The following is a 693,800-nucleotide window of genomic DNA, read 5'->3' as shown; positions in this document are numbered from 1 at the left end:
AAGCTTGCTTCTTGGGGTTGTAGGACACTCTATACGGAGTTACAAAAGAAGGATGTAGATGAAGCGGTCTGGAAAGGCCCGCCAGAGACGGTAAAAGCCCGGTAGTCGAAACGTCTTTCCCTCCAGAGTGGATCCTGAGTACGGCGGAACACGTGAAATTCCGTCGGAATCCGGGAGGACCATCTCCCAAGGCTAAATACTCCCTAGTGACCGATAGTGAACCAGTACCGTGAGGGAAAGGTGAAAAGCACCCCGGAAGGGGAGTGAAATAGTACCTGAAACCGTGTGCCTACAAGTAGTTAGAGCCCGTTAATGGGTGATAGCGTGCCTTTTGTAGAATGAACCGGCGAGTTACGATTTGTTGCAAGGTTAAGCGGAAAAAGCGGAGCCGTAGCGAAAGCGAGTCTGAATAGGGCGTATGAAGTAACAGGTCGTAGACCCGAAACCAGGTGATCTACCCATGTCCAGGGTGAAGGTAAGGTAATACTTACTGGAGGCCCGAACCCACGCACGTTGAAAAGTGCGGGGATGAGGTGTGGGTAGCGGAGAAATTCCAATCGAACTTGGAGATAGCTGGTTCTCTCCGAAATAGCTTTAGGGCTAGCCTCGAGGTAAAGAGTCGTGGAGGTAGAGCACTGTTTGGACTAGGGGCCCTTCTCGGGTTACCGAATTCAGATAAACTCCGAATGCCATGTACTTATACTCGGGAGTCAGACTGCGAGTGATAAGATCCGTAGTCGAAAGGGAAACAGCCCAGACCACCAGTTAAGGTCCCAAAATATACGTTAAGTGGAAAAGGATGTGGGGTTGCTTAGACAACCAGGATGTTGGCTTAGAAGCAGCCACCATTGAAAGAGTGCGTAATAGCTCACTGGTCGAGTGACCCCGCGCCGAAAATGTACCGGGGCTAAACGTATTACCGAAACTGTGGATGAACATCTTCGGATGTTCGTGGTAGGAGAGCGTTCTAAGGGCGTTGAAGTCAGACCGGAAGGACTGGTGGAGCGCTTAGAAGTGAGAATGCCGGTATGAGTAGCGAAAGAAGGGTGAGAATCCCTTCCACCGAATATCTAAGGTTTCCTGAGGAAGGCTCGTCCGCTCAGGGTTAGTCGGGACCTAAGCCGAGGCCGATAGGCGTAGGCGATGGACAACAGGTTGATATTCCTGTACCAGTGCCGTTTGTTTGAGCAATGGGGTGACACAGAAGGATAAGGAATCGCACGAATGGAAAGGTGCGTCCAAGCAGTGAGTGTGAGAAGTAGGCAAATCCGCTTCTTGCGAAGCATGAGCTGTGATGGGGAAGGAAATTAAGTACGGAAGTTCCTGATTTCACGCTGTCAAGAAAAGCCTCTAGTTAGAACTGTACTGCCCGTACCGCAAACCGACACAGGTAGATGAGGAGAGAATCCTAAGGTGAGCGAGAGAACTCTCGTTAAGGAACTCGGCAAAATGACCCCGTAACTTCGGGAGAAGGGGTGCTCTATTAGGGTGAAAGCCCGAGAGAGCCGCAGTGAATAGGCCCAGGCGACTGTTTAGCAAAAACACAGGTCTCTGCAAAACCGTAAGGTGACGTATAGGGGCTGACGCCTGCCCGGTGCTGGAAGGTTAAGAGGAGCGCTTAGCGCAAGCGAAGGTGCGAATTGAAGCCCCAGTAAACGGCGGCCGTAACTATAACGGTCCTAAGGTAGCGAAATTCCTTGTCGGGTAAGTTCCGACCCGCACGAAAGGCGCAACGATCTGGGCACTGTCTCAACGAGAGACTCGGTGAAATTATAGTACCTGTGAAGATGCAGGTTACCCGCGACAGGACGGAAAGACCCCGTGGAGCTTTACTGCAACCTGATATGGAATGTTTGTACCGCTTGTACAGGATAGGTAGGAGCCTAAGAGCTGCGCGCGCCAGCGTGCAAGGAGGCAATGGTGGGATACTACCCTGGCTGTATGACCATTCTAACCCGCCACGCTTAGCGCGTGGGGAGACAGTGTCAGGTGGGCAGTTTGACTGGGGCGGTCGCCTCCTAAAGAGTAACGGAGGCGCCCAAAGGTTCCCTCAGAATGGATGGAAATCATTCGCAGAGTGTAAAGGCACAAGGGAGCTTGACTGCGAGACTGACAAGTCGAGCAGGGACGAAAGTCGGGCTTAGTGATCCGGTGGTTCCGCATGGAAGGGCCATCGCTCAACGGATAAAAGCTACCCCGGGGATAACAGGCTTATCTCCCCCAAGAGTCCACATCGACGGGGAGGTTTGGCACCTCGATGTCGGCTCGTCGCATCCTGGGGCTGTAGTCGGTCCCAAGGGTTGGGCTGTTCGCCCATTAAAGCGGCACGCGAGCTGGGTTCAGAACGTCGTGAGACAGTTCGGTCCCTATCCGTCGCGGGCGCAGGAAATTTGAGAGGAGCTGTCCTTAGTACGAGAGGACCGGGATGGACGCACCGCTGGTGTACCAGTTGTTCCGCCAGGAGCATCGCTGGGTAGCTATGTGCGGTAGGGATAAACGCTGAAAGCATCTAAGCGTGAAGCCCCCCTCAAGATGAGATTTCCCATTTCTTCGGAAAGTAAGATCCCTGAAAGATGATCAGGTAGATAGGTTTGGAGTGGAAGTATGGCAACATATGGAGCGGACAAATACTAATCGATCGAGGACTTAACCAATAAAAATGATTGTCGGTGAAAACTTTACAACCTTTCTTCTCTAGTTTTGAGAGAATGTTTTTCTCTTATATTGTCTGGTAGTTATGGCGAGAAGGTCACACCCGTTCCCATCCCGAACACGGTAGTTAAGCTTCTCTGCGCCAATGGTAGTAGGGGGTTTCCCCCTGTGAGAGTAGGTCGCTGCCGGGCAAGTTTTATTATTCCACAGTAGCTCAGTTGGTAGAGCAATCGGCTGTTAACCGATCGGTCGTAGGTTCGAGTCCTACCTGTGGAGCCATTTTGGAGAGCTGTCCGAGCTGGCCGAAGGAGCACGGTTGGAAACCGTGTAGGCGGTCAACACCGTCTCAAGGGTTCGAATCCCTTGCTCTCCGTATTTATATCTTATTCTTATTTTATGGCCCGTTGGTCAAGCGGTTAAGACACCGCCCTTTCACGGCGGTAACACGGGTTCGAATCCCGTACGGGTCACTTTTAAAACATATGGAGGTTTAGCTCAGCTGGGAGAGCATCTGCCTTACAAGCAGAGGGTCAGCGGTTCGATCCCGTTAACCTCCACCATATTATTGTCGCGGGGTGGAGCAGTCTGGTAGCTCGTCGGGCTCATAACCCGAAGGTCGCAGGTTCAAATCCTGTCCCCGCAATTCGGTTCCGTGGTGTAGGGGTTAACATGCCTGCCTGTCACGCAGGAGATCGCGGGTTCAAATCCCGTCGGAACCGCCATTTGGCTTGGTAGCTCAGTTGGTAGAGCACTTGATTGAAGCTCAAGGTGTCGGCAGTTCGATTCTGTCCCAAGCCACTTTTTAATAGTTTCATACGGGGGGATAGCGAAGTGGCTAAACGCGGCGGACTGTAAATCCGCTCCTTCGGGTTCAGTGGTTCGAATCCACTTCCCCCCACCATTTTTTATCTTTATAGGGGCATAGTTTAAAGGTAGAACTGAGGTCTCCAAAACCTCCAGTGTGGGTTCGATTCCTACTGCCCCTGCCAAATTTAATATAATGGCGGATGTGGCGAAGTGGTTAACGCACCTGATTGTGGTTCAGGCATTCGTGGGTTCGATTCCCATCATCCGCCCCTTTATAAACGATGGGCCATAGCCAAGCGGTAAGGCAACGGATTTTGATTCCGTCACGCGTTGGTTCGAATCCAGCTGGCCCAGTTTTTTTTGCGGAAGTAGTTCAGTGGTAGAACATCACCTTGCCAAGGTGGGGGTCGCGGGTTCGAACCCCGTCTTCCGCTTTTTCATTTGAATGGCGCCATAGCCAAGTGGTAAGGCAGAGGTCTGCAAAACCTTTATCACCGGTTCAAATCCGGTTGGCGCCTCCATTGAAAAGCAGTTTAATTTAAGTTATACTATATTTGTAACGTGCCGGCGTGGCGGAATTGGCAGACGCGCTGGACTCAAAATCCAGTGCCCGTTAAGGGCGTGCCGGTTCGACCCCGGCCGCCGGTATCAATTAGCCCCAATGCTTTTAGTAGCATTGGGGTTTTTAATTTTTATTAGAAAAACGCTATAAGTTTCCACAAAGTTTCCACTTACTTATAATAAGCTGAGTTCTAAAAGAATTGGTCTAGCTTATCTGCAGTGGATTTTTGTCGATTCGGAAATAAATGACCGTATACGTCAATAGTAGTTGTAATACTCGAATGCCCTAGTCTTTCTTTTATAATGGTATAGTCTTCACCATTATCAATAAGTAAAGCGACATGTGAATGTCTAAAATCGTGTATTCGTATTTTCTTTAGATTCTTATCTCGATTGCATATGGACGCGAACTTTCTATAGATTAAGTCTTTGTTTGTTAGATTAGACGAAAATTGAAAAATAGGTGTTTCGTCAGATTGCTTTAAAAGATAACTTTCGAGTGTGCTTTTTTGAATCATTTTCCATTCAATGAGTTGATCAAGTAAAGATTTATTAATACTAATACGTCTGTTTGAATATTTTGTTTTTGGTGTTGTAATTGTTACGATACCTTTATGAATACTAAAAGATTTATTTATCTCTAATTCTTGCTTATAGACATTTAAATCTTTCCATGTAAGTGCTAGAGCTTCTCCCAGTCTGATACCAGTAAAATATAGGGTCAAAAAGAAGACTTTATATGATTGTTCTGTTGAATCGAGTAATGAAAGAAAATGTTTAAATTCATCGATAGTCCAAAAATCCATTGTTTGCTTTTCTATGGTAAGTTTCTTTATTCCTTTTGCAGGATTACTTTGTAGCATATGGTTTTCCAAACCGATATCTAATATTTTTTTTAGTAATATTGTTATCTTATTACAAGTGTTAGGGCTGAGATTTATAGCTAATAAGTATTCTCTAAACTCTACTACATCATTTTTATTTAATTTTTTAATATTTGCTTTTTCAAAGTATGGAATTATATGAGCCTTATAATTATATTCTTGTGTCTGAACGTATGAAATTTTATGATTCAATAAAATTTCTTCTTTATAATGTCTCCAAAGATCTGCGATTATTAATTTCTGTTTTGATATATGAGTTCTATCAGATAATTCTTCGCGTAATTGTTTTTCAATTATTTGTGCTTCTGCATATGTCGTTATTCCTTTTCGTATTTTTTTTAATCTTTTTCCTGTCAGATTATCAAATCCTGCAGAAACATCGATAATGTATCTACCTCTATTGTCTTTTCTAATACTCATGGCTGACTCCTTGGGTTAAAAGTGATAGTTCTTATTTTTGAAGAAAGTATTCCAATCTGTTTCTAAATCGTGTGCTAAATTAGGTCTGTTTAGTCTTTTATATAGATCAATTTTATCTGCTACTAGTAAGTGAGCATTTTTGTCACCATTAAGATGAGAAATTATTGCTAGATGGGCTTCGGCGTCTATTTCTAAAATTATTTTATCGTGCTTTTTACATAATGGAAGAACTTTAGATAAGTATGATTTAGCTAATATTAGTTCTTTATTATGGATGAAAAATTTTCCTACATTTAAATAAAAAGTACAGTCAAAATTTATTTCTTTTAAAAAGTCTAAATACTTAGCCATTTCTTTTTCGATTCGCCTGATCACTTTGGTTGCTATTTCAAATGGGTAGACATAAAAGAGTTTGGACATAATAAAAATTTCTTGGTATGTCCATTTAGGTCGATTATAGAGTGTACTCCATATTTGAAATGATTCAGGACTTTCAATATTATAGGAATTCTTTTCACTAATTTTTAGAAATACATCCTCTATTACGTACATACAATAAATAATAAAATCAGTAGGATTTTTTTCTAAATGGATTTCCATCTCTTTTATTAACTTGCTGCCAGCTTTTCTCTCGATTGAATTTTTTATACTAGTAAATTCAAAGAAAATCTTATCCGTTGGAAAGAAAGAATAGTCATTCCTTATATACTCAAACTCTCTAAGGCTCATATTAAAGTCATTTAATATACTTTGCAATTTATCAATAGTTATATTTCGTTTTTTTGATTCAATGCTTGCTATTGCAGCTTGTGATAATTCAGTAAAGTCTTGTTGTCGAAGGTTCTTCATAATTCTAATCTCTTTAATCGTTTCTCCTGCTGGTTTCATATATTCACTCCTAATATTACTATATGCTATTATTTTATAAATTCTTAAAATGTTTGTTATAATGTTTACATAGAAGGTGGTGAGATGTAATGAATAGAAATTGGAAGAGTTTATTTTTTAAATCTCTGTTAGTTTTACCGATTGTTGCAAGTTTAGTGAATGTTTTCATCAATATTCATGTTTAAATGTATATTTATTAGACTTCAGAGGTGAATTTGATGGAAGAGTTTGATCGATCAGTTTCTAAAGAAAATTCGGAATATAAAAATATTATAGATCTGATAAATTTAGCAGAAAAAGATAAAAAACTAATGGGACTGCTAAAGAAAGAAAATATTTCCGATGATACGGCAAAAAAAATTGCGATTTTTATTTATGGTAGATTATCAAAAATATGAAATTTCGACCCCTACTTGGAAAAGTAGAGGTCTTTTTTATTCTTCGTTTAATATTTTCCAAAGTTGTTCAAGTTTTTCCAATTTTTCTTTATCGGCATTTTTTAGGATATTTATAAAATCATTTGATGTTTCTAGATTAGATGTAATATGTGAGTCTTCAATTTTAAGATGCGAGTAGCGATCGTTAGTTCTTCCCAATAAATAATCAGTAGAAACATTAAAGTAATCAGCGACTTTTTGAAGTTTATCTGTCGTTGGACTTTGTGTTTTCCATTTATAAAAAAGATTCTCTCCAAAGCCTAATTCTAGAGCTACTTCTTTTACATTTTTCCCTTTCTCTACAGATAATTTTTTTATAATATCAAAAGTAGACAATATAAACCATCCTCGAGCCTGTAAAAACAAAAAGTATTTAATTGAGTAAAAATAATTGACAAAAGTATTCAATTAGATTATTATGTAAATACAAGCTAAATATTTAGTTTAAACCACACAAAAAGCATTTACCTTACGTTTCCCCAAACGCATTGATTTAGTTGGTTATAGAACTATGGCTATATAGTATCAAAAAGAATACTTTTTGTCAATTTGATCTATTTATTTAGCTTGTAGGATAAATATGAAAGGTTGATTATATGGACAAAGATTTTTTATCCAATAAGGATGTTTGTATAGTATTAGGATTAAAAAGAAGTGCTTCCCAGAAGATTATTCAAAAGTTAAATGAAGAATTGGAGTTGGAAGGTTTTAAAACTGTTAGAGGTCGTATAAATAAACGTTATTTTGCTGAAAGATATTTTTTGAACGTAAGTGAAATTGATAATAGTTTAAAGGTGGCTAATCAAATTGAATTACAACCAAACTAAAAATTTCATGAAACAAGCTGTTCCTCTCGCAAGACAAATGGAAGGCGATTGGAACTTACGAATGAGTTTAGCGTTAAAAAGTGTGATGATAGACCACTTTATGAAAGAGCCACTCTCAAAAGAAGTGATTCGATTTTTACTTACAAAAGGGGTTTCTTATCGTCGGATTTGTAAGCATTATGGCGTTTATCGCCGCCAATTAAATGAACTATTAACTTGATCTTGATGGTGTGAAGGTATACCACCATACAGGCGCAAAACAACGTTCACCAATTATTTATTGCTAAAACTGTTCTTTGAAAACTACATAGCCCACACATCAACGAATAACAAATTTTGGGTATAAGAAAAGCGCCTTGATGAATTCAAGAACGCTCCTATAAAATCTCAACAGTTTTATTGTAGCGTAAAACTTGTAGTTTGTCACGTGTGCATTTCGAGTGGTCTCGCTTACGAGAATAATCGTGGCTTGAAAGGCACGGGTTGTCTGTAAACTGAAAACAGTCGGGTTGGCATATCCTTAAAGCCTACTAAGTAATTTTGTATGGGAGCATTAAAAACGAAGTGCAGGGAGCGGCATAAGAAAATAATGCGAGGATTCTTGGAATTACTGATAAGCGCCGTCATGATAAAATAAAATTTTTATCTAGCGAAAATCACCTAGAAAAGAGGTAAGGTGTATGGTAGAAATCAAGATTTTTGTTACCAATCTAGTAAAACATGCGAATGGAATCAAACAAGGCAAGTGGTTTACACTACCAACTTCTTATGAAGAGATCGCGGAAGAAATGGATCTCGAGGAACAAGATGAATATCTTATTCAAGATTATGAAGCACCATTTACGATTAATGAACAAGATTCAATTGATCATTTAAATTATCTTGCTGAACTATTTGATGAACATGCAAGTTCTCCCGTTATAGATTATATCGGGGAACTTGTGTCAGATGGCTATTTTGGCTCGGTTGAGGAAGCGTTAGAATCGATCGATGATATAGTCATTTATGAAGGTTGTTCTAATATGACAGATGTCGCTTATGATATCGTAAAAGCGGGTGGATTTTTCGCAAATGCTTCTGAGTTATTACAACGCTATTTTAACTACCAATCTTTTGCACGAGATTTAGAGATTGAAGGAAACTATTATGTCGCAAATGGTATGGTCTTTGACTTAGGTATTTAAACTAAAAAACAATCTGGAAGAGTATGGTAAAAAGCTATACTCTTTTTTGTTGAAAAAAATAAATGAAATGAGGTTTTAACATGGAAGCTATTTATTTAAAAGAGGAAGAGTTTGGAAAACTCGCATTTTGTAAACGAAATACGATGAATGATTTGACTGAAGGAACAGGCGCAAATCGAAGAGTGACACATAAGTGCTATACCTTATATGGTGCAAAACACGCAGGGGGCTTAGAAGTATTTGTTCCAGAAGAAGTAAATGTGCCACCTTTTGAAAGTGATGTACCTGTCCAATTAGTGAATCCGAAAGTGATTGGACGAACACAGCGATCCAATAGCGGTTCAATTATTCGTTGGGTAGTTATTGCTGAAAATATTTTAAGTGTATAAAACAAATTTAAAGGAGTGTATATTAATGATTCGTGTAAACAAACAAAATAAACTAACGAGTGACAATATTGATTTAGAAAAAACGTTCGGGAAGTTGAAGTTTATTGGGACAGACGGGCAACAAATGGAAACTGCGGACGGGGAATATACAGGAGAGGTAAAAGCTAGACGATATGGTGTGAAAAGTGAAGCGCAGGACGACATTTTAACGATTTTTGTGCCAGCTGAAAAGGAGAACCTAGATATACCGTTTATGGCAGAAGTAAAACTAAAAAATATAAAGATCACACCTTTTGTAGGAGTTAATGATAATAACCGTCCCATCGTCAATTATAAAATTGAGGCTGAAAATATTGTTCCGGTAAATGCTACAAGTAAGCCAGTAGAACCCGAAAAAACAAAACCACAAAAATGATTTGAGGGTTAGCAAATGAAAAAGTTTATTGAAAAGTATATTTATAAATATCGTGGCAAACGGATCAAGTATAAAACCCGATACGCCGTGAAGAAAGCAGGAATCTTGATTGGATTACCTGCTTTTCTTATATTGTTAGTCTTGACAGGGAAATTTTTTCAAGTTATGCCTGCTTTTCCATTAGAGGTTAGTGTAGAAGGTATCAAGGAATATGTGCAGACGATTAACTACATGGGCTTGTTTTATGCTGTTATATCTAGTTTAGGATTTTCTTTCCTTTTCTTATTCATACTGCGTATTATATTCTTTGATCGGTATGTCTTGATGAAACAAAAGCAGCAGGTGGCAAGGTTTATCATTGATCGTGGTTGGTATGATACCGAATCTTTTCAGAAGGAGCAGAAAAATTGGCTAGAGGATATAATGACCTTTGGTAAAAGTACACCGACAAAAACGGTCACAAAGGAGCGAAGGACTTATTTTCCGCGGGTGTATTTCCGATACACCAATGATTTTATCTATATCCGTTTTCCAACAGATGGTAGTGCTTATCAAGAAAATTATTTAGATGTAGCCAAAAGTCTGGAAGTGATGTTATTTGCGGAACTAGTTAGCGAAGTCCGCGAGGAAGGATATATCTGTTATCAATTTATTTATGCTATTAGTCGGGATCGTTTGAATTTATCCGATGTTATTGCTAAAAATGGTTCCTTGAAGCTAATGAAGCGGTCGGAATGGAAATACGATAAAATGCCCCATATGTTGATTTCTGGAGGAACTGGTGCAGGGAAAACTTACGTGATTTTATCGGTTCTATTAGGGCTTGTGAGAGGAGAATGCAAGAAAGAAGATATTTATATTGCTGATCCTAAAAATGCCGATCTAGCTGATTTAGAAGGAATATTTCCGCGTGTTTATTCGCAAGCGACAGGAATACAAATGGTTATTCATAACTTTAGAAAAGCGATGGTAGAACGTTCCGAACAAATGAAACAACATCCTAATTATGAAACTGGGAAAAACTATCGGGCATTGGGATTACGTCCACAATTCTTGATTTTTGATGAAGTGGTTGCTTTTATGGAAATGTTGGATTATAAAGAGCAGGGCAAAGTGATGTCTGATCTAAAACAGATTGTCATGCTTGGTAGACAAGCAGGCTTCTTCTTGATTGCAGGTTTACAGCGACCAGACGCAAAATATTTAGCGGACGGGATTCGAGATCAGTTTCACTACCGAATTGCACTTGGTAAAAATTCAGAAGTTGGGTATTCGATGATGTTTGGCGATACTGATAAGAAATTTTCTCAAAAAGAAGTCGTGGGCTTTGGATACGCAGATAGTGGGAAAGGGGTTATCTCGGAGTTTTATAGTCCACTTGTAAAAAAAGATTTTAATTTTATTGAGGCGTTTAAGAAGGTGGTATAAATATGTTCTTCGACGTCGCGCGTCGCGTATGCGGCGACAGCCGCTAGCGACAGCGCAAAGCGACGTGCGACGTCGAAAATGAAGAACCCCCCACTACTAACAGGGGGGTAGAATTGGAAGTGGGAACGGACATGCGCCTTACAGGCTCAATGGCTAAGGGGTGTAAATTTTAGGGGGTAAAAATGAACATTTTAAAACCAAAACAAAAACTGTCCGGTTGTATTGACTATTTTCGTATGACGTTCAAACAACATGACATTGAATTTATATTAAACGAAGTTTTGCGAATGCGAGAAGAATACTTCTTCCGTGAAAAGTCTGGTAAATATGGGTATGTAGAATTATTTCAGTTCGATCAGATTCGCGTATACCTATCAGCGCCACTGGATAAACGAGGCATCATGATCGAACTTGCCGGGCAAGGTTGCCGGGAATTAGAGGCGATACTAGAAGCGCAAAAAAGAACATGGTTTGATTTTATTGAAACAGCTATGCAAGCTGGCGGAAAAATTACGCGGTTAGATATTGCTGTTGATGACACCAAAGAATATATCCATATTCCGGATTGTCTGACCTTTACCGAATTACGATACGCAGAATCAAGATTTAATAGCTTTACGTTTAATGGTACTGGTAATATTAACACTGGCGAAACGGAAGGTGTGACGATCTACTTTGGCTCGAAAAAAAGTAATATTTATTTAACGATGTATCAAAAAAATTATGAACAAGCCAAGAAACAAAAAGTTAGCGTGGAAGAAATCGGCGCATGGAACCGTTACGAATTACGCTTTACCGATGAACGTGCGGAACTTGCCCTCGAGGAATTATTGAAAGTGCGTGATTGTTCGATCGTTGGTCGTGGCGTATTAAAAGAATACCTCGCTTTCCACTATGACGAATCGCTCGACACAGGAAAGTTGAAACTAAAAAAGTTAGTGAAAGGATGGGATCGCTTGATACGTGATATTGATGCCATCCCTTTAAAAGTAGCTCCCAAAACAAACTTTTACCAACGTACCGAAAACTGGCTTCGATCACAAGCAGCGGCGTCTATGCGAATGGTTCAAATTAGGGACGATATGTTAGAAACCGATTCCACGATCGAGGACATGATCACCCGGGCAAAATTAAGTGATCGACAAGTCCATATGTTAGAAGTCCTTGTAGGTAATATGCAAGACTTTATCTGTGAATAAGCAAACGAAAACCGATTCTTCTTAGAACGGTTATTTTTTATGCCAAAAATCAGTAAGGAGTGATGGAAATGGCTGTAAAACCAAGTGTTAGGCAGGAACCTATCAATCTATATGTCGAAGCAGAACGTGCTCTTGACGCTTTTCTAAGTTGTTATGACAAACAGATAAATGATTTACGCGTGAAATGGCAGAGAGGGATTAATGCTATGAGTGAGAAGGAAAAATCGGGGATTGTGAAGGCAAGTCGTTACATGCTGAAAACCCATCATGAAACGTTTAACCGATCCATTTATCAGTTCTTATCCAACTACTTTCAAAACAAGTCTTTCAATTTAAACCCAGATGAGAAGCAATATATCGTCGATTATGTTATTGATGAAATTCAACGAGAAGTGGACGAGATCTATTTTCCATCCTCATGAAAAATGGCGTGAATGAAGTGCTTCGGGAACTTGGTTTTGTAGTTGGCATACCGTATTACGTGTTTTATAAAGACATGACGCGTTATACCACTTTACTGATTGAAGGACAGAAAGTGAAAGGCTTTGCAGAAATTCGATATACGCTATACCGGGCAACATACGAAAAAAGATTTCATGGGAAAATGACACGTGTCTATGTGTATTTGGATAAAAAAAGTGTAACGGAACTGATCGCTTATGCACGTATGTTAGTCAAGAAAGGAGATTGAAATGAAAAATTTAATAGCCCTCTTATTTTCGGATATAGGCGTTTATAGTTTTGTGCTTATGACAACTATTTTTGTGATCGCGCTAGTTATCATTCTTTGTTTCGAAGGGAATCTTGCAAGAAAGCGAAAACGAAAAGTAGATAAAATTGCGCTGTATTTACAATGTGATAGGCAAGCACTTACGTTCTTGAATGATTTAGAAGAAGATAATGCCTATATTTCTGTTCTCCAAGAAGGACAGCTGATCGAATTATTGGTATTACCAAAAAAACCATACTTTGTTATTAAAGAGATATATCGAGAAAAACTAAAAGGAGTAGAAGAAATTGGAAACAGCTAAAATATTTTACGTAAAACGGAAAGCCATTAAGAATTTGGATGGCAAAATATTTGAAGCCTTGCGAATTAAATTACGAGAATTATGTCAAACGGGCGAAGCCTTTGACGCTACCTATATCACCGATCAAAGGGTGCTACAAAAATATCAAAACACCAACCGTTATGTGAAATTTTATTGTTAAAAGCTACGAGAAACCGATTCGAATGAGAACGGTTATTTTTTATGAAAAGAGGTGACACATGCGTATTCGCTCTCCAACAAATAGCCCAAATAGATCACTATCTACAAGAAAAATAAAACAGGAAAGAAGGAAATAGAATGAACAGTAAAACAATAAGTAAAAGGCTAGGAAGCACCCTGTGTGTCTGTGTGCTAACAACTAGCGCACTTTTAGGTGTCGCGCATATCAATCCGGAAACAGCCTATGCGAAAGATGCAAAAATTGTAGCGAACGGCGATGGAACGGTTAGTAATGACTATACCTTTATCGCGCAATTTTTAAAGGATACGAAAACGGAAAAAGTGGGAACTATCGGCAAAGTTTTTACGAATGATAAAGGAATCAAAATGCTTTATATTGATCCCTATAACGCAAAAAATAAAAATGCCAAAGTTCGCTATAACAATGTGGGCGAATATAATGGGAAAAAGGTAGACGCGATTATTACCGTGAAAGACTGGAGTACCTACTCACTAAAAAATGCCTATATCAATGTGCGTATGCAAAAAAGTCTTGCGATTGAAATGCGAGGAATGAATAGTGCGACAGTGAACACCACTTTCTATGAACACGGAACGAATAAAGTCTTAAAAGTGAAAGGTTTTATGTCTTATGGTGATATTGACGCAGGACAATCCGTTTCTATTCCTAAAACGGGTATTGATACTTTCTATCTCAGTAAAGATACCGTTTTAAAGTATACCGATAAGCAAGATAGTGTCCTTTTTGAATCACAAACGACAAAAGATACTCCTGCTACGGATATTAAAACTTTAGTAACTGGGACTTATGAAGGAACAGGAATAACTACCAAATTCATTAAAAATATGGCTTTATATGAAGGACGTACACCGGAAAGCTATATGAAAAATGAAACAGATGCTTACAAAACTGGTTTGAATTTTGACTATTACTACACAACTGGTAAAAAGCCTGTGCCAACAGAAAATCAAGTACCTATTAAACGGGTGTCGGATAGTGATGAAAAAGATAAAGTGGAAAATACGTTGAAATCGGAGGAAGAAACGTACCATTATACGTTGACGCATAATCTTCCAGATGAATCGCCAGATTTTTATCATACGTCTTATAGTATCACTGACCCGATCATTCCAGAGTTGAAAGTCACAAACATCAAAGTAACCGATGAAAACAAACAAGACGTATCGAAGCGCTTTGATATTTCGGTGGATAAGGCAAACGTCTTACACGTGGTCGCTAAAAAAGCAGAACTCGCGAAAGCAGCTATTTACGGTCACACATACAAAGTAACGTTTGACGCGACGATTCGAGATGGCGCTGATTTATCAAAGTATCTCAATGACAAAGGCGAGATCGACATCAAAAACAAAGCGACCGCCGAAGTAGATAAGGATAAGAAACCGTCTAATAACACCGATACGCATATCCCTTCCATTGTAGAAAAGGCAGTGAAGAAAATAGTCGCTAAGAACGGAAAACTTGTTGATTCTGAAAGTTTAAAACAAGGACAAGCAGTTCAATATCGACTAGATTTTACAGCTCCGAATAATCAAATTATCAAGACACTTTCTGTTTATGATGATATGGAAGATGTCCTCGATTATCAACAGGCGAAAGTCTATGATACCAAAACGAAGAAAGAGATTACTGATCAAGGAACACTCCAAGTAGATAAGAATAAAGAAAAAGTAACCTGGACAGCGAAAAAACCAACTGATTTCTTTGGTAAATCCTTTTATATGATTGTGGACGCAAAAGTGAAGACAAACGCCGACTTATCTAAATACAAAAAAGGAAAGGAATATGTGATTCCGAATGATGCCCATATGCTTGTGAATGGAAAAGATACCAAAACCAAGCAAGTGGACATCCATATTCCGATCTCTGCCAAAAAAGTAGTAACTCCAAAGCCAAAATCTGCCCCTAAGCCAGCACCAAAACCAACACCAGTTATTCCAAAAACAAGTGGTAATGGTTCCGGATATGGTTTTTTTGATTTCATTCAAGGATTATTTAAATAACAAGAAGAGAGAGGGGCGATGTTTGCCCCTCCTTTCTTTAGAAAGGAAATGACAATGAGAAAAAATAAAAAAAGATGGATTTTATTGCTGCTTTTAGTAGCCCTTTTGTTGACATTAGGAATGGGGGGGTTATTTGCTTATCAAGATCATCAGCACGCGAAGGATAAAGAAACCTATCAAAAGGTAATGAAACAAGCTGCGCAGAAGCAATCTTCCATATCAGACAAACCAGCAAAACGTCCTGATCCTTCTAAAACAGTGAAGGTCGAACGTCCAACGATGAAAGATTTACAGGCTTTTAGTCAAACAAAAGCCTACCAACAAGCGATTATTAATAAAATTGGTTCCATTAGTATTCCAGATTTTGAGTTAGTATTGCCGATTATTCAAGAAACGACGAATGCGCATTTAAAAGCTGGCGTAACGACATATAATGACACAAAACTAGGAAAGGGAAACTTTGTTTTACTCGGTCATAATATGGGAGAGCAAGGAATTCTATTCTCTGATGTACCAACACTGAAAAAAGGGGATGCGTTGAATGTAACAGTAGGCACGGAAACGAAACGTTATCAAGTCTCAAAAAAGAAGGTTGTTAAATACACCGACGGAACAGCGCTATTACCAACAAAAAACGAACAGTTGACATTGATTACCTGTGATAAAGGAACAGCTACCGATTACCGGGTTGTGATTACAGCCTTACCAATGGACTAAGAAAGGAGGAAACTATGTGAGTGAAGAAGGCAAAGAAGCCCAAAAAAGTTTTTGGGGGGCGTCCAAACAAAAAATAAAAAACATTGAACGCTCCGAAAAAAGACGAAATAAATTACAAAAAGATACCTCGAGGCGCGTTGCCGTTTTTGTCTGGTCGTTACTTCTTTTTACTGCGCTTTTTACGACACTGGGTATTTTCTTGTCACTTAACACGCGTTCTGCCTTTAATGATCTATCGCGTGCAGTTCAACAGCCGGAAAAGGAAATGGCGCTACGATCGGTTAATACGATTGCCGGACAGAACTTTTTAAAAGATTTTATTCCGGCTTATATTAATGTAAGCAATAACGCAGATGCCTTAAAAAAACGGCAAGAAACCTTACAGACCTATCTAGCGAAAAAGGACAATTCTGATATGGAGGAATCTCCTTTTGATGTTACTGGAATTAAGGGCAATCGTATTTTTAAAAATTGCTCTTTGTATAATACCGTTGAACAAGATAAAACCACGATCTTTCAGTACCGTGTCACGTTTGTCAATCAAACCGTCACCGAACGAACGGTGGAAAAAAAGGTCAAAAAAGGAAAAGGTAAAAAGAAGAAGACGGTTATTAAAAAACATAACGTGCAGGATAAAAAAGAAAAAGAGCAGACGGGGCTTTTAAACATTCCGGTCATTGCGAATGGCACCGGTTATGCCGTGAAGGGAACGCCTTACTTTTCGGCTAATTATGGCTTGAAAGGAACGATCAAAGTCAAAGCCGAAGAACTACCGGAATATTCCGGAACGCAAAGCAAAGCCATCGAAGCCTTTTTGCAGGACTTCTTTACGAAATATACGACAACCAAAAAAGAAGATATGGCGTATATGATGAAAACCCCCGAAACCATACAAGGTTTCTTTTCTTTTGCGAAAATCAACAACTTGACGCTTTATCAAGGCAAAGAGGGCGTGATTGCGAAAGGCGTTGCGGTATTTGAAGAGAAAGAAACAAAAATTCCGACTGACGAGTCGTTTACCATACATTTACAGAAAAAAGGCGGACAGTATTTTGTGTCTGACTTCAAACACGAATAGGAGGAAATAAAATGGAATTATGGAATCAAATGATGGCGCTTGGTGCATTGCCCACGCTGAATGGTGTGACTTCATGGGTGATTAAAATTGTCGTCCAGCTCTTAATGATCGTGGTATTCTTCTTGATTGCGAAGCATGCCGTAAAAATGAAAATTGGTGGTGTCATTGGCGCTGTGATCTTAGGATCAGCAGGCGTTTTTATGGTACAAAACTTTACAATGGTGCAAGGTTGGGTTGCCGCCTTGCTGAAATTACTGTGAGGGTATGCGTGTATGAAACAGGTTTTTAATTATCGCAAGGCCTTTCGAGAGCCAAAGCGTTTTCAACAAGTCACAAAGAACTTTACGTTGCCGATCGCTTTTGAGTTAATACCAGTATTAAATTTTATCTTATTTATTGTTCTTTTCTTTGGAATAGGAGCAGGCATTCGGAAAATCTTTCCGAGTGCTTTCTCTAGTTCTTGGGTATTTTGGCTTGTTGCCCCGTCCTTACTTTGCACAATTTTCGTTGCAAAAGCAAAGCCAGATGGCAAAAATATTTATTTGTATCTATGGGATTTAGCCAAATACCTTGTTCGGGAAAAATGGGCAAATAAAGTATACTGCGGCGATGAAGCCGTGTTATATCATCATATGAAAATTACTTTTCGAGGCATAAAAGCAACTCGAAAAAGAAGGAAGGAGCGAAGCAAACGTGCAGTTAAAAACACCAATGAAAGCCCTACACAAGAATCTACTATTGACCCGAACGGGTGATGTGTGGGCGTATTACCGGGTGCAGGGACAGTCGATCGCCACACAAAATAAAAAAGTATTGGCTCGTTTTAAAAGGCAATGGGAAACTTTCTATGAAGAGATCGCCAGTTATACCGATTTTGAACTGCGGATGTACCCGAAAGATTATCAGTTAGAAGAACGTTTTCAAGCGTTAGAGAAAGATATTTCCAAAGAAAGTAAGGCGGTTGCGTCTTACTACAATAAAGAAGCGGTCAACATTTTAAAATATCGCTTGGGACGCTTAACGAAGTATGACTTCGTGATCGGAATTAAACTAAAAGCAGATATGTCGGCGCTTGATGTTCAACTAAAAGAGAATGTCATGCGTTTATTCTCTACCATGACAAATACGGTCGTGAATCTATTTGGCTGGGAACAAAATGTGACGGAAGACTTTTTTAAACAATACAAAGAAATTGAAGAAACTACCGCAAACTTAGTGGCTTCGGTGCAAGGATCACGGATGACAGAAGACGACTTGATTTATTTAAATCGGTATAACTTCATTCGTGGACTAGAACATGATGCGCAGGAAGCCTCTAGCAATAAAAAAGTATCGGCAATCACAGATAGTCTAATTGATCCACGTCATGGCGCAAGTCTTGGTTTAGAAAGTGACGAGGAAAAAGGCGTCACAAGTTTTGTTGTGGTGGACGAATTTCCGGAAAACATGGCAAACAGTGATCTTTTCTTTGAAGCGCAAGCCATGCCTTTTCCGGTTGAGGTTACCGTCAAAGCGCAAGTGGAAGGCAAAGCTAAAACAAAGACAGGGCTAAGTTTAAAGAAACAACAGCTCAAAGAAACGGCGAAAGAACAGAACCAGTCCGGCGATCAAACCGATAGAAGTATATCAACAAGTAGCTATATGCTTCGGCACCTGCAAGATGAAATTAAGCGTGAAGCTACCCACTTAGTGAACTGGTTAGCTGTCTTGACCGTCACTGGAAAAGACAAGAAAGAATGCCGGGAAAAAGCAAGCATACTCAAGCGATATATGCGTAGTTTAGGCGTGATTTGCCGGGTTCCGGTTGCCGATCAGTTGTATCTTTTTTATAAAGTATTGCCGGGAGAAAAACTGGAAGTCACAGACAAGAACTGGCTTCAAAAGACATTATATGATGGCTTAGCAGAATGTGCTTTCGGGATCAATTCCGAAGCAGGCTCACGGATCGGTTTTCCGATTGGGTGGGTCGATCGCTTTAATGAGCATACGGACTTAGAGAGTGCGATCGCGTCGAGCCGGGATTTTATTTTATATCACCCGTTTATGGCGAACCAACAAATACGGGGTTCCAAAACGCGAAGTCCACATGTGTTGATTACAGGTGACACCGGGAATGGGAAATCCTTCTTAGCGAAACTACTTTTTACCTACGTGACGTTCCTTGATATCCGTGGACTGTATATTGATCCGAAAAAAGAACTACGCAAATGGATCAACAAAGTGATTCGCGATGAAGCGATCCGAAAGAAATATCCGCTTTACGTAGAACACTTAGAGAAATTTCATTTTATTACCCTTGACGCTCGGAACGAGGAAAACTGGGGAGCGCTTGATCCGATTTGTTTGCTTCCTAGTATGGACGCAAAAGAACTGGTACAAGTAATTTTCCAACAAGTATATGACTTTAAAGGAAAAGATATTGTGCGAACGGCGTTCTTAAAAGCCATTACCTCTGTCATCGAACGAAAACAGCAAGGCGAGATAGTAGGAAGTATGCACATTATTGAAACCATGGCAATGTCGGAAACAAAAGAAGTCAGGGAAGCAGCCGATTTACTTCGAGAACTAGTCGCGGACAGTGTCCTAAAATTAGTGATTCATGATGGAACAAACCCAACGTTATCTCTTACGGAACGTATTTCGATTATTGAAATTGAAAACTTAGACTTACCGGAAGCGACCGATGAATTTATCAGCTACACCGACGCACAATTGAAATCCAGTGCGGTCATGTTTGCGCTTGGGAAGTTTTGCGAGTTATTCGGACAAAATAAAGAAGAAAAGACGGTCGAATTTATTGACGAAGCGTGGATCATTATTAATAGCCCACAAGGAAAAAAAGTCGCTAAAAGCATGCGACGTGTGGGTCGATCCTATGAAAATGCGTTGTTCTTTATTTCCCAAAGCACAAAAGATGCTTTAACGGAGGAAGATTCGGGAAACTTTGGCGTTGCCTTTGCGTTTGATGAACCGAATGAGCGAAAAGAAATTTTGAAATGGATGGGGATGGAACAAACGGAAGAAAACGAAGAAATGCTCGATTCGATGTTTCAAGGACAATGCTTGTTTAAAGATATTTACGGTCGAACGAATAAAATCTCAATCGAATGTTTGTTTGATGAATGGCTTGGAAGTTTAGAAACGATTCAAAAAACCGAAGCAGCCTATGCAGAAGAAGCCTTCTTATAGGCTAGAGAGGAGAAAAGATGGAACTTGCTTTATTAAGTAGTACGATCATTACGTCAACCGGGATGTATAAAGTCGAAGATATTTCTGAAAAGGAAGCTCGGGAGCTGTTTTGGTTATACCAATCTAGCTATCAAAGCTATATCGGTCACGAGGCAACCGCACATTTACTTTCGGAGATTTTAAACTATCCGATCACGATTAACCGAAAACGATTTTACCACAATAAATACCAAAAGGCGCTTTGTTTTCGATTACACCAACGTTTGCAGGAACAAGATGTGGTTGATTATGCAAGACTACGACAGATGAACTACAGTTTTTATTTAATGACAAAAATCGATTAGGAAGGAGTAGGGACATGAAAAAATGGCAGTGGGTACTTGTGATACTTTGTTGTATCACTTTTTTTATGCAGGGAATGACGGTGCAGGCAAAAGAAAAAGAAGCGCTATCTGAAAATCAAACGAAGCCAAAGGTGGTGAAGGAAGGGGGCGTGGAACTTCACATTAAGCGATTTCCCCTTTCTAGGTATCAAGTAAATAATGAAGCAGCCGATACCAAATTTAAAGGAACGTTTGTTAGCCTTGCGAATGCAGGTTCAACAGTGACACAAATGACAGCAGTGGTCGTTGATACCGCCATGGATGAACTGTTTAATTTAAAAGTGATCGATAAGTTCGCAGGGAACATTACTTCGATTAGTACGAGTTTGTATCACGTTTTGCTAGCAAACTTTGGTAAAATTTTATTTGTGTATGCGATTGGCTATATTTTCTACTTGGCATTAGTTAGACAACGTGCAGCGGAAGCGATGAAAAAAGGGCTTTTATTTCTTGTCGTTATGGTGCTGGGTGGTTGGTATATGGCACATAGCGGTTATGTGATCAAAGGACTAAATGCTTTGTCGACGGAAACGCAAGGGAAACTGATGGTCGTAGGAAATAAAATTGTTGACGTTGCGAATGGGCAAGGAAACTACGGAGATTCCAATAAAGTACAGAAGGGCAAGGAACAGCTTGGTACAGTATCGATTTTACGTAATGTGTATTTTGATATGGCTGTAGAAAAGCCATTTTTATTAACTAATTTTGGCGAAACTAGTAAAGAAAAGATCAATAAACAAAAAACAGATAGTGGTCTTTCACGCACAGATACTTTGTTATCATATAAATTAAGTGAAGACGGTGAAAAAGAAAAAAGTGATTTCGTGGAGAAAGAAATTGATAAGCACAATAATGAAAATTTAGAGTCTGGAAATGTATTTACTCAATGGGGACAGGCGAGCTTTGGGGCTATTGTGTCCATCGCTTTTGGAATCCCTTTTTTAGGATTAGCGTTAGTTAGCTTTTTACTACAATATATCGCAATCTTAATTGCCCTTGTGTTGCCGGTCATGTTGTTACTTTCCTTTATTCCTCAGTTCGCAAATTCCTTTTTTGTGGGTTTTAAAAGTTTAGTAGTGGTTTTCCTAACAAAAGCAGCACTAGCGGTTATGATCTTGGTCATTTATCTCATTAGCGCGATGACCGATTCATTGATACCGCCTACTTCCTTTGGCATGTATGTATTAAATATGGTGGTAGTTGCGGTAATCTTTATCGTGATGATTTTAAAACGCGATAAGTTAGTGAAATTTATTACTGCCGGGAAAGTCCAACAAGTGGATGGCAATTTATTAAAAAATGTGAAAAAAGATATGGTAGAGCCAGCATTTAGTGTTTCGAAAAATGCGGCAAAAGGAGGCGTGGCACTTGCAACTACACCAGTAAAAGCTGGAGCGGCGGTCATTAATAAGGGACGCGATATGTGGAATAAGTATAAAGGAGAGGGGACATCACTAGAAGGATCAGAAGACAAAACACCTTCTAATGAACGAACGAAGCAAAAAAAAGAGGAAGGAAAACAAAGCTTGCGTCCCGAAGGTAAAGCGCTAACACCGAGAGAAAATCAAACTAATCAACCGAATTCTTCTAATAATATTTCACCAGATACAAAAAATGTGGGCGAACAAAGCAACAAAACGTCTACTGGCACACCTGTTTCGATACAAGATAATGAGAAATACCCGGAAGAAGCACGCACCGAACAAACGATCACAACGTCAAAAGGGAAAAAGGTAGCCTTACATGTCCACTCTGATTCTCAAGAAGACATAGAGCGTAGTGAACAACAACCACCACCACTCAAAGAACCGAAAGTATCTAAGGAGAAGGTTGTGCCACCTCGGACTTCTGCGCAACAACAAATAGAAAGAAAGCTCTCTTCACATCCCGAAGCATTCGAGCCGGATTTATCGGAAGAAGAGAGCGCTCAATCGAAGTCCACCATCCTTCAAAATTATGCGAAGCAAAAGAGAGATAAGCAATGAAAAAGTGGCTAGTCTTGGGGGCTATACCCCTACTTGTTATCGGAATGATGGTGGCGCTTTTTATGTTTCTTCTCTTTGAAGATAATAGTTTTGAAGAAGATAGTGGTGGTGGCGACATGACGGGGTGTTCCATTGACGGTTTAAATCATCAAAAATGGGATACTACGTTTAAAAAGGCGGGTGTACTGAAAGATAAAGGCGACAAAATTATAGAAGTTGCAGAGAAGCAGGGCATCGACCCGGTTTTGTTTGCGGCAATCACCTTTAGTGAAACAGGATGGGGAACTAGTAACGCGGTTGTGAATTACCACAATCCGGGAGGGATTATGGATACGGCGACAGGAATGGCGACCGTCAAGCATTTCAAGTCGTTGGATGAAGGCTTAGAAGTAATGGGGGTCACGCTCCATAATCGGATTGTTAAAGATAAGCTAGATACTGTAGAAAAGTTAGGCAATGTCTATGCGCCGATTGGTGTATCGAATGATCCTACCAACTTAAATGCGAATTGGATACCCACTGTGAAAGGAATGGTGACGCAGTTAGGCGGATTGACGAAAAATTGTGCGAATGATGGAAGTGGTGGTACTGGAAAATATATTGTTCCGGTCAATAATCCGATTGTTTCCAGTGGTTTTATAAATCGGGTTAACCCTGTGACAGGTGTAGCAGAACATCATAAAGGATTAGATTTCGCTAATCCGATTGGCAGTCCAATTAAAGCAGCAGATGATGGGAAAGTCGTTGTTGCCAAACATAATGCGGCATACGGAAGTGGATATGGTGGGTATGGGAACGTAACGGTGATTGAACACAAGAAAAATAAAGAGTGGACACTTTACGCGCATCAATCGGAAATTGATGTGAAAGAAGGGCAGCAGGTCAAACAAGGCGATGTCATCGGGAAAATTGGATCTACCGGGCAATCGACCGGACCGCATCTTCATTTTGAGATTCGTAAACAACTAATGGGAGGGCAAATCGATCCAGCACCAGTTCTTGGCATTGTATCAAAAGAATAAGAAAGGAAGCGAAGGAATGAAACGAATGATCACAGGTTTTATAGTTATAGTGATTTTATGTGTTGGAGTTAGTGGCTATTATCTTGTACAAGATAGTCAGATCAAACAGGATAAAGAGAAGTTAGAGCAGCAATTAAAGCATAGTCAAAAGAAGGAAAAAGAATTGACTCGAAAAAATAAACGATTGAAGCTAGAAACTTCGGGAAAACAGGCAGATCAACAAAAAGGGAAAGCGGCACTCAAAACAATCCATCAGCAACATGAAATATTAGAATTCAATCAAAAGATGCTTCAGGTGCTTTACACGTATGCAGATATTTCAGCAAGAGAAAAAGCGCTTCAATCTCTCTCTTCTAAAACGCTACAAGAAAAGCTAGCGAAGGCAAAAAGTGATACGCCGAATAAAGCAAATGAAGTAAAGTCAAAGTTACAAGACTATCAGTCCTATCTATATCAACAAGACTCTACACATTTTGTGGTTTATAATGAAGTGAATAGTGAACTAGAAACTGCCGGAAGACAACAGGCGATGAAGGGATACGTGAAAGTATCTATTACGATAAATGGCAGAACCAAACGTATAGATAATCTTGAATTTGTGGATCAATGAGCTTATAATTCAATAAGGAGGTACTAGCCTCCTTTACATATAATTGATAACAGAATGAGGGATGAAAAAAATGAAAAAAAGATGGATGTTTGTGATTATTAGCGTTTTAAGTATTTTTGTTTTGGCTAGTTGTGGAAGTGGTAAATACGATAAATCCATTGACTCGGTATTTAGTTTAGAGAAAGATAAGAATGTTTGGAATAATGAAGAGAAAGGGCAAATTAATCGTAGTAAATCTGAAGTATGGGTTTTTAATGATGGGAAATATATTGAAATAGACTTTCCAGGGAAAGACTACAAGAACAAACCAATTACTTATAAGAGATATTTTAAATTAAATTCAAAAGATGAATATGAAACAGCTGATTTTGACACTAAAACTTATATAAAAGAGGACGCAAAACTTGTTTACCATGAGAAAAATGGTGAGCAGGTCAAAGAGTGACTATTTGTAGTTGAAATCTCATATTTTTTTTGTGGAATAAGTAAAAATCGTAAGGAGCGATCATGATTAAATTACATCATATATTTTTAGTTGTGGGAGTATTACTGATAGCATTTTGTTATAACCTTTTTAAGAAGCTATTTCAAGCAGACTGTCCAACCTGTATAGGAATGTTTAGTCCGTTTATTCTTCTAATTGGCGTAGCTGGAAGCGTCCTTTTTACTATAGGTCTAATAAAGTGGATAAAGAATCTACGACGGTAAAAAGTAAAGGAAGAATAGTTATATCCGAGTTTTCAAAGATAGTTATTTAAATTGGTAGATTTTATAATATAGTGTAACTATGTTAGCATAGCAAGTGGAAAGTATTGCTTTGCACCAAAAAGCCTCCTAACTCGGGCGTGAGTAATAGGAGGTTTTTTTGTCGTGTATTTGTGTCGATTGTTTAATCAATGGTTGTAGGTTACTAGAATGCAATCGACATCGTACAGCATAGTCATCGTTTTATTAGCTGTTTCTTCTATTATATAAATACTCGCCTATCTTTTATAAAATTTGTTATACTAGTAACAGACATAGACAACAAGGAGATGAAGGCATGTGAGTTACAAAACACAAATAAAAAGTACGATAAACGCAAGAAGAGCAGTACTCGAAGAAGCAAAATCTTCTGCGGCTCGAAGGCGCAGGCAATTAGCAGATGAAAATCACAAAGAAATCGAAACGTTAGAAAATACGCTAATGAATATCGAAAGTCTATTAGGAAGTATGATCTCCCTTTGTAACGAAAAAGCAGCGCAATTAAGGGAGGACTTCTAACAATGACGCAAGAGATAAAATGGACAGCAGGAGAAGTTTTACAAGAATTGCAACGTGCCGAACACGCACTAGAAAAATTTTTAACCGAAATGAAGCACTTAGAGAGAAAATTAACTAAAGTCGAACAGATGAAATCCCCTAATTTTATCACGAGGTATACCGAAGTTCAGCGTGCGATGGAGAAGACAATCCATTCGTGGAGCTTGAATAGTTTACAAAAAGATATCCAAACAAGTAAGAAAGCCGTGCAGAGCGTGATCCAACAAGACAAACAACTAGGCGGTGGGAAATAGTGGAATTTAAACTCACCATGGGAGAAATGGAAGAAGCGGTTCGAGCGCTTTATAAAATGAAACACTCCCTCAAAACATTAGATAGTTCACTTGGTAGATTACAACGTGACATCCAAAAACAAGATGGAAAGCTAGCCAAAGCTATGAATATCGCGTATGGCGGACATCGTGACACGATAGACCGGGAAACGGTTGCGGTGGAGAAACTTTTCAAATACTTATCCAGTTACATGGAAGATTTCCGGAGTATTGATGGCGAGATTTACCCAAATCGACCCAGTATTGTGAATCCCACGATCTTGCGGACGATAACAAAAACACAGGAACAGGAATTGCACGATTTAAATTATAGCGTCTTCGCTTCCCATGCGCCACCTAGAAGTATGTTTCCAGTTCTCGATGATAAGCCTGATATGAAAGCGAATCAGACGCATAATAAACAAGTGCTAGAAGAGTTAGACCGGGAACTTAAACAAAAAATACGGCAATTGCAGGATTCAGAAGGACATGAATTGGCAAAAACAGCGAAGAAAATGGAACAATTGTTACAGATGGAAAATAGTCATGCTTCCCGTATCGAAAAAGATTATCGGAACTATGATCGAAATAAAACAAGACAAATTGGGGCAAGCTTTCGAGATTTTGGAAGAGATAATTTGAAAGGTATTCTATCAATCTTTTTCCATCCAGTACAAACAGCCGAAAATATGAAAAATTTGGCTACAATGTTCTTCAACAGTCCTTTTGATACATTTAAATTAATTGCTTATCAAGGTGTAGTAAAACCATATAGTAATGGCGACGTTCATGGATTCACACGTTCTTTTTTAAATATTGTTGGTTTTGTGGGAGTTATTGGAGGGGTTAGTAAACTTGCCATACTTAAAAAGGCTAGGACGCTAAAGCCATCTAAAGATTTTATTGGAAAATATAAAGGTAAGAAAGTTTCTTTAAATAAAACAAATAGTAACATCAAGTTTTATAAGCGAAGTAACAAAAAGGTAAAGGAGAAAATTAATTCTGATAAATATCCAAATTTGGTTAACTATGGAGAGCATTACCGAAAAGGAAAAAATGGACGCAAAGAATTACTTCCTAACATTACTTATATTACCGAGGATGGTTATATTTATAAGACAGATCAATTTGGAAGGATTATTTCAGCTAAAACCGATAATCTGATTCTAGGTAATGGTAAGCGAAATACACATAGCCAAAAAGTTGTAGGAAGAGAAGACCGATTAGCAACAGATGATGGTGGACACTTGTTTGCTAACCAATTTAAGGGTTCTGGAGATATTGATAATCTGGTTGCCATGCATAAAGGAATTAATCGATCAGGTGGCAAATGGTATAATATAGAGAAAGCATGGAAAAAGGCACTAAGCTCCGATCCTCCTAAAAAGGTTGAAGTGAATATAAATCCAATATATAAGGGTAGTTCTCAAAGACCGGATAGTTTTGTAATTAAAACTAAAATTGATGGGATAGTTACGAAAGATTTTATATTAAATAAATAGGAGGAATAATATATGTTTGAAGAGAAATTAAAAGAAAAATATAGTGAAATTGCAGAACAAGTTAATTCTATGATTCCAATTAAGTGGGAAGAGTTTTTCTTGCATGGAGAGGCAGGAGAAGACGGAGGAGCAGTTTACTTTTTCTTTAAAGAAGTAGGAAAAGATGATTATATCTATTCCGAAGAAATACATGAAATTTTTAACATAGACGAATCTAGTTTAGATATAGAAACATATAAATTATATCAACTAGTATCTGAATTAAAGTTCTTATTTATTGAAGACGAACAGGAACCATGGTTTTCTGTTATGATCCATTTAACAGTAAAAGGAGAATTGAATGTTGAATTTGATTATATGAACTGGCTTGAAACTCCTTTTGGATCGGGAGCACGTAGAGTTTATTTTGAAAAGAAATATTTAGGAAAAGAACCCGATGCTGAATATTGGGCTAATGAAATACGAGAGATTGAGGAATGGATCAGAGTCAATAGTTGAATTTACAAGCGCTTCGATCTATCTAGTGAAAATTAATTTAATTTGAAGAGATATTTGAACTTAGAAGAGCTACTGAATTTAAGTAGTATTTAAATCTGAGGAAACAGTACGCAAAAAAGGGGGAGGATAATTTTATGAAGAATAAAGAAACTTTGAGTTTTGGTAAAATTGTATATTTAGATGAGCAAGCAGTAGTAGATTTTTTACAACTAAGTAATAATGGCGAGGTGTTTGAAGTAATAAAAAAAGTTTCTGAAGCTGTAGCAGGAATAGAGACAGAAGCAAAAATCGAAAAGAGCCTTTTTAATATTGCTAAATTCAAATTATCAGGTAATGCTTCCTATCAAAAGAATAATATTGTTGAAACACAGATTACTAATACTTTGATAAGTAGTTTTAAGAGTGCGATTACTAACAATGAAGGAATAATAATACCATTATCTAATTTGAAATTATTTATGTATAAAGATTCAGCTGCATATTTTAGGTCGTTAGTTCCTGTTTTAAATATGATTAAAGATATAGATAAAGTTGCAACGATGAGCGAGGAAGATAGAGAGAATTTTGCGGGATTTAAAATCCATGAAATGGGTGCTACTCTAGACTCGTTGTCTGGGTATTATGAATTTATTTGTGAAACTGAAGATAATAGCAAAAAGATTGTAAGATTTAATATTTCTGGGTTAAGAAATAATTATACGCTGAATGATTTAACTAAAATGAATTTAAAGTTATATGGAATAGAAGTTGGTAAATCGAAAGATGCGAATCTAGCATTTGAACATATGATGGATACTATGTTACAAGAAAATGTTAATTCACTTGAATCTGAAGATTATGATCAAATTAAAGAAAAAAATAAGACTGAGAGTTTAGAACTTCCTATAATTGATATTTTGATGGCAGGTGTATGACAATGGGTTTGGAAATAAAGGTTTACATCGAACCTAGAGATATTTTTAATAGTCGTATCGAACATTTTGAAAAAAAAGTTTCATTTAGTGAGGTAACTAAAACGTGGGATAGTAACGATTCATCTATAGATAAATTAGCACTCTTGAAGGCTAATCAGATTTGCATTATTTCAACTGAGGATTGTTCAGGATTAAATTCTCATGTGCTAGAAAATTTCGATTCATTAGTTAGAATACTTGAAGAATCACAGATTGAAAAAGTTTTGATTAATAATCCGCCATTGTTTTTGTTGAATAAGATTAAGCTCTTTTCAGAGAAAATTCCTATAGAAAAGCACCAATATAAAAAAGTTACAGAAAATAAAATTAAACAAATAAATAAACATTTCGATGAGAAAATAATAGGACAGAAAAAAGCTAAAAAGATAATTTGCCGAAAACTTTTGGCGCAGCTAATACGTCCTTCGAAAAAGCCGTTAGTTTTAATGTTTTATGGTAACCCTGGTATCGGTAAAACTGAAACTGCAAAATATATTTCAAAAATGTTATATGGGAATGATAATATAGTTCGAGAGCAAATGACAATGGTAGGTGGCGAAGCTAGTGTGAAATATTATAAAGCAACTACGCATAATGAAGATTCTTTTTCAAAGAAATTATTGAATCGTTTTTCAAATGTCATATTACTGGATGAGTTTGCACTAGCGCCAGAATTTTTCCATACTACTTTTTTTCAAATGTTTGATGAAGGGGAATATGTAGATCAGAACTTTAATGTGGATGTTAGTAACTCAATAATTATTTGCACTTCAAATTTATTATCAATACGGGATATGGAAAGCAGTATTAATCCAGCGTTACTTAGTCGATTCGATGGATTCATTGAATTTGGAGACTTTACTATAGAAGAGAAAAAAATAATTGCAAATAAAGTATATTTGGAAATTACAGCTTCAAAAAACATGAGGAAAAAATATAGAGATAGAATAGATAGAACTAAAATTCTTGCTGATTTTAGTAAAGAAATACATTCATTTTCTAATATGAGAACTATAAGAAGATTTATTGAAGATAGTATCTCTAATCATTTATTGGAAGACATCATAGAAAAATAATTAATTAAGCTGGTTTAATTATATTTGGGAGTTGCCGTAATGGAAATTAAATATGTATCCTCAGTTGATGGTTATACATCTTTAGAAAGTCAATTGGAAAACGTTAAAGTTGTTTTAGACTCCAATTTATGTATTTATTTAGAAAATTATTTTGACAATCCAAGACAGACCATGAACAAGTGGTTAAGTTCTTCCAGTGTATTGCAGATTGAACTCGCACATTCGTTTCAAAGATTTTTAGAATGTATTAATAATAATAAATATTTAATGTTTGATTGTAGTTTAGCAGTATATGAAACGTGTACAGATATATTAACTGGAGAGTCGAATTCAGCAAAAATATTTAAACGGATTGATAAAATGTTAATTTTGTTAGAGGTAGTTAAAGGAGCTGAACTACTAAAACCGCAGCAATCTTTCGCTAGATATTTGCTGCCATCTGTAAAATTGAGCTCACTTGAAAAACTAGTATCTAAAGAAAGAGAAAGTAAAACAGTCGAGAAGGATTGGAGTTTGTTGTTATCATATTTATATTGCTTAAAAATTTTCCATCTTTATAAATCTGATTTGACGAATGCTGAGAGATTAATTGCATTTTATGATTATATGAATTTTCAAATAAAAATTATTTCGGTTGCCCATTTAAATTATGCTATTCTTTTATTCGGAGGAATTAAAACATTGAATGGAAAATCATACATTAATTTATTTCATAATGTAAAGAAGAAAGGAAAGAAAGGATTTTATAATGCAGCTATCGATTTGAATTTAGTTATAAAATTCCAAAAAAAATTTATACAAACAGGAAATAAAGTTATATTTGCAACAGCTGATATAATTTTAGCAGAATTAATAAATCGTTATAGAATTAATGCAGTTATAAAGGGGCGTAAAACAGAAACTCTATTTTCTTCTTTTTTAATTAAAGAGAGTGATTGTTTTTCGCGAGAAATTTATAAAGCTATTAATTATATTGAAAAAAAAGCACAGGAGGGTCATCAAGAATTTTTTAATAGGCAATTAAGATTCCATTCAGGTGAGTTTAATCAAGAAATATTGGATAGAATTTACTTTGATGTCACACAACTTGAGAAAAAGTTGAATCTTTTGTGAATTAAATTGGTATAGAAATATGAAGGTTTCCAAAAAGTATCCATTTTTCTTTACTTTTGATAATTTTAAATACCATTATACGGTTTTTCTACACTTCAAACTATTAAAACAGCCCAAACAACCCTTATCCACACCCCTCAAAATCCAGTGCCCGTTAAGGGCGTGCCGGTTCGACCCCGGCCGCCGGTATCAAGTAGCCCCAATGCTTTTAGTAGCATTGGGGTTTTTATTTTTTACTGAAATTCAAATAAAAATTGACCAAAATTAACCACTTACTTTAAAATAGCGAGGCCAGTTTATCTGCAATAGAGCCTTACTTATTGAAAGAAATGACTATAGACATCAATAGTTGTCGTAATGCTTGAATGACCTAGTCTTTCCTTAATTAGGGGATAGTCTTTTTTCTCATATGAGCAGGTTAGATCATACTATTAAGTACTACCTAACAAAGATTGACCATAAGAATATTTGAAAAGAAATTATCCATGTGATAACATGTACAACATAAATAGACAACTATGAGGTGAACTTTTATGACAGAAGTGAAATCGAAATTTGAAAAAGCAGATACTTATGCGGGGAAATTAGAAAAAGGAGGTCGTTTAAAGTTTGCGATTAACGCAGATATCGATTATTCTAAAAGCCCTGCAACCAATGACTTGAAAAAAGTGCTTGCATTATCGGAAAGCACGGTCGCTTCCTTTGCTCAATTGGCGCAAAAAGATGCCAATAACATCCGCAAGACTGGTGAATCTTGGCAACAATTCGATCAGAATCTAAGTCAAGGATTTTCGAAGTAATGGAGGATACTTATATTGCCTTAAAGCAAGCGTACCGAATGAGGGAAGAAGAATTAAGCGATACCAAACGTGCGTCAAATAAACTGAAAAATTTCATTTCCGAATGGAACCAACTGGATCGAATGGAAAAAAGATTACTGGAAGAAGTGGCGTATTTTAGTCAAGGAACCGTCGCTCAGAGAAAGGCCATCCAAGAACTAGATCGTCACCTTGATGAAAGTCGATCCACGTATCAAGTATTCGAGCATTTAGAGGATACTTACCAGCAATCAGAAAAAAAATTACGCAAGAAAATGGAAAGCATCGAAGCAGAGATACACAACTTAAGAGAGGAAGAACAGCATGCCAAAGATTGACTACAATGAATTGAACGGAATCGCGCTTCTGCTTCAACAAGCGCGATTAGAGATTTTGTCTGATTGTGAGAGCTATGAGCAAAATTTGCATGAGTTCTCTTCTGATACGGGTTTATCTGGTAAAAGTTGGAGTAATGCCAAAAAGCACGCCGAAAATGTGGCGCCTGTGGTCAAAGCACTAGCGAACGCATTGTCGCAAACGGGGGAAGTATTTAGCAACTACTTATCCAGCTTTCAGAGCGAAGTTGGCTCCCCTAAAAACCGATTAGATACCGATAAATTACAGGAATTAAACGATCGTTTAAAACAGACTCGAGCTAGCAAAAAAGCTGTTTTACAACAGATCGAAAAACTGAAAAACTTCCCGTCCAACCAAATTATGGGAAATAGCGGCAGTAGTTATGCGAGCAGCGGGTTTGACAATGCGATCGGAACGATAAATAAAGATATTGAGATCCTAGAAAAATACCGCTCTTTTGAAGCAGCTCATGCCCGAGACTTTGCGGAGGTTTTGCAAGCCTTCGAAGCGATTCAATCTGGGCTTAAAGCCATTAGTTCTGGAGATACATTTAGTAGTGATTCGGGCTATCAAACGAAAAACATGCAAAAAGAAGCGTGGATGACAACCCTTGCAACTTATAATGAAAGACAGCCAAAAACACATACAGAATATGTGAAACGTTATCAGGTGGTAACGGATGAAAATGGTCTAACGAAAACATTTGTTGTGTATGAGGTTTATACAAACGGAGAATACGATTATTTAAAAAGCCAAAAAGTCGCTGAACTCATGCAAGAAGCACAGATGGAAAAAGGAAAAGAATTTTTGTTAGAGATAACCTCTGTAAACGACTTTATACGAACCTTTAAAGGCGTTGATCCGATTACGGGAGAAAAGCTTTCGAGTCAAGAGCGAGGGTTTGCAGCTTTAATGGCATTTATTACTGTAGTAAGCGCTGGTACTGCGGTTAAGATGTTGAAGAATGCAAGACGTGGTGCTACGTTGATGAAAGATGTTGATGTGGCGGGTGAAGTGAGTAGAATTGGTGATAAAAGTACAGCTAACATAATATCAAAATATGATGACTTTTATAAATATACTTTCAACGGCTACAATAATCCGGGGCCATTAGCAAAAATGTATGGGAAACCAATTAAAAATTTTTATGGCGGTAGGTATAACAAAAGGATATTAACTAAAGATACTTACTTGTATCGCGGCGGAGAAAAAGGCGGCCTTACAATTCCTGGGAGTGAAAGGAATGCCTTGGGGCAATGGTTTACATCTCAACCGCCTGAGTCTGTGATAAAGGTGCGTATTGATACAGCTGTTAAGCCCCAATGGATCAACCCCAAAACCGGAATTTACGAGGGAAAATCAATTGTGAATGCTGTATATAAAATTAAAATTCCGAAAGGTACGGTTATTTATGAAGGACCCGTTGGTTTGCAAGACGGTCTATATGCCGGAGGATTAGAACACACACAAATTTTTATTTCTGAACCGTGGAAAATTAGGGATATCGATGTTATTAGTGAATCAATTCTAAAATAAAAAACGAGGTGTAATAATGGATAAAATTATCATTTTGCAGGAACAGTACCAACTGCTCTTGAAATACTTAAATAAGTATGGCGACAGCTCTCTCAATCCACAAATTTCTAATATCAAATTAATTTTGGAAATATTAAATAAGGATAAAAATGGCACTAATTTAGATAACATAAGAGAAATTAATGATTCTTTATATCCTCCTAGGGGGGGGTTAAGTGAATTCTTTATTTGGGATAATGATTACGAAAAAAGGGTATTACTAAACGAACCAGTTGATAGAGCAAAAGAAATCACTTGGGATATTTTAAACAATGAAAATAGTTGAGTCCTAAAAAGGAATATAAAAGGTGGTAGATATGTTTATAGGATTAAAAAGCATCCACACTATGCAGATGATGCGTCTACCTATGCCTATAAATATATGTACAAAAAGATAATCCGTCATATAGCATCGTTGGAGGAATGAAGGATTTATATAAGAAAAGTCCTACATACTGTTCTAAGTATGTTTACCTAGCTTATTATAGAGGTGCAACTAAAAAATCGGTAAAGAAATTTAACAAACATCATTTAGTAACACCTCATGGTTTGCCGTTGGATTTTGCTGGGACTTTTAAACCGTCATTAATTCATGTCATTACAAAATATTAGGGAGAATACCTTATGCAATATATAAAATTAATAATCAAAATTATTTTGGCAGTAATATTGATAGCTTTTGGAATATTGGATTTTTTAAATGGAATATTTTCTGGTGGTGCTATGGTGATCGACATTTGGTGGAATATCATTCTCAATGATCTTATTGTTCAAGGGATTGCATATATTGCAATGGGAATATTATTCTTGGTAAATATAAGATGGCATAGAATAATTGCTTTAGTTGTTACCATCCTTTTCACTGTAAATGCGATTGTTATAAGTAGCTTTTTGAATGATAGTACAATTTACATTACTCAAGCGGTTTTGTTAATAAGCCTCTATTTATTAATGTTTATCTTTAGAAGAAAAGTATAATTAGTTGACGGAGTGTATGTTTTTGATGAAATTTACTGACCAAAAATAGACCAGTTTAAGCTATTTTAAATAAAGGAATCTAGTGTTTAGTAACATTTCTGATACTTTTATATATCGAAATAACTCCTGTTTTCGGTTTTTACACCCCTCAAAATCCAGTGCCCGTTAAGGGCGTGCCGGTTCGACCCCGGCCGCCCGTATCAAGTAGCCCCAATGCTTTTAGTAGCATTGGGGTTCTATTCTCCCCTCCCTATTACGAAATTTGCTATAATACATCACATATAAAAGAATATAAATCACGCCATATTACAAAACGAAGATCAGATCGCTACTCTCTTAGTCGCAACGAGAATGAAACGCGCATTGCAGCGAATAGGAACGACTCAAGATCCGGGGACTGATATAGGAACCCCGATAGAAATAAGTAAAAGTTTACATATTTATCAAAAAGGTTGGTTTTCCAAAAATAACTATTATAATTCCGTAAACTAAAAGATTTTGAAGGAGGATTGGGAAGATGAATACTAAAAAAACAAAGGATGATCTTGCCGTCTCGCTGACGGAAGGACGGTTGAATATTCGTGTTGCAGCAATAATTCGTCGGGGAGATGCGGTGCTTGTTTCCAAGTGGGGAGAAGATATTTCCTTGATTGGCGGGCGAGTCGTTTTTGGTGAGGATACAGAGGCGGCTGTGATCCGAGAGGTGTTTGAAGAAACTGGGCTACGGGCACATACAGCTCATTTTAGAGCAGTTGTTGAAAATTTTTATACCTATGAAGCTAAACGGTGTCATGAATATTTGTTTATATATGAAATGGCAGTAAATGATAATATCGAAAGTACGGCGATAGATTTTGACAAGCAAGAGTTGCTTTGGTTAGAGAAAGAAAAATGGGAGTTGCTCCAACCAAGTGTGATACGTGTAATTCTTCAAACGAAACACAAGGGGATCATGCATTTTATCAATTGAAAAAGGACCGGTGCGGGTCCTTTTTATTTTCCTTTCAAACGGTATCGATTGACCTGTTTAGCGAGTTTTTCTATGGTGAAAATGGCTGGGACTTGGGAAGTGATATCGGCACTTTTGATTTTTTCGGTATTGATGTAATAGGGGATATTGATATCTGACATTTCGGCGATCGTGCATTTGGAACTGTTTGTGATCGAGACGATAGTAGCTTCGGATTTTACAAAATGAGTGAGGTAATTGATAATGATTTCTGTTTCGCCGGAAACGGATAGGGCAATGATGCAGATTTTATTGGCAAGATCACGAGTGATATAACTGACTGGATTTAGTAAAGGGTTTTGGATGCTTACGGACATGTTGAAAATACTTGAAAAATATAAGGCACCGTATTCTGCGGTAACTTTTGAGGAGCCGATGCCAATCAAAAAAATCAGTTCCTTAGAGGCTAAGAGTTTGGCAACTTCAGCAATTTTCTGCTGATAGATTTTTTCGGTGGTGCGCTGCATAAAATTGATGATCAGTGATTCATCTAAATCAGCTGTTTCGTTGAGGCTTTCGGCTTTATCGATATAGAGACGTAGTTTGACCTTGAAATCAGAGAAACCGGCGCATTGAAACTTTTTGCAGAAACGAATGATGCTTGCCGTACTTGTATGCGTTCGCTCTGCTAATTCACGAACATTCATGAAGGATGTGATCTCTAGATTGTTGAGGATAAAGCGGTAAATGGCAATATCTGTCTCATTGAGCTTAGGGGATTCATCAAGAAATAACATTTATGGCCTCCAAATTGATTTTATAGGTGCTGTAACGGAGCGTTTCACTGCTGTTACAAAAAACAGTATACTTCATTTTGAAACCGTTTACAATAATGACGTATATTTCTACTGATTTTCGTGCTATTCTTACGTTGTCAAAAGGAATAATCTTAAAAAGGGGGAAGAATGATGTTTCATGATATTTTTACGAAAATGGAGAAATACTTACTGCCGATTTCTGCTCGAATCGGAGCGCAGCGACATATGTTAGCAATTCGAGATGCGTTTTCCAGTATCATGGCTGCTTTGATCGTAGGATCGGTTGCTTCACTAATCAATAATTTTCCTTATCAGCCATTTCAAGATTTTATGACAGCGGTATTTACGGAAACATGGAAAGAACCAGGAAATATCATCTACAACATGACGATGGGGATCTTGGGATTGTTGGTTGCAATCAGTATCGGCTATTATTTGGCTCAGCCTTATAAATTGGATGGGATCAGTTCCGCCCTGATGTCAGGGATATCATTTTTGATTTTGACACCTTTCTTGAAGGATGGGAGTCCAACGTTGGATTGGCTGGGGGCAAAGGGATTATTCGTGGCCATGATCGTCGGGATCTTCACAACAGAAATTTATCATTTTATTGTGAAACAGGGTTGGACGATCAAAATGCCGGAGGGTGTTCCGCCTGCTGTTACAAGTGGATTTGTTGCTTTGATTCCTTCATTTGTTATTTTTATACTGGTTGGACTGATTGCGAGTGTATTAAAGGCAACGACAGGATTATCGCTAACAGAAATTATTTATCAATTATTACAAGCTCCGTTTCAGCAAATCGGAGATACGATACCGGCGATGTGTCTACTAATGTTTGCCCGAGGTTTCTTATGGTTTTTCGGTATCCATGGAACGAATGTGTTAGGTCCGATCTCAGACAGCATTTTATTACCGAACATTGAGGAGAATGCCCGATATTTCGCGCAAGGTGTTTCTGCTTATGATGTGCCGAAAATAGCGACAAGTTCTTTTATTTCGCAGTTTGTCAGTATTGGAGGAACGGGTGTCGGACTTGCGTTTGTTATTGCGGTGATTATTATCTCACGGAGTAAAGCAACCCGGAAATTAAGCATTGGGGCTACACCAGGTGTTTTATTCAACATCAATGAACCAATTCTATACGGTGTGCCGATCGTTTTGAATGCTTCGCTGATCATTCCGTTTTTGCTGACACCGATTGTATTGATCATTGTCGGTTATATTGCAATGGGAACGGGGTTGGTTCCGAAAACGGTGGCGCTCGTGCCTTGGAATATGCCAGTGTTGATTGGTGGTTATTTATCAACGGGCGGTTCCTTCAGGGGTGTTATTTTACAGATCGTGGATGTCGTCATTGCTACGTTGATTTATCTGCCATTCATTAAACTGAATGACCGTGTGGAAGCGAAGATCAATGTAGCGGAGGAAGCAGAAATCGCAGAGAATAGATAAAGGAGCAAAAATGAGATGGGAAATAAATTAATTGTTAATGCGGATGATTTCGGCTATACGCCTGGAATAACGCAAGGGATACTGGCAGCACATCAGCGTGGGATCGTGTCTTCTACAACTGCACTGGTCGTGAGTGAATATTTTGAGGAGGCTATGGAAGTTGCGAGAAAGACGCCAAGCCTGAATGTGGGACTTCATTTGACATTGACTTTAAAGGCTACAAAGCCGCTGCTGGGAAGTGAAGTATCCTCGCTTATCAATGAAAAAGGTGAGTTTTGGTCGCAGTCAGAATTTCAGGAGCATATAAAAAGTGAGGAAGTTTATGCGGAATGGGATGCACAGATCGCTAAATTTCTGAGTAGCGGGCATCAACCGTCACATCTTGATTCGCATCATAACGTCCATGGGAAGGACGACCGTGTCTTAGCGGTAGCTTTGGAGCTTGCTAAGAAATATAAATTGCCGCTTCGAAAAGCAAGTAGAGCACCGGAAACGAAACATTTCGATGATTTATATGGCGAGGTGGCTGCAACGGATAAATTGATTGCGACCTTTTATGATGAAAATGCGACGAAAGAACATTTATTATTGATCCTGAAAGAAATTGGAGCGGCGGAATCTGAGCATACGTATGAAATCAATTGTCATCCGGCATACATCGATCCGATTTTGACGCATTCTACCAGCTATTTGACTCAGCGGCTTCGGGAATGGGAAATATTGACAGATCCGGAGATCATCCAAGCTGTGCAGAAAAATCATATTCAGCTCATCAATTATAGTTATATTAGGTAATAAGTAAAAAACAGCTCATAAAGGGCTGTTTTTTTATAGGGAGCGAATACATTGACAGGAAGAAGATAGGTTTTGTATATTTTAGGGAATAGAAAGAAGATGGAGGGATCATTATGAAAACAGCACTGATCACAGGGGCGAACACGGGAATGGGATATGCAACGACGGTCGCTTTGGCAAAGCAAAATATGCGTGTCGTTATGTTATGTCGTTCGAGGGAACGCGGAGAAGAAGCACGCAAAAAGGCTGTGAGTGAGAGTGGCTCACAAACGATTGCACTGCATATTGTGGATTTAAGTTCTTTTAAAAGCATTCGAGAAGCAGCAGAACAATTAAAAGTCCTTTATCCGGTGATTGACATTATGATCAATAATGCAGGTGTGGTGACGACGAAAAAAGAATATACCAAGGATGGCTTCGAAAAAATGATGGGTGTCAACTACTTGGGGCATTTTTTGTTGACCAATTTACTTCTTCCGAATATGGAAGCAGCAGATGCAGGCCGGATCGTCGTGGTGTCATCGGGAGCTTATAAATTTAGTCCGCTCTATTTGGATGACTTTAATTCTGATCAGCGTTTCAGCATTTGGAAAAATTATGGACGCTCGAAATTGGCGAATCTGCTGTTTGCTAGGGAACTGGCGCGACGGCTTTCGAGAACAAATGTCACGGTCAACGCGCTGCATCCAGGAGCAGTTGCGACAAGTCTTGGAGTAAATCGCGACACGGGATTTGGAAAAAGTATCACGGCGCTATTGAAGCCGTTTTTCCGTTCAGCGGAAAAAGGAGCCGAAACAGCGGTGTACTTAGCGACATCAGAGGAAGTAAAAGATATTACTGGGGAATATTTCTATAATAAAAAAATCAAGGCGACAAAAGGGGAAGCGAATAATTTAGAGCTTGCTGAGCAGTTGTGGCAAAAGAGTGAAGTCTACACGGAACTCGCGACGAAAGCATAAAAAAAGGATTTAGCCATTGTGCTAAATCCTTTTTTTCTTATTTTTGGAAGAAATTTGGTAAATATTCTTTGTGCGCTTCTAATAACTCATCCAGTAATTCACGAGCTACCGCATCGCTTGGTGTAAGCGGGTTGATCGTCATTGCGAGTAATGCTTTATCATAATCACCAGTAACCGCAGCTTCAGCAGTCAAGCGTTCAAACGTTTTGATTTCTTGAACGATACCGTTGATCGCAATTGGAAGATGGCCGCTTGCTAGCGGGATCGGACCTTGACGAGTAATCACGCAGTTTGTTTCTACAGCGGAATCAGGATCGATATCAAGGATCGCGCCGTTATTACGGGTGTTGACGATTTGGATATCACGTTTATCATTATAGATCGAGTTGATCAAGTTACAAGCTGCTTCGCTGTAATAAGCTCCGCCACGTTGTTCTAATTGTTTTGGTTTTTCAGCTAATTCTTCTTGTTTATAAAGTTCGAAAAGTTCTTTTTCTACGCCTTTTACAACTTCAGCACGAGTACCATGTTTCGCATAAGCTGCTTCTTGGTCCTCAAGTTGTTGTTTGGTTTGCCAGTAGTAGCGCAAGTAATCGATCGGGATCATGTTTAGTGTGCGTAAGAATGTTTTATCCCAGCCAGTAGCATTGATGTTTTTCAAATTAGAGCCTTGTTCATCTTCTGTCATTTTGTAAACGACATCGCTGGTTACGTCTTTACCATTATGATAAACAGCTTTTGCGAATACCATGTGGTTCAAGCCGACAAATTCGACATAGATCTCGCTAACGTCGACACCTAGTGTTTTTGCGATGTTGCGTTCAATACCGATCGGTCCGTTACAAAGACCAACGACTTTCTTTTGGTTACTATAGCGAAGGACTGCTTCTGTTACCATTCCAGCTGGGTTGGCAAAGTTGATCAGCCAAGCATCTGGACAGAGGCGTTCCATATCTTTACAGATGTCTAAAATAACGGGTATCGTACGAAGCCCTTTGAACATACCGCCTGGTCCGTTTGTTTCTTGACCAACCACACCGTGACTGTTTGGAATACGTTCATCTTTCACACGAGCATCTAATAAACCGACACGTAATTGTGTTGTAACGAAATCGGCACCTTTCAAAGCTTCTTCGCGGTCTAGTGTTAAATGGATCTCGATATCGGCACCAGCTTTTTCTACCATGCGTTTTGCTAGGCTACCAACGATTTCTAGTTTTTCTTTACCAGCCTCTACGTCTACCAGCCAAATTTCGCGAACCGGAAGTTCAGCTTGACGTTTGATGAAACCTTCGATCAATTCTGGTGTATAGCTGGATCCACCACCAATTGTAGCGATTTTAATACCATTAGTCATGTGTATTCCTCCACTCTATCATTTTCAGCAAAAGCGAAAATGTAAGCCCTTGCTTTCTGTACATCTCTAGTATAGAGCTTCCACAAAAAAATACTAGGCTTTTAGATGAGTTCGGGAAGGATTTTTAAAAAAGGAAATTGTCACATTTGTGTAACGACTTGTTACATGATAAAATGGCAGGGAGGAGGGGTTGACGTGCTTTTTTTAGATCACAATGTGGAATTGAATGATACAGAACTGTCGATTTATAATTATATAGTTGGGAATTTGGACAAAGTCGTATATATGCGAATTCGGGATTTAGCTGACGAGATCCATGTCAGTACCACAACGGTCCTGCGCTTTTGCCGCAAGTTCGAGTGTAATGGTTTTTCGGAGTTTCGTGTGAAGCTACAGATCTATGCAGAAATACAGAAAAAGACAAAGGTAGATATGTCAGATGAAACCACTTATATTGATTTTTTGAAACGCACGGCTGAACCCCAGTTTAAATTGAAAGTAAAAGAAGCAGTCAAGATACTGCGCGAAACGGAGCTGGTTTTATTCGTCGGGATCGGAGCTTCCGGCGTAATCGCGGAGTATGGTGCATTATATTTTTCGTCATTATTTACACTTGCTTTGAATATTGAAGATCCGCTGAATCATCCATTTGACCATTTATCTGATAAGTTGTCTGACCGGATCTGCCTGATCGCCGTTTCAGTAGAAGGAGAGAATGAGGACATCATCCGTTACATCCACCAGTTGAAGCAACAACGCTGCAAGATCATTTCCATTACCAATAGTGCCAAATCGACCATTGCCAGATTGTCAGATGCCAATATCGCTTATTATATCAATAAAGAGAAATACATTGAAGCTAATATTACTTCCCAGCTTCCAGCGCTTTATACGATCGAGAGTATTGCGCGGGAGATCAGGGCGGAGTTGGATCAAGAAGAAGTATGAAAAAGGAAATAATCACGGAGATCGTCATTTGACGGAAAACGTGTGGTTTTTTTATACGGCCAAAGCTTTTTTTCATGCTATACTAAAAAGAAAATAAATGAAAATCGAAGGAGTGAAGGATAGTGCGTGCAATTCTTACGGTAATTGGGAAAGACAGTGTGGGGATCATTGCTGGTGTCAGTCAAAAGTTAGCGGAGCTGGACATCAATATTTTAGATGTCAGCCAGACGATCATGGATGGCTATTTTACTATGATGATGATGCTTGATCTGCAGGAAGAACATGTAGATTTCAGTCATATCAAAGCGGAATTGAATGAGAAGGGACAGGCACTCCAAGTTACTATCAATATTCAGCGAGAAGAGATTTTCAATAATATGCACAAATTATAAAGGAATGAGGGAGTGTACCGATGGAAACAGCGCAAATACTGGAAACGATCCGGATGATCGAAGAAGAAAAATTAGATATCCGCACGATCACGATGGGGATATCACTTTTGGATTGTATCGATAGCGATGGTGAAAAGTCGCGGCAAAAAATTTACGATAAAATCGTTGGTTTGGCTAAGGATTTAGTTCAAGTCGGAGATGAGATCGAAATGGAATACGGGATCCCAATTATCAATAAGCGGATCTCAGTCACGCCGATCGCCATTATTGCTGGGGCAAGTGATGATAAAGACTACATTGCTTATGCGCAAACGCTTGATGCGGCGGCGAAAGCGGTTGGAGTGAATTTTATTGGCGGTTTTTCGGCGTTGGTACAAAAAGGTTATCACAAAGGAGACGAAATCTTGATTCGTTCGATTCCACGGGCATTAGCAGAAACGGAGCGGGTGTGCAGTTCTGTCAATATCGGTTCAACACGCGCGGGGATCAACATGGATGCTGTTCGGCAAATGGGAGAAGTCATCAAGGAAACAGCTGAGCTTACAGCTGACTCGCAAGGTCTAGGTTGTGCGAAATTGGTCGTTTTTGCGAACAGTGTAGAAGATAATCCTTTCATGGCAGGCGCTTTCCATGGTGTTGGCGAGGCAGATTGTGTGATCAACGTGGGTGTCAGTGGTCCAGGTGTTGTGAAGCGTGCTTTGGAGAAAGTAAAGGGCGAAAGCTTTGATGTCGTAGCAGAAACCGTAAAACAAACTGCTTTCAAAATCACGCGAATGGGTGAATTAGTCGGGCGAGTAGCATCGGAAAAGCTAGGCGTACCGTTTGGGATTGTCGACCTCTCGCTCGCGCCAACTCCGGCGATCGGTGATTCCGTGGCACATATTTTAGAAGAAATGGGCTTGGAAATGGTCGGCACCCATGGAACGACAGCGGCACTTGCTTTACTGAATGATGCGGTCAAAAAGGGCGGCGTTATGGCATGCGGACACGTCGGCGGACTTTCCGGCGCATTTATTCCTGTTTCGGAAGATGCCGGGATGATAGCAGCAGTGGAACAAGGTGTGATGAATTTGGAAAAACTAGAAGCGATGACGGCGATCTGTTCAGTAGGATTGGATATGATCGCTGTACCGGGAGAAACTTCTGCGGCGACACTTGCAGCGATGATCGCAGACGAAGCCGCCATCGGAGTCATCAATAACAAGACAACGGCGGTTCGCATTATTCCGGCAGTCGGCACAAAAGTCGGTGATACCGTTGAGTTTGGCGGATTACTAGGACATGCGCCTGTAATGGCAGTGAACGAAAAATCTTCTGCAGATTTTATTGCCCGAGGTGGCCGAATCCCTGCACCGATCCATTCTTTCAAAAATTAAAAAAAGCGGCTTGCTCTGATTTAGAGCAAGCCTTTTTTATGTCGTTTTTCGCACTACCAAATGGAAATCAAGCTCTAACAGTGGTGTGTTTTCATTATTTAAGTAATTATTAATGATCGTAAACGCATTTTCGCCTTGTTTATCGACTGGGTAATGGATCGTAGTGATATCCAGCAAATGCGCAACGTCCATATCGTCAAAGCCACATACGGCAAAGTCAGCCGGCACCGCGATCCCTAAGCGACGTGCTTCTGTTACCAATCCAGCAGCGAAAAAATCTGCTGAGGTAATGAACGCATCCGGTTTCACGCCGGCCTGTGCTTTCCACCAATGCGCGAGCTTTTCACCATCCTTGCGATGCGCCTGGCTGTGGATATGCGGAAACAGCCGACTATCCAAATCATATTTCACACAAAAATCTTCATACGCATCCATGCGACTTTTCGTATTCAATCCATTGATATTGCCATACACATTCATGATCCGGCGGTATCCTTGTGCATAAAGGTGCTCCAGCCCAAGCATGTAGCCGTCATACTGATTCATAAATACGGAAGCAACGCTGCTATTTTCGATCCGCTGCCAAGTCACGATCGGACCGTATTTCGTATAATGCTCGATCACATCCCAGTCATTCAAACGAATCGCCAGAACTAGGCCGTCTAGCTGCTTTCGACGCAACATCTCAAGTGCTTCCATTTCTTTCGACTTATCCAAGCCAGTCACAAACAGCGTTACATTATAATTTTTTGCTTGGGCAGCGATGGTAAAGCTTTTCAAAAAAACATTCAGCGAGTCGGAAAAAAGCGGTGCAACAATGCCGATCAGTTTCGTCGCCCCTTTTTTCAGCGAAACTGCATTTCGATTGGGAACGTAGTCCAGCTCTTTTACGATTTGCGCGACTTTTGCTTTTGTTTCCTTGCTGACATAGCCATTATTATTGATGACGCGGGATACAGTAGCAGAGGAAACCCCTGCTCGTTTAGCGATTTCTTTAATGTTTGCCACTCATGCACACCTCGATTTAGAATCCTTCTTTTTTATTATAGCAAAAAAGTGCTTGACCTGTAATGCATTACATAGATTACGATAAAGAAGTAATGAAAACGCTTTTAAAAATAGGAGGTAAACAGGATGACAAAAGGTATCAAAATCGTTACGATCGGTGGGGGCTCAAGCTATACACCTGAATTAGTAGAGGGATTTATCAAACGGTATCATGAACTGCCTATTAAAGAGTTATGGTTAGTCGACATTGAAGCTGGAAGAGAAAAATTAGAGATCGTCGGCAATATGGCGAAACGAATGGTCAAAGCAGCTGGAATCGATTGCACCGTTCATTTAACATTAGACCGCAGAGAAGCATTGAAAGATGCGGATTTTGTAACCACCCAATTTCGAGTAGGATTATTGGATGCACGGATCAAAGACGAACGCATTCCGCTTAGCCACGGAATTATCGGTCAAGAAACAAATGGCGCCGGCGGTATGTTCAAAGCATTTCGAACGATCCCGGTTATTCTAGGGATCGTCGAAGATATGCGGGAATTATGCCCGAATGCGTGGTTGATCAACTTTACCAACCCAGCCGGAATGGTAACAGAAGCAGTGCTTCGTTATGGTAAATGGGAGAAAGTGATTGGGTTATGTAACGTACCGATCGGAGCAGTCAAGAGTGCTTCCGAAGTTTTAGGGAAAACAGAAGAAGAATTGTTCTTCAAATTTGCCGGTATCAATCACTTACATTGGCACCGCGTGTTTGATAAAGCTGGTACGGAATTGACAGAGCAAGTGATCGATGGTCTTTACGCACCGGATGCTAATCCAGGTAAAGTAGTAGAAAATATTAAAAACATGCGTTTCTTATATGAACAAGTAAAACATTTGAAGATGCTCCCTTGTCCATATCACCGCTATTATTATATGACGGATGCGATGTTGAAAGAAGAATTGGCATCTTTCCACGAAGAAGGTACACGTGGCGAAGTCGTGAAAAAATTAGAAGAAAGTCTGTTTGAATTATATAAAGATCCAAATTTAGATCATAAACCGGAAGAGCTTTCCAAACGCGGCGGTGCGCATTACAGCGATGCCGCATGCGAGATCATCAATTCGATCTACAACAACAAAGGCACGGTCATGGTCGTTTCGACGCGTAATAATGGGGCGATCGATGACGTTCCTTATGACAGCGCAGTAGAGATCACGAGTGTTATTCGCGGACATGGTGCAGAACCGATCAACTTCGGGAAATTCCCTTCAGCGCAAAGAGGTCTGCTCCAAGTAATGAAAGCGATGGAAGAATTGACGATCGAAGCAGCAGTCACAGGAGATTATGCGACAGCACTGCAAGCATTCACATTGAATCCATTAGTTCCAAGTGGCGATTTAGCAAAAGAAGTATTGGATGAAATGTTGGAAGCACACAAAGCTTATTTACCACAGTTTCAGCAAAGAAGTACAGTAACGAATTGATTTTAGAGTGAGAGAATAAAACATTTGACTAGGCTATGGATTTCCAATATGTTATTGGTCATATATAGTCTAGTTTTGTTGCATGCGCCAATAAGCGATTAAAGGAAAGTTGATTTAGAAATACGAATCCGTGTTTAAAAGCATTATACGGCAAAGTAAAAAAATTTAATCGCTAGCCGGGGAGTTAAAGGAGGGTGAAAGTCTTCGTATAACTGCTTTTTCTATGAAAGGTAAAGATAGTACAAGTTTTAATTCCGAGTTTTCGCATCAGAAAAGTATTGACAAATAATTTAGCTAGCCGTATAATTTTCAGTAATTTCAGTGAAAGGGGACTTAACAAATGAAACGATTCGAGTGTAAAATGTGTATGGTCATGTGTAGCTCCAATGTATCTAATTATAGCAGATCTTTTATGCATGCCTGTATCCATTCCCTCGACAATGATGTTTGTTGACTCGCTTTTCATGGATAATAATATTCGGCGGTGCATTTAGGATTTCCTAGGTGCACCGCTTTTTTTTAAAGGGAGGAAAAAGAATGACGAAGAAAACAGTTTTGTCCACATTGATACTTAGTATAGCAATCTTGATAGTGCTAGCAGGATGTGGTGACAAAGGTGCTGCTAATAGCACGGAGCAAGTTTTAAAACTATCACAGGTTAGTGATCCAACTACACTGGATGTCAATGACATGCGTAATTCGAACGAAAATGACATTTTAAGTGAGACGCAAGAAGGCCTAACGTCTATAACATCTAAAGATGGCAAAGATAAAGTGGTTTTAACAGGAGCAACTTCGTATGAAAAATCAAAGAACGGTTTAACATATACATTTAAACTACGTAATTCGAAATGGTCGGATGGTAAAAAAGTGACTGCTCAACAATATGTTGATTCTTTCCGCCGGTTATTAAAAAAAGAAAATGCTTTTGCGCAAGCGACAAATGCGTACTTCATCAAAGGGGCACAAAAATATAATGAGGGGAAATCAACTGCTGATACACTTGGAGTTAAAGCGATAGACGGCAAGACCTTGCAAATCCAATTAGCCTATCCCTACCCGTCTTTATTATCAGATCTAAGTAGTGTCATTTATTACCCCGTTCGGATAGATTTGATCAATAAGGTCGGAAATAAAGAATGGAAAACCGATGTGAAAAATCAGGTTTCGAATGGTCCTTTTAAACTGGATTCTTGGAAAAAGAATGATAAATTAGTTTTGGTTAAGAATGATAAATATTGGAATGAAAAAAAGGTGAAGTTGAAAAAAGTTATTTATACAACTGTTAGCAAGGATGCAACTGTATTGTCCTTGATTCAATCCGGGCAATTAGATGCGATTTCGGCACGTGGGAAACAAATTAGCGATTTCAATAAGTTAGAAGCGAGTAATAAATTAGATTCACGAAAACAAGCAAGTGCACAAACGAATGTTTTGATTATGAACCAACATAATGGTGGAACGCAAAAGCTATTCAAAAATACGAAAATTCGTGGAGCGCTTGCTTTATCGATCGATCGAGATTCTTATAACAAAGCAGTCAGTGACGGGAAAGATAAGCCGACCTATACGATGACGCCACAATCAATCAATATAGGGAACACGAACTACGGTGAGTACGTAGGGAATCCATTAGAAGCGGATCAAAAGCAATATGATACGAAAGAAAAACGCCAAAAACTGTTTCAAAAGGGGTTAAAAGAATTAGGGAATTCTACTGACCTAAGCAAAGTAAATATTGTTTATTTAACAATTGGTGAAGATGACACGGGGACTTGGTTTAAACAAGAAATAGAGGAAAACCTTGGGGTTAAAGTAACGATTAAGACGGAGCCGGATAGTGCTAGCTTTATCGCAACTCGAAATAAGAATCAATACGATATTTTATCTAACGGTTGGCTAGCTACTGCTGATCCTAACTCTTATTTATCGTTATGGAATTCCAACAACGGCTTCCAAAAATTCTTCGGTGGTTATAGTAGTAAAAAATTTGATACTTTAGATGCATCACTCAATAAAGAATTGACTGCGGAAGAACGATTAAAAATATATAAAAAATTGGAAACACAATTGGTAGCGAAAGATTATGGCATGCTTCCACTTACGAATCCGCAATCACGGATTTATATTAATAAGTCAGTTAAAAATTTACAAACGACGTTATTCGGTGCTACTTATAACTATACGTATTCTTATAAAAAGTAAGGGGACTTAAACTGATGATAAAGCAGATTGTTCGTCGTTTTATTGAATTGATCATTTCCCTTTTTCTAATTGCTAGTGCTACGTTTTTCCTGCTTGCTGCCATTCCCGGAGATGCTTTATCGGCGCAAACGGATAAATTACCGGAAAAGACACGTGCGCAGATTTATCAAAATACGGGGCTAGATAAGCCTGTATTAGAACGCTATGTAATAACGATGTCCAATATGCTGCATGGGGAATTCGGTGAATCCATTGCTGATCCAAGCGTGACGATGACTAGTTTGATCCATGAACGATTACCAGTTTCTGCAAGGCTTGGATTACAGCAAATGGTAGTAGGGATTCCCATGGGATTATTGCTCGGTGTGCTTGCTGCGGTCTTTAAAAACACATTATTAGATCGAACGATTACGATATTGGCATTGCTGCTGATGTCTGTTCCGAGTCTGGTGCTGGCTTTATTGCTACAAAGCTATTTTGGTGGAAAATTAGGGTGGTTTCCTATCATTGGTTGGCCAGAAGATAGTCAGTTATGGTGGGGAGGTTGGTCTTACACGATTTTACCGACGATTGCAGGCGGTATCGGTTATATTGCCTCATACACGAGGCTGCTCAAGAATTCAATGGTTGACATTAGTTCTAGTGACTATGTACTAACTGCAAGAGCAAAAGGGTTATCAGAAACTCGTGTTGTGTTGCATCATGTGGTGCGAAATGCGTTTATTCCAATCGTTACCTCATTACCAGTTACATTAGCATTTGGAATCACAGGTTCCGTATTTATTGAGAGTATTTTTGTTATTCCTGGTATCGGGCAATACTTCGTTACAGCACTTACGAACCGAGACGTACCAATTGTAATGGGAGAAACAGTATTATTGGCGGTCATGTACATTGTCACTATATTTATTACCGATGTGCTTTATACGATTGTCGATCCGCGAATCAAGCTTTATCGAGATTAATTGGGGAGGAAACTATGGAAGACAGCAAATCAAAATTTAGATTCAGTCCTTATGAAGACCGAGTTTTGACTACTGATTCAGCTAATGAGTACTATACTACTCAAAGTATTGGCTTTTGGGCGTCTGCTCGTAAGAAGTTTACTCACGATTATTTGGGAATGTCTTGGCTCATCGTCCTGATTATCATTATTTTAGCAGCATGGCTCGGTCCCATGCTGCAACATTTAAATCCTAATCAGATAGATGTGAACAGCCGAAATATGGGGATCAGTGCTACACATTGGTTTGGAACGGATCGCTTGGGACGTGACTTATTTACTAGAGCGTGTATCGGAGTACGAATTTCACTTACTGTAGCTATTTTAAGCACCTTTATTGCTATTGGATTTGGAACTTTTTATGGTATGATCATGGCATTTTTTGGTGGAAAAGTAGATAATTTCATGATGCGAGTTATCGAAGTCTTTAATTCGCTACCAAGTCTGCTGATTACGATGTTGATTATGATTATTCTAGGTAACGGAGTCGGAAGTATGCTATTTGCTTTAGCTTTTACAAGCTGGTCTGGGTCTGCACGACAAGCACGGGGGCTAGTGCTGCAACTGCGAGAGCGCGATTATGTAACTTCTGCTATAATGCTGAACACACCGCCATGGCTTTTGATGTTACGCCATTTTGTACCGAATATGATGAGTATTCTTATTCTTGATATTGGTCAAAGTATTCCTGGCAATATTTTTGGCGAGGCAAGCTTGAGCTTCCTAGGTATGGGAATCAAAGCACCAAATACAAGTTTGGGGATTTTAATATCCGATGGTCAAAACCAAATGTTGCAACATCCGATTCAATTGTATATTCCAGTACTGATTTTACTGTTGATCGTTTTCGCTTTTAATATTGTTGGTGATGGGCTTCGCGATGCGCTTGATCCGAAGTATAAAAGATAGGAGTGGGTGGTATGCTAAGCAGAAGCATTCGGTGGCATAAGGCATTATGGATCATTGCTGGACTACTCACGGTGCTGACAACTATAAATTTGCCGCATCATAGATTATTGGTTGCGATACGTCTAGGAGTGCATCAAACAGCATGGGGAATAGCGGCAGTAACTTTGTTTTTGCTCTCGCTTAAGCTTTTAAGACATTCGCGAGAAAAGAGTGATAAAGCGCCAACTGCACTAGAATTAGGCGTTGTATTTATTTTTATGGTTTTTACGGGTACATGTATAGACTTGATTTTATAGATATGCCTACAACTTGCAAGGAAACAAAAGAAAGAGGGAGCGTACGGATATGTCCGAAATAATTGCCATTGAAAACTTACATGTGGCATTTCATGAGAGTAATAGTTCTGTTTATGCGGTCAATGGGATCGATTTAAGCATAAAGCGTGGTGAGACCTTAGCAATTGTCGGAGAATCAGGTTCGGGAAAGTCAGTATCAATGTATGCACTGCTGGGTTTGTTGAAAAAAAATGCTACGATTACAGCAAACACACTTAAATTTGATGGTGACGATCTAAAAACGGCGAATCAGAAAAAATATGCTGCGATTCGCGGTCGGGAAATTGCATTGATTTTTCAGGATCCATTAAGCGCTCTTAATCCGACGATGAGAATCGGTCGGCAAATTGGTGAAGGGATCAAGGTACATGATCGATTGCGAGGGAATGCGCTTAGAGATGCGGTGTATAAAGAAATTAGAGATGTGGGATTGGATGATCCAAAATTGATTGCTAAAAAATTCCCGCACGAGCTTTCAGGAGGGCAGCGACAGCGAGTCATGATTGCGATGGCCCTGATCAACAGGCCAAAAGTCTTAATTGCTGACGAACCAACTACCGCACTAGATGTAACTTTACAGACACAAATTTTAGAATTAATCAAAGAGCGTAAGGAGAAAAGTGATCTTAGTGTGATTTTTATCAGTCATGATCTAGGTGTAGTTGCAAATATTGCCGATCGTGTTGCGATTATGTACGCAGGGAAAATTGTAGAAATTGGTATGGCGAACGAAATCTTTTATAATCCACAACATCCTTATACTTGGGGATTATTGGATTCTGTCCCGAATAATGCCGATAATCGGAAAACCTTATTTACATTACCTGGATCACCACCAGATATGAGACAAAAGGTTTTAGGTGATGCATTTGCGCCGCGTAATCCTTATGCATTAGCAATCGATTATGAAGCAGAGCCACCTTATTTTCAAGTATCTGCAACGCATTCTGTGAAATCATGGCTGTTAGATGAGCGTGCCCCCGATTATACGCCTCCGGAGAGCATACAAAAGCGTTGGGAACGTTTTAAGAAGCTACAAGGAAGGGAGGAAGGTGAAAAAAATGAGTGAGAGAATCTCTGTAGCAACTGAGAAAGAAAAAGGGGGCAGCTTGCCATCAGAGGCCCTTATTTCGGTTCAGGATCTAACTGTCACTTTTCGGAAGGGTCGTCAAATCATTGAAGCTGTCAATAACATTAGTTTTGATATTCTACCGGGAAAAACAGTTGGTTTGGTAGGTGAATCGGGATCTGGAAAAACGACAACGGGGAGAGCGATTGCTCGTATCGGTCAAATTACAGCAGGTGACATTCGCTTTCAAGGGCATTCAATCCAACACTTTTCACGAAAACAACGAACAGAATTCAGACGACAAGTACAAATGGTCTTTCAAGATCCGTTTGAATCATTGAACCCTCGACAAAAAGTGGCAGATATTATTGCAGAAGGTATTGATAATTTCAGTTTAGCTAGCTCAAAGCAAGAACGTTTAAGTAAGATTATAGGATTACTCGAGCAAGTAGGATTACCGATGGATGCGATCGATCGATTCCCGCATGAATTTTCAGGCGGGCAACGACAACGGATCAGTATTGCACGAGCCTTGGCAGTGAATGCACAATTTTTAATCTTAGATGAACCGATTTCGTCATTAGATGTTTCGATTCAAGCACAAATTATCAATCTACTTAAAACGATCCAAGAAGAACAACAACTGACCTACTTATTTATTGCACATGATCTTTCTATGGTACATTATATCAGTGATCAAATAGTGGTCATGTATCAAGGACGTATTGTAGAGATCGGCTCGGCAGATGATGTTTATTATCGGGCTCGGCATCCCTATACGCAGGCGTTACTATCCTCCGTTCCACAAGCCGATCCTATTTACGAGCAACAGAAGAAAATATTGAGCTATCAGAAAGAAAGCTTTAGTAAAAACGCTCGATTAGTAGAGGAAGTCCCCGGACATTGGGTTTTAAGAGAATAAAAAGATACAAACGGAAAGTATATAGTTATATAGGAAGTGACCCCGGAAATCAGGGGTTTTTTATATGGTCAATGGTTGTTTCGATCTTCTGGACGACATATCTAACTGCTACATGATCCGATTTAGCTTGTTGGTTCAAACGAGTATCACGAAAATCAATGCAAGCATCGCTGGGATTCCTTGTTTGATCAATATCCCCTTGCTGGCTGTAAAGGTGCCAAACAGAGCAGCAATGATGACGCAACTTAAAAAGAATAAGATGACGGAAGTCGCAAATGCTGCGGGTGCAAAAAATAACCCCCAAAACAGCCCGGCTGCTAAAAAGCCATTATATAACCCTTGGTTGGCAAATAGCGTTTGTACTTCTTTCATTTGTAAAACAGATTTTGGAACACCAAAAGATTTTTCCGCTGCTTTACTTGTGGAAAAGAACATTTCTAAAGCTAAAATGTATAAGTGTTCTAAAGCTACAATTAAAACTAAAATAAAACTAATGATCTGCATGCTATTGCTCCCCTTTTTTAGATATTTAGACTAATATTTTTAATATAGCATGAAATACGCTAACAACATAAAAAGATGCCTGCTCTATACGAACAAGCATCGCAATTCATATTGTACGCTTATTTTTCCACCACATGGATATCTTCAAAAGAACCATACTTTGTCCACCAGGGAACAGCACCTTCATTCAACAATTTATCTAAAGAAGTGATATTTTCTTTTCCTTGCGTGCGAAGCCAGTTGCGAAGTGCTTCTTCGCCTTGCTTACCGTAAACCTCAATGCCGTCTTTCCATGTCGCGCGTCCACATAAAACACCACTGTATTCGACATGATGTTCATTGACGAATTGAATGGTTTTATGGAATAATTCTGCTGTTACACCGGCGCTTAGATAAATGAATGGGAGCGGGCTGAGGTCGGAACACTCCTTGAAATATCTTGCTGCTTCTTCTTGCGTGTAAACTGTTTCGCCTTCAGCAAAGCCTTCCACAAATTTAAAGTTTACTGGCACTTCCAGTTTTAATACATCCACACCATAACGCGGTTTAGAAAACTCTTTGATAGCGGCTTTTACTTTTTCTGGTTTTAGTTTCGCATATTCTACGGAAAGCGAATCAGAAATGTTAGCGTCATAAGTAATCGGTTCAAGGAAGAAAGGAATATCGACAGATTGACATTCAGCACCGATTCTTTCTAAGAAAGCATATTTTACTTCATTGATTTCAGCTGGTTCGTCTGGATCATAATAAACTAAGATCTTAACAGCATCGCCGCCTTTTTCTTTGATTCGTAGTGCAGACAAGTCTGAGATCAAATCAGGTAATTTACCTGGTGTTGTTGTATCGTAACCGGTTTTTTCGTAAGAAGTCAATAATCCGGAGTCTTTATGTCTAGCTTTGATCGCATCTTCGCCGTATTCCAAGTCAAGTAGGATCGCCGATGCGTAAGGAGTCAGTTCTTCGGAAACAAGGCGTTTAAAATCTTCTACGTCTTTTTTATCTTCCGTTCCTTTTGCTGTTTGGATCATTTTTTTCAGCGAACCACGTTGGTCGATCGCCAGAGCTGCAATGATTCCATTTTCGTTTGACAAACGTTGTAAGCCGTCGAATTTTCCTTTTGTTATTTCTACCATGTTTACCAATCTCCTTTACCACTCTTTTTGATAAGTATTACACAAGTGTCCTTTTATTTATTTACCCTGTCGTTTGCTGAAATAAACAAAAAAGAGAAGCAATTTTTTGATCGCTTCTCTTTCGCATTATTTACCAGTTACTTTCGAAATACTGTCTTTTAATTGATAAAGACGAGTCGAAATACTGTAGTCGCTCCATTTGGAGTTATCGACAAGATAAACATGTTTTGCTTCTACAGCGGGAATGTCTTGCCATACGCCATCAAGTAGATCTTGAACAGATTCATCATTACCGCTAGGCGCCAAAATGAAGATGTAGTCTGCTCCCTTTACGTAATTTGGAACAGCTTCCTTGGATATAGCTTTAGTTTGTTTGTTTTTTGCGGCAGCAGCAGTCGGTTTGAAGCCAGCGCCTTTGTCATAAAGTCCGGAGAAAACCTTTTGATCGTGGATGTAGATATCTTTGCCGTAAAATTGCATAACGGCGGCTTTTTTATTAGTGATACCGGCTGTTTCTAATTTTGCACGTTCTTTTTTTAGTACAGCTGCATATTTTTTGTCCCAATTCTTTTTTTGCTTTTCTTTATGTAGCAAAGTAGCCAGTTTTTCTAATTGCTGATCCGGCGTATCACCAAAGTGAGTGGCGTATACGGGAGCGATTTTTTCTAGATTTTCGATCATATCTTTTTGGTAATCACTGATAATGATCAAATCTGGAGCAAGGTTGGTGATCTTCTCGATGTTTGGCTTATCTCCGCCGATGCTTTGGGCATTTTTTGTTTCAGTAGGGTATGTTTCTTTATAATAATCGTTGGTTCCGATTGCGGGGGCACCTAATACCGACAATTCAGAAACATTTTGCAAAGCAACGATTTTTTTCGGATTTTCCGGAAGCGTTACTTTCCGTTTTAAAGCATCTGTGACAGTCTGTGTTTTTGGTTTTTCTGAACTTGCTTTGTCGTTGTTTCCGCAGCCAGCTAAAACAGCGATCAATGCGATTAGAGTAATAAGAATTTGCCAACTATGTTTTTTCTTCATTATATCCTCCTTGAAATGAAAATGATTTTCATTATCATTATAACGGAATAAAATGAAAGAAACAAGACGCAAAAAAGCAGCTATGCCAGTATTCGGCAATAGCTGCTTAGGATCTTAATGTTTTAAACGTTCCACTTCAACCACTCGTAAACCTTTACGATTCAAGTGTTCGACAATTTCGTTTTTCAATGATTCAGTAACGCCGTTTGGTAAAGAGACCATGACGCGACGAATGAAGTCATCACTTTGATTGTCTAATGTGATCAAGCTAGCGATCGATGTATAGCGGTCGACGATCTTTGTCAGTTTTGTCAGCGCGCCTTTTACTTCGCCGGAAGCAACCGTAAGGACGTAGCTGGTTGTTTCAATATTCCAAGCATCTTGGAGCAGACCAAGCATTTTCCCGTGAGTAAGGATTCCATAAAAGTCGCCGCTGTCATTTAAAACAGCGATGTAGGGAAGTTCCTTGATTGTAAAAAACACTTCAAAGAAAGAAGCATTTACGGAAATGTATTTTGTCGCGTTCTTTAATAAAGAAGTGACTGGTTCGTTCAAACTACCACCTTCTGCGGCATGTCTGTAAATATGCATTTTGTATATATTTCCCAAAAATTTCTTACCATCTTTATCTAAAATTGGAACACAACGATAGCCAGACTCTTCTAATAGATCAATTGCTTCTTTTAGCGTAGCAGTTTCTGGTACGGTCGTTAAATTGATTTTAGGGATACATAAATTTTTGATAAGCATAAAAAGTCACTCCATTCGTTTATTTCATCATCTGTTTTCATTTTAACTTAAAGAGGGAGCTTTGTATAGAAAATTCACAAGCAAATTAATTTATTGTAAGGATTATGATGTGTATGATGAACATATCATAATAGAAAGAAGGCATTAGACATGAGTGAAGAAATTAGAAATTTTGATGCGTACAATCCAACGCATATCGTATTTGGGAAAAACCGTTTGGCGGAATTGGAAAACTTGATCCCCCAAGATAAAAAAGTATTGCTTTTATATGGCGGTGGCAGCGTGAAGAAATTCGGTACTTTGGATAAAGTGAAAAAAGCGCTGGCAAATCATCAAGGCGAGGTTGGCGAATTTGGTGGTATCGAAGCAAATCCGACATATGAAACGTTGATTCAGGCAGTCGATTTGGTTAAAAAGGAAAATTATGACTTTTTACTAGCAGTCGGCGGAGGTTCTGTTATTGATGGAACGAAATTTGTCGCAGCAGCAGCTGTTTTCGACGGCGACCCAATCCATATCTTCGGAAATGGTATCGGTGAGAAGAAGCCGATCACCAAAGCATTGCCATTTGGTACGGTATTGACTTTACCGGCTACTGGTTCGGAAATGAACAGTGGCGGCGTGGTTACATTTGTAGAGAAAAAAGCAAAACTTTCTTTCGGAAGCGCATATACGTTCCCAGTATTTTCGATCTTAGAACCGGAAATCACTTATACGTTACCAAAAAGACAAGTTGCAAATGGTGTGGCAGACGCGTTTGTCCACATTATGGAACAATACATGACTTATCCAGTAGGCGCTATGATCCAAGATCGTTTTGCAGAAGGCTTGCTGATGACATTGATCGAGATCGGTCCGAAATTGATGGCAGAAGAAACGCCTGATTATAACCTTCGTGCCAACTTTATGTGGGCGGCAACTAATGCCTTGAATGGTACATTGTCAAAAGGTGTGCCGCAAGATTGGGCTTCGCATAGTTTGGGACATGAGATCACAGCGCTGTATGGTATCGATCATGCACGGACATTAGCAATCGTTCTGCCGTCGTTATTAGAAGTACGAAAAGCAGAAAAACATGATAAATTAGTACAATATGCTGAACGTGTATGGGGATTAACTGGCAGCGATGACGAAAAAATCCAACAAGCGATCGAAAAAACACGTGCTTTCTTTGAATCCTTAGAAATCGGCACTTCCTTCCAAGCTTATGATCTAGGCGAAGAAGTCGTAGAGGAATTAGTTGCCCAATTAGAAAAACACGGATTGACAAGCATTTCCGAACGCGGCGACCAAACTTTGGAAATTTCCAGAGAAATTTATACACGAGCGCTGTAAAATATTTTTAATATCTGTCATTAGATGGACAAATGGTGGCAGAGGCTGATTTAGGAAGGAAATATAAAAGCGTGTTTTCAAGCTATTCCGCTTCTGTCTGCCATTTATGGGAATATGTAGAATATTACTATTGTATCAAAAATAGTAATATTCTTTTTTTTTACGTATTAATTTCACGAGAAATATTGACAAATACTGACAATCAGTGGGATTATAGTAATTGCGCAACTACTATAAACTATGGAAAGCAGGTCGATTTTTTTGGCTACAAAAGAAGGTAAAACTTTCTTCGGACACCCTAGAGGACTGGCGACCCTATTCTTTACGGAATTTTGGGAACGATTTTCTTATTACGGGATGCGTGCAATTTTAATTTATTATATGTATACGAAAGTAGTAAATGGCGGTTTAGGCTTTGATACAGCGACTGCTACGGCGATTATGTCGATTTATGGTTCGCTTGTTTATATGTCGGGAGTGATCGGGGGCTGGTTTGCTGACCGGGTACTCGGATCTCGCAGTACGATATTTTGGGGCGGAGTGGCGATCATGGTCGGCCATATTATTCTTTCCCTACCGCTTGGAGCGGCGGCATTGTTTATCTCGATGTTCTTTATCATTATCGGTACAGGATTCCTAAAACCAAATGTGTCGAACGTTGTCGGTGATCTATATGCTCCAGAAGATGTAAGACGCGATAGTGGTTTCAGTATCTTTTACATGGGTATCAACTTAGGTGGCTTTTTAGCACCGATCGTTGTTTCTTTTGTAAAAGACAGTGCAGCTAATTTCCATGCTGGCTTTAGTGTAGCAGCAATCGGTATGGCAGTTGGTTTAGTGGTGTATTTATTGACCAGCAAACGTTATCTTGGTGATGCTGGTAAAATACCGCCAAACCCGCTAACTACTCCCGAACGGAGAAAATTCGGACTATTTGCACTTGGATTAGTAGTCGCATTAGCTGTCATCATGGCGATTTTCGCTCTATTCCAAGGCGGCTTCGATTTACGCGTTGTGATCAATACGGTAACAACATTAGGTATTCTGATTCCGATCGTCTACTTCGTTGTTATGCTCCGAAGCCCGAAAACAAACAAAATGGAACGTTCTCGTTTGCTTGCTTATATACCGTTGTTCTTGACTTCTGTGATATTCTGGATGATCCAAGAGCAGCAATCAAGCGTATTCGCTGTTTTTGCGGCAGACCGGACAAACTTGAATTTCCTCGGAATGTCTTTGGAACCATCATTATTCCAATCACTTAATCCGATTTTTATCATTGCATTATCGCCAGTATTTGCCTGGCTATGGACGAAACTTGGAGAACGGCAGCCGTCAACTCCGGTGAAATTTGCTCTAGGCGTTTTCTTTGCAGGAGCTTCTTTTATCCTGATGATGTTCCCAAGCCTTCTACACGGCGGAGATGCCAAAGCACTTGTTAGTCCACTGTGGATCACATTCAGTTTCTTGATCTGTGTTATCGGCGAAATGTGCTTGTCACCAGTTGGATTGTCTGTTACGACTAAACTTGCTCCAGCAGCATTCTCTTCCCAAACAATGAGCTTGTGGTTCTTGACAAACGCAATGGGACAAGGTGTGAATGCGCAGATCACTCAATTATATAATGCGAAAACAGAAGTCTTGTATTTCGGGATCATCGGCGTGGTAGCAATTTTGATCGGTGTTATCATATTATTCTTAACACCACTTTTAAAACGATATATGCAAGGTGTACGTTAACATAGCTTTCTAAAAAACCAGTTTGGGCAGCCAAGCTGGTTTTTTACATGGAATAATGGCAGCGTTATCGTTATAATAAGAGTAAGTAGTTTTTTAGGAGGGTTAATGTGTCAGAAGTAGTCATTTATTTAACAAGACATGGCAAAACCATGCTGAATCATTTGGAACGCATCCAAGGGTGGTCTGATTCGCCATTAACAGCAGAAGGAGCCGAAGTAGCAAGACAGCTAGGGAGGGGGCTGCGTGATACGTCGTTTGCAGCTGTCTACACGAGTGATCGCGGCCGCACAGTTGAAACTGCTAATTTAGTATTAGAAGAAAGCGGTCAGATAGCACTTCCGATCACGCAACTATATGATCTGCGCGAATATGGTTTTGGAAAATACGAATCAGATTTCAATCTGAATGTTTTAGAATTAGTTGCGAAAGAAAACGGCTTTGCAACGCTGGAAGAACTGCATGCAGCAGAAAATACAGTGGATCGCCATTATATCATTGATACGGTAGCGAGACTCGATGAAACTGGAATGGCAGAAGATCGACTGACTTTCCAAACGCGAATAAAACGAGGCCTTGTAACGATCTGTGAGGAAGTGCTGGCCCATGGCGGCGGGAATGTTTTGGCTATTGCCCACGGAATGGTGATCCATAATTTATTGCTTTTACTAGACAGCACGAAAGCAACGCATGGTATCGACAATGCCAGTGTAAGCAAAATCGTTTATCGCGATGGAACTTTCTTTGTGGAGAGCGTCAATGATACAAGCTACATCGAAGCAGGAAGCAAAATCACTGTATAAAAGGAGCTATCAGTTGTGAGATTAGACAAGTTTCTCGCCCATCATGGCTATGGCAGTAGAAAAGAAGTAAAACAATTTCTGAAAAAAACGGAAGTTACCGTTAATGGCAAACGTGTCAAAGATGGGAAACAGGCTATAGTTCCGACCAGCGATATCGTCAGGGTGCAGGACGAAGTAATTCTGTACCAAGAATACGTCTACTGGATGCTCCATAAACCAAGCGGTTATATCAGTGCTACCGAAGATCAAGCAAAGACGGTGCTAGATCTTTTGAAACCAAAAGACGCTGGGCGGGCTGTTTTTCCGGTCGGAAGATTAGATAAAGATACAGAAGGACTGCTGCTTTTGACCGATGATGGTCAGCTTGCGCACGAATTGCTTTCACCTAAAAAGCATGTCGATAAGGTATACGAAGCGACGATTGAAGGCGTTGTAACCGGGGATGATGTCCACGCATTTAAAAAAGGAATCGTTTTAGAAGACGATTACCAATGCAAACCTGCCAAGTTGGAGATCTTGCAAGGGAATGGTGTGAAAACAGATATCCAGATCACGATCCAGGAAGGGAAATATCACCAGATCAAGCGAATGTTTCTGGCTGTCGATAAGAAAGTAATATACCTTAAACGTATCCAAATGGGCTCGTTGCAGTTGGATGAAAATTTAGCACGCGGAGAGTATCGGCCTTTGACAGTCGAAGAACTAGAGCAATTATCAAAAAAACGCCTTGAGATTCAAGAGTAATTGAACCTCAAGGCGTTTTTTTAGCCTCGCATCAAAGCCAGCGATCCCATTGGATCCCATGGTTTCAATACTGTAGGATCTTGCTCGAAAGCGGTTTGCAGGTCTTCCGGTAAATATTTTTTGTGCACTACTACTTGGAAGGTGTAAGCATCCATCCACGCATCACTCATCACAAAATAGCCTTTTTTACCGACTTTTTCGCCCCAACTGTTTTCTACTTTCCAGCGATCGATAGTATCATTCTTACGGTTGAAACCTGTAAGTACCATCGCGTGTGTCAACAAACTATCTTTATAATCTAAGCGCTCTGTTTTGGTAAGCTCTGGCTGCAAATCGAACAATGCTTGATAATCATAAATAGCAGTATCCATTACACCTTGCGAACGTTCGGAGAATTTCCCAACATCACAGCCGAACCAAACAGATTCCCCAGCTTCGATCTGCTTCGCTGCTGCAGCTTTTAGCGTTTCGATTTCTACATTCAGGTACTTGATTGCCTGACCTTCGATGACATTGCCCAAAAAGTCGACCGTATACGTTTTACCGAATGGTTTATCGGCGGTAGGTGCATTGATAAGAGGAACATAATCGCTTAAATCGATACCGATATATGTATCGTAGAAAGATTGCGGTGTCAGCCCAAGTTCCTGATGGAAATTCCCATCTTTGTCCCGATATTCAAAATCAAATGTACGTGGCGGTTCGCCGAGTGAATACACTAAAATACGATAGATTTCTTCTAGGAGAGAGTTCTTCAAAACGGCAACTTCCTCGTCTGTAGCATTTTCTTGAAGTGCAGCACGCAAAGAAGCTGCACCTTTACGAAGTCTGCTGTTGAGTAGTCCATTTAGATCAGCCGATTGACTGCTTTGGAAAGTTTCAGGCATTGCTGTTTTGGGAACAACTCCGTATTTTTGGATCAATGAAACGAGCATATCCCACTGTCCGCCGTCCTGCTGTGGTGTTTCCAGCAACCAAGCTACTAAACGGTCATCGATATCGCGGTCCGCAGTTCGAATGATGCTTTCAAAAAAGTAATTTGCTTTTTCAAATTTATCCCAAAAGTTCGTATGATTTTGGGAGAGTTCAAAATCAGGGGCATTCAGATCATTACTGATCGTATGACGGAATGTATTTAACGCGGCAAACATCCAGCATCTTCCGCTGCGCTCTTGATTAGTTACCCCGCCGGTTTTGATCTCATTGGAAAATACCGGCTGCATCGCGATTTTAGCGTTTAAATTTTCGACGCTCGCTTTGATCCCGTTTTTTAAAACACTGCTTTGCAATGTATGAAAGTAGGGATGCGCCTGAACATTCTGTGCAAATGCTGTGCTTGTTTCTTTAGAAATAGATTTTCCCATTTCAATTCCTCCTTTTCGTTCTATTCTAGTATAACGCTAATAGAAAGAAAATTGGGAAATGTTGCTTTTGGCTGTTTTTGATTGATTTTGAATGAATTTGGTGGTAAAGTGAACATGATAGGAGGAAGGTATATGCTGAATGCAGAAAGGCAACAACTTATTCTAACCTTGCTAAAAGAAGCGGGAACCGTGAAAACACAAGAACTTGTCTCGCGACTGGATACTTCTGAATCAACGATCCGAAGAGATTTGGATGAATTAGAAGAAGCCAATATGCTAAAACGTGTCCATGGTGGAGCGACACTTTTGACAGATTTCCGCTTGGAACCAAGTATGACCGAAAAATCTGCCATAAACATTCAAAGTAAGAAAAAGATTGCTAGTTACTGCGCTAATCTTGTGCAGGAAAATGACTGTATCTATTTGGATGCTGGTTCTACTACTTTTGAAATGATCGATTTATTAAAGAATAAAAATATTATCGTTGTTACTAATGGTTTGATGCACGTGGAGAAGTTGGTCTCTAATAGCATTGAAGCTTACTTGCTTGGTGGGAAAATGAAAGCCCGTACAAAAGCGATTATTGGAGCTACTGCGGTAGAACAGCTTGGGAACTATCATTTTGATAAAGCATTTATTGGGACAAATGGAATTCACCCGGATTTTGGTTACACAACGCCGGATATCGAAGAGGCTCATGTGAAGCAGACGGCTCAGAAACATGCAGCAAAATCTTATGTGTTAGCAGATGCCAGCAAATTGGATGTCGTGCTGTTTGCAAAAATGTTTACTTTGGACGAAGCCACATTGGTTATTGATCGAGTTCCAAATGGCAAACTCGCGCACTATCAAGGTAAGTCAAAAATAGTTGAGGTGGAAAATGATATATACAGTGACAGTAAATCCCTCGATTGATTACATTGTAAAAGTAGAGGATTTGAAACTAGGCGATTTGAATAGAATGAAAGCAGATTATAAACTTCCGGGAGGCAAAGGCATCAACGTTTCTCGTGTGCTCAAGCAACTGCAGGTCGAAAATACCGCAACTGGATTTTTAGGCGGTTTTACAGGGGATTTCATTAATAATCAATTGCTGAAGGAAGGGATCCATACTCATTTTACAGCGATTGAAGATGACACGCGGATCAACATCAAATTGAAACACGGCGAAGAAACAGAAATCAACGGATTAGGTCCGGCAATCACAGAAGCAGAAAAAGCCAAGTTTTTTGAATGGCTGCAAGTGATCCAAGCAGAGGATATCATCATTTTATCCGGCAGCGTACCGCCTGCATTGGGGAATCATTTCTATGAAGAAGTCATTACTAGATGCAATGAGAAAAATGCAGAATTTATGATCGACACGACCGGTCAAGAACTATTAGCGGCGTTAGAACACCAACCGATTTTGGTAAAGCCGAATCATCATGAACTGGCAGAACTATTTGAAACTACTTTTACAAAGAAAGAGGAAATCATTCCTTATGGTCAAAAACTGCTGGCGCTTGGTGCAAAACACGTGATCGTTTCAATGGCTGGCGACGGAGCCCTTTTATTCGTCGATGATCAGGTCTACTTTGCGGAAGCGTTAAAAGGGAAACTAGAAAATTCTGTTGGTGCTGGTGATTCCATGGTGGCCGGGTTCTTGGGAGAATTCGACAGACATCACGATGCGGTAGAAGCTTTTAAAGTCGGAGTAGCTACTGGCGGGGCGACTGCTTTTTCCACTGACTTAGCCAAAGCATCTCTTATTCAAAAACTATTGCCACAAGTTAAGATTAGCAAACTTACGACGGAGGGGAAATGAAATGAAGATCACGGAACTTTTAAGTAAAGAAACAATGATCCTGTCACTTCAAGCTACGACAAAAGAAGCAGTTATCGATGAATTGATCAGCAGCTTAGAAAGAAACGGCAAGATCAATGATCCGAAATTGTTTAAAGAAGAGATCATGAAGCGTGAAGCCCAAAGCTCGACTGGTATTGGCGAAGGAATCGCGATGCCACATGCAAAAACCAAAGCGGTAAATGTACCTACAGTTGTTTTTGCTAAAAGTGAGCAAGGAATCGATTATGAGTCTTTGGATGGTCAGCCGGCCGAATTATTCTTTATGATCGCCGCCACGGACGGAGCAAATGAAACACATTTAGAAACTTTAGCGGCACTTTCACGATTATTAGTGAATCCGGATTTCGTCCAAGCTTTAAAAAACACGAAAACACCTGATGAAGTAATCGCTTTATTTGATGAACAGCAGTCTGCGGGAGAAGAAGTAGAAACAGAAACTCCTAATGAGGAACAACCTTTCGTTGTAGCAGTTACAGCATGTCCAACTGGGATCGCTCATACCTATATGGCCGAAGATGCGCTCAAGAATAAAGCGAAAGAAATGGGCGTGGCTATCAAGGTAGAGACAAATGGTTCAGAAGGCGTCAAAAATCGATTGACTGCTGCAGATATCGAGCGAGCAGCCGGTGTGATTATTGCTGCTGATAAAAACGTCGAAATGGCTCGTTTTGACGGAAAGCATTTGCAAGAGCGACCTGTAAGCGATGGTATCCGTAAACCGGAACAACTCATTCAAACAGCATTGGATCAGAAAGCACCGATTTATCATAGTAATGGGGACATAGCGAAAGAAGAAAATACAGAAAAAGCATCGATCGGAAGCAAAATCTATAAAGATCTGATGAATGGTATTTCTCATATGCTGCCATTCGTAGTCGGTGGCGGGATCATGATCGCATTATCTTTCCTTATCGAGCGATTTTGGCCGCACAGCGAACTCTTTCGATTACTGTCAACGATTGGCGGCAGTGATCAAGGTGCCTTCACACTCCTTATCCCGATTCTTGCCGGTTATATAGCAAGCAGTATCGGTGAACGTCCAGCATTGATGCCAGGTATGGTCGGTGGTCTGATGGCTGTCCATTCCAACGCTGGCTTCCTCGGAGGTCTTGTAGCAGGTTTCCTCGCTGGTTATATTGTGATTGGATTGAAAAAAGTATTTGCCAAATTGCCGAAATCACTGGAAGGTTTAAAACCGATTTTACTTTATCCGATTTTTGGCTTATTGATTACCGGAACACTCATGTATTTTATTGTGAATCCGATTTTCAGTACGATCAATTCTGCGATGATTCAGGCGCTGGAACATCTTGGAACCGCTAATGCTGTCTTGCTTGGCGTAGTACTTGGCGGAATGATGGCTATCGATATGGGTGGACCATTCAACAAAGCAGCTTATACCTTCTCGATCGGTGTATTTACCGCAACGCAAGATGGGGCACTTATGGCAGCAACAATGGCTGGTGGGATGGTTCCACCTCTTGCGATCGCATTTGCAAGCAGCTTATTTAGCAAGAAATTCACGCAGCAAGAAAAACAAGCAGGGATCACCAATTATGTGTTAGGTGCAGCCTTTATTACAGAAGGAGCGATTCCTTTTGCTGCAGCTGATCCACTGCGGGTTATTATTTCTTCCGTGATCGGAGCGATGACAGCAGGTGGATTGACGCAACTTTGGTCCGTAAATGTACCTGCTCCACACGGCGGCGTATTCGTATCTTTATTAGCTAATAAGCCGGTATTGTTTTTAGTAGCAATCATTATCGGTGCTGTGATCTCAGGCCTTATCTATGGATTCTGGAAAAAGCCACTGCCTGATAAATAAAATAGTTGAAGGGAAAGAACTGTCTAAGCTGTAGACAGTTCTTTTTTTGCTTAGAAAACAGAAGCTTCGTGGTATAATAAAAGAAAAAGGGGGGCTGGTTATGGAATTTGGACAAAAAGTCGCGCAGCTGAGAAAAAAGAAACGGTTTACGCAAAAGCAGTTAGCAGAAAGAATTGACGTGACACCCTCGACGATCAGCAAATATGAGCATGGCACCCATCGGCCGCCGGTTTTCATTTTAGCTAAATTAGCAGAAGAATTAGGAACGACGACTGATTTCTTGCTAGAAGACGTAGCAGGACTTCGCGAAAAAAATTCTGTCAATGCATTCCCGCTGATCGGAAATCCGGAACTAGAGAAATGGTATCTCGAACTTCCCTATACCTATTCGGAAGAACAGCTGCTGATGATGAAACGAATCATGGAAGCGATCGATCATAAAAAATAAATTATTGGAAAAATGGAGTATCACCGCTGCCGTTTTCTGGCTTAGGAACGGAATATGGTGCCCTTGACTCGGCTGCGATCGTAGCTGGTGGGAAATACATGTTGCCAAGTGGAAATTCTTTCTCCATTTTTCGCATTTTTTGAGAGATCTTCATATGCAACATGGAAGTCCGTGCCATTTGGTTATTGAACGAAGCCGTAGAGATGTCGATCTCTATGCTGCGATGATTGGTAAACTGAATGACAGTTTGATTCAATTCATTAGCGCCGTATTCTTGGATATGTTGTGGGAAGATCCAAGCACAGTCATTTTTTGATGGTGACGTCGTTGGGAACGCATAGATAAGATTCATGGCGTCGATAATGATCGGCGGCTTATGCGTGATGCCGATCAAATGCTTGGTCCCATCTTTGCGACCTTCAAAATTGCTTCCGAAAAACTTGCAGCTGGTTTTAATTATCTCAAAAGGGGTAAATTTAGATATAAAACTACTACCTATTTCGTAAATCTCGGAAAAAATCTCTTCCCCTGATCGTTTAGGCAGGATGACCATCGTATACGGATTGATTTCGTAAATACGTCGTGCTTTTGATTCATTATTCATTTTGTTCATCTCCAATGCTGTAATTAGTGTAAGGTGAAGGTGTACAAGAGAGATTGATTAACACTGCCAAAAAAGTTGGCTATAAATTAACTTATATTGTGTTAATGTGAGGCAATTATAGCATAAGCAATAAAGACCGTCAGTAAAATTTTGAAAAATCGGATTTTTTAGCATTTTTTTACAAAAAAGTCTTGATTACATTATTTTTATCTATATAATTGTAATAAATCCTATATAAAGGAGTGATTGTCGTGGAAATGCGAGATTTTTCTAACTCATTGATGAACCAAGTTGGGGTACTGAAGGGTGAAAAGGAATTAACAAACGTATTTATCGAATACTACATGACTATGCTCCTAGAAGAGAGAAGGATTGAATTACTTCGTGAAAATATCGATGCAGCACTCGATAAAAGAGACTCAGATACCTTTTTCCAACTATCCGGAGAACTCAATCAACTGCTGGATAAACAACTACACATTTAAAAAGACTGCGTATCTTATTGATACGCAGTCTTTTTTTAAGCATAATCGCCAGGCTGGGTCTTGCTTTTCACTGAGACACCGAAGTCTGTATAGATTCGTTCCGTCAGTTTATTTCCTTTTGCCTCGGCGATGTGATGCGCGAGGATCTGGAAGGGGATAGCTAACAAATACGGTGCTTTCCACTCATCGACAACGTCTGGAAGTGCTAATGTCCGTGAATTGTTGCTCGTTCCGAATTTTACCGTATACGTGTAAGCTGTATGTTTTTCCTCATAAGCACGCAACAATTCCAGTCGTTCTTTGACCAAACTTTCTGTTTCTAGGAAAAAAATGCGGTGTTCTGGGTTTACTTCTAAATAGGGACCGTGCATGAAAGCTTCTAAATCCACTCCTTGAGAAGGGACCCGGATCGTCTCCTGGAATTTCGTTTCGATTTCTTTGCAAGTTCCCACTGCCGGTCCATAACCAATCGCTGTAAAGCGCGGTGCAGCAACGAATTCACTTTCGAATTTCGTGAAAAATGCTTCTGTTTGGGAAATTACTGCCGGAATCGCACTGGTTGCGTCGCGAAACATTTCTAGTTCTGCTGCTTCTTGCTCGGCAGAAATAAATCCAGTTTGTTTTCCGTGATTCAGTGCCGTCAGCATCAGTGTCAAAACAGTTGCGGTAAAACCTTTTGTTACATAGCCGACGCGTTCCTGGCCACAGCCGATGTCGACGGTGAAATCGGCTGACTGAGCTAGTTCGCTTTCCATTTTGCTAGTGAAGCCAAGGGTTGGAACGTCATAAGTACGACGGATATGAGCGATCGCTTCGATCGTGCTCGTGCTTTCACCGCTTTGAGATACACCGATCACTAGATCAATATGTGGATCGATTTTTTCATAATAACGGTAATTGAAGGGCTCTTCGATAGTGATTCGCAGATTTGCCACTCGCTCCATATAATATTTCGCGCTTTTGATGGCATTTAAGCTAGAACCGGTTGCGAGCACAAGCCATTCTTTTCCCGTTATTTTTGCAGGAAGATTGGCGGGATACTGGCTTAAAATTGCTGCTGCCATTGCTTCTTCTTCCGCGATGTAGGTCATCATTGTAGGTTTCAAGATCAATTGCCTCCTTCCAAGTTAAGTGCTTCTGCGGGTTGTTCTGTTTTTTCTGTTTGTGTTTTTTGTTCCATTACGTAAGTTCGGTTAGCGGCAATAACGAATGGCAAGTAGATCAATGTTCCGACTACGATGATGATTACTTGCAAGATCGATCCGCGAATATCGCCACCTGTTGCTAAATAACCCGAGATCAGCGGCGGTGTCACCCATGGTGTCAAAATGTAAGTTGGTGCTACCCAGCCGATCGATGTCGCGATATAAGCAAGTGTAGTGGAGAATAAAGGTGCGATTACAAGTGGAATACCATAAATCGGGTTGAAAACGACTGGCAGTCCGAACATCAACGGTTCGCTGACATTGAAAATACTTGGGATCAAACCGAATTTTGTGATCATACGGTGATCGGGACGTTTAGAAGCGATGAAAATCGCAATAACGAGGCAGATGATCGTTCCACCGCCGCCCATATAGACATAAGCGTCCAAGAATGGTTGAGTTACAATATTTGGAAGTGTTTGTCCAGCATTGATCGCATCGATATTTTGTTGCAGGGACGTAAGTAAGACTGGTCCTGAGATCGCGCCAAGCACGAATGCACCGTGAATCCCGAAAACCCATAAGAAACCAGCAAAGAATACGTAAAGTAAGATACCGGGAAGCGTTTGGAAACCGCCTACTAACGGTGTTTGCAGAACTTTAACGATGATATCGGGAATGCTCATATGGAAAATCGACATGACGCTGAATTCAACGATACCAAGAATGGTTAGTACTAGGAAAGATGGAATCAAAATATTGAAAGACTTGGCGATAGCTGGCGGAACGCTTTCAGGCATGGAGATCTTTAAGCGTTTACTCTGCGAAAATTTGCAAAGCAGTGTAGTGCTTATTAGTGCTGCGATGATCGCTAAGAATGTTCCAGTCGGGCTTGTTAGGTCTTGAGTCAATACGCCGCTCGCTTCAAAAGCTTTTCCAGCTGTGCTAGTTACGGGCACATTGGCGGGAATCAAGACTACATGAGCTGCGACCGCAATGATTCCTTCCACACGGCCTTCCATTCCATAGGATTTTGCCAAGAAATTCCCAATAAGGAAAGCTGCCATCAATGCCATGATGCCTAGCGTACCATTATAAATCTGTGTACCGATGCCAAGCCAATGCTCAGCATTCGGAATGAACTTGAATAAACCACTTTTAGGGTCTAACAAAACATTATTGACAAGTAAGAAAAAGGCGGCAATGATCGTGATCGGGATCATTGCGGCAAAAGCATCGCGGATCGCCATGATGTGTTTTTGATTAGAGACTTTTTGGGCAAAAATAGATAATGCTTCGATAAAGCGGCTAGAAAAACTTTTTTCTGAATGCATATTTTTTCCTCCTTAATAATGGGTTTATTTGATTAAATCGGCGACAATAGACAGCCATTTACCGGCATTGCCGACCCAGACTTCTTTGTAGGTAGCGTTATTGAATTGCGGCCAGTAGGGTTGGTCTTCATTTCGGAATGTTTGGATACCGACAGGAATCTCGCCTACCATTTCGCCGTTCAATACGCTATATTGTTGTGCGAAATTAGCGCCTTCTCCGTACATCATCGATTGGCCGAACGGATTTTTTCCAACGATCCATTCTAGCTGACCTTCTGCTATTCTAAGCAGTTTTTCATCGTTTAATAATTTTCCTGCGATCGAACAAGCTTTTCCTGCTGAAAGAAGGATCGCGTTGTTACCTCGGAAAGAAAACCAGATCGGGAAACGGCGCAGGGCGATGTCTTGGTTGATCGGGATTCCTGCTTGGAATTGAAGCTGATATTCTTCGCGGGCCCGCTCGTCGACTAACAAATGTTGTAGTTCAAAGCTAGTATCGTCGAGGTATTCCTCTTTATGATAAAAACCTGCTGGAATCAATGGGTACGGCGCTGCAAACGACATGATCTGTTTGATATAAGTGCCGTAGCGTTCCACCGCGCTATACCATGTCGGATAAGCAGGATGGTCAGGTAGAGCTTTCATCGCTTGTTCTAAAGCCAATAGATAAAGATGTTCTCGCGCTTGATGATTAAAATGCTGGATGATTTTCTTTTCTTTGCTACGGTAGAAAAAGCCGGCATAAGTAGTGCCATCTTCTCCGCGGATACCACTCTGTTCTTGGCATTCCAACATATTAGCTAAGAAAGTCGTCAAATGCTTTTCATATTTGCTGTCTTGTGTGATCTGATAAAGCATTGCTGCAGAAAACGCTGCAGTAGCGTAATAAAGGCTTTCCGATGTTTGATAGGTATGTTCCCAGAAAATCGGTTTTTGATGGATACCATGTTTTTTCATTTCCATTAGGGCGAAATCAAAATCTTCCTGTGCGATCTGTTTCAATGTCCGCTTTAAGGAATCATTCGTTGTGATCTGTCCATGGATGTATGCCTCGATACCGGCGAGGTAAAAGTTTTCATATGCTTGGTTATGTACGCGTGCTTCCGCATCGTCCATACCGCCGATCAAGCCGTCAGTCCAGCGGGAAACGCCTGCGCTCGTTGCTCGATAGCCATCTCCAAACCGGGTTTTTAAGATGAAGTCGACGCCCCATTCACCCTCTTCGATCAAGCGCCCTCTAAGTAATGGATCTTTCTGTCCGGCTATTGTCTCATAAAGAGCCATTGCGACTTCTGCTGTCTGGATCAGTTGTTGGGAAACATCGCCCGCATCATGCCAGCCACCGTTGAAAGAAAGAATCTGACCATTATGTTTGGCAATGACGTCGGCGTGGCATGAAGCGTGCTTGCCAGGTACTGGATAGCCGCAGCGTTCACAGAAAATAAAGTTGAGTGATTTCCAGATGGAATTGGTCCATTTCTCTGAAGCATCACCGATAACAAATCCGCTAGTTTGGAGTGCGCCGATCTCAAGCCGGTAAGTACCAGTTTTTCGATGAGCGGAAAAATCCAATACCGCAAAAATCCCCAAATCGGTCTCCAATCGGGAAGCGATCCCTGACAGCACGACATCATCGGTGGCATCATCGATCAGCTGAAATGGCTGTTCGATAAAAGTTGCTTCCGCAAAGGCCGTTTTTGGCGCTTCGGAACTGTAGCCACTTTGTGCATAACTCAATACATTTTTATTTGGTAGCCAGCCCTTCGTGTTTTCGGGCGTAGCAATGGTCTCTAAATAAATGCTGCGGACAGAGAGTGCGATCTCAGATTTGGAAAGCTTTTCTGGTCCTTGCAAATAATAACTGATTGACAATTCTGTGATCGCATCCCGTGGTAGATCGGCAATTTCTACGATCACATCATTCCATTCGCCGCTGATAAGATTTACTCCATGGACGCCTTCCCGATCATAAATATCTGGGACTTTCAATACACCGTCGTTTTTTAGCTGAATGATGATATAAGCGTTACTCAATCCCTCGAATTCTGGGAAAACTTCCAGACGTAGCCGATTGTAGTTTGTCCAATCTTCTCTGTCGATCGATTTTACGGCATAGACGCTCCCAAAATTACAGTAGTCGCCGTCATCCGGTGCACCTTCCGGCCAGTGCGGCATGGTAACAGGAGAGGAGAGCCGTAGATGTTTTTCCGTTGTCCATTCTAATCTGCCGACACCTTGATGGTGAAAAGCGTTGTTTGTAGAAGTATCCATGATGCTTGTAGAAGCGAGGATCTTCTTTTGTTGAAGACGTGTTTCTAATGCTTTGTCCGAAGGGATCTCAAGCGGACGATGCAGATATGAAGAAGTGATCAATTGTTCTTCTAATGATTGGGACACCTTAATTCCTCCTTAATGAATAGCAGATTTTTCTATAAGTGCTGATTGACCGATGAATGCAGCGCCGATCAAGCCAACTTCTTTACTGGAAACAGTGGTGCGGACGATTCCTTTGCTCACAAAACGGATCGTATTGGACTGCAAATAACTTTGGAATAAATTCCAGAAGTAGTCGCTTTGCATAACACCTCCACCGAAAACAACACATTCCGGGTCGGTAGTCCGTACTAAATTCATCGTCATAGCAGCCAAGCTCTTGGCAGCGTAGTCAACGATAGGCGCCGCCAGTGGATCACCTTCCTTCGCTGCTCGGAAAATAACGTCAGCGGCAATCCGCTCATTCGTATGAACAGGAAGGGAAGTCGATGGATATTTGGTAACGTTACCATAAATCTGTTCGCTAAGACCAAGTCCAGAAGCATTACGTTCTACACAACCTTTTCGTCCGCATCCGCAGGGGATCTCACTTTCTAGGTCAACCACCATATGGCCGATCTCACCAGCGTTGAAATGTCCGCCGGTAACGATTTTCCCATCGATAACGGTTCCGGCAGCGATACCTGTACCGACATTGATATAGATAAAATCCTTTGTTTCTTTTCCTACGCCTAAGCGCTGTTCGGCAGCAGTGGCAGCGGCTACATCATTTTCGATCACGACTGGTAAGCCGAGAAAATCGCCTAATATATCGGCAAGCGGAGTAGGCACTGTTTTTCCGGGTTGAATCTCCAACCAGATCCCATTTGCGGAATCTACACGGCCGACGACACCGACCCCAGCAGCAAGGAGATTATTACTTTGGAACCCAATGGTATCTCGATAGTCTTGAAGTGCTACAAGCAAAGTTTTTACTACCGTCTGTTGACTAGTCGTGTCGCTAGGATAACTTTTTGATTGTAAAACATTCCCAGCGAGATCTACTTCTCCGATCAAGATTTTCGTACCACCAATATCGATACCGAGAATAGATTGTTTTGTTGTCATAATAGTTCACCTCGTTTTTGGTAACGTTACCAAAAATAATTCTATTTTGTTACCGCTTTCAACATTAGAATAACGGATAAAAAATAAAAAGTCAATATATTTTTGGCAACGTTACCAAAAAAACTTGTAGCGCACGTAGAAATAATGTAGACTATAATTATCAATCCAAAAGGATGGAGAATATATGAAAGAAAAAATAACGATTCAAGAAATCGCAAGGCTCAGTGGAGTTTCTGTTTCTACGGTTTCCCGCGTGTTGAACAACAGTCCTTCTGTTTCTAAAGAAAAAAGGAAGCGCATTCAGGATGTGATCGATAAGTATCAATACACCCCTAGTGTATTTGCTCGTGGCATGGTCAACCGCCAAACAAAGAATATCGGGGTGATCTTGCCGGATATTTCCAATCCTTATTTTGTTTCGCTCGTAGCGGAGATCCAAAAATGTGCATTGGAGCAGTTTTATTCGACGATCGTTTTTAACACATTACTCGCAGGTCCTGAAAGTGCCGGAACGAAAAACCGTTTAGCAGAAGAGGACTATCTGCGGATCATATTGGAAAAGCAAGTTGACGGGGTCCTTGTGCTCGGCGGCGAGATCGATAAAGAAGATTTATCTGATCGTTATGTTCAGGCGTTAAATCAGCTCCATAAACAGATTCCAGTCCTAGTGATCGGTAGCAAACGTGAGGAATTAGATTGTCTTTTTGTCGAACGTGATCTGAAAAAGGGCGTTACCACGCTCGTTACCCATCTGACTGCCTTGGGTCACCGCCAAATCGGTTTTATCGGCGGGGAAGAAGGAGTGAAAATAACGACATCCAGAGTAGCAGCTTTTCGTAATGCAATGAATAATTTTTCGCATCCTATTCGTGAAGAATGGATCGAGTTGTCGGATTATTATGTACCAGCTGGTTATGATGCATTGACAAAATTGGTAGAAAAGTCCCCTGGGGATATACCGACAGCTTTAGTAGCGATCAATGACAGTGTAGCGATCGGAGCGATCAGAGCTATGAAGGATCAAGGAATACGCTGCCCAGAAGACATTGCGATCGTCAGCTGCGACCAATTTTTGAACAGTGATTTCCAGATCCCGCGGCTGACAACGATCGATCAGCATAATGAATATCTAGGGAAAATCGCTGTTTTGCAATTGATCAATGCAATGAATGGAGAATATGAGCCGACTGTCATCAAACATGAACCGGAACTTATTGTTCGTGAATCATGCGGTGCAGCTAAATAAAAATGAAAGAGGAGTTTAAGCCATTGGAAAAATACTTGATTTGTACAGATATAGACGGAACTTTGATAACGAGCGACCAGCAAGTACCTCCCAAAACGTTAGCTTTATTACAAGAGCTTATTGCCCAAGGACATCATTTCGCCGTTTCAACCGGGCGGATGTTTCAAAGTGCAAATAAATTTGCACGATTGGTAGATGAAAGCGGAAATGTTATATGTTCAAATGGCTCGGTGGTCAGTTCGGGTGGCGAGACTTTGTTCCGACAAGGATTAGATCCAGAAAGCATCCAAACCGTATTTGATATTTGCACGCTTCATCAAGTGCCGCTATTCTTTTTTTCCGAGAACACCGTCTTCTATACGATGACGCCACCTTCCTATATTACAGACGAAGCAGAGCAGGGACGTGTGGATGGAACGAAACTGGTTCATCTGGAATCACAGGAAGATGTAAAGCGCCACCAAGCTGAGATCATCAATGCGATCACAATCGAAGAAGATCTTCCTGAAAAGTTGACAGCAGTACGCGAAGCCCTCGAAAAAGTAGCGGGCATCCGAACGCTGTCCTCTCATTTCAATAATATCGAGATTTTACCCGAAGGAATCGATAAAGAGCATGCGGTAGAAAGGCTGCGGCAGCATTTAGAAGTGAAACCGGAGCATGTCATCGCATTTGGCGACGGCGAGAATGACTTGCAGATGCTACGATATGCGGGAGTTGGCGTAGCGATGGGAAATGCGGCAGATTTTGTAAAAGAACATGCTTCTTATGTCACCACTTCAAACGAAAATGAAGGCATTTATGAGTTTTTGAAGGCACATATCTGCTAATAAAAGTAAAAACAGATTTTCCTGCTGATTTTTGGGAGAATCTGTTTTTTTCTTGGCCATTAAAACCTTCGTAATAGAGCAGATAATATGGTAAAATAAAGAGGAATAAAAAACATATGTTCGGTGGTGAGTGTATGAGTTTACAAATAATTACAGGACGAGCGGGCACGGGCAAAACGACATATTTAATCGAACAAGCCGTGACTAGCGAGCACCCTGTTATCTATATAGTTCCAGAACAAATGACATTTCAAATGGAGAATACGCTTCTTCAAACTGCCAATCTTGATGGTATGATGAATATCCAAGTTTTCAGCTTCAATCGTTTAGCCTGGAAAGTCATGCAGGAAACGGGCGGTTTAGCAAGGACTTTTCTTAGTAAGAGCGGGATCGAAATGGTGCTGCGAAAAGCGATTTTAGCAGAACAGGACAAGTTGAAGATCTTCCAGCGGGCAGCAATGAAACGCGGCTTTTACGGTGAGATCGCTTCTTTATTCAAAGAAATCAAACAATCGGAACTTCGCACAGAAGCATTTGCCGAGGTTGCTCCGGGACTAACGACCAGTACGGCTGATAAATTGCATGATATCCAGCTGCTGTTTGATCGTTATGAAAATATGCTAGCTGGTAAGTATATGGAAAGCGAAGACTATTTGCGTCTACTTACAAATTCGATTTCACGCAGCACATATATCAAACAGGCAACGGTCATTATCGACGGCTTTGATTCTTTTACGGAACAAGAACTGTCAGTGATCGGAGCGTTGATGGAGGGATCCGAAAGCGTGAGGATCGCGTTATCGCTTCCAGATGAAACTGCTAGCAACCGCTTAGATGCGTATAGCTTATTTCAGCATGGCAAAGAATATTTGGATCGTATCACGGAAATGGCCAGACAGACACAAATTGAGATTTTGCCTCGGCTTCATCTGGAATCAAACAAACGAACGAATGACCCAGAACTTCGAGAATTGGAGCTTCTTTTTTCAGAAGAAAGTGCCCCCAAGCGATATGTCGGAGAAAACACCAGTCTGCACATCCATCAAGCTAATAATCGCCGGGCAGAAGCAGAAGGGATCGCCAGGAAAATTCGCGAGCTAATCGCTTCCCGGCAATTTGATTATAAAGATATTGCCGTACTGGTACGCGGTGTCGATAAATATGAGACCCTCGTCAGTCGAGCTTTTCAAGGAAATGAAGTACCATACTTTTTAGATAAAAAACGCACGATGGCGGACCATCCGTTTATTGAATTTATCCGCTCCACTTTAGAAGCGGTTCAGCAAAATTGGCGCTACGAGAATATTTTCCAAGCAATCCGTACAGAGTTCTTTTTTGATTTAGAGACACCTAATCCGCTCAATCGTAAACAAGCAGACCTACTGGAAAATTACTGCATCGAAAACGGGATCAAAGCGAAATGGCGCTGGCAGAAGAAAGGCGATTGGATCTATCAGAAAGTAAAAGGGCTGACGATCGAGCTCGCTCCGCAAACCGATGAAGAACTGGCGATGCAAGAAACGATCAATACATTGCGCTACCGGATCCAAAAACCGCTGGAAGCCTTAGAAACAGCATTTGAAGATGCTGTAAGCGGGATCGATTATGGGACAGCATTGTATCGATACCTAGAAAACGTCCAAGCTGCTGAGCGACTTGAAATGTGGCGTGAGCAGGCAGAAGCAAACAACTTGTTGGAATTGGCGCGAGAACATGAACAAGCTTGGACAGCAGTCATGGGTATGCTCGATGAATTCGTCGAGATACTGGGAGACGATCCGCTTGATTTTGATACCTTTTTGGAAGTAGTGACGACCGGTCTTGATGCATTGGAATTTTCACTGCTCCCGCCCACGTTAGATCAAGTCATCGTTTCTGATATGGATGTGGCACGGCTGCTACGCGTGAAAGTCCTATTTATCGCTGGTGCCAATGATGGTGTGATGCCGCTTCGCAAAAAAGACGGCGGGATATTGTCTGATGATGACAGAGTTGCTATTTCAGAGCAAGGGGTGCCGATCCGGTCTGGGCTGACTAGTCATTTGATCGAAGAAGAACACCTTGCCTATCGTCTATTTACAACTGCCAGCAGCCAGCTGTACCTCAGTTATCCAGCTGCTGACGATGAAGGGAAGTTACTTGCAGAATCTAATTATCTCCGCAAAATAAAAGCCCATTTTGAAATGCTGACAGAAGAAATCTATTTAAATGATCCAAGTTTACTACCAATAAGGGAACAAAGTGATTACGTACGCGCGAAAGAAGCAACGCTCAGCCAGCTTACCGCTCAGCTGCAGTTGTATAAACGCGGCTATCCCGTGGCAAGTGTCTGGTGGGACGCTTACAATTATTTTATCCAAAAATCGGAATGGAACGCAGTCGTCAAGCATGTACTTGGCAGTTTGTTTTATGGGAACCGCACACAGCCGATCCGTTCAGAAACCGCTGCGACTCTATTTGGCGAAAATATTTTTGCCAGCGTATCACGGATGGAAAAATTTTTCAGCTGCGAGTTCCAACATTTTGCACAATATGGCTTAAAATTGGAAGAACGCGCCGAGTTTAAACTGCAAGCTGTAGATATGGGAGAAGTTTTCCATGGCGCAATGGAATGGATCTCGAATGAAATCAAAAGAAGACAGCAGGAATGGGGCTCGTTGACGGACTTGGAATGTCAGGAAATCGCTAGAGATGCTATTCGTTATCTGGCACCAAAAATCCAGCATGAGATCCTGTTAAGTACGAAACGAATGGCCTATATCCAATATAAATTAGAACAGATCATCGCCAGAGCAACGCATGTCCTTAACAGGCAGGCGAAAGTCAGTGCTTTCCGGCCACTTGGATTGGAAGTGGATTTTGGCATCAAAGGCCAACTACCGCCTATGCAGATCAAATTGGATAAACAGCGGGAGCTATTGCTGCAAGGGCGAGTAGATCGGATCGATGTTGCTAAAGAAGAGGACCGTTCCTTTTTACGCATTATCGATTATAAATCCAGCAGCCATGATCTAAGGTTGACGGAAGTCTATTATGGATTGGCGCTACAGATGTTGACATATTTAGATATTGTCGTTCAAAATGCACAGAAATTGATCGGCAAACAAGCAGAGCCGGCTGGGGTGCTTTATTTCCATATGCATAATCAGCCCGTTCAGACAGATAAAGAACTGTCGGAAGAGGCGATCGAAGAAGAATTAGAGAAGAACTTTCGCATGAAAGGGCTTATTTTAGAAGATCCGGTAGTGGTCTCTTTAATGGATAATACATTGGAACCGGGCAAGCAATCTACTGTTATCCCAGCAGACTTGAAGCGCGACGGCACATTGAGTGCACGCTCCAGAACTGCAAGTAAAGCAGAATTTGATGCCATGCGCCGATTCGTAAGAGGGAAATATCAAGAAGCAGGAAATAAAATGATGGACGGCGCTGTTTCTATCAACCCGTATAACCTACAGGATAAAACGCCGTGCCAGTTTTGCGCTTTTCGATCGGTTTGCCAATTTGATCCATCTTTAGAAAACAATACGTACCGTTATTTACAAAATGAATCGCCGGAACAAGTTATCCAAAGAATGAAAGCAGAAGAGGAGGGAGAATAAATGGCTTTTTCTATCCCGGAAAAACCAGAAAGTGCCACATGGACAGATGACCAGTGGAAAGCGATCCATGCAAGCGGTCAGAATATCCTCGTTGCAGCAGCAGCAGGATCCGGAAAAACCGCCGTGCTTGTCTCGCGGATCATTGAGAAATTAAAAGATGAAACAGCGGGACTCCAAGTGGATGAACTGCTAGTCGTGACATTTACCAACGCGTCTGCTGCCGAAATGAAGCAGCGTGTCGAAGCCGCCTTAGAAAAAGCATTGCAGGAAGATCCGGATTCCAGACATTTGAAAAAACAAATCGCCTTGCTGAATTATGCCTCGATCTCCACATTGCATTCCTTCTGCTTGGATGTGATCAGAAAATTTTATTATGTCGCGGATATCGATCCGAATTTCCGTTTGATCGAGCCACTTGAGAGTGGCATGATCCAAGATGAAGTCATGGAAGCACTTCTTGAGAGACATTATGGCAATGAAGAAAATGAACGCTTTTTCCATCTAGTGGACAGCTTTACCAATGACCGTTCCGATGATGTGCTTTTAGATATCTTAACTCGCCTATATGATTTCTCACGGGCAAACCCAGATCCGGTGGCATGGCTGCGGCAGATCGCCAGCTATTATGATACAACGGAGCTTGCAGCTGTAAGTGAGCTTCCGTTCTATCGTTATATCGAAGCAGATATTCGGATCCATTTGGAGCAAGCACTGGAAGAGCTGCGAACCGCGTTGAAATTTGCCGAAGAACCGGGCGGACCTGATGTATATCTTCCATTGATAGAAAATGAAAAACTGCAGTTAGAGCAGCTTTTAGATGATTATCCACTTGATTGGGAGGCAAAAAAAGAAGCGATATCCAGCGTGAAATTCGGAAGATTGCCGACAATCAAAAATAAAGAAAATTACGATGAATCGCTTATTGAGCAAACAAAACAGGCGAGAGACGGAGCCAAAAAGCAACTTAAAGCGATTACCGAGGAGTGGTTCCAACGCGATGCGGGTAATTATCTGGCGGACTTGGCAAAAATGAAACCAGATATCGAGTTGTTAACGGAACTCGTAGAAGAATTCGCAGCAGATTTTTTAGCAGAAAAACAACGCCGTGGCGTTTTGGACTTTAATGATCTGGAGCATTTGGCATTAGCGATTTTAAGCGAGAAGACGGAAGCAACAAGCTATGAGCCATCCGAAATCGCTTTAGAGTATCGTCATAAATTTAAAGAGGTACTGATCGATGAATACCAAGATACAAATATGGTCCAGGAAACGATCCTGAGCTTATTAACGACACCTTCAGAAGCAGCGGGAAATCTGTTTATGGTCGGCGATGTGAAACAATCGATCTATCGTTTCCGTTTAGCAGAACCAACGTTGTTTTTGGATAAGTATAAGCGTTATCGTGTTGATGGTGAGAATACAGGAATCCGCATCGATTTATCGAAAAATTTCCGAAGTCGCCAAAATGTACTGACAACCACTAATTTTATTTTCAAGCAGTTGATGGATACCCAAATAGCAGAAATCGACTATGATGAAGCGGCTGAATTGGTTTTGGGTGCTGCTTTTCCCGAAACGGAGGAGCGGTATCAGCCGGAAGTCGCATTAGTAGATATGAAGCAGGAAGAAAGAGAATCTGAAGAGACTGACTCTCCGCAAGAATTGCAGAAAAATCAGGCGGAAGCAATGCTGATCGCCCGAAAAATAAAGAAAATGATCACAGAAAAATTCCAGATCTATGATAAAAAAATGCAGCAATACCGTCCGATCCAATATCGGGACATCGTCTTGCTTTCGCGGGCGATGACGAGCGCCACGGATATCGAAGAGGCGATGAAAGCACATGACATACCATTTTATGCCAACAGCAACACCGGCTATTTTGAAGCGACAGAGATTCGGATAATGCTTGCTGTGCTGAAAGTCATCGACAATCCTTATCAAGATATTCCATTAGCTGCTGTCCTTCGTTCGCCGATATTAGGTGTTTCCGAAGAGATCCTCGGTCAGATCCGTGCTGCAAAGCCAAAAGGTTATTTTTATGATGCGCTCTTGCTTTACCAACAAACGACGATCTCCCCGGAAGCAGACCGCATCGACCGCTTTTTGAAACAATTAGAATTATGGCGTGATCTCGCCAATCGGGAAAGTCTACCGAAACTGATCGCGCAGATCTATGAAGAAACGCATTATTATGATTTCGTAGGTGGCCTCCCCGGCGGGAAACAGCGGCAGGCGAACTTGCGTGCTCTGTATGACCGCAGCAGCCAATATGAAAAAACAGCTTATCGCGGTTTATTCCGCTTCATCCGCTTCATCGAACGGATGCGCGTGCGTGGCGATGACATGGGAACGGCAAAAACGCTTGGCGAGAAAGAAGATGTCGTACGGATGATGACGATCCATGCAAGTAAAGGATTGGAATTTCCGGTCGTTATTCTTGCGGGAACAAGCCGCCGTTTCAACATGCGAGATATCTATAGCAAATACTTGCTGGATAAAGAGTTCGGTTTTTCTGCACGCTATAACGATGTCGATAAGAGAATCGTTTACCCGACAATCATGCAGCAAGCGATCAAGCAAAAAAAATATCGGGAAACGATCGCAGAAGAAATGCGTGTACTCTACGTTGCTTTGACTAGAGCCGAACAAAAACTGATCATCACTGGAACAGTTGCTGATTGGGAAAAAACAAAAACTAAGTGGGCTACTCAATCAAGTCATACTGGCTGGATATTGCCGGCCGGAGTTCGTCTGCAAGGAAAGACCTATTTAGAATGGATCGGCAGTGCTTTTGCCCGCCATCCGGAATTTGCAAAATTATTGGATGCCGGCCAAGTAGCGGCCTTGCCGATCGATATGCCAATAGGATTAGAAATAGTGGCGAGCGAACAGCTAACAAATCCTGCAGAGGCTAAAACGAGCAAACCAGTCTATTTAGATAATATCCAAGCAGGGAAAACCGTGCCAATCGAAAGTCCGGAAAAAGAAAGCATCAACAGTTATCTAGAGTTTATTTATCCCAACCAAGTCGAAACACAAATCCGTGCCAAACAATCTGTTACGGAAATAAAACGCCAATTTTCTGTGCAAGACAGTTGGAGCGATACCAAAATCGTAGAAGGCATTCAAAAAGTATCATTGGATCGGCCTAAATTTCTTCAACGTAAAGGACTTTCCGCGACAGAAAAAGGTACTGCGATGCACACGGTTATGCAGTCACTGCCGCTCTCCCATGAGCCGGATGATAAGGAATTGACGGATTTCCTAGAAGAGTTAGTAGCAAAAGAGATCTTGTCGCCAGAGCAGAAAGAAAGCATCACCTACTCTGAGATCCAAGCCTTTTTCCGAACAAAACTAGGCCGTCTGATAAACGAAAACCTGCAACAGGTAGAACGAGAGATTCCGTTCAGTTATCATTTGCCAGCAAGCGTGATTTATCCGGAAGCAGAAACTGAAGAACGCGTCTTGATCCAGGGTGTGATCGATTGTATGCTTGAAGAAGCAGATGGTGTGACACTGATCGATTACAAAACAGATCGAATCGGCAGCCACTTTCCGAATGGCTGGTTGGAAGCCGAACCTGTACTTAAAAAGCGCTATGAAGTACAGATGCACTTATATCAAAAAGCGGTCGAGGCAATCACGAAAAAACCAGTCAAGCATATTTATTTATACTTTTTTGACGGTGCTCATGTGTGTCAATTGGAAACGGAGGAATGAAAATGAAGTGGCTCAGTTATTTTTATCAAGGAAAACAAAATTTTGGACTTTTAAAGGAGGAACATGCAGTTATCCCGGCGGAAAAGCTATTTAGAGATCCGCCGACAGATCTGCTTGCGTACATTGAATCTCAGCCAGAACTTCTTGCCGGCGCTTTAGCGGAAACTGGTATTCCATTGACTGAGATCGAGATCACCGTACCATATTTGCCGCCGAACAATGTGATCGGTATTGGTAAAAATTACCCGGAGCATGTTTTAGAAATGGGTTCTAAAGAAGATATCCCAAAAGAGATCCTCGTCTTTACGAAGAGTAAAAACGCATTAGTTGCTGATAAGGGTGTGATCAAAACACATCAAAATGTAACGAATGCTTTGGATTATGAAGGAGAGCTGGCAGTGATTATCGGGAAGGCAGGTAGTGATCTATCAGAAGCAGAAGCTGTTTCGCACATTTTCGGCTATACGATCCTTAATGATGTGACTGCGCGCGATCTGCAAGTCAAACACAAACAGTTTTATATCGCCAAAAGCTTAGACAACAGCTGTCCGATCGGTCCTTACATTGCTACAAAAGAAACATTCCCTGATCCAGAAGCGCCATTTTCGATTCGTACGCTGGTCAATGGGGAAGAACGACAATCTGGGACAACAGCAGATATGATTTTCAGCATTCCGAGGATGATCGCGGACTTATCTAAGGGGCATACTTTAATGCCAGGCGATATTATTGCTACGGGAACCCCACCAGGCGTGGGCAAAGGATTTAATCCGCCACGCTATTTAAAAGACGGGGATGAAGTCGCGATCACGATCTCAGGGATCGGAACATTGACAAACTTCGTACAAGATCAACAATAGGAGGAGAAAAAAATGTGGGCAGTGATACATTTGATTGCTTGGGTAGCAATCGTCATTTTAACAATCAGTGCTTTTAGCATCTATCCAAAAAATAACAAGGTATTTACGATCCTGCAAATGATCAATCGGGTGTTTTACATTATCGTGATCGGCAGCGGTATTATAATGGCAAGATATGGGCTCGCGCATCATCTTTTACCAGTGATATTCAAGATATTGCTAGGTATTTTAGTGATTGGCGTCATCGAAATGTTACTCAGCTATCGAAAAAAAGACAGACCGACTACGCTGTTCTTTAGTTTGTTCTTTGTTTCGGTTATTTTGACAGTCGCACTTGGCTTCTATCTATCGGGTGGTTATCCATTGGTATAAAAGTAAGTGTGAAGACAATGAAAAATCCGAATAAATATTTTTCAATAATCTAAGCCTTTTTTTCAAAAAAAGGCTTTTCAATTCCTGAAAAACTTGGTATGTTATGAAAGGAGTTTGAAAAGGAAGCGAGCGAAGAGAATGGATAGTTTAAATAGTTATCGGGAGTATGGGAAAAAAACGGCGATCGCGCTCACGGCAGCACTGCTTAATGCGATCGGTATGAACTTTTTCCTGATCCCTGCAAAAGTATATGCAAGTGGGCTGAACGGTGTTGCTCAGCTAGCCTCAGATCTGCTGCGTGATTCGGTAGGTGTTTCAGTCGCAACAGGACTACTGATCTTGCTACTCAATATCCCTGTGGCCATACTCGGCTGGATCAAAGTCGGGAAAAGTTTTACGGTATTTAGTTTTATGGTCATCGCCTTTATGTCGCTGTTTTTGATCCTCATTCCTGAGGTGCAGATCTCAAATGATATCTTATTAAACGCGATTTTTGGCGCAATAATCTGCTCGACCGGAATCGGCTTAGCGCTTAAATTCGGGATCTCGACAGGTGGGCTGGATATCATTGCCATGTATATCACGATCAAAACAGGCCGTTCATTCGGCAAATACTTTTTGATCTTAAATAGTATTATCATTTTTGTTGCTGGATTTCGCTATGATTGGACGTATGCTTTATATACGCTGATCTCTTTATATGTTTCCAGCCGAGTGATCGATTTGATCCACACAAGGCATCAAAAACTGACGCTGATGATCATGACACAGCATGCAGATAGCGTTATTGAAGCGATCCATGCTAATATGTTTCGGGGGATCACGGTACTGAATGCGACCGGTGCTTATTCCAAAGATGATATCAACATGCTGGTAATGGTTATTACTAGGTATGAGTTATATGATCTGACACATATTATCAATGAGATCGACCCTCGTGCGTTTATCAATATCATGGAAACATCAGGCGTGATCGGGGATTTCCGCTCCGAAGCCGATCAGAAACTGGCAATGGAGATGTACCGCAATAATATGTTATAAAAAAAAGAGCTGATTCAGCTCTTTTTTAAACCCCTAAATTTTCTTGTAGATAAATAGCGATGCCATCGTCTTCGTTACTTAACGTCGTCGTATTGGCAATGTTTTTTACTTGCTCATTGCCATTTCCCATCGCTACGCCAGTTCCTGCGAATTCGAGCATTTCCAGATCGTTGAGTTCATCACCGAAAGCGATGATATCCTTGCGATCAAAGCCCAATGATTTCGCAGCAGCTTTTACACCGACAGCTTTATTGATACCGTGCTTGATGATTTCGATCGCCGGCCAAGCAGCGCCCCAAGTCGTATAGGAAAGTTTGGAAGAAAGCTGCTTATCCAAATATTTACGGATCAGCACTAGCTGTTCATCTTGTCCGAATAATAATACGGAGGTCGGATCAATATTGACATTTTGGCGAATGTCGCCGATTTTGACATTTTCCAGCCCTAAGTGCATCGAGGCAGGAACAGATTCATTTTCCTCGCGGATAAAAACAAAATCCTCTACTTCAGCAGCAATATTGCGGAGCGGAAGGTGGCTTGTGAAATCCAGCAGCTCGTGAACGATATTCAGATCGATCGAATGATGATAGCGATCGGCAAAATCAGGCATTTTTGGATGATGATACACAGCGCCATTGAAATTGACGATTGGTGTCGTGAGCGTCAGTTCATCATAAAATAAATTACTTAACCGGTAAGGCCTACCAGTAGCGATCATAACTTCATGACCAGCATTGCGGGCTCTCTGCAGCGTTTGCTTCGTTGTTTGTGAAATAGTCTGGTCATCTCTTAACGTTGTGCCGTCTAAATCGAGTACAATTAACTTTTTGTCCATACAAAGCTCCTTTAATCCAAATTCAAATCATTCGTGAATAGGTTTTAATCATGATAGAATAACCTTATATTACTATGATAGTATGTATTACGCTATTTGTAAAACTATCCAGATAAAAAGTTATCTGTAGGAGGTAAATGCAGGAAATGATAGAGATCAAACACGAGCAAGTAGGAAGTGTTCCTTATTTAAATGTTTATCAGGCAGAACAGGAACAAAAGCGTTTACCGACCGTCTTTTTTTATCACGGTTTCCAAAGTCAAAAAGAATTATACCTGCATTACGGTTATTACCTTGCAGAAAAAGGATTTCGCGTTATTTTGCCGGAAGCTGCTTATCACGGCGAACGTAAGGGAGATGCTGGAACGTTAGAACAAACCCATTTTTTCTGGGACGCGATTCAAGGAAATATCGATGAATTTGCTGCTCTGAAAGAATCCTTGATCCAATCAGGACAAACAGATATTGCCCGCATCGGTGTTGGCGGAGTGTCAATGGGAGCAATTACCTCTCTAGGCATCTTAAACCGCTATGAAGATATCCATGCTGTGGTAAGCTTGATGGGGAGCGCCTATTACGTGGATTACGCGAAACAGCTTTCTGAGATAGCAGCCAGCCAAGGAATTACCTTCCCGTATTCTGTAGAAGAGCGCATCGCTCAGCTAGCCCCATATGATCTGACCAAACGCTTAGACCGAATCGGAGACCGCCCCGTATTATTGTGGCATGGCAAGAAAGACGATGTCGTTCCCTACATATACAGCGAACGATTATATCAATCCTTGGTAGAACAACAACTAGCCGACAATGTAGAATTTATCAGCGACGAAAATGCCAGACATAAAGTTACGCTAGCAGGAATTGAAAAAACAGTAGCCTTTTTTACAGAACAATTGGGAAGTTAATGAAAATGATTCTCAAATGTGATATAATGAATTGCAAATAATTGGAAAAGGAGGCATAGGCTTCATGGATGAACAGCTCAAAGAAAATATTGTAGGTGCCTTAGAACAAGTTATCGATCCAGAACTAGGAATCGATATTGTGAACCTTGGTTTGATTTACGATGTAGACTTAGACGAAGATGGATTATGCACGGTCACAATGACGCTTACAACAATGGGATGCCCGCTTGCAGGGATCTTGACAGACCAAGTCCGCATGGCTACCGCCGATATTCCTGAAATCAAAGATACAAACGTTAATGTTGTATGGAGTCCGCCATGGACAAAAGACCGCATGTCCCGCTATGCGAAAATCGCGCTGGGGATTCGTTAAAGTTAGCGCATTATCTCGATATTCGCTTAGGAATACAAGTTTATAAAGAAGTTACAAGGTATTTTCTATTATTTTTAAATAGTAGGAGGTACCTTTTTTGTTATTTTCAAAAGAGCGAAGCAGAAATTTAAATGAACAAGCCACTCAAATCGTGTTTCCTTACAAAAGGCGGACAATCTGGATCAGCTATTTTGAATGTCCAAAATGAGGTTATCGGCGTGCATACCACAGCCGCAGGAAGTTATAATTTTGGTACTAAACTGAATGACATATTTTATGCATTTATTAAAGAACATATGGATGAATAATGAAAAGAGCCGCTATTTATAGCGGCTCTTGGCTTATTGATCATCAGACTGTCTTTTCAAATGACAATGCTTCTTCTGTCAAATGCTTGGCGGATCCTTCTAATTTAGTGGAATTATCAATACTGGTACTGATTTCCTCTTTGCTCGTGTGGATGCTCTTTTCGATTTCTTTGATCCCTGCGGACATCTTAGAAACGTTGACGGTAATGTTTTTCGTGCTTTCCTCTACTTGGCGGATAGCTGCTTCAACTTGATTAGAAAGCTTTCTGACTTCATCTGCCACGACTGCAAACCCTCTGCCGTTTTCGCCGGCACGTGCAGCTTCAATTGCTGCATTTAGGGCGAGCAAGTTGGTCTGGCTTGCTATTTTATTGATGATCGCTACGATTTCTTGGATTTCCTGCGTATCTTCTTTTAAAATATTGACTTGTGTCTGCGTTTCTTGATGATGATTTTGCATCAATTGCAGTTCCGTTTGGACTTTCGTTCCGATTTCTTTGCCGGCATCCGCTTGTTTTAAGAGCACTTGAGCGATCTCGCTAAATTCGCTGCTATAGCTTTGCGTCCGCAAAATCCGATCCGTGATGTCGAAGGCGATTTTTCCAATTGCAGTGACAACCCCATTCTCCTTTATAGGAATATAGGTTGCTTGTAGCCAAAGTACTTCTCCGTTTTTGCTTTTCCGTTTTAATTTGTCTTGGATAAATTCTCCTGACAGCAACGTTTTCCAAAAAGTTTCGTAGGCAGGGCTGTCAGTAAAATCAGTAAAGCAGAGATCTGCATGCGTTTTACCTAGTAATTCATCTTTCTCATATGCTAGTGTTTCTGCAAACAATGTATTCACATAAATGATTTCTCGATTTATATTGAATTTTATAGCGGGAACATATTCTAAGATGGCATCAAAAAATAATTTTTCCTCGTTTTCGAGTGTAAATCACTCCTTTCCTTTATTATAAACAAATTTACACGAACAACTAGCTATTTTATGTAAATTTATTATCATTTATAGGGAATAGGAGTGATTTATTTATCACTTTCCAGATCTGCAATGCGGGCTGCTAGTTCTTCGTGCTTTTTATAACTAGTTACCAAACGTTTTGCCATTTCTAATTCGGCTTTTGCTGTCATAAAATGGTCTTGACCGTGGATCAGCAGGAAGGAGGCATTTAAGCCGTCACGCTGCTCACTGCTGACGATCTTTGTTTGCCACTGATGTCCTTCTGCAAATTCTTGGTCTGCTTTTTGGAGGTGAGCTGCAGCTGAAGGGAAATCATTTTTTTCAGCAGCCTCGATTGCGGAATAGGCAAATTGACGCATATTTCCACCGTGAAAAATCAGTTTGACTATCGCTTCTTCATTTTGAATACTCATTAGGCTGATCCATTCCTTTCTTTTTCAGCATTTTCAGTCTATAGGCGGAGGTCGTTTCTTCTTATTTATTCTATAATAAAAATAAAGAAACGGCTAGGAGGAGATTGAGATGGAAGAACGTATCTATGACCTGGAAGACCGTGTACAGGATCTGGAATTAGAAGTGGCGGATCTGCGCAAACGCTTGGAAGAAACCAAAAAACCCGCACCTAGAGATAATCGGACATGGTGGGTATTGGTTCCGATAGTAGCGATTATTTGCGGTACGATTATGTCGATCGTTGGCTGATTGGAAAGTTTTGAACTTATTTGCTTGCAATTTTAAGAAAAAGTAGTAAAATAAATTTTAGAGATAGGAACTTTTCCTGATGAAAGTAAAGAAGGTTCTTTATTTTCATGGGGACGAGTCCCTATCATGATTATAGTGGTGCAGACGTATCCATCTTCCAATAGAGTCTATAATTGCTATTATAGATTTTTTAACGTCAAACCATTATTTGTTTTCATTCATCTCATTTGCCATGTATTCTTGTTTGCGCCTCATCCCGTTATGCGCAGACGTATAGACATGATGGCGACGCTGAAATTATTTTCAGCGTATTTTTTTTGGATTTTTTTAAGCCACCTTATTTCCTTTCCGTTTTTGAAATTGGTATACTCAGAAGAGAAGATCAGAAGGAGGGAAAAAGAATGTCATTAACAGGAAAAAGAATTCTGGCCTTGGTCAGCGATGATTTTGAAGACTTAGAATTATGGTATCCCGTTTTACGTGTAAGAGAAGAGGGGGCAACAGTCGATTTAGTTGGTGAAGAAGCCGCACATGTCTATCACGGTAAATATGGTGTTCCTGCAACCTCAGATTATAGCTTTGATGAAATCAAACCGGAAGATTACGACGGGATATTAGTTCCCGGCGGCTGGTCGCCTGATAAGCTGAGAAGATATGAGAAAGTTCTAGACTTCATAAAATATTTCGATCGTGAGAAGAAACCGATCGGTCAAATTTGCCACGCAGGCTGGGTATTGATCTCCGCTGGTATTTTGGATGGCGTGAATGTCACAAGTACGCCCGGTATCAAGGACGATATGACAAATGCTGGTGCAATCTGGCATAATGAAGCGGTTGTAACAGACGGTCACATTATTTCAAGTCGTCGTCCCCCGGATCTGCCGGAATATCTACCTGCCTATATCAAAGCATTTTCTAAATAAAAAGAAGCCAATCACTAAGATTGGCTTCAGACTGAAGAAAAACACCATTTCAATCATTATTTTACTGTTTTCAGCTTGGTGAAAAATGATTAGATTCTAGGCAAAGCCGAGTACCGAAGCGGAGCGTACTTTTGCGTACGTGAGCATCGGAACGCAGGCTTTAACGACGAAGATGAGCGTTTTTCGCCAAGCTGAGAAGCCAATCACTAAGATTGGCTTCTTTTTTTACCCTAAATAGAAATTGATAATAAAACCGATGAAGCAAGGAATTGCGGCGACCACGAAAGCAATACTAAAACGCAGCTGTTTCTTGCGTCCCTCCCGATTGTTCTGATAACGAGAACCGGTGGTGAATAATGCTGAAAAAATGATCGATCCGAAAATCAAGATCGTTGTTACTAAAGAAAATAGATTGGCGCCTATTTCTTTGGAAGTAAATAAACTGATCAAGAAAATAACAATTGCTCCGCCTAATCCGGCTAAAAATGATTTTAAATACAACGGCTCAGTCACTCTTTTCACATAAAGTCTTACTTCCTTTATAGCAAAACTTTCGGCGTTTGTCTATTAATGCGGCAAGAAAGCTACAAGAATGAAGAAAAGAATCGCGATCACGATCAAGAAAGGATTGAGCTCACGCCATTTTCCTGTAAAGACCTTCAAGACAGGGTAAGAAATGAAACCAAATGCCAGACCGATCGCAATGCTAGAAGTAAGCGGCATCGCTAGGATAACGAGGAATGCCGGAAAGGCTTCATCTAAGGTATCCCAATCAATCTCTTTCACGGCACCGATCATCATGCTACCGACAACGATAAGCGCAGGAGCAGTGATCGCAGAGATTCCGGAGATTGCCCCAACTAAAGGTGCAAAGAAGGCAGATACGATGAAAAGCATGGCTACAGTAAATGTAGTAAGCCCTGTACGTCCGCCAGTTTCAACGCCGGCTGACGACTCGATATACGCGCTTGTCGGCGTAGTACCCAGCATAGAACCAACACTTGTAGCTACAGCATCAGCAAGAAGCGCTTGCTTAGCATTAGGTAATTTTTCGCCGCGCATCAATCCTGCACGTTTTGCCACTCCAATCATGGTTCCAGTTGTATCAAAGATCGTGATAAGTAGGAAGGAGAGAATCACGGCATACAGGCTGTGGCTGATAACATCTCCAAAAGCATGAAGCGGATTGGTAAATACGAATTCCGGCATTGTCGGCATTTTTACAAAGCCGTTCGTAAATTTCAACGTACCAGTAAAGAAAGCAATGATTGCAGTAGCGATCATGCCGATGAAAAGTGCGCCTTTTACGCGCAATGCAAGGAAAATCAAAGTAATCGCTAGACCGATGATCGCAAGCAGTGCTTCTTGGGAATGCAGGTCGCCCAGTCCTACTAAGTTAGAGGGGTTAGCGACAATGATACCAGTCATTCTAAAACCTAAGAAAGCAATGAAAAGACCGATTCCGGCGGTTATCCCTGCTTTTAGATTATGCGGGATGGCTTCGATCAATTTTTCCCGGAAAGGCGTTAATGAAAGCAATAAGAAAATAAGACCAGCCACAAAGACAGCGGCAAATGCTACGGAATAGTCTAGTTTTTGCGTCGTTACGACAGTAACAAAATACGCATTCATTCCCAAACCAGGTGCGATCGCAATTGGATAGTTAGCGAATAATGCCATCCACAGCGTCCCGATCACAGCAGAAATGATCGTTGCCATAAACACAGTTTGAAAGGGGACATGCGCTGCGGACAAGATCGCAGGGTTCACCACGATAATATAGACCATTGTTAAAAAGGTGGTAAAACCAGAGATTACTTCCGTTTTTACATCTGTACCAGCTTCTTTTAACCGAAACATATAGTTAACACTCCTTTATAAATAACGAACAATTTAAAACCACAATATCAATAATATTCGTTTTTTAGTAAAAAAGCAAGCCTGTTTTGGTAATTTTATTAGAAAGAAAGATCCTCTAGCCGATCAAAGGCTTCTTTCAAAATCGGGATTGGCTGAGTGGCAGCGATCCGGACATAATTATCTCCGCTTTCGCCGAATGCCAATCCTGGGATCACCAGCACTTTTGTTTCTTTTAAGAGGTATTCGCTGAATGGAACAGAGCTCATCTGCGTGCGCGTGATATTAACAAACGCATACATGGATCCTTTTACAGGATGGAGTGACAAATACGGAATCGCTGCGATACGCTCTGCGATATATTCCAAGCGTTTCTGGAATATAGCCGTCACTTGAGGTATTAATGTTTCTGCATGGTTCAACGCATAAATCGCTGCCCGTTGTGAGGGGGACGGTGCTGAATAGGTAATGCCTTCATTCAGTAGCTTGGCTGCCTCATTGATATAAGGTGGTGCGATCATGTAGCCGATCCGCCAGCCAGTCATGGCGAAATTTTTAGAGAGACTGCCTAGTAGAATCGTATGTTCCGGCGCAAAAGCAAGCATCGGAGTAAAATCACTGTAAAAGCTGAAGCCATCATAAACTTCATCGGAAATAATATAAAAATCGTATTTTTCTGCGAGTGCAGCGATCTTGGTAAATGCTTCTTTAGAAAATACTGCACCAGTTGGATTATTGGGGGAATTCAAGATAAATGCTTTGGTCTTAGGCGAAACAGCAGCTTCTAAAAGATCGATATCGATCTCAAAACCATCTTTTTCATAAGTAGGAACGACAACGGGAACACCCTGTGATTGGATGATCTGTTCTTTATAAGGTGAAAAGAACGGTTCGTGCAGAATTACTTCGTCACCGGGATCAAGGATAACTTGCAATGCTAAATACATCGCATGAGAAGCGCCGACTGTGGCACGAACTTGATCGGCAGCTACTTCTAAATGATAGAGCCGTTTGTAAAAATCGATCACAGCATTGATAAAAGTGATTTCTCCGCCAGATTCTGTATATTTGGTATGGCCGGCTTTTACATCTGCGAAAGCTGCTTCGATGATCGTCTTGTCTGTGATGATGTCGGGATCACCGATGGACAGATCCAGCAGATCCGGAGTCGTTTTGGCAAGTGTGCCGATGTTGGCAAGGATATTGACGGGTGTTCCTTGATGGCGTTTAGCGATGTTGGTACTGTTCATTGTGTATTTCACTCCTTATGTTGGTAGATAGATAAAAGGAAGGACCGTATCGTATGGTCACTTCCTTTTTTATTGTTAGGCGAGTACTTTACTCAGGAAATTTTGTGCACGTTCGGATTTGGTATGATTAAATACTTCATCTGGAGTGCCTTCCTCTTGGATAACGCCGTCGTCCATAAAAATGACCCGGTCGGCTACTTCTTTAGCAAATCCCATTTCGTGTGTCACCACTACCATGGTCATGCCTTCTTTTGCTAGTTCTTTCATAACTGCCAATACTTCGCCGACCATTTCGGGGTCAAGGGCGGAAGTAGGTTCATCGAAAAGAAGGACATCGGGGTTCATTGCCAAAGCTCTGGCGATCGCCACACGCTGCTGCTGGCCGCCGGATAAACTGCTTGGATAATTATCAGCTTTATCAGCGAGACCAACTTTTGTCAGCAAAGCGAGTGCTTTTTCTTTTGCTTCTTTATCATTTGTTTTTTTAACTTTTAGTGGCGCTAATGTTAAATTCTCTAAAACAGTTTTATGTGGAAATAAATTAAAGTTTTGGAAAACCATGCCCATTTTTTGACGCAGCTCATTGATATCGGTGTTTTTGGCAAGTAAATCTTTTTCTTCAAAGCGGATCGTGCCTTTGGTTGGCTGTTCAAGCAGGTTCAAACATCTTAAAAAGGTGCTTTTCCCACTGCCGGAAGGGCCAATAACGACGATCACCTCACCAGTTTGGATATCTAAATCGATCCCTTTCAAAACCTCTAACTTACCAAAATATTTATGAAGATTGGAAACATTAATCACTAGTCTTCATTCTCCTTTCTGCAACCCCTAGTAATCTGGACAATCCGAATGTCAGTACAAAGTAGATAAGGGAAGTGATCACTAACGGAATAAATGGCTTGAAGCTGGCGCCTTGAACGACGCCGGTCACGAACATCAGCTCACCGACACCGATAACGGATACGATCGAGGATTCTTTGATGACCGAAACAAATTCATTCCCAAGGGCAGGAAGAATATTTTTAACTGCTTGCGGCAAGATAATATAGCGCATGCTTGTTCCGCGAGTCATTCCCAGAGAACGAGCGGCTTCCATTTGTCCTTTGTTGACTGCTGAGATACCGGCACGAATGATCTCGGCAACATAAGCAGCACTATTTAGGGAAAGGGCGATACAACCGGATAAGAAGGCGGATAAGTTAAGGCCAAGTATCTGGGTACCGAAGAATACGATAGAAATTTGAACAAGCAATGGTGTGCCGCGGACAAACTCGATATACCACGAAGCAGGCCAGCGCAGCCATCTTGTTTCAGAAAGTTTCATCAATGCCAATAGCGAACCGAGAATCGATCCAAACAGCACGCCGACAATTGCTAAGAGAATGGTGTAAAGTGTTCCTTTCAGGAAGTAATCTTTGTATTTTTGGAAAAAACTTTCTTCTAAAAACATTTGCTTGTTTGCCGTTGCTTGATATTTTTTCAATGCTCCAGAATCCTTGATATCTTTAATAGAAGCATTTACTTTATCCTGCAATGCAGTGGAGCCTTTTGGAAGGGCGATCGCAGTATCTTTTTGACCATTCGCGAATTTGACATTTTTTGCATAGGCGAGTGCTTTGTTTTGAGAAACATAGGCATCAGCCACAGGGCCTTCAAGTACAGCGGCATCGATTTTATTCGATGTAAGATTTAAGATAATATCGGGAACTTTTTGTAGAGACATTACGGTAGAGCCACTCAATTCGTTTTGGGCAAGTTCTTCTTGTGTCGTTTGTTTTTGAGCGCCGACTTTAACGCCTTGGAAGTCGCTGGTGGATTTGAATTTATTTTGATCCACTTTGCGGACGATGACTTTCTGATCCACACGCATGTATGTATCAGAAAAATCTACTTCTTTTTCTCGTTCAGGAGTTGGCGACATCCCGGAGATGATCATATCGATCTTGCCGGTTTTTAAAGCACCGAGTAAACTTTCAAAATTCATTTCTGTAATAACCGGTTTTACTTTTAGATCTTTTGCGATTTTATCTGCAATACTGATATCAAAACCGACGATCTTATCTTTTCCCTTAATAGTTTGATGAAATTCATAGGGAGGGTAATCAGCAGATAGACCGACTCTTAATTCTCCGTTTTTCTGAATTTTTTTCAAATAAGGATCTGTTTCTGCGGCGGACGCAGCGTGGATCGAAGGGATAAGGAAGGTGAAAAAAATAGCGAGTGCAATAAATAATTTGGTTGATTTCCCTTTTGTCATAAAAATGCTCCTATCGTTTGTATTATCTTATTATAATACAACATAATGTTTAATTATTCAATAAAAGATTATAAAAATAATAATAACATGTATAAAAAAGGATGTTTATACATAGAAATGAATATAGAGCCGACCTTGGTAAGGACCAGCTCTATAGGCTAAAATTCTTCTTTGAGTAGTTTTTGAATAAAATAACAGAGAATAAATAAACTGACCGGCAAGGAAGGATCCTTGTCTGCCGTTTCGATCGAAATGAATTTTTTCATCTTATCATTCGTTTGATCGATTTTTGCAACTTCCTTATCATCCGCATAGATCACGAGTGGATCTTCTTTAGTGATTTGGGAGATTAGGATTTTTTTGCTAGAACCTTCCCACTCACCGGAAATAGACAGCGCTTCCTCCATATTTCCTAGTTCTTCTTGGAAGGCGATCGTGCTACTGTCCTCCAAATTATGGAAAACAACGGTTGCGCCTTCTGTGCCAAGCCAGCCGATCTCAAGCGTGACAGAGGCATTTTCTGTGTTGTTGCTGGCATGATAGGTGTAAATATCCTGCTTTTTGGAAAATGCGATCTGTGCAGCTGCTTTGGTGATCTCGCCAATAACTTCTTCTTCATTGTTATAGATCGGAATAGGTTTCTTTTTTTGGAACATCAACGGTTTTTCAAAATAATAAATCCCCATTTATTGACCCCTCTTTCTATGTAACACGGTATAAGGGACTTTTCCCTAATCACAAAGTGAAAAACAGCACAATGAGAGGAAGAGATCAAAACTTGTAAGCCCGCTGTTTCCAGTCATCGGAACGCTTTAGGAAAATATAATTGACTGTTTCTTTATATACCTCGAATCCCTTGTTAAGAAAGAAGGTGTGTTGGTGCGTATCGTTTTTCCTGATATCTGTATAAAGGGTATAGCTAGCTTCGTTCTTGATCGTTCGTAGCGTCAGGTTGGCGATCTTTGTCCAGTGCGCTTCATCTATACCGTAAATCTCGCCGATCTCGATTCCTCTTCGACCATTTTCGAAGGAGGAGAAGGCACAGACTTGTGTTCCTTGTTTGCCGATCAGCCAGGTTTTATCCTGTGTATTGACAAGATAGGGAAAGAGTTTCTGCCAAACGCGCTCTGCGAAATAGGGCGCCATGTATTGATAAAAGATTTTTTTGTTATAGGGGGGAGCAAAGATTATCGTTTCCAAAGTTTCACATCCCTTTTCTTAGCTGTAGTAACGTTCTTCAAATTCTTCCCAGGAGTCGGAAAAATCGTGATTAGCGAAGATGTCTTTTAAAAAAGTATTTTGTTTCAGACGAATGACTTCTTCTTTATCCATTCCGAGATTGAGAGCGATCTCGGATTCATCCCAACCGGAGCGGATCAGCATTTCGATTATATTCGACATGCCTTCGATACTGTGTGTTCCCCGTGCGCGGTTATGCCGAATCGTGCTTGCCATACGATGAGCAAGCGATTTGTCGATGACGGTGACAGGAACCTCTTTTAGCCGAAGTCGTCTTCGGGCCAAGAAAAATCGGTGATAGCCGTCGACGATCTTATATCTGTCGATTTTAGGGATATAATAACAGACGATCGGTTGTGTAAAGCCATCCTCGCGAATCGATCGCTCCAGCAGTGCGAGTTCTGGAGTTGCAACTTTGTTGGGATTATAGCCGTTTTCATCGACTTTATCGATTGGCACCATTTTTACATTTAGAACGGGAAAAGTGATTTTACTCTGCATTGTCATGTGGACCACCTTATTTAGAAGTTTCGCGTTGCATTTTGTTGATGATAGATTGGTAAATCTTTCCATTGAGGGCTTCGATACCTAGCTGACCGTGAAATTCGTCATATAGTTGATAAAGTTCCTGTTCATCTTTTTTCGTCAGGCTATATTGCCTTGTCGTCAGGGCAAAATCGTTTTTTTCAAGGACGCGGGCGAGACTTTTCCAATTATGCCATAAGCGCTCGTCTTTTTTCCATTCACGCTGTTTGGCTTCATCTACCATATCGCAAACATCCATGTCGTATTTCTTCTTATAGTAATTCATTAGGATCTTAAATTTACGATGGTAATGGTCGCGCAGCTTTTCGCTGTAAAAACCATAGCTTTCTAGCAGAAATACAGTATACTGCTGCCAAGTCATATGGAGCGGTTTTTTTGTTTTCGCATAGCCGAGCAGATGTGTTTTAGAATACAGACTGCCGAAATTAGCACCGCTTACACGATTGACGATCTTTTCCCATAAGTGCGGTTCCAGTGCGGCAAATTGTTTGAGGCCAATGCGCTGCTGTAGACCATAAGGCTGACAGATACGCATGTGCTTGAAAGGGATCCCATTCTTATACATCTGATCGTAAATGTGATTATACTCCCAGTCGAAACAAGAGATTGCTTTCCAAATATCTTCAAACTTCCAGTCGAAAATCGGATAGAATTTATAATAGCCATCTTTGGAACGGTTGATCCATTGTTTGCCGCGGTATTTATTGATCCCGTTCTGAATCGCATTATAACGCATCAGGCTCTCTTGGGTGCGTAAACCGATCCCGCATGCGATCGTAGAATCGGCGTAGATCTCTTGATACCATTTCCCGAATTTTTTTAAAAAGATGTCTGGATTACCGTGGCTGCGATTGAAATAATATAATAGCCGTTCATCTAATTTATCCAATGTTATCGCATCTTGTGGTAGAGGATGGATCCAACGTTCTTTTTCCCGCGGATTCCACATGATCCATTGCGGCTGCAAGATACTGGAATAGTTATCTTCATAAAACGGCAGACAAAAATGGTAAACCGTTCCCACAGTGGGCAATTGTTTACAGCGTTCTAAAAATATAACGGTTTCTGTATAGTTTGCTTCGATATCCAAAATCACGATATCGAATGTGCGGTTCATTTTCTGGGCGATCTGATTAGCTAGATAGACCATGATACCACTATCTTTGCCGCCGCTCACTGAAAAATAAACGTGCTCAAATTCTTGAAATATGTAACGCATTCTTGCTTGGGCAGCTTCCAGTACATTCATTAAGTATCACTCCTAGCCCAGTTATATTAAGTATTATTATGAACATATCATACTATTATTGAGTGGGATAATCAAGCAAGGGCAAGAAAGGAAAAGCCTAATAAAAAAGCCTCGCAGCAGGTGCGAAGCCGTTGTTTTATGATAAAAATAAATGAAGCAGGAAGTAAAGCGCACCTGCAAATAATGCAGAAATCGGTAGTGTGATGATCCAAGTGATCACCATTCGCTGTGCAGTATCCCATTTAACACCTTTGACACGATGTGATGTACCTACCCCTAAGATAGAAGAGCTGATAACATGGGTCGTGCTGACAGGCAAGTGGATAAATGTGGCTCCGAATATGATGATAACGGAACTCAAGTCAGCTGCTACACCATTGACTGGCTTGATCTTCATGATCTTTCCACCAACAGTTTGGATGATCTTCCAGCCACCGATACTTGTACCGATCGCCATTGCCAAGGCACAACTCACTTGAACCCAAAGCTGAACGTCGTCTCCAGTTTGGAAACCATTAGCGATCAAGGCAAGTGTGATGATACCCATTGATTTTTGAGCATCATTCGTACCGTGCGTGTAGGATTGCAACGCAGCGGTAAAGACTTGGATGTAACGGAAATTACGGTTTGTTGAAGCTAAATTTAGATTTTTTAATGTTAATTTGAATATCGTATAAATCAAGTACCCAACTGCAAAAGCAATGAAAGGAGAAGCGATCAGTCCAACGATGATCGTTAGGAACCCACTGTATTCAATGGAACCGAAGCCAGCAGCGGCAATAGCTGCACCAGCGATCGAGCCGATCAGGGCGTGCGAGGAACTGCTTGGGATACCGAAGTACCAAGTCAGCAAGTTCCATGCGATTGCTGAAAGAAGTGCGGCCAACAAGACGATCTCGCCATGTGGCAGTCGAAATGGATCAACGATATCTTTTGTGATCGTTTTGGCAACCCCTGTAAAAGAAACTGCCCCTATGAAGTTCATTGTAGCCGCCATAACGATAGCGTGACGCGGCTTTAAGGCTTTTGTCGAAACACTTGTCGCAATGGCATTTGCAGTATCATGAAAACCGTTTATGAGGTCAAATGTTAACGCTGCAAGAACAATAACAACGGTAATTAGTAACATACTCTCCATTATCTAGCTCCTTATGCATTTTTCATGACAATCGATTCAAGTGTATTTGCTACACTTTGACAACTGTCTGCAATGTCTTCTAGGTTTTGATAAACTTCTTTGTGACGGATCAAGCGGATTGGATCTTGTTCGCGTTTGAACAGTTCAATCAATGCTTCACGATAAACTTCATCACAGTGAGATTCATAATCTTTGATTTTAATAGCAAGTTTGCGTACGTCTTTTAATTTTTTGTCGAATACTAGATCCACAGCTCTTTCGATTTCAACCGTGCTGCTTTGGATAGCTTCGATCAATTTGACCATGTAGTCGTCGTAATGAGTGATTTGGCAAATTTCAAGTGAGAAAGCAGTTTCTTCCAGACCGTCCATGATATCATCCAGACGATTGGTAAGCTCAAGCATATCTTCTCGTTCGATAGGAGTGATAAATGCGTCGTTCAGTTCCATAATGATTTTATGGACCATTGTATCACCAGTGGTTTCGTATTCTTTGATTTTATCAGAAAATATATGAAGGTCATCTATAGAATTGATATTGAAAGAAGCGAAAAAATTAGCACCTTCCCGTAAATTAACAGCAATATCATGTAGCAATGAAGCAAAACGATCCTTTTTATTTTTAAAAGCCATTTCTGAAATTTCCTCCGATCTTTTTTGATACATAAGTTTGGACCAAACAGGAGAAATAGAGCGTCCGTTCGGCGTTTTTTTATGTATAAAATGTTTACAAGAATATAAAAATTTTAAGGTTGAAATTTACCACAAATTAATACTAACATAGGATGATATTAAATAAAAACTCTTTTTTGATAATTTAATAAAGAAATAATATAGTAAGCGTTATCATTTTGATTTTCCTCCGATTTTTATAAAAATAATAAAAACTGGTTTTTTTATTAGGAGAGTGCATGATTTTTCGGTATACTGGGTAGTATAATTATTCCACTAAGAACTGGATATAAAAGTCAAACGATCGGGAGGTTTTAAAAGTGACCAAAACACTAGAAAGTCGCTTTGTGTTACCTGATGGTGCCCGTATGCCTTATATAGGTTTAGGCTTATTCAAATTAAATGAACAAGAGTTGCTCCGAGATGCGATCAGTGAAGCTACTGCGATCGGATACCGGCTATTTGATACAGCAGCTGTTTATAATAATGAACAGCTGATCGGCGAAGAACTGCGCGCCAGTAATGTTCCGCGGGAAGAGCTGTTTTTGAGCACCAAGATCTGGAATGGCGATCTCGGATATGACAGCACGCTTCGTGCTGTAGAGCGAACGCTGACGAACTTGAAAATGGATTATCTGGATCTTTACTCGATCCACTGGCCGATCGCCGGCAAATACCGCGACACATGGCTGGCTTTAGAACGTCTCAAAGAAGAAAAAGTCGTACGCTCGATCGGCGTTGCGAATTTCAAACAATATCATCTCGATGATCTGTTGACTGTCGCAAATGAAAAGCCAGTCATCAATCAGATTGAAACGCATCCGCTTTTGCCGCAAAATGAATTGCGCGCTTATATGGCAAAGCTCGGGATCGCCCACGGCGCCTGGTCGCCGCTTGCTAAAGGCGCATTGATGCAGGATAAACTGATCGACAAGATCGCGGAAAAGCATGGCGCACAAGTAGATCAAGTCGTACTACAGTGGCATCTCAACCGCAATACGATCATTTTTCCGAAATCGATCAATCCAAAACGCTTGAAAGAAAATGCAGAACTTTCGTATTTCCACTTGGACAGCCATGATATGGAACGGCTGGATAAATTAGCTGGGGATGTTCGTGTAGGACCTGATCCTGATGATCTGGCGTATTTTGTGACAAGCATAGAGCGTGAAAGGGAAGAATTGGCGAATAGAGAATAGATTGGTCGCGTGAGCTGATAAGGTTCACGCGGACTTAATCAAAACAGTAAAAGCTAGCAGGAGGAACTATGGATATAAGAGAAACATTCAATGCGGAAACGAATAAATGGATCGATATCGACGCTTCCAACGGCGAGGATCTCTCCAAACTAAATCAAGTCTACGGCATCGATGAAGAGATCATCGGCTACTCGCTGGATAGAAATGAGCGGGCGCATGTCGAATACGATGAAGATACGGGCGTGTTCTTCTTGATTTATCACGCACCTAATCTCGATGAAACTGGCGATAACTATGAGACCTTTCCGTTCACTTTTATTGTTAAAGATAATTATTTGATCACAATAAGCAGTAAACATACGAAATATATCACCACCATGATGGAAAAATACTTACATAACCATCATGAAGAATCACTTTTTCATTTTCTTTTTAAAAGTTTATTCCTGATCACAGCGGCTTTCTTTCCGTTAGTAGAAAAAATGGATATCAATCGGAAGCGCATCAATGACAAATTAAGAGAAAAAACGACAAAAGAAAACTTGCTGGGATTATCTGATTTAGAAACAGGGATCGTATATCTGGTTTCCGCCTCGAAGCAAAACACGATGCTGCTTGAACAAATCAAGGCGCAGGCCTTTTATCGAAAGCTGACAGAATTCGAGAAAGAACAGCTCGATGATGCATTGATCGAAGCTCGGCAATTACTTGAGATGACTCAGCTCTCTTCACAGATCCTCCAGCAGCTTTCAGGCACCTATAATAATGTCTTAAATAATAATTTGAATGACACGATGAAAATCTTGACTGTCTTATCCGTTCTGCTGACATTGCCAACGATCATTACCGGCTTTTTCGGTATGAATATGCCACTTCCGCTCGAACACAATCGAATGGGCTGGATCATTAGCATCGGAATCAGCTTAGTGAGCTGGTTCATATTATCTTTTATTTTACGCAGAAGAATGCGATAAAAAAGCGCAGCCTCTTTATGAGGTTACGCTTTTTTTAATTGGAAAGAATCATCTGGAGATTGCTCCCACTTAAGCGTTTTATCTAAAAACGGATGATAGGTTTCCAATTGTTTAGCATGGAGCAACAGCCGCGCGGCACGATTTGAGCCGCCGTAAAGCGAATCCCCGATGATCGGGAAACCAGCATCACTCAGATGAACACGAATTTGATGGGTACGTCCGGTATCTAGCCGGCATTCGAGGAGCGTATTATTCTGCGCTTGATGGCGGGCAAGAATGGCTACATGCGTCACTGCTGTTTGACCGCCGGGGCTCACGCGTCGTTTGTTCGGGTGGTGACGATCACTGCCGATCGGCTTGCGAATAGTGAAATTAGCTGGTCCCTTCCAGATATTGTCCGTGATCGCCAAATAATGCCGGTGGATGGTCCGCTGTTCTAACTGATAGGAAAACGCAGCCAGTGCGATCGCATTTTTAGCAAATAAAAGCAGGCCGCTAGTGGCTTCATCCAAACGGTGGACAGGGAATGCACTTGCACCAGATTGACCTGTTGCATTTAAATAAGCTTGGACACGCTGCTGACAGCTATCTATTTCGCTGGAATCATTGGGATGCGTTTTTAAATTCGCCGGTTTATTGGCAATGAGGATAAAATCATCTTCATAGACGATATCGATCGGACGGTCAGCAGATGTGATGACAGCTTTTTCAAGCAGCGGCAATACTAATAGATCCCCGGCATGAAGTGGCCTGCGCCAATCCGTCAGCTGTTCGTTATTCAACTGCACGTCATGCGACATACGCAAAGTATGGCGCGCTTTTTTTCCTAAATGAAAATGATCGCGCAGCAAGGTTTCTGCATTTATGTTATCCCAAGCCGAAAGTATCGGGATTTTTAAATTCATCATTTTAGCATGCTCCTCTTTATTTTATTTGGTAGAAAGGCGCTTGATAGAGGGAATCAGCAGGTAGCGGCAGAGAATATCTGCTGTAACAAGTCCGACTGCTAAACCGACCGCTGCATAGCCGACATTTAAAAAGACGAATCCGGCTGCAGAATAATCGCCCAGCAACAGTGTACGGAAAGCATCATAAAAAGTGATTCCCGGAACTACTGGTACTAAACCAGGGACGAAATAGACAGTCAGCGGCATTTTGAAGCGGTGTGCAGCAATTTGAGCAGCGACTGCGAGCAAGAGGGAACAGACTAGACTTGCTAAAAAGACGCCGTAGCCATGCTTTGTCATTTCAAAATAGCCGATCCAGCCAATCATACCAATGATTCCGCTAGTGAAAATCGCTTTTTTAGGAACATTGCATAATACTGCAAACGTGACGGAAGAAATAAAACTGAAAAATAAGTGATATGCGATTTCGCCCATGTGCTTTCCAATCCTCTCTTTGCTAAATAATAAATAAATAGTAGACCACTGCGATTCCTGCACCAAGTGAAGCTGCAATCGCAAGTCCTTCGACCGTTCGGATCATGCCTGACAAATAATGTCTTGCCATAATATCACGGATCGCGTTGGTGATCGTGATTCCTGGAACGAGCGGCACGACAGCGCCGATCATTACTAAGCTGGTATGAATACCGATGAAATGTAAAAGTAAATAACCGGTCATCCCACCAACGAATGTTCCACAAAATTCCGCTAAAAAAGGAATGTTCAATAATTTAGAAATCAGTAAATAAATAGCAAAAGAAACCACTCCAGCAATCATCGAAGCAGGCAGATCAACAAAACTGCCACCAAAGATCAATACGATACTGCCACTCAATCCAGCAGTACAAATATATTTCTTCCATAATTGAATCGATGCTTTTTCCGCCTCGACTTTTTTCAAAGCTTGATACAATTCGATCAGCGTGATGCGTTGCAGTGCGAAATCGCGCGATAGCTGGTTGACCTGCGTGATCTTGTTGAGATCATAATCCCGATTATCGATTCGTAAAAAATCTGTACCGAAATCTTCTAGTTTTACGAAAATGCCATTCAGCGTCACATACGTGTATTTGCTGGATTTTGCCGGGTCATTCAAAGCGATCCGAATGATTCGCTCCATCGTATCTTCCGTACGGCTGATCTCAGCACCGTTCTCGACAAGCAACTTGCCTGCCAGAAGGCTGACAGCGGCAATCATTTTATTTGTATTTACAACTTCTTCCATTCATTTTCGCCTCGATTCTCCATTACAAATCATATCATCTTTTTTACAAAAAGGGAGTAGGGAAAATAAAAAATCCTGCAGCTTTTACCCTGCAGGATGTTGTTTAATCTTCTTTAGGTGTTTCTTTTTTTATGATCTCAATATATTCGATATGATGAGGTTCCGCTTGCTTGATACGGAAAATATAGCCGCCGTAATCGATCTCATCGCCAATTTCCACTTCGTAATTCTGTGTCAAGAACCAGCCGCCGATCGTATCGACATCTTCTTCTTCAATGGAAGTACCTAAGAAATTATTGACTTCATCAATCAAAACTTTTGCGTCGACGATGTAATGACCTTCTTTGATTTTGCGCACTTCTGGGATCTCATCGGCATCGAATTCATCACGGATATCACCAACGATTTCTTCAACGATATCTTCTACCGTTACCAGTCCAGAAGTACCACCATATTCATCGAGCAAAATCGCGATATGCGAACGCTCGCGCTGCATTCGGATCAGCAGTTCCTTGATCGGGATCGTTTCGATCACTCGAATGATCGGTTTGACATATGGATCGATACTAAAAGAAGCATTGGTTCCATTTTCAACATAAGCGGACAAAATCTCTTTCAAATTAAGTACGCCGATCACATGATCCTTATCGCCATCAATGACCGGATAGCGTGTATATCTCTCGATCTGCATGATCTCGGACAATTCGCCGATCGTCGAGCCAGCGTCAACAGTAACGACTTCGGTCCGCGGGATCATGACTTCTTTTGCCATTCGTTCATCAAAATCGAAAATCTTATTGACATAGCGGAATTCCGATTGGTTGATCTCACCACTTTTAAAACTTTCACCAACAATGATTCGGAGTTCATCCTCCGTATGTGCCACTTCATGTTCGGAAGCAGGTTCTAGTCCAAACATCTTTGCAATCAGTACAGCTGATTCGTTTAATAACCAGATGAACGGAAACATTACACGATAAAAGACGTGCAGTGGTCGTGCAACGCTAAGCGCAACACTCTCTGTTTTGTCGATCGCAAGTGTCTTTGGAACAAGTTCCCCAACGACCACGTGCAGGAACGTGATGAAAATGAATGCAATCAAGAACGAGATCAGGGTGACAACTGATTCAGGAATCGTCAAAAGCGCAAATAATGGATGCAACGCTGCTTCCACCGTTGATTCCCCTAACCAACCAAGTCCAAGGGAAGTAATCGTGATCCCTAATTGACAGGCTGATAAATACTCATTCAGATGTGTATTCACATGACGCGCTAACTTTGCTCGCTTGTTTCCCTCTGCGATAAGTTGGTCAAGTCGACTTGACCTCATTTTAACGATCGCAAATTCAGTAGCTACAAAGAACGCCGAAATTGCGATAAGCACCGCAATAATAATGAATTTTAAAAGTAATATCAATAGTTAGCCGCACAGCAGAACTGTGACGGCGAACACCTCCTATAGTTTTTTTATTTCTTTTTGGACAAGGAGATCATCTTGAATAAAAAAGGGTTACTTGGAAAATCCGGCAGCAAATCACTTTTATTAAAGAAGTCTACTTGTTGTATATGTTTTGCTAATTGTTGTGTTAGTAAATCTGCCCCATCGAATGTTTCCCTCCCTTTAAATTTAGTTAGTTCAATCTAAATTATAATTTAGATTTGGCAATAACACAATTGTTTTATCATTTTTACGCAGAAAAACCTCCTAAAAGAAGGAGGTCTTCTCAAGCATCCATCAAGTCAAACTCAAGATTTTTGACAGAAAGCGCGATATCGTCGCAAACTTCCTGATAGGACACCCATTTGTTCAGCAATTCCTGCCGCCTTTCTGGATCGTCGATATCCCAATAGATTACTTTGTCTTGTAGATCTTCGGGAAAATTTGGAGCGATTTCATATTCAGAATCATAAATGGTAACGATCAAATCGGCATTTATAAGTAATTCGCGGTTCGGGACAAATGAAATATGAGTGGGTGGTTCCATTGCATACTCGTGCAATGCTTTTTTTGCAAGATTCGTAACAGCAGTCTTGCGCCAGGAACCACTAATAAATGTGAAATTTACCAGTGGCAGCTTTTTTGCCCAAGCTTCGGCGATCGCGCTTCTGATGTGAGTTTGAGAGATGAAATAAATCAGCTTATGCACATTATTCATTCCTTTCAAGTGTAAAAGAACACTTTTTGATGCTAAAGAATTCTTCAAGTAGTAATTGATACCCGCTTTTCAAAGGTTAGAAACCCGATATCTCTAAAACAAAAGCATTATATTACGTTTGTGTTACGAAAATAGGTCTCAAGTTGGTGGCGTTTCTTCCGAATATCAAGTAAAATATAGCTAGTCTTTAAAATAAGCGTTCTATTCTATAAAAGAAAGACAGGAGATTTATATTGAAAAATGATGAAAATAAATTGATAGTCTATATCAAACAATTTTTTGCATTTATTTGGAAGTGGATTTTAATCGGATTTAGAAAATTTCGGCGTTTTCTGCGTCAAAAACATATTATCAAATTCTTGATTCTGATCGGTCTATTACTTATTCTAAGCTTTATTATTTACTTAGTCATCGTAGCGAAATCAGCAAACATCGATACGCTCAAAAAAGGGCTGGAAACAGCCACGATCATTTACGACAAGGACGGCGATAAAGCGGGAGAACTTTCCTCTACCGAAGCAACGTTTATCGGTATTGATAAAATCTCGCCGAATCTGCAGAATGCTGTTGTATCGATCGAAGACAGACGTTTCTATGAACATAAAGGTTTCGACCTGAAGGGGATTGGTCGTGCCGCACTGGGGCTTGTTAGTTCCGGTCACATTTCTGGTGGCGGTAGTACGATCACGCAGCAGCTTGCTAAAAACGCGTTGCTGACAATGGACCAGACATTCACCCGAAAAGCGAAAGAAATCTTTATGGCGCGAGAAATCGAGCGAACTTATTCCAAAAAAGAAATCTTGGAAATGTATTTGAATCGTTCTTACTTCGGTAACGGAGAATGGGGCGTAGAAAATGCTTCCCAAAAATACTTCGGTAAAAGTGCTTCCGAACTCAATATTCCAGAAGCAGCCACAATAGCAGGTCTGCTTCAAGCGCCAAGTGCCTATGACCCTTATAATCACATGGAAAAAGCATTTAATAGAAGAAATATGGTGCTACGTGCGATGGTCGCAAATGGAAAATTATCGAAAGCAGACAGCGAACGCTATCAAAAGCAGACGATCGCGCTCAAGGATAATTCGAAGGACCCGTTGGCGAACAAATATCCATGGTATGTGGATGCGGTCATCAATGAGGCAGTTTCCAAAGCGGATGTGACTCAGGATGAGATCATGCGCAAAGGATATAAGATCTACACCGCACTTGACCAAAACTACCAAACTTCGCTCGAGCAAACTTACAAAAATGATTACTTATTTGCAGCGAATGCTTCAGACGGAACAAAAGTCCAATCTGGGGCAGTCTTGTTGGATCCGGCAACTGGCGGTATCAGAGCCTTGGTCGGGGGAAGAGGGGAGCACACATTCCGCGGCTATAACCGCGCGACCCAAATGAAAGCTCAACCTGGTTCCACTTTAAAACCGCTGGCTGTTTACGTGCCGGCACTGCAAGATGGATGGAAAGTAGACTCCGAACTGACCGATGAACCGAAAACCTATAAAGGCAATTACAAACCAACCAACGTCGGCGGCAATTATCAAGGTAAAGTGCCGATGTATACAGCGGTAGCTAACTCGATCAATGCACCGGCAGTCTGGCTGTTGGATCAGATCGGTATCGACAAAGGAATCAAATCAGTAGAACGATTCGGTATCCCTACCGAAGATGGTGACCGGACACTTGGCCTAGCGCTGGGCGGAATGAGCAGAGGTGCTTCGCCAGTTGAAATGGCAACAGCTTATGCAACCTTTGCCAATAACGGTGCTAAACCGGAAGCGCACGTCATCACGAAAATCGTTGCTCCTTCTGGCGACGTGATCTACGAAAACGAACCGCACAATAAACAGATCATCTCGAAAAAAGTGTCGAGTGAAATGACATCGATGCTACTAGACGTTATTAAAGAAGGAACTGGGAAAAGCGCAGCCGTTTACGGATATGAAATGGCCGGAAAAACCGGTTCTACGCAAGTACCATTCAACACGATCGGTACAAAAGATCAATGGTTTGTCGGTTATACACCTAACTTAGTAGGTGCCGTTTGGATGGGCTTTGACAAAACAGATAAAAATCATTATTTGACGACCAATAGTTCCAATGGGGTCGCCAACCTTGCACATTACGTGATGCAAAGCGGTCTCAAATACCAAAAACCGACGAACTTTGATACGGAGAGTGCCTCGCGGATCACCGAAGAAAAAGCAGCAAAGAAAAACAGCACGGGCGATATGTGGTCCTCTATCAAAGATAAGGCTTCTGATGCAGGTAAAACAATCAAAAATGGAGTTGGCAAAGTAAAAGATAAAATTTCTGATTTATTTGGTGCTTTTGGCCGCTAAAAATTAGTATTGGAGCGATGAATGATGACACGGATCGAACATGATAGTATTGGGGAAATCGAAGTAGACGATGATAAATTCTGGGGAGCGCAAACCGAACGTAGCCGCCGCAATTTCAAATTTACAGATGAACAGATGCCGGAACCGATCATTCAAGCGTTTCTCGAATTAAAAAAAGCTACCGCGAAAGTCAATCATCAAGAAGGTAGACTTACTGCTGAAAAAGCTGAAGCAATCGAACGAGCTATTGATTTTGTTCGTGAGAAAGATGTAATGCCGCATTTTCCGCTCGTTATTTACCAGACGGGAAGCGGTACCCAATCAAATATGAATGTTAATGAAGTGATTGCACATGTTGCCAATCACGAGCTCCAAACCCAAAACATTCATCCAAATGATGATGTCAATATGTCGCAAAGTTCCAATGATACTTTCCCGACTGCTATGCACATTGCTGCTTACAAAGTTGTCGATGACCTGCTAAAAGAAATCGAGACTTTCGCCCAAGTGCTTGCTGAGAAAAAAGAAACATTCCGTTCCATCGTTAAAATCGGCCGTACTCATTTGCAAGATGCTACGCCGCTTACGCTCGGTCAAGAGATCAGTGGCTGGGAAGCAATGGTGCGGCGTGGCAAGCAATTTATTGAGGAAAGTCGTGCCGCACTGCTTCCGCTAGCGATCGGTGGGACAGCTGTCGGAACAGGACTTAATGCCAGTGTGCCCTTTGGCGAACATGTTGCCAAAGAATTGGAGAAACAAACAAATTTCCCATTCACATCCGATGAAAATAAATTTTTCGCATTAACAAGCCACAGTCCGATCAATCACGTCCATGGCTCGCTCCGCAGTTTGGCCAGCGATCTGCTAAAGATCGCAAATGACGTCCGTTTCTTAGCAAGTGGTCCCCGAAGCGGGATCGGTGAACTCGAGATCCCTGCAAATGAACCTGGAAGTTCGATCATGCCGGGAAAAGTAAATCCAACACAATGTGAAGCCTTGACAATGGTAGTGGCAAAAGTAATGGGGAACGACACGACCATCAATTTTGCGGCAAGCCAAGGTAATTTTGAATTAAATGTTTACAAACCTGTCATTGCTGCGAGCTTTTTACAATCTGTTAAACTATTGCATGAAGGTATCTACTCTTTCCGTGTGCATTGTATCGAAGGCTTGGAAGCAAACGAAGCAGTAATCAAAGAAAAAGTAGAAAATTCACTTATGCTGGTAACTGCTTTAAATCCACATATCGGCTATGAAAAAGCGGCAACTATCTCGAAAAAAGCATTTAACGAGAATACAACGCTAAAAGAAGCGGCTATTGCGACCGGCTATGTCACCGCAGAACAATTCGACGAGTGGGTCGATCCGCTCAAAATGACAAATAGCGGTGAATGAGCGGGAATGCAATGTTTCTGCTAGCGTCTATGGATTCTTTTTGTTATAGTGAGTAGGAAGAATCAAACTATATAATTAGGTGGAGGATATAGACATGGCAATTAATATTTATGATCTAGCAAATGATTTAGAAAAAGGAATTCGTGAAACACAAGAATTTACGAATTTACAAGAAGCATACCGTTCTGTAAATGCAGACGCGACTTCTAAAGAAAAATTCGATCGTTTCCGTGAAGTACAAATCACGATCCAAGAAAAACAAATGAGCGGACAAGAAATCGACGAAGAAACAATCAACGTTGCCCAACAAGTGGCAGATGAAGTTCAAAAAGATGAAGCAATCGTTGCTTTAATGGAAAAAGAACAAGCAATGAGCACGATCATCAACGATTTGAACCGGATCATCATGACGCCTCTGCAAGATCTTTACAGTGTTGGCGAATAATAGCTGAAAACTCTCGGAAGGGAAACTTTCCGAGAGTTTTTTTATGCGGATTAGATTGCATCGATCTCATTTTTTTAGTATAATAAGAACATATATTCGCTTTTAGGGAGGCTAAGGAAAATGAGTGGAGTACGCTTTCTACATATCGCTGATCTGCATTTGGATAGTCCGTTTATCGGTCTAAGTCACGTCGGTGAAAAATTACATAAGATCATCCAAGAGAGCACCTTTGCTTCGCTCGCAGCTTGTGTGCAGATCGCTATACGCGAACAAGTCGATTTTGTCCTCATTGCGGGTGACATTTACGACAGCGATGATCAAAGTGTCAAAGCACAAGCACGTTTTTATCAGGCTATGAAAGAACTAGAACAAGCTGCTATCCCTGTTTTTATGATCCATGGGAACCATGACTATTTGAAGGGAAATCGTGAGACACTCCTTCTACCGGAGAATGTTACCGTTTTTCCCGAAAAAGTAGCAAAGTACTTATATCAGACAAAAAATGGCACACAAGTTGATATCCAAGGTTTCAGTTATGGTAGCCGACATGTGATGGATAGCCAATTAGATAAATATGAAAAACAACCTGCTGATTTTCATATCGGACTATTACACGGTTCCGAAAGAACGCATGCAGATGGGCACGATGTCTATGCGCCATTTACAACGAATGAATTGCGATCAAAGGGCTTTGATTATTGGGCACTTGGTCACATCCACAAGCGAATGCTGCTGGAAGAGAGTGGACCAGTCATTTATTATCCTGGTAATATCCAAGGAAGAAACCGCAAAGAAAGTGGTGAAAAAGGAGCAACGCTTGTACAACTAGACTCGCAAGGCGCCGCATTGACTTTTTACCCTACGGCTCCGATCCAATGGGAAACCGTTACACTTACGATCGAATCAGCAGAAGTAATCAATACATTTTTTCAACAAGCTTTGGAAATGATCGAGAGCTATGCTGTCCAAGATGGCTCCTATCTGCTGGATATGGAAGTGACAGTCACAGCAGAACATCCAACTGTTTCTGCCAATGATCTACTGGAATTAGTGCAGGATAACTGCAAGCAGACTGAAACGAGTTTTGTGTGGGTCAATTCCCTGCGTCTGATAACGAAAAAAACAAGCCAAACCTCTTTTCTGGAAACACATCTAATTGGGGAAGAGTGGCAAGCCGCCAGCAATGAACTACAAGATGAAAGTACTTTTTTCCAAGTCATGGAGCAGCTCTATTTTCATAAAGGGATCAACCGCTTTCTGACGGACATCACTGAAGCAGAACGGACGGAGTTGCTGACGGAAGCCAACCAGTATTTAGAAAAGGCACTCGCAGAATTGGAGGACGACTGATCATGAAGATTACAGCTATTGACATTATCGGCTATGGCAAATGGATCGATGCACATTTTCATGATTTACAGGCAATGCAGCTTTTTTACGGGGCGAATGAAGCAGGCAAATCAACGATCATGGCATTCATCCACAGCATCTTGTTCGGTTTTCCTACTCGTCAGCAATCTACGCCACGAATGGAGCCGAAAACCGGGGGAGCATATGGCGGAAGACTTACGCTGACAGACACAGCACTCGGAACAGTAACGATCGAGCGTCTAAAAGGAAAAGCGACTGGTGATGTTACGCTCTATTTGGAAGACGGATCGATCCATGGTGAAGCAAAATGGAATGAACTGCTCGGCGAAATGGACCGCGCGACTTATGAAGCGATCTTCTCTTTTGATATCCATGCTTTGCAAAATATCCAGCAGTGGAAACAGGCAGATTTTGAACGATATCTATTGGCTACGAGCATGACCGGCTCCGACTTGCTGCTGAAAGCGATCGAAAAATTACAAAAGGAATTGGATAAACGTTTCAAGCCAAGCGGACGTAACCCACTTATCAATAAACAATTGGAAACAGTCAAAGCAGCGAATAGCCGTTTTGAAGAAGCGAAAGCGCACAATACCAACTATGAAACGCTTTATAAGGAAAAGGAAGAACTGGAAGAAGCACAGCAGATCAATCTGAATAGACAGAAGACACTACGCTTGGAACATGACCAGAAGCAGGATTGGCTCGATTATTGGGAAAGTTACCAAGAATGGGCGAATTTGGCAAAATATTTGGCTGATAAAGAGCGGGTTGCTTTTCCGACGGATGGGATCGTTCGCTTAGAGCATTTGAATGGTCGGCTGACAGAAAATAAAAATAAACATATCCAGCTGCAAGAAAGATATCAGCAGTTAAAGAAACAAACTGAGAAAATGGATTATTCGTTTTTTGCGAACAAACAAGATGAGATTACTGCGATTACAGAAACCTATCCGCTTTACCAAGAAAATCTACAGCGTTTAACTGCCCTCCAGAAAGAATTAGCTGACATCGATCATTTGCTAGAAGAACAGGCATTCGAAGTTGATCAAGAGCTCCTTCTACGCAATTGGCAGCCCATATACATGCAGCAGATCGAGGAAGAAGAGCTAGCCTTACAAAGTAATCAACAACGTCTGGAACAGATCGCTTATTTTATGGAAGAAGAAGCGCACAAACAAAACCAGCTGCAGCAACAGATCGATCATTTAGAAGCGGAGATGTGGAGCCGGCAGCAGTTGCAAGCGGCGGAAGAACAGCAGCAGAAACGCCAGCCGAGCCGTGCAGTCAAACCAAACCGTAACAGGTTGTTCCTTCCTTTACTAGCTGTGGGAATAACAGGTATACTTGCAATTTTTCTACCCTCAAAATGGATGCTTGCGCTATTTGGTTTAGCAGTTTTACTAGCAGCAGGATGGCTACTTAATAAACGCCAACCGATCAGTCAAGCCTTTGATCAAAGTGAATTGGCAGAATTGATGGAGCAACGACATAAGCGCCAGACGTGGCAAGAAGTATTAACGCAATTAGATGCATCACAAGCGAAAACAGAAATATGGCGGGAAGAAAGCCAACAGAGATTTGCTGAAAATGAGCAGAGACGTGAACGGATACATGCTACTTTACAAAAACTGGGAATAGCGGCAGAAGCTGTGAATCAAAAATATTATCCTTTTTTTATCAAATTGGAAACGAGCGTGCGACAAATCAAGCAAAAACAACAGTTGCAATCTGATTCTCAAGCAATCCACGAAGAAATACAAACGTGGCGTGAACGATGCGTGGCGCTAAAGCCACCATTTCAAACAACTACATTCGAGGAACTGGTAACGTTGTTGAAACAAGGAATGCGGGAATATCAAAATGCAATCGCATCCGTTACGAAACAAGAGGATAAACTCGAACAAGTCGAAGCAGAGTTAGAACTGATCCGCCGTGATGCTGCCAGCTTGCAAGCAGAGAAAGAGGCGTTACTGGAAAAAGCAGGAGTAGTAGAAGATGAAGCATTCCGCAAGCGTCATCAGGAAGCAGAAGAAATCGAAAAAAATAAAGCGCGGAAACACTTTTTGGAAATGCAATCTGATCAAAGTGTCCGGGAAGCGCTGCAGGCATATGCTTCCAAAGAGACGCTGAAAGCAGAATTGCTTGAGATCGAAGCTGAATTGGCACAGATCAGCCATGCACAAGAAAAAAGTCATGCAGAATATGCACGTGTAAACCATGAGATCCAATCATTGGAAGCGGGAGGAACATTCGCTGCGCTCATGCAGGAATTTTATACAGAAAAGAGTCTGCTTCAATCTCAAGTAAAAGAATGGATGACGATCCGCCTCAGCTTGGAGATATTAAAGCGGACGCTAGAACGGCTACAAGCAGATAAACTGCCGAAAGCACTCGAACTTGCGAGCCGTTATTTCAAAAAATTGACTAAAGGACATTATGTTCATGTCCGTTTTGCTAATAATCGCTTACAAGTCGAAACTAGAGATCAAGTGTTTTTCTTTCCGGAAGAATTGAGTCAGGCTACAAAAGAACAGCTTTATCTAGCAGTTCGATTTGCCTTCATTGATATTCTTCATAGCAAATATCCACTTCCGATCATCATTGACGACAGTTTTGTAAACTTTGATAAAGAGCGTCTAGCGGAAATGATGGATCTACTAAAAATGCGACAAGGTAAAAATCAAGTATTGATGTTCAGTTGCCATGAAACAAGTTCAGATTATTTTTCAAGTATGGAGCGTGTCGTGCTATACTAGAGAAAAAGAAAATGCAGATAGAAAGAAGGCGACAAAATTGGAAAAAAGACTATTAGATTTTGAAGTTGGCAGTACGGTCGAATTGTATCTTTTGATAAAATCGAGCGTGAAAGGCACAGCAAGTAATGGGAAGCCATTTTTAAGTCTTGTATTTCAAGATAAATCAGGGGAATTAGAAGCGAAATTATGGGATATCAAAGAAACGGACGAACAAGCCTACGGTGCGGAACAAATTGTTCATGTCGTCGGCGATATTCAAAATTATCGGGGCAGAAAGCAGTTGAAAATCAGACAGATCCGACAAACATCCCCACTTGATAATGTCCAAGCATCCGAGTTTATGGAAACAGCACCAATCGACAAAGCGAGTATGGCTGAAGAAGTGACGCAATATATTTTTGAAATGAAAAATGCGAATCTACAGCGTATCACAAGAGCGATTTTAAAAAAACACCAAGAAGCATTTTATGAATATCCAGCAGCAATGCGGCATCACCATGAGTTCGTTTCAGGTCTTAGTTTCCATGTCGTTTCAATGTTGCGTTTAGCAAAAGCGATCGCAGGTTTGTATCCCAATGTCAATCAGGATTTGCTGTATGCTGGAATCATTCTACATGATATCGGCAAAGTGAAAGAATTATCGGGACCAGTTTCTACAACCTATACATTGGAAGGAAATCTGATCGGGCATATTTCAATCGTCGTGGAGGAAGTTGGCAAAGTAGCAGAAGAATTAGGAATCGATAGTGAAGAAGTCGTCATCTTGAAGCATATCCTGTTAGCACATCATGGCAAAGGAGAATGGGGCAGTCCAAAACCGCCACTTGTTCGAGAAGCAGAGATCCTGCATCAAATCGATAACTTTGATGCGACGATGGTAATGATGGACAAAGCATTGCGTCATACAAAGCCGGGCGAGTTTACTGAACGTGTCTTTGGACTTGATAATCGTGCTTTTTATAAACCAACATTTGAGTAAAAAAGAAAAAGCGTAGGAACCAAATCGGCTCCTGCGCTTTTTTCTGCTTATTTCTTTTTAGATGTAAATTGGGAAAATGCGTCTTTTAGATCTTTGTCTTCCACTTTTACATTTGCATCTTTGAATTCTTTTTTAAGAGCTGCTTGAACAACTTCTGAATTGTTCAATTGGCTATCGATGTAGTCTTTTTTCACTTGTGCTTTGTCTTTTTCAAATGTTGCTTTTTTAGCAGGTTTATCTAATTGGATAACGTGGTAGCCGAATTGAGATTTAACAGGTTTACTGATATCACCTTTTTCTTTCAAAGCGTAAGCAGCTTTTTCAAAAGCTGCATCCATTTGCCCAGTGCCAAATGCATCTAGTTTGCCGCCTTTTGTTTTCGATGCTGTATCAGTAGAATATTTTTTAGCTAGATCAGCAAATTTTTTACCGTCTTTTAATTCTTGTTCTACTTTATTCGCTGTTTTCTTGTCAGCAACTAAAATGTGGCTAACGGTGATTTTTGGTTGCCAAGTTTTGTAGTAATCTTTCAATTTCTTGTCAGTTACTTTGATATAAGCTTTGGTTGCTTTTTGACGAAGTAATTCATTTTTCAAGTTTAATTTATACATTTTTTCTGTTAAGTTAGCTTGTTGTAAAGCACTTGCAAATTGATCGCCATATTGCGCTTTAGCAGCGTTATATTTCTTGTCTACTTCTTTGTCACTCACTTTATATTTATCAGCAAGAATTTTATTAAATGTAAGTAGTTGAAGTACTTGTTCGCCGTCTTTATCTTTCAACGCATCGTACAAATCATCTTTTGTAACGTCTCCTCGATCAGATTTAACGACTGCTCCGCCCCCGCCGCATGCAGCTAATCCAACTATAGCCATTAGCATTACGAGGCTTAATAGTAGTTTTTTCTTCATTAAAAAAACACTCTCCTTCAAAGTTATATATTTCTGTCAATACTTTCCTATCATATCACAAATTTTATTGAAAATGAAAAGATGACAAAATTCTAATGTGATTTAATCATTTTTAATCAGATATTAATATTGAAACGCCGTTTTGAGCATGTTCAATATAACATTTTTTCGGTGTTGTCCAGATTTGTTTCAAGATCAGAAAATCAAGCGATGACATGCCGACATGGACAGCGATCAATGTTAAAAATAGCCAGTCATGCGCGATCGGTAATAACAGAGCAAGCCCGATCAACAGGGCAGAGATCACAAAAAATGGAAAAAATAATGAAACGATATAGAGCCATTTTGGAATAACTTTTGTTCGCTTTAAATGTAGACACGGAACGATATAGAAGTGGATGCGCCATTTGAAAGCTTTTAGATCTAAATAGGGTATACAAATCAAATATTGTGCCAACTTATGGAGCGGATAAAGGGTAAGTAAAGCTAAGAAACCTATAATCGGGTAATGGTTTGTAAATTTTTCTGGATAAAGCAGATTATGGCTGACACAAATCATACAAAAAGCCGCAAACCCGATGAGAACTCCTTTTAAAATAAGCCGATTGTATTCATCGCGACGATCTGTAGATACAGATTTCAAGCAACGCATTCCTATTCCTCCAATAACTGGTTACTTCCATGTTTTTATTCTGTAAACACTCATAGTATTTTAGTCTTTTCGGAACGAGATTTCAACCCTTTTTCAATAAAAAAACGAGAAAAATAGCGAAGCCATTTTTTCTCGTTTTGTAAAGTGAATCCAATCAACTTTTTTTGTCTTTTTTGAGGGTTTTCTCTAAATCAGAGATTGTCTTTTGCATGTCTTTGATTTCATCTTTTAGACGCTTTTTCTCAGGCTCCATATCTTCATTCCATTTAGACACAGATTCTGAGATTTCACTAGTAACATCTTTCAGCAAAGAAGCGCCTTCAGAACCAAGAACTTGAACAGATTGAAGAAGTTCATTTGCGTTGTAAGCAAGTTCTTTCATAATTACGCTTGCCTCCACGGACTTGTCTAAAATGTTTTTGCGAAGCTCTTTTCCAGATTTTGGAGCTAATAAAATGGAAGCCGCGGCGCCAATAAGGCTCCCAGCGAAAATACCTATGATCGTTGATTTTTTATCCATCTAATCTCACCTCGTCGTTTATTTGAACTTACATTCAGTATACCCTGAAATAGGGAGTTTACACTAATCTTTGATTGATTTCAGCTGCTAGTTTTTGAGCTTCTTCGTTGTTGAAATCATCTTCGTTGCTATGCCAGATCAATCCAAAGCCATCTTCCTTGCTGTAGCGCGGAATCAGATGAATGTGGCAGTGGAAAACACTTTGCGAGGCAACTTCTTCGTTATTGTTCAAGATATTCATTCCTTCGAGCGGCAATGTCTCTTTAAGTGCATTGGCGATTTTAGGAATGCGTTTGAAAAGTGCTGCAGCTGTTTCTTCTGGCAAATCAAACATATTACGTGCGTGTTCTTTCGGGATCACAAGTGTATGCCCTTTGGTAACTTGCCCCAAATCGAGAAAGGCGTATACTTCCTCATCTTCATATACTTTAGCAGAAGGGATCTTCCCAGCGGCTATTTGGCAAAAAATACAATCTTCCATTGATTAGGCCACCTCTCTATGGCATTATTCGATCGCCTTAGAAAAGGCAACCTACTTACCATTAATTTATCATAAAATCGAGATAAAAGCATGTATCAACTAGGATTATGATAAAATTTACGTTTTATGCTATGATGATAGAAAGACAGATAAGGAGGCTATAAGATGGGTTTAGTAGATGTGAAAAATCTTGTAGGCGGCTATACGAAAAGGCCTGTTCTCAAAGATATTACTTTCGAGATCGGGAAAAAGCAGATTGTTGGATTGATTGGATTGAACGGTGCTGGGAAAAGCACGACAATCAAACATATCACTGGTTTGATGCAACCAAAATCAGGAACGATCTCCGTAAATGATAAAAAATTGGTAGATGACACGGAAGTATATCGCAAACAGTTTGCGTATATCCCGGAAACGCCTGTATTATATGAAGAATTAACATTAAAGGAACATTTGGAATTGACAGCGATGGCTTATGGCTTATCGGAAGAACAATTGAAGGAGCGAATGCAGCCACTATTAAAAGAATTTCGAATGGAAAATCGCTTGAACTGGTTTCCAGCGCATTTTTCCAAAGGGATGAAACAGAAAGTAATGATCATGTCGGCCTTCCTGATCGAGCCTTCCTTGTATATCATAGACGAACCCTTTGTTGGACTTGATCCATTGGCGATCCAATCCTTGCTGCAATTGATCCAAAAGATGCGAGATGACGGTGCGAGTATCTTGATGTCGACGCATATTCTTGCTACCGCCGAAAAATACTGCGACTGGTTCATTATTTTGCATCATGGTGAGATTCGTGCACAAGGGACATTGGTAGCGCTTCAAGAGGAGTTCCAGATGCAGGGAGCTTCTTTAGATGAGATTTATATTCAATTAACCAAAGAAGAGGACGTGGACGAGGATGTCTTTTAATAGCCGGGAATTATGGCAGAAAAGATTCGAGGCTTATACGACAGAACTTATCCGTTATATGCGCTATATGTTCAACGATCACTTGTTGTTTGTGCTGGTCATCGGTGTAGGTGCAGGGATTTTTTACTACGCCGGCTGGGTAAAAACGATTCAAGAGACGTTCCCGGCGATCCCATTAATGGTGACATTGTTGACGATCGCGGTAGTTATAAGTCCGATCATCACGCTGCTGAAAGAGCCTGACATCGTTTACTTGATTGTGAAAGAAACAGAGATGCAGGATTATTTTAAGCGGGCAAAGCGCATCAGCTTTTGGATGCAACTTTATCTGTATATCGTCATTTTAGCTGTAGCAATGCCTATGTATGTAGGGGTTACACATCGGCCATATTCCCATTTTTTCTTATTGCTCGTATCGATTGGCGCAATCAAGCTATGGAATGTCTATACGAATTGGGAGAGCATGAAGCTAGATAACAGCGATACGACATGGATGTTTGCACGTGTGGTTATCAGCGCGCTGCTCATTTATCTGCTGTTGGCTTTTTCCTTTTACTGGACGATTCCGTTGACCATTATTGTATTGGGGCTTTCATATTGGGGGCTGAAAAAACGGACAGAAGGGATCATTTTAAGATGGGAGATCCTGATCGATAAAGAACAAGGACGAATGAATCGTTTCTATCGCTTGGTAAATTTATTTACGGATGTTCCGCATTTGAAAGGAACGGTCAGAAGACGAGCCTATTTAGATTTCCTTTACCGGCCGATCCCATATGCAAATCGAAAAACATACGCTTACTTATGGAGCCGCACTTTTGTACGAATCAATGAATTTAGTGGACTTTATCTGCGGCTAACCGTGGTGGCAGTTATCTTACTGATTTTCTTAAGTGGCTTTTACTTAACGATCGTGTTCTCACTATTATTCTTATATTTGACCGGTTTCCAATTCATTCCAATGATCAAGCACTTTGACGGTCAGATCATGCAGCGCCTGTACCCAATCACGGAAGCGGTGAAGAAGCGAAGTTATATTCATCTGCTACGGATTCTTTTGCTAGCACAAGCTATTTTGTTCAGCTTGATAGGTATCGCGCAAAATGGAAGCGTGGGCGGACTATGGATCTTGATTATTAATGTCGGTTTCGTAGCCGCATTTACTTTCCTATATGTACCATATCGCTTGAAAAAAATGGAGTAGGCCATGATAGTTTATGAGGTTAAAAAGCCTTCTGTTTCTTGAACAGAAGGCTTTTCTTTATTTACTATCATGTCTGAAGGCGGGGTAATGATAAATATCTGTATGTGAGAAATTGGCTTGATTGCCCGCTTGTTGGATACGCTGCATGATTTTGGAATGGTGCTCGTTTTTGGAAAAAAGGCGATAGGCATCTTCCGAGTCCCAAAAGCTGACGATCAAAAATTTTTGATGGTGGACTTCCTGCGCCAACCGAGCTGCTTGAAAGCCTAACTGCTTTAGTAACTGTTTGCGCATTGCATCAAAGTCCGCTAGAAAAATCGGAATCTCCTCATCGCGGATCGAGAGGTATTCCAGAACAAGAACGCCTGCGTGTTTTCGCTCACCAAACATTTGTAAAATGCGGTATGAGGCGCCTTCCCTAAAAATATTTTCTTGCTCGGTTTCATGGTAAAGAAGGGATTGCTCATAATTTTGGAAAAGCTCTACGCCGTTTGATGGGATCTCGTCTAAGACTTGTCTAAGATAATGTTCCGTCCCCATTGTAATATAAACATGTTTCATTTTAATGACCTTCTTTCTAAAGGGAACAATGTTTTTGTCTTCACTATACCGCGATTTTGTAAAAATAAAACCTGACGAAGCCTTCTTATTTGGAATTATTATAAATATCATGTAAACTTATTTACGGAACATAAAAGGTAAATGTTGTTCATTCTTGTGTGTCATTGAACAAGGGAAGGATAAGAAATGAAAGAAATTAGTAATGATTTATTTTTACGAGCTGCACGCCGCGAAAAAGTAGAACGTCTGCCTGCTTGGTATATGCGACAAGCAGGACGGTCGCAACCAGAATATCGGACACTGAAAGAAAAATATTCTTTATTCGAGATCACACATCAGCCTGAATTATGCTCCTATGTGACCAGACTGCCTGTTGAAAACTATGGCGTAGACGCCGCTGTGCTCTATAAGGATATTATGAGTCCACTTCCAGGAATGGGAGTCGATGTTGAAATAAAAACGGGTATCGGTCCAGTGATCGCGCATCCAATCAGACGATATCAAGACGTGGAAAGCTTGGCAGCATTTGATGCCAAATCCCAAGTGCCTTATATCTTGGAAACGATCAAACTGCTTCGAGAGGAACAGCTTGATGTCCCACTGATTGGCTTTGGAGGCGCGCCATTTACGTTAGCAAGCTATTTAGTGGAAGGCGGCCCTTCGAAAAATTACTACCAGACAAAAGCATTGATGTATCAAGACGAAGCAACTTGGTTCGCGCTGATGGATAAGCTGGCAACTATGACAGCGGACTATCTGTCGGCACAAATCGAAGCCGGTGCATCCGCTGTGCAGCTGTTCGATTCATGGGTCGGTGCACTCAGCAGAGAAGATTATCATTATTACATCAAGCCTAGCATTCGGATGATCACAACAAAAGTGAAAGCGAAGCATCCACAGACACCGATCATTATGCAGGCTGTAGCAGCCGGACATCTTTTACCTGAATGGAATGACGTTCCAATAGACGTTGTCGGAATCGACTGGCGTATGTCGATAGCAGCAGCGCGTGATATTCTGCCTGAAAAGGCCCTGCAAGGCAACTTAGATCCAGCATTATTACTCGCACCTCAGAAAAGCTTTGATAAAGCAAAAACAATTATTGGAGAAGCCGTGAAACAGCCAGGTTTTATTTTCAATTTGGGACATGGTGTTTTCCCGGAAGTTTCTCCCAGCACTTTAAAACAGCTAACAGCGCTCGTACATAGCGAAAGTGAGAAATTGTTAAAAGAAAGGTGATTACGGATGAAGAAAAAAGTTGGATTATTGGCGATGGCTTACGGCACGCCTTATAAGGATGAAGATATCGAACGTTATTATACAGACATCAGACACGGACACCGTCCTTCCGAAGAAATGATCGAGGACTTGCGCAGTCGTTATCATGCGATCGGAGGACTATCTCCACTTGCAAAAATCACGGAAGCACAAGCGTATGGCCTTGGTGATAAATTAAACGAAGCACAAGACGAAGTAACTTTCCAAGTTTACATTGGCCTTAAACATATTGAACCATCTATCGAAGAAGCGGTTCAAAAGATGAAAGCAGATGGCATCACAGAGGCGATCTCGATCGTTTTAGCGCCGCATTATTCTAGTTTCAGCGTGGAAGCCTATAACAAACGCGCGCAAGATGAAGCAGCAAAAGTAGGCGGCTTGGTGATCCACTCCATCAATCAATGGTACCAAGAGCCTAGTTTCATCCAAATGTGGGCTGACCGGATCAATAAAGTAGCGAAGAGTATTCCTGAATCGGAATTAGACGAAACCGTATTAGTGGTCTCCGCACACAGTCTACCGGAAAAAATCAAGCAATTTGGCGATCCTTACCCAGAGCAATTGAAAGAAACAGCAAAATTGATCTTTGATAAAACGATTTTGACAAATTATGCACTTGGTTGGCAAAGTGAAGGTAAAACTGGAGAACCGTGGCTTGGACCAGATGTTCAAGATCTAACACGTGACCTTTTCGCAGAGCATCATTACAAACATTTTATTTACACGCCGGTAGGTTTTGTGGCAGAACATTTAGAAGTTCTCTACGACAATGATTACGAGTGTAAAGTCGTAACAGAAGAAATCGGAGCAGCTTATCACCGTCCGCCAATGCCAAATGCGGATGACGAATTTCTTGCTGTTCTTAAAAATGTGGTTTGGAAGAAATATCAAACGCTGTAAAAAGAGCTGAAAAGCAGATAGCTGTCGTTATCTGCTTTTTTGTCAAAAAAAGAAAGCGCTTTCTAAAAATTAACGAGAATACTATGAGATTTTAATCGATATCTCATCTTGGACGTGCATACTCGGAGTATGTCAAGAAAAGCAATACAGGAGGATATTATGGAAGATAAAGAAAAAGAGAGAATTGCAGCTAATATAGCAATCTATATGAAATGGAATGGATACACGGAACGCACTTTTGCCCAAGCTACTAAATTATCGCAGGCAACATTAAAAGCGATCACTACTAATAAAACAATGAAACCCGTTAAATTTAAAAAATACGTAGAAAAAATCTCTGCGAATCTAGGATTAGATAATGAGTATTTCACTCGGGAGCAAGCGGAAATCACCGCGGCGCCGATTCAATATTCCGACGAGAATAAGCTTCATCTCGGCGATGAAAAACTGAGTGCGATAAGCTTGTTACTTAAAATCAGCGAAATTCATTATAAATAATGTTACGTTCTAAAACAGGCCAACGGACGGCCTGTTTTTTGTTTTAAAAAAATAAGTTGACTTCCCACTTGCTTTGGCTTAAAATGAAAGCAATTTTTGAAGGAGTGTGTAGTATGATTAGAAAGTTACTGGAAAAGGATCATGATGAAGTAATTGCGTTATTGAAATCAGAAGCTGCTTTGAATGTTTTTTTGATTGGGGATATCCTTAGTTTTGGATATGACAGCGATATCCAGGAAGTATGGGGAGATTTCGATGACACACACTCCTTGCGAGCTGTTTTAGTGAAATTTGGCGATAACTTCTTGCCGTATGCGAAAAATGACGCTTTCGATGTAGCAGGATTAGCCGAAAAAATACTCGCTTATGAGAATCCGATATTAACGGGTGCTAGTCGCGTAACGACCATGTTCGAAAAATATATGCCTGAGTTAGCAGTGAAGCGAGTAGATCAGCATTTTTGCGAATGTGAAGAAGCGAGCAGGATCAAAGTGAATACTGAAGTAATAGTGCGCACGGCGATTCCGGAAGATATACCAGCGATCATTGAGATGCGGGCTAATATAAAAGAGTTACAGCCACGTAGAGAAGACAAAGAACTGATGGTCACGCAATTAGCTGAAAAGACCAAGCGGATCTATTATATCGAACAAAACGGTGAGATCGTTGCTGTAGCTGAGTCAAGCGCTGAAAATCCATATTCTGCGATGATAATCGGTGTAGCGACAAAAGCAGAATACCGCAAACAAGGTTTAGCCAAGACGATCATGAAGAAACTAAGCTGCGATCTGCTGGCAGAAGGTAAAAAACCATGCTTATTCTATAGCAATCCTGTTGCTGGAGCTATTTACGAAGAACTTGGTTTTGTGAAGATCGGCAACTATGCGATCTATAAATAGGCTTTTTGATTTATCCAGCAAAGATTGATATGATAGAGGTATCATAGGGAAAAGGAATGATACTTTGAAACCGAATGCAATATGTTTTTTTGATATGGATGGCACATTATTGAATAGTGAGGCAGAATTATTACCGAGCTCGATGGAAGCTTTAGAAAAGCTTCGTGAGAATAACATCGTACCGATCATCGCAACAGGAAGAACCCTTATTGAGATCGATAAAAATATGGCAAAAACCAAAATTGATTCAGCAGTCGCGATGAACGGTCAACTGGCTTTTTATAAAGGCGAGGTCGTCTACCAAGATAAATTAGAACCAGAATTAATAGCGCGCTTAACAGCCGAAGCAAAATCGCAAAATGTAGAAGTTTGCTTCTATAATGGCGAGCGCATTGGCGCAACAGCTCAGAATGAAACAGTCAAAAAACATTTTGATTATTTGGGCGAACCCATGCCCGGTGTCTATCCAGATATGTTTGCCAAGGAAACGATCAACATGGCATTATTGCTTCTGGAAACAGGGGATGAATATTTCCCATCTAGATTCCCAGAACTGCAATTTGTTCGCAATACACCATTTAGTAATGATGTACTTCGAAAAGGTGGTTCGAAAGCACGCGGGATCGAAAAATTGATCGAAGTCATGGGATATGAAGGAATTCCCACGTATGCATTCGGCGACGGCAAAAACGACATGGAAATGTTCCAAGCCGTAGATTATGCGGTAGCTATGGAAAATGCTATGCCAGGACTCAAAGAACATGCTTCTTATATAACAGATACAAACAATAATGATGGTATTGCGAAAGCACTTGCGCATTATAAATTGATATAAATGAATGAAAAGAGGGATCGATGATGGAAGAAATGAATCGTACAGTCAGACAAGCAACTGCAAATCAAGCAGCACCAAAAGAAGTCGTCATGCAACGAACATTGAATTGGTTTGTGATATCGCTATTGATCGCATCGATCGGAGCAGGCATTGGCAATCAGCTTAGTCCGGAACTCTATTTTCCTTTGTTGTTGACGGAGATCATCTTATTGGTGGCGGCTTTTATTGTCAGAGCGAATAAAAGTGTTCCCAAAGTTTTAGGCTATCCGATCTTGATTGCATTTGCTTTCGTCAGCGGCTTGACGATCGGGCCTGTGCTTACTCACTATTTTGCGATCGGAGCGGGAAATGCTGTGCTAATGGCATTTGCCACCACGACGGTAAGTTTTATCGCCTTTGCAGTTATTGGCGCAAAAGTAAAGAAAGACTTGCAGGCAATGGGTAAAATTCTACTGATCGCATTGATCGTCTTAGTTGTTGTAACCCTTTTTGGGATGTTTATCCCACTTACTTCGGGAACGTCCACTATTATTTCCGGAGCAGGAGCATTATTATTCAGCCTGTATATCGTGTATGACTTCAATCAAATGATGAAGCGGACGATCACCTTAGATGATGTTCCGATCTTAGCGTTAAATCTTTACTTGGATTTCGTTAACTTATTTTTATATTTACTACGTCTGTTTGCTGGACGTGATTAAAAACTTGCTGCTTCGGGCGGCGAGTTTTTTTGTGTTTTGATTAGACAAATTTTAGCGGGAGGCGTATAATAAAATAAAGGTCAAAATAGGTCAAAGAAGAGGTGAAGACATTGAATCCAAATCAATATACAGAACAAGTACAACAACTTATCGCCGATGCACAAGCGCTGGCAGTGGAATGGCAGCACCAAGAGATCGACAGCTATCATTTGTTTCATGAATTACTCGCTAATAGTGAATTTGCAGCTCGCGTGTACGAAGTCGCAGAAATCGACAAACAATTGTTGATGGAAACAGTGGATAACGGTTTAGCTGGTTTGCCAGTCATTACGGGAAGCAATGTTCAATACGGACAAGCTATGAGCCAAAGCCTTTATCAGCTTTTGACAGACGCTGGAAAAGTGGAAAAAGAACTGGAAGACAGCTATCTGTCGACCGAGCATTTGTTACTCGCTATCATGGAGCAGAAAAATCATCCGATAACGGAAGCGATCCAAAAACAAAAATGCAGCAAAAAACAATTAAAAGAAGCAATTATGCAAATAAGAGGAGGGAAACGCGTGACCAGTCCAAACGCAGAAGAAACATACGAAGCATTATTAAAATATGGACGCGATCTAATCGCAGAAGTCCGCAGCGGAAAGTTAGATCCAGTCATTGGCCGTGATGCCGAGATCCGCAATGTGATTCGGATATTATCTCGTAAAACAAAAAACAATCCGGTCCTCATCGGAGAACCAGGCGTTGGTAAAACGGCGATCATCGAGGGATTAGCGCAACGGATCGTACGAAAAGACGTGCCGGAAGGATTAAAAGATAAAACCATCATTTCGTTAGACCTTGGTTCGCTGATCGCTGGGGCAAAATATCGCGGTGAGTTTGAAGAACGGTTAAAAGCGGTTTTGCAAGAGGTAAAACAAAGCGAAGGCCAAGTATTGCTGTTCATCGATGAGATCCACATGATCGTCGGCGCAGGAAAAACAGAGGGTGCAATGGACGCCGGCAACATGTTGAAACCAATGCTTGCAAGAGGTGAGCTACATTGTATCGGCGCGACGACATTAGATGAATATCGGCAGTACATCGAAAAAGACGCAGCATTAGAAAGACGGTTCCAAAAAGTTACGGTCAATGAACCGACTTTAGAAGATACAGTCTCGATCCTGCGTGGTTTGAAAGAACGCTTCGAGATCCATCACGGTGTTAATATCCACGATAACGCCTTAGTAGCTGCGGCTCGCTTATCCGACCGTTATATTACGGATCGCTTTTTACCAGATAAAGCAATCGATCTGATCGATGAGGCCTGCGCAACGATCCGAGTAGAGATCGACTCGATGCCAAATGAACTCGACGAAGTAACGCGGCGTGTCATGCAGCTTGAAATCGAAGAAGCAGCTTTAAAAGAAGAAAGCGATCCTGCAAGTAGGAGAAGATTAGAACAACTGCAAAAAGAACTGGCTGATTACAAAGAAGCGGCTAACCAAATGCAGTCCAAATGGGAAATCGAAAAAAATGAAATCAGCCAGATCCGCGAAAAACGGGAACAAATCGATATTTTGCGTCATCAATTAGAAGAAGCTGAAAATAACTATGATTTGACAAAAGCAGCCGAACTAAGGCATGGCAAGATTCCAGAAGCAGAAAAAGAACTAGCTGCTTTGGAAGCTGAAAACCGCGAAAAGAGCAAAACTGGCGATCGGCTCTTACAAGAAGAAGTGACTGAAAATGAAATTGCAGACATTATTGGCCGCTGGACGGGAATACCGGTTTCTAAATTGGTAGAAGGCGAACGCGAAAAACTGCTGAAACTTGGCGATCTGCTACATCAGCAAGTCATCGGCCAGGATCAAGCTGTTGAATTAGTCAGTAACGCCGTGCTTCGTGCCCGCGCCGGCATCAAAGATCCGAAACGTCCGATCGGTTCTTTCATTTTCCTCGGACCGACCGGCGTAGGGAAAACCGAACTTGCCAAAGCACTTGCTTTCAATATGTTTGATTCTGAAGAACATATGATCCGGATCGATATGTCCGAATATATGGAAAAACATTCTGTTTCCCGCTTAGTCGGAGCACCTCCAGGCTATGTCGGTTATGAAGAAGGCGGTCAGCTCACGGAAGCTGTTCGACGCAATCCATATTCAATCGTTTTGCTGGACGAGATCGAAAAAGCGCATCCAGACGTTTTCAATATACTGTTGCAAGTCCTCGATGACGGTAGGATCACCGATTCGCAAGGCAGAATGGTCGACTTTAAAAATACCGTGATCATCATGACTTCCAATATCGGCTCGACATTACTACTGGAAAGAACGAAAGACGGCGAAATTTCTCCAGAACTGGAAAAAGATATCCAGCAAGTATTGCAGGGTTCCTTCAAACCAGAATTTTTAAACCGTATCGATGATATTATCCTGTTCAAGCCACTTACGATCGAAAATATGAAAGGCATCGTCGATAAACTGATCCACGAATTAGAAAGACGACTTGCAGAACAAGAGATCCATTTAGAAATGAGCGAAGAAGCAAAGACATTTATTGCTTCAGAAGCCTATGATCCTGTTTATGGAGCAAGACCGCTGAAACGCTACATCGTAAGACAGATCGAAACGCCGCTAGCACGAGATATCGTTGCCGGCAAGATCTTGCCACATTCGACTGTTACAATTGAACGGACAGAAGAAGGATTTCAATTTCATACCGAAAACAAATAAGTTTTGAAAAACACAATATCGGGAACAATATAGGTAGCAAACAAACCAGAAAGGATGAAGTGAGCAATGAAATTAGTATTGATCAGACACGGACAAAGCGAATGGAATAAATTGAATCTATTCACTGGCTGGCATGACGTCGATTTATCAGAAGAAGGCGTAGAAGAAGCTAAAACAGCAGGTAAATTAATCAAAGAGGCAGGATTGGAATTCGATGTAGCATTTACATCCGTTTTGACTCGTGCCATCAAGACCTTGAATTATGTATTGGAAGAAACAGATCAATCATGGCTGCCAGTGTATAAATCATGGCGCTTAAACGAACGTCATTATGGGGCTTTACAAGGCTTGAACAAACAAGAAACAGCAGATAAATACGGTGCCGATCAAGTACAATTATGGCGTCGTAGCTATGACACGCTGCCACCGTTGTTGGAAGAAAGCGACGACCGTCATGCAAAACATGATCGCCGCTACCAGCTATTAGACACCCATGCGATTCCAGCTGGTGAAAATCTTAAAGTAACCCTAGAACGTGTTGTACCTTACTGGATGGATACCATTGCTCCTCAAATCAAAGAAGGCAAACGTGTAGTGATCGCTGCTCACGGGAACAGCCTTCGCGCATTAGTGAAATTCTTGGAAGATATCGACGACGATGCGATCATGGATGTTGAGATCCCAACAGGCGTTCCGCTTGTGTATGAACTAGATGAAAACTTGAAACCTACGGATAAATATTATTTAGGCGATAAATAAAAAGCGTATAAACGTACTTCTTCTCTTAACAAGAGGAAACAACAAAAATAGAATCACTTGAAAGCCAAGTTTAACAGTAGGCTTTCAAGTGATTTTTTTGTTTGAAATATAATAAGCGTGTAATAGGGAAACCTCGCTTCACTTATGCTGAAAGACTTGAAGAATCAATAGTAAAGCGCGTGGAATCGATCCGAAAATAGAGAAGAAAGTAACGCCGTTTATGCAGTCGCCGTTTCCGACGCAAAGGACAAAGCGATGATTACCTGGTTTATAGAAAAAATGGAGTAGTCGTCAAGGAAGCGGGATTTGACCATAAACCAAAACAAAAAATCGCTTGAAAGCCTATTTCTCAATAGCTTTCAAGCGATTCTCTCTTACTTAAAATCGTAAGTTTCATTATCTTTCGGCATCACGAGGGTTAGAACGATTACCAGCACAGAAACCGCAACGGTAATAATCAAGCCTCTTGAAAAGCTGAATGGTACGCTAAGCATTGAAGAAAGAACGAATTCTGCCATCAATGAAAGTAAAAATACCCAAAAGATTGTTACTATATAACGCATGCAACCACCTCGTTTCTCTCCATTACATTTTACCACAAATTTGGTATTGCGCAATCTTTTCCCAAAAATCTTATCGCAGAATATAATCCATTGACAAATACGTGTTTTCTGCTAAAATTAGTACCAGGTCATAAAAACTACTGATTCTTTTTTGATTTGGAAAGTAGAAGAATCATTTTGGAGGATATCGAATGAACGCAGGTATTTTGGGCTTAGGAAAATACATCCCTGAACGTATTTTAACAAACTTTGATTTAGAAAAAATGGTAGATACAAATGACGAGTGGATCAGAACTCGCACTGGTATAGAAGAAAGACGCATTGCGCGTGATGATGAATATACACATGATATGGCTTATGAAGCTGGTAAAAAAGCAATTGAAAATGCAGGTTTGACTCCAGACGATATCGACTTGATCATTGTGGCTACAGTAACACAAGAAGCCACTTTTCCATCAGTCGCAAATATTATCCAAGATCGCTTAGGTGCTTCTAAGGCAGCCGGCATGGATATGGAAGCGGCGTGCTCCGGTTTTACTTTCGGAATGGTGACAGCTGCGCAATTTATCCAAACGGGTGCTTACAAAAATGTATTGATCGTTGGTGCAGATAAATTGTCGAAGATCACAAACTGGGAAGATCGTTCCACTGCCGTATTATTCGGTGATGGTGCTGGTGCAGTCGTCATGGGACCAGTTTCGGACGGACGCGGTTTATTGTCGTTCGATTTAGGTTCAGACGGTTCCGGTGGTAAGTATTTAAACCTTGACGAAAACAAACATTTGGCAATGAACGGAAGAGAAGTATTCCGCTTCGCTGTTCGCCAAATGGGAGAAGCAGCAGTACGCGTGATGGAAAAAGCAAAATTATCGCAAGACGAGATCGACTTACTGATCCCGCATCAAGCAAACATCCGCATCATGGAAGCAAGCCGTGAACGATTAGGTTTGCCAGAAGAGAAATTAATGAAAACTGTTCATAAATACGGCAACACTTCTTCTTCTTCCATCGCACTAGCACTAGTAGACGCAGTTGAAGAAGGCAGAGTAAAAGATGACGATGCGCTTCTTTTAGTCGGATTCGGTGCTGGCCTGACTTGGGGCGCATTAGTCCTTCGCTACGGTAAATAAGACTAAGTAAACTCGAAGTATGTCTTAACGTTTAAATAATCAGTTAAGACATGCTTCTTTAATTATGTTATAATAGCCTAGACTTTATTTTATTATCTTTTATTGCACTACTATTTTTTAAGTCTATTTGAGAAATAACTCCTATCAAAAGGTAGAAGTTGTTTTTCTGTGATTTCATTCATTATAAGGAGATGAGCAAATGGAAAAGAGAAGAGTTGTCGTTACTGGTATCGGTGCCGTAACACCACTAGGCAATGACGCAGAAACGTCTTGGAAAAATGCCCTGGCTGGTAAAAATGGAGTGTCCGATCTTACACGTTTGAACCCAGAAGATTTTTCTGTGAAAATCGCTGCGGAATTAAAAGATTTTGATGTAGAAAAATTCATCGAAAAGAAAGAAGCACGTAAAATGGACCGCTTCACGCATTATGCAGTTGCAAGTGCAGACATGGCGATCCAAGACGCGAAATTAGAGATCAATGATGATAATGCAGCCCGTGTAGGTGTATGGATCGGTTCTGGTATTGGCGGAATGGAAACCTTTGAAACGCAATACGATACATTTATCAATCGCGGCGCACGACGTGTTAGTCCTTTCTTTGTACCAATGATGATTCCAGATATGGCTTCTGGACAAGTTTCGATTCGTTTTGGCGCAAAAGGGATCAATTCAACAACGGTAACTGCCTGTGCAACAGGAACGAATTCGATCGGAGATGCTTTCAAAGTTATCCAGCGCGGTGATGCAGATGCAATGATCACGGGTGGAGCAGAGGCACCAATCACCAAAATGTCGTTAGCCGGCTTTACAGCAAATAAAGCATTATCACTTAATCCTGATCCAGAAACAGCTTGTCGCCCGTTCGATAAAAACCGTGACGGCTTTATCATTGGTGAAGGTGCGGGTATCGTTATTCTGGAAGAATACGAACATGCAAAAGCACGCGGCGCGAAAATCTATGCAGAAATCGTTGGTTACGGAGCAACAGGCGATGCTTATCACATCACTGCACCTGCACCAAACGGTGAGGGAGCTGCAAGAGCCATGAAAGCAGCATTAGAAGATGCAGAAGTGGCGATTGGCGATGTAGATTACATCAATGCGCACGGAACAAGCACACCTTACAATGATGAATACGAAACACAAGCCATCAAATCTGTTTTCCAAGAACAAGCAAGTTCTTTGGCAATCAGTTCCACAAAATCCATGACCGGACATACATTAGGGGCTTCCGGCGGTATCGAAGCGATTTTTGCTGTTCTGACGATCCGAGATCAAAAAATCGCACCAACGATCCACTTACAAGAAGCGGATCCAGCTTGCGACTTGGACTATGTGCCGAATGAAGCTCGTGAAAGAGAAGTAAAAGTTGCTTTATCCAATTCTTTTGGTTTTGGCGGACACAACGCAACGCTTGTATTCAAAGCAATCGAAGACTGAGTATAACAATGATCCAGAAAGAATTTTTCTTTCTGGATATTTTTTTTGAGCAAAAGAGTTGCTATTTTATTTAAATGGTGTAAAATCTAATTGTGCACAACTTTAAAAGGAGGAAATGAACATGTCTACTAGCAATCGACTACTAGAGGATCAATTATGTTTTGCTCTTTATTCTGCGTCTAGGGCGTTCACGAAGCTGTACCGCGAGCCGCTGAAAAAATTCCAGCTTACCTACCCGCAATATATTGCGCTATTGGGACTTTGGGAAGAAGACGGTCTATCCGTATCGACACTTGGGGATAAACTAAACTTGGATAGCGGGACATTAACGCCAATGTTAAAACGCATGGAGAGTCAGGGACTATTAGATCGTCTTCGGAGCTCAGAAGATGAACGTCACGTGACGATCCATTTAACAGACAAAGCAAAAAAGATTCGCCCAGAAGTACTTCGAGAGGTAGAAGGCTGTTTAGATCGTCTGGATTTCCTTGGCGATGATTATAATCATTTGCTAAAGGGTATAAAGGATATAACGAATCAATTGGAGGGAATTAGTAATGAAAAAACTTTATGAAACAACTGTCATCAATACCGGAGGAAGAAGCGGAGAAGTACATTCTCCAGATAACATTTTCCAATATGACGTCGTAGCACCGAAAGAATTAGGCGGAGAAGGCGGCAGTGGTACTAACCCAGAACAATTATTTGCAGCAGGATATGGCGCATGTTTCAACAGTGCGTTAGAACTTGTTTTAAGTAAAGAAAAAATCAACGCGAAAAGTCAAATCGAAGCAACAGTCTCTTTATACGAAGATCCAGAAGATAAAGGCTTCAAACTAGGCGTTGTCTTAGAAGGACACATTGAAGGTGTAGATAAAGATAAAGCAGAAGAATTGATCAAAAAAGCACACGAAGTATGCCCATACTCTAAAGCAACACGCGGTAACATCGATGTTGAATTGAAAATCAACTAAGCGATAATAAAACAAAGAAAAAGCTCTCCGTTTTAAGGAGAGCTTTTTTTAACGTCGTTTGCGGCCAAGACCCATGGCGTTTTCCATTTTTTTCAGCGTTTTGTTAGCGACTCTGGAAGCTTTTTCAGCGCCTTCATCAAGAATCTTATCCAATTCTTCTGATTCCAAGTACGCATAGTATTTTTCTTGGATCGGTTCCAGCTCACCGACAACGACTTCAGCCAGATCAGCTTTAAATTGTCCATAACCCACGCCTTGATAACGTTCTGCAATTGCCTCAGGGGATTCGCCCGAGATCGAAGAATAAATCGTCAGCAGGTTCGTAATACCTGGTTTATGCTCTTTATCGACTTCGATGATCCCAGAAGAATCAGTAACGGCACTTTTGATTTTTTTGCGGATGACATCTGGTGCATCTAACATATAAATGGCAGATTTCACATTTGTATCCGATTTACTCATTTTTTTAGTCGGCGCTTGCAAAGACATGACTCTAGCGCCTGTAGAAGCCACGTAGATTTCCGGTAATACGAAGATATCATTGTGTTTCTTATTAAAACGTTCTGCGATATTACGTGTCAATTCTAAATGCTGCTTTTGATCATCACCGACAGGGACTAAATCTGTTTGATAAAGTAAAATATCTGCAGCCATCAGCGGCGGATAAGTAAGTAGTCCAGCACTCACACCTGCTTTGCCGTCTGATTTGTCTTTGAATTGCGTCATGCGCTCTAGTTCGCCAATATAGACGTTACACTGCATCATCCACGCTGCTTGCGCGTGAGCAGGTACTTCGGATTGTATGAACAAAGTCGATTTCTCCGGATCAAGTCCAACAGCCAAGTATAACGCCGCTAGACTAAGTGTTTGTTTACGCAGCTTCAGCCGGTCTTGTGGGACTGTGATCGCATGTTCATCGACTATACAATAGAAACAGTTGAATTCTTCTTGAAACTGGCCAAATTGTTTTAATGCACCAATGTAGTTCCCTAGGGTCAGATCCCCAGTAGGCTGTATGCCTGAAAATACGGTTTTCTTCATTGTTGTTTCCTCCTTTAATATTACATGCTGCGTGAGGTAGTTGCGCCGAGATAAATAAAAAAACGCCCATCCCTATAAAAATAGGGACGAACGTATAATCCGCGGTGCCACCCTAAGTGCCAAACGGCCACTTAGCAGATAGTTCCGTAAAACTATCTTAGGGATAACGGCCCTGTACCGCCATTTGCTACTACTAGTTCACAAACAGTCCTTAGAAGTCCATTCGATCTGATCGGTTATTTGCTCACAGCGACCGCAAACTCTCTTGAAAACCAACATCAGACGTACTACTCTTCGTCAACGCATCCATATATATCTTCAATTCTATTTTACCAACAGCTGATTGCACTGTCAACTTACAGAAGCGCCGTAATAAAGCTGCTAAGCGTCACGATCGCAGCACTGATCATCAAATTAGCAAATCGTAGCGAGACAAGCTCTGAAAGCATCATGGAAGCATAGCGATCGTCTTCATCCTCACCACGCACTTTTCGGAGCATCCCACGGAAACTGTGGTGTACCCGGTCGAAAAAGCCAGTCTGCATGATATAGACGAGAAGTGTAATAAGAAATAAAGCGAACCCTACCAGAAAAGCAATATTGCTATACGCCCTGAATGAAAGTGCAGTTTCTTTCCATATGATCAATAGAAAAATAATTATTTCCTGTATTCCTGTATATAATAAGATCCGTTTTACCACAAAAGTCACCTCAATCAAATTTTAGCACAGCTTCGCCGAAAAAATAAGTAAAATAAATTTATTTAAAAAAGTGAGGTAACATCAACGATTACAGAGTTTTCTAAAAAAATATCGTATTTTTTTTGTAAAATGATATAGACAACACTGGAAAAAAAGTATATAAATATAAATAACCTTTATTTTTAAGGTAGTTGCCATTTTATTCTAATGAAATGAATTTGATTTCTGAAATTTAGCGACAATGTGTTTCTCTTTTTCAGAAAATTTAATTAGAATAGTGTGAAAACAGATAAAGCGCATGGAAGCCATTTCTGTGCGATCAAAGTTTTCTTAATATTTCAGTTTTTTGGAAATATTATAATAAATTGTATCTTTTCACACTTTTTTAATTTACTTGTAAATTTAATTTACAAAAATTTAATTCTTAGAGTATAATAGTAAACGAATTAATTTTTCGGAAAAATACAAAAGGGAGGTTCACTAAGTGAAAAAATCTAAATTATTTCTAACACTTGGATTTACACTTTTACTAAGCTTAGTCTTAGTAGCATGCGGAGGCGGCAAAGATTCCAGCTCCGGTTCGAAAGGCTCAGGTAACGCATCTGGAGAACAAGTTTTAAACTTGGCAGAATCAGCACTTATTCCATCTGCTGACAGCACAAAATCAGATGACCAAGTTGGTCTGAACGTACTTAACCAAACAAACGAAGGTTTGTATGCATTAGATAAAGATGGTGTTCCTGCCATTGCTGGTGCTGCAGAAGAACCTAAAGTAAGCTCTGACAAAAAAGTCCTTACTTTTAAACTTCGCGACGAAAAATGGTCTAACGGAGATCCAGTAACTGCAAAAGATTATGTATTTTCTTGGCAACGTGCTGTTGATCCTAAAACAGCTGCAACATATTCTTACCTATTCTCAGCTATCAAAAATGGCGATGAGATCGTAGCAGGTAAGAAAAAACCTGCTGAATTGGGTATTAAAGCAGTAGATGATAAGACTCTAGAAATCACACTTGCAAAACCATCTTCTTACATCAACTCTTTACTAGCTTTCCCAACATTCTTCCCACTTAACGAAAAATTCGTTAAAGAAAAAGGCGACAAATACGCTTCAAGCAGCGATAACTTGTTAGCAAACGGTCCTTTCGTATTGAAAGACTGGACTGGTACAAATAAAAAATGGACTTACGTGAAAAACGATAAGTACTGGGATAAAGACAAAGTTAAATTGAAACAAATCAATGTACAAGTTGTTCAAGATGCTAATACTGGCGTTAACTTGTATAAAACAGGCAAAATCGATCGTACAGTTTTAAGCGCAGACTATGCAGCTCAAAACAAAAACGATAAAGATTACACAACTGTTCAAGATTCATCTACTTTCTACATCAAATTCAACCAAAAACGTGATGGCAAATCAACACCGCTTGCTAACAAAAACATCCGTAAAGCAATCGCGCTTTCACTTAATAAACAATCTTATGCTGACACAGTACTACAAAATGGTAGTATCCCAGCAAACAACTTAGTACCTACTAAATTTGCTTTTGATCCAAAAACAAAAGAAGACTTCACGAAACAATCTGGTAAACACTTAGAATACAACGCGAAAGAAGCTAAAAAAGCTTGGGATGCTGGTTTGAAAGAACTAGGAACTAAAAACCTTTCGCTTGAATTCACAAGTGATGATACTGAGAATGCGAAAAAATCTTCTGAGTTTATCCAAGACCAATTGGAAAGCAACTTGAAAGGTCTTACTGTTAAACTAAGAAACGTTCCATTCAAAGTTCGTTTGCAAGATGACCAAAAACAAAATTATGATATCTCTATGAGTGGTTGGGGACCTGACTATCAAGATCCATCTACTTTCTTAGATCTATTTGTAAGTGGCGGTTCGCAAAACAGAATGGATTATTCCGATTCTAAATACGACAAGTTGATCAAAGATGCTGACAACAAATATGCTGGCGATGCAAGCAAACGTTGGGACTTAATGGTTAAAGCTGAAAAAGTTCTATTAACTGACGACGTAGCGATTGCACCTTTATATCAACGTGCTAATGCTTACCTACAAAAAGATTACATCAAAAACTTACAAAAGAATCCATTCGGACCTGATTACACATACAAAGAAACTTATATTTCTAAATAAAACTGCTTATAAGAATTTTGTTTGATGGAGGAGAGAGAGTATATTCCGATATGCTCTCTCCTTTTGATGATATTTAATATGTGGTACAATGTTTTTTGTATATAAAAATTGGAATCGACTGTTAGCTATCTGAACATCGAAAATAAAACTGGTCCTGCTTTTATGATAGACTTGCGTAGTAGCCTGCGAGCATAAAATAAGATTAGTTCTTTTATAAAATAACTACTACCGGGAGGTGTATAGATAGATGTTAAAATATACGTTAAAGCGAATTCTTTACATGCTGATCACTCTCTTCATTATTACTTCGGTCACATTCTTCTTAATGAAATTTTTACCTGGAACACCGTATCGTAATCAAGAAAAACTTTCTGATCAACAAATCCACATCATGAATGAAAAATACGGACTGAATGATTCAGTACCTGTTCAATATCTTCACTATATGGGGGGATTATTGAAAGGCGATCTAGGTATTTCTTTCCAACTTGATAACAGACCAGTATCGGAAGTCTTAGGTGCTTTGATCGGACCATCTGTCTTATTAGCTTTAGAAGCTATTGTTTTTGGATTACTTTTTGGGATCATTCTCGGGGTTATTGCCGCGATGTACCAAAATAAATGGCCTGATTATACGAGTACTTTCATTGCGATAATTGGTAAATCTGTTCCTTCCTTCGTATTTGCTACTGTCTTACAGTATTGGATCGGCGCTAAATTACAATGGCTGCCCGTTGCTGGGTGGGGGTCATTCTCTTATACGGTCTTACCAGCATTCGCACTTGCGATGTTCCCGCTTGCAACAGCGGCTCGTTTCATGCGTACCGAATTGATCGATGTATTTTCTTCGGATTATATCCTGCTTGCGAAAGCGAAAGGGAATAGCCGTTCTGAGATCGCGATCAAACATGCGATCCGTAATGCATTGATTCCACTAATTACGGTAATTGGACCACTAGCAGTAAGCTTGATGACAGGTTCACTTGTTATCGAAAATATCTATGGTATCCCAGGAATCGGTAGCCAATTCGTTTCTTCTATCCAAACGAATGACTATCCTGTTATCATGGGGACAACAATTTTATTCGCAGCAATGCTGATTTTGATTATTTTAGTAGTAGATATATTGTATGGTCTAATTGATCCTAGAATCCGTATTTCGGGAGGGAAAAAATAAATGGTAGAACACAATATACCAAAAGAAAAATTTCAACCAGCCCACGTTGACCATGCAGTTGCTGAAAAAATTTCACGACCGAGTCTTAATTTCCTACAGGATTCTTGGATTCGTATTCGTAAAAATAAGGCTGCCATCGTTTCCTTGATCATTTTAGTGATCATCGTTATTATGGCGATCATCGGTCCGATGATTCGTCCTTATCCAGTTAATAAAGTAAATGCACCACATGCAAGTTTGCCACCAAAGGTACAAGGTTTTGATAACCTACCATTCTTAAATGGTCATCAAGACATTGGTGGGGAAGACGTGAATGTATATAAAACAAAACATATCGAAAAAAATACGTATTATTGGTTAGGATCCGATACACTTGGACGTGACCAGTTTGCACGTATTTGGGCAGGAACGCGTATTTCCTTGCTTATCGGTGTCGTGGCCGCACTCTGTGATTTGATTATTGGGGTCGCATACGGCTTGATTTCCGGATATGTCGGCGGAAGAGTAGATGATTTCATGCAACGTGTGCTAGAGATTATTTCTGCGATTCCAAACTTAGTTGTCGTTATCTTGATGCTCTTAGTTTTAGATCCAGGTATCACTTCCATCATCATTGCGATTGCAATGACAAGTTGGGTCACCATGGCTCGGGTCGTTCGAGGACAAGTTTTGAAACTGAAAGACCAAGAATTCGTATTAGCATCGAAAACATTGGGTGAATCGACACCTAAAATTTTAACAAAACATTTATTACCAAATACGATCGGTGTTATCATCATTAACGTCATGTTCAGTATTCCAAGTGCTATCTTTTTCGAAGCATTTCTAGGGATCATCGGTTTAGGATTATCTGCACCGCAAGCATCGTTAGGTACATTGATCAATGATGGATATAAATCGCTTCAAGTATTACCATATCTAATTCTGTATCCGTCAATCGTTCTATGTCTGATCATGATTACATTTAACTTGATTGCAGATGGTCTTCGTGACGCATTTGATCCGAAAATGAGAGATTAAGGGAGGCGAAGCTAAATGGAGAAAATTTTAGAAGTCAAAGACCTTCACATTTCCTTCCACACTTACGCTGGTGAAGTGCAAGCAATTCGTGGTGTCAGCTTTGACCTTTATAAAGGAGAAACATTAGCAATTGTAGGGGAATCAGGTTCTGGTAAATCAGTTACAACAAAATCACTGATGCGCTTGCTCCCTGAAAGTAATTCAAAAATAAAAGCTGGGCAGATCTTATTCGATGGAAAAGATATTGCCAAAGCTTCAGAAAAACAAATGCAAAAAATCCGCGGTAAAGAAATTTCGATGATCTTCCAAGATCCAATGACATCGCTGAATCCAACGATGACCATTGGTAAACAAATTTCTGAGCCACTTATCAAGCACCAAAAAATAAGCAAAGCTGAAGCCAAAAAAACGGCATTACGCCTACTTCAATTAGTTGGTATTCCGAAAGCAGAAGAACGTATCAAGCAATATCCGCACCAATTTTCCGGTGGGATGAGACAACGTGTTGTTATCGCGATCTCGCTAGCATGTAATCCGCAGATCCTAATTGCGGATGAACCGACGACCGCGCTTGACGTAACCATGCAAGCTCAGATCCTTGATTTGATGAAGGATCTGCAAAAGAAAATCGATACGTCGATCATTTTCATTACCCATGACCTTGGTGTTGTCGCGAATGTTGCTGACCGCGTTGCTGTTATGTATGGTGGTAAGATCGTTGAGATCGGAACTGTTGATGAGATTTTCTACAATCCGCAACATCCATATACATGGGGATTGATCAGCTCTATGCCGACACTTGATAGTGAAGAAGAAGAGCTATATGTTATTCCAGGTACACCGCCTGACTTGCTTAATCCTCCAAAAGGAGATGCGTTTGCACCACGTAACCAATATGCGATGCAAATCGACTTAGAAGAAGAGCCACCACTATTCAAAGTGTCTGACACCCATTTTGCAGCGACTTGGCTGCTACATCCGGACGCACCAGAGGTTACTCCTCCAGATGCTGTTCTGCGCCGCCAAGAAGACTTCGCAAAACTTCATCCTGATATGCAAGCAGTGCATGCGAAAGGGGTAGAAGTACATGAGTGAAACAAGAGAAAAATTAGTTGAGATCCAAAATCTGAAACAATACTTCAACCAAGGAACTGCAAATGAAGTTCGCGCCGTTGATGACATCTCGTTTGATATTTATAAAGGTGAAACACTTGGTCTTGTAGGAGAATCTGGTTGTGGTAAATCGACGACTGGCCGCACGATCATCCGTCTTTATGAAGCAACAGGCGGAAAAGTGATCTATAATGGCGAAAATGTGCATGCGCATAAATCACGCAAAGAAATGCATAGCTTCCGCAGAAAAATGCAAATGATCTTCCAAGATCCATATGCTTCTCTTAATCCGCGGATGAAAGTAAAAGACATCATCGGTGAAGGGATTCGTATTCACGAACTTGCCAAATCCGATGCAGAATTGACGCAGCAAGTATATGAATTATTGGAAACAGTTGGACTGAGCAAAGAGCATGCTGGACGTTATCCGCATGAATTCTCTGGTGGTCAACGTCAACGTATCGGTATCGCCCGTGCGCTAGCTGTACAGCCAGAATTTATCATTGCCGATGAACCAATCTCTGCACTCGATGTTTCCATCCAAGCGCAAGTAGTTAACTTACTGCGTGAACTACAAAAAGAAAAAGGACTTACGTACCTGTTTATTGCCCATGATCTATCGATGGTCAAATATATCAGTGACCGTATCGGTGTTATGTATTTTGGTAAATTAGTGGAGTTAGCACCAGCTAATGATCTATATACCCATCCGTTCCACCCATATACAAAGTCGCTTTTATCTGCGATCCCGCTTCCTGACCCTAACTACGAACGTACTCGTAAACGTCAAAGTTACGACCCAAGCATCCATAACTATAAAGACGGCGAAGAAATCAAGATGCGCGAGATCCGTCCCGGACATTTTGTTTTCTGTTCAGAAGCAGAAGCAGAACAATATAAAAATCAATAAGAATCATTGCATCACCTGCCGGAAACAGCAGGTGATGTTTTATTAGAAATAAATGATAATATTCTCATTAAAATTTAATATAAAAGTTCCATTTTTCATTGGATTTTTGTTTAAGTCATGTATACTAGGGGTATAAATTAACTAATGATCGGTGTTACAACCTATTATTTGAAAGAAATTTCAAATTACATCTATAGAATTTCACAAAAATGGTGTATAATAAAGGATATAAACTATTCTTTCCAAATAGTGAGCTGCAAATCCTGTCATTAATTAATAGATGAGACAATAACCTGATAAGGAGTGTGAATGTCTAATGGTAACGTTATACACTTCACCTAGCTGCACATCTTGCCGAAAAGCACGTGCATGGTTAGAAGAACATGAAATTCCATATAAAGAAAGAAATATTTTTTCCGAACCACTTAATTTGGATGAAATTAAAGAAATTCTTCGGATGACGGAAGATGGTACAGACGAAATTATTTCCACACGTTCGAAGACATTCCAAAAATTGAATGTTGATTTGGACAGTTTGCCTTTACAACAACTGTTTGAGCTAATTCAAAAAAATCCTGGTTTGCTTCGTAGACCGATCATCATTGATGAAAAACGTCTCCAAGTAGGCTATAACGAAGATGAGATTCGCCGATTCTTACCTAGAAAAGTACGTACCTATCAATTACGCGAAGCTCAAAAAATGGTTAATTAATAAAACAAATTGCTGGATGGTTCCGCACGGAAAAGTCCGGCAATTTTTTTATAAAAAGCATATGTATTGTGTTTTTTAAAAAGATGCGCTACTATATAGTTCCACCAATAGAAAAGTGGGGCATGAAATGTATTACCCTTCGTTGTCAACAACCAATAGGGAAGGGAGCGAATAACGATGGAAATTGAAAGAATCAATGAGAATACGATCAAATTCTATATCTCTTACATCGATTTAGAGGAACGCGGTTTCAAACAAGAAGATTTCTGGTATGACCGTGAGAAAAGCGAAGAGCTTTTCTGGGATATGATGGAAGAATTGAAATATGAAGAAGAATTTACTCCAGAAGGTCCATTGTGGATTCAAGTCCAAGCCTTAAAACATGGTTTAGAGGTACTGGTAACGAAAGCTACAATTGGCAAAAATGATGGAACGATTGATATTACTTTATCGAATGATGATGAATTGGCAGAGGAAAAAATCGAAAAATTACTCGAGGAAAACTTCAATCCAAATCGCAAAGAAGCAGCAGATGATGCCGATACGTTAGAATTGGTACTTGAGTTTCGCGACTTTGAAGATGTGATCACGATGTCGCATGCGACAGGCTTAAAGGAACTACAAGCTAAACTCTATCATCATAACGACAAGTACTATCTGCATGCTGAATTCCCAGAAAATAAATTCAATGAAAGCAATATCGATAACACGGTAAGCATCTTGCTTGAATATGGGAATGAGTCTGATTTAACCGGCTATTTCTTGGAAGAGTATGCAAAACCGATTTTTACCAAAAATGCACTCGCTGAAGTAAGAAAATATTTCTAAAAAGTAGCTCGAAGTGATCGAATAAGATCATTTCGGGCTATTTTTATTTTTTTGCCTTTCCTTAAGGAATTGACGTGTAGCTGGCGAATAAGAAAGTAAAAGGAGGAGTAGATATGTTTTCAGCTTTAGACGAATCCGGTACAGTTACTTGGATCACCACAGGGAATGCGACTCGTTTAAAACAGGAAAAGAAAATTCTTTACTGTCCAAGTTGTCAAAGCAAGTTACTTATCAAAGTTGGTAAAACGAAACTGCCTCACTTTGCACATCCTGCCCATGCGAATTCATGCTTCCTTTCTGGCGAATCTCTGCTGCATCGAGAAGGTAAATACAGACTTGCGACATACTTTCGTCTGCAAAGGTGCTCTACTGAGCTGGAAGTTTATCTTCCCAATATCAATCGCCAAGCCGATTTGCTTATAAATAAGAATATCGTTTTTGAATATCAATGTTCCTCCATTTCGACAAGAGACTTTTTACAACGAACAACAGATTATCAGAGCCAGAAGCTAAAGGTTTATTGGCTGTACGGCAAACCATTAGAACGGAATAAGACATACCTTTATTTGACTGCATTCGGAAAAAACTTTTTACGATACCATCCGCGGCTCGGTCTGTTTTTATTTCGTTTTGATCCGCATAGCGAGGAGTGGCAGATTTTTTATCATCTGGCAAGTACATTTAAGCAAACAAAGTTTCGCTACCGGCAGCTCATCTTTTCAAAGGGAATAGCTTTGACAGATATTTTCAGCTGTCTGCGCAGGATTCGGCAACCGGCTTTTTATGCTGATGAAGGAATAGAAGCTGTTCGCCAAAAACGTATCTATATGTATACACGCTTTGATAATCGCCGTCCATTCATGCAGTTTCTCTATCAAAACGGCTACTGTCTTCAAAATCTTCCCTCCTATATCGGTATTATCACGCATTGCCAAGCATTGGTTCAGGAACCGGCATTAGAATGGCAGTTTTTTCTCTGGCATACTTTTTTTCAATCTCTGCGGGAAGGTGACACATTTACTACGAAAGCATACTTGCACGCATTCAAACAGATCGTGCATCCGATTCGCTTGCCAATGATCCAAGAAGATACTTACCTCGATCTCGGCACTGCTTATCTGAACTATTTGACACGTAAAAAATATATCCAAAACGCTGAGAAAGAAAGCTACCATGTCTTGCGTTCATTTTCTTATTAAGTGAAGGTCTGCATTTTTGCATTATTCGCATTTTTACTTCATAATAAAATAAGAGTCGTTGGACTACTACTATAACGCGTTTGGAGGTTTTTTCATGAGTGAACAGACATTACCATTAAGACAAGAGGTACCAGAGCATTTGACGTGGGATCTGACTACCATTTATAAGTCAGATGAAGAGTGGGAATCTGCTTTTAAAGAGATCCAGCAGTTAGTGACAGAAAGTGGCCAATATCAGGGTAAACTGGGGGAGAGTAGCGAAACCTTACTAGCGGCGCTTCGTTTCCGCGATACGTTGTTTGATAAGGCTAGTAATCTATATGTATATGCCCATTTGAAAATGGACCAAGATACAGCAAATCCGACATACCAAAGTCTACATAGCAGAGCTGGGAGTCTGATTTCTCAACTGATGGCTGCGGTATCTTATTTTGATCCGGAGATTCTCTCGATTGATGAAGCAAAATTAGCAGGCTTTTTGGAAGAAAATGCTGATTTGCGCTTATACGAACATTTATTGGACGAACTTTCAATCAGCCGTCCCTATATTTTGAGTGAAAAAGAAGAAGCACTTTTAGCAAGTGCAGGGGAAGTTCTTGGGAGTTCTTCGGATACCTTTAATACACTCAACAATGCTGACATCAAGTTCCCAACAATCAAAAATGAAGATGGCGAATCAGTGGAGATCACACATGGTCGTTATGGTAAATTATTGGAAAGCAAAGATCGTTCTGTTCGTGAAGCCGCATTTAAAGGCGTTTATCAAGTTTATGAAGGCTTGAAAAATACCCTAGCGTCTACATTATCCGGACAAGTAAAGAAATCGAATTTCTATGCTCGTGTCCGCGGATATAAATCTGCCCGGGAAGCAGCTTTGTCTGGGAACCATATTCCTGAAGAAGTATATGACTCGTTATTAGAATCTGTCAATAATAATTTGCCACTGCTTCATCGCTACGTAAAACTGCGTCAACAGTTGTTAGGAATTGAAGACCTGCGGATGTATGATCTTTATACACCATTATCGAATGATGTTGATTTGAACTTTACGTATGAAGAAGCGAAAGAGGTTGTGCTGGAAGGATTAAAACCGCTTGGCGAGGAATATCAAGCAATCTTAAAAGAAGCATTCGACAGCAGATGGATCGATGTCACAGAAAACAAAGGGAAACGAAGCGGTGCCTACTCTTCTGGTGCATACAGTACAAGTCCTTACATTTTGCTGAACTGGCAAGACAATATTGACAATGTCTTTACGTTGGCTCACGAATTAGGGCATAGTGTGCATAGCTACTATACACGTAATAATCAGCCGTTCATCTACGGAGATTATTCGATTTTCTTAGCAGAAGTAGCCTCCACAACAAATGAAAACTTGCTAACAGATTATCTATTGAAGAAATACGATGATCCGAAGATTCGTGCGTATTTGTTGAATCATTATCTAGATGGTTTTAAAGGAACTGTTTTCCGCCAATCACAATTTGCTGAATTCGAGCATAAGATCCATCAAGCTGATCAAGGCGGGGAAGCGCTCACTGCCGATTATCTTACTGAAACATATGCGGACATCAATAAGAAATTTTACGGAACAGAAGTAATGCATTATGATAAGGAAATTGGCTATGAATGGTCAAGAATTCCTCATTTCTATATGAATTATTACGTTTTCCAATATGCGACAGGTTTTTCGGCAGCTTCTGCTTTAAGTCAAAAAATCTTAGACGAAGGACAATCAGCTGTGGATGATTATATTGCTTATCTGAAGGCTGGTAATTCTGATTTTCCAATCGATGTGCTTAAAAAAGCGGGTGTAGATATGACGACCTCAAAACCAGTCGATGATGCGCTAGTAGTTTTTGAGAAAAGATTAACGGAATTAGAAACGCTTGTGAATAAATAATGATTTCAAAAAAATAATAAGAAGAGAGCACCTGCTTTAGGGGCTCTCTTTTTTGGGAGCATATTTCTGTATTCACCAAATATAATGTTAGAATATTACAGAATTATGGGCGGGGAGAAGCAGTTAGAGAATTGTATCACAAATTATATTTTTTCATAAAACAGTTGTATTGCCAACGGATATTGCTTAACGAGTACACCTCAAAAAAAGAAATCAAAAAAATCTTTGTGAAGTGTTGAATTACACAAATAAATATGGTATATTATTAGCGTGAAATGAATCACATTCAAATACCCCCTTTATTTGTTTGTGAAATTTCTCCTTTTGATTGCGCTGAAAAAAGCTGTATCCTTATGGATGCAGCTTTTTTCAATGTCTTTTTATTTATTTTGGATAACTTCTGTTTTATAGCCGTCTGGATCGGTAATAAAATAGTAGTTTGGTTCGTTGCCTGGCAAGCCTTTTAGCGAGGTAACGGTATAGCCGGCTTCTTCGTGTTCTTTATGGATCGCTTTTAGATCTGGGACGCCGATCGCCATGTGACCATATCCGTTTCCAATTTCATATGCTTCTTCTTGGTCGTAGTTGTAGGTCAGTTCTAATTCAAAGCCGCCTTCTTCAAAAGCAAGGTAAACGAGTGTGAATTTTGCGTCTGGGAAGTCTTTTCGTCTCGTTTCTTTCAGTCCTAATGCATTTTCGTAAAAATCCATCGATTTGTCTAAGTCTTTTACGCGAATACACGTATGTAGCATTTTTGCAGTCATTTTTCATTCCTCCTTATTCCTTTTCATATTTTAATATAATTGGAGAGTGAAAACAAACTAATTGTTTAATCATTTGGAAATTCGCTATAATAAGAAGCAGAAGGGTGCGTGTAAATATGATTGTAGATAGAATCGTGACTGGATTGATCGAGGAGAATTGCTATATCATCCATCAAGATAAGAAAGCGCTCATTGTAGATCCGGGCGCGGAGGCAGAATTGATCATTGCGAAAATCAAGGAGCTTGCTGTAGAACCAGTGGCAATTTTACTTACGCATTGTCATTTTGATCACATCGGAGCGCTAGAGGAAGTAAGAAATACATACGAGATTCCCGTATATGTCAGTCCATTAGAACAAGAATGGTTGGCTAATCCTGAATTTAACGGATCCGCTGCTTTTTCGGCCTATGCGAATCATCCTGTGATCTGTGAACCGGCTGAATACGAATTAGAAATGAAGGAATATGATATAGAGGGTTTCCGTTTCAGAGTTGTGCCGACACCGGGTCATTCGATTGGGAGTGTCAGCTATATTTTTGCTGATTTTGTCATTTCTGGAGATGCGCTTTTTAAAGGCAGTGTGGGTAGAAGTGATCTTTATACAGGGGATCATGAAACGCTGATTGCTGGAATCAAAAAACATTTATTTACATTGCCGGATGCATTTAAGGTGTATCCTGGACATCGTGACAGTACGACAATTGGTTATGAGAAGGAAACTAATCCATATTTTCAAGCAAATGGAAACTAGAAAACCAGCTAAAGTTTTGCCGGGATTAGCAAAATAAACAAAATTTATGGTGGGGATTTCAAACGAGCTATAGTTGATAGAAAAACTATTGCATCTGCTGAAATCTCTTTTTTTGTGCAAAGGATATGCTAAAATTAAGTGGTAAGCCAAACACTAAAGGAAAGGAGGCGGAAACATGTTAAAAGCACGGTTTCAGTATTTGATGGAAAAGAAAGGGATCAATCGCAAGCAATTGGCGGACGGACTTTTGACATTGCCACATTTATCTAACCTCTTGGCTGAACGTTATTTATTGGCGGATGATCTTGCTGGCGAGTTTGGAAAGAGATTGGACGTGGCAGCAGAGTACCTTTTGCAGACATCGGACAGCTCTCATCAAATCTTACAGACAGCCAATCAGTATATCAATCAAGTGATTACCGGCGATTATCTGCCGCGGGAGGGAAAAGCGAACGCCCTAGTACTCGAACTCACGATCCAATTAGCAAATGCTTGTTATTATCAATCGCAAAATGATCAAGCAGGCTATCAAAAGTTGCACGAGGATTATTTGAACTTTTATATTCGTTATTTTGAAGATGGTAGGATCGAGAGCTTGCCGGTGCCGCTGCAGAAAGCTTTTTATTATTATAAAGTCCAAACGTACCGTTCGCTCCACCAGTTTGAAGAAGCGGACAAATATGTTATGAAAATTTTGTCACTGCTTCAAGAAGACGAACTAGAGATCTGGCTTACGCTGCAAAAAATCGAAATGGAAGTATTGTTACATATCAAGGCTTATGACAGGCTGAAAAAAGTTTTTCAAACGACGGAACAGCGAGTGATGCAAGAGAATGTGCTGCATCATTTAGCTGGACTTTATCTCTTATACAGCGGCTTCACGTTCCAAATTGGTCTAACAGCAGAAGCCTTTTATTATTTGGCAAAAGCGGAGAGCAATTTAACATATCTTTCATCAGGAAAAGAAGATTATTTGATGATGATCTATAATAACCGGATCGTGATGCAGATTCGCATTCAGCAGTATAAAAAAGCATTGGAGGAAGTGGAGCATTTGCGGGAGTGGTTGGAGCAAAACAGCGATACACCTGCTCAGCTTTATGCCTTGCTTGCTATCTATAGATGCGATCTATTTCTTTTGCAGCAGGATTTTGCCGCATTAGCAAAAGAAGTCAAGCATTTGGAAGAAATGGAGAAAAATGAAGATCAAGTTCAAGCGCTGTCTTTTTATGAAAGTCAGCTGTTGTTTGAACAAAAGAAAATCGAAGAAGTGCTGCCATTGCTTTTAAAAGTCACCGAATATTTTGAGAAACAGTTTCAAAAAGAACGGTTATTGGTACTTTACGAACAGATGGGGATCTGTTATGAGGAGCTACGGCAATATAAAAAAGCAGCAGAAATGTATAAAAAAACGATTCAGCTGTTGAAGTAAAAGCAAAGGAGGAAAAACAATGCGTATATTTTTACGAGTAGCAAGAGTAATCGGGGTATTAATGATCATCGGTGGATCCATAATGAAATTCATCCAAGTGAATGAAACGATTAATGGAGGGATCACGGATGACAGTCTTAGTAACATTCTGCTTTATGGTGGGATCGCTATTACAGTGATCAGCTCGATCTTAGGTGTGTTTACCAGCTTGAGCGGCTTGCGGGGAGAGAAGATGAAAAATGGGGAGCTTGGACTTGGCATTACGCAGGAAATCCGTCAAACCGGGACCTATATCAATAACAATCCTCAAGTTGCTATCAAACTTGCTGTCATTAAGCAAGATGGTACGGAATTTGAAACAACGATCAAGCCGATCATACCGCTTACTGATATGGGAAGTTTGAGTATCAATTCACCACTGCCAATCAAAATCGATGATCGTGATCGTGTAGCATTGACAAGTGAAGTGATTGATCCTGAGAAGCTGCAGAGCCTTTATGAAGAATGGGGCATCAAGCATGGTTTGTTTACTGCTGAATCGGTCGAGATCAAGAAGAATGGCAGTGAGAGTTATGCGACGGTAAATAATTTAGTGCCACTGGGAAGCATGCAGCAGGATCGTATCCCTGTGGAAATAGAATTGACGTTGACTACAACAGCTGGGCGAGAAGAGACGGTGACGGTCCGTAAAGAGGTACCTCAAGAGGCATGGAGCTATGTCCAACCGGGAAACGTCATCAATGTGATTTATCTGCCTAGCAATCCAGCGAAACTGATTATTGTTTTTCCAAATTCGCCAGAAGCGATTAGAAAAAGCTTTGAAAATGCCTATGCGAAATAAATGTTTTATTTTCTCTACAAGTGGAAAACACTACTATGGAGATAGAAATCTTCATACTATCTAACAATAATAGTAGGAGGAGATACATGATGAGTGAAGATAAAGGATTTAAAGATAAGGCAAAAGGCCTCAAAGACAAAGTCGCTGGTGAAGCTAAAGATTCTTTTGGTAAGGTGAGCAATGATAAAAGCAAACAAGCAGAAGGTAAAGCTCAAAAAGCAAAAGGTTCTGTAGAAGATAAAGTCGGCGACGCTAAAAAAGATCTTTCTGATAAAGATAAATAAAAAAATGATGGCACTTAATTAGTGTCATCATTTTTTTTGACGTCGTAGCTGCGGTTGTAGTGGAAATTATAACCGATTGCTTTGCCAGTATGGATATTGATAGTAACGGTGTTTTCGGGATTTCCTGCACCTATGAATAAAATCAGAGAGTCATCGATCTGCTTATAGTCGCTGATCGTAACGTCGCCGAGCGGGACCGTCCAGTGGACGGTTCTTTTTTTGGTATCAAAAGAACTGATCAGCAAGCCGCTATTTCCCTCGATCGTTTTGGCATGGATAATAAATAATTGATTATCTGCGAGTAATGGTGCTTTCGGTGGTTTGTTATTTGGTCGAAATTGATTGAAAAATGAATCGTAGTTGCTCTTTTGTGTTAAATATTCAGATTGCTTGTCGTAGGCGGTTGTATAGTCGCGGTTATAAGTAGCTGCGTCTGTATAGTGGCTGGTATCTGGTAGCGAAGGCTTTTTGCGGTATTTTTGAAAAGCCGGCGGTAATTGGAATTGATAGGCATTTTTCTCATTTCCCCGCTGTAGCAGAAAGTGGCCGTTAATGAATCCCGGTGTATCAAGTTTTTGTCGATCTGCGACAGAGATTTTATCTTTTTGGTGTAACGTCGTAAGGTATAGATCACGCCGCTCTTCTGTGTTTTGTGCAATTCTCATATCTGTAGCTCCAGATTCGATCTTTTTGATGTCGGAGGCCGATAAGAAGACCGCATAGTCTGGTTTTGCTGGCGACATGGTGATGATTGGGCTGGTAAGTGTTAGATCTGTTTCTATTGGTGATGACTTATCTGAAAAGTAATCACTTGCTACTTTCCCAGCTAAGTGCTTGCCGCGCTTGGTCACAGTATCGAATTGATAGATATCGCCGTCGAGTCCCTTAAAGATGATCTTGTTACCACGGCTCGTGTAGTTGTCCGATGATGTTGGGAACTTCCCGGACAATTCAGGCGCTTTTTTCTCCAGCGCTTTCTGTGTTAGTTTGATCGCGCCGGTCTTTTTGTCGATCGCTGTTAATTTAGAACCATCAAATAACCAAATATATGTATCTTTGGAATGGAAGATTTTAGGGCTTTGCGATGTGGTACGGTCTAGTTTGACTTTCCAGATCGTCTTTCCGGATTTCGGGAGTATCGCTGTGGCGTAAATTTTAGAAGAGCCATAAGTGATGCCTCTGTCAGTCCCATTTGCTTTATATTCATCCGTTAGTACGGCTACAGCAGGCTCTTTATTATAGGTGAAATATACACCATCGCCGATCACCTTGGCGCTGCTGACGGATTGTAATGTCACAGTCAAAATCAAAAATAAGCCGACTGGAAAAATAACACCCCAGAATAAAATCGCAGCCATTCCTATGACGGAACCTATACCTATGCCTTTTCTTGCTGTTTTGGGTCGCTCAGAACGATGCGTTAGTGATTTTATCAATAATAAAAAGAAGATGAAAATAGCCGCAGCTGCAATTGCATAAATAAGTGTTAGCATAATGTTGTGCCCAATGCTTTCATTATAAGAAAGCGCAAAAGTGATTTTTTGCCATAATGTAAAATCCATAAAATCCCTCCCTTCTATTAATTTACCAAATAATCGCTTAAAAATATAGTTCCAAATCGCTTGTGAAAATAAACGATTAGAAATTATTTGATAGTTTTTTAAATCTAAATATAGGAAGGGAACACGAAAAGGCCACTATAAGTTGTAGGTAATAATCTTCGCTTCTACGTGTTAAAAGTCGCACATTTAAGTGCGAAAATTTTTTTCTAAGGCTTAAAACGTTGTGAATACTACTTTTAAAGAGGATTCTCTATTACTTCACAAGCACAACATCTTGATTTCACAATTAAAAAGTTATACTATATATAGTATGGAATAGCGAAAACGCTAGAATATAAATAAAGATTTGTCAAGGGGAAAATGACGATTTTTTATTAAATTTTTATTTCAGGGCTGACGACCGCAACCAGTGGTCAGCGGCAATCAGAAATGCAAAGGAGATGGGAAGCATAGATGGCAACGTATATTGTAAAAGACGGTGGTAACAGAAAATTGGAATTCGATCATACAAGACTGGATCGTTATTTAAACAAAGTGCATGAGGAATTTCCTAAATTAGAGATTGAGGACTATAAACGTAAAATCTTCAACTTTATTGAGAAGAAAGAAGATTATGCAGCAGATGATTTAGTAGATTATCTTATCCGTGAAGCGGAAGCACGTACAGATATCCATATTCCTGAATGGGAACACTTTGCAGCGCGTTTATATTTAAATAAATTATATAAAAAGGCAAGCAAAAACCGCTTTTATAATGATGACGATAAATATGGTTCTTACATCGGCCTACAAGAAAGCTTAGGAGAACGCGGAATCTATTCCGGCAACATCCTAAAAAATTATTCCAAAGAAGAACTGATCGAAGCAGGAAAACTGATCGATCCTGAAAAAGATAAATTATTTACTTATAATGGTCTTTATCTATTAGCAACGCGTTATTTAGCGACCGACTCCGAACGCAATGTTTACGAATTGCCGCAAGAACGTTGGCTGACGATCGCCTTGTACTTGATGCAAAACGAAGGAAAAGAAAAACGAATGGAGCTTGTTAAAGAAGCATATTGGGCGCTTAGCAATCTTTATATGACAGTAGCGACACCAACACTTGCTAATGCAGGGAAAGTCGGAGGACAACTTTCTAGCTGCTTTATCGATACTGTAGATGACAGCTTGCAAGGGATCTATGACAGTAATACGGATGTTGCTCGTGTTTCCAAACATGGTGGCGGTGTGGGTGCTTACCTTGGGTACGTTCGTTCCACTGGTGCAGCGATCCGCGGCGTAAAAGGTGCGAGCGGCGGTGTGATCCCGTGGATCAAACAACTTAACAATACGGCTGTTAGTGTAGATCAGCTTGGTCAACGGAAAGGTGCGATCTCTGTTTATTTGGATGTTTTCCATAAAGACATCGAAGCTTTCCTAGATCTTCGTTTGAACAACGGGGACCAACGTCTGCGTGCACATGATGTATTTACTGCTGTATGTATCCCGGACGTATTCATGGAAGCCGTAGAACGCCGTGGCGAATGGTATCTATTCGATCCACATGAAGTACACGATAAAAAAGGCTGGTATCTGCAAGACTTTTACGATGAGAAAAAAGGTGAAGGTACTTTCCGTGAAAAATATGACGAATTAGTTGCCGACGAAACGATCAGTAAAAAGATCGTCAAAGCGATTGATATCGCAAAACGCATCATGCTTAGCCAACTGGAAACAGGTAATCCATTCATGTTCTACCGCGATGAAGTCAACCGCATGAATCCGAATAAGCATGAAGGACGCATCTATTCCAGTAATCTATGTACGGAAATTATGCAAAACATGAGTGCAACACGTGTTATCCACGAGATCATTTCCGGCGATCAAATCGTCATCACGAAAAAAGCAGGCGATTTTGTCGTATGTAATCTTTCTTCTATTAACTTAGGACGTGCGGTATTAGCTGAGGATGAAAGCACACTTAGTCGTTTGATCGATGTAGAAGTAAGAATGCTTGACAACGTTATCGACTTGAATGAACTTCCTGTTCCACAAGCCACGATCACAAATAAAAAATATCGTTCGATTGGTCTTGGCACATTCGGCTGGCATCATCTACTTGCCCTGAAAAACATTGCTTGGGATTCAGAAGAAGCAGAAAAATATGCAGACGAATTATATGAAAAAATCAACTATCTTGCGATTCAAGCAAGTAATAAATTAGCACAAGAAAAAGGTGCTTATAAAGTGTTCAAAGGCAGCGACTGGGAAACAGGAGAATACTTTGAACGCCGTGATTATAGCACAGAAGCATGGAAAGAGTTGGCAGATAAAGTTGCAGCATCCGGTATGCGTAATGCTTACTTGATGGCAGTTGCACCAAATATGAGTACGGCACAGATCGCAGGTTCAACGGCTTCGATCGATCCGATCTATAACGCTTTTTACTATGAAGAGAAAAAAGACTATCGCCGTCCAGTTATTGCACCAGATCTATCTTTGAATACCTATCCGTACTATGAAAAAGGTGCTTATAAAGTCGATCAGTTTGCAAGTGTTCGTCAAAATGCGCGCCGTCAACGTCACGTTGACCAATCTTTGAGCTTCAACTTGTACGTGCCAAGTGGTATCAAAGCAAGCAAACTTCTTGAACTGCACATGACAGCATGGCGCGAAGGCCTTAAAACAACTTACTATGTCCGTTCCAATGATATTGACGTAGAAGAATGTGAATGGTGTTCTAGCTGATCCGCTGCAATCACAAATAAACATCAAGCGAACTGCTGCAAGCGATTGTAGCAGTTCCCTTACATATTTAAAGAAGGAGGTTGTGCCCAAATGGCTGACCAAAAGGAAGAACTACACCGTATCAAGATTTTAGAACCGCTTAACCCAAATCGTTCCACAGCAATCATCAATGGCGTAACAAGCGGCATTTTGAATTGGAACGATATTCCATATCCAAGTTTCTATCGTGCGTATAAAGAACTTTCTACCAATTACTGGATTCCAGATGAAGTAGATATGAAGGGCGATGCGAAACAATATCCGGAGTTATCGGAAGAAGAACGCTATGCGTATGATGCGATCATTGGTTTACTTGCGACACTTGATTCCCCGCAAACGCGTTTTATCTATAATGTTGCGGAATATGTGACGGATCCGGCGGTACATGCGAATGCAGCGATCATCGCGCAACAAGAAGTGATCCACAATGAAAGCTATTCTTATGTTTTAGCTTCGATCACCAACTTGCAAAATCAAAATCGGATCTTTGAATTGGCGCGGACTCATCCGACGATCATCAAACGAAATCAGCCGATCATGGACGCCTATGATGACTTTTTAGAACATAAAACTGGCGAAACGTTGGTTAAATCATTGATCCAGTCTTCTATTTTGGAAGGAATCAACTTCTACAGCGGTTTTGCTTATTTCTATAACTTAGTTCGCCAAAACAAAATGACAGGAACAGGTAAAATCATCAGCTTTATCAACCGTGATGAATTGGCGCATTCGAAATTCATTTCTGAAGTGATCCGGGCGATCTTAGGCGAAAACCCTGAATTGCAAACAGATGAATTAGTGGCTTATACACATGATGCTTTCAGACACGCGGTCGAATTGGAAACGATCTGGTCGGAAGAAGTAATGGAAGGTATCGAGGGTATCGATGTAGAAGAAATGGTCGATTACGTCAAATATCGTGCCAATAAGATGCTTGGCATGCTGGGAATCCCAGAATTATATCCAGGGCATAGCGAAAACACCATGACTTGGATCAAAGCTTATGCAGATAACTTTACCGAAACAAAAACTGATTTCTTTGAAATGCGCAATTCAAGTTATAAAAAGACAAACATGGATAATGGATTTGACGATCTATGAGAATATTGTTAGCGTATGATTCTTTGAGTGGGAATACAAAAATGGTAGCCGATCGGGTCAAAGAAGCGTTAGCAAAGCAACATGAAGTGACCGCATTTCGTGTTTCACCGGGGCAGGTATATCCGCTCCAGGAAACGTATGATCTCTATGTATTGGGGGCATGGACGGTCGATTACGGCAGGACGCCAGCTGACATGAAGGATTTCATCGCCGAGCTAGGCACGAAGCCGGAGCATGTTGCTATTTTTGGAACAGGCGAAACCCAATGGGGAATGGATTATTATTGCGGAGCTGTGGATCGGTTGGCGAAATATTTTAACAGCCAATATCCAACGCTGAAAATCGAGCAAATGCCGCACACAGCCGAGGATGAGGCAACGATCCAAGCATGGGTGGATGATATTTTAAGATTAAGGGGTGCAAGCAAATGACAAGTATTGAAATCAAATCATTAGAAGAATTTGAAACACATATGAATAGTGAAGAACTTGTATATGTAGATTTTTGGAAAGACGATTGCCCAAATTGCAAAATGTTGGACTTGTCTTTCAATGAATTCAAAAATTCAAGTATGGCTGAGAAAGTCAAAGTATTGAAAGTGAAATTAGAAGAAGTCGGTGAAAACTTTTTCTTTGATCAAGATGTTCGTCAAACACCGACACTTGTATTATACAGAGGCGGCAAAGAAGTAACTCGTTTGAACGGTTTTATTCCGCCAACTAAAATCGAAGAAGCATTAGAGCAAAACGCTTAAAATAAAAAACCGCTTGGTAGACATGATGCTCCCAAGTGGTTTCTTTTTTAGTAATAGCTTCTTCTACGTCTTTTTTTAGAACGAATAGCAAACAGGATTCCAAAGATAAATATAATAATGGAAACGATGCAAACGATAAATCCGCTGATCCCGGTAATGCTGAAGGAAACAAAGAAAGCAATGATCCCAATCAGGCCGAGGATCCAACCAAATAATTTCATATGATAGCTCCTTTCCACTAAGCTCCTCTCTATTATAAAGCAAATCCGGAAAAATATTAAGGATTTCAAGCAGAAAAAAAGAGAAAAAACAAGGCTTTTTTGTGAATCGTTTGTTTGTTATAGTGGAAAGTGGAAAAGGGAGGCAATGATAGTGAATTTTGAAGAATATCAAACGTTAGCAAGTCGAACAGCTCAAATCCATGAGCAGGCCCTTACGAATTATGGATTAGGAATCAGTGGCGAAGCAGGGGAAGTAGCCGAATTGATCAAAAAGTATGCTTTCCATGGCCACACATTAGACAAAGCAAATTTAACCAAAGAATTAGGCGATGTATTGTGGTATATCTCACAGATCGCGAAGTGGGCGGATATCCCAATGGAGCAAGTCGCAAGCGAAAATATCGAAAAGCTAAAGCGTCGTTACCCGAATGGGTTTGTGCAAGATAGAAGTAAATTAAAAATCGATTGATCTGATCACAAGAAAACCGTGTGCCTTCGTTCTGAAAAGAACAAGGGCACACGGTTTTTTTATTCATGGTGTTCCAAGATTTTGCGACCATGAAGCGGCTGCGTTTTTCGATTATTACCCTTATAATGCTTCTCAAATGCTTTGATTTGAGCACTAGAAATAGAAACAGGATGTTGCATCACATACCACTCTACATTTTCAGATAATGGCGGGGTAGTTAATGATCCTAAGTAATGGTAATATGATCGATTAGTAGGTAAAAGCTGTTCAAGAGGTAGATCTTTATTTTTTTTCTTTGTTTGCAAGTTAGTTAAAATCGTCTGGAAAGCTTGATTTTCTTTTCCTGCTTCAAGGAATATCGCAATGACAGCTATACGACCATCTTGAGCTTGATGCACAAAATGGGCTTCAATTGGAAAATGTTTTCCCGCCAATGTGTGTTCACTTTTTGCATGGAAATGAAGCTGTTCTAATTCAAATTGACGGCCATCGATAGTGGCTCTTCCTTTGTCGATTACTTGGATACTATGTCCATTGTCTACTTCATCCAGAATGGAAGAATCGTAATCTAATTTCAGTTTTCCGGGATCTTTCATCATTTCTGTTTTAGCAGGAACGATATCAACAGGCGATTGGGAATCTCCTGCTTCGAATTTCCAGCCCTTTTGATCTGTATATGTGAAGTGCGAGGTTTCCTTTTTTGGTTCGCTTTTCTTACTTGGCTGCTCATGTGTCGTGTTATTGGAAGTACAGCCAGCCAATAATAGTGCACTTAACAGCACCATACTGCTGGTAGTTAATAGTTTTTTCATGATGTCCTCCTATGATTTGGTTGATTTATAAGCCGAATGCTTCGTATAGATCTTGAAAAAAAGCATTCTCTTTTTTGATTTTCCATCTTTCTTTGTTGTCTGGGTCTTGCTGAAGATGCAAGGTCACCGTAGTTGGTTTTTGTTTAGCGGGGCTATCTAAATAGACGGCTGCTAAAGATTTTAAGCTGGCTTGATCGATAATTTTGGCTAACTCTTTATCAGAACTATCGGCTTTAACTTTATTTTGGGCTGTATCCATGATAGTGGCAATGCGCTTTTGAACTTTTGCATGATTGATATCTAAGCCTTTGACAGTGATGGCGACCGTAGCTTCTTTGTTACTACTCTCTTTTACAGAAATTTTATACGTCGTTACTTTTTTTAGATGCGTTTGTGCTTTTTGATAAAGTTGAAGAAGCTTTTCTTTCTTTTCATATTTGATCTTTTCCTGAATGGAACTTAAAAAGATGTTTTGGTTTTCTTGTTCGATCTGCTCGTCATTCATTCCAAAAATGGTTTTTAATTCAGGAGCTGGTTCTTGATAGATGAAGCTTTCAACAAGTGCTTCTGCTGCTTTATCAGGTTCTTCCGGCTGTTTGCATCCTGCTAAAGCAACTAGCAAGGCCCCTAATGCAATTAAAAAGAGATATTTTTTCATATTATCACACTCCTAATGATGGCTTTGATTATATTTCCTCTTTTGGGAAATGATTTTTTGGCGTTTTTCAGGAGAAAGTTTTGGATCACTCAGTTTTTTTCCGTAAGCTTTATTCTGTTCTCCAATTTCTCTGCCGTTCTTACTTGCACCACTTGTTGCATCAGTTTTATCTTGTGAGGCATGTTGCTGAGGAGTTTCCTTGGCAGAAGGGGTTTGTTTAGGTGCAGAGGGGGCAGACTTTTTCACCGGCTGCTTTTTTTGTGTGACTGTTTGCTTCTGCGAGGACTTTTTAGCAGGCTGCGTCTGAGATTCTTTTTCCGTGCGCAAGGCTGCTTTTTTTGCCTTAGCTTCTTTTCTTTTTTTGATACGTTGCTTCAATACTTTTGTGGTTACTTTCTTTTTGATACGTTCAATTTTCTTTTCTATAGCCGCATGTTGTACTTTGCTGACTGAAGATATTGGCGTAGCTTCAGCAGGAACTGCCAATAGGGTGAAAAGAAGTATGGTGATCAAAATAGGCAATCCGATTATATTTTTTTTGTTCATGTAGATATCCTCCCAGATCATTTTCCTTTCATAAGAAAGTGACTCGACAAAATCGAGTCACTCGCGAGTAAAATTATTTGATTTTGAACTCGAATTTTGATTGGTTAGGGAATTTTTCTTTGAATTCAAATTTCTTAAAGTTAGGATCCAATTGCAAATGTGTTAAGGTGTATTCGACGATTTGTGCTTTGTTTTTGGAATGGAAGTCAAAATCTGCAAAAAGCTTTTCGATAAGCTGTTGTGCGGCCTTACCTTTTAATTTTTGTCCTGTAAATTCATTTTCAAATTCTGCCTTGATTTGTCCGTTATCTTTCTTTTCATATTCGATCTCGATATCGTGATGTTTATACTCGATCTCAATATCAAATTCTTTAACAGGCAAAATCCCCTCAGATGGAGAAACATTTCCGTGATCATTGTTGTTATCATTGTGACTTGAAAATGTGCCAAAGTTTACTTGTGGAGACCAGCTGCTATTGATATAGGTAACTTTTAATCCCTTACCTGTATGTTTAGCGATGTCCAGCAAGATTCCATTTAATTGGTAGTTATAGGCACTTACTCGATTTGCGATAACCTGGGCTTTAGCTTTGTCATATCCAGCTGCTGTCCATGTAGAGGTTTGTTGCAATCGTTTATATGCTTTATTGACATTTTGGATGGTCAAAGGGGTCCCAGTGAGTTTTTCCAAATCGGTTTTGCTAAATGCTTTGATCGTTTTGTAAGCATCTTCTTGCACAATGCTGCCAGTTCTACTTTCTGCGTGTGAAATTGTAGGAGCGAGTGTTGAAACACCTAAGGTCAAGGCTAATCCGGTTGCTGCTGTCATAGTGATAAGTTTGTTCATGATTCTTTTCTCCTTTGTGTTATAGAATGTATAGTATTGTTTTATTCACAATAGCTGACTTTAATATAAAATAATTTACATATAATGTCAATGCTTTTCTAATATTTTATTTATAGTAGTTGATTGGATATTGTATAAGAATGTTGGAAATGCTATACTGAAGGGTGTTCTTTACTAATCTAAAAAAGTGAATAGTTAAATGTAGGAGGAATGGAAATGCGTCCATCCGCTCAGTTTAAAAAAGGTGTTTTAGACATTTGTGTTTTATATTTATTGCAGAAACAAGATCGATATGGGTATGATTTGACGCAGCAGGTGAATCGACATATACCGATCACAGAAGGTGCATTATATCCGTCGCTAAGACGTTTAGTGAAAGAGGGGTATTGTGCGACCTATTTAGAAGAGTCGCCTAGCGGTCCCTCACGCAAGTATTATCATATTACCAATACGGGCAGAGTATATTTAGAAGAAATGTTAGAGGAATGGGAACAATTTGTGGCAAGTTTTCAAAGACTAAAGGAGGAAGCAGATCAGCATGACTAAAGAACAGTTTTTGAAGCAATTGGATAAAGCTTTTTCTGGATTACCAAAAGAGGAAAAAGAAGAACTCCTGCAATATTATAAGGAGTATCTGGCAAGTGCTGCCCATGAAGGAGAAAACATGGATCAAGTGCTACAAGAAATTGGGACACCGGAGCAAGTCGCAAAGGCGTATTTAGAGGCGAACAGTGAGGTCCCACTTGAAAAAAAGGCTTACCGGGGACTAGTCGTAAAGGGCTGGTGGAAGCGAGTGGTCATCAATAGTCTTTTCTTGGTTGGTTTTCTGCTGTCATGTCTACTTATAATAGGCGGCATGGCTAGCATTCTTTTTCTTTTGGTCGATATCTGGAGCTTTAAGCAAATTCTTTTGTTCCAAATCTTTGAAATGCTGATCAGTATCGGGATCGTTTATCTTTCCATAATAGGAGTGAGACAACTATGGCAAACATACATCATTCGCAAAGGGCGTTTTTTATGAAAAAGCATTATATGATCGGTGGCCTTTTTCTAGTAGTAGGTATTATCGGCTTATTGGTTTGTATCGGGAATCAGCAATTTTATGATACAGGAAAGGATTATAAAAAAAGCTGGCAACTATCGCAACATGAACTTACAGAATTAACTGTGAAAAGTTCGAAAAATGTAACGGTGCAGCTTGAAAGAGGCGATGGGAAGCAAATCGTGATTACAGCATCTGGTAACTTATCAGCGAAAGAAAAAACCGATGTCAAAGGGATCGTTCCGCATGCGGGCAAGTTTTCTTTAACCATCGGAACACCTCATCACTGGCTGGAGAAGTGGCACCGACCGCTTTATACAAGTCAAAAGGTGATCGTTCAACTTCCGAAAGGAGTCGAATTGTCGAAAATAGCGCTGGAACTAAAGAAAGGGAACATCCGTATCGATCAAGTAACAGGCGAACAGCTGGATGTGAAGATCGAAAGCGGAGATATCCAAGGGAACAAAGGCGCTTTTCAGACAACACGCATCGATGCAGAAAATGCACAGGTAGATTTAACGGAGTGGCATGGAACTACGATGTTGTCTTCCGAAACGGGAAATCAGATCGTCAAAGATTCAACGGGAGACCTGACGCTGCAAAATCAAGTCGGGATGTCACAGGTCCATCGCCATCACGGTGAAAAGAGCGAAATATTCAATATGGCTGGAAAAATCGTAGCCACGGAGTCAAATATACGAAAATTAATTGTCAATTCGATAAAGGGAACCGCTATTATTGAAGGATTGCAAGGAAAACTTTTATTAAATACAAACGATGGCAAGAGTGTTTTACGTGATAATTTAGGTAGCCAAATTGTCAGGAGCAAAAATGGAGATGTGATTATCGCTCAGTCCCAAAAAGGGAAAATGTTGGATATCGCTAGTGAGTCTGGTTTGATAAAGTTGACGCTAAATCCTGTGTATCAACAAGCGAGATTAAAGATCCATGCGCCACACGGCCATATTGCTTCGGATCTTTTATGGTCAAAAAATGCAAAGCAACCTGTCATAAATTTACGAACAAAGGATGGGGAAATAAAAGTTTTAGAAAAAAATAAGTAAAATCAAAAACAGCGATGACATTCATCGCTGTTTTTGATTTTTTGGTTCATGGATTTTTTGAAGTAAGGGGGTAAAGGTAGAAAAACTATAAAATAAGATATATTGAAGGACGCTCAGACAAATGACAAAAGCAATAAAGTTAGGAGAAACAACGAAAATCAAATCTAAGAAAGACTCTAGCGGTCTTGTTAGTAAATGAATGGTGTGGAGTCTCAAGAAGCGACCAACATAAATCCCATAACTTGAAAGCAGTGTCAGTAAGATCAGTACGATCTGATACTGAAATACGCGTTGCCATTCCAATCGACGCATAAATTCTTTGATCATTAAAGATAGGGAGGTAAATCCGACAAACAGACCGTAAAAGATCCCGATGACGAGAAAAGTGAAATTTTTCCAAATATACATATCCGGAGAAAGATTCCCTTCAGCTGTGTAAGCACCTAAACGTTGCAGGTGAAAAATATCTGTCAGGATATAAGGCGCATTTGGATAGAAAACCAGCCAAATGACAGCTAATGGCCAGAAAAGCCAAGCAGCTCTTTTTTTCGCAGTTAAAAACACAGCGATCTCAAATGGGATATATGCAAGTGTCAAATTCAAAAAGACGAAGAAAAATGTATCTGCAAAGTAGTAAATAATAACAAAATAAGTAATTAAAAATAGGCGGCATGCCCACATGAATTTTGATAACACGATTTTCACCTCAACTTTAGTCATTGTACCATAAAATAAGGATCTCGATGTATTACTGTTCGATTAAATTTGCAGAAAAAGACTCGCTTTTTGGAAAGGAAATAGGTACAATATAAAAGTGAAAATTGAATAAAGAAAGGGTATGACGTATGAAAGCTTATTTTATCGACCGTTCGTACAAAGCGTCAATGGGAATTGCAAATGCAGTTCTGGTAACGCTAGGAATGGGACTGTTGCTGCAGACTATCGGTCAGCTCGCTGGTTTCGATTTCCTTGTGAAGATTGGAGCGATCGGCAAAACCATGTTGATACCAGGACTTGGGATCGGAATCGCAATGTGCTTACGCGCCAATACATTAGTTGCCATCAGTGCAGGTGCTGCGGCGATCATTGGTGGAGGAGCATACACGATTTCAGATGCAGGAATTTACACGATCGGCGGCGGCGAACCAGTTGGCGCGATATTGGCAGCAGTAATCGCCATTTGGATCGGCAAGCGTGTCAGTGGGAAAACCAACTTTGATATGATCTTGATTCCAGCAGCTTCACTTTTAACAGGTGGCATCAGTGGTTTATTGTTTGCGAAAATCATGACACCGATCTTGACGACGATCAGCGGTCAGATCACCTCTATGGTAGCAGGTTCACCACTTATTTCATCTATGGTCATTTCATTAGTATTTGCATTATTGATCCTTAGCCCAGCTTCATCAGCGGCATTAGCGATCGCTTTACAACTGGATCCGACAGCGAGCGCTGCAGCATTGATCGGCTGTTCAGCACAATATGTTGCTTTTGCTATCTTGGGATTTCGAGATAACAATTGGGGGGCATTTTTCGGGCAATTGATCTGTACGCCAAAGCTACAGACGCCAAACATTATCCGTAAGCCAAGTGTTATGTTGGTCCCACTATTAACAGCTGTGATATCCGGACCGATCGGTGTGCTTGTATTCCACATCCAAACATCCAATGAAGTTGCCGGTCTAGGGCTGTGTGCCTTTGTTGCTCCGCTATATGTAGCCGCGCATTCCAGTTTCAGCACTTTTGCTGCTTTTATTTTTGTTTCGGTTGTCTTGCCATGTGTAATTACACTTCTTGTCAAACCGTTTGTGGTAAAAGGGAAATTATTAAAGCCAGGAGATTTGCGAATTAAATTAGAATAAATGTAACATTTTAGACAAATTTGCATTCTGAACTTGAACAAAACTATAAAATAAAAAAGATATTCTATGTGATAATACAGACAAATCCTTCATAAGATTAGAGGCTGTCATGGATACTTTTTTACGATTAACAGATAGTGAATATGTCGAAATCAAACAAGCGCTCCTTGTGGATAAGGAAGTAACATTCATAGATCAAGAAGCTTTTCAAAAAAAATACCACCTATCTAAAGATAAAGCAGAAATGTTGCTTGGAAAGCTGCTAGAAGATGGTGTACTGATGAGTAAGGCAAATGATCCACGTTGTTATAAAAAAATGGATACATGGCTGTACTTAAAAATTCGGAAAATCAAATTGACGTTCACACATCTTCACTTTGCCTTACAGAAATTGGAAGACTCGGAAAAAAACAGCTGCAGCAGCTGCTTGAAAGAGACATTAGAGCTGATGGAACAAGCTTATAAACGGCAAGAGCAGCACACCTTTGAAAGAGCGATCCAGGACTTCTATTCTTGTTTGATCCGTTATACAGAAATCGAATTATTGCATAAGGGGAAGGATAATATTCTAGAGTTGTTTTTATCCGAACGGTTCAATCAAGAACAGGTCGCCAAGTGGCATGATCTACTGGGTAATCTGACAAAAGCCTTGCAGGCAAGGTATTTCAGCGAAGGGCACTCCATTATTCGCCAAATGATGGGGGCGTACATTCAGCTTTATATTGATAAAAAGGCAGCATGAAAAGACCCCTTCCTATTTGGAAGGGGCTTTTTGCTGATGAGACTAAGAAGCCTCTCATCTGATAGCGGAATCCTGCCTGATGTTTCTGATTAAACATACTGCGTAGAAAGTAGATGAATTAGCATTGATCAGCCATTTTCTTACAAGATTAACTTCGCTTTTTTCAGCGACAGTAACGACTACTTTCTACTTCACCGATTCATGGATGGGGCTAAATTCCATCGCCTTCCTCAAGTTTCGGCTTTTTCAAAATCCTTTATCAGACAATGATTCTGCCTTTATAACAAAACTGGAAGTCCAGTTTGTTCACTTATTTCGCTTTCATTTATCTATATCCGTTTTAAAGAAAGCCAAACCATTTTAAGGAAAAATGATAAAAAAGACTCAGCATTTGGAGGAATATCCCAATTGCTGAGCCTTTTCACTTACTATAGAAAATAAGCCATCAAAACATCGTCTACGAATTGACCATTCAGATAAAATTCTTGTTTGAGAATGCCTTCTACTTCGAAACCAGCTCTTTTATAAAGCAAGATCGCTTTTTCATTATTAGATAAGACACGCAAAGAAAGCTTATGAATATGCTCTGCTGTGGCGAGTCGTTTAAGTTCCGCCAATAGCGCTGAACCGATTCCTCTTTTCTGATAGTCAGGATGTACAGCGATATCGAATGTCCAGACATGTTTGTTACTAGTCAATGAGGTAGGGGAATGATAGCCAAGGATGCCAACTGCTTTCCCTTCTATAACTGCAACTTTCTTGGTGCCGGGAGGGTTTTTTAATAAAAATGCTGCTTCTGAAGCAAAATGGATCTCACCGGGCGTTGTTGATGCAGTCCATACTAAGTTTTCAATCTCCATCATTGCAGCTGCATCTGTTTTGCGCGATTCTCTGATCTCCAAGCTGTTCACCGTTCCTTTCGAGTATTCATTTTTGCGTATTTCCATGAATTCCGCCATGTTTTCCAGAGTCCGTCTTGAGAATAAAGCAACAGGTTATGGCGGTATAATTTGATCGTTAGCCATAGAGCGAGCGCGATCGTTACGATTAAGATCCCAAGTGATAGCCAAATATCGAGGTTGCTGGCTGCGAGCAGATCCATACGAGCAAGCATCATCATTGGTGAAAAAACAGGAATGTAAGAACCAATCACAACGAGCAGATTATCCGGGATCTCAGCAGCTGCAATCGACCCCCAATAGCCAACCATACATAGGATAGTGATCGGGTAGATGAATTGCGCAACTGTTTCTACATTAGGAACTAGGGAGCCGATCAAGGCAGCCAATATAATGTAGAGAAGCAGTCCAAAAATAATAAAAGCAATATTCAAAAATAAGTAATGACTGGGAAAACCATTAAATTGATCTAGGAAACCAGCAAGCATAGGAATATCTTTGCCAAATCCGATAAATAAAGCAATACAAAGTAGATAAAAACCTAGCTGGGTGAGAATCATCAAAATAATCGCTGTTAATTTTGCGAGTAAATGTGTGGTTGCAGAAACACTGGATAAGATGACTTCCATGATCCGCGTTCCTTTTTCGGTAGCGATCTCGGAAGAAACGATATTGGTATAACTGATGACGAATAGGAAAATGATGAGCGTCAACAGAAGTACTGCACCACTCATTTTTTCTTTCTGGCTACTTGTCAATTGATTGTTGCCCTGTAATTTATTATCGACAGAAACAGGTGCGAGTATTTTTTGCAGATCTTGTTGGGATAGCTTATATTGTTTTGCTTCTATTGCGATTTTAGTAGAAGTAAGGTGCTGATTGATCTGCTGCAAGACACTTTTTCCCGCTGTTTCGTTGGAGTAATAAACAGGCTTTTGCGGATCTTGGAATGTAATAAAGCCATCGATTCGATCTTGTTTTAGCGCTTGTTTTGCAGCTTGGGCAGTGGTGATCTTTTCGTTGAAACGAAAATGCTTTTTATCTTGTTGGAAAGCATTTCGATAAGCCGGATCATCTGTGAGGAGAGCGATCTTTGTCGGCTTATCCCCAGAATCAAAAGAACTAAAGATCTGTGGAATAAAGTTGATCAGTAGAAAAATGAGTAATGGAAATAGTAAAAAGAGTAAAAAAGATTTTGTTTTTACACGTCTTTTATAAACCTGTTTGACAATTATCCAGAATTTAGCCATCTTTCTCACCCACTTTCCAGCGAAAAATTTCTTCTAGTGTGGGAGCTTCTAATGTAAAGGTGGGAATGAAACCATCTTTTGTTACATAATCGAAAACAGCAGGGGCATCGTTTTGACTGTTTAAAGTAAGAATCGTATAGCCTTTGCTTTTCTCGGCACTGACAACAGCCTGGAGAGCGGACAATTCTTCTAAGGAATGAGTAGATTCGAGTTTGATTTTTGTGCGCGGGAAACTGTTTTTGATTTCCTCTGTCGCTCCGTAAAGCACCGTTTTGCCATTTTTGAGCATCAGCACGGCGTCACAAAGCTCTTCCACATTTTCCATCCGGTGACTAGAAAAAATGATCGTACTTCCTTGTTTCTTCATATCAAAGATGAGCGCTTTGAGGATCTCCGCATTAACAGGGTCCAAACCACTGAAAGGTTCGTCCAGGATGAGCAGTTTCGGACGATGGATGATCGTGCTTAGTAATTGGATCTTCTGCTGATTCCCTTTTGATAAGCTTTTGACTAGATCTGTTTTTTTGCCGACTACTTGTGTTTTTTCTAGCCAACTATCCAATTCTTGCTTTAATTGCTTACGTGGATACCCTTTCAATTCTGCAAAAAAGAGCAGCTGTTCTTCGATTGTACTTGTTGGGTAAAGGCCGCGTTCTTCTGGTAAATAGCCGATCTCATTGACATCCATTTGTGTGATCGGTTTGCCTTCCCAACGAACTTCGCCTTCTGTTGCATTTAAGAACTGCAGGATCAGTCGAAATGTCGTGGTCTTGCCGGCGCCGTTCTGACCGATCAGGCCGAGGATCTTTCCAGGTTCGGCTGTTAGTGATAAATGGTCAACGGCCACTTTGTCGCCAAAATGCTTCGTTGCTTGAATCAATTCCAGCAATTGCCTCGCTCCCTCCGTTTCATGATACTGTAAGTTTATCAATAAGCGCTTTATTTCGCAATTAAATATGCGATTTGACAGCGTTTACATAAATGTGTTATCTTGGAAATAAGATATGGGATCGTTACCGCTAGTCGGGCATAACCATAGAATAAGGAAGAATGGTGAACACATCATTTCTGCCTATTCTATGGTTTTTTTTATTTCAGCATGAAGAGGTGGCAAAACATGATTGTGAAAAAGCGGATCAATAATAATGTTATTTTAGCAGAGGAAAATGCCAAGGAAATGATTGTGACCGGGAAAGGGATCGGGTTTCGGGCTTATCCAAAGGACGAGGTTGATCAGACAAAAGTAGAACAGTTATTCCTGCCGACTGGAAAATGGGACACGATGCAGATTGCTGCATTATTGAAGGATACGGATATTGCAGATATCCAATTGGCTGAGGCGATCATTCTTATTGGAGAAAAACTGCTACAGCAAAAAATCCAGCGAACAAGCATGCTAAGTTTACTTGACCATATCATTTTTGCATTAGAACGATCAAAGGAAAAAATAGCGATGAAAAGTCCGATCGAGTGGGAAGTAAAACATTTTTATCCGCAGGAAATGAAGATCGGCGAGCAAGCGGTAGAATTGATCAATCGAATAAAAGGAGTAAAATTGCCAGAAAGCGAGCAGATTTTTATTGCATTGCACTTCGTTCATTATCAGATCGACAGTTCAGCGACAATGCCGGAAATGATGACATATTTGGAAACGATACGCGATATCACCCAAATGATCAAATTCGAATTTCAAATGGAAATCGATGAGGATTCCGTATATTTTCAGCGCTTTCTGCACCATTTAAAATGCTACTTGCTAATTCGTAAGGGAGAGGAGCAAAAACGCTTTATCCGTCAACCCTTGGCGCGTCTCATAAAAGAAGATTATCAGCGGGAATTCAAATGTGCGCGGAAGATCGATTGCTATTTAACCGAAAAATATGGAGTAGCACCTTCCAGTGATGAGCAAGTTTACCTGACGCTTCATTTAGCAAGACTTATCCAAACGACCGAGTAAACAGGATTTGTTACGGGAATAGCCGGCAAGACCTGATCAAACAAGGAGGAAAATACTTTTCTCTTTGTTTGGTCAGGTCTTTATTTATAACAAAAAGAGAGGAGTAGCTATCATGACCAACGAAGAATTAGCCTCACAAATCATTACTTCTATAGGAGGGGATAGCAATGTAAAATCATTGACGCATTGTGTCACACGGCTGAGATTTCAGTTAGAGGACGGAACACTGTTTTTAAAAGAACAATTAGAAGCATTGCCGGGAGTATTGGGCGCGCAAGTGAAAAATGGACAGTACCAAGTGATCGTCGGCACGAAAGTTAGTAAAATCTACCGGATCATGGTGGAGCAATATCCGCATTTTGGCATGGAAAGCAGCAGACCGGAACCAACAGATACAAAAGAATCCATTTGGAGCCGACTTATTGGAACGTTGTCAGCTATTTTGATCCCCAGTCTGCCACCCGTCATCGGAGGTGGGATGCTGAAGGGTTTGATCTTCCTATTAACATCGCTTAAGCTGATCGATCCAGTTGGAGGGACTTATTTTATCTTGAATCTTGCGGGAGATGCGATGTTTTATTTCTTTCCATTCTTATTAGCAGTCAGTAGTGCGAAACGCTTCCGAACCAATGAATATATGGCGCTTTCGCTGGCAGGAGTACTGATGTATCCTACATTATTGGATGCGGCGCTGCAAGGGAAAGTAGCAAACATTTCCTTTTTATCGGTTATTCCGATCCCAGTCGTAAACTACAGCAGTTCGATTTTGCCGATCATTTTAGCCGTATACTTGTTCAGCTATCTATATCGTTATTTAGAGAAAGTCATTCCCAGTATGATAACGGTCATTTTTACTCCGTTATTGTCGCTGATGATCATTGTGCCGATCATGCTTTTTGGGATCGCACCGCTTGGCTTTTACTTAGGCGAGTATATTGCGAAGGGGATCGAAGTTCTGATCGACTTTTCGCCATTACTTGCGGGGTTTGTTATTGGCGGTACACGGCCGCTCTTAGTGCTGACGGGTATGCATCATGCTGTCCGGCCGCTGACGCAACAGCAGATCGCAACATTCGGCTTTTCGACGATGGGGGCAATGAACTTCATGAGTACTATAGCACAAGCAACAGCTGCCTTGGCGATCTCACTGGCAATCAACAACAAGACCATGAAGCAAGTGGCACTTTCATCGGCTTTTTCCGGCTATTTGGGAGTCACGGAGCCGGCGCTTTATGGGGTGTTGGTTAAATATCGATCGGCTTTCATTGGTGCCGCAGTCGGTGGAGGGATCGGCGGAGGCATTGGTGCAAGTCTAGGTGCGCGTGCTTTAGCTCCTGTAATGCCAAGTGTGCTCTCTTTTCCCGTTTATTTAGGCGAAGCAGCTTTCGGCTTTTTACTTGCTTTTGTGATCACGATCGTGAGTACATTCATTCTCACCTTTTTGCTGAGTAAAGGGATGGATAAAAAAGAAACTGCACCGTTGAATCCGCATAGCGAAACGAAAATAAAGAGCCCGGTAAGCGGCCAAATGTATCCCATCGAGGAAGTGGACGATGATACCTTTTCAAAGGGCTTGCTTGGCAAAGGAGTGGCGATCAAGCCGGAGGAAGATCTAATCGTTTCACCGGTAGCTGGGAAAGTACAGCTTGTCTTTAAGACGAAACATGCGATTGGACTGCTCGCTGATAATGGAGCGGAGATCTTGATACATGTGGGGCTGAATACCGTAGAATTGGAAGGAGAAAATTTCGAAGTATTGTGCCATGAGCAGCAGAAGGTCGAAGTTGGTACACCGCTTGTTCGTTTTGACCGAGCAGCACTTGTTGAAGCTGGTTATGACGATAGTGTGATCATGGTGATTGCGAATACCGATCACTTTGAAGAAATTGCTGCTTATGCCAAGCGAAAAGCGTTGACTGCAATGGAGACGATTATCCAACTGGAAATAAAACCAATCTAATAGTAATGGAGGTAGAGGAAAATGAAATGGATCGTAGCAGAAAACTATGGAGAATTAAGTGAACTTGCAGCAGAAATGGTCGTCGGAGAGATGCTTACGAAGCAAAAACGCGTGAATTTAGCTATTACAGCAGGTACCACTCCGATTGGAATGTATGAACGATTAACGGCAAAGGTAAAAGGGAAAAATTATCTCGATCATGTCCATTATTATAATTTTGATGAGATTCCCTATAAATCAGGAAAGCAGGAGGGGATCACGCTCAGCGATCTGCGCCGCCTATATTTTTCACCGGCAGCGATCGCAGAAGAACAAATCGAGATCTTAAATGAAAAAAACTATCAGCAACATGATGCGAAAATCGCTAGTGATGGAGGTCTGGATGCGATCGTGCTTGGAATTGGAACAGACGGACATTATTGCGGGAATTTGCCGGGAACGACACGCTTTACGGATTTTACAACGGAAGTACCTTGCGATGAACGGTTGAAAAAAATCATTGTGGGACATTTTGAAGACCCTGCTGAAAACCCAGATAGTTATGTCACACTGGGACCACGCTCGGTCATGGCCGCCAAACATATCATTTTACTAGCCAGCGGAGTTAAAAAAAGTGAAGCAATGCAACGTTTTTATCATGGTGAGGTGACAGAGGCCTTCCCAGCGTCTATCTTAAAAATGCATCCAAATATAACGGTGATCGTCGACAAAGCGGCCGGAAAACTCATTTGAACGCAAAAAAAGAAACTGGTCAAAAACCAGTTTCTTTTTTGTTATGAGCCGTGATGGGCTCGAACCATCGACCCTCTGATTAAAAGTCAGATGCTCTACCAACTGAGCTAACGGCTCTCTATAATGGCTGGGCCAGCTGGATTCGAACCAACGCATGACGGAATCAAAATCCGTTGCCTTACCGCTTGGCTATGGCCCAATAATAAAATGGTGGGGGGAAGTGGATTCGAACCACTGAACCCGAAGGAGCGGATTTACAGTCCGCCGCGTTTAGCCACTTCGCTATCCCCCCGGAAGAAATGCCGACTGCAGGAATTGAACCCGCAACCTACTGATTACGATTCAGTTGCTCTACCAGATTGAGCTAAGTCGGCCTACTTATCAAACTGACGGCAACCCTAGTAAAAAAGCTACTTTTATCATATACTATTTTACAATTATGTACCAGCAATTTATAAGTATAAAACTAATGACCCGTACGGGAATCGAACCCGTGTTACCGCCGTGAAAGGGCGGTGTCTTAACCGCTTGACCAACGGGCCAGAGTGAAATAAAAATCACCAACGAAACTTATTATATATAGAAAACAGGGTATTTGTAAATAGAAAAATTAATTTCTTTTTATTCTGACAATTTAAATGGCGTTATATCAACGATTCATCGCCAATTGTTTAAAGAAAATGACTGGAAAACTATGCATGGAACCACCCAAAACGGGCTAGAACTTCCGGATTACAATTGCAATCTAATTGTATCATGAAAATAATTTGAAAAAAGCTTGCTTAAAAGTATAGCTGTGCTATAATTCTTTTGTTCAGCGTGACGACAATGTTTCGCTCTAGGGGTAAAGCTTCTGTTCCGACAGGTATCTTTACTAAAATCAGAACGTATTGTAGGTCCACTTAACGCGACTTTGTTCTATATAGAACAAACACTAAAATTTCATAAAAAGGCAGGGAGCAAAATGGCTTCACCACTCAAACGTTTATTAATTGGAAGGCCTCTGAAATCTTCAGAAGCCGGTGAACAAAAATTAGGGAAATTAAAAGCACTTGCTGTATTGTCCTCGGATGCACTTTCTTCTATTGCATACGGGACGGAGCAAATCTTACTTGTGCTTGTCACAGTAGGGGTAGCGGCTATCTGGTATTCTATTCCGATTGCCTTCTGTGTATTGATTTTGCTATTTGCCTTGAATTTATCTTATCGACAAATCATTCACTCTTATCCCGATGGCGGGGGAGCTTATGTGGTTTCAAGAGAAAATTTGGGCAACAATGCAGGGCTGATCGCTGGCGGATCTTTACTAGTGGATTATATGCTTACGGTCGCCGTAAGTGTCTCATCGGGAACAGATGCGATCGTATCCGCGGTACCGGATCTTTTTCCATTTGAAGTACCGATCGCTATTATTCTGATCATCGTAGTGACGATCATCAATCTACGCGGAATCACAGAATCAGCAAGTTTGCTTGCAGCACCAGTGTATTTATTCGTACTTTCGATCGTGCTGTTGATCGTTGTCGGGTTATTCAAAGTTGTAATGGGAATGGACGTGGATCATGAAACAAGTGCTATCGGCACACATGTGTCTGGCGTCACGATCTTCTTGTTACTTCGGGCGTTTGCATCAGGTTCGGCATCGCTAACAGGGATCGAAGCAATTTCCAATGCAGTTACATTCTTTAAAGAGCCCCGAGCGAAAAACGCTGCGAAAACGTTGACGATCATGGCTTCGTTATTGGCGTTCTTTTTCTTAGGTATCACTTTTTTAGCTTATTTCTATGGAACAGTACCGGAAATGAAAGCAACGGTTTTATCCCAAATCGCGCAAAATGTGTTTGGCCGCAATTTTCTTTTTTATTTTATTCAGATTGCCACCGCGCTTATTTTGGTATTAGCAGCTAATACAGGGTTTTCTGCGTTTCCATTACTTGCCTTCAACTTGGCAAAAGATAAGTTTATGCCGCGAATGTATCTAGCGAAAGGGGACAGACTCGGCTACTCCAATGGGATCATCACCTTGGCTGTCGGTTCGATCTTGCTGACGATCATCTTCAAAGGGAAAACCGAAGCACTGATCCCGCTTTATTCCGTCGGTGTATTTATTCCATTTACACTATCACAAACTGGGATGATACTGAAATGGCTGAAAGAAAAACCAGCGAAATGGGGATTGAAGCTAAGTGCTAATTTACTTGGCGCACTGATCTCTTTCACCGTTCTTATGGTATTATTTTTCACACGAATCGAATCCGTTTGGCCGGTATTTATTTTCTTACCGATCATGATCTTTGTTTTTCATCGAACACGACGTCATTATAAACGTATCGCACCACAGCTTCGGATCGACGAACATATCGATGTTCCTGATTTTACGGGGAATGCGGTCGTAGTTTGTGTATCTGATGCAACAAAAATGGTCGAAGGCGCATTGAAATATGCGAAATCGATCGGCGATACCGTTATTGCTGTCCATGTTTCTCTCGACAAGAAACAGGAAAAGAATTTTGTAGAGCGTTGGAATAGGATCCATCCAGAAGTACGGATCGCGCATCTTTACTCGCCGTATCGTTCCATTTCTGATCCATTGATGAAATTCATTGATGCGGCCCAGCAAAAAGCGAAGCAGGATAATTATTCGCTAACTGTCCTTATCCCGCAATTCATTCCTAAAAAAGGTTGGCAAAATGTGTTGCATAATCAAACGAGTTTACTGATCCGAACAAGATTATTGATGAAAAAAGATGTCGTCGTAGCCACTTATCCATACCACCTAAAAGAATAAAAAGTTACAAAACAGCGTCAAATAAATAACAATTTGTTAACTTTTCAGTTTTTTTGAAAATTTATTGTAAATATGCGCGATAAGCCGTTGAAATATAAGCATTTTTACAGTATACTTATCTTGGATGAAAGATATTTTTTAAAAAAATGAGAAAGGGCGAAGAATTGTATGTCAGAAACGGATATTAGGTATTACTTATTACCAATGGTTATTGTTTTTATACTAGGAATAGCCGCGAAAAATATTGCTGACTACCTTGCGCTTCATTTCTTCATCATCATGGGTGTCGCTATCGGAATGGGCATTCTTATCGGCGGCGTACATCAATTGTTTCTTTATTTATGGAAAAATCTTTCTTGGTTCGGAAAAAAGAAAAAAGCAGCAGAACAAGTTCAAATGTAAAGACAAAAAAATAGGCTCGAAGAAAAGAAGGACGATTTTCAGTCCTTCTTTTTCATTACTTTGGTTTTTCTTTAAGAAATCTTTCTTGTTGAGGCGTTTACATTTCTTTTTCAAGGCGGTTTGTTATGCTATAATATAGGGCAAAGAGAGAGCATACGCTAGCTTAAAAAATAAAATGGCAACTTTGAAATATATTGCCTTTAAACGGAGGCGAAGTAATGGGCGATTTATCCTATCAAACCATACTCCACTACCTTGCTAACATTGTGGATATCTTAGTAGTATGGTTCGTGATTTATAAAGTGATTATGTTGATAAGAGGTACAAAGGCAGTTCAACTCTTGAAGGGTACTTTTGTGATCATTATTGTAAAATTGATCAGCAGCTTTTTAGGACTGCAAACGGTTGAGTGGATTACTGACCAAATGATTACGTGGGGATTTTTAGCAATTATTATTATTTTTCAGCCCGAATTACGTAGAGCTTTGGAAACACTTGGTCGAGGTAATATATTTACCAAATATGGTTCTAAAATCGAAGCGCAACAAAAGAACTTAATTGATTCTATCGAAAAATCCACGCAATATATGGCAAAACGGCGGATCGGTGCTTTGATCTCTATCGCCCGCGATACGGGGATGGATGAGTATATCGAGACTGGTATTGCTTTGAATTCCGCGATCTCATCCGAACTTCTGATCAATATTTTTATTCCAAATACGCCGCTCCACGATGGGGCAGTTATTATCAAAAATGGAAAAATCGCTTCTGCTGCAAGTTATCTGCCGCTCTCTGACAGCCCGTTTCTATCAAAAGAATTAGGGACAAGACATCGGGCAGCACTTGGGATCAGTGAAGTTACTGATAGTATCACCATCGTGGTCTCAGAAGAAACAGGCGGAATTTCGGTTGCAAAAGGCAGCGAATTATTCCGAGATGTCACTGAAGAAGAACTGCACCGCATTTTAGAACGAGAATTAGTAACCGTTATTCAAAAGAAAAGTCCTCTATTTGCGATGTTGAAGGGGGGCAATAAGGAATGATGGATCGAATCTTAAATAATAAATGGTCCATTCGGATCGTTGCCTTGCTGCTAGCAGCCATTCTATTTGTATCTGTCAGCACGAACGATACAACGCGAAGCAAGCGAATTTTCCAAACACGGACGGCAAATGATTCTGAAGTGGTAACAAGTGTGCCTGTCCAAGTTTACTATGATAAAACAAACTTATCTGTTACCGGGATTCCCGACACTGTCGATGTGACGATCTCAGGTCCACGCAGTTTAGTAAAATCAGCGAAAGCACAGCAGGATTTCACTGTATACGCAGACTTGCGTAACGCTGACATCGGCAATAGCACAGTAACACTCCATACGCGGAATCTCTCCAATCGGCTAAAAGCATCCATTCATCCGAAAACGGTGAAGGTCAATATTCAGGAGCGGGTAACAAAGAAGTTTTCAGTCGGGACGGAGATCGGTAAAGCTAACTTAGCGGAAGGCTACTCTGTTTCGAAAGTCACGACGGATCCCCAACAAATCACGGTCACAGGCGCTAAAGATACCGTTGACAAAATCGCTTATGTCAAGGCGACATTAGATAATAAGAAAAAGTACAAAGCGGATTTCAAAGAAGAAGCAACGGTCACGGCGTTTGATAACAAGCTGAATAAATTAGATGTATCTGTTAGTCCACAAAGAGTGATGATCAGTGGGAAAGTAACAAAAGTCGGAAAGACGGTTCCGCTTGAATTGAAGCAGACTGGCAAAGTAAGTGATGACTTGACTGTGACCGATATGACGACGAATACAGTGGAGGTTGTGGTGCTCGGCAGTGATAAAGCACTCAGCAGTATCAACAAGATCGAAGTACCTGTCGATGTTTCAGATATCACAGCAGATACAGTAAAAGAAATAAACGTACCTGTTCCAAAAGGAGCGACCGAGGTCGAAACGAAAACGATCGAGGTACGTATAAAGACAGCCAAGAAAGATAACAATGCAACGGAAGACAATGACAATTCGACGAGCGGTAATGATGAGAAGAAAAACAATAACGGTCAGGAAAATAGCGGATCTGACAACAAAGACCAAAATGCAGCAACGACAAAAACAATCAATAACATCGCGATCCGAACAATGAACCTGGATGATGATTTGAAAGCTGAATTACGTTCTCCTTCAAACGGGAAAATAAGTATTACATTAAAAGGACCTAAAGATGCCTTGAACAAAGTAAGTGCCGGCGGTCTGCAGGTGAATGCGGATCTAAGTGGTGCCAAGGCCGACTCGATATATAGTACTGGTTTGACAGTAACAGGCATTCCTAGTAATATAAGCTATACAACTTCACCGGGAAAGGCGCAATTCGTGATCGCCAGTAAAGAAGACGAGGCAGACAAAGCGGAAAGCGATGAAAGCAGCAGTTGAATAAATAGCCAATAAAAATCTCGGAATGTGCAGGGAACCATGGACTTCCGGGATTTATTCTGTTAGAGGATGAAATATTTATTCAAAAAGGGTATAATAATTTTAGCCCTAGATAGAAATGTAATTCACAAAGGGTTTCTAACGTAGAAACAAAATCTAAATCATATGCATGAGAAAGACACTTTTTCAGCGCCAAGAATAGAGATAATGTAATTTGTATACTGATTTATACAAAAGGAGAGAAAGTAAAATGGGAAAATACTTTGGAACAGATGGAGTTAGAGGGATCGCCAATCAAGAACTATCACCGGAACTCGCATTTAAACTGGGACGATTTGGCGGCTATGTACTAACGAAACACGTCGGGGAACACCCGAGAGTATTAGTTGCTAGAGATACTCGTATTTCAGGGGAAATGTTAGAATCTGCTCTAATTGCCGGCTTAGTATCTGTGGGAATTGAAGTCATGCGCGTTGGTGTAATATCTACTCCAGGAGTCGCTTATTTGACAAGAGCACAAGGTGCATCGGCAAGCGTAATGATTTCCGCATCACACAATCCTGTCCAAGATAATGGTATCAAATTCTTTGGGTCGGACGGTTTCAAATTATCCGATGATCAAGAAGCAGAAATTGAAGAATTGCTGGATCTAGAAAAAGATGAATTACCTCGTCCAAGCAGTGAAGGACTTGGTACGATCAGTGATTACTTTGAAGGAAAACAAAAATATATCCAATATTTGAAACAGACAGTCGATAATAATTTTGACGGCATTCATGTAGCGGTAGACTGCGCGCATGGTGCTACTTCCAGTTTAGCCAATCATCTATTTGCTGATTTAGAAGCAGACATCAGTTCAATGGGAACTTCCCCAAATGGATTAAATATTAACGACGGTGTTGGATCAACTCATCCGGAAGCATTGGCAGCATTTGTACAGGAAAAAGAAGCAAATGTCGGCTTAGCATTCGATGGCGATGGCGACCGCGTGATTGCGATCGATGAACAAGGGAATATCGTCGATGGCGATAAGATCATGTTTATCTGCGGAAAATATTTGAACGAACAAGGGTTACTGAATAAAAACACGATCGTGTCCACGGTCATGAGCAACCTTGGCTTTTACAAAGGTCTCCAAGAATTAGGCATTGAAGATGTACAGACAGCCGTTGGTGATCGCTATGTGGTAGAAGCTATGCGTGAAGGCGACTTTAATCTTGGCGGCGAACAATCCGGTCATATCATTTTCCTAGATCATAATACAACTGGTGACGGACTGCTGACAGGAATCCAATTAGTCAATATCATGAAAGCAACAGGCAAAAAATTGTCGGAATTAGCAGCGGAAATGAAAACTTTCCCACAAAAACTGGTAAATATCCGTGTTCAAGATAAACATCACGTGACAGAAAACCCTAAAGTGAGCAAAGCAATCGAAGAAGTCGAAGCAGAAATGGCTGGAAATGGCCGCGTTCTGGTAAGGCCTTCGGGAACAGAGCCGCTAGTTCGGGTAATGGTCGAAGCGTTGACAGAAGAAGATACCGAGCGATATTGCAGCAAGATTGCTGATGTCGTTGTTGCCGAAATGGGATTGAACGAATAGTTTTAATAAAAAGGAGGCTGCTATCAGCCTCCTTTTCCATTCAAGTATAATGTCAATTCAATTTGATCCTTGCAAGGAATGCCGTTTTCGATGATTTCCTGATGGGGATAATGCTTTGTAAAAAAGTCTGGTTCCATGCCGGTTATCCGAAATCCAAGTTTTTGATAAAAAGCTAATGGACCGATACTGGAGTTTCCCGTTTTTACGATAACTTTCCGGAACGCTTTCTGATCTAGTTTCAACAGGGCATGGTGAAGCAATTGCTTACCCAGTCCTGAGTTTTGGTAGGTAGCGGCAATGGAGATATTTTTGATTTCCGCTGTATGGGAAGCGAGCGGCTGCACACAGATGATACCGATCGGCTCGCTGCTTTTTTTAAGTACATAGATCATACAATCATTGATGTAACTGGTGATTTGGTTGAGATCAGGATCGGCTTCTAAAAGCAGCTGCAAGGGTAGTTCATCGCTGGGAAATAGTTCTGCGTATTCCATGAAATCACCTCCTCCTATAAGTATAAACGCTATAAATATAGAAAGAAAGGAATTATCCTATGTATGCGTCAAAAAAAATATTTTTAAGCTTTGCAATCGCGCTAGGACTTGTACAATGTTATTATTTTATAACCTCTGTCAGCGGTTATTTTATCAATCATACCTTTGATTGGTTGGACCTGCTGTTGTTGCCGATCGGGGTGTTGCTGATTGTATTCGGGAATAAAGCCGACCGGAATCGCCAGGCGGCAATTGGGACGCTGTTATTCTTAGGATTGACCATATTATTTTATCTGATCCAGTTTCTGCGATTGTCAGCCGTCAGAAAAATCTTAGTAAACCACGTTTTCAGTCCGGGAGAGATAAACGCACTTGTCCAAGGAATTGTGGCAGTGTTGTTATTTATAGGCGTATTAGTATTTTTCAAAGTACAACCAATTGCTGCAATCGAACAAAGCTGGCAAAAAAAATGGCGGATTCTAGGAAATGTTTGGAATAGTTTCGCCATTATTCTGGCGGCGATTTCCAGTTATGCGCTATTTACGACTTTAGGAAATAAAAAAAGTTCCGCCAACGTTTTATCACTTGGTTGGACAGATGGCATCTGGAATTTGATTGCTTGTCTCATGTTGATCGGCTGTTTAGTTCTTTTTCTGCGGAATACATATTTTTATGCAGCACTTGCTATATTGTTCGCAGTTGGATTTATCACGATCAATAACTATATCTGGTCCTCTCAATTCACACATGTCATTAGCCAAACAAGCGATACTCCACTGCAGGTTTGGGGCGGCGAGCTACGAATCTTAGGTATGCAACTGTTAACAGGATCGACTGCTTTATTAGGTTCTGTATGTTATGCGATTGGTGGGAAAAAAGAGTAAATGCCTTGAAAAAGGCATTTCAGCTTGGCGAAAAACGCTCATCTTCGTCGTTAAAGTCTGCGTTTCGATGCTCACGTACTTAAGTACGCTCCGCTTCGGTACTCGACTTTGCCTAGAATCTAATCATTTTTCGCCAAGCTGGGAATAGCTAGGAAATGCCTTGAAAAAGGCATTTTTTTGTGGGGAAAATAAAATTTTTTCAAAAAACAAATGTATATACCAATTTTATTGGAACCCCTTTATATTAATGCTTGACGTACTATACAATTTCGTTTAAAATGAATTTGTTTCCTTGAAAAAAGATAGAGGAGGATAGCGACAATTTAATAGAAGCGCCAGAACTGATCGAACGGGGTATCAGTTGACGAGGAGGAGATTAATCGAGTTTTTCGGCGGGAGTCTCCCGGTTATTCATGTAGCCGTTATGTCTGAGTTACAAAACAAGCAGGTGACTGTTTGGACAGAAAGCTTAGACGCATGAGTTTGATTCTCCAAGGAAACGCGAATTATACAAGGCTTCTTAAATGCGGCCTTTAAATCATTGGAGGATTTTATATGTGTGGAATAGTAGGATTTATTGGTAGAAAAAATGCGAAAGATGTTTTGCTGCACGGCTTGGAAAAATTAGAGTATCGTGGTTATGATTCAGCAGGAATCGCGCTTTTAGAAGATAAAAAGCAAGTCAAAGTAGTAAAAGTACAAGGCAGAATAGCGGATCTAGCTGCAGCAGTCGGCGAAAAAGAATACGGCGAGATTGGGATCGGACATACGCGCTGGGCAACACACGGCAAACCAAGCCATCAAAATGCGCATCCGCACCAAAGTACAAGCGGCCGTTTCACGATCGTGCACAATGGCGTTATCGAAAATTACTTGGCATTGAAACAAGATTACTTAGCAGACGTGAAGTTTGTCAGTGAGACCGATACAGAAGTGATTATCCAGTTGATCGAGAAAAAAGTAGCAGAGGGCTTGGCTGTGAAAGCCGCATTTGTGGAAACACTAAAATTACTTCATGGTTCTTATGCGATCTGCTTGATCGACAATACGGACAAAGATACACTTTATGCGGCTAAAAATAAAAGCCCACTACTGATCGGTAAAGGGAAAAACTTTAATATGATCGTTAGTGATGCGATGGCTGGATTGAGAGAAACAACAGAATTCATCGAAATCATGGATGGAGAAGTGATCACACTTACAAAAGATAGCGTGAAGATCGAAGACTTAGCAGGCGAAGAAGTAGAACGCGCTAGCTACACTGCAGAGTTGGATGCTGCTGATATTGAAAAAGGAACATATCCACATTATATGCTGAAAGAAGTAGACGAACAGCCTGCCGTTATGCGCAAGATCATCCAAGCTTACCAAGATGAAGCTGGCGAGGTGCAAGTGAAGGAAGAAACACTGAACAGATTGCTTGCCGCTGACCGTGTGCATATCATCGCTTGCGGAACGAGTTATCATGCTGGTCTAGTCGGAAAAAACTTGATCGAAAAATTTGCCGAGATTCCCGTGGAAGTACATGTTTCCAGCGAATTCGGTTATAATACACCGATCTTGACGCCAAAACCACTCTTCATTTTTATTACCCAAAGCGGTGAGACAGCAGATAGCCGTCAAGTATTAGTAAAAATGAAAGAACAAGGCTATGATACATTGACACTGACAAATGTACCTGGCTCCACATTGGCGAGAGAAGCCGCTGACGTGCTTTATCTGCATGCCGGTCCGGAAATAGCAGTAGCTTCCACAAAAGCCTATACTGCGCAGATAGCGGTGCTGTCGATCTTGGCTGTAGCACTGGGCAGAAAAAAAGGCCTAGAGGCAGCAAGTAAAATCAATCTAGCAGCAGAACTTGGTATTGTTGCGACGGCAATGGAAGCGATCATTTCAAATAAAGAAGAGATCGAACATCTTGCCGGCGACTATCTAGAAACAACCCGCAATGCCTTTTTCCTAGGTCGCCATATCGACTATTTCGTCGCAATGGAAGCAGCACTGAAATTAAAAGAGATCTCTTACATCCAAGCGGAAGGTTTTGCCAGTGGTGAGTTGAAACATGGTACGATCGCTCTGATCGAAGAAGGAACTCCTGTGCTGGCGATCATCACACAAAAGGAAATCAATTGGAATATTCGTGGGAACATCAATGAAGTCAATGCCCGCGGTGCTTACAGCTGTGTATTTGCAATGGCGAGCGTTGCAGAGCCGGGTGACCAATTCGTGATTCCGGAAGTACATGAATTGCTGACACCGTTAGTGAGCGTTGTACCAACGCAATTGCTGGCTTATTATGCAGCGCTGCATCGCGGATGTGATGTGGATAAACCACGGAATTTGGCGAAGAGTGTGACAGTGGAGTAGGAAAGAATTAGAGAAGCGTTTAGCTTGGCAACAGATCAAAAATCTGCTCGCCAAGCTAAGCTCTTTTTTTGCTATAATAGAAAAAAAGACTTAAAAGGGGAATTGTCATGATCTTACTAATAGGCGTTTGCGTCTGCATCATGATCGGGGGCTTGCTAGCTTTATCTTTTCGCAAAAATCCGACACATTTACGCAATGGGCTACTTTTCAATCTTACAGCAATGGCTGCGTTGTTGACGTTGCTTGTTTTTATTCTACAGTTCGAGAATTTTCGACCAATTTATATTTTGCTAGTCGGAGTAGCTATTTTAGCGGTATTTCTATTGCTGTTTGGCATTTATCTGCTTATTATTTTTCTGATTTGGAATGCTGGTATCGTCATGCGGAGAGAAAGGTTGGCGCTTTCCAACCTATTGACGTTATTTGCAGGACTTTTGCTGATTATTTGGGTGATTATTCAGTGGATCAATATCCCGTCCTTTTTAAAAATCCCCAGTTCGCTCCAAGTTCTATTATTAGTGGTTCCGACTACGGCTTATTATTTTTTCTGTGTGGCATTGAATTTTACGAGTCTAAGTGTGATTTATCGGTATGCGAAAAAGCCGCGACAACCGGATTTTCTAATAGTTCTCGGTAGTGGGCTGATTGGTGGGAATCGGGTGCCGCCTTTATTGGCAGCTCGGATCGATAAGGCAATTGCTTTTTATAAAGCGAGCGTGGGGTCACGGCCGCAGATTGTTTTCTCAGGTGGAAAAGGTGCTGACGAAACGATTTCGGAGGCAGAGGCTATGCAGCAGTATGCGATTGCGAAGGGGATTCCTGAGCAGGATACATTGGTAGAAACAAATTCGCGTACTACGTATGAAAACATGCGGTTTTCTGCGGAGATAATGGCAAATAGAAAGACAAACTACGAAGCGATCTTCTTTACGAATAATTACCATGTCTTGCGGGCGGGGATGTTTGCGCGAAAGGCTGGTCTGGCAATCAACGGGATCGGGGCAAAAACGGCTTTTTATTTTCTGCCGAATGCTTTTCTGCGCGAATGGATCGCGATTCTTAGTATGCACAAAAAACGGCACGCCATAACAGTCAGTAGCTTCTTTGTTGGTTATATCCTGATAGCGGTCATGCTGAAAGTATTGGATATATAGCTCCATAAACAAGTTAGTTGTACTTTCCTGAGCTATCCGCTAAAGTGGAAAGAAAAGGGGGCAGGATGATGGAAATAACGCATGTGGATTTTGCACCGACTATCGATAAAAGGCCGGCTGTGCTCACGATCGGGAAATTTGACGGGGTGCATCTCGGACATCAATATATTTTGAAACAGGCATTAAAGTTGAAACAGCCGTCTGAGATTTTGGCTACTATCAGTTTCAGTCCACATCCGCTCTGGGCACTGAAACGAATGGAAGATTATCGGGAAATGATCACCCCGCCGCGGGAAAAAGCTTATTGGCTAGGGCATTATGGGGTGGATCGCCTATTTGAGACTGCATTTACAGCAGCCTATGCGGAAACATCACCGGAAGAATTTGTCTGCGAGCACTTGGCGAATTTGAATTTATCGCATATTTGTGTGGGCGAAGAGTTTAATTTCGGGAAGGGACGCCATTCAGATGTGGAGCTGTTGCGGGATCTTGCAGAACCTTTTGGAATCAAGGTGGTTGCTGTTCCTGTCGTGCCGATGAATAACGAAAAAATCAGTTCTACTTATATACGCTCTTTACTGCGACGAGGTGCCTTCAAAGAGGCAGAGCGTCTGCTTGGTCATGCCTGGTATGTAAACGGCGTCGTGAAGGACGGCGTGATTGCTGATGAAGAAGATTATGTCTTACCGCTTCCCGGGGAGTATGAAACACTGGAACATGGACGAGTGAAGGTGACGAGTGACCGGAAAATCTTGGTAGACAGCGCAGATGGAGAGCTTCGGCTGCGATTTGTAGGATAGGTTGCGAAATAAAAAATTCCGTGTTAAACTAGAGCCACTTAATAGGAACGGAGGGATTTTGCGGTGGGATATACTAGATTGCGTTATTCGCGTGCATGTAACTAATTGAATAGTGCGGCTTGTGAGAATGGGGAATATCTAGTAACGACCCGAAATCCAATCAAATATCGTGCAGCGGTGTCAGTTTGTATATTGGCACTCGTTTGCCTTTGTTGACCGCACTGGAAAAGATAATTTCAGGAGGTCTTTTTTATGCAGAGAAAAGTAATATTAGTCGGCGTAAGCCACAAACAAGCATTTTTTGATTACTCAATGGAGGAACTAGAAAACTTAGCTCGTGCCAATCAATATGAAGTATGTTCGGTCATGGTTCAGAATATGGAGCGTGAGAACCGGGCAACTTATGTGGGTAAGGGCAAGGTGGAGGAAATAAAACTGGAAGCAGAAATCGAAGGGGCAAAACTGGTTATTTTCAATGATGAATTGTCTCCTTCGCAGATCCGTAATCTGGAAGAAGGATTAGAGCTTCAGATCATGGATCGAACTGGCCTGATCTTAGCGATTTTTGCGGAACGTGCCAAAACACGAGAGGCACAGATCCAAGTAGAGATCGCGAGGCTCCAATATGAATTGCCGCGGATCTTTGGTCAAGGCGAAGACCTAGATCAGCAAGGCGGCGGCTCAGGAGTTACAAACCGTGGATCTGGGGAAACCAAGCTGGAACTGAATAGACGGACGATCCGTTATCAAATCAAGAATCTGCGCAAGGAATTGCAAGACATCGTGGCAAATAGAGAGGTGATGCGGCGCAAGCGTAAGAAAAACGATTTGCCGGTCGTTTCACTGGTAGGCTATACCAACGCTGGAAAATCGACTACGATGAACGGTTTGGTCAAACTTTTCCAAGGAAAAGAAAATAAGCAAGTTTTTGAGAAGGACATGTTGTTCGCAACGCTCGAAACGAGTATCCGCGACATCCACCTGACGGATAACAAGCAATTCTTACTAACGGATACGGTTGGCTTTGTCAGCAAACTGCCACATCACCTTGTACAGGCATTTCGTTCGACGCTAGAAGAAGCACGCGACGCAGATCTGCTGATCCACGTGGTTGATTATTCCGATCCACATTATAAGTTGATGATGGAAACAACAGAAAAAACATTAGCGGACCTGGATGTTAAAGATATACCGATCATTTATGCGTTTAATAAGGCGGATAAACGTGAAGATACAGACTATCCAATCGAGCGCGGAGATACGATCATTTTCTCTGCCCGCGAAGAGGCTGGTTTGCAGCTATTAGTAAACCGTATCAAAAAAGAACTTTTTGCTGATTACGAAAAAGCGACGTTTTTGATCCCGTTTGAGGAAAGTAAGTGGGTCGCGTATCTGAATGAAGTTGGCGATGTCGCTGCTACAGAATACCTAGAAGACGGAACGAAAATCACAGCAGAAGTCGCACCGAAAGTAATCGAGCAGTTAAAAGCTTATCACGTATAAATATAGAGATCTCTCCCTAACCGGAGAGATTTTTTTTAGGAAGAATGAGAGAGAGTTTGGTATAATAAAGAAAAATGAAGTAGCGAGGACTTATTATGAAAAAAATCACATCTACAGCACTCGGAATCGCTGCTGGTTTGGCTGGCTATGCGTACTGGTCGACGAAACAGCTCGAGGTTTCCAATTATTATATCCATTCTGAAAAGATCGGCAAGGCGTGGCATCATCAAAAAATCTTACAATTATCTGACTTGCATAGTGCGAGTTTTGGAAGATATAACAGTAAACTATTTAAAAAGATCCATGAAATAGAGCCGGCGATGATATTTTTGACGGGGGATATTTTAGATGGCGATGAATCCCCGCATGTGGCGATCGCGTTTATTCGCAAACTAGCCCGGCATTACCCGTTGTTCTTTGTGAATGGAAATCATGAGGCGAAAAGCGCTTTCTATCCGGAGTTGCTTGCGGCAATGAAAACTGCAGGAGTGGAGGTGCTGGCGAACGATGTACAAACAGTGACTATCGATGGCGATCAATTAGCGATCGCGGGCATTGAAGATCCGTCATTTTATTCGTTTCGTCATCCGGATCTGTCGAAGGAGGAGCGGGAATTACCGGTCTTGGAGAAGGAATTAGAACGGATCAGTAGTTTGATTCCGCCAGATACATTTACCTTTTTATTAGCGCATCGTCCGGAATATTGGAACTATTATCAAAAGCTGCCGATTGATTTAGCGCTGTCCGGACATGCCCATGGGGGGCAAGTTCGCTTTCCTGGAACGGAGGGGCTTTTTGCACCGGGGCAGGGATTGTTTCCAACATTAACAGCCGGCCGGCACCAAGCAGCGGGAAAAACGCTGATCGTCAGCCGAGGTCTCGGGAACAAAACCTGGATTCCGCGGGTGTGGAATGATCCAGAAATGGTGGTCATTCATTTATTGTCGGAATAGAGGGGAAGAAAAAAATGATTTATTTAGATAACCAAGATAACTTGGATCAAACGTATAATTTTGCAATGGAAGAATACGCATTGCGTTATTTAGACGAAAATGAAACGTATTTTATGTTTTACCGCATGCACCCAACAGTTATTGTCGGCAAAAATCAAAATACACTGCAAGAGATCAGTCAAGCCTATGTCCATGAAAATAATCTGCCGGTACTACGTCGATTATCAGGTGGCGGCGCTGTCTATAACGATGAGGGCAATATCAGCTTCAGCATGATCACTAAAGATGATGGCGACAGTTTTCAAAACTTCGCTCGCTTTACCGAGCCGGTCATCGAAGCATTGCGTTCGTTAGGGGTAGACGCTAAACTCAGCGGACGCAACGATATTGAAGTAGGCGGCAAAAAAATCAGTGGGAATGCCCAGTTCGTAACGAAAGGTCGGTTATACACGCACGGAACGCTTATGTTCGATGTGAATTTGGAAAACCTGACGAAGGCACTACATGTCGATCCTGAAAAATATCTATCGAAGGGTGTCCAGTCGGTTAGAGCCAGAGTAACAACGATTAAAGAACATTTGCAAGAAGATATGGATATACTACAGTTCAAACAACTATTATTGGAATCGATTTTTAAAACGAAAGATATCCCTACTTATCAGTTTACAGAGGAAGACAATACAAAAATCGCTGCGATCCAAAAAGAACGCTATCAGAATTGGGACTGGAATTTTGGGAAATCGCCTAAAGGCAGTGTTATCAAGAAAAAACGTTTTCCGGCTGGAACGGTTGAATTTCATTTGGAAATCAAAAAAGGATATTTGGAAACGATCACGATCTATGGCGACTTTTTCGCTGTCGGCGAGATCACGGAGATCCAAGCATTGTTAGAGGGAACAAAGTATACTCGCGAGGCGGTACAGGAGAAACTAGACGCGATTTCAGTTTCCCATTATTTTGGTAAAATATCCGAAGCAGAATTATTGGATCTGCTCTTCTAATAAAAAAAGACATGCTGTTGGCAGCATGTCTTTTTTACACTTAGAATCGGAAAGTATCAGGATCCGGACCTACACGTGTATCTGTATTCATCGCATTGATCGTTGCCATTTCTTCTGCAGTCAATTCAAAATCAAAAACGTCAGCATTTGCGGCAATGCGTTCTGCTTTGACGGATTTTGGAATCGTGATGATCCCGTTTTGGATATCCCAACGCAAGATAACTTGAGCCACAGATTTGCCGTGGTTATTAGCAATAGCAGTCAATGTTTCATCTTGTAGCAATCCACCTTGCATAAGTGGCGCCCATGCCTCGATCAGAATGTTGTGTTTTGCTGCAAAAGCACGTACTTCGTGCTGATCTAGACGCGGGTGAAGTTCTACTTGATTTAGTACCGGAGTAACGCGAGCGTCCTTCAATAAGTTTTCTAATTGAGCAGTTGTGAAATTACATACACCAATTGCTTTGATCTTACCAGCTTGATAAAGGTCTTCCATAGCACGCCAAGATTCTTGATAATCATTGTCGCCAGGCCAATGGATCAAATAAAGATCTAAATAATCCAATCCTAATTTTGTTAGACTGTCTTCGTACGCTTGGATCGTTTCGTCATAACTCAAACCGCCATTCCAAACTTTAGATGTAACAAATAATTCTTCGCGAGAAATTCCTGCTGCCTCTAAACCAGCTTTGATCCCTTCACCGACACCAGCTTCATTGCCATAAATCGCAGCTGTATCGATATTACGGTAGCCTTGCTTGATTGCTTCGGCAACCGGACCAGCTACATTACCATCTTCTACTTGAAAAACACCAAGTCCGAAACCGGGCATTTTAACACCATTATTTAATTGAACACGATCTTGCAAGTTTGTAATCATTGTTATTTCGTCTCCTTCATTTGAAAGTATATTTAAAGTATGCACCGTGAAGTGCGGAATGAAAAGTACCTACTTTAACGTAATATAGGCACCGCAAAGTTTTAATTGCTGACAGCAAAAGACTTACGAGCTTTATTTTTTTCCACCACCAACCAAATTCCAGTGATCACTACAGCCGATAATACCATGAAAAAGCCGAAAATCGGTGTATACTCAAGTCCGAGGTGGGAGGTCACTTGTCCACCAAGATAAGAGCCGATCGCGATCCCGATGTTGAATGCCGAGATATTCAACGCTGAAGCCATTGCTGTCGCACTTGGGACATATTTTTCTGCTAATTGGACGGCATACAATTGGAGACCCGGAACATTCATGAAGGCAAATAACCCCATGATCAATACCATGATCAGCCCCATTACTTGGGAATGTAGGAAAATATAGATGCCTAAAATACTTAATGCCAGTGCGGCAAACATATAGAGCAAGGCACGAAGCGGGTTGTTGTTAGCTAAATTTCCGCCTAAAGTATTTCCAATGGCTACGGCGATCCCATATAAGACAAGTAAAATGACGATCGTACTTGCCGAATAATGCATAAACTCACTTAGAATCGGCGATACATACGTGTAGACAACAAATGTTCCGCCATATCCCAAAGCAGTAATGATCAAAACAAGCAAGAGCCGGAAGTTAGCCAGTACTTTACCAACATCACGAAGCGAGATCGCTGCGCCTTTAGATAGATTACCTGGGACTAAGAATAAATTACTGATAAGTGCAATGATCCCGATTGCCGCAATAAATACAAATGACATGCGCCAATTAGTGATTTGACCGATAAAAGTTCCTAGCGGTACACCTGTTACGGTCGCTACGGTTAAACCTGTAAACATAATTGCGATCGCGCTTGCTCGTTTATTTGGAGCGACCACATCAGCTGCGATCACAGAAGCGATCGACATGAAAACACCATGTGCTAATGCGGAAATGATTCTTCCAGTCAGTAGCAACGTAAATTCTGGAGCGGCTGCCGCAATTAGGTTCCCAACAATAAAAAGTAGCATGACGATTAAAAGTACATTTTTGCGGCTTAATTTGGAGGTAAGGACTGTTAAGACCGGTGCTCCGATCATCACCCCGACTGCATACAGGGAAACAGTTAAACTAGCATTACTGAGGGATACCCCCATATCATTCACGATCATTGGCAACAGACCAACACTGATAAACTCGGTAGAACCGATCCCGAAAGCACTGATTGCGAGAGCAAGCAAAGTTAGGGATGGATTGATTTTCGTTTCCGTATTCATTTTCATTTCTCCTTTGATTTTATTGACAATGTATAGTATCATATATAGGGTATAAAGAAACAAGTAGGTACTTTAAAATCATGTAAGCACCTTTTGGTAACAATTGTGTAACGAAAGGAGAAATGAAGATGAAAAAAGTTTATAATATTGGTGTAGAAGCAACTTTAGAAGTGATCGGTGGGAAATGGAAACCGGTTATTTTATGTCACTTGCGTACCGGATCGAAGCGAACTGGCGAATTGAAACGGCTGATCCCCGGAATTTCTCAAAAAATGCTGACTAGTCAATTACGAGAATTAGAAAAATCAAGTGTCATCAAGCGGAAAGTATACCGCGAAGTTCCGCCGAAAGTGGAATATTCTTTGACAGAATATGGAGATACATTATCGTTTATTTTAAATAAATTATGCCTATGGGGCGAAGCACATGTCGACTACTTACGCGATCAAGGGGAAGATGTCGTCTTGATCGAACGCGACAAAGTAGAAGAGGAAGAATTGGAAGAAGCAAAATAATAAAAAAGAAGCCCTGCACATAAGCAGGGCTTCTTTTATAATAAAATATCGGTTGTTTCTAACGGCTGGTGAGTGATCGATGTCAATTCATTTTTCTTATAAACAGATTTTATCTCGATTGGTGTATCAGTCGGTAAAATATGGCGTAGCGTGTAAGGCACATTATCCACGACACCGGTATTGGCAGCATCCAAGATCCAATCCAATGCTTTGAAAGCAAGAACCCCTTCACGTGTGGCAGCAGCATCTGGGATCGCAATTGTTTCAGCGAGTTCTGCCACAAATAAATACATACCACCTACTGCTTTTCCATCATCTTCCCATACCATCTGACCCGCAAAGCGCAGCGCATATCCCTTCGCTTCGATTCCAGTCTCTTCAAGGATCTCACGCTTGACGGATTCTGTGATCGTTTCGCCAGGTTCGATCTTCCCGCCGACCCCATTCCAACGCCCCATCCAAGGATCCTTTTCTCGGTTTAAAAGCAAAATGTCGTTTTTTCGTCTAATAAATGCGAGTGTGTATGCTAATATGGTCAAGACCCCCTAACTTTCTTTTATATCATCTTCCCTATATAATAAAGGAAGATAAAATGGAAGTAAAGAAGGGAAAGCCATGCGTTATGAAAGCCTAACTGCTTATTTAAAGACAATGGATCCGGAAAAAATAGGGAAATGGACACTTGGGAAAGAAATCGATGGTGCTCGGCAGTTGCCCTATGTTATTTATGAGCAGCAAATACATGATTTTTGTCATACATTTGAGCCCTTTATGGATCACAATTATCAAGAGACGATAGCTCGTTCACCGATTGAGCTTTCCTTAGAAAATCTAACAGAGCCAAACCTTTTTCAAACATTGACCGCAGAGGAAGTCATTGGCTTGCTTACGTATGTGATCCGTTCCGAGCGCTTTGTAGAAGGTTCACTTGAAAAGTTCGCCAAAGATGGCTGGTTGACAGCTTCATTGAAACGGCTACAAGCAATAGATGAAAAAAATCAAAGGAGGTGATTAGCTTGCAGAAAGCTATTAACCGAGTGAGCTGTGTGGAGCCTTTTTCAAAGGGCGATACTTCATACAGTATCTAAATAATCGTTTATCGCCCAATAGGCTTCACTTTTCTTAGCAAAATCGAGAAAAGGAGTACAGCCGATATGAAATACCAAACAGCGGATCAATTATTGCCGCATGAATTAATAGCAGAACTGCAAAAATACGTTAGCGGAAGTTTATTATACATCCCGGCGATCGAGAAAAAAGCATGGGGCGAGAGTTCCGGAACCAAAAAAGAGCTAGCTTCGCGAAATCAGTCGATCCGCGCCGCTCATGCAGACGGTACAAGCATTGCAGAACTGGCAAGCGATTATTACCTCGCTGAAAGTACGATCAAAAATATTTTATATAGAAAATAAAAAAACGGTGCAGAACTGTACCGTTTCAGACTGAAGAAAAACACCATTTCAATCATTTCCTAGCTATTCCCAGCTTGGCGAAAAATGATTAGATTCTAGGCAAAGTCGAGTACCGAAGCAGACTTTAACGACGAAGATGAGCGTTTTTCGCCAAGCTGAAACGGTGCAGAACACGCACCGTTTTTTTATGCTGAGTATGACTATAATCATTTTTCAGCTTTTGGCGATCTTACTACACTGCTATACTCAAAAAGAGGGGGGAGATCCATGCAGATCGAAAATCATACTTATAATACGATCAAAAAGCAAGCTAAGCAGGTCCTATCTGCTAATCGAACGACCAATGATAAAAAAATCCAAAAAGAGTTTGCCTATTATATCTTGGAAAAAGCAACCGCATTAGTATCCGAAAAGGAACAAGCAGAATTACTGCAGGATATTTTGGATTTGAAAAAAGAAGAAGAATTTCTTCAATTCGATGATAAGTTAAAAGCATTTGTCCGCCCGTTTCCAAACATAGAAGAGCAGAAAGCGAAGCAACTTTTTAAGAAGATAAAAAAACTTCATTTTCCAAAAGCTTCATTTCCAACCAGAGCAACTTATATCAGCTGGTTCGATAATGCCAACAACCGGAAATTTATGATCACGGAACGCGACGGTAAATTAGCAGGTTTAGCGGGAACCTTTATCACCAATCATAAGAAAAGTATCTGTCACCTGTGTCGGCAAGAAACGGAAGTAGGATTGTTTACGATCAAAGGCAAGGTCAATGCTAAGACATACGGGTACAAAGCAATGGGACATTACATCTGTACCGATAGCGTAGCTTGCAACGAAAACTTGACAGACCGCGCGAATATCGATGAATTATTTGCATTTTTAGATCGCAACTGAGCTGTTTTCTCTGTTAAAGAGAAGCAGCTTTTTCGATTGATTTAGGATTTGCCCTAGTACAGGAATGCGAAAAATGATATAATAGTTTGTGAAATCACAAACTATCTAAACAAGGGAATTTAGATAGGGAATTAAAAAATGGAGGTTTTACTATGAAAAAGGGTTTCTTTGCTTTACTGATCTCAGTAGCAGCATTGGTGCTTGTTGTTGCTGGATGTGGAAACAAGCAAAACGGAAAAGAGAGCGGTAAAAAAGAGAAAGTGGCAGTTACGTCAGGAGCTTCTAAAACAAGTTATACGAAGCTTGATAAACTGAAAGACAACTATGACATCATTATCGTCGGTGCCGGCGGAGCAGGAATGTCTGCAGCGCTAGAAGCAAAAGAAAAAGGTATGAACCCCGTTATCTTTGAAAAAATGCCGATTGCAGGCGGGAATACGATGAAAGCATCATCTGGAATGAACGCTTCGGAAACAAAATTCCAAAAAGAAGAAGGCATCAAAGACAGCAACGATGCTTTTTATAAGGAAACTCTAGCAGGCGGACATGGAACAAATAATAAAGCGATGCTACGCTATTTTGTGGATCATTCCGCAAGTGCGATCGATTGGCTTGATTCCATGGACATTACCCTCAACAACATCACGATCACAGGTGGAATGAACGAAAAACGTACACACCGGCCAAAAGATGGCTCGGCAGTAGGAAAATATTTAGTGGACGGATTACTTAAAAATGTCCAAGAAAAAGAGATTCCAGTCTTTGTTAATGCAGACGTTAAAGAAATAACAGAAAAAGACGGAAAAGTTACAGGTATAAAAGTCTTGTTTGATGGTAAACAAGAGAAAACAGTAAAATCTAACGCAGTCGTAGTAACAACAGGCGGCTACGGTGCAAATATGAAACTGATCGCCAAAGAAAGACCAGAACTTAAAGATTATGTAACAACTAACCAAGAAGGCAGTACTGGCGACGGCATCAAGATGATCGAAAAACTGGGCGGAACAACCGTTGACATGGACCAGATCCAAGTCCACCCAACCGTTCAGCAAGAAAAGTCATATCTGATCGGTGAAGCCGTTCGCGGAGAAGGTGCTATTTTAGTCAATCAAAAAGGTGCCCGATTCGGCAATGAAATGGATACACGCGACAATGTAACAGCATCTATCAATAAATTACCGAAACGTACCGCTTATTTGATTTTCGACAGCGGCGTGAAAGACCGTGTCAAAGCGATCGCTCAATATGAAGAAATGGGATTTGTTGAAAAAAGTGATACCATCGAGGGATTGGCAGCAAAAATCAACGTCCCTGCAAAAGAATTAGAAAAGACTATGCAAACATGGAACGAAGCCGTAAAAAATAAAAAAGATCAAGCATTTGACCGTACGACTGCAATGGATAATGATTTATCCAAAAAACCATATTATGCGATCAAGATCGGACCGGGAATCCACTATACAATGGGCGGTGTGAAAATCAACACCAACACAGAAGTATTGAACAAAGCCGGAAAACCGATCACTGGACTTTTCGCAGCTGGAGAAGTAGTTGGCGGATTGCATGGCCAAAACCGAATCGGGGGAAATTCGGTAGCAGAAATTATTATCTTTGGGCGTCAGGCAGGGAATAAATCTGCTGACTTTGTCAAAGGAAATTAAGAAAAAGCTCTCCTATCCGGGAGAGCTTTTTTAATCTTGATTGATATCCACTACCCGAAATGACTGGCAAACTAATAATAGGTCAGGAGTAAAAGTCATATCATATAATCCCAATTCCCATGTAAAGAAATTTACGTGGGCTTGATACCAATAATCATAACTCAGATCTCCTTCTCCCTCAGCAGCCGCGTAGGCAGGTGAAACTTCATTCATGCGGACTAAATCAATTTGTGTATATTGGATGATTGCTGCTGGCTCATCATCTCCATTTAAAATAATCGCATATTCTCCAACTTGCGGGAAAGGCTCTTCCTCTATTTCATGAACAATTGCTGAGGCAGTAGTTGCTGTTTTTATCCCCTTTATCACTAAATTGGCGAGCGTATCGCCCATCTCTTTCGTGCCGTCTCCGAATTTCCAAGCAGAAGGCATTTTCAATCGCACCTGTGCTTTTTCTTGATAGCGCTCCCAATATTCCTGAATCGCTGTAGCCATGATCTTAGCTCCTTTTTCTATTTTATATTAGGAGTATAACATGAAATCGCTGTAGGGTATAATAGTGTTAGAAAAAGATTGGGGGAAGGCGATGCGTGAAATATGGGATCTATATGATGAAAACCGAAATTTGACGGGAAAACAGCATTTCCGCGGCGAACCATTAAGCGAAGGAGAATACCACTTAGTTGTTCATATTTGTATTTTTAATTCCGAAAATCAATTATTGATCCAACAGCGGCAGCGATTTAAGGAAGGCTGGCCGGGCATGTGGGATTTTTCCGTGGGAGGATCTGCATGTGAAGGAGAAACAAGTCTTGTGGCTGCGGAGCGGGAAACAAGAGAAGAGTTGGGTCTGGATTTGAATTTAAAAAATGAGCGACCGGTGTTTACAATGCATTTTAAAGAAGGATTTGATGATTACTACATCGTAACACGCTCTGTGGATATCGAAACATTAACGCTACAGGAAAGCGAAGTAGCAGCTGTAAAGTGGGTGGATCATCAAGAAGCAACGGCAATGGTAGCGGCTGGGGAGATGATTCCCTATGTAATGCTGGATGCAGTGTTTGCGCTTCAAAAACAAGGAGCGTTTTATTGGGAAGAAGGAAAGAAATGAGGGAAATCAGAAAGGAGGAAAACAAATTGAGTTTTGGTGTGACCGCAGCAAGTATTGCTTTATTATGTATCGTGGCTGTTATTAGTTTTTTTATATGGCTGATCAAAGCAAAGTAAAAACAGCCCGTCTAAAAAAGACGAGCTGTTTTTGCTTGCTCGAAAAACGATTCCCCTCGTCGTTAAGGGCTACATTTCGATTTCGGTCAGACTGGAAATAGTGTTTTTTACTAAACGACATTTGGATTTTCTGTCTTAATGATCGCGGCGATTTTTTCATAATAATACTTAGGAGGAATGTCCATTTTGATCGAGCTGTTGTTCGCTAGCACTACTTTGATTCCATTACCGAAGAGCAGCGATTTATCAATCGAAAATTCGTCAAGCTCTAAATAGGGAATAACGAAATCAGGGGGATTATTTTTCTGCTTATGCTCGTCCACGATTTGTGCAACAAGTGCTCCAATCGCACCAAAAGCACCGCGAGTCTTTTTCAGCTGACTGCTTTTATAAATAATCAATTTGGTTTCATAAAAACAAAAGATCCCCCAATTCCCGGTTTTCTTGCCGTTTAAATGATATAAACCTTCCGCTGTGATCAATGGCTGTTCTTCCATCAAAAATCCCCCTTTTATTAGGATTGATTCCACTATACAACATCCCAAATTTGAAGGGAAGTCTTCATTTAAGACAAAATAAGAGTGTTTTAGGATATTTACTGCAAAAAACGTATTTTTATATGTTAAAATTATTAGATTCGATTTCTAGGAGGTAAGAGAATGGAGTTTATTCTTGGTGATATTTTTAATAAATTTGATGTTATCTGGGTAGTATTAATCTTACTTATAGGGGTGATTTTAATTACAGGGATTGCAACGCTGATTGTGAAAGTGCTGAAAAGAAGAAAAAAGTTTAAATAAAGAAATGGGAGATGCAAATGTTTCTTATAGCGGGATTGATTGGGAATATATTGGTTCTAGGTGTGATTGTTTTTATTATTATTTCGATAGTTAAGTTGATCAGAGGTAGGGATTGAAGGGAGTAGTTGGTGGCAAATTCGTGGCAAAAATAGTCATAAAAAAACAGGTTGTCTTTTAAGAAATGGCTTTATATAGCGATTTCTTAAAAAATAACCTGTACTAATCAAACTTATAAAACGGAGAAACGGGGATTCGAACCCCGGCGCGGCATACACCGCCTAACAGATTTCGAGTCTGTCCCCTTCAGCCGGACTTGGGTATTTCTCCATAATCAAAACAACCAACATAAAACATTTTATAATAAAAAGAAGAAAATTGCTAGTCCTTTTTCGAGGTGAATAATTAGGTAACGCTTACAATTAATGATAAAATATAGCTATCTTGAGAAAAAGGTGGTCTTGAAATTGAAACAGATAGAAATTGGCAAGAGTGGTGTTCAGGCATCTGATGTTGCGCTAGGTTGTATGCGCATGGCTGCTTTGGAAGAAAAAGAAGCTGCGAAGGTAGTACATACAGCGCTGGATAATGGAATTAACTTTTTTGACCATGCGGATATTTATGGCGATGGCAAATCGGAAGAAATCTTTGCGAATGCGATCGAGATGAACCCTACGATTCGTGAAAAAATGATCATCCAAACAAAATGCGGAATCCGGAAACAGGAAGGAACGTTTGATTTTTCTAAAGAACATATTATTGCTTCCGTTGAAGGTAGTTTGAAACGTTTGAAAACGGACTACATTGATTTCTTATTACTACATCGTCCGGATACTCTAGTAGAGCCGGAAGAAGTAGCGGCTGCTTTTTCGGAATTGGAAAAGAGCGGTAAGGTTCGTCACTTTGGTGTCAGTAACCAAAATCCACTACAGATCGAATTACTGAAAACGGCAGTAGAACAACCGTTAGTAGCGAATCAATTACAATTTGGTGTGATGCACACTGGGATGATCGATGCTGGCTTGAATGTCAACATGCAGATCGATCCAGGTTTGGTACGAGATGGCGGTATCTTGGAATACAGCCGTATCCATAACATGACGATTCAAGCATGGTCGCCGTTCCAATATGGCTTTTTTGAAGGTGTATTCTTGGATAATGATAAATTCCCTGAATTAAATGAAGTAATCAACCGAATCGCGGCTGAAAAAGCAGTAACGAATACAGCAATCGCGATTGCATTTATTCTGCGCCACCCAGCCAAAATGCAAGCAATTATCGGTACAATGAATACCGAACGGATCGTGGCAAGTGCGAAAGCAAGCGATATTACATTATCTCGCCAAGAGTGGTATGAGATCTATCGTGCAGCTGGAAATAAACTACCTTGATTTCATTTAACAAATAACTTGAAACCAGTCTCTTTAGGGGCTGGTTTTTTTGCCTTTACTTTTTCCAGTGATAGCAGTATAATAAAAACACTTAATTCCGAGTTTTTTTGTAAGGATAAGGAGGGGATACGCATGACACCTGTTATTGGAATATCTGGGAATCTATTGACGGACGCTGTACCGGGGACGATCTCTACTACAAAAGCATATGTGGGCAATGCATATATCGAAGCAGTAACGGAGAATCATGGTATTCCGTTTGTAATCCCGATTACAGAGGTAGGATTAGTTCCTTACTTTGTTGACAAGATCGACGGATTGATCTTATCGGGTGGACAAGATGTTTCTCCTCTTTTTTATGGGCAGTCGGAGGTAGAGGAAAGTACTGCTAGTTTATTGGAACGAGATCAGTTTGAACTTGCCTTGGTCAAAGAAGCATTAAAACAAAATAAAGCGATTTTCGCTATTTGTCGTGGCATGCAGCTTTTAAATGTGGCGCTTGGAGGGTCATTGGTCCAAAATATCGCAGAGTTAAACACTTTTACGCACATGCAGAATATGCCTGTCCATGAAGCTACGCATCCTATTTATACGATCGAAGGGACGCAAACAGCGAAACTGCTATCCAAACGTGCCGATGTCAATTCTTTCCACCACCAATCGATCGACCGGTTAGGAACAGGATTAGTGGCGAGTGCTTATGCAGAAGATGGAACGATCGAAGCAGTTGAGCTTGCAGATCGCCCGAATGTGATTGGTGTGCAATGGCATCCGGAAATGATGCAGTTTACAGATCAAAAAATGAAGCAATTATTTCACTTTTTTATTAAAAATGCTACTTCTGAATTTGTAATGAAAAAACGGGTTTCAAATTTGTGAAGTTGGCTATATAAATATAAGTTAGGGAGGGATTCTATTGAAAAAGAAAATAGGATTGATCATGGCAATCATGGTTATTGGGATGGTATTGGCAGCTTGTGGAAAAGGAAATGATACAAAGGGTGCAAACTCAGATAACAAAGCAATAAAAGTAACCGCACAAGGGCAGATAGCGACATTAGACAGTGCGCTCTACAGCGATGTTTTCAGTTCTGATGCGATCGGACAGATCGTGGAAGGCTTATATCTGGTAGACGACAACAATAATGCCGTTCTTGGTCTGGCAGAAAAAGCACCAGAGATCAGTAAAGATAAGAAAGTATACACATACAAGATAAAAGATGCAAAATGGGCAAATGGTGATAAAGTGACGGCAAATGATTTCGTTTTTGCTTTCCGCAAAGTTGCTGACCCAAAAACAGCATCACCAAGCTCTAACGAAACGGACGTCTTCAAAAATGGCGAAGATGTAAGAAATGGTAAAAAACCGGTGAAAGATTTAGGTGTCAAGGCGATCGATGACAGTACCCTGCAGTTGACGCTCGAACATCCAACGCCATATTTAGCTAAATTATTAACAGGAACACCATTTTTACCGCAAAACGAAAAATTTGTGAAAGCGCAAAAGGGAAAATACGGAACTTCCAGTGATACGGTACTTGCTAACGGACCATTTGTGATTAAAAAATGGAACGGCACAGGAAATTCATGGGAATTCGACAAAAATAAAACGTATTACGCAAAAGATGACATAAAATTGAATAAAGTATCTGTTCAAGTCATCAAAGATATCGGTGCTGGTGTGAACCTTTACCAAACAAAAGCGGCTGATTACACAGGCTTAGCAGAAAATTATGCGAAGAAATACCGTAAAGACAAAGATTATCACGAAACACCGAAGTCATTGATCGGCTATCTAGGTTTCAATTTCAAACGTACGAATACCGGTAATGTTCACTTGCGTAAAGCATTATCAATGGGATTTGATAAAGAAGGCTATACCGATACGATCCTAAGTGACGGTTCTAAACCACTAAACGGGTATATCCCAGAAGGTTTTGCCAAAGATCCTAAAAATAACGAAGATTTCCGTAAAGAAAACGGTGATTTAGTTACTTATGATGTAAAAAAAGCAAAGGCTGAGTGGAAACAAGCGAAGAAAGAATTAGGAAAGAACAAACTGACGATCGAATTATTGGCATCCGATACGGAATCCTCCAAACAAACGGTTGAATTCTTACAAGGCGAATGGGAGAAAAATCTTCCAGGACTGACAGTCAAAGTAAAAAATGTGCCGCTAAAAAATCGGCTTCAATTGAACTCTGCTGGTGATTATGATGTCTTCTTTGGTACATGGACACCGGATTATGGGGACCCAATCAACTTCTTGGATGGTTATATCACAAATGGCGGTATCAACTTCCCTAAATATTCCAATAAGGAATACGATAAAGGTGTCGCGGAACTAGATACTAAATTAGCAGCCGATCCAGAAGCAAGATGGCAAAAAATGTTAGCACTAGAAAAACAATTGGTTCAAAAAGATGCTGTGTTTGCTCCGGTTTATCAAGGCGCGACCGCATACTTGTTGAACAGTCGTGTAAAAGGTGTTCAAATCTTCCCATTCGGTAGAACCGTTTCTTACCGTAATGCTTATGTAAAATAAATTAAAAGGCTCTCCAAATCGGAGAGCCTTCTTTTTATTTGTCGTCTCGAAGCGGTAATTGGTTGATGTAGCTGTCCGAATAGCGCAGCAGTTTACGGCTGGCTTCAAACTTGGCGCGGACATCTTTGCCGAGTGCTTTACTCTGACCATCATAGTAAGCAGCTTTACCTGTTTCAAAACTTTCATCTGGCAAATAGGTATAATCATTTGTAAAGTAGCTTCCTTCCGGCATCGAATAGCGTTCAGGAATAAAATTGGTCTTGCTGTTCAAGATATCTTTTCCGAACATGATTTGATTTTTGGTAGGAACGCCGAGCAGATTCATGACAGTCGGCATAATATCAATCTCGCCGCCGACATTTTTGATCTCACCGGTAGCTTTCATACCCGGATAATGTAGGAAGAAAGAAACGCGATAATCATCTGCTGGCTGTGTTTTCCAGTTTTTAGATTTTGGTACATATTTTTGTTCCTCCGAAGAAAGATCTTTCGTATCCAGGATATGATGATCGCCGTACATAACGACAACGGAATCATCCCAAATACCGCTTTTTTTCAATTTAGCAATGAAAGCTCCTAACTGTTTATCCGCATAATGTTCTGCTTGGAAATAGTCACCGAGTTCTGTGTCTTGAAGGTCAGAGGGCAGCTGCAATGTCTGCTTGTCTTCGGGCAGTTTGAAAGGCATGTGGCTGCTGACGCTGATCAGCTGTGAATAAAATTTCTGTTTGTTTTTATAATGTTTTTCTAAAACCGGGAATGTTTTCTTATAAAGAACTTCATCACTTGCTGAGAAACCGATCTTATCTTCATCACCGAAGAATTTCCGGTCATAAAATTTGTCAAAGCCAACTGCTGGGTAGAAATTTTCGCGATTATAGAAACTTGCGTCATTGGTATGGAATGTCGCCGTTGAATAGCCGTTTTTGCCTAGAAGTCTCGGCATCGAGGGAATCACTCGATCGGCATATGTTTGGGTATTGGTATAATAGCCGCTTGGGAAGGTCGATGTATAGACGGACCATTCTGCATCGGCGGTATTAGATTTGGACACTGTTTGGAAAAACTGATTGGAATAGAGTGTTTCGTTTTGAAGTTTATCCAACGTCGGTGTCACCGATTGACCATTTATTTTGACGCCATTCAAGTTTCGCTGGAAGGATTCCAACTGGATGATGATGAGATTCTTTCCCTTAGCAACGCCGAAATCTTTCGGATGTTTCGGTAGTTTCTCGCCTTTGATATCGCGAACATTCTGAGCTGTGATATAGGCTGCCTTTACATTCGCTGTTCCTGCAAGTGCAGTAGCAATGTTGAAGGTAAAGAGTCCCATTTTCTTTGCTCGGATCGAGTCACTGATAATATCTTGTTTGACTGTGAAGAAGGTAAACGAGCTGACGATCACAAAGAAAGCAATGACTGTGAGTCCCACTTTTTTTCCTTGGAATTTAAAGCCGCGGAAGGTCCGTTTTTTAACGATTGCTTGGAAAAGCAAAAACGGCAACAGCAGTATATCAATAAAGTAAAAGAAATCAAGCGGCTTCAGCAAGCTCGTAGCGCTGGATTTTACGACGCCTACTTCACCGATCAGCGAAAAGCTGTGATACGTGGGGATCTCATGATAGAAGCGAGCGTATAAAACACAGACTAACATGAGGATACCTACAAATAAAGAAACGCCTGCATACCAGTATACTTGCGCGCGTTTGGAAACAAAGGTATGGATCAAGAACAAGACAAAAAAGATAAATACTAAATCAATTCCCATCGCCAAAAAATCAGGCTTACTAAAGATCTGGAAATAGGAAATAAATACTTTGGCAACGATAAACAACAAATAGATAACTATCACATTTTTTTCCTCTTTCTTCTTATATAAATTACTAATCTATCTAATTCTAAACCAATCCCCATACAGGTGCAAATATTTAGGAAATTCACAAGCGCTTTAACGTTGTTGACCTTTAAATTGCAAAAGTGTATTATTATACTAATTGAGACATAATAATCGACAAAAGAGGCGTGTATATGATGAAGCGAAATAGTTTATTTAGAAGAAAAGAATTGAATATAGAAGAAAGCAATCGGAATAAACTCACTCCGAGCTTAGGAAGCATAGATCTAATGTTTCTAGGCGTTGGGGCAGTCGTTGGAACCGGGATCTTTATTCTTCCTGGAACGGTAGCTGCTAAAAGTGCAGGGCCAGGAATCATTTTTTCTTTCGTATTAGCCGCGATCGTATGTGCTTTTTCAGCACTTTGTTATTCGGAATTTTCCTCGCGCATCCCGATCGCTGGGAGTGCATATAGTTATGGATATATGGTTTTTGGCGAATTGATCGGGTGGATGCTTGGTTGGGCACTGGTTTTGGAGTATGGGCTAGCCGTTGCCTCGGTGGCAAGCGGCTGGTCTGCCTATTTAAATTCACTACTTCGCGGATTCCATCTGCAGATCCCTCACGCGATGACAGCAGCATTCAGTATCAAGAATGGAACCATCGTCAATCTTCCAGCAATTATCGTAGTACTTGTGATCGCAGCATTGCTTACAGCGGGGATTCGGGAATCCACACGTGTCAATACGATAATGGTTGTTGTGAAGATCGTGGTGATTCTTCTGTTTTTAGCCGTAGGAATTTTTTATGTGAGACCTGAAAATTGGAATCCGTTTCTACCTTATGGACTTAGCGGGGTATTCAACGGAGCTTCTATCGTTATTTTTGCTTATCTCGGTTTTGATGCTGTTTCCTCTGCAGCAGAAGAAGTCAAAAACCCGCAGCGCAATATGCCGATCGGGATCATTGGCGCTTTGGCGATCTGTACGATCTTGTATGTTGCAGTGTCCGCTGTATTGACAGGAATCGTGTCGTATAAAGAGTTGGATGTGACCGATCCGGTGGCATTTGCAATTCATTATATCCACCAAGACTGGGCAGCAGGACTGATTTCATTAGGAGCAGTTACCGGAATGATCACTGTGCTACTGGTGATGAGTTATGGTGCTACTCGCTTAGTTTATGCAATCAGCCGCGATGGACTACTTCCAAAGGCAGCAGCTAAACTATCAGGCAAGAAAAAAATCCCGGTTCGCGCGACATGGATCTTCGCCGTTTGCGTATCACTGGTGGCTGGTTTTATCCCGCTCGATGAATTAGCTGCTTTAGTAAATATGGGAACGCTCCTCGCCTTTATGGCTGTGTCAGTTGGTATTTTGTTTCTGCGTAAAAACAAAGAAATACCAGAAGGTGGATTTAAAGTACCATTTTATCCAGTCGTTCCGATTATTTCTTTCTTATTGTGTCTGTTTTTGATCAGCCGCTTATCAGCTACGACAATGATCGCCTGTGGTATTTGGTTCGTGATCGGATTGCTCATTTACTTCATTTATGGTCGAAAGCATAGTAATTTGAATGGGAAATAATTATAGATAGGATGTCTAGTTTGTTAAATTAAGAAAAATATAAATTATCGATGAAATATAATTAAAAGTAACTAACTTACTTTTTACAAGCAAAATAATTGGAAAAACAGCCCTTCTATGTTCTAATAGAAGAAAAGGAGCTGTCAGCCATGTCTGGAATACAAACTTTACAATTAGGAACTGTCTATTTAAAAGCAAAATCAAAAGAAAAGATGCGCCGCTTTTATCAAGAAATCATGGGGTTGCGGGTATTGAGCGATAATGAAAAAGAAGTACTGCTCGGAGCTGATGAAGCGCGGGGACTCGTCCATATTTCGCAATTAGAAGCAGGTGAGATCAGTAGCTCTCCTCGGACGGGGCTATATCATACTGCCTTCTTATTACCGTCGCGTCGAGACCTTGCGAATTTATTGGTCCACATCGCACAAACGAAATATCCGCTGGACGGGGCTGGCGATCATATCTACAGCGAGGCGATCTATTTTCGAGATGTCGAGGGCAATGGAATTGAAATTTATGCTGACCGTCCTCAAGCGGAATGGCAAAGAGCTGAAAATGGAGATCTGCCAATGGCGACGAACGAAGTAGATATCGATGGCCTGCTTGCTGAAGCAGATCATGCGCCTTTTGAACAAATCGCAGCGGGTACGATCATTGGTCATGTTCATCTGCAAGTAGCGGATATCGAAAAAACAGAAACCTTTTATCAGGGTCTACTTGGTTTAAACCTTACGACGACGATCCCAAGCGCACGTTTTTTCGCTGCTGGAACTTATCATCATCATCTCGGTACGAATGTTTGGAGCGGCCGGAATCTTTCTCCTCGTCAGGAAAATGAAACTGGCTTGGATTTCTTTACGATCCACACACCACAGCATGAAACGGTGAAGACTCTGTTAGCAGAAAACGGCTATCCGATCGTGGAAAGCGCAACAGGTTTTTTCACCGAAGATCCGAATGGTATACGCATTTTTATCGGAAAATAAATAGAACACTTGCAGCATGGCAAATGTCATGTTGCTTTTTTTTATAATCGGGAATAGTTATTCAAGCGATAGTCATGCTATGATAAGATATAGAAATAGCCTAAGGAGCCGATTAAAATGTTGAATTATTATAAGTGCTCAGCTGAAAAAATTGAGCATGTTTCAAAAAGAGAAAATAGTAATTGGATTCAAATCGAGAATCCTACCAACCAAGAAATGGAGCTGCTGGCAAAAGAGCTTACCATACCAAAAAAGTTTCTTGAAGATGCGCTGGATTCCGAAGAGCGTTCACGGGTGGAACAAAATCTTTCTCATGAAGATCAGCCTTATTCTATCTTGATCATTGAATGCCCCTATGAAACGAAAGATGAACTTGGCTATAAACTTTTTGAAACGATGCCGATCGGGATCATGTTGACAAAAGACTATGTGATCACGATCTCGAAAAAAGCCATGCCTTTCATCAACGACATGCTGCAAGATAGGCTTGGAGATTTCGATCGTAGCGACAAGTGGCAGTTTATGCTTAAATTGTTTTTAGGTGCAACGAACTATTTCTTGAAATATTTAAATGATATTATTAAAGAAACCAATCAATTGGAAATCAATTTAAAAAAATCTATGAAAAACGAGAAGTTATATGCGTTTATGGCGATCCAAAAAAGTTTAGTGTTTTTTGCAACGGCATTGCAATCCAATAAAATCATTGTAGAGCAGCTGGAAGAGAAAGAGATCTTGCACAACCAAGAACTTAAACTGTTGTTAAAAGAAGTAAGAATTGAAAACAGACAAGCAGTAACGATGACGGAAACATATTCCAATGTGATCAGTGGAATGTCAGATATTTTTTCTTCCGTTATCTCCAATAATTTGAACTTGGTCATGAAATTTTTAGCCTCTGTGACGATCATCTTATCGATCCCGACAATCATTTCCAGTGCTTACGGGATGAATATCAAACTACCGATTGCCCATTATGATCATGCTTTTGCCGTGCTTAATTCGCTGACAGTAGTAATATGTGCTATTCTGGTCGTCCTTTTTTGGAAGAAAAAATATTTTTGATACGGCATGGAGGTAAAGAATGAACAAACAGACGTATGAAAAATTAGCTTATATGACAATCAAAGAAAAAATCCTCAGTGGCACGTATCGAATCGGGGATCATGTTTCTGAATCTGCACTTGCTGCAGAACTGACGATCAGCAGGACACCGGTACGACGGGCTCTGGAAGTGTTGGAAGCAGACGGGTTGATCCGCTTTGAGCGGAATCGCGGCGCTGTAGTGACTACCAGTGTTTTGACGCCGGCCCAATTTGTGCAAATGCTGGAAATGGTAGAAGTGCTTTGCTTACAAACGGTCGATAAAATCAAAAAACATTACGCCAGCTTTGAACCAAGCGAAAATATCCGATTGACCACCGAGCTGAAAGCAGCAGGGGAAAAAGGCGATTACAGCGCTTATAACAGTGGCCTCGGCGCTTGGCTGCATCAGCTGCTGACCTTTGCAGATAATCCTTATGTACAGGAAACTTTGCGTAAAATCGTGCAGGACTTCCAAGTGAAAGCGAAAAATGATTTGAAAATGCTGCCGCTACTTTTAGCGGACAGGACCGTCACTGCTTTTCATGAGTTGATCGAGGAATTACAGGCGCATCGCTATGAAGAAGCTAAAAATAGTATACAAAAGTTGATAAATGAGTTTATTATATTGACTTTTCGTTGACCTTTTGCTAATTATTAAACATAATAGTATAATAGTGGATTAGTGTGACAGGAATTATTAATTGGAGGGACGTTATCTTGCGTAAGATTTTTGAGATCTATATTTTAGATTGGCGGCGGGTGTTTCGTGCACCATTAGCATTGCTGCTTATTATCGCATTGGTTATTTTACCTTCCTTATACGCATGGTTTAATATCGCTGCTTTATGGGATCCGTATTCGAATACGAAGGGGATCAAAGTGGCTGTTACGGTGGAAGACAAAGGTTCGACCGTCCAAGTACCAGGGGAAAAAGAAAAAGCTATCAATGTCGGAAAAGAACTAAAAAATAATTTAAAGAAAAATAAAAAACTAGGCTGGACATTCGTCAGTGATAAGGAAGCCCAAAAAGGCGTGGAAAGCGGGAAATATTACGCTGCGATCCGTGTACCTAAGGATTTTTCCAAAGACATGGTTTCTGTTGTGACGGATGACGTGAAAAAGCCTACAATCGATTATACAGTAAATGAAAAAATCAATGCGATCGCGCCGAAAATGACATCGAGCGGGGCAAGTACGATCGTTTCCGAAGTCAGCAATGAGTTTATTGGGACGGTCAGCAAGGCCGTGCTCAAAGAGTTCAATACAGCCGGTATTGATCTGAAAAATGAACTGCCGACGCTAAGAAAATTGAAGACGAAGATTTTTGCTGCGAATGATGCACTGCCGGAAATCAGGCAAATGGGCAAAGAAGCGATCAACATCGAGAAAAAACTTCCGGAGATCAAATCAAAAGCAAAGCAAGTCGAAGAACTGGATAAACGTATCCCAGAAATAAACGATGCGGCAGGCAATATTCTATTGGTAGAAAAAAATCTACCGAAAATCGATGAACTGGGGCAAGACGTGCTAACATTGCAGAAAAAAATCCCAGAGATCAAAAAAATCGCAGCTGATGTGAAAGAAGTCAATAACAACTTCGGCGATATCAAAAAGACACTAAACAATGCAGTTTCTGAATCAGACCGTGCGCTGACGATCGTCAATCAAGCAATGGACGCGATCCCAAAAGTGGAAGCAATCGCGAAAGACGGTAATAAATATGTCGATAAAGTGGACGGATTCGTGACACAAATCGATAGCTCTTTTGATCAGATCGCACCAGCAGTCAAACAAAATCTTGTTTTGATGAAACAAATCTCAGATAATGTCAAAACGATTACTTCCGCCCTCAAAAGCGGAGCAATCGATCCGGATCAAGCAGTAGAACAGCTCAATCAGCTGGAAGCAGGAGTCGATCAGCTTCAGAAAACGGTCGAATCCCAAATCGATACACTGACTGGACTCAACGAATCCTTGCCAAACCATCCATTTGATCCGCTTATCGAAGCGCTCAAAACAGTCGATTCTAGACTGACGACACAAAAACAAACCATTGAGCAAGTAAAAACAGCGGTTGAAAATGGCAAAGAACCCGCAAAAGAATTATTAGATAGATTGGATAGTCAAGCTACAGAAGTCAGCAATAAATTAGGGCAAATCATCAAGGATTATGATTCTAAAATCGTGCCAGCACTTCAAAAAGATTTGAATGAAGTCAAAGGAACGCTTAAAAACAGTAAAGATCTACTGAAAAATGCCCAAAGTAAAATACCAGAAGTCAAAAGTATTTTAGCTGAAACGCAAAAAACACTCACTGACGGTCAAAAATATCTAAAAACATTCCAAAAACGATTGCCCGAAATCCAAAAAGCATTAAATGACGCAACCAAAGCAATCGATACCAAACTCGACACGATGATCGCTGACATCAATGAAGCAGCAGATTTTTACAAAAACAAATATCCAGCGATCAAGAAGAAAGTCCATACCGCGGCAAATTTTGTCAGAGATGATCTGCCAGGATATGAAAAAGAGATCCATCAAGCAGCGAAACTGATCAAAGATAAAATGCCTGATTTTGAAACAACGGTTACTAAACTAGCAGACCTGTCGCGTAATGAACTGCCTGAATTTGAAAAAGCAATCAAAAATGCGACCGGCAAGATCGATGATTTCGATAAAAAGTATAATTTACAAGATATCATCAAATTCTTGCGCAATGATGCAGATAAAGACAGTGAATTCCTAGCGAATCCGATTCACTTGAATGAAAACGACAAGTATCCGATCGCAAACTACGGTTCGGCAAGCTCTCCATTCTATACGGCGTTGTGTCTGTGGGTGGGCGGACTGCTGCTGATCTCGCTCTTGCGTGCCGATGTGGAAGCACCACTTGGTATTTACAAACATTATCATCGCTACTTCGGGAGATTATTTACCTTCCTGACGATTGGTCTGGCACAAGCATTGGTGGTAACGCTGGGAAATATCTTTATTTTGAAAGTCGATATCGCTGAGCCATTCTTGCTTATTGTGTTCAGCATGCTGATAAGCGTTGTCTTCCTCAGCATTGTCTACACGCTCGTGGCACTTTTCAATAATGTCGGTAAAGGACTGGCGATCATTATCTTGGTACTTCAGATCTCAGGAGCGGGAGGGAACTTCCCGATCCAAGTATCACCGCCATTCTTCCAAGCAATTTATCCATTCTTGCCATTTACCTATGCAGTCAATCTGCTGCGTGAGAGCGTGGGTGGTATCTATGCGCCGAATATGTGGAAAGATATCATCGTACTCGTCGGTTTTGGTGTATTGTTCATTTTAATTGGAACATTACTGAAAAAGCCGCTCGAAAAAGTAGTTCCGAAACTCGCGGAAAAAGTAAAACGAAGCAAATTGATACACTGATAAAACAATCACCAGCCGTTTGATAAGAGGGCTGGTGATTGTTTTTATTTTGGCTTATAATGAAAGCGAGAAGGGGATGGACTTATGGAAAAACAGTCGAAAGGATTATACAGCGAAAAAGTTTATTGGACGATCATTGAACGTATCCAAGCTGGACAATTGCAGGTAGGTGCAGCGCTGCGTGAAGAGCAGATCGCCAAAGAACTGGATATAAGCCGATCTCCGGTAAGAACCGCTGTGGCTCAGTTGGTTGCGGAGGAAATATTGGTAGCTACTGATCGCGGCGTTGCTGTAGGCGATATCCTCGTGACCCCGGCGCGCTACAAAATGCTGACCGAAGTAGCGGAGGCTTTTCTTGCCATTGTGATCCAAAAAGCACCTGCCGAAAATTACAACTGGTCGTTTTTGACTTTACATTCGATGGTTTTTCAGATGCGCTTGTTGGCAGCGGATGAGGATGAGGCAGAATTTATCCACGTTCTGCATCTTTTTCTCCTCGAATTGCTTCGTGTTTCAGAAAATAATTATTTTACTGCATATAGTAGGCGCAATTTTTTCCTGATCGAAAAATTTGGGGGACATCTGCCTACCTTTAATATGACAGATACACGCCTCTGGGTCGTCCACCAGCTTGACAGCCTCCTAAAACAGCTTTCTAGCGAGCAGACCGAAGCGGCTGTCCAAACCTTACGAAACTTATTTAGAGAGCTACAGGTGCAAGCTTACCGCATTTAAAAAAGCACTTGGGTTTCCCCAAGTGCTTTTCCTAGCGATCGTCCGAAGAATCGAATGGATTTGACGCTGTTTCTTCTTCTGAAAATGGATCGTCTTCAGACCAGCCTTCGCTATCAGCCACTACTCGCATTTGGCGTTCATCATAGAAAACAGCAAGTGCCATCAGCAAATAGGGAATGATGAAAAGCAACAGGCCAAGAAATGCCAGATAACCTAAGCCGGCGACCAAAAAGCCGATAATGATAAAGACGACTGGAAAATCGGAATAGCTATCCGAATAAACAACGCTGGCAGCTACACCGGTAGTGATACCAATAAATATCAACGCATATGGGATCAGTAACCAAGCACCGATCGATAAACTCAAGCCGAATAATTTCCCTTTGTAGCCAGCCATCATCTCTCTGCTGGCTGTGATCGCATCTAACGCGGAAATATTCGGATCATCGCGCAAGATGAAAAATGTCTGCGAGTAGCTGTACGATTTAATGATTCCCGGAACCAACAATAATAAGGACCATAAAAAAGTGAATAGGCAGATAAGCAGATATGCGGCCAACGTGCGTCCGAAGTCTTTGAAACCGCTGAATAAGTAACCAAGGTCCCGTTCTTCATTTCTACTGATCGCCAGCGCCAGCCAAATCAGACCAGTCACAAGCGGGCCACCACAGATCAAAACTGCCAGCCACCCGATCAGAGGAATCAAACTACCGACAAACGTAATCAAATAATAAATAACGGCAGCGGCAACCATGATCCCCCATTTCCCTTTAAGCGCCTGCCGAGCGGCGAGACGAATCTCTCGGTTTGAAAGCACAAATACCAACTCCTTCTTTTAGTGTAGCTTTATATCTAAAATACCATAAATGAAGCCGCTTGGAAAACGTTGGATGATTGGAAAGCATGAATTTGGGGAAAAAGAATTTTATAAACTGATGGAGGTGTGTTTCAATGGATGAAACAAGAAAAGAATTAGAAGAACGTTTGGTAGAACTTCGCAGCGAGTATCAAGAAGCACTATCGGATACCCGAAACTTAGAAGATCCGCAATTTCAAAATGGTTCTATTGATCCCAGCCAGGTCCGTTTGAATGCACTGCAAACAGAAATCAAACAAATCGAAAAGAAATTGAATGAGTTAGAAGAATAATTGTAGAGAGAAGAGGAGCGAGTGACCGTGCAACCTATTTTTGCAATCGGAGATGTACACGGAGAGCTGACATTATTAAAAGAAATGCTGACTAATTGGGACGCAGAAAATGAGCAGCTTGTTTTTGTTGGCGATCTGATCGACCGCGGTGAAGACCCTTCCGGTGTAGTGAAAGTGACAAAACAGCTCGTCGATACGCATAACGCCATCGTATTGCGAGGAAATCACGAACAAATGCTACTGGACTGGCTCCAAGATCCGGAAGAGAAAATGAATTATTATACTAGCCAAGGCGGGCTTAAAACGATTCAGTCATTTCTAGCAGATAAACTGACAAAAGAATTGACCCCGACAGAATTGGCCGATGCACTTTATCAGGAAGCTGGGGCGTATATTTCGTTCATTGCAGCGCTCCCCTTTTATTATGAAAAAGAAGATTACTTTTTTGTACATGCAGGCGTGGATCTCGACTTAGCCGACTGGCGTCAAACTCCGGACAAAGATCTTATTTGGATCAGAGAACCTTTTTTGTTTGGAGAGAATCATACAGATAAAACATTTGTATTTGGTCATACACCAGTTCAAAGCCTGCATGAGAACGGGAGTAGCGATATTTGGATCTCGGAAGATAAAACTAGGATCGACATCGATGGCGGCGCAGTTTTCGGTGGTGCTTTGCATGGCGTGGTATTAACAGATGCAGGGATCTCGGAAATATATACAGCTGAATCGCATAAGTAAGGAAGTGATTTTTTGAAGAAAGGTGCGGCGCGCTGTTCCTTATTGGTAGCTATGCTTGTTTTGTTGACAGCTTCCGTAAGTAGCAGTGCGATTTATTATAAAGCAAAAACAACCTCAAGTAAGAAAAAAACGATCATACCCACGGTCTTTATGCATGGTTATAAGGGAACGTTCAATTCCTTTGGACATATGCTCAATCGTTTAGGTTACGATTACCAAGATAACAACGCAGCGATGCGGATCCTTGTTTTGACATCTGGGAAATTAAAAGTAAGCGGTACGCTGTTGCCAGGAGATAAAGGCAACTCTGCCATTCAAGTTCTTTTCCAAGATAACCGAGCTAGTTTAGCAAAACAAACCGATTGGTTGCATAAAGTGATGCATTATCTACGGGTCAAACATAATGTGGAAAATGTCAATGTCGTTGGCCATTCAATGGGCGGCTTGGCGCTGCTTAGCTATTTAGAAGATACACCGGCAAAAAGCAAACGTTATCCAAAGATCCATAAATTTGTCGCGATCGCTTCACCTTTCGAAGGAATCGACAAAGCGGATTACTTTAAATTGCAAAAAGATCCAGCTGCGCATGATCTGAAAAAGGGTTCTGATGCCTTGCAAGCACTGGTGAAAAATAAAGATAAGATCCCGACTGACATCAAAATGTTGGCGATTGCCGGGAAACAGGGAAAAACGGATTCTGACGGATTAGTGAGAGTCGATAGTGTTTTCTTTGTTAAAAATATTTTTCCACGAATCAATTATCAGCAGCGTTTAGTAAAAGGAAATAATATTACCCACAGTGGCTTGCATGAAAACCTATATGTCGATCGGTATACGAGCCAGTTCTTGTGGAATTTGCCGGATGGCTTCCATCAAAATAATAAAAACAGTTTCCAAAACGGGCTGAAAAAAAGAAAATAAGTAGCTAAAAAAGCTGTCCAATGAAGGACAGCTTTTTTTATTAATAATAAGGTGCCATGAAAAGGTACACAATAACGCCGGTAAGGCTAACATAAAGCCAGATCGGCATTGTCCAGCGAACGATTTTTTTATGTTTGGTGATCTGGTTCGTCCAGCCCCATACGAGCGAGAATAATGCCAGTGGAACCACGACCGCAGCCAGAAAACTGTGCGTGATCAAAATAAAGAAATAAATCGGTCTAACGATTCCTGTTCCACCGAATGTATTGGTATCAGGGGATAGATAGTGGAATGTTAGATAAAAGACTAAGAAAAACAGTGTGGATACGAAAGCAGCTAAGATAAAGCCGCGGTGCATGTTGATATTTTTTTTGACGATAATAGCCCAAAGTGCGATCAACAGAAAGACAAACGTAAAGCTGTTAAAAATCGCATTCATACGCGGGAAGATCGTTAAGTCAAAATGTACTTTTCCTTGATAGCCGATCGGTGAAAAGAACAGTAGCAAGATGAAGACTACCGCTACAAAAGAGAAAATCATGATCGGCCAAAAATAATTTTTTTCCTGACTAGCGGGACGTACTTGTTTTTTGTTAGGTTGTTGCATAAAATAAGTTTCCTCCTTGAGTAGGTTCTACGGAATGATCAACGATTCTCAGCATGGTTGTAAGCCCCGTGCCAAACAGGACCGATGAAGCTGTTTAGTGCGAAACCGGATTGGATCGCAGCAGTGACGAATTTCTTCGCTTTAGCAACAGCATTTTCCACTGTTTCGCCTTTCGCAAGGCCAGCCGTGATCGCTGCTGCAAATGTACATCCAGCACCATGATTGTAAGAAGAAGCCACTTTTTCTACTTCATAGATCGTGAATTCTGAGCCATCATACAGTAAATCGATTGCTTTGTCAGATTCAAGGGCTTTTCCGCCTTTGATGACTACATATTTCGCGCCAAGTTCGTGGATTTTTTTCGCAGCTTCTTTCATATCATCTAGCGTCGTCAATTTTCCTAAGCCGGATAATTGTCCAGCTTCAAAAAGATTGGGCGTTGTGATGGTTGCGACAGGGAGCAAAAGATCACGAATCGCCTCGGCATTTTCGGGTTGGATAAGTTCATCTTCGCCTTTACATACCATGACCGGATCGATCACGACATTTTTCAATTGGAATTTGTCGATATATTCACGCGTAGCTTTGATAATATCCACAGATCCCAGCATACCTGTTTTCATGGCATCGACCGGACCACCGGAAAGGATCGTTTTTAATTGATCTCGTACTAATTCGGCATTGATCGGTGTCACGTTATGCGACCAGTTATTATCCGGGTCCATCGTTACGATCGTTGTCAGTGCGCTGAATCCGAATGTCCCGTATTCTTCAAATGTTTTTAAATCAGCTTGTAGTCCAGCACCACCGCTGGAATCGGAACCTGCTATTGTTAATGTTTTTTTGATTGTCATTGTGTATCAATCCTCCAGAAAATTAATGGTTATTTTTAAGCATTTCGTAAATCGCAGCTGCGACGCCATTTTCATCATTTGTTTTTGTTGTATATTTCGCAACTTTTTTGACATCCGCTTCTGCATTTCCCATTGCAACGGTATAGCCAGCCATTTTTAGCATCGAAATATCGTTATTATTATCGCCGATCGCAAATGTTTCTTCTAATGTGACGCCTCTTTTTTCTGCATAATATTGTAGCGAGATACCTTTTTGCGCTTCTGTATGTGTGATCTCGATATTTTCATGTCCTGAGGAGGAAACGGCAAGCAAATTGCTTTCCATCAAGCGTTTTTTCGCTTGAGCAAGTTTTGATTCATCGGCAGAGAAAGCAATGAATTTGAAAACATGCAGATCATCATTCGCAAAAATTTCTTCAGAATCATTTCTTTCATGGACATCTTTGGCTTCAAACCGTTCTTCGATTTTTTTAGAGATTTCATTGGAGCTTACTTCAGGATGCAATTTTTTTTGCATTTCAATCATAAAGGCTTTTCCGGTTGCTTTATTAGTGGTAATGGGCCCGATTTCTGTAAAGATTTCTGTATAAAGTCCGTGTTCAATCAAAATTTTATACGTTTTCCGTGCTAAATCTTTATCAATGGTATGCTGCAAAAGAACTTTGCCGTTTTCGTCGCGGATTTCCGCACCATTCATGCAAATCGCAGGAGCATGAAGGTTGGCACGTTTACTTAATTCCATCGCATCTTTATACATACGACCGGTACAAAGTACAAAATGAATCCCTTCTGCACGAGCAGTTTCAATTGCTTTGACGTTCTCTTCGGAAACCTCGATATCCGAATTAAGCAACGTCCCATCCATATCTGAAGCAATAATTTTTATCATTGTATTCCATTCCCTCCAATTTTCTTTACATGATTAGAATAGCATTTTTTGGCAGAAATTGCACTGACACGCCACTATTTTTAAAAATAAACAGCTGTTTTGAAATCGAAAATATATATTTATAGGAAAGAGTTCGCTATAATAATAGATGAAAATCGAATGGAGGAGGGAGCTACAATGAAAACCGAAAAAGAAAAGATGCTTGCCGGAGAAATGTATGACCCAAGCGCAGAAGAATTGGTTCACGGGAGACATCGAGCACGTAAATTTTGCCGCGAGATCAATGATACGCTCGATAAAAATATACGTACCAACGTTATCAAACGACTATTAGGCGGAACGAAAGAGAATGTCTATATCGAACCGAATTTCCATACAGATTATGGTGACAATATTTATGTCGGCGAGAATTTTTATGCTAATTTTGATTGTGTGATCTTAGATGTCTGCGAAGTCAACATCGGCGATAACTGCATGCTTGCTCCGGGTGTACATATTTATACAGCGACACACCCGCTTGATCCTGCGGAACGCAACAGCGGTTTAGAACTTGGACAGCCGGTCACGATCGGTGATAATGTCTGGATCGGCGGCCGTGCGGTCATTAATCCAGGTGTTACATTAGGAAATAATGTGGTTGTAGGCGCCGGGGCGGTCGTCACCAAAAGCTTTCCTGATAATGTAGTCTTAGCAGGGAATCCTGCACGCGTGATCAAACAAATCGAACAGAAAGGATTGTAAGCGTGGATATTTCAGAACAAACACTTTTCAAAAAAATGGAAATAGAACTGCAGCTAGCCAAAAATGCTTCCACAGCCAAAGATAGAGCGATGCATCTTCATGGCTTAGCAGTTTTGATCGAAGTGATTGAAGGAACTGCCAAAGATACGACTTCGGAGCAGATCATGTTGGAAAAAATGACTGGTGAAACTTCGCAGACTACGAGTACCGTTCCGCTTGACGGTAAAAAAATCGAACTGGATGACGGAGCAAATGGCGACTCGCTTTTGGATTTTTAGGAGGTAAACATGAAGAAAACATTGATTTGGGGCGTTATTTTCGCCGGTCTTGCTGTAGCATTAGGAGCTTTCGGCGCGCATGCCCTAAAACCGATCCTCGGAAGCTATCAGGCAACTTGGGAAACAGCGGTACATTATCAAATGTACCACGCGCTAGCACTGCTATTTATTGGACTATTAGGCGATCGAAAAGACCAACGTTTTTTAGCTACAGCAAGCTTGCTGTTTAGTTTGGGAATCGTTCTTTTCTCAGGAAGCTTATATGTGTTAGCAATCAGTCATATCAAGCTATTAGGTGCAATAACGCCACTTGGAGGAGTCTGTTTTATAGCAGCGTGGATATTGACGCTCTTAAACGTCATCAAACAAAAAAAATCTTTATTTTAAAGTAATTTAAAAACCGCGCCGTTCCGCAGTTTCTTGTATAATATTGCAAGAAAATGTATTTTGTAATATCTTTTTAATAAAAAAAATTACAAAATAGGTTTTAAAGAAAAAAAGCCGGGGTATCTATAAGCATAAGCAATGACATTCCATTACTTTTTCTCCCTTTTTAGTAATGTATTGTCTTTTCTTACCTTAAACTCCCTTTTTAAACCCTTAAATGGCTCTATATGAACCGTTCAAGGGTCTTTTTTTATGCGAAAATGAGCTTTGCCCCTAGTCTTGCCCCTAGTAATCGTTTTAGAATCCTTTGGCAGACTTATAGGCTTTATACTTGTCAATAGTATCCAGTTTTAACAAGTCATCAGCATGATTATAAACTTTAGTAATCTTAGAACCCTTTACATGTCCTATACGTTGTTGAATTGCTGTTTCACTTACTCCAGATTCATCAAGTCTTTTTACATGCGTATGTCTAAATGCGTGAGCGGGATGCTTATCGTGGTATGGAACTCCGGCTCCTATAATGGAAATACGGACAAGTTGTTCGCTATAATCTATTAAAGGAGTTTTTATGATGGAAAGAAAAAATTCAGCTACAAGATATTGCCAAGAATTTAGAGAATCGATGCTATCGCTTAATCAGACCGGTCGGTCTGCGAACGACCACTTTCTATTAATCGTATAATGGTACATTTATCCATTAAATTCTTCACTCCTGAACCTCCAATAAAAAGATAATGTTTCTTCTTATTGTGAGTTATTCGTGGTGCAGTTTTCAATCAGCACATCTATAAAAAGTGGTGTACTTTTAAACTAGCATAAACAATGAGGTAGTTCTACAATAGAAAAATATAGCGAATGTGGTTATGCTCGTTTTTTTTTGTAAATTAAGAATAAGGGGTTGTTTTTTATATCTTTTAGATGTATTATGATTGTATCTAAAAGATATATTTGCTAAAGTCATCGAATAGCAAAAATAGTATTAAAGGTGGAGAATGCCATGATGAACGAACTTTTTTTACTGGGCGAGCTGATGGAGGATCCTGCAAGCGGCTATGATTTGCGAAATGCCATGCAAGCTTCTTTGGGAAAGAAACGTAAAATAAGTTACGGTGTGATTTATCCGTTATTGGAAAAATTAAAAGAGCAAGGTTTTGTTACAATCGAAACTAATGCGCAGGGGCGAACAAAGAAATTGGCTTCCCTCACAGAAGCAGGGAAAAAGCGGTTTTATGAGTTAATGCAGCAAGATGTTCCTAGCGGAGCGCATCGGGATGATATTTACAAAATAAAACTTGATGTCATGCAACATCTACCGCTTGAACAGCAAAAAGAGTTGCTGAACCAATTTATGGAAGAACATCAGAATGCGATAGAAGAAGCGGAGTCTTGGATTCTCAAGCTTTCTAAAGAAGGTTCAGTGGATCATTGGTACGCAGGAAAAAAACTGGATCTTCGGCTTGCGGAAGCACAGGTAGCCAAAATTTGGGCGGAAAAATTTTTAAAAGAATTAGAAAACAGAAAGTAGGAGAACAAAAGTCTCTCCAGATTTTTTTTGATAAATGAATACATCTAAAAGATATATAGAAAGGTAAAATATAAAATGTCTAAACAAATTAAAATAGCCTTACTGATGGCAGCGAGTCTTTTTATGGAAATAATGGATGGCACGATTGTGATTACAGCGTTGCCTCAGATGGCAAAAGATTTTCAAACGAGTATTGCACAAATGTCCTTACTTGTCAGTGTCTATTTAGTAACGGTTGCAATTTTCCTTCCGTTAAGTGGATGGATAGCAAATTATTTTGGGAAAAAGCGTATCTGGTTATTTGCTGTACTGCTTTTCACTGTAAGTTCTTTAGGAAGTGCACTAGCAAAAGATTTCACCTTTTTATTAACGATGAGAATTATACAAGGGGTATCAGGTGCGTTAATGACGCCGACTGCACGTCTAATTGTTTTAGAAAAAACCCCGGCACGTGATCTTTTAAAAATGACGAGCTACTTTGTCTGGCCGGCATTGCTTGCTCCTGCGATTGCACCAGTTATCGGTGGCGCAATCGTAACCTATTTCACTTGGCACTGGATCTTTTTAATTAATATCCCGATTGGCATAGTAATCGTAATGATGGGGATTTCGATGATACCTAAAGATGTTGAGTTCATTCGCAATAAATTTGACTGGATAGGCTTTATTGAAATTGCAATTGCTTCTGTTCTATTAGTTGTTGGGGCTGAGTTTGCAACGCATTCAAGTGTGTCGCTCGTAACAGCTGGATTGATTTTTATAGCGGTTGGTCTGCTTCTAGGAGCTGTAATTTACAATCATTTAAATAAAGCAAAACAGCCATTGTTTTCGCTGAAGGCATTGAAAATAACTTCATTTCGTATCAGCCAAAGCAGCGGTGCGGTGCTTTGGTTGTCAGTTGGAGCAATGCCGTATTTGCTAACGTTATTTTTACAAAATAGATTTCATTGGTCTGCTGTCGTTGCGGGTACTTATGTCCTATTTATTTTCTTGGGAAATATTGCCATTAAGCCATTTACTACGCCAATTATTCGCACGCTTAAATATAAAGGTGCTTTGTTTGTTGCGTTTGGTCTGGTTTTACTTAGTTCCGTTGCGATGTCGTTTATTGGACAGGCGACTTATTCGGTCATTATTATGGCGCTTGCTTTTATTTCAGGTGTAGGACGTTCACTGGCATTAACAGCCTTTAATGGATTGAATTTATCAGAGATAGAACCGCAAGACCGGAATAGTGCTAACACATTAAATGCAATCGTTCAAACATTATCACAAGGACTGGGAATTGCATTTATTTCATTGATACTTCATCTTCTAGAAACGATTTTTGCTATAGATACTGCTTACAGTATCAGTTTTATCATTCTAGGTGTAGTCATGTTATTCCCAATTTGGGAAGTCATAAAAGTTCCAAATGATATCGGAAGCAAGACAATTGGAGGCAAGCAGTAAGCAGGCTAGGAAAAATTATAAGGCAAAATAAAGAAAAATCGCATGGAATCCATTTTTAAAATGGAGTTTCATGCGATTTTTTCATTATGTTTTTTTGAAAGACGATAAACATGCTGCGAGCATTTAATGAATTCCATCGCCAATCAGATACCAAGTAATCAGCGCGGTATTGACCACATAGCTTAAATCAAATTTGGTAAGTTCGACTGCCTTGTCGTTGAAACTTTCTTTGAGTGCTTGTTTTGTCAGTTGCTGAATGGGGACACCATTGATTTTAGCGTCTTCGTCTAAGCGGATCGATTCTCCGCCAACGACATAAATTTCCACATACATTTTCTTGCACCTCACTTCTTAAACGTGCTCTTGATTATTTCTCGAAAATCCTAACTGGTTGAGCTTGACGATCGTTTCTTGGGTAAATAATGGCAATGCTTGGATCTGTTCTAATTCGGTCGCATAAAGGAAAGAACCTAGATCTTGGAGCAATATTTGGTACGTTTCTGCATTGTTTTCATTTTCCTGTCGTAGCTGGAAGTTTTCTTGTTCTAGTTCTTTGTTTTTAGCAAGTAACTCTTGATATTTACGATCTAGTTCTTCTTTTTGAACGGCTAAGGAGGACAAGGAATAAATGCTCTTCAGTAAGTCATACACGTTGTTATCTTCGCCTTGTTGCTCGCTTAGAAGTTGCACATTGCTTTTCACGCCCGATAATAAGTCGACCAGATTCTTCTCTTTGTTTTTATTGAAGCTGATCTTTTCGCGCATCGAGGTGGCAGGTTCTGTACTGACCGCACGGCCGAAGATGTTGGTTTTTCCTTGTGCATTGGAACTTGCTTTTGGTTTTCGCTTCCTTCCCGGCTTGCTTTTCACGATATCTTCGAAGGTAATGAGCTCTTTTTTTAATTTATAATAGGTGTTCTGTAGCTGACTTGGTGTTTTCGGAAAGATGTGTAGATCGTTTAGACTCAGCATTTCAGAAACGTCCAGGACTTTCATGTCATGAGAGATTGCCAACTGATAGCAAGAGTAAAGCAGCTCTAATTCGATTTTCATCCAGCTCAAGTCAGAGTGGATATATTTTTCTATTCCACCTTTTTCTTCGACTTTTTTATAAAAATCAACGAGCTGTTCGTAGATTTCTACAGCACTATCAACATCTATGTTTTGTTTTTTAGCTTCATTTTTTATCGTTTTAATGGAATTTTCCGATTGAGAATCTGCTTGTTTTTTGATTTCAGCTAGTATATTTTTGATTTCTGTTTTAGGCATCTAATCACAAACCTCTCTTATGTTTTTATTAAACCCATTGCTGCTTGTCTATATAATAGCAATAACTGGCGTCAGTGTAAAGTAATCACAATGGTTCTAACGGGGCGCATGGTAAAAAAGCATTAGGTCACAAGTATCATTTTTCCTTTACAAAAAAAATAAAAATGCGAAAGCGCTTCTTATGAGGCGATTTTAGGGAAACTCATTTTTTTATTTTTTAAAAAACTATAGATTTTTTTTGAAATTGGTGTAAAATTTTATATTGCAGGTATAAAAATCTATTTTTTTGAAAAATGAAGGGGTGAAGGTGCGAAAACCAATACACATGGATGGATATATTTTTTCACTAATTAAAATTTTAGTTGTTTTAGGGGCGCTCGCAGGGATCTCCTACTTCTTGGTTAAAAAAAATAGGCAATCCGCTCGTTTACGCAAAAGCGAAAACGGCAAGATCTTGCTGCAAGACACGTTATATGTGTCGAATCAATTGAAAGTACTTCTTCTCGAAGTCGAAGGACAAAAGATGATGACAGTTATTTCCAATAATAACGTCCAAACAACACCGTTAACTAATAAAGCAAATACAGATGAAAAATTTTCGGAAATGTTATCGAAAGAGGAGCGTAAGGTAAATGTCTAAAGTGAGTTCTGGGACTGTTTTTAAATTCTCCTTTGTTTTTTCATTTGTATTTTTATTACTCGTTTGCTATCCGTTGCGTTATGCAGAAGCGGCTGGATTTCTAAATGATTTTTCAATAAACGGAACGAGTGGCGTCAACTCGAATGTCAGCTTGTTCTTGATTGTTACTTTGTTATCACTTTCGGCATCGATCGTTTTGATGTTTACTCATTTTACTTACTGCATCATCGTTTTAGGTTTGACGAGACAGGGGCTTGGCGCGACTAACTTGCCGCCTAATCAGGTTCTCGTGGGATTAGCACTTTTTTTAGCTATTTTTATGATGCAGCCTGTTGCGAATGAATGGTATCAAGATGTGTGGAAGCCGGGGCAAAAGGAAGAGTGGAAGGCCTCGAAAGTATGGAAAGAGACGCAGCCGATCTTAACGACGTATATTGCTAAAAATACATATCGGCATGACATAAACATGATGCTCAAGGCAGAGGGCAAAAAAGCGGTGGCGAAAAAAGAAGATGCTTCGCTAATGGCATTGATGCCGGCATTTATTCTGACGCAGATCACGCAAGGATTTTTGACCGGAATGTTTATCTATCTGGCCTTTGTCTTTATTGATCTGGTCGTAAGTACGCTCTTGATGTATTTAGGGATGATGATGGTGCCGCCAATGACGATCAGTTTGCCTTTTAAGATCCTCGTTTTTATTTTTATCGGCGGGTACGGCTTGATAACGAATATGATGTTTCAGACAATTCACTTTTAGAGGGAGAATGCAATGAATTTAACGCCAGTCATGGAAGTGTTCCAAAAGTTCTTTTACAGCGGTTTGACGATCATCTTACCAGTTTCGATCGTCTGTCTTGTCGTCGTGATCTTAGTTGCGATCATTATGGCGATGATGCAGATTCAAGATCAATCGCTGACATTTTTACCGAAAATCATTGCGTTTGTGGTGGCGCTGTTTATTCTTGGCCCTTGGATGTTTGGACATATGACGGATCTCATCGTCAGTATCTTTGCTAAAATACCCACTATGATTCAGGTGTAAACATGGAATTTCAGTTTTTATTGGCAACCGTTATTGCATTTAGCCGGATCGCAAGTTTTATTTATTTTTTTCCTTTATTAAAAAGTACCGCAATTCCTAACAGCGTGAAGGTTATTTTCGGATTGGCGCTTTCTTTTCCGGTAGCAGGAATGGTGAAAGTCGGCAATATCCACACGCTGACAGATTTATTGATCCGTGTTTCTGCGGAGGTCGTTTTCGGACTTGCTTTAGCGAAATTGATCGAAATGATCGCGCTGGTTCCTAAAATGGCGGGCTTTATGATCGATTATGATCTAGGATTTTCGCAAGTCAATTTGATTGATCCATCTTATGGCACACAAAACTCGATTACAGCTGCCATTTTAGATACATTTTTTGTGATTGTTTTTCTTTCTTTACAGGGGCTGGATTACCTGATGTTTTACTTACTTAAATCCTTCCAGTTTACTGCCTCGATCCAGATATTGTTTGAGCAAGGCTTTATCCGCCTGCTGATCGCCACGCTTGCTTTTGCGCTTACTTCAGCGGTCTCGCTCGCGCTACCGATCATGGGAAGCATTTTTATCGTCAACATCATTTTAGCGTTTATTTCTAAAAGTGCACCGCAAATCAATATTTTCATGAATGCGTTTATGGTCAAGATCACGCTGGGGATTTTTATTCTGGCATGTGCGGTTCCGGTCATCAGTACGGTGTTTCGACATCTGACAAATGATATGATCCAGCATTATATCTCATTTTTTGATAGTTTACTCAAGAACTAGGGGAGGCGTTGTAGATGGCGAAGGATAATAAAACCGAAAAACCAACGCCTCGCCGTATCAAAAAGGCCAGAGAGGAAGGCAATGTTGCGAAGAGCAAAGAGCTGAATAATGCGTTTTCGCTATTGATCGTTGCGGGGATGATTTTCTTTTTTGGCAAGTGGTGGATCGGCAACATGGTCGCTGCATTCAAAGCACTCTTGGAACAGCCGCCAACTCTCGGCAATGCTTCCAGCTATTCCTTATTTTTCATTTTGCAGTTTGGGAAAGTATTGCTGCCTGTGATGGTGATGGTCTTAGTGATCGGGATCTTGAATTACGCGGTCCAGGTTGGTTTCTTGTTTTCTGCGAAGTCGATCAAACCGCAGTTCAAACGACTCAATCCGGCTAATTACTTCAAGCGGGTCTTCAGCGTAAAAGGAATCGTGGAAGTGGTCAAGGCACTCCTCTTGATAACATTGCTTTCGGCGGTTGCCTATAAAGGTTTCCAAAGTCATTTGCAGACGTTGATCAGCTTTACCGGTCAAAATTGGCTTTACTCGCTTCGGCAGATTTTGCAGTTATTCAAAAATGAGTTTTTAGCACTTTTTCTAATTATTGTCGTGATCGGGCTGCTCGATTTTCTGTATCAGCGCTATGAATATAAAAAAGGGCTGCGGATGTCGAAGCAGGATATCAAAGAAGAAATGAAAGATTCAGAGGGTCGTCCGGAAGTGAAGCAGCGGCAGCGGAGTATTGCTAGAGGACTGCTACAGGGGGCGATCACCAAGAAAATGCTGGATGCGACTTTTGTCGTCAACAACCCGACACACATTTCCGTCGTGATGCGCTATGACAAAGGAAAGGATCATGCGCCGAAGCTGCTTGCTAAGGGAGAAGATGAGCTGGCTTTGTTCATTCGGCAAATCGCAGAAACGGACGGGATCCCGATGATCACGAACAGACAAGTAGCGCGGATGATCTATTATTCGACGAACGAAGAAGAATACATCCAAGAAGATCTGTACGCTGCGGTGATCGAAATAATGAAAGAACTGATGGATAAAGAGCAACTCTCGTTTTGAGAAATAGGCTTGAGAGAAAGAGGATTACTGAATGGGAAATTTAGGGACATTGAAGAAATATTTTGCCATATTAGTTGCGGTATCGTTTGTGATCGCGCTTATCCTACCATTGCCACCAATTGTGATCGACCTTGTTTTGGTCACGATTTTGGCAGTGGCTGTTTTGGTATATATGAGAGCTACAACGATCAGAGACTGGGCGGAATTAAAATCTTTCCCGACATTACTGTTACTAATGGGGATATTTCGTGTTTCTATCAATATTTCAACAACAAGGGCGATCTTAACAACTGGCGATCCGGGACAAGTCATCAAGCAGTTTGGGAACTTCGTGATCGGTAATAATTTCGTGGTCGGAATCGTTATCTTTATCATTTTGATCGTTTTCCAATTTATCGTGGCGAATGGTTCCTCCCGTACTGCAGAAGTGGCGGCGCGTTTTACCTTAGATGCGCTTCCGGGGAAACAAATGGCGATCGATGCGGATCTCAATCAGCGGCTGATCACGGAAGTGGAGGCAAGGCAGAAGCGTTCGGATCTCAATATGCAGACGGAATTTTACGGTGCGATGGATGGTGCCGGTAAATTTGTAAAGGGCGATGTGCTGTTTACAGTTTTGCTGGCGGTTGTCAATATCGTCTTCGGTCTGATTGTCGGTATGGTCCAAGGAAATCTCTCTTTCGGCGATGCGGTAGTGAAATATACAGAGCTTACGATCGGGGATGGAATCGTCAGCCAGATTGGTTCGCTTTTAATGGCGATGTCAACGGGTGTGATCGTAACGCGAGTATTTGACGGCGAAGAGGATAACGTTGCGGTCGGCATTTTCAAAGAATTGATGCAGAACGCGATCGTGGTTTACACGCTGGCGGCAATGTTTGTTCTCATGGGGATATTTAGCCCGCTGCCGACATTCCCGTTCTTACTGATCGGTGGAGCGCTTGGCGTACTTGGCTTCCGCACACAATCAGCATTGAGCAAGAAAAAGCGGTTGGAAGCAGATATGGAAATGGCACAGCTAAAAGCCGAATCCAAAGCAGCCGAAGAAGAACAGAATCAAGCATTCGGTGCTGCGCAGGAAAAATATCCAGTCGTAGTAGAACTTGGATTGAATATTGCTGCATTGGTCAAACAAAAAATCAATGGCGAAACGGCGAAAGATAAGGTTATCCTGATGCGGAAGTCGATCATGCAGGATCTTGGAATCGGCGTCCCCGGCATCAATTTTAAAGATAATACCAGTTATCGGCCGCGCGGTAAATATGTGATCAAGATCAAAGGCGTGCCGATTGCGGAAGGGATTTTAAAAGCGGGACATTTACTTGCTCTTAAAACTCCAGGTGTGATGGTCGACCTCAACGCAGAACCGACGAAAGATCCGATTTTCGGTGAAGACGGTTACTGGATCTTGCCAGGAGAACTGGAAGATGCACAGCTCAAAAACTACCAAGTACTTGAGCCGCTCAGTATCCTTATCACTCATTTAGACGTTGCACTACGCAAAAATCTGCATGAGCTCCTGATGCGTCAGCAAATCAAAGAGCTGATCGATGGTTTGGCAGATGATAATCAGATCCTCATTGATGAGATCAAGAAAAAGGAAATCGATTATTCCCTTATCCAAGGCGTATTGAAACAATTATTAAAAGAAGGCATTTCCGTCCGCGATCTGCCGACTATCATCGAAGGGATTATCGACGGTCAGACCATTTATCCAAATGATTTAGATGGAATCACTTCTTTCGTTCGCGAACGGATCTCGAAAGTCATCTGCGAGCAGGCGAAGAATCAGGACGGCAAAATATACGCTTTGCTACTGCAAGACTCGATCGAACTCGATACCGAGATCGTCACCACTCCCTATTACGGTTACGCGCTCAATTGGGAGCTGGAAAAAGAGATCCCTGTTATGCAGAAAATCAAAGAAACGATCCAAAAAGCACAACTTACTGGCCGCGAACCAGTTGTTCTCACAAGACGAAAAGACTTTCGCTTCGGCTTTGTCCGTGTTTTGGAAAGATATCAGATCGATATCCCGGTACTCGCGATCAGCGAGCTTTCCCCAGAAACGGAAGTAGAACAAATTGCACTGATTGATGGTGCGCAAGGTGGTGGATAAAAATGACAAATCAGCTGATCGAGAAAATCGAAGTATTTAAAGCAGAAACGAAAAAAGAACTGCATAAAAAAATTCGTGAAGCTTCTAGCGGACCTTATAAAATCACAGATGAACGTGTTCGCCGGCTTGGTATTTTCAAAAAGCAATACGAAGTGACAGCAGTCATCACGAAGCAAGTTTCCATTGCGGACGGCAGACAGGATTTTGCCGAAAGATTAGAAGAAAAGATCCTGCGGGAGCGACCGAAAGATGCGATGCTGCTCAAAAAGGAAAAACTTTTGGAAATGTTGGCAGCAGGAGCAGAACTTGCTCAGTCAACGCCGCTTTTAGAAGAAAAAAAGATCACCCAGGCAGATTTCGAATCACTACGGGCAGAACTGGCAGCAGCAAACAAACAACTGTCCGAAAAATTATATCAAGAACGCATAGCCAGCAGCGATTTTGTCCGTTTCTTGAAAAAGATCGGAATCGATAGCAGTTATCATCCCCGTTTTATCAAACAAGTCCAAAAAGAATTGGGAGCAGTCGAAAGTCTGCATGAGGACGACTATCTGCCGTGGCTGAGATTAGCGATCGAAAAATCGATCCCGCCTTATCGGCCCGTCATACTAAAGCAACAACGGATCATTTCGCTGATTGGACAGACAGGCGTAGGAAAAACGACGACATTAGTCAAACTAGGCTGGCAGCTACTAGAACAAGGGGAAACGGTCGGCTTCATTACAACTGATACCTTCCGATCCGGTGCCGTCGAGCAGTTTCAAGGCTATGCCGATAAACTGGAAGCAGAGCTGATCGTGGCAAAGAGTCCAGAAGAGCTGAAAGAAGCAATCGATTATCTTACTTTTGTCAGCGGCGTCGACCATATTTTGATCGATACAGTTGGCAGAAACTATTTCGACGCAGAAACGATTGCAGAATTAGATGCTTATTATCAGATCATTCAACCTGACCTTACGTGCTTCGTATTTAACGCCAATAGTAGTACTGCTGACATTCAATTGATACTAGGCAAACTCGAAAATATTCCGATAGACGGTTTTATTGTTACTAAATTAGATGAAACAGCGCTATTAGGAAATTACTACCGCTTTACGCAAGAATTAACGCAGCCGATTCTGTGGGTCACAGACGGACAAACTATTTCCGAGCATATCCATATGCCAAGTGAACGCTGGGTTACAGATCGCTTGTTGGAAACAGACCACAAGGGAGGTAATGAGGTATGAAAGGACTTTATATCGGCGCAGCTGGAATGATGAACTACATGAAGCACCTCGACGTGCATTCCAATAACATCGCCAATAGTGAAACGGCCGGCTTTAAATTCGACCAGCTGACGAGCCAAGCGATGTCGCGCAAGCAAGTACAGTTTAATCAGGCAGATAGTGCGAAAACGATCGGCAGTGTCGATTATGCCGTACATCCGAATCAGACATTCGTCAACTTGAAACAGGGCTCCATGCAAGTTACTGGCCGCGATCTGGATTTCTTTCTCCATGATGCCGACTCGGAAGCTGGCAGTAGTTTCTTCGTTGCTGGTAAGGACGGCGAAACCTTTTTGACACGAGGCGGTTCTTTTTATTCCGACCAGAATGGTTTCTTGAAAACAAGCGACGGTGCTAATCTGCTGGCCGAAAACGGTACGGCGATTCAAGTGGGAGCACAGACGAAGGTCACTGTCGACACAGCCGGAAATATTCGCCGTGCGGACACTAATGAACTGCTTGGCAAACTACAAACTAAATTTATCGCAGCTGATCAGCGAGGTAATCTCGAAAAAAACGGATTAGGACAACTGACACTCAAGACAGGAACGATTCAAGGGCTTCCTGCTGGCAGGGCGCTGATCCAAAATGGTGTGCTGGAATCTTCTAATGTGGATATGAGCACGGAAATGGTGGAACTGATGGATAATCAGCGCATGGTCCAAGCATCGAGCAATATCATCAAGATGTTTGATACAGTTTACGATAAAGAATCAAGCGGACTACTTAGAAACTAATCTGAAATAAAAAAGGGAGGGGCTAAGCATGATCCCCAATTTAGAAAAAGATTATTATTTTTTTATCCGCGCAATCAAAAAAGAGTTTGGTCTTAGTTTGCATCTATATAAAGAAACACAGATGAAAAGAAGGATCTTGTCATTTTTGACAAAAAAAGGGTTTCAAACATTTGGGGAGTTTTTTAACCAGTTAAAACATAATTCGCAGCTGCTGGATGATTTTATTAGTCTGATCACGATCAATGTTTCCGCCTTTTTCCGCAATCGGCAGAAATGGCTGCAATTGGAAGAAGCAATCATTCCAAAGCTCGCGGAAGAGACGCGGGGGAGGATCAAGATCTGGAGTGCTGCTTGTTCTTCTGGGGAAGAGCCTTACACACTATCGATCTTGATGAACCGTTGCATGAATCGGCAGAACTATGAGATCGTCGCCACTGATATCGAACCGGCGATCTTGAAACGAGCTGTGATCGGCAGGTATTCGCCGCGGCAGCTGGAAGAGCTGACACCGGAAGAGAAAGAGCAGTATTTCGATAAACATCCAGATGGTACTTATGAGATATTGAAACAATATCGGCAAGCCATTCGCTTCAAACGTCATGATCTTTTAAATGACGAGTATGAAAAACATGTGGATCTGATCGTCTGTCGAAATGTCTTGATCTACTTTACCGCTGAAGGAAAAGATGCAATATACAGAGGGTTTGCAGCGTCGCTTCGCAAAGGCGGGATCTTATTTTTAGGTGGATCTGAACAAATATTGAATCCGGCAAGTTATGGTTTTGCGCTACTAGAAAACTTTTTTTACATAAAACTATAAGGGGTGAATGAAATGACGAGAGAAGAAAGTATCAAACGTTTAACTTTTTTTGAAGACAAACCGGGATTAGCTGAGCAGATCCTGCGGCTGGAAAAACAGGAACAGGTTTTTCTGCCGAATCAGTTTGAAATCAAACAGACGAGTGGGTATGAGATTGGGGAAAAAATCGTCCTGCTGGGAAGACTAGAAAATTTTTATTTCATCGGCATCAAAAAAACGGATGCATCGCTTTACCAATGTCAGGCATTTGTCGGGGAAGCAAGTGCGAAAGCGTTTTTCGTGAACTTGCCGGACATCGAAAAAGAACTGATGGCATTTTGGCTGAACGAAGTGGAATTAGTCCGATAAAACAGAAAGAAGGGATAGAATATGGAAATAACAACGATTATTGGGTTGATTCTTGCGGTCATAGTCATTGCCGGATCATTTTTGATCCAGCACATCTCGCTGGCGATGCTGTTTAGTGCCGAAGCCTTGATTGTTATCATTTTAGGAACGATCACGAGTGTTTTGATGGCACATCCGTGGAATGATGTGAAAAGAGTTCCGCAGCTTTTCAAAGTGTTGTTCACGACCGAAAGCGGCCCAAGTAAAATCGAAGTCTTGCGAACATTCAAGGAATATGCGGATACGATCAGACGAAGTGGTGTACTTGCTTTGGAAGAAGAAGTCGACGAGATCCCGGATAAGTTTCTGCGTCGCGGATTGCGTTTAGTTGTTGATGGCCAGTCTTCGCCGGAATTTCTGCGTGAAACGATGGAAGAAGAAGTTTCCTCGATGGAAGAACGACATGAAAACTACGCGAAGATCTTTGCGTCAGCAGGATCTTATGCACCGACCCTTGGAGTGCTCGGGGCGGCGATGGGACTTATCCATGCGATGGGGCAGATGTCCAATCCGGATAAGCTGAGCGAGGCGATCGCGGCGGCATTCGTATGTACGATTTTCGGTATCTTTACGGGTTACGTACTTTGGAATCCGTTTGCGAATAAATTACGGATAAAATCACGTCAGGAAGCGCATAAGCGTTATATGATCATTGAAGGCGTTGTCGCGCTGCAGGAAAGGAATGCACCGCGAATGATAGAAGAACGGTTATTGTCATTCTTAAGTCCACAAGAAAAGGATGCGCTGCTAAATGGAGACGGAGAAAAAACGAAACAAATGGAGGCGGTCAGCAGTGAGGCGTCGCAAGAAACACTCTGAGGAACATGTGGACGAATCATGGCTGCTCCCGTACAGTGATTTACTGACATTGCTTTTAGCTCTTTTTATTGTTTTATTTGCAACCAGCTCGATCGATGCGAAAAAATTCGAACAAATGGGAAATGCGTTTAAAAAAATCGTGGACGAAGGTGCTGCCGGAAATCAGGCACATGTCGCGAAAAGCAAAGACCCGACCAACATCAGTGCTGACGCGATCGAAAAAGCCATGGCAGCTCAAGATAAGCAGAAATCAGCAGCAGCTTCTAAAAAAGCATTGGAAAAACAGAATAAAATGCAACTCGAAGCTTTCAAGAAAAAGCTGGATAGCTACATTTCCACCGAACATTTAGAAGCGAAGTTGAGTACAAGATACGCAAACGATGGCTTGCTGATCACGATTCGTGATGATATTTTGTTTGACTCGGGAAGTGCTGAACTGAGTGCTAGCAAACGGAAAATCGCCAAAGAGATCGGTATGCTTTTTAAACAAGGCGACAGCAAAATGGAGGGGATCATCTCTGGACACACAGATGATGTCCCGATCCATACCGCAACTTACAAATCGAACTGGGAATTAAGTGCAGCTAGAGCTGTTAATTTCATGGAAGCGATCATTACTGAGAATACATCGCTTGATCCGGGGCTTTTCAGCGCACGCGGTTATGGCGAATACAAGCCAGTCGCTAAAAATGATAATGCGGTAGATCGTGAAAAAAACAGACGGGTCGAGATTATGGTCAGACCGCTGAACAACAAAGTGGAGGAAGAGTAGATGCAGATATATGTAGCCGGTTCCCACCGTTTAAGCGAGTGGGATAAAAAGGAAATCTATCAGTATTTAGAAAAATATGCGGCTGTGAATCATATCCATTTATTAGCGTTCAAATCGATTGAAAACGAAGTCCTGCGGTTTTTCTTAGAGAATGAAGCCCTGGCACCGCGGCTTTCGGTCTACACGCTACCTTCGCTGGAATGTTTGCCTGAGCCGTTTTGCGGAGCAATCACATATCTGCAGGAACTTGGCGCTTCGCATCAGCATTTTTATTATTATGATACCCAGATCGCTAAAACGAAATTAGAATTATTTCAAGAAGCGATCATTGAAAAAATGGATTTAGTTTGTTGTTTTTATAACGGCGATAAGCCGGCAGATATGATTCCAGTAGATGTGGCCAAACAGCTAGGCGTGCAAAGTGCGATCTATGACTTGCCTAAGCAGAAGAAGCATCTCATTTATCGGAGCAATGGGGATAAGATAAGACTAGTAAATTAATTGAGGAAGAGGGAGAATTATGCGACCATTAATTTCAATTTGTATGATAGTAAAAAATGAAGAAGCCGTTTTAAGACAAAGTTTGGCTTCTTTCCATGAGTTTGTTTCTGAGATCGTGATTGTAGATACGGGGTCTACAGACGATACGAAGAAAATCGCCAGCGAATTTACCGATAAAGTTTATGACTTTGAATGGGTAGGCAATTTTTCGGAAGCACGTAATTTTGCTGCAAAATATGCGACAGGGAAATGGATCGTTGTAGTGGATGCAGATGAATGCTTAGAAAAAGAAAATTATTTAGCAGTAGAAAGCTTCTTGAAAAGATTGACTCAAAAAGAAGAGATCTTTACAGGTGAGATCATCAGTTTCACTGGTGAAAAAGGAAGTGTTACTGTCACGAATAAAATGCCGCGTATTTACCGCAATAATGGGGATATCGCTTATCGCGGAGCTATTCATGAACAGTTATTCAATCGTCGCACAGGAAATACAGCTATTTCCGATTCTCCTTTGAAAATCTATCATTACGGGTATATGTCCGAAGTAGTCGACAGACAAGACAAAGTTGCCCGCAATCTAGAGATCTTGAAAAAAGAAATGAAGGAGGAGGAAAGTAGCGGCTTTGCAGAATTCAATTTGGGACAAGAACTATATCGCGAGCACAAATTTGAAGAAGCATTGCAGGCCTTTTCCAGAGCATTCCAAAAGCGCACAAGCAACCGCCTTGTCTGGGCAAAAATAAGTGCCCTCAATATCGCTAAGATCTTAGAAGCAAAAAAAGAATATGCCGATGCTTTAGCTATTTTGGAAGAAGCCCGCATTATTTGGCCGGATACGCCGGAATTCTTCTTGAAGAAAGCCGATATCAAACGCGCGCTCCATCAGCTCCCGGATGCAAAGAAAATCTATCATTATCTGATCGAGCAAACGGCAGTGATCTTCCAGCCGATCGCTTATTATGAAGCAACTTCTTTTCTGCCGCATAAAGCGCTTGGCGACATCTATCAAGTCGAGAAGGACTATGTCAAAGCAATCAAACATTACTCACTTGCCTATCAGCAAAACAGCAGCGACTATGAAGTGAAGTACCAAATGATCCAGCTGCTCAGCAAATTCCATTCGCCAAGTGAAGTGTATGACTTTATTTCACGCCACGGCTTCATTGAAAATGAAGAAGACGGCACGAAGATACTTTCTTTCACGACGCAATTAGGATTGGGGAATCTGTCAGCAATCATATTGAACAGCATGCCGGACTTAAATATCGTCTTGCAAGAGATCATGCAAGTGAAGATCCAAACCATTCAAAACATCTTCCCAGTGATCAGCAAGCAAGCTATTTTAGCTGGGATCCGAACCAACCTGATCGACGTGGCAGATTTATGTATCTGGCATTTTGAAAATGGCACATTGCCTATCGAACAGATCATGAAGAATAGCAATGCCGGCGAACTTTACCAATTCCTTTACGAAAATGGACCAGCTGTCGAGGAAGAACTCTACTTGTTCGTTATGGAACGCGGGATCGCGCTTGGCAAAGGCGAATTCATCGATCAATTATTAGTACTGCGCAGTCATTATGAGGATAGCATCAATAGCAGGATCGCGGATCTATTTTTCCAATATGACTATAAAGATATCGCGCTTGATCTATATAACACCGTAGATGCCAGTGCTGTTACTAAAGAAGGACATTTAAATTTGATCCAGTATTTAGTGGAAGAAAACATCACAGAGGAAGCATTATCGATCGTTGAACGTGGCCTTGATAATTTCGCCGCAGATTTCCGCTTTCATGAATGGGCGATCTTGCTGGATGAGACGAATCGAGAAATGCGTATCAGTGAGGCGATCGATGAATTCCCTGACAGCACGTATTTAGCAGAACTGCAAGGGAACTTGATCGATCTGGAGTCTGTAAACAAATAACCGAATAAGGGAGGTCAGCGTAATGGCTGAAGAAAAAGGTATTTTACTGCAAAGTGGAACAAATGAATTGGAGATCGTGACGTTTACGATCGGGCAAAACTTGTTTTGTATCAACGTATTGAAGGTAAAAGAAATCATCCAACCGTTAGAAGTTACCCCAGTGCCAGATTCGCATATGGCGATCGAGGGCGTTTCGCAGGTGCGCGGAGAGATCATGCCTGTCATCAATTTGGCACGCGTAATGAAATTACCGGAAGTAGATCCTGCTGATACGAAATTCATCATTACAGAGCTTAACCAAATGAAAATCGTCTTCCGCGTCGATGAAGTACACCGTATCCAACGTATTTCTTGGGAACAGATCGAAGAACCGGAAAAACTATCCATCGGTCTAGAAGATTTGGCAGTCGGAATCGTTAAATTAGATGGCAACATCATCCTGCTGCTCGATTATGAAAAAATCATCTATGAGATCAGCGGTAATTCGGACTTTGCTATTTCCGGAGAAGATAAAGTCAGCCAAGTCGTCAACCGTGAGGAAAAAACGATCTACATTGCGGAAGATTCCCCGATGCTTCGCCAGCTGCTTGAGAATACCCTTCACGAAGCCGGCTATAAGAACCTACACTTCTTTGTAAATGGGAAAGAAGCACAAGAACACATTTTCCGATTATTAAAAGAACAAAAAACGCAGGCTTTCGATAAATTGAATTTATTGATCACCGATATTGAGATGCCGCAAATGGACGGACATCATTTGACAAAAAGCATCAAAGAAGATGAGATCGGAAAAGAATTGCCGATCGTTATCTTCTCCTCTTTGATCACAGATGATCTTCACCATAAAGGCGAGGGTGTCGGCGCGGATGCACAGGTCAGCAAGCCAGATATCCACCAGCTGATCCATATTATAGACGATCTTATTTTATAATCAATTAAAAAAATGGCGGGGAGCATATGGCTCTATAATGCCATTTTTTTAATTATAAAAACATTTTTTTATATTTTAAAACAAAAATGTTGATTTTTTAAAAAAACGGGTATATAATAAAAATATAGAAGAGCACAGCACTTCTTACATATCGAACTAGGAGGGAAAAACATGCAAGTAAATACAAATATTATCAGTTTAAAAACGCAAGAATACCTTCGTAAAAATAATGAAGGAATGAACCAAGCGCAAGAACGTTTAGCTTCTGGTAAACGTATCAATAGTTCCGTAGATGACGCAGCTGGACTTGCAGTAGTTACGCGTATGAACGCGAAATCTACTGGTCTCGACACAGCAAGCAAAAACTCTTCTCAAGGGGTTGACTTGCTTCAAACTGCTGACTCCGCACTTAGCTCCATGACTTCTATCTTGCAACGTATGCGTCAATTGTCTGTACAAGCTTCCAACGGTACATTCAGCGCTGAAGACCGTGGTCAATACAGCAAAGAATTCGGTAGCTTGATCAAAGAATTGTCTCACGTAGCAGACAGCACAAACTACAACAACATCAATCTACTTGACGGAAGTGCTGCAACTGTTGCAGTTCAAGCTTCTGACAAAGCTAACGACACAATCAGCATCGACCTATTTGATGCAAGTGCACTTAAAGATACTGACATCGCTGTAACATCTGTTGCTGCTGATGGTACTGAAACTGCTGCTACTGTAGCTGGTTATGAAGGTCTATCTGTTGGTACTGCTGCTGATGCACAACAAGCAACACAAGCGATCGACAGCTTGATCAACTCTATCTCTGACGGACGTGCTGTACTTGGTGCAGGTATGAGCCGCTTGAACTACAACATTTCTAACGTAAACAGCCAATCGATCGCTACCAAGCAATCTGCTTCTTCTATCCAAGATGCTGACATGGCTGCTGAAATGTCCGAACAAACAAAATACAAAATCTTAACACAAACTTCTATCAGTATGCTTTCTCAAGCTAACCAAACTCCTCAAATGCTTACGCAATTGATTAACGGTTAATTTTTGAAATAAATAGCTAGATTTTATCGAACATTGTTATCCCCTTGACCCTTCGTCACCCCGGACGAAGGGTTTTTTATAATAAATTGTAAATTTTTTTAAAAATATTTGTTTTTATAATAAAAAAGGTAGAAATAACTTATTTTTTATTATAAAATGTTATTATGCAGTTTTTTTAAAAAACAAAATGAACGGAAGAATAGAGGGAGTTGTGTTTGGTGAAATTATTGATTGTCGACGATGCGATGTTTATGCGCACTATGATTAAAAACATTGTAAAAGATAGTGACTTCGAAGTGGTGGCAGAGGCAGAAAACGGTCTGGAAGCTGTTAAAAAATATGAGGAGTTCAAACCGGATCTCGTAACGCTGGATATCACAATGCCGGAAATGGACGGTCTGGAAGCCCTTGCCCAAATCATGGCGAAAGATCCAAATGCGAAAGTTATCATGTGTTCCGCAATGGGGCAACAGGGAATGGTCGTAGATGCAATCAAAAAAGGAGCAAAAGATTTCATCGTGAAACCGTTTCAAGCTGACCGTGTATTAGAGGCTTTAGAAAAAGCATCACAATGATAGATGCCAAAGGGAAATGAGGTTGGAATAAGGCATGAGTACAGATATGATGGAATTGTTCATTGAAGAAGCGACGGAACATTTGCAAGCATTGAATGACAACGTTCTGGAGCTGGAGAAAGATCCGCATAACAAGCAGCTTATCAGCGAGATTTTTAGATCCGCACATACTTTCAAAGGGATGTCAGCAACCATGGGATTTACAAATGTTGCTGATTTGACGCATGCCATGGAGAACGTTCTCGACGCTGTGCGCAAAGATGAGTTAGTCGTAACGGAACATTTAGTAGATATCATTTTTTCTTGTACTTCTCATTTAGAAACAATGGTAGCCGACATTTCCGAAGGTGGTCAGGGTGCAGCCGATATTTCCGCGACCGTGAAAGATTTAGAAAGCCTGCTTAGCGGCGAAGAAGTAATCGAAACAGAGACAGAAAAAAGCTATGAACTTAGCATTGAGATCGATCAAAATGCGATCCTCAAAGCAGTTCGTGCGGTCATGTGTCTGGAACGACTCGGTGAATTGGGCACGATCACCAAAACGCTCCCGGAAGCAGAAGCGATCGAACAGGAGCAGTTTGAGCAATCTTTCCAAGTATTCTTGGATACTACCGAAAAAGAAGCGCTGATCAAACAGACGATCCTCAATATTTCGGAAGTGAAAGCGATCGAGATAAAAGAAGTCGCAACCTTAGAAACACCAATTCAGACAACTGCAGCAACACCGCAGAAAAAGGTCCAAAAAGTAGAAAGCAAAAGCATCCGTGTTCAATTAGAGAAAATCGAAAAACTAATGAATATTTTTGAAGAGAGTGTCATCGAGCGAGCGAAAATCGATGAGATCGCTGAAAAAACACATAATAAAGAACTAATGGAACATTTAAAACGGTTTGGTACGATCTCAAAAGAGATCCAAAACGGTCTACTAGAAATGCGGATGGTTCCGATCGACAGCGTGTTTAACCGGTTTCCCAAAATGGTACGGACACTCGCAAAAGATCTTGGCAAAAAAATCGATTTGATCATTGAAGGCGCAGATACCGAAGTCGATAAGATCGTTATCGATGAAATCGGCGATCCGCTTGTTCATTTGATTCGCAATTCCGTCGATCATGGTGCTGAGACTATCGAAGTAAGACGAGCAAAAGGGAAGCAAGAAACGGCGACGATCCGCTTAGAAGCATTCCACAGCGGCAACAATGTCGTGATCCAGATCAAAGACGACGGCGCAGGGATCAACAAGCAGAAAGTCACTGAAAAAGCGATCAGCAATAATATCATCACCCAAGCAGAATCGACTAAAATGACAGATACAGAGATTTTTGAATTGTTATTCGCAAGTGGTTTTAGTACAGCTGATAAGGTTTCCGACCTATCCGGCCGAGGCGTGGGGCTTGATGTCGTGCGGAATACGATTTTAAAGATCGGTGGTAAGATAACTGTTGATTCTGTAGAAAATCAAGGTTCAACCTTCCGGATCGAGATTCCACTAACATTGTCGATCATTCAGTCGATGTTGGTAGAAACGAATGAACGGCGTTATGCATTGCCGCTATCCGGTGTAGCAGAAGCCATTACGATCGAAGCAAAAGAAATCCAGCTGATCAATGGCAAAAATCTTATCAACTATCGCGACAGTATCATCGAGGTGATCGATCTGGGCGAGAAATTTTATGAAGACAAGCTAGCAGAAAACGATGAATGCTTGCTACTAGTCGTTAAAAATGAAAAACGGACATTTGGCCTGGCAATCAAAGATATCATCGGTCAACGCGAGATCGTTTTGAAAACACTCGGCGGATTCTTCAGTGAGACGATGATCAACTTCTCAGGTGCCACGATCCTTGGAGATGGGAAAGTCGTTCTCGTCATTGATCTAGATAAGTTTTAAAAGGAGTTGACCAACATGGCGGAACAAGTTTATCAGGTAGAACTTCCTGAATGGGAACCAGTACCTAAAGGGAACCGTGATACTGGCGACCTGAAGCAAGTGGAGAATATCGGCGTCAATCTGATTGTCCGTCTCGGTAAAAAGCAAATGCCCGTGAAAGATATCGCGCGGCTTAATGTAGGCGACATATTAGAAGTCGAAAAGAAACCGGGTCATAAAGTAGAGATTTTTTTAGATGAAAAAAAAGTAGGAATAGGGGAGGCGATCTTGATGGATGAGAATTTCGGGATCGTTATTTCAGAAATAGATTAGAGTGGGGATAATGGAATTAAAAGCATTTTCAGCAATAAAAATGAAAATCGACCAAGAAAAAAATGAGGTAAGAAAAGAACTTGCCCAGCTGCTAAGAAAAAAAGAAAGCCTCGAGGAAAAACTATTGCACGAACGGAATGTTTTTCTGTCCAGGGGAAAAGCGGCGCAAGGGACATTTAAAGCAGGGAGCATCCAAAGTACGAGTTTTTCGGCAGCGCGAATGCAGCAGTTGACGAAAGAGATCGACATCGTCCACACGTATGTGGAACAGACAGAAAAAAGGGTAGAAATACTGAACGAAAAAGAAAAACAAACGACCAAAATGAAAACAGCTTTCCAAACACAGGAGCAGCAAAAAATAGAGAGAAAAGAAGAGCAGCTACTCAGAGAATTAAAAATGCTATTGACGAAATAGAGAGGGAGATAGGTGTGCAGCTTCTTAAAATTTTAGTGGGAAATGATTTAAAGAACAGTCCGGCGGCACAGAAAAACAATGAGCATAATGAAAATAAGCCTTTCTTGAAAGGTTTATTTCCATTTCTCCTGGAAAAAAGTGGAGAAAAACTACCGAAAGAAACTACAGACCAGCAAGATCCGAAAGCAGGGACATGGATACCGCCACTGCCGGTCATGCTAGTCCCAGTGAAAGAACCACCGGACGAAAGTTTGAATGACCATAAACTAGCTGATAAAAAGGAAGAAAAACCAGCAGAAGTTTCAGATAAACCGCAGCCAACGCCACCACCTGCATCGGCTCTTACGGCAGAACCACCACCGTCGATCGTTGAACAGCTTCAGTCACTAGCTAGCTTTTCTTTACCAGCCAAGCAGAATACATCAGAACGAAATGTAAAAGGACAGCTTCAAGCAGAACCCACGCAAGCAATCCGCATACCGACTAAGGAAGGCGCATCAGAGTTGCCGGTTTCAATAGAACAAAAAGCAGATTCGCAAAAAGCTGCTCTCAAAGAGTTCTTAGAAACGATACCATTGCAGAAAGATTTTTCGAAATTATTGAAAAAGGAAGTTACTGTCACAAAAGTCAACCTTGCAGAGATGCAGAAAGAAGCTGTTCATGAAAAAGAAAACCAAACATCTGTAGTTTGGCTTGACAAAGCGGTGAAAGAAGCTGCCCGAAATGAGCCAACTTCGGAAGCGATCCCACTCAAAAAGCTCGACAAAGAACTCGCGGCTCAGATCGAACAATTGCAGAAATGGCAAGTCAAACAAAGTCATGCTTATTTGACACTAACACCGGCAGCACTGGGAAAAGTCGATGTTTTAGTTAAAAAAACACCAGAACAGATCCTCTTACATATCGAGTATGAAAAACAGCAAGTGAAGCCGAAGATCGAGCAAATGATGCACGATATGCAGCAACGAATGAAGGAACGTGGCATTGACGTTCTTGTTTCATTGTCAGAAAAGCAAGTGCCGAAAGAAGAGGCCGCCCAGCCGAATTTATTTGACAAGCGTGATTCCGGCCAAGGGAAAAAAGACGAGCAGCGTGAACAACAGAAACAGAAGCAAGACGAGGAACAGGTAGAAAAGGCATTAGAAGATTACGAGGAGGCGACATAGGATGGACGGAGTAAACGGAGTAGCCAGTAGTGCAGCAGGTGCAGCAAATAATGACAGCAATGCGCTGACAAATGCAGCAACCAATTCACTGAATAAAGATGATTTCATGAAACTGTTCTTGACCAGTTTGCAATATCAAGATCCTTCCAGTCCGCTGGATACAAACCAAATGATGTCGCAGATGTCGCAACTCGCGATGATGGAGCAGGTATCCAACATGAGTTCAGCAGTCAATAAACTGTCTGACCAAGCACAAAGTTCAGCCATGCAGTCTGCGGTCGGATTCATCGGCAAATCGATCAAAGGTGTCAATTTGAATGGCGACGTCGTAAGTGGACTTGTAGAAAGTATTCAGCAGACAACAAATGGGGTTATGTTGAAGTTGAAAGATAATGATACTGTCGTGCCACTCACTTATATAACAGAAGTAAATAATTAAAAATACGTTTAGAAGAAGAGGGGATAATCAAAAATGAATCAAACTATGTATACTGCAATTTCGGGAATGAACGCTTTTCAACAAGCATTATCAGTCACATCTAATAATATTGCCAACGCCAACACGACTGGCTATAAAAGACAATCAGTTGTGTTCAACGACCTTTTATACCAAAACACATTGGGCTCTGTAACGAGCGGCCTTTATGCAGGAACAAATCCGATGAGCTTTGGTTCCGGTACCAAGATCGGTGCTGTGATCACGGATTACACAGCAGGTTCGCCAACAGCTACTGGCCGTAATAAAGACGCTGCACTTCAAGGCAACGGCTTCTTTATTGCCGGCGACCGTTCTGGCGGGAATGCAGTTTATACACGTGATGGTAGTTTCGCTGTTTCAAGTGATAATTTCCTAACTACACAGTCCGGAAAATATGTCATGGGTTATGCAACTGATAAAAACGGTAACGTGATCGATGGCAATTTGCGTCCGATCCAAATACCACTTAACAGCGCGATTCCGGGAGAAGCGACTAAAAATGCGAAACTAAGCGGGAATATTCCAACAGACTGGAAAGGCAAAGACACATTGACATCGGAAATCTCCGTCTATGATGATGCTGGCGGTAGTCATAAGCTACAAGTCGAACTAAAAGACGGTACACGTGCAGCAGACGGAAGTATTTCTTACAGTTACGAATTGAAAATCGACGGCAATGCACTTACTCCTGCTAGAACCGGCACGTTGAACTACAACGCACAAGGCGAACTGACAAACGCAGCCGCTTTAGAAAATATCAATGTTAACCAAACGATCCAAGGGAAAAATGTTTCTTTTGATTTCGATCTTAGCAAAATGACAAACTATGAAACAGAGCAAGTATTCTCTCCTTCTTCAGACGGTAAAGGCGCAGCAACAGTAAAAGATTTCGCTGTAACGGACGCTGGTTATATCGCAGTCAGCTATTCAGACGGAACCATCATTCCAGTTGCTCAGCTTGGCGTAGCAACTTTCTCGAACGTGGATGGTCTTGTGAAAAATGGTAATGGGGAATACACACCAGGGTTATCTTCTGGCGATCCAGTATTCGGCGTAGCAGGACAAAACGGTGCCGGCGGTATTAGCGGCGCGTCCTTAGAAGGCTCCAACGTTGATCTTTCGCAAGAGTTTGTCAACCTGATGACCTACCAAAGCGGATTCCAAGGAAATACAAAAGTAATTCGAGTTGCCGATGATGTAATGAAACAAATCGTCAACTTAATCCAATAGGAGTTTATCCATGGAAATAAAAAATGAGATCCCGCTTCAAATCGATTTTGAACTCGGTAGAACCAATCAACAAGTAGGAAATTTACTCGATTTAAAAAAAGGGACGATCTTCCGACTGGAATGTTCCACAGCTAACGTCGTGAAGATCGTGATTGCCGGGACCTGCATCGGGTATGGCGAAATTTTGACCAAAGATGGAAAACTGTTCGTCAAAATAGTAAAACTTGGCGATGCTGCTGAGTCTGACGACAGGGAGTGAAGGGAAAATGAGTGATAAGTTAAGTCAAGAACAAATCGACGCGCTCTTAAACCAAATGAGCGAAGGGAAAGTCGTTGATGAAACCACAGAGATCGGCGAATATGGCAAGTTTCATCCGTATGATTTTCACAAACCGGAAAAATTCGGTCCGGAACATTTAGAAAGCTTGAAAACATTGAGTTCTGCTTTTGCGAAAAAGACGATCGAATATGTTTCCCAGCGAATCCGTCTGCCGATCCATACTGAAGCAATGCTGGCAGATCAAGTATCCTTTGCAAGTGAATACGTGGACACAATGCCGAACGACAGCTATTTGTTCTGCATTATCGACCTCGGCGATCCCGAACTTGGACAAGTTATTGTGGAATACGATCTCGCCTTTTTGATCTATATCCACGAATGTCTGACGGGCGGCAGCGCAAAGCGGAAGTTTAGCGAACGTCGTCTGCTGTCTTCTTTTGAAGAACTTGCCTTAAAAAGCTTAGTGGATCTATCCTGTCAGGCACTTCAAGAAAGCTTTAAGAGTATCCACCCGATCGAACCGCAGCTAGTAGCCGTGGAAACCAATCCAGCACTACTGCGTGTCACATCATCCAATGACATGATGGCGCTTATCAATATCGATGTCAAATCCGATTATTGGATCAGCACGATCCGCGTTGGCGTCCCGTTCTTCTCCGTAGAATATATTATGGAAAAACTGGAAAATGTGGTGGAATATACCTTTGACAAGAGCCGTAATTTCGATGAAGAAGTGGAACAAGAGATTCATCAAGTCGAAAAAGATGCGATCATCAAAGTGGGCGATATCAAAATGACACTAGCAGAATTGGATGAGCTCGAAGTCGGGGATTGCTTGCTGACAGAAACGCATGTCAATCAGCCGCTAAAAGGATATTTATCGAACAAATGGAAATTCGAAAGTTATATGGGAAAAAGCGGAACACAAAAAGCAATCAAATTTTTGCGCCATACGGAGAAAGCGCAGCAGGAGAGATAAGGAGTGGAGAAAGCGTTGTTAAACCAAGAGCCAACACAAATGGAGCTAGACGTGATCGGAGAAATAGCCAATATTTCGTTTGGCTCGGCATCCACCGTTTTATCTAGTTTATTAAATCAGCCCGTTACCATATCGACACCAAAAGTGGAAATCGTGGATCTTTACAATACCAAAGATGTTGAGATCCCGCACGTTGTGTTAGAAGTGAATTTCCATGAAGGTATCGAGATGAGCAACATCTTTATCTTGAAATCGGAAGTAGCCGCTGCTATGGCAGATCTGATGATGATGGGCGATGGAAAAGTAGACAAAGATGTGGAACTAAGTGAACTTCATTTAAGTGCTGTCCAAGAAGCAATGAACCAGATGATGGGACATTCTGCTACAGCGATGAGTAATCTATTTGACCGGATGATCGATATCACGACACCAAATATAAAAATTATTACTATCAAAGATCAATTAAAAGATTTCAAACAGCAAGATCTGATCAAAGTTTCCTTCGATCTCATTATCGGCGATTTGATCAGCTCAACACTTGTGCAGTTGATCCCTGTCGAAAAGGGGATCGAACTAGCGCATATTCTGCTTGGTGATGCTGCTCCAGTGGAAGAAGTCGAAGCAGAAACACAGCAAGAAACCAACGAGATCTCGCTGACACCAGAAGAACTCGATGTTTTTTTAGAAGTATGTAACATTGGGACAGGCTCGGCTTCAACGGTATTGTCTAAACTGCTGAACCGTAAAGTGACCCTCGCGATCCCTACCGCTCAAGTTATTGACAGCAAAGAATTTGATTATCCGGAGCGACCGTGCATCGTAACGACAGTGGAGTTTGTAGAAGGTCTGAAATCCAGCAATACTTTTATTATCAGTAAACAAGCTGCCTTAGTCATGGCGAATTTGATGCTTGGCGGAACTGGTGAGGTCGATGAAGATGCGGAACTGACGGAATTAGAGTTAAGTGCGATGCAGGAAGTCATGAACCAGATGATGGGTTACTCGGCTACCGCCATGTCGGAAATGCTTGGCAAAAAAATCGATATCAGCCCGCCAATCGTTGAAGTATGCAATGTCGGAGATGCCATGATCCAAAAAGATATCGACGGTGGAAAAACAGTCGAAGTGATTTTCCCGCTAGAAGTCGAATCACTTATCAAAACGCCAATGTACCAGATCTTCAATCCAGAACTTGCAAAAGAAATAGCCCACATGATGCTTTCCGTTCAGGAAGAAGTGCAAGCGGAAACGCCCGTGGAAGAAGTTGTGGAAACCCCACCAGCAGAACCGATCCAAGTGGAGAAAGCTACGCCGCAAATCAGCACTACCGAGACAGAAGCTGTGATCGACAGCATCCCCATTACACTGGAAGTGATCTTTGGGACTGCCAAAGTGAAACTAGCAGATTTTATCACATGGTGCGAAAAAGACATTGTGATCTTGAAAGAAAGCTACGAACAGCCTTTATCACTGCTTGCCAACGGTATCCACATTGGTTCCGGCACATTAGTACGCGTCAACGATCACTTTGGTATCAAGATAACGGAGCTGGAAAAGTAAATGAAGCAGCTGATTTTTCTTTCAGTAATCTTCGCTTTGTTCAGCAGCTATGCGTTGCACACCCATGCCGCAGAATACAGCATGCAATTAGCAGAGTCCCCGGAAACAGGTTTTCAAGTTGGTGACACCATTAGCGTGGAAGCCACACCGGGTCTAGTAGTCCTTAGTCATACTTCTGGGAAGCAGATTTTTATTCCTATCAATGCGGACGGAAAAGGGAGCTATACGATTCAGCCGCAGGATATGGCCGGTAATTATCAAGCAACGCTTTATACAGATACCGACCAATCTGCCCCCGTTATGGAACAGTCTGATTTTCTAAGTATTCAAGAACATGATACAGAAGCGGCTGAGCCAAAACTACAAATAGTCAAAACCGAAGCACAAATAACCGACAAATTGCGGAACCAACTAACTTCTGCGGATAGTCTTGCTGTCGTGATCGCTTCTTCCGAACAAAGTCTCAAGCAAGTGACATTGATCGGTAAGCAAGGCGAAAAAACCGTACAGCAGCCGCTGAAGCAATACATGTGGACACAAGACTACGAAGGAACGATGCCCTTCCGCGAATTCAGTCCAGATCAACCGATCCAGCTGACTGTCGAAGCAGTAACGTATGCAGATGAAAAAGGGAATATCGCATTGGAAGAGCAGCAATTGACCGCAGCACTGCCAGTCGAAAAGGCACTGCAAGTCCAATTAGACAAGCATACTGTAACGAAACCTAAAACGATACTCTATACGGGCCAAAAGCTAACGCTACGTGTCCAAGCACCATATGATCCAACAGCATTCCCACTTATGAGCGGTGAGGATGACCAAACAACGATCCCGCTGGATTGGCAGATAAAAGCAGGAACAAGTCAAGCAGTTGTCACCATTCCACCTGATTGGTCAGGAAAAGAGCTGCAATGGGGAGATTATCACTTTTTAGCAAGGATACATCAAGATCCCTTTGAAAGCTTACTACTCATAAAAAACGGTAATTCCCAGCAAAACGGGACGATTTTCTATCAAAACACAGATACGTGGCGTTTGACCGGACAGCTTTGGCCGGAATATCAAATGATCACTATCCAGCAGAATGCGCCGCTAGTATGGAATGGGCGAAAATTTCAAATGGATTGGAACCCGCTCTGGAATACAATCAAATGGCAAGATTGGGATGGCTCCGTACAAGAAACGGTTTTACCCTGGGATTTCAGTAAAACGGAAATAGTGGAGCCACCGAAAGTGCCAGCCAAGAAGCCGGATCTGCCAACAATGCCGCTGTCTAGCTCGAAACCGCTTGGACCTGCTGCAAAAGTACCACTTAAAACACCAACGTCGCAAAAAGCAAGGCCACTTTCCAAACATGCTCCGACATCGGCATCTGCTGTACGCCCAAGCAGCCAAACGACAGTGAAACATCAAAAGAGATCCTCCACGATCCCTTATTGGCTCGGCGGAGCAGTTCTTATCGGTTTTGTTATTGTTTCAGGAAATCGGGCGATGAAATTATAAAAAGGGAGGAATCAGGATGCGAGTAGATGGTATTCAAGAGAGCGAGACCCCTAAAACCAGTGTAGAAGCCGGGCTTACAAAATCACCATATTCTGAAGCACAAACAGCACTGAAGCCAGCCATGCTACCGGAAGCGGATCAAAAAGAAGATGCGCCCCCGCTCGTTTCCTTTTCTTTCAAAGAATTAGCGGCTCTTCAGACAAATTTGCAGAGTGATGAGCTCCAGCTCTACATGAAACTCATCAGCAATAATCAAGACAAAGTACAAGACCTGCTCTATCTGCTTACTCGTTCCGGAATCATTTATTCGACCGACAGCGAAAAATGGCGACAAATAACGAGAGAAATCACCAGACAATTAGAATCATTAGCGGGCAAACAAGAAAGACTGCTTGCTTATTTTAATAACCAGCCGGCCTATCAAAGCTTTGTTGAGATCAACCAGACGATTTTGAAAGAATGGCAGCAGCTGATTGAACGCATCCCGCTACTTCGCTTTGGTCTTGCAGATAAAGTCGATTTTATCCAAAACATGCAGGATACTTTTCATACAATCAATCGTCATGCCCGCATGTGGAGCGACCTTCAAGGCGTCACCGAACCTTCTCCACGATTGGAAGTCTTTGTCGCTGCTAAAGAAGAAGCTAATTGGATGACGAGGATCATTCAAGAATTCAATCACATTTTTCATGCGCGTCACCTAATGGCATACGAACTTCAGACCGAGAACGTCAATATTTGGAAACTCGGTACCGCCTTTTTGAAAAAAATGAACGCTTATCTGCCGACAATGGAACATTTTCCTAATCCAATCGTCCATAAACATTACATAGAGGCGACCAAACTACTGAACGAACTTTATCAAAATCTTGATCAGCTAGCACAAGGAGAGATCACGCAGGGAGATATTGCCAGACTGCTGGAAAAAATGTATCTCCAATTTCACCGTTTGGTCGGCTGTTTTCAAAAAATGGAACTAGCAGCTGGCTATCCAGAAAAAATCGAAACAGTAGATCCTAATGAAAAAGATATCACAGATCTTATGCAGATCGCCGAACAAGAGATGACATTACTCGATTTACTGCGTAAAGATTTTGGTCAAGCTGTAACAAGTCCGATTTTTTATGCCGCAATAATTATTTTTATAATAATTATCTTGTACAGTATTTTTTGAAAAAACATATACATTTTAAAAATAGTTAAGTATAATTAAATAATAGAAAAATAAAACGAAAATATGGGTTTTGGGGGATAAAAAATGAACCACATCTCCGCGATGCAGCTTTCGAGTGCAAACGCATTTCATCCAACCTCACAAGAAAAAGTCGGAGCGGTAAAGCCGAATGATTTATATGCGCGGCAACTTGATCAAAAATCTGCAAAAAAAGACAGCACGACGATCGAGATCCAAAAATTATTAGATCACATCAATGATAAAAAAACGGCGGTAGAAATCGATACGACCGTCGATAATGTCATGGCTTATAAAGACGCAGTCAAAGGATTTTTAAATTATTACGTCGATAATGTGATGCACTATGACAGCACCACAAACCGGCACCCTAAATATGGCTACCAGCAAAAGATGACAGTAATCAATGAAGCGACGGATAAAGCCGACGCTTTGAATGATGTCATGAATTTGATCGATACAAAATCAGGACATTTGGATATGTTGAACCGAATCGGAGAAATCTCGGGAATGATCTTGAATATTGTTTTATAGGTGGGGAAGAAAATGCAGGAAAAATTGATTCAGTCATTAAAAACATTGATCGCACAGACAGAAGAAGCGTGCAGACAAGCAAAATCAGTCGGCAGTGCTCAAGCAGAAGAAGCGTGGGAAACTGGAGCGGCAAAACAAGCAGAGCTCGATGACCAGTTAGAGAAAACGAAACAAGGCTATGTGGAACTTGCCGAATTGCTAAAGGCAATGGAATTAGAAAAACCCACATTGAGCGAGGCGCAAAAACAATTCAGCCAAGCTGTCAGTGATGAAATAACGGTTTTGAAAAACGCACTATTCGCCAAAGAACAAACACTCAAAGAAATCGTGCTGACTGTCAAAACAAATAATGAAATGAAATTAGCTTTTTCCGAAAAAATAATCGATATGCTGACAGATTTTCATGAAACAGCTAATAACGAGCAATCTATCATGATCAATGAGACTTTTTAAAGAAGAGGAGGCGAGTAGCATTGCGGTTAAGTGATTATAACGTGTCTTTATCAGGAATGAACGCTGCCCAAATAGCAACGATGGTAGCACAGCAAAATATCAGCAACATCAATACAGCTGGATATGTCAGACAAAATGTCAACCAACAGGCGCTATATGGTGACGGTGGTCTATTGCAAGGCAAACAAACCGGTTACGGTGTCAAAGTGACCGACATCGCCCGAGTAACAAGCGGTGCCCTGAATTTACAGTACAACCAGCAGATCGCGAAACAATCTGCCGCAGCATACGGAAGCGGTGCGCTGGGGCAAGCGATGAATCTGTTTGGAACGCTCGGCACGAATACACCAAGTGATTATCTCGATAATTTCTTCACATCTTGGGGAGCGCTTGCCAAAAATCCCGACCAACAGACGAACGCTACTGCACTTTTGTCGGATATGAATTTATTTGAAGGGCAGCTGAACCAGCTTAAACTTGGACTGGATGACTTGCAGCATACGATCAGTACAGACATCCGAGCTTCGGTAACAGGATTAAACGATTTGATCTCAAAATTCGGCAAATTAAATCAAGCGATCGGCAATGCGGGTTCTAATCCTCCGAACGATCTGTTGAATGAGCGGGATTCCTTACTTGCTCAAATGTCTGCCTATGCCAAAGTTTCGACCACCACACATCCGAATAATCCGGAAGTATACGATATTACGATTGGTGGAAGACTGGTGGTTCAGGGAAGCAAGACCAATCAGATCCAAATGACGGCGCAAAATGGCAGCTATCAATTTTCTGTAGACGGCAATCAGCTAGATCTTCCTGAAGGGCAACTTCGAGCTGCTGTTGATGTAGGCGGTAAGGAGATCAAGGATTATCAAACGAAACTGAATACTTTTATGGACGGTTTAGTTGACGGCACGAATCAAGCACAGCTGAACAGTTTCAATAATCAGATCGACCAGATCGCGAAAATAAATCTGCAGCTACAAGCGGATCCAGCAAACGAAACACTGATCAAAAACCGGGACGAAGCAGTACGACAGTTAGCGAAATTCCCGGGCGTGACTGTAGACAGCACTAACGGAACTCTTTCCTACGATGGGAATACCTTTACGATCGCTGCAATCGATACGAACGCAAAAGCATCTGATATCAGCCAATTCTCGATCCCGATCTTTTCCAAAAATCCGGATGGTAGCTTGCAGCTGAATCCAATATTGACAAAAGATAATTCTAGCCAAGGGTTTTTAGGCGCGATCGCGGATCAGATGAGTGCTTTGAAAAACACACCGACTATTGGTAATGCGACGCTAAGCGATTTTATGGATGGATTGATCACAACAGTTGCAACGGACAGTAGCGGTGCAAATGCGATCGCCAAAGCAGAAAATCAGACACTTGATAATCTAAGTAACGCAAAATCTTCTGTCGAAGGTGTTAATATCGATGAAGAAATGACAAATATCATGCAATATCAAAGTTATTATGTCGCTAATACCAAAGCAATGAATATCGTCAACGACATGTTCCAATCACTGCTAAATATCATGTAAGGAGGATGACCGATGCGAATCGCCACCAATCAACAAACAAATACGATCATCAATCAAATCAACAATGCGAATGTACTTATGGGAAAATATCAAACCCAGGTATCGACCGGAAAACGCTATGAAACGATGAGTGAAAACCCGGCAGCAACGACGCAGGTGCTTTCTTATAATCATATTTTAAATCAATTGAACCGTGAGCAAAAAGACGTTAGCGATGCGAAGAGCTTGCTTACAAGCGCAGATACTTCGCTATCCTCTATGAATGACGCAATGTCCCGTATCAATGCGATCGTTTTGCAGTCACTGAATGGAACGACTGACGAGAAAAATATGAACCAAGCAGCAGAAGAAGTAAAAGGCCTGCTACAATCGCTCGTTTCCCTAGGAAATACAGATGACGACGGCCGCTACATTTTCAGCGGTTCCAGCACCAATACCAAGCCGTTTACGATCAATAGTCAAACTGGTGTGATCGCGTATAACGGAACCACCGACAACAAAAATTTCAAAGTTTCTGACAGCCATGAAGTGGAAGTTTACCACGACGGCAGCCAGCTGACGCAGATTTTTAACACGATCAACCAAATCGTTCAGGCAATGCAATCCGGCGATAAAGATAGTTTACGAGGATTCCAAGAACAAAATGAAGCAAATCTGGATATTCTTTCTAATAAAATGACGAGCGTAGGCGGACAAAAAAACAGCGTACTGGCTTACGATAATATTCTTTCGTCAAAAATCATCGACTATAAAGACCGCAAATCAAAAGTCGATGAAGTGGATGGTCCAGAAGCGATCAGCAACTTGAACCAAGCATCGATCGCGTATCAAGCTTCCCTGAAATCGAGCGTTATTATCCAGCAGTTAAGTATCTTGAATTATATGTGAGGTGAGAAAAATGAGCAGTTCCATTATTGACAGTTTGCTTGACCCGAATCAGTATTACACACAGTTTATCCAGCTTTCTCAATCAACGCTAGAGAGTGCGAAAACACCATTTCAAAATCAAATCACTACGTATCAGTCGACAATATCGACATACAACAACTTAAAAGCAGCATTGGCGAATTCTTTGAAAGTATTTAACGGCTTTACCACGTATGCCAGCCAAACCAAATTGGCAAGTTCCACTAACGAAAGTGCTTTTAGCGCAACTTCTTCTTCCAGTGGTGTAAACGGCTCTTATTCCGTGGAAGTCACTAGACTGGCAACGTCTGATACTTACAACAAAAGCGTTCAGAATATAGGCGCGGAGATTGGTTTAGGAGGAACGATCACACTAAATGGTAAAGCTATCACGATCGATGAAAAGGATACGTATAAAGACGTTCTTAATAAAATCAACAGTAGCAATGCTAAAGTAAATGCCTATACACTTGGCGGTAACATGGTGATCACAGCAAATAATACCGGGAAAGCAAATACTATCAGCTTCGGTGGCGATCAAGATCTGCTAGCTGCATTAGGACTGGAAACAGACTCACCCAACCATCTTGCAGCGGAAGATGCTTTACTCAAGATCAATGGCGCGGATATTACCAGCACTACAAATAAAGTAAGCGACATTATCCCCGGCGTCACCCTGACACTTAAAAAACCGACAACTCAAATCGAAACATTGACAGTTCAAGAGCAAAAAGACACCCAGGCAAGTGCGATGATCACAAACTTTGTGAATGCCTATAATCAAGTATTGACTGTCATGAACACATATGCAGGGGATGGAACCTCGTTACAAGCGTCCACCGTTGACCTTGCTACAGACCGCGCACTAAATAGTATTTTCAAATTTACAAAGAACGGCAGCGGCATTTTTGACTTTGGTATCAGCGTAGACAAAACGGGTGTCTTATCAATCGACAGCGCAAAACTAGAAGCCAAACTTGCAGAAGACCCAACTTCAGCGGAGAAATTCTTCTTCGGCATCGGCGGATTCGGCGATACTTTATCCCAGTCTTTCGACAAGATATACGGAGCAACTGGAATTGTCAGCGATGAAACTGGCTCACTAAACAGTGAGATCGCTAAACTAAACACAAAGATCAACAGCATCACCGATCGTAACACGACGATGCTCGACCAAATCACACAGCAATACACCAAATGGCTAACACAAATGAACAATTTGCGATCAAGCGCTACAGTAATGGACGCATTGATCGACGGCATGAACGCAGGAAGTAAAAATTGATAGTAGGTGACGAAAATGCAAGCATGGAAAAAATATTCGGCAAGTGAGATCTTAACAAGCAATCCCATCAAAAATACGATCTATATTTACGAACGCTGCATCATTGAATTCAAAAAACTGGAACAGAATTTCGCCGATTTTAAATTCAGTGAAGCAGACTTGATACTGGATAAAATGGAAAAAGTATTTGAAGAGTTGAAACTGCAATTGAGTCCGGAAGCGGACAAAGAACTATTCGATAATATTTATGGCTTATATGAATGGATCACTGAACAGATCAAACAAATGCAAATGTTCCGCAAAGCGGTAAATGTCGATACGATCATCCACATTATTACCCAACTCAAGGAAGGTTACGAAGGAGCGCTTGCCAGTGAATCCAGAGAGCATACAGATACTGAATCGATTTAAAGGGCAATTTTTGGAAAGCGGCCAATTACGCGTGTCTGATTCTGAGTATCAAATGTCTATAGAAGAAGTCACGACATATCTAGCTTCCTTACAGTTAGAAGAAAAACGTGAATTAGCACTAGAAATCAAAAAAACGATCGAAAAAGCAATGATCTTTACCGACAATCAAATCAGACAAGTAAAAGAAACTCTGGAAACAGGCAAAAAACGCGATCGAGCGAACCGCAATTATGCGAAGTTTTTCTAAAGAAAGAAGGTTTTGACGTGGACAACTATGTGGCTAGTTTAGGAAGCTATATCAGTTACCTACAAAGTTCCAACACACTTATTTCCGATAATATCGCCAACGCCCAAACAGCCGGCTATAAAGCAAAAGAATCAAGCTTTGAACAAAATCTGCAGCAAGCAGGCAGCCTGCGGGAGACAAATCCCAAACATATGGCTGGCGAAAGTGCCGGAAGCGCCAACGTCCGCATCACAGAAAAAGCAGGCAGCGTCAATGAAGACGGCAATAATGTCAACGTGACCGATGAAATGATCGGCTTGACGAAAAATAATCAAATGTATGCCATTGCGATCAATGCACTCAATTATGACACAGCCATCGGCATCGCAGCACGCGGAAAGTAGGGAAATGAAATGTTTGAATCAATCAATACAAACGGCTCGGCTTTAAACGCAGCCAAAACTTGGATGGAAATCAGTTCCGACAATATCGCGAATGCCAATTCCTCCGCTGCACCGGGAGAAGCCCCTTACGCCAGAAAAAGTGTCGTCCTTCAGGAAATCAGCCCCTTTGAAGCAAAATTAAATGGCGTAAATGGTGTAAAATTAGAAAATATCGTCAGTGATACAAAAAATGTAAAAACAGTTTATGACCCGACGCATCCTAATAGCGACCAAGACGGTTACGTGCGTTATGCCAATATTGACCTGACAGCTGAAATGACGAACATCATGGTCGGCCAAAAAATGTACGCCGCTAACACCTCTGCTTTGCAAGCCAATGAAAAAATGCTCGATAAAGAACTAGAAATCGGAAAGATCTAAGGAGGTAATCGCATGGCAATCGAAGGAATAGCAAGTAGTGCCGTAAGTTCCTTACCGCTGCAGTCACCTAAAGGCGGAACGGAACAAGTAACCGAATCCGCGGACACATTTGCCAGCATGTTTGACAAGATGAGTGATGTCCAAAATAACGCAGAAAACTCCGCATACAAAATGGTTACCACAGGCGAAGGGAATACCAGCGATGTGCTGATCCAAATGAAAAAAGCAGAATCACAGATGAAAACAGCCGCCGTGATAAGAGATAATTTAGTAGAAAGTTATAAACAGCTTTTAAATACGCAAGTGTAAAGCAATAGTTCCGGGGAGTGAACACTGCTAGGCACAGAGAAAATGGAGCGAAGTTTCTGTTATGACAAGAATTAAAACAATGTATTCGAAGTTAAAGAACTGGCACAAGGCCGCCATTTTAGTCGGCTTTTTTGTCATTGTCACAGTAGCGCTACTTTATATGAATCAGCCAAGTACCAAAGTCACTTTATTCAAAAATCTGTCAGAAACCTCTCAGACACAAGTGACCGACGAATTAGGCAAAATCGGAGTAGACTATACGATTGATAAAAATGGGGATATTTTAGTCGATAAAAGCGTGGAAAAATTAGTAAGAGATAAAATGGAAGAAGATGGCATTCCTTACACAGGAACCGACGGGAACGATATTTTACTAAACAGCTCACTTGGAGCAAGTGAAGAAGACAAAAAAATGCAAGAACAAGTAGGGACGAAAGCGAACTTAGAGAAAGAGATCTTGCAAAGCTACAGCAATGTAGTAGACAGTGCGACCGTTCAAATGACCATGCCAGAGTCCGATTCGATCTTTGAAGAAGCGAGTCAAAAAGGTTCCGCGGCAGTAACGATCAAAACCAAAGGACAAATGTCGCTCAGCACTGCTCAAGTCCAAGGCATCCAAAGAACCGTCAGCGCAGCGATCCCGAACATCAATGCAGAAGAAGTAGCCGTGATCGATTCCAAACGCGGTGTTGTTTCTGATTCTGCAACCACAGCCAAAGATGAAGGAAGTTCCGCTTATAAAAACGAAGTGGATATTCAAGACGCGATCGGAAAAGACATCAAAACCGATATTGAAGACACACTTTCGAGTATATTTGCACTGAAAAACTTCCGTGTAAATACGAATGTTACCGTAAATTTTGACGAGATCAAACAAAAAACGGAAAAATATCCGCGAGACGGAAAAGTCCGCAGTGAACAAAAAGACAGCACTACCGATAAATCGACAGGCTCAGCAGGACAGGCATCCGGAACAGAATCAAACGCTGATGTTCCGAATTATACAGAAAACGGCGGAAACAGTGATTCTACCTATACGAGCGAAAAAAACAGCGAGACTACTAATTATGAACTTGACTCGACGATGCAGGAAATCAAAAAACACCCAGCACTTGCGAAAACCAACGTTGTCGTTTGGGTAGATCAAAACACATTAGACGCCAACCGCGTTGATATGAATGAATTTACAAAAGCAGTCGGCGTAGCAGCAGGATTAACACCTAACATGACTGACCCTAACGGTGATGGTGATGGCGGTGGCAATGCAAATGCAAACGCCGACGGAAACGGAACTAACCAAGAAGTTTTTGACGGCACTTTCAAAAACGGTGAAGTTACGATCATGCCGATCACATTCTTGAAAGATGACACAGCCGCACCAACCGCAAAACCAGCTGCGAAACCAGCAAGCCACGCGTGGGTATGGTGGATCCTTGGCAGCACATTACTGCTACTTATTGCTGGCGGAATAGTTTTCTATATTATTTGGCTGAAACGAAAAGAACAGATCGAAGAAGCAATCGCAGAAGACTATATTTCACCAGAAGAAGCATTAGTCGAAAAAGAACTAAGCGAACAACCTGATTTCCAAATCGATCCTGACGCAATGACAGAGCCTTCCATCTTGACCAGAAGAGAGAACTTAAAAGAAAAAATCAGCGATCTTGCAAAAGAAGACCCAGGCAGAGCAGCTGCAATCATCCAAAAATGGCTCAATGAAAGGCAGGCCTGATAGCTTATGGCAGATACATTAAAAGAAACGCTAGAACAATTAGAAATAAACGAAAAAGCAGAACAAGAAACAGCACAACAAGAAAAAACGGCAGAAAGTGAAGCAGTTGATCTCGCTTCCTCTTCCAAGCGTGAAAAAGCAGCACTCATTATTTGGAACCTGGACGAAGATGTGGCGACCGAAGTTGTCGACCTGCTGCCGGATGCATCGAAACAGCGTCTGGCACGCGAAATGGCAAAGCTGAAAGAAATGGATGGCAATGTCGTGGAAGAAGCATCGCGCGAATTTATGACAGAAATGGACTTGCTGAATACAGGGATCGCCAAACTTGACCGCGAACACTTGCGTCGCTTGTTCCCGAACATGTCAGCAGAAGAATTGAATCAGCTGATCTATGGCTTAGAAACCGAAGCACGGGTCGGCGAAACAGCGATCGACATCCTGCAAGAAATCGATGATGTCGATTCATTATTCACTATCATCAGTGACGAATCCCCGCAAACCATTGCAATGATCGCTTCTTATATGAAACCGGAAGAAGCTTCCAAACTACTTGGCTTGCTTCCAGAAGAAAAAATGATCCGTACTGTGATTGGTGTAGCAAGTTTGGAACAGTTTGACAGTGAAGTGATGCAGAATATCTCTAATTTACTACGGATCAAGCTAGACACCATGGCCAGCAGTTCGATCAACAAAACAGATGGTATCAAAAACGTGGCGAATATCCTTAACAACGTATCCCGCGGCTTAGAACGCACGATCTTTGAATACTTGGACGAGGAAGAACAAGACCTCTCCGAACGCATCAAAGAAAAAATGTTTATGTTCGAAGATCTGCTTATTTTGGACAATATGACCTTACAGCTCGTACTCGCAGAAATTCAAGACAACAACAAGATCGCCCGTGCGCTTAAAAACGAAAAAGAAGAGCTTAAAGAAAAGATTCTTTCCTGTGTATCGAAAAACCGTCGCGATATGATCGTCGAAGAAATCGATGTATTAGGACCAGTTCGTCTTTCTGAAGTAGAACAAGCACAACAAGATATTTCCGGTGTTGTCCGCAACATGGAACGCGAAGGGAGAATCATGATCGTTCGAGGTGACCAAGATGTCATTATCTAACAGTCGAATCCCCAAAACTGCCGTAGAAATCTCCGAAACGCCAGTAGAATTGGTATACTTGGAAGAAATCACAGAAAGCGCAGAAACCGATTCCGACAACCAAGAATTAATACAAGCACAAGCTGCCTTGGAGCAAGAAGCACAACAATTAGCAGTAAGTAGACAACAACTCGAGCAGCGATTGGAAGCATTAGAATCCGAAAAAGCCGACTTGCTGAATAAACAAGCGGAATGGGAACAAACCAAACAAACCGAACGTCAAGAATGGGAAAAAGAAAAGCAGCAGGTCTACCAAACGGTCACCCGCTTTTTATATGAAGAAAGTATCCAACTGGCCGAACAAGTCGTCCAGCAAACGATCGATGAACGGCAATTGAAAATGACTCCACTACTTGTAGAAGTCATCCAAAAACTGCCGATCTCCTTTGAGAAACTATGCGTCACGATTCACCCGGAAACATTGGAAGCTCTAAAAGCCGAACACGCAGACGACAAAGAAGCATGGCTGATGCAGAACATCGACTGGCGTTTTGATATGCGGCTTGGCTACGGAGAATTCAGTGTAGAAGAAGAAAAAGAATACTTTGAATACCGCTTTCCGGAAATCTTCGCTGCAATCAAAGTACAAAGTGAACGCCTACTTGCAGCTAAAGGTGGCACAGCAGATGTTTGAACCGAAAACAGCAGCATGGCAAACGATCAAGCGTGCTATTCCTTACATTAGAAAAGGAAAGATCCATACTGTACAAGAACAGCTCTATATCTCAAAAGGCCCGCAAATGCAGATCGGTGACACTGTGACAGTCGGCGAGAAAAAGGTCTTGTGCGAAGTGATCTCGATTGAAAAAGAAAATAATATGCTCTTACCCTTTAATCAAACGGATAAAGTTTCAGCAGGAGATTGGGTCTACCCAAACGATGCCGAGGTCACGATCCCGGCAAGCGGCGAACTGCTCGGCAAAGTCTTAAGCGCAACAGGCGAAGTTATCAATGGCGATCCAGCTGGAAACACGCAGAAAATCGCTTTAGAAGCACCGCCGATCAACGCCTTTGCCCGCCAAGAAATCACCGATAGCCTAGAAACAGGTATCAAAGCAATCGACGGCATGCTCACGATCGGCATCGGCCAGAAAATCGGTATTTTCGCCGGTTCAGGTGTCGGAAAATCCACCCTACTCGGCATGATCGCGCGTAATGCTAAAGTCGATGTCAATGTGATCGCCCTAGTCGGCGAGCGTGGACGGGAAGTAAAAGACTTTATCCGCAAAGATCTTGGCGAAGAAGGCATGAAAAAAAGTATTATCGTAGCTGCTACTTCCGATGAGAGTCATTTAATGCAGCTCCGCGCTGCCAAATTAGCTACTTCGATCGCAGAACACTTCCGTGATCAAGGGAAAAACGTCTTATTGATGATGGACTCGATCACTCGCTTTGCGGATGCTAGAAGAAGTGTTGACATTGCAACGAAAGATTTACCCATTGGCGGAAAGACATTGCTGATGGAATCATATATGAAAAAATTACTCGAACGCTCTGGAAAAACAGAAACCGGCTCGATAACTGGTATCTATACAGTTTTAGTTGACGGCGACGACATGAATGGTCCGATCCCGGATCTGGCGCGTGGGATTTTAGATGGACATATTATCCTCAAGCGGGAACTTGCCATTATGAACCAATATCCCGCGATCTCCGTTCTGGACTCGATCAGCCGTGTTATGGAAGAAATCACGACAAAAGAACACTTTGCCGCTTCCAATAAACTGCGCGAATGGCTCAGTACGTTTCAAGAAAACGAACTGTACTTCAAATTAGGAACCATCGAACAAACAAAAGACAATACCGCGATCTTCCTCAGCCAGAAAAAAGCGATCCAAATCAATACAATGCTGAAACAACCGCGAGACGAACACGTTACGTTCGCGGAAACACTTCAACAAATGAAACAAATCTGTGAAGGAGATGGACTAGCGTGAACCCTGTCGAACAAGTAATCACCGCCCGCAAAGCGGAATTCAATCAAGCCATGACAGCCAATCAGACCGCACAAAATCCGAAAGCATTTCAAAGTGCTTTAGAGCAACAATCGATGGAAACCGCTGAAAAAGCAAGTCCGTCTTCTAACAAGGCTACTTCTTTAGACCAGCAGATGGCTTACGCACAATCCGTTTATGAAGCGATTTTAGCACAAGGGACCACAGCAGCTCCCGCAGTTAGCCAGCCTGTAAAAACGACCGCAGCAAGTATTTCAAGCAGCCCGCAATCCGTAACTTCCACACATGACGGGAAATACGCGACTGAGATCGCAGCCGCTTCCAAGAAATACGACGTACCAGAAAGCTTGATCCGCAAAGTGATCGAAGTAGAATCGAATTTCAATCCGAATGCCGTTTCCAGTGCTGGTGCGACCGGCTTGATGCAGCTGATGTATGGGGAAAACCGCTTAGACCCAGCAGCCAATATCGATGCTGGCGTCAAACAGCTATCCGGCTATATCAAAAATTACAAAGGCGATCTGTCACTTGCACTTGCCGCCTATAATGCAGGACCAGGCAATGTACGCAAATACGGCGGAATCCCGCCATTTACCGAAACCCAAAACTATATCAAAAAAATCCTCGGAAAGGACGTGGGTTGATCCATGAGCGAATGGCAACAAAAATGGCAAGCATGGCGTGATATGACTGTGGCAATGCAGACCGAGATCAAAACCGAAGCAGCAGAAAAAGTGAAAAGTCATTTACTAGCCTCAGAATTTGAACAAGCGATCCAAGTCATCCACGAAACCGAAGCCTTAGTAGCAGAACTTGATCTAACAGAAAAATGGGCACACTTAGAACGAAAACTCGCTGATTTCTCCAGCACGATGAAGGCAGAAAGCAAACCCTTCCAAGCCGGACAATTAAGCCAAATCGAAGAACAGCGCAAAGAAGCACCAAAAGGATTTGCAGCAGAAACCGTAAAAGAAGAAGCAAAACAACTGCTAGCAGCCCGCGATTTCAGCTTTGTCGGCGAAACAGACACCTACATCCATTTCGTCAAAGCCAGCCGAAACTACTACTTGAACCTCTTCCACCCAGCCAAAGAAAAAGACGAACTGCGACAAGAATTAGAAGCAATGCGCCAATATAAAAATATCGGCTGGATCTGCCGCAACCAGAACGAATCCGCCGAAGCAAAGAAAATCATCGACGAATGGTTGGAAGAATTAGAACCAGCCAAGAAAAAATTCCTAACAATGAATCTAGCGGTCATCACGGAGATGAAAGCAAATCCGGCTATGACGTTTCAGTGAATGAACAGTTAGCAGAAGCAGAAAAAAAGCTTGAAGCACTTGATTGAGTTTGATTTTTATGACTAGGATTGGGTAAACGAGCTTAAACTAGAGAATTAAACGACAATCACACGTATTTAGGGTATTATTGTTTAGAGAAAGGTCCGCCTACCAAATAATGGCAAATGAAAAAAGCTATATATTGCAAGGGCCCTCATATAACCGAGAAATCAAAGACTTCTTTGATTTGCTAGGAGGAAATAAATAGAAATGAAGCTTATCAAGTATAAATCATTGTTACTTTTTTTATTTGTTTTTTATTTTTGTATGGGAGCTTCTAAGTTTGCACAAGTTTTATGGTTTGATAAAACTGGAAACCTTGTAAACTATTCACTTTCCTATTAAAGGAAATCGTGGAATATGATATGCTAACAAAAAAAATTTAGCTATATATAGGATTGCTGCAATCTGCGTTTTCATTTATTGTCTTTGGCATAGCAAGCTGTCTAGGGGGATAATATATTTTTGGATGAGAAGAAAGTTAGAGAGAAGTAGACTTAACTTATAGATCTTAATCGAACTTAAAGGGTATAGTTTGTTAACTCTAGCAGTTTCATTTAGTAAGATAGAAAATAAAATTATAAAAAACACTAAAAGTCTAGAAAGTATAATTTCTAGGCTTTTTTATCTAATTATGGCAACTTTCTCGTTTTTTGTCAAAGAAAGTTCAGGAAATGTTCGCCTTTCGTTCGCCTCAGGCTGTGCTAAAATACAAGAGTACAGTAAAAATAGACATCAAAGGAGAGAATGAAATGGCAGGACAAATCAGAATGAGCCCGGCAGAATTACGGGATCGCGCCAAGAAATACGGGACGAGCGCACGAGAAATCGATCAGATCTTAAATAACTTGAAAAATCTACAAGAACAATTACGAGGAGAATGGGAAGGACAAGCCTTCGCACGTTTTGATGAGCAATTCAACCAACTAAAACCAAAAGTCGTCCAATTCTCCGATCTACTCGACCAGATCCAAGGACAATTAGAGAAAACAGCGACTTCTGTGGAGAACCATGACCGCGAGTTATCGCAGAACTTTGGTCTCCATTAAGGTTTCCAAAAACTGGAAAAGTCATGCACGAAGGTGTATGGCTTTTTCTACATCAAGGAGGGATCGTAAATGGCAGATGGAATCGTAAGCAATCTGGGCATTGCTCAGGGACACGCGACAAGCCTACAAAACGCACTGACCGCGTTATCTGGAAACTGGACACCAGATACGGATAAAAAAACGACCTTGCAGGGAAACACGAAGCTGCAAACGGTCAGCACGCAAGAACTAGCTTTACTAGCCTCCCTTCGTAGTGTCTTAGAACAAGATATTGCGAATATCCACAGTGTGGCAACAGATTTCGAGGCACTCGATCAACAACTACAACAAAACTTTACATTGCCATCATTACCATAGGAAGGAATGGGGACATTGGAAACAGCTACAGCGGAAGAATTAACGCAACGACTATACCGGATAGGCGAAGAAAAACAGGAAGTAGAAGGGCAACAACGGGAGCTACGTCGGTTGGAAGAAGAATTCCAAACCCATCTTCAACAAAAAAATCGGCTTTTGGATGAAATCAGTCACACGTGGCAAAAAGGACAGATGGCGCGCCGGACAACAGACCGAATGCTACAAATACGAAAAGAAGAACAAGGGTTGATGGAACGATTTTGGGAAGAAAGGGAAACGATCAAAAAAGCGCACCAACAATTGGAAGCGAAAGAAGAAGCCGTCTACTATCAGCGAAAAGCAGCTTATGAGAAGGAGGCAACATCATGAGTGTCGATATGTTTCTAGACGACGCAGACAGTCAAGTCACCGCGATCAGGAATATGTGCCGAGCCCATGTTCAAGGACTAAACAGCTTGAAAACGGCTATCTCCCAGTTTATTTTCGAGCCGATATTAATAGGGAAAACCTATGATTCCGCAAAAAATTATTTTCAAATGACGTATATCCCTGTCATCACTGGCCTGATTTTAGCGGCAGAAACTTTAGAGACGGCGGCAAAGAAACTTTCAGATCGCTATCGGTCGGATGTGGATGAAAATTCCCTTCAAGAAGCTGTTTTACGCCGACATATCGAGCAGCTGAATAAGCTCATGGCTTTCGCGGACCACTTAGCAGCAGGCGCATCAAAAAACAGTTTTTTGAAAACCGGATTTACAAAATTAGGGGAACATTACCAAGATCAACAGAAGGATGAACAAGCAAAGTTGGCAAAACTGATGGCATTTGATCCCGTATCCGCAACGCTTTTTGGTGAAGTAGAAACATTACTGGATGCGGTGGAACAAGGGTTAAAAGAGATGCGTAGTGGAAAGGGTTTTAGCGGATTAACAGGAACCTTCAGCACGATGGGATTGAATATGGATTGGGTGAAACCGATCAATGATAAATGGACGGAATACGATCGCAGGCAAAAAGGGATCGATTCTAAGAAAGAGAAAGAGTTAGAAGCTTATGATGTCTATGCCATTGTTTATGAAGATACGGATGGAAATGCGAAAATCTTATGGCATTTAGAAAAAGACGGAAAAGGCGTAGACGCCCCGGAATTATATCAGTATTTAAGTAAGGCCGGCCAATATTTACCGGATCAGCAATACCGGAAATGGTCGATGGAAGATTATCAGAAACATTTAGAAGATGGTTGGCGTCATGGGATCAATTATCAAAATGGGGATGCATATAACGCGTTTATCAAAGGCACACTCGCAACCTCTCAGTATGTAGCGGATGGTTATAATTGGGTACAAGAGACCGGCATGTACGATTTGATTTTGATGGCTGGGTTGAGTTATGCTTCTTATAAGGTGACGACGGGTACGGGGGTTCCAGAGAAAGTTAGTGGGGCTAAGGCTCCAAAGACAGATTTTGGTGCAGAAAATCCTGTATCAGGAAAAGATTGGAACAATTATTTTAAAGAAAAATATGGTGCTGGGAATGTTCAGTGGAAACCTAACTCTATTGAAGACCTTATCTCCAGTCCTGAAAGACTGTATGGAAGTACCAAAAATGAAATAAAATCAATATTAGGTGAAGGTTGGACAGAGTCCACATATGGGTCAGCAGGGAATGGTTGGAAATTTACTAATGACGGAGATGGAATGGTGTTTTATCATCCAGGAGACGGTATACATGGAGGTCCCTATTATGGATTTTCTACAGGTGATACAGGTAAAGTGAAAATTGTTGGGGAAGATTATATAGACTTTTCGAATGATAAAGCAACAATTATAAAGTTGGGTGGTGAATGACATTTGGAAAAATTAACTTTAGGCGGAAAATTTGATTGGTTCATGGATACTCTTGAGAAAAGTGGTATGTTTATTTTGAAATTATCTAATGAAGAAATAGAGACATTTATTTTTGAAGATTTAATAGTAGGTGTTACCTCTTTTTTCAGTAAAAATAATTTAATCGAATTGAAAGAGAATGGATTAATTGATGAAAATATTGAAGAACAAGCTGCTCTTTTTAGAGAAAAAGTGCTAAATCTTGATAATACGAGTTTATGGAATATTAGTAGTGTAAGGCAAAGTTCCGAATGGTTAGATGTTTTCAAATTATCTGATGATATGAAAAATGAACTCCATGAAAGATGGTCTGATGAAGAAATAGAATACTTGAAAACAATATAAAAAAGGCACTTTGCTTTTTGATGGCTTTTTTCCTATATTTGAATACAACAAATAGAGAAAACAAGAATCTATTTGTATCAAGGACTATTTATAACAGTAGAAATAGGAGAGCATTCTGTAAAATTAATTCCCTAGAAATTTTATAACCACTTATAAAGAAGTCAACTAAACCTGTAGTACGCCCTTAAATTTAGACCAAAAAGTCTAAATTAAGGGGAGCGCTACAATCAGATGGCTTTTTATTTTCCGAAATGTGTTTATTTATTAGTAAAGTTATTCTCTTAAGATGAGTTTTTTCTGTTTGGAACTGGTGATTTCTTTCATTCTTTTTCTCAACAATATGTGTAAACCTAGAAAACATAAATTGGGGGAGTGAATTTCCTATCGTGATGAAAGATATGTACGCAGGATATTTATCAAAAGAAAAAAATTGAAATTGCTAAACATGAGTTACAAAAAATTAAAATAGGTTGAGTGAAATTCCCCCCAAAAGAAATTATTGGGGATGTAGAGGATTTAGAGAAAAATCCACCTTGTGGCACACATATAAGTAAAGATATTACTAGTTTAGCCCAATATTTTGTAATAGCTGATGGAAAGAATCTAATAAGTGTTTTAGAAGAAGACGTAGATATAGAAATAAAAGTTTTATAGAAAAAGTTATTGAACGAATTAGATGGAAATATATGTAACAAAGTCTAAAACAAGCTGGACTAATTACTTTTCCAGCTTGTTTTATTGTATATCAGTTTCTCTTCCATATGAAGAGCGTTCTAAAATCAAATTTCGTTCAAATTCGGCGAAAGTAGCGAACAAATGAAAGAGATATTTCTCAAATCGGAGGAAAAGTATAAGTTGTTTATTAGAAAGCCATAAATTTGACATAAAATAGAGATTTTTTTTAAGCAAATCCCTGAGGTTGCTCGTTTTATTATAGGGATAGTGATATAATTCACTTGAATTTAGAGTGAAAGGGGAATGTATCATAGAAGCAATGAAAGTACATATTCAGAACAAGACAATCATTTGGGGAGCAGTCAGTTTATTCGCTTTATTTATACTTTCGTGTATTTGTTTTCAAAGTAGCGTTTCCGCAGCAGAGGAAAGTAGAGATGGCGTGCGCAATGAGAGTCTGCAAATGAAAGTAATCCCTAGAGGAAATCCGGCGACTAGTAGGGCAAGAGAACAGAGAGGGAACGAGCATACATCATTTGAGTCGACCGGTTTATTTTTATATAAGGGAGATGAGATCACCGTTGAAGTAGAAGGCGAACCGGAAAATTTGGAATTGCGGGTAGGACAATGGGGTGGTTATACGAATACTCCTTATATCGCTACTGGTTCGCAAAGTTATGCTTTTAAAGAGGGCGTGGTAAAACTTCACGGAGGAACGAATACCTTTACGAGAAACTTTTCAGGAGGAATGGTTTATCTCGTCAATTATTCCACTACGAAAACAGAAAATGTTACGATTAAAGGTGGCGTAAAAGTTCCTTATTACGTTCAAGGAAAGACATCGATTGATTCCTTTAAAAATGAATTGGAACAGTATAAAGATGTCCCATTTATGGAGTTTGTAAATAATGATGCAATCGCAACCATTCGAATAGATCGAGCAAAAGATATTTTTGAAAAAGGCAATCAAGTGGATGTATTTATGTCTTCGTTAGCTAAAATCGTTAAACTTCAAAACGGGGCTGCCGGTCTTTCTTATGATGGACAGGGTGCAGAAAGAAAAGATCCGCAACGCATTCATGTCATGAATCCAGAATGGGGAGCAGGGCAACTGTTTGCAACGAATAACTTTATTGGTATTCATAGTGCAACGACTAAAGACCGGGAGATTTTCAGCAAAGGACTTGATAGTACAGATTGGGGAATGCTTCATGAATCTGGGCATACCTATCAAAATAAAATGTATCAATGGCGTAATATGACAGAAGTAACGGTTAATATTTATGCTGACTATGCGCAAAAAATGTGGTCTGTAGATGGAACAGGGAGATACGATGCAGTAAATGTGAAGAACGGAAGCAGAGCAAGTGTACAAAAGTATTTTAAGAAATTAGAAACAGATCCGACATGGAATTTTGATCGTGAGTCCACGGAGACAAACGACTATCATTTTGCTTTACTAGGCATGTTTTTAACATTACCAAGAACATTCGGTTATGATTTTTATCCTGTATTGAATCAATCTTATCGCTCTTTACCGGAGGAAGAGCTACCGAAAACAGAGGAAGAGCAGAAGCAACTATTTATTCTGATGACAAGTAAAGTGGCACATCGTGATTTAACGCCGTTCTTTGAACATTGGCGTTTCACAATAACAGATGAAACAAAAGAGAAGTTGAAAGCATTAAAACTTCCAACATTGGAGAAAGAGATTTGGAAAGATGTACTAGCAACCGAACAAGAAGAAAAAGCTGGGACATATCGTATTTCAAAGGCAGTTGGGCCATACTCTGTTCCACAAGTTGAATGGAAATCAGGTATCCCGCAATTTCCTTTTGAGAATTTAAGAAATGCTTTGAATGCCAACGATTTAGTTGCAAATATGTATTCAACACCAATTGCATCAAATACAAGTTTAGTAACCACTGGAACAGTCTCGGACGGAACGAGCTTTGATATTCAGAACGCGTATGCATACTTTACGAATGATTTGGGAATCCCGAATAAAATCCCTTTCTCCGTAAAAGTCACGCCGGGAGACAGTATCGTCATGACGGGACAACGTGGTCGCTACGCAGTTTTAAGTTACGATCCGAAAGCGAAAACGCTCCTGGCACGTGGGAATTCCAAGAAAATATTGGAGAATCTGCCAAATAATCTTTATCCACGAGTAAAAGTTTATGATAAAAATATGCAGACAGTCAAAAAAGTAGCAGAAGGTTACGGAAAAACGTATGGCTATGAATTTGCGGGCAAATTAGACAATGTGCCTGTTAATATTGGAGACATCGTTGAAATTTATCACCGTGAGTCAGCTAAGCGGGTACAGCGTTATAAAGACAACAAACCTTTGACAACAAATAAAGATACTTACTATTATCAAATCACTAAGACCGGCTGGCAAGAAATTGATTTTAATCCGAAAAGTATCGAAGGCTCTGCGATTGCTGCCAAAGTCGGTGACAGCGGCGAACTGGATTTACAAATAAATCCGGCAAACAGTATTTTACCAAGTGACTATGAATATACTGTTTCGGATCCTTCTATTATCAAGGTTGACAGCAAAGGCAAGTGGCAAGCACTTAAAAAAGGTAAAACAACTATTGCCGTCACGGCAAAACTTCCTGATGTAGGGGAATTAGCTGGGGCAGATTATCCGGCCGAATTGAAAACAACTATTGAAGTAGAAGTCACTAATAGCGGCGCCCCGATTAAAATCCACTATGTTGATTTACAAGGAAATCCGCTGACAGATGTATCAGAACAAGTGATTGCCGGTGATGCTGGTGACGTTATTAATTTAGAGCAGTATGCGCTAAAGGTTCCAGGCTACACACTACTTACTGAAACAGCAAATAAAACAGCGGTAGTTTCTACTAAAGAACAAGATATTTCATTTATTTACGGTGGGAACATTATCAGCGTTACAGGTGATAACATCGGAACCACAGTCGGAAAGACCGGGAAAATACAAATCAAATTGGTTCCTGAAATAACAGAAATGCCCGCAGAAAAGCTTATAAAAGCAAAAAAGATCACTTATAATGTAGCTGATCCAAGTATTATTCAATTAGAGACGGATGGCGAGTGGAAAGCACTTAAAAACGGCTCAACGACCATTACCGCTTTAGTAACACTGGAAAGCGGTAAGCAGCTAGAACTGACTAAGCCACTTGAAGTAATGGTTAGTTATAATGCAGAACCAATTCACATCAGGTATCAAACGACAGCTGGAAAGCACTTAGACGAAGAAACGATCTATGGAAATGTGGGAGAAAGGTATCAAGCTAAGCCGAAGAGAATTAACGGCTACACAGCTGTCTCCGATAAAAATCAGATGTTGACTTTTACTGACAAAACGCAAGAAATTGTTTTCGAATATGAGCCAAATCAGCTTAAAATCCAAGATATCAGTGCCAAAGTTGGTGACAAGGGAAGATTCCAAATAACTGTTCTCCCTCAGAACAATAACGAAAAATATATATTTGAATATGTAGTAGAGAATTCGGACATCGTAAGTGTTACAAGTGATGGTAAATGGACGGCAAAGCAAGCAGGAGAGACAACCATTGAAGTCCACGCGATTTCTGACGATTTAATAAGAAAAGCAGGCGTAGAACCAATGCTTTCCACTAAAATAGCCTTTAAAGTAGCGCAAAAACCATCCAAAGAGAATGGAGATAAGCAAACAACACCCGACGAAAAAGATGTAATTAATAATAAGAAAAATCCCAAAGAAGATTTGAGTGTTATCGAAAAGCCAATAATTAAAAAGCATAGTCGAACCATAGAAGACCCTAAGCAGTCGAAGAAAATGGTTGTCAAAGATAAAAAGCTACCTCATACAGGAGATAGTAATCAAAAAAATGTAGTGCCGCTATTTATAGGTCTACTACTATGCTTGCAAGGTCTATATATTTGGAAAAGACGAAAAGTGGATAGCTAGGAATAAAGTGAATGGAAAAGTGATAAAAGTCATCCTTCTTTTAATGGATCTTTTGTCATTTGGAGAGAATAATGACGATAAAATTAGTGTTGAGCGTATTAAACCAACCAGTTTATCAGTATGAGGCTAGTAAATGATTAATCTAGCGTATTGATTTCGGTTCTCTGTTTATTTTCCTCTCCCCACTTAGTTTCATTCCTCACAAATAAGGGAAAACGATGATAATGGAAACATGCAAACTTGAGGAGGAATAGACAGATGAAAAAAGTGAAAGCAAGTACAGCAATGGTTCAAATCATGAAAAATTGGGGGATCGACCACGTTTATGGATTGCCGGGCGATTCTATCGATACAGTAGTCGACGCTCTACGTACGGAAAGTGAGGCAATCGAATTTATCCATGTCCGTCATGAAGAGGTGGCTACTTTATCTGCAGCAGCCTATGCAAAACTGACCGGTAAGATCGGTGTTGCTTTATCGATCGGTGGGCCTGGTGCGATTCACATGCTGAATGGGATGTATGATGCGAAAATGGATCATGTCCCGATGCTTGTGTTGGCCGGGCAAGTAACTAGCGATGTAAAGGGGACAGGTTTCTTTCAAGAAGTAGATTTGCCAGCTTTATTTGAAGATGTCGCTGTTTATAATCGTAGTTTGGAGAGTGCCGCTAGCATTCCGGAAATCTTGAACGAAGCGATTCGTACTGCTTATGAACAAAAAGGGGTTGCTGTCTTGACTGTTCCGAATGACGTGCCACTTGGTGAGATCGAATTTGCACTTAAAGATGAGCCCGTTATTTTTGAACCTTCTTATCCGACCATACCAGAACATGATATTCTTGCGGCTAGCAAACTGATCAATGAAGCGAAAAAACCAGTTATCCTTGCCGGCGTGGGGACCAAACATGCCAAAGCTGAATTAGTCACTTTTTCTGAACATGCTGAAATTCCTGTCGTGATTACACTGCCAGCAAAAGGTGTGATTCCCGACAAACATCCGAATTATTTAGGGAATCTCGGTAAGATCGGTACCAAACCAGCATATGAAGCTATGCAGGAAACCGATTTGCTGATCATGATCGGCACAGATTATCCTTATGCAGACTATTTACCGAAAGACGTAACTTGCATCCAGCTCGAGGCCAATCCAGCCCGCATTGGCAAACGCTATGAAACGACCATTAGCCTAATTGGTGATGCCAAAGAAGCGCTGATCCAGCTGACGGCTAATACGGAGCGTGTAACTGATCGCAAGTTTTTAAAAGCCTGTCAGGAAAATATGCAGACTTGGGAAAAATGGCTAAAAGAAGATAAAGCGAAGACGACCAATCCAATCGCACCCGAGGCATTGATGGCAAAAATCAACGAAATCGCGGAAGAGGATACGATCTTTTCTATCGACGTCGGTACTGCCACTGTTTGGGGTACCCGCTACTTAGAATTAGGGCACAAAAATGACTTTCTTGTCTCCGCTTGGCTGGGCACAATGGGTTGTGGCTTACCGGGAGCGATCGCCGCTAAAAAAACATATTCTGAACGCCAAGTGATCAGCATTATCGGCGACGGCGGCTTTTCCATGGTCATGCAGGATTTCGCTACTGCAGTCGGTGAAAAATTGCCAATGATCCTCGTGATCCTAAACAACCGCCAGTTATCTTTCATCAAATACGAACAACAAGCAGCCGGCGAATTAAACTATGCGATCGACTTGCCAAACATTGACTATGCGATGTTTGCCGAAGCATGCGGCGGAAAAGGAATCAAAGTCGATAAATACGAAGACCTTGATCAAGCTATGCAAACCGCTAAAACAGCGGATGTCCCAGTGATCTTAGACGTTGCTGTGGATACCGATGCTGCTCCGCTACCTGGGAAGATCATCATGGACGAAGCGCTAGGTTATTCAAAATTCGAAGTGCGCTCTGTTCTAGAAGACAAGAAGTTCGCGAAAATGCCACCGCTAAAAACGATTATTAGACGATTTTTATAATGAAAATATAGGAAAAGCCGTATCGTTTGACATATACTTAAACGATATGGCTTTTTTATGGATGACTAACATCGGTATCACTCCCATCACATCAAGTACTACACATCCCGCCCCGATCATTCCGCAAAATAAGCTAGTATTCGATAAAAAATAAATAGGATCAAAAAAACTTCAAAAATAATAAAATTTGAAGTTTTTTTAAATAAAAGTAAATTTTAATATAAAATATAGCATTTTTTTAAAAAACATGAGATAATGAGGGGGTGAAAAGCAGAAAGGGAGTGCAAATCAATGAATATAATCAAAAATCGCAAATTAAAGACAAAACTAGGCTTGAATATTGTGATAAATGCCATTATTTTAATTGCATTAGGCGTAACCGTTTATTTTGGTTTCAACCATGTTTCTTCGCTATCTAAACAAACTGTCGAAGATAACGTAAAACCAATGCGTGAGATATCGACTGTCAAAGCAAATATGGCACAAATTAATATTGATATTTTAAGTATGTTTGACTCCACAAATGAAATCCCTAATTTTGTCAAAGACATCGATGACCGCTACGCAGAGAACGACAAAGCCTTAGTAGTTATTCAAAAAGCCGGTTTAGGTGCTGATGAAAAGAAACAACTGCAACTATTTAAAAATAATTTAGCTGAAATGAAAGATGCCGCATCTTCTGTTATTCGCGACACGACAAGTGCGCAAACAGATTCAGAATTATTGAATGCCCAAAATAATTACTACTTGCATGTCAAAACAAAATTTGATGATGCAGTTGGTGCACTCAACGGGTTGGAAAGCATGAATTTTAATCAAGTAAATGATTCTACAAATGCCATCTCAGCATTCGGTAATATGCTAAGTATTTCGTTAGCTGGAGCGATCATCTTAATAGTGATCGTGGCTGTTTTGTTCAATCTTTATATGAATAAAACGATACTAAGTGGGATTCGTCACCTGCGTGAGTCTGTACGAAAAATCGCAGCGGGAGATCTTTCTTATCAAAGTGAGAATCTTGTCAAAGATGAACTCGGCGAAATTGGTCATGAATTGAATGAGATGGCGGAAAATCTTCGCTTGATGATCATTGATATGAAGGAAACTTCGGCGCAAGTGAAAAATTCTAGCGATAACGTCATCATCAGCTCGGAGATCATTTCGCAAATGACAGGCGAAATGGGTACGGAAATGCGGATGATGGGTGAAAAAATCGAAACGCAGATCGGCAGCATGACAGAAAGTACGGAAGCAATGGATCAAATGACCGGGGGCGTTCAAAACGTTGCCGAATATTCCTTGAAAGTCTCGGATCTGACGAAAGAGTCAGTTATCAAGACGAACGAAGGAATCTCCGTTATCAATAATCTTGTTTCACAAATGGATCGGATCAGCATGGTGATGCGCTCTAGTACAGAGGTCGTTTCTAAACTTGTCAATCGGGTCGGCGAAGTAGAAGTAGCGTTGAATACGGTAACCAATATTGCAGATCAAACGAACCTACTTGCCTTGAATGCAGCGATCGAATCAGCGCGAGCTGGAGAACACGGCCGCGGATTTGCAGTAGTCGCGGAAGAAGTTCGGAAATTAGCAGAGCAGTCACGCCTTGCCGTTGTTGATATCAATGCGGTCTTGAAAAAGATACAATCAGAATCGCAAACGACGGTAGAGGTAATGAACGAAGGCCTATCCGAATCGGAAGCAGGTCAAAAAATCATCGGCGAAACAGAAGTGACTTTCAAAGACTTACTTAGCCGTGTCAATGATATCGCAACGCAAATGCAGAGCGTATCGCAAGAAACAGAAGAAATGGCAGCTGGTATCGAAGAGGTCAACACATCGATCGCTGACGTGACTGAGATTTCCAAACAAATCGGTGAACAATCGAAGACGTCATTAGAATTTGCGGAGATCAATACATTCAAAATCAATGAATTGGTCGGCGTTTCAGAAGAAATGCAACATATTTCCAGTTCGTTGGAAGGCTATGTGAATCGATTCGTTACAGATAAATTGAGCGAGGATATCGAAACAGAAGAGCAGCAGTTAGCTGATCCTGCTGCAGAAGAACAATTAGTGGCAGAGAACATCTAATATGCAGCGTTTGTTAAAAATAGTGACCATTTGCTTGCTGACATACTTGGCAGTTTCTGTTCAAGAAGACCATTTCTATGTCCAAGCATCGCGAACGGCTTTAGGAAAAGCGGAAAAAATCACTCGCTCCCCGCAGAATAAAGTTATTGACGTTCCACTGGTCAACCAGCTCACGACCCCAGCTCTATATAACGGCTGTGAAGTAGCAGCTCTTTCTATGCTACTTCAGTTTCAAGGGAAGAAAGTCACTAAAAACGAGCTGGCGAAACAATTAGCCTATACACCGATGCATGAAGGTAAATGGGACGGCAATCCAAATCAGGCTTTCGTCGGGGATATTACCGGAAAAAAACCTGGCTTAGGCGTCTATCATGGCCCAATCTACAAACTAGCGACTAAATATCTTCCAAAAAAGCATGTTCATGATATCAGCGGCAGCGACTTTTCGAAAGTTGCCGGACTGATCGAACAAGGCAAGCCAGTCTGGGTCATCACGACGACTAACTTTGAAGCTCCGAAAACATGGCAGAAATTTCATACCAAACAAGGTGATCTGAAAGTGACATTCGCAATGCACAGCGTCGTGATTACAGGCGTGGATGCGCGATATATCTACTTGAATGATCCTTATGGCCACAAGAACCGTCAAGTGGATAAAAAAGCGTTCATTCGTAGTTATAAGGCAATGGGCAAGCAAGCTATCTACGTAGATGGAATGGGTAAATAAAGAGAAAACATATAATAAAGGGCAAGTGTTGTGAAATAATAGATAAAAATCCTGTTCGAGTGAGCAGGATTTTTTGTGTTTTCATAAAAGTGTTGAATAAAATTTTGATACCATTTAAAGTTAAAGCGAGGGCTTCCTACTTTTACTATAAGGAGATATACAACAATGAAAAAAAGAATGTACCTTCCAATTTTTCTTATTTCAATTTTATTTGTTTCAGGCTGCCAAGAAAAAAACAAATCACCGAAACCAACGCCAAAACATCAAGAAAAGAAACAAAGCCAGAAATATACAATTGATACTTTACAAAAACAAGCAGACGCAGAGCATATGCTGCCAGTCGTATTTAAAGTAGAACCAATTAGTAAAAATAAGCAGCAAGTGACCGTAATACTTGCAGTAGAAAAAACAATCTATCAAAAAATGAAGAAAATCGATTTACCATATTTTTACACATTCTCCGCTTATAAAGAAGAAAAGGGGCTCGATTTCGAGCCAGTAAGTAGCAATAAAATACGTGTTTTAACAGATTCGGACATAAGCAATAGCCATATCGATCTGGAGAATCCGCTTATTGCTGATGAAACGTATGTATTTTTACAAATGACACAAGTGGGAAAGGGCGTATTCCATAAAGAGGATACATTAAGTTTTGCCTTTCTCTCGGGGAAGCATGAAGCTGTTTTTTATTTTGCTGACTTGAAACAACAAGTAGCCTACTTTAAAGAAGCGGAATAAATATTTTCGCTTGTCCTGTCTGAAAAACGCTTATCTTCGCCGTTAAATTCTGCGTACCGATTCACGCGTCACAATTACGCTTCGTTTCGGTACGCAGGCTTTGCCTAGAATCTAATCATCTTGCGGAGAAACTGAGAATAGCAGAAGCAATTTTAAATGTACGATGTTTTACCTTCCATTCACAGGGTATTGATAGAAAGAGCACAATGAGAGATTGGAAGGAGGAAATAAATATGTTACATGTTTTATGGGTTCTTATTATTGGTGCAATTATTGGTATTATAGCCGGGATGATTACAAACCGTAGTTTACCATTCGGTTGGATCGGCAATATCATTGCTGGTTTAGTCGGTTCATGGCTTGGGGAAAGCTTACTAGGTCATTGGGGACCGAGCGTCGCTGGAATGGCGATCTTCCCATCTATAATCGGAGCGATCATCCTTGTATTGATTGTATCCCTTATTATGGGCGCAGTCGCGAAAAGGAAATAACGAAAAAAGCGTTACTGGTTTAAACCAGTAACGCTTTTTTTTATAGTTCAAAATAAGTCTCTAACTGTTCCACAGGCAGTAGGTTCCCGACCAAGAAAGAACCAAATTCCGCATAACGAGCGCTGGATTCATCAAAACGCATTTCTGTAACGATACGTTTGAAATCAAGTGCGTCATCTCCAAATAGCGTAACACCCCATTCAAAATCATCCAGACCGATCGATCCGCCGATGATCTGCTGCAATTTGCCAGCATAGCTACGACCGATCTTGCCGTGATCACGAATAAGTGCTTGTCTGTCTTCCATTGGAAGCATATACCAATTATCAGCGCCATCGCGTTTTTTCGTCATCGGATAGAAGCAAATATGCTTGGCAGCCGGGAGTTTCGGATATAATCTAGCACGGACATGTTTGTTTTGGTAAGGATCTTCACCGCCAGCCATATGATTGGCAAGGTAGTTACTTAATTCCACCACGGAAATATAGCTGTATGTCGGGATCAAAAAGTCTGCAATCTGCAGTTTATTAAAGCGATTTTCCGCTTCGTTCAGTTCTTCTAATGATTCTCGCAAGATGAAGAATAGGAAGTCTGCTTTTTGACCAAGGATACTATATAAAGTATGTTCGCCGCCGCCAATATTTTTCACAAGTTCCATATCAGCAAGGAAATGGCTGAATTCGGTAAGTAATTCTTTGCGTTTGCTACTCTCAAGTTCGCGCCAAGCGGACCAATCGATCGAACGGAAGTCATGTAAACAAAACCAGCCGTCTAGTGTTTTTACTGCTTCATTCATTTTTTTCACCTCTTCATATGTCTAATGATTCACTTATTGGAGCAAGCACGCGAAAAAACGTGCTGAAGATCCATTTATTTTGTTGGTGGATTAGAAACGATCGCCGTCAATTCACCGCTGATCTTCCAATCTTTGACAGGGGCAGGAATCAAGAAATGGTCCCCTTTTTGGATAGCAGTTTCTGTACCGCCAATTTCTAATCGTCCGCTACCGGCAATAATACTCACCAGGGTGTAAGGCGCTTCCGCTTCAAAAGAAGCTGTTCCGTTTACTTCCCATTTATGCACGCTGAAAAACGAGTTGGATACAAATGTCGTGACGCTTACGCCGTCACGATCGCTAGTTGTGATCGCTGGTTTTGCATCGTGATGGGGCGCCGTAGTGACCGCAATAGCTTTATCGAGATGCAACTCGCGTTTGTTACCATTGTCGTCTGTACGGTCGTAATCGTAAACACGGTATGTGGTATCAGAGCTTTGCTGTGTTTCTAAGATCAAAGTGCCTGTTCCGATGGCATGGATCGTTCCGCTCGGCACGTAATAAAAATCGCCCGGTTTGATCGCTACTTTGCGCAGTAATTTGTCCCATTGTCCGCTTTTTGCCCAGTCAGCAAATTCTTCTTGAGAAGCAGCATGATGCCCATAAACAAGTTCCGCACCTGGTTCGCAGTCGATCACATACCAGCACTCGGTTTTGCCTAACTCCCCATTTTCATGCGTTTTTGCATAAGCATCGTTCGGATGGACTTGCACCGATAGATCGTCATTGGCGTCTAAGATCTTTGTTAAAAGTGGGAAAACTTCTTCCTTCGGGTTACCGAATAATTCGGGATTCGATTGCCAGACTTCTGCTAATGTCTTGCCGGAAAATTCCCCGTTCTTGATCACAGAAGGACCATTCGGATGAGCGGATATTGCCCAATCCTCGCCTGTTTTATCAGAAGGGATGTCGTAACCAAAATAAGTATGTAGTTTCGAGCCTCCCCAAATACGTTCTTGGAACACGGGTTTGAAAAAGAATGCTTCTGCCATTGATAATCCTCCTAATCCTAATATCTACTCATTTAGTATATAGCAGTTATCACCCAATTGCTAGAGGAAAACCTAGGGCTTCGCTGTCTTATTTTTCTTTGGAAGGGGAGGCGCAGTGCTGATTGATCTCGCAGCTGCTGCATTTTCCTTTCTTTACCTTTTTGAAAAAACGGATAAAAATATAGAGCGTGTAACCGAAAATCAATAACCCTAAAACGAGATTGATAAAGAGTGTGATCATTTTGGTTCCTCCTTAAAATAAACGTCCGATCTGATAAACTAGCAATACGATCAAGTAAGCTGTCATGAGTGGATAGACAGTCGCGAAAACGGTCCATTTCCATGAAGTCGTTTCTTTCCGGATCGCGGCGACTGTTGCAAGGCAAGGAATATAAAGTAAAATAAACAACATGAAACAATAAGCAGACAGCGCCGTGTAATGACTGGTGATGATCGTTGCCAGCGAAGCATCATTTGTTGCATAAATAATCGACATGGTAGAAATAATAACTTCTTTTGCAAGAAAGCCGGGGATCAATGTGGCCCCCGCTTGCCAGAAGCCAAATCCTAGTGGTGCTAATAGCGGAGCGATCGCTTTTCCGATCATGGCTAGGAAACTTTCTCCCATCGGAACATCTACACCATTTGGACCGCAATAATTGAGCAGCCAGATCACAACGGAACCGGCAAAGATAAAGGTTCCTGCCTTCTTGATAAATCCTTTTCCCTTTTCTGCCGTACTGCGCCAAATCGTTTTGGCAGATGGCAGGCGATAAGGCGGTAGTTCCACGACAAAAATCGAGGAATCGTTTTTCAAGATCGTTTTAGATAGAATCTTGGTAACCACTAGCGCCAGCACAATGCCGATCACATATAGGGAAAGCACTACAAGTGCCTGATATTGCTTGAAAAAGACACCGACGAATAAAGCATAAACCGGCAAACGCGCGGAACACGACATAAATGGCGAAACCAAGATCGTAAGCAGCCGTTCTTTTTTCTCCTCGATCGACCGGGCTGCCATAATACCAGGGACATTACAACCAAAGCCAATGATCATCGGGATGAAGGCTTTTCCGTTCAATCCAAACATCTCCATCAGCCGATCCATTACAACAGCGATCCTGGCCATATAACCGGAGTCTTCCAGTAGTGAAATAAAGAAAAAAATAACTAAAATCTGCGGAACAAAAACAAGTACGCTGCCGACTCCGGCAACAACGCCTTCCACTAATAGATCTGTTAAAAAACCAGAAGCACCGATCATATGCAAGAACTGTGTGATCCAGTCGGTCAGCGGCCCGCTAATAAAGCCGTCCAGCAGATCTGACAGCGGCGACCCGACCCATGTAAAGGTGACTTGGAAAATCAGCCACATGATCGCAAGAAAAAGCGGGATTCCAAAAATCTTATGAGTAAAGATCCTATCCAATTTGTCAGAAAGCGGCGTGGAAGCTGTGTTCGCTGGCATCCAGACTTCTTCTGTAATGGTTTTCACATAAAGATGCCTGACTTCGTAGACATGATCCTCGATGGGTTGCTTTAATTCAGATTGCAGTGCTGTTCGAATTGCACGGATTTTTTCTAAAGCAGAGGAAGAAATCAAAGATTCAGCAGTATGATTATGTAAAAGCAGCTGAATCGCGATGAAGCGCGCTTTCTTTTTCGTGATCGTTTCCGCTGCAATTGTTTCCACTGAGCGGATCGCCCGTTCCATGTGCTCTCCATAATCGATTTTGAGCGGACGGCGGGGGAATGCCTCTTCTCCAAGCGCGACTAAGATCTCATCGACGCCTTTTCCTTTCCGAGCGATGACTGGAAATACGGGAGCTTTTAATTTTCGCGTTAATAAAGGGATGTCGATCTTTGCCCCACGTCCGAGCGCGACATCGATCATGTTGAGACCAATCAATAGAGGCGCGCCAAGCTCTAATAACTGGATCGTGAGTAGTAGATTACGCTCCAGGTTCGCTGCATCAATGATATTAACGATGTCGTCAAATTTTTCTTCTAATAAAAAGTGCGTCACGATCCGCTCGTCTTCGGAGACCGGGCTAAGATCATAAATGCCGGGAAGATCAATCAGCGTACCGCGTTTTGTTTTTAAGTTTCCTAGTTTCTTTTCAACCGTTACACCGCTCCAGTTTCCTACGTAAGCATAAGAAGTAGTCAACTCGTTAAAAAGCGATGTTTTACCGGTATTCGGGTTTCCGATCAAACAATGGATCTGTTCAGTCATTGGCGATCACCCTTATCTTGGCCGCATCAGTCTGCCGAATACTGATCGACTGGCCTTGCGTTTCTAATAAACACGGTCCACCAAACAGACATTTCTGCTTCAGACACACTTCACTGCCTTTAAAGCAGCCGAGCGCAATAAGCCGTCTTTTCAATAAGGGGTCGTGATTAGGGATATTTTCAATAGTCACACGTTCCCCGATCATTATCTCAGCTAAGTGCACGTCAATCACTCCATTCATAATGATAATCATTATCATTTATGTTCATTTTATCACAAAAATCAAGCTTGTAAATAGGGGAACTCGTTTATTTTTTGATAAATATGGCAATGTAATAGTACAGAAGCATTTTGTGAAAGGGATTGCAGTAAAATAACAGTAGTACAGGTAATAGTAGCTGTCTTATTACAGAAATTCTTTATTTAAGCTATTTTATACTACTGTTATAGTGAAAAATATAGTAAAATGAGAAGTGCCGTGGAAAGCAGACGAAAGCGCGACGAATACGTCTGTATAAGACTGAAATGATGGAGGAAATCAAAAATGAGTGATTTATTTGGAACGATCAAACAACAAGTAACTGGCAAAAACGTACGTATCGTCTTACCAGAAGGGGAAGATGAACGTATCATCGAAGCAACTGCCCGCCTGCAAGAAGAGGGTATCGTAGTGCCGATCTTACTGGGAAATAAAGCAAGCATCACAGAAAAAGCAGCAGCACTCAACATCTCGCTGGAAAACGTAGTGATCCGCGATCCGGAAAGCGATGCCGACTTTAACGAGTTAGTAGCTGCATTTGTTGAACGCCGCAAAGGAAAAGCAACTGAAGAAGATGCTAAACGCATGCTGAAAGATCCGAACTATTTTGGAACGATGCTTGTCTTCACTGGCAAAGCAGACGGTTTAGTAAGTGGTGCAGCACATTCTACTGGCGACACTGTCCGTCCAGCACTTCAAATCATCAAAACAAAACCAGGCATTTCTAAAGTAGCTGGCGCAATGATCATGGTCAAAGAGGACCAACGCTATCTATTCAGCGACGTTGCGATCAACATTGCTCCATCTGCAGAAGATTTGGCTGAAAATGCTATTGTCAGCGCAGAAACAGCTTCGATTTTCGGAATCGATCCTCGCGTAGCTATGCTAAGCTTTTCCACAAAAGGTTCTGCGAAATCTGATGAAACGGAAAAAGTAGTAGCAGCAACTGCGATCGCGCAAGAAAAAGCACCAGAATTAGCATTAGACGGTGAATTCCAATTTGATGCAGCTTTCGTCCCATCTGTTGCTGAAAAGAAAGCACCAGGATCTAAAATCAAAGGTGATGCCAATGTCTTCATCTTCCCAAGCTTAGAAGCAGGAAACATCGGCTACAAGATCGCACAGCGTTTAGGCGATTTTGAAGCAGTGGGTCCGATCTTACAAGGATTGAATGCACCAGTAAATGATCTATCCCGCGGTTGTAATGCTGCAGATGTATATCATTTAACACTGATCACTGCCGCTCAAGCAGTGAATAAATAAGTAATTAATTAATAACAAGCGCACATGGCTTTTTCAGCCATGTGTTTTTTTGTACGGCGATTTCTTTGCGCTTTGCTAAGCGAATGTATTAATATAGAAGAAAGTGTTTGAAAAAGGGGAGTGAACCAATGCCTGATCTTAATACGGAAATCCATGTCCGCTTAGTAAAGAAAAAGGATGCCTCGGCACTGCTGGAACTTGAAAAGCGGAATCGCTCTTTCTTCAGCAGCTATGCAGCGGAACGGCAAGCCACTTTTTATACATTGAAACAGCAGAAAAAAAGAGTGAAGGCTTTTTGCAAGCAAGCAAAAAAAGATGATGGCTATTTTTTTGTAGTCACAAAATCAGAAACAAAGCAGATCATTGGGTTGCTGATGATAACGGAAGTATTGCGCGGGAATCTGCAAAGCGCGTGGCTGGGCTATTTTCTCGATGAAGCCCAAAATGGTAGAGGCTATATGCGCGAAGCAGTCAAGCAAGTCCTGGCTTATTGTTTCGAGAGACTGAGACTTCACCGTATTGAAGCAGGTGTAATGCCGGCGAATCATCGTTCGATGCGCGTGCTGGAAAACAGCGGGTTTCAAAAAGAAGGATTAGCTCGCCAAAATGTAAAAATCGAAGGAGTTTGGCAGGATCATTATACCTTTGCGATTTTAGATGCAGATTTTAATTAAGGAGGCGAGGAACATGGAAGCGCAGATAGCGCAACTTAAACTGGCACAGCGGACCAATCAGCTTGTAATCGTTATTGCTGAAGCAGTCGAAGCAGAAGTTAGTTTTTGGGAAAAGCAGGATGCCAAATGGCGAATGAAGCTGCAGACGAAAGGGTATGTTGGTGAAGCTGGGATCGGTAACGCAAGGGAAGGCAGCAAAGTTACTCCGGAAGGCGCTTTTCGTCTCGGCCAGGCTTTTGGCAAAAAAGACCCTGGCAGCAAAACGGCATTTCGGCCGATCACTGCGTCAGACTATTGGATCTCCAATCCGGAGAGTGCTTATTACAACACGTGGCAGCAATTTCAGACATCTGAAATGGATGAGTCGCTTTATGCTTACAGTGAGCATCAATATGAATTCGCCCGCTTGATCCACTACAATACGGATCCAATCATCAAAGGCGCTGGCTCCGCCTTTTTCTTGCATGTTGAGAACCAGCGTCCTACTGCAGGCTGCGTTGCTGTTCCGAGGGAAGACATGATCAAATTGATCCAAGCAACAGGCGAACAGGCTTACATCATACACGTAAAATCGAAAGACGCATTACATAATTATTGAAAAGGAAGGTAAAAAATGATCAGACCAGCTAAACAAACAGATGCCACGCAAATCGCACCACTTTTGCTTGTCATTTGGAAAGATATGGAATTAGAAATCTTTAACCAAGATGAGGAGACAGCGATCTTGGCAGCCCTGATCGAAGGGATCGGACTTGAAAATTATCGATATAGCTATGAGCATTTACATGTCTATGAACAAGACGGACAGATCGCAGGCGTTCTGGCAGGGTATAAAGGTGAAATCGAACCAACTATAGATGCGAATTGGCCTGAACTAGCCGCTAAACATCATTTAAGCTATATAGAACCAATCTTCAAAGATAAGGAAACCTTCCCTGGTGAATGGTATCTGGATTCGATCGTGACAAACCAAGCATTTCAAGGACAAGGCATCGGTACAAAATTATTAGCCGCGTTGCCAGCGATCGCTCAAGCAGAAGGTGAGAATTTGATCGGTCTGAATTGCGACAAGCAAAATCCACGGGCAAAAGCGCTCTATGAACGAAATGGTTTTAAAAAGGTCAGTGAGATCGTCATCGCAGGTCATCGATATGACCACATGCAAAAACAGCTCTAACAAGCAAGATGGTGTTTAAAGCTCCCTTATTAGGTGTATACTATACATATCTGATATAAAGGAGGAATTGACATAATGAGTTTAAAAGATACAATCACATTAGCAAATGGTGTAGAAATGCCAAGAGTTGGTTTTGGCGTTTGGCAAGTCAAAGATGGCGAAGAAGCAGTAAATTCCGTAAAATGGGCATTGGAAACTGGCTATATCAGTATCGATACTGCGGCAGCTTATAAGAACGAAGCTGGAGTAGGGAAGGCAATCAAAGAATCAGGAATCAACCGCGAAGACTTGTTTGTCACTACCAAATTATGGAATTCCGAACAAGGCTATGAATCAACGTTGAAAGCATTCGATGCAAGTTTAGACAAACTAGGATTAGACTACGTCGATCTATATTTGATCCACTGGCCGGTAGAAGGCAAAACACAAGATACGTGGCGCGCATTTGAAAAATTATATAAAGATAAAAAAGTACGTGCGATCGGTGTTTGTAATTTCCATGAACACCATCTGAAAGAGATTTTTGAAATTGCAGAAGTGAAACCAATGGTCAATCAAGTAGAGTTGCATCCTAACTTGACGCAAGAACCGCTGCGTGCCTTCTGTAAAGAAAATGATATCGTTGTGGAAGCTTGGTCTCCATTAGGAAGCGGAAAAATGCTCGACAATCCAGAAATCAAAAAATTGGCAGACAAATACGGAAAAACAGTTGCTCAAGTGATTTTACGTTGGGACTACCAACAAGATATCGTAACGATTCCGAAATCAGTGCATAAAGAACGTATCCAAGAAAACGCAGATATCTTTGATTTTGAATTATCAGAGGAAGACGTGCAAGCGATCAGTGCTCTAAACAAGGATGAACGAACAGGTCGAAATCCTGATAATCATGGTTTGAAATAGAGCCATAGAGGAACGAATCCAAAATAATTTACTAAGCAAGGAAGCAAATCTGTTATCAGAATTGCTTCCTTGTTGTTGCGATAAGTAAGCAAATTGACGAATCGATTATTTCTCATGTCCGCAAATACATGCTAAAATAAAGAACACTATCAGTAAGGAGATAACAAACAAATGACTTATGCACTTGAAATCAAAGGCTTGAAAAAAGTATATGCCACTGGCGTGGAGGCGTTGCGTGGAATTGATCTAGTTGTCGAAGAAGGTGATTTTTACGCCCTTCTAGGTCCAAATGGTGCCGGAAAATCAACCACGATCGGTATTATCACTTCGCTTGTCAACAAAACGGCGGGCGAAGTGAAAATTTTTGGGTATGATCTGGATAGCGATCTCGTGCGCGCCAAACAACAGATCGGGCTTGTACCACAGGAATTCAACTTCAATCCTTTTGAAACGGTTCAGCAGATCGTCGTGAACCAAGCCGGGTATTATGGCGTTTCGCGTAAAGAAGCATTGAAACGCAGTGAAAAATATCTAAAACAATCGAACCTCTGGGAAAAACGCAACGTGAAAGCACGCATGCTTTCAGGAGGAATGAAGCGGCGTTTAATGATCGCGCGTGCCTTGATGCATGAACCGCAGTTGCTGATCCTAGATGAACCGACCGCTGGCGTAGATATCGAACTAAGACGTGAAATGTGGACATTCCTGCGAGAATTGAACTTGAATGGGACCACCATTATTCTGACGACCCATTACTTAGAAGAAGCAGAAATGCTTTGTCGCCATATCGGGATCATTCAGTCAGGCGAATTGATCGAGAATACCAGTATGCGGACACTGCTTTCCAAATTACAGTTTGAAACATTTATCTTTGACCTAGCACCGTATACGAAAAAACCGGAAATCAGCGGATATAAGACTTATTTTGAAGATGAGTGGACGATTGCTGTAGAAGTAGAACGGGATCAGGGCGTGAATGCTATTTTTGAACAGTTTAGCGCACAGGGGATCAAAGTACTTTCGATGCGTAATAAATCAAACCGCTTAGAAGAATTATTCTTAAAAATCACAGAAGAAGAACATATCGTGGAGGAAAAACATGTTTAGTCTATATTTTACAGCTTTAAAAAGTTTAGCATTTAAAGAAACTAACCGCTATATGCGGATCTGGATCCAAACGTTAGTACCACCAGTGATCACTACCGTGCTGTACTACGTTATTTTTGGGAAAATGATCGGTAGCAGAATCGGTGAAACAGGCGGTGTCTCCTATATGGAATTCATCGTCCCCGGATTGATTATGATGTCCGCGATCACAAGTTCTTATGCCAATGTTTCGTCTTCTTTCTTTTCCCAGAAATTCCAAAAAAATATTGAAGAGATCCTGGTTGCGCCAGTGCCGACCCATATCATCATTTGGGGATTTGTCATTGGAGGGGTAGGCAGAAGTATTTTAGTAGGTATTCTTGTAACTATTATTTCACTCTTTTTTGTCCCGCTACATGTTTTTTCATGGGGCATTGTTATTATCACACTTCTGATGACCGCCATTTTATTTTCATTAGCAGGTTTATTAAACGGGATCTTCGCTCGCTCATTTGATGACGTCTCGATCGTGCCGACTTTCGTGCTGCAGCCGTTGACTTACCTGGGTGGCGTATTTTATGCGATCTCCATGCTACCACCATTCTGGCAGGCTGTGTCAAAAATCAATCCGATTGTTTATATGATCTCAGGATTTCGTTATGGATTTCTTGGAACAAAAGATGTGCCGATCATGATCTCAATGATCATTCTAGTCCTTTTCATTGTCGTACTGTATTCGCTTTGCTGGTACTTGATCGATAGAGGCAGAGGGCTTAGAAGCTGATTTTATTTGAATATATGGAAGATAGAAACCTTTATTTATAGGGGTTTCTCAGCTTGGCGAAAAGCGCTCATCTTTGTCGTTAAAGCCTGCGTTCCGATGCTCACGTACACAATTACGCTCCGCTTCGGTACTCGGCTTTGCCTAGTATCTAATCATTTTTCACCAAGCTGAAAACAGTAAAATAATGATTGAAATGGTATTTTTCTTCAGTCTAAGAAACCTTTATTTATAGAGGTTTCTATTTTTTTGTTTTAAAAAGAGTGGAAATGAAAATAACTAATGATTAAAATAGAGTTATAAATAGAACACTTGGAGGATGACATATGAAAAGATACCGCATAAGCCGCCTGAGCACTATCTTTATTAGCATGGTCTATACAGGGATCTTGCTAGCCATTATGAAAGGGATGAAACCATTTCAAGATTTAAACCCGGCAACATACATCGTGGTATTTCTTATTGTGGGGAGTAGCTTCTTTTTTTGGGGACAAGAGAAACTTAGAAAGCAGTATGAAGAAGAAAAAGTAGAGAAGGACGAACGCTATATCATGACCAGAAATCTTTTTTCGCATTATTTCTTTTTTACGATCGCATGGTTGATCCCGCCTGTGCTTGCAATTTTAAGCATATATGACATGCAGCAGATTTCGCTAAAAAGTATTGCAATCGTTTTTTCGATCGGAGTGGTGCTATACATGGTCTTGATTGAAGTGATAAAAAAGAAAGCATAAACCGAAAGTTGTTCCGAGGAATGGAGCAACTTTTTTTCATAAAAAAAGACCTGCTTGATAACCAAGCAGGTAAATTGTTTTCTGAAGCCTAGGCTTCAGACGGAATAATTGTACTAAATGCTAAATTGTGGGGAATTATAACATTTAGAAGGGATAAGATAGCTATTCTTTAAAGAGGGAGCAATAAAGAAATAACTATAGGTATACTATAACGGCTTTTTTCCTGTGCGTCATTCATTTATTTAACAAAATAATGCCTCAAAATGAGTTGAAATCTTGTTATCGATTGCAGGAGAAAGGGTTTCGTAAATTTGTCGATTTTGTGTCATTTTCCGATCAGTCATTTTTCGCTGATAATTCCTTCTTGATATGCATTTAGTAGCAATTCCAAATCGGCAGCTTGCTTCGACAATTGCTGGCCGATATCGGTATCACGCACTCGTTTTCGTACGGTCTCTGTTTCTATCACACGCCGAGTGGACAGGATATCAGTTTCGCGTTGGATCGCGTCTTCTGTAGAAGTAAATGGCTGATGGCTCACCAGCTGCAGACCATAACTGTTGAATAGTAAGGTGTAGCCAGCTAGGCCAGTGGTTTTGTGGTATGCCTTCGCAAAGCCGCCGTCGATCACTAGCATCTTGCCGTCCGCTTTGATCGGGCTTTCGCCATCGCCTTCTTTCACTGGTGTGTGACCATTGATAATGTGTCCTTCGTCTTCCTTTAAACCAAATTCTTTCAAGATCTGTTTGCAGGTGGCGATCTCATTTCTCTGTTGATAATAAGGATTTTTTTCCTCTTTATGTGTTTCCTTGGCTTCCACAAAATAGCGTTCAAAAGTCGTCATTTTTCGCTTGCCGAATAAAGAGGAAACTTCACCTGTCCACAAATACCAAACGATATCGCACGCGTAAAGCTTTTCAGCAGTTCCTGATGGCCGATAATATGCCTCGCGGGCAAGCTGTTCAAATTTATCGAGCAAAGCTTTACCACGGTATGCTTTGCCGCGGATCTCAAAAGGCATGAAGGTGCCATCTTGATTGAGCGGGATACAACCATGATAAAGCAGGTTGCCGTTATAAGTCAGATACATACTTCCTTTACTGTATAAGAAAGAAATATGCTTTTGCAGCCGTTCGCAGTTTTTGAAAGAACCAATCAATTTCTGCACGACTTCCTGTTCCTCACGGGTCAATCGATATGGGTTTTCCGGATCGATCGTTGGGAAATGTCCATCCAACAGTGGATACGCTTTGCCATCCAAAGTGATTTCTTTTTTTTCATAATCAATAAAATCCAAAACAAGGCGGTGATCCATCTTGAATTCCGGATGCCGCCTGATGATCTCGCCCTCTAATTTAAATTGGATGATCGAGATCGCTTTATGCATGCGGGCGATCTGTGTGCGCTCGGCATCGCTGATCGATTCACCGCCTTCATTTTTTGGCTGGAAGTAAGTGCAAGGATCATCTTGGTAAAATTCATCTGCGAAGAGAGCAAGCGGGCGCAGCGAAATGCCATAGCTATTTTCAATGATATCCAAATTCAAATAACGGGCAGAAATACGGATGACATTCGCCATGCAGACGCGGGAGCCACTTGCCGCCCCCATCCAGATCATATCATGATTGCCCCATTGAAAGTCGAGTGAATGGTAATCCATCAGCGTATCAATGATTTTGTCCGGGTGTGGACCGCGGTCGTAAACATCCCCAACGAGATGCAGATGATCGACGACAAGCCGCTGGATCAATTTTGCAAGCACGCTGATAAATTCTTCCGCTCGGTTTAGATCAATGATGCTTTGGATGATTTCTTTGTAATACATATCTTTATCTGGCAGATTTTGGTTTTCATTCAATAATTCTTCTAATATGTAAGCAAAATCCTGTGGAATCGCTTTTCTAACTTTGGAACGTGTATATTTGGAAGATACATATTGCGAAATTTTGATCAGGCGATATAACGTTGTTCGGTAGACCGTCTCTAAATCATCGTTTTCCTGCGTGATGACATCAAGTTTTTGTTCTGGATAGTAGACAAGCGTGCTAAGTGAATTGATTTCTTTTTCAGTCAAAATATCACCGAAAATATCACGGATCTTTCGTTTTACAACTCCGGAACCATTGCGGATCACTTGTTCAAAAGCACTATATTCCCCGTGGACATCGCTGAGAAAATGCTCTGTTCCCTTAGGTAGGTTCAAGATCGCTTTTAAATTGATGATCTCTGTCGCTGCTTTCGCTACAGTTGGATAGGAACGCGAAAGCAATTTTAAATATTTGATCTCCGTTTTGGTCATAGCCTAGCACTCTCCTTTATTAAAGTTATTCTATACCTCCAAATCGAGTCGTTCAATCAGATGAACAGCTGGGCAGCCCACAAGGCGATCGGTAATGTGACGATGCTCAGTACTGTACTGATAAAAGTGGTACTCGACACTAGATCAGGTTTTGTGCGGAACTGGACCGCAAGTAGCGTTGTATTTGCAGCGGTTGGCATGGCAGCTAGAATCACCATGATTTGTTTGGTCATCGTATCGACTGGTAAGAGCAGCGTCAACAAAAACGCGATCACCGGCGAGAGCAACAATCGAATCAGTAGCCCAAAGCCAACTTTAAGAAATTCGATCTCTCGAAACGAGATGACCGCCAATTGCATCCCGAGGACGATCATGATCGTTGGAATAGCAGCATTACCAACCAGATCGATACAGGTCAGGATTGGATCTGCCAGCGGGATGTGCAAGAGCTGGAAAAGAAACCCAAGCAACGCGCCATATGCGATCGGCATCCGAATCACACGCCGCCACACGAGTTTCATCCCGCCACCGTCCTCGCTTCCCTTCGCTGCATAATAAACACCGATCGTACTCATCGCCAGTTGCTGCAGCACCATCAAGATGACCGCGATCGCGAGCCCTTTTTCGCCGAAAACCAGCAAAATGACTGGCGTCCCGTAGTTGCCGTTATTCATAAAGGCACTAGACAAAATAAGCGCACAGCGATCTGCCAGTGAATAGCCCATCAATTTGGAAACGAGATAGACCACGAAAATCAAGATCGAGCAGAGTGCAAAAATATAAACTGCCAAATACAGATAATCGAGGGAAACCGGATGACTATAGAAAACAGAAAAAGCTAAGAAAGGCGACATTAGGTAAAGCGTCAATTTAGAAAGGTTAGGAATCTCGAATTTCAACGCTTTCTGCCCGATAAAGCCAATTAAAAAAATCCCGAAAACAGGAAGTAAGATAAGGACAAATTGCATAGATACACCTCTTTATATGTAATATCCTTATTCTATCATAGTTAGCAATAGAATCTGATAATTCTGTTTTCAGAAGAAAGGTTTTTATTTTGAGAAGATGGGAACTAAAGAAAGTAGGAGTGTGATGACAATGAGGAAAGAAGTAGAATTAGGAAAAACTGGATTGCGCATTAACCCAGTCGGACTGGGGACAAATGCAGTCGGTGGGCATAATCTGTTCCCGAATTTAGATGAAGATGAGGGAAAGGGCTTAGTTGCTGAAGCAATCGACAGTGGTATCAAATTTATCGATACGGCTTATATCTATGGACAAGGTCGCTCCGAAGAATTGGTGGGTCAAGTCATTGCTGAAAAAAAGGCTCGTGACAAAATTATTTTGGCCACTAAAGGGGCTCATAAATTAGTGGATGGAAAAGTAGAGATCGATAATTCCCCTGAATTCCTTAAACAAACCGTAGAAGCGAGTCTAAAACGTTTGCAAACAGATTACTTAGATGTTTTCTACATTCATTTCCCAGATGAAAAAACACCGAAAAATGAAGCTGTCAGTGCGTTGAAAGAATTGAAAGATGCCGGCAAGATAAATGCGATCGGCGTTTCTAATTTCTCACTGGAACAATTAAAAGAAGCCAATCAAGATGGATATGTCGATGTGATTCAGTCGGAATATAATCTGCTGAAACGAGGAGCGGAAGAAGAATTACTTCCATATGTAGTCGAGCATGGACTAAGCTTGATTCCCTATTTCCCACTTGCTTCCGGTCTGTTGACTGGGAAATACCGGGCAGATACGGAAATCCCGGAAAGCAGAAAGAAAAACCCGCTTTTCCAAGGGGAGACTTATCAAGCCAACATTCGGAAAATCGAAAAACTTCGTGTCATCGCAGAACGAAAACAAGCAGAGGTAGCACATATCGCACTTGCGTGGCTGCTTGCTAGGCCGGGAATCGATGCAGTCATTCCGGGTGCCAAACGCGCCGAGCAAGTGAAACATAATTTGAATACGCTACAAGTAGATCTTTCAGCAGAAGAAGTTGCTGAAATAAGTGCGATTTTCAGCTGATAGAAGGAAACAGCTGGCAGCTGGGATTTCCCACTTGCCAGCTGTTTTTTGATTTGCACTTTTAAAATGACTCCTTTATAGTTATAACTAGACTGAAAAAGGGGGAGAAGTGGCTTGATAAAACGTTTTTTTAATTACTATCGACCGTATCGACGGTTGTTTTTTCTGGATTTCTGCTGTGCAATTGTTGCGGCGTTGTTAGAACTTGCTTTTCCAGTTGCGGTCAATCGCGTGATCGATAAACTTTTGCCGGGGAAAGACTGGGGATTGATCGTGACCGCTTGTCTGGCATTGTTTTTCTTTTACTTAATAAATACAGGAATGCAATATATCGTGACTTATTACGGACATATGCTTGGTTTGAATATCGAGACGGATATGCGCCGCGATTTGTTCCATCATATCCAAAGCCAGCCATTTGAGTTTTATGATAATCAAAAAACGGGGAAACTAATGGCACGGATGACAACGGATCTATTTGAGATCGGAGAAGTCGCGCATCACGGGCCGGAAGATATTTTCATCTCGATCATGTCACTTGTCGGCGCTTTTCTGCTGATGTTGACGATCCATGTGAAACTAGCGATCGCGACATTTATATTGGTACCGGTCTTGACGATTCTATTAGTTTTTTTCAACAAACAGATGACAAAGGTCAACACCAAGATATTCAAAGATCTCGGGACTTTCAACGCCGGGATCGAAAATGCGATCAGCGGGGTTCGTGTCGTCCAAGCATTTGCAAATGAAAATTACGAGAAAAAGCGTTTTGCAGGAATCAATGCGTTATATCGCAAATCAAAATTGGCTTTTTATAAAGTAATGGGTGTCAGCACATCATTTAACTATTTTCTGATTCGGCTGATCACGCTGTTTGCACTTATTTTTGGTGCTTATTTTAGTATTCAGGGAGATATTACATACGGTGATTTTGTCGGCTTTATCTTACTGACAAACGTCTTTATTCGTCCGATTGAAAAAATCAACGCGATCATCGAAAGTTATCCAAAGGGAATCGCCGGCTTCAAACGCTTTTTGGAAGTGATCGACACGAAACCGAGTATTACGGATACACCGAATGCTGTCAGTGCCGAGCCATTCCGCGGCGACATCGAATACCGGGATGTTTCATTCCGCTATCAAGATGGCAAGACTGTGCTGGATCATATCCAATTGTCGATCCAGGCTGGCGAAAGCATTGCCTTTGTCGGTCCAAGCGGTGCTGGGAAAACGACGATCTGTAATTTGCTGCCGCGCTTTTATGAAGTGACAGATGGAGAAATCCGTATTGATGATAGGCCGATCAAACAAATGACGCTCGCTTCACTTCGTTCGCAAATCGGTGTCGTGCAGCAGGATGTATTCTTGTTTTCCGGTACCGTCCGGGAAAATATCGCTTATGGGAAATTAGATGCGAGTGATGCAGAGATCGATGAGGTAGTGAAGCTCGCGCATTTAGAAAAAGTAATTGCAGAAATGCCGGATGGACTGGATACGGTGATCGGAGAACGAGGAGTCAAACTTTCAGGCGGACAGCGCCAACGTTTGGCGATCGCGAGAATGTTTTTGAAAAACCCGCCGATCTTGATCCTCGATGAAGCGACTTCTGCGCTCGATACAGAAACAGAACAAGTCATCCAAGCATCCTTACAAAAATTAGCTGTCGGACGGACCACGCTGATCATTGCGCATCGCCTAGCGACCATCAAACACGCTGACCGCATTCTAGTTGTGACCGAAAATGGCATCGAACAAATGGGGACGCACGAAGAATTATTAGCTGTTCCAGGGACTTACCGCAATCTTTATGATGCGCAGTTCCGCAAAGATAGTTGAAAAATAGATGACATCTCAGCTACAATAGAAACAATCATGAAAGGGTGGGATATAGATGAGCAAACGAGTTATTCATACGGATAAGGCGCCAAAAGCATTAGGACCTTATTCACAGGCAATCGAAACAAACGGTTTTATTTTCGCTTCTGGACAGTTGGGAATAGATCCAGCGACTGGCGATTTGCAGGTTGGCGCAGAAGCGCAGATCAAACAAGCTTTGACAAATGTCGCTTCCGTATTAGAGGAAGCAGGCAGCAGCTTGGAAAGCATCGTCAAGACCACGATCTTTTTTAAAGACCTGGCCAATTTTCAAGCCGTAAATGAGATCTATGGTTCCTTTTTTGAAAATGCTTATCCTGCTCGAAGCGCGTTCCAAGTGGCAAAATTGCCACTAGATGCGGAAGTGGAGATCGAGGTTGTAGCGGTGAAATAGGAAAAGCTGGTATCGATCATCGATACCAGCTTTTTTATTAATACGAGATCGCCCGCCGTTTCTGCGTTTTCCACGTATTATCCAGCGCTTTTTTGCTGATCTTGACATTTTTTTGACCTGTCCAACAATCATTGTAATAGAAATTATTTTTATCATAGCCAGTTAGTGTCAGAGCATGAACGCTGAAGCCGTGCATTTTCACCCAGACGACAACAGGTTTTTTATAACGTAAAAACCGTTCTAATGTCTTTGTGGAAGAACCGGTAAGGTCACGGGAAGAACCAGCATATTTTTTCACCAGCTTTTTCAATGCTTTCGGATAAATCGTCCAGCCATGCGTCGTGTATGGATTTCCGACGAACCCCTTATTCGGATTACTACTATGACGTGGCATTTCATTAGCTAATTTTGTTTTTGTTACTTTTTTCGCTTTGGTATACCGTAGCATCATTGTAACGGAAGTGATCTCGCAACCTGTTGGAAGTTCAGGACGTTGTTTAATGATCGGTACGGAAAGGAGCAGTTTTGGACTCTTAAAGGCACTTTTTTTCATCCAACCTTTGACTTTGCCATTTACTTTGAATTGGTAAAAAACGGCGTGTTCTGTTTTTGCTTCCCGAACGACTTGAACGATCAGGTTATTGTAAGTTTTAGAAACACCAGTTTTTTTGGCGTTTTTGATTTTATAAGGCTTGTTGTAGATGGCCGTTTTTTTCGTTGCGACACGTTTGTCGAAACTTACCTTTTTATCGTAGCTCAATTTATCATAAGGGGAAGTAAATGCGCTCGTTTTCATCCAACCGATCGTTTTATTTTTATAGCGGAATTGATAATACGTCCCATGCTTGGTCTTGGCAGATTGAAGGATATGGACGGTTTTTTTGTTATAAGTCTTAGCGGTGCCGACTTGTTTGACACCTGCGACTTGATAAGGTTTCGAATAGATTTTTTCGGTAGTGGAATTTACTTTTTTGTCAAAGTTGACTTTGCTTTGTGAGAGGATCGGATCTGCTTTAGGAGGTTCTACTTTTTTATAAGTATAGGTCACAGTTTCTGCTTGGCTGGAAAATGTTCCTTTTGTCTTGCCGGCTGTTTTCGCGAGGGTGTAGTTTTTGATTGTTTTTGGCTTGGTTTGATAACTGTTGCCGATCGCACCTTGCAACGTTTGTTTCGTAGCGATCGTTTTTCCGGCTGTATCTACAAATAGAACTGTGATCGGAGCAGCTTTATTTACTTGATACGTATAGACGATATCCGCTTTTTTATCGGAAAAAGTCCCGTTAACAGCACCAGTTGTTTTGCTCAGTGTATAGTTAGCGATCGTTTTGGGTTTGGTTTGATAGGTTTTGCCCCATTCTCCGGTCAGCGTTTGTTTCGCAGCTAACGTTTTACCTTGTGTATCCAAATAAGAAATCGTGACAGGAGCCGTTTGTTTGGCTTCATAGGTATAATACAGATACGTTTTTTCACCTGCTTGTGGAAATTTCCCAGCTGGCTGATCTGGCGAGGACACTAGGTTATATCCCTCAAATGCCAATGCTTCTGTCTGATAATCTGCACCTGGTTCTCCCTCTGTTGTTACTTCTTTCAAGACCTTTTTGTCTTTGGTCTGATAGGTCGTTATCACTTGGCTCTTCTCGGTCGTAGCCGCGATTGCAGTGTAAGGACTGAAAAGAGAAAAGCTGAGTGCGATAGCGATAAAAAGACAACCCCACTTTTTCATAGCTAACCTCCAATAGTATTTTTTATTTTATTATATAATGAAAGCGGATAAAAAGCCTATCTTTTTCTAAAAATGATTTTTGTTTGAAAAAATTATGAACTTTAGAACTTCTCAATAAAGAATCCTTATGGTAGAATTTAACAGTGTGATTATAAAAAGACTGGGGGAATTGCAAATGAAAAAATGTCTACGCATATTGTTTCCAGTTTTCGCAGCATTGATTTTGATATTCATGATTTCTGGAGTTTCAAAACCTGTCCATGCAGCTAAAACAGATACATATGAAATTGCGACTGACACCACATTCGCGCCATTTGAATTTGAATCTAAAAAAGGGGAATATATTGGTATTGACATGGATTTGCTCAAAGCCATCGCCAAAGACCAAAATTTCAAATACAAAATTAAACCACTCGGCTTCAACGCCGCTGTTCAAGCCTTAGAGGCAAATCAAGTAGATGCTGTTATTGCCGGGATGAGCATCACTCCCGATCGCGAGAAAAAATTCGATTTTTCGAAACCGTATTTTGAATCTGGCGTGGTAATGGCGGTCGATAAAGACGAAAAAAATGTCAAAAGCTATAAAGATCTGAAAGGCAAAAAAGTCGCTGTTAAAACAGGAACAGAAGGCTACGCGTTTGCAGACAAAATCAAAGACAAGTACGGTTTTAAAATCGTCACTTTCGATGAATCTTCACCAATGTACGATGACGTTAAAACCGGAAACTCGGCAGCAGCTTTCGATGATTTTCCAGTCCTTGCTTACGGCGTTCAGCAAGGAAATGGACTTAAAATCGTTACAGATAAAGAAAAAGGCGGCGAATACGGTTTTGCCGTAAATAAAGGTAAAAACAAAGAATTACTTGATAAATTCAACACTGGTTTAGCTAATTTGAAAGCAAACGGTGAATATAAGAAAATCACGGAAAAATATTTAGGTAAAAACGGTGAAGCGAGCCAAAAAAGTGGGTTCTTTGCCTCACTTGGTGAAAGCTGGCCGGCACTACTAGCCGGATTATGGTACACGATCCGCTTGACTGTGCTTTCGCTACTGATCGCCCTTATTATCGGGGTTGTATTCGGCTTTATGAAAGTAAGCCAAAACAGGATCGTTCGTGGCATCGCGACCGTGTATGTAGATATTTTCCGGGGAACACCATTACTAGTACAGGCGTTCTTCATTTACTTCGGTATCCCGCAAGCTCTTGATTTCCGAATGCCGGCATTCTTGGCCGCACTGCTTGCGCTTAGCTTAAATGCTGGTGCCTATATGGTTGAGATCGTCCGTGGCGGTATCCAATCCGTTGATTCCGGACAGATGGAAGCAGCCCGAAGTTTAGGTCTTCCATATCGTAAATCGATGATAAAAATCGTGCTTCCGCAAGCGATCCGTACGATGATTCCATCTTTTATCAACCAATTTGTCATCACACTGAAAGATACTTCGATCATGTCGGTCATCGGCCTGGTAGAATTGACTCAATCCGGGAAGATCATCATTGCGAGAACCTTCCAATCTTTTGACATCTGGCTGATTGTTGCCCTCATGTATCTGATCGTTATCACGATTTTGACCAAAGTATCAGATCGAGTGGAAAGGAGACTTCGAAATGACTAAATTAAAAGTAACAGGCCTTAAAAAGAATTTCGGAGCAAATGAAGTGCTGAAAGATATCAATCTAGAAGTTCAAGAAGGCGAAGTAGTTTGCGTCATTGGCCCTTCTGGTTCGGGTAAAAGCACGTTCTTGCGCTGTATGAACCACTTAGAAGAGATCACTGGCGGCACCGTCATTGTGGACGATTATAATATTACCGATAAAAAAGTGGATATCAACAAAGTACGCGAAAATATCGGCATGGTATTCCAGCACTTTAATCTATTTCCGCATTTATCCGTTTTAGAAAATATCACATTAGCACCAATCGAATTAAAAAAACAATCCAAACAAGAAGCTAAAAAAATCGGATTGCAATTATTGGAACGTGTAGGCTTGGCAGATAAGGCAGATAGTTATCCGAAACAACTGTCCGGCGGTCAAAAACAACGGGTAGCGATCGCGAGAGCACTAGCTATGAACCCCGATATCATGTTGTTCGATGAACCGACTTCTGCACTAGATCCGGAAATGGTCGGCGAAGTATTGAATGTTATGAAATCCCTCGTAAAAGACGGCATGACGATGATGGTCGTTACTCACGAAATGGGATTTGCCCGCGAAGTAGGCGACCGTGTCATTTTCATGGATGGTGGCTACATCGTAGAAGAAGGAACCCCGCAAGAAGTATTCGACACACCGAAGCACGAGCGGACGATTAGTTTTTTAGAAAAAGTATTGTAGGAAAAAGAGCAGCCAGCGCTGCTCTTTTTTTGTTCCCGAATATTATTTAAAAGCAGCTGCATTTGTGCGGCTGCTTTTTTAATGCCACTTCTTTTTAAAAGATGGAAAGTAGTGGCTGTTTCTTATTTAAACGAAAACTGCGTGGAGTCACACTTAGAAACAGTATTAGAAAGTTGCTATTATAAAAATGGAAACGAAAATCCGGGGTGAAAGTTATTCAAAAGGAGATTGAATGTGAAAAAAATATTAATTAGAGCGGGCGCGAATCCCTATGAACAAAAAACAGCTTTTGACTTGATGAAAGCAGATTACATCGGTGGAAATGTCGGTAATCTGATATTTGCACACAGCCTGTTCAGAAACCTAACTACTAACGATACAGTATTAGAAGCAGATGGTTATCGCGCATCTGCTAGTCAAGCAGACCAAATCAATGAGACATATGCAGGTTTTGTAATACCGCTAGCTGATGCCTTTCGCGGTGATTTTGAAAACAACTTGAGCCAGCTGACACTACTAGTGAAAAAGTTAACGATCCCTGTCTATTTAATCGGAGTTGGGATAAAAGCGCCTATCCAATCGAAAAGTGAAGATCTGCACTTTTCATATGATGATACGGTAAAAGATTTATCAAAGCGATTCTGGAAAAATCTAGCATTGTCGGTATAAGAGGAGAGATGACAGCAAGGTACTTAACCAATCTCGGCTTTAAAGAAGGTACGGATCATATGGTGATTGGCTGTCCATCCATGTACACCTATGGCGAAAACCTAAAGATCCGTGAGATTGCCAAAGACAAAGGCTCAGAACTGCTATTATCTACCAATCGGTCGAAGTCTGCTCCTGGCCCCGTATTAAAGTATATCCACAGACTTCACGAAGCCTTTGAGAAAGCAAGCTTCGTCCCGCAAGGCTGGGATGAATTCAAGCTGATGTACACAGGTGTACCGACTTTTAAAATCGGCAGCTATCCATCCACGATGAAAGACATTGCCTACGAAAGCGGGAATGCAACGTTTTTTACAAGTGCGATTCGATGGATCACGCATATGCGGGGAATGGATTTTAGTTTTGGAACCAAACTGCACGGAAATATTACCGCAACGATCGCCGGAACACCAAGCATCACGATTCCGATTGACGCCCGGATGAAGGAGCTTGCTGATTATCACAACTTAACAAGAATGACACCGCAGGAAATCATCGAAAATCAAGGGGAATCTCTATTTGGACTCATTGAGAAAGTCGACATCCACTCCGCAGAAAAAACACAAGTACGTAATTATGAAAACTTTATTCATTTTTTAGAAAAAAATAATCTGGCTTATACGTATCAGAACGAAACGAATTATATGGATACCCCCTATGATCGGACATACGGACAATCAAATTATGGAGAGGAAATAGCACCAATTACAGCTTGCAAAGAAAAAGCGTTAAAAGAACGGATAAGCGTTATCACCAAGGCAAACTATCAGCGTCAAGATATTTATGTATCCCGCCAAAAGGCACTTTATAAAAAAATAGCAGAACAGGAGAAGTTCTTTTCTAATTTAACACGCCGTTGAAAAAAATGCTCCGTGGGGAAGAAAACAATGTGAAATCAACGCCTTTGCCGACCACGATTTGCGCCATTGTTTTTTCAATTCAATCAGAGTGGCATGTCAATTAATTCACAAAAAGACACCAATTAGACATTGCTCAAATGCAAATAAATAGAAAAAATAAATAAGTTAAAATAAATTCCGTTAGTTGTTAGTGAAGTAGTGAAAGAGGGAGAGGATTCTTTGTATGTTTCAGTTGTTGTACCCGTCTATAATGTTGAAAAATATGCAAAAGAAATGATACGTAGTTTGATCCAACAAACAATGAAACAAATCGAGTTTCTGATTGTCGATGACGGTTCGACGGATGCCAGTATGGACATCATCCAAGCGGAAATAAGAAATGATACTCGTTTTGTTATTCTCCAACAAGCGAATAAAGGGGCGGCCCATGCAAGAAATATCGGGATCCAGCATGCGACAGGAGAATACATCATGTTCATTGATGCGGATGACAAACTTGCAAAAGATGCAGCGACGCTTTTATATCAGGAAGGTATCACAAGCGGCACCGATATCGTTTATGGAAAAATGAAACGATTTACTACAGAAAAAGAGTGGTACTTAGAAAGCCATCTAGGTCGAAAAATCTATGCAGGAAAAGAGAAAAACATCTTAGCAAATAGCGAATTATTTTATTCGATCGGTCCTTGTGCCAAACTTTTTGCCAAACATTTATTTGAAAAAATCAAATTTCCAGAACATATCATCTTTGGCGAAGACCAGTATGTTACGTTTATGAGTTATGTCAGTGCCCAAAAAATCATTTTTTTGAACGAAGATATTTATTTTTACCGAATCAGAGAAGCAGGAGAACGATCTTTGACGCAAAAAAAAGAAGAATATCCCTTTGCGTATTTGAATTCGCTGATCAATCTTTTTCAACTGATATCACAAGGGTTTGAAAGGAATACTACCTTTTTGCCCGCAGAAAAGAAAGCGATCATGCATGCTTATTTTGAACGCTTGATCGAATTTGAGATTTTTCCGATTTTTAAATTGGTTTTCAAAAACCGGCGCTTTCAATCAAGAGGACTGGAAAACATCAGCAACTTCTTTGAAAGTATCGATAACGAATTGATAGAAGATTCGTCGATCATTGTTTATAAATTCATTGTGGAATTAAATAATATTTTTTTTATCCTTCAGAATAAAAGTTATCGTGATTACGTTACTCTCCAACGCCTTATTATCGAAAGTAATCCGTCTCTTTTTGAAAATGAGATCAAAAAAAACTACTTCTATAAATATCTATTAACTAAAAAAATAACCACTAGACCTTCTAATCTGCTTGCAGCAATTAAATACCGTATCATTGCATTTTGCAGGTATGGTTATGTTTTTCTAAGCAGCAAGGTTAGAACGAATATATTCAAAAGGGAGCAGTCAAGTTTTGGAAAAAAATATCGAATATAATGTGAGTATTATCATCCCCGTTTATAATGCCGATGCCTTTTTAGAAAGAACACTGGAATCGATCATCGCCCAGCAAACCAGAGGACTGACGTATGAAGTATTGCTGATCAATGACGGCTCAACAGACACAAGTGGTGAGATCTGCCTTCAATACAGTTTGAAATACGACAATTTTTATTACATCAAGCAACGTAATAAAGGTGTTTCCCATGCTAGAAATAAAGGGCTAGAAATCGCGCAGGGGGAATATATCTTGTTTTTGGATGCCGATGATCTGTTATTACCACAAACGATATATCATGCAATCACTACATTTGAAAAATATAAAGAAGAAACAAATATTCTAGCATATCCGCTGTATACCAAGGAAGGCAATGACATCAAACCACATATCCGTAATGCTAACTTCCGGCAAAAGAACAGAAGCGGCCTTTATAATATTGGTGAGTTTCCATTCTTGAATCAATGCACGATGAATGTAGTTATAAAAAATCTGGATGACGCAGATAAGATTTATTTCAATACATCACTCAAACAATGCGAAGATGCGCTGTTTAATACACAAATGGTACTTACGATGGGGAACATCGCCTTTTCAAATAATGGCGGATATGTCTATGATATCGGTCATGAATCGACTGTCGACAAATTTAAAAACCCAGTCGATATTGGCGATATGCTGCTACAGTTTTTTGAGAATCTCATCAACAATGCGCTCAAACATTACGGCAGCGTGCCAGCGTACGTTCAAAGCATGATCTTATACGAAATAAATTGGCGTTTTCTTCAAAATGTTTTATTTCCCTTTCATTTGAAAGAACCGGGATATGCAGAATGGATGGATAGGATCGTTCAGGTTTTTGACCATATCGAAGTCCATACGATTTTAGAACAACCACTGATGGATTATTATCATAAAATCTATTTTATTCAAACCTTCAAACAACAGATCATCCATAAAAACGATTCTTTTGGCTTACGCTTTTTCAGTAAAGACGAGCATATCCACACCCTTCAGCATGTGACGATCGTGTTTAATAAAATCAAAAAAATAGGAGAAGAACTGCAATTCGTCGGATATATCAAAGCGCCGTTACTGGACAATGCGGATGATGTCGCACTGGAGCTGACCAGTGAACAGCAGGATTACAAAAAAACAGTATGGCTGCGAGAAACCCCGGCCAGCTACTATAAGTCTCATCTCCAAGTGAGTTCCTTTTTGGGTTTTGACTTTACACTAGATCTTCGCCAAGAGGCAGAGCTTTTAGTGAAAGTAAAGATCAATGGTGTCGTTTATAAAACGGTTCCTTATTTTGAAGAGGATATTATCTTCAAAAAACATATCCAGTCAAAACATGTCGTTTTGCCAGAAACCATTATTTCCTATAAAGAAAATCCGTTTGCGATCCTTATCAGAGAGCGCAGCAAAAATCGGGATTTCGCGAAAAATGTCCTTGCCCACCAATCGAAGCTGTACGAGAAAAAAGGGCAGAGGAACGTTTTGACTTTTAGAAAATATAAAAAGCTCCTCGCTCTCGTATGGAAACAAAAACGAATTTGGCTTTATAACGACAGAATAAATACCCGAGATAACGCGTTTATTCAATTCAAGCACGATATGACTAAAAAAGACGGTGTAAATAGATATTATGTTGTTCGACATTTAAATGAGGTAGCAGGAGAAATCCCTAAGCAAAAGGTGGTCCTTTTTGGATCGCTAAAACATAAACTTCTTTTTTATTACAGTGAACTGATCTTAACTTCTTTTAAAGAGAAACTAGAATATTCGCCGCTTTCCAATCAAGCCTATAATGCGCTTTATTCGGAGATGAAACATAAAGTCGTCTATTTGCAACACGGCGTTTTAAATGCACACACTCCATGGCTGTATGGCAAACACAAAACGAACTTTGACAAATTTTTGATTTCCAGCGACTTTGAGAAGGAAAATCTCAAAAAACACTATGGCTACGCAGAAAAGGATCTGCTCCAAGCTGGAATGCCGCGACTAGACCTGATCACGTCAGGGACGAAAAAAAACAAGCTGTTGTTTGCCCCTTCGTGGAGAAAATCATTAGTGAAAGAAGATAAGTACCTAAACCGCACCATAGCAAAAGAAGCTTTTTACCAATCAGAATTCTTTCAAGCGATTCATGCGTTTATTAATTCACCGGAATTGAATGATATCCTAAAAACAAATAATTATCAGTTGGACGTAAAACTGCACCCGATCTTTATGGAAGAAGGTGCGCTTTTCAACACAGAGCAAAGCAATATTCATATTATCGAAAGCGGTGAAAAAATAGCGGTTGAGGAATATAAACTGTTTATCACTGATTTTTCCTCCTTTATGTTCGATTTCATCAAGACCAAGACAAAAATCGCTTTTTTCTTTCCTGATCTCAAACGATTTTTAGGAGGCAATCACATTTATAATCGTCTTGATTTCGATATCGATCAATTTGGAGAGCGGTATGAACGTCCAGAAGAAATCATTGCTTCTATCAACAGGTATATCACCGAGGACTTTCGTATTGAGCCTGAGTTGGAGGAATTATATGATGCATTTTACTATCAGCCTGTCCACAAGAACTATCGCGAAACGCTTTATCAGCAACTGTTTCATCTCTAAAATCCAACCAAATTGGTTTCCGGTTTGGTTTCTTTTTTGATTGGAAATTAGCCGCACGAGAGGGTGGTGACTAATATCCACGCAAAGTGCGTGAATCGATACTTAGAAGAAATATTTAAAACTTGCTATTATGAAAGGGGGATAAGGGAGGGAGTGACAGTTATACGTGATCAGCAGTCAAAAAATACATCAAGATTGCTTGGCGGAAGTATATAAAGAATTAGCAGAAATAGTGGGGCTGGAAACGATGCTAAAGCTATATGATGTACTAAAGGGACAGCAATTAAATTTTCCGACAAGATTATATGCAAGTGATAAAGTGAAACCAAAATCGTTAAAACCTATCGTGGCAAAAGTCCGCAAAGTTTAGCACGCGAATTCGGCTATAGTTCCAGATGGGTACAACAGGTCTTAAAAGAACATCATGACGGAAATAATACCGACTAAACCTATCGATAATAAATCAAGCTGCGGCTGCTGGAATCATTCAGGTAGCCGCAGCTTTTATGCTATTCGACAGGCGGAATTTATTTCGTAAAACTCCTTCTATTACAATATGATGAAAAATGTAAAAATTTCAAAAAAATCTAGGTTTATGGATTAACTTATGATAAAGTAGGTAATATAGAGAAAGATGGATGAAAACCAGAGGATTGGAGCGGTCAGGATGGAGCAAAACCAAGATGATTTAAAGAAAATAATCCTTCAGTTAAAAAAACAAGGCATTGAAGTAGAAGAGACTAAATCGCGAAAAGATGTACTGGAATCTCTTCAAAGTTCATTTAGAAAATTGGGATATAGCCTGAAATGAATGTAAAACCTGTGTCTTTTTTTAAGACGCGGGTTTTTTTATATTATTTAGTCGAAATGCGAGCTAAACAATATTATTCGCGCGCTTTTTGCGTTATGATAGGAGTAAGAAGAATTTTAGAATAGAGAGAGGAAGACCAATGAAAAAAGAGTTGAAAAAGGAGCAGTCCATTTATATTTATATTGATTATGTCATTAACAGTGTTGCCACTCGCGGCATTGATTTCTGCGATTTTGTAAATGGAATCGGACTACTCCCAGAAAATTTATTGTTACTCAAGCACCACTTAGATGACACTTCTTTTAATGCTCATACACTTTTTCATTATTTAGAAGCGGGCGATATTCATAAATTGCAAGTACAGGAAGAACGGAAGCAGGAAGCATTCAGCTGGATCGATTTTGAAGAGGTGGACCTGCTTAATCAGCTGACAGCTCAAGAAATCGCAGAGCTACTGTATTTGGCCCATACAGGAAGACATTTGCGTTCGCCGTTTTACTATAAATTGCAAAACAACTTTGTCTATTTGAGTTCATCGGATGGACATATCAACAAGACCTATTACCGTCACATCAATCGTTTTTATACATTGCTCAGCTATTGTATTACAAAACGGACAGCTGACTTAGTTTCGGAAAAAAGCATCTTCTCGTTCGGCAAGAAAAAAGATGTTGCCAATATTTCAGAATCGCTGATCGAAACATTAGTTCCGTTGTTTAAAGAAGGCGTTTATCTGGATTTTGCCAATGCCAAAAAATCACGTACGCAAATCGAGATCCCACTTTTCACCAATGTAGGGGAAGAGATCGTACACACGGATGCTATCGATAAAGGATCAGAAGTAGCTAGTATTATTTACGATAATCGACGTTCAGAATGGGAAATTGTAAAAAAATAAACCTTCAATGGTTTATTTTTTTGGTTTTCTATGTTATTATTTAACTAACGAACGTTAGGTAGGTGAATGAAATGTCAAAAGAAACGATCAAATCCACTGCGCTGCACTTTTTTGCTGAGATCGGCTATGAAGCGACTTCACTAGCAAAGATCGCTGCAGAAGTCGGAATCAAAAAACCATCGATCTACGCGCATTTTTCTTCTAAAGAAGCGTTGTTTTTAGAAGTTTATCAAGATGTACTGGAACTGGAACTGCAAAAAATCAAGCAATTGCAAAAGCAAGGGAAAAAGGGCGAAGCGTTATTAGAAGCTTTGTTTTATTATTTGACCGATATAAATACAGATAAATTAGGAAAGCAATTTTCTCAGCGTGCCATTTTTTATCCGCCGGAAGCGATTTCGGAAAGCGTAAAGAATATTACACAAACCTTTGAGAATCTTACAGTCGAAATTATGGAGCAGGCAGTACCTGCTTATTTCACCAAAGCACAAACGCTTCGCTGGATGCATGTTTTTTATATGATGCTTGATGGCTTGTTGATGGAAGGTAATTTATATGAATCAGAAGAAATTACAAAACGAAGAGAATCTGCCTGGCTTTTCTTGAAGCAGGCACTAACACAGAAGGAGGCATAACAACATGGAATGGATGTATTTGATTGGCGGTGGAATCGCTGAGATCATTTGGGCGCTAGGATTGAAAGAATCTCATGGGTTCACGGAGTGGGGCTGGAGTGCCATCACCGTGCTTTTTTTAACAATCAGCTTTTATTTATTTGCGAAAGCATTACGACTGGTACCGATCGGCACAGCATATGCAGTCTTTACAGGAATCGGATCAGCTGGTTCCGCAATAGTAGGAATCTTATTTTTAAATGAAAGTGTCAGCTTTTTTAAGATCGCAGCACTTGTTTTATTATTAGTTGGAATCCTTGGTTTGAAATTGATCGATGGAAAAAAGGATGGTGAAGCCTAATGGCATGGCTTATTTTAGTGGCAGCAGGTATTTTAGAGATGGTTTTTGTCCTGTTTATGAAACTATCGAATGGTTTTCGTAATTTGAAATTTAGTTTGTTGACATTTGCCACCATGGCGGTGGATTTTTATTTGCTATCACTTGCTCTCAAAGAGATACCGATCGGAACGGGTTACGCCATTTGGACAGGTATCGGAGCAGCGGGAAGTGTGATTCTTGGCATGCTTGCTTTTAAAGAACCGAAAAGCGCTCTTAAAATCCTCTTCTTGAGTTTTATCGTGATCGGTGCAGTAGGGCTGAAACTTACTTCTGCTTGAAGTAGATGATAATTTCCTAAAGATAATGCTTTTCATCCTCTGAAAACATGGTAAAATAGATTGGAGTAAAACGTGGCGGAGGGGTTAGATGAAAACCAAATTAATAGTATTATATGGCGGGAAATCCGCAGAACATGAAGTTTCTTTACAAACAGCTTTTTCGGTTATCGGTGCTGTTCAATTAGATAAATTTGAAATTCAGCCGATCTATATCACAAACGAAGGCGAATGGATAAGTGGTCCTGCGCTGACAGAACCGATTCGATTTGCGGAACAATTACGTTTCTTAGATGGAGAAACGACGCATTTAAGCCAAACAGAAGGAGAACCTTCCCATGGCGAATGGATCAATCCAGGCGAGATCTTAGGTTATAAAACGGAAGATACCGTTGTGTTCCCATTATTACATGGACCAAATGGAGAAGACGGCACGATTCAAGGCTTCCTTGAAGTATTGCAGCTTCCTTATGTTGGAAATGGCGTATTATCATCAGCCGCTGCAATGGACAAGATCATTATGAAAAAAGTATTTGCAGACGCAGCGATTCCGCAAGTACCCGCTGTTTCACTGCGCTTAGTAGATTGGCAAAAACATCAATCTGAAATGCTTTCTGACATTGAAGAAGTATTACAGTATCCAGTGTTTGTCAAGCCAGCAAACTTAGGTTCCAGCGTAGGGATCACAAAAGCAACAAGTAAAGAAGCATTAGCAGCGTCCATTAACGAAGCATTCCAATTCGACCGCCGCATTGTGATCGAACAAGGTGTGGTAGCTCGCGAGATCGAGATCGCCGTTCTAGGTAATGATACACCAGTATGTTCCGTACCAGGAGAAATTTTACCAGAAGACGGATTAGCACCTTTTTATGATTACAAAACGAAATATACCGACAATAAAACGGAACTTGCGATTCCTGCTAAAATCGATCCTGCTGTGCTAGAGCAAATGAAAGAATATGCGATCCAAGCTTATCTGGGTCTTGATGCAGCTGGTCTTGTACGTGCAGACTTTTTCTTGACGCAAGACAATCAGATCTTATTGAACGAAGTCAACACAATGCCCGGCTTCACCCCATACAGCATGTATCCATTGCTTTGGAATGAGAGCGGCATTCCCTATGCGGCATTGATCGAGCGTTTGGTAGAACTTGCGAAAGAACGCTTTGCTGCTAAAAGCGCATTAAAACATACTTTAGCGGAATAATAAATGACGCATATCGACAGCTTGAATGCAGTTCCAACAAACGGAACTGTTTTTCAAGCTCGTTTTTGTGCTTATGGAAGTACTTTAAGAACTGTGAGGGATAACCTGTGAAAAAAACGCTGAAAGAAATAAAAGAAATGCTCCAAATCGAAACGCGGAGTCCATTTGATGAAACACTTGTAACTGGGATCTGCTTTGATACACGTGTGATCGAAGCAGGAGATCTGTTTGTCCCATTCGTAGGAGCCGCACGTGATGGTCACGAATTCGTCGATCAAGCCAGAAAAGCAGGGGCCAGTGCAGCTTTTTGGCAGAAAGGCGTTCCGAACCCACCAGCAGATTTTCCGCTTATTTTTGTCGACGATACACTTCTTGCCCTCCAGCAGACAGCTGCGGTATATCTGCAGGAAGTAAATCCGAAAGTCATCGCCGTGACTGGCAGCAACGGGAAAACGACAACCAAAGATATTTTATCCGGCATGCTACGCGAAACATTTCGTGTGCACCGGACTGGCGGTAATTTTAACAACCATATCGGCCTGCCGTATACGATTCTGACAATGCCGGAAGATACAGAAGTTGCGGTACTGGAGATGGGAATGAACCATCGTCATGAGATCGAAGTACTTTCCCAAATCGCCCAACCAGATATCGCGATCATTACAAATATCGGCGAAGCACATATCGAATATTTGGGATCACGTGAGGAGATCGCCAATGCTAAATTTGAGATCGTTACTGGACTGAAAGCAGACGGACTGTTCATTTATCCAGGTGATGAGCCACTGCTTACCGAGCACACCGCTTTGCCAGCAAGATCGGTGACATTTGGTCGTACGGATCAGGCGACGATTTTCGCTACTACCATTAAAACTAGCGAAGAAGGAACGACTTTCACGACCAATCAAACTGCTGATAGAGAATTTTATGTACCGATCATCGGTGAACACAATGTCTTCAATAGTATGGCAGCCATGCTGGCCGCATTTGAATTAGGTGTGGAGCCAGAAACAATCCAAACCGCATTACGGCATATCGACCGATCGAAAAGCCGTTTAGAGTGGCTGACGACTCCAAAAGGCAGCCGTATCTTGAATGACGCTTATAATTCTAGTCCCACTGCCCTTAAAACTGTTTTGAACACCTTTTTAAATATGCCGACAGCTGCAAAAAAATATCTTGTTTTAGCAGATATGTTGGAACTTGGCGATTTTTCCGATCAGCTGCACCAAGAATCTGCCCGTACACTTGAAAATGGTGAAGTTGCCGGTGTCTTTTTATATGGAACTGCCATGAAAAATTTTGCTGACGAAGCAGCTTCCCTCATTGGTCAAGAAAAAGTACACTACTTTACAGACAAAGAAGCATTGACTGATGCGGTTTCTAACGCTTTAACAGGAAATGAATGGATACTGGTCAAAGGTTCTTATTCAATGGGGTTGAAAGATGTTGTAGAAAAACTTATGATAGGGTAATATGAATTAGATAAGAAGACAGGAGGAAATGCATCATGGTCGCTTGTTTATGCCTTCATGGCTATACAGGGTCGAAAGAAGAAGTAAAACCGCTAGCGGACTATTTACGCGCACATACAGATTGGGATGTGCTGACACCGACCTTGCCGGGTCATGATCACTTGCGTCATTTGAAACGAGTAACCTATAAAGATTGGCTGATTTTTCTGGAAAGTATTTTAACGCAACTACTGAAAGAAGATGAAGAAGTTTATATTATCGGCTTTTCCATGGGTGGATTGCTTGCAGGCTGGTTAGCCAGACATTACCCGCAAGTGAAAAAACTGGTATTGCTTAGCACAGCAGTCAATCAAACAGAACTCGAACAGATCGTTGCCGACTCAGAAGAAGTACCTGCTGCCTGCAAAAAGCACAAAGTGAAAGCTGGTCTATTATCAGGACGCTACAAAGAAATCGATGATATCCCGCTTTCTGCCGCCGATCAATTTCGTAAAATGGCAAATCTCGCACTTCCTGTTTTCGAACACATCGACATCCCAACATTCATTGCCCAAGGAAGCGACGATAGCGTTGTTGCCCCTACCGAAAGCGTCGATTATTTAATGAAACATATTCCGGGACCAAAAGAAGTATTTATTCTGGAAGGCTCGAAACATCTGATTTGTTTGGACAAACAAGCGGAAGCATTGTTCCGCGCTGTTTTAGTTTTTTTAGAAAAAGATAATGCTGAGTTTGGGAGATAGGCTCCCAAACTTTTTTTATAGGTGAAAAACCATTCTTTTTAGGATAAAGTTGTGACAGCTAAGGAGCAAACGTCATAATTATATTTTTCTTACTAGTGACTGTAGTCATTTTCATACAATCTTTTCTTACACAAGAATATTTTTATTTGTTCTTCTTGATTATTCCAATATAAGAAATTGGAAAAGGATCCCGCCAAAAATAAATAAAACAAAGAAGCGGGATTGCGAGTAATAAGGCAGTATGCTTCTTTATAATATTTTTTCTTAAGTTCTTCAGTTTGATTAATCCATATAATAATGGTATGATTATAGATGGAATTTTATTAGGTTTGAAAGCCTAGTGATAATTGAGGGCTTTTTTATAAAAAGAATAGCATCCTTTAAGTGGCATGCGGCAACCATATAAATCATTTGCTTGGTGCGCCAGGCTTTTCTATTGCAGAAAAATGAAAGTTAACAATGAAATTTTCAAACTAGCTGCAAGTGAACGGACAGTAATCGTCATACGAGTATTGTGATGGAAGTATAAAAGAGGCTCTCTTACCAAACTTTAAATAGGTAAAGGAGAAATGACATTGACAAAATTTTCGGAGTTCGGTTTAGACGAAAAAGTTGTGAAATCAGTAAACAGAATGGGGTTTGAAGAAGCAACGCCCATTCAAGAAAAAACGATCCCGCTAGGACTTGCAGGTAAAGACTTAATTGGACAAGCACAAACAGGTACAGGGAAAACAGCAGCATTTGGATTACCAATCATCAACAAGATCGATCAAAAAAATAATAACATTCAAGCACTTATTATTGCACCAACACGTGAGCTTGCTATCCAAGTGTCTGAGGAATTGTACAAATTAAGTTATGACAAACACGCTCGCGTACTTGCCGTTTATGGTGGTTCTGATATTTCGCGCCAAATTCGTTCACTTAAAAAGAATCCGCAAATCATCGTGGGAACACCGGGTCGTATGTTGGACCTTATCAATCGTCGTGTTTTAAAACTCGAAAACGTAGAAACATTAGTATTGGATGAAGCAGATGAAATGCTTAACATGGGATTCATCGACGACATCGAAGCTATTTTGAAATCTGTACCATCTGAAAGACAAACATTGCTATTTTCAGCAACAATGCCGGATCCGATCCGTCGTATTGCGGAACGCTTTATGCATAGCCCGGAATTAGTACGTATCAAAGCAAAAGAAATGACTGCTTTGCTAATTGAACAATTCTTCGTTAAAGTGCATGAAAAAGAAAAATTTGATGTCTTGTCCCGTCTATTAGACGTACAAGCACCAGAACTAGCAATCATTTTTGGACGTACAAAACGTCGCGTAGACGAATTATCTCGCGCTTTAGATATGCGTGGTTATGTTGCAGAAGGAATCCATGGCGATTTGACGCAAGCAAAACGAATGAGCGTATTACGTAAATTCAAAGAAGGAAAAATCGATGTATTAGTAGCGACAGACGTAGCTGCTCGTGGCTTAGATATTTCCGGCGTTACCCATGTATATAATTATGACATCCCGCAAGATCCAGAAAGCTATGTACACCGTATCGGTCGTACAGGCCGTGCTGGTAAAGAGGGAATGGCGATCACTTTCGTTCAACCGCGTGAAATGGGCTACTTGCGCATCGTGGAAGAAACAACGAAAAAACGCATGGAACCTCTTAAGCCACCAACTTGGGACGAAGCATTTGCAGGTCAATTGCGCGTAGCACAAGAAAAGATCGAAGAAGCGATCACGCAAGAAAACTTAGCTGACTATGCAGTTTTTGCAGGTCAACTACTTGAAAAATATGATGCAACAGATATTGCGGCAGCAATGCTTAAAATGATCGCTAAAGAACCAGACAAAACACCGGTTCATATTACCGAAGAACGCCCGCTTCCAAGTCGTGGCGGCGGCTACAAAGGTGGTAACAAAGGCGGCGGCAAAGGCGGGAACTCCCGTGGTAAAGGCGGCGGCTATCGCGATCGCAACAACAGCGGCAAAGGTCGTCGTGGAAGCGGCTCAGGCGGTGGCAACCGTGACCGTCGTGGCAATGGCGAACGTAGCAATAGCGGCAGCAACAGTTACAAAGGTGGAAATAAGAAATTTAAATAAGCCTCACAACCTAAAGCCAGCAAGGAGATAATAATCTTCTCGCTGGCTTTTTTTATGTCTATAAACAAGTAGGGGGCTAAAATCCATGCTTTATAGAATGCTCATTTTGATTATCAAGAAAAGCACATCCAAACTTTCGTCACAAAAAGTTCGAAAAGTGTTCGAACTTTGTTCGGTTTGTTATATGCTAAAATACAAGAGTACAGTAAAAATAGACATCAAAGGAGAGAATGAAATGGCAGGACAAATCAGAATGAGCCCGGCTGAATTACGGGACCGCGCCAAGAAATACGGGACGAGCGCACGAGAAATCGATCAGATCTTGAATAACTTGAAAAATCTACAAGAACAATTACGAGGAGAATGGGAAGGGCAAGCCTTCGCACATTTTGATGAGCAATTCAACCAACTAAAACCCAAAGTCGTCCAATTCTCCGATCTACTTGACCAGATCCAAGGCCAATTAGAGAAAACAGCAACTTCTGTGGAGAACCATGATCGCGAGTTATCGCAGAACTTTGGTCTCAATTAAGGTTTCCAAAACTGGAAAAGTCATGCACGAATGTGTATGGCTTTTTCCATAAAAAAGAGCATACGGGAATGATAGGCGGGAGGAAATCGATTTGAAGAAAAAAATAGTGATATCCATATTGATAGGAGGAATGACGATAATGACTTTATTAGGCGGATGCGGAGAATCTAGTACAAATGAAAAGGCGAAAAAAACGAAACAAAGCTTTGAAAAAGTGCTGGCAATGTATCCGACAAAGAACTTAGAGGCTTTTTATGATATGGAAGGGTATCGAGATGATGAGTTTGAGAAAGGGGATAAGGGCGTTTGGGTTCTTCAGTCAAGTATGTCAACTGCCGAGACAAAGGAAGCTCCATTAGTTAGTGAAGGCATGCTATTGCGATTAAATCGAAATACGAGAACAGCTACGGGGTTTTATTTTCATAGAGAGATAGATACACCTAATGTCAATGAGAAAAAATACCCTGTAACGTACGATAAAAAGGGTTTTCATTTAGTAAAAGCAGTTTCTGATCCTAAACTAAGAGAAAAAATAGAAGACTTTCAATTTTTTGTGCAGTATGGAGAGTTTAAACAACTGAATCAATATAAAAATATTGATAAAATGTATAACCCCGAAGTACCAATGTATGAACTAGAGTATCAATTGACGAATGATGATCCCAATGTGAAACAATTAAGAAAGCGGTATGAAATCCCAACTGATAAAGAGCCGACTCTGTTATTAAAAGGTAGAGGGAATTTGGATGGTAGTTCAGGTTCGGTTGGATATAAAAATATTGAATTTACTTTTGATAAAAAGGTAGATAATTATTTTACTGATTCAATTGATTATCAACCTGCTAATACGGAGGATGATCAATGAATGATTACAAGTTGAAAGACAAAGGGATTCAGTCTAATACAGAAGCAACGAGTACCATATCTGCGATTTCATATGAGGTAGAGAATGCTTTATGTCAGGGCCTTTCTATGAATAAAATAAATGAGCAATTGCAAGAATTTCAAGACAAAGGCAAATTCCCCAAAAACCTGCAACTAGTCGATGCCTTCTACGATAAAAAAACCAGTCTAAGTGGCGTAGCCTTCAAAGATACGACAACGGGAAAAGTGACGGTTGGTTTTGCTGGTACTAATTTGGATAACGGAATGATCGATAATGTCAAGGACATCGGTGCAGATGGCTCGATCGCTTTTAATGGCGAATCCGGAGGCAACGTGTACTTTCGCTCCGGAAATGCCTTTGTTCAAAAGCTACAAAAAAACTATGAGGTGGGCACTATCACGGGGCACTCTAAAGGTGGTAGGGATGCTGCTGTCATTGGGATGCAAAATAAAGTACCCAATATCATTCTCTATAATGCTGCACCGTTGAATAGTTTTATAGGCCAGGGGATTTCAACTGCTATAAATCCAACTGGAGGGCTTTCACGATTATGGAACGATGGCGAGATGTTTCTACTCGTGAAGAATTATAAAGGACGGATGATCTATTTCCGATCCGAGAAAGACCCATTAACTAAAAGTGCGACGATAACAGGGAGTATTTATCCCGGCCAAACATTTCTACTAGAAAATGATAAGGGGCATGCGATCACGGGCTTTTTAGATAAAGAAGCGCAAACTTTTATTAGTGGGAAACTACTATTGGTGGATAAAAATGGAAAGGTGCGTTCCGGTCTGGAAGTGGCTACAGAGATCATGGAAATGAATCTGAAGGGACTAAATGAGTTGCGAAAAAGTTTCCTCAAGGATGGAGGGGGTCGTTTATCTGCCGCGCAAGAAGAATTCTTGGATGCTTCCGAGGCTCTTGCATTGACACAAGGGATCCAGCAGACAGTCCAAGACGAATTAGCTGCCTTAAAAAAGACCTATCAAAAAGGAATAGAAAATGCCAAGACGTTATGGAAAGATACTGTAGCGGATGCGGCATTTCATGGGAATGCGCTTACCCATTCCGAACAATTGGCAGCTTTAGAGAGTGGCCGAGCAACGGAACAGACGATTATAAGAAAACCGGTGGCAGAGTATGAGAATAAGTTAGCTAAGTTGACCGCCCAAGAAAAGAAATACGATACCCTCCTTGCTTCTATTACGACCGCTATCCAGAAGACCGTGGCGAAAGATCAAGAACTAGCTGATCAGTTAAGGGGGTTCTGAAATGGGAGAACGGAAACAAAAATGGCATGCGATAGAAGAAGCGTTTATCGCAGATCGAAATCGCTTAGAGCGGGATATGGAATACATCGACGAGGAAAAACGGCGGTTTGTTAACCAAATGGAGGATATGGCAGAACGAATCCATTATACGAATCGAAAAAGAGGCAGCGACAATCAAGTAAACACGACCTCCATTTATCAGATGCTGGAACAAGCACAGAATGAAGGGCAGCAACTTGCTTCTAAGGCGATTCGTTCACTGGAAGACAAAATAGAAGAAAAAAGACGGGACTACCAAAAACAGTTCGTCCACTATGAAGAAGAGCTTCGGCTTTTCAAAGCAAATGGAGGCGAGTAAATGCTGGATAACATCCTAGACAATATCAGTGCGGAGCTTGCGACAATCAAAAAAAACACGCAAAAAACCGTTATTCGTTTCTATGTAGCGAGTCAAAGCTACTCCACTTCTGAAACAAGAAGATTGATGATAGCGGATATCGAGAAGGAAACATTGGCAGGGTTGAAAAAACACAGTACTTCTTTTTCAAAAAAGTTCTCTTCCACAGCAAAAGGAAATTGGGTAAACAAGGCAAAACAGAGCTTGACGGAAACAACGCAGCTATTTGATCAATTGTAAGTGGGGTTAAATAGATGTCGTCTTATTTTCCGTATTGCTAAACCTACGATTTTAAGCTAATATAAATAACAGTGGTTCGAGAACCTCCCACTCAAAAAAACTAAGGAGAAATGAATAATGAAAGTAAAAACATTAGCAGTAAACGCGATTGTGGCAGCGTTATATGTAGCAGTAAGTATGCTCGTCGCACCGTTTGCTTTTTCGCAGCTTCAGTTCCGTTTATCCGAGATGTTCAATCATCTGATCGTATTTGATAAACGCTATTTTTGGGGCATTATCATTGGAGTAGCGGTTACAAATCTATTTTCCCCGCTGGGTGCGTATGATCTTGTATTTGGTGTGGGCCAATCTGCACTTGCGCTTGGAATTGCGATTTTGGCTAAACGCTTTGTAAAAGGAACGATCGCAAGAATGATCGTCACGACGATCATCTTTTCCGTAACGATGTTCTTGATTGCATGGGAACTTCACCTTGCATTTCATTGGCCATTCCTATTAACATGGTTTACAACAGCAGTCAGTGAATTTATCGTAATGGGTGTCACGATCCCTGTGATGTATTTCATCGATAAGAAAGTCAATTTCAAAAAGATAATGGAAAAATAAAAGATAAATCCGACTTCTATGAGGTCGGATTTTTTGCTAGCTGTTTTAGAAACGCTATTTTTTTGGTAGAATAGAGGGATAAGAACAGAAGGAAGGTATCAGAATGAAACGAGTAGCAATTATCGGTGGTGGATTATCGGGGCTGACTGCTGCATATCAATTAAATAAAACCAATGATCTCCGGGTAGACCTATACGAAGCAGATTCACGCTTAGGTGGGAAATTTCATACCGTTCACCGGGAAGGCTTTACCATCGAGAAAGGGCCAGATTCCTTTTTAGCAAGAAAACCAGCTGGGATCGGTCTGATAAAAGAGTTAGGGCTAGAGGATCAGCTGATCGCAAATGCTACCGGCCGTTCTTTTATTTTCCACGACAAGCAGTTGCATCCTATTCCTGAAGGCTCGGTAATGGGGATTCCGACCGATGAAGCTGCATTGCTGCAAAGCGAATTATTGACTGCTGCAGAAAAAGAACGGGCTTTGCAAGAAAAAAAACGACCTTTTGAACCGTTAACTGCGGATATATCGTTGGGTGAGTTTTTTGAAAAACGGTTTGGCAAAGGATTGGTAAAGAAAATCGTCGAGCCGCTGTTATCGGGTATTTATGCTGGCGATATTTATAAAATGAGTCTGCGCGCTACTTTCCCGCAATTTGAAACAGCGATATCCAAGGCTGGCAATTTGATGGAAGGCTTGAAGACTCCAAGTGACGTAAAGCTGAATACAACAGGAACTAAGCATACAGTTGGGGCTTTCCGAACATTGAAAGGCGGTTTACAGACACTGATCGAAGCATTAGTTGCCGAATTGCCAGTTGAGCAGCTTCACACGGATAAAAGGGTGATACAGGTTATTAAAAAGCCCGGAGCGTATCAGCTGCTATTTGCGGACGGCACGGTAGAAACTGCAGATGCTGTAATTATTGCAGCGACACACGATGTGTTGCGAGCGATTTTAGACGAGGAAACCACAGCTCCCTTTCAAGACCAGCCGCTTACTACGCTGGCAACTGTCTCTTTCGCGTACGACGAAAAGGCAGCTTTACCTCAAGGAACCGGCTATTTAGTAGCACGCACAGCAAATTATGCTTCAACGGCTTGCACATGGGTCCAAGAAAAATGGCCGCATATGGTGCCGGAAGGAAAGATGTTGCTTCGCGGGTTTGTAGGAAAATCAGGCGATACTTGGTTGGAGACGGCTACAGATGAACAAATCATCCAAAAAGTACTGGCTGATTATCAAGAAATGATGGGATTGACTGCGCAGCCGCTTTTTGCTGAAGTAAGTCGGATGGAACACGCCATGCCGCAGTATACGATCGGGCATTTGGAAAAGTTGGCTGCGCTGGAAGCCAATTTAGCAGCAAATTATCCTGGCATTTATTATACTGGGATGAGCTTGACTGGAGTGGGCATTCCCGATTGCATTGCCAATGCACAAACAGCGAGCCATGAAGTCGTTCGTTATCTGCAAGGAGAATTACTATGATAAAAGGAATTGGACTCGATATGATCGATTTGGACCGCGTTGCAGCAGCGGTCCAAAAAAACAACCGCTTTGTGGAACGGATCTTAACAACAACTGAGATCAAGCAATATGAAAAATACAAAGGTGCACGGCAAATCGAATATTTAGCAGGCCGATTTGCTGCCAAAGAAGCTTATGCGAAAGCAATTGGTACCGGGTTTGGCAAAGGGCTCCATTTTACTGATATCGAGATCCTCCAAGATGCGGATGGGAAGCCCCATGTCGTCAAACCCACGCAGACGGACACGGCTGTTTTCGTTAGTATCACACATACAGGAAGGTCAGCCGCGGCACAAATCATTATCGAATGGAAAGAGGGCAACTGATATGGTTACAGGATGGCATCGTCCTACATGGATCGAAGTGAACGGAGACGCGATACGCGCGAATATCACAAATGAGAAAGCACATCTGCCGGCAGAAACCGCCGTTTGGGCAGTGGTAAAAGCAAATGCTTATGGACACGGCATCATCGAAGTTGCCAAAATCGCAAAATCAGCAGGCGCAGATGGATTTTGCGTAGCGATCTTAGATGAAGCACTGGCATTACGCGAAGCAGGTTTTACCAGTGAACTTATTCTGGTACTGGGAGCGGTTCCTGCCGAGTATGCGAATCTGGCTGCAGAAAAACAAATTTCGCTTACCTTATTTGATGAAAGCTGGCTAACTGAATTGCCAGTGCTGACTGCCAAACTTTCACTTCATGTTAAACTCGATACAGGAATGGGCCGATTAGGTTTTCGTAATGGCGAAGCGCTCAAACGAGTGAGCGTCAAACTAGCAGAACAACCACTTTTAGAGTGGGAAGGGATCTATACCCATTTTGCAACCGCTGATCAAAAAGACACAACCTACTATGAAGAACAACTTGCTAAATTTGAAGGACTGTTAAGCGAAATCAAACCACGTCCGCGCTTTGTTCATGTGGCTAATTCTAGCGCGGCGCTCCTTCACGATCAAACTGGTTTCAATGCAGTTCGCTTTGGTATTGCCATGTATGGGTTGACACCATCAGATGAGATCGCTGACATTCTGCCATTTGAATTGCAGCCGGCATTATCTCTGTATACGAAGATCGTCCAAGTAAAACAGCTGCAAGCAGGTGATTGCGTAAGTTACGGTGCAACCTATCAAGCGGCGCAAGAAGAATGGGTAGCGACGCTTCCAATCGGCTATGCAGACGGTTGGATCAGAAAGTACACAGGTTTCTCTTTATTAGTGGAAGGTGAATATGCGGAAATCGTTGGTCGTGTTTGCATGGATCAGCTTATTATCAGACTTCCGCGTTATTATCCTGTAGGTACGAAAGTTACATTGATCGGAAAAAGCGGCGAGAAACAAATCACGGCAGAAGAGGCAGCTCGCAAGATCGAAACCATTGACTATGAAGTGACTTGTCTATTATCCGAGCGAATTCCTCGTATTTATAACTAAACGACAGAAAATGCGTGCTTTTAGAGGTTTTTTCTATTATAATGTAACCGTGAACTGTTTTTATTGCTTGCGTTGTAACAGAAATTAACATGATAATGTCAAAGCATGATACAAAGATACAAGTAGCTTGAATCAAAATGTCATACGGAGATAGCTTTTGGGGGTGCGAGGCGTGTTAGAAAAACTGGAATGGACAACGATGTCTATCGAACTTACGCAAGAAACAATGAGTGAATTGGATGTGCTTGCGAGAAAACAACGTATCGAAAAGAACGAAATTATTGATCGGGCAGTGAAACAATATATTAGTCAGCAGAAAGTCCGGGATCTACGCGTGGAAATGGAACGCGGTTATGCAGAAATGGCGAATATCAACTTCGCGATTGCCTGCGAATGTACCCACGTAGAATCCGAAGCCGAGGACAAAAATATTCGTGTATTAGGAGGTTAAGCCTTATGGTGAAGCGTGGCGATGTATACTACGCGGATCTTTCCCCTGTGGTCGGAAGCGAGCAGGGGGGAACAAGGCCTGTTCTTATTATTCAAAATGATATAGGGAATCGACATAGTCCAACAGTTATCGTAGCGGCCATAACAGCGAAGATCCAGAAAGCAAAGCTTCCCACACACGTAGAAGCAATGCGGAAAGACGGCTTCGATCGGGATTCCGTCATTTTACTGGAACAAGTGAGAACAATCGACAAACAGCGCCTTACAGACAAGATCACACATCTGGATGATGAATTGATGGAAAAAGTAGATCATGCTTTGGTCATCAGTTTAGGATTGATCGATCTTTGAACCACACATACGCCCTCTATCAAGAAATGGAATAGGCTGAAATTCGCAAATCACTACATATCAACTTGATTCTCTCCGCTTGAGAGTTAAGTGAAAAAAGAAACATGAGAGATTATAGAAAAAATCCTTTTTTTCGGTCTTATGTTTTTTTTATACCCCCTGAGAATAACAATCAAAAAAGAAAGGTTGACTAAATACATGTATAAAAATTTTGGCGAATTCATTCGCTTGAACGAAGATGGTCTACTTGAAAAGTGGATGGAAGAAATGGATCAGGAGCCAGATATGCTGATTCAAGAAGTCGTGAACGATTTTGTTTATCGGGACACTAGCAAAGAATTTGTTGCGCTGATCGTTTCTAACATTACGGATGATCAAGCTTCTTTTTCGGAAAGACTCGATGAATTTGCGGAAAAAGTCGTCCACCTAGGCTGGCCGATCCAATTTGTAACAGCAGGACTTCGCAATTTCGGGCTATTGGTCTATAAATTGATGCACCAAGAAGAAAAATTTAAAGAACCAAAAGATGTAGCAGAAGAAACCGCATTTTATCAATTGCAAAAATGGTTCCTTGGAATCTACAATCGCATTGTTAATACATATGCAGAAACATGGGAAAAAACGGTGTCGATCCAAAAAGAAGCTCTACAAGAACTTTCTGCACCGCTCCTGCCGATCTTTGAAAATATTTCCGTAATGCCGCTTATCGGTACGATCGATACAGAGAGAGCCAAATTGATCATGGAAAATCTGCTTGTCGGAGTAGTGAAAAATCGTTCGGAAGTAGTGCTGATCGATATAACGGGGGTTCCTGTTGTTGATACGATGGTTGCTCATCATATTATCCAAGCGTCGGAAGCTGTGAAACTCGTCGGCTGCCAAGCTATGCTGGTTGGTATCAGACCAGAGATCGCACAAACGATCGTCAACCTAGGTATAGATCTGGATCAGATCATTACTACCAATACCATGAAAAAAGGAATCGAGCGCGCCTTAGCGCTTACTAATAAAGAAATAGTAACTAAAGAGGGGTGAACACTGTGGGGATACCAATTTTAAAACTCGGGGAGTGCTTGCTGATCTCTATCCAAAGCGAATTGGATGACCAGTCGGCGGTAGGATTTCAAGAAGACCTATTAAATAAGATCCATGAAACATCTGCTCGTGGTGTCGTAATTGATATTACGTCCATTGACTTTATCGATTCGTTCATTGCCAAAATCTTGGGAGACGTTGTAAATATGTCTAAATTGATGGGAGCAAAGGTTGTTGTGACGGGCATACAACCAGCTGTTGCCATTACCTTAGTGGAACTAGGGATCACTTTTGGCGGAGTTCTTTCTGCCATGGACCTCGAAAGCGGCTTGGAAAAATTGAAACAGGAATTGGGGGAATAAGCCTATGACTCTCCATTCCTCTGTAAAAATAATCAACGAGTGGGATATTGTTGCGGCTAGACAATTAGGAAGAAAGATTTCAAAAGAAATTGGTTTCGGAACAGTAGACCAAGCTAGAATAACCACCGCCATCAGTGAACTTGCAAGAAACATTTTCTTGTATGCGGGTAGAGGAGAAATAAGCATCAACAAAGTATCAGAAGTAGGAAAGCAAGGGTTACGCATTGTTGCAAAAGATGAAGGCCCAGGAATAATAGATATTCGCAAAGTCATGCAAGACGGCTATACGACGTCAGGAGGACTCGGAGCAGGACTACCGGGTGTGAAACGTCTTATGGACAGCTTTGATATCGAATCTATTGCAGAAGGAGAAAGTACAGGTACAACCATTACTGTACTGAAATGGGTTCGGTAGGAGGATAATTTATGGAAAATACATTTGAAGTAAAATACCGTGAGATCCTGTTTCAATATTTGGAACATCAAGACGAAGAGATTTTATACAGCTGTGAGAAGTTAACAAGAGAAGCAATGGAAAATCAAATTAGTCCGGAAGAGATCGTCAACCTGCATCGTTCTGTTTTAGAAGAATATGATGTAGAGATCCCTCCCTATATCAAACTTTCTTTCGATGTTTTATTAGAAACGATGGTCGGTTACGGCCTTGCCTACTTAGAACATCAAAGTTTGCGGACGGAACAAAAAGTACTGAAAAACGAGATCGCCCAAGCAGAAACGTTACAAAAAACGATGATGAAGTCAGAAGTTCCAGTGCTGGATAACGTGGATTTCGGAGTTACCAGTGTAGCAGCCAGACAAATGAGCGGTGACTATTATAGTTTTACAGAGCCTACGCCTTTAGGAATCGGCGTGGCTCTTGCTGATGTTATCGGAAAAGGGATCCCGGCCGCATTTACGATCTCTATGATAAAATACGCGCTTGCCGGGATCGTGGAAACAACTCCGCAACCGAATATCGTTTTGGAAACATTGAACCAAGTTGCCGAAGAAAATATGGACGACAATATGTTCATTACGATGTTTTATGGCCTATACGAACCGGAAAAACATCTTTTCCAATATAGTTCTGCCGGACACGAGCTAGGTTTATATTATCGCGATGAATCACAGAAATTCAGTGACCTCTATGCGAAAGGCTTGCCGCTAGGCGTGAATAGCGACGCTAAATACCGAACTTTCAGCAAACATATCCATGCAGGCGATATTTTGTTCATCATGTCAGACGGCGTCACAGAAGCGCGGACAGCAGATGGATTTCTTGATCGCGAAGCATTGATAGATATTTTTTCTGAATTTGTTGATTTGCCAGCTCAAAAAATCGCAGAAGCCGTCTATAATAAATTGATTAAACTGCAAAATTTTGAATTACATGATGATTTTACGATCATTTGTATCAAACGAACAAAGTGATCGATGTTTGGAAAGAAAAGAAGCAGGGTAAAAAGGACGAGTATACAAAATAGATGAGGTGACAAAATGAATATCAATATCGAAGTCAAAGAACGCGATAGTCAGCATATTGAAGCATTTATAAACGGAGAGATCGATGCTTACACCGCACCACAAATAAAAAATGAGTTAGAGAAATATCAAAATAAAGCTGATATCGTTTTACGTGTTGATTTGTCAGAAGTAGGGTACATGGATAGCACAGGATTAGGCGTTTTTGTCGGTTTATTTAAAAATTTGCGTCAATATGATAGTGAATTGATTCTAATCGGCCTTTCGGACAGACTTTACCGGTTGTTTGAAATTACTGGATTATCCGATATCATCGAAATCAAAAATGTAGAGGGTGAACGAAATGGCAATAATGTATGATACAGTAACGCTGCAACTACCAGCAAAACCTGAATTTATCAGCCTTGGTCGTTTAACGTTATCTGGTTTGGCAAGCCGTGCCGGCTTTTCTTACGAAGTTATCGAGGATTTGAAAATCGCGGTCAGCGAAGCAATCACGAATTCCGTTAAACATGCTTTTAAAGGTGAGGAAGAAGGCAATATCTTAGTAGAATATAATCTTTATGAAGATAAATTAGAGATCATCGTTTCCGATAATGGCAAGAGCTTTGATTTTGAAAGTAAAAAACAAGAGATCGGGCCTTACAGTGTCGGGGAAGATACCGATGTTATCCGGATTGGCGGATTAGGGTTATTCCTTATCGAAGCATTGATGGACGATGTGAAACTTTATCAAAATGAAGGTGTATCCGTGGTGATGACCAAATATATCAATGAAAAGCAGGTGGAGGAGAATGCCAAAAGTATCTCGACCTGAAAAGGAAAATAAAGAAAAAGTATATGAGTGGATCAAACTTTATCAAGAAACTGCCGATGATGACGCGCAAACCAATTTAGTGCTCCATTATCATAATTTGGTGGAATCCATTGCTAGAAAATATTCCCAAGGGAAATCCTTTCATGAGGATCTAGTTCAAGTCGGCGTTATTGGTTTGCTTGGAGCAATCAAAAGGTATGATCCAGACTTTGGGAAAAGTTTTGAAGCTTTTGCGGTCCCAACGATCGTCGGAGAGATCAAACGTTTCTTGCGGGATAAAACATGGAGCGTTCACGTTCCAAGACGTATCAAAGAATTAGGTCCAAAAATCAAAAATGCGGTCGAGGAACTCACGCGTGAATTGCAAAGTTCGCCGCAGATCAGCGATATCGCTAATTTCATCGGAGCTACAGAAGAGGAAATTTTGGAAGCAATGGAAATGGGAAAAAGCTATCAAGCCTTATCTGTCGATCACTCGATCGAAGCAGATTCCGATGGCAGCACCATTACTTTGCTAGATGTCGTTGGTGGAGTGGACGAAGGTTTTGAACAAGTCAATCAGCGCATGATCTTGGAAAAAATCTTGCCAGTACTGGACGAACGGGAACAAAAGATATTGCAATATACATTTATCGAAAACCGCAGTCAAAAAGAAACCGGCGAGTTGTTAGATATTTCTCAAATGCACGTATCACGCGTGCAGCGTCAGGCAATCAAAAAACTCCGGGAAGCACTGCTGAATGAGGAAGTGGACTGATGGAATCATCAAAAGATCCCAACCAAATATTAGATATCTTTAAATTTCAGCGGTCTAAATCGAAGCAAAAATTTTGTGGAGACGTCTGGCATTTAGAAGAAGATAAGGACGGTTTTTTTCTTATTTTAGCTGATGGACTTGGTAGCGGAAAGGACGCACATCAAGCGGCGCAAAGTGCAGTGGATGCGATTCTACCGCTTTCCAAGAGCGATGACCTTGTCAATATGCTGGAAGAAGCGAATCATGCCGTTGCCTCTTTGAGAGGTGCGGCGATCGCGATCATCAAAGCAGACTATGCGACGCAGACCGTCCAATATATCGGCTTGGGCAATATTCGCTTTTTCATGATCGATGAACAAGGCAAAATGGTGTATCCATTATCTAAGACCGGCTTTTTATCTGGGAGGAAAATGCAGATACGTCAACAAGCTTTCCGGTATCAACTGGGTTCCAAATTTTTGATTCATTCCGATGGTCTAGTATTAAAACGAATCAAATATTATTTGGATTCTCCGTTATGCGTGCATAAAGTCGGTAATATCATTGAACAATCGATTCTTGATATGCCTTCCGATGATGTCACTTTTTTATTGGGTCAATTCCCAAAGATGTGATAGCTAAAATTTACCAAAAGAAACGAATCAGTGATTCGTTTCTTTTTTACTGCCACAAGCTCAGGATCAATGATAAATAATAGTAGCCTGATAGACGAAAATCGTTGCAACGGATTGCACCTCTAAAACTTCATAGTTGTTATTCTCCAAATAAAGCAAAAAATCATTTACCTTTTCATCTAAAGCAGCTGCACTCCAATAGGATTGGATCGTTTTTATTTTCATGGTGAAAAGCCCCTTTCATATCCATTTGGTTTAGTTATGTTAATTGTATCACAAATGATTGGGATAATGATTACGTCTTGAGAATGATATTTCTAATCTATTTTGTCCGCAAACTGTTATTTTTCTCAACATATCTATGCTAAAATAGAAAAGTACTACCAACCAGGAGGCTTAAAAATGAATCAAAATACGCAATCTATCCAAGCATTGCTACATAAGCAATTACAACAATTCAACCCAAAACAGATCGATGCAGTCATTCGTTTGATGGAGGAAGGAAATACCGTTCCTTTCATCGCCCGTTACCGGAAGGAAGTAACCGGTAGTCTGGACGAAGTAGAAATTAGAGAAATCGAAGAAGCGTATGCTTACACGACGAAATTAGAAGGTCGAAAAGAAGAGATCATTCGTTTGATCGAAGAACAAGGAAAACTTACTGACAGTTTACAACAGGAGATCCAAACTGCGACCAAGCAGCAGACTTTAGAAGATATTTATCGACCATATAAAGTAAAAAAACGCACAAAAGCTACTATTGCCAAAGAAAAAGGATTGGCATCGCTGGCAGATTGGTTGCTGACTTTCCCAGTAGATCAAGCAGTACTTCCTGAAGCTGCCAAGTATATTGACCCGGAAAAAGAAGTTGCGACAGCAGAAGAAGCACTTGCCGGCGCTCATGAGATCATTGCTGAACTAGTCAGTGATAATCCCAAATACCGGACCTGGATCCGCGACTTTACCCGCAAATACGGGCTGATCACCTCGACTGTGAAAGATAAAGAAAAAGATGAAAAAGCAGTCTATGAAATGTATTATGAGTTTCAAGAAATGATCAATAAATTAGCATCTCACCGGACACTCGCTTTTAATCGCGGAGAAAAAGAAGGCGTTCTTCGCGTCGGTATTCAAATCGATACGATCCGTGTGTTCGATTATTTAGACAAGCAGATCATCCAAAACAACAACTCAGAAGCGGCACAGTACGTGGATACTGCTATCAAAGATGCTTACAAACGTTTTATCGCTCCTGCAATCGAACGAGAACTCCGCGGTGAATTGACAGAAAAAGCAGAGGAACATGCCATCCATATTTTCGCGGAAAACTTGCGTAAACTATTGCTACAAGCACCGCTTAAAGGCAAATATGTCCTAGGTGTCGATCCAGCTTATCGTACAGGTTGTAAATTAGCTGTGCTGGATCCGACTGGGAAAGTCTTGACCATCGGCGTCGTCTATCCACACACCGCGAAAGCCCGTCGTCCGGAGGCGAAAGAGAAAATAACAGAATTGCTCCGTCAATTCCCAATCGAAGTCATTGCGATCGGAAATGGAACGGCTTCCCGTGAAACGGAACAATTTATCGTGGAAGTATTAAAAGAAAGTAGCAGCAAAGCCTTTTACTGCATCGTCAATGAAGCAGGGGCAAGTGTTTATTCGGCAAGTGAGATTGCCAGAGAAGAGTTCCCTGATTATCAAGTCGAAGAACGGAGTGCGGTTTCGATCGGACGCAGACTCCAAGATCCGCTAGCAGAATTAGTCAAGATCGATCCTAAATCTGTCGGTGTTGGGCAATATCAGCACGACGTCTCACAGAAAGAGCTGAACGATACCCTTACGTTCGTTGTGGAAACAGCAGTAAACCAAGTTGGCGTAAATGTAAATACCGCATCTGCTTCTTTATTACAGTACGTTGCTGGACTTAATAAAACAGTTGCTGGGAATATTCGTAAATACCGCGAAGAAAACGGTGGCTTCCATTCCCGTGCCGAATTGAAAAAAGTACCACGACTAGGAGCGAAATCTTATGAACAAAGTGTCGGTTTCCTCCGTATTTTAGAGGGTAAAAATCCGCTTGATAAAACAGCGATCCACCCGGAAAGTTATGATGCTGCAAAAGCATTACTTCAAGAAGCAGGTCTTGGCTTAGAGGAGATCGGCACAGAAAAAGCAAAAACCGCTTTACAAGCGATCGATGCTGCAGCCGTTACTGATAAACTCCAAGTCGGCAAAGAGACGATTCAAGACATCATCGCCAGCTTGATTGCTCCCGGGCGCGATCTGCGTGAGGAATTGGCGATGCCGTTGCTCAAAAAAGACATCGTGAAAATGGAAGATCTAAAACCAGGAATGGAATTGCAGGGAACTGTCAGAAACGTTGTGGATTTTGGGGCTTTCGTCGATATTGGCGTAAAACAAGACGGTTTAGTCCACATTTCCAAATTAAGCAAACAATTTATCAAGAACCCAATGGATGTCGTTTCAGTAGGCGATATCGTTACTGTTTGGGTCGAAGAAGTCGACTTGAATAAAAACCGGATCGCATTGACTCGCTTAGCACCAGAAGGCAAAGCGAAGTGATGACGAATACGGAACTGCAGCGACACATGGAAGCCGTGTCGCTGCAGTTTTTCAAGCGTCCCTTTACGCATCAAGCCCGCTTCAATGCCAGACTGCGAACGACCGGCGGCAGATATCTGCTCGCTTCTCACGCGATCGAAATGAATCCCAAATATCTAAATGCCTATGGTCTAGACTATTTTACAGCAATCATGCGCCATGAACTTTGCCACTATCATCTTCATTTAGAAGGTAAAGGCTATCAACACCGCGATACCGATTTTCGGCAACTTTTGAAAGAAGTAGACGCACCACGTTTCTGCCATGCCTTGCCGGAAGAGAAAGCGGGACATCTTTATCAATGCCTGACTTGTAAGCAGAAGATTTTTCGTCAAAGACGATTTGATGTGAAAAAATATCGCTGTGGTAATTGCGGAGGGAAATGGAAATATTTACAAGAAACCACTATTAAGCCTTCTTGAAACACTTGCTTTTTATTCTTGAAATCTTTATAATAAAAAAAGTCAGAGCAAAAGCGCTGATAGCGATTATTCCACAGTAGCTCAGTTGGTAGAGCAATCGGCTGTTAACCGATCGGTCGTAGGTTCGAGTCCTACCTGTGGAGTCCTTTTTGGGAAAAATGTCGTTTTGGGGAAGTACTCAAGTGGCTGAAGAGGCGCCCCTGCTAAGGGTGTAGGTCGAGAAATCGGCGCGAGGGTTCAAATCCCTCCTTCTCCGTCCTAAAAAAGATTATCTATTTACGAATAGATAATCTTTTTTTATACAGAAAAAGCCCTTTTTTCACCAATTTTGTTAAAAAAGCTCAGGAATTCACTAAATTCATTTAAAATCGATAACATTACGTAAAATACTTGTAATAAACTGAATTTTCGTGTTAAGGTTGTAGTATAAGCCCGAATAGGTAGGTGATAGGGATGGCAAAAGATTTCTCAGAAGATGAAGTCGTTTATGGCGAAACATGGGGGCTCGTGCATCGCGGCGTTTTGGAAGATACCGACATTGAAAGAATGAAAGCGTTACGAGATAAAGTAGTCGGTAAAGAAGGAATAGCAATTACTACACTGAAGCCGATCGGCAGAGTGGAAATTGAAGGAGAAGAGTACGAAGCACGTCTCAAAAGCGGCTATTTAGATAGAGGCTCTGCTATCAAAGCAATTGCTATCGATTTCGGCTATGTATTAGTTACAAAATTAAATTAAAGGAGGAACAAATATGATTTTAACAGCACCGCTCATTATTACTGTAATACTCGTTATCATCGTTTTACTTATTTTCTTCAGTCTGGTCCCAGTAGGATTATGGATCAGCGCACTATCTGCTCGTGTACGGGTGGGACTTGGAACATTGATCGGGATGCGTCTTAGACGAGTTGTCCCTTCTCGTGTCGTAAAACCACTTATCAAGGCAGTAAAAGCCGGATTAGACTTAGAAGTAAACCAATTAGAAAGCCACTATTTAGCTGGTGGGGATGTAGATAATACGGTGGACGCGTTGATTGCTGCTCACCGTGCCAATATCGAATTGGATTTCAGCCGCGCAGCAGCGATCGATCTAGCTGGTCGTGACGTTTTGGAAGCTGTCCAAACTTCCGTTACACCAAAAGTCATTCGCACACCAGAATTTACAGGTGTTGCTCAAAATGGGGTAGAAGTAAAAGTAATCACACAAATCACTGTTCAATCCAATATTGAACGTATCGTCGGTGGTGCTGGAGAAGATACAGTCATCGCGCGTGTCGGGGAAGCCGTTGTTTCTACTGTCGGTGAAACCGCCGAACATACCGATGTATTAGAAAATCCGAACAGCATCTCTAAAAATGTCCAAGAGCAAGGTCTTGGAGACGGTACCGCTTATACGATCCTTTCGATCGACATCGCAGAAATGCGTATCGGTGATAACATCAAGGCGAAACTGGATATCGAAAAAGCCAACGCCGATATGGAAGTTGCTCAAGCAGCGGCTTCAAAACGTAAAGCAGAAGCGATCGCGTTGGAACAAGAAAACCGTGCGGCAGTTGTTGCAGCGGAAGCAGAAGTTCCACAAGCACTTGCTGAAGCACTTCGCAATGGTAAATTAGGCGTAATGGATTACTACAAAATGGAGAACGTCCAAGCTGACACAAGCATGCGCGAATCCATTGCAGATGATGAGTAAAATCCTGGTTAATCAGAAAGAAGGCGATCTGGATTGTCTGAATTATTAGATCTAGCAGGAAACGGCTGGCAGATTGTTATTATCATTATCGCGGTCATCAGCTACGTTGTATCCGCTGCGAACAAAACGAAAGATAAGAAACCTGCCGCACATCAGCAGGCGAAAAAGAACAATACTGCTCGCAGTAAAGCCAACCAGGCTGCTGCACGAAAACAAGCAACGAAACGACCAACTATACAAACAATGACACGTAAACAAGAAAAGTTGTTAAAAGACATACGTCAAGAATCAGACGTGATGACAAGGCCAGGTCGAACTGCTGCAAGCAAAAGCAAAAATGTTCTTCGTCAAGAGTTTGGTTCTTCTAAAAAGCTGAAACGAGCAATGATCTTAAAAGAAGTTTTAGATAAGCCGGTATCTCTGCGTAAATAAGTTCAACAATCATAACAGTAAAAACACTGAAAAAATGGTATGTTTCTTTTTGCTCAAAAAAAGGAAACAACCAAGTAGGTGTTTTTACTGTTATTTTTAACATTTAAACTAGGAGGGAGGGGAGACCCAAGATGAAAAAGCCCAGCATACCGCTGCTGATACAAATTTTCACTGCTATCAACCAAACCAATATAACAGTTGGAGCGCTCACTTTTGAGAATACCAATCAAAGCAGTCTGGATGATTATACTAAAAATGATTTGCTCTACGCCGTTTATTGGCTGGAGTTCAACGGTTATATTTTGCGGCAGGATTCATCGGCTACCCTCAGCAAAAAATACCGGATATCCCCTCAAGGGAAGATCCTACTAGCAGATATCCTTAACGAAAATATCCGCAGCAGTGAAGATTTACCAAATTGAGATCATAAATTTACAAACCTGGCTTTTGGTAATGAGGACAAAGAATGTTAAAATAGTAGTATAATGTTGTTCAAGGCAAACGGAAAAGGAGAATAGTTGTGGCTAGTTTTATCAATAAAGATAAGCGGCAAATTGAATTTGACCCCTACCAACTACCAATTGTTGCCTTGCCCGAAGTAGTTGCTGTTAATTTTAAACCGTTCACGTCAAATGCGATCATGATACGCATCGCGGATGTAGATAAAGACTTCAAACCATTGCGTGATAAAAGTCGTTACATCGATGTACTTCCTATTCATTTTAATGACATCAATGAAGGCGATGATTACTGGGGGTTGAGCGATAAAGAAAAAGCAGATATGGTGTTGTTCAGCAGCATGCATGTCAAAGTGATCTACGACTTTGTCGATAAATATGCAGATGCCGAGCAGATCGTAGTCCACTGCAATGCTGGCGTGAGTAGAAGTAGCGCAGTAGCAATGGGAATCGCCAAGCATGTGAACGATGAAAAGACATACGCAAAATTAAAGCAGATCAAACGTTATTTACCAAATCCGCGGGTTTTAGCACTCATGCGCGGAGAAACATTTACTCAATGGTAGAAAGGACGAGAAAATATGGAACATGTATACGATTATGATTATATCTCTATCGGAGGAGGAAGCGGCGGGATCGCCTCCATTAACCGGGCAGCGATGCACGGTGCGAAATGTGCCCTTATCGAACCCCATTATTTAGGCGGAACATGCGTAAATGTTGGCTGTGTTCCTAAAAAAGTAACTTGGTATGGTGCGCAGATCAATGAATCTTTAAATAAATATGCTGCTGATTACGGAATCGAAGCAAGCCATAAAATTTCTTTTGAGAAATTGGTCGCTAATCGAGATGCATACATAGAGCGAATCCGCGGTTCCTATAAAAACGGTCTCGATAGCAATAGTGTCGAGTGGATCAAAGGTTATGCTAGCTTTATTGATGCCCATACGATCGAAGTAGATGGTAAACAGATCACGGCTGAACACATTCTGATCGCGACTGGCGGGCAACCGATCTATCCGGAAATCAAGGGTAGCCAGTATGGCCAGACTTCCGATGACTTTTTTGATTGGAAGACTTTACCGGATCGTGTAGCCATTGTTGGTGCCGGTTATATTGCCGTGGAACTTGCAGGATTATTAGAAAGCTTTGAAGTAGAGACCCATTTGTTCGTTCGAAAAGAGCAGCCGCTTCGTAAATTTGATGCTCTATTATCGGAGACACTAACAGAGATAATGGATAAATCGGCACTGCACTTACACAAACAGGCAGTTCCAAAAGAAGTCGTCAAAAACGAGGACGGCAGCTTGACGCTTTACCTCGAAAACGGTGAATCGCAAACTGTCGATGCGCTTATTTGGGCGATCGGTCGCAAACCGCATTTTGACAAATTAGCTTTGGATAAAGCGGGAGTGAGATTGACGGATAAAGGGTATATCCAAGTAGATAAATACCAAAATACGACTACTGAACATATCTATGCTGTTGGGGATGTGACTGGGAAATTCGAACTGACTCCGGTGGCGATCGCTGCTGGAAGGAGATTATCCGAGCGCCTATTTAACGGCAAACTTGACGAACATTTGGAATATGAAAATATCCCAACCGTCGTCTTCAGCCATCCAGCCATTGGCACAGTAGGATTGACAGAAGCAGAAGCGATTCAAAAGTACGGGGAAGAAGATATCCAAGTATATCAATCCAGTTTCACTTCCATGTACACCGCGATCACAGAGAACCGTGAACCATGCAAGATGAAACTGATCTGCCAAGGCGAAAACAAACGTATTGTTGGACTGCACGGCATCGGTTATGGAGTTGATGAAATGATCCAAGGTTTTGCAGTTGCGATCAATATGGGTGCGACTAAACAAGACTTTGACCGCACCGTAGCAATTCATCCTACTGGAGCAGAAGAATTCGTTACAATGCGCTAAGTACTAAAGGGAAAATGGGAGGTAGCTAAACATGACAAAAAAACTTTCTTTATACTTTGTAAGACACGGACAGACTTATTTGAATAAAAACTTGCGGATCCAAGGCTGGGCAGATACACCACTTACGCCAGAAGGGATCGAGGTCGTCAAGGCAAGTGGAAGAGGGCTTGCAGATACAGAATTCGTTGCGGCCTACAGCAGCGATCTACATCGTACGATCGCCACAGCCGAATATATTTTAAAAGAAAACAAACACGGCTTCGGGCTAGTTTTAGAACCGCTTAGCGAATTCCGTGAAACTTTCTTCGGCTCGCTGGAAGGCGAAGTCGGTACAGTGGCTTGGGATAAAATCGCCAAAGCAAATGGTTACGCCTCGAAAGAAGACCTTGAACAGCGTGCAGATGTTAGACAAACTATGAACGCGACAAAAGCTGCCGATCCAACAGGAGATGCGGAAGACTTTATGGAATTCTGGTCTCGCGTTGAAAAAGGCTTTCTGCATGTGATCAATCGCCATCGCGAAGAAGGCGGCAATATTTTGATCGTCGCTCACGGCAACACGATCAAAAATATCGTCCATGAGTTGGAGCCTTCGATGGACCCATCTGTCGTACTTGATAATGCCAGCGTTACCGTACTTACTTATGAAAACGGCCTTTTCAAGCTAGATAGACTCAATGATACTAGTCACTTTCAATACGACGAAGTATAATTAGAAAGAAGAATAACCTTGAAGGAGTGGATGACAATGGCAATTAGCAGCATTCGATTAGAAGAACAAGAAGGATTTTCCTTATTAGCAAAACGTAAACAAGAAAATGATTCCACGATATTAGCAGATATTTCTCAATTTGCGGAGGAAAACGGTCCTTACATTGTCACCGATGAACTATACCATGTTGTCATTCATGATCTGGAAGAAGGGCTGCGTGATTATTACGCGGTACGGATCAAGCATGATCTTCCTGAAAAACCGGAAGAAATGGAAGTACTCGATGTGCCGTCTTTTACGTATTTCGTGGCAGAGCATCAAGCGGATACCCCTGTGGAAGAGAGTTACGATCATTTGCAGAAGCACATGGAAACAACCAAGTACCGTCCTTATATAACCGCTCAGTCACCACTTTCCGATCCATTTCCTTTGAAAATCGAGATTTTGCAAAAAGATGGTAAGATCTATACCGAAACTAGTAAGCGGGACATTCTGATCCCTGTTCAAAAAAGTTTATACAATGAAGAGATCGAGTAGAAGGAATGGGCAACCATTTCTTCTTTTTTTGTATAATAAGATTAAAAATCTATATTCGTGGAAAACACTAGGTAGACACATTTTTAGAAGGAGTGAACGAAATTGAGTAAACCAAACTTACCAAACGTGAAAACCCAATTATTTATAGATGGAAAATGGATCGACGGAGATAAAAAAGACACCAAAGCCGTGATCAATCCAGCAAATGGAGAAACACTTACCGAAGTAGCTCAAGCCGGGGAAGCGGAAACAACACGCGCGATCGAAGCTGCCAAGAAAGCATTTGGCGAATGGAAAGAGTTAGAATTAGCGAAACGGGTCGCGATTTTAAATAAAATCGGTGATTTACTAGAAGAGCGCGCAGAAGAATTAGCCCCGATCATGACTTTAGAACAAGGGAAACCACTAAAAGAATCAAAAGGTGAGTTTCTAACCGGAGCAGCAAACTTTCACTGGGCAGCAGAGGAAGCACGACGTCTGTATGGCGAAACAATTCCCGCTCCCAATAATCATGCCTATATCGTGAAAAAAGAGCCTATCGGGGTCGTAGGAGCGATCACACCATGGAATTTCCCAGCTGGGATGGTAACAAGAAAAATCGCCCCTGCTTTAGCAACCGGTAATACAGTGGTCTTGAAACCTTCCGGTGATACACCGTTATCCGCCCTTGCTATCTTTGAGCTTTTTGAAGAAGCAGGCCTACCTAACGGCGTAGCCAATCTAGTGATGGGAAGCTCCAAAGAGATCGGGAAGACACTGACAGATAGCGACGATGTCCGCAAACTCACCTTCACTGGTTCCACTGCGGTAGGGCAAACACTGTTTGAACAATCTGGTCAGACTTTAAAAAAATTGTCGCTTGAATTAGGTGGACATGCCCCATTCATCGTTTTTGCCGATGCAAATATCGACGATGCAGTAGCAGGATTGATCGCTTCTAAATTCCGTAATAACGGTCAGGTTTGTATCGCCCCAAATCGGATCTTCGTGGAAGCGTCTATTCTTTCTACTTTCCAAGAAAAATTGGTAGAGAAAGTGAAAAACCTAAAAGTCGGAAATGGCTGGGATGAAGTAGACGTAGGGCCACTTATCCGCGAAGATGCGATCGATAAAATCGAGGATCAATTAAAAGATGCGAAAGCCAAAGGTGCCGAAGTGCTTGTCGGTGGTAAAAAAGCGACAGGTGACGGACTGGAAAATGGTAACTTCTATCTGCCTACTATTCTAGGTAATGTAACACGGGATATGAACATTTTCTATGAAGAAACATTTGGTCCGGTCGTACCGCTTATTACTTTCGAGACAACGGAAGAAGCAATTAAACTGGCTAATGATTCGGAATTCGGTCTAGCTTCTTATTTCTACACGAAAGATCTTTCGCGCGTGGAACAAGTAAGCTCCGGACTTGAATATGGGATGGTCGGTGCTAATGAAGTAGCGATCTCTAATCCGGAAACGCCATTCGGAGGAGTGAAACATTCCGGCTTTGGTCGTGAAAATGGGCATTTTGGCATGGAAGAGTACTTGCAAGTTAAATTCGTCAACCTAAAATACCGTGACTAAGCGGTTTATCATATAAAAAATGCTGACTGCCGATTTCCGGTAGTCAGCATTTTTTTTAGGTACTTTCCTCCTAAAAGCGTGAAAGCCGTGCCATTCTGCTTGCTTTCAAAAAAAAATAGGACTAAAATCGAATAGTTATTAAAAATGGATTGTAGTTAGAATCTCGCAGAAAGAAGGATTATACGTTTGTTTACGCATTTACCTCATTCATTTTTACAAATGAATACGATTTTTATTTCTATTTTGATTGAAGCACTGCCCTTTGTTTTGATCGGTGTCTTCATTGCCGGATTTATTCAAATGTTTATTTCAGAACAGTTTATTGCCCGCATTATTCCTAAAAATAAATTCCTTGCCGTTATTGTCGGTTCCGTCATCGGTGTGTTCTTTCCTTCTTGTGAATGCGGTATCGTCCCGATCGTACGAAATCTGATGCTAAAAGGTGTTCCGCTTCATGCAGGGATCGCGTTTATGCTCACTGCGCCGATCATCAATCCGGTCGTCGTCTTCTCTACATACGTTGCTTTCGGCAGCACTTGGGAAATGCCGATCTTGCGGATCGTTGGGAGTCTAGTCGTTGCGATCATTGTTGGTAATGCGATTGCTTATTTTTACAAGGGAACTGGGCTAAAAGACCGTTTTTTACGCGTAGAAGAAGCAGTTCATGAGGAGACACATCCACACGAACATCATCACCATCATAAGCTATCATTTAGCCAAAAAGTTTGGCACACGCTGCAACATGCTGTCGATGAATTTTTTTCTGTCGGAAAGTATCTGGTGTTTGGAGCTCTCCTTGCAGCGGCAATGCAAACCTACATAAAAACATCCACACTGAGCGCGATCGGACATGGCCCAGTACTCTCTATCTTATTGATGATGGTACTTGCCTTCCTACTATCGCTTTGTTCCGAAGCGGATGCTTTCATCGGTGCATCATTCCGCAGCGTCTTTTCGACCCAATCGATCGTTGCCTTCCTTGTTTTTGGCCCAATGCTGGACATCAAAAACCTATTGATGATGGGAAGTACATTTAAAGCAAAATTCATTCTTTATATCGTCGCAGGGGCGACAGCCGTTGTCTTCTTATATGCACTACTATTAATATTTATCGTTTAGAAAGGGGAATATCCCATGTTTCGCGTCTTTATTTTACTCGGATTCGGTTTTTACCTGATGCAGCTGCATATCAATGGCGAAATCAGTAAATATATCAATATGCGGTACTCCTATTTATCTATCGCAGCAATGATCGCAGCTTTTCTACTAGGGATCATCCAGCTGATCATGGTATTCCGCGATGAAGATATTGAAAAACATGAGCATCATGGTCATACACATGAAGGCGAAAATCGCTGGTGGAAAAAAATCATTGTTTACGGCATGTTGCTTTATGCACTGGCAGCTGGATTCTTAGTGCCAGTAGCGACCCTCGATTCAACGATCGTTTCTGCCAAAGGCTTCCATTTTCCTAAAAACAATGCAGCCGGTGACGATCCATTCGCTCAGAATCAATTTCTACGGCCAGACACCAGCGGCTATTTCGGAAAAACCGATTATGAAAAAATGATGGAAAAAGAAAAAGCCTCCATCATCAATCAAGATACAATCAAAATTACCGATAAAAATTATTTAATGACTATGGAACTGATTTATAATTATCCCGGCGAATTTGAAGGGAAAAACATTGAATTTACCGGTTTCGTTTATAATGACAAAGTGACCAACGATAACAATCTGTTCCTATTCCGCTTCGGTATCATCCACTGTGTGGCGGATTCAGGTGTTTACGGCATGCTCGTCCATATGCCAGACGACGCAAAGTACAAAAATGATACTTGGGTAAAAGTATCCGGAAAACTAACAGAAGAGAACTATGCACCATTTAAAATGAACATTCCAGCACTTCAAGTAACCCATTTCGAAAAAATCGACAAACCGAAAGACGTCTATGTTTATAGACAATTTTAAATGATATTTTCTAACACGGAAAAGGACTTTGCCAGTAGGGGAAAGTCCTTTTCACTTGGTGATCCAGCGCTACTTTCGAAGTTTTTATTTCTAAGGTATCAAGACTTGCAGTTTCAAAACGAGTCATGTATGCTATAAAAGGAATAAATCAAGCAGAACAGACGACAAAGGACGGACTGAACCTATGAATGACGATAAGAACTATTTTCATTTTAAAAGAGAAATGTGGCAGCATTTAGAAATCAGTGAAGACCAGCTGCTCACGGCGGAAGAATTGGAAGAAATCCGGGGATTGAACGATCGGATCTCCTTAGAGGACATTTCAGAGATTTATTTGCCGCTGATAAAATTGGTTGCTATGGAATATCATGAAGCAATCTTTATTCATGAAGAAAAGCTTCGTTTCCTGCAAAAAAAGGAAACACGCGCTCCATTCATTATTGCCTTAGCTGGAAGCGTCGCTGTTGGAAAAAGCACGACCGCCCGGGTATTCAAATTAATGCTCGATCGCTGGTTCTCCAAGACGCGCAAAGTGGAATTGATCACGACAGATGGCTTTCTTTATCCCAATAAGATTCTTGAAGAAAAGGGGATCATGGATCGCAAAGGGTTTCCAGAAAGTTACGATAAAGAAAGATTCGCTGCTTTTTTAAAAGAATTAAAGCAAAATAAGCCTACAATCGATGTGCCGATGTACTCGCATTTTACTTATGATGTTCTAGAAGAAACGCGAACGATCGAACGCCCAAATATCGTCATCATTGAGGGCATCAACGTGCTGCAGGCGGATATTCAGGCGAATATTTTTCCTAGTGATTTCTTCGATTTTTCCGTATATATGGATGCGAAGGAAGAAGATATCAAACGTTGGTACCTCGAACGCTTTTTCATGCTGCGTGAAACGGCTTTTCAGGACGAAAGTTCCTATTTTCATCCCTACACGAAGATCAGTACGAAAGAAGCGGAGGCGTTCGCTTTGGAGGTCTGGGATACGATCAATGGTGTCAATTTGAAAGAGAATATCGAAAAAACCAAGTACCGTGCCAATGTTGTGTTGGCAAAAGGAGCCGATCATTTAGTTTCGGATATTTACCTGCGAAAATAAGTATTAAAAAAACGGCGTGAAGTTCATGAACTTCACGCCGTTTTTTTTTATTATTTTTTCGTATCGTTTTTCTCGGTAGGTTTCTTTTTATCGAAATCTTTATCTTTGCTTGGGTCACCTTGGATCTTCTTGTTGTAGTTATAGTCATCCGGATTCACTTTATCAAATCCTTTTGGTGCATAGAAGCGAAGCAAGTCGCCGGCCAGAACGGAATCGGAAAGTTCTAGTTCTTTAGATACTAAATCTTTTGTTTCCGTCATTTCTTTCGTAGGATCCTCAATTGGTTGACCGTCGTTTTGGTTATAGAATTTACCGCCGATCATGGAGTAATCTTTCGAAATAAAGTCACCATTACGGAATGGAACGAGCTGTTTATGATCTTTCGAAAGCAAGTCCGTACCGAATTGCAAGTAATCTTTATTATCGATGCCTACTAAGTGTTCCAACGTAGGTAGCAAGTCGATCTCGCCACCATATTGTTTTTGGATACCGCCTTTGACACCAGGAACATGGATCATTAGAGGAACACGTTGCGCTTGTGCATTTTGATAAGCATCGTAGTCTTTCCCTAAGATCTTACTCATTGCTTCGGAGTGATTGTCAGAAATACCATAGTGGTCACCGTACATCACGATAACGGTATTGTCATAAAGTCCTTTTTTCTTCAAGTACGTCATGAAATCTTTCACGGATTCATCAAGATAACGAGCCGTTTGGAAATACGTATCAACCGATTTATCACCAGTATCAGCCGGTGCGATCGTTGCTTCCTTATCATCGATCGGATAAGGGAAGTGGTTCGTTAGCGTAATAAATTTCGTGTAGAAGGGTTGTTTCAAGTTCGAGATGTATTTCTCGGATTCCTTAAAGAATGGTTTATCTTTCAGTCCATAGTTGGAAACATCTTCATCATTCATATCATAATAGTTAGCATCGAAGAAGTGATCATAGCCAAAGTGTTTATAGATCTCGTCACGGTTCCAGAAACTCTTATAGTTACCATGGAATACAGCAGAGGTATAACCATGCTGACCAAAGATCGCTGGCGCAGACTCATAAGTGTTTTGGCTCTTCGATGTAAAAGCAGAACCTTGTGGTAGTCCATATAAGGAATTTTCCAGCATCATTTCGGCATCGGAAGTTTTCCCTTGACCAGTTTGATGGAAGAAATTCGTAAAGCTGAGTGTATTCTTATCCTTAAAGAACGAGTTCAAGTACGGTGTTACTTCTTCACCATGCAGTTTATAATTGATCAGGAACTGTTGGAAACTTTCCAAGTGGATGTACATGATATTCATACCTTTTGCTTTTCCAAAGTAGATCGAGTTCGGTGCTGCATGTTTTGATTTTGTATAATTGAGTACTTTTGTTACATCGCTACTGTCTGCCAGTGCACGTTCTGTAGAAGACTGTGTACTCTTGACTGCATCATAGATCTGGTAGTTCGTCATACCCAAATACTTCACGATGTAGTTTCTGTCAAATGTTCTTGTCAAAAGTTGCGGACGGTCGATTTCTGCAAGTCCTAGGTTTGCTAAGAACATCGCGATACCGAGTGTCAGTACTCCGACTACTTTTCTTGCACGGATGCGAGCCGTTTTATCTGGTTTTACAAAACGGAAGGCAAGTAACCCGATCAAAATCAGGATATCGATAAAGAAAAGAAAATCATGTGGACGTAGTAATGCAGAAATACTGCCACCTAGATCCCCAAAGTTTTGCATTTGTTTCGTATTTAAGTTAGGCAATGTGATGAAATCGCTGAAGAAACGATAATAAACCACATTGGCGAACAAAACAAATGTCAATAGAAAATCAATAACGATCATCCAAATGAAAGAACGGCGTCCTTTCGCAAATAGTGCTAGACCAAAGAAAAAGACGGTCGCACTGATTGGATTTATAAGTAGTAAAATATTTTGCATCAAGTTTTCAATACCTAGCTTGAAATCAAGCTGATATGCCATATACGTTTTCAGCCAAAAAAGTATGACGGCTAGAATAAAAAAACCATAGTTTTTACTCAAAAAACCTTGGATTTTTCCTTTCCTATCCTTCATGTTACACCTCTCCTAAGCGCTAATTAAAGCTATATTATATTTTTTCCCTAAGCTAAATAAAAAAAGCAGTTCTTTAGTCACCTAAAATTCCGCCCAATTCCCATTATCTTATATTTTACCATACCTCCGCAAAAAAAGAAAAGAATAAAAGCATTGGCTGCGATAGTCGTCATTTAAACGCTTTTTTGATACACTCGGGTAGAGAGGTGAAAACAGAAATGGAGTCAAAAATAACTGCAGCATTTTTTCAAAACCGAACAACAATAGAAGTAGCACGGGATCTACTGGGAACGGAACTAGTCCATATCACCCCACAAGGTGAGTTCGCGGGCTATATCGTAGAAACAGAAGCATATCTGGGACCAACCGATCAAGCGGCACACAGCTTTCGGAGTTTGCGGACAAAGCGAACCGAGATCATGTTTCACGAACCGGGACGGATCTATACCTATCAGATGCATCGCCAAGTACTCCTGAACTTCATCACGATGGCAGAAGGAATCCCTGAGGCAGTTTTGATCCGCGCCATCGAACCATATACCAATGAACTTCAAATGGAAGCAAATCGAAACGGTAAGCACGGCATCGAGCTTACTAATGGACCAGGCAAATTAACACAAGCTATGGGAATAAAGATGGACGACTATGGGAAAAGTCTTTTTGATCATTCGATTTTCTTACGCTCTGGCAAAACGCCTACTGTAATCGCAATGAGCAGCAGGATCGGTGTTCCTAATAAGGGGATGGCAACGCATTATCCACTGCGATTCACAGTTGCCGGCAATCCCTATTTATCTGGTAAGAAGCAACTTGCCACAGCTAACAATGGTTGGTTGGAACTTCCTTAGAAATAGTTGTTTTCTAAAAACGATTCCGCTATAATGAAAAAAGCTAGAAGGAGGAAATAATGGTAAAAAAAATAATTGCAATTATCTTGTTGATCATCGGAGTATTATTGATTTTATCTCCCTTTTTAAAAAATGAAATTGTTAAATATACGAGTCAGCATAATAAAATCACAGCGTTCACGGCAAAAGATATTGAAAAGAATAACCAGAAAAAAGCAGAATTCGATTATGACAGTGTTCAGCTGCCCTCCATGCGAAATGTCGCAGAAGGAGCCATGAAATTTGATAAAAAAGCTGTAGTTGGTGCGATCGCGATTCCTTCCGTCGATATTGATTTACTGATCTTAAAAGGAACCAATACTGCGAATCTATTAGCAGGAGCCACCACTATGAAGCAGGAACAAAAAATGGGAGCAGGCAATTATGCGCTTGCCGGCCACCATATGCGCCGGGAATCGATCTTGTTCGGCCCACTTATGCAAGTAAAAGCAGGTACAAAAGTTTATCTAAGCGACCAAAAATACATTTACACCTATACGATCGATTCAACAGAGATCATTCCGGATACCAATGTGGAAGTGCTTGATGAAACGAAAGAGGCAACGATCACATTGATTACCTGTGACAAACCGACAGAAACGGATAAACGCTTTGTTGCAACTGGGAAATTAACAAAAAAAGAAGCTATAGCTGACAGCTCCGCAAGTAAATATTTCCAGCAATAATGAACCGGATCAAGACCATTTGCAAAAGTGGTTTTGATCTTTTTTTTATTGTATGATAGGGGTAAGCATAATAAAAGAAAGGAAGTAATTCACATGAAATTGACTGTATTCGGGCAATGGGGCGGCTATCCAATTGCAAATGAAGGAACGTCCAGCTATTTAATAGAAGAAGATGGTTTCCAATTGCTGATGGATGTCGGCGCCAGCGCGGTCTCCATTATGCAGAACTATACGCAGCCGGAAACGATCGACGCTGCGATCATTTCTCATTATCATCCTGACCACATTGCCGATGTGGGTATCTTGCAGCACATTCGATTACTATCCAAACAAACACCGAAACCGGAAGTTTTACCGATTTATGGTCATCAAGAAGATGAAAAGTACAAACTGCTGGCGATGGAGGGTGTGACAGAATTCCGCGCATATTCCGGTAATGAACCGATTGAGATCGGACCATTTAAAATAACCTTTCTAAAAACGATCCATCCAGTTCCATGCTACGCTTTCCGAATCGAAGCAGGAGGAAAGGCACTCGTCTACACAGCAGATAGCGCTTACCAAGAAAGTTTTATCCCATTTGCTGATAAAGCCGATCTGCTGATCACTGACACAAATTTTTTCCAAGATATGGCTGGAAAATCAAAGGTTCACATGGCGAGCACAGAAGTGGGAGAATTGGCACAAAAAGCTGGAACTAGACATCTACTTTTAAGCCACTTGCCGCAAGTCGGTGATTTAAGTAAACTAAAAGCAGAAGCAGAGAGTAAATACTCTGGTAAGATCACCATTGCGACCAAAGGCTTGACGATCGAAATTTAATAAAAAAGGGGAGAAAGAGATGTATTTTGTCGACAACAACAATGAAAAAGACCCACGTATCAATTTAGCGATTGAGGAATTTATTTTAACAGAGCTGGAATTAGATGAACCAGTATTGCTGTTTTACATCAATAAACCATCCATCATCATTGGCAGGAATCAAAATACCGTTGAAGAGATCGACACCACATATGTCGATAATAATGATGTTATCGTTGTTCGCCGATTATCCGGTGGCGGCGCAGTGTATCATGACGAAGGGAATCTGAATTTCAGCTTCATCACAAAAGATGACGGCGATTCCTTCCATAATTTTGCTAAATTTACGCAGCCGATCGTAGAAGCTTTAAAACGGCTCGGTGTCAATGCCAAACTGGAAGGGCGCAACGATCTATTGATCGACGGCTATAAAGTTTCTGGAAACGCTCAATTTTCAACCAGAGGAAAGATGTTTTCTCACGGAACATTGATGTTGGATCTGAATTTAGATCACGTAGCGGCTTCGCTAAAACCGCGTAAAGATAAATTTGAATCAAAAGGAATCAAATCTGTCCGCAGCCGCGTAGCCAATATTTCACAGTTCTTAGACAAAAAGTTGACTACAGAAGAATTCCGCGATCTATTGCTCTTGTATATCTTTGACGTCGATCATGTAGAAGATGTGAAAGAATATAAATTAACGGAAAAAGACTGGCAACGTATCCATGAGATTTCTAAAGCTCGCTATGCGAACTGGGATTGGAATTATGGCAAATCACCTAAATTCAACTTGGAACGCTCCAAACGCTTCCCTTCTGGAAGCTTAGACGTACGCTTAGATGTGGAAAAAGGCACAATCGAAAACATCAAGATTTTCGGCGACTTTTTTGGGATCGGCGATGTAGAGGATATTGAAACAAAATTGACAGGTGTCGCTTACAAACGGGAAACATTGGAAGAAGCATTATCCGACATAGACGTACCACATTATCTCGGAAAAATCACAGCCGAAGAATTCATTGATTTGATTTATTAATCGGAAATAGTAACCTGGCATCACTGGACAAGACGATGCCAGGTTACTATTGTAAGGAGGACTAAATATATGGAACTACAGATTTTTCAAGGAAAGACAGAAGAAAAGCAGCAAGTAGAAAACTACCTATTAGAAAACACAGAATTTACTGCTCATCCCAAGGAATTGATCGGCAAAGACAAGCCGGAGCGCGCATTGATCAAAATCATCGTCGATCAAGAATTAGTAGGATTTTTTGCCCTTGATGAAAATGCAATGACTGAATTTTGCGGGGAAGCGCATCTCGTGATCCGAGCCTTATCGATCTCCGAAGCGCACCGCCGCAAATACTACGCGAAAGAAGCTTTGGAAGCATTACCGGCATTTGTAGGCCAGCATTTCCCCAAAGCAGAAGTGCTTATTTTAGCAGTCAATCACGCTAACGAAAACGGTCAAAAGCTGTATCAGAAAGTCGGCTTTCACGATACGACCCAACGCAAGATCGGAAAGCTCGGCGAACAATTTATCTTTAAAAAGGCACTACGCTAAGTCTTTACGGGACATCCATTTTTCTAGTCGTTTACCAACCAGCCAAAGAACGAAGACGCTGATAATCAAAATAGCTGCCTTCACAGGTTGGTGGATGATGTTTACAAAGTCAAACCCAACATAGCTGATAGCAAACACCTTGATCAGTTTGCCGCTTACAAGGGCAAGCAAAAAGGGAAGTACACGGATTTTTGATAAGCCGGCAACCACATTTACCGCAGATGAGGGAGTAAAAGGCATTACCAGCAAAATGAAAATCGGTGAGAATCCGTGGCGTTCGATCCATTCCATTACCCGCTTGATAGCAGGATGATTGGTAATAAAGCGTAGAAAACGAGTCTGCCCATATTTTCTTGCAAGGACAAAAACACCAAAACTGCCAAGTGTCGCTGCTAAGAAAGAAATCAAAAATCCGCCGAAGAGACCATAAGCATTCACATTAACGATCACAAAAGCAATAAACGGCAGAAAGGGTAGGAATGCTTCAATAAATGGCAATCCGAACGCAAACAACAGACCAAAAGAACGGTATTTATCGAGTAGCACTGTAAGATTATCGGCACTGAAAAAAGCCATAAGATGATGCCACCAGTCCATATGAGGTTCCCCCTTTCACAAAGCTTATCTTTAGTTTGACAGAAGAACATGAAAATACGTTAAAAATTTCCAATGAGTTTTGTCATAATAGCGCTTTCTTTTATTGTAAAAACAACTACTGAAAAAGTCCATCTAATTATTTTTAGGAAAGCTATTGCCAAAATGGCATAGAAATGTTATTATATAAAAGTTGTTAAAACACTAAAGCTTTTACCGTGCGGGTGTAGTTTAGTGGTAAAACTACAGCCTTCCAAGCTGTTGTCGTGGGTTCGATTCCCATCACCCGCTTTATAATAATTCTGTTATCAACGCAGTGTTTCGAACTTTTAAAAAGCGAAGCATTGCGTTATTTTATTTGGAAGAAAGGGCGGAGAATAATGACCACACAAACTCCTATCGATTACGAGCAGCTCAAACAAGAGATCATTGCCTACTCCAAGACGATCGGCATTCAAAAAATCGGTTTTACAACCGCAGAACCTTTCTTATTCTTGAAAAAAAGGTTGGAAAAAGCAAAAGAAGAAGACGTTCTTACTGGCTTTGAACATCCCAATATCGATGAACGTGTCTACCCCGAGTTGATTTTTGAAGCGCCCCAATCGATCATTGCGATCGCGCTGGCTTATCCATCTAAACTTAAAGAATCGCCCGTAAGCAAACGGGAAGCAAGACGCGGTGTCTTTGCGAGAGCTTCTTGGGGCACGGACTATCACACGATCCTCCGCGAAAAATTAGCTTTACTAGAAGCCTTTATCCAAGAAAAAGTTCCCGAAGCCAAATTCAAATCAATGGTCGATACTGGCGAACTCTCTGACGTCGCTGTAGCAGAACGCGCCGGTATCGGTTGGAGAGGCAAAAATACGCTATTGATCACTCCGGAATATGGCTCCTTTGTTTATTTAGGCGAAATGATCACAAATCTGGCTTTCCCGGCCGATCAGCCAATGGAAGATCTTTGTGGCAGCTGCAATCAATGCGTCAAAGCCTGCCCAACAGGATCACTGCTTGGCGAAGGAAGGATGAATCCAAAGATCTGCCTCAGTTATTTGACACAGACAAAAGACATGCTACCGGAAGAATATCGCGAAAAAATCCATAATCGGTTGTACGGTTGCGATACTTGCCAAGTCGTCTGCCCATTTAATCGTGGTCATGATTTCCACCTCCATGAAGAAATGGAACCAGATCCGGAATTAGTCCGTCCTGAACTAAAGCCGCTACTGTCACTATCAAACAAAGAATTCAAAGAGAAGTTTGGAAAAATGGCAGGGTCTTGGCGTGGGAAAAAACCGCTTCAGCGCAATGCATTACTTATTTTAGCACGTTACAAGGATCAAACTGCCATTCCTGACATCATTCAATGCCTTGAAAAAGATCCGCGTCCAGTGATTCGTGGGACTGCTGCATGGTCACTTGCGAAGATCGGTGGTAAAGAAGCAAAAACCGCAGTTTATCGGGCAAATCAGGTAGAAGAAAATGAAGAAGTCCAAGCAGAAATCAAACGAGCAATCCAAATTATAGAAACAAGGTGAAACTATTGGCAAATCATATCGTATTATATCAACCGGAAATTCCAGCAAATACAGGAAATATCTCACGTACATGCGCAGGAACAGATACGTTCCTCCATTTGATCCGACCACTCGGCTTCAGTACCGATGATAAAATGCTCAAACGAGCAGGACTAGACTATTGGGATAATGTGAAATTAGTTTATCACGATTCTTTAGAAGCATTTTTGGAAGCAAGTAAGGACGGCGAACTCTATTTTATCACCAAATTTGGTCGCCATGTATATAGTGATGTATCTTACCAAGATACAAACAAAGATTACTATTTTATTTTCGGAAAAGAAACGACTGGCTTACCGGATGAACTATTACAGCAACATGAAGAAACGTGCCTGCGCATTCCAATGACAGATAAAATCCGATCACTTAACCTCTCTAATACCGCTGCTTTGGTGATCTATGAGGTATTACGCCAACAAAATTTTGGTGCGCTCGAACAAGCTCCAAATTATGAACGCCAAGTATTTACAGATTGAGAAGTTAAAAAACAGCCTTGCATAAGGCGGTTGAAATCGTAAAAAAAGAAGCCTTCCAGCGAAGACTTCTTTTTTATTTGTATCCAAGTTTTATTTTCGCTTATTACGCGCTGACTGGATAAGATTCCAGATGATTAAAAGCACGACGATTATCAATAAAATATGCACTAATCCACCAGCTACATGGAAAACAACACCCAATAACCAGAATACGAATAAAACAACAATAATTCCCCAAATTAATCCTAGCATAAGTAAAAACCCCTCTTTCTTTTGCAACATTTGATTGTACATAGAGTATAATTCCCCGTTTAAGAGCGGCTAAACATTTTTAGAGTTGATAATCTTTTTTTATGGTTTCTAACAAGTAATGACAACCCTCCGAAACTAGCCTTTCAGTTTCATCAAAATTCCCCGTATAATAGGGATCAGGAACGCTTGCCTCTTGTTTATCAGGAACAAAGCTCATTAAACTTTTCACAGTTGCTTCTCCCTGATCAAATGATTCTAAATCTGCCATATTTTCTGCATCCATGCCGATAACATAGTCATTTTCCGTAAAGTCTGCTTGCGTGATTTTCCGCGCTCGCATCTCGCTAAAATCGATTCCGTGCTTTGCCAATACCCGTTGTGTACCTTCATGAGGCGCATTTCCGAGATTCCAGGTCCCAGTAGCAGCAGAATCCACTTGGATCTTATTCTCCAACCCCGCATCAGCGACAGCTTTTTTAAATAAACCTTCTGCCATTGGAGATCGGCAGATGTTGCCTAAACATACAAATAAAACATGAATCATTGCAAAAACTCCTTTATAGTCGACATGTCCTCGAAGCGAATCATATTTTCCTACCAGAACGTCAACGGATTTTTATAGGTTTACTATTAGTTTATCATAAACAAACTTTTTTCTGCCAATCAGTGATTTGTCGATAAGTAAACAGCGGGCAACAAAAGTGCTTTCTTTTCAGTAGAAAAACCATTACAATTTTAAGAAAGACAAATCATGCTGAAATAATAGCAGAATGGGGGAGAGTATATGGCGGGGATAAAAATCGATCCTGATTTTTCAGGTGTTTTATTAGAAAATAAGGGGACACAAACGATTATAAAAACATACGGGTATCGGGATAAAGCAAATAAATTAGTCAATGAGGAGCAGACTAGATTTGGCACGGCATCCCTTGGTAAAATATTTATCGCTGTTGCCATCATGCAGTTGATTGAAAAAGAAAGTATTCATTTTGATACCACGATCGATACATTTTATCCAACATCATTGGGGAACGTAGACTTGACGATCACCATTCAGGAACTTCTTACCCATACTTCCGGCTTGCAAGATTATTTTGATGAAGAAGTGAATGAAGACTATGAAGCATTATGGAAGGAACTACCCAATTATTCTATCAGAAAAAACAAAGATATCTTTCCGCTCTTTATTCATAAAGAAAAAGAAACCACCAGAAGAGGCAGTTTTATTTATAATAATGCGGGCTATGTAGTCTTAGCTGATATCATAGAACAGCTAGCAGCAATGCCATTTGATCAGTACCTAGCCGAAAATATTTTTCAACCATTAGGCATGCATGACACGGGCTACTTTGAAATGGATCAGCTTCCCGGCAACACTGCTTTCGGATATATCAAAGAAGAAAATAACCGCTATCGGACCAATATATATGCGATCGACAGTAAGGGGACCGGGGCAGGTGGGTGCTATACGACTGCTGGGGATATCCATACATTCTGGGCGGGATTATTTTCCTATCAACTGTTATCTGAAAAATATGTCGCAGAAATGATCAAACCCCACATCGAACAAAATAAACAGAAATTCGGGATCGGTCTTTGGCTGACCCAGTCTCATACAGATCATGTCTTCGCTTATATAGAGGGAAGTGATCCGGGAGTCTCCTGTATTTCGCTTTATGGATTAACTGTCCCTAATAGCCTCACGCTACTAAGCAATTGTGAAGATAATGTTTGGCAAATAGCGCGAGATTATTTGAAAACACAATAACTGCTGCCAGGAAGTAATCAGGCAGCAGTTTTCTTTTAACATTCATGAATGCCATTCTTTATAGCTTTCGTTCAATTTTTCATTCTCCTGTTCGCTAGTCAGCAAGCGCTCTAAAAGGTTGTCCACTTGTTGGCGTGGCAATTTGCGCTTGAAATACAAAATTTGATTTTCAAGCAGCTCCACAGCGAGTTTATCATAGATGTTCTCCTCTCTGTCGACTAATTGCTCGATTTGTTGCAGATACCATTCCTTATCTGCCTCGTCTTCCAAAACAAAGAGAATCGTTTTCCGTGTCTGCCAATTCCCCATTGCCAACATTTGTTCCAGTTTTGCCCTTGGATAAGTAAGAAGCAGAGCGTGATCGAACGGCGAGAAATAAAGCTTGTTTACGAAAGCTGCAAAAGAATCTCCCACCTTTAAGACTTGAAGCGTTTCAAAATCCGTATAAACAATTTCCGGTTCGCTCTCGTCAGAATGATAAGAAAAACCGATATATCTTTTTCCATCTTGGTGAAAATACACTTGCCTTCCCGGAATCTCTACTTCTGCTTCTTCATCGATTTTAAGGAGCAACCGCTCTAATCCAGTTATTTCATAAATTTCTCCATGATCGATGCCGTAAGAAGTCGGCTCCGATGTGGGGAAATGATTTTTCTTGATCAATCCGCCATTTTGTTCTTGAATGAGAGTTTTGTATAAAGCAGGGAGCTTGAGCTGCTGACTTTTCTCAAATTCCGCGATGGCCTCTTCTGTACAACCTTGATTTTGATTGCTGATCCATAATTCCATCTCGACACCTTCCTTTCTCCTTATTATCCCAAAAAAATAAAAAAGTACAATGTTTGCCGTGAAAAAATTTTGGGAACGATATTACTAACGAGCATTAAAATAAAATGGGATTTCCCTAGTAGATTGAAAAGCAATAACATGCTATTATCAAAATAAGCGGTACCTCGATTATGGCAAACATGTTTATTGCATCACATATGCGGGAAATATAAAAAGTAGTGGACAATCCTTAAAATTTAATTTATAATTAATATAAATTAATAATAATTCTAATCTAGGAGGAGATATTTATGAAAACAATTAATTCAGTAGACACAAAGGAATTCTTAAACCACCAAGTAGCTAATTTAAATGTATTTACGGTGAAAATCCATCAAATCCATTGGTATATGAAGGGTCATAACTTCTTTACGATGCACGAGAAAATGGATGATTTATATAGCGAATTTGACGAACAAATGGATGAAGTAGCAGAACGTTTACTTGCTATCGGCGGCAAACCATTTTCTTCTTTAAAAGAATTTTTGGAAAATGCTAGCATTGAAGAGGCTCCTTATACGAAAGAAAAATCGATGGATGAATTGATCGGCGACTTAGTTAGTTCGTTAGAATTGCTACGTGATGAATATCAACAAGGTATCAAATTAACAGAAGAAGAAGGCGACGATGTAACCAATGATATGTTGATCGGCTATAAAACAGAGATCGATAAACATATTTGGATGTACAAAGCATTTCTTGGAAAAGCACCGTTAGAATAAGAATTTAAGATCTAAATAATAGCAAATGGATTTGCATGTTTCCGAAATGGAAGACATGCAAATCCATTTTTTTTGTACATATTTTGCTTTTTTGCGCGTCGAGCCTTATATAAGAGGAAGATTGAGCAAAAAAGGCAAGCACTAAGATCGATCATTTTTGTAGGAAATTAGGATGAATATGTCAAAAATATGACAAGTAGGGAAGTTTTATGAAGAAATTGTGGATGAAGAATAGAAATTTATAAGTGCGTTTGATAAGATTTAAATGTTAAATATTTAACTTTTAAACTTCTAGCGTAAACTTTCAACTAGTGATTCCTCCCAGACTAAACTTTCTATAAGAATAATAAATTTTACCAATCGAAAGGATGAGCAGTTTGAGGAAGATACAAGAAAAAACATTCATTGCTGTTGTGACACTTCATGTTTTATTGATGCCCGTAATTTCTTTGCTGCCTATTCAAAGTAGAGCGGTAGAGTCCGTACAAAGCGAAAACCAAGAAGCAGATATAAGGATCATGGTGGACGATGGACATGGCAAGCCAGTTAGTAATCAGAAATTTTTTGTAAAAGACTTAACTAACGGCAAAGTATGGGAGGGGCAGCATACCAATAAAGCTGGCACAGCAGTAATGACAGATATGTTAATGGCTCATAAATATGATATTCAACTTGGTACTACCGAATCTGCTGACATGCCTCATACCATTATCGACACAAAAGGATTTAAAGGAGATACATTTACTGTTCGATTATCGCTTGAAGACATCGTTTCGTTATCAGATCTGGGAAATCAGTTATGGCTACAAGATCTAGCAGAACATTATACAGGGAAAAAAGTAGGACAAGATATGACTTTCGCCGATTTAGCAAATTTAACGAGTCTGAAAAATTATACCGGCTTTGTCGTCAGAGATACTACCCCGATAATTCCCAAAGAAATCAAATACTTCACAGGATTAACCGAATTGAATTTAAGCAGAATGAATTTGACTGGAAGTATTCCTACTGAAATTGGTGATTTGCAAAATCTGACTTATTTGCATGTTGCCTTTAATAGTCTGACAGGAGAAATCCCCGCTTCGATTGGACAACTGACAAACCTGCGAACATTATATTTAGGGGCAAATAATTATACAGGTTCCATCCCAGCCAGCTTTGAAAAGTTAACCAAGTTAGTAGATATGGATATCAGTAGTAGTCATTTATCCGGAACGATCGATCAGTTAGCAGGACTCACGAATTTAACAAGACTAAGATTGGAAAATAATTACTTTGTCGGACAAATTCCAGAAGGACTATATCATATCAACTTTTCAGACTTAGATTTCAGAAATAATGAATTTACGCTCAATCAAGTGGGTGAGAAAAAACTAGATAATGGTAAAGTACCAAAATATGCGAATACATTTGTTAATGATCGTACATTGAGTGTTGGCGATACTTCTATTTCCATAAAGGGAAATACCGTGAGGCCCTTCAAAGATTTCGGCTTAAAAACCGCATTAAACGGAACGAAAAGTGATTTGTTTGCAGACCACACCTATCAAATTTATCGTAAAAGTGACAATGTAAAAGTTTTTGATGGAACATGGGACGCTGAACTTACCTTTCCACAACTCAAGAATGAAGAAACCTATCGTATTGTGTTAGACGGAGCAACGGATAATCCGAATAATAATGCAGAAATCACTGTTCATACTGCACCAGATCCGATATTAGAGGTCAAAAACGAATTTTCTAATGTAACAACAGGAACGAAAAGTTATCATGTTGGAGATGACATCCAAAACATCAGTACTATCCGGAATTCCGTCGCAAATGCTGCTTACGATGCTGATATTTCGATTCATTTAACTGAGGGCATAGAAATAGATCAAAATACGCTGAAACTAGTCCATGCAGACGGCCGTGAGGAGATGATCGACCCGGCTTCTTATGACAGCGACACACGAACATTGCATATTAATACTAAACAAACAGAAACCCAAAATGGAGAGATCCAGATCATTATTTCAGGAAAAATAGCGGCTTCCGCTAAAAATAAAAAAATCACCGGAGACTTGATCGCTGCTGAGAAAAATACGAACCAAAATTATGAAGATGGCAGCTCCATTCAAGTAGAAGATGGAAAGCTCCAATTTGAAAAAGTTCCAGAAACAATCAACTTTAGCACAACAAAACTACCGGCAAGAGAAACTACTGTCACCAGAGAAGATCCAAATTGGAAAATGATTGTAAGCGACACTCGCGAGAAAAAAACAAATTGGTATATTACCGCAAAACAGCTTAGTCCGTTTCAATCCACGGCTGGCAATACGCTAAACGATATACTCGTCTATAAAAACGGCACTCAAAATCAAATTATCAATACCGCCGATGCCGTTACCGTATTTGATGGTTTGAGTAATGGCAGCCAAGAAACCTATGAGGTTGGCTGGACACAAGACGAGGGCGTGCTTTTACAAGTTAAGCCCGGGAATGCAGCCATTGGTTCTTACACAAGCACTATCCAGTGGACATTAAATGATGCCCCTGTTTGATCAAAATAATAAATAAAGTGAGGAAAACAATGAAATCAATGAATAAAAATTCTAAGAAAATCAGATTAGCTCTGGCAAGTGTTATGGTTGCCAGTGTGATGACAGTAGCTATCCAACCAGTTTCTGCTGCGACCGCAGGAGAAATGCAATCCAAAGGGAGTATTACATTTATCCAAAATACAGATCCTACTGATCCTGTCGATCCAATCGATCCAAATAATCCCGTAACACCAGATGATCCAAACGATCATGAGCCAGGAACAAACGGTCCGCTAAGTATTGATTATGTTTCTAATCTACAATTCGGAGATCAAGAAATTTCTGGTAAAGATAGTGTTTACTATGCCAAATTAGATAAACTGACAGATAGCAAGGGAAATCAAGTAGAGCGTCCGAACTGGGTACAAGTTTCCGATATGCGAGGAAATAACTCAGGTTGGAGCTTAAATGTGACGCAAGAAGCCCAATTTAAAAATGCTACTACCGAACTTGAAGGTGCTGTAATGGTTTTAAATAATGGAACACTAGCTTCTGCTGATGGCGGCAACGCACCAACAGCGAAGCAAGCCATTACATTAACACCAGGAATAGCTACTAATGTGGTAGATGCAAAGGAATCTCAAGGAACAGGAACCTGGGTAAACCGTTTTGGCGCAGATAATGCAGAAGGAGAAAACAGTATCTCGCTTTCTATCCCAGGGAAATCCAAAAAAATAAATGGTAAGTATTCCACTACCCTGACTTGGACACTTACAGATTCACCAGTATAATAGAAGGAAAAGGGAGAAATAGAATAACGGAAAGGAAGTGGAAGAAATGAAAAGAATAAAAACCATATTTTTTTTAAGTCTGATCCTATGTATTTTATGTTCTTCTTTTTATCATGTATCAGCTGCAGAAATGGCTTTTTCCGTAGAAACAGTTATTCCATCCAACCAAATAGATACTTCCAAGACATACTTTGATTTGAAAATGAAACCTAAAGCAAAACAAAAATTATTGGTAAAACTTACGAACACGACAAAAGAACCAGTAACAATTGCTATGTCAGCGAATACGGCCATTACTAATGATAATGGTATTGTAGAATATACGCATACAAAGCAAAAAAAGATAGTTCATTGAAATTTGATTTTGCGGATATTGTCAAAGTAGCAAAGGAAATTACACTGCCAGCAAATTCGTCTAAAAAAATTCCTGTATATATAACAATGCCAAAAGAAAAATTCAACGGTGTACTTCTTGGTGGGCTACATTTTGTCAAAAAGACTGATGCCGAAAAGGACAAGCCAGAAGATAACAGTCAAGTGAAGAATAACTACGCTTACGTGGTTGGTGTCAGTTTGCAAGAAACTAATAAAACAGTATTGCCTCACTTAAAGCTAAGAAGTGTCAAAGCTTCGCAAAGTAATTTGCGTAATGTTATTTCTGCTAATATCCAGAATGATAAGGCTGCCATCATTCCTGATTTATCGATTTCAGGGAAAATCAGTAAAAGTAATTCGGACAAAGTGTTGTTTCAAGCCAAGAAAGACGGCTTGAAAATGGCACCAAATTCTAACTTCAATTATTTGATCAGTGCAGAAAACAAGCCATTTAAACCTGGTAAATACGTGTTTGAAGGAACTGCGAAAGCGGGGAAACAGACTTGGCATTTCACGAAAACTTTTACAATCAAAGACAAAGAAGCTAACGCATATAATGATAAGGCTGTAGATCTAGAAAAAAATTATACATGGTTGTATCTAGTTATAGGAATAAGTATTTTTGTTATCTTAATCGCTGTGATTATTTGGCTAATATATAAATTAAAAAAACAGCAAAAAAAATAATAATTACTTATATTAAATATGATGACCGGATCCGATAAATGGATCTGATCATCATATTTTAATAGGCTAAGAACTGCTTCGAACGAATAAAATGAAATGTCATTCATCAAGCAAGAGGCTTTTTCTGTTATATTACAAAATAACACAATATTCAATGTATTAAGACAAAAAAGGTTTAACTTTTTTGAAAAACGTGTATAATAGAATTAACTTACATGCAAAGTAGAGGCATTTTAGTAAAAAGTATCCTATAATACAATGGAAAAGGAGTGGCGATAATGAAAATAGAAATCACGGAAGAAGCAAACAAATGGTTCCATGACGAGTTCAATGTGGAGAATGGAAATGGTATTCGGCTTTTTGCGAAGTATGGCGGCTCTAACAGTTCCCTACATCCTGGATTTTCCATTGGTCTTGTTGCAGAAAAACCAAGTGAAGCTGTCGTGGAAGAAAAGCAAGATAACGTACTTTACTTTATTGAAGATCATGACTATTGGTATTTTAAAGATCACGATTGGAAAATCGATTATGAACCAACTACAGAGGAAATCTCTTTCTCGTTTTCATAAACTAAAGAAAAAGCCTTGCAGATTCGCTTTTTAGCAAAGCTGGCAAGGCTTTTTTTATTTGATTACAAATGAGAGAAACTTTTTTTAACTTTAATCAAATTTTCATTTATTTTTCAGAACATTCTCTTTTTAAAAGATTATAGTAGTAGTAAGCTAACAACAAGCAATAAATTTTCATTTCTTTCCCTTTTAGAGTGAAAATCCCAATTCCCTTGAGTCAGTGCGGTTTCCCCTTTTTCCCGCGCTGGCTTTTTTTATATTTTTTTATCCCTTGCGGCGCCAAGACCAAAGAAGAAGAGTAGTATTACAACAGCGACTAATAACCACATCGTAACTGCATAGCTGCCGCTCCAATCATGTAGCGCTCCGAATAATGTCGGGCAGATCGCGGCGATTAGATAGCCGATCGATTGTGCCATTCCTGATAGATCTGCTGATTGTTGGGCCGTTCGTGTCCGCAAACTGAAGAACATCATGGAGAGGCTGAATGCTGATCCACCAGCGACCCCATATAAAATCGCGGCGATGATAACGATCACCAGATTTCCTGTTTCCATCATAATGCCAGCAAGACCGATCAGCCAAAGTACCGTTGTGAGGATGACCAAGAAAATTTGGTTTTTCATTTTCCCAGCAATGATCGGCATAATAAAGGTGATTGGCATAACAGAGAATTGTAGGATAGATAAGACGATCCCGCCTGTTACTAGATCGATACCTTGTTCAGCCAGGATGTTCGGTAACCAAGCAACAGATACATAAAAAATTGCCGATTGTGCGCCCATAAAGACAGTGACCTGCCAAGCAAGAGGCGATTTCCAAATACTTTTATGTGCGGCGTGGAGATTTTTCGTATTCTTTTTCTCCATACGATTATGGCGTAATTGCAGGCTCCATACGATCAAGGCGATAATGGAGATCGTACCAAACAGCCAAAGTGTTCCTTGCCAGCCAAAATGTTTGTTTCTAGCGATCGGTGTCGCTAATCCGGAAGCAGTGGCAGCGATCAGATTCATAAAGATCGAATAAACACCTGTCATCAAACCAAGCTTAAATGGAAACTCTTTCTTGATAACACTTGGGATCAAAACATTTCCAGCAGCGATCCCAATTCCGATCAACAAGGTCCCAAATAATAGGATAGAGATATTACCCAACGGTCTTATCAAGTTCCCAAGCGTAATGGAGATCAAAGCGAGGAATAGGACGAGTTCCACACCATATTTGCGGCTCCATTTCGATACAAATGGGGAAATAGCTGCAAAAGCTAACAATGGGAGTGTTGTCAAAAAGCCGGCTAATGTACCGGAAAAATGGAGATCATTCCTGATCGTGCCTACTAATGGACCAAGAGTCGTAATCGGTGTCCGCAGGTTGATAGCGATCAGCAAAATTCCGAGGACTAATAATGTTTTTCTGGTCTTTTCTCGTTGTTCCTTTTCGTGTAACGGGATCGTTTTTTGATTTGATTGCATAAAAAATACTCCTTCTATCTAAATTCGCTTTTTGAATGTGTGGATATAGTGATCGATTTCTTGCATAGCGGCTTCCTGATCACGTACTTTGATTGCTCGAATCAGTTGTTGATGACCGATCGTGTAGTCATCGGCAAGAGAGACCGTTTTCTCGATACTGATTTTCATCTGTTCGACGATATTGGTATACAACGTAAGCAATAGCGAGTTATGTGCAGCTTTGACAACAGAAATATGCAGGCTGATATCGGCATCGACAAAGCTGTCAAGTTCACCATCGGCAACAGCAGCACGGCAGGCATGCATCCATTTCTCCATTTCGAGCATATCCTCGTCGGTGTAGCGAGCACAGGCCAACACCGCAGCTTCCTTATCTAAGGCATGACGAACATCCAAAATATCCGCGAGCGTTGATTTTGACAAACGGCGCTGCAGGATCGCATTCAATTCATCGCTGTGTGTGACAAAAGTTCCTTCGCCCTGTTTTGTAGTCAAAAGTCCAACATGAACCAGTGCGCGCACGGCTTCTCGTAATGTGTTACGGCTGATCCCAAATTGTTTCATCAGTTCTGTTTCGTTAGGGATCTTGCTACCGATCTGCCATTCATTATCATGGATTTTTTTCTCCATTTGACTATATACTTGTTCCACGAGTGTTTTCCGTTCGACTTTATCCAATATTTTCCCCTCCTTAAAGGTAGGATGATTGGACTATTATAAAATAGATTTTTATTTTTGTAAACCTCATTGCATAAGAATGGAAGAAAATATGGTAAGATAAAGAAAGAAATCAGAGGGGTATGAGAAATGGAAAATATTCAGAAGTTATTTCACAACAAAAGTTTTCAGCGGGTACTGACATTTATTCTGTTGATCGGTATTCTTTATTTGTTGCGCAGTGAATTGAATCTTATCTTATTGACATTTATCTTTGCATTTATTGTCACGAGATTGGAACGCCTGATTTTACGTTGGGTCAAAATTCCGCGCAAATTGATTGTTGTTATTTTGTACATATTGGTGGCACTGGGGATATATGCGGGAATTACACATGTATTGCCTGTTCTGATCAAACAGATCTCGGAATTAGTAGATCTAGGGGTGAAATTGTATCATCATCCGCCGCAAAATGGCTTTACCGACTGGTTGTTAGATACAACTAAAAATTCCCATATCCAATCCTATCTCCGGCAAGGGGCGGACCTGATCATGGATTCGTTGAAAAGCTTCGGCGCACTCGGCATGTCGTTCTTTTTAGCGCTTATCTTGAGTTTGTTTTTCTCCTTGGAAAAAGAGCGGGTCGCCAAATTTACTGCCCAATTCCAGACGAGCAAATTAAGCTTTTTATATGATAATCTTGCTTATTTTGGTAAAAAATTCGTTTCGACTTTTGGCGTTGTCCTTGAAGCGCAGTTGGTGATCGCTGTTATCAATACATTGATCACTTCGCTGGCATTATTCTTAATGGATTTTCCGCAAATGCTAAGTCTGGTCATTATGGTTTTCCTATTCGGATTGATCCCAGTTGCCGGCGTGATTATTTCTTGCATTCCGCTTACGGTCATTGCGTATACGATCGGTGGGGTAGAAGACGTTATTTATCTGTTGATCACGATCGTGGTCGTTCACTGTATTGAAACGTATTTCCTCAACCCAAGATTGATGGCTTCTAAAACAAGCTTGCCAATCTTCTATACCTTTATCGTCCTGATATTTTCCGAAAGTTATTTCGGTGTGTGGGGACTGATCATTGGTATTCCAGTATTCGTGTTCTTACTTGATATCCTCGACGTTCGCAACGAGGAGCAGAAGCAGAAACATACTTTCTTTGGAAATCGGAAAAAAACACAGCATAAATAACCATAAAAAGACCGATAAAGTAATAACTACTTTATCGGTCTTTTTTTAATCCCAAAGGAAATCAGCGATCCATTTATCTACTTTTTCACTGTCGTGTAAGTTAGAATGTTTGCCTTCCTTCCCGGTGATGATTTTTTCTTTATAACTGGCTGCCCGTTTATAAATGAATTTCCCGGAGAGTGCGCTTGCTATAGAAACCGAACCGTCACTTTTGCGACCATCTTTCGTATCACCGGCGACGTTCAGGACTTCTAGTTTATTTGAAATAACGGAGCTGTTTTTCAGCAATTCGGCATAGCGTTCTGATTGCATGGCAGGACCTGTTGGTGTTAAGTCGTAAGGAGTCTTGCCATCATCGCCGATCGATAAGCCGTTTAAAGGAGCACCGAGCAGTGCAACTTTTTTAACAGAGGGAACACTTTTATTGGTGGCATTTTTTTCGATATAATCAGTTAAACTCACGCCACCCATTGAATGACCAACGAGATTGACTTCTTCGATATGATAAACGTTTTTTAGATCGATCATGGCATCTTTGATCCATTCACTTTGATTGACCATCGAACTTTTATTGTCTGCAAAAAGGAGCTGGATCAACGGATTTTTGGCATATTTGTCAAATGTGCCTTGGATTGCTAAATTGCCATCGGGTTTGACTGTGATAACGAGCGAGCGGCTGCCTAAATTTTTGGAGGAAAATCTGTCGATCATCGGACCAAAGCTGCTTTTTCCGCCAGAATAGCCATGGATAAAGAGAGTGGGTGTCGTGATCTCTTTTTTTGCGGTCTCTTTGCCGGCGATTTTCGCCTGTGGCTGTGGGGTCGTTTTTGTTGTTTCCTTCTTCTCGGGTGATCTTGTCGTGGTCGTGTGGAAAATAAAACCGATGATCACTAGGAAAATCACTGCGATCAGAAGACTAGGGATACTTTTCTTCATGTGTTACTCCTTTCTTACCGCCATAAAAAGTCACCTATGTAGTTATCAACGATAGGTAATTCATGCAGCGCAGAATGATTTGCATCTTTGCTTTTTAGGATGTGTAGCGATAATTGTTGTTTGGTAAAGATTTTCTTTCCGTAACGAACACTGGCTGCGCTGACCTCGCCGTCACTTTTGCTGCCGTCCAGAATGTCGCCGCCGATAATCAAGATCTGCGTTTTTTTCGGGAGGACTTGACTGATACGCTTGGCAAATCGGCCGTGTAGGTAAGAAGCGTGGTCGATTACAACTTCTTCAGAGCCGTTGAGGTATTCTTCTGGATAAAACGGAACGCCTAAAAAGACGATTTTATCTGCCATTGGATAAACGGGATTGTCGCCTTCCGTTGCGAGATAAGAGATCCATGTCCCGCCACCCATTGAATGACCGACTGCATAAAATTTTTTGATCGCGTAATGTTTTTTTAAATAGCGCATGGCTTTTTTTGTCCACGCCGATTGCTGTGCGATGGAAGCACGATTGTCATCGAAAACGATATTTATTAAGGGATTTTTAGCATCAGTAGGATAGCTTCCTTGCGTATGGAGCTTGCCAGATGTATCGACTCGAATATGAAGTGACTCGGTGCCCCAGTGGTATTTCTCGGAAAAACGTCTGATCATGCCATGAAAAGAACGATCATTACCGGCATAGCCATGGATAAACACAGTGGGAATATGACGATTAGTTACTTTGAGCGGGGCAGGCTGCATTTTTATGAGGATAAAAACAGAAGCACCCACTAAGAGTAGCGGTATTAAAATAGTAAAGCTGAACCGCTTTAGCATGCCGATCTTCCTTTCTTTGTGAAAATGTTACTTCTATACTATAACTTTTTTTCTGGAAAAACGCACGGAGCAAGCAACTTAAAATAGTAGAAAAGTTAATTTAATTATGTAATAATAAGCGGGAGAGGGGGATTTCACATGATAAAACGAACTGGTGAAGTAACACTAGCAACTATTGGTCTGATTCTTGGGGCGATTTTACAAGGATTATTCTCTTTGGTAAGCAGCTGGGTAGGAAATATCACACAAAGTAATGCGGAAAGTTCGGATTTCGCGGCGCGGTATGAATCAGCGTTACGTGATGCTAATGTTTCGCCAAGCGACGCGCCAGATGTACATACGGTTATTACCGGCCTGCATACGTTCGGAACTTGGTCATTGATCATTTTGATAGTCACAGTTATCATTTCCGTCTTGGGTATTTATTTTATCATTGGCAATAAAAAGCCTGTACTTGCAGGGATCTTATTTTTGGTAGCAGCGATCGTTGTTTTATTAGCTACTCTGTTCGTAGGATTTATCCCGGCAATTTTATTATTTATCGCCGCGCTAATGAGTTTTATCCGCAAACCAAGACCATTCGCTACATTATAGCTGGTTTTAAAATCCCTTGCTGCTCGTGTAGCGGGGGCTTTTTTGTTTGTAAATGAGGAAAGAGGGAAACGAAAGATAGATAAGGAGGAATCGCTATGAAAAAAGGATTTTGGATAGCGGGTTCTGTGATCGGACTAGTACTGCCCTTGTACCTTCTCAAGAAAAAAGACTTCGCAAACCGTGCCGCATTTGATGTTAGTTCCATTAGGAATCGTGCGGTAGAAGGATTGTTGACAGAGGAAGCGACGATGGAAGAAGCTGACATGGTGTCAGAAGGTGCGCTCACGACCGTTCGCTATGAAAATGAACGTCAAGAATTGGAATAGGTTACCATCAAAGCGACCCTGCCTCTTAGGATCGCTTTTTTTACAAGTAAAAGTTAAAATTAAGTCGCAAGTTGTATATAAATTTACACCCTTAGCTACTTTCCTATTACTTGGTCAAAAGGTAAGATAGAGATACAATAAAGAAAACACTTAGTATTGTGGAAAAGAGGAGGATCAAGATGCCATTAATCATTATTGGGATATTAGCGATTTTTCTTATCTCCCTGATTTTTATGTTCTTGTGGCCCGTTATTATCGCGACACTTGGCGCTTTACTCGCTTATTTTTCTTTCCGTTATTTAAGAAAAGCACGCGGCTGGGGAGAAAAGATTCTATATGGTATTTTAGCTGTTATTGGAGTACTTCTGATCTTGGCACATTTAAAAGGCATTTTAGCCGTAGCGATCATTGCCGCGATTATTTATTTCTTTACAAAACGAAAACGCCCTCGCAAAAAAGACGACAGCACATTCGATTACCCATATGACAAATAAATTGGAGGAAAATAAAATGGCAAACTTATTTGACAAATTAAAAGAATTGAACCAATCGTTAAACAATAAATTAGACGAACGCACAGAAAAGAAACGCAGCTCGGTTGCTTACTATATGGATCAGACTAAAAGTGAAATAAAAGAGATCGAAAAAATGGTAGAAAAACAACGCGAGTTGAAGTCGCTTTTCTATAAAGAATACCAAGAAATGGAAACATACTTGGAGAAAAGACGCTATCAGAAAAAATTAGCAGAAGAAGCAGAAGAAACCAAACTTGCTGAATTTGTACAAAATGAGATCGATCAATACGAAGTGCAGCTAGCAGAAACAAAAGAGCATTATCAAAGTGCAAGTTCACAACTAGAAGAACTGGAAACGCGAATGCAAGAAATGCGTTTGAAATGGAAAAACTTGAAAACGAAACATTTGGCTGAAATCGCCGAAAAAAATGCAGAAGCCACTTCTAAAAAAATGGATAAAGTGATCCATGATATGAGTTGGGGAACCGTGACGGACTATCATGAAGCACAAAAACAGCGCGATCTGGAAGAAACTGCCCGCAAACGTGAAACGATCACGAAAGAACTTTCTCAGTCCTTCGATGATTTGATGGACGAACTTAATCGCAAGTCTCAAAAAAGCAAAGTAGTCATCAAAGATAAAGCGAGTCAATTCCATGATATGATCGATGACATGATCGAACAAGAAAAAATCAATTTCCGCAAATCCAAAGATCCATCAATGGAAGAAAAATTGAGCGATCTTGAAAAACGTGCGAAAGAGCAGCCTTCTGATACAGAAGAGCAAGATGAAGATACACAAGAAAAATAACTAGCTGAGGCTGAAACGCAGAAATGTGTTTCAGCTTTTTTTTCGCAGATTTCTTGCATTTTGGCATAATCGTGCTATAATAATTGGTATAGACCAGTCGAGGAGGAATTTGGTATGACTACAAAAACAATCATCAATGCAACGATATACACTGGCAAACAAGTTCTAGAAAATGCGTATGTTCGTTTCGATAAAACTGTCCGCGAAGTAGGCAGCATGCAGGACTTTATCGCCTTAGACAAAGAAGAAGTCGTAGATGCAGAGGGGAAAAAATTAATTCCCGGCTTCATCGATGTCCATTCGCATGGCGGTTACGGTTTTGACGTAATGGACGCAGATGCGGATCATTTGAAGAAGCAAGTCCGCAATATGCTGCGCGAAGGAATCACTACCTATTTCCCAACCACGATGACACAATCCCATGAAAATATTGAAAATGCGCTTCGGGTCATTGGTGAAGTAGCAGAAGAAGAACCGGTGATTGGTGGGATCCATTTAGAAGGACCTTTCGTTTCACCAGTATTCAAAGGTGCACAGCCGGAAGAATTTATCCAAGCACCGGATTTAGAACTATTTAAAAAATGGTTTGACATCTCAAAAGGCCAAATCAAATTAGTAACTTATGCTCCGGAACATGAAACGTCGGCAGCATTTGAAAACTTGTGCTTAGAGCTAGGCGTTGTACCAAGTGTCGGGCACTCGAATGATGTTAGAGAGCATTTGAAGACAAGTAAGGCTTCCCATGCCACACATCTTTATAATGCTTGCCACCGTATGACTCACCGTGAACCAGGAGTTCCCGGACATGTATTGCTAGAAGACGGGATCAACGCAGAATTGATTGTTGACGGCATCCATGTGCATCCTGATATGTGCAAACTCGCTTACCAAATGAAAGGCCCGGAACACATCAGTATCATTACGGATTCAATGCGGGCGAAAGGAATGCCAGAAGGGAAATCCGAACTAGGCGGCCAAACGGTTATCGTGAAAGATAAGCAAGCCCGGTTAGAAGACGGTACCTTAGCAGGAAGCGTGTTGACATATGACGATGCTTTCCGCAATATGATCAAATTCACAAACTGTCCGATCGAGCATGCTGTATTGATGTCTTCGGTCAACCAAGCAACGGAATTCCATTTAACGACTAAAGGCGGTATCGCAGCTGGTAAGGATGCAGATTTCAATCTTTTAGACGAAGATCTAAACATCGTTTCCACATACTCCTTTGGACAATTATTTAATAGAGAGGACGTTTAATATGCAAATCATCAAAACACAAAATAAATTAGCAGGTTCCCAAAAAGGCCTAGAAATAATCGAGGAAGCTATCCGCGCTGGGAAAGTAAATACACTTGGTCTAGCAACAGGAAGCACGCCAGAACTGTTTTATCAAGAATTAGTAAAAAGCGATGTCGATACATCGAATATCACGACAACAAATTTAGACGAATATGTTGGTCTTGCAGCAGATGACGTAAACAGTTATCATTACTATATGAATGACCTGTTATTCTCGAAAAAAGCGTTTAAAGAAAGCTTCTTGCCAGATGGAACAGCAGAAGATCCAGAAGCAGAATGTGTTCGCTATGAACGTGTACTCGCAGAACATCCTATCGATATCCAGATCCTTGGTATTGGTACAAATGGTCACATCGGATTCAATGAACCAGGAACTTCATTTGATTCATTGACACATAAAGTGGAGTTGACCGTTTCAACTCGAGAAGCAAACAAAGTACACTTTGAGAAAGAGGAAGACGTACCTACTCATGCTTATTCCATGGGAATCAAATCTATTATGAATGCGAAAAAAATCATTTTATTTGCTTTTGGAACAAGTAAAGCAGAAGCAATCAAAAATGCTGTAAACGGACCAGTAGATGAAAATTGCCCAGGTTCTGTTTTGCAAAATCATCCAGATGTAACGATCATAGTAGATGAAGAAGCGGGTGCTCTTCTTTAAAAAGAGGGCGAGAAAATGATCGACAAACAGTCAGGAATACCAATTTATATTCAAATTCAAAATGATATTAAACAGAAGATCGAAGAAGGTTATTGGCAAGTCGGCACTGCAATACCGGCCGAACGTCAGCTTGCGGAAATGTTTAATGTCAGCCGAATGACAGTAAGACAAGCTATTCAAGGATTAGTAGACGATGGCGTCTTACAACGCAGAGTCGGTGCGGGGACCTTTATTTCGGAACGTAAACTGACGGAACGTTTAGAGGCGGTCACTAGTTTTACCAACCTCATGATACAAGAAGGAAAAACACCTTCGACTCGAGTAGTGGCATTTGGTATCAAACCTGCTAGTTTACAAGAAACAGAAGCGCTACAGCTGCCGCCAAGCAGCAACGTCATGAAGGTGGAACGTGTCCGTTACGGTGATAAAGTTCCAATTCTGTATGAAACAGTAGCTATCCCAGAAATCGTAGCAGAGCAGCTTACGCGTGAAGATATCATGAACTCGCTTTATGAAGCGATCGTGACAAAACTTGGCCAATCGATCGGCGAGGCAGAACAAGTAATGGAGGCTGCGCTGATCTCCGAAAAAATCGCGCCATATCTGGAAGTGAAAATCGGAACGCCAGTGATGAAACTTCGGCAAATCACAAAGCTTTCCGATGGCCGACCGTTCGAATTTACGCGCTCTCAATATGTCGGCAGTCGGTTCCAATTCGTAGCGAAAATCAATTAAAACAGCAGACTCACGATGAGTCTGCTGTTTTTTGTTTAGCAAGCCAGATAGTTTGGTACTTATCAGTAAGCGATGATATTAAAATCAAGGAGGAAAGCGAATGGCTCGATTAAAAATCTGCATGTACATATTATTAGCAAGTCTGGCTGTATCTACTCAAGAGATCGTTTTGAAATTAGCCGGCAACAGATTCGATCCTTTTTATTTCACGTTTCTGCGATTTTTGATCGCGGCTGTGATCATTTTGTTTTTTGCGGCAATGCTGACAAAACGTTTGCTTCAACACCTTGATCGAACTGCTTTCTTTTTGCTGGCGCTAAATGGTTTTTTGTTCGTTGTTATCGGCATGGTCTTGTTCCAGTTGGCGGTAGACGATACGAAAGCAGGAGTCGTAGCTGTTTTATTTAGCTGCAATCCAATATTTACATTAGTGTTGACATTTTTTGTGTTTAAAGAAAAACTGTCTATTTTCAGTATCATTTCGATCTTGATCAGTTTGGCTGGGATGTTGCTTGTCGTAGACCCGACTAATTTGACGAAACCGGTGGGGATCAGTTTGGCGTTGGGATCTGCGATGTTGTTTTCTATTTATAGTATTTTTTCTAGGAAAATCAGTTTGCGGACAGGAATGGATACATTGGAAGTAACGGGCTTTACGTTTTTATTTGGCAGTTTGGAACTTTATTTGCTAATGGTTTGTAGCAAATTCCCACTTGTACAGCATTTTTTGACAAGCCATGAGGGATTTCAAGTATTTGCGAAGATTCCACTTTTTGTTCCGCTCCACTGGAATGATCTTCCGCTAGTGCTTATTTCGGGGATTTTTAATACTGCACTCGGCTTTGTCCTTTATTTCTTTATTATGAAGGAGACAAGTACAACACTCGCAGCAACACAATTCTTTGTCAAACCGGCTTTGGCGCCATTACTTAGTTTCTTGTTTTTAGGGGAACCACTGAAAGTGATGCTGATATTGGGTGTTGGTGTGATTTTGATCGGTTCTGCTTTCACGATCTATGGGGATCATCTTTATCGGAAACGATAAGTGCTAGTATGTTATAGTAGAGACAAATCAAAATGAAAGAGGGGCTAGGGATGCGAGGCACGATTCATCATATTGAATTTTATGTAAAGGACTTGGCAGTGAGTCGGGCATTTTATCAAAGCTTACTGGGAAAGCTTAGCTATCAGCTTTATCAAGAATGGGAGCAAGGATTTAGTTTCAAGCTTGGCGATACATATCTCGTTTTTGTCCAGGTGGAAGAGCCGTATCAAAAGAATGGCTACCATCGCAAAAATATTGGTCTGAATCATTTGGCTTTTTCGGTGGATAGTTATAGAGAGGTGGACGAACTGCGGGAATATCTGCTCAAGCACTCGGTTCCCTTGTTGTATGACGAAAAATATCCATTTGCCGGGGGAGAGCAACACTATGCAGTGTTCTTTTGAAGACCCGGATCGGATGAAATTGGAAGTAGCTGTGCGGAATACGGAGTTGCTGGAAGGAGAGAGCTAGATGCGCGAGATAATTTGTTATTGCTTGCAGGATGATCCGGAGAGTGAGGAGCTTGAGATTTTTCGTGAAACAAAAAAAGCCATCGAGACAGAGGCGTTCAAAAGAATAATGGAGAAAACGCCAGAAATGCAGTTATACATAAAAACAGATTCCCCCGAAGCATTTAGGAAGAATAGATTGGTGGCGCAAAAGCTGGTGGATGAAGGAGAAGCAGCTTTTCCTTTAGTCTTTTTGGATGGAGCCATTTACCGAAGCGGTAAATTTATAGAAATGAAAGAACTGGCAGCCCTTTTAAATATTGGGATCTCCATTCAGCGTGAAGAAGAATAAATAAAAAGGCGAACCGTTATGGTCCGCCTTTTTTATTATTGATTCATTTCTAAGTTCTTTGCGAGTTCATCGTGCAGTCTTGTACGCTCATTGTCACTAACACTGTAGTACCAAGGTCCGGAGTTATTGATCTTACCGCCTGTTCCTTGAACCTGCAGATTTTCAACATTATTGACAGCGCCGCGATAATTTTTTGCGATTCGTGTCACATCTTCTAGTGTGAAGTCGGTTTGAACATTGTCGCCAACGGCATTCATGATCTTATTGAAGCTCAATACCACATTTGCGGATAAAACTTTCTTCACGATCGCTGTAATAACTTGTTGTTGACGTTTTTGACGGCCAAAGTCACCTTGCGCATCAGTTTTACGGATACGAACATAAGCAAGTGCATTATCACCATCTAATGTTACGTTGCCTTTATGGAAAACCTTTTTACCTAAGCTGATTCCTTCTGTATCATTGTAAACAGTGACACCACCAACAGCATCAACAAGGTCATGGAAGCCTTCCATGTTCATTTTAACGTAGTAATTAAAAGGAATACCTTTCAAAAATTCTGTTGTAGTATCGGATGCCATTTTTACGCCACCATAAGCATAGGCTGCATTGATCTTTTCGTTTGAGTTATGACCGATGATCTCAGTTTTGGTATCGCGCGGGATACTCAACATCTGCGTTTTATTTGTTTTCCCATTTATCGTGGTTGCGATCAATGTATCAGAACGACCACGGTCTCCAGGACGTTCATCGACCCCCATGATTAATACGGAAAACGGGGTAGAGCCATTAAGGGTGACACTTGTTTTCTTTTTGCCTTCGATCGGATTGTATATTTTATCAAATGTTTTGTTTGTCTTCCAATATGCAATACCGAGAACTGCTGCGATTATAATAATGAGGAGCAGCAAGATAAGGAAAAAGATCTTTAAACCTTTTCGAGACTTTTTTTGGCGATGTTTGTCTGAACGCACATTTTTCATCCTCTCTTAATCATATAGTTATATAATAGTATAAAAAGTTAAAAAGGTCACTCTTTTTCTTTGTTTTACCCGCTTGGTTATCCGTAAATTTGGCATATTCATGTTTGTGACTAAATAATTGCCAGTTTTTGTCTCAAATTCCATAAATGCGGATTGTCAATTGACAGATAAAAACGTATAATGGGGTCAATAGAACTCATAAGAAAGGTGGGTTTGGTTTTATGTGGACAGCAGCACTTGTTTGTTTTTTAGTGACTATCGTATTGACCCCCTTTGTCAGATGGGTCGTCATAAAGTGTGATATAACAGATAAACCGAATGAACGTCGGATCAATCAAAAACCAATCGCAAGTCTAGGCGGACTAGCTATTTATGCTGGCTTTGCTGTCGGATTATTTGTATTCCCAATTGACAAGAGCTTGATTTGGCCATTGTTTATTGGTGCGACATTGATCATGCTGACGGGATTTTTAGATGATCTCTTGGAATTGAAAGCACGTTATAAATTGATCGGGCAGCTTTTTGCAGCTGTTATTATTGTTGTCGGGGGCGGTCTAAGTATTGAATTCATTAATTTGCCCTTTGGCGGGGAAATTCATTTCGGTATTTTTAGCATTCCGCTAACGATTCTTTGGGTCGTTTCGATCACCAATGCGATCAATTTGATCGATGGTCTAGACGGTTTAGCAGCAGGCGTTTCCGGGATCGCGTTTTTCACGGTCTGTGGAATGGCGTTTATTATGGGAGATAGCTTTGTTATGGGACTAGCGATCATCATGATCGCAGCCATTTTAGGATTCTTGCCGTATAATTTCCATCCAGCTAAAATTTTCATGGGTGACACCGGTGCTTTGTTTTTAGGCTATGTATTGGCAGTTTTGTCGATCATGGGCTTTAAAAACGTTACATTTATTTCACTCGTTGTTCCGATCTTGATTTTAGGTGTTCCGATCTCTGATACGCTCATTGCCATTATTCGGCGATTGATCAACAAACAGCCAATCGCGATGGCTGATAAATCACATCTGCATCATAGTCTGCTCAATGTCGGATTTACACACCGACAAACCGTTATTCTGATATATGCGATTTCGGCATTATTTTCGTTATTTGCTTTTATCTTTACAATGTCTTCTTTATGGGGATCTATGTTGCTGATCGGGATCTTACTGATCTTAATCGAAGTGTTGATCGAGATCCTCGGTTTGATAGGAGATACATATAAACCACTACTAAGACTTCTGCAGTGGAATAAAAACAAAATCGACTAAGGCGGTTCCCTTGTAAATGAGCAAGGGGGCTGTTTTTTTGATAAAAGCATTGCAGTAGCGCGCGGTTATGTGATACATTTATCAAGTAAAAGAATTGGAAAAGAGGTTCTAAAACATGGAAATTATTGCGACTGTAGATTCGCTGGCGCAGGCTGAGCAGTTGCTCGAAGCAGGGGTCGATCGCTTGTATGTGGGACAAAGTCCATTTGGGCTTAGATTGCCGAGATCATTTTCGCTCGAAGAGATAAGTGAAATGACGAGCATGGCACATCAAGCAGGGAAAAAAATAACGGTAGCATTAAACGGCTTGATGCACAATAAAGAAATCAAGCAGTTGCCACCATTTTTGGAAGCACTGGATGAAATTGGTGTTGATGCTTTCACATGTGGAGACCCGGGAACAATGCTGCTTGTAGAAGAATATGCAGCACATATCCCGTTTATTTATGATGCCCAAACATTTGTGACCAGTAGCGAACAAATCAAGTTTTGGGAAACGCATGGAGCTGTGGGTGCTGTATTGGCACGTGAGCTAACGAGTGGAGAGATCGCGGATATCCAAAGTCATCTGACGATCCCAGTAGAAGTGCTTGTTTATGGACCAACATGTATCCATCATTCCAAACGAAAATTAGTGACGAATTATGAACATATCGTAGAGATAGAAGAAGATACGTCTTTGGCGCGGGGTCTTTTTTTACGTGAACCAAATGATGAAAACAGCCAATTGCCGATTTATGAAGATGAGACTGGTACTCATATTTTTTCAACCGAAGATATTTCATTGATGCCATTCTTAGAGGAACTTTACCAGAACGGCATCAAATGTTGGAAACTTGACGGCACTCTGTGTGAGACAAGTAACTTTGTCCAAATCGCGAAGCTGTTCGTGGAAGCAAAGGCAGCTATCGAGGCTGGCAGTTATGTAGCTACTTATTTTGAAAATAAACTGGCGGCTTTGCAAAAACCGTCTAGACAATTAGCTCCGGGATTTTATACAAAAGATCCTAACGAAGTGAAGTAAGGGGAATGAAGAGCGTGAAAAAAGAATTAAAACGACCAGAAATACTTGCACCGGCAGGTAATTTAGAAAAATTGAAAATTGCGATCCGCTATGGGGCTGATGCAGTTTATATAGGCGGACAAGCATTTGGGCTGCGTTCGCGAGCAGGTAATTTTAGTTTCGAAGAGATGGCAGAAGGAATCGCATTCGCGCATGAACATCAAGCAAAAGTATATGTAGCGGCAAACATGGTCGCACACGTGGGCGATACAGAAGGAGCAGGAGAATTTTTCCTTACGCTTCGTGATTTAGGAATCGATGCGGTGATCGTTTCGGATCCGGCACTGATCCAAATTTGCTTCGAGTCAGCGCCAGGCTTGCCAGTCCATCTTTCTACCCAAGCTTCGGCTACGAACTATAAGACGCTGGAATTTTGGAAACGTCAAGGATTAGAACGTGTCGTCTTGGCGCGAGAAGTTGGTATGGCGGAGATCCAAGAAATCTCAGCAAATTCCGATGTCGAAATCGAGGCGTTTATCCACGGAGCAATGTGTATTTCTTATTCGGGACGCTGTACATTGTCTAATCACATGGCGAACCGTGATGCAAATCGAGGCGGATGTGCGCAAAGTTGCCGCTGGAAATATGAATTGTTTGAGATTGATAGAGGAGTCAGCAAAAATATCGTTGATGAAGACGAAGAGCCATTTTCTATGAGTGCTGTAGATCTATCGATGATCCGCCATATCCCTGATATGATCGAAGCGGGCGTCGATAGCCTGAAAATTGAAGGACGAATGAAATCGATCCATTATGTTTCGACCGTGGCAAGTGTTTATCGCAAAGTCGTAGATACGTACCTAGCAGACCCTGAACACTTTGTTTTTGATCGAGCTTGGGAAGATGAACTGTGGAAAGTAGCACAACGTGAACTATCCAGCGGGTTTTACTACCATGAACCAACCGAAGACGATCAATTATTCGGGAAAACAAGAAAGATCCCAAGTTATGCATTTGCAGCGCAAGTCTTAGATTATGACGAATCTACACAAATAGCGACACTACAGCAGCGAAATAATTTTGGCGTCGGCGAAGAAATCGAATTTTACGGACCAGATGATATTGGCTTTAAACAAACTGTGGCAGCGCTTTGGGACGAAAATGATGCACCGATTGATCGGGCTAAAAACGCTATGATGACGATTAAAATGAAAGTAGATGCGCCTGTAAAACCTTTTTATTTCATGCGGAAAAAGAAATGAGAATAGGACTAGCGGATGATTGTTAGTGGCTATCTTTTTCATGTATAATACATCTAAAGACTAAAGGAGGAATTTACAATGCTAATTTTAATTATTATTGCCATTATTGTGGTCTTGGCTTTGATTTATTTCGGACTATATAACGGATTAGTAAAAAAACGCAATCGGGTCGACGAAACATGGGCACAAATCGATGTGCAATTAAAAAGACGATATGACTTGATTCCGAATCTAGTAGAAACTGTAAAAGGTTATGCATCACACGAAAAAGAAACACTGACAAAAGTTATCGAAGCACGGAATGAAATGGGAAATGCCCAAAGCGGCGACAGCAGACAAGAACAATTGGATGCTGACAATAAGCTGTCTGGTGCACTTCGTTCGATCTTTGCATTAGGAGAAGCTTATCCGGATCTGAAAGCGAACCAATCGTTCATCGAATTGCAACACGAACTTTCTTCCACAGAAAATAAAGTGGCGTATTCCAGACAACTATACAATACAACTGTCATGGATTATAACAACTCGGTTCAGTCCGTACCATCCAACATCGTTGCCAAGATGCACAACTTCAGTGTTAGAGAAATGCTTTCTATCCCGACGGAAGAACGCGAAACGCCAAAAGTTCAATTTTAAGATAAAAGGAGAAGGTGCGAATGTTATTCAAACAAATCGCTTCGAATAAACGAAAAACGGTACTTATCGTTTTTTGCTTCTTCCTTATTGTCCTTTTAGTTGGTGCAGCGATCGGTGTCTTAGTTTGGAATAATTATCTAAATGGGATTCTGATCGCAGCGGTTATCGGCATTGTTTATATTTTATTCATGATCGGAAGTAGTTCTTCTGTCGTCATGGCCATGAATCATGCTAGGAGAATTAACAGTCGGGAAGAAGAACCAGTTTTATGGGATATCGTGGAAAATATGGCTATGGTTGCTAATATCCCGATGCCGCAAGTTTATATCGTAGATGAAGCTAGTCCCAATGCCTTTGCCACTGGGATATCGCCTAAAAAAGGCGCGGTAGCAGTGACGCGTGGATTACTTCAGCGGCTGGAACGTTATGAACTAGAAGGCGTTATTGCCCATGAGATCTCGCATATCCGCAACTACGATATCCGCTTATCCACGATCGCGATCGCACTTGTTTCCGTCATCGCCATTTTAAGCGACCTCGCGATGCGAATGCTCTTTTGGGGCGGCCTTACAGGCAATAATCGGAATAATCGTAAAGACAATAATGGCGGAGGCGCAGTTCAGATCGTCATCTATGTGGTGGCACTCGTTTTCGTGATCTTAGCACCTCTTATTGCAACAGCGATCCAATTCGCTTTATCTCGAAACCGCGAATACCTGGCAGATGCTAGCGCAGTTGAATTGACTCGTAACCCGCAAGGACTTATCGATGCACTTCAGAAAATCAGTGGCAATACACAAAAAATGGAAAATGTTAGCGCAGCAAGTGAATCGATTTACTTTTCATCACCGCTAAAAAAGAAAAACAAAGAAAAAGCTGGCTTATTTGATTCCCATCCACCGATCTCCATGCGGATCGAGCGACTAGAGTCGATGTAAATAGGAAAACCGAAGCACTTAGATGCTTCGGTTTTTTTAGTTAGAGTTATCTAATAGCTTCTACGATATAACCCACAAACATAAACAAATAAAAACTGAAGCAGGCTAACAAATTTCCAATCAATAGATAATTTTTCTTAGTTTTGAGAGAAATAAAAAAGCCAACACCGCCTATCAGAAAAGTAAACATCACTGTTGGATTCCCTTGATCAAAAAAGAGGTTGGGAATCCATAACATAATGGAAATCAGGATACAGAATAATGCGGCTGTGTTGTAAAGTAACTTCAAGTCGTTTTGCTCCTCTCGCCAGTGTATCAAAAAAGCGAAGAGAAATATTTTCTCCTCGCTATCCATTCAGCCAATATACTGCCATAAAATAGTTCCATCTTGCGAATCGATCGATACAACCTTTTGCTGTAAGATCCATTTTTTCATCTGGCGCTCGATTTGTTTATACGGTAAATGATAGAAAGCAGCCATTTCTTCGATCGTCGTCAGCTTGATTTCTTTCATATATTCTTCCATCGAAGGCTTTTCATCACTTTCCGGAAATTGCGCTAGCAGTTCCGAGAGAATGTGGACATAGATATCATAACTGTGACAGCCTGTCAGCTTCACACCGGCATCTTCAATATTTTTATTGAAGAAAACAACGGTTGGATTCTCCGTGATCTCCATTTCCCTGGCAACTTTTTGGTCACCGATGTAGGCACGCTTCGCAATGTTAGAACTCCAATCTTTTTGGAATTCTTTGAGATCAAGTCCTGTCGCAAGTGCTTGTTCAACAATGCAAGCATCATCGGCGATATCGCGACCTTCCAAGAAATAGGCTTGCTGTAGTTTACGCAAAAAGGAGATACCGAGTTTCTTCCCTTGCAGTTCTGCTGCTTTTACAGCGAGACAAGCTACATAAGAAAGCTGACTTTGTTCTTGCTGGTTTTTCATATCCGCATTGTTTCCTTCGCGTTTCTGCTTGCATAGGAAAGTCTGCAGGTTATTATGAAGAATATATCTTAATTTAAAGTATTTACCGTACTCCAACTGTAATCGTCTGATGTTGGCATCGACGTTCCAGCAATCGTTACAAACGGGATCGAAAAACAAATAGATTTCGATAGGTTTGCTATTTGCGATAGATTGGAGATATAAGTTTTGATTTATCATTACAATCACCTGATTTTCAGATTCTGGTTCTTTTGTATTTCGTGCACGTAAAAAATAGTTTGTACCGGTGTGCGAAGAATAAATCTTTTACAAACTACCGATACAACCTTTATCTACTTCTATTTTATCAGCGTCATTGTAAATTAACAAATAATAATCCTCGAAAAGCAAGATCTTCCTATTTATTTCCGTAAATATGGTCATAAAAGCGCTTCACTTTATTTGGCGCTTCGTTTTCTTCAATACCATAGTCTTCTAAAAGATTGGAAAAGATCTTTTTTCCCTTTTCAAAATCGGCGACTTCATACTCCAAATCAAAGTCTGCAATGTTGCCGTAGAAATTTTTATCAAATACTAGCAGGCCATTTTTATAATCTTTTTCAGCACGAATGGTTTGCAGGGAACCAAAATTTTCTAATTCTGTATGGTCAATGCTTAATTTTGCTAAAGCATCACGGATTTGACCGACAGGGATGTTGGAACCGGCAATAATTCCTTCAGCTTGATCTGGTGCGAGAATCTGAGTAGTTTCCAGCAGACCAACTTTTTCTGGTGTTTTGAGTGTCAGTTCATAATTATTATTGCGAGCGCGGATGCGAAGCGCAGCGTGCAGTTCTTTGAGGGCAAATGCAGGTGTGTCAAAATAATAATTCGTCTGTTCGAAAAAATCAGCCTCTTTAAGTCCAAAACTTTCAATCAGTTCCTGATACTCCTCTGCCGTGATCATATTTCTAAATTCGATTTCTAATTCTTTACTCATGGGTATCCTCCTCCGTAACTTCATATCGATAATCTAAGTTCTGTGTATAAAATGTCAATGCTCGTTCAAAGGCACGAATGTTTTTATCAGAAGCGTGCTGGATGATCAGCGTCAAAAGTTGACTGACAGCGGCCTTATAATCTGTTTGGTTATACTTTACCATTGCTTGAAAAACCTGTAAAACTGGTTCGTTCGGGAATTCTTGAATAGCTTGTTCCAGTAATTGATGGGCGCGCTCGTAATTGCCCGTGACGCGATAGGTACTTCCCAGTCCAATAAAAGCTTCTAACCGATCAGTGGTGGTCAATTTTCCTGAAAGGGCCAGTTCGTAAAAAGGAATCGCAGCGGTTTCTCTACCTAAACTGTCGTTGGCCCAAGCTGCGTAGTAATTCAGTTCTGCGTCTTCCGGTGTCTTTTGCAGTTCTTTCTCTATTATTTCAAGTGCCTCTAAATAGGCTTTGTTTTGCAACTTTTCCCGGATCATTTTTCTCGCCTCCCGTTGTTTATCCCTAGTTTATCATATTCTGTACAACCAGAAACCAAAAAAACACTTTTTGCGAGTGAAGGCTTTTTCTAATGGAGGCCATTTATGGTAGAATAAGATAGTATGGAAAACGCCTTGTTGCAAAAATAGTTGAGGTGAGAAAAATGAATCATTGGGAAGAATTCTTGATGCCGTATACGCAGGCAGTAGATGAATTGAAAATGAAGTTGAAAGGGATCCGAAAGCAATTTCAGCTGGAAAATAACCATTCGCCCATCGAATTCGTGACTGGACGAGTAAAACCAGTAGTCAGTATTTTAGATAAAGCTGCACTCAAAAATATCCCGCTCGATCGTTTGGCGGAAGAAATGCAGGATATCGCCGGTCTGCGGATGATGTGTCAATTTGTAGATGACATTGAGCTCGTGGTACAATTACTCCGCGGCAGAAAAGATTTTCGAATCGTCGAGGAACGTGATTATATCAAAAACAAAAAGCCGAGCGGTTATCGTTCGTACCATGTCGTGATCGAATATCCGGTCGAAACGATCAACGGTAAAAGAAAAATCTTAGCAGAAATACAGATCCGGACGCTTGCCATGAACTTTTGGGCAACGACGGAGCATTCCTTAAATTATAAATACCAAGGGGAACTTCCAGAAGCAATCAATCTGCGGCTGGAACGAGCAGCAGAAGCGGCTTTTCAATTGGATGAAGAAATGTCGCAAATTCGTGAAGAGATCCAAGAAGCGCAAGTTTATTTTTCACAAAATAAAGATGAGAAACGCAGTAAGCCAGCTGGTCAAGAGCGATTAACTGGAAAATAATCTCACTGAGAATAGGAGAGAAATGTTTTGAAATATACAATCGTTTCTAAGGGGGATGAAAAATCCAACCTATTAAAAATGCAGATGAAGGAATCTTTTTCTCAGTATGATATGGAATATGATGAGAAAGAGCCTTCTGCAGTAATTTCGATCGGTGGAGATGGAACATTTCTCTCAGCATTTCATAAGTATCAGCATCGTTTAGACAGAGTCGCATTTATTGGGATCCACACGGGCCATTTAGGATTTTATGCGGACTGGCGACCGAATGAAGCCGAACGTTTAGTAGAGGCGATCGCGAACAAGGAATACAAGATCGTTTCCTATCCATTGTTGAAAATCACTGTCGTATTTGGAATGGGACATGAGCGCGAAGAGTACCTTGCACTGAATGAATCTACTATCAAGAGCTCCGGTGGTCCGTTTGTTGTGGATGTCAATATCAACGATTCACAGTTTGAACGCTTCCGTGGGGATGGACTTTGCATGTCTACGCCAAGTGGAACGACAGCATATAATAAATCATTGGGCGGCGCATTGATGCATCCTTCGATTGAAGCCATGCAGCTCACAGAGATGGCTTCGATCAATAACCGTGTTTATCGTACGATCGGGAGCCCGCTTGTCTTTCCAAAACATCACACGGTGCAGTTAGTACCAGTTCAAGATAAAAATTTCCAGATCTCGATCGATCACGTGAGTATCCTGCATCGTGATGTCAAAGAGATCATTTACCAAGTATCAGAAGAGAAAGCGAATTTTGCACGTTTCCGTTATTTTCCATTTTGGCGGCGGGTTCATGATTCCTTTATCGAAAATTAGGAGGAACAGGAAACTTTGTTATTAGAGTGGACAGCCACGGCTGAAGAAGAGGGACTGCTGTTGCGGACTTTCTTGAAACGAAAACATATTTCTAAATTATTATTGACGGCGATCAAATACCATGAAGGCGGCAGGATAGCAGTCAATAACGCTACTGAAAATGTGTTGTACCGCGTGCGGTCTGGCGATAAAGTGAGCGTTATGCTGCCGGAAGAAAAGCAGAATGAACAATTGATCGCCGAGCATACCGATCTCGATATCCGTTATGAAGATGATTTTGTGATTGTTTTAAATAAACCAGCGGGAATGCCCTCGATCCCTTCACAATATCATCCGACTGGTTCAGTGGCTAATTTCATCAAGGGCCATTATCAAGAGCAAAACTTAACTAATGCAGTTCATATCGTGACGCGGCTGGATCGGGAAACATCAGGATTGATGCTGATTGCGAAAACTCGTTTTGCCCATGCCCGGCTGAGCAGCTTTTTACAAAAGGGCGCTTTAAAACGGAAATATCAAGCATTAACAATGGGAGATTTAGCGAATAAAGCAGGATACATCGAAGCACCGATCGGAAGAGATTCCGATATCAGTATCATGGCAAGGAAAGTCACAGAAACCGGGAAATATGCCAAAACAAATTATCAAGTGATTGCAAGTTATCCGGATTTTGAACATGTGGATATCCAACTGGAAACAGGTAGGACGCATCAGATCCGCGTTCATTTTTCACACATTGGACATTCACTGCTCGGGGACGACATGTATCACGGTGAGACTAGCCTGATCAAACGTCATGCCTTGCATTCCTATCATCTGCATTTTATTCACCCTTTTACAGAAGAATACTTGTCATTTGAATGTGAATTACCTGAGGATATGGAAGAATTATTACGTATCTGGAAAAAATAGTTTTAAAAATGTGCTGCTTCATGTAAAATATAAGAAGCGAGAGCACCAATTAGAGGAGGATAAAACATGAATTTATCATTAGAGGGAAAGACATACGTTGTTATGGGCGTAGCTAATAAGCGCAGTATAGCTTGGGGAATTGCACAATCTTTGAACGATGCAGGAGCAAGATTAGTGTTTACATATGCAGATGATCGTTCCAAAAAAAGCATTTTACAATTAGTAGAAAATCTAAGCGAAGTCAATCAAGACCCATTAGCACTTCCATGTGACGTTACCAGTGACGAAGCAATTGAAGAAGCTTTTAGAACGATCTATGAAAAAGCAGGCAAGATCAGTGGGATCGCTCACTGTATCGCCTTTGCAAATAAAGATTATTTAGCTGGGGATTACTTGGAAGTCGACCGTGAAAGTTTCTTGCAAGCCCACAATATCAGCGCTTATTCTTTCACTGCAGTGGCACGTGCAGCGAAGCATTTGGAAATGCTAACAGAAGATGCAAGCCTTATTACATTAACTTACCTAGGCGGCGAACGAGTAGTTGAAAATTATAATATTATGGGTGTTGCTAAAGCATCCTTAGATGCGAGCGTTCGCTATTTAGCAATGGACTTAGGCGCACAAGGCGTTCGTGTCAATGCAATTTCTGCTGGTCCGATTCGTACCGTATCGGCACGTGGCGTGAGTGGATTTACAGATTCCCTTGCGATCGTGGAAGAAAGAGCACCGTTAAAACGGGCAACACAGCAAGAAGAAGTTGGCGACACCGCTTATTTCTTACTAAGTAGATTATCCCGTGGGATCACAGGCGAAGTATTGCATGTCGACAGCGGTTATCATATTGTTGGATTTTAAAATTAAAAACTTGGTAGCTTGTATGCTGCCAAGTTTTTTTGAAAATCATTTCATTTAAAATGGAGGCGTTAGGTATGAACGCAAAACAATTGGCAGGCGAAAAAGCAGCAGAATGGGTCGAGGACGGAATGACGATCGGTCTCGGAACAGGTAGTACGGTCTATTATACGATCGAGAAAATCGGTGAAATGGTCAAAAACGGGTTGCAGATCGTTGGTGTACCAACATCAGAACGAACACGCATTCAAGCAGAAGGATTGGGCATTCCATTAACAAGTTTAAATGAAGTAGAAAAAATCGACTTAACGATCGACGGTTCTGATGAAGTAGATGCTTCATTCCGTGGCATCAAAGGCGGTGGGGGAGCATTGCTGCGCGAAAAAATGGTTGCAGATATCTCAGATACGAATATTTGGGTCGTAAGCAGTAACAAACGTGTGGATGTATTAGGTAAATTCCCACTTCCAATCGAAGTCATTCCTTTTGGCTATAAACAAGTCGCAAATAAATTACAAAAACGCGGTGCTGACGCAAGACTGCGCAAGACAGAAGACGGAGACATTTATGTCACGGATAACGGCAACTATATTTTAGATGTCTATGACCAAGCATTTACAGACCCAGCAGAATGGCAAGATTGGCTGCAAAAGATTCCTGGCATTGTCGAGCAAGGTTTTTTTCTTGGGATCGTGGATATCGTGATCGCAGCAAGTGAAAGCGGCGAAATTGAACTGTTTGAAAGTGAGAAGAGCTGAATCATGGATTCAGCTCTCAGCTTGCCCGAAAAACGATCATCTTCGTCGTTAAAGTTTGCGTTCCGATGCTCACGTACATGAGTACGCTCCGCTTCGGTACTCGACTTTGCCTAGAATCTAATCATTTTTCGGACAAGCTGAAAACAGTAAAAAATGATTGAAAGGATGTTTTCCTTCGATCTAAGAGCAAGAGCTGAATCATGGATTCAGCTCTTTTTTCATTTCTTTATGTGGGATATCGGCATCCAAAAATTCATCGGAACAAACGGTATAGCCTAATTTTTCGTAAAATGGAATCGCTGTGATCTGAGCACCGAGCCGAAGTTGCGTCACAGCTTGTGAGACGGCTTCGGCTTCGATCGCCTCCATGATGCAGCGACCAGCCCCTTTTCCGCGGGCTGCTTGTTGCGTGCAGATACGCTCTACTTTCCCATAATCGGGAAGGATTCGGAAACGCCCAGTTGCAAGCGGTGTACCGTCTGAATCATAATCTACGAACATCAGCGCATCGGCTGCTTTATCATGCTCGTCCCATTCCAATTCAGGATCAATTTGTTGTTCGCCGATAAAAACAGCTTGTCGAATGGCAAAAGCATCTTGTTTTTCTTCTGGTGTCATCACTTTTTTTACTACCAATTATTAAACGTCCTTTCTTTTACACATGCATGCTTTCTAAGTCCAACTCATTTGCAGCCAACATATAACGCAGTGCGTCTTTTACAAGCGGCTGCCAATATTTCCATTTATGATCCCCTTCAAAAACCTGTGACCGATGTTCAAATCCTTTTGCCGTCAAAACTTTTGTGAAAGCCAGATTTGGGGTGAGAAAATCTGCTTGCTGATCATCTGTTGTATGAACATCGGTCTCTTTGCTACCGATAACATGATAGATCTTCAGCTTTGCCGGATCAGCTTTTTTTGCCGCAGTGAGCAAGCTGTCATCCATGAATGGGGAGTGTAGGATGACATTCCCAAAGGTATGGGGATAGCGCAAAGCAGTCTGCAAGGATACAGCAGCTCCAAGCGAATCCCCCATCAAGAAACGGCTTGCTGCCATTTGATAAGAAGGGAAGCGGTTTTCTACATAAGGAAGTAGTTCCCGAGCCAAAAATTTAACGTATGCGTCATTTTGGCTGCCTTCGGGGTGGTATTTCTCACGTCTATCCGTCACCGTTTTATAAGGAACGCCGATGAAAATAGCTTTTTCCATTTCATCCTTTTCCACTAATTCATCAGAAAAGTGGGCTAATTTACCAAATTGGAAATAATCCTTGCCGTCTTGGACGATAAAAAGAGGATACTTATAGAGATGAGAGAAGTCCGGCGGGAGGTAAATAATCAAATCCAGTTCCTCCTTCAAATACTCACTGTAAAGCTTGTCATCTATCCATTTTCCCTGAGCCATTTTCATCCGCTCCTTTCTTTTGAGTAGTCCTTTTATTTTAACACGAAAAAACAAAAAAGGAAGCGATAAAACCTAAGTTTTTGAAATTTATCTAAATTTTCTGTTTTTATAAAAGTCATGCTGATAGATTAATAAAAATATGCTATACTAGTGGATAAACAGAAAACTTACTTGAATCAGAAGGTTTGTTAGGAGAAAGCGAGGAAATAGAAATGAGCAATGTAAATATTGATTGGGCAAATCTAGGGTTTAGCTATATCAAAACAGATAAACGCTATATCTCTTATTGGAAAGACGGAAAATGGGATGATGGAGCGTTGACAGAAGACAATACGCTACATATCAGCGAAGGTTCTACGGCACTCCATTACGGGCAGCAATGTTTTGAAGGGCTTAAAGCTTATCGCAGTAAAGACGGATCAATCAATCTATTTCGTCCAGACCAAAATGCAGCTCGAATGAAGCGCAGCTGTGAGCGGTTATTGATGCCGCAAGTCCCAACGGATAAATTTATCGAAGCTTGCAAACAAGTGGTGAAAGCCAATGAAGCATATTTGCCTCCATATGGAACAGGTGCTACGTTGTATTTACGTCCGTTCGTGATCGGAGTAGGAGATAACTTAGGTGTACACGCTGCCCCAGAATATATATTTTCTATTTTTTGTTCGCCAGTCGGCCCTTATTTCAAAGGCGGATTAGTGCCGGCAAACTTCATCGTTTCTGATTTTGACCGTGCAGCTCCAAATGGTACCGGTGCGGCTAAAGTCGGTGGAAACTATGCGGCAAGCCTACTACCTGGTGAAGCAGCAAAAGAACGTGCTTTTGCCGATTCGATCTATTTAGATCCAGCAACACATACAAAAATCGAAGAAGTTGGTGCGGCAAACTTCTTTGGGATCACCAAAGACGACCGCTTTATTACCCCAGATTCTCCATCGATCTTACCAAGTATTACCAAATATTCCCTTCTTTACCTTGCAGAACACCGTTTAGGTCTGGAAGTGGAAGAAGGCGATGTCTATATCGATAAATTGGAGGATTTCAAAGAAGCAGGAGCATGTGGCACGGCTGCAGTAATCACTCCGATCGGCGGTATCCAGTATAAAGAGGATTTCCACGTTTTCCATAGTGAGACAGAAGTCGGACCAACTGTGAAGGCGTTATTTGATGAATTATCGGGCATTCAATTTGGTGAAAAAGAAGCACCTGAAAATTGGATCGTGAAGGTAGATTAAAAAAACGGTAGCTGCAAAATTCGCAGCTACCGTTTTTTTGTTGCTTTTGGTAATAGGAAAAATAATAAAAAGGCAATCAAACAACAAAACAGCAATGTCAGAAATACCATGTTGAGACCACTGTATAAAATCTCGCGCAACGGTTGTAGCAACGTTTTGGCAAGACTCGAAGCAGTAGTCGGACTGATCAGCTTATTGAGGTTCTCACTGCTGACTGCTTGGGCGCCATGCTGCCCGAATTGATTGTTGATAACACTGTTGAAAACTGTACCTAAAATCGCGACACCAATCGTTTGCCCAACATTTCGGAAAAGATTGTTGGTGGCTGTCGATATACCGGTCTGTGATTTTGGAACAGCTTCCTGAACCGCAACTGTAGTGATCGTAAAGGCCATCCCAAAACCTAATCCCATCAGCGCACTATTCAAATAAAAATAGATATCACTAGTACTTGCCGGGAAGAGGAAGAGGAGTAGAGCTCCTAAAACCGAAATAAATGTCCCAATTCCGATCGTTGCGCGCATTCCCCATTTTTTAAAGAGCCGATCGGATAAAAACGAACCGATGATCCAAGTCACGGATAATGGTGCAAGCATAAATCCAGCGACCGTTGCACCATGTCCTAGCATCCCCTGAGCCCACATCGGGATATACACATTGATCCCAATCAAAAAGACACTCAAAAAAAAGCCAATCAAATTAGAAATAAGTACAATTGGATTTTTGAACAAAATAAACGGAAGTACGGGATCAGCAGCCTTTTTCTCATTTTTATAAAAAATAAAGAGGAAAATAAGTGCGCAAACGAACAATACTAAAACAAGCGGATCTGCCCAATTCAGCGTTTCTCCAACTTGTTGTAATCCGAATAATAGTGCTAATAATGCTAATGTAAAGACAACGGCCCCTTTATAATCGATGGGCAATCGCTTAGGGGTAAGGTGTTCTTTAAAATAGAATCCTACTAAGATAATCGTCAAGATCCCGAACGGAATATTGATAAAAAAGATCCAATGCCATGACAGCTGATCCACTAGGAAGCCACCCAATAATGGACCAAAGACACCGGCGATCCCCCATGCCGATCCCATGAAACCAAGAACGCGCGCTCTTTTCTCTGCGGGATAGATGTCAGCAATGATCGTCATAGTGGAAGGAAGAATCCCTCCGGCACCGATTCCTTGAATCACCCGGAAAATGATCAGCATTTCCATACTTTGTGCTAGTCCACACAGCGTAGAGCCGATCAGGAAAATGACCGTAGCGGTAATAAAAATTTTTTTCCTTCCATAAATATCTGATAGCTTTCCGTATATAGGGATCGCGATCGATGAGGTGAGTAAAAATACAGAAAATACCCAATTCATCAATGCGATCCCATCTAAATGACTAACGATCGTCGGCATTGCCGTACTTACGATCGTTCCTTCGATTGCTGCCATAAATGTAGCCACAAATACGGAAAGCGTGACAGCCTTTCTCTTCGTCTGTTCCACGTCTTTCACTCCTTCTTCATCTAACGAATTATACCATAATCTTTGCAAACAAAAAACATGCAACTTAGGGAGAGAAGGCATATAATAAAGGCAGCAAGAAGAAAAGGAGGCTACTGTCTTTGAGTTATCAACCAAATCCACTAGAGATAATGCATAAAATCCAAACTTTGACCAATATACCAAGCCCTACTGGAAATACGAGGGCGATCATCCAGCATATCGCGGAAGATCTAGAGCGCGACCACATTCCATTTCGCCTGAATAATAAAGGCGGGTTACTCGTAACACTTGAAGGGAAAAACAATGATCAACACCGTATGGTGACTGCTCATGTAGATACACTGGGAGCAATGGTAAAAGCAATCAAGCCGGACGGTAGACTACAATTAGCGCTTATCGGCGGTTTTCGATTCAATGCGATCGAAGGCGAATATTGTACAATCGAAACTTTGTCTGGAGAACGCTATTCTGGCACGATCTTGATGCACCAAACCTCTGTCCACGTCTATAAGGACGCGGGAAGCGCAGAACGGAACGATACCAATATCGAAGTGCGATTGGATGCCAAAGTGTTCAGCAAAACGGAAACAGAGGCATTAGGCATTTCAGTGGGCGATTTCGTGTCTTTCGATCCCCGGACTACTATTGTAAACGATGAATTTATAAAATCACGACATCTTGACGATAAAGCCAGCGTTGCCATTTTATTGCAGTTGATCACAACCATCCATACGAATAAAATAGTACTGCCATTCACAACGCATTTCTTGATTTCCAATAATGAAGAAATCGGCTACGGCGGTAATTCCAACATCCCGGAAGAAACTGTCGAATATTTAGCGGTCGATATGGGGGCGCTCGGAGACGGTCAAACTTCTGACGAATACACGGTATCGATTTGTGCAAAAGACGGAAGTGGTCCGTATCATTATGGGCTACGCAAAAATTTGATCCAGCTGGCAGAACAAAATGAGATTGCCTACAAAGTAGATATCTATCCCTTTTATTCTTCCGATGCAAGTGCGGCGATCCATGCCGGCAATGACATCATCCATGGACTGATCGGGCCAGGTATCGATGCAAGCCATGCCTATGAACGCACACACAAAGATTCTCTGTATCATACAGAAAAGTTGGTATACGCGTACCTACTTTCTGATAAATTAGCTAATCAATAGGAGGAAAAAATGATGACAGTATATGATTTTTCTGCAAAAGATATGGCAGGTAAAGAAGTGAAATTAGAAGATTATAAAGGCAAAGTCTTGATTATTGTCAACACAGCTAGCAAATGTGGATTGACTCCGCAGCTAGAAGGCTTAGAAACATTATATGAAAAATATAAAGAACAAGGATTAGAGATTTTAGGATTTCCTTGCAATCAGTTTATGCGCCAAGATCCAGGTTCAGATGAAGAGATCATGGAGTTTTGTCAGCGCAATTACGGTGTGACATTCCATATGTTCTCTAAAATCAAAGTCAAAGGCAAAGATGCGCACCCACTTTATCAATATTTGACAGAGCAAACAGGCGGTAAAAAAATCGAATGGAACTTTGCGAAATTTTTGATCAATCGCGAGGGCGAGATTGTAGAGCGTTTCCCATCGAAGCAACCACCAGAAAAAGCAGAAGAAGAAATCGTCAAAGCATTAGCTTAATAAGAATGGTACGAAAAGTTCCGTCCCAAAATGAGTGTAAAGCTCATCTTGGGACGGAACTTTTTTTTGTCACAAAATCTTCACAAATTAAGCTGAAAACAAGCGAAATTACATTTTTAGCTGTGCTATACTTCACGAAGGGCACTTAATCTTTGATAAAAATGGCCGTATTTTTCCAAATAATTTGACATATTTTGGTCAAATTTAGACACATTCTTTAATCAAAAATGCAAAAGGCCGTGTTTTTCAGGTACTAAAATGAGAATGACAGGGAGGAAAAGAAGATGCCATTTTTTGAAGAGAAGAAAGGAATTACTATACCACAAATTTTAGATGAACTAAAAGAAAACAGTTTTAACAACGCTTGGGTCGTAGAAAAGCGCATCAAGAAAAACACCGTATTAGTCAATAATACAAATTCACAGAATGTCGTTTTTGTAAATAATGGAATCCTCATTACACTTCTTGGGGATAAATATAATAAAAAACACATTTTTGAATTTCATCGCCGTGATTCTGTTATTGGATTTGACTACATTATGAGTGACAATTTTTCCAATATGCAGTATGACATCAAGGCGCTGGAAGATTCTCATATTACCTTTGTAAATGGTGAGTTTTTGTTAAATTATTTATCTAATCGACCAACATTTATGGAGAAACTTACAAACAGTTTGGCGGAAAGGATTTTTTATATCAGCAACCGCCAGATGATGACGATCTACTCACGTGAAAGAAAGATCATCAATGGCTTAGTAGAATTGTGCCGACAGGTCGGCGAACCGATCGATACGCGCAATTATCTGATCCCAGCGTGTATCAATAAAACGAATATCGCGGAATACTGCGGTGTAGATCGAAGTTATTTCTCTAAAGTTTACCGTTTGCTAGAAGGAAATGGGGCAATCGAGTTGACACCCTCTAACAGCTTACTAATCGATATCGTCAAGCTGGAAGAAATCATGAATGAGTAGCTAATGTCATTAAAAAGTCATAATTACGGACTAATCATTTGATGAATGTGCAAATAAGTTTGTAAATATATCGATAAAATAAGAATGCACTGGAAAATATCTTACTTTTGAGGAAGAGAAGGGAGGGGAAAAAATGGATCTATTTGCAACCATTTGGCAGTTTATGCAACTGTTTTATCTGCTTCTTCCCGAAATAGTTCTAATTATGGCTGGGTTTTTCCTAGTTAAATGGGTATTAGACCGCATGATCTTACATCATTTTGTGAAACTAGAACTGCTTACGTATGAAGTAGAGAAGCAAAATAAGCAATACGAAATGATGAAAGCAGAATTGCAGAAAGTGGCGGACATCCAAGACAAACAAGCTTCTTACCTACATTGGGGAGAACTTCAGAAACAACAGGAAGCATCGGTGTGGCTATCATTCCCATATCTATTGCACATCAAAATGATCGATCTGCTACCGCAATTCAACAAGCAGATGGAATGGTATAAGCAGTTGCTTGCAGAAAACAAAGTGGAACAGACCAAGCAACAGGAACCGAAACTAAAACTCGTCATCTCTCCGCTTCTTCGGATTCAGCGTCAGAAACTCAGCGAACGCTTGCAGGCCTTCCAAGCCGAACGACTCCTGTTTATGGAAGACTGTATTGAAGAGAATGACGGCTATCTGATTCATCTTCCGGCTATTTATCAAGCGGAAAAATGGGCAGAACAGTTAGAAGAACAAAGTGAAACGGAAGCCTTCTTCTTAACACTGAAAAAAGACATCGATCAGACTAATTATCTGACAGCCGAGGAAAAGGAAGGCTTAGCGCAGTTTGCTGCATTTTATGAATCACAATGGGAATATATGAAGTCCATTTATATTGGCAAATTTGAAAACAGCACATCCTGTTATCTAACGGCTTATCAAAATGGAATGGAAGAATACTTACAAGATAAAGAGCCAATTGCGCCATATACATTGAGTTATTGGGAGGCAATATTGGAAGAGGAGAAAGGAAGAAAGGCATTTGCTTAATAATCTATTGATTGCAATCGTGAGCTTAGCTGTTATTACTTATTGTGCTTTATACATTCGGCTCTTTTTCAGAACGACGCTAACGAGAATAGATTTTTTCTTGATTGGCCCGTTAAAGAAGCACATGACTTTTTTTCAAACACACCATGCTGAAATGATTGCTCAGATCCGGCGTGTGTATATCCACTACTTTTTATTCCTACTCAGCATTGATGTCTCCCTTTTCTTTAGACAGGAAAGCTGGGTATGGATCGTCTTGCTAGTTGTGATCGTTATGGCGATCCTCTGCTGGCGCGTAGACAAAAAATATGAGCAGATCATCAAGATGCGCGTGAAAGGGGAGATCCATAAATGAAGGAAAAGAAAATACGCTTTTTGAATGACCGTAATACTGAAACTGAAACAGCAGAAAAAACGGGCACGGTCATTCAAGGAGAACCAATCACGATCGAAAAAGGTACAAGTAGTGTCGATTGGTTGGACTATGTGACTGCTTCCGATGCAGTAGATGGAGAAATCACAGCACAAGTGAAGGTGAATGACAGCTTTGTTCATCTGAACGAAAGCGGTCAATACCTATTAGTTTATGAAGTAACTAACAGTCGGAAACAAACGACTTATAAAAGTATTTTAGTAACGGTTCAAGATAAAACGGAAGAGACACCAGAAATCTCAAAACCGCCTATTTTAGAAGATCTCCCTGATGAGCCAGAAAAAGAACTGGGCGAATTAGTCGAAGAGATCTATCAACATGAGGAACAAAAAGCAAATACGCTTGTAAAAGAACAAGAAGCTGATTATGCGGACGATCCGATTGAAGCATTCAGACAAGATGCTCGAGAAACGTCTTCCTCGGAACATAAAGAATTGCGTATCCCCAGCAACAGTGAACCTGCTTTTCTCGAAAAACTGCTGACAGAAGGTATCCAGTTATCGTCCGGGGAATTGATCTGGCTCGATAAAGCGTATCTGCAAAAACACCATTTTCAACTTGGAGAGCCGGGACGCTATTGGGTGCCGTATCGAACGCATCCAAATGAATTAGGGAATTCTCACTATGAAAGTCATCCGGAGCATTGGCTGCTGATCATTGTCGGAAGAGAACGTCCTTTACTATACGCCAATGATATGGAAATCAAAGCGGGCACACCGCGAGCGCAAATCGATTGGCTTAAAGGCGTCATCGCATTTGATCCATTTGATCAAAACATCACAGCAAAAATCAAATGCGAACCACAAATGGTATCGCTCAGCAAAGAAGGCCTATATCCTGTCACTTATCTGGTAACGAATTCAGCTGGGGTAACGACAACATTATACCGATTAGTAGCTGTCAAAGCAGAGCGTCCTACATTGAAAGTAGCGAGTTTGCAGATCGAAGCAGGTTCAGAGCCGCGAGATATTGATTGGTATAAGAGTATAACAGCCTACGATGTCGTCGATGGGAATATTGTTCAAAATTGTCAAGTGGACTACAGCAAAGTGAATTTTGAACAAGATGGCACCTATCCAATTGTTTATACCGTGCGGAACAGCAATGGTAAAGAACAAAAAGCATGGACTGAAGTTGAAGTAAATGCAGTAGAGCCAATTATTTCCGGCGAACCTTTTGAAGTGACGGCAGGAAGTTCCGTCCACGACATTGACTGGAAAGCCAATATCCATGTATATGATCCTGTCGATCAAGATCTGCTTGAAGAAGTAGAAGTGGATCTGGGAAATGTAGATATTTCCAAAGAAGGCCAATACGAAGTCTACTATAAAGTAGCTAATAGCAATCATAAAATAGGCGAGCTACGAATCCAAGTTTTTGTAAAAGCCGAAGTTCCGCATCTCCATTCCGATCCGATCACGATCACTGCAAATCGGATCATCGACTCGCGAATGGATTGGAAGCAAAATCTAATCGCGGAGGACAAAGTCGATGGCAATATCGCAGAGAAAGTACGCGTCGACTTTTCGCAAATAGATCCGCAAGTGGAAGGAACGTATCAAATCTACTTTGAGGTAAGTAATTCTAATAATAAAACAGCCAAGATCGAAGTACCTGTTTTTGTAAAAGCAGAAGCACCAACGATCGTTGCCTCGCCGATCCATATGTCGCTTGGAACCGAAGTCGATCAATTCGACTGGCTGAACGGCGTCTTGGCAACGGATAAAGTCGATGGCGACATTACCACGAATCTGACCGTGTTTTATCAGCAGGTCGACAGTAATACAGCAGGCGAATACACAGTTACGTATTTAGTAAGAAATTCTAATCATAAACAAGGCAGCCGCACAATGGCTGTTAAAGTCCAATAGAAGAAAGTAGGAAAAAATAATGACAAAAACAAATGCATGGAAACAAATCAAAGTAGGTATGATCGGGATTTTGTTAGTAAGCAGTTTATCCCTAGCAGCATGTTCCAATGATAAGAAAGAAACAAAAAAAGATACAAAACCAAAAACAGAACACAAAGTAAAATCGATCGAAAAGAAATCCAACGCAGCAACAGTGAAAGTAGTACCTAAAAAAGAAGGTAAAAAAACAGAAAAGAAAAAACCAGCAAATAAAAAATAATCGTTTGCCACAAATTGCTCGCAACACTTGAGTAATTTGTGTGAACTAAAATGATTGATAATATAGAAGATTACAAAAGAAGATGGAGAGTATCACGATACCTCCATCTTCTTCCGTATTAAAACAGGCTGTAGTCATGTGAATGACAAAGGGAGGAAAAATAATGAAAGCAAAAAAATACACCATTTGGGCCGTTACTATATTACTGCTTTTAAGCGTATTTATTGCCTTAGCGAAACCGATCAATCATCTCTATACGCAAGTCAATACACAAAAGAGTGCAGATGCGGCTGAACCACCTTATTTTACTGGTGTGGAAGATACGACAATTGAAAAAGGGTCGCTTTGGAGTCCATATCAAGGCGTTATAGCCCGAGATCCGGGTCAAAATAATGTCGATATCTCTGGCTACATTGAGGTAGAGGATAATGTGAAATCGAATAAATGGGGTACATACAAAGTTTACTATTCTGTTAAAAGTCCAAAGACAGGACTTGAAGCGACAGCTGAGCGAACGGTAAAAGTAGTGGTCTCAAGCGTTTCCAAAGCTACTTTGACAGTACCAGCTACAAAGGAGATCAAAAAAGGAGACGCCTTTTCCAATAAGATCGCGATGGAAGGAATCGTTGCGACAGACGGCGATGGCACTAATCTTGCCGCTCGTGTTTCTTGGGATTCCAGCAAACTGGATACGAATACTATTGGGAGTTACCCGGTTGTTTATAGTGTAACCGGACAAAATGGCCAAGAAGTGACAGCTGTTTCTACGATCAAGGTAGTAGAAGGCTCGAATGAAGTTATTGGAGATGCGACGATCGAAGCTTCTGACAAGACGATCACAGAAGGTGACACATTCGATTATTATGAAGGTGTCAAAGCGTTCGATGGCGATGCGAAACATACGGATATCAGCGCTAATATTAAACACCAAGGACGGGTCAATACGAACAGTCCCGGCAAATATCAGGTCATTTACCGGGTTACCGGAGCAAATGGGAATGAAGTGACGAAATCAATCACAGTAACAGTAGCAAAGAAACAAGAAACGATCACAAATGCGACGATCCAAGCATCTGACAAGACGATCACAGAAGGGGATACGTTTGATTATCTTAAAGATGTTACGGCTAAAGACGGCGACGCGAAGCAGACAGATATTACTTCTAAATTAACATATCGGGGAACAGTCGATACTTCTAAACCAGGTAAATATACCATCACTTATGAAGTTACTGGAGCGAACGGTAACAAAGTGACTCAAAATATTACAGTAACTGTCATTGCAAAACCAACTAATCTTGTTGATGCCACGATTTTTGCTGAAAACCAAACTGTCTATGTTGGTAGTACCTTTGATTATAAGAAAAACATCAGCGCTATCGACGGGGATGCAGCGAAAACGGATATTACTTCTAAAGTTACTTACCAGGGAACAGTCAATATGTCTAGCCCGGGTGTGTATCCGATTACTTATAAAGTAACTGGAGCAAATGGAAATGAAGTCAGCAAAACGATTCAAGTAACAGTCATCTATAAAACTGGCGAACTATCGATCAGTAAAAAGTTGATCACAGCTACGGGAGAAGATTTCAAAGCAACAGCGGTCAATCCAGGAGATACACTTTATTATAAGATCACGGTTACAAATACAGTTGCCAACAGCGTAGTAGAAGCTGTAACTGTTAGTGATCAGCTTCCAGCAGGTTTGACTTATCAGGCTGACAGTTTGGAAGTGGATAATAAAAAAGTCGCAAATGCAGACTTAAAAGCAATCCATGTGGAAGATCTTTTAGGAAATAAAAGTCATCAGATCACTTTTGCCGCTAAAATAAATATGAACGCCTCAGGAACAATCACAAACGTTGCTGGCGTTACAGGTAAAACGGTCGATAATAAACAATATGAAGCATCGACAGACGTACGGAATCTCGAAAATGCGACGATCAATGCTAGCGATAAAGAAATCACAGTAGGGGATCCATTCGATTACAAGAAAGGGGTTACCGCTAAAGATGGTGATCTGGCTCATACAGATATTACCGCCAAATTAACATACGACCAAAATGTCAATACTAGCAAAGCAGGCATTTACACGGTTACCTACAAAGTCACAGGTAAAAATGGCGTGGAAGTCAAAAAGGCGATCAAAGTAACAGTAAAAGAGAAAGAAGTTCCTGTTACCAATGCGACCATTACCGCGAGCGACCGGACGATCGAATTGAACGAGTCATTCGACTACATGGCAGGAATAAAAGCCGTTGACGGCGACAAAGAAAAAACGGACATCACGAATAAAGTGACACATGAAGGAACGGTAGATACTTCCAAAGCAGGAAAATATACCGTTACCTACAAAGTAAAAGGCAAAAACAATAATGAAGTCAGCATTTCCATCAAAGTTACGGTAGTTGCTAAAAATGCCGTGATCACAGCTAATGACCGTTCCATTCAATTAGGACAGTCATTCGATCCGCTAAAAGAAGTACAAGCGAAAGATACAGATGGCTATCAAACGGATCTGACCTCAAAGATAAAAGTCAAAAGCAATAACGTCAATACCAATAAAGCAGGAAAATATACTGTCATTTATGCCGTGACAGGTTCAAATGGGAATACTGTCGAAAAAACGATCCAGGTGACTGTCTTGCCAAAAGATGCTGAGATCATCGCAACCGACAAAACGATCCATCAGGGCGACGCTTTTGATCCAAAACAAGGCGTATCTGCCATCGATGGAGATGGAAACAATACAGATCTTACTGCAAAAATCACGATCGAAAAAAATACTGTCGATGTTTCCAAAGCAGGACAGTATGAAGTAACATACGGCGTTATCGGCTCTAGCAAAAACAAAGTGGTTAAAACAGTTAAGATCACTGTCATAGCCAACCAAGGGGATTTGACGATCACTAAAAAGGTCGAAAATGCTGCTGGGGAAGATTTAAATCAGCAGACGGTCATAGCTGGCGATGAGATCATTTACAAGATCAAAGTGAAAAATCCAATTGCTAATAGTGCCGTGCAACAAGTGGCATTAACGGACACCGTTCCAGCAGGAGCCGAGGTCCAAACCGATGCAGTTACTGTAAAAGGTACAAAAGCGACTCCGGTATGGAAAGGCAATAAAGTCACTCTTACTGCCGGAACGGTAACGGATAAAGATGAGATCGAAGTGATTATCCCAGTAAAAGTGAAAGCTGATTACTCAGGAGAACTTACGAATATTGCCAATGTTACTGGCGAAGCAGTCGCGGATAAAAACGCCAGCACGAGCATTGGAAGCAGAGAAGCAAATAAAGCTTCTATTATCGCCATCAATAAAAAAATCGAGATCGGCAATACTTTTGACCCGCTTCAAAATGTTACAGCAATCGATGAAGATGGATCCGACATAACGGCCAGTCTAAAAGTGATCAGCAACAACGTCGATCCGCTTCGAATCGGTGTTTATAAAGTTGTCTATGAAGCAGAAGCAAGAAATGGAAAAATAACAAAAGAAATCGAGATCGAGGTCATTGGTAGGGATGCAACGATCATAGCGGATGATCAAGAATTATACGTGAATGATTCTTTTGATCCGCTTGGCATTGTAACGGCAATCGACGGCGATGGAGTCAACACAGATATTTCTCGAAACGTGCGAGTAATCAATAGTAATGTAGATACCAGTGTATCCGGAAATTATCAGGTCACTTTTGCTGTAGTTGGTATAAACGGCAACGAGATCAGTAAAACGGTCAAGGTAAAAGTAATCGCAAATGATGCCGTTATCCAAGCCGACAATCGAATAAGTATAATCGGAGAAGATTTCGATGCACGAAAAGAAGTCCGAGCAATCGATGGCGATGGACGTGAAACGGATCTAACCGCTGATTTGAAAATCACGATGAATACCGTGGACACGCAGCATGCCGGTGAATATGATGTTCGTTATGAAGTTACAGGCGAGAACGGGAATCTTGTTTCTAAAACGATTCGAGTGACCATTGTCGCTAAAGATGCAGTCATTCAGGCAACAGACAAAAAAATAGCTGTTGGCGATTCCTTTGATCCACTTAAAGACGTTACAGCAGTTGATGGGAATGGCTATGATACAGACTTGACTTCCAACATCAATATTACTGCTAATACGGTAGATACTTCACATCCTGGCAATTACACCGTTACGTACAGCGTCACCGGCGAAAACGGGAATGAAGTCACTAAAATGATTAATGTGGTCGTTCAAGAAAATCCAGGCGACCTGACTATTTCCAAAGAAGTTGCTAACACAAACGGTAATACAACAGCGGCGCCTGGTGATGAGATCATGTATACAATCAAAGTGAAAAACCCTACTACTAAAGGAAATGTGCATGAAGTTGTTATCAAGGATGATCTACCGAAAGGGATCCAGCTCAATGAAGCGAGCATAAAAGTAAATCAAGAAAATGCAAGCTACGAATTAGCAGGAAATAAATTGAAACTGACCATTGGTGATATTTTGGCGAATGAAGAGAAAGTTATTACTTTCAAAGCCAAAGTGACAGCCGAAGCAGCAGTAGAGATCACAAATATCGCTAAAGTAACAGGTGTAAATACGGCCCATGATTCAGAAGCAGATGCAGTTATCGAAGGAGAATATCAAGATGCAAGTATCTACGCATTTGATAAAACGATCCAAGTCGGAGACAAATTTGATCCGCGGAAAGCTGTAACTGCTAAAGACTCCGATGACCGCGACCTTACCACTATGCTCCAAATCAAAGAAAACACAGTAGACACGAACCAAGTTGGCGAATACAAGGTGGTTTACGGTGTTACTGGTAAAAATAAAAAAGAAGTAGTGAAAGAAGTCAAAATCACGGTTGTTTCTAAAAATGCGATCATTGTTGTTGATGATAGCACACTAACACTTGGCGATTCCTTTGATCCAATGAAGGGTGTCCGCGCCTATGACGGTAATGTCAGCCTCGTCCAAAAAGCAGCTTCTCAAGCTACTGATATTACTTCTGCTGTTACGATCGAAAGCAACAATGTCGACACGAAAAAAGTTGGAGAATATCAAGTTGTGTATACGGTCGCAGGTTCGAATGGAATCCAAGTCAAGAAGACAAGGAAGATTTCGATATTGGCGAAAGACGCCGTGATCAAAGCAGAAAACAGCACGATCAAAGTCGGAGAAACTTTCCAACCGCTTAAAACTGTCAAAGCCTATGACGGCGATGAAAAGCATACTGACATCAGTGCGAAGATCGAAGTGAAACAAAACAAAGTCGATAATAAAAAAGTCGGTAGCTATCCAGTTACTTATGCAGTGGTAGGAAGCAACGGCAAAGAAATAACGAAACAGATCGCAGTCACCGTTAAAAAAGGTAAGAAACAAGATTCTTCGTCTGGCGGTACCAAACCAAAAGATCCGGAAATCAAACCTGATCCAAGTGATCCAAAAGATCCAAATCCGGTAAAAGTCACTGAAACAAAAGCTAAAAAAGCAGTGAAACGATTATTGAAGACAGGTGATGTCTCAACGATTTACTATGCAGGACTCGGATCGTTGCTGATCATCGGTGCGTGGTTACTACGCAGATATAATCGTAATAACTGGATCTAAAACGATAGAAGCGTATCAGCGGACACATTAGTTGTTCGCTGACCGCTCTTTCTTGTTAGGAAAGGAGTGGAAGATAAGTGGAATACGAAGCTATCCATGTAGAAATGCTTTCGTTAGAGCAAGGTGAATTTGAAGCAAAGAATACTATCGATGCGACTGCACAAGAATTACTGCTGGGAGATCAGAAACTGCATATCCAATTAAACGTTCCATTTGCGATCGCAGACAAACATTACCGCATTTCTGGAAAAATCAAACAGATCATTCATATCGAAAAAAATGAAAGCAGCTCCTTTAAAGCATTTATGGCGGAAAGAGAAAAAACGATTTTTGTTCCTTTATTAGAAAGAATGCAACAACTGGTTGCCTCTGTCACCAAAGAAGTATGGCAGGAAGAACAAAACTGGCAATTCTCAGTGCCACAAAGAAACCCGCAGCTTCACGTCGTAGAAGATAAGACAAGGCAATAGGTGTAAAGGGGGAGAATCAAGTAATGGGAATGCTCATCATGTTTCTAACGATTAGTTACTTGATTATAAATGGGGGGATGATTGGGCTTATTATTTTCAGGTTATTCCGAAAAGGGCCTGTATGGGTGGAAAATGCAAAGCGGACTGCTCTATATAGTTCCTATATCGTTGGTCTGCTTTGTTGTTTATTGGAAGTTGGAAACGTTTTTAATGTGCTGTTTAACGGCTTAAAGTTTCGATTGAATATTTTTATATATTTATTTTGGATAACAGCGACATTTTTCATTGTATATTATGTGGCGAGAGGATTTTTTTACCACAAGTATACGAACCAAAAAGAGAAAGGTAAGGAAATATAAAATGGGGAAACATACATTTATCATTGGCAGGCTCATCAAAATTAGCGCTATCTTTTTCACTGTCATTGGGATTGTTAGCCTATATATAATCGCTTACCAAGTGTTAACGTCTATTAATAACGAAAAGGAATTATATGAAAAACTAACGGGATATGTTTATAATGTCGTTCTACCAATGTTATTCAGTTTGATATGGCTGTTTTTCAACTATCAAATTTGGGACATTATTTTTTTAAAGATAAGAAGTAAGATAATTTATGTTTTTGTTTGCTTATTTGCAATTAGCATGTTAATTAGCGGCTTTATTGCTTTTTATACAAAAGATATTCTTTTGTATTGGCTTCATTTTATTGTTTAAAATTTGGAGGATGATGAAAATGAAAAAAACTCTCATGACGAATAAACCTTTAGCTAAACAAGAGTATTATCAAATCAACAAGAACCAGGCTTTCTTTCATAAAGGGAGTTTTTATATCTTATCAGGCATCATTGTTTGCCTTTATAAAGAGCAATTCATTGCCGCTTATCAGGCAGGGGACACTTTCTTTATGGATGAAGACATTATCCCCAACCTTACTTTTGTTGCAAAACGGGATACACATTTAATTGCTTCGGAAGCCTATATGATAGAAGAAAAAAGGAATCAGCTGATCCATCAATTTTTCAATCAGTTATCCAGCCGTTTGGTCAACTATTCTTACCGGACGGAAGAGCGGATCACAGCATTATTTTTTACATTAGGATGCCAGATCGGTGAGGTAAAAAATAACAGCTGTACGATACCATCGATTTTTACACAAAAAGAACTGGCTTCTTTTACAAATGTAACCAGAGAATACTATAATGCCCTATATAAGAAGTGGAAAGATGAGGCCGTTATTACTTATAGTAAGAAAAACTGGATCTTAAATAATTGGACTAGCTGGGTAGCGCGACATCAGATGTGAGAGTCAGAAAAAATGCGGAGTGGATGATTTCACGTCCGCTTTTTTTTTACCAGAACCATGTCTTTTAACGCGTATTCTATGATATACTTATGCAATATGAGTTTATCTAGGAGGAAGAAAAGGAATGAGTCAGGATTTGCACAAGGAAGTCCAATCTCGAAAGACATTTGCGATTATTTCTCACCCCGATGCTGGTAAAACAACAATGACAGAGCAGTTGTTATTATTCGGCGGCGTTATTCGTTCAGCGGGTACGGTAAAAGGGAAAAAATCTGGTAAATTTGCCACAAGTGATTGGATGGAAATCGAAAAACAACGCGGGATCTCTGTAACAAGTTCAGTGATGCAGTTTGATTATGAGGGATCGCGAATCAATATTTTAGATACACCGGGGCACTCGGATTTCAGTGAGGATACGTATCGAACGCTTATGGCGGTCGACAGTGCAGTTATGGTCATCGATGCGGCGAAAGGGATCGAAGCACAGACGATGAAATTGTTCAAAGTCTGCCGGATGCGCGGGATCCCGATTTTTACGTTTATCAATAAGATGGATCGTCAAGGGAAAATGCCACTAGAACTGCTTGCAGAGTTAGAAGAAGTGCTTGGCATCGAGTCATACCCGATGAACTGGCCGATTGGTATGGGAAAAGAATTGATGGGCTTATACGACCGTTATCACCGCGTGGTAGAACAATATCGTGTGCCGGAAGAAGACCGCTTTTTAGAGTTAGGCGAAGACGGCGATTTGAAAGCAGCAAATCCGCTGCAAGATTCTGGTTACTATCAACAAGCATTGGAAGAAATCATGTTGCTAGATGAAGCCGGAAATGAATATGATGAACAAAAGATCCAGCAAGGCGAACTAACGCCTGTATTCTTTGGTAGCGCGCTTGCTAATTTTGGTGTGGAAACATTCTTGCGGACTTTTGTTAATTTTGCACCTGCACCATCTGCGCATGAAGCAAACGTTGGCAATGTAGAAGCAAACGAAAATTATTTTTCCGGATTTGTCTTTAAGATCCAAGCGAATATGAACCCCGCTCACCGAGACAGAATCGCATTTGTACGGATTTGTTCCGGTGAATTTGATCGCGGGATGAGTGTAACACTCACTCGGACAGGAAAAGCGATCAAACTTGCGAATTCCACCCAGTTTATGGCAGACGATCGGGAAACGCTGAATCGGGCCGTAGCTGGAGATATCATCGGATTATATGATACTGGGAATTATCAGATTGGTGATACGATCACAAATGGACCAAAACAACTACAGTTTGAAAAATTACCACAGTTTACACCGGAATTATTTATGAAAGTCTCTGCTAAAAATGTCATGAAGCAAAAGCATTTCCATAAAGGAGTGGAACAGCTTGTTCAAGAAGGTGCGATCCAGCTCTTCAAGACATGGCGTTTGGAAGAATATATCATTGGTGCCGTTGGACAACTTCAATTTGAAGTTTTTGAACATCGGATGCGCAATGAGTATAATTCGGAGATCATTATGGAACCGATCGGTAAAAAGATCGCCCGCTGGATCCGCGAAGAAGATGTCGATGAAAAACTTTCGACTGCACGGAGCATGCTGGTGAAAGACAGATTCGATCAGCCACTATTCTTATTTGAAAATGAGTTTGCAGTAAATTGGTTCAAGGATAAAAATCCGGATATCGAACTGACTTCGCTGCTCTAAGTAAGAAGCAGTTGACTTTTAACTGAGCAGCATGCTATTATTTAGTTATTAATTGAATAGTACTTTGACATGTGTCAAAGGGGAGTAGCATCAAATCCAGAACTGGATTTGAGATAAAGTCGTCATTACGTGGCATCCGTGCCATCGGTTTTATCAACATTTAAAATGTCAGCGAGACCTTTGCCCTTATTTATAGGGTGGGTCTCGTTTTTTTATTGTCAGACCTAGCGCAAGGAAAAGACAAAGGAGGATATTTAAATGGATATGTCGATGATTTTAGAATATGGGTGGGTGCTACTTGTCTTGATTGGTTTGGAAGGGATACTGGCAGCAGATAATGCAGTTGTGATGGCGGTAATGGTGAAACATTTGCCTCCAAAAGAACAGAAAAAAGCATTGTTTTACGGCTTGCTTGGCGCTTTCGTTTTCCGTTTCACTGCATTGTTCTTGATTTCCTTTTTAGCAAATGTTTGGCAGGTACAAGCACTAGGAGCAGCTTACTTGTTATACATTGCCGGAAATCATTTGTGGAAAAATCGCAAAGGGCATGAAGCAGGAGCGGAACAAGATAAAGCGAAAAAATCTGGATTTTGGATGACCGTGCTAAAAGTAGAAATTGCTGATATCGCTTTTGCGATCGACTCGATGCTTGCGGCGGTCGCACTGGCGATCACATTGCCGAAAACAGGTTTTGGGCATATTGGCGGAATCGACACTGGGCAGTTCGCGATCATGTTTTTAGGCGGATTGATCGGGCTTGTTATCATCCGATTTGCCGCAACACAGTTTGTAAGGCTATTGAAAACCTATCCGAAGTTGGAAACGGCAGCTTTTCTGATCGTCGGCTGGGTTGGCGTGAAATTAGTTATTTACACGCTAGCACATCCAAGCCTAGGAGTGATCGACCATCATTTCCCAGAATCCACCATGTGGAAACTGATTTTCTGGGGCGTGATGATCGGGCTAGTCGTTTGGGGCTGGTTGACTTCGAGAATGACACGGACCGAACAGTAGAAAAAATGCATATAAATGCTTATTTTTCAGGCAAGTGGGTACTTCTAAATAGAGAAGCGCCGACTTGCCAGTTTTGATAAAAAGTTATTCTTTTTCCAGCATTTATATGGTAAAGTAATGACAGAATGAAAGGTGAATGACTATGGATATCTCACTTTGGGGCGAATACATCTTTGTGTTTTTTGTGCTCGTGGCATTAGAAGGCATTCTCTCTGCGGATAATGCAGTCGTTATGGCTGTGATCGTAAAGGCGCTTCCGCATGAAAAGCAGAAGAAAGCATTATTTTATGGGCTGCTGGGCGCGCTCGTTTTTCGTTTGATTGCCCTTTTACTGATCTCGTTTTTAGTGAAAGTTTGGGAAATCCAAGCGATCGGGGCATTGTATTTATTATATCTGGCCATCAAGCATATGCTTGATCTGCGCCGGGAAAATGCGGGAATGAAAAAAGAAGAGGAAACGCCGAAACCTGCGAAATCCTTTTGGGGAACAGTAGCAAAAGTGGAATTTACAGATATTGCTTTTGCGATCGATTCGATGCTTGCTGCGGCAGCATTGGTAGTTGGGCTTCCTCAGCTAGGTGATTTTCATATTGGAGGAATGAACGGCGGCCAATTCATTGTGATGTTTTTAGGCGGGATCGCTGGGTTGATTGTGATTCGTTTTGCGGCAACGCAAGTGATCAAATTATTAGACCGTTATCCGACTCTCGAAACAGCCGCATTTTTGATCGTAGGCTGGGTCGGGATAAAACTAGCTGTGAGCACGCTTGCTCATCCTGCAGTAAATGCTATTCCAGAATCGTTTCCTGAGAGTACGTTATGGAAGGCGATATTTTGGGTTGTCATGATAATGATAGCTTTAGGTGGTTATATAATTGCGAGAAGAAAAGAACGATCCTCTAAAAAAGAATGAATATAGGCGGGAATTGCGACTAAGAAAACGCCTACGGGCTTTTCTGTCGCGCATGACTCCCATCCAGGTTATCATCGCTTACTATGTGGTAGCTGTTTCTGTTTCAACGATTTTGCTGAGCTTACCGATGACCAAGCAAAAAGGTGTACATGTATCTTTTATCGATACGCTGTTTACAGCCGCTAGTTCGGTCAGTGTAACTGGACTTAGTTCTGTCGATGTGCATCATACTTACAGCACGTTTGGGATCTGGATCCTAATGGGCATTTTCCAGATTGGCGGACTTGGTGTCATGATGCTGAGTACGTTTTTCTACTTGATCCTTAGACGACGGATCGGTTTGAAACAGCGCCAACTGATCATGACCGATACCAATCAGTTTTCAATGAGCGGAATGGTGCGGATGCTGCGCGACATTTTAGTATTGATTTTTGGCATCGAATTGCTGGGGACATTGATATTGGGAATTTACTTTATCCCGCATTATCAGTCAATTCCTGAGGCGATGTTCCAAGGCTTATATAATTCCGTTTCGCTGGTGACCAATGCGGGTGTCGACATTACTGGGCATTCCTTGATGCCGTTCGCAAATGACTATTTCGTCCAGATCATTTCGATTTTGCTGATCATGGCTGGAGCGATCGGATTTCCGGTATTATTGGAAACAAAAAAATTCTTATCGATCAAAAATGCTTTGATCCCGTTTCGCTTTTCCTTATTTGTAAAAGTGACGACGCTGACATATTTTATTTTGCTGATTGGCGGCGGGCTGTTTATCTGGCTTTTGGAATTCAAGCATTTCTATGCGCATTCCAGTGTGGCAGAAGGATTTTTCAATTCGATGTTTTTGTCGGCTACTTCGCGAAGTGCCGGACTAGAAACGATCGACAGCAATTTGTTAAGTGTGCCGACATTGATCTTGGTATCCTTCTTGATGTTTATCGGGGCGTCGCCAAGTTCTGTGGGCGGCGGGATACGAACCACGACATTTGCGATCACGATGATGTTTGTGTATTCGGTTATCCGCGGCCGGACACATGTATATGTGTTTGGTAGAGAACTTTATCAAGAAGACGTGAGGAAGTCGCTAGCAGTTACTTTTTGTGCGGGATTCTTATGTATGCTCGCCATTATGTTGATGGCACAAACCGAGCCACATGCGCCGCTGATGGCCATTATTTTTGAAGTGCTGTCCGCGTTCGGAACCTGCGGACTGTCATTAGGACTAACGCCAGATCTAAGTGTGGCTGGTAAGATCATCATTATTATACTGATGTTTATTGGCCGGATCGGGATCTTGTATTCCTTGCTTTCGTTCCGCAATAAGAACCTGCCGAAAAATGCGATTCGTTTGCCGAAAGAAAAGATCATTACAGGCTGATAAGAGCAATAGGATCCCTATAGAAAAAGAAATACCCCCGCTCTTTATTATAAAAGAGCGGGGGTTAGTCATGCTTATGACGACGGAGTAACTTAATAACTTTGTTTTTGAAATCGACCTGCCCACTTAGTGAACATATTTCTGATTTTTGAAAAACGGAGTTCGATGACTGGTTGAACGATCGTCGTTACTACTTTACTCGATAAAATGATGGTCAATCCAAGTGAAATAGCCATTAGCAAGAAAATCGTCTGCAATTTGTAATCGACGGTTTGAACGGAGCCTTCTCTAAATAATTTAATGAAGAAACCGTGTAATAGGTATACATATAAGGTATTTTTCCCCCATTTTGTAAAGAAGAGCTGTCTTTTCGGCACGAAGCTGAAAAAGGCGCTGATCGAAGCAAAGGAAATCGCATAGACGAAGAGACGAATGAAAACACCTAAAGTGCGATTATCGAGAAAATTGGCGTAAGGTTTAGAACCTAAGAACCAGTTTTCATTCAAAGCAGGGTGAGCGATGATAAAACTTACAATCGCTATAATTACACCAGCACCGATCCATTTAGCCAGTTTTGTTTGTAAATACTGGAAGTGCTGTTTGGTCAAATAAAAGCCAGCTAAAAAGAATGGGAAGAAGACAAATGTTCTTGATAGACTCAGATAGCCGTCAATTTGATCAAAGTAACCTGCCACTAAGCCGAGAACGATCGCAATTGGCATCGCGTAACGGGCAGATAGTTTGGCAAAGCCGATCAGCATGATATTCCAAAAGAATAAGCTGAGTAGGAACCAAAGCGACCATTCCGGTGCGAATAACTGGATCGAAAAGCTGCTCTTGCCAAGTAAAAAATAATAGAAAATACTATAAATACATTGGAAGAAGACATACGGTAAAATAAGCTTTTTCATTGTTTTTGTGATATAGCCAGGTTTCCGGAAGTTTTTGGCAAAAAAACCGGAAATCAAGATGAAGGCTGGCATATGAAAAGTGTACACATAAATATAAAGCACACGAATGCTGGCATATTCTGTAATATAACTTTGCATCAGATGTCCAAAAACAACTAAAAAAATCAAAATAAATTTTGCATTATCAAAGTAGCTGTCACGACCTTTGACTGGGGTAGTAGTTGGCATGAAAATCACCACGCTATCCTTTCTATTTAGGTTCTAGTATAGTAGTAAATACCCTGCTTCGTGTAACAAATAACCGACATTACAATGACAGTTTAGTAAAGAAGAAGCAAAACTTTGTAATGTTTTCTGAAAAAAGGAGTTGACTTTTTTCAAATTTGTCGCCATAATCGTAGGTAATTGAATATCATTTCTTCGGGGCAGGGTGTAATTCCCGACCGACGGTGACAGCTTCCTTTTGGTAGCTGAAGTCCGTGACCCGCATTAATTTGCGGTTGATCTAGTGGAAATCTGGAACCGACAGTGAAAGTCTGGATGGGAGAAGAAGCACGTGCGATTTTGTAAGGAGATCGTTTTTTTACCAGTGCAATAAACAAGGGGGAAGTTTACCTTTTATTTGCTGCTGTGTAAGTTTCTTTGTGTTGAAATTTGGAGCCCTGCCATTTTGGTGGGGCTTTTTTATGTATAAAGGGGTGAAAAGAGTTTTGGATAAACATGAAAAATGGATGGCAATCGCTATAAAAGAAGCGAGGAAAGGACGTGGAAAAACGTATAAAAATCCGTTGGTCGGTGCTGTTATCGTCAAAGCAGACCGTTTGATCGGAAAAGGTTATCACGCCAGCTATGGAGACGTCCATGCAGAAGTGAACGCCTTTCAAAATGTTTCCAACCCCGAAGAAACGAAGCATTCAAGTATCTATGTCACCTTGGAACCATGCGCTCATCATGGCAAACAGCCACCCTGCTGCGAAAAAATCGTGGAAATGGGGATCGAGCATGTTTACGTGGCACAGTTAGATTCCAATCCGCTAGTTCGCGGGAAAGGTGTTGCCTATTTGGAAGCACATGGAATCAAAGTGACTATAGGTGTTTTAGAGAAAGAAGCAGAGCAGCTGAATCCAGCTTTTCATTTCTTTCATCGTCATCGCCGTCCGCTTGTTACTTTGAAACAAGCCGTCACCATCGATGGCAAAACTAACAGCTCAGCGGCTAGCCGCACATATTTGACGGATGAAAAGACGAGCGAAGATGTACAGCAACTGCGAATGGGATCTCAAGCGATTCTGGTCGGCAGTGAAACAGTTCTGATCGATGATCCTGCACTTACGATTCGAAGTAACGTTGTGCCTTATCCGCCCGTACGCATCGTGCTCGACAGACGCGGACGGACAGTGGATCAAAAGTTCCAGCTTTGGCGCGATGGTCTCGCAGAAACATGGCTTTTTACAGGCAACGAGCCAGATATTAGTTTCGCAGAACATGTCCGTGTCTTTGTTGACCCGGACTGGACAATTGAAAAGGTGATCCGCATTTTAGCGGAAGAAGGAATTCAATCTCTTTGTGTAGAGGGTGGCGCAGCAATACATGATGCCTTTTTAGCAGCTGGCAAAGTCGATCGGATCGTAAGTTATGTTGCTCCTTACTTACTGGGAGGAAATGCTCGTCCAGCTGTAGCAAGCAAGAGACAAACAGACGCTTTGACGGCATTTGAGCTTAGCCATGTAGAACAATTGAAAGAAGATGTGAAGTTAGTGTATCACAGAAGGGAGGCAGACAAATGTTTACCGGAATCATCGGAGCGATCGGTAAGATCACTCAGGTAAAACAGACCCATCAAACTATCGTGATTGGTGTGGCGGCGCCAGAACCATTTTTGGAAAACTATAAAATCGGCGACAGTATGGCCGTGAATGGTGTATGCCTGACTGCAATTTCCATTACGGCCAATAGTTTCCAAGCAGACGTGATGCCAGAAACATTTCGCGCTACTAATTTAAGCCGCTTGCAGATCGGATCGCCAGTCAATCTTGAACGAGCACTACCTTTAAACGGCAGATTGGAAGGGCACCTGGTAGCAGGGCATGTCGATGCAACTGCGAAAATCGAACGAATCTGGCAAGAGGAGAATGCGATTCGCTATCAATTTGTATTTCCTGCTTCTTTAGCAAATGAGATCGTTCGCAAGGGTTCCGTTGCTATCGATGGGACAAGTTTGACGATCATTGATGTAGCTGGAACAACTTTTTCCGTTGGTTTGATTCCGCATTCGCAAGCAACGACTATTTTAGCAAACAAAAAAGTTGGTGAGCTTGTCAACATCGAAACAGATCTGGTTGCCAAATATCTTTTAAAGGAGCAGTCTGGGAATTCGCTATTGACTGCTAAGTATTTACAAGAACATGGATTTTGAAGGAGGAAAGAAGGATGAATCATAAAGTAGAGCAAGCGCTGCAAGCATTGCAAGCTGGAAAACTGGTCATTGTCATGGATGATGAAGACCGGGAAAGCGAAGGAGATCTAGTCGGCATCAGTCAGTTTGCAACTCCGGGAACCGTTAATTTTATGACAACTTATGCACGTGGGCTGATTTGTGTGCCTTTAGCCAAAGAATTGGCGGAAGAATGGGATTTGCAGCCAATGACAGGACATAATACAGATAAGTTCGGGACCAATTTTACCATCAGCGTGGACCATCGCTCCACCTCAACAGGAATTTCCGCATTTGACCGCGCAGCAACGATCCAAGCGTTGGGAAATAAACAGACCACAGCAGCAGACTTTTATCGGCCAGGGCATATTTTTCCGCTGATTGCTGAAACTGGCGGGGTTTTAAAGCGGCGTGGACATACAGAAGCAGCGGTAGATCTGGCTCGCTTAGCAGGCGCAGTACCGGCGGGGTACATCTGCGAGATCTTAAATCCGGATGGCACGATGGCAAGACGAGCAACGTTAGAAAAATTGGCAGAAGAGTGGGGATTGATAATGATAACGATAGATGATATTGTTCGCTACCGCCAATTAGAAGACACGCCAGTAGAATCCGAAGTAACGGTCAGCTTGCCTACAGCTTATGGCAATTTCTCCTTAGAAGCATTTACGTCATTAGATGACGGTCAATTGCAGTTATTAGTATCAAAAGGAAAACTGGATACCGACGAGCCACTGCTAGTCCGCTTGCATTCAGAATGTTTGACAGGTGACGTCCTTGGATCGCACCGTTGCGACTGCGGGGAACAACTTGAAAAAGCGCTAGCGACGATAGAGAAAGCTGGTCGCGGGGCTGTCCTGTATTTGCGCCAAGAGGGTCGGGGTATCGGGCTTTTGAATAAACTAAAAGCGTATGCCCTACAAGAAAATGGCTATGATACTTACGATGCCAATGTACATCTTGGCTTTGCTCCAGATAGCCGGGAATATCACAATGCGGCGGCGATTTTAAAAGAAAAAGGAATTCGCCAAGTAAGACTGATGACGAATAATCCGGAAAAGGTACAGGCTTTAGAAGACATGGGGATCGAAGTTGTCGAAAGAGTTCCACTTGAAGTAGGGATTTATCCGGAAAATAGTAAGTACTTAACAACAAAAGCAGAAAAATTTCATCATTTATTGCACATAGAAAATGGAGGAGAAGTAAAATGACAGTTTATGAAGGTATGTACGATGGTAAAGGGTTAAAAATTGCAATTGTAGTAGCGCGCTTTAATGAGTTTATCACTTCTAAATTATTAGCAGGTGCATTGGACACATTGAAACGGCATGGCGTTTCGGAAGAAGATATTCAAGTGATCTGGGTACCAGGTGCATTCGAGATTCCACTAGCTGCTCAAGTGATCAGTAAGAAAAAAGAAATCGACGGAGTTATCACTTTAGGCGCGGTCATTCGTGGGGCAACGACGCATTATGACTATGTCTGCAGCGAAGTTTCAAAAGGTGTGGCGAATGTGGGGTTGGCAAGCGGGATGCCAGTTATCTTCGGTGTCCTTACAACGGAAACTATTGAACAGGCGATAGAACGGGCTGGAACGAAAGCTGGAAACAAAGGCTCAGAATCAGCAATGGGTGTGCTGGAAATGACGAATTTGATAAAAGCGATCGGCTAACTAAAAAAACGCGGAAAAGAATATCTCTTTTCCGCGTTTTTTGTTTTATTAAGCCATTACTTGTTGTTTTACAACGATTTTACCAGTTTCATCGACATCTGCTTGTAAAGCTTTTGCTTCGGGTTCATCGATCAAAATATCAGCAATGTTGTCTTCCAATTGTTCTTGGATCGTTCTACGAAGTGGTCGAGCACCGAACTTACTGTCGTAACCAAGATCGATCAGTTTTTCTTTTGCTGCGTCTGTCACATCGATCGTTACTTCTTCGTCTGCTAACATGGTATTTAAGTCTGCCAGCATCAAGTTGACGATTTCAAGGAGATTATCTTTTTCAAGCTGGTTGAATTCAACGACACTGTCGAGACGGTTCAAGAATTCTGGTTTAAAGAAGTAGCCGAGCTTATCCAGTGAATCACTGTCTTTTTCGGATTGTTTTTCTTTCAACATCGTAAAGCCGACAGAAGCCTCTTTATCGACTGTTCCTGCGTTGCTTGTCATAATAATAACGGTATCTTTGAAACTTACGGTCCTACCTTGAGAATCGGTTAGGCGACCGTCTTCCAAGATTTGCAAGAACATGTGTTGGACATCTGGATGTGCTTTCTCGATTTCATCCAGTAGCAGAATGCTATAAGGATGACGGCGGATCTTCTCGGTCAATTGACCAGCTTCATCGTGACCAACATAGCCTGGAGGTGAACCAATCAGCTTAGCAACGCTGTGTTTTTCCATATATTCACTCATATCTAGTCTGATCATCGCTTCTTCTGTACCAAACAATTCTTTTGCAAGCGTACGTCCTAACTCGGTTTTACCTACACCAGTAGGTCCAACGAATAGGAAGGAACCTATCGGCCGGTTTTTTTGTTTCAAGCCGACCCGGCTGCGGCGGATCGCTTTTGCTACTTTGCCAACAGCTTGTTTTTGGCCAATAACTTTTTCATTCAAATGTGCTTCTAAATGTTTCATTTTAGATTGTTCTTCGGCTTGTAGTTGACCAACTGGAATACCAGTTTTTTCTTCAATAATAGCTTGGATATCAGCGACTTGGATGACCGGACGTTCAGAAATACCAGCGGCTGTTTTATTTTCGGAGAGACGTGTGATCTCATCACGGATATTAGCTGCTTTTTCATAGTCTTCGTTTTGCAATGCTTGTGTCTTTTCTTTTTCCAAGCGTTCGACGCGTTCGCTGACTGTTTTTTCGTCTAAACGTTCGACAGACAGATTATAGCGGGCACCAACCTCGTCCATTAGGTCAATTGCTTTATCTGGCAGTTGACGGTCTTGGATATAGCGTACGCTCAAGTTGACAGCGGCATCGAGGCTTTCTTTCGAATAAGCGACTTCATGATAATCCTCATAACGTTCTTTTAAGCCGTTCAAGATCGTGATCGTGTCAGCGGCACTTGGTTCGTCGACCGTTACAGGCTGGAAGCGCCGTTCCAAAGCAGCATCTTTCTCGATTTGACGGTATTCTTTCAAGGTTGTCGCACCGACCATTTGTATGTCACCGCGTGCTAATGCTGGTTTTAGAATGTTACCAGCATCCATCGAACCTTCTGCGGAGCCAGCACCTACGATCGTGTGGACTTCGTCAATGAAGAGGATCGTATTGGTCTGATCTTGCAGTTCTTGGATCAATTGTTTCATTTTTTCTTCAAACTGTCCGCGGATCCCAGTACCAGATACTAAGGAAGCCACATCGAGCAAGATGATTTCTTTGTCTAATAATTTCGTCGGGACTTTTTTATCTGCAATCGCAATTGCTAGACCTTCGACAACAGCCGTTTTACCTACACCTGGTTCACCGATCAAAACAGGATTGTTTTTTGTACGGCGGTTAAGAATCTCGATCACACGTTTGATTTCCTTATCGCGGCCAATCACCGGATCTAGTTTGTTTTCACGTGCCATCGCTGTAAGATTTGTTCCATATTGACCTAAAAGGCCGCCGCCATTCCCAGCTGTTTGGGTTTGAACCGTGGATTGTGGTCTGCCTCCAGATTGGAAGTCGTTCCTTTGATTAGCATTATTGAGGCCGCCCAATTGACGGAAAATATCGTCAAAAGGAGAGTTGCCTGAAAATGGATTAGTTTGATTTTTAACTGTTTGATAGCAGTCTTGGCATAACGGTATTTCTTGTTTTTGACCATTGATGTTCATATATAACTGTATCGTTGCTTGATTTTGTTTACAATTTTCGCATAGCATAAAGTTCCCTCCTCTATAAATAGTGGAATTGATCAAAGCGCTTGTTGACTTTGACTAACTTTGACCTTATGGCTATAGTATACACTGACCTATTTTGACTTTCAAGTGTTTTGCTCAAAAAAAAAGAACATTTCCACGGAAATAGAAAATGTCCTTTTTAAGTTACTCAAACTCAATCTCATAAATCGATTCATCTAAACTATCGAGTATCTCATTTGCTTCTATATAATTGATCCATTCCTTTTTTGGCTCAGAGGAACTAGCTTTTACGAGCGGCTTAATGCGGCTATAAATCGTTTTGAGAAGGTCTGTCCACATGTTGTTCACGGCGCGCTGGATTTTTTCTTCTTTCCAACGTTTTGCAGGGGCTCTTCGTCGGTTTTTTACATTTTGGTATTCTGTCGCATTGACTACAAACGTTTCTCGCGATTGTAAGTGGTTGTCCATATACTCCATAAATTCAGTGAAATTCAAGTTAATATCTCCTAGCTCTCGTATAGTATTTGACTACGCCTTGTTACATTCTCCATAAACGTTATAGAGCTGGAATTGGTATTTTTGACAAATAAAAAAGCCGGAATTCCTTTTTATTGGCTGCTTCAAGTATAACATGAGGGGAGAGATATGAATACTCTTTTTGATTTTTATAGAACGATTTGCGAAAAGACACAAAAAAGACATTTTTCTGTTATCGAAAAATGTCTTTCTTTTTATGTAATACAAAAATTGTATCACTGACAGTTCGGCTGTTAGTATAGCGGTAAAGCTACTAATAACAGGAAGATGAAGGTTAAGTGCGATAAGTAGGTAAGGATAACGCTTTTCCTAAATTGATATAGTAGATTCCATACTAAGGAAGCAACGAAAATACTGACGACAACAGCGATACTTTTGCTGACACACATAAATAATGCCAGGATCGCGGCGCTGATAATCGCGGCGATGATCGGGTGGAAATAATGATTTAACCGCTCTAAAACAAAACCGCGCCAAAATATTTCTTCTCCCGGAACGATGATGAAAATGAGTAATAGCCATATTAATAGGGAGTCGGTCGAATATTTGGCGAATGCGCTTTTAACGGATAGATCCAATCCACCTGGAAGGACCTTGAAGAGGATGGCGCCAATATAAAAGACGACATAGAGAGCAATACCGGATACAATACCTAGAAATAGGTTTTTTGTAAAAGATGATTTCTTTTCTAGATCCTCATTAAAAATAACGAAGCTCATTAAAAATAACGTACAAGCTCCATATAAATACCAAAATGCACCACGATAATGGTAAGTAAGCGCAATTAGGAGCGCACAAAGTATAAACCCAGCGATGAGTTTATAGTCTATCTTGTTGCTTTTCAAAAATCTTACACCTCTTTAATCATAGAACTTATAATCATTTAATACTTTAATCGAAAAAAAGTTTTTTAGCAAACTTTATAACTATTTTATTGTAACATGACTGAGCTGCGAATATCATGAGAGTTCTCTCATTTATATAGCATTCAGATGGGATTTATGATAGACTGTAGAATGCAAAATAATAATTTACCTATCTAAATTAAAGGTGGAAACAGAAAAATGACGGAAAAAGTGGTAATTTCTCACGTATCCAAGCAGTATGAACTAGTGAAGACCAAAAGCGACAAGATAAAAGCGATGTTTTTCCCAAAGGATCGCTCGAAATTCTGGGCACTGCGGGATGTCAATTTGAGAATCGGCGATGGAGAGACAGTTGGTTTAGTTGGAACAAATGGTTCAGGTAAATCAACACTATCCAACATTATTTCAGGTGTTATTATCCCTACGACAGGGAAGGTGGAAGTGAATGGCGAGACTTCGCTGATCGCGATCGCCGCAGGGTTAAAAGGTAATTTATCAGGACTTGACAACATTCGGTTGAAGCTTTTGATGAGTGGGATGCGCAACAAAGAGATCGACAAACTACTCCCTAGTATCATTGAATTTGCAGATATCGGCGACTTTATCACGCAACCGATCAAAAATTATTCCAGTGGGATGAAATCTAGATTAGGATTCGCGATCTCGGTGCATACGGATCCGGATATTTTGATCATTGATGAAGCATTATCTGTTGGGGACCAAACTTTCTATCAAAAATGTATTGATAAGATGATGGAATTCAAGGCGCAAGGGAAAACGATCATTTTTGTCAGCCACTCACTTAGCCAAGTGAAAAAGCTGTGTGATCGAATTGTGTGGATGCACTATGGTACGGTACGGGAAGACGGTCCGTCAGAAGAAGTAGCAGATCACTATGATGCCTTTGTAAAAGAATTTAATAAAAAATCAAAAAAAGAGAAAAAAGCGTATATCAAGAAATTCCGTGAAGAACAAAAAAACGGTGAGGGTATGAGCAGGGGAATGAAGCGAGCACCGGCACAAAAGAAAAATGTCAGCTCCTATTTCTTTGGCGCATTATTGCTAGCACTTACGATGTTCTTTGGCTATTGCGTTGCAGCAGATAAATCTTTTGTTTCCGTTTTAGGATTTTCTGATTCAAAACCAGCTGTTCATGATAAAGTAAAGCCAAAGCAAGCAGAGAAAAAGAAAAAAGCGGCTCCCAAATCGAAAAAAGAAGAAAAAGCAAAATCACAGACTGAGACTTATGAAGTCCAAGCAGGCGACACACTTACTGCTATCGCTCAAAAGTACTATAAAGAAGGCGAAGTTGCAGCAGGTGTAGAAAAAATCATGACCGCGAATAATTTGCAAGACGGAAATATTCATGTCGGTCAAAGTATCAAAATACCGAAGTAGCAAAATGAGCAAATTTGGCACTAGCTGATTTGCTCATTTTTAAAAGGGCGAAAGGGAAATATAGCGAAGCAGGAGAGGATTCAATGCTTGAAAAAATTTATAAATTTCTACTATGGATATATATTTTCTGGTTTTTGATTAATATCTGCTTGATCACTTTTCATGTGACACCCCCGCATTTGACAACCTTGCATTCTTTATTCTTAGTATTGACGGGGATATTTGCGCTCGTTTTTTTCATTATGCAATATGGAACGGGGCTTGGTCTAGCAATGATCAGTCTGGTGTTTATTGTGAGTGTCTCGATCGAGTGGATGCAGCTTAGTTTCACAGAACAGAATTACGCGGCGCATTTTGGCCTGGATATCTATGGCGTACCAATAACATTCGGCTTTATTTGGATCGGGATGATCGCTGGGACGCACATTATTGCCAGAGAGATCACGCTGAAAATCAGCATCGACTGGCTGCGCGGTGGTATCTACTCGATCATCGCTGCAACCATGGTCATGATATTTGAAGTTTTGATCCAGCCGATCTCGATGCAGTCGAAAAATCTGTTGGCGTTAGGGAATGGTATTACCGTCTTGCAATTATCGGACTTTATCAATTGGTGGTTGCTCGGTTTTATTCTGCATTTATTGATTTTCTTTATCCTGAGTTTGACGGATAAGTGGGGGAAATTGAAATATCCAGATCTGAAGTTAGAGCTCGTGATCGTTTATTGGATCATTATTGCCTTTTTCGTGTTCCTCTCGCTTTACATTGATCTGTGGTCATCGATTGCGATCATTATTGGCGCAAATGCGTTATTTACGTTATGTTTTTATATCAGTTTAGATAAAGAAGAAAAGCAGACATGAAAAAACAGGAATCGAGATTATCCTCGGTTCCTGTTTTATTGCTTTTTACACCATATTCTTTTTGTTTTACGATTCATCTGAGGAAGAAGCTGAGTGAATGATTTTATAATTCTTATGATTGACAACAGTTTTTTCATCGACATCAAGATCGTTAAAGTTTTCCATGTAAGTCAAATCTACTATAACTGAATTTTCGTTCAATTTTTCTACGATTCCAGTTAATCCATTTTTAAACTCGATTATATCTCCAACCTGTGCTTTTGTCATCATTACCACTCCTCCGAATTTCACTTCCTGCTGCTTCCTTTTTGAAAAAGTGCTTATTAAAGTTCAGTTTGCACTATTTCGATTTAAAAAGCAACTATAACCCTTTCGATTTTGGGAATTTAAATTGTGAATAAAAGCGCAATCCTAGGTATATGAGCGCCTCCATTACCTAAAACGGTTGCACAAAGTTGATTTGCTTACATGTTTTCTCAAAAAAACATGTAAAAAAAGTTGTGAGGACACTAAAAACATGGTATGCTTTTTAATTGAGAGATAGTCTTTTATACTGATTATTTTTGGTCTAAAAGGTTACTAAATAAATTTCTTTATGAAGGAGAATGTTAATATGGAACAAGCAAGTTTTGTAGTAATCGATGAAACAGGTATTCACGCTCGCCCCGCAACACTTTTAGTGCAAGCAGCTAGCAAATATAGCTCGGATGTACAAATTGAGTATACTGGTAAAAAAGTAAACCTTAAATCTATCATGGGCGTTATGTCTTTAGGTATTGGCAAAGGTGCTGACATTACTATCTATACAGATGGTAGCGACGAAAAAGAAGCAATCGAAGGACTAACTGAAGTGCTGAAGAAAGAAGGCTTGGCTGAATAATGGCTAAAGAGTTGAAAGGTATCGCAGCTTCTGATGGGATTGCAATTGCGAAAGCTTATCTACTCGTGGAACCTGATCTTTCTTTTGAAAAATCAGAGGTGGCTGATGTTGAAAGTGAAGTAAAACGTTTTCAAGATGCAGTTGCAATTTCGAAACAAGAGTTAGAAAAGATTCGTAATAAAGCAGCTGAAGATTTAGGTGAAGATAAAGCACAGATTTTTGATGCACATCTTTTAGTACTTAACGATCCTGAATTGGTAGGACCAATTGAAGAAGCGATCAAATCGAGCAATGTAAACGCTGAATCTGCACTACATGATACAACGGATACATTTATCGCAATGTTTGAAGGAATGGACAACGAATATATGCGTGAACGCGCAGCTGATATTCGTGACGTACGTAAGCGGGTACTTTCCCACTTATTAGGTGTTTCTATTCCAAATCCTTCTCTGATTGACGAAGAAGTTGTTGTTGTGGCAGAGGACTTAACTCCTTCTGATACAGCACAATTGAACCGCAATTTCGTGAAGGGCTTTGTAACAGACATTGGCGGACGTACATCACATTCCGCTATTATGGCTCGTTCGCTTGAAATTCCTGCGATCGTGGGAACAAAAGAAGTAACGCATCATGTAGCAAAAAATGATATGGTGATCATCGATGGCCTTGAAGGTAACGTGATCATCCATCCAACAGAAGAACAATTAGCACATTACCGTAAAGTACAAACAGATTTTGCTGCACAGCAAGCAGAATGGGAAAAGCTTAAAAATGAAAAAACGGTCTCTAAAGACGGTGTTCATGTTGAGCTTGCAGCAAATATCGGTACTCCAACGGACTTGACTGGCGTTATTGCTAACGGCGGAGAAGCTGTCGGTCTATACCGTACAGAATTCTTATATATGGGTCGTGACAACTTCCCGACTGAAGAAGAACAATTTGAAGCTTACAAAGCAGTTCTTTCCGGCATGGAAGGAAAATCTGTTGTTGTTCGTACACTTGATATCGGTGGAGATAAAACACTCCCTTATTTAGACTTGCCGGAAGAAATGAACCCATTCTTGGGATTCCGTGCGATCCGTCTTTGCTTTGCAAACGAGGATCTATTCCGCACACAATTGCGCGCGTTACTCCGTGCTAGCATCTTTGGAAACCTTAAGATCATGTTCCCGATGATTGCTACTGTTGGCGAATTCCGCGATGCAAAGGCAATTTTAGAAGACGAAAAGAAAAAATTAATAGCTGATGGAGTAGAAGTTTCCGACTCTATCGAATTAGGTATCATGATCGAGATTCCTGCTGCGGCAGTTCTTGCTGATCAGTTTGCTAAAGAAGTTGATTTCTTCTCCATTGGAACAAATGACTTGATCCAATACACAATGGCAGCTGACCGCATGAACGAACGTGTTTCTTACCTATACCAACCGTATAACCCATCGATCTTACGTTTAGTTAAAAACGTGATCGATGCTTCTCACAAAGAAGGAAAATGGACTGGTATGTGTGGGGAGATGGCAGGTGATCAAACTGCAGTCCCATTGTTACTAGGACTAGGTTTAGATGAATTTTCGATGAGTGCTTCCAGCATTTTGAAATCTCGTTCTTTGCTTAAACGTTTAAACAAGAGCGATATGGAAAAATTAGCAGCAGAAGCATTGAACCAATCAACAGCTGAAGAAGTTGTTGCATTAGTTGAAAAATATACAGCAGAATAAATAATCTGTTAAAAGTGCGGACTCATTGGAGTTCGCACTTTTTTATTGTGTTATAAATTCTTATATGCTAATATAAACATATTAGTAGAAATTGATATAAGGAGGGCTTCTTGTGAACGAAAATGAATTGCGTTTAAAATTGATCCATGCGTTCTCTAATCCGATACGCATTCAAATTTTAGAATTATTGAAAGTTGAACCATTAAGTGTGGGTGAGATCGTCACACAAGTAAAAGGCACTCAATCAAATATCTCCCAGCACCTTGCTTGTTTGAGAGGCTGTGGCCTGGTAGAAAAAGAGAACATTGGCAAGTTTGTTTATTATAAAATCACCAATGATAAAATCAAAACGATGTTGGCGCTGCTAGACGGGATCGTTGCAGACATCCACACAGACTTAGAAACATGCGAATATGACATTGATTAAGGAGTGAAGCGACAATGACAGCAAATTACAAAAAGTTTTATCAAGTTACTGGCATGGACTGTTCATCATGTGCGAAGACAATTGAAAAAGGGCTGGCAAAACTTCCCGATATCAAAGCTGCTTCGGTACAATTCACTTCCGGGAAACTGGAAGTCGAAGCTGAAGACAAAGCAGCATTCACTGCAGTACCAAAACAAGTGGAGCGGCTTGGTTATGGAATAATAGATGCTGACATTCAAGCTGAGACTTTCCGAATTGACGGTATGGACTGTGGAAATTGCGCCAAAACGATTGAAAAAGGCATCCAGCAGTTAGCGGATGTCGAAAGTGCCGACGTCCAATTTGCTTCTGGGGAAATGGTTGTCAGACATACGACCACAGCAGAGATCATTGCTGATAAAGTGGCAAAGCTGGGCTATACGGCAACCTTAGCAAAAGAAGCTGAAACACACACAGAGAACTCGAAATGGCGGAAGCATGCACCGCTTTTGGCTGCTACTGTAGCGATTTTTGGTGGCTTCTTGGCTACATATCTTTTTCATGCACCAACCACAGCAGCAGTCTTTTTTCTACTCTGCTTAGCGATCAGCGGTTTTCATCCTGCTAAAAGCGCCATTTATGCGATCCGAGCAAGGTCACTGGATATGAATGTATTGATGTCCGCCGCTGCGATTGGAGCAGTTCTCATTGGAGAATGGTCAGAAGGCGCGACGGTAGTATGGTTATTTGCGATCGGCTCTTACTTGCAAAACCGTTCCATTGAAACCACCCGGACCTCACTTCGTAATTTAATGAAACTGACACCCGAAGAAGCGATCATTGTAGAAAATGGGGAAACAGTGAGTCGACCAATCAAAGCAGTCGCTATTGGGACGATCGTTTTAGTAAGGGCAGGCGACAAAATACCCTTAGATGGCATTATCCAGTTGGGCAACTCTTTCATAAATCAAGCGCCGATCACAGGCGAATCGATACCGGTAAGTAAACAGGCAGGAGATCAAGTTTTCGCTGGTACGATCAATGAAGAAGGGCTTTTGAAAATTCGCGTGACAAAAACAGCAGATCAAAGTACAATCGCCCAAATCATTCACTTAGTAGAAGAAGCGCAAGCGAAAAAGGCCCCTACAGAAGCTTTCATCGACAAGTTTGCAGCTATCTATACACCAATTGTATTCCTACTTGCTTTCGCTGTGATGATCGTGCCGCCACTGGCAGGCATCGGCAGCTGGAATGAATGGATCTATAAAGGGTTGGAACTGCTCGTTATCGCTTGTCCATGCGCCTTAGTGATTTCCACGCCAGTAGCGATCGTTTCTGCGATCGGACGGGCTGCATCGAACGGCGTGTTGGTAAAAGGTGGAACAGCGCTTGAAGCAGCAAGTAAAATTTCGGCGGTGGCATTCGATAAAACAGGGACACTGACTAAAGGAAAACCAAGAGTAACAGCGGTAGAAGTGTTTTCAGGCTCAGAAGAAACACTGCTCCAACTGGCTTACACGCTCGAACAATATTCTTCGCATCCACTAGCAGCTGCAATTTTAGCCGAAAGTGAAAAAAGAAGTCTACAGCCGTTGGACAGTGAAGATCATCGCAACCAAGTCGGCAACGGTGTGACCGCCATAATAGCGAACGAGCGTTATTTCGCCGGAAAGCCAGCTCATTATGAGGAAACTTTGACAGAAGTGCAGCGCCAGTATATCGAAGCTCAGAAACAAGCAGGACAGACAGTGATCGCAATTGGTACTTTGACAGAACTCATTGGGATCATCGGTGTCGCAGATGAGCTTCGTGAAGATCTTCCTACCATAATGAATAAATTAAATCTGCTAGGGATCAAAGAGAAAATGTTACTGACAGGCGATAATCAGCAGACGGCTGAAGTGATCGCAAAACAAGCAGCAATCGACCACGTATATGCAGAACTACTGCCCGCAGATAAAATGACCAGTATTGCAGCGATGCAGAAGAAAAACCATGTAGCTATGGTCGGCGATGGGATAAATGATGCTCCAGCTTTGGCAGCAGCAGATTTGGGAATAGCTGTCAAAGGCGCAGGAACAGATACAGCGATGGAAGCAGCAGATGTTGTTCTAATGGCAGAAAGTCTGGAAAAGTTACCTTTTGTATTTCGGCTAAGTAAGCGCACGATGCAGATCATCAAGCAAAATATCATTTCTGCGATCATCATAAAAGCATTAGCGTTCGCACTGGTTTTCCCAGGCTGGATGACACTTTGGATGGCGGTTTTAAGTGATTCAGGAGCTGCGGTACTTGTCGTACTGAATGCACTCCGTTTGGTACGAACAAAAGACTGAACATGGCTGAATGTTGAATTTCTGCTCAATAGCAAGGTATAATAAAAGAAAAGGATAGTGGGGATGTCGCGTTGATGTATATACTAGCTTTCAGTCTGCTGATCGGCTTTTTGCTGCTGCATATCTGGGAAAAGAGAAGAATAATCAACGGTATGGTGCTTACAGCAGGAATCGTCTTATTGGTCATCGCAGTTTTGCTGCAGCTATATGCGTTTGATAACCAAATCGTCACGATTGTTACCAGCGCGATCTTATTGTTGCTGCTTAGTTTATTGCCCTTCTTTGTAATCGGAATCGCCATTATGTTGATTTTAAATGGCACGAACATGGTAAAAAAAGAAGGACGGCGCCTTGCCAACATGTTGCCGATGCTAGCAGGCTTTGCGGTATTGATTATTGTGATCGGCGTTTTGACGATACTGCTCGCGCATCCAGATACGTGGTTAGAAAATATCGTTCTCGGGCTTTTGATAATCATTGCCTATGTCACTTTCTTACTCGTTTCCTTCTTGCTGTCGACCATTATCTATCAATACAATGGACCGCGCTTGAATAAAGATTTTATTATCGTGCTAGGCTGTGGTTTGAAAGGGAAAAAAGTACCGCAACTATTGGCGAACAGGCTGGATAAAGCGATCCAATTTCATCGGAAGCAGCAGAAAAAGCGCGGACGGACTGCTACGTTTATCGTTTCCGGCGGTAAGGGACCAAATGAAGAAATAGCAGAAGCTAGAGCGATGCAAACTTATTTGATCGATAAAGGGATCCCGAAAGAACAAATTTTCATGGAAGCAGACTCTACGAACACCGAAGAAAACATGCAGTTCTCGAAAAAGCTGATGACCTCGATCCAAAAAAACTTCAAAAGCGTATTTGTCACCAATAACTTTCACCTTTTCCGTGCCAGCATCTATGCGAGAAAAGCAGGATTAGATGCGCAAGGAATCGGCGGGAAAACGGCACTTTATTATTTACCGACTGCGCTGCTTAGAGAATTTATCGCTGTATTATTTTTATATCGAAAAGCCCACATCACGGTACTGATCCTGCTATTGGCAGCATTTAGTATTTATGTGATCGCGGGTCACTTATGAAGGAGTGAAGTTGAAATGACGAAAATCGGATTTATCGGAACAGGCGTAATGGGGTCTAGTATGGCGTACCGTTTATTGAAAGCAGGGCATGAACTTCATGTTTATACGCGTACAAAAGCAAAAGCAGCCGGACTGCTTGGTCATGGCGCGATCTGGGAAGAAACACCGCAAGCAATTGCTCAAAATGTGGATGTTGTGATCACTATGATCGGCTATCCTTCTGACGTTGAAACGATTTATTTAGAAGAAGGTGGACTGCTTGAAAATATGGCAGCAGGGAAACTTGCTATTGATATGACGACTTCTTCGCCGACACTTGCAGCTAGAATCGCCGAAGAAGCTGGAGAAAAAGGCGTTTTGGCGCTGGATGCACCCGTTTCCGGCGGTGATATCGGCGCAGCAAATGGAGCACTTTCAATCATGGTTGGAGGCACACAAGAAGCATTTGAAAAAGCGCGACCATTATTTGAAGTGATGGGGAAAACGATTCAACTGCAAGGTGGTCCAGGGGCTGGACAGCATACTAAAATGGTCAATCAGATCGCGATTGCTTCCAATATGATCGGTGTGACAGAAGCGCTATTTTATGCTGAAAATGCGGGACTTGATCCAAATACGGTGCTTGCATCGATCCAATCGGGAGCAGCTGGAAGTTGGTCGCTTAGCAATTTGACACCGCGGGTTATCAAAGACGATCTCGAACCAGGCTTTTTCATCAAACACTTTATCAAAGATATGCGGATCGCACTTGATGAAGCGAAACGAATGGAGTTGAAACTGCCTGGACTAGAACTTGCCGAACAAATGTATCAAAAACTTGCTGATAATGGGTTAAGTGAAAAGGGAACGCAGGCACTGATCCATTATTACCGTTAAGAAAAAGGAGCACAAATTATGGAAACAACAATCAAACTAAAACCATTAGAACACAAAGATCTCTCCTTTATTCATTCACTCAACAATAATTATTCGATCATGTCTTATTGGTTTGAAGAACCTTATGAATCCTTTGCGGAACTCGAGAGTTTATACAATAAGCATATCCATGATGACACGGAACGCCGCTTCATCATAACAAATGAGGAGCAATATGTCGGCTTGATCGAATTAGTCGAGTTAGATTATATTCATCGAAAAGCCGAGCTGCAGATCATCATCTCGCCGAATTATCAAGGCAATGGTTTTTCAAAACAGGCGATCTACAAAGCATTACAATACGCTTTTCAAATTTTGAATCTACATAAAGTGTATCTGATCGTCAGCAATTTCAATGAAAAGGCCATCCATATTTATGAAAAGATGGGCTTTACTAAAGAAGGCGTCTTGCGGGAAGAGTTTTATGTCAATGGCGCTTATCAAGATGCGACACGAATGAGCATCTTTAAACGCGAATTTCATAAGTGGTATACTAATTAAAAAGAACCGCTCCGGGTTATGCTTCGGAGCGGTTCCTTTTAATCAATAATCTTGTTTTTCCATAAACGCAGCCATGCGTTCCATTGCTTCAACCAGCAAGTGGAAAGATGCTGCATAGGAAAGCCGGAAGTAACGAGAACCATTTACCGAGAACGCCTCTCCCGGAACGACTGCTACTTTCGCTTCCTCTGCTAATTTCACGGCCCAGTCAAATGAATCAAGTGGCACAGCATCAGGAAGTTTTACAAAAAAGTAAAATGCGCCGTCAGGAGGAATGATCTCGAATCCCATTTTTTTCAAACGGTCTTCGATGAACTGAGCCCGCGATGCATATTCTGTCCGCATCAACACGGCATCTTCTTTTCCGTTGGTCAGAGCTTCCAGTGCGGCTTTTTGTGAAATCGAACTGGCGCAGGTGACTGTATATTGATGAATCTTCAACATTTCGGTGATCAAACGCTTATTCGCCATGAGGAATCCGATTCGAAAGCCGATCATGGCATGTGACTTCGAAAGTCCATTTACAACGATGGTTTGCTCCGGCAATAGATTAGCGATCGAATAGTGACCGTCTGGGAAGTAAGTAAGTTCGCTGTAGATCTCATCGGCAAGCAGATAAATTCCTGTTCCTTCTAAAACAGCAGCGATTTCCGCTAACTCCGCTTTTGACATCGTAACTCCGGTCGGATTGGAAGGATAGGGCAGGATAACTGCCTTTGTTTTTGGTGTGATCGCCGCGCGCAATGCTTCGGCTGTCAATTTATAATGGCTTTCAGTAGTATCGACTTTGACTGGTAGCGCATCGGCTAAAACGATATGTGGCTCGTAGCCGGGATAGATTGGATCAGGCAAGATCACTTCATCACCTGCTTCTAAAATCGTCTGCAGCGCGATCGCGATCGCTTCTGTCGCCCCAACTGTCACAATGATCTCCTCTTTATGGAAAGGCAAATGATATTTTTCGGTAAAATAGTGCTCCGCCGCTTCCAATAATTCAGGATCTCCCTGATTCGGTGTGTAATTGGTAAAATTAGTTTCGATCGCATGAATAGCCGCTTGTTTGATATGCTCAGGCGGCGGAAAGTCTGGTTCTCCTAAAGTTAGTTTGATGATACCATCGATTGAAGAGACCCGGTTATTAAATTTGCGAATGCCGCTCATTTGGATCTTGTCCAAAGAGGCACGAATTGCTTTTGACATCTCATGACACCCCATTTATTTTTGTTCCCACCTATCATACCATAATTAATTGAAATACGGGCAGGTACTTTGATAAGTAGGCTTTTTCCGAGGTGTTTGAGTCTGGGTATCTGTATAATTTTGAATGATAAATTTGGCGCGCGATAATGACATATGGAAATCATGCTTTTTATGGATGCTCTGCTGAGCGCCAAGGTGTTTCAAAGAAAGCAGATCTTGTTTGTCGGCTGGCAAGTGAAAAAGGAAGTCTTGGCAGGCGATAAGCACAGTGGAGTGTTGATAGCAATGTTTCGGGTTTTTAGAAAACTGTAGCCCGACTTTTTGCGCGCGTTTTTCTGCCAACAATTTGAGCAGTGCTGCTTTTTTTAGCTGATATAAAAATCGCGTATCTAGCGCTGTTTTACTATGTCGATTTATAATAAAAACGGCTCTTGCGATCGTTTCTGTCTCAAACTCCATCTTTATCACCTCTTCCAAAATTTGTCATTCCATTCGTTATTATAACTTATTAATAGAAAAAAGCAAACAATCTGACAATTATCCAAAATTTTTCTTGCGCTTTCTAGTAAGATAAGATACAATTACTTTAATAATGATAATCATTTTCATTTGCAGATAGGAAGAGGTGCTGATAGATGCAAAGTCTAGAAAAATGTGAAGCGATATTTTTCCCGACCAAAGACGGTCTGCTTAAAATATATACGTACGGCTTTAAACCAACAGCTTCATGGGGGGAAGTATACATAATCAAAGGAGAACAAACGATATGTGTACAAGGTTTCCACCGCACGAAAATGGTTATCCGTGCAGTCAAAATGATGAAACAAGGAATTGTCGATAAAAAAAATTGAACGTTCTAAAACTTGAAGTCGGTCTTACTGATAGCCGAAGATGGCTATACAGCAGTCCTCATACTTTCAAGTTTTTTCTTTGGAAAAAATTGCGTATTCTGAATTCTTTCAGATAGCTTGCGTTATACGTGCCTTATGCGCTAAAATTTGATAGTATAATGAAGTAGAACAGGCGATCTTTAAATAAGCTAGTATAAGGCTTGGGGTCTTGACTTTTATCTTAAAACGCCATTTGATTTGAGAGGAGAATGTAATGTGTCTCAGTTAATGGGAATTATCCAACGTTTACATGCCATGCAGGAAGATGAAACTTCAGAAACACAATCCCGTCGTTTTGAGAAAAACGGTAATCCAGTCTGCGAAGTAAGTTTTTTCCGTGCTTCTAATTCTTTTGAAGTGGAAATTTATGCGACGAACAGTAAATATCCATTTGATGATATTGATATGACGGCAATTGAAATTTTCGAAACACTGCAAGAAAACGAGTAAACGTGATAACCGAGTGACCCTCGGTTATTTTTTTTGCTATTTTATAGGTTAATCCGATAATAAAAGTTTGTTTTATGGTAAAATAAAGGTTAGCAGATAGATTGCTCCATATACATTTTATTATATATGAAAAGGAAGAGGGAGATTCCCATGATCTCTGAACAATTTAATGATTTACTTGGAAATTCACTTGAAGAATCTATGATAACAGCAGAGAAAGTAGCACACGTCCAAATCGGCAATAATCTCGAACATGCGCTACTTGTCCTTACGAAATGCGGTTATTCTGTCATTCCTGTCCTGGATTTTGAGTACAAACTTCACGGATTGATCAGTGCGGCAATGATCACCGATGCGATATTAGGACTTGAACGGATCGAATATGAAAAGTTGGGAGAACTGAAAGTCGAAGAAGTGATGCAGACTGATTTCCCCATTATTGAAGATACTAGCAACAAAGAAAAAATCTTTCGTCTACTTGTGGATCAGCCATTTTTATGTGTGGTCGATCAAGTGCGCGAATTTAAGGGAATTATTACCAGACGAATCATTTTAAAACAAGTGAATCGTTTTATCCATAGTCCAGTGGAGGGAAGTAAATGATCGTAACAGAGTACGAACTTTTGGTTTGTTTAGCAGATGAACTCAATATGCGGAAAAGTGCAGAAAAGTTGTTTCTAAGCCAGCCTGCTTTGTCTCAGCGCCTTCAAACCATTGAAAGCCGCTGGAATACGAAGATTTTCATTCGTACGCAAAAAGGACTGCTGCTTACGCCAGAAGGAGAAGCGATCATAGCCCACGCAGGTAGCGTGATCGAACGTGAACGCGAGATCCAAGAACAGCTGGAAAGCCTGAATGGCGTTGTTCGCGGAACGTTGCGGATTGCTTGTGCAAGTGTTGCAGCACAAACATGGCTACCAAAAGTGTTGAAATTATTTACAGCCACCTATCCGAATGTGAAAATTTCTGTTATTACTGGCTGGAGCAGTGATGTTTCTGGACAATTAGCGGCTGGAAATGTCCACATTGGAATCGTTCGAGGAAACACAAATTGGAAAAGCGTCAAAAAACTATTATTCACCGATAAATTGGTGCTGGTCGACACGGAAATCACTTCATTAGAAGAAGTCGTACGCACGGAACGGCCGTTTATCCAATTTAGAAGTGACTCCAACTATCATCAAGTCATCCAAGACTATTGGCAGCGGAATTTTGGAAAAACACCTCGCCAAGCAATGCTGATGGATCAAATGGAAACTTCCCGGCAGATGGCATTAAATGGGATCGGCTTTGCGATCTTGCCTGAAGCAACGATCCAAGGGATGGAACAAAGTATCAACAAAATCGAATTGAAAGAAAAAGACGGGACCGTACTGAGCCGCGAATCCCATTTGCTTACGTACGAACAGTCACTAGAACTCCCACAAGTTGCTGCATTTTTGGAAATCACAAAAAAATTCTTGAACGAATGAAGAAGCTGTGGCAAACTAAAGGGAGCCAAAATAGAAAGGGGAATATCATTTATGGAACAAATGGATGCACATCAAATTATTTCATTTATTCAAAATAGTAAAAAAGCAACACCAGTGAAGGTTTATCTGAAAGGCGATCTGGAAAAAGTAACTTTTCCGGCTGAGATAAAAACATTTCTTTCAGGAAATAGCGGGACTGTTTTCGGAGAATGGAGCGTTATTTCCGAATGGCTGGAAAATAACAAAACGTACATAGCGGATTATGTGATCGAAAATGACCGCCGCAACTCGGCGATCCCCTTGCTAGATATGAAAAATATCAATGCACGGATCGAGCCGGGAGCAATCATCCGCGACCAAGTGACGATCGGTGATAATGCTGTTATCATGATGGGTGCAAGCATCAACATCGGCTCTGTGATCGGTGAAGGAACAATGATCGATATGAACGTTGTACTAGGTGGAAGAGCAACAGTTGGTAAAAACTGTCACATTGGTGCCGGTAGTGTTTTAGCAGGTGTAGTTGAACCGCCATCCGCGCAGCCGGTTGTGATCGAAGACGATGTTGTCGTTGGGGCAAACGTAGTCGTTTTGGAAGGTGTAAAAGTTGGTAAAGGTGCAGTCGTTGCTGCAGGCGCAGTCGTAACGAAAGATGTCGAACCTTATACGGTTGTAGCTGGGATCCCGGCACGCAAATTAAAAGACATCGATGCGAAGACATCCTCTAAAACAGAGATCATGCAGGAATTACGTCAATTATAAACACAAAGATGAGTTATGAAAATGGAGAACCTTGCCATTTTCGTATCTCATTTTTTTAAAAGGAGCGAGACAGGTGACAAACGAAGCATTTATTTCCTTGCGAAGAGAACTGCATCAGATCCCGGAACTTGGTTTCAAGGAACAGCAAACGCAAGCACGATTACTAGCTCAAATCGAGCAATTAGATCAGTCGTTTCTGGAAGTGGCGACATGGCGGACCGGCATATTGGTAAAAGTGAATGGCAGCAGCCCAGAAAAGACAATTGGCTATCGTACGGATATGGATGCTTTACCGATCCAGGAGGAGACCGGTTTGCCATTTGCCTCCAAAATGCCTGGTAATATGCATGCTTGCGGACATGATCTACATATGAGTATTGCAATGGGCGTGCTCACATATTTCGCTACGCATCAGCCTATCCAAAATCTGGTTTTCATTTTTCAGCCGGCAGAGGAAGGTCCGGGCGGAGCGAAACCAATGTTGGAAAGTGAAGTTTTCCAAGCATTTAGACCTGACGAGATCTATGCCCTCCATATCGCTCCGGAATATCAAGTAGGCGAGATCGCGATCAAACCGGGACTCTTGTTTGCCAATACTTCCGAATTATTTATCCAATTCAAAGGAAAAGGCGGACATGCCGCTTATCCACATTTAGCCAATGACATGGTCGTTGCAGCTAGTAGTTTCGTCACGCAGCTACAGACGATTGTCAGCCGTAATATCGATCCTATGGATAACGTCTTGATAACGATCGGAAAGATCCAGGGCGGGAGTGCTCAAAATGCAATTGCAGGAGAAGCACTACTCGAAGGGACGATCCGCACCGCCGATCCGGAAACGATGAAGCTGATTTGGAAACGGCTGAAACAAATGGCGCGTGGCTTTGCTGAAGCATATGATTGCAGCATTGAGTTTCTCCCCGGGTCGAGCTATTATCAAGTTGCGAATTGGGAAAAAGAAACTGCGGAATTCATCCGTTTTTTGGAAACAAAATTTCCAGGCAGTTATGTGCCCGCCAAAGCTGCAATGACAGGGGAAGATTTCGGCTACTTTTTAGCGGAGATCAAAGGAGCGATGTGCTGGCTTGGTGTTGATTCCGAATATGGTCTCCACCATGCGAAACTTGATCCGGATGAAGCAGCGATTCCTTTCGCGATCGATGTATTTACTGCGTTTTTAGCAAGTAGATGATCCCGGCGCAAATGGTTACCAGCCTTTGCGCCTTCTTACATAACGAATGAAGGGAGTATTTATGAAAATCAGGTTGAAAGATATTGCCCAAATGGCACATGTATCGGAAACAACTGCTTCTTTAGTTTTGAATGACGCTCCTTCCAGAATATCGGAAGCAAAGCGGCAGGAAATCAAAAAAATCGCAAAGGAACATGGCTATGTTCCGAATTTTGCTGCCCGCGGTCTGGCAATGAAAAAAACAAATACAATTGGACTCATTCTTCCAGACATCACCAATCCTTACTTTGCAGCCCTCGCGAAAAAGATCGACGACGAGCTGCGCAAATATGATTACTTGACGATCGTTGTCAATACTGATGATAAAGCAGAAAGCGAACATGATCTGATCCAGTTGCTTTTGAATCGTGGAGCGGATGCGCTGATCGTGATTGCTTCCAATGAATCCTCCGAAAATAGCGAGGCATTTGATAAATTACTCACGGCGACAGGGATTCCGGTCCTTCTGCTTGACCGAACCATTGCCAATCCCGCTTACAATCAAGTTTCCGCCGATGATGAATTGGGTGGCTTTTTAGCAACAAAACATTTGATCGAAAACGGACATAGAAAAATCGCGTGCATCACCTCGATGAAAACAGCGAATGGCAGAGAACGTCTGGCAGGTTATCGGCGCGCTATGCTGGAAGCTGATTTGCCGATCGCAGCCGATTGGGAGATCGATGCAGCATTTAAGTTTGAAGAAGGATACACAGCTGCTGCACCACTTGTGGAAAATAAAGCTGTTACAGCAGTTTTTGCGGCAAGCGATCTGATCGCATACGGCGTCATTAAACAAGCACAGGAAGCACATTTGCAGATTCCAGAGGATCTTTCGCTGATTGGTTATGATAATTTAGCGTTCAGCAAAATCGTATCGATCTCGCTGACTTCGATTGATCAAAATATTGATCTATTGGGCGAAACTGCGGCTGATCTTTTGGTCAAACGGCTGACCGACAAACGGGCAAGCAAAGCAAAACAAATCAAAATCAAGCCAGTACTCATCAAAAATCAAAGTGTTAAACAAATCACCACAAGTAAGTAAATGCCGTTTTTTGAAGCGCTTTCTAAAACAGGGTTGACAGCGTTTTCAAAAAATGGTAGATTGTTTCTAGAAAGATAAAGCGCTTTATCAAATCATGTACAGTGATAAAGCGCTTTACCAAAAGAATAGGAGTGAAGAAATGACGAATTTAACCGCACGACCAATTATTATCGATACAGATCCGGGAATCGATGATGCAGTGGCGATCGCGATCGCTTTGTACGCAGAAGAACTGGATGTCCGCTTGCTGACTACGGTTTCAGGAAATGTTTCCTTGGCAAAAGTAACCACTAATTTATTGAAATTAATGGCTTTCTTTGAAAAAGAGATCCCGGTTGCAGCTGGTGCTTATCAGCCTTTGATGCGGGAAGTGGTAGATGCAAGTGATATTCATGGTAGTACCGGGATGGATGGTTATGATTTCCCAGCGGCGGCGGAACATTTATTGACCGGAAGGCATGCCGTGGAAGAAATGTATCATACGATCATGGCTTCGGAAGAAAAAATGACTTTAGTAGGGATCGGTCCACTTACAAACTTCGCCCTGCTATTTTCTACCTATCCTGCTGTCAAAGAAAAAATCGCCGAGATCGTGATCATGGGCGGCTCTACCGGAAGAGGAAATAAAGGTGTGCTATCAGAATTCAATATTGCTGTTGATCCGGAAGCAGCCAAAATCGTTTTTGAAGCAGGTTTACCTATTGCTGTAGCTCCGCTTGATGTTGGCTGGAAGGCACTCGTTCTGCCAGAAGACAGCGAGATCATCAAGACGCTTGGAAAAACCGGCGATATGATGTATCAACTTTTTAAAAAATATCGTGGCGGTAGTTTCAAGACAGGATTAAAAATGTATGATGCTTGTGCAGTTGCTTATCTGCTGGAACCCGAGATGTTTACAATTGCAGAAACGTTTGTTGGCATCGAAACGACTGGAGAATATACAGCCGGTGCTACGATCGTGGATCTAAAAGGTTACCTTGGTAAACCCGCGAATGCAAACGTTTGCATCGACGTGGATGAAGCACGTTTCAAAGCATGGATGTTAAAACGAATCAAGAATTGTATTTAGGGAGGAAAAGATATGGAACAAGTTTTGGTGTATGGAATAGGCGTTTTAGCCGTTGCAGCAGTCCTTTACATGTTATTAAAGAAATACGATATCAAAATCACCTTGTTAGCAGTCGGCTTGCTACTGATGTATGTGGCCGTTTTGATGGGAAAATCGATTCCAGGTGAAACTGGGTATGCGATTATTGACCCGATCATGGCGATCGTTGAGCAGTTCAAAGCGACGTTCTCTCAAGCGGGATTGGTTATTCTGCTATTAGGTGGGTATAGTGCATATATGTCTGCAATTGGAGCTAATGATGTTACTGTATATGCTTTAACAAAACCGTTAAAAAGAGTAAAATCAACCTATGTATTGATCCCGATCGTCTTTTTACTCGGGAACTTACTATCCCTCGTTATCCCAAGTGCTTCTAATTTGGCGATCATTTTACTTGCGACCTTATATCCAGTTTTAAAGAAAGCCAATATGAGTACACTGACAGCCGCAGGGATCATTGCAACGACAGCGACGATCATGCCGTCACCATTGGGTGCAGATAATGTTGCCGTCGCACAGCAGTTGAACATGTCAGTCACAGAATACGTGATTCAGTATCACGCGATCATCTCGATCCCGACGCTCATCATCATTGCATTTATCCACATGTTTTGGCAAAAATATTGTGATAAGCGCGATCAGCTGAAGAAGCACGAAGCAGATCACACAGAAATTGAATTAGAGGAAATCAAGCCGATAGAAGGATCTGGATTATATAAATTTGTATATGGCTTACTTCCATTATTACCGATCGTACTTTTGATCATCGTCTTCATCAGCAATACTGTTTTTCATAGTAAATTGACAATGGGTGTAGAAGTCGTCACATTGATCAGCTTTTTAGTAGCGATCCTTGTCGAACTGATCTCCAAACGCAGAGGAAAAGAAGTACTGCAAAATACGGAAAACTTTTTCAAAGGAATGGGAAATGCGATGGGAATCGTGGCATTGCTTGTTGCAGCTTCGATTTTTGTCGCAGGATTGACATCGATCGGGATCATGCAGCAGCTTGAGAAAACGATGACGTCGTTATCTGGAGCTGGATATATTTTACCAATCATCATGGTCTTATTCACAGCGATCATCGTCTTGATCAGCGGCAGCGGTACAGCATTATTCTATGCGATGATTCCACTAATGGTACCACTCGCGGCAGCAGCTGGAATCAGTGCGGTCATGCTTAGTATCCCAATGGGAATGGCCGGCAACTTATTGCGTGCGGTTTCGCCAGTAGCTGCAGTTATCGTCATCATCGCTGGTACAACGAAAGAAAATCCGATCAATATCGTGAAACGGACATCCGTGCCGATGATTGGCGGGACAGTGATCATGCTGATACTTTCATTTTTATTTTTACATTAAATCTTAAGTAGTAGTAAGGAGCAAATCGATGGGAAAAGTTGTGGTTGTCGGAAGCCTGAATATGGATATTGTAATGAAAATCAAAGAAATGCCTAGCACGGGAGAAACGGTGCTAGCGAAAGAAACAAATTATTTATATGGAGGCAAAGGTGCGAACCAAGCCGTTGCTGCCGCCCGAATGGGAGCAGAAGTTAAAATGGTCGGAGCCGTCGGTAACGATGCATTTGGCACAAAACTCGTAGCGCAGTTGGAGAAAGAAGCGATCGACACCTCGGGAATCATCGAAAAACAGGATGTTCCCTCTGGTATGGCAGCCGTTTTCAAACTTCCTGCTGATAATGCGATTGTAGTAGCAGATGGTGCAAATGGGAAAATAACGGTAGAAGATATCAAGAAGTACAAAGAGCTGATTCAAGAAGCGGATTGCTTGCTGGTGCAGCTGGAAACACCGATCGCTGCTGTGAAAAAAGCATTGCAGTTAGCAAAAGAAGCCGATGTCTACACGATCTTGAATCCTGCACCTTTTTCGGAAGAAGCAGAGGAACTACTGGCATATGCAGATCTGATCACGCCAAATGAAACGGAATTCGCTCAGCTTTTAGGTTGCTCAGAGATAGAAGATAGCGAGTTAGAACAAAAAATGATAAAATGGACAGAGCAATATGACAGCCAATTAGTTTTGACGTTAGGCAAAGAAGGTGTTGCCTATATCGAACAAGGCAAACTCGTCAAAATCCCATCCAGACAAGTAAAAGCTGAAGACACGACTGGCGCAGGAGATACATTTAACGGTATCCTTGCACAAATGCTGAGCGAGAAAGCAGCTCTAAGAGAAGCGATTCAAATTGCAAACATCGGTGCTTCGATCGCCGTTCAAAAAGTCGGTGCTCAAACGGGGATGCCTACAGCTCAAGAAGTTTTGGAAGTGAAGAATAAATAAAGCGAAAGGAGGAAACAACATGAAATTAGACATGGTTGGAGTAATCGTTCGTGACATGGGAAAAGCAATCCGATTTTATCAGCAGTTGGGGTTCAATGTAAGTGTTGGAGATGAAAAGGAACCATACGTAGAGTTAGATCATGAAGGCGTTCGAATTTCTCTAAACAAGATCGAACTAATTGAAGATGTTTACGGGTTTAAACCAGAAAAAAGCGGAGATAAAGTAGAACTGGCATTTTTGATGGAAAGTCCTGCGGAAATCGATGCCTTGATCGAAAAAATGAAAGCGGCCGGTGATTACATCGTCCGGGAACCATGGCAAGCGCCTTGGGGACAGTATTACGCTATTCTCAAAGATGAGGATGAAAATATTTTGAGTTTATTCTGTAATCTATAAAAAAGCCCCTAAAGTTAGAATGGAAAATCTAACTTTAGGGCTTTTTTTATGCGTTTGGATCTGTATTAAATGGTGCGACGAAAGGAAGTGGGAATTTGATGCCAGCATTTGTCAATTCTTCCCGAGCAGTTTTCAAAATATCTCGTTCCACACCGGCTTGTTCACCGTTTACGGCTTTGCCTACCACACGAATAACTTGATAGGTCGGTGTAACCGTTTGAACGCCAAGCACTGTCAGTGGTTCCACGATGTTTTTATTTTCGGCTTCCATTTGTGAACAAGCAGCTTGGATGATTGCTGTTGCTTTATCAGGATTTTCCGTCGGGTTGATCTGGATATCGACCATAACACGCATATTGCCGCGGGAATGGTTGCTGACGATCATGATCTGACGATTCGGGATATAATGCAGTGTTCCATCAAAATCACGTACTTGCGTTGTCCGCAACCCCAATGTTTCGACAAGTCCATTTACTTCACCGATCGTTACGGAATCGCCGACATCGATCTGGCGCTCCAATAATATGAAAAAACCGGTTACGACATCACTGACAAATCCCTGCGCCCCGAAGGCGATCGCTAGACCTGCTACCCCCGCGCCGGCTACCAGTGCGGTAACATCGATAAAGTTTTGCAAGATCAATACGGCAAAGGCGAAAAAGAGAATATAGCCATACAAGTTGGAGATCAAGCCTTCCAGTGTATCGGCTCTGCCAATAGACACAGCCTGTTGCTGACGGTATTTTTTGAATAAGCCACGTATCAGCTTAAAACCAACATATTTTAAAATAAGATACAACACGATCAAGAATAGTATTTTAATGCTGGTCGTCAGCGCATTGGTTCCTAATTCCGACCAGTCGATCGAATGCAACCACTTTTTAAAGAAGCCCATATTTTGGGTCACATCTTTTGCTAAATCATTTTCCATGTTATTCCAACCTCTCTGCAAAAGTTCCTGTTACTATTCTAACAAAAAAAGCCGATCAATGCTTTTTTGAAGATTAAATCAAAAAAAATTAAATTTTTTTTGGTTCCTAAGCTGACGGGAATGGAAACGGTTGCGTAGCGGCATTATTTGTGAAGAAATGTGTAAAAAATATGAAAAGCCTCTTGATTTTGTGTACAATGGTAGAGGCTGTTCTTTCTTATTGGTGAAAAAGAAAGGAACACGGTATAAAAATAACAAGACAAAGAAAGGGGTTTTTAGTTTGAGTAAGATCAAAGTAGAAGAGCTTACAAAAATTTTCGGCAAACGAGCTAGCAAAGCATCTTCTCTACTCGCTCAAGGAAAAACAAAAACAGAGATTTTAAAAGAAACAGGGGCTACCATTGGTGTGAATAAAGCTTCTTTTGAAGTAGAAGAAGGAGAAATATTTGTGATCATGGGACTTTCCGGTAGTGGGAAGTCTACATTAGTCCGCCTTTTGAACCGTCTGATAGAGCCAACAAGCGGGAAAATCTGGTTAGACGGAAAAGAACTATCGAGTTTAGATAAAAAGCAATTGCTGGAAGTTAGAAGAAAAAGCATGAGCATGGTTTTCCAAAGTTTTGGACTCTTTCCAAACCGGACGATCATCCGTAATGTAGAGTATGGTTTGGAAGTCCAAGGAGTCAGCAAGCAAGATCGTTTCAAGCAAGCAGAAGAATCACTGAATCTAGTGGGCTTAGCTGGTTACGGCGAACAATATCCTTCCCAATTATCTGGCGGAATGCAGCAACGGGTAGGCCTAGCGCGTGCACTTGCTAATAATCCGGATATCTTGCTGATGGACGAAGCCTTTTCGGCACTCGATCCTTTGAATCGAAAAGATATGCAAGACCAATTATTAGAACTGCAAGACACGATGAAAAAGACGATTATTTTCATCACGCATGATTTAGATGAAGCACTCCGAATCGGCGATCATATCATGATCATGCGCGACGGTTCCGTTATTCAAACCGGTACACCAGAAGAAATCTTGGCAAGTCCGGCTAACGAATATGTGGAAAAATTCATTGAAGATGTCGATCGCTCCAAAGTTTACACAGCCAATAACGTGATGATCCGTCCAGAGATCGTTAATTTAGAAAAAGACGGTCCACGTGTGGCGCTGAAACGGATGCGTGAAGCTGGCACATCCAGTGTTTATGTAATCCGCCGTAATCGTGAGTTAGTAGGCATCGTCCATGCAAATGACGTCTCCCGTTTAGTAAAAGAAAACATTGCGTCACTTGAGTCTGTCATCAACACGGATATCCCGACAACGGCTCCGGATACCCCGCTAGCAGATATCATGGATCAAGTATCGACAACAGCAATTCCAATCGCCGTGACAGAAGACGGCAAATTAAAAGGAATCATTGTTCGTGGTTCCGTACTATCGGCATTATCCGGGAAAGAGGTGAACATCAATGCCTAATATTCCTACCATACCATTAGCTAGCTGGATCGACAGCATCGTTGATGGGCTAACAAAATTTGAAGGTTTCTTCAATGTCATCACAAATATTATCGGCGGTGTTGTAAATGCCTTCCAATGGGTCTTTGATTTGATCCCGGCACTGCTATTCATTTTAATCGTATTAGCAGCTACTTTCTGGATCAATCGCAAAGGTAAAAAATGGGGACTGATAATTTTTGAACTGATCGGTCTACTACTTATCCTGAATTTAGGATTCTGGCGCGATATGACACAAACATTGACACTTGTTTTGACAAGTAGCTTGATTGCACTTGTTGTCGGCGTTCCACTCGGTATCTGGATGGCGAAAAGCGAGATCGTCGAGAGTATTTTCAAACCTGTTCTCGACTTTATGCAGACAATGCCAGCGTTCGTTTATCTGATCCCGGCCGTAGCATTCTTCGGGATCGGCATGGTGCCAGGGGTCGTTGCCTCTGTTATCTTCGCAATGCCTCCAACTGTGCGCATGACGAACTTAGGGATCAGACAAGTATCGAAGGAATTGGTTGAAGCTGCCGATTCATTCGGTTCGACACCGTGGCAAAAACTATTTAAAGTACAGCTGCCAATGGCAAAATCAACCATGATGGCTGGTATCAACCAAAGCATCATGCTGGCACTTTCCATGGTCGTTATCGCTTCGATGATCGGAGCAATGGGACTTGGAACGCGTGTTTACTTTGCCGTGGGACGTAACGATGCTGGTGGTGGCTTTGTTGCCGGTATCGCGATCGTGATCGTAGCGATCATTCTCGATCGATTGACCCAAGCATTCAATAAAAAAGCAGGTAATTAAGGAGGCGGATAAGTTGTTCAAAAAAACGATTACCACAGTATTACTCGCTGCACTCATTTTAGTAGTCGCTGGTTGTGGTACGGAACTTGCCCCTTATGATGCCAAAGAACCACTCGGTAAACAAATCAACTATACCATCACCGGGATCGATGCAGGAGCTGGGATCATGCTTTCCACGCAAAATGCGATCAAGGGGTATAAACTTGATAAAGATAATTGGCAATTACAGACAAGTTCTACAGCTGCAATGACAAGTACACTTGAAAAAGCAATCAAAGATAAACGTCCGATCGTTGTCACAGGATGGACACCACATTGGATGTTCACCAAATTTGATTTGAAATTTTTAAAAGATCCGAAAAACATTTACGGCAAAGCAGAAAACATCCATACCTTTGTTCGCAAAGGACTTAAAAAAGAAAAACCTTCTGCATACGAATTGCTAGATAATTTCAACTGGACTTCCAAAGAAATGTCAGAAGTCATGCTTGCCGTCAACAATGGCGAAGATCCTGAAAAAGCAGCGAAAGATTGGATCAAAAAACATCCAGAAAAAGTAGCAGAATGGACAAAAGGTATCAAAAAAGTAAACGGCGATCCAATCAAACTGACCTATGTGGCTTGGGATTCCGAAATCGCTTCTACCAATGTAGTCGCGGAAGTACTTCGTAAATTAGGCTATAAGCCGACCATTCAAGCTATGGAGATCCAACCGATGTGGGCTTCCGTTGCCACGGATGCTGCAGACGGTATGGTAGCAGCCTGGCTGCCGAAAACATCAGGAATCTATTATCGCGATTATAAAGATAAAGTAGAGGATCTCGGTGTTAATTTAAAAGGTGCTAAAGTAGGCCTAGCAGTTCCGACATATATGAAAAACATCAATTCCATTGAAGATCTAAAAGATCCATCTGGAAAATAATTGCTTTTTACCGAAAGTAGTCGTACAATACGGGTACTATGTTTCATATCGGATTTCATAATTACTGCAAAGAAAAGGCATGGGCACGCACGAAAAAGAGTATTGCTTTTTCCGCGTCTCCATGCCTTTTTCTTTTTAATTACTTCATTTTGGGGTACTAGTGATAAGAAGTCCAAAACAAGGAGGAAAAAGCATGTTTAAAAAACTATTTAAAAAAGAAAAATCAGAAACCGTTTACGCTCACGCAACTGGAGAATTTATCCCACTTAGCGATGTACCCGATCCTGTCTTCAACCAAAAAATGATGGGAGAAGGGATTGCGATCAAACCAACCAATGGAACGATCGTAGCACCGATCAGCGGGGAAATCATCCAACTAGCAGATACATTGCATGCTTTCGGGATCCGTTCTGAACTTGGACAAGAGATCTTAGTGCACATCGGTTTGGAAACGGTAGCATTGAAAGGGGAAGGATTCAAAGCTTTAGCAGCGATGGGAGATAAAGTCGAGAAGGGAGACGGTATCATCCAGGTAGATCTAGCGTATATCGAAGAACACGCAGCAAGCACGATCGTTCCAATGGTCGTAACAAACAGCGCGGATGGCAAATTTGAATTTGATTGGAAAGAAGTTACCGAAACAATCGCTGGGAAAACAGAAGTATTCACAACTTCCAGCAAATCATAAATAAAAACAACAATTTTTAATCGATAACACGCAGTCATTTCAAAAAATGGTAGGGTTACAAAGAGTAGAAATTGCTGTTTTAAGGAGAGAACAAGCTATGTTAGAAGTAATCGTTGAAGGCCCAGGTGCTGCCAAAGACGCAGAAGTATGCGGCGCGAATCGCCTAGAAGTTGTTTCTGCGATTGCAGAGGGTGGACTTACACCGAGTTATGGAGTTATTAGTGAAATCGTCGCAACCGTGAAGATCCCAAGTATGATCATGATTCGTCCCCATAGCCATTCTTTCGTCTATGACAAAGCAGATCAAGCAGTCATCCAAAAAGACATCGAAATGGTCAAAAAGATCGGCGCGACCGGGATCGTATTCGGCGCATTGACAGAAGCGGGCGAGATCGATACGGATCTGCTGGATAAGGTGATCGAATGGAAAGGTGAGCTGGATCTGACATTCCACCGCGCGATTGATGCAACAGCTGATATCGAAGCAAGCTATCAGTTGCTACGGAACCAATACGGCGCTAGCATCACTCAAATATTGACGTCCGGCGGCGCAGATAAGGCATTTCAAGCTGTGGAAAGACTGAAAAGTTGGATCCAAGATAGCAAGCATGATCCTTCCAGCTTTGCGATCTTGGTCGGCAGCGGCGTGGATCTAACTACGATCGCCGACTTGCAAGCACAGCTGCATCATCACACTTATCATGTTGGCGGCGGGGCACGAATCGATGGCGATTTCAGCAAGGGGATCGCGGCGGATAAAGTGGATGAGCTTCAAAGCTTTATTCAATAAGCTAAAAACCACATTCTTGTGGTTTTTATTTTTACCTGAAAATGGGACCTTTTCCACACCAGCTATAGCTTACAAGCATACGATACGTTATAATGAAAGATATCAAAAAACAAAGGTGGATATCACGTGAATAAGTATATTGGCACGAGCCAGTCGATGGAAGTAAAGGAAATAACGGAATCAGGATTTGTCCTTACAAAAGAAGAAATAGAGGTATTATTGCCTAAAGGGAACACCGCAAGACAAGATTATGAGGTCGGCGAGCAAGTTACTGTCTTTATCTATGTAGGATATCAGCACGAGATCACAGCCACGACCAATATCCCGAAAGTCCAGGTCGGACGTTACAGCTATGGCACGGTCACAGAAGTGAAAAGACAATTAGGCGTCTTCGTAGATATCGGCATTGAAAAAGACATTGTCGTCTCTCTGGACGATCTTCCCGAGTTAGAACATTTATGGCCTAAAAAAGGAGACCGTTTGATGATCGCATTGCGAGTTGACGAAAAAGATCGCATTTGGGGTGTGCTTGCGGACGAACATCAGTTCAAAGGCATTAGCAGAAAAGCAGAAGCATCGTTGTTCAATGAAAATGTAGAAGGAACGGTATACCGATTATTGAAGATTGGCTCCTTTATTTTGACGACCAACTATCACATCGGTTTTATTCATGAAAGCGAGCGCAACTCTGAACCGCGTCTGGGCGAGCATGTGACCGCGCGCGTCATTGCTGTGAAGCCAGATGGCTCTTTGAACTTATCACTTCGTGGGAGAGCGCATGAGGTCCTCAGCGACGATGCAGAGATGATCTTGACATATTTGAATAGCGTTGGTGGCGAAATGGCTTTCGGTGACAAATCATCGCCTGAGTCGATCAGAAACAAGTTCGGGATCAGCAAAGCGCAATTCAAGCGGGCGATCGGTTCGCTGATGAAAGCTAAAAAAGTAACGCAAGAGGACGGCATTTTCACAAAATTGGTCGAAAAAGATAAAGACTCAGACTAAAGTAGTAGAATGGCTTCCTTCCTTAGCTGTTTGTAAAGCTAGTCCGCTTCTCTTTATAATGAGGAAGAGATGGATCAGCAGAGAAAAGGAGGTGTGACAGTTTGAAAAAAATCGAAAGCTCATTTGTTTTTATTTTTGTCTTAGCCGTAATGATCGGAATTGGTTTGGAAATGCTATTTAGATGGCAATTACTACTTTTTTTCGCTGTCGGGATCTTCTTTTTATTCATGTCGAGAAAAATCAATATCACCTCGAAGCAGGAAAAATCGTATATTATCATTGCGATCTTTTTCCTATTGATATCGGTATTAGTGACCACGACATTTAAAATCAGTCTTGTCATCGTCGGGATTTTTGCCATTATCTATTATATCAACCGCAAACGTGCGCCGCAGCTGCTTATGTTGCAGACAAAAGAGCCGGGAGAACGTCAGACTGGTAAAGAGCATTTTGTTAAAAATCAATGGTTCGGCAATCAGCGGATGCTGGATGTGGTTTATGAGTGGGACGATATCAATATTCATACGGGGATCGGTGACACGATCATCGACCTTGGCAACACAGTTCTCCCTACCGGAGAAAGTATCATTATGATCCGCAGTATTTCCGGCAAGATCAGGCTGCTTGTTCCGTTTGATCTTGGCGTTTGCATTGAGCATTCAGCTGTTTTTGGTCATTTACAATATGAAAAGCAATACATGACGATGCAGAACAATACAGTAAAATATTACTCGGACAACTACAATGATGCGGTTCGCAAAGTCAAAATCACAACTTCTGTCCTTTTTGGGGATCTTGAGGTGATTCGATTATGACATTTACCAAACTCATGATGATCTATTCGACAGCGCTGTTATTTGCGGCTTCTCTGATCGGAACGATCGCCTACTATTTTATGAGCAACATCACGATCTATCAGTTGCTGATTGGGCAGAAAGTCTTTTATGTACCATTCGTGATTTTCGTGCCGATCACTGTTATTTCAGTTGGCGTCGTTATCGGTGCGCTGATCGGGTATTATATCAAACAGAAGCTGGAAGGGATCGATATTTCGCTGCGCCTATTAGAACAAGGCGATTTGGAGAAAAACCTGGCGATCGAAAAGGAAGAATCCTTCGCAGAGATTCAGCAGGTCTATCAGCAAATCAATCGGTTGCGGAAAAAAATGCAACTGCAAAATGCCAGAACGCAAGAGATAGCAAGCGGATATGCAGAAACAGCAGGTCAGTCAAAAGAAGCGATTTTAGTAGAGGAACGACATCGAATCGCACGAGAACTTCACGATTCCGTGAGCCAACAGCTTTTTGCGGCCATGATGCTATTATCTGCATTAAATGAACAAGGAGAAAAGAATGCTACTCCGGCGATGCAGAAACAGCTTAAATTAGTAGAAAGCATCGTCAATGATTCGCAATCTGAAATGCGAGCATTATTACTTCACTTGCGTCCGACTCAGCTAGAAGGCAAGTCGCTAAAAGTAGGAATGGAACAGCTGCTTCAAGAACTGACAGCGAAAATTCCAATCGAAGTAAGATGGGAAATCGCTGATATCGCTTTGAAAAAAGGAATCGAGGATCATCTTTTTCGGATCGTTCAAGAACTATTATCGAACACATTGCGGCACTCGAAAGCAGCTTTACTCGAAGTACGGCTAGCAATCGTGGATCAAGTCGCTATCTTGAAAGTCGTAGATGACGGCGTCGGATTCAACGTGAGCGAAGTAGCACAAGGTTCTTATGGACTTCAAAATATGCGGGAACGCGTAGAGGAATTTGGCGGAACAATCAAGATTATCAGTTTTCCAAACCAAGGGACGAGCGTGGAGGTAAAAATTCCACTTGTAGTAGAAAGGACGAGTGAAGATAATGATCAAAGTATTATTGATTGATGATCACGAAATGGTGCGGATCGGTGTTTCAGCCTATCTGTCTGTTCAAGATGACATGGAAGTAGTTGGAGAAGCAAGCAACGGCAGAGAAGGTACGGAACTTGCTCTAGAACTAAAGCCGGACATTATTTTGATGGACCTGGTAATGGATGAAATGGACGGTATTGAAGCCACTAAACAAATCATGAAAGCATGGAAAACAGCAAAGATCATCATCGTCACCAGCTTTTTAGACGATGAGAAAGTATACCCGGCACTAGAAGCGGGGGCAAGCAGCTATATGCTCAAAACATCTACTGCTTCTGAGATCGCAGACGCCATTCGGGCTACATATGCAGGAGACACTGTTTTGGAACCGGAAGTCACCGGTAAAATGATGCAGCGTCTCACTGCAAAACCAGAGAAAAATCTTCACGATGAATTGACGAATCGCGAGAATGAGATCCTATTGCTGATCGCAGAAGGAAAAGCCAATCAAGAAATAGCGGATGAACTATACATCACACTCAAGACAGTCAAAACACACGTGAGCAATATCTTATCCAAACTAGATGTCCAAGACCGTACACAAGCTGCGATCTATGCGTTTCAGCACGATCTAGTAAAGAAAAAGTAAGGAGGCAATAACTATGAAAGAAGGATTCGCTGTCATTGGCTTAGGCCGCTTTGGCGGAAGTATCTGTCGTTCCTTGGTCGAACAGGGAATGGAAGTTTTGGCGATCGACTCAGATGAAGAACGCGTCAATGAGTATATGTCGATCGCGACCCATGCAGTCATTGCTAATTCTACAGATGAAAATGCCCTTCGTCAGCTTGGTATCCGCAACTTTGAACATGTTATCGTAGCGATCGGCGAAGATATTCAGTCTAGTATTTTAACTACATTGATTTTAAAAGAATTAGGAGTAAAATATGTTACTGCTAAGGCAACGAATGACAAACATGCCAAATTACTGGAAAAAATTGGCGCGGACCGTGTTGTCCATCCCGAGCGTGACATGGGACGCCGAATCGCGCATTACATCGTTTCTAAGAATATGCTCGATTATTTGGAATTATCCGATGAGTACAGCTTGGTAGAGATCTCTGTCTCTAACCGCCGCTTTTTAAATAAAAGCATTGTCGATTTGGATTTTCGTAATTCGTTTCGAGTGAATATCGTTGGGATCAAACGCGATAAACAAATGATCATCACGCCGGAACCAACCGACATTCTGCATGAAGGCGATGTTTTGATCGTTATCGGCTCCGATGATGATATCGAACGGTTGCAAGAACAAATCCAATAATTTTGATATTCGTATATAAAAAAGGCGAAATTGTGGCGAAAATCCAACATTTTTTTGAATGAAGGGCAAGCGTGCTTTTCTATGCTATAATAAAAGACATCACGAAAAATAGAAGTATGAGGGGAAGCGTATAAATGGGAATTATTAAAAAGAAATCGTTTTGGCTAATGTTAGGGCTAGTTTTATTACTACTGAGTGCTTGTGGAAAAGATCCGCGAGAAGATATGATCCAATCGCTTGCAAAAGTTTCGAATATGAAACAGGGAGCGGGAACTTTTGAAATGAAGATCAAGGATCTGAAGTTGGGAGATACTTCTCAAAATTCTTCCGTTGCAATGGTAACTTCACAAATCAAGAATGCACGTATTTCCGGAGATTACATCAAAAACAATAAAGCGGCAGAGGTGAATATAAAACTTCAAGCAGCTGGACTAGAAATTCCATTTACATTAGTAGGAAATGGGAAAGATACCTATATCTCCACTGATTTCGTTCAACCAGTTGTCAAGATCGCGTCTAGTTTTGGACAGAATGTTCCTGTTAACGAAGCGCAATTGGAAAAAATCAAAGGCAAATATTTATCTCTTCAAGAAGTAAACAAACTTTCGCAAACAGAAACTAAGAATAACCAAATCGATCCAAAAACAGCAGAAGCTTTTGCCAAAGATTATCAAAAAGAAGTACGCGATTATTTGAAAAAATTGGATAAAAAATCATTTACTGTCGACGGCGACGTGATCACACATACTTTTGATAAGAAAGAAATGTTGGAAGTTGTCAAATTAGCTCAAAAAACAGCAGAATCTAAGAAAGAATACGCTGAATATAAGAAGCTATTTTCTGAGAAGGATTTCCAAAAAGCATTGGATACTTTCCAAAAACTAACACTTAAACTGTCGGTAAACAAAAAGACCGATAAAACAGATATGATCTACACTATCGTGCCAAAAGATCAACAAAGCTTAAAATCATTGGCACTTGAAATGACAGTAACACCAAGCAAATATAAAAAGGCGCCGGTAATGCCTAAAAAAGCAGATATTCTTTCTAACGAAGAATTCCAAAAACTGCTGAACCAGCCGAAACCACAAACACAAACGCAACCGCAAGTCAAAATTACAGATGAACAATTCAAACAAGTGTTGAACCAAATCAAACAAGTAAAAGCAACTGGGCAAACAATTGATGCTGCTAAGAAACAACAACTATTGCAAACGTATAAAGCTTATTTATCGGATGAACAGTATAAAGAACTTCGTACGGAGTTGGATAAATAATTCGAAAAGAGCTGACCTAATAAAAAACCAGAGAAACGAATCCGCTATGGATTGCTTCTCTGGTTTTTATTTATAGCTTAAACTTCCATAATGATCGGTAAGATCATTGGACGTCGTTTTGTTTTTTCGTATAAGAAAGGTTGTAGTGTATCGGTGATCTCGTTTTTGATCTCTGACCATTTGGAAGTTTGTTGTTCCATCACGTCTTTTAAGTGACGTTTCAAGATACTTTGCGCTTCGCCGATCAGATTACCGGATTCACGCATGTAGATAAAGCCGCGTGAGATAATATCTGGACCGGACATGATCTTCGAGTTTTTCATATCGATCGATACAACCACGATCACAAGACCTTCTTCGGAAAGCACATGGCGGTCGCGAAGTACGATGTTGCCGATGTCGCCAATACCGCTACCGTCAATATAGACGCTTGCTGCATGGATCTTACCAGCAAAACGAGCAGAATCAGCAGTCAATGCTAATACATCGCCATTACCAAGTACGAAACTGTTTTCAAGTGGAACTCCAGTCTCGAAGGCTGTTTCGGAGTGGATCTTTTGCATCCGGAATTCACCATGAATCGGCATGAAGTATTTCGGCTTCATCAATCGAAGCATCAATAATTGTTCTTGTTTACCACCGTGACCGGAAGCATGAATGTTATTGACTTTTCCGTGGATCACATCTGCGCCTGCTTGATAAAGCAAGTTGATCGTGCGGTTGACACTGATCGTGTTTCCTGGAATTGGAGAAGAGGAGAAGACCACCGTGTCATTAGGCTGGATCTGGATCTGTCGGTGTGTTCCATTAGCGATACGCGATAGCGCCGCCATTGGTTCTCCTTGACTTCCGGTACATAGAATCGTTACATTGCCGGCCGGTAAACGGTTCAACTGATGTGTGTCGATAAAGGTATCTTTAGGCGCTTGGATGTAGCCAAGTTGTCTGCCGATCTCGATCGCGGAATCCATACTTCTACCAAAAACAGCAATTTTGCGTCCTGCTTCGATCGAAGCTTCGACGACTTGTTGCAAGCGATACATATTGGAAGCAAAGGTAGCAAAAATAATTCGGCCTTCCACATCACGGAAGATATTTTTGATACTTTCACCCACGACACGTTCGCTTAATGAGAAAGTAGGCACTTCTGCGTTGGTACTGTCTGAAAGGAGGCAAAGTACTCCTTCTTTTCCGATTTCCGCCATTTTTGTCAAATTAGCAGGTTCGCCCACCGGTGTGAAATCAAACTTGAAGTCACCTGTATGCACGATATTACCAGAAGGTGTCTTCACAACGACCCCATAAGCATCTGGGATACTGTGCGTAGTCCGGAAGAAAGACACGCTTGTTTTCCGGAATTTAAATACATCATCTTCTTCAAATTCATAGATCTTTGCTTGACGCAAAAGACCATGTTCTTCCAATTTGTTACGGATAAGCGCACTGGCTAATTTACCGGCATAGATCGGAATATTCAGTTCGCGGAGTAAATAGGGGACTCCGCCGATATGGTCTTCGTGACCATGGGTAATGAAAAGACCTTTGATCTTTTCTTTGTTTTTTACGATATAGCTATAATCAGGAATTACATAATCAATCCCAAGTAGCTCATCTTCCGGGAACTTGATCCCAGCATCGATAAGAATGATCTCATCTTGAAATTGTACGCCATACGTATTTTTCCCGATTTCGCCCAGACCGCCCAAAGCGAAAACAGCTGTTTCATTATTCTTCACAAATTTCATAAAAACTTATTTCTCCCACAATTTAAAATCAGGTTGGGATTTTTCATATTCTAAATGTGCATCGCTCAATTTCTCGATGAATTCGATATGAAAATCTTGGGCTGCTAAGATTTGGCGTACTTCTACTTCGCTTTCAGCCTCAATATAGATGGATTGCGTGTTTTCGCGGACTGGCGTTTCACTGTTTGTTACTTGATAAAATACTTTAAAAATCATTATATTCGCTCCTTTAAAATAAAAAAATTGATTGGAAAACAAATCTTTATCCCCAATGTAAAAATCTGTTTCGTTCGCTTAGTCATTAAAATATAGAAATCGGACGTCTGATGATAGAAAAAAGACAAAGTTAAAGTGAAGTAAGCAACTAGCTTTCGTTTCCATGCGCTTACAGTTCCGTCATTTAACAGATTATAGATAGTAATTAAGACAAAATGACAGAGTATTTTTTCAAAAATAAAAAGCCATTTCGTAAAATTAACATCTCTTTTTCATGTGGTTAATGGGTAAAACAAATTCCGAACTATATCCTTGCTATCTAATATACCACAAATTCGCAGAAAAGCTACTACAAACCATTTAATTTCTTGAAAAGAGTGGAAGAATTCTTTTTTTTACATGCTTTTTTAGGCGGATTTTGAAATGCCTAAAAAAAATTTGATATTACTTTTTAGGATGAAAAGCAAAAATAAACGATATTTTATTAATGTAGATAAAATAAGTGCCCCATCTAACGTTTAAAAGTTTATTAAAAAAATTTAGCTTTTAAAAAAATTTGATTTATCACGAAAAAAGGAAAGATATATCGCTTTTGCTCAGTGGGATACAATGTGCTACAATGCTTTTAATAACAGCGTTTTGCTCACTTTTTAAGAACAACGATTGCTTAAAAGGATAAGCATAGGTTGAAAATAAATAAGTGTTCATAAATAGTTATTTTATTCCTGTCACATTTCTAATCGATCATCATAGAAGGAGTTGGATAAAATGAAAAAATGGAGCGGTAGCCTTTTGATTTGTATGTTGCTAATTGGTGGCTTGCCAGTTACTACTCAAGCCGCAAACGGATATAATACTTACCCGGGTAATCATAAATTAAAAGGCGGGGTCGGCAATTATGGTAAAAATAGATGTTATTTTTGGATTCATCCTGATACTTATATGAAAAGGAGTGATCAGCGATGAAAAAAAGATATCTATTGATTGGTATTGGAATGAGTTTTTTACTATTAGTAGGCTGTGGAAAGACTGAAGCAAAAATAGAACAGGCTCCCAAAAAAGCAAGTCTAACGGCAGAGATATTACAGAAAAAACCTGAAATGATAGGCAGTTCACCATGCTATATCGGAGACGCTTCTACTATAAAAAAACAGCTATTTAATGAGTATTCGGATACATCAGGGATAGCCGTTATTGGGAAAGTGACTGCTACTGAATCGATTCTTATCCAAGAAAGAAACTTTAAGGTCCCTCAAACTAAGATAACCTTATTAGTGACTAAAGTTTTGACCCAATCAGGTAAGGGGCTTGAAAACAAGAAAATCACTATTCTTGAAAGTGCAGGTTATGATAAACAAACCAACGAACTGCATCTTTCAGAAGGTACCATGCCAACTGAAAAAAATACGGATGTTGCCTATGTTATTGGGAAGGGAACCGATTATATCAAGGAAGAACATTATTTCCCCTCATATGGTGCACGTTCCACCTTCATCAAACAAGGAAACACTTACAAAATCAAAAAGCCAGTAGATGTGGAAAACTACAAAGTAAAACGCGATTATGGCGCTGACAGCAAAAAAGGAAACGAAACATTAAATAAAGAAATGAACGAATTGATAGAGAAAAATAAATAATAGCGCAAAAAACTAGGTTGCCTATTTCTTCGTAAGAGGAAGAAATAGGCAACCTAGTTTTTATTTTCCTCACAAAAGTCCGCGCCGCCTATCGTTTTTCGCTGCTTATTCTGCTATACTTAACCATAGAAAAAGAATCAAAGCAAAGGAGAGACACATGACTAAAATCGTATTTTTTGATGTGGACGGAACATTGCTGAATGAAGAAAAGCAGCTTCCGGAATCCACGAAAGCCGCTGTTCGCTTATTACAAGAAAATGGCATTTATGTAGCGATTTCCACTGGGAGGGCACCATTTATGCTAGAGGCGTTGTGCAAAGAGCTGGATATTCGCTCGTATGTTTGTTTTAATGGACAGTACGTTGTATTTGAAGGGGAAGCAGTGTATACGAAACCACTTCCGCAAGAATCGCTGGAGAGATTGATCGCAGATGCGACAGAACATGATCATCCGATTGTTTTTTCGGCGGTGGATGAAATGCGTGTGAACTTACCTGACCACAACAGTGTCCATCAAGGAATGAGCTCACTAAAACTTAGCTATCCAAAAGTAGATGCTAGCTTTTACAAAGGCAGTGAAATTTATCAATGCTTATTGTTTTGTACAGAGGAATATGACCATTATTATACGGAAAAATTCCCACAATACCGTTTCTTACGCTGGCATGAGTCATCGGTCGATGTTTGTCCAGCTAACGGATCAAAAGCTGTGGGCATAAGAGAAGCAATCCGGAAATTAGGGTTTTCGATGGAAGATACCTATGCTTTCGGTGATGGGCTGAACGATATCGATATGCTGCAGGAAGTAGGGTGCGGCGTTGCGATGGGGAATGCACGACCAGAAGTGAAGGAAGTAGCGGATTACATTACATCTCACGTGGATGAAGATGGTATATGGAACGCTTTGAAACATTTTAAATTGATCTAAAAAAAGCAGCTTGAAACCGAATGGCGTTCGATTTCAAGCTGCTTTTTAGCCGATAACATCCACATCTGGTGGCAATGCATTCGGATTTTTGTCATTGATATGATCGTAAAACATCACACCGTTCAAATGATCGATCTCGTGCTGAACAACGATCGCCGGGTAGCTTTTAAGGCGAAGCTTGATCGGATTGCCGTCTTCATCAAAAGCTTCGATCGTGACGCGCTCTTTCCGAACGACGAAGCCGGGAACTTCCCGGTCGACAGATAAACAGCCTTCGCCGCCAGCAAGGCAAGCTTCCTGCACGGAATGACTGCGGATTTTAGGGTTATAAAGCGTGTAGCTGTAGGTGCGGTCTTCATCCTCGATATGGATGGCAATGATACGTTTTAAAACTGCTAATTGCGGAGCAGCAAGACCCACGCCACCGCGTAAACCGTATTTTTCAGCAATTTCTTCATCTTGGCTATTTTTTAAAAAAGTGAGCATTTCGCGTCCTAATTCTTTCTCCTCTTGAGAAAGGGGGAACGTTACTTCGTCTGCAACTTTGCGAAGTGCTGGATGCCCCTCGCGAACGATATCGTCCATCGTAAGCATAATTATTCTCTCCTGTCTTTTGTTAAACTACAATTATTTTAGCAGACCTTTTGAAAAAAATAAATAAATTAAGTTAGAAAGGGAAATAATCGGGTAATTAAAAAGGCGAACCTTTTTCGGGAGGTATTCTGTTATCATTCGTTATATAGGTGATTCTCTTTTTACTAAAGTTTGTGAATTCACAAACTTTAGTAAAAAGACTTCATCCCTTCAAAGGAATGTGTTTTATTGCCGTATGAAGCTTATTGTATAACAGATACGATTTTGAACAGCGGTTTTTAATACAGTGCAAAAATGCGAATGATTGGGTTTGCAAAGCGAATGTAAGCGATAGTTTTTTGTGAGCCCTCTTGTTGACTTCCCATTAATTGTGGTGTAAATTATAAGAGAAGATTGGTGTGTATTAATAATAAGACGCGATTTGATTAAAACAGAATGTAATGCGTTTTGCTTAAAAACGTACTTTTGTGCTGCGTGATTATGTGAAAAAAGCTCATTTCACAAAAAGGGTTGAGTGTTTTCGCATGAAACGACCTTGCAGCAACATTCTATTTCAATAGTTAAACGCATTGGAATGCGTCTTTGCTAGTATACACAATCAGGAAAGTCAGAGATAACTTGAGGCATACGGATTGCTACTTTTTTCTGTGATTGCTTGAAGCAGTGCTCTGTATAACTTGTTAATAAGGAAAGGAAGAGATACAAAATGGCTTCTAAAGCGAAGAAGGCAGTTATTGATGTAAAGAAACAGTTTGATACCGTTGGCAAGCAATTTGAAATGGTTCAAATCTTAAATGAAAAAGGGGAAGTCGTGAGTCCAGACTTAATGCCTGACTTAACGGACGACCAATTAGTAGAATTAATGACACGCATGGTTTGGACACGCGTACTTGATCAACGTTCGATCTCATTGAACCGTCAAGGACGTTTAGGTTTCTATGCGCCAACTGCAGGTCAAGAAGCAAGTCAACTAGCAAGCCACTATGCGCTTGAAAAACAGGACTACATCCTTCCAGGATACCGTGATGTGCCACAATTGATCTGGCACGGACTACCATTGACAAAAGCATTCTTATTCTCACGCGGACACTTTGTAGGGAACCAATTCCCAGATGATTTGAACGTGCTTTCTCCACAAATCATCATCGGCGCACAAATCGTACAAGCTGCAGGCGTTGCACTAGGTCTTAAAAAACGTAAAAAAGATGCTGTCGTAATCACGTATACTGGTGACGGTGGTTCTTCTCAAGGGGACTTCTATGAAGGAATGAACTTTGCAGGTGCTTATCATGCTCCAGCGATCTTTGTTGTTCAAAACAACATGTTTGCGATCTCAACTCCTCGTGAAAAACAAACTGCTGCCGTAACATTGGCTCAAAAAGCAGTAGCAGCTGGTATCCCAGGCGTACAAGTAGATGGAATGGATCCGTTAGCAGTTTACGCGGTTACTAAATTCGCCCGTGAACGCGCAGTAGCAGGTGACGGCCCAACATTGATCGAAACGATGACTTATCGTTATGGTCCACACACACTTTCTGGTGATGATCCAACTCGTTACCGTACAAAAGATCTTGACAGCGAGTGGGAATTGAAAGATCCAATCGTTCGTTTCCGTACTTTCCTTGAAGGTAAAGGTCTTTGGAACGAAGAAAAAGAAAATGAAGTAATCGAAAAAGCAAAAGAAGAAATCAAAACAGCGATCAAAGAAGCAGACGCAACACCAAAACAAAAAGTTACGGATCTTCTTAAAAATATGTATGAAGTACCAACTGCTCCAATCAAAGAGCAACTGGCAATTTATGAAGCGAAGGAGTCGAAATAATCATGGCGCAAAAAACAATGATTCAAGCGATTACAGATGCGCTTGCAGTTGAACTTAAAAATGATGAAAACGTCTTAGTATTCGGTGAAGACGTTGGTAAAAATGGCGGAGTTTTCCGTGCAACAGAAGGCTTGCAAGAACAATTCGGCGAAGATCGTGTATTCGATACACCACTTGCTGAATCCGGTATCGGTGGTCTTGCGATCGGTCTTTCTTTAGAAGGGTTCCGTCCGGTTGCTGAAATCCAATTCTTTGGTTTTGTATTTGAAGTAATGGATTCTGTAGCAGGTCAATTAGCTCGTATGCGTTACCGTACTGGTGGCACTCGTAATGCTCCAGTCGTAATCCGTGCGCCATTCGGCGGTGGTGTTCATACTCCTGAACTTCATGCTGATAACTTGGAAGGTTTGATTGCGCAATCCCCAGGTCTTAAAGTAGTTATCCCATCGACACCTTATGATGCAAAAGGATTATTGATCTCCGCGATCCGCGACAATGACCCAGTTGTTTTCTTAGAACACATGAAATTATACCGTTCATTCCGTGAAGAAGTTCCGGATGAAGAATATACAGTAGAAATCGGTAAAGCTGCTGTTCGCCGTGAAGGTACAGACGTAACGATTGTTACTTACGGTGCAATGGTTCAAGAATCTCTAAAAGCAGCAGAAGCTTTAGAAAAAGAAGGCGTATCTGTAGAAGTAATCGACTTGCGTACAGTAAGTCCGATCGATACAGACACGATCGTTGCTTCTGTTAAGAAAACCAACCGTGCTGTTGTTGTTCAAGAAGCGCAAAAACAAGGCGGAGTTGCTGCAAACGTGGTTGCTGAAATCAACGACCGTGCAATTCTTTCCCTAGAAGCTCCTGTTATGCGAGTTACAGCTCCAGACAGTATCTTCCCATTCTCGCAAGCAGAAACAGTTTGGCTTCCAAACCACAATGATATTATTGAACGCGTAAAAGAAGTCATTGCTTTCTAATGTAAGCAAATCGGATTATATACTTGCAGTAGGGATTCGTTCCTTACTGCAAGTCCCTATAAACAGAAGACTTTCGGGCAAAGCAATTTGAACAAATAATAGGAGGCTAATATATAATGGCATATTCATTTAAATTACCGGATATTGGTGAAGGTATCCATGAGGGCGAAATCGTAAAATGGTTCGTTAAACCAGGCGATAAAGTAGAAGAAGATCAAGCAATCTTTGAAGTACAAAACGATAAATCCGTAGAAGAAATCACTTCTCCAGTAGACGGAACAGTCAAAGAGATCTTAGTGGAAGAAGGAACAGTTGCAACAGTTGGTCAATCATTGATCACTTTTGATGGCGTGGAAGGTCACGAAAATGACGAAGAAGCTGCTCCAGCTCCAGCACAAGAAGAAAAAGCAGAAGCTCCTGCAGCGGCACCAGCTGGCGGTTCTGGCATTTATGAATTCAAATTACCGGATATCGGTGAAGGAATCCATGAAGGCGAAATCGTAAAATGGTTCGTTAAACCAGGCGACAAAGTAGAAGAAGATCAAGCAATCTTTGAAGTGCAAAATGATAAATCCGTAGAAGAAATCACTTCTCCAGTAGACGGAACAGTCAAAGAGATCTTAGTAGAAGAAGGAACAGTTGCAACAGTCGGTCAAGGACTTGTAACCTTTGAAGGCGAGTTTGAAAACGAAACTTCCCATGCTTCTACGCCGGAATCTCCTGCTGATACTGCAGAACTTGAGAAAAATGATGCTGCGAATGTCGGCGCTACAGCTACAGAAAACAAAGTCGCTAAAAAAGATCCAAACGGTATCGTGATCGCAATGCCATCTGTTCGTAAATATGCACGTGAACAAGGTGTAGATATTACCCAAGTTGGCGGCAGCGGCAAAAACAACCGTATCCTAAAAGCAGACATTGACGCATTTGCAAATGGCGGAGCTACTGCTACATCTGAAAATACATCTACTGCTAAATCGACAACTGATGAAAAAGTGGAAGAACCAACTGCAGCTAAATCAAAACAAGCAGCACCATCTGGTGATGCATACCCTGAAACACGCGAAAAACTTTCGCCAACACGTCGTGCGATCGCAAAAGCAATGGTCAACTCAAAACACACTGCCCCACATGTTACATTGATGGACGAAATCGAAGTAACTGCTCTTATGGCGCACCGCAAACGTTTCAAAGAAGTGGCAGCAGAAAAAGGTATCAAGCTGACTTTCTTGCCATACGTGGTAAAAGCTTTAGTAGCAACATTGCGTGAATTCCCTGTTCTTAACACAACAATGGATGACAAAACAGAAGAATTAGTGTACAAACACTACTTTAACGTAGGTATTGCAGCAGATACAGACCACGGTCTATATGTTCCTGTAATCAAAAATGCTGATCAAAAATCTGTCTTCGCGATTTCTGATGAAATCAATGAATTAGCTGGTAAAGCACGTGACGGAAAACTGACTGCAGACGAAATGCGTCACGGTTCTGCAACGATTTCCAACATTGGTTCTGCTGGTGGACAATGGTTCACTCCAGTTATCAACTACCCAGAAGTTGCTATTCTAGGCGTTGGACGCATTGCACAAAAACCAATCGTAAAAGATGGCGAAATTGTAGCGGCTCCAGTACTAGCATTATCATTAAGCTTCGATCACCGTGTGATTGACGGCGCAACAGCTCAAAAAGCAATGAACAATATCAAACGGTTATTGAATGACCCAGAATTATTACTAATGGAGGCGTAAAATTATGGTAGTAGGAGATTTTCCAGAAGAACGCGATACAATCGTTATTGGTGCCGGCCCTGGTGGCTATGTAGCTGCAATCCGCGCTGCACAACTTGGTCAAAAAGTAACAATTATTGAAAAAGCAAATTATGGCGGTGTCTGCTTGAATGTTGGATGTATTCCTTCTAAAGCACTTATTACGATCGGTCACCGTTTCAAAGAAGCTAACCATTCCGCAAACATGGGGATCAATGCAGACAATGTCAGCCTTGATTTCACTAAAGCACAAGAATGGAAAGGTAGCGTTGTAAACAAACTTACTGGAGGCGTTAAAGCGCTTCTTAAAAAGAATAAAGTTGAAATGGTAGAAGGCGAAGCATTTTTCGTTGATGAACATTCTTTACGTGTTATTCACCCGGATTCTGCCCAAACGTATACATTCAACAACGTTATCGTAGCAACTGGATCTCGTCCAATCGAAATCCCAGGTTTCAAATTCGGTAAACGTGTACTAAGTTCTACTGGTGCACTTGCCCTTACAGAAGTTCCGAAAAAATTAGTTGTCATCGGTGGTGGCTATATCGGTACAGAACTTGGCGGAGCATTTGCCAACCTTGGAACAGACCTTACTATTCTTGAAGGTGGTCCAGAAATCTTACCAACTTATGAAAAAGACATGGTTTCGCTTGTGAAACGCAATTTGAAAGACAAAAACGTAGAAATCGTAACAAAAGCACTCGCAAAATCTGCTGAAGAAACAGAAAACGGTGTGAAAGTTACTTACGAATCTAACGGCGAAACAAAAGAAATCGAAGCAGATTACGTGTTAGTAACAGTAGGTCGTCGTCCAAATACAGACGAACTAGGCTTAGAACAAGCAGGCGTTAAATTAAACGAACGTGGCTTGATCGAAGTTGACAAACAAGGCCGTACAAACGTATCTAACATCTTTGCGATCGGCGATATCGTACCTGGCGTTCCTTTGGCTCACAAAGCTAGCTACGAAGCTAAAATTGCTGCAGAAGCAATTTCCGGCGAAAAATCCGAAATCGATTATAACGCACTTCCAGCAGTAGTATTCAGTGATCCTGAACTTGCTACAGTTGGTTTGACAGAAAAAGAAGCAAAAGAAAAAGGTATCGATGCAAAAGCAGCTAAATTCCCATTCGGTGGTAATGGACGTGCGCTTTCGCTAGATGCTCCAGAAGGATTTGTGCGTTTAGTGACTCGTAAATCCGATGGTTTGGTTATCGGTGCTCAAGTTGCTGGAATGAACGCTTCTGATATTATCTCAGAAATCGGTCTAGCAATTGAAACTGGCGTAACTGCAGAAGATATTGCGTTGACTATCCATGCGCATCCGTCTCTTGGCGAATTGACAATGGAAGCAGCTGAACTTGCATTAGGACGTCCAATCCACATTTAATACAAAGAAAACGCTATTCTATTTAGAATAGCGTTTTCTTCTATAAAAAAACTATCTGTTTAAGAAAAAAAGGCGTATAATGACAAAGTAGGTCTAAAATCAGAAATCAACTAGGTGAGAATATGGGAAAAAATGTATCAATCGGTAAAAAAATCACATTTTGGGTTGTTTATCTAGTAGCTGCAGTTTGTTTTGTGTTGACGATCATCGCTTTCTTTATTGGTTTTCTGCATCATTTACATGACACAGGCGGTTGGCGATCCGTTATCGAGATCTTGGCAACACCGATCACTGGCTTTTTGAAAATGACAAAGGGCGTTATTGAGAAATCATTTTTTGAAATGCTGCTTTTAGTCGTTGTAAGCTATATCATGCCAATCTTGTTTATTGTTTTCACATCATTATTAAAGAAAAGACGCCAACTCGAAGACTAAAAAAACCTTTATGGTTTTTTTTTTTTGCTTTTAATAGCGAAAAACCAACAAATCTGGAATACTATCTTTCCCGCTAGGAACTGCTTTTTAGAGCAATTCATTGTATAAATAAAAATCGCCATGCTACAATAAAGACTAGAGAAGGAGGCTTGCTATGAGAGACGCGTTGAAAATAGCCATTATTGGCAAAGACCCTGCTATACCTTTATTATTACAAGCGTTGCTGCGTTGGGATCAGCGAACGGCGATCAGTGTCGTCGATGAGGCCTATCGTCCAGCAGTTAGCGATTATGCGTTTAGTCAGTACTACCATTCCAGAGCGATAATTCAGGGAACCACCTATGCGACCTGCAAAGAAGCAGAGATCGCGATCTTCTTTCAAGAAGAAATGAATGACCTTGATCTTTCAGAAAATCTGGAACTGCTTCAGTCGAAAGTGAAAAAGATGATGCAAAGCGGTTTTTATGGAAAAGTAATTGTGGCAACGAAGTATAGTAATGAAGCGGCTAGCGAGATCAAACGGCTTTCTGGGCTGCCGGCTCAGAATATCATCGCCATCGGGACTTTGCTCTTGACTAGATTCGTGCAGTTTCAATTAGCAACCAAATTTCAAGTGTCTTCCGAAAATGTACACAGCTATGTGATCGGAGATAGTGAAGCACATACTTTGCCGCTATGGAGCAGAAGTTATATCGGTGTAAAACCACTGCTGACCTATATCGCCGAACAAAATGAGCTGTTTTCACCAGGCGACTTGCAACAACTGGAACAAAATCTGGCGGATGTCACTGCGCTTGATCAGCTGTCGTTTGGAATGGAATCGGCACTCGTATTTGGAATCACCGAGATTTTGGAAGCGATCGCTTTCGATCAATCGAAAGTTTTAACTGTCGGAATTGAGGTAAACACTAAATATGCAGTTCCCGAGCCATTGTTTCTGAGCCTTCCTGCTGTTATTGCAAAAGAAGGGGTCAAAAACGTATTAGAGATCAAGTTATCCGAACAAGAACAGAAAAATTTAGATCAGATTGTCGCTGCCCATTTGGCAAATCCAATATGGAGTGGCAAGGAGGGGGAAGGAACTCATGGAATATAGCTATCCGATCGACCCGGAGTGGACGAGAGAAGAAATCACAGAAGTAGTAGCTTTCTTAGCAGTGATCGAGCAGGCGTATGAAGCAGGCGCGAGTGTCGCTGAAATCAAAGAAAGGTATGCCCGTTTTAAAAACGTGGTCCCCTCTAAAGGTGAAGAAAAACAAATCGGGAACCAATTTGAAGACGCTAGCGGTTATTCCATCTACCGCGTGATGAAAGAAGTGAAAGATGCTTCCACCAGCTACATCAAAATGCGTCCTTAATTAAAGGAGGAAATAAACATGGATATAAGTCAAATCAAAGCAAATGAAGTAGATGCAAAAACAGGGATTCATATTGGCAGAGAAGATGCTCCCGTCAAGGTGATCTCATTCGTCAATTTAAGATGCCCGTTCTGCCGCCAGTGGCAAGATAAATCACGCGAGGTGATCGCTGAATTTATCGAAGAAGGTAAAATCGAATTGATCGTGAAACCTTTTGATAAAGAAAAAGAAAGCTTACAGCGCGGTAACGTAACACATCGTTATTTGGATTATGAAAATCCGAAAATCGCGCTACAACAAATAGAAGAAATCTATAACACGCAAGATGATTGGGGAAGTCTACCACTTGATGAAGTCGGTGGCTACATGGAGCAAACACTAGGCTATACGGAGAAAAACAACCAATCTGCAGCAGAAAAAATCGTGGAAGAAGCAAACCGCGCCAACATCGTTTTCGTACCAACTGTCATCGTCGGGGAATACATTTTCGATGAACATATTGAACCGAAAGAACTGGCGAATCTGTTGGATAAAGAAGTAGAAAAATCGAAGGCATAAGAAAAAGCAGCCCGATACTCTTTAAAAGAGCGGGCTGCTTTTTTATGTCAAAAGAACTTTCTTCTCCAGAAAATAAAGGTAACGATACCAGCGATCCCAAAAGAAATGCCGAGTGTCAGCATCCAAGAGAATGGGAAATTGTCTAATGGCAAAGCCACATTCATGCCGTAAAAACTGAAAACCATTGTCGGGATCGTTAAAATGATCGTAAAGGAAGTTAGGAACTTCATGACAACGTTCATATTATTGGAAATGATCGAAGCATAAGCATCCATCATGCCACTCAGGATATTGGAATGGACTTCTGCCATTTCGATACCTTGTCGATTTTCAATGATAACATCTTCTAAGAGATCTTGATCCTCTTCGTACATTTTCACGATATTTTGCCGCATCATTTTGTCCAAAATAAGCTTATTGGATTTCAGTGCGGTCACAAAGTAAACCAAACTTTTTTCGATCCCCATCAAATCGTATAGTTGTTTATTCTTCATCGAAACGTGCAATTCTTTTTCGATTTCATCAGTTTGCCGGTTCAAACGTTTTAGATGGCGCAAGAACTGAGTCGAGATCATATATTGGATCTGCAAAGCGAATCGTGTCTTCATGTGGGAATAAAACCCTTTGATGCGTTTTCGGATAAAAGATTGGATAATGGAAGACTCTACCGTACAAATGGTAAAAAAATAATCTTTTGTCAGAATAATACCAAGCGGCAGTGTTTCAAACGATGCGTAATGAATGTCGTCCTCATCGACAATTGGAAAATCGGAAATAATCAATACAGAATCTGTATCATCATCCCGTTCGATCCGGGCACTTTCATCTTTATCGAGTGAATCCTCCAAGAATTCAAGCGGGATATCATATTGTTCCGCTAATTGGTTGATTTCTTCCGAGGTGGGAGCAACGATGTTGATCCAAGCGCCTCTAGAAGCTACTTCTACTTCTTCAAGTTGTCCTTGTTCATTAGATTTGAAAATTTGGTGCATGACCAATACCTCCTTTTTTAGGCAGGCAGGCTTTCCACCATTTGTAACGTGAAAATATCGCCTGCCTTATTACTTCGATGTGGTTCAGGTTCATTAATGATATGCTGGGCTTTTTCCACGTTCTTTCATCTCCTTTGATATAGAAAATACTCACAACCAATTAATTATAACGATTTTTCACAGATTTGTATAGCCTTGATTTTTATTGGAAGGCATCTTTATAAAAAGGTAGTAGTTTTGTAAGGACGGACTTGATTTCTTCCGTGCAAGCAGAGCCGGAATGGATCTTTTTATCAGTCGGCTGATAAATTTTTCCGATCAGGAATTCTCCTTTTTTCACGTCACGAAAACGGCGCAGTGTTTTTTCTAAGGCAGCCTGTTCTAATGGGAAAGTTTTTCTTTCCGTGTGATCTGGAGAAATCGAAAAATCAGCTGGTAATGCTAAGAAATCAGTTTCTGATTTTAAATAGTTATCAGCGATAAATGTCCGTTCCTCGTTTTCATAAATAAATGCAAGCCAGACAAATAAGTATTCATCGTATAAACCTACTTGGAAATGCGGATGTTTCTTATATCCGCGTTTATCATGGCCGATCGCCAGCCATGTGCTGTCAGGCGGATTAACGGAGCGGCGTGCATGTTTTGCGATATGCAAATACATGGGCACAGCTAATTCTTTCTCTAAAAAAGAAGTCAGCTCATCTCCAAGAGTTTGAAATTTTGGTTGGATATTTTGGCGGATAGCCTCCATGCGATTATCGAGTCCAGGGAGCTGCATTGCTTTGAAATCATCATTTGTAAAACCTTTAAAAGTCATTTAGCCACTTTCCTTTCTTATTTACTATTTTCTATTATACGAAACATTCGCTGTTTATAAAAGAAATCCCTTTTAAGCCAAACCAGAAGATAAAAGCAACGATCTGTGATAAAATAAACATTACGAAGCAATGATTAAGGAGCGAAACTAATGAATAAAGCGCTAATCGAAGAACTCGTAGTAGAGTGGATAAAAGAAGCTGCCCAAAAAATAAAAGATTCCTTTCAAAATGAGTTGGAGATCGATCAAAAATCAGGACGCAACGATCTGGTCACAAATATGGATAAAGAAACAGAAACTTTTTTTGTGGAAAAAATCAAGGAGCATTTCCCAGACCATCGTGTTTTCGGGGAGGAAGGTATCGCCGAGAAACTAGAAGACCTAGCAGGTGTAGTTTGGATCATCGACCCGATCGATGGCACCCTGAATTTTGTTTTGCAGCAACGCGACTTTGCAATCTCGATCGCGATCTATGTGGATGGAGTGGGCGAACTGGCTTACATTTATGATGTAGAGCGCGAAGAATTATATACAGGCGAGCGCGGAAAAGGTGCTTACTTGAATGGGAAAAAGATCCCGCCACTGGACAAAAACAAAACATTGGACGATCTTTTGCTGATCATCAATCAAAGCACGCTTTATCATTATCCGGAACTTCGCAAAGCGATCAGCCGTTCGCGGGGGCTGCGTCTCCAAGGAGCGGCCACACTGGAATTCATGTCCGTTGCGACAGGAAGAGCAGGCGCTTATGTGTCCCGGACGCTGCAGCCATGGGACATTGCTGCAGGGAAGATCATCGCCGGTGAGATCGGAGCGATCGTTACCCGGATGGATGGAACGGAAATCGATATGCTGACAGGCGGAACGATCGTAGTAGCCAGTCCGAAAATACATGAAGAGCTAGTGCAAAACTATCTTTCTTGATTTATTTTCAAAAAACAGTGCCAAAACAAAAGCAATATGATATAATAGGTAGGTTGATTAAAACACTATGTTAAGCAGAGGAAAATCATGACATTTTCCTCTTTATTTGGATATATCAAAATGACAGGAATATGAAAGTTCTTTAGGAGGAATTTAGAAAGTGAATTTAAGAGAAGATATTCGTAATGTTGCAATTATTGCCCACGTTGACCATGGTAAAACTACCTTAGTAGATGAGTTACTAAGTCAATCCGGTACATTCAGTGATCATGAACAAGTAGAAGAACGCGCAATGGACAGCAACGCCATTGAAAAAGAACGCGGAATCACGATTTTAGCAAAAAATACTGCTATCAACTACAAAGGTACACACATCAATATCTTAGATACACCTGGACACGCCGATTTCGGTGGCGAAGTAGAACGTATCATGAAAATGGTTGACGGTGTTGTATTAGTAGTAGATGCTTATGAAGGAACAATGCCGCAAACACGTTTTGTACTGAAAAAAGCATTGGAACAACACTTGCGTCCGTTAGTAGTTGTTAATAAGATCGACCGTCCTTCTGCTCGTCCAGAGGAAGTCGTAGATGAGATCTTAGAATTATTTATCGAATTAGGTGCAGATGACGAGCAATTGGAATTCCCAGTTGTTTATGCTGCTGCTGTAAATGGAACAAGCTCTTTGAGCGCTGACCCTAAGGATCAACAAAAAACAATGGAACCGATTTTCGATCTAATCATCAATCACGTTCCAGCACCAGTGGACAATAGCGATGAACCACTTCAATTCCAAGTATCCTTACTTGATTATAACGACTATGTTGGTCGTATCGGTATCGGCCGTATCTTCCGTGGGACGATGGCAGTTGGTCAATCGGTATCTCTGATCAAATTAGACGGGACCGTCAAAAATTTCCGTGTTACAAAAATGTTCGGTTTCTTAGGATTGAAACGTGTGGAGATCCAAGAAGCAAAAGCAGGGGATCTAGTAGCTGTTTCCGGTATGGAAGACATTTTCGTCGGTGAAACCGTAACACCAGCTGATCACCAAGACGCTTTACCGGTACTTCGCATCGACGAACCAACACTGCAAATGACTTTCGTAACGAATAACAGTCCTTTCGCAGGTCGCGAAGGGAAACATGTTACTTCCCGTAAAATCGAAGAACGCTTACTTGCAGAATTGCAAACAGACGTAAGTTTACGTATCGACCCAACAGATTCTCCTGATGCTTGGACAGTTTCCGGACGTGGCGAGTTGCATTTATCGATCTTGATCGAAAACATGCGTCGTGAAGGTTACGAACTGCAAGTTTCGAAACCAGAAGTAATCATTCGTGAAATCGATGGTGTGAAATGTGAACCGGTTGAACGCGTGCAAGTCGATATCCCAGAAGAATATATGGGTGGCGTAATGGAATCCCTTAACTCACGTAAAGGGGAAATGCAAGACATGATCAACGATGGTTCTGGACAGATCCGCTTGATTTTCCATGTTCCTTCTCGTGGCTTGATTGGTTATACAACAGAATTCCTTTCCTTAACACGTGGATACGGAATCATCAACCATACATTTGACAGCTACCAACCTATCCAAAAAGGCCGTGTCGGCGGACGTAGTCGTGGTGTACTTGTTTCCATGGAAACTGGTAAAACAACGACTTACGGTATCATGCAGGTGGAAGACCGCGGAACGATCTTTGTAGAACCGGGTACTGATATTTATGAAGGTATGATCGTCGGCGAAAACAACCGCGAAGGGGATATCGCTGTCAACGTTGTTCGAGCTAAACAAATGACTAACGTTCGTTCTGCGAATAAAGATCAAACAAACGTTATCAAAAAACCACGTATCTTGACATTAGAAGAATCTTTGGAATTCTTGAATGACGATGAGTATTGTGAAGTTACACCAGAAAGCATTCGTCTGCGTAAGAAGATCCTTAACAAAAATGAACGTGAAAAAGCAGCAAAACGCTCTAAAACAAACGATTAATCATTGGAAATCAAAGAGTCCTGTAGCTAGTTTACAGGGCTCTTTTTTTAAAAACACTAAAGAAAATGTAAAGAATTAAACACATAACTGACATAATATTGTAATCTTAGGTTAAATCTGCTATATTAAGATTAAGAGAAAGGTGGGAATACAATGAAAAAAGCGATAACACTTGCAAGTACGTTGATTATTGTTGCCATGTTAGCGGCATGTGGAAATACGGACAAAAGTGAAAATAATGGGGATAAAAAAGAAACTGCCAAAACGACAACGAGTCAGGCAGTAAAAGAAAAGAAAAACACCGAGAAAAAAGCAGATTCCGACAAACAAACTACAACTAAAAAAGAAACTTCTGATAAAGATAACAAATCGGATCAATCTACGACAACAGGGACGAAAACTCCGACTACTAAGAAAGAAGAACCTACAAAAGAAGCGCCAGCTAAAAAGCCAGCCACACCAAAAGATTCTTCAAAAACAACAAAAGGAGCATTTTCATTGTCTCCAGAAGGATTTAAAGTTTCGAACGTAGCACCGATCCTCGGTGGAAATGTTACTAATATCTATGTCAACAGCGACGCTAGCTTCGTCAAGATATTCCGTAATTTAACGATCACGATCAACCAAGTGAAAGCAGAAAAACTGACAGCACCAACGAAAAAAGCACCGGCTAGCGATCCGCAAAGCTACTTGAATGGTAAAAACGGTTATGTCGTAACACTCGATGTATCGATCCAAAACCGCAGTAATAAAGATGTTATCTACAAAGCGAACGAGATCAGCTTGATGAATGCTTCCAAATCGGTTGGAGGCAGCTTAGATAATTTTGTACCGGATGCTTACAAATTGGTAGGAAGCAAAAAAGATCCATTTGTATTCGCACCGCATAAGACTGCTCGCGGACTTGTGACATTCACAATGGATGAAGCTACTTATGATTCGATCAAAAACAATACGAAAATCGGAGTACTGAACCCTGATGATTTCGACAACACATTGAAAGATAAAGATGACGACATCGTTGTACCTTATAATATCCATTAAAAAAATGCCCCGTCGTGTACGGGGCATTTCTATTTGTATAGATCCAATTACTCGAGTATGTGGCTTTGCTTTGACAGACACATCACTTCTGCGGGTGAAAATCGATAAACGTTTTTTTATAAGGTTTATGGAAATCAAATTTCCCGGAATTTATACGATGGACTGTATTTACAGCGATGCGGTGGTCGCATTCTTCACACAAATACATCTTGATAGGTTTATTGCGAAGTCGTTTTGCTTTAAACGTACGCGAGTCGATTTCATGCGTTTGATCGCATAAGATACAAGTTACTTTCATAATTTTTCACCTCATGAGAGTATTATACCATCTTTATAAGGGAAAGATAAAGAATAAAAATTCAGTCAATTTAAGCTTTTCCTTACGTGAACTATTGCGTAATATCATTTTTATGCTATACTGAAAGATGAAAAAGATTTTTACTCTTGACATAGAGTTGATGATATTTAGAAGGTTATGTGAATGGGGGTAGCAGTATGGCAACAAAAAAAGCAGTCAATCATCGAGCAGAGGCCATTGATATTTTGAAACAAGATGCAAAAAGAATCCTGCAGCTGATCAAAGTGCAGATGGATAATTTAACATTACCACAATGTCCTGCTTATGAAGAAGTTCTGGATACCCAAATGTATGGGCTGTCGAAGGAAATCAATTTTGCGGTAAGACTTGGATTAGTGGACCCAGAAGAAGGTAAAAAATTATTAGCTACTTTAGAAAAAGAGCTTTCCGCATTGCATGAACTGGCAATGAACCGAAAATAAATGGATAAAAACTGCTGATCGCTTCAGCGGTTTTTTTTATGCAAACAAAAGTTTTATTATTTTTAAAAATTGAGTGCTTGAGGTTCTTTTCTTGTCTGACATCCTATATAATGAAAGAGAAGCAATTTTTCTAAGATTGGAAGATGTGTATGTTCAAAAGAATTATGAAATCCTATGATTATAGTATCATTATTACATATATCCTGTTATGTTTATTTGGTTTGATTATGGTCTATAGTGCGAGTTGGTCATTAGCTTTTCGGAATGATCTAGTCGCAGATTATTTTTACGCGCGACAATTAAAAAATTTGATACTCAGTTTTATTATCTTTATTATCTTTGCAATCGTTCCCTATAAACTGTTCCAGCGCAACAAGTTTCTTGTACCGATGGTGGTAGGGATGATCGCACTGCTTTGCATGATTTTCGTACTGGGACATACGTCAAATAATGCCAACAGTTGGTTTCGCATCGGAACAGCTTCCTTGCAGCCAGCAGAGTTTGCAAAAGTAGTCGTGATAATTTATATGTCGGCAATCTATGCTCGGAAGCAAAACTATATCGATGATTTTAACAGAGGCGTTTTACCGCCCATTATTTTCTTGGCGTTTATCTGTTTCCTGATCATTATTCAGCCTGATCTAGGGACAACGTTCATTATTTTCTTCACAGGCTGCTGTATCATCATCGCATCCGGAATGCGGCTCAAGACGATCTCGAAGCTGATTGGAATCGCTGCGGGGTTGATCGCAGGGTTCACGCTACTTGTGCTGATCATGCCGGAGCAGATTCGTGAAAAAATCATTTCTCCTACACGGATCGGCCGCTTGACTGGCTTCCAAAACCCATTCCATGATATTGGGAAAACGGGACATCAGTTAGTCAATTCTCTCTATGCGATTGGTTCTGGCGGCGGCTTTGGTCAAGGTTTGGGACAAAGTGTTCAGAAGCTGGGCTATCTTCCCGAAGCACATACCGATTTTATTATTGCCGTGATCGCGGAAGAATTAGGTATCTTAGGGGTGATGTTCGTGATCGGCGGACTGTTCTTCTTGATCTTCAAGATCGCGCTCACAGGATTACGCACTTCCAGCCCGTTTGGTGCTTTAGTATGTTATGGAACAGCGGGATTATTCGCGATCCAGTCGTTCATTAATCTTGGCGGTGCATCCGGCTTGATCCCGATAACAGGGGTAACGTTGCCGTTTATCAGTTATGGTGGTTCCTCGCTGATGGTGCTCTCGATGCTGCTTGGTTTGATTGTGAATATCAATATGATGGAACGTTATAAAAAGAAATATCCCGTTCTTGAAAAATAGTGAAAAGGCTTGATAGAAGCACAGAACCGGTAACTGGTACGTGTTTTCCTCAAGCCTTTTGCTTCAGTTTCTTAACTTTTTAAATAATTTCGAGGAAAACAATTTACATTTCCTATACTTTAATACTATAATAACTGTTATATATCCTTTCATAGAACTTACGTCATAAATAGTTAAAAAGAAGTTTTTGAAAATTTTGAGTTTAACAATATGTCCTTTGGGGAGTTGGTTGTTTTTATAATAACCAGTTCTTTTAATAGAGAGGAAAAACTGTGCACTCAAATCACGATGAACAAAATGTTGGTTAGGAGGAGAATAATGAATAATATCAAGAAAGTTTTAGTCGCTAACCGAAGCGAAATTGCGATCCGCATCATGCGCGCCTGTACAGAGTTAAAGATCAAAACGGTTGCAATCTATTCGAAAGAGGATTCGGCTGCATTCCACCGCTATAAAGCGGATGAAGCTTACTTAGTAGGTAAAGGCAAAAAACCGATCGATGCATATTTGGATATCGATAATATCATTGAGATCGCTAAAGAATCGAATGCCGATGCTATCCATCCTGGATATGGCTTTCTTTCCGAGAATATCGAGTTTGCCAAACGTTGTGAACAAGAAGGAATTATTTTCATTGGGCCTAAATCGAAACATTTAGATATGTTTGGGGATAAAATAAAAGCCAAAGAGCAAGCATTATTAGCTGGAATACCAGTTATTCCTGGTAGTAATGGTCCTGTATCCGGTGTAGAAGAAGTAGAAGCTTTTGGTGAGAAAAACGGTTATCCGCTAATGATCAAAGCATCTCTTGGCGGCGGCGGACGCGGCATGCGTGTCGTAAATTCCAAAGCAGAAGTGAAAGATTCTTATGAACGTGCTGCCTCAGAAGCAAAAGCAGCGTTCGGGAATGATGAAGTATATGTAGAAAAATGCGTGATCAACCCGAAACATATCGAAGTTCAAATTTTAGCTGATAAACATGGAAATATCGTCCACTTGTTTGAGCGGGACTGTTCGATTCAGCGCCGTCATCAAAAAGTAGTAGAAGTAGCTCCTTGTCAAGCAATCACCGAAGACCTTCGAGAACGTATCTGTAATGCTGCCGTTAAACTGATGGAAAACGTCCAATACGTAAATGCGGGAACAGTCGAATTTCTAGTTGAAGGCGAAGAATTTTACTTTATCGAAGTAAATCCACGTGTTCAAGTAGAACATACGATCACAGAAATGATCACAGGTGTGGACATCGTGCAATCGCAGATCTTTATTGCGGATGACTTAGAGTTACATGGCGATGTGATGGCGATCCCTGAGCAAAAAGATCTTCGTATCAATGGTTCCGCTATCCAATGCCGGATAACTACTGAAGATCCACTTAACAATTTCATGCCGGATACAGGACGAGTAGATACTTATCGCTCAACTGGCGGCTTTGGAGTGCGTCTGGATGCTGGAAATGGTTTCCAAGGAACAGTCGTAACCCCGTTTTATGATTCTTTACTTGTAAAATTATGTACGTGGGGAATGACATTTGAACAAGCCGTTCGGAAAATGCGCCGTAACTTGGTAGAATTCCGGATCCGCGGCGTGAAAACCAATATTCCGTTCTTATTGAATGTAGTAAGACATCCTGACTTTATTTCCAGCAAATACAATACATCCTTTATCGATAGTACGCCGGAATTATTCGACTTCCCGCATATTCGCGACCGTGGTACGAAAACACTCCGCTACATCGGAACTGTCACCGTCAACGGTTTCCCAGGTATCAAGCAGGAAGATAAAGCGGTCTATACGACACCGCGCGTGCCGAAGATCGCCTATGATTCCAAGATCGAGCCAGGTACGAAACAAATCTTGGATGCGAAAGGTCCGGAAGGGATCGTAGACTGGATCAAATCGCATGAGGAAGTATTGCTTACAGATACGACGCTGCGAGATGCCCATCAATCGCTGCTTGCAACGCGTGTTCGTTCTAAAGATATTTTCCGGATCGCGGATGCAATGGCGCATATGCTACCGAATATGTTCTCGTTTGAAATGTGGGGCGGTGCGACTTTCGACGTTGCCTATCGTTTCTTGAATGAAGATCCATGGGTGCGTTTAGAAACATTGCGTAAAAAAATCCCGAATGTCATGTTCCAAATGTTACTTCGCGGTGCAAATGCAGTCGGCTATAAAAACTATCCAGACAATGTCATTCAAGAATTTATCAAGCAATCTGCTAAATCCGGTGTCGATGTTTTCCGTATTTTCGATAGCTTGAACTGGCTGAAAGGAATGGAAGTATCTATCCAATCCGTAAGAGAAGCAGGTAAAGTTGTAGAAGCAGCTATTTGTTATACAGGGGATATCGATGATGAGACCAGAACGAAATTTACCATTGATTATTATAAAGATATGGCGAAGGAGTTAGTGGCACAAGGTACGCACATTTTAGGAATCAAAGATATGGCAGGGCTACTAAAACCACAAGCTGCGTATCGTCTAGTCAGTGAACTGAAAGAAACGATCGACATCCCGATCCATCTGCATACGCATGATACGAGCGGTAACGGTATTTATACGTATGCGGCGGCAGTCAGTGCTGGTGTGGATATCGTCGATGTTGCTTCCAGCGCGATGAGCGGAGCGACTTCACAACCAAGTATGACAGGACTCTACTACGGTCTAGTAAATGGGAACCGTCAAACGAATTTAAACGCGCAAAATTCCCAAACGATCAACCATTATTGGGAAGATGTCCGCAAGTATTACAAGGACTTCGATAACTCGCTTAATTCACCGCAAACAGAAGTATACATCCATGAAATGCCGGGCGGACAATATACGAACTTGCATCAACAAGCAATTGCTGTCGGACTAGGCGAACGTTGGGACGATGTAAAGAGCATGTATTCAGAAGTGAATCGAATGTTTGGTGACATCGTAAAAGTAACGCCTTCCTCGAAAGTAGTCGGCGATATGGCTCTCTTCATGGTTCAAAATGAATTGACAGAAGAAGATGTCTACGAAAAGGGCGATACGATCGACTTCCCGGATTCTGTTATCGAGTTCTTCATGGGCGAGATCGGTCAACCTTATGGTGGCTTCCCTGAGAAACTGCAAAAACTGATTTTGAAAGGTAAAAAACCACTGACAGAACGCCCAGGTGCATTGATGGAACCTGTCAACTTTGCACAAGTGAAGACAGAATTACAAGAAAAAATCGGTTATGAACCAAGTGAAAAAGAAGTGCTTTCGTACATTCTTTATCCGAAAGTCTTCCTAGAATACCGCAAAATGATCGATACGTATGGAGATGTAACAGTTCTCGATACACCGACATTCTTTAAAGGAATGCGTTTAGGTGAGACGATTCAAGTCGAACTTGAAAAAGGGAAGATCTTGATGATCAAACTGAATTCGATCGGTGAACCAATTGCTGACGGAACACGCGTGGTTTATTTTGAACTAAACGGTCAGCCGCGTGAGATCAATATCCAAGATTTCAACGTTCAATCGACAGTCATTTCCAGACGCAAGATCGATACCAACAATCCGGAACATATCGGTGCTACCATGACCGGTTCTGTGATCCAAGTCGTTCGTCAAAAAGGCGAGCGTGTGAAGAAAGGCGATCCATTGTTGATCACTGAAGCAATGAAAATGGAAACAACTATCCAAGCGCCATTTGATGGCGAAGTAGGAACGATCTACGTAACGGATGGCGATACCATTGATTCCGGTGACCTACTAATGGAAGTAAATCGCGTTTAAAGAAAAAGGCTATCGCAGGCAGTCCTATGCAGACTGCCTGCGATTTTTAAGGAGTTAGAAAATGAAATTGTTGAAAAGCTTACCTATCTTATTACTTGCCGGAATACTTGCTTCCTGCGGCATGTCCAGCACGACCGAAAAGGCTCAAACCCCTAGCTTCCACAAGGTGGTAGATGCAGAAGGGAACAAAATCCAGCTAAAGCAGAAACCTAAAAAAATCGTTTCTTTGATACCAAGCAACACGGAGATCCTCTTTGCACTTGGTCTTGGAAAAGAAGTGAAAGGCGTTACTGCGTATGATGACTATCCTAAAGCTGCGCAAAAAATAACCAAAGTCGTTTCCACTGAAGTCGATACAGAAAAAATCATTGCCATGAAGCCAGATCTTGTACTCGGTCACGAGTCTAGCTTGAACTTCCAAAAGGATGCGTATAAACAATTGGAAGAGGCAAAGATCCCGTTATTTGTTGTAAAAGATGCACAAACTCTGCAAAGCGCAGAAAAAACAATTGAGCAAATCGGACAATTGACAGGTACGACAGACAAAGCAAAAGCAGTTGTACAAAGGATGGAAAAACAAAAAGCGAGCTTACAAACAAAGGCGGCAAAGCAGAAAAAGCAGCCAACCGTCTGGATCGAAATCAGCAATGATCTATACACAGCAGGGGATAACACCTTCATGAACGAAATGCTGGATTTGGCTGGTGGTAAAAATATCGTTACCAAAAAAGGATACCCTAAATATAATGAAGAACAGGTCATAAAAGCAGATCCTGATGTGATCATTACGACTTATCCAAATGCCAAGCAAGAAATTGCCAAACGCAAGGCTTGGAAAAATATCCGCGCAGTGAAGAATGCCCGCATCTATTCATTGGACGCAAATAAACTAAGCCGCCCAGGTCCGCGTTTAGTGGAAGGCGCAGAAGAGATCTACCAGGCCATTTATCCTAAATGAAAAAAAGCACTCGAAAAGTGGTTGTTTCCGCTCTTTGGGTGCTTTTTTTTTATTATGAAAAAGCGGTAGATTAGTAGATACGGATTAGCGAGATCAATAAATAGCCGACTACTTCGCCATATATAAGCGAACCTACAGAATAATGCTGGTCATAGATAAATTCTTCATGCAATCTTACGAAAAAAATTTGCCATTTATATGTAAAATTGTCAAAAATTTGACTTATTTTCATGATTCCTTAGCCCCGTTTTTTTAAATAATGTTGCTATGTTGGTTTCACAATGATAGAATCACAAGTAGATGCTATAAAAAAGGAGTTTGGTTAATGAAAAAAAATCTTGTCAATACCGTTATCGTTACTTGTCTAAGCTTAGGACTTACGATTGCGCCTTTTCAATCTGTATTTGCAGCCGACAGCAGTGAAGATGCTATCCAACATGTGAAAGAAGGTACAGTTTTTTCATTAGAGGAAAATCGTCAAGCGGCAATGGACATGATGGAACAAGATCAATCAATTCAATCCAATAGGGCAGCACAAGCAAGAGTAGCAACCTTTGCAGCACCCGTACAATCGAAACAAGAAAAGTTTTTCGCGTCTATCTCCGGATATGCACAAAAACTTTCTCAAAAATATAATGTATATGCTTCTGTTATGATGGCTCAATCCGCGCTAGAAAGTGCATGGGGAGAGAGTGGCCTTTCCAAAAAAGCGAACAACTTTTTTGGTGTGAAAGGGAAATACAAAGGTCAGTCTGTAATCGTGGAAACCAGAGAATTCTCCAATGGAAAATGGATCACGATCAGAGCCGAGTTTCGGAAATATCCAAGCTTTTACGAATCGATGGAAGATAATGCCAGCAAGCTGAGAAATGGTGTATCCTGGGATCACAACTACTATAAGGGAACTTGGTACGAAAACACGAAATCCTATAAAGATTCTACGAAATGGTTGACAGGTCGTTATGCGACCGATCCGGACTATAATAAGAAGCTCGACAGCATTATTGAAAAATATGGACTGACAAAGTACGACAAATACGACACAATTTTATATAATAAAGCAGTAAATTATAAGCGAACGATATTAAATAGTAAGACTTATTATTTCTATTCCGATATCTACCATACAAATCCAAAAGTCAAAAAACTGGAAAATGCCGGAAATTATGCAAATAAAGAAGTTCAAGTCGTTCGGGAAGCTAAAACAGATCGCGCTACTTGGCTTCAAGTCAAATATGGCAGTCGTATTTTAGGCTGGGTGAATAAAAATGCCGGGACGATATATGATCCGATCACTTCACAAAAAAACGTCCAAGTCAACGCACAGTCTAAAAAAGGATATCCGATCTACAATAAGATCTACGGTACAGCAAGCGGCGTCAAACAAGTCGCTAAATCTGATACGTATGTCAAAAATGAATTGCAAGTTTCTAAAGAAGCCGTTACAAAGCGTGGAACCTGGGCTGAAGTGAAGAAGAGCGGCAAAGTGCTCGGCTGGGTCGACAAAAAAGCGTTGACATATTTTGACGCTGTCACTTCCAACAAAGCGGTTTCTAGCTTGGGAATGATCAAACCGGGTGTGAATGTAAGTATTTATAACCAGATTTATGGTACGACAGCGAATACAGCATCTGTTGCAGAAGCGAAAAAATATACTAATCGTGATCTGAAAATCATTCGAGAAGCAACGACGAAACGCGGCAACTGGGCGCAGATCCAAGAAGGAAGCAAAACGCTTGGATGGATCTCAAAAGGCAGCTTGACTTATCTGGACAAGATCACAAGCAAAAAAACGCTTAAAGTGAATGCCAAAGTCAAAGCGCAGAAAAATGACAGTGTCTACACACAAGTTTACAATACGACTAGTCAAGCAAAAAAAGCAGCCAATCTGTCGAGCTATAATGGGAAAGAAGTACAAGTGGTCAGCGAAGCAATAACCAAATCAGGTACATGGTCGCAGATCAAAAGCGGCAGCAAAACACTTGGCTGGGTAAGCAAAGCACGTCTTGCTTATTACGAACCGGTCGCATACAATAAAACGGTTTCTAAAGATGGCGGTGTCAAAGCTAGAAGTCAAGACCGGATCTACTCCGATGTCTATAAAACAACTGGCAAGGCAAAAGACCTAGGCAAGCTGAGTGCATATAACAATAAAAATATCAAGATCATTCGCGAAGCTAAAGGGAAAACTACTGTCTGGTATCAGTTCAAAGTAGGCAATAAAGTCATCGGCTGGGCGAATAAAGCAGGTTTTCAAACCTATGACAAATTGATCTACAATAAAAAAGTCAACCGTACAGGGAAAGTAGTGAATACGAGTAAGTATTATTTCTATAATAAAATCTACGGAACAGCATTGAATACGAAAAAAATGAACAATGCGAAAAAGTATGCCAACAAAAAAGTCACCGTGATCCGCGAAGCAAAAACAAGTAGATCAACATGGGTGCAAATCAAATATGGCAATAAATTACTAGGCTGGGTCAACAAAAAAGCAATCAAATAAAAATAAAAAGCGCATGTAAGACAATCTCATTGCCTCCATGCGCTTTTGTTATAAGTGGGGAAACTGCAAATTCCTCTATATAAGTTATAGACTTCTTTTCTGAAAAAAGGTATACTAACTTTCGGGGGTGAAGCCGCTATTTACATAATGAAAAAAGTCTGGCTGAAATGACTTGGATTTGAATATGAATAGATGAAAGAAGTGTTTTTGTGAAACAAGTATGGCAAGTTATAAAAGAACAATTTCAATATTCCTTCATGATGTTCCGAATTGCTCGTTATGAAGATAAAGCGACGTACCAAAACCATTATTTAGGGTTATTATGGCAAATATTAAATCCACTTATCCAAGTGGGTATTTATTATGCAGTGTTTGGTGTAGGTCTAAGAGCCGGAAGAAGTATCGATTCCAACGTTCCTTTTTTCGTTTGGCTTTTGATCGGGATCATTCCATGGTTCTTTATTTCAGGAACCATTCAGCAAGCTGCCAATAGTATTTTCAATAAAATCAATCTTGTCTCGAAAATGAAATTTCCAATGAGTATTTTACCAAATATCACGCTCGTATCGAATTTGACGAGCTATGGAGTAATGATGGGATTCTTAATGATGATTCTTGCTTGGAAAGGGATTTATCCTAGTCTGCACTGGATCCAATACATCTATTACTTTATCGCAATGGTTTTCTTCTTGTTCAGCTTTTCGATCCTGAACTCGACGATCAGTGTGCTTGTCCGCGATTATCCGCTGATCTTGCAATCGCTGCTCCGCGTGCTGTTCTATGTGTCCGGTGCGATCTGGCAGTTAGATACCAGCAAATTTCCAGCAGTCGTTGTCAACATTCTGAAATTGAACCCGATCGTTTATTTACTGGACGGGTTCCGAGAGACCTTCCTTTCCGAAGGCTGGGTGACCGATCACATGGGGTATAACATCTACTTCTGGGTCGTTTCCTTCACCTTATTATTCTTTGGCGCGATTCTGCATATGCGTTTCCGTGAAAGATTTGTAGATTTCTTATAAAAAACAGCTACCTTCAGCTTGCCTGAAAGAAAATCAGAGTCTCGGAAAAGCCTATCTGCGGATAGGCTTTTTTTTGCGATTTTAAAAAAGTTTATAGTTCTAAATGCGTTTTTCTTGAATAGTTCACATTTACTCACATTTGACCTTATGTTTTTTTTATTATAAGATTATTTTATGTTTGTATTTACATATTTTTAAAAGTGAGGCAATATATTTTATGATAAAAAAACGATTTATTGTTGAATCTATTTCATGGGAACGGGTTCAAATGTATGTTAAAGCGAGAATAGAAGGGTTTTCGGATTTAAAAGGCTATGAAATCCGCTTTGGGACGCCAACAAATTCGACGATCTATAAGCCTACCGAAGTGACGATCAATGGGGAAGAAGTTCTTCTTCGTTTCAATGTTGCTATTTTAGATGACGGCAATTATTTGCCGAGCGGAGATTACTTGCTTTATTTTTATCGTAAAGCTGATAATGACCAGATCGTTGCGGTTCCTGACAGCCAATTGTTCAAGCCGTTTGAAGCGTTGACAGAGACAGAACAGGTTCGTTATGAGAAGGCACAAACGGAAACCGATCGGAAAAATATTTTGCTGGAAGATAACAGCCAAGAATTTTTGCGGGGCGGAACTAATAAAAAGTACAGCTATACCGTAAAACCGATGATTTCCTTGGATATCAATGAATTGGTTTTCAATGTCTTCTTTCAACGTCCAGCTCCGAAAAAAAGCCGCATGCGTAGATGGCGGGATCTCTGGATCGCGTCTTACTATAAAAACAGCTATATTGTACGAAATGCGATTTTTAAAGCGATTTTTTATACAGCTCAAAAGTGGGTTCCTAAAAATGGGAAGCGGGTGTTGTTTTCTTCCGATTCACGTTCGACATTAAGTGGGAACTTTGAATATGTGTATAACAAGATGGAAGAATTAGGGATTACAAAAGAATACAAGGTGCATATGACATTTAAACCGAATATTCGCTTGCGCCGCAAACCAATGGATAAGTTTAAGTTTCCTTTTTATCTAGGGATATCAGATATTATTTTCATTGACGATTTCCATCCGATGATTTATGAAGTGAAATTTTCTAAAGAAGCAAGACTCGTGCAATTGTGGCATGCTTGTGGTGCTTTTAAAACAGTTGGTTTCAGTCGGGTAGGGAAGAAAGGCGGACCATTTTTTGATGGCGAGGCGCACCGGAATTACAGCAATGCGATCGTTTCAGCGGACATTGATGTTCCGTTTTACGCGGAAGCTTTCGGTATCAAGGAAGAAAAAGTACTGCCGCTTGGTGTTTCCAGAACAGATATTTTCTTTGATCCGGAATACAAGAAAAATATCGTTACAGAAATGGAGCAGTTATTCCCGGAAACGCAAGGAAAGAAAGTTATTATGTTTGCACCTACTTTCCGCGGTAATGGGGCGAACAACGCCAATTATCCTTTTTTCAAAATCAATTTTGGCCGTCTAGCTGAATATTGCCGGGCGAACAATGCGGTCGTGATTTTCAAAATGCATCCATTTGTCAAAAATAAATTAGTCATTCCCAAACAGCATAAAGACGTCTTTTTTGATGCGACGAGCTACCGAGAAATCAATGATATTCTCTTCATTACTGATATTTTGATCACGGATTACTCCTCTGTTATTTTTGAATTTTCGACATTACAACGTAAAATGCTGTTTTATGCATTTGATTTAGAAGATTATGTCACCAGTCGAGATTTTTATGAAGAATATGAAGGGTTTGTGCCAGGAAAGATCGTACGAACTTTTGATGATTTGATCACGGCACTAGAAGAAGAGGATTTTGAAGAAGAAAAAGTGAAGCCGTTTTTGGACACGCATTTCAAATATCAAGATAACCGTTCCGCAGAGCGCGTTGTGAAGACGATTTTCAATAAAGAATAAAAAAAGAGAGATCATTGCGATCTCTCTTTTTCTTACTTATTTTTTCGGCGTACTGCCTTTTAATTCAGTGCCTAGTTTTAAAATCAATTCTTTTACTTCGTCTTTGATCTCTGGATGATTTAATGCGAAACGCAGTGTTGTCTCAATGAAGCCGAATTTATCGCCGACATCATAGCGAGTTCCTTCAAAATCATAGGCAAAGACGCGCTGGAATTTGTTCAAATTGTTGATTGCATCGGTCAACTGGATCTCACCGCCGGAACCAGGACCTTGTGTTTCCAAATAGTCAAAAATTTCTGGTGTCAGAAGGTAGCGCCCAAGAATGGCAAGGTTAGAAGGTGCTTTGCCTGCTTCTGGCTTTTCAACAAACCCTTTCACGTTGTATAAGCGATCCGAGATTTTTTCTAATGGATCGATGATACCGTAGCGGTCCGTTTCATCTTGTGGAACTTGCTGAACACCGATGACAGAGCTATGCGTTTTTTCGTATTGGTCGATCAATTGTTTGGCACAAGGTACTTTCGATTGTACGATATCGTCACCAAGCATAACTACGAATGGTTCGTTGCCGACGAACCCTTTTGCTTGAAGAATGGCATCACCAAGACCTTTAGGCTTCGATTGACGAATAAAGTGCAATTTTATGTTGGTTGTTTTTTCGATTTGCTTCAATAATTCGGTTTTATGTTTGGAGCGAAGATTATTTTCTAACTCAGGAACAGAATCAAAGTGGTCTTCAATCGCTCTTTTCCCTTTTCCGGTCACGATCAAGATGTCTTCGATCCCTGCATCTACTGCTTCTTCTACAATAAATTGAATTGTCGGCGTGTCGACAATGGGTAGAATTTCTTTTGGCATCGCTTTTGTGGCAGGTAAGAATCTAGTCCCCAGCCCCGCCGCTGGAATGACCGCTTTTCTAACTTTCATGATTTTCCTCCTTAGAGTTGCATATTCTCCTTCATTATATAAAAGTTTCACTAGTTTCACAAGCTGGAGAGGAAGTAGTAGAAGGGAAAAAGATGAATTTATCGAGATAATGAATTATACTAGACATAATAGTTTTGGACAAAGGAGCAATAGAAGTGAAGGATAATCCTGCGATAAGTTACATACAATTAGAAGAAGCAGCACCGCTTTTTGATACAGAAGCGATCGCGGCGAAGGATGAATGGATCGTGAGCAGACCGCTGCCGACATTTTTCGAGCGGATGCAAGCCATTCTGGCAGCGGCGAAAAATGAATGGATCAGTTTTCTTCCACCAGAAGTCCTAACAAAAGCGGAAGGAACTGCCAAATTGATCGTTTGTCAGCATGGTTCGGAGAATACGATCGTCAGTATTTATCAAGCGCCTCTTTTATTGGGGGCCTCTCTTTTGGAAATCGCCTTTCACCGCGATCTCGCTAAAGAAATCTTAACGCCATACATTCTGGATGAGTCTGCCTTCCTATATGCCTTGCTCACACGCGCAAGAACTGTTCAAGTCGTGGCAGGAACTTTGCAAGGGAAAGACGCTACAGAGGTGGTACAAGCAGTAGCGCCAATGGAAACCAATCCCTATCAAAAGCAATACCTGCTGCAGAAATATGTGGAGAGCTATTTCAGAGCGAAGCAAGGGGATCTAGCGTCAGAATTGTTAAAAGTACTGCCGTTGCTTGATGATAAAGTGGTTGATCAGCTAACTGATTTAAATAAGTGGATCACCGCTTTAGTTCAAGAAACTCCTAAAAACAAGCTGACAAGTGATGTGATCCCGCTAGTTAAATGCTATGTGGCGAAACTAACACCGGAAAAAGAATGGTTGCCGTCTTACAGCGGGTTGTTTCAAATTGCCAAAAAGGGACGATATAAAGCCAGTTATTTAAAGCACAAAGCCGTTTCACCATTTCAGAAACGGCTTGGGCAATACATTGGTCGCAAACTTATTTATCCCATTGCCAAGCGCTTAGCGATCCGAACGGAGCAAGTCGTTTTCTTATCACAAAAAATCGTGCATCCAGATGACACCTTCTTGCCACTTTATCAGGTCATCAAACAGCAGAAGCCTGAAAAAGAAATCGCGATGTATTTTCGTTCCGACAATTATAATTTCCGTTATTATCTGCGTTTTTTTTATGCGCTTGGACGGAGCAAGTATTTATTTGTAGATGATTATTATTATCCCTTCTACAATATTCGGATTCGGGAAGAAGCTGTGGTCGTGCAATTATGGCATGCTGCCGGAGCCTTCAAGAAATTCGGGCACAGTGCGATTGGCTATGCAGATTCTCTATCTCCAGAATTCGAAACGCGTGCGCATCAGAATTATACACATGTGATCGCTTCTTCGGCAGAAATCAAAACGCAGTATGCAGAAGCTTTTCAAATCGATCAGGAAAAAATATTGCCACTAGGACTGCCGCGATTATGGAAGTTCTATGATGAGGCATACAAACAATTCAATCAAACCTACTACCGAGAAATGTACCCGGCGCTCAAACGCAAAAAAGTGATTTTATATGCCCCGACTTTCCGCGGGAATTCGGAGCAGCGGAAAGCGTTCGACGTTCCGCTTGATTTAAGTGCTTTGCAGGAGCAGCTGGGCGAGGAATACGTATTCTTTGTAAAATTGCACCCGTTAGTTGATAAGGGATCGCTCGATTTTACGGATACTGCTGATTTTGCCTTTGATGTGAGTGATCAGAATATTACCGATCTGATGTTGCTAGCTGACATGCTCGTGACCGATTATTCTTCGGTGATCTTTGAATTCGCGTTGCTTGGTAAACCGATTCTCTTCTATGCTTACGACCTGGAAAATTATTTGGAGGAACGCGATTTTTATGAAGCTTATGAAAGTTATGTCCCAGGACCGATCGTCAAAACAGAAGCAGCATTGATCCATGCGATTCAAACTGAAACAGGTGAGGCGGTAAATGATGCATTCGTACAACGGAATTTTACTTACCAAGATGGACAGGCGGCAGAACGGATCATTGCCGAATTAATGCCAGATTGAAAGAAGATTTCTTAGAACGAGTATGCTATAATGGCAATATATTTATCTAGAAAAGTGATAAAGGAGATTAAACATGATTTATGCAGAGATTTTAGCTGGCGGTAAAGGAACACGCATGGGAAACGTCAACATGCCAAAGCAGTTCTTGCCTTTAAAAGGGAAACCAATATTGATCCACACACTTGAAAAATTTATTTTAAATAATCGTTTTGATAAAATAATCATTGTAACACCGAAAGAATGGATCAATCATACGAAAGACATTATTAAAAAGTACATCAGCGATGATCGCGTTGCAGTTGTAGCTGGCGGTTCTGATCGCAACGAAACGATCATGAATGGGATTCATTATATCGAAAAAGAAGTCGGCTTGAATCCAGAAGATGTCATCGTAACGCATGACGCGGTTCGTCCGTTTATCACGCACCGGATCATTGAAGAAAATATCGATGCTGTACTGGAACATGGTGCTGTCGATACAGTCATCCCGGCGATCGATACGATCGTAGAATCCAGCAACCATGAATATGTAACTGATATTCCTGTCCGCGACCATATGTATCAAGGGCAAACACCGCAAAGCTTCAATATCCAAACATTGGTAAAACACTACAATAATCTATCTGCAGAAGACAAACAAATTTTGACAGACGCAGCTAAAATTTGTTCGCTTGCAGGGGAAAAAGTATTTTTAGTAAACGGCGGAATCTCTAACATCAAGATCACAACACCTTATGATCTCAAAGTCGCCAATAGCATCATACAGGAGAGGATCAACTAATGATAAACCAAGTTTTTCGCCTTGTATCCGAAAGGCAATTTGAAGAAACCAATATCGAAGAAAAATTAACGCCGGAAACAGTAGTTGTGCGTCCTACTTATCTGTCGATCTGCGCAGCCGACCAACGCTATTACACAGGATCTCGGGGAAAAGAAGTACTTTCCAGAAAACTGCCAATGGCGCTTATCCATGAAGGTGTGGGCGAAGTCGTTTATGATGCAGAAGGAGAATTTCCGGTCGGAACAAAAGTAGTCATGATTCCGAATACGCCTTTTGAAGAAAATGAAGTGATCGCCGAAAATTACTTGCAGACCAGCAAATTCCGCTCTAGTGGCTATGATGGACTGATGCAGGAAAATGTATACATGCGTCGCGACCGGGTAGTTCCTCTTCCAGAAGGAATGGATCTTGAAGTTGCCGCATATTCTGAATTGATCTCCGTCGCTTACCACGCGATCAGCCGCTTCCAAAACAAAGGGAATCGCAACCGCGAATCTTTTGGTGTTTGGGGAGATGGGAATTTAGGCTTTATTACGTGTCTGCTACTGAAAACGATTTATCCGGAAAGCAAAGTATACATCTTCGGAAAAACGCAATATAAACTGGATTTCTTCTCGTTCGTGGATGAAGCTTTCTTGATCGACGAGATCCCAGCTGACCTAGTCATTGACAACGCCTTTGAATGTGCCGGCGGAAGAGGTAGCGAGCACGCCGTCGAACAGATCATTGACCTGATCGTGCCAGAAGGAACCGTCGCATTGCTTGGCGTTTCAGAAATGCCGATCGAGTTCAATTCGCGCATGGTACTCGAAAAAGGACTTACCGTCTTCGGAAGCAGTCGAAGTGGTAGAGTGGATTTTGAAAACACAGTGAAGTTTTTAAGTGAAAATGAAGGTGCAGTCGAGTACCTTTCCAATTTGATCGGGCTACGAAAAGTCGTTCGCAACTTGCAAGATATCACCGAAGCATTTGAAGATGACCTACGCAATCCATTTGGCAAAACAGTAATGGAATGGCGCGTGTAACTTTTTATAAATCTCAGTTAAGCAGGGTTTGTTTACTTATCTGAGATTTATTTTGGCTTAATTCAAAAAAGAGAGGAAATAAAAAAGTGAAAAACATTGCGATCCAATTATATCTCCTTTGCTTAAAAATAGTATCCGTATGTTTTCACCTTTTGCCGCTCAAAAAGCGTATTTTCCTAGTAGCAACATTTCCAGAGAATGCTAAGGCTGTTTTAAAAGAAGCGAGCAAGCAGAATAAAGAAGTCATCTGTATGTATGATCCACGGCTGGAGGCAAGTGATTTTGCTGGAGCCGTAGTCAGCAAACAAAATAATTTGAAAAATAAATGGCATCTATTATATTATTTAAATACAAGCGCGGTCGTGCTTATCGACAATTATCTCCCTGAACTTGCTGCAGTTGATTTTAAGACGGAAGCAGTTTGTATCCAACTTTGGCATGCAAATGGCGCATTGAAGCAATTTGGCTGGGAAGATAAGCTGGCGCAAACACGTCCAGATAAGGATAAAGCACGTTTCAAAAAAGTGTATGCACGTTTTGAGCGCGTCGTTGTCAGTTCAGATGAAATGGCAGCCATTTTTAAGCGCAGTTTCTTAATGAAAGAAGAACAAATGCTTAAAATCGGGATGCCGCGGACGGATAAATTCTTTGATGCTACACTTCAAGCGGAAGAACGTCGCTATTGGCGGGAAAAGTGGAACCTAGCAGACGAAAAAGTGATTCTATATGCACCGACTTTTCGTGATGACAGTTTGGAAAAAGCAGAGCTGGCATTGGATATCAAACAATTAGAAGCTGCATTTGGGGAAACGCACCGTCTCATTCTGAAACTCCATCCTTCGATTCAGACAGAACTTACTATTGCTGAAGATCCGTTTTTGATCCCCGTTCCAAAACAAACTTCGCTCGAATCGATTCTTGCTGCAACGGATATGCTTATAACCGATTATTCTTCGATTCCATTTGAATATGCCCTTTACAAAAAGCCGATGTATTTTTTTGCATATGATCTGGCGAGCTATCAGAGTGAGCGGGGGTTGATTTCTGGTTATGAAACGATCGTTCCGGGAGAAATCGTCCAAACGACGGCCGAGTTGGTTCGTGCGATGCAACGGACTCCAGACTTGGAAAAAGTGGAACAGTTTGCGAAAAAATGGAATAAATATGCAGACGGCAATGCAACGCAGCGCCTGCTTGCTTTTACGGAGGCATATTTAAGAAAGGAAGACTAAAATGAAAAAAGTAATCACATATGGAACTTTTGACTTACTACATTGGGGACACATCAACTTGTTGAAAAGGGCAAAAGCTTTGGGGGATTATTTGGTCGTTGGTCTTTCCACAGACGAATTTAATGCAAAAAAACATAAAGAAGCGTATCATAACTATGAAAACCGCAAATTGATTTTAGAAGCGATCCGTTATGTCGATGAAGTAATACCGGAAACGGATTGGGAGCAAAAAGCAACGGATATCGAGAAGTACGATATCTCCGTCTTAGTTATGGGAGACGATTGGGAAGGGGAATTCGATGCTTTGCGGGCTTATTGCGAAGTAGTCTATTTACCAAGAACCAAAGGGATTTCAACATCGCAAATCAAAAACACAAAATTTTGACTTAAAGGAGCAGGACGTTTGAAACCTTTAGTGAGCATCATTATTCCCATTTACAATATGGAAAAATATTTAAAGCGCTGCCTTGATTCCGTCTTGGCGCAAACTTATAGCCATACTGAGATCCTTTTGATCGATGACGGTTCGACCGATGATTCGAAGCAGATCGCCATGGCTTATCAAGATCCCCGCATCCAGTATTTCTATAAAGAAAATGGCGGTCAAGCTTCGGCACGCAATTTTGGACTTGATAAAATGAACGGCAAATATGTGATCATGGTGGATAGTGATGATTATCTCCATCCGGAATTGATTACACGCTGCTTGGAAGAAGTCGAACAGACGGAAGCAGACCTCGTGATCTTCACGTCTTACAACGTCAATCAAGCTGGCGACCAGCAGTATATCCCCAGAAGCCGCGGCGAGCTGGTTCTGGATGCCGGCAGTGTCCCATGGAATAAGTTTTACTTGGCTACGCTTTGGGAGAACTGCCGCTTCCCAGATGGCTTCTGGTATGAAGATCTTGGGATCGTTCCGGTTGTCTGTCTGAAAGCAAAACTGCCGGTGGTGATCAGCGATGCTCTTTATTATTATCAAGTCGATCGTGAAGATTCCCAGTCCAATATCCAAGATCCGCAGAAGTTTTTAGATGTGGCAAAAATGCTCGCTAATGTCGAGGCGGAACTCGAAAAATGGGGACTGCTGGAACAAAATAGAACGGCATTGACCTATTTATATATCGAACATTTGATTTATCGCTTAGTTCTGCGTAAAGTAATCTATGTAACAGATAAAACAGTACGACGGCAATTATTAAAACAAATCAACCAGTTATGCAAGCAAAAAATCCCGGATTGGCGGAACTATCACTATCAAGCTGGTGGAAAAGTAACCGCTGCTTTGAAAAGAACAGCGATTTTCTGCTATTTACACGGTTGGATCCGCTTAGGGGATCTGATTTGGAAGAAGCCATTTGCGATTGCTAGTAAAAGAACCGGTTTTTAAGGAGGATAAAAATGCTTCAATTATCTGTCATCATTCCCGCATATAACGTATCTGAATATATTGAAGCGTGTCTATACTCTGTTATTCAGCAAACCTATCAAGCACTGGAGATCATTGTCATAAACGACGGTTCAACCGATGATACATTAGAAAAAATCACTCAAGTAGCAGCGGAGCATCCACAGATCCAAGTCTACTCACATGAGAATATCGGTTTATCAGCCACTCGAAATAAAGGTGTGGCACTCGCTAGCGGTGAATACATCACTTTTGTCGACAGTGATGACGTCCTAGACGCTCGGATGTATGAAAAAATGGTTGGTTCTTTATACGAAGCACCAGCTGATATCGTCACGATCGGTGTAGATCGCCTAGCAGAAGATCAAACGTATACATCGGTGTTACATAAACGCTTTATGAAAGAAACGATCTATAATACATCGATTTTTGAATCGACCAGATTATTGTATGATACGACTTCTTGGAATAAGATCTACCGTAAGTCGTTCTGGGAAAAAGAACAACTCGAATTCCCAGAAGGCTACTTATTTGAGGATATCCCTGTTGTGATGAAAGCTTACTTAGCGACGGAACAAGTAAACTTGATTGCCGAAGTCGGCTATTTGTGGCGTTCAAGAACGAGCGGCAATAAGTCGATCACGCAGCAGAAAAATTCGCTCAAAATGACAAAAGATCGCTTGCACGCGCTACACTTAGTAGACAGTTATTTTGCGGAGAAAAATGTCGGAGAAACATTACAATATAAAAAAGAACTTAAATTTTTGAAGATCGACCTGTTTTCGATGATGGAATGGGCCTTTCTTTCCAAAACGTATTACAAGGAGATCCAGCCGCTGATCAAAGCATATGTCGAAGCGCATATCCACACAGATGCGATGCAAGGTCTTTCCAAAATCAAACAGCAATTTTACCGCTATTTATTGGCAGATAATTATCCTTTATTTGTTTGGACGAGCTGGCGTTATGCCGCCAAAAAAATATTCAAGAAAATCAAAAACTAAGCAGATAAACGTCTCGCGGGCTTTTTCGTTTCCCGTGAGGCGTTTTTATGCTATCATATTGTATTATAAAGCTGGAAGATTCCAGAAGAATGGAGCAAAAACATGAAACATTTGCACAAAGATGACAGTTTAGCATTACATACAGATCTATATCAATTAAATATGATGAAAGCATATTTTGAAGATGGCATCCATGAACATAAAACGGTTTTTGAAGTGTTTTTTAGAAATATGCCCTTTGATTCTGGTTTTGTGGTATTTGCAGGTTTGGAGAGAGTTATCGATTACATTGAAAATCTGCGGTTCACACCAGAAGATATTGCATATGTCCAAGAAGAATTGGGCTTTGACGGGGCCTTTTTAGAATACTTGAAGAATTTCCGTTTCCGGGGAACGATCCGGGCAGCACGTGAAGGCGAATTTGTTTTCAAAACGGAACCGATCATTCAAGTCGAAGCAAGTCTAGGTGAAGCGCAATTAATTGAGACAGCTATTTTAAACATTGTGAATTTCCAAACGTTGATCGCTACGAAAGCAGCACGGATCCGCAGTGTGGTAGAAGACGAATCACTTGCAGAATTCGGTACTAGACGTGCGCAGGAAATGGATGCGGCAATCTGGGGAACACGCGCTGCCTATATCGGCGGCTGTGATTCGACCAGTAATGTTCGTGCCGGAAAGATTTTCGGTATTCCGATCTCCGGAACGATGGCTCATGCAATGGTGCAGGCTTACCGTGATGAATACACGGCTTTTAAAAGCTATGCTCGGACACATAAGAATTCGATTTTCTTGGTAGATACCTATGATACACTCAAATCAGGCGTGCCGAATGCGATCAAAGTAGCCAAGGAAATGGGCGATGCGATCAATTTTATCGGTATCCGCTTAGACAGTGGGGACATGGCCTTTCTTTCTAAAAAAGCACGACAAATGCTGGATGAAGCAGGATTTCCAGATGCCAAGATTTTTGCTTCCAGTGATCTGGATGAACACACGATCCTTTCATTAAAAGCGCAAAAAGCGAAGATCGATGCTTGGGGCGTCGGCACGAAATTGATTACCGCTTATGATCAACCAGCATTGGGTGCTGTTTATAAAATGGCGGCGATCGCAGATGAAAATGGCGTATGGCAGGATTCGATCAAACTGTCCAGCAATACGGAAAAAGTATCGACACCGGGCAAAAAGAAAGTATACCGGATCATTACGAATGAAACGGGATTGAAAGCAGAGGGGGACTACATTGCGTTGGATGACGAAGCATTAGATACTTCGAAGCCGCTGACGATGTTCCACCCGGTCCATACCTATATCACGAAAACAGTGACGAACTATCAAGCAAAAGAATTATTAGTTTCCATTTTTGAAAATGGGGAATTAGTTTACAAGAAGCCTTCCTTGGAAGCAATCAAGGCGTATAAAGAAGAAAATCTGGCATTACTATGGGATGAGTACAAACGTACGATCCGGCCAGAACAATATCCAGTGGATCTAAGTGTCAAATGCTGGAAAAATAAAATGCAGAATATCGAAGCGGTTCGTAAAAGCGTCCAAGCGCATTCACCTGTAGATTTAGAAATGCCGTTTTAAGTTTAGGGAGGAATCGAGAATGAGTTTACAAGAAAAAATTATTGCGGAAATGCACGCCATTCCGGAAATAGAACCGGAAGTAGAGATCCGCAAAAGCGTAGATTTTTTGAAAAGCTATTTGAAAACATATCCGTTCATGAAAAGTCTTGTTTTGGGAATCTCCGGCGGACAAGATTCTACACTTACAGGAAAGATAGCACAAACAGCGATCGCTGAACTTCGCGAGGAGACAGGCGATTTGAGCTACCAATTTATTGCTGTTCGTCTGCCGAACGGAACACAGATCGACGAAGAAGACTGCCAAGATGCGATCGAATTTATCGGTCCGGACCAAGTGATCACCGTTAATATCAAAGCCGCTGTGGATGCAAGTGAAAAAGCCTTGCAAGACGCCGGCATCGTTTTATCTGATTTTGCAAAAGGTAATGAAAAAGCAAGAGAACGAATGAAAGTCCAATACTCGATCGCTGCCATGAATAATGGAGCTGTAGTCGGAACAGACCATGCTGCCGAAGCAATCACCGGCTTCTTCACAAAATATGGCGATGGCGGGACTGACATCAATCCGATTTTCCGCTTGACCAAACGTCAAGGCAAACAACTATTGAAAGCACTAGGGTGCCCGGAACATTTATACTTGAAGCAGCCAACAGCAGATTTAGAAGACGACCGCCCAGCTTTACCGGATGAAGTAGCGCTCGGCGTGACATACGATGATATCGATGACTATTTAGAAGGCAAACAATTGCCAAAAGAAACAGTAGCCGTAATTGAAAACTGGTACTTAAAAACCCAACATAAACGTCATTTACCGATCACGATATTCGACGATTTCTGGAAATGAGGGATAAAAATGGACGCTGTGTTTGGATTACTAACAAATTTTCACACCAAACCTGAAGATCAAGAAAAACTAGCAGAAATACTGCTGAGAGCGGCGGAGGCACTAGAAGACTATCAAACCTGTCTGCAGTATCAAGTCATCCTAAACGCCAATGACCGCGAAGTAGTCAGTGTACTAGAAGTGTGGACAGATAAGGGGCATCATGAAGCTTCTTTGGAAAATCCTGCAACAGTAGAAGCCATTAATGAAGCCAGATCACTCATCCTTTCCGTAGAAAGACAAAAAGAATTTGATTTTATTGGCGGAAAAGGAATCTAAATATCGTAATTGAGGTTGCAAGTTTCGCTTATAAAAGTTAAAATGAGAATAATTGAAAAAGGACAGACGGCGATTTGTCCTTTTTTTATAAGCATTTTAACAAGCCGTATTACTTGCGGCTTCATTTTATAGATAAGGTGGGTATAATAGGAATTATGAAGAATTTTACAGATCAAGAAAAAATTATCGTACTAGACTTTGGTAGCCAGTACAATCAATTGATCACACGCAGGATCAGAGAATTTGGCGTGTACAGCGAATTACATCCACATACGATCACAGTAGAAGAAATGAAGGCACTCAATCCGACCGGGATCATTTTCTCCGGAGGCCCGAACAGTGTTTATGACGAAGGAGCTTTCCGTTGTGATGAAGGCCTCTTTGAAATGGGTATCCCGATTCTAGGGATCTGTTATGGTATGCAGCTGATGACACAGCATTTCCAAGGAAAAGTAGAAAAAGCGAAAGATCGTGAATATGGGAAAGCAAGTGTCCACGTAGAACAACCCAATCATTTATTTGCGACACTGCCGACTGATCAAGTCGTTTGGATGAGCCACGGCGATCTAGTTGTCGAAGCACCGGCAGATTTCGACGTTATTTTAACAAGCAAATCTTGCCCAATCGCAGGGATCGCTAACGAAGAACGCAATCTCTACGGCGTGCAGTTCCACCCAGAAGTGCGCCATTCCGAATTCGGGAATGAATTGCTCAAAAACTTTGCCATCACGATCTGTGGCTGCAAAGGCGACTGGACAATGGAAAACTTTATCGAAGTCGAAGTCGAAAAGATCCGTGAAAAAGTCGGCGACAAAAAAGTCTTGCTGGCACTTTCCGGCGGCGTAGATTCTTCCGTAGTCGGCGTCCTTATCCACCAAGCGATCGGCGACCAGCTGACCTGTATTTTCGTGGATCACGGCTTGCTACGCAAAGGCGAAGCAGACCAAGTTATGGAAACCCTACAAGGCGAATTCAACATGAACATCATCAAAGTCGACGCCAAAGATCGTTTCTTGAATAAACTAGCAGGCGTATCCGATCCAGAACAAAAACGTAAGATCATCGGTAACGAGTTTATCTATGTATTCGATGATGAAGCCAGCAAATTAGACGGCGTTGAATTCCTTGCACAAGGAACGCTATACACCGATATTATCGAAAGCGGCACAGCAACCGCCCAAACCATCAAGAGCCATCACAACGTCGGCGGCCTTCCTGAAGACATGCAGTTCGAACTGATCGAACCGCTGAACACACTATTCAAAGACGAAGTACGCGCCCTAGGAACAGAACTAGGCATGCCAGATGCGATCGTTTGGCGCCAACCATTTCCAGGACCAGGCCTAGGCATCCGCGTATTAGGCGAGATCACCGAAGAAAAACTAGAAATCGTTCGCGATTCTGACTTGATCCTCCGCGAAGAAATCAAAGAAGCAGGACTCGAACGCGAGATCTGGCAATATTTCACCGCCCTTCCAAACATCCGCAGCGTCGGCGTCATGGGCGACGGCCGAACCTATGATCATACCGTTGTACTCCGCGCGGTAACAAGCATTGATGGCATGACAGCAGACTGGGCACGGATCCCGTGGGATGTGCTTGAGAAGATCTCCGTGCGGATCGTGAATGAGGTTTCGCATGTGAACCGGGTTGTTTATGATATTACGAGTAAGCCGCCTGCGACGGTGGAGTGGGAGTAGGGTTGGTGGTATACATCCTATTCCATTCTCTAGAAACGAGTTACAACGATTGGTATAGCTAATAAAAATGAGTAGAACTTATTCTGTCCTCCTATTATCTTATGATAATAGGGGGGGTTTTTTATGGATTTCACAAACTGTTACGAAGAACATTTAGCCAATTTGGAAATTTTAGGACGCAATAAAGGAACAATTAATAACCATATTTTCTATTTAAACCGAATTTTCGATTTTCTAAAAGAGCAGGGGCTATCTGAAATTGAGGAAATAGAACCAAGACATATCAGAAGATACATCAAAGCAACGCTAGACAGAGGAAGAGAGAAGCCAATAACTATCAACAAAAGCACCTACATTTTACGCTCTTTTTTCAACTTTTGCGTCGAAGAAGAAATCATATTGGAGTCCAAAAATCCGATACGCCATATTAAAAATTTGAAGCAGGAAAAGCGGGTACTGGTAACGTTCAACGACGCCGAAGTAACTAGAATTATCAACTACTACAACGATAATAGCTACACAGACGTCCGCAACAAAACGATACTTATGGCACTTTTTGACATGGGGTTGCGTGCTAGCGAAGTTTGTGGAATTAAAAACAGTGACGTAACGCAGACAGGCGTGCTTATCCGAGGAAAAGGGAGCAAGGAACGTGTTGTTTACATCAGCCCGATAGTTCGGAAGCAAATGAAAAAATACGAACGCTTTCGGCAGAATAGATTTAAAAAAAGACAGCCAACCGAGTATTACTTTTTATCCCAGCACGCAGACCAAATTTTCAGAAGTACAATCAATAAAATACTCGATACTGCCTGTAAAAACGCTGACATACGACCAGAAGTTCGAGCAAGTCCCCACGACTGTAGACATTATTTTGCACAGAAGCAACTAAGAAATGGTATTGACCCGTATAGCCTAAGTAGGCTCATGGGACACTATGACACGTCTATGACAAACGTTTATCTACGTGGCATATCAGATGCCGACATTGTAGAACGAGGCGTGCAGACAAGCCCGATCATGGACTTAAAAGGTCAAATAAAATGGGGCAACAAAATAAAGGACAATCGTCCATTACTGGAAAAGAAAACCAAATAAAAAAAAGCCCTCCCTGCGATCAACAGGGAAAGGCTCGAAGTGTTGCAATAACACCACATAAACTACTGTTATTGTAGCATTTCTATCTGAAAAATTCAATAGATAGGAGTGTATTTTATTATGTACAATTTTAGTTGGACAGATGTCAATAATAAAGAGACTCTACAATAACACACACAGAAAGGGCAGTGATCACACTGCCCCAAAAATATGAAGTTTGTATTTGATTAACAAAATCATCGATGGTGAAGTTTTCCAACCCCATAATCAAAATAGATTCCAAATGAAAAGAAATTACAACACAAGAAAATAGAATAACTGATGATATAAAAAAGAAGCGATAGACTAATTGTTTGTCGCTTACTCGCACTCTTTTATCTTTGCAATTAAAAATAAAATCCCTCCTTAATCTAGAAGTTGCTCAAAATCCAATAATTTACGTGCATGTATAGTTACTCCTAAATTATTGGGAATTAACGTATGAGTTACTTGAGTTCTAGATGCTGGAATCTCAACAATTTCTAACTTACCAGATACACTGTGCTGAGCAACTGCATATACAATTCCGACCAAATTAAGTCTAGAAGCAATACTTACAGTACCGTTTGGTAAACTATATGAACCTTGATTGAATACAAAAACTGGCGAACCACTAGACCCTCCAAAAATTGCGGAATCTATTAAAAATCTTGGACTATTTTCAAAATCATTTTGTAGTGGTGTAGCAGTAATTCCCTTTCTTACAATAGGATTGTTATTTAAAGAATCCCAAATCCCATCGGGGTATCCAACAACAGTAATTTCTTCAATTCGTGAAAAATTGGTTTCATAATCAGAAGAACTAGGAATTAAACTACTGTTCAATGAAATATAATAAAGTTCATGCCCTGATTGCCTTATTTGTGCATGTATATTAGCAATAGGTAACATACATAAATCAATATCATCTTCAGGATGCTTAATCCATAAGCTTTCGAAATTTTTAACAACTAAATCAAAGTACTTTCCTTTTACTTGATGACCATCTTTATCCGCAATAGAAAAGCGCAATTTCCCTGTAATAGCATTCTCTATAACATGTTTATTTGTAACAATTGCTGGGACATGCATCCCTGTTTCAAAATTTTCTTTAAACCTGAAGAAAAATCCGGTTCCAGTGCTTATTCCATTTGGTATTGTAGTTTCTATTCTTATAGTTGTAATAATAATTTGCTCGGCCAAAGTCAAATGTTGTGTACTCATTTTTTTCTCCTTTCTAAATTTTATTTTCTTATTAAGATATTATGGTTATAGTATATCAAATTTTTATAAGGAAAGTGTTTTTAATTATTTTTTTCGTTTCGGCTCTTCTTCAGATTGCTGATTTTGTAATAATTTCTTTAAGATAATATCATCAGCCTTAATATACCAATCAACATTCGCCCCTTGATAGGTGGCAGTAGCAACGGTGTCCGCAACGGGATTGATAAGTTCCATCCGTGCGTTATAGTCAAACTCTTTCAAAGGCACGCTGGCAGGAATACTTACTTGAATCATGCGTCCTTGTCCTTTGGATTTTAAGTCATAGGTACGTTCCTTGATTTCATCTGAAACCGCCCCGTCTTCATTTTGGATTCTCACTTCTCGACGCAGGGCAGAGAATTTCAATTCTCCAAAAGTCGTGTCTTTATCTAATACAATGCCATTAGCTAATCTCATCATTTTTCCTCTCTTTCTTTATTATTTTATCATGTCGTCAGCATGTAAAAGATAATTGGTAAAACCACGAATGCCGATTTTATAACCCTCTGCGGTAATACGCGGATTGACTAACTTCACACATTCCTCAAAGTCGAAATGCTTCTCGCCAGCTTCAGCAGGAAGTACGACCACAATATCATCTGCACGCTGAACATCTGAATAGAGGTTATAGCTTCGTGATAAGACTGTTTGTTGTCCGTTGATTCTTCGCTGTACGATTTTATCCTCGCCGACAAATTCTAAATTACCGAATGTTTTTTCCATGTTGGGAATAACAAATTTAAGTTCCATATTTTTACCTGTCCTTTCATTTTTATGGTTGAATGAATCTTATTTATTTGATGTTCTTACACGGTGGAGATCGACCTTTGTTTTCTTGATTTACTGTTTTCGTTGTATCACGTCCTTTCAAATTGGTCTAAAAATAGACGATCATTTTTGAGCGTCTTATGGTTACTTGATAATATTGGTATTGTTGTTATTCTTTTTATCAATGTATATTTGAATCATGGTAATATATAGGTATCTGATATGCTGTAGAAGAGAGAAGGAAGGCTAAGACAAATGAAAATTGTAATATTTTACTCGTGGCAATCTGACTTGCCAAATAACAAAAACAGAGGATTAATAGGTGACTGCATTCAAAAAGTTTCAAAGCAATTGCTCGAAGTCTGTCCGCAAGTAACGGAAATTGAAATAGAAATGGATAGCCGAAATGAAAGTGGAACACCAGATTTAGTAGATAGTATTTTTAGAAAAATTGATAACTGTGATATTTTTCTGGCAGATATAAGTATAATTAACTCTGGTACAATAGAACGTTATACGCCAAATCCAAATGTCTTAATAGAATTGGGGTATGCTTCCAGAGTTTTAGATTGGTCTAAAATTCTTTGTATTTTCAACTCGGAGTATGGCAAAGTTGAAGACTTACCATTTGATATTAGATTCAGGAAACCTATAATTTATAATTCTAGTGAGAATACATCAATATCGAAAAAACAATTAACCAAATTACTTAAAGATTCAATAGAAAATATTATTAATACACGCATTATAGATAAAAAAGAATATTTAACAACAAAACGTACCGTAGACCTTCATATTCAAAGTATCCTTATTGATTTCTGTAGGTTATTATTTGAAACAGATCAAGATAAGAATCATCGATTTAACTATCCCAAATTACTACAAATTTCTTTAGATGATATTGCATCTATTTTAGAAAATAAGGAAATATTAGGTTTTCACTTCTATAAAAATATAGGCTTGAATATAAGTGATTTGGTTGAATTCTTCAATGATGGACTAGAAACATTTTTCTTATCTGATAAAGAAAAACGTTTATTAGCAAAAATGGTATTCGCACTACGTGAATATAAAGAACTAATTTATTCAGAAAGAGTATTCGATGAGATTGGGGAGTGTTCTAAATACAAGTTGGTCTCTGGTTATGAGCTGAATCCAACAAATTCTCCAGATTCTTATTTACTTTTGCAACCACTTAAAGGCAATAAAGCAGTTGTTATAAGCGGAGGGAAATTCGACCAGGAAGTAACGAAAAAGCTGCTGTTAAATTTGAGAATCAAAAAAGAGTCTTTACAATATATATCTAAATGCATTCATCAAATCTCTTTACTAACAAATGAATGGATTAGTTTGACAGGTAACTATTTTATAGCAAATCCAAACTTATTCAACTCAAAAAAAACTTGATACTTATAATGCAGTTCCAATTGAAAAGGCGTTCACTCTTGAACGCCTCTTTGGTATTTTTTAAAATGTTAGTTTGAATATTGATGTTTTATTAACAGATTTAGAGAAAAACTAACCATTCTGATTAGGTGCAAAATTGCACTTTGACTGCACTTTTTTTATAGTATTTTGTGATTGACACTGTTTTATCTGCTTCCATATCCCTTAATTTTACTGCATTCTACTTGATATGCTGTAGCCTTAAAGCGGAGTGGGAGTAGTATAGGTATATAACTTAACTTTAAAACACAAATTTGATAGGGGTTTGACGACTATAGAAAGGTTTTAATTGACTTAATTTCAATTGGTTCCCCACCAAAAAGAGCATCTCTTTTTAATTAAAAGTAGATGCTCTTTTTATTTCATATTTTATTGATTTAGCCATGTAAATATATCTTTTATTATTAGTTTATGCATAATCTCAATATACTGTTCCATAAACGTATAGTCAGGTTTATCACCCAAGGTTGGCAATAAAATAGTTAATTCATCAGCATCTTTAGCATAAAAATTATTAGAATAACTAAATATTCCTGAATTAGCGGCTCTATGTATTGCTGATGTAATAAAAATCACTGCATTTTTAGGCAAATGTTCTGTATGCACAACTGCAATATGGTCATCAGCACCGTAATTATAATTTCTATATTTAGAAGAACCAAACATATCTATAGTCACAGTATTTTGTTGAAAAATTGTAACATCATTACTTATAAAATCTGATATCCCAGTATCCTCTTCTCCAGCCGTAACAAATGGTAGTTTCCCTGAAATTCTATCATCTTTTTTTAACCTTTTTCCTCTTGTTGCGTTACCAAAAAGTTCTAACAATGCATACTCTTTCCATATCAAATTATCATAATCTACTAAAATCTCCATATCACTGTCTGATAAGTCACATGCTTCAAAACCAATAGTGTTCACGTAACTCGATAAAGCTTCTAAACGCTCTTTTTCAATAATTGTCATGTATTCCTCCATATATTCAAGAGCTATCCCCTCACTACTATATGGAACAAATATCTTATGAAACTTAATATCTTGTAGTTTGTAACCACCTTGTTGTCCATCAAATTGCGATACAAATTTTTGAATGGAACTTATTAAAAATAACCCACTTTTTTCACTCAATTTAAATTTAGCTTTCAACTTATTAATATTTTGAGAAACGTAATAAGGTTCTTTTTGATATTTCACATATTTATAATTCCCGACAACAGTTGCTGTTATGGTGTTAGCTTCATTTGGTAAAAATTCTTGCATTTCTATTTTCCCTTGAACACCATTATTTTCGGTTGTTCTTCCAATAAAATTAGTTCCTTCTGGAATAAAATTTAATTTTCCAGCGTCTAACGACTTAGTACCCGTTATTTTAAATAATTGTTGTAGTTCTTTTTTTCGCCACTTAATATCATACTTCTTTTCCAAATCATCCAATTTAGATTGTATCAAGTGGCGATTTATTTTCCCAAGTCATTATTACCTTTTAACAATTGGTTTACTTCCCAAGACAGATAATCAGAAATTGTTTTCCTATGCTCATCAAAGTCAGGTTTTAAATCTACTGCCACTAATTGGTTCCAATCATTTCCTTTTTCAGGGTCAATGGTACCTTCTAAGTACTCATTTTCTGAAAAAATATTCAACTTAGTTTTACCAAATTTAACGAGAGCCACGAGTTCATCGTATCTTTCTTTAGCTCTATCTGTATCTTGAAGATTATAACTAGCTTTTGCTTTTTTACGACTTCTTCTAGTATACCCATCATTACTAAAATCAATAAACTTGACTATTGAATCCGACTCATGCCTTTCGTTCACTCTGAATACGTAAATATTTGTTTGAACACTTGATTTGCCAACGAATAAATCAATCGGCATTTTTATACTTGCAAGCAAAGTATTATTTTTCAAAATTCTCTTATTAATTGCTACTGCTCTTCCTGAACCAGCTGAATTTTGAATAATTATTGCGCCATATCCACTTTCCATCATATTTAAAGCTTTTTCCACAAAGACCATTCCATTACCTTCTGCTGAATACGGGGGATTTAGTACAAATGCATTAGCAGGAAACTTTTCATCATCTTTCCCAAAAGCGTACTTACCATCAAAATCAGTCAAAGAATCTTCATTTAAAATATTGGAAGACCCATCTCCCATTAAAATCATGTTTAAAATAGCTAGCATATAGATTTCAGGTAATATTTCTAATCCTAACAATTGATTTGCTTTTATTTCAAGTTCCTTTTCCATAAGTTTTTCTGGTGAATCTATATTTTCTCTCGCATCATTTAACATTTCATTCATAGCCGCAACAAGTAGTCCTGCTGACCCAGTCGCAAAATCCCACACATAAGAATCTTTATTTACCCTTGCAAGCTTAACTAGAAGATTAGACACATAAGATGGTGTCAAAACAACATCATTCAATTTATCTTGCGTAAATCCTAACCATGAATACATTTCATTAAATAATTTCCCTGTAAAGTCGGTAGTCAATCCAATTTTATAGTAGTAACCTAAATCATCAACAATTTTAACAAACACCCTTTTTAATTGAGTCTCACCATCCACAACTTTATTCACATTTCCATTAACCAACGTATTACTTAATGAATTGATTATTAAGTGTTTTTTTTCTTCAGGAAGATTTTTTTCATTTAAAAAACCTTCAATCTTCCTAATTATTATTTCTCCATCTGTGTTACCTTTCTCATTTGATGATTTCAGGTCAGACTTTTCAAGTGGTGCTACTTTACCAGCAACCCCTATAGTTGCAATAATACTAGCTGCAACTAAATTTACTCTATCCTTTTCAGATAAACCTTTTTCATTTTTATAAATATCATTATTCAACCTCATTAGTGAGGTATCTATTTCTTGTTCCCTTTTTTGCTTGATTTTCTCAAGTTCAGCCGGTGATAAATTTAAATTTTGTACAGTTTGTATAAACTCATCAAAATTCTCTTGTTTTAAAAAAGAAAAATCTGTAAATTCTCCTATTTTTTGTCCCATACCTAAATTTGATTTTGAAACATAATACACGCCTATCTCATATTCAATTTCGCCATTATTTTTTTTATAGCCAGTCATCCCTATAGATATTATATCTGAATAGCTTGTATGGTGTAATAAAGCATTAGCGTAATGAATAGCTCCATTTACTGCATACCCTTTTATATTAGTGTAATGAGGTGTATTATCAGCTTTTACATTTTGAACATCCCCCTCATTATCCAACTTTACAAGTTTATTTTTATAACCTTTGTATTCAATTAAAATCGGATAAAAGTTTAAATTTTTGTCTTGTAATAGCAGTTTACAATCAGGTCGGATACTTCCACTACCTCCAGATTTTGACTTGTAGTCAGTCAAAGCTTTATCTATTTCTTCATTCAATATTTCTTGTTCTAATTTATAATCTAGATTATAGTTTTTCAACCACCCATTCGCTAGATCTGCAACGTTCGGTTCCATCGATTGATTCTTTTTACTTTTCAATATTTTTCCTCCTATAAAAAATAAAATCCTAAAATCAATTTTTTTAGGATTCCAACAATATACTCATCATATATTATAGCATAAAGCTTTCAACTTTTTGAATTTCCCTATAACATCAATTACGGATTTTAGAAAACAGCTCCGTAAATACTATAAAATTTTATCTTACTCTTTTATAAATCTAATTATCAACGGAAATACTATATGAGAAACAATAAAAATTAATACATTCTAAATGACTTTTAATGTAAAAATAACCATAATGAAAAGAGATTAGACACATATTTAATTAAGTTAAATTATCGTATTTCTCTCTTTTCAAAATAAACTCTCCTAAGGAATGCTTTACTCACTTTGAAACGTACCATATTACTTTTCTCGTCTCGCTTCTTTAGGATAATATTTATTAAAAATCCTCTTTAATAGAAGTATTAGTTAAAATACGTTTAGCACTTGAAATTTCAAGACTACTTGCTGGGTCTTTCAAATAATCTAGTTCCAGAAATAGGGATTAATTGATATGGACAGATGTCAATAAAGTAGACAGAAAAAAGGAATGTTTTATGAAGAATCATTTAGAAAAGCAAGTTCTTTTAAATTAGGTGATAAGAACTTGTTTGCGGAATGAGGTCTCTTTGAATGATAGAATCCTTCAATATATTCAAAACAAGCTAATTTTACTTCTTCCAAAGAGGAAAATTTTCGTCGGTTCAGCTCTTCTTTCTTCATATATTTAAAGAAAGATTCTGTGACGGCATTATCCCACGGGTAAGCAAGTTTAGAGTAGGAAGGGACAAGGTTGTGCTTTTCTTGAATCTGCCGTAAATCTTGAGATAAATATTGGGATCCACAATCAGAATGAAAAATAAACGACTGCATAGGTTTCCTAGAGTAAACGGCTCGTTCTACCGTATCGCAAACTAATTTTGCAGTCATCGAGGCATAAACATTCCAAGCAATTACTTTTCGAGAGAAGATGTCAAGAATCACACAAAGATAAACAAATCCTTTTTTTACGGGAATATAGGAAATGTCGCTGACCCAAATACGGTTGGGCTGCTTGGAATGAAACTGTTGTTTCAACAAATTTGGACAAGTAGAAGAAACCGACGGTTTTTGATAACGGAATCTCGGTTTTACGGTAGACATTTTAGGAAGATCCATGGTTTTCATTAGTCGGTACACTCTTCCGATACTAATGGAAATACCATAATCACGCTGTAAAACTATTTTTATCTTGGCTGCGCCGAGTCTAAACTTTGTCTCGGTATAAGTCTGTAAAATAATCCGTTTGATTTGTTGGTTTTCGACGGAACAGCCGAAGGGATCTTGGATAAAAATTTGTAGTAGGTACTGCGGTTAACGCGCAATACTTGGCAGAGCCTTACAATAGAATGATCGGCAGCTAACAGAGAAATGGCTTTTAATCGTTGCTGGAGTGTGGCGTGAAGATGGCAATGGCTTTTTTTAAGATTAAATTCTCTTCTTCTAGCAAGGCTTTCTGTTTTTGAAGTTCGCGAACTTGTTTGACAGTTAGCAGCTCGCCAGAGTCCATTTGTACTTCGGAATAAAGTTTAATCCATCTAGAAAGAGCAGTCTGAGAGACGCCATATTCTTTGCATAAAGCAGCCTGTATTTTCCCCCCGTTGTATAAATTTACGAGACTTTTTTTAAAATCTTCATCGTATTTTTTGTAATTAGACATAAGCTGTAATTCCTTTCGTTTTAGTGTCTACTTTATTAGTATATATCCACGGTCTGCTCGCAAAGAAATAGCCATCCTAAAATGGATGAACCAAGAACAAGAAGCAGGTCGCCATAGCATTTTAAGGATGTGTACGATTCTTGGTATTTCTAGTAAGCTCTTACTACAGGCATTTAAACCCGATGGTTTCCAAAAGAGCGCGAGCTGATCAGGTGCTGGATCAACGTGTTTTACAACTGTATCAAACGTGTCCAAAAATCAATGAGGAGGCAAAACCTACGGTCTATCACGGTAAAGAAGTTTAAAGCAGGAAGACCAACGAAAAAGATATTGAAAACCTATAAAAATCTATTAAATCAAGATTTTTCAACAATAGTACTCAATCAAAAATGGGTAGCTGATATTACGTATATCTATACCATCTCAGATGGCTGGTGCTATTTATCAACCATCATGGATTTGTATTCCAGAAAAATCATTGGGTACCACTTTGATCAAACCATGCAGGCCTCTATCGTTATTAAAGCCTTAAATGATGCACTTTCTAAGCGAAAGATAGAAAAAGGACTGGTTCTTCATACAGATTTGGGTGCGCAATATACAAGTATCGACTATGAAACAAAGTTAAGCGCAATGAATATCTGCCATTCATACAGCAAAAAAGGCTGTCCCTATGATAACGCCGGAATCGAGTCTTTCCATGCGCTGCTAAAGAAAGAGCATGTTTACCAACGACCTGCTTATTTCAACTTCGAAGAAGCGAAGCATCACGTTTTCAGCTATGTACAAGGCTTTTATAATAATCACCGAATTCATAGTGCAATAGCTCATTTATCTCCAAATAAGTTTGAACAGAAATTTTCAGTTGCTTAATATTGAATGTCTCTCGTAAAAACTGTTTCAACTATTGACTCTAATCCAGTTTGCCAAATAAAAAAACAGCGACCATTCTAATCTGATACGTTTCGGATTGATAGAAGTCGGATGCTGTTTTTTCTAGTTGTTCTTCTGGATACGTTTCTGCCAATCTGTTAGCAAAGTTCTCCATTGGTTTAAAGCCATTGGGGACTGCGGCAATGATTTGTAGTTCTTCTTCGATATTCATTTGCTCACTCCTATAAAAACGCTTTTTGAATTTCTTAAATAAAAGGCTCTTTCTAGTTCAGTTTATCACATTATGCAAGGTTTGTTCAGTTCTACTAAATCTGTTCAAGCACTTCATCCCAGCAAAACCGCCTGACTCTGCTATAATACACTTACAGACACCAATTACTGAAATTATGCCTGAAACCACAAGGATGATCCAATTGAAAACGAACCAAACTGAAATTCTCAACCAGCTTTATAATCTTATCCTAAATCCGGGAACGCGTGATTGGGAGCGTTCTTTGCTTATGAAAGCCAAATCAGGTATCGAAAGTGGTGCTAGCTTTGACGCGCAGCTGGCGAAACTGGAAGCTGATTTGCGGCCACTGGCGCTCAGAAATAATCTCACTCCTGATGTGACGGATTTTTACTTAAAAATGACGGATGATTCGGCTGCGAGTGAATCGTTTGATGTAGCCAAACATAATCAGGGGGCGCTTCCTTATCAAGAACGTGCGATTTTTGCGGGTGGCTGTTTCTGGTGTATGGTCGAACCGTTTGAAACAAAAGAAGGTATTCTTTCTGTGTTATCGGGCTATACAGGTGGACATGTGGAGAACCCGACGTATGAACAGGTAAGTGGTGGTTATACGGGGCATGTGGAAGCTGTGGAAGTGATTTTTGACACGCGAGTCCTGTCTTATCAAGAACTTGTCGAGCTTTATTGGCTGCTGACAGACCCGACGGATTCCATGGGGCAGATGGCTGACCGCGGGAGTAATTATCGGCCTGTCATTTTTGTGGAAAACGAAGTGCAGCGACAAATCGCAGAGGACTCCAAGCAAGCCTTGGCAGCGTCTGGCAAGTATAAGCGTCCGATCGTAACAGCTATCGAACCAGCTTCTACCTTTTGGCCAGCCGAAAATTTTCATCAGGAATTTTATAAGAAAAATCCGAAAAGGTATAAGAAAATCAAACGTGCTCGGCAGCAGTTTTTAGCTTTTCAGCGGTTGCAGGGCAGGGTGCGCAAGTGGAGAGGAAAGACGCAGTAAGTGCGATCTCACAAAAAACAAAAGTCCAGGGTAAGAGGACTTTTGTTTTTTTATATACTAGTTATGCTTCCTTTAAGATCCGTTCGATCTCATCCAAAATCGCCTCAGTATTATTCGAACCGATTACCATTTTAGCAGCTTGTTTCACTTGCTCTTGTGCATTCTCCATGGCAAAACTATACGCCGTATTTTGGATCATCTCCAAATCATTTCCGCTGTCTCCAAATGTTGCTATCTCCGAATCCTGAATGCCCCATTCTTTCCCAACCAGCGTCAAGCCGCGGTGCTTATGCACGCCTGGGATAATCAAATCGATATCGCCATGTCCACTGGAAACAGGGACCAGCGTGTTTCCTAATGCATGTTTAAGCGTTTCTAAATGCTGCTTTGCTTCATGTGCTTCAAAGGTCAACGCAAATTTGAAAATATCATCGTTTTCTTGTTGGATCTCGAATAAATTGTCGATTTTTTTGATTTGGGGATAATAAAAGGATACTTTCTTGAAATTTTCTGCTGGCATATTTTTGGAAACGTAAGCACTGTTTTGACCACATAGAACTAAATTGACTGGATTTAGCGATTCTAACAGGATCAATGTTGCGAGAATCGTTTCTGATTCTATTTTGGCATGATAAAAGGATTCGTCTCCCATCACGATATTTGCACCATTTTCGGAGACAAATGTGATATATTGATAAATATCAGGAAAGAACGAGCGAAGTTGGAAATATTGGTTCCCGCTCGCTACTACGAAACGAATCTCTTTTTCTTGAAGCTTAGAAAATAAGTTGTAAAATCTTTTGACATTATACGTTTTTTGGTCATTTAAAAACGTTCCGTCCATATCGACTGCTATCATTTTGATTTTCATGGGTTTGACCACCTTTCCAATCGATTGTAACGTCTGGAACGCGTTTCATGTCAATAAAATAGTTTGGAGATGGTGTAATTTGGTTAATATTCGCGATATTGCGGCGATGAGTGGTGTGTCGAAATCAACTGTTTCAAGGGTGATCAATAATAAAAAGCATGTTTCCGCTGAGATCCGTGCCAAGGTGCAGGCTGCTATTGAGCAGACGGGGTATCATGCGAATGGAAATGCGGTCAAGCTGAGCAGTGGGAAAAATTTCACCTTAGGGGTGACATTGCCTTACAATAATGCATGTTATGATAATCTGATCAACAGTATTCTTTATCATACAAAGGAGCGGGGCTATCAGGTACTGCTGCTCCCGACTTATTACGAGGAAGATACAGAACAAGCGTATTATGTATTACTGGAACAAAAAATGATCGATGGGTTGATTTTGACTTCGCGTTCCAGCAATAATTTGGATTGGGAAGATTTGAAGAAGAAGGGCCGGATCGTATCCGCCGAAAAAATAGCAGCCGGTGGCCTCTCAATGATTTATCCAGATAGGAAAAGGGCCTATGAAGATTTATTTTCAAGACTTAGGCAAGCGGGCAATACGAACGTGGTTTTCACAGTGAAGCGTGGCCCACGGCTCAGTACTAGCGCAAAAGATAAAATCGATAGCTTTGAAAAATATTATGGTGCTGCAGTTTTAGGACGCGATTATTATACGGAGATCGAAGGCTATAAGGATGGCGCTAAGTGGGCGACTGCGACCTTTGAAAATAAGACGGTCCCTGAAGTGATCTATGCTAATGGAGACGATACTGCTGCGGGAATTATTTCAGGCTTGAATAAACTTGGATTTGTCCATAAAACAGATTATCAGATCATTGGAGAAGGAAATGCGGCTTATAGTGAGTTGCTGGCTTTCTCGACAATTGATTTTTTACCGGCAGAAATAGGAAAAGACGTGGTCGATTTTATTTTGTCAGAAGAAAAAAGGATTACGATCTCTAAAAATCCGGTTATTATTTGGAGGTGAATGCTACCAACTTGAATCGACGTCAGTCAAATAAGGCGATCTATTTTAGCCGAAATCAAATAGATATTACTTCTCCCGTTTGAAAAATTCAAGTATAATTCAATCAACACATAGCAAAAGGATTGGAGCGATGAAAGTTGGAAAAAGCAAAAAGTGTAGATGCTTATCTTGACGCGGCTACTGAACCAGCCCGATTGATTATGCAGGAACTGCGCGATACTATCCAAACGACTATCCCAAACTGCGAAGAACAGATCAAATATAATGTCCCCTTTTACAATTATCATGGGGAATTCGTTGGTTTTTCCGTCCATAAAAAGCATGTCAGCTTTGGTTTTGGTGCGGATGTACTTTCCGAGGAAGCACGAATGAAGCTGGAAGAAGCAGGCTATAAGCTAGGAAAAGGAACGCTGCAAATTCGATTTGATCAACATGTACCAAAGGAAGCGGTCAAACAGATTTTACGAAAGAAAGCAGAAAGTATAGAAGAAAGAAGGTAAAACACCATGCACGTTGCTATTTATTGCGGGGCAAGTGCCGGAAATGATCCGGTGTATAAAGAATGCGCGGTCAAGATCGGGAAGTGGTTAGGCGAAAAAGGACATACACTTGTTTATGGTGGTGGCCGTACAGGACTGATGGGCGAGGTGGCTCAAGCAACTTTGGAAAGCGGTGGGAAGGCGATCGGCGTCATGCCTGCCTTCTTGAAAGAACGTGAATTAGCATATGATGGGCTGACAGAGCTTCATATCGTGGATACCATGGATGAACGTAAAAAAATGATGATGGATATGGCTGCGTGTTATGTTGCTTTACCAGGTGGCCCCGGCACGCTTGAAGAAATAACGGAAGTAATCTCTTGGGGCCGGGTAGGACAACATCAGAATCCCTGTGTTTTCTTTAATGAAAAAGGATACTATGATGGCGTCAAGCATTTCTATCAGCAAATGGTCACAGAAGGATTTTTAACACAAGTAGATTTCGAGAAAATATTATTTACAAATTCTACCGAAGAAATTGAAGCATTCAAACGGAATTATCTCCCGCCCGTCATTCGAACCTATACCAAATAAAGCATTAAGATTTTTCCAAGAAGTTTAATTTTGGCAGCAATTCGTGTTATTTGTGCTATATTTGGTGATATGCGAGGTGGATACAACATGAAATATTTGGTAGCTTTTACCTATAAACAAATCAGCTGTTGCTTGTTCCCTGTACTGCTGTTTGCTTCTTTGGCGGTGACGAAAGTTGTTCATGTGCCGGGCGTCTATCGGTATGATCTCCTGCTTTATATCGCGATCTTGATCCAAATTATTTTGATCAAGACGGGGTATGAATCTTGGGAAGAGGTACGGATTATTTTCTTATTTCACATTGTCGGGCTTGGGCTTGAGATATTCAAGATCCATATCGGTGCTTGGAGCTATCCGGAAGCGGGGATTTGGAAGGCTTGGGATGTGCCGTTATATAGCGGTTTTATGTATTCGAGTGTCGGGAGTTATATTTATCGGGCATGGAAGGTACTTCAGCTGGAATTTGAGAATTGGCCGAATAAATGGGTAACAGGATTACTTTGTCTAGCGATTTATGGGAACTTTTTTACGCATCACTACATGTGGGATATTCGCTATTTACTGATTTTTTGGATCATATTTTTATTTCGGAGAACGAATGTCCATTTTGGATTACTTGAAAAGCGGTTTTATATGAATGCAAGTGTAGCATTTCTCTTGATCGGGATATGCATGTGGATCGCGGAAAATATTGCCAGTTTTTTTGGTGCTTGGATCTATCCGAACCAAGAAGCAGGCTGGCATCTCGTTCATTTAGGCAAGATCTCCAGTTGGTCGTTATTGATTATTTTGAGTATCTCACTGGTCTATTATGCACGAAATGCAAAAGCTAGAGGAGGAAATCAGTATGAACGAGGCACAAGTTTATTTACAGGGATTAAAAAAATTTTTGCCAAGCGCAGTATGGACTGAATTACAGGTAGCAAACGGCGCACCACCTGAAGAGTTAGCATGGCTTCGCGAGGCGTATCCTGCTGTTCCAGAACCATTAGTGCGAATGCTAAGCGAAATAAACGGTACCTATCATCAAAAATACGGAACAGAAACGATCGCGATCCCAATTTTAGGGTCGGATCTAGACGCCTATCCTTACTATTTAAAATCAGCCGAACAGATCGTCGCAGATAAAAGCCTATCTTATCATCAAGAAACGATTGCTCAGCGCTATGCGGAATGGATCGGGGATGATGAGATCATTCAAGTAGACGAGAAGATCCACTTGGATGTCCCAATGGGCGAATGGCTATGTTTTTCCGACTGTATCAATAACGGCGGGACTTCAAGTTTATATCTGGATTTTTCACCGACCGAAGCAGGAAAACAAGGGCAAGTAATTCGCTATCTACATGATCCAGACAGTTTTAAAGTGATCGCGCCTGATTTTGGTAGTTATTTGGAGATGATTCGAGGCGGGTCGTATGCTTTTACGGAAATTTTTGAAGAGGATCGGGAGTAAAAAAAGCTTTCTCACGCTGAGAAAGCTTTTTTTATTTATCCAGTGTCCCCAGATAAACAACGGTTTGATTTGCTAAGCGTAATTTCCCGCCTGTTTCGTGGCGCCGAAAGAGCTTGATCAAGGCATCTACAAACGCGGGGTAACTGGAATCATTTTCTGTTGGGGCATAAGAAGCGGAGAGATTACGTCCGATAAAGGTTTCCAATGAATAAAAGAGGGGATTATCAAACTGTAGGACTTTATAATTTTCGTGACCGAAGAAAGTATGAATCTTCGCACTATCATCACCAATTCCATTACTTAAACCTTGATACCCAGGGCAATGCGCTTTATTGAGTTGCTCCAATTCCTGAATGATCGGGTCTTTCAGATCACGCCTATTCCAAATCAAATGAACGGTACCAGCGGGTTTCAAAATACGGCGGCACTCTGCTTGAAAAGCAAGTGCGTCGAACCAGTGAAAGGCTTGGGCGGTCGTGATCAAGTCGATCGTAGCAGCTGGGATATGAGTATTTTCTGCCGTGCCGCTTTGGAATGTAAAGTTTGCGAAACGTCGCAGATCTGTTTGGAGAACGCCGGCCATTTCTTCATTTGGTTCTACGGCGGTAACTTGAAAATCATTATTCAGCAGTTGGGCTGTCAAAATGCCAGTTCCAGCACCGATGTCAGCAATTTGTGCCGTGGGAGCATATTCTTTTTGAAGGAAATCAAGATAGGATTTCGCATAAGAAGGACGGTATAACGCATAATTATGCGCTTTGTTTGTAAATTTACTGTAGTCATTGGACATCATTATCACAGCTTTCTATTAGATTTCACAAGCGATTTGCTTTTATTTTGGTGTTAAAATTAGTACTATACATATATGTAATTAAATACATAGAAAGAGGCAAAGTCATGGGCAGAATGTTTCAATTTATCAAACCATATAAGATAGCAGTCATCATGGCTGTCTTGATGAGTTTATTAGAACTATCCGTAGAATTAACACAACCGCTTATTTTATCCAGGATCATTGACCACGGCATTATCGGCAAGGATATGCGCACGATCTATGTTTGGGGCGGTATTTTAGTTGGAATGGCTGTGCTGTCATTGGCAGCAGGAGTGATCAATTCCTTTTACTCTGCACACGCCGGGCAAAATTTCGGACTTGATTTGCGGAGAGCGATGTACAAAAAGATCCAGTATGCGGATTATGCGAGTTTACAACACTTTTCATCGCCGTCGTTGTTAATAAGATTAACAGATGACGTCACACAAATCCAACAATTCTTCTTTATGGGGATGCGTTTTTTACTACGCTCGCCTTTGTTGGTTATCGGCAGTGTGATTGTTTCGCTTGTGGTAAACTTTCGATTAGCACTGGTGCTTTTATGTGCGATCCCACTAGCAATTATTCTGTTGCTGTTTTTAGTGAAGCGCGGGATCGTCACATTTGAATCGGCGCAGGCACATCAAGACGAAGTAAACCATATCATGCGTGAAAATTTGATTGGTGTAAGATTTATGAAAGCTTTTGTACGTAAAAAACAAGAAACGGGCCGCTTTGTGGAAGAAACGGGTAGATTGACGAACGTAACGGTCTATGCGATGCGTTTGATGCAGGTCATTCAACCAGTAACCTTATTTTTGATGAATATCGCTGTTATTATTGTGGTCTGGATCGGAAGCAAGCAGATCGACCTCGGTAATATGGAGCTTGGTAATACAGTTGCGATCATTAACTATGCGATGCGGATCAGCAGTTCGCTCTCCATGATGTCCTTTATGGTGATGGCTTATTCGCGCGGACAGGCTTCGGCGAAACGGATCTGGGATATGTTAGATCATATCGAAGAAGAGGAAACCGATAGCGGTGCGGAACTGTCTGCTTTTAAAGGAGATTTGGCATTTGACAACGTTTCGTTCCATTATCCGGAAATGAATCGACTGGCACTTAAAAATATTTCATTTAAAGTAGAAGAAGGCGCTACTGTTGCTGTTTTTGGAGCGACTGGTTCCGGGAAGACAAGTTTGTTCAACTTGATCCCAAGGCTCTATGAACCGAGTAAAGGGATGATCAAACTTGGCGGACAGCCGATCCAAGATTTATCACTGCAAAGTTACCGGCAGCATATTGCTTATGTGGCACAGGAAACGCTGTTATTCAGTGGGACGATCGCTGATAATATTTCTTGGGGAAGCACAGGGGCGCCATTTACAGAAATCGAACAGGTGGCGAAAGATGCCCAGATTCATGATCGGATCGTCCAGCTTCCTGATGAATATGAAACGCGAGTGGGACAGCGCGGTACCAATTTGTCTGGTGGCCAAAGACAGCGGATCGCGATTGCACGGGCACTGCTGACAAAGCCGGATCTGCTATTGCTCGATGATGCGACTAGTGCACTCGATGCCACGACAGAAGCAAAATTACTTCGAGTACTCCGAACTTATCCGCAGACCACGATTTTGATCACACAAAAAATCGGTTCGGCGCGCGCGGCCGATAAAATCCTCTTTTTAGATAAAGGCGCAGTTCTGGGATTTGGAACGCATGAAGAATTGATGGCAGCCGTGCCGATGTATCGCGATTTGATCCAGTCGGAAGCGCAGAAGGGGGCTGAGAACGCATGAAAGAAACACTAAAAACACCTTTTCAATATGAAAAACTAAATGTCCCCTTAGCGAAGAGCGGCAAGCGCTTGAAAACAGATAATTTAAAGGCTGGTTTCAGCAGTACGGTTTTCAGAGTATGGCATTATTTGACAAGTTTTCGATTGAAGTTGCTGCTGGTGATCTTCATGGTCATCATCAATGTAGCTGCTACGATCTTAGGACCATTCCTAATCGGGGAGATCATTGACCATTATCTTGTTCCGTTCCACGCTGAACAATTGCTGATGATGCTGTTTATCACACTATCCGTTTACTTTCTGCTATCAGCCAGTACTTGGTTTGAAAACTATTTTATGATCGATGTCGGTCAGCAGACTGTTTTTAACCTACGGGAAGAATTATTTGTTAAATTTCAAAATCTGCCAATGGCATTCTTTGAAAAACGGCAAAATGGTGATCTAATGAGTCGGATGACCAATGACATCGATAATGTCGGCCGTTCACTCAATGATTCGATTATTGAGATCTTATCCAGTTTGCTCACATTTGTCGGTATCTTATGTTTTATGCTGTATTTGAGTCCGATCCTAACGTTGATCAGTTTAGTCGTTATCCCGATCATGTACTTTGGGATGCGCTGGATCACGAAGCGTACAAGTGTTTATTTCAAAGAGCAACAGCGGGAATTAGGGAAATTGAATGGCTTTATGGAAGAAACAGTTTCCGGCCAATTGACGGTCAAAACATTTCACCGCGAGGAACAGACGTTGAAGGAATTTGACGAACAAAGCATGCTCTACCGAAATGCCGGCTTTTGGTCGCAAATCTTTTCCGGGATTATTCCAAAATTGATGAATGCTCTGACAGCATTTGGTTATGCGATCGTTGCCTTTGCTGGTGGTGCGCTAGCGCTTCAACCGCACACGGGAGTAACAATCGGAATGATCGTGGTATTCCTTGAGTATGTGCGTCAGTTTATCCGACCGTTAAATGATCTGGCTAATCAATTCAATGCGTTATTGTCGGCAGTGGCTGGAGCAGAACGGGTCTTTGAGATTTTAGATGAAGAACCGGAAAAAGATGCTGCTGATGCGATCCAGGTAACATCAATCGAAGGACAGGTCGATTTTGAAGCTGTTTCATTTGGATATGATGATAATGAGATTCTGCATGAGGTTTCTTTGCATGCTAATAGCGGGGATACGCTCGCTTTAGTCGGCCCAACCGGCTCAGGGAAAACAACGATCATCAGTTTGCTTTCGCATTTTTACAAACCAGATCATGGGATTGTTAAGATCGATGGCATCGACTTACAGAAAATAACGAAAGAAAGTTATCGCCGGCAGTTGGCATTTGTTTTTCAAGAAACATTCCTGATCCGCGGTACAATTGCAGAAAATATTCGTCTCGGCAAGCCTGATGCGACGCAAGAAGAGCTAGAAGCGGCTGCAGAAATGGCGAATGCAGATAGCTTTATCGAGGAACTGCCGGATAGCTATGAAACCTATCTAGAACAGGATGGGGCGGGGATCAGTCAAGGTCAACGACAGCTTCTTTCGATCGCCCGGGCATTTTTGGCTAATCCGCGGATTTTGATCATGGATGAAGCGACTAGCAATATCGATACGGTGACGGAGATGAAAATCCAAGAAGCTATGCAGCGCTTAGCTTCCGAGCGAACTACGTTTCTCGTTGCTCACCGTTTGAACACAGTGCGTCAAGCAGATCAGATCTATGTCTTGGAAAACGGTTCGATCAAAGAGCACGGCAACCACGAGGTACTGATGGAAAAACGAGGATATTACTATGAACTGTATCAAAATTATCAGCAAAGTAATAGTATTGAAGTATAAAAAAAGCGTGATTTGCGATAAACAAATCACGCTTTTTTGTTATGAAAATGTTGTGAAAATCAGCCAAATATTAAGTAGTGTCAAAATAACCGAGATACCCCAAGCAATCCAGTTTGTCACTTTGCTGTTGCTAAATTCCCCCATTAATTTCTTATCGCTAGTAAACATGGTGAGTGGAATGATCGAGAACGGTAGAGCGATACTTAGGAAAACTTGTGTATAAATCAATAGTTTTTCGACGACTGCTTCTGTATCTCCAAAGATGATGATACAGATGATGACGGGGATGATCGCAACGACACGTGTGATCATTCGACGTGCCCACATTGGCATCCGCATATGGATATAGCCTTCCATAATGATTTGTCCAGTCAATGTCCCGGTGATCGTTGAGTTTTGCCCGGAAGCAAGCAAGGCGACGGCGAATAGAACACTTAACGCAGGACTCGCAATCGCGCCGACAATCGAATTATCGTTCAAAGCCCGATATAGCTGACCGAGTGTATCAAGCGGTCCGTCATAACCGAAGAATAAGGAAGCACCGAGGATCAATAGTAGACAGTTGATGATAAAAGCGATCGTCAATTGAATGTTGGAATCGATCGTGGCAAATTTGATTGCTTCTTTTAACGATTTTCGATCCGTCCGATCATATTTTCTTGCTTGGACAATCGAAGAATGCAGATAAAGGTTATGCGGCATGATCGTGGCACCAACGATACCAAGAGCGATCAAGAGCGCTCCTTTATTCGTGACGATCTCAGGCTTTGGAATAAAGCCACCGAAGATTTCTGATACTGCCGGACTGGAAATAATCACTTCATATAAAAAGATAACTAAAATAGTGGCGATCAGCGTCGCAACGATCGCTTCGATTTTCCGGAAACCGAATTTGGTTAATAATAAGAGCAAGAATACGTCTAAAACAGTAATAAATACACCTAACAAAAGCGGCAGATTAAAGAGTAAGTTCAATGCTACAGCACTACCAATTACTTCGGCGATATCAGTGGCCATAATAGCAAGTTCGGTAATCAGCCAGAGGGCGATCCCCCATTTTTTCCCTGCTCTGATCCGTGTGACTTGAGCAAGATCCATCCCCGTTACAATACCTAGTTTTGCGGACATCGCTTGAAGCAACATCGCGATCAGACTGGAAACTAAAATTACTGTTAAAAGCAAGTAACCAAACTGTGCGCCACCAGCAATCGATGTCACCCAGTTTCCGGGATCCATATAGCCGACTGCTATCAAGGCTCCAGGTCCAGAGTAGGCAAATAATTTTTTCCAAAAGCCGGCATTATGCGGGATGGATACAGTATTATTGATTTCAGCTAAGCTAAGCCCATTTTCTGTTTTAGTAAATAAGCGATTTTCTTTCATGGTCAAAACTCCTTTTTCAGGGAACTAAAAAAGTTTCCCTCGTGCAACTAATACCTATTTTACATAAATTTTTTCAAAATGCAAGTAAAACATTTTAACAGCCCAAACAATCTAGTGTAGAATCCACTATATTCATAGTATACTAAAGGAATAATAGGAGGATAGGCAATGACTATATATCAAGAAGCCCAAACATTTTTAACCAGGATGTATCAAGAAAAACAATATTCAGCTGAAGCATTGAAAAACAGGCTACAGACTGTCATGCAAGAAATAGAAGCAACAGGAACATACACACATACCACTGAAGAGTTGGAAAGCGGTGCGAAAATGGCGTGGCGCAATAATAATCACTGCATTGGTCGGTTGTTTTGGAATACCCTCCAAGTAGTGGATGCGCGCGAAGCAGATACGCTAGACAAAGTGAAAGCGTATTTGTTTTCTCATTTGGAAAAAGCGACTAATAATGGAAGAATCAAACCATATATTACAATATTCAAACCAGATACAGTCAAAATCTGGAATCACCAATTGATCCGCTATGCTGGTTATCGTGCTGGAGAAGAGCAAATCGGTGATCCGCATTCCAATTCGTTCACCGAATTATGCCTGAAATTAGGCTGGCAAGCTCCGAAAACAGATTTTGATATCTTGCCACTACTTGTACAAGTCGACAGCAAGACACCGCCTAAGCTGATCGATATCCCGCAAAAACTTGTAAAAGAAGTGCCGATGACGCATCCGGATTATCCGGCATTTGATGCGCTGGGATTAAAATGGTATGCAGTACCGATCATATCGGATATGGTCTTGGAGATCGGTGGGATCATTTATCAAGCAGCGCCCTTTAACGGCTGGTATATGGAAACGGAGATCGGCGCGCGTAATTTTGCTGATGAAGATCGCTATAATCTATTACCTCAGATGGCAGATATTATGGCATTGGATAGAAAAAGAACCGATACATTATGGAAGGATCGTGCCTTAGTGGAACTGAATGTTGCCGTGCTGCATTCCTTTCACCAAGCAAAAGTACAAATCGTTGATCATCATACCGCCGCTAAACAATTTGGTACTTTTGAAGAGAAAGAATTAGCTGCCGGAAGGGAACTGACGGGCAATTGGGCCTGGCTGATCCCGCCCGTATCGCCAGCAACGACAGCGATCTTCCACCGTCGTTTTGATAATACGATCAAAAAGCCAAGCTTCTTTTATCGGAAAAACGGAAAAAACGAATTAAAATGTCCGTTCCCACATTAATCATTTCTTTAAAGTATTTTTAAGATTTTTAGAAAAGATTCTTGTATAATAGAAGGAAAATGATAAAAAGGAGTTTGGAGATGAAGATTAATCAAGTAAAAAGGGATGCAAGACCATTTTTAAAGGGAAATTATCTCACATTGCTCGTCACGATGATTGTCTATATTATTTTGTCAGGAGATCAGATCTATATTGAGTTCAACGATATTTCTCTTTCCGGTCTTATAAGTGATAAAATCACAGATTTATTCGTAAGTAATCAGATATTGGGTAGTCTGCTATTCTTATTCTGGATCTTTATATCGGCACCATTAAATTATGGAAAAGATGGGTATTTTTTAGAAGTAATAGAAGGGGACAAGCCGAAAATTTCGCGATTGTTTCAAAATTTCACACGCCAAACATATTTTCGCTCGTTAGGGCTTGTCTTACTAACAATACTTTATACGTTGCTATGGTCATTGCTTTTTGTTATTCCAGGAATCATCAAAGGATTTAGTTACAGCCAAGCAAATCGTATTGCCCGTGACAATCCGGAACTGACTGCGAATCAAGCTATTACCCAAAGTCGTGAAATGATGGACGGCTATAAATGGAAATTATTTGTCATGTATATCAGTTTTCTGTTATGGTATATCCCCGCTATCATACTTTCGTTTTTTGGGTTAGCTATCGCACCAACTGTGTTACCTATCCTCGCAACCATTGTTGCAGTAGCGACCGGAATTTTGATCAGACCCTATTTTGAAACAGCAAATGCAATTTTTTATACCCGCGCTAAACAGCGTTAAGCAGTATTAACAAAGGAAGTGAATCAAACTGGTACGGAAAAGAATTTCTAAAAAGCAAAGACAGAAGCGCAACTGGATGACAATTGGAATTCTCTTGTTTTTGATATTGGTTGGCGTTATTGCTTCCTTTGTTAGGCAGCAATATCTCATTATCACAGCGCCAAAACCTGATCCTGCCTATCATACGAAAGAACAAAATTTTATCAACGAATTATCCGTTCATGCGCAGGAGATCCAAGCTAAGCATAATATTTTAACAAGTGTGACGCTTGCGCAGGCCATCTTGGAATCTAACTGGGGCGAGAGTGAGCTAGCAAGTAGCGCCAACAATTTGTTCGGTGTGAAGAGCACGACTAGCAAACCGCATGTCAGCATGAAGACCAAGGAGTTTGAGAAAGGAAAGTGGAAAGAGATCACCGCCAATTTCCGAAAATATCGGGATTGGGAAGAGTCGCTGGATGATCATGCCGCATTGTTCCTAAATGGGACTTCCTGGCACCGCGATAAATATCGTTCTGTCATTACTGCGAAAAATTATAAACAAGCCGCACACGCGTTGCGGGAAGCTGGCTATGCCACTGATCCAGGCTATACGGAGAAATTGATCGAGTTAGTGGAAAAGTATCATCTTGAAAAGTATGACCGGATCTCGGATAAAATCTACTATAACGCAAAAGCGGACCGGCAAGCGAAAGTGAAAGCTGGAGTTGATGAGACGATCTGGTCAAGGCCATATGGATTGAAAGGAGCCCAGCCGTTAGAATCCACCAAATACTACCAGCGTGACAAATTACAGATCACACGTGAAGTGAAAACCGATAGCGGCGTCTGGGTACAATTACATCAAAAAGACAAAAATATCGGCTGGATTCAATCCAAATACCTAGAAAAGAAATAAAATACACTGACTTATTCATGAGCAAAAAGTCCTAATATGGGCTTTTTGCTTTTTTTATTTTCAAAAAGAAACCGTTAGCAAAGGGTTTAAGCAGAAAGATTCGTTCTTCTTTGTAATATTTGTAACAATAAAGAAAAGTATATGACAGAAATATTTTGATAGAATGAAGTGGTTGTCAAACGAGAGTAGTAATTATTTCAAATCATGAAAGGAATGTGCAAACAATCATTATGCTAAAACTTGTAAAAAAGCATATTGTTATTCTAGGGATCAGCTTATCCATTACGATGGTAGCCTGTCCAGTTGTTTCAGAGGCACGAACAACTGCAGAAAACAATAAGCAGGAAAGTTTCATAAATGAGATTGCGCCTTACGCCAAAAAAGTTCAGCATGAACATCATATTTTATCAAGCATCATCATCTCACAAGCAATCTTAGAATCTAACTGGGGCACAAGCAAACTTGCAAAACAAGGAAAAAATCTCTTTGGAATCAAAGGTGCTTTCAAAGGGAATGCCATTTATCTACCTACCAAAGAATTTCGAAAAGGGAATTGGATCGCGACTAATGCTTCTTTTTGTGTTTATCCGAGCTGGTATGAATCACTAAGCAGTCATGGCGAACTTCTTGGAAAAGGTCCAAGCTGGAACCGCAATCTCTATAAAGGCTTGGTAAACGAAACAAATTACAAAAAAGCCGCAGCTATCATCGGCAAATCCGGTTATTCTTCTGATCCGGATTACACAGAAAAATTAATTTCGCTAATTGAGAAATTTAAGTTGCAACAATACGATAATGATCTTGTCGCAGAAAAACAAAGCCGCAAAAATCTTGTCGACTTTGCTGGGATCTTTCCGAGAAAATCTATGTTGACCACGGTGCAGTCAGATACTCAATTTGCACAAGCTGCAAAATTAGGATTGACGATCAGCAGTCCACTACGTTTTGAACGGAACTCTGTCGGACGCACGCAAGTGACATACAAAGTCACGCATCCATTCCAATCGAGCGCGAATTTATTAGTCGAGGCTTCCATTACAAATGGGATGATTTTACGCTGATAAAAGCATGAAAGTTCGTCTTCGCTCTAAAAACTGGTATAATAAACGAAACAATAGGTTTTTAGGGAGGAATAAGTAAATGGATGAACAATTAAAAATGTTGAAAGCATTGACAGATGCGAAAGGTATCCCGGGCAACGAGCGCGAAGTTCGAGAAGTTTTTCGCAGCTACATAGAACCAGTAAGCGATACATTTAAACTAGATGGACTAGGCAGTGCGATCGCTGCAAAAGTCGGCGATGCAGAAGGGCCGAAAGTCATGATCGCGGGTCATTTGGATGAAGTCGGTTTTATGGTCACACGAATCGATGATAAAGGCTTTATTCGTTTTCAAACAGTAGGCGGCTGGGTGTCACAAGTGATGCTGGCTCAAAAAGTAACGATCGTTACCCGTTCCGGTGAAGAAATCGTTGGGGTGATCGGTTCGAAGCCACCACACGTTATTTCTGCCGCAGAACGGCAAAAGGCATTCCCGATCAAAGACATGTTTATTGATGTCGGCGCCGTGGATAAAGAAGAAGTAGAAGGTTTCGGGATCAGACCGGGCGACATGATCGTGCCTAGCTTTGATTTCACCGTTATGAAAAATGAAAAATTCTTGTTGGCGAAAGCATGGGACAACCGTATTGGTCTAGCGATCGCGATCGAAGTGTTGAAAAACCTGCAAAAAGAAAAACATCCTAACACAGTCTACGGAGTGGGAACTGTGCAAGAAGAAGTCGGGACACGCGGGGCGCGAACATCGGCTCATTTCATCCAGCCAGACATCGGTTTTGGTGTAGACGTTGGGATCGCTGGTGATACTCCAGGCGTTACCCCAACAGAAGCTACAAGCAAAATGGGGAAAGGCCCGCAGATCATTTTATATGATGCCACTATGGTAGCGCATGCTGGACTTAGAAATTTTGTTACCGATGTTGCAGATGAACTGGGGATCCCCTATCAATTTGAAGCGATCCCAATGGGCGGAACAGATTCAGGCCCGATCCATTTGACTGGTGATGGTGTGCCATCATTATCGATCACGATTGCAACTCGTTATATCCATTCGCACAGCTCGATGCTTCACCGCGATGATTTTGAAAATGCAGTAAAACTGATTACGGAAGTAGTGAAACGCTTAGATAAAGAAACAGTGAGTGCCATTCGCTTCGGTAAATAAAGGAGAACACAAAAAATGGAAGTAATTACTTCATTACAAAACGTGCACGTGAAGACATGGAAAAAGCTACAAACTCGAAAAGGTCGGCAAAAATCGGGGCAATATCTGGTCGAAGGCTTTCATCTGGTGGAAGAAGCATTAGCGCAAGATGGGCTGGTAAAAGAAGTCATTTATACCAAAGACACGATATTACCATTTTCGCTGACAGAAACAGCTTTTGATGTATATGAAGTAACGCGTGAAGTCAGTCATGCGATCAGCGATACTAAAACCGACCAAGGCGTTTTCGCTGTAGTGGAAATGCTGGAACCATCGATCCTGATGTTATTCGGCAAACGCTTTTTGTTGGTAGATGCGGTTCAAGATCCGGGCAATGTCGGAACGTTGATCCGTACTGCTGATGCAGCTGGGTATGACGCCGTTGTCCTAGGCCGCGGTTCGGCAGATCTTTATAATCCGAAAGTTATTAGAAGTGCGCAAGGTAGCCACTTTCATATTCCTGTTATCCAAGCGAATCTGTTAGAATGGATCGGTGGTCTGGAAGAAGAGGGTGTCCCTGTGATCGGTGCCTTGCTGGATGAGCATGCAACGAAATTAGAAGATATCGGTCCAAAAGAGACACTGGCACTGGTAGTCGGCAATGAAGGGGCTGGAATATCAGCTCCGATCGTGGAACGGCTATCCGAGCGTGTCTACATTCCGATTTATGGGAAAAGTGAATCACTGAATGTAGCTGTTGCAGCTGGAATATTGATGTACGGTATCCGTAAATAAAAAACGAGCTCGCTTATTGACTAGGCGAGCTCGTTTTTTCTATTAATCAGGTGACTTTTCCTTATTACTGATCAGTACAGGCTTCAGTGCATCTGTAATCGTTTTTAGATAATTTTGAGCCGCGCCCCAATCGAACTTGAAGATCATACTTTGGGAACTGCCTGTCGAAATGGCAGTAACCTCCGTTACCCCGCTGAAATTGTGGATCGTGATGAATAAGGCGATCCGGTTACTCGTTCGAATGTAATATTGTTCGCAGGCGATCGTGGCCATTTTTTTGTCATCTCCAAAGTCGCGTAACTCCTTAAAGACAACGGAATCCATACTTTGAGAGAGACGGATCATTTGGTAGGTTTCTTCAACAGAACTCTTGACGACATATCTTCTTGTGGGCATTTTCCTCAACCTCCTTGCTTTTATTTTATGACGGAGAAAAGGATAATTCAAGCCTTTGTTTTCACTTACAAAAAATAACTAAGTTACTTTTTTATGGTTTTGTGGTATACTATTAGTGAGGTGATAAAAATGGCTGAAGCACATAAATTATGTCCAAAGTTTGAATCTGCCTTTCAGATCTTAGGCAAAAGATGGACTGGTTTGATTATCAGCGTATTGATGTCTGGACCGATGCGGTTCAAGCAAGTAGCTTCCGAGATCGAACCAATGAGTGATCGCGTTTTAGCAGAACGTTTGAAAGAACTAGAAGAACTTGGACTTGTAACACGCCAAGTATATCCGGAGACGCCTGTGCGGATCGAATATGAACTGACAGCAAAAGGCAAAGACTTGCAAAAAGTAATGCAAGAAGTACAATGCTGGGCGGATAAATGGATCGACCCAAATCAAGTTACAGCATAATTAGAGATGAGAAGCGCTTGAAAGTTTAGGGGAAATATACTATAATCAAACTTGAATACGAATAAAAACGTAGATGGAGACAAGTATCTGCGCCAGGGACCAAAGAGGGAATAGAAGCCATAGACTGGAAGCTTCTAAGGTTATCCGCGCATGAGAAAATTTCAACTCCGGAGTTGCCCGCTGGGGAATGCGATTCTGCATGAAAAGCAGGCCGGTATTGATACAATGCCGTTATGAACGATGAGAGAAGGCGATTTTTTTGCCTTTAATTGGGTGGTACCGCGAGCTAAACCTCGTCCCTTTGTGGACGAGGTTTTTTTATTTTGAAAAAAGGAGTTGTTGAGAATGCTAGAACAATTAGAAGCGATTCAAACAGAAGCGATCCAAGCGATCGAACATGCTGCTGACTTGAAACGTTTGAATGAAGTTCGGGTCGAGTATTTGGGTAAAAAAGGCCCCATCACAGACATCATGAAACAAATGGGGAAACTTTCCGCAGAAGAACGTCCGAAAATCGGGGCAGCGGCCAATATCGTCCGCAATAAAATCACAGAAGCAATAGAAGTAAAACAAAAAGAATTGGAAGAGGCAAAGTTAAATGCCCAGCTAGCGAATGAAACAATCGATGTGACCCTTCCAGGCACACAAGTGGCAGAAGGCACACCGCATTTGCTGACACAAGTAATCGAAGAAATGGAAGATATGTTTATTGGGATGGGATATTCGATCGAAGAAGGTCCAGAAGTGGAACTTGATTATTATAATTTTGAAGCGCTGAACCTCCCGAAAGAACATCCCGCACGCGATATGCAAGATAGTTTCTACATTACAGAAAATACATTATTGCGTACTCAAACATCGCCAGTTCAAGCTAGAACAATGGAAAAACATGACTTCGCCAATGGCCCGATCAAGATCATTTGTCCGGGAAAAGTTTACCGCCGCGACAATGACGACGCGACCCATTCCCATCAATTCACGCAAATCGAAGGATTGGTAGTAGGCGAGAACATTACCTTCGCAGATTTGAAAGGAACGCTTACGGTACTTGCAAAACGAATGTTTGGCTCTGAACGCGAGATCCGTTTACGCCCATCTTTCTTCCCATTCACAGAACCATCCGTGGAAATGGATATTTCTTGTTTCAAATGCGGCGGCGCGGGCTGTCGTGTTTGTAAGGGCACTGGCTGGATCGAGATCTTAGGTGCTGGAATGGTGCATCCTCGCGTGCTGGAAATGTCCGGTATCGACTCGAACAAATACAGCGGCTTCGCATTCGGACTTGGACCAGAACGTGTAGCAATGCTGAAATATGCAGTCGATGATATTCGTCATCTTTATACGAATGATCTTCGTTTTATCAAACAATTTGCAGTGAAAGAAACGGGGGAATCAACATGTTAGTATCTTATAACTGGGTAAAAGAATATTTCCCAAACTTAGAACTTTCAGCCGCTGAACTCGGTGAAGCGATCACACGCACGGGAATCGAGATCGAAGGCGTGGAAGAACTTGGTAGTGCGATCAAAAATATCGTGGTCGGTGAAGTTATCAGCTGTGAGAAACACCCTGATGCGGAAAAATTGAATAAATGCCAAGTCGATGTTGGCGAAGAAACAGTCCAAATTATTTGCGGTGCTCCAAATGTAGCTGCTGGACAAAAAGTAGTTGTTGCCAGAGTCGGTGCACGTCTTCCGGGCGGTGTTAAGATCAAACGGGCAAAATTGCGCGGTGAAGTTTCGGAAGGAATGATCTGCTCGCTGACAGAACTTGGTTTTGAAAGCAAAGTTGTGCCGAAAGCCTATGCCGATGGTATCTTCGTGCTTCCAGAAATGGCAACAGTTGGAGAAAACGCAGTGCTATTATTGGGACTGGATGATGCGATCCTAGACATGGCGATCACGCCCAACCGCGCCGATGCGCTCAGCATGAACGGCGTTGCGAACGAGGTAGCTGCGATCGTAAACGAAAAACCACAACTGGCAGAGCAACCCGATATCAGAGAAACAGGCGATGTGGCAGATTATATTTCCGTTTCGATTCAAGATCGCGAGACAACAGATTATTATGGAATGAAAATCGTTCGGAATATCCAAATCAAAGAATCACCAATGTGGCTCCAAACTAAATTGATGAAAGCAGGCATCAGACCACTTAATAATGTAGTAGATGTTACCAATTACATCAATCTATTATATGGACAGCCATTGCATGCTTTCGACTACGACCGTCTAGGCAGCAAAGAGATCGTAGTCCGCTTGGCTACAAAAGGAGAAAAAATCCAAACGTTAGATGGCGAAGAACGGAACCTTGCAGAATCACATACAGTGATAACAAACGGTTCCGAAGCACTTGCGATCGCCGGAATCATGGGCGGCGCTTCCTCCGAAGTTACTGATGGCACCACTACGATCGCATTAGAAGGCGCGATCTTTGCCAGCAGTTTCATTGGAAAAGCTTCTCGGGAACTTGGCTTGCGCACGGAAGCAAGTATCCGTTTTGATAAAGGATCCGATGCTTGGAAAGTGGAAGAAGCATTAGCACATGGCGCTTCATTGATCGCTGAACTTGGCGATGGGGAAATGATCAGTGGCTATGCGGAAGTAGACAATCGCAAGGCATACGAAAATATCGTTACCACATCGATCTCGCGGATCAATGCGCTACTAGGTATCCAAATTTCCAAAACAGAATTGACGACGATTTTCGAGCGTCTGCAATTTGAAGCAAGTATAGGCGAAGAAGAAGTAGCCGTATACGTGCCGTCAAGAAGATGGGACATTGAACTAGAAGCAGATATTTTAGAAGAAGTAGCTCGCATTTATGGCTATGATAATATCCCTACTACGCTACCAAGCACGGCCACAGCAGGATCACTAAGCATCGAACAACAGAATCGCCGTTTAGTTCGACGCTATTTAGAAAGTGCCGGACTGAACCAAGCCCTTACCTATTCACTTATCAGCGAGAAAGACGTGAACCGCTTCGCATTGAAAGAAGCGGCCGCAGTCAAAATCGCCATGCCGATGAGCGAAGAACACAGCGAGCTTCGTACTAGTATCGTCCCTGGCTTACTGCAAGCTGCTAGCTATAATGTAGCCCGCAAAAATAAAAACGTTGCTTTGTACGAAACAGGAGCTGTTTTCTACAAAAACGAGGGTGACAATCTCCCGGACGAAATCGAACACGTAGCAGGATTGATAACAGGAGAATGGCAGGTAAATGATTGGCAAAAACAAGTAAAATCTGTTGATTTCTTTGTACTGAAAGGAATCGTGGAGGGCTTACTGGCAAAACTAAATGTTAAAGAAACGATCCAATTCGAATCGATCCAAAAAGCTGAAATGCATCCGGGAAGAACAGCTCGGATCTTATTAGGTGATAAGGAGATTGGCTTTATCGGCCAAGTACATCCACATACTAGCAGCACCTATGACTTAAAAGATACGTATGTTTTTGAGATTCGACTTGCCGACTTGCTGGCAGCTCCGAAAAACGCAGTTGTTTACCAAACGATTTCCCGCTATCCAGAAATGAGTCGTGATATTGCGATTCTTGTAGAGGAAGAAGTGACCAATCAGCAAATCGAAACCCTGATTTATGAATATGGTGGCAAACAACTTGCTAACGTGGAAATTTTCGATATCTTCGCAGGCGAAAGCGTAGGGGCAGGCAAAAAATCAATGGCTTACTCGCTGACCTTCAGTGATAAAGAACGTACTTTGGTAGAAGAAGAAGTAACCAAAGCTGTGGAAAAAGTTACGAATGCCTTGCAAGAAGAATTGCAGGCAACGATCCGTTAATGAATTTGAAAGAATCCTTTCTATCGTAGAAAGGATTCTTTTTTTTGAAAACCTAAGCTTCCAGGGTTGCTTTTTCAGAAGGATACCGTTAAACTATAAAATAGTTAAGGGGGTGTCCTTTTTGGAAAAGGAAAAAATCAGTCGACTGATCGAGAGTTACATGGATACTTATATTTTTGCTTTAAATAGTATTCATCAACTGATTGCAGATACTTCCATGGGAGGTTCCGATCTGTCACTCGAACAGTTTTTCACATTGCGGGAGATCGCTTCTAACGATACGATCAATGCAGGCGACATCGCCAAAAAGTTTGCGGTAACAAAAAGTGCGATCGCAACAAAGATCAAACGCTTAGAAGAAAAAAACTACATACAAAGACAGAAAAATCCGGAAGACAAGCGTGAGATCCTTTTAAAGATCACAGATTCAGGCCACGAAATTTACATCGAATACGAGCAACGGATGGAAGAATTTGTTTCTAAGTGGGTAGAAGCTCTGGGCGAAGAAGATAGTGAAGCATTTATTGCTTTATATAAAAAACTGAAAGAAAGTATCATTCAGGTTGATCAAGGAAGTAGATTCAAGGAGGAAGATAAATGAAGTGGATTATGAAATTCCGGTGGGTCATCTTGGCACTCTGGATCGCTGGTGCTGTCATATTGATGTTCACAGCTCCAAACATGGCTGATTTAGTAAGAGACAAAGGGGAAGTCAAACTTCCAGATGGTTATTCTTCCACCCTTGCAAGTGATTTGCAGAAAAAACACAACCCCGATTCTAAAGGGGAGGATTATATTGTCGTTTATCATGCCGATAAAGCATTAACAAAAGCAGATAAAGACAAAATCGAAGCGACACAATCGAAAATCGAAGACAATAAAGCAGACTATCATGTCGAGTCGGTTGTAAATAGCTTCAAACACCCAGAATTAAAAGATGAATTTTTGTCGGATGACAAGAAAACATTATTGGCAACGCTGACAGTGGATGCTGGGAATACACCTGTCAAAGAGATCAGAGATAAATTAGAGGATGCAGTTTCTGTCAAAGGGTTAAAAACCTATCTGACTGGGAATGCGCTGATCCAAGAAGATGTAGTCCAAAACTCAGAAAACGGTCTGCATAAAACAGAAGGAATCACAGTCATCTTTATTTTAGTAGTTCTTTTCCTTGTTTTCCGTTCTGTCATTGCTCCATTTATTCCATTACTTACAGTTGGGCTTACATTTGTCGTTTCCCAAAGCGTCGTTTCTTTCTTAGTAAAGTATCTGGATTTCCCGATCTCGACATTTACCCAGATATTTATGGTCTGCATCCTCTTCGGTATTGGGACAGACTACTGTATCTTGCTGATGAGCAGGTTTAAAGAAAGTATCAGTAGCGGGCAAAGTGTAGAAGATGCTGTAACTGAAACGTATCGCACAGCCGGAAAAACCGTTTTATACAGCGGGATCGCTGTACTTGTGGCTTTCATGTCGCTATGGTTCGTGAAATTCGATCTTTACCGTTCAGCAGTTGCTGTTGGTGTAGGGATCGTGGTGCTCTTACTCGCACTTTATACGATCGTGCCATTCTTCATGCGGACGATCGGTCGGGCATTATTCTGGCCACTAAACAAAAATATTCAGCATAAAGAAAGCAAGGCATGGGGCGCAGCAGGAGCATTTGCACTGGCAAGACCATTTATCGCACTATTGATCGTAGCAGTCATTACATTGCCACCGATCTTCTTGCATAAAGGAGCAGAATCATTCAATTCACTCGATGAATTAAGTGACAGCTCTCCAGCTAAAAAAGGATTTGAAGTCGTTTCCGACAGCTTTGGTGCAGGACAAGTATCGCCAACGCAAGTCTTGATCGAAAATGATGACAACTTAAAAACACCTGAATACATCGCTCAAATCGAAAAAATATCCGATGACCTTGCAAGTATAAAAGGCGTGGATATGGTCATGAGTGCCAGCCGTCCTGCCGGAACACGTCTAAAAGATATCTATGTCAATCAACAAGCTGATAAAGTAAACAGTGGTGTGAAAAAAGCAAATGACGGTATCGGCGACGTCAAAGACGGTTTGAAAGAAGCCGGTTCAAAATTAGAAAAATCCGGTCCGCAAATGGATCAAGCAGTATCCGGTATCGATAAACTGCAAGACGGTACGCTGTCCACCAAAGACGGCCTCGGTAAGTTGCAGGATGCCCTGAAACAAATCTCGACAGGGATCAAAGGCGGCAGTGACGGAGCCGGTCAGCTAAAAAGCGGTATCCAAACGGCAAAGGCTGAACTTGGCAAACTGCAAAGCGGCAATCAAAAAATCCTTGCTGGCTATCAAGAAGTCGCAAAGAATTTGGATAATATCAACAAACAGCTAGATCAATCTGCTAATCCAAGCGGAGATATGCAGATTGATACCTCAGCGCTCGAAAATCAATTTAAGAAGATCGGGGCTTCCCTGCAAAAAGTAGCTGCTGCTCATCCAGAACTCGCAAACGACCCTAATTTTGTTCAATTATCAAAAGATGTACAAGGTCTAAACGGAGCCGGTCAAGCTTTCCAAACACAATTGAAAACAGCGATCGGGAAACAAATGGCGCAGATCCAAGGGCAAATGAAACAGTTGAATAGCGGTTTGAAATCTTTGTCAGGGGCGATGAAAGAACTAAATGCGCAATCTGCAAAAGTAAATGCCGGACTCGGACAATTCGGCAGCGGACTTGATCAAGTTTCAAACGGCTTGGATCAGCTAGAATCTGGACTTGATAAAGCCGGCAACGGTCAAGACCAAGTTATCAGCAAGATTCCGCAGATCCAACAGGCACTAGATCAAATTGCATCCGGACAAGGAGACTTGAAAACGGGCTTTGGCAATATGAATGATCAGATCGGCCAATTATCTGGAGGATTGAAATCTGGAGCTAACGGTCTCGGTAAAATCCAAAACGGGCTCGATTCCGCAAATGGCTTGATCGATGACTGGTCGAAAGAACCATACGCGAATTCCGGAATCTACGTTCCAAACGAGATTTTCGACAATCATGATTTTAATCAGGCACTTGATCAATACATCTCGAAAGATGGCAAATTGGCAACAATCAATGTCGTGCTGACGAAAAATCCATATTCCAATGGAGCAATGGAAATGACCAGTACCATCAAAGATCGCCTAGATGCGAGTCTGCAAGGAACGAAACTAGAAAATGCTCACATTGGCATCGGCGGTATGGCAAGTAACAATCATGATACGAAAACAATGTCGACACATGACTATAATCTAGTTCTGTTGATCGTTCTTGCAGCGGTATTTGTTGTCCTTGTCATTGTACTCCGCTCACTCGTAATGCCGATCTACTTGATCGCATCCTTGGTATTAACTTACTTCGCAGCAATCGGCTTTACCGAGATCATCTTTGTTCGTCTGCTTCATTACAGCGGACTGACTTGGGCAACGCCATTCTTCGGATTTGTTGTACTAGTCGCGCTAGGAATCGATTACTCGATCTTCCTAATGATGCGCTTCAATGAATACAACGGCATGCCGATCAAAGAACGGATGCTATTATCCATGAAAAATATGGGCGGCGTCATCTTCTCCGCGGTCATTATCTTAGGTGGTACTTTCGCAGCAATGATGCCAGCAGGAGTACTTTCCCTCTTGCAAATCGCGACCGTCGTCTTGATCGGACTTGTGCTATACGCGATCCTCTTGCTACCGCTATTCGTACCTGTTATGGTTCGACTTTTCGGCAGAGCAAACTGGTGGCCGTTTATTACGAGGAAGGGCGATCATCAAGAAAATAGTCATCATCCAAAATAACCTAGCAAACCCGAGGAAATTATTCCTCGGGTTTTAGCTTGACTAGAAATGATTCGATTATGTTTTCTCTTTTTTCTAACTGCTATTTTCGATATAATAGAAGAAACATTACGTAAAAGGAGTGACACCATTGGTAAATATAGGCAATGACTGGGATGACGTTTTAGCAGAAGAGTTTGAAAAAGAATATTATCAAGAACTGCGTCAATTTTTGAAATATGAATACGGGACTAAAACGATCTATCCTGATATGTACGATATTTTCAATGCACTGAAATACACCGCCTATAAAGATGTGAAAGTGGTTATTTTGGGGCAAGATCCTTATCATGGCCCAAATCAAGCACATGGTCTGTCTTTTTCTGTGCAAAAAGGAATCCCTACACCACCATCACTACAGAATATCTATAAAGAGCTTCGCGACGATCTGACCTGCGTCATTCCCGATAATGGCTATCTCGTTCCTTGGGCAGAACAAGGTGTACTCATGCTGAACACCGTTTTGACCGTGCGAGCAGGACAAGCGAATTCACATCGGCACAAAGGCTGGGAAACATTCACCAACCGGATCATCGAACTTTTAAATGAAAAGGAAGGGCCAGTTGTTTATCTGCTGTGGGGGAATAATGCGAAGGAAAAACAAGCTTTTTTGACAAACGAGCAGCAGTATATCCTCACATCGGTTCATCCAAGCCCACTATCAGCACATCGCGGATTTTTAGGCTGCAGGCATTTTTCAAAAGCAAATGCGTTCCTCGTGCAGCATGGCGAACAAGCGATCGATTGGCAGATCCCGAATATTCATTAAGCGAACTGAAAGGAACTGCAGGAACACCAAGGAGATGCAGGCAGATGAGTTAGAAAAAGTATAATAAATGCAGTATTGGGGAAGCAAGATCTGCTGTCAGTCCAGGACATAAACCATTGCTAGATGAAACCACAAAGAAAGCGGAAATTTAGAAAATAGCGTGGGAATATGGACAGATGTCAATAAAGTAGATATAAAATTAGATGTATTTATTTCTGAAATTATAGAAGATACTGGTGTTTCGAAAGCAACACATTATAAAAAACAAAGGAGATAGAGAGAAACAATTAAAAATCAATTATTTGAAATGATGGACCAAGCATAAATATTTCATGTCAGAGAAAGGAGTGTTCTCATTGCTTATACAGATAGATCGAGATAGTGTTGCTATGGGCGACGATGTAGATTCACACAAAATATCCCTTCACATTGATTCTTCAACAACCTATTTTTCTCTTTTCAAAAGTTTACTTAAAAAAGGTTATATTCCCTCTATTCAAGGAAATGATGTAGTTTGGGTGCTTAGGTACAACGGTTCCGATTTACTCACTTATCAAACAAAAGAAGAAAAGTTTTTCTCTCGATTAGCACATGACCAAGAGCGCATTGTTGCTTATATGAAAGCTAATCAAGAAAAGAATATCTGTATCGTTTTTCGCTACTATTACTCTAAAATGAAACGCGCATTTTCTATTTATCGAGATCACAGTGGTAGCAAATCGCAGATGAGAATAAATGATTTTTTGTCTGAATATCGTTCATATAACATCCCATCTGAACTAGAAAAAACATGGGAGAAGAAACAAAGGTTTTAAATTCAATGACCGCGGACTTTTTGATGGTAACCGTTTTAGTTCTTTTGGGTTAGTCAAGTATCTGCTGAAAAATTATAGAAGTTCGACTCATAAGCAGCGAGTGTAAAAAAATAAAAGAGCTGGTGGGTATCCAGTTACACAAGATACTGTGTACGCTCTCATAGCCTGTTCTCTTGGAAAAGAGGATAGGCTTTTTTATTTCATTTCAACGTTCAAGATAGCTTAAATGACTATTGACAATTATTTAAGATGAATAACAAACCTTTTGAGATATATCTGTTTTTACAAATACATTTTGTGATATAATTTTTTTGCTTTTATTTGCGACATCTTTGAAAAGAATAGCTAGTAAAATATAACAACATGACAGAAAGAGGTTGGAAAGAGTGAAAAACATCAAGAAACACAATTTTAAATTATTTGTACCTATGATTCTAGGAACTATTGTATTTACAACATTAATTCCTGGTTTATCGGTATACGCAGAACAAAAGGAAAAAGATAGTTCGTCTCAAGAGGAAAATGTAGTTGAAGTCTCGCCAAAAGATATCAACGGTAAAATGGAATCAGAAGAGCTAGGAACTCTTTTTGAAACAAAAGATGATTCTTTAATTGTTCGACACTACGAAAATCCTCGCAGTATGTTACGAGCATCATCTACACACATTGCTAAGTGGGGAAAATGGAATTATACACATATTGCTGTATCTAGAGGTGTAGCGGCGGGTGCAATTAATACGGCTTTTTATATGGGAATAGGTGGATCAATAGGAATGTTTGGTATTCCTGGATGGGCAATAGGAGGTTTACTGACATCTGCACAATGGACTAAGCTTGGGTCTTCTCCTGGTAAAGCAGTAGCAAAGAAATGGGATAAAAATAAAAATGGATGGATTGGATTTTACATGCGTTGGGGATACGATGGTGCTGGCAGAAAAGTAGCGTCAGAGTATACCACAAAGTAAGCTGATTTATTAACGGAGTGAGTTTTTTGTATAAAAAATGTAATGACTTTTACGATAAGCACCCTTTTTGGAGTGTACTTGCGATAGCCGTAATAGGTAGTATAGTAGGTATCATCATAGAATATATAGTAAATGGTGATTTTATTGGATCAGCTGTTTACGCAGTATTATTTTATGTATTTATTCAATTGATTATTGCGATTATAAGAAACAATAAGAAAAACAAATGAGTTAGGAGAAGGAATGAATCGATTGGATTCATTCCTTGCTCTCCATTATGACCATAAAAGAGTTCAAGCGACGTGGGAGCTGCTAATTAAATGATGCTATTATTGGTAGGCACTCTAGGTACGCTCTCATCTGTTAAGCCTATTCTCTGGGAAAAGAGGATAGGATTTTTTTATGTTTTTAGGGATCTCCATGTAACATGGTTCCGAGATAGTAGTCAATTATTTAACGAAATTTCATTTTTTCTCCATAAACTGTTCGTATTTTGTTCAAACCTCGTTCGCACTTTTTTATGCTAAACTTAAAATGATTCTAGTATGCACACCAAGAGAGGAGCCAACGAGATGCGAGAGATCCAAGTATCCGAACAAAAATTCCAGCAACATGCCGCGCGGCTCGGTGAAACAAGTCACGCCGTACGGTATCGGCTGAAAGGAAATAATCTAGCCTATTCGAGAGCCAACTCAACGAATCATTTACGTACCGCCATCTTCGACTTTATCAGCGTCGTTGATGACCTCCAGCAGTTAGGACAAAAAGACGCCCAGCGACTCAAAAAAATCGGGATCGCTTATGCGAAGCACGATCAAATGACCGGGCAAAAAATCGGTCAGCTGGAGGTGCGTTGATCTGGATATGACAAGCCAAAAATTAGAGGAACGTGTCTTCCAAAAACGCAAGGAGATCCAGAAGGCAGAAGCCGAAATCGAACAGCTCAAAGAAACCATGCGAGCGGAAGAATGGCTGGAACAAGATCTCCGCCAGCTGGAACGAGCAGAACAAGAAGTCCTAGAAATACTTCGCCAAAGCTGGCAGGGAAGCAAGGCAAATGGTTTTCATCATTATATCGAAGACGTGCAGCTGGAAGAATCACGGGCATGGAAAAAAGGTTTTGCGCATCGCCAGACGAATTTAGAACAAGCACGTTCTGAGCAAACGAAGTCGCTTTTTCATTTAGAAAACCAACAACAAGCTTTACAGAAGGAGTGGACAGCCTATGAGTCGCATTGACATTGCAGAAGTAACGGCTTTTCATCGGGATCTCCAGCAAATGAACCGAGAGGCACGAAGCGCTATCCAAAAGATGAAACAAGCAGCCATGAACTATGCCCAGGATAATTCCCTAAAAGGGCAAGCCGTCACGACATCGAAACACTATTTTGCAGAAAGCTACCGAACGATCTGCGATACCGTGATCGAGGTCATGAACGAAAGTGATCGCTTACTGGCACGCTACATCCAAGATTTTCATAGCCAAGTGGATCCATCCCCAAATGCCAAGATCGATGCCGAAATGCTGCAGGAAGCTATGGCCAAAATAAGGACGATCGAGCGAAAAAAAAAACACTTGCAGCAATCGCTATCCGGATCAACAGCCGGTCTGCATGAAGGACAGATGCAGCTGTTCCGCATGCAAATGGCCGCAGCTGTCAAACAAGAAAAGATCTTAGAAAAGTACATCCACTTTGAACAGTCCCACGGCAATTTCTTTTCTACGATCGAAGAACTGGTCCATCGAGCCGGAAAAGCAGTTCGCCAGCTGCTTCGGGAATCGACGTTTAACGAAAAAACTGGCGCGATCCATTTACCGACCGGATATGGAAGATCGCTGAAGGACTTAAAGAAATCGTTAGCCAAAGCGCGTGGGATCGACCCAAAAATGGAGAAGAAACTCAAGGGCTACACCGTTTATGCGGTCGTCGTTCCTGGCGCAAAAGACAAAGCGACGGTTACCTGGTTTATAGAAAAAGATGGCGTAGTCGTCAGGGAAGCAGAGCTACAAAACTATCTGGAACATGCCGGTAAATACCTAGATCCAAGCGATTATTACGTGATTCCGTATGAAGTATTAACGAAAAAAATCAATGATTCATGGAAACAAGGAATTGATTACTTGAGCGGCAAGGAGTATTCCGGGCTGATAAAAGGCACTGTTTCCGCATCGGCCTATGCGGAGGACTGGGTAGAACGTTTTAATAAGAGCGAATTCGGGCAAGCTGTGTTAGGATTGGGATTGAGCATGGCGGCGATTCGGTATCGGCCGGTTGTTAAGAAAGTTAGTGGGGTTAATATTGCAAAACCGAATGCAGGAGTTGTACAATCCAGAATTAATGTAGCCAATGGTCCCACAAGGTTTAGCTCTTCTGGAAATGCAGGTTTCAATCATGTTTTGGATAGACATTTTAATCCTAATAGAAATGCTGGTCAATTTACAATCAGTCAAGATAAACTTAAAAATATTTTGTCTAGCAAAAATACAGTGAGCATACCTGTTAAAGAAATTCCAGGAAACCAATTTGAAAGGATAGTTGATATTGGTGAAACTGCTGGGACTATAAAACCGAGCATACCTGACGTAGGCGGTACACCGACAAATTATATTCGAGTTATAACAGATAAAGCGGGGAATTTAATCACTACGTACCCAATACCTAGACCTTAGGAGGAGAGAAATGAATCGAGAAATTGTTCAGATATATAAAGAATTTAATAAAAATTCATTAACATCATTTTTTGAAAGCCTTCTGAATTTTATAAAAAAATATGATGGAACTTTTAGATTGTATGTTTTTAAGGACAGTTTAGAAGTTATTGAAAAATTCCAGAAAAATGACTTCTATTTAGGAACTACGGATGATAATTTAGAAGGGTTAGCATTATTTTATTCTGAAGAAATGCTTAAAGCTACTGAGAAGGAAATATGTGGTAATGTTGTTCATATGATATGGGATGTTGCAACATTTATGACAGATGAATTGTGTCCGAGTTGTCAAGATTCTAACCTGAAAATTGCATCTTCTACAGATCAAAAGAATACTTATAAAACATGTGATAATTGTTTGATTACACTAAAAAAAGGACAGTTTATAGAAAGACCAGAAGAAATGATTCCAGCAACACGAAAACAAGTAGATTATATTTTGGAAAATGAATAATAATAATTTTAATAAGTAAATAAAAAAGGCACTCCACTCCTCGATTGCAGTCGAGAAAGTAGAGCCTTGACTAGTCAGCATAATCTAACTAAAACTATCCGGAACATGCCGGCAAATACTTAGATCCAAGCGATTATTACGTGATCCCGTATGAAGTATTAACGAAAAAAATCAATGATTCATGGAAACAAGGAATCGATTACTTGAGCGGCAAGGAGTATTCCGGGCTGATAAAAGGCACTGTTTCCGCATCGGCCTATGCGGAGGACTGGGTAGAACACTTTAATAAGAGCGAATTCGGGCAAGCTGTGTTAGGATTGGGATTGAGTATGGCGGCGATTCGGTATCGGCCGGTTGTTAAGAAAGTTAGTGGACTTAAATTTAGCGATGTAGAAAAATTAGAAAACCATTTTACAAAACATGGAGGAGAATTTAAAGGAGCATATTCTAATGTAGATGAATATCTTAAAGGTGCAAATGACGTAATTAAAAATGGTGAAAAAGTGCAATATAACTATCCATTGAAGGATGGAACAACAGAGTTGAGAACTGGCTATGTGAAGTTTATGGGGAATACTAGTAAAGGAAAAGCAAAATTTGAATTTGTTGGAACTAACTTATCAGGAGATATTACAACTTACCATGTGAAACGAGGAGAGGATATTTATAAATTATTGAATGGCAGCAAGCATATAAATGTAATAAATCCGTTAGAATAGGGGAATTGCAAATGAAATATGAAGCAAAAATAATTTCAGAAAATCCTGATATTGAAGAAGAATTAAAAATTAAAATAAAAGATATTGAGCTTTTATGTTTTGTTGAAGAATACAGGTGTTCAGTAGAGGTCGGACAAGAGTATATTGTTGATTTAGAGATAGTCGTTTTTGATGATTTAGATATTGAGAAAAGTACTGTACAGGCTAGAGAGATGACTCAACAAGCAGATAGTTTTGCATACTGTATCAGAGGTGTTTTTAACCCATCTAATAAAAAAATAGATTCTGGGATAGATATTGATTTAGCAGATGAAGATATTTCTGGTTTTTGGTATTTGGAAAATCAATTTGTTGAATTAAATATTGATAGATTCAATATAGACATTATAGAAAAAGTAAATAAATAAAAGGCACTCTGTAACTTGGTGCCAACTAGGAAATAGAGCCTTGCATTAGTCAGAATCACTAATTAATCAAGACTTATCAAAAAATGCAAGTTTACCAGTAAAAAGAATTTTAGAAGCTTTTTTACAGCAAAATAAATAAACAAAGCACTCCACTTCTAAGCTGAAATTGAGAAAGCTGAACTTTGAATTAGTCAACAAGAACTACTTAACCAAGTTGCCAATAGCTAACAAAAACGAGCTTGCTCAAAGTCAATAAACCAGATACAAAAATGGCAGGAAATCCATTCTTAGACGGATATATCCTGCCTTTTTGTATCTTTTATATGGCTTGAGATCAGCACTACATAGTATTTAAGTTGATTTTTTCAAACCAAGCGTTTCGCTTTCTCCGTATTTGCAAAATGAAGTTTTGCGATCTGAGAAAGCTTTTCGGAACCGAAACGGCGAATGATCTCTGCGGCTTCGGCATCGACTTTTGCTCCGGCACCTTTTGTAAGGGGGAGGCCTACTTGTTGCTGGATCTCTTCAAAGGCTTTGACAAAACGATAGCGGGCGATGATCGAAGCAGCTGCAACGGCAAGATGATGGCCTTCTGCTTTGGTCGCGAAATAGACATTTTCACGCATGATCGAAGGCTCGTTTGCTAGATAACGATAATAGACGCCTTTTTCAGCGAATTGATCGATCAATATCGCATCGGGATGGAGGGGAGCTAGTTTTTTGAGTACATTTTCGATCGCGCGGTTATGCAAGATCGCTTTCATTTTCCCTTGGTTCATCCCGCTTTGCTGTAGTGCATTATATTTTTCGTTTGGACAGATCAAGACACTATGCGGAACAAATGGAATGATTTTTTCTGCGACTGTTAAGATCTCAGGGTCACGCATGTCTTTAGAATCACGTACGCCTAAAGCAGTAAGCTGCGGCATCATCTCGCTACTTACATATGCAGCACAAACGGTGATCGGACCGAAATAATCGCCGGTACCAACTTCATCGGAGCCAACCACGTTCTTTTGTGCAAAATTAACCGGTAGACCAGCGATCGTTGGTTTGGCTTTTACGGCTGTCGTATTTGCAGTTCCCCATTTTGCTGCTTCTTTTTCCGCTAGATTACCTTGGAACATGACTTTTCCCGATTTATAAGCAGTAATAGTGATCCCGTTTTTCTTTGCGGCGAAAACAGCACCATTCGGCAGTTTTGGCAGTAAAAAGCTTTGATAATAAGTGTGCAGTTCCCCGAGTTTTTCTTTGCTGACAGTGATAACTTGTGTAGCGATAACAATCTCCCTCTCTTTTTCTTTTTATTCTATCATATTTTCTAAGTCCTAAGATGTAAAAATCGCTGGATAAATTGTAAGTCCTTTCTTTTCGAGGGTAAACATGATAAGATATGTTACGAGAGTAGGGCAATTGAAGGAGAGCGGGGGAAGACAATGGCGGAGAATGACAAGTCAAAAATCGTAACGAAGATTTACGGAAGAGAATACACCATCGTTGGAGAAGAAACGACCGATCACTTACATCTAGTAGCAAGAACAGTAGATGAAAAAATGCGCGAGATAAGTGCACATAACCAAGCCCTCGACAGCGGCCGCTTAGCAGTTTTGACCGCAGTGAATGCAACACATGATCTACTAAAATTAGAAGAAAAATATCGTGAGCTAGAGCGTGAACTGGCTCAGCTAAAAGGAAGATAGTACATGATTTTAAATGCAATAATTTTAATTCTCATCATCAGTAATTTCTTCAAGGGATTCTATGTTGGGTTCATTAGACAATTGATCACATTAATTGGTTACATCTTGGCAATCGTCGTTGCCTCGATGTATTATGACAAACTGGCGCCATATCTGAACTTCATTCCACATCCAAACTTTGATACGACAAGCAATGCCACAGCGTTTCTCGATGCGCTTCAAAATGAGGCTGTCTATTATAACGTATTGGCATTTATCATCATTTTTATTGCCGCAACGATCATCGTGCATATGATCGCTTCGCTTTCCCGAGGCATCACGAATTTACCTGTCTTGCGTCAGATCAACGGATTGTTGGGAGCTGTTCTTGGAGCAGTAACATCTTATATTTATATCTTTGTGCTGCTTTATTTCGCAGCATTGTTCCCAATTCATTGGCTGATGGAAGCAATCAATGATTCAAGCGTTGCGCAGTGGATGATGCAGAACACACCGATCCTATCTGAGCAGTTTGTAGATTGGGTAACAAAAGTATTAACCAATTAAACGATAAAATGAACCCAGATGTATCTTGTACCCTTTGAGGTGTGCAAAGGTACATCTGGTGTTTTTATAAAGTGAGGTTTTTAAAGTGGCAACAACGAAAAAAGAAGTGATCCAGTTACTCGAAAAAATCGCTGTCTACATGGAATTAAAAGGAGAGAATCCGTTCAAGATCAGCGCTTTTCGCAAAGCGGCGCAGTCTTTGGAAATGGACGACCGCAGCTTATCTGAAATCGATGAATTCACCAAACTACCTGGCATCGGCGAACGAACAGGCGAGATCATCACCACATTTGTAGAAACAGGTGAAAGCCCGGAATTAGAACAACTGCAAGGAGAGGTTCCAAAAGGATTGATCCCACTATTAGATGTTCAGGGCTTAGGCGGGAAAAAACTTTCTCGGCTCTATAAAGAATTGGGAATCACGGATAAGGATTCTTTATTAAAAGAAGCAGAAAACGGCAAAATCGCAGCCTTGAAAGGATTTGGCCAAAAATCTGTGGATAAGATGGTGGAAGCAGTCCGCGAGATCGGAACCAGGCCTGAACGCTATCCGATTTACGATGCACTGAAAATCGCTGATCAAATCGAGGCTTATTTGGATACGATTCCAGCCATTGAGACCTATTCTGAAGCCGGCAGTTTGCGCCGTTTGAGAGAAACCGTCAAAGATCTTGATTTCGTGATCGGAACGACAGATGTGGAAAAAGTAAAAATAGCATTGCTCGAATTTCCGCTGATCCAAGAAGTGACGAATGACGGCAATACAAAAGTGTCCGTGGAGCTGAAAGACGAGATCGAGATCGCTGTCGATTTCAGGTTGGTAAGCCCAGAAGACTTCCCTACTACGTTGCATCATTTTACTGGCTCGAAAGATCATAATATCAAAATGCGTCAGCTAGCCAAAGAACAAGACGAAAAAATCAGCGAGTACGGTGTCGAAAATAAAGCGGGGAAAAATCTGCATTTTAAAAACGAATCTGCTTTTTACGATCACTTTGGTCTGCCATATTTACCACCGGAAGTGCGTAAAGATGGCCAAGAAATCGAGCGGATCAAAAGGCAGTCGACTTTTATTGAAGAAAAAGATATTCGCGGTGACCTGCACATGCACACGACTTGGTCTGACGGCGCATATTCCTTGCCAGAAATGATTGAGGCTTGTATAGCAAAGAAATATGATTATATGGTCATCACCGATCACGGTGGTTTTCTGAAAGTCGCCAACGGTCTGGAAAAAGAACGTTTACTGGATCAGGTACAAAAAATAACCACGCTGAAAAAGGAATATCCCGAGATCGATATTTATGCAGGAGTGGAAATGGATATCTTACCAGATGGCACACTCGACTTTGAAGATGATGTCTTGAAAGAATTAGATTTCGTCATCGCGTCGATTCATTCCAGTTTCTCACAAACAGAAGCACAAATCATGAAACGGCTGGAAACGGCCTGCAAAAATCCGTATGTTCGGTTGATCGCTCATCCGACAGGACGTATCATTGGCAAGCGTCCTGGCTACCAAGTGAATATGGAAAAACTGATCCAACTAGCGGCAGAAACAGGGACAGCACTGGAATTGAATGCTAATCCACAGCGGCTCGACTTGGCTGCGGCACATTTAGAAGCAGCTAGAGCAGCTGGTGTGAAGATCGCGATCAATACAGATGCCCATGACAAAAAACATTTGGACTTTATGAAGATCGGCGTTCGCGCGGCTAAAAAAGGGTGGCTGGAGCAAGGGGATATCCTAAACAGCATGACCAAGCAAGCCTTTCGCCAGTTTATCCAGAATAAATAAAAAGAGGAATCAATATGGAAAAAAAAGTAGAAAAAATATTAGAATTTCATAAAATAAAAGAACAGCTGGTGGAATATGCTACTTCAAGCTTAGGTGCGCAAGTAATTCGTGAATTGGCGCCAAGCAGCGAGTATGACAAAGTCCGTCAAGCTTTACTAGAAACAGAAGAAGGTGCGAAAATCTTTCGCCTAAAAGGAACAGCTCCGATCGAAGGCGTCAATGATATCGGTTCTTCTTTGAAGCGTCTAGAGATCGGCGGCGATCTGAACGGCGTAGAACTTTATCAAATCGGCAGTAATCTCAGAGTCAGCCGGCTGATGAAGCATTTTATCGAGGACATGACAGAACAAGGAATCGATATCCCGCTATTTAACACAAGCGCCGAGGAACTCGAGCTGTTTCCTGAATTAGAAGAAACGATTTCCTTGACCGTAGATGAAAGCGGAGCAATTCTCGACTCAGCAAGCGAAACACTTCGCGGGATCAGAAGCGGCATGCGACGTGCTGAGTCACGCGTCCGCGAAAAATTGGAAGAGCTACTTCGTAATTCCAATACAAGCAAAATGCTGAGCGATGCAATCATTACCATTCGGAATGACCGTTTCGTTATCCCCGTCAAACAAGAATATAAAAATCATTTCGGCGGTATTGTCCACGATCAATCGGCTTCCGGTCAGACGCTATTCATGGAACCGGCCCGTGTCGTTGAACTGAATAATGAACGTCGCAGTCTAAAAGCGCGTGAAAAACAAGAAATCGATCGAATCCTAGCAGAAGTTTCAGCTGTAGTGGCCGAATGGACGCCTGCGATCCATCACAACACCTACTTGCTTGGCCGTTTTGATTTTATATTTGCCAAAGCGAAATATGGTAAATCGATCCGCGCAGTCACACCACAGTTAAATACGGAAAAGAAAATCAAACTTATCAAAGCCAGGCACCCGCTTTTACCGGCAGAAACCGTAGTGGCCAATGATATCTATCTAGGCGAAGATTTTTCCGCGATCGTGATCACCGGTCCGAATACAGGTGGTAAAACGATCACACTTAAAACATTAGGTCTGCTGACATTAATGGCACAGGCCGGACTGCAGATCCCGGCAGAAGAAGAATCAGTGGTTAGTGTTTTTGATGCCGTCTTTGCCGACATTGGTGACGAACAATCAATCGAACAGAATCTCAGTACCTTCTCTTCACATATGACAAATATCGTCAGTATCTTAGAAAAAACCAATGACCGTTCTCTTGTCCTGTTCGATGAATTGGGTGCTGGTACCGATCCACAAGAAGGCGCTGCGCTGGCGATCGCGATTTTAGATGCCGTCCATGATTCAGGCGCAAGTGTCGTTGCTACGACCCATTATCCAGAACTGAAAGCATATGGCTATAATCGCCCTTTCGCAACAAACGCTTCCGTCGAATTTAATGTTGAAACACTAAGTCCGACTTATCGATTATTGATTGGGGTACCAGGTAGAAGTAACGCCTTTGATATTTCCAGCCGGCTGGGATTACGAGAGGAAGTCATTCAAAACGCTCGCAACCTGATCGATACCGAAAGTGCTGATTTGAACGACATGATCTCCAGCTTAGAAGAAAAACGCAACCAAGCAGAAAAAGAATATGAAGCAGCTTATCAAATCGCCCGCGATGCAGAGAAACTGCAGAAAGATTTGCAAAAAGAAATCATCCAGTACCACAATCAGAAAGAGAATTTAGTAGAAAAAGCAAATAAAGAAGCAGCTGCGATCATTGAAAAAGCTGAAACAGAAGCAGAAGCCGTGATGCATGATCTACGGCAAATGCAGCTTAGTGGGGCACAAACGATCAAAGAGCACGAATTGATCGATGCTCGAACGCGTCTAAGTCAGGCAAAACCAAAAACGATCTCGAAACAGCCTGTACCGGAACATGTCGTTCAAGTCCATGTATTCGCTCCAGGTGACAATGTCCGTGTGCTTTCCCTCGGTCAAAAAGGCGTGCTGCTCGATCAGACGGGCAAAAAGGAATGGAACGTACAGATCGGGATCATCAAAATGAAGATCAAAGAGAAAGACCTTGAATACATCAAGCCTGAAAAAGAAACCACAAAACGAATGATCACCAACGTACGCGGCAATGAAGCTGCTGTCAAAACAGAACTCGATCTGCGTGGCGTTCGTTATGAAGATGCACTTCAGCAAGTCGATAAATACATTGACGAAGCTTTACTCGCAGGTTATCATCAAGTGTCGATCATTCACGGTAAAGGAACCGGGGCGCTTCGTAATGGCGTGACCGAATTTCTGAAACACCACCGACTCGTCAAATCGATTCGTTTCGGAGCGGCAGCAGAAGGCGGCAACGGAGTGACGATCGCTGAACTCAAATGACAATGAGCAAAAAAATAGCAGCCCCTAATAAAGGGTGTTATACTGACGTTACAGATTGAAAGAGGAGTTGAGCAAAATGGTACAAGCAATTACAGATGCAAATTTTGCAGATGAAACAAAAGATGGTTTAGTATTAGTTGATTTCTGGGCAACATGGTGCGGACCTTGTCGCATGGTAGCTCCAGTTTTAGAAGAAATAGCAGAAGAACGCGGCGATGCACTCAAAATCGTGAAAATCGATGTGGATGAAAATCCAAAAACATCCGAAGCATTTAAAGTAATGAGTATCCCTACTTTATTGATCAAAAAAGACAATGAAGTCGTTGATACTGTTATTGGCTACCGTCCAAAAGAAGAATTGGACGAAGTAATCAACCAATATCTATAAAAAAGCGATTTTATGCATAGGCAGCTTGCCGGCCGAGGGAAGAACCAAAATTGCCTCTTGCTTTCCACTTTTGTATTTTATTGATACAATTTAAAGGAAAGTAAGTGACTTTGGTTCATCAATCGAGCTGGTAAGCTGTTTTTTTGAGCGAAGATCCTTCTTATATAAAAGGAGTGGAGCAGGTGTATTCCAAGAAAATCCAAGACAAACTCGCATTGCTTCCTGATCAACCTGGCTGTTATCTCATGAAGGATGATCAAGGAACGATCATTTATGTGGGGAAAGCAAAAGTTCTGAAAAACCGAGTCCGTTCATATTTCACCGGGACTCATGATGGTAAAACACAACGATTGGTACAAGAAATTGCCGATTTTGAATATATCGTCACCTCTTCCAACGTCGAAGCCTTGTTACTTGAGATCAATCTGATCAAGAAACACGATCCGCGCTTCAATATTCGGTTGAAAGATGACAAAACGTATCCGTTTATCAAGATCACAAACGAACGCCATCCGCGGCTGATCATTACCAGGCAAGTAAAAAAAGATAAAGGAAAATACTTTGGCCCGTATCCGAATGTCTATGCGGCAAACGAAGTGAAAAAAATCCTTGACCGTCTTTATCCACTGCGGAAATGCAATACGCTGCCAAATAAAGTCTGCCTTTACTATCACCTAGGCCAATGTCTGGCGCCTTGCGTTTTTGAAGTCGATGAAGCGAAATATCGCCAGATGGAAGACGAGATCGTTTCCTTCTTAAACGGCGGATACAAAAAGGTAAAACAAGAATTGAACACCAAAATGGCACAAGCCGCAGAGAACATGGAATTTGAAAAAGCAGGCGAATATCGCGATCAAATAAATGCGATCGAAACAACGATGGAGAAACAAAAAATGACCGTAACTGACTTTGTCGACCGAGATGTTTTCGGTTATGCGATCGATAAAGGCTGGATGTGCGTCCAAGTATTCTTTATTCGTCAAGGGAAATTGATCGAACGCGAAGCCTCACAATTTCCGTTCTATAATGATGCAGATGAAGATTTTCTTACCTTTATCGGTCAATTTTATCAAAAGGCAAACCACATCCCGCCGAAAGAAATTTATCTTCCAGATGACGTGGACGATGAGGCCATCCAAGCCGTCGTTCCCGAAACAAAAGTTTTGGTACCGAAACGCGGTAATAAAAAAGAATTAGTAAAACTAGCATATAAAAATGCCAAAATCGCCTTGAATGAAAAATTCTCGCTGTTGGAACGCAATGAAGAGCGAACGGTCGGCGCCGTAGAACGATTAGGCGAAGCGATGGGAATCCCTACTCCAAGCCGGATCGAAGCCTTTGATAATTCCAATATCCAAGGAACTGATCCCGTTTCGGCAATGGTCACCTTTATTGACGGGAAACCGAGCAAAAACGACTATCGTAAATACAAAATCAAGACCGTTGCTGGACCCGATGATTACGGTACCATGCGCGAAGTCGTACGCCGGAGATATTGGCGCGTGCTTAAAGAAGGACTCCCACTGCCTGATCTGATTCTGATCGATGGTGGGAAAGGGCAAATCGAAAGTGCTCGCGATATTCTAGTCAATGAACTCGGACTCGATATTCCTGTAGCTGGATTAGCCAAGGATGACCGCCACCGGACGAGTCAGTTGCTGTTTGGCGAACCGCTCGAGATCATCCCGCTCGAACGTAACAGCGAGTCATTCTATCTGCTGCAACGGATCCAAGATGAAGTCCATCGTTTTGCGATCACATTCCATCGCCAGCTACGAAGCAAAAGTGGCTTCCAATCCGTACTAGATGGCATTCCCGGCGTTGGTCCCGGTAGAAAGAAAACCCTGTTACAGCACTTTGGCTCGATGAAAAAAATCAAAGCAGCCAGCGTGGAAGAACTAAAAGCAGCAGGCGTGCCACAAGCAGTGGCTGAAGCAGTCAAAGCCAAAGTCGATTCGCTGAATAAGAAAAGTGAATGAAAAAGGAGTCCGAAACGGCGGACTTCTTTTTTGAAAGGAAAGATTTTTCTTTTCAAGCAGAGACGGATACGCTAAAATAGCTATAACTAGAGGAATCGGAGGGGAAAAAGTCTTGGGAATCGTAGTATTAAAATTTGGCGGCACTTCCGTCAGCACCGTAGAAAAAATAGCCAAAACAGCAGAACAGGCTATTTTTGAAAAAGAAAAAGGCAATCAAGTCGTCGTTGTCGTTTCCGCAATGGGAAAATCGACCGATCGATTAGTCGCCATGGCAAATGAAATCGCAGAATACCCCGATAAACGTGAAATGGATATGCTTTTGACCACTGGAGAACAAGTGACCATATCTTTACTGGCAATGACATTAAAAGCGCGTCAGCAGCCTGCTATCTCGTTTACAGGCTGGCAAGCAGGAATCGAAACAGAGACCGTACATAGCAATGCCCGCATTGCAGATATCGATACGACCAATATCCAAGCAGCTTTAGATCGTGGCGAGATCGTTATCGTCGCCGGCTTTCAAGGCGTAACTGCGGATGGAGCGATCACGACATTAGGCAGAGGTGGATCCGATACGACAGCAGTGGCACTCGCTGCGGCTTTAAAAGCAGAAAAATGTGCGATCGGAACCGATGTGACTGGCGTTTACACTGCTGATCCTCGTTATGTTCCTGATGCGAAACAACTACCAGCCCTTACTTATGACGAAATGCTGGAACTAGCACATTTAGGCGCCGGAGTCTTGCATCCGCGTGCTGTAGAATATGCGAAAAATTTCGGTATCCCGCTAGAAGTGCGGGCAAGCCACGAACAAAAAGCAGGAACGATGATTGAGGAGGTCAACAAATTGGAAAATACAAAAGCGGTAACAGGAGTTGCCTTTGAAGATAAGATCACACGCGTGACGATCCATTGGCCGACCAAAGAAGAGATGCGGGTCTCTAAAGTATTCACGACACTCGCAGCACAAAACATCGATGTCGACATTATTATCCAAGGTATTACCGGTCTTGGCAGCGGCAATTTGTCCTTTACGATCCAAACCGACGCATTGCTTGATACATTAGCTGTTTTGAATGACAATAAAGAACTGCTTCAATTTGGGAAACTAGAATCCGAGCAGCAACTGGCAAAAGTATCAATCGTGGGCTCCGGAATGGTCTCCAATCCAGGTGTAGCAGCGCGCATGTTCGAGGCTCTGACAGAAAAAGAGATCCCGATCAAAATGATCAGCACCTCAGAAATCAAAGTCTCAACAGTTGTCCCTGAAAAACAAATGGTAAATGCAGCTAAAATCCTGCATCAAACCTTTGAATTAGATAAATAAAAAACAGCACCAAACACATGTATAATGTTTGGTGCTGTTTTCGCTTATTCAGAAGCCACGATTTCTTTGCGGTCCCATTTGACTACGATCTTTGCCTGACGCTTGCGGATATCCAGCTCATCGTAACTCTCTGTATAGAGGTTGCGCTGTAATTGTAGCTGTTCCGCAATAAACCCTGCTTCCAGCTTGAAAGTAGGTTCATTTTCGACTTCATAGCGATGATTCACGAATTCGCCTGTCAGCAATAACTGCAGCTCTTCTTTTTTCTCTTTGATGATCGATAAGTCGCCCCATGATGCTTTTTGAAAAAAAGCTGCGATCGCATCAAAGTCTTCTAATGGATATTTGCGGGCCATGCTTTTTCCTGCCCAGTATAGAATATGTCCTGCCTCATCACCTAAAAGTTCTGGGATCAGCTCATCGCGCAGCAGTTCTAGTCCAAAGCTAGGAACGAGTAAAGACTGTTCATGTTGTTCGGTCGTTTCCTTCGGCGTTTCTTCTGTCATTTCGTATACCTCGCTTTCTTTGTTTTATTATAACCAAAAATGACCAGAATTAAAAATACAAATCGCAAAAATTTAGAAAACCTTAATTTTATGATAAAAGGCTTGCGAAAATCATTAAAAAATAAGAAAATAGATAGGTATAGAAAAAATTAGCAAGAATAAACAAACTAGATAGTCAGCAAAGCTACTAAAACAAGAAATAGAGGCGATACTGTGAAACAAGCAATTGGTTTTATAGATTCTGGTGTAGGCGGTTTGACAGTAGTGAAGGAAGTTTTAAAACAATTACCTCATGAACAAATTTATTATTTAGGGGACACGGCGAGATGTCCATATGGCCCCAGAAAACCAGAAGAAGTATTGAAATTCACAAGAGAAATGTCCCACTTTTTGATTGACCGAGGTATCAAAATGTTAGTCATTGCCTGCAATACGGCAACAGCAGCAGCTCTAGTACAAATCAGAGCAGAACTGGATATTCCTGTTATTGGCGTTATTCAACCGGGATCCAGGGCAGCCTTAAAAGAATCAAGAAATAATAAGATCGCCGTACTGGGAACGATCGGAACGGTAAAAAGCGAAGCCTATCCGAAAGCATTGAAACGCCTGAATCATCAAGTCGAAGTCGATTCGCTGGCATGTCCGAAATTCGTTTCTGTCGTAGAATCCGGCGAATATAAAAGTGCGATCGCGAAAAAAGTGGTAGCAGAATCTCTATTGCCACTAAAAAATACAACGATCGATACCGTTATATTAGGATGTACCCATTATCCGCTTTTAAAACCGATCATCGAGAATTTTTTGGGTGCTGATGTAGCAGTCATCAATTCCGGTGAAGAAACTGCCAGCGAAGTGAGTGCACTGCTCGATTATCATGGATTATTGGACAGTGGCGGCGATACGATCAAACATCGTTTTTTCACAACCGGTTCCACATCGATTTTTAAAAACTTAGCAGAAGATTGGCTCGGCATGCAAGACATGCATATCGAGCACATTAAATTAGGAGAAGGAGGGAAACAATGAGACATGACGGCCGTAATAAAGGGGAACTGCGTAAAATAGAACTTATCAAAGATTATTTGATCCATCCCGAAGGTTCTGTATTGATATCAACGGGGGATACAAAAGTGATCTGTTCCGCCAGCATTGAAGAAAAAGTACCGCCATTCATGCGCGGCGAAGGCAAAGGTTGGATATCCGCAGAATACGCCATGCTGCCACGAGCGACAACGACTCGAAATATCCGCGAATCATCAAAAGGCAAAGTGGGCGGCAGGACGATGGAGATCCAACGCTTGATCGGCAGGGCACTCCGCGCAGTCGTGGACTTAGATGCCCTCGGTGAACGGACGATCTGGATCGATTGCGATGTCATCCAAGCAGATGGTGGCACCCGCACTGCATCGATCACTGGAGCATTCGTAGCACTTGCTTTGGCAATCGAAAAACTGTACCAAACAGCACCATTAGCCAAGTTTCCGATCAAAGATTTCCTTGCCGCAACTAGCGTTGGTATCCTTGAAAATGAAGGAGCAGTCTTGGACTTGAATTACATCGAAGACAGCGCTGCCGAAGTCGACATGAATATTGTGATGACCGGCGCAGGTCAATTTGTAGAGTTACAAGGAACCGGAGAAGAAGCTACTTTTTCTGAAACAGACTTACAAGAGCTGATCACGCTTGGGAAAAAAGGGATCCAAGCATTAAATATCATGCAGCAGGAAATATTAGGAGCAGCACTGACAGCGAAAATAAAGGGGGAATAAGACATGAAAACACTCGTGATCGCCACAGCTAACAAGGGAAAAGCCCAAGAATTCCAAGCACTTTTTGCCGATTATCCCGTGACTATCAAAACGTTGCTGGATTTTCCGGAAATCGGTGAAATCGAAGAAACAGGGACCACCTTTGCAGAAAATGCAGCTTTAAAAGCAGAAACCGTCGCAAATTTACTGAATATCCCAGTACTTGCCGATGACTCCGGCCTGATCGTTGATTACTTAGACGGAGCACCAGGTGTCTACTCCGCCCGATATGCCGGCGATGGACATGACGATAAGAAAAATAACAAAAAACTGCTGAAAAATTTAACCGGCGTACCTTATGAGCAGCGAACAGCAAGGTTTCATTGCACATTAGCCATTGCAGTACCACAGCAACAAACGATTTTCTACAGTGGAGAAGTGTCAGGATACATAACAGAAGAAGAGCGAGGCGCAAGCGGTTTTGGCTATGACCCGTTATTCTATCTGCCAAACTATCAGAAGACCATGGCAGAAATCGCTGCCTCCGAAAAAAATAAAATCAGCCATCGAGCAAATGCCTTAGCCAAATTAGCTAAAGATATCGACATACTGATTCAGAAAATCGACTAAAGGGAGCGAAAAATAGTGAAATTGTTAGTAGTGAGCGACAGCCATAGCGAACGAGATTGTTTGATCCATTTAAAAGAAAAATACCAAGGTAACGTCGACGCCATGATCCACTGCGGCGACTCCGAATTAGAAGCAGATGACCCTGCTATGCAAGGCTTCATTACCGTACGCGGCAACTGCGACTTTGGCTCAGGATACCCCAATGAATGGGTAGGCGATGTGGATGGATACCGTATTTTTACCACTCACGGCCATCTGTATAATATTAAAATGACATTGATGAACCTGCGCTACCGAGCACGGGAAGTAAATGCAGATTTTGTATTCTTCGGTCATTCCCACGAATTAGGCGTAGACATTTTGGACGATACCATCATTCTGAATCCTGGCAGTATTTCCTTACCAAGAGGCCGCATTAGAGAAAAAACATATGCCCTGATCGATGCAAATGATGAAGGCACCTTAGTTCGCTTCATGAGTGAAGACGATCAAGAACTAAGCGACCTTACACAGCTTTTCCCCGCTTTTAAGAAGTAATTGTATAAATATACAAATTGTGTCGACAAAAAGCTAAAAAAAGATTGACAAACAAGCGAAATAAACATAAAATGGTATTTGGCTGCGATAATTGCAAGCCAATCTGTCCTGATAGCTCAGCTGGATAGAGCAACGGCCTTCTAAGCCGTCGGTCGCAGGTTCGAATCCTGCTCAGGACATATGAAACGTTGGTATAATGCGGTTTTGAACGTTAGGTGAATCGGTCAGTATTCGGTCACTGGCAGAACCGCCATAACTTCCTCTTACAAATAACACTTGTAGGAGGTTTTTATTTTGACTAAAAAATTGGGAATTTATGACGTTGGCAAGGCTGGCAAGGAAAGCAGTGCAGGCGCACTAAAATTTATCATTTCACAAATGCAGGCGTCAGGGCTTCGATAGCGGACAGTACGCGACCATGAAACGCACATTAGTTCATTTATAAAAGCGACTGATATTAAGCATATTGATGACGTAAATAGTACGCACATTTATGAAGGGCTTGGTAAAATGGATGTCAGTAATAGTACAAAATTAATCCGTTTAAAGTGCCTTAAAGCATTTTAAAACCGCTGTTTAGCAAATGGGATTGTGTTGTCAAACAGTTGGCAAGATGTTCAAATACGTGTTGATCGACAATAATTATCGAGTTATTTACGTAGGATCGCACGTAGCTTTATCTGATTATTTCACTAGCCCCATGCAGAAAACGAGCGCGACGTATTACAAGAATTTTTAGACGACCACGAAGATGATATGAAAAGAATTCATGTAGTGGCTATTATCTATGATGGAAAAGAGGAGGAAGCGTGAATAAAAAAGGGCTCGTGAAAGCCCTCTAAGGTTAACTGTTTAATTGTTTTTCTAAAAGAAGAGCTCCTAATTGCTGAAGTATTGGAATAGATACCCCACCTACAGAAGCAGCTTTTTGTTTAACTTTTTCCCATCTACTTGGATCTCGAACTGTATCTAGAAAATTATGTCCTTCATAGGTCATGTTTCCAATAGATAGGCTATAAAAGGAATTTGATCCGCTAGTGTGTGAAAAGTGAATGAAATTTGCCTCATCAAGTTTCAGCAAAGTATATGTTATATCTTCATCAGAGTATAAATCAGAAAGTTTTAATTCGTTTATATTCCTTAAATGTTCTTCTAAACCAACGTTTTCTTCAATGCTCAATAATACATCTTTAACACAATCAGGATTTAACTTCATGAAAATCACTCCTTCTATTTGATAAAACCATTATATACTATATATTGTTATTTTTAAATTACAAAACACTAAATATAGTATCTAGGGGGTGCCTGTGAAAGAAAAACCACTAGATATAGGAAAGCCTATCATATAGATAAAAGTGAAGTCGAGAGTTACTATAACAAAAAATATTTGCCAGACGACGATGAATTTGACGAGTTTAAAATTGCTTATCAAAAAAATTATTATTCTTTAAGCAAGTGAGTATATAAGACATAGCGGTTACGGTTAGTATTATATAAATTAATTTATGTACTATCTCAAAAATGAAAAGAGGGGAATCTTAGAATTTGATTTCCCCTCTTTTTTATTGCAAATTATTATAAGGAACGGATCAGAGTGAATAGTTGGAACAGCTTTTACCAGCATTTTTTAAGGTGAAGCAGTTAAAAACTTCTGTGTAAATTTGGATTAGCTATATCTCGACGCAAGAAGGACTGTTATACTGTAGCGTTTTTATTGATTATTACTCGAGAAAATGTCCGGGATTCGCCATTCCTAAATGTAGAATGTTATTATAACAGCTATGTATTCATTCGAGTTTAAATGAACTTAATTCATGTATCTCTTCTTCTCTTATCACTCCCAGACATTTTTTTGACACAAAAAGTTCGAAAAAACGACATAAAACGTTCGTGTGCTTTCATGATAAAATGACGGAGGAAAACGTATCTTTATTTTATTAATATTAATAACGGAGTTGAGAGTATGAAAAAGTTTTTAATTGCTCTATTAAGTAGTGTGATAATTATCAGCATGCTTGGAGCATGTACTAATTCGAATAGTAGCGAGAAACCTGAGCAAGTGGATAAAAAATCTCCAGATAAAGCGGAAAAAACGCAAATGTATGTCATGGATTGGAAAGATACATGGAAAGGTCTATCTTCTGAAATCAAACATGTCACGGTGGTCAAAAATGGTAAGGTTAAGGGCAAAGACATTGATGTAGTGGGTCTGAAATTAGACTTAGTGAACAAAACGGAAAAAGATTTTACTATCGGATTAGGTAAAGCAAAACTTATCGTGGATGGCAAAGTGTATAAATTATCAAAAGAAAACAGCCGGAATATTGGCGAGAAATTTCCTAAGAAAAATAAAAAGAATGTATTACTTGTCTACCAACTCCCAAAAAAAGAAGCACCAAAAAAATATAACAAGATTACGCTGAAATGGGATGTGAAAAAGGCAGGGGTTACGGATAAAAAAGTATATAAACCAACACTAGAGCTAACTAAAACAGCAGAATAAGCAAAAAAAAGCAGTAGAGCCTACTGCTTTTTTTTATTTAGAATCACCACAATGCTTAATAAATCCATGTGTGCTTTTTGTAACTTATCATTTCACTTCATCAACAAATACAATTTCTTCCACAGGATGTCTTACTGTCGTGTGCCCTTCTTTCACACCCTTTCCAACACTTAACAGCATGATATCCTCATAATACTCAGGAATATTCAACAATTCAAAAAGCGCCGTCTTATCATAACCTGACATGGTAATGGTCTGATATCCGCGCTCGTTTAAAAGCAGAACTAACGTCATAGCGGCTAGACTACCGTCGCGAACCAATTCTTTGATCTGATCTTCATGAGACATATCTTGATAATAAGCAACAGCTGCGTTGGTTAAATAATTTTTGATTTCTTGTGTGATATAGTTCTTTTTAAAAGCTTCCTCTTGAATAATACGAATATTTTCCGTTTCAAAGGCACGATAGTCGCCTAAAACCAAGATTAGGTAACTGGATGTTTCCACCTGTTCCTGATTATTCGCAGCCACTTTGATTTTTGAGCGGAGGGCTTTATTTTCAATTATTAAGTAACGCGTACTCTGAATATTATTCCCATTTGGAGATTTAGCCGCCAGTTCGATAGAATCAAGTATTTCCTTTTTCTCAATGATATAGTTTGGATCATAATGTCTTACAGATTTCCTGTTTAAAATAATAGATTGTAAACTCATTTTGAGACCTCCATTTCCTTTTTCTGCTATAATCATAGTAACTTGAACATGAAAAATTGAAAATACTGCACTTTCTTGTCACTAGGTTACCTGAAAGTAAGGGAGGATATAATGGGTAAAATAAATACGGGGTTTGATGTGGTTCAAAATATGATAAGTGGGAAATGGAAAAGTATTATTCTTTATCAATTGGGAGCGGGGAAAAAGCGCACGAAAGATTTACTTCAAATTTGTGAAGGTGTTTCTCACAAAGTATTGAACGAACAGCTAAAACAGCTGCAGCAAGATGGCTTGATTCAACGTACGGTTTATGCCGAAGAAGTTCCGATCAAAGTTGAATATGCACTAACAGATTATGGACGATCTTTTTTACCTTTGCTAAAAGAAATGTGTGACACTGGCGATCAGCATCTCCAAAAACAAGGAGTAACCGCATATAATAATAGCGTGTGTGAGCAATATACATCAGAATCATAAGCTATTAGGTTTTCGGAATTATTGGACGTTATAGAATTTTTAGCAGATGACAACATAGAAAGGTGATATATTTAAAAAGTTATTAGGAAAGTAGATCGATTATCAGTAGACCCAATATTTCATCTTTAAATGGTGGGATTTTAGACTTTGTATATAATTAAGGTAGATATATGCACTAGTAAATGTAATATTGTCCTATTATAGCAACATCTATAAATAAAAAACGAGCCAGTCCGAAAAACGAGCTCGTTTTCTTTTATTTTCTAACATATTTCCAAAGTGCCACAGCTCCAACTGTAAAAATAAGCATCCCAATCAAAATACAAATCATGATACTGCCAGTCTCAAAGTATAAATCTGACGTATCTATCCCTTCATCTGAATAGATACCCGCCATTACCATTTTATTTGCTATTTTATAAGCGTTTAAAGCAATGATTCCAGCAGCGATAATAATCAAGCTAAATATTAAATCGATTATTTGATTTACGTTTTTTATATTTTTCATTCATCTATCTCCTTGTGTGTAGTAAATTCCAAGAGAATTTCCGCAAGTTATTTTATTGTCGCTAAAGCTATAGCTTGCTGAATTTCAATAATACTTTTATCTTTTCTGAATTGGAGGACCTGAGCTGGTTCTATTGCACTTGAAATCCATATTTTTAGCTCGGCATCTAGATCAAAATGTCCGGCGGTTTCAACGCTGAAGCGAGAAATGCTTTTATAAGGGAAAGTTTTATAGTCTGTTTTCTTACCAGTTAGCCCTTGTTTGTCTACAACGATTAAGCGATAGTCTGTGAAAACGACTAGGTCCCTCACTAATTTATAAGCCAGATTGATTTTTTCCTCAGGAATCAATACCGCTGAAAGTTCTTTCTTAACTTCTTGATGATCTATTTCGGTAGCATTTCCTAAAATCCCATTAAATATACCCAATTTTCTTCCTCCCTTTATTTTATGTTTTGTAAGTCTAATTATTAGTATACGCTAAGTAAGTTAGGGGATACAAGCGCTTATTCTTTAAAAAGCAGCTATTTGCTTCAAGCTAACTCCTTCACTCCACCCCCTCAATCTGCTATCATAAAACAAAAACCAAAAGAAAGAAGGCAACCGAATGCATTCATTTTCCCCAGAAGATATGACTTCTAAAGCTTGGAGCAAGCTAATAAAGGGTTCGATCATCCCACGTCCGATCGCTTGGATCACCACTCAAAATAAAGATAATGTCATCAACGCTGCTCCATTCAGCTATTTCAATATATTTACACCGACGATCCTAGCGGTATCGATTCAATATGACCCAACCCAGCGCAAGGATACTGCGCGCAATCTTATAGATAGAAAAGAAGCGGTTGTTCATATTCCTGATAAAGCATTGCTTGCCCAAATGGATCAGACTTCTTCGCCGCTACCGTCAAATGAAAGTGAGATCGAGTTGGCAGGGCTGCATATCGTTGCCAGTGATTTGGTTCAGCCGCCCGGGATCCAAGAAGCGAAAGTCCGGATCGAAACGAAGCTGGAGGCGCATATTCCATTGACGGTAAAAGACTCAGATACCATTGAAACGGAATTATTCTTGCTGCGGATCGTTAAGGCGCACCTTGCTGCAGATATCTATGATGTGACAACTGGTTATGTGGACAGTGAAAAATTGGATCCAGTTGCACGACTTGGAGGACCTGATTATAGCATTATTGATAAAATAAAAGATTTCAAACGAAACTTTTGATAAAGCTCCCTTAGCGATTTGCTAGGGGAGTTTTTTTGAAGTAAGTACGTCTATGAAAAATTTTACATATCTTTTTTAACGAATTTTGTGTTTCTGGTGTTTACATATTCACAAAAAGAGGTAGAGAACAAAGGATCGCCTAAACAAAAATAAAAGAGGTGGTTGTTCACGGATCCAGTAAACTTTATAAAACACATTTACTCCAAGGAATTTGCTTATCTTATCATTTCAAAGACGGGCGATTTCATCCCATACATATACATAGCCTCACTTTACGCCCGGAAAGTTGTTAGCATTATTTCCTCATCAAGTGCAGCCGCATGACGATATCAAGAAGTATTATCTAATTTAAAAAGGAAAATTCTGGTCGGAAAGGAGTTTTCCAAAAAACGGGAGGTTGGACATGGGAGATGTAGTAGATTTGAGCAAAGTGTTAAAAGTTTTGAAGCAAAATCTTAAATGGATCGTGATTATACCTGTAGTATTTTTAGTTATCACTATGGTGCTCACGTATTTTTTCATGACGCCAAAATATGCTTCTTCTACACAGATATTAGTGAACAAAAAGGAATCCAATAGCCAATTCATGGCACAAGAAGTGCAATCCAATTTGCAATTAGTAAATACCTATGCGGAAATCATTAAAAGTCCACGCATTTTAGAAAGCGTTTCCAAGAATCTTGATCGTGAATTTTCCAGTTCGGAAATATTAAGTATGTTGACTGTCAATAATCAATCGCAATCGCAGATTTTAAATATCAGTGTTAGGAGCAATAGCAGGGCTACGTCTAAAAAAGTGGCAAATGAGGTAGCGAAGGTATTTAGTAAAGATATTAAAAAAATAATGAATGTCGACAACGTATCTATTCTATCAAAAGCGGATGTCAAGGCCGTGCAAGTTTCGCCTAAACCGCTTGTAAATGCTGGGATCGGTATTTTTTTAGGCCTGATTGTGGCACTTTTGTTTATCTTTTTGAAACAGGTACTGGATAAAAGTCTCAAAACAGAAGAAGATGTGGCTGAAATTCTTGATTTACCAGTATTGGGAATCATTCAGGATTTCAGAAAATAGGGGGCGTGATTTGAGATGAAAAAGAAAGAGACCGGAATGAGAAGAGGACTGTCGCTGATTGCTCACAATAAACCAAAGTCGATCGTCAGCGAAAAGTTCAGAGGTATACGAACAAATATCATGTTTTCAACGGCGGATAGTGAAGTGAAGACGGTAGTTGTGACATCGGAAAAGCCGTCGTCAGGAAAGTCGACTATTTCGGCTAATTTAGCGATCACTTACGCACAAGCAGGCTTCAAAACATTGCTGATCGACGGGGACATGCGGAAACCGACGCAGCATTATCAATTTAATAAAAGTAATATAGAAGGCTTATCCAAACTTATTATCAAAAAAAGTGATTTTGAAAAATCGATTCTTGATACAGGGATAGACAACTTGTACTTGCTGACATCAGGACCAATCCCCCCATATCCATCGGAGTTGATTGGTTCTGTTAATTTTTCGCTTATTTTTGAGGAATTGCAGAAAGAATATGATTTTATTGTGGTCGACACACCTCCTGTCAATACGGTGACAGATGCGCAGCTTTTTGCTGAACTGGCAAAGCATGTGGTGTATGTGGTCGATGCGAAAAAAAGCCATCGTGATGATGTAAAAAAAGGAAAAGAATTGTTAGAAAAAGCCGGAGCAAAGATTCTTGGGGTGGTTCTCAATAAAGCGACACCGGAAAAGGCGTCTAGTTATTATTATTACTATGGCGATGATAAAAAATGATCGATATCCATAATCATTTACTTGTCGGCATAGATGACGGGCCAAGATCGAAAGCGGAGATGATCGCACTTGTCAAACAGGCAAAATCGGAAGGTATCACGGGGATCGTTGTCACACCGCATCATTTGCATCCACGTTACTCCAATGTTTTTCCACAGATAGAGGCGATGCTTACGGAATTGAAGAGAGACGATTCGATTCAGGAACTCGGCGTGGCGTTATATCCGGGTCAGGAGGTCCGAATTACCGATACGATCTTAACCGATATTGAGAGTGGTGATATAAAGGGGATCAACCATTCGAAATATCTGCTGATCGAATTGCCTACAAATGAGGTGCCAGCGTTCACGAAACAACTGCTGTATGAAATCCAAACACGGGGATTTATCCCTATCATTGTTCACCCAGAACGGAACCGGGCAATTGCAAAAGATGTTGACTTACTATTTGAATTGATTAGCGTGGGGGCTTTAAGTCAGCTCACATCTGCTTCGTTAGCTGGGATCTCGGGGAAAAATATCCAGCAACTCTCGATTCAGATCATGGATCTTAATTTGGCGCATTTTATAGCTTCAGATGCCCATCATGCAGAACGGCGTCCATTTTTGATGCAATCGCTTTTTAAAGAGAAAAAGCTGCAGGGAAGACAGCAGATGATGGAAGAAATGATAGAGAATGGCAAAAGGCTCATTGAAAATAAGGAAATCAATAAAGAAATACCACTTCAAAAAAAAGAGAAGAAAAAGTTTTTCGGCTTATTTTAGAAACTAAAAAGTCCTACGGGGGAATCGGATGTGCCAAATCTATCTGTTAAATGGCGGCTTATAACGTTGTTAGTCATTGATTCGATTATTGTTACTTTTTCAGTGTTTTTAGGGTACTACATTTTAGAACCTTTTTTTAAAGATTACTCAATATCGCTGCTGATTTTGTCTTCGGTGATCTTGCTTATTTCTCATCATGCTTTTGCTGAGTTATTCAATCTTTATCATCGGGCTTGGGAATATGCCAGTGTGAGCGAGCTGATGCTGATCGTTAAGTCAGTGACCGGTTCTGTATTGACAACGGTTGTTCTTATTTCGCTGATTACTCGGGAACAGGCTTTTTTGCGTCTCTATTTTATTACTTGGATGATGCATCTCCTGCTGATCGGAGGTTCCCGTGTTTCCTGGCGAATGTATCGACGAACGTTTACAGACGACAAGATAAAAAAGAAACCGACGATGATCGTTGGTGCAGGAAGCGGCGGCTCCTTGCTGATCAGACAGATGCTTTCTACGCCTTATATGGCGATGGAACCAGTTTTGGTCGTGGATGATGATCGAAATAAACAAAATCTGTCTATTGCCGGTGGGGTCAAAGTACAGGGTTATATAAAAGATATACCCAGCCTTGTAAAAAAGTTTAGGATTCAGAAAATCATCATCGCAATCCCGACTCTCAGTACTAAACGGTTGCGTGAGATAAACGAATTATGTGAAGGCTTAGGGGCAGAAGTTTTCAAAATGCCGAATATCTAGAATGTCATGTCGGGCGAACTGGAAGTCAATCAATTGAAGAAGGTAGATGTAGAAGACCTTCTAGGAAGAGATCAAGTAGAGCTTGATATGGCGATGATCTCCAGAGAATTATCACGTAAAACGATTTTAGTCACCGGTGCGGGACGATCGATCGGTTCCGAAATTTGCAGACAAGTTTGTAAATTCGAACCAGCAAGACTGGTGCTTGTCGGACATGGTGAAAACAGTATTTATTTGATCCATCAAGAGTTGAAAAATCTTTATAAAACGATTGAGATCCTACCAATCATTGGCGATGTGCAGGATAAAGCGCGAATGCAGAGCGTGATGCAGACTTATAAGCCTTATGTTGTTTATCACGCCGCTGCTCACAAACATCTGCCACTAATGGAATGCAACCCGGAAGAGGCTGTGAAAAATAATATTCTCGGTACTCGAAATACCGCGGAGGCCGCGAAAGAAGCAGAAGTCAGCAAATTCGTGATGGTCTCCACAGACAAAGCCGTTAATCCACTCAATGTGATGGGGGCTTCCAAACGACTCGCTGAAATGGTGATCCAAAGCATGAATAGTGAGACTAGTAAAACGGATTTTGTTGTCGTTCGGTTCGGAAATGTCCTCGGCTCAAGAGGTTCCGTTATTCCCTTATTCAAGAAGCAGATCGAAGCGGGCGGCCCGGTAACGGTAACGCATCCGGAAATGACGCGCTATTTTATGACGATACCAGAAGCATCGCGGCTAGTTTTGCAAGCCGGAGCATTGGCAAAGGGAGGAGAAGTATTCCTACTTGATATGGGGGAACCAGTCAAGATTGTAGATCTAGCAAAGAATTTGATCCAGCTTTCGGGTTATTCGGTCGATGATATCGGAATCGAGTTTACTGGGATCAGACAAGGTGAAAAGCTGTATGAAGAGCTGCTCAGCGATAATGAGATCCACCCAGAACAAGTATATAAAAAAATTTACCGCGGAAAAGTAAATCAATTACCAAAAACACAAATTGATGGAATGATCAACGAGTTGCTTCATGATTTTTCAAAAGAAAAAATTATCGGCTACACAAATCCAATTTGATAACGGGTGATGAGATGTTTAATGGTAAAACGATTTTAATAACAGGTGGGACAGGTTCATTCGGCAATGCAGTAACCAAACGGTTTTTAGATACCAATATCAAAGAGATCCGGATTTTTTCAAGAGATGAAAAGAAGCAAGATGATTTGCGTAAAAAATATCATAATCCAAAACTGAAATTTTATATTGGGGACGTGCGGGGCCCTGCTAGCATTGAAGTAGCAATGCGCGGTGTGGATTTTGTTTTTCATGCGGCTGCTTTGAAACAAGTTCCTTCTTGTGAGTTTTTCCCCATGGAAGCTGTGAAAACAAATGTTTTAGGAACAGAAAACGTTGTGGAGACAGCGATCAAGGCGAATGTCAAAAAAGTGATCTGTCTATCTACCGATAAAGCTGCCTATCCAATCAATGCCATGGGGATCTCCAAAGCAATGATGGAAAAAGTATTTGTCGCCAAATCACGAAATGTCGATACGAATCAAACCTTGATCTGTGGCACCCGCTACGGAAATGTCATGGCTTCACGCGGCTCAGTCATTCCGCTATTTATTGAAAAAATCAAAAGTAAAGAACCGCTTACGATCACCGACCCACAAATGACGCGTTTTCTAATGAGTTTGGAAGAAGCGGTCGAACTGGTGATCCATGCATTCAAACATGCGGAAACAGGCGATATCATGGTTCAAAAGGCGCCGGCCTCTACGATAGGCGATCTGGCAAAAGCCTTGCTGGAACTATTTGAAGTTGATAATGAGGTTCAGATCATCGGAACCCGTCACGGAGAGAAAAAAGCGGAAACATTGTTGACACGGGAAGAATATGCGCAAGCAGAAGATATGGGAAACTATTTTCGGATTCCTGCCGATTCTAGAGATTTGAATTACAGCAATTACTTTGAGGACGGCAGCGAAGCAATCACCGAAGCTTACGAGTATAATTCCGAAAATACACACAGGTTATCTTTAGAGGAGATCAAATCAAAATTAATAGCGTTGGATTATGTCAAAGCAGAACTTCACATGTATCACAATAGCAATCAATAAAAGGGGGGATGAACATGAAATCAATCGCTATAACAGGGGCAAATGGTTTTGTTGGTAAAAACCTAGTCCAAAATCTCCGGCAATTTTCTTATGCTATTTATGAAATCACGAGAAGCACACCGATTGCGGAGCGAGATGCATATTTGAAGCATGCAGACTTTATCGTGTATTTAGCAGCTGCAAACCGCCCAAAAGAAGAGAGCGATTTTAAACGGACGAATGTCGATCTGCTAACAGAGATGCTGAATGTGGTCAGAGAAAACACTAAAAATCCGACCATCCTTTTGTCTTCCTCGATCCAAGCAGAGGCAGAAAATGCTTATGGAAAGAGCAAGAAACAAGCAGAAGACGTTCTGAAAGCTTTTTCCGCAGCAAACGGCAATCTTATTTATATTTATCGTTTTCCGAATCTATTCGGCAAATGGTGCCGTCCCGATTATAATTCAGTGATTGCTACTTTTTGTCATCACATAGCCCGCGGGGAAGCTATTCAGATCAATGATAAAAATGCACTACTGACTTTAAACTATATCGATGATGTCGTCTTCGAGATCATCAGAGCGATTAAAGGTCAGCCGACGATCGAAACAGGGATGCCGAAAGTTCCAAATGAGTATCTTGCTACGTTGGGAGAGATCACCGAACTGCTCGAAACTTTCCACAACTTTCGAGAAACTAAAGCCCTTCCCAAATTGGACGAACCATTTGAAAAAGCATTGTACAGCACCTATTTGAGTTACCTGCCTCAAGATGGATTACGCTATCCGTTGCAAATGAATACGGATGAGCGTGGCTCGTTTACCGAATTTCTCAAAACGCCTGATCGTGGTCAGGTATCGGTCAACGTTTCCAAACCGGGAATCACCAAAGGCAATCATTGGCATAATACGAAGAATGAAAAGTTTCTCGTTGTTTCAGGAAAAGGTGTGATCCGTTTTCGCCGCCCTGATAAGGAAGAAGTCACCGAGTATCATGTCAGCGGAGCAAAACTGGAAGTGGTCGACATTCCGGTTGGCTACACACACCATATCGAAAATATCGGCGACACAGATATGGTAACGATCATGTGGGTGAATGAAATATTCGATCCGGAAAATCCTGATACATTTTATTTGGAGGTGTGAGATGAGCAAACTTAAATTAATGACGATTGTAGGCACTAGGCCGGAGATCATTCGTTTATCTGCAACGATCAAAGCATGTGACCAGTATTTCGAGCAGATTTTAGTCCATACCGGTCAAAATTATGACTATACCTTGAATCAAGTGTTTTTTGAAGAATTGGAATTACGCGAACCAGATCATTACCTTGAAGCGGTTGGCAAAGACCTAGGAGAAACGATGGGGAATATCATTGCCAAAGCTTATGAAGTATTGGCGCTTGAACAGCCGGATGCTTTACTGATCTTAGGCGACACCAATAGCTGTCTTGCCGCCATTGCTGCGAAAAGGTTAAAGATACCCATCTTTCACATGGAAGCAGGCAATCGCTGTTTCGATCAAAATGTGCCAGAAGAGATCAATCGCAAGATCGTGGACCATATCAGTGATATCAACATGCCCTACACGGAACACAGCCGTCGCTATCTACTAGATGAGGGTTTCCCGAAAGCGCATATCTTCGTGACAGGTTCCCCAATGCGCGAAGTACTGGAAACGTATGCCGCTAAAATCGAGCAAAGCAAGGCACTGGCAGATCTTGATTTAAAACCGAATGGCTATATCCTGGTATCTGCCCATCGTGAAGAAAACATAGATAATGAAAAAAATTTTTATTCATTGATGGAAGCGATCAATGCGATAGCCGAACGCTATCAGCTTCCTATCATCTATTCGACACATCCAAGAAGTTTTAAACGAATCGAAGAACGCAGCTTCGTTTTTCATCCATTAGTCCGAAAATTACAGCCGTTCGGTTTTTTTGACTACAATGCGCTGCAAAAAAATGCTTTCGCAGTATTATCGGACAGCGGAACATTATCCGAAGAATCCTCGATACTCAAGTTCCCAGGAGTCCTTATCCGCACATCAACAGAGCGACCGGAAGTCTTGGATAAGGGAACAGTTATTATTGGAGGGATCGAGTTTGATAATCTGGTGCAGTCTGTGGAGTTAGCCAGAGCAATGCATGAAAATGGTGAACCGATGCTTGATGCAGTCGATTATAAAGATACGAATGTTTCGCGAAAAGTCGTGAAGATCATCCAAAGCTATACAGAGATCATCAATCGGGATACGTGGAAAAAATGAAACCAAAAAGCTTATTCCAACTCTTAAAAAACAATCGCGTACCGGACAAAAAGAAGAAGAATATTCGTATCAGCCGTTTTGCTTATATCCATAATTGTGAATTCGCTGGGAACAATTATGTCGATCGTTTTTGCAAAATGCGAAATGTCCAAATGGGAAAATATTCTTATGTGGGATTCAACTCTGATTTCAACCAAGTCCAAATCGGCAATTATTGCTCTATCGCTTCGGATGTCAAAATAGGTCTAGGCCATCATCCGACTGAGTTTGTGAGTACATCGCCAGTTTTTTATTCCTCGCAGAATCCATTCGGTCTGCAAGTAAACAAGATCACTTATGATGTTGCCCCGCGAAAAACAATAATCGAAAATGATGTTTGGATCGGAGCAAATGTCATTATCATGGATGGCGTCCAAATCGGCAACGGTGCGGTGATCGCCTCTGGAAGTGTCGTTACAAAAGACGTCGCCGACTATGCGATCGTTGGCGGCGTCCCCGCAAAAATCATCCGAATGCGGTTCGATGAAGCAACGAGCCAACGACTTTCAGCAAGTAAGTGGTGGGAGAAAGAAGCAGCAGCATTGATTCAAACAGAAATAAAGTGGGATGATCCGAAAAACTTTCCAAAGGGATGACTGCCAAATGAGAATATTGAATATCGTATCAAGTAATATCGTCCAAGATCCACGGATTCTAAAACAAATGGAGACGATCAAACAAGTGACTGACGATTATATAGTATTGGGGAAAATGAATGCAGAGGTAACAGACGAACGTTTAGCAAAACTAGATTTCCACTACAAACTGATTGGCTCTAAAGTAAATGATACTACTTTGCTGAAAAAAATCGTCCATCGCATCCAATTTGGCCGGCAAGTGATCCGCTATATTCGCAACTATCGACCGGCTGTGATTCATGCCAATGACTTCGATGTCCTGCTCATCACTTATTTAAGCAGATATAAAGGCGCCCGATCAAACAGCTGAATGAAAAACAGACATGGAAAAAAGATACGTTTGAAGTCGTCTACCAAGGACAGATCGTTTCTGACCGCGGTTACGAAGAGTTTATGGAAGCAGGAACAATGCTGGCAGATGAAGAAATTGAGCTGGTGATCCGTGGCTTTGGCCCCTTAAAACAAAAGCTACAAGACAAGCAAAGCGAAATGGGAATCCGAAATGTCCGCTTCGATCCGCCAGTGGAAATGGATGAACTGGTCTCCAAGTTGAGAGAAAGCAGCGTCGGTGTCATTTTAACAAAAGGGATCTCGATCAACTTTGAATATACCGTTTCCAATAAAATCTTTGAATGTATCCATGCCGGATTGCCTGTCATCTTATCGCCAGTCAAAGAACATATCTATTTAAATGACACGTATCAGTTTGGAATCGTCCTAGAGGAAGTGACACCGCAGAAAATCGCCACGGCGATCACAACATTAAAAAACGATACCCGCCTATACGCCGAGCTGGAGAAAAACGCAACCGCAGCTGCCCAGCAGTTGACATGGCAAGTGGAAGAGCAAAAACTGATAGCGCTGTATACGAAAAGCTAACAAGGTTAAAAGTAATTCACATTCAGGTGAAAATAACGGGATAGAGTGGATGAAGATATGAAATATATATTTTTACTATCAATAATAAGTATGAATTTTTTCATCGTTATATCGACTTTTCTTAATGAAGTGCTGAAAATAAATATTTATCCGTATTATTTCATTACCATGGTAGTGATTGCAGCGTTTACGATCCTTTATGCTTTTGTTAAGATCGGCATGGATAAAGCTATTCCGGTGAAACTGTTTTACGTTCTCTTGCTGTTTCTGGTAGTTACTGTTTCCTATGCGATTTCGCCCTATCATAATGTAAAACTGGCAACGAATAACTACCTGTTTTTCTTACTATGGAGCATACCCGCTGCTGTTTGTGGCGTTTTCGCAGCCAAATTCACAAAAAAAGAAATCGAAAATTTCTTTAAATGGATTTTCTGTATTTTCTCTATAAGCATGGTGTTCATCATTTTAGTACCATTTTTATTAGGGAAACTACCTTCCTACATAAACTTTGGCTTAATGAATTACCAAAATCTTTCTTATATTACTGCTTTTGTGATTGGACTGGGCTTTTATTTTATTCTTCAAAAAAGTATCAAGGCAAAGCTGTTCTATATCATTATGATCATTCTCCTCATCCCAGTGATTTTGATTTCCTCTGGACGTGGCGGCGCTGTTTTGCTGATTCTTTATATTTTACTAACGAGTGTCAAAATAATGACAGACAAGCAGATTTCCACTTTGAAAAAAATCATATTAGGCGGAATGATCCTATTGTTTATTGTCATGTTCTTGAGTTTAGTGTTTGTGATCGATAAAGACGGCCGAATTTTTTCTTACATCTCGGACGACGGCATTTCCTTAGATCAAACTTCTGGAAGAAATTTTATTTATGAAAATGACATCACTATTATCAAAGAACATGTATGGAGAGGGCATGGACTTTTCAATTATTACCATTTGATCAATAATATCCCGCATAATATAATTTTGGAATTTTTGCTGATCGGCGGCGTATTTGGCTGTATGATCTTTTTATTCCTCGCTGGCCGGCTGATCGTCAAATATGCAAGCTTCTTTAATAAAAATTCGCCAGACGGTATCGTCGGTTATATTGCGTTATATCCGCTGACGATGTTGATGTTTAGCTCTAATTTTTTGATCACCAGCGAATTTTGGTTTGTCGTATTTTATCTATTTGCCAAGATAAAGGAGAAAACTTATGACGAAGCTTAGTTTTTTAAAGGACAGCATCAAAACCGTTATCGGCTCGTTGATTATCGCATTTGGCTTACAGCTGATTGCTTATCCATTTATTGTGAACCAAGTGGGAAACACGCACTTTGGAGAAATATTAAACATCTATACCATTTTGACCTTGGCAAGTGTGGTCTTAGGAAATACCTTAAATAACATTCGCTTGATCAATATGGCTCGCTATGATCCAAGACGAATCTACCGAAATTTCCGTTATTTGCTTGGGATTTCAATTCTAGTAGAAAGTGTGCTTTTAGCTGCGGTGCTCGTGATTTTTTACAACGAAAACCTGATTTCGATCTTATTGCTGGTCGTTATCAATATGCTGATGTGCCTGCGGATCTATTTGAACGTTTTTTACCGGATGTTGTTACACTACAACAAGATTCTTTTCGTAGCTGTTTTCCAATTCTTAGGCCTGTTAGTTGGGCTGCTCTTCTATCAATACATCAATTATTGGGAACTGATATTTTTGGCAAGTGAGATCGTCGCGATGGGCTATATTATTTTTTTCTTTGCGCCACCATTTTGTAACTAGGGAAATCGCCAATGCGCATGGAACCAGCCCAACTAACGATTATCTTATGTTGCTGGGTACTAATTTTTTAAATAATATTTCGATTTATCTGGATCGGCTGATATTATTGCCGCTGATTGGTGGTTCAGCTGTAACGCTGGCTTTTCTAGCGACTTTTATCGGGAAAATGCTAGCAACCTTCTTATATCCAGTCAATAACGTCATCCTTTCTTATATTTCGGTGAACAATGTCCAAAATAAAACCAAACAATACTTTCGCACACTTATTTTGGGTACGCTGTTTTCTGTAATAGTTTTGGCGATCTGCTATCCATTGACCATCTTCATCGTGGAAAAAATCTATCAGCAGAATAGCGCCATCATCAAGCCATATATCATTATCGGGAATATGGGGATGCTGTTCAGCGTCATCGGGAATATTGTCCAATCGCTAAATATTAAATTTATCTCTATTTCTATCCAAACCATTTTCCAAGTGGTGTTTGTGTTTGTTTACGTGATCTCGGAATTGATCTTGACTTTTTTCTTTGGATTAACGGGCTTTTTCATCGGGGTACTACTGCTAAACTTTATAAAAATGATTTTTTTAGCAATGTTAGGAATCAAGTACTCAAAAGAGAGGATTGGATGATATGAAACTCACAGTGATAGGGTTAGGGTATATCGGACTGCCAACGGGATTATTATTCGCATCAAAAGGTGTGGATGTGGTAGGAGTCGATATCAATAGCAATGTGGTGGAAGGACTTAACAACGGTAAACTGCATATCGAAGAAACTGGAATGGAAGAGTTGCTCCACGCTAGTTTAGCAGCAGGGAATTTCAAAGCTTCACTGGAAGTAGAAACCGCAGATTATTATATTGTGGCAGTACCAACGCCATATTTGTCAGATAATTCTTGTGACTTATCTTATATGAAAGAAGCGATTGCAAAGCTGAAAGACGTACTGAAAAAGGGGGATACTATCATCATTGAATCAACGATCGCACCGCGGACGATGGAAGATATTGCAGCACCGATGATCGCGGCGTATGGTTATGAGATCGGGGAAAATATCTTTTTAGCACACTGCCCTGAACGTGTTCTGCCGGGGAAAATCATCGAAGAAATGGTCCATAATAATCGGATCGTTGGCGGCATCACACCAAACTGTGCTAAAAAAGCTAAGGAACTATATCTTACACTTGTCAAAGGCGAGATTTTCGAAACCAAAGCAAGTACCGCCGAAATGTCGAAACTAATGGAAAATACCTATCGTGATGTCAATATCGCTTTGGCAAACGAACTTGTCAAAATAAGTGATTCCTTGGGGATCAATGCTCTAGACGTGATCCAACTGGCAAATGAACATCCGCGCGTTAACATCCATTTCCCAGGACCCGGAGTGGGGTGGACACTGTCTTGCGGTCGATCCTTATTTTATCGTTGCAAGTGATCGAGCAGATGCCAAATTGATTGCGATCTCACGTGAAATAAACAGTAGCATGCCGGCATTTGTCATCGGAAAAGCGAAAAAAATAATGGCAGCTAAAAATGGAAAGCGAATAACTGTGCTAGGACTTACGTATAAAGGAAACATCGATGACATAAGAGAATCACCAGCCTTAGAGATCTACCATCAATTAAAGCGAGAAACGGATTTTGAGATTGTTGCGCAAGATAGTCATGTAAACTTAGATTGGGTCGAGGCAGACATCAAAAACGCATTGACCGGCAGTGATTTGGCACTGGTACTGACGGATCATAAAGAATATAAGGAGCTAAACAAATATGTGACGGAGGACATCATTGTGTTTGACACTAAAAATATCGTCGACGAAGCAGAAATCGATCATTATTATAACTTCAATTCGATTTCGGAAATAAAGTAAGGGGATGTACAAATGAAAAACAAAAAAATTGTCATACTCTGCCAATATTTTCATCCGGAATATGTTTCCTCCGCCACACTCCCAACTCAAATGGCAGAGGACTTGGTAAAAAAAGGGATGGATGTAGATGTGATCTGTGGCTGGCCCAAAGAATACACTAACGCAAAAGCTGTCCCCAAAAAAGAGAACTATAAAGGCATCCAGATCACCCGCTTAAAATATACGCAGTTCAATAATAAATCGAAAATCGGTCGCATTATCAATTTCTTTTCCCTTTTTACGATGTTTTTGCTACGGGCACCAGCAATGTTGAAGTACGATCATATCGTCGTATATTCCAATCCCCCGATCCTTCCATTTGTCCCGGATTTGATCCACCGGCTCTGCAAACGCGATTATTCGTTCGTCGTTTATGATATTGCTCCCGACAATGCCATCAAGATTGGTGCCACCAAATCAGGTAGCATGATCGACCGGCTCATGAAATATATCAATAAGCACGTCTATAAGAATGCTGAGAATGTGATTGTTTTAGGAACAGAAATGAAAAATTACCTCATGGCGAACCATATTTCCTATACACCAGAAAATATCCATATCATCCCTAACTGGTATGAAGATAATTTCCAGAGCCCCATTATCCACAATGAGAAATTTAAAGCGATCCGGGAAAACTATCAAAAAATCTTACTCTATAGCGGAAATATGGGGAAACTGCAAGACATGGATACCATTCTTGATTTTCTGGAATCAGCAAAAGAGAATCCAGACCTCTTTACGATCTTCTGCGGACATGGCGATAAACAGGCGAAAGTGAAAACTTTTATCGCAGAAAATAATATTTCTAATGCGATCGTGTATGATTTCTTAACAGGAACCGATTATTCCGATGTTTTAATAATGGCGGATTGCTGCATTGTTTCGCTAGTCAAAGAAGGTGTTGGACTGGGCGTTCCGAGTAAGATATATGGCTACCTTGCGGCTGAGAAACCCTTGATCGCGATCATGGATAAAGATACGGATATCGTCCGTCAAATAACCGACTATCAAGCAGGCATCCATCTTCATAATGGAGAAGCAGCGCAAATGAAAGCTTTCGTTGAACAAAACAGTCCGGCTGACCTAGCACGAATGGGGAAACAAGCTTACGAGATTTTCAAAAATAATTACACGAGAACGCAAAATACAGATAAATACTATGAACTACTGAAATGAGGGGGATGGAGAATGAAAAGAGTATTTGATTTTTTCAGTGCATCCATTGCTATTATGATTCTCTCTCCGGTTTTCCTAATTGTCGCCATATTGATCAAAGCAGAATCAAAGGGGCCGGTCATTTTTAAGCAAAAACGCTCAGGACTGCAGAATCAGCTGTTCAATATTTATAAATTTCGCTCGATGAAAGCCGATACCCCGCATCTGGCTACCGACAAGATCGATGCCAGCATATATATTACCAGATTCGGTGCCTTTATCCGCAAAACATCACTCGATGAACTACCGCAACTCTTCAACATCATCAAAGGCGATATGTCCGTTGTCGGCCCTCGCCCAGCCTTATTCAACCAGTACGAGTTGATTGAAAAAGGACGCAAGCCAATGTACATAGGATCAAACCTGGCTTGACTGGACTGGCACAGGTGATGGGAAGAGACGATATTACGGATGAGGAAAAAGTGAAATATGATAAATATTATTTGGAAAATCAAAACTTTTTCTTAGATATGCGGATTATTTATAAAACGATCCAAAATACAATTACCTCAAAAGGTGTGAAGCACTGATGCCAAGAAAAATACTATTGACAGGCACATCCAGCTACGTCGGCAATCATTTGGAAGCCGCTTTTCAGAAAAAAGGCGAAGTGGTGGAGCGGATCAGTATGCGTACGCCGGATTGGAAAACTACTGATTTTAACGGTTATGATGTCGTGATCCATTTAGCGGCACTCGTTCATGGTAGCGATCCCCATGCGTCGTTAGAAGATTATCTGCAAATCAACTGCGAACTGACAAAAGAAGTAGCAATAAAAGCAAAAGCGGAGGGCGTCCGGCAATTTGTTTTCTTCAGTACCATGGCAGTTTTTGGATTAGAAGGAAAGATCGAACAGCCCATTCAAATCGATGGAAGCACGGTGCCCGATCCACAATCCCCGTATGGGAAATCAAAATTAAAAGCCGAAAATCATCTTCAACAGATCGCAGCACCCGATTTCCATATTTGTATTGTTAGACCACCGATGATCTATGGCCCAGGAGCACCCGGTAATTTTGCGAGACTGGAGAAATTGGCACGTATCCTCCCATTCTATCCGCGAATCGATAACGCGCGAAGCAGTATATATATCGGGAATTTGGAAAGGTATATCATGCAGCTGGTCGCAGATAACAAGACAGGGTACTATCACCCACAAAACAGCTATTATCTACATACAAATCAAGCAATTGCAATTATGCGAGCCACGCAAGGAAAGAAAATCCATACCATTCCTATACCGAAAATGCTGAAAAATTTACTAGGAGGAGTTTCGACAGCAAACAAAGTTTATGGTAGCTTGGTTTATTCACACGATTTGGATAAAGAAAAAATCGTGTTGGAAGAAATAGGCCTAGAAGCATCTTTATCAAGAAATGGAAATAATTAAATCCAGCATTTAAAAAAGACGATAGGAGCTCCCATCGTCTTTTTGGTTATTTATAGGCAGTCACTAACCACGCATAACTATTTTGCTGCTCAAAGGAAACCGTAAATCCCGCTCCCTTGAAAAGTGCTTCCAACTCACTGATAAGCGGATAATATTCACTGATCAGATCTTCCAGAAGCGCGTCGTAGCCTTGCTCTTTCGCATCCCGTAAGATAGCTTGGAATGCTTGGAGGGAAAGGAACATGGTATCGGCAAAAATTACTTTCCCTCCTTGAGGAAGTAAAGCATAATACTTTTCAATAGCAGCACGCTTTTCTTCTGCATTTAAATGATGAAAAACAAACGAACTGACAATCGTATCAGGAGTGAAGGGCGGCTCTGGAAATTCCAACAGATCCCCGTCGTATTGAGTAAAGCCTTTTGGTAGTTTGCTACTAGCTTTTTTTCGCATAGCAGCAGAAGGTTCGATTGCCATCACACGTTTTTTCTGGTGAAGCAACTGAAGTGTCAAATTCCCCGTGCCGCTTCCGAATTCGATGATTTTTTCTCCGCTTTGTACGGCGATCTTTCCCAACATCTTGGAATAATTTTCGAAAACAGCGGCATAAGCCGGGTCCTTTCCTGTAACAAATGCATCATATGTTTCGGCCCAATTTGAAAAGACCGGTAAAAATTCTCTGCCCACTTGTGTTCCGCCTCCATTAATTTTGATTAAAAGCATGCTCCAGATCCGCGATCAAATCCTCTTCGTCCTCGATCCCAACAGAAATGCGGATCAAGTTATCTTTGATCCCTGTTTTTTCACGTTCCGCTTTAGGGATGGAAGCATGGGTCATCAGCGCAGGGACTTCGATCAATGTTTCCACTCCGCCGAGACTTTCTGCCAAAGTAAAATATCTTAACGCTGCAATGAATGTTTCAACATTTACCGTATCGTTTAATTCGACTGAAACGATTCCGCTGAAACCAGTCATTTGTTTTGCAGCAACTGCATGATTGGGGTGTGATGCCAAGCCAGGATAATAAACTTTCGCTACTTTCGGATGTTTTTCCAAATAATGAGCGATAGCCAACGCATTTTTTTCATGTGCTTCCATGCGCAGACCCAATGTCTTGATCCCGCGTTGCAACAGCCAGCTGTCTTGCGGTCCAAGCACACCACCGATCGCATTATGCAGAAAACCGATCTCTTCAGCGAGCTTCGGATCATTTGTCACCGCGACCCCTGCGACAAGATCACTGTGACCACCAAGATACTTCGTTGCACTATGCACAACGATATCAGCTCCCAAATGAAGTGGACGTTGAAAATACGGGCTGGCAAACGTATTATCGACCACAGTCAGCAAGCCGTGTTTCTTCGCCAATTCACTGATTTGTGCAATATCGACGATTTTCAGCAGCGGATTACTTGGCGATTCGAGCAATATGACTCGTGTATTCTTTTGGATAGCGCGCTCTACGTCTTCCAAATTATTGAGATCCAAGATCGAAAAGTGGATATTTTGTTTATTGAGTACTTGGGTCAACAAGCGATAGGTACCGCCATAGACATCATCGCCCACGATCACATGATCACCAGCTTTTAATAAGGAAAAAACGGTAAAAATCGCTGTTAAACCAGAAGAAAACGCAAAACCCTGTACGCCGTCTTCCAACTCTTTTACCAATTCTTCCAGCGCCAGTCTGGTTGGATTTCCAGAGCGCGAATATTCAAATCCTTTATGTTTCCCGATTGCTGTTTGCTTGAAAGTAGAAACTTGGTAAACCGGCACATTCACTGCGCCCGTCAATTCATCGATACTGATCCCACCATGTACAGCCGTTGTTTTTAAATTCATTTTTTCTCCTCCAATTTGTTTGTATAATGGTAAATATCCTTGCTTAAATAGCGCTCGCTACTATCTGCAAAAACCGTTACGATGTTACTGTTCTCGATTTGTTTAGCCTCTTTCATTGCTGCTGCAAAAGCTGCGCCACTTGAACTACCAACAAAAACGCCGGTTCGGCGAGCTAATTCTTTCGTAAAGTAAAAGGCTTCGCTGTCAGCGATGGTATAAATCGCATCGATAGCAAGCTGTTCCATAAACGGCGGAATAAACTCGACCCCGATGCCTTCTGTATCATGCGCTCCTGCCGATCCGCCATTTAGGATCGAGCCTTCAGGTTCAACCATTGCCAAACGAATAGCAGGAAACTGTTCTTTTAAATAAGCTGCTGTTCCGGAAAATGTCCCGCCGCTTCCGACTCCAGCGAGAAAAGAATCGATCTTAGCCAAATCTGCTACTAATTCAGGACCCAGTGTTTTGTAATAGGCCTTGGGATTTGCTTGATTATAAAACTGAAGTGGGAGATAAGCGTTCCCAATCTCTTCCTGCAGCGATTTTGCTTTGCCAATCGCTCCTTTTATACCAAGCGAAGCCTCTGTATGAATGATTTTCGCACCCAATGCCTTCATCAATTCTTGTTTTTCAAAACTGAACTGCTCTGGAACCACTAAAACAACTGGCAAGTGATGCTCCAAAGCTGCTAGCGCGATCCCGATCCCGGTATTTCCTGCTGTAGGTTCGATAATCGTGGTGTTTTCCGTGATCAGCCCGAGCTTGAACCCCTCTGCGATCAGCATCGCACCAAGTCTATCCTTCATACTTCCCCCAGGGTTGAACATCTCAAGCTTTGCGTAGATCTTATTATTATTTGGAACCGAGAATCCCGTTACTTCTAAAAGCGGGGTATTACCGATCAGCTCCTGAATTCGTGATATTAACATCATGATCCTCCTGTCCTTTTGGAAATCAAGGTAAAAAAAGAGAGTGAAATGGACATACGCCATTCACTCTGAGAACCTATTTTACATACATAAAAAGGTATATTGTTATTCAGAGAGAACGCAAATCAAACAATACAAATAGCACAACAGCAATATGCTCTTGTGAGACAGCAACTTTTAGTAGCTAATGTCGTATTGTTTTTCATTTGAATTCTCCTTCATCTATAATTCCTACTAAATCGATAGGGTTAGTACAAATAAAATATACTGCAAAGAAGAGTAGATGTCAAGAAGTGTACGGAAAACTTTCTTTTTTCAACTCATCCACCGCCCGCACCTAAGGCAAAAAGGATTCCATTTATAACAAGCAGCAGGAAATTTGTACAAAACAAGGTATAGGAAGAAAATTTATATTTTGTTACAAATAAACTAAGAAGTGCACCAATAAGGGCGAGAATAGGGATCCCCAAAAACGCAAAGATCGCGAAAGCGTTATTGATGTGGTCATTGGCAAAATGCGGAATAAAAAACCCTATTAAACGATTGAAAGTATCGCTATTGAGATTGGTTGAGGCAAGTACGAGAAGAAGATTAAATATAGAAATAAAAGAAAAAATATTGATAAGCAGCCATTTCTTCATAGATGTTCCTTCCTTCATTTTATTTATGCTCAAAAGGTAACATAAATGCTAGAGGAAAACAATCCCTAGCTGTGATCACAGATTTTGCTAGTATAAATAAGAATATTGAAAAATCAGCCTTAGGGAGCGCCATTATATGTTTCCTACTTTTCACCGTTCTGCCAACAGCGCGAGGACGGCGATTGCTCCTGAAGAAAAGGAAAATTCTATGATTCATCGCAATAAAGATGGCGTTTGTTAGAACTTTCTGCAGGAGTTACACCTATTCAAAACTAGCTAGTTACTATATAATCAATATGAAGAATAAACAGAAAGAGGTTACAAAATGAATAATAGAAAAGCAGAATTTATTTTAGCCATCATTGGTGCAAGTTTAGCAGTCCTCGGGGTGCTCATCATGGGAGGAATAGTACTTCTCGCAACCTTTTCAGCTGTTAGAGAAGCTCCTCAAATGGCTACGGACGATCAAATTGGGATGGTCATTGGCGGAGCATTCATCGGTATCAACTTTATTTTAGCGGTCATTGCTAGCGTATTTGGATTTATTGCTGCATTTAAAATGAAAAATGGCACATCTGTTAAGGGTTGGTCCATCGTATTAGTTGTGGTCGGCGGGCTTTGTTTCTTTAGCTATGGCTCGATCACAGGCATTCTTTTCTTGATTGCTGGAATCCTATCGCTTGTAAAATCGGCAAATGAAAAAAAGACATTCGATACTTTTTAATAAAAATACGTAAAAAAGAGGCTGCTTATGACATTTAAAACAAAAAAAATCATGATCTACAGCATATTGATACTTATTGTCATTGGACTTGCATTCGGAGGCTATTGGTTTTATAAACTTAAACAATTTGCTTATTTAGAAGTCAAAAATTATCCGATGCACGTGAAAAAAGCATTTCCTTATAATTATAATGTCGGGGAAGCAGAGGGTAAATCGGGGCTGGAAGTACATTTTAAAAAAGCAAACAAACTTTCTGAAATAAGAATGGATTCCCCGAATAACCTTAGTTATTCCGGTGAAAAACAAACATCGCGAGCTGCTATTTATTTTGATGACAAAATTTCGACACAATTGGAACTATACAGCTTAGTGGTGAAAAGTAATCAGAATGATAAAGTGACGATCCATGTGGATGCTGCACACACGCAATTTACGATCGGCATCAAAAACGGGGAAAGCATCGATGTCGCTCTTGTATCCCATGATCGAGAAAATGAACTCACTGTGAATCCTAGCGATGACCCAGAATATGAGTATCATCATTATACACTCACTGGCAAACAACTGGTTTTCAAACTTGTTCCGCATGATAAGCGCTCTGAAAAAAATGAATGGTCTGTAGAGGGCGCAGGAAAAGTACCCAAAAAAATAATAGCAGAGTAAATATTCGAAAAAAGTGTGTTAGGATAGCTAGCGCACTTTTTTAGTTTGGCGAGAAGCAAATTCGTGGTATATTCTTTATAACAACCATTCAGTGGGGATTGAATGAGCATAGCACGGGATAAGGGGGAGAGGACATGTGGCAGCCGAACCAAAAACAAATCCAGGAAGTGATCCGTTTAGTGAAAGATCCTAATTTCGCTATGCCGATTTTTAATTATGATAGTTTTGATACCTTTCATGTGGAAATGACGAAAAACGAACTGCTTCAAACTGCTTATTGGCTAGAATATAACGGGTACATAGAGCGGCGTCCAGTAATGGCAAATAATCCAAAACGGTATTATCTGACAGAAGTTGGCAAACTATTAGAAAGATCCATTCACGAATAACAAGTTTACTTGCGAACAAGTAGACTTATTGATTTTGGAAGAAAAAGCGTATATTAGGTGTCATTGATTACAGTTTAGTGAAATATTATTTCATTTAATTAACAATTAGTCATCTATTTGCTTACAGTCATTGTAAGATAAGCTGTAGTTCGTTATCCTGTTACTATAGGTGATCAAAACACAGGGGGCAATAAATAACTATGAAACGCTTTTTAATACGTTCTGGCATCTCTCCATTGGATGTCAAAAGTCCAGAAGAAATCATTGCTAAAAATTCAATTGGCGGGAATGTCGGCAACCTCATTTATGCGTATAGTGTCTATCGTACATTAACAACAGAAGATGTTACTTTTGTGCCAGATAATTACCGCATCAATCCAAGTGATGCTGATAAGATCAACAAAGAATATGATTGTTACATAATTCCATTAGCGGATGCATTCCGCCCAGATTTTGTTTCTAGTTTAAGAAAGTATGCAAAATTGATCAAAAAACTCACCATTCCTGTTATTGTGATCGGAGTGGGGTTAAGAGCGCCTTTTGAACCGAAACTCAACGAAGGCTTCCCATTTGATGATGACGTAAAAGCATTTGTAAGTGCTGTTCTTGAAAAGTCATCTATCATTGGTGTGCGGGGACAAATCACTGCAGATTATCTGACAAGACTAGGTTTTAAAGAAGGCAAAGACCATATGGTGATTGGCTGTCCTTCCATGTATGCGTTCGGTCCAGAGCTGAACATTCGCGATACCACGATTACAAAAGATTCCTTGATCGGAGTTAACTCGTCCAAACTTTCGCCGGACAACGTTTTAGATTTTATACAACGATCAACAGAAGAATTTCCGAATTATTACTTCATTCCTCAGTGGTTGACGGAGATGAAGCTTACTTATCTCGGCAATGCAAAGATCAAAGCGACTTCTGCATATTATCCGAATGATTTGAGCCATAAATTTTATCAAGAAGGCCGTGTGAAATTCCCGCTAAATGCGCCGAAGTGGATCGACTTTTTGAAAGAGGCTGACCTTGTTTTCGGTGCTCGTCTTCATGGTAATATCACAGCAGTCATCGCTGGAACACCAAGTATTTTGATTCCAAAAGATGCACGAATGAGAGAACTGACAGAGTTTCATGACCTTACGCACATTTGGGCAAACGAAATTACTGCCGAAACAAAATTGGCGGACGTTATCGAGCAAGTAGATTTTAAATCGCCAGAAAAAAACCATGCTGCTCATTTCGAGAATTACATTGAATTTCTAAATAAGAACGAGCTAGATCACATTTACAAATCCGGCAACTATCCAGCAAGTGTCCCATTGGATGATCAGTTAGCTAAACTGGATCTGTTAGAGCCAGTTGACGCGATCACGAGATTGAGTATGGCCGAAGCAGGAGAACGTTGGGTCGAACACCAAAGTTATGTGGATAAAATAATGAAAGAAAAAGATCAAAAAATCAAAGATCTAAACGCGACAATCAATAAGAAAAACAAGAAATTATACAAACACGAAGGCACGCTTAATCGCAAAGCTGTAAAACTAGCACTTAATATTGCGGATCGTTTTTCTTCTAAATAATTGCTTCTATCCGAAAACTTCACGCTATTTAACGCGTGAGGTTTTTTTTGAGGGAAAATATTGAATTTTTCAACTATAACAAACAAACTATTTACAAAAATATAAGTAGTAAACAAGTGATTGTTATGATATTATAAATTTTGTTAGTATTGTGTTAAAAATTTGTAAACAACCTCGATAAAAAAGGGAAAGAAGTGGGCAGTTTGAGGAGACTTAAAGCAAGGGCAACTACTTTTTTTATAAATGGGTTCATGCACATCTTTGATTTGTTGCCAAAACGAAAAAGAGTCATCTTCGAGAGCTTTTTCGGTAAACAATATAGCGACAGTCCAAAAGTGATCTATGAATATCTAAAAAAACATAAGCTTTTTAAAGAAAAACAATTGATCTGGGTAGTGAAATCAGGATTTGAGAAGGAATTTGAAGATCTTGATCTTATTTGTGTACGAAGAAATAGCCTTAAGTGGTTGTTCTATTTAGCTACATCCAGTTACTGGGTCAATAACATTCGAATGCCGAACTGGGTCTACAAAAGTAACCGGACGACTTACCTGCAGACATGGCACGGCACACCTATAAAAAAATTAGGTCTGGACATTGAGCATGTGACTATGCCGGGAACCAATACGGCCAAATATCACCGGAATTTCGTGGAAGCGACCTCGAAGTGGGATTATATGATCGCTCAAAATGATTACGCAGCTAAAATCTTTGAAGAAGCATTCCACCTCGAACAAGAGAAAATATTGACCATGGGCTATCCACGAAATGAAGAATTGACCAAGGTCGATGAACAAGAAAACCAACGAATAAAAGAGCGGCTGCATTTGCCGCAAGATAAAAAAATTATTCTGTTTGCACCGACATGGCGAGATAATCAGAATTATAAAAGAGGCGAGTATATTGGAGAAATCCTCTTTGACCTCGAAAAAATGTATGAAGCACTACACAAAGACTACATTTTATTGATAAAATGGCATTATCTCATCAGCGATAAAATGGTGATCCCAGAGAAATATCAACATTTCGCTTTCAAACCGCCACAACATATCAATATCAACGAATTATTCAAGATCAGTGATGTTTTAGTTACAGATTATTCGTCAGTGATGTTTGATTTTGCGAATTTAGATCGAAAAATTCTTTTTCATATTCCAGATTATGAGGAATATAAGAGCGATACCCGCGGATTATATTTTGATTTAACGAAGACTTTTCCATTAAGTACCTCATTTAGAACAAAAGATTTGATCCGTAACATTTTAAACGAAGAAAATGAGTCCGCTGCATTTTTTGAACAGCTTTGCTACTTAGATAAAAGACATCCTACGGAAAAAATCGTCAATAAAGTTTTTTATCATAGGGAAACGAAATAGAGGAGGAGACAGCATGAAAAAAGTAATCACTTATGGAACGTTTGATTTATTACATTGGGGACATATTAATTTACTGAAACGAGCAAAATCATTAGGCGATTATTTAGTGGTAGCGATCTCGACTGATGAATTTAATGCTGTCAAACATAAGCAGTCGTTCCATAATTATGAGAACCGCAAACTTATTTTGGAAGCGATTCGTTATGTAGATGAAGTCATTCCGGAAAATGACTGGGAACAAAAAATATCGGATGTACAAGCACATGATATCGATATTTTTGTAATGGGAAATGATTGGGAAGGTAAATTCGATTTTTTAAAAGATTATTGCGAAGTTATTTACTTGGAACGGACAGAAGGAATCTCCACTACGCAAATAAAACAGGATCTTTCTGGATCCAATAATAAGGATACAGATAAATAAAAATAACCTCCGCTGACCAATGATACACTCCCTATAAAGTAGACACTAGAAATAAAAAATCTAGTTAAACTTTATAAGGAGTGTATTTTTTATGACCATGAATAGAACTGATTTTGATACCAGAGTATTTTTAGTTAATGAAATTATAAGAAATGGAAAAACCGTTACTACTGTTGCCAAAGAAAACAATCTGAATCGTGGAACTTTATCAGACTGGGTTAGAAAGTATAAAAAGTCTGGTCCCGAATCTTTAAAACCGTATAGAAAAAAGTATAGTTATACATATCAAGAAAAGATAGCAGCGGTTAAAAGAGTTATTTTAAATGGAAAATCTATCCTAGGAACTGTTGAAGAATTTAATATTTCTTCAAAGGCTGTTTTAAAAGCATGGATAAAAAACTATAATAGGCAGAAAGAACTCAAAAATACAGGGAGTAGGCTTTCAACTATGAAAAGTAAAAAATCATCTAAGAAAACATCCATACAAGAACGACTAGAAATAGTTCAATATACAATAGCTCATAATTATAACTATCAAGCAGCCATTAAAAAATATGGAGTTTCTTATCAACAAATTTATACATGGATTAGAAAATATAATTCTAAAGGAATTCAAGGATTACAGGATAAGCGTGGCAGAAATCAAATCATTGAAGAGTTATCAGAAATAGATAAATTAAAACTGGAGAACAACAAATTAAGAGACCGTAATGAATTTTTAGAAATGGAAATTGATATTGAAAAAAAGTTACAAGAGCTCAATCGGAACAAAAAACTTTTTCACTAAGCTACAAAGAAAGTTATTACCAAACGATTTTAGAGCTCCATACAGCAAAAGGATATAAGATAAAAAGTCTTTGTGATTCAATAGGTGTAAGTCGAAGTGGTTACTATAAGTGGTTAAATAAAGAAAAATCAGTACAGGAAATCAAGATTGAGAAGTTAGCAATAGAGATTAAAAGAATTTTTGAAGAATCAGACAAAACCTTTGGTGTTGTGCGTATTCAATGTGCTCTAAAAAGAGAGCTCAATATAACTATCAGTTCTAAAAAGGTTCGTCGATTAATGAGAATTATGAATTTATATCCAGAAATTCGTAAAAAACGATCTGACTGGGTTAGAACAGTTCCAGAGCATACTTTTGAAAATGTGATTAGTCGAGATTTTGTAGCATCTAAACCTAATAAAAAATGGTTTACTGATGTCAGCTATTTGTTTTATGGTAATCACCAAAAAGCGTATATAAGTGCGATTATAGATAGATATGATTTAAGTATTGTATCGTATGTCATTAGTACGAAAAATGATAACAAACTCGTAATGGATACTGTAAAAAAAGCCTTAGAATTAAATCCTGAAGCAACACCTATCATTCATAGTGATAGAGGGTTTCAATATACATCTAATGAATATAATTTATTAAGTAAGAGTTCAAATTTCACTATAAGTATGTCTCGAGTCAGTAAGTGCCTGGATAATCAGCCTATTGAGTCTTTTTGGGGTGTTTTAAAATCAGAATACTATTATCGATATAAATTTAAAACTTTAGATTCATTAGAAAAAGGAATTGAAAAATATATAGAGTTTTATCAAAACAAACGATATGTCCCTAAATTTAATGGATTAACTCCACTAGAATTTAGAAAAATAGCCATATAAAAACTCCTAGAATTAATCTAGGAGTAAATATTTTTTTATTTACCATGTCTACTTGACGGGTAGTGGTTCACAACGCAGCGGAGGTTATTTCTTTTGATTCCAGTAATACGCACATAAAACCCCAATGCTCCCAACTGTGAGCATGATAATACCGATCACCATATTTTCAAAATTACTAAAATCCCAAAACAGTGAAATCCCAATGTTGATAAGCCCTAAAATAATAAAGATGCAGCCAATAACAAGCAAGGTAATTAACGAATAAGAACTATTTTTCATCACTGTTACCTCACTTTTAAAATAGAATGCTTCTCTAGTATAACAAAAAAGGGAGGTTATTCGCTGGTAATCTGCTTCGTAAATCCTTCACCAACGACACTTTGTGCATCATTGATGATGAAAAAGGCTTTATCATCATGACGATTTACGATTTTAGTGAGCGGCAAAAGTTGTGCCCGGCTGATCACGATATACAGAATCATTTTATCTTGTTTCAAATAATAGCCTTGTCCATGGAAAAGAGTGATGCCACGTTCCAATTCTTGATCGATATCCGCAGCGATCGCTTCGTATTTCTCGGAAATGATCGTAACGGATTTTTTCGGGTTATAGCCTTCCAAAATGAAATCTAATACTTTGGTGGAGATATAAAGGGAAACGATCGTTAGCAACATATTTTCAAGTCCAATAACAAAAACGGACGGAATAACCACGATCAAATCAAAGAATAGAAGGGCATAGCTGGTATTCCAGCCCAGGTATTTATTGGCGATCTTTGCTAAAATCGCACTTCCTGCTGTTGTTCCGCCGCCATTCATAATCAGCCCCATCCCAATTCCCATCAAAGATCCGGCAGCGAGTGCGCCGATGATCGTTTGGTGCGGGTGGAATGCAAGTGGTTCTGTAAAATGTAGGAAAATAGCTGTAAAACTGATTGCCACGATCGTCCATAGGATCGTGCTGCGGTCTAAGTAACGATAACCAATAATCATTAGGATCCCATTGAAAATCAGGGTTGTGATCGCAGGTGCGATCCCTACTAGATAATAGAGCAGCATTGTAAGGCCAGTGACGCCGCCTTCCCCTAAATGGCTAGGAATCGCAAAGACATTCACTGCCAAGGAAAATAGAAAAGCACCAACCACAATTTTTATTAAGTTCAATACGGTTTCTTTTTTCATTTTTTTCTCCTTTCTGTGCATAAAAAAAGACCCCAAAGAATAACCAAGACGGTAATTCGGAGTCTTTTTATCAAAAAAGCATTAAGGCATCGATTTGCCATTAACTGTCTCACCATAAAAAAGCTATATTACAAAATTAATATATCATAGTAATAAAAAGTTGACAAGCTTCCTTTTTAAGAGCAAACCAATCAGGAGAAAATCGCCATAAACGGCATGAAATTAAGTATCAGTAAACCGAGTAAAACGCCGATGACGATTTTAATAACAAGTGGTTTTTCACTTTGCTCGTTCTTCATTTGGTAGCCTCCTTATTTGTCCAATGTGCAAATTCATTTTTTAATGGGAAATAGGTCGTCGTCTTTTTCTTATAGATTTGAAGGATAAACAAGACCGTCAAATAGACAGGTATCGATAAAATGAGCATCATAAAAAGTCCTTTTTTCATCCAATCACTCCTTTTCTTAGCAATACCAATTCTCTCTCTAGTGTACCAAAGTATAGGACTGATATGCAATTTTTGTAACATAAATTTGGAAAACACCCCAAAAATAATTTTTTGGAGTGTTTTTCGTTATAAGCTTAGAAAATAGTTGGGACCATACCGCCATCTGCTCGAATAGCCGCACCACTGAACCCGGTTGCTAGTGGGCTACTGATGAATGTCACCAAACGGCCGATTTCTTCCGGCTTGATCAATTTCTCGATTTGCGAAAGGGGACGATGCTTCACCATGAAATCGTGTTCTTTTTCCGTAAATTCCATGTCATCCGGATACATATCATTCAACATATCCGTCACGCCTTCTGTTAATGTGGAGCCGGGCATCACCGTGTTGACAGTTACGTTAGTTCCTTTTGTAAGTTTGGATAGGCTTTTAGCAAGGGAGAGTTGCATCGATTTCGTCATACTGTATTGCGGCATTTCTCCAGAAGGCATGATGGCTTCTTCACTGGCAATAAAGATAATTCTGCCAGAATTGCGATCCAGCATTTTGGGAAGATAAAATTTTGCCAGTGCATTTCCAGCTAAGACATTTAGATGGAAAAAGCGATTCCACGTGTCATCATCGATATCATAGTAATCCATTGGTTGAAAGATCCCCATGTTATTGACAAGGATGTCGACTTCCGGAAAAGCCTCGAATAAGGCTGTTTGATCTTCTGTCTTACCTAAGTCATATGCCGCAGATCGAGGCTCTGTTTCTGGAAAGCTTTTTTTCAGTTCTTCTACGACTGCTGCTGTATCCGACTGACTTCGTCCATTAACAATAACGTGTACACCTTCTTTTGCTAATTCTTCGGCAATGGCACGGCCGATTCCTTTTGTTGAGCCAGTAACAAGTGCTGTTTTTCCTGTTAATTTCATTTCCATCTTTTTACACCTCATTATCTTATTATTAGTAGTTATACCATTATTATTATATAAGTAAACAATGCCTTTGCTAAGTACGGACTTTTTTCTCCTATAGGCACAAAAAAGTAATAAAAAACAGCCTACCCATATTTGGCAAGCTGATAGCAGTTTCTTTTATTTATCTTTAAGACGGACGAGAGATCAATCGTAAAATTCCCGAATATCGCACATCAAAATCTCACTTAAAATGATCGCATTTCGATAGGATAAACGAACCTTACCACTTTCAATGGCGCTGTACCCGCTCGTATAGCGATATCCCATTTTTCTTGCAACAAAGGCTTGAGTAATTCCCCGATCTAAACGCAACTGTTTGATTTTAGCAATGTTAATTTGCTTAGATGCTGATAGTTTCATCGTGCTGCCTCCTTAACACATATTGAGTGATATTATTCATAATAACAACTCTAAACGAATGTGTCAAATCACTATACATTCTTGTTGTGTTGAATTATAGTTAAATTGACCAAGATATTATATAATGTAGGTCAAAGGAGTGAAATCTATGCCTATATTAAGTCAGCGACTAACTTTACTTAGAGAGAACCAAGGTTGGTCAAAAGCAGAAACAGCAAGAAGATTAGGATTAAAAGCCCCTTCAACCTACGGCAATTGGGAGTATGGAATACGGGAGCCAGACTTGCAAATGGTTGCAAACATTGCCGAGCTTTATGATGTAAGTGTAGATTACTTGATCGGACAAGACGATGAAACAGATGCGCAGGGAAATGTTTTAAATGTAGATATCCAGTTGGAACGACTTTGCATGGATTTGAAAGGTAGCAGCTCACTAAAGCTGAATGGCCAGGATCTAGCACCGGAGATCGCTACTTTCATGCGGGAATCATTGTTATTTGTTCTCGAGCAAGCAAAAACATTAAATGAAAAATAAAAAACACACGGAAGCTGTAAAGATCATTTTTACAGTTTTCGTGTGTTTTCCGTCGTAATATCTATTTTTATTATACCAGATATCGTTCAAATTCCCAACAAAAAAATGAATAATGCGTGAAATACCTGAAAATTCGCTCAAAAATACTTTGTAATCGGTTGGATTTTAGTTTATAATTCAAACTAAAATCGTGAGAAGAAAAGGGGAAGAAGAGCATGCGTAGCGCGCTAAAAAACTGCGAACGAATCGTTGTCAAAGTTGGAACTAGTACATTGATGTATGACAATGGGAATGTCAATCTACGGGCAATCGAAAAGTTAGCCCGTGTTCTAGCCGATCTGAAGAACGAAGGTAAGGAAGTCATTCTTGTATCTTCGGGAGCGATCGGAGTAGGTTGCCATAAATTGAATCTATCGATCAAACCGCAGACGATCCCTGAAAAGCAGGCAGTTGCTGCAGTCGGACAAACAGAGCTCATGCATCTTTACAGCAAGTTTTTCGGAGAATACGGCTATATGACCGGACAAGTTTTGCTGACTCGCGATGTGACTGACTTCCCGCAAAGTCGCGAAAATGTTGTCAATACCTTGGAGACATTGATTAAAAAGGGGATCATTCCGATTGTCAATGAGAACGATACGGTGGCAGTGGAAGAAATCGAGCATTTAACGAAATATGGCGACAATGACCGTTTGTCAGCTATTGTGACTAAGTTGATCCAAGCGGACATTTTGATCATGCTCTCCGATATTGACGGTTTTTATGAGGAAAACCCGCTTGTTAATCCGGAGGCGAAAATGTTTCATGAGATAACAGCAGTCACTCCAGCATTAAAACAGCTTGCTGGCGGTGAAGGGACTGTATTCGGAACTGGTGGCATGTATACCAAACTGCTGGCTGCGGAATACTGCCTAGCTGCTGATAAACAAATGCTGCTTATCAATGGACAAGATCCAGCCTTGATCTTTGCAGCAATCAATGGGGAAATGCACGGCACACTGTTTTCAAAAAGAAAGCAAATGATCGGAGGCGAATGAAATGGCAGATCTAAACAAACAAGGCAGGTCAGCTCGGCAGGCTGCTCGGCGTCTGGCAACTGCTACTAGAAGCGAAAAAGATGAAGTGCTATTGACACTAAGTCAAAATATTATAAAAGCAGAAAGAGAAATACTGGCGGCGAATGCCAAGGATCTGGAAGCTGCGAAGGCAAATGGTATGTCCGCGTCGATGCAGGATCGATTACTGCTTGATCACGCTCGGCTAGAGAGCATTGCACAAGGGGTACGTGATGTGGCTGCATTGCCTGATCCAATCGGCGAAGTAGATCGAATGTGGAAACCGGAGAATGGTTTGACGATCGGCAAAGAACGGGTACCACTCGGTGTTATCGGTATTATCTTTGAGTCGCGCCCAAATGTGACGGTCGATGCCGCTGTTTTATGCTTCAAATCAGGAAATGCCGTGATTTTAAAAGGCGGTAGCGATGCATATCGATCCAACTCAGTACTTATTCAAGTCATCCAAGCCACCCTTCAAACATACGGATTTCCCGTCGAATCTATCCAGCTGGCAGATGCTTCCAGAGAGACTGCTCAAGAAATGATGCGCTTGAATGGTCTCATCGATGTGCTGATCCCAAGAGGCGGTGCGAATTTGATTAGAACGGTCGTTGAGAATGCTACCGTACCTGTTATTGAGACGGGCAGTGGCAATTGTCATATCTACGTGGATAAGGAAGCAGATATCGATATGGCAGTTTCGATAGTAGTTAGTGCCAAATGTTCTAGACCCTCTGTTTGCAACGCCTGCGAAACCGTGGTCGTCCATGAAGCCGTAGCTGCTGAGTTTTTGCCTAAAATGGAAGCGCTGATGCAGGAAAAGCAAGTAGAACTCCGCGCAGACAAAGCTGCTCGCCATTATCTCAAAACGGCTGTCGCAGCAACGACAGAAGATTATGCTGCCGAATTCTCCGATTTGATTCTTGCAGTTAAAACTGTGGATTCATTGGATGAAGCAATCGAGCATATCAATCTTTATAGTACGGGACACTCCGAAGCGATTATTACCCGTGATTATTTTACAGGCCGGATCTTTCATCGTGAAATCGATTCTGCTGCTGTTTATATCAATGCTTCGACGCGCTTTACAGATGGTTTTGAATTTGGTTTTGGAGCAGAGATCGGCATCAGTACACAAAAACTACATGCTCGCGGTCCGATGGGACTGGCGGAACTGACTTCTACCAAATATATCATCTTTGGAGAAGGCCAAACGAAATAATAGTACTTTGATGAAATATTGATGGTGAAATATGCAAATCAAAAAAATGTTTCCATTACTTTCAGCGATGGGCAGCTTGCCAGTCAAACGATGAAGTTGATCGTTTTTCTTCAAGTTGCTCATTTTTGTGCGGATGCTTGACAAGGTGTTTTTTATCCCATAGAATAAAGCGAATCAAGCTCAAGGGAGTTCTGTAGAATGGATGAAAATAGAAGGTTTCCCACGATCGTAATGAAATTTGCAGATGGTCATAGTGATACGCTATCAGAAGCAGAATATGACAAAGTTGGGATCTACCTAGAAGATAATTATTACCATGATCCGAGTTCTGAAGCTCTGACGCATTTGCTGATCCGTTACTATAATGAAAGAAAGCACTATCTCGATGCCAAAGAGATCGGCCAAGCTTTTTTAACAGATAATGGTTACAGTAAGGCGGTATTGGGAGAATTATCAACCACATACTTAGCGACTGACGAAATGGATACTTATTTTACATTAGTACGAAAATACGTGGCCGAAGAAAAAATCGTCCAAGCGGAGCAGGCGACCGTAATTCCTTTTCCCCGCAAGAGATTGACCGCTAGTAGTGAGGAAATGTATTCCTCTTTTCTGGATTGGAATATTGCCGAACAATTGCAATTTCTACAAAATGTTCGTTTTGAAAAAATAGATTCGTACATTGCAGATTTTCGGCTGCTCTTAAAGACAGAGACCATTTCCCCCTTTGTACAGTCGATTATTTTTGAGATCTTACAGGAAAACCATATCGATGAAAATATAACCGTGCAAAAACTGGGGCGTCAAGCGGTTTTCAATCCAGTGAAAACACCGATCATGGAAGAAAATCCATTTATCCAGACATTCTTTTCCATTTTAAAAGAAAGTTTGGAAAATGATAATCCGAGTTTGCTGATGCAGGTGACGGACATCGTGCAGCAGCATTTATTCCTGCTCTATCCATTTTCACTCGAACCGGAAGAACCAACATTATGGGCACAAGCCTATTATAATTGGATCTCGACTATGTATCATACGCAGCCAATTAAACGGATTGCCGAAACGGAAGAATTGGAACGAGCGCAGCAATTTATCGAACAATTAGAAGAAGCGCAGCAAAAAAATCTCTCATAATGATCTTCCTAGTTTTCAGCTATCAAAATCTGTGTTATTATAAACTAGTATGGCTAAGTGAGGTCATGAGAAAAGAAAGATGCTTAAAAATCGAATTTAATAGATGATGGAGGGAATTGTACCATGTCAGTGAAATGGGAAAAAAAAGAAGGTAACGTGGGTACACTTACTTTTGAAATTGAACAAAGCAAAATCAAAGAAGGGTTAGACAAAGCGTTTGTTAAAGTACGCAAAACTTTGAATGTACCTGGATTCCGTAAAGGAAAAGTACCGCGTCAAATCTTCAACCAACGCTTTGGTGAAGAAGCACTTTATCAAGATGCTTTAGATATATTGTTACCTGAAGTATACTCCGATGCAGTAGACGAAGCTGGTATCGATCCTGTTGATACACCACAAGTAAACGTGGAATCAATGGAAAAAGATCAAACTTGGGTTCTTTCTGCAGAAGTTACTGTGAAACCTGAAGTGAAACTTGGCGATTATAAAGGCTTAGAAGTAGAAAAACGCGATCCAGCATTGACAGATGAAGAAGTGGACGCAGAACTTAAAAGCATGCAAGAACGTCAAGCAGAACTTGTGATCAAAGAAGACGCTGCAACTGATGGCGACACTGTCGTTTTAGACTTTGAAGGATTCAAAGACGGCGAACCATTTGAAGGCGGAAAAGCGGAAAACCATTCGTTAGAAATCGGTTCCGGCCAATTTATCCCAGGTTTTGAAGAACAATTAGTTGGTCTTAAAGCTGACGATGAAAAAGAAATCACGGTTACTTTCCCAGAAGAATACCATGCGGAGGACCTAGCTGGTCAAGAAGCAGTTTTCAAAGTGAAAGTACACGAAGTAAAAACAAAAGAAGTTCCTGAATTAGATGATGAATTAGCAAAAGATATCGACGAAGAAGTAGAATCTTTAGCTGAATTAAAAGAAAAAGTAACAAAACGTCTGCAAGAAGCAAAAGAAGACAGCGTAAAACAAGCGAAACAAGACGAAGTTGTTGCGAAAGCTGTGGAAAACGCAGAAGTGGAGATCCCTCACTCGATGATCCATCATGAAGCAGATCACTTGATGAGCCACTTCACTCAAGATCTTCAAGCTCAAGGATTAACGCCTGAATTGTACTACCAATTCACTGGTCAAACTGCTGAAGGCATGCACGATCAAATGGAACAAGATGCTGAAAAACGCGTTAAAATGAATCTTGTTTTAGAAGCGATCGCAGAAGCAGAAGGTATCGAACCAGCAGAAGCAGAAATCGACGAAGAAGTTTCCACACTAGCTGAAAACTACAATATGGAAAAAGATGCTGTTCGTGCTGCATTAGGCGACTTAAAAGAACTTAAAGCAGATCTTAAAATCCGCAAAGCAATCGAAGTGCTAGTTGATAGCGCGAAAGAAGTTGCGAAGTAAAGCGAGATCTGGCGCTAATGAATAATAAGAGCAGGGCATGAGTTCAACTTATGCCCTGTTTTCCTTAGTACAGATGATTAGTATTTTGAAAGAAGACATGCTATCATAATGGAATAAACAACAAAGAATCGCTAGTTTAGAAGTGGAGGGGTGAAAGTCTTGTTTAAATTTAATGATGAAAAAGGTCAGCTAAAATGTTCTTTCTGCGGCAAAACGCAAGAACAGGTTCGTAAGTTAGTAGCAGGACCAGGTGTATATATTTGTGACGAATGTATCGAATTATGCAACGAAATAATTGAAGAAGAGCTAGGCACATCTGAATTCGTAGATTTTGGCGAAGTGCCAAAACCACAAGAAATCAGAAATATCCTTAGCGAATATGTCATTGGTCAAGAACGTGCGAAAAAAGCATTGTCGGTAGCGGTCTATAACCACTACAAACGCGTGAACGGTCTTGGTTCCGAAGATGAAGTAGAGCTTTCTAAAAGTAATATCTGTCTGATCGGTCCGACTGGTAGCGGGAAAACCTTGCTTGCCCAAACGTTGGCACGTATTTTGAACGTTCCATTTGCGATCGCGGATGCAACTTCGCTTACAGAAGCTGGATATGTGGGGGAAGATGTAGAAAACATCTTGCTTAAACTCATCCAAGCTGCTGATTTCGATGTTGAAAAAGCGGAGAAGGGCATTATCTATATCGATGAGATCGATAAAGTAGCACGTAAATCCGAAAACCCTTCTATCACAAGAGATGTCTCTGGTGAAGGCGTTCAGCAAGCATTGCTGAAAATCTTAGAAGGAACGGTTGCAAGTGTTCCACCTCAAGGAGGAAGAAAACACCCGCAACAAGAATTTATCCAAATCGATACAAGCAACATTCTTTTCATTGTCGGCGGTGCTTTTGACGGTATAGAACAAATCGTCAAAAATCGCATGGGTGAAAAAGTGATCGGTTTTGGTAGTGATAACCAAAGATTGAAAGAAGACGAAACGTATTTATCGAAAGTCGTTCCAGAAGATTTGCTTCGCTTTGGACTGATCCCAGAGTTCATCGGTCGTCTTCCAGTTATTGCGACATTGGAACAATTGGATGAAGAAGCCTTAGTGTCGATTTTGACAGAACCAAAGAACGCGCTTGTGAAACAATACGTGAAGATGTTGGAACTAGATGACGTAACGCTCGAATTTGAGCCAGAAGCACTAAAAGCGATCGCGAAAGAAGCAATCGCTAGAAAAACAGGAGCACGTGGCCTTCGTTCTATCATTGAGAAATTGATGCTAGAAGTGATGTTTGAGATCCCTTCTCGTGATGATATCAAGAAATGTGTCATCACCAAAGAAGCAGTCGAAGGAAACCAAGAACCGCAAGTCGAATTAGCGGACGGTTCTGTGATTCCGATCAAAACTTCCGCTTAAAACAAAAAACGACAAAATTCTGCTTTATGGCAGAATTTTGTCATTTTTTATGTATATGTCATTTTTTATATAATTTGCATGTTTTTAGTATTCCATAAGGTAGCAATCATGGTATACTTTATAGCATAATTGTTAGAAAGGAATAATTGTATGGCAAAATCTAAAAAAACTGAATCAACAGCAGCGAATATATGGAGCTGGGTAAAAGTCATCGTCATTGCTGTAATCATTGCTGCCGGAGTTCGATATTTCCTTATCTCACCGGTAACTGTCAATGGACACTCGATGGACCCAACGTTACATGATGGCGAACACCTTTTTATCAATAAAGTAACAAAACCTAAACGTTTTGATATTATTGTATTTCCTGCACCGGATGATACCAAAGAAGAATATATCAAGCGTGTGATCGGCCTTCCTGGAGATAAAATCGAGTATAAGGCAGATCAACTTTATATTAATGGCAAAAAATATCCGGAAAAATATCTGGATTCGGAAAAAGAAGAATTGGCTGGCGGCTTTTTAACGACGATCAGCAATAAAGAGAACTTCACGATGGAAGATATACCAGGAAGTAGTGGCATGACGGTGCCAAAAGGACAGCTATTTGTACTTGGCGATAATCGTGCTATCAGTAAAGACAGCCGTTATATCGGCTTCATTAAGCAGAAAAATGTCTTGGGGAAAGTGATTTTCTTTAAGAAGAGATAAGAATGACCGTTTGGAAAGGAAGAAATAGATGCGCATAACAACAAATAGACGGCCTTTTCTACGTGGTTTATTTAGCTGGCTTATTATGCTAATGATCGCATTTGTGCTTGCCTTGCTACTTAGAATGTATGTGCTCGCGCCAGTTAAAGTTGACGGCAGTTCCATGTTGCCGACTTATCACAATGGAGAACGTCTTTTTATTGAAAAATTGTCAAAACCGAAGCGCTTTGATGTCATCGTTTTTAATGAGCCGTCCGCATTTGGGAAGAATGGCCACTTTATCAAACGAGTCATCGGTTTGCCGGGCGATGCCCTTCGATTTGAAAATGGTGATCTATATGTGAATGACAAGATGTATAAAGAGCCATATTTGAAAAAAGGAACAAAGACGACCATTAGCCCTGATCGCCTTGAGACCACGTTTAGCTTGCAACAGGTCACTGGCGAAAGCAAGGTTCCTCCCCACAAGTACTTTGTATTAGGGGATAACCGCAGCGGCAGTTCAGACAGCCGGGTGTTCAGTTTTATTGATGCTACAGATATCAACGGGAAAATAATTCAATTTTAATAGACAAATCCGCGAAGGAATTTCGCGGATTTGTCTATTAAATGGGCTCTATTTCGTTTATAATGAAAGAGATAAGAGATAGAGGTTGAGAGCGAGGGTGTCAGATGAAAGAGAAAAATTTAAAGCGGTTGTGGTCGTGGATCTGGGCTGCCGTTATTGCCATACTCCTTGCAACCATTATTCGTTTTTATTTATTTGTGCCTATTTTTGTAGACGGGATCTCGATGATGCCGTCGCTTCATAATGATGATCGCGTCATTATCAATCGATTTGCCAATATCGACCGCTTTGATGTGATCGTTTTTCGTGAAAATGATGGAACAGAATATATTAAACGTGTGATCGGTCTGCCCGGTGATCATATCCGTTTCCATAACGATACGCTTTTTATCAATGGCAAAAAATACGAAGAGCCATATTTGAATCGGTATAAAGCAAAATTAAAAGATGGTAATCTAACGGATGATTATGATACTAAAAATCAGTTGAAAAATGGAAAAGTTGCGCAAGGTTCTTATTTTGTACTAGGGGACAACCGCCGGGCAAGTAAGGATAGTAGGATTTTGGGCGAGATTCCTGAAAGCAAGGTTATTGGCCGAGCAATCATCAGCTACTGGCCGATCCAGAATGTAAAAATAATTAAATGAAATAGGAGTATGATATGACGATACAATGGTTCCCAGGTCACATGGCCAAAGCCAGAAGACAAGTGACGGAAAAATTAAAATTAGTAGATGTTATTTTTGAATTAGTGGATGCCAGATTGCCGCTTTCTTCTGCTAATCCAATGTTAGCAGAAATCATTCATCAAAAGAAAAGAGTCATTATTTTAAATAAAGCTGATCTTGCAGATGAATTGAGAACAGCGGAGTGGATCGATTATTTCGCTGAACAAGGCTTATTAGCAGTGGCGGTGGATGCACAAGCCGGAAAAGGGATGCACAAAATCAGTCGCGCAGCAGAACTGCTGATGAAAGAGAAATTCGATAATTGGAAAACCAAAGGAATGAAGCCCAGAGCGATTCGGGCGATGATATTAGGTATTCCCAATGTTGGGAAATCCACACTGATCAATCGGTTAGCCAAGAAAAACATTGCCAGAACGGGCAATAAGCCGGGCGTCACCAAAGCGCAGCAATGGATAAAAGTGGAAAAAAGCTTAGAATTATTAGATACGCCGGGGATTTTATGGCCGAAATTTGAGGATCAATCTGTCGGGTTCAAACTGGCATTAACAGGTGCCATTAAAGATGATCTCTTACAAATGGAAGATATTGCTTCTTTTGCCGCTGAGTTTTTCCGCAAAAACTATCCAGAACGTCTGCTCCATTATTTAGAGAATGATACGATCCCGGAAACGAGTCTTGAATTCTTAGGAATGATCGCGGAGAAAAAACGACTCTTTGACCGTTATCAAGACCCGGACTATGATCGTGCCGCCGAAACATTTATTCGCGATATACGCACTCAAAAATTAGGTCGAATAACTTTAGATGATCCGCATGAGAGTAATGATGGAGAAGAACAATGATAGAAAGTATTTCTACAATCAAAGCAAAACTTGCTGAATTAGAATTTTCCATGCAATCTGATTACATCAAGCGGCTTCGCTCTGATTCACGTAAAGGTGTGCAACAAGTTATTCGCGCTTGGGAAAAGAAACAGCAACAAGCGCAAGAAAGTCTTCTGAAATTACAAGAAATGAAACAATTTGAATCGGAATATCTAAAAGCAGGTTACTCGCGAATCGCCGGTGTCGATGAAGTTGGCAGAGGTCCGCTTGCAGGTCCGGTAGTTGCCGCTGCAGTGATCCTTCCGAATGATTTTTCGGTAACAGGCATCAATGATTCTAAACAGCTCAGCGAGGAGAAACGCCAATATTATTATGATATTATCCGTGAACAAGCAGTAAGTATCGGTATTTCCATCCAATCTCATGAAGTGATCGATCAAGTGAATATCTACGAAGCTACCAAATTAGCGATGGCAGAAGCTTTGGATAATCTGGATCCAGCTCCTGATTTTACTTTGATCGATGCAATGAAGTTGGGTTACTCCAAACAAGAATTAGCAATCATCAAGGGAGATACGAAAAGCATTTCTATTGCTGCTGCTTCGATCATTGCGAAAGTCACGCGTGATTCTTTGATGAAAGAAGCGGAACAACTATATCCGGGCTATGATTTTGCACATAATATGGGTTATGGCACGAAACTGCATTTGGAAGGATTGGATAAGCAAGGTGTTTGTCCGATTCACCGTTTGACATTTGCACCAGTCAAAGCAGCGAATTCGCGTTTTCAATAAAAAACGCAGTCTATTTAATAGAAGAAAAAAGTAAAAAAAGTATTTCTCCATGGAGAAATACTTTTTTTACGACAGAAAGGAGGGATTTGGTTTTTTTACAACCAATCTCAAACCGCTTATACTGAGTTCATTACTTGTTAGAAAAGGAGTAGAGACTTTGAATCTAAGAGATAAACAAACTTGGCTGGAACTCGCTTACTGTCCCTCCGTCACAGCTAAGAAACGAGCACAGATATGGCAAAAAACAACGGAAGAAGAATTATCGGATATATCGCTCCGGCAATTCATTAAGCTTTTTTTTCAACCAACCAAAATAGAGCAATTAAAACAGGAATTAGCAGCAGCACCATCTCTTGCGAATGACAAAAATATACTTTTCATTGAAGAGAATACATATCCGTCCTTGCTCCGCGAAATCTATGAGCCTCCACCTATATTATTTTATGAAGGTCAGTTATCCTTGCTAAAGGAAAAAGGTCTGGCAGTAGTGGGAGCTAGAAAAATGACGCCATATGGCAGCCATGCCACCGAACATATCATAAAGGAACTGGTGGCATGTCCATTAACGATAATCAGCGGTCTAGCAGTGGGGATCGATGGTAAAGCGCACCATTCGGCACTGGATCATGGTGGGAATACCATTGCAGTTTTAGGAAGTGGTCTTGCCAATATCTATCCCAAACAGCATCTGGAACTGGCGAGGCGAATTGCGGCAAAAGGCTTGTTGCTGACGGAACATCATCCGAGTATCAAGGCTAACAGTTGGCATTTCCCCGAGCGTAATCGAATCATCAGTGGCTTGTCCAGGGGAACATTAGTGATCGAAGCAGCGACCAGTAGTGGTTCGCTGATCACGGCAAATTTGGCATTGGATCAAAATCGGCTCGTCTATGCCGTCCCCGGTAACATTTTTGACAAAGCCAGTAGTGGAACGAACCAGCTGATTGCAGAAGGGGCGATCGTGGTGCGACAAGCAACAGATATCCTTGAAACTTTTCCTACATTTGAGCCTTTTTGATCTTTTCAAGTGTTTTAGCTTGTATTTCCCGAGATTTTCAGATAAGTTTGCTTCAGAGTGTTTTTATTTATTCAATTAAAGATTGACAAACCTTTTGATAAAGGATAATATTTACAATTGAATTATGTGCACCAAAGAGAAGCAAATAAGAACATGAGGTAAAGTAAAGAGAATTACCCATGTTGTGGCCCAAATCGGGGAGGAATTTAATCATGGCAGATTATTTAGTTATTGTAGAATCACCTGCTAAAGCTAAAACAATTGAAAAATATCTAGGTAAAAAATTTAAAGTAAAAGCATCAATGGGACACATTCGTGATCTGCCCAAAAGTCAAATGGGTGTAGATACTGAGCATGACTTTGAACCACGGTATATCACTATTCGTGGAAAGGGACCAATCTTAAAAGAATTGAAACAAGCTGCTAAAAAAGCTAAAAAAGTATATCTAGCAGCCGATCCCGATCGCGAAGGTGAAGCGATTGCTTGGCACTTAGCGAATAGTTTAGAATTAGATCAATCACAAGAATTACGCGTTGTTTTCAATGAGATCACGAAAGACGCGGTCAAAGAATCGTTTAAACATCCACGTAAAATCGATATGGATCTGGTAGATGCTCAGCAAGCAAGACGTATATTAGACCGACTTGTTGGCTATAATATCAGCCCGATTTTATGGAAAAAGGTCAAAAAAGGACTTAGTGCAGGCCGTGTTCAGTCTGTAGCTTTACGTTTGATCATTGATCGTGAAAAAGAAATCAATAATTTCAAACCGGAAGAATACTGGACGATCGATGGTAATTTCAAAAAAGGTAAGCAAGAATTCCAAGCTAATTTTTACGGCGTAGACGGGAAAAAGAAAAAGCTGTCTAACGCAGAAGAAGTAAAAGAAGTAATGTCCCGCTTAAAAGGAAAACAATTTACGGTTACTGATGTTACTAAAAAAGAACGTTATCGTAATCCAGCTGCACCATTTACCACATCTTCCCTTCAACAAGAGGCAGCACGTAAACTAAACTTCCGTACACGGAAGACAATGATGCTAGCACAACAACTATATGAAGGTATCGCACTCGGTAAGCAGGGAACAGTTGGTTTGATCACGTATATGCGTACGGATTCCACCCGTATTGCTGACTCCGCCGTAGCAGAAGCGAATCAGCACATCATAGAAAAATATGGAAAAGAGTTTACGCGTTCCAAAAAACGAACAGATAAAAATACCAAAGGGGCACAGGATGCGCATGAAGCTATCCGCCCAACAAGCGCACTTCGCTCTCCGTCAGAAATGAAAGATTATCTGAGTAGAGATCAGTATCGCTTATACAAACTGATATGGGAAAGATTTATTGCCAGCCAAATGGCACCGGCTATTTTAGATACGATGCGTGTCGATCTAGATAACAATGGCGTTCAATTCCGCGCCAATGGTTCTAAAGTGAAATTTGCCGGCTTTATGAAGGTATACGTCGAAAGTAATGATGATAATAAAGAAGAAAAAGAAAATATCTTACCTGATCTCAAAAAAGAAGACAAGGTAGAATCGCAAACTTTAGAACAAAGACAACACTTCACACAGCCACCACCACGCTATACCGAAGCAAGATTGGTGAAAACATTAGAAGAAATCGGCATCGGCCGCCCTTCTACCTATTCCCCTACGCTTGATACGATCCAGCGCCGTAATTATGTATCGCTTACAAATAAACGATTCATCCCAACTGAATTAGGAGAAATCGTCAATGAACTGATTGAAGACTATTTCCCAGAGATCTTAGATGTCAAATTCACAGCGAACATGGAAAACGAGCTGGATGAAGTAGAACATGGGAAAGTCGCATGGGTCAAAGTAATCGATGAGTTCTATAAACACTTTGAGCCGAACGTAGAACGCGCGGATAAAGAAATGGAAAAAATCGAGATCAAAGATGAACCTGCTGGTATTGATTGTGATATCTGCGGATCGCCGATGGTCTATAAAATGGGGAAATACGGAAAATTCCTTGCTTGCAGTAATTTTCCGGAATGCCGAAATACGAAGCCGATCGTTAAAGAAATCGGTGTAACTTGTCCGAAATGTGGCGAAGGCCACGTGATTGAGCGGAAGAGCAAGAAAAAACGGATTTTCTATGGCTGTGATCGTTATCCGGATTGTGATTACGTGTCATGGGATAAACCAGTCGAACGCGCTTGTCCAAAATGTGCGGAACATGCGCTTGTGGAGAAAAAGCTCAAAAAAGGAATCCAAGTTCAATGTACCAACTGTGATTATAAAGAACAAACGCAACAATAAAAGGCTTTAAGGCTTCGCGCCTTAGCCTTTTTGTCTGGGGGGATTAGATTGGAAAAGAAAGTAAATGTGATCGGTGCTGGGCTAGCAGGCAGTGAGGCAGCTTGGCAACTTGCTCAAAGAGGGATTCAGGTAGCACTATATGAAATGCGTCCTGTCAAACAAACTCCAGCGCATCATACGGACAAATTTGCTGAGCTTGTCTGCACCAATAGCTTACGTGCTAATTCTTTAACGAATGCAGTCGGTCTTATTAAAGAAGAGATGCGGATACTTGACTCTATTATTATCAATGCTGCTGATCGAGCTTCTGTTCCAGCGGGAGGAGCGCTCGCAGTGGACCGGCATGAATTTTCCGGCTATATCACTGAGCAAGTCAAACAGCATCCATTCGTTACCGTTTATCAGGAAGAAGTCACGGCCATTCCAGAAGGGCCGACGATAATTGCGACCGGGCCGCTGACAAGTCCGGAACTTGCAGAGAGTATCAAAGCATTGACCGGTTCCTCGTATCTTTACTTTTATGATGCGGCTGCTCCAATAATCGAAAAAGAAAGCATCGATATGGATAAAGTCTATTTGAAATCCCGTTATGATAAAGGAGAAGCTGCTTATCTGAACTGTCCGATGACGGAGCGGGAGTTTTTCGCATTTTATCGTGCACTCGTGGAAGCGGAAACAGCTGAACTGAAAGATTTTGAGAAAGAAATCTACTTTGAAGGTTGCATGCCGATCGAAGTAATGGCAAAGCGGGGGATGAAGACATTGCTCTTTGGTCCAATGAAGCCTGTTGGATTAGAAAATCCACATACTGGAAGGCGTCCATATGCGGTCTTACAATTACGGCAGGATGATGCAGCTGGAACGCTTTATAATATGGTTGGCTTCCAGACGCATTTAAAATGGGGCGAACAAAAACGAGTATTTCAAATGATTCCCGGTCTCGAAAACGCGGAAATCGTGCGTTATGGGGTCATGCACCGCAACACTTTTATCAATTCGCCGGAAATCCTACTCCCGACTTATCAGCTGAAGGCACGCGAAGATCTATTTTTTGCCGGTCAGATGACTGGTGTGGAAGGCTATGTAGAATCTGCGGCGAGCGGACTTGCAGCGGGCATTAACGCTGCGAAGTATGTCTCGGGCGAAGAGCCGATCACTTTCCCACGTGAGACAGCTATCGGTAGTATGGCACATTACATTACCCATGCGAATCAGCATTCTTTTCAACCGATGAATGTCAATTTTGGTTTGTTTCCCGATTTGACAGATACGATCCGTGAAAAAGAGCTGCGCAACGAAAAAATAGTGGAAAGAGCATTAAATGCACTAAAGGGGCTTGCGAAAGAAGTATAAACTATTTATAATGATTTGAGGGATTGTGTAAATAATGCCAATTCTTCAAATCTTTTTTATGATTTTTTATGTTTAGTTGCTCACATAATTATGAATTGATATGCAATTCAAAAAGTTTTGAAAAGTGTCTATAATTATTGCAACTCTTCCATACTTATGTTACCATGAAAGTGTTTGAAAGGTATGAATATAATGGATAATGATATTTCCTTCGTGCAATCTTTCTTGACCTATTTAGAGAAAGAGCGCAACTATTCCGCTTACACAGTTGCAGCATATAAACAAGATATACACGATTTTCAGACTTTTTTAAAAGAAGAGATTATTGAATCTTTAACCGACGTAAGGTATTTAGAAGTACGCGTCTATTTGACGAGACTTCGCGAGAAAGAGTATTCAAGATCGACCGTATCAAGAAAGCTATCCAGTTTAAGAAGTTTTTATACTTTCTTATTGCGCGACCAGCAGATAGCAGAAAATCCCTTCTCTTATGTCAGTCATTCGAAAAATCATTTAAGGCTTCCAAAATTTTTCTACTCAGAAGAAATGGAGGCTTTGTTTACGGTCGTCTATCAAGATGACAAACTATTGACATTGCGCAACCGGGCCCTGCTTGAAATATTGTATGGGACAGGTATTCGTGTGAGTGAGTGTGCAGATATTCGGCTCGCTGATATCGATGCTACCTATCAGTCGATTTTGATTCGCGGGAAAGGGAATAAAGAACGATATGTCCCTTTTGGTGCCTATGCCGAGGATGCTGTCCAGCTTTATCTGGAAGCGAGTCGCAAAGCTTTGATGGAGAAATATCATAAAGAACATGATTATCTATTTGTAAATCATTACGGTGATTCTTTAACACCACGCGGTATCAGGTATTGTCTTTCTAAGACGATCGAAAGTGCGGCGATGACGCGCAAGATCCACCCGCATATGCTGAGACATACCTTTGCGACTGATCTGCTGAACAATGGCGCAGACATGCGGACGGTCCAAGAATTATTAGGGCATGCGAGCTTGTCTTCCACTCAAATCTATACCCATGTTACGAAGGAGCATCTGAAGGCGACCTACATGAAATTTCACCCAAGGGCATAAAGGAGGAGATAAAAATGGAATTACATGCAACAACGATTTTTGCTGTTCAACACAATGGAAAAGCAGCAATGGCAGGAGACGGACAAGTAACGCTTGGTGAATCTGTCGTGATGAAGCATACCGCTAAAAAAGTGCGGAAACTTTTTAATGGCAATGTGATCGCAGGTTTTGCCGGATCTGTAGCAGACGCGTTTACGTTATTTGAAAAATTTGAAAATAAATTAAATGAATATAACGGTAATTTAGAAAGAGCTTCGGTCGAGCTAGCGAAACAATGGCGCAGCGATAACGTGCTTCGCAAACTGGAAGCAATGCTGATCGTAATGGATAAAGAAAAATTGCTGCTCGTTTCGGGGACAGGGGAAGTAATCGAACCAGATGATGGCATCTTGGCAATCGGTTCAGGCGGCAATTACGCCTTGGCAGCTGGTAGAGCATTGAAACGCTACAGCAGCGAAGTTATTGAAGCAAAAGAGATCGCCCGAAATGCGCTTCAGATCGCCTCGGAAATTTGTGTGTTCACAAACGACCATATTACCGTGGAAGAACTCTAAAGGAGTGATAGTCATTGGAAAATACAGCAGCATTAACGCCTAGACAAATCGTAGAAAAACTAGACCAATATATCATTGGTCAACATGGCGCCAAGAAATCTGTGGCCGTTGCTTTGCGAAATCGTTACCGTCGTTCTTTGATGGAGGAAACGATCCGGGAAGAGATCATTCCCAAAAATATCTTGATGATCGGACCAACTGGTGTTGGGAAAACCGAAATTGCCAGACGAATCGCAAAACTGGTCAAAGCACCATTTACGAAAATAGAAGCTACTAAATACACGGAAGTCGGCTACGTGGGACGTGATGTAGAGTCGATGGTACGGGACCTTGTCGAAGTTTCTGTTCGGATCGTGAAAGAAGAAAAAATGAGCGAGGTTTATACGCGAGCGCAAAAAAATGCAGACAAGCGGGTTATCAAATTGTTGGCACCCGCCCAAAAAAAACAAAAAAGTCAAACGACAAATCCTTTTGAAGCTTTGTTCAATCAACAAGCACAGGAAGAGGAAGAAGTTGACGCAGAACTTCGTGGTAAACGTGATCAGCTACTATGGCGCTTGCAAAACGGAGAACTCGATGATCAAATGGTGACCGTTGAAGTGAAAGAACAGCAAAATCCCATGTTCGATATGCTGAAAGGTTCGGGAATGGACCAAATGAATGGGATGTCGGATGCTCTTTCTAATCTAATGCCGAAGCAAACGAAAAAACGAAAAGTGACAGTAGCTGAAGCACGTAAGATCCTACACGAAGATGAAGCTGCCAAACTGATCGATCAAGATGAAGTTGCTGCGCTTGGGATTGAACGTGCAGAACAGTTAGGAATTATCTTTATCGATGAGATCGATAAAATCACCAGCGGTTCGGAAGCAGGAAGCGGACAAGTTTCTCGCGAAGGGGTACAGCGTGATATTTTGCCGATCGTTGAAGGATCGCAAGTGGCTACGAAATATGGAACAGTTAATACGGAATATATCTTATTCATTGCCGCAGGAGCTTTCCATACTTCGAAACCAAGCGATTTGATCCCAGAGTTGCAAGGACGTTTTCCGATTCGGGTCGAGCTGGAAAAGCTAGGGCAAGAAGACTTTGTCAAGATTTTGACAGAACCCGACAATGCACTTATCAAGCAGTATCGAGCATTGTTGAAAACAGAAGGGATCGATCTTGTCTTTACGAAAGAAGCAGTAGAACGCCTTGCCGCGATCGCTTTTGAAGTCAATCAAGATACAGATAACATTGGTGCCAGGAGACTGCATACGATCCTAGAGAAATTACTAGAAGATCTATTGTTCGAGGCACCTGAGATCACGCTTGATACAGTGACTATCACCGAAAGCTATGTCAATGAAAAACTAGCTTCAATCATGCAAAATCGAGATTTAACTGAATTTATTTTATAAGAAAACTAGGAGGAAATAAGAATGAGCTTATTAGCGAAAACAAGAAAAATCAATGCAATGTTACAGAATACATCCGGTAAATCCGTCAACTTTAAAGAAATGGCAGATACATTGGCTGAAGTGATCGACGCAAACACGTATATCGTCAGCCGTCGCGGGAAATTACTTGGTTTTTCGGAAATTTTACCAATTGAAAACGAACGAATGAAACAAATGCTGGTGGATCGTCAATTCCCGGCAGATTACACGCACAGCTTGTTTAACGTGAACGAAACATCTGCAAACCTAGAAGTGTCCAGTCAATATACGGCGTTTCCAACTGAAAACAGTGACTTATTCACCAAAGGCTTAACGACGATCGTGCCAATCGTTGGCGGTGGGGAACGTTTAGGAACATTGATTTTATCTCGTTTGGAAAGTCACTTCACGGATGACGATTTGATGTTGGCAGAGTATGGTGGTACAGTAGTTGGCATGGAGATCCTCCATGAAAAATCCGGCGAGATCGAAGAAGAAGCTCGCAGCCGTGCCGTTGTCCAAATGGCGATCAATTCCTTATCCTACAGCGAATTAGAAGCCATCGAGCATATTTTCGATGAATTGAATGGCAAGGAAGGACTTTTAGTTGCTTCCAAGATCGCTGACCGTGTCGGCATTACTCGTTCCGTTATCGTCAATGCACTTCGTAAACTAGAAAGTGCTGGCGTCATCGACTCGCGTTCGCTTGGTATGAAAGGAACATTTATCCGTGTTCTGAATGATAAATTCTTAGTAGAATTAGAAAAATTAAAAAATAATTAAGTGTCAAAAAGCTTCTTCCTATCATTAGAAGAAGCTTTTTTTGTGCATTTTTGCTAAAATATAAAGGAACATTCGGTTATTTGGAGGTTGTAAAATGAAATTCACAGAAACGGAAATCGAAGTACGCTACGCTGAAACAGACCAAATGGGAGTTGTCTATCACACGAATTACCTTGTCTGGATGGAGATCGGCCGGACAAGACTAATTGAAGAATTAGGATTTCGTTATTTTGATATGGAGGAAGCAGGATTCCTTTCTCCTGTCGTGGACGTTCATCTAGCATATGGAAAACCACTGCGTTATGGTCAAACAGCGATCGTAAAAACCAGTATTCTCTCGTATGACGGTCTGCGCGTGACGTATCAATATGAGATTCGCTATAAAGATGGCGGAGAGATCGCGATCACAGGCGAAACAACGCATGTTTGTGTCCGTAAAGATAATTTTAAACCTGTTGCCCTTCGCAGAGAATTCCCGGAATGGCACAAGGCTTATCTCCAAGCCATGGAGCAAGAATAAGATGGCTTTCGGAGTGAAACGAGCCGAACTGCTTGCTTTCAAAGAAAAAGCGCAAGCTGGAGAGATCGCGATCTTAACACATTATTGGCTGGATGATCGTTTCCCTAACTCAAAAACGGTAACTAAAGTTGCTTGTCAAGATGAGCAAGTGTTGCGTGAATGGGGAAAAAAATACGGATTACAGCCGGAATGGATCGATGATCGGCATGCTGGTTTACCGCATTATGATCTTTTTGGAGAAATCCAAGTTTATGTATTAGAAGCAGAAGGAAAAAACGACCAAATCAAACGATTTCACTTAAAGGAGGAAAAATGAATTGTTGCAATTAGAAAATGGCCAGCTTATTGTAGAACTGAAACAGCAAGGTGCTGAATTGACGCGTATTTATAATAAAGAAACGGAATTGGAGTATCTATGGAAGGCAGATCCAGCCTTTTGGGGTCGTCATGCCCCGATCCTATTCCCTACGGTGGGAAGATTAGTAAACGATACGTATTATGTGGATGAAAAAGCTTATCATCTTGGCCAGCATGGCTTTGCTCGTGATCGTGGATTCGAAGTGATCGAGCAGACCGACACAAGCATTGTCTTTAGCTTGGTAGCCGATGAAGAAAGCAAAGCGATCTATCCATATACCTTTGCTTTACGAATTCGTTATACGCTGGAAGGAAATACGGTGAAGGTTGGCTATGAAGTTGAAAACATGGACACAAAACGGATTTACTTTTCAATCGGCGCACATCCTGCCTTCAATGTGCCACTACTGGATGGCGAAAACTTTGAAGATTATTACTTGGATTTTCATGCCGAAGAAAGCATGGAGACACTGGTACTAGACGGCCCTTATCGCAGCGGGGAAATCAAAAAGCTTGTACCTGAAAAAGCGCAAAAACTACCATTGAACTATGATTTATTCGCCAATGATGCGTTGATCTTTGAAGGATTGATGGCAGATAAGATCTCGATTCGTTCACATAAACATGCCCATTTTGTGACAGTTGCCTTTCCAAACTTTCCATTTGTAGGAATTTGGACACCTAAACCGGGAGCACCTTTCCTCTGTATCGAACCATGGTTTGGAGTGGCTGATAGCGCTGGGGATCCTGTGGAGATTCGGGATAAAGCAGGTATTGAACAGCTTGACCCAGAAGCGATATTTGCAACGGAATATGAGATTACGCTTGGTTAATAAAAAAACGTTCCTGCTAAAATAGCAAGAACGTTTTTTTACATCCACGTAATTTTCGGCTCGGTTCCGTTTTTGATACGGGCGATGTTCGTACGGTGCCGGTAGATCACAAAAATCGCGATGCAGGCGATCAGTAATGAGAGCACCCAATCTTTTGCAAATACTGACAAGAGCAAGGCGATCACAGCAGTAATCATCGAACTAAGCGATACATACTTGCTGATTTTGAGCGTGATCAAAAATACGATGATCACAGCAATAAATAGCAGTGGCGCATATCCTAAGATGATCCCGGCCGACGTGGCAACCGCTTTTCCGCCTTTGAAGCCGGCAAAAATCGGGAAGCTATGACCGATGATTGCAAAAATCCCGGTCAGCAGATAAAGATGATGATCGACATGAAGGTGGAAAACTAGCGGTAAAAGTGTTGCTAGCGTACCTTTCAAGATATCGATAGCCGTTACGATACTGCCCGGTAGCAAACCAAGTACTCGAAACGCATTCGTAGCACCCAAGTTGCCGCTTCCATGTTCCCGGATATCTTTTTGGAAAAATAGTTTTCCGATCCATAATCCAGAAGGAATGGAGCCAATCAAATAAGCTAAAACAATTAGTAAGATAAAAGGCAAAATCACGGTATTATCTCCTTTTATAAATCATATTCTGTACGCATTATAGCATAGAATGGCAAAAAAAACGATGCGTTTGTGTCGGAAATGTCAAGAAATGAGCGCTTTACAACAAAGCAGGATAGCGCTAAAATGTTTTATTGAGAATACAGAGGAAAGTTGGGAAAGTATGAAAAAAGGAATTGCGGGAATCCAGTGGATGATTTTTATGATCGCAGCGGCAATTGTAGCACCGATCTCAATCGCCAATCAGTATCATTTAACCACCACGGAAACGTCAGGACTTCTGGCGCGAACTATTTTTGTATTAGGGATCGCAGGTATCTTACAAATTATTATCGGTCATAAACTTCCTATCCACGAAGGACCGGCAGGATTATGGTGGAGCGTTTTTACTGTTTATACAGGTTTTATCGGGGTGCTTTATAGCACCAATATCGCCGCTCTACAGGCTTTATCTGGCGCAATGATCGTGAGCGGAGGATTCTTCATCATCCTCTCTTTTTTTGGGTTCATCGAAAAATTGGCTAAATTATTTACTCCGACTGTGACATTTATTTACTTGATGCTGCTCGTATTGCAGCTAAGTGGTTCGTTTATCAAAGGGATGTTTGGGATAACAGGTGAAAATGGCACGATTAATGTCAAGACAGCATTGCTCAGCCTAGTTGTCGTTTGTCTATCCTTTTTCTTTGGTAAAACAAGAATTTTATGGGTACGTCAATATTCTGTCGTTTTTTCTTTATTGATAGGCTGGTTATTGTTTATTGTTTTCCGTCAAGCACCAGCAGTAGCACATACTAGCAGTTGGTTTGCGCTACCAGAATTATTTCCGTTCGGCGCACCGTTATTTGACTTAGGCGGGATAACGACCGCGTTTTTCTTGACCTTCTTGCTGATCACAAACCTTGTCGCTTCCATTCGGCTTATGGAAACGATCGTCAACCCAAGCGGTGCAGAAGACTCCTCGCGTTATCGTCGTAGTGGCTTTGTATCAGGGGTTAATCAGCTACTAGGCGGAGGATTCGGCGCAATTGGTTCTGTACCGATCAGCGGTGCGGCAGGCTTTGTCGCGCAAACTGGGGAAAAAAGCAGATTGGCTTTTTTGATTGGTTGTGTACTTACGACAGTGATCACATTTTTCCCACCACTGATGCACGTAATGGCGGCTATTCCTGCGCCAGTTGGATATGCAGTTGTGTTCGTCCTATTTTCAAATATGGTCGTAATGGCGTTAAAAGAATTAAAAAATATTATTCGGTTGGAAAACGATACTTATTTGATTATCGGGATCTCGCTGATGACAGGCGTTGGGATCATGTTTTTACCTCCATCTGCAACTAGCCAGCTACCAGCTGCTTTGATAGCACTCCTCAATAACGGCTTGATCGTCGGTAGCGTGATCGGTATTTTATTAGAACAGCTACTACTTTATCGAAACCGTACTCAAAAGTGACGGTTATTGAAGAAAAAGTTGCGGAAGCAGAGTGATTTAGTATAATATGAGAATACATGTTCTTTACATATAGCCCTTTATTATTTTAAAGGATAGTGCTATTCTGATAAGGTAGCTGATGAGAGCAGACACATCTCAGTGAGAGGAGAAAGAATGAAGTATGAGCAAACCTATGAATGAATATAATGATGACTCCATTCAGGTACTGGAAGGTCTTGACGCAGTTCGCAAAAGACCGGCAATGTACATTGGATCGACAGATGTGCGCGGTCTACACCACTTGGTTTATGAAATCGTGGATAATTCTGTGGACGAAGCACTCGCTGGCTTCGGGGAAAGAATCACTGTGAAAATATATAAAGATCAAAGTATCAGTATAGAAGACGAAGGACGCGGGATGCCAGTAGGTACCCATAAAACTGGAAAATCAACAGTAGAAGTTATTTTGACGGTCTTGCATGCCGGAGGGAAATTCGGTCAAGAAGGCGGTTATAAAACAAGTGGCGGTCTTCACGGCGTCGGATCTTCCGTAGTAAATGCATTGTCGGAATGGCTAAAAGTCACTGTTTATCGCGATGGTGCCATCTATGAACAAAATTTTGCCGATGGCGGGAAGCCTGTCGATAAATTAAAGAAAATCGGAAAAACGAAGCGGAGAGGAACCAAGATACACTTCAAGCCAGATCCAGCAATTTTCCCCATGACTTCGTTCAATTATGATACACTTTCCGAACGTTTACGTGAATCTGCTTTTCTTCTAAAAGGAATGGCGATCGAACTTAGCGATGAACGCACTGGCGCAGAAGAAATTTTTCAATTTGAAGAAGGCGTCAAAAACTTTGTGGAATATATCAATGAAGGAAAAGATGTCCTTCACCCAGTTGTTGATATTGATGGGGAAAGCGGTTCGATCGAGATGGAACTTGCTTTCCAATTCAATGACGGTTATTCCGAGAATATTTTAAGTTTCGTAAATAACGTTCGTACCAGAGGAGCTGGAACGCATGAATCCGGTATGAAAGCAGCCATGACACGTGTGTTCAACGATTATGCACGCCGCGTCGGTATGCTAAAAGAAAAAGATAAAAACTTAGAAGGAAGCGATATCCGCGAAGGGTTATCAGCTGTGCTTTCTATTCGTGTGCCTGAGAACTTGCTTCAATTTGAAGGACAAACCAAAGAAAAACTGGGAACGGCAGAAGCACGAGCAGCTGTTGATGCAGTCGTGACAGAGCACCTGGCGTACTTTTTAGCAGAAAATCCAGATACAAGCTCATTACTTGTCAAAAAAGCAATCAAAGCGCGAGAAGCGCGAGAGGCAGCTCGTAAGGCACGGGAAGAAACCCGTAACGGCAAAAAACGCAAACGCTCGGAAACGATTCTGTCAGGGAAATTAACACCGGCACAATCACGGAATCCGAATAAAAATGAATTATATCTTGTCGAAGGGGACTCCGCCGGTGGATCTGCTAAACAAGGACGAGATAGACGCTTTCAAGCTATCTTGCCACTGCGCGGAAAAGTTATCAACACGGAAAAAGCCAAATTACCGGATATCTTAAAAAATGAGGAGATCAGCACGATCATCCATACAGTCGGCGCAGGTGTTGGTGCAGAATTTAATTTAGAAGACTGCAACTATGACAAAATCGTGATCATGACCGATGCCGATACCGATGGTGCGCATATCCAAGTATTGCTTTTGACATTTTTCTATCGTTATATGACGCCACTTATCGAAGCCGGCAAAATTTTTATTGCCTTGCCGCCGCTTTATAAAGTCAGCAAAGGTGCGGGCAAAAAAGAAGTGCTTGAATACGCTTGGACAGATGATGAATTAGAAGGCGCCATCAGTAAGATCGGTAAGGGCTACATGATCCAGCGCTATAAAGGGCTTGGTGAAATGAATGCCGATCAATTATGGGAAACAACCATGGACCCGGAAACACGCACGCTGATAAGAGTCCGGATCGATGATATTGCAAGGGCAGAGCGAAGAGTGGCGACACTCATGGGCGACAAAGTAGAGCCACGTCGCAAGTGGATCGAAAAACATGTCGAATTTACCATGGAAGATGATCAAAACATCCTCGAAAATGAAAACATGATGATTGAGGAGGCGACTGACGAATGAGTTTACCAGAACAGCATATCCAAGATTTAGCACTGGAAGAAGTAATGGGAGACCGTTTCGGCCGTTACAGTAAATATATTATCCAAGAACGTGCGCTTCCAGACGTTCGCGATGGATTGAAACCCGTTCAAAGACGAATCTTGTTCGCTATGAATGTAGAAGGCAACACCTCTGAAAAGGGTTTTCGAAAATCTGCTAAAACAGTAGGGAATGTTATCGGGAACTATCACCCGCATGGCGACTCTTCTGTATACGAAGCAATGGTGCGGATGAGCCAAGATTTTAAAGTCCGCAACAGCCTGATCGAAATGCACGGTAACAATGGGAGTGTTGATGGTGATCCGCCCGCAGCAATGCGTTATACGGAAGCCCGGCTCTCCAAGATCGCCGCTGAATTGCTACGCGACATTGAAAAAGAAACCGTAGATTTTATACCAAACTTTGATGATACGTCGAGTGAGCCAACTGTACTGCCAGCAAGATTCCCGAATCTGCTAGTTAATGGTTCTACTGGGATTTCAGCCGGTTATGCAACTGATATTCCGCCTCACAATCTCACTGAGATCATCGAAGCAGTGATCAAGCGATTGGATAAACCCGACTGCTCCTTAGCAGATATTATGAAAATCGTGAAAGGCCCGGATTTCCCAACTGGAGGTATCATCCAGGGGATCGATGGTATCCGTAAAGCATACGAAACAGGAAAAGGGCGCATTATCGTCCGCTCTAAGACGGAAGTAGAAGACCTGCGCGGTGGTCGCAAGCAGATCACGATCCATGAGATCCCATATGAAGTCAATAAGGCTAATCTTGTAAAACGAATCGACGAACTACGAATCGAAAAACGGATCGAAGGGATTTCCGAAGTCCGTGACGAAACGGATCGCACAGGGCTACGGATCGCGGTGGAATTAAAGAAAGACGCCAACAGTGAAGGTGTTTTGAACTATCTTTTCAAAAATACGGACTTACAAATCAGCTATAACTTCAATATGGTCGCCATCCACAATAAGCGACCAGAACTGATGGGCATTATCGCCATGCTAGATGCTTATATCAGTCATCAAAAAGAAATTATTACGAAACGATCAGAATATGATATCAAGAAAGCAAAAGCAAGACAGCATATCATTGAAGGTCTGATCAAAGCATTATCGATACTGGATGAAGTGATTCAATTGATTCGCGGGTCGAAAGACAAACGTGATGCGAAACTTAATTTGCAGCAAACCTATCAATTCAGCGAGCGTCAAGCAGAAGCAATCGTTTCCCTACAATTATATCGCTTAACCAATACAGACATCCATGACTTGAATAAGGAAGCAGCCGAATTAGCGGCACAAATAGATGCTCTAGAAAAGATCCTCGGCGATGAAGGCGAATTGGTAAAGACATTAAAAGCTGAACTTACAGAGATCAAGAAAAACTATAAGACACCGCGACTCACTGCAATTGAAAACGAGATCGCAGAAATCGTTATTGATAAAGAAGTGTTAGTAGCAAGCGAAGACGTTATTGTTTCTGTAACAAAAGAAGGCTATGTCAAACGCACTTCTTACCGATCCTATACCGCTTCAAAAGGCGACGAATTGGCGATGAAAGAGACCGACCATGCGATCTTTATCGAGAAGATGAATACTATGGACGCACTGCTCTTATTTACCAGCCACGGTAATTTTATTTATCGGCCAGTCCATGAGCTACCTGATATCCGCTGGAAAAATCTCGGTGATCACGTCAGCCATATCGTCACAGAAATGGGCAGCGGCGAAGAAGTGATTCAAGCGTTGCCATTATCTAAAGCGAATGAAACCCAAAAATTAGTCTTTCTGACGCAAGCAGGAATGACAAAAGTCTCGCTGATCGCTAACTACCGGCCGCAGCGTTATTCAAAAGCGATGATGGCGATCAAATTGAAGGCTGATGACAAGCTGTTAAATGTGGCAGTTGCAGATGGCAGTGAAGATATTTTCATTGCGACTCGTAATGGCTACGGTCTTCGCTATCCAATCACTGAAATACCAGAATCAGGTACAAGAACGGCCGGCGTAAAAGCCATCAATCTAAAAGAAACCGATGAAGTTGTCGGTGGCGTATTGTTGCAAAATGAAGAAAATCGCGGTATCATTTTGACAACGCAACGAGGTTCGATGAAGAAAATGAAGGCATCTGAATTTGAGGCGATCTCGAGAGCGAAACGCGGCTTGCTGATGCTACGCGAATTAAAAGCAAACCCGCACCGCTTTATCGATATCCGTTTAGCTGATAAAGACGATCGTCTGATGGTACTCACGAACAAAGAACAGACTGTCGAAATCCAGGTGGAAAATCTCCGTACCACCGATCGCTATTCCAATGGCTCGTTTATCCTTGATGAGACCCTAGAGGGAACACCGATCGAAGTTTGGACAGAAATCCCAGAAATCAAAGAAGAAGAAGGGAAAGGTGAAGAAAAATGACGGAAAAAATGAACGTCGAAAGCTTCAACTTAGATCACACAAAAGTGGCCGCTCCTTACGTTCGCTTAGCAGGAACAAAAACAGGCTATCACGGCGATGAGATTTATAAATACGACCTTAGATTCAAGCAACCGAACAAAGAACACATGGAAATGCCCGCGCTTCATTCCTTAGAACATTTGATGGCGGAACTTTCCCGTAACCATACAGACAAAATTGTCGACATCAGTCCAATGGGCTGCCAAACTGGCTTTTATTTATCCGTGATCAACCATACAGATTTTGATGATGTCTTACGTATTTTAGAAGCTACACTGAAAGACATCTTACAAGCAACTGAAGTTCCAGCTTGCAACGAAGTACAATGCGGTTGGGCAGCAAGCCATAGTTTAAGCGGCGCCCAAGCATTAGCCAAAGAGTTCTTAGACAAAAAAGCAGAATGGAAAAACGTATTTGCAGAATAAAAAGAAGCGTTACTCAGATAATGAGTAACGCTTCTTTTATTTTTTCATTTTGTTGGTCAAGAGATCGACATATGTCTGAGAGCCACGACCGGTCAGATGCACACCGTCTTTGGCGAAGTAATGGTTATTGTCTAAAGATTGTTTGTGCCAATCTATGACCGTGACATTATCTTTGGAAGCAGCTTTTTCAATATATTGATTCACTTCCGATTCCCAGTTCCGCGGCACTCGAGTATTAATAAGGTAAATATGTGCTCTATTGAAGCGGCTTAACAACTTATCCAGCTGGTCTTCAGTGAAGGGGCCATTTGTCCCTAGTTCAAGAATGACCGCACTGCTAGAATTATTGAATTTCTGATAACTGTTCGCCAGCGGGATCGTGTCCCGAAGCTGTCTTCCTACTAAGCCGTCGATCGTAACATTTGGAATAGCATCCTTCAAGTCGGATTCAATATCGATCATGATCGAATCACCGATCGCCAATGTTTGCGCGTAAGGAATAGTTCCCGACTTCTTCACAGGATCCGCTTTGCCAGTTTTTGCAGGCACATTTTTCTTGGCCTTCTTAGCTTTTTTCGCTGGTGGATCTTCTTTTTTCTTTGCTTTCGTATCAGGAGATTTAGAAGTCACTTTTACATGCGTGGTTTGATTAGTTGCCTCTGAATGCGGAACAAACAAATTTGTCATTCCAAGCAGGAAAAACAGACTAAAAAGCGATACGCCTGAAATCGCGAGCCATTTGCCTACTGGTTTGTCCTGATAGGTAAAATAGCGGACATTTTTAAACCCTTTAAAGTAAGCAATAAAACCAACTTTCCGAATCGGCATTTCAAGGAAGCGATAGGAAAGTTCGGCAACAACGAAAGTAAGTAAAATCTGCAAGCAAGCTCGGCCGATATTTGGCTGACCGATTTCTAAAACCGGGGTCGTAAGCGTAATAATGGGATAATGCCATAAATAAAGACCATAAGAGCGTTTTCCGATATAACGAAGCGGTGAAAAACTGAAAATCGACGCTAAGAAACTGGCAGGATGCGAGATGGTCGCGATCATTACTCCGCCGATCAATGCCACGAGAAACAATCCGCCGCGGTATAAGAATGGCTGATATTCACTGATGAAGAAAGTGAAGAGACCAAAGAATAGCAAACTCATCGATCCAGCTATATTCAAAACGAGTTTACTTTGTTTTGGAATTGTTGGGCTGAGCTGTTTGAATGGCCAGATAAATGCTAGCCCGCATCCGATCAGCAGGTCAAAAGCCCGGGTATCTGTTCCATAATAGACACGGCTTGGATCTGCGCCTGGCGAATACAAAACGCCCATTAAAATAACAGAAAACAAACTCAGGCCAGCAATGATTTGAAGCAGCAATTTGGGATTCTTTACCCATTTTAGAAAGATCAATAAAAAGAGCGGCCAAAAAACATAAAACTGCTCTTCGATCGCCAGCGACCAAAGATTTTTCAAAAGCGATGGTGTGCCAAAACTATCAAAGTAAGAAACATGGTGGAAAATAAACCACCAATTGCTACTGTAAAAGAAAGAAGCAATGGCATCCCCATGCAAGCTTGCAAGTAATGGCCTAGCAAACAACGTTGCTAAAACGACCACAATAATGATCATAGTATATACGGCTGGTATCAAACGTCTAGCACGTCTGATCCAGAAAGATTTCAAATCGATTTTTTGGGTATTGTCCCATTCAGTAAGTAATAGATTGGTGATAAGGTAGCCGGATAATACGAAAAAGATATCCACGCCGATAAATCCGCCTTTGGCCCAATTAAATTGTAAATGATAAAAAATAACAACTAAAACTGCGAGCGCACGAAGACCATCCATACTCGGAACATATTTCCTACTGTAGCGAGTAGTTCTTTTCAAAATAACATCTCCTAAAACATTCTGTCTATATGTCTTGTTCTATCTGTCTATAATACCATATTGGCACAATGTTGTAAGCGGGAAAGGTAGATATTTAAAAAATCTTTCTGAATCAGTTATAATAAAAACAGAAGCGAAATGGAGGGAATGACAATGACAATGATCATGGCTCATCGAGGAAGCAGCGGAACACATCCAGAAAACACACTCGCAGCGATCAAAGAAGCAGTAAAAGCTGGTGCCGACTCGATCGAAATAGACGTGCAACTTACCCAAGATAATATTCCGATCGTGATGCACGATAAAGACGTTAATCGCATGACAAATGGCAAGGGTTTGATTCGTTCTTTCACATATGAAGAAATCAAAAAACTACATATCAAACGATCTGGCTGGAGAGCAGTGCTGCCAATGAAGATCCCGTCGTTCCAAGAAGTATTGGACGCATTGAAAGAAACACCGATCCTGCTAAACATTGAATTAAAGACAGATGAATTTGATTACCCGGGTATTGAAAAGATCGTGTTGGATCTTTGCAACGCACAAGGCGGAAAAACAAAGTTCTTATTTTCCTCGTTTAATCCGGAAACACTAAAACGAGTTCGAGCATTAGATCCAGTTGCGGACCTGGCATTGATAACAGGACGGGATCTGAAGACACTGGCTGAGATCCAGCAATCGATCGAGATTCAAGCCATCCATCCTGATAAACGGACTTTAGGCGATCCATTGCTAGCAGGTTTAAAGGTCCGCTATTGGACAGTGAATAAAGAAGCGGACATCCGGAAATTTCTTTTAAGCGGTGCAGACGGTATCATCACCGACTACCCGGCACGTGCGAAAGAGATACAGACGAAATTAGCCGATCAATAAGCAAGCTGCTTTTCTTTTTGAAAAGAATACGCTATACTAAAAATAAGTTAATAAATTGTCCGAGATTTGGAGAGACTGCAAAAAGCGTGCGCACGCTTATTTTGCAGTCTCTTTTTCTTTTGTTTCGTTTTCACCAAAAAGTGGAAAAGAAGAGAGTAATCGAATGGACGATTTAGTATATATCAAGGGGGAACATTAAATGGTGCAATTATTTTCTAGTTTTGACCGTGAAACGATCACACGCAAGCTGCAAGAGAAAAAATATGATATCGTCGTTATCGGCGGAGGGATCACTGGCGCAGGAATCGCGTTAGATGCCATTACCCGTGGACTTTCCGTAGCATTAGTAGAAATGAAAGACTTTGCTAGCGGAACTTCTTCCAAATCCACCAAATTAGTACACGGCGGATTGCGTTATTTACAGCAATTCCAAGTAAAAGAAGTAGCAGAATTAGGGAAAGAGCGTGCCATCGTCTATGAAAATGGACCACATGTCACTACTCCCGAGTGGATGATGTTGCCATTCCATAAAGGCGGCAATATGGGTAAAACCACAGCTTCATTTGGTATCCGCGTTTACGATCATTTGGCTGGTGTCAAAAAAAGCGAACGCCGCAGAATTTTAAGTCCAAAAGAAACATTGGCAAAAAATCCATTTGTTAAAAAAGACGGCTTAAAAGGTTCCGGCTATTATGTGGAATATCGTACAGATGATGCTAGATTGACGATCGAAGTTATCAAAAAGGCAGTAGAGCTAGGCGCAGACATCCTGAATTATGTAAAAGTAGAAAGTCTATTATATGATGATAATCACAACGTTTCTGGCGTGACTGCTACGGATCAGGTTACTGGGAAAGCGTTTGAAATCAATGGACGCCGCGTTATCAATGCAGGTGGCCCTTGGGTAGACAAGATTCGTAATATGGATCATACCCGCAACAATAAACACTTACGTTTAACAAAGGGAATCCATTTAGTTATCGACAAAAAACGCTTCCCGATGGAACAAGCAGTTTATTTTGATACACCGGACGGTCGAATGGTATTCGCGATCCCACGTGATAAGAAAGTGTATGTTGGTACGACGGATACTTTTTATGAAGAAGAAATCATCCATCCGCGTGCTTTGGAATCCGATCATAATTATGTTATCAAAGCGATCAATTACATGTTCCCAGATGTGAAAATAACGGAGAAAGATATTGAATCAAGCTGGGCTGGAGTAAGACCGCTGATTTATGAAGAAGGAAAAGATCCTTCCGAGATTTCGCGAAAGGATGAAGTTTGGTTTTCCGAAAGCGGTTTGATCACGATGGCCGGCGGTAAGCTGACCGGGTACCGCAAAATGGCGGAAAAACTATTGGATGATATCACCAAAGGAATCGAAAAAGAAACCAAGACCAAATATAAAAACGTACAGACCAAACATTTGCCGATCTCCGGTGGGGATATCGGTGGCTCGAAGAACTTAGAAAACTTCCTTGCTAAAAAAGCGCAAGAAGGAAACAATCGTTTCGGTTGGACGCTCGAGAAAGCACGCGAATTGGCAAAACGATATGGCACAAATATCGATCAACTCTTCACCTATGCGGAAGCGCATAAGGAAGATCCAGAAAATCCGCTACCAAACAGTTTATATGCGGAGCTTCATTACAGCATTTATCATGAAGCAGTGCAGACCCCGGTCGACTTCCTCTTCAGAAGAACCGGTTATCTATTATTCGATATCGACTATTTGCAAGAACACAAAAAAGCAGTGGTCGAAGAAATGAATAGAGTCTTCCACTGGGAAGAAGAACGCCGTCAAGCATACGAAGAAGACCTGGAAAAAGAAATCCAAGATGCTGTAGAACCAGCTGACTGGCATGACCGTAAGTAAATCATCTAAAACCCCCTGCGTTTCGCAAGAAAACGCGGGGGTTTTCTTTGAAAAATAAATTTTATAAGAAACTATTTTCAATAATGTCAATTCGTGGTACATTTGTATCAGATGTAAGGAGGTTTTTGTTTGAGTGCTATTCCTGTAATCGTCATTGTAGGTCCGACTGCTGTAGGCAAAACAGCGTTAAGCATCGCTGTAGCTGAGAAATTCAGCGGTGAGATCATCAGCGGCGATTCCATGCAAGTCTACAAGGGTCTTGACATCGGTACAGCCAAAGTGACCACTGAAGAAATGCACACGATTCCCCATTATCTGATCGATGAGGTAGAGCCGCAAACGCCATTTACAGCAGCGAAATTTCAAAAGGCGACGAAGCAATATATCCACCAGATCGCAGGCCGAGCCAATTTACCCATTATCGTCGGCGGAACCGGATTATATATCCAATCCGTATTTTACGATTACAACTTTGGGACGATTGCTGAGGATCGTACATATCGAAAAGAATTGGAAAAACTAGATAACGATGTTTTGTGGGAACAGTTGAAAGCGTTAGATAGTTTGAGTGCAGAACGTATCCATGCCAACAACAAACAGCGTGTGATTCGTGCTTTAGAAGTCATCAAAGCTACGAACAAGCCTTTTTCAGCGATGCACACGCATAAAGAGCCGGTGGCTGATTTTCGGCCGCTATACATTGGTCTTGACCTTCCACGGGAACAGCTTTACGCGAGAATCAATGTGCGTGTCGAGCTCATGCTGCAAGCAGGACTTGTCGAAGAAGCAAGAAACCTATATGAACAAGGCTTGGATAAAAATCTTCCGGCAATGAAAGGAATTGGCTATAAAGAACTATTCGCTTTCTTTGAAGGGGATATTAGTCTAGAGGCAGCAACCGACCAGATCAAGCAGAATTCACGTCGTTTCGCCAAACGGCAGTTGACGTGGTTCCGCAATCGTATGGATATTCACTGGCTAGAGGCCGACAGCCAAATGCTAAACAATACGGCAGAACAATTGATTACTGACTTTTTAAAGAAATAAAAGCGGATATCGGTTTTATTTCGACCCAGAAGGGTATTGGAAATCAGTATGACTTTAAAGAGTAAGAGAGAGATAGGAGAGATATAACATGAAACAAGGTGGACAAGCATTACAAGATAATTTTTTAAATCAACTTAGGAAAGAAAAAATCCCGGTTACTGTTTTTCTAACTAACGGCTTTCAACTACGCGGAAGAGTAACAAGCTTTGACAATTTCACTGTTTTGCTTGATGTAGAAGGAAAACAGCAATTAGTATTTAAGCACGCTATCTCTACCTTTTCACCACAAAAAAATGTTACGCTCGTTACGGAATAAAACAAAAAAAGTGAGCAGTATCTCTAATAGAGGAGATACTGTTTTATTTAGAAATACATAGAGAGAGGAACGACGAATGGATATTCAAACGCTGAAAAGCAATGTTGAAAAACAAATCGAACCGCTGCAAAAAGAAACGGATAAGATCGCGGAGATCAACCAAGCTAAAGTACTGGATAGTTTTCAAAAAAATCATGTCAGTGATCAGCACTTCAATCCGTCGACAGGGTATGGCTATGACGATGAAGGCAGAGATACGCTAGAACGTGTCTATGCAGATGTTTTTCACACGGAAGATGCTTTGGTGCGCTCGCAGATCATCTCAGGGACACATGCGATCTCTACTGCATTGTTCGGCGTGTTACGTCCGGGCGATGAATTGATCTATATCACAGGTTCGCCCTACGATACGCTAGAAGAAATCGTTGGGATAAAAGGAAGTGGCAAAGGATCGCTGAAAGAATTCCAGATCGGGTTCCAAGCGATACCACTTACAGAAGAAAAAGAAGTGGATGTCGATGCGGTAAAAGCTGCGATCACAACGAAAACAAAAATGATCGGTATCCAGCGCTCAAAAGGATATGCAGATCGCCGCTCTTTTTCAATTGCAAAAATAGCAGAAATGATCCAAATGTTGCGGACGATCAATCCAGAGCTGATCATATTTGTAGATAACTGCTATGGTGAATTTGTGGAACTGCAGGAACCGACAGATGTTGGCGCAGATCTGATTGCCGGTTCGCTGATCAAGAATCCCGGTGGCGGTCTCGCTAAAATCGGTGGTTATATAGCTGGGAAAAAAGATTTGATCGAGCTTTGTAGCTATCGACTCACTACCCCCGGAATCGGAAAAGAAGCAGGAGCAAGTCTGTACAGTTTATTAGAGATGTATCAAGGTTTCTTTCTTGCCCCTCATGTGACAGCTCAAGCGGTAAAAGGCGCACGTTTCACTGCTGGAATGCTTGCAGGTTACGGTGTTGATGTCGAACCAAGCTGGGATGCACCACGCACCGATCTGATCCAAAGTGTTTCCTTCCATGACAAAACAAAAATGATCCGTTTTGCAGAAGCTATCCAGCAGGCCTCCCCCGTCAATGCTTATGTCAGACCTGAACCCGCTTACATGCCTGGCTACCAGGACGATGTCATCATGGCAGCAGGCACATTTATTCAAGGTGCAAGTCTAGAACTGACTGCGGATGGACCAATAAGAGCACCTTATCAGCTCTACATTCAAGGCGGTTTGACATATGAACATGTAAAAGTCGCAGTAACACGCGCCGTCACATCGATTTTATAAAAAAAGTTTATCTTTTTAGATAAACTTTTTTCTTATATCCGCTAACCTGTTGTCTATCAATGGATTTCGTTTATGTTAGATTATCTTACGTAAATTTGACAAAAGAACTAACGTTATTTATAATGCATATAAAGATGACATATAAAAGTGGTTGGAGGGAATAGGATGAGTGAAAAAGAAATTCGGAGATCGATGCCGCTTTTTCCAATTGGTCCAGTAATGAAATTAACGGATTTAACTGCAAGGCAAATACGTTATTATGAAGATCAAGATTTGATTCACCCTGCAAGAAATCAAGGAAACCATCGCCTCTACTCCTTACAAGACATTGACACTTTACTTGAGATCAAAGATTACTTGAACGATGGCCTGAATATTGCAGGAATCAAGAAAATGTATCAAATGCAACACACCGATGATAAATCACCATTGACTGACGAAGACGTGCGCAAGATATTGCGCCGAGAAATGCAGCAAGCAGGACGTTTTATCAAACAAGATGATTCAGGCAAGCGACAGCTACCGCATTTTTAATCGATATTTACTTTTTTAAAGTTAATATAATTTGAATTTTGGGAGGATTTAGAAAATGGCACAATATACGAAAGAAGATATTTTCCGCTTCGCAGAGGAACAGAACGTAAAATTCATTCGCTTACAATTCACGGATATCCTAGGTATCATCAAAAACGTAGAGATTCCGATCAGCCAATTAGAAAAAGCGCTGGATAACAAAATCATGTTTGATGGTTCCTCCATCGAAGGTTTTGTAAGAATTGAAGAATCGGATATGTACTTATTCCCTGACTTGGATACATGGGTAGTGTTCCCATGGACAGCCGAAAAAGGAAAAGTTGCGCGGATGATCTGCGATATTTACAACCCGGATATGACTCCATTTGATGGTGATCCTCGCGCCAACCTGAAACGTGTACTTACAGAAATGGAATCACTTGGCTTTACAGATTTCAACTTAGGACCTGAACCGGAGTTCTTCCTTTTCAAACTAGACGAAAACCGCAAACCAACATTAGAGCTGAACGATAGCGGCGGTTATTTCGACTTAGCACCGACTGATTTAGGGGAAAACTGTCGACGCGACATCGTACTTGAATTAGAAGAAATGGGCTTTGAGATCGAAGCGAGTCATCATGAAGTAGCACCAGGACAACATGAGATCGATTTTAAATACGAAGATGCTATAACGGCATGTGACAATATCCAAACATTCAAATTAGTTGTAAAAACAATTGCTCGTAAGCATGGTCTACACGCGACATTTATGCCAAAACCATTGTTCGGTGTAAATGGTTCCGGAATGCACTTCAATATGTCGCTCTTTAATAAAGAAGGCAACGCATTTTTCGATGAATCCGGTGAATTGCAATTGAGCAAAGATGCGTATCACTTCCTAGCAGGAATGATCAAACACGCGCCTAACTACACAGCAATCACAAATCCAACAATTAACTCATATAAACGTTTGGTACCAGGTTACGAAGCGCCATGTTATATTGCTTGGTCCGGTAAAAACCGCAGTCCATTGATCCGTGTACCAAGTTCAAGAGGGTTAAGCACACGCCTAGAATTACGAAGCGTTGATCCATCTGCCAATCCTTACTTAGCAATGGCTGCATTATTGCAAGCTGGCTTGGACGGGATCAAGAACGAATTAGAGCCGCCAGCACCAGTGGATCGCAATATCTATGGTATGAACGAAGAAGAACGCCACAAACACGGGATCTATGATCTTCCAGAAAGCTTAGGCCACGCGCTGAAAGAGCTTTCGAAAGATGAGATCATTAAAGAAGCACTAGGAGAACATATTTACGAACACTTTATCGAAGCAAAAGTAATCGAATGCGACATGTTCCGTACTGCAGTTCATCCGTGGGAAAGAGATCAATACTTAGAAATCTATTAATAAAAAAAACGCTCCAGTCACTCTGGGGCGTTTTTTTATTTGATATTTAGATGATATAAAACATGATCAGCAAGAGGAGAATCGTGAGCTACCCGCGGATGTATAAACGCTCCTGCAAAAGTCATCCCGATCCTCTGCATGACTTTTTGAGAAGGGAGATTTGCTTTTGCAGTGAAACTGATGACCTCTTGGAGAGCGGTTTTCGCTGCTGCATAATCAAGCGCTCCTCTCGCTGCTTCTGTTGCATAACCTTGATGCCACTTTTCCTCGCAAAGTCGCCAACCAATCTCGGTAGCAGGTGTAAAGCTGCTTTCAAAATCAGCAAGATGAAAGCCAGTAAAGCCAATAAATGCTCTCGATCGCTTTTCTTCCAAAGCAAAAAGCCCGTAATTATTTGCCGTCAGCAATAATTGGAGCTTTTCCATAAATACTTTCGATTCTGCCGCGTTCAACTTGTGCGGGAAGTAGCGCATCACAGCATCATCTTGATTCATTGCTGTAAACGCAGGCAAATCCTCCGGCTGATAATCTCTGGCGATCAGTCGTCTTGTTTCAAAATATACGGTCACACGATATCTCGATAAAGCCCGATGACTTTGCCTAAAATAGATACTTGTTGCAGAATGATCGGTTCAAAAGCATCATTTTCGGGTTGTAGGCGGAAATGATCTTGTTCTTTATAGAATCGTTTGCAAGTCGCTTCATTATCTTCTGTCATCGCTACAACGATCTCGCCGTTGTTAGCATTGCTTTGTTGTCTAACGATAACGCGGTCTCCGTCTAAGATCCCCGCTTTCATCATACTCTCACCATCGATCTCCAACATGAAAACATTGCTTTCGCCACTCGTCAAGTGTTCAGGAAGCGGAAAGTACTCTTCGACATTTTCGATCGCTGTTATTGGAGTACCAGCTGTAACTTTCCCGATGATAGGAACAGCGACTGTACTTGGGATATCGATCTCATCTTCCAATGAAAGGATCTCGATCGCTCTTGGCTTCGTAGGATCGCGGCGGATAAGGCCTTTGGTTTCTAATCGTTCTAAGTGACCATGGACAGTAGAACTGGAGGCAAGTCCAACAGCTTCACCGATTTCCCGAACGGATGGCGGATAGCCTTTTGCTTTAACTTGTGCTTTTATAAAATCATATATATCCTGTTGGCGTTTGGATAGTTTCATGTTTTCACCTCATCATTAATATGTATTCTTCTTATAACATAGTATAGCAAATGTCTGTTCGATATGCAAACAAAGGTTCGATTTTTTCTGTTGACAAAAGGGAACAGTCGTTCTATAATAATAAAAAAAGCGAACATATATTCTTGTGGAGGGATTTTCATGACTTTGAAAACATTTTGGAATAAATTTTATATGTCGATTATTTTCATAGCGATCTGTACGGTATTTGGTATGATATTACTCTTTATGTATGCAGGGGAGAATACAAAAGATTACAATAAAGTCTCTATTAAAGAAGGGGATTCTTTATGGGCACTTGCGGATAAATATGCCGATGAAAGTTCCATGAACAAAGCACAGTTTATCAGTTGGGTCGAGAATGAGAACGAGTTACAAGACGGCGAGGTAAAAGCGGGCGAGGCGATCGTCATTCCTGTGAAGCAGGATAATCGGTTAGAAAAGAATGGCGAAATACAACTAGCAGACCAATAATTAAAAGAATGTGATGATTTATGTTATAATGAAGGAAGTGGTCTTAGACTGCTTTCTTTTTCATTTTATAAAAAAAGGATGTTACGTGATGTTAGAAAAATCGAAAATTGAACGGCTTAATTTACTAGCAAGAAAGAAAAAAGCAGGTACGCTGACGCTTCAAGAAAAGAAAGAGCAAGCGATCTTACGTGAAGAATATCTAAAAAATTTCCGTACGCACATGCGAGGTACGATTGAAAATACAACTGTCATCGATCCGAAAGGAAACGATGTCACCCCAGCAAAAGTAAAGGCTCTCAAGAAGAAAAAGAAATAAGCAACATAGAGATAAGATAGTTGTACAATCGGCTTAGAAAGATTATTATAGTGTATAGGAAGTTGTAAAATCAAAAGAAGAGAGGATGTTAAACTTGTTTGATAAAACAGATCAATTAGCGATCAACACAATCAGAACGTTATCTATCGATGCGGTACAAAAAGCGAATTCAGGACACCCTGGATTGCCAATGGGGGCAGCTCCAATGGCCTACACATTGTGGTCAAAAGTATTGAACACAAATCCGGCTAATTCGCATTGGTTCAACCGTGATCGTTTTGTGTTGTCTGCTGGGCATGGTTCCATGTTATTATACAGCCTGCTTCATTTAAGCGGTTTCAAACTTCAAATTGAAGATCTGAAAAATTTCCGCCAATGGGAAAGTAAAACTCCCGGACATCCAGAATATGATTATACAGACGGCGTAGACGCAACTACCGGTCCATTAGGACAAGGTATCGGCATGGCTGTCGGTATGGCAATGGCAGAACGTCACTTAGCAGCATTATACAATAAAGAAAATTATCCAGTCGTGGATCACTATACATACGCGCTATGTGGTGATGGTGATTTAATGGAAGGAGTTGCGGCAGAAGCTGTTTCTCTTGCTGGTCACCAACGTCTTGGCAAATTAGTATTATTATACGATTCCAATAATATCTCATTAGATGGTGATTTGGATAAATCATTCTCAGAAGATATTAAAGGACGCTTTGAAGCATACGGCTGGGAACACTTGCTAGTAAAAGATGGCAATGACACAGCAGAGATTCTTGCAACAATCGAAAAAGCTAAACAAAATACATCCCAACCAACCATTATCGAAGTGAAAACAACAATCGGTTTTGGTGCTCCAAATGCTGGAACAAGCAAAGTCCACGGTGCTCCACTAGGCGCTGAAGGCGTAAAAGCAGCGAAAAAAGCATATGGCTGGGATTACGAAGAAGATTTCTACGTACCAAGTGAAGTATATACACGCTTTAAAGAGACGATCGCAACGCGTGGCGAAGAAGCAGAAACAGCATGGAATGAATTATTCGGTGCTTACAAAAAAGATTATCCCGAACTTGCCGAAACATTTGAAGCAAGCTTAAAAGGTGAACTTCCAGAAAACTGGGATGCGGATCTGCCAACATACGGCGATGACAAAGCATTAGCTAGTCGAGCATCTAGCGGGGAAGTAATCAATGCGTTAGCAGATAAAATCACAACATTCTTTGGTGGTTCTGCTGACTTAGCAGGCTCCAATAATACAACCATCAGCTCTGACGGTGAATTCACAAAAGAAAATCCAGCAGAACGTAATATCTGGTTCGGTGTTCGTGAATTTGCGATGGCAGCAGCATTGAATGGTATGGCACTTCATGGTGGCTTGCGTGTATTTGGAGGAACATTCTTCGTATTCTCCGACTATCAACGCGCAGCGATCCGTTTAGCTTCTATCCAAAAACTACCTGTCACATACGTGCTGACACATGATAGTATTGCTGTTGGTGAAGATGGTCCAACTCATGAACCAGTTGAACAACTTGCATCGCTTCGTGCAATGCCTGGCTTATCCGTTCTTCGTCCAGCTGACGGAAACGAAGTAGTCGCAGCATGGAAGATCGCGATCAGTTCTAAAAACCAACCTCATGCACTCGTCTTGACACGTCAAGGCTTACCGACATTGCCAAAATCTGCAGAATTAGCAGAAGAAGGCGTTGCCAAAGGGGCTTACGTGATTTCACCAGCTAAAAATGACAAACCAGAAGTCATCTTGCTTGCAAGCGGCTCTGAAGTCAACTTAGTAGTGGAAGCACAAAAAGAACTTGCGAACCAAGGAATCGATGCATCAGTTGTCAGTGTTCCATCTTTCGACTTATTCAGCAAACAATCAGCGGAATATAAAGAATCCGTTCTGCCAAACGACGTAAGAAAACGTGTTGCAGTAGAAATGGGTACAACATTCGGTTGGGAACGTTTCGTTGGACTAGACGGAAAAATTATCGGGATCGACAAATTTGGTGCTTCTGCTCCAGGTAATACAATCATTGAAAACTACGGCTTTACTGTTGACAATGTTGTCAATGCCGTTCGTTCTCTTTAATAGAAAAGCTTTGAAAAGCAGAAGACACATGTCTTCTGCTTTTTTTGCTAGGGTAATAATCACATTGCGAAAGCGTTATGAAGATGATATAATGAAATGGTTGTTTGACAATGGGAGTCTTCTTTTATTGAATGAATAAACAAGAATATTTTTATTGTTTATAACAAAACAATCAAGTAAAATAAAAGAGGTAATAGGTCAAGGAGGAGAAAAAGTTTATGTGGATATACATTCTCGTGGGTATCATTTGCTTGCTTCTAGGAGCAGTCGGCGGATTTTTTATCGCAAGACAATACATGATGAGCTATTTGAAAAAGAACCCACCTATCAATGAACAAATGTTGCAAGTAATGATGGCGCAAATGGGTCAAAAGCCATCTCAAAAGAAAATCAACCAAATGATGAGCGCAATGAACAAACAATCAGCCCAAGCATCAACGAAGAAAAAATCGAAGTAAAAAGCTGTTTTGATCGTTTCCAAACATTTGAGGTATTATTATAAGTAGCTATTTTAGACTAGATACTAGTGGAAAAGAAACTAAATAATACCGACGCATTTATCACATATTATTTAATTATCTATAGAAATCCTCTTTCTAATGACACGTACAAAAGTCATGGAAAGGGGTTTTTGTTATTATCGGAAACTTCCTACTAATTTTAATGATAATTAGACAAATTTATAAACCGCTGATAAGAAACGATCTTAACTTGAAATAGAAGAAGCTTTCTAAGCATAAATCAATGGAATTTAATTCATTATAAGGAATTTGTATAAGATATTAAGAAAGAACTGATCCATAAGTACGCCATAATATCGTCACATTTAGAAAATAATTATGCTCATGAAAACCTAGTACTCTTTAAAAAATAACAATGAGTAAATAACGGCTAATTTATTCAAATATAGCGCTTATGAAACAATTGATCATTCTCTTTTTTGACATTTTGAAATAAAAGTTTTACGTGTTGAATCAAAATGAACCCCCTTATTATGCGAAAACACAGTTACAAATATATCTTTTTGTAACACATGACTCCTTTTTAAAAACTTTTTTCTATATGCATGAAAGTTGCATAAAATTACATTTGGCTAAACCTAGCAGTAGAGTGGGGTATTAAAAAGAAAACGGTTAGTAGTCTATAAAGTCAGAAAATTGAGAATGTAAGGGCAACCAAGAGCGGGAAAAACCTTGCAACTCACTTCATTGAATTAATAGCTGGAATAATCAGAATTTAATATCAAGACTTACTATTCATCTGCTTGAATATTCGATTTACAAAGGCTTTACAAAATCTATAAAAAATAAAAACGTTTAAACTGTTGGTATCAAAGGGTTTAGAAGTGCTTTTGCCATGCAAAGTTACAAAGTGTGCAAGATGTAACGGAGGTCTTGTAAAGTTTCCGTAAATCCGTATACTTAGAAAAGGCTGGAAGGAATACCAGTGGAAAAATACCGAGGGGGCAACAATAAAATGAAAAAAGTTTTGATCCGAGTTTTTATTACTTTAGCACTGACAGTAGTAATGTTCGTTGGGGGAACATACGTCGCAGATGCTGCCAACACAATCTTACATGGCAAGGAAGACAAGATTCAACAAATTAATGCAGTATTAGATTCCTTAGACGGAAAACTTACTAGTAAAGTAAAACAAGTAAATGATTTAAACACACAAGTAAGTGACCTGCAAACACAAATCCAAACGTTAAAAGCGAACTACAACACTGCACAAGCAAACTACACACAATATCAACAACTATATGATGTGAAATCACAACAATATGATCGTGATATGCAACAAAAAAATGTAGAATTACAACAAAAAGATGTGCAAATTCAACAAAAAATCGCTGAAGGTCAACAACAAGTGGCTCAAATTCAAACACAGTTAAACGCCAAACAATCCGAATTAGATGCGGCTAACCAAAAATTAGGTACACTAAATCAACAAGTTTCTGATTTGACAAGCCAAAAAAATACATTGACAGCACAATTAGCGGACAAAGATAAAAATCTAAGCGACATCACTGCTAAATATGAAAAACTAAAAGCTGATGTTGACAACACTGCGTCCCATGCTGCACAAGTCCAAAACAATCATTCCAACGATTGATTTTACAGAAACCTACTTGCGTTCCTATGCAAGTAGGTTTTTTTGTGGGCAAAAACAGGATTAGAACTTGAGGGAAACTCAAGTTCTTTTTCTTTGTTTTGAAATTTTTTGAAAAATTTAATTTTTCTTATTGTAATTTTGTTTTAGATACGATAGAATAATATCGTTGCGAAAAATAAGAAGGAGGTATGGAAAATGAATTTACTACGAGGAAAAAATTCAGCAAAACATTATTATCAGCTATTATTCTGTCCATTTTCTTTCCATGCCTATGGGATGCTTTCTTAGGGAAAAAAGTGTCTTCTTATTGCATAGTATATAAAAATTGGATAAATGATATTTGATAATAATGGACTTAGGTTAATGTCCATTATTTTTTATTTGTCCAAAAAAGGAGGGAACGGGCTTGAAAATTTTTAAGGAGCTGAGTTGGTTTTTTAAGGAAAGGTGGAAACATTATTTATTAGGCGTGAGCATTTTATTCATGATTTCTCTACTCCAATTGATTCCTCCGCAAATCATCGGGATAACGATTGATGCGATTACTCAGCAGGTGATCACTTCCAAAAAATTATTTAATTGGATGCTGATCTTAGTTGTTACTGGTATTTTCACTTATCTGGGAAGGTACGTATGGCGGAACATGATCTTTGGTTCTGATAATCGTTTGCAGCGGACATTGCGACTGCGACTGTTCGAGCATTTTACAAAAATGTCGCCGTTTTTCTTTCAACGTTATCGTACGGGGGATTTAATGGCGCATGCGACGAATGATATCAATGCGATCCAACAAGTGGCGGGAGCAGGTGTGCTTCAGTTAGCGGATTCTGTATTGACCGGCAGTACAGTCATTATTACGATGGCGATCACGATCGATTGGCGACTGACGCTGATCGCGCTTCTCCCGATGCCGTTTATGGCGCTTGGGAGTTCGATGCTGGGAAGACGGATGCACGCGCGCTTTCACAAGGCGCAGGAATCTTTTTCAAGATTAAATGATAAAACGCAGGAAAGTATTTCCGGAATTAAAGTAACACGCACATTTGGTCAAGAAAAAGAGGATGTTCAGGACTTTAGCAATCAAGCGGAAGTGGTCGTGAAAAATAATGTTTCGGTTGCAAAAGTCGATGCCTTATTCGAACCGATGATTTCTGTGATCGTTGGTATCTCCTTTGTATTATCTATCATTTTTGGTTCTAAGTTTGTAGTGGATGGTTCTTTGACGATTGGACAGGTCATCGCGTTTACGAACTATTTATTCTTATTGATTTGGCCGATGTTGGCGTTTGGCTTTTTGTATAATGTCATCCAACGCGGAAGCGCTTCTTACGACAGGGTCATGCATTTGTTGAATGAAAAAGAGGATATTATTGAAGAAGAAGGGGCAATCACAACCAAGCCTTCTGGAGCGATTCAAATGAATCTGGAACGGTTCACATATCCTGATGAAAAAGAAGCTGTTTTGAAAACGATCGACTTTATACTTCCAGCTGGCGGGACGCTTGGGGTCGTTGGGAAAACAGGCGCTGGGAAGACGACATTATTGAAGCTATTGATGCGGGAATTTGATGACTACGAAGGGGAAATCAAAATTGGCGGGAGATCGATCAAACAATATTCGTTGAAAGCACTTCGAAGTTCGATCGGCTATGTTCCGCAAGATCAGTTTTTGTTTTCGACAACGATTGAAGGGAATATTCGTTTCGGGAAACCAGAGGCGTCACATGAAGAAGTAGAGCAGGTTGCTGATCTAGTGGCCGTCCATGAAGATATAGTCGGATTTGAGCAAGGTTATCAAACTGTGGTCGGGGAGCGCGGGGTTTCACTTTCCGGTGGACAAAAACAACGCTTGGCGATTGCTAGAGCTTTGATTTTAGATCCAGAACTATTGATTTTGGACGATGCGCTCTCTGCGGTCGATGCAAAAACCGAAGAGCAGATCCTGCATAATCTTAAAACGACGCGTACTGATAAAACCACGATAATCGCGGCTCACAGACTTAGTTCAGTCGAACATGCCAATGTCATTATTGTTATTGATGGTGGCCGGATCATCGAGCGCGGGACGCATTCGGAACTTATGACGGAAGACGGCTGGTATGCCGAAATGTTCCGTAATCAGCAGCTTGAACAATCTTTAGAGAAAGGGGGCGAATAAAATGGAGAAAACGGTAGAAGAGCTGGAACTGACGACGATGTCAGGAAAAGAGCATCGATATGTCATCAAACGAATGCTTAGCTACACGAAATATCATATTCCACTATTGATCGTTACCATGGTACTGGTTTTATTAGCGACAGTGGCAGATGTTTTTGCGCCGCTTGTGATCAAGACGTTTTTGGATGATCATTTAACAAAATTGGATATTTCAACAAAAATTATTTTGATTTTTAGTTTTGGCTATTTTGGTATTATTTTGGGACAATCGATCATTCGATATTTTCAATTATTCCTTTTTCAAAAAATTGCTTTTAAGATCATCAAACAGATGCGGGTCGATATTTTTTCGAAATTACAGTCGCTGGGAATGCGTTATTTCGATAAAACGCCGGCCGGAAGTATTGTTTCGCGGGTGACGAATGATACGGAAGCGGTCAAAGATATGTTTATCGATGTTCTATCTACTGCGATCCAAAGCTTCTTCATGCTGATCGGTATCTATGCGGCAATGTTTGCGCTGGATGTGACATTAGCACTTTATAGTCTGATCGTCTTCCCATTGATTTTGTTGATCATCTTTGTTTATCGGAAGTACAGTTCCAAATTTTACCGGGCACGTCGGGAGAAGCTGAGTCAGCTAAATGCCAATATCAGCGAGTCGATCTCCGGGATGTCGATCATTCAGCAGTTTAATCAAGAAAAACGGCTGACAAGTGAGTTTGAGGAGATAAATGCGGATTACTATAATGTAAGTTTAAAAAACATCAAGTTCAATGCGCTCTTACTTGGGCCTGCGATCGACCTGCTCTATGCTTTCGCAGTCGTAGTGATATTAAGCTTCTTCGGTGTTAACGCGCTTACAGGCACTGTAGCGATCGGGATGATCTATGCCTTCATATCTTACTTTGACCGCTTTTTAGAAGCAATCTATGCAGTTATGGAGCGGCTGGCGATCTATCAAGAAGCAATTACCTCGGCAGCACGGGTTTTTCGGATCATGGATGAAAAAGAAGCGGCGCCGAAACAGCTGGAAACTTCAGAAAACCGTATCAGTGCCGCTAAAATCGAGTTCCAAGATGTTTCTTTCGCCTATGACGGACGAAATGATGTCCTCAAGCATATCAGTTTTACCGCGGAACCTGGGCAGACTGTTGCCTTAGTCGGGCATACTGGTAGTGGGAAAAGTTCGATCATCAATCTAATGATGCGCTTTTATGAGTTTGAGCGTGGCGAGATTTTGATTGATGGCAAGTCGATTCGCTCCTATCCGATCGCAGAACTGCGCAAGAAAATGGGATTAGTCTTGCAGGACAGTTTTATGTTTTACGGAAATGTTAAGGACAACATCCGGCTTTACAATAAAAATATCTCTGATGAAGAAGTCGAATCAGCAGCAGAATTTGTTCAGGCGGATAAATTTATCCAAACGTTAGATGGGAAATATGATCATAAAGTGATTGAACGGGGTGCTTCGTTTTCAAGTGGACAAAGACAACTGATCTCCTTTGCTAGGACGGTGGTGACCAATCCGCAGATCTTGGTGTTAGATGAAGCGACTGCCAACATCGATACAGAAACAGAAACGCTGATTCAGACAGGACTTCAAAAAATGCGGGAAGGGCGTACAACGATCGCGATCGCGCATCGATTATCGACGATCAAAGACGCAGACCTGATTCTTGTGCTTGCAAAAGGAAGCATCATCGAAAGCGGGACACATGAGAGTCTCATTGGCGAAAAAGGTGTGTATTATTCGATGTATCAGCTGCAAAAAAGCGGAATGGATATCGAATAGCTCAATTTTGTGTTTTTCTTGAAAAACGTATATAATAAATGGCGGAATTGAATTGCATAGGGAGGAATGATTGTGTCATTACTTGTATCAATCATCATAACATTTATTTTCGGGACAGGAATCATCTTTATTCGGATGAAAGCATCGAAACGCCCGACAAATGTAAAAGGTATCCTGATTCCGCCAATTATGATGTCAACTGGCGCATTGATGTTTGTGATCCCGTATTTTTGGGTGACGACGCTTGATATTATCGAAGCGGTGGTTCTAGGATTGATTTTCTCAGTTATTTTGATCGCAACGACAAAGTTTACAGCGAAAGATAATTTTATCTATATCAAGAGAACCAAAGCATTTCCCATTATTTTGATGGCACTACTTTTGATCCGAATCTTTATCAAATACTGGATCAGTGGCAGTGTAGATGTCAGTGAATTACCAGGGATGTTTTGGATCATGGCATTTGCGATGATTGTTCCATGGCGAATTGCCATGTATTACCAATTTAAAGCAGCAGAGCGCCGACTTTTAACAACTGGAGAACTGACGAAATAATGTTGTAATCATTTAGTGAAATGTTTATAATATAATAAGTTACATCGCGAGTAACATATGAAAAATCAGCACGTGTAATGGCGAGAGTTCCCTACTGACGCGGCCAGTAAAATAGGCAGACTCCCAAGACACCGCAAACCAAGGAGGAATTTAGCAATGAAAAAATGGCTCGTAGCAGCCTTTACTCTACTATTAGCAGTAGCTTTAGTAGCGTGTGGTTCCGGCAATGATTCAAACAAGGACAAATCGAAAAGTGTTTCTAAGACAACCGTGTTAGACTACTACATGAACCTTTCTGATAAAGTCAGCGACAAAGTACATGATCTAAGCGCTTATCAAAATATGACTGGGCTAGATCCAAAACCTTCGGAAGCAGATCTTAAAAAAGCAGCTAAACCAGCTAGCGAATCTGCACAACAAGCAAGCGATGAACTGAAAAAAGAAAAAGTTCCCGCGAAGCTTGGTAAATATCAAAAAGACCTGCAAGCAGGGGTAGATCAATTAGCGGAAGGCTATGCCGATGAAGCAAAAGCATTGCAAACGCCTAAGCGCGATACTGCTGCAGCAGATAAGAAATTAGCTGAAGCTTCTTCTAAGATCGGTAGCGTTCTTGAAAAAGCTGGTCTTAGCAAATCCGATATTTTAACAGACGTACATTAATAAGAAAAACGGATATCATTTTTTGATATCCGTTTCTTTTATTTCTGCTCGTAATTTCGTAAATGTTTCCATCAATGCTTGTGACTTTTCTTCTAATATTTCTTTTTGTTCTTGTTCTGTAGATTCAAAATCGATCGCATCACCAAAACGAATGGTGATTTTTTTGCGTTTTAGCAACTCTTTCACTGTTTTTGGACCCTCATATACTGCTGGTAGCATTGGAACGCCTGCTTTATAGGCAATCGTCACAGCACCTCTTTTTAACTGGATATTACTGGTATTGCGTGTGCCGCTTGGAAAGATACCTACCACTTTCCCTGAGCGAAGCAGCTTGATTGGCGCTTTGATAGCACTTGGTCCCGGCTTTTCGCGGTTGACTGGAAAAGCTCCTAAATGGAGGAGGACCCAGCTGAACACTTTGTTCTTAAAGAGTTCTTGCTTCGCCATAAAATAAATCTGCTGCGGTGTGAGCGCACGGCCCAGATAGAGGATCTCGATCCAAGTCGAATGCGGAGAGACGACAACAAAAGGACCTTCAATGATTTTCTCTTTGTTTTGTATACGAAAATGGCCGCCGATAAGAAATAAAATGACGGCAACAACGCCTTTGGCAAATTTATAAAACAAAATCTTCACTCCCAAAATTGACTAATCTTTGTTACTATTAAGTATACTGAAAAAACACGGAATTTGCATTAAAAACTTCTAGTTTGGAATAGAAAAGAGGATGAACATGAAAGTTTTACATACAGCCGATCTGCATTTAGGGAAAATCGTTGCCGGCGTGTCGATGCTTGCGGAGCAACGTGAGGTATTGAAACAAATCACGACCATCGCGCTCGAAGAAAAAGTAGATGCTATCATCGTTGCAGGTGACCTTTATGATCGTTCGATCCCGCCTACAGACGCAGTAGAGTTATTAGATGAAGTGCTGCAGACTTGGAATGTAGAACATCGCTTTCCAATTTTAGCGATCAGTGGCAATCATGACAGTCAAGAGCGGCTTGCTTTCGGCTCGACATGGTATGAAAATAACAAGCTGTTTTTAAAGGGGAAATTGACAAATAAGATGCAGCCGATCGAGCTAGATGATACGCAATTTTGGCTTGTTCCTTATCATGAACCGGCTCAAGCAAGAGAGATTTTTCAAGATGATGCGATTCGCAGTCATGAAGATGCCATGCAGCGTGTCGTTGCGGAAATCAAGAGAAACTGGGACCCGACAAAAGCACAGGTATTGATTGGGCATGCTTTTGTTGCCGGCGGAGTTCCAAGTGATTCCGAACGTCAACTGGCGATCGGGAATGTCGACCGTGTCGCGACCCAAGTCTTTGAAGCGTTTACGTATACCGCGCTTGGTCACTTGCACCACCCACATGCAATCAAACATCCGACCATCCATTACAGCGGTTCGCCGCTCAAATATTCCTTCTCCGAGGCCGAAGATCATAAAAGCGTCCGAATCGTCGAATGGAATGCGGAAGGGCTGATCTCTGTGAACGAACGCGAATTAACACCTGTCCACGATATGCGGATATTGACAGGGACATTGAAAGCACTCACGACTCATATAGATGGTTCCCCGGAAGATTATTTACAAATTCGTTTGCTAGACGCTGGTGCGTTGATCGATCCAATTGGAAAATTACGCGCCTTTTATCCGAATATCTTGCACTTGGAACGTGTGAAGCCAAGACTTGAAAAGGCGAAAAAAGAAGCTTTTAAAGAAGTGATCCAAAAGGACGAACGTGATTTATTCCAGCAGTTCTTCCATTATACAACGGGAGAAACATTATCGGCTGATCAAAACGAGGTCTTAGAGGAAGTTATTGCCGAAGTCAGAGGAGCGGATGGAAATTGAAACCTTTAAAATTAACGATGCAGGCTTTTGGCGCATATGCGGGTAAAGAAACAATTGATTTTACGGAACTACAGCACGAACAGATTTTTATCATTTCCGGAAAAACGGGAGCAGGTAAATCGACCATTTTCGATGCGATCAGTTTTGCGATCTTTGGTAAAAACAACACCAGTGATCGGGATGGAATCTCCATGCGAAGCCATTATGCAAGTGCGGACGAACTGACAGAGGTGAGTCTTCTTTTTAAATTAGGAACACGGATCTTCCGAATCGAACGAACACCCCAACAGGAGATCACAAAAAAACGCGGTGAGGGTACACGTACCGTCAACCAAAAAGCGGTCTTATATGAAATCATGGATGGCGAAGAAAAACTGCTCGCCAGTGCGATTCGTGATGTCGATAGCAAGATCAGTGAACTCATGCAGCTGACAGTCGATCAGTTCCGCCAGATCTTGATGATCCCGCAAGGCGAATTTCGCGAACTGCTGACATCAGACAGCAAAGAAAAAGAAGCAATCTTACAGCGGCTAGCACACACCTATATTTATAAGCAAATGGAAGATAAGTTATGGGAAAAAGAGAAAAAATTGGCAGATGAGATCCAGCAAAAACGTCAAGCGGTAATATTGCTTGCAGAAAATGGATTGGATGAAAAGGCCATGCTCAGCGGGATGACGACTGAGGAAATCAGCCAGCAGTTTCAAACAGAGATCAGCCAAAAAGAAGAAGAACAGATCGAGAGCGAACTGCAGTTGAAAAAAGTGCGGAAAGAAGCAGATGAAGCTGCAGAAAAATGGACACTCGCAAAAAATATCCAAACGGATTTTCAATACTTAGAACGATATCAAGCAGAATTAGCGCAATTTGAGGCTAAACAAGAAGCAGTCGAGTCTCAAATCCACACCCTACAGCGTGCCAAACAAGCACTGCGCCTCCAATCTCAAGATGCAAACTGCATACAGCTCAAAGCAAGGCTTACAAAACGGGAACGTGAACTAGCTGAGATCGAACGCGAACTAGCCGAAGCGACCACACGTTTGCAGACGATCCGGAAAGAAAGCGACGCTATCGAAGCTAAAGCAGATTGGATCGAAGAAAGACGCAAAACGTTCTATTATTTGGAAAATCTAGAACCAAAAATCATAAAATGGGAAGCTTTAAAAACCAAGGCAGAAAACGAGCAGTTGGCAAAGTTAGCAGCAGCTTTAGAACAGAATGCGCAGCAAATCAAAGACCTGGAGCAGCAAAAAGCGGGATTTGATCGGCAAAAAGAACAGCTTGTCGATGTGGAAATAAACCAATTAAAGCGGGCAAATGAAAGTGCACAACAGGAACGTGAATTAGAAATTTGGCGTCAAAAAAAACAGCAACTTGCGGAGTTAACCGTTTACAGAGAAAAGCAAGCCGCAACGCTGGGGCAACTAGCTGCCTATGAACAGCAATTAGCACCGCTGGAAGAACAGGTGGAAGCACTAGAATCCCAGCAAAAAAATCAGCAAGCCGCCGTCTTAGCCGGTCATCTGCACGAAGGAGAAGCCTGCCCAGTATGTGGTTCCACTACGCATCCAGAGCTAGCCGTTTTCAGCAATGAAGTGGATCTGGAATTACTGGCACAAACACAAGAAGATTTACAGCATTTGCAGAGTAAAAAAGAACAATTAAAGGCGGAAAATCAACAAATAACCTGGCAAATGAGCCAATTGACACGGGAAGACCTTCCAAATGCAGAAGAAATAAACGCCAACATCGCCAGCCTTACTGAAGCCTTGCAAAAGCTTGCTTCTCAAGCCGCCGAAGCTGAGAGGATGCTACAGACCAAGCAAACACTTCACTTGGAAATAGAGAAAGCGATCGCTGCCCAGCAAGAACTAGAACAGACCATTACGAAACAGCAGCAAAGCTATGAAACGCTCAAACAGCAAAGCGAACAAATAGCCGCCGAACGAACTTTCTTAGAACAGGAAATACCAGCAGAATACCAAAATCTACAAAAGTTTCAACAAGAAAAGCAGCAGCTACAAGAACAGATCACTAGCCATGATAAACAAACAAAACAACTGCAAGAAGAACTTCACAGCATAATAGAAGAAGTTAGCCGTAAAGATGCTGCGAAAGGCAACGTGAAGCAGGATATGGCACGCACGCAGCAAGAATTGGACGAAGAACGTGCAAGTTTCAAGCAATTGCTAAAAGAACAAGAATTTGCTTCGTATGACGCTTATAAGCAAGCGTCACTTACCGATGAGGAAATGGACAAACTCGAAAAGCAGATCCAAGCTTTCCAAAATGACTTTGAAATCGCCAAATCAAGGTATCAGGATCTATCGACTAAGCTCGCAAATACAGCTTATCCGGATCTAGATCACTTAGAAGAAGTCTGGCAAGAGAAACAACAGCAACGGGAACGTTTGGAAGAGCAGACCGTTAAACTTCGTGATCGCCTGACTTTCAAGCGAGAGAACTTCCAACGTTTTGAAAAAGAAATGCACCATGTTGCCAAACAAGAGCAGAAATATGCTGAACTCGGATTCTTAGCAGATACGGCACGAGGGAAAAATGAACGTAAACTCACTTTTGAACGTTATGTGCTGGGGGCATTCCTCGACACGATCATCGAACGCGCTAATCTGCGTCTTGCAAAAATGACAGGTGGCAGATTTCAGCTCAGCCGCAAACTGGACCGTTCTAAGGGGAACGCACAAAGTGGACTCGAATTAGAAGTTTATGACGCATATACAGGTTATATGCGCCATGTACGAACGCTTTCGGGAGGCGAAAGCTTTAAAACCTCTCTTGCGCTGGCACTTTCGCTAGCAGAAGTCGTTCAAGAGATGGCTGGGGGAATCTCCTTGGAAACGATGTTTATTGATGAAGGATTTGGCACATTAGACCCTGAATCACTCGAAATGGCTGTAGAGTGCCTACTAGAAACACAAGAGAGCGGGCGCCTAGTCGGAATTATTTCCCATGTGCCGGAACTGAAAGAACGTATTCCAGTTCGGTTAGAAGTCACTGCCACTAATCACGGTAGCACGACGGAATTTATTCATATGCTTTGATAAGAAATGCTTCGTAAAATGGATGATGCTAATTGCGGTTTTTACTGCCTAAAAAAGCATTTTCCGTGATACGGAGCGTTTTTTTGCCTTATAATAGCAACTGCCTGCGAGTTGTTGTATAATGATATATTAGAGTAAGAGAGAAATAGAGGAGGAATTTCAGTGTATATTTCACTTGAAAAACAAATGATCCCATATAGTATCAAGCAAAAGGGACGGGCGCTGTTCAAAGAAAATGCGATGACTGCATTTCGCGTGCCTGAAGATTCTTCCATCTATAAAACGATGTTTACAGATCACGAAACGGTCAAAGACGATAATAACGGGAATTATCACTGCAGCTGCCAGACATTTTCTGAAAAGCAGTATTGCGAACATGTTTATGCCGTTTCTCTGCAGATAGAAGAAGAAAATCAGCAGAAAAATAAAATCAATTTTAAAAACCGTATTTTACAGCAAGAAGCCGCGACACTTTTATCTTTATTTCAAGAAAATCTATCCGCACATTATGACAGCGGGGCATCACAAAAGAAAAAGCTCCATGTCGGTTATTTTCTCCGGCTGAAAATCGAAGAGGATGGTACCAGTCTGTCACTTGAGATCAAAGTTGGGACAGAGCGTGATTATGTGGTGAAAAATATCAGTAATTTTGTTACAGCCGTTGATAAACAGCAATTAGTCAGCTTTAATAAAAATTTCACTTATGATCCTAACGAATATTACTTTTCCGAAAAAGACCAGCAGATCCTCCAGCATTTATTCCAAATCAGTAAAGTAGCTGAAATGTATGATACCGATACGATCTATTGGAGTAAGAGTTATGAGGAAGAAAAACAGTTGATCATCCCGCCGACATTCGCGACCGAGTTGTTGCAACTGTTGGACGTGCAAGATGCTTCTTTGACAGTGATGCGTGATAAAGAAGCCTTATTCAAATATAACCGTATCGTACTTGAAACGACGAAACCAGATTTTACCTTTAAATTAAATAAAGATAGCGAAGCTCACTACATTTTGGAAATGGAAGATGTTCAGCAGTCGATCTTTTTAGAAAGCTACCGTCTGCTTTTTTTGGATGGAACTTTCTACGCGCTATCTACTGAGGATTGGCAGGCGCTGCAACCGTTTATTTCTTTTCAACATATTACGAAGAATGAAATCGTACAATTCAGCGAACAGCAGCTTAGCGAAGTGATCTCTTACGTGCTTCCGAGTTTGCAAAAGAGCGGCGAACTAGAGATCGACACAGCGATTCAGGATCGTTTGGTGAAAAGACCGCTGGAAATCGAAGTGCATGTTCAGAAAGTGGAGAGACAGCACATTGTTGACATTGCTTATCACTATGGCGAGCAAAGTTTTCATCCCTTCCAAATTGAAGAGCAGTTGGAAAATCAAGCCGCGATCATCATTCGCGATGTGGAAAAAGAGACGCATTTTATGCAGATCATCGAGAATGCGCCGCTGCATATCTCTTCTAATCAGCTAGTCGTGGATGATAAAGAAGCATCTTATTACCAGTTCTATGCACGTACAGTCCCGGCTTTATCAGCGCTTGCGGATGTTTATTTGGACGAAGAATTAGAAACACTGGTAGAAAAAGATGTACTGCCGACAACGACACTCGATGTTTCGACAGAACTCAATTATTTATCGATCGCTTTTGATTTCAAAGGGATCGATCCAGCAGAAGTCCCGGATATCTTAAATGCGATCCGCGAACACAAAAAATATTATCGCTTGGAAAACGGTCATTTTATTTCGCTGGAAGAAGAGCGCTTCAAACAGATGGAACGAATCTTGACATTGATCGATATCCGTAAAAAAGATTTGACTACGGAAGTTCACGTCCCGCTTTATCGCGGACTACAGATCTATGACACGATTGCCAGTACTCCCAATGAAAATCGAAAGTTCACACGCAGTTTCAGACATTTGATTGAAGACATCACAGCATTTCAAGAGGAGATTTTCACATTGCCAACTAATATCCAAGCAGAACTGCGAGATTATCAAATCGTTGGTTTTGAATGGATGAAATCATTGGCAAAATATCAATTGGGCGGGATTTTAGCTGATGACATGGGACTTGGAAAAACCCTACAGACGATCACTTTCTTAGCATCGGAGATCGAGGGAGCGGAGGCGCTTGACCCGATCCTTATCGTTACCCCAGCATCGCTTTTATACAACTGGCAAAATGAATTTGAGAAATTCGCTCCAGCTTTAAAGGTGCAGATCATTGACGGCAACAAGCAAAATCGGGAAACGATCATCGCGAATCTAGAATCAAATGCGGTTTATTTGATTTCTTATCCTTCGCTGCGGCAGGATATCACCTCTTTCCAAGAGCATACTTTTTCTTCTGTTATCCTAGATGAATCGCAAGCAGTGAAAAATTATCATACAAAGACATCACAAGCTGTTCGGGCGCTTCATCGCTATCAAACTTTTGCACTCAGCGGGACGCCACTGGAGAATAATCTAGATGAGTTATGGACGATTTTTCAAACCCTAATGCCGGGATTTTTCCCCTCACTACGAAAATTCAAGCTGTTGGAAAACGATCAGATCGCCCGTATGATCCGTCCGTTCTTGTTAAGACGAATCAAACAAGATGTGCTTAAAGAGCTACCCGATAAGATCGAAACGAATTTATACTCTGAATTGACCGAAGAACAAAAAGTCGTCTATCTGGCATACTTAGAGCGAATCCAAACAGAACTTGCCCAGGATGATGAAACGAACCGGATGAAACTGCTAGCCGGATTGACGCGCCTTCGCCAGATATGTTGCGATCCAACTTTATTTGTCGACGGCTATCAAGGCGGTTCCGGGAAATTACTCCAACTGCTGGATACGATCCAAACAGCAAGAGAAAATGGTAAGCGGATGCTGATCTTTTCCCAATTTACAAGTATGCTCGGTATTATCCAGTCTGAGCTGAACAAAATTGGCATGGAATATTTTTATATGGACGGCCAAACACCTTCTAAAGAACGCGTGAATTTAGTCAATGCGTTCAATGAGGGCGGAAAAGATATTTTCTTGATTTCCTTGAAGGCTGGTGGAACAGGACTTAACCTGACGGGTGCGGATACCGTGATTTTATATGACTTATGGTGGAATCCGGCAGTGGAAGAACAAGCAGCCAGCCGTGCTCACCGTATTGGACAAAAAAATGTCGTACAGGTTATAAGAATGGTCGCAAAGGGTACAATAGAAGAGAGGATCTTCGACTTACAGAAGAAAAAACAAGCATTGATCGACGACATCATCCAGCCAGGCGAAAAACTCCTGAATACACTTTCCGTCGATGAATTAAAGGCCTTATTATTAGAAAATAGGAAGGAATGATCCGTATGAAACCATGGCAAGTTTACACCGTATTAGATATTCAAACCGCAAAAACCACCATTGAGAATTTGATTGCAGAAGGCTACGACAAAGAAGATATCTCGTTGCTTGTCAAATCTTCCAATGAAGAAATCAATGCGTTTATTGAAGCGGAAAATATTTCCTTGGAACATCCAGTAAATGAAAATGCGTTTGGCGTTATTTCAGGAATCTTACAATCTTTAAGCGGAGGTTTGGTTATCCCGCAAGTTTATAATCCTGATTACGGCGCTCTATATGCTGCTGGTCCATTCGCCAAATGGTTTTCCAAGACAGATGATAAGACTGTCAGAAATCTGTTAGAAGATTTTGATCTAACCGAAGAACAAATCGATTCTTTTATCCGTAATCTTGACGCCGGTAATTTACTTATATTAGCGCGATGAGCAAATGAATTAGCTGAAAATCTACCTTTGGAGGTAGATTTTTTTGTATAAGTAAAACTTATTGATTATTTCTAAAAACAATTAGTTTACTTATCAAAGATATTTAAGTAAAATAAAAGATGTACTCGCAACCGTTTCGAGAATAAGGAGGAAGCGAAAATGCCTAAATGGAAAGAAAAAGCGAAGTCATCCTTTGAATTGCATAATAAAACGTATCATTATTACCAACTAAAAAGTGTAGAAGACGAACTGAATACGAAGATCGACAAACTACCCTATTCGATTCGGGTATTACTGGAATCGGTCATTAGACAGTCAGACGGAAAAGTGATCCAAGATGGTCATGTCGAAAAGCTAGCGCTATGGCAGCCAAAAAAAGAAAACAAGGGGGAAGTTCCTTTCAAACCAGCGCGCGTGATCTTGCAGGACTTTACCGGAGTTCCGGCAGTCGTGGATCTGGCGTCACTGCGAAAAGCGATGGCAGATATTGGCGGCGATCCAGAAAAAATCAACCCTGAGATCCCTGTTGATCTCGTGGTCGATCACTCCGTCCAAGTAGACAGTTACGCGACGCCGGAAGCACTACAAATCAATATGAATCTGGAATTCGAGCGCAATATGGAACGCTATCAATTTTTAAATTGGGCGCAAAAAGCATTTGACAATTATCGCGCAGTCCCACCAGCAACTGGCATCGTGCATCAAGTCAATCTGGAATATCTGGCGAACGTCGTAAATGTGTTGGAAAAAGACGGGGAAGTTACAGCTTTTCCTGATACATTAGTAGGAACAGACAGCCATACGACTATGATCAATGGTCTTGGCGTACTTGGTTGGGGAGTCGGCGGAATCGAAGCCGAAGCAGGAATGCTTGGACAGCCGTCTTATTTCCCTATCCCAGAAGTCATTGGTGTCAAATTAACAGGCGTATTGCCTAACGGCGCGACAGCAACTGATTTTGCTTTGAAAGTCACCCAAGCACTGCGTGAGAAAAAAGTAGTCGGCAAATTTGTGGAATTTTACGGACCTGGTGTTTCCGAACTACCACTTGCGGACCGAGCAACAGTAGCCAACATGGCTCCGGAATATGGTGCGACCTGCGGCTTTTTCCCTGTGGATAAAGAGGCGCTTACTTACCTGCGTTTAACTGGCCGTTCTGAAGAACAGATCGATTTAGTTGAAAAATATCTAACAGCAAATGATCTATTTTTCACTCCAGATAAACCAGAGCCGTCCTATACGGATACGCTCGAAATCGTTCTATCTGATATTGAACCTAACTTAGCTGGACCAAAACGTCCACAAGATCTAATCCCGCTTTCAAAAATGAAAGAGACTTTCCAACAATCGATCGTAGCTCCAAGTGGTAACCAAGGCTTCGGTCTGGAAAAGACTGATTTAGACAAAGAAGCGGTCGTGAAATTTCATAACGGCGATGAAGCAGTAATGAAAACCGGATCGATCGCGATTGCTGCAATCACAAGCTGTACCAATACATCCAATCCTTATGTTATGCTCAGTGCCGGTTTAGTGGCTAAAAAAGCTGTAGAAAGAGGCTTAGAAGTTCCTAAATTCGTTAAAACATCATTAGCGCCGGGCTCTAAAGTCGTAACTGGCTATTTGGAGAAGGCCGGTTTACTGCCATTCTTGGAGAAACTAGGCTTTGACTTGGTTGGTTACGGTTGTACAACGTGTATCGGTAATTCCGGTCCTTTAAAAGAAGAAATCGAAACCACTATTCAAGATAACGATTTGCTGGTTTCTGCTGTATTAAGTGGGAACCGTAATTTTGAAGGAAGAATCCATGCTTTAGTAAAAGCGAACTTCCTCGCTTCACCACCGCTTGTCGTTGCCTATGCACTTGCTGGGACAACAAATATCGACTTGCAAGGTGAGGCGATCGGCTACGATCAAAATGGCGAAGCAGTTTATCTGAAAGATATTTGGCCGGCAACAGATGAAGTAAAAGCATTAGTAGAAGCAACGGTCACACCAGAACTTTTCCGTGAACAGTATGAACATGTCTTTACGGAAAATGAAACATGGAATGCGATCGAAACTACAGACGAACCGCTTTATCAATGGGATGATACTTCTACCTATATCGCTAATCCGCCATTCTTTGAAAACCTAGCGAAAGAAGCAGGTAAGGTAGAAGCATTGAATGATTTGCGTGTAATTGGAAAATTTGCTGACTCTGTCACGACGGACCATATTTCTCCAGCCGGAGCAATCGGAAAAGATACTCCCGCTGGTCAATATTTACAGTCACGCGACGTGAAGATCCGCGATTTCAACTCGTACGGTTCACGCCGAGGGCATCATGAGGTAATGATGCGCGGAACCTTTGCCAACATTCGGATCAAAAATCAGATTGCTCCTGGAACAGAAGGCGGGTATACGACTTATTGGCCGACAGAAGAAGTGATGTCAATCTATGATGCATCCAGATTATATCAGCAAACAAACACCGGGCTTGTCATTTTGACTGGCGATGATTATGGCATGGGTTCTTCCCGTGATTGGGCCGCGAAAGGTACTAATCTACTAGGGATCAAGACAGTTATCGCGAAAAGCTATGAACGTATCCATCGTTCCAATCTCGTAATGATGGGTGTCTTACCACTTCAATATCAAGCGGGAGAAGATGCCGATTCACTTGGATTGACTGGAGAGGAAACGATTCATGTCGCAATCGATGAATCTGTTCTGCCACACGATCTTGTTGCAGTAACAGCAGTAAAACCAACTGGTGAAAAAATACAGTTTCAAGTAGTTGTCCGCTTTGATTCCGAGGTGGAGATCGATTACTATCGACACGGCGGGATCTTACCTATGGTATTGCGCGGCAAGTTGAGCGAAGCCTAAATAAAAGCATGACCCAAGCTATTAATTGGCTTGGGTTTTTGCTTGCATAGCAGGAACAAACGTTCTATAATGAGAGTAAGAAATACATATTGAGAGGATGTGCCTCGCTTTGAGGACCAGAGTGCTTCTTTTAGGTATAACGATACTTGCCGGCATACTTAGTGGTTGGGCATTGATTTGGAGAGGCGTTCCTGTTCTCGCATCCATACCGATTTGGGCGCGTCTACTTTTTTGGGCAGCCTGTATCGGCATAGCCGTTTTGGAATGGAAAGGGCGCTTTATCTGGGCACTAGCAGGTTTGTTTTTCGCAGTTGTGATCAGTGTCTTATATGTTTTTGACTAATAGAGTGGAGTGAGAAAATGACAGAAGGAACGATTTGTACATGGGCACAAAACGATGAAGTAATGGAAGCTTACCACAATACCGAATGGGGATTCCCAAGTTACGATGACAACTATTTATTTGAGTTGCTTAATTTAGAAGGTGCGCAGGCAGGTCTCTCCTGGAAAATAATCTTACATCGGAGACACGCCTATCAAGAAGCTTTTTTCGGATTTGATATCGATCGCTGTGCTGCCATGACTGATGAAGAAATTACCGAGATCCTGCAAAATCCAGGGATTATCCGTAATAAACTGAAAGTAAATGGTGTACGAAAAAATGCTAAAAGTGCGCTTCGTGTACAAGCAGAGTTTGGCAGCTTAGCAAATTATTTCTGGCAGTTTACTGACAATAAGACAATCGTCAATCATCGGAAAAGCGAAAAGGAGCTCCCGGCAAAAGATGAGTTATCTGAGAAAATCAGTAAAGATCTACGAAAACGCGGCTTTACCTTCGTTGGTCCGGTCATCATTTATTCCTACTTGCAGGCGATCGGCATCATTGACGATCATGTGACGACCTGTCCTTATCATACCGATAATCGCAGCAAATAAAAAAGAGTCCATATATGGACTCTTTTTTTGTTACGTTAAAGCAACATCTCGTTTTTTGAAGATATAGAAGCTTAATCCGAGAATAATCACGGTATAGATCGCTAAGCCGACTAGTGCCTGCCAAAAATCAAGATTGCCGGGAATCTTATCTCCAATGGCATAATAATTAATGTTTAGTAGATTGAAAAATACCCACTTGATCCATTCGTATTTGCCAATCGCGATTTGTAAGATCCCTCCTAAGATATTGCTGGCAAACATCACACCTAAGCCAACACCGATCGCTAGCGCTTGCGAGCGAATTACAGATGAGAAGAAGAAGGACAAGCTTGCGTATACGATCATCAGTACAAAGGAGATCGCAATCGAGCGAAGTGCGATATCAAAAGCACTTAATGAGCCTGTGTAAGTTGCCATTGGCAGGAACGCTGATTGATGTGGCAGCATAAAGGAACAGAGGTAGCTGACGACGATCAAGATAATGAGCGTTACAAGTCCATATAATAAAGTCACGATCAATTTAGATAACAGGATCTGACTACGGGAATAAGGACGTGTCAATAACAGTTTGATCGTTCCACCTGAGAATTCCATTGCTACCATCATGCTGCTCATGATCACGACTAAAACTAAAGCTATAAAACTCATTCCACCTAAGTTAGAGAAGAAAGAAGCACTTCCGTAACCGCTAGGAACATCAGGCGTTTTGCCTGCATCCGCATATCCTTGATAATAATCGATCTCTTTTTGAAGTGTTTCGCGCTCTTCTTTACTAGAAACAGCCGTTTTTTGTTTTTTTAGTTCGGTAACAGAGTCTTTAGGAGACAATGTTTTTTCTTTATAGGCACTTGATTTACTATCAGAGAGCGATTGGTACTGTTCTTCGGAAATCGTGCTGCCGTCGCTAGATTGATAGACGATCACGCCGTTTTCTGAAGTTGTAACACCGTCTTCTGCTGAATTTCCTAACATATTGGAAAGGGAAAGGAGCAGGATAGCAGAACCAATAATAAAAACAATTAAAATTAATTGCAAAATCCATGAAGATTTACGCGCCATTAGTTTGCGCCATTCGTTATTTACTAAAGCCATCATTGTTCAGTACCCCCAGTGCTTGTTAATTCTAAGAATCGTTTCTCTAGTGAAGCCTTTATTTTCACGAATTCCAAAACATCGACATTAGCGTGGATGAGGTTGCGGACCAAGTGAACGCTTTGTTCGTGAGTCAACTCGATCTCAAACTGATTGTTTTGCTGATTGATGATCTTAATGCCGCTATCTTCAAGCAGCGAAGCAGTGATCGCCGGATTAGTCACTTCCAGCAGATAGCTGATGTGATTTTCATCCGTCAATGAAGCAATATCTTCAATATGTGTTACAATACCTTGATTGATGATCGCAAAACGTTGGGTGATCTGTTGGATCTCGCTGAGTAAATGGCTAGAGATAAGAACGGAAGTACCATTTGCCGCTAACTGCGTAATCAAATCACGAAATTCAGCCATCCCTTGTGGATCAAGTCCATTGGTCGGTTCGTCCAAAATCAAGAGGCCAGGGGAGTGGATAAGCGCCTGTGCTACACCTAGACGTTGACGCATCCCAAGGGAATAGGTCTTTACTTTTTTTCTAATAGCAGGAGTAAGCTTGACCGTTTCCACGATGCGCTTTAATTCGTCATCGGAGATTTTTTTTCGGCTCATCCTTGCAAATTGTTTCAGATTATCCCAGCCGCTCATGAACTTGTAAAATTCAGGGTTTTCAATGATCGCGCCGACATTAGAAATCGCGGATTTAAAATCTTTTTTGATATTTTTTCCAGCGATCCATACCTCTCCTTCAGACATTGAGATCAGTCCGACAATCGAGCGGATGATAGTAGTTTTTCCGGCACCGTTTGGTCCGAGAAGACCAAATACCTCGCCTTTATGTACGTCGAAGGAAATATCTTGGATAATCTTTTTCTTACCGATTTTTTTGGATATTTGCTTGACTTGTAAAATAGGTTGTTCCATAGTAGCCCTCCTTATGTAGTATGTTTTCAGTATAACAATTAATATTGGGAAAATCATCTGTCAATAGTATAAGAAAAGTATAAGTCCTAAGACGTAAAAAGGCTGGAGACGATTATTGTCCCCAGCCTTTTTACAAGTGGCACTTAGATCAAACGCCTTTATATGCTTCTTGATAGATTGCTTTTAGTTCACTTACAAGTGGTTGTTTTGGATTGGCAGTTGTACATTGATCCATGAAAGCACGATCTGCCAAAGTGTCTACCACTGCATCGAAGTCTTTTTTATCGACATTTTGTCCTTTTAGACTCATATCGATGCCAACATCTTTTCCAAGTTTGATGATCGCGTCAACTAATGATCTTACCCCTTGTTCTGTCGTTGCGGCAGGCAAACCAAGGATGCGAGCGATTTGTGCATAATCTTCGTCTGCTTTGTATGATTCGTATTTAGGGAACAACGCATGTTTTTTCGGTTTAGTTGCATTGTAGCGAATAACATGGGGCAGTAAGATCGCATTGGCACGGCCATGCGGAATATGGAATTCTGGCCCGATCTTATGCGCCAAGCTGTGATTAATACCAAGGAAAGCATTGGCAAATGCCATTCCGGCAAGGGCAGAGGCGTTATGCATGCTTTCGCGAGCATCTGGATCGGCTTTCAATACTGAGTTGCATAAGTTTTCAAAGACTAACTGTACGGCACGGATCGAAAGTCCTTTCGTATAATCGCTTGCCATTACAGAGACATAAGATTCGATCGCATGTGTCAGTACATCCATTCCGGTATCTGCAGTGATATGTGCAGGAACAGTTGTGACATATTGTGCATCTACAATAGCTACGTCAGGTGTTAATGAGTAGTCAGCTAATGGATATTTGATATTATTTTCTTTATCTGTGATAACAGCAAATGGTGTTACTTCGGAACCTGTTCCGCTGGTAGTAGGGATAGCAACGAATTTTGCTTTGTCACCTAATTTAGGATATTTGAAAGTACGTTTGCGGATATCCAAGAATTTTTGTTTTAATCCGAAGAAGGAAGCTTCTGGGTGTTCGTAGAATAACCACATACCTTTCGCTGCATCCATTGCAGAACCGCCACCAAGGGCAATGATCGTGTCGGGTTTGAAGTCGCGCATCAATTCCGCACCTTTATAAACAGTTACATCAGATGGATCTGGTTCAACATCAGCGAACACTTGATAGTCTACTTGATTGCTACGTTTTTTCAGATGTTCGATGACAACATCGACATATTTGAATTGTACCATTCCCGGGTCAGTTACGATAAAAACACGTTCGACACCTTCCATTTTTTGCAAGTATTGTGTGGAGTATTTTTCAAAGAAAATTTTAGGTGGTAATTTGAACCATTGCATATTATTTCTCCGATCAGCAATTCGTTTGACGTTTAGAAGATTCGTAGCACTAACATTTTGAGAAACAGAGTTTTTGCCGTAAGATCCACAGCCAAGCGTTAGAGAAGGAATGAAGCCGTTATAGATATCGCCGATTCCGCCTTGTGCAGAAGGTGCATTCACAATGATCCGGCAAGCTTTCATGCGAAGGCCAAATGCTTTTTGAGCGGCTTCATCTGTGGAGTGGATAACTGCCGAGTGTCCTAGACCACCGAATTCAAGCATCGCTTCTGCTAGATCGAATGCTGCTTTTTGGTCTTTTGCTTCCATAAATGCAAGTACTGGACTTAGTTTTTCATGAGATAGTGGGTAATCACTGCCTGCACCTTTGATTTCAGCAATAAGGATCTTGGTATCTTCAGGAACGCTGAAGCCAGCTTGTGCTGCGATCCAAGCAGGAGATTTACCAACAACATCCGGATTTAAAGTTCCTTTTTCAGGATTGATAACATAGCTTTCTAATTTTTTGAATTCCGCACCTTTAACGAAATAGCAGTTGTTGCGAGTAAATTCTTCTTTTACTTCTTTAACAACTTCCTTATCCACGATAACGGCTTGCTCAGAAGCACAGATCATGCCTTGGTCGAATGTTTTAGAAAGGATCAGGTCGTTGACTGCACGTTTGATTTTTGCCGTTTTATCGATGTAAGCAGGTACGTTACCAGAACCAACGCCTAGAGCTGGCTTACCAGTAGAATAAGCGGATTTGACCATTCCTGGTCCGCCTGTTGCAAGCACTAATGCAACTTTTTCGTGATTCATTAGTTGTTTGGTAGCTTCGATCGATGGTGTCTCGATCCATTGCACACAGTGTTCCGGAGCGCCTGCTTTTACAGCTGCTTCATAAACTACTCTTGCAGCTTCAGCGGAACATTTTTGAGCGCTTGGATGGAAAGCGAAAATGATCGGGTTACGTGTTTTGATAGCGATGATCGCTTTGAAAAGAGTAGTAGATGTCGGGTTAGTTACCGGTGTTACACCAGCGATAACGCCAACCGGTTCTGCGATCTCGATCACGCCGTTTTGTTTATCTTCATGGATGATGCCGACTGTTTTGTTTGTTTTGATGCTATTCCAGATGTACTCAGTAGCGAAGATGTTTTTGATACATTTGTCTTCGTAAAGACCACGTCCTGTTTCTTCAACTGCCATTTTTGCAAGTGGCATATGTTGATCAAGTCCTGCTAATGCCATTGCGTGCACGATGTTGTCGATTTGTTCTTGTGTGTAAGTATCAAATGCTTTCAACGCTTGTTGTCCATTTTCTGCTAGTTGGTCGATTGTTTGCTGTACTGCTAAAACTTCTTTTTGGTCGGTTTCTTTTACTGCCATGATAAAGTCCTCCTTATTTTTTCGGGTCATTTAATGTCCCTGTGTTACAATAAACGTCCCGATAGGTTTAAAAAAATAGGCTTTGCCTGCATGCATGATGTCATTTCTTTTGTTTACAAGCTTAGTATAAAACATCCAAAAAAGTTTGTCCACTATTTCACGTGAAAAGTTTCACAAAAATAGAAAATAAGAAAAAAGACCTATTTTAGCAGAAAATAATCGGTGTTATTGACAGAGGAGCAGAATTTTTGTATGATAGGGACAATATAAGTGACGTAGAAGAAGAGTAAGTAGTCTAGTGGCTATTTTCAGAGAGCTGATGGTTGGTGAGAATCAGTAGTAAAAGCTAGGTGAATGGGCTTCTGAGTCCTGTACTGAAAGCAGTTTGCGAGTAGGTGGCAGCGTGTATGTCTTGTCGTTATCCAAGACACCATTCAATGATTGGATGGATAAAGTGAATTGGTATTTTACCAATTAATTAAGGTGGCAACGCGGAGCTTTCGTCCTTGTTTAATTTATTTAAACATGGAGGAAGCTCCTTTTTTATAGTCTAAAACGATGAGTAGGAAGAGTAACAAAACAGATGCTGATCCAGAGAGCTTACGGGTGGTGTGAGTAAGCAAAGCGGTTTTGCGAATGGGCCTATGAGTAAGATCCTGAACGAAGAGAGTAGGGATTTTCGGCGCTCCCGTTATCGAGTGATTCCAGATATCTGGAAATAGAGATGATCAGTGTTTCTGCTGATCAACATGAGGTGGTACCGCGATAATTCGCCCTCTAAAGCTGTAAATACGGCTTTAGAGGGCTTTTTTATTTGGAAAGAAGAAAGGGGAAAAGAAAATGCGATTATATAAGAAGCTACCAGCTGATACATTGACTGCGATCGTGGTGTTCAAGCGAATCCAGGGTGAAAATAAATGTTTGCTTGAAGGAGCTGCGAAAGATGCTGATTCTGGAAGATACTCTTTGCTAGCAAGTGATCCTGTGCATGATATCCAAGTTTATCAAGACCGTTTTTTCTTTGATGGCAAAGAACAGCGCACGCAAGATCCACTTCGAGAAATCGATCGGTTGACGCTAAAAGAGGAAAAAGAAAGCGAGCTTCCCTTTGAAGCGGGAGCCATTGGTTATGTTGGTTATGATACCGTTGCTTTATATGAAAGCATCGGTACGATTCCAGAAGATGATCTCCAGATCCCGGATTGTCACTTTTTCCTCTATGAATCATTTGTTATTTTTGATCATCAAGAAGAACAATTGTTTATCGTCGAAGATAACTGCTACAGCGGCCGTTCTGAAGAAGTACTTCGTGAGGCAATGGCCTTTCGTGAAAAACAGCTAACGACACCGCTGGCGGACGAAAATACGATCACAGCAATCAAAAAAATGACTTATACCAGCAATGTTACCAAAGAGACCTATCAACAGATGGTAGAACATGCGAAACAGCATATTGAAGCGGGAGATTTCTTTCAAGTGGTTTTGTCGCAGCGTTTAGAAGCAACATTTACAGGTGATGCTTTTGACTATTACCGAAAACTGCGGCTGCTTAATCCCTCGCCTTACTTATTCTATTTAGATTTCGGCGAAACAAAGCTGATTGGGTCTTCGCCGGAGAGCTTGATAAGTAAACATGGCCGCAAGATCACGACAAATCCGATTGCCGGAACTCGAAAACGCGGTCAGACCAAAGCAGAAGATCGCGAGTTGGAGGAAAGTCTGCTGAGCGATGAAAAAGAACTGGCAGAACATCGCATGTTGGTAGATCTCGGTAGAAATGATATTGGTAAAGTGGCCAGAATCGGCACTGTTAAAGTGCCGGTCTATCTAACAATCGAGCGTTATCGCTTTCTCATGCACTTAGTATCCGTAGTGGAAGGCGAATTGAAGGAAGGTTTGACAGCACTTGACGCCTTGCGATCGACATTGCCGGCCGGAACCGTTAGCGGCGCACCAAAAATTCGGGCAATGCAGCGAATCTATGAATGGGAAAATCGCAAGCGTGGTCCTTATGCAGGAGCAATCGGTTATCTGACAAAGCACGGTGATGCTGATTTTGCGCTAGCGATCCGGACAATGGTACTTCATAAGCAAAAAGCATACGTCCAGGCTGGTGCGGGGATCGTTTATGACTCAGATCCAGAATCGGAATATCTGGAGACATTGCAAAAAGCGAAGGCACTTTTGGAGGTGGGAGAATGATCGTTTTAGTAGATAATTATGATTCTTTTACATTTAATTTAGAACAATATCTGTCTGAGTATACCAAAGTTTCCGTGATCAGAAACGATGATCCAAAGCTACTGGAAGCAATCCGACATGCCGATGGTATCGTACTCTCACCGGGACCGGGACATCCGAGCGAAGCAAATTTGCTTGAAAAAGTCATTCAGAGCTATCAGCATACGAAGCCGATCCTGGGCATTTGCCTAGGACACCAAGCGCTTGGTGAAGTAAATGGTGGAAAGGTAGCACGAGCCTCCCAGATCCGTCACGGTAAAGTTTCGATGATGCAACGAATCGCGGATCCATTGTTTGCTGACATCCCCGAAGAGTTTCCGGTCATGCGCTACCATTCGCTGATCGTGGAAAAAGCCAGTTTGCCAAAAACGCTAATATCGATGGGAACCGCGCTGGATGATGGCGAAATGATGGCGATGAAGCTCCAAGGTAAAGCCGTATATGGCTTGCAGTTCCACCCTGAATCGATCGGAAGTCCTTATGGGAAAACAATAATTCGTAATTTTGTTACGTTAGTAAAGGATGAGGTGAAAAATAATGGAAAATTTATTACAGAAAGTTTATGATCAAGAAAATTTAACTCGGCAAGAAATGAAACAATTATCAGAAGCAATTTTTAAAGGTGAAATCGCAGATGCCCAAATCGCAGCCTTTTTAATGGCTCTTAAAATCAAAGGTGAAACAACTGCGGAAATGGTCGGGATTGCCGAAGCGATGCAAAGCATGTCACTTTCGATTCCTTATACAAACGCGGATGCGATGGATAACTGCGGAACTGGCGGCGACAAATCAAACAGTTTCAATATCAGCACGACCTCTGCTTTCGTACTTGCCGCAGCAGGGATAAAAGTGGCAAAGCATGGCAATCGCAGTATTTCCAGCCGTTCTGGGAGCGCCGATGTCTGTCAGGAGCTCGGTATTGATATTGACTTAGAACCAACTGCTGTAATGGATCTATTAGATAAAACCGGCATCGCCTTTTTATTCGCACCGCATGTTCACCCCAATATGAAATATGTGATGGGTGTGAGAAAAGCACTTGCGACGCCGACGATCTTTAATTTGATCGGGCCGCTTACTAATCCGATCAAATTAAAAACTCAGCTGATGGGCATTTACCGCAGAGATTTATTGGAACAGACAGCAGTCGTACTAGGTGAGTTAGGAAGAGAACGTGCCATTGTAGTAAATGGGGCAGACTATTTAGATGAAGCAAGTCTGTCTGGTGAAAACCACTATGCATTGCTGGAAAACGGTAAAGTGACTTTGCATACGATCACGCCAGAGGATGTAGGGCTAAATCGTTATCCGCTGGAAGCGATCCGCGGGAACGGACCAATCGAGAACGCCGCAATATTACGCGATGTGCTAGCTGGGAAACCTGGCGCGCCATTAGATACTGTTTTACTAAATGCCGGTTTAGGTTTACTGGCAAATGGGAAAGTGACAACGGTGCAAGCAGGTGTCGAGTTAGCGAGGGAATTGATCCTCTCCGGAAAAGCAGAAGCAAAATTGAAGGAACTATTGCACATGCAGAAAGAGGTAATGGCAGGATGACATTTTTAGAAAAAATACTGACCGCAAAACGCGAAGAAGTGGCGGCAATGGAGCAAGAAACGCTTCAGCCTATTAGAGAGACCTATTCTTTTTATGATTATTTACAAGCACATCCGGAACGCATGCAACTGATTGGAGAGGTCAAACGTGCCTCACCTTCCAAAGGAGCAATCAAATTAGATGTGGATCCGATCGAACAAGCCCTTGCTTATGAACGTGCGGGTGTGGCAGCAATTTCCGTCCTCACTGATCCAAGTTATTTCAAAGGATCCATTGAAGATCTGCGGCAAGTTGCAAGCCGAGTAAGTATTCCTGTGTTATGTAAAGATTTTATCATTGATGAAAAGCAGATCAGCCGAGCAAATAATGCTGGTGCCACGATCATTTTGCTGATTGTGGCTGCGCTAGAGGCAAAACGGCTGGAAGAACTATACCGCTTTGCCCGGTCGATCGGATTGGAAGTACTGGTGGAAGTGCATAACGAACAGGAGTTGGAAACAGCAACTAAATTAGGCGCTACGATTATCGGTGTCAATAATCGCAATCTCCACAGTTTTGAAGTAGATATCGCGGTAAGTGAAATGTTAGCGACGAAAAGGGCTGCAAGCGGTGAAAAAGTCTGCTATATCAGCGAGTCCGGCTTTAAAACACCGGAAGATGTCGAACGAGTAAAACAAGATTATCGTGCTGTCTTAGTCGGCGAAGCATTGATGCGGGATGATCAGCCGGAGAAAGCAGCAGAACGTCTGCGGGTACTGCGATGAAAGTGAAAATTTGCGGACTTAAAAAAGCAGCGGACGTCCAAACAGTCATTGAGAATGGCGGTGATATGATCGGGTTTGTTTTTGCTCCGAGCAAACGGCAAGTTTCCATTAAACAAGCACAAGAGCTAGCGAAACAAATCCCCGCGTCAATCAAAAAAGTCGGTGTATTCGTGAACCCGACTTTAGAAGAAGTAAAGACAGCCATTACGCAAGTGCCACTCGATCTTGTTCAACTCCACGGCGAAGAATCTGAATCTTTGATCGCACAAATCGAACGACCGGTCATTAAAGCGTATAAAGCAGATGGCGATCTAGCTCGATTTGAAGAGTGGTTGCCAACAACAAAGGCTACTTATATTTTATTAGACACGCCAGGAGAACAATTTGCTGGCGGCAGCGGAAAAACATTTGATTGGAAAAAATGGCAGCATATCAAGCTGGCAAATAAAAAAATCATCATTGCAGGCGGATTGACTCCTGAGAATGTAAAGAAAGCCGAGGAAATTTTCCAGCCTTATGGAGTGGATGTTTCTTCTGGCGTAGAAACGGCGGGTGAGAAAGATCCGCAGAAAATCAAAACCTTTTTACAAAATGCTAAAGGAGTGTGAAGCACCATGTATCAAGCACCAAATCAAGATGGCTTTTACGGTGAGTTTGGTGGGAAATTTGTCCCGGAAACATTAATGAAAGCTGTAAAAGAATTAGAAAAAACATATGAGGATTCTAAACAAGACAGCGACTTTCAAAAAGAATTGAACTATTATTTAAAACAATATGTAGGCCGGGAAACACCGCTTTATTTTGCTGAACAGTTAACAAAACATAGCGGTGGAGCGAAAATCTATTTAAAACGAGAAGATCTCAATCATACCGGTGCCCATAAAATCAATAATACAGTGGGGCAAGCTTTATTAGCGCGAAAAATGGGGAAACGGAAGATCGTGGCGGAAACTGGCGCTGGTCAGCACGGCGTGGCAACTGCGACTGTAGCTGCTTTATTTAAAATGGATTGTACGATCTTTATGGGGGAAGAAGATGTCAAACGACAAGAACTGAATGTTTTCCGCATGGAGCTTTTAGGTGCGAAAGTTGTAAGTGTCAAAGCTGGGAGCCGTACGCTGAAAGATGCAGTCAATGAAGCGCTGAAATATTGGGTCGCGAATGTAGAGGATACGCATTATGTGATGGGCTCTGTTTTAGGCCCGCATCCATTTCCTGAGATCGTTCGGGATTACCAAAGTGTGATCGGTTCCGAAGCAAGGCAGCAGCATTTAGATGCGGAAGGCAAACTGCCGGATGCATTGGTAGCATGCGTTGGCGGAGGAAGCAATGCAATGGGGCTTTTTTATCCGTTCGTCAATGATAAGGATGTGGCAATGTATGGTGTGGAAGCTGCTGGACTTGGACTAGATACGGAAAAACATGCGGCTTCGCTGACGAAAGGGAGCAAAGGAATTCTGCACGGGGCATTGATGGACGTGCTTCAAGATGAAAACGGGCAGATTCAAGAAGCATTTTCGATTTCTGCTGGACTGGATTATCCCGGCATCGGACCAGAGCACAGTTATTTCAAAACGCTTGGTAGAGCTACGTACGTATCAGTTACAGATGCACAGGCAGTCGAAGCTTTTCAATTGCTTTGCAAAACAGAAGGCATTATTCCGGCACTTGAAAGTTCGCATGCGATCAGTTACGCCGTTGAACTAGCTGGTCAACTATCGCCTGAGCAATCGATCGTTGTCTGCTTATCTGGAAGAGGCGATAAAGATGTAAGTCAAATCAAAGACCGATTGGAAGGTGAACAACATGACTAAACCTCTGACAAAAGCGATTCGAGACAAACAAGCAACTGGAACTGCCGTGATCGTTCCTTATATCATGGCTGGAGACGGCGGTTTGGAAAATTTGGAAGCCAAGCTACAGTTATTAGAAGCAAGCGGGGCGACTGCGATCGAAGTCGGCGTTCCATTCTCTGATCCGGTAGCAGATGGTCCAGTGATCCAATCAGCCGGATTACGGGCCTTGCAAGACGGCGTATCTCTGCGAGCAATCCTGCAAACCTTGCAGGCCAGCCGCGTGAAGCTTCCGCTCGTTATTATGAGTTATATCAATCCGATTTTCAAATATGGCATCAAGGAATTCATCCAAGCTATTCAAACGACCCCAGTAAAAGGATTGATCGTTCCAGATCTACCTTATGAACACAGAGAGCTAATCAGTAATTTGTTGGTGGATACAGATATCGCTTTAGTACCGCTCGTTTCACTTACTAGTTCCGAAGCAAGGATGCAAGAGATCGCTTCCGAAGCAGAAGGATTTATTTATGCGGTAACAGTAAATGGCATCACTGGTCAGCGCCAAGCGTTTGCCGATACATTAGAAACACATTTTGCACAATTGAAACGTGTTAGTCCGGTTCCGGTATTAGCAGGTTTCGGAATCTCGACCCAAGCACATGTCGCACATTTCCATGCGATTTGTGATGGCGTCGTGATTGGTAGCAAGTTCGTGCAACTATTCCATGAAAACAAAGAGCAGGAAGTTCAGCAATTTCTAGAAGAGGCGACAAAATAAGTTGGAAAGGAGCAAACATTCCCTTTTTTAGGAATGCTCAGCTTGCCCGAAAACGATCATCTTCGTCGTTAAAGCCTGCGTTCCGGTGCTCACGTACACAAGTACGCTCCGCTTCGGTACTCGACTTTGCCTAGAATCTAATCATTTTCGGGCAAGCTGAAAACAGTAAAAAATGATGGAAAGTGTATTTTTCTTGAGTCTGGGCATTCCCTTTCTTAGGAATGCTTGCTTTTTCAATAGGAATTAGTGGGTATTTTTGCTATATTTTAAGTAGCGAAAAAAGCATAGAAAAGGTGACTTATGGAAAAAATATTGATTGTTGATGATGAAAAAGAACTTTCCCTGCTTTTGAAACGAATATTGGAAAAAGAGGGGCTTTCGGATATTTCTATCGCGCAAAATCTAGCAGAGGGCTATGCAAAATTTGAAGCTGAAAAGCCGGATCTTGTGTTACTGGATATCATGCTGCCAGATGGAGAAGGTTATGACCTCTGCAAAAAAATCCGCGAAACTTCCATTGTACCGATTTTATTTATGTCGGCCAAAGGAGAAGAGATCGATAAACTGCTAGGATTAGCGATCGGCGGCGATGACTACATTACGAAGCCATTTAGCCCGAAAGAGGTTGCTTACCGCGTCAAAGCGCATCTTCGCCGTGCTAATTTTACCGCCCCGCAACAAAAAGCACTACAGGTCGGCCCATTTCAGTTCAATGACAATGAAACAGAACTGCGAAAAGCAGGCGAGCCACTGGAACTGACTGCAAAAGAGATCGCATTGATGCGTGTGTTCATGCATAATCCCAACCAGATCATCAGTAAAGAAACACTCTTTGAACGGGTCTGGCAGGAAACTTTTTTAGGTGCAGATAATACATTGATGGTCCACATTCGCCGATTGCGCGAAAAAATCGAAGCTCAGCCTTCAAAACCGGAATATCTGATTACGGTGAAAGGATTAGGATATAAATTCCTAATAAGGGATATTTAAAATGAAATGGCGTTTAACAAGTCGATTTGTGCTATCCATTATTACCGTCGTGCTGATCGTTATACTCGTCAACTCGATTCTGATAGTAGGTTTTTTTATTACCCGTGCCTCTGGCTATTGGGGAAATAAGGAAGCAGAATCAGCCGAAGATTTTACAAGAGCGCTTGAAAAACATATCCAGTTAAAAGACGACAAACCTGTTCTCGATGCAAGTGGTAAGAAGAAGCTGACGGAAAGAAAAGCATGGGTCCAATTTTTGAATAAAGCCGGGCAAGAAGTAGGCAGTTACAAGAAGCCAAAAAAAGTACCGACTGCTTATGCGCCGATCGATATCGTTCAACAATATAAATATAAAGAAGTAGATGCGCAGACGACGACTTATTTTGGTCAAAAAGGATCGCTCACTTATATGGTGGGCGTGGCAGATTCGAAAAACCAACGAATCGTTTTCAACTTGAACAAAGACAGTTTATTTCTGCTTTCTAATAAGGTCTTGCTGTTTTTTCTAGTTGTTGATTTGCTGATTGCTTTATTAGTGGGCTTCTTTTTTAGTAAACGATTGGCAGCACCACTTTATAAATTGATCGAAGGAATCAGACAGCTTCAAAAACGACGGTTCAACAAACAGCTCCCGATCCCACGAGGGGTTTATGCAGAAGTATTCAATAATGTCAATGACTTAGCCGCAACACTTGATCATTATGAAAAGCAGCGCCAACAGTTAGAAGAAATGCGGGAAGATTGGATTCGCAATATTTCTCATGATCTGAAAACACCGATGGCATCGATTCGCGGCTATGCAGAATTTATCAAAGAAGATGCCGCAACGCTTAAAGTAGAAGAACTGAAAGAATATACGCAGATCATTGAGAAAAAATCGATTTATATCCAAGAACTGATCGATGATTTGAATTTAACCACAAAATTGAAAAATCCAGCACAATCGCTTACCAAGCAGTCTACTAATATGGTAAGTTTTATGCGCGAAATGGTCATTGAATTGCTGAATGACCCGAAATTTCAAGCCGCAGAACTAGAATTTATAGCTGAGGAAACAAATATTGAAACTTCGATCGATCAAAAATTGATCAAACGAGCTTTGTTAAATATTATTTACAATGCCTTGCTTCATAATAAGGAAGATGTGCAAGTGCAAGTCCAAGTGGAAAAGGCAGAATCACCATATCGGGTCAAAATTCGGATAGAAGACAATGGAAAAGGAATACCAGCTAGGGAACAGCCCTTTTTATTCGAACGCTATTATCGGGGGACCAATACAGAAAATAATTATGGAACAGGTCTAGGAATGGCGATCGCTCGCGATATTGTCCAAGCACATCAAGGCGAGATCGAACTGACCAGTGAAGAAGGAAGCGGTACGAAGTTGAATATCTACTTATAAAAACAGCCCTCCTAAAAGGGCTGTCAGCTTGGCGAAAAACGCTCATCTTCGTCGTTAAAGCCTGCGTTCCGATGCTCACGTACACAAGTACGCTCCGCTTCGGTACTCGGCTTTGCCTAGAATCTAATCATTTTTCACCAAGCTGAAAACAGTAAAATAATGATTGAAATGGTGTTTTTCTTCTTAGTTTATTAATTTAGCTGTAACCTTATCCGGCAATTCGCTTTGTTTTACTTCGTCATAAGAAGTCACGCGATCTGCTTTTTTGACATAGAGCTTCAGAAAAGCGTGGCTGCGTAATTCTTTAGAAGCAGTGAAAGTGAGCATTTTTTTGTTGCCGTTTTTATCATAGGCAGGCAACTTATAATGATATGTTTTGTACACCACTCCGCTTGCGTCTTTATCCTCCGTAATGTGATCGCTTTTGGTGATCTCTGCGTAATAAGCCTGCTTTCCTAAGCGGTTGAAGTCGACCGATAAAAGAGCCGCAGCCCCAACGACAAGAACCAGTAAGATTCCGATAATGATCCATAATGTTTTTTTCATTTAAATAGCCTCCGTTCGAATGGTTTGTTTGATGACTTTCATATAAGCGTGGACAGTTGCGAAATAATACAGAATATAGATAACTGTAAAGGCGATCATCCACAGCATGATTGGAAGGAACAACTGCACGCCTAGCAATGCGGAGAAAGCTTTTAGCGCGATTGCACTATGTGCTAGTCCAATGATCAGTGGGATAACAAAAAAGGCGGCGATCTGAGCAGCGATCGTTTTTCGTAATGCTTGGATGTTATTTCCAAGTTTGAAAAGCATCAGATATTGTTCTTTGTCTGCTTCCGCTTCTGTCAGCACTTTAAAGTAAATAATGCTGCCCATGGCAATAAGAAAAACGATGCCGAGGAAGCTACCGATAAACAGCATGACGCCGATACCTTCAAAGCTAGATTGGATATCTTCCGATTGGCTGCTAAACAGGGTTTTCGCAGTGATAAAGCTGTGCAATTTTTTAGTATCATCTGCTTTCAAAAGCGGATCTTGGATCAAACGGATGAAAGTCGTTTGATGTTTGGCTTGAAATTCCTTGAAAGCAGTATCGCTGACAATAACAGCATTGGATCCGCTGATTGCATTTAAGACTGTTTTGGTACGGAACCCTTGTAACTTGATGGTTTGGTTTTTGCTGGTAATGGTTTTATTGGTATAATCCGGCGAGAAGCGTTTGTCATAAGCACTATCCAGCATAAGGCCGTTATTTTTCGTTAGCTGGAGACGGGGCTTGTGTTGTTTGCCGGCGAGTTGATTGTAATTAGAAACAGCCATGACAGGCAAAATACGTTCATTTTCCGCATTTTGATTGATCGATTTCGCTTCAAATTTTGCTTCCACCACTGGGATGATCATGTCATAGGTCGGATGTTTTAAAATAGCATCGGCGTGTTTGTTGAGAGCGGCGTTTGCTGTGAACATCAGCGTATTTGGATCTGCTTTTTTTACAGAACTGGTCGTATTATAGTAAATGCCGAAAATCGCGCCGCCTGCTGTGATCGTCGTTGCACTTAGAACAGCGATTATTGTAAGGATCCTTGCATTGGCGCGGATACGGTAGGCCAATTGGGAGATCGTGATGAGTCGCAGATTTTTCCACAATAAAGCCGGTGCTTTTTTCATATAAATAAAGAAATAGCCGACTAAGCTGTGGAAAAGAAGAAATGTGCCAGCGATCACGAGCACTAAAATCAGTAACGGCGTGGTCAACATGCCGAATAATTCCCACCATTTTGAGGTCAAGATATTCTCTAACGCTAGATAATACCCTGCCGCGATCGATAGGATGGCAATCAGTGCCAACCACAAGGAAGGCTTTGGTATCGACTCGCCTTTTCCCTCTGCATGGAAAAGATCAATCAGTTTAAAGCGATAGATCAGGCGGTAGCCTTGCAAAGAAGTAATGAAAAATAGCAGAAAGAAAACAAGTGCTGTCTGCAAGACCGCAGTTAGTGAAAAGGTAAAACTGACCGTTTCCGAACTATGGATAAAAACGAGCAGTAGCATTGCAAATCCTTTGGAGAACAAGAAGCCAAGTGCGGTTCCGATAATTAAGGCGATCAGACCAATCAATAAGTTTTCAAAAAATAGCATTTTACCGATCTGGCGCTTTCTTAGCCCGAGTAACGCATATAGCGCCACCTCTTTCTTACGCTTTTTCAAGAAAAAAGAATTAGAATAGAAGATAAAGATCGCTACAAAAATCAGTAAAATAACAGAAGCTCCGCCCATCAAGGCACTTACTTTCGTGGAAGTTGTCATTTTTTGAGCTACGCTGTCGCTGTATTTCAACGCAACAAAAGTAAAATAAATGGCAATGCTCACTACCATCGAAAGCATATAAAGGAAGTATTGCGAAAAATTACGGCTGACATTCCGTTTCGCAAGCGTAAAGAGAGTCATTTCTGCTCGCCTCCCATTTGTGCGATCGTTTCAAGAATTTCTTGATAAAAGGTTTCTCGGCGCTGTGAACCGCGAAGTAGCTCATGTGATAATTCGCCATCACTAATAATAAGGATACGACTGCAGAAACTCGCTGCAAATGCATCATGCGTAACCATCATGATCGTCGCGTCTTGTTCTTGATTTAGTTGGAACAAGCTGTTCAATAGGTTAGTTGCAGATTTGGAATCAAGCGCTCCCGTTGGTTCATCTGCGAAAATCAGCGATGGCTTCGTAATGATCGCCCGCGCAACAGCTGTACGCTGTTTTTGCCCGCCGGAGATCTGATAGGGGTATTTATCCTTCAGCGCAGCAATCCCCAGTAGCTCCAAAATCGCATCTAAACGTTCTTGGATAGCAGCTGCCGGAACCTTTGCAATCGCAAGGGGAAGGAGGATATTCTCCTGAACGGTCAGGGAATCCAGCAAATTGTAGTCTTGAAAAATAAATCCTAGATGATCGCGCCGAAAGTCGGCTAATTCACTTTCTTTCAATGTTTGGATATCTTTTTGATTTAGCGTTATCGTACCGCTAGTTGCATGATCGATCGTTGCTAAAATATGAAGTAGTGTCGATTTCCCAGCACCGCTAGGCCCCATTATTCCAACGAATTCACCTTCTTGGATGGTAAAAGAAATGTCTTTCAGCGCTCGAAATTGATTATCGCCTTTACCGTATACTTTATTTAACTGTTCAACCTCTAATAAATGCTTCATTTTTATGACCACCTTGTCTTTGATAACCTAAGTATAGTGGGGCAACCTTACGTGATTGTTGTTCCAACCTTACATAAAGCTTACTTTTAAAAAAGGATTAAAGTCGCTTTTTCTAAGAAAATGCTATATGATAAAATCTAGTAGACACACGGGTAAAAATATTTGTGATAAAATGCGCACAAACAGAATGGAAACAGCATAAGAAATGAAAAAGATGCTTTTTTTTTAGAAGATAAAATGGTAAAGTATTTAAGATAGATTATTTTTTGGTAAAGGAAGTTAAAACATGGGTTCAAAACTGCTACGAGGCACGTTTATATTAACGCTAGGTACACTGATTTCAAAAGTACTCGGCATCGTGTATGTCATTCCTTTTTATTGGATTATCGGAGGCGATAAACCGGCATTATTATATAATTTCGGGTATGTACCGTATCAACTTTTTTTAAGTGTCGCTACAGCAGGGATTCCGCTAGCAGTCGCGAAATATATTGCGAAATACAATGCAATGGAAGAGTATATGATAGGTAGAAGATTGTTCCGAACGGGGATCTATTTAATGATCGTTTCGGGGATCGTGTGCTTCTTGGCGATGTACGGGCTGGCGCCAACGCTAGCAAGGATGCAGCAGCTAAAAGGCGGCTACAGCTTGCAAGATGGTATCCAAGTTATTCGTGCAGTGAGCTTTGCCTTGCTTATCATTCCTGTAATGAGTTTACTCAGAGGATTCTTTCAAGGATATAATTCCATGGGACCGTCAGCGGTCTCACAAGTATTGGAACAAGTGGCTCGGATCGTTTTCCTATTAGTTGGTACATTTATCGTCATGTATGTGATGGACGGTGGTGTGGTAAATGCAGTCAGTGTCGCAACTTTCTCCGCATTTATAGGGGCTTTTGCCAGTTTGATCTTGTTGATCTTTTACTTTGTGAAACGAAAGCCTGGCTTAGACAGGACATTATTAGAAGACCGCGGGGAAGTACATATCTCGATACCGCGACTATATAAAGACATTATTTTATCAGCTATTCCTTTTATCATTGTGGGTTCCGCAACATCTCTTTATCAATTGATCGACCAGTTTACACTAGGTCAAGTACTGGAGTATATCGGTGTTAGCGAAAAATTGGTAAATACGTATGTCGCGATCATCAACTTTGATGCACAAAAATTGATCATGATACCTGGAACACTTGCGATCGCCTTTTCTATGGCGTTAGTACCGCTTGTAACTGGGGCATATGTTCGAAAACAATATGATTATGTGAAGCGACAATTGAATGATGTTTTTCAGATTCTCCTTTTTCTAACTATTCCAGCTTGCTTCGGCATCGCTTTACTAGCACGACCATTATTTACTGTGTTCTTCAATGCAAGCGACAATGGAACAGAGCTGCTACAATTTTTCGCACCATTTGCCATTTTATTCTCCCTGTTCGCGGTAACAGCAGCAGTGTTGCAAGGCATCGATGAACAGCGCTTTACTGTATTAGGGCTGTTAGTAGGGCTATTAACAAAATCAGTGCTACAAATGCCGCTGATCATGTTATTTGAAGCGAAAGGCTCGATCTTGGCAACGGGCTTAGGTTATCTCGTGTCTTGTATCTTCATGCTGGTGATTATCAAAAAATATGTCCAGTTTTCCTTTAAGCAGACATTTCGGCGGACGGTCTTGTTTATCATGATGACGCTTGTGATGTCGGTCGTGGTAAAAGCCGTTTATTACCTCGCGTCTCTCGGAATTAGCCCGGATCATAAGCTTTCCGCATTCTTGATCTGTGTGATCTGTGGTGTCGCAGGAGCGGCTGTTTATGGCTATATCTCGATGCGCCTTCATTTAGTAGACAAGTTATTCGGACCGCGTGGCACACGAGTACGGGAAAAATTAGGAATCAAATAAAAGCAAAGCACTTCTCATGGGAGGTGCTTTATTTCTTAATAAGAGGTGTAAAAGCATGCAAAATAAACGCTATATCGCATATGGAATCAGCGGAGCCGCTTTTCTGATATTTGGTATCTTTCTGATCAGTGTCTTGACGCATGCGACTTGGATCAGCGGCTATGATAGATTTGGGAACGAGTTATTGCGGCACGGTTTCACAAAACAACGGATCGATATAGTCGCTTTTTGGACGAATATTGGTGGGGTGACATTTATCACTTGGCTGACGATTATTGCGGTGGCTGTATTTATTCTGGCAAAACACTATACGATCGGTATTTGGTTCGGATTGACTGTCTTGATCGGAGCGGCAGTCATTCCGTCTATCTTAAAACATACGATCCAGCGTCCCCGTCCAGCTTATAAATTGATCCCCGAAGGTGGCTATAGTTTTCCGAGCGGTCATTCTTCTGGTTCAACGATTTTTTATGGAATGTTATTGGTTTGTTTGTTGCTGTTTATCCGCAAGCAGTGGATCAGATGGACGATATTGCTAGGCGGGATCATACTCATCCTTTTGATAATGGCTAGCCGCGTTTATCTTGGTGTCCATTATTTTTCAGATATCACCGCAGGTTTTCTGTTCGGCATTGGCATCGTTATTTTATCAAGCAGCCTTCTGCACTGGTTTCGCGAAAAAAAACCGCATTTCTTTAAAAGTTCATAAAAAAGACACAGCTTTTGGGAATGAAATTCGGTATACTGATAAGTAAGGTGAAGCAACAAGAGAGGTGGCAGAATGAAGGGTGTTATGAAAACAGTAGCACGTTACAGTGCAGTTCTTCTTTGTATACTAGTATTGGTCAGCCTTGTTCCAGAAATATATCGTGCTACCAAAAAAGAAGTTGTTTGTAAAAAAATAAATTACACGGGAATAGTGGACAAACGGGCAAAAATATATACAGAGATCGGCGGAAGCTGTGAAGAAAAACGGGCTGAAAAAGGTACGCCATTGATCGTTCGCGAGGAGCGGGCAACTGCCGATAATCGAATTTGGGTATTGGCTTATACCTCCGATGATTCGCGGATCGGGTGGATCGAAAGAGAAAATATAAAAAAAGCACGTGGCGATTAGCGTCACGTGCTTTTTTGCTTAAAGTTGTTCTTCCATTTCACTGAAAATCTTCAAATAGGTCGGAATACTGGCCGCGATCTCAGTTGGCAGAACAACATATCTTTTTTTTGCTAAAATTTCACCGATATAGCTATGCAGAAAAACCGCAGCCAGCACACCATGTGCGAATTTTTCGGTTTGACCGATCATACCGGCAATCATACCGGCCAATGTGTCACCCATTCCGCCGGTAGCCATTGCTGGTGTGCCGTAAATATTCTGCCAAACACCGCCATCAGGGGTATATACGGTCGTTCGATTGCTTTTTAAGACCACGATCCCGCCAAGTTCTTCTGCCCGACCCACATTCGAATCTTCGTTTGTTAGAGTCTGCAGATATTCCCACTCGCCTAAATGCGGAGTGAAAATCAAAGCGGCTTTCGTTTTTGTAGGCTGTTTGCTGTATAAAAACAGTGCATCGCCATCCAAGATCACTTTCTGCTCTTCTCCAGCAGTTTGCAGAGTCAGCGTCAATAATTCATTTGCAAGTTCATTTCGATCAAGGCCAGGACCAATCAAAATGACATCAAAAGTGGGGATCAGTTCGCGCAAGGAATCTAATTCTTGATGATCCAAAAACATGCATTCAGGAAGTCGCGAATGAAGTGCCGGCCGATTGACAGCATCTGTTGCAACTGTCACGAGACCTGCTCCGCTCTTCACGCAGGCTTCTGCAGCCATGATCGCTGCACCGCCGTATCGTTTGCTGCCGGCAATGATGAGGACTTTCCCATAATCTCCTTTATAAGAATCATCTGCGCGCTGCGGTACCCACGTACAAATGGCTTTTGGCGTTATTTTTTTCATTTTCATTCCCTCCAAGTTTTGACCCTATCGTTGTATTTTACCCCTTATCACGCTAAAATAAAAGGTGCAGAAAGTATTTTATTAGAAGCTTAAAAGGAGTTGCTAAAATGAAACCAGTTATTCCAGCTGTAAAAGCAGTGATCGTCAAAGACGGAAAATTTTTAGTGCTAAGAAAACAAGGCATGACCGAAGAGATATATGAACTACCTGGCGGGAAAATGAATTTCGGTGAAACTCATGGCGAAGCCCTTTTCCGTGAGGTTTATGAAGAAACCAAACTGCAAGTCCAGCCGTTTATTCTTTACGATACATTTGAAAACTTTCAACCTGATTACCAGATCACAGGTGTCATTTATCTAGTTGAAATGCCAGCCGATCAAACCATCATTTTGTCAGATGAACATCGCGATTATCAATTTTTACCATTAGAAAAAGAAAGTTTGGCTGTGATCGATCTCGTCTTTTCCAGCCGAATGGAAAGATGGGATTTTGAAGCAATCAAAAGTTTTATGAAAAAATAAGGATTAAGACTTTCAAGGAGCAGTAAAAGAGTTTACAATAGAAATGTCTATATATTAGGAAGGAATGATAATATGAGTACGATTGATTGGCAAAAAGAAGTAGAATCCCGCAAAGAGGCATTCTTAGAAGATCTAAAAGGATTACTTCGAATTCCGAGTGTGCGCGACGATAGCAAGAAAACGGACGATGCACCATTTGGTCCTGATGTAAAGCGCGCGCTTGATTATATGCTTGAACTTGGCGATAAAGATGGTTTTACAACCAAAGAAGTAGGGCATGTAGCAGGGCATGTAGAATATGGCGATGGCGAAGAAATCGTCGGCGTACTCGGACATGTGGATGTCGTACCAGTTGGTGACGGCTGGAGCAACGATCCTTTTGAACCAGTTTTGAAAGATGGTAAATTGTATGCACGTGGTGTGGCAGACGATAAAGGACCAACGATCGCTGGCTATTATGCGCTGAAAATAATTAAAGAACTAGGATTGCCGATTTCCCGGCGCATCCGTGTAATCATTGGTTCTGATGAAGAAAGCGGTATGAGCTGTGTAGAACGTTATTTCGAAACAGAACCACAGCCAACATTAGGATTCGTTCCTGATGCTGAATTCCCGATCATCCATGCGGAAAAAGGGATCTCTGAATTAGACGTTGCTTTCCAAACAGGCGAACAAACCGATGACGCCGATTTTCGTTTAGTAAGTCTTGCATCTGGAGCTCGCTACAATATGGTTCCTGATCATGCTGATGCGGTTTTATCCGATGTAAAAGATAACGAAGCACTTAATAAAGCTTTTCGTACATTCTTAGCTGATCATGATGTTGAGGGAATGATCGCCAATAATGAAGATACAGTGACGATCTCAGTTGTCGGAAAATCAGCACATGCAATGGAGCCAAACAATGGTATCAATGCAGGCCTTCATCTAGTTGCCTTTTTAGGGCAATTCAAACTTTCCGGAGCTGCGGCAAACTTTGTTGCTTTTGGACGCGATTACTTATTTGGTGATTCCCGCGCTGTAAAACTAGGAATCAGTTTTGAAGATGAAGAAAGTGGAGAATTGACGATGAATGTCGGCATCATCCGCTTCACACCGGAAGATGGCGGGAAATACGGCTTGAACTTCCGTTACCCTGTAACAGCAAAAATGGACGATCTTAAAGATAAAATGGAAACTGTGGTGCTTGAATACAGTGGTTCATACTCGCATTATGATGATTCGGAACCATTGTTCGTCCCTAAAGATCATCCGCTTATCAAAACGCTTCAAGAAGTTTATACGAAGCAAACTGGCGAAGAAGCAAACTTGCTTGCGATCGGCGGCGGTACGTATGCACGTCATTTAGAAACAGGTGTCGCATTCGGCGCATTGTTCCCAGGACGCGAAGATACGATGCACCAAAAAGATGAATTCAGCTATTTGGAAGATTTGCTTAAAGCGACTGCGATTTATGCAGAAGCGCTTTACAAATTAGCCGAATAAGCGGTATAATTGTTCAAACTAAACTGCTGCAATAATTTAACGTATTGCAGCGGTTTTTATTAAAGGAAGACAAGCTGTTAAGGAGTGAGAAGTAGTGAAAGTATTAGTAAATGACAAATTAGTTGATCGATCAAAGGCTGCTGTGGATATTGAAGATCGCGGTTATCAATTTGGCGACGGTGTTTATGAAGTAATTCGGCTTTATAATAAAAAATTCTTTACATTTGAAGAGCACATCGACCGTTTATTTGCGAGTGCAGCGAAAATCGAACTAGGAATTCCTTATTCTAAAGAAAAATTGCGGGAACTTTTAGAAAATTTGGTAAAAGAAAATGATATCGACACAGGGAATGTTTATCTACAAGTATCTCGAGGCGTGCAACAACCCCGCAACCATATCATTCCAGATGACCTTGCCTTAGTGGGCATCTTGACAGCTTCGGCACAAGAAGTGCCACGCAATCCTCATTTATTCGAAGATGGTGGAACGGCGATCATAGAACCAGATACAAGATGGCTGCATTGTGATATCAAAAGTATCAGTTTGCTGGGAAATGTACTGGCTAAAAATCGGGCGCATCGTGCTGGTGCAATGGAAGCGATTTTGCATCGCGATGGCGAAGTTACCGAATGCTCGGCTTCCAATGTATATATGATCAAAGACGGCGAAGTGTTCACGCATCCTGCTGACAATTTGATTTTGAACGGGATCACGCGTCAAGGCATTTTAAAAGCGATTCGTGCAAATGGTATTCCAGTGAAGGAAGAAGCTTTTACTATCGAAGACTTGAAAGAAGCAGATGAAGTGTTTATTTCCAGCGTTACGCTAGAAGTAACGCCAATTACAGCAATCGACGGCGTTCCGGTCGGCGAAGGAAAACGCGGTGCTATTACTGCGAAAATCCATGAACATTTTGTAGACTTGATCGTGGAACAATGCGGCGAACTAGAGACAGTTCCTGAACAATAAAATAGGAAGAGCCCACTGGATTTTTTCAGCGGGTTTTTTCTTTTTCCGTAAGCAATGTAGTGTCGCGCAAGTCGATCTTGAAAATTGCAGGATAAATAATCGTTATCAGTAAAATACAAATACCAGCAATAATAAAAATAATAAAGCTAGCATAAAAATCGAATAGCACCGAGAACAATAAGATCCCAAGCGGAGCCAAGAGCTGACCACCGGTATTCAATAGATGGAACGTTCGTCCCTGAAGCTGGATGGGGATCTCTTTTGTCATCCAGATCGTCAGTGGCACATTTGTCCAGGTAATAACAGCTCCAATCAAGAAATTAAAACTGCTGATCAGGAGGATCGCGTAGAAACGATCGAGCTGAAAACTTAAAAAGACCCCTAATAAAATAAATAACAGCCCAAACATATTGAGCATCCACCAAGTGCTTAGCAGCGGGTGTTTGATCGCTTTCCTAATGGATAATACGAGACCAGCTAATATCATGCCAATCGAAAGAATCGCTTCTGTGATCCCATAAATATGAGTGGGGAAATGGAGAACATTGATCTGCACAAAGGGAATACCGACATTGATCGCACCAAACAAAAAGTTGATCATCATCGAGAAGAATAAGGTGAAGATCAATTTTTTACTTTTGCCGACAAAGGACAATCCTTTTTTGAACATCAATAAAATCCCTTCCGGCGGTTTATCTGTGGAAGCAGCATCAATAAACTGAAAATTGATCCAGTAAATCGCAAGGACAGCGATTATTTCCAAACCGATTTCAATCAATACGAAACTGTATAGCGGAATAAGATTTACAAACATGACTCCCAGCAGGGGCGAGAGAATCATGATAAACGCACTCAACATCTGTTGAAAGGATTTTAATTTTTGAATGTGTTCTTCTATAACCATAGTAATGATCGCGGCGGTAAAACCGGTGGTTAAAAATTGATCAGATATTTTTAAGAAAATAAGTAATACATATGTATAAATAAGGTTATCAAAGCCTTGAAAGTAAATAAGTATGCTGTAAACTGCTAGGCTGCCAATGCTCAAAAACTGGGCTGCGATCAACACTTTCTTTTTGTCGAATTTATCAATCATACTGCCTGTGAAAGGAAGTAACAACAACGCGACTAAGGGACCAATCACTTGCGAGATCCCAAATTGAATCGCTGAATCGGTACTTTTTAAGATCAATAGGCCGATTATAAAGGTCAAGATACTACTTCCCAAATTTCCTGTCAGCATGCTTAACAAAAATTTGAAAACTTGCTGCTGAGATTGCTTCGCGTGATCTTCCATAATAGTACCCGTCCCTTTCAGTGTTGTGTCAAGAATGTTCAGATATTTATTAGTATAGCGTATTTTAAAATCGGGAACAAATTAAATTTAGTTGTTTTTTAATTCATATGTAAATTTTTACATAAAATATAAACGCACTATTTTCAATGATGAACGCGTTTACACTTAGAAATGTAGTTTTCAAAGTCATTGACAATTCGTTTTAACGGTGTATAATTTCTATTGGTTAACAGTTCGTATACGAACTGTTTATAGGCGAACAGTTCGGAGGAGAATTAAAATGGAGGATCAATTTATTCGTGACATTATTTTCTCGTTTCGGGAAGTTCAGAAGAAAACACAGCATTTTTTTGCGGAAGAAGCAAGCAAACGAGACATCACTACCACGCAGCTAATGGCACTGAATTTTTTGAAGCGGGAACCTAGTTTGACGCTTGGGGAACTGGCTGATCGGATGAAATTAGGAAAAAGTACAGTTTCTGGGGTAGTCGATCGATTGGTAAGAGCAGAATTTTTAAAACGGTCGCGCGATGCGACTAACCGCCGCTGCTTAAACTTGGAGCTTACGGAAATAGGGGAGGAAAAGGCCGCTGTTACGTATGATCTGTTTTTTAAACGGTTGAAGCCAATTGAGGAAATTGATGCAGCGGAATTAGAAAGTATGTTAGAAACTCACCGTAAGATTATCGCGATATTAGAAAGAGAGGCATCTGCAAATTGAATAGTAATATAGTAGAATCACCAAAACAGAGAAATGGTATATTGATTGTTATGCTGATGGGCGCTTTTGTAACAATTTTAAATCAAACGCTCATGAACGTAGCCTTACCAAGTATTATGAATGAATTTAAAATCACTGCCAGCCAAGGTCAATGGCTTTCTACTGGTTTTATGCTTGTTAACGGGGTTATGATCCCAATGACGGCATTTTTGATCGAGCGCTTTACGACAAGACAGCTGTACTTGTTTGCCATGATTGCATTTGCGATCGGGACAACGATCGGCGGTTTTGCTACTAGCTATCCGATCTTGATCGTCGGCCGAATGGTACAAGCAGTTGGTGCCGGTGTAGTTATGCCGCTTTTGACCGTCGTTATCTTAAATTTATTCCCACCAAACCGCCGAGGAAAAGCAATGGGGTTGATCGGACTGGCGATGAACTTTGCGCCAGCCATTGGACCGACCTTGTCCGGTTGGATCGTTGAACAGTTTGATTGGCGGAATCTCTTTTTCATTATTATCCCATTTGCACTTTTAGATGTGATAGTTGCCGCATTTTTACTTAAAAATGTTGGGAAACGTACTTTCCCTAAATTGGATGTGCTCGGTGTCATTATGTCGACGATCGGATTCGGAAGCTTGCTGCTAGGCTTCAGTAATGCCGGAGATCATGACTGGTTAACACTGAAAGTATTCGGATTTATTCTAATTGGATTGATCGTGTTGTTCATTTTTGTACTCTATCAAAATTGGGCACGAACTCCTTTGCTCAACTTCAAAGTTTTCAAGAGTTCGACATTTACTTTCACATCGATCATCAGCTTCTTCGTTATTATGGGATTATTCGGCGGCATGCTGCTATTGCCGATTTTCCTACAATCTGTCCGCGGATTCTCACCGCTTGATTCTGGACTCGTCTTACTTCCCGGAGCAGTCATGATGGCGGCATTGTCGCCGATTACTGGGATCATGTTTGACCGATACGGCGCGAAATACTTGACGATCATTGGCTTAACGATCATGACAGTTGCGACGTTTATGTTTACGAATCTGAGCGAAAGCACGACATTGACGTATATCACTATCGTCCAAGCTGTTCGTTCACTAGGAATGGCGATGGTACTGATGCCGCTTCAAACTGCCGCACTCAATGCATTGCCGCTTCAACTGGCGTCACATGGTTCCGCGATGTACAACACACTAAGACAAGTAGCCGGATCGATCGGTACGGCATTCTTGATTACCGTTATGTCGAAAAGCGCGAGCCACTTTGGTAAAAACTTGGGGGCGAGCGATGTGGTCGGTAAAACAAAACAAGAAATCGCCAACCATGTGCTGATCCACGGAATCGAAACAGCCTTCTTAGTGGCTGCGATCATCTCGTTGGTTGCCGTTATTTTATCTCTATTCATCAAAAATACCACCCGCGATCCAATCGTCACGAAAACAACAGCAGCTACAAAAGATACGCAAGAAACAGCTTGATAGAAATACATCCTCTTTTACTAGGGGATGTATTTTTTTATAAATTCGGTAACAAAAAAGAAATAAATTTCTCCTGAATAATGACTTGCTCGCATTGCTGCTTTAGTTTAAAATGGTTTGCTGAAAAACCCGAACGTATGTTGACTTGACGCATAATCGCAAGAGAAGTAAAATCATGAATAGTAGTCCTTTTGCAGCTGTGAGAAAACAGAAAAGGCAAAATCAAAAGGTGTGTATGGCAATGAAAGATTATTTCTTTGGGAGAGAATATGAAATAAGTTCTGCTGGTGGCGAGACTGGTCAGGCTTTTATGGTGTCCAATGAAGACGAAAAATTCTTTTTGAAAAGAAATTCTTCGCCTTTTTTAGCTGCGCTCTCTGTAGAAAATATCGTTCCGAAATTAATGTGGACAAGAAGGGTAGAAAATGGCGATGTATTGACTGCCCAAAAATGGATCAATTGTTATATCCTTTCTGAAGCCGATATGCAAGAAGCTCGCGTTGCAAAACTTCTTGCCAAAATCCATCATTCTGAGCCTTTAAAAAACATGCTTGCTAGAATCGATCAACGCTTTTACAACGCTTCTTCGATTTTGGACGAAATCAAAGAAAAAAGTGACTTCTATCCCGAACAGCCGCTTTTCAATCGATCGCTTGCTTATTTAGAAGAAAATATCGGAGCAGTGGAAGATGATAAGCTAGTCGTTTGTCACGGTGATGTCAATCATAAAAATTGGATCGTTTCCGAAGAAGATGATTTGTACCTCGTTGATTGGGATGAAGCCAAGCTTGCCGATCCGGCAATCGATATCGGAGTTCTATTATATCAATACATCCCACGCGAAAAATGGGATGAATGGCTTCATGTATATGGCACAAACTACTCCAAACAGCTCCACCTGAAGTTGAAATGGTACACGACGGCGGGTCTGCTTCATCGCTTGATGCAAGTAGCCAGCTCGGATACATTGCACGAGGCAAAAAAATTATTACAAAAAGTAATGGAAGATAATGAGGTGTAACGAAACATGCGCGCAAAACACAAACCTTGGGCAAAAGACAAACTGCTTGCCCACCCAGAGGTCTGTATCGCCGATCCCGAAACCTATAAAGGGAAATGGAATACACTATTTGGAAATGACCATCCGATCCATATTGAGATTGGTTCAGGGAAGGGGAGCTTCGTCAGTGGAATGGCGAAACAGAACCCGGAGATCAATTATATTGGCATCGAAATCGTAGAGAGCATCATTATTTCTGCACTAGACAAAGTGCTGGAAGCAGAAGTAGATAATGTTCGCTTACTATCTGTAGATGCTGCTTATTTGACGGATTATTTCGAGGATGCAGAAATTGCGCGGGTCTACTTGAATTTTTCTGATCCGTGGCCTAAAAAGCGCCATGCGAAACGACGGTTGACGTATCCGCAATTTTTAGACAGTTATAAGCAAATTTTAAAGCCGGATGGCGACATTCATTTTAAAACAGATAACCGCGGATTGTTTGAATATTCGCTTGTGACCTTTTCCGAATATCCTTTGCAGCTGACTTATTTGTCGCTCGATCTGCATAAAAGCGACTTTGAAGGAAATATCATGACAGAGTATGAAGCGAAATTCTCGGAAAAAGGCTTCCCGATTTATCGGCTCGAAGCAAAATTTGAGTAACAAATAAAAAAGAAGCCGCCGAAAGCTTCTTTTTTTAATGGAGAAAGGGTGCGTAAAATGGATTCGATAAAAATTGGTGATATCACAATTTACTGGCTACGGGGCGGAAAAACAAATTTTGACGGCGGAGCGATGTTTGGCGTCGTGCCAAAACCATTATGGCAGAAAAAATACCAAGCAAATGAGAAAAATCAGATCCTTAACTACACGGACCCGATGTTTTTTGAATACCAAGGGAAAAATTACTTGATTGATAGCGGACTTGGCAACGATCGTTTGACGGCAAAACAAAAACGAAATTATGGTGTGGAAGAAGAATCATTTGTGCTTGAAGATCTAGCGAAACTTGGTATCCAACCAGAAGCAATCGATGTTGTATTGATGACGCACCTCCATTTTGATCATGTACTTGGTCTGACAGGTAAAGCGGCAGGGGAGGGCTACTATTCCGTCTTTCCGAATGCAACGATCATTGTGAACGACATCGAATGGGAAGAGATGCAACACCCGAATATTCGCTCCAAGGCAACCTACTGGAAAGAAAATTACGAAGCGATCCAGTCGCAAATACAGACGTATCATGACCGTTTCCGTTGTAATGATGCTGTGACGATGGAGCATACCGGAGGCCATAGTGATGGTCACGCTGTGATCTGGTTTGAATCAAGAGGAGAGAAAGCGATCCATATGGCAGATATTTTCCCTACATTCGCGCATCAAAATGTCCTATGGGTCACTGCCTACGATGATTATCCAATGGATTCGATCGCCGCGAAACAACGTTTATTCAAACAAACATGCGGCGCAAATTACTGGTTCTTAACCTATCATGATGCACATTATCGTGCAGTGAAAATCGATGCTGATGGAACGGTAACTGACGAGCTCCCAATTGTCCGAAAAGGGTAGCTAGTGAAAAGGAGATTGCCCTGCAATCTCCTTTTTTTGTGGGGTATATAGATAATAAGAGAATAAATTGATATAATATACTTATATAAAGCCATTTATTTATCCTGGGTAGGGGGATAATGGTATAGATACGGGAGGAGGGTATGATGGATAAAGACCCAATCATTAAACGCTTAGCTCGAATCGAAGGGCACGTAAAATCTGTTTCCAAAATGGTGACAGAAGAACGTCAAATCGAGTTGATCGAGCAGCAGATTCTAGCTATAAAAAAGGCTTTGGATGGTGTGTCGAGAGAATTATTTGCAGCTGAAATTGGAAACTGGATTCGCACACAAGAACAAGACGAAAAGAAAATCAGGAAACAAATCGATACTTTTTTACGCTAAAAAAACCGCTTCTATTCAGGCACTGACCCCATAAAGTGAGAATCAAATAAAAAACCTCTCGTTGAATTCATTAATCGATTAACATGAATAGATACGGAGGTTTTTTAATATGAAACGAGTAGCGTACTCTTTGGAGACAAAAAGAAAAGCGATGGAAATGAAAGCCGCAGGGAAAACGAATCAAGAAATCATGTTGGAACTCAATATCAAAAATAGGAGTCAGGTTAAAACATGGTGGCGATGGTATCAAAACGGAGAAATCTACCGGTTTCATGGACAGGTAGGAAAACAGTATACCTACGGTAAAGGCCTGGAACATTTATCAGAAGTAGAACGGTTGAAATTACAACTCAAACAAAAAGAAGCAGAAATAGCGGTTTTAAAAAAGTACAAGGAATTGGAAAGGTGGTGGCAGCAGAAATAGCCGTACAGGTCGTAAAAAGCTTGTGCACAAGGTATCCAATAAAGCAAATTCTAAGCATATTAAGAGTTCCTTCCTCTACTTATTACCGATGGAAGCAAAAAGATTTTCAGAAAGAGGAAATAGAAGAAGAAATAGCAAGTATTGCCAAAAAACAAAAGTATACCTATGGTTATCGAAAAATCACTGCAGAAATCAATCGAAATCGGACAAACAAGATCAATCATAAAAAAGTACAGCGAATCGTGCAGAAATATCAATTAAACTGTCGAGTAAAGGAGAAAAAAGAAAAAAGATCCGGAAACGTATTTTATCGAACAGCGAATGTATTAAATCGAAAATTTCAAGCAACAAAGCCTCTAGAAAGATTAGTGACAGATATTACTTATTTACCTTTCGGTAAAAAGATGATGTATTTGTCTTCGATTATGGATCTTTACAATGGAGAGATCATTGCTTACAAAATCAGTGAAAAGCAGGATCAACAACTTGTCAATGCGACACTGTCAGGCCTAAAAATACCGAGCGATTGTTTACTTCATAGCGACCAAGGAAGTGTCTACACCTCCCATTCGTACTACAAACTCTGTCAACAAAAAAGCGTTATCCGAAGCATGTCCCGAAAGGGAACGCCAGCAGATAATGCCCCGATTGAATGTTTCCATTCCTCGCTAAAGTGTGAAACATTCTACCTCATGACAGAGCCGATAGGCTCTACTATAAGTGTAATCGATATTGTTCAAAATTACATTAACAATTATAATAAAAATAGAATTCAACAAAAACTAGGCTACCTATCTCCTGTTCAATACAGAGAAGCAACAGCCTAGTAAGGTTTTTTATTCGACTCCCATTATAAGGGGTCAGTGCCTCAGAAGCGGTTTTTATTATGTAGTAGAAGCTACACTAAATAAATATCAATGATCGTACCGGTATTCGCATCAGCGATAAATTCAAATTGTTTTTTCTCGCCTTCACGGATACAAGTGATGCCACCGTGGTAAACGAAAGTATCGATCGCGAATTTTTTATAATGCTGTTTTTTTAATTGAATCCAAGATCCTTCGATCGGCCCTTCTTTTTTGAAAGCAGTTTTTACTTTTTCTAGGATAGCATCACCAGAAGTGGTTTTTTGATCGATGAAATAATGATAAAAAAGATGTCCGGCTGCTGCACCAGTCAATGCGCCAGCAATAAATGTTTTTGCGTTCACGGTAATTCCTCCTATGATTTTGCCTTTATCATCCATTATACTACAAAGTTCATCATTCGCGAAAGAATAACTGCCATGAGCAAGAAGGGCGGTTATTTTTGTTAAGATTTGCTATAATAGAAGTGATTATATAATAAAGGAATGATGATGGTGGAAAAAGAAACGCTGCAAATGTTTCAAGAACTAACAGAATTACAGGGAGCTTCTGGAGATGAGTTTCGGATTCGCGATTACGTCCGCAAAGCGATCGAACCAGTTTCTGATGAAATTATCCAAGATGGACTAGGTGGTATTTTTGGCGTTCGCCGCGATGCGGAAGATGGGCCTAAGATATTGGTAGCAGGACACATGGATGAAGTTGGGTTTATGGTCACGCAGATCACGTCTAAAGGATTGCTTCGTTTTCAAACGCTAGGTGGCTGGAATCCGCAAGTTCTACAAGCGCAACGTGTTCAAGTGATGACAGCTGACGGACCGGTAATCGGTGTAGTCGCTTCGGTTCCGCCGCATTTGCTAACGGAAGCGGAACGTAGCAAACCGACTGATCCGAAAAATCTGTTGATCGATATTGGTGCGGATGACAAGGAAGATGCGGAGAAGATCGGTATCAAACCAGGACAATTTATTGTACCGGTATCCGAATTTACGCCGCTAGCTAATCCTAAGAAAATCATGGCAAAAGCTTGGGACAATCGCTATGGAGTCGGCTTGGCGATCGAATTACTTCGCGAAGTGGCGGGTGAAAAACTGCCGAATACATTAGTGGCGGGTGCGAATGTCCAAGAAGAAGTTGGCTTGCGCGGTGCAGGAACGAGTGCGCATTTGGTAAAACCGGATATTTTCTTTGCGCTAGATGCGAGTCCGGCCAATGATGTCGCCGGCGACGAATCGCAATTCGGCAAACTTGGTGAAGGCTTTTTGATGCGTATCTTTGATCGGACGATGATCATGCATCGCGGCATGCGTGAGTTTTTATTAGATACAGCAGAAACGAACAAGATCCCTTATCAATATTTCGTATCGCCTGGCGGTACAGATGCGGGTAAAGTTCATACATCGCTTAGTGGTATCCCAAGTGCGGTGATCGGCGTGCCATCCCGTTATATCCATTCGACTAATTCGATCTTGCATGTGGATGATTATGCAGCGGCGAAAGAAATGATCGTGAAAGTTATTCGCACGCTGGATAAGACGACATATGAAACGATTAAAAATAATGCGTAAAGCTTTTCGTTATCCCAGTTTGACTTGGGGTGTCGTACTTGCGCTCAGTTGTTTAGTGATGACGATCGGTCATTGGCTGGCGATCCCTTATCTGACCGGAACTTCGGTCGGCTGGCTAATGACTGGTTGGATAGCTGTGATTTTGATAGTCGTTTTCGCGGGGGTCGACGCTTATCGATCCGAACGTATCAGGAAAAGGAGGAAAGAAAATGAAAAGAATTGAATCGGTCGAACAATTTCGACAAGTTGCTGCAGAGGAGAGAGCGGTTTTTATGTTCAGTGCAGATTGGTGTGGAGACTGTAAATTTATTGAACCCGCTATGCCTGAAATCGAACAAGAAAACAGCGATTTTGCTTTTTACTTAGTGGATCGCGATCAGTTTATTGATCTATGCGCGGAACTCTCGATTTTCGGCATCCCGAGTTTCCTTGTCTACGAAGATGGCGAGGAAGCTGGGCGTTTCGTCAGCAAAGATCGAAAAACAAAAGAAGAAATCAATGATTTTTTACAAGCCATTTAAGCAAATAGCAAAGCAGGGGAGGGGATTAATATCGCGAAAATGACCGCTTTCCTAATGAAAGAAAAATTAGAGGCGCTCCTGGCTGATCCAAAGCGAACGTTTCGATTTGATCGCGAGAAAGACACACTTAGTGTTGAGCAGGGAAGCGCTTCTGTCGTTTTGACGCTACCGACGATTATTGGGAATTGGGAAGAAGAGGGCGGACGGGCGCTGGAAAAAATTCGTTATTATGTCGAAGAAGGGTTGCGCGCTTCCGGCCACGAAATTCAATTGAACGGCAATGAAACGAAAATCTTTCCGGTGATTCGTTCCACTTCTTTTCCTCGAAAGACAAAACAGGGTGAACTGTTGGCGGTGGACGAACACACTGCGGAAACAACCATTTTCTATGTATTGGATCTTGGACGCTCGTATAAATTCATTACTCAGAAACAACTGCAAGATGAGGCGATCTCGATAGAAGTGATCCGAAAGCACGCGCTAGCGAATGTGAACAAATTACCGGTGGAAGTGAAAAAAGATAGCGTCGGCGCGAATGATTTTTATTTTGTTCGCATGAATGATGGTTACGATGCCAGCAGAATCTTAAATCATGATTACCTTGCGAAAATGCGCGCGGATCTGACTGGCGAAATGGTCTTGGCGGTTCCGCATCAAGATGTACTGATCATTGGCGATATTCGCGATGAAAGCGGCTATGATGTCATGGCGCATGTGACGATGCAATTTTTTGCTGAGGGAATGATGCCGATCACGTCGTTGTCATTTGTTTATAATGATGGTAAACTAGAACCGATATTTATACTAGCGAAAAATAGAAAGACGGAGGAATAAAACGTGATAGTAAATGCTTTTTATAATGCAAAAGGGGTAGGGGATGTGCTGATTGTGGAAACGATGGATGTCCCATTGACAGAACAATCCTTTGAACGAAAAGGGAATGTGGCTCGAATCTACCGAGAAAAAACAAATGAATTAGCAGGATACAATTTTTTTGAAGCATCCTCGTTTTTTAAAGCAGAAAAAGATGGTCCAGTAGAATTGACGGAGAAACTGGTAGCGGAACTAAATGAAGTTATTCGCAAGGTTGGGTTTGAAGACGAATTAGAAGTTGATTTGTCACCGAAGTTCGTAGTTGGATATGTAGCTGAAAAAGAAAAACATCCAAACGCAGATAAACTTAGTATTTGTAAAGTGGCGGTAGGGGAGGAAGAGCTGCAGATCGTCTGTGGCGCTCCGAACGTCGAAGCGGGTCAAAAAGTCGTGGTTGCCAAAGTCGGCGCGGTGATGCCTAGTGGACTTGTTATTAAACCGTCCAACCTACGTGGTGTAGACTCCTTTGGAATGCTGTGTGCAGCAAGAGAGTTAGCGATCCCAAATGCGCCGCAAGAAAAAGGGATCTTAGTGTTGGAAGACGGCTATGAAACTGGTGCTGCATTTCCTGTTTCCTTTTAGAAAACAATTGGCTTAGAACGGAATGGCCGTTCTAAGCCTTTTTCGCGCTATATATTGTATACAATATATGTTATTATTGCATTTATTTTATCCTTTCAATCAAAGGTTAACAAAAACTTATCGCCGTTTCGTCATGCTGCTATCTCATGTATAATGAATCTATTAAATAAGAATTTATGTTTAGGTGTGATATAGAATGGGATGGTTTAAAGAATTTTTCTTTGGTGATTTGGAAGAAACGCCAGAAGAAAAAGCCGAAAAAAAACAAACAAAAAACGAGCAGGAACAACCAATACAAGTAAGTAAACAACAGAATCAATCACCAGCCGCCCCCAAAAAAGCGGCTTTCAACCAACAAAGTATAAGGCAGGAGGCGCAGCCGATCATTCGCCGCAACCCAGTGCCAAAACCGAAAAAAAACCGGGCTGTCAGCGCGAAAATGACCTATCAATATCCGAAGGGTGAATTTCGTTTCCCCTTAATACCTGATGGCGTTCAGCAGCAAGAGGCGAGTTCAGCGCCTGTTTACCGCCAGACAGAACCAGTACATAAGATAAAGGAAGCCGAAGCGCCTTCAGAACCCGTTTCTAAAAAGCCGTTTGCTGCCACGGATGTTCCTTCACCAGTTTTTGCTTTCCAAAAACGGCCAAGTAAATTTGAATTTGGTCTTTCGGATACCAAAGTAGAAACTGTGCAGGAGGAAATCGCAGAAGATATTCAAATCAGCCCTGTTGATACTGAATTGCAAGCAGAAACTGCTTCCGTTTCCTTTGATGCGCACTTAGATGCCCAAATACAAGCAGAAGCCGAAGTGCAGGAAGTCACGCATCAGCCAGAGCCTGAACTCACACAATCAGCTATGGTTAGCGAATCTGTAGTAGAGCCGACTGAAATGGTAGCACCTATTATAGAAGAACCGGCCGTTTTAGAAGAGCAGCAACTCGAGTCAGAACCAGAAGCACCTTCAGAAGCAACAGAAGCCACTATAGAGCCCGAAAAGGAAGAAAGTCTAGAGCAACAAGAAGAAAAAGTTGAAACCCAAGCACAGCATTCTGCCGCTCGTGAGCAAAAGTCGAAAAAAACCCATATTCCTTTTAATGTGATGATGATCAACCGTGATAAAACAAAACTTGAAAAAAAGCCGGAACCCGCATCGCCGGAACCAGCCATCCAAACGGAAGTCGTAACTAGCGAAGCGATGTCGGGATATTATTTCCCATCCGAAGAATTACTTAATCCACCTGTTTTCAGTGCAAAAGATGAAGCATGGCTTGATGATGAACAATTATTATTAGACGAGACTTTTGAAAACTTCAATGTTCAGGCAAAAGTAGTTGATCGTACGCAGGGACCAGCTGTAACACGATTCGAAGTGCAGCCGGAAAAAGGTGTCAAAGTCAGTAAGATCACGAATCTATCAGATGACATCAAATTGAACTTAGCGGCAAAAGATATTCGGATCGAAGCGCCCATTCCGGGGAAAAGCACAGTCGGGATCGAGATTCCAAACCCGCAAAGCAGACCGGTCATGCTCTCTGAGATCATGGGCACTCCATATTTCCAAAATGCCGCTTCACCGTTAACGGCAGCGTTGGGATTAGATATTTCTGGTGAACCGATCTTGACGGATCTGCAGAAGATGCCGCATGGTCTGATCGCTGGGGCGACCGGCTCGGGGAAAAGTGTTTGTATCAATTCATTGCTAGTCAGCTTGCTTTACAAAGCAACGCCTGATCAATTGAAGTTGTTGCTTATCGACCCGAAAATGGTTGAACTGGCTCCGTATAATCACATTCCGCATTTGGTAAGCCCTGTGATCACAGATGCCAAAGCGGCAACAGCGGCGCTCAAATGGGCCGTAGAAGAAATGGAAAGACGTTATCAGCTATTTAGCCATACTGGCGTCCGCAATATGGAAAAATATAATGAATATGCCAGCCACCCAGATCATACCGGAGAAAAATTACCGTACATTTTGATTGTGATTGATGAATTAGCAGATTTAATGATGGTTGCTCCAAGTGATGTCGAGGAAGCAATCAGCCGTATCGCTCAAAAAGCAAGAGCCTGCGGGATTCATATGATTGTCGCAACGCAGCGGCCATCCGTAGATGTGATTACTGGATTGATCAAAGCGAACATTCCGACACGTATTTCTTTCTCGGTCTCTTCCCAGATCGATTCGCGGACGATCCTAGATGTCGGCGGAGCAGAAAAACTACTTGGAAGAGGGGACATGCTATTCCTTGCGAACGGCACGAATAAGCCAGTACGCCTCCAAGGAACTTTTGTCAGCGATGAAGAGATCGATGCCGTCGTTGCTCATGTCCGTAACCAAGGAGAGCCGAATTATCTTTTTGAGCAAGAAGAATTATTAGCAAAAGCAGTCGATAAAGAAAACACCGACGAGTTATTTGATGATGCCTGCGAATTTGTTTTATCGCAAAATGCTGCATCGACATCGTTGTTGCAGCGACATTTCCGTATCGGTTATAACCGCGCGGCGCGATTGATGGAAGCACTTGAAGCTCAGCAAATCGTTTCCGGAACAAATGGCACCAAGCCACGCGATGTGATCATCACTCGTGATCAACTGGCAAAATTAAGAGAAATCGAGCAGTAAACTATTTTTTATAATTTATATGCGACCAATGACGGATTTTTGCCCAAAGGTTTTTCTAAAAGCGGGAAAGGTGCTATAATAATTTAGGATTGCAAAAAGAGAACTCTAAAAGAAGACGTAGTAAAAAAGATGATGTCTAGAAAAGAAATGAATACGAATAGTTAGCTGATTCAACCATTACCATACTATTTTAGACAACCTCTTCCAGAAATAGTTAACGGAGGTATATAATAATGACAATCTATCATTTTGTAGGAATAAAAGGCTCTGGGATGAGTGCTTTAGCACAGATTCTATTTGATAAAGGCTTAAACGTACAAGGAAGCGATATCGATAAATATTTTTTCACTCAAAAAGCATTGGAAGAAAAGGGTATCAAGATCTTACCGTTTTCCGCAGAAAACATCCAAGAAGGACAAACGATCATTGCCGGGAATGCTTTTCCCGACACACACGAAGAAATCGTAAAAGCAAAAGAACTTGGTCTGACAGTTATCCGCTATCACAAATTTTTGGGACAATTTATTGAAAACTATACAAGCATCGCAATTACCGGTTCTCACGGAAAAACATCCACGACCGGTCTTTTATCGCATGTCCTAGAAGGGATAAAGCCGACTTCTTATCTGATCGGGGATGGAACAGGTAGCGGAACAAAGGGTGCGGAATACTTTGCCTTGGAAGCGTGTGAATACCAACGCCATTTCCTAGCTTATTCGCCTACCTATGCGATCATGACGAATATTGATTGGGATCATCCGGATTATTTCAAAAGTGTAGATGATGTTTTTGATGCGTTCCAAACAATGGGTTCGCAAGTGAAAAAAGCTGTCATTGCCCTTGGTGATGATGAACAATTACGTCGCTTGGATCTAGATATTCCGATCGTTTACTTTGGCTTTGGAGAAAATAACGAATTTATCGCGAAAAATGTTATCAAAAAGACGACAGGAACAGTCTTTGATGCGTATCATTTCGACCAAAAGCTTGGCACGTTTGAAATTCCTACTTATGGAGATCACAATGTGATGAACGCTCTAAGCGTTATTGCTTTGACAGACTATGAAGGTCTGCCTATGAAATCGGTCATTGAAGGTTTGAAGACGTTTGAAGGAGTCAAACGCCGCTTCTCTATTTCTGAAAAAGGAAATCAAGTATTGGTAGATGACTATGCGCATCATCCTTCTGAGATTCGGGCGACGATCAATGCTGCACGCCAAAAATATCCAGATAAAAAAGTAGTAGCTGTATTCCAACCACATACTTTTACCCGGACGCAGACATTCTTACAAGGTTTTGCGGAAAGCTTGAATTTGGCAGATGAAGTTTATCTCTGTGATATTTTCGGTTCAGCACGTGAAAAAACTGGAAAACTAACGATCGGCGACTTAGCTGCTAAAACAAAAGGAAACCACATTATCAAAGAAGCGCATACGGAAGAATTGCTACGCTATCCAGAAGCTGTGATCTTATTCATGGGAGCAGGAGATGTGCAGAAATTCCAGGCCGCCTATGAAAAAGTATTAGAAAATAAAAATGTGAATATCAGTATCTGAAATTAAAAAAGCCAAGCGATTCACTCGCTTGGCTTTTTCTGTTTAAATAAGTCGGTCTGGATTCAACGCCTCTAATTCCGGTAATACAAACAATCCATCTTTTCGGATAAGAACGTCGTCGAAATAGATCTCGCCGCCTCCGTATTCTGGACGTTGAATGTTGACGATGTCCCAGTGGATAGCGGAGTGGTTGCTGTTGAATGCATCATCGTAGCATTGTCCAGGTGTGAAATGGAAACTGCCTTCGATTTTTTCATCGAAAAGAATATCCTGCATCGGTTCGTGGATATAAGGATTGACACCGATCGCAAATTCGCCGATATAACGTGCGCCTTCGTCTGTATCGAGTACTTTATTGATGCGGTCCGTATCGTTTGCGGTCGCCTCTATGATCTTGCCGTCTTTAAAGGTGAAAGAGATCTGCTCAAAAGTAAAACCTTGATAAGGAGAAGGGGTGTTATATGTCAATGTTCCGTTGATCGAGTCTCTAACAGGTGCTGTGTAAACTTCACCATCAGGAATATTCAGTTCGCCGGCACACTTGATAGCAGGGATATCTTTGATACTGAAAGCTAGATCTGTTCCCGGACCGGTCAATCTGACCTTATCCGTCTTATTCATCAGATCGACTAAGGCTTCCATTGCTTCGCCCATTTTGCTGTAATCCAATGTACATACGTCAAAATAGAAATCTTCAAATGCTGCGGTGCTCATTTTAGCCAATTGTGCCATCGAAGAAGTTGGGTAGCGAAGTACGACCCACTTGGTCTGTTTGACACGAATATCTGTATGCATTTTGCCAACCGTTCCGCCGTTTATTTTTAGTTTGTCAGCGGGCACATCGGAGAGCTCACTAATATTGCCACCAGCACGCAAGCCGATATAAGCGTCCATTTCTTTCATAACATTTGCTTCAAACGTAGCGATTTTTTCATATTGCGATGTAGTTGCACCAAGTAAGAGCGCGCGATCGATCTCTGGTTCTTTTAAAGATACAAACGGCAGACCGCCTGCGCCATAAGCTTCTTCTACTAATGCAGCAACGAGTTCTTTTTGCACACCGAAATTCTCGATCAATACTTTCTCGCCTTTGCCTAGTTTTACGGAATAATGAATTAAATTATGTGCTAATTTTTGAATACGTGGATCTTTCATTCCCTTGTTCCTCCCTAAATAGTAAAATGAGATTTCTCTATCTATTTTACGCGAAAAAGTAAGAATTGCAATGTTGTTACCGTTTTAGTTTTCATTTAGAGGTATAATTGGTAGAATGTATATAACCCTAATTCTGGAGCCATTATTTGCATAATTTTTTTGACAGCAAGTTTTACATATTCTAAGAGAGGGTAAGAATTAAGAAAACGGAGGTGTGGATAGATGATAGCTATTTTATATATTGCCGCATTAATTGCCGCAATCGCATTACTCATCATTGCTATTTACTTAGGAAAAACATTAAAATCAACGTCGCAAACTTTAGACGAGGTAAAAGGATCTCTAGATAAGATCACAGTGGAAGTACAGGGAATAACCGGGCAGGCAACGAATCTGCTTGATAAAACAAATGTATTGCTGGAAGATGTGAACGGGAAAATTTCTAAAATCGACCCTGTATTTGATGCAGTCGGCGATATCGGAACTTCCTTGTTCGGACTTAGCAAATCCGTTCGCGAACTTGCTGAGCTTGCTACAAACAAAGTAGAGCAGAATGATACTAAAATTGCCCAAGCACTTTCTTTTAGTAATTCTATTCTGTCGTTCCGTAATAAGATGAAAGCAAAAAAAGCTGCAAAACAAGCAGCAGAAGAAGCAAGTGAAATTTAAAAAATCAGGAATATGGAGGTAACAAACATGGGACAAAAAGATGGTATTAATTCAAAAGACTTTTTGATTGGTGGATTTATCGGAGCAGCAATCGGTGCTTCCGTCGCATTACTTTTAGCACCAAAATCTGGTAAAGAACTACGCGGAGATTTAAATGACCAAGTAGATAACTTAAAAGAAAAGGGCAATCAATGGAAAGATGTTGCCTATGAAAAAGGAATCGAAATCGGTAATGCTGCTAAAGACCGCAAAGAAAAAATCGTGGATTCAGCTAGCGGACTTGTTGATGTAGTCAAAGATAAATCTGGTAAATTAGCAGATACAGTTGTGAAACAAGGTAAAAATGTGAAAGATACGATTTCTAGCAATGCAGAAGAAAATAAAGAAAGCTTTAAAGAAGCAGCAGAAAACATTAAAAAAGATGCGAAAGATGCTGCCCAAGATGTGTCTTCAGAAGCAAAGCAAACCAAGCAAGATGCTGAAAAAGAAGTACAAGAAGCAAAAAAAGAAGCTGAAAAAAAATTAAAAGAAGCTAGAAAAGAAAATAATTAAGTAACAGAAGGAGACCGCTTGCCACCATGGCAAGCGGTCTTTTTCAGTCTACGTTGATCAAATCTAGTGTTTCTCTATAAATAGTTCGTACTTTCTTGTGTTAATCTTAAAAATATATATACAAGGTGCAAGTGATGATCCGAAAATGGATAACCTACACCGTTTATGTAGTCGTCGTTCTCGGCACAAATGATAAAGCAGCGTTTACATAATTTGTAAAACGTTGAACGAGATACCATGCTGATCATCTATCAAAAAAGTAAAACATAAAGGATGGGCACTCCAAACTTTACAACCAAACATTTAAATCACTTGTCAACTTTGCAAATCCATGTTAGTATTATTTATGCACTTAAAGGCTTTAACGCTTAAAAGCGATTAAGTAGAAAAGCAGATATGTGACAAATCTTTTCTTTTCCTTTATAATTATTGTTAACAAAAGAGCATTCATGAAAGGTGGAAGCAAGAAATGGGTAATGACAGATTAGAAGAATTACGCGCAGAAGTAGATCGATTAAATATCGAACTGCTAGAAAACATCAATAAAAGAGGCAATCTAGTCCAAGAAATTGGTAAAATAAAAGGTGTCCAAGGATCGCTCCGCTTTGATCCGCTACGTGAGCGAGAAATGCTGAACCACATCGTGGAAGCGAATAAAGGACCGTTTGAAGATGCAACGATCCAAAACATTTTTAAAGAGATCTTCAAAGCAGGTTTGGAATTGCAAGAGGAAGATCATTCCAAAGCGTTACTTGTTTCTCGCAAAAATAAAAAAGAGGATACGATCGTTGATGTCAATGGCCTAAAAGTCGGTAATGGCGAACCTGTTTTTGTTTTCGGACCATGTTCGGTAGAATCTTATGAACAAGTAGCAGCTGTAGCAGCTTCCATCAAAGGGAAGGGCTTGAACCTTATCCGCGGTGGTGCATTCAAACCGCGTACTAGCCCATATGACTTCCAGGGTCTTGGCTTAGAAGGTCTGAAGATCTTGAAACGGATTTCGGACGAATTCGGCTTGAGTGTTATCAGCGAGATCGTAACACCAGCTGACATCGAAACAGCACTTGACTATGTCGATGTGATCCAGATCGGTGCCCGCAACATGCAGAACTTTGAATTACTAAAAGAAGCTGGGCGTGTGAATAAACCGATTCTTTTGAAACGCGGTCTTTCAGCAACGATCGAAGAATTCATTGGTGCAGCCGAATACATCATGTCGCAAGGGAACGGAAACATCATTCTTTGCGAACGCGGTATCCGCACTTACGAAAAAGCGACCCGGAACACACTGGATATTTCTGCTGTTCCAATCTTGAAAAAAGAAACCCATTTACCAGTAATGGTTGATGTGACCCACTCCACTGGACGTAAAGATCTGCTCTTGCCATGTGCGAAAGCTGCCTTAGCGATCGAAGCGGACGGCGTAATGGCGGAAGTACATCCAGATCCAGCAGTAGCACTGTCTGATGCTGCCCAACAAATGAATATTCCAGAATTCGATGCTTTCTGGGACAATATTATGAATTCACGAGTTGCCCCGCAAGTAGTTCGTTAATCGAATAAGGATCAAACTGTGATTCCTGTAGCGATACTAGGATCACAGTTTTTTTTATGGAAAGGAGGTTCCAGATGAAGTATTTGAAAAGACAACCAAAAGTCTTTTATTTCAAGCAAGATACTATTTCCAGCGATAAAAAATGGATTGTCCAAGTCAAGCATGGGTCACATATAATAAGACAAGACAGGCACGCCATTTCGGTTAATGGACAGCCTCTGGTCAAAAATGAAGCTAATAGCGATAGTAGCCCAACTTGCGAAAAAATGCTCGCCTTGGGAAACATGGACAGAAAGGAAGTGCACATCGCTGAAACAGAGCTTTATCGTCAAGTAATGAATGAGGAATATTCCACTTATGGGGCACTTTTGCATGCTTGCGAGCCGCTCTTCAAGCTGTTTAAAAGTGGGTATTACCAAGTGGAGGTAAAGCATTTGATCCCAACAGACGGTGCTGGAAATTGGTTTCAGGAGTTGCCGACAGATTCCCAGAATTTCCCGGCTTCTGTCGATCTTTTTTACCGACAAGAAGGAAACGAACCCTTTGCTTATGAGTCGGAGCCAGCTTTTTTGGTGCCTACACAATCAAAAGATAGCCTTGAGCCTCAGACTATCTTAGAGTATAAGGAAAAATCATTTATGGGGCGGGGTTTTGCTACACATTTTGTTGGGTTTTACGCCTGCTTATTGGATGGACATCATAAAGCAACAGCAGCTTTTCAAAAACGTGAATGGCTAGAATGCGTTGTTGTGTCAATAATCAGAGAGGTAAATAAAAAAAGACTCCAACCAATAAATCTGGATGAGCTTATCTCTGTTCCAAAAGCAATGCCGCAACTGCATGATTTACCAACGCTACAAGAATATTGTCATTTGATGGATTTTAGTAAAAAGCACACGGAAAAGATTTGTGTTTCAACAGATTTTGCGCAACTAGATGAAAATGAAATCACTCATTTGATTGATTTTACTTATTTCACTGCTCCGGCAGAATATCTGGAACTTTATCCAGTACTTGCTATTGATCCTTATCGTATTCATTTGGATCACTATCTTTCGAAATTGCTCAATATGCAAAAACACGAAGAAGAACGGGAAGCGATTCTGTTAGATTATCTCATCCAAGATGACGGGAAAAATCCAAAGCTTACGAAAAAATGTGTGCATTATTTTCGCTAAACGATAGCACATAAAAGTTTCAATCACTTTATTAGAACGATGTAGTCTAAATCATGCTAAAATACTATGAAAATTAATGAAAATAAAAAGTGAAATAAATTGCATAAGCTTTAAAACTATCGTATTATATAGTGAGAGCAATATTGTTTGCGTTTTCAAAACGGAGATAAATTTTAGGTAATGGAGAGTGAATAGAGATGAATGTGACCATTTATGATGTAGCTCGTGAAGCTAACGTATCAATGGCAACTGTTTCTCGAGTGGTCAACGGGAATCCGAATGTAAAGCCTGTGACCAGAAAAAAAGTATTAGACGTGATCAATAAACTTGGGTATCGCCCGAATGCAGTAGCACGTGGACTTGCTAGCAAGAGAACCACGACGGTCGGTGTTATCATCCCAGATATTTCAAATGTATTTTATGCAGAATTAGCTCGCGGGATCGAAGACATTGCGACGATGTATAAATATAATATTATTTTAAGTAATTCGGATGAAAACGAGATGAAAGAACTTCAAGTTCTGAACACATTGCTAGGGAAACAAGTGGACGGGATCATTTATATGGGGGAACGTATTTCCGAACAGCTGCAAGAAGAATTCGACCGTTCTCCAGCGCCAGTCGTACTTGCCGGTTCAGTGGATCAAGCTAATAAACTTGCTTCGGTAAATATCGATTATCGGGAAGCAACAAAAGCTGCTGTAAAACGCTTTATTGAAAACGGTCACGACAAGATCGCCTTTGTGATCGGTTCTTTAAACGAGCCTGTCAATCGTGATCTGAAACTGGGCGGTTATAAAGATGCATTAGAAGAAGCTGGCATTGCCTACGACGAAACTTATGTATTAGAAGCGGACTATAATTATGCAGCGGGTGTCAAAGCTTGGGAAGAACTAAGCAACCTTGCGCATACACCAAACGCTGTAATTGCAGCTGATGACGAACTAGGTGTAGGTATCTTGAATGCCGCTCTTGACGCTGGTGTCAGTGTTCCTGATGACCTTGAGATCATCACTAGCAATAATACGAAATTGACATTGATGACAAGACCTCAATTATCGACAGTCGTACAACCACTATATGACATCGGTGCGGTAGCGATGCGTCTGCTTACGAAATTGATGTCCAGTGACGAAGTAGATGAAAAAGCAGTGATCCTGCCGCACAGCGAAAAGTTCCGCGGCACAACAAAAAACAAATCTTGACAGTCATAAATAGGATATGATATATTTATGAAAATTTCATAATGCAAAGCAATGAACGGACGAAGTAGTCGCTTTTCCCTATTTCAGAGAGCTGGTGGTCGGTGTGAACCAGTATAAAAAAGTAGATGAATTACATCCGGGAGCATATTCACGCAGGAAATGGCGTGAACGGTGAAAAATCGTTATCTTATCAAGTGGGAAACTTCGAACCAAGTTTCCAACAAGGGTGGTACCGCGTATCCAACGTCCCTTCGTCATTGACGAGGGGACGTTTTTTATTGCAACTGTTCCGCCGAGAGGCAGTTACAGTTGCAATACAAGATCGAGCAGAGCGAGAGGTTGATCCATGAAGAACTGTTCCGCCGAGAGGCGGTTACAGTTGCAATACAAGATCGAGCAGAGCGAGAGGTTGATCCATGAAGAACTGTTCCGCCGAGAGGCGGTTACAGTTGCAATACAAGATCGAGCAAAGCGAGAGGTTGATCCATCGAGAACTGTTCCGCCGAGAGGCGGTTACAGTTGCAATACAAGATCGAGCAAAGCGAGAGGTTGATCCATGAAGAACTGTTCCGCCGAGAGGCGGTTACAGTTGCAATACAAGATCGAGCAAAGCGAGAGGTTGAGCCATCAAAAGATAAGTCCACTTCATCGCATTTCAAAACACACCAACCAAGGAGGAAAAAAATGAATATCATTGAAGAACTAAAATGGCGCGGAGCCGTTTACCAACAAACAGACGAGGAAGGCTTGAAGGAATTAGTAGAAAAAGAATCGATCGCGCTATATTGCGGAATCGATCCTTCCGGTGATTCTATGCATATTGGTCACTTGATTCCGTTTATGATCTTGCGCCGCTTCCAAAAAGCTGGACATACACCGATCGTGTTAGTCGGCGGGGCAACGGGGACTATTGGGGATCCAAGCGGTAAAAAAGAAGAGCGTCAATTGCAAAGCATTGAACAGATTCAAAAAAACGTGGAAGGTCTGCGTAGTCAGCTGGGTCAAATTTTTGACTTTGAAGGTGCGCATGCGGCGAAAATGGTCAACAATTATGATTGGACCAAAGAATTATCGATTCTAGACTTTTTAAGAGATTTTGGGAAAGAATTCAACGTGAATATCATGCTTTCTAAAGATGTTGTTGCTTCCAGACTCCAAAACGGAATCAGCTTTACGGAATTCAGCTACCAAATTTTACAAGCAATGGACTTCTTACATTTATACCAACACGAAGACTGTCGCCTGCAGATCGGTGGAAGCGACCAGTGGGGCAATATCACAGCCGGACTCGACTTGATCCGTAAAAAAGAAGGCGACAAAGCGAAAGCGTTCGGCTTAACGATCCCGTTATTAACAAAAGCAGATGGTACAAAATTTGGGAAAACAGAAGGCGGTGCTATTTGGATCAACCGCGAAAAAACAACGCCGTATGAGTTTTACCAATTTTGGATCAACACGGACGACCGCGATGTCGTTAAATACTTAAAATACTTTACTTTCTTATCGCAAGAAGAAATTGCCGAGTTAGAACAAAAAATGATAGAAGCACCGCATTTGCGAGAAGCACAAAAAAAATTGGCTGCAGAGATCACTACATTTGTTCATAGTGAAGAGGATCTAAACCAAGCTATCAAGATTTCAAACGCTTTATTCAGTGGGGATATCGCTTCGCTGACCGCGGAAGAAATCGAACAAGGCTTCAAAGATGTTCCGACCATCCAAGCTACCAAAGAAGATGCTAAATTAGTGGATTGGCTAGTAGAAAGCGGAATAGAACCTTCCAAACGCCAATCACGCGAAGATATCTCCAACGGTGCCATTTACTTGAATGGCGAACGTTGTCAAGACTTGGAAAAGGTTATCAGTAGTAGCGATCGCATTGAGGATAAATACTTGATCATCCGTAAAGGAAAGAAAAAATATTTTTTGATTCAATATTAATAAAGAGTGAATTTGCTGGGTGAGAAAAAGGCAGAGGAGGGAAGCAGATGGATCGAAAAGCAGAATGGAAACTGACGCATGAAAAAATCTTAACAGTAGCGACGGATCTATTTATGAAAAATGGGTTTAAAGCAACGTCTACACGTGAGATCGCGAAGCAGTGTGGAATCACGCAGCCTAATTTATACCACCACTTTAAGAATAAAGTCACTATCTATCTAGCTGTTATTGAGACGTTGACGAGTTCGGTCAGTCAGACGTTACAAGAAATGGCGGCTGAAAAAGGAACAGCGCAAGAACTGCTGTCCCGCATGATCCACTTCTTGCTTGCCACCCATCCAGCAAATTTAACAATGATGATTCATGATATCAACAATGAATTGGATGAAAAAGCAAAAATGGATATGTTTACTTTATTTCAGCAAACGTATAGTCGTCCATTTCAGCTTATTTTTGAAAATGAGTCGCTTCGTTCTGGCGTCACGGCCGCCCAAGCTGCTAGTTTTGTACTTACCAATATCAGTTATTTGCTCAATATGAAAGAATTACCGCAAGAAACGGTCAACAAGCAAGTGGAGCTGACAATCGATCTTCTTCTTCATGGGATTATGTAAAAACTTGTCAGGAGCCAAAGAAAAAACCAATTGTACTAATTGGTTTTTTCTTATTCATTTTATTTATCGAACGATAAGTGATAAAGTTTTAGCGAGGAGGGATAGTATGTTTTTAGGGATCAATGAGATGCGCTATACAAAATTTAAATATCTACTGATCATAGCGGTGATCGGATTGATCGGCTGGCTGATTTTTACGATCAACGGTCTGGCAAATGGACTAGCGGAAGGAAATCGAATGGCAGTGGATCAATGGAAAATCGAGGGAGTCGTTCTTTCGAAGGAAGCCAATAAAAATTTGACAGGTTCCGCTTTGAAAGCAGGTATTGCAGATAAAGTTAACCATGCTAAAGCAGTAACACCTGTAAGTCAGACTTCTGCAGTTATTCAAGGAACGGATGAAGCGCAATTAAACATCAATTTGTTGGGGATTGAAAAGAATGCTTTTATAACACCAAAACTAACAAAAGGAAAACTATTTCAGCATAAGAAAGAAATCATTGTTTCTGATGGTGTCCTTAAAAAGGGATATCGGGTAGGAGACAAGGTGAAAGTAGGCGCCGATAAGGAAAAATGGAAGATCGTTGGCGCATTTGCGGACAGTTCACTGAATTTGGCACCGGTAGCCTATAGTTCCATGACCTCTGTCCAGGGAATCAAATCTGCTGGGCCAAATACGAACATGGTCAATGGATTATTGATCCGTGCAGCGGATATTTCTAAAGTGAAAGTCAAAGCCGCCAATACGGAATTATTGCCGGCCAATACGTTTATTGAAAACTTACCCGGCTATCAAGCCCAAAATCTGACGCTGCAAACGATGAATTATTTTCTGATCGTGATTGCCTCTTTTGTAATCGGTATTTTTATTTATATCATGACCTTGCAGAAGCAAGCGATTTTTGGGGTCTTGAAAGTACAGGGGATTCCAACCGCTTATCTAGCACGTTCGGTCGTGGCGCAAACATTTGTCCTTGCTATGATCGGTATTGTGATCGGCTTTATACTTACGGTCGGAATTTCACTTGTCATGCCAGATACACTGCCCTTCCGCTTAGACTATTTGAAATTGCTGAGTGATATGGGATTGATACTGCTTGTTTCTGTTGTTGGCAGTCTGGTATCGATTCGGACGATTGTGAAAATAAATCCTTTAGTAGCGATAGGAGGTTGACAGAAATGACAGCAATATTGACAATGCAAGATGTGACGAAATCATTTGGAACGGGTCATACGCAAGTGACCGCAGCCAAGCATATCAACTTTACAATGGAAGAAAATGAATTGGTTGCGGTGATTGGACCGTCTGGTTCTGGGAAAAGCACTTTTTTGACATTGGCGGCAGGTTTGCAGATGCCTTCAGAAGGAGTGGTCCAAGTCGGTGATCAGCCGCTCCACCAACTTTCAAAAAAAGAACTGGTTCAGCTGCGTTTCCATGAGATTGGCTTTATCCTGCAAAACACAAATTTAGTTCCTTTTTTGACAGTGAAAAAGCAATTTGAACTAATTAATAAAATTAACAAAAATAAATCGACAAAATATGTGGAATTACTGGAATCTTTGGGTATAAAAGAGTTAATGGACAAATTCCCTCAAGAATTATCTGGTGGAGAACAACAGCGGGTCGCGATCGCGATCGCTTTGTACCACGATCCGCAAATTATTTTGGCAGATGAGCCGACAGCGAGTCTTGATTCCGAACGTGCTTTTGATGTTATGCGGATATTGGCAAAAGAATGTAAGCGAACACGCAAGGGGATCATTATGGTAACGCATGATGAACGTCTTTTAAGTTACTGTGACCGTGTAGTACGAATGAAAGATGGTGTGCTTACAAATTGATAAAATGAAGGAGCAGGAAATGACGAAAGTGACAATTATCGGGGCTGGCGTGGCTGGTTTGTGTGCCGGGATCCGATTGCAGAAGCAAGGCTATCAAGTGACGATTTATGAAAAGAATGATAAACCGGGCGGGAAAATGAATCAAATCAAAAAGAATGGTTTTACTTTTGATCTGGGCCCAACGATCGTAATGATGCCGGATATCTACCGCGAAGTTTTTACAATGGCAGGGGAAGATCCGGAGCTATATTTAGACATGCAGCCTTTAAATCCGATGTATACCGTTTTCTTTGGGGAACAGTATGAGGAGAAATATGGCGTTTCCTCGGAACTGAGCGAGCTGATGAAAATGCTGGAAGGAATCAGCGAAGAGGATGCGCAAGGCTTTCTGCAGTATCTGCAAAATATTTATAAACGTTATTTGACAGCGAAGAATCACTTTATTCTAAAATCCTTCAATCGCTTTAGCGACTTTTATAATCCGAATACGATTCGTCAAGGACTCAAATTAAAAACTTTTGATACTGCGGAAAAGTCGATTGGGAAATACGTGAAAAATGAACGGATTCGCAATATGTTGAGTTTCCAAACGCTATACATCGGGATCTCTCCTTACCAAGGACCATCGATTTATACCATGATCCCGATGATCGAATTGCTATATGGCATTTGGTTTATCAAAGGTGGCATGTATACCTTAGTGGAAAGTCTAGTAGCTGTTTATCAGAAGTTAGGCGGCGAACTCCATTGTGAGGCAAATGTCGAGGAAATCATCGTGGAAAATAAGGTTGCGAAAGGAATCCGCGTGAACGGTAGCGTTATTGCAAGCGATGTCGTGCTTAGTAATGCAGATTATCCTTACACAATGAAACATCTGCTCAACACAACGGCAGCTGAAAATCAAAAAAGACAAAAGCAGGTAGATAAGTATGAATATTCCTGTTCCTGTTTCGTTATTTATCTAGGGTTGTCGCATAAAGTCTCCACATTGAATGTACATAATTTTTTCTTTGCTGAAGACCTGAAAACAAATCTCGAAGCCATTTTTGCAGGGGAGCGTGCCGAAGATCCATCTTTTTATGTTTACTTAGCTTCTATGTTAGACGCAGAATTAGCGCCAGAAGGAAAGGAAGGTATGTATGTTTTGGTGCCGGTTCCTTCGCTAGATAAACAAGACTGGACGGAAGCAGATACGAAGTTTTATCGAGATAAAGTCATGACCGCGCTTAAAAAGGTAGACGGCTTTGCTACTATCGAAGCGGATATCGAGCTGGAGATGTACACGACACCGCTCGACTTTCGCGATAAATTCCATGCTTATAATGGAGCTTGCTTCGGTTTGAAGCCAACGCTTAAACAAAGCAATCATTTGCGACCGCAAAGCAAGGATAAACACATCAAAAACCTCTATCACGCTGGCAGTAGTACGCATCCAGGTGCCGGAGTGCCAATCGTGATGACATCAGCGAAATTAGCCGCAGAAGCCATAATCGCAGATGAAGGAGAGAGAAGATGAGTAAAGAATTAAAAGCCGACTTCGATTACTGCCGCAAAGTCATTAAAACGAATTCGACGAACTTTTACCGTGCCTTTTCAAAAATGGATACAGAAAAAGCGAATGCGGTTTTTGCCATTTATACATTTTGTCGAAAAATCGACGATATTACAGATGATGCGGAACTGACAATAGCCGAAAAGAAAGCGCGTTTATTGATGTGGGAAAACATCTTGAAGAATCGAGCAGCTTATACAGAGATTGCTGGTGTGCAGGCACTTGATGCTACGATTTCTGCATATCGGATCGACGTTGACCTATTGCAAGAACAAATCGTTGGTCAACGCATGGATCTGGATTTTGAACAGCCATCTGATATGGAACGATTTTTGGAATATTGTTATTTTGTAGCTGGAAATCTGGGTTTGATCTTGCTGCCCATCATTTCTGTGCAGGATCAGCAGGTATGGAGAAAGGCGTGTGTCGAGCTCGGAATAGCCATGCAGATCACCAATATATTGAGAGACATCGGCGAAGATTATCAGCAATACAAGCGGATCTACTTGCCGAAAAGTATCATGACACGCTTTGGTTATTCCGAGGCTGAAATCGCAGCGCAGGAGATCAATGGGAACTTTGTAGCGTTATGGGAACATTTAGCAGAGGAAGCAGATCAGCGTTATGCGTTTTTTGAGAGGGAAAGATATAATTTAGAGCAAACCGTCGAAGTCAGTGTTTTGTTCGCTGCTAGAAGCTATAATGAAATCTTGAACAGCGTGCGGAATAATGATTATGATTGTTTCACGAAGCGGGGATATGTATCGAAGCTAAAAGCAAGGGAGATCTACCGACAGTTGATTGGATAAAAAAAGAACTCTTAAACAAAAGTTTAAGAGTTCTTTTTCGATTGCCGCTATTTCGAGATTAACGGCTGTAGAATTCAACGATGAATGCTTCGTTGATTTCAGCTGCAAGCTCAGAACGTTCTGGCAAGCGGTTTAATGAACCTTCTAATTTTTCAGCGTCGAAAGTAACATATTCCGGAACGAAATTAGATACATCTAAGCTTTCTGCGATAGAAGAGTTTTTAGCAGATTTTTCACGAACAGTGATCACTTGACCAACAGAAACTTGGTAAGAAGGGATATCTACACGTTTGCCATCTACTTGAATGTGACCATGGTTAACAAGTTGACGAGCTGCACGACGAGTGCGAGCAAGACCAAAACGATAAACAACGTTATCAAGGCGTTGTTCCAAAAGGATCATGAAGTTTTCACCTTGTTTACCTGGTAATTTACCAGCTTTATCAAATGTATTTTTGAATTGACGTTCAGTCAAACCATACATGTGACGAAGTTTTTGTTTTTCTGCTTGTTGCAAACCATATTCAGATAATTTTTTGCGTTGGTTAGGACCATGTTGTCCCGGAGCGTACGGACGACGCTCTAATTCTTTACCAGTACCAGAAAGTGAAATGCCTAGACGACGAGAAACTTTCCAGCTTGGACCAGTATAACGAGCCATTAGAAGACTCCTCCTTTAATTTGTTTTTAGTATAAAAACAAACAAGACAAGCAACCAAATAAGGGCAGTTTATCTTCATATACCTTCACCTTTGCAGCCGCTGGTTACACAATATACCACAGAAAATTCTGGGGATAAACAACTTACTTATTTTTTACTCATGCTGCGTTTTACACAAATTTCAGTATAATATAGTTTAGGCTCTTTTGTCAACTGGGAGTTGTGAGGAGCTGTTTTTTCATGCTAAACTAGGATAGCAAAGGAGAGATGCAAGGTGATAAGAATAAAACAAGCAACTACGAGAGAAGAGGCCAATACAATCGCAGTTCTAGCAAAAAAAGTGTGGGAGCATACCTATATCCCGATCATCGGCAAAGCCCAGGTCGACTATATGCTGGATAAGTTCCAATCCGCTGCGGTGGTCTGGGAAAGCATCGAAGCGAGCATATATGACTATCGACTGGCCTACATAGAAGATCAGTTAGTTGGCTACTTAGCTTTCCAGCAAAAAGAAGCAGAAGTTTTCATCAGTAAATTATATGTCGATCCGGACAGACAAAAGCAAGGAATCGCAAAACGATTATTTGCGGAAGTGAGTGATCAGTCCATCATTCGTCTGACCGTTAATAAATATAACACCGTTGCGATCCAAGTTTACGAGCATATCGGTTTTGAGAAAGAAGAGGCTGTGGTTGCAGAGATCGGTAAGGGCTATGTGATGGATGATTATGTGATGGTGAGAAGGCAATAAAAAAAGACCTATCGATTCGATAGGTCTCAGATTATCCGAAAAGCGCGTTGCTTTTTATTTCATAGCTGATTATCCACAATAATATCGCGAATCTGTTCCAACCATTTTTGATCCACTTCATCAAAGCGTCCAACTTCTGGGCTGTCGATGTCCAAAACACCGATCAGTTCGTCTTCGATCGTGATCGGCACGACGATCTCGGATCTGGAAGCAGCGTCGCACGCGATATGTCCAGGAAAAGCATTGACATCTTCAACCAGATACGTGGATTGCTCTGCCGCAGCAGATCCGCAGACACCTTTTCCTAGTGGGATTCGAATGCAGGCAGGTAAGCCTTGAAACGGTCCTAATACTAATTGATCGCTACTTTCTTCATATAAATAAAAGCCGACCCAATTGATATTTTCTAAAGCTTGATTGAGGAGTGCAGAAACATTGCTGAGATTAGCGATCAAACTGGTTTCTCCGTCGATCATTGCTTTTATTTGTTTCGCACAAAGCGAGTAATTTTCTTCTTTGGAGCCATTGTATTTTGCGATTTCGATCATGGACGATCCCTCCATCTTCTACAGTCTGAGTATTATAATACGTATAAGTATAGCACATTCACTTTCGCTTGGTTATAAACATGCTTATATTTTGAAAAAAGCGTTCTTTTTTTCAAATAAGAGAAGTAATTCTGTGAAAATCGTGTTAAAATAATAATTGTGTATCCTGTTTATAGGAATAGAATCGAAATCAAAACGTACATAGAGCAAAAGCAACGAAACGGCTTTTTCTTTCAGTAGTGAATCTGATAGGAGGATATAGAATGTTCATATATATATTGCTTGCATTCGTCGTAATCGTCATTGCTATTTTAGTGAGCGGTTACTTATTAAAAAAGAGACATTATCAACAAATCAATGAATTGGAAACGAAGAAAATCACTTTATACGACCGGCCGGTGATCGATGAACTTGGAAAAGTGAAAAAGCTGAAACTAACAGGTCAAACAGAAGAACTATTTGAATCATGGCGGGAATCTTGGGATGAGATCGCGAGTAAATTATTCCCTGACTTAGAAGAGACTTTTATGGAAGCAGAAATGCATGTCGATAAATACCAATTCCGAGCAGCGACGAATGTGGAAAACGATATTGAACAAATGCTCGCTGTAATCGAAAAACAAATGGATTCCATTTTAGCCGGCTTACATGAGTTGCT

692 protein-coding genes, 24 tRNA genes, 2 rRNA genes, 12 pseudogenes, 3 riboswitches and 4 other annotated features (2 of these 737 cut by a window edge) are annotated in these 693,800 nt (G+C 41.0%); of the genes and pseudogenes, 569 read left to right on the top strand and 161 right to left on the bottom strand.

The window, feature by feature from the left end; translation table 11 throughout:
* The 16 genes from EL241_RS11305 to EL241_RS11230 all read left to right on the top strand — a co-directional run.
* Nucleotides 1–2,654 (top strand): 23S ribosomal RNA (locus tag EL241_RS11305); it begins 279 nt to the left of the window's first position.
* Nucleotides 2,655–2,727: 73 nt separating this feature from the next.
* Nucleotides 2,728–2,843: ribosomal RNA gene (gene rrf, locus EL241_RS11300) — 5S ribosomal RNA — on the top strand.
* A 12-nt stretch (nt 2,844–2,855) separates the two neighbouring features.
* A tRNA-Asn gene (locus tag EL241_RS11295) sits at nt 2,856–2,931 on the top strand.
* A gap of 4 nt (nt 2,932–2,935) precedes the next feature.
* Nucleotides 2,936–3,025: transfer RNA gene (locus tag EL241_RS11290), tRNA-Ser, on the top strand.
* A gap of 25 nt (nt 3,026–3,050) precedes the next feature.
* Nucleotides 3,051–3,122, top strand: a tRNA-Glu gene (locus EL241_RS11285).
* A 14-nt stretch (nt 3,123–3,136) separates the two neighbouring features.
* Nucleotides 3,137–3,212, top strand: a tRNA-Val gene (locus tag EL241_RS11280).
* A gap of 9 nt (nt 3,213–3,221) precedes the next feature.
* A tRNA-Met gene (locus EL241_RS11275) sits at nt 3,222–3,295 on the top strand.
* A 3-nt stretch (nt 3,296–3,298) separates the two neighbouring features.
* Nucleotides 3,299–3,374, top strand: a tRNA-Asp gene (locus EL241_RS11270).
* Nucleotides 3,375–3,377: 3 nt separating this feature from the next.
* Nucleotides 3,378–3,450: transfer RNA gene (locus EL241_RS11265), tRNA-Phe, on the top strand.
* 19 nt (nt 3,451–3,469) lie between these two features.
* Nucleotides 3,470–3,553: transfer RNA gene (locus EL241_RS11260), tRNA-Tyr, on the top strand.
* A gap of 14 nt (nt 3,554–3,567) precedes the next feature.
* Nucleotides 3,568–3,641, top strand: a tRNA-Trp gene (locus tag EL241_RS11255).
* Between the two features lie 14 nt (nt 3,642–3,655).
* A tRNA-His gene (locus tag EL241_RS11250) sits at nt 3,656–3,728 on the top strand.
* Nucleotides 3,729–3,741: 13 nt separating this feature from the next.
* Nucleotides 3,742–3,813: transfer RNA gene (locus EL241_RS11245), tRNA-Gln, on the top strand.
* A gap of 8 nt (nt 3,814–3,821) precedes the next feature.
* A tRNA-Gly gene (locus EL241_RS11240) sits at nt 3,822–3,893 on the top strand.
* Nucleotides 3,894–3,906: 13 nt separating this feature from the next.
* Nucleotides 3,907–3,980: transfer RNA gene (locus tag EL241_RS11235), tRNA-Cys, on the top strand.
* 42 nt (nt 3,981–4,022) lie between these two features.
* Nucleotides 4,023–4,107 (top strand) — tRNA-Leu (locus EL241_RS11230).
* A 104-nt stretch (nt 4,108–4,211) separates the two neighbouring features.
* On the opposite strand, the gene EL241_RS11225 is transcribed toward EL241_RS11230, so the two are convergent.
* Together EL241_RS11225 and EL241_RS11220 are read right to left on the bottom strand one after the other, a co-directional pair.
* Entirely contained in the window at nt 4,212–5,324 is a 1,113-nt protein-coding gene (locus EL241_RS11225; RefSeq protein ID WP_126320600.1) for a tyrosine-type recombinase/integrase, read from the bottom strand.
* Between the two features lie 15 nt (nt 5,325–5,339).
* Complete coding sequence (locus tag EL241_RS11220; RefSeq protein WP_126320599.1) at nt 5,340–6,212, bottom strand: helix-turn-helix domain-containing protein; 873 nt, start codon at nt 6,210–6,212, stop codon at nt 5,340–5,342.
* Nucleotides 6,213–6,430: 218 nt separating this feature from the next.
* Between EL241_RS11220 and EL241_RS11215 the strand changes: the two genes are divergently transcribed.
* A complete protein-coding gene (locus EL241_RS11215; protein ID WP_036107607.1) occupies nt 6,431–6,610 on the top strand; it encodes a hypothetical protein in 180 nt (59 codons plus the stop codon).
* A gap of 36 nt (nt 6,611–6,646) precedes the next feature.
* Here EL241_RS11215 and EL241_RS11210 read toward each other — a convergent pair whose 3' ends face one another.
* Nucleotides 6,647–6,985 carry a helix-turn-helix domain-containing protein gene (locus EL241_RS11210; RefSeq protein ID WP_126320598.1) on the bottom strand — a complete coding sequence of 113 codons (339 nt, stop codon included), beginning with the start codon at nt 6,983–6,985 and terminating at the stop codon, nt 6,647–6,649.
* 260 nt (nt 6,986–7,245) lie between these two features.
* Between EL241_RS11210 and EL241_RS11205 the strand changes: the two genes are divergently transcribed.
* The 35 genes from EL241_RS11205 to EL241_RS11035 all read left to right on the top strand — a co-directional run bounded on the left by EL241_RS11205 (nt 7,246) and on the right by EL241_RS11035 (nt 35,743).
* The gene (locus EL241_RS11205; RefSeq protein ID WP_036107604.1) at nt 7,246–7,476 is read left to right on the top strand and encodes a hypothetical protein; all 231 of its coding nucleotides are present in this window, start codon (nt 7,246–7,248) and stop codon (nt 7,474–7,476) included.
* Between the two features lie 7 nt (nt 7,477–7,483).
* Nucleotides 7,484–7,696 (top strand): hypothetical protein, encoded by a 213-nt coding sequence (locus EL241_RS11200; protein ID WP_077912826.1) that lies wholly within the window; start codon nt 7,484–7,486, stop codon nt 7,694–7,696.
* A 460-nt stretch (nt 7,697–8,156) separates the two neighbouring features.
* Nucleotides 8,157–8,660, top strand: coding sequence for an antirestriction protein ArdA (locus tag EL241_RS11195; protein ID WP_036107598.1), 504 nt, complete (start codon nt 8,157–8,159; stop codon nt 8,658–8,660).
* Between the two features lie 80 nt (nt 8,661–8,740).
* On the top strand, nt 8,741–9,049 hold the full coding sequence (locus tag EL241_RS11190; RefSeq protein ID WP_036107595.1) for a DUF961 family protein: 309 nt from the start codon (nt 8,741–8,743) through the stop codon (nt 9,047–9,049).
* A gap of 25 nt (nt 9,050–9,074) precedes the next feature.
* Nucleotides 9,075–9,464, top strand: coding sequence for a DUF961 family protein (locus EL241_RS11185; RefSeq protein WP_052009267.1), 390 nt, complete (start codon nt 9,075–9,077; stop codon nt 9,462–9,464).
* A gap of 15 nt (nt 9,465–9,479) precedes the next feature.
* Nucleotides 9,480–10,892: a cell division protein FtsK gene (locus EL241_RS11180; protein ID WP_036107594.1), complete on the top strand. Its 1,413-nt coding sequence runs from the start codon at nt 9,480–9,482 to the stop codon at nt 10,890–10,892.
* A 182-nt stretch (nt 10,893–11,074) separates the two neighbouring features.
* Complete coding sequence (locus EL241_RS11175; protein WP_036107592.1) at nt 11,075–12,091, top strand: replication initiation factor domain-containing protein; 1,017 nt, start codon at nt 11,075–11,077, stop codon at nt 12,089–12,091.
* A 68-nt stretch (nt 12,092–12,159) separates the two neighbouring features.
* Nucleotides 12,160–12,513, top strand: a complete 354-nt coding sequence (locus EL241_RS11170; RefSeq protein WP_036107590.1) for a hypothetical protein — start codon at nt 12,160–12,162, stop codon at nt 12,511–12,513.
* A gap of 8 nt (nt 12,514–12,521) precedes the next feature.
* Nucleotides 12,522–12,782 carry a hypothetical protein gene (locus EL241_RS11165; protein WP_232020830.1) on the top strand — a complete coding sequence of 87 codons (261 nt, stop codon included), beginning with the start codon at nt 12,522–12,524 and terminating at the stop codon, nt 12,780–12,782.
* A gap of 1 nt (nt 12,783) precedes the next feature.
* Nucleotides 12,784–13,122, top strand: a complete 339-nt coding sequence (locus EL241_RS11160; RefSeq protein ID WP_036107588.1) for a hypothetical protein — start codon at nt 12,784–12,786, stop codon at nt 13,120–13,122.
* Nucleotides 13,109–13,303, top strand: a complete 195-nt coding sequence (locus tag EL241_RS11155) for a hypothetical protein (protein ID WP_036107587.1) — start codon at nt 13,109–13,111, stop codon at nt 13,301–13,303. Before EL241_RS11160 ends, EL241_RS11155 begins: the two co-directional genes overlap by 14 nt.
* A gap of 137 nt (nt 13,304–13,440) precedes the next feature.
* Nucleotides 13,441–15,345, top strand: a complete 1,905-nt coding sequence (locus EL241_RS11150) for an isopeptide-forming domain-containing fimbrial protein (protein ID WP_077912825.1) — start codon at nt 13,441–13,443, stop codon at nt 15,343–15,345.
* A 54-nt stretch (nt 15,346–15,399) separates the two neighbouring features.
* Nucleotides 15,400–16,062: a class A sortase gene (locus EL241_RS11145; protein WP_052009265.1), complete on the top strand. Its 663-nt coding sequence runs from the start codon at nt 15,400–15,402 to the stop codon at nt 16,060–16,062.
* A gap of 16 nt (nt 16,063–16,078) precedes the next feature.
* Complete coding sequence (locus EL241_RS11140; protein ID WP_126320596.1) at nt 16,079–17,140, top strand: conjugal transfer protein; 1,062 nt, start codon at nt 16,079–16,081, stop codon at nt 17,138–17,140.
* A gap of 11 nt (nt 17,141–17,151) precedes the next feature.
* Nucleotides 17,152–17,400 carry a hypothetical protein gene (locus EL241_RS11135; RefSeq protein ID WP_036107583.1) on the top strand — a complete coding sequence of 83 codons (249 nt, stop codon included), beginning with the start codon at nt 17,152–17,154 and terminating at the stop codon, nt 17,398–17,400.
* Between the two features lie 12 nt (nt 17,401–17,412).
* Nucleotides 17,413–17,895 (top strand): TcpE family conjugal transfer membrane protein, encoded by a 483-nt coding sequence (locus EL241_RS11130; RefSeq protein ID WP_036107632.1) that lies wholly within the window; start codon nt 17,413–17,415, stop codon nt 17,893–17,895.
* Nucleotides 17,834–20,329: an ATP-binding protein gene (locus EL241_RS11125; RefSeq protein WP_170166163.1), complete on the top strand. Its 2,496-nt coding sequence runs from the start codon at nt 17,834–17,836 to the stop codon at nt 20,327–20,329. Before EL241_RS11130 ends, EL241_RS11125 begins: the two co-directional genes overlap by 62 nt.
* Nucleotides 20,330–20,346: 17 nt before the next feature.
* Nucleotides 20,347–20,673, top strand: coding sequence for an STIV orfB116 family protein (locus EL241_RS11120; protein ID WP_036107581.1), 327 nt, complete (start codon nt 20,347–20,349; stop codon nt 20,671–20,673).
* 14 nt (nt 20,674–20,687) lie between these two features.
* Nucleotides 20,688–22,697, top strand: a complete 2,010-nt coding sequence (locus EL241_RS11115; protein ID WP_126320595.1) for a UbiA family prenyltransferase — start codon at nt 20,688–20,690, stop codon at nt 22,695–22,697.
* Nucleotides 22,694–23,719 (top strand): peptidoglycan DD-metalloendopeptidase family protein, encoded by a 1,026-nt coding sequence (locus EL241_RS11110; RefSeq protein ID WP_036107579.1) that lies wholly within the window; start codon nt 22,694–22,696, stop codon nt 23,717–23,719. Before EL241_RS11115 ends, EL241_RS11110 begins: the two co-directional genes overlap by 4 nt.
* Before the next feature lie 16 nt (nt 23,720–23,735).
* Entirely contained in the window at nt 23,736–24,329 is a 594-nt protein-coding gene (locus EL241_RS11105) for a YddI family membrane protein (protein ID WP_126320594.1), read from the top strand.
* Between the two features lie 70 nt (nt 24,330–24,399).
* Nucleotides 24,400–24,774, top strand: a complete 375-nt coding sequence (locus tag EL241_RS11100; protein ID WP_159099864.1) for a cystatin-like fold lipoprotein — start codon at nt 24,400–24,402, stop codon at nt 24,772–24,774.
* Nucleotides 24,775–25,373: 599 nt separating this feature from the next.
* Nucleotides 25,374–25,592: a hypothetical protein gene (locus EL241_RS11095; RefSeq protein ID WP_126320593.1), complete on the top strand. Its 219-nt coding sequence runs from the start codon at nt 25,374–25,376 to the stop codon at nt 25,590–25,592.
* A gap of 2 nt (nt 25,593–25,594) precedes the next feature.
* Nucleotides 25,595–25,885 (top strand): DUF5344 family protein, encoded by a 291-nt coding sequence (locus EL241_RS11090; RefSeq protein ID WP_036107573.1) that lies wholly within the window; start codon nt 25,595–25,597, stop codon nt 25,883–25,885.
* Nucleotides 25,885–27,405 carry a DNA/RNA non-specific endonuclease gene (locus EL241_RS13860; protein ID WP_232020829.1) on the top strand — a complete coding sequence of 507 codons (1,521 nt, stop codon included), beginning with the start codon at nt 25,885–25,887 and terminating at the stop codon, nt 27,403–27,405. The genes EL241_RS11090 and EL241_RS13860 overlap by 1 nt, the downstream gene beginning before the upstream one ends.
* A gap of 12 nt (nt 27,406–27,417) precedes the next feature.
* Nucleotides 27,418–27,903, top strand: a complete 486-nt coding sequence (locus tag EL241_RS11080; RefSeq protein ID WP_036107568.1) for an immunity protein YezG family protein — start codon at nt 27,418–27,420, stop codon at nt 27,901–27,903.
* 134 nt (nt 27,904–28,037) lie between these two features.
* The gene (locus tag EL241_RS11075) at nt 28,038–28,817 is read left to right on the top strand and encodes a DUF6414 family protein (RefSeq protein WP_126320592.1); all 780 of its coding nucleotides are present in this window, start codon (nt 28,038–28,040) and stop codon (nt 28,815–28,817) included.
* Nucleotides 28,814–29,932 carry an AAA family ATPase gene (locus tag EL241_RS11070; protein WP_232020828.1) on the top strand — a complete coding sequence of 373 codons (1,119 nt, stop codon included), beginning with the start codon at nt 28,814–28,816 and terminating at the stop codon, nt 29,930–29,932. Before EL241_RS11075 ends, EL241_RS11070 begins: the two co-directional genes overlap by 4 nt.
* A gap of 39 nt (nt 29,933–29,971) precedes the next feature.
* Nucleotides 29,972–31,045 (top strand): hypothetical protein, encoded by a 1,074-nt coding sequence (locus EL241_RS11065; RefSeq protein ID WP_126320591.1) that lies wholly within the window; start codon nt 29,972–29,974, stop codon nt 31,043–31,045.
* A gap of 533 nt (nt 31,046–31,578) precedes the next feature.
* Entirely contained in the window at nt 31,579–31,845 is a 267-nt protein-coding gene (locus tag EL241_RS11060; protein ID WP_036107564.1) for a DUF3130 family protein, read from the top strand.
* On the top strand, nt 31,845–32,201 hold the full coding sequence (locus tag EL241_RS11055) for a hypothetical protein (protein WP_036107560.1): 357 nt from the start codon (nt 31,845–31,847) through the stop codon (nt 32,199–32,201). The genes EL241_RS11060 and EL241_RS11055 overlap by 1 nt, the downstream gene beginning before the upstream one ends.
* Entirely contained in the window at nt 32,188–33,756 is a 1,569-nt protein-coding gene (locus EL241_RS11050) for a pre-toxin TG domain-containing protein (RefSeq protein WP_052009258.1), read from the top strand. The genes EL241_RS11055 and EL241_RS11050 overlap by 14 nt, the downstream gene beginning before the upstream one ends.
* Nucleotides 33,757–33,772: 16 nt before the next feature.
* Complete coding sequence (locus EL241_RS11045) at nt 33,773–34,081, top strand: hypothetical protein (RefSeq protein ID WP_036107557.1); 309 nt, start codon at nt 33,773–33,775, stop codon at nt 34,079–34,081.
* 338 nt (nt 34,082–34,419) lie between these two features.
* Nucleotides 34,420–34,773: a hypothetical protein gene (locus EL241_RS11040; protein ID WP_036107554.1), complete on the top strand. Its 354-nt coding sequence runs from the start codon at nt 34,420–34,422 to the stop codon at nt 34,771–34,773.
* 517 nt (nt 34,774–35,290) lie between these two features.
* Nucleotides 35,291–35,743: an NUDIX hydrolase gene (locus EL241_RS11035; protein ID WP_052009257.1), complete on the top strand. Its 453-nt coding sequence runs from the start codon at nt 35,291–35,293 to the stop codon at nt 35,741–35,743.
* Between the two features lie 23 nt (nt 35,744–35,766).
* Here the strand turns inward: EL241_RS11035 and EL241_RS11030 are convergent, their stop codons facing one another.
* Nucleotides 35,767–36,519, bottom strand: a complete 753-nt coding sequence (locus EL241_RS11030; protein ID WP_036107552.1) for a MurR/RpiR family transcriptional regulator — start codon at nt 36,517–36,519, stop codon at nt 35,767–35,769.
* Nucleotides 36,520–36,690: 171 nt separating this feature from the next.
* Between EL241_RS11030 and EL241_RS11025 the strand changes: the two genes are divergently transcribed.
* From EL241_RS11025 to EL241_RS11015, 3 genes are all read left to right on the top strand, one after another.
* Nucleotides 36,691–37,995, top strand: coding sequence for a PTS sugar transporter subunit IIC (locus EL241_RS11025; protein WP_052009256.1), 1,305 nt, complete (start codon nt 36,691–36,693; stop codon nt 37,993–37,995).
* Between the two features lie 15 nt (nt 37,996–38,010).
* Entirely contained in the window at nt 38,011–38,790 is a 780-nt protein-coding gene (gene chbG, locus EL241_RS11020; RefSeq protein WP_036107550.1) for a chitin disaccharide deacetylase, read from the top strand.
* 113 nt (nt 38,791–38,903) lie between these two features.
* Entirely contained in the window at nt 38,904–39,749 is an 846-nt protein-coding gene (locus tag EL241_RS11015) for an SDR family oxidoreductase (protein WP_003754311.1), read from the top strand.
* Between the two features lie 37 nt (nt 39,750–39,786).
* Here the strand turns inward: EL241_RS11015 and EL241_RS11010 are convergent, their stop codons facing one another.
* On the bottom strand, nt 39,787–41,106 hold the full coding sequence (locus tag EL241_RS11010) for a 6-phospho-beta-glucosidase (RefSeq protein ID WP_003754313.1): 1,320 nt from the start codon (nt 41,104–41,106) through the stop codon (nt 39,787–39,789).
* Nucleotides 41,107–41,301: 195 nt separating this feature from the next.
* Between EL241_RS11010 and EL241_RS11005 the strand changes: the two genes are divergently transcribed.
* The 3 genes from EL241_RS11005 to EL241_RS10995 all read left to right on the top strand — a co-directional run bounded on the left by EL241_RS11005 (nt 41,302) and on the right by EL241_RS10995 (nt 43,822).
* Nucleotides 41,302–42,054, top strand: a complete 753-nt coding sequence (locus tag EL241_RS11005) for a MurR/RpiR family transcriptional regulator (RefSeq protein WP_036107546.1) — start codon at nt 41,302–41,304, stop codon at nt 42,052–42,054.
* 122 nt (nt 42,055–42,176) lie between these two features.
* The gene (locus EL241_RS11000) at nt 42,177–42,446 is read left to right on the top strand and encodes an ACT domain-containing protein (RefSeq protein WP_036107543.1); all 270 of its coding nucleotides are present in this window, start codon (nt 42,177–42,179) and stop codon (nt 42,444–42,446) included.
* Nucleotides 42,447–42,466: 20 nt separating this feature from the next.
* Nucleotides 42,467–43,822: a PFL family protein gene (locus EL241_RS10995; RefSeq protein ID WP_036107540.1), complete on the top strand. Its 1,356-nt coding sequence runs from the start codon at nt 42,467–42,469 to the stop codon at nt 43,820–43,822.
* A gap of 36 nt (nt 43,823–43,858) precedes the next feature.
* Here EL241_RS10995 and EL241_RS10990 read toward each other — a convergent pair whose 3' ends face one another.
* The gene (locus tag EL241_RS10990) at nt 43,859–44,830 is read right to left on the bottom strand and encodes a LacI family DNA-binding transcriptional regulator (RefSeq protein ID WP_126320590.1); all 972 of its coding nucleotides are present in this window, start codon (nt 44,828–44,830) and stop codon (nt 43,859–43,861) included.
* Nucleotides 44,831–44,956: 126 nt separating this feature from the next.
* Between EL241_RS10990 and EL241_RS10985 the strand changes: the two genes are divergently transcribed.
* From EL241_RS10985 to EL241_RS10955, 7 genes are all read left to right on the top strand, one after another.
* Complete coding sequence (locus EL241_RS10985) at nt 44,957–46,297, top strand: 6-phospho-beta-glucosidase (RefSeq protein WP_036107537.1); 1,341 nt, start codon at nt 44,957–44,959, stop codon at nt 46,295–46,297.
* 537 nt (nt 46,298–46,834) lie between these two features.
* A complete protein-coding gene (locus tag EL241_RS10980; protein ID WP_036107533.1) occupies nt 46,835–48,502 on the top strand; it encodes a peptide ABC transporter substrate-binding protein in 1,668 nt (555 codons plus the stop codon).
* A 14-nt stretch (nt 48,503–48,516) separates the two neighbouring features.
* Complete coding sequence (locus EL241_RS10975) at nt 48,517–49,467, top strand: ABC transporter permease (RefSeq protein WP_036107530.1); 951 nt, start codon at nt 48,517–48,519, stop codon at nt 49,465–49,467.
* 14 nt (nt 49,468–49,481) lie between these two features.
* Nucleotides 49,482–50,414 (top strand): ABC transporter permease, encoded by a 933-nt coding sequence (locus EL241_RS10970; RefSeq protein WP_036107527.1) that lies wholly within the window; start codon nt 49,482–49,484, stop codon nt 50,412–50,414.
* Between the two features lie 11 nt (nt 50,415–50,425).
* Complete coding sequence (locus EL241_RS10965; RefSeq protein ID WP_036107524.1) at nt 50,426–50,710, top strand: hypothetical protein; 285 nt, start codon at nt 50,426–50,428, stop codon at nt 50,708–50,710.
* A 49-nt stretch (nt 50,711–50,759) separates the two neighbouring features.
* Nucleotides 50,760–51,818, top strand: coding sequence for an ABC transporter ATP-binding protein (locus tag EL241_RS10960; RefSeq protein ID WP_036107522.1), 1,059 nt, complete (start codon nt 50,760–50,762; stop codon nt 51,816–51,818).
* Nucleotides 51,811–52,740: an ATP-binding cassette domain-containing protein gene (locus EL241_RS10955; RefSeq protein WP_052009268.1), complete on the top strand. Its 930-nt coding sequence runs from the start codon at nt 51,811–51,813 to the stop codon at nt 52,738–52,740. Before EL241_RS10960 ends, EL241_RS10955 begins: the two co-directional genes overlap by 8 nt.
* A 135-nt stretch (nt 52,741–52,875) precedes the next feature.
* On the opposite strand, the gene EL241_RS10950 is transcribed toward EL241_RS10955, so the two are convergent.
* The 4 genes from EL241_RS10950 to cbpA form a co-directional block, all read right to left on the bottom strand.
* On the bottom strand, nt 52,876–53,244 hold the full coding sequence (locus EL241_RS10950) for a DUF1304 domain-containing protein (RefSeq protein ID WP_036107520.1): 369 nt from the start codon (nt 53,242–53,244) through the stop codon (nt 52,876–52,878).
* Nucleotides 53,245–53,363: 119 nt separating this feature from the next.
* Nucleotides 53,364–54,377 (bottom strand): tagatose-bisphosphate aldolase, encoded by a 1,014-nt coding sequence (locus EL241_RS10945; protein WP_036107517.1) that lies wholly within the window; start codon nt 54,375–54,377, stop codon nt 53,364–53,366.
* Between the two features lie 126 nt (nt 54,378–54,503).
* Nucleotides 54,504–55,415 (bottom strand): ABC transporter substrate-binding protein, encoded by a 912-nt coding sequence (locus EL241_RS10940; protein ID WP_170166162.1) that lies wholly within the window; start codon nt 55,413–55,415, stop codon nt 54,504–54,506.
* Nucleotides 55,416–55,529: 114 nt separating this feature from the next.
* Nucleotides 55,530–56,165: a cyclic di-AMP binding protein CbpA gene (cbpA, locus tag EL241_RS10935; RefSeq protein ID WP_003754327.1), complete on the bottom strand. Its 636-nt coding sequence runs from the start codon at nt 56,163–56,165 to the stop codon at nt 55,530–55,532.
* A 150-nt stretch (nt 56,166–56,315) separates the two neighbouring features.
* Here cbpA and EL241_RS10930 point away from each other — a divergent pair, with 150 nt between their 5' ends.
* From EL241_RS10930 to EL241_RS10915, 4 genes are all read left to right on the top strand, one after another.
* The gene (locus EL241_RS10930) at nt 56,316–57,500 is read left to right on the top strand and encodes an iron-containing alcohol dehydrogenase (RefSeq protein WP_036107514.1); all 1,185 of its coding nucleotides are present in this window, start codon (nt 56,316–56,318) and stop codon (nt 57,498–57,500) included.
* A 240-nt stretch (nt 57,501–57,740) separates the two neighbouring features.
* On the top strand, nt 57,741–59,240 hold the full coding sequence (locus EL241_RS10925) for a peptide MFS transporter (protein WP_036107512.1): 1,500 nt from the start codon (nt 57,741–57,743) through the stop codon (nt 59,238–59,240).
* Nucleotides 59,241–59,347: 107 nt separating this feature from the next.
* A complete protein-coding gene (locus tag EL241_RS10920; RefSeq protein WP_036107510.1) occupies nt 59,348–60,040 on the top strand; it encodes a histidine phosphatase family protein in 693 nt (230 codons plus the stop codon).
* Nucleotides 60,041–60,055: 15 nt separating this feature from the next.
* Entirely contained in the window at nt 60,056–60,784 is a 729-nt protein-coding gene (locus tag EL241_RS10915; RefSeq protein WP_126320588.1) for a pseudouridine synthase, read from the top strand.
* 20 nt (nt 60,785–60,804) lie between these two features.
* Here EL241_RS10915 and EL241_RS10910 read toward each other — a convergent pair whose 3' ends face one another.
* Nucleotides 60,805–62,148, bottom strand: coding sequence for a C1 family peptidase (locus EL241_RS10910; protein WP_036107502.1), 1,344 nt, complete (start codon nt 62,146–62,148; stop codon nt 60,805–60,807).
* 132 nt (nt 62,149–62,280) lie between these two features.
* On the opposite strand from EL241_RS10910, the gene EL241_RS10905 reads away from it, so the two are divergent.
* From EL241_RS10905 to EL241_RS10890, 4 genes are all read left to right on the top strand, one after another.
* Entirely contained in the window at nt 62,281–63,063 is a 783-nt protein-coding gene (locus tag EL241_RS10905; protein ID WP_052009255.1) for a DeoR/GlpR family DNA-binding transcription regulator, read from the top strand.
* The gene (gene pfkB, locus EL241_RS10900; protein WP_126320586.1) at nt 63,029–63,955 is read left to right on the top strand and encodes a 1-phosphofructokinase; all 927 of its coding nucleotides are present in this window, start codon (nt 63,029–63,031) and stop codon (nt 63,953–63,955) included. Before EL241_RS10905 ends, pfkB begins: the two co-directional genes overlap by 35 nt.
* A gap of 1 nt (nt 63,956) precedes the next feature.
* Nucleotides 63,957–65,822, top strand: coding sequence for a PTS fructose transporter subunit IIABC (locus EL241_RS10895; RefSeq protein WP_126320585.1), 1,866 nt, complete (start codon nt 63,957–63,959; stop codon nt 65,820–65,822).
* A 100-nt stretch (nt 65,823–65,922) separates the two neighbouring features.
* Nucleotides 65,923–66,270: a helix-turn-helix domain-containing protein gene (locus EL241_RS10890; protein WP_036108436.1), complete on the top strand. Its 348-nt coding sequence runs from the start codon at nt 65,923–65,925 to the stop codon at nt 66,268–66,270.
* Nucleotide 66,271: 1 nt separating this feature from the next.
* Here EL241_RS10890 and EL241_RS10885 read toward each other — a convergent pair whose 3' ends face one another.
* Nucleotides 66,272–66,874 (bottom strand): competence protein ComK, encoded by a 603-nt coding sequence (locus tag EL241_RS10885; protein WP_052009308.1) that lies wholly within the window; start codon nt 66,872–66,874, stop codon nt 66,272–66,274.
* A 251-nt stretch (nt 66,875–67,125) separates the two neighbouring features.
* On the opposite strand from EL241_RS10885, the gene EL241_RS10880 reads away from it, so the two are divergent.
* Nucleotides 67,126–67,359, top strand: a complete 234-nt coding sequence (locus EL241_RS10880; RefSeq protein ID WP_003754348.1) for an IDEAL domain-containing protein — start codon at nt 67,126–67,128, stop codon at nt 67,357–67,359.
* Nucleotides 67,360–67,394: 35 nt separating this feature from the next.
* On the opposite strand, the gene EL241_RS10875 is transcribed toward EL241_RS10880, so the two are convergent.
* Genes EL241_RS10875 through EL241_RS10860 form a run of 4 tightly spaced genes read right to left on the bottom strand, consistent with a single transcriptional unit; the run spans nt 67,395 to nt 73,219 of the window.
* Nucleotides 67,395–68,465 carry an SIS domain-containing protein gene (locus tag EL241_RS10875; protein ID WP_036108433.1) on the bottom strand — a complete coding sequence of 357 codons (1,071 nt, stop codon included), beginning with the start codon at nt 68,463–68,465 and terminating at the stop codon, nt 67,395–67,397.
* 2 nt (nt 68,466–68,467) lie between these two features.
* Nucleotides 68,468–69,838, bottom strand: coding sequence for a PTS sugar transporter subunit IIC (locus EL241_RS10870; RefSeq protein WP_126320584.1), 1,371 nt, complete (start codon nt 69,836–69,838; stop codon nt 68,468–68,470).
* 24 nt (nt 69,839–69,862) lie between these two features.
* The gene (locus EL241_RS10865) at nt 69,863–72,235 is read right to left on the bottom strand and encodes a glycoside hydrolase family 9 protein (protein WP_036108428.1); all 2,373 of its coding nucleotides are present in this window, start codon (nt 72,233–72,235) and stop codon (nt 69,863–69,865) included.
* A gap of 12 nt (nt 72,236–72,247) precedes the next feature.
* The gene (locus EL241_RS10860; RefSeq protein WP_126320583.1) at nt 72,248–73,219 is read right to left on the bottom strand and encodes an ROK family protein; all 972 of its coding nucleotides are present in this window, start codon (nt 73,217–73,219) and stop codon (nt 72,248–72,250) included.
* Nucleotides 73,220–73,403: 184 nt separating this feature from the next.
* On the opposite strand from EL241_RS10860, the gene EL241_RS10855 reads away from it, so the two are divergent.
* The 7 genes from EL241_RS10855 (at nt 73,404) to EL241_RS10825 (ending at nt 84,893) form a co-directional block, all read left to right on the top strand.
* Nucleotides 73,404–74,465, top strand: a complete 1,062-nt coding sequence (locus EL241_RS10855; protein WP_036108425.1) for a LacI family DNA-binding transcriptional regulator — start codon at nt 73,404–73,406, stop codon at nt 74,463–74,465.
* Between the two features lie 23 nt (nt 74,466–74,488).
* The gene (locus EL241_RS10850; protein ID WP_036108422.1) at nt 74,489–75,295 is read left to right on the top strand and encodes an HAD family hydrolase; all 807 of its coding nucleotides are present in this window, start codon (nt 74,489–74,491) and stop codon (nt 75,293–75,295) included.
* A 134-nt stretch (nt 75,296–75,429) separates the two neighbouring features.
* The gene (gene addB / locus EL241_RS10845) at nt 75,430–78,897 is read left to right on the top strand and encodes a helicase-exonuclease AddAB subunit AddB (RefSeq protein ID WP_036108419.1); all 3,468 of its coding nucleotides are present in this window, start codon (nt 75,430–75,432) and stop codon (nt 78,895–78,897) included.
* A complete protein-coding gene (addA, locus tag EL241_RS10840) occupies nt 78,898–82,620 on the top strand; it encodes a helicase-exonuclease AddAB subunit AddA (RefSeq protein WP_126320581.1) in 3,723 nt (1,240 codons plus the stop codon).
* A gap of 2 nt (nt 82,621–82,622) precedes the next feature.
* Nucleotides 82,623–83,480 carry a fumarylacetoacetate hydrolase family protein gene (locus EL241_RS10835; protein WP_036104771.1) on the top strand — a complete coding sequence of 286 codons (858 nt, stop codon included), beginning with the start codon at nt 82,623–82,625 and terminating at the stop codon, nt 83,478–83,480.
* A 12-nt stretch (nt 83,481–83,492) separates the two neighbouring features.
* A complete protein-coding gene (locus EL241_RS10830) occupies nt 83,493–83,852 on the top strand; it encodes a YisL family protein (RefSeq protein ID WP_036104774.1) in 360 nt (119 codons plus the stop codon).
* Nucleotides 83,853–83,990: 138 nt separating this feature from the next.
* A complete protein-coding gene (locus EL241_RS10825) occupies nt 83,991–84,893 on the top strand; it encodes a YitT family protein (RefSeq protein ID WP_003754371.1) in 903 nt (300 codons plus the stop codon).
* Between the two features lie 25 nt (nt 84,894–84,918).
* Here the strand turns inward: EL241_RS10825 and EL241_RS10820 are convergent, their stop codons facing one another.
* The gene (locus tag EL241_RS10820) at nt 84,919–85,728 is read right to left on the bottom strand and encodes a Cof-type HAD-IIB family hydrolase (protein ID WP_003754373.1); all 810 of its coding nucleotides are present in this window, start codon (nt 85,726–85,728) and stop codon (nt 84,919–84,921) included.
* A gap of 146 nt (nt 85,729–85,874) precedes the next feature.
* On the opposite strand from EL241_RS10820, the gene yjfP reads away from it, so the two are divergent.
* From yjfP to EL241_RS13695, 3 genes are all read left to right on the top strand, one after another.
* Nucleotides 85,875–86,633, top strand: a complete 759-nt coding sequence (yjfP, locus tag EL241_RS10815; RefSeq protein WP_036105071.1) for an esterase — start codon at nt 85,875–85,877, stop codon at nt 86,631–86,633.
* 64 nt (nt 86,634–86,697) lie between these two features.
* Nucleotides 86,698–87,006, top strand: coding sequence for a metal-sulfur cluster assembly factor (locus EL241_RS10810; protein WP_036104779.1), 309 nt, complete (start codon nt 86,698–86,700; stop codon nt 87,004–87,006).
* 131 nt (nt 87,007–87,137) lie between these two features.
* Complete coding sequence (locus EL241_RS13695; protein ID WP_159099831.1) at nt 87,138–87,314, top strand: trypsin-like serine peptidase; 177 nt, start codon at nt 87,138–87,140, stop codon at nt 87,312–87,314.
* A gap of 43 nt (nt 87,315–87,357) precedes the next feature.
* On the opposite strand, the gene EL241_RS13855 is transcribed toward EL241_RS13695, so the two are convergent.
* The 3 genes and pseudogenes from EL241_RS13855 to EL241_RS10800 form a co-directional block, all read right to left on the bottom strand.
* Nucleotides 87,358–87,774 carry a methyl-accepting chemotaxis protein gene (locus EL241_RS13855; RefSeq protein ID WP_382311170.1) on the bottom strand — a complete coding sequence of 139 codons (417 nt, stop codon included), beginning with the start codon at nt 87,772–87,774 and terminating at the stop codon, nt 87,358–87,360.
* A 123-nt stretch (nt 87,775–87,897) separates the two neighbouring features.
* Nucleotides 87,898–88,221 (bottom strand): annotated as a pseudogene (locus tag EL241_RS13850) (PAS domain-containing protein); the annotation flags it as partial.
* A 119-nt stretch (nt 88,222–88,340) separates the two neighbouring features.
* Nucleotides 88,341–88,688, bottom strand: coding sequence for a PTS lactose/cellobiose transporter subunit IIA (locus EL241_RS10800; protein ID WP_003754390.1), 348 nt, complete (start codon nt 88,686–88,688; stop codon nt 88,341–88,343).
* A 109-nt stretch (nt 88,689–88,797) separates the two neighbouring features.
* On the opposite strand from EL241_RS10800, the gene EL241_RS10795 reads away from it, so the two are divergent.
* Together EL241_RS10795 and EL241_RS10790 are read left to right on the top strand one after the other, a co-directional pair.
* On the top strand, nt 88,798–88,977 hold the full coding sequence (locus tag EL241_RS10795; RefSeq protein ID WP_036104782.1) for a hypothetical protein: 180 nt from the start codon (nt 88,798–88,800) through the stop codon (nt 88,975–88,977).
* Between the two features lie 401 nt (nt 88,978–89,378).
* On the top strand, nt 89,379–89,900 hold the full coding sequence (locus EL241_RS10790) for a type 1 glutamine amidotransferase domain-containing protein (protein WP_126320578.1): 522 nt from the start codon (nt 89,379–89,381) through the stop codon (nt 89,898–89,900).
* A gap of 225 nt (nt 89,901–90,125) precedes the next feature.
* Here EL241_RS10790 and EL241_RS10785 read toward each other — a convergent pair whose 3' ends face one another.
* From EL241_RS10785 to EL241_RS10735, 11 genes are all read right to left on the bottom strand, one after another.
* Nucleotides 90,126–90,401: a hypothetical protein gene (locus EL241_RS10785; RefSeq protein WP_003754396.1), complete on the bottom strand. Its 276-nt coding sequence runs from the start codon at nt 90,399–90,401 to the stop codon at nt 90,126–90,128.
* A 66-nt stretch (nt 90,402–90,467) separates the two neighbouring features.
* Nucleotides 90,468–91,760, bottom strand: coding sequence for an NCS2 family permease (locus EL241_RS10780; RefSeq protein ID WP_036104784.1), 1,293 nt, complete (start codon nt 91,758–91,760; stop codon nt 90,468–90,470).
* A gap of 98 nt (nt 91,761–91,858) precedes the next feature.
* The gene (locus EL241_RS10775) at nt 91,859–93,007 is read right to left on the bottom strand and encodes a pyridoxal phosphate-dependent aminotransferase (protein WP_036104789.1); all 1,149 of its coding nucleotides are present in this window, start codon (nt 93,005–93,007) and stop codon (nt 91,859–91,861) included.
* A 75-nt stretch (nt 93,008–93,082) separates the two neighbouring features.
* The gene (locus tag EL241_RS10770; RefSeq protein ID WP_003754401.1) at nt 93,083–93,808 is read right to left on the bottom strand and encodes an amino acid ABC transporter ATP-binding protein; all 726 of its coding nucleotides are present in this window, start codon (nt 93,806–93,808) and stop codon (nt 93,083–93,085) included.
* Complete coding sequence (locus EL241_RS10765; protein ID WP_003754402.1) at nt 93,801–95,264, bottom strand: ABC transporter substrate-binding protein/permease; 1,464 nt, start codon at nt 95,262–95,264, stop codon at nt 93,801–93,803. Before EL241_RS10765 ends, EL241_RS10770 begins: the two co-directional genes overlap by 8 nt.
* Before the next feature lie 158 nt (nt 95,265–95,422).
* A complete protein-coding gene (locus EL241_RS10760; RefSeq protein ID WP_036104791.1) occupies nt 95,423–95,950 on the bottom strand; it encodes a hypothetical protein in 528 nt (175 codons plus the stop codon).
* 85 nt (nt 95,951–96,035) lie between these two features.
* Entirely contained in the window at nt 96,036–96,464 is a 429-nt protein-coding gene (locus EL241_RS10755) for a hypothetical protein (protein ID WP_052009107.1), read from the bottom strand.
* 18 nt (nt 96,465–96,482) lie between these two features.
* Nucleotides 96,483–97,010, bottom strand: coding sequence for an IbrB-like domain-containing protein (locus tag EL241_RS10750; protein ID WP_126320577.1), 528 nt, complete (start codon nt 97,008–97,010; stop codon nt 96,483–96,485).
* Nucleotides 97,011–97,020: 10 nt separating this feature from the next.
* A complete protein-coding gene (locus tag EL241_RS10745; RefSeq protein ID WP_126320576.1) occupies nt 97,021–98,298 on the bottom strand; it encodes a DUF3440 domain-containing protein in 1,278 nt (425 codons plus the stop codon).
* Nucleotides 98,299–98,434: 136 nt separating this feature from the next.
* The gene (locus EL241_RS10740; RefSeq protein WP_003754411.1) at nt 98,435–99,436 is read right to left on the bottom strand and encodes an inorganic phosphate transporter; all 1,002 of its coding nucleotides are present in this window, start codon (nt 99,434–99,436) and stop codon (nt 98,435–98,437) included.
* Nucleotides 99,437–99,447: 11 nt separating this feature from the next.
* Nucleotides 99,448–100,068, bottom strand: coding sequence for a DUF47 domain-containing protein (locus EL241_RS10735; protein ID WP_036104794.1), 621 nt, complete (start codon nt 100,066–100,068; stop codon nt 99,448–99,450).
* A 359-nt stretch (nt 100,069–100,427) separates the two neighbouring features.
* Between EL241_RS10735 and EL241_RS10730 the strand changes: the two genes are divergently transcribed.
* Together EL241_RS10730 and EL241_RS10725 are read left to right on the top strand one after the other, a co-directional pair.
* Complete coding sequence (locus EL241_RS10730; RefSeq protein ID WP_036104797.1) at nt 100,428–101,306, top strand: aldo/keto reductase; 879 nt, start codon at nt 100,428–100,430, stop codon at nt 101,304–101,306.
* Nucleotides 101,307–101,374: 68 nt separating this feature from the next.
* Nucleotides 101,375–102,280, top strand: coding sequence for a magnesium transporter CorA family protein (locus EL241_RS10725; RefSeq protein ID WP_003754414.1), 906 nt, complete (start codon nt 101,375–101,377; stop codon nt 102,278–102,280).
* Between the two features lie 23 nt (nt 102,281–102,303).
* Here the strand turns inward: EL241_RS10725 and EL241_RS10720 are convergent, their stop codons facing one another.
* From EL241_RS10720 to EL241_RS10700, 5 genes are all read right to left on the bottom strand, one after another.
* Nucleotides 102,304–103,188, bottom strand: coding sequence for an RluA family pseudouridine synthase (locus EL241_RS10720; protein ID WP_126320575.1), 885 nt, complete (start codon nt 103,186–103,188; stop codon nt 102,304–102,306).
* Nucleotides 103,189–103,209: 21 nt separating this feature from the next.
* Nucleotides 103,210–103,662: a threonine/serine exporter family protein gene (locus EL241_RS10715; protein WP_003754416.1), complete on the bottom strand. Its 453-nt coding sequence runs from the start codon at nt 103,660–103,662 to the stop codon at nt 103,210–103,212.
* A 22-nt stretch (nt 103,663–103,684) separates the two neighbouring features.
* Nucleotides 103,685–104,452: a threonine/serine exporter family protein gene (locus EL241_RS10710; RefSeq protein WP_036104801.1), complete on the bottom strand. Its 768-nt coding sequence runs from the start codon at nt 104,450–104,452 to the stop codon at nt 103,685–103,687.
* Nucleotides 104,453–104,555: 103 nt separating this feature from the next.
* Nucleotides 104,556–105,869: a hemolysin family protein gene (locus EL241_RS10705; protein ID WP_003754418.1), complete on the bottom strand. Its 1,314-nt coding sequence runs from the start codon at nt 105,867–105,869 to the stop codon at nt 104,556–104,558.
* Between the two features lie 307 nt (nt 105,870–106,176).
* Nucleotides 106,177–106,608 carry a low molecular weight phosphatase family protein gene (locus EL241_RS10700; RefSeq protein ID WP_003754419.1) on the bottom strand — a complete coding sequence of 144 codons (432 nt, stop codon included), beginning with the start codon at nt 106,606–106,608 and terminating at the stop codon, nt 106,177–106,179.
* Nucleotides 106,609–106,841: 233 nt separating this feature from the next.
* Here EL241_RS10700 and EL241_RS10695 point away from each other — a divergent pair, with 233 nt between their 5' ends.
* The 6 genes from EL241_RS10695 (at nt 106,842) to yhaM (ending at nt 115,899) form a co-directional block, all read left to right on the top strand.
* Nucleotides 106,842–108,950 (top strand): PBP1A family penicillin-binding protein, encoded by a 2,109-nt coding sequence (locus EL241_RS10695; RefSeq protein ID WP_036104804.1) that lies wholly within the window; start codon nt 106,842–106,844, stop codon nt 108,948–108,950.
* Between the two features lie 24 nt (nt 108,951–108,974).
* Complete coding sequence (fumC, locus tag EL241_RS10690) at nt 108,975–110,345, top strand: class II fumarate hydratase (protein ID WP_232020876.1); 1,371 nt, start codon at nt 108,975–108,977, stop codon at nt 110,343–110,345.
* A gap of 94 nt (nt 110,346–110,439) precedes the next feature.
* Nucleotides 110,440–110,790 carry a YlbF/YmcA family competence regulator gene (locus tag EL241_RS10685; protein ID WP_036104807.1) on the top strand — a complete coding sequence of 117 codons (351 nt, stop codon included), beginning with the start codon at nt 110,440–110,442 and terminating at the stop codon, nt 110,788–110,790.
* A gap of 120 nt (nt 110,791–110,910) precedes the next feature.
* Nucleotides 110,911–112,140 carry a metallophosphoesterase family protein gene (locus tag EL241_RS10680; protein ID WP_036104810.1) on the top strand — a complete coding sequence of 410 codons (1,230 nt, stop codon included), beginning with the start codon at nt 110,911–110,913 and terminating at the stop codon, nt 112,138–112,140.
* Nucleotides 112,141–112,142: 2 nt separating this feature from the next.
* Complete coding sequence (locus EL241_RS10675) at nt 112,143–114,920, top strand: ATP-binding protein (RefSeq protein WP_036104814.1); 2,778 nt, start codon at nt 112,143–112,145, stop codon at nt 114,918–114,920.
* 37 nt (nt 114,921–114,957) lie between these two features.
* Complete coding sequence (gene yhaM, locus EL241_RS10670; protein ID WP_126320573.1) at nt 114,958–115,899, top strand: 3'-5' exoribonuclease YhaM; 942 nt, start codon at nt 114,958–114,960, stop codon at nt 115,897–115,899.
* Nucleotides 115,900–115,946: 47 nt separating this feature from the next.
* Here yhaM and EL241_RS10665 read toward each other — a convergent pair whose 3' ends face one another.
* From EL241_RS10665 to EL241_RS10650, 4 genes are all read right to left on the bottom strand, one after another.
* On the bottom strand, nt 115,947–116,810 hold the full coding sequence (locus tag EL241_RS10665) for a peptidylprolyl isomerase (protein WP_126320572.1): 864 nt from the start codon (nt 116,808–116,810) through the stop codon (nt 115,947–115,949).
* Nucleotides 116,811–116,922: 112 nt separating this feature from the next.
* Nucleotides 116,923–117,462 (bottom strand): DUF3267 domain-containing protein, encoded by a 540-nt coding sequence (locus EL241_RS10660; protein WP_036104817.1) that lies wholly within the window; start codon nt 117,460–117,462, stop codon nt 116,923–116,925.
* Nucleotides 117,463–117,616: 154 nt separating this feature from the next.
* The gene (locus EL241_RS10655) at nt 117,617–117,982 is read right to left on the bottom strand and encodes a YtxH domain-containing protein (protein ID WP_126320571.1); all 366 of its coding nucleotides are present in this window, start codon (nt 117,980–117,982) and stop codon (nt 117,617–117,619) included.
* 58 nt (nt 117,983–118,040) lie between these two features.
* Nucleotides 118,041–118,463, bottom strand: a complete 423-nt coding sequence (locus EL241_RS10650) for an HIT family protein (protein ID WP_003754437.1) — start codon at nt 118,461–118,463, stop codon at nt 118,041–118,043.
* A gap of 165 nt (nt 118,464–118,628) precedes the next feature.
* On the opposite strand from EL241_RS10650, the gene EL241_RS10645 reads away from it, so the two are divergent.
* Both EL241_RS10645 and EL241_RS10640 read left to right on the top strand, forming a co-directional pair.
* The gene (locus tag EL241_RS10645) at nt 118,629–119,381 is read left to right on the top strand and encodes an ABC transporter ATP-binding protein (RefSeq protein ID WP_003754439.1); all 753 of its coding nucleotides are present in this window, start codon (nt 118,629–118,631) and stop codon (nt 119,379–119,381) included.
* Nucleotides 119,371–120,585 (top strand): ABC transporter permease, encoded by a 1,215-nt coding sequence (locus tag EL241_RS10640; protein WP_036104820.1) that lies wholly within the window; start codon nt 119,371–119,373, stop codon nt 120,583–120,585. Before EL241_RS10645 ends, EL241_RS10640 begins: the two co-directional genes overlap by 11 nt.
* A 57-nt stretch (nt 120,586–120,642) precedes the next feature.
* Here EL241_RS10640 and EL241_RS10635 read toward each other — a convergent pair whose 3' ends face one another.
* Complete coding sequence (locus EL241_RS10635; protein WP_036104832.1) at nt 120,643–121,146, bottom strand: antibiotic biosynthesis monooxygenase family protein; 504 nt, start codon at nt 121,144–121,146, stop codon at nt 120,643–120,645.
* Nucleotides 121,147–121,332: 186 nt separating this feature from the next.
* On the opposite strand from EL241_RS10635, the gene hemE reads away from it, so the two are divergent.
* The 8 genes from hemE to gpmA all read left to right on the top strand — a co-directional run bounded on the left by hemE (nt 121,333) and on the right by gpmA (nt 129,730).
* On the top strand, nt 121,333–122,385 hold the full coding sequence (hemE, locus tag EL241_RS10630; RefSeq protein ID WP_036104835.1) for a uroporphyrinogen decarboxylase: 1,053 nt from the start codon (nt 121,333–121,335) through the stop codon (nt 122,383–122,385).
* 6 nt (nt 122,386–122,391) lie between these two features.
* Entirely contained in the window at nt 122,392–123,324 is a 933-nt protein-coding gene (gene hemH, locus EL241_RS10625; protein WP_036104838.1) for a ferrochelatase, read from the top strand.
* 159 nt (nt 123,325–123,483) lie between these two features.
* Entirely contained in the window at nt 123,484–123,822 is a 339-nt protein-coding gene (locus tag EL241_RS10620; RefSeq protein ID WP_040486351.1) for a hypothetical protein, read from the top strand.
* 113 nt (nt 123,823–123,935) lie between these two features.
* The gene (locus tag EL241_RS10615; RefSeq protein WP_036104841.1) at nt 123,936–124,721 is read left to right on the top strand and encodes a GNAT family N-acetyltransferase; all 786 of its coding nucleotides are present in this window, start codon (nt 123,936–123,938) and stop codon (nt 124,719–124,721) included.
* A 64-nt stretch (nt 124,722–124,785) separates the two neighbouring features.
* Complete coding sequence (locus EL241_RS10610) at nt 124,786–125,556, top strand: Cof-type HAD-IIB family hydrolase (RefSeq protein ID WP_036104844.1); 771 nt, start codon at nt 124,786–124,788, stop codon at nt 125,554–125,556.
* A gap of 23 nt (nt 125,557–125,579) precedes the next feature.
* Complete coding sequence (locus EL241_RS10605; RefSeq protein WP_036104852.1) at nt 125,580–126,257, top strand: Bax inhibitor-1/YccA family protein; 678 nt, start codon at nt 125,580–125,582, stop codon at nt 126,255–126,257.
* 110 nt (nt 126,258–126,367) lie between these two features.
* Complete coding sequence (gene clpB / locus EL241_RS10600) at nt 126,368–128,971, top strand: ATP-dependent chaperone ClpB (protein ID WP_036104855.1); 2,604 nt, start codon at nt 126,368–126,370, stop codon at nt 128,969–128,971.
* A 66-nt stretch (nt 128,972–129,037) separates the two neighbouring features.
* Nucleotides 129,038–129,730 carry a 2,3-diphosphoglycerate-dependent phosphoglycerate mutase gene (gene gpmA / locus EL241_RS10595; RefSeq protein WP_003754457.1) on the top strand — a complete coding sequence of 231 codons (693 nt, stop codon included), beginning with the start codon at nt 129,038–129,040 and terminating at the stop codon, nt 129,728–129,730.
* Between the two features lie 374 nt (nt 129,731–130,104).
* On the opposite strand, the gene EL241_RS10590 is transcribed toward gpmA, so the two are convergent.
* Nucleotides 130,105–130,293: a YjzD family protein gene (locus tag EL241_RS10590; protein ID WP_003754460.1), complete on the bottom strand. Its 189-nt coding sequence runs from the start codon at nt 130,291–130,293 to the stop codon at nt 130,105–130,107.
* 191 nt (nt 130,294–130,484) lie between these two features.
* On the opposite strand from EL241_RS10590, the gene EL241_RS10585 reads away from it, so the two are divergent.
* The 4 genes from EL241_RS10585 to EL241_RS10570 all read left to right on the top strand — a co-directional run bounded on the left by EL241_RS10585 (nt 130,485) and on the right by EL241_RS10570 (nt 133,838).
* The gene (locus tag EL241_RS10585; RefSeq protein WP_003754462.1) at nt 130,485–131,423 is read left to right on the top strand and encodes a beta-ketoacyl-ACP synthase III; all 939 of its coding nucleotides are present in this window, start codon (nt 130,485–130,487) and stop codon (nt 131,421–131,423) included.
* Between the two features lie 199 nt (nt 131,424–131,622).
* On the top strand, nt 131,623–132,864 hold the full coding sequence (gene fabF, locus EL241_RS10580; protein ID WP_003754464.1) for a beta-ketoacyl-ACP synthase II: 1,242 nt from the start codon (nt 131,623–131,625) through the stop codon (nt 132,862–132,864).
* Nucleotides 132,865–132,985: 121 nt separating this feature from the next.
* Complete coding sequence (locus tag EL241_RS10575) at nt 132,986–133,438, top strand: MarR family winged helix-turn-helix transcriptional regulator (RefSeq protein WP_036104858.1); 453 nt, start codon at nt 132,986–132,988, stop codon at nt 133,436–133,438.
* Nucleotides 133,422–133,838, top strand: coding sequence for an organic hydroperoxide resistance protein (locus EL241_RS10570; RefSeq protein ID WP_003754469.1), 417 nt, complete (start codon nt 133,422–133,424; stop codon nt 133,836–133,838). Before EL241_RS10575 ends, EL241_RS10570 begins: the two co-directional genes overlap by 17 nt.
* A 48-nt stretch (nt 133,839–133,886) precedes the next feature.
* Here the strand turns inward: EL241_RS10570 and trpS are convergent, their stop codons facing one another.
* Nucleotides 133,887–134,879 (bottom strand): tryptophan--tRNA ligase, encoded by a 993-nt coding sequence (gene trpS / locus EL241_RS10565; protein ID WP_036104861.1) that lies wholly within the window; start codon nt 134,877–134,879, stop codon nt 133,887–133,889.
* Between the two features lie 79 nt (nt 134,880–134,958).
* Nucleotides 134,959–135,189 (bottom strand) — a binding site (T-box leader).
* A 46-nt stretch (nt 135,190–135,235) separates the two neighbouring features.
* Nucleotides 135,236–135,580: a DUF3899 domain-containing protein gene (locus tag EL241_RS10560; protein WP_036104864.1), complete on the bottom strand. Its 345-nt coding sequence runs from the start codon at nt 135,578–135,580 to the stop codon at nt 135,236–135,238.
* A 484-nt stretch (nt 135,581–136,064) separates the two neighbouring features.
* On the opposite strand from EL241_RS10560, the gene EL241_RS10555 reads away from it, so the two are divergent.
* From EL241_RS10555 to pepF, 9 genes are all read left to right on the top strand, one after another.
* On the top strand, nt 136,065–137,732 hold the full coding sequence (locus tag EL241_RS10555; protein WP_036104868.1) for a peptide ABC transporter substrate-binding protein: 1,668 nt from the start codon (nt 136,065–136,067) through the stop codon (nt 137,730–137,732).
* A gap of 247 nt (nt 137,733–137,979) precedes the next feature.
* Nucleotides 137,980–138,909, top strand: a complete 930-nt coding sequence (opp3b, locus tag EL241_RS10550) for an oligopeptide ABC transporter permease (RefSeq protein WP_003754479.1) — start codon at nt 137,980–137,982, stop codon at nt 138,907–138,909.
* The gene (gene opp3C, locus EL241_RS10545) at nt 138,910–139,929 is read left to right on the top strand and encodes an oligopeptide ABC transporter permease (RefSeq protein WP_036104871.1); all 1,020 of its coding nucleotides are present in this window, start codon (nt 138,910–138,912) and stop codon (nt 139,927–139,929) included.
* Between the two features lie 15 nt (nt 139,930–139,944).
* Entirely contained in the window at nt 139,945–141,024 is a 1,080-nt protein-coding gene (locus EL241_RS10540) for an ABC transporter ATP-binding protein (protein ID WP_003754494.1), read from the top strand.
* Complete coding sequence (locus tag EL241_RS10535; protein WP_003754496.1) at nt 141,017–141,952, top strand: ABC transporter ATP-binding protein; 936 nt, start codon at nt 141,017–141,019, stop codon at nt 141,950–141,952. The genes EL241_RS10540 and EL241_RS10535 overlap by 8 nt, the downstream gene beginning before the upstream one ends.
* Before the next feature lie 316 nt (nt 141,953–142,268).
* The gene (gene spxA / locus EL241_RS10530; protein WP_003754497.1) at nt 142,269–142,664 is read left to right on the top strand and encodes a transcriptional regulator SpxA; all 396 of its coding nucleotides are present in this window, start codon (nt 142,269–142,271) and stop codon (nt 142,662–142,664) included.
* A 177-nt stretch (nt 142,665–142,841) separates the two neighbouring features.
* Nucleotides 142,842–143,492: an adaptor protein MecA gene (gene mecA / locus EL241_RS10525; RefSeq protein ID WP_003754499.1), complete on the top strand. Its 651-nt coding sequence runs from the start codon at nt 142,842–142,844 to the stop codon at nt 143,490–143,492.
* 113 nt (nt 143,493–143,605) lie between these two features.
* Nucleotides 143,606–144,691, top strand: coding sequence for a competence protein CoiA family protein (locus tag EL241_RS10520; protein ID WP_036104875.1), 1,086 nt, complete (start codon nt 143,606–143,608; stop codon nt 144,689–144,691).
* A 94-nt stretch (nt 144,692–144,785) separates the two neighbouring features.
* Nucleotides 144,786–146,594 (top strand): oligoendopeptidase F, encoded by a 1,809-nt coding sequence (gene pepF, locus EL241_RS10515; protein ID WP_003754502.1) that lies wholly within the window; start codon nt 144,786–144,788, stop codon nt 146,592–146,594.
* A 380-nt stretch (nt 146,595–146,974) separates the two neighbouring features.
* On the opposite strand, the gene gloA is transcribed toward pepF, so the two are convergent.
* Complete coding sequence (gene gloA, locus EL241_RS10510) at nt 146,975–147,358, bottom strand: lactoylglutathione lyase (protein WP_036104877.1); 384 nt, start codon at nt 147,356–147,358, stop codon at nt 146,975–146,977.
* Nucleotides 147,359–147,474: 116 nt separating this feature from the next.
* Between gloA and EL241_RS10505 the strand changes: the two genes are divergently transcribed.
* The 4 genes from EL241_RS10505 to EL241_RS10490 all read left to right on the top strand — a co-directional run bounded on the left by EL241_RS10505 (nt 147,475) and on the right by EL241_RS10490 (nt 150,667).
* Entirely contained in the window at nt 147,475–148,110 is a 636-nt protein-coding gene (locus EL241_RS10505) for an MBL fold metallo-hydrolase (protein ID WP_036104878.1), read from the top strand.
* A gap of 175 nt (nt 148,111–148,285) precedes the next feature.
* Nucleotides 148,286–149,542 carry a hypothetical protein gene (locus EL241_RS10500; RefSeq protein WP_126320569.1) on the top strand — a complete coding sequence of 419 codons (1,257 nt, stop codon included), beginning with the start codon at nt 148,286–148,288 and terminating at the stop codon, nt 149,540–149,542.
* Between the two features lie 19 nt (nt 149,543–149,561).
* The gene (locus EL241_RS10495; protein WP_036104887.1) at nt 149,562–150,383 is read left to right on the top strand and encodes a hypothetical protein; all 822 of its coding nucleotides are present in this window, start codon (nt 149,562–149,564) and stop codon (nt 150,381–150,383) included.
* A gap of 89 nt (nt 150,384–150,472) precedes the next feature.
* Nucleotides 150,473–150,667 (top strand): CsbD family protein, encoded by a 195-nt coding sequence (locus EL241_RS10490; RefSeq protein ID WP_036104890.1) that lies wholly within the window; start codon nt 150,473–150,475, stop codon nt 150,665–150,667.
* 14 nt (nt 150,668–150,681) lie between these two features.
* On the opposite strand, the gene EL241_RS10485 is transcribed toward EL241_RS10490, so the two are convergent.
* Nucleotides 150,682–152,229 (bottom strand): PA2928 family protein, encoded by a 1,548-nt coding sequence (locus EL241_RS10485; protein WP_126320568.1) that lies wholly within the window; start codon nt 152,227–152,229, stop codon nt 150,682–150,684.
* Between the two features lie 453 nt (nt 152,230–152,682).
* Here EL241_RS10485 and EL241_RS10480 point away from each other — a divergent pair, with 453 nt between their 5' ends.
* The 4 genes from EL241_RS10480 to EL241_RS10465 all read left to right on the top strand — a co-directional run bounded on the left by EL241_RS10480 (nt 152,683) and on the right by EL241_RS10465 (nt 156,853).
* Entirely contained in the window at nt 152,683–154,959 is a 2,277-nt protein-coding gene (locus EL241_RS10480) for a ribonucleoside-diphosphate reductase subunit alpha (protein ID WP_036104894.1), read from the top strand.
* Between the two features lie 90 nt (nt 154,960–155,049).
* Nucleotides 155,050–156,099, top strand: coding sequence for a ribonucleotide-diphosphate reductase subunit beta (locus EL241_RS10475; RefSeq protein ID WP_003754513.1), 1,050 nt, complete (start codon nt 155,050–155,052; stop codon nt 156,097–156,099).
* The gene (locus EL241_RS10470; RefSeq protein ID WP_003754515.1) at nt 156,096–156,530 is read left to right on the top strand and encodes a flavodoxin; all 435 of its coding nucleotides are present in this window, start codon (nt 156,096–156,098) and stop codon (nt 156,528–156,530) included. The genes EL241_RS10475 and EL241_RS10470 overlap by 4 nt, the downstream gene beginning before the upstream one ends.
* Nucleotides 156,527–156,853 carry a thioredoxin family protein gene (locus EL241_RS10465; protein WP_003754517.1) on the top strand — a complete coding sequence of 109 codons (327 nt, stop codon included), beginning with the start codon at nt 156,527–156,529 and terminating at the stop codon, nt 156,851–156,853. Before EL241_RS10470 ends, EL241_RS10465 begins: the two co-directional genes overlap by 4 nt.
* 47 nt (nt 156,854–156,900) lie before the next feature.
* On the opposite strand, the gene EL241_RS13690 is transcribed toward EL241_RS10465, so the two are convergent.
* Nucleotides 156,901–157,074, bottom strand: coding sequence for a hypothetical protein (locus EL241_RS13690; protein ID WP_003754518.1), 174 nt, complete (start codon nt 157,072–157,074; stop codon nt 156,901–156,903).
* Nucleotides 157,075–157,225: 151 nt separating this feature from the next.
* On the opposite strand from EL241_RS13690, the gene EL241_RS10460 reads away from it, so the two are divergent.
* Nucleotides 157,226–157,543, top strand: a complete 318-nt coding sequence (locus tag EL241_RS10460; RefSeq protein ID WP_036104900.1) for a nucleoside triphosphate pyrophosphohydrolase family protein — start codon at nt 157,226–157,228, stop codon at nt 157,541–157,543.
* A gap of 59 nt (nt 157,544–157,602) precedes the next feature.
* Here EL241_RS10460 and EL241_RS10455 read toward each other — a convergent pair whose 3' ends face one another.
* From EL241_RS10455 to EL241_RS10440, 4 genes are all read right to left on the bottom strand, one after another.
* Complete coding sequence (locus EL241_RS10455) at nt 157,603–158,355, bottom strand: carbonic anhydrase (protein WP_126320567.1); 753 nt, start codon at nt 158,353–158,355, stop codon at nt 157,603–157,605.
* Between the two features lie 25 nt (nt 158,356–158,380).
* Complete coding sequence (locus EL241_RS10450; protein WP_126320566.1) at nt 158,381–159,013, bottom strand: DUF5105 domain-containing protein; 633 nt, start codon at nt 159,011–159,013, stop codon at nt 158,381–158,383.
* 12 nt (nt 159,014–159,025) lie between these two features.
* Nucleotides 159,026–159,559 carry a hypothetical protein gene (locus EL241_RS10445; protein ID WP_126320565.1) on the bottom strand — a complete coding sequence of 178 codons (534 nt, stop codon included), beginning with the start codon at nt 159,557–159,559 and terminating at the stop codon, nt 159,026–159,028.
* 73 nt (nt 159,560–159,632) lie between these two features.
* The gene (locus tag EL241_RS10440) at nt 159,633–160,406 is read right to left on the bottom strand and encodes a YusW family protein (RefSeq protein ID WP_036104911.1); all 774 of its coding nucleotides are present in this window, start codon (nt 160,404–160,406) and stop codon (nt 159,633–159,635) included.
* Nucleotides 160,407–160,622: 216 nt separating this feature from the next.
* Here EL241_RS10440 and EL241_RS10435 point away from each other — a divergent pair, with 216 nt between their 5' ends.
* From EL241_RS10435 to EL241_RS10425, 3 genes are read left to right on the top strand one after another with little or no spacing between them, the layout of a single operon-like run.
* Nucleotides 160,623–160,952, top strand: a complete 330-nt coding sequence (locus tag EL241_RS10435; RefSeq protein ID WP_036104913.1) for a PadR family transcriptional regulator — start codon at nt 160,623–160,625, stop codon at nt 160,950–160,952.
* Nucleotides 160,945–161,427, top strand: a complete 483-nt coding sequence (locus EL241_RS10430) for a DUF1700 domain-containing protein (RefSeq protein ID WP_036104916.1) — start codon at nt 160,945–160,947, stop codon at nt 161,425–161,427. Before EL241_RS10435 ends, EL241_RS10430 begins: the two co-directional genes overlap by 8 nt.
* Entirely contained in the window at nt 161,424–162,512 is a 1,089-nt protein-coding gene (locus EL241_RS10425; protein WP_170166161.1) for a DUF4097 family beta strand repeat-containing protein, read from the top strand. The genes EL241_RS10430 and EL241_RS10425 overlap by 4 nt, the downstream gene beginning before the upstream one ends.
* 21 nt (nt 162,513–162,533) lie before the next feature.
* On the opposite strand, the gene EL241_RS10420 is transcribed toward EL241_RS10425, so the two are convergent.
* Nucleotides 162,534–163,232: a DUF1361 domain-containing protein gene (locus EL241_RS10420; protein WP_036104920.1), complete on the bottom strand. Its 699-nt coding sequence runs from the start codon at nt 163,230–163,232 to the stop codon at nt 162,534–162,536.
* 125 nt (nt 163,233–163,357) lie between these two features.
* Between EL241_RS10420 and EL241_RS10415 the strand changes: the two genes are divergently transcribed.
* Together EL241_RS10415 and EL241_RS10410 are read left to right on the top strand one after the other, a co-directional pair.
* Nucleotides 163,358–164,374 (top strand): PTS sugar transporter subunit IIC, encoded by a 1,017-nt coding sequence (locus EL241_RS10415; RefSeq protein ID WP_036104923.1) that lies wholly within the window; start codon nt 163,358–163,360, stop codon nt 164,372–164,374.
* Nucleotides 164,375–164,483: 109 nt separating this feature from the next.
* Nucleotides 164,484–165,116: a hypothetical protein gene (locus tag EL241_RS10410; RefSeq protein ID WP_003754533.1), complete on the top strand. Its 633-nt coding sequence runs from the start codon at nt 164,484–164,486 to the stop codon at nt 165,114–165,116.
* A 428-nt stretch (nt 165,117–165,544) separates the two neighbouring features.
* On the opposite strand, the gene EL241_RS10405 is transcribed toward EL241_RS10410, so the two are convergent.
* Genes EL241_RS10405 through EL241_RS10395 form a run of 3 tightly spaced genes read right to left on the bottom strand, consistent with a single transcriptional unit; the run spans nt 165,545 to nt 168,154 of the window.
* On the bottom strand, nt 165,545–166,018 hold the full coding sequence (locus EL241_RS10405; RefSeq protein ID WP_036105077.1) for a GNAT family N-acetyltransferase: 474 nt from the start codon (nt 166,016–166,018) through the stop codon (nt 165,545–165,547).
* A 5-nt stretch (nt 166,019–166,023) separates the two neighbouring features.
* Nucleotides 166,024–167,265, bottom strand: a complete 1,242-nt coding sequence (locus EL241_RS10400) for an ABC transporter permease (protein WP_036104926.1) — start codon at nt 167,263–167,265, stop codon at nt 166,024–166,026.
* Entirely contained in the window at nt 167,258–168,154 is an 897-nt protein-coding gene (locus tag EL241_RS10395; protein ID WP_232020823.1) for an ABC transporter ATP-binding protein, read from the bottom strand. The genes EL241_RS10400 and EL241_RS10395 overlap by 8 nt, the downstream gene beginning before the upstream one ends.
* Before the next feature lie 228 nt (nt 168,155–168,382).
* Here EL241_RS10395 and EL241_RS10390 point away from each other — a divergent pair, with 228 nt between their 5' ends.
* The 3 genes from EL241_RS10390 to EL241_RS10380 all read left to right on the top strand — a co-directional run bounded on the left by EL241_RS10390 (nt 168,383) and on the right by EL241_RS10380 (nt 171,914).
* Nucleotides 168,383–169,222 carry a PRD domain-containing protein gene (locus EL241_RS10390; RefSeq protein ID WP_036104929.1) on the top strand — a complete coding sequence of 280 codons (840 nt, stop codon included), beginning with the start codon at nt 168,383–168,385 and terminating at the stop codon, nt 169,220–169,222.
* Nucleotides 169,223–169,334: 112 nt separating this feature from the next.
* Nucleotides 169,335–171,182, top strand: a complete 1,848-nt coding sequence (locus EL241_RS10385) for a glucose PTS transporter subunit IIA (RefSeq protein WP_036104931.1) — start codon at nt 169,335–169,337, stop codon at nt 171,180–171,182.
* A gap of 21 nt (nt 171,183–171,203) precedes the next feature.
* Entirely contained in the window at nt 171,204–171,914 is a 711-nt protein-coding gene (locus EL241_RS10380; protein ID WP_126320562.1) for a glucosamine-6-phosphate deaminase, read from the top strand.
* Between the two features lie 44 nt (nt 171,915–171,958).
* Here the strand turns inward: EL241_RS10380 and EL241_RS10375 are convergent.
* The 5 genes from EL241_RS10375 to EL241_RS10355 form a co-directional block, all read right to left on the bottom strand.
* Nucleotides 171,959–172,031: transfer RNA gene (locus EL241_RS10375), tRNA-Lys, on the bottom strand.
* A 7-nt stretch (nt 172,032–172,038) separates the two neighbouring features.
* Nucleotides 172,039–172,113: transfer RNA gene (locus EL241_RS10370), tRNA-Gln, on the bottom strand.
* Between the two features lie 9 nt (nt 172,114–172,122).
* Nucleotides 172,123–172,206 (bottom strand) — tRNA-Tyr (locus tag EL241_RS10365).
* Between the two features lie 8 nt (nt 172,207–172,214).
* A tRNA-Thr gene (locus EL241_RS10360) sits at nt 172,215–172,288 on the bottom strand.
* A 96-nt stretch (nt 172,289–172,384) separates the two neighbouring features.
* Nucleotides 172,385–172,456: transfer RNA gene (locus EL241_RS10355), tRNA-Glu, on the bottom strand.
* 422 nt (nt 172,457–172,878) lie between these two features.
* On the opposite strand from EL241_RS10355, the gene EL241_RS10350 reads away from it, so the two are divergent.
* The 5 genes from EL241_RS10350 to glmM all read left to right on the top strand — a co-directional run bounded on the left by EL241_RS10350 (nt 172,879) and on the right by glmM (nt 179,138).
* Nucleotides 172,879–174,702 carry a potassium transporter KimA gene (locus tag EL241_RS10350; protein WP_036104933.1) on the top strand — a complete coding sequence of 608 codons (1,824 nt, stop codon included), beginning with the start codon at nt 172,879–172,881 and terminating at the stop codon, nt 174,700–174,702.
* Nucleotides 174,703–174,870: 168 nt separating this feature from the next.
* A complete protein-coding gene (locus EL241_RS10345; protein ID WP_036104935.1) occupies nt 174,871–175,104 on the top strand; it encodes a hypothetical protein in 234 nt (77 codons plus the stop codon).
* A gap of 218 nt (nt 175,105–175,322) precedes the next feature.
* Entirely contained in the window at nt 175,323–176,147 is an 825-nt protein-coding gene (gene cdaA / locus EL241_RS10340) for a diadenylate cyclase CdaA (protein WP_003754550.1), read from the top strand.
* Entirely contained in the window at nt 176,144–177,535 is a 1,392-nt protein-coding gene (locus tag EL241_RS10335) for a CdaR family protein (RefSeq protein WP_036104939.1), read from the top strand. The genes cdaA and EL241_RS10335 overlap by 4 nt, the downstream gene beginning before the upstream one ends.
* A 250-nt stretch (nt 177,536–177,785) precedes the next feature.
* Complete coding sequence (gene glmM / locus EL241_RS10330; RefSeq protein WP_036104943.1) at nt 177,786–179,138, top strand: phosphoglucosamine mutase; 1,353 nt, start codon at nt 177,786–177,788, stop codon at nt 179,136–179,138.
* A gap of 23 nt (nt 179,139–179,161) precedes the next feature.
* Here the strand turns inward: glmM and EL241_RS10325 are convergent, their stop codons facing one another.
* Nucleotides 179,162–179,632, bottom strand: coding sequence for a GNAT family N-acetyltransferase (locus EL241_RS10325; RefSeq protein ID WP_003754557.1), 471 nt, complete (start codon nt 179,630–179,632; stop codon nt 179,162–179,164).
* 59 nt (nt 179,633–179,691) lie between these two features.
* On the opposite strand from EL241_RS10325, the gene EL241_RS10320 reads away from it, so the two are divergent.
* From EL241_RS10320 to EL241_RS10290, 7 genes are all read left to right on the top strand, one after another.
* Complete coding sequence (locus EL241_RS10320; RefSeq protein ID WP_036104946.1) at nt 179,692–180,516, top strand: hypothetical protein; 825 nt, start codon at nt 179,692–179,694, stop codon at nt 180,514–180,516.
* Between the two features lie 555 nt (nt 180,517–181,071).
* Nucleotides 181,072–182,883: a glutamine--fructose-6-phosphate transaminase (isomerizing) gene (gene glmS / locus EL241_RS10315; protein ID WP_126320561.1), complete on the top strand. Its 1,812-nt coding sequence runs from the start codon at nt 181,072–181,074 to the stop codon at nt 182,881–182,883.
* Between the two features lie 107 nt (nt 182,884–182,990).
* The gene (locus EL241_RS10310; RefSeq protein ID WP_052009110.1) at nt 182,991–184,037 is read left to right on the top strand and encodes a YdcF family protein; all 1,047 of its coding nucleotides are present in this window, start codon (nt 182,991–182,993) and stop codon (nt 184,035–184,037) included.
* Nucleotides 184,038–184,105: 68 nt separating this feature from the next.
* Nucleotides 184,106–184,837 (top strand): FAD synthetase family protein, encoded by a 732-nt coding sequence (locus tag EL241_RS10305; RefSeq protein WP_036104948.1) that lies wholly within the window; start codon nt 184,106–184,108, stop codon nt 184,835–184,837.
* A gap of 252 nt (nt 184,838–185,089) precedes the next feature.
* Entirely contained in the window at nt 185,090–186,340 is a 1,251-nt protein-coding gene (hflX, locus tag EL241_RS10300) for a GTPase HflX (protein WP_036104951.1), read from the top strand.
* 95 nt (nt 186,341–186,435) lie between these two features.
* Complete coding sequence (locus EL241_RS10295) at nt 186,436–187,293, top strand: metallophosphoesterase (protein WP_036104953.1); 858 nt, start codon at nt 186,436–186,438, stop codon at nt 187,291–187,293.
* A 14-nt stretch (nt 187,294–187,307) separates the two neighbouring features.
* Nucleotides 187,308–188,294, top strand: coding sequence for a lipoate--protein ligase (locus tag EL241_RS10290; RefSeq protein ID WP_036104956.1), 987 nt, complete (start codon nt 187,308–187,310; stop codon nt 188,292–188,294).
* Nucleotides 188,295–188,334: 40 nt separating this feature from the next.
* Here EL241_RS10290 and EL241_RS10285 read toward each other — a convergent pair whose 3' ends face one another.
* Both EL241_RS10285 and EL241_RS10280 read right to left on the bottom strand, forming a co-directional pair.
* The gene (locus tag EL241_RS10285; RefSeq protein ID WP_036104957.1) at nt 188,335–189,174 is read right to left on the bottom strand and encodes an aldo/keto reductase; all 840 of its coding nucleotides are present in this window, start codon (nt 189,172–189,174) and stop codon (nt 188,335–188,337) included.
* Between the two features lie 101 nt (nt 189,175–189,275).
* Complete coding sequence (locus tag EL241_RS10280; protein WP_036104960.1) at nt 189,276–190,484, bottom strand: MFS transporter; 1,209 nt, start codon at nt 190,482–190,484, stop codon at nt 189,276–189,278.
* A gap of 128 nt (nt 190,485–190,612) precedes the next feature.
* Here EL241_RS10280 and EL241_RS10275 point away from each other — a divergent pair, with 128 nt between their 5' ends.
* A complete protein-coding gene (locus tag EL241_RS10275; RefSeq protein WP_036104963.1) occupies nt 190,613–190,999 on the top strand; it encodes a winged helix-turn-helix transcriptional regulator in 387 nt (128 codons plus the stop codon).
* 35 nt (nt 191,000–191,034) lie between these two features.
* On the opposite strand, the gene EL241_RS10270 is transcribed toward EL241_RS10275, so the two are convergent.
* On the bottom strand, nt 191,035–191,532 hold the full coding sequence (locus EL241_RS10270; RefSeq protein ID WP_036105080.1) for an NUDIX hydrolase: 498 nt from the start codon (nt 191,530–191,532) through the stop codon (nt 191,035–191,037).
* 82 nt (nt 191,533–191,614) lie between these two features.
* Here EL241_RS10270 and EL241_RS10265 point away from each other — a divergent pair, with 82 nt between their 5' ends.
* The 4 genes from EL241_RS10265 (at nt 191,615) to EL241_RS10250 (ending at nt 194,966) form a co-directional block, all read left to right on the top strand.
* Nucleotides 191,615–192,010: a DUF6508 domain-containing protein gene (locus EL241_RS10265; RefSeq protein ID WP_036104964.1), complete on the top strand. Its 396-nt coding sequence runs from the start codon at nt 191,615–191,617 to the stop codon at nt 192,008–192,010.
* Between the two features lie 143 nt (nt 192,011–192,153).
* Nucleotides 192,154–192,411: a CD3324 family protein gene (locus EL241_RS10260; RefSeq protein ID WP_036104966.1), complete on the top strand. Its 258-nt coding sequence runs from the start codon at nt 192,154–192,156 to the stop codon at nt 192,409–192,411.
* Between the two features lie 267 nt (nt 192,412–192,678).
* Nucleotides 192,679–193,305: a FusB/FusC family EF-G-binding protein gene (locus EL241_RS10255; protein WP_036104971.1), complete on the top strand. Its 627-nt coding sequence runs from the start codon at nt 192,679–192,681 to the stop codon at nt 193,303–193,305.
* A 152-nt stretch (nt 193,306–193,457) separates the two neighbouring features.
* The gene (locus EL241_RS10250) at nt 193,458–194,966 is read left to right on the top strand and encodes a flavocytochrome c (protein ID WP_126320560.1); all 1,509 of its coding nucleotides are present in this window, start codon (nt 193,458–193,460) and stop codon (nt 194,964–194,966) included.
* A gap of 30 nt (nt 194,967–194,996) precedes the next feature.
* Here the strand turns inward: EL241_RS10250 and EL241_RS10245 are convergent, their stop codons facing one another.
* Complete coding sequence (locus tag EL241_RS10245) at nt 194,997–195,461, bottom strand: ASCH domain-containing protein (RefSeq protein WP_003754586.1); 465 nt, start codon at nt 195,459–195,461, stop codon at nt 194,997–194,999.
* A 91-nt stretch (nt 195,462–195,552) separates the two neighbouring features.
* Between EL241_RS10245 and EL241_RS10240 the strand changes: the two genes are divergently transcribed.
* Complete coding sequence (locus EL241_RS10240; protein ID WP_036105082.1) at nt 195,553–196,080, top strand: NUDIX hydrolase; 528 nt, start codon at nt 195,553–195,555, stop codon at nt 196,078–196,080.
* Nucleotides 196,081–196,306: 226 nt separating this feature from the next.
* Here EL241_RS10240 and EL241_RS10235 read toward each other — a convergent pair whose 3' ends face one another.
* Nucleotides 196,307–196,693 carry a hypothetical protein gene (locus EL241_RS10235; RefSeq protein ID WP_036104974.1) on the bottom strand — a complete coding sequence of 129 codons (387 nt, stop codon included), beginning with the start codon at nt 196,691–196,693 and terminating at the stop codon, nt 196,307–196,309.
* 162 nt (nt 196,694–196,855) lie between these two features.
* Between EL241_RS10235 and EL241_RS13685 the strand changes: the two genes are divergently transcribed.
* Nucleotides 196,856–196,996: a hypothetical protein gene (locus tag EL241_RS13685; protein ID WP_159099832.1), complete on the top strand. Its 141-nt coding sequence runs from the start codon at nt 196,856–196,858 to the stop codon at nt 196,994–196,996.
* Between the two features lie 237 nt (nt 196,997–197,233).
* Here EL241_RS13685 and EL241_RS10230 read toward each other — a convergent pair.
* Nucleotides 197,234–197,323 (bottom strand) — tRNA-Ser (locus EL241_RS10230).
* A 137-nt stretch (nt 197,324–197,460) separates the two neighbouring features.
* Here EL241_RS10230 and EL241_RS10225 point away from each other — a divergent pair.
* From EL241_RS10225 to EL241_RS10215, 3 genes are all read left to right on the top strand, one after another.
* Nucleotides 197,461–198,384: an aldo/keto reductase gene (locus tag EL241_RS10225; RefSeq protein ID WP_036104977.1), complete on the top strand. Its 924-nt coding sequence runs from the start codon at nt 197,461–197,463 to the stop codon at nt 198,382–198,384.
* Nucleotides 198,385–198,516: 132 nt separating this feature from the next.
* Nucleotides 198,517–199,263 carry a gamma-glutamyl-gamma-aminobutyrate hydrolase family protein gene (locus tag EL241_RS10220; RefSeq protein WP_050776971.1) on the top strand — a complete coding sequence of 249 codons (747 nt, stop codon included), beginning with the start codon at nt 198,517–198,519 and terminating at the stop codon, nt 199,261–199,263.
* Nucleotides 199,264–199,300: 37 nt separating this feature from the next.
* A complete protein-coding gene (locus EL241_RS10215; protein WP_003754595.1) occupies nt 199,301–200,929 on the top strand; it encodes a peptide ABC transporter substrate-binding protein in 1,629 nt (542 codons plus the stop codon).
* Between the two features lie 34 nt (nt 200,930–200,963).
* On the opposite strand, the gene EL241_RS10210 is transcribed toward EL241_RS10215, so the two are convergent.
* Nucleotides 200,964–202,781: an LTA synthase family protein gene (locus EL241_RS10210; RefSeq protein WP_036104982.1), complete on the bottom strand. Its 1,818-nt coding sequence runs from the start codon at nt 202,779–202,781 to the stop codon at nt 200,964–200,966.
* Nucleotides 202,782–202,957: 176 nt separating this feature from the next.
* Between EL241_RS10210 and EL241_RS10205 the strand changes: the two genes are divergently transcribed.
* From EL241_RS10205 to EL241_RS10180, 6 genes are all read left to right on the top strand, one after another.
* Nucleotides 202,958–204,349, top strand: a complete 1,392-nt coding sequence (locus EL241_RS10205) for an APC family permease (RefSeq protein WP_003754598.1) — start codon at nt 202,958–202,960, stop codon at nt 204,347–204,349.
* 149 nt (nt 204,350–204,498) lie between these two features.
* Entirely contained in the window at nt 204,499–205,335 is an 837-nt protein-coding gene (locus tag EL241_RS10200; protein WP_036104983.1) for a VOC family protein, read from the top strand.
* A 117-nt stretch (nt 205,336–205,452) separates the two neighbouring features.
* Nucleotides 205,453–206,400 (top strand): magnesium transporter CorA family protein, encoded by a 948-nt coding sequence (locus tag EL241_RS10195; RefSeq protein WP_126320557.1) that lies wholly within the window; start codon nt 205,453–205,455, stop codon nt 206,398–206,400.
* 19 nt (nt 206,401–206,419) lie between these two features.
* Nucleotides 206,420–207,061 carry a GntR family transcriptional regulator gene (locus tag EL241_RS10190; RefSeq protein ID WP_036104985.1) on the top strand — a complete coding sequence of 214 codons (642 nt, stop codon included), beginning with the start codon at nt 206,420–206,422 and terminating at the stop codon, nt 207,059–207,061.
* A 77-nt stretch (nt 207,062–207,138) separates the two neighbouring features.
* Nucleotides 207,139–209,829: a YhgE/Pip domain-containing protein gene (locus EL241_RS10185; RefSeq protein ID WP_170166160.1), complete on the top strand. Its 2,691-nt coding sequence runs from the start codon at nt 207,139–207,141 to the stop codon at nt 209,827–209,829.
* An 84-nt stretch (nt 209,830–209,913) separates the two neighbouring features.
* Nucleotides 209,914–210,564 (top strand): GntR family transcriptional regulator, encoded by a 651-nt coding sequence (locus EL241_RS10180; RefSeq protein ID WP_052009111.1) that lies wholly within the window; start codon nt 209,914–209,916, stop codon nt 210,562–210,564.
* 31 nt (nt 210,565–210,595) lie between these two features.
* On the opposite strand, the gene EL241_RS10175 is transcribed toward EL241_RS10180, so the two are convergent.
* Entirely contained in the window at nt 210,596–211,381 is a 786-nt protein-coding gene (locus EL241_RS10175; protein WP_052009112.1) for a DUF975 family protein, read from the bottom strand.
* A gap of 134 nt (nt 211,382–211,515) precedes the next feature.
* Here EL241_RS10175 and EL241_RS10170 point away from each other — a divergent pair, with 134 nt between their 5' ends.
* From EL241_RS10170 to EL241_RS10160, 3 genes are read left to right on the top strand one after another with little or no spacing between them, the layout of a single operon-like run.
* Complete coding sequence (locus tag EL241_RS10170) at nt 211,516–211,713, top strand: Lmo0654 family protein (RefSeq protein WP_003754613.1); 198 nt, start codon at nt 211,516–211,518, stop codon at nt 211,711–211,713.
* Nucleotides 211,714–211,740: 27 nt separating this feature from the next.
* Entirely contained in the window at nt 211,741–212,454 is a 714-nt protein-coding gene (locus EL241_RS10165) for a metallophosphoesterase family protein (protein ID WP_036104988.1), read from the top strand.
* A gap of 12 nt (nt 212,455–212,466) precedes the next feature.
* Nucleotides 212,467–213,375: an alpha/beta fold hydrolase gene (locus EL241_RS10160; protein ID WP_126320555.1), complete on the top strand. Its 909-nt coding sequence runs from the start codon at nt 212,467–212,469 to the stop codon at nt 213,373–213,375.
* A gap of 40 nt (nt 213,376–213,415) precedes the next feature.
* On the opposite strand, the gene EL241_RS10155 is transcribed toward EL241_RS10160, so the two are convergent.
* The 3 genes from EL241_RS10155 to EL241_RS10145 are packed head-to-tail and all read right to left on the bottom strand — an operon-like array spanning nt 213,416 to nt 215,725.
* Complete coding sequence (locus EL241_RS10155) at nt 213,416–213,982, bottom strand: DUF420 domain-containing protein (RefSeq protein WP_036104991.1); 567 nt, start codon at nt 213,980–213,982, stop codon at nt 213,416–213,418.
* A 38-nt stretch (nt 213,983–214,020) separates the two neighbouring features.
* The gene (gene pdxK / locus EL241_RS10150) at nt 214,021–214,836 is read right to left on the bottom strand and encodes a pyridoxine/pyridoxal/pyridoxamine kinase (RefSeq protein WP_036104994.1); all 816 of its coding nucleotides are present in this window, start codon (nt 214,834–214,836) and stop codon (nt 214,021–214,023) included.
* Nucleotides 214,837–214,858: 22 nt separating this feature from the next.
* Nucleotides 214,859–215,725, bottom strand: a complete 867-nt coding sequence (locus EL241_RS10145) for a Cof-type HAD-IIB family hydrolase (protein WP_126320554.1) — start codon at nt 215,723–215,725, stop codon at nt 214,859–214,861.
* Between the two features lie 177 nt (nt 215,726–215,902).
* Here EL241_RS10145 and EL241_RS10140 point away from each other — a divergent pair, with 177 nt between their 5' ends.
* The 3 genes from EL241_RS10140 to EL241_RS10130 are packed head-to-tail and all read left to right on the top strand — an operon-like array spanning nt 215,903 to nt 217,131.
* Nucleotides 215,903–216,466 (top strand): maltose acetyltransferase domain-containing protein, encoded by a 564-nt coding sequence (locus EL241_RS10140; protein ID WP_036104997.1) that lies wholly within the window; start codon nt 215,903–215,905, stop codon nt 216,464–216,466.
* A 2-nt stretch (nt 216,467–216,468) separates the two neighbouring features.
* Entirely contained in the window at nt 216,469–216,744 is a 276-nt protein-coding gene (locus EL241_RS10135; RefSeq protein ID WP_036105000.1) for a YwdI family protein, read from the top strand.
* Nucleotides 216,745–216,753: 9 nt separating this feature from the next.
* Nucleotides 216,754–217,131: a DUF423 domain-containing protein gene (locus EL241_RS10130; protein ID WP_126320553.1), complete on the top strand. Its 378-nt coding sequence runs from the start codon at nt 216,754–216,756 to the stop codon at nt 217,129–217,131.
* A gap of 297 nt (nt 217,132–217,428) precedes the next feature.
* Here EL241_RS10130 and EL241_RS13950 read toward each other — a convergent pair whose 3' ends face one another.
* The gene (locus EL241_RS13950) at nt 217,429–217,653 is read right to left on the bottom strand and encodes a tyrosine-type recombinase/integrase (RefSeq protein ID WP_382311162.1); all 225 of its coding nucleotides are present in this window, start codon (nt 217,651–217,653) and stop codon (nt 217,429–217,431) included.
* Between the two features lie 478 nt (nt 217,654–218,131).
* Here EL241_RS13950 and EL241_RS10120 point away from each other — a divergent pair, with 478 nt between their 5' ends.
* Nucleotides 218,132–218,659 carry a PadR family transcriptional regulator gene (locus EL241_RS10120; protein WP_126320552.1) on the top strand — a complete coding sequence of 176 codons (528 nt, stop codon included), beginning with the start codon at nt 218,132–218,134 and terminating at the stop codon, nt 218,657–218,659.
* A 75-nt stretch (nt 218,660–218,734) separates the two neighbouring features.
* The gene (locus EL241_RS10115; RefSeq protein WP_126320551.1) at nt 218,735–220,111 is read left to right on the top strand and encodes an MFS transporter; all 1,377 of its coding nucleotides are present in this window, start codon (nt 218,735–218,737) and stop codon (nt 220,109–220,111) included.
* 123 nt (nt 220,112–220,234) lie between these two features.
* On the opposite strand, the gene EL241_RS10110 is transcribed toward EL241_RS10115, so the two are convergent.
* The gene (locus EL241_RS10110; protein ID WP_003754640.1) at nt 220,235–220,444 is read right to left on the bottom strand and encodes a lmo0673 family protein; all 210 of its coding nucleotides are present in this window, start codon (nt 220,442–220,444) and stop codon (nt 220,235–220,237) included.
* 18 nt (nt 220,445–220,462) lie between these two features.
* Entirely contained in the window at nt 220,463–221,380 is a 918-nt protein-coding gene (locus tag EL241_RS10105; RefSeq protein ID WP_036105008.1) for a DNA-binding domain-containing protein, read from the bottom strand.
* Nucleotides 221,381–221,705: 325 nt separating this feature from the next.
* Here EL241_RS10105 and EL241_RS10100 point away from each other — a divergent pair, with 325 nt between their 5' ends.
* The 51 genes from EL241_RS10100 to EL241_RS13895 all read left to right on the top strand — a co-directional run bounded on the left by EL241_RS10100 (nt 221,706) and on the right by EL241_RS13895 (nt 264,782).
* On the top strand, nt 221,706–222,020 hold the full coding sequence (locus EL241_RS10100; RefSeq protein ID WP_036105010.1) for a flagellar motor switch protein FliN: 315 nt from the start codon (nt 221,706–221,708) through the stop codon (nt 222,018–222,020).
* Nucleotides 222,013–222,780 (top strand): flagellar type III secretion system pore protein FliP, encoded by a 768-nt coding sequence (locus EL241_RS10095; protein WP_003754646.1) that lies wholly within the window; start codon nt 222,013–222,015, stop codon nt 222,778–222,780. The genes EL241_RS10100 and EL241_RS10095 overlap by 8 nt, the downstream gene beginning before the upstream one ends.
* A 12-nt stretch (nt 222,781–222,792) precedes the next feature.
* Entirely contained in the window at nt 222,793–223,065 is a 273-nt protein-coding gene (locus EL241_RS10090) for a flagellar biosynthetic protein FliQ (protein WP_003754647.1), read from the top strand.
* Between the two features lie 2 nt (nt 223,066–223,067).
* Complete coding sequence (locus EL241_RS10085; protein ID WP_003754650.1) at nt 223,068–223,829, top strand: flagellar biosynthetic protein FliR; 762 nt, start codon at nt 223,068–223,070, stop codon at nt 223,827–223,829.
* A 14-nt stretch (nt 223,830–223,843) separates the two neighbouring features.
* Nucleotides 223,844–224,890 carry a flagellar type III secretion system protein FlhB gene (gene flhB / locus EL241_RS10080; protein ID WP_036105015.1) on the top strand — a complete coding sequence of 349 codons (1,047 nt, stop codon included), beginning with the start codon at nt 223,844–223,846 and terminating at the stop codon, nt 224,888–224,890.
* Nucleotides 224,891–224,921: 31 nt separating this feature from the next.
* Nucleotides 224,922–227,009, top strand: coding sequence for an FHIPEP family type III secretion protein (locus EL241_RS10075; protein ID WP_036105017.1), 2,088 nt, complete (start codon nt 224,922–224,924; stop codon nt 227,007–227,009).
* A 2-nt stretch (nt 227,010–227,011) separates the two neighbouring features.
* On the top strand, nt 227,012–228,238 hold the full coding sequence (flhF, locus tag EL241_RS10070; protein WP_126320549.1) for a flagellar biosynthesis GTPase FlhF: 1,227 nt from the start codon (nt 227,012–227,014) through the stop codon (nt 228,236–228,238).
* On the top strand, nt 228,235–229,014 hold the full coding sequence (locus tag EL241_RS10065; RefSeq protein ID WP_036105018.1) for a flagellar hook-basal body complex protein: 780 nt from the start codon (nt 228,235–228,237) through the stop codon (nt 229,012–229,014). Before flhF ends, EL241_RS10065 begins: the two co-directional genes overlap by 4 nt.
* Before the next feature lie 28 nt (nt 229,015–229,042).
* Complete coding sequence (locus tag EL241_RS10060) at nt 229,043–229,834, top strand: CheR family methyltransferase (RefSeq protein ID WP_003754660.1); 792 nt, start codon at nt 229,043–229,045, stop codon at nt 229,832–229,834.
* 12 nt (nt 229,835–229,846) lie between these two features.
* The gene (locus tag EL241_RS10055) at nt 229,847–230,182 is read left to right on the top strand and encodes a DUF3964 family protein (protein ID WP_036105023.1); all 336 of its coding nucleotides are present in this window, start codon (nt 229,847–229,849) and stop codon (nt 230,180–230,182) included.
* 21 nt (nt 230,183–230,203) lie between these two features.
* On the top strand, nt 230,204–231,040 hold the full coding sequence (gene motA, locus EL241_RS10050) for a flagellar motor stator protein MotA (RefSeq protein ID WP_003754665.1): 837 nt from the start codon (nt 230,204–230,206) through the stop codon (nt 231,038–231,040).
* Nucleotides 230,973–231,812, top strand: a complete 840-nt coding sequence (locus tag EL241_RS10045; RefSeq protein WP_050776972.1) for a flagellar motor protein MotB — start codon at nt 230,973–230,975, stop codon at nt 231,810–231,812. The genes motA and EL241_RS10045 overlap by 68 nt, the downstream gene beginning before the upstream one ends.
* A complete protein-coding gene (locus tag EL241_RS10040) occupies nt 231,813–232,313 on the top strand; it encodes a hypothetical protein (RefSeq protein WP_003754669.1) in 501 nt (166 codons plus the stop codon).
* Between the two features lie 19 nt (nt 232,314–232,332).
* Nucleotides 232,333–234,243 (top strand): tetratricopeptide repeat-containing glycosyltransferase family 2 protein, encoded by a 1,911-nt coding sequence (locus EL241_RS10035; protein ID WP_052009113.1) that lies wholly within the window; start codon nt 232,333–232,335, stop codon nt 234,241–234,243.
* Nucleotides 234,244–234,265: 22 nt separating this feature from the next.
* On the top strand, nt 234,266–235,174 hold the full coding sequence (locus tag EL241_RS10030; RefSeq protein ID WP_003754673.1) for a chemotaxis protein: 909 nt from the start codon (nt 234,266–234,268) through the stop codon (nt 235,172–235,174).
* 171 nt (nt 235,175–235,345) lie between these two features.
* Complete coding sequence (locus tag EL241_RS10025) at nt 235,346–236,221, top strand: FliC/FljB family flagellin (RefSeq protein WP_036105025.1); 876 nt, start codon at nt 235,346–235,348, stop codon at nt 236,219–236,221.
* Between the two features lie 215 nt (nt 236,222–236,436).
* Entirely contained in the window at nt 236,437–236,796 is a 360-nt protein-coding gene (locus tag EL241_RS10020; protein WP_036105027.1) for a response regulator, read from the top strand.
* A gap of 34 nt (nt 236,797–236,830) precedes the next feature.
* Nucleotides 236,831–238,687 carry a chemotaxis protein CheA gene (locus EL241_RS10015; protein WP_036105030.1) on the top strand — a complete coding sequence of 619 codons (1,857 nt, stop codon included), beginning with the start codon at nt 236,831–236,833 and terminating at the stop codon, nt 238,685–238,687.
* A 15-nt stretch (nt 238,688–238,702) separates the two neighbouring features.
* A complete protein-coding gene (locus tag EL241_RS10010; RefSeq protein ID WP_003754677.1) occupies nt 238,703–238,999 on the top strand; it encodes a FliM/FliN family flagellar motor switch protein in 297 nt (98 codons plus the stop codon).
* 10 nt (nt 239,000–239,009) lie between these two features.
* Nucleotides 239,010–239,414, top strand: a complete 405-nt coding sequence (locus EL241_RS10005) for a hypothetical protein (protein ID WP_126320548.1) — start codon at nt 239,010–239,012, stop codon at nt 239,412–239,414.
* A 14-nt stretch (nt 239,415–239,428) separates the two neighbouring features.
* Nucleotides 239,429–240,580 (top strand): flagellar hook-length control protein FliK, encoded by a 1,152-nt coding sequence (fliK, locus tag EL241_RS10000; protein WP_052009115.1) that lies wholly within the window; start codon nt 239,429–239,431, stop codon nt 240,578–240,580.
* A 1-nt stretch (nt 240,581) separates the two neighbouring features.
* Nucleotides 240,582–241,019 (top strand): flagellar hook capping FlgD N-terminal domain-containing protein, encoded by a 438-nt coding sequence (locus tag EL241_RS09995; protein WP_003754680.1) that lies wholly within the window; start codon nt 240,582–240,584, stop codon nt 241,017–241,019.
* A 33-nt stretch (nt 241,020–241,052) separates the two neighbouring features.
* Nucleotides 241,053–242,288, top strand: coding sequence for a flagellar hook protein FlgE (locus tag EL241_RS09990; protein ID WP_003754681.1), 1,236 nt, complete (start codon nt 241,053–241,055; stop codon nt 242,286–242,288).
* Between the two features lie 10 nt (nt 242,289–242,298).
* Complete coding sequence (locus EL241_RS09985) at nt 242,299–242,547, top strand: flagellar motor switch protein FliN (protein WP_003754683.1); 249 nt, start codon at nt 242,299–242,301, stop codon at nt 242,545–242,547.
* Between the two features lie 7 nt (nt 242,548–242,554).
* On the top strand, nt 242,555–243,547 hold the full coding sequence (fliM, locus tag EL241_RS09980; RefSeq protein WP_126320547.1) for a flagellar motor switch protein FliM: 993 nt from the start codon (nt 242,555–242,557) through the stop codon (nt 243,545–243,547).
* 39 nt (nt 243,548–243,586) lie between these two features.
* Nucleotides 243,587–245,107, top strand: coding sequence for a flagellar motor switch protein (locus tag EL241_RS09975; RefSeq protein WP_036105034.1), 1,521 nt, complete (start codon nt 243,587–243,589; stop codon nt 245,105–245,107).
* The gene (locus EL241_RS09970) at nt 245,108–246,610 is read left to right on the top strand and encodes a hypothetical protein (RefSeq protein WP_036105036.1); all 1,503 of its coding nucleotides are present in this window, start codon (nt 245,108–245,110) and stop codon (nt 246,608–246,610) included. It begins immediately after the preceding gene.
* 16 nt (nt 246,611–246,626) lie between these two features.
* The gene (locus tag EL241_RS09965) at nt 246,627–247,784 is read left to right on the top strand and encodes a hypothetical protein (protein ID WP_036105038.1); all 1,158 of its coding nucleotides are present in this window, start codon (nt 246,627–246,629) and stop codon (nt 247,782–247,784) included.
* Between the two features lie 84 nt (nt 247,785–247,868).
* Nucleotides 247,869–248,336 carry a YaaR family protein gene (locus EL241_RS09960; protein WP_036105040.1) on the top strand — a complete coding sequence of 156 codons (468 nt, stop codon included), beginning with the start codon at nt 247,869–247,871 and terminating at the stop codon, nt 248,334–248,336.
* A 12-nt stretch (nt 248,337–248,348) separates the two neighbouring features.
* Nucleotides 248,349–248,789 carry a hypothetical protein gene (locus EL241_RS09955; RefSeq protein ID WP_036105042.1) on the top strand — a complete coding sequence of 147 codons (441 nt, stop codon included), beginning with the start codon at nt 248,349–248,351 and terminating at the stop codon, nt 248,787–248,789.
* 20 nt (nt 248,790–248,809) lie between these two features.
* A complete protein-coding gene (gene flgK / locus EL241_RS09950) occupies nt 248,810–250,339 on the top strand; it encodes a flagellar hook-associated protein FlgK (protein ID WP_036105045.1) in 1,530 nt (509 codons plus the stop codon).
* Between the two features lie 12 nt (nt 250,340–250,351).
* A complete protein-coding gene (locus EL241_RS09945) occupies nt 250,352–251,227 on the top strand; it encodes a flagellar hook-associated protein 3 (RefSeq protein WP_003754697.1) in 876 nt (291 codons plus the stop codon).
* Nucleotides 251,228–251,237: 10 nt separating this feature from the next.
* The gene (locus tag EL241_RS09940; protein WP_036105048.1) at nt 251,238–252,530 is read left to right on the top strand and encodes a flagellar hook-associated protein 2; all 1,293 of its coding nucleotides are present in this window, start codon (nt 251,238–251,240) and stop codon (nt 252,528–252,530) included.
* A gap of 15 nt (nt 252,531–252,545) precedes the next feature.
* Nucleotides 252,546–252,941, top strand: a complete 396-nt coding sequence (locus EL241_RS09935) for a flagellar export chaperone FliS (RefSeq protein WP_003754700.1) — start codon at nt 252,546–252,548, stop codon at nt 252,939–252,941.
* Nucleotides 252,904–253,188 (top strand): hypothetical protein, encoded by a 285-nt coding sequence (locus EL241_RS09930; RefSeq protein WP_036105050.1) that lies wholly within the window; start codon nt 252,904–252,906, stop codon nt 253,186–253,188. The genes EL241_RS09935 and EL241_RS09930 overlap by 38 nt, the downstream gene beginning before the upstream one ends.
* Nucleotides 253,189–253,205: 17 nt before the next feature.
* Nucleotides 253,206–253,571 carry a flagellar basal body rod protein FlgB gene (flgB, locus tag EL241_RS09925; RefSeq protein WP_003754704.1) on the top strand — a complete coding sequence of 122 codons (366 nt, stop codon included), beginning with the start codon at nt 253,206–253,208 and terminating at the stop codon, nt 253,569–253,571.
* A 9-nt stretch (nt 253,572–253,580) separates the two neighbouring features.
* Nucleotides 253,581–253,991 (top strand): flagellar basal body rod protein FlgC, encoded by a 411-nt coding sequence (flgC, locus tag EL241_RS09920; RefSeq protein ID WP_036105052.1) that lies wholly within the window; start codon nt 253,581–253,583, stop codon nt 253,989–253,991.
* A gap of 12 nt (nt 253,992–254,003) precedes the next feature.
* Nucleotides 254,004–254,300 (top strand): flagellar hook-basal body complex protein FliE, encoded by a 297-nt coding sequence (gene fliE / locus EL241_RS09915; RefSeq protein WP_003754707.1) that lies wholly within the window; start codon nt 254,004–254,006, stop codon nt 254,298–254,300.
* Nucleotides 254,301–254,361: 61 nt separating this feature from the next.
* Nucleotides 254,362–256,032: a flagellar basal-body MS-ring/collar protein FliF gene (fliF, locus tag EL241_RS09910; RefSeq protein WP_126320546.1), complete on the top strand. Its 1,671-nt coding sequence runs from the start codon at nt 254,362–254,364 to the stop codon at nt 256,030–256,032.
* 6 nt (nt 256,033–256,038) lie between these two features.
* The gene (locus EL241_RS09905) at nt 256,039–257,154 is read left to right on the top strand and encodes a flagellar motor switch protein FliG (protein ID WP_003754711.1); all 1,116 of its coding nucleotides are present in this window, start codon (nt 256,039–256,041) and stop codon (nt 257,152–257,154) included.
* A complete protein-coding gene (locus EL241_RS09900; protein WP_036105055.1) occupies nt 257,141–257,827 on the top strand; it encodes a FliH/SctL family protein in 687 nt (228 codons plus the stop codon). The genes EL241_RS09905 and EL241_RS09900 overlap by 14 nt, the downstream gene beginning before the upstream one ends.
* The gene (locus EL241_RS09895; protein ID WP_003754714.1) at nt 257,820–259,130 is read left to right on the top strand and encodes a FliI/YscN family ATPase; all 1,311 of its coding nucleotides are present in this window, start codon (nt 257,820–257,822) and stop codon (nt 259,128–259,130) included. The genes EL241_RS09900 and EL241_RS09895 overlap by 8 nt, the downstream gene beginning before the upstream one ends.
* Nucleotides 259,127–259,792, top strand: coding sequence for a lytic transglycosylase domain-containing protein (locus EL241_RS09890; protein WP_036105057.1), 666 nt, complete (start codon nt 259,127–259,129; stop codon nt 259,790–259,792). The genes EL241_RS09895 and EL241_RS09890 overlap by 4 nt, the downstream gene beginning before the upstream one ends.
* 3 nt (nt 259,793–259,795) lie before the next feature.
* Nucleotides 259,796–260,449, top strand: a complete 654-nt coding sequence (locus EL241_RS09885; RefSeq protein WP_036105060.1) for a hypothetical protein — start codon at nt 259,796–259,798, stop codon at nt 260,447–260,449.
* A gap of 791 nt (nt 260,450–261,240) precedes the next feature.
* Nucleotides 261,241–261,537, top strand: coding sequence for a WXG100 family type VII secretion target (locus EL241_RS09880; RefSeq protein ID WP_036105062.1), 297 nt, complete (start codon nt 261,241–261,243; stop codon nt 261,535–261,537).
* Nucleotides 261,538–261,606: 69 nt separating this feature from the next.
* Nucleotides 261,607–261,894 carry a TIGR04197 family type VII secretion effector gene (locus EL241_RS09875; RefSeq protein WP_126320329.1) on the top strand — a complete coding sequence of 96 codons (288 nt, stop codon included), beginning with the start codon at nt 261,607–261,609 and terminating at the stop codon, nt 261,892–261,894.
* A 15-nt stretch (nt 261,895–261,909) separates the two neighbouring features.
* Nucleotides 261,910–262,263, top strand: coding sequence for a DUF3958 family protein (locus EL241_RS09870; RefSeq protein WP_126320330.1), 354 nt, complete (start codon nt 261,910–261,912; stop codon nt 262,261–262,263).
* Nucleotides 262,260–263,744, top strand: coding sequence for a T7SS effector LXG polymorphic toxin (locus tag EL241_RS09865; RefSeq protein WP_126320545.1), 1,485 nt, complete (start codon nt 262,260–262,262; stop codon nt 263,742–263,744). The genes EL241_RS09870 and EL241_RS09865 overlap by 4 nt, the downstream gene beginning before the upstream one ends.
* A 3-nt stretch (nt 263,745–263,747) precedes the next feature.
* Complete coding sequence (locus tag EL241_RS09860; RefSeq protein WP_003754733.1) at nt 263,748–264,128, top strand: hypothetical protein; 381 nt, start codon at nt 263,748–263,750, stop codon at nt 264,126–264,128.
* A 338-nt stretch (nt 264,129–264,466) separates the two neighbouring features.
* Nucleotides 264,467–264,562 (top strand): Imm70 family immunity protein, encoded by a 96-nt coding sequence (locus tag EL241_RS13905; protein ID WP_331852676.1) that lies wholly within the window; start codon nt 264,467–264,469, stop codon nt 264,560–264,562.
* Nucleotides 264,563–264,602: 40 nt separating this feature from the next.
* On the top strand, nt 264,603–264,782 hold the full coding sequence (locus EL241_RS13895; RefSeq protein ID WP_267879126.1) for an Imm70 family immunity protein: 180 nt from the start codon (nt 264,603–264,605) through the stop codon (nt 264,780–264,782).
* 99 nt (nt 264,783–264,881) lie between these two features.
* On the opposite strand, the pseudogene EL241_RS13970 reads toward EL241_RS13895, so the two are convergent.
* Nucleotides 264,882–264,953: pseudogene (locus tag EL241_RS13970) on the bottom strand (recombinase family protein); the annotation flags it as partial.
* A 169-nt stretch (nt 264,954–265,122) separates the two neighbouring features.
* On the opposite strand from EL241_RS13970, the gene EL241_RS09850 reads away from it, so the two are divergent.
* The 7 genes and pseudogenes from EL241_RS09850 (at nt 265,123) to EL241_RS09825 (ending at nt 274,788) form a co-directional block, all read left to right on the top strand.
* Nucleotides 265,123–268,749: a M60 family metallopeptidase gene (locus EL241_RS09850; RefSeq protein ID WP_036106003.1), complete on the top strand. Its 3,627-nt coding sequence runs from the start codon at nt 265,123–265,125 to the stop codon at nt 268,747–268,749.
* 258 nt (nt 268,750–269,007) lie between these two features.
* Nucleotides 269,008–270,738: a pyruvate oxidase gene (locus tag EL241_RS09845; protein ID WP_036106007.1), complete on the top strand. Its 1,731-nt coding sequence runs from the start codon at nt 269,008–269,010 to the stop codon at nt 270,736–270,738.
* Nucleotides 270,739–271,029: 291 nt separating this feature from the next.
* Nucleotides 271,030–271,806, top strand: a pseudogene (locus tag EL241_RS13945) (MCP four helix bundle domain-containing protein); the annotation flags it as partial.
* Nucleotides 271,801–272,832, top strand: coding sequence for a methyl-accepting chemotaxis protein (locus EL241_RS13940; protein ID WP_370446887.1), 1,032 nt, complete (start codon nt 271,801–271,803; stop codon nt 272,830–272,832). The pseudogene EL241_RS13945 and the gene EL241_RS13940, both read left to right, overlap by 6 nt.
* Before the next feature lies 1 nt (nt 272,833).
* Nucleotides 272,834–273,559: a C39 family peptidase gene (locus tag EL241_RS09835; protein WP_036106011.1), complete on the top strand. Its 726-nt coding sequence runs from the start codon at nt 272,834–272,836 to the stop codon at nt 273,557–273,559.
* Nucleotides 273,560–273,724: 165 nt separating this feature from the next.
* Complete coding sequence (locus tag EL241_RS09830) at nt 273,725–274,297, top strand: hypothetical protein (protein WP_126320544.1); 573 nt, start codon at nt 273,725–273,727, stop codon at nt 274,295–274,297.
* 233 nt (nt 274,298–274,530) lie between these two features.
* The gene (locus EL241_RS09825) at nt 274,531–274,788 is read left to right on the top strand and encodes a GlsB/YeaQ/YmgE family stress response membrane protein (RefSeq protein WP_036106017.1); all 258 of its coding nucleotides are present in this window, start codon (nt 274,531–274,533) and stop codon (nt 274,786–274,788) included.
* A 40-nt stretch (nt 274,789–274,828) separates the two neighbouring features.
* Here EL241_RS09825 and hemQ read toward each other — a convergent pair whose 3' ends face one another.
* The 5 genes from hemQ to EL241_RS09800 form a co-directional block, all read right to left on the bottom strand.
* Nucleotides 274,829–275,584 (bottom strand): hydrogen peroxide-dependent heme synthase, encoded by a 756-nt coding sequence (hemQ, locus tag EL241_RS09820; protein ID WP_003754755.1) that lies wholly within the window; start codon nt 275,582–275,584, stop codon nt 274,829–274,831.
* 74 nt (nt 275,585–275,658) lie between these two features.
* Complete coding sequence (gene manA / locus EL241_RS09815; protein WP_126320543.1) at nt 275,659–276,615, bottom strand: mannose-6-phosphate isomerase, class I; 957 nt, start codon at nt 276,613–276,615, stop codon at nt 275,659–275,661.
* Between the two features lie 88 nt (nt 276,616–276,703).
* Nucleotides 276,704–276,856 (bottom strand): FeoB-associated Cys-rich membrane protein, encoded by a 153-nt coding sequence (locus EL241_RS09810; RefSeq protein ID WP_036106022.1) that lies wholly within the window; start codon nt 276,854–276,856, stop codon nt 276,704–276,706.
* 12 nt (nt 276,857–276,868) lie between these two features.
* On the bottom strand, nt 276,869–278,854 hold the full coding sequence (gene feoB / locus EL241_RS09805; protein WP_126320542.1) for a ferrous iron transport protein B: 1,986 nt from the start codon (nt 278,852–278,854) through the stop codon (nt 276,869–276,871).
* Nucleotides 278,847–279,095 carry a FeoA family protein gene (locus EL241_RS09800; RefSeq protein WP_169308997.1) on the bottom strand — a complete coding sequence of 83 codons (249 nt, stop codon included), beginning with the start codon at nt 279,093–279,095 and terminating at the stop codon, nt 278,847–278,849. The genes feoB and EL241_RS09800 overlap by 8 nt, the downstream gene beginning before the upstream one ends.
* A gap of 303 nt (nt 279,096–279,398) precedes the next feature.
* Between EL241_RS09800 and pta the strand changes: the two genes are divergently transcribed.
* From pta to EL241_RS09760, 8 genes are all read left to right on the top strand, one after another.
* On the top strand, nt 279,399–280,376 hold the full coding sequence (gene pta / locus EL241_RS09795; protein ID WP_003754761.1) for a phosphate acetyltransferase: 978 nt from the start codon (nt 279,399–279,401) through the stop codon (nt 280,374–280,376).
* A gap of 128 nt (nt 280,377–280,504) precedes the next feature.
* Nucleotides 280,505–281,050: a GNAT family N-acetyltransferase gene (locus EL241_RS09790; RefSeq protein WP_126320541.1), complete on the top strand. Its 546-nt coding sequence runs from the start codon at nt 280,505–280,507 to the stop codon at nt 281,048–281,050.
* 13 nt (nt 281,051–281,063) lie between these two features.
* Entirely contained in the window at nt 281,064–281,648 is a 585-nt protein-coding gene (locus EL241_RS09785) for a L,D-transpeptidase family protein (protein ID WP_003754763.1), read from the top strand.
* A gap of 15 nt (nt 281,649–281,663) precedes the next feature.
* Nucleotides 281,664–282,227 carry a GNAT family N-acetyltransferase gene (locus EL241_RS09780; protein ID WP_126320540.1) on the top strand — a complete coding sequence of 188 codons (564 nt, stop codon included), beginning with the start codon at nt 281,664–281,666 and terminating at the stop codon, nt 282,225–282,227.
* Between the two features lie 75 nt (nt 282,228–282,302).
* Complete coding sequence (locus EL241_RS09775) at nt 282,303–283,130, top strand: aldo/keto reductase (RefSeq protein WP_126320539.1); 828 nt, start codon at nt 282,303–282,305, stop codon at nt 283,128–283,130.
* Between the two features lie 171 nt (nt 283,131–283,301).
* Nucleotides 283,302–284,237, top strand: a complete 936-nt coding sequence (locus EL241_RS09770; protein WP_003754766.1) for an ABC transporter ATP-binding protein — start codon at nt 283,302–283,304, stop codon at nt 284,235–284,237.
* On the top strand, nt 284,230–285,000 hold the full coding sequence (locus EL241_RS09765; RefSeq protein ID WP_003754768.1) for an ABC transporter permease: 771 nt from the start codon (nt 284,230–284,232) through the stop codon (nt 284,998–285,000). Before EL241_RS09770 ends, EL241_RS09765 begins: the two co-directional genes overlap by 8 nt.
* A 323-nt stretch (nt 285,001–285,323) precedes the next feature.
* Nucleotides 285,324–285,731 (top strand): hypothetical protein, encoded by a 408-nt coding sequence (locus tag EL241_RS09760; RefSeq protein WP_036106029.1) that lies wholly within the window; start codon nt 285,324–285,326, stop codon nt 285,729–285,731.
* A 340-nt stretch (nt 285,732–286,071) separates the two neighbouring features.
* Here the strand turns inward: EL241_RS09760 and EL241_RS09755 are convergent, their stop codons facing one another.
* Nucleotides 286,072–288,030: a fructose-bisphosphatase class III gene (locus EL241_RS09755; RefSeq protein WP_036106031.1), complete on the bottom strand. Its 1,959-nt coding sequence runs from the start codon at nt 288,028–288,030 to the stop codon at nt 286,072–286,074.
* Between the two features lie 56 nt (nt 288,031–288,086).
* A complete protein-coding gene (locus EL241_RS09750; RefSeq protein WP_036106034.1) occupies nt 288,087–288,998 on the bottom strand; it encodes an AEC family transporter in 912 nt (303 codons plus the stop codon).
* A 130-nt stretch (nt 288,999–289,128) separates the two neighbouring features.
* Here EL241_RS09750 and EL241_RS09745 point away from each other — a divergent pair, with 130 nt between their 5' ends.
* From EL241_RS09745 to EL241_RS09735, 3 genes are all read left to right on the top strand, one after another.
* Nucleotides 289,129–290,061 carry an aldo/keto reductase gene (locus tag EL241_RS09745; protein WP_036106037.1) on the top strand — a complete coding sequence of 311 codons (933 nt, stop codon included), beginning with the start codon at nt 289,129–289,131 and terminating at the stop codon, nt 290,059–290,061.
* 114 nt (nt 290,062–290,175) lie between these two features.
* Nucleotides 290,176–291,897 (top strand): ABC transporter ATP-binding protein, encoded by a 1,722-nt coding sequence (locus EL241_RS09740; RefSeq protein ID WP_036106041.1) that lies wholly within the window; start codon nt 290,176–290,178, stop codon nt 291,895–291,897.
* Nucleotides 291,898–291,952: 55 nt separating this feature from the next.
* Nucleotides 291,953–292,330 carry a RidA family protein gene (locus EL241_RS09735; protein ID WP_036106043.1) on the top strand — a complete coding sequence of 126 codons (378 nt, stop codon included), beginning with the start codon at nt 291,953–291,955 and terminating at the stop codon, nt 292,328–292,330.
* 37 nt (nt 292,331–292,367) lie between these two features.
* Here the strand turns inward: EL241_RS09735 and EL241_RS09730 are convergent, their stop codons facing one another.
* Nucleotides 292,368–294,053 (bottom strand): GW domain-containing glycosaminoglycan-binding protein, encoded by a 1,686-nt coding sequence (locus EL241_RS09730; protein ID WP_126320538.1) that lies wholly within the window; start codon nt 294,051–294,053, stop codon nt 292,368–292,370.
* Between the two features lie 232 nt (nt 294,054–294,285).
* On the opposite strand from EL241_RS09730, the gene EL241_RS09725 reads away from it, so the two are divergent.
* The 35 genes from EL241_RS09725 (at nt 294,286) to EL241_RS09560 (ending at nt 323,340) form a co-directional block, all read left to right on the top strand.
* Nucleotides 294,286–295,671 (top strand): amino acid ABC transporter substrate-binding protein/permease, encoded by a 1,386-nt coding sequence (locus tag EL241_RS09725; RefSeq protein ID WP_232020875.1) that lies wholly within the window; start codon nt 294,286–294,288, stop codon nt 295,669–295,671.
* The gene (locus EL241_RS09720) at nt 295,664–296,392 is read left to right on the top strand and encodes an amino acid ABC transporter ATP-binding protein (RefSeq protein ID WP_003754789.1); all 729 of its coding nucleotides are present in this window, start codon (nt 295,664–295,666) and stop codon (nt 296,390–296,392) included. Before EL241_RS09725 ends, EL241_RS09720 begins: the two co-directional genes overlap by 8 nt.
* Nucleotides 296,393–296,626: 234 nt before the next feature.
* A complete protein-coding gene (locus tag EL241_RS09715; protein ID WP_077912767.1) occupies nt 296,627–297,061 on the top strand; it encodes a hypothetical protein in 435 nt (144 codons plus the stop codon).
* Between the two features lie 8 nt (nt 297,062–297,069).
* Nucleotides 297,070–297,960, top strand: coding sequence for a glycosyltransferase family protein (locus EL241_RS09710; protein WP_232020822.1), 891 nt, complete (start codon nt 297,070–297,072; stop codon nt 297,958–297,960).
* Between the two features lie 219 nt (nt 297,961–298,179).
* On the top strand, nt 298,180–299,412 hold the full coding sequence (locus tag EL241_RS09705; RefSeq protein ID WP_170166159.1) for a glycosyltransferase family 2 protein: 1,233 nt from the start codon (nt 298,180–298,182) through the stop codon (nt 299,410–299,412).
* Entirely contained in the window at nt 299,390–302,044 is a 2,655-nt protein-coding gene (locus EL241_RS09700) for a glycosyltransferase (RefSeq protein ID WP_126320536.1), read from the top strand. The genes EL241_RS09705 and EL241_RS09700 overlap by 23 nt, the downstream gene beginning before the upstream one ends.
* A gap of 166 nt (nt 302,045–302,210) precedes the next feature.
* On the top strand, nt 302,211–302,414 hold the full coding sequence (locus EL241_RS09695) for a hypothetical protein (protein ID WP_036106065.1): 204 nt from the start codon (nt 302,211–302,213) through the stop codon (nt 302,412–302,414).
* Between the two features lie 297 nt (nt 302,415–302,711).
* The gene (locus tag EL241_RS13680; RefSeq protein WP_169308986.1) at nt 302,712–302,855 is read left to right on the top strand and encodes an Lmo0850 family protein; all 144 of its coding nucleotides are present in this window, start codon (nt 302,712–302,714) and stop codon (nt 302,853–302,855) included.
* Between the two features lie 139 nt (nt 302,856–302,994).
* The gene (locus tag EL241_RS09690; RefSeq protein WP_036106068.1) at nt 302,995–303,753 is read left to right on the top strand and encodes a hypothetical protein; all 759 of its coding nucleotides are present in this window, start codon (nt 302,995–302,997) and stop codon (nt 303,751–303,753) included.
* A gap of 71 nt (nt 303,754–303,824) precedes the next feature.
* On the top strand, nt 303,825–304,388 hold the full coding sequence (locus EL241_RS09685; RefSeq protein ID WP_052009176.1) for a TetR/AcrR family transcriptional regulator: 564 nt from the start codon (nt 303,825–303,827) through the stop codon (nt 304,386–304,388).
* Between the two features lie 4 nt (nt 304,389–304,392).
* The gene (locus EL241_RS09680) at nt 304,393–304,728 is read left to right on the top strand and encodes a DMT family transporter (RefSeq protein ID WP_003754809.1); all 336 of its coding nucleotides are present in this window, start codon (nt 304,393–304,395) and stop codon (nt 304,726–304,728) included.
* A complete protein-coding gene (locus tag EL241_RS09675) occupies nt 304,728–305,045 on the top strand; it encodes a DMT family transporter (protein WP_003754810.1) in 318 nt (105 codons plus the stop codon). Before EL241_RS09680 ends, EL241_RS09675 begins: the two co-directional genes overlap by 1 nt.
* Before the next feature lie 88 nt (nt 305,046–305,133).
* Nucleotides 305,134–306,249 (top strand): D-alanine--D-alanine ligase, encoded by a 1,116-nt coding sequence (locus EL241_RS09670; protein WP_036106070.1) that lies wholly within the window; start codon nt 305,134–305,136, stop codon nt 306,247–306,249.
* Between the two features lie 107 nt (nt 306,250–306,356).
* Nucleotides 306,357–307,724 carry a UDP-N-acetylmuramoyl-tripeptide--D-alanyl-D-alanine ligase gene (locus tag EL241_RS09665; protein ID WP_036106072.1) on the top strand — a complete coding sequence of 456 codons (1,368 nt, stop codon included), beginning with the start codon at nt 306,357–306,359 and terminating at the stop codon, nt 307,722–307,724.
* Between the two features lie 35 nt (nt 307,725–307,759).
* A complete protein-coding gene (locus EL241_RS09660; protein ID WP_003754817.1) occupies nt 307,760–308,467 on the top strand; it encodes an alpha/beta hydrolase in 708 nt (235 codons plus the stop codon).
* Nucleotides 308,468–309,042: 575 nt separating this feature from the next.
* Complete coding sequence (cshA, locus tag EL241_RS09655) at nt 309,043–310,575, top strand: degradosome RNA helicase CshA (RefSeq protein ID WP_115345774.1); 1,533 nt, start codon at nt 309,043–309,045, stop codon at nt 310,573–310,575.
* Nucleotides 310,576–310,810: 235 nt separating this feature from the next.
* On the top strand, nt 310,811–311,107 hold the full coding sequence (locus tag EL241_RS09650) for a WXG100 family type VII secretion target (RefSeq protein ID WP_036106596.1): 297 nt from the start codon (nt 310,811–310,813) through the stop codon (nt 311,105–311,107).
* 85 nt (nt 311,108–311,192) lie between these two features.
* A complete protein-coding gene (locus EL241_RS09645) occupies nt 311,193–311,972 on the top strand; it encodes a tandem-type lipoprotein (protein ID WP_126320535.1) in 780 nt (259 codons plus the stop codon).
* Nucleotides 311,969–313,267 carry a hypothetical protein gene (locus EL241_RS09640; protein ID WP_126320534.1) on the top strand — a complete coding sequence of 433 codons (1,299 nt, stop codon included), beginning with the start codon at nt 311,969–311,971 and terminating at the stop codon, nt 313,265–313,267. The genes EL241_RS09645 and EL241_RS09640 overlap by 4 nt, the downstream gene beginning before the upstream one ends.
* 1 nt (nt 313,268) lies before the next feature.
* The gene (locus EL241_RS09635; protein ID WP_036106083.1) at nt 313,269–313,625 is read left to right on the top strand and encodes a hypothetical protein; all 357 of its coding nucleotides are present in this window, start codon (nt 313,269–313,271) and stop codon (nt 313,623–313,625) included.
* A complete protein-coding gene (locus tag EL241_RS09630; RefSeq protein ID WP_003754831.1) occupies nt 313,626–313,904 on the top strand; it encodes a hypothetical protein in 279 nt (92 codons plus the stop codon).
* A gap of 65 nt (nt 313,905–313,969) precedes the next feature.
* Nucleotides 313,970–314,014: riboswitch (PreQ1 riboswitch) on the top strand.
* Nucleotides 314,015–314,021: 7 nt separating this feature from the next.
* A complete protein-coding gene (locus tag EL241_RS09625; RefSeq protein ID WP_003754833.1) occupies nt 314,022–314,510 on the top strand; it encodes a QueT transporter family protein in 489 nt (162 codons plus the stop codon).
* Nucleotides 314,511–314,613: 103 nt separating this feature from the next.
* Nucleotides 314,614–315,999, top strand: coding sequence for a protoporphyrinogen oxidase (gene hemG, locus EL241_RS09620; RefSeq protein WP_036106086.1), 1,386 nt, complete (start codon nt 314,614–314,616; stop codon nt 315,997–315,999).
* Nucleotides 315,996–316,364 carry a holo-ACP synthase gene (gene acpS, locus EL241_RS09615; protein ID WP_036106087.1) on the top strand — a complete coding sequence of 123 codons (369 nt, stop codon included), beginning with the start codon at nt 315,996–315,998 and terminating at the stop codon, nt 316,362–316,364. The genes hemG and acpS overlap by 4 nt, the downstream gene beginning before the upstream one ends.
* A 1-nt stretch (nt 316,365) precedes the next feature.
* Complete coding sequence (alr, locus tag EL241_RS09610) at nt 316,366–317,472, top strand: alanine racemase (RefSeq protein ID WP_036106090.1); 1,107 nt, start codon at nt 316,366–316,368, stop codon at nt 317,470–317,472.
* A gap of 172 nt (nt 317,473–317,644) precedes the next feature.
* Entirely contained in the window at nt 317,645–317,923 is a 279-nt protein-coding gene (locus tag EL241_RS09605) for a ribbon-helix-helix protein, CopG family (RefSeq protein ID WP_003754839.1), read from the top strand.
* 5 nt (nt 317,924–317,928) lie between these two features.
* A complete protein-coding gene (locus EL241_RS09600) occupies nt 317,929–318,273 on the top strand; it encodes a type II toxin-antitoxin system PemK/MazF family toxin (protein ID WP_036106093.1) in 345 nt (114 codons plus the stop codon).
* 198 nt (nt 318,274–318,471) lie between these two features.
* Nucleotides 318,472–319,308, top strand: a complete 837-nt coding sequence (locus tag EL241_RS09595) for an RsbT co-antagonist protein RsbRA (protein WP_036106096.1) — start codon at nt 318,472–318,474, stop codon at nt 319,306–319,308.
* Nucleotides 319,309–319,313: 5 nt separating this feature from the next.
* Nucleotides 319,314–319,670 carry an STAS domain-containing protein gene (locus EL241_RS09590; protein ID WP_036106099.1) on the top strand — a complete coding sequence of 119 codons (357 nt, stop codon included), beginning with the start codon at nt 319,314–319,316 and terminating at the stop codon, nt 319,668–319,670.
* A 4-nt stretch (nt 319,671–319,674) separates the two neighbouring features.
* Complete coding sequence (locus tag EL241_RS09585; RefSeq protein ID WP_003754843.1) at nt 319,675–320,085, top strand: anti-sigma regulatory factor; 411 nt, start codon at nt 319,675–319,677, stop codon at nt 320,083–320,085.
* 11 nt (nt 320,086–320,096) lie between these two features.
* Nucleotides 320,097–321,101: a PP2C family protein-serine/threonine phosphatase gene (locus EL241_RS09580; RefSeq protein WP_036106103.1), complete on the top strand. Its 1,005-nt coding sequence runs from the start codon at nt 320,097–320,099 to the stop codon at nt 321,099–321,101.
* A gap of 66 nt (nt 321,102–321,167) precedes the next feature.
* Complete coding sequence (locus tag EL241_RS09575) at nt 321,168–321,512, top strand: STAS domain-containing protein (protein WP_003754845.1); 345 nt, start codon at nt 321,168–321,170, stop codon at nt 321,510–321,512.
* Nucleotides 321,496–321,969 carry an anti-sigma B factor RsbW gene (rsbW, locus tag EL241_RS09570; RefSeq protein ID WP_003754846.1) on the top strand — a complete coding sequence of 158 codons (474 nt, stop codon included), beginning with the start codon at nt 321,496–321,498 and terminating at the stop codon, nt 321,967–321,969. Before EL241_RS09575 ends, rsbW begins: the two co-directional genes overlap by 17 nt.
* Entirely contained in the window at nt 321,947–322,726 is a 780-nt protein-coding gene (sigB, locus tag EL241_RS09565; RefSeq protein WP_003754848.1) for an RNA polymerase sigma factor SigB, read from the top strand. Before rsbW ends, sigB begins: the two co-directional genes overlap by 23 nt.
* A complete protein-coding gene (locus EL241_RS09560; protein ID WP_036106108.1) occupies nt 322,726–323,340 on the top strand; it encodes a PP2C family serine/threonine-protein phosphatase in 615 nt (204 codons plus the stop codon). Before sigB ends, EL241_RS09560 begins: the two co-directional genes overlap by 1 nt.
* A 66-nt stretch (nt 323,341–323,406) precedes the next feature.
* Here EL241_RS09560 and EL241_RS13675 read toward each other — a convergent pair whose 3' ends face one another.
* A complete protein-coding gene (locus tag EL241_RS13675; RefSeq protein WP_003754852.1) occupies nt 323,407–323,565 on the bottom strand; it encodes a hypothetical protein in 159 nt (52 codons plus the stop codon).
* 177 nt (nt 323,566–323,742) lie between these two features.
* On the opposite strand from EL241_RS13675, the gene EL241_RS09555 reads away from it, so the two are divergent.
* The 16 genes from EL241_RS09555 (at nt 323,743) to coaA (ending at nt 336,792) form a co-directional block, all read left to right on the top strand.
* Nucleotides 323,743–325,923 (top strand): Tex family protein, encoded by a 2,181-nt coding sequence (locus EL241_RS09555; protein WP_126320533.1) that lies wholly within the window; start codon nt 323,743–323,745, stop codon nt 325,921–325,923.
* Complete coding sequence (locus EL241_RS09550) at nt 325,923–326,384, top strand: SprT family protein (RefSeq protein WP_003754856.1); 462 nt, start codon at nt 325,923–325,925, stop codon at nt 326,382–326,384. The genes EL241_RS09555 and EL241_RS09550 overlap by 1 nt, the downstream gene beginning before the upstream one ends.
* Nucleotides 326,385–326,454: 70 nt before the next feature.
* A tRNA-Asn gene (locus tag EL241_RS09545) sits at nt 326,455–326,527 on the top strand.
* A 25-nt stretch (nt 326,528–326,552) separates the two neighbouring features.
* Nucleotides 326,553–326,640 (top strand) — tRNA-Ser (locus tag EL241_RS09540).
* 197 nt (nt 326,641–326,837) lie between these two features.
* Nucleotides 326,838–327,122: an NfeD family protein gene (locus EL241_RS09535; RefSeq protein WP_003754863.1), complete on the top strand. Its 285-nt coding sequence runs from the start codon at nt 326,838–326,840 to the stop codon at nt 327,120–327,122.
* Nucleotides 327,123–327,135: 13 nt separating this feature from the next.
* Nucleotides 327,136–328,077, top strand: coding sequence for a flotillin-like protein FloA (gene floA, locus EL241_RS09530; RefSeq protein ID WP_003754864.1), 942 nt, complete (start codon nt 327,136–327,138; stop codon nt 328,075–328,077).
* 33 nt (nt 328,078–328,110) lie between these two features.
* Nucleotides 328,111–328,509: a hypothetical protein gene (locus EL241_RS09525; protein WP_036106113.1), complete on the top strand. Its 399-nt coding sequence runs from the start codon at nt 328,111–328,113 to the stop codon at nt 328,507–328,509.
* A 131-nt stretch (nt 328,510–328,640) separates the two neighbouring features.
* Nucleotides 328,641–328,931 carry a DUF3116 family protein gene (locus EL241_RS09520; RefSeq protein WP_052009177.1) on the top strand — a complete coding sequence of 97 codons (291 nt, stop codon included), beginning with the start codon at nt 328,641–328,643 and terminating at the stop codon, nt 328,929–328,931.
* Nucleotides 328,932–329,029: 98 nt separating this feature from the next.
* On the top strand, nt 329,030–329,533 hold the full coding sequence (locus EL241_RS09515) for a dual specificity protein phosphatase family protein (RefSeq protein WP_003754870.1): 504 nt from the start codon (nt 329,030–329,032) through the stop codon (nt 329,531–329,533).
* A 15-nt stretch (nt 329,534–329,548) separates the two neighbouring features.
* Nucleotides 329,549–330,904, top strand: a complete 1,356-nt coding sequence (gene gorA / locus EL241_RS09510) for a glutathione-disulfide reductase (protein ID WP_036106116.1) — start codon at nt 329,549–329,551, stop codon at nt 330,902–330,904.
* Between the two features lie 31 nt (nt 330,905–330,935).
* Nucleotides 330,936–331,616, top strand: coding sequence for a histidine phosphatase family protein (locus EL241_RS09505; protein WP_003754874.1), 681 nt, complete (start codon nt 330,936–330,938; stop codon nt 331,614–331,616).
* Nucleotides 331,617–331,652: 36 nt separating this feature from the next.
* On the top strand, nt 331,653–332,153 hold the full coding sequence (locus tag EL241_RS09500) for an effector binding domain-containing protein (RefSeq protein ID WP_036106118.1): 501 nt from the start codon (nt 331,653–331,655) through the stop codon (nt 332,151–332,153).
* A 102-nt stretch (nt 332,154–332,255) separates the two neighbouring features.
* Nucleotides 332,256–333,716 (top strand): NAD-dependent succinate-semialdehyde dehydrogenase, encoded by a 1,461-nt coding sequence (locus EL241_RS09495; RefSeq protein WP_036106122.1) that lies wholly within the window; start codon nt 332,256–332,258, stop codon nt 333,714–333,716.
* A 186-nt stretch (nt 333,717–333,902) separates the two neighbouring features.
* A complete protein-coding gene (locus tag EL241_RS09490) occupies nt 333,903–334,835 on the top strand; it encodes a permease (RefSeq protein WP_003754877.1) in 933 nt (310 codons plus the stop codon).
* A 15-nt stretch (nt 334,836–334,850) separates the two neighbouring features.
* A complete protein-coding gene (locus tag EL241_RS09485) occupies nt 334,851–335,687 on the top strand; it encodes a TIGR03943 family putative permease subunit (protein ID WP_003754878.1) in 837 nt (278 codons plus the stop codon).
* A gap of 184 nt (nt 335,688–335,871) precedes the next feature.
* Nucleotides 335,872–336,792: a type I pantothenate kinase gene (gene coaA / locus EL241_RS09480; protein ID WP_036106126.1), complete on the top strand. Its 921-nt coding sequence runs from the start codon at nt 335,872–335,874 to the stop codon at nt 336,790–336,792.
* A 50-nt stretch (nt 336,793–336,842) separates the two neighbouring features.
* Here the strand turns inward: coaA and EL241_RS09475 are convergent, their stop codons facing one another.
* Complete coding sequence (locus EL241_RS09475) at nt 336,843–338,852, bottom strand: lipoteichoic acid synthase (RefSeq protein WP_126320532.1); 2,010 nt, start codon at nt 338,850–338,852, stop codon at nt 336,843–336,845.
* A gap of 218 nt (nt 338,853–339,070) precedes the next feature.
* On the opposite strand from EL241_RS09475, the gene EL241_RS09470 reads away from it, so the two are divergent.
* The 5 genes from EL241_RS09470 to EL241_RS09450 all read left to right on the top strand — a co-directional run bounded on the left by EL241_RS09470 (nt 339,071) and on the right by EL241_RS09450 (nt 342,790).
* The gene (locus EL241_RS09470) at nt 339,071–339,700 is read left to right on the top strand and encodes a DNA-3-methyladenine glycosylase (protein ID WP_036106127.1); all 630 of its coding nucleotides are present in this window, start codon (nt 339,071–339,073) and stop codon (nt 339,698–339,700) included.
* 59 nt (nt 339,701–339,759) lie between these two features.
* Nucleotides 339,760–340,425 (top strand): class A sortase, encoded by a 666-nt coding sequence (locus tag EL241_RS09465; RefSeq protein ID WP_003754882.1) that lies wholly within the window; start codon nt 339,760–339,762, stop codon nt 340,423–340,425.
* A gap of 93 nt (nt 340,426–340,518) precedes the next feature.
* Nucleotides 340,519–341,247, top strand: a complete 729-nt coding sequence (locus EL241_RS09460; protein WP_036106132.1) for an MBL fold metallo-hydrolase — start codon at nt 340,519–340,521, stop codon at nt 341,245–341,247.
* 19 nt (nt 341,248–341,266) lie between these two features.
* Entirely contained in the window at nt 341,267–342,262 is a 996-nt protein-coding gene (locus tag EL241_RS09455; RefSeq protein WP_036106136.1) for a lipoate--protein ligase, read from the top strand.
* A gap of 69 nt (nt 342,263–342,331) precedes the next feature.
* Complete coding sequence (locus tag EL241_RS09450) at nt 342,332–342,790, top strand: GNAT family N-acetyltransferase (protein ID WP_036106139.1); 459 nt, start codon at nt 342,332–342,334, stop codon at nt 342,788–342,790.
* Here EL241_RS09450 and EL241_RS09445 read toward each other — a convergent pair.
* Nucleotides 342,782–343,387, bottom strand: a complete 606-nt coding sequence (locus tag EL241_RS09445) for a TVP38/TMEM64 family protein (protein ID WP_036106140.1) — start codon at nt 343,385–343,387, stop codon at nt 342,782–342,784. The genes EL241_RS09450 and EL241_RS09445 overlap by 9 nt on opposite strands.
* Before the next feature lie 217 nt (nt 343,388–343,604).
* Here EL241_RS09445 and EL241_RS09440 point away from each other — a divergent pair.
* From EL241_RS09440 to trmL, 3 genes are all read left to right on the top strand, one after another.
* Nucleotides 343,605–343,675 (top strand) — tRNA-Gly (locus EL241_RS09440).
* A gap of 89 nt (nt 343,676–343,764) precedes the next feature.
* Nucleotides 343,765–344,919: a tRNA epoxyqueuosine(34) reductase QueG gene (queG, locus tag EL241_RS09435; RefSeq protein WP_036106145.1), complete on the top strand. Its 1,155-nt coding sequence runs from the start codon at nt 343,765–343,767 to the stop codon at nt 344,917–344,919.
* A gap of 5 nt (nt 344,920–344,924) precedes the next feature.
* On the top strand, nt 344,925–345,434 hold the full coding sequence (gene trmL / locus EL241_RS09430; protein WP_036106150.1) for a tRNA (uridine(34)/cytosine(34)/5-carboxymethylaminomethyluridine(34)-2'-O)-methyltransferase TrmL: 510 nt from the start codon (nt 344,925–344,927) through the stop codon (nt 345,432–345,434).
* A 90-nt stretch (nt 345,435–345,524) separates the two neighbouring features.
* On the opposite strand, the gene EL241_RS09425 is transcribed toward trmL, so the two are convergent.
* Nucleotides 345,525–345,686 carry a lmo0937 family membrane protein gene (locus tag EL241_RS09425; RefSeq protein ID WP_115345763.1) on the bottom strand — a complete coding sequence of 54 codons (162 nt, stop codon included), beginning with the start codon at nt 345,684–345,686 and terminating at the stop codon, nt 345,525–345,527.
* Nucleotides 345,687–345,765: 79 nt separating this feature from the next.
* Complete coding sequence (locus EL241_RS09420; RefSeq protein ID WP_036106151.1) at nt 345,766–346,230, bottom strand: low molecular weight protein-tyrosine-phosphatase; 465 nt, start codon at nt 346,228–346,230, stop codon at nt 345,766–345,768.
* Nucleotides 346,231–346,470: 240 nt separating this feature from the next.
* On the opposite strand from EL241_RS09420, the gene EL241_RS09415 reads away from it, so the two are divergent.
* Nucleotides 346,471–347,454 (top strand): serine hydrolase domain-containing protein, encoded by a 984-nt coding sequence (locus tag EL241_RS09415; RefSeq protein WP_036106154.1) that lies wholly within the window; start codon nt 346,471–346,473, stop codon nt 347,452–347,454.
* 42 nt (nt 347,455–347,496) lie between these two features.
* Here the strand turns inward: EL241_RS09415 and EL241_RS09410 are convergent, their stop codons facing one another.
* On the bottom strand, nt 347,497–348,243 hold the full coding sequence (locus tag EL241_RS09410; RefSeq protein ID WP_003754904.1) for an SMI1/KNR4 family protein: 747 nt from the start codon (nt 348,241–348,243) through the stop codon (nt 347,497–347,499).
* 290 nt (nt 348,244–348,533) lie between these two features.
* On the opposite strand from EL241_RS09410, the gene EL241_RS09405 reads away from it, so the two are divergent.
* The 6 genes and pseudogenes from EL241_RS09405 (at nt 348,534) to EL241_RS09385 (ending at nt 353,948) form a co-directional block, all read left to right on the top strand.
* Nucleotides 348,534–349,004, top strand: a complete 471-nt coding sequence (locus EL241_RS09405; protein WP_003754905.1) for a Dps family protein — start codon at nt 348,534–348,536, stop codon at nt 349,002–349,004.
* A 377-nt stretch (nt 349,005–349,381) separates the two neighbouring features.
* Complete coding sequence (locus tag EL241_RS09400; protein ID WP_170166158.1) at nt 349,382–351,547, top strand: leucine-rich repeat domain-containing protein; 2,166 nt, start codon at nt 349,382–349,384, stop codon at nt 351,545–351,547.
* Nucleotides 351,548–351,576: 29 nt separating this feature from the next.
* Complete coding sequence (locus tag EL241_RS09395) at nt 351,577–352,317, top strand: WxL domain-containing protein (RefSeq protein ID WP_126320530.1); 741 nt, start codon at nt 351,577–351,579, stop codon at nt 352,315–352,317.
* Nucleotides 352,318–352,363: 46 nt separating this feature from the next.
* Nucleotides 352,364–352,749, top strand: a pseudogene (locus EL241_RS13845) (DUF916 domain-containing protein); the annotation flags it as partial.
* 9 nt (nt 352,750–352,758) lie between these two features.
* Entirely contained in the window at nt 352,759–353,379 is a 621-nt protein-coding gene (locus EL241_RS09390; protein ID WP_408610366.1) for a DUF3324 domain-containing protein, read from the top strand.
* Nucleotides 353,380–353,657: 278 nt separating this feature from the next.
* A complete protein-coding gene (locus tag EL241_RS09385) occupies nt 353,658–353,948 on the top strand; it encodes a HesB/YadR/YfhF family protein (RefSeq protein WP_003754907.1) in 291 nt (96 codons plus the stop codon).
* Between the two features lie 254 nt (nt 353,949–354,202).
* Here the strand turns inward: EL241_RS09385 and EL241_RS09380 are convergent, their stop codons facing one another.
* Nucleotides 354,203–355,423 carry a CynX/NimT family MFS transporter gene (locus tag EL241_RS09380; RefSeq protein WP_052009180.1) on the bottom strand — a complete coding sequence of 407 codons (1,221 nt, stop codon included), beginning with the start codon at nt 355,421–355,423 and terminating at the stop codon, nt 354,203–354,205.
* Between the two features lie 18 nt (nt 355,424–355,441).
* Complete coding sequence (locus EL241_RS09375; protein ID WP_036106163.1) at nt 355,442–356,104, bottom strand: FadR/GntR family transcriptional regulator; 663 nt, start codon at nt 356,102–356,104, stop codon at nt 355,442–355,444.
* A gap of 126 nt (nt 356,105–356,230) precedes the next feature.
* Between EL241_RS09375 and EL241_RS09370 the strand changes: the two genes are divergently transcribed.
* Nucleotides 356,231–357,283, top strand: a complete 1,053-nt coding sequence (locus tag EL241_RS09370) for an AI-2E family transporter (protein WP_036106165.1) — start codon at nt 356,231–356,233, stop codon at nt 357,281–357,283.
* 45 nt (nt 357,284–357,328) lie between these two features.
* Here the strand turns inward: EL241_RS09370 and EL241_RS09365 are convergent, their stop codons facing one another.
* Complete coding sequence (locus EL241_RS09365; protein WP_036106168.1) at nt 357,329–358,219, bottom strand: alpha/beta hydrolase; 891 nt, start codon at nt 358,217–358,219, stop codon at nt 357,329–357,331.
* Between the two features lie 14 nt (nt 358,220–358,233).
* Entirely contained in the window at nt 358,234–359,049 is an 816-nt protein-coding gene (locus EL241_RS09360) for an alpha/beta fold hydrolase (protein WP_126320529.1), read from the bottom strand.
* 138 nt (nt 359,050–359,187) lie between these two features.
* On the opposite strand from EL241_RS09360, the gene EL241_RS09355 reads away from it, so the two are divergent.
* From EL241_RS09355 to EL241_RS09310, 10 genes and pseudogenes are all read left to right on the top strand, one after another.
* On the top strand, nt 359,188–359,643 hold the full coding sequence (locus EL241_RS09355; protein ID WP_003754917.1) for a DUF4064 domain-containing protein: 456 nt from the start codon (nt 359,188–359,190) through the stop codon (nt 359,641–359,643).
* Between the two features lie 95 nt (nt 359,644–359,738).
* Nucleotides 359,739–359,969: a hypothetical protein gene (locus tag EL241_RS09350; RefSeq protein WP_003754918.1), complete on the top strand. Its 231-nt coding sequence runs from the start codon at nt 359,739–359,741 to the stop codon at nt 359,967–359,969.
* Between the two features lie 179 nt (nt 359,970–360,148).
* Nucleotides 360,149–360,463 (top strand): lmo0954 family membrane protein, encoded by a 315-nt coding sequence (locus EL241_RS09345; protein WP_036106171.1) that lies wholly within the window; start codon nt 360,149–360,151, stop codon nt 360,461–360,463.
* Nucleotides 360,464–360,479: 16 nt separating this feature from the next.
* Nucleotides 360,480–361,295: a PspA/IM30 family protein gene (locus EL241_RS09340; RefSeq protein WP_036106174.1), complete on the top strand. Its 816-nt coding sequence runs from the start codon at nt 360,480–360,482 to the stop codon at nt 361,293–361,295.
* Between the two features lie 114 nt (nt 361,296–361,409).
* Nucleotides 361,410–362,555: an N-acetylglucosamine-6-phosphate deacetylase gene (gene nagA, locus EL241_RS09335; protein ID WP_036106176.1), complete on the top strand. Its 1,146-nt coding sequence runs from the start codon at nt 361,410–361,412 to the stop codon at nt 362,553–362,555.
* 1 nt (nt 362,556) lies between these two features.
* Entirely contained in the window at nt 362,557–363,261 is a 705-nt protein-coding gene (locus EL241_RS09330; protein WP_003754922.1) for a glucosamine-6-phosphate deaminase, read from the top strand.
* 15 nt (nt 363,262–363,276) lie between these two features.
* On the top strand, nt 363,277–363,996 hold the full coding sequence (locus tag EL241_RS09325; RefSeq protein WP_036106179.1) for a GntR family transcriptional regulator: 720 nt from the start codon (nt 363,277–363,279) through the stop codon (nt 363,994–363,996).
* 100 nt (nt 363,997–364,096) lie between these two features.
* On the top strand, nt 364,097–365,041 hold the full coding sequence (locus tag EL241_RS09320) for a DMT family transporter (RefSeq protein ID WP_036106182.1): 945 nt from the start codon (nt 364,097–364,099) through the stop codon (nt 365,039–365,041).
* Nucleotides 365,042–365,073: 32 nt separating this feature from the next.
* A pseudogene (locus tag EL241_RS09315) lies at nt 365,074–365,512 on the top strand (VOC family protein).
* The gene (locus tag EL241_RS09310; RefSeq protein WP_003754927.1) at nt 365,513–365,842 is read left to right on the top strand and encodes an arsenic metallochaperone ArsD family protein; all 330 of its coding nucleotides are present in this window, start codon (nt 365,513–365,515) and stop codon (nt 365,840–365,842) included.
* A gap of 35 nt (nt 365,843–365,877) precedes the next feature.
* Here EL241_RS09310 and EL241_RS09305 read toward each other — a convergent pair whose 3' ends face one another.
* Nucleotides 365,878–366,825, bottom strand: coding sequence for an LCP family glycopolymer transferase (locus EL241_RS09305; RefSeq protein WP_003754929.1), 948 nt, complete (start codon nt 366,823–366,825; stop codon nt 365,878–365,880).
* A gap of 221 nt (nt 366,826–367,046) precedes the next feature.
* Between EL241_RS09305 and EL241_RS09300 the strand changes: the two genes are divergently transcribed.
* The 5 genes from EL241_RS09300 (at nt 367,047) to htpX (ending at nt 371,935) form a co-directional block, all read left to right on the top strand.
* Entirely contained in the window at nt 367,047–368,096 is a 1,050-nt protein-coding gene (locus EL241_RS09300; RefSeq protein WP_003754931.1) for a glycosyltransferase family 4 protein, read from the top strand.
* Nucleotides 368,097–368,211: 115 nt separating this feature from the next.
* Nucleotides 368,212–369,120, top strand: a complete 909-nt coding sequence (locus EL241_RS09295; RefSeq protein WP_036106187.1) for a peptidase U32 family protein — start codon at nt 368,212–368,214, stop codon at nt 369,118–369,120.
* 14 nt (nt 369,121–369,134) lie between these two features.
* The gene (locus tag EL241_RS09290; RefSeq protein WP_036106190.1) at nt 369,135–370,361 is read left to right on the top strand and encodes a peptidase U32 family protein; all 1,227 of its coding nucleotides are present in this window, start codon (nt 369,135–369,137) and stop codon (nt 370,359–370,361) included.
* Nucleotides 370,362–370,439: 78 nt separating this feature from the next.
* Nucleotides 370,440–370,997 (top strand): LemA family protein, encoded by a 558-nt coding sequence (locus EL241_RS09285; RefSeq protein WP_003754937.1) that lies wholly within the window; start codon nt 370,440–370,442, stop codon nt 370,995–370,997.
* A gap of 20 nt (nt 370,998–371,017) precedes the next feature.
* The gene (htpX, locus tag EL241_RS09280; RefSeq protein WP_003754939.1) at nt 371,018–371,935 is read left to right on the top strand and encodes a zinc metalloprotease HtpX; all 918 of its coding nucleotides are present in this window, start codon (nt 371,018–371,020) and stop codon (nt 371,933–371,935) included.
* 46 nt (nt 371,936–371,981) lie between these two features.
* On the opposite strand, the gene EL241_RS09275 is transcribed toward htpX, so the two are convergent.
* The 4 genes from EL241_RS09275 to EL241_RS09260 all read right to left on the bottom strand — a co-directional run bounded on the left by EL241_RS09275 (nt 371,982) and on the right by EL241_RS09260 (nt 374,344).
* Nucleotides 371,982–372,224 (bottom strand): hypothetical protein, encoded by a 243-nt coding sequence (locus EL241_RS09275; RefSeq protein ID WP_126320525.1) that lies wholly within the window; start codon nt 372,222–372,224, stop codon nt 371,982–371,984.
* Nucleotides 372,225–372,290: 66 nt separating this feature from the next.
* The gene (yjbH, locus tag EL241_RS09270; protein ID WP_003754943.1) at nt 372,291–373,100 is read right to left on the bottom strand and encodes a protease adaptor protein YjbH; all 810 of its coding nucleotides are present in this window, start codon (nt 373,098–373,100) and stop codon (nt 372,291–372,293) included.
* Between the two features lie 178 nt (nt 373,101–373,278).
* Entirely contained in the window at nt 373,279–373,860 is a 582-nt protein-coding gene (locus EL241_RS09265) for a CYTH domain-containing protein (RefSeq protein ID WP_003754945.1), read from the bottom strand.
* A complete protein-coding gene (locus tag EL241_RS09260; protein ID WP_036106194.1) occupies nt 373,853–374,344 on the bottom strand; it encodes a tetratricopeptide repeat protein in 492 nt (163 codons plus the stop codon). Before EL241_RS09260 ends, EL241_RS09265 begins: the two co-directional genes overlap by 8 nt.
* Before the next feature lie 164 nt (nt 374,345–374,508).
* Between EL241_RS09260 and EL241_RS09255 the strand changes: the two genes are divergently transcribed.
* From EL241_RS09255 to rpiA, 5 genes are all read left to right on the top strand, one after another.
* Complete coding sequence (locus EL241_RS09255) at nt 374,509–375,171, top strand: GTP diphosphokinase (RefSeq protein WP_003754948.1); 663 nt, start codon at nt 374,509–374,511, stop codon at nt 375,169–375,171.
* Between the two features lie 27 nt (nt 375,172–375,198).
* Nucleotides 375,199–375,993, top strand: a complete 795-nt coding sequence (locus tag EL241_RS09250; protein WP_003754949.1) for an NAD kinase — start codon at nt 375,199–375,201, stop codon at nt 375,991–375,993.
* Nucleotides 375,994–376,008: 15 nt separating this feature from the next.
* On the top strand, nt 376,009–376,905 hold the full coding sequence (locus tag EL241_RS09245; RefSeq protein ID WP_036106197.1) for an RluA family pseudouridine synthase: 897 nt from the start codon (nt 376,009–376,011) through the stop codon (nt 376,903–376,905).
* 66 nt (nt 376,906–376,971) lie between these two features.
* The gene (fabI, locus tag EL241_RS09240) at nt 376,972–377,760 is read left to right on the top strand and encodes an enoyl-ACP reductase FabI (protein ID WP_036106200.1); all 789 of its coding nucleotides are present in this window, start codon (nt 376,972–376,974) and stop codon (nt 377,758–377,760) included.
* Nucleotides 377,761–377,834: 74 nt separating this feature from the next.
* Nucleotides 377,835–378,515 carry a ribose-5-phosphate isomerase RpiA gene (gene rpiA, locus EL241_RS09235; RefSeq protein WP_036106203.1) on the top strand — a complete coding sequence of 227 codons (681 nt, stop codon included), beginning with the start codon at nt 377,835–377,837 and terminating at the stop codon, nt 378,513–378,515.
* 198 nt (nt 378,516–378,713) lie between these two features.
* Here the strand turns inward: rpiA and EL241_RS09230 are convergent, their stop codons facing one another.
* Together EL241_RS09230 and EL241_RS09225 are read right to left on the bottom strand one after the other, a co-directional pair.
* Entirely contained in the window at nt 378,714–379,151 is a 438-nt protein-coding gene (locus tag EL241_RS09230; RefSeq protein ID WP_036106206.1) for a GNAT family N-acetyltransferase, read from the bottom strand.
* A gap of 19 nt (nt 379,152–379,170) precedes the next feature.
* Nucleotides 379,171–379,920 carry an alpha/beta hydrolase gene (locus EL241_RS09225; RefSeq protein WP_126320524.1) on the bottom strand — a complete coding sequence of 250 codons (750 nt, stop codon included), beginning with the start codon at nt 379,918–379,920 and terminating at the stop codon, nt 379,171–379,173.
* 212 nt (nt 379,921–380,132) lie between these two features.
* On the opposite strand from EL241_RS09225, the gene EL241_RS09220 reads away from it, so the two are divergent.
* Nucleotides 380,133–381,155 (top strand): branched-chain amino acid aminotransferase, encoded by a 1,023-nt coding sequence (locus EL241_RS09220; protein ID WP_036106209.1) that lies wholly within the window; start codon nt 380,133–380,135, stop codon nt 381,153–381,155.
* Nucleotides 381,156–381,181: 26 nt separating this feature from the next.
* Here the strand turns inward: EL241_RS09220 and EL241_RS09215 are convergent, their stop codons facing one another.
* A complete protein-coding gene (locus EL241_RS09215) occupies nt 381,182–382,651 on the bottom strand; it encodes an MDR family MFS transporter (protein WP_126320523.1) in 1,470 nt (489 codons plus the stop codon).
* Nucleotides 382,652–382,770: 119 nt separating this feature from the next.
* Between EL241_RS09215 and EL241_RS09210 the strand changes: the two genes are divergently transcribed.
* From EL241_RS09210 to EL241_RS09145, 14 genes are all read left to right on the top strand, one after another.
* Complete coding sequence (locus tag EL241_RS09210; RefSeq protein WP_036106210.1) at nt 382,771–383,829, top strand: M42 family metallopeptidase; 1,059 nt, start codon at nt 382,771–382,773, stop codon at nt 383,827–383,829.
* A gap of 12 nt (nt 383,830–383,841) precedes the next feature.
* Nucleotides 383,842–384,309 (top strand): glutathione peroxidase, encoded by a 468-nt coding sequence (locus tag EL241_RS09205; RefSeq protein WP_036106214.1) that lies wholly within the window; start codon nt 383,842–383,844, stop codon nt 384,307–384,309.
* Between the two features lie 284 nt (nt 384,310–384,593).
* Nucleotides 384,594–385,283, top strand: a complete 690-nt coding sequence (locus tag EL241_RS09200) for a Crp/Fnr family transcriptional regulator (protein ID WP_003754962.1) — start codon at nt 384,594–384,596, stop codon at nt 385,281–385,283.
* A 133-nt stretch (nt 385,284–385,416) separates the two neighbouring features.
* Nucleotides 385,417–386,307, top strand: a complete 891-nt coding sequence (locus EL241_RS09195) for a hypothetical protein (RefSeq protein WP_003754963.1) — start codon at nt 385,417–385,419, stop codon at nt 386,305–386,307.
* Nucleotides 386,300–386,662 (top strand): hypothetical protein, encoded by a 363-nt coding sequence (locus EL241_RS09190; protein ID WP_003754964.1) that lies wholly within the window; start codon nt 386,300–386,302, stop codon nt 386,660–386,662. Before EL241_RS09195 ends, EL241_RS09190 begins: the two co-directional genes overlap by 8 nt.
* Nucleotides 386,659–388,611: an immunoglobulin-like domain-containing protein gene (locus EL241_RS09185; protein ID WP_036106220.1), complete on the top strand. Its 1,953-nt coding sequence runs from the start codon at nt 386,659–386,661 to the stop codon at nt 388,609–388,611. The genes EL241_RS09190 and EL241_RS09185 overlap by 4 nt, the downstream gene beginning before the upstream one ends.
* A 19-nt stretch (nt 388,612–388,630) precedes the next feature.
* Entirely contained in the window at nt 388,631–388,870 is a 240-nt protein-coding gene (locus tag EL241_RS13670) for a hypothetical protein (protein ID WP_003754966.1), read from the top strand.
* Between the two features lie 163 nt (nt 388,871–389,033).
* Entirely contained in the window at nt 389,034–394,463 is a 5,430-nt protein-coding gene (locus EL241_RS09175) for an immunoglobulin-like domain-containing protein (protein WP_170166157.1), read from the top strand.
* Nucleotides 394,464–394,540: 77 nt separating this feature from the next.
* A complete protein-coding gene (locus tag EL241_RS09170) occupies nt 394,541–394,933 on the top strand; it encodes a DUF1149 family protein (protein WP_036106234.1) in 393 nt (130 codons plus the stop codon).
* A gap of 736 nt (nt 394,934–395,669) precedes the next feature.
* Nucleotides 395,670–396,239 carry a Crp/Fnr family transcriptional regulator gene (locus tag EL241_RS09165; RefSeq protein WP_036106238.1) on the top strand — a complete coding sequence of 190 codons (570 nt, stop codon included), beginning with the start codon at nt 395,670–395,672 and terminating at the stop codon, nt 396,237–396,239.
* A gap of 124 nt (nt 396,240–396,363) precedes the next feature.
* Nucleotides 396,364–397,932: a peptide chain release factor 3 gene (locus EL241_RS09160; protein WP_036106240.1), complete on the top strand. Its 1,569-nt coding sequence runs from the start codon at nt 396,364–396,366 to the stop codon at nt 397,930–397,932.
* 67 nt (nt 397,933–397,999) lie between these two features.
* A riboswitch (yybP-ykoY riboswitch) is annotated at nt 398,000–398,169 on the top strand.
* 21 nt (nt 398,170–398,190) lie between these two features.
* Nucleotides 398,191–398,946, top strand: a complete 756-nt coding sequence (locus EL241_RS09155; protein ID WP_036106242.1) for a TerC family protein — start codon at nt 398,191–398,193, stop codon at nt 398,944–398,946.
* 142 nt (nt 398,947–399,088) lie between these two features.
* Complete coding sequence (locus tag EL241_RS09150) at nt 399,089–399,859, top strand: TerC family protein (protein ID WP_036106618.1); 771 nt, start codon at nt 399,089–399,091, stop codon at nt 399,857–399,859.
* 43 nt (nt 399,860–399,902) lie between these two features.
* Entirely contained in the window at nt 399,903–401,240 is a 1,338-nt protein-coding gene (locus EL241_RS09145; RefSeq protein ID WP_126320692.1) for a TrkH family potassium uptake protein, read from the top strand.
* A 92-nt stretch (nt 401,241–401,332) separates the two neighbouring features.
* On the opposite strand, the gene EL241_RS09140 is transcribed toward EL241_RS09145, so the two are convergent.
* On the bottom strand, nt 401,333–402,379 hold the full coding sequence (locus tag EL241_RS09140) for an acyltransferase family protein (protein WP_036106621.1): 1,047 nt from the start codon (nt 402,377–402,379) through the stop codon (nt 401,333–401,335).
* A gap of 184 nt (nt 402,380–402,563) precedes the next feature.
* Nucleotides 402,564–402,707: riboswitch (FMN riboswitch) on the top strand.
* A gap of 154 nt (nt 402,708–402,861) precedes the next feature.
* Here EL241_RS09140 and ribD point away from each other — a divergent pair.
* The 4 genes from ribD to ribH are packed head-to-tail and all read left to right on the top strand — an operon-like array spanning nt 402,862 to nt 406,257.
* Nucleotides 402,862–403,980, top strand: a complete 1,119-nt coding sequence (gene ribD, locus EL241_RS09135; RefSeq protein ID WP_159099850.1) for a bifunctional diaminohydroxyphosphoribosylaminopyrimidine deaminase/5-amino-6-(5-phosphoribosylamino)uracil reductase RibD — start codon at nt 402,862–402,864, stop codon at nt 403,978–403,980.
* The gene (locus EL241_RS09130; RefSeq protein WP_003754984.1) at nt 403,935–404,567 is read left to right on the top strand and encodes a riboflavin synthase; all 633 of its coding nucleotides are present in this window, start codon (nt 403,935–403,937) and stop codon (nt 404,565–404,567) included. The genes ribD and EL241_RS09130 overlap by 46 nt, the downstream gene beginning before the upstream one ends.
* A gap of 14 nt (nt 404,568–404,581) precedes the next feature.
* Entirely contained in the window at nt 404,582–405,796 is a 1,215-nt protein-coding gene (locus EL241_RS09125; RefSeq protein ID WP_036106248.1) for a bifunctional 3,4-dihydroxy-2-butanone-4-phosphate synthase/GTP cyclohydrolase II, read from the top strand.
* Nucleotides 405,793–406,257, top strand: a complete 465-nt coding sequence (gene ribH / locus EL241_RS09120) for a 6,7-dimethyl-8-ribityllumazine synthase (protein WP_036106251.1) — start codon at nt 405,793–405,795, stop codon at nt 406,255–406,257. Before EL241_RS09125 ends, ribH begins: the two co-directional genes overlap by 4 nt.
* Nucleotides 406,258–406,305: 48 nt before the next feature.
* Here ribH and EL241_RS09115 read toward each other — a convergent pair whose 3' ends face one another.
* The 3 genes from EL241_RS09115 to EL241_RS09105 form a co-directional block, all read right to left on the bottom strand.
* Nucleotides 406,306–408,471, bottom strand: a complete 2,166-nt coding sequence (locus EL241_RS09115) for an ATP-dependent Clp protease ATP-binding subunit (protein WP_036106254.1) — start codon at nt 408,469–408,471, stop codon at nt 406,306–406,308.
* Nucleotides 408,472–408,633: 162 nt separating this feature from the next.
* Nucleotides 408,634–408,945 carry a hypothetical protein gene (locus tag EL241_RS09110; RefSeq protein ID WP_003754988.1) on the bottom strand — a complete coding sequence of 104 codons (312 nt, stop codon included), beginning with the start codon at nt 408,943–408,945 and terminating at the stop codon, nt 408,634–408,636.
* Between the two features lie 275 nt (nt 408,946–409,220).
* A complete protein-coding gene (locus tag EL241_RS09105; RefSeq protein ID WP_036106257.1) occupies nt 409,221–409,832 on the bottom strand; it encodes a CPBP family glutamic-type intramembrane protease in 612 nt (203 codons plus the stop codon).
* Nucleotides 409,833–410,051: 219 nt separating this feature from the next.
* Between EL241_RS09105 and tagH the strand changes: the two are divergent.
* Both tagH and EL241_RS09095 read left to right on the top strand, forming a co-directional pair.
* A pseudogene (gene tagH, locus EL241_RS09100) lies at nt 410,052–410,996 on the top strand (teichoic acids export ABC transporter ATP-binding subunit TagH); the annotation flags it as partial.
* Nucleotides 410,997–411,334: 338 nt separating this feature from the next.
* A complete protein-coding gene (locus EL241_RS09095; RefSeq protein ID WP_036106260.1) occupies nt 411,335–412,114 on the top strand; it encodes a membrane protein in 780 nt (259 codons plus the stop codon).
* Nucleotides 412,115–412,180: 66 nt separating this feature from the next.
* Here EL241_RS09095 and EL241_RS09090 read toward each other — a convergent pair whose 3' ends face one another.
* Nucleotides 412,181–412,384 (bottom strand): YkvS family protein, encoded by a 204-nt coding sequence (locus EL241_RS09090; protein ID WP_232020819.1) that lies wholly within the window; start codon nt 412,382–412,384, stop codon nt 412,181–412,183.
* A gap of 343 nt (nt 412,385–412,727) precedes the next feature.
* Between EL241_RS09090 and EL241_RS09085 the strand changes: the two genes are divergently transcribed.
* From EL241_RS09085 to speG, 7 genes are all read left to right on the top strand, one after another.
* On the top strand, nt 412,728–412,994 hold the full coding sequence (locus EL241_RS09085) for a phosphocarrier protein HPr (protein ID WP_036106265.1): 267 nt from the start codon (nt 412,728–412,730) through the stop codon (nt 412,992–412,994).
* Nucleotides 412,994–414,712, top strand: coding sequence for a phosphoenolpyruvate--protein phosphotransferase (gene ptsP, locus EL241_RS09080; RefSeq protein WP_036106267.1), 1,719 nt, complete (start codon nt 412,994–412,996; stop codon nt 414,710–414,712). The genes EL241_RS09085 and ptsP overlap by 1 nt, the downstream gene beginning before the upstream one ends.
* A 112-nt stretch (nt 414,713–414,824) precedes the next feature.
* Entirely contained in the window at nt 414,825–415,139 is a 315-nt protein-coding gene (locus EL241_RS09075; RefSeq protein ID WP_003754995.1) for an ArsR/SmtB family transcription factor, read from the top strand.
* Nucleotides 415,140–415,153: 14 nt separating this feature from the next.
* On the top strand, nt 415,154–417,454 hold the full coding sequence (locus EL241_RS09070; RefSeq protein ID WP_052009183.1) for a heavy metal translocating P-type ATPase: 2,301 nt from the start codon (nt 415,154–415,156) through the stop codon (nt 417,452–417,454).
* 74 nt (nt 417,455–417,528) lie between these two features.
* The gene (locus EL241_RS09065) at nt 417,529–418,548 is read left to right on the top strand and encodes a YdcF family protein (protein WP_036106270.1); all 1,020 of its coding nucleotides are present in this window, start codon (nt 417,529–417,531) and stop codon (nt 418,546–418,548) included.
* Between the two features lie 15 nt (nt 418,549–418,563).
* Entirely contained in the window at nt 418,564–419,424 is an 861-nt protein-coding gene (locus tag EL241_RS09060; RefSeq protein WP_036106274.1) for an NAD(P)-dependent oxidoreductase, read from the top strand.
* 18 nt (nt 419,425–419,442) lie between these two features.
* The gene (gene speG / locus EL241_RS09055) at nt 419,443–419,964 is read left to right on the top strand and encodes a spermidine N1-acetyltransferase (RefSeq protein ID WP_003755002.1); all 522 of its coding nucleotides are present in this window, start codon (nt 419,443–419,445) and stop codon (nt 419,962–419,964) included.
* A gap of 42 nt (nt 419,965–420,006) precedes the next feature.
* On the opposite strand, the gene EL241_RS09050 is transcribed toward speG, so the two are convergent.
* Together EL241_RS09050 and EL241_RS09045 are read right to left on the bottom strand one after the other, a co-directional pair.
* The gene (locus tag EL241_RS09050; protein WP_036106277.1) at nt 420,007–421,164 is read right to left on the bottom strand and encodes an aminotransferase class I/II-fold pyridoxal phosphate-dependent enzyme; all 1,158 of its coding nucleotides are present in this window, start codon (nt 421,162–421,164) and stop codon (nt 420,007–420,009) included.
* Nucleotides 421,165–421,209: 45 nt separating this feature from the next.
* Nucleotides 421,210–421,623: a YkyB family protein gene (locus EL241_RS09045; protein WP_036106279.1), complete on the bottom strand. Its 414-nt coding sequence runs from the start codon at nt 421,621–421,623 to the stop codon at nt 421,210–421,212.
* A 176-nt stretch (nt 421,624–421,799) separates the two neighbouring features.
* On the opposite strand from EL241_RS09045, the gene EL241_RS09040 reads away from it, so the two are divergent.
* The 11 genes from EL241_RS09040 (at nt 421,800) to EL241_RS08990 (ending at nt 430,824) form a co-directional block, all read left to right on the top strand.
* On the top strand, nt 421,800–422,015 hold the full coding sequence (locus EL241_RS09040; protein WP_003755008.1) for a hypothetical protein: 216 nt from the start codon (nt 421,800–421,802) through the stop codon (nt 422,013–422,015).
* Nucleotides 422,016–422,270: 255 nt separating this feature from the next.
* Nucleotides 422,271–422,504: a YkuJ family protein gene (locus tag EL241_RS09035; protein WP_003755010.1), complete on the top strand. Its 234-nt coding sequence runs from the start codon at nt 422,271–422,273 to the stop codon at nt 422,502–422,504.
* A gap of 150 nt (nt 422,505–422,654) precedes the next feature.
* Nucleotides 422,655–423,107 (top strand): cyclic-di-AMP-binding protein CbpB, encoded by a 453-nt coding sequence (cbpB, locus tag EL241_RS09030; protein WP_036106281.1) that lies wholly within the window; start codon nt 422,655–422,657, stop codon nt 423,105–423,107.
* Nucleotides 423,104–423,976 carry a transcriptional regulator CcpC gene (locus EL241_RS09025; RefSeq protein ID WP_003755014.1) on the top strand — a complete coding sequence of 291 codons (873 nt, stop codon included), beginning with the start codon at nt 423,104–423,106 and terminating at the stop codon, nt 423,974–423,976. Before cbpB ends, EL241_RS09025 begins: the two co-directional genes overlap by 4 nt.
* Before the next feature lie 51 nt (nt 423,977–424,027).
* Nucleotides 424,028–424,738, top strand: coding sequence for a 2,3,4,5-tetrahydropyridine-2,6-dicarboxylate N-acetyltransferase (dapD, locus tag EL241_RS09020; RefSeq protein ID WP_003755016.1), 711 nt, complete (start codon nt 424,028–424,030; stop codon nt 424,736–424,738).
* A 73-nt stretch (nt 424,739–424,811) separates the two neighbouring features.
* Entirely contained in the window at nt 424,812–425,930 is a 1,119-nt protein-coding gene (locus tag EL241_RS09015) for an N-acetyldiaminopimelate deacetylase (RefSeq protein WP_036106283.1), read from the top strand.
* Nucleotides 425,931–425,991: 61 nt separating this feature from the next.
* On the top strand, nt 425,992–427,017 hold the full coding sequence (locus EL241_RS09010; RefSeq protein ID WP_036106285.1) for a LacI family DNA-binding transcriptional regulator: 1,026 nt from the start codon (nt 425,992–425,994) through the stop codon (nt 427,015–427,017).
* 139 nt (nt 427,018–427,156) lie between these two features.
* The gene (rihC, locus tag EL241_RS09005; RefSeq protein ID WP_126320520.1) at nt 427,157–428,086 is read left to right on the top strand and encodes a ribonucleoside hydrolase RihC; all 930 of its coding nucleotides are present in this window, start codon (nt 427,157–427,159) and stop codon (nt 428,084–428,086) included.
* A gap of 12 nt (nt 428,087–428,098) precedes the next feature.
* On the top strand, nt 428,099–429,487 hold the full coding sequence (gene dcuC / locus EL241_RS09000) for a C4-dicarboxylate transporter DcuC (protein WP_036106286.1): 1,389 nt from the start codon (nt 428,099–428,101) through the stop codon (nt 429,485–429,487).
* Between the two features lie 28 nt (nt 429,488–429,515).
* Nucleotides 429,516–430,427 (top strand): ribokinase, encoded by a 912-nt coding sequence (rbsK, locus tag EL241_RS08995; RefSeq protein ID WP_003755027.1) that lies wholly within the window; start codon nt 429,516–429,518, stop codon nt 430,425–430,427.
* 19 nt (nt 430,428–430,446) lie between these two features.
* Nucleotides 430,447–430,824 (top strand): VOC family protein, encoded by a 378-nt coding sequence (locus EL241_RS08990; protein WP_003755029.1) that lies wholly within the window; start codon nt 430,447–430,449, stop codon nt 430,822–430,824.
* Between the two features lie 46 nt (nt 430,825–430,870).
* Here EL241_RS08990 and EL241_RS08985 read toward each other — a convergent pair whose 3' ends face one another.
* Entirely contained in the window at nt 430,871–431,755 is an 885-nt protein-coding gene (locus EL241_RS08985) for a mechanosensitive ion channel family protein (protein WP_115345733.1), read from the bottom strand.
* A gap of 280 nt (nt 431,756–432,035) precedes the next feature.
* On the opposite strand from EL241_RS08985, the gene EL241_RS08980 reads away from it, so the two are divergent.
* From EL241_RS08980 to EL241_RS08930, 11 genes are all read left to right on the top strand, one after another.
* A complete protein-coding gene (locus tag EL241_RS08980; RefSeq protein WP_036106287.1) occupies nt 432,036–433,229 on the top strand; it encodes a quaternary amine ABC transporter ATP-binding protein in 1,194 nt (397 codons plus the stop codon).
* Nucleotides 433,222–434,067, top strand: a complete 846-nt coding sequence (locus tag EL241_RS08975; RefSeq protein WP_036106288.1) for an ABC transporter permease — start codon at nt 433,222–433,224, stop codon at nt 434,065–434,067. The genes EL241_RS08980 and EL241_RS08975 overlap by 8 nt, the downstream gene beginning before the upstream one ends.
* A 13-nt stretch (nt 434,068–434,080) precedes the next feature.
* Nucleotides 434,081–434,989, top strand: coding sequence for a glycine betaine ABC transporter substrate-binding protein (locus tag EL241_RS08970; protein WP_036106289.1), 909 nt, complete (start codon nt 434,081–434,083; stop codon nt 434,987–434,989).
* 193 nt (nt 434,990–435,182) lie between these two features.
* Nucleotides 435,183–435,677 (top strand): PTS sugar transporter subunit IIA, encoded by a 495-nt coding sequence (locus EL241_RS08965; RefSeq protein ID WP_036106290.1) that lies wholly within the window; start codon nt 435,183–435,185, stop codon nt 435,675–435,677.
* A 97-nt stretch (nt 435,678–435,774) separates the two neighbouring features.
* On the top strand, nt 435,775–436,467 hold the full coding sequence (locus tag EL241_RS08960; protein ID WP_036106291.1) for a copper homeostasis protein CutC: 693 nt from the start codon (nt 435,775–435,777) through the stop codon (nt 436,465–436,467).
* 126 nt (nt 436,468–436,593) lie between these two features.
* Complete coding sequence (locus tag EL241_RS08955; protein WP_003755042.1) at nt 436,594–437,472, top strand: CvfB family protein; 879 nt, start codon at nt 436,594–436,596, stop codon at nt 437,470–437,472.
* Between the two features lie 101 nt (nt 437,473–437,573).
* Nucleotides 437,574–438,287, top strand: a complete 714-nt coding sequence (gene liaF, locus EL241_RS08950) for a cell wall-active antibiotics response protein LiaF (RefSeq protein WP_115345732.1) — start codon at nt 437,574–437,576, stop codon at nt 438,285–438,287.
* Nucleotides 438,284–439,360 (top strand): sensor histidine kinase, encoded by a 1,077-nt coding sequence (locus EL241_RS08945; RefSeq protein WP_036106293.1) that lies wholly within the window; start codon nt 438,284–438,286, stop codon nt 439,358–439,360. The genes liaF and EL241_RS08945 overlap by 4 nt, the downstream gene beginning before the upstream one ends.
* Nucleotides 439,338–439,976 (top strand): response regulator, encoded by a 639-nt coding sequence (locus EL241_RS08940; RefSeq protein ID WP_036106294.1) that lies wholly within the window; start codon nt 439,338–439,340, stop codon nt 439,974–439,976. Before EL241_RS08945 ends, EL241_RS08940 begins: the two co-directional genes overlap by 23 nt.
* A 13-nt stretch (nt 439,977–439,989) precedes the next feature.
* Complete coding sequence (locus tag EL241_RS08935) at nt 439,990–440,649, top strand: potassium channel family protein (protein ID WP_003755050.1); 660 nt, start codon at nt 439,990–439,992, stop codon at nt 440,647–440,649.
* Between the two features lie 134 nt (nt 440,650–440,783).
* Nucleotides 440,784–441,926, top strand: coding sequence for a hypothetical protein (locus EL241_RS08930; protein WP_126320518.1), 1,143 nt, complete (start codon nt 440,784–440,786; stop codon nt 441,924–441,926).
* A gap of 77 nt (nt 441,927–442,003) precedes the next feature.
* Here the strand turns inward: EL241_RS08930 and rnjA are convergent, their stop codons facing one another.
* Together rnjA and EL241_RS08920 are read right to left on the bottom strand one after the other, a co-directional pair.
* Complete coding sequence (gene rnjA, locus EL241_RS08925; RefSeq protein WP_003755053.1) at nt 442,004–443,671, bottom strand: ribonuclease J1; 1,668 nt, start codon at nt 443,669–443,671, stop codon at nt 442,004–442,006.
* Between the two features lie 6 nt (nt 443,672–443,677).
* Nucleotides 443,678–443,887, bottom strand: coding sequence for a DNA-dependent RNA polymerase subunit epsilon (locus EL241_RS08920; RefSeq protein WP_003755056.1), 210 nt, complete (start codon nt 443,885–443,887; stop codon nt 443,678–443,680).
* A gap of 768 nt (nt 443,888–444,655) precedes the next feature.
* Here EL241_RS08920 and EL241_RS08915 point away from each other — a divergent pair.
* From EL241_RS08915 to EL241_RS08905, 3 genes are all read left to right on the top strand, one after another.
* The gene (locus EL241_RS08915) at nt 444,656–444,853 is read left to right on the top strand and encodes a hypothetical protein (RefSeq protein ID WP_036106304.1); all 198 of its coding nucleotides are present in this window, start codon (nt 444,656–444,658) and stop codon (nt 444,851–444,853) included.
* Nucleotides 444,850–445,524, top strand: coding sequence for a hypothetical protein (locus EL241_RS08910; protein ID WP_036106306.1), 675 nt, complete (start codon nt 444,850–444,852; stop codon nt 445,522–445,524). Before EL241_RS08915 ends, EL241_RS08910 begins: the two co-directional genes overlap by 4 nt.
* 157 nt (nt 445,525–445,681) lie before the next feature.
* The gene (locus tag EL241_RS08905; protein ID WP_003755061.1) at nt 445,682–446,452 is read left to right on the top strand and encodes a Cof-type HAD-IIB family hydrolase; all 771 of its coding nucleotides are present in this window, start codon (nt 445,682–445,684) and stop codon (nt 446,450–446,452) included.
* A gap of 45 nt (nt 446,453–446,497) precedes the next feature.
* Here EL241_RS08905 and def read toward each other — a convergent pair whose 3' ends face one another.
* Nucleotides 446,498–447,046: a peptide deformylase gene (gene def, locus EL241_RS08900; RefSeq protein WP_003755063.1), complete on the bottom strand. Its 549-nt coding sequence runs from the start codon at nt 447,044–447,046 to the stop codon at nt 446,498–446,500.
* A 706-nt stretch (nt 447,047–447,752) separates the two neighbouring features.
* Here def and pdhA point away from each other — a divergent pair.
* The 8 genes from pdhA to EL241_RS08860 all read left to right on the top strand — a co-directional run bounded on the left by pdhA (nt 447,753) and on the right by EL241_RS08860 (nt 455,357).
* Nucleotides 447,753–448,868, top strand: a complete 1,116-nt coding sequence (gene pdhA / locus EL241_RS08895) for a pyruvate dehydrogenase (acetyl-transferring) E1 component subunit alpha (RefSeq protein WP_003755066.1) — start codon at nt 447,753–447,755, stop codon at nt 448,866–448,868.
* A 2-nt stretch (nt 448,869–448,870) separates the two neighbouring features.
* Nucleotides 448,871–449,848 (top strand): alpha-ketoacid dehydrogenase subunit beta, encoded by a 978-nt coding sequence (locus EL241_RS08890; protein WP_003755067.1) that lies wholly within the window; start codon nt 448,871–448,873, stop codon nt 449,846–449,848.
* A 116-nt stretch (nt 449,849–449,964) separates the two neighbouring features.
* On the top strand, nt 449,965–451,599 hold the full coding sequence (locus EL241_RS08885) for a dihydrolipoyllysine-residue acetyltransferase (RefSeq protein ID WP_036106310.1): 1,635 nt from the start codon (nt 449,965–449,967) through the stop codon (nt 451,597–451,599).
* A 4-nt stretch (nt 451,600–451,603) separates the two neighbouring features.
* Nucleotides 451,604–453,007: a dihydrolipoyl dehydrogenase gene (lpdA, locus tag EL241_RS08880; protein ID WP_003755071.1), complete on the top strand. Its 1,404-nt coding sequence runs from the start codon at nt 451,604–451,606 to the stop codon at nt 453,005–453,007.
* Between the two features lie 122 nt (nt 453,008–453,129).
* On the top strand, nt 453,130–453,441 hold the full coding sequence (locus tag EL241_RS08875; protein WP_003755073.1) for a hypothetical protein: 312 nt from the start codon (nt 453,130–453,132) through the stop codon (nt 453,439–453,441).
* Nucleotides 453,442–453,595: 154 nt separating this feature from the next.
* On the top strand, nt 453,596–454,537 hold the full coding sequence (locus tag EL241_RS08870; RefSeq protein ID WP_052009184.1) for a Rossmann-fold NAD(P)-binding domain-containing protein: 942 nt from the start codon (nt 453,596–453,598) through the stop codon (nt 454,535–454,537).
* Entirely contained in the window at nt 454,527–454,799 is a 273-nt protein-coding gene (locus EL241_RS08865) for a UPF0223 family protein (protein WP_036106313.1), read from the top strand. Before EL241_RS08870 ends, EL241_RS08865 begins: the two co-directional genes overlap by 11 nt.
* A gap of 18 nt (nt 454,800–454,817) precedes the next feature.
* Nucleotides 454,818–455,357 carry a DsbA family protein gene (locus EL241_RS08860; RefSeq protein ID WP_003755078.1) on the top strand — a complete coding sequence of 180 codons (540 nt, stop codon included), beginning with the start codon at nt 454,818–454,820 and terminating at the stop codon, nt 455,355–455,357.
* A 47-nt stretch (nt 455,358–455,404) separates the two neighbouring features.
* Here the strand turns inward: EL241_RS08860 and EL241_RS08855 are convergent, their stop codons facing one another.
* Together EL241_RS08855 and EL241_RS08850 are read right to left on the bottom strand one after the other, a co-directional pair.
* A complete protein-coding gene (locus tag EL241_RS08855) occupies nt 455,405–456,349 on the bottom strand; it encodes a magnesium transporter CorA family protein (RefSeq protein WP_003755080.1) in 945 nt (314 codons plus the stop codon).
* A 202-nt stretch (nt 456,350–456,551) separates the two neighbouring features.
* Nucleotides 456,552–457,166, bottom strand: a complete 615-nt coding sequence (locus EL241_RS08850; RefSeq protein WP_036106315.1) for a YktB family protein — start codon at nt 457,164–457,166, stop codon at nt 456,552–456,554.
* 150 nt (nt 457,167–457,316) lie between these two features.
* Between EL241_RS08850 and EL241_RS08845 the strand changes: the two genes are divergently transcribed.
* The 3 genes from EL241_RS08845 (at nt 457,317) to EL241_RS08835 (ending at nt 461,133) form a co-directional block, all read left to right on the top strand.
* The gene (locus EL241_RS08845) at nt 457,317–458,090 is read left to right on the top strand and encodes an inositol monophosphatase family protein (RefSeq protein ID WP_115345729.1); all 774 of its coding nucleotides are present in this window, start codon (nt 457,317–457,319) and stop codon (nt 458,088–458,090) included.
* A 160-nt stretch (nt 458,091–458,250) separates the two neighbouring features.
* The gene (gene typA / locus EL241_RS08840) at nt 458,251–460,089 is read left to right on the top strand and encodes a translational GTPase TypA (RefSeq protein WP_003755085.1); all 1,839 of its coding nucleotides are present in this window, start codon (nt 458,251–458,253) and stop codon (nt 460,087–460,089) included.
* Nucleotides 460,090–460,242: 153 nt separating this feature from the next.
* Complete coding sequence (locus EL241_RS08835) at nt 460,243–461,133, top strand: DUF5068 domain-containing protein (RefSeq protein WP_126320517.1); 891 nt, start codon at nt 460,243–460,245, stop codon at nt 461,131–461,133.
* Between the two features lie 82 nt (nt 461,134–461,215).
* On the opposite strand, the gene EL241_RS08830 is transcribed toward EL241_RS08835, so the two are convergent.
* Nucleotides 461,216–461,431 carry a YlaI family protein gene (locus EL241_RS08830; protein WP_126320516.1) on the bottom strand — a complete coding sequence of 72 codons (216 nt, stop codon included), beginning with the start codon at nt 461,429–461,431 and terminating at the stop codon, nt 461,216–461,218.
* Nucleotides 461,432–461,628: 197 nt separating this feature from the next.
* On the opposite strand from EL241_RS08830, the gene EL241_RS08825 reads away from it, so the two are divergent.
* From EL241_RS08825 to EL241_RS08810, 4 genes are all read left to right on the top strand, one after another.
* Entirely contained in the window at nt 461,629–461,913 is a 285-nt protein-coding gene (locus EL241_RS08825) for an Fpa/YlaN family protein (protein WP_003755091.1), read from the top strand.
* A 149-nt stretch (nt 461,914–462,062) separates the two neighbouring features.
* Nucleotides 462,063–463,232, top strand: a complete 1,170-nt coding sequence (locus tag EL241_RS08820; protein WP_115345728.1) for an FtsW/RodA/SpoVE family cell cycle protein — start codon at nt 462,063–462,065, stop codon at nt 463,230–463,232.
* A gap of 318 nt (nt 463,233–463,550) precedes the next feature.
* Entirely contained in the window at nt 463,551–466,991 is a 3,441-nt protein-coding gene (locus tag EL241_RS08815; protein ID WP_077912779.1) for a pyruvate carboxylase, read from the top strand.
* A gap of 61 nt (nt 466,992–467,052) precedes the next feature.
* Nucleotides 467,053–467,949 (top strand): ABC transporter substrate-binding protein, encoded by an 897-nt coding sequence (locus tag EL241_RS08810; protein WP_036106321.1) that lies wholly within the window; start codon nt 467,053–467,055, stop codon nt 467,947–467,949.
* Between the two features lie 70 nt (nt 467,950–468,019).
* Here EL241_RS08810 and EL241_RS13665 read toward each other — a convergent pair whose 3' ends face one another.
* On the bottom strand, nt 468,020–468,181 hold the full coding sequence (locus EL241_RS13665; protein WP_170166156.1) for a hypothetical protein: 162 nt from the start codon (nt 468,179–468,181) through the stop codon (nt 468,020–468,022).
* Nucleotides 468,182–468,274: 93 nt separating this feature from the next.
* Between EL241_RS13665 and EL241_RS08805 the strand changes: the two genes are divergently transcribed.
* From EL241_RS08805 to EL241_RS08795, 3 genes are all read left to right on the top strand, one after another.
* Complete coding sequence (locus tag EL241_RS08805; RefSeq protein WP_170166155.1) at nt 468,275–470,455, top strand: GW domain-containing glycosaminoglycan-binding protein; 2,181 nt, start codon at nt 468,275–468,277, stop codon at nt 470,453–470,455.
* Nucleotides 470,456–470,664: 209 nt separating this feature from the next.
* Nucleotides 470,665–471,477, top strand: coding sequence for an ABC transporter permease (locus EL241_RS08800; protein WP_003755119.1), 813 nt, complete (start codon nt 470,665–470,667; stop codon nt 471,475–471,477).
* A gap of 217 nt (nt 471,478–471,694) precedes the next feature.
* A complete protein-coding gene (locus EL241_RS08795; protein WP_003755121.1) occupies nt 471,695–473,395 on the top strand; it encodes a CDP-glycerol glycerophosphotransferase family protein in 1,701 nt (566 codons plus the stop codon).
* A 36-nt stretch (nt 473,396–473,431) separates the two neighbouring features.
* On the opposite strand, the gene galU is transcribed toward EL241_RS08795, so the two are convergent.
* Entirely contained in the window at nt 473,432–474,322 is an 891-nt protein-coding gene (gene galU, locus EL241_RS08790; protein WP_036106333.1) for a UTP--glucose-1-phosphate uridylyltransferase GalU, read from the bottom strand.
* Nucleotides 474,323–474,477: 155 nt separating this feature from the next.
* Between galU and EL241_RS08785 the strand changes: the two genes are divergently transcribed.
* The 12 genes from EL241_RS08785 (at nt 474,478) to EL241_RS08730 (ending at nt 487,391) form a co-directional block, all read left to right on the top strand.
* Nucleotides 474,478–476,391 carry a CDP-glycerol glycerophosphotransferase family protein gene (locus EL241_RS08785; RefSeq protein WP_126320514.1) on the top strand — a complete coding sequence of 638 codons (1,914 nt, stop codon included), beginning with the start codon at nt 474,478–474,480 and terminating at the stop codon, nt 476,389–476,391.
* A gap of 73 nt (nt 476,392–476,464) precedes the next feature.
* A complete protein-coding gene (locus tag EL241_RS08780; protein ID WP_003755127.1) occupies nt 476,465–477,172 on the top strand; it encodes an IspD/TarI family cytidylyltransferase in 708 nt (235 codons plus the stop codon).
* On the top strand, nt 477,172–478,197 hold the full coding sequence (locus EL241_RS08775) for a ribitol-5-phosphate dehydrogenase (protein ID WP_036106335.1): 1,026 nt from the start codon (nt 477,172–477,174) through the stop codon (nt 478,195–478,197). Before EL241_RS08780 ends, EL241_RS08775 begins: the two co-directional genes overlap by 1 nt.
* Nucleotides 478,198–478,283: 86 nt before the next feature.
* The gene (locus EL241_RS08770) at nt 478,284–479,429 is read left to right on the top strand and encodes a CDP-glycerol glycerophosphotransferase family protein (protein ID WP_036106338.1); all 1,146 of its coding nucleotides are present in this window, start codon (nt 478,284–478,286) and stop codon (nt 479,427–479,429) included.
* A 1-nt stretch (nt 479,430) separates the two neighbouring features.
* Nucleotides 479,431–479,814, top strand: a complete 384-nt coding sequence (gene tagD, locus EL241_RS08765; RefSeq protein WP_003755136.1) for a glycerol-3-phosphate cytidylyltransferase — start codon at nt 479,431–479,433, stop codon at nt 479,812–479,814.
* 18 nt (nt 479,815–479,832) lie between these two features.
* Complete coding sequence (locus tag EL241_RS08760) at nt 479,833–480,816, top strand: glycosyltransferase family 2 protein (protein ID WP_036106344.1); 984 nt, start codon at nt 479,833–479,835, stop codon at nt 480,814–480,816.
* 11 nt (nt 480,817–480,827) lie between these two features.
* A complete protein-coding gene (locus EL241_RS08755; RefSeq protein WP_126320513.1) occupies nt 480,828–481,838 on the top strand; it encodes a glycosyltransferase family 2 protein in 1,011 nt (336 codons plus the stop codon).
* Between the two features lie 102 nt (nt 481,839–481,940).
* The gene (locus EL241_RS08750; protein WP_003755142.1) at nt 481,941–483,431 is read left to right on the top strand and encodes a nicotinate phosphoribosyltransferase; all 1,491 of its coding nucleotides are present in this window, start codon (nt 481,941–481,943) and stop codon (nt 483,429–483,431) included.
* 19 nt (nt 483,432–483,450) lie between these two features.
* The gene (gene nadE / locus EL241_RS08745) at nt 483,451–484,275 is read left to right on the top strand and encodes an NAD(+) synthase (protein ID WP_003755143.1); all 825 of its coding nucleotides are present in this window, start codon (nt 483,451–483,453) and stop codon (nt 484,273–484,275) included.
* Between the two features lie 9 nt (nt 484,276–484,284).
* Nucleotides 484,285–484,593 (top strand): putative quinol monooxygenase, encoded by a 309-nt coding sequence (locus EL241_RS08740; protein ID WP_036106347.1) that lies wholly within the window; start codon nt 484,285–484,287, stop codon nt 484,591–484,593.
* A gap of 143 nt (nt 484,594–484,736) precedes the next feature.
* Nucleotides 484,737–486,293 (top strand): glutamine-hydrolyzing GMP synthase, encoded by a 1,557-nt coding sequence (gene guaA / locus EL241_RS08735; protein ID WP_126320691.1) that lies wholly within the window; start codon nt 484,737–484,739, stop codon nt 486,291–486,293.
* 123 nt (nt 486,294–486,416) lie between these two features.
* On the top strand, nt 486,417–487,391 hold the full coding sequence (locus EL241_RS08730) for a tyrosine-type recombinase/integrase (RefSeq protein ID WP_077912784.1): 975 nt from the start codon (nt 486,417–486,419) through the stop codon (nt 487,389–487,391).
* A gap of 405 nt (nt 487,392–487,796) precedes the next feature.
* On the opposite strand, the gene EL241_RS08725 is transcribed toward EL241_RS08730, so the two are convergent.
* The 3 genes from EL241_RS08725 to EL241_RS08715 form a co-directional block, all read right to left on the bottom strand.
* Complete coding sequence (locus EL241_RS08725) at nt 487,797–488,633, bottom strand: S1 family peptidase (protein ID WP_036106354.1); 837 nt, start codon at nt 488,631–488,633, stop codon at nt 487,797–487,799.
* A gap of 84 nt (nt 488,634–488,717) precedes the next feature.
* Entirely contained in the window at nt 488,718–489,089 is a 372-nt protein-coding gene (locus EL241_RS08720; RefSeq protein WP_446685137.1) for a YdcP family protein, read from the bottom strand.
* A 21-nt stretch (nt 489,090–489,110) separates the two neighbouring features.
* Nucleotides 489,111–489,422, bottom strand: coding sequence for a YdcP family protein (locus EL241_RS08715; RefSeq protein WP_036106360.1), 312 nt, complete (start codon nt 489,420–489,422; stop codon nt 489,111–489,113).
* A 273-nt stretch (nt 489,423–489,695) separates the two neighbouring features.
* Between EL241_RS08715 and EL241_RS08710 the strand changes: the two genes are divergently transcribed.
* Nucleotides 489,696–490,847, top strand: coding sequence for a hypothetical protein (locus EL241_RS08710; RefSeq protein ID WP_052009189.1), 1,152 nt, complete (start codon nt 489,696–489,698; stop codon nt 490,845–490,847).
* Nucleotides 490,848–491,255: 408 nt separating this feature from the next.
* Here EL241_RS08710 and EL241_RS08705 read toward each other — a convergent pair whose 3' ends face one another.
* The 3 genes and pseudogenes from EL241_RS08705 to EL241_RS08695 all read right to left on the bottom strand — a co-directional run bounded on the left by EL241_RS08705 (nt 491,256) and on the right by EL241_RS08695 (nt 496,094).
* Nucleotides 491,256–492,323, bottom strand: a complete 1,068-nt coding sequence (locus EL241_RS08705) for a restriction endonuclease subunit S (protein ID WP_149023449.1) — start codon at nt 492,321–492,323, stop codon at nt 491,256–491,258.
* A gap of 23 nt (nt 492,324–492,346) precedes the next feature.
* Complete coding sequence (locus EL241_RS08700; RefSeq protein ID WP_232020818.1) at nt 492,347–494,389, bottom strand: HsdM family class I SAM-dependent methyltransferase; 2,043 nt, start codon at nt 494,387–494,389, stop codon at nt 492,347–492,349.
* A 561-nt stretch (nt 494,390–494,950) separates the two neighbouring features.
* Nucleotides 494,951–496,094: pseudogene (locus EL241_RS08695) on the bottom strand (IS3 family transposase).
* 225 nt (nt 496,095–496,319) lie between these two features.
* Between EL241_RS08695 and EL241_RS08690 the strand changes: the two are divergent.
* Entirely contained in the window at nt 496,320–496,967 is a 648-nt protein-coding gene (locus tag EL241_RS08690; RefSeq protein WP_077912786.1) for an IS3 family transposase, read from the top strand.
* A gap of 40 nt (nt 496,968–497,007) precedes the next feature.
* Here the strand turns inward: EL241_RS08690 and EL241_RS08685 are convergent, their stop codons facing one another.
* On the bottom strand, nt 497,008–497,199 hold the full coding sequence (locus EL241_RS08685) for a hypothetical protein (RefSeq protein ID WP_036106658.1): 192 nt from the start codon (nt 497,197–497,199) through the stop codon (nt 497,008–497,010).
* 175 nt (nt 497,200–497,374) lie between these two features.
* Between EL241_RS08685 and EL241_RS13835 the strand changes: the two are divergent.
* Nucleotides 497,375–497,605 (top strand): annotated as a pseudogene (locus EL241_RS13835) (bacteriocin immunity protein); the annotation flags it as partial.
* 12 nt (nt 497,606–497,617) lie between these two features.
* Nucleotides 497,618–498,232 (top strand): peptide-methionine (S)-S-oxide reductase MsrA, encoded by a 615-nt coding sequence (msrA, locus tag EL241_RS13830; RefSeq protein WP_382310747.1) that lies wholly within the window; start codon nt 497,618–497,620, stop codon nt 498,230–498,232.
* A 61-nt stretch (nt 498,233–498,293) separates the two neighbouring features.
* Here msrA and EL241_RS08675 read toward each other — a convergent pair whose 3' ends face one another.
* A complete protein-coding gene (locus EL241_RS08675; protein ID WP_036106365.1) occupies nt 498,294–499,103 on the bottom strand; it encodes a Cof-type HAD-IIB family hydrolase in 810 nt (269 codons plus the stop codon).
* Between the two features lie 79 nt (nt 499,104–499,182).
* Here EL241_RS08675 and EL241_RS08670 point away from each other — a divergent pair, with 79 nt between their 5' ends.
* The 5 genes from EL241_RS08670 to EL241_RS08650 all read left to right on the top strand — a co-directional run bounded on the left by EL241_RS08670 (nt 499,183) and on the right by EL241_RS08650 (nt 502,659).
* Entirely contained in the window at nt 499,183–500,130 is a 948-nt protein-coding gene (locus tag EL241_RS08670; RefSeq protein WP_036106368.1) for a LacI family DNA-binding transcriptional regulator, read from the top strand.
* Between the two features lie 137 nt (nt 500,131–500,267).
* On the top strand, nt 500,268–500,630 hold the full coding sequence (locus tag EL241_RS08665; RefSeq protein WP_036106371.1) for an iron chaperone: 363 nt from the start codon (nt 500,268–500,270) through the stop codon (nt 500,628–500,630).
* A 6-nt stretch (nt 500,631–500,636) separates the two neighbouring features.
* The gene (locus tag EL241_RS08660; protein ID WP_036106372.1) at nt 500,637–501,203 is read left to right on the top strand and encodes an LOG family protein; all 567 of its coding nucleotides are present in this window, start codon (nt 500,637–500,639) and stop codon (nt 501,201–501,203) included.
* An 87-nt stretch (nt 501,204–501,290) separates the two neighbouring features.
* Nucleotides 501,291–502,115: a DUF817 domain-containing protein gene (locus EL241_RS08655; RefSeq protein ID WP_052009190.1), complete on the top strand. Its 825-nt coding sequence runs from the start codon at nt 501,291–501,293 to the stop codon at nt 502,113–502,115.
* Complete coding sequence (locus EL241_RS08650; RefSeq protein WP_036106375.1) at nt 502,051–502,659, top strand: SMI1/KNR4 family protein; 609 nt, start codon at nt 502,051–502,053, stop codon at nt 502,657–502,659. Before EL241_RS08655 ends, EL241_RS08650 begins: the two co-directional genes overlap by 65 nt.
* Before the next feature lie 31 nt (nt 502,660–502,690).
* Here the strand turns inward: EL241_RS08650 and EL241_RS08645 are convergent, their stop codons facing one another.
* A complete protein-coding gene (locus tag EL241_RS08645; RefSeq protein WP_052009191.1) occupies nt 502,691–503,452 on the bottom strand; it encodes a class I SAM-dependent methyltransferase in 762 nt (253 codons plus the stop codon).
* A gap of 104 nt (nt 503,453–503,556) precedes the next feature.
* Between EL241_RS08645 and EL241_RS08640 the strand changes: the two genes are divergently transcribed.
* Both EL241_RS08640 and EL241_RS08635 read left to right on the top strand, forming a co-directional pair.
* Nucleotides 503,557–505,278, top strand: coding sequence for an ABC transporter ATP-binding protein (locus tag EL241_RS08640; RefSeq protein WP_036106378.1), 1,722 nt, complete (start codon nt 503,557–503,559; stop codon nt 505,276–505,278).
* A complete protein-coding gene (locus tag EL241_RS08635) occupies nt 505,275–507,113 on the top strand; it encodes an ABC transporter ATP-binding protein (protein ID WP_036106382.1) in 1,839 nt (612 codons plus the stop codon). Before EL241_RS08640 ends, EL241_RS08635 begins: the two co-directional genes overlap by 4 nt.
* 39 nt (nt 507,114–507,152) lie before the next feature.
* On the opposite strand, the gene EL241_RS08630 is transcribed toward EL241_RS08635, so the two are convergent.
* Nucleotides 507,153–508,496: an Nramp family divalent metal transporter gene (locus EL241_RS08630; protein ID WP_003755180.1), complete on the bottom strand. Its 1,344-nt coding sequence runs from the start codon at nt 508,494–508,496 to the stop codon at nt 507,153–507,155.
* A gap of 168 nt (nt 508,497–508,664) precedes the next feature.
* On the opposite strand from EL241_RS08630, the gene EL241_RS08625 reads away from it, so the two are divergent.
* The 6 genes from EL241_RS08625 (at nt 508,665) to EL241_RS08600 (ending at nt 514,442) form a co-directional block, all read left to right on the top strand.
* On the top strand, nt 508,665–509,756 hold the full coding sequence (locus tag EL241_RS08625; RefSeq protein ID WP_036106385.1) for a nitric oxide synthase oxygenase: 1,092 nt from the start codon (nt 508,665–508,667) through the stop codon (nt 509,754–509,756).
* A gap of 80 nt (nt 509,757–509,836) precedes the next feature.
* Nucleotides 509,837–510,547 (top strand): DUF975 family protein, encoded by a 711-nt coding sequence (locus tag EL241_RS08620; protein WP_052009192.1) that lies wholly within the window; start codon nt 509,837–509,839, stop codon nt 510,545–510,547.
* Nucleotides 510,548–510,623: 76 nt separating this feature from the next.
* Nucleotides 510,624–511,445: a glucosaminidase domain-containing protein gene (locus EL241_RS08615; RefSeq protein ID WP_003755187.1), complete on the top strand. Its 822-nt coding sequence runs from the start codon at nt 510,624–510,626 to the stop codon at nt 511,443–511,445.
* Nucleotides 511,446–511,675: 230 nt separating this feature from the next.
* A complete protein-coding gene (locus tag EL241_RS08610; protein ID WP_052009193.1) occupies nt 511,676–512,506 on the top strand; it encodes a glycoside hydrolase family 73 protein in 831 nt (276 codons plus the stop codon).
* A 79-nt stretch (nt 512,507–512,585) separates the two neighbouring features.
* Nucleotides 512,586–513,668 carry a M42 family metallopeptidase gene (locus EL241_RS08605; protein ID WP_036106387.1) on the top strand — a complete coding sequence of 361 codons (1,083 nt, stop codon included), beginning with the start codon at nt 512,586–512,588 and terminating at the stop codon, nt 513,666–513,668.
* 15 nt (nt 513,669–513,683) lie between these two features.
* Nucleotides 513,684–514,442 carry a TrmH family RNA methyltransferase gene (locus EL241_RS08600; RefSeq protein ID WP_003755194.1) on the top strand — a complete coding sequence of 253 codons (759 nt, stop codon included), beginning with the start codon at nt 513,684–513,686 and terminating at the stop codon, nt 514,440–514,442.
* A 42-nt stretch (nt 514,443–514,484) separates the two neighbouring features.
* On the opposite strand, the gene EL241_RS08595 is transcribed toward EL241_RS08600, so the two are convergent.
* Nucleotides 514,485–514,838, bottom strand: coding sequence for a DUF6054 family protein (locus EL241_RS08595; RefSeq protein ID WP_036106390.1), 354 nt, complete (start codon nt 514,836–514,838; stop codon nt 514,485–514,487).
* Between the two features lie 129 nt (nt 514,839–514,967).
* On the opposite strand from EL241_RS08595, the gene EL241_RS08590 reads away from it, so the two are divergent.
* From EL241_RS08590 to EL241_RS08525, 14 genes are all read left to right on the top strand, one after another.
* Nucleotides 514,968–515,300, top strand: coding sequence for a winged helix-turn-helix transcriptional regulator (locus EL241_RS08590; protein ID WP_036106392.1), 333 nt, complete (start codon nt 514,968–514,970; stop codon nt 515,298–515,300).
* A gap of 345 nt (nt 515,301–515,645) precedes the next feature.
* On the top strand, nt 515,646–516,704 hold the full coding sequence (pheS, locus tag EL241_RS08585) for a phenylalanine--tRNA ligase subunit alpha (RefSeq protein WP_036106395.1): 1,059 nt from the start codon (nt 515,646–515,648) through the stop codon (nt 516,702–516,704).
* Nucleotides 516,698–519,103 (top strand): phenylalanine--tRNA ligase subunit beta, encoded by a 2,406-nt coding sequence (pheT, locus tag EL241_RS08580; RefSeq protein WP_036106397.1) that lies wholly within the window; start codon nt 516,698–516,700, stop codon nt 519,101–519,103. Before pheS ends, pheT begins: the two co-directional genes overlap by 7 nt.
* 121 nt (nt 519,104–519,224) lie before the next feature.
* Nucleotides 519,225–519,704, top strand: coding sequence for a MarR family winged helix-turn-helix transcriptional regulator (locus EL241_RS08575; protein WP_052009194.1), 480 nt, complete (start codon nt 519,225–519,227; stop codon nt 519,702–519,704).
* Complete coding sequence (locus EL241_RS08570; protein WP_036106399.1) at nt 519,701–522,916, top strand: MMPL family transporter; 3,216 nt, start codon at nt 519,701–519,703, stop codon at nt 522,914–522,916. The genes EL241_RS08575 and EL241_RS08570 overlap by 4 nt, the downstream gene beginning before the upstream one ends.
* A 130-nt stretch (nt 522,917–523,046) precedes the next feature.
* Nucleotides 523,047–523,724 carry a uracil-DNA glycosylase gene (locus EL241_RS08565; protein WP_126320510.1) on the top strand — a complete coding sequence of 226 codons (678 nt, stop codon included), beginning with the start codon at nt 523,047–523,049 and terminating at the stop codon, nt 523,722–523,724.
* A 356-nt stretch (nt 523,725–524,080) separates the two neighbouring features.
* On the top strand, nt 524,081–524,539 hold the full coding sequence (locus tag EL241_RS08560) for a hypothetical protein (protein ID WP_036106402.1): 459 nt from the start codon (nt 524,081–524,083) through the stop codon (nt 524,537–524,539).
* A 386-nt stretch (nt 524,540–524,925) separates the two neighbouring features.
* Nucleotides 524,926–525,504, top strand: a complete 579-nt coding sequence (locus EL241_RS08555; RefSeq protein ID WP_052009195.1) for a hypothetical protein — start codon at nt 524,926–524,928, stop codon at nt 525,502–525,504.
* 572 nt (nt 525,505–526,076) lie between these two features.
* A complete protein-coding gene (locus EL241_RS08550; protein WP_126320509.1) occupies nt 526,077–526,361 on the top strand; it encodes a DUF3130 family protein in 285 nt (94 codons plus the stop codon).
* 7 nt (nt 526,362–526,368) lie between these two features.
* On the top strand, nt 526,369–526,743 hold the full coding sequence (locus tag EL241_RS08545) for a hypothetical protein (protein ID WP_126320508.1): 375 nt from the start codon (nt 526,369–526,371) through the stop codon (nt 526,741–526,743).
* The gene (locus tag EL241_RS08540) at nt 526,730–528,175 is read left to right on the top strand and encodes a T7SS effector LXG polymorphic toxin (protein WP_126320507.1); all 1,446 of its coding nucleotides are present in this window, start codon (nt 526,730–526,732) and stop codon (nt 528,173–528,175) included. Before EL241_RS08545 ends, EL241_RS08540 begins: the two co-directional genes overlap by 14 nt.
* A 10-nt stretch (nt 528,176–528,185) precedes the next feature.
* Complete coding sequence (locus tag EL241_RS08535; RefSeq protein WP_036106409.1) at nt 528,186–528,668, top strand: hypothetical protein; 483 nt, start codon at nt 528,186–528,188, stop codon at nt 528,666–528,668.
* A gap of 140 nt (nt 528,669–528,808) precedes the next feature.
* Entirely contained in the window at nt 528,809–529,387 is a 579-nt protein-coding gene (locus EL241_RS08530) for a hypothetical protein (protein WP_232020817.1), read from the top strand.
* An 11-nt stretch (nt 529,388–529,398) separates the two neighbouring features.
* Nucleotides 529,399–529,794 (top strand): UCP019853 family protein, encoded by a 396-nt coding sequence (locus EL241_RS08525; protein WP_003755212.1) that lies wholly within the window; start codon nt 529,399–529,401, stop codon nt 529,792–529,794.
* 365 nt (nt 529,795–530,159) lie between these two features.
* Here EL241_RS08525 and rnhC read toward each other — a convergent pair whose 3' ends face one another.
* Nucleotides 530,160–531,074, bottom strand: coding sequence for a ribonuclease HIII (rnhC, locus tag EL241_RS08520; protein WP_036106414.1), 915 nt, complete (start codon nt 531,072–531,074; stop codon nt 530,160–530,162).
* Nucleotides 531,075–531,230: 156 nt separating this feature from the next.
* Here rnhC and zapA point away from each other — a divergent pair, with 156 nt between their 5' ends.
* The 7 genes from zapA to EL241_RS08485 all read left to right on the top strand — a co-directional run bounded on the left by zapA (nt 531,231) and on the right by EL241_RS08485 (nt 539,904).
* On the top strand, nt 531,231–531,494 hold the full coding sequence (gene zapA, locus EL241_RS08515; protein ID WP_036106417.1) for a cell division protein ZapA: 264 nt from the start codon (nt 531,231–531,233) through the stop codon (nt 531,492–531,494).
* Between the two features lie 3 nt (nt 531,495–531,497).
* Nucleotides 531,498–532,040 (top strand): CvpA family protein, encoded by a 543-nt coding sequence (locus EL241_RS08510; protein WP_003755218.1) that lies wholly within the window; start codon nt 531,498–531,500, stop codon nt 532,038–532,040.
* A gap of 85 nt (nt 532,041–532,125) precedes the next feature.
* The gene (polX, locus tag EL241_RS08505) at nt 532,126–533,838 is read left to right on the top strand and encodes a DNA polymerase/3'-5' exonuclease PolX (protein ID WP_036106421.1); all 1,713 of its coding nucleotides are present in this window, start codon (nt 532,126–532,128) and stop codon (nt 533,836–533,838) included.
* Nucleotides 533,839–533,852: 14 nt separating this feature from the next.
* Entirely contained in the window at nt 533,853–536,210 is a 2,358-nt protein-coding gene (locus tag EL241_RS08500; RefSeq protein WP_036106424.1) for an endonuclease MutS2, read from the top strand.
* A 76-nt stretch (nt 536,211–536,286) separates the two neighbouring features.
* A complete protein-coding gene (gene trxA, locus EL241_RS08495) occupies nt 536,287–536,598 on the top strand; it encodes a thioredoxin (RefSeq protein ID WP_003755226.1) in 312 nt (103 codons plus the stop codon).
* Nucleotides 536,599–536,780: 182 nt separating this feature from the next.
* On the top strand, nt 536,781–538,577 hold the full coding sequence (gene uvrC / locus EL241_RS08490; protein WP_036106426.1) for an excinuclease ABC subunit UvrC: 1,797 nt from the start codon (nt 536,781–536,783) through the stop codon (nt 538,575–538,577).
* 112 nt (nt 538,578–538,689) lie between these two features.
* A complete protein-coding gene (locus EL241_RS08485) occupies nt 538,690–539,904 on the top strand; it encodes an aspartate kinase (protein WP_003755229.1) in 1,215 nt (404 codons plus the stop codon).
* A gap of 44 nt (nt 539,905–539,948) precedes the next feature.
* Here the strand turns inward: EL241_RS08485 and EL241_RS08480 are convergent, their stop codons facing one another.
* Nucleotides 539,949–540,410 carry a YslB family protein gene (locus tag EL241_RS08480; protein WP_003755231.1) on the bottom strand — a complete coding sequence of 154 codons (462 nt, stop codon included), beginning with the start codon at nt 540,408–540,410 and terminating at the stop codon, nt 539,949–539,951.
* A gap of 213 nt (nt 540,411–540,623) precedes the next feature.
* On the opposite strand from EL241_RS08480, the gene racE reads away from it, so the two are divergent.
* The 5 genes from racE to EL241_RS08455 all read left to right on the top strand — a co-directional run bounded on the left by racE (nt 540,624) and on the right by EL241_RS08455 (nt 543,504).
* Entirely contained in the window at nt 540,624–541,436 is an 813-nt protein-coding gene (racE, locus tag EL241_RS08475) for a glutamate racemase (protein WP_003755234.1), read from the top strand.
* Entirely contained in the window at nt 541,433–542,179 is a 747-nt protein-coding gene (rph, locus tag EL241_RS08470; protein ID WP_115345708.1) for a ribonuclease PH, read from the top strand. Before racE ends, rph begins: the two co-directional genes overlap by 4 nt.
* 3 nt (nt 542,180–542,182) lie before the next feature.
* Nucleotides 542,183–542,788: an XTP/dITP diphosphatase gene (locus EL241_RS08465; protein ID WP_003755238.1), complete on the top strand. Its 606-nt coding sequence runs from the start codon at nt 542,183–542,185 to the stop codon at nt 542,786–542,788.
* Nucleotides 542,789–542,803: 15 nt separating this feature from the next.
* Nucleotides 542,804–543,325: a metallophosphoesterase gene (locus EL241_RS08460; protein ID WP_003755240.1), complete on the top strand. Its 522-nt coding sequence runs from the start codon at nt 542,804–542,806 to the stop codon at nt 543,323–543,325.
* Between the two features lie 105 nt (nt 543,326–543,430).
* Nucleotides 543,431–543,504, top strand: a tRNA-Arg gene (locus EL241_RS08455).
* Nucleotides 543,505–544,169: 665 nt separating this feature from the next.
* Here the strand turns inward: EL241_RS08455 and EL241_RS08450 are convergent.
* Entirely contained in the window at nt 544,170–544,541 is a 372-nt protein-coding gene (locus tag EL241_RS08450) for a DUF2513 domain-containing protein (RefSeq protein WP_036106428.1), read from the bottom strand.
* Between the two features lie 750 nt (nt 544,542–545,291).
* On the opposite strand from EL241_RS08450, the gene EL241_RS08445 reads away from it, so the two are divergent.
* Nucleotides 545,292–545,831, top strand: coding sequence for a hypothetical protein (locus EL241_RS08445; protein WP_126320506.1), 540 nt, complete (start codon nt 545,292–545,294; stop codon nt 545,829–545,831).
* An 87-nt stretch (nt 545,832–545,918) separates the two neighbouring features.
* Here the strand turns inward: EL241_RS08445 and EL241_RS08440 are convergent, their stop codons facing one another.
* Nucleotides 545,919–546,545 (bottom strand): nitroreductase family protein, encoded by a 627-nt coding sequence (locus EL241_RS08440; RefSeq protein WP_036106433.1) that lies wholly within the window; start codon nt 546,543–546,545, stop codon nt 545,919–545,921.
* Nucleotides 546,546–546,656: 111 nt separating this feature from the next.
* On the opposite strand from EL241_RS08440, the gene EL241_RS08435 reads away from it, so the two are divergent.
* On the top strand, nt 546,657–547,022 hold the full coding sequence (locus tag EL241_RS08435; RefSeq protein ID WP_036106436.1) for a winged helix-turn-helix transcriptional regulator: 366 nt from the start codon (nt 546,657–546,659) through the stop codon (nt 547,020–547,022).
* Nucleotides 547,023–547,278: 256 nt separating this feature from the next.
* Here the strand turns inward: EL241_RS08435 and EL241_RS08430 are convergent, their stop codons facing one another.
* Together EL241_RS08430 and EL241_RS08425 are read right to left on the bottom strand one after the other, a co-directional pair.
* Nucleotides 547,279–547,530, bottom strand: coding sequence for a hypothetical protein (locus EL241_RS08430; protein WP_036106439.1), 252 nt, complete (start codon nt 547,528–547,530; stop codon nt 547,279–547,281).
* 47 nt (nt 547,531–547,577) lie between these two features.
* Nucleotides 547,578–547,958: a PH domain-containing protein gene (locus tag EL241_RS08425; RefSeq protein ID WP_036106441.1), complete on the bottom strand. Its 381-nt coding sequence runs from the start codon at nt 547,956–547,958 to the stop codon at nt 547,578–547,580.
* A 178-nt stretch (nt 547,959–548,136) separates the two neighbouring features.
* Here EL241_RS08425 and EL241_RS08420 point away from each other — a divergent pair, with 178 nt between their 5' ends.
* From EL241_RS08420 to EL241_RS08345, 17 genes and pseudogenes are all read left to right on the top strand, one after another.
* Entirely contained in the window at nt 548,137–548,751 is a 615-nt protein-coding gene (locus tag EL241_RS08420) for a flavin reductase family protein (RefSeq protein WP_036106442.1), read from the top strand.
* A gap of 403 nt (nt 548,752–549,154) precedes the next feature.
* Nucleotides 549,155–549,823 carry a Wzz/FepE/Etk N-terminal domain-containing protein gene (locus EL241_RS08415; RefSeq protein ID WP_036106446.1) on the top strand — a complete coding sequence of 223 codons (669 nt, stop codon included), beginning with the start codon at nt 549,155–549,157 and terminating at the stop codon, nt 549,821–549,823.
* 15 nt (nt 549,824–549,838) lie between these two features.
* Nucleotides 549,839–550,540 (top strand): polysaccharide biosynthesis tyrosine autokinase, encoded by a 702-nt coding sequence (locus EL241_RS08410; RefSeq protein ID WP_036106448.1) that lies wholly within the window; start codon nt 549,839–549,841, stop codon nt 550,538–550,540.
* Nucleotides 550,537–551,304, top strand: coding sequence for a tyrosine-protein phosphatase (locus EL241_RS08405; protein WP_036106450.1), 768 nt, complete (start codon nt 550,537–550,539; stop codon nt 551,302–551,304). Before EL241_RS08410 ends, EL241_RS08405 begins: the two co-directional genes overlap by 4 nt.
* A 30-nt stretch (nt 551,305–551,334) precedes the next feature.
* Nucleotides 551,335–553,134: pseudogene (locus EL241_RS08400) on the top strand (polysaccharide biosynthesis protein).
* A 14-nt stretch (nt 553,135–553,148) separates the two neighbouring features.
* Nucleotides 553,149–554,177 (top strand): nucleoside-diphosphate sugar epimerase/dehydratase, encoded by a 1,029-nt coding sequence (locus EL241_RS08395; RefSeq protein ID WP_036106452.1) that lies wholly within the window; start codon nt 553,149–553,151, stop codon nt 554,175–554,177.
* Between the two features lie 14 nt (nt 554,178–554,191).
* Nucleotides 554,192–555,301, top strand: a complete 1,110-nt coding sequence (locus EL241_RS08390; RefSeq protein WP_126320505.1) for a polysaccharide biosynthesis C-terminal domain-containing protein — start codon at nt 554,192–554,194, stop codon at nt 555,299–555,301.
* 1 nt (nt 555,302) lies between these two features.
* A complete protein-coding gene (wecB, locus tag EL241_RS08385; protein ID WP_126320504.1) occupies nt 555,303–556,427 on the top strand; it encodes a non-hydrolyzing UDP-N-acetylglucosamine 2-epimerase in 1,125 nt (374 codons plus the stop codon).
* A complete protein-coding gene (locus EL241_RS08380) occupies nt 556,424–557,062 on the top strand; it encodes a CatB-related O-acetyltransferase (protein ID WP_036106457.1) in 639 nt (212 codons plus the stop codon). The genes wecB and EL241_RS08380 overlap by 4 nt, the downstream gene beginning before the upstream one ends.
* A 7-nt stretch (nt 557,063–557,069) precedes the next feature.
* Nucleotides 557,070–557,983 (top strand): annotated as a pseudogene (locus tag EL241_RS13900) (glycosyltransferase).
* A gap of 57 nt (nt 557,984–558,040) precedes the next feature.
* A complete protein-coding gene (locus EL241_RS08370) occupies nt 558,041–559,216 on the top strand; it encodes an O-antigen ligase family protein (RefSeq protein ID WP_126320503.1) in 1,176 nt (391 codons plus the stop codon).
* Nucleotides 559,203–559,775 carry a hypothetical protein gene (locus EL241_RS13660; protein ID WP_052009202.1) on the top strand — a complete coding sequence of 191 codons (573 nt, stop codon included), beginning with the start codon at nt 559,203–559,205 and terminating at the stop codon, nt 559,773–559,775. The genes EL241_RS08370 and EL241_RS13660 overlap by 14 nt, the downstream gene beginning before the upstream one ends.
* Nucleotides 559,753–560,406: a hypothetical protein gene (locus tag EL241_RS13655; protein WP_170166153.1), complete on the top strand. Its 654-nt coding sequence runs from the start codon at nt 559,753–559,755 to the stop codon at nt 560,404–560,406. The genes EL241_RS13660 and EL241_RS13655 overlap by 23 nt, the downstream gene beginning before the upstream one ends.
* Nucleotide 560,407: 1 nt before the next feature.
* Nucleotides 560,408–561,647, top strand: a pseudogene (locus EL241_RS08360) (nucleotide sugar dehydrogenase).
* 12 nt (nt 561,648–561,659) lie between these two features.
* Complete coding sequence (locus EL241_RS08355) at nt 561,660–562,862, top strand: glycosyltransferase family 4 protein (RefSeq protein ID WP_036106460.1); 1,203 nt, start codon at nt 561,660–561,662, stop codon at nt 562,860–562,862.
* Between the two features lie 12 nt (nt 562,863–562,874).
* Nucleotides 562,875–563,431 (top strand): annotated as a pseudogene (locus EL241_RS08350) (sugar transferase).
* On the top strand, nt 563,431–564,291 hold the full coding sequence (locus EL241_RS08345; protein ID WP_052009204.1) for an NAD-dependent epimerase/dehydratase family protein: 861 nt from the start codon (nt 563,431–563,433) through the stop codon (nt 564,289–564,291). The pseudogene EL241_RS08350 and the gene EL241_RS08345 overlap by 1 nt, the downstream one beginning before the upstream one ends.
* A gap of 46 nt (nt 564,292–564,337) precedes the next feature.
* Here EL241_RS08345 and EL241_RS08340 read toward each other — a convergent pair whose 3' ends face one another.
* The 4 genes from EL241_RS08340 to EL241_RS08325 form a co-directional block, all read right to left on the bottom strand.
* Nucleotides 564,338–564,976 carry a class I SAM-dependent methyltransferase gene (locus EL241_RS08340; protein WP_036106681.1) on the bottom strand — a complete coding sequence of 213 codons (639 nt, stop codon included), beginning with the start codon at nt 564,974–564,976 and terminating at the stop codon, nt 564,338–564,340.
* Nucleotides 564,977–564,992: 16 nt separating this feature from the next.
* On the bottom strand, nt 564,993–566,132 hold the full coding sequence (locus EL241_RS08335; protein ID WP_126320502.1) for a trans-sulfuration enzyme family protein: 1,140 nt from the start codon (nt 566,130–566,132) through the stop codon (nt 564,993–564,995).
* Nucleotides 566,129–567,064: a PLP-dependent cysteine synthase family protein gene (locus EL241_RS08330; RefSeq protein WP_269471785.1), complete on the bottom strand. Its 936-nt coding sequence runs from the start codon at nt 567,062–567,064 to the stop codon at nt 566,129–566,131. Before EL241_RS08330 ends, EL241_RS08335 begins: the two co-directional genes overlap by 4 nt.
* A 317-nt stretch (nt 567,065–567,381) precedes the next feature.
* Nucleotides 567,382–567,702, bottom strand: coding sequence for a hypothetical protein (locus EL241_RS08325; protein WP_126320501.1), 321 nt, complete (start codon nt 567,700–567,702; stop codon nt 567,382–567,384).
* Between the two features lie 325 nt (nt 567,703–568,027).
* Here EL241_RS08325 and EL241_RS08320 point away from each other — a divergent pair, with 325 nt between their 5' ends.
* From EL241_RS08320 to EL241_RS08285, 8 genes are all read left to right on the top strand, one after another.
* On the top strand, nt 568,028–568,426 hold the full coding sequence (locus EL241_RS08320; protein ID WP_003755289.1) for a DUF4064 domain-containing protein: 399 nt from the start codon (nt 568,028–568,030) through the stop codon (nt 568,424–568,426).
* 27 nt (nt 568,427–568,453) lie between these two features.
* Complete coding sequence (locus EL241_RS08315; protein ID WP_003755291.1) at nt 568,454–569,089, top strand: hypothetical protein; 636 nt, start codon at nt 568,454–568,456, stop codon at nt 569,087–569,089.
* 134 nt (nt 569,090–569,223) lie between these two features.
* Nucleotides 569,224–569,478, top strand: a complete 255-nt coding sequence (locus EL241_RS08310; protein ID WP_003755293.1) for a DUF3116 family protein — start codon at nt 569,224–569,226, stop codon at nt 569,476–569,478.
* A 200-nt stretch (nt 569,479–569,678) separates the two neighbouring features.
* Entirely contained in the window at nt 569,679–571,061 is a 1,383-nt protein-coding gene (locus tag EL241_RS08305) for a polysaccharide pyruvyl transferase family protein (protein ID WP_003755295.1), read from the top strand.
* 203 nt (nt 571,062–571,264) lie between these two features.
* A complete protein-coding gene (locus EL241_RS08300; protein WP_126320500.1) occupies nt 571,265–572,437 on the top strand; it encodes a CDP-glycerol glycerophosphotransferase family protein in 1,173 nt (390 codons plus the stop codon).
* Nucleotides 572,438–572,450: 13 nt separating this feature from the next.
* Nucleotides 572,451–572,861 (top strand): glycerol-3-phosphate cytidylyltransferase, encoded by a 411-nt coding sequence (gene tagD / locus EL241_RS08295; RefSeq protein WP_036106472.1) that lies wholly within the window; start codon nt 572,451–572,453, stop codon nt 572,859–572,861.
* A 91-nt stretch (nt 572,862–572,952) separates the two neighbouring features.
* The gene (locus EL241_RS08290) at nt 572,953–573,648 is read left to right on the top strand and encodes a helix-turn-helix domain-containing protein (protein WP_036106475.1); all 696 of its coding nucleotides are present in this window, start codon (nt 572,953–572,955) and stop codon (nt 573,646–573,648) included.
* A gap of 26 nt (nt 573,649–573,674) precedes the next feature.
* Nucleotides 573,675–574,520, top strand: coding sequence for an IS3 family transposase (locus EL241_RS08285; protein ID WP_126320499.1), 846 nt, complete (start codon nt 573,675–573,677; stop codon nt 574,518–574,520).
* 84 nt (nt 574,521–574,604) lie between these two features.
* Here EL241_RS08285 and EL241_RS08280 read toward each other — a convergent pair whose 3' ends face one another.
* The 5 genes from EL241_RS08280 to EL241_RS08265 form a co-directional block, all read right to left on the bottom strand.
* Entirely contained in the window at nt 574,605–574,799 is a 195-nt protein-coding gene (locus EL241_RS08280) for a hypothetical protein (RefSeq protein ID WP_077912790.1), read from the bottom strand.
* A 56-nt stretch (nt 574,800–574,855) separates the two neighbouring features.
* On the bottom strand, nt 574,856–575,701 hold the full coding sequence (locus tag EL241_RS08275; protein ID WP_036106478.1) for a YitT family protein: 846 nt from the start codon (nt 575,699–575,701) through the stop codon (nt 574,856–574,858).
* Between the two features lie 295 nt (nt 575,702–575,996).
* The gene (locus EL241_RS13650; RefSeq protein ID WP_169308989.1) at nt 575,997–576,149 is read right to left on the bottom strand and encodes a hypothetical protein; all 153 of its coding nucleotides are present in this window, start codon (nt 576,147–576,149) and stop codon (nt 575,997–575,999) included.
* Nucleotides 576,150–576,283: 134 nt separating this feature from the next.
* Nucleotides 576,284–577,075, bottom strand: coding sequence for an SDR family NAD(P)-dependent oxidoreductase (locus EL241_RS08270; RefSeq protein ID WP_036106480.1), 792 nt, complete (start codon nt 577,073–577,075; stop codon nt 576,284–576,286).
* Between the two features lie 183 nt (nt 577,076–577,258).
* Entirely contained in the window at nt 577,259–577,474 is a 216-nt protein-coding gene (locus EL241_RS08265; RefSeq protein ID WP_003755309.1) for a helix-turn-helix domain-containing protein, read from the bottom strand.
* Nucleotides 577,475–577,622: 148 nt separating this feature from the next.
* Here EL241_RS08265 and EL241_RS08260 point away from each other — a divergent pair, with 148 nt between their 5' ends.
* The 21 genes from EL241_RS08260 to EL241_RS08160 all read left to right on the top strand — a co-directional run bounded on the left by EL241_RS08260 (nt 577,623) and on the right by EL241_RS08160 (nt 598,063).
* Nucleotides 577,623–578,009 (top strand): helix-turn-helix domain-containing protein, encoded by a 387-nt coding sequence (locus tag EL241_RS08260; protein WP_036106483.1) that lies wholly within the window; start codon nt 577,623–577,625, stop codon nt 578,007–578,009.
* 215 nt (nt 578,010–578,224) lie between these two features.
* Nucleotides 578,225–579,046, top strand: a complete 822-nt coding sequence (proB, locus tag EL241_RS08255; RefSeq protein WP_003755312.1) for a glutamate 5-kinase — start codon at nt 578,225–578,227, stop codon at nt 579,044–579,046.
* Nucleotide 579,047: 1 nt separating this feature from the next.
* Nucleotides 579,048–580,289 (top strand): glutamate-5-semialdehyde dehydrogenase, encoded by a 1,242-nt coding sequence (locus tag EL241_RS08250; RefSeq protein ID WP_036106487.1) that lies wholly within the window; start codon nt 579,048–579,050, stop codon nt 580,287–580,289.
* Between the two features lie 198 nt (nt 580,290–580,487).
* The gene (locus EL241_RS08245; RefSeq protein ID WP_036106490.1) at nt 580,488–581,423 is read left to right on the top strand and encodes a hypothetical protein; all 936 of its coding nucleotides are present in this window, start codon (nt 580,488–580,490) and stop codon (nt 581,421–581,423) included.
* Between the two features lie 123 nt (nt 581,424–581,546).
* Nucleotides 581,547–582,833, top strand: coding sequence for a trigger factor (tig, locus tag EL241_RS08240; protein WP_003755319.1), 1,287 nt, complete (start codon nt 581,547–581,549; stop codon nt 582,831–582,833).
* A 159-nt stretch (nt 582,834–582,992) separates the two neighbouring features.
* Entirely contained in the window at nt 582,993–584,249 is a 1,257-nt protein-coding gene (gene clpX, locus EL241_RS08235; RefSeq protein ID WP_036106492.1) for an ATP-dependent protease ATP-binding subunit ClpX, read from the top strand.
* Between the two features lie 150 nt (nt 584,250–584,399).
* On the top strand, nt 584,400–584,960 hold the full coding sequence (gene sipX / locus EL241_RS08230) for a type I signal peptidase SipX (protein WP_052009207.1): 561 nt from the start codon (nt 584,400–584,402) through the stop codon (nt 584,958–584,960).
* Between the two features lie 28 nt (nt 584,961–584,988).
* The gene (lepB, locus tag EL241_RS08225) at nt 584,989–585,528 is read left to right on the top strand and encodes a signal peptidase I (protein ID WP_036106495.1); all 540 of its coding nucleotides are present in this window, start codon (nt 584,989–584,991) and stop codon (nt 585,526–585,528) included.
* A 104-nt stretch (nt 585,529–585,632) separates the two neighbouring features.
* Nucleotides 585,633–586,175, top strand: coding sequence for a type I signal peptidase SipZ (gene sipZ, locus EL241_RS08220; RefSeq protein ID WP_036106497.1), 543 nt, complete (start codon nt 585,633–585,635; stop codon nt 586,173–586,175).
* Nucleotides 586,176–586,189: 14 nt separating this feature from the next.
* Nucleotides 586,190–587,059, top strand: a complete 870-nt coding sequence (gene ylqF, locus EL241_RS08215) for a ribosome biogenesis GTPase YlqF (protein WP_126320498.1) — start codon at nt 586,190–586,192, stop codon at nt 587,057–587,059.
* The gene (locus EL241_RS08210; RefSeq protein WP_036106499.1) at nt 587,056–587,835 is read left to right on the top strand and encodes a ribonuclease HII; all 780 of its coding nucleotides are present in this window, start codon (nt 587,056–587,058) and stop codon (nt 587,833–587,835) included. Before ylqF ends, EL241_RS08210 begins: the two co-directional genes overlap by 4 nt.
* Nucleotides 587,836–587,992: 157 nt before the next feature.
* Nucleotides 587,993–588,853, top strand: a complete 861-nt coding sequence (dprA, locus tag EL241_RS08205) for a DNA-processing protein DprA (RefSeq protein ID WP_036106503.1) — start codon at nt 587,993–587,995, stop codon at nt 588,851–588,853.
* 212 nt (nt 588,854–589,065) lie between these two features.
* Entirely contained in the window at nt 589,066–591,144 is a 2,079-nt protein-coding gene (gene topA, locus EL241_RS08200; RefSeq protein ID WP_040486417.1) for a type I DNA topoisomerase, read from the top strand.
* A 48-nt stretch (nt 591,145–591,192) separates the two neighbouring features.
* Nucleotides 591,193–592,497: an FADH(2)-oxidizing methylenetetrahydrofolate--tRNA-(uracil(54)-C(5))-methyltransferase TrmFO gene (gene trmFO, locus EL241_RS08195; protein WP_036106506.1), complete on the top strand. Its 1,305-nt coding sequence runs from the start codon at nt 591,193–591,195 to the stop codon at nt 592,495–592,497.
* Between the two features lie 192 nt (nt 592,498–592,689).
* Nucleotides 592,690–593,595: a tyrosine recombinase XerC gene (gene xerC, locus EL241_RS08190; protein WP_036106508.1), complete on the top strand. Its 906-nt coding sequence runs from the start codon at nt 592,690–592,692 to the stop codon at nt 593,593–593,595.
* A gap of 14 nt (nt 593,596–593,609) precedes the next feature.
* Complete coding sequence (gene hslV, locus EL241_RS08185; protein ID WP_003755338.1) at nt 593,610–594,149, top strand: ATP-dependent protease subunit HslV; 540 nt, start codon at nt 593,610–593,612, stop codon at nt 594,147–594,149.
* A gap of 14 nt (nt 594,150–594,163) precedes the next feature.
* Nucleotides 594,164–595,552, top strand: a complete 1,389-nt coding sequence (hslU, locus tag EL241_RS08180) for an ATP-dependent protease ATPase subunit HslU (RefSeq protein WP_126320496.1) — start codon at nt 594,164–594,166, stop codon at nt 595,550–595,552.
* Nucleotides 595,553–595,573: 21 nt separating this feature from the next.
* Nucleotides 595,574–596,353: a GTP-sensing pleiotropic transcriptional regulator CodY gene (gene codY / locus EL241_RS08175; RefSeq protein WP_003755342.1), complete on the top strand. Its 780-nt coding sequence runs from the start codon at nt 595,574–595,576 to the stop codon at nt 596,351–596,353.
* 94 nt (nt 596,354–596,447) lie between these two features.
* Complete coding sequence (locus EL241_RS08170; protein ID WP_003755344.1) at nt 596,448–596,873, top strand: acyl-CoA thioesterase; 426 nt, start codon at nt 596,448–596,450, stop codon at nt 596,871–596,873.
* A 1-nt stretch (nt 596,874) separates the two neighbouring features.
* Nucleotides 596,875–597,189 (top strand): hypothetical protein, encoded by a 315-nt coding sequence (locus EL241_RS08165; RefSeq protein ID WP_003755347.1) that lies wholly within the window; start codon nt 596,875–596,877, stop codon nt 597,187–597,189.
* A gap of 1 nt (nt 597,190) precedes the next feature.
* Nucleotides 597,191–598,063: an aldose 1-epimerase family protein gene (locus EL241_RS08160; RefSeq protein WP_003755349.1), complete on the top strand. Its 873-nt coding sequence runs from the start codon at nt 597,191–597,193 to the stop codon at nt 598,061–598,063.
* A 38-nt stretch (nt 598,064–598,101) separates the two neighbouring features.
* On the opposite strand, the gene plsY is transcribed toward EL241_RS08160, so the two are convergent.
* Nucleotides 598,102–598,698, bottom strand: coding sequence for a glycerol-3-phosphate 1-O-acyltransferase PlsY (plsY, locus tag EL241_RS08155; protein ID WP_036106515.1), 597 nt, complete (start codon nt 598,696–598,698; stop codon nt 598,102–598,104).
* Between the two features lie 163 nt (nt 598,699–598,861).
* Here plsY and EL241_RS08150 point away from each other — a divergent pair, with 163 nt between their 5' ends.
* The 4 genes from EL241_RS08150 (at nt 598,862) to EL241_RS08135 (ending at nt 605,205) form a co-directional block, all read left to right on the top strand.
* Nucleotides 598,862–600,148 carry a purine/pyrimidine permease gene (locus EL241_RS08150; protein ID WP_036106517.1) on the top strand — a complete coding sequence of 429 codons (1,287 nt, stop codon included), beginning with the start codon at nt 598,862–598,864 and terminating at the stop codon, nt 600,146–600,148.
* Between the two features lie 172 nt (nt 600,149–600,320).
* Nucleotides 600,321–602,282 (top strand): DNA topoisomerase IV subunit B, encoded by a 1,962-nt coding sequence (gene parE / locus EL241_RS08145; RefSeq protein ID WP_126320688.1) that lies wholly within the window; start codon nt 600,321–600,323, stop codon nt 602,280–602,282.
* Nucleotides 602,279–604,741 carry a DNA topoisomerase IV subunit A gene (gene parC, locus EL241_RS08140; protein ID WP_036106520.1) on the top strand — a complete coding sequence of 821 codons (2,463 nt, stop codon included), beginning with the start codon at nt 602,279–602,281 and terminating at the stop codon, nt 604,739–604,741. The genes parE and parC overlap by 4 nt, the downstream gene beginning before the upstream one ends.
* Nucleotides 604,738–605,205: an S-ribosylhomocysteine lyase gene (locus EL241_RS08135; RefSeq protein WP_003755359.1), complete on the top strand. Its 468-nt coding sequence runs from the start codon at nt 604,738–604,740 to the stop codon at nt 605,203–605,205. Before parC ends, EL241_RS08135 begins: the two co-directional genes overlap by 4 nt.
* Before the next feature lie 36 nt (nt 605,206–605,241).
* Here EL241_RS08135 and EL241_RS08130 read toward each other — a convergent pair whose 3' ends face one another.
* Complete coding sequence (locus EL241_RS08130) at nt 605,242–607,092, bottom strand: acyltransferase family protein (RefSeq protein ID WP_036106524.1); 1,851 nt, start codon at nt 607,090–607,092, stop codon at nt 605,242–605,244.
* A gap of 153 nt (nt 607,093–607,245) precedes the next feature.
* Between EL241_RS08130 and EL241_RS08125 the strand changes: the two genes are divergently transcribed.
* From EL241_RS08125 to glnA, 7 genes are all read left to right on the top strand, one after another.
* On the top strand, nt 607,246–607,965 hold the full coding sequence (locus tag EL241_RS08125) for a glycerophosphodiester phosphodiesterase family protein (protein WP_036106528.1): 720 nt from the start codon (nt 607,246–607,248) through the stop codon (nt 607,963–607,965).
* 199 nt (nt 607,966–608,164) lie between these two features.
* Nucleotides 608,165–609,844, top strand: coding sequence for a glycerol-3-phosphate dehydrogenase/oxidase (locus EL241_RS08120; RefSeq protein ID WP_036106533.1), 1,680 nt, complete (start codon nt 608,165–608,167; stop codon nt 609,842–609,844).
* Between the two features lie 129 nt (nt 609,845–609,973).
* On the top strand, nt 609,974–610,891 hold the full coding sequence (gene miaA, locus EL241_RS08115; protein WP_036106536.1) for a tRNA (adenosine(37)-N6)-dimethylallyltransferase MiaA: 918 nt from the start codon (nt 609,974–609,976) through the stop codon (nt 610,889–610,891).
* 88 nt (nt 610,892–610,979) lie between these two features.
* Nucleotides 610,980–611,207, top strand: coding sequence for an RNA chaperone Hfq (gene hfq / locus EL241_RS08110; RefSeq protein ID WP_003755367.1), 228 nt, complete (start codon nt 610,980–610,982; stop codon nt 611,205–611,207).
* A 76-nt stretch (nt 611,208–611,283) separates the two neighbouring features.
* Nucleotides 611,284–612,507, top strand: a complete 1,224-nt coding sequence (locus tag EL241_RS08105) for a methionine gamma-lyase family protein (protein ID WP_036106538.1) — start codon at nt 611,284–611,286, stop codon at nt 612,505–612,507.
* Between the two features lie 165 nt (nt 612,508–612,672).
* Entirely contained in the window at nt 612,673–613,041 is a 369-nt protein-coding gene (locus EL241_RS08100) for a MerR family transcriptional regulator (protein ID WP_003755372.1), read from the top strand.
* 55 nt (nt 613,042–613,096) lie between these two features.
* Nucleotides 613,097–614,431: a type I glutamate--ammonia ligase gene (gene glnA, locus EL241_RS08095; RefSeq protein ID WP_036106543.1), complete on the top strand. Its 1,335-nt coding sequence runs from the start codon at nt 613,097–613,099 to the stop codon at nt 614,429–614,431.
* 35 nt (nt 614,432–614,466) lie between these two features.
* On the opposite strand, the gene EL241_RS08090 is transcribed toward glnA, so the two are convergent.
* Complete coding sequence (locus EL241_RS08090) at nt 614,467–615,000, bottom strand: GNAT family N-acetyltransferase (protein WP_036106546.1); 534 nt, start codon at nt 614,998–615,000, stop codon at nt 614,467–614,469.
* Nucleotides 614,997–615,611: a transcriptional repressor LexA gene (lexA, locus tag EL241_RS08085; protein ID WP_003755380.1), complete on the bottom strand. Its 615-nt coding sequence runs from the start codon at nt 615,609–615,611 to the stop codon at nt 614,997–614,999. The genes EL241_RS08090 and lexA overlap by 4 nt, the downstream gene beginning before the upstream one ends.
* A gap of 159 nt (nt 615,612–615,770) precedes the next feature.
* Between lexA and yneA the strand changes: the two genes are divergently transcribed.
* The 9 genes from yneA to EL241_RS08040 all read left to right on the top strand — a co-directional run bounded on the left by yneA (nt 615,771) and on the right by EL241_RS08040 (nt 625,794).
* Nucleotides 615,771–616,103, top strand: a complete 333-nt coding sequence (yneA, locus tag EL241_RS08080) for a cell division suppressor protein YneA (protein WP_003755382.1) — start codon at nt 615,771–615,773, stop codon at nt 616,101–616,103.
* Between the two features lie 88 nt (nt 616,104–616,191).
* Entirely contained in the window at nt 616,192–616,419 is a 228-nt protein-coding gene (locus tag EL241_RS08075; RefSeq protein ID WP_036106551.1) for a DUF896 domain-containing protein, read from the top strand.
* Nucleotides 616,420–616,513: 94 nt separating this feature from the next.
* Complete coding sequence (gene tkt, locus EL241_RS08070; protein ID WP_003755386.1) at nt 616,514–618,508, top strand: transketolase; 1,995 nt, start codon at nt 616,514–616,516, stop codon at nt 618,506–618,508.
* A 218-nt stretch (nt 618,509–618,726) separates the two neighbouring features.
* Entirely contained in the window at nt 618,727–618,966 is a 240-nt protein-coding gene (locus EL241_RS08065; protein WP_003755388.1) for a YneF family protein, read from the top strand.
* A 1,018-nt stretch (nt 618,967–619,984) separates the two neighbouring features.
* Nucleotides 619,985–620,623, top strand: a complete 639-nt coding sequence (locus tag EL241_RS08060) for a hypothetical protein (RefSeq protein ID WP_003755408.1) — start codon at nt 619,985–619,987, stop codon at nt 620,621–620,623.
* A gap of 406 nt (nt 620,624–621,029) precedes the next feature.
* Nucleotides 621,030–622,781, top strand: coding sequence for an ABC transporter ATP-binding protein (locus EL241_RS08055; protein WP_126320495.1), 1,752 nt, complete (start codon nt 621,030–621,032; stop codon nt 622,779–622,781).
* A gap of 1 nt (nt 622,782) precedes the next feature.
* A complete protein-coding gene (locus EL241_RS08050; RefSeq protein ID WP_036106553.1) occupies nt 622,783–624,579 on the top strand; it encodes an ABC transporter ATP-binding protein in 1,797 nt (598 codons plus the stop codon).
* Between the two features lie 72 nt (nt 624,580–624,651).
* Nucleotides 624,652–625,134 (top strand): CcdC family protein, encoded by a 483-nt coding sequence (locus EL241_RS08045; RefSeq protein ID WP_036106554.1) that lies wholly within the window; start codon nt 624,652–624,654, stop codon nt 625,132–625,134.
* A gap of 156 nt (nt 625,135–625,290) precedes the next feature.
* Nucleotides 625,291–625,794 carry a hypothetical protein gene (locus EL241_RS08040; protein ID WP_003755416.1) on the top strand — a complete coding sequence of 168 codons (504 nt, stop codon included), beginning with the start codon at nt 625,291–625,293 and terminating at the stop codon, nt 625,792–625,794.
* Between the two features lie 15 nt (nt 625,795–625,809).
* Here EL241_RS08040 and EL241_RS08035 read toward each other — a convergent pair whose 3' ends face one another.
* A complete protein-coding gene (locus EL241_RS08035) occupies nt 625,810–626,421 on the bottom strand; it encodes a lysophospholipid acyltransferase family protein (protein WP_036106557.1) in 612 nt (203 codons plus the stop codon).
* Between the two features lie 106 nt (nt 626,422–626,527).
* On the opposite strand from EL241_RS08035, the gene EL241_RS08030 reads away from it, so the two are divergent.
* The 7 genes from EL241_RS08030 (at nt 626,528) to EL241_RS08000 (ending at nt 638,300) form a co-directional block, all read left to right on the top strand.
* On the top strand, nt 626,528–627,655 hold the full coding sequence (locus EL241_RS08030) for an exonuclease SbcCD subunit D (RefSeq protein WP_036106559.1): 1,128 nt from the start codon (nt 626,528–626,530) through the stop codon (nt 627,653–627,655).
* A complete protein-coding gene (locus EL241_RS08025; RefSeq protein WP_126320493.1) occupies nt 627,652–630,717 on the top strand; it encodes an AAA family ATPase in 3,066 nt (1,021 codons plus the stop codon). Before EL241_RS08030 ends, EL241_RS08025 begins: the two co-directional genes overlap by 4 nt.
* 156 nt (nt 630,718–630,873) lie before the next feature.
* A complete protein-coding gene (locus tag EL241_RS08020) occupies nt 630,874–634,071 on the top strand; it encodes a DEAD/DEAH box helicase (RefSeq protein WP_170166177.1) in 3,198 nt (1,065 codons plus the stop codon).
* Between the two features lie 5 nt (nt 634,072–634,076).
* Nucleotides 634,077–634,496, top strand: coding sequence for a general stress protein (locus EL241_RS08015; protein ID WP_036106561.1), 420 nt, complete (start codon nt 634,077–634,079; stop codon nt 634,494–634,496).
* Between the two features lie 159 nt (nt 634,497–634,655).
* Nucleotides 634,656–637,364, top strand: a complete 2,709-nt coding sequence (gene acnA / locus EL241_RS08010) for an aconitate hydratase AcnA (protein WP_126320491.1) — start codon at nt 634,656–634,658, stop codon at nt 637,362–637,364.
* Between the two features lie 121 nt (nt 637,365–637,485).
* A complete protein-coding gene (locus EL241_RS08005) occupies nt 637,486–637,707 on the top strand; it encodes a hypothetical protein (RefSeq protein ID WP_126320490.1) in 222 nt (73 codons plus the stop codon).
* 17 nt (nt 637,708–637,724) lie between these two features.
* The gene (locus EL241_RS08000) at nt 637,725–638,300 is read left to right on the top strand and encodes a DNA-3-methyladenine glycosylase I (RefSeq protein ID WP_036106572.1); all 576 of its coding nucleotides are present in this window, start codon (nt 637,725–637,727) and stop codon (nt 638,298–638,300) included.
* Nucleotides 638,301–638,330: 30 nt separating this feature from the next.
* On the opposite strand, the gene EL241_RS07995 is transcribed toward EL241_RS08000, so the two are convergent.
* The 3 genes from EL241_RS07995 to adhE form a co-directional block, all read right to left on the bottom strand.
* Nucleotides 638,331–639,395 (bottom strand): DUF2705 family protein, encoded by a 1,065-nt coding sequence (locus EL241_RS07995; protein ID WP_126320489.1) that lies wholly within the window; start codon nt 639,393–639,395, stop codon nt 638,331–638,333.
* Nucleotides 639,392–640,312: an ABC transporter ATP-binding protein gene (locus EL241_RS07990; RefSeq protein WP_126320488.1), complete on the bottom strand. Its 921-nt coding sequence runs from the start codon at nt 640,310–640,312 to the stop codon at nt 639,392–639,394. The genes EL241_RS07995 and EL241_RS07990 overlap by 4 nt, the downstream gene beginning before the upstream one ends.
* Before the next feature lie 148 nt (nt 640,313–640,460).
* A complete protein-coding gene (adhE, locus tag EL241_RS07985; RefSeq protein ID WP_036106578.1) occupies nt 640,461–643,061 on the bottom strand; it encodes a bifunctional acetaldehyde-CoA/alcohol dehydrogenase in 2,601 nt (866 codons plus the stop codon).
* A 267-nt stretch (nt 643,062–643,328) separates the two neighbouring features.
* Nucleotides 643,329–643,572: a binding site (T-box leader), on the top strand.
* A 38-nt stretch (nt 643,573–643,610) separates the two neighbouring features.
* Nucleotides 643,611–643,842: a binding site (T-box leader), on the top strand.
* 59 nt (nt 643,843–643,901) lie between these two features.
* Here adhE and trpE point away from each other — a divergent pair.
* From trpE to EL241_RS07940, 9 genes are all read left to right on the top strand, one after another.
* Nucleotides 643,902–645,263, top strand: a complete 1,362-nt coding sequence (trpE, locus tag EL241_RS07980; protein ID WP_126320487.1) for an anthranilate synthase component I — start codon at nt 643,902–643,904, stop codon at nt 645,261–645,263.
* Nucleotides 645,260–645,868, top strand: coding sequence for an anthranilate synthase component II (locus EL241_RS07975; RefSeq protein WP_003755444.1), 609 nt, complete (start codon nt 645,260–645,262; stop codon nt 645,866–645,868). The genes trpE and EL241_RS07975 overlap by 4 nt, the downstream gene beginning before the upstream one ends.
* A complete protein-coding gene (gene trpD / locus EL241_RS07970; RefSeq protein ID WP_036106580.1) occupies nt 645,840–646,859 on the top strand; it encodes an anthranilate phosphoribosyltransferase in 1,020 nt (339 codons plus the stop codon). The genes EL241_RS07975 and trpD overlap by 29 nt, the downstream gene beginning before the upstream one ends.
* Nucleotides 646,856–647,623, top strand: a complete 768-nt coding sequence (trpC, locus tag EL241_RS07965) for an indole-3-glycerol phosphate synthase TrpC (protein ID WP_036106583.1) — start codon at nt 646,856–646,858, stop codon at nt 647,621–647,623. Before trpD ends, trpC begins: the two co-directional genes overlap by 4 nt.
* Nucleotides 647,620–648,231 carry a phosphoribosylanthranilate isomerase gene (locus EL241_RS07960; RefSeq protein WP_036106586.1) on the top strand — a complete coding sequence of 204 codons (612 nt, stop codon included), beginning with the start codon at nt 647,620–647,622 and terminating at the stop codon, nt 648,229–648,231. Before trpC ends, EL241_RS07960 begins: the two co-directional genes overlap by 4 nt.
* Before the next feature lie 6 nt (nt 648,232–648,237).
* Nucleotides 648,238–649,437, top strand: a complete 1,200-nt coding sequence (trpB, locus tag EL241_RS07955; protein WP_003755451.1) for a tryptophan synthase subunit beta — start codon at nt 648,238–648,240, stop codon at nt 649,435–649,437.
* Nucleotides 649,430–650,197, top strand: a complete 768-nt coding sequence (gene trpA, locus EL241_RS07950; protein WP_036106588.1) for a tryptophan synthase subunit alpha — start codon at nt 649,430–649,432, stop codon at nt 650,195–650,197. The genes trpB and trpA overlap by 8 nt, the downstream gene beginning before the upstream one ends.
* A gap of 300 nt (nt 650,198–650,497) precedes the next feature.
* Nucleotides 650,498–651,187: a response regulator transcription factor gene (locus tag EL241_RS07945; RefSeq protein WP_036106589.1), complete on the top strand. Its 690-nt coding sequence runs from the start codon at nt 650,498–650,500 to the stop codon at nt 651,185–651,187.
* Between the two features lies 1 nt (nt 651,188).
* Nucleotides 651,189–652,589, top strand: coding sequence for a sensor histidine kinase (locus EL241_RS07940; protein ID WP_126320486.1), 1,401 nt, complete (start codon nt 651,189–651,191; stop codon nt 652,587–652,589).
* 183 nt (nt 652,590–652,772) lie between these two features.
* Here EL241_RS07940 and EL241_RS07935 read toward each other — a convergent pair whose 3' ends face one another.
* From EL241_RS07935 to EL241_RS07925, 3 genes are read right to left on the bottom strand one after another with little or no spacing between them, the layout of a single operon-like run.
* Entirely contained in the window at nt 652,773–653,135 is a 363-nt protein-coding gene (locus EL241_RS07935) for a YxeA family protein (RefSeq protein ID WP_126320485.1), read from the bottom strand.
* Nucleotides 653,136–655,040: an FtsX-like permease family protein gene (locus EL241_RS07930; protein WP_126320484.1), complete on the bottom strand. Its 1,905-nt coding sequence runs from the start codon at nt 655,038–655,040 to the stop codon at nt 653,136–653,138.
* A complete protein-coding gene (locus EL241_RS07925; RefSeq protein ID WP_036103738.1) occupies nt 655,037–655,795 on the bottom strand; it encodes an ABC transporter ATP-binding protein in 759 nt (252 codons plus the stop codon). Before EL241_RS07925 ends, EL241_RS07930 begins: the two co-directional genes overlap by 4 nt.
* 286 nt (nt 655,796–656,081) lie before the next feature.
* On the opposite strand from EL241_RS07925, the gene EL241_RS07920 reads away from it, so the two are divergent.
* From EL241_RS07920 to EL241_RS07910, 3 genes are all read left to right on the top strand, one after another.
* Nucleotides 656,082–657,695: a putative polysaccharide biosynthesis protein gene (locus EL241_RS07920; RefSeq protein ID WP_036103741.1), complete on the top strand. Its 1,614-nt coding sequence runs from the start codon at nt 656,082–656,084 to the stop codon at nt 657,693–657,695.
* Nucleotides 657,696–657,750: 55 nt separating this feature from the next.
* Complete coding sequence (locus tag EL241_RS07915; RefSeq protein WP_170166152.1) at nt 657,751–658,404, top strand: phosphatase PAP2 family protein; 654 nt, start codon at nt 657,751–657,753, stop codon at nt 658,402–658,404.
* Between the two features lie 72 nt (nt 658,405–658,476).
* Nucleotides 658,477–658,812, top strand: a complete 336-nt coding sequence (locus tag EL241_RS07910; RefSeq protein WP_126320482.1) for a hypothetical protein — start codon at nt 658,477–658,479, stop codon at nt 658,810–658,812.
* 18 nt (nt 658,813–658,830) lie between these two features.
* Here the strand turns inward: EL241_RS07910 and EL241_RS07905 are convergent, their stop codons facing one another.
* The gene (locus tag EL241_RS07905) at nt 658,831–659,658 is read right to left on the bottom strand and encodes an NAD(P)H-hydrate dehydratase (RefSeq protein ID WP_036103748.1); all 828 of its coding nucleotides are present in this window, start codon (nt 659,656–659,658) and stop codon (nt 658,831–658,833) included.
* Nucleotides 659,659–659,765: 107 nt separating this feature from the next.
* Here EL241_RS07905 and EL241_RS07900 point away from each other — a divergent pair, with 107 nt between their 5' ends.
* The 3 genes from EL241_RS07900 (at nt 659,766) to dat (ending at nt 662,634) form a co-directional block, all read left to right on the top strand.
* The gene (locus tag EL241_RS07900; RefSeq protein ID WP_036103749.1) at nt 659,766–660,179 is read left to right on the top strand and encodes an NUDIX hydrolase; all 414 of its coding nucleotides are present in this window, start codon (nt 659,766–659,768) and stop codon (nt 660,177–660,179) included.
* Between the two features lie 72 nt (nt 660,180–660,251).
* Nucleotides 660,252–661,664, top strand: a complete 1,413-nt coding sequence (gene pepV / locus EL241_RS07895) for a dipeptidase PepV (RefSeq protein ID WP_036103752.1) — start codon at nt 660,252–660,254, stop codon at nt 661,662–661,664.
* Nucleotides 661,665–661,758: 94 nt separating this feature from the next.
* Nucleotides 661,759–662,634, top strand: coding sequence for a D-amino-acid transaminase (gene dat, locus EL241_RS07890; protein ID WP_036103755.1), 876 nt, complete (start codon nt 661,759–661,761; stop codon nt 662,632–662,634).
* Between the two features lie 25 nt (nt 662,635–662,659).
* On the opposite strand, the gene EL241_RS07885 is transcribed toward dat, so the two are convergent.
* Nucleotides 662,660–663,931: an MFS transporter gene (locus EL241_RS07885; protein WP_052009060.1), complete on the bottom strand. Its 1,272-nt coding sequence runs from the start codon at nt 663,929–663,931 to the stop codon at nt 662,660–662,662.
* Nucleotides 663,932–664,211: 280 nt separating this feature from the next.
* Between EL241_RS07885 and EL241_RS07880 the strand changes: the two genes are divergently transcribed.
* The 7 genes from EL241_RS07880 (at nt 664,212) to EL241_RS07850 (ending at nt 670,348) form a co-directional block, all read left to right on the top strand.
* Nucleotides 664,212–664,652: a MarR family winged helix-turn-helix transcriptional regulator gene (locus EL241_RS07880; RefSeq protein WP_003755478.1), complete on the top strand. Its 441-nt coding sequence runs from the start codon at nt 664,212–664,214 to the stop codon at nt 664,650–664,652.
* Between the two features lie 50 nt (nt 664,653–664,702).
* On the top strand, nt 664,703–666,136 hold the full coding sequence (gene mdrM / locus EL241_RS07875; protein ID WP_050777004.1) for a multidrug efflux MFS transporter MdrM: 1,434 nt from the start codon (nt 664,703–664,705) through the stop codon (nt 666,134–666,136).
* A gap of 241 nt (nt 666,137–666,377) precedes the next feature.
* Nucleotides 666,378–667,157 carry a phosphotransferase family protein gene (locus EL241_RS07870; protein WP_036103761.1) on the top strand — a complete coding sequence of 260 codons (780 nt, stop codon included), beginning with the start codon at nt 666,378–666,380 and terminating at the stop codon, nt 667,155–667,157.
* A 6-nt stretch (nt 667,158–667,163) separates the two neighbouring features.
* Complete coding sequence (gene trmB, locus EL241_RS07865) at nt 667,164–667,802, top strand: tRNA (guanosine(46)-N7)-methyltransferase TrmB (RefSeq protein ID WP_036103763.1); 639 nt, start codon at nt 667,164–667,166, stop codon at nt 667,800–667,802.
* A gap of 57 nt (nt 667,803–667,859) precedes the next feature.
* Nucleotides 667,860–668,711, top strand: coding sequence for a YtnP family quorum-quenching lactonase (locus tag EL241_RS07860; RefSeq protein ID WP_036103766.1), 852 nt, complete (start codon nt 667,860–667,862; stop codon nt 668,709–668,711).
* 143 nt (nt 668,712–668,854) lie between these two features.
* Nucleotides 668,855–669,097 carry a metal-sensing transcriptional repressor gene (locus tag EL241_RS07855; protein ID WP_077912695.1) on the top strand — a complete coding sequence of 81 codons (243 nt, stop codon included), beginning with the start codon at nt 668,855–668,857 and terminating at the stop codon, nt 669,095–669,097.
* A 109-nt stretch (nt 669,098–669,206) separates the two neighbouring features.
* Nucleotides 669,207–670,348 (top strand): IS3 family transposase gene (locus EL241_RS07850; RefSeq protein WP_126320480.1). Its coding sequence is split into 2 segments (ribosomal slippage): nt 669,207–669,477 and nt 669,477–670,348, totalling 1,143 coding nucleotides; the frame shifts between segments, so codons are not numbered across the junction.
* Nucleotides 670,349–670,419: 71 nt separating this feature from the next.
* Here the strand turns inward: EL241_RS07850 and EL241_RS07845 are convergent.
* The gene (locus EL241_RS07845) at nt 670,420–670,731 is read right to left on the bottom strand and encodes a PepSY domain-containing protein (RefSeq protein ID WP_036103777.1); all 312 of its coding nucleotides are present in this window, start codon (nt 670,729–670,731) and stop codon (nt 670,420–670,422) included.
* Nucleotides 670,732–670,881: 150 nt separating this feature from the next.
* On the opposite strand from EL241_RS07845, the gene EL241_RS07840 reads away from it, so the two are divergent.
* From EL241_RS07840 to murC, 7 genes are all read left to right on the top strand, one after another.
* Nucleotides 670,882–671,955 (top strand): M42 family metallopeptidase, encoded by a 1,074-nt coding sequence (locus EL241_RS07840; RefSeq protein ID WP_036103780.1) that lies wholly within the window; start codon nt 670,882–670,884, stop codon nt 671,953–671,955.
* On the top strand, nt 671,948–672,178 hold the full coding sequence (locus EL241_RS07835; RefSeq protein ID WP_149023425.1) for a hypothetical protein: 231 nt from the start codon (nt 671,948–671,950) through the stop codon (nt 672,176–672,178). The genes EL241_RS07840 and EL241_RS07835 overlap by 8 nt, the downstream gene beginning before the upstream one ends.
* A complete protein-coding gene (locus EL241_RS07830) occupies nt 672,165–672,476 on the top strand; it encodes a thioredoxin family protein (protein ID WP_036103786.1) in 312 nt (103 codons plus the stop codon). Before EL241_RS07835 ends, EL241_RS07830 begins: the two co-directional genes overlap by 14 nt.
* A gap of 30 nt (nt 672,477–672,506) precedes the next feature.
* On the top strand, nt 672,507–673,310 hold the full coding sequence (locus EL241_RS07825) for a DUF1444 domain-containing protein (RefSeq protein ID WP_036103789.1): 804 nt from the start codon (nt 672,507–672,509) through the stop codon (nt 673,308–673,310).
* 3 nt (nt 673,311–673,313) lie between these two features.
* Nucleotides 673,314–673,931, top strand: coding sequence for a YtpR family tRNA-binding protein (gene ytpR / locus EL241_RS07820; RefSeq protein WP_036103792.1), 618 nt, complete (start codon nt 673,314–673,316; stop codon nt 673,929–673,931).
* 196 nt (nt 673,932–674,127) lie between these two features.
* Nucleotides 674,128–676,554 (top strand): DNA translocase FtsK, encoded by a 2,427-nt coding sequence (locus tag EL241_RS07815; RefSeq protein WP_126320479.1) that lies wholly within the window; start codon nt 674,128–674,130, stop codon nt 676,552–676,554.
* Nucleotides 676,555–676,787: 233 nt separating this feature from the next.
* Nucleotides 676,788–678,110 (top strand): UDP-N-acetylmuramate--L-alanine ligase, encoded by a 1,323-nt coding sequence (gene murC / locus EL241_RS07810; protein WP_036103801.1) that lies wholly within the window; start codon nt 676,788–676,790, stop codon nt 678,108–678,110.
* Nucleotides 678,111–678,152: 42 nt separating this feature from the next.
* On the opposite strand, the gene EL241_RS07805 is transcribed toward murC, so the two are convergent.
* The gene (locus EL241_RS07805) at nt 678,153–679,265 is read right to left on the bottom strand and encodes an aminopeptidase (RefSeq protein ID WP_036103803.1); all 1,113 of its coding nucleotides are present in this window, start codon (nt 679,263–679,265) and stop codon (nt 678,153–678,155) included.
* A 222-nt stretch (nt 679,266–679,487) separates the two neighbouring features.
* Between EL241_RS07805 and EL241_RS07800 the strand changes: the two genes are divergently transcribed.
* The 11 genes from EL241_RS07800 to EL241_RS07750 all read left to right on the top strand — a co-directional run bounded on the left by EL241_RS07800 (nt 679,488) and on the right by EL241_RS07750 (nt 691,182).
* Nucleotides 679,488–679,934, top strand: a complete 447-nt coding sequence (locus EL241_RS07800) for a DUF948 domain-containing protein (protein ID WP_126320478.1) — start codon at nt 679,488–679,490, stop codon at nt 679,932–679,934.
* Nucleotides 679,935–679,961: 27 nt separating this feature from the next.
* On the top strand, nt 679,962–680,486 hold the full coding sequence (locus tag EL241_RS07795; RefSeq protein WP_170166151.1) for a YtxH domain-containing protein: 525 nt from the start codon (nt 679,962–679,964) through the stop codon (nt 680,484–680,486).
* A 469-nt stretch (nt 680,487–680,955) separates the two neighbouring features.
* Entirely contained in the window at nt 680,956–682,041 is a 1,086-nt protein-coding gene (locus tag EL241_RS07790) for a bifunctional 3-deoxy-7-phosphoheptulonate synthase/chorismate mutase (RefSeq protein ID WP_036103811.1), read from the top strand.
* 74 nt (nt 682,042–682,115) lie between these two features.
* Nucleotides 682,116–683,219, top strand: coding sequence for a hypothetical protein (locus EL241_RS07785; protein WP_126320476.1), 1,104 nt, complete (start codon nt 682,116–682,118; stop codon nt 683,217–683,219).
* Between the two features lie 197 nt (nt 683,220–683,416).
* Nucleotides 683,417–684,424 carry a catabolite control protein A gene (gene ccpA / locus EL241_RS07780; RefSeq protein ID WP_003755513.1) on the top strand — a complete coding sequence of 336 codons (1,008 nt, stop codon included), beginning with the start codon at nt 683,417–683,419 and terminating at the stop codon, nt 684,422–684,424.
* Between the two features lie 42 nt (nt 684,425–684,466).
* Nucleotides 684,467–684,678 (top strand) — a binding site (T-box leader).
* Nucleotides 684,679–685,108: 430 nt separating this feature from the next.
* Nucleotides 685,109–686,365 carry a tyrosine--tRNA ligase gene (gene tyrS / locus EL241_RS07775; RefSeq protein ID WP_126320475.1) on the top strand — a complete coding sequence of 419 codons (1,257 nt, stop codon included), beginning with the start codon at nt 685,109–685,111 and terminating at the stop codon, nt 686,363–686,365.
* Between the two features lie 47 nt (nt 686,366–686,412).
* Nucleotides 686,413–686,979, top strand: a complete 567-nt coding sequence (locus EL241_RS07770) for a TetR/AcrR family transcriptional regulator (protein ID WP_036103818.1) — start codon at nt 686,413–686,415, stop codon at nt 686,977–686,979.
* A 106-nt stretch (nt 686,980–687,085) separates the two neighbouring features.
* Nucleotides 687,086–688,153, top strand: coding sequence for an ABC transporter permease (locus EL241_RS07765; RefSeq protein ID WP_036103820.1), 1,068 nt, complete (start codon nt 687,086–687,088; stop codon nt 688,151–688,153).
* Nucleotides 688,154–688,158: 5 nt separating this feature from the next.
* Nucleotides 688,159–688,821: an ABC transporter ATP-binding protein gene (locus EL241_RS07760; RefSeq protein ID WP_003755522.1), complete on the top strand. Its 663-nt coding sequence runs from the start codon at nt 688,159–688,161 to the stop codon at nt 688,819–688,821.
* Between the two features lie 19 nt (nt 688,822–688,840).
* A complete protein-coding gene (locus tag EL241_RS07755; RefSeq protein WP_036103833.1) occupies nt 688,841–690,337 on the top strand; it encodes a phytoene desaturase family protein in 1,497 nt (498 codons plus the stop codon).
* Nucleotides 690,334–691,182, top strand: coding sequence for a phytoene/squalene synthase family protein (locus tag EL241_RS07750; protein ID WP_036103837.1), 849 nt, complete (start codon nt 690,334–690,336; stop codon nt 691,180–691,182). Before EL241_RS07755 ends, EL241_RS07750 begins: the two co-directional genes overlap by 4 nt.
* 58 nt (nt 691,183–691,240) lie before the next feature.
* Here EL241_RS07750 and rpsD read toward each other — a convergent pair whose 3' ends face one another.
* Entirely contained in the window at nt 691,241–691,843 is a 603-nt protein-coding gene (rpsD, locus tag EL241_RS07745) for a 30S ribosomal protein S4 (protein WP_003755529.1), read from the bottom strand.
* A gap of 274 nt (nt 691,844–692,117) precedes the next feature.
* Between rpsD and EL241_RS07740 the strand changes: the two genes are divergently transcribed.
* Nucleotides 692,118–692,594, top strand: coding sequence for a GNAT family N-acetyltransferase (locus EL241_RS07740; protein ID WP_126320474.1), 477 nt, complete (start codon nt 692,118–692,120; stop codon nt 692,592–692,594).
* A gap of 59 nt (nt 692,595–692,653) precedes the next feature.
* Here EL241_RS07740 and EL241_RS07735 read toward each other — a convergent pair whose 3' ends face one another.
* A complete protein-coding gene (locus EL241_RS07735) occupies nt 692,654–693,142 on the bottom strand; it encodes a free L-methionine (R)-S-oxide reductase MsrC (protein WP_036103840.1) in 489 nt (162 codons plus the stop codon).
* Between the two features lie 263 nt (nt 693,143–693,405).
* Here EL241_RS07735 and EL241_RS07730 point away from each other — a divergent pair, with 263 nt between their 5' ends.
* A protein-coding gene (locus EL241_RS07730) for a septation ring formation regulator EzrA (RefSeq protein ID WP_003755534.1) crosses the window boundary here: on the top strand, nt 693,406–693,800 show its 5' end (the start). Its footprint extends 1,309 nt past the window's final position; 395 of the gene's 1,704 nt are visible here — the first part of the coding sequence; it begins with the start codon at nt 693,406–693,408; its stop codon lies off the right edge, out of view.

The sequence above is a fragment of the Listeria grayi genome (assembly GCF_900638015.1).
GTDB classification, from domain to species: domain Bacteria; phylum Bacillota; class Bacilli; order Lactobacillales; family Listeriaceae; genus Listeria; species Listeria grayi.
Note: the sequence above shows the minus strand (reverse complement) of the source record. Positions and strands in the feature narration are given on the sequence as shown.

Coding starts and splice junctions, on each gene's coding strand:
- EL241_RS09865 (WP_126320545.1), top strand. CDS start 262,260: ATGAGTGTCGATATGTTTCTAGACGACGCAGACAGTCAAGTCACCGCG.
- fumC (WP_232020876.1), top strand. CDS start 108,975: ATGACACGGATCGAACATGATAGTATTGGGGAAATCGAAGTAGACGAT.
- EL241_RS10940 (WP_170166162.1), bottom strand. CDS start 55,415: ATGAAGAAAAAACATAGTTGGCAAATTCTTATTACTCTAATCGCATTG.
- mdrM (WP_050777004.1), top strand. CDS start 664,703: ATGCTGATGGGCGCTTTTGTAACAATTTTAAATCAAACGCTCATGAAC.
- adhE (WP_036106578.1), bottom strand. CDS start 643,061: ATGGCAGTAAAAGAAACCGACCAAAAAGAAGTTTTAGCAGTACAGCAA.
- EL241_RS09940 (WP_036105048.1), top strand. CDS start 251,238: ATGAGCAGTTCCATTATTGACAGTTTGCTTGACCCGAATCAGTATTAC.
- EL241_RS10425 (WP_170166161.1), top strand. CDS start 161,424: ATGAAAAAGCATTATATGATCGGTGGCCTTTTTCTAGTAGTAGGTATT.
- EL241_RS07910 (WP_126320482.1), top strand. CDS start 658,477: ATGAAGGGTGTTATGAAAACAGTAGCACGTTACAGTGCAGTTCTTCTT.
- EL241_RS10615 (WP_036104841.1), top strand. CDS start 123,936: ATGATTAGAAAGTTACTGGAAAAGGATCATGATGAAGTAATTGCGTTA.
- EL241_RS11190 (WP_036107595.1), top strand. CDS start 8,741: ATGGAAGCTATTTATTTAAAAGAGGAAGAGTTTGGAAAACTCGCATTT.
- EL241_RS10890 (WP_036108436.1), top strand. CDS start 65,923: ATGGAATTTGGACAAAAAGTCGCGCAGCTGAGAAAAAAGAAACGGTTT.
- EL241_RS13670 (WP_003754966.1), top strand. CDS start 388,631: ATGACAAAAACAAATGCATGGAAACAAATCAAAGTAGGTATGATCGGG.
- EL241_RS10470 (WP_003754515.1), top strand. CDS start 156,096: ATGAGAATATTGTTAGCGTATGATTCTTTGAGTGGGAATACAAAAATG.
- EL241_RS11175 (WP_036107592.1), top strand. CDS start 11,075: ATGAACATTTTAAAACCAAAACAAAAACTGTCCGGTTGTATTGACTAT.
- EL241_RS09595 (WP_036106096.1), top strand. CDS start 318,472: ATGTATAAAAATTTTGGCGAATTCATTCGCTTGAACGAAGATGGTCTA.
- EL241_RS10060 (WP_003754660.1), top strand. CDS start 229,043: ATGATCCCCAATTTAGAAAAAGATTATTATTTTTTTATCCGCGCAATC.
- EL241_RS07750 (WP_036103837.1), top strand. CDS start 690,334: ATGAGTAAAGAATTAAAAGCCGACTTCGATTACTGCCGCAAAGTCATT.
- EL241_RS10535 (WP_003754496.1), top strand. CDS start 141,017: ATGAGTGAAACAAGAGAAAAATTAGTTGAGATCCAAAATCTGAAACAA.
- EL241_RS08625 (WP_036106385.1), top strand. CDS start 508,665: ATGACTATATATCAAGAAGCCCAAACATTTTTAACCAGGATGTATCAA.
- EL241_RS08540 (WP_126320507.1), top strand. CDS start 526,730: ATGAGTCGCATTGACATTGCAGAAGTAACGGCTTTTCATCGGGATCTC.
- EL241_RS13685 (WP_159099832.1), top strand. CDS start 196,856: ATGGAGTTTATTCTTGGTGATATTTTTAATAAATTTGATGTTATCTGG.
- EL241_RS08305 (WP_003755295.1), top strand. CDS start 569,679: ATGAAACGCTTTTTAATACGTTCTGGCATCTCTCCATTGGATGTCAAA.
- EL241_RS09125 (WP_036106248.1), top strand. CDS start 404,582: ATGAATCATAAAGTAGAGCAAGCGCTGCAAGCATTGCAAGCTGGAAAA.
- EL241_RS08685 (WP_036106658.1), bottom strand. CDS start 497,199: ATGAATATCGAAGAAGAACTACAAATCATTGCCGCAGTCCCCAATGGC.
- EL241_RS08150 (WP_036106517.1), top strand. CDS start 598,862: ATGAAAAAAGGAATTGCGGGAATCCAGTGGATGATTTTTATGATCGCA.
- EL241_RS09905 (WP_003754711.1), top strand. CDS start 256,039: ATGGCAGATACATTAAAAGAAACGCTAGAACAATTAGAAATAAACGAA.
- EL241_RS08935 (WP_003755050.1), top strand. CDS start 439,990: ATGAAAGAAGGATTCGCTGTCATTGGCTTAGGCCGCTTTGGCGGAAGT.
- EL241_RS10235 (WP_036104974.1), bottom strand. CDS start 196,693: ATGGAAGAACAGCCATTGATCACAGCGGAAGGTTTATATCATTTAAAC.
- EL241_RS10795 (WP_036104782.1), top strand. CDS start 88,798: ATGGAAGAACGTATCTATGACCTGGAAGACCGTGTACAGGATCTGGAA.
- lpdA (WP_003755071.1), top strand. CDS start 451,604: ATGGTAGTAGGAGATTTTCCAGAAGAACGCGATACAATCGTTATTGGT.
- EL241_RS08275 (WP_036106478.1), bottom strand. CDS start 575,701: ATGAAAAAAGAAACCGTATTGAACTTAATAAAAATTGTGGTTGGTGCT.
- htpX (WP_003754939.1), top strand. CDS start 371,018: ATGTTATTCAAACAAATCGCTTCGAATAAACGAAAAACGGTACTTATC.
- fliM (WP_126320547.1), top strand. CDS start 242,555: ATGAGTGATAAGTTAAGTCAAGAACAAATCGACGCGCTCTTAAACCAA.
- EL241_RS10445 (WP_126320565.1), bottom strand. CDS start 159,559: ATGAACAAAAAAAATATAATCGGATTGCCTATTTTGATCACCATACTT.
- EL241_RS10585 (WP_003754462.1), top strand. CDS start 130,485: ATGAACGCAGGTATTTTGGGCTTAGGAAAATACATCCCTGAACGTATT.
- EL241_RS10540 (WP_003754494.1), top strand. CDS start 139,945: ATGGAGAAAATTTTAGAAGTCAAAGACCTTCACATTTCCTTCCACACT.
- nagA (WP_036106176.1), top strand. CDS start 361,410: ATGACTACAAAAACAATCATCAATGCAACGATATACACTGGCAAACAA.
- EL241_RS09600 (WP_036106093.1), top strand. CDS start 317,929: ATGGTGAAGCGTGGCGATGTATACTACGCGGATCTTTCCCCTGTGGTC.
- EL241_RS08535 (WP_036106409.1), top strand. CDS start 528,186: ATGAATCGAGAAATTGTTCAGATATATAAAGAATTTAATAAAAATTCA.
- EL241_RS08595 (WP_036106390.1), bottom strand. CDS start 514,838: ATGCCCACAAGAAGATATGTCGTCAAGAGTTCTGTTGAAGAAACCTAC.
- EL241_RS10120 (WP_126320552.1), top strand. CDS start 218,132: ATGATGAACGAACTTTTTTTACTGGGCGAGCTGATGGAGGATCCTGCA.
- EL241_RS10870 (WP_126320584.1), bottom strand. CDS start 69,838: ATGCATTCAGAAAAAAGTTTTTCTAGCCGCTTTATCGAAGCATTATCT.
- EL241_RS10065 (WP_036105018.1), top strand. CDS start 228,235: ATGAAAGGACTTTATATCGGCGCAGCTGGAATGATGAACTACATGAAG.
- EL241_RS08715 (WP_036106360.1), bottom strand. CDS start 489,422: ATGGAACTTAAATTTGTTATTCCCAACATGGAAAAAACATTCGGTAAT.
- EL241_RS09710 (WP_232020822.1), top strand. CDS start 297,070: ATGACAGCAAGGTACTTAACCAATCTCGGCTTTAAAGAAGGTACGGAT.
- EL241_RS08500 (WP_036106424.1), top strand. CDS start 533,853: ATGGAAAAAAAAGTAGAAAAAATATTAGAATTTCATAAAATAAAAGAA.
- EL241_RS07925 (WP_036103738.1), bottom strand. CDS start 655,795: ATGAAGCATTTATTAGAGGTTGAACAGTTAAATAAAGTATACGGTAAA.
- EL241_RS11110 (WP_036107579.1), top strand. CDS start 22,694: ATGAAAAAGTGGCTAGTCTTGGGGGCTATACCCCTACTTGTTATCGGA.
- EL241_RS09160 (WP_036106240.1), top strand. CDS start 396,364: ATGAGTCAGGATTTGCACAAGGAAGTCCAATCTCGAAAGACATTTGCG.
- rpiA (WP_036106203.1), top strand. CDS start 377,835: ATGAACGCAAAACAATTGGCAGGCGAAAAAGCAGCAGAATGGGTCGAG.
- EL241_RS09470 (WP_036106127.1), top strand. CDS start 339,071: ATGGAGTCAAAAATAACTGCAGCATTTTTTCAAAACCGAACAACAATA.
- EL241_RS10350 (WP_036104933.1), top strand. CDS start 172,879: ATGGCTTCACCACTCAAACGTTTATTAATTGGAAGGCCTCTGAAATCT.
- EL241_RS10635 (WP_036104832.1), bottom strand. CDS start 121,146: ATGAAACATGTTTATATTACAATGGGGACGGAACATTATCTTAGACAA.
- sipZ (WP_036106497.1), top strand. CDS start 585,633: ATGAAAGAGAAAAATTTAAAGCGGTTGTGGTCGTGGATCTGGGCTGCC.
- EL241_RS10960 (WP_036107522.1), top strand. CDS start 50,760: ATGTCCGAAATAATTGCCATTGAAAACTTACATGTGGCATTTCATGAG.
- murC (WP_036103801.1), top strand. CDS start 676,788: ATGACAATCTATCATTTTGTAGGAATAAAAGGCTCTGGGATGAGTGCT.
- EL241_RS11120 (WP_036107581.1), top strand. CDS start 20,347: ATGGAACTTGCTTTATTAAGTAGTACGATCATTACGTCAACCGGGATG.
- opp3b (WP_003754479.1), top strand. CDS start 137,980: ATGTTAAAATATACGTTAAAGCGAATTCTTTACATGCTGATCACTCTC.
- EL241_RS08525 (WP_003755212.1), top strand. CDS start 529,399: ATGAAATATGAAGCAAAAATAATTTCAGAAAATCCTGATATTGAAGAA.
- EL241_RS08675 (WP_036106365.1), bottom strand. CDS start 499,103: ATGAAAATCAAAATGATAGCAGTCGATATGGACGGAACGTTTTTAAAT.
- EL241_RS09070 (WP_052009183.1), top strand. CDS start 415,154: ATGACAGCAAATTACAAAAAGTTTTATCAAGTTACTGGCATGGACTGT.
- EL241_RS08985 (WP_115345733.1), bottom strand. CDS start 431,755: ATGGAAAATGATTTAGCAAAAGATGTGACCCAAAATATGGGCTTCTTT.
- EL241_RS10265 (WP_036104964.1), top strand. CDS start 191,615: ATGCGTTATGAAAGCCTAACTGCTTATTTAAAGACAATGGATCCGGAA.
- EL241_RS09040 (WP_003755008.1), top strand. CDS start 421,800: ATGCAAAGTCTAGAAAAATGTGAAGCGATATTTTTCCCGACCAAAGAC.
- EL241_RS11130 (WP_036107632.1), top strand. CDS start 17,413: ATGAAACAGGTTTTTAATTATCGCAAGGCCTTTCGAGAGCCAAAGCGT.
- EL241_RS08845 (WP_115345729.1), top strand. CDS start 457,317: ATGAATAAAGCGCTAATCGAAGAACTCGTAGTAGAGTGGATAAAAGAA.
- EL241_RS09395 (WP_126320530.1), top strand. CDS start 351,577: ATGAAATCAATGAATAAAAATTCTAAGAAAATCAGATTAGCTCTGGCA.
- EL241_RS07900 (WP_036103749.1), top strand. CDS start 659,766: ATGAAACCAGTTATTCCAGCTGTAAAAGCAGTGATCGTCAAAGACGGA.
- EL241_RS08820 (WP_115345728.1), top strand. CDS start 462,063: ATGTTCAAAAGAATTATGAAATCCTATGATTATAGTATCATTATTACA.
- EL241_RS09730 (WP_126320538.1), bottom strand. CDS start 294,053: ATGAAAAAGTGGGGTTGTCTTTTTATCGCTATCGCACTCAGCTTTTCT.
- EL241_RS10965 (WP_036107524.1), top strand. CDS start 50,426: ATGCTAAGCAGAAGCATTCGGTGGCATAAGGCATTATGGATCATTGCT.
- EL241_RS10015 (WP_036105030.1), top strand. CDS start 236,831: ATGAGTACAGATATGATGGAATTGTTCATTGAAGAAGCGACGGAACAT.
- chbG (WP_036107550.1), top strand. CDS start 38,011: ATGGGAAATAAATTAATTGTTAATGCGGATGATTTCGGCTATACGCCT.
- EL241_RS10285 (WP_036104957.1), bottom strand. CDS start 189,174: ATGATTACAAACTTGCAAGATCGTGTTCAATTAAATAATGGTGTTAAA.
- EL241_RS08395 (WP_036106452.1), top strand. CDS start 553,149: ATGTTTAATGGTAAAACGATTTTAATAACAGGTGGGACAGGTTCATTC.
- EL241_RS09955 (WP_036105042.1), top strand. CDS start 248,349: ATGCAGGAAAAATTGATTCAGTCATTAAAAACATTGATCGCACAGACA.
- EL241_RS08415 (WP_036106446.1), top strand. CDS start 549,155: ATGGGAGATGTAGTAGATTTGAGCAAAGTGTTAAAAGTTTTGAAGCAA.
- alr (WP_036106090.1), top strand. CDS start 316,366: ATGGTTACAGGATGGCATCGTCCTACATGGATCGAAGTGAACGGAGAC.
- EL241_RS13855 (WP_382311170.1), bottom strand. CDS start 87,774: ATGCAAAATCATCATCAAGAAACGCAGACACAAGTCAATATTTTAAAA.
- coaA (WP_036106126.1), top strand. CDS start 335,872: ATGAATGACGATAAGAACTATTTTCATTTTAAAAGAGAAATGTGGCAG.
- feoB (WP_126320542.1), bottom strand. CDS start 278,854: ATGACTGAACAGATCCATTGTTTGATCGGAAACCCGAATACCGGTAAA.
- EL241_RS08370 (WP_126320503.1), top strand. CDS start 558,041: ATGAAATATATATTTTTACTATCAATAATAAGTATGAATTTTTTCATC.
- EL241_RS09725 (WP_232020875.1), top strand. CDS start 294,286: ATGATTTCTGGAGTTTCAAAACCTGTCCATGCAGCTAAAACAGATACA.
- xerC (WP_036106508.1), top strand. CDS start 592,690: ATGGATAATGATATTTCCTTCGTGCAATCTTTCTTGACCTATTTAGAG.
- EL241_RS10895 (WP_126320585.1), top strand. CDS start 63,957: ATGAAGATCACGGAACTTTTAAGTAAAGAAACAATGATCCTGTCACTT.
- EL241_RS08345 (WP_052009204.1), top strand. CDS start 563,431: ATGCCAAGAAAAATACTATTGACAGGCACATCCAGCTACGTCGGCAAT.
- EL241_RS08855 (WP_003755080.1), bottom strand. CDS start 456,349: ATGCACCAAATTTTCAAATCTAATGAACAAGGACAACTTGAAGAAGTA.
- EL241_RS10810 (WP_036104779.1), top strand. CDS start 86,698: ATGGATGAACAGCTCAAAGAAAATATTGTAGGTGCCTTAGAACAAGTT.
- EL241_RS08260 (WP_036106483.1), top strand. CDS start 577,623: ATGCCTATATTAAGTCAGCGACTAACTTTACTTAGAGAGAACCAAGGT.
- EL241_RS09635 (WP_036106083.1), top strand. CDS start 313,269: ATGGGAGAACGGAAACAAAAATGGCATGCGATAGAAGAAGCGTTTATC.
- EL241_RS10665 (WP_126320572.1), bottom strand. CDS start 116,810: ATGAAGAAAAAACTACTATTAAGCCTCGTAATGCTAATGGCTATAGTT.
- EL241_RS09785 (WP_003754763.1), top strand. CDS start 281,064: ATGGAAGCGCAGATAGCGCAACTTAAACTGGCACAGCGGACCAATCAG.
- EL241_RS10620 (WP_040486351.1), top strand. CDS start 123,484: ATGGAAGATAAAGAAAAAGAGAGAATTGCAGCTAATATAGCAATCTAT.
- EL241_RS09085 (WP_036106265.1), top strand. CDS start 412,728: ATGGAACAAGCAAGTTTTGTAGTAATCGATGAAACAGGTATTCACGCT.
- EL241_RS10925 (WP_036107512.1), top strand. CDS start 57,741: ATGGAAAGCAGGTCGATTTTTTTGGCTACAAAAGAAGGTAAAACTTTC.
- ylqF (WP_126320498.1), top strand. CDS start 586,190: ATGACGATACAATGGTTCCCAGGTCACATGGCCAAAGCCAGAAGACAA.
- EL241_RS08810 (WP_036106321.1), top strand. CDS start 467,053: ATGAAATTGTTGAAAAGCTTACCTATCTTATTACTTGCCGGAATACTT.
- EL241_RS10485 (WP_126320568.1), bottom strand. CDS start 152,229: ATGGATTTTACATTATGGCAAAAAATCACTTTTGCGCTTTCTTATAAT.
- EL241_RS10385 (WP_036104931.1), top strand. CDS start 169,335: ATGACCAACGAAGAATTAGCCTCACAAATCATTACTTCTATAGGAGGG.
- EL241_RS09380 (WP_052009180.1), bottom strand. CDS start 355,423: ATGCAATCAAATCAAAAAACGATCCCGTTACACGAAAAGGAACAACGA.
- EL241_RS08850 (WP_036106315.1), bottom strand. CDS start 457,166: ATGACTTTTAAAGGTTTTACAAATGATGATTTCAAAGCAATGCAGCTC.
- EL241_RS11215 (WP_036107607.1), top strand. CDS start 6,431: ATGGAAGAGTTTGATCGATCAGTTTCTAAAGAAAATTCGGAATATAAA.
- trpA (WP_036106588.1), top strand. CDS start 649,430: ATGACTAAACCTCTGACAAAAGCGATTCGAGACAAACAAGCAACTGGA.
- EL241_RS08755 (WP_126320513.1), top strand. CDS start 480,828: ATGCTTCAATTATCTGTCATCATTCCCGCATATAACGTATCTGAATAT.
- EL241_RS07800 (WP_126320478.1), top strand. CDS start 679,488: ATGATAGCTATTTTATATATTGCCGCATTAATTGCCGCAATCGCATTA.
- EL241_RS07975 (WP_003755444.1), top strand. CDS start 645,260: ATGATCGTTTTAGTAGATAATTATGATTCTTTTACATTTAATTTAGAA.
- EL241_RS07760 (WP_003755522.1), top strand. CDS start 688,159: ATGACAGCAATATTGACAATGCAAGATGTGACGAAATCATTTGGAACG.
- EL241_RS09800 (WP_169308997.1), bottom strand. CDS start 279,095: ATGAATGGAGTGATTGACGTGCACTTAGCTGAGATAATGATCGGGGAA.
- EL241_RS11025 (WP_052009256.1), top strand. CDS start 36,691: ATGTTTCATGATATTTTTACGAAAATGGAGAAATACTTACTGCCGATT.
- speG (WP_003755002.1), top strand. CDS start 419,443: ATGGAAACAACAATCAAACTAAAACCATTAGAACACAAAGATCTCTCC.
- EL241_RS10640 (WP_036104820.1), top strand. CDS start 119,371: ATGTCTTTTAATAGCCGGGAATTATGGCAGAAAAGATTCGAGGCTTAT.
- EL241_RS08990 (WP_003755029.1), top strand. CDS start 430,447: ATGAAATTAGACATGGTTGGAGTAATCGTTCGTGACATGGGAAAAGCA.
- EL241_RS08135 (WP_003755359.1), top strand. CDS start 604,738: ATGACGGAAAAAATGAACGTCGAAAGCTTCAACTTAGATCACACAAAA.
- rpsD (WP_003755529.1), bottom strand. CDS start 691,843: ATGGCTCGTTATACTGGTCCAAGCTGGAAAGTTTCTCGTCGTCTAGGC.
- EL241_RS07795 (WP_170166151.1), top strand. CDS start 679,962: ATGGGACAAAAAGATGGTATTAATTCAAAAGACTTTTTGATTGGTGGA.
- EL241_RS07880 (WP_003755478.1), top strand. CDS start 664,212: ATGGAGGATCAATTTATTCGTGACATTATTTTCTCGTTTCGGGAAGTT.
- EL241_RS08280 (WP_077912790.1), bottom strand. CDS start 574,799: ATGAAAAATAGTTCTTATTCGTTAATTACCTTGCTTGTTATTGGCTGC.
- EL241_RS09255 (WP_003754948.1), top strand. CDS start 374,509: ATGAATCATTGGGAAGAATTCTTGATGCCGTATACGCAGGCAGTAGAT.
- yjfP (WP_036105071.1), top strand. CDS start 85,875: ATGATAGAGATCAAACACGAGCAAGTAGGAAGTGTTCCTTATTTAAAT.
- EL241_RS09995 (WP_003754680.1), top strand. CDS start 240,582: ATGGACGGAGTAAACGGAGTAGCCAGTAGTGCAGCAGGTGCAGCAAAT.
- EL241_RS07935 (WP_126320485.1), bottom strand. CDS start 653,135: ATGAAAAAAACATTATGGATCATTATCGGAATCTTACTGGTTCTTGTC.
- ribH (WP_036106251.1), top strand. CDS start 405,793: ATGACAGTTTATGAAGGTATGTACGATGGTAAAGGGTTAAAAATTGCA.
- EL241_RS09575 (WP_003754845.1), top strand. CDS start 321,168: ATGAATATCAATATCGAAGTCAAAGAACGCGATAGTCAGCATATTGAA.
- EL241_RS09970 (WP_036105036.1), top strand. CDS start 245,108: ATGAAGCAGCTGATTTTTCTTTCAGTAATCTTCGCTTTGTTCAGCAGC.
- EL241_RS08430 (WP_036106439.1), bottom strand. CDS start 547,530: ATGAAAAATATAAAAAACGTAAATCAAATAATCGATTTAATATTTAGC.
- EL241_RS07815 (WP_126320479.1), top strand. CDS start 674,128: ATGGGATGGTTTAAAGAATTTTTCTTTGGTGATTTGGAAGAAACGCCA.
- flhF (WP_126320549.1), top strand. CDS start 227,012: ATGACAAATCAGCTGATCGAGAAAATCGAAGTATTTAAAGCAGAAACG.
- EL241_RS08265 (WP_003755309.1), bottom strand. CDS start 577,474: ATGAAACTATCAGCATCTAAGCAAATTAACATTGCTAAAATCAAACAG.
- EL241_RS09385 (WP_003754907.1), top strand. CDS start 353,658: ATGAAAATAGAAATCACGGAAGAAGCAAACAAATGGTTCCATGACGAG.
- EL241_RS10450 (WP_126320566.1), bottom strand. CDS start 159,013: ATGAAAAAATATCTCTTTTTAATTGCATTAGGGGCCTTGCTAGTTGCT.
- EL241_RS09765 (WP_003754768.1), top strand. CDS start 284,230: ATGTTTAGTCTATATTTTACAGCTTTAAAAAGTTTAGCATTTAAAGAA.
- EL241_RS08910 (WP_036106306.1), top strand. CDS start 444,850: ATGAAAAAAAGATATCTATTGATTGGTATTGGAATGAGTTTTTTACTA.
- EL241_RS07945 (WP_036106589.1), top strand. CDS start 650,498: ATGGAAAAAATATTGATTGTTGATGATGAAAAAGAACTTTCCCTGCTT.
- EL241_RS08915 (WP_036106304.1), top strand. CDS start 444,656: ATGAAAAAATGGAGCGGTAGCCTTTTGATTTGTATGTTGCTAATTGGT.
- EL241_RS10035 (WP_052009113.1), top strand. CDS start 232,333: ATGCGACCATTAATTTCAATTTGTATGATAGTAAAAAATGAAGAAGCC.
- EL241_RS09310 (WP_003754927.1), top strand. CDS start 365,513: ATGCGCGAGATAATTTGTTATTGCTTGCAGGATGATCCGGAGAGTGAG.
- EL241_RS10945 (WP_036107517.1), bottom strand. CDS start 54,377: ATGGTAGAAATAACAAAAGGAAAATTCGACGGCTTACAACGTTTGTCA.
- EL241_RS11135 (WP_036107583.1), top strand. CDS start 17,152: ATGGAATTATGGAATCAAATGATGGCGCTTGGTGCATTGCCCACGCTG.
- EL241_RS10325 (WP_003754557.1), bottom strand. CDS start 179,632: ATGGAATACGCAGAACTATTTCCCAGCGATGAACTACCCTTGCAGCTG.
- EL241_RS10390 (WP_036104929.1), top strand. CDS start 168,383: ATGATTGTGAAAAAGCGGATCAATAATAATGTTATTTTAGCAGAGGAA.
- EL241_RS11105 (WP_126320594.1), top strand. CDS start 23,736: ATGAAACGAATGATCACAGGTTTTATAGTTATAGTGATTTTATGTGTT.
- yjbH (WP_003754943.1), bottom strand. CDS start 373,100: ATGATAAATCAAAACTTATATCTCCAATCTATCGCAAATAGCAAACCT.
- EL241_RS08650 (WP_036106375.1), top strand. CDS start 502,051: ATGAACGAGGCACAAGTTTATTTACAGGGATTAAAAAAATTTTTGCCA.
- EL241_RS10825 (WP_003754371.1), top strand. CDS start 83,991: ATGGATAGTTTAAATAGTTATCGGGAGTATGGGAAAAAAACGGCGATC.
- EL241_RS08805 (WP_170166155.1), top strand. CDS start 468,275: ATGAAAAAAAATCTTGTCAATACCGTTATCGTTACTTGTCTAAGCTTA.
- EL241_RS10155 (WP_036104991.1), bottom strand. CDS start 213,982: ATGCAACAACCTAACAAAAAACAAGTACGTCCCGCTAGTCAGGAAAAA.
- EL241_RS09780 (WP_126320540.1), top strand. CDS start 281,664: ATGATCAGACCAGCTAAACAAACAGATGCCACGCAAATCGCACCACTT.
- EL241_RS09830 (WP_126320544.1), top strand. CDS start 273,725: ATGAAAAAAAGAATGTACCTTCCAATTTTTCTTATTTCAATTTTATTT.
- hemH (WP_036104838.1), top strand. CDS start 122,392: ATGAAGAAAAAAGTTGGATTATTGGCGATGGCTTACGGCACGCCTTAT.
- EL241_RS08620 (WP_052009192.1), top strand. CDS start 509,837: ATGAAGATTAATCAAGTAAAAAGGGATGCAAGACCATTTTTAAAGGGA.
- dapD (WP_003755016.1), top strand. CDS start 424,028: ATGGAACAAATGGATGCACATCAAATTATTTCATTTATTCAAAATAGT.
- EL241_RS09445 (WP_036106140.1), bottom strand. CDS start 343,387: ATGGACTGGTGGCATCATCTTATGGCTTTTTTCAGTGCCGATAATCTT.
- EL241_RS09845 (WP_036106007.1), top strand. CDS start 269,008: ATGAAAAAAGTGAAAGCAAGTACAGCAATGGTTCAAATCATGAAAAAT.
- EL241_RS10830 (WP_036104774.1), top strand. CDS start 83,493: ATGTGGGCAGTGATACATTTGATTGCTTGGGTAGCAATCGTCATTTTA.
- EL241_RS10045 (WP_050776972.1), top strand. CDS start 230,973: ATGGAGACGGAGAAAAAACGAAACAAATGGAGGCGGTCAGCAGTGAGG.
- EL241_RS09405 (WP_003754905.1), top strand. CDS start 348,534: ATGAAAACAATTAATTCAGTAGACACAAAGGAATTCTTAAACCACCAA.
- EL241_RS10725 (WP_003754414.1), top strand. CDS start 101,375: ATGGATATAAGAGAAACATTCAATGCGGAAACGAATAAATGGATCGAT.
- EL241_RS07765 (WP_036103820.1), top strand. CDS start 687,086: ATGTTTTTAGGGATCAATGAGATGCGCTATACAAAATTTAAATATCTA.
- EL241_RS07770 (WP_036103818.1), top strand. CDS start 686,413: ATGGATCGAAAAGCAGAATGGAAACTGACGCATGAAAAAATCTTAACA.
- EL241_RS09775 (WP_126320539.1), top strand. CDS start 282,303: ATGAGTTTAAAAGATACAATCACATTAGCAAATGGTGTAGAAATGCCA.
- EL241_RS09060 (WP_036106274.1), top strand. CDS start 418,564: ATGACGAAAATCGGATTTATCGGAACAGGCGTAATGGGGTCTAGTATG.
- EL241_RS10970 (WP_036107527.1), top strand. CDS start 49,482: ATGGAAGACAGCAAATCAAAATTTAGATTCAGTCCTTATGAAGACCGA.
- EL241_RS07755 (WP_036103833.1), top strand. CDS start 688,841: ATGACGAAAGTGACAATTATCGGGGCTGGCGTGGCTGGTTTGTGTGCC.
- EL241_RS10980 (WP_036107533.1), top strand. CDS start 46,835: ATGACGAAGAAAACAGTTTTGTCCACATTGATACTTAGTATAGCAATC.
- EL241_RS09675 (WP_003754810.1), top strand. CDS start 304,728: ATGGCATGGCTTATTTTAGTGGCAGCAGGTATTTTAGAGATGGTTTTT.
- EL241_RS09640 (WP_126320534.1), top strand. CDS start 311,969: ATGAATGATTACAAGTTGAAAGACAAAGGGATTCAGTCTAATACAGAA.
- EL241_RS09985 (WP_003754683.1), top strand. CDS start 242,299: ATGGAAATAAAAAATGAGATCCCGCTTCAAATCGATTTTGAACTCGGT.
- EL241_RS07905 (WP_036103748.1), bottom strand. CDS start 659,658: ATGAAAAAAATAACGCCAAAAGCCATTTGTACGTGGGTACCGCAGCGC.
- EL241_RS09415 (WP_036106154.1), top strand. CDS start 346,471: ATGGCGGGGATAAAAATCGATCCTGATTTTTCAGGTGTTTTATTAGAA.
- EL241_RS09220 (WP_036106209.1), top strand. CDS start 380,133: ATGAGCAATGTAAATATTGATTGGGCAAATCTAGGGTTTAGCTATATC.
- EL241_RS10910 (WP_036107502.1), bottom strand. CDS start 62,148: ATGGGAAAATCTATTTCTAAAGAAACAAGCACAGCATTTGCACAGAAT.
- trpE (WP_126320487.1), top strand. CDS start 643,902: ATGCGATTATATAAGAAGCTACCAGCTGATACATTGACTGCGATCGTG.
- hemG (WP_036106086.1), top strand. CDS start 314,614: ATGAAACGAGTAGCAATTATCGGTGGTGGATTATCGGGGCTGACTGCT.
- hemE (WP_036104835.1), top strand. CDS start 121,333: ATGAAAGAAATTAGTAATGATTTATTTTTACGAGCTGCACGCCGCGAA.
- EL241_RS10410 (WP_003754533.1), top strand. CDS start 164,484: ATGGATACTTTTTTACGATTAACAGATAGTGAATATGTCGAAATCAAA.
- EL241_RS09585 (WP_003754843.1), top strand. CDS start 319,675: ATGACTCTCCATTCCTCTGTAAAAATAATCAACGAGTGGGATATTGTT.
- EL241_RS10480 (WP_036104894.1), top strand. CDS start 152,683: ATGGCAACGTATATTGTAAAAGACGGTGGTAACAGAAAATTGGAATTC.
- EL241_RS10255 (WP_036104971.1), top strand. CDS start 192,679: ATGCAGATCGAAAATCATACTTATAATACGATCAAAAAGCAAGCTAAG.
- EL241_RS08100 (WP_003755372.1), top strand. CDS start 612,673: ATGAGTGAAAAAGAAATTCGGAGATCGATGCCGCTTTTTCCAATTGGT.
- EL241_RS10750 (WP_126320577.1), bottom strand. CDS start 97,010: ATGACAATGCAGAGTAAAATCACTTTTCCCGTTCTAAATGTAAAAATG.
- EL241_RS07830 (WP_036103786.1), top strand. CDS start 672,165: ATGAAAAGAATTGAATCGGTCGAACAATTTCGACAAGTTGCTGCAGAG.
- EL241_RS08120 (WP_036106533.1), top strand. CDS start 608,165: ATGGTGCAATTATTTTCTAGTTTTGACCGTGAAACGATCACACGCAAG.
- EL241_RS07930 (WP_126320484.1), bottom strand. CDS start 655,040: ATGACTCTCTTTACGCTTGCGAAACGGAATGTCAGCCGTAATTTTTCG.
- EL241_RS10420 (WP_036104920.1), bottom strand. CDS start 163,232: ATGACTAAAGTTGAGGTGAAAATCGTGTTATCAAAATTCATGTGGGCA.
- EL241_RS13940 (WP_370446887.1), top strand. CDS start 271,801: ATGGCGGAAAATCTTCGCTTGATGATCATTGATATGAAGGAAACTTCG.
- EL241_RS09455 (WP_036106136.1), top strand. CDS start 341,267: ATGTATTTTGTCGACAACAACAATGAAAAAGACCCACGTATCAATTTA.
- pheS (WP_036106395.1), top strand. CDS start 515,646: ATGCTAGAACAATTAGAAGCGATTCAAACAGAAGCGATCCAAGCGATC.
- EL241_RS09090 (WP_232020819.1), bottom strand. CDS start 412,384: ATGATGACAAAAGCACAGGTTGGAGATATAATCGAGTTTAAAAATGGA.
- EL241_RS10995 (WP_036107540.1), top strand. CDS start 42,467: ATGGAAACAGCGCAAATACTGGAAACGATCCGGATGATCGAAGAAGAA.
- EL241_RS09065 (WP_036106270.1), top strand. CDS start 417,529: ATGTATATACTAGCTTTCAGTCTGCTGATCGGCTTTTTGCTGCTGCAT.
- EL241_RS09750 (WP_036106034.1), bottom strand. CDS start 288,998: ATGCAATTTGTCCTTATCTTACTTCCTGTTTTCGGGATTTTTTTAATT.
- EL241_RS09520 (WP_052009177.1), top strand. CDS start 328,641: ATGAAAAAGCCCAGCATACCGCTGCTGATACAAATTTTCACTGCTATC.
- EL241_RS09305 (WP_003754929.1), bottom strand. CDS start 366,825: ATGAAAAATGTGCGTTCAGACAAACATCGCCAAAAAAAGTCTCGAAAA.
- flgC (WP_036105052.1), top strand. CDS start 253,581: ATGTTTGAATCAATCAATACAAACGGCTCGGCTTTAAACGCAGCCAAA.
- nadE (WP_003755143.1), top strand. CDS start 483,451: ATGAGTTTACAAGAAAAAATTATTGCGGAAATGCACGCCATTCCGGAA.
- EL241_RS08930 (WP_126320518.1), top strand. CDS start 440,784: ATGGGAATTATTAAAAAGAAATCGTTTTGGCTAATGTTAGGGCTAGTT.
- EL241_RS09345 (WP_036106171.1), top strand. CDS start 360,149: ATGCCATTAATCATTATTGGGATATTAGCGATTTTTCTTATCTCCCTG.
- EL241_RS07995 (WP_126320489.1), bottom strand. CDS start 639,395: ATGATGGCTTTAGTAAATAACGAATGGCGCAAACTAATGGCGCGTAAA.
- EL241_RS09050 (WP_036106277.1), bottom strand. CDS start 421,164: ATGTCAAAAGCAATTCGTGCCTCTTTGGACAAGATCCAAATGAGCGGC.
- EL241_RS10975 (WP_036107530.1), top strand. CDS start 48,517: ATGATAAAGCAGATTGTTCGTCGTTTTATTGAATTGATCATTTCCCTT.
- EL241_RS08310 (WP_003755293.1), top strand. CDS start 569,224: ATGTGGCAGCCGAACCAAAAACAAATCCAGGAAGTGATCCGTTTAGTG.
- EL241_RS10780 (WP_036104784.1), bottom strand. CDS start 91,760: ATGTTTCGGTTAAAAGAAGCTGGTACAGATGTAAAAACGGAAGTAATC.
- EL241_RS07940 (WP_126320486.1), top strand. CDS start 651,189: ATGAAATGGCGTTTAACAAGTCGATTTGTGCTATCCATTATTACCGTC.
- acnA (WP_126320491.1), top strand. CDS start 634,656: ATGCCTAAATGGAAAGAAAAAGCGAAGTCATCCTTTGAATTGCATAAT.
- EL241_RS10040 (WP_003754669.1), top strand. CDS start 231,813: ATGCAGATATATGTAGCCGGTTCCCACCGTTTAAGCGAGTGGGATAAA.
- EL241_RS09505 (WP_003754874.1), top strand. CDS start 330,936: ATGACAAAAAAACTTTCTTTATACTTTGTAAGACACGGACAGACTTAT.
- parC (WP_036106520.1), top strand. CDS start 602,279: ATGAGTTTACCAGAACAGCATATCCAAGATTTAGCACTGGAAGAAGTA.
- cdaA (WP_003754550.1), top strand. CDS start 175,323: ATGGGCGATTTATCCTATCAAACCATACTCCACTACCTTGCTAACATT.
- EL241_RS09365 (WP_036106168.1), bottom strand. CDS start 358,219: ATGAAGAAAAGTATCCCTAGTCTTCTGATCGCAGTGATTTTCCTAGTG.
- EL241_RS08510 (WP_003755218.1), top strand. CDS start 531,498: ATGATTTTAAATGCAATAATTTTAATTCTCATCATCAGTAATTTCTTC.
- EL241_RS10650 (WP_003754437.1), bottom strand. CDS start 118,463: ATGGAAGATTGTATTTTTTGCCAAATAGCCGCTGGGAAGATCCCTTCT.
- EL241_RS08640 (WP_036106378.1), top strand. CDS start 503,557: ATGGGCAGAATGTTTCAATTTATCAAACCATATAAGATAGCAGTCATC.
- EL241_RS09265 (WP_003754945.1), bottom strand. CDS start 373,860: ATGAGTAAAGAATTAGAAATCGAATTTAGAAATATGATCACGGCAGAG.
- EL241_RS13660 (WP_052009202.1), top strand. CDS start 559,203: ATGACGAAGCTTAGTTTTTTAAAGGACAGCATCAAAACCGTTATCGGC.
- codY (WP_003755342.1), top strand. CDS start 595,574: ATGAGCTTATTAGCGAAAACAAGAAAAATCAATGCAATGTTACAGAAT.
- EL241_RS09140 (WP_036106621.1), bottom strand. CDS start 402,379: ATGCCAACTACTACCCCAGTCAAAGGTCGTGACAGCTACTTTGATAAT.
- EL241_RS10180 (WP_052009111.1), top strand. CDS start 209,914: ATGGAAAAACAGTCGAAAGGATTATACAGCGAAAAAGTTTATTGGACG.
- EL241_RS10200 (WP_036104983.1), top strand. CDS start 204,499: ATGTCTGGAATACAAACTTTACAATTAGGAACTGTCTATTTAAAAGCA.
- EL241_RS13650 (WP_169308989.1), bottom strand. CDS start 576,149: ATGAAAAAAGGACTTTTTATGATGCTCATTTTATCGATACCTGTCTAT.
- sipX (WP_052009207.1), top strand. CDS start 584,400: ATGGCAAAATCTAAAAAAACTGAATCAACAGCAGCGAATATATGGAGC.
- EL241_RS10820 (WP_003754373.1), bottom strand. CDS start 85,728: ATGGACAAAAAGTTAATTGTACTCGATTTAGACGGCACAACGTTAAGA.
- EL241_RS09390 (WP_408610366.1), top strand. CDS start 352,759: ATGCCAAAAGAAAAATTCAACGGTGTACTTCTTGGTGGGCTACATTTT.
- EL241_RS10010 (WP_003754677.1), top strand. CDS start 238,703: ATGGCGGAACAAGTTTATCAGGTAGAACTTCCTGAATGGGAACCAGTA.
- EL241_RS09175 (WP_170166157.1), top strand. CDS start 389,034: ATGAAAGCAAAAAAATACACCATTTGGGCCGTTACTATATTACTGCTT.
- EL241_RS10345 (WP_036104935.1), top strand. CDS start 174,871: ATGTCAGAAACGGATATTAGGTATTACTTATTACCAATGGTTATTGTT.
- EL241_RS11100 (WP_159099864.1), top strand. CDS start 24,400: ATGAAAAAAAGATGGATGTTTGTGATTATTAGCGTTTTAAGTATTTTT.
- EL241_RS09460 (WP_036106132.1), top strand. CDS start 340,519: ATGAAATTGACTGTATTCGGGCAATGGGGCGGCTATCCAATTGCAAAT.
- EL241_RS10295 (WP_036104953.1), top strand. CDS start 186,436: ATGAAAAAAATCACATCTACAGCACTCGGAATCGCTGCTGGTTTGGCT.
- EL241_RS09670 (WP_036106070.1), top strand. CDS start 305,134: ATGAAAACCAAATTAATAGTATTATATGGCGGGAAATCCGCAGAACAT.
- rihC (WP_126320520.1), top strand. CDS start 427,157: ATGACGAATTTAACCGCACGACCAATTATTATCGATACAGATCCGGGA.
- addA (WP_126320581.1), top strand. CDS start 78,898: ATGGCTTTTTCTATCCCGGAAAAACCAGAAAGTGCCACATGGACAGAT.
- fliE (WP_003754707.1), top strand. CDS start 254,004: ATGGCAATCGAAGGAATAGCAAGTAGTGCCGTAAGTTCCTTACCGCTG.
- EL241_RS10090 (WP_003754647.1), top strand. CDS start 222,793: ATGAATTTAACGCCAGTCATGGAAGTGTTCCAAAAGTTCTTTTACAGC.
- EL241_RS10290 (WP_036104956.1), top strand. CDS start 187,308: ATGATTTATTTAGATAACCAAGATAACTTGGATCAAACGTATAATTTT.
- EL241_RS08355 (WP_036106460.1), top strand. CDS start 561,660: ATGAAAAACAAAAAAATTGTCATACTCTGCCAATATTTTCATCCGGAA.
- EL241_RS08015 (WP_036106561.1), top strand. CDS start 634,077: ATGAAACCATGGCAAGTTTACACCGTATTAGATATTCAAACCGCAAAA.
- EL241_RS08210 (WP_036106499.1), top strand. CDS start 587,056: ATGATAGAAAGTATTTCTACAATCAAAGCAAAACTTGCTGAATTAGAA.
- EL241_RS09835 (WP_036106011.1), top strand. CDS start 272,834: ATGCAGCGTTTGTTAAAAATAGTGACCATTTGCTTGCTGACATACTTG.
- EL241_RS09755 (WP_036106031.1), bottom strand. CDS start 288,030: ATGACCAAAACGGAGATCAAATATTTAAAATTGCTTTCGCGTTCCTAT.
- EL241_RS09200 (WP_003754962.1), top strand. CDS start 384,594: ATGCCATTTTTTGAAGAGAAGAAAGGAATTACTATACCACAAATTTTA.
- lepB (WP_036106495.1), top strand. CDS start 584,989: ATGCGCATAACAACAAATAGACGGCCTTTTCTACGTGGTTTATTTAGC.
- rbsK (WP_003755027.1), top strand. CDS start 429,516: ATGGGAAAAGTTGTGGTTGTCGGAAGCCTGAATATGGATATTGTAATG.
- zapA (WP_036106417.1), top strand. CDS start 531,231: ATGGCGGAGAATGACAAGTCAAAAATCGTAACGAAGATTTACGGAAGA.
- EL241_RS09130 (WP_003754984.1), top strand. CDS start 403,935: ATGTTTACCGGAATCATCGGAGCGATCGGTAAGATCACTCAGGTAAAA.
- EL241_RS10885 (WP_052009308.1), bottom strand. CDS start 66,874: ATGAATAATGAATCAAAAGCACGACGTATTTACGAAATCAATCCGTAT.
- EL241_RS09650 (WP_036106596.1), top strand. CDS start 310,811: ATGGCAGGACAAATCAGAATGAGCCCGGCTGAATTACGGGACCGCGCC.
- gorA (WP_036106116.1), top strand. CDS start 329,549: ATGGAACATGTATACGATTATGATTATATCTCTATCGGAGGAGGAAGC.
- EL241_RS10455 (WP_126320567.1), bottom strand. CDS start 158,355: ATGAAAAAACTATTAACTACCAGCAGTATGGTGCTGTTAAGTGCACTA.
- trpS (WP_036104861.1), bottom strand. CDS start 134,879: ATGAAGAAAACCGTATTTTCAGGCATACAGCCTACTGGGGATCTGACC.
- mecA (WP_003754499.1), top strand. CDS start 142,842: ATGGAAATTGAAAGAATCAATGAGAATACGATCAAATTCTATATCTCT.
- EL241_RS11075 (WP_126320592.1), top strand. CDS start 28,038: ATGAAGAATAAAGAAACTTTGAGTTTTGGTAAAATTGTATATTTAGAT.
- msrA (WP_382310747.1), top strand. CDS start 497,618: ATGACGGATGATTCGGCTGCGAGTGAATCGTTTGATGTAGCCAAACAT.
- EL241_RS09880 (WP_036105062.1), top strand. CDS start 261,241: ATGGCAGGACAAATCAGAATGAGCCCGGCAGAATTACGGGATCGCGCC.
- lexA (WP_003755380.1), bottom strand. CDS start 615,611: ATGAAACTATCCAAACGCCAACAGGATATATATGATTTTATAAAAGCA.
- EL241_RS08615 (WP_003755187.1), top strand. CDS start 510,624: ATGACAATTGGAATTCTCTTGTTTTTGATATTGGTTGGCGTTATTGCT.
- ptsP (WP_036106267.1), top strand. CDS start 412,994: ATGGCTAAAGAGTTGAAAGGTATCGCAGCTTCTGATGGGATTGCAATT.
- trxA (WP_003755226.1), top strand. CDS start 536,287: ATGGTACAAGCAATTACAGATGCAAATTTTGCAGATGAAACAAAAGAT.
- EL241_RS10055 (WP_036105023.1), top strand. CDS start 229,847: ATGACGAGAGAAGAAAGTATCAAACGTTTAACTTTTTTTGAAGACAAA.
- EL241_RS10280 (WP_036104960.1), bottom strand. CDS start 190,484: ATGAATACGGAAACGAAAATCAATCCATCCCTAACTTTGCTTGCTCTC.
- EL241_RS08635 (WP_036106382.1), top strand. CDS start 505,275: ATGAAAGAAACACTAAAAACACCTTTTCAATATGAAAAACTAAATGTC.
- EL241_RS09185 (WP_036106220.1), top strand. CDS start 386,659: ATGAAGGAAAAGAAAATACGCTTTTTGAATGACCGTAATACTGAAACT.
- tagD (WP_003755136.1), top strand. CDS start 479,431: ATGAAAAAAGTAATCACATATGGAACTTTTGACTTACTACATTGGGGA.
- EL241_RS09625 (WP_003754833.1), top strand. CDS start 314,022: ATGAAAGTAAAAACATTAGCAGTAAACGCGATTGTGGCAGCGTTATAT.
- EL241_RS10140 (WP_036104997.1), top strand. CDS start 215,903: ATGAAAACCGAAAAAGAAAAGATGCTTGCCGGAGAAATGTATGACCCA.
- EL241_RS10380 (WP_126320562.1), top strand. CDS start 171,204: ATGAAATGGATCGTAGCAGAAAACTATGGAGAATTAAGTGAACTTGCA.
- EL241_RS10190 (WP_036104985.1), top strand. CDS start 206,420: ATGAACAAACAGACGTATGAAAAATTAGCTTATATGACAATCAAAGAA.
- EL241_RS11045 (WP_036107557.1), top strand. CDS start 33,773: ATGGATAAAATTATCATTTTGCAGGAACAGTACCAACTGCTCTTGAAA.
- EL241_RS09045 (WP_036106279.1), bottom strand. CDS start 421,623: ATGGAGTTTGAGACAGAAACGATCGCAAGAGCCGTTTTTATTATAAAT.
- EL241_RS07735 (WP_036103840.1), bottom strand. CDS start 693,142: ATGATCGAAATCGCAAAATACAATGGCTCCAAAGAAGAAAATTACTCG.
- EL241_RS09850 (WP_036106003.1), top strand. CDS start 265,123: ATGAAAGTACATATTCAGAACAAGACAATCATTTGGGGAGCAGTCAGT.
- EL241_RS09535 (WP_003754863.1), top strand. CDS start 326,838: ATGGCAAAAGATTTCTCAGAAGATGAAGTCGTTTATGGCGAAACATGG.
- opp3C (WP_036104871.1), top strand. CDS start 138,910: ATGGTAGAACACAATATACCAAAAGAAAAATTTCAACCAGCCCACGTT.
- EL241_RS09340 (WP_036106174.1), top strand. CDS start 360,480: ATGGCAAACTTATTTGACAAATTAAAAGAATTGAACCAATCGTTAAAC.
- EL241_RS08920 (WP_003755056.1), bottom strand. CDS start 443,887: ATGATTTTTAAAGTATTTTATCAAGTAACAAACAGTGAAACGCCAGTC.
- pdhA (WP_003755066.1), top strand. CDS start 447,753: ATGGCTTCTAAAGCGAAGAAGGCAGTTATTGATGTAAAGAAACAGTTT.
- EL241_RS08830 (WP_126320516.1), bottom strand. CDS start 461,431: ATGAAAGTAACTTGTATCTTATGCGATCAAACGCATGAAATCGACTCG.
- EL241_RS10985 (WP_036107537.1), top strand. CDS start 44,957: ATGACAAAAGGTATCAAAATCGTTACGATCGGTGGGGGCTCAAGCTAT.
- EL241_RS10400 (WP_036104926.1), bottom strand. CDS start 167,265: ATGGCTAAATTCTGGATAATTGTCAAACAGGTTTATAAAAGACGTGTA.
- EL241_RS10835 (WP_036104771.1), top strand. CDS start 82,623: ATGAAGTGGCTCAGTTATTTTTATCAAGGAAAACAAAATTTTGGACTT.
- EL241_RS08330 (WP_269471785.1), bottom strand. CDS start 567,064: ATGATGTTAATATCACGAATTCAGGAGCTGATCGGTAATACCCCGCTT.
- EL241_RS09485 (WP_003754878.1), top strand. CDS start 334,851: ATGTTTCGCGTCTTTATTTTACTCGGATTCGGTTTTTACCTGATGCAG.
- EL241_RS08815 (WP_077912779.1), top strand. CDS start 463,551: ATGAATAATATCAAGAAAGTTTTAGTCGCTAACCGAAGCGAAATTGCG.
- EL241_RS10860 (WP_126320583.1), bottom strand. CDS start 73,219: ATGACAACAAAACAATCTATTCTCGGTATCGATATTGGTGGTACGAAA.
- EL241_RS08435 (WP_036106436.1), top strand. CDS start 546,657: ATGGGTAAAATAAATACGGGGTTTGATGTGGTTCAAAATATGATAAGT.
- EL241_RS09225 (WP_126320524.1), bottom strand. CDS start 379,920: ATGGCTCAGGGAAAATGGATAGATGACAAGCTTTACAGTGAGTATTTG.
- EL241_RS11065 (WP_126320591.1), top strand. CDS start 29,972: ATGGAAATTAAATATGTATCCTCAGTTGATGGTTATACATCTTTAGAA.
- acpS (WP_036106087.1), top strand. CDS start 315,996: ATGATAAAAGGAATTGGACTCGATATGATCGATTTGGACCGCGTTGCA.
- EL241_RS08825 (WP_003755091.1), top strand. CDS start 461,629: ATGGCAACAAAAAAAGCAGTCAATCATCGAGCAGAGGCCATTGATATT.
- EL241_RS08630 (WP_003755180.1), bottom strand. CDS start 508,496: ATGAAAGAAAATCGCTTATTTACTAAAACAGAAAATGGGCTTAGCTTA.
- EL241_RS10950 (WP_036107520.1), bottom strand. CDS start 53,244: ATGCAGATCATTAGTTTTATTTTAGTTTTAATTGTAGCTTTAGAACAC.
- EL241_RS09935 (WP_003754700.1), top strand. CDS start 252,546: ATGCAAGCATGGAAAAAATATTCGGCAAGTGAGATCTTAACAAGCAAT.
- EL241_RS09900 (WP_036105055.1), top strand. CDS start 257,141: ATGTCATTATCTAACAGTCGAATCCCCAAAACTGCCGTAGAAATCTCC.
- EL241_RS11195 (WP_036107598.1), top strand. CDS start 8,157: ATGGTAGAAATCAAGATTTTTGTTACCAATCTAGTAAAACATGCGAAT.
- trpB (WP_003755451.1), top strand. CDS start 648,238: ATGTATCAAGCACCAAATCAAGATGGCTTTTACGGTGAGTTTGGTGGG.
- EL241_RS08965 (WP_036106290.1), top strand. CDS start 435,183: ATGTTTAAAAAACTATTTAAAAAAGAAAAATCAGAAACCGTTTACGCT.
- EL241_RS10765 (WP_003754402.1), bottom strand. CDS start 95,264: ATGACAAAAGGGAAATCAACCAAATTATTTATTGCACTCGCTATTTTT.
- EL241_RS07990 (WP_126320488.1), bottom strand. CDS start 640,312: ATGGAACAACCTATTTTACAAGTCAAGCAAATATCCAAAAAAATCGGT.
- hslV (WP_003755338.1), top strand. CDS start 593,610: ATGGAATTACATGCAACAACGATTTTTGCTGTTCAACACAATGGAAAA.
- EL241_RS08945 (WP_036106293.1), top strand. CDS start 438,284: ATGACATTTACCAAACTCATGATGATCTATTCGACAGCGCTGTTATTT.
- hemQ (WP_003754755.1), bottom strand. CDS start 275,584: ATGAATGAAGCAGTAAAAACACTAGACGGCTGGTTTTGTTTACATGAC.
- EL241_RS10570 (WP_003754469.1), top strand. CDS start 133,422: ATGAAAAAACTTTATGAAACAACTGTCATCAATACCGGAGGAAGAAGC.
- EL241_RS10435 (WP_036104913.1), top strand. CDS start 160,623: ATGCGTCCATCCGCTCAGTTTAAAAAAGGTGTTTTAGACATTTGTGTT.
- EL241_RS10905 (WP_052009255.1), top strand. CDS start 62,281: ATGCTGAATGCAGAAAGGCAACAACTTATTCTAACCTTGCTAAAAGAA.
- EL241_RS07915 (WP_170166152.1), top strand. CDS start 657,751: ATGCAAAATAAACGCTATATCGCATATGGAATCAGCGGAGCCGCTTTT.
- EL241_RS08600 (WP_003755194.1), top strand. CDS start 513,684: ATGGAAGTAATTACTTCATTACAAAACGTGCACGTGAAGACATGGAAA.
- EL241_RS09420 (WP_036106151.1), bottom strand. CDS start 346,230: ATGATTCATGTTTTATTTGTATGTTTAGGCAACATCTGCCGATCTCCA.
- ccpA (WP_003755513.1), top strand. CDS start 683,417: ATGAATGTGACCATTTATGATGTAGCTCGTGAAGCTAACGTATCAATG.
- glmM (WP_036104943.1), top strand. CDS start 177,786: ATGGGAAAATACTTTGGAACAGATGGAGTTAGAGGGATCGCCAATCAA.
- EL241_RS10855 (WP_036108425.1), top strand. CDS start 73,404: ATGAAAGAAAAAATAACGATTCAAGAAATCGCAAGGCTCAGTGGAGTT.
- EL241_RS10495 (WP_036104887.1), top strand. CDS start 149,562: ATGCGTATATTTTTACGAGTAGCAAGAGTAATCGGGGTATTAATGATC.
- yneA (WP_003755382.1), top strand. CDS start 615,771: ATGACTTTGAAAACATTTTGGAATAAATTTTATATGTCGATTATTTTC.
- rph (WP_115345708.1), top strand. CDS start 541,433: ATGAGACATGACGGCCGTAATAAAGGGGAACTGCGTAAAATAGAACTT.
- EL241_RS10440 (WP_036104911.1), bottom strand. CDS start 160,406: ATGAACAAACTTATCACTATGACAGCAGCAACCGGATTAGCCTTGACC.
- EL241_RS10520 (WP_036104875.1), top strand. CDS start 143,606: ATGTTTTCAGCTTTAGACGAATCCGGTACAGTTACTTGGATCACCACA.
- EL241_RS09735 (WP_036106043.1), top strand. CDS start 291,953: ATGAGCAAACGAGTTATTCATACGGATAAGGCGCCAAAAGCATTAGGA.
- EL241_RS13675 (WP_003754852.1), bottom strand. CDS start 323,565: ATGAAAATAAAAACGATCCAATCCTATTGGAGTGCAGCTGCTTTAGAT.
- EL241_RS09165 (WP_036106238.1), top strand. CDS start 395,670: ATGAAAAAAACTCTCATGACGAATAAACCTTTAGCTAAACAAGAGTAT.
- wecB (WP_126320504.1), top strand. CDS start 555,303: ATGAGCAAACTTAAATTAATGACGATTGTAGGCACTAGGCCGGAGATC.
- EL241_RS11010 (WP_003754313.1), bottom strand. CDS start 41,106: ATGACTAATGGTATTAAAATCGCTACAATTGGTGGTGGATCCAGCTAT.
- EL241_RS10105 (WP_036105008.1), bottom strand. CDS start 221,380: ATGCCTAAAACAGAAATCAAAAATATACTAGCTGAAATCAAAAAACAA.
- EL241_RS08885 (WP_036106310.1), top strand. CDS start 449,965: ATGGCATATTCATTTAAATTACCGGATATTGGTGAAGGTATCCATGAG.
- manA (WP_126320543.1), bottom strand. CDS start 276,615: ATGGCAGAAGCATTCTTTTTCAAACCCGTGTTCCAAGAACGTATTTGG.
- EL241_RS10505 (WP_036104878.1), top strand. CDS start 147,475: ATGATTGTAGATAGAATCGTGACTGGATTGATCGAGGAGAATTGCTAT.
- EL241_RS09300 (WP_003754931.1), top strand. CDS start 367,047: ATGTGGACAGCAGCACTTGTTTGTTTTTTAGTGACTATCGTATTGACC.
- EL241_RS08315 (WP_003755291.1), top strand. CDS start 568,454: ATGACATTTAAAACAAAAAAAATCATGATCTACAGCATATTGATACTT.
- EL241_RS10245 (WP_003754586.1), bottom strand. CDS start 195,461: ATGGCTACAGCGATTCAGGAATATTGGGAGCGCTATCAAGAAAAAGCA.
- EL241_RS07805 (WP_036103803.1), bottom strand. CDS start 679,265: ATGAAAGATCCACGTATTCAAAAATTAGCACATAATTTAATTCATTAT.
- hflX (WP_036104951.1), top strand. CDS start 185,090: ATGCAGAGAAAAGTAATATTAGTCGGCGTAAGCCACAAACAAGCATTT.
- EL241_RS08550 (WP_126320509.1), top strand. CDS start 526,077: ATGCGAGAGATCCAAGTATCCGAACAAAAATTCCAGCAACATGCCGCG.
- EL241_RS08060 (WP_003755408.1), top strand. CDS start 619,985: ATGAAAAAAGTTTTGATCCGAGTTTTTATTACTTTAGCACTGACAGTA.
- EL241_RS11145 (WP_052009265.1), top strand. CDS start 15,400: ATGAGAAAAAATAAAAAAAGATGGATTTTATTGCTGCTTTTAGTAGCC.
- EL241_RS09295 (WP_036106187.1), top strand. CDS start 368,212: ATGGAAATTATTGCGACTGTAGATTCGCTGGCGCAGGCTGAGCAGTTG.
- EL241_RS13680 (WP_169308986.1), top strand. CDS start 302,712: ATGGAGCAAAACCAAGATGATTTAAAGAAAATAATCCTTCAGTTAAAA.
- pepF (WP_003754502.1), top strand. CDS start 144,786: ATGAGTGAACAGACATTACCATTAAGACAAGAGGTACCAGAGCATTTG.
- EL241_RS10720 (WP_126320575.1), bottom strand. CDS start 103,188: ATGATGAATTTAAAAATCCCGATACTTTCGGCTTGGGATAACATAAAT.
- EL241_RS08270 (WP_036106480.1), bottom strand. CDS start 577,075: ATGGAAATGAAATTAACAGGAAAAACAGCACTTGTTACTGGCTCAACA.
- EL241_RS08065 (WP_003755388.1), top strand. CDS start 618,727: ATGTGGATATACATTCTCGTGGGTATCATTTGCTTGCTTCTAGGAGCA.
- EL241_RS10115 (WP_126320551.1), top strand. CDS start 218,735: ATGTCTAAACAAATTAAAATAGCCTTACTGATGGCAGCGAGTCTTTTT.
- EL241_RS11080 (WP_036107568.1), top strand. CDS start 27,418: ATGTTTGAAGAGAAATTAAAAGAAAAATATAGTGAAATTGCAGAACAA.
- EL241_RS10490 (WP_036104890.1), top strand. CDS start 150,473: ATGAGTGAAGATAAAGGATTTAAAGATAAGGCAAAAGGCCTCAAAGAC.
- EL241_RS09475 (WP_126320532.1), bottom strand. CDS start 338,852: ATGAAGGATAGGAAAGGAAAAATCCAAGGTTTTTTGAGTAAAAACTAT.
- EL241_RS08775 (WP_036106335.1), top strand. CDS start 477,172: ATGATAAACCAAGTTTTTCGCCTTGTATCCGAAAGGCAATTTGAAGAA.
- EL241_RS10955 (WP_052009268.1), top strand. CDS start 51,811: ATGAGTGAGAGAATCTCTGTAGCAACTGAGAAAGAAAAAGGGGGCAGC.
- EL241_RS10745 (WP_126320576.1), bottom strand. CDS start 98,298: ATGAATGTACTGGAAGCTGCCCAAGCAAGAATGCGTTACATATTTCAA.
- EL241_RS08290 (WP_036106475.1), top strand. CDS start 572,953: ATGACCATGAATAGAACTGATTTTGATACCAGAGTATTTTTAGTTAAT.
- EL241_RS11070 (WP_232020828.1), top strand. CDS start 28,814: ATGACAATGGGTTTGGAAATAAAGGTTTACATCGAACCTAGAGATATT.
- EL241_RS09660 (WP_003754817.1), top strand. CDS start 307,760: ATGGTCGCTTGTTTATGCCTTCATGGCTATACAGGGTCGAAAGAAGAA.
- EL241_RS10220 (WP_050776971.1), top strand. CDS start 198,517: ATGACACCTGTTATTGGAATATCTGGGAATCTATTGACGGACGCTGTA.
- EL241_RS10575 (WP_036104858.1), top strand. CDS start 132,986: ATGTCTACTAGCAATCGACTACTAGAGGATCAATTATGTTTTGCTCTT.
- EL241_RS07870 (WP_036103761.1), top strand. CDS start 666,378: ATGAAAGATTATTTCTTTGGGAGAGAATATGAAATAAGTTCTGCTGGT.
- EL241_RS08780 (WP_003755127.1), top strand. CDS start 476,465: ATGATTTATGCAGAGATTTTAGCTGGCGGTAAAGGAACACGCATGGGA.
- rnjA (WP_003755053.1), bottom strand. CDS start 443,671: ATGAAATTTGTGAAGAATAATGAAACAGCTGTTTTCGCTTTGGGCGGT.
- EL241_RS09560 (WP_036106108.1), top strand. CDS start 322,726: ATGGAATCATCAAAAGATCCCAACCAAATATTAGATATCTTTAAATTT.
- EL241_RS11200 (WP_077912826.1), top strand. CDS start 7,484: ATGAAACAAGCTGTTCCTCTCGCAAGACAAATGGAAGGCGATTGGAAC.
- dcuC (WP_036106286.1), top strand. CDS start 428,099: ATGGAACAAGTTTTGGTGTATGGAATAGGCGTTTTAGCCGTTGCAGCA.
- EL241_RS09155 (WP_036106242.1), top strand. CDS start 398,191: ATGGATATGTCGATGATTTTAGAATATGGGTGGGTGCTACTTGTCTTG.
- EL241_RS09810 (WP_036106022.1), bottom strand. CDS start 276,856: ATGATCACACTCTTTATCAATCTCGTTTTAGGGTTATTGATTTTCGGT.
- EL241_RS08890 (WP_003755067.1), top strand. CDS start 448,871: ATGGCGCAAAAAACAATGATTCAAGCGATTACAGATGCGCTTGCAGTT.
- EL241_RS08245 (WP_036106490.1), top strand. CDS start 580,488: ATGGATGAAAATAGAAGGTTTCCCACGATCGTAATGAAATTTGCAGAT.
- EL241_RS08465 (WP_003755238.1), top strand. CDS start 542,183: ATGAAAACACTCGTGATCGCCACAGCTAACAAGGGAAAAGCCCAAGAA.
- EL241_RS10680 (WP_036104810.1), top strand. CDS start 110,911: ATGAGTGGAGTACGCTTTCTACATATCGCTGATCTGCATTTGGATAGT.
- fliF (WP_126320546.1), top strand. CDS start 254,362: ATGACAAGAATTAAAACAATGTATTCGAAGTTAAAGAACTGGCACAAG.
- EL241_RS08420 (WP_036106442.1), top strand. CDS start 548,137: ATGCATTCATTTTCCCCAGAAGATATGACTTCTAAAGCTTGGAGCAAG.
- EL241_RS10735 (WP_036104794.1), bottom strand. CDS start 100,068: ATGGCTTTTAAAAATAAAAAGGATCGTTTTGCTTCATTGCTACATGAT.
- EL241_RS11040 (WP_036107554.1), top strand. CDS start 34,420: ATGCAATATATAAAATTAATAATCAAAATTATTTTGGCAGTAATATTG.
- EL241_RS09260 (WP_036106194.1), bottom strand. CDS start 374,344: ATGATCCGGGAAAAGTTGCAAAACAAAGCCTATTTAGAGGCACTTGAA.
- EL241_RS10775 (WP_036104789.1), bottom strand. CDS start 93,007: ATGAACAGTACCAACATCGCTAAACGCCATCAAGGAACACCCGTCAAT.
- EL241_RS09325 (WP_036106179.1), top strand. CDS start 363,277: ATGATCGACAAACAGTCAGGAATACCAATTTATATTCAAATTCAAAAT.
- EL241_RS07920 (WP_036103741.1), top strand. CDS start 656,082: ATGGGTTCAAAACTGCTACGAGGCACGTTTATATTAACGCTAGGTACA.
- EL241_RS09875 (WP_126320329.1), top strand. CDS start 261,607: ATGGCAGATGGAATCGTAAGCAATCTGGGCATTGCTCAGGGACACGCG.
- cbpB (WP_036106281.1), top strand. CDS start 422,655: ATGATCTCTGAACAATTTAATGATTTACTTGGAAATTCACTTGAAGAA.
- EL241_RS09945 (WP_003754697.1), top strand. CDS start 250,352: ATGCGAATCGCCACCAATCAACAAACAAATACGATCATCAATCAAATC.
- EL241_RS08000 (WP_036106572.1), top strand. CDS start 637,725: ATGACAGAAGGAACGATTTGTACATGGGCACAAAACGATGAAGTAATG.
- EL241_RS09410 (WP_003754904.1), bottom strand. CDS start 348,243: ATGGAATTATGGATCAGCAATCAAAATCAAGGTTGTACAGAAGAGGCC.
- EL241_RS09825 (WP_036106017.1), top strand. CDS start 274,531: ATGTTACATGTTTTATGGGTTCTTATTATTGGTGCAATTATTGGTATT.
- EL241_RS08610 (WP_052009193.1), top strand. CDS start 511,676: ATGCTAAAACTTGTAAAAAAGCATATTGTTATTCTAGGGATCAGCTTA.
- pepV (WP_036103752.1), top strand. CDS start 660,252: ATGAGTACGATTGATTGGCAAAAAGAAGTAGAATCCCGCAAAGAGGCA.
- EL241_RS09500 (WP_036106118.1), top strand. CDS start 331,653: ATGGCAATTAGCAGCATTCGATTAGAAGAACAAGAAGGATTTTCCTTA.
- EL241_RS08030 (WP_036106559.1), top strand. CDS start 626,528: ATGAAAGTTTTACATACAGCCGATCTGCATTTAGGGAAAATCGTTGCC.
- EL241_RS10500 (WP_126320569.1), top strand. CDS start 148,286: ATGTTAAAAGCACGGTTTCAGTATTTGATGGAAAAGAAAGGGATCAAT.
- def (WP_003755063.1), bottom strand. CDS start 447,046: ATGCTTACGATGGACGATATCGTTCGCGAGGGGCATCCAGCACTTCGC.
- EL241_RS08835 (WP_126320517.1), top strand. CDS start 460,243: ATGAAAAAAGCGATAACACTTGCAAGTACGTTGATTATTGTTGCCATG.
- EL241_RS08860 (WP_003755078.1), top strand. CDS start 454,818: ATGGATATAAGTCAAATCAAAGCAAATGAAGTAGATGCAAAAACAGGG.
- EL241_RS08590 (WP_036106392.1), top strand. CDS start 514,968: ATGGCTGAAGCACATAAATTATGTCCAAAGTTTGAATCTGCCTTTCAG.
- EL241_RS07855 (WP_077912695.1), top strand. CDS start 668,855: ATGATGGATAAAGACCCAATCATTAAACGCTTAGCTCGAATCGAAGGG.
- EL241_RS08960 (WP_036106291.1), top strand. CDS start 435,775: ATGTTAGAAGTAATCGTTGAAGGCCCAGGTGCTGCCAAAGACGCAGAA.
- EL241_RS09350 (WP_003754918.1), top strand. CDS start 359,739: ATGAAAAAAGGATTTTGGATAGCGGGTTCTGTGATCGGACTAGTACTG.
- EL241_RS11115 (WP_126320595.1), top strand. CDS start 20,688: ATGAAAAAATGGCAGTGGGTACTTGTGATACTTTGTTGTATCACTTTT.
- trpD (WP_036106580.1), top strand. CDS start 645,840: ATGGAAAATTTATTACAGAAAGTTTATGATCAAGAAAATTTAACTCGG.
- EL241_RS11170 (WP_036107590.1), top strand. CDS start 12,160: ATGGCTGTAAAACCAAGTGTTAGGCAGGAACCTATCAATCTATATGTC.
- EL241_RS10465 (WP_003754517.1), top strand. CDS start 156,527: ATGACAAGTATTGAAATCAAATCATTAGAAGAATTTGAAACACATATG.
- EL241_RS10700 (WP_003754419.1), bottom strand. CDS start 106,608: ATGAATAATGTGCATAAGCTGATTTATTTCATCTCTCAAACTCACATC.
- EL241_RS11055 (WP_036107560.1), top strand. CDS start 31,845: ATGGAGGATACTTATATTGCCTTAAAGCAAGCGTACCGAATGAGGGAA.
- EL241_RS09975 (WP_036105034.1), top strand. CDS start 243,587: ATGGAGCTAGACGTGATCGGAGAAATAGCCAATATTTCGTTTGGCTCG.
- EL241_RS10320 (WP_036104946.1), top strand. CDS start 179,692: ATGTATGCGTCAAAAAAAATATTTTTAAGCTTTGCAATCGCGCTAGGA.
- fabF (WP_003754464.1), top strand. CDS start 131,623: ATGGAAAAGAGAAGAGTTGTCGTTACTGGTATCGGTGCCGTAACACCA.
- EL241_RS09685 (WP_052009176.1), top strand. CDS start 303,825: ATGTCAAAAGAAACGATCAAATCCACTGCGCTGCACTTTTTTGCTGAG.
- EL241_RS13695 (WP_159099831.1), top strand. CDS start 87,138: ATGAACAAGCCACTCAAATCGTGTTTCCTTACAAAAGGCGGACAATCT.
- EL241_RS08445 (WP_126320506.1), top strand. CDS start 545,292: ATGAAAAAGTTTTTAATTGCTCTATTAAGTAGTGTGATAATTATCAGC.
- EL241_RS09010 (WP_036106285.1), top strand. CDS start 425,992: ATGAAAATCAGGTTGAAAGATATTGCCCAAATGGCACATGTATCGGAA.
- EL241_RS10100 (WP_036105010.1), top strand. CDS start 221,706: ATGGATGGATATATTTTTTCACTAATTAAAATTTTAGTTGTTTTAGGG.
- EL241_RS08125 (WP_036106528.1), top strand. CDS start 607,246: ATGACAATGATCATGGCTCATCGAGGAAGCAGCGGAACACATCCAGAA.
- EL241_RS11050 (WP_052009258.1), top strand. CDS start 32,188: ATGCCAAAGATTGACTACAATGAATTGAACGGAATCGCGCTTCTGCTT.
- EL241_RS10800 (WP_003754390.1), bottom strand. CDS start 88,688: ATGAGTATTCAAAATGAAGAAGCGATAGTCAAACTGATTTTTCACGGT.
- EL241_RS08660 (WP_036106372.1), top strand. CDS start 500,637: ATGCACGTTGCTATTTATTGCGGGGCAAGTGCCGGAAATGATCCGGTG.
- EL241_RS08865 (WP_036106313.1), top strand. CDS start 454,527: ATGGAATATAGCTATCCGATCGACCCGGAGTGGACGAGAGAAGAAATC.
- glnA (WP_036106543.1), top strand. CDS start 613,097: ATGGCACAATATACGAAAGAAGATATTTTCCGCTTCGCAGAGGAACAG.
- galU (WP_036106333.1), bottom strand. CDS start 474,322: ATGAAAGTTAGAAAAGCGGTCATTCCAGCGGCGGGGCTGGGGACTAGA.
- EL241_RS10685 (WP_036104807.1), top strand. CDS start 110,440: ATGGCAATTAATATTTATGATCTAGCAAATGATTTAGAAAAAGGAATT.
- EL241_RS08105 (WP_036106538.1), top strand. CDS start 611,284: ATGGATATTCAAACGCTGAAAAGCAATGTTGAAAAACAAATCGAACCG.
- EL241_RS08645 (WP_052009191.1), bottom strand. CDS start 503,452: ATGATGTCCAATGACTACAGTAAATTTACAAACAAAGCGCATAATTAT.
- EL241_RS09760 (WP_036106029.1), top strand. CDS start 285,324: ATGAAAAGATACCGCATAAGCCGCCTGAGCACTATCTTTATTAGCATG.
- EL241_RS09895 (WP_003754714.1), top strand. CDS start 257,820: ATGTTTGAACCGAAAACAGCAGCATGGCAAACGATCAAGCGTGCTATT.
- EL241_RS10475 (WP_003754513.1), top strand. CDS start 155,050: ATGGCTGACCAAAAGGAAGAACTACACCGTATCAAGATTTTAGAACCG.
- EL241_RS09370 (WP_036106165.1), top strand. CDS start 356,231: ATGGAAAATATTCAGAAGTTATTTCACAACAAAAGTTTTCAGCGGGTA.
- parE (WP_126320688.1), top strand. CDS start 600,321: ATGAATGAATATAATGATGACTCCATTCAGGTACTGGAAGGTCTTGAC.
- EL241_RS09330 (WP_003754922.1), top strand. CDS start 362,557: ATGCAAATCATCAAAACACAAAATAAATTAGCAGGTTCCCAAAAAGGC.
- EL241_RS10415 (WP_036104923.1), top strand. CDS start 163,358: ATGAAAGCTTATTTTATCGACCGTTCGTACAAAGCGTCAATGGGAATT.
- EL241_RS07835 (WP_149023425.1), top strand. CDS start 671,948: ATGCGTAAAGCTTTTCGTTATCCCAGTTTGACTTGGGGTGTCGTACTT.
- EL241_RS08440 (WP_036106433.1), bottom strand. CDS start 546,545: ATGAGTTTACAATCTATTATTTTAAACAGGAAATCTGTAAGACATTAT.
- EL241_RS09285 (WP_003754937.1), top strand. CDS start 370,440: ATGCTAATTTTAATTATTATTGCCATTATTGTGGTCTTGGCTTTGATT.
- EL241_RS10030 (WP_003754673.1), top strand. CDS start 234,266: ATGGCTGAAGAAAAAGGTATTTTACTGCAAAGTGGAACAAATGAATTG.
- EL241_RS10110 (WP_003754640.1), bottom strand. CDS start 220,444: ATGTATGTGGAAATTTATGTCGTTGGCGGAGAATCGATCCGCTTAGAC.
- EL241_RS08325 (WP_126320501.1), bottom strand. CDS start 567,702: ATGAAGAAATGGCTGCTTATCAATATTTTTTCTTTTATTTCTATATTT.
- EL241_RS11015 (WP_003754311.1), top strand. CDS start 38,904: ATGAAAACAGCACTGATCACAGGGGCGAACACGGGAATGGGATATGCA.
- EL241_RS08655 (WP_052009190.1), top strand. CDS start 501,291: ATGAAATATTTGGTAGCTTTTACCTATAAACAAATCAGCTGTTGCTTG.
- EL241_RS07885 (WP_052009060.1), bottom strand. CDS start 663,931: ATGGAAGATCACGCGAAGCAATCTCAGCAGCAAGTTTTCAAATTTTTG.
- EL241_RS11090 (WP_036107573.1), top strand. CDS start 25,595: ATGACGCAAGAGATAAAATGGACAGCAGGAGAAGTTTTACAAGAATTG.
- pta (WP_003754761.1), top strand. CDS start 279,399: ATGAGTGATTTATTTGGAACGATCAAACAACAAGTAACTGGCAAAAAC.
- EL241_RS10075 (WP_036105017.1), top strand. CDS start 224,922: ATGGGAAATTTAGGGACATTGAAGAAATATTTTGCCATATTAGTTGCG.
- queG (WP_036106145.1), top strand. CDS start 343,765: ATGACCACACAAACTCCTATCGATTACGAGCAGCTCAAACAAGAGATC.
- EL241_RS08740 (WP_036106347.1), top strand. CDS start 484,285: ATGGACGCTGTGTTTGGATTACTAACAAATTTTCACACCAAACCTGAA.
- EL241_RS10095 (WP_003754646.1), top strand. CDS start 222,013: ATGTCTAAAGTGAGTTCTGGGACTGTTTTTAAATTCTCCTTTGTTTTT.
- EL241_RS08405 (WP_036106450.1), top strand. CDS start 550,537: ATGATCGATATCCATAATCATTTACTTGTCGGCATAGATGACGGGCCA.
- EL241_RS08750 (WP_003755142.1), top strand. CDS start 481,941: ATGAAACATTTGCACAAAGATGACAGTTTAGCATTACATACAGATCTA.
- EL241_RS11220 (WP_126320599.1), bottom strand. CDS start 6,212: ATGAAACCAGCAGGAGAAACGATTAAAGAGATTAGAATTATGAAGAAC.
- EL241_RS07860 (WP_036103766.1), top strand. CDS start 667,860: ATGGATTCGATAAAAATTGGTGATATCACAATTTACTGGCTACGGGGC.
- EL241_RS10250 (WP_126320560.1), top strand. CDS start 193,458: ATGAAAAAGGGTTTCTTTGCTTTACTGATCTCAGTAGCAGCATTGGTG.
- EL241_RS10715 (WP_003754416.1), bottom strand. CDS start 103,662: ATGGGCGAAATCGCATATCACTTATTTTTCAGTTTTATTTCTTCCGTC.
- EL241_RS08795 (WP_003755121.1), top strand. CDS start 471,695: ATGATAAAAAAACGATTTATTGTTGAATCTATTTCATGGGAACGGGTT.
- EL241_RS10195 (WP_126320557.1), top strand. CDS start 205,453: ATGTTGAATTATTATAAGTGCTCAGCTGAAAAAATTGAGCATGTTTCA.
- tagD (WP_036106472.1), top strand. CDS start 572,451: ATGAAAAAAGTAATCACTTATGGAACGTTTGATTTATTACATTGGGGA.
- EL241_RS08545 (WP_126320508.1), top strand. CDS start 526,369: ATGACAAGCCAAAAATTAGAGGAACGTGTCTTCCAAAAACGCAAGGAG.
- EL241_RS09355 (WP_003754917.1), top strand. CDS start 359,188: ATGATAAAACGAACTGGTGAAGTAACACTAGCAACTATTGGTCTGATT.
- EL241_RS10760 (WP_036104791.1), bottom strand. CDS start 95,950: ATGGGGATTTATTATTTTGAAAAACCGTTGATGTTCCAAAAAAAGAAA.
- motA (WP_003754665.1), top strand. CDS start 230,204: ATGGAAATAACAACGATTATTGGGTTGATTCTTGCGGTCATAGTCATT.
- EL241_RS09425 (WP_115345763.1), bottom strand. CDS start 345,686: ATGCTAGGATTAATTTGGGGAATTATTGTTGTTTTATTCGTATTCTGG.
- EL241_RS11225 (WP_126320600.1), bottom strand. CDS start 5,324: ATGAGTATTAGAAAAGACAATAGAGGTAGATACATTATCGATGTTTCT.
- topA (WP_040486417.1), top strand. CDS start 589,066: ATGGCAGATTATTTAGTTATTGTAGAATCACCTGCTAAAGCTAAAACA.
- EL241_RS11160 (WP_036107588.1), top strand. CDS start 12,784: ATGAAAAATTTAATAGCCCTCTTATTTTCGGATATAGGCGTTTATAGT.
- EL241_RS09630 (WP_003754831.1), top strand. CDS start 313,626: ATGCTGGATAACATCCTAGACAATATCAGTGCGGAGCTTGCGACAATC.
- EL241_RS08040 (WP_003755416.1), top strand. CDS start 625,291: ATGAAAAAATGGCTCGTAGCAGCCTTTACTCTACTATTAGCAGTAGCT.
- EL241_RS08905 (WP_003755061.1), top strand. CDS start 445,682: ATGACTAAAATCGTATTTTTTGATGTGGACGGAACATTGCTGAATGAA.
- fabI (WP_036106200.1), top strand. CDS start 376,972: ATGAATTTATCATTAGAGGGAAAGACATACGTTGTTATGGGCGTAGCT.
- EL241_RS10240 (WP_036105082.1), top strand. CDS start 195,553: ATGCGTGAAATATGGGATCTATATGATGAAAACCGAAATTTGACGGGA.
- EL241_RS08875 (WP_003755073.1), top strand. CDS start 453,130: ATGGGAAAAAATGTATCAATCGGTAAAAAAATCACATTTTGGGTTGTT.
- EL241_RS08730 (WP_077912784.1), top strand. CDS start 486,417: ATGGATTTCACAAACTGTTACGAAGAACATTTAGCCAATTTGGAAATT.
- EL241_RS10645 (WP_003754439.1), top strand. CDS start 118,629: ATGGGTTTAGTAGATGTGAAAAATCTTGTAGGCGGCTATACGAAAAGG.
- EL241_RS08710 (WP_052009189.1), top strand. CDS start 489,696: ATGAAAATTGTAATATTTTACTCGTGGCAATCTGACTTGCCAAATAAC.
- EL241_RS09965 (WP_036105038.1), top strand. CDS start 246,627: ATGCGAGTAGATGGTATTCAAGAGAGCGAGACCCCTAAAACCAGTGTA.
- EL241_RS10025 (WP_036105025.1), top strand. CDS start 235,346: ATGCAAGTAAATACAAATATTATCAGTTTAAAAACGCAAGAATACCTT.
- EL241_RS08480 (WP_003755231.1), bottom strand. CDS start 540,410: ATGACAGAAGAAACGCCGAAGGAAACGACCGAACAACATGAACAGTCT.
- EL241_RS10130 (WP_126320553.1), top strand. CDS start 216,754: ATGAAGAAAACATTGATTTGGGGCGTTATTTTCGCCGGTCTTGCTGTA.
- EL241_RS09550 (WP_003754856.1), top strand. CDS start 325,923: ATGACGAATACGGAACTGCAGCGACACATGGAAGCCGTGTCGCTGCAG.
- EL241_RS09990 (WP_003754681.1), top strand. CDS start 241,053: ATGAATCAAACTATGTATACTGCAATTTCGGGAATGAACGCTTTTCAA.
- tig (WP_003755319.1), top strand. CDS start 581,547: ATGTCAGTGAAATGGGAAAAAAAAGAAGGTAACGTGGGTACACTTACT.
- glmS (WP_126320561.1), top strand. CDS start 181,072: ATGTGTGGAATAGTAGGATTTATTGGTAGAAAAAATGCGAAAGATGTT.
- EL241_RS07785 (WP_126320476.1), top strand. CDS start 682,116: ATGAAGTATTTGAAAAGACAACCAAAAGTCTTTTATTTCAAGCAAGAT.
- EL241_RS10930 (WP_036107514.1), top strand. CDS start 56,316: ATGAGTGAAGAAATTAGAAATTTTGATGCGTACAATCCAACGCATATC.
- EL241_RS10675 (WP_036104814.1), top strand. CDS start 112,143: ATGAAGATTACAGCTATTGACATTATCGGCTATGGCAAATGGATCGAT.
- pheT (WP_036106397.1), top strand. CDS start 516,698: ATGTTAGTATCTTATAACTGGGTAAAAGAATATTTCCCAAACTTAGAA.
- EL241_RS08720 (WP_446685137.1), bottom strand. CDS start 489,089: ATGAGATTAGCTAATGGCATTGTATTAGATAAAGACACGACTTTTGGA.
- EL241_RS11060 (WP_036107564.1), top strand. CDS start 31,579: ATGACAGAAGTGAAATCGAAATTTGAAAAAGCAGATACTTATGCGGGG.
- EL241_RS08165 (WP_003755347.1), top strand. CDS start 596,875: ATGGCTTTCGGAGTGAAACGAGCCGAACTGCTTGCTTTCAAAGAAAAA.
- EL241_RS09025 (WP_003755014.1), top strand. CDS start 423,104: ATGATCGTAACAGAGTACGAACTTTTGGTTTGTTTAGCAGATGAACTC.
- pdxK (WP_036104994.1), bottom strand. CDS start 214,836: ATGACAATCAAAAAAACATTAACAATAGCAGGTTCCGATTCCAGCGGT.
- EL241_RS10305 (WP_036104948.1), top strand. CDS start 184,106: ATGGAAATAACGCATGTGGATTTTGCACCGACTATCGATAAAAGGCCG.
- tyrS (WP_126320475.1), top strand. CDS start 685,109: ATGAATATCATTGAAGAACTAAAATGGCGCGGAGCCGTTTACCAACAA.
- EL241_RS10710 (WP_036104801.1), bottom strand. CDS start 104,452: ATGGAAGAAGTTGTAAATACAAATAAAATGATTGCCGCTGTCAGCCTT.
- EL241_RS11150 (WP_077912825.1), top strand. CDS start 13,441: ATGAACAGTAAAACAATAAGTAAAAGGCTAGGAAGCACCCTGTGTGTC.
- EL241_RS08075 (WP_036106551.1), top strand. CDS start 616,192: ATGTTAGAAAAATCGAAAATTGAACGGCTTAATTTACTAGCAAGAAAG.
- EL241_RS11030 (WP_036107552.1), bottom strand. CDS start 36,519: ATGTTATTTCTTGATGAATCCCCTAAGCTCAATGAGACAGATATTGCC.
- EL241_RS08975 (WP_036106288.1), top strand. CDS start 433,222: ATGCCTAATATTCCTACCATACCATTAGCTAGCTGGATCGACAGCATC.
- EL241_RS08940 (WP_036106294.1), top strand. CDS start 439,338: ATGATCAAAGTATTATTGATTGATGATCACGAAATGGTGCGGATCGGT.
- EL241_RS10430 (WP_036104916.1), top strand. CDS start 160,945: ATGACTAAAGAACAGTTTTTGAAGCAATTGGATAAAGCTTTTTCTGGA.
- EL241_RS11205 (WP_036107604.1), top strand. CDS start 7,246: ATGGACAAAGATTTTTTATCCAATAAGGATGTTTGTATAGTATTAGGA.
- EL241_RS09885 (WP_036105060.1), top strand. CDS start 259,796: ATGAGCGAATGGCAACAAAAATGGCAAGCATGGCGTGATATGACTGTG.
- EL241_RS09960 (WP_036105040.1), top strand. CDS start 247,869: ATGAACCACATCTCCGCGATGCAGCTTTCGAGTGCAAACGCATTTCAT.
- EL241_RS08320 (WP_003755289.1), top strand. CDS start 568,028: ATGAATAATAGAAAAGCAGAATTTATTTTAGCCATCATTGGTGCAAGT.
- EL241_RS07960 (WP_036106586.1), top strand. CDS start 647,620: ATGAAAGTGAAAATTTGCGGACTTAAAAAAGCAGCGGACGTCCAAACA.
- EL241_RS09205 (WP_036106214.1), top strand. CDS start 383,842: ATGACAGTATATGATTTTTCTGCAAAAGATATGGCAGGTAAAGAAGTG.
- EL241_RS09680 (WP_003754809.1), top strand. CDS start 304,393: ATGGAATGGATGTATTTGATTGGCGGTGGAATCGCTGAGATCATTTGG.
- EL241_RS08380 (WP_036106457.1), top strand. CDS start 556,424: ATGAAACCAAAAAGCTTATTCCAACTCTTAAAAAACAATCGCGTACCG.
- EL241_RS10740 (WP_003754411.1), bottom strand. CDS start 99,436: ATGGAGAGTATGTTACTAATTACCGTTGTTATTGTTCTTGCAGCGTTA.
- floA (WP_003754864.1), top strand. CDS start 327,136: ATGATTTTAACAGCACCGCTCATTATTACTGTAATACTCGTTATCATC.
- EL241_RS09790 (WP_126320541.1), top strand. CDS start 280,505: ATGCCTGATCTTAATACGGAAATCCATGTCCGCTTAGTAAAGAAAAAG.
- EL241_RS10005 (WP_126320548.1), top strand. CDS start 239,010: ATGGAATTAAAAGCATTTTCAGCAATAAAAATGAAAATCGACCAAGAA.
- EL241_RS09580 (WP_036106103.1), top strand. CDS start 320,097: ATGGAAAATACATTTGAAGTAAAATACCGTGAGATCCTGTTTCAATAT.
- EL241_RS08390 (WP_126320505.1), top strand. CDS start 554,192: ATGAAATCAATCGCTATAACAGGGGCAAATGGTTTTGTTGGTAAAAAC.
- EL241_RS10335 (WP_036104939.1), top strand. CDS start 176,144: ATGATGGATCGAATCTTAAATAATAAATGGTCCATTCGGATCGTTGCC.
- gloA (WP_036104877.1), bottom strand. CDS start 147,358: ATGACTGCAAAAATGCTACATACGTGTATTCGCGTAAAAGACTTAGAC.
- EL241_RS07790 (WP_036103811.1), top strand. CDS start 680,956: ATGGGTAATGACAGATTAGAAGAATTACGCGCAGAAGTAGATCGATTA.
- EL241_RS10590 (WP_003754460.1), bottom strand. CDS start 130,293: ATGCGTTATATAGTAACAATCTTTTGGGTATTTTTACTTTCATTGATG.
- EL241_RS10145 (WP_126320554.1), bottom strand. CDS start 215,725: ATGATAAAAATTATTGCTTCAGATATGGATGGGACGTTGCTTAATTCG.
- EL241_RS09450 (WP_036106139.1), top strand. CDS start 342,332: ATGGAACTACAGATTTTTCAAGGAAAGACAGAAGAAAAGCAGCAAGTA.
- rsbW (WP_003754846.1), top strand. CDS start 321,496: ATGGCAATAATGTATGATACAGTAACGCTGCAACTACCAGCAAAACCT.
- EL241_RS08725 (WP_036106354.1), bottom strand. CDS start 488,633: ATGAGTACACAACATTTGACTTTGGCCGAGCAAATTATTATTACAACT.
- pfkB (WP_126320586.1), top strand. CDS start 63,029: ATGATATATACAGTGACAGTAAATCCCTCGATTGATTACATTGTAAAA.
- trpC (WP_036106583.1), top strand. CDS start 646,856: ATGACATTTTTAGAAAAAATACTGACCGCAAAACGCGAAGAAGTGGCG.
- addB (WP_036108419.1), top strand. CDS start 75,430: ATGAGTTTACAAATAATTACAGGACGAGCGGGCACGGGCAAAACGACA.
- EL241_RS08250 (WP_036106487.1), top strand. CDS start 579,048: ATGGCAGATCTAAACAAACAAGGCAGGTCAGCTCGGCAGGCTGCTCGG.
- EL241_RS08570 (WP_036106399.1), top strand. CDS start 519,701: ATGAAGTGGATTATGAAATTCCGGTGGGTCATCTTGGCACTCTGGATC.
- EL241_RS09195 (WP_003754963.1), top strand. CDS start 385,417: ATGGATCTATTTGCAACCATTTGGCAGTTTATGCAACTGTTTTATCTG.
- EL241_RS10205 (WP_003754598.1), top strand. CDS start 202,958: ATGATGAAGCGAAATAGTTTATTTAGAAGAAAAGAATTGAATATAGAA.
- EL241_RS09465 (WP_003754882.1), top strand. CDS start 339,760: ATGGTAAAAAAAATAATTGCAATTATCTTGTTGATCATCGGAGTATTA.
- EL241_RS08410 (WP_036106448.1), top strand. CDS start 549,839: ATGAAAAAGAAAGAGACCGGAATGAGAAGAGGACTGTCGCTGATTGCT.
- EL241_RS11185 (WP_052009267.1), top strand. CDS start 9,075: ATGATTCGTGTAAACAAACAAAATAAACTAACGAGTGACAATATTGAT.
- EL241_RS09690 (WP_036106068.1), top strand. CDS start 302,995: ATGAAAAAAGAGTTGAAAAAGGAGCAGTCCATTTATATTTATATTGAT.
- EL241_RS08870 (WP_052009184.1), top strand. CDS start 453,596: ATGAGAGACGCGTTGAAAATAGCCATTATTGGCAAAGACCCTGCTATA.
- cbpA (WP_003754327.1), bottom strand. CDS start 56,165: ATGCTTATCAAAAATTTATGTATCCCTAAAATCAATTTAACGACCGTA.
- EL241_RS08050 (WP_036106553.1), top strand. CDS start 622,783: ATGGAGAAAACGGTAGAAGAGCTGGAACTGACGACGATGTCAGGAAAA.
- EL241_RS11035 (WP_052009257.1), top strand. CDS start 35,291: ATGAATACTAAAAAAACAAAGGATGATCTTGCCGTCTCGCTGACGGAA.
- EL241_RS09745 (WP_036106037.1), top strand. CDS start 289,129: ATGAGGAAAGAAGTAGAATTAGGAAAAACTGGATTGCGCATTAACCCA.
- EL241_RS09320 (WP_036106182.1), top strand. CDS start 364,097: ATGGCTCGATTAAAAATCTGCATGTACATATTATTAGCAAGTCTGGCT.
- gpmA (WP_003754457.1), top strand. CDS start 129,038: ATGAAATTAGTATTGATCAGACACGGACAAAGCGAATGGAATAAATTG.
- proB (WP_003755312.1), top strand. CDS start 578,225: ATGCGTAGCGCGCTAAAAAACTGCGAACGAATCGTTGTCAAAGTTGGA.
- EL241_RS10790 (WP_126320578.1), top strand. CDS start 89,379: ATGTCATTAACAGGAAAAAGAATTCTGGCCTTGGTCAGCGATGATTTT.
- EL241_RS09360 (WP_126320529.1), bottom strand. CDS start 359,049: ATGCTAAAGCGGTTCAGCTTTACTATTTTAATACCGCTACTCTTAGTG.
- EL241_RS09150 (WP_036106618.1), top strand. CDS start 399,089: ATGGATATCTCACTTTGGGGCGAATACATCTTTGTGTTTTTTGTGCTC.
- EL241_RS11180 (WP_036107594.1), top strand. CDS start 9,480: ATGAAAAAGTTTATTGAAAAGTATATTTATAAATATCGTGGCAAACGG.
- EL241_RS10275 (WP_036104963.1), top strand. CDS start 190,613: ATGAAAAAAGTTTATAATATTGGTGTAGAAGCAACTTTAGAAGTGATC.
- EL241_RS13665 (WP_170166156.1), bottom strand. CDS start 468,181: ATGAAAATAAGTCAAATTTTTGACAATTTTACATATAAATGGCAAATT.
- EL241_RS08605 (WP_036106387.1), top strand. CDS start 512,586: ATGGATGAACAATTAAAAATGTTGAAAGCATTGACAGATGCGAAAGGT.
- trmB (WP_036103763.1), top strand. CDS start 667,164: ATGCGCGCAAAACACAAACCTTGGGCAAAAGACAAACTGCTTGCCCAC.
- hfq (WP_003755367.1), top strand. CDS start 610,980: ATGAAACAAGGTGGACAAGCATTACAAGATAATTTTTTAAATCAACTT.
- EL241_RS08335 (WP_126320502.1), bottom strand. CDS start 566,132: ATGAATTTAAAAACAACGGCTGTACATGGTGGGATCAGTATCGATGAA.
- spxA (WP_003754497.1), top strand. CDS start 142,269: ATGGTAACGTTATACACTTCACCTAGCTGCACATCTTGCCGAAAAGCA.
- EL241_RS08450 (WP_036106428.1), bottom strand. CDS start 544,541: ATGAAGTTAAATCCTGATTGTGTTAAAGATGTATTATTGAGCATTGAA.
- EL241_RS08170 (WP_003755344.1), top strand. CDS start 596,448: ATGAAATTCACAGAAACGGAAATCGAAGTACGCTACGCTGAAACAGAC.
- EL241_RS13690 (WP_003754518.1), bottom strand. CDS start 157,074: ATGAAATTATTTGGTTGGATCCTCGGCCTGATTGGGATCATTGCTTTC.
- EL241_RS10260 (WP_036104966.1), top strand. CDS start 192,154: ATGAAATACCAAACAGCGGATCAATTATTGCCGCATGAATTAATAGCA.
- EL241_RS09770 (WP_003754766.1), top strand. CDS start 283,302: ATGACTTATGCACTTGAAATCAAAGGCTTGAAAAAAGTATATGCCACT.
- sigB (WP_003754848.1), top strand. CDS start 321,947: ATGCCAAAAGTATCTCGACCTGAAAAGGAAAATAAAGAAAAAGTATAT.
- EL241_RS09115 (WP_036106254.1), bottom strand. CDS start 408,471: ATGCTATGCGAAAATTGTAAACAAAATCAAGCAACGATACAGTTATAT.
- EL241_RS10605 (WP_036104852.1), top strand. CDS start 125,580: ATGGAAGAAATGAATCGTACAGTCAGACAAGCAACTGCAAATCAAGCA.
- EL241_RS10655 (WP_126320571.1), bottom strand. CDS start 117,982: ATGGATAAAAAATCAACGATCATAGGTATTTTCGCTGGGAGCCTTATT.
- EL241_RS09720 (WP_003754789.1), top strand. CDS start 295,664: ATGACTAAATTAAAAGTAACAGGCCTTAAAAAGAATTTCGGAGCAAAT.
- EL241_RS10310 (WP_052009110.1), top strand. CDS start 182,991: ATGATCTTACTAATAGGCGTTTGCGTCTGCATCATGATCGGGGGCTTG.
- EL241_RS10085 (WP_003754650.1), top strand. CDS start 223,068: ATGGAATTTCAGTTTTTATTGGCAACCGTTATTGCATTTAGCCGGATC.
- flhB (WP_036105015.1), top strand. CDS start 223,844: ATGGCGAAGGATAATAAAACCGAAAAACCAACGCCTCGCCGTATCAAA.
- EL241_RS10170 (WP_003754613.1), top strand. CDS start 211,516: ATGGATGAAACAAGAAAAGAATTAGAAGAACGTTTGGTAGAACTTCGC.
- EL241_RS10660 (WP_036104817.1), bottom strand. CDS start 117,462: ATGCGTTGCTTGAAATCTGTATCTACAGATCGTCGCGATGAATACAAT.
- EL241_RS09555 (WP_126320533.1), top strand. CDS start 323,743: ATGAATCAAAATACGCAATCTATCCAAGCATTGCTACATAAGCAATTA.
- EL241_RS09095 (WP_036106260.1), top strand. CDS start 411,335: ATGCTTGAAAAAATTTATAAATTTCTACTATGGATATATATTTTCTGG.